The 839,250-nt window shown below is 71.0% G+C and carries 686 protein-coding genes and 20 pseudogenes (1 of these 706 running past the window's edge); 344 read left to right on the plus strand and 362 right to left on the minus strand.

Translation table 11 applies throughout. From position 1 onward, the window contains the following. The 8 genes from PGH47_RS38730 to PGH47_RS38765 form a co-directional block, all read left to right on the plus strand. Nucleotides 1-286 carry the 3' portion of a SnoaL/DnrD family polyketide biosynthesis methyl ester cyclase gene (locus PGH47_RS38730; protein WP_271667342.1) on the plus strand. 131 nt of this gene lie to the left of the window's left edge, so the window shows 286 of its 417 coding nt (coding positions 132-417); its start codon lies beyond the left edge, outside the window; its stop codon occupies nt 284-286. 404 nt (nt 287-690) lie between these two features. Continuing rightward, nucleotides 691-2,256, plus strand: coding sequence for an MFS transporter (locus tag PGH47_RS38735; protein WP_271667343.1), 1,566 nt, complete (start codon nt 691-693; stop codon nt 2,254-2,256). Between the two features lie 189 nt (nt 2,257-2,445). Continuing rightward, the gene (locus tag PGH47_RS38740) at nt 2,446-3,612 is read left to right on the plus strand and encodes an acyl-CoA dehydrogenase family protein (RefSeq protein WP_271667344.1); all 1,167 of its coding nucleotides are present in this window, start codon (nt 2,446-2,448) and stop codon (nt 3,610-3,612) included. A gap of 336 nt (nt 3,613-3,948) precedes the next feature. Then, on the plus strand, nt 3,949-4,695 hold the full coding sequence (locus tag PGH47_RS38745; protein ID WP_271667345.1) for an SOS response-associated peptidase: 747 nt from the start codon (nt 3,949-3,951) through the stop codon (nt 4,693-4,695). Between the two features lie 141 nt (nt 4,696-4,836). Then, nucleotides 4,837-5,763, plus strand: a complete 927-nt coding sequence (locus PGH47_RS38750; protein WP_271667346.1) for a metal ABC transporter solute-binding protein, Zn/Mn family — start codon at nt 4,837-4,839, stop codon at nt 5,761-5,763. Between the two features lie 68 nt (nt 5,764-5,831). After that, nucleotides 5,832-6,632, plus strand: a complete 801-nt coding sequence (locus PGH47_RS38755) for a metal ABC transporter ATP-binding protein (RefSeq protein ID WP_271668255.1) — start codon at nt 5,832-5,834, stop codon at nt 6,630-6,632. After that, nucleotides 6,629-7,498, plus strand: a complete 870-nt coding sequence (locus PGH47_RS38760; protein WP_271667347.1) for a metal ABC transporter permease — start codon at nt 6,629-6,631, stop codon at nt 7,496-7,498. The genes PGH47_RS38755 and PGH47_RS38760 overlap by 4 nt, the downstream gene beginning before the upstream one ends. Nucleotides 7,499-7,544: 46 nt before the next feature. Then, a complete protein-coding gene (locus tag PGH47_RS38765) occupies nt 7,545-9,617 on the plus strand; it encodes a heavy metal translocating P-type ATPase (protein ID WP_271667348.1) in 2,073 nt (690 codons plus the stop codon). A gap of 121 nt (nt 9,618-9,738) precedes the next feature. Here PGH47_RS38765 and PGH47_RS38770 read toward each other — a convergent pair whose 3' ends face one another. From PGH47_RS38770 to PGH47_RS38785, 4 genes are all read right to left on the minus strand, one after another. Further along, complete coding sequence (locus PGH47_RS38770) at nt 9,739-10,806, minus strand: LacI family DNA-binding transcriptional regulator (protein WP_271667349.1); 1,068 nt, start codon at nt 10,804-10,806, stop codon at nt 9,739-9,741. A 99-nt stretch (nt 10,807-10,905) separates the two neighbouring features. Then, entirely contained in the window at nt 10,906-13,272 is a 2,367-nt protein-coding gene (locus tag PGH47_RS38775) for a beta-galactosidase (protein ID WP_271667350.1), read from the minus strand. Beyond that, a complete protein-coding gene (locus PGH47_RS38780) occupies nt 13,272-15,035 on the minus strand; it encodes a beta-galactosidase (RefSeq protein ID WP_271667351.1) in 1,764 nt (587 codons plus the stop codon). Before PGH47_RS38780 ends, PGH47_RS38775 begins: the two co-directional genes overlap by 1 nt. Nucleotides 15,036-15,126: 91 nt before the next feature. Further along, complete coding sequence (locus PGH47_RS38785) at nt 15,127-16,299, minus strand: MFS transporter (RefSeq protein WP_271667352.1); 1,173 nt, start codon at nt 16,297-16,299, stop codon at nt 15,127-15,129. A gap of 187 nt (nt 16,300-16,486) precedes the next feature. Here PGH47_RS38785 and PGH47_RS38790 point away from each other — a divergent pair, with 187 nt between their 5' ends. The 3 genes from PGH47_RS38790 to PGH47_RS38800 all read left to right on the plus strand — a co-directional run bounded on the left by PGH47_RS38790 (nt 16,487) and on the right by PGH47_RS38800 (nt 18,808). Next, entirely contained in the window at nt 16,487-17,146 is a 660-nt protein-coding gene (locus tag PGH47_RS38790) for a helix-turn-helix transcriptional regulator (protein WP_271667353.1), read from the plus strand. Nucleotides 17,147-17,288: 142 nt separating this feature from the next. Then, nucleotides 17,289-18,266 carry a threo-3-hydroxy-L-aspartate ammonia-lyase gene (locus PGH47_RS38795; RefSeq protein WP_271667354.1) on the plus strand — a complete coding sequence of 326 codons (978 nt, stop codon included), beginning with the start codon at nt 17,289-17,291 and terminating at the stop codon, nt 18,264-18,266. Between the two features lie 185 nt (nt 18,267-18,451). Then, nucleotides 18,452-18,808: a cupin domain-containing protein gene (locus PGH47_RS38800; protein ID WP_125528392.1), complete on the plus strand. Its 357-nt coding sequence runs from the start codon at nt 18,452-18,454 to the stop codon at nt 18,806-18,808. A 45-nt stretch (nt 18,809-18,853) separates the two neighbouring features. Here PGH47_RS38800 and PGH47_RS38805 read toward each other — a convergent pair whose 3' ends face one another. Then, entirely contained in the window at nt 18,854-19,831 is a 978-nt protein-coding gene (locus PGH47_RS38805) for an NAD(P)-dependent alcohol dehydrogenase (RefSeq protein WP_271667355.1), read from the minus strand. Nucleotides 19,832-20,022: 191 nt separating this feature from the next. Here PGH47_RS38805 and PGH47_RS38810 point away from each other — a divergent pair, with 191 nt between their 5' ends. Then, nucleotides 20,023-20,724 (plus strand): SDR family oxidoreductase, encoded by a 702-nt coding sequence (locus tag PGH47_RS38810; RefSeq protein ID WP_271667356.1) that lies wholly within the window; start codon nt 20,023-20,025, stop codon nt 20,722-20,724. Here PGH47_RS38810 and PGH47_RS38815 read toward each other — a convergent pair whose 3' ends face one another. Together PGH47_RS38815 and PGH47_RS38820 are read right to left on the minus strand one after the other, a co-directional pair. Continuing rightward, entirely contained in the window at nt 20,725-22,083 is a 1,359-nt protein-coding gene (locus PGH47_RS38815) for a vWA domain-containing protein (RefSeq protein ID WP_271667357.1), read from the minus strand. Next, nucleotides 22,080-22,937, minus strand: coding sequence for an AAA family ATPase (locus PGH47_RS38820; protein WP_271668256.1), 858 nt, complete (start codon nt 22,935-22,937; stop codon nt 22,080-22,082). The genes PGH47_RS38815 and PGH47_RS38820 overlap by 4 nt, the downstream gene beginning before the upstream one ends. A 194-nt stretch (nt 22,938-23,131) precedes the next feature. On the opposite strand from PGH47_RS38820, the gene PGH47_RS38825 reads away from it, so the two are divergent. Further along, entirely contained in the window at nt 23,132-23,701 is a 570-nt protein-coding gene (locus PGH47_RS38825; RefSeq protein WP_271667358.1) for a TetR/AcrR family transcriptional regulator, read from the plus strand. Nucleotides 23,702-23,744: 43 nt separating this feature from the next. On the opposite strand, the gene PGH47_RS38830 is transcribed toward PGH47_RS38825, so the two are convergent. After that, on the minus strand, nt 23,745-25,055 hold the full coding sequence (locus PGH47_RS38830; protein ID WP_271667359.1) for an FtsX-like permease family protein: 1,311 nt from the start codon (nt 25,053-25,055) through the stop codon (nt 23,745-23,747). A 3-nt stretch (nt 25,056-25,058) separates the two neighbouring features. Beyond that, on the minus strand, nt 25,059-25,850 hold the full coding sequence (locus PGH47_RS38835) for an ABC transporter ATP-binding protein (RefSeq protein WP_376054378.1): 792 nt from the start codon (nt 25,848-25,850) through the stop codon (nt 25,059-25,061). A gap of 171 nt (nt 25,851-26,021) precedes the next feature. Between PGH47_RS38835 and PGH47_RS38840 the strand changes: the two genes are divergently transcribed. From PGH47_RS38840 to PGH47_RS38850, 3 genes are all read left to right on the plus strand, one after another. Continuing rightward, nucleotides 26,022-26,612, plus strand: a complete 591-nt coding sequence (locus tag PGH47_RS38840; protein ID WP_271667360.1) for a hypothetical protein — start codon at nt 26,022-26,024, stop codon at nt 26,610-26,612. A 96-nt stretch (nt 26,613-26,708) separates the two neighbouring features. Further along, nucleotides 26,709-27,638 (plus strand): hypothetical protein, encoded by a 930-nt coding sequence (locus tag PGH47_RS38845; RefSeq protein WP_271667361.1) that lies wholly within the window; start codon nt 26,709-26,711, stop codon nt 27,636-27,638. A gap of 177 nt (nt 27,639-27,815) precedes the next feature. Then, entirely contained in the window at nt 27,816-30,929 is a 3,114-nt protein-coding gene (locus PGH47_RS38850; protein ID WP_271667362.1) for an alpha-L-rhamnosidase, read from the plus strand. Here PGH47_RS38850 and PGH47_RS38855 read toward each other — a convergent pair. From PGH47_RS38855 to rhaI, 6 genes are all read right to left on the minus strand, one after another. Then, a complete protein-coding gene (locus PGH47_RS38855) occupies nt 30,902-31,573 on the minus strand; it encodes a LutC/YkgG family protein (protein WP_271667363.1) in 672 nt (223 codons plus the stop codon). The genes PGH47_RS38850 and PGH47_RS38855 overlap by 28 nt on opposite strands. Then, entirely contained in the window at nt 31,570-33,048 is a 1,479-nt protein-coding gene (locus PGH47_RS38860; RefSeq protein ID WP_271667364.1) for a LutB/LldF family L-lactate oxidation iron-sulfur protein, read from the minus strand. Before PGH47_RS38860 ends, PGH47_RS38855 begins: the two co-directional genes overlap by 4 nt. Next, on the minus strand, nt 33,045-33,800 hold the full coding sequence (locus PGH47_RS38865; protein ID WP_093748237.1) for a (Fe-S)-binding protein: 756 nt from the start codon (nt 33,798-33,800) through the stop codon (nt 33,045-33,047). The genes PGH47_RS38860 and PGH47_RS38865 overlap by 4 nt, the downstream gene beginning before the upstream one ends. Before the next feature lie 70 nt (nt 33,801-33,870). Then, a complete protein-coding gene (locus PGH47_RS38870; RefSeq protein WP_271667365.1) occupies nt 33,871-35,319 on the minus strand; it encodes a rhamnulokinase in 1,449 nt (482 codons plus the stop codon). Then, the gene (locus PGH47_RS38875) at nt 35,316-37,355 is read right to left on the minus strand and encodes a bifunctional aldolase/short-chain dehydrogenase (RefSeq protein WP_271667366.1); all 2,040 of its coding nucleotides are present in this window, start codon (nt 37,353-37,355) and stop codon (nt 35,316-35,318) included. Before PGH47_RS38875 ends, PGH47_RS38870 begins: the two co-directional genes overlap by 4 nt. A gap of 113 nt (nt 37,356-37,468) precedes the next feature. Next, complete coding sequence (gene rhaI, locus PGH47_RS38880; protein ID WP_271667367.1) at nt 37,469-38,629, minus strand: L-rhamnose isomerase; 1,161 nt, start codon at nt 38,627-38,629, stop codon at nt 37,469-37,471. A 285-nt stretch (nt 38,630-38,914) separates the two neighbouring features. On the opposite strand from rhaI, the gene PGH47_RS38885 reads away from it, so the two are divergent. The 10 genes from PGH47_RS38885 to sigJ (PGH47_RS38930) all read left to right on the plus strand — a co-directional run bounded on the left by PGH47_RS38885 (nt 38,915) and on the right by sigJ (PGH47_RS38930) (nt 49,687). Next, a complete protein-coding gene (locus PGH47_RS38885; RefSeq protein ID WP_271667368.1) occupies nt 38,915-40,432 on the plus strand; it encodes a sugar ABC transporter ATP-binding protein in 1,518 nt (505 codons plus the stop codon). Then, on the plus strand, nt 40,429-41,469 hold the full coding sequence (locus PGH47_RS38890; RefSeq protein WP_271667369.1) for an ABC transporter permease: 1,041 nt from the start codon (nt 40,429-40,431) through the stop codon (nt 41,467-41,469). The genes PGH47_RS38885 and PGH47_RS38890 overlap by 4 nt, the downstream gene beginning before the upstream one ends. Beyond that, nucleotides 41,462-42,436 carry an ABC transporter permease gene (locus PGH47_RS38895; protein WP_093748241.1) on the plus strand — a complete coding sequence of 325 codons (975 nt, stop codon included), beginning with the start codon at nt 41,462-41,464 and terminating at the stop codon, nt 42,434-42,436. The genes PGH47_RS38890 and PGH47_RS38895 overlap by 8 nt, the downstream gene beginning before the upstream one ends. A gap of 101 nt (nt 42,437-42,537) precedes the next feature. Continuing rightward, nucleotides 42,538-43,620 carry a rhamnose ABC transporter substrate-binding protein gene (gene rhaS / locus PGH47_RS38900; RefSeq protein WP_107906446.1) on the plus strand — a complete coding sequence of 361 codons (1,083 nt, stop codon included), beginning with the start codon at nt 42,538-42,540 and terminating at the stop codon, nt 43,618-43,620. 17 nt (nt 43,621-43,637) lie between these two features. Beyond that, nucleotides 43,638-43,958: an L-rhamnose mutarotase gene (locus PGH47_RS38905; RefSeq protein WP_271667370.1), complete on the plus strand. Its 321-nt coding sequence runs from the start codon at nt 43,638-43,640 to the stop codon at nt 43,956-43,958. Between the two features lie 69 nt (nt 43,959-44,027). Next, complete coding sequence (locus PGH47_RS38910) at nt 44,028-45,458, plus strand: BNR repeat-containing protein (RefSeq protein WP_271667371.1); 1,431 nt, start codon at nt 44,028-44,030, stop codon at nt 45,456-45,458. 84 nt (nt 45,459-45,542) lie between these two features. Next, on the plus strand, nt 45,543-46,568 hold the full coding sequence (locus PGH47_RS38915) for a LacI family DNA-binding transcriptional regulator (protein WP_093748242.1): 1,026 nt from the start codon (nt 45,543-45,545) through the stop codon (nt 46,566-46,568). Nucleotides 46,569-46,669: 101 nt separating this feature from the next. Beyond that, nucleotides 46,670-47,971, plus strand: coding sequence for an alpha/beta fold hydrolase (locus PGH47_RS38920; RefSeq protein ID WP_271667372.1), 1,302 nt, complete (start codon nt 46,670-46,672; stop codon nt 47,969-47,971). Nucleotides 47,972-47,999: 28 nt separating this feature from the next. Further along, nucleotides 48,000-48,743 (plus strand): PIG-L deacetylase family protein, encoded by a 744-nt coding sequence (locus PGH47_RS38925; RefSeq protein ID WP_271667373.1) that lies wholly within the window; start codon nt 48,000-48,002, stop codon nt 48,741-48,743. 32 nt (nt 48,744-48,775) lie between these two features. Continuing rightward, on the plus strand, nt 48,776-49,687 hold the full coding sequence (gene sigJ, locus PGH47_RS38930) for an RNA polymerase sigma factor SigJ (RefSeq protein ID WP_271667374.1): 912 nt from the start codon (nt 48,776-48,778) through the stop codon (nt 49,685-49,687). Nucleotide 49,688: 1 nt separating this feature from the next. Here sigJ (PGH47_RS38930) and PGH47_RS38935 read toward each other — a convergent pair whose 3' ends face one another. Next, the gene (locus PGH47_RS38935) at nt 49,689-49,889 is read right to left on the minus strand and encodes a DUF5999 family protein (protein ID WP_271667375.1); all 201 of its coding nucleotides are present in this window, start codon (nt 49,887-49,889) and stop codon (nt 49,689-49,691) included. A gap of 161 nt (nt 49,890-50,050) precedes the next feature. On the opposite strand from PGH47_RS38935, the gene PGH47_RS38940 reads away from it, so the two are divergent. Continuing rightward, complete coding sequence (locus PGH47_RS38940) at nt 50,051-50,881, plus strand: pentapeptide repeat-containing protein (RefSeq protein ID WP_271667376.1); 831 nt, start codon at nt 50,051-50,053, stop codon at nt 50,879-50,881. Here PGH47_RS38940 and PGH47_RS38945 read toward each other — a convergent pair. Then, nucleotides 50,843-52,366: a cytochrome P450 gene (locus PGH47_RS38945; RefSeq protein WP_271667377.1), complete on the minus strand. Its 1,524-nt coding sequence runs from the start codon at nt 52,364-52,366 to the stop codon at nt 50,843-50,845. The genes PGH47_RS38940 and PGH47_RS38945 overlap by 39 nt on opposite strands. A 116-nt stretch (nt 52,367-52,482) precedes the next feature. Between PGH47_RS38945 and PGH47_RS38950 the strand changes: the two genes are divergently transcribed. Then, entirely contained in the window at nt 52,483-53,091 is a 609-nt protein-coding gene (locus PGH47_RS38950) for a TetR/AcrR family transcriptional regulator (protein ID WP_271667378.1), read from the plus strand. A gap of 104 nt (nt 53,092-53,195) precedes the next feature. Next, a complete protein-coding gene (locus PGH47_RS38955; protein ID WP_271667379.1) occupies nt 53,196-53,921 on the plus strand; it encodes a DUF2470 domain-containing protein in 726 nt (241 codons plus the stop codon). Here PGH47_RS38955 and PGH47_RS38960 read toward each other — a convergent pair. The 3 genes from PGH47_RS38960 to PGH47_RS38970 all read right to left on the minus strand — a co-directional run bounded on the left by PGH47_RS38960 (nt 53,889) and on the right by PGH47_RS38970 (nt 57,587). After that, nucleotides 53,889-55,109, minus strand: a complete 1,221-nt coding sequence (locus tag PGH47_RS38960; protein ID WP_271667380.1) for a lactonase family protein — start codon at nt 55,107-55,109, stop codon at nt 53,889-53,891. The two genes, PGH47_RS38955 and PGH47_RS38960, sit on opposite strands and share 33 nt — an antisense overlap. A 133-nt stretch (nt 55,110-55,242) precedes the next feature. Then, nucleotides 55,243-56,289: a hypothetical protein gene (locus PGH47_RS38965; RefSeq protein ID WP_271667381.1), complete on the minus strand. Its 1,047-nt coding sequence runs from the start codon at nt 56,287-56,289 to the stop codon at nt 55,243-55,245. A gap of 44 nt (nt 56,290-56,333) precedes the next feature. Next, nucleotides 56,334-57,587 (minus strand): aromatic acid exporter family protein, encoded by a 1,254-nt coding sequence (locus PGH47_RS38970; protein ID WP_271667382.1) that lies wholly within the window; start codon nt 57,585-57,587, stop codon nt 56,334-56,336. 259 nt (nt 57,588-57,846) lie between these two features. Here PGH47_RS38970 and PGH47_RS38975 point away from each other — a divergent pair, with 259 nt between their 5' ends. Beyond that, nucleotides 57,847-59,181: an erythromycin esterase family protein gene (locus tag PGH47_RS38975; protein ID WP_271667383.1), complete on the plus strand. Its 1,335-nt coding sequence runs from the start codon at nt 57,847-57,849 to the stop codon at nt 59,179-59,181. Nucleotides 59,182-59,195: 14 nt separating this feature from the next. On the opposite strand, the gene PGH47_RS38980 is transcribed toward PGH47_RS38975, so the two are convergent. Then, entirely contained in the window at nt 59,196-59,690 is a 495-nt protein-coding gene (locus PGH47_RS38980; RefSeq protein WP_271667384.1) for an FBP domain-containing protein, read from the minus strand. Between the two features lie 84 nt (nt 59,691-59,774). On the opposite strand from PGH47_RS38980, the pseudogene PGH47_RS38985 reads away from it, so the two are divergent. Further along, nucleotides 59,775-60,191: pseudogene (locus PGH47_RS38985) on the plus strand (DUF3626 domain-containing protein); the annotation flags it as partial. A 178-nt stretch (nt 60,192-60,369) separates the two neighbouring features. Here PGH47_RS38985 and PGH47_RS38990 read toward each other — a convergent pair. Further along, nucleotides 60,370-60,963 (minus strand): PAS domain-containing protein, encoded by a 594-nt coding sequence (locus PGH47_RS38990; protein WP_271668258.1) that lies wholly within the window; start codon nt 60,961-60,963, stop codon nt 60,370-60,372. 190 nt (nt 60,964-61,153) lie between these two features. On the opposite strand from PGH47_RS38990, the gene PGH47_RS38995 reads away from it, so the two are divergent. The 3 genes from PGH47_RS38995 to PGH47_RS39005 all read left to right on the plus strand — a co-directional run bounded on the left by PGH47_RS38995 (nt 61,154) and on the right by PGH47_RS39005 (nt 65,962). Then, on the plus strand, nt 61,154-64,309 hold the full coding sequence (locus PGH47_RS38995; RefSeq protein ID WP_271667385.1) for a cytochrome P450: 3,156 nt from the start codon (nt 61,154-61,156) through the stop codon (nt 64,307-64,309). Nucleotides 64,310-64,368: 59 nt separating this feature from the next. Next, nucleotides 64,369-65,658, plus strand: coding sequence for an ROK family transcriptional regulator (locus PGH47_RS39000; protein ID WP_271667386.1), 1,290 nt, complete (start codon nt 64,369-64,371; stop codon nt 65,656-65,658). A gap of 64 nt (nt 65,659-65,722) precedes the next feature. Continuing rightward, nucleotides 65,723-65,962, plus strand: coding sequence for a hypothetical protein (locus PGH47_RS39005; RefSeq protein WP_271667387.1), 240 nt, complete (start codon nt 65,723-65,725; stop codon nt 65,960-65,962). 13 nt (nt 65,963-65,975) lie between these two features. On the opposite strand, the gene PGH47_RS39010 is transcribed toward PGH47_RS39005, so the two are convergent. From PGH47_RS39010 to PGH47_RS39020, 3 genes are all read right to left on the minus strand, one after another. Beyond that, nucleotides 65,976-67,004 (minus strand): SDR family oxidoreductase, encoded by a 1,029-nt coding sequence (locus PGH47_RS39010; protein ID WP_271667388.1) that lies wholly within the window; start codon nt 67,002-67,004, stop codon nt 65,976-65,978. A 79-nt stretch (nt 67,005-67,083) separates the two neighbouring features. After that, nucleotides 67,084-68,046 (minus strand): SDR family NAD(P)-dependent oxidoreductase, encoded by a 963-nt coding sequence (locus PGH47_RS39015; protein WP_271667389.1) that lies wholly within the window; start codon nt 68,044-68,046, stop codon nt 67,084-67,086. Between the two features lie 331 nt (nt 68,047-68,377). Then, entirely contained in the window at nt 68,378-69,385 is a 1,008-nt protein-coding gene (locus PGH47_RS39020) for a PHP domain-containing protein (RefSeq protein WP_271667390.1), read from the minus strand. Nucleotides 69,386-69,520: 135 nt separating this feature from the next. Between PGH47_RS39020 and PGH47_RS39025 the strand changes: the two genes are divergently transcribed. After that, nucleotides 69,521-69,757: a hypothetical protein gene (locus PGH47_RS39025; RefSeq protein ID WP_271667391.1), complete on the plus strand. Its 237-nt coding sequence runs from the start codon at nt 69,521-69,523 to the stop codon at nt 69,755-69,757. 9 nt (nt 69,758-69,766) lie between these two features. Here the strand turns inward: PGH47_RS39025 and PGH47_RS39030 are convergent, their stop codons facing one another. Beyond that, nucleotides 69,767-70,996 (minus strand): ricin-type beta-trefoil lectin domain protein, encoded by a 1,230-nt coding sequence (locus PGH47_RS39030; protein WP_271667392.1) that lies wholly within the window; start codon nt 70,994-70,996, stop codon nt 69,767-69,769. A 216-nt stretch (nt 70,997-71,212) separates the two neighbouring features. Here PGH47_RS39030 and PGH47_RS39035 point away from each other — a divergent pair, with 216 nt between their 5' ends. Beyond that, on the plus strand, nt 71,213-71,989 hold the full coding sequence (locus PGH47_RS39035; protein WP_271667393.1) for a sulfite exporter TauE/SafE family protein: 777 nt from the start codon (nt 71,213-71,215) through the stop codon (nt 71,987-71,989). 22 nt (nt 71,990-72,011) lie between these two features. Here the strand turns inward: PGH47_RS39035 and PGH47_RS39040 are convergent, their stop codons facing one another. After that, the gene (locus tag PGH47_RS39040; RefSeq protein ID WP_260609255.1) at nt 72,012-72,467 is read right to left on the minus strand and encodes a VanZ family protein; all 456 of its coding nucleotides are present in this window, start codon (nt 72,465-72,467) and stop codon (nt 72,012-72,014) included. Nucleotides 72,468-72,973: 506 nt separating this feature from the next. Between PGH47_RS39040 and PGH47_RS39045 the strand changes: the two genes are divergently transcribed. From PGH47_RS39045 to PGH47_RS39070, 6 genes are read left to right on the plus strand one after another with little or no spacing between them, the layout of a single operon-like run. Next, nucleotides 72,974-73,156, plus strand: coding sequence for a hypothetical protein (locus PGH47_RS39045; RefSeq protein ID WP_269639653.1), 183 nt, complete (start codon nt 72,974-72,976; stop codon nt 73,154-73,156). Then, nucleotides 73,153-73,605 (plus strand): monovalent cation/H+ antiporter complex subunit F, encoded by a 453-nt coding sequence (locus PGH47_RS39050; RefSeq protein ID WP_271667394.1) that lies wholly within the window; start codon nt 73,153-73,155, stop codon nt 73,603-73,605. The genes PGH47_RS39045 and PGH47_RS39050 overlap by 4 nt, the downstream gene beginning before the upstream one ends. Continuing rightward, on the plus strand, nt 73,598-73,849 hold the full coding sequence (locus tag PGH47_RS39055; protein WP_125525822.1) for a Na(+)/H(+) antiporter subunit B: 252 nt from the start codon (nt 73,598-73,600) through the stop codon (nt 73,847-73,849). The genes PGH47_RS39050 and PGH47_RS39055 overlap by 8 nt, the downstream gene beginning before the upstream one ends. Beyond that, complete coding sequence (locus tag PGH47_RS39060; protein ID WP_271667395.1) at nt 73,846-74,586, plus strand: MnhB domain-containing protein; 741 nt, start codon at nt 73,846-73,848, stop codon at nt 74,584-74,586. Before PGH47_RS39055 ends, PGH47_RS39060 begins: the two co-directional genes overlap by 4 nt. Before the next feature lie 10 nt (nt 74,587-74,596). Next, on the plus strand, nt 74,597-74,944 hold the full coding sequence (locus PGH47_RS39065; protein ID WP_271668259.1) for a sodium:proton antiporter: 348 nt from the start codon (nt 74,597-74,599) through the stop codon (nt 74,942-74,944). Further along, entirely contained in the window at nt 74,944-76,704 is a 1,761-nt protein-coding gene (locus PGH47_RS39070) for a complex I subunit 5 family protein (protein ID WP_271667396.1), read from the plus strand. The genes PGH47_RS39065 and PGH47_RS39070 overlap by 1 nt, the downstream gene beginning before the upstream one ends. 3 nt (nt 76,705-76,707) lie before the next feature. Here PGH47_RS39070 and PGH47_RS39075 read toward each other — a convergent pair whose 3' ends face one another. Beyond that, on the minus strand, nt 76,708-77,370 hold the full coding sequence (locus PGH47_RS39075; RefSeq protein WP_269639657.1) for a DUF4230 domain-containing protein: 663 nt from the start codon (nt 77,368-77,370) through the stop codon (nt 76,708-76,710). A 198-nt stretch (nt 77,371-77,568) separates the two neighbouring features. Here PGH47_RS39075 and PGH47_RS39080 point away from each other — a divergent pair, with 198 nt between their 5' ends. Then, nucleotides 77,569-78,522: a ribose-phosphate diphosphokinase gene (locus tag PGH47_RS39080; protein ID WP_271667397.1), complete on the plus strand. Its 954-nt coding sequence runs from the start codon at nt 77,569-77,571 to the stop codon at nt 78,520-78,522. A gap of 12 nt (nt 78,523-78,534) precedes the next feature. Here PGH47_RS39080 and PGH47_RS39085 read toward each other — a convergent pair whose 3' ends face one another. Together PGH47_RS39085 and PGH47_RS39090 are read right to left on the minus strand one after the other, a co-directional pair. Next, nucleotides 78,535-78,915 carry an anti-sigma factor antagonist gene (locus PGH47_RS39085; protein WP_271667398.1) on the minus strand — a complete coding sequence of 127 codons (381 nt, stop codon included), beginning with the start codon at nt 78,913-78,915 and terminating at the stop codon, nt 78,535-78,537. 157 nt (nt 78,916-79,072) lie between these two features. Then, on the minus strand, nt 79,073-79,510 hold the full coding sequence (locus tag PGH47_RS39090) for a MarR family winged helix-turn-helix transcriptional regulator (protein WP_271667399.1): 438 nt from the start codon (nt 79,508-79,510) through the stop codon (nt 79,073-79,075). Nucleotides 79,511-79,613: 103 nt separating this feature from the next. Here PGH47_RS39090 and PGH47_RS39095 point away from each other — a divergent pair, with 103 nt between their 5' ends. Together PGH47_RS39095 and PGH47_RS39100 are read left to right on the plus strand one after the other, a co-directional pair. Next, complete coding sequence (locus tag PGH47_RS39095) at nt 79,614-81,065, plus strand: aldehyde dehydrogenase family protein (protein WP_271667400.1); 1,452 nt, start codon at nt 79,614-79,616, stop codon at nt 81,063-81,065. Nucleotides 81,066-81,090: 25 nt separating this feature from the next. Next, the gene (locus PGH47_RS39100; protein WP_271667401.1) at nt 81,091-82,197 is read left to right on the plus strand and encodes an NAD(P)-dependent alcohol dehydrogenase; all 1,107 of its coding nucleotides are present in this window, start codon (nt 81,091-81,093) and stop codon (nt 82,195-82,197) included. 19 nt (nt 82,198-82,216) lie between these two features. Here PGH47_RS39100 and PGH47_RS39105 read toward each other — a convergent pair whose 3' ends face one another. Continuing rightward, nucleotides 82,217-83,167, minus strand: a complete 951-nt coding sequence (locus PGH47_RS39105) for an NADP-dependent oxidoreductase (protein WP_271667402.1) — start codon at nt 83,165-83,167, stop codon at nt 82,217-82,219. Between the two features lie 71 nt (nt 83,168-83,238). Here PGH47_RS39105 and PGH47_RS39110 point away from each other — a divergent pair, with 71 nt between their 5' ends. Then, nucleotides 83,239-84,201, plus strand: a complete 963-nt coding sequence (locus PGH47_RS39110) for a GlxA family transcriptional regulator (protein WP_271667403.1) — start codon at nt 83,239-83,241, stop codon at nt 84,199-84,201. A 17-nt stretch (nt 84,202-84,218) separates the two neighbouring features. Here the strand turns inward: PGH47_RS39110 and PGH47_RS39115 are convergent, their stop codons facing one another. Both PGH47_RS39115 and PGH47_RS39120 read right to left on the minus strand, forming a co-directional pair. Then, nucleotides 84,219-85,853 carry an amidohydrolase gene (locus PGH47_RS39115; protein WP_271667404.1) on the minus strand — a complete coding sequence of 545 codons (1,635 nt, stop codon included), beginning with the start codon at nt 85,851-85,853 and terminating at the stop codon, nt 84,219-84,221. Nucleotides 85,854-85,874: 21 nt separating this feature from the next. Then, complete coding sequence (locus PGH47_RS39120; RefSeq protein ID WP_271667405.1) at nt 85,875-87,386, minus strand: APC family permease; 1,512 nt, start codon at nt 87,384-87,386, stop codon at nt 85,875-85,877. Nucleotides 87,387-87,512: 126 nt separating this feature from the next. On the opposite strand from PGH47_RS39120, the gene PGH47_RS39125 reads away from it, so the two are divergent. The 3 genes from PGH47_RS39125 (at nt 87,513) to PGH47_RS39135 (ending at nt 89,223) form a co-directional block, all read left to right on the plus strand. After that, the gene (locus tag PGH47_RS39125; RefSeq protein WP_271667406.1) at nt 87,513-88,271 is read left to right on the plus strand and encodes a TetR/AcrR family transcriptional regulator; all 759 of its coding nucleotides are present in this window, start codon (nt 87,513-87,515) and stop codon (nt 88,269-88,271) included. A 15-nt stretch (nt 88,272-88,286) separates the two neighbouring features. Beyond that, complete coding sequence (locus tag PGH47_RS39130; RefSeq protein ID WP_271667407.1) at nt 88,287-88,751, plus strand: pyridoxamine 5'-phosphate oxidase family protein; 465 nt, start codon at nt 88,287-88,289, stop codon at nt 88,749-88,751. Nucleotides 88,752-88,830: 79 nt separating this feature from the next. Further along, a complete protein-coding gene (locus PGH47_RS39135) occupies nt 88,831-89,223 on the plus strand; it encodes a VOC family protein (protein WP_271667408.1) in 393 nt (130 codons plus the stop codon). Nucleotides 89,224-89,260: 37 nt separating this feature from the next. Here the strand turns inward: PGH47_RS39135 and PGH47_RS39140 are convergent, their stop codons facing one another. Together PGH47_RS39140 and PGH47_RS39145 are read right to left on the minus strand one after the other, a co-directional pair. Beyond that, complete coding sequence (locus PGH47_RS39140) at nt 89,261-89,575, minus strand: DUF4235 domain-containing protein (protein ID WP_271667409.1); 315 nt, start codon at nt 89,573-89,575, stop codon at nt 89,261-89,263. A gap of 24 nt (nt 89,576-89,599) precedes the next feature. Further along, on the minus strand, nt 89,600-90,613 hold the full coding sequence (locus PGH47_RS39145) for a glutathione S-transferase family protein (RefSeq protein ID WP_271667410.1): 1,014 nt from the start codon (nt 90,611-90,613) through the stop codon (nt 89,600-89,602). 154 nt (nt 90,614-90,767) lie between these two features. Between PGH47_RS39145 and PGH47_RS39150 the strand changes: the two genes are divergently transcribed. Then, nucleotides 90,768-91,739: a cation diffusion facilitator family transporter gene (locus tag PGH47_RS39150; protein ID WP_271667411.1), complete on the plus strand. Its 972-nt coding sequence runs from the start codon at nt 90,768-90,770 to the stop codon at nt 91,737-91,739. A gap of 64 nt (nt 91,740-91,803) precedes the next feature. On the opposite strand, the gene PGH47_RS39155 is transcribed toward PGH47_RS39150, so the two are convergent. Continuing rightward, nucleotides 91,804-92,253 (minus strand): nitroreductase family deazaflavin-dependent oxidoreductase, encoded by a 450-nt coding sequence (locus PGH47_RS39155; RefSeq protein ID WP_125525802.1) that lies wholly within the window; start codon nt 92,251-92,253, stop codon nt 91,804-91,806. An 81-nt stretch (nt 92,254-92,334) separates the two neighbouring features. Continuing rightward, complete coding sequence (locus PGH47_RS39160; protein ID WP_271667412.1) at nt 92,335-92,958, minus strand: LysE family transporter; 624 nt, start codon at nt 92,956-92,958, stop codon at nt 92,335-92,337. Between the two features lie 318 nt (nt 92,959-93,276). Between PGH47_RS39160 and PGH47_RS39165 the strand changes: the two genes are divergently transcribed. Then, complete coding sequence (locus PGH47_RS39165; RefSeq protein WP_271667413.1) at nt 93,277-94,485, plus strand: cytochrome P450; 1,209 nt, start codon at nt 93,277-93,279, stop codon at nt 94,483-94,485. Nucleotides 94,486-94,497: 12 nt separating this feature from the next. Beyond that, on the plus strand, nt 94,498-94,728 hold the full coding sequence (locus PGH47_RS39170) for a ferredoxin (protein ID WP_443048599.1): 231 nt from the start codon (nt 94,498-94,500) through the stop codon (nt 94,726-94,728). Between the two features lie 105 nt (nt 94,729-94,833). Here PGH47_RS39170 and PGH47_RS39175 read toward each other — a convergent pair whose 3' ends face one another. Further along, nucleotides 94,834-95,388, minus strand: a complete 555-nt coding sequence (locus PGH47_RS39175; protein ID WP_107906402.1) for a TetR/AcrR family transcriptional regulator — start codon at nt 95,386-95,388, stop codon at nt 94,834-94,836. 108 nt (nt 95,389-95,496) lie between these two features. Between PGH47_RS39175 and PGH47_RS39180 the strand changes: the two genes are divergently transcribed. The 3 genes from PGH47_RS39180 to PGH47_RS39190 all read left to right on the plus strand — a co-directional run bounded on the left by PGH47_RS39180 (nt 95,497) and on the right by PGH47_RS39190 (nt 97,590). Beyond that, a complete protein-coding gene (locus PGH47_RS39180; RefSeq protein ID WP_271667414.1) occupies nt 95,497-95,955 on the plus strand; it encodes a nuclear transport factor 2 family protein in 459 nt (152 codons plus the stop codon). 22 nt (nt 95,956-95,977) lie between these two features. After that, a complete protein-coding gene (locus tag PGH47_RS39185; protein ID WP_271667415.1) occupies nt 95,978-96,523 on the plus strand; it encodes a flavoprotein in 546 nt (181 codons plus the stop codon). 98 nt (nt 96,524-96,621) lie between these two features. Continuing rightward, on the plus strand, nt 96,622-97,590 hold the full coding sequence (locus PGH47_RS39190) for an aldo/keto reductase (protein WP_271667416.1): 969 nt from the start codon (nt 96,622-96,624) through the stop codon (nt 97,588-97,590). Between the two features lie 4 nt (nt 97,591-97,594). On the opposite strand, the gene PGH47_RS39195 is transcribed toward PGH47_RS39190, so the two are convergent. Next, the gene (locus PGH47_RS39195; protein WP_271667417.1) at nt 97,595-98,416 is read right to left on the minus strand and encodes a phytanoyl-CoA dioxygenase family protein; all 822 of its coding nucleotides are present in this window, start codon (nt 98,414-98,416) and stop codon (nt 97,595-97,597) included. Between the two features lie 63 nt (nt 98,417-98,479). On the opposite strand from PGH47_RS39195, the gene PGH47_RS39200 reads away from it, so the two are divergent. Both PGH47_RS39200 and PGH47_RS39205 read left to right on the plus strand, forming a co-directional pair. Continuing rightward, on the plus strand, nt 98,480-99,403 hold the full coding sequence (locus PGH47_RS39200; protein WP_271667418.1) for a helix-turn-helix domain-containing protein: 924 nt from the start codon (nt 98,480-98,482) through the stop codon (nt 99,401-99,403). 344 nt (nt 99,404-99,747) lie between these two features. After that, nucleotides 99,748-102,012, plus strand: a complete 2,265-nt coding sequence (locus PGH47_RS39205) for a ricin-type beta-trefoil lectin domain protein (protein WP_271667419.1) — start codon at nt 99,748-99,750, stop codon at nt 102,010-102,012. Between the two features lie 9 nt (nt 102,013-102,021). On the opposite strand, the gene PGH47_RS39210 is transcribed toward PGH47_RS39205, so the two are convergent. Beyond that, nucleotides 102,022-102,708 carry a DUF4232 domain-containing protein gene (locus tag PGH47_RS39210; RefSeq protein WP_271667420.1) on the minus strand — a complete coding sequence of 229 codons (687 nt, stop codon included), beginning with the start codon at nt 102,706-102,708 and terminating at the stop codon, nt 102,022-102,024. Nucleotides 102,709-102,741: 33 nt separating this feature from the next. Beyond that, nucleotides 102,742-105,141 carry a SpoIIE family protein phosphatase gene (locus PGH47_RS39215; protein WP_271667421.1) on the minus strand — a complete coding sequence of 800 codons (2,400 nt, stop codon included), beginning with the start codon at nt 105,139-105,141 and terminating at the stop codon, nt 102,742-102,744. Nucleotides 105,142-105,331: 190 nt separating this feature from the next. Here PGH47_RS39215 and PGH47_RS39220 point away from each other — a divergent pair, with 190 nt between their 5' ends. Together PGH47_RS39220 and PGH47_RS39225 are read left to right on the plus strand one after the other, a co-directional pair. Beyond that, nucleotides 105,332-108,430 (plus strand): glycoside hydrolase family 2 TIM barrel-domain containing protein, encoded by a 3,099-nt coding sequence (locus PGH47_RS39220; RefSeq protein WP_271667422.1) that lies wholly within the window; start codon nt 105,332-105,334, stop codon nt 108,428-108,430. Nucleotides 108,431-108,621: 191 nt separating this feature from the next. Next, nucleotides 108,622-110,865: a glycoside hydrolase family 9 protein gene (locus tag PGH47_RS39225; RefSeq protein WP_271667423.1), complete on the plus strand. Its 2,244-nt coding sequence runs from the start codon at nt 108,622-108,624 to the stop codon at nt 110,863-110,865. Nucleotides 110,866-110,940: 75 nt separating this feature from the next. On the opposite strand, the gene PGH47_RS39230 is transcribed toward PGH47_RS39225, so the two are convergent. The 3 genes from PGH47_RS39230 to sigJ (PGH47_RS39240) all read right to left on the minus strand — a co-directional run bounded on the left by PGH47_RS39230 (nt 110,941) and on the right by sigJ (PGH47_RS39240) (nt 114,290). Then, complete coding sequence (locus tag PGH47_RS39230) at nt 110,941-111,738, minus strand: acyl carrier protein (RefSeq protein ID WP_271667424.1); 798 nt, start codon at nt 111,736-111,738, stop codon at nt 110,941-110,943. Between the two features lie 141 nt (nt 111,739-111,879). Next, nucleotides 111,880-113,361, minus strand: coding sequence for a cytochrome bc1 complex cytochrome b subunit (gene qcrB, locus PGH47_RS39235; protein ID WP_271667425.1), 1,482 nt, complete (start codon nt 113,359-113,361; stop codon nt 111,880-111,882). After that, nucleotides 113,358-114,290 carry an RNA polymerase sigma factor SigJ gene (gene sigJ, locus PGH47_RS39240; RefSeq protein WP_271667426.1) on the minus strand — a complete coding sequence of 311 codons (933 nt, stop codon included), beginning with the start codon at nt 114,288-114,290 and terminating at the stop codon, nt 113,358-113,360. Before sigJ (PGH47_RS39240) ends, qcrB begins: the two co-directional genes overlap by 4 nt. Nucleotides 114,291-114,499: 209 nt before the next feature. Between sigJ (PGH47_RS39240) and PGH47_RS39245 the strand changes: the two genes are divergently transcribed. The 3 genes from PGH47_RS39245 to PGH47_RS39255 all read left to right on the plus strand — a co-directional run bounded on the left by PGH47_RS39245 (nt 114,500) and on the right by PGH47_RS39255 (nt 117,269). Continuing rightward, complete coding sequence (locus PGH47_RS39245; RefSeq protein WP_015655829.1) at nt 114,500-114,745, plus strand: hypothetical protein; 246 nt, start codon at nt 114,500-114,502, stop codon at nt 114,743-114,745. Nucleotides 114,746-114,748: 3 nt separating this feature from the next. Then, nucleotides 114,749-115,126, plus strand: coding sequence for a hypothetical protein (locus tag PGH47_RS39250; protein ID WP_030950043.1), 378 nt, complete (start codon nt 114,749-114,751; stop codon nt 115,124-115,126). Between the two features lie 526 nt (nt 115,127-115,652). After that, the gene (locus PGH47_RS39255; protein ID WP_271667427.1) at nt 115,653-117,269 is read left to right on the plus strand and encodes an RICIN domain-containing protein; all 1,617 of its coding nucleotides are present in this window, start codon (nt 115,653-115,655) and stop codon (nt 117,267-117,269) included. A 107-nt stretch (nt 117,270-117,376) separates the two neighbouring features. Here the strand turns inward: PGH47_RS39255 and PGH47_RS39260 are convergent, their stop codons facing one another. The 5 genes from PGH47_RS39260 to PGH47_RS39280 form a co-directional block, all read right to left on the minus strand. Continuing rightward, on the minus strand, nt 117,377-118,354 hold the full coding sequence (locus PGH47_RS39260; protein WP_271667428.1) for a 2-hydroxyacid dehydrogenase: 978 nt from the start codon (nt 118,352-118,354) through the stop codon (nt 117,377-117,379). Then, complete coding sequence (locus tag PGH47_RS39265; RefSeq protein ID WP_271667429.1) at nt 118,351-119,520, minus strand: lactate 2-monooxygenase; 1,170 nt, start codon at nt 119,518-119,520, stop codon at nt 118,351-118,353. Before PGH47_RS39265 ends, PGH47_RS39260 begins: the two co-directional genes overlap by 4 nt. A gap of 73 nt (nt 119,521-119,593) precedes the next feature. Then, a complete protein-coding gene (locus tag PGH47_RS39270) occupies nt 119,594-120,292 on the minus strand; it encodes an alpha/beta fold hydrolase (protein ID WP_271667430.1) in 699 nt (232 codons plus the stop codon). Next, nucleotides 120,289-121,863 (minus strand): purine-cytosine permease family protein, encoded by a 1,575-nt coding sequence (locus tag PGH47_RS39275; protein ID WP_271667431.1) that lies wholly within the window; start codon nt 121,861-121,863, stop codon nt 120,289-120,291. The genes PGH47_RS39270 and PGH47_RS39275 overlap by 4 nt, the downstream gene beginning before the upstream one ends. Nucleotides 121,864-122,057: 194 nt before the next feature. Beyond that, a complete protein-coding gene (locus tag PGH47_RS39280; protein ID WP_271667432.1) occupies nt 122,058-122,609 on the minus strand; it encodes a hypothetical protein in 552 nt (183 codons plus the stop codon). Nucleotides 122,610-122,933: 324 nt separating this feature from the next. On the opposite strand from PGH47_RS39280, the gene PGH47_RS39285 reads away from it, so the two are divergent. Further along, nucleotides 122,934-123,368, plus strand: coding sequence for a protease inhibitor (locus PGH47_RS39285; protein WP_271667433.1), 435 nt, complete (start codon nt 122,934-122,936; stop codon nt 123,366-123,368). Between the two features lie 148 nt (nt 123,369-123,516). On the opposite strand, the gene PGH47_RS39290 is transcribed toward PGH47_RS39285, so the two are convergent. Continuing rightward, a complete protein-coding gene (locus PGH47_RS39290) occupies nt 123,517-123,930 on the minus strand; it encodes an STAS domain-containing protein (RefSeq protein ID WP_435887854.1) in 414 nt (137 codons plus the stop codon). A gap of 215 nt (nt 123,931-124,145) precedes the next feature. Between PGH47_RS39290 and PGH47_RS39295 the strand changes: the two genes are divergently transcribed. Together PGH47_RS39295 and PGH47_RS39300 are read left to right on the plus strand one after the other, a co-directional pair. Next, entirely contained in the window at nt 124,146-124,514 is a 369-nt protein-coding gene (locus tag PGH47_RS39295; protein WP_271667434.1) for an ArsR/SmtB family transcription factor, read from the plus strand. Between the two features lie 5 nt (nt 124,515-124,519). Further along, on the plus strand, nt 124,520-125,050 hold the full coding sequence (locus tag PGH47_RS39300; protein WP_271667435.1) for an SRPBCC family protein: 531 nt from the start codon (nt 124,520-124,522) through the stop codon (nt 125,048-125,050). Between the two features lie 4 nt (nt 125,051-125,054). Here PGH47_RS39300 and PGH47_RS39305 read toward each other — a convergent pair whose 3' ends face one another. From PGH47_RS39305 to PGH47_RS39325, 5 genes are all read right to left on the minus strand, one after another. Continuing rightward, nucleotides 125,055-127,871, minus strand: coding sequence for an NHLP bacteriocin export ABC transporter permease/ATPase subunit (locus PGH47_RS39305; RefSeq protein ID WP_271667436.1), 2,817 nt, complete (start codon nt 127,869-127,871; stop codon nt 125,055-125,057). 1 nt (nt 127,872) lies between these two features. After that, nucleotides 127,873-130,095: an NHLP family bacteriocin export ABC transporter peptidase/permease/ATPase subunit gene (locus tag PGH47_RS39310; RefSeq protein ID WP_271667437.1), complete on the minus strand. Its 2,223-nt coding sequence runs from the start codon at nt 130,093-130,095 to the stop codon at nt 127,873-127,875. Beyond that, a complete protein-coding gene (locus tag PGH47_RS39315; RefSeq protein ID WP_271667438.1) occupies nt 130,092-130,898 on the minus strand; it encodes an HlyD family efflux transporter periplasmic adaptor subunit in 807 nt (268 codons plus the stop codon). Before PGH47_RS39315 ends, PGH47_RS39310 begins: the two co-directional genes overlap by 4 nt. Before the next feature lie 146 nt (nt 130,899-131,044). Further along, the gene (locus PGH47_RS39320; RefSeq protein WP_030950723.1) at nt 131,045-131,260 is read right to left on the minus strand and encodes a hypothetical protein; all 216 of its coding nucleotides are present in this window, start codon (nt 131,258-131,260) and stop codon (nt 131,045-131,047) included. A 476-nt stretch (nt 131,261-131,736) separates the two neighbouring features. Further along, the gene (locus tag PGH47_RS39325) at nt 131,737-132,150 is read right to left on the minus strand and encodes a PaaI family thioesterase (protein WP_271667439.1); all 414 of its coding nucleotides are present in this window, start codon (nt 132,148-132,150) and stop codon (nt 131,737-131,739) included. Between the two features lie 188 nt (nt 132,151-132,338). Here PGH47_RS39325 and PGH47_RS39330 point away from each other — a divergent pair, with 188 nt between their 5' ends. Next, nucleotides 132,339-133,688, plus strand: a complete 1,350-nt coding sequence (locus PGH47_RS39330) for a S1 family peptidase (protein WP_271667440.1) — start codon at nt 132,339-132,341, stop codon at nt 133,686-133,688. A 150-nt stretch (nt 133,689-133,838) separates the two neighbouring features. Here the strand turns inward: PGH47_RS39330 and PGH47_RS39335 are convergent, their stop codons facing one another. Further along, complete coding sequence (locus PGH47_RS39335) at nt 133,839-135,989, minus strand: SpoIIE family protein phosphatase (RefSeq protein WP_271668262.1); 2,151 nt, start codon at nt 135,987-135,989, stop codon at nt 133,839-133,841. 274 nt (nt 135,990-136,263) lie between these two features. Here PGH47_RS39335 and PGH47_RS39340 point away from each other — a divergent pair. Beyond that, nucleotides 136,264-136,809: pseudogene (locus PGH47_RS39340) on the plus strand (LuxR C-terminal-related transcriptional regulator); the annotation flags it as partial. Here PGH47_RS39340 and PGH47_RS43305 read toward each other — a convergent pair. The 4 genes from PGH47_RS43305 to lanKC form a co-directional block, all read right to left on the minus strand. Then, nucleotides 136,732-138,657 carry an ATP-binding cassette domain-containing protein gene (locus PGH47_RS43305; RefSeq protein ID WP_271667441.1) on the minus strand — a complete coding sequence of 642 codons (1,926 nt, stop codon included), beginning with the start codon at nt 138,655-138,657 and terminating at the stop codon, nt 136,732-136,734. The pseudogene PGH47_RS39340 and the gene PGH47_RS43305 overlap by 78 nt on opposite strands. After that, entirely contained in the window at nt 138,654-140,594 is a 1,941-nt protein-coding gene (locus PGH47_RS39350; RefSeq protein ID WP_271667442.1) for an ABC transporter ATP-binding protein, read from the minus strand. Before PGH47_RS39350 ends, PGH47_RS43305 begins: the two co-directional genes overlap by 4 nt. 94 nt (nt 140,595-140,688) lie before the next feature. Beyond that, the gene (locus tag PGH47_RS39355; RefSeq protein WP_030956464.1) at nt 140,689-140,799 is read right to left on the minus strand and encodes a SapB/AmfS family lanthipeptide; all 111 of its coding nucleotides are present in this window, start codon (nt 140,797-140,799) and stop codon (nt 140,689-140,691) included. 45 nt (nt 140,800-140,844) lie between these two features. Further along, a complete protein-coding gene (lanKC, locus tag PGH47_RS39360; RefSeq protein ID WP_271667443.1) occupies nt 140,845-143,484 on the minus strand; it encodes a class III lanthionine synthetase LanKC in 2,640 nt (879 codons plus the stop codon). 188 nt (nt 143,485-143,672) lie between these two features. Between lanKC and PGH47_RS39365 the strand changes: the two genes are divergently transcribed. From PGH47_RS39365 to PGH47_RS39385, 5 genes are all read left to right on the plus strand, one after another. Next, complete coding sequence (locus PGH47_RS39365; protein ID WP_271667444.1) at nt 143,673-146,123, plus strand: SpoIIE family protein phosphatase; 2,451 nt, start codon at nt 143,673-143,675, stop codon at nt 146,121-146,123. A gap of 94 nt (nt 146,124-146,217) precedes the next feature. Continuing rightward, on the plus strand, nt 146,218-147,285 hold the full coding sequence (locus PGH47_RS39370) for a glucose-1-phosphate thymidylyltransferase (RefSeq protein ID WP_271667445.1): 1,068 nt from the start codon (nt 146,218-146,220) through the stop codon (nt 147,283-147,285). Next, nucleotides 147,282-148,271, plus strand: a complete 990-nt coding sequence (gene rfbB / locus PGH47_RS39375; protein WP_271667446.1) for a dTDP-glucose 4,6-dehydratase — start codon at nt 147,282-147,284, stop codon at nt 148,269-148,271. Before PGH47_RS39370 ends, rfbB begins: the two co-directional genes overlap by 4 nt. After that, nucleotides 148,268-149,149 carry a dTDP-4-dehydrorhamnose reductase gene (rfbD, locus tag PGH47_RS39380; protein ID WP_271667447.1) on the plus strand — a complete coding sequence of 294 codons (882 nt, stop codon included), beginning with the start codon at nt 148,268-148,270 and terminating at the stop codon, nt 149,147-149,149. The genes rfbB and rfbD overlap by 4 nt, the downstream gene beginning before the upstream one ends. Beyond that, a complete protein-coding gene (locus tag PGH47_RS39385; protein ID WP_269642841.1) occupies nt 149,136-149,939 on the plus strand; it encodes a class I SAM-dependent methyltransferase in 804 nt (267 codons plus the stop codon). Before rfbD ends, PGH47_RS39385 begins: the two co-directional genes overlap by 14 nt. Before the next feature lie 37 nt (nt 149,940-149,976). Here PGH47_RS39385 and rfbC read toward each other — a convergent pair whose 3' ends face one another. Next, the gene (gene rfbC / locus PGH47_RS39390; protein ID WP_271667448.1) at nt 149,977-150,579 is read right to left on the minus strand and encodes a dTDP-4-dehydrorhamnose 3,5-epimerase; all 603 of its coding nucleotides are present in this window, start codon (nt 150,577-150,579) and stop codon (nt 149,977-149,979) included. A 4-nt stretch (nt 150,580-150,583) separates the two neighbouring features. Further along, entirely contained in the window at nt 150,584-152,518 is a 1,935-nt protein-coding gene (locus PGH47_RS39395; protein ID WP_271667449.1) for a glycosyltransferase family 2 protein, read from the minus strand. Nucleotides 152,519-152,870: 352 nt separating this feature from the next. On the opposite strand from PGH47_RS39395, the gene PGH47_RS39400 reads away from it, so the two are divergent. Beyond that, nucleotides 152,871-153,371 carry a metallophosphoesterase family protein gene (locus PGH47_RS39400; RefSeq protein ID WP_271667450.1) on the plus strand — a complete coding sequence of 167 codons (501 nt, stop codon included), beginning with the start codon at nt 152,871-152,873 and terminating at the stop codon, nt 153,369-153,371. Between the two features lie 170 nt (nt 153,372-153,541). On the opposite strand, the gene PGH47_RS39405 is transcribed toward PGH47_RS39400, so the two are convergent. Further along, a complete protein-coding gene (locus PGH47_RS39405) occupies nt 153,542-154,753 on the minus strand; it encodes an XdhC family protein (protein ID WP_271667451.1) in 1,212 nt (403 codons plus the stop codon). A 229-nt stretch (nt 154,754-154,982) separates the two neighbouring features. Between PGH47_RS39405 and PGH47_RS39410 the strand changes: the two genes are divergently transcribed. From PGH47_RS39410 to PGH47_RS39420, 3 genes are all read left to right on the plus strand, one after another. After that, entirely contained in the window at nt 154,983-155,339 is a 357-nt protein-coding gene (locus tag PGH47_RS39410) for a DUF6479 family protein (RefSeq protein WP_271667452.1), read from the plus strand. Between the two features lie 91 nt (nt 155,340-155,430). After that, a complete protein-coding gene (locus PGH47_RS39415) occupies nt 155,431-155,781 on the plus strand; it encodes a hypothetical protein (protein ID WP_271667453.1) in 351 nt (116 codons plus the stop codon). 169 nt (nt 155,782-155,950) lie between these two features. Then, entirely contained in the window at nt 155,951-158,059 is a 2,109-nt protein-coding gene (locus PGH47_RS39420) for a SpoIIE family protein phosphatase (RefSeq protein ID WP_271667454.1), read from the plus strand. 24 nt (nt 158,060-158,083) lie between these two features. Here the strand turns inward: PGH47_RS39420 and PGH47_RS39425 are convergent, their stop codons facing one another. Next, nucleotides 158,084-158,620, minus strand: a complete 537-nt coding sequence (locus PGH47_RS39425) for a hypothetical protein (protein ID WP_271667455.1) — start codon at nt 158,618-158,620, stop codon at nt 158,084-158,086. A gap of 269 nt (nt 158,621-158,889) precedes the next feature. Between PGH47_RS39425 and PGH47_RS39430 the strand changes: the two genes are divergently transcribed. The 4 genes and pseudogenes from PGH47_RS39430 to PGH47_RS39445 all read left to right on the plus strand — a co-directional run bounded on the left by PGH47_RS39430 (nt 158,890) and on the right by PGH47_RS39445 (nt 164,916). Beyond that, nucleotides 158,890-160,932: an elongation factor G gene (locus tag PGH47_RS39430; protein WP_271667456.1), complete on the plus strand. Its 2,043-nt coding sequence runs from the start codon at nt 158,890-158,892 to the stop codon at nt 160,930-160,932. A gap of 73 nt (nt 160,933-161,005) precedes the next feature. Beyond that, nucleotides 161,006-162,863, plus strand: a pseudogene (locus PGH47_RS39435) (cellulase family glycosylhydrolase). A 65-nt stretch (nt 162,864-162,928) separates the two neighbouring features. Further along, nucleotides 162,929-163,720 carry a MerR family transcriptional regulator gene (locus PGH47_RS39440; protein ID WP_271667457.1) on the plus strand — a complete coding sequence of 264 codons (792 nt, stop codon included), beginning with the start codon at nt 162,929-162,931 and terminating at the stop codon, nt 163,718-163,720. Then, complete coding sequence (locus PGH47_RS39445) at nt 163,717-164,916, plus strand: glycosyltransferase (RefSeq protein ID WP_271667458.1); 1,200 nt, start codon at nt 163,717-163,719, stop codon at nt 164,914-164,916. Before PGH47_RS39440 ends, PGH47_RS39445 begins: the two co-directional genes overlap by 4 nt. Here PGH47_RS39445 and PGH47_RS39450 read toward each other — a convergent pair whose 3' ends face one another. Then, entirely contained in the window at nt 164,917-166,170 is a 1,254-nt protein-coding gene (locus PGH47_RS39450) for a YncE family protein (RefSeq protein ID WP_271667459.1), read from the minus strand. Between the two features lie 186 nt (nt 166,171-166,356). Here PGH47_RS39450 and PGH47_RS39455 point away from each other — a divergent pair, with 186 nt between their 5' ends. Beyond that, the gene (locus PGH47_RS39455; protein ID WP_125523926.1) at nt 166,357-167,019 is read left to right on the plus strand and encodes a TetR/AcrR family transcriptional regulator; all 663 of its coding nucleotides are present in this window, start codon (nt 166,357-166,359) and stop codon (nt 167,017-167,019) included. Between the two features lie 41 nt (nt 167,020-167,060). Here the strand turns inward: PGH47_RS39455 and PGH47_RS39460 are convergent, their stop codons facing one another. Continuing rightward, the gene (locus PGH47_RS39460) at nt 167,061-168,284 is read right to left on the minus strand and encodes a glycosyltransferase (RefSeq protein WP_271667460.1); all 1,224 of its coding nucleotides are present in this window, start codon (nt 168,282-168,284) and stop codon (nt 167,061-167,063) included. Nucleotides 168,285-168,488: 204 nt separating this feature from the next. On the opposite strand from PGH47_RS39460, the gene PGH47_RS39465 reads away from it, so the two are divergent. Continuing rightward, nucleotides 168,489-170,453 carry a ricin-type beta-trefoil lectin domain protein gene (locus PGH47_RS39465; protein ID WP_271667461.1) on the plus strand — a complete coding sequence of 655 codons (1,965 nt, stop codon included), beginning with the start codon at nt 168,489-168,491 and terminating at the stop codon, nt 170,451-170,453. Nucleotides 170,454-170,460: 7 nt separating this feature from the next. On the opposite strand, the gene PGH47_RS39470 is transcribed toward PGH47_RS39465, so the two are convergent. Both PGH47_RS39470 and ctaD read right to left on the minus strand, forming a co-directional pair. Continuing rightward, nucleotides 170,461-170,814, minus strand: a complete 354-nt coding sequence (locus tag PGH47_RS39470) for a hypothetical protein (RefSeq protein ID WP_271667462.1) — start codon at nt 170,812-170,814, stop codon at nt 170,461-170,463. Continuing rightward, complete coding sequence (ctaD, locus tag PGH47_RS39475) at nt 170,811-172,430, minus strand: aa3-type cytochrome oxidase subunit I (protein ID WP_271667463.1); 1,620 nt, start codon at nt 172,428-172,430, stop codon at nt 170,811-170,813. Before ctaD ends, PGH47_RS39470 begins: the two co-directional genes overlap by 4 nt. Before the next feature lie 105 nt (nt 172,431-172,535). Here ctaD and PGH47_RS39480 point away from each other — a divergent pair, with 105 nt between their 5' ends. Then, the gene (locus PGH47_RS39480) at nt 172,536-173,069 is read left to right on the plus strand and encodes an RNA polymerase sigma factor (protein WP_271667464.1); all 534 of its coding nucleotides are present in this window, start codon (nt 172,536-172,538) and stop codon (nt 173,067-173,069) included. Next, nucleotides 173,062-174,051: a CU044_5270 family protein gene (locus PGH47_RS39485; protein WP_271667465.1), complete on the plus strand. Its 990-nt coding sequence runs from the start codon at nt 173,062-173,064 to the stop codon at nt 174,049-174,051. Before PGH47_RS39480 ends, PGH47_RS39485 begins: the two co-directional genes overlap by 8 nt. A 189-nt stretch (nt 174,052-174,240) precedes the next feature. Here PGH47_RS39485 and PGH47_RS39490 read toward each other — a convergent pair whose 3' ends face one another. Then, complete coding sequence (locus PGH47_RS39490) at nt 174,241-174,606, minus strand: nuclear transport factor 2 family protein (protein WP_107911117.1); 366 nt, start codon at nt 174,604-174,606, stop codon at nt 174,241-174,243. A gap of 170 nt (nt 174,607-174,776) precedes the next feature. Here PGH47_RS39490 and PGH47_RS39495 point away from each other — a divergent pair, with 170 nt between their 5' ends. Further along, nucleotides 174,777-175,082 (plus strand): hypothetical protein, encoded by a 306-nt coding sequence (locus PGH47_RS39495; protein ID WP_030959550.1) that lies wholly within the window; start codon nt 174,777-174,779, stop codon nt 175,080-175,082. A 78-nt stretch (nt 175,083-175,160) separates the two neighbouring features. Here the strand turns inward: PGH47_RS39495 and PGH47_RS39500 are convergent, their stop codons facing one another. Genes PGH47_RS39500 through PGH47_RS39520 form a run of 5 tightly spaced genes read right to left on the minus strand, consistent with a single transcriptional unit; the run spans nt 175,161 to nt 181,111 of the window. Beyond that, a complete protein-coding gene (locus PGH47_RS39500) occupies nt 175,161-176,360 on the minus strand; it encodes a type III PLP-dependent enzyme (protein WP_271667466.1) in 1,200 nt (399 codons plus the stop codon). Then, nucleotides 176,357-178,105 carry an IucA/IucC family protein gene (locus tag PGH47_RS39505; protein ID WP_271667467.1) on the minus strand — a complete coding sequence of 583 codons (1,749 nt, stop codon included), beginning with the start codon at nt 178,103-178,105 and terminating at the stop codon, nt 176,357-176,359. Before PGH47_RS39505 ends, PGH47_RS39500 begins: the two co-directional genes overlap by 4 nt. After that, complete coding sequence (locus tag PGH47_RS39510; protein ID WP_271667468.1) at nt 178,105-178,263, minus strand: hypothetical protein; 159 nt, start codon at nt 178,261-178,263, stop codon at nt 178,105-178,107. Before PGH47_RS39510 ends, PGH47_RS39505 begins: the two co-directional genes overlap by 1 nt. Continuing rightward, complete coding sequence (locus PGH47_RS39515; protein WP_271667469.1) at nt 178,260-179,939, minus strand: IucA/IucC family protein; 1,680 nt, start codon at nt 179,937-179,939, stop codon at nt 178,260-178,262. Before PGH47_RS39515 ends, PGH47_RS39510 begins: the two co-directional genes overlap by 4 nt. Further along, nucleotides 179,936-181,111: an ATP-grasp domain-containing protein gene (locus PGH47_RS39520; RefSeq protein ID WP_271667470.1), complete on the minus strand. Its 1,176-nt coding sequence runs from the start codon at nt 181,109-181,111 to the stop codon at nt 179,936-179,938. Before PGH47_RS39520 ends, PGH47_RS39515 begins: the two co-directional genes overlap by 4 nt. Before the next feature lie 340 nt (nt 181,112-181,451). Between PGH47_RS39520 and PGH47_RS39525 the strand changes: the two genes are divergently transcribed. Further along, a complete protein-coding gene (locus PGH47_RS39525; RefSeq protein ID WP_271667471.1) occupies nt 181,452-182,288 on the plus strand; it encodes a (2Fe-2S)-binding protein in 837 nt (278 codons plus the stop codon). An 18-nt stretch (nt 182,289-182,306) separates the two neighbouring features. On the opposite strand, the gene PGH47_RS39530 is transcribed toward PGH47_RS39525, so the two are convergent. Both PGH47_RS39530 and PGH47_RS39535 read right to left on the minus strand, forming a co-directional pair. After that, nucleotides 182,307-184,061 (minus strand): ABC transporter ATP-binding protein, encoded by a 1,755-nt coding sequence (locus PGH47_RS39530; RefSeq protein WP_271667472.1) that lies wholly within the window; start codon nt 184,059-184,061, stop codon nt 182,307-182,309. Nucleotides 184,062-184,160: 99 nt separating this feature from the next. After that, nucleotides 184,161-184,739, minus strand: a complete 579-nt coding sequence (locus PGH47_RS39535; RefSeq protein WP_271667473.1) for a rhodanese-like domain-containing protein — start codon at nt 184,737-184,739, stop codon at nt 184,161-184,163. A gap of 62 nt (nt 184,740-184,801) precedes the next feature. Here PGH47_RS39535 and PGH47_RS39540 point away from each other — a divergent pair, with 62 nt between their 5' ends. Next, on the plus strand, nt 184,802-185,089 hold the full coding sequence (locus PGH47_RS39540; protein ID WP_030960363.1) for a metal-sensitive transcriptional regulator: 288 nt from the start codon (nt 184,802-184,804) through the stop codon (nt 185,087-185,089). Nucleotides 185,090-185,107: 18 nt separating this feature from the next. On the opposite strand, the gene PGH47_RS39545 is transcribed toward PGH47_RS39540, so the two are convergent. The 3 genes and pseudogenes from PGH47_RS39545 to PGH47_RS39550 all read right to left on the minus strand — a co-directional run. After that, the gene (locus PGH47_RS39545) at nt 185,108-185,857 is read right to left on the minus strand and encodes a sulfite exporter TauE/SafE family protein (RefSeq protein ID WP_271667474.1); all 750 of its coding nucleotides are present in this window, start codon (nt 185,855-185,857) and stop codon (nt 185,108-185,110) included. Between the two features lie 51 nt (nt 185,858-185,908). After that, nucleotides 185,909-186,265, minus strand: a complete 357-nt coding sequence (locus PGH47_RS43150; protein ID WP_333938223.1) for a rhodanese-like domain-containing protein — start codon at nt 186,263-186,265, stop codon at nt 185,909-185,911. Nucleotides 186,266-186,268: 3 nt separating this feature from the next. Further along, a pseudogene (locus tag PGH47_RS39550) lies at nt 186,269-187,606 on the minus strand (MBL fold metallo-hydrolase); the annotation flags it as partial. A gap of 217 nt (nt 187,607-187,823) precedes the next feature. On the opposite strand from PGH47_RS39550, the gene PGH47_RS39555 reads away from it, so the two are divergent. From PGH47_RS39555 to PGH47_RS39565, 3 genes are all read left to right on the plus strand, one after another. Beyond that, a complete protein-coding gene (locus PGH47_RS39555) occupies nt 187,824-188,912 on the plus strand; it encodes an S-(hydroxymethyl)mycothiol dehydrogenase (RefSeq protein WP_271667476.1) in 1,089 nt (362 codons plus the stop codon). Continuing rightward, complete coding sequence (locus PGH47_RS39560; protein ID WP_271667477.1) at nt 188,912-189,541, plus strand: MBL fold metallo-hydrolase; 630 nt, start codon at nt 188,912-188,914, stop codon at nt 189,539-189,541. The genes PGH47_RS39555 and PGH47_RS39560 overlap by 1 nt, the downstream gene beginning before the upstream one ends. A 126-nt stretch (nt 189,542-189,667) precedes the next feature. Then, nucleotides 189,668-190,582 (plus strand): SDR family oxidoreductase, encoded by a 915-nt coding sequence (locus PGH47_RS39565; RefSeq protein ID WP_271667478.1) that lies wholly within the window; start codon nt 189,668-189,670, stop codon nt 190,580-190,582. On the opposite strand, the gene PGH47_RS39570 is transcribed toward PGH47_RS39565, so the two are convergent. Beyond that, nucleotides 190,573-191,121, minus strand: a complete 549-nt coding sequence (locus PGH47_RS39570; protein WP_271667479.1) for a hypothetical protein — start codon at nt 191,119-191,121, stop codon at nt 190,573-190,575. The genes PGH47_RS39565 and PGH47_RS39570 overlap by 10 nt on opposite strands. Nucleotides 191,122-191,171: 50 nt before the next feature. On the opposite strand from PGH47_RS39570, the gene PGH47_RS39575 reads away from it, so the two are divergent. Both PGH47_RS39575 and PGH47_RS39580 read left to right on the plus strand, forming a co-directional pair. Continuing rightward, nucleotides 191,172-191,969 carry an SDR family NAD(P)-dependent oxidoreductase gene (locus PGH47_RS39575; RefSeq protein ID WP_271667480.1) on the plus strand — a complete coding sequence of 266 codons (798 nt, stop codon included), beginning with the start codon at nt 191,172-191,174 and terminating at the stop codon, nt 191,967-191,969. A 147-nt stretch (nt 191,970-192,116) separates the two neighbouring features. Continuing rightward, nucleotides 192,117-192,818, plus strand: coding sequence for a L,D-transpeptidase family protein (locus tag PGH47_RS39580; RefSeq protein ID WP_126897787.1), 702 nt, complete (start codon nt 192,117-192,119; stop codon nt 192,816-192,818). 43 nt (nt 192,819-192,861) lie between these two features. Here PGH47_RS39580 and PGH47_RS39585 read toward each other — a convergent pair whose 3' ends face one another. Genes PGH47_RS39585 through PGH47_RS39600 form a run of 4 tightly spaced genes read right to left on the minus strand, consistent with a single transcriptional unit; the run spans nt 192,862 to nt 197,339 of the window. After that, nucleotides 192,862-194,064 carry a Gfo/Idh/MocA family protein gene (locus PGH47_RS39585; RefSeq protein WP_271667481.1) on the minus strand — a complete coding sequence of 401 codons (1,203 nt, stop codon included), beginning with the start codon at nt 194,062-194,064 and terminating at the stop codon, nt 192,862-192,864. A gap of 14 nt (nt 194,065-194,078) precedes the next feature. Next, the gene (locus tag PGH47_RS39590; protein WP_271667482.1) at nt 194,079-195,416 is read right to left on the minus strand and encodes an ABC transporter substrate-binding protein; all 1,338 of its coding nucleotides are present in this window, start codon (nt 195,414-195,416) and stop codon (nt 194,079-194,081) included. A gap of 22 nt (nt 195,417-195,438) precedes the next feature. Next, entirely contained in the window at nt 195,439-196,356 is a 918-nt protein-coding gene (locus PGH47_RS39595) for a carbohydrate ABC transporter permease (RefSeq protein ID WP_271667483.1), read from the minus strand. Between the two features lie 17 nt (nt 196,357-196,373). Then, entirely contained in the window at nt 196,374-197,339 is a 966-nt protein-coding gene (locus PGH47_RS39600) for a carbohydrate ABC transporter permease (RefSeq protein WP_125523580.1), read from the minus strand. Between the two features lie 164 nt (nt 197,340-197,503). On the opposite strand from PGH47_RS39600, the gene PGH47_RS39605 reads away from it, so the two are divergent. Then, the gene (locus tag PGH47_RS39605; RefSeq protein ID WP_271667484.1) at nt 197,504-198,664 is read left to right on the plus strand and encodes an ROK family transcriptional regulator; all 1,161 of its coding nucleotides are present in this window, start codon (nt 197,504-197,506) and stop codon (nt 198,662-198,664) included. A 99-nt stretch (nt 198,665-198,763) separates the two neighbouring features. Then, on the plus strand, nt 198,764-198,949 hold the full coding sequence (locus PGH47_RS39610) for a hypothetical protein (RefSeq protein WP_107911128.1): 186 nt from the start codon (nt 198,764-198,766) through the stop codon (nt 198,947-198,949). Between the two features lie 154 nt (nt 198,950-199,103). On the opposite strand, the gene PGH47_RS39615 is transcribed toward PGH47_RS39610, so the two are convergent. Beyond that, entirely contained in the window at nt 199,104-200,465 is a 1,362-nt protein-coding gene (locus PGH47_RS39615) for a S1 family peptidase (RefSeq protein WP_271667485.1), read from the minus strand. A gap of 215 nt (nt 200,466-200,680) precedes the next feature. Between PGH47_RS39615 and PGH47_RS39620 the strand changes: the two genes are divergently transcribed. Together PGH47_RS39620 and PGH47_RS39625 are read left to right on the plus strand one after the other, a co-directional pair. Then, a complete protein-coding gene (locus tag PGH47_RS39620) occupies nt 200,681-201,859 on the plus strand; it encodes a MalY/PatB family protein (protein WP_271667486.1) in 1,179 nt (392 codons plus the stop codon). Nucleotides 201,860-201,915: 56 nt separating this feature from the next. Beyond that, on the plus strand, nt 201,916-202,302 hold the full coding sequence (locus tag PGH47_RS39625) for a PPOX class F420-dependent oxidoreductase (RefSeq protein WP_126897794.1): 387 nt from the start codon (nt 201,916-201,918) through the stop codon (nt 202,300-202,302). Nucleotides 202,303-202,333: 31 nt separating this feature from the next. Here PGH47_RS39625 and PGH47_RS39630 read toward each other — a convergent pair whose 3' ends face one another. Beyond that, entirely contained in the window at nt 202,334-205,111 is a 2,778-nt protein-coding gene (locus PGH47_RS39630; RefSeq protein WP_271667487.1) for a hypothetical protein, read from the minus strand. A gap of 169 nt (nt 205,112-205,280) precedes the next feature. Here PGH47_RS39630 and PGH47_RS39635 point away from each other — a divergent pair, with 169 nt between their 5' ends. Further along, nucleotides 205,281-206,690: a Gfo/Idh/MocA family protein gene (locus PGH47_RS39635; protein WP_271667488.1), complete on the plus strand. Its 1,410-nt coding sequence runs from the start codon at nt 205,281-205,283 to the stop codon at nt 206,688-206,690. Here the strand turns inward: PGH47_RS39635 and PGH47_RS39640 are convergent. Further along, nucleotides 206,672-207,085, minus strand: a complete 414-nt coding sequence (locus PGH47_RS39640; RefSeq protein WP_030963616.1) for a Zn-ribbon domain-containing OB-fold protein — start codon at nt 207,083-207,085, stop codon at nt 206,672-206,674. The genes PGH47_RS39635 and PGH47_RS39640 overlap by 19 nt on opposite strands. Nucleotides 207,086-207,251: 166 nt before the next feature. Continuing rightward, entirely contained in the window at nt 207,252-207,926 is a 675-nt protein-coding gene (locus PGH47_RS39645) for a TetR family transcriptional regulator (RefSeq protein ID WP_271668263.1), read from the minus strand. Between the two features lie 178 nt (nt 207,927-208,104). Between PGH47_RS39645 and PGH47_RS39650 the strand changes: the two genes are divergently transcribed. Together PGH47_RS39650 and PGH47_RS43155 are read left to right on the plus strand one after the other, a co-directional pair. Next, nucleotides 208,105-208,938 (plus strand): hypothetical protein, encoded by an 834-nt coding sequence (locus tag PGH47_RS39650; RefSeq protein ID WP_271667489.1) that lies wholly within the window; start codon nt 208,105-208,107, stop codon nt 208,936-208,938. 108 nt (nt 208,939-209,046) lie between these two features. Continuing rightward, on the plus strand, nt 209,047-209,814 hold the full coding sequence (locus tag PGH47_RS43155; protein ID WP_333938189.1) for a cellulose binding domain-containing protein: 768 nt from the start codon (nt 209,047-209,049) through the stop codon (nt 209,812-209,814). A gap of 53 nt (nt 209,815-209,867) precedes the next feature. On the opposite strand, the gene PGH47_RS39660 is transcribed toward PGH47_RS43155, so the two are convergent. From PGH47_RS39660 to PGH47_RS39680, 5 genes are all read right to left on the minus strand, one after another. Further along, nucleotides 209,868-210,242 (minus strand): hypothetical protein, encoded by a 375-nt coding sequence (locus tag PGH47_RS39660; RefSeq protein ID WP_030959331.1) that lies wholly within the window; start codon nt 210,240-210,242, stop codon nt 209,868-209,870. 388 nt (nt 210,243-210,630) lie between these two features. Continuing rightward, complete coding sequence (locus PGH47_RS39665) at nt 210,631-211,578, minus strand: MurR/RpiR family transcriptional regulator (RefSeq protein ID WP_271667490.1); 948 nt, start codon at nt 211,576-211,578, stop codon at nt 210,631-210,633. A 55-nt stretch (nt 211,579-211,633) separates the two neighbouring features. Next, nucleotides 211,634-213,343, minus strand: a complete 1,710-nt coding sequence (locus PGH47_RS39670; protein WP_435887851.1) for a phospholipid carrier-dependent glycosyltransferase — start codon at nt 213,341-213,343, stop codon at nt 211,634-211,636. A gap of 93 nt (nt 213,344-213,436) precedes the next feature. Beyond that, complete coding sequence (locus tag PGH47_RS39675) at nt 213,437-215,359, minus strand: phosphatase PAP2 family protein (protein WP_271667491.1); 1,923 nt, start codon at nt 215,357-215,359, stop codon at nt 213,437-213,439. Nucleotides 215,360-215,545: 186 nt separating this feature from the next. Beyond that, the gene (locus PGH47_RS39680; RefSeq protein ID WP_271668265.1) at nt 215,546-216,451 is read right to left on the minus strand and encodes an N-acetylglucosamine kinase; all 906 of its coding nucleotides are present in this window, start codon (nt 216,449-216,451) and stop codon (nt 215,546-215,548) included. A gap of 353 nt (nt 216,452-216,804) precedes the next feature. Here PGH47_RS39680 and PGH47_RS39685 point away from each other — a divergent pair, with 353 nt between their 5' ends. From PGH47_RS39685 to PGH47_RS39710, 6 genes are all read left to right on the plus strand, one after another. Beyond that, a complete protein-coding gene (locus PGH47_RS39685; protein WP_271667492.1) occupies nt 216,805-217,938 on the plus strand; it encodes an ROK family transcriptional regulator in 1,134 nt (377 codons plus the stop codon). Nucleotides 217,939-218,212: 274 nt separating this feature from the next. Then, nucleotides 218,213-219,544, plus strand: a complete 1,332-nt coding sequence (locus tag PGH47_RS39690; RefSeq protein ID WP_030951689.1) for an extracellular solute-binding protein — start codon at nt 218,213-218,215, stop codon at nt 219,542-219,544. Between the two features lie 114 nt (nt 219,545-219,658). Then, nucleotides 219,659-220,570 (plus strand): carbohydrate ABC transporter permease, encoded by a 912-nt coding sequence (locus PGH47_RS39695; protein WP_271667493.1) that lies wholly within the window; start codon nt 219,659-219,661, stop codon nt 220,568-220,570. Then, nucleotides 220,567-221,469 carry a carbohydrate ABC transporter permease gene (locus tag PGH47_RS39700; protein ID WP_271667494.1) on the plus strand — a complete coding sequence of 301 codons (903 nt, stop codon included), beginning with the start codon at nt 220,567-220,569 and terminating at the stop codon, nt 221,467-221,469. The genes PGH47_RS39695 and PGH47_RS39700 overlap by 4 nt, the downstream gene beginning before the upstream one ends. Nucleotides 221,470-221,471: 2 nt before the next feature. Continuing rightward, a complete protein-coding gene (locus tag PGH47_RS39705) occupies nt 221,472-223,190 on the plus strand; it encodes a hypothetical protein (protein WP_271667495.1) in 1,719 nt (572 codons plus the stop codon). Between the two features lie 46 nt (nt 223,191-223,236). Then, the gene (locus PGH47_RS39710; protein ID WP_271667496.1) at nt 223,237-225,102 is read left to right on the plus strand and encodes a hypothetical protein; all 1,866 of its coding nucleotides are present in this window, start codon (nt 223,237-223,239) and stop codon (nt 225,100-225,102) included. Between the two features lie 8 nt (nt 225,103-225,110). Here the strand turns inward: PGH47_RS39710 and PGH47_RS39715 are convergent, their stop codons facing one another. After that, entirely contained in the window at nt 225,111-225,791 is a 681-nt protein-coding gene (locus tag PGH47_RS39715; RefSeq protein WP_271667497.1) for a nucleoside/nucleotide kinase family protein, read from the minus strand. 226 nt (nt 225,792-226,017) lie between these two features. On the opposite strand from PGH47_RS39715, the gene PGH47_RS39720 reads away from it, so the two are divergent. Both PGH47_RS39720 and PGH47_RS39725 read left to right on the plus strand, forming a co-directional pair. After that, complete coding sequence (locus PGH47_RS39720; RefSeq protein WP_271667498.1) at nt 226,018-227,514, plus strand: hypothetical protein; 1,497 nt, start codon at nt 226,018-226,020, stop codon at nt 227,512-227,514. Further along, nucleotides 227,511-228,455 (plus strand): lysylphosphatidylglycerol synthase transmembrane domain-containing protein, encoded by a 945-nt coding sequence (locus PGH47_RS39725; protein WP_271667499.1) that lies wholly within the window; start codon nt 227,511-227,513, stop codon nt 228,453-228,455. Before PGH47_RS39720 ends, PGH47_RS39725 begins: the two co-directional genes overlap by 4 nt. Nucleotides 228,456-228,557: 102 nt before the next feature. Here the strand turns inward: PGH47_RS39725 and PGH47_RS39730 are convergent, their stop codons facing one another. The 3 genes from PGH47_RS39730 to sthA all read right to left on the minus strand — a co-directional run bounded on the left by PGH47_RS39730 (nt 228,558) and on the right by sthA (nt 232,724). Then, on the minus strand, nt 228,558-229,529 hold the full coding sequence (locus PGH47_RS39730; RefSeq protein WP_271667500.1) for a hypothetical protein: 972 nt from the start codon (nt 229,527-229,529) through the stop codon (nt 228,558-228,560). 11 nt (nt 229,530-229,540) lie between these two features. Further along, nucleotides 229,541-231,013, minus strand: coding sequence for an APC family permease (locus PGH47_RS39735; protein ID WP_271667501.1), 1,473 nt, complete (start codon nt 231,011-231,013; stop codon nt 229,541-229,543). 301 nt (nt 231,014-231,314) lie between these two features. After that, nucleotides 231,315-232,724 (minus strand): Si-specific NAD(P)(+) transhydrogenase, encoded by a 1,410-nt coding sequence (sthA, locus tag PGH47_RS39740; protein ID WP_271667502.1) that lies wholly within the window; start codon nt 232,722-232,724, stop codon nt 231,315-231,317. A 167-nt stretch (nt 232,725-232,891) separates the two neighbouring features. Here sthA and PGH47_RS39745 point away from each other — a divergent pair, with 167 nt between their 5' ends. After that, entirely contained in the window at nt 232,892-234,040 is a 1,149-nt protein-coding gene (locus PGH47_RS39745; RefSeq protein ID WP_271667503.1) for a sulfite oxidase, read from the plus strand. 109 nt (nt 234,041-234,149) lie between these two features. Here PGH47_RS39745 and PGH47_RS39750 read toward each other — a convergent pair whose 3' ends face one another. Beyond that, nucleotides 234,150-234,356, minus strand: coding sequence for a hypothetical protein (locus tag PGH47_RS39750; protein ID WP_107911136.1), 207 nt, complete (start codon nt 234,354-234,356; stop codon nt 234,150-234,152). A 127-nt stretch (nt 234,357-234,483) separates the two neighbouring features. Continuing rightward, nucleotides 234,484-235,689 carry a beta-1,3-glucanase family protein gene (locus PGH47_RS39755; RefSeq protein WP_271667504.1) on the minus strand — a complete coding sequence of 402 codons (1,206 nt, stop codon included), beginning with the start codon at nt 235,687-235,689 and terminating at the stop codon, nt 234,484-234,486. Nucleotides 235,690-236,175: 486 nt separating this feature from the next. Between PGH47_RS39755 and PGH47_RS39760 the strand changes: the two genes are divergently transcribed. Beyond that, nucleotides 236,176-237,072, plus strand: a complete 897-nt coding sequence (locus tag PGH47_RS39760) for a GNAT family N-acetyltransferase (protein WP_271667505.1) — start codon at nt 236,176-236,178, stop codon at nt 237,070-237,072. 131 nt (nt 237,073-237,203) lie between these two features. After that, nucleotides 237,204-237,533 (plus strand): hypothetical protein, encoded by a 330-nt coding sequence (locus PGH47_RS39765; protein WP_271667506.1) that lies wholly within the window; start codon nt 237,204-237,206, stop codon nt 237,531-237,533. A gap of 13 nt (nt 237,534-237,546) precedes the next feature. On the opposite strand, the gene PGH47_RS39770 is transcribed toward PGH47_RS39765, so the two are convergent. Continuing rightward, nucleotides 237,547-238,452 carry an AraC family transcriptional regulator gene (locus PGH47_RS39770; protein WP_271667507.1) on the minus strand — a complete coding sequence of 302 codons (906 nt, stop codon included), beginning with the start codon at nt 238,450-238,452 and terminating at the stop codon, nt 237,547-237,549. Between the two features lie 146 nt (nt 238,453-238,598). Between PGH47_RS39770 and PGH47_RS39775 the strand changes: the two genes are divergently transcribed. Next, nucleotides 238,599-239,360 (plus strand): SDR family NAD(P)-dependent oxidoreductase, encoded by a 762-nt coding sequence (locus tag PGH47_RS39775; protein ID WP_271667508.1) that lies wholly within the window; start codon nt 238,599-238,601, stop codon nt 239,358-239,360. A 102-nt stretch (nt 239,361-239,462) separates the two neighbouring features. On the opposite strand, the gene PGH47_RS39780 is transcribed toward PGH47_RS39775, so the two are convergent. Continuing rightward, complete coding sequence (locus PGH47_RS39780) at nt 239,463-240,347, minus strand: Gfo/Idh/MocA family protein (protein ID WP_271667509.1); 885 nt, start codon at nt 240,345-240,347, stop codon at nt 239,463-239,465. Between the two features lie 328 nt (nt 240,348-240,675). Here PGH47_RS39780 and PGH47_RS39785 point away from each other — a divergent pair, with 328 nt between their 5' ends. Together PGH47_RS39785 and PGH47_RS39790 are read left to right on the plus strand one after the other, a co-directional pair. After that, complete coding sequence (locus tag PGH47_RS39785) at nt 240,676-241,533, plus strand: aldo/keto reductase (RefSeq protein ID WP_271667510.1); 858 nt, start codon at nt 240,676-240,678, stop codon at nt 241,531-241,533. Nucleotides 241,534-241,650: 117 nt separating this feature from the next. Then, complete coding sequence (locus PGH47_RS39790) at nt 241,651-243,417, plus strand: ABC transporter ATP-binding protein (RefSeq protein ID WP_271667511.1); 1,767 nt, start codon at nt 241,651-241,653, stop codon at nt 243,415-243,417. Nucleotides 243,418-243,476: 59 nt separating this feature from the next. On the opposite strand, the gene PGH47_RS39795 is transcribed toward PGH47_RS39790, so the two are convergent. Both PGH47_RS39795 and PGH47_RS39800 read right to left on the minus strand, forming a co-directional pair. After that, complete coding sequence (locus tag PGH47_RS39795) at nt 243,477-245,939, minus strand: CBM35 domain-containing protein (RefSeq protein WP_271667512.1); 2,463 nt, start codon at nt 245,937-245,939, stop codon at nt 243,477-243,479. A 93-nt stretch (nt 245,940-246,032) separates the two neighbouring features. Next, the gene (locus tag PGH47_RS39800; RefSeq protein WP_271667513.1) at nt 246,033-247,070 is read right to left on the minus strand and encodes a LacI family DNA-binding transcriptional regulator; all 1,038 of its coding nucleotides are present in this window, start codon (nt 247,068-247,070) and stop codon (nt 246,033-246,035) included. On the opposite strand from PGH47_RS39800, the gene PGH47_RS39805 reads away from it, so the two are divergent. The 4 genes from PGH47_RS39805 (at nt 247,069) to PGH47_RS39820 (ending at nt 252,241) form a co-directional block, all read left to right on the plus strand. Continuing rightward, nucleotides 247,069-249,219 carry an alpha-galactosidase gene (locus PGH47_RS39805; RefSeq protein WP_443048600.1) on the plus strand — a complete coding sequence of 717 codons (2,151 nt, stop codon included), beginning with the start codon at nt 247,069-247,071 and terminating at the stop codon, nt 249,217-249,219. The two genes, PGH47_RS39800 and PGH47_RS39805, sit on opposite strands and share 2 nt — an antisense overlap. Nucleotides 249,220-249,283: 64 nt before the next feature. Then, entirely contained in the window at nt 249,284-250,549 is a 1,266-nt protein-coding gene (locus tag PGH47_RS39810) for a glycosyltransferase family 4 protein (RefSeq protein WP_271667515.1), read from the plus strand. Next, entirely contained in the window at nt 250,546-251,367 is an 822-nt protein-coding gene (locus PGH47_RS39815) for a transferase (RefSeq protein WP_271667516.1), read from the plus strand. Before PGH47_RS39810 ends, PGH47_RS39815 begins: the two co-directional genes overlap by 4 nt. 25 nt (nt 251,368-251,392) lie before the next feature. After that, nucleotides 251,393-252,241, plus strand: coding sequence for an NAD(P)H-binding protein (locus PGH47_RS39820; protein ID WP_271667517.1), 849 nt, complete (start codon nt 251,393-251,395; stop codon nt 252,239-252,241). Here PGH47_RS39820 and PGH47_RS39825 read toward each other — a convergent pair. Together PGH47_RS39825 and PGH47_RS39830 are read right to left on the minus strand one after the other, a co-directional pair. Next, a complete protein-coding gene (locus PGH47_RS39825) occupies nt 252,228-252,872 on the minus strand; it encodes a TetR/AcrR family transcriptional regulator (protein WP_271667518.1) in 645 nt (214 codons plus the stop codon). The genes PGH47_RS39820 and PGH47_RS39825 overlap by 14 nt on opposite strands. Before the next feature lie 139 nt (nt 252,873-253,011). Continuing rightward, nucleotides 253,012-253,662: a TetR/AcrR family transcriptional regulator gene (locus tag PGH47_RS39830; RefSeq protein WP_271667519.1), complete on the minus strand. Its 651-nt coding sequence runs from the start codon at nt 253,660-253,662 to the stop codon at nt 253,012-253,014. 135 nt (nt 253,663-253,797) lie between these two features. On the opposite strand from PGH47_RS39830, the gene PGH47_RS39835 reads away from it, so the two are divergent. From PGH47_RS39835 to PGH47_RS39860, 6 genes are all read left to right on the plus strand, one after another. After that, complete coding sequence (locus PGH47_RS39835) at nt 253,798-254,925, plus strand: VOC family protein (RefSeq protein WP_271667520.1); 1,128 nt, start codon at nt 253,798-253,800, stop codon at nt 254,923-254,925. Further along, entirely contained in the window at nt 254,922-255,884 is a 963-nt protein-coding gene (locus PGH47_RS39840) for a fumarylacetoacetate hydrolase family protein (RefSeq protein WP_271667521.1), read from the plus strand. Before PGH47_RS39835 ends, PGH47_RS39840 begins: the two co-directional genes overlap by 4 nt. Further along, entirely contained in the window at nt 255,881-257,782 is a 1,902-nt protein-coding gene (locus tag PGH47_RS39845) for an acyl-CoA synthetase (RefSeq protein WP_271667522.1), read from the plus strand. The genes PGH47_RS39840 and PGH47_RS39845 overlap by 4 nt, the downstream gene beginning before the upstream one ends. Before the next feature lie 347 nt (nt 257,783-258,129). Beyond that, on the plus strand, nt 258,130-259,386 hold the full coding sequence (locus tag PGH47_RS39850; RefSeq protein WP_271667523.1) for an MFS transporter: 1,257 nt from the start codon (nt 258,130-258,132) through the stop codon (nt 259,384-259,386). Continuing rightward, complete coding sequence (locus PGH47_RS39855) at nt 259,386-262,691, plus strand: type I polyketide synthase (RefSeq protein ID WP_271667524.1); 3,306 nt, start codon at nt 259,386-259,388, stop codon at nt 262,689-262,691. Before PGH47_RS39850 ends, PGH47_RS39855 begins: the two co-directional genes overlap by 1 nt. 47 nt (nt 262,692-262,738) lie before the next feature. Then, a complete protein-coding gene (locus PGH47_RS39860) occupies nt 262,739-270,022 on the plus strand; it encodes a MupA/Atu3671 family FMN-dependent luciferase-like monooxygenase (protein ID WP_443048631.1) in 7,284 nt (2,427 codons plus the stop codon). 68 nt (nt 270,023-270,090) lie between these two features. Here PGH47_RS39860 and PGH47_RS39865 read toward each other — a convergent pair whose 3' ends face one another. Next, a complete protein-coding gene (locus PGH47_RS39865) occupies nt 270,091-270,441 on the minus strand; it encodes a hypothetical protein (protein ID WP_030958996.1) in 351 nt (116 codons plus the stop codon). Between the two features lie 73 nt (nt 270,442-270,514). Continuing rightward, complete coding sequence (locus PGH47_RS39870; protein ID WP_271667526.1) at nt 270,515-271,513, minus strand: GlxA family transcriptional regulator; 999 nt, start codon at nt 271,511-271,513, stop codon at nt 270,515-270,517. Nucleotides 271,514-271,737: 224 nt separating this feature from the next. On the opposite strand from PGH47_RS39870, the gene PGH47_RS39875 reads away from it, so the two are divergent. Beyond that, nucleotides 271,738-272,199, plus strand: a complete 462-nt coding sequence (locus tag PGH47_RS39875) for a DUF2269 family protein (RefSeq protein ID WP_269641353.1) — start codon at nt 271,738-271,740, stop codon at nt 272,197-272,199. Nucleotides 272,200-272,368: 169 nt separating this feature from the next. Further along, nucleotides 272,369-272,584, plus strand: a complete 216-nt coding sequence (locus tag PGH47_RS39880; protein WP_030967844.1) for a hypothetical protein — start codon at nt 272,369-272,371, stop codon at nt 272,582-272,584. Between the two features lie 6 nt (nt 272,585-272,590). Here PGH47_RS39880 and tgmB read toward each other — a convergent pair whose 3' ends face one another. The 10 genes from tgmB to PGH47_RS39930 form a co-directional block, all read right to left on the minus strand. After that, on the minus strand, nt 272,591-273,565 hold the full coding sequence (gene tgmB, locus PGH47_RS39885) for an ATP-grasp ribosomal peptide maturase (RefSeq protein WP_271667527.1): 975 nt from the start codon (nt 273,563-273,565) through the stop codon (nt 272,591-272,593). A 16-nt stretch (nt 273,566-273,581) separates the two neighbouring features. Then, on the minus strand, nt 273,582-273,773 hold the full coding sequence (tgmA, locus tag PGH47_RS39890) for a putative ATP-grasp-modified RiPP (protein WP_030967846.1): 192 nt from the start codon (nt 273,771-273,773) through the stop codon (nt 273,582-273,584). 117 nt (nt 273,774-273,890) lie between these two features. Continuing rightward, nucleotides 273,891-274,187: a DUF1232 domain-containing protein gene (locus PGH47_RS39895; RefSeq protein ID WP_271667528.1), complete on the minus strand. Its 297-nt coding sequence runs from the start codon at nt 274,185-274,187 to the stop codon at nt 273,891-273,893. A gap of 254 nt (nt 274,188-274,441) precedes the next feature. Further along, nucleotides 274,442-275,605: a hypothetical protein gene (locus PGH47_RS39900; RefSeq protein ID WP_271667529.1), complete on the minus strand. Its 1,164-nt coding sequence runs from the start codon at nt 275,603-275,605 to the stop codon at nt 274,442-274,444. Nucleotides 275,606-275,823: 218 nt separating this feature from the next. Next, nucleotides 275,824-276,318: a lamin tail domain-containing protein gene (locus PGH47_RS39905; RefSeq protein ID WP_271667530.1), complete on the minus strand. Its 495-nt coding sequence runs from the start codon at nt 276,316-276,318 to the stop codon at nt 275,824-275,826. A 102-nt stretch (nt 276,319-276,420) separates the two neighbouring features. Beyond that, a complete protein-coding gene (locus PGH47_RS39910; protein WP_271667531.1) occupies nt 276,421-277,386 on the minus strand; it encodes a DUF1152 domain-containing protein in 966 nt (321 codons plus the stop codon). Between the two features lie 98 nt (nt 277,387-277,484). Beyond that, nucleotides 277,485-278,849 (minus strand): FAD-dependent oxidoreductase, encoded by a 1,365-nt coding sequence (locus PGH47_RS39915; protein WP_271667532.1) that lies wholly within the window; start codon nt 278,847-278,849, stop codon nt 277,485-277,487. A gap of 210 nt (nt 278,850-279,059) precedes the next feature. Then, nucleotides 279,060-279,878: a chitosanase gene (locus tag PGH47_RS39920; protein ID WP_271667533.1), complete on the minus strand. Its 819-nt coding sequence runs from the start codon at nt 279,876-279,878 to the stop codon at nt 279,060-279,062. A gap of 145 nt (nt 279,879-280,023) precedes the next feature. Next, entirely contained in the window at nt 280,024-282,720 is a 2,697-nt protein-coding gene (locus PGH47_RS39925; RefSeq protein ID WP_376053143.1) for a SpoIIE family protein phosphatase, read from the minus strand. Between the two features lie 279 nt (nt 282,721-282,999). After that, on the minus strand, nt 283,000-285,516 hold the full coding sequence (locus PGH47_RS39930; RefSeq protein ID WP_271667535.1) for a SpoIIE family protein phosphatase: 2,517 nt from the start codon (nt 285,514-285,516) through the stop codon (nt 283,000-283,002). A gap of 328 nt (nt 285,517-285,844) precedes the next feature. Between PGH47_RS39930 and PGH47_RS39935 the strand changes: the two genes are divergently transcribed. After that, nucleotides 285,845-287,527 carry a tetratricopeptide repeat protein gene (locus PGH47_RS39935; protein WP_271667536.1) on the plus strand — a complete coding sequence of 561 codons (1,683 nt, stop codon included), beginning with the start codon at nt 285,845-285,847 and terminating at the stop codon, nt 287,525-287,527. A 16-nt stretch (nt 287,528-287,543) separates the two neighbouring features. Here PGH47_RS39935 and PGH47_RS39940 read toward each other — a convergent pair whose 3' ends face one another. From PGH47_RS39940 to PGH47_RS39950, 3 genes are all read right to left on the minus strand, one after another. After that, nucleotides 287,544-289,412 (minus strand): ATP-binding SpoIIE family protein phosphatase, encoded by a 1,869-nt coding sequence (locus tag PGH47_RS39940; protein ID WP_271667537.1) that lies wholly within the window; start codon nt 289,410-289,412, stop codon nt 287,544-287,546. 63 nt (nt 289,413-289,475) lie between these two features. After that, nucleotides 289,476-290,156, minus strand: a complete 681-nt coding sequence (locus tag PGH47_RS39945) for a class I SAM-dependent DNA methyltransferase (RefSeq protein ID WP_271667538.1) — start codon at nt 290,154-290,156, stop codon at nt 289,476-289,478. A gap of 147 nt (nt 290,157-290,303) precedes the next feature. After that, nucleotides 290,304-291,707, minus strand: coding sequence for an MFS transporter (locus PGH47_RS39950; protein WP_271667539.1), 1,404 nt, complete (start codon nt 291,705-291,707; stop codon nt 290,304-290,306). Nucleotides 291,708-292,007: 300 nt separating this feature from the next. On the opposite strand from PGH47_RS39950, the gene PGH47_RS39955 reads away from it, so the two are divergent. From PGH47_RS39955 to PGH47_RS40005, 11 genes are read left to right on the plus strand one after another with little or no spacing between them, the layout of a single operon-like run. Continuing rightward, nucleotides 292,008-293,495: an aldehyde dehydrogenase family protein gene (locus tag PGH47_RS39955; RefSeq protein ID WP_271667540.1), complete on the plus strand. Its 1,488-nt coding sequence runs from the start codon at nt 292,008-292,010 to the stop codon at nt 293,493-293,495. Nucleotides 293,496-293,517: 22 nt separating this feature from the next. After that, nucleotides 293,518-294,474: a VOC family protein gene (locus tag PGH47_RS39960; RefSeq protein WP_271667541.1), complete on the plus strand. Its 957-nt coding sequence runs from the start codon at nt 293,518-293,520 to the stop codon at nt 294,472-294,474. Then, nucleotides 294,471-295,274 carry an aspartate dehydrogenase domain-containing protein gene (locus tag PGH47_RS39965; RefSeq protein ID WP_271667542.1) on the plus strand — a complete coding sequence of 268 codons (804 nt, stop codon included), beginning with the start codon at nt 294,471-294,473 and terminating at the stop codon, nt 295,272-295,274. The genes PGH47_RS39960 and PGH47_RS39965 overlap by 4 nt, the downstream gene beginning before the upstream one ends. After that, on the plus strand, nt 295,271-296,059 hold the full coding sequence (locus PGH47_RS39970) for an alpha/beta fold hydrolase (RefSeq protein ID WP_271667543.1): 789 nt from the start codon (nt 295,271-295,273) through the stop codon (nt 296,057-296,059). Before PGH47_RS39965 ends, PGH47_RS39970 begins: the two co-directional genes overlap by 4 nt. 15 nt (nt 296,060-296,074) lie before the next feature. Beyond that, a complete protein-coding gene (locus tag PGH47_RS39975; protein ID WP_271667544.1) occupies nt 296,075-296,596 on the plus strand; it encodes a cupin domain-containing protein in 522 nt (173 codons plus the stop codon). Further along, complete coding sequence (locus tag PGH47_RS39980; RefSeq protein WP_271667545.1) at nt 296,589-297,323, plus strand: SDR family oxidoreductase; 735 nt, start codon at nt 296,589-296,591, stop codon at nt 297,321-297,323. The genes PGH47_RS39975 and PGH47_RS39980 overlap by 8 nt, the downstream gene beginning before the upstream one ends. A 26-nt stretch (nt 297,324-297,349) precedes the next feature. Beyond that, nucleotides 297,350-298,141 carry an SDR family oxidoreductase gene (locus PGH47_RS39985; protein WP_271667546.1) on the plus strand — a complete coding sequence of 264 codons (792 nt, stop codon included), beginning with the start codon at nt 297,350-297,352 and terminating at the stop codon, nt 298,139-298,141. A gap of 11 nt (nt 298,142-298,152) precedes the next feature. Then, nucleotides 298,153-299,778: a thiamine pyrophosphate-binding protein gene (locus tag PGH47_RS39990; protein WP_271667547.1), complete on the plus strand. Its 1,626-nt coding sequence runs from the start codon at nt 298,153-298,155 to the stop codon at nt 299,776-299,778. Nucleotides 299,779-299,791: 13 nt separating this feature from the next. After that, entirely contained in the window at nt 299,792-300,736 is a 945-nt protein-coding gene (locus PGH47_RS39995) for a PDR/VanB family oxidoreductase (RefSeq protein ID WP_271667548.1), read from the plus strand. A gap of 17 nt (nt 300,737-300,753) precedes the next feature. Then, a complete protein-coding gene (locus PGH47_RS40000; RefSeq protein WP_093868377.1) occupies nt 300,754-300,984 on the plus strand; it encodes a recombinase-like helix-turn-helix domain-containing protein in 231 nt (76 codons plus the stop codon). A 1-nt stretch (nt 300,985) separates the two neighbouring features. Beyond that, nucleotides 300,986-302,008: an aromatic ring-hydroxylating oxygenase subunit alpha gene (locus tag PGH47_RS40005; RefSeq protein WP_271667549.1), complete on the plus strand. Its 1,023-nt coding sequence runs from the start codon at nt 300,986-300,988 to the stop codon at nt 302,006-302,008. A gap of 27 nt (nt 302,009-302,035) precedes the next feature. On the opposite strand, the gene PGH47_RS40010 is transcribed toward PGH47_RS40005, so the two are convergent. From PGH47_RS40010 to PGH47_RS40020, 3 genes are all read right to left on the minus strand, one after another. After that, the gene (locus PGH47_RS40010) at nt 302,036-302,575 is read right to left on the minus strand and encodes a MarR family winged helix-turn-helix transcriptional regulator (protein ID WP_271667550.1); all 540 of its coding nucleotides are present in this window, start codon (nt 302,573-302,575) and stop codon (nt 302,036-302,038) included. A 134-nt stretch (nt 302,576-302,709) separates the two neighbouring features. Further along, a complete protein-coding gene (locus PGH47_RS40015) occupies nt 302,710-304,182 on the minus strand; it encodes an FAD-binding protein (RefSeq protein WP_271667551.1) in 1,473 nt (490 codons plus the stop codon). A 99-nt stretch (nt 304,183-304,281) separates the two neighbouring features. After that, nucleotides 304,282-304,905 carry a TetR/AcrR family transcriptional regulator gene (locus tag PGH47_RS40020; RefSeq protein ID WP_271667552.1) on the minus strand — a complete coding sequence of 208 codons (624 nt, stop codon included), beginning with the start codon at nt 304,903-304,905 and terminating at the stop codon, nt 304,282-304,284. Nucleotides 304,906-305,046: 141 nt separating this feature from the next. Here PGH47_RS40020 and PGH47_RS40025 point away from each other — a divergent pair, with 141 nt between their 5' ends. Together PGH47_RS40025 and PGH47_RS40030 are read left to right on the plus strand one after the other, a co-directional pair. Next, a complete protein-coding gene (locus PGH47_RS40025; RefSeq protein ID WP_271667553.1) occupies nt 305,047-306,564 on the plus strand; it encodes an APC family permease in 1,518 nt (505 codons plus the stop codon). Between the two features lie 60 nt (nt 306,565-306,624). Beyond that, complete coding sequence (locus PGH47_RS40030) at nt 306,625-308,196, plus strand: amidohydrolase (RefSeq protein WP_271667554.1); 1,572 nt, start codon at nt 306,625-306,627, stop codon at nt 308,194-308,196. 85 nt (nt 308,197-308,281) lie between these two features. Here PGH47_RS40030 and PGH47_RS40035 read toward each other — a convergent pair whose 3' ends face one another. Further along, nucleotides 308,282-310,096, minus strand: coding sequence for an ABC transporter ATP-binding protein (locus PGH47_RS40035; protein ID WP_271667555.1), 1,815 nt, complete (start codon nt 310,094-310,096; stop codon nt 308,282-308,284). Nucleotides 310,097-310,336: 240 nt separating this feature from the next. On the opposite strand from PGH47_RS40035, the gene PGH47_RS40040 reads away from it, so the two are divergent. Next, a complete protein-coding gene (locus PGH47_RS40040; RefSeq protein ID WP_163017227.1) occupies nt 310,337-310,510 on the plus strand; it encodes a hypothetical protein in 174 nt (57 codons plus the stop codon). 64 nt (nt 310,511-310,574) lie between these two features. Beyond that, nucleotides 310,575-311,033: a hypothetical protein gene (locus tag PGH47_RS40045; RefSeq protein WP_271667556.1), complete on the plus strand. Its 459-nt coding sequence runs from the start codon at nt 310,575-310,577 to the stop codon at nt 311,031-311,033. A gap of 70 nt (nt 311,034-311,103) precedes the next feature. Here the strand turns inward: PGH47_RS40045 and PGH47_RS40050 are convergent, their stop codons facing one another. From PGH47_RS40050 to PGH47_RS40060, 3 genes are all read right to left on the minus strand, one after another. After that, on the minus strand, nt 311,104-312,030 hold the full coding sequence (locus tag PGH47_RS40050; RefSeq protein WP_271667557.1) for a GNAT family N-acetyltransferase: 927 nt from the start codon (nt 312,028-312,030) through the stop codon (nt 311,104-311,106). Between the two features lie 79 nt (nt 312,031-312,109). Continuing rightward, nucleotides 312,110-312,505, minus strand: a complete 396-nt coding sequence (locus tag PGH47_RS40055) for a peptidase M23 (protein WP_150498305.1) — start codon at nt 312,503-312,505, stop codon at nt 312,110-312,112. Nucleotides 312,506-312,537: 32 nt separating this feature from the next. Beyond that, a complete protein-coding gene (locus PGH47_RS40060) occupies nt 312,538-312,912 on the minus strand; it encodes an SH3 domain-containing protein (protein ID WP_271667558.1) in 375 nt (124 codons plus the stop codon). Nucleotides 312,913-313,131: 219 nt separating this feature from the next. On the opposite strand from PGH47_RS40060, the gene PGH47_RS40065 reads away from it, so the two are divergent. After that, nucleotides 313,132-313,581 (plus strand): hypothetical protein, encoded by a 450-nt coding sequence (locus tag PGH47_RS40065; RefSeq protein WP_271667559.1) that lies wholly within the window; start codon nt 313,132-313,134, stop codon nt 313,579-313,581. Nucleotides 313,582-313,663: 82 nt separating this feature from the next. Beyond that, nucleotides 313,664-314,467, plus strand: coding sequence for a DUF817 domain-containing protein (locus PGH47_RS40070; protein ID WP_271667560.1), 804 nt, complete (start codon nt 313,664-313,666; stop codon nt 314,465-314,467). 61 nt (nt 314,468-314,528) lie between these two features. Here the strand turns inward: PGH47_RS40070 and PGH47_RS40075 are convergent, their stop codons facing one another. From PGH47_RS40075 to PGH47_RS40090, 4 genes are all read right to left on the minus strand, one after another. After that, nucleotides 314,529-314,855 carry an antibiotic biosynthesis monooxygenase family protein gene (locus PGH47_RS40075; RefSeq protein WP_030948149.1) on the minus strand — a complete coding sequence of 109 codons (327 nt, stop codon included), beginning with the start codon at nt 314,853-314,855 and terminating at the stop codon, nt 314,529-314,531. A gap of 193 nt (nt 314,856-315,048) precedes the next feature. After that, on the minus strand, nt 315,049-316,206 hold the full coding sequence (locus tag PGH47_RS40080) for an alpha-lytic protease prodomain-containing protein (RefSeq protein ID WP_271667561.1): 1,158 nt from the start codon (nt 316,204-316,206) through the stop codon (nt 315,049-315,051). A 235-nt stretch (nt 316,207-316,441) separates the two neighbouring features. Beyond that, nucleotides 316,442-317,485, minus strand: coding sequence for an L-glyceraldehyde 3-phosphate reductase (mgrA, locus tag PGH47_RS40085; protein WP_271667562.1), 1,044 nt, complete (start codon nt 317,483-317,485; stop codon nt 316,442-316,444). A gap of 145 nt (nt 317,486-317,630) precedes the next feature. Further along, nucleotides 317,631-318,239: a hypothetical protein gene (locus PGH47_RS40090; RefSeq protein ID WP_271667563.1), complete on the minus strand. Its 609-nt coding sequence runs from the start codon at nt 318,237-318,239 to the stop codon at nt 317,631-317,633. Nucleotides 318,240-318,937: 698 nt separating this feature from the next. On the opposite strand from PGH47_RS40090, the gene PGH47_RS40095 reads away from it, so the two are divergent. The 16 genes from PGH47_RS40095 to PGH47_RS40170 all read left to right on the plus strand — a co-directional run bounded on the left by PGH47_RS40095 (nt 318,938) and on the right by PGH47_RS40170 (nt 333,115). Further along, nucleotides 318,938-320,224, plus strand: coding sequence for an ABC transporter substrate-binding protein (locus PGH47_RS40095; protein WP_271667564.1), 1,287 nt, complete (start codon nt 318,938-318,940; stop codon nt 320,222-320,224). Between the two features lies 1 nt (nt 320,225). Continuing rightward, nucleotides 320,226-321,161 carry a carbohydrate ABC transporter permease gene (locus PGH47_RS40100; RefSeq protein WP_271667565.1) on the plus strand — a complete coding sequence of 312 codons (936 nt, stop codon included), beginning with the start codon at nt 320,226-320,228 and terminating at the stop codon, nt 321,159-321,161. Beyond that, nucleotides 321,161-322,009, plus strand: a complete 849-nt coding sequence (locus PGH47_RS40105; protein ID WP_125527875.1) for a carbohydrate ABC transporter permease — start codon at nt 321,161-321,163, stop codon at nt 322,007-322,009. Before PGH47_RS40100 ends, PGH47_RS40105 begins: the two co-directional genes overlap by 1 nt. Further along, complete coding sequence (locus PGH47_RS40110; protein ID WP_271667566.1) at nt 322,006-324,075, plus strand: alpha-galactosidase; 2,070 nt, start codon at nt 322,006-322,008, stop codon at nt 324,073-324,075. The genes PGH47_RS40105 and PGH47_RS40110 overlap by 4 nt, the downstream gene beginning before the upstream one ends. A gap of 64 nt (nt 324,076-324,139) precedes the next feature. Next, nucleotides 324,140-324,913 (plus strand): SDR family NAD(P)-dependent oxidoreductase, encoded by a 774-nt coding sequence (locus PGH47_RS40115; RefSeq protein ID WP_271667567.1) that lies wholly within the window; start codon nt 324,140-324,142, stop codon nt 324,911-324,913. Nucleotides 324,914-324,956: 43 nt separating this feature from the next. After that, entirely contained in the window at nt 324,957-325,697 is a 741-nt protein-coding gene (locus tag PGH47_RS40120) for a FadR/GntR family transcriptional regulator (RefSeq protein WP_107910427.1), read from the plus strand. Next, nucleotides 325,694-326,839, plus strand: coding sequence for a galactonate dehydratase (gene dgoD, locus PGH47_RS40125; RefSeq protein ID WP_271667568.1), 1,146 nt, complete (start codon nt 325,694-325,696; stop codon nt 326,837-326,839). Before PGH47_RS40120 ends, dgoD begins: the two co-directional genes overlap by 4 nt. Nucleotides 326,840-326,844: 5 nt before the next feature. Next, entirely contained in the window at nt 326,845-327,690 is an 846-nt protein-coding gene (locus PGH47_RS40130) for a hypothetical protein (RefSeq protein ID WP_271667569.1), read from the plus strand. After that, nucleotides 327,681-328,316, plus strand: a complete 636-nt coding sequence (locus PGH47_RS40135; protein WP_271667570.1) for a bifunctional 4-hydroxy-2-oxoglutarate aldolase/2-dehydro-3-deoxy-phosphogluconate aldolase — start codon at nt 327,681-327,683, stop codon at nt 328,314-328,316. The genes PGH47_RS40130 and PGH47_RS40135 overlap by 10 nt, the downstream gene beginning before the upstream one ends. Further along, entirely contained in the window at nt 328,313-329,206 is an 894-nt protein-coding gene (locus tag PGH47_RS40140) for an SMP-30/gluconolactonase/LRE family protein (RefSeq protein WP_271667571.1), read from the plus strand. The genes PGH47_RS40135 and PGH47_RS40140 overlap by 4 nt, the downstream gene beginning before the upstream one ends. Nucleotides 329,207-329,351: 145 nt before the next feature. Further along, a complete protein-coding gene (locus PGH47_RS40145) occupies nt 329,352-330,371 on the plus strand; it encodes a sugar kinase (RefSeq protein WP_271667572.1) in 1,020 nt (339 codons plus the stop codon). 54 nt (nt 330,372-330,425) lie between these two features. Further along, nucleotides 330,426-330,716: a hypothetical protein gene (locus PGH47_RS40150; RefSeq protein ID WP_271667573.1), complete on the plus strand. Its 291-nt coding sequence runs from the start codon at nt 330,426-330,428 to the stop codon at nt 330,714-330,716. A 104-nt stretch (nt 330,717-330,820) separates the two neighbouring features. Beyond that, a complete protein-coding gene (locus PGH47_RS40155; RefSeq protein ID WP_030946344.1) occupies nt 330,821-331,330 on the plus strand; it encodes an SRPBCC family protein in 510 nt (169 codons plus the stop codon). Then, nucleotides 331,327-332,385, plus strand: coding sequence for an LLM class flavin-dependent oxidoreductase (locus tag PGH47_RS40160; protein ID WP_271667574.1), 1,059 nt, complete (start codon nt 331,327-331,329; stop codon nt 332,383-332,385). The genes PGH47_RS40155 and PGH47_RS40160 overlap by 4 nt, the downstream gene beginning before the upstream one ends. Continuing rightward, nucleotides 332,382-332,885, plus strand: coding sequence for a winged helix-turn-helix transcriptional regulator (locus tag PGH47_RS40165; RefSeq protein ID WP_271667575.1), 504 nt, complete (start codon nt 332,382-332,384; stop codon nt 332,883-332,885). The genes PGH47_RS40160 and PGH47_RS40165 overlap by 4 nt, the downstream gene beginning before the upstream one ends. A gap of 134 nt (nt 332,886-333,019) precedes the next feature. Beyond that, nucleotides 333,020-333,115: a hypothetical protein gene (locus PGH47_RS40170; protein ID WP_271667576.1), complete on the plus strand. Its 96-nt coding sequence runs from the start codon at nt 333,020-333,022 to the stop codon at nt 333,113-333,115. Between the two features lie 15 nt (nt 333,116-333,130). Here the strand turns inward: PGH47_RS40170 and PGH47_RS40175 are convergent, their stop codons facing one another. After that, the gene (locus PGH47_RS40175) at nt 333,131-334,447 is read right to left on the minus strand and encodes a M1 family metallopeptidase (RefSeq protein WP_271667577.1); all 1,317 of its coding nucleotides are present in this window, start codon (nt 334,445-334,447) and stop codon (nt 333,131-333,133) included. A 118-nt stretch (nt 334,448-334,565) separates the two neighbouring features. On the opposite strand from PGH47_RS40175, the gene PGH47_RS40180 reads away from it, so the two are divergent. Continuing rightward, complete coding sequence (locus tag PGH47_RS40180; RefSeq protein WP_271668266.1) at nt 334,566-335,114, plus strand: YciI family protein; 549 nt, start codon at nt 334,566-334,568, stop codon at nt 335,112-335,114. Between the two features lies 1 nt (nt 335,115). Here the strand turns inward: PGH47_RS40180 and PGH47_RS40185 are convergent, their stop codons facing one another. The 4 genes from PGH47_RS40185 to PGH47_RS40200 all read right to left on the minus strand — a co-directional run bounded on the left by PGH47_RS40185 (nt 335,116) and on the right by PGH47_RS40200 (nt 341,292). Then, on the minus strand, nt 335,116-336,447 hold the full coding sequence (locus PGH47_RS40185; RefSeq protein ID WP_271667578.1) for a cytochrome P450: 1,332 nt from the start codon (nt 336,445-336,447) through the stop codon (nt 335,116-335,118). A gap of 163 nt (nt 336,448-336,610) precedes the next feature. Continuing rightward, the gene (locus PGH47_RS40190) at nt 336,611-338,764 is read right to left on the minus strand and encodes a hypothetical protein (protein WP_271667579.1); all 2,154 of its coding nucleotides are present in this window, start codon (nt 338,762-338,764) and stop codon (nt 336,611-336,613) included. Nucleotides 338,765-338,835: 71 nt separating this feature from the next. Then, nucleotides 338,836-340,419: an MFS transporter gene (locus tag PGH47_RS40195; protein WP_271668267.1), complete on the minus strand. Its 1,584-nt coding sequence runs from the start codon at nt 340,417-340,419 to the stop codon at nt 338,836-338,838. Nucleotides 340,420-340,695: 276 nt separating this feature from the next. Then, nucleotides 340,696-341,292, minus strand: a complete 597-nt coding sequence (locus tag PGH47_RS40200) for a TetR/AcrR family transcriptional regulator (protein ID WP_271667580.1) — start codon at nt 341,290-341,292, stop codon at nt 340,696-340,698. A 193-nt stretch (nt 341,293-341,485) separates the two neighbouring features. Here PGH47_RS40200 and PGH47_RS40205 point away from each other — a divergent pair, with 193 nt between their 5' ends. Next, nucleotides 341,486-342,400, plus strand: coding sequence for an NAD(P)-dependent oxidoreductase (locus PGH47_RS40205; protein WP_271667581.1), 915 nt, complete (start codon nt 341,486-341,488; stop codon nt 342,398-342,400). Between the two features lie 118 nt (nt 342,401-342,518). On the opposite strand, the gene PGH47_RS40210 is transcribed toward PGH47_RS40205, so the two are convergent. Both PGH47_RS40210 and PGH47_RS40215 read right to left on the minus strand, forming a co-directional pair. Beyond that, a complete protein-coding gene (locus PGH47_RS40210; RefSeq protein WP_271667582.1) occupies nt 342,519-343,160 on the minus strand; it encodes a response regulator in 642 nt (213 codons plus the stop codon). After that, a complete protein-coding gene (locus PGH47_RS40215; RefSeq protein ID WP_271667583.1) occupies nt 343,157-344,362 on the minus strand; it encodes a sensor histidine kinase in 1,206 nt (401 codons plus the stop codon). The genes PGH47_RS40210 and PGH47_RS40215 overlap by 4 nt, the downstream gene beginning before the upstream one ends. 233 nt (nt 344,363-344,595) lie before the next feature. Here PGH47_RS40215 and PGH47_RS40220 point away from each other — a divergent pair, with 233 nt between their 5' ends. From PGH47_RS40220 to PGH47_RS40240, 5 genes are all read left to right on the plus strand, one after another. Continuing rightward, nucleotides 344,596-345,165, plus strand: a complete 570-nt coding sequence (locus PGH47_RS40220; RefSeq protein WP_271667584.1) for a GlcG/HbpS family heme-binding protein — start codon at nt 344,596-344,598, stop codon at nt 345,163-345,165. Nucleotides 345,166-345,339: 174 nt separating this feature from the next. After that, a complete protein-coding gene (locus PGH47_RS40225) occupies nt 345,340-347,121 on the plus strand; it encodes a serine/threonine-protein kinase (RefSeq protein WP_271667585.1) in 1,782 nt (593 codons plus the stop codon). 87 nt (nt 347,122-347,208) lie between these two features. Next, nucleotides 347,209-348,063 (plus strand): ABC transporter ATP-binding protein, encoded by an 855-nt coding sequence (locus PGH47_RS40230; protein WP_271667586.1) that lies wholly within the window; start codon nt 347,209-347,211, stop codon nt 348,061-348,063. Next, nucleotides 348,060-349,046 carry an iron-siderophore ABC transporter substrate-binding protein gene (locus PGH47_RS40235; RefSeq protein ID WP_271667587.1) on the plus strand — a complete coding sequence of 329 codons (987 nt, stop codon included), beginning with the start codon at nt 348,060-348,062 and terminating at the stop codon, nt 349,044-349,046. Before PGH47_RS40230 ends, PGH47_RS40235 begins: the two co-directional genes overlap by 4 nt. 4 nt (nt 349,047-349,050) lie before the next feature. Then, the gene (locus PGH47_RS40240) at nt 349,051-351,117 is read left to right on the plus strand and encodes an iron ABC transporter permease (RefSeq protein WP_271667588.1); all 2,067 of its coding nucleotides are present in this window, start codon (nt 349,051-349,053) and stop codon (nt 351,115-351,117) included. A gap of 19 nt (nt 351,118-351,136) precedes the next feature. Here PGH47_RS40240 and PGH47_RS40245 read toward each other — a convergent pair whose 3' ends face one another. The 4 genes from PGH47_RS40245 to PGH47_RS40260 all read right to left on the minus strand — a co-directional run bounded on the left by PGH47_RS40245 (nt 351,137) and on the right by PGH47_RS40260 (nt 355,823). Beyond that, nucleotides 351,137-352,201 (minus strand): methyltransferase, encoded by a 1,065-nt coding sequence (locus PGH47_RS40245; RefSeq protein WP_443048601.1) that lies wholly within the window; start codon nt 352,199-352,201, stop codon nt 351,137-351,139. Between the two features lie 52 nt (nt 352,202-352,253). Next, a complete protein-coding gene (locus PGH47_RS40250; RefSeq protein ID WP_271667589.1) occupies nt 352,254-353,081 on the minus strand; it encodes a helix-turn-helix domain-containing protein in 828 nt (275 codons plus the stop codon). Nucleotides 353,082-353,171: 90 nt separating this feature from the next. Beyond that, on the minus strand, nt 353,172-354,830 hold the full coding sequence (locus tag PGH47_RS40255) for a purine-cytosine permease family protein (RefSeq protein ID WP_271667590.1): 1,659 nt from the start codon (nt 354,828-354,830) through the stop codon (nt 353,172-353,174). 153 nt (nt 354,831-354,983) lie between these two features. After that, nucleotides 354,984-355,823, minus strand: a complete 840-nt coding sequence (locus PGH47_RS40260; RefSeq protein ID WP_271667591.1) for a class I SAM-dependent methyltransferase — start codon at nt 355,821-355,823, stop codon at nt 354,984-354,986. A gap of 207 nt (nt 355,824-356,030) precedes the next feature. On the opposite strand from PGH47_RS40260, the gene PGH47_RS40265 reads away from it, so the two are divergent. Continuing rightward, nucleotides 356,031-356,468, plus strand: coding sequence for an ATP-binding protein (locus tag PGH47_RS40265; RefSeq protein ID WP_271667592.1), 438 nt, complete (start codon nt 356,031-356,033; stop codon nt 356,466-356,468). A 60-nt stretch (nt 356,469-356,528) separates the two neighbouring features. On the opposite strand, the gene PGH47_RS40270 is transcribed toward PGH47_RS40265, so the two are convergent. The 4 genes from PGH47_RS40270 to PGH47_RS40285 form a co-directional block, all read right to left on the minus strand. Beyond that, nucleotides 356,529-356,969: an ATP-binding protein gene (locus PGH47_RS40270; RefSeq protein WP_271667593.1), complete on the minus strand. Its 441-nt coding sequence runs from the start codon at nt 356,967-356,969 to the stop codon at nt 356,529-356,531. A gap of 153 nt (nt 356,970-357,122) precedes the next feature. Then, nucleotides 357,123-357,494, minus strand: a complete 372-nt coding sequence (locus tag PGH47_RS40275; RefSeq protein WP_271667594.1) for a PRC-barrel domain containing protein — start codon at nt 357,492-357,494, stop codon at nt 357,123-357,125. 49 nt (nt 357,495-357,543) lie between these two features. Next, nucleotides 357,544-357,768 carry a DUF5133 domain-containing protein gene (locus PGH47_RS40280; protein WP_271667595.1) on the minus strand — a complete coding sequence of 75 codons (225 nt, stop codon included), beginning with the start codon at nt 357,766-357,768 and terminating at the stop codon, nt 357,544-357,546. A gap of 3 nt (nt 357,769-357,771) precedes the next feature. Beyond that, nucleotides 357,772-358,617 carry a SigB/SigF/SigG family RNA polymerase sigma factor gene (locus PGH47_RS40285; RefSeq protein WP_271667596.1) on the minus strand — a complete coding sequence of 282 codons (846 nt, stop codon included), beginning with the start codon at nt 358,615-358,617 and terminating at the stop codon, nt 357,772-357,774. 372 nt (nt 358,618-358,989) lie between these two features. Between PGH47_RS40285 and PGH47_RS40290 the strand changes: the two genes are divergently transcribed. Next, nucleotides 358,990-359,865, plus strand: coding sequence for an RNA polymerase sigma factor SigF (locus PGH47_RS40290; protein WP_271667597.1), 876 nt, complete (start codon nt 358,990-358,992; stop codon nt 359,863-359,865). Between the two features lie 69 nt (nt 359,866-359,934). On the opposite strand, the gene PGH47_RS40295 is transcribed toward PGH47_RS40290, so the two are convergent. Then, nucleotides 359,935-360,420: an ATP-binding protein gene (locus PGH47_RS40295; protein WP_271667598.1), complete on the minus strand. Its 486-nt coding sequence runs from the start codon at nt 360,418-360,420 to the stop codon at nt 359,935-359,937. Nucleotides 360,421-360,770: 350 nt separating this feature from the next. Between PGH47_RS40295 and PGH47_RS40300 the strand changes: the two genes are divergently transcribed. Then, nucleotides 360,771-361,154, plus strand: coding sequence for an STAS domain-containing protein (locus tag PGH47_RS40300; protein ID WP_271667599.1), 384 nt, complete (start codon nt 360,771-360,773; stop codon nt 361,152-361,154). A 249-nt stretch (nt 361,155-361,403) separates the two neighbouring features. Here PGH47_RS40300 and PGH47_RS40305 read toward each other — a convergent pair whose 3' ends face one another. Further along, nucleotides 361,404-361,838 (minus strand): MarR family transcriptional regulator, encoded by a 435-nt coding sequence (locus tag PGH47_RS40305; RefSeq protein ID WP_125525084.1) that lies wholly within the window; start codon nt 361,836-361,838, stop codon nt 361,404-361,406. A 199-nt stretch (nt 361,839-362,037) separates the two neighbouring features. Here PGH47_RS40305 and PGH47_RS40310 point away from each other — a divergent pair, with 199 nt between their 5' ends. The 6 genes from PGH47_RS40310 to PGH47_RS40335 all read left to right on the plus strand — a co-directional run bounded on the left by PGH47_RS40310 (nt 362,038) and on the right by PGH47_RS40335 (nt 367,842). Beyond that, the gene (locus PGH47_RS40310) at nt 362,038-363,210 is read left to right on the plus strand and encodes a PP2C family protein-serine/threonine phosphatase (RefSeq protein ID WP_271667600.1); all 1,173 of its coding nucleotides are present in this window, start codon (nt 362,038-362,040) and stop codon (nt 363,208-363,210) included. Between the two features lie 64 nt (nt 363,211-363,274). Continuing rightward, entirely contained in the window at nt 363,275-364,171 is an 897-nt protein-coding gene (locus PGH47_RS40315; protein WP_271667601.1) for an STAS domain-containing protein, read from the plus strand. Then, nucleotides 364,168-364,590, plus strand: a complete 423-nt coding sequence (locus PGH47_RS40320) for an STAS domain-containing protein (protein ID WP_271667602.1) — start codon at nt 364,168-364,170, stop codon at nt 364,588-364,590. Before PGH47_RS40315 ends, PGH47_RS40320 begins: the two co-directional genes overlap by 4 nt. Further along, nucleotides 364,587-365,030 (plus strand): anti-sigma regulatory factor, encoded by a 444-nt coding sequence (locus PGH47_RS40325; protein WP_271667603.1) that lies wholly within the window; start codon nt 364,587-364,589, stop codon nt 365,028-365,030. Before PGH47_RS40320 ends, PGH47_RS40325 begins: the two co-directional genes overlap by 4 nt. Further along, complete coding sequence (locus PGH47_RS40330) at nt 365,030-366,103, plus strand: ATP-binding SpoIIE family protein phosphatase (protein ID WP_271667604.1); 1,074 nt, start codon at nt 365,030-365,032, stop codon at nt 366,101-366,103. Before PGH47_RS40325 ends, PGH47_RS40330 begins: the two co-directional genes overlap by 1 nt. Next, nucleotides 366,100-367,842 (plus strand): PP2C family protein-serine/threonine phosphatase, encoded by a 1,743-nt coding sequence (locus PGH47_RS40335; protein WP_271667605.1) that lies wholly within the window; start codon nt 366,100-366,102, stop codon nt 367,840-367,842. Before PGH47_RS40330 ends, PGH47_RS40335 begins: the two co-directional genes overlap by 4 nt. Here PGH47_RS40335 and PGH47_RS40340 read toward each other — a convergent pair. The 3 genes from PGH47_RS40340 to PGH47_RS40350 form a co-directional block, all read right to left on the minus strand. After that, a complete protein-coding gene (locus tag PGH47_RS40340; protein WP_271667606.1) occupies nt 367,833-368,297 on the minus strand; it encodes a MarR family winged helix-turn-helix transcriptional regulator in 465 nt (154 codons plus the stop codon). The two genes, PGH47_RS40335 and PGH47_RS40340, sit on opposite strands and share 10 nt — an antisense overlap. Nucleotides 368,298-368,441: 144 nt before the next feature. Beyond that, nucleotides 368,442-369,464: a zinc-dependent alcohol dehydrogenase gene (locus PGH47_RS40345; RefSeq protein ID WP_271667607.1), complete on the minus strand. Its 1,023-nt coding sequence runs from the start codon at nt 369,462-369,464 to the stop codon at nt 368,442-368,444. Between the two features lie 58 nt (nt 369,465-369,522). After that, entirely contained in the window at nt 369,523-370,347 is an 825-nt protein-coding gene (locus PGH47_RS40350; protein ID WP_271667608.1) for an IclR family transcriptional regulator, read from the minus strand. 50 nt (nt 370,348-370,397) lie between these two features. Here PGH47_RS40350 and PGH47_RS40355 point away from each other — a divergent pair, with 50 nt between their 5' ends. Together PGH47_RS40355 and PGH47_RS40360 are read left to right on the plus strand one after the other, a co-directional pair. Beyond that, a complete protein-coding gene (locus PGH47_RS40355; protein ID WP_271667609.1) occupies nt 370,398-372,110 on the plus strand; it encodes an IlvD/Edd family dehydratase in 1,713 nt (570 codons plus the stop codon). Between the two features lie 119 nt (nt 372,111-372,229). Continuing rightward, nucleotides 372,230-372,739 carry a hypothetical protein gene (locus PGH47_RS40360; protein WP_271667610.1) on the plus strand — a complete coding sequence of 170 codons (510 nt, stop codon included), beginning with the start codon at nt 372,230-372,232 and terminating at the stop codon, nt 372,737-372,739. A gap of 15 nt (nt 372,740-372,754) precedes the next feature. Here the strand turns inward: PGH47_RS40360 and PGH47_RS40365 are convergent, their stop codons facing one another. After that, the gene (locus tag PGH47_RS40365; protein ID WP_271667611.1) at nt 372,755-373,723 is read right to left on the minus strand and encodes a nitrilase-related carbon-nitrogen hydrolase; all 969 of its coding nucleotides are present in this window, start codon (nt 373,721-373,723) and stop codon (nt 372,755-372,757) included. A 65-nt stretch (nt 373,724-373,788) separates the two neighbouring features. After that, nucleotides 373,789-374,406 (minus strand): ATP-dependent endonuclease, encoded by a 618-nt coding sequence (locus PGH47_RS40370; RefSeq protein ID WP_271667612.1) that lies wholly within the window; start codon nt 374,404-374,406, stop codon nt 373,789-373,791. Between the two features lie 203 nt (nt 374,407-374,609). Between PGH47_RS40370 and PGH47_RS40375 the strand changes: the two genes are divergently transcribed. After that, nucleotides 374,610-375,881, plus strand: a complete 1,272-nt coding sequence (locus PGH47_RS40375) for an MFS transporter (protein ID WP_271667613.1) — start codon at nt 374,610-374,612, stop codon at nt 375,879-375,881. 23 nt (nt 375,882-375,904) lie between these two features. Here the strand turns inward: PGH47_RS40375 and PGH47_RS40380 are convergent, their stop codons facing one another. Beyond that, a complete protein-coding gene (locus PGH47_RS40380) occupies nt 375,905-376,624 on the minus strand; it encodes a DinB family protein (protein WP_271667614.1) in 720 nt (239 codons plus the stop codon). Nucleotides 376,625-376,830: 206 nt separating this feature from the next. Beyond that, entirely contained in the window at nt 376,831-377,997 is a 1,167-nt protein-coding gene (locus PGH47_RS40385) for a glycoside hydrolase family 64 protein (RefSeq protein WP_271667615.1), read from the minus strand. A 213-nt stretch (nt 377,998-378,210) separates the two neighbouring features. On the opposite strand from PGH47_RS40385, the gene PGH47_RS40390 reads away from it, so the two are divergent. Continuing rightward, nucleotides 378,211-378,942, plus strand: coding sequence for a flavodoxin family protein (locus PGH47_RS40390; protein ID WP_271667616.1), 732 nt, complete (start codon nt 378,211-378,213; stop codon nt 378,940-378,942). Between the two features lie 6 nt (nt 378,943-378,948). Here PGH47_RS40390 and PGH47_RS40395 read toward each other — a convergent pair whose 3' ends face one another. Next, a complete protein-coding gene (locus PGH47_RS40395; protein WP_271668269.1) occupies nt 378,949-379,836 on the minus strand; it encodes a DMT family transporter in 888 nt (295 codons plus the stop codon). Between the two features lie 143 nt (nt 379,837-379,979). On the opposite strand from PGH47_RS40395, the gene PGH47_RS40400 reads away from it, so the two are divergent. The 3 genes from PGH47_RS40400 to PGH47_RS40410 are packed head-to-tail and all read left to right on the plus strand — an operon-like array spanning nt 379,980 to nt 383,940. Further along, nucleotides 379,980-380,696 carry a FadR/GntR family transcriptional regulator gene (locus tag PGH47_RS40400; protein ID WP_271667617.1) on the plus strand — a complete coding sequence of 239 codons (717 nt, stop codon included), beginning with the start codon at nt 379,980-379,982 and terminating at the stop codon, nt 380,694-380,696. Then, the gene (locus PGH47_RS40405) at nt 380,693-382,087 is read left to right on the plus strand and encodes a hypothetical protein (protein WP_271667618.1); all 1,395 of its coding nucleotides are present in this window, start codon (nt 380,693-380,695) and stop codon (nt 382,085-382,087) included. The genes PGH47_RS40400 and PGH47_RS40405 overlap by 4 nt, the downstream gene beginning before the upstream one ends. After that, complete coding sequence (locus PGH47_RS40410) at nt 382,084-383,940, plus strand: GMC family oxidoreductase (protein WP_271667619.1); 1,857 nt, start codon at nt 382,084-382,086, stop codon at nt 383,938-383,940. Before PGH47_RS40405 ends, PGH47_RS40410 begins: the two co-directional genes overlap by 4 nt. Nucleotides 383,941-383,973: 33 nt before the next feature. Here PGH47_RS40410 and PGH47_RS40415 read toward each other — a convergent pair whose 3' ends face one another. Both PGH47_RS40415 and PGH47_RS40420 read right to left on the minus strand, forming a co-directional pair. Further along, on the minus strand, nt 383,974-384,288 hold the full coding sequence (locus tag PGH47_RS40415) for a DUF4326 domain-containing protein (protein ID WP_271667620.1): 315 nt from the start codon (nt 384,286-384,288) through the stop codon (nt 383,974-383,976). A gap of 197 nt (nt 384,289-384,485) precedes the next feature. Then, nucleotides 384,486-384,863 carry a putative quinol monooxygenase gene (locus tag PGH47_RS40420; protein WP_271667621.1) on the minus strand — a complete coding sequence of 126 codons (378 nt, stop codon included), beginning with the start codon at nt 384,861-384,863 and terminating at the stop codon, nt 384,486-384,488. 68 nt (nt 384,864-384,931) lie between these two features. Here PGH47_RS40420 and PGH47_RS40425 point away from each other — a divergent pair, with 68 nt between their 5' ends. Continuing rightward, complete coding sequence (locus PGH47_RS40425) at nt 384,932-385,891, plus strand: GlxA family transcriptional regulator (RefSeq protein ID WP_271667622.1); 960 nt, start codon at nt 384,932-384,934, stop codon at nt 385,889-385,891. Nucleotides 385,892-385,921: 30 nt separating this feature from the next. On the opposite strand, the gene PGH47_RS40430 is transcribed toward PGH47_RS40425, so the two are convergent. Then, complete coding sequence (locus PGH47_RS40430; RefSeq protein ID WP_271667623.1) at nt 385,922-386,845, minus strand: SDR family oxidoreductase; 924 nt, start codon at nt 386,843-386,845, stop codon at nt 385,922-385,924. A gap of 86 nt (nt 386,846-386,931) precedes the next feature. Here PGH47_RS40430 and PGH47_RS40435 point away from each other — a divergent pair, with 86 nt between their 5' ends. Beyond that, the gene (locus PGH47_RS40435) at nt 386,932-387,498 is read left to right on the plus strand and encodes a TetR/AcrR family transcriptional regulator (protein ID WP_271667624.1); all 567 of its coding nucleotides are present in this window, start codon (nt 386,932-386,934) and stop codon (nt 387,496-387,498) included. 4 nt (nt 387,499-387,502) lie between these two features. Here PGH47_RS40435 and PGH47_RS40440 read toward each other — a convergent pair whose 3' ends face one another. Continuing rightward, entirely contained in the window at nt 387,503-388,489 is a 987-nt protein-coding gene (locus tag PGH47_RS40440) for a YhjD/YihY/BrkB family envelope integrity protein (RefSeq protein ID WP_271667625.1), read from the minus strand. A 141-nt stretch (nt 388,490-388,630) separates the two neighbouring features. Then, nucleotides 388,631-390,004, minus strand: coding sequence for a chloride channel protein (locus PGH47_RS40445; protein ID WP_271667626.1), 1,374 nt, complete (start codon nt 390,002-390,004; stop codon nt 388,631-388,633). 238 nt (nt 390,005-390,242) lie between these two features. On the opposite strand from PGH47_RS40445, the gene PGH47_RS40450 reads away from it, so the two are divergent. Beyond that, a complete protein-coding gene (locus PGH47_RS40450) occupies nt 390,243-391,037 on the plus strand; it encodes an SDR family NAD(P)-dependent oxidoreductase (RefSeq protein WP_271667627.1) in 795 nt (264 codons plus the stop codon). Nucleotides 391,038-391,084: 47 nt separating this feature from the next. Here the strand turns inward: PGH47_RS40450 and PGH47_RS40455 are convergent, their stop codons facing one another. Further along, nucleotides 391,085-393,199, minus strand: coding sequence for a SpoIIE family protein phosphatase (locus tag PGH47_RS40455; RefSeq protein ID WP_271667628.1), 2,115 nt, complete (start codon nt 393,197-393,199; stop codon nt 391,085-391,087). Between the two features lie 159 nt (nt 393,200-393,358). Between PGH47_RS40455 and PGH47_RS40460 the strand changes: the two genes are divergently transcribed. From PGH47_RS40460 to PGH47_RS40470, 3 genes are all read left to right on the plus strand, one after another. Then, the gene (locus tag PGH47_RS40460; protein WP_271667629.1) at nt 393,359-394,000 is read left to right on the plus strand and encodes a nucleoside deaminase; all 642 of its coding nucleotides are present in this window, start codon (nt 393,359-393,361) and stop codon (nt 393,998-394,000) included. A gap of 41 nt (nt 394,001-394,041) precedes the next feature. Next, on the plus strand, nt 394,042-394,761 hold the full coding sequence (locus PGH47_RS40465) for a YoaK family protein (protein ID WP_271667630.1): 720 nt from the start codon (nt 394,042-394,044) through the stop codon (nt 394,759-394,761). A gap of 130 nt (nt 394,762-394,891) precedes the next feature. Beyond that, nucleotides 394,892-395,758, plus strand: a complete 867-nt coding sequence (locus PGH47_RS40470) for a GNAT family N-acetyltransferase (RefSeq protein WP_271667631.1) — start codon at nt 394,892-394,894, stop codon at nt 395,756-395,758. Between the two features lie 13 nt (nt 395,759-395,771). On the opposite strand, the gene PGH47_RS40475 is transcribed toward PGH47_RS40470, so the two are convergent. The 3 genes from PGH47_RS40475 to PGH47_RS40485 form a co-directional block, all read right to left on the minus strand. After that, complete coding sequence (locus PGH47_RS40475; protein ID WP_271667632.1) at nt 395,772-396,650, minus strand: hypothetical protein; 879 nt, start codon at nt 396,648-396,650, stop codon at nt 395,772-395,774. A 177-nt stretch (nt 396,651-396,827) separates the two neighbouring features. Further along, nucleotides 396,828-398,012, minus strand: a complete 1,185-nt coding sequence (locus PGH47_RS40480) for a DUF2306 domain-containing protein (protein ID WP_271667633.1) — start codon at nt 398,010-398,012, stop codon at nt 396,828-396,830. A 114-nt stretch (nt 398,013-398,126) separates the two neighbouring features. Beyond that, complete coding sequence (locus PGH47_RS40485) at nt 398,127-398,660, minus strand: PadR family transcriptional regulator (protein WP_271667634.1); 534 nt, start codon at nt 398,658-398,660, stop codon at nt 398,127-398,129. Nucleotides 398,661-398,844: 184 nt separating this feature from the next. On the opposite strand from PGH47_RS40485, the gene PGH47_RS40490 reads away from it, so the two are divergent. Further along, complete coding sequence (locus PGH47_RS40490) at nt 398,845-399,237, plus strand: VOC family protein (RefSeq protein WP_125524189.1); 393 nt, start codon at nt 398,845-398,847, stop codon at nt 399,235-399,237. A gap of 162 nt (nt 399,238-399,399) precedes the next feature. Next, complete coding sequence (locus PGH47_RS40495; RefSeq protein ID WP_271667635.1) at nt 399,400-400,329, plus strand: DUF1353 domain-containing protein; 930 nt, start codon at nt 399,400-399,402, stop codon at nt 400,327-400,329. 96 nt (nt 400,330-400,425) lie between these two features. On the opposite strand, the gene PGH47_RS40500 is transcribed toward PGH47_RS40495, so the two are convergent. From PGH47_RS40500 to PGH47_RS40510, 3 genes are all read right to left on the minus strand, one after another. Then, a complete protein-coding gene (locus PGH47_RS40500) occupies nt 400,426-401,094 on the minus strand; it encodes a hypothetical protein (protein ID WP_271667636.1) in 669 nt (222 codons plus the stop codon). A 195-nt stretch (nt 401,095-401,289) separates the two neighbouring features. Beyond that, nucleotides 401,290-402,996 carry an FAD-dependent monooxygenase gene (locus tag PGH47_RS40505; protein ID WP_443048602.1) on the minus strand — a complete coding sequence of 569 codons (1,707 nt, stop codon included), beginning with the start codon at nt 402,994-402,996 and terminating at the stop codon, nt 401,290-401,292. A gap of 69 nt (nt 402,997-403,065) precedes the next feature. Further along, nucleotides 403,066-403,956, minus strand: coding sequence for a PfkB family carbohydrate kinase (locus PGH47_RS40510; protein WP_271667638.1), 891 nt, complete (start codon nt 403,954-403,956; stop codon nt 403,066-403,068). A gap of 256 nt (nt 403,957-404,212) precedes the next feature. On the opposite strand from PGH47_RS40510, the gene PGH47_RS40515 reads away from it, so the two are divergent. Then, complete coding sequence (locus tag PGH47_RS40515; protein WP_271667639.1) at nt 404,213-404,890, plus strand: glyoxalase; 678 nt, start codon at nt 404,213-404,215, stop codon at nt 404,888-404,890. A gap of 33 nt (nt 404,891-404,923) precedes the next feature. Here PGH47_RS40515 and PGH47_RS40520 read toward each other — a convergent pair whose 3' ends face one another. The 6 genes from PGH47_RS40520 to PGH47_RS40545 form a co-directional block, all read right to left on the minus strand. Next, nucleotides 404,924-405,355 (minus strand): hypothetical protein, encoded by a 432-nt coding sequence (locus PGH47_RS40520; RefSeq protein ID WP_107910560.1) that lies wholly within the window; start codon nt 405,353-405,355, stop codon nt 404,924-404,926. Nucleotides 405,356-405,383: 28 nt separating this feature from the next. Beyond that, nucleotides 405,384-406,220, minus strand: a complete 837-nt coding sequence (locus PGH47_RS40525; protein WP_271668270.1) for a DUF1206 domain-containing protein — start codon at nt 406,218-406,220, stop codon at nt 405,384-405,386. Nucleotides 406,221-406,320: 100 nt separating this feature from the next. Next, nucleotides 406,321-407,226: a hypothetical protein gene (locus PGH47_RS40530; RefSeq protein WP_271667640.1), complete on the minus strand. Its 906-nt coding sequence runs from the start codon at nt 407,224-407,226 to the stop codon at nt 406,321-406,323. 496 nt (nt 407,227-407,722) lie between these two features. After that, a complete protein-coding gene (locus PGH47_RS40535; RefSeq protein ID WP_271667641.1) occupies nt 407,723-408,721 on the minus strand; it encodes an RNA polymerase subunit sigma-70 in 999 nt (332 codons plus the stop codon). Between the two features lie 181 nt (nt 408,722-408,902). After that, complete coding sequence (locus tag PGH47_RS40540) at nt 408,903-409,238, minus strand: ankyrin repeat domain-containing protein (protein WP_271668271.1); 336 nt, start codon at nt 409,236-409,238, stop codon at nt 408,903-408,905. A gap of 17 nt (nt 409,239-409,255) precedes the next feature. After that, on the minus strand, nt 409,256-409,996 hold the full coding sequence (locus PGH47_RS40545) for an SDR family oxidoreductase (RefSeq protein ID WP_271667642.1): 741 nt from the start codon (nt 409,994-409,996) through the stop codon (nt 409,256-409,258). Between the two features lie 94 nt (nt 409,997-410,090). Between PGH47_RS40545 and PGH47_RS40550 the strand changes: the two genes are divergently transcribed. The 3 genes from PGH47_RS40550 to PGH47_RS40560 all read left to right on the plus strand — a co-directional run bounded on the left by PGH47_RS40550 (nt 410,091) and on the right by PGH47_RS40560 (nt 414,277). Continuing rightward, nucleotides 410,091-410,642: a TetR/AcrR family transcriptional regulator gene (locus tag PGH47_RS40550; RefSeq protein ID WP_271667643.1), complete on the plus strand. Its 552-nt coding sequence runs from the start codon at nt 410,091-410,093 to the stop codon at nt 410,640-410,642. A 145-nt stretch (nt 410,643-410,787) separates the two neighbouring features. Then, nucleotides 410,788-412,857 carry a SpoIIE family protein phosphatase gene (locus PGH47_RS40555; RefSeq protein WP_271667644.1) on the plus strand — a complete coding sequence of 690 codons (2,070 nt, stop codon included), beginning with the start codon at nt 410,788-410,790 and terminating at the stop codon, nt 412,855-412,857. A gap of 241 nt (nt 412,858-413,098) precedes the next feature. Continuing rightward, nucleotides 413,099-414,277, plus strand: a complete 1,179-nt coding sequence (locus PGH47_RS40560) for a hypothetical protein (protein WP_271667645.1) — start codon at nt 413,099-413,101, stop codon at nt 414,275-414,277. A gap of 219 nt (nt 414,278-414,496) precedes the next feature. Here PGH47_RS40560 and PGH47_RS40565 read toward each other — a convergent pair whose 3' ends face one another. The 3 genes from PGH47_RS40565 to PGH47_RS40575 are packed head-to-tail and all read right to left on the minus strand — an operon-like array spanning nt 414,497 to nt 418,355. After that, nucleotides 414,497-415,000 (minus strand): gluconokinase, encoded by a 504-nt coding sequence (locus PGH47_RS40565; protein ID WP_271668272.1) that lies wholly within the window; start codon nt 414,998-415,000, stop codon nt 414,497-414,499. Nucleotides 415,001-415,041: 41 nt separating this feature from the next. Further along, nucleotides 415,042-416,514 (minus strand): glucose-6-phosphate dehydrogenase, encoded by a 1,473-nt coding sequence (locus PGH47_RS40570; RefSeq protein ID WP_271667646.1) that lies wholly within the window; start codon nt 416,512-416,514, stop codon nt 415,042-415,044. Continuing rightward, nucleotides 416,511-418,355 carry a glycoside hydrolase family 15 protein gene (locus PGH47_RS40575; RefSeq protein ID WP_271667647.1) on the minus strand — a complete coding sequence of 615 codons (1,845 nt, stop codon included), beginning with the start codon at nt 418,353-418,355 and terminating at the stop codon, nt 416,511-416,513. Before PGH47_RS40575 ends, PGH47_RS40570 begins: the two co-directional genes overlap by 4 nt. Before the next feature lie 212 nt (nt 418,356-418,567). Here PGH47_RS40575 and PGH47_RS40580 point away from each other — a divergent pair. Then, nucleotides 418,568-418,950: pseudogene (locus tag PGH47_RS40580) on the plus strand (hypothetical protein); the annotation flags it as partial. Nucleotides 418,951-419,022: 72 nt separating this feature from the next. Here the strand turns inward: PGH47_RS40580 and PGH47_RS40585 are convergent. From PGH47_RS40585 to PGH47_RS40595, 3 genes are all read right to left on the minus strand, one after another. Then, nucleotides 419,023-421,170 carry an FG-GAP repeat domain-containing protein gene (locus PGH47_RS40585; RefSeq protein ID WP_271667648.1) on the minus strand — a complete coding sequence of 716 codons (2,148 nt, stop codon included), beginning with the start codon at nt 421,168-421,170 and terminating at the stop codon, nt 419,023-419,025. Nucleotides 421,171-421,299: 129 nt separating this feature from the next. Further along, entirely contained in the window at nt 421,300-421,848 is a 549-nt protein-coding gene (locus PGH47_RS40590; RefSeq protein WP_271667649.1) for a DUF1062 domain-containing protein, read from the minus strand. Nucleotides 421,849-422,040: 192 nt separating this feature from the next. Further along, nucleotides 422,041-422,373: a HEAT repeat domain-containing protein gene (locus tag PGH47_RS40595; RefSeq protein ID WP_271667650.1), complete on the minus strand. Its 333-nt coding sequence runs from the start codon at nt 422,371-422,373 to the stop codon at nt 422,041-422,043. A 155-nt stretch (nt 422,374-422,528) separates the two neighbouring features. Between PGH47_RS40595 and PGH47_RS40600 the strand changes: the two genes are divergently transcribed. The 3 genes from PGH47_RS40600 (at nt 422,529) to PGH47_RS40610 (ending at nt 424,666) form a co-directional block, all read left to right on the plus strand. Continuing rightward, nucleotides 422,529-423,005, plus strand: a complete 477-nt coding sequence (locus PGH47_RS40600) for an SRPBCC family protein (RefSeq protein WP_271667651.1) — start codon at nt 422,529-422,531, stop codon at nt 423,003-423,005. A 77-nt stretch (nt 423,006-423,082) separates the two neighbouring features. Beyond that, nucleotides 423,083-423,607 (plus strand): MepB family protein, encoded by a 525-nt coding sequence (locus PGH47_RS40605; RefSeq protein ID WP_271667652.1) that lies wholly within the window; start codon nt 423,083-423,085, stop codon nt 423,605-423,607. A 237-nt stretch (nt 423,608-423,844) separates the two neighbouring features. Continuing rightward, a complete protein-coding gene (locus PGH47_RS40610; protein ID WP_271667653.1) occupies nt 423,845-424,666 on the plus strand; it encodes a class I SAM-dependent methyltransferase in 822 nt (273 codons plus the stop codon). 13 nt (nt 424,667-424,679) lie between these two features. Here the strand turns inward: PGH47_RS40610 and PGH47_RS40615 are convergent, their stop codons facing one another. After that, complete coding sequence (locus PGH47_RS40615; RefSeq protein WP_271667654.1) at nt 424,680-425,810, minus strand: FAD-dependent oxidoreductase; 1,131 nt, start codon at nt 425,808-425,810, stop codon at nt 424,680-424,682. Between the two features lie 142 nt (nt 425,811-425,952). Next, nucleotides 425,953-426,417, minus strand: coding sequence for a winged helix-turn-helix transcriptional regulator (locus tag PGH47_RS40620; protein WP_269638107.1), 465 nt, complete (start codon nt 426,415-426,417; stop codon nt 425,953-425,955). Between the two features lie 90 nt (nt 426,418-426,507). Between PGH47_RS40620 and PGH47_RS40625 the strand changes: the two genes are divergently transcribed. From PGH47_RS40625 to PGH47_RS40645, 5 genes are all read left to right on the plus strand, one after another. Next, nucleotides 426,508-427,002: a PaaI family thioesterase gene (locus PGH47_RS40625; RefSeq protein WP_271667655.1), complete on the plus strand. Its 495-nt coding sequence runs from the start codon at nt 426,508-426,510 to the stop codon at nt 427,000-427,002. A gap of 86 nt (nt 427,003-427,088) precedes the next feature. Next, a complete protein-coding gene (locus tag PGH47_RS40630; RefSeq protein ID WP_271667656.1) occupies nt 427,089-428,591 on the plus strand; it encodes a HEAT repeat domain-containing protein in 1,503 nt (500 codons plus the stop codon). 126 nt (nt 428,592-428,717) lie between these two features. Beyond that, complete coding sequence (locus PGH47_RS40635; protein WP_271667657.1) at nt 428,718-429,707, plus strand: hypothetical protein; 990 nt, start codon at nt 428,718-428,720, stop codon at nt 429,705-429,707. Between the two features lie 261 nt (nt 429,708-429,968). Further along, nucleotides 429,969-431,807, plus strand: coding sequence for an HSP90 family protein (locus PGH47_RS40640; protein WP_271667658.1), 1,839 nt, complete (start codon nt 429,969-429,971; stop codon nt 431,805-431,807). A 2-nt stretch (nt 431,808-431,809) separates the two neighbouring features. After that, entirely contained in the window at nt 431,810-434,836 is a 3,027-nt protein-coding gene (locus PGH47_RS40645; protein ID WP_271667659.1) for a hypothetical protein, read from the plus strand. A gap of 108 nt (nt 434,837-434,944) precedes the next feature. Here PGH47_RS40645 and PGH47_RS40650 read toward each other — a convergent pair whose 3' ends face one another. From PGH47_RS40650 to PGH47_RS40660, 3 genes are all read right to left on the minus strand, one after another. Then, nucleotides 434,945-435,952, minus strand: coding sequence for an alpha/beta fold hydrolase (locus tag PGH47_RS40650; RefSeq protein WP_271667660.1), 1,008 nt, complete (start codon nt 435,950-435,952; stop codon nt 434,945-434,947). A 167-nt stretch (nt 435,953-436,119) separates the two neighbouring features. Then, entirely contained in the window at nt 436,120-438,597 is a 2,478-nt protein-coding gene (locus PGH47_RS40655; RefSeq protein ID WP_271667661.1) for an ABC transporter permease, read from the minus strand. Beyond that, the gene (locus PGH47_RS40660; RefSeq protein WP_271667662.1) at nt 438,594-439,409 is read right to left on the minus strand and encodes an ABC transporter ATP-binding protein; all 816 of its coding nucleotides are present in this window, start codon (nt 439,407-439,409) and stop codon (nt 438,594-438,596) included. Before PGH47_RS40660 ends, PGH47_RS40655 begins: the two co-directional genes overlap by 4 nt. A 162-nt stretch (nt 439,410-439,571) precedes the next feature. On the opposite strand from PGH47_RS40660, the gene PGH47_RS40665 reads away from it, so the two are divergent. Beyond that, complete coding sequence (locus tag PGH47_RS40665; protein WP_271667663.1) at nt 439,572-440,459, plus strand: GNAT family N-acetyltransferase; 888 nt, start codon at nt 439,572-439,574, stop codon at nt 440,457-440,459. A gap of 143 nt (nt 440,460-440,602) precedes the next feature. On the opposite strand, the gene PGH47_RS40670 is transcribed toward PGH47_RS40665, so the two are convergent. The 3 genes from PGH47_RS40670 to PGH47_RS40680 form a co-directional block, all read right to left on the minus strand. Continuing rightward, nucleotides 440,603-441,019 (minus strand): LamG-like jellyroll fold domain-containing protein, encoded by a 417-nt coding sequence (locus tag PGH47_RS40670; RefSeq protein WP_271667664.1) that lies wholly within the window; start codon nt 441,017-441,019, stop codon nt 440,603-440,605. A gap of 221 nt (nt 441,020-441,240) precedes the next feature. Beyond that, nucleotides 441,241-443,235 carry a spermidine synthase gene (locus PGH47_RS40675; RefSeq protein ID WP_271667665.1) on the minus strand — a complete coding sequence of 665 codons (1,995 nt, stop codon included), beginning with the start codon at nt 443,233-443,235 and terminating at the stop codon, nt 441,241-441,243. Nucleotides 443,236-443,359: 124 nt separating this feature from the next. Further along, nucleotides 443,360-444,238 (minus strand): S1 family peptidase, encoded by an 879-nt coding sequence (locus tag PGH47_RS40680; RefSeq protein WP_271667666.1) that lies wholly within the window; start codon nt 444,236-444,238, stop codon nt 443,360-443,362. A 264-nt stretch (nt 444,239-444,502) separates the two neighbouring features. Here PGH47_RS40680 and PGH47_RS40685 point away from each other — a divergent pair, with 264 nt between their 5' ends. Next, complete coding sequence (locus PGH47_RS40685; RefSeq protein WP_271667667.1) at nt 444,503-445,480, plus strand: LLM class flavin-dependent oxidoreductase; 978 nt, start codon at nt 444,503-444,505, stop codon at nt 445,478-445,480. A 49-nt stretch (nt 445,481-445,529) separates the two neighbouring features. On the opposite strand, the gene PGH47_RS40690 is transcribed toward PGH47_RS40685, so the two are convergent. From PGH47_RS40690 to PGH47_RS40715, 6 genes are all read right to left on the minus strand, one after another. Further along, nucleotides 445,530-446,213, minus strand: coding sequence for a helix-turn-helix domain-containing protein (locus tag PGH47_RS40690; protein WP_271667668.1), 684 nt, complete (start codon nt 446,211-446,213; stop codon nt 445,530-445,532). A 63-nt stretch (nt 446,214-446,276) separates the two neighbouring features. Beyond that, complete coding sequence (locus PGH47_RS40695) at nt 446,277-447,935, minus strand: allophanate hydrolase (RefSeq protein WP_271668273.1); 1,659 nt, start codon at nt 447,933-447,935, stop codon at nt 446,277-446,279. Between the two features lie 5 nt (nt 447,936-447,940). Continuing rightward, nucleotides 447,941-451,531, minus strand: coding sequence for an urea carboxylase (uca, locus tag PGH47_RS40700; RefSeq protein ID WP_271667669.1), 3,591 nt, complete (start codon nt 451,529-451,531; stop codon nt 447,941-447,943). Beyond that, nucleotides 451,528-452,352: an urea amidolyase associated protein UAAP2 gene (locus PGH47_RS40705; protein WP_333938190.1), complete on the minus strand. Its 825-nt coding sequence runs from the start codon at nt 452,350-452,352 to the stop codon at nt 451,528-451,530. The genes uca and PGH47_RS40705 overlap by 4 nt, the downstream gene beginning before the upstream one ends. A gap of 1 nt (nt 452,353) precedes the next feature. Next, nucleotides 452,354-453,250, minus strand: coding sequence for an urea amidolyase associated protein UAAP1 (locus tag PGH47_RS40710; RefSeq protein ID WP_271667670.1), 897 nt, complete (start codon nt 453,248-453,250; stop codon nt 452,354-452,356). 71 nt (nt 453,251-453,321) lie between these two features. After that, a complete protein-coding gene (locus PGH47_RS40715) occupies nt 453,322-454,923 on the minus strand; it encodes an amino acid permease (RefSeq protein ID WP_271667671.1) in 1,602 nt (533 codons plus the stop codon). A gap of 254 nt (nt 454,924-455,177) precedes the next feature. Between PGH47_RS40715 and PGH47_RS40720 the strand changes: the two genes are divergently transcribed. After that, nucleotides 455,178-456,359 carry a cytochrome P450 gene (locus PGH47_RS40720; RefSeq protein ID WP_271667672.1) on the plus strand — a complete coding sequence of 394 codons (1,182 nt, stop codon included), beginning with the start codon at nt 455,178-455,180 and terminating at the stop codon, nt 456,357-456,359. A 119-nt stretch (nt 456,360-456,478) separates the two neighbouring features. Here the strand turns inward: PGH47_RS40720 and PGH47_RS40725 are convergent, their stop codons facing one another. Then, entirely contained in the window at nt 456,479-457,693 is a 1,215-nt protein-coding gene (locus PGH47_RS40725; protein WP_271667673.1) for an MFS transporter, read from the minus strand. A gap of 90 nt (nt 457,694-457,783) precedes the next feature. On the opposite strand from PGH47_RS40725, the gene PGH47_RS40730 reads away from it, so the two are divergent. Further along, nucleotides 457,784-458,545 carry a DeoR/GlpR family DNA-binding transcription regulator gene (locus tag PGH47_RS40730; protein ID WP_271667674.1) on the plus strand — a complete coding sequence of 254 codons (762 nt, stop codon included), beginning with the start codon at nt 457,784-457,786 and terminating at the stop codon, nt 458,543-458,545. A 90-nt stretch (nt 458,546-458,635) separates the two neighbouring features. Here PGH47_RS40730 and PGH47_RS40735 read toward each other — a convergent pair whose 3' ends face one another. Further along, on the minus strand, nt 458,636-459,013 hold the full coding sequence (locus PGH47_RS40735) for a hypothetical protein (protein WP_271667675.1): 378 nt from the start codon (nt 459,011-459,013) through the stop codon (nt 458,636-458,638). Nucleotides 459,014-460,045: 1,032 nt separating this feature from the next. Here PGH47_RS40735 and PGH47_RS40740 point away from each other — a divergent pair. The 12 genes and pseudogenes from PGH47_RS40740 to PGH47_RS40795 all read left to right on the plus strand — a co-directional run bounded on the left by PGH47_RS40740 (nt 460,046) and on the right by PGH47_RS40795 (nt 501,501). Beyond that, on the plus strand, nt 460,046-460,927 hold the full coding sequence (locus PGH47_RS40740; protein ID WP_271667676.1) for a ParB/RepB/Spo0J family partition protein: 882 nt from the start codon (nt 460,046-460,048) through the stop codon (nt 460,925-460,927). Between the two features lie 564 nt (nt 460,928-461,491). Continuing rightward, nucleotides 461,492-463,477, plus strand: a complete 1,986-nt coding sequence (locus tag PGH47_RS40745; protein ID WP_271667677.1) for an ABC transporter ATP-binding protein — start codon at nt 461,492-461,494, stop codon at nt 463,475-463,477. 64 nt (nt 463,478-463,541) lie between these two features. Further along, nucleotides 463,542-469,880, plus strand: a pseudogene (locus PGH47_RS40750) (amino acid adenylation domain-containing protein); the annotation flags it as partial. Then, on the plus strand, nt 469,877-474,445 hold the full coding sequence (locus PGH47_RS40755) for a non-ribosomal peptide synthetase (protein ID WP_271667679.1): 4,569 nt from the start codon (nt 469,877-469,879) through the stop codon (nt 474,443-474,445). The pseudogene PGH47_RS40750 and the gene PGH47_RS40755, both read left to right, overlap by 4 nt. Before the next feature lie 40 nt (nt 474,446-474,485). Then, on the plus strand, nt 474,486-489,179 hold the full coding sequence (locus tag PGH47_RS40760; protein WP_271667680.1) for a non-ribosomal peptide synthetase: 14,694 nt from the start codon (nt 474,486-474,488) through the stop codon (nt 489,177-489,179). 37 nt (nt 489,180-489,216) lie between these two features. Beyond that, a complete protein-coding gene (locus tag PGH47_RS40765) occupies nt 489,217-495,657 on the plus strand; it encodes an amino acid adenylation domain-containing protein (RefSeq protein ID WP_271667681.1) in 6,441 nt (2,146 codons plus the stop codon). Between the two features lie 22 nt (nt 495,658-495,679). Then, nucleotides 495,680-495,901: an MbtH family protein gene (locus PGH47_RS40770; protein ID WP_125525583.1), complete on the plus strand. Its 222-nt coding sequence runs from the start codon at nt 495,680-495,682 to the stop codon at nt 495,899-495,901. A gap of 38 nt (nt 495,902-495,939) precedes the next feature. Beyond that, the gene (locus PGH47_RS40775) at nt 495,940-497,217 is read left to right on the plus strand and encodes a cation:proton antiporter (protein WP_271667682.1); all 1,278 of its coding nucleotides are present in this window, start codon (nt 495,940-495,942) and stop codon (nt 497,215-497,217) included. 37 nt (nt 497,218-497,254) lie between these two features. Next, the gene (locus tag PGH47_RS40780; RefSeq protein ID WP_376056899.1) at nt 497,255-498,739 is read left to right on the plus strand and encodes a tryptophan 7-halogenase; all 1,485 of its coding nucleotides are present in this window, start codon (nt 497,255-497,257) and stop codon (nt 498,737-498,739) included. Nucleotides 498,740-498,756: 17 nt separating this feature from the next. Then, nucleotides 498,757-499,950, plus strand: a complete 1,194-nt coding sequence (locus PGH47_RS40785) for a cytochrome P450 (protein ID WP_271667684.1) — start codon at nt 498,757-498,759, stop codon at nt 499,948-499,950. Nucleotides 499,951-499,963: 13 nt separating this feature from the next. Continuing rightward, nucleotides 499,964-501,235 (plus strand): cytochrome P450, encoded by a 1,272-nt coding sequence (locus PGH47_RS40790; RefSeq protein ID WP_271667685.1) that lies wholly within the window; start codon nt 499,964-499,966, stop codon nt 501,233-501,235. 47 nt (nt 501,236-501,282) lie between these two features. Further along, nucleotides 501,283-501,501 carry a ferredoxin gene (locus tag PGH47_RS40795; RefSeq protein ID WP_271667686.1) on the plus strand — a complete coding sequence of 73 codons (219 nt, stop codon included), beginning with the start codon at nt 501,283-501,285 and terminating at the stop codon, nt 501,499-501,501. A gap of 64 nt (nt 501,502-501,565) precedes the next feature. Here the strand turns inward: PGH47_RS40795 and PGH47_RS40800 are convergent, their stop codons facing one another. Further along, nucleotides 501,566-502,684, minus strand: a complete 1,119-nt coding sequence (locus PGH47_RS40800; RefSeq protein WP_271667687.1) for an alpha-hydroxy acid oxidase — start codon at nt 502,682-502,684, stop codon at nt 501,566-501,568. Next, a complete protein-coding gene (hppD, locus tag PGH47_RS40805) occupies nt 502,671-503,750 on the minus strand; it encodes a 4-hydroxyphenylpyruvate dioxygenase (protein WP_271667688.1) in 1,080 nt (359 codons plus the stop codon). Before hppD ends, PGH47_RS40800 begins: the two co-directional genes overlap by 14 nt. Nucleotides 503,751-503,939: 189 nt before the next feature. On the opposite strand from hppD, the gene PGH47_RS40810 reads away from it, so the two are divergent. Both PGH47_RS40810 and PGH47_RS40815 read left to right on the plus strand, forming a co-directional pair. Further along, nucleotides 503,940-505,271 (plus strand): aminotransferase-like domain-containing protein, encoded by a 1,332-nt coding sequence (locus PGH47_RS40810; protein WP_271667689.1) that lies wholly within the window; start codon nt 503,940-503,942, stop codon nt 505,269-505,271. Beyond that, on the plus strand, nt 505,268-506,404 hold the full coding sequence (locus tag PGH47_RS40815) for a prephenate dehydrogenase (protein ID WP_271667690.1): 1,137 nt from the start codon (nt 505,268-505,270) through the stop codon (nt 506,402-506,404). Before PGH47_RS40810 ends, PGH47_RS40815 begins: the two co-directional genes overlap by 4 nt. A gap of 131 nt (nt 506,405-506,535) precedes the next feature. Here PGH47_RS40815 and PGH47_RS40820 read toward each other — a convergent pair whose 3' ends face one another. The 4 genes from PGH47_RS40820 to PGH47_RS40835 are packed head-to-tail and all read right to left on the minus strand — an operon-like array spanning nt 506,536 to nt 510,357. Then, nucleotides 506,536-507,759: an ABC transporter permease gene (locus PGH47_RS40820; protein ID WP_271667691.1), complete on the minus strand. Its 1,224-nt coding sequence runs from the start codon at nt 507,757-507,759 to the stop codon at nt 506,536-506,538. Beyond that, the gene (locus PGH47_RS40825; protein ID WP_271667692.1) at nt 507,756-508,496 is read right to left on the minus strand and encodes an ABC transporter ATP-binding protein; all 741 of its coding nucleotides are present in this window, start codon (nt 508,494-508,496) and stop codon (nt 507,756-507,758) included. Before PGH47_RS40825 ends, PGH47_RS40820 begins: the two co-directional genes overlap by 4 nt. Continuing rightward, nucleotides 508,493-509,791 (minus strand): peptidoglycan-binding protein, encoded by a 1,299-nt coding sequence (locus tag PGH47_RS40830; protein WP_271667693.1) that lies wholly within the window; start codon nt 509,789-509,791, stop codon nt 508,493-508,495. Before PGH47_RS40830 ends, PGH47_RS40825 begins: the two co-directional genes overlap by 4 nt. Further along, the gene (locus PGH47_RS40835) at nt 509,788-510,357 is read right to left on the minus strand and encodes a hypothetical protein (protein ID WP_271667694.1); all 570 of its coding nucleotides are present in this window, start codon (nt 510,355-510,357) and stop codon (nt 509,788-509,790) included. Before PGH47_RS40835 ends, PGH47_RS40830 begins: the two co-directional genes overlap by 4 nt. A gap of 112 nt (nt 510,358-510,469) precedes the next feature. Between PGH47_RS40835 and PGH47_RS40840 the strand changes: the two genes are divergently transcribed. Together PGH47_RS40840 and PGH47_RS40845 are read left to right on the plus strand one after the other, a co-directional pair. Next, entirely contained in the window at nt 510,470-511,123 is a 654-nt protein-coding gene (locus PGH47_RS40840; RefSeq protein WP_030952744.1) for a response regulator transcription factor, read from the plus strand. Continuing rightward, on the plus strand, nt 511,104-512,294 hold the full coding sequence (locus PGH47_RS40845) for a sensor histidine kinase (protein ID WP_271667695.1): 1,191 nt from the start codon (nt 511,104-511,106) through the stop codon (nt 512,292-512,294). Before PGH47_RS40840 ends, PGH47_RS40845 begins: the two co-directional genes overlap by 20 nt. A 30-nt stretch (nt 512,295-512,324) precedes the next feature. Here the strand turns inward: PGH47_RS40845 and PGH47_RS40850 are convergent, their stop codons facing one another. The 3 genes and pseudogenes from PGH47_RS40850 to PGH47_RS40860 form a co-directional block, all read right to left on the minus strand. Next, a complete protein-coding gene (locus PGH47_RS40850; RefSeq protein WP_271667696.1) occupies nt 512,325-513,848 on the minus strand; it encodes an SPFH domain-containing protein in 1,524 nt (507 codons plus the stop codon). Between the two features lie 69 nt (nt 513,849-513,917). After that, a complete protein-coding gene (locus PGH47_RS40855; RefSeq protein ID WP_271667697.1) occupies nt 513,918-514,415 on the minus strand; it encodes a hypothetical protein in 498 nt (165 codons plus the stop codon). 150 nt (nt 514,416-514,565) lie between these two features. Further along, nucleotides 514,566-514,667: pseudogene (locus PGH47_RS40860) on the minus strand (LuxR C-terminal-related transcriptional regulator); the annotation flags it as partial. Between the two features lie 653 nt (nt 514,668-515,320). Between PGH47_RS40860 and PGH47_RS40865 the strand changes: the two are divergent. From PGH47_RS40865 to PGH47_RS40885, 5 genes are all read left to right on the plus strand, one after another. Next, the gene (locus PGH47_RS40865) at nt 515,321-516,538 is read left to right on the plus strand and encodes a cation:proton antiporter (protein WP_271667698.1); all 1,218 of its coding nucleotides are present in this window, start codon (nt 515,321-515,323) and stop codon (nt 516,536-516,538) included. A 66-nt stretch (nt 516,539-516,604) separates the two neighbouring features. After that, on the plus strand, nt 516,605-517,660 hold the full coding sequence (locus PGH47_RS40870) for a PucR family transcriptional regulator (RefSeq protein ID WP_271667699.1): 1,056 nt from the start codon (nt 516,605-516,607) through the stop codon (nt 517,658-517,660). A gap of 382 nt (nt 517,661-518,042) precedes the next feature. Further along, nucleotides 518,043-519,302: a low temperature requirement protein A gene (locus PGH47_RS40875; protein ID WP_271667700.1), complete on the plus strand. Its 1,260-nt coding sequence runs from the start codon at nt 518,043-518,045 to the stop codon at nt 519,300-519,302. 95 nt (nt 519,303-519,397) lie between these two features. Continuing rightward, nucleotides 519,398-520,189 carry an SAM-dependent methyltransferase gene (locus tag PGH47_RS40880; protein ID WP_271667701.1) on the plus strand — a complete coding sequence of 264 codons (792 nt, stop codon included), beginning with the start codon at nt 519,398-519,400 and terminating at the stop codon, nt 520,187-520,189. Between the two features lie 260 nt (nt 520,190-520,449). Further along, nucleotides 520,450-521,634: a polyketide synthase gene (locus PGH47_RS40885; RefSeq protein ID WP_107910690.1), complete on the plus strand. Its 1,185-nt coding sequence runs from the start codon at nt 520,450-520,452 to the stop codon at nt 521,632-521,634. A gap of 54 nt (nt 521,635-521,688) precedes the next feature. On the opposite strand, the gene PGH47_RS40890 is transcribed toward PGH47_RS40885, so the two are convergent. Further along, on the minus strand, nt 521,689-523,851 hold the full coding sequence (locus PGH47_RS40890) for an ATP-binding SpoIIE family protein phosphatase (protein WP_271667702.1): 2,163 nt from the start codon (nt 523,849-523,851) through the stop codon (nt 521,689-521,691). Nucleotides 523,852-525,095: 1,244 nt separating this feature from the next. Between PGH47_RS40890 and PGH47_RS40895 the strand changes: the two genes are divergently transcribed. Then, entirely contained in the window at nt 525,096-525,602 is a 507-nt protein-coding gene (locus tag PGH47_RS40895; RefSeq protein ID WP_271667703.1) for a hypothetical protein, read from the plus strand. Nucleotides 525,603-525,683: 81 nt separating this feature from the next. On the opposite strand, the gene PGH47_RS40900 is transcribed toward PGH47_RS40895, so the two are convergent. The 5 genes from PGH47_RS40900 to PGH47_RS40920 all read right to left on the minus strand — a co-directional run bounded on the left by PGH47_RS40900 (nt 525,684) and on the right by PGH47_RS40920 (nt 529,242). Next, complete coding sequence (locus PGH47_RS40900) at nt 525,684-526,112, minus strand: STAS domain-containing protein (RefSeq protein WP_271667704.1); 429 nt, start codon at nt 526,110-526,112, stop codon at nt 525,684-525,686. A 306-nt stretch (nt 526,113-526,418) separates the two neighbouring features. Further along, complete coding sequence (locus tag PGH47_RS40905; RefSeq protein ID WP_376056854.1) at nt 526,419-526,733, minus strand: CBS domain-containing protein; 315 nt, start codon at nt 526,731-526,733, stop codon at nt 526,419-526,421. An 83-nt stretch (nt 526,734-526,816) separates the two neighbouring features. Further along, on the minus strand, nt 526,817-528,310 hold the full coding sequence (locus tag PGH47_RS40910; RefSeq protein ID WP_271667705.1) for a DEAD/DEAH box helicase: 1,494 nt from the start codon (nt 528,308-528,310) through the stop codon (nt 526,817-526,819). A gap of 179 nt (nt 528,311-528,489) precedes the next feature. Further along, a complete protein-coding gene (locus tag PGH47_RS40915) occupies nt 528,490-528,693 on the minus strand; it encodes a cold-shock protein (protein WP_190074444.1) in 204 nt (67 codons plus the stop codon). A gap of 204 nt (nt 528,694-528,897) precedes the next feature. Continuing rightward, nucleotides 528,898-529,242 carry a hypothetical protein gene (locus PGH47_RS40920; RefSeq protein WP_271668276.1) on the minus strand — a complete coding sequence of 115 codons (345 nt, stop codon included), beginning with the start codon at nt 529,240-529,242 and terminating at the stop codon, nt 528,898-528,900. Between the two features lie 472 nt (nt 529,243-529,714). Here PGH47_RS40920 and PGH47_RS40925 point away from each other — a divergent pair. Both PGH47_RS40925 and PGH47_RS40930 read left to right on the plus strand, forming a co-directional pair. Beyond that, a pseudogene (locus tag PGH47_RS40925) lies at nt 529,715-530,151 on the plus strand (ATP-binding cassette domain-containing protein); the annotation flags it as partial. 44 nt (nt 530,152-530,195) lie between these two features. Then, nucleotides 530,196-530,900 carry a DUF2470 domain-containing protein gene (locus PGH47_RS40930; protein WP_271667706.1) on the plus strand — a complete coding sequence of 235 codons (705 nt, stop codon included), beginning with the start codon at nt 530,196-530,198 and terminating at the stop codon, nt 530,898-530,900. A gap of 20 nt (nt 530,901-530,920) precedes the next feature. Here PGH47_RS40930 and PGH47_RS40935 read toward each other — a convergent pair whose 3' ends face one another. The 4 genes from PGH47_RS40935 to PGH47_RS43160 all read right to left on the minus strand — a co-directional run bounded on the left by PGH47_RS40935 (nt 530,921) and on the right by PGH47_RS43160 (nt 535,522). Then, nucleotides 530,921-532,159: a PP2C family protein-serine/threonine phosphatase gene (locus PGH47_RS40935; protein ID WP_271667707.1), complete on the minus strand. Its 1,239-nt coding sequence runs from the start codon at nt 532,157-532,159 to the stop codon at nt 530,921-530,923. A gap of 111 nt (nt 532,160-532,270) precedes the next feature. Continuing rightward, nucleotides 532,271-532,699 (minus strand): pyridoxamine 5'-phosphate oxidase family protein, encoded by a 429-nt coding sequence (locus PGH47_RS40940; RefSeq protein WP_271667708.1) that lies wholly within the window; start codon nt 532,697-532,699, stop codon nt 532,271-532,273. A 391-nt stretch (nt 532,700-533,090) separates the two neighbouring features. Beyond that, a complete protein-coding gene (locus PGH47_RS40945) occupies nt 533,091-534,830 on the minus strand; it encodes a GAF domain-containing sensor histidine kinase (protein ID WP_271667709.1) in 1,740 nt (579 codons plus the stop codon). 338 nt (nt 534,831-535,168) lie between these two features. Continuing rightward, nucleotides 535,169-535,522 carry a universal stress protein gene (locus tag PGH47_RS43160; protein ID WP_333938191.1) on the minus strand — a complete coding sequence of 118 codons (354 nt, stop codon included), beginning with the start codon at nt 535,520-535,522 and terminating at the stop codon, nt 535,169-535,171. Here PGH47_RS43160 and PGH47_RS40955 point away from each other — a divergent pair. The 8 genes and pseudogenes from PGH47_RS40955 to PGH47_RS40990 all read left to right on the plus strand — a co-directional run bounded on the left by PGH47_RS40955 (nt 535,463) and on the right by PGH47_RS40990 (nt 541,594). Next, complete coding sequence (locus tag PGH47_RS40955; RefSeq protein ID WP_333938192.1) at nt 535,463-535,858, plus strand: universal stress protein; 396 nt, start codon at nt 535,463-535,465, stop codon at nt 535,856-535,858. The genes PGH47_RS43160 and PGH47_RS40955 overlap by 60 nt on opposite strands. 14 nt (nt 535,859-535,872) lie before the next feature. After that, nucleotides 535,873-538,560 carry a pyruvate, phosphate dikinase gene (ppdK, locus tag PGH47_RS40960; protein ID WP_271667710.1) on the plus strand — a complete coding sequence of 896 codons (2,688 nt, stop codon included), beginning with the start codon at nt 535,873-535,875 and terminating at the stop codon, nt 538,558-538,560. A 19-nt stretch (nt 538,561-538,579) separates the two neighbouring features. Next, nucleotides 538,580-538,954: pseudogene (locus tag PGH47_RS40965) on the plus strand (pyridoxamine 5'-phosphate oxidase family protein); the annotation flags it as partial. Nucleotides 538,955-539,073: 119 nt separating this feature from the next. Then, nucleotides 539,074-539,904 carry a universal stress protein gene (locus PGH47_RS40970; RefSeq protein WP_271667711.1) on the plus strand — a complete coding sequence of 277 codons (831 nt, stop codon included), beginning with the start codon at nt 539,074-539,076 and terminating at the stop codon, nt 539,902-539,904. A gap of 63 nt (nt 539,905-539,967) precedes the next feature. Further along, the gene (locus tag PGH47_RS40975) at nt 539,968-540,657 is read left to right on the plus strand and encodes a hypothetical protein (RefSeq protein ID WP_271667712.1); all 690 of its coding nucleotides are present in this window, start codon (nt 539,968-539,970) and stop codon (nt 540,655-540,657) included. A gap of 116 nt (nt 540,658-540,773) precedes the next feature. Further along, nucleotides 540,774-540,956: a hypothetical protein gene (locus PGH47_RS40980; RefSeq protein WP_030949972.1), complete on the plus strand. Its 183-nt coding sequence runs from the start codon at nt 540,774-540,776 to the stop codon at nt 540,954-540,956. A gap of 6 nt (nt 540,957-540,962) precedes the next feature. Then, nucleotides 540,963-541,301, plus strand: a complete 339-nt coding sequence (locus PGH47_RS40985) for an ArsR/SmtB family transcription factor (RefSeq protein ID WP_271667713.1) — start codon at nt 540,963-540,965, stop codon at nt 541,299-541,301. After that, a complete protein-coding gene (locus PGH47_RS40990; protein ID WP_271668303.1) occupies nt 541,301-541,594 on the plus strand; it encodes a hypothetical protein in 294 nt (97 codons plus the stop codon). The genes PGH47_RS40985 and PGH47_RS40990 overlap by 1 nt, the downstream gene beginning before the upstream one ends. 79 nt (nt 541,595-541,673) lie before the next feature. Here the strand turns inward: PGH47_RS40990 and PGH47_RS40995 are convergent, their stop codons facing one another. The 7 genes and pseudogenes from PGH47_RS40995 to PGH47_RS41025 all read right to left on the minus strand — a co-directional run bounded on the left by PGH47_RS40995 (nt 541,674) and on the right by PGH47_RS41025 (nt 545,660). After that, the gene (locus PGH47_RS40995; RefSeq protein WP_107910708.1) at nt 541,674-542,024 is read right to left on the minus strand and encodes an ArsR/SmtB family transcription factor; all 351 of its coding nucleotides are present in this window, start codon (nt 542,022-542,024) and stop codon (nt 541,674-541,676) included. A 155-nt stretch (nt 542,025-542,179) separates the two neighbouring features. Then, nucleotides 542,180-542,334, minus strand: a pseudogene (locus tag PGH47_RS41000) (PhnA domain-containing protein); the annotation flags it as partial. Between the two features lie 9 nt (nt 542,335-542,343). Then, entirely contained in the window at nt 542,344-542,715 is a 372-nt protein-coding gene (locus tag PGH47_RS41005; protein ID WP_271667714.1) for an STAS domain-containing protein, read from the minus strand. Between the two features lie 35 nt (nt 542,716-542,750). After that, complete coding sequence (locus PGH47_RS41010) at nt 542,751-543,158, minus strand: ATP-binding protein (RefSeq protein WP_271667715.1); 408 nt, start codon at nt 543,156-543,158, stop codon at nt 542,751-542,753. A gap of 5 nt (nt 543,159-543,163) precedes the next feature. Further along, nucleotides 543,164-543,571 carry a pyridoxamine 5'-phosphate oxidase family protein gene (locus PGH47_RS41015; RefSeq protein WP_271667716.1) on the minus strand — a complete coding sequence of 136 codons (408 nt, stop codon included), beginning with the start codon at nt 543,569-543,571 and terminating at the stop codon, nt 543,164-543,166. Beyond that, the gene (locus PGH47_RS41020; protein WP_271667717.1) at nt 543,568-545,322 is read right to left on the minus strand and encodes a SulP family inorganic anion transporter; all 1,755 of its coding nucleotides are present in this window, start codon (nt 545,320-545,322) and stop codon (nt 543,568-543,570) included. The genes PGH47_RS41015 and PGH47_RS41020 overlap by 4 nt, the downstream gene beginning before the upstream one ends. Continuing rightward, entirely contained in the window at nt 545,319-545,660 is a 342-nt protein-coding gene (locus tag PGH47_RS41025) for an ArsR/SmtB family transcription factor (RefSeq protein WP_271667718.1), read from the minus strand. Before PGH47_RS41025 ends, PGH47_RS41020 begins: the two co-directional genes overlap by 4 nt. Before the next feature lie 266 nt (nt 545,661-545,926). On the opposite strand from PGH47_RS41025, the gene PGH47_RS41030 reads away from it, so the two are divergent. Both PGH47_RS41030 and PGH47_RS41035 read left to right on the plus strand, forming a co-directional pair. Next, on the plus strand, nt 545,927-546,847 hold the full coding sequence (locus PGH47_RS41030) for a pyridoxamine 5'-phosphate oxidase family protein (RefSeq protein WP_271667719.1): 921 nt from the start codon (nt 545,927-545,929) through the stop codon (nt 546,845-546,847). A 34-nt stretch (nt 546,848-546,881) separates the two neighbouring features. After that, a complete protein-coding gene (locus PGH47_RS41035; protein WP_271667720.1) occupies nt 546,882-547,874 on the plus strand; it encodes an Acg family FMN-binding oxidoreductase in 993 nt (330 codons plus the stop codon). A gap of 24 nt (nt 547,875-547,898) precedes the next feature. Here the strand turns inward: PGH47_RS41035 and PGH47_RS41040 are convergent, their stop codons facing one another. Then, nucleotides 547,899-548,579: an NADPH-dependent F420 reductase gene (locus PGH47_RS41040; protein ID WP_271667721.1), complete on the minus strand. Its 681-nt coding sequence runs from the start codon at nt 548,577-548,579 to the stop codon at nt 547,899-547,901. Between the two features lie 74 nt (nt 548,580-548,653). Between PGH47_RS41040 and PGH47_RS41045 the strand changes: the two genes are divergently transcribed. The 7 genes from PGH47_RS41045 to PGH47_RS41075 all read left to right on the plus strand — a co-directional run bounded on the left by PGH47_RS41045 (nt 548,654) and on the right by PGH47_RS41075 (nt 557,160). Continuing rightward, nucleotides 548,654-549,052 carry a winged helix-turn-helix transcriptional regulator gene (locus tag PGH47_RS41045; protein WP_271667722.1) on the plus strand — a complete coding sequence of 133 codons (399 nt, stop codon included), beginning with the start codon at nt 548,654-548,656 and terminating at the stop codon, nt 549,050-549,052. Nucleotides 549,053-549,414: 362 nt separating this feature from the next. After that, entirely contained in the window at nt 549,415-550,242 is an 828-nt protein-coding gene (locus PGH47_RS41050; protein ID WP_271667723.1) for an FAD binding domain-containing protein, read from the plus strand. Continuing rightward, nucleotides 550,239-552,956, plus strand: a complete 2,718-nt coding sequence (locus tag PGH47_RS41055) for a molybdopterin-dependent oxidoreductase (RefSeq protein ID WP_271667724.1) — start codon at nt 550,239-550,241, stop codon at nt 552,954-552,956. Before PGH47_RS41050 ends, PGH47_RS41055 begins: the two co-directional genes overlap by 4 nt. 6 nt (nt 552,957-552,962) lie before the next feature. Further along, on the plus strand, nt 552,963-553,937 hold the full coding sequence (locus PGH47_RS41060) for an antibiotic biosynthesis monooxygenase (RefSeq protein WP_271667725.1): 975 nt from the start codon (nt 552,963-552,965) through the stop codon (nt 553,935-553,937). A gap of 228 nt (nt 553,938-554,165) precedes the next feature. Continuing rightward, nucleotides 554,166-555,542 (plus strand): DEAD/DEAH box helicase, encoded by a 1,377-nt coding sequence (locus PGH47_RS41065; RefSeq protein WP_271668277.1) that lies wholly within the window; start codon nt 554,166-554,168, stop codon nt 555,540-555,542. 191 nt (nt 555,543-555,733) lie between these two features. Further along, nucleotides 555,734-556,504 (plus strand): nucleotidyltransferase domain-containing protein, encoded by a 771-nt coding sequence (locus tag PGH47_RS41070; RefSeq protein WP_271667726.1) that lies wholly within the window; start codon nt 555,734-555,736, stop codon nt 556,502-556,504. After that, the gene (locus PGH47_RS41075; protein ID WP_271667727.1) at nt 556,501-557,160 is read left to right on the plus strand and encodes a TetR/AcrR family transcriptional regulator; all 660 of its coding nucleotides are present in this window, start codon (nt 556,501-556,503) and stop codon (nt 557,158-557,160) included. Before PGH47_RS41070 ends, PGH47_RS41075 begins: the two co-directional genes overlap by 4 nt. A 38-nt stretch (nt 557,161-557,198) precedes the next feature. On the opposite strand, the gene PGH47_RS41080 is transcribed toward PGH47_RS41075, so the two are convergent. From PGH47_RS41080 to PGH47_RS41095, 4 genes are all read right to left on the minus strand, one after another. Next, entirely contained in the window at nt 557,199-558,848 is a 1,650-nt protein-coding gene (locus tag PGH47_RS41080; protein WP_271667728.1) for a carboxylesterase/lipase family protein, read from the minus strand. Nucleotides 558,849-558,871: 23 nt separating this feature from the next. Further along, a complete protein-coding gene (locus PGH47_RS41085) occupies nt 558,872-560,110 on the minus strand; it encodes a choice-of-anchor Q domain-containing protein (RefSeq protein ID WP_271667729.1) in 1,239 nt (412 codons plus the stop codon). Between the two features lie 272 nt (nt 560,111-560,382). After that, nucleotides 560,383-561,435 (minus strand): zinc-binding dehydrogenase, encoded by a 1,053-nt coding sequence (locus PGH47_RS41090; RefSeq protein WP_271667730.1) that lies wholly within the window; start codon nt 561,433-561,435, stop codon nt 560,383-560,385. A gap of 29 nt (nt 561,436-561,464) precedes the next feature. Further along, on the minus strand, nt 561,465-562,472 hold the full coding sequence (locus tag PGH47_RS41095; protein ID WP_271667731.1) for an NADP-dependent oxidoreductase: 1,008 nt from the start codon (nt 562,470-562,472) through the stop codon (nt 561,465-561,467). Between the two features lie 310 nt (nt 562,473-562,782). Here PGH47_RS41095 and PGH47_RS41100 point away from each other — a divergent pair, with 310 nt between their 5' ends. From PGH47_RS41100 to PGH47_RS41110, 3 genes are all read left to right on the plus strand, one after another. Then, nucleotides 562,783-563,745, plus strand: coding sequence for a hypothetical protein (locus tag PGH47_RS41100; protein ID WP_271667732.1), 963 nt, complete (start codon nt 562,783-562,785; stop codon nt 563,743-563,745). Nucleotides 563,746-563,894: 149 nt separating this feature from the next. Beyond that, nucleotides 563,895-565,787 carry a propionyl-CoA synthetase gene (locus tag PGH47_RS41105; protein ID WP_271667733.1) on the plus strand — a complete coding sequence of 631 codons (1,893 nt, stop codon included), beginning with the start codon at nt 563,895-563,897 and terminating at the stop codon, nt 565,785-565,787. A 58-nt stretch (nt 565,788-565,845) separates the two neighbouring features. Next, complete coding sequence (locus PGH47_RS41110) at nt 565,846-566,274, plus strand: VOC family protein (protein WP_271667734.1); 429 nt, start codon at nt 565,846-565,848, stop codon at nt 566,272-566,274. 4 nt (nt 566,275-566,278) lie between these two features. Here the strand turns inward: PGH47_RS41110 and PGH47_RS41115 are convergent, their stop codons facing one another. Beyond that, nucleotides 566,279-566,488, minus strand: a complete 210-nt coding sequence (locus PGH47_RS41115; protein ID WP_271667735.1) for an SbtR family transcriptional regulator — start codon at nt 566,486-566,488, stop codon at nt 566,279-566,281. A 760-nt stretch (nt 566,489-567,248) separates the two neighbouring features. On the opposite strand from PGH47_RS41115, the gene PGH47_RS41120 reads away from it, so the two are divergent. From PGH47_RS41120 to PGH47_RS41130, 3 genes are all read left to right on the plus strand, one after another. Next, a complete protein-coding gene (locus PGH47_RS41120; protein ID WP_271667736.1) occupies nt 567,249-571,523 on the plus strand; it encodes a discoidin domain-containing protein in 4,275 nt (1,424 codons plus the stop codon). A gap of 166 nt (nt 571,524-571,689) precedes the next feature. Beyond that, the gene (locus PGH47_RS41125; RefSeq protein WP_271667737.1) at nt 571,690-572,919 is read left to right on the plus strand and encodes an aldehyde dehydrogenase family protein; all 1,230 of its coding nucleotides are present in this window, start codon (nt 571,690-571,692) and stop codon (nt 572,917-572,919) included. Beyond that, a complete protein-coding gene (locus PGH47_RS41130) occupies nt 572,919-574,604 on the plus strand; it encodes a thiamine pyrophosphate-binding protein (RefSeq protein WP_271667738.1) in 1,686 nt (561 codons plus the stop codon). The genes PGH47_RS41125 and PGH47_RS41130 overlap by 1 nt, the downstream gene beginning before the upstream one ends. A gap of 48 nt (nt 574,605-574,652) precedes the next feature. Here PGH47_RS41130 and PGH47_RS41135 read toward each other — a convergent pair. The 4 genes and pseudogenes from PGH47_RS41135 to PGH47_RS41155 form a co-directional block, all read right to left on the minus strand. Further along, nucleotides 574,653-575,286: pseudogene (locus tag PGH47_RS41135) on the minus strand (TauD/TfdA dioxygenase family protein); the annotation flags it as partial. Between the two features lie 84 nt (nt 575,287-575,370). After that, nucleotides 575,371-576,198, minus strand: coding sequence for an ABC transporter ATP-binding protein (locus PGH47_RS41145; RefSeq protein WP_271667739.1), 828 nt, complete (start codon nt 576,196-576,198; stop codon nt 575,371-575,373). Continuing rightward, nucleotides 576,185-577,237: a taurine ABC transporter substrate-binding protein gene (locus PGH47_RS41150; protein WP_271667740.1), complete on the minus strand. Its 1,053-nt coding sequence runs from the start codon at nt 577,235-577,237 to the stop codon at nt 576,185-576,187. The genes PGH47_RS41145 and PGH47_RS41150 overlap by 14 nt, the downstream gene beginning before the upstream one ends. 56 nt (nt 577,238-577,293) lie before the next feature. After that, a complete protein-coding gene (locus PGH47_RS41155) occupies nt 577,294-578,169 on the minus strand; it encodes an ABC transporter permease (protein WP_443048603.1) in 876 nt (291 codons plus the stop codon). A 369-nt stretch (nt 578,170-578,538) separates the two neighbouring features. Here PGH47_RS41155 and PGH47_RS41160 point away from each other — a divergent pair, with 369 nt between their 5' ends. Continuing rightward, nucleotides 578,539-578,982: a GNAT family N-acetyltransferase gene (locus PGH47_RS41160; protein WP_271667741.1), complete on the plus strand. Its 444-nt coding sequence runs from the start codon at nt 578,539-578,541 to the stop codon at nt 578,980-578,982. A gap of 109 nt (nt 578,983-579,091) precedes the next feature. Continuing rightward, the gene (locus tag PGH47_RS41165; RefSeq protein ID WP_271667742.1) at nt 579,092-580,009 is read left to right on the plus strand and encodes a TIGR03564 family F420-dependent LLM class oxidoreductase; all 918 of its coding nucleotides are present in this window, start codon (nt 579,092-579,094) and stop codon (nt 580,007-580,009) included. A 52-nt stretch (nt 580,010-580,061) separates the two neighbouring features. On the opposite strand, the gene PGH47_RS41170 is transcribed toward PGH47_RS41165, so the two are convergent. The 4 genes and pseudogenes from PGH47_RS41170 to PGH47_RS41185 all read right to left on the minus strand — a co-directional run bounded on the left by PGH47_RS41170 (nt 580,062) and on the right by PGH47_RS41185 (nt 584,511). After that, nucleotides 580,062-581,105: an LLM class flavin-dependent oxidoreductase gene (locus PGH47_RS41170; RefSeq protein WP_271667743.1), complete on the minus strand. Its 1,044-nt coding sequence runs from the start codon at nt 581,103-581,105 to the stop codon at nt 580,062-580,064. Then, the gene (locus PGH47_RS41175; protein ID WP_271668280.1) at nt 581,102-581,932 is read right to left on the minus strand and encodes a DUF1684 domain-containing protein; all 831 of its coding nucleotides are present in this window, start codon (nt 581,930-581,932) and stop codon (nt 581,102-581,104) included. Before PGH47_RS41175 ends, PGH47_RS41170 begins: the two co-directional genes overlap by 4 nt. 72 nt (nt 581,933-582,004) lie before the next feature. After that, nucleotides 582,005-583,153 (minus strand): annotated as a pseudogene (gene metX / locus PGH47_RS41180) (homoserine O-acetyltransferase MetX); the annotation flags it as partial. Further along, on the minus strand, nt 583,150-584,511 hold the full coding sequence (locus tag PGH47_RS41185) for a bifunctional o-acetylhomoserine/o-acetylserine sulfhydrylase (RefSeq protein WP_271667744.1): 1,362 nt from the start codon (nt 584,509-584,511) through the stop codon (nt 583,150-583,152). The pseudogene metX and the gene PGH47_RS41185, both read right to left, overlap by 4 nt. Nucleotides 584,512-584,944: 433 nt before the next feature. On the opposite strand from PGH47_RS41185, the gene PGH47_RS41190 reads away from it, so the two are divergent. Then, nucleotides 584,945-585,763: an alpha/beta fold hydrolase gene (locus tag PGH47_RS41190; RefSeq protein WP_271667745.1), complete on the plus strand. Its 819-nt coding sequence runs from the start codon at nt 584,945-584,947 to the stop codon at nt 585,761-585,763. Between the two features lie 162 nt (nt 585,764-585,925). Here PGH47_RS41190 and PGH47_RS41195 read toward each other — a convergent pair whose 3' ends face one another. The 5 genes from PGH47_RS41195 to PGH47_RS41215 form a co-directional block, all read right to left on the minus strand. Continuing rightward, nucleotides 585,926-586,711, minus strand: coding sequence for a hypothetical protein (locus PGH47_RS41195; protein ID WP_271667746.1), 786 nt, complete (start codon nt 586,709-586,711; stop codon nt 585,926-585,928). 95 nt (nt 586,712-586,806) lie between these two features. Further along, a complete protein-coding gene (locus PGH47_RS41200; RefSeq protein WP_271667747.1) occupies nt 586,807-587,550 on the minus strand; it encodes a vWA domain-containing protein in 744 nt (247 codons plus the stop codon). 185 nt (nt 587,551-587,735) lie between these two features. Further along, on the minus strand, nt 587,736-588,383 hold the full coding sequence (locus tag PGH47_RS41205; protein ID WP_271667748.1) for a tetratricopeptide repeat protein: 648 nt from the start codon (nt 588,381-588,383) through the stop codon (nt 587,736-587,738). A 149-nt stretch (nt 588,384-588,532) separates the two neighbouring features. Then, nucleotides 588,533-589,096 carry a hypothetical protein gene (locus tag PGH47_RS41210; protein WP_271667749.1) on the minus strand — a complete coding sequence of 188 codons (564 nt, stop codon included), beginning with the start codon at nt 589,094-589,096 and terminating at the stop codon, nt 588,533-588,535. 34 nt (nt 589,097-589,130) lie between these two features. Next, nucleotides 589,131-589,577, minus strand: coding sequence for a hypothetical protein (locus tag PGH47_RS41215; protein WP_333938193.1), 447 nt, complete (start codon nt 589,575-589,577; stop codon nt 589,131-589,133). Nucleotides 589,578-590,050: 473 nt separating this feature from the next. Between PGH47_RS41215 and PGH47_RS41220 the strand changes: the two genes are divergently transcribed. Then, nucleotides 590,051-592,321 carry a M4 family metallopeptidase gene (locus tag PGH47_RS41220; protein WP_271667751.1) on the plus strand — a complete coding sequence of 757 codons (2,271 nt, stop codon included), beginning with the start codon at nt 590,051-590,053 and terminating at the stop codon, nt 592,319-592,321. Between the two features lie 73 nt (nt 592,322-592,394). Here PGH47_RS41220 and PGH47_RS41225 read toward each other — a convergent pair whose 3' ends face one another. Together PGH47_RS41225 and PGH47_RS41230 are read right to left on the minus strand one after the other, a co-directional pair. After that, nucleotides 592,395-593,114, minus strand: a complete 720-nt coding sequence (locus PGH47_RS41225) for an SDR family NAD(P)-dependent oxidoreductase (protein ID WP_333938194.1) — start codon at nt 593,112-593,114, stop codon at nt 592,395-592,397. Between the two features lie 31 nt (nt 593,115-593,145). Next, nucleotides 593,146-594,039: a helix-turn-helix transcriptional regulator gene (locus PGH47_RS41230; protein WP_271667753.1), complete on the minus strand. Its 894-nt coding sequence runs from the start codon at nt 594,037-594,039 to the stop codon at nt 593,146-593,148. Nucleotides 594,040-594,295: 256 nt separating this feature from the next. Between PGH47_RS41230 and PGH47_RS41235 the strand changes: the two genes are divergently transcribed. Continuing rightward, nucleotides 594,296-595,312, plus strand: coding sequence for a zinc-dependent alcohol dehydrogenase family protein (locus PGH47_RS41235; protein ID WP_271667754.1), 1,017 nt, complete (start codon nt 594,296-594,298; stop codon nt 595,310-595,312). 96 nt (nt 595,313-595,408) lie between these two features. On the opposite strand, the gene PGH47_RS41240 is transcribed toward PGH47_RS41235, so the two are convergent. The 4 genes from PGH47_RS41240 to PGH47_RS41255 form a co-directional block, all read right to left on the minus strand. Continuing rightward, complete coding sequence (locus PGH47_RS41240; protein WP_271667755.1) at nt 595,409-596,326, minus strand: carbohydrate ABC transporter permease; 918 nt, start codon at nt 596,324-596,326, stop codon at nt 595,409-595,411. Beyond that, nucleotides 596,323-597,486 (minus strand): carbohydrate ABC transporter permease, encoded by a 1,164-nt coding sequence (locus PGH47_RS41245; protein ID WP_271667756.1) that lies wholly within the window; start codon nt 597,484-597,486, stop codon nt 596,323-596,325. Before PGH47_RS41245 ends, PGH47_RS41240 begins: the two co-directional genes overlap by 4 nt. Nucleotides 597,487-597,492: 6 nt before the next feature. Beyond that, nucleotides 597,493-598,737 (minus strand): sugar ABC transporter substrate-binding protein, encoded by a 1,245-nt coding sequence (locus PGH47_RS41250; protein ID WP_271667757.1) that lies wholly within the window; start codon nt 598,735-598,737, stop codon nt 597,493-597,495. Between the two features lie 213 nt (nt 598,738-598,950). Continuing rightward, nucleotides 598,951-600,027, minus strand: coding sequence for a LacI family DNA-binding transcriptional regulator (locus tag PGH47_RS41255; protein WP_271667758.1), 1,077 nt, complete (start codon nt 600,025-600,027; stop codon nt 598,951-598,953). Nucleotides 600,028-600,149: 122 nt separating this feature from the next. Between PGH47_RS41255 and PGH47_RS41260 the strand changes: the two genes are divergently transcribed. Further along, nucleotides 600,150-602,279, plus strand: coding sequence for an amylo-alpha-1,6-glucosidase (locus PGH47_RS41260; protein WP_271667759.1), 2,130 nt, complete (start codon nt 600,150-600,152; stop codon nt 602,277-602,279). Between the two features lie 11 nt (nt 602,280-602,290). Here PGH47_RS41260 and PGH47_RS41265 read toward each other — a convergent pair whose 3' ends face one another. From PGH47_RS41265 to PGH47_RS41285, 5 genes are all read right to left on the minus strand, one after another. Continuing rightward, entirely contained in the window at nt 602,291-605,272 is a 2,982-nt protein-coding gene (locus PGH47_RS41265; protein WP_271667760.1) for a glycoside hydrolase family 2 TIM barrel-domain containing protein, read from the minus strand. Between the two features lie 85 nt (nt 605,273-605,357). Then, nucleotides 605,358-608,090 carry an alpha-mannosidase gene (locus tag PGH47_RS41270; protein ID WP_271667761.1) on the minus strand — a complete coding sequence of 911 codons (2,733 nt, stop codon included), beginning with the start codon at nt 608,088-608,090 and terminating at the stop codon, nt 605,358-605,360. Between the two features lie 65 nt (nt 608,091-608,155). Continuing rightward, nucleotides 608,156-608,953 (minus strand): carbohydrate ABC transporter permease, encoded by a 798-nt coding sequence (locus tag PGH47_RS41275; protein ID WP_271668281.1) that lies wholly within the window; start codon nt 608,951-608,953, stop codon nt 608,156-608,158. 56 nt (nt 608,954-609,009) lie between these two features. Further along, entirely contained in the window at nt 609,010-609,951 is a 942-nt protein-coding gene (locus PGH47_RS41280; protein ID WP_271667762.1) for a carbohydrate ABC transporter permease, read from the minus strand. A 7-nt stretch (nt 609,952-609,958) separates the two neighbouring features. After that, nucleotides 609,959-611,290 carry an ABC transporter substrate-binding protein gene (locus tag PGH47_RS41285; protein WP_271667763.1) on the minus strand — a complete coding sequence of 444 codons (1,332 nt, stop codon included), beginning with the start codon at nt 611,288-611,290 and terminating at the stop codon, nt 609,959-609,961. Between the two features lie 348 nt (nt 611,291-611,638). Here PGH47_RS41285 and PGH47_RS41290 point away from each other — a divergent pair, with 348 nt between their 5' ends. Beyond that, entirely contained in the window at nt 611,639-612,640 is a 1,002-nt protein-coding gene (locus PGH47_RS41290; protein WP_271667764.1) for a LacI family DNA-binding transcriptional regulator, read from the plus strand. Nucleotides 612,641-612,785: 145 nt separating this feature from the next. Here the strand turns inward: PGH47_RS41290 and PGH47_RS41295 are convergent, their stop codons facing one another. Beyond that, nucleotides 612,786-613,523: an SDR family oxidoreductase gene (locus PGH47_RS41295; protein ID WP_271667765.1), complete on the minus strand. Its 738-nt coding sequence runs from the start codon at nt 613,521-613,523 to the stop codon at nt 612,786-612,788. A 246-nt stretch (nt 613,524-613,769) separates the two neighbouring features. Between PGH47_RS41295 and PGH47_RS41300 the strand changes: the two genes are divergently transcribed. From PGH47_RS41300 to PGH47_RS41315, 4 genes are all read left to right on the plus strand, one after another. Beyond that, the gene (locus PGH47_RS41300; RefSeq protein ID WP_271667766.1) at nt 613,770-614,705 is read left to right on the plus strand and encodes a helix-turn-helix transcriptional regulator; all 936 of its coding nucleotides are present in this window, start codon (nt 613,770-613,772) and stop codon (nt 614,703-614,705) included. 50 nt (nt 614,706-614,755) lie between these two features. Further along, nucleotides 614,756-615,712 (plus strand): GlxA family transcriptional regulator, encoded by a 957-nt coding sequence (locus PGH47_RS41305; RefSeq protein WP_107910806.1) that lies wholly within the window; start codon nt 614,756-614,758, stop codon nt 615,710-615,712. Nucleotides 615,713-615,820: 108 nt separating this feature from the next. Then, nucleotides 615,821-616,819: a type I glyceraldehyde-3-phosphate dehydrogenase gene (gap, locus tag PGH47_RS41310; protein WP_271667767.1), complete on the plus strand. Its 999-nt coding sequence runs from the start codon at nt 615,821-615,823 to the stop codon at nt 616,817-616,819. 342 nt (nt 616,820-617,161) lie between these two features. Next, nucleotides 617,162-617,458, plus strand: a complete 297-nt coding sequence (locus tag PGH47_RS41315) for a hypothetical protein (protein ID WP_271667768.1) — start codon at nt 617,162-617,164, stop codon at nt 617,456-617,458. Nucleotides 617,459-617,552: 94 nt separating this feature from the next. On the opposite strand, the gene PGH47_RS41320 is transcribed toward PGH47_RS41315, so the two are convergent. Both PGH47_RS41320 and PGH47_RS41325 read right to left on the minus strand, forming a co-directional pair. Continuing rightward, nucleotides 617,553-618,209: an NUDIX hydrolase gene (locus PGH47_RS41320; RefSeq protein ID WP_271667769.1), complete on the minus strand. Its 657-nt coding sequence runs from the start codon at nt 618,207-618,209 to the stop codon at nt 617,553-617,555. 58 nt (nt 618,210-618,267) lie between these two features. Next, a complete protein-coding gene (locus PGH47_RS41325) occupies nt 618,268-619,500 on the minus strand; it encodes a GNAT family N-acetyltransferase (RefSeq protein WP_271667770.1) in 1,233 nt (410 codons plus the stop codon). Between the two features lie 287 nt (nt 619,501-619,787). On the opposite strand from PGH47_RS41325, the gene PGH47_RS41330 reads away from it, so the two are divergent. Beyond that, nucleotides 619,788-620,597: a universal stress protein gene (locus PGH47_RS41330; RefSeq protein ID WP_271667771.1), complete on the plus strand. Its 810-nt coding sequence runs from the start codon at nt 619,788-619,790 to the stop codon at nt 620,595-620,597. A 55-nt stretch (nt 620,598-620,652) separates the two neighbouring features. Here the strand turns inward: PGH47_RS41330 and PGH47_RS41335 are convergent, their stop codons facing one another. Then, a complete protein-coding gene (locus PGH47_RS41335) occupies nt 620,653-622,494 on the minus strand; it encodes a serine/threonine-protein kinase (RefSeq protein ID WP_271667772.1) in 1,842 nt (613 codons plus the stop codon). 276 nt (nt 622,495-622,770) lie between these two features. Continuing rightward, nucleotides 622,771-623,643, minus strand: a complete 873-nt coding sequence (locus PGH47_RS41340) for a DUF4394 domain-containing protein (protein ID WP_271667773.1) — start codon at nt 623,641-623,643, stop codon at nt 622,771-622,773. 279 nt (nt 623,644-623,922) lie between these two features. Here PGH47_RS41340 and PGH47_RS41345 point away from each other — a divergent pair, with 279 nt between their 5' ends. Further along, on the plus strand, nt 623,923-625,122 hold the full coding sequence (locus PGH47_RS41345) for a PucR family transcriptional regulator (RefSeq protein WP_271667774.1): 1,200 nt from the start codon (nt 623,923-623,925) through the stop codon (nt 625,120-625,122). A gap of 219 nt (nt 625,123-625,341) precedes the next feature. Beyond that, nucleotides 625,342-626,514 carry an ATP-binding protein gene (locus PGH47_RS41350; protein ID WP_271667775.1) on the plus strand — a complete coding sequence of 391 codons (1,173 nt, stop codon included), beginning with the start codon at nt 625,342-625,344 and terminating at the stop codon, nt 626,512-626,514. 13 nt (nt 626,515-626,527) lie between these two features. Here the strand turns inward: PGH47_RS41350 and PGH47_RS41355 are convergent, their stop codons facing one another. From PGH47_RS41355 to PGH47_RS41365, 3 genes are all read right to left on the minus strand, one after another. Continuing rightward, nucleotides 626,528-627,355 (minus strand): SAM-dependent methyltransferase, encoded by an 828-nt coding sequence (locus PGH47_RS41355; protein ID WP_271667776.1) that lies wholly within the window; start codon nt 627,353-627,355, stop codon nt 626,528-626,530. Nucleotides 627,356-627,438: 83 nt separating this feature from the next. Beyond that, a complete protein-coding gene (locus PGH47_RS41360; RefSeq protein ID WP_271667777.1) occupies nt 627,439-627,696 on the minus strand; it encodes a DUF397 domain-containing protein in 258 nt (85 codons plus the stop codon). Then, nucleotides 627,693-628,565, minus strand: a complete 873-nt coding sequence (locus PGH47_RS41365; RefSeq protein ID WP_271667778.1) for a helix-turn-helix domain-containing protein — start codon at nt 628,563-628,565, stop codon at nt 627,693-627,695. The genes PGH47_RS41360 and PGH47_RS41365 overlap by 4 nt, the downstream gene beginning before the upstream one ends. Before the next feature lie 315 nt (nt 628,566-628,880). On the opposite strand from PGH47_RS41365, the gene PGH47_RS41370 reads away from it, so the two are divergent. Next, entirely contained in the window at nt 628,881-629,327 is a 447-nt protein-coding gene (locus PGH47_RS41370) for an ATP-binding protein (RefSeq protein ID WP_271667779.1), read from the plus strand. A 144-nt stretch (nt 629,328-629,471) separates the two neighbouring features. On the opposite strand, the gene PGH47_RS41375 is transcribed toward PGH47_RS41370, so the two are convergent. Next, entirely contained in the window at nt 629,472-631,553 is a 2,082-nt protein-coding gene (locus tag PGH47_RS41375; protein ID WP_271667780.1) for an NPCBM/NEW2 domain-containing protein, read from the minus strand. A gap of 307 nt (nt 631,554-631,860) precedes the next feature. Here PGH47_RS41375 and PGH47_RS41380 point away from each other — a divergent pair, with 307 nt between their 5' ends. Both PGH47_RS41380 and PGH47_RS41385 read left to right on the plus strand, forming a co-directional pair. Beyond that, nucleotides 631,861-632,301 (plus strand): VOC family protein, encoded by a 441-nt coding sequence (locus tag PGH47_RS41380; RefSeq protein WP_271667781.1) that lies wholly within the window; start codon nt 631,861-631,863, stop codon nt 632,299-632,301. Between the two features lie 53 nt (nt 632,302-632,354). Further along, nucleotides 632,355-632,759, plus strand: coding sequence for a nuclear transport factor 2 family protein (locus PGH47_RS41385; protein WP_271667782.1), 405 nt, complete (start codon nt 632,355-632,357; stop codon nt 632,757-632,759). Nucleotides 632,760-632,904: 145 nt separating this feature from the next. Here PGH47_RS41385 and PGH47_RS41390 read toward each other — a convergent pair whose 3' ends face one another. Then, nucleotides 632,905-633,792 carry an NAD-dependent protein deacetylase gene (locus PGH47_RS41390; RefSeq protein ID WP_271667783.1) on the minus strand — a complete coding sequence of 296 codons (888 nt, stop codon included), beginning with the start codon at nt 633,790-633,792 and terminating at the stop codon, nt 632,905-632,907. A gap of 230 nt (nt 633,793-634,022) precedes the next feature. Here PGH47_RS41390 and PGH47_RS41395 point away from each other — a divergent pair, with 230 nt between their 5' ends. Further along, nucleotides 634,023-637,514: a SpoIIE family protein phosphatase gene (locus PGH47_RS41395; protein WP_271667784.1), complete on the plus strand. Its 3,492-nt coding sequence runs from the start codon at nt 634,023-634,025 to the stop codon at nt 637,512-637,514. 10 nt (nt 637,515-637,524) lie between these two features. Here the strand turns inward: PGH47_RS41395 and PGH47_RS41400 are convergent, their stop codons facing one another. From PGH47_RS41400 to PGH47_RS41410, 3 genes are all read right to left on the minus strand, one after another. Further along, the gene (locus PGH47_RS41400) at nt 637,525-639,006 is read right to left on the minus strand and encodes an APC family permease (protein WP_271667785.1); all 1,482 of its coding nucleotides are present in this window, start codon (nt 639,004-639,006) and stop codon (nt 637,525-637,527) included. After that, entirely contained in the window at nt 639,003-640,559 is a 1,557-nt protein-coding gene (locus tag PGH47_RS41405; protein ID WP_271667786.1) for a GMC family oxidoreductase, read from the minus strand. Before PGH47_RS41405 ends, PGH47_RS41400 begins: the two co-directional genes overlap by 4 nt. 129 nt (nt 640,560-640,688) lie before the next feature. Further along, nucleotides 640,689-642,155, minus strand: a complete 1,467-nt coding sequence (locus PGH47_RS41410) for an aldehyde dehydrogenase family protein (protein WP_271667787.1) — start codon at nt 642,153-642,155, stop codon at nt 640,689-640,691. A 403-nt stretch (nt 642,156-642,558) separates the two neighbouring features. Here PGH47_RS41410 and PGH47_RS41415 point away from each other — a divergent pair, with 403 nt between their 5' ends. Together PGH47_RS41415 and PGH47_RS41420 are read left to right on the plus strand one after the other, a co-directional pair. After that, nucleotides 642,559-643,305, plus strand: coding sequence for a phosphotransferase family protein (locus tag PGH47_RS41415; RefSeq protein ID WP_271667788.1), 747 nt, complete (start codon nt 642,559-642,561; stop codon nt 643,303-643,305). 147 nt (nt 643,306-643,452) lie between these two features. Then, nucleotides 643,453-643,905, plus strand: coding sequence for a VOC family protein (locus tag PGH47_RS41420; protein ID WP_271667789.1), 453 nt, complete (start codon nt 643,453-643,455; stop codon nt 643,903-643,905). 59 nt (nt 643,906-643,964) lie between these two features. Here the strand turns inward: PGH47_RS41420 and PGH47_RS41425 are convergent, their stop codons facing one another. Next, on the minus strand, nt 643,965-644,174 hold the full coding sequence (locus PGH47_RS41425; protein WP_271667790.1) for a hypothetical protein: 210 nt from the start codon (nt 644,172-644,174) through the stop codon (nt 643,965-643,967). Nucleotides 644,175-644,319: 145 nt separating this feature from the next. Between PGH47_RS41425 and PGH47_RS41430 the strand changes: the two genes are divergently transcribed. Beyond that, nucleotides 644,320-644,754, plus strand: a complete 435-nt coding sequence (locus PGH47_RS41430) for a hypothetical protein (protein WP_271667791.1) — start codon at nt 644,320-644,322, stop codon at nt 644,752-644,754. A 216-nt stretch (nt 644,755-644,970) separates the two neighbouring features. Next, on the plus strand, nt 644,971-645,705 hold the full coding sequence (locus PGH47_RS41435; RefSeq protein ID WP_271667792.1) for a translation initiation factor IF-2: 735 nt from the start codon (nt 644,971-644,973) through the stop codon (nt 645,703-645,705). 132 nt (nt 645,706-645,837) lie between these two features. Here PGH47_RS41435 and PGH47_RS41440 read toward each other — a convergent pair whose 3' ends face one another. Further along, nucleotides 645,838-647,286 (minus strand): DUF1996 domain-containing protein, encoded by a 1,449-nt coding sequence (locus PGH47_RS41440; RefSeq protein WP_271667793.1) that lies wholly within the window; start codon nt 647,284-647,286, stop codon nt 645,838-645,840. A gap of 294 nt (nt 647,287-647,580) precedes the next feature. Here PGH47_RS41440 and PGH47_RS41445 point away from each other — a divergent pair, with 294 nt between their 5' ends. After that, nucleotides 647,581-648,129 carry a hypothetical protein gene (locus tag PGH47_RS41445; RefSeq protein WP_271667794.1) on the plus strand — a complete coding sequence of 183 codons (549 nt, stop codon included), beginning with the start codon at nt 647,581-647,583 and terminating at the stop codon, nt 648,127-648,129. A gap of 246 nt (nt 648,130-648,375) precedes the next feature. Continuing rightward, nucleotides 648,376-649,512, plus strand: a complete 1,137-nt coding sequence (locus tag PGH47_RS41450) for a PQQ-dependent sugar dehydrogenase (RefSeq protein WP_271667795.1) — start codon at nt 648,376-648,378, stop codon at nt 649,510-649,512. 177 nt (nt 649,513-649,689) lie between these two features. Here PGH47_RS41450 and PGH47_RS41455 read toward each other — a convergent pair whose 3' ends face one another. From PGH47_RS41455 to PGH47_RS41475, 5 genes are all read right to left on the minus strand, one after another. Further along, entirely contained in the window at nt 649,690-650,865 is a 1,176-nt protein-coding gene (locus tag PGH47_RS41455) for a UDP-N-acetylglucosamine--N-acetylmuramyl-(pentapeptide) pyrophosphoryl-undecaprenol N-acetylglucosamine transferase (RefSeq protein ID WP_271667796.1), read from the minus strand. After that, nucleotides 650,862-651,140, minus strand: a complete 279-nt coding sequence (locus PGH47_RS41460) for a hypothetical protein (protein WP_271667797.1) — start codon at nt 651,138-651,140, stop codon at nt 650,862-650,864. Before PGH47_RS41460 ends, PGH47_RS41455 begins: the two co-directional genes overlap by 4 nt. A 36-nt stretch (nt 651,141-651,176) precedes the next feature. Further along, nucleotides 651,177-651,821, minus strand: coding sequence for a GAP family protein (locus PGH47_RS41465; protein WP_271667798.1), 645 nt, complete (start codon nt 651,819-651,821; stop codon nt 651,177-651,179). 293 nt (nt 651,822-652,114) lie between these two features. Then, on the minus strand, nt 652,115-654,433 hold the full coding sequence (locus PGH47_RS41470) for a SpoIIE family protein phosphatase (RefSeq protein ID WP_271667799.1): 2,319 nt from the start codon (nt 654,431-654,433) through the stop codon (nt 652,115-652,117). Nucleotides 654,434-654,701: 268 nt separating this feature from the next. Beyond that, nucleotides 654,702-655,598: a hypothetical protein gene (locus tag PGH47_RS41475; protein ID WP_271667800.1), complete on the minus strand. Its 897-nt coding sequence runs from the start codon at nt 655,596-655,598 to the stop codon at nt 654,702-654,704. 200 nt (nt 655,599-655,798) lie between these two features. On the opposite strand from PGH47_RS41475, the gene PGH47_RS41480 reads away from it, so the two are divergent. Next, nucleotides 655,799-655,978 (plus strand): hypothetical protein, encoded by a 180-nt coding sequence (locus PGH47_RS41480; protein WP_030966747.1) that lies wholly within the window; start codon nt 655,799-655,801, stop codon nt 655,976-655,978. A 44-nt stretch (nt 655,979-656,022) separates the two neighbouring features. On the opposite strand, the gene PGH47_RS41485 is transcribed toward PGH47_RS41480, so the two are convergent. Next, a complete protein-coding gene (locus tag PGH47_RS41485) occupies nt 656,023-659,319 on the minus strand; it encodes a GH92 family glycosyl hydrolase (protein ID WP_271668282.1) in 3,297 nt (1,098 codons plus the stop codon). 376 nt (nt 659,320-659,695) lie between these two features. Here PGH47_RS41485 and PGH47_RS41490 point away from each other — a divergent pair, with 376 nt between their 5' ends. Further along, the gene (locus tag PGH47_RS41490) at nt 659,696-662,971 is read left to right on the plus strand and encodes a family 78 glycoside hydrolase catalytic domain (protein ID WP_271667801.1); all 3,276 of its coding nucleotides are present in this window, start codon (nt 659,696-659,698) and stop codon (nt 662,969-662,971) included. A 255-nt stretch (nt 662,972-663,226) separates the two neighbouring features. Then, nucleotides 663,227-663,823, plus strand: coding sequence for a hypothetical protein (locus PGH47_RS41495; protein ID WP_271667802.1), 597 nt, complete (start codon nt 663,227-663,229; stop codon nt 663,821-663,823). Between the two features lie 237 nt (nt 663,824-664,060). Here the strand turns inward: PGH47_RS41495 and PGH47_RS41500 are convergent, their stop codons facing one another. Further along, nucleotides 664,061-664,510, minus strand: coding sequence for a hypothetical protein (locus PGH47_RS41500; RefSeq protein ID WP_271667803.1), 450 nt, complete (start codon nt 664,508-664,510; stop codon nt 664,061-664,063). Nucleotides 664,511-664,742: 232 nt separating this feature from the next. Further along, the gene (locus tag PGH47_RS41505) at nt 664,743-665,873 is read right to left on the minus strand and encodes a saccharopine dehydrogenase family protein (protein WP_271667804.1); all 1,131 of its coding nucleotides are present in this window, start codon (nt 665,871-665,873) and stop codon (nt 664,743-664,745) included. Nucleotides 665,874-665,914: 41 nt separating this feature from the next. On the opposite strand from PGH47_RS41505, the gene PGH47_RS41510 reads away from it, so the two are divergent. Beyond that, complete coding sequence (locus PGH47_RS41510) at nt 665,915-666,361, plus strand: hypothetical protein (RefSeq protein WP_271667805.1); 447 nt, start codon at nt 665,915-665,917, stop codon at nt 666,359-666,361. 22 nt (nt 666,362-666,383) lie between these two features. Here PGH47_RS41510 and PGH47_RS41515 read toward each other — a convergent pair whose 3' ends face one another. The 5 genes from PGH47_RS41515 to PGH47_RS41535 all read right to left on the minus strand — a co-directional run bounded on the left by PGH47_RS41515 (nt 666,384) and on the right by PGH47_RS41535 (nt 676,111). Further along, a complete protein-coding gene (locus PGH47_RS41515; RefSeq protein ID WP_271667806.1) occupies nt 666,384-668,549 on the minus strand; it encodes a bifunctional serine/threonine-protein kinase/ABC transporter substrate-binding protein in 2,166 nt (721 codons plus the stop codon). Nucleotides 668,550-668,559: 10 nt separating this feature from the next. Then, nucleotides 668,560-670,863, minus strand: a complete 2,304-nt coding sequence (locus tag PGH47_RS41520; RefSeq protein WP_271667807.1) for a bifunctional serine/threonine-protein kinase/ABC transporter substrate-binding protein — start codon at nt 670,861-670,863, stop codon at nt 668,560-668,562. Beyond that, on the minus strand, nt 670,863-671,429 hold the full coding sequence (locus PGH47_RS41525) for a hypothetical protein (protein WP_271667808.1): 567 nt from the start codon (nt 671,427-671,429) through the stop codon (nt 670,863-670,865). The genes PGH47_RS41520 and PGH47_RS41525 overlap by 1 nt, the downstream gene beginning before the upstream one ends. A gap of 687 nt (nt 671,430-672,116) precedes the next feature. Next, nucleotides 672,117-675,014 carry a helix-turn-helix transcriptional regulator gene (locus PGH47_RS41530; protein ID WP_333938195.1) on the minus strand — a complete coding sequence of 966 codons (2,898 nt, stop codon included), beginning with the start codon at nt 675,012-675,014 and terminating at the stop codon, nt 672,117-672,119. A gap of 407 nt (nt 675,015-675,421) precedes the next feature. Beyond that, the gene (locus PGH47_RS41535) at nt 675,422-676,111 is read right to left on the minus strand and encodes a GntR family transcriptional regulator (protein ID WP_271667809.1); all 690 of its coding nucleotides are present in this window, start codon (nt 676,109-676,111) and stop codon (nt 675,422-675,424) included. 170 nt (nt 676,112-676,281) lie between these two features. Between PGH47_RS41535 and PGH47_RS41540 the strand changes: the two genes are divergently transcribed. Together PGH47_RS41540 and PGH47_RS41545 are read left to right on the plus strand one after the other, a co-directional pair. Continuing rightward, on the plus strand, nt 676,282-676,815 hold the full coding sequence (locus PGH47_RS41540) for a YbhB/YbcL family Raf kinase inhibitor-like protein (protein WP_271668284.1): 534 nt from the start codon (nt 676,282-676,284) through the stop codon (nt 676,813-676,815). A gap of 8 nt (nt 676,816-676,823) precedes the next feature. After that, nucleotides 676,824-677,516 (plus strand): metal-dependent transcriptional regulator, encoded by a 693-nt coding sequence (locus PGH47_RS41545; RefSeq protein WP_271667810.1) that lies wholly within the window; start codon nt 676,824-676,826, stop codon nt 677,514-677,516. Between the two features lie 114 nt (nt 677,517-677,630). On the opposite strand, the gene PGH47_RS41550 is transcribed toward PGH47_RS41545, so the two are convergent. The 3 genes from PGH47_RS41550 to PGH47_RS41560 form a co-directional block, all read right to left on the minus strand. Then, on the minus strand, nt 677,631-678,065 hold the full coding sequence (locus tag PGH47_RS41550; RefSeq protein WP_271667811.1) for a subtilase-type protease inhibitor: 435 nt from the start codon (nt 678,063-678,065) through the stop codon (nt 677,631-677,633). A 340-nt stretch (nt 678,066-678,405) separates the two neighbouring features. Continuing rightward, nucleotides 678,406-679,656: an NAD(P)/FAD-dependent oxidoreductase gene (locus tag PGH47_RS41555; RefSeq protein ID WP_271667812.1), complete on the minus strand. Its 1,251-nt coding sequence runs from the start codon at nt 679,654-679,656 to the stop codon at nt 678,406-678,408. 402 nt (nt 679,657-680,058) lie between these two features. Beyond that, nucleotides 680,059-680,955 carry a YihY/virulence factor BrkB family protein gene (locus PGH47_RS41560; RefSeq protein WP_271667813.1) on the minus strand — a complete coding sequence of 299 codons (897 nt, stop codon included), beginning with the start codon at nt 680,953-680,955 and terminating at the stop codon, nt 680,059-680,061. A 411-nt stretch (nt 680,956-681,366) separates the two neighbouring features. On the opposite strand from PGH47_RS41560, the gene PGH47_RS41565 reads away from it, so the two are divergent. The 3 genes from PGH47_RS41565 (at nt 681,367) to PGH47_RS41575 (ending at nt 685,965) form a co-directional block, all read left to right on the plus strand. Then, nucleotides 681,367-682,194 carry an NAD(P)H-binding protein gene (locus PGH47_RS41565; protein ID WP_271667814.1) on the plus strand — a complete coding sequence of 276 codons (828 nt, stop codon included), beginning with the start codon at nt 681,367-681,369 and terminating at the stop codon, nt 682,192-682,194. Between the two features lie 339 nt (nt 682,195-682,533). Next, a complete protein-coding gene (locus PGH47_RS41570) occupies nt 682,534-685,263 on the plus strand; it encodes a glycosyl hydrolase family 95 catalytic domain-containing protein (RefSeq protein WP_271667815.1) in 2,730 nt (909 codons plus the stop codon). A gap of 90 nt (nt 685,264-685,353) precedes the next feature. Next, the gene (locus PGH47_RS41575) at nt 685,354-685,965 is read left to right on the plus strand and encodes a TetR/AcrR family transcriptional regulator (RefSeq protein WP_271667816.1); all 612 of its coding nucleotides are present in this window, start codon (nt 685,354-685,356) and stop codon (nt 685,963-685,965) included. Between the two features lie 129 nt (nt 685,966-686,094). Here the strand turns inward: PGH47_RS41575 and PGH47_RS41580 are convergent, their stop codons facing one another. Together PGH47_RS41580 and PGH47_RS41585 are read right to left on the minus strand one after the other, a co-directional pair. Further along, on the minus strand, nt 686,095-686,973 hold the full coding sequence (locus PGH47_RS41580; RefSeq protein WP_271667817.1) for an MOSC domain-containing protein: 879 nt from the start codon (nt 686,971-686,973) through the stop codon (nt 686,095-686,097). Nucleotides 686,974-687,324: 351 nt separating this feature from the next. Continuing rightward, the gene (locus PGH47_RS41585) at nt 687,325-687,924 is read right to left on the minus strand and encodes a TetR/AcrR family transcriptional regulator (protein ID WP_271667818.1); all 600 of its coding nucleotides are present in this window, start codon (nt 687,922-687,924) and stop codon (nt 687,325-687,327) included. Nucleotides 687,925-688,008: 84 nt separating this feature from the next. On the opposite strand from PGH47_RS41585, the gene PGH47_RS41590 reads away from it, so the two are divergent. After that, nucleotides 688,009-688,746, plus strand: coding sequence for an SDR family NAD(P)-dependent oxidoreductase (locus PGH47_RS41590; protein ID WP_271667819.1), 738 nt, complete (start codon nt 688,009-688,011; stop codon nt 688,744-688,746). 281 nt (nt 688,747-689,027) lie between these two features. Here the strand turns inward: PGH47_RS41590 and PGH47_RS41595 are convergent, their stop codons facing one another. Beyond that, nucleotides 689,028-691,802 carry a glycosyl hydrolase gene (locus tag PGH47_RS41595; protein ID WP_271667820.1) on the minus strand — a complete coding sequence of 925 codons (2,775 nt, stop codon included), beginning with the start codon at nt 691,800-691,802 and terminating at the stop codon, nt 689,028-689,030. A gap of 339 nt (nt 691,803-692,141) precedes the next feature. On the opposite strand from PGH47_RS41595, the gene PGH47_RS41600 reads away from it, so the two are divergent. Then, entirely contained in the window at nt 692,142-692,684 is a 543-nt protein-coding gene (locus PGH47_RS41600; RefSeq protein ID WP_271668285.1) for an AAA family ATPase, read from the plus strand. 177 nt (nt 692,685-692,861) lie between these two features. Next, the gene (locus tag PGH47_RS41605; protein ID WP_271667821.1) at nt 692,862-693,239 is read left to right on the plus strand and encodes a hypothetical protein; all 378 of its coding nucleotides are present in this window, start codon (nt 692,862-692,864) and stop codon (nt 693,237-693,239) included. Nucleotides 693,240-693,298: 59 nt separating this feature from the next. Here PGH47_RS41605 and PGH47_RS41610 read toward each other — a convergent pair whose 3' ends face one another. From PGH47_RS41610 to PGH47_RS41620, 3 genes are read right to left on the minus strand one after another with little or no spacing between them, the layout of a single operon-like run. Continuing rightward, a complete protein-coding gene (locus PGH47_RS41610; protein WP_271667822.1) occupies nt 693,299-693,529 on the minus strand; it encodes a hypothetical protein in 231 nt (76 codons plus the stop codon). A 60-nt stretch (nt 693,530-693,589) separates the two neighbouring features. Further along, nucleotides 693,590-694,984 (minus strand): sensor histidine kinase, encoded by a 1,395-nt coding sequence (locus tag PGH47_RS41615; RefSeq protein ID WP_271667823.1) that lies wholly within the window; start codon nt 694,982-694,984, stop codon nt 693,590-693,592. Beyond that, nucleotides 694,981-695,667 carry a response regulator transcription factor gene (locus PGH47_RS41620; RefSeq protein WP_271667824.1) on the minus strand — a complete coding sequence of 229 codons (687 nt, stop codon included), beginning with the start codon at nt 695,665-695,667 and terminating at the stop codon, nt 694,981-694,983. The genes PGH47_RS41615 and PGH47_RS41620 overlap by 4 nt, the downstream gene beginning before the upstream one ends. Before the next feature lie 193 nt (nt 695,668-695,860). Here PGH47_RS41620 and PGH47_RS41625 point away from each other — a divergent pair, with 193 nt between their 5' ends. The 4 genes from PGH47_RS41625 (at nt 695,861) to PGH47_RS41640 (ending at nt 700,068) form a co-directional block, all read left to right on the plus strand. Continuing rightward, complete coding sequence (locus PGH47_RS41625; protein ID WP_271667825.1) at nt 695,861-696,394, plus strand: hypothetical protein; 534 nt, start codon at nt 695,861-695,863, stop codon at nt 696,392-696,394. A 12-nt stretch (nt 696,395-696,406) separates the two neighbouring features. Continuing rightward, the gene (locus tag PGH47_RS41630; protein WP_333938196.1) at nt 696,407-698,746 is read left to right on the plus strand and encodes an MMPL family transporter; all 2,340 of its coding nucleotides are present in this window, start codon (nt 696,407-696,409) and stop codon (nt 698,744-698,746) included. An 8-nt stretch (nt 698,747-698,754) separates the two neighbouring features. Further along, complete coding sequence (locus PGH47_RS41635) at nt 698,755-699,471, plus strand: LmeA family phospholipid-binding protein (RefSeq protein WP_271667826.1); 717 nt, start codon at nt 698,755-698,757, stop codon at nt 699,469-699,471. Between the two features lie 303 nt (nt 699,472-699,774). Beyond that, nucleotides 699,775-700,068 carry a hypothetical protein gene (locus PGH47_RS41640; RefSeq protein WP_150498072.1) on the plus strand — a complete coding sequence of 98 codons (294 nt, stop codon included), beginning with the start codon at nt 699,775-699,777 and terminating at the stop codon, nt 700,066-700,068. A gap of 406 nt (nt 700,069-700,474) precedes the next feature. On the opposite strand, the gene PGH47_RS41645 is transcribed toward PGH47_RS41640, so the two are convergent. The 3 genes from PGH47_RS41645 to PGH47_RS41655 form a co-directional block, all read right to left on the minus strand. Then, on the minus strand, nt 700,475-701,335 hold the full coding sequence (locus tag PGH47_RS41645; protein ID WP_271667827.1) for an oxygenase MpaB family protein: 861 nt from the start codon (nt 701,333-701,335) through the stop codon (nt 700,475-700,477). Nucleotides 701,336-701,403: 68 nt separating this feature from the next. After that, entirely contained in the window at nt 701,404-701,892 is a 489-nt protein-coding gene (locus tag PGH47_RS41650) for an MSMEG_6728 family protein (protein WP_271667828.1), read from the minus strand. A gap of 11 nt (nt 701,893-701,903) precedes the next feature. Then, nucleotides 701,904-702,158 (minus strand): DUF2945 domain-containing protein, encoded by a 255-nt coding sequence (locus tag PGH47_RS41655; protein WP_271667829.1) that lies wholly within the window; start codon nt 702,156-702,158, stop codon nt 701,904-701,906. 349 nt (nt 702,159-702,507) lie between these two features. Between PGH47_RS41655 and PGH47_RS41660 the strand changes: the two genes are divergently transcribed. After that, the gene (locus PGH47_RS41660; RefSeq protein ID WP_271667830.1) at nt 702,508-703,425 is read left to right on the plus strand and encodes an SDR family oxidoreductase; all 918 of its coding nucleotides are present in this window, start codon (nt 702,508-702,510) and stop codon (nt 703,423-703,425) included. 48 nt (nt 703,426-703,473) lie between these two features. Here PGH47_RS41660 and PGH47_RS41665 read toward each other — a convergent pair whose 3' ends face one another. Continuing rightward, nucleotides 703,474-704,430, minus strand: coding sequence for a LysR family transcriptional regulator (locus PGH47_RS41665; RefSeq protein ID WP_271667831.1), 957 nt, complete (start codon nt 704,428-704,430; stop codon nt 703,474-703,476). Nucleotides 704,431-704,568: 138 nt separating this feature from the next. Between PGH47_RS41665 and PGH47_RS41670 the strand changes: the two genes are divergently transcribed. Further along, nucleotides 704,569-705,402, plus strand: coding sequence for an inositol monophosphatase family protein (locus PGH47_RS41670; protein ID WP_271667832.1), 834 nt, complete (start codon nt 704,569-704,571; stop codon nt 705,400-705,402). 34 nt (nt 705,403-705,436) lie between these two features. Continuing rightward, nucleotides 705,437-706,033: an NADPH-dependent F420 reductase gene (locus tag PGH47_RS41675; RefSeq protein ID WP_271667833.1), complete on the plus strand. Its 597-nt coding sequence runs from the start codon at nt 705,437-705,439 to the stop codon at nt 706,031-706,033. Nucleotides 706,034-706,063: 30 nt separating this feature from the next. Here the strand turns inward: PGH47_RS41675 and PGH47_RS41680 are convergent, their stop codons facing one another. Then, the gene (locus PGH47_RS41680; RefSeq protein WP_271667834.1) at nt 706,064-707,581 is read right to left on the minus strand and encodes an MFS transporter; all 1,518 of its coding nucleotides are present in this window, start codon (nt 707,579-707,581) and stop codon (nt 706,064-706,066) included. A gap of 412 nt (nt 707,582-707,993) precedes the next feature. Here PGH47_RS41680 and PGH47_RS41685 point away from each other — a divergent pair. Further along, nucleotides 707,994-708,218, plus strand: a pseudogene (locus PGH47_RS41685) (DUF5133 domain-containing protein); the annotation flags it as partial. A 333-nt stretch (nt 708,219-708,551) separates the two neighbouring features. On the opposite strand, the gene PGH47_RS43310 reads toward PGH47_RS41685, so the two are convergent. Both PGH47_RS43310 and PGH47_RS41695 read right to left on the minus strand, forming a co-directional pair. Next, the gene (locus PGH47_RS43310) at nt 708,552-708,740 is read right to left on the minus strand and encodes a hypothetical protein (RefSeq protein WP_435887855.1); all 189 of its coding nucleotides are present in this window, start codon (nt 708,738-708,740) and stop codon (nt 708,552-708,554) included. Nucleotides 708,741-709,184: 444 nt separating this feature from the next. After that, complete coding sequence (locus PGH47_RS41695; protein ID WP_271667836.1) at nt 709,185-709,802, minus strand: TetR/AcrR family transcriptional regulator; 618 nt, start codon at nt 709,800-709,802, stop codon at nt 709,185-709,187. 108 nt (nt 709,803-709,910) lie between these two features. On the opposite strand from PGH47_RS41695, the gene PGH47_RS41700 reads away from it, so the two are divergent. Genes PGH47_RS41700 through PGH47_RS41720 form a run of 5 tightly spaced genes read left to right on the plus strand, consistent with a single transcriptional unit; the run spans nt 709,911 to nt 716,663 of the window. Further along, nucleotides 709,911-711,113 carry an alpha/beta hydrolase family protein gene (locus PGH47_RS41700; protein ID WP_271667837.1) on the plus strand — a complete coding sequence of 401 codons (1,203 nt, stop codon included), beginning with the start codon at nt 709,911-709,913 and terminating at the stop codon, nt 711,111-711,113. Beyond that, nucleotides 711,110-712,522, plus strand: a complete 1,413-nt coding sequence (locus PGH47_RS41705; protein ID WP_271667838.1) for an MFS transporter — start codon at nt 711,110-711,112, stop codon at nt 712,520-712,522. Before PGH47_RS41700 ends, PGH47_RS41705 begins: the two co-directional genes overlap by 4 nt. A gap of 6 nt (nt 712,523-712,528) precedes the next feature. Further along, nucleotides 712,529-713,704, plus strand: a complete 1,176-nt coding sequence (locus PGH47_RS41710; RefSeq protein ID WP_271667839.1) for a thiolase family protein — start codon at nt 712,529-712,531, stop codon at nt 713,702-713,704. Continuing rightward, entirely contained in the window at nt 713,701-715,749 is a 2,049-nt protein-coding gene (locus PGH47_RS41715; protein WP_271667840.1) for an AMP-binding protein, read from the plus strand. The genes PGH47_RS41710 and PGH47_RS41715 overlap by 4 nt, the downstream gene beginning before the upstream one ends. A 35-nt stretch (nt 715,750-715,784) precedes the next feature. Next, nucleotides 715,785-716,663, plus strand: coding sequence for an MBL fold metallo-hydrolase (locus PGH47_RS41720; protein ID WP_271667841.1), 879 nt, complete (start codon nt 715,785-715,787; stop codon nt 716,661-716,663). Here PGH47_RS41720 and PGH47_RS41725 read toward each other — a convergent pair. Genes PGH47_RS41725 through PGH47_RS41765 form a run of 9 tightly spaced genes read right to left on the minus strand, consistent with a single transcriptional unit; the run spans nt 716,602 to nt 727,138 of the window. Continuing rightward, nucleotides 716,602-717,408, minus strand: a complete 807-nt coding sequence (locus PGH47_RS41725; RefSeq protein ID WP_271667842.1) for a thioesterase II family protein — start codon at nt 717,406-717,408, stop codon at nt 716,602-716,604. The two genes, PGH47_RS41720 and PGH47_RS41725, sit on opposite strands and share 62 nt — an antisense overlap. After that, the gene (locus PGH47_RS41730) at nt 717,405-718,514 is read right to left on the minus strand and encodes an alpha/beta fold hydrolase (RefSeq protein ID WP_271667843.1); all 1,110 of its coding nucleotides are present in this window, start codon (nt 718,512-718,514) and stop codon (nt 717,405-717,407) included. Before PGH47_RS41730 ends, PGH47_RS41725 begins: the two co-directional genes overlap by 4 nt. After that, the gene (locus tag PGH47_RS41735) at nt 718,511-718,762 is read right to left on the minus strand and encodes a hypothetical protein (RefSeq protein WP_271667844.1); all 252 of its coding nucleotides are present in this window, start codon (nt 718,760-718,762) and stop codon (nt 718,511-718,513) included. The genes PGH47_RS41730 and PGH47_RS41735 overlap by 4 nt, the downstream gene beginning before the upstream one ends. Further along, nucleotides 718,759-718,998 carry a phosphopantetheine-binding protein gene (locus PGH47_RS41740; RefSeq protein WP_126897291.1) on the minus strand — a complete coding sequence of 80 codons (240 nt, stop codon included), beginning with the start codon at nt 718,996-718,998 and terminating at the stop codon, nt 718,759-718,761. The genes PGH47_RS41735 and PGH47_RS41740 overlap by 4 nt, the downstream gene beginning before the upstream one ends. Further along, entirely contained in the window at nt 718,995-720,929 is a 1,935-nt protein-coding gene (locus PGH47_RS41745; protein WP_271667845.1) for an HAD-IIIC family phosphatase, read from the minus strand. Before PGH47_RS41745 ends, PGH47_RS41740 begins: the two co-directional genes overlap by 4 nt. Next, the gene (locus tag PGH47_RS41750; protein WP_271667846.1) at nt 720,926-721,948 is read right to left on the minus strand and encodes a 3-oxoacyl-ACP synthase III family protein; all 1,023 of its coding nucleotides are present in this window, start codon (nt 721,946-721,948) and stop codon (nt 720,926-720,928) included. The genes PGH47_RS41745 and PGH47_RS41750 overlap by 4 nt, the downstream gene beginning before the upstream one ends. Next, nucleotides 721,948-725,004, minus strand: a complete 3,057-nt coding sequence (locus tag PGH47_RS41755; RefSeq protein ID WP_271667847.1) for a type I polyketide synthase — start codon at nt 725,002-725,004, stop codon at nt 721,948-721,950. Before PGH47_RS41755 ends, PGH47_RS41750 begins: the two co-directional genes overlap by 1 nt. After that, on the minus strand, nt 725,001-725,333 hold the full coding sequence (locus PGH47_RS41760) for an acyl carrier protein (protein ID WP_126897295.1): 333 nt from the start codon (nt 725,331-725,333) through the stop codon (nt 725,001-725,003). Before PGH47_RS41760 ends, PGH47_RS41755 begins: the two co-directional genes overlap by 4 nt. A 35-nt stretch (nt 725,334-725,368) precedes the next feature. Then, a complete protein-coding gene (locus PGH47_RS41765; RefSeq protein ID WP_271667848.1) occupies nt 725,369-727,138 on the minus strand; it encodes a fatty acyl-AMP ligase in 1,770 nt (589 codons plus the stop codon). Between the two features lie 513 nt (nt 727,139-727,651). On the opposite strand from PGH47_RS41765, the gene PGH47_RS41770 reads away from it, so the two are divergent. The 5 genes from PGH47_RS41770 (at nt 727,652) to PGH47_RS41790 (ending at nt 733,246) form a co-directional block, all read left to right on the plus strand. After that, nucleotides 727,652-728,233 carry a 4'-phosphopantetheinyl transferase family protein gene (locus PGH47_RS41770; protein ID WP_271667849.1) on the plus strand — a complete coding sequence of 194 codons (582 nt, stop codon included), beginning with the start codon at nt 727,652-727,654 and terminating at the stop codon, nt 728,231-728,233. Between the two features lie 355 nt (nt 728,234-728,588). After that, nucleotides 728,589-730,196, plus strand: coding sequence for a DHA2 family efflux MFS transporter permease subunit (locus PGH47_RS41775; RefSeq protein WP_271667850.1), 1,608 nt, complete (start codon nt 728,589-728,591; stop codon nt 730,194-730,196). A gap of 6 nt (nt 730,197-730,202) precedes the next feature. Further along, nucleotides 730,203-730,889, plus strand: coding sequence for a TetR/AcrR family transcriptional regulator (locus tag PGH47_RS41780; RefSeq protein WP_271667851.1), 687 nt, complete (start codon nt 730,203-730,205; stop codon nt 730,887-730,889). Continuing rightward, nucleotides 730,886-732,100, plus strand: a complete 1,215-nt coding sequence (locus PGH47_RS41785; RefSeq protein ID WP_271667852.1) for an alpha/beta hydrolase family protein — start codon at nt 730,886-730,888, stop codon at nt 732,098-732,100. Before PGH47_RS41780 ends, PGH47_RS41785 begins: the two co-directional genes overlap by 4 nt. Nucleotides 732,101-732,430: 330 nt before the next feature. Then, nucleotides 732,431-733,246, plus strand: a complete 816-nt coding sequence (locus PGH47_RS41790; RefSeq protein WP_271667853.1) for an AfsR/SARP family transcriptional regulator — start codon at nt 732,431-732,433, stop codon at nt 733,244-733,246. A gap of 481 nt (nt 733,247-733,727) precedes the next feature. Here PGH47_RS41790 and PGH47_RS41795 read toward each other — a convergent pair whose 3' ends face one another. Further along, nucleotides 733,728-734,024: a hypothetical protein gene (locus tag PGH47_RS41795; RefSeq protein ID WP_271668305.1), complete on the minus strand. Its 297-nt coding sequence runs from the start codon at nt 734,022-734,024 to the stop codon at nt 733,728-733,730. A 95-nt stretch (nt 734,025-734,119) separates the two neighbouring features. Beyond that, nucleotides 734,120-736,666, minus strand: coding sequence for a SpoIIE family protein phosphatase (locus tag PGH47_RS41800; RefSeq protein ID WP_271667854.1), 2,547 nt, complete (start codon nt 736,664-736,666; stop codon nt 734,120-734,122). 142 nt (nt 736,667-736,808) lie between these two features. Between PGH47_RS41800 and PGH47_RS43315 the strand changes: the two genes are divergently transcribed. After that, nucleotides 736,809-737,408, plus strand: coding sequence for a CPBP family intramembrane glutamic endopeptidase (locus PGH47_RS43315; protein ID WP_271667855.1), 600 nt, complete (start codon nt 736,809-736,811; stop codon nt 737,406-737,408). A gap of 94 nt (nt 737,409-737,502) precedes the next feature. Then, the gene (locus PGH47_RS41810) at nt 737,503-738,726 is read left to right on the plus strand and encodes an RNA-guided endonuclease InsQ/TnpB family protein (protein WP_271667856.1); all 1,224 of its coding nucleotides are present in this window, start codon (nt 737,503-737,505) and stop codon (nt 738,724-738,726) included. 383 nt (nt 738,727-739,109) lie between these two features. Here PGH47_RS41810 and PGH47_RS41815 read toward each other — a convergent pair whose 3' ends face one another. Together PGH47_RS41815 and PGH47_RS41820 are read right to left on the minus strand one after the other, a co-directional pair. Continuing rightward, on the minus strand, nt 739,110-740,444 hold the full coding sequence (locus tag PGH47_RS41815) for a helix-turn-helix domain-containing protein (RefSeq protein WP_271667857.1): 1,335 nt from the start codon (nt 740,442-740,444) through the stop codon (nt 739,110-739,112). A gap of 460 nt (nt 740,445-740,904) precedes the next feature. Beyond that, nucleotides 740,905-741,681: a GntR family transcriptional regulator gene (locus tag PGH47_RS41820; RefSeq protein WP_271667858.1), complete on the minus strand. Its 777-nt coding sequence runs from the start codon at nt 741,679-741,681 to the stop codon at nt 740,905-740,907. A gap of 490 nt (nt 741,682-742,171) precedes the next feature. On the opposite strand from PGH47_RS41820, the gene PGH47_RS41825 reads away from it, so the two are divergent. The 5 genes from PGH47_RS41825 to PGH47_RS41845 are packed head-to-tail and all read left to right on the plus strand — an operon-like array spanning nt 742,172 to nt 747,486. Then, the gene (locus tag PGH47_RS41825; protein ID WP_271667859.1) at nt 742,172-743,203 is read left to right on the plus strand and encodes a phytanoyl-CoA dioxygenase family protein; all 1,032 of its coding nucleotides are present in this window, start codon (nt 742,172-742,174) and stop codon (nt 743,201-743,203) included. Beyond that, the gene (locus tag PGH47_RS41830; protein WP_271667860.1) at nt 743,200-744,531 is read left to right on the plus strand and encodes a DUF6271 family protein; all 1,332 of its coding nucleotides are present in this window, start codon (nt 743,200-743,202) and stop codon (nt 744,529-744,531) included. Before PGH47_RS41825 ends, PGH47_RS41830 begins: the two co-directional genes overlap by 4 nt. Next, complete coding sequence (locus tag PGH47_RS41835) at nt 744,528-745,721, plus strand: type III PLP-dependent enzyme (protein WP_271667861.1); 1,194 nt, start codon at nt 744,528-744,530, stop codon at nt 745,719-745,721. Before PGH47_RS41830 ends, PGH47_RS41835 begins: the two co-directional genes overlap by 4 nt. After that, complete coding sequence (locus PGH47_RS41840; RefSeq protein WP_271667862.1) at nt 745,718-746,281, plus strand: GNAT family N-acetyltransferase; 564 nt, start codon at nt 745,718-745,720, stop codon at nt 746,279-746,281. The genes PGH47_RS41835 and PGH47_RS41840 overlap by 4 nt, the downstream gene beginning before the upstream one ends. After that, the gene (locus tag PGH47_RS41845) at nt 746,266-747,486 is read left to right on the plus strand and encodes an MFS transporter (protein WP_271667863.1); all 1,221 of its coding nucleotides are present in this window, start codon (nt 746,266-746,268) and stop codon (nt 747,484-747,486) included. Before PGH47_RS41840 ends, PGH47_RS41845 begins: the two co-directional genes overlap by 16 nt. 54 nt (nt 747,487-747,540) lie before the next feature. On the opposite strand, the gene PGH47_RS41850 is transcribed toward PGH47_RS41845, so the two are convergent. Together PGH47_RS41850 and PGH47_RS41855 are read right to left on the minus strand one after the other, a co-directional pair. After that, on the minus strand, nt 747,541-749,100 hold the full coding sequence (locus tag PGH47_RS41850) for a mucoidy inhibitor MuiA family protein (protein ID WP_271667864.1): 1,560 nt from the start codon (nt 749,098-749,100) through the stop codon (nt 747,541-747,543). Between the two features lie 4 nt (nt 749,101-749,104). Further along, nucleotides 749,105-751,252, minus strand: a complete 2,148-nt coding sequence (locus PGH47_RS41855; RefSeq protein WP_271667865.1) for a DUF4139 domain-containing protein — start codon at nt 751,250-751,252, stop codon at nt 749,105-749,107. A gap of 144 nt (nt 751,253-751,396) precedes the next feature. On the opposite strand from PGH47_RS41855, the gene PGH47_RS41860 reads away from it, so the two are divergent. Further along, nucleotides 751,397-751,690 (plus strand): hypothetical protein, encoded by a 294-nt coding sequence (locus tag PGH47_RS41860; RefSeq protein ID WP_271667866.1) that lies wholly within the window; start codon nt 751,397-751,399, stop codon nt 751,688-751,690. A 91-nt stretch (nt 751,691-751,781) separates the two neighbouring features. On the opposite strand, the gene PGH47_RS41865 is transcribed toward PGH47_RS41860, so the two are convergent. Beyond that, nucleotides 751,782-752,393, minus strand: a complete 612-nt coding sequence (locus tag PGH47_RS41865) for a hypothetical protein (RefSeq protein ID WP_271668287.1) — start codon at nt 752,391-752,393, stop codon at nt 751,782-751,784. A gap of 257 nt (nt 752,394-752,650) precedes the next feature. Then, entirely contained in the window at nt 752,651-753,412 is a 762-nt protein-coding gene (locus PGH47_RS41870; protein WP_271667867.1) for a maleylpyruvate isomerase family mycothiol-dependent enzyme, read from the minus strand. Nucleotides 753,413-753,651: 239 nt separating this feature from the next. Here PGH47_RS41870 and PGH47_RS41875 point away from each other — a divergent pair, with 239 nt between their 5' ends. The 3 genes from PGH47_RS41875 to PGH47_RS41885 all read left to right on the plus strand — a co-directional run bounded on the left by PGH47_RS41875 (nt 753,652) and on the right by PGH47_RS41885 (nt 757,271). Then, nucleotides 753,652-754,158, plus strand: a complete 507-nt coding sequence (locus PGH47_RS41875) for a SigE family RNA polymerase sigma factor (protein WP_030943112.1) — start codon at nt 753,652-753,654, stop codon at nt 754,156-754,158. 660 nt (nt 754,159-754,818) lie between these two features. Beyond that, nucleotides 754,819-756,009 (plus strand): bifunctional glycosyltransferase family 2/GtrA family protein, encoded by a 1,191-nt coding sequence (locus PGH47_RS41880; RefSeq protein WP_271668288.1) that lies wholly within the window; start codon nt 754,819-754,821, stop codon nt 756,007-756,009. After that, the gene (locus PGH47_RS41885) at nt 756,006-757,271 is read left to right on the plus strand and encodes a hypothetical protein (RefSeq protein WP_271667868.1); all 1,266 of its coding nucleotides are present in this window, start codon (nt 756,006-756,008) and stop codon (nt 757,269-757,271) included. Before PGH47_RS41880 ends, PGH47_RS41885 begins: the two co-directional genes overlap by 4 nt. A 74-nt stretch (nt 757,272-757,345) precedes the next feature. On the opposite strand, the gene PGH47_RS41890 is transcribed toward PGH47_RS41885, so the two are convergent. After that, nucleotides 757,346-758,155: a hypothetical protein gene (locus PGH47_RS41890; protein ID WP_271667869.1), complete on the minus strand. Its 810-nt coding sequence runs from the start codon at nt 758,153-758,155 to the stop codon at nt 757,346-757,348. 280 nt (nt 758,156-758,435) lie between these two features. Between PGH47_RS41890 and PGH47_RS41895 the strand changes: the two genes are divergently transcribed. Beyond that, the gene (locus PGH47_RS41895; protein ID WP_271667870.1) at nt 758,436-758,939 is read left to right on the plus strand and encodes a DUF6924 domain-containing protein; all 504 of its coding nucleotides are present in this window, start codon (nt 758,436-758,438) and stop codon (nt 758,937-758,939) included. Between the two features lie 128 nt (nt 758,940-759,067). Here PGH47_RS41895 and PGH47_RS41900 read toward each other — a convergent pair whose 3' ends face one another. Then, entirely contained in the window at nt 759,068-759,841 is a 774-nt protein-coding gene (locus PGH47_RS41900; protein ID WP_271667871.1) for an SDR family NAD(P)-dependent oxidoreductase, read from the minus strand. 188 nt (nt 759,842-760,029) lie between these two features. Here PGH47_RS41900 and PGH47_RS41905 point away from each other — a divergent pair, with 188 nt between their 5' ends. Both PGH47_RS41905 and PGH47_RS41910 read left to right on the plus strand, forming a co-directional pair. Further along, nucleotides 760,030-760,455 (plus strand): MerR family transcriptional regulator, encoded by a 426-nt coding sequence (locus tag PGH47_RS41905; RefSeq protein WP_271667872.1) that lies wholly within the window; start codon nt 760,030-760,032, stop codon nt 760,453-760,455. Between the two features lie 468 nt (nt 760,456-760,923). Continuing rightward, a complete protein-coding gene (locus PGH47_RS41910; protein WP_271667873.1) occupies nt 760,924-762,117 on the plus strand; it encodes an acyl-CoA dehydrogenase family protein in 1,194 nt (397 codons plus the stop codon). 454 nt (nt 762,118-762,571) lie between these two features. Here the strand turns inward: PGH47_RS41910 and PGH47_RS41915 are convergent, their stop codons facing one another. Then, complete coding sequence (locus PGH47_RS41915; protein WP_271667874.1) at nt 762,572-763,492, minus strand: NADP-dependent oxidoreductase; 921 nt, start codon at nt 763,490-763,492, stop codon at nt 762,572-762,574. Nucleotides 763,493-763,812: 320 nt separating this feature from the next. Further along, a complete protein-coding gene (locus PGH47_RS41920; protein WP_271667875.1) occupies nt 763,813-764,298 on the minus strand; it encodes a pyridoxamine 5'-phosphate oxidase family protein in 486 nt (161 codons plus the stop codon). 337 nt (nt 764,299-764,635) lie between these two features. Here PGH47_RS41920 and PGH47_RS41925 point away from each other — a divergent pair, with 337 nt between their 5' ends. Together PGH47_RS41925 and PGH47_RS41930 are read left to right on the plus strand one after the other, a co-directional pair. Then, entirely contained in the window at nt 764,636-764,782 is a 147-nt protein-coding gene (locus tag PGH47_RS41925) for a hypothetical protein (protein WP_271667876.1), read from the plus strand. A gap of 46 nt (nt 764,783-764,828) precedes the next feature. Further along, entirely contained in the window at nt 764,829-765,245 is a 417-nt protein-coding gene (locus tag PGH47_RS41930) for a hypothetical protein (RefSeq protein WP_271667877.1), read from the plus strand. A 50-nt stretch (nt 765,246-765,295) separates the two neighbouring features. Here the strand turns inward: PGH47_RS41930 and PGH47_RS41935 are convergent. From PGH47_RS41935 to PGH47_RS41950, 5 genes and pseudogenes are all read right to left on the minus strand, one after another. Next, nucleotides 765,296-765,412 (minus strand): annotated as a pseudogene (locus tag PGH47_RS41935) (IS5/IS1182 family transposase); the annotation flags it as partial. A gap of 289 nt (nt 765,413-765,701) precedes the next feature. Next, nucleotides 765,702-766,505: a class I SAM-dependent methyltransferase gene (locus tag PGH47_RS41940; protein ID WP_271667878.1), complete on the minus strand. Its 804-nt coding sequence runs from the start codon at nt 766,503-766,505 to the stop codon at nt 765,702-765,704. Between the two features lie 363 nt (nt 766,506-766,868). Continuing rightward, nucleotides 766,869-767,414, minus strand: a pseudogene (locus PGH47_RS43320) (ATP-binding protein); the annotation flags it as partial. Beyond that, nucleotides 767,411-767,700, minus strand: a pseudogene (locus PGH47_RS43325) (IS21 family transposase); the annotation flags it as partial. The pseudogenes PGH47_RS43325 and PGH47_RS43320, both read right to left, overlap by 4 nt. A gap of 331 nt (nt 767,701-768,031) precedes the next feature. Further along, a complete protein-coding gene (locus tag PGH47_RS41950) occupies nt 768,032-768,388 on the minus strand; it encodes a DoxX family protein (RefSeq protein ID WP_333938197.1) in 357 nt (118 codons plus the stop codon). A 131-nt stretch (nt 768,389-768,519) separates the two neighbouring features. Here PGH47_RS41950 and PGH47_RS41955 point away from each other — a divergent pair, with 131 nt between their 5' ends. The 4 genes and pseudogenes from PGH47_RS41955 to PGH47_RS41970 all read left to right on the plus strand — a co-directional run. Beyond that, nucleotides 768,520-769,047 carry a MarR family winged helix-turn-helix transcriptional regulator gene (locus PGH47_RS41955; RefSeq protein ID WP_271667879.1) on the plus strand — a complete coding sequence of 176 codons (528 nt, stop codon included), beginning with the start codon at nt 768,520-768,522 and terminating at the stop codon, nt 769,045-769,047. 76 nt (nt 769,048-769,123) lie between these two features. Then, nucleotides 769,124-769,789, plus strand: a complete 666-nt coding sequence (locus PGH47_RS41960) for an SDR family NAD(P)-dependent oxidoreductase (protein ID WP_271667880.1) — start codon at nt 769,124-769,126, stop codon at nt 769,787-769,789. Nucleotides 769,790-769,860: 71 nt separating this feature from the next. Next, the gene (locus PGH47_RS41965) at nt 769,861-770,679 is read left to right on the plus strand and encodes an SDR family NAD(P)-dependent oxidoreductase (RefSeq protein WP_271667881.1); all 819 of its coding nucleotides are present in this window, start codon (nt 769,861-769,863) and stop codon (nt 770,677-770,679) included. A gap of 106 nt (nt 770,680-770,785) precedes the next feature. Beyond that, nucleotides 770,786-771,436, plus strand: a pseudogene (locus PGH47_RS41970) (helix-turn-helix domain-containing protein); the annotation flags it as partial. Between the two features lie 8 nt (nt 771,437-771,444). Here the strand turns inward: PGH47_RS41970 and PGH47_RS41975 are convergent. Continuing rightward, entirely contained in the window at nt 771,445-772,050 is a 606-nt protein-coding gene (locus tag PGH47_RS41975; protein ID WP_271667882.1) for a dihydrofolate reductase family protein, read from the minus strand. A 318-nt stretch (nt 772,051-772,368) separates the two neighbouring features. Between PGH47_RS41975 and PGH47_RS41980 the strand changes: the two genes are divergently transcribed. Continuing rightward, nucleotides 772,369-772,917 carry a DUF6328 family protein gene (locus PGH47_RS41980; protein ID WP_271668290.1) on the plus strand — a complete coding sequence of 183 codons (549 nt, stop codon included), beginning with the start codon at nt 772,369-772,371 and terminating at the stop codon, nt 772,915-772,917. A gap of 164 nt (nt 772,918-773,081) precedes the next feature. Further along, on the plus strand, nt 773,082-773,981 hold the full coding sequence (locus PGH47_RS41985) for a LysR family transcriptional regulator (RefSeq protein ID WP_271667883.1): 900 nt from the start codon (nt 773,082-773,084) through the stop codon (nt 773,979-773,981). Nucleotides 773,982-774,012: 31 nt separating this feature from the next. Here the strand turns inward: PGH47_RS41985 and PGH47_RS41990 are convergent, their stop codons facing one another. Beyond that, nucleotides 774,013-774,765 carry an SDR family NAD(P)-dependent oxidoreductase gene (locus PGH47_RS41990; RefSeq protein WP_271667884.1) on the minus strand — a complete coding sequence of 251 codons (753 nt, stop codon included), beginning with the start codon at nt 774,763-774,765 and terminating at the stop codon, nt 774,013-774,015. A 1,047-nt stretch (nt 774,766-775,812) separates the two neighbouring features. Between PGH47_RS41990 and PGH47_RS41995 the strand changes: the two genes are divergently transcribed. After that, nucleotides 775,813-778,584, plus strand: coding sequence for a LuxR C-terminal-related transcriptional regulator (locus PGH47_RS41995; protein ID WP_271667885.1), 2,772 nt, complete (start codon nt 775,813-775,815; stop codon nt 778,582-778,584). 36 nt (nt 778,585-778,620) lie between these two features. Here the strand turns inward: PGH47_RS41995 and PGH47_RS42000 are convergent, their stop codons facing one another. The 21 genes from PGH47_RS42000 to PGH47_RS42100 form a co-directional block, all read right to left on the minus strand. Next, on the minus strand, nt 778,621-782,370 hold the full coding sequence (locus PGH47_RS42000; protein WP_271667886.1) for a phage tail protein: 3,750 nt from the start codon (nt 782,368-782,370) through the stop codon (nt 778,621-778,623). Nucleotides 782,371-782,635: 265 nt separating this feature from the next. Further along, nucleotides 782,636-784,864 carry an ATP-binding protein gene (locus PGH47_RS42005; protein ID WP_271667887.1) on the minus strand — a complete coding sequence of 743 codons (2,229 nt, stop codon included), beginning with the start codon at nt 784,862-784,864 and terminating at the stop codon, nt 782,636-782,638. Nucleotide 784,865: 1 nt separating this feature from the next. Then, nucleotides 784,866-786,995 (minus strand): hypothetical protein, encoded by a 2,130-nt coding sequence (locus tag PGH47_RS42010; protein WP_271667888.1) that lies wholly within the window; start codon nt 786,993-786,995, stop codon nt 784,866-784,868. A 4-nt stretch (nt 786,996-786,999) separates the two neighbouring features. Next, the gene (locus PGH47_RS42015; RefSeq protein ID WP_271667889.1) at nt 787,000-787,587 is read right to left on the minus strand and encodes a hypothetical protein; all 588 of its coding nucleotides are present in this window, start codon (nt 787,585-787,587) and stop codon (nt 787,000-787,002) included. A 92-nt stretch (nt 787,588-787,679) separates the two neighbouring features. Next, complete coding sequence (locus PGH47_RS42020) at nt 787,680-788,903, minus strand: hypothetical protein (RefSeq protein WP_271667890.1); 1,224 nt, start codon at nt 788,901-788,903, stop codon at nt 787,680-787,682. Nucleotides 788,904-788,907: 4 nt separating this feature from the next. Then, nucleotides 788,908-790,068 (minus strand): hypothetical protein, encoded by a 1,161-nt coding sequence (locus PGH47_RS42025; protein ID WP_271667891.1) that lies wholly within the window; start codon nt 790,066-790,068, stop codon nt 788,908-788,910. Next, entirely contained in the window at nt 790,065-791,486 is a 1,422-nt protein-coding gene (locus PGH47_RS42030) for a hypothetical protein (RefSeq protein ID WP_271667892.1), read from the minus strand. The genes PGH47_RS42025 and PGH47_RS42030 overlap by 4 nt, the downstream gene beginning before the upstream one ends. Next, the gene (locus PGH47_RS42035) at nt 791,483-792,943 is read right to left on the minus strand and encodes a hypothetical protein (RefSeq protein ID WP_271667893.1); all 1,461 of its coding nucleotides are present in this window, start codon (nt 792,941-792,943) and stop codon (nt 791,483-791,485) included. The genes PGH47_RS42030 and PGH47_RS42035 overlap by 4 nt, the downstream gene beginning before the upstream one ends. Continuing rightward, complete coding sequence (locus PGH47_RS42040) at nt 792,940-795,114, minus strand: putative baseplate assembly protein (protein ID WP_271667894.1); 2,175 nt, start codon at nt 795,112-795,114, stop codon at nt 792,940-792,942. The genes PGH47_RS42035 and PGH47_RS42040 overlap by 4 nt, the downstream gene beginning before the upstream one ends. Further along, nucleotides 795,111-797,324 carry a baseplate J/gp47 family protein gene (locus PGH47_RS42045; protein ID WP_271667895.1) on the minus strand — a complete coding sequence of 738 codons (2,214 nt, stop codon included), beginning with the start codon at nt 797,322-797,324 and terminating at the stop codon, nt 795,111-795,113. Before PGH47_RS42045 ends, PGH47_RS42040 begins: the two co-directional genes overlap by 4 nt. Then, nucleotides 797,321-797,797 carry a GPW/gp25 family protein gene (locus PGH47_RS42050; protein ID WP_271667896.1) on the minus strand — a complete coding sequence of 159 codons (477 nt, stop codon included), beginning with the start codon at nt 797,795-797,797 and terminating at the stop codon, nt 797,321-797,323. The genes PGH47_RS42045 and PGH47_RS42050 overlap by 4 nt, the downstream gene beginning before the upstream one ends. After that, a complete protein-coding gene (locus tag PGH47_RS42055; protein WP_271667897.1) occupies nt 797,794-798,528 on the minus strand; it encodes a phage baseplate assembly protein V in 735 nt (244 codons plus the stop codon). The genes PGH47_RS42050 and PGH47_RS42055 overlap by 4 nt, the downstream gene beginning before the upstream one ends. A 1-nt stretch (nt 798,529) precedes the next feature. Beyond that, nucleotides 798,530-799,744, minus strand: a complete 1,215-nt coding sequence (locus PGH47_RS42060; RefSeq protein WP_271667898.1) for a phage late control D family protein — start codon at nt 799,742-799,744, stop codon at nt 798,530-798,532. Next, on the minus strand, nt 799,741-800,472 hold the full coding sequence (locus tag PGH47_RS42065) for a CIS tube protein (RefSeq protein ID WP_271667899.1): 732 nt from the start codon (nt 800,470-800,472) through the stop codon (nt 799,741-799,743). Before PGH47_RS42065 ends, PGH47_RS42060 begins: the two co-directional genes overlap by 4 nt. Beyond that, nucleotides 800,472-800,699, minus strand: a complete 228-nt coding sequence (locus PGH47_RS42070; RefSeq protein WP_107911038.1) for a putative phage tail protein — start codon at nt 800,697-800,699, stop codon at nt 800,472-800,474. The genes PGH47_RS42065 and PGH47_RS42070 overlap by 1 nt, the downstream gene beginning before the upstream one ends. A gap of 70 nt (nt 800,700-800,769) precedes the next feature. Continuing rightward, nucleotides 800,770-801,279, minus strand: a complete 510-nt coding sequence (locus PGH47_RS42075) for a phage tail protein (RefSeq protein ID WP_271667900.1) — start codon at nt 801,277-801,279, stop codon at nt 800,770-800,772. Next, nucleotides 801,276-802,901 (minus strand): phage tail sheath subtilisin-like domain-containing protein, encoded by a 1,626-nt coding sequence (locus PGH47_RS42080; RefSeq protein ID WP_271667901.1) that lies wholly within the window; start codon nt 802,899-802,901, stop codon nt 801,276-801,278. Before PGH47_RS42080 ends, PGH47_RS42075 begins: the two co-directional genes overlap by 4 nt. A gap of 13 nt (nt 802,902-802,914) precedes the next feature. Next, nucleotides 802,915-803,370: a phage tail protein gene (locus tag PGH47_RS42085; RefSeq protein ID WP_107911044.1), complete on the minus strand. Its 456-nt coding sequence runs from the start codon at nt 803,368-803,370 to the stop codon at nt 802,915-802,917. Nucleotides 803,371-803,415: 45 nt separating this feature from the next. After that, nucleotides 803,416-805,269, minus strand: coding sequence for a phage tail sheath family protein (locus tag PGH47_RS42090; protein WP_271667902.1), 1,854 nt, complete (start codon nt 805,267-805,269; stop codon nt 803,416-803,418). 185 nt (nt 805,270-805,454) lie between these two features. Further along, nucleotides 805,455-806,219 carry a hypothetical protein gene (locus PGH47_RS42095; protein ID WP_271667903.1) on the minus strand — a complete coding sequence of 255 codons (765 nt, stop codon included), beginning with the start codon at nt 806,217-806,219 and terminating at the stop codon, nt 805,455-805,457. Then, entirely contained in the window at nt 806,216-806,782 is a 567-nt protein-coding gene (locus PGH47_RS42100) for a DUF4255 domain-containing protein (protein ID WP_271667904.1), read from the minus strand. The genes PGH47_RS42095 and PGH47_RS42100 overlap by 4 nt, the downstream gene beginning before the upstream one ends. Before the next feature lie 437 nt (nt 806,783-807,219). On the opposite strand from PGH47_RS42100, the gene PGH47_RS42105 reads away from it, so the two are divergent. Further along, nucleotides 807,220-807,468, plus strand: coding sequence for a hypothetical protein (locus tag PGH47_RS42105; RefSeq protein ID WP_271667905.1), 249 nt, complete (start codon nt 807,220-807,222; stop codon nt 807,466-807,468). A gap of 203 nt (nt 807,469-807,671) precedes the next feature. On the opposite strand, the gene PGH47_RS42110 is transcribed toward PGH47_RS42105, so the two are convergent. After that, entirely contained in the window at nt 807,672-808,082 is a 411-nt protein-coding gene (locus PGH47_RS42110; RefSeq protein ID WP_271667906.1) for a PaaI family thioesterase, read from the minus strand. Nucleotides 808,083-808,242: 160 nt separating this feature from the next. On the opposite strand from PGH47_RS42110, the gene PGH47_RS42115 reads away from it, so the two are divergent. Then, nucleotides 808,243-808,926, plus strand: a complete 684-nt coding sequence (locus tag PGH47_RS42115) for a TetR/AcrR family transcriptional regulator (RefSeq protein ID WP_271667907.1) — start codon at nt 808,243-808,245, stop codon at nt 808,924-808,926. 213 nt (nt 808,927-809,139) lie between these two features. On the opposite strand, the gene PGH47_RS42120 is transcribed toward PGH47_RS42115, so the two are convergent. Together PGH47_RS42120 and PGH47_RS42125 are read right to left on the minus strand one after the other, a co-directional pair. After that, nucleotides 809,140-809,733 carry a glycosyl hydrolase gene (locus PGH47_RS42120; protein WP_271667908.1) on the minus strand — a complete coding sequence of 198 codons (594 nt, stop codon included), beginning with the start codon at nt 809,731-809,733 and terminating at the stop codon, nt 809,140-809,142. Between the two features lie 29 nt (nt 809,734-809,762). Beyond that, complete coding sequence (locus PGH47_RS42125) at nt 809,763-809,972, minus strand: hypothetical protein (RefSeq protein WP_271667909.1); 210 nt, start codon at nt 809,970-809,972, stop codon at nt 809,763-809,765. A 129-nt stretch (nt 809,973-810,101) separates the two neighbouring features. Here PGH47_RS42125 and PGH47_RS42130 point away from each other — a divergent pair, with 129 nt between their 5' ends. Beyond that, complete coding sequence (locus PGH47_RS42130; RefSeq protein ID WP_271668306.1) at nt 810,102-810,593, plus strand: DUF6924 domain-containing protein; 492 nt, start codon at nt 810,102-810,104, stop codon at nt 810,591-810,593. Nucleotides 810,594-810,731: 138 nt separating this feature from the next. On the opposite strand, the pseudogene PGH47_RS43330 reads toward PGH47_RS42130, so the two are convergent. Continuing rightward, nucleotides 810,732-810,899: pseudogene (locus PGH47_RS43330) on the minus strand (GNAT family N-acetyltransferase); the annotation flags it as partial. A gap of 285 nt (nt 810,900-811,184) precedes the next feature. On the opposite strand from PGH47_RS43330, the gene PGH47_RS42140 reads away from it, so the two are divergent. The 4 genes and pseudogenes from PGH47_RS42140 to PGH47_RS42155 all read left to right on the plus strand — a co-directional run. After that, a complete protein-coding gene (locus tag PGH47_RS42140; RefSeq protein ID WP_271667910.1) occupies nt 811,185-811,307 on the plus strand; it encodes a hypothetical protein in 123 nt (40 codons plus the stop codon). Nucleotides 811,308-811,973: 666 nt separating this feature from the next. Beyond that, nucleotides 811,974-812,717 (plus strand): alpha/beta fold hydrolase, encoded by a 744-nt coding sequence (locus tag PGH47_RS42145; protein ID WP_271667911.1) that lies wholly within the window; start codon nt 811,974-811,976, stop codon nt 812,715-812,717. Nucleotides 812,718-812,793: 76 nt separating this feature from the next. Then, nucleotides 812,794-814,218, plus strand: a complete 1,425-nt coding sequence (locus PGH47_RS42150; RefSeq protein ID WP_271667912.1) for an NAD(P)/FAD-dependent oxidoreductase — start codon at nt 812,794-812,796, stop codon at nt 814,216-814,218. 166 nt (nt 814,219-814,384) lie between these two features. Next, a pseudogene (locus tag PGH47_RS42155) lies at nt 814,385-815,017 on the plus strand (trimeric intracellular cation channel family protein); the annotation flags it as partial. 1,733 nt (nt 815,018-816,750) lie between these two features. Here PGH47_RS42155 and PGH47_RS42160 read toward each other — a convergent pair. From PGH47_RS42160 to PGH47_RS42170, 3 genes and pseudogenes are all read right to left on the minus strand, one after another. Then, nucleotides 816,751-817,129: pseudogene (locus PGH47_RS42160) on the minus strand (PPOX class F420-dependent oxidoreductase); the annotation flags it as partial. Nucleotides 817,130-817,223: 94 nt separating this feature from the next. Beyond that, entirely contained in the window at nt 817,224-818,573 is a 1,350-nt protein-coding gene (locus PGH47_RS42165) for an aldehyde dehydrogenase family protein (RefSeq protein WP_271668291.1), read from the minus strand. 108 nt (nt 818,574-818,681) lie between these two features. Then, nucleotides 818,682-820,229 (minus strand): MFS transporter, encoded by a 1,548-nt coding sequence (locus tag PGH47_RS42170; protein WP_376058301.1) that lies wholly within the window; start codon nt 820,227-820,229, stop codon nt 818,682-818,684. A 167-nt stretch (nt 820,230-820,396) separates the two neighbouring features. On the opposite strand from PGH47_RS42170, the gene PGH47_RS42175 reads away from it, so the two are divergent. Further along, entirely contained in the window at nt 820,397-820,813 is a 417-nt protein-coding gene (locus PGH47_RS42175; RefSeq protein WP_271667914.1) for a MarR family winged helix-turn-helix transcriptional regulator, read from the plus strand. A gap of 255 nt (nt 820,814-821,068) precedes the next feature. Here PGH47_RS42175 and PGH47_RS42180 read toward each other — a convergent pair whose 3' ends face one another. Beyond that, a complete protein-coding gene (locus tag PGH47_RS42180) occupies nt 821,069-821,452 on the minus strand; it encodes a DUF4345 family protein (RefSeq protein WP_333938226.1) in 384 nt (127 codons plus the stop codon). 182 nt (nt 821,453-821,634) lie between these two features. After that, complete coding sequence (locus tag PGH47_RS42185) at nt 821,635-823,122, minus strand: long-chain-fatty-acid--CoA ligase (protein ID WP_271667915.1); 1,488 nt, start codon at nt 823,120-823,122, stop codon at nt 821,635-821,637. Between the two features lie 149 nt (nt 823,123-823,271). Here PGH47_RS42185 and PGH47_RS42190 point away from each other — a divergent pair, with 149 nt between their 5' ends. Then, a complete protein-coding gene (locus PGH47_RS42190; RefSeq protein ID WP_443048604.1) occupies nt 823,272-824,456 on the plus strand; it encodes a PucR family transcriptional regulator in 1,185 nt (394 codons plus the stop codon). A gap of 353 nt (nt 824,457-824,809) precedes the next feature. On the opposite strand, the gene PGH47_RS42195 is transcribed toward PGH47_RS42190, so the two are convergent. The 7 genes from PGH47_RS42195 to PGH47_RS42225 form a co-directional block, all read right to left on the minus strand. Beyond that, a complete protein-coding gene (locus PGH47_RS42195; RefSeq protein WP_271667916.1) occupies nt 824,810-825,142 on the minus strand; it encodes a putative quinol monooxygenase in 333 nt (110 codons plus the stop codon). A gap of 210 nt (nt 825,143-825,352) precedes the next feature. Beyond that, complete coding sequence (locus PGH47_RS42200; RefSeq protein WP_271667917.1) at nt 825,353-826,432, minus strand: ABC transporter ATP-binding protein; 1,080 nt, start codon at nt 826,430-826,432, stop codon at nt 825,353-825,355. 1 nt (nt 826,433) lies between these two features. Next, entirely contained in the window at nt 826,434-827,522 is a 1,089-nt protein-coding gene (locus tag PGH47_RS42205) for an ABC transporter ATP-binding protein (protein ID WP_271667918.1), read from the minus strand. Then, nucleotides 827,519-828,364 (minus strand): carbohydrate ABC transporter permease, encoded by an 846-nt coding sequence (locus PGH47_RS42210; RefSeq protein WP_271667919.1) that lies wholly within the window; start codon nt 828,362-828,364, stop codon nt 827,519-827,521. The genes PGH47_RS42205 and PGH47_RS42210 overlap by 4 nt, the downstream gene beginning before the upstream one ends. Then, entirely contained in the window at nt 828,361-829,239 is an 879-nt protein-coding gene (locus PGH47_RS42215; RefSeq protein WP_271667920.1) for a carbohydrate ABC transporter permease, read from the minus strand. Before PGH47_RS42215 ends, PGH47_RS42210 begins: the two co-directional genes overlap by 4 nt. 81 nt (nt 829,240-829,320) lie before the next feature. Beyond that, nucleotides 829,321-830,922: an extracellular solute-binding protein gene (locus PGH47_RS42220; RefSeq protein ID WP_271667921.1), complete on the minus strand. Its 1,602-nt coding sequence runs from the start codon at nt 830,920-830,922 to the stop codon at nt 829,321-829,323. Nucleotides 830,923-830,940: 18 nt separating this feature from the next. Beyond that, a complete protein-coding gene (locus tag PGH47_RS42225; RefSeq protein ID WP_271668294.1) occupies nt 830,941-831,957 on the minus strand; it encodes an NAD(P)-dependent alcohol dehydrogenase in 1,017 nt (338 codons plus the stop codon). A 191-nt stretch (nt 831,958-832,148) separates the two neighbouring features. Here PGH47_RS42225 and PGH47_RS42230 point away from each other — a divergent pair, with 191 nt between their 5' ends. Together PGH47_RS42230 and PGH47_RS42235 are read left to right on the plus strand one after the other, a co-directional pair. Further along, complete coding sequence (locus tag PGH47_RS42230; RefSeq protein ID WP_271667922.1) at nt 832,149-833,933, plus strand: sigma-54-dependent Fis family transcriptional regulator; 1,785 nt, start codon at nt 832,149-832,151, stop codon at nt 833,931-833,933. Between the two features lie 409 nt (nt 833,934-834,342). Then, nucleotides 834,343-835,176, plus strand: coding sequence for a PIG-L family deacetylase (locus PGH47_RS42235; protein WP_271667923.1), 834 nt, complete (start codon nt 834,343-834,345; stop codon nt 835,174-835,176). A 627-nt stretch (nt 835,177-835,803) separates the two neighbouring features. Here PGH47_RS42235 and PGH47_RS42240 read toward each other — a convergent pair. Further along, entirely contained in the window at nt 835,804-837,306 is a 1,503-nt protein-coding gene (locus tag PGH47_RS42240; RefSeq protein WP_271667924.1) for an FG-GAP repeat protein, read from the minus strand. A 389-nt stretch (nt 837,307-837,695) separates the two neighbouring features. Between PGH47_RS42240 and PGH47_RS42245 the strand changes: the two genes are divergently transcribed. Further along, the gene (locus PGH47_RS42245; RefSeq protein ID WP_271667925.1) at nt 837,696-838,634 is read left to right on the plus strand and encodes a MerR family transcriptional regulator; all 939 of its coding nucleotides are present in this window, start codon (nt 837,696-837,698) and stop codon (nt 838,632-838,634) included. A 53-nt stretch (nt 838,635-838,687) separates the two neighbouring features. Further along, a complete protein-coding gene (locus tag PGH47_RS43175) occupies nt 838,688-838,816 on the plus strand; it encodes a hypothetical protein (protein WP_333938200.1) in 129 nt (42 codons plus the stop codon). Nucleotides 838,817-839,250: the final 434 nt, after the last annotated feature.

Consider the following 839,250-nt stretch of genomic DNA (forward strand, 5'->3'; position numbering starts at 1 on the left):
CCCGGAGAGCTTCACGGACTCCGTTGACTGGGTGCGCAACGCGTTCTCCGAATTGCATCTGGAAGAGATCGAGTACCGGGAGGGCGGCGGGTACGTCACGGCGTACCTGGTCATGAGCGGTCGGCACACCGGCGACCTCGTCGGACTGCCGCCCACCGGCCGCCGGTTCGCGGCCGAACAACTGCACCTGTGCGAGGTGGTCGACGGCCGCATCCGGCACCACCGCGAATGGCGCGACGACCTGGGCTGTCTCCGGCAACTCGGGCTCCCGGCACTGCCCGACTGACCCCGCCCGCGGCGAGATCGACCTCGTTGCGAGGCCCTCACTGCCCTTGCTAGAGTCCGATTCGGCTTCTCACCGTTGGGCTCATGCCTCGCCAACCAGCTTCTTCGGGTCCCGATGACCGTGGAGAAGGTGGGAGTCACATACACCAAGGGATATCTCTGTTCCGGTGGTGGCTCCCAACGTGCCTTCACCACGCAGGATTTCCCTTCGGCCAACGGTTTTCGGGCTCAGCGACGCATTGAGATCGGCGTTCCGCTCAAGCTCGTCGAGTGCGGGCGTACGGTATTGCGCCACGTCCCCGAAGCCACGGCCGGTGCTCCGAGTTCATGGAGGTCATCGGAGTGACGGAAGTCAAAACGGCGGAAGCCCCGGTCACGCAACGGCCATGGTTGGTCCTCGCCATCATGTGCGTCGGATTCTTCATGGCGCTGCTCGACGGAAGCATCGTCAATATCGCCATCCCGACATTGATCGACGGCCTGGACGCGTCCTACGACCAGGTGCTGTGGATCATCGACGGATACATGCTGGTCTTCTCGGTACTGCTGATCACCACCGGGCGCCTCGGCGACATCTACGGGTATCGGCGGCTTTTCCTGATCGGCATCACCCTCTTCACCGTGGCCTCGGCACTGTGCGGGCTGTCCGAGTCACCCGACTGGCTGCTCGCCGCGCGTGTGCTGCAAGGGCTGGGCGGGGCGCTGCTGTTCCCGCAGGTGATCTCGTCGATCCTGACGATCTTCCCTCCCCAGCTGCGGGGCCGGGCGTTCGGCCTCTTCGGGGCCATCGTCGGCTTCGCGCCCATCGTCGGCCCGGTCGTCGGCGGTTTCCTCCTCGCCCACCTCAGCTGGCGCTGGATCTTCTTCATCAACGTGCCGATCGGCATCGTCACCGCCCTGCTGGCCGTCCGGTACGTCCCGGTCATGCGGCCCGGCCGCAGCAACAGCCTCGACCTGACCGGCGTGGCCCTGGCCACCGCCGGCCTCACCGGCATCGTCTTCGGCCTCATCGAGGGCGAGCGCTACGACTGGGGAACCATCGCAGGCCCGATCAGCATCGCGTCCGTCATCATCGCCGGCGTCGTGCTGCTCGTCCTGTTCGTCCTGTGGCAGCACCGCCGCAAGACCGACTCCCTCATGCCGCTCGCCCTCTTCAACGCCCGTAACTTCTCGGTCGGCAACGGCGTCGGCTTCATCTTCCAGCTCGGGATGATCGCCATCGCCTTCGTCCTGGTGCTCTATCTCCAGACGGCCCGCGGCTACAGCGCCCTGGAAACCGCCGCCGTCATGCTGCCCAACGCGATCCTGACCGCGGTCGGCTCCACCTACGCGGGCCGGCTGTCCGACAAGTTCGGCGGCAAGTACGTCCTCATGGCCGGCCTCGCCATGCTCACCGTCGGCCTGCTCGTCCTGGTCGCCTCCACCGACGCACACAGCGACGCCTGGAGCCTGCTGCCCGGCCTGATCATCATCGGCATCGCCAGCGGCGCCACCTTCGCGCCGCTGCAACAGGCCACCATGGACGGCGTGAACCCCCAGTTGGCCGGTGCCGCCTCGGGTGTCTCCAACACGACCCGCCAGGTCGGCGGCGTCCTCGGCACCGCCGTACTGGGCGCCCTGCTGTCCGCCCGCATCAACGCCGATCTCCCCAAGGAGGCCCAGGAACAGGCCGCCCAGCTGCCGTCGGGACTGCGCGACCAGTTCCTGGCCGCCGCCGACAGCGCCGGGAACTTCAGTCCGCCCAGCGTTCCTTCGGGCCTCAGCGTGAGCGAGGCCGACCTCTTCCGGCGCCTGGGCGACGACGCCTTCGCGACGAGCTTCACCCACTCCATGCACGTCACCTTCCTCGTAGCGGCCGCAGTGCTCATCGCGGCGACTGTGCTGTGCGGACTGTTCACGACACCGCCGAGGGCGGAACCCGCCCAGGAGACCGCGGGTGAGGAGGGCAGCCGCACCACATCCGAGGACTGACCCCGCCGCCACTATCGGCTGAGCAGAGCGGGCGCCTCGCGCGCCCGCTCTCACCGGTGCTCCTGTGTGCCCCGTCCCACCGGTACCGTCCCGCGCCCGCTCCCGGTCGGCCGTGTCGGGGCGTTCTCGCGGACCGGTTCATGCGTGACCATGAATGGAGATCCGGCGGGTACACCGAAGGAGCGGACCATGAGCAGTCTCGACCTCCTGTCCGAGGACGAGCGGTTCGTCGTCAGGACGGTGCGCGACTTCGTGGACAGGGACGTCAAGCCCGTCGCCCGGGAGCTGGAGCACACCGACACCTACCCCGAAGCCCTCATCGAGCGGATGAAGGAACTCGGCGTCTTCGGACTCGCCGTCCCGCATGAGTACAGCGGCACCCCCGTCTCCATGCCCTGCTACGTCCTCGTCACCGAGGAGCTGGCCCGGGGCTGGATGAGCCTGGCCGGCGCGATGGGCGGGCACACCGTCGTCGCCAAGCTGCTGCTGTACTTCGGTACCGAGGAGCAGCGGCAGCGCCATCTGCCCCGGATGGCCACCGGCGAGACCCGTGCGACGATGGCACTGACCGAGCCCGGCGGCGGCTCCGACCTCCAGGCGATGCGCACCGTCGCCCACAGGGAGGGCGACGGATACGTGGTGAACGGCGCGAAGACGTGGATCACCAACTCCCGCCGCTCGCAGCTCATCGCCCTGCTGTGCAAGACCGACCCGGACGCCGAGCCCGCGCACAGCGGCATGTCCGTTCTCCTCGTCGAACACGGACCGGGTCTGACCGTCTCCCGCGATCTGCCCAAGCTCGGCTACAAGGGCGTGGAGAGCTGCGAGCTGTCCTTCGAGAACCACCGCGCACCCGCTGACGCGCTGCTCGGGGGAGTGGAGGGGCACGGCTTCGCTCAGATGATGCGGGGGCTGGAGACCGGCCGCCTCCAAGTCGCCGCCCGCGCCCTCGGCGTGGGCCGGGCCGCCCTGGAGGACGCGCTGGCCTACGCGCGGCAACGCGAGTCCTTCGGCAAGCCGATCTGGCAGCACCAGTCCATCGGTAACTACCTGGCGGACATGGCGACTTCACTCACCGCCGCACGCCAGCTCACCCTCTACGCCGCCCGTCGGGCCGAGGCCGGGCACCGGGTGGACATGGAGGCCGGCATGGCGAAGCTCTTCGCCTCCGAGACGGCCATGCAGATCGCCCTCAACGCCGTCCGCATCCACGGCGGCTACGGCTACTCCACCGAGTTCGACGTCGAGCGCTACTTCCGGGACGCGCCGCTGATGATCGTCGGAGAGGGAACGAACGAGATCCAGCGCAACATCATCGCCGACCGACTCGTGAAGCGCGGAGGGCTGGACGTCTGACCCGGACGGCCCGGCACGCCCCGGCTGAGGCACCTCGGTTCGATGCGCCCTCGTCCCGGCACACCCCGCACCGACACTCCTCGTCCCGGCACACCCCGCACCGACACTCCTCGTCCCGGCACACCCTGGCCGACACTCCTTGGCCCGACCCACCCCGTGCCGACGTACCTCGGCCCGCCACACCCCGGCTCGACTCACCCGGGCCGACGTACCCGCGCCCGCCACACCCCGGCTCGACTCACCTGGGCCGACGTACCCGCGCCCGCCACACCCCGGCCGACACACCCCCGACCACCCCACCAGGACCCAAACCGCCCACCGTGGCACAGTGGCCCTATGTGCGGCCGATACGCCTCCACCCGCAGCCCCCAAGACCTTGCCCAGCTGTTCGAGGTCACGGAGTGGCACCCCGAGGAGACCCTCGCGCCGAGCTGGAACGTGGCCCCGACCGACGACGTCTGGGCGGTCCTGGAGCGCGCTCCACGGGGCGCCGACGAGGACGCCCCGGCCCAGCGGCGGCTCCGCCCGCTCCGCTGGGGCCTCGTGCCGTCCTGGGCGAAGGACGTGAAGATCGGCGCCAGGATGATCAACGCGCGCGTGGAGACCGTGCACGAGAAACCCGCCTTCCGCCGCGCGTTCGTAAAACGCCGCTGCCTGCTGCCGGCCGACGGCTTCTACGAGTGGGACCCGGTCAAGGACGCGAAGTCCGGCAAGGTCCGCAAACAGCCCTACTTCATCCACCCCGAGGACGGACAGGTCCTGGCTCTCGCCGGTCTGTACGAGTTCTGGCGCGACCCGGCCGTCAAGGACGGCGACGACCCCGCCGCCTGGCTGCTGACCTGCACGATCATCACCACCGAGGCCACCGACGCGGCCGGCCGCATTCACCCCCGCATGCCGCTCGCGCTCACCCCCGAGCACTACGACGCCTGGCTCGACCCCCACCACCAGTCCACGGACGACCTGCGTGCCCTGCTCACCACACCGGCCGACGGCCGGCTCGACGCCCGCCCCGTCTCGCCCGCGGTGAACAGCGTCAGCAACAACGGCCCCCAGCTTCTGGACGAGGTCCCCGCCCCCTGACCACGGCAAAGGTGAGCTCTCGGTAAGGGTTGGCCGGGGAGGGGCCCGCAGAGCCGTCTTGACATCCATTTTCATTTAGCGTGGAGCCGCCGCCGGGACGGATCGGGCTCGGCGGATCATTCGCCCTGCTCGGAGGTATCCATGCCCATGCCCTCACGCCGCCTGTCCGCGGCCCTGCTGACCGGCACCTGCCTCACCCTCCTCGCCGGCTGCGCCGGCTCCTCGGACTCCGCCGGAGCTCACGGTCCCGCCGCTGCCTCCGGCGTCCCCGTCGTGGCCTCGACGAATGTCTATGGAGACCTGGCCCGGCGAATAGGTGGCGCCAAGGTCCAGGTCACCTCGATCATCGGCGACCCCGCCCAGGACCCACACTCCTACGAGGCCAACACCCGCGATCAACTGGCGCTCTCCAACGCCGAGGTCGTCATCGAGAACGGCGGCGGCTACGACGACTTCGTCGACCGAATGCTGAAGAGCGCAGGCTCGTCCCCCCACGTCATCAACGCCGTCGAGGTGTCCGGGAAGACCGCCCCGAAGGGCGCCGAGCTCAACGAGCATGTCTGGTACGACTTCCCGACCGTCGCCGAACTCGCCGACCGCATCGCCGCCGCACTCGGCAAGGCCGACCCGGCCGACGCCGCGACCTTCACCGAGAACGCGAAGGACTTCGTACGCCTGCTCCGGCCGCTGGAGCGGAAAGAGGCCCGGATCAAGGCCGAGCACGGCGGCGAGGCCGTGGCCATCACCGAGCCCGTCCCGCTGTACATGATCGAGGCCAGTGGGCTGAGGAACGCCACACCCGAGGAGTTCAGCGAGGCGATCGAGGAAGGCGACGACGTCTCCCCGCGGACTCTTCGGAGCACCCTGGCGCTGTTCACCGGCAAGAAGGTCGAGGCGCTGGTCTGCAACGAGCAGACCTCCGGCCCGCAGACCGAGAAGGCGGAGCGCGCGGCCGAGGCCGCCGGCATCCCGGTCGTGCCCGTCACCGAGACCCTCCCCAGGGGCAAGGACTACCTCGCCTGGATGACCGCCAACGTGGACGCGCTCGCGAGCGCGCTGGCCAAGTGACAGCCCCCGGTGTGTCCCGCCCCGGCGCGGACGACCCACCGACCGGCTCCCGTCCCGGTACGGACGGCGTGCTCATCCGGCTGCGGCGAGCGGCCCTGTCGTACGGCGAGCGCGTGGTGTGGCGGGACCTCGATCTCGACGTGCGGCCGGGGGAGTTCCTGGCCGTGCTCGGGCCCAACGGGGCCGGGAAGACCAGCTTCGTGCGCGCGCTGCTCGGGCAGCGCCGGCTGTCCGCCGGCACGCTCACGGTGCTGGGCCGCCCGCCCGGCCGCGGCAGCCGGCACATCGGCTTCGTCCCTCAGCAGGCGGCCCTGTCCGCGCAGACGATGCTGCGCGCCCGGGACCTCGTCCGGCTCGGCGTCGACGGGCACCGCTTCGGGCCTCGGCCGCGCATGGGCGCCGTACGCCGACGTGTGGACGAGATCCTCGCCTCGGTCGGGGCCACGGCGTACGCAGACGTCCCCGTCGCCCTGCTCTCCGGCGGCGAACGGCAACGCGTGCGCATCGGGCAGGCGCTCGCGACCGACCCCCGCGTCCTGCTCTGCGACGAACCGCTGCTCTCCCTCGACCTGCACCACCAGCGGGCCGTCACGGAACTGGTCGACGCACGGCGCCGCACCCACGGCACCGCGGTGGTCTTCGTGACCCACGAGATCAATCCCGTGCTGGGCATCGTGGACCGCGTGCTGTACCTCGCCCGCGGCGGCCACCGTGTCGGAACGCCCGACGAGGTCCTCACCTCCGAGGCGCTGTCGCGGCTGTACGGCACGCAGGTCGACGTCGTGCGGGTCCGGGACCGCGTGGTGGTCGTCGGCGCACCCGACGAGGCGGCACACCATCCCCAACCGCCTTACGGAGTTGGGCCATGACCCTCGCCCAGGGGATCTGGCAGCAGATCTTCGCCTTCGACCACTACGGCGAACTGCTCGCCCTCGTCCGCAACTCGCTCGTCGCCGGGGCCGCGCTCGGGCTGGTCGGCGGCCTGGTGGGCGTGTTCGTGATCATGCGGGACCTGCCGTTCGCGGTGCACGGGATCAGCGAGCTGTCGTTCGCCGGGGCCTCGGCCGCGCTGCTGCTGGGCGTGAACGTCGTGGCCGGGTCGATCCTCGGCTCGCTCGTCGCGGCGGGGGCGATCGGGCTGCTCGGGGCGCGGGCCCGGGACCGCAACTCGGTGATCGGCGTCATCATGCCTTTCGGCCTCGGGCTCGGCGTGCTGTTCCTCGCGCTGTACAAGGGGCGCGCGGCGAACAAGTTCGGCCTGCTGACCGGGCAGATCGTCGCCGTCGACACCCCGCAGATGTCCTGGCTGCTCGGTGTGTCGGCGGTGGTGCTGGTAGCTCTCGCGGTGATGTGGCGACCGCTCGTCTTCGCGAGTGCAGACGCGGACGTGGCCGAGGCGCGGGGCGTGCCGGTGCGCGGACTGTCCTTCGCCTTCATGATCGTGCTGGGCCTCGCGGTCGCACTGTCCGTCCAGATCGTCGGCGCCCTGCTGGTCCTGACCCTCGTCGTCACACCCGCGGCGGCCGCGGCCCGGGTCACGGCCTCGCCGGTGCTGCTTCCCGTCCTGAGCGCGGTGTTCGCGGTGGCCTCCATCGAGGGCGGCATCCTGCTTGCCCTCGGCAGCAGCATCCCCATCAGCCCGTACGTCACCACGATCTCGTTCGGCATCTATCTCGTGTGCAGGCGTTTCAACGGCAAACGGGCCCGGACGGGTGGGGTCGGCGTGCAGAGCTGACATGAAGATATGAACGGGTCTTCATGTGTTCCTCTATCGTGGGGGCATGACTGCCACGCTCACCCCACCCGCGGCCGGCCCCGCCGCCTCCGCGCGCGCCGGAGCCGTCCCCCGGCGGCGCACCCGGCTGTTCGCGCTGCCGGAGGTCCGCTGGGCCGCCGCGGCCACCGCGCTCTTCCTGCTCCCGCTCCCGCTCCAGCTCGCCGGAGCGCCCGCCTGGATCTGGGGTCCGCTGTACGCGCTGTCTTACGCCACCGGCGGCTGGGAGCCGGGCTGGGAGGGGCTCAAGGCGCTCAAGGACAGGACCCTCGACGTCGACCTGCTGATGGTCGTCGCCGCGCTCGGTGCCGCATCGATCGGGCAGGTCATGGACGGCGCCCTGCTGATCGTCATCTTCGCGACCTCGGGCGCGCTGGAGGCGCTCGCCACCGCCCGCACCGCCGACTCGGTGCGCGGCCTGCTCGACCTGGCACCCGCCACGGCCACCCGCATTGCCGCCGACGGCACCGAACAGACCGTTCCCGTCACTGAGTTGGCGGTCGGCGACACCGTCCTCGTACGGCCCGGCGAGAGCGTCGGAGCGGACGGACTGGTGCTCGACGGAGCCAGCGAGGTGGATCAGGCGAGCATCACCGGCGAGCCGCTCCCGGCGGCGAAGGAGCCGGGCGACGAGGTCTTCGCGGGCACCCTCAACGGCACCGGCGCGCTGCGTGTCCGGGTAGAGCGGGACGCCTCCGACTCCGTGATCGCCCGCATCGTACGGCTGGTGGAGGAGGCGTCGGAGACGAAGGCGCCCACGCAGCTGTTCATCGAGAAGGTCGAACAGCGTTACTCGCTGGGCATGGTGGCCGCGACGCTCGCCGTGTTCGGTGTGCCGCTCGCGTTCGGCGAGGCGTTCTCCGAGGCGCTGCTGCGCGCGATGACCTTCATGATCGTGGCCTCGCCGTGCGCGGTGGTCCTGGCCACCATGCCGCCCCTGCTGTCGGCCATCGCCAACGCCGGCCGGCACGGCGTGCTGGTGAAGTCGGCCGTGGCGATGGAACGCCTCGGCCAGATCGACGCCGTGGCGCTGGACAAGACCGGCACGCTCACGGAGGGGACACCGCGGGTCGTCGACGTACGGCCGCTGCGCGAACACGGCCTGGACAAGGCCGACTTGCTGACGCTCGCCGCGGCGGCCGAGCACCCCAGCGAGCACCCGCTGGCCCGCGCGGTGGTGGACGCGGCACGCGAGCGTGGCCTCGACCTGCCGACCGCCGAGGACTTCACGTCATCGCCCGGGATCGGCGTCCGGGCCGTCGTCGGGGGCCGTACGGTCGAGGTGGGCGCCCCGGCGCGGCTGCTCGCCGAAGCCGAAGCCGAAGCTGAAGCCGAGTCGAAGGTCGAGGGCGAGGTCGGAGGCGAGGCCAAGTGCGCAGCGGATGCAGACGCCGATGGCGGCGCCGACGCCGCAGGTGTGGTCTCGGCACTGGTCCGGGAACTGGAGGAGGCCGGCCGTACCGCCGTCCTCGTGGTCGTCGACGGAACTCCGGCCGGTGTGCTCGGCATCGCCGACCGGCTGCGTCCCGACGCGGCCGCGACCGTCGCCGCTCTGACCGTCCTCACCGGCACCGCCCCGACCCTCCTCACGGGCGACAACCCCCGTGCCGCCGCGCACCTGGCCGCCGAGGCCCGTGTCGAGGACGTGCGGGCCGGGCTGCTGCCGCAGGACAAGGTGGGCGCGGTGCGGGAGTTGGAGGGCGCCGGGTACCGGGTGATGGTCGTCGGGGACGGCGTCAACGACGCGCCCGCGCTGGCCGCCGCGCACATCGGCGTCGCCATGGGCCGAGCCGGCTCCGACCTCGCCCTGGAGACCGCCGACGCGGTGATCGTGCGCGACGAGCTCGCCGCCGTACCCGCCACCGTCGCCCTGTCCCGCCGAGCCCGCGAGCTGGTCGTGCAGAACCTCGTGATCGCCGGGGTGTTCATCGCCGGCCTGGTCGCCTGGGACCTCGCCGGGACGCTGCCGCTGCCCCTCGGGGTCGCGGGCCACGAGGGCTCCACGGTCCTCGTCGGGCTGAACGGACTGCGCCTGCTGCGGGACTCGGCCTGGAAGCGGGCGGCGGAGGGGACCGGCTGACCCCGGCGGGTGCCGCGGAGTTGCAGTGCCTGCGAACGCGGCTGCCGGTCGTTGCGATACCGCCGACGCACGAGTCGGCCCGGGGCGAGCGCAGGCATCGCGGACCCCGGGGGGAGAGCCGTCAACGAGCGGGCGGGGGACCGCTGCTGGCGCGGATCACCAGGTCGACCGGGACCAGTGAGCGGGTCCGGGACGGTTCCTCTGTGCCGTCGAGACGGTCCAGGAGCAGCCGGAGCGAACGCGTACCGATCTCCGCGAAGTCCGTGCGCACGGTGGTCAGCGGGGGAAGGAAATGCGCGGCCTCGGGGATGTCGTCGTAGCCCACGACAGTGATGTCGCCGGGGACGGAGCGGCCCGCTTCGTGCAGGGCGTGCAGCAGACCGAGGGCCATCTGGTCGTTGGATGCGAACACGGCCGTGACATCCGCGCGCCGGGCCAGCTGCCGGCCCAGCTCGTAGCCCGAGTCGGCACTCCAGTCGCCGATCAGCGGGGTCGGCACCGCCGCGCCGGCCGCCTCCAGGCAGGCCTGCCAGCTGCCCAGCCGGTGATCGGCCGAGGTCCAGCCGGTCGGGCCCGCGATGTGCCACACCGTGCGATGCCCCAGGCCCAGCAGATACTCGACCGCCTTGCGAGCGCCGGCCCTGGAGTCGCCGGTGACCTGCTGGGTGCCGGCGTCGAGGCCGTTCTCCAGCACGATCAGCGGGGTGTCGAGGTGGGTGTCCGCCAGGGCCTTGCCGACCCACAGCTGAGGGGCGATGGCGATCACGCCGTCCGCGCCCTCGGCGGAGAGCCGGTTCACCGCCTCGACCACCGTGTCGGGTTCGGCGGTGTCCAGGGCGATCGAGCTGAGCAGGTAACCCGCTTCCTGCGCCGCGGTGTTGATCGCGGTCAGGATCGAGGCGGGGCCGTAGCGGGCGGCGTCGAAGGAGATCACGCCGACCATCCGGGTCCGCCCGCTGGCCAGCGAACGCGCGCTGCGGCTCGGCCGGTAGCCCAGCGTGCGCATGGCGCTCAGCACTGTCTCGCGGGTCTCGGCCCGCACCGACGGATGGTCGTTGAGGACGCGGGAGACGGTTTGCTTGGAGACGCCCGCCAGCCGTGCCACGTCGTCCATCACGGGGCGCGAGCCCGCGAAGTTCCGTCTGCTGCGCCCCCGTGGAGCGGAGTCGTCGGCGGAGCCTCGGATCATGATCGCTGTTTCCTCGCCATCGTCACGGCGGCGGCATCCGCCCCGGCAGGTCCCCCAGCATAGGCAGGTCGGCGGGGCGGAACCCCGTACGGCGCCGCCTCAGCCCGCCCGCACGGCCCGGACCCGACCGAGGATCCACTCGGCACGCGTCACGACCGCCGAGCGCGCCGCTTCCGCCGCCTCCGGCGGCACATGGACCCGGGCATCGGCGTGCAGCGGCAGCACCCGGACCCGCAGCACCGCCCCCGCCGGAAGCCGGCCGATGTCCCAGGCACGCCCCGAGAAGAACTGGTCGGCGACCAACGCCTCTCCCACATGGGCCCGCGCCGCGTCCCCGCTCCAGTGCAACCGCAGCACCGCGCCCTGCGGGAGATCCTGCGGTACGTCGACGCGGTACTCGGCGGCCACCGAGTCGTAGTACTTGTCCGCGGGCGCGCTCGCACGTCCCAGCACACCGGTCGCGGGCTCGGGCGCAGGGCCCGGGGGCCGCACCAGGGTGAGCGAAGCCCGGAGCGGCTCGTCGCCGCCACCGCTCCCGACGCGGTAGCGGGCGAAGACGCCGTCGGCCTCGGCGGTCACCGTCTCCCCGTCCACCACCAGCGCGCTGTCCGGCGCCGGCAGTACGGCGAACGACGTCCCCCCGGCAGCGCCGTGCACCCGCACCTCGTCACCGTCGAAGACGATCCCGTCGGCGCTCAGCAGCAGCCGTTCGGCGCCCCAGGCCACGCCCCGATAGGCGGTACGAGCCGTCGCCGCGTCCAGCACCAGCAGACCGGCCCGTCCGGCGTCCGCCGTCTCCACCTCGACCAGCGCGTCGGTGCCGGGCCGCAGCCCGGTCACCAGGATCCGGCCCCCGACTTCGGCGATGTCCCCGCACGGCGCGCTGACCGACGCCACCGTGTGGGCGTCCAGGGCGAGTTCGGGTGCGATGCCGCCGGTGGCCGCGAGCACCAGGACCGTACGCCCGTCCACGTCGACCGTGCAGACCGGCTGCGCCGTCGCCCAGTCCAGCCGCACGCCCGCGACGTCGAGCCGCAGCGGCCAGCAGAAGTACGCGCCCGCCGGCACGGTCACCGGTGCGGCGGGCAGCGTCAACGCCTGTGCTCCGCCCGGGAACTCGACCGTGAACGACGTGTCCGGGCGGTCCGGCAGCGGCTCGTGCGGCTGCTGGTTGTTGACGAAGAGGAACCCGGAGTCGCCGTCGGCGCGCACGGCCCACCGCAGGGTGTCCCGGTCCGGCTGTCCCTCGGGCAGGCGCTCCGGCAGCACCGACTCCATCGGGGCGATCAGATGGCCGAAGTCCGCCAGCAGCAGGTGCTGGAGGCGGAGTTCGTCGTACGAGGGCCGGTACTGGCCGTACTCGCCGAGCGGCGCCCGGAAGTCGTACGTCAGGACCGGCAGGTCGTTCGGGTAGCCGGTGGCGTGGGACTCCTGGAGGGTGGAGCGCTCGCCGAGCGGGTTCGTGCCGCCGTGGAACATGTAGTAGCCCTGCCACACCGAGCCGCAGCCGATCTTGGTGAGACCGAGGGCGCCGATGTCGGCGGCGTCCACGCGCGGCCGCCGGTGGTAGGCCACCGCCATGCCGCCGCCCAACTCGCAGGTGGCCCAGGGGAATCGGTCGGCGAGGGCGTCCGGGTCGCTGCCCCGGGCGGTGGTCGGTCGCAGATCGGCGCCGATGCCCTCGTCGTCGCGCTGGTGGGTGAAGAAGAAGTGCTTGCGGCAGGTGTCGGGCCAGCCGCCGTCCGCCTCCGTCCAGAAAGCCTCCGGGTAGCCCCCGTACAGCGGAAGCAACTCGTCGGGCGGGAGCCGGACACCACCCCATGCGGTCGACGTCCACAGCGGCGCGCTCAGGCCGGCCGCCTGGGCCATCCGCTTCAGCGTCAGCAGGTGGCCCGGCCGGTCGTAGAGCTCGTTCTCGATCTGGATCGCGACGATCGGACCGCCGTGGGCGCGGTCGAGGCCGCGCAGTTGCCCGGCGATCGCCGCGAACCAGTCGCGTACGGGCGCGAGATACGCCGGGTCGTCGGTGCGCGTTGCGCAGTCGCGGGCCAGGAGCCAGTCGGGGAGGCCGCCGTTCCTGACCTCCGCGTGCGACCAGGGGCCGATGCGGGGGATGAAGTCCAGGCCGTGACGGGCGCACAGCTCGGCGAAGCGGCGCAGGTCGCGGTCGCCGTCGAAGCGGACACGACCCTCGATCTCCTCGTGATGGATCCAGATGACGTAGCTCGCGACCGCCGTCACGCCGCCCGCCTTCGTCTTCAGCAGCTCCTCCTCCCATTCGGCGGCCGGGCAGCGGGTGTAGTGGAACTCGCCGGACACCGGGAACCACGGCCGTCCCCCGCGGGTGAACCAACGGCCGGTGACCTCGATCGGGTCGGGGACGCCGGGCGCGTCGGTGAAGGGGAGGTGGCCGGTCAGCGGGGGAGGGGACGGCGTCGGGATGCGCAGGCGGTGCGGGCGGGTCATCAGTCGGACTCCGGACCGAGATCGGCGGTGTCGGTGAGCCGGGCGCGGGTGCTGGTCGTGGCGTGCAGTTCCAGCAGGACCAGCTCGTTGGTGCCGGGACGCAGGATCGGCGCGGGGACGTAGAGGGTGTGCTGGGGGCCGCGGTTCCAGTAGCGGCCGAGGTGGAAGCCGTTGATCCAGGCCTGGCCCTTGGTCCAGCCGGGCAGGGCGAGGAAGGAGTCCGCCGGGACGTCGACCTCGAACGTGCCCTGGTGGAAGGCGGGTTCGGCGGCCGTGGTGGCCCCGGCGGGGGCGAAGGGCAGTCCGCTCAGGTCGTCCAGGGGCAGGGGGTGGCAGTCCCAGCCGTGCAGGGGGCGGCCGTCGAAGGTGACGGGACCGAAGAGGCCCTTGGGTGCGCCGATGCGGGGGCCGTAGTTGACGCCGCCCATGTTCTCGACGAGGACCTCCAGCGTGGCGCCGGGGTGCGGGACACGGACGGGCAGGGTCTCGTCGTGGCGCTCGCGTTCCAGTACGCCGACGGGTGCGCCGTCCACGAAGACCTGTGCGCGGTCGCCGACACCGCCCGTGAAGTGCAGCAGGCCGTCGCCCGCTGTGTCGAAGGTGGTGCGGTAGAGGGCGTAACCGGTGTCCAGCCCCAGGGCGTTCATCGTCGCCGGGTCCTCGGTGCGGACGGGCTCGGCGAGGGCTTTCGTGTGAGTCAGCAGCGGTGCCCGGCGGTCCAACTCGACCACGGTGGGCGGGAGTTTGCGGGACGATGCCGGGGCGGGCTCGTCGGGGACCGGCAGATGGCGGGCGATGACCTCACGGAAGGCGTGGTACTTGGGGCCGGGGTCGCCGCACTCGGTGAGGGCCGCGTCGTAGTCGTAGGACGTGACGGTGGGCTGGTAGGCATGCTTGTGGTTGGCGCCGTTGGTGAAGCCGAAGTTGGTGCCGCCGTGGAACATGTAGATGTTGACCGAGGCGCCGGCCGACAGCAGGCGGTCCAGGTCCGCGGCGGCGTCGGCCGCGTCCCGCACATGATGCGGACCGCCCCAGTGGTCGAACCAGCCGATCCAGAACTCCGCGCACATCAGGGGGCCTTCGGGCTGATGCCGGCGCAGCTCCGCGAGATTCCGGGCGACCCGGCTGCCGAACGTGGCGGTGGCCAGGAGGCCGGGGATGCTGCCGGCGGCCAGGTGCTCGGGGTCGGCCTGGTCGCAGGTGAACAGCAGCTCCTCCACGCCCCTGCTGCGGAAGGCCGATTCGAGGTGCTTCAGATACGCGGTGTCGTCGCCGTAGGCGCCGTACTCGTTCTCCACCTGTACGGCGATCACCGGACCACCGGCCGCCGCCATGTACGGCAGCAGCGGCGGCAGCAGCTCGTCCAGGTACCGGTCGAACGCGCCGGTGAAACGCGGGTCGCCGGTCCGCAGCCTGATGTCCGGGTCCGCGATGAGCCACGCGGGCAGACCGCCGTCGTCCCACTCGGCACAGATGAACGGTCCCGGGCGCAGCAGGACGTGCAGGCCCTCGGCGCGGGCCAGTCTCAGATAGCGGGGCAGGTCGAGGAAGCCGTCGAGGACGAGGGGGCCGGCCGGATCGGGCTGGTGGAGGTTCCACGGCACATATGTCTCGACCGAGTTGAGCCCCATCAGACGGGCTTTGCGCAGCCGGTCGGCCCACTGGTCGGGGTGGATGCGGAAGTAGTGCATGGCGCCGGAGACGATCCGGAACGGCTCGCCGCGCAGCAGGAAACCGTCGGCGGACGTCGTCAGAGCGGACATTGCGGAAGTTCCCTTCGGTTGGGACGTACGGGGATGTGGGGCGCGCGGGCGCGCCGGAGGCCGGGGGCGAGCTGATCGTGTGGTTCGGGCATCAGAGGGGCCGGTCGGTGGCGCGGATCAGCCAGAAGGTCGCCGTCAGGCACAGGGCCGAGACGGCGCCGAGGATGAGGGGGACACTGCGGATGCCGGACCACTCGATGGCCTTGCCGAGGGCCGGGCCCGCCACCACACCGCCGACCATCGACGCTGCGATGACCACTGCTCCCGCCCTGCGCGCCCGCGGGGCGGACCGGTTGAGCCACGGCAGCCCGGTCGGGAAGATCGGCGCGATGAACAGACCGACTCCGGCGTAGGCGTACGGGGCCAGACCCGGCACCGCGGCCAGCAGCAGACAGACCGTCATGCCCGCGCACGAGACCGCGATGATGGTCTCGGCCGAGAACCGCAGCGCGATCGGCGCGACCAGGAAGCGTCCCACGGTCATCATCAGCCAGTACACGGACGTGGCGGTCGCGGCGATCCCTGCCGAGTAGCCGACGGTCTGAAGATGGGTCGGCTCCCAGCCGCCGACACCGGCCTCGATGCCGACATGCATGACGTACAGGGCCACGAACACCGCGAGCACGGAGGCGAGGCTGCGGCCGAGGACCGGACCGCCGGCCGCGGTGGCTGTCCCGGACGACTTCGGTGCGCGGTCGCCCACGCCTCGAAGGCACAGCAGCAGCGGCAGATTGGCCAGCGCGAAGCCGAGGAACACCGCCGGGTAGTGCTCGGAACCGACCGCTCCGATCAGCGCCGGACCGAGGATCGCGCCGATGCCGAAATGGGCGTTGAGGATGTTGAGCATGGCCGTCGAGCGGTGGCCGAACCCGACCGCGAACAGCTGGTTGAGGCCGTAGTCGATACCGCCGAAGCCGAGTCCGGCCAGCAGTGCCATGGCCAGGGCGGTCGGCCAGTCGGGCGCGAGCGCGAAACCGGCCGCACCGATCGCCATCAGCAGATACGAGGCGCCGAGGATGCCCCGGTTGCCGACCCGGCCGTAGAGACGGTCGAAGAGCAGCACCCCGGCCACGCCGCCGACGAAGTGCGCGCTCAGGCCGAGACCGGCGGCGGACGGCGACAGGCCGAACTCCTCGCGGAAAGCGGGAATGGCCGGGCCGTACAGGGCCTGGAGGGCGCCGATGAGTACGAAGCCCACGCACGAGGCGACCACGGCGGCGGGACCGAAGACCCGTGGGTGCGAAGGTGCCGACGTCAGCGTCATGGCGTGTGATGTTACCGGTAACATCTCGGTGCTCGTCAAGATCCGGGTCGGGGTGGGGCGGGATGGTTGCGGAGTGCGGCGGGTCGGGAATCGAATTGGACTGTGAGTACAAGGTCTGGACGTGTAGTCTAGGTGGAGGTCACTCGGTGCATGCGGTGCCGAGTGCGGGCTGAGTGAGGAGTGCGCGATGGCGGCCGATGAGGCACTGGAGGCGGAGCGGGACGCGATCGTCGCCGCGCTGGGCCCGGTTGCCGACGGGCTCGCGGCGACGATCGGGCCGATGTGCGAGGTCGTCCTGCACGACTACCGGCGGCCGGAGACGTCCGTGGTCGCCGTGGCCGGTGCGGTGACCGGGCGGGCCGTGGGCGGTGCGATGAGCGAGATCGGCATGCGGATCGTCGCGCGCGGCGAGGATGCGGGCGACGAGCTGAACTACGTCACCCGGACCCGCGGCGGCAAGCTGGTCAAGGCCTCCACGATGGTGCTGCGCGATTCGACGGGCACGGTGTTCGGCGCCCTCTGCGTGAACCTCGACGTCACCGCCGTGAACGACGCCCACGCCCTGCTCGGCGCCCTCGCCGGCATGGGCGCCGCCCCGGCCGAAGTGCCGGTCACCACCTTCGGCAACGACATCGACTCCGTCGTGGACGCCATCCTCGACGCCCATCAACTCCGTCAGAACGGCAGCTGGGCCGGACTCGACCGCGCCCAGCGCCTGGAGCTGTTCCGAGGCCTCGACGAGCGGGGCGTGTTCGCCGTCCGGCGTGCGATCGAGCAGGTCGCGGGGCGGCTCGGGATCTCCCGGGCGTCCGCGTACAGCTATCTGTCGCAGGCGAGGGCGGAGTAGCCGCGGCGGGCGTGACCAAGACCGGCCTGCTCGGCCCCGTCGGACCCGGCCATGTCGCACCCGGTCACCTCGGACCCGGCCCTGTCGGGCCCGGCCGCAACAGGCACAGCCGCCATCACCATGACACCCCTGGAGGACACGCGTGACGACCACCACCCCGCCGGTCACCCTCGACGACGTCCGTGATGCCGCCGCGCGGCTCAAGGGCGTCGCCCACCGCACCCCCGTGCTGCGCTCGCGCACGCTCGACGAACTCGTCGGCGCCGAGGTCTTCCTCAAGTGCGAGAACTTCCAGCGGGTCGGCGCCTTCAAGTTCCGCGGCGCCTACAACGCGGCCTCCCGGCTGACCCACGAGCAGCTCGGCCGTGGCATCGCCGCCTACTCGTCCGGCAACCACGCCCAGGCCGTCGCCCTGGCCGCCCGGGAACTCGGCACCACGGCGGTCATCGTCATGCCCGAGGACGCCCCGCCGTCGAAGCGCGCGGCCACCGAGGGCTACGGCGCCGAGATCGTCACGTACGACCGCTACACCGGTGATCGGGTCGCCATCGCCGAGGCCCTCGCCGCCGAGCGCGGCCTCGCCCTGATCCCGCCGTACGAGCACCCGCACGTCATGGCCGGCCAGGGAACCGCCGCTCTCGAACTGCTGGAGGAGGTGGGGGAGCTGGGTGCCCTGCTGACGCCGGTCGGCGGGGGCGGGCTCATGGCCGGCAGCGCCACCGTCGCCAAGGGGCTGTACCCGGAGATCCGGATGATCGGCGTGGAACCGGAGGCCGGTGACGACACCAAGCGCTCCCTGGAGGCGGGGCGGCGCGTCAGCATCCCGGTGCCGTTCACCATCGCCGACGGACAGGCCCTGCACATTCCCGGGGAGCTGACCTTCTCCGTGAACCGGCGGCTCGTCGACGAGATCGCACTGGTCGCCGACGACGAGATCCGCGACGCGATGCGGTTCGCCTTCGAGCGTCTGAAGATCGTCGTCGAGCCGAGCGGTGCCACCCCGCTCGCCGCCCTGCTCACCGGCCGGGCGGAGGCGCTGCCGCGCCGGGTCGGCGTGATCGTCTCCGGCGGGAACGTGGATGCCGCGCGCTTCGCCGAGCTCTGCGGAAACCGGGCCTGAGGGGGCGCCTGCCTGTCGGCAGGAGGGCATTTTCAGGTCGGCCGACCGACCGTCCCCCGGTTGGCGGCCCCGAGTGGACAGGCGGACGATTGAGGGGTACAAGGTCGGCCGCCGACGGCGGTGTCCAGGGCCGCCGGGGAGACCGGCACCGGCCGCGGTGACCCACGGCCGGAAGGGAGCGCGTCATGTTGGAAGTGAAGACGCTCGACAAGCCCGACGAGCGACGTGATTTCCCCCGCGGCCACCTCGAAGCCGTCCACATGCCGGACCTCGATTTCGCCGTGGCGACCTTCGAGCCCGGCTGGCGCTGGACGGAGTCCGTGGCCCCGCTGGCGGGCACCAAGACCTGCCAGATGCACCACAACGGCTACATCCTCCAGGGCCACCTCCACATCCGCATGGACGACGGCACCGAGACCGACGTCGGCCCCGGCGACGTCTTCGTCTGCACCCCCGGGCACGACGCGTGGGTGGTGGGCGACGAGCAGGTCGTGACCTACGACTTCCAGGGGCAGACGGCGCGCGAGTTCGCGAAGAAGTAGCCGCCGCCCCGCACAGGAGTCGACCGTCGGCCCCGCGCCGGCACATCACACGGTGACGACGACCTTGGCGCGCGCGTGCTCCACCTCCAGGTAACGGATGGCCTCGGCCGCCTCGCTCAGCGGATACGTCCGCTCGACGACCGGAGCGATCTTCCCGGACTCGGCCAGCTCCCGCAGCGCCTCGAGGTTCGCCCTGCTCTGCCGTGCGGCGATCTCCAGCAGCCGGTGGTTCCGTGCGAACGGAGCCACCAGCCGCCGCTTCATGAACAGCCCCATCGGTCCGACGACGCTGCCGCCCTCGTACACCCCGCCACCGGACAGGACGAGCGTCCCGACGGGGTTCAGCACGCGCCGGAACTCCCCGAGCGAGTGGTTGCCGACCAGGTCCAGCACCACGTCGTAGCGCGCCTCGCCCCGGGTGAAGTCCTCCTGGGTGTAGTCGATGATCCGGTCGGCGCCCAGTGAGCGCACCATGTCGACGTTTCGGGTGCTGCACACGGCCGTCACCTCGGCGCCGTACGCCTTGCCGAGCTGCACGGCGAACGTGCCCACGCCGCCCGACGCCCCGTTCACCAGCAGCGTCTGCCCCGGCTGCACCCGGGCGACGTCACGCAGGCCGATCAGGGCGGTGTTGCCCGCCAGCGGTATCGCCGCCGCCTGCTCGAAGGTGAGGTTGGCAGGCTTCGGGCCCACCTCGTCGGCCCTGGCGCACACGTACTCGGCGAACGTGCCGTCGGCCTCTCCGTACACCTCGTCGCCGGGTTTCAGTCCCGTGACGCCGGAGCCCACCGCCTCCACCACACCGGCGAAGTCCCGGCCCCGCACCGGCGACTTGGGCCTGCGAAACCCCATCATGGTGCGACCGATCACCGGGTCGCCGTGCATGAGGTGCCAGTCGTAGGCGTTGACCGAGGCCGCGTGCACCCGCACCAGGACCTCGTCCGCCGTCGGCACCGGCCGGTCGACGTCCCGGAACTCCAGGACGTCCGCCGAGCCGTACCGGTCCTGAATCACTGCCTTCATGGGATCCCCCTCCGCTCCAGCCGAGCGTATGGAGGCCGGACCGTCCCGGCCATCGGGGGCGGACCCTGATTTTCTCCGGGGTCCGGCCCTCCCCTTGCCCTGAGGAAACCGATCGGTTTACGCTTCTGGTGTTGGGAAACCGATCGGTTTCCGATCTCTGGACAAGTGCTGAGCATTACGAGGAGACCCCCATGACCACCATCGAAGGTTCCGTGGCCCTGGTCACCGGCGGCAGCCGCGGCATCGGCCGCGCCCTGGTCGCCGCCCTGTACGAGCGGGGCGCCAAGAAGGTGTACGCCACCGCGCGCGACCCGCACACCGTCACCCACCCGGACGCCGTGCCGCTGGCGCTGGAGGTGACCGACCCCGCGTCCGTCGCGGCCGCCGCGGAGCAGGCCCAGGACGTCACGCTGCTGATCAACAACGCGGGTGCCTCGGTGAACGCGAACTTCCTCGACTCGCCGGTCGACGACGTCCGGCGCGAGTTCGAGACCAACTTCTACGGACCGCTCCTGGTCACCAGGGCCTTCGTCCCCGTCATCGAGCGCAACGGCGGCGGCCACATCCTCAACGTCCACTCCGTGCTGTCGTGGGTCGGCATCGCCGGCTCCTACAGCGCCTCCAAGGCCGCCTTCTGGTCGCAGACCAACTCGCTGCGCCTGGACCTGAAGCCGCGCGGCATCGATGTCACCGGACTGCACGTCGGCTACGTCGACACCGACATGGCAGCCCATGTCGACGCGCCCAAGTCCACGGCCGAGAGCGTCGCGGCGCAGGCCCTCGACGGGATCGCGTCGGGCGCCTACGAGGTGCTCGCGGACGACATCTCGCGGCAGGTGAAGGCGGGCCTGTCGGCCGATCCGGCCGCCCTCTACCCGCAGCTCGCCGCCTGACTAGACCGGCAGCAGCCTCTCCACCAGCGCGCTGAGCTGCCGGGCGGTGCGGCACTCGTGCATCTCGACCAGCTCGGCGTAGGCGGGCGCGGCGGAGTCTCCCGTGCCCCAGCTGGATTGCTGCTCCGGGTTCAGCCAGTACACGCGGCGTGCCTGGCCGGCGATCTGCCGTACTGCCGGAAGGTTCGGGTCGCTCATGTTGGTGCGGGCATCGCCGAGGACGAACACCGTCGTGCGCGGGCCGACCGAGTCGCCGTAGCGCTCGGCGAACTCGCCCAGTGCCATGCCGTAGTCGCTGCTGCCGTGATAGCCCGTGAGCGTGGCCTCCGCCTCGATCCGGGTGCTGAGCCCCTCCGGGTCGGCGGTGCCCCGCTCCAGCAGCCCGGTCACCTCGTCGATCCGGTTGACGAAGGCGAACACACGCACCTTGCTGAACTGGTCGTGCAGCGCCTGCACCAGCAGCATCGTGAAGTCCGAGAAGCCGGAGACCGACCCCGACACATCGCACAGCAGCACCAGTTCGGGGCGGGCCGGTCGCCGTCTGCGCAGCACCGGCTTCATCGGCACTCCGCCGGTCGACAGCGATCCGCGCAGGGTGCGGCGCAGATCGATCGTGCCTCGCGCGGCGCGGCGGCGACGTGCCGCGAGCCGGGTTGCCAGCTTGCGGGCCAGCGGCTGAACGGCCCTGCGCAGCTCTGCCAGTTGGGCCTTCCCGGCGAACAGGAAGTCGACCCGGTCGGCGGTCGGGGCCACCGCCCGCCGGGCGATCTCGTCGCGCCCGCGCCGCTCGGCGACCCGGCGCCGCGCCTCGGCGGCCACCAGTCGGCGGAAGGTCTCGATGCGCCGCCGGATCTCGTCCTCCAGCAGCCGGTCCGCGAACCCCGCACTCGCGCCCCGCCCACGGACGTCGTCGCGCACCCGGGCCAGCAGCGTCTGCGGGCGCAGCCGCTCCAGCGCCTGGTACGACGACCAGCCGTCCGACTCCGGAGAGGAGCCGTAGCCGCCGAAACCGTCCACCGCCTCCACCGCGAGGCGGCCCATCATCGCCCGGTCGTCGGCCGCCAGCGCCGCCGCCAGCCGGTCCCGCAGGTCGTCCCGTCCCGCGGCTCTTTCCTCCGGGCCGCCGACGCCGCGCGGGAAGTACAGGTCGAAGACCGGGTCGAACACCGGCCGTTGTCCGGTGCCGTGCAGCAGCGTGGCCGCCAGCCCCTCGCGCAGCAGCTCCCGGTCCGCGAGGCCGAGCGCCTCGATGGCCTGCGCCGCGTCCACGGTCTCGCCGGTGCCGATCCGGATGCCGTGCGCGCGCAACGCGCCGACCAGGGACGTCAGCCGATCCGCGACGCCCGCCGGCGTGGTCACAGGGCGTCCAGGTCGAGCTTCGCGGTCGCCTTGAGGACGTCGTCCTGATGCTTGAGCAGAACGCCGAGGGTGGCCTGTACGACCGTCACGTCCAGCGAGTCGGCGCCGAGCGCGAGCAGGGTGCGCGCCCAGTCGATGGTCTCGGCGACCGACGGCACCTTGCGCAGGTCCATCGCGCGCAGCGCGCTCACGACCCGCACGACCGAGCGGGCCAGCGCCTCGTCGAGGCCCGGCACTTTCAGCCGTACGATCCGGCGTTCCAACTCCTCGTCCGGGAAGCCGATGTGCAGGAAGAGACAGCGACGGCGCAGCGCCTCGGACAGCTCCCGGCTCGCGTTGGAGGTGAGCACGACGAAGGGGCGGCGGGTCGCGGTGATGGTGCCGAGCTCGGGGACCGTGACCTGGAAGTCGCTGAGCACCTCCAGGAGCAGGCCCTCGACCTCGACGTCGGCCTTGTCGGTCTCGTCGATCAGCAGCACCTTGGGGTCCTCGCCCCGGATGGCCGTCAGCAGTGGCCGGGTGAGCAGGAACTCCTCGCTGAAGATGTCCGTGCGGGTCTCGTCCCACGTCTCGTCGCGGCCGGCGCTGATGCGCAGCAACTGCTTGGCGTGGTTCCACTCGTACAGCGCCCGGGACTCGTCGACCCCCTCGTAGCACTGGAGCCGTACCAACTGTGCCTCCGCCACCTGGGCGACGGCCTTGGCGAGCTCCGTCTTGCCGACTCCGGCCGGGCCCTCCACCAGGAGCGGCTTGCCGAGACGGTCGGCGAGGAAGACGGTCGTGGCGACCGCGGGCGAGGCGAGATAGCCGGTCTCGGCCAGGCGCGCGGAGACGTCGTCGACGGATGTGAACAACGGGGCCTCCAGCTCGGCGGCGACGGTCAGAACGGTCAGGACTGCCGGGTCGGTCAGGACCGTCATGGCGGACGGGCTGGACCGGGCACCTATCTAAGCGCTTGTTCAGCGATGATGCCACGGGGATTCCGGGTACCGGAAGGAGGTAGACCGATCGGTTTCCTCTTGGCCTCCGGAGGGGTAACCTCGCCGGTATGGCCACAACAGACAAGGCGTCCACCAGGGACCGGCTGCTCGACGCGGCGGCCGAGCTGTTCTACCGGGACGGCGTCTCCATCGGCGTCGAGGCGCTGTGCCGGACGGCCGGTGTCTCGAAGCGGTCCATGTACCAGCTCTTCGCGAGCAAGGACGAGGTCCTCGCGACCAGCCTGGCCCGGCGGATGCCGGAGTACGAGGCCCAACTCGCGCCGGACGTCCCGGACGCCGCCACCCCGCGCGAGCGGATCCTGAACGTCTTCGAGCGGCTGGAGAAGGCGTCCACCGAGCCCGCCTACCAGGGCTGTCCCTTTCTGGCCGCGCTGGTCGAGCTGAAGGATCCGGAACACCCCGCGAGCGCGGTCGCCCGCGAGGCGAAGGGCTGGATGAAGGGCTACTTCCGCACCCACGCCGAGGACGGCGGCGCCCGCGACGCGGAGCTGCTCGCCCGCCAGCTGATGCTGGTCTTCGACGGGGCCAGCGCACGGTCCGGAGCCCGGGTCGAGACGCTGGACGGGCTGACCGTCGCGACGGCGACCACGCTGCTGGACGCGGCCGGCGTGAAATGACGAGGCGGCCGCCGCAGCGACCGCCCCGAACACCCACCCCTTCTCACGAGGCCACCGCGACCGCTCCCACGGCCGGGGTGCGCAGCATCCGCCGGGCCGTCACCAGACCGGTCCCCAGCGTCACCGCCGCCGCGACGGCGGCGACCGCGAGCCCGATGCCGTACACCTCGCCCGGCAGCATCTGGTCGGAGCGGACCACGGTGAACGGGATGATCCCCGCGAGCGCGGCCAGCGCGCCGAACACGACGCCCGTGACCGTGAGGATCAGCCCCTCGACACCCACCGTCCCGAGCACCTGCCCCGGAGTCGCGCCCGCGAGCCGCTGCTGCCCGAACTCCCGTGAGCGGTAACTCGTAGCTGCGTACAGCGAGTTGACGAGCATCACGCAGACGAAGACCACGATGATCCCGACGACCGTGAAGTTCAGGGTCTCCAGGGTCTTGTCGTCGATCGACTTGGTGATGCCGAGAGCCTCGACGGTGTCGCTCTCCACCGCCTGCATGGTGAGCGTGGCCGTGGCCACCGCCGTGAACAGGATCAGCGACATCAGGATCCCGGCCAGCTGACCGGCCCGCTCCCGCAGATTGCGGACCGCCAGCCAGCCGCTCGCGCCGCTCAGCGGCAGCCGGTTCAGCACGCCCTCCAGCAGCCGCGGTGCGAGCAGTGCGAAGCCCACGGACAGCAGGATCGCCCCGTAGGCGGGCGGCGCCATCAGGGCCGCGTCCGACTCCGAGAACGCGAACGTGGAGGTGACCGACGCCGCCCCGACGAGGAGCGCCGCGTAGGCGAGGAACTTCCGTGCCCCGCCCCGTTTCACCTGCCCGCGCGTCGCCCGCCGTACGGCGAGGAAGGCGGCGCCGGCCGACGCCAGCAGCGTGATGTCGATGCCCGAGATCAACGCGATCGGGCCGAAGTCGTGCGGGACGGACCCGGCGACCTGACCGCTGTCCTGGAACAGGTCCAGCAGCGCCCGGCCACCCAGCATCGCCGGCCCGATCGCCAGCGCCGCACCCACCAGGGCCACGACCACGGCCTCACCCACGACCATCCGCTTCAGCTGCGCCGGAGTCGCCCCCGAGCAGCGCAGCAGCTCCAACTCGGCCGTCCGCTGACGGACGTTGACCGTCAGGGTCGAGGCGACGGCGAAGAAGACCAGCAGGGTGCCGTAGCCGCCGACGACGCCCGCCGCGGTGGACAGGGTCTCCGCGCTGGTCGAGTCGACGCCGTCCTGCGCCGCCGTGTCGTGCATGGAGTTGAAGGTCATGATGATGGCCGCGCCCAGAAACGCGGACAGCAGCGTCGCGAGGAACCGTCCGGGACGGTGCCGGATGGAACGCAGGGACAGCATGAACATCGCTCACACCCCCAGCGCCACGTCGTCGCCCAGGTGCGCCAGGCGCTCGGCCACCGCGTCCGGGGTCGGCCCGTCCATCCGGCCGGCCAGCCGGCCGTCCGCCAGGAACAGCACCGAGTCCGCGTAAGAGGCGGCGACCGGGTCGTGGGTCACCATCACCACGGTCCGGCCGTGCACCCGCACCGCCTGCTGGAGCAGCCGCAGCACGTCACGCGCGCTGCGGGTGTCCAGGGCACCCGTCGGCTCGTCCGCGAAGATCACCCGGGGCTCGGTCACCAGCGCGCGGGCGATGGCCACGCGCTGCCGCTGACCGCCGGAAAGCTGGTCGGGGCGGTGCCCGAGCCGGTCGCCGAGGCCGACGGACATCAGTACCTCCCTGGCGCGCGTGCGGTCGACGCGCTGCCCGGCGAGCTTGAGCGGCAGCACCGTGTTCTGCGCGACCGTCAGCGTCTCCAGCAGGTTGTACTGCTGGAACACGAACCCGATCCGGCCCCGCCGGAACTTCGTCAGCTCCGCCTCGCCGCCCCCGGTCAGCTCGGTGCCGTCCACCCGCACGATGCCGCTGTCGGGCCGGTCGAGCCCGGCCGCGCAGTGCAGCAGGGTGCTCTTGCCGGACCCCGACGGCCCCATGACCGCAGTGAAAGTGCCCCGTCCCAGGCCCAGCGTGATCCCGTCCAGAGCGGTCACGGAACTGTCCTGCGCGCCATAGGTCTTGGTGACCTTGACCAGCCGCAGCGCCTCCGCGGCGGGTCCCGTGTCGTGCGTGCGTCGCGAACCTGCGCGAAACATCGTCATCACTCTCCGTCCGGGCACTCCCTGTGCCCTGCCGATGAAGCTACGGAGCGAGCGAAGGGAGCACATTGGGCGCAGAACCCGTCTTGCCGGGTGTACTCAGCGACACCCCCGACGGGGGGCCGGCCCCGGTGACCCACGGCGTTGTCAGTGGCGGGCTGTACCTTCCGACGCATGGGGATCTATCTGGTGAACGTGGGCGCGCAGGAGTGGTTCGGCGAGGAGGAGGACGGCCGTGGGGACGTCGCCGCCGCGCTGAACGAGGAGCTGGGCAGGCGCGGCCTCCCGCCGTACACCGGTGTTCCCGAGGAGACGGACTTCGCCCCAGGCTCCGGCACGGCCTTCGAGGAGAAGCTCGTCCCGCCCATGGACGGCTTCGTCGCACTCTGCCGGGCGCACCTGTCGAAGGCCGAGGAAGAGCTCCTTCTCGGCTGGACGGTGCTGGTACCGGTGCCGCTCGACGAGGAGATCGAGCTGCCGATCGAGTCCGCCTACGACCTGACGACGACCGTCGCCGGAGCCCCGCGGATCCTCGTCCTCACCGAGCGGCTCGCGACGGCGCTGGAGCTGCCGACCGACGCGATACCGGCGACGTCCGACAACCTGGAGCTGACCAGCTGGTTCCTGGACGGTGAGGCGAAGCGGACCGCGGCGGCCCGGCCGGGACCGTGGGCCGACGACCTCGACACGGCCTTCTACACGGCGGTGTACCTGCGCGCCGCCCAGCACTCCGTACGACGCGGCTGCCCCATCGTCTACTCCTGACCGCGGGCGGAGGTCGCCGCTCCGTGAAAATCGGTGACAGGACTGGTGCCTTGGAAGACTTCCCCGCGGACGTCCGCTGCCGGTACAGGTTTGCCCATGACGGAAAACGGGGGACGCCGCCAGGCACGGTGGCGGGGAATGCGGGAGTCGGTCCAGGGGGCGGACACCGAGCTGTGGCCCGAGGGGCTGGCGGACGTGGTGCCGGGCGGGTTCGAGGCGGCCTATGTGCAGTTCGGTGATCTGTATCCCGACCAGCAGCTCCAATTACAGCTCCTGTACGGCGCCTCGCAGCGTGCCTTCGAGCGCAGGACCCGGGTCTCGGCGCGGGTCACGGTGGTGCGGGTGCTCGGCAACGCGCTGAGCGACCCACGGCTGGGCGACGCCAAGGCGAACGAGCATCTGACCGAGTATCTCGACCAGGAGATCGCCGACCTGCGCGGGCGGCTGGCCCAGGACAGCGCGACCGCCGTCAGCCGGGGCCTCAACATCGGCCTGGCGATGGGCTCGGTCGCCGGACTGGCGCTCCTCGTCGTCCCGCTCCTCTGGGGCGTCGACCTGCTCGGCGTCCTCGGCGTGACGCTGAACTGCACCAACCGCTGGAGCCTGCTGGGCGCCTTCGTGTGCGGCGGCGTCGGCGCGTTCGGGGCCGTCCTCAGCGTGCTGGTGCGACTGCGGGGGAGCGCGGACCAGCTGGCGCGCCGTCAGACCAACGGCCGCGAGGGCATCGTGGTACCCGGCCAGATGGCCCGCAGCATGCGCCACGAGGGTGTCTACCGGGTGTTCGTCGGCTGGGTCCTCGCCATCGCCGTCCACTTCCTCCTCAGCGGGGGCATCGTGACCGTCTTCGAGCCGCCGGCCACCACGACCGAGATCTGCCCCGCCCCGGGCACCCCGGGATCGGCCGCCGCGGGCACCGAGTTCTGGGGCTTCTGGTGCGCCATCGGCTTCGTCGCGGGCTTCAACGAGCGATGGGCGTTCGGCATCCTCAGCCGCGACTCCACCAGGCGTCCGAGCAAGAACGCCTGATTCCGCTTTTGAACGGTTTCAATCACGGGCTCCAGCGATTGGGGAGTTCTGTTGGATTCTGCACGCCACTTGTCCTGATCGAGGCATGGACACTGCCCACTTCTGCCACTAGCTTCAACCGTCGTTCGAGCTGAATCGTTCCAACTCCGAACCGAACCCAGCCGAAGGGACTACGGCATGAACGACGGAGTCGACAGCACGAAGGGCAGAGGGGTGCGTCGCCGTACCGTGCTCGCCACGGCACTCGGCGCCGCACCGCTCGCCGTGGCGGGAGGCATCATCGGCGGCACCCCGGCGGCGGCCGCCCCGTCCTCGCCCCGCACCGCGGTCGAGGGCCTGACGGTCGAGCACCGCACCGACCCCCTCGGCGTGGACGCCGAACACCCCAGGTTCGGCTGGCGGATGACCTCCTCGGTGCGCGGTCGCCGCCAGTCGGCGTACCGGATCCTGGTGGCCACGACCCCGGACCGCCTCACCCCCTCCCGCGCGGACATCTGGAACAGCGGCCGTGTCACCTCACCGGACTCGAACGCCGTTCGCTACGACGGCCCCGCCCTGCGCGCCTCCACCCGCTACCACTGGACGGTGACGGTCTGGGACGAGACCGGCCGAGCCGCCCCCGCCGCCCCGACCGCCCGCTTCGAGACCGGCCTGCTCGGCGCCGACGGAGTCACCGGCTGGGAAGGGGCCCGCTGGATCGCCATGGCGGGCAAACGGCCCAACACCCCCGGCGCCCCCCTCCTGCGCCGTCAGGCCCGGCTGACCGGACGTCAAGTGAGCGCCGCCCGGCTCTACATCACCGCCCTCGGCGTGTACGACGCCCACATCAACGGCCGGCGCGTCGCCGTGCCACAGGGCGGCGGCACCACCCACGAACTGCTGACGCCGGGCTGGACCAACTACGACAGCACCGTCAACTACTTCACCTACGACGTCACGGACCTGGTCGCCGGGCGGCAGGGCCAGGTCACCCTCGCCGCCGTGCTCGGCAACGGCTGGTACAACGGCCGTGTCTCCGAGAACAGCGCCTACTGGTCCGCCGACGGCAACCCGCTCGCCCTCAAGGCCAAGCTGCTGATCCGGTACGCCGACGGATCCGAGCAGACGGTCGTCACCGCGCCCGGCGACGACTGGCGGGCCACCGACACCGGCCCCTACCGCGCCGACGACATCTACGACGGCCAGACCTACGACGCCCGCGCGGAGCCGGCCGGCTGGACGGCGAACGGCTTCGACGCCTCCGGCTGGGCGGGAGTCACCGAGCACGACCACGACACCCGGTTCCCCGACGCGAAGCTGGTCGCCTACCCGGGCGAGAGCGCCCGGGTGATGCCCGAATGGGATCTCCGGCCGCGGTCGGTCACCGTCCACACCGGCGTTACCGGGCAGAGCGGCAGCGCCAACGGCAAGGGCCGTATCGTCGTCGACCCCGCCCGCACCGTCACCGACCCGGCCACCGCCGCCACCGCCTCCGTGACCCTGCGCCCCGGCGACACCGCCGTGATCGACCTCGGCCAGAACATGGTCGGCGTGCCCCGCTACACCCTGCGCGGCCCTGTCGGCGCCCAAGTCGTCCTCAAACCCGGCGAGATGCTCAACGACGACAGCGAGGGCGCCGACGGCCCCGTCGGGTCCGTGTACCGCGCCAACCTCCGCAGTGCCAAGGCCACCAGCACCTACATCCTCAAGGGCGACCCCGACGGCGAGACCCATCAGGACTCGCTGACCTTCTACGGCTTCCGCTACGTCTCCGTCACCGCGACGGACACCGTCACCCTGACCCGGTTCACGGGACGGGTCGCGACCTCCGCCCTCCGCGACATCGGCACCGTCACCACCGACGACGCCGACGTCAACCAGCTGATCAGCAACGTCCGTTGGGGCCAGCGCGGCAACTACCTCTGGGTGCCCACCGACTGCCCCCAGCGCGACGAACGCCTCGGCTGGACCGGCGACACCCAGCTCTTCTCCAACACCGGCCTCTACAACGCCGACGCCGTCAACTTCCTCAGCCACTTCGAGGACATCCTCATCGACTCACAGAAGACCTACGGCCAGGACGGCGCCCAGTTCACCTGGGTCGCACCCGGGTCCCGCTACAACCAGCCGATCCCCGCGAGCGGTTGGGCGGACTGCGGCGTCGTCGTGCCGTGGACGGTGTGGCAGATGTCCGGCGACAGCACGGTCGTCGACCGCGGCTGGGCCGCCATGACGAAGTACATGGACTGGATCCGGCGCCGCACCGGCGACACCTACGCCGGACAGGGTGCGATCTTCGGCGACTGGCTGGCCTTCCAGGACACCAGCACCCAGCTCATCAGCGACGTCTACTACGGCTACAGCGCCCGCCTGATGGCCGACATGGCCCGCGCCACCGGCCGCAGCGCCGAGACCCGCGCCTACGAGGACCTCTTCGCCCGCATCAAGCGGGCGTTCATCACCAAATACCTGGCCACCGGCGCCGACGGACAGGTCACCGTCCGCTCCAGCCTCGGCGACGCACCGCCAACGGGCGGCAAGACGGAGGACAACAGCCAGACCGCCCTGCTGTGGGTCCTCAAACTCGGCTTCTACGACACCGAGGCCCAGCGCCGCCGGCTCGTCACCCACCTCACCGACAACATCGGCAACGACGAGGCCTACAAGGAGGCCCACCCCGACAGCACACGCGTCAGGTACGCCGAGAACACCCTCTCCGTCGGCTTCCTCGGCGTGAACGTCCTCGCCCCCGTGCTCACCGACGAGGGCCGCGTCGACCTGGCGTACCGGCTGCTCCACCAGGACGCCATGCCGTCCTGGCTGTACTCCGTGCGCAACGGCGCCACCACCGTCTGGGAGCGCTGGAACTCGTACTCGAAGGAGGACGGCTTCGGCCCCGTCGACATGAACTCGTTCAACCACTACTCCTACGGCGCGATCATGGAGTGGATGTACGAGAGCATGGCCGGCATCGCCAAGGACCCGGCCCACCCGGGTTTCCGGCACTTCTTCCTCCAGCCCCACCTCGACCCGACGGGCAAGATCACCCGGGTCCGCGGGACCCATCTCGCGCCCTGCGGCGAGATCGTGAGCGAGTGGCGCAAGGACGACCGGAAACTGACCTACCGGGCCGTGGTACCCGCCAACAGCACCGCGACCCTGCGCATCCCGACCGCCGACCCGTCGACCGTCCGCGAGGGCCGCACGCCCCTGGCCGAGGCCGAGGGCGTCGAGTACCTGGGCTTCGCGGACGGCGTCGCCTCCTACCGGCTGCCGTCCGGCCGCTACGCGGTGACGTCCTCGCTCGACTGATCCTCGCCCACCAGCACCACCTCAAGGGTGCGCGGGCCGTGCACGCCCTCGACCCGGTCCAGCTCGATGTCGCTGGTCGCCGACGGACCGGAGATCCACGTCAACGGGCGGACCGGGTCGAGGCGTTCGAGAGCCTGCGGCACCGAGGACACGACCTGCTCCGGAACCCGTACGACACAGATGTGGTGGTCCGGGACGAGCGTGATACGGCGCCGGCCCTGGTCGGGCGAGCCGTCCAGCACGATGGTGCCGGTCTCGGCCACCGCCACGGCACACGCCGTGACGACACTGTCGACCTCGTCCAGTTCGTGCGGGGTGCTCTCCGGCCGGTCCGCGATGCGCTCGGCGTCGGCCGCCGCCAGCCAGCCGGTGTCCAGGCCGGGCGGCACGAGCACGGTCTTCGCCCCGCGCGCCGCGAGCATCCCCGCGATCGTCGGCGCGAGGTCGGCGGGCGTGCAACGGTGCACGATCGCCCGGTAGTCCGCGAGGTTCTCGGCCAGCAGATCGACGGTCTGCGCGACGCTCCGGTCCCCGTGCTCGCGCAGATAGTCGCGCGGCACCGCCTCTTCGTACGGCGCCTCCTCGCGCGGCACGTCCGCGAGCGCGCGCCGCACCCGGCCCAGGATCCGTTCCCTGCTGCTCACTTGGCCCCGTCCTTTCCGCCCTGAGTGCGCTGCCACCAGTCCCGGAACGGCTCCGCGGGCACCGCCGGAAGATCCCGCGTACCGCTCCACGCCCTGCCCGGTCCGGGCAGTGAGCGCGGATGCAGCCGGCGGGTGCGTGAGGCGAGCCGCTGGCCGGTGCGCAGGGCGCCCGGGCGGCCGAACGCCCAGCGTGCCGCCCGCATCGCGGCCCGCTCGGCGGCGTGCCCCTTGGCGGGTTTCAGCACCACCTTGTTGCCCTTGGACGTCACCTCGCCGCCCGTCACGACCCGCTCCCGCAGATGCACCAGCACCTCGGGGATGTCGATGGCGACCGGGCACACCTCGTAGCAGGCGCCGCACAGCGACGACGCGTACGGCAGCGAGGCGTCGATCTCGCTCGTCACGCCCCTCAGTTGCGGGCTGAGGATGGCGCCGATCGGGCCCGGATAGACCGAGCCGTAGGCGTGCCCGCCGGCCCGCTCGTACACCGGGCACACATTGAGACAGGCCGAGCAGCGGATGCAGCGCAGCGCCTGGCGGCCGACCTCGTCGGCGAGCGTGTCGGTGCGGCCGTTGTCGAGGAGGACCAGATGGAAGCTGCTCGGCCCGTCGCCGTCCGTCGTGCCGGTCCACATGGTGGTGTACGGGTTCATGCGCTCGGCGGTGGAGGAGCGGGGGAGGGTCTGCAGGAACACCTCCAGGTCCTGCCACGTGGGCACGATCTTCTCGATGCCGACGACCGAGATCAGTGTCTTGGGCAGGGTCAGGCACATCCGCCCGTTGCCCTCGGACTCCACGACCAGCAGGGTGCCGGTCTCGGCGACCATGAAGTTGGCGCCGGAGATGCCGACCTTGGCGCGCAGGAACTTCTCCCGCAGATGCAGGCGCGCGGCCTCGGCGAGTTCGGCGGGCGTGTCGGTCAGGCCCTCGGGCGCGGGGCGCCCCCACTCGCTCATCTCGCGCTCGAAGATGTCGCGGATCTCGCCCCGGTTGCGATGGATCGCCGGCACCAGGATGTGCGAGGGGCGGTCCTTGCCCAACTGCACGATCAGCTCGGCGAGATCGGTCTCGTAGGCGTGGATGCCCTCTTCGAGAAGCGCCTCGTTCAGCCCGATCTCCTGCGTGGCCATCGACTTGACCTTGACGACCTCCGACTCCCCGGTCGCCTTGACGAGATCGGCCACGATCCGGTTCGCCTCGTCGGCGTCGGCGGCCCAGTGGACAGTGCCACCCGCCGCCGTCACCGACTCCTCCAACTGAACCAGATACCGGTCGAGATGACGCAGCGTATGGTCCTTGATCCGTTTGCCCGCCTCGCGCAACTCCGCCCAGTCGGAGACCTCCGCGACGGCCTTCGCCCGCTTGGCGCGGATGGTGTGCGTGGCGTGACGCAGATTGCCCCGCAGGGTCGCGTCGTGCACGGCCTCGCGCGCCGCCTTCGGAAAGGCCGGCATTCCCAGATACGTCCCGCTCATACGGCCGGTTCCTCCTCCGTGCTCGCCAGGATCTCCGCGATGTGCACCGGCCGCATGCCCGTCCGCAGCCGGGCCATGGTCCCGCCGATGTGCATCAGACAGGAGTTGTCCGCCGCGCACAGCACCTCGGCGCCCGTCGACTCGGCGTTGCGCACCTTGTCCGCGCCCATCGCCGCCGAGACATCGGAGTTCTTCAGGGCGAAGGTGCCGCCGAAGCCGCAGCACTCCTCGGCCCCGGGCAACTCCGCCAACTCCAGCCCCTTCACGGCCTGGAGCAGCCGCCGGGGCCGGTCCCCGAGCCCTAGCCCGCGCAGCCCGTGACAGGTCGGGTGGTACGTCACCCGGTGCGGGTAGTAGGCGCCCACGTCCGTCACCTCCAGGACGTCCACCAGGAACTCCGTCAGCTCGTACGTCTTCGGCACCACCGGCGCCAGCGTCGCCGCGAGCGTGTCCCCGCGCCCCTCGGCCCGGGCCCGCTCACCCATCCGCGGATACAGCTCCCGCACCATCGCGCCGCACGACCCCGACGGGGTGACGATCGCGTCGTACTCCCCGAAGACATCGGAGAAATGCCGGGCGAGTGGCTCGGCCTCGTGCCGGTAGCCGGTGTTGTAGTGCGCCTGCCCGCAGCAGGTCTGCGCCATCGGGAAGTCGACCTCGACGCCAAGCCTGGTCAGCAGTTTCACCACCGCGCGACCGGTGTCCGGATAGAGCGTGTCGTTGACGCAGGTCAGGAACAGGGCGACACGCATCGCGGCTCCTTCTGATCGATCATCGGATGAGTGCAGCGTAATAGGGCATGGCGGCTTGGGGGAGACCTCGTCACCCGTCGGTGAGCCGGGCTTCCGCCTCGCGCCAGCGCGCCGCGTCCCCGCGCGGCTCGTACCGGGTCAGCGGCTGGGTACGGGTGAGCAGGCGGCGCCCGTCGCGGAGGTCGCCGACCAGGCCGTGGGTCCGCGCCTGGACGAGGACGTTCCCGAGGGCGGCGGCCTCCGCCGGACCGGCCACCACCGGCAGCCCGCAGGCGTCGGCGGTCAGCTGGCACAGCAGGGCGTTGCGGGTGCCGCCGCCCACGACGTGCACGACGTCCACGGGACGGTCGGCGAGGCGCTGCGCCTCGTCGATCGCCCTGCGGTGGGCGAGGGCCAGCGAGTCGAGGATGCACCGCGTGACCTCGGCGGGCGAGACCGGCACCGGCTGCCCCGAGGCCCGGCACGCCTCGGCGATCCGCTCCGGCATCCGCCCCGGCGCCAGGAACGCCGCGTCCCCCGCGTCCACCACCGACCGCAGCGCCGGCACCTGGCCGGCCTCCAGCAGCAGCGCGCCCAACTCCGGCTCGCCCCAGGCCCGTACGCAATCCTGGAGCAGCCACAGCCCCATGATGTTCCGCAGATACCGGACCGTGCCGTCGAGCCCCAGCTCATTGGTGAAGTTGGCGGCGCGGCTCTCCTCGGTGAGCACCGGCGCGTCCAGTTCGAGCCCGGCCAGCGACCAGGTGCCGGTGCAGATGTACGCGAACCGCTCGCCGTCGGCCGGTACGGCTGCCACCGCGGAGGCGGTGTCGTGGGACCCGACCGCGGTCACCGGCACCGGCCCGGCGAGCCCGGTCTCCTCCAGCACCTCGGCACGCAACCGGCCCGCCGGATCACCGGGTTGCCTGAGCGGCGCGAACAGGTGCAGGTCGATGCCCAGACGGGAGGCGAGGTCGTACGACCAGTCGCGCGTGCGGGGATCGACGAGCTGGGTCGTGGAGGCGTTGGTGAGCTCGGTGCCCTGCTCGCCGGTGAGCCAGTACGTCAGGAGGTCGGGGATGAGCAGAAGCCGCTCGGCGCACGCCAGTTGGGCGGAGTGACGTGCCGCCGTCAACTGGTACAGCGTGTTGAAGGGGGCGTACTGCAACCCCGTCGCGGCATACAGCTCCTCCGCCGCAACGGTCGCCCACACCTTCTCGGCGACCCCCTCCGTCCGGGAGTCCCGGTAGTGCACGGGGTTCCCGAGCAGTACGCCGTCCGCGTCCAGCAGCCCGTAGTCCACGGCCCAGCTGTCGATGCCGACGGAGTCGACCTGCCCGGCCGCGCGCAGCCCGTCCAGCACCCCGGCGTACAGCCCGAGGACGTCCCAGCGCAGGCCCTCGGGCGTCCGCACGGGCCGGTTCGGGAACCGGTGCGCCTCGGTCAGCTCCAGGCTGTCGGGGCCGACGCGGCCGACCATGACACGTCCGCTGGACGCGCCGAGGTCGACCGCGGCGTACGACTTCACGCGGGCGCTCATCGCAGGAACGCGGCCGCGACGCCGGCGTCGACCGGGATGTGCAGCCCGGTGGTGTGCGTAAGGTCCCCGCCGGTGAGCGCGAAGACGGCGTTCGCGACATGCTCGGGCAGAACCTCGCGCTTGAGGATGGTCCGCCGGGCGTAGAACTCACCGAGCTTCGCCTCCTCGACCCCGTACACGGCGGCGCGCTGAGCACCCCACCCGCCGGCGAAGATCCCCGACCCGCGTACGACACCGTCCGGGTTGACCCCGTTGACGCGGATGCCGTGCTCGCCCAGCTCGGCGGCCAGCAGCCGCACCTGATGGGCCTGGTCGGCCTTGGTGGCGGAGTAGGCGATGTTGTTGGGCCCGGCGAAGACGGCGTTCTTGGAGGCGATGTAGACGATGTCGCCGCCCAGCCCCTGCGCGATCATCACCCGGGCCGCCTCGCGGGAGACGAGGAAGGAACCGCGGGCCATGATGTCGTGCTGAAGGTCCCAGTCCTTGGCGGAGGTCTCCAGCAGTGGCTTGGAGATGGAGATGCCGGCGTTGTTGACCACCAGGTCCACACCGCCGAAGGCGAGCACGGCTTCCTGGAAGGCGCCGGCGATCTGTTCCTCGGAGGTGACGTCCACGGTCACGGCGACGGCCTTGTCGGGCCCGCCGAGCTCCTCGGCGACGGCGGCGGCGTTCCCGGCGTCGAGATCGGCGACGACCACACACGCGCCCTCGGCGACCAGCCGCCGCGCGATGGCCTTCCCGATCCCGCTGCCCGCGCCGGTCACCAGCGCGACCCGAGTCGCCAGCGGCCTGGGCTTCGGCATCCGCTGAAGCTTGGCCTCCTCCAGCGCCCAGTACTCGATCCGGAACTTCTCGGACTCCTCGATGGGCGCGTAGGTGGAGACGGCCTCGGCGCCCCGCATCACATTGATGGCGTTGACGTAGAACTCACCGGCCACCCGGGCGGTCTGCTTGTCCTTGCCGAAGCTGAACAGGCCGACACCCGGGACGAGGACGATTGCCGGGTCGGCGCCGCGCATCGCGGGGGAGTCGGGCAGGGCGTGCCGCCGGTAGTAGGCGGCGTACTCCTCGCGGTACTCGGCGTGCAGCTCCTTCAGCCGTGCGACGGCCTCGTCGAGAGGCGCGGTGGGCGGCAGGTCGAGGACGAGCGGGCGCACCTTGGTCCGCAGGAAGTGGTCCGGGCAGGAGGTCCCGAGCGCGGCGAGCCGTGGGTGCTCGGCCCGGGCCAGGAACTCCAGGACGGCGTCGGAGTCGTCGAAGTGCCCGACCTGGGCCCTGTCCTGGGAGGCGATGGCGCGGACGTACGGCGCGAGGGCCGCGGCCCGCTCACGGCGCCGAGGAGTTTCGAGCGCGCCGTACCCCTCGACGACGGCCCCGAAGGGCTCGCTCTTGCCGCGCTCCTCCAGGAACTTCTCGGCGGTCCGGATGATGTGCAGCGAGTTGCGTTCGCACTCCTCGGAGGTGTCGCCCCAGGCGGTGATCCCGTGCCCGCCGAGCACACACCCGACGGCCTGCGGGTTGGCGGCCTTCACGGCGGCGATGTCCAGCCCCAGCTGGAACCCGGGCCGCCGCCACGGCACCCACACCGCGGTGTCCCCGAAGCACTCGGCGGTCAGCTTCTCCCCGTCGGCGGCACAGGCCAGCGCGATGCCCGAGTCCGGGTGCAGATGATCGACGTGCGCCGCCTCCACGAGCCCGTGCATGGCGGTGTCGATGGACGGCGCCGCCCCGCCCTTCCCGTGCAGGCAGTAGTCGAAGGCGGCGACCATCTCGTCCTCGCGCTCGACGCCGGGGTAGACGTCCACGAGCGCCCGCATACGGTCCAGCCGCAACACGGCCAGCCCCGCCTCGGTGAGCGTGCCGAGATCACCACCGGACCCCTTGACCCACATCAGCTCCACATCACCTCCGGTGACGGGATCGACGGAGACGCCCTTGGCGGACGCGTTGCCACCGGCGTAGTTGGTGTTGCGGGGATCGGAGCCGAGCCGATGGGACCGGGCGAGGAGGGCGTCGGCTTCGGGATGGGGAGACATGAGTATTGAGTCCTATCTGACAGGGGGTGCGGATACGCCCTCAGGGGCGCGGGGAACTGCGCGACCAGCCACATACGGCCCGCAGTCCGCCGACAACGGAAGACGGCAGACGCTCACGCCCCCCAGCCGGCCTGCTGCCCACCGACTCGCTCGGCGACGATCTTCTCGGCCCACCCCGACCGGCGGTACGCAGCCATCGGGTCGGCGGCGAGGCCCATCTCTTCCCGCACACCGGCCAGCAACGGCCGTACATCCGTGTTGTACGCATCCATCAGCACGGCATTGGCCTCGAGCACATCCCCGCCGGCCTGCGCCGCAGCCAACGCGGACCCATCGACCAGCAATGCCTTCGCCGTGGCCTCCTGCACATTCATCACCGACCGGATGATCGCCGGGATCTTCGCCTCGATGTTGTGGCACTGGTCGAGCATGAAGGCCACGTCCGACGTGAACCCACCCCCACGCACGACCTCGTACATGATCCGGAACAGCTGGAAGGGATCGGCCGCGCCCACCATCAGGTCGTCGTCCGCGTAGAACCGCGAGTTGAAGTCGAACCCCCCGAGCTTCCCCTCCCGCAGCAGCGTGGCGACGATGAACTCGATGTTGGTGCCGGGCGCGTGATGCCCGGTGTCGACCACGACCTGCGCCTTCGGCCCGAGCTTCAGGCAGTGCGCGTACGCCGTCCCCCAGTCCGGCACGTCCGTCGCGTAGAAGGCCGGCTCGAAGAACTTGTACTCCAGCAGCATCCGCTGCCCGTCCCCGAGCCGCTCGTACACCTCGGCCAGCCCTTCGGCCAGCCGGTCCTGACGTCCCCGGATGTCGTCCTGTCCGGGATAGTTCGTGCCGTCCGCGAACCACAGCTTCAGATCCCGTGAGCCCGTCGCGTCCATGATGTCGACGCACTCCAGCAGATGATCGACGGCCTTGCGCCGCACCGCCGCGTCCGGATGGCAGATGCTGCCCAGCTTGTAGTCGTCGTCCTGGAAGGTGTTGGAGTTGATCGCGCCCAGCCGCACCCCATGCTCCTCGGCGTGCTTGGCCAGCGCCGCGTAGTCGTCGACCCTGTCCCAGGGGATGTGCAGGGCGACGGTCGGCGCGACGCCGGTGAACTCGTGCACCTTCGCGGCGTCGTCCAGCTTCTCCCGAGGCGTCCGGGGCACGCCCTGCTGCGTGAACACCTTGAACCGCGTCCCCGAGTTCCCGTACGCCCACGACGGCGTTTCGACGGCCTGGGTCTTGAGTGCGGCCTTCACCGCGGCGAGCTCGGTCACTTCAGGGCTCCTGTGACGTCGGGACGGAAGCGTCGGACGGCGGACTTTTGAAACGCTTCACTGTGAAACGATTCAAGACGGGAACGTATGGGCCCCCCGAAGGGGTGTCAAGCCCCGTGGCCTAGGCCGTTTCTCGTGACTCGGCCGTGACCTAGCTTCATCGAAACTTTTTCGACACGGACCCATTGACGGGACATGCGCTCCGTGCCTAACGTCCCGGCAACCAAGTTGAAACCTTTCACGACGTCGAGAGGCCCGTCCCGCCGGCGTCGTCGAGGAGCCCCCATGACCCACCCGTCCACCACGGGTCCGGCCCCGGTTCTGGCGCTCAGGGACATCTCCAAGTCCTTCGGCGCGGTCCGTGCCCTGCGGGACGTCTCCCTGGAGCTGTTCCCCGGAGAGGTGCACGCCCTCGCCGGGGAGAACGGCGCGGGCAAGTCGACCCTGATCAAGACGCTCGCCGGCGTGCACCGGCCCGACGCGGGCCAGGTGCTGCTCGACGGCGAGCCCGTCGTCTTCCACGGCCCCGGCGACGCCCGCGACGCCGGCATCGCCGTGATCTACCAGGAGCCGACCCTCTTCCCCGACCTTTCGATCGCCGAGAACATCTTCATGGGCCGCCAACCGCGACGCGCCCTCGGCCGCATCGACCACAAGGCCACGCACACGGCGACCCTGGCCCTGATGCGGCGCCTCGGCGTCGAACTCGACCCCGACCGGCCCGCGCGCGGCCTGTCCATCGCCGACCAGCAGATCGTCGAGATCGCCAAGGCGCTCTCCTTCGACGCCCGCGTCCTGATCATGGACGAGCCGACCGCCGCCCTCACCGGCAGCGAGGTCGCGCGCCTCTTCGGAGTCGTGCGCACCCTGCGCGAACAGGGCGCCGCCGTCCTGTTCATCTCCCACCGGCTGGAGGAGATCTTCCAGATCTGCCGGCAGGTGACGACCCTGCGCGACGGCGCCTGGATCGCCAGTGAGCCGGTGGAGGGCATGACCGAGGACGACCTCGTGCGCCGGATGGTCGGCCGAGACCTAGACGAGCTGTATCCCAAGCAGGATGTGAAGCCGGGGGAGATCGCCCTGAGCGTGCGCCGGCTGACCCGGGAGGGCGTCTTCACCGACGTCTCCTTCGACGTGCGGCGCGGTGAGATCGTCGGCCTCGCCGGACTCGTCGGCGCGGGCCGTACCGAAGTCGCGCGCGCCGTGTTCGGCATCGACCGCTGGGACGCCGGCGAGGTGTCCGTCGGCGGCAAGGCACTCACCAACGGCGCCCCCTCCACGGCCATGGCCTCCGGTCTCGCACTGGTCCCCGAGGACCGGCGCGCCCAGGGTCTGGTGATGGACATGTCCATCGAGCGCAACATCGGCCTCACCGGACTGCGTACGACCGTCAGGGCGGGGCTGATGGACCGCGGCGCCGAACGCAGCCGCTCCCTCGACTGGGCCGTCAAGCTCCAGGTCAAGTACGCGCGGATCGCCGACACGGTCAACACCCTGTCCGGCGGCAACCAGCAGAAGGTCGTCCTCGCCAAGTGGCTCGCCACCGGCCCCAAGGTGCTCATCGTCGACGAACCCACCCGGGGCATCGACGTCGGCACCAAGGCCGAAGTGCACCGGCTGCTCGGCGAGTTGGCCGCCGACGGGGTGGCCGTCCTGATGATCTCCTCCGACCTGCCCGAGATCCTCGGCATGGCCGACCGTGTGCTCGTGATGCACGAGGGCCGCCTGACCGCAGAGATCCCGCGCTCCGAAGCAACCGAGGAAACCCTGATGGCCGCAGCCACCGGGAGGGCCGCCGCATGACGGTCACCACTCCCCAAGAGGCTCCCGCGACCGACGTGGCCAAGTCCAGCGGCACCCGCCTGGTCGACCGCGTCTTCAAGATGCGCGAACTCGCCATCCTGGCCGTCTTCGTGGTGATGATCGTCGTCACCCAGCTGGGCAACAGCGAGTTCCTCACCGAGCAGGGCATCAAGGACCTGCTGCTGAACGCGACGATCCTCGTCCTGGTCGCCACGGGCCAGTCCCTGGTGGTGATCACACGGAACGTCGACCTGTCGGTCGGCTCCACGCTCGGCATCAGCGCCTTCGCCGCCGGTACGTTCCTCCAGGGCGGCGGGAACCCGGTCCTGGCCGTGCTCCTGGCGGTCCTGATGGGCATCGGCTTCGGCCTGCTGAACGGCCTGCTCGTCAGCCTCGGCCAGGTCCCCGCGCTCGTGGTCACCCTCGGCACGCTCTACATCATCCGCGGCATCGACTCCATCTGGGTCGGCTCCCGCCAGATCACCGCGGCCGATCTCCCCGACGGCTTCGTCGACTTCGGCTCCGGCGGCATCTCCGCCGTGCCGTGGCTGGCACTCATCGCGTTCGTGGTCCTCGTGATCACCGCGTACCACCTCAAGCACTACGGCAGCGGCCGCGAGCTGTACGCCCTCGGCTCCAACCCGGAGGCCGCCCGCCTCGCCGGCATCCCGGTGCGCAAGCGGATCCTCGCCGCGTACACCTTCTGCGGCGGGCTCGCCGGACTCGCGGGCGCGCTGTACCTGGCCCGGTTCGGCAACGTCGACTCCGGCACCGGCAACGGCTACGAACTCACCGTCGTCAGCGCGGTCGTGGTCGGCGGCGTCGTCTTCACCGGCGGCTCCGGCAGCGTCTACGGCGCCGCCCTCGGCGCGCTGCTGCTGACCTCCATCAACAGCGTGCTGCCCGCCCTCGGCGTCAGCTCCGTCTGGGTGCTCGCCATCAACGGCATCCTGCTCATCCTCGCCATCGCGGTCGACCGGATCGTCGCCCTGCGGGTGGCCACCGCCCTGAAGAAGAGGAACGCCCGCCATGGCTGACTTCTCGCTCGCGCGCGCCGTTCGCTGGGACACGGTCGTCGGCGCCCTGCTCGTCGTCGTGCTCCTGCTGTCCTTCACTACGGTCGACGGCTTCGGCAACGCCCTGAACCTGTCGTTCCTGATCGGCAACACGCTGCCCATCGCGCTGATCGCCCTGCCGATGACCCTGCTCGTGGTCTCGGGCGAGATCGATCTGTCGGTGGCGTCGACGGCGGGCCTCTCGGGCGCGGTGATGGGCGCGCTGTGGAACCAGGGCATGACGATCGAGACGATCATCCCGATCTGCCTGCTGCTGGGCGTGGTGTGCGGACTGATCAACGGGCTGCTGGTGACCAGGCTGGGGCTGCCGTCCCTCGCCGTCACCATCGGCACCCTCGCCGCCTACCGCGGCATCGCTCAGATCGTGCTCGGGTCCGACGCGGTGACCGACTTCCCCACCCAGTACCTGGACTTCGCGGCCGGACGCATCGGCGACACCTTCGTCCCGTACGCCCTCCTGCCCTTCCTGGTCCTGCTCGCCATCGCCGTGGTCGCGCTGCACGCCACGCCGTTCGGGCGGTCGCTGTTCGCGATCGGGGCGAGCGAGGAGGCGGCGCGGTTCGCCGGGATCAGGGTCAAGCGGCAGAAGCTGATCCTGTTCACGGTGACGGGGCTGATGGCGTCGCTCACCGGGATCTTCTGGGCGCTGCACTACGCGAGCGCCCGCTATGACAACGCCACGGGTCTTGAACTCTCCGTCGTCGCCGCGGTGTTGCTCGGGGGCATCGACTTCGACGGGGGCAAGGGAACGTTGGGCGGTGCCATCGCCGGGGTGTTTCTGCTGGGGGCGCTGCAGAACGTGATGAGCCTTCAGGACGTTTCGGCGCAGTCGCAAATCGTGGTCACGGGTGTCCTGCTCGTGCTTTCCGTCCTCGGGCCGCGGGTGGCTCGGCAAATCGCCGTCGTGCGGGCTCAGTCATCCGGCTGAAGGCCGTACGTGGTTGATCGCGCCCACGCGGCGGAGCCGCACATCGAATACGGCCCCGCGCCCCCAACAGCATCCACTCACCTCTGTCAGAAGGAACCGTCATGCGTAAGTCATCCCTCCGGCGTGTCTGTGTGACCCTCGCCGCCGTCACCTCCCTCGCTCTCGCGGCCACCGCCTGCGGCGGTACCACCAAGGAGGACGTCAAGGACGAAGGGGCCTCCGCGGCCACCGCCGGCAAGGCCGATCCGAATGCCGAGCTGAAGAAGGGGCTGACCGTCGGGTTCCTGCCCAAGCAGGTCAACAACCCCTACTTCACCTCCGCCGACAAGGGCGGCGAGGCGGCCCTGAAGGAGCTGGGCTCCAGCTACAAGGAGGTCGGGCCGAGCAGCGCCACCGACACGGCCGGGCAGGTGAGTTACGTCAACACGCTCACCCAGCAGCAGGTCGACGCGATGGCCGTGTCCGCGCAGGACCCGGGCGCCCTGTGCACCGCGCTCAAGCAGGCCATGAAGAACGGCATCAAGGTCGTCACCTACGACTCCGACACCACCGCCGGCTGCCGCAACGCCTTCGTCTCGCAGGCCTCCGCCGAGGACCTGGGCCGCACCGAGGTGCAGTTGCTCGCCGAGCAGCTGGACTACAAGGGCGAGATCGCGATCCTGTCCGCCGCGCAGACCGCGACGAACCAGAACACCTGGATCGACTTCATGAAGGACGAGCTCAAGGACCCCAAGTACAAGGACATGAAGCTCGTCAAGGTCGCCTACGGCGACGACGACGCCCAGAAGTCCTTCCAGCAGACCCAGGGCCTGCTCCAGGAATACCCGAACCTGAAGGGGATCATCTCCCCGACCACGGTCGGCATCAAGGCCGCCGCCCAGTACCTGTCGGGCTCCAAGTACAAGGGCAAGGTCAAGCTGACCGGCCTCGGCACCCCCAACGACATGCGCAAGTACGTCAAGAACGGCACCGTCGAGGCGTTCGAGCTGTGGGACCCGGCGAAGCTCGGCGAGCTGGCCGCCCGTACCGCCGTGGCGCTGGTCTCCGGGCAGATCACCGGCAAGGAGGGCGAGACCTTCAAGGCCGGCGACATGGGCGACTACACCATCGGCAAGGACGGCGTGATCAGCCTCGGCAAGCCGACCGTCTTCGACGCCAAGAACATCGACCAGTTCAACTTCTGACACCCGGAGGGTTGTTGATGCAGCGCGTGTGCTTCCTGCTGAAGGTCAGGGCGGACCGCCTCGACGAGTACCGCGAACGGCACACGGCCGTGTGGCCCGAGATGCTTCAAGCGCTCTCGGCCACCGGCTGGCGGAACTACTCGCTCTTCCTGCGTGACGACGGCCTGCTCGTCGGCTACCTGGAGACCGAGGACTTCGCCGCCGCCGTGGCCGGCATGGAAGCCACCGACGTCAACGCCCGCTGGCAGGCGGACATGGCGCCGTTCTTCGAGTCACTGGACGGCGCCCGGCCCGACGAGGCCATGAAGCCCCTCACGGAAGTGTTCCACCTCGCCTGACCCCCCACCCCCACCCCCACCCCCCGCACGACCCCGCCTCGCACCTCGCCGACCCTGGAGTCCCCCGAGATGAAGAGACGTACCCTGCTGGGCGCCGCACTCGCCGGAGCCGTCGTGACCCCCGCCCTCGCCTCCGGCACCGCCCGCGCCGCCGACCCCGGCCCGTCCCTCACCCTGACGGGCACCACCACCCTCGACACCCAGGCCATCTACTTCGTGTCGTACGACGGCCTGGTCAACAACAACGCCTTCCAGAAGAACGGCCTGCTGACCCACAAGGGCTATCAGTACGCCGCCTGGTACACCGCCGACCGGGGCGCCGTCGTCGGCCGCCGCGCACTCGGGGCGAGCACCTGGTCCACCCTCAAGGTCGGCCACAGCCTGCGCTACGACGACTCCCACAACGTCATATCGATGGGAATCTCCAAGGTCGACGGCCGCCTCCACCTCAACATGGACTCGCACAGCGACGGCTTCACCTACGTCAAGTCGGTCGCCGGACTGGTCGACAACCCGGCCGGCCTGAGCTGGACCGCGAGCCGCTTCGGCGCGCCCCAGTCGACGCTCGACGGTCTCGCCCTCACCTCGCAGTTCACCTACCCGCAGTTCGTCTCCACCCCCGAGGGCAGGCTCCAGCTCAGCTACCGCGTCGCCGTCTCCGGCAACGGCCGCAACGCCCTCGCCGAGTACGACGGTTCGGCCTGGAGCAATCTGGGGGAGTGGAGCAGCTCCACCGGCACCTACACCAGCGAGCACGGCTCTTCCACCGCCCGCAACATGTACCTGCACGGCATCGACTACGACCGGGCCGGACGCCTGCACTCCTTCTTCACCTGGCGCGAGCAGAACGGCGCCGTGATGTGCTCCGGCGGCGGCATCACCAACCACGACACCGGCTACGTCTACTCCGACGACCGCGGCCGCACCTGGCGCAACGACGCGGGCACCGTCGTCGGCACCACCGGCGGCTCCGACAAGGTCGCCGTCACCGACAGCGGACTCGTGATCGACCCGCTCAACCCCGACCACTCCCTGATGAACCAGGAGAGCCAGTTCACCGACTCCGCCGGCCTGCCGCACGCGATCATCAGCTACGTCCCCGGCCGGTTCGGGCAGTGCACCACCAACTACGTCGCCGACCGCACCGCGAACGGCCGCGCCTTCCACGTGCGCAGGAACGCCTCGGGCACCTGGCGGAAGACCGAGATCCCGGTCCCGCTGAACTCCAGCCAGCGCACCAAGCTGATCCTGGACAAGTACGACAACGCGTACGCGATCTTCCCGTTCTGCCGGATCGCCGGAGCCTCCAAGGCCTCCGGGTACACGGACTGGACCATCCTGTACGACGGCGTCGGCGCCGGGCTGAACGCCTTCGGCGAGGTCGTCGTCGACGAGACCCGCGTCGCGCAGGACAACTTCCTGTCGATCACGTACCAGGAGAAGTCCAGCGGTACGACGCCCTCGGCCCTGCGTAACCTCAACTTCCGCCTGCCTGCCTGATCGCAGCCGTTGTGGGCGGCTTGACGGTAATGTTCCTTCGCGCCGCTCCCACGCACCACAAGTCTTTCTGGAGGTCCCTGCCCGATGGCCCAGTCGGTGGGTATCAAGGACGTCGCCCGCGCCGCCGGAGTCTCCGTCGGCACGGTCTCGAACGTCATCAACCGTCCGGACACGGTCGCGACCGAGACCCGGGCGCGGGTGCAGTCCGCGATAGACCGGCTGGGCTACGTCCGCAGCGAGTCCGCACGCCAGCTGCGCGCGGGCCGCAGCCGGATCATGGGCCTGCTCGTCCTCGACATGGGCAACCCCTTCTTCGTCGACGTGGCGCGCGGCGCCGAGCGCACCGCACGGGACGCCGGGCTCGGCGTGATGGTCTGCAACAGCGCCCAGAGCGCGAGCGAGGAGGCCGACTACCTGTCGCTCTTCGCCGAGCAGCGGGTGCGGGGCGTGCTGCTCACCCCGGCCGACGCCACCGGCCGCAACATCGAGACCTTCCGCCGGCACAACATCCCCTTCGTCCTCGTCGACCGCGTCGCCGAGGGCACCACCGAGTGCTCGGTCTCCGTCGACGACGTCGCGGGCGGCGCCCTCGCCGTACGCCATCTCGTCGACGCCGGGCACCGCTCCATCGCCTACGTCAGCGGCCCGCCCGGCCTCAACCAGGTCCGCGACCGCCGCACCGGCGCCCTGAACGCGCTCCGGGAGGCCGGCCTCGGCCCCGAGAACCTGCGCGAGCTGCCCACCGAGCGGCTCGACGTCGCCGCCGGCCGGGACGCCGGCGCCCGCCTGCTCGGCCTCGCCGAGCGCCCCACCGCCGTCTTCTGCGCCAACGACCTGCTCGCCCTCGGCGTGCTCCAGGCCATGTACGCGGCGGGTGTCGGAGTCCCCGACGACCTGGCCATCGTCGGCTACGACGACATCGAGTTCGCGGCCGCCGCGGCCGTCCCGCTGACCTCCGTACGGCAGCCCGCGGTCACCATGGGCACCCTCGCGGCGGAGATGCTGCTGGAGGAGACGGAGGAGGAGACCGGGGCGAAGAAGCACGAGCACCGGCGGGTCGTACTCCAGCCGGAGCTGGTGGTCAGGCGGTCCAGTCTCTCGGCCCGCTGATCGGCCATTCAGTACGATTTCATGATCCCGGGGCTCGGTCGGCGCAGGAACATGTGCTGAACTGGGACGCGGCCCGAAAACCCTCCGTCCCGGGAGCACCGTTGACCGTCAGCTACCGCCAGCCCGGCGTCGTCCTCACCGACCGCCGCTTCACCGTGCCCCTCGACCACGCCGACCCGGCGGGGGAGACGATCGAGCTCTACGCCCGTGAGGTCGTCGCCGGCGACAAGGCGCACCAGGAGCAGCCGTGGCTGGTCTACCTCCAGGGCGGCCCCGGCTTCGGGGCGAACCGTTTCGTCGGCAAGGGGGCCTGGCTCGGCCGGGCGCTGAAGGAGTTCCGCGTCCTGCTGCTGGACCAGCGCGGCACCGGCCACTCCACGCCCGCCAACCGCCAGACGCTCCCGCTGCGCGGCGGCCCCGCCGAACAGGCCGACTACCTCACGCACTTCCGCGCCGACTCGATCGTCCGCGACTGCGAGCTGATCCGCCGGGAGGTGACCGGCGGCGCCCCCTGGACGGTCCTCGGCCAGAGCTTCGGCGGCTTCTGCACGGTCAACTACCTGTCCACCGCCCCCGAGGGCCTGACCGCCGCCGTGATCACCGGCGGCCTGCCCTCCCTGGACGCGCACGCCGACGACGTCTACCGGGCGGCCTTCCCGCGCATCGAGCGCAAGGTCGCCGCGCACTACGCCCGCTACCCGCAGGACGTCGAGCGCGCCCGCCGGATCGCCGACCACCTCCTGGCGAACGACGTGGTCCTGCCGAACGGCTACCGCTTCACCGCCGAGGCCTTCCAGTCCCTCGGCATCCTGCTCGGCGGCGGCGAGGGCAGCCACCGCCTGCACTACCTGCTGGAGCACGCCTTCGTCCGCACTCCGCAGGGCATCGCCCTCTCGGACGCCTTCCAGGAAGAGGCGCAGAACCTGCTGTCGTACGCGGGCCACCCGCTGTACGCCCTCGTCCACGAGGCGATCTACGGCCAGGACGACCGGCCCACCGCCTGGTCCGCGGAGCGGGTGCGCGCCGAGTTCCCGCAGTTCGACGCGGCCAAGACGCTCGCCGGGGACGGCCCGCTGCTGTTCACCGGCGAGTCGATCCACCCCTGGATGTTCGACAGCGACCCGGCGCTGCGCCCACTGCGCGAGGCCGCCGAACTCCTCGCCGCCCGCACCGACTGGACGCCCCTGTACGACTCCGCGCGCCTGGCCGCCAACGAGGTGCCGGTCGCGGCGGCCGTCTACCACGACGACATGTACGTCGACACCGCCCACTCCCTGGCCACCGCCCGTGCCGTGCGGGGCCTGCGGACCTGGGTCACCGACGAGTTCGAGCACGACGGCGTCAGGGCCGGGGGCCCCCGCGTCCTGGACCGGCTGCTCGCCCTCACCCGTGACGAAGCGTGATGTCGGTGTGACGCGTTAGGGTGCGGGCATGACCGAGCCGACGATCACTCAGCTCCAAGCCATGCCCGACGACTGGCAGCGCGCGCTCGCCGTCGTCGCGCACCCGGACGACCTCGAGTACGGCTGCTCGGCGGCGATCGCCGCCTGGACCGACGCAGGCCGCGAGGTCGCCTATGTCCTGGCGACCCGCGGCGAGGCCGGCATCGACACCCTGGACCCCGAGAAGTGCGCCCCGCTGCGCGAGCGCGAGCAGCGGGCCAGCGCGGCCCGAGTCGGCGTGACGACGGTGGAGTTCCTCGACCACAAGGACGGCGTGATCGAGTACGGCACCGCCCTGCGCCGCGACATCTCCGCCGCGATCCGCCGGCACCGGCCCGAGCTGGTGATCACGCTCAACCACCGGGACACCTGGGGCGGCGTCGCCTGGAACACGCCGGACCATGTGGCCGTCGGCCGGGCCACGCTGGACGCTGCGGGGGACGCGGGCAACCGCTGGATCTTCCCGGAGCTGATCGAGCAGGGCCTTCAGCCGTGGAACGGCGTCCGCTGGGTCGCGGTGGCGGGCTCCAGCACCCCCACCCACGCGGTGGACGCGACTGCGGGACTGGAGCGAGCGGTGCACTCCTTGCTCGAACACCGCACCTACATCGAGGTGTTGACCGACGAGGACCCCGAGACGTATGTCCGCGGCTTCCTCACCGAGAACGCCCGGACGACGGGGGAGCGGTTCGGCGGCAGGCCGGCCGTCGCGTTCGAGCTGTTCGGCCGGTAGTTCGGACCGGCGACGCGGGAGACGGGGGCACGGTGAACGACACGAACGGCACGCGCGACACCGAGTTGCTGGCGGTGCGCTTCGAGGAGCATCGCGGCCACCTCAAGGCGGTCGCCTACCGCATGCTCGGCTCGCTCGCCGAGGCGGAGGACGCCGTCCAGGAGGCATGGCTGAAGCTGAGCCGCACGGACGCGGACACCATCGACAACCTCGGCGGCTGGCTGACCACGGTGGTCGGCCGGGTCTGTCTGGACCTGCTCCGCTCCCGGACGCGACGCCATGAGGAGCCCCTGGACGACACCTTCGTACCGGACCCCGTGATCCGTCCCCTGACACAGATCGATCCGGAACAGGAGGTGCTCCAGGCCGACTCGGTGGGCCTGGCCCTGCTCGTGGTGCTGGAGACGCTGGAGCCGGCCGAGCGGATCGCGTTCGTCCTGCACGACATGTTCGCGGTGCCCTTCGACGACATCGCGCCGATCGTGGAGCGCTCCTCGGCCGCCACCCGGCAGCTCGCGAGCCGTGCCCGGCGCCGGGTGAAGGGCGCCACGCCGTCGAGCGAGCCCGACCTCGGGCGGCAGCGGCAGGTCCTCGACGCCTTCATGGCCGCCGCACGCGCGGGGGACTTCGAGGCACTGCTCGCGGTCCTCGACCCCGAGGTGGTGCTGCGCGCCGACTCCGGACCGCTGGTGCGGGGCGCGGCGGCGTCCAAGCTGGTGCGCGGTGCCAAGCCGGTGGCCGAACAGGCGCTGCTGTTCGCGCAGTTGGCACAGTACGCGCAGTTGGTGCTGGTCAACGGGGAGATCGGGGTGCTGCACGCGCCGGCGGGACAGCCGCAGTCGGTCATGGGCGTCATCGTCGCCGACGGGCGGATCACCCACATGTACATCCTCGCGGACCCCGAGCGGCTCGCTGGGCTCGGCCTGGCGGACCTCGGAGGCTGAGTCAGGCCGCCACGGCCAGCGTCCCGACCGTGCGGCGCGGGCCGACCACCCGCCCGTCGGGCAGGAGCTCACCGGTGTCGTCGAACACGATGGTGCCGTTGCACAGCAGGCTCCAGCCCTGTTCGGGGTGGGCCGAGACGATCACGGCGGCGTGCGGGTCGGGGCTGTCGGCGGTGGGGCACGGGGGCTGGTGGCTGCACATGACGTCTCCTCGGAATCCTCGATGCGGCGGTTCTGCTCCTGCTTTCGTCGGCTCCGGTACCAGTGGTAGCCGAACTTGTTTTCCGTTGTATGAGAGGACCCCCACACCGCCGGAGACTCATCGGTGAGTTCCGGTGCCGGGCCGGACATTAGGCTGGTGACATGCAAGATCACCCCGGCGACCTCGTCGACCTGCACGCAGACTGCGCGAACTGCTTCGGGCTGTGCTGTGTCGCGCTGCCCTTCACCGCCTCGGCGGACTTCGCGCTCGACAAGGACGCCGGCACCCCCTGCCGGAACCTCCAGGAGGACCACCGCTGCGGCATCCACGCCCGGCTCCGGCAGAGCGGCTTCTCCGGTTGCACGGTCTACGACTGCTTCGGCGCCGGGCAGAAGGTCTCGCAGGTCACCTTCGCCGGGAAGGACTGGCGTGCCGCCTCCCGCGAGCACGCCCGGCGGATGTTCGACGTCTTCCCGGTCGTCCGCCAGCTCCACGAGCTGCTCTGGTACCTGACCGAGGCACTCACCCTGCCCGCGGCCCGTCCCGTCCACGCCGAGCTGCGCGAACTCCTGGACGAGACGGACGCCCTCACCCGCCGGACCGCGGAGGAACTCGCCTCGCTGGACGTGGCCGCGCACCGGCAGAAGGTCAACGTCCTGCTGCTGCGGACCAGCGAGCTGGCGCGGGCGGGGGTGCGGGGCCGTAAGAAGGAACGCCGGGGCGCGGACCTGATGGGCGCCCGCCTCAGGGGCGCCGATCTGCGGGGCGCGAACCTGCGTGGTGCCTACCTCATCGCGGCCGACCTGACCGGCGCCGATCTGCGCGGGGCGGACCTCATCGGCGCCGACCTGCGAGACACCGACCTCACGGACGCCGATCTGACCGGCGCGTTCTTCCTGACCCAGCCCCAGCTGAACGCGGCCCGGGGCAACGCGTGCACCCGGCTGCCCGCCTCAGTCGGCCGTCCCGCGCACTGGACAGCCGAGCGCTGACGGAGCGTCCTCCTCGACCGGGGGCGGCACGGCCGCGCCGGGCACGGGCACGGCGGCCCGCCGCTCCAGGTTCAGCCGCAGCCCCTCCGGCATCAGCGTCAGCCGTTCCGTCACCCGCAGCCGATACGCCGGATCGCTCGTGAACTCGTAGCGGCGCAGCAGCAGCCCCAGCACCAACGTGGCCTCGTGCAGCGCGAACTGGCGCCCGATGCACGCCCGCGCACCTGTGCCGAACGGCTTGAAGGTGTGCGGTGCCCGCGTCCGGACCGCCTTCGGATCGAAGCGGTCCGGGTCGAACCGCTCGGCGTCCGCGCCCCAGACCTCCGGGTCACGGTGCAGCATCGCCGTGAGCACCAGTGCCCAGGCGCCCCGCTGCATCGGATGCACCCCGCCGAGCACGGTGTCCTCGCGGGCCTCCCGGGCGAAGGCGGGCGCAGTCGGCCACAGCCGCAGCGCCTCGTCCAGCACCCGGCGCACATAGCGCAGCCGCGCCACCTGGTCGTAGCCGGGCGTCGCCGTCGGGCCCCAGACGCGGTCGACCTCGGCGCGGGCGCGGGCCGCGACGTCCGGGTGGCGGGAGAGGTAGTGCAGGGCGAAGGAGAGCGCGCCCGAGGTGGTCTCGTGGCCGGCCACCAGGAAGGTGATCACCTGCCGGCGGACGTTCTCCGCGGAGAGGCGCTCGCCGGTCTCCGGGTGCGAGGTCCCGAGCATGCGGTCGAGCAGGTCCCCGTCCCCGGGCCCGTCGGCGATCCGGGCGCGGACCAGGTCGTCGACTGTGTCGTTGAGATGGGCGATGTCGGCCTCGTTGCGGCGCGCGGCCCGCCGCAGCAGGAACGGCCACGGCACGGTGTTGAGCCGCTGGGCGTAGCTGAGCGTGCCGACCATCGCCGTCACGAAGGGGTGCGGGCGGGAGCGTTCGAAGGAGCCGAAGTCGTGCCCGAACCCGGTACGGGCGATGGTCTCCAGGGTCAGCTTGGTCATGTCGCCGGGCACGTCCACCGACCGGCCCGCCGTGAGCGCGCGGTCCCAGTGGTCCGTGAGCCGCTCGGCGACGGCCAGCATCATCGGGTGGTAGCCGGCCATGGCCTCCCGGCTGAACCCGGGTGCCAGGACGTCGTGCGCCAACTGCCAGTTCGGCTCGTGGTTGTACGCCGTGAACAGGCCGTCGCCGGCGACCGGACGGAGGTTGGCGACACCGAGCCCGACATGCTTGGCGAAGCGCGCCTCGTCCGCCATGTCGGCCGCGAGTTCCGAGCCCCAGACGAAGACGAACTCCCGGTCGAACGCCCGGCGTCGGAAGATGGGGCCCAGCTCGCGGGCGAAGCGCAGGGAGTCCTGGAGTGGCGTACGCCTGCTCGCGCCCAGCACGTCGCCGAGCAGCGGGAGCCGGTGCGGGGGATGGGGTATGCGGAACAGCTCCGGCCAGCCCTGCTCGGCGCTGCGGAACCCTTTCGGAAGTCCGGTCCCGGTCGTCGTCTCCGCCATGACGCGATCTCCCTCGATCCGCTGACACCTTGCGACGCGGCGCTCGTTGTACGTGGGTTCAATAACGCGGTTCAGTCTGATCCCGCTATTGAATCCACGTCAAGTAAAGTGCGGGCATGGCCGCGAACCAGGGTGAGCGCACACGACGCCGGCTCAGCACCGAGGAGCGTCGTGAGCAGCTTCTCGCGGTCGGGGCACGGCTGTTCTCGGAGAGTCCGTACGACGAGGTGTGGATCGAGCAGGTCGCCGAGATCGCCGGAGTCTCACGCGGGCTGCTCTACCACTACTTCCCGACCAAGCGGGACTTCTTCGCGGCCGTCGTCGAGCGCGAGAGCGCGCGCATGCTGCGGATGACGGCCGCGGTGCCCGGAATCCCGGTGCGCGAACAGCTCGGCGCAGGCCTCGACACGTTCCTGGAGTACGTCGAGGCCCACGCCCATGGCTACCGCGCCTTCCATCGTGCCGACGCGGCCGGGGACCAGGCCGTGCGCAAGGTCTACCAACGGGCCCTGGCCGCGCAGGAGAAGCAGATCCTCGCGGCGATGGCGGCCGACCCCGAGTTCGGTCCGGTCTGCGCGCGGCGCCCCGACGTCCCGCTCGCCGTGCGGGGCTGGCTGGCGTTCACCACCGCGGTCTGTCTGGAGTGGCTGCGCGGCGCCGACCTCTCCCGGGACCAGGTGCGCGACCTGTGCACCCGCGCCCTGCTGGGCGTCATCGCCCCCTGATCGCCCCACACCTCGGCAAAGGCATCGCACAGGATCGGCGGTGCCGGTTGGCCTGCGGCCCGATCTTCGATAGGTTAGGCAAGCCTTACCTTAGGAGGAACGGGATGGGTGACAGTCAAACCTGGACGGCCGCGCCTTCCGCGGCGGAACGAGCCCGGTCGGTACTGGCCGGCGCGTGGTCCTGCGGGGTGACCGCGGAGAGCTGCCGCGAGGAGCTCGTCGGCGCGCACACCGTGACCGACGACGGCCGTGTCCTGCTGGAGGTGCCGGAGGACAGTGTGCTCGTCACCGCCGCGATCTGCGCGCCGCGCGGCGAGCCCTCCGCCGTCCTGGAGTTCGCCGACGTCGCCCCCGTGCCCGTCCGCAAACGGATCCGCTCCCGGCTCTGGCTGTCCGGCTGGTTCACCCCCGAGGACGGGAAACTCGCCTTCCGGGCGACGCGCGTCGTCCTGCGGCTGCCGTCCGGGCCATTCGTCGTCGACCTGGAGGAGTTCGCCGCCGCGGCGCCCGACCCGCTGGCCACCGCCGAGGCCCGGCTGCTCACCCATCTCGCCGACTGCCACCCGGACGCCGTCGAGCGGCTGACCCGTCTCGTCGACTCCGACAGCCTGCACGGCGCCGTCCGCGTCCAGCCGCTCGCCGTCGACCGGCACGGAGTCACCCTGCGCATCGAGCGCGCCCGCTCCCACGGCGACGTACGACTGCCGTTCCACCGGCCCGCCGACGACGTCGCCCAGCTCACCGAGCGCATGCACGTCCTGCTCTCCCAGGCCGCCGCGGCCTCCTGCCCCCGCGCCCTACAGCGGCAGCGCACAGACGGCGACGGGTGACGCGAACGGCTCGCCCGCGAGCCGCAGTTCACCGCTCGTCCCGTCGACGTGGAAGACGCTGACGGTGCTCGACCGCTGGTTCGCGGCGAACAGCAGCGCGCCGTCCGGCGACAGGGCGATCTGCCGCGGGAAGTCCCCGGACACCGGCACCGTGTCGAGCAGCCTGAGCCGGGCGCCCTTCGCCTCCACCGCGTAGCGGGCGAGGCTGTTGTGGCCTCGGTTGGCGAGATAGGCGAACCGGCCGTTCGGCGTCACCACGATCTGGGCCGGATAGCTGGTGCCCGAACCGGTGCCCGTCTCCTGCTCCGCGCCGACGGTCAGCCGGCCCGAGGACGGGTCGTACCCGCAGACCGCGACGCTGTTGTCGACCTCGTTGGCCAGATAGGCGTAGCGGCCGCCCGGGTGGAAGGTGAGATGTCGCGGGCCCGCGCCCGGCTTCGTCCGAGCCCGGGAGACCTCGCCGAGCGTGCCCGCCTTCTCGTCGAGGCGATAGGTGTAGACGGTGTCCGTGCCGAGGTCGACGGCGAGCACATGGCGGCCGTCCGGGCTGGTGACGAACTGGTGGGCGTGCGGGCCGTCCTGGCCGGGACCGGGCGCCGGACTGGAGTGCGTGACCAGGTCGGTGCGCTCGCCGAGCGCGCCCGAGGCCTCGATCGGGTGCACCGCGACGCTGCCCGAGCCGTAGTTGGCGCTCAGCAGCCAGCGTCCGCCGGGATGCACCGACAGATGACAGGGCGCCGAGCCGCCGGTGCCGCGACTGCCGAGAACCTCGCGGTCGGCGACCCGGACGGCGGTCACGGCGCCGTCCTCGCGCTCGTTCACCGCGTACAGGGTCCGCCCGTTCGGGTGCAGCGCCAGATACGACGGGTCGGCGACGCCGTCGATCGTCCCGGTGCCCGTGACGGCACCCGTGGCCGGGTCGTACGTCGCGAGGCCGATGCCCTTGCCGCCGCCCTCGGTGGAGGTGTAGGTGCCGAGGTAGAGCGGGCGCGGGCCGGACGGACCGCGGCTCTCGGACTGGGCGCTCGGACGGGTGCCGGGGCCGGACGTCCCGGAGGTCGCCGTGTCGGTGGTGTCCGCGGGAGCGGGTGCGTTGTCGCAGGCCGTGGCCGCCGGGAGGGTCACTCCGGCGGCCGACCCCGCGAGGGTCCCGACGAATCGGCGCCTGCTCAGCCCACCACTGCCCATGTCCACACCTCAGGTCGTCGGTCGTCGTGGTCGCGACAGCAACCTTGGCGTGGATCACCCGCCCAGCGCAAGAACAGCAACAGGTGTTGCATTCTGTGCAATGGCGGTGAAGTGATGGGCCGACGCGCTCCGGCTACCAGTCGCCGTCCTCCACCGGCTTGCCCTGTGCGTCCTTCAGCGGCACCACCTGGCCCGGCGTCGGCGCCTGCCAGGGCTCGTGGTCGTCACCGAGCCAGTCACCGACCGGCTGGACCCCACCCAGCGTGTCCGTCGGGGCGAGATCCCCGGCGTCCTCGTCGTAGTAGTCGAACCACGGCAGCCCCGCCCGCGTGTACGCCGCCCGGTCGACCGGCGACGGCGGGGGAGCCTCACCGGTGATCCGGCGCCACTCCGGGGGCGTCACCAGATGGACGAACACACGGCCGCCGGGCCGCTCGGACCAGTCCGACAGCGGACGGTCGTCCTCGTAGACCTCCTGGCGCATCGAACCGCCGACGCCAAGGCCCATCGCCGCCGCGGCCCGGGGCGCCCCGCCACCGGGAGCGGGGGCCGAACCGGGAGCGGGCGGTGCCGCCATCGGCATCGCGGCGCCGTAGCCCCCGAACTGCGGCATCGGGGGCGCCTGCGCGGCCCGGCGCCGCTGCTCCTCGCGCCAGGCCGCGAGCTTCGGCTCCTTCAGCGCGAAGGACTGAAGCTGCACACCGCCCCAGACCTCCTCGCCGGTCACCTGGCCCTCGACGGTCGCGCCGAGCCCCAGCGGCACCGCCACGAACTGGCGGACCGTGCCCTTGCCGGAGTTGATCCCGTCCAGCCAGGGCTGCCGGGGGAGTACGACGTAGTTCTGCGGCTTGCGGCCGAGCCGGTCGCTCCACGGCTTCCCCGAGACCGCGCACACCTTTCCCACCCCGACCTGGAGGGCGGCCGGCTCCGTGGTGCCGCCGAAGCTCAGCCACATCGCCTCGCGCAGATACACCGGGAGCATCACCCCGCCGCGCGCCCGCCACGCCTCCGGCACGGTGTCAGGGAAGTCCGCCACCCGCCGGACCGGGAACTCGCCGAGCCCCGGCGGCAGCGGATGAGTGCCCGACTCCGGCAGCCGCAACGTGCGGATGAACCGCACCGCCACGTCGCCCGGCAACCGCAGGGTGTTTCCGTCGATCCGCACGGTCGTGTCGGCCATGGGCCCGCTCCCTCGCTCCGGCGCCGGTCCGTCCCGGCGTCCCCCTAGCGAGAACGCCCGCCCATCCCGGTACGGTTCCGCCACAGCTGCTCCTGGACGCCCATGCGTTCACGCACCCGGGTCAGCCCCGGCACCCGCACGCGCTGCTCCTGCGACACCCGGTCCAGCTCCTCCAGCAGCCGGCGCGAGCGGTGCTCGGTGTCGAGCTCATCGAGCATGCGGTTCACCTCGGTCAGGACGGCGCCGAGCAGCTGCCAGCGCTCCGTCTCGCGGTCGGCCTCCTCGCGCAGCAGCAGGGCCAGCTTGTCGCGGGTGCCCGCCGCCGTGCGCAGCTCGGCCGACAACCGGGACTCCGCCGCGTCGGCGTTGCTGCTGACGTGCGTGGTGACCAGCACCGAGAAGCTGACCACCGCGTCCGCGATCTCGGACAGCAGCTGCTCCAGGACCGCGCCCGTCTCGTTCGCGAACAGCGGATCGGGTTCGCGGTCCTTGGCGAGGTCGGTGATGGTGCGCGCGAGCACCCGCAGGACGACCGTGCAGATCTCCAGCGTGTCGAGGCCGGTGCGCAGCACGACGCGGTGCAACAGGCTGTCCCGTACGCGGGGATTGAACCGCAGGCTGTCCTCGGCCTGCCGGAGGTCCGCGTCGACCTCGACGATGTCGTGGTCGAGCCGGCGAGCCTCGTGCAGCCGGGCCGCGGCCTGCTCGTAGGCCGGCCGGCCGGCGGCCTCCTCGCCGATGCGCAGCATCAACTGCCGCAGCCGGCGGGCCAGTGCCTCCATCGACTCCCCGGCCTCGTCCACCCACACCGGCGGCGCGAGCAGCAGGTTGAAGCCGAGCCCGACCACCGCGCCGATCAGCGTCTCCAGCACCCGCGCCCACGCCGTGTCCCCGACGGTCGTGACACCGAGGACCAGCATCGCGCTGATCGCCACTTCGGGCACGTACTCGTTCACCCGCACGAGATGCCCGACCGCCAGCGCGGCCACGATCAGCAGGCCCAGGCTCCACCAGGTCAGGCCGACCAGCAGGCTGAAGGCGATGGCCACCAGGACGCCGGCCACCACGGAGTTCACCCGGCGGATGCCGTTGGTGAGCGTGGCGTAGAAGGTGACCTGGACGACCAGCAGCGCGGTCAGGGGCGCGGTCAGCGGTGCCGCCTCGGGGCTCAGCCGCAGCGCGATGACGTAGGCGATCGTCGCAGCGGCCGCCGACCGCAGCGTCTGGACGACCACGGGATCACGGCCCAGCTTCGCCAGCCGCTCCCGGAAGGACGTGTCCTCACGTGCCACAAGCATCCTCGGGCTGTTCCCTTTCGCCGACGCGTCCCACACACCGCTTGCGGAACGTAACAGTCCGCAAGGAACCCCAGATTGATCGCCGTGGCCGTGTCACGGCAAGAGGCTGGGCCGGTGATCGTCGACACCCGTGCGGGGCCGGGCGGCCGACCGGGTCCGGGACTGGGGAGAACCCCCGCCGCCACCCCGTGGTTGTCCGCATCCGGGAACGGAGGACCGCCGGATGGTCCCCGTGCGCCCGGAGCGCAAGCCTTGGATCATGAGACGGCATCGGACCGGATTAGTACTGACCCTGTTCATCATCCTCGCCGCCCTGACGACCGGCATCCCGGCCACGGCGGCGCCGACCCCCGCCTCCGTCGTCGGAGCGCTCGACCGTGCGGCCCGTCCGCTGCGCACCGTCGAACCGGGCGGCGACAGCCGTGATCTGCGGCCCCTGGGCCGGATGATCGGCGACGCCCGGGTGGTCGGTCTGGGCGAGGCCACCCACGGCTCGCACGACTTCTTCGCCCTCAAGGACCGCGTCTTCCGCCATCTCGTGCGGGAGAAGGGCTTTCGCACCTTCGCCCTGGAGACCCCCTGGAGCACCGGCCTGCGCCTCAACGACTACGTCCTGTACGGCAAGGGCGACCCCCGGCGCGTCATGCGCGAGGAGTTCCAGCGGGACTACCTGTGGTGGAACAACACCGACTATCTGCGGCTCGTCGAGTGGATGCGCGCGTACAACGTCCGCCACCCCGACGACCCCGTCCGCTTCATCGGCGACGACATCGCCTGGACCGGACCCGAGTTGTACGACGCCGTCGAGGACTACACGGCCCGCGCGCACCCCGGGCTCGCCGCACGACTGGCCGAGCTGTACCGCGGGCTGCGGCCCACCGTGCGGACCGGCGAGTACATCGAGGGGTACATGAACCTGCCGTACGCCGAACGCAAGGACCGCGCGGAGCGCACCGGTGAGGCGCTGCGGCTGCTGGAGCGGCAGACGCCGGGCGCCGACCGAGAGGCGTACGGCCGGGCCGTCCAGCACGCGAGGGTGATCGACGAAACCGCCCGGCAGTACGCCTTCGACTTCACCGACCCGGACGGGATCGCGGCGGCCATGCGCTACCGCGACGGGGCGATGGCGGCCAACGTGGTGTGGTGGCAGAAGCACACCGGCACCAAAGTGCTGCTGTCGGCGCACAACAACCACGTCGGCTATGTGCCGGAGGAGCCGGAGCAGAACCCGAAGGTGCAGGGCGCGTTCCTGCGCGAGAGCCTCGGCGCGGGCTATGTGAGCGTCGGCCTGACCTTCGACCGCGGCTCGTTCAACGCCACCGGCCAGGACGACGACGTCATCCGCCGCTGGACCCTGGGACCCGCGGAGCCGGGCGGCAACGAGCGGACCCTCGACCGGGTGCGGTACCGCGACTACGTGCTCGACCTGCGGTCCGTCGGGGCGCCGGCCCGCGACTGGCTGCGGCGGGCGCGGCCGACGCGCGGCATCGGCACGGCCTACCCGGACGGCCCGCACGACATCGCGCTCGCCCGCAGCCACGACGTGCTGATCCATCTGCACCGGGTGGAGGCGGCGCACCTTCGGGACCGGTAGGGCGGCGGGGCCCGTCAGGCGTACAGCTTGTCGAGGAAGGAGGACAGATTGCCCCGCGTCCGGGAGATCTGCTCCTCGACCGTCAGGCTCTCCTCGAAGCGGCTCCCCGGCCCCGGGGCCTTCTTGCCGCGGACGTAGAGGGAACACGCGAGGTCGGTGCACATGTACAGGCCGACCGAGTTGCCCTCGCGTCCGGCGGCGCCCGTCTTGCGGGCCGTCATCAGCGAGACCCCACCGCCCGGATGGGTCGTCAGGCACAGGGAGCACATGCTGCGGTGCAGGAACCCGCGCCGGGAGGACGGGAAACGGAAGGTGACACCCACCATGTCGCCCTCCCGCTCGGTCACCAGATAGCTGCGATCGGGTGCCCCCGGATCCCGCCAGCCGAGGAAGTCGAGGTCGTCCCAGGGGCGTTCGTCGAGATCGCGGGGGAGAGACACGCGCTTGGCCTCCCCTTTCGAGCAGTTGATAAATGAGTTGCGGATGTCCTGCTCGGCGAGTGGCCTCATGGGGAGCCTCCTGGGAGTCGATCTGCGAAACCTAGGGGTCCTAGGTTAAGAACTAGACTAGGCAGGCAGGACGGAGGGGAGCCAGTGGATTTCGGCGATCCCGGGGCACCGCGCGCCCGGGCGGCACTGCGGCATGTCGCCGCCTCCTCCGCGGGGCCGGCCCTCGACCCGGAGATACGCGTCACCCTCAACTTCCATCCGGACCGGCTGGTGCGGGGCGTGCCGATCCTGCGCGCGCTGACCGAGGACGGCACCTACCACTCGCAGTTCGTCACCGGCACCAGCAACGGCGGCCTCACCGCCTACCCGGGCGGCGACCGCTGGCGCTGGGAGAGCCGGATCTTCGGCGGTGCGTACGACGAGGCGAGCGCACCGGAGCGGCCCGTGTACGGCGCGCTGAACTTCCGCCGCCAAGCCGTCGGCGCCGCCCCGAGGTTCGGCTCCTCACACTTCCGCGTCACCCGAGAGACCCTCGGTCGCGCCAACTTCTGCTACCCCGACCTCCAGCTCCGCTGGAGGTGCCGAGCTGCGCCGTCGTTCGTCTGCGGCGCCATCGTGGCTGGTCGCGCAGTTCCCCGCGCCCCTCGGGGGCGTTGCCACACCGCCAGCGGACTTCGTACTGCTCGGCGTGGTGCGCCGCATCACCGCGGACGTCCGAATCGATCCCGCCCGGAAGGGCCTATACGTGTGAGGGTGCGGGGGCCGGTGGCCACACCCCCGTCGCGAGAACCCCCAGCGCATAGGCCCGAGCGACCAGTTCCGTGCGGTTGGTCGCGTTCCAGCGGGCCGACAGGCGTCGTAGGTGGTAGTTCACGCCGTCCACCGTGAGGTCGGTCTCCCGGGCGGCCCGTGCGGTGGTGGCGCCGCCGGCGAGCAGCGCCAGGACGCGGGCCTCCATCGGCGTGACCCGGGTGGGCTGCGCTTCGGGGGACGGCTCGCGCTCGCCCAGGACCCGGAGCATCACCAGCAGGGCCGGAGTCTCCTGCACGGTGTCGCTGACCGGGTCCGCCGTGAGCTCCCCGTAGCGCTCCGTGCCGTCGGGCGAGCGCCAGCACACGGACACCTGGTAGCGCGAGCGGTGCCGCAGCCGCAGCGCCTCGGCGATCCGCTCGACCTGCGTCGCCTCCTGCGGCCGGAACAGCTCCAGCACATCCCGGCCACGCAGCCGCCCCGGCGTCGTACCGCACTCCGCCGCCATCGCCGGATTGGCCAGCTGGACCGCGCCGTACACATCGCACACCGCCACCGGCACGGCGACGCGGTCGAAGACCATCAGGGCGCGGTTGCGCCACACGACGGCTTCCGGATGGGTCCGGTCCACCAGGCACCTCCCGTGACTCGGCGCAAGAGCGACTCATGCCTGGGCACTACACAATCATGTAGTGCCGGTGCTCGGGCGGCCGGGCCCTGTCGACCAACCTGGATCGCAGTACTCCCGTACCGCGAAAGGCAGTTGTCGCGCCATGCCCCCCACCGCGCTCGACCCGCAGACCGCAGACACCCTCCCCGGCGTCCCCCTCGTCGACATCTCCGCCACCGGACCCGGCGGCACCCCCGTGCAGCAGGCCATGGAGCTGATGCGCGAGCACGGGCCCGTGTTCGTGCGGCGGCTCCACGGGCGGGACGCCCTGTTCGTCGGTGACCCCGATCTGGTGGCCGAGCTCGCCGACGAGCGGCGGTTCGCCAAGAACATCGGGCCCGGTCTGGAGAACGTCCGCGAGTTCGCCGCGGACGGCCTGTTCACCGCGTACAACGACGAGCCCAACTGGGCCAAGGCGCACGACATCCTGATGCCCGCCTTCGCGCTCGGCTCGATGCGCACCTACCACCCCGTGATGCTGAAGGTGGCCCGCCGGCTCATCGACTCCTGGGACCGCGACGCCCGCGCCGGACGGCCGGTGAACGTCCCCGACGACATGACCCGCATGACCCTGGACACCATCGGGCTCGCCGGCTTCGACTACGACTTCGGCTCCTTCGAGCGGCCCGAGCCGCACCCCTTCGTCGAGTCCATGGTCCGCTGCCTGGAGTGGAGCATGAAGCGGCTCGCCCGCGTCCCCGGCCGGGACCATTCGGCGGCCGACGCGGCCTTCCGAGGCGACGCCGCCTATCTCGCCCAGGTCGTCGACGACGTCATCGCCGCCCGCGCCGGCACCGACCAGAGCGCCGCCGAGGACCTCCTCGGCCTGATGCTCAGCGCCGCGCACCCCGCCGACGGCACCACCCTCGACGCCGCCAACATCCGCAACCAGGTCATCACCTTCCTGATCGCCGGGCACGAGACCACCTCCGGCGCGATGTCCTTCGCGCTGTACTACCTGGCCAAACACCCGACGGCACTGGAACTGGTACGCCGCGAGGTCGACGCCCTGTGGGGCGACCGGGCCGACCCGGAACCGGCCTACGACGAGATCGGCAGGCTGACGTACACCCGCCAGGTCCTCAACGAGGCACTGCGGCTGTGGCCGACCGCCGCCGTGTTCTCCCGGCAGGCCCGCGAGGACACGCTGCTCGGCGGACGCATCCCGCTGCGGGCCGGGCAGGCCGCCCTCGTGCTCACCCCGATGCTCCACCGGCAGGCCGTCTGGGGCGACAACCCCGAGCGGTTCGACCCCGCGCGCTTCACGGCCGAGGCCGAGGCGGCCCGGCCGGTGCACGCCTTCAAGCCCTTCGGCACCGGTGAACGCGCCTGCATCGGGCGGCAGTTCGCGCTGCACGAGGCGACCATGCTGCTGGCGATGCTCGTACACCGCTACCGGTTGCACGACCACGCCGACTACCGCCTCACCGTCAAGGAGACCCTCACCCTCAAGCCCGAGGGCTTCACCCTGACCCTGACTCCGCGCACCCCCGCCGAGCGCAACCACACCCCGCTGCCCGGAAGCGTGCCGGACGAGACACCCGGGGACGCAGAGACGGCGGCGCTGCCCGCCCGTGTCCGCCCCGGCACTCGTGCCCTGTTCCTGCACGGCAGCAACTACGGCACCTGCCGGGAGTTCGCCGCGTCCCTCGCCGACGAGGCCGCCGCCGTCGGCTGCGAGACCGAGGTCGCGCCCCTGGACGCCTACGCCGGCCGCCTGCCCACCGACCGGCCCGTCGTGATCACCGCCGCCTCCTACAACGGCCGGCCCACCGACGACGCCACCGTCTTCACCGCCCGGCTGGAGGACACGCAGGACCTGACGGACGTCAGCTACGCCGTCCTCGGCGTCGGCGACCGCAACTGGGCCGCCACCTACCAGCAGGTCCCCACCCGCATCGACGACCGCCTCGCCGGACTCGGCGCCACCCGCCTCCTCAAGCGCGCCGCCGCAGACGCCTCGGGCGACCTCACCGGCGCCGTCCGTGACTTCACGGCCCGCCTGCGCACCGCCCTGCTGGAGCGCCACGGCGACCCCGAGGCGGCCGCCCCGGCCGACGAGCCCACCGCGGCCTACGAGGTCCGCGCCCTGACCGGCGGCCCGCTGGACGCCGCCGCCGAACGGCACGGACTCGTCCCCATGACGGTCACCGAGGCGTACGACCTCACCGCGCCCGGCCACCCGCGCCCCAAGCGCTTCGTCCGCCTCGCCCTCCCGGAAGGCGTCACCTACCGCACCGCCGACCACCTCACCGTGCTGCCGGCCAACGCCCCGGAACCGGTCGAGCGGTTCGCCGCCGCGCTCGGCGCCGACCTCGACACCGTCCTGGACATCCGCGCCGCCCGCCCGCGCCGCGACGGCCTCGCGATCGACCGGCCCCTGACCGTGCGCCGGCTCCTCACCCACCACGTCGAGTTGGTGGAACGCCCGAACGACGCCCAGCTCGCCGCCCTCGCCGCCGCCAACCCGTGCCCGCCGGAGCGCATCGCCCTGGCGGGGCTGACCGACGATCCGCGCACCCTGGTCGAGGTGATCGAGGACTTCCCGGCCCTGCGCGGCGCCCTGGACTGGCCGACCCTGCTCGACCTGCTCACCCCGTTGCGCCCGCGCCACTACTCGATCTCCTCCTCGCCCGCCGTCGACCCCGGCCACGCGGACCTGATGATCTCCCTGCTCCGGGCCCCCGCCCGCTCGGGCAGGGGCATCCACCGGGGCACCGGATCCGGCTACCTCACCGACGTCCGCCCCGGCGACACGGTGTACGCCCGCATCCAGCCGTGCCGGGACGTCTTCCGCATCGAGACCGGCGCACCGGTCGTGATGGTCGCCGCGGGCACCGGCCTCGCCCCGTTCCGCGGCGCCGTCGCGGACCGCGCCGCGGCCCTCGCGGCCGGCACCGAACTCGCCCCGGCCCTGTGCTACTTCGGCTGCGACGCCCCCGCCGACTTCCTGCACGCCGACGAGCTGTACGCGGCCCAGTCGGCCGGAGCCGTCTCGCTCCGCCCCGCCTTCAGCACCGCCGGGACCTTCGTCCAGCACCGCATCGCCGCCGAGGCCGACGACGTCTGGGAGCTGCTCGGCGCGGGCGCCCGCGTGTACGTCTGCGGCGACGGCGCCCGGATGGCGCCGGGCGTGCGGGAGGCCTTCCGTACCCTGTACCGGGACCGCACGCCGGGCGCCGACGACGCGGCGGCCGAGCGCTGGCTGGACGCCTTGATCGCGGACGGCCGGTACGTGGAGGACGTCTACGCGGCGTAGGTCACAATGGGAGTCGGTCCGAACACGCGGGGGACCAGGGCTGATCCGGAGGGAGCCGCATGGCGGGGCGTAATGGGCGCACGGTACGGGACCTCAGGCGGGGCAACCGTACCGCCGTACTCCAGCGCCTGTACTTCGACGGCCCGCTCAGCCGCTTCGAGCTCGGCCCGGCCACCGGACTCAGCTCCGGCTCCGTCAGCAACGTCGTCGCCGAGCTGATCGCCGACGGCCTGGTCGAGGAGGCCGGCAGCGTCGACTCCGACGGCGGCCGGCCCCGCATCCTGCTGCGCGTCGCCCCCGGCAGTGGCCACATGATCGGCGTCGACGTCGGCGAGACCCGGGTGCGGATCGGCCTGTTCGACCTGACCCTGACCGAACTCGCCCGCGCGGAAAGGCCGTTGACCCGCGAGCGGTACGAGGTCGAGGGCATCGTCGGGCACATCCGCGACGGCATCGCCGAGGTGCTCGCGGAGGCCGGCATCGGCCCCGAGCGGCTGCTCGGCGTCGGCATCGGCGTCCCCGGCATCGTCGAGGACACCGGCGACCTCGGCGCCGTGGTGCACGGGCAGACCATCGGCTGGGACGCCGTACCGCTGGAGAAGCTCCTGCGCGACGGCACCCAGCTCCCCGACGACGTGCCGTACTTCATCGACAACGGCGCGCGGACCCTCGGCCAGGCCGAGATGTGGTTCGGCGGCGGGCGCGGCGCCCGCAACGCCGTCGTCGTGCTCTTCGGCTCCGGCGTCGGCGCCTGCCTGGTCACCCCCGAGGTGGAGCACGGGCGGGCCGTCGAGTGGGGGCATCTGACGGTACGGGTCAGGGGGCGCCGCTGCCGGTGCGGAGCCCTCGGCTGCCTGGAGGCCTACGCGGGCGCCGAGTCGCTGCTCGACCGCTGGCGCGAGCAGGGCGGGGACGTGCCGGAGGGCGCCGACGAGGAGACCGCGCTGACGGCGATGCTGGCCGGTGCCTATCCGGCCGAGGGCCGGGAGGCCGACCCGGTGGCCGTCGCCGTGCTGGAGGAGACCGCCGAGTACGTGGGCGCGGGCCTCTCCGACCTGATCAACCTCTTCCAGCCCGAGCGGATCCTGATCGGCGGCTGGGCCGGTCTCCAGCTGGGCACCCGCTTCCTGCCCGCCGTACGCCTGCACGCGGCCTCCTACTCGCTGCGGCACCCCGCCCACAAGGTCACCATCGACCTCGGCAGGCTCGGCCCGGACGCGGTCACCGTCGGCGCCGCGATCCTGCCGCTCGCCGACTTCTTCGCACACGGCGGCCGCCGCGCCGAGCCCGCTCCCGAGGCGCCGTCGGCGTCCCTGCCGACCGCAGTGGCGGAGCGCGTGCCGCACTGAGGTTTCGTCGTCGGCAGGGACGGTACTCGCGGGCCCTCGGGGCGATGCGAGGAGAGGTGCCACCATGACCGACGGCCGCCGGGGAACAGCCGACCGCACGAGCGGGCCGGTGCCGAGGGACCTGCCGGACCAGCAGGCCGACGCCGGGGAGGACCCTTGGGAGGTGCCCGTCGCGCCCGCCGACGACACCACCGAGGCGGACGACGTGCCCGACACGGACGAGGCGGGCACGGGCCGGCAGGGAGCGAGTCAGTCCGGCACGGTCCACCCGGAACATCCGGCACCCGAGGAGTCCCCGGGCTGACCCGGCTCAGCGGTCAGCCCACCTTGCGGCCCCGCAGCGGTTCGGTGGCCGCGCCGGCGCCCTGCTGGAGTCCCTGGAGGAACTCCTCCAGCACCTCGGGCGCCGTACGCTCCGGATGCCAGCCCAGCTCGGTACGCGCGCGCGTGCAGTTCATCAGCGGCAGCCTGAGGACCGCGTCGAACAGATGCGGTGAGGCGGGCAGCAGATGCAGCCCCCACGCGGCGGCGATCGCCGACCGTGCCGCCGTGCTTGGGAGCCGGACTGGGCGAGCCCCGAGCATCTCGCCCAGCAGCGCGGCGTCGACCGGCGGGTCGGCCGCGAGATTGAACGCGCCCCGTACGTCGGACTTCACCGCCAGCAGATACGCCGTCGCAGCGTCGTCGGTGTGCAGGGCCTGCACCCGCAGTCCCGGGATGTCGGGCAGGAACGGCAGCAGCTCCGGGCGGGCCAGCGGGCCCGGCAGGAAACGGCCGCCGAAGATGCGGCGCTGCTCGCTCGCCGACTCCCGCTTGAACAGGAACGCCGGCCGCATCCGCACCACGCGAACCCGGGGATGGGCGCGGTCGAAGGTGTCCAGCACCCGTTCCAGATAGGCCTTCTCCCGGCAGTACGCGGCGTCCGGCCAGCCGTGCGTCGGCCAGGACTCGTCCACCGCGTGATCCTTGGGGCCCGGTGAGTAGGCGCCGACCGACGACGCGTGGACCAGCTTCGGCACCCTGGCCGCGGCCGCCGCCTCGAACACACGCAGGCCGCCCAGCACATTGGTCCGCCAGGTCGTCGCCGGATCGTGCGTCGGCTGGAACGCCCAGGCCAGATGGATCACGGCGGTGGCGCCCGCGAACAGCTCCGCGAGATCGCCCCGCTCGGCGGCCAGGTCGACCGCCGCCCAGTCGGTCTTCGGCAGGGACCAGTCGGGGATCCGGCGGGCCAGCCCCAGGACGGAACCGACCTCCGGATCCTCCGAGAGGAGTCGCACCACGCTGGTACCGACATTGCCGGTGGCGCCGGTGACCACGATCCTGCGGGCCGCTTCACTGCTCACCTGCGGCTCCTCCCGGAGAGTGGGGACGGGAGCCTGCGAGTACCCCGATCCGGGGCGTTCGCACGCTACCGGTCCCGCGCTACGCGGCGAACGCGTCCACGCCCGTCAGCTCCGCCGACAGCGCCCACAGGCGTGCCGCCTGCTCCGGGTCGGTCGCCCATGCCTTGACGCCGCTGCGCTCCCCGCCGTCGACGGCGGGCTCGGCGATGTCGCAGTCCTCCAGGTAGACGCCGCCCATGCCGTCCAGCTGCGGGGACGTCGCCGCCCACACCTGCGTGGCCGCGCCCTGCTCGGGGCTCTTGAAGCCCTCGGGGTTCAGTACGTTGCCCTGCTCGTCGATCCAGCCGCGCTCCACCATCTCCGCCTTCGGGAGGTGGCGCTGCAGCGGGGTGATGATGCCGCCGGGGTGCAGCGCGAACGCCCGCACGCCCCGGTCGGCCGCCAGCCGGTCGAGGTGGACGGCGAACAGGACGTTCGCGGTCTTGGCCTGGCCGTAGGCCTCCCACTTGTCGTAGCCCTGCCGCCAGTGCACGTCGTCCCAGCGGATGCCGGAGAAGTGGTGGCCCCGCGACGACACGGACACCACGCGGGCGCCGCCCGGCTCGATCGCCGGCCACAGGCGGTTGACCAGGGCGAAGTGACCGAGGTGGTTGGTCGCGAACTGCGCCTCCCAGCCGGGCCCCACGCGGGTCTCCGGGCAGGCCATGATCCCGGCGTTGTCGATCATGAAGTCGATGGTGCGGCCGGAGGCGAGGAACCGCTCGGCGAAGCCGCGCACGCTCTCCAGGTCGCCGAGGTCCAGCTCGTCCACCTCGACGCCTTCGAGGCCGGCCAGCGCCTCCTCGGCGGTGGCCCGGCGGCGGGCCGGGACGACGACCCGCGCGCCGGCCTTGGTGAGGGACCGGGTGGTCTCCAGGCCGAGCCCCGAGTAGCCGCCGGTGACGACCGCGAGCTTCCCGGTCAGGTCGATGCCCTCGAGAACCTCGTCGGCGGTGCTGTTCGCCCCGAAGCCGGAGCCGATCTTGTGCTGTGCAGTGCTCATGCCCAAAACGCTACGAATTGGAGTGCTCTCGAAGTCAAGTCGAGCCTCGGAGACACGCGTGGGCCGGCGCGTCGGGGCAAGAGAAAGCCCCGGCCGGACGGGGGATTCCGGTCGGGGCGGTCAGAGGTGGGCGCGGATGGCGGTCGCCTCTCGGCGAAAGGCTCCACAGGGCTTCAGCCGAACGATCTTCCCTGTGGGCGAAAGGTGAGGCCCGGGGACACTGTCCCATCCGCACCCACGGTTGGTTCAACGGGAAACTACCGGCGGGTGTTCCTGAGTTCGCCGCGATACCCGGTGATCTGCGTCACGCCTGAGAACAGGGTTCCCGCACTCACTTCTCGCGGGTCCACTCCAGCAGCTCGTCCGCCGTCCAGGTGGTCAGGACCCGCTCGGCGGGCACCCCGCACTCCTCGGCGCGGGCACAGCCGTACCGCTGCCAGTCAAGCTGCCCCGGGGCGTGCGCGTCGGTGTCGACGGAGAACAGCACGCCCGCGTCCACGGCCCGGCGCACCAGCCGCCGGGGCGGGTCGAGCCGCTCGGGCCGGCTGTTGATCTCCACGGCCGTACCGGACTCCGCGCAGGCGGCGAACACCTCGTCCGCGTCGAACTCCGACTCCGGCCGGCCCCGCCCCGTGATCAGGCGCCCGGTGCAGTGACCGAGGACGTCCGCGTGGGGATCGCGTACGGCGGTGACCATCCGGCGGGTCATCGCGCGGGCCTCCATGCGCAGCTTGGAGTGCACGGACACCACGACCACGTCGAGCCGCTCCAGCAGCTCGGGTTCCTGGTCCAGGGTGCCGTCCTCCAGGATGTCGCACTCGATACCGGTGAGCAGCCGGAACGGCGCCCAGGTCGAATTCAGCTCCGCCACCACGTCCAGCTGCTCGCGGAGCCGGTCGGCCGACAGGCCCCGGGCGACGGTCAGTCGGGGCGAGTGGTCGGTCAGCACCGCCCACTCGTGGCCGAGGTCGGCCGCCGTGCGGCCCATCTCCTCGATCGGGCTGCCGCCGTCCGACCAGTCGGAGTGCAGATGGCAGTCCCCGCGCAGCAGCTCCCACAGCGGCCCGCCCTCGGGCAGCTCGGCCTCCGGCTTCTCCTCCAGGTCCGACAGGTACCCGGGGATCTGTCCGGCCAGCGCCTCGCGCACCACCTTCGCCGTCTTCGGCCCGACGCCCCGCAGCGACTCCAGCGTCCCGGCCTCGGCCCGCGCCCGCACCTCGTCCGCGGGCAGTTCCGCCAGAACCCGGGCGGCCGTACGGAAGGCCCGTACGCGATAGGTCGGCGCAAGGGAGCGCTCCAGCAGAAAGGCGATCCGGTCCAGCGCCTGCACGGGATCCATCGCCACCTCCACCCTCCAGGGTTCCCCGGGGGCGCCGCCCGCGCACGGCGGGCGGGCGGCCCGGCGATCTTCGAGACGCCCGCCGGGGATGACCTGGAGGATTCGTTGACGCGCGTCGCGCTCTACGCTCTATTCATGACCGAAAGCGCGAGTCCGCACATCACACAACCGCGGATCATGGTGCTCGGGGTTCAGCCGGGCACGCCTCCGTTCCGCATCATGGAGATCGACGGCGTGGTCGTCGGTTCGGCGAGGGCCGTCACCGATGTCCTGGAGACGGCCGCTCTCTACGGCATCCGCGTCCACGACCTGGACGACCCCGACGTGGTCCGCTGGGTCGGCGGCGACAAGTTCACCTGGCACCGCCACTAGCCGGACGGGTCACCCGACCGTCCACTTCTGGTTGCCGGCGCCGGTGCAGGTCCACAGCTGGAGCCGGGTGCCGTTGGCCGAGTTGTTCCCGGTCACGTCGAGGCACTTGTTCGCCTGTGGATTGACGATGTCGCGCGCCGCTGAGACGGTCCATCTCTGATTCGGTCCGCCGGTGCAGTCCCACAGCTGGACCGTCGTGCCGTCCGTCGTGCCGTTGCCGGTGGCGTCCAGGCACTTGCCGAGCGCGCGGAGTGTGCCGTCCGAGCCGGCGGTCCACTGCTGGGCTCCGGTGCCGTTGCAGTCGTAGAGCTGCACGGGTGTGCCGTTCGCGGAGCTCGCGCCCGCCACGTCGACGCACTTGCCGCCGAGCCCCCTGATCGCGCCGCCGTTCGCGCTGTCACCGGTGGTCACCGAGACGTGGTCCACCACGAGCTGCTGCGGGAACACCGTGGAGCCGTCCGGGTCGCCGGGCCAGTAGCCGCCCACCGCGAGGTTCAGGATCAGGAAGTACGGCTTGTTGAAGACCCACTGCTTGCCGCCCAGGTCGGCGGGCGTGCGCCGCTGGTAGACGTTGCCGTCCACGGACCAGGTGATGGAGTCGGGCGCCCAGTCCACGGCGAAGGTGTGGAAGGCGTCGGCGAAGGCCTGGCCGTTCGGCAGCGAGTAGCCGGCGCCTATGCCGCCCGACCCGGAGTAGCCGGGGCCGTGGATGGTGCCGTGCACGGTCGAGGGCTCGAAGCCGACGTTCTCCATGATGTCGATCTCGCCCGAGTCAGGCCAGTTCACCGGTGTGCCGAGCATCCAGAACGCGGGCCACATGCCCTGTCCCCGCGGCACCTTCATCCGGGCCTCGACGTGCCCGTACTGCGCGGTGAACTTCCCGGAGGTGTTCAGCCGAGCCGAGGTGTACTGGCAAGTGCCGTACCAGCACTGGTAGTTGGAGGGGTTCTCGCGCCGGGCCGTGATCACCAGATGGCCCTGGCCGTCCAGTGCCGCGTTCTTGTTGCCGGACGTGTAGTACTGCCGCTCGTGGTTGTTGACGTTGTCGCCGGTCTCGATCTGCCACTTCGAGGAGTCGACCGCGGCACCCGCGGGCCCGTCGAAGTTGTCGGAGAACGTCACGGCGGCTGCCGCGACTTCGGGTGGTTCCGCCTGGGCGGGCCCGATCGCGGCCGATGCGACCAGGATGCCGGACAGCGCGGCCAGCAGAACATTGCGGAGCAGGCGTGGGGAGGCCATGGTGCTCCCTTCCGTGCGGCGACCCGATGGACGGGTGCGCCGACCGTGGTGGGGGGTGAAGGTGTCGCCACTTGATTTAAGGAGTGAGGAAAGGGGGCGTCAATACTTTGGTACGGACCAGTAGTTGGCGAGGGCGACGACTGCCCGGATCGGGCCGCTCTGTCCACCGGCACCCTTCGTCCGCCGCCGAACTGTCGCGTTCCTAGGCTTCTCGCCATGGACGCCGCACACATCGGCGAGCTGCTCGCCGTCCTGGGCGCCGGCGCAGCAGCCGGTGCCGTCAACGCCGCCGTGGGGTCGGGCACGCTCATCTCGTTCCCGGTGCTGCTGGCGACCGGACTGCCGCCCGTCACCGCCACGGTCTCCAACGCGCTCGGCCTGATCCCCGGCTCGATCAGCGGAGCCATCGGGTACCGGCGAGAACTGCGCGGCCAGCGCCGGCGGGTCCTGAAATGGGGCGCCGGCGCCCTGCTCGGCGGGCTCGCCGGCGCGACGCTGCTGCTCGCCCTGCCCGCCTCGGCGTTCGAACGGATCGTGCCGGTCCTGGTAGGACTCGCCCTCGTACTGGTCGCCCTCCAGCCGCTGATCAGCAGGAGGCTCCGCGATCGCCGGGCCCGCACGGGACGGTCGGCACGCCCGGACGGTGGCCCCCTGCTGCTCGTCGGTCTGACCCTGGCCAGCGTCTACGGCGGCTACTTCTCGGCCGCCCAGGGCATCATCTACGTCGCTCTGATGGGCATGCTCCTCGACGACGACCTGCAACGCCTCACCGCGGTCAAGAACGTACTGGTCGCCGTCGTCAACTCCGTCGCCGCGCTGTTCTTCCTCGTCGTCGCCGACTTCGACTGGACGGCCGTGGCCCTCCTGGCGGTCGGGTCCGCGGCCGGCGGCCACTTCGGAGCCACCGTGGGCCGCCGGCTGCGTCCCGCCGTACTGCGCACGTTCATCGTCGTGGTCGGCACGGTCGCGATAGTCCAGCTGGTGCTGCGCTAGGCGGAGAGGGGTCCGCGGGCCACTAGGACGAGCGCGGCTTGCGGGCGTGCACCATGCGGCTCATCCGCCGGCCCAGCAGCAGATAGCCGATCAGCGCGCCGGTCGTGTTGAGGATGACGTCGTCGACGTCGAAGGCCCGCCCGGTCACCAGGGCGCCCTGCGCGAACTCGACGAGAAGCATCACGGTGGCCGTCAGCAGCAGCACCCGCAGGACGCCGCGCGTCCGCGGGGCGATCACGGGGACCAGGACACCGAACGGCGCGCCCAGCAGTACATTGCCGCCGATCTGTTTGACGGCGTCCCGAAGCTCGGGCTGGTCCAGATAGGCCCGCAGCGTGCTGCCCGGCTGGAGATTGGTGTGCGTCAGCGCCTCCGAAGCGGGCGACGGCTGAAGGGTGAGCTTCGCCAGTACGACGGCGAAGGCCACCATGAAGACGAAGGCGCACAGCATCGCCAAGAGTCGGCCGAGGATGCGCAGAGGACTTCGCGAGGGCTGATCGGCGGGCCGGGACCCGCCGGGCGGCTTCGTCTTCGCGGCGCCACCGGACCCGGTGGCGCGTCCGAACCAGGTGGAGCGTGCGGACTTGGCGGAACTCTTCGGCTTCGGCTTCGCGCCTCCGCCCTTCGACTTGGCACCCGCCCTCGACTTCGTACCGCCCTTGGATTTCGCACCGCCCTTGGCCTTGGCGGCACCTGACGTCTTGGGACTGCCGATGTGCAACGCGACACGCGAAGGTGGGGTTCCACCGGCCATGTTGTCCTCCAGTCTTCAACTTGCCTTGGTGGTTGACCGCTTACCCCCGAACCCGTCCGCGATGCGGTCGCTTTTGGCCGCAGGCCGACGACGCTCACCGGTTTCCCTGCCCGCTGCCGGGGCACTCCGGGCGGAGACCCGCGCGTGCCGCCGCCCCTGGTGGCAGGGGCGGTGCTTGGATGGCGCGGAGCTGGAGAAAACGGACAAGCCAGGCTTGGGGAGGTGGCGGCGTGAACCGGCGTACGACGCTGCTCGCCGCGGCCGAGTTCCTGGCCTGGTGGATCGCGCTCGCCCTGCTGTGGCTGGTCCTGATCAGCACCGTGGACACCCTCGAACTCGCGGTGGGCGCGGGCGCGGCCGGCGTATCGGCGCTCGCGGCCGTCGCGGCCCGCCGGGCGGTGACCGGACGATGAACGGCTGGCTCCTCGCGGCGGCCCTCGTACTCGGCGGGGGCCTGGGCGCCACCCTCTGGGGCGTCGCCACCGGCCCGCTGCGCCGCCGGGTCGTGGCCCAGAACCTCTCCACCGCGCTGGCCTGCCCCGGTCTGCTACTGCTCGCCCAGGGCTACGACCGCCCCGCGTACGTCGACCTCGCCCTGGTCCTCGCCCTGCTCGGCCCGGTGGGCACCCTGGTCTTCGCCCGGCTGCTGGCCGACGAACTCGCCGCCGACCCACCGCGCGCCCGGGCCCTGACCCGGGCGACGGCGGGACTCGGCGCCGCGGTGGTGCTGGCGCTGTGCGCGGCGGCCGGACCGAGCAGGGAGACGGTGAAGCTCCTCGTCACGGGCGCGCTGCTGATCGGCGGGAACCTGGTCGCCTCCCGCGCGCTGTCCGGCGGCATCGCGGGGGTGCGCGGTGGCTGACGCGCTGATCGTCGTGGCGCTGCTGCTGGTGGCCGGCTGCGCGACCGTGGCCGTACTGGTCCGCGACCCCGTCCGACAAGCCCTTGTACTGGCCGTCCTCGGTGTCGCGCTCGCCGTGCTGTTCACGGTGCTCCAGGCTCCCGACGTCGCCCTGTCGCAGCTGGCCGTCGGCGGCGCCCTCACCCCGCTGTTGCTGCTCCTGTCGGTCCGCAAGGTCAAACGGCGCAAGGGACGCGAGCGGTGAACCCGCGCACCCGGCTGTGGCTCGTGGCCGTCGGCCTCGCGGGCGTCGCCGCGCTCCTCGTCGCCGCCTGCCTGGACCTGCCGCACTTCGGCGGCGACCGGCACCCGTACGGCGACCGAGCGGTGCGCGCCTCCCTCGACCGGCACACCGCGAACACCATCGCCTCCGTCAATTTCGACCAGCGTGCCTTCGACACCCTCGGCGAGACCACCATCCTCTTCGCGGCCGTCGTCGGCTGCGTGGTCCTGCTGCGGCAGACCCGCGAGGAGCACCGCGCCCGGCCCGCACCCGCCGCCGTGGCCCCGCCCGTGCGCCGGTACGCCCTCCTCGTGCTGCCGGTGGCCCTGCTCGTCGGCCTCTACGTCATCGCGCACGGGCAGCTCAGCCCCGGCGGCGGCTTCCAGGGCGGTGTCGTCGCCGCGACCTCCCTGCACCTGCTCTACCTCGGCGCCGACTACCGCGCGCTGGAACGGATCCGCCCGGTCGGCCTGTTCGAGGTCGGCGACGCCCTGTGCGCCTCGGCCTACCTGGTCACGGGCTTCGCGGGCCTCATCGGCGGAACGGCCTTCCTGGCCAACACCCTGCTGCCGTACGGCACGTTCAACACCTTGTCCTCGGGCGGCACCGTGCCGCTGCTGAACGCGGCCGTCGGCATGGAGGTCGCCTGCGCGGTCGTCGTGCTGCTCGCCCGCTTCCTGGACCAGGCCGTCGAGATCGAGGAGGAGAACGGGAAGTGAGAGCACCGTGATGGACGTCCTGCCCTACCTCGTCGCCGCCTGGGTCTTCCTCGTCGGCTGCTACGGCCTCGCCACCAGCCGCAATCTGATCCACGCCGTCGGCTGTCTGTCCGTGTGCCAGTGCGGTACCTATGTCCTGCTGCTGGCCGTCGGCTACCGCGACGACACCACCGCACCCGTCTTCTCCGACCTCGAACCGGGCTCCCGGCCCGTCGTCGACCCGGTCGTCCAGGCCCTGGCCCTGACCGACGTCGTCGTGGGCGCCACCGTCACCGCCCTGCTCCTCGCGCTCGTCATCCAGGTCGCCAAGCGGCACGGCACCGTCGACCCCGACGAACTCTCCGAGCTGCGCGGCTGATGAACGACCTGCTCCCGCTGCTCGTCGCCGTACCGCTGTGCGGGGCCGCGCTCCTTGTCGCGGGCGGACGCCGAATGCCGCGCGTCCTCGCCGATTCCGCGGGATGCGCGGTCTCGGCCGGCACCGCCGGACTCGCGATCACCCTGCTGCTGAACTCCTCGCCGCCGATGGCCGAATGGGCCGGCGGCTGGACGCCCATCGACGGCCACAGCGTGGGAATCGTCCTCGTCGGTGACGGCCCCGGGCTCGGCATGGCGGCCCTGGCCTCGGTGCTGACGCTCGCCGCACTGGCGTACTCCTGGCGCTACTTCGACGAGCCGCCGCGTCGGCACGCGGGCTCGTTCCCCGCACTGATCCTGCTCCTCCAGGCCGGCATGTGCGGGTTCGCCATCGCGGGCGACCTGTTCAACGCGTTCGTGTGGTTCGAGCTGATGAGCGTCGTCGCCTACGCGCTGACCGGCACCCGCGTCGAGGAGGCCAAGGCCGTGCAGGGCGCGCTGACCTTCGGCGTCGTCACCTCGCTCGGGGCGTACGCCATGCTCATGGGCATCGGCCTGCTCTACGCCCGTACCGGCGAGCTCTCCATGGCCCGGATCGGCCGGGCCCTCGACGCGCAGGGACCGCCGGACGGCCTCGTCCTCGCCGCCTTCGTCCTCGTCCTGACCGGCCTGCTGATCAAGTCCGCCGCCGTCCCCTTCCACTTCTGGCTCCCGGACGCCCACGCCGTCGCACCCACCCCCGTGTGCATGCTGCTGTCGGGCGTCATGGTCGAACTCGGCGTGTACGGCGTCTGGCGGGCGTACGGCACCGTCTTCGCCGGACCCGGCGGCATCCCGGCGGCCGACCTGGAGCGGGCACTCCTCGTGCTCGGCGCGGTGACGGCGATGATCGGCGCCGTCATGTGCTGGTACCAGCGCCACATCAAACGGCTCCTGGCCTGCTCGACGGTCGCCCACACCGGGCTGTTCCTGATCGGAATCGGGGTGCTGAGCCCCGAGGCCGACGACGGGGTCGCGCTGTACGTCCTCGGCCACGCCGGCGTGAAGGCCGCGCTGTTCGCCTGCACCGGCATCCTCCTCGACCGTTACGGCAACGTCGACGAGCACGCGCTGCACGGCAGGGCCCGCGAACTGCGCGGCGTCGCCGTGATGTACACCGTCGGCGGGCTGGCGCTCGCCGGGCTTCCGCCCTTCGGTACGGGTCTCGGCAAGGCCGTCACGGAGAAGGCCGTGGGCGGGCCACTGATCGCTCTGTACGTCGTCGCGAGCGCGGTCACCGCCGGGGCGGTCCTGCGGGTCGCGGCCCGGGTGTTCCTCGGCCTCGGCCCGGTCCCCGAGGACGGCGCCGAGTACGAGACGACCGGAACCGGCGAGCGGCCCGAGACCCGGCACCGGCTCAGCCGGATCCCCGACACGATGACCGCCGTCCCCGCGCTGCTGCTGGCCGGATCGCTCGCCGTGGGCGTGGCCCCCGGTCTCGGCGAGGTGCTCTCGCGCGCCGTCAACGAGGCCGGGTCCGGCGGTGCCGTGGTGCCGGCACCGCACTGGAGCCCGGCCGGTGTGCTGCTGGACCTCGTCGCGACCGCGCTGGCCCTCGGCCTCGCGGCCCTGGCGGTGACCCGGCCGGGGTGGCTCGCCGCCCCGCGCCGGGCACTGCCGCTGCGACGCCTCCAGTCCGGGCACGTCGGGGACTACGTGGCCTGGGTCCTGGTGGGCGCCACCGTGCTCGGCGCGCTGGCACTGCCCGGCCTTCCGGGATAGGGGTCAGGCCGCGTACGTCACCTTCACCTCCTTGAAGCCCAGGGAGTGCAGCAGCCCTTCGAGCATGTCGGTGGTGTTGGTCTCGGCACGCCTGGTCAGGCCGCTCTCCTTGGCGGCGTCGCCGATGTGCCGCACCGCGAGCTTCTGGACCGCCTGCTCGCTGTTGGGGTTGTCCGAGAAGAGGTCGCCCAGGCGGTCGAGCAGACCGCGCTGCTTGGAGACGGCGTAGGAGCGGTCGGGGTCGAGGGACGGCTCGCCGAGGGCGGCGTGCGGCAGACGGAGCGTGGCGGACGTGCGGTCGTCGTTGACCGTGACGTCGTCGGCGCCGACCTTTCCGAGGTCGACGTAGGCGTCCACGGTGCCCGCGCCGACGTACAGCGTGCGGGTGCCGCGGATCGCGTCGGGCAGGAACTTGGCGTCCTTCTCCAGATCCACGACGATCTGGAAGTTGCCGGAGGCGGCGTCGTAACGGCTCATGTCCTGGATGGACTGGAGCAGTGCCGGACCCGAGCGGTCGTTGGTCTCGGTGCCGAACAGGTCCTTCAGGCCGGGGAGCACGCTCAGCCGGATCCCGGCGAAGAAGACGACGAGCACGAGCACCAGGGCGCTCACCGCCTTCGCCCAGCCGGGCATGCGCTTGTTGATGCGCTTGATGGAAGTCGTCATGTCGACGTTCCTCCTTCCTATGTTCCGGGTACCCCCAAATCCCTTGTCAGATCTGTGCGTTGGCCGATCGGCGCCCCTGCCCGGAGCAGGCCGGCGCACCAGGGGCGGCCGCGACGCGCACACGGGTGGGCAGCAACGTTTCTGCTGAGGTAAGTAGCATGATGGCGCCACCCGGAATGATCATGCGAGGAGCGGATCGTGCGAGAGATCGCCGTGTTCAGCGGTAGTGCCCACCCCGAGCTGGCGGCGGAGGTCTGCGCGCATCTGGGGGTACCGCTCAGCCCGACCCGGGTCAGCCGGTTCGCCAACGACTGCCTGGAGGTGCAGCTCCAGGCCAACTGCCGGGAGCGGGACGTCTTCCTGATCCAGCCGCTGGTCCGGCCGGTCCAGGAGCACCTCGTGGAGCTGCTGCTGATGTGCGACGCGGCCCGCGGGGCGTCCGCGAGCCGGATCACCGTCGTGATGCCGCACTACTCCTACGCCCGCTCCGACAAGAAGGACGCGCCCCGCATCTCCCTCGGCGGCCGGCTCGTCGCCGACCTGATGGTGGCGGCCGGCGCGAGCCGTGTTCTCGCCATGACCCTGCACGCGCCCCAGGTGCACGGCTTCTTCACGGTGCCGGTCGACCACCTGCACGCCCTGCGTGAGCTGGCCGTGCACTTCCGGCAGTACGACCTCTCCCGCACGACCGTCGTGTCCCCGGACCTCGGCAACGCCAAGGAGGCCGCCGCGTTCGCCCGGCTCATCGGCGCCCAGGTCGCCGCCGGCGCCAAGCAGCGGTTCGCGGACGACCGGGTCAGCATCAGCTCGGTCATCGGCGAGGTGGCCGGACGCGACGTCATCATCCTGGACGACGAGATCGCCAAGGGCAGCACGGTCATCGAACTCCTCGACCGGTTGCGGGAGTTGGGTCCGCGCTCGATCCGCGTCGCCTGTACGCACGGCCTCTTCGCGGGCGGCGCGCTGAAGCGGATCGGCGAGCAGCCGGACGTACTGGAGATCGTGTGCACCAACACCGTGCCGATCCAGGCCGAGGAGCGCACCGAGAAGCTGAAGGTCCTGTCCATCGCCCCGGCGCTCGCCGAGGCCGTGCGCCGCATTCACAACGGGGAGTCCGTCAGCGCCCTGTTCGACGCGCCGGGAACCGAATAGGCAGGAAGTCCTTCATAACGTGCCGGACGTCGCCTCGGGCTGGCCGAGCGCCGCGTCCGGTGTCGGATGCGGGGGCAGCAGGCGGTTCAGGCCGGTGATCCTGAGCATGCGCAGGGTCAGCGAGTGGGTGCAGACCAGGTGCAGCTGCCCGCCGTGGTCGTGGGTCCGGCTCAGGGCCCGGTACAGCAGGCGGAGCCCGGAGCAGTCGAAGAACTCGATGCCCCGCAGGTCGATCACGATCCGCGCCCCGGGATGGGCCGTCACCCGGTCCAGATACGGGGCGATCTCCACCGCGGCCGCGATGTCGATCTCGCCGAGCAACTCCAGCACCGTGTGGTCGCGGTGCCGGTGGACGCGCAGATGCCGGCTGAACGGCGCAGGATCCAGCTGCACGACGACATCGCCTCCAACCAACCTGTTCACTTGCGGCGGGCTGCTCAAATCCAGTCCCCGCACTGCAAGTTACCCTCGATTGAGCGAATCTGAGCATGTTCGATTGACATATGTCTTCGATTTGCGACAGATGCTTCGCGTGATGTGCGAGGCGTGACTACGACAGCGCGTGCCAGGCCTTGGAGAGTGCCTGACGGAACTGCTCGGTCTGATGGGCCGTGAGCTCCCGCACCATCCGCTCCTCCAGCTCCCGTACCTCCCCCTCGTGTCGGGCGAGCAGCTCACGGGCGGTGTCGGTGAGCAGGATCAGCAGCTCGCGGCGGCTGTGCGGATTGCGCTCGCGCCGCACCAGCCCGCGGGTCTCCAGGCTCCGTACCAGGTCCGCGATCGACTGCGCGGTGACGAAGGAGTCCCTGGCCAGCTGGGCGGCGGACAGTCCGTCGTGCCGCTGGAGCACGGTGAGGGCCGTGTACTGGAGCGCGGTGATCCCGGACGGCTTGACCAGCTCGTCCAGGTGTGAACGCACCACCAGCTCCACCTGTTTGACCATGTAGAGGAGCGACGGCGGTGCCTTGGCTGCCTGGGCGTCGAGCATGACTTCAGCCTAGAGCATTGACAGGAATCCTGTCCGTAAAGAGACTGCGGACAAACAGGAATCCTGTTTGTTGAAATCTTGGCGAAGAAGCTGAGGAGTGGCGATGACCACCTTCGAGATCGAACCCGGGCGGCTGTTCATCGGGGGCCGGTGGCGCGAGGCCGCCGACGGAGCGCGCACCGAGGTGGTCGACCCGTCCCGCGGCACGGTCCTCACCACTGCCGCGGACGCCGGCGCCGCCGACGTGGACGCCGCCGTACGCGCCGCGCGGGACGCCTTCGACGACGGCGCCTGGTCCGGGCTGAGCGGCCGGGAACGCGGCCGGATCCTGCACCGGGTCGCCCAGCTGATCCGGGAGAACTCCGACCGGATAGCCGAACTGGAGAGCCTTGACGTCGGCAAGCCGATCACGCTCGCGCACGCCGTCGACGTCACGAACGCGGCCGACGACTACGAGCACTTCGCCGCCCTCGCCCACTGTCTGGACGGCGCCGTCCGCGACACCCCCATGAACGCCCTCGCCTACGTCCGACGCCGGCCGATCGGTGTGGTCGCGGCGATCACGCCGTACAACTTCCCCCTGATCCTGGCCGGTTCGAAGATCGCCCCGGCGCTCGCGGCCGGCAACACGGTGGTCCACAAGCCGGCCGAGGAGACTCCGCTGAGCGCCCTGTACATGGCCGACCTCTTCAAGCGGGCCGGCGTCCCCGACGGCGTGGTCAACGTGGTCACCGGCGGCCCCGCGGCCGGCGAGGCGCTGCTGCGGCACTCCGGCGTGGACAAGGTCGCCTTCACCGGCTCGACCACCGTCGGCCGCAAGGTCGCGGCCATCGCCGGCGAGGCGCTCAAGCCGGTCACCATGGAGCTCGGCGGCAACGCGGCCCACGTCGTCTTCGAGGACGCCGACCTGGAGAAAGCCGTCGGCGCGATCATCAAGGGTTTCGTCTTCAACACCGGGCAGTTCTGCATGGGCGGACCCCGGCTGCTGGTGGCCCGCCAGGTCCACAGCACCCTGCTCGGCATCCTCGCCGACGCGGTGCCCGGCGTCCCGGTCGGCGACCCGCGGGAGGCCGGGACCGTGGTCGGCCCGATGGCGGGGGAGCGGCATCTGCGCAAGGTCGAGGAGTACGTCGAACTGGCCCGCAAGGAGGGCGGCACCATCGTCTGCGGCGGTGAACGGCTCGATCTCGACGGCGGCTACTACTACCGGCCCACCGTCATCGCCGACCTGCCGAACGACTCCCGGGTGATCCAGGAGGAGATCTTCGGCCCGGTCCTCACCGTCCAGCCCTTCGACTCCGAGGACGAGGCCGTCGAACTCGCCAACTCCACGCCGTACGGCCTGGCCTCGGGCGTGCAGACCGGGAACCTGGCCCGCGCCCACCGGGTCGCCGAACGGCTGGACGCCGGGATCGTCTGGGTCAACGACTGGGCGATGCTCGACCCGGCGGTCCCCTTCGGCGGGGTGAAGGACTCCGGCTTCGGTCGCGAGTACGGGCCCGAGGCGCTGGACGCCTACACCACCACCAAGTCCGTCGTCGTCTCGCTCGACTGAGCGCACCGCCAAGGAGATTCACGCGATGTCCATCCCCACCCGTGCCGCCGTCGTCGAGTCGGGCGGAGCCCCGTTCACCCTGTCCGACGTGGAGCTCGACGAGCCCGGACCGCACGAGGCGGTCGTCCGTATGGTCGCGACGGGCCTGTGCCACACCGACCTGGGCGTGGCGAGCGGCGCGCTGCCCTTCCCGCTGCCCGGCGTCCTCGGGCATGAGGGCGCGGGGGTGGTCGAGGCCGTCGGCGCCGCCGTGACCGGCGTCGCGCCGGGCGACCACGTCGTGCTGTCGTTCACCTCGTGCGGCGGCTGCCGCGACTGCCGGGGCGGCCACCCGGCGTACTGCGCGACCTGGCTGCCGCTGAACCTCATCGGAGGCCGGCGGGCCGACGGCACCGGCACCATCAGCCGGGCCGGGGAGGACCTCGGCGGCCACTTCTTCGGCCAGTCCTCCTTCGCCGAGCGGGCGTTGGCCCACGAGCGCAGCCTGGTGAAGGTCGACCCGGAGGTGCCGCTCGCCTCGATCGCCCCGCTGGGCTGCGGGGTGCAGACCGGGGTGGGCGCCGTCTGGAACGTGCTGAAGCCGGTCACCGGCAGCACTGTCGTCGTCCTCGGCGCCGGAGCGGTCGGCCTGTCCGCGGTCATGGCCGCCGCCCTGACCCCCGCCACCGACATCGTCGCCGTCGACCGGGTCGCCGAACGTCTCTCACTGGCAAGGAAGTTGGGTGCCACCCGCACGATCGACGCGACCGGGACCGACCTCGCCGCGGCGCTCGCCGACATCACCGGCGGCCGGGGCGCCGACGGCGTCGTCGAGACCACCGGCAACGTCGGCGTGCTGCGCCGGGGCGTCGACGCGCTCGCCGCCCGGGGCACCCTGGTCGTCGTGGGCGCCCCGCCCTTCGGCACCGAAGTCGCCCTCGACGTCAACGGGTTGCTCGGCGGCAAGCGGGTCGTCGGCCTCACCCTCGGCGACGCCGAGACGCAGACCTTCATTCCGGCCCTGGTCCGGCTGGTGAAGGAAGGCCGGCTCCCGCTGCACCGCCTGATCAGCACCTATCCGTTCACGGACATCGACCGGGCCGTGCGGGACATGGGCGCGGGCAAGGCGATCAAGCCCGTGCTCACCTTCTGACCCGGCCGGCCGTCGCGCGTCAGCCGACCGTCAGGACCAGCTTCCCCGTCGTCCGGCCGGTCTCGCCCAGGGCGTGCGCCTCGGCGGCATCGGCCAGCGGGAAGGTGCCGGCGATCTCCGGTCGCAGCTTGCCCTGCTCGACCAGGTCCGCGATCGCCTGCATGCCGGCACGGTCGGCGTCCAGCAGCATCCGAACGGCCCGCACCCCGAGCCGCTCGGCCTCCTCGCCGAACTCGTCCGAGCCGACCGGAAGGATCGAGACGACGACACCTCCCGGACGCAGAACACGCAGCGAGCGCACCGAGGTCTCACCGCCCAGCGTGTCCAGGACGACGTCGACGTCCTTGACGGCCTCGGTGAAGTCCGTCTCCCGGTAGTCGATCACCTCGTCCGCGCCCAGGCCGCGCAGGAACTCGTGCTTGCCCGCGCTCGCCGTGCCGATCACGTAGGCGCCGCGCGCCTTGGCGATCTGCACGGCCACGTGCCCGACGCCACCGGCCGCCGCGTGGATCAGCACGCGCTGCCCCGGCCGGACGTCGGCGTGCTCGGTCAGCGCCTGCCAGGCGGTGAGGGAAACCAGCGGCAGGGCCCCCGCCTCCGTGTGGCCGATCACGGACGGCTTGTGCGTGAGGGCCCGCACCGGGGCGATGACGTACTCGGCGTGCGAGCCGTGGCCGAAGGGGTAGGGCAGCATGCCGAAGACCTCGTCGCCGGGGCGGAAGGCGGCGACGCCGATGCCGACCGCCTCGACCACGCCGGAGACGTCCCAGCCGAGGACGAACGGCGGCTCGCCCAGGAAGCCGCCGTTCTCCCGGTGCTTCCAGTCGGTCGGGTTGACGCCGGCCGCGCGGACGCGGACCAGTACCTCGTTCGGGCGCGGCGCCGGGCGCTCGATCTGAACTTCCTTCAGGACCTCGGGACCGCCGAGGACGTCCTGGCTGATGGCTCGCATGGTGTTCACAGTGCTCATGGTGAAACAGCCTGCCGGGGTCCGCCGCTCCAGAAAATGGCACGATTGCCAACCTTCGATAGAATCGTGCCATGGATGGTGAACGACAGGTGGAGCGGGTCGTGGTGCTGGCCCTGGACGGCGTCTATCCCTTCGAGCTGGGCATCCCCAGCCGGATCTTCGGCGCCGCCGACGGCCGGTACGAAGTGCTGACGTGCAGCGTCGACGGCCGACCGGTGCACACCAACGCCGACTTCACGATCGGCGTGCAGCACGGCCCGGAGATCCTCGCCACCGCCGACACCGTGGTGGTGGCCTCGGTCGGCGTTCCGTACATCCCCGAGGAGCTGTCCGCCGAGGTCGTCGCGGCACTCGCGCGGATCCGGCCGGACGCGCGCATCGTGTCGATCTGCACGGCCGCCTTCGTCCTGGCGGCGGCGGGTCTGCTCGACGGCCGGCGTGCCACCACCCACTGGCAGGTCACCGACCCGTTCCGGCGCCGCTACCCGCAGATCGATGTCGACCCGGACGTCCTGTTCGTCCAGGACGGCCGGATCCTCACCTCGGCCGGCGCGGCCTCCGGCGTCGACATCTGCCTGCACATCGTGCGCACCGACCACGGCAGCGAGCTGGCCAACGCGGTCGCCCGGCGCTGCGTCGTGCCCCCTTTCCGGGACGGCGGCCAGGCCCAGTACATCGAGCAGCCCGTCCCGGAGAGCGGAGCCGCCAGCACCGCCGCCACCCGCGCCTGGGCCCTTGAACGCCTCGACGAACCGCTCACCCTGACCGACCTCGCCGCCCACGCCCGGATGAGCCTGCGCACCTTCGCCCGCCGCTTCAACGACGAGGTCGGCCTCAGCCCCGGCCGCTGGCTGATCCAGCAGCGCGTCGGCCGGGCCCGCCATCTGCTGGAGTCCAGCGACCTGCCGGTCGACCGGATCGCCATCGAGGTCGGCTTCGCCACCGGCGCCTCGCTGCGCCAGCACCTGCACGCCGCGATCGGGGTGTCACCGCAGGCGTACCGCCGCACGTTCCAGGCGGCCGGCGTCCGCTAGCGGAGCTGTACGCGGGCTCAGACCTCCTGAGCCGCGTACACCTGCGCGCCTCCCACAAAGGTCCGCGCGACCCGGGTCCGCGCGATCTCCTCCGTCGGCCCGTCGAACGGGTCGCGGTCCAGGACGACGAGATCGGCCAGCGCTCCCGCCCGCACCTCGCCGGTGTCGTCGAGGTGGTTCACGTACGCCGAGCCCGCCGTGTACGCGGTGAGTGCCTCGGCGAGCCCGATCCGCTCGCCGGGCAGGAACACCTGCGCGTCGTCGGCGTCCGGGGTCACGCGGTTGACCGCCACATGGACGCCGTGCAGCGGATCGGGGCTGCTCACCGGCCAGTCGCTGCCCGCCGCGAGCCGTGCGCCGGAGCGCAGCAGGGCGCCGAACGGGTACTGCCACGAGGCCCGTTCGGGTCCGAGGAAGGGGATCGTCAGCTCGTCCATCTGCGGCTCGTGCGCGGCCCACAGCGGCTGGATGTTCGCGATCGCCCCGAGGCGCGCGAAACGCGGCACGTCCGCTGGCTGGATCACCTGGAGATGGGCCAGGTGAGGCCGGGTGTCGCTGGGCCCGTTGGCGGCGCGCGCGGCCTCGATCGCGTCCAGCGCGTCACGTACGGCCCGGTCGCCCAGGGCATGGAAGTGGCACTGGAAGCCGAGTGCGTCCAACTCGGTGACGTACTTGGGCAGTTGCTCCGGATCGATGAAGCTGGTGCCCCGGTTGGCGGTGGCGCAGCCGCACTTGTCGAGATAGGGGTCCACCAGCGCGGCGGTACCGGTCTCGGCGACGCCGTCCAGCATCAGCTTGACGCTGGTCGCCCGGAACCGTCCGTGACTCAACGCCTCACGCCGCTGGGCCAGTTCGGGGATCTGCTCCGAGCCGCGCTCACGGTCCCACCACAGCGCGCCGACCACCCGCGCGGTGAGCGAGCCGTCCCGCGCGGCCGCCAGATACGCCTGCGCCGGGTTGTCCATGCCGAGGAAGTCCCCGACCAGCGCGTCCTGCCAGGCGGTGATGCCGAGCGCGTGCAGATGCCGCTGGGCGTGGAGCAGGGCCGCCACCCGGTCGGCCTGCGTGGCGGGCGGGGTCAGCCGGCCCACCAGCTGCATCGCACCCTCCTGGAGCGTCCCGCTCGGCTCGCCGGAGGAGTCCCGCTCGATCCGCCCGTCGGCCGGGTCGGGCGTGTCCCGGGTGATCCCGGCGAGCGCGAGGGCACGGCTGTTGACCCAGGCCCCGTGATGGTCCCGGTTCGGCAGATACACCGGCCGGTCCGGCACCACCGAGTCCAGCAGCTCCTTCGTCGGCGTACCGCCCTCGAAGGCCTCCATCGACCAGCCGCCGCCGGTGATCCACTCCCGCTCCGGATGCGCGTCCGCGTAGGCGCGGACCGCCGCGAGGGTCTCGTCCGCCGTCCTCGTGCCCGTCAGATCGCACTGGGTGAGCTCCAGCCCGGCCGGCACCGGATGCACGTGCGCGTCCTGGAACCCGGGCAGCAGCAGCCGCCCGGCGAGGTCCACCACCTCGGTCCGCGGTCCGGCGAGATCGTGCACCTCCTCGCGCCCTACGGCCGTGATGCGGTCGCCGGTGACGGCCACGGCGGTCGCGGTGCGGCCCTCGGGGGTGAGGACGGGGCCGCCGGTGAAGAGGAGATCTGCGTACATGTTCCGTTTCCTGGTCGGGGGTTATCGGGAGGTGGCGAGCAGCCGGGGCGCGTCGGCGTCGGTGCCCTTGCCGGTGCGGAAGTACGGCGACCTGCGCACCCACTTGGCCCACGCGGCGGCCATGAAGCCGGACGCGATCATCGCCAGAGGGGTGAGGAGCAGGAACCAGCCGTTGTCCGCGCTGACTTCGAAGTGGTCGGCGGAGGTGTAGAACGACCAGCCGAGATAGCCGCCGAGACCGAGCAGCGCGAGCGCGCTCAGCGTGGGCAGCACCACCGCGCGCACCCCTTGCCACAGGTCCTCGCGCAGCAGGGCGCGGAAGCGGACGGCGGCCGCGAGGGCGGTGAGGGCGTACGACAGGGCGACCACGATGCCCACGGCGTTCACCGTCGACATGATCATGTCGGCGAGCCGCGGGATGACCAGTGCGAGCACCGCGACCGCGACGGCCAGCGCGCCGATCAGCATCGTGCCGACGGCCGGAGTCCCGTACCGCGGGCTGACCTTGGACCACACCGGCCCGAGCGTACGGTCGCGGCTCATCGCGAACATCCCGCGGGCCGTCGGGATCACCCCGGCCTGGAGCGAGGCGACGGCCGAGAACATCAGCGCGATCAGGGGGAGCGCCGCCCACGGCTGGGAGGCCAGCCGCTCACCGAAGAAGGCGAGCCCCTCGGGCCCGTGACCGACCAACTCCTCCTCCGACAGGACACGTTGGAAGGCAATCGAGCCGAGCAGGAACATTCCGAGCATGGTGAACAGGGTGATGGTGCCGGCCCGGGACGCGTCGCGAGGGTCGCGCACCTCCTCGTTGACGGTGAACGCCGACTCGAAGCCCCAGTAACAGAACACCGACAGCAGCAGTCCCTGCGCCAGCGCGGTCGCCGACGGGATCTCGAACGGGTCGAACCAGCTGAGGCTGAAGTCGTGCGGGCCGGTGACGATGCCGTAGCCGCAGAAGCCGATCAGGACGACGTACTCGAAGACCAGCAGTCCGGCCTGGAGCCGTGCGGCGGAGCGGATGCCGGTCACGGCGGTCAGCGTGACCGCCACCAGGACGACGATGCCGACGGCCGTGGTCTGCGCGGTCGAACCGGGGTCCAGCGCCAGGCCGCCCACCCGGTGCAGACCGGCGTCGCCCGCCAGTTGCAGCAGGGCCGAGCCGGTGACCGCTGTGGTGTACGCGAGGAACGCCACCACGGCCACGATGTTCACCCAGCCGACCATGAAGCCCAGCCACGGGGTGAGCGAACGGCCCACCCACACATAGCCGTTGCCCGCGTTGGGCTCGACCTTGTTCAGCCGGGAGTAGGCGCCCGCGATGCCGAGGATCGGCAGGAACGCCAGCAGCATGATCGCCGGCAGATGCAGGCCGACCACGCCGGCGGTGACCCCGAGGCCGATGCCGATGCTGGTGGTCGCGGCCGTGCTGGACGCGGCGATGGCGATGCCGTCCAGGACACCGAGGGACTTGCGCAGCTCGGGCCGCGCTGGAGGGTCGACGACGCCGCTGGGGGGCTGCTGATCGGACATGGCCGGATCTCCGCTCGCATCGGGGGCCCGGTCGGCCCCGATGAGCGGACATGAAACTGAACGGGGGCTTAACAGGTCAACGGTGTTGTCGTAAGGTTCGGGGCACCGGACCGAGGGAGGCAGCCCATGAGCGAGAGAGTCGTCCCGCCCGCCGCCCGGCAGCGCAGACGCCCCACCAAGCAGGGCGTGGTCCTGTCCGAGGACCTGATCGTCGAGACCGCACTGCGGCTCATCGAGGAACACGGCGCCGACGCCCTGTCGGTGCGCCGCCTCGGCCGGGCCCTCGGCGCCGACCCCAGCTCGCTGTACCGGTACTTCCGGACCACGGACGACCTGATGCTCGCCATCGCCGACGAACTCATCGGCCGTACCCTGCGCACCTGGCGACCCACCGGGGACTGGCGCGCCGACCTGCGTGACCTCGGCCTGCGCATGCACGCGGGCGCCCTCGCGCACCCCAGGGCCGCGGTGCTCAGCTCGTACCGGGTGACCGGGCGGGCGTACGAGATCCAGGCCGTCGAGACCATCCTCGGTGTGCTGCGCCGCGCCGGTTTCGCCGATCCCGACGCGGTACGGATCTACCACGTCTTCGTCGACCAGGCCCTCGCGCACGGCGCCCTCGACTCGGCGAGCGTGGCGATGCCGAAGGCCGCTCGGGACGCGGAGGACGCCGTCTGGCGGGCCACGTACGCTCGGCTGCCCGCCGACACCCACCCGCACATCGCGGCCACCGCCCGGCATCTCGTGGCCGACATGGCCCGCAGTTCCTATCCGGCGGCCCTGGACCTGCTGCTCAGCGCCGCGGCGAGCCGGCTCGCGGAAATCCGGTCCCGGTCCGGGGACCCGGCGGCCACACTGGACCCGTCCGTCACAACCGAGCCCTGAGGAGAGAGTCCGCCGATGGCCCCGTCGCCCGCACGCCCCGCCGAGCAGCGCAAGCAGGACACCCTGCACCGACTGGAGCACGACGAGGACGTGTGGGTCGCCACCGCCGACGCCGGCGGGGGAGTGCCGTTCCTCGTGCCGCTCTCCTTCCTGTGGGACGGCTCGACCCTGCTGCTGGCGACGCCCGCGGCCAGCCCCACGGGCCGCAACCTCAGGGAGACCGGCAGGACTCGCCTCGGTGTCGGTCCGACCCGCGACGTCGTCATGATCGAGGGCACCGTCGAGACGATCACGCGGGACGAGCTGTCCGAGGAGGAGGGCGACCGCTTCGCGACCAGGACCGGCTTCGACCCACGCCGGCTCAGCACGCCCTACCTGTACTTCCGCGTCCTGCCGACCCGGGTGCAGGCCTGGCGCGAGGCCAATGAGCTGGCCGGGCGGGAGCTGATGCGGGACGGCAAGTGGCTGGTGGCGGACTGAAACGCGCTGACCTGGACACCCGTCGGGGACAGGGCGGCGGGGCAGCACGTCCCGCGCCCAGGACTCCTGCGGAGGAACCATGCCAGTGGTGAAAGCGGGCTTCGTGGTGCTCGACTGCGCCGAGCCCGAGAAGCTCGCCGTCTTTTACACGGAACTCCTGGAAGGCGAGCAGACGGACGCGAGCGCCAACCGCGTCGAGATCAGGGGCGCCGACGGGACCCGGCTCGCGTTCCGCCGCGACATGAACGCGACCCCGCCGAGCTGGCCGCGCCCCGAGAACTCCCTCCAGGCCCATCTGGACTTCGTGGTGGAGGACCTGGACGAGGCCGAGCGCCGGATCGTCGGCCTCGGCGGCCGCCCCGTGGAGACGAAGGAGCCGGCGGGGCCGTACGAGGAACGCGGCTACTCCGACCCGGCCGGCCACTCCTTCACCCTGCGTCTCGTGCCGGCGATCGCACCGAAGCAGGGCTGAGCGTTCCGCCCGCCCGGTGCCCCGGGCGGGCGGACTCTCAGTCGCGGCCGCCCTGGTCGGCGACCGGCCACACGCCCGTCTTGCGTTCGATCGCCTTGGCTCCCGTGCGGTCCGCCAGGCTCCGGGCCACCGCGAAGAGGGCGCCCTGGACCGCGGCCGCGAGCAGGATCTCGCCCCAGCCGCGCTCACGGTCCAGTGCGTCGGGGGCGTCCTCCTCCTTGCGGATCGCCATCCAGGTCTTGCGGAAGGCGATTCCCGCCAGCGCCCCGCTCGCCCAGCCCAGGGCGAATCCCAGGGGCTTGTAGGCAAGGGGGAGTTTCAGCTTCTTCTGCTTGTTGTTCTTCTTCGCCATGCGCGCCTGCGCCTCCTTCGTCGATCAGGGTCGTCCGCTCGCCGGGACCCGCTCGGCCTCGGGCACCGGCCCGGGCGGCGTCCCGTCGCCGAACGGCCTGCCGCCCAGCTCCTCGCGGTGGTGCGGTGCCGCCCAGCCCGCCAGGTCGGGCCCGAGAGGCACGATTCCGGTCGGGTTGATGCCGCTGTGCACCTGGTAGTAGTGCCGTTTGATGTGGTCGAAGTCGACGGTGTCACCGAATCCCGGCGTCTGGTGGAGATCGCGGACGTACGCCCACAGGACCCGATTCTCCGTCAGTTTCCAGCGGTTGCACTTGAAGTGGCCGTGATAGACGGCGTCGAAGCGGACCAGCGTGGTGAACAGCCGGATGTCCGCCTCGGTGATGGTGTCGCCGACCAGATAGCGCTGCCCGGCGAGCCGCTCCGCCAGGAGTTCCAGCCGCCTGAAGAGCCGGGTGCAGGCCTCCTCGTACTGGGCCTGGCCGGTGGCGAAGCCCGCCCGGTACACACCGTTGTTGACGTCCTCGTAGACGTCCGCCATCACGGCGTCGATCTCGTCCCGCAGCGCCTTCGGGTACAGGTCGGGCGCACCGTCGCGGTGCAGTGCCGTCCACTCGGTGGCGAGGTCGAGGGTGATCCGCTGGTAGTCGTTGGTGACGAGCCGGCCGCTGGGCACGTCCACGATCGCGGGGACGCTGACACCGCCGGGATAGCCGGTCTCCCGCCGGTCGTACGCCTCGCTGAGGAAGCGGATGCCGAGCACCGGGTCGCGGTCGCCGGCATCCAGCGTGAACCGCCAGCTGCGGTCGTCCTGGATCGGGTCGGCGATCGCCAGTGACAGGGCGTCCTCAAGACCGAGCAGCCGCCGCGACACCAGGGACCGGCTCGCCCACGGACAGGCACGACTGACCACCAGGCGGTAGCGGCCCGCCTCCACCGGCCAGCCGTCCCGCCCGTCCGCCGTGATGCGGTCGGTGAAGTGGGCCCTCGACCGCTGGAACCGTTTCCTCCCGTACTCGGTGTTGCCCCCGCCGCTCATACCGGCGCTCCTCTCTGCTGTGCCTCGCTTGCCGGCGTACGCCCTCCCGGGCCCCGCGCTATCGCAGCACCCCCGAGGCCCCGGTTCCACCGAGTCCCCCGATTTCCGTCGACGGCACGGTGTGAGGCAGATCGATCTGGGGATTCGGCGATAGATGAGCAGGGACAACAAGGCGCCGAACACGGACCGCAGGACCCGGGTCACCGTGCTGGTGGCGCTCACCGCCAATCTCGTCATCGCCGTCGCCAAGGCCGTCGGCGGGATCTTCGCGCACTCGCCGGCGCTGCTGTCGGAGGCGGCGCACTCCGTGGCGGACAGCCTGAACGAGGTCTTCCTGCTGGCCGCGCTGCGCCGCAGCCGCCGCCCCGCCGACGCCCGGCATCCCTTCGGCTACGGCAAGGAGCGCTTCTTCTGGTCGCTGCTCGCGGCCGTCGGCATCTTCGTCATGGGCGGCTGCTTCTCCTTCTTCCAGGGCTTCGAGGCGCTGCGCGGGGGCGGCGAGGAGCAGTTCAGCGGCTATGTGGTGGGCATGATCGTGCTGGGTGTCGCCTTCGTCGCCGAGGGCCTTTCGCTGGTGCGGGCGCTGCGCCAGGTGCGCCGGCAGGGCGGCCTCGCGAGCGGTATGCGCGACCCGGCCCTGCGCACGGTCGTCGCCGAGGACGCCACGGCGGTGCTCGGCGTGACGCTCGCCTTCGCGGGCATGGCCCTGCACATGGTCACCGGGCAGGTCGTGTGGGAGGCGTCCGCGTCACTGGCGATCGGCGCGCTGCTCGTCTACGTCGCCTACCGGCTCGGCCGCGAGGCCCGCGACCAGTTGATCGGGGAGGCCGCCGACCCCGAGGCCGACGCCAGGATCCGTGCCCTGCTGGCGGCACAGCCGGAGATCGACAGCGTGGAGGCCCTGTTCACCATGAAGACGGGCCTGGACACCGCTCTGGTGGCGGCCCGCGTCGATCTGGTGCCCGGGCTCGACAGCGAACAGGTCGAGGAGGTCGCAGTCCGCATCAAGCGGGCCGTCGGCGACGAGGTGGACGAGGCCGACCAGATCTTCCTCGATGTGACCGAGCGCTCCGCCCAGGAGGCATACGGAAGCCCCGCCGCGACGGGGGAGCGCGGCGGGGCCTGACGCACGTGTGCCCGACGGGCACGGGTTCATGCGTCCCGTCCGAAAAAAATCTGCGGAGCCCCGATCAGCCCTCGTCGAAGGGCTCCAGGACGAACAGCGGGATCACCCGGTCCGTCTTCTGCTGGTACTCCGCGTACGGCGGATAAGCAGCGACGGCCCGCTCCCACCACTCGGCCTTCTCCGTGCCGGTGACCTCGCGGGCCCGCATGTCGCGCAGCTCCGTGCCGTCCCTGAGTTCCACATGGGGGTCGGCCTTGACGTTGTGGTACCAGACCGGGTGCTTGGGCGCCCCGCCCAGCGAGGCGACGGCGGCGTAGCTGCCCTCGTGCTCGACGCGCATCAGGGGCGTCTTGCGGATCTTGCCGCTCCTTGCACCGCGGGTCGTGAGCAGGATCACGGGCATCCCCGTGTTCATGAGGGTCGTGCCCTGGGTGCCGCCGGAGCTCTCGTACAACTCGACCTGCTTGCGGACCCAATCGGTCGGGCTGGGCTCGTACTCGCCCTCAAGAGGCATGTCATCGGTCCCATCGTCGTGTCCTGTGCTGACTGACACCGTGCTTCAACACCGGCCGGTGCGTGATTCATCCTGCCGGTCCTACAGCAGCATCCTCACAGCCAGCAGCAGGATCACGCCGCTCGACACGAGCGCCGTCACCAGCCGTCCCCGGCTCCCCGTCAGCAGCCGTCCCAGCAGTGCCCCACCCCCGGCGAGCAGCAGTTGCCAGCTCGCCGAAGCGGCGAAGGCGGCCAGGACGAACACGCCCTGTTCCAGAGGGGAGACGGCGTCCGTGGCGCGGGTGCCGAGGACCAGGGCCGCGAAGTAGATCACGGTGGTCGGGTTGAGCAGGGTGATACCGAGCAGCGCCAGATAGGCGCGCGCCGGGCTCGGGGGAGGAGGCGTGGAGCGGGTGGCGAGCCGGTGGCCGCGGTAGTGGTGTACGGCGGTGACCGCGCCCCGTACCGCGAGAAACACCAGCACCAGGGCGGAGGCCCAGCGCAGTGGCACCAGCACCGGACGCAGTGCCGCGGCCAGCGCCGAACCGCCGAGGGCGGCCACCAGGGCGTAGAGTCCGTCGGCCGTCGCGACGCCGAGCGCGGCGCAGACCCCGGTCCGCAGCGACGTACGGGCGGTGAGGGAGACGAGATAGGTCGCGACCGCTCCGACCGGGACGGCGATGCCGTAGCCCGCGAGCAGCCCCGCGACGAGCGCGGCGGTCACGACGTGGGAAGCGAGGGCCTCCACGGGCGGCCGGGCTGCTGCTGGGACCGCACCGGACGAGCGTCGGCGGTCAGCGGCAGGAAGGCGAGGATCGTAGGCATGGCCGGATTCTGGGGGTGGCCGCGGCCCTGCGACAAGCGAATTTCGCGGGAGGGCCGCGCGGCACCGGTCCGACGCCCGCCGGACCGAAGCTCTGTGCGACGATCCCCGGCCAGATTGTCCGCGCACGTGATCTGGCCGAACTTGACGTCGTCAGCTAGATGCCCCAGGCATCTAATGAAGATCGGCACGACGCACTCTTCGTCTGCGAGGTCTTCGATGACGGACATGACGGAACCCCCCACCGTCGCCTTCCCCCAGAACCGCACCTGCCCCTACCACCCGCCCACCGCCTACGACTCCCTGCGCGACAACCGCCCCCTGGCCCGCATCACCCTCTACGACGGCCGTCCGGCCTGGCTGGTCACCGGACACGCCCTCGCCCGCACCCTGCTCGCCGACCCCCGGCTGTCCTCGGACCGCTCCCGGCCCGAATTCCCCGCGCCCACCGAGCGGTTCGCCGCGGTGCGCGACCGGAAGTCCGCGCTGCTGGGCGTCGACGACCCCGAACACCGGGTCCAGCGCCGGATGATGGTCCCCAGTTTCACCCTGCGCCGCGCCGCCGAGCTGCGCCCGCAGATCCAGCGGATCGTGGACGAACGGCTCGACGCGATGATCGCCCAGGGGCCGACCGCCGACCTGGTGACGGCCTTCGCGCTGCCCGTGCCCTCGATGGTCATCTGCGCGCTGCTGGGCGTGCCGTACGCCGACCACGACTTCTTCGAGGGGCAGTCGCGACGCCTGCTGCGCGGTCCCAGGGCCGCCGACACGATGGACGCCCGCGACCGGCTCGAGGCGTACTTCAACGAGCTGATCGACCGCAAGCAGAAGGAGCCGGAGCCCGGCGACGGCGTCCTCGACGAGCTCGTCCACCGGCAGCTGCGCGACGGCGATCTCGACCGCGAGGAGGTCGTCGCCTTCGCGACCATCCTGCTGGTCGCCGGCCACGAGACGACCGCCAACATGATCTCGCTGGGCACCTTCGCCCTTTTCCAGCATCCCGAACAGCTGGCCGAGCTGCGCGCCGACCCCGGGCTGCTGCCCGCCTCGGTCGAGGAGCTCATGCGGATGCTGTCGATCGCCGACGGGTTGCTGCGCGTCGCTGTCGAGGACATCGACACGGACGGCGGCACGATCCGGGCGGGCGACGGAGTGGTTTTCTCGACCTCGGTCATCAACCGCGACGAGTCCGTCTACCCCGACCCCGACGCCCTGGACTGGCACCGCCCCACCCGCCATCACGTCGCCTTCGGGTTCGGCATCCACCAGTGCCTGGGCCAGAACCTGGCCCGCGCCGAGATGGAGATCGCCCTGCACTCGCTCTTCGAGCGCCTGCCGACCCTGCGGCTTGCCGTCCCGGCGGAGGAAATCCCCTTCAAACCCGGCGACACGATCCAGGGGATGCTGGAACTCCCCGTGACCTGGTAAGAGGCTCCGGTCATGGACAACGAAACGCACGAATCAGGCCATATCTACATCGACATCAACCACGACGTCTGCGTGGGCGCCGGCCAGTGCGCCCTGGCCGCCCCGTCCGTGTTCACCCAGGACGACGACGGCTTCAGCGCCCTGCTCCCCGGCCGGGAGGACGGCGGCGGCGACCCCATGGTGCGGGAGGCCGCCCGGGCCTGCCCGGTCAGCGCCATCACCGTTTCCACAGAGGGGAGTTGACGCCGGGCGGCCACGTCGTACGCCCGCATCCGTGGGCGGGTCCGCACCGGGGCCCGCCCACCGGCGGTGCCGCGGGCCGGCCCGCTTGACGCAGGTCCCGCCCGCTCAGCGCGCCGCCGCCAGCAGAGTCCGCGCCGCCTCCCGCGCCTCGCCCGCCGGGCGCGTGTCACCCGTTATCCCGGCCGTGACCATCGCGCCCTCGGCCAGCAGGTACAGCGGCCCGGTCAGGGCGCCGGGCAGTCCGGCGTCGGCCACCAGCGCGGCGAGGTAATCGCGGAACGCCCGCTTGTGCGCCCGGACCTGGTTCGCCACCCGCTCCGAGCGCGCGCCCAGCTCGCCGTAGGAGTTGATCCAGGCGCAGCCGCGGAAGTCCTCCTCGGCGAACCACTCCTCCAGCCAGTCGAAGACGGCGAGGATCCGCCGCTCGGGGTCCGGCTGCTGCTCCGCGTACGCGGCGAGCCCGCCGCGCCAGCGCACGTCGCGCCGCTCCAGATACGCCTCGACCAGCTGCTCCTTCGCCGGGAAGAGCTGATAGAGCCGCTTGAGCGAGACACCTGAAGCGCCCCGGATGTCGTCCATGCCGACGGACTGGATGCCGCGCCCGTAGAACAGCCCCTCCGCTGCGTCCAGTGCCTGCTCCCGGGCGGTTGCGCTGTCCATGTGGGGGCCTCTCCTTGACGTGAGAACGTGCGTTCTCCTACGGTAGCAGCCAACCGGAGAACGCACGTTCTCCCGCACGCTCACCGCCGATACGGCCCGGAGGAAGACATGACCGACCGCCCGCCCCTGCCCCCGTTCACCCACGAGACCGCCGTGCAGAAGGTGCAGGCTGCCGAGGACGCCTGGAACACCCGCGACCCGCACAAGGTGTCGCTCGCCTACTCGGAGGACTCCGTGTGGCGCAACCGCGACACCTTCGTCACCGGCCGCGCCGGGATCGTCGAGCTCCTCACCGCGAAGTGGGCGCGCGAGCAGGAGTACGCGCTGCGCAAGGACCTGTGGGCCTTCGACGGCAACCGCATCGCGGTCCGCTTCCAGTACGAGTGCCGGGACGCCGACGGCCAGTGGTGGCGCTCCTACGGCAACGAGCTGTGGGAGTTCGACGAGCACGGCCTGATGACCCGTCGTGAGGCGAGCATCAACGACGTGCCGATCGAGGAGAAGGAGCGCCGCATCCTCGGCCCCCGGCCGGAGAACGAGCGCGGGCTCGCCTTCCCGGTGCGCTAGGCCCGTTGAGTAGGGTTCCCGGGTGACCGAACAGGCCCGGAAACCCTTCCTCTACGTCGTCGTCTGCGCCGCGGGGATCGCCGCGGACGTCAGCAAACTGATCAGCGCCGCGCAGGAGCGGGACTGGGAGACCGGGGTCATCGCGACCCCGGTCGCCATGAACGGCTTCTTCGACACCGTCGCGGTCGAGGCCCTGACCGGACGCCCGATCCGCTCGGCGTGGCGCACCCCCGCCGAGCCGCGCCCCTTCCCGCCGCCGGACGCCGTCGTCGTCGCCCCGGCCACCTTCAACACGATCAACAAGTGGGCCGCCGGCATCTCCGACACCCTCGCCCTGGGCACCCTGTGCGAGGCGTACGGCCTCGGCGTGCCGATCGCGGTCCTGCCCTGCGTCGCCGACGCCCTCGCGGCCCACCCCGCCTACGGCGACAGCCTGATACGGCTGCGCGGGATGGGCGTGCGCTTCGGGGAGCCGTACACCGGCGAGCCCGGGGAGGGCGGCGGACGACCGGAGTTCGGCTGGGAACGCGCGCTGGACCTGCTGGAGCGCGACGCGGACGCCGGCTGACGAGAACCGGTGCGGCCCCGGGCAGCGAACCGGCCCGGAGCGCGCACCAAGACGTACGCTCCCCCTGGTACCCCACCCCGAAGGCAGGAGCAGCAACGATGCAGTACGTGAAGCTCGGTTCGACGGGCCTGGACGTCTCGCGGATCTGTCTGGGTTGCATGACCTACGGGCTCCCCGACCGCGGCGCGCACGAGTGGACCCTCGACGAGGAGGCGTCGCGGCCGCTGATCCGCCAGGCGCTGGACGCCGGGATCAACTTCTTCGACACCGCCAACGTCTACTCCGACGGCACCAGCGAGGAGATCGTCGGCAAGGCGCTGCGCGACTTCGCGAGCCGGGACGAGATCGTGCTCGCGACGAAGGTCAACGGCCGGATGCGGCCGGGCCCCAACGGCGCCGGACTCTCCCGCAAGGCGATCATGACGGAGATCGACCACAGCCTCGCCCGCCTCGGCACCGACTACGTCGACCTGTACCAGATCCACCGCTTCGACCCCCACACCCCGGTCGAGGAGACGATGGAGGCGCTGCACGACCTGGTGAAGGCGGGCAAGGTGCGCCACATCGGGGCGAGTTCGATGTACGCGTGGCAGTTCTCCAAGATGCAGTACACCGCCGAGCGGCACGGCTGGACGAAGTTCGTCTCGATGCAGAACTACTACAACCTTCTCTACCGCGAGGAGGAGCGCGAGATGCTGCCGCTCTGCGCCGACCAGGGCGTCGGCATCCTGCCGTGGAGCCCGCTGGCCCGCGGCCGGCTCACCCGGGACTGGGGCACGGTCACCGACCGCAGCGCCAATGACGACTTCGGCAGCCGTCTGTACGTCGACAGCGACCGGGTGGTCGTCGAGGCCGTCACCCGCGTCGCGAGCGAACGCGGTGTCCCGCGCGCCCAGGTCGCCCTGGCCTGGCTGCTGCACCAGGACACCGTGACCGCCCCGATCATCGGCGCCGGCCGGCCGCGGCACATCGAGGACGCTGCGGCAGCCGTCGAACTGGAGCTGAGCGAGAAGGAGTTGGCGGAGCTGGAGCGGTCCTACGCTCCCCATCCGGTCATCGGCCACTGAAGCACTAGTGGGGCCCGGGCGGCGCGAACTCGGTGCCGCACGGTCCCGCACCCTCGCTCTCGGCCAGCGGCACCCGGTCGCCGCTCATCGACACCGTCCGGTAGTACTCCCCGATCCGCTCGGCCGAACGCCCCACGTAGTGACCGATGAAAGAGCGGCGGAAGCGGTCCTGAGTACGGTTGGGCTGCGACCCGTGCACCAGACTGCCGTTGAAGAACAGCACGTCCCCCGGCCGCATGTCGACGGGCACCGCCTCCAGACCGGGAGGCGGTGCGACGTACTCACGCGCGAAGGACACCTCGACGTCCGCCACCTCCGGGCAGAACAGGTCCATCGCATGTGTGCCGGGGACGACCTCAAGACCGCCGTTGTCCCGGTCGATCACATCGCACGCGATCCAGGCCGCCACGCACGTGCCCGGCTCGACCCGCAGATAGAAGTTGTCCTGGTGCAGCGCCTGGCCCCGGGCGCCCGGCGGCTTGAAGTAGAACATGCTCTGCGCGGCCAGCACCTCCTCCCCGAGGAGCTCCTCCAGCGCGCCGTGCAGCCGGGGATCGAGCAGCACCGCCAGCGACAGCTCGTCGATCTCGTGCGGCTGCATCACCCGCGGGTACACCCGCAGCGGATCACTCTGCTCCGGCCGGGGCTCGAAGTGCCCGGCCACCGGCCCGGCCGCGTGCAGCGCCGTGAACCGCTCGCACAGCCGGTCGATCTCGTCGTACCCGAACAGTCCGCGCACGACGGTGAAGCCCTCCTCCCGGAACTGGCGGAGTCCGGCCTCGGGCAGGATGGGAGCGCCGGCGGCGCCGATGTCCGTGACTGTCATGCGTCCACTCCTCCATCTGGTGTCCTGTGCCTGTCACGCTAGGCCGAGGCCCGATCCAGGAGGATGACCGTGAGCGCTGACGGATTGCCCGAGACTGCTGCCGGGTCCGGTGACCCCGCCCCGTCGCCCGGCCTGGTCGTGGTCGGGCACTACGACCAGCCGCCGGGGTACCGGGTCGAGAGGCCGCGCGGCGCGGACAGCTGGCTGTTCACCTGGACCACCGGCGGGAGTGGGCGGCTGCGCCACGGCAGCACCGAGGCGCGGGCCGGGGCGGGGGACCTCGTGGTGCTCGCTCCGGGGGTGCCGCACGGCTACGGGGTCCAACAGGGCGCGCCCCACTGGGAGTTCTGGTGGGCGCACTGCCAGGCCCGCCCCACCTGGCGATCGTGGCTGAGCCCGTACGACGTCGGTGAGGGGCTGTACGTCGTCACGCCGACGCCGGACGCCGTGCACGGCCGCGTCGAAGCCGCGTTCCGCCGGATGCTCGCGGACGCCCGCTGGACCGGCACGGACGCGCCCCCCGCACCGGCGCCGGGGGAGGAGCCGGTCGCCGTGGCCCATGGCACCGCGGCCCGCGAACTCGCCCTGTGCTCGCTGGAAGAAGTCGTCCTGCTCACCGCCGGCACCGCACGGCCCGTGCCGGCCCACCCCGGAGTCGACCCCCGGGTGCGCCGGGCACAGGCGCTGATCGACGCGGACCCGGCCGCTCCGCACACCGTGCGCTCGCTCGCGGGACACGTGACGCTCTCGCCCTCGCGGTTCGCCCATCTCTTCACCGGGCAGGTCGGCCGGTCGCCGATGCGCGCGCTGCGCGAGGCGCGACTGCGACATGCCGCCCGGCTGCTGGAGACCACCGGGCTCTCCGTGGACCGCGTCGCGGCCGCTTCCGGGTTCGCCAGCCCCTATCACTTCAACCGGGCGTTCCGGGAACGGTACGGAAGGCCGCCGGGGGCGTACCGGTCGGGCGGTCCAATGGTTGGCACGTGACTTGTGAAGGCCTGGTGAAGGCGGATACGTCCGCATGACCAGGCATGAAAGTGGAAACGCGGCTGTTCAATGGTTTGTCCCGGGGTTCGGGACGCGATGAGTGAATACCGTTTCCAATTGCTTCGGCGGTATTTCGTAATGATCGGGGCGCGCTATTGACCAGTCGTCAAATAGCGATCGGCCCGCACGCAATGCACAAAAACCGGAGCCGCTTGTTCTCTGCCCCTGACCTGTGCAAAGGTGTGCCTCGCTCCCTTAAGCCCCAAGGTTCACACAAGCTGTGTCCGGAGCATACCCCTTGGTACGGACCTTCAATGCCGCATGCCCTCCGGAGGAATGCCGCCGTGCATGACGCAGGCCTGTCGAATTCCCCATACGACGCCCGCATCTTTGAAGTAACGGACGCTCAACTGAGCGCCGAACTCAAGAAGTGGACGGGGGTGTCGCCGGCGCTGCACCCGGTCGGTGAACTTCTCGACCGGCACTGGGAAGCGGGCTTCGCCTACGCGCGGCTGTGCACGGCGGACGCCCGGTCGGCGGGCATGCTCACCACCGCGGCGTTCACCAGACTCTTCGGCGAGACCCTGCGGCAGACCGGCCCGACGGCCGCCTGGCGCCCCCGACTGCTCGTCACCGTGCGCCGTATCGCGGCGGAGTGGGACAACGACCGCAGACGGGAGCTGCTTCACCCCGCGCTGAGATCCGAGGGGGAGGGCGCGGAGCGCGTCGCCGCCCGGCTGCTGCCGCCGGCGGACCGCAGGCTGCTGTCGGGCGCCTTCCAGCGGCTCCCCCAGGCGGCCCGCTGTCTGCTCTGGCACACCGAGGTCGAGGCCGAGCCGCTGTCGGTGCCGGCCGGACTGCTCGGCCTCGACGAGGAGTCCGCACGCCTCGAACTCGCCCGTGCCTGCGACCGGTTGCGCGAGGAGTGCCTCCAGGTCCACCGCGAGCTCGCCCCCGAGCAGGAGTGCCGCCAGTACCTGCGGATGCTGGACGTGACCTACCGGCGGGGCGGCGTCGACGTCGACCCCGATCTGCGCGGGCACCTCAACCGCTGCGCGCACTGCAGCGACACCGCCTGCCAGCTCACCTTCTTCAACGAGGGACTCGGCGTCGCGCTGGCCGAGGCGGTGCTCGGCTGGGGCGCGCGGGACTACCTCGTGAAGAGGGCGAGCCTGGCGGACGGGACGGCCGAGGCCGAGTCGATGGCGCCGCCGGTTCCGACGTCGGCAGCGGCTGCGAAGACGATGATCGCGGGTGAGTCCTTCTTCGCCGACGCCCCCGCCCCCATCCCCGCACGACCGCGCCACGCGCCCGCTCCGGCGGCCGAGTCCTTTGCGCCCGCGACCGAGAACTTCGCCCCTGCGGGCGACGCCTTCGTCCCGTCGGCCGAGTCCTTCGCCCCCGCGGCCGAGAACTTCAGCGACGCCGGCGACCCCTTCGCCGCCGGGGAGTTCGCGCCCGCGCGCGAGGCGTCCGCCCCCACGAGCCGGCCCTTCGCCGCCTCTGCGAACGAGGCCTTCTCCGCTCCCGCCGACCAGGCGACCGGGAACCAGCCGTTCGCCGCCGACTCCGTCTCCGCACCCGCGGAGCCCGGCCCCCGCAGGTCCCGCCGTGCAGCCCGTCGGAACGAGTCGGGCACGTCCACCGGCCCTGCCGCCGGCACCGCCCGCACCTGTACCGGTCGCGCGGCCCTCAAGGCCGCCCGCCGGGCCGCCCGGCGCCGCAACCTCACCGCCGCCGTCGCGACCGTCAGCGCCCTCGTGGTCCTGCCGTTGGTCATCTGGTCCGTCGCCGGATCCGGCGACGACTCCTCGGCCGCGGCCGGCGACCGGCCGTCCGAGGCACCCGACTCCGGTGCGGGCACCGCCACCAGGAACCCCTCCTGGGCGGGCGCCGCCGAGGCCGCGAAGGGCGATCTGCGAGGCCGGCTGCACAACATCGGCTCGGGACTGTGCGTCGGCATCGCCGACGGGAAGGCCGTGGAGGGCGCCGAGACCGAACTCGCCAAGTGCTCCTCGGCACCGGGCCAGCAGTGGTCGTACGAGACCGACGGACTGATGCGCAGCGGCGCCGACCCGGGCCTCTGCCTCGACTCCCACCTCGGCTACTCGGTGCGGCTCGCCCGCTGCACGGGCATCCCCGACTCCGAGACGGACAACATCCGCTACGACTTCACCCTCCAGGGCACCCTGGTGCCACGCTTCGACCAGGACCTGGCCCTCAGCCCCGCCGCCACCGACGGCTCCGGCGCCCTGGTCGTCAAGACCCGCGAGGACGAGAGCGACGCCCAGCACTGGGTCATCGACACGTCGCAGACCGAACTCCAACTCGCGGTCGTGAACTGGGACTCGGCCGCCGAGACGCCGAAGACGGCCACGCCGGCCCCGACTCCGACTCCCGAGGCGTCGAAGCCCCCCAAGGCCACGCCGACCCCCTCGGCGACGCCGTCGACCACGCAGCCGGGGTCCGCGAGCGCGTCGCCGTCCGACGACTCCTGTTACGACGACCCGTACTCCTGCTCGTGGGGCGACGGCGACGACGGCTGGTCCGGCGGTGGCTACGGGGGCGGCGGTTACGGCGGCGGTTGGGGGCACGGCGGCCACCACTGAGCGGACGGATCAGCCCCCGGTGCCCGGCTGCACCACCGTCAGGAACACCGACGACTCGTTCCCGGCGACGGGCACCTCACCGGCCGTCCACGCCACCTTCAGCGAATCCCGCTCGTCGGGCGGCGTCACGAGCAGCGACTTCGGCAGCGCCGTACGGGCCCCGCTGATCTCGGGACTTGCGAAGGTCAGCCCCGCCCAGGCGCTGCTGCCCGGCGTCAGCGTCACGGTCGTGGGTGTGTCGGGGGAGCGCTTCGGGTCCGGGCCGAGCTGCTTGCCGGCGGCGTCCACGAAGGCGGCACCGGGATAGCCCCGCACGGTGCAGGTGTGGTCGCCGGCGTTGGTCAGCACGATCGGGAAGTTGCGCTGTCCCGCGCCGGGACTGGGACGGCCGATCGACGCGCGCAGCTGGGAGCTGTGGCAGCGCGTGCCGGGGCCGCCCGACTGGGTCGCGGGGCTGGTGGTGTCGACGGACGGCGGCCCGGTCGTCGCCGGCTCGCTGGCGGCCGGCCCGGTCGGCGGGCCCCCGGTGTCGGTCGCGGCCGGTGAAGTCGCCGTGCCGCCGGTGCCGGCCGGGGTCTGTACCGCGCCCGTCGAGTCACCGCCCCCGCCGCACGCCGTGAGCAGTCCCAGCAGCGCGACGGCGCCGACGAGGGGAGTCGCCCGGTGTAATGAGGGGAAAACCCGTGCAGGTCCCATGAATCACGACTCCCCCTTTTTGAGGGCGGCTACTCACTCCTCGGCGAGCAGCCCGATCTCCGCCCAGATGGTCTTGCCGTCCGTGGTGTGCCTGCTGCCCCAGCGCTGGGTCAGCTGGGCGACCAGGAGCAGTCCACGGCCGCCCTCGTCGAAGGTCTTGGCGCGGCGCAGATGCGGTGCCGTGTGGCTGGTGTCGGACACCTCGCAGATCAGCGTCGCCGCGTCGTGGATCAGGCGGAGCCGGATGGGGTGGGTGCCGTAGCGGATGGCGTTCGTGACCAGCTCGCTCACCACCAGCTCGGCGGTGAAGGAAGCCATGCTCAGGTCCCAGACCTCCAGTTGCTCCACGACCTGCTTGCGGATGGGCGCGACGAGCGCCGGGTCGGCCGGGATGTGCCAGGTCGCCACCCTGGAGGTGGGCAGGCCCTGGGTGCGGGCCAGTAGCAGAGCCACGTCGTCCGCGACGCCGCCGGGCGGGAGCAGGGCGTGCAGGACGCGGTCGCAGGTCTCGTTCAGCGACTCGGAGGGGGAGGACCCGGAGGGGGAGGACAGCGCGTCGCACAGCAGCGCGTGGCTTGCGTCGACATCGCGCTCGCGGGTCTCGATCAGCCCGTCGGTGTAGAGGGCGAGCACCGTGCCCTCGCGCAGTTCGATCTCGGCGGACTCGAACGGCAGCCCGCCGAGGCCCAGCGGCGGCCCGGCCGGCAGCTCGATCTCCTGCGGCTCGCCGCCGGGCGGGACCATGACGGGCGAGGGGTGCCCGGCCCGGGCCAGCGTGCAGCGCCGGGAGACCGGGTCGTACACGGCGTACAGACAGGTGGCGCCGACCTCGCCGGGCCCGGCCTCGGTGCCCGCCTCCTCGGACAGCCGCACCACCAGGTCGTCGAGGTGGGTGAGCAACTCGTCGGGCGCCAGGTCGATGTCGGCCAGGGTGCGCACCGCCGTACGCAGCCGCCCCATGGTGGCCGACGCCTGGATGCCGTGCCCGACGACGTCCCCGACGACCATCGCCACCCGCATCCCGGACAGCGGGATCACGTCGAACCAGTCACCGCCCACCCCGGAGCGCGCCGCCGGCAGATAGCGGGACGCCGCTTCCACCGCGGCCGTGCGCGGCAGGGTCCGCGGGAGCAGGCTGCGCTGGAGGGCGAGGGCGGTCTCGCGTTCGCGCGAGTAACGGCGGGCGTTGTCGATGCAGACCGCCGCGCGAGCGGTGACCTCCTCGGCCAGCAGCGCGTCGTCGGGCGTGAACGGCACCCGGTTCTTGAACCGGGTGAGCACGGCGACGCCGAGCGTGGTGCCACGGGCCTGGATCGGAACGGACATCGTCGTGTGGATGCCGTACTCGCTGATCCGCTCCGAGCGGATCGGGTCCCAGGCGAGCCACTCCTCCAGGTCCCCGGTCGACATCGCGGCCACGATGGTGTGACCCGCCAGCAGCGCGTCGGCCTGGGGGGACGGGGTGGGATACACGTCCAGATGGCCGGGCTTGACCACCGCCTCGGGGCTGCCAGGGTTGACGGAGCTGTGCGCGGCCCGGCGCAGACCGATCGGTGCGGACAGCCGTCCGGTGGGCGCCTCGCCGCCGTGCTCCGGCGGGTCCAGCAGATCGACGCTGACGAAGTCGGCCAGGGCGGGGACGCAGACGTCCGCCAGCTCCTGCGCGGTGCGGGTCACGTCGAGGGTGGTGCCGATGCGCACACTGGCCTCGTTGACCAGCTGGAGCCGCTCCTGGGCCAGGTACTGGTCGGTGAAGTCGTGGGCCGCGACGGACACGCCGTGCACCCGCCCCTTGGCGTCGGTGATCGGCGCCATCCGGGCCAGCCAGGCATGGGTCCTGTCGCCGCCGACGGGGATGTACGTCCGTACGTCGGTGCCCCGGCCCGTGGTGAGGACGCGCAGGAGCTGTCGCTCGATGTCGTGGCTCTGCGGCCGGCCGGTCAGTTCGCTCGACCGCAGCCCGCGCACGTTCTCCTCGGAGAGGCTGAGGACCTCGGCCATGACGTTGTTGATTCTGCGCAGCCGGAGCCGGTCGTCGTAGATCGCGATGGCGCAGGGGGACGCGAGCAGCCCCACGTCCTCCAGCGGATCTCCGGGCGGACGCGGGTCGTCGCCCTCGATCGGCGTGACCACGAGCCAGTGCTCGGGGCCGTTCTCCTGGGGCCGTACGCGATGGGCGAGCAGCCACACGGCGACCGTGCCGCCGTCGCGATGGCGCAGTGTGACGACACCGTCCCAGCGGTCGCCTTCCGGGGCGAGGGTCCGGCGGTCGACGTCGCCGACCAACAGGCTCGCGGCCGGGCGTCCCACGACCTCCTCCGCCGGGTGCCCGAGCAGCCGCTCCGCACCGGCGTTCCACTCCACGAGTACGCCGCTGTCGTCGATGACCGCCCGGGCCGTCGCGGCCTCGTCGAACGGATAATCCGGGCTCATGGTCGCCACTCCAACGCGCACACACACGGTGAACAAGCGTGCTCAATCGGGTCCCAGCCTAGTGCTTCGGCGCCGTTCACGGAGCGAACCCGTGACCGCACTCTTGACTGCTCCGCACGCCACGGCGTCAGAATCTGTTTGTTCGCGATCAATTCTGAGTGCTTCTGCGCCCTGATGAGGGGGAGCCGCCATGACAGTCTCCAGAAGATCGTTACTGCTCGCCTCCACGGCCGCCCCGGCGGCCGGAGTGCTGGCGGGCATCCCGACGGCACGGGCCGCGGAGGGCTCCGGTGCCGCGTCCGGCCGGCGCACCGTCCCGCTGCGTGACGGCTGGCGCTTCGCCCTGGTGAACCCGGGCGGCATCACCGATCCGACCGGCGCCTTCGCCGAAGCGGCCGACCCCGCCTACGACGACTCGGGCTGGCGGGAGGTGGCGGTGCCGCACGACTGGAGCATCGAGCTCGCCCCGACCACCGAGCACGGCACCACCAGCGGCACCGGCTTCTTCCCCGGCGGCCTCGGCTGGTACCGCGTGGCCTTCACTCTGCCTGCCGCCCTCGCGGGCAAGCGGATATCGGTGGAGTTCGACGGCGTCTACATGGACGCGTACGTCCACTGCAACGGCACGGAGGCCGGCCATCACCCCTACGGCTACACCGGCTTCGCCCTCGACCTCACCGATCTGCTGCACACCGATGGCAGTACCGAGAACGTCCTCGCGGTCAAGGTGCAGAACCGACTGCCCAGCAGCCGGTGGTACTCGGGCAGCGGCATCTACCGCGAGGCCCGCCTCGTCGTCACCGAGCCGGTGCACGTGGAGCGCTGGGGGACGTACGTCACCACACCGGAGTTCACCGAGGACCGCGGCCTCGTCAGGGTACGGACGTCCGTGGTGAACGCCTCCGGCGTCGGCACCGACGTCGAGGTCGTCTCGCGGATCGTCGATCCCCGGGGCCGTACCGTCGCCCGTACGTCCTCCACGGTCGCCGTCACCGACAGGGCGACCGAGACCCATGAACTCACCGTCCCCGCACCTAAGGCGTGGGACCTCGGCACCCCGCACCACCGCTACACCCTCGACACCGAGCTGCGCGTCGGCGGCCGGGCGACCGACACCCACCGCACGGGCTTCGGCTTCCGCACCTTCCGCTTCGACCCGGACGAGGGTTTCCACCTCAACGGGGTCCACCACAAGATCAAGGGCGTCGACCTGCACCACGACCTCGGCGCCCTGGGCGCCGCCGTGAACGTCGACGCGATCCGGCGGCAGATGACCATCATGAAGTCGATGGGCGTCAACGCCTTCCGCACCTCCCACAACCCGCCCTCGCCGGAGATCGTCCAGGTCTGCGAGGAACTCGGCATCGTGATGCTGGTCGAGGCGTTCGACTGCTGGCGGACCGGCAAGACGCGCTACGACTACGGCCGCTTCTTCGACGAGTGGGCCGAGCGGGACGCCACCGAGATGGTGCTGGCGGCCCGCAACTCGCCCGCCGTCCTCATGTGGTCCATCGGCAACGAGGTCCCCGACTCCACCTCCACCGCCGGGCTCGCCATGGCTGACCGGATCACCGACGCCATCCGGGCCGCCGACGACACCCGCCCCCTGGTCATCGGCTCCGACAAGTACCGCCGGCTGCCCGCCAAGGGTTCGGCGGCCGACCTGATGCTGGCCAAGCTGGACGGCCTCGGCCTGAACTACAACACCGCGGGATCGGTGGACCAACTGCACGCCGCCTACCCGCACCTCTTCCTCTTCGAGTCCGAGTCGTCCTCCGAGACCTCCACGCGCGGCGCCTACCAGGAGCCCGAGCGTCTCAACACCGGCGAGAACCACACGCCCGGCCGCAGGGCCACCTCGTCGTACGACAACAACCTCGCCTCCTGGACCATGAGCGGCGAGTACGGCCACAAGAAGGACCGCGACCGGAAGTGGTTCACCGGGCAGTTCCTGTGGTCGGGCATCGACTACATCGGCGAGCCCACGCCGTACGACGTCTTCCCGGTGAAGGCGTCCTTCTTCGGCGCGGTCGACACCGCCGGCTTCCCCAAGGACATGTACTACCTGTTCCGGAGTCAGTGGACCGGCGAACCCATGGTCCATCTGCTGCCGATGACCTGGAACCACGCGGAGGGCGACACGGTCGAGGTGTGGGCGTACTCCAATGTCGACACCGTCGAGCTGTTCCTCAACGGCAAGTCCCTCGGCACGCGCACCTTCGACACCAAGAAGACCGTCGACGGCCGGGTCTACCTGGAGACCACCGAGGCGACCGGCGACGACAAGACCTTCACCGACGGCCCCTATCCCGGCAGCTACACCAGCCCCAACGGCAGCGCGGGCAAACTCCACCTCGCCTGGAGAGTGCCGTACCGGCCGGGGGAGTTGAAGGCGGTGGCCCGCCGGGACGGGAGGGCGGTCGCCACCGACGTGCTGCGCACGGCCGGCCCGGCGAGGTCCGTGCGACTCACCGCCGACCGCGAATCCCTTGCCGCAGACGGCCGTTCGCTGCTCTTCGTGACCGCCGAGATCGTCGACGCGCACGGTGTCGTGGTGCCCGACGCCGAGGACCTGATCTCCTTCGACGTGCGGGGCGGCTCGCTCGCCGGGCTCGACAACGGGCGCCAGGAGAGCGCAGAGCGCTACCAGGCCAGTACTCGTACGGCCTTCCACGGCAAGGCGCTGGCCATCGTCCGCTCCGGCACGAAGGCCGGCACCCTCAAGGTGACCGCACGGGCCGAGGGCCTGCGGGCGGGTTCCCTGACCGTGCGGACGACGCCCGCGAAGTCGGCCGCACTCACCCCGGCCGAGGCGTTCGAGCCCGACCACCCGAGGCCGCCGGACTACCCCCACGCGAACGCCAGTTACTCCGGGCGGCCGGACACCCTCCCGGCCGCGATGCTCGACGGCGACCCCGCCACCGGCTGGTCCAACGGCTTCACCAAGGCGGCCACGGCCCTGCTGCCCGCCTTCGACGGAGCCCGGCAGGAGGACTGGGTCTCGGTGGACTTCGGCCGGGCACGGAACCTGGACCGGGTGGAGGTCTCCTTCACGATGGACGCCACGCACACGCTGCCGGCGTCGGTCGTGGCGGAGGTGTGGGACGGCCGCAGGTATGTGCCGGTGAAGGGGACGGCTGTGGAATGGGCCACGACCTCGGACGCACCGACGGTGGTCACCTTCGAGGCGACAAGAGGCTCCCGGCTGCGACTCACCCTGACCAGCGCTCATCCGGGGGAGGCACGAGGGGCAATACGCATCAGCAGGCTGGAGGCACCGGTCACGTGACGGACGCAGGGCTCACCCGCGCCCCTGAAGGGGCGCGGGGAACCGCGCGACCAGCCACGACGGCGCCGCCCGAAAAGGTCGACCGTCAGAACCGTTGACGCACTGTCATGTCGCCAACAACCATGGGCTGCACCCGCATCTGGGAGCGCTCCCACAGCGAGTGCCCCGCACCTCCCCCGAGGAGCCCAGCTGTGAAACGCCGCAGAACCACCCTGCTGACCCTGTCGGCCCTGCTGGCCGCAGGCCTCACCGCAGTTCCGGCGGCTCCCGCCGGCGCCGAAGAGGTCGAGCAGCTCAAGAACGGGACGTTCGACAGCACCACAGACCCGTGGTGGGCCACCGGCAACGTCACCGCGGGGCTGTCCGAAGGGCAGCTCTGCGCCGACGTGCCCGGCGGCACCGCCAACCCCTGGGACGCCGCCGTCGGCCAGAACGACATCACGCTGGTGAAGGGCGAGTCGTACCGCTTCTCCTTCACCGCGAACGGCTCGCCCGAGGGGCATACCGTGCGGGCGATCGTCGGACTGTCGGCGGCGCCGTACGACACCTACTTCGAGGTCACCCCGGAGCTGAGCGTCTCCGGGAACTCCTACTCGTACACCTTCACCTCACCCGTCGACACCCCGCAGGGTCAGGTCGCCTTCCAGATCGGCGGCGGTGCGGACGCGTGGCGGTTCTGCATGGACGACGCCTCCCTGCTGGGCGGCGTCCCGCCCGAGGTGTACGAGCCCGACACCGGGCCGCGGGTGCGGGTGAACCAGGTCGCCTATCTGCCCGCCGGGCCGAAGAACGCCACGCTGGTCACCGGCGCCGGCGGCAAGCTGCCCTGGCAGCTCAAGAACGCCGCCGGGACCGTCGTCGCCCACGGCTGGACCGTGCCGCGCGGCACCGACGCCTCCTCCGCGCAGAACGTCCACTCCATCGACTTCGGCGCCTACCGCAAGCAGGGCAAGGACTTCACACTCGTCGCCGACGGAGAGGCGAGCCGCCCCTTCGACATCGGGACGGCCGCGTACGAGCGGCTTCGACTGGACGCTCTGAAGTACTACTACACGCAGCGCAGCGGCATCGCGATCCGCGACGACCTGCGCCCCGGCTACGCCCGTCCCGCCGGACACGTGGACGTCGCACCCAACCGGGGCGACGGCGCGGTGCCCTGCCGGCCGGGCGTGTGCGACTACACGCTCGACGTGACCGGCGGCTGGTACGACGCCGGCGACCACGGCAAGTACGTCGTCAACGGCGGCATCTCCGTGTGGGAACTGCTGAGCACCTACGAGCGCGAACTGCTCGCCCGCACCGGCGAGTCGGAGCGGCTGGGCGACGGCACGCTCGCCATCCCGGAGAGCGGCAACAAGGTCCCCGACATCCTGGACGAGGTCCGCTGGGAGCTGGAGTTCCTGCTGAGGATGCAGGTCCCGGAGGGCCGGCCACTGGCCGGCATGGCGCACCACAAGATCCACGACGAGCAGTGGACCGGCCTGCCGCTGCTGCCGAGCGACGACCCGCAGAAGCGTGAACTGCACCCGCCGTCCACCGCCGCGACCCTGAACCTAGCCGCGACGGCCGCGCAGGCGGCGCGCCTGTACAAGCCGTACGACAGGCAGTTCGCGGCGAAGGCGCTGGCCGCCGCCCGCAAGGCATGGTCGGCCGCGCTGGCGCACCCCGACCGGTACGCCTCCGAGAGCGACGGCGTCGGCGGCGGCACCTACGCCGACGACAACGTCACCGACGAGTTCTACTGGGCCGCGGCAGAGCTGTATCTCAGCACGGGGGAGCGTGAGTTCGCGGACCACGTCCTGAACTCGCCCGTCCACACGGCCGACGTCTTCGGCGCCCTGGGCTACGACTGGGCCCGGACGGCCGCCGCGGCCAGGCTGGACCTGGCCACCGTGCCGAGCAGGCTCCCCGGCAGGGACAAGGTCCGCCAGTCCGTGGTCAAGGGCGCCGACCGCTACCTGGCCACGCTGAAGGCACAGCCGTACGGGATGCCGTACGCACCCGACGGCAACCTCTACGACTGGGGTTCCAACCACCAGATCCTGCACAACGCCGTCGTCATCGCCACCGCGTACGACATCACGGGGGCCTCGAAGTACCGGGACGGCGCGGTGCAGAGCATGGACTACCTCTTCGGGCGCAACGCGCTGAACATCTCGTACGTGACCGGCTACGGCGAGGTCAACTCCCACAACCAGCATGCCCGTTGGTACGCCCACCAGCTCGACCCGAGCCAGCCGAACCCGCCGGCCGGCACGCTTGCGGGCGGGCCGAACTCGAGCATTCAGGACCCCTACGCACAGAGCAAGCTCCAGGGCTGCGTGGGCCAGTTCTGCTACATCGACGACATCCAGTCCTGGTCGACGAACGAGCACACGATCAACTGGAACTCCGCCCTGACCCGCATGGCCTCCTTCGTCGCCGACCAGGGGTGAGGAGGGGGCCGTGACGGACGGGAGGCCCGCCGCCGGCCGGTGCGGCGGCGGGCCTCCCTGCGCCCGACGACCGGGTCACGGAGTGACGTTCTTGACCGGCAGGTTCTTGCTCGCGCCCGCCAGGTAGTAGTCGGTCGGCGCCGAGAAGACCACGAACTCGTTGTCGTAGTCCCGGATCTTGGCGCTCACGGTGAAGTTGCCGCGCGCGTCGGTGGTCGTCCGGGCGTTGTAGGAGCTCTCGTAGTACGTCCGCAGGAACACCCGGGTGCCGGCGATCGGGCCGTGCCCGGCCGGCCAGGCGACCCGGCCCTTCACGACGAGCGTGTCGCCCTTGCGCACGGTGGTCTTGTTCACCCGGTAGGTGATGGCGCTGGTCACGGGCCGCACCTTGACCGTGGTGTCCGCGAACGCCATGTGGTTGTCGGTGGGGTCGGTGTCGTAGATCGCCCGGAACATCACCTGGTGACGGGGGAAGAGGAAGGGGCTGGGCCGGTCCTCGACACGGCCCGCGGGGACGTCCCGGAGGGTGAAGTCGCCCTCGGCGTCGGTGCGGACGGTGCCCAGGTCGCGGGTCTCCCACTCGGTGGGGTCGATGGGGTCGCCCCACGGGTTCCAGGTGTCGAACAGCACCGACTCCTCCAGGCGGACCGGTGCGTCGGCGACGGGAGTGCCGTCGGTGCGGGTCAGGGTGCCGGTCAGGTCGACCGTGCGGTGGGTGTAGTCGGTCGTGGCGGTGTCGCTGACGAGGGTCACCGCATAGTCGTCGCCGTCCGCCGCGTGGGCGGGCGGCACGGCGACGAGGGTGGCCAGGGCGGTGGCCATCGCGAGAGCGGCGACGGCGGTCGGCCGAGCGGCCGTTGAGTGCTTGTGCACGTGAACTCCGTTGGTGAGGTGAGCCGTTGGGGTGCCCGGAACACCGGTGGTGTCGGTATCGGGTCTGACCGCGGGACCTCACCCGGGGTTGTAGGGGCCGTAACGCCGGTACGGCCCCGGTACACGCCGTTCGGCCGCCCTTTACCTCGGGTTGCCCCGCGGTTCGTGCCGCACGAGCTCGCCGGGCCGTTGATGTGCGGTGAGGGTGTGGAGCTGTGCCTGGCTCAGCGGTTCGTGCACCTCGACGTACTCGCCGTGCGGGAGTCGCTTGATGACGCCGGTCTCCCGGCCGTGCAACACCCGTTCCCTGTCCTGGAGTTGCAGGCCCAGGCAGATCCGGCGGGTGACGACGAACACGGCCACCGGGACGAGGAGGACGGCGATACGGATCGCCCAGGTCACCGTGTTGATGGACAGATGGAGCCGGGTCGCCACGATGTCGTTGCCGCCGCCCGCCAGCAGCACCAGGTAGAGACTGATCCACGCGGCGCCGATCCCGGTGCGGACCGGGCGGTTGCGAGGGCGGTCCAAGAGGTGGTGCTCGCCCTTGTCGCCCGTCACCCGGGCCTCCACGAACGGATACACGCCGATGAGGACCAGCAGGAGCGGGAAGACCACGATCGGGATCAGCACACCCAGAACGAGCGTGTGGCCCCACAGAGTGATCTCCCAGCCCGGCATGATCCGGACCAGGCCCTCGGCGAAGCCCAGATACCAGTCCGGCTGGGCACCGGTGGAGACCTGGTCGGCACGGTAGGGGCCGTACGACCAGACCGGGTTGATGGACGCCACGGCCGCCATCAGGGCCAGGGCGCCGAAGACGAGGAAGAAGAAGCCGCCCGCCTTCGCCAGGTACACCGGCATGAACGGCGTGCCCACGACGTTGCGTTCGGTGCGCCCGGGGCCCGCGAACTGCGTGTGCTTGTGGTGGACGACCAGGATGAGGTGGGCGACGACCAGCGCCGCCATGATGCCGGGGATCACCAGGATGTGCAGCGAGTAGAAGCGGGCCACGACGTCATGGCCCGGGTACTCGCCGCCGAACAGGAACATCGACAGATACGTCCCGACGACCGGGACGGACAGCAGCGCCCCGTTCACGAACCGCATGCCCGTCCCCGAGAGCAGGTCGTCCGGCAGCGAGTAGCCGAACAGACCCTCGAACAGGGCGAGGAGCAGCAGGCTCCAGCCGAACACCCAGTTGACCTCCCGCGGCTTGCGGAACGACCCCGTGAAGAAGTGCCGCATCATGTGCGTGAGCATCCCGGCGACGAAGACCAGCGCCGCCCAGTGGTGCACCTGCCGCATCAGCAGCCCGCCGCGCACGTCGAAGCTGATGTCCAGTGTGGAGGCGTACGCCTCGGACATGCGGACGCCGTTCAGCGGCACGTAACTGCCGTGGTACGTCACCTCGTTCATCGACGGATGGAAGAACAGGGTCAGGTAGACGCCGGTCAGGATCAGCACGACGAAGCTGTACAGGCATATCTCGCCGAGCAGGAAGGACCAGTGGTCCGGGAAGACCTTGCGCAGATACTTCCGGCCGAGCGTGTGGATGCCGAGCCGGCCGTCGAACCAGTCCGCGACCCGCTCGCCCCGCCCGGGCAGCTCTCCGGTGCTCATGCCTCCCCCCGCCGCACATGCGTGAGCTTCTCGGGGTTGCTCACCACGTAGACGCCCGACACCCGCTCGCCGTCCGGCGTGAGGTCCAGGACCAGGACGGCGTACGGCTCCTCGCCCTGGAACAGCACTGCCGCGTCGTCGCCGTTCACCCGCCGGTAGCGCAGGTCCAGGTGGGCGCCTCCCGCGCCGCCCCGGCGCGCGAGCGAGCCGAAGAGTCGGACCGCCTTGTCCCGGCCGTGCACGGGACGCAGACCCGCGGGTTTCCGCTTGCCGCCACCGTCCGTCCACACCGTCACGTCCGGCGCGAGGATCTCCATCAGCTCGGCGATGTCCCCGCCCACCGCGGCCCGCACGAACCGCTCGGTCGCCTCCCGCCGCACCCGTGGATGCGCCTCGTACAACGGCCGCCGGGCGTGCACATGCTCGCGCGCGCGATGCGCCAGCTGACGTACGGCCGCCGGGCTGCGCTCGATGATCTCGGCGATCTCCGTGTGCGGGTAGCCGAACACCTCGTGCAGCACGAACACCGCGCGCTCCAGCGGGGTCAGCGACTCCAGGACGACCAGCATCGCGAGCGAGACGGACTCGGTGCGCAGCGCCGGATCCTCGACGCCGGTGGCCTCGCCCTCCGCGACCAGTGGCTCGGGCAGCCACGGGCCGACGTACGTCTCGCGGCGGCGGCTGATCGCGGCCCGCCGCGTCAGGGCGTGGTTGACGGCGATCCGCACCAGATACGCCCGCGGATTCTCGACCCCGTCGAGCGGCGCGCCGCCGCCCCGCGCCGTCCACGACAGCCATGTCTCCTGAAGGACGTCCTCGGTGTCGGCGACACTGCCGAGCATGTTGTAGACGACGCCGAACATCAGCTCACGATGCCGGACGAATACGGCGGTCGCGTCGTCGGTGACGGTTGCGGGGTTGTCGGACATGCGTGGGGCCTCCCGATGCGTGCTCACCACTGCGAGTGGTGGCGGGGGCCGGAATGTGACATCTCACGGCCGAATGTGACCCACGTCTCGGGGAGATCGACCCGCAGTTCTGTGTGCGGTCGGCCTGATCGGCTGCTCCGGTACCGGCATACATCACACTTGACCTGCTGGTATTTACGCGTGAGTACCCGAGCGGTACCGTGAGGAGCATGCCAGCTCTCAACGTGGAGTTCAGCGACCGCGAGCTAGAGGACCTGCGGCAGATCGCGAAGGAACGCGGTACGTCGATGAAGGCGCTCGTGCGGGAGGCCGCCGCGGCGGACATAGCCCGGCACCGGGCGCTACAGGAAGGCGCCGAGGCGTTCCGCCGGTTCTTCTCGTCGCACGCCGACGAGTTCGCGGCCGCCTTCCCCGACGACGAACCGCCCGCAAAGGGCGAGGGACGAGCCGCCTGACCGATGGCACCCGTCATCCACATCGACGTGCCCTGGCTGCTCCAGCGGCACGAAGAGGTCCTGCCCGACCAGCCCACGATCAACGACTTCTCCGCGTTGGTCGCCGCCGTCGCCCGCCATCGCGTGGATCCGCCCCGACTGGGCATCGACTCCGACCCGGCCTGGCGGGCCGCAGCCCTGCTGCACACCCTCGCCCTGCTCAAGCCGCTGCCGTCGGCCAACGCCCGCTTCGCCTGCTCCGCCGCGGTGGCCTACATGTTCGTCAGCGGTGTCGGCATCGACCCGCCCTACGGCGCCCTCGTCGACCTCGCCCGTGACCTGATCTCCGGCAAGGTGGACGTGTACGGAGCGGCCGACCGGCTGCGCTCCTGGCAGATCTAGAGGTTCGCCCGAGGGTACCCGGCGGCGCCGGCCCTGCGATCCCCGTTCCTTCCGCTCCGGGGCCGCCGTCCGGGGGCGGAAGGAACGGGGTCGGCGGCCCATGGCGCGCGGGAGAGCCTCCTGAATCTGCGCCGGGCCTTCCGAGAGGGCCGATCCCAGTGGACTACGCCGGCGCGTGCGCCGGGGAGCGTGCGCGGTGCTCCGGCGCGTGCGTCGGTTTCACACGGGGTGCATGGAATGCCTAAAGGTGGCGCCGGTGCGGCGAGTTGCCGCCGTATCTGACTTTCTTTCAATGGGGCTGATGTTGCCCAAGTGCCTTGTTGGTCATCAGTGCGCTGTGCAAGGGTGAAGTACCCGTGGGGGGTGGAAAAGGCCGTAGCTCATTCGTTCCGCGGGGGAACCGGTGCGGATGGGCGTCGGTGAATTCGTGCTCCCCGCGCACGCGTCGAAGAGGTACACACCAAGTCACCGCTCCTTTTCGGCGATCAGAACTTCTGTGTCTTGCGCGTGGGAAGGAATCCGTTCAGTGCCCACCCCCCACCCCCCTCGTCCTCCTTACCCCCCGCCGGGCGGGGTTCCCGAGGAATCCGACGAAGGCCTCGCCGCCAGACTCCGGGGCCGGCCGGACGGTGAGGCCGGCCCGTCCGTCGCGCTGCTCATGGCACGCCACTGGCAGCCGGTCCGTGAATACGCGGTGATCTGTCTCGCTTCCCCGGCCGATGTCGTGGATTTGGTCACCGCGGCCGCATTCCATCAGGTTCTCGACCGTCTGGCGCTCGGCGAACCGGCCGTCGCACTGCGGCCCAGGCTCCTCGTAGCCGTCCGGGAGACCGTCCGGCACTGGTCGTCCGACGATCGAATAGCGGGCGTTCTGCCGGAGTTGGGGAAACCCGCGGGCGGTCGCGGTATGCGTGCCGCGAAGTCCATGACGCCCGAAAATCGGAAGCTTGCCGATCGGTCATTCCAGGCGCTTCCGGGACTCGCCCGATGTCTCCTCTGGCACACCGAGGTCGAAGCCGAGCCGCTAAGCGTCCCCGCCGCACTGCTGGGCATGGACACCGTTACCGCCGCGGCGGCGCTCGAACAGGCGCGTGATAAATTCCGTGAAGGTTGTGTACATGCCCATCGGGAACTCGCGCCCACGAAGGATTGCCGGTTCTACAACCGTCTCCTCGACGTCCCGATTCGCCGCGGCGGGGCCCTGCTGCCGGATGTGCAGCAGCATCTGACGGAGTGCCGTTACTGCCGCAACGCCGCCGAACAACTGAGTCATTTCGAGGGCGCGTTGGGCGGGCTCATCGCCGAGTCGGTGCTCGGCTGGGGCGCACGCCGCTATCTGGACACCCGGCCGGGCCGCAACAAGGACGCCGCGGCCCGGGTGCGAGGCTCGGCCCGGCACGGCGCAGGGCGCCGACGGCTGCTGTCGCGGATCCCCGCGCAGATGCGCCGACCGCCCGGCGGACCGCGTTCCTCACGGACGCTGCTGACGGGCGTGGGCCTGGCCTCGGCCGGCCTGATAGCGATCATGCTCGCCGCCGGCCTCCTCTCGGACGACGACGGCGTCGACCCGGCCGCCTCGGCCACCGGCGGCGGTACGGCGACCGGGCTGCCCCCGGCCGTGTCCACCGCACCTCCCGGTACCGCCCAACTCCCCAACGCACCCCGGCAGACCAGGCTGCGCAACGCCGAGTCCGAGCTGTGCCTCGACATCCGGGGCGCGGCCGAGGCCGGGGCCGGGACGGAACTGGCCAGGTGCTCGGACGACGACACCCAGCAGTGGTCGTACGAGAAGGACGGCCTGCTCCGCAGCGTGGCGGAGCCCGATCTGTGCCTGGACTCGCACGCGGACGCCGGTGTGGTGATCCTCGGCCAGTGCGTCGACGAGGACTCGAAACGCGCCGACGACGTGCGCTACGACCTCACCGTCCGGGGCGAGTTGCTGCCCCGCTGGGACGAGCAGCTCGCCCTGGCGGCCACGACGGCCGACGCGGGCGCCGACATCGTCGTCAAGGTCCGCGACGGCTCCGAGGGCCAACGCTGGCTCACGGACCCGGCGACTTCGCCGAGCCCGGGGTCGCTGTCCGGCGCGGAGGTGGAGACGCCGGGGGCGCGGGCGGTGCGACTGGGGGAGGAGGACGCGTAGTCCGAGCGGCCACAGCAGCGCCGGTCAGGGGCGCGGGGAACTGCGCGACCAGCCACGACGGTGCCGCGGACGACCGACAACGCGACGCGGCACCCCCGGCGGAGCGCTCAGTTCACGACGTCCCGAGGTGTCCCGCCCGCCAGGAAGTCCGTCACGTTCTGCACGGCGGCCAGGGCGATACGGACCAGGGTCTCGCGGGTGACGCCGCCGACGTGCGGTGACAGCACCACGTTCGGCGCGCGGAGCAGACGCAGGGCCGGGTTGGGCGGTTCGGGGTCGAAGACGTCGATGCCCGCCCCGGCCAGGGCGCCCTTCTCCAGTGCGTCGGCGAGGGCGTCCTGGTCGATCAGGGCGCCGCGCGCGGTGTTGATGACGAACGCCGTCGGCTTCAGCAGCGCCAGCCGCTCGGCGTCGAGCAGATGCCGGGTCTCGTCGGTGAGCGGGGTGTGCAGGGAGACGTAGTCGGCGGTGCTCAGGAGTTCGTCGAGCGGGACGTGGCGGGCCGGGCCGAACTCGGCCTCCGTCTCCGGGGGCAGCCGGCGGCGTCCCGCGTAGACGACGCTCATGTCGAACGCGACCGCCCGCCGGGCGACTTCCCGCCCGATCTGGCCCAGGCCCACGATGCCGAGCGTCTTGCCGCACAGCTCCGTCAGCGAGTTCTGCAGGCGGGGGAGTGCCCAGTCGGCGTCGACGAGCGCGGTGTGCGCGGGGATCAGTTGCTTGGCGAGCGCGAGCATCAGGGCGAAGGTCTGCTCGGCGACGTTCTGCGCCTCGGCGCCGCTGGAGCCGATGTTGCACACCCGCACCGAGCGCTCGCGTGCCGCGTCCACGTCGACGTAGTCGAAGCCGTGGCTCGCGCACTGGACGAGCCGCAACTCCGGTGCGGCGGCGAGGTGTTCCGCGGTAACCGGCGAGAGCGCGGTGATGACGACGTGCGCGGAGCGCAGGGCGGCCGGGTCGTCGTCGGCCGCCTCCACGACGGTGACGTTCGCGTCCGCGGGGAACAGCGTCGCGAGGCCGGCGCCGATGCCGCGGCCGCCCACGTGGGGCGAGATGACGGCGAGGACGTTCTGCCGGGCGGTCATGCGGTTTCCTCGATGAGGTCGGCGGGGCCGGGCGTGGTGGGGCCGGCGTGCCCGGACAGGGCGAGGGTGAGGTCGAGTTCGGCGAGCAGACAGCGGATGACGTGCTCGACGCCCGCCTGTCCGTCGAGGCCGAGCCCGTAGGCGTACGGCCGTCCGACGAGGACCGCCTTCGCGCCGAGGGCGAGCGCCTTGAAGATGTCGTCGCCGGTGCGGATGCCGCTGTCGAACAGCACCGTCAGCCGGTCGCCGACCGCCTCCACGACACGGGGCAGGGCGGCGGCCGCGCCGATGGAGCCGGCGACCTGGCGGCCGCCGTGGTTGGAGACGACGACCCCGTCCATCCCGGCGTCGGCGGCGGCGCGGGCGTCGTCCGGGTGCACTATGCCCTTCAGGACGATCGGGCCGTCCCAGTGCTCCCGCAGGAACGCCAGGTCCGGCCAGGTCTTCGCGGGGTCGGAGAACATGCCGACGAAGTGCATGACGGCCGCGTTCGGATCCTCGTGCACCGGTTTGGCGAGCCCCGCCTGGAAGGCCGGGTCGGAGAAGTAGTTGGCGGTGCCCACGCCGTGCAGGAACGGCAGGTACGCCTGGTCGAGGTCGCGGGGCCGCCAGGCCAGCATGGGGGTGTCCAGCGTGACGACGAGCGTGCTGAACCCGGCGGCCTTCGCCCGGTTCAGGAAACTCCGGGCCACTTCCGGGTCCTTCGGCCAGTACAGCTGGAACCAGCGCTCGGCGTCGCCCATGGCCTCCGCGACCTGCTCCATGGGCGTGCTGGAGGCCGAGGACAGGGTGAACGGCACACCCTGTGCGGCGGCGGCCCGGGCGGCAGCGCACTCCGCGTCCGGGTGCATGATCGACAGTACGCCGATCGGTGCCAGGGCCAGCGGGGAGGGCAGGGCGCGGCCCAGCACCTCGACGGACAGGTCGCGTTCGTGCACGTCCCGCAGCATGCGGGGCACGATCCGCTGGCGCCGCAGCGCCGCCCGGTTGGCGCGGGCGGTGCTGCCGTCGCCGGCGCTGCCCGCGACATAGCCGACGGGGCCCGGACCGAGTCGCCGCTCGGTGAGTTCCTCCAGCCGCGTCAGATCGGTGGGCAGCCGGGGTACGGCTCCCGACATCCCGTTCAGATAGATCTCGTACTGGAAGTCCGCCCAGTGCTTGCCCATGCGTACGCCCCGCCTCTCGTCACTGAGAACGCGCTGTACGCAGACCATACCGACCGGTAGGCGTGCGAGTGGATCAGGGGGCGGTCACCGACCGGTGCAGGATGCGGGCCAGGTCGTGCGGCTGGGAGAACATCGGCCAGTGGCCGGTGTCCAAGGACACCAGGTTCCAGAGGTCGCTCTTGAGGAGGTCCGCCGCGGCGCCCCACGGCTCCTCGCCGTCGAGCAGGCACTTGACGTAGGTGCCCGGGACCTCGCTCAGCGGGCGGGGCATGACCGCCGCTCCGGTGAGCGAGGCGCCCGGGTGCGGGGTCGCGCCGTCGACCATGCGGGCGGTCTGCTCGTCCGTCATGCCCTGGCCCGCGAACTCGTCGGCCGTGAGCGGAGGCCAGAAGCCGTCGTTCTTCGCGATCGCCGCCCGTACCTCGTCGCTGGGCCAGCCCGACAGGAACGACTCCCCGTCCACGGGGACGTTCGCGTCCACCAGCACCACTCGACTCAGCCGGTCACCGATCCGCACGGCCGCCTGCCCGACCGGGACGCCCGAGTAGCTGTGCCCGACCAGGACGACGTCCCGCAGATCGAGGCGTTCGACCTCGGCGACGATGTCCTCGACATGGGTCTGCTGCCCGGGCGCCGGCTCGCCCTGTCTCTCGGCGAGGCCGGTGAGTGTCAGCGGATGGACGTCATGGCCGCCCGTGCGCAGTTCGGCGGCCACCTCGTCCCATGCCCACGCCCCGAGCCACGCCCCCGCCACCAGCACGAAATTGGTCATGCCCGCAACGTAGCCGACGGCACTGACAACGCCCCCGGACCGCTGATCGGTGGCACCGGCACCTCGGCTGTCCGGGCCAGCCGTGGGCCGTCGGGCCCGTAGACCGCCCGGGGTTCGGGGAACAGCCGCAGCAGCGCCAGGAACAGCACTGCGGCCACGGCCAGCGACAACGGCAGGCTGATGTCCACCCCGCCCGCCAGATCGCCGAGCGGGCCGACGAACTGTCCGGGGATGTTCGTGAACAGCACGCCGATCACCGCGGCCACCCACCAGGCCGTCATGCCCCGCCAGTTCCAGCCGTGCGCGAACCAGTAGCGGCCGCCGCGCTGACGCCGGTTGAAGACCTGGAGGGCCTCGGGGTCGTACCAGCCGCGCCGGGTCCAGTAGCCGAGCATCATCACGACCATCCACGGTGTGGTGCAGGTGATGATCATGGTGGCGAACGTCGAGATCGACTGCACCAGGTCGAGCGCGAACCGTCCGACGAAGATGAACCCGATCGACAGCGCGCCGACCAGCAACGTGGCCTGCACGCGCGTGAGCCGCGGGAAGACCGAGGAGAAGTCGAGGCCGGTCCCGTAGAGCGCGGTCGTGCCCGTCGCCATACCGCCGATCAGGGCCAGCAGACACACCGGCAGGAAGTACCAGCCCGGCGAGATCGCCAGCAGCCCGCCCACGAAGTCGGGGGCGGCCGGATCGACGTACTCGGGCACCTTGGTGGCGATGATGCTCGCGGTCGCCAGGCCGAACACGAAGGGCAGCAGCGTCGAGATCTGCGACAGGAACGCGGCGCCGATCACCCGGCGGCGCGGGGTGCTCGCCGGGATGTAGCGGGACCAGTCGCCGAGGAAGGCCCCGAACGAGACGGGGTTGGACAGCACGATCAGCGCGGCACCGATGAACGACGGCCAGAACAGCGACTGGGTCGCCGCGTCCGCGGAGTCGGTGAACACGCCCGCGTAGGACGGGTCGAAGTCACCGGCGAAGGCGACGGCGCCGATCAGGAACAGCAGGCTCGCCGAAGGTACGGCGATCTTGTTGACGAACAGCATGAAGCGGAAGCCGTACACGCACACCGCGAGGACCAGGCCGGCGAAGAGCGCGTACGCGACGACGTACGACAGGTTGCCGCGATCCAGTCCGAACAGCCGGTGCGCGCCGCCGACCAGGGCGTCGCCGGAGCTCCACACCGAGATCGAGAAGAACGCGACCGCCGTGAGGAGGGACAGGAACGAGCCGACGACGCGGCCGTGCACGCCGAGGTGCGCGGAGGAGGACACGGCGTTGTTGGTGCCGTTGACCGGTCCGAACACGGCCATGGGGCACAGGATCAGCGCGCCCGCGACGACTCCGAGGAGCGTGGCGGCGAGGCCCTGCCAGAAGGAGAGGCCGAACAGGATCGGGAAGGCGCCGAGGACGCAGGTGGAGAAGGTGTTCGCGCCGCCGAAGGCGAGCCGGAACAGGTCCAGCGGGCTCGCGGTGCGCTCGGCGTCGGGGATGCGGTCGACGCCGTGGGACTCGACCTCCGTCAAGGAGGGAGCGGGGGAGGGGAGTTCGGGCTGAGGGGACACGGGGGCTCCAGCGGGGGCGGGGCGGTGGAGCGCGTTGTGGCGCGGCGTGGGTGACGGCCGGTGCCTGCCGCTGGGGTGTGCGGGCAGCGCGGATGCCGTCCTCTCGGGGATCAGCAGACGGTACGGCCGTGCCGAAGATCCGCACCAGAGGACGGTTCATCCATCTTCGTCGCCGCTACTGGACGTTTCCTCCATCACTCGGTGTCCGTGGGGGTGTCCTCCGGTTCGGTGTCAGGTCCCTGTGCCCGTACCCGCTGGACGTTCTCCAGGGACTCGCGCAGTTCGCTAAGCCAGTCGTCGGTGTGCCGCTGGACCAGCCGTACGCACCAGGCGAGGGCCTCGCTGCGACTGCGGGCGACCCCACCGGCGATCAGTGTGTCCAGGACCTGTCGCTCGGGCTGGCGCAGCCGCGTCATCACGGGCGCGGCGACATGGGTGAACAGGGCGCGTTCCGTGCCGCACTCCACGCCCCAGGACACCTTCCTGCGGAACTTGTGCTCGGCCTCTCGGGCCACCTCGATCCGGGATTCCCGGGTGCGCTCCCGGAACTCCTGGATCCGGCCTTCCACGGCCGCCGCCCGCTCGGTGGCCGAGACGCCCTCGGCCAGTTGGGGTGCGGGAATGCGGCCGATCACCGTGATCTCCTCGCGGTCGACCGTCACCTCGGTCAGCTCATCGAAGAGGTCGTCGGGCAGACGGCCGGCGAACCAGCCGCGCAGCTTCTCGTTCTGTTCCCTGGTAATCATGTAATCAGCATTACTCCGCCGCCGGGCGCACACAAGGGCATGGCGGACGTGTCCGCCGAGGGCTCAACCGGAATGTTTCAGGCCTATTAATCAGCGTGCGAGATCAGGCCACTCGGCCACTTGGAACGATCAAGAGGCGCCAAGTTTCGGCGTTGGAACGTTCGAACTCCGTTACTTCACGCCACTGATTCAATACGCAAGGTTACCGAAACCGGTGGTGTCGATGTGAGTTTCGGAGCCGGACTCGGCAGACTCCCGCTCGTCGTCCGGCACCGATCGCGCCGGATCCGACACACCCTCGACTCAAGCGGAAGGATGCACACAATGCGGAACACCGCGCGCTGGGCAGCGACCCTCGCTCTCACGGCCACCGCCGTCTGCGGACCCCTCACCGGGTCCGCGCTCGCCGCCCCCGACGCCGCCCCCGCCTCTCTCTACGCCCCCTCGGCCCTGGTGCTCACCATGGGCTACGGCGACAGCGCCGCCCTGTCCTCCCCGGCACGTGCGGTCACCCTGAGCTGCGCCCCGACGGCCACGGGCACGCACCCCGCGGCCGGCTCGGCCTGTGCCGAACTGCGTGGAGTGAACGGGAACTTCGAGGCCTTGAGAGCCAGAGAGGGCGCACTGTGCACCAAGCAGTACGACCCCGTGGTGGTCACGGTCGTCGGGGTCTGGCAGGGCCAGCGCGTCTCCTATGAGCGCACCTTCGCGAACGAGTGCGTGAAGAGCTCCTACGGGGCGAGCCTCTTCGCGTTCTAGGGACCGGGATCGCACGGTCCCCGTGCAGTTCGGCGCGGGCTCGCGGATGGGGAGTGCGAGCCGCGCCGAGGAGGCCCCTGCGATCTCGTATCGGGGGTCGGCCGGGCGGAGTGGGGCCGCCCGGTCGGCACCTCGTGGTGACGCACCGTCACACGTCCTCCCCGGGGATCCCGGGGAGGAGGGGGAAACGGCCCAGCAGGCCCGCGCCGTGCAGCAGCCGCCGTATCCGCGGCGCCTCCGAGACGACGCGCAGACGGCCGCCGTGGTCCCTGGCCCGCCGCTCGGCCCGGCACAGCGCGCGCAGCCCCGAGCAGTCGAAGAAGGCCACCGGCCGCAGATCGACCAGCACGTCCGCCTCCGGTTCGCCGGCCGCGGCGTTCAGGTGCTCGGCGAGCAGCGCCTCCGAGGCCAGATCGATCTCGCCCGTCACCTCGACGACCGTGAACGGACCGCATCTGCGGGTACGGGCATACGGATTCGCCCGGGGTGGCGTGGAACCGATGGGGTCCATGGCCGGATCCTCGGTCGGATGGCGGGCGCGGTCGTCGGCGTCCGGCGTCATGTCCGCTCCACCTCGGCAGGGGCGCTTTTGATCCGGGTTGTTACCCGTGGGCGGGGTTGAGCATCCCTGCCACGCCCCCCGCAAGATCTAGTTCACTCGACCAGGTGAATTTCGCCCGTGAGTCATTGACTCCTTGTGGGAGTCCGCAGCGGCGCGCGCGCCTCTCGTTCTTTTATTCCTTGACTGGAATATAACCGCCGAGGCATATTGGACTCATGTCCACCGACGCCTCCCTCTGGAGCGCCCTCGCCGACCCGCATCGACGGGCCATCGTCGCGCTGCTCCTGGAGCGGCCGCGGTCCGTCGGGGAGATCGTGGAGGAGAGCGGGCTCAGCCAGCCGAGCACCTCCAAGCATCTGAAGGTGCTGCGGGAGGCCGGCCTGGTGCGGGTGCGACAGGACGCGCAACGCCGTGTCTACGCCCTCGACCCCGCGCCGATCGCCGCGCTCGACGCCTGGCTCGCCCCGTACCGAAAGCTGTGGAACCGCAGCCTGGACGCCCTGGGCCGCCGTCTCGACGAGACGGCGCGAACAGCGCCGGAGGACACCTCGTACGACCCCGAGGGACCCACCACGAAGGACTGATCCACATGACCGCCGACCTCACCGGCACTTATCTCACCCTCGACGACGGCCGCCCCGCCATCCGCTTCAGCCGCACCTACGACCATCCCGTCGAGCGCGTCTGGCGGTTCGTGACCGAAGTCGACGAACTGGCCCACTGGTTCCCGTCCCGCGCCGAGATCGAGCTGCGTCCGGGCGGCACGATCAAGTTCGGCGGCGACCCGAACATGGCGGACTCCACTGGCCGCGTCATCGCCGTCGAAGAGCCCCGCCACCTGTCCTTCGAGTGGGGCGGCGACGAACTGCACTTCGACCTGGAGGCGCTGGACGAGGGCCGCACCCGCTTCACCCTCACCAACGTCCTCGACGCCGAGAACACCGCCGCCCGCAACGGCGCCGGCTGGGAGGTCTGCCTCGCCGCACTCGACGCGCACGCCCGCGGGGAGCGCGTCGAGGAGCCGCACGCCGGGGCCGAAGCCCCGTGGAAGGGGGTCTACGACAGCTATGTGGCCGCCGGATTCCCCTCCGGCGCTCCCATCCCCGGCGTCGGCGCCTGACGGCTCAGGCCATCTGACGCCGCACCAGCTCGTGCAGCCGCCCGCCCGTGTCCGAGAGGAGCTGAGCGGGCGGCCCCTGCTGGGCCACCTTGCCGTCCTCCATCACGATGACGCGGTCGGCGTCCAGCACCGTCGACAGGCGGTGCGCGATGACGATGCGGGTGGCGTTGAGAGCCCGCGTGGACTCGATGACCGTGCGCTGCGTCTCGTTGTCGAGGGCGCTGGTCGCCTCGTCGAAGAAGAGGATGCGCGGCCGGCGGATCAACGCCTGGGCGATCATCAGGCGCTGGCGCTGCCCACCGGAGATCGCGCCGCTGCCCGCCACGATGGTGTGCAGCCCCATCGGCATCCGCTTGATGTCCTCGGCGAGGCCCGCCATCTCGGCCGCCGCCATCGCCTCCTCCGGCGTGTACGGCTCCGTGCCGCAGATGACGTCCAGGATCGACCCGGTGAACGGCTGCGCGTGCTGGAGCACGACCCCGCACTGGCGGCGCACGGCCGACTGGTCGAGCGCCGCCAGGTCCTGCCCGTCGTACAGCACACTGCCCGAAACGGGCTTGTCGAAGCCGATCAGCAGCCTCAGCAGCGTCGACTTGCCGCAGCCGCTGGGCCCGACGATGGCCACGAACTCGCCGGGCCGGATGTCGAAGGAGACGTCGTCCAGGACGAGGGGGCCGTCGTCGGAGTACCGGAAGGACAGACGGCGCGCCTCGATCGAGCCCGTCAGCGGGCCCGGCCGGGTGCTCGCCGTGCGCACCTCGGGCGTGGCCTCGAGGACCGGCTTGATCTCCTCGAACAGCGGCAGGGCGGCCACCGCCGAGACGAACGCGCCCGTCAGCTGGGTGACGGAGGTCAGCAGCATCGTCACCGAGGTGTTGAAGGTGAGGAACGCCGCCGCCGACATCGTCCCGCGGGCCGGCCCCGCCAGCAGCATGAACATCAGCAGGGTGCACAGCGGCAGATACACCGCGCCCATCACCGTGGTGAGGTTCTTGATCCGCCCCACCTTCTGCTGGAGCTCACGGCTGTGCGCGAACTGCGACGCCCACGCCGCGTACGCGTAGTTCTCGGCCGCCGCGACCCGCAGCTTCGGCAGTCCGCGCAGGGTCTGGAACGCCTGGTTGTTGAGCTTGTTGTTGAGCACCACCAGCCGCCGCTGCCAGCGCACCTGCCACAGCCCCAGCCCAAGGAACACCGCGGCGATGACGACGAGCATGCCGATCGCCGCCAGCGCCATCGGCACGCTGTACCAGAACAGCAGCGTCAGGTTCATCGCGCCCACCGTCACCGACGAGGCCACGACCGGCCCGACTCCGGCCATCAGCCGGCGGATCGCGCTGATGCCCATGGCCTGGCTGGCCAGCTCACCGGTCGAGCGCTGGGTGAAGAACTTCGTGGGCAGCCGCAGCAGCCGGTCCCACAGGGCCGGCTGCAGCGTCGCCTCGATACGGCCCTCCAGCCGCAGGATCGTCAGGTTCTGGAGCAGCATGAACGCCGCCGCCACCACACTGCTGATCATCACGGCCAGACAGAACTGCACGATCAGCCCGGTCTGCGCCTTCGGCACGAACTCGCCGAGCACCTTGCCGGTCGCGATCGGCACCAGCGCACCGATCCCGACGGTCACCAGACCGCCGGCGATCAGATTGGTGAGGTCGCCGCCCGTACCCCGCATGCTGAACCGCAGCAGCCGCAGCGGGCTCAACGCACGGTCCGGCAGCGGACGGTAGAACATCACCGCGCGCGGCTCGAACTCCTCCGCGTTCGCCTTCTCGATCGGCGTCTCCCGGCCCGTCGCCGGATGCACGGCGACATAGCCGCCGCGCCGCCACAGCAACGCGACCGGCGCACCGGACAGCGCCCGGTGGCCGACGAGCGGTCCGACGTTGTCCCGCCACCACCGACCGTCCAGGCGTACGGCCCTGGTGCGCACCCGCGAGGCGATGGCCACGCGCTCCACGGGGTCGAGCCTCTCGCTCTCGGTGCCGCTCTGCGCGGGCTCGGAAAGGGTGATCCCGGCGGCCTCGGCGACCAGCTTGCAGGCGGCGTAACTGGCGTCCGCGTCGGCCGCCGTCGTCCGCTTGTCACCGCGCTTGCCGATGGACGCGAGCAGCGTCCGGTCGGCCTGCGCGCGCACCGCCTCGCCGGCCTTGATGCCCTCGGCGGTGCGTGTCTCGTGGGTGCGTTCCAGCTGCTCGATCCAGCGGTCGAGCGTGGTCAGCAGGCGGTACTGCTGGTCGACCATGGACTGCCAGACCGCCGGGTCCATCAGCAGATCGGCGGCCGCCTCCGCGCCGTACAGCGAGCCGTACTGCACGCTGCCGGGCGGCACCTGCATCCAGAAGACGTCGTCGTCGGTGACCTCCGCCGCCCGCTCGGTGGCCATCGGCGCCTGGAAGAGGATGGTCAGGCTGCGGCCGACGCCGAGCGCGAGGGCGTACTCCAGGGGGCTGGTCTGCGGCGGGACGTACTGCGGGTTGCCGTACTCGTCGTACGACCAGGTCTGGGTGTTCGCGGGCTGGTACAGCTCGCGCAGCCCGATGCGGTGGACGACGCAGTCCCTGAGCGGGCGGGCGACCAGGGTGTGCTGCGGTCCCGGCACCGGGCCCAGCAGCAACGAGCCCGCCTCCAGGCGGCCCAGGTGATGCCAGTGGCCCTGTTGCCCGGCGTCCACCGCGAACAGGTCCACCGCACCGGACGCGACCAGCCACAGCACCTGCGGGCCTTCGAGGTCGATCCGGTTGAAACCGGCGCAGTCGATGCGCGTGCCCATCTGACCGAGCGCGTCGAGGACGAGGTCACCCTCGTGGACGGAGGTCATCTCACCGCTCCCTGACCAGAGCCGCGTACGCGCCACCGCGCGCCACCAGCTCCTCGTGCCGCCCGCGTTCGACGATCGTGCCGTGCTCGAGTACGACGATCTCGTCACTGTCGCGCACGGTGCTGAGCCGGTGCGCGATCACCACGCAGGCACAGCCGCGCTTGCGCAGGTTGTCCATCACGACCAGTTCGGTCTCCGCGTCCAGCGCGCTCGTCACCTCGTCGAGGACCAGGATGCTGGGGCGGCGCACCAGCGCCCGCGCGATCTCCAGCCGCTGGCGCTGCCCGCCGGAGAAGTTGCGGCCGTCCTGCTCGACCCTGCTGTGGATGCCGCCGGGGCGGCGCGTCACCACGTCGTACAGCGCCGCGTCGCGCAGCGCGTCCACCACCGCGTCGTCGGGGATCGAGGGGTCCCACAGCGCCACGTTGTCGCGGACCGTGCCCTCGAAGAGGAACACCTCCTGGTCCACGAAGGAGACGGACGCGGCGAGCGCGCCGCGCGGGATGTCGTCGATGCGCTGGTCGTCGATGCGGATGACGCCCTCCCAGGGGGCGTACAGGCCCGAGATCAGCCGGGACACGGTCGACTTGCCGCTGCCCGAGCCGCCGACCAGCGCCACCTGCCGGCCCGGGCCGACCGTCAGGTCGAAGCCGGTGAGCAGCGGCTTGTCGAGGGGGCTGTAGCCGAAGGAGATGTTCTGGAGTTCGACGTGGCCGTGCAGTCGGCGGGTGGAGTCGCCGGTGCCGGGACGGCCGTAGAGCGGATCCGCCTCGAAGTTCTCGACGTCCTTCAGGCGGGCCACGTCGGCGGCGAAGTCCTGGATGCGGCCCGCGACGCCGTTGAGCCGGGTGATCGGGGCGGTGAAGCGGGTGACCAGGGCCTGGAAGGCGACCAGTAGACCGACGGATATGCCGCCCTCGATCGCGCGCATGCCGCCTATCCAGAGGATGAGCGCGCTGTTCAGGGTGGCGAGCGTCGGGGCGACGACGCCGAGCCAGGCGCTGGGCACGCCGAGCCGCTGCTGCTCCTCCAGCGTGGTGGCGTGCTGTCCGGCCCACTTGCGGAAGTAGCCGTCCTCACCCCCGGTCGCCTTCATCGTCTCGATCAGCTGAAGGCCGGTGTACGCGGTGTTGGTGAGCCGGGCGCTGTCCGCCCGCAGCTTCGCGGTGCGGGTGGCGCGCAGCCGGATGACGACCCGCATGGCGACCACGTTCAGGAGTGCCACGCCTATGCCGACGAACGTGAGCTGCGGGTCGTAGGTGTAGAGGAGGATCGCGTAGAGGACGACGACCACCGCGTCCACACCGGCCGCCGCCAGGTCGCGGGCCAGGGTCTCGGAGACGGCGTCGTTCGACTGCAGGCGCTGCACCAGGTCGGCCGGGCTGCGCTGGGAGAAGAACGTCACCGGCAGCCGCAGCAGATGGCGCAGGAACCTGGCGCTGGACAGGGTGGAGGAGATGATGCGGCCGCGCAGCAGATTCGCCTGTTGCAGCCAGGTCAGCACCACCGAGAGCGCGACGCAGGTCCCCATCGACGCGAACAGCACACCCAGCAGGGAGGTCTGGCCGCCGATGAGGAACGTGTCGATGTAGGTGCGGCTCAGCGCGGGTACCGCCGCGCCGACCACCACCAGGAGCAGGCTCGCGAGTACGGCGGCGGGCATCGTGCCGGCGGTGCCGCGCAGCCGGGCCGGCATCGCACCGAGCACACCGGGCTTGCGGCCGCCCTTGGTGAAGTCCTCGCCGGGCTCCATCACCAGGACGACGCCGGTGAAACTGCCGTCGAAGTCCTCCATGGGCACGAAACGGCGGCCCTTGGCGGGGTCGTTGATGTAGACGCCCCGGCGTCCGAAACGGCGGCCCATGCCGTCGTAGACGACGTAGTGGTTGAACTCCCAGAACAGCACCGCAGGCGTCTTCACCTCGGCGAGAGCTGCCGTGTCCATCTGCATGCCCTTGGCCGTCAGGCCGTAACTGCGGGCCGCCTTCAGCAGATTGCTGGCGCGCGAGCCGTCGCGGGAGACACCGCACGCGATGCGCAGTTCCTCCAGCGGGACATGGCGGCCGTAGTGACCGAGCACCATCGCAAGGGAGGCGGCGCCGCACTCCACGGCCTCCATCTGCAGCACGGTGGGGGTGCGGACGGTCTTCGCCCGGCCCTTGGGCACGGGGCGCTTCGGCGGGGCGGCGCGGCGCCTGCTCCGCGTCTCCGGTGCGGGGCTCACGGCAGCAGCCAATCGACGGGACGCTCGTCGGCCAGCCGGATCGAGGCGTCGGCCATGGTCATGGAGGTGAGAGAGAACGGCGGTCCGTCCGCGGACGACCACTTGTAGCCGCTCTCGGTGCTCGACCTGCGGTCCAGCTTCACGAGCACGGCGACCGGCCGGCCGTCCTTGGTCAACTGCTCGCCCAGCTGCCTGTCCCCGAGGAACGCGGCGATCTGCTGCGCCGACTGCGCGGAGCGGTCCACCGACTTCACATGGCCGCGCAGCACGCCGTACTCCTGCGTGGGCACGGAGGAGACGGTGAGGTCCACGGCCGCGTTGTCGGGGATCGACGCCGCGTTCTCGGCGGGGACGTACACCGTCGCGTACAGCGGGTCCCCGGTGCGGGCGACCTTCTCGACGGCGGCCACGTTCGCGCCGGTGGAGATGATCTGCCCGATGGTCGCGGCAAGTCCGGTGACCCGGCCCGCGGCGACCGTGCGTACGACCGTCTCGCCCTCGGCGGTACGGACCTTCAGCACGGGGGCGTCGGCCTTCAGCTGCTGGCCCTGCTTGGCGAGGACCGCGGTGACCTGGCCGGCGACCGGGCTCTGGAGGATGTAGCTGCCCTGGCCGTGAGTGAGGATGGCGGGCGCGCCGACCGTGGAGGAGACCGAGCCGGTCACCGCCCACACGGACGCGGCGGCCATGACGACCACCGTCACGGAGAGCACCAGCCAGCCCTGCGGGCGGGCGAAGCGCACCGGGAGGTCGAGCTCCTCCGGTGACTGGAGCTTGGCGAGGGCCTGTTGGCGGAACTGCACGGAACTTTCCCTCACCTGAGGATGAGTGGAGACCGGCGCGCGTGGGCCGGTCGTGTTGCGGAGCGGTGCGTGGTCGTCCCACGGCACCCGAAGAGCCCCGGAGCCGGGGAACGGCTCCGGGACTCAGCGGTTACGAAAAGGTGCGATCAGAGACCGGCGACCAGGCCCGTGACCGGGGCGGTGTTCAGGCCGGTGACACCCTCCACGGTGCCGACGACCGTGTCGACCAGGCCGGAAACCGGGGCGATGCCGTTGACAGCGTCGAGGGCACCGTTCACGGCGTTGACCTGAAGGCCGCCGGAGACGTTGTCGAGCTCGGCGTCGGAGATCTCGACGGTCGCAACCTGGGGGGTGGAGTTCATGATGGAACTTCCCTTCCTAATGGGTATTTCACAAGGGGGAGCGGCCCCCTCTGGGGACAGATGACGGCCGCAACCGCGGGCGTCCGGCGCCCGTTTCCGGGAACCGTTCGTGGCCCCCGCGGTGCGATGGATCAAAGCACGCTGCGGGTGCGGCCTTCCAATCAAACGTAGGCCCCACCAGGCAACTTGGGCCTCAGGAGCCCCGTTCCGTGCAGACGCGGGCACGTCTTGTCGGCGACTTCTTCACATGCGTCACAGCATCGGCTCGGACAAGCTGTTGCGTCCGCCCGGGGTCCCCCTGTTCGACGCGGTGGCGAATCCGACACTCCCGCCTCAAGGGGGTGACCGCCGGTAGCCCCCTTGTGCAGAACCTCGTCGCACGGTGACTTGGTTGAGCATTGAATGTGCAGATTCCCTGAAGCCGAGATTCCGCTCAGGATTCTCTACCGACCGTTACTGATCGGTGGCGGATCGTGTCAGCCCAGAAGGGCATACACGGTGCTTGCCCGGGCCGCGATTTCCCCCGAACTCTCGTCCGTCATCGCGATATCGGCGAACGCCATACGGCGGCCCAGTTTCGTCACGACCGCTTCGATCAGGACATCCGAACCGAGCACCGCGCGCTGGAACGACGTCGACTGCTGCACCGTCGTCATCGGTCCGTACGCCCCGCGCGCCGCCGATACGGCGATCACGGTCGCGGTGTCGGCGGCGGCCATCAGAGCCTGCCCCGACAGCGCGCCGCCCTCCCGGGCCAAGGCATCCGACCAGGGCATTCGCAGGATCACGCGGTCGTCCGCCACCGTCTCGACGGTCAGCCCGAGCTGGAGCACCCAGGGGGCGAAGTTGGCGGAGAGGATCTTGTCGGCTTCGGCGCTGGTCATCGTCATATGGGGGATTGTTCCCCGCGCCGGCCCGCCGGACGAGATCCCTGGCCGATTCGGTGTGCCGAGTCGGTTGCGCGTAAACGGAATTGAACGCCCCACCCGGCCCGTGCGTACCAACTGCCAACCAGGCGCCCCGAACAGCTGCCGCAGAGACGGCGGCACAGACCCCGTCCCCCAGGAGGTCGAGAAGTTTGAGTCACAAGCGAATCCCGAAGCGCAAGGCCGCGATAGCCGCGGGCAGCGTGGTGGCGCTCGGAGCGGCCGCGATCCTGCTGCCCAACGCCAACGCCTCGCAGGACGGCGCGTCGGACGACGCCGCCGCTCCCAAGACCCTGAAGTCCGCGGACGCCTCGGATCTCGCCTCGCAGCTCGCGGGCCTGCTCGGCGACGCCTTCGCCGGTTCCTACTACGACGCCGAGAGCCAGCAGCTCGTCGTCAACGTCATCCCCGGCGACAACAACAATGTGATCGTCCAGGCGAAGAAGGCCGGCGCGAAGGTCCGCGAGGTCGAGAACAGCCTGTCCGAGCTGGCGTCCGGCGCGCAGACCCTGAAGTCCGAGGCGACCATCCCCGGCACGGCCTGGGCGGTCGACCCCAGAACGAACAAGATCCTCGTCACCGCCGACAGCACGGTCACCGGCGACAAGTGGGACACGCTGGAGACGACCGTCGACAGCCTCGGCTCGGGCATGGCGACCATCAAGAAGTCGGCCGGTACCTTCAAGACGTTCCTCTCCGGCGGCGACGCCATCTTCGCCGGCGGCGCACGCTGCTCCGCGGGCTTCAACGTCACCGCGGGCGACGGCACCCCCGCCTTCCTGACCGCCGGTCACTGCGGAGTCGCGGCCGAGCAGTGGTCGGACGCCGAGGGCGGCCAGCCCATCGCCACCGTCGACCAGGCCACCTTCCCCGGTGACGGCGACTTCGCCCTCGTCAAGTACGACGACCCGGCGACGCAGGCCCCGAGCGAGGTCAACCTCGGCGACCAGACCCTGGCGATCAGCCAGGCCGCGGACGCCGAGGTCGGCCTCCAGGTCTTCCGGATGGGCAGCACCACCGGCCTGAACGACGGTGCTGTCACGGGCCTCGACGCCACCGTGAACTACCCGGAGGGCACGGTCACCGGGCTCATCCAGACCGACGTCTGCGCCGAGCCCGGCGACAGCGGCGGCTCCCTGTTCACCCAGGACGGGCTGGCCATCGGCCTGACCTCCGGCGGCAGTGGTGACTGCACGGTCGGCGGCGAGACCTTCTTCCAGCCGGTGACCACCGCCCTGGCGGCGGTCGGCGCGACCCTCGGCGACGCCGCGGGCGGCGCGGGCGCCGGCGACCAGGCCGGTGCGGGCGACGAGGCGGGCGCCGGTGACGACGCCGGTGCCGGCGCCGGCGAGGAAGCCGGTGCGGGTGAAGAGGCCGGTGCCGGTGAGGAGGCCGGTGCCGGTGAGGAGGCCGGAGCCGGTGAAGAGGTCGGCAACGGCAACGCCGACGGCACGGGCAACGGCCTCGGCGAGATCGTCGGCAACGGCCGGGGCAACAACTGACGCCCTGACACCGGTACGCGGATCCAAGTGATCCGGAAACATTCCGAGTGACGCGGACGCACGCGGTCCGGCCCTCCGGCGGGAGGGCCGGACCGCTCCGCTTCGTGAGGGCCTTCAGCCGGGGGCCACGCGCCTTCTTCCCAAGGCCCTTCAGCCCCGCGCACGCAACAGCAGCAGCGCGACATCGTCGACCCGCTCGCGCACCGACACACTGTGCTGCACCAGCAGATCCGCCAGCTCGTCCAACGGACGGTCCCCGGCCCGCGCGAGCAGCTGCCCGAGGTCGGCGAGCGCGTCCTCGATGTCGACACCGGGGGACTCGATCAGCCCGTCCGTGTACAGGACCAGCACACAGCCGGGCGTGAGGTCCACCTCCGCCGTCGGGTACGTGGGCGAACCGTCGATCCCCAGCAGCGGGCCACCGGCGAGGTCGAGCACCCGGACCCGTCCGTCGGGCCGCCTCAGCAGTGGCGGCGGATGCCCGGCACGGGCCATCACCGCGCGCCCCCGTTCCGGATCGAGGCAGAGATACAGACAGCTCGCGAACAGATCCGAACCGAGGTCGATCAGCAGCCGGTTGGTGCTGCGCATGACCTCCTCGGGGGAGTACCCGACGGTCGTGTACGCCCGTACCGCCGTGCGGATCTGGCCCATCAGCCCGGCCGCCGTGACGTTGTGGCCCTGCACGTCCCCGATCACCGCCGCCGTCAGGCCCGGCTCCATCGGCACCAGGTCGTAGAAGTCGCCGCCGATCTCCATGCCCTGGGTCGCGGGCAGATAGCGCGCGGCCGCCTCGATGCCGGGCAGCTCAGGCAGCGAGTGGGGGAGCAGGGCGGCCTGGAGCCCGTGCGCCAGCTGATGCTTGGCGTCGTAGAGCTGGGCACGCTCCAGCGCCTGTGCGATGAGCCCGCCCAGACTGGTCAGGACCGCGCGTTCGTCCGCCGGGAAGGGATGCGGTTCGGCGTAGGCGAGCACACAGGTGCCGACCGGCCGGCCGGAGGCGATGAGCGGCAGGTACGCCCATGCCGCGAACCCGTCGGGAGCCGCGTACCGCGACGGATACAGCCGCTCCAGCTCCTGCCGTGAGTCGAAGAACGCGGGCACGCCGGTGCTCAGGACCTGCGCGCCCGGGGTCCGTTCGGCGAGCGGCAGCCCGTCGAACCGCTCCACGGCATGCGGGTCGGGATAGCCGCGATGGCCGAGGACGTGCAGCCGTCCGGACCGCGAGCCCAGGACGACGAGCCCTTGGCTGCCGACGGCCGGGGCGATCTCGTCCGAGACGAGCTGCACCACGTCCTGCACGCTCGCCGCCTCGGTCAGTGCGCCGGCCAGGCTCAGCACCTGGGAGATGGTCACCAGCCGGGACGGCGTGTCACCGGGCTGGGGCCCACGGCGGGCCATCTCGGCCACCGCCCGCGCCCTGCTGATCCGCACGCTCAGACCTGTCGTGCTCGGATACATCCGGAAGGACAGCCAGTCGCCGGGCGGGCGCAGCGCCACGAAGGAAGTGGTCTGCTGACTGAACAGCGCGGCCCGGTAGCGGTCCTCGTAAATGGGGTCGTTCAGCCAGGGCACCGCCGCCCACAGCTGGTTGCCGAGCAGCTTGCTGACGGGGAGGCCGATCAGTTCGGCCGCCGCCGGGTTGGCGAAACCGACCCGCCCGTTCAGATCGAGCGAGCACAGCCCGTACGGCAGCCGCGACACCATGCGCGCCGCCTCCACCGTGCCGAACAGGCCGGCCGAGCCGCTGAACGCCGGCCCGGCGAGCAGATCGGGTTCCGGCAGGGGCGGGCGGCTCGCCTCGAAGGCCCGCTCCAGCCGCACCGCCAGCCGTCGGCAGGCGGCGATCAGATGGTCCCGGTCCCGGACCGAGAGCTGCGGCGGGTGCGAACCCGGCCAGGTCACGAAGATCGCGCCGTACACGGTGGACTCGGTGGCCACGGGCAGCGCGGCCAGCGCGAACGGATACGGCAGCACGACCGCGATCCGCGGAAAGCGGGCCGCCATGTCCTCCTCGCCGCCGACCCAGACGAGCTCCCGCTCGCGCACCGCCTCGGCGACCGGGATCGGCGCGCTCAGCCCGACCCGCTCCCAGGGCGCCGCGAACGCCCTGGGCAGCCCGGCCATCACCGCCATCTCCAGGACCGGCTCGTCGGCCGCCAGCAGATACACGCCACCGGCGTGCGCGTGCACCTCGTCCATCATCGAGGCCAGCGCCAGCGACAGCAGTGGCCGGCCGACCCGCGTCCTCGCGGCCGCAGGCGCCTGGGCGGACGTCTGCCCGTCGGACACCCCGACCACCTCCTCCGCGGAGCCGCGCGACGAGTCCCAGGGCTCAAATCTGCCTCCAGAAGTCGCGTCGCGCACGGCGAGCGGCGCCACACAGGCCGGAGAGGGCCCGTCTATACCCCCTGGCCGGGTGCCCATGCCCCCACAGTCGATGCGCGAAGCGGCGTGCGGGCGCCACGCGTGCGCCCCCGCGCAACCTGATGGCCGGATCTTCGCGCCCGTTGAAGGTCGCAAACGCCAAGAATGGGGCACGCGCTCAACACCATGAAAGTGATGGAAACGGCGAATGCGATCTGGAGGGGGAGCAGTGATCCGTGTCCTGGTGGTGCACGACGCGTGTCTCGTGCGATCGGTACTGGCGGAGTGGTTACGCAGAGCACCTGACCTGGGGGTCCACGACACACCCTGGCGCAGCGCACCCGCGCGGGTGCGCTCGGTCCGCCCGGACGTGTGCGCGGTGGACCTGGAGTACTCGGACACGTACGGCCTCCCGCCGCTCGGCGAGCTGCGGGCCCGGGAGGTCGGCCGCACGCCGCCGCACCTTCTGGTATTGGCCAGTGCGAAGCGGCCGGGGCTGCTCCGGCGGGCGCTGGAGGCGGGGGCGCTCGGCTATGTCGACAAGGAGGGCTCACCGGACAATCTCGTACGCGCGATACGCCGCGTTGCTCAGGGGGAACGTTTCGTCGACGAGTCGCTGGGCTTCGGATTCCTCAAGGCCGCCGAGATGCCGCTGACCCGCCGCGAGCTCAGCGTGTTATCCCTTGCCGCGGAAGGCGCGTCCGTCGCCGAGATCGCGGGGAGTCTGCACCTGTCCCACGGGACCGTGCGCAACTACATGGCGGCCATCACCCGCAAGACCGGGGCCCGCAACCGCATCGACGCCATCCGGATCTCGCAGGGCGAGGGATGGGTCTGAACGCTCGTGCGGCACGGGGGTCCAGGCACCGACGAGTTCGCGGTAGCGCGCCGAGCACCGGACGAGCTCGTCGTGCGTTCCGTACGCCGTGTCGCGGCCGTCCATCATCAGGACCCGGTCGGCGCGCCGGGCCGAGGTGATGCGGTGGGCCACGACGACCAGGGTGCCGCCCGGGCGGGCCGCGAAGGCGCGTTCCGCGCGTTCCTCGGCCCGCGGATCCAGGTGACAGGTCGCCTCGTCGAGCAGCGCCAGCGGGGCGTGCGACAGATGGGCCCGGGTCAGCGCGATCAACTGCCGCTCGCCCGCGGACAGCGCCGCGGGATCCACCCGGCCCTCCGGCCCGCCCAGCGCTTCGAGCAGCGGCAGGAGCCCGACCGCCTCGGCGGCCGCGAGGAGCTCCGCCTCGGGGACGGGGTCCGCCCGCAGATGGGCGAGGTTCTCGGCGAGGGTGCCGGTGAACACGTACGCCTCCTGCGGGATGAGCACCCGCCGCGCGAGGGCGCCCGCCCCGCGCACGGGCTCCCCGGCCACCTGCACCGTGCCGCACCGAGGCTCCAGCAACCCGGCCACCAGCGCCGTCAGTGTCGACTTACCGATCCCGCTCGGCCCGACGACGGCCAGGTGGGACCCGGCGGGCAGCGTCAGGTCGAGATCCTCGATGACGGGGACGGCGGCGGGGCCGTAGGCGAAGGTGACGGAGGAGAGGGTCACGGCGGGTGGGGGAGCCACGGTCGTCGCCGGGGACTCGGCCGCGGCGAGGGCGGGTGGTCGAGCCGTGGTCGGAGCCGGGGACTCGGCCGCACCGCTCTCGTCGCTCGGGCCGAGCCCTGCCCCCCGTCCTCCCTCCGGCGCCAGTCGCCGCAGTACGACGGTCAGGCGTGAGCCGCTGGTGCCCAGGCCGTGGAGGAGGTTGTGCAGGGCGGGGAGGAGGGACTGGGTGACGTAGGAGAGGGCGCCCACCAGGGCGCCGGTGGTGACGCCGTGCTTGAGGAGCCAGGGGGCCGTGGCGAGCAGCAGCACGATCGGGAGCTGTCCGCCGAGTGCGAGGGCGGCCACGCGTACGACGCCGAAGCGGGCCAGGGAACGGGCGGCCCGCTCCTCGGCGTCCACCAGGCGCCCCACGTCGGCGGCCGTCCGTTCCTGGGCACCGCTCGCCGTGATGTCCCGCAGTCCCGGGCAGACGGCACCGAGCCGGTCGGCCAGGGCCTCGTCGGCCGCGAGGAACACCTCCTGCCGGCGGGCCAGCGGCCGCAGCGTCGCCGCGAACAGACCGATGCCCGCGGCCAGCGGCGGCAGGACGACCAGCAGCAGCAGCGGGGCGAGCGAGAACAGGCCCGCGAGCGCGCCGACGGCGGTGAACACGAACGACCGCGAGACCATCACCAGCCCTGCGAAGGTGTCCCGCGCGATCTCCACCTGCTGGGTGAGCCCGGACAGCGCCCCGCGGTCCGCCTCGCGCACCCCGCGTTCCACGACCCGCCGCACGAGCCGGTCCCTGAGCGGTTCGACCAGCGCCGCGACGGCCGCGTACACGCGAGCGGTGCCGTACGCGCCGACCACGACCCCGAGCCCGGCGACCCCGAGCCACGCGAGCCCGGTCGCCGTCCGCCCCGCCAGGAACCCGCCGTCCAGCGCACGGGCCGGGGCGTACCCGATGAGGAAGCTCTGCCCCGTCTCCAGCACCGACCAAAGGCCGAGCCGCACGACGACCCGCCGCCGGGCCCGCAGGAACCGCAGCCCTCGTGCGGGGAGCCGGCCGGTCACGGGGCCACCTTCCCGGTCGGCCCGGCGGGGCCGGTTGGCGGGGCGGGATCGGTTGGCGGGGCGGGATCGGTAGGTCCGGCGGGGCCGGTTGGCGGGGCGGGACCGGTTGGCGGGGCGGGATCGGTGGGTCCGGCAGCATCGGTCGGTCCGGCAGGACCGGCTTGCGCGGCAGGCCCGGCAGGACCCGTAGGCCCGGCAGGACCGCTTGGCGCGGCCGGAACGGTAGGCGCGGCAGGGTCGGTCTGCGCACCCGTGAGCGTCTCCCGGTACGCCGGGATCCGCCACAGTTCCTCGTGCCGCCCCACCGCCCGCACCCGTCCGCCGTCCAGCCACGCCACCGAGTCGGCCCGGGCCGCCGTGGCGGCCCGGTGGGCGATCAGGAGGCGGGTGGCGGACGAGCCGTCGCCGGCCAGGGCCTCGGTGATACGGGCCTCCGTCACCGTGTCCAGGCTGGACAGCGCGTCGTCGAGGATGAGCAGCCGACCACCGTGCGCGAACGCCCGGGCGAGACCGAGGCGTTGGGACTCGCCGCCCGAGCGCGGAGCGTCGGCCAGGGCGGTGGCGTATCCCTGCGGCAGCCGGCTCACGAAGTCGTCGGCGCGGGCGGTGCGGGCGGCCTGCCGGACAAGGGTGGGGGAGGGGGCGGTCAGGGCGAGGCCGATCGCCTCCCCGACGGTGTCGCCCAGCAGGACGGGGCGTTCGAAGGCGTAGGCGACGGCGCGGCGCAGATCGTCGTGGGTCAGCTCGCTCACGGGCACCCCGTCGAGCAGGACCTCGCCCTCGTCCGGGTCGGCGAGCCGTCCCGCGAGGGCCGCGAGCACCGACTTGCCCGTGCCGGAGCGGCCCACCACGGCGAGGGTGGTCCCGCCGGGCACGACGAGGTCGACGCCCTCAAGGACAGTGCGTCCGCCGCGCCGAGCGGTCACCCCGCGCAGCTCCAGCCGGCCGGGGCCGGGAGGCAGCCGGCGCGTGCCGTGGGCGGGAGCGGGCTCGGCGACGACCTCACCGAGGCGTCCGGCCGCCGCCCGGGCCCGGGCCACGCCCGCGAGTTGGGCGACCAGCATCCCGACGCCGGTCGCCAGGACCGCGTAACGGGAGGCGGCGAGCATCTCGCCGACGGACAGCCGGTGGCGGGCGAGCAGCACACCGGCGACGGCGATCACGCCGAGTTGCAGCAGCGGTGCCACGGTCACGGCCCGGGCGGCGGCCCGGCCCTGTACCTGCCACATGCGGTGCCCGGCGCGGGAGAGTTCGGGCAGCGGCCGCAGGATCCGTGCCGCCTCCCGGTCCGCCGTGCCCGCCGCGGCGACGGTGCGGTGACCGTCGACGGCCTCGGCGAGCGCCCCCGCGATCCGGCCCTGTTCCCGCTGGTAGTCGCTGACGCATCGGGAGGTGTCACGGGCGAACGCCCGCAGCAGCAGGGCCAGTACCGGGGCCCCGGCGAGGAACGCGGCGGCGAGCCAGGGGTCGATCAGCGCGAGGGCGACGATGCCCCCGACCGGTCCGGCGAGCGCGGCGGCCAGTACGGCACGGGCGGCCGGCGCGGTGCCGGCCTGCGCGGCGTTGCCGACGAGCCGCGCCACGAGGTCGCCCGCCCCGAAGCGGCCGGTGGCCCGTGGGCCCATGGCCAGGACGTGCCCGGTCAGCCGCTGCCGCAGCCAGGCCGTGGTGCGGGCGTCGACGGTGCCGACGAGAACGCTCTGGCACGCGTCGAGCAGGGCGAGCGACAGCACGAGCGCCGCGCAGCACAACACCCAGGCCGTCGCCGGGGCGCCCGTCAGCAGAAGGTCGAGGGTGCGGCCGAGCGCGGCGGGCAGCAGCAGCCCCGCACCGGTCGCGGCGGTGCTCACCAGGCAAAGCGTCACGGCACGGGGGCGGGTGTGCCGGGTGGCCGAGCGGGCCAGTGTCCGGGAAGGGTCGTCGGCGGGGGTCGTCATGCTGCTCCGGCCTCGCTCCGCGGTCGTGAAAAAGGGCCCGGACGGCCCCTCCGCGCAGGAGGGGAACCGCCCGGAGCCGTCACTGCACGAGGTGTCAGAGACAGAGGCTGATGCTCGCCTGGCTGGCGCAGAGCAGCAGGCTGAGCGTGCTGCCGCCGCCGGTGTGCTGCTCGGTCTCCATCGTCTGCAGGTCGAGAAGTGCCATGTCGTTTTCTCCTTCTCATGGGGACGGGGTTGTGTCACGACTCCGTCAGTTCGCGGAGCCGCGTTCTGTGTGCCGCGCGGGCGGCGGGAGGAAGGGCAGGTGGGCCGGGGCCGCACCCGCCTCGTCGGTGCCGAGGGCCGCTCGGAGAGCCAGCAGACAGCCGGCCGTTCCGGTGCCCAGGTCCATGGAGAGCCGCATCATCTGGTGCCCGGGGAAGGCCAGTTGGCCCTGGTAGGACATCGCGTACCAGCCGAGCCCGGCGATCTGGGCGGCGAGCCGGTCCGCGTCCGCGCCCGGCGTGGTCGTACGGCTGAGGTGCAGGATCATCCCGGCACGTCCCTGGAACAGGCCGGGCTGGGCGTAGAAGCGGGAGGTGGCGGCGGTGAGGATGCCGGCGCGGGCTCGCTCGAAGGCGCCCGTGTCGTCGTCGGCGTGGGCGAGATGGTCGTCGAGGACCATTCCCACGCCCACACTGCCCTCGCCCAGGTAGGGCATGCTCCGCCAGCCCTCGTCGACCTCCAGCGAGCCGCCCTTCTGCTCGACGCAGGCGGCGAGATCCCGGCGCAGTGCCTCGCCGGCCGCTTCCAGCAGCCGGCGGTCGCCGGTCCGCTCGTAGCGCCGCAGCAGGAACAGCGCCGGCCCGCTCGCACCCCGCAGCAGCCCGGCACGCGGGCGTTGGCCGTCCGGGACCGGTTCGGCGAGGCGCCGTAAGAGGATGTCCGCGGCCTCCGCGGCCCTCTCGCGCAGCTCCGGCTCGCCGGTGGTGTGCGCCAGGTCGTCGAGGACCAGGCCCAGCCCGGCCAGCCCGCCGCGCAGGTCGGAGGAGAGCCGCTGCCACCGCTCGCGCAGGATCGTGTCCATCAGGTCCAGGGCCCGCTGCCGGTGACCGAGCAGGCCGAGGACGTGGGCCACGCCCGCGAGACCGTCGTACAGGCCCAGCGGGGTGCCCGCCGCAGGCGGGTCCGTGCGGTCCAGCAGCCAGCGCTCGCCCTCGTCGTAGCGTTCGGCGCCGCTCGCGGCCAGGGCGTACAGCACGCCGGCCGCGCCATGGGCCAGGCCCAGCCCGCCGCCGTCGGAGAACTGCCCGATGTCGCCGGGGAAGAGCCGGTCCTCGCGCTCGGGGGTCGCGGAGGCCAGCAGCGCCTTGACCATCGAGTCGCGGCTGTAGGGCCAGTCGCCGGGCTCCACGAACGACGCGTGTGCCGAGCGGGAGGTGGACCGTACACGCGATTCCGAACCGGGTACGTCCCGGGTGATCTCGGCGACCGCCTCGTCGAGGAACTGCCGCGGTACGTCCGGGAACCGGTCCGCGATCACCTGCGCCAGATGTGCCGCCTTGCCGCGGTCCACGACGAACAGGGTGGTGACGGGCAGGAACATCGCCAGCCGCAGACAGGCCAGCGCGTAGCGGTCGACGTCCGCGCCCCTGCGGTCCGCCGGGGCCATGAAGCCGGGATGGGCGACGACCTGCCGGCCGTTCTCACCGACCGGCGCCGCCGCCTCGAAGTCGAGCAGGGACACCGACTCCTCGTCGGGGGCGACCATGATGTTGAAGACGTGCAGGTCGTTGAAGACGATCCCGCGCGCGTGCACCGCCTGAACGGCACGTTCGACCGCCCCGTGGATGCGCAGCGCCCAGGCCGTGTAGTCGGCGATCGCGCTCGGGTCCGCGTCCGGGCCGATCAGCGGGTGGCGTTCCGCGAAGAACGAGTTCAGGGTGCGCCCCGGCACGAAGTCCATGACCAGGAAGCGGTGTTCGCCGAGCAGGAACCAGTCTCGTACCTCGGGCACCACCCCGGTGCCCGCCAGCTGCTCCAGCGCGTACTTCTCCCGCTCCAGCCGGGCCACGGCGTCCGCCCCGTCCGCGGCGAGCCCCGCGTGCGGCCGGCCCTCCTTCAGCACCACCTTGCGTCCGTCACGCGTGTCGGTGCCCGCGTACACCCCGCCGCCGTTGGAGAAGTGCAGGGCCTTCTCGATGCGGTACGGCAGCTCGCCGACCGTGGTGGTGTTGCGGGCCGCCAGATGCGGGGCGAGGAACGACGGCAGCGTCACCCAGTCGGGCACCTGGAACGACGGCGCGCGCCGGTCCGGCACCAGCCGATCCTCGCCGTCCCGCACCGCCGGCACCAGCGAACCGCCCTCGTCGACGACGAACAGCCGCGCGAAGGCGCCGTACCGCACGTACAGCGGACCCTCGCCCCAGCGCAGGTCGGTCAGGATGTACGGCCCCTCGAAACCCTCAAGCAGCCGGCCCAGCTCGCGCAGCACCGTGTGGAGCTGCTCGTCGTCGGCCGGGTAGACGGTGACGAACTTGCCGCTGGAGTCCCGCCCCGCGTACTTGGCGTTGCGCAGATGCAGCAGGTGCCGGCTCGGCACGAACTTGAAGGCGATGCCCCGCGGCACGCAGTAGTCCCGGACGATCCCGGCGATCCGCTCGGCGTTCGCGAGGGTCGCCGAGACATGGATCTTCCAGCCCTGGGCGCGGTCCGGCAGCGGAGTCCCGTCCGGGCCGAGCGGCGCCAGGGTCAGCCAGTCGCCGATCCGCGCGGACTTCCAGCCCTCGGGCGCCTGACGCCGTGCCGCCTCGTACAGCGGCGCGGCCTCCTGGCCGTCCGCGGACAGCCGGTCCGGCGTCTCGTAGAAGTGCCTGTCCGCCAGCGCGTACACCTCGTAGCGCTTGTCCATACGTCCCCCTCCGCAGGCCCGGCACAGAGCTTTCCAGCGGGCCGGCGGCCACGGACAGTCACGGCTGTCACGAGATCACCGTGCGGAACGCATGCGTAAAGTCATGTTCGGCTCCTTTCGAGCGCCGCACGCACCTTGGCGGCACGGAACGGCCACAGGGGCTGCGCAGGTGGCTCATAAGCGCTGTAATGGCGGACGTGGTCACTGAGGGCACCGCGGGACGCAGGACGAGAAGTCTGCGCGCCGAGGAGGCCCTGAAGGCGCTTTCCGCCGAGCCGGACTCGCCCGAGCGGCTCCGGCGGGTGCTGGAACAGGCGCTCGTCTTCGCCGGAGCCACCCTGGCCGCGGTGTACACACCGAGTGAGGACGGCGAGCTGCTCTGCCTCGTCGAGTGCGCCGGTGTACCCCGCACCGTCTACGGCCTGAGGGACGGCTACACCCCGACCGGACGCTCGCCGCTCGCCGAGGCCCGGCGCACCGGCCGTGCCGTCCGGCTCGGCCCGGAGCAGCTCGCCGACCGCGCGGAATCCCGGCGGGCGCCGTCACGGGACTTCTCCCTGGCCGTCCTGCCCGCCGAGGACGACGGCGGCTGTCTGCTCGCCGTGACCGAGCGGCCCGGCGGCTTCGACGCCGAGGACCGTGTGTGCCTGGAGCTGGTGGCCGAGGCCATCGCCTACCCCGCCCCGGCCGCGGCCGCCGAAGGGGGCGAGCTGCCGGTCAACGCGTTCAGCCTCGCCATGGACACCGGCCGGGTCGAGGTCGGCGACGGCCTGCTCGGACTGTTCGGCATCGGACCGCAGCAGTTCGACGGCAGGGTCGAGACCCTGCTGGGCCTGACCGTCCCCGAGGACCTGCCGTCACTGATGTCGGTCGTCGAGGCCGACCACATGTCCATCGGCGACCGCGAGCTGGAGTTCCGGGTCCTGCAGCCCGCCGGCCCGCCCAGATGGCTCAGGCTCCGCGGCCGTCTCCTCCCGGGCGGCGAGGGCCGGCCCGCCCGTCTCGTCGGCACCGTCGCCGACGCCTCCACCCTGCGCGCCGAGGTCACCGACGTGACCCGCGTCCAGCGCCTCGCCGCCGCCCTCGCCACCGCCGGCACCGTCCGCGACGTCAGCCACGCCGTCGTCACCGCCCTGCGCAAGCCGCTGCGCGCCGACCGCATCGCGCTCGCCGAGCTGGAGCACGACCGTCTCGTCGTGACCGTCCTCGACCCGCCCGAACCCGAGTCCTGGCCGGAGTTGTGGCGACTGGAGTGGCGTACCGAATGGCCGGACGCGCCCGTGCGCGCCATGCCCACCCTCGCCGCCGCACTGCGCGAGGGCCGCGCCCGGATCTGGCCGGCCGGCACCCCGCTGGAACCCGCCCTCGCCGACGTCGGCCCCGGCGGGCTGGCGGTCCTGCCGCTGCCCGCCGGGGGCCGGATGGCCGGCGCCTGCCTCATCGGCTGGGACACCCCGCACGAGTTCGGCCCCGACGAACGCGCCCTGCTCACCGCCTCCGCCGGCCTCGCAGGGCAGGCCCTGATGCGCGCCCACGCCTTCGACGCCGAGCACGAACTCGTCGGCATGCTCCAGCGCCAGCTGCTGCCGCGCCGCCTGCCCAGGTTGCCCGGCGCGGAGGCCGTCGCCCGCTATCTGCCCACCACGGCCGGTCTGGAGGTCGGTGGCGACTGGTACGACGTGATCCCGCTCCCCGACAACCACGTCGCCCTCGTCATCGGCGACGTCCAGGGCCACAGCGCGGCCGCCGCCACCCTCATGGGCCAGATGCGCACCGCGTTGCGCGCCTACGCCGCCGAAGGCCACCCCCCGGACGTGGTCGTCCACCACGCCAACCGCCTCCTGATGGACATGGAGACCGACCTCTTCGCCACCTGCTGCTACGTCGACATCGACCTGGAGGAGGGCACCGCCTGGTGCGTGCGCGCCGGACACCTCCCGCCGGTCCTGCGCCGGCCGGACGGCGGGACGGAGATCGCCGAGGCGGAGGGCGGCCCGCCGCTCGGCGTGATGCGGCAGGCCGACTTCCCGATGAGCCCGCTGGGGCTGACGCCCGGCACCATCGTCGCCCTGACCACCGACGGCCTCGTCGAGTCCGCCGAGGACGACATCGACACCGGCATGGCCCGGCTCGCCCGTGAACTCGCCCGCTCGGACCCCGCGCACCTCGGCCTCGTCGCCGACGCCCTGCTCGTCGGCGCCCGCCGCAACGACGACATCGCGCTGCTCCTGCTGCGCTACGACGGCATGGCCGTACGGCCCCTGCGCGAGAGCTGGACCGTCTGGCGCGTCCCGGAGGCCGTCGGCCACGCCCGCCGCTTCACCCGCCGCACCCTGCGGGCCTGGGGAGTGCCGCAGCGGGACGCGGACACCGTGCTGCTCGTCGTGTCAGAACTCGTCACCAACGCCCTCGTGCACACGGACGGCCGAGTCCGCCTCGACCTGACGTTCGTCAGCCACCGCGTGCGCGTCGCGGTCGCCGACGCCTCGCCCCGCACTCCCGTCAAGCCGACCAGCCTCAGCTGGGAGGCCACAGGCGGGCGCGGAATCCTGCTGGTCGAGGCCATGTCGGCGGCGTGGGGGACGGTGCCCGTCAGTGGCGGAAAACAGGTGTGGAGCGAGATCGCGACAAGCGACTGAAGCCCGAATTCCGGTGAATGCGGGACGGCTCCGGGGTATCGCACAGGCGAACCCACCCCGTCAAAATGGCCGAATCGCGGCTAAGGTGAAGCAGATGAAGGCTCTTGTGCTGTCCGGTGGTGCCGGTACGCGCCTGAGGCCGATCACGCACACTTCGGCCAAACAGCTCGTGCCCGTGGCAAACAAACCCGTACTCTTCTACGGCCTCGAATCCATCGCCGCGGCCGGCATCACCGAGGTCGGTGTGATCGTCGGTGACACCGCCGCGGAGATCCAGGACGCCGTGGGCGACGGTTCCAAATTCGGCCTGGAGATCACCTACATCCCCCAGGAACGCCCGCTTGGGCTCGCGCATGCCGTGATCATCGCCCGGGACTTCCTGGGCGACGACGACTTCGTGATGTACCTGGGCGACAACTTCATCGTCAGCGGCATCGCCGACCTCGTGGAGGAGTTCCGCGGCAACCGTCCCGACGCCCAGATCCTGCTGACGCACGTGCAGGACCCGCGCTCCTTCGGTGTCGCCGAACTCGACGACGACGGCCAGGTCCTCGGCCTGGAGGAGAAGCCCGAACACCCCAAGAGCGACCTCGCGCTCGTCGGCGTCTATCTGTTCACCCCGGTCATCCATGACGCGGTCCGTGCCATCACCCCGTCCTGGCGCGGCGAACTGGAGATCACCCACGCCATCCAGCACCTGATCGACGCCCGCGCCGATGTGCGCTGCACCGTCATCCAGGGCTACTGGAAGGACACCGGCAACGTCGCCGACATGCTGGAGGTGAACCGGACCGTCCTGGAGAGCCTCAGCCGCCGCATCGACGGCGAGGTCGACGAGGCGTCGGAGGCGGTCGGCCGCGTCGTCGTCGAGGAGGGCGCACGTGTCATCAACTCGCGCATCGTCGGCCCCGCCGTCGTCGGCGCCGGCACCCTCGTCGAGGACTCCTTCGTCGGCCCCTTCACGTCCGTCGCGGAGAACTGCCGCGTCATCGACAGCGAACTGGAGTTCTCCATCGTGCTGCGGGACTCCACTCTCCACGGGGTGGGCCGCATCGAGTCCTCGCTCATCGGCCGGCACGTCGAGGTCACGCCAGCGCCCAGCGTCCCCAGCGCCCACCACCTCGTCCTCGGCGACCACAGCAAGGTGCAGATCCACACATGAACCTTCTCGTCACCGGCGCCGCCGGCTTCATCGGCTCGACCTACGTCCGCACCCTGCTCGCCCGCGACGCACCGGACACGCCCGAGGCGCCCCGGATCACCGTGCTGGACAAGCTCACCTACGCCGGCACCCTCGACAACCTGGAACTCGACCACCCCCGGCTGGAGTTCGTGCAAGGGGACATCCGGGACGCCGAGCTCGTCGACAAGCTGATGGCCGAGGCCGACCAGGCGGTGCACTTCGCCGCCGAGTCCCACGTCGACCGTTCGATCGCGGGCGCCGGCGACTTCGTCCTCACCAACGTCGTCGGCACCCAGACCCTGCTGGACGCGGCCCTGCGCTACCGCGTCGAACCCTTCGTCCACGTGTCGACCGACGAGGTCTACGGCTCCGTGGAGACCGGCTCGTCCACCGAGACCGACATCCTGCGGCCCAGCTCGCCGTACTCCGCCTCCAAGGCCTCCTCCGACCTGTTCGCCCTGGCCTGTCACCGCACCCACGGCCTGGACGTGCGCGTCACCCGCTGCTCCAACAACTACGGCCCGCACCAGTTCCCCGAGAAGGTCATCCCGCTCTTCATCACCAACCTCCTCGACGGAGAGCAGGTTCCCCTCTACGGCGAGGGCCTCAACGTCCGTGACTGGCTGCACGTCGACGACCACTGCCAGGGCGTCGAACTCGTCCGCACCCGGGGCCGCCCCGGCGAGATCTACAACATCGGCGGCGGCACCGAACTGAGCAACAAGGACCTCACCGGCCTGCTCCTGAAGTCGTGCGGCGCCGACTGGGACCGGGTGCGCAAGGTCGAGGACCGCAAGGGACACGACCTGCGCTACTCCGTCGACTGGAGCAAGGCCCGCACCGAACTCGGCTACCGGCCCCGCCACGACTTCGCCTCCGGCCTCGCCGCCACCGTCGCCTGGTACCGCGACCACCGGGCCTGGTGGGAACCCCTCAAACGGCGCGTCGGTGAGGAGCACGGATGAGGTGGCTGGTCACCGGCGCGGGCGGCATGCTCGGCCACGACCTGGTCGGTGAACTCCGCGCCCGCGGCGAGGAGGTGACCGGCCTCGACCACGCCGACCTCGACATCACCGCCCCCGCATCCATCGAGCGCGCCTTCGCCGCCCACCACCCCGACCTGCTCGTCAACTGCGCCGCCTACACGGCCGTCGACGATGCCGAACAGGACGAGGCAGGCGCCCTGCGCGTCAACGGCGACGGCCCACGCCTCCTCGCCGGAGCCTGCGCAGCGCACGGCGTCCGAATGATCCACGTCTCCACCGACTACGTCTTCGCCGGGGACGCCAACGCCCCCTACGCGGAGGACGCGCCCCCGTCCCCCCGCACCGCCTACGGCCGCACCAAGCTGGCCGGCGAGCAGGGCGTCGCGGACGAACTCCCGGGCGCGAGCGCGGTGGTGCGCACGGCCTGGCTGTACGGCGTCCACGGCCGCAGCTTCGTCCGTACGATGATCGAGCTCGAGGCCCGCCTGGACACCGTCAACGTCGTCAACGACCAGCGCGGTCAGCCCACTTGGAGCGCCGACGTCGCCGCGTTCCTCGCCGACCTCGGCCCGCGCGTCGGCCGCGACACGAACGGCGTCCTGCACGCCACCAACTCCGGCGAGGCCACCTGGTACGACCTGGCCCGTGAGGTGTTCCGGCTCCTGGACGCCGACCCCGACCGGGTACACCCCGTCACCAGCGCGGCCTTCCCCCGGCCCGCTCCCCGCCCCGCGTACAGCGTCCTCGCGCACGGCCGCCGGCAGCGGCTCGGCCTCGCACCGGCACGCGACTGGCGCACCGCCCTGCACGAAGCACTGCCCCGGATCCGCAAGGAGACCCTTCGTGAAACGCCATGAGTTCCTGAAGGAACTGCACAAGGTCAGCGGCAACCGCAACTACCTGGAGATCGGCGTCAACGACGGCCGCAGTCTCCGACTCTCGCGCGTCCCCACCATCGCCGTCGACCCGGCCTTCAAGGTCGTCACGGAGATCCGGTGCGACGTCCATCTGGTCAAGGCCACCAGCGACGACTTCTTCGCCCGCGCCAAACCCCTCATCCACCTCAAGGGCGGCCGTCATCCGCTGCGGAACCTGCGCCGGGGCCGTAGCCCGTTCGCGTACTGGCGGCGCACCGTCCTCGACCTGTCGTTCATCGACGGGATGCACCTGTTCGAGTACGCGCTGCGGGACTTCATGAACATCGAGCGGCACTCGGACTGGACGAGCGTGATCGTCTTCGACGACATGCTGCCGCGCAACGTCGACGAGGCGGCCCGCGACCGGCACACTGGCGCGTGGACCGGCGACGTCTACAAGCTCGCCGAGATCCTCGGGCGTCATCGCCCCGACCTGGTGACGGTGCTCGTCGACACACAGCCCACCGGGCAGCTCGTCGTGTTCGGCGCCGACCGCCGCAACACGGTGCTGCGCGACCGGTACGACGAGATCATCGCCGAGTACGACGTGCCCGATCCGCAGAAGGTGCCCGAGACGATCCTGGACCGGGGCGCGGCGGTGGCACCCGAGGCGTTGCTCGGGGCGAGTTTCTGGCGGCCGTTGGCGCGGGCCCGCCGGCTCGGCATCGGGCGATCGCGAGGGTGGGAGCCGCTGCGTACCGCCGTGGAGAGGGTTGCCTCCGGCGGTTGAGCCGGTTGAGCCGGTTGAGCCGGTTGTGGTGCCTCCGTCAGGAGGAGCCGTTTCTCAGGTGGTTGTACTGCGCGGTGCAGGCTTCGTAACTCGGGAGGAGGCCTGCCTCGCGTGCCTGGGCCAGTGACGGGGCCTCGGCATCCTTCGGGGACAGGATCGGTGGGATGTGTTCGGGCCAGGCGATGGCCAGTTCCGGGTCCAGCGGATGTACGCCGTGCTCGCGCTCGGGGGCGTAGCCGGTCGAGCACAGGTAGACCACCGTCGCCTCGTCGGTGAGGGCCATGAAGGCGTGGCCCAGTCCCTCCGCGAGGAACAGGGCGTGGTGGCTGTCGTCGTCGAGGCGCATGGCCTCCCAGCGGCCGAAGGTGGGTGAGCCGACTCGGATGTCGACCACCACGTCCAGCACGGCGCCGCGCAGACACGTCACGTACTTGGCCTGACCCGGCGGCACGTCGGAGTAGTGCACACCGCGCAGGACACCCCATCGGGACACCGAGCAGTTGGCCTGCGCCAGGGACAGGTCGTAGCCGGTGGCCTCGCGGAACTCCGCGCCCCGGTACCACTCGTGGAAACTGCCCCGTTCGTCCGGGAAGACCTTGGGCTCCAGCGCCCACGCACCCTCGATGCCGAGCGAGCGCATCGCGTCACCGCCTCCCGGTCCGGGCCCGCAGCCGGGTCGCCGTGCGGCCCATCGCCGTACCGAGCCTGCGTCGGACCCTGCGGGCAAGTCGTCGTAGCCCGTTGGGTCCGGGAACGCGGACGACACGAACCCCGCCCACGCCGCCGCGCAGCACGAACGGCAGGGCGAGGAAGCGCGGTCCCGGTGTGCCCAGTGCCACCCGCCAGGCCGCGCCCCGTAGTTCGCCGAGGGGCAGCACGGCCTCCAGCAGCGCGCCGGAGATCTGGGCGGACAGCGTCGCGGGCACCTCCAGGGTGCCGTGGGAGGACGTGAGGCGCAGGGTGGCCCCGGCACCGTCGCCGGGGACGTGGAGGGGGAGCGGGATCCGCAGCCGGTCGCCCGAGGCCGTGACCTCGTCCGGGGAGAGTGCGCCCAGGCCCAGTCGGCCGGTCGCCCGGTCGACGTCCAGGGCGAGATGCGCGTGCGGCGAGGTCCAGTACGGCAGGACCACATGACCGCCGGCCAGCGCGGCGGAAGGAGTGGGTCGGGCCCCTCGGGGCGCCGGGCCCAGCCGGCACTCCTTCGTCCAGCCGCCCAGCCGGACGCGGACCAGTGTGTCCCACACACCGGCGCGGGTCAGGGCGGCGGGATCGACGGCCGCGGTCGCGTGCAGCACCAGGCGGACCCGGCCGTCGTCCCCGGCCGGCACCTCCTCCCGCGTGAACTCCACCGATTGGAAGTACTGCGCGGCACTGGCCCGCTCCCGCACCAGCAGATCCGCGGTGGCCTGCCCGAACCGGGCGGCGGTGTCGGCGCTCACCCAGGCGATCGCGGCGGCCAGGTCCTCGGGCGGGCCGTCCAAGGGCGTGCGGGATGTCGCGGTGACGAAGGTCATCGGCTCGGCGGCGGACGTGAACTCGGCGCTGAAACCGACGCGCAGCGTGCCGTCCTCCCAGGCCACGCGCTCGGGCACGGCCGTGAGGGCGATCCCGGCCTCCCACTCGGCGAACGCCTCGACGTCGTCGTACCGGTCGGCGGTCATCAGCGCGGCGACGACCTGCTGCGTCGGCTGGAGGCCGGCCGCCACGCCCGGCCCGAAGCGCTCCACGACGACCTGGTGCATCTCCTCGAACAGCTCCCGGCGATAGTCCGCGGGCAGGGCGAGCAGGCGCCGCGCGCGCATCCGCTCGACCATCTCCACCCGCAGCCAGCGCCGGAAGAGCCGGTCCCGCAGCGGCCCCGGCTCGGTGTACTGCTCGACGACGTCGAGGGCCTCGCGGAGGTTCTTGAAGTAGCCGCCCGGGTCGAAGCGCTGGAACCCGGCGTTCGAGGCGTCGTCGCGCCGGACGTGGTAGTAGCAGACGTAGTCGCCGAGCACCGAGACGTTGGCGGCGCGCAGATACGCCTCGGTGACGAAGACGTGGTCCTCCAGGCGCCGCGGGCCCTCGGGGAAGCGCAGTCCGATGTCGTCGAGGAAGGCGCGGCGGAACATCTTGTGCGGGGTGAGGCTGTCGATCAGCGGCGCGTTCTCGACGGTGGCCCGGGGGTGGTTGCGGCGGAACAGCTCCACGGGGACGCCGCGGCCCTTGCCGGCCATCTTGCCGACCACTACGTCGGCGCCGTTGGCCGTGCCGTAGTCGTACATCCGCTCCAGGGCCTCGTCGCCGAGGTGGTCGTCGTTGTCGACGAACATCACGTACTCGCCCCGGGCGGTGTCGATGCCGACGTTGCGGGGCTTGCCCGACCAGCCGGAGTTCTCCTGGTGGAGGACGGTGACCCTGGGCTCCGCGGCGGCGAGGGCGTCGAGCCGGGCGGGCGTGTCGTCGGTGGAGCCGTCGTCGACGAAGATCACTTCGTACTCGTCCGGCGGCAGCGACTGGCGGAGCAGGGAGTCGATGCAGTCCTCGACATAGACCCCGGGGTTGTACACGGGTACGACCACGCTGACCTTGATCGGCATCGGTCTCCGAGCCCCCTAGGGGTCGCTGGGCGTTTGCGTCAGATTTCGGCGCTCGTGGCCAAATGCTAACTCTGTCACGGCTTTTGTCCACCGCTCAACGACGCGACATGGCGCGGTCAAGCAGCGGCCCAAGCGGGCCTGCGGGCGCGGGAAAGCAGGTTTCCCGGGGCTCTCGTACGCCCGGGGAAGGGCGCGGTTCGGAGATCTCGTGCGCGCGGCGAAACGGGTGAAGGGAGGGATCGTGCGTGCGGGGCGAAACGGGTGACGCGGAGAATCCGGACGCGGGGGCTGCCGGCGCCCCGCGCCCGTGGACCGCAGGCTCCGTGATCTCCGTCGCCGGTAGCCTGGCGCCGTGCGTCTGCTGCTGATGTCCGACACCCATCTACCCAAGCGCGCCAAGGCCCTGCCCGAGCCGCTGCTCGCCGAACTGCCGGGCGCCGACGTGGTGTTCCACGCCGGGGACTGGGTGGACACGGCCACGCTCGATCTGCTGGAGAGCCGCAGCGCCCGGCTCGTCGGGGTCTACGGCAACAACGACGGCCCCGACCTGCGCGCGAGGCTCCCCGAGGTGGCGTACGTCGAGCTGGGCGGCCTGCGGTTCGGTGTCGTCCACGAGACGGGTTCCGCCCAGGGCCGTGAGGCGCGGTGCGCGGCCCGTTTCCCCGACCTCGACATTCTGGTCTTCGGCCACAGCCACATTCCCTGGGACGCGACCGCCGCCACGGGTCTGCGTCTGCTGAATCCGGGCTCCCCGACGGACCGTCGCCGACAGCCCCACTGCACCTACATGACCGCGACCGTGGCCGAAAACGGCCTCACGGACGTGGAGCTGCACCGGCTTCCGCCGCGCTGACGGCCGGCGTCAACGGGGGAGGGGCCCACACAGGATCCGGGCCGCTCCTTGTGCAGGGAAGCGGCCCGGGCGCTGCAAGTGCGCTGTCATGGACCCCCTTCCCGCTCAGAGGCTGTGTCCGGGGGCACGGGATGCCTCCGTTGTGCCGCGACTACCCTTTCGGGCCCGCCCTACACATCTTGATTCGGCCTATTCACGGGCCGATCGTCGCCGGGTCCGCCCGGTCCATCCGGTGCGCCCGGTCCGTCGGGTCCGCCCGGCTCCCCGGGTGCGGTGCCGTCCGTGGCGCGCGGGTGGATGGCCCCCGCGGTCGCCGTCAGCGGGGCACCGCTGCCGCCCCAGCGCAGCGCGACGATCTCGGCGGCGACGGACACGGCGACCTCCTCGGGCGTACGGGCCCCGAGGTCGAGCCCGACCGGTGAGCGCAGCCGCGCCAACTCCCGCTCGCCGAGCCCGGCTTCGGCCAGCCGCTTCATCCGGTCGTCGTGGGTACGGCGGCTGCCCATCGCCCCGATGTACGCCGCCGGGCGCCGCAGTGCCTCCTGGAGCAGGGGCACGTCGAACTTCGGGTCGTGGGTGAGCACGCAGATCACCGTGCGGTCGTCGGTGTCGGTGGCGCCGAGGTAGCGGTGCGGCCAGTCCACGACCACCTCCACGCCCTGCGGGAAGCGCTGTGGAGTGGCGAAGACGGCCCGCGCGTCGCACACCGTGACCCGGTAGCCCAGGAAGTCGCCGATCCGGGCGACGGCGGCGGCGTAGTCGATCGCGCCGAAGACCAGCATGCGGGGCGGCGGAGCGAACGAGTGCAGGAAGACGGTGACCGCGTCCTCGCGCCGCTCGCCGTGCGGGCCGTAGTGCCTCAGGCCCGTGGCACCGAGGGCCAGCTCGCCGCGCGCGTCGGCGCTCACCGCCAGGTCCAGGCCGGGTGCGCCCAGCGTGCCCGCCATTCGGTCGGGCCACACGGCGAGCGTCGCACCGCGCGGCGCCGGTCCGTCCGTCACGGTCGCCAGGGTCACCGGACGGCCCGCCGCGACCGAGGCCGTGACCTCGCCGAACGACGGGTCGCTCTCCGGTGTCACGGGGCGCACCAGCACGGTGATCTCGCCGCCGCAGGTCAGCCCGACCGCGAAGGCGTCCTCGTCGCTGTACCCGAACGTCTCCAGCTGAGCCTCGCCGCTCGCCACCACCTCGCGCGCGAGCTCGAACACGGCACCTTCCACGCACCCGCCCGACACGCTGCCGACGACCTCGTCGCCCGGACCGACCGCCATCGCGGCACCGGGGTCGCGCGGCGCGCTGCGGCTCGTGGCGACCACGGTGGCGAGCCCGAACGGCAACCGGGCCGCGTACCAGCCACCGATCGCCGGGAGAATCTCACGCATGGTCCCGGGTACTCCTCGTGAGCTCGACGGACGGTCTCTGCGTCATGGCCTCGATGACGAGTGATCAGCTGAGCTTGATGTCACGTCCGGGCGGGGCGCGCTGCTCCCAGCAGTATCGACCTTGCGGCGGCGAAGTTCATGTGCGTCGGCAGGGGTCCGCGGACCGTCGTCCCGGCGGGGCGATCGGACGTTCAGGTTCACGTGTGGTCCCAGGGGTACTCGCGCGCCCATGGACATCGCATGGACGGACATCGCCGCGGAAGGCGCGCTGGGCATCGGTCTGGTCGTCGCCGGTCTGGTCGTCGTGGGTCTGCTTCTCGGCGCATTCGTGCTGGGAATCCGGGTCAGGCGCCGGGAATCGGCTCCGCCGCGGCCCGAAGAGCAGCCCCGGCTGCCCGAGGACGGGCCGGTCCGGGAGGTCCGGGAGCGCAGGGAGCCCGACGTGGTGCCCAGGAGCGACCACCGGCTGACCCCGCACGAGCTGCCCGGCCACGGCAACATGCCCTCACGGCCCAGCTCGTTGAAGGGGCGGCGTCGCTGGAACGAGGGCAGGAGCGGATCGTTCGGCGGCGGAGGCTCGGGCTGACCCCGACCGCCGCCCGCGGAACGGACCGTCCGACCGGGGCCCGCACCGCCTCGCGGGGCCGGGTCCCGTCGTACCGAGGGAAGTGAACGTCATGGCGGATCCAGCCCGTAACACCCTGCCGCTGCCCGACTACGACCACCTGCCGATCGGCGGCCTGGAGAGCCGCGTACGGTCGCTGTCCTCCGGAGAGGTGGAGGAGCTGCTGGCCTACGAGCGCTCGCACGGCGACCGGCTCCCGGTGACCTCGCTGCTGGCCGCACGCCTGGGACAGCTCGAGGCCGGAGCCGAACCGACGTCCGGCCATCCGGGCGCGCTGCGACCCGAGAGCGGCGCGCACCGGTCGGGTTCCCCGGCGTCGCCCACGTCCGCGGCCCAGCCCTTCAGCCCAACACCGCACGGCACCCCCGACCAGCGCGGCAGGCCGAAGGGCGACCGCGCCTGACGGACCTGGGGCTCGTGGCGGGGAAGGCATGCGCCGACCCCGTTCCGGCACGCCGGCGCCCGCCCCGCCGGCCGTGCCGAGCACTCCCCGTCGGCGTAACGTCCCCATATGTATGAACTCGGGCAGACGCGGCGCAGCCATCGCCGCGTCTCCGAGGGGAGCAGAAGGCATGACCGCTACGGGAGATCCGGCCCTCGACGCCGACGCACTCGATGCCGCGTTCGCCGAGACGGTGCGCCGGACCGGCGCGTCCATCGGCGCCCTGTACCTGCTCGCGCCGGACGGACGCCTGCTGTGCCTGGACGTGCTCAGCGGGGTCCCGGTCGAGTTCGCCTCACCGTGGACGAGGGTCCCGCTGGCCTCCCCGGCACCCGTGGCCGACGCCGTCCGCGAGGACCGTCTGGTGTGGGTCGGCAGCCAGGAGGAGATGGTCCGCTCCTATCCCCGTACCGCGGTGGCGCTGCCGTACCCGTTGGCGCTGGTGGCGGCGCCGGTGACCGGCGCACGGCCGTGGGGCTCCCTGCTGCTGATGTGGCCGGCCACCCGCCCGCCGTACATGACGCAACGGGAGCGGGGCAACATCAACTCCAGTTGCCGGCGGCTGGCGCGGTTGCTGGAGGAAGCCGCCGAGCGCGGCGGCACCCGCCGGGCACGGCCGCGTGCCGTCTCCGCGGGGACCGGGCGCAGGGCGGCGCCCGAGCCGGCCGTCGCCGACTTCGTCGATCGGCTGCCCGGCGGCAGCTGCGCCCTGGACCTGGAGGGGCGCATCACCTACGTCAGCTCCGGCGCCTGCGAACTGCTCGGCCGGGAGGCCGGTCAGCTGCTTGGCACCCTGCCGTGGCAGTCCGTGCGCTGGCTCGACGACCCCGCCTGCGAGGACAGCTACCGTGCCGCGGTGATCAGCCGGGAGCCCGTGTCCTTGAGCGCGTGCCGCCCGCCGAACCACTGGCTCGACATCCACCTGTACCCGGACGCCAGCGGCATCAGCGCCCGAATCGTCCCCGCCGGCGCCCCCGGGCCGCCGGCGCCGGCGCCCCGCCGGACCACGCCCACGGCCGTACCGGCCCGTGCCGGCCGGCTGTACCAGCTGACCCACCTGGCCGCCGGCCTGACCGAGGTCGTCGGTGTCCAGGACGTCGTCGATCTGGTCGCCGACCAGATCATGCCCGCCTTCGGCGCCCAGGGCCTGGTCCTGTCCACCGCCGAAGCCGGCCGGCTGCGCATCACCGGCCATCGCGGCTATCCCGCCGAGACCATCCGGCGCCTGGACGGCCTCCCTCTCGACACCACCTTCACCCCGGCAGGACAGGCCCTCGGCAGCGGCATCCCCGCGTTCTTCGCGAACCCGGAGGAGATGCGCCGCACCTACCCCGAGGCACCCGTGGTCAGCGGGAAGAAGGCCTGGGCCTTCCTGCCGCTGATCATCTCCAGCCGACCCGTCGGCGTCTGCATCCTGTCGTACGACAGCCCGCACGAGTTCCCGGCCGAGGAACGCGCCGTCCTGACCTCGCTCGCCGGACTCATCGCCCAGGCCTTCGACCGCGCCCGCCTGTACGACGTCAAACACGACCTCGCCCACGGCCTGCAGCAGGCGCTGCTCCCGCGCGGCCTGCCCGCGCTCGACGGCCTGCGGGTCGCCGCCCGCTACCTGCCCGCCACCCGGGGCATGGAGATCGGCGGGGACTTCTACGATCTGATCCGGCTCGGCGACAGCGCCGACGCGGCGGCGGCCGTCATCGGCGACGTCCAGGGCCACAACGTCGCCGCCGCGGCCCTGATGGGGCAGGTGCGTACCGCCGTCCACGCCCACGCGACCCTGGGCACGCCCCCCGACCAGGTCCTGCACCGGACCAACCGGCTGCTCGCCGAACTCGCCCCCGACCTGTTCACCAGCTGCCTCTACGTCCACCTCGACTTCGCCCGCGAACGGGTGTCCCTCGCCAGTGCCGGCCATCCTCCGCCGGTGCTGCGCCTCCCCGACGGCGGCAGCCGCGCCGTCGTCGTCCCGCCCGGACCTCTCCTGGGCGTCGACCCCGACGCCGTCTTCCCGCTCGTCGAGATCCCGCTGACCCGGGGCATGCTGCTCGCCCTCTACACCGACGGCCTCGTGGAGACACCGGGCACCGACCTGGAGGACGCCATCACCCGCCTCGCGCGGCACCTCGCCGACGCCGACGACAGGGATCTGGACGGCCTCATCGACACGCTGCTGAGCAAGGCCGAGACCACCGCCCAGCGCATCGACGACATAGCCCTGCTCGTGCTCCAGCGCGAATAGCGCGGCTTGAACCGTGAGCGCCGCTCACGCCGTCCGGAGCGCCGGTCCGATCTGGCGGCGGCGCAGTTCCTCCAGCGTGGCCTGCTGTCGCCTGGCCCGTTCGAGGAGGCTGTCGAGTAGGTCCGGGTCGAGGCGCTCCTCGCCGTCGGCGAGATCGCGCAGCGTCTGCCATACGGCCGCCTTGCCCTCCACGCCCACCCGCAGCGCCTCCAGCTCCAGCAGCGGGCTCAGCGGGGAGCGCCGTACGAGCCGGCCGTTGCTCTTCAACCGCCCCGCGCGCTCGGCCACCCGCCCGGCGTAGATCTTGTAGTGCCGCACCGGGATGTCGAGGCGCTCCATGATCTCGATCAGGATGGCCCGGTCCTCGGTGATCTCGTCGGAGATCGGCTCCATCGCCGCGGCGAGGTCCGTACCCCGGTGCGACCGGGTCATGTGGCGGGCCCGCTCGGCACCGCCGGTGGCGCCCGCCAGATGGTCGTTGAGGTAGACGCCCAGCAGGGACGCACCCGTGTGGTGGGTCCGGGCGGGGGAGCGGGTGCCGGAGCGCGTTCGGTGGTTCATGGCGTGTCCCTTCGCGCGGGGCCGATGAGGTGGTCGCGATTGGCAGGTATGTGCGCCGGGTGCCCGTCGACCTGGCGAGGAAACGCAGGTCATCGGGGAGACACGCCCCGTCGTCGGGCTCGCTCGGCCGCGTTAAATGCGTTGCCGCCGCCTCGCCGGGTCTGTTGCACTGCACGGACCCGTAGTCGGAAGACCAGGAGCGAAGATGCGAACTGCGTGCATGTCCCCTCAGGAAGGAATCACCCCCTCGTCAAAGGACATGACGCTTCGTGCACTTGCTCAACCTCGGAATTCTCGCCCATGTCGACGCAGGTAAGACCAGCCTGACCGAGCGTCTGCTGCACTCGGCCGGAGTGATCGACGAGATCGGCAGCGTCGATGCCGGGAGCACACAGACCGACTCCCTCGCCCTGGAGCGACAGCGCGGCATCACCATCAAGTCCGCTGTGGTGTCGTTCGCGTTGGACGACGTGACCGTCAACCTCATCGACACCCCGGGCCACCCGGACTTCATCGCCGAGGTGGAGCGGGTGCTCGGGGTCCTCGACGGTGCCGTGCTGGTCGTCTCGGCCGTCGAGGGCGTCCAGCCGCAGACCCGCGTCCTGATGCGCACGCTGCAACGCCTGCGCATCCCCACGCTCGTGTTCGTCAACAAGATCGACCGACGCGGTGCCCGGTACGACGCCGTCCTGCGGGCCGTCTCCGAACGGCTCACCGCTGCCGTCGTCCCGATGGGCACGGCCACCGCACTCGGCACGCCCGGCGCCGGCTTCCTGCCCGGCCTCGGCACGGCCGCGCTCGACGTCCTCGCCGACCTCGACGACGACCTGCTGACCGAGTATGTCGAGGGCGAGGTCACCGACGACCGGCTCCGTGCCGTCCTCGCGGCCCGGACCCGGCAGGCCCTCGTCCACCCGGTGTACTTCGGCTCCGCCATCACGGGCGCCGGAGTGGACGCGCTGACCGACGGCATCAAGGAACTGCTGCCCGCCGCGGGCGGCGACCGGGACGGCCCGGTCTCCGCCACCGTGTTCAAGGTGGAGCGTGGCCCGGCGGGGGAGAAGGTCGCCTACGCGCGGATGTTCTCGGGAACGCTGCGAACCCGGGACCGGATCCGCTTCGGCGACTCCGGCCCGTCCGCCGAACCGGGCGACGACGTCGACCTCGCGCACAGCGAGGCCACGCCCGACCCCGACGACACCCGCACGGAAGGCCGCGTCACGGCCATCAGCGTCTTCGACCGGGGCACCGACGTCAGGGACGACCAGGCCCCGGCGGGCCGGATCGCCAGGCTGTGGGGCCTGGCCGACATCAGGATCGGCGACACGATCGGCGAACCCCGCAAGGTGTACGGGCACTTCTTCTCCCCGCCCACCCTGGAGACGATCGTCGCGCCGGCCGACGGCGTGGACCGGCGGGCCCTGCACCGGGCGCTCACCCGACTGGCCGAGCAGGACCCGCTGATCGACCTGCGCCACGACGAGGTCCGCCAGGAGACCTTCGTGTCCCTCTACGGCGAGGTACAGAAGGAGGTCATCCAGGCCACGCTCGCCGACGACTTCGGCCTCGACGTCACCTTCCGCGAGACGACACCGCTGTGCGTCGAACGACCCGTCGGCTCGGGCGCGGCGGTCGAGTTCAACAAGAAGGACGGCAACCCCTTCCTCGCCACGGTCGGCCTGCGCGTCGACCCCGCGCCTGCCGGGTCCGGCGTGGAGTTCCGGCTGGAGGTGGAGCTCGGCTCCATGCCGTACGCCTTCTTCAAGGCCGTGGAGGAAACCGTCCGCGAGACCCTCGGACAGGGCCTGCACGGCTGGCAGGTCCCCGACTGCACGGTCACCATGACCCACTCCGGCTACTCGCCCCGGCAGAGCCATGCCCACCAGGGCTTCGACAAGAGCATGTCCAGCACCGGCTACGACTTCCGGGGCGTGACCCCGCTGGTCCTGATCGAGGCGCTGCGCCGGGCCGGCACCCAGGTGCACGAACCTCTCCACCACTTCCGGCTGGAGGCCCCGAGCGACACCCTGGCCGTGCTCCTGCCGGTACTGGCCAGGTTGCGTGCCGCACCGCAGACCACTGAGACCCGGGACGCCGACTGCCGGCTGGAGGGGACGGTGCCCGCGGCCCATGTGCACGAACTGGAACAGCAGTTGCCGGGGCTGACCCGCGGCGAGGGCGAGCTGGAGAGCGCCTTCGACCACTACGCACCCGCCCCGCGTGGCACGCTCCCGGAGCGCCGCCGCACCGACCTCAACCCGCTGAACCGTAAGGAGTACCTGTTGAACCTGACGCGCAGAGTGGGCAACTGAGCTGACAGGGAACCAACTTACTCGTGAGTCAGAAGTATTGACGGTGTCCTGATATCACCGGACTGTAGTGGACATGCCGAACATTCGGACGCGTCTACTGGTTGTCCTGGTCGTCCTCTTCGGATCCCTGTCGGTGGCGGGCCCCCCCCCCCCCCCCGCCCCCCCTCCCCGACTCCCTCTGGTTCGACCAAACGCCCCTCACCGTACGGAACGGCCGCTTCGTCGACGGCAACGGCCGCGAGGTCGTGCTGCGCGGCTACAACGTCTCCGGTGAGACGAAGCTGAAGGAGAACAACGGTCTGCCCTTCGCGTCGACCGCCGACGCGAGGAAGTCCGCGACCGCGCTGCGCGCCCTCGGCGGCGGCAACTCGGTGCGCTTCCTGCTCTCCTGGGCCTATGCGGAGCCCGTGCGCGGCCAGGTCGACATCACCTACCTTGCGAAGGCCACCGACCAGATACGTGCCTTCCTGGACGCCGGGATCCGCGTGTACCCGGACTTCCACCAGGACCTCTACTCCCGCTGGCTGTTCGACACGGACAGTTGGTACACCGGCGACGGCGCCCCCAAATGGGCCGTCGACCTCGGCGACTACCCCGACGAGTACTGCGGGATCTGCCCGTTCTGGGGTCAGAACATCACCTCGAACGAAGCCGTGAAGCAGTCGACGTACGACTTCTGGCACAACGAGTACGGCCTCCAGGACGCCTTCCTCGACACCGCTCAGAAGACGATGACGTACCTGAGGCAGAACCTCACCGCCGACCGGTTCGCGGGCGTCGTCGGCTTCGACCCGTACAACGAGCCGCACGCCGGCAGCTACGACTCCGGGCAGACCAGCCGCACCTGGGAGCGTGACGTGCTCTGGCCGTTCTACGAGAGGTTCCGCGCCCGCATGGACGCGGCCGGCTGGCAGGATAAGCCGCTCCTCGCCGAGCCGAACCTCTTCTGGAACGCCAACCTCGACTTCCAGAAGCAGGAGGGCGGACTGCTCGACACGGGCACCCTCGGCCCGCGCTACGTCTTCAACACCCACTTCTACGACCAGAAGGCCATCTCGGGCATCTTCATGTGGGGCAAGGCGGAGGACGGGCAGTACGCGGGTGACTTCGGGACCGTCCGCGACCGCGCCGCCGCCACCGGCACGACCGCGATCATCAGTGAGTTCGGGCACCCGCTGACCGGATCGGTCTCCGACAAGGCGCCGACGGTGTACAAGGCGATGTACCAGGCCCTCGACTCCCGTGTGAAGGGCGCGAGTTGGTGGTCGAACCCGGCGGGCTCCGGTCCGGTCCTCTCCGGCTCCCAGTGGCAGTGGGACGTCTACAACGGCCGCCACCACGAGCTGATGAACGACAACCCGGACAAGGTGCAGACCTCGGGCGACGCCTGGAACGGCGAGGACCTCTCCGCCGTACGCCTCGACGACTCGGGCACACCGGTGCTGCGGCAGGATGCCCGACTGCTCGACCGGGTGTACCCGAGCGCCACCTCCGGCACGACGGTCGCCTTCACCTACGAGGACCGCTCCCGGGACGGCTCCACGACCCTGACCTGGAATCCGGTGCCCAGCTCACTGGCCAACGTGGCGCAGTTGGTTGGCTCGGGACAGTACGGGCTGCTGCTCTGGCGCTCGAACAGCGGCACGGCACCGACCGAACTGCACCTGCCGGCCACCTTCCCGACCGCGTCCACCACCGTGGTCTCCGACCTCGGCACGGCGTACGCGCCCCCGTCCTACGGCTCGGCCACACCGGTCGGCGTGGCCGCGGAACCCGGCGGCACGGGCAGCCGCCGGCTGCTGCTCACCGACACCGACTCCGGCGTCCTGCACTACGCGCTGGTCACGAACGGAGCGACCGCTCCCTCGACCGCACTGCTGACCGCCGCACGGTCCGAGCTCTCCACCTGGGCCGCGCAGAAGGCCGGATGAGAAACGCCGTTTGACCCTCCCCTTACGTCAGGCTGCACGCTGTACCTCGACGAAAGGGCAGGTGAATGAGCTACTCCGTGGGGCAGGTCTCGGCCTTCGCCGGGGTGACCGTGCGCACGCTGCACCACTACGACCGGGCGGGACTGCTCTCGCCCGGCGGCCGCAGCGGCGCCGGTTACCGGCTGTACGACGACGCCGACCTGGCCCGGCTCCAGCAGATCCTCTTCTACCGCGAACTGGGCTTCTCCCTGGACGAGATCGCCGAGATCCTGAAGGACCCGCAGGCGAACGCCCTGGAATATCTCCGGTCCAGGGTGGGGCGGTTGACCGAGGAGATCGGGCGGCTCCAGCGGCTGGCGGAGGTCGCCGAGCAGGCGATCGAGGTCCAGCAGACGGGTGTGGCACTGACCCCGGAGGAACGCTTCGACGTCTTCGGCGAGATCGCCTTCGACCTCTCCTACGCCACCGACGCCCAGCTCAAGTGGCAGGACTCGGCGGGTCAGAAGGAGTCCATGGCCCGTGCAGCCGCCCACACCAAGGAGGACTGGCGGCAGCTCATGGGGGAGGCCGCGGCCTGGCGCGCGGAACTGCTCGCGGCCTTCGACGAGGGCGAGCCGGCCGACGGGGAGCGGGCGACGGACCTCGCCGAGGAGCACCGGCTGCACATCGCCCGCTGGTTCACCACCTGTCCGTCGGACATGCACCGGCGCATCGCGGACGACTTCGCCGCCGATCCGCGCGCCTTCGCGCTCGTCGTGCCGCCGTCGCAGCAACGGCCGGGCCTCGCCGCCTATCTGTGCAGGGCCGTCCACGCGAACGCGGCCCGCCGGGCGGACCCTGAGGAGGAGGACGGATGAGGATCCTGATCGCCGCCGCCGGATCACGCGGTGACGTCGCCCCGTACACCGGGCTCGGCGCGGGCCTGCGGGAGGCCGGACACGACGTCGCCCTGGCCACGACGGACACCTTCGCACCCCTCGTGAGGGAAGCGGGACTGGAGTTCCGGAGCCTGCCCACGCGGCCGCAAGGGCACGGGAGCGTCCAGGGCAGGCGTGAACTGATGCGCGCCGCGGCCGAGTTCGTCACCGACCTCGGTCAGGGCTTCGCCGACGCGGTGGACGGGCACACGGACCTGCTTCTGCTGTCGACCACAACGGCCCCGCTCGGCCTGCACGTGGCCGAGGCCATGGGCGTCCCGGCCCTCCGCACATACCTCCAACCCAGCGCGCCGACCGGTGACTTCCCGCCCACGGTCATGGGCACCCGCTCCTTCGGCCGCCTCGGCAACCGCGTCGCCGGCCGTTTCGCCCTGCGCATGGCCGATCGCGTCTACACGGATGCCGTCACCGCGCTCCGCCGACGCCTGGACCTGCCCCCGCTGACGCCCACCGCGATACGCCGGCGCCAGGAGCGGGCCGGCCGGCCAGTCCTGCACGGCTTCAGCACGGCGCTGGTGCCGCGTCCGTCCGACTGGCGCGAGGGACTCGACGTCGTCGGGAACTGGTGGCCGTATCTCGCCCCCGACCGGCGGCTGCCCGCCGACGTGGAGGAGTTCCTCGCGGCCGGAGCGCGCCCGGTGTTCGTCGGGTTCGGCAGCATGGCGGCCGGTCACGGCGAGCGGCTGAGCGAGATCGCCGTCGAGGCGCTGCACAGTGCCGGGTTGCGCGGCATCGTCCAGGCCGGCAGCGCCGGACTCGCCGTCGACGCGGACGACGTCCTGACGATCGGCGACCTGCCGCACGCGTTGCTGTTCCCCAGGGTCGCCGCGGTGGTGCATCACGCCGGGGCGGGCACCACGGCGGCCGCGTTGCGCGCCGGGGCGCCCTCGGTGCCGGTGCCGGTGACGGCGGACCAGCCCTTCTGGGCGGCACGGCTCGCCTCGATCGGCGCGGGCACCGGTCCGATCCCCTTCGCCTCGCTCACCGCGGGGCGGCTCACGGACGCGCTCGGCCGTGTTGTACGGCAGCAGGCGTACGCCCGTGCCGCCTCGGTCGCCGCACGGCACATAGCGACCGAGGACGGGGTGGGAGCGGTGCTGAAGGCCCTGGGCTGATCAGCCCGCCGAAGGACTCGTCCAGCCGCTCTGCACATGGCCCAGCCGGACCCGCTGCGGGTGGTCGCCGACCGGGACCGACACCTGCTTCTGCCCGGTGGCGAAGTCGATGGCCGTGACCTGGTCGGTGCCGCTCTCGGAGACCACACAGGACTTGCCGTCACCGCTGACCGTGGCCCAGTAGGGCTTGGAGGCGGTGACGAGCGGCCCCTCCTGGAGCGTCGTGCGGTTGACGACGGTGGCGTAGTCGTCCATCGTCCCCGCGACGCACAGCTTGCTGCCGTCCGGGCTCATCGAAATGCCGTGGTGGCGCGAGTCGTTGACGAACGTGGTGCGGTCGTCGCTGGTCGCCGGGTTCTTCGGCAGGGTCTTGGTGCGGGTGATCCGGTCGGTGGCCAGGTCGTACTCGAAGAAGCCGTTGAAGAACGACACCTGGAAGTACAGCTTCGACTCGTCCGGCGAGAAGACGGCGGGCCGCACCGCGTCGGAGTAGTCCGTCAGGCCGATCGCGTCCAGTTTCGGGCGCATGTCGATGACCTTGACCTGCTGGTACGTGTTCGCGTCGACGACCGTGATGCGCCGGTCGCCCTTCGTCCAGTCCAGCCAGGGGGCGTCGGTCTGCGTGTTCACGTCGCCGATCGCCATGTTGTAGATGTACTTGCCGTCCTGGGTGAAGATGTTCTCGTGCGGCTTGTCGCCGGTTCCGAACTTGCCCAGCTCCCTGCCGCTGTCGATGTCCAGGACGTGCACGGTGTTGGAGGTCGAGGCCGACACGGCCACCCGCTTGCCGTCGGGGGAGACCGCCATGTGGTCGGCGCGGTAACCGGACACGGGGAAACGCCAGTTGACCTGACCCGTGGCCAGGTCGAGGGACACCACGTCGGCGAAGCTGGGGCGCGAGACGACGACCGACTTTCCGTCCGGCGTCGAGTACATGTCGTCGACGAACTGGTCGTGGCCCTCGCCGACGCTGTTGCGGATCGCCATGAAGTAGATCCACTTGATGGGGTTCGCGTTGATCTCCGCCATCCGCTGGTCCTTGTCGGGGACGACGTTGATACGGCCGATCTTCGCGAAGTCGCCGGACGACTTGATGACGTCGGCGGTGCCGTCCCAGTTGTTGCCGACGAAGAGCACCTCGCGCAGCGCGGCGGCGGAGGAGTCGGCGGCCGTGGCGGCGGTCGCGGAGGCGGAGACGGTCAGGGCGAGGGCGGCGGCTACGGAGCACAGGTGCCTGGTTCTGATGGCAGGCATGACTGCTCTCTTCCTCTGAAGGGGGGTGGGCATCATGAGTGGGGCATGCCAAAGCAGAGCGTCGAATCTGAACACAAGTGCTTTCAGAGTCAACTTACTGAAAAGTAAGGAGGGGGTGCCCTTCTCCACAAGACTGCGTACACGACAAAATTGATCGTCGGGACGGCGAGGCGGCGGGAGGACAGCGTGGCGGGCAGGATCAAGGCGCCCACCGGCCGCTACGGCGGCAAGTCGGCCGAGGAGCGACAGGCCGAACGGCGACGGCGCTTCCTCGACGCGGCGCTGCAACTGTTCGGCGACGGCCCGGGCTTCAGAGGGACGACCGTCGCGGCGCTCAGCGAGGCCGCCGGGCTGTCGACGCGTCAGTTCTACGAGGAGTTCCGCACCCTGGAGGATGTGCTGGCCGCCCTCCACCTCCAGGTCAACGGATGGGCGGAGGAGGCAGTGCTGGGCGCGGTCGCCGAGGCGGAGGACATGCCGCTCGCCGAACGCGCCACCGTGATCTTCCGTGCCTACGCCGCGAACGTCACCTCGGACCGGCGGCGCATCCGCATCACCTTCGTCGAGATCATCGGCGTCAGCCCCCGCCTCGAGGAACAGCGCCTCGCGCGCCGCGCCCGCTGGATCGACCTCGTCTGCGCCGAGGTCGCGGGCGCGGTGGCCCGGGGGGAGGCGGCGCCGCGCGACTACCGGCTGGCCGTGACGGCGTTCATCGGCAGCGTCAACGGGCTGCTGCACGACTGGAGCGCGGGGTGGGTGGACGCGACCCTGGACGAGGTCGTCGACGAACTCGTCCGCATCCTGCTCGGCATCCTGCAACCGGTGGGACCCCGGCTCACCGGGCCCTGAGGGCGGGCGGTGGCGCCGACGGAGCCTCAGTCGACGGAGCCTCAGTCGCCGAGTCGGTGCACGGCCTCCAGTACCGGAGCCGTGCCGTCCTCGGCGCGCAGCCCGTCCGCCAGGGCGCGGGCGCGGTGTCCGTAGGACGGGTCGCCGGTCGCCTGCCGTAGAGCCGCTGCCAGCGCGTCGGCCGTGAGCCTCCGCAGCCCCAGGACGCGCGGTGCGACGCCGAGCGAGACCAGACGGGCGCCCCAGAAGGCCTCGTCGAACTGGATGGGCACCGGCACCGCGGGCACCCCGGCGCGCAGCCCGGCGGCGGTCGTGCCCGCGCCGCAATGGTGGACCACGGCCGCCATCCGCGGGAACAGCGCCGAGTGCGGCACCTCGTCGATGGTCAGAACGTCGTCCCCGGCGGCGGCCAGACCGCCCCAGCCCCGCTGGATCACCGCCCGCAGCCCGGCCGCACGCACCGCGCGCACCACCTCCGCGCTGAGCCCAGCGGGATCGGGAACGGTCGCGCTGCCCAGGCCCACGAAGACCGGCGGCGGCCCCGCATCGAGGAAGTCCCGCAGCTCGGGCGGGAGTTGAGCCGGGCCGTCGTACGGCCACCAGTACCCCGTCACGCGCAGGTGCGGGCCCCAGTCGTGCGGCTTGGGCACCACCAAGGGACTGAAGCCGTGGAGCACGGTGTCGGCCGGCCGGCATCGGCGCGCCCCGCGGACCCTGTCGCGAGGCAGGCCGAGTCGTGCGCGCGCGTCGGGGACGGCCGTGGAGAATACCCGCTCGATGGCCAGGTTGACGGCATGTCCGCCGACCCGGTTCGGCAGGCTTCCCCAGGAGCCGCCACCGAGCATCGCCGGTGCGAACTCCCGCGTGGGCGCCAGCGGTTGGAGCGGCAGTTCGATGCTCGGCAGGGACAGGCCCTCGGCGATGACACGTCCCAGCGGTGCGGTGGACGGGGCCAGGAGCAGGGCGTCGCTCGACCGCGCGGCGGCCAGCATGTCGTCCGTCAGCGATCCGGCCAGGCTCCGCGCCAGCCCCACCACGCGCACGAGCTTGCCCAGGCCGGTGCCGCTGCGGTGCAGGTTTCGCCCGCGCTCGGACTCCAGCTCCGCCCGTGGATCCAGCGGCAGCGGATGGAACCGTACGCCCGAGTCCGCGACCAGCCGCTCGAAGCAGCCGTGCGTCACCAGGGTCACCTCGTACCCGGTCCGCGACAGGGCGTGGCCGAGTCCGGTGTAGGGAGCCACATCGCCCCGTGAGCCCGCAGTCATGATCGCCACTCTCACCTCGCCAGTATGGGGGCGCGGGCCCTCGTGAGCGCCAACTGGACGCGCGAACGGGCGACTTCAAGTCTGTCCGATCCGTTGACTTGCGCCCTCGCACGGTTCTAACTTCGGCGCCACACGTTCGGGTTTCCGAATCATGTTCGAAATTACGAACCCATCTTTCCCTGCTTTCCCGCGCCAAGGAGCCGCATGTACCCCCCACCCCGCACCGACCTCGCCCGCCGCTTCAGATCCGCCGTCACCCGCGTCCTGGTGCTCGCGCTCGCCGCGACGGCCGCGCTGCTCTTCGCAGCACCCGCCCCGGCCCGGGCGGCGACGACGGCCCGGCAGATCCCGGTGCCCGCCGCCCCCATGGGCTGGGCCTCCTGGAACGCGTTCGCCGCGAAGGTCGACCACGGTGTGATCAAGCGGCAGGTCGACGCGTTCGTGGCGGCGGGGCTGCCCGAGGCCGGCTACGAGTACATCAACATCGACGAGGGCTGGTGGCAGGGCACCCGGGACGGCGCCGGCAACATCACCGTCGACGAGACGGAGTGGCCGGGCGGGATGAATGCCATCGCCGACTACATCCACAGCAAGGGCCTGAAGGCCGGCATCTACACCGACGCCGGCAAGGACGGCTGCGGCTACTACTTCCCCACCGGCCGCCCGGCCGCGCCCGGCTCGGGCAGCGAGGGCCACTACGAGCAGGACATGCTCCAGTTCTCCCGCTGGGGCTTCGACTTCGTGAAGGTCGACTGGTGCGGCGGCGACGCCGAGGGCCTCGACCCGAGGACGACCTACCAGGCGATCAGCGACGCCGTGGCCTCCGCGACCGCCACCACCGGCCGCCCGCTCGCGCTCTCCCTGTGCAACTGGGGCTACGACAACCCCTGGAACTGGGCCCCCGGCATGGGCCCGATGTGGCGGACGAACACGGACATCTTCTTCCACGGCGGCACACCGTCGTACGGCAACGTCCTGACCGCCTTCGACCGCAACATCCACCCCACGGCCCAGCACACCGGCTACTACAACGACCCCGACATGATGGTCGTCGGCATGACGGGCCTGACCGCCGCCCAGAACCGCAGCCACATGAACCTGTGGGCGATCTCCGGTGCCCCGCTGCTCGCCGGAGTCGACCTCACCACCCTGACCGCGGAGACGACGGGCATCCTCACCAACCCCGAGGTCATCGCCGTCGACCAGGACCCGCGCGGCCTCCAGGGAGTCGAGGTCGCCGAGGACACCACCGGCCTCCAGGTGTACGGCAAGGTCCTCGCCGGCAGCGGCAACCGCGCCGTCGTCCTGCTCAACCGCACCTCGACCACCCAGAACATGACCGTGCGCTGGTCCGACCTCGGCCTGACCAACGCCTCCGCCACCGTCCGCGACCTGTGGGCCCGGCAGAACGTCGCCACCACCGGCACGAGCTACACCACCGGCGTGCCCGCGGGCGGTTCCGTGCTGCTCACCGTCACCGGCGGCACCGAACAGTCCGCGAGCACCTACAGCGGCACGTCGGGCTTCTCCGGCGTGGTCGCCGGAAGCGCCGGACTGAAGACGGTCGAGGTCTCCTACACCAACAACACCTCCACGGCCCGCACGGCCACACTCACCGTCAACGGTCAGACCCCGACCAAGGTCTCCTTCCCGCCGACCGGGTCCACCGCGGGCAACATCTCCGTCAGCGTCTCCCTCGCCAAGGGCAACGCCAACACGATCGCCTTCACCGGCGCCCCGGCCCTCGAAGGCATCGTCGTCCGGCCGGTGCCCGGCAGGAACGGCACACTGATCACCGGCACCGGGTCCGGCCGCTGCATGGACATCGACGACAACACCATCGCCAACGGCACCGACGCCCAGCTGTGGGACTGCACCGCCGGCCAGAACCAGGTGTGGCAGTACCACAGCACCCGCAAGGAACTCGTGGTCTACGGCAACAAGTGCCTCGACGCCTACAACCTCGGCACCACCAACGGCACCCGTGTCGTCATCTGGGACTGCAACGGCCAGAACAACCAGAAGTGGAACCTGAACAGCGACGGCACCCTCACCAACGTCAACGCCGGGCTCTGTCTCGACGCGTACGGCGCGGCCACGGCCAACGGCACGAAACTGGTGCTGTGGACCTGCAACGGCCAGGACAACCAGAAGTGGACGGTGAGCTAGCGCCGGCCTAGGCGAGGCACACGACCAGGACGCCGAGGGCCACGGCGCACGTCAGCAGCCAGGCCGCCAGCAGCCGGCGCCGCAGGTCGCGGTAGGTCGCCTCGTACTCGTCCCGCAGTCTCCCGGCACGCTCCGCGGTGTGCTGCCAGGAGACGCGGGCGAGTGCTAGGTACTCCGCCTCGAACCGCCGCTCCACCTCGCCCCGCTGGGCGTCCGTCAGCCAGTGCAGCGGGGCACTGAACCGCGCGGCGGCCGTGCGGCCCTCCTCACGGGTCGCGGCGAGCAGCAGATGCCCCTCGATGTCATTGAGGAACGTGTCGTTCAGGCCCTTTTCATTGAGGTACTTGTCGGTGAGGCTCACAGGGTGGTCAGCTCCTTCTGCCGCTCCGGGGCGTGATGCAGGTCGAACGCCGGGGATTCGGAACGGATCCGCGGCAGAGCACGGAAGTTGTGCCGCGGCGGCGGGCAGGACGTCGCCCACTCCAGCGAGCGCCCGTAACCCCACGGGTCGTCGGCCTCGACCTTCTTGCCGTATTTCGCGGTCTTCCAGATGTTGTAGAAGAACGGCAGCAGCGATGCCCCGAGCACGAACGAGAACACGGACGACAGCGAGTTGAGCGTGGTGAGCCCTTCCACCGCCAGATAGTCCGGGATTCGGCGTTGCATGCCGTTCACGCCCAGCCAGTGCTGGACCAGGAAGGTGCCGTGGAAGCCGACGAACAGCGTCCAGAAGGTCATCTTGCCCAGCCGCTCGTCGAGCATCCTGCCCGTGAACTTCGGCCACCAGAAATGGAATCCGGCGAACATCGCGAAGACGACGGTGCCGAAGATGACGTAATGGAAGTGAGCGACGACGAAATAGGTGTCGGAGGTCGGGAAGTCCAGCGGCGGCGAGGCGAGCATGACGCCGGTGAGGCCGCCGAACACGAACGTGACCAGGAATCCGAAGGCCCAGAGCATCGGTGTCTCGAAGGACAACGAGCCCTTCCACATCGTTCCGATCCAGTTGAAGAACTTCACGCCGGTCGGTACGGCGATGAGGAACGTCATGAAGGAGAAGAACGGCAGTAGGACGCCGCCGGTGACGTACATGTGGTGCGCCCACACCGTCACGGACAGACCCGCGATGGCGATGGTCGCCGCGATCAGACCCATGTAGCCGAACATCGGCTTGCGGGAGAAGACCGGGATGACCTCACTGATGATGCCGAAGAACGGCAGCGCGATGATGTACACCTCTGGATGGCCGAAGAACCAGAAGAGGTGTTGCCACAGCAACGCTCCTCCGTTCGAGGCATCGAAGACGTGGGCGCCGAACTTGCGGTCCGCCTCCAGCGCGAAGAGCGCCGCCGCCAGGACGGGGAAGGCGAGCAGGACGAGCACCGCGGTCAGCAGCACGTTCCACACGAAGATCGGCATGCGGAACATGGTCATGCCCGGCGCACGCATGCAGATGATCGTGGTGATGAAGTTGACCGAGCCGAGGATGGTGCCGAAGCCGGAGAAGGCCAGACCCATGATCCACAGGTCGGCGCCGATGCCCGGCGAGCGGACCGCGTCCGACAGCGGGCTGTAGGCGAACCAGCCGAAGTCGGCGGCACCGTCGGGGGTGAGGAAGCCACCCACCGCGATGAGCGAGCCGAACAGGTAGAGCCAGTAGGCGAACATGTTCAGCCGGGGAAAGGCGACGTCCGGCGCGCCGATCTGGAGCGGCATGATCCAGTTCGCGAAACCGGCGAACAGCGGCGTCGCGAACATCAGCAGCATGATCGTGCCGTGCATCGTGAACGCCTGGTTGAACTGCTCGTTCGACATGATCTGAAGACCGGGCCGGGCGAGCTCGGCGCGCATGAACAGCGCCATCACGCCACCGAGGCAGAAAAAGGCGAACGACGTGACCAGGTAGAGCGTGCCGATGGTCTTGTGATCCGTGGTGGTCAGCCACTGGACGGCCTTGAAGTCTTTGATCCTCTTCACGCCCCGCCTGTGTCCGCACCCCACCCGCACGTCACACTCGACGGACGCGACGAGAATCACGGAAGAGGGTGTGACGATCCGGCGGGTGCCGGACACGAACCGAACATGAGCAACGACGAGACCTTCGCCGCTGCCTATCGCGAGCACTACTGGGCGGTCAGCCGCTATGTCGCGCGGCGACTGGACGGGCGCATGAGTGAGGTCGAGGAGGTGGTGGCGGAGGTGTTCACCGTGGCGTGGCGCCGCCGGGCCGACCTCCCGGCCGTCCCGCTGCCCTGGCTGTACGGCGTGGCACGCAACTGCCTGGCGAACGCGGTACGCGGCTACGGACGCCGGCGGCGGCTGGTCGACCGGATGGGCAACGACGACGCCGCGCACGGCCGGCACATCGTGGCCAGCCCCGACACCGAAGCGCCCGGCGCCTGGGTGCACGAGGCGCTGGCCCGGCTGTCGGCCGCCGACCAGGAGGTGCTGCGGCTGACGGCCTGGGAGGAACTCGGCGTCGACGAACTCGCCGTCGCCCTCGGCTGCGGAAGCCGGGCCGCCTCGATGCGGCTGCACCGCGCCCGCCGCCGGCTGCGAGCCGAGATCGACCGTGTGAGCCCCACGACCGTGCCCAAGGAACGAAGCCATGGCTGACGAACTCGAACTGTTGCGCCGAGCCAACCCCGTACCGGTCGACGGCCCGCACTACGGCGACGGCCCGCTGGACCACAACGCCGAACGGCACCTCGACCGGCTGCTGCACGAGCGCCCGCCCGCTCCCCGCCGCCGCACCCGGCTGGCCTGGGGACTCGCGGCCTCGGCCGTGGTCGCCGCGCTGGTGTCGGCACTGCTGTTCACCGGGCAGACCACCGCGCCCGCGGCCGCTGCCCCACGCCCACTGATCGTGCGGGCGGACTCCACGCCCGTGCCCATGGCGCGGCTGGCCGAGCGCGCAGAGCAGGCGGCGTCGGCGGACTCGCCCGCGCTGCGCAAGGGCACGCACGTGCAGTCATGGAGCCTGGCCATGAGCGACCGGAAGCCACCGATCACCCTCCCGCAGGAGACGATCGTGCGCTGGAACGCCGACGACAGCCACACGGAGCTCGTCGTCGCGACCGACCCGCGCCACCCCGGCCGGCCGGTCCTCACCGACGAGGACGGCAAACCGCGCCTGGTCGACGACGGCCACATCCTGAGCAACCGGACCTACCCGCCGAGTTGGAGCGACGCCCCGCCCTCGTCCCCGCCGCCGCACGACGCGGCTGCCCTGCACGACTACCTGGAGGAGGCCGAGCGCGCCTTCCTGGCGGACCACACGAAGCCGCTGTCCACCGCCGAACTCCTCGACGCCACCCGGATCCTGCTGGACAACTGGACCCTCGGCCCCCGCGAGTCGGCCGCGCTGGCCGACCTGCTGGCGGACGCCGAGGGGCTACGGCCCGTCGGTCAGGTCACGGACCGCCTGGGCCGGCGCGGACAGGCGTACGTCTACGACGGTGAGGACAACCGTCGGATGCTGATCATGGACGCCGCCGACGGTTCCGTCCTGGGACTGGAGCAGACCTTCACCAGGGACGACCCCCCGTTCGGCGTGAAAGCCGGCGATGTGATGACGTACAGCGCCTGGATGCGCTGACCGGGGGCAGCTGCCGGGGCCGGGCCGACCGCAGCGCCCTGCGCGACAGGGCGCCGGACATCAACCGGCCCGCCACGGCGATCGGCCAGGCCCGCCGAGGCCGGGCGGGACGAGTCCGGCCCGCTGCCGCGCGTGCCCTGAAGGTCCAGGTCAACCGGGCCGAGACCTGGACCTTCGGCCACGTCCTGCCTACTCGTCCCATGCCTCGATGATGATCTGCTCGGAGATCTTGCCGTCGCGCAGCGTGATCATCGACTCGGACATCACGCGCACACCGTCCGCGTACTCGCAGGACTCGCTGTAGGCGGCGCGGTCGCCCTGGACCACGCATCCCTCCAGCTTGTGCGTCATGTCGCGGCTGTAGACGTCGGTGAGCATCTCGGCGATCTGGTTGCGGCCGCTGACCACCTTCGGGTGGCTCGGCTGCGCGTTGCGGTTCACGAGGCGGATCTGCGCGTCGTCCGTGTACAGGGAAAGAAGCGTGTCCGCGCTCTGGCCTTCCACGGCCCGGCGAAGTGTCTCTGTGTCGAACGACGGAGTTGCGGTTGTGCCCATGGTGACCTCCTCCGAGGCCCGCGGCATGACGAGGGGCGGCCGCGAGGGCCTCACCTCCGAGCGTCCTCCGCGACGCGGGGCTCGGCAAGCGCTGCCGGTGCGCTGGGCCTGACGGGTGAGGGGCGCCGGCCGGCCGTGTCCGGCGGCGGGCCGACGGCGTTGGTCTTTTCATGATCTCAACACGACGTATCGCCACCGCCGTTGGTCTCGCGGCCGGCCTCACCGGCCTCGCCGCTCCGTTGGCGAACGCGGCCCCGGTGGACCCCCCGAACGCCGGCATGCTCAACCCCGTGACCACCCTCGACTCCCTCGCGGCCACCGGAGTGCCCGCGGACCGCAGGGCCAAGATGCCCCGGCCCTCCGAGCAGCTGACCCGCCTCGACCAGCTCAAGGAGCTGAACCGGGCGCAGCGCCCGCAGCAGTTCCGGCCGGTCGACACCCCGGTCACCAGGATGCTGCCCGCAGTCGACGTCTGAGTCGCCGCACGCCCGCACACGGAAGGGCCGCCCGAATGCCGGGCGGCCCTTTTGCGTGTGCCGAGAGTGACGAGGTGTCTACACGGTGGCGTCGAGGAAGTGGAAGCCGGGCCTCGGATGCATCAGGAAGTCGTGGTGGGAGATGTTCCACGCGTACGCCCCCGCCAGCGCGAACGCCACCCGGTCCCCGGCCCGCAGCCCGGCCGCCGGCACCCGGCGGGCGAGCACGTCCTTCGGCGTGCACAGCTGCCCGGCCAGGGTGATCCGCTCGCCCTCGGCCGCCGGGCGCGGCCAGGGAGATGGCCAGGCGTCGACCGGCAGCACGGAACAGGGCTGGTCGTGCCCCTTGGTCGCCGGGGTCCGCAGATGATGGGTGCCGCCCCGGACCACGGCGAACTCCTCACCGTGGCTGTGCTTCACGTCCAGCACCTCCGTGGCGTACCAGCCGCAGTACGCCGTGAGCGCCCGGCCCGGCTCGATGCGCAGGGTCAGCCGCGGATGCCGCTCGATGAGCCGGGCGAGCCCGGTGCCGTAGGCGGCCCAGTCGAAGCGGTGCTCGGGGTCGCCGTAGTCGACGTGCATGCCGCCGCCGACGTTCACCTCGCCGAGCCGGACCCCGAGGTCCGTCGCCCACGTGACGACGGACTCGGCCACCGCGACCTGCTCCGCGGCCTCCAGCCCGCTCGCCAAGTGGGCGTGCACGCCGACCGGTTCGAGCTGCGGGAACGCGCCGTCGGCCAGCTGCCGGATCATCGGCTCGGCCCGTGCCGGGTCCATGCCGAACGGGGTGGGACGACCGCCCATCGCGAGCGAGCTGTTCGCCAGCGAGCCGTCGGCCACCGGCAGGTTGACCCGTGGCAGGACCGCCACCCGTCGCCCCGGCGCGTCCCGGCGGGCCAGCTCGGCGAGCATGCGCAGTTCGTGCTCGCTCTCCACGTGAAAGCGCTCGACTCCCTGCTCCAGCGCGGCGGTGATCTCGTCCGGCGTCTTGCCCGGACCGCCGAAGGCGAGCGGGCGCCCCGGAACGGCCTTGGCGACATGGGCGAGTTCACCGCCCGAGGCCACCTCGTAGCCGTCGACGAACGGGCCGAGCGCGGTGAGGATCTCCGGCTCGGGGTTCGCCTTGGCGGCGTAGTACAGCTCGACCCGCTCGGGCAGGGCGTCCCGGACGGTGGCCGCGTGTGCGCGCAAAGCTGCCAAGTCGTAGACATACGCGGGTAGTTCGGTCGCGGGCAGAGTCAGGACGCGGTCGCGGACCGCGGCCGTGGGCTGTGTCATCGGGCGGCGCTCCCGGTCGTGTCACGGAGGATGTCCTCGGCCAGCGGGGACGGCAGCCGGACATAGCCCGCCTCCCGGTCCGCCTTGCGCTCCCAGCGGGTGAGGAGATTGGCCTTGGCGGGCAATGGCACCCCGGCGAGGAGAGCGGCCATCCGGGGCGGGCAGCCGTGGGCCTCGGCATGCGCCCGGAGCGTGTCGCGCACCCGGGCCCACAGGGCGGCCTCCGCCTGCGGGTACAGGTCGGCGAGGGCGGCGAGCAGCTCGGCGACATGGTTGACCAGCAGGCAGTAGACGACCCGGTCCCAGCCGCGCTGCGCGTCGTACGTCAGCGGGCCCGCGACCTCGGGCGGCAGCGCGTCGAGGGTGGCCTGGTGGTGCGCCGGGACCAGCTTGGTGCCCTCCAGGTCGCGGAAGAGCACCTGCGCGGGGCGGCCGTCGCCGTCGACGCAGATCAGCACGTTCTGGAGGTGCGGTTCCAGGACGATGCCGTGGTCGAAGTAGGCGGACAGGACCGGCGGGACGAGGAGGTCGAGATAGGCCGACCACCAGTCGAGGGCCGCCCGCTCGTCGGCCCCGGCGAGAAGCCGCGAGATGTGCGCCCCGCCGGTCGGGTACTCGTCGGCGACGGCCGCCGCGAGCAGGGGAGTGGTGCCCGGGGCGAGCCGGTCCCGCAGGCCCTCGCGGACGATCACACCGAAGCCCTCCAGCAGTGCGCGGTCCGGTGTGCCGTCGGGGCCGGGCAGGGCGAGCGTGCGGTAGGCGGGCTCGCGGAGCATGTCGCTGCCGGGGAAACGCGCGGCGAGATCGGCGAACGCCGGGGCCAGGGCGCGGGTCAGGGCGACGGCACCGGACAGCTCGTAACTGCTGTTCTTGCGCAGGCAGTTGGTGATGCGCACGTTCAGGCTGAACTTCAGGAACGTCTCCCCGTCGTACAGCGTGCGCACCGAGGCGGTGGCGGCGAACGGGGCGCCGCCGGGGCCCAGGTCGAGGACGTCGCCCCGCTCCAGGGCGGCCCGCAGCAGCGGATGCCCGCGCAGCGTCTCGAACTGCCAGGGGTGGGCGGGCAGCAGCCGGTAGCCGTCGGGAACGTCCGGGCGCTGCGCGTCCAGGGGCGCGACGGACGCGGGGTCGGTGTACTCCTCGGCGATCAGACCGCTGCGCACGGCGAGATGCCGCAGCGGGAAGGTCGCGCCGACCTCGGGGGCGTACGCGGACCAGGCGCGCGGGTCGCCGGTGCGGGCCTTCGGGGTGGGGTGGAAACGGTGGCCGAAGACGAGGGACTGCTCGGAGGCGAGATAGGCGGAGAGCCGGTCCAGCGGGGTGTGGGGCGGGCGCGTGACGGTGAGCGCCGTCGCGACGGCCCCGTGGCTGGAGGCGATCTGCTGCAGGAACTCCTCGTTGCGCACACCCGTCCGCAGCCACAGCTCGTCGTGCGTGTACTCGGCCAGTCGGCGCCAGTCCACCTCCGTCCAGACGCCGCCCCGCTGCTCGCTCACCGGCCCGGTGAACCGGTGCGCACCGAGCAGGGACGTACGACGCAGGGCGACGCGCAGCAGCACGCCGCGGCGTGGCAGCCGCAGCAGCAGACGGCCGGCGGTGACGACGCTCTGGCGCTCGGGGCCGGAGACCTCGCGCAGCAGGCAGTTGAGGAGCGTGTGGGCCACGACCTCGTCGGCGGAGGGCAGTTCGGCGGAGGTGACCGGGGCGGTGCCCTGCTCGGGGAGCGTGTCGGTCAGGGAGGGCATCAGCGGCTCCAGCGGGTGCGCGGGTGCGGGGTGGGCAGGAGAACGGCCGTGACGGAGGCGGCGGCACCGCCGATCAGCACGGGTGCGGCCGGCCCGAAGCGGACGCCGCCCGCGACCGCGTCGGCCTTGGAGAAGGAACGGCGGGGTCCGACGCTCACGGCGAACCCCCGCTCCGCAGTAGATAGTTGGGGCCGCTGGTGTAGTGCTTGTTGATGTCGGCCGCGCCCGACCGCTCCTTCGAGAGCAGGGTCCCGGCCGTCACCATCGCCTTGACCGGCAGCTCCCGCGCGTGCAGGACTCGGGCGCGCAGGACGTCCGCCGCGTCGCCGCCGAGCCGGTCGAGGGACTCCGTCAGCCGGTTCCGTACGAGGTCGAGGAGTGCGCGGCGCTGCCGGGGGAGCCCGAAGGCGTACGCGCCCGCGCACAGATGCAGAGTGATCGTGGTGAACAGGTCGGCGACCGGCCCGTCGTCCGTGCCGAGGATCCGGGCGTCGTCGAAGGCCCACGGGCCGCGGAGCGCGGCGTGCAGCCGCTCGGTGTTGACGCGCGGCCCGTCGTTGTCCTTGAACAGCAGCCGCAGACCGTCGGACGTCAGCACCAGGGAGATGTTCTGCTGGTGCGACTCCAGTGCGATGCCGCGGCCGAACAGGGTGGTCTGCCAGTCGAACAGCACGGTGAGTACCGAATCCAGCAGCGCGAGGGGGTCGCCGCCGTGGAAGCGGTCGGCGAGGTGGTCCAGTACCGGTCGCCCGTCGGGGGCCTCCGCGAGAAGCGCCGCCATCGGCACCACCACGGCATCGTCGAGGCCGGCCGGGTAACGGCGGCAGAGCACCGCGAGCAGCTCGTGCCCGGCATGGGCGTACGTCGTCTCGTCGGCGTGCAGGATCACGCCCCTGAACCGTGGCTCGCGGTCGATCACCGCCTCGATCAGCCGCTGCCCGACGGCACCGTCGACGAGTGTGCCCGGCTTGACGGTCCGCTTGTTGCGCAGGCCCAACGTGGCGGTGGCGAGGGGCAGTTTGAGATGCACGGACGGATCGGCGACCGTCGCCACCGTCCGCATGGACAGCGTCGGCACGACCTCCAGATGGGCCCGCTCTGCGAGCACCGCCCCGTCCGGCAGGCGGGCGGCTCGCAGGGCGTCGACGGTCAGCGGATGCACGGGCAGCATGACGTGGCCGCCGCTCGGATTCGTGAGCCCGAGGGCCTCGGGAGTGGGCCAGAAGTCCGGCAGTGTGCCCGAGAAGGTGACGGTGTCTCGCGGCACGGCGATCCAGCGCAGCCGAAAGGAGGGTTGGAACTCCGGTGCGAATGCCCGCAGTTGCGTCTCGTCCAGCCCCGAGCGACCGCGCGCCGTCGGATAGACGGGATGGTCGAGCCGGGCGGCGAGCGTGTCGTACGCCAGGCTGCCCGCGAGGCCCGTCCCGAAGGTCAGCCGCCGCATGACCTCGTCCCGCGTCTCCGCGTGCAGCCGCATCGTCACCAGCGTCTGACGGCACTCCTCGGCGAAGGCGTCGAAGCCACCCCGGTCCTCCGGTTCGGCGAGCAGGCGCAGAGCGCCGAGCACGCTGTCGCACGACGACAGTTCGGCGCCGTCCGACTCGCGCACGAGCAGCGGCAACCGGGCGGCGTACACGCCCTGGAAGCCGTCCTCGGTGACGGGCAGCAGCAGTGCGTCGTCCGGCACGGGCAGGCGCACCCAGTCGCCGTCGGGGCGCCGCACCGGTGTGCCCCGGCTGCGCAGCCCGACCACATCCTCGCGCAGGAGGGCGCCGAGGACGCGGGTGAGCAGCTCCGCCTCGCAGGTGTCCGTGGTGGTCGTCGGCGCGGTCACGGCTGGATCTCCCAGCGCCGCCCGGCCAGGAACTCCGCCACCGCCCGGTCCACCGCCGGCTGGTCGGTGCCGGTGGCGCGCAGGACGCCGAGGTAGTCGCGGTTCGTGCGGTACAGCTCGTGCCGCTCGCCGACCGCGCGCAGCGGACGGTACGTCAGATGTGCGCCCTCCACGTCCAGTTCCGTGGCCGGGGGAGCGTCGACGAGGGTTCCCGCGCGATCGGCGCACGGATAGTCCAGGCGGGCGGCGCCGTCCCTGCGGGCATCGAGGTCGGCCGGCAGGGGCTCGCCCAGGTGGGTGCGCAGGATGTGCTCGAAGAGCGGGATCTCCAGCAGCCGCGCCAGGAGCAGGTCGCACTGGTCGCCGATGGCACGGTAGTTGACCTCGATGATCCGCGCCCGCCCCGCGCGCACCACGAACTCGGTGTGGCACGCCCCGAACCCGACGCCCAGCGCGTCCAGTTGCTCCAGGACCTGCGCGACGACCGGCCCGGGATGGGCGGGGACGAAGGTGAGGCGCTCCTCGACGAAGTACGGCGGTGGGGACAGCTCGGTGCGGAAGCCGCCCAGGACATGGCGGACGCGCCCGTCGCCGAGGGTCTCCAGGGTGAACAGGTCGCCGGGGAGGTACTCCTCGACGAGCAGGGCGGCACCCGGGCGGCGCTCCAGGATCTCCTTGGCGTGCGCCACGAGTTCCTCCGGGCCGTCGACGAGGACGACGTCCTCGCTGGCCACGCCCTCGCGAGGCTTGAGCACACACGGGTACGGCGCGTCGCCGGGTGCGACCGGTTCGGTCAGCTCGGTCGACCACACGGTGTCCACGCCGGCCGCGGCGAGCCGACGGCGCATCTCGGCCTTGTCCTTGCAGCGCAGAGCGGCCCGCCAGTCCTTGCCGGGCAGGCCGAAGTAGTCGGCGGCCAGGGCGGCCTGGGTCTGGAGATGGTCGCTGTTGGTGAAGACGGCGTCGGGTCGGTGATGGGTGGAGACACGGCTGATCACGGCCCGGAAGTCACGCACGTCGCACTCCAGGACCTCGATGTCCGGGTGGGCGCGGCGGTGGGCCGCGGGCTGGTCGGTGAGGACGGTGACGTCCAGGCCGAGCCGTGCCGCGGCGGGCAGGAAGCCCTCGGAGACGGCGTCGGTCGGGTTGAGGGCGAGCAGGTACAGACGCATGGAGATGAACTGACTTCCGCTGAGCGGGTGAGGGGTCGCGGGCCGCGCCCGGAGAGGGGTCCTGTCGGGAACCGTCATCGGGCTCGCGGCCGGCGCCGGAGGAGGAGCGGGGCGTGCCAGAGGGCACGGAAGGGCACACCGATCGGTGTGCCACGTCGGGTCGCGGTCACAAACGGTGAGCTTAGGGTAGCCTTCCTTTGTCTCTCAAATGCCGCGCGATCACTGGGGTGTTCGGGGTCGTCGACTCGCCCGCGAGTAGCCCACCTGGCGTTCTCTGCTTGATCGCAAGTGTAAGGTAAGCCTTACCTATCTGACTTGATGAACACGCAGGGGAGCAACGATGTCCCTGGCCCCGATGACCACCGCCGTCGCGCATACGCTCGGTGACGTCTACGCGCGGCTCGCAGGCCTGTGCGAAGTGCTGTCCGTGCGGGTCGCCGAACCCGGAGCGGCGGACGCCGGAGCCGGCGTGTCGGCGGCGGAACTGGTGAAGGACGGAGCCGCGCTCGACGCCTTCGTGGCCGCCGAGGCAACCCGGATTCACGATCGTCACGGGGTGGTCGTGCGGCGCCATGTCGCCGCCTCGCGCGCCCTGCACGACTACGCCTGGTCGATCTCGCTCCTGATGAGCGGCGCCTGGTACCTCGAACGCCGGGTGCCGCGGATCCGGCCCGAGGATCTGCGGCTGGACCTCGCCGCGGCCGAGTTCACCGTGACGCCCGGAAGCGACCTCGCCTGTCTCGCCGACGATCCGGCGGCGGCCCTGCCGGGTGTACTGACGGTCCCTCATGAGGAAGCGCTGCGGGCGGAGTTGCGCGCCGCGGTCGCCGATCACATGGCGCCCCTGCTGGACGCGATCGGTCCCGTCGCGCGGCGCGGCTCCCGCGCCCTGTGGGGCATGGTCTCCGACGACCTGGTCTCCGGCATCTGGTACCTCGGCCGGGTGCTGGGCCGCGAGGACGAGGCCGTGCGGGCGGCCGAACGACTGCTGCCGTCCGCGGTGGCCCCGTACCCGAGCGGAGCCGACTTCCGGCACCTGACGACGGCCGACGGCCGCCGCCACCCCACACGCACCCGCGCCGGATGCTGCATGTACTACACGATCCGCCCCGACGAGGCCTGCGCCACCTGCCCCCGCACCTGCGACGCGGAACGGCTGCGCCGCCTCGAAGGCTGAGACGGCCTGCCGGCAGCCCTACTCGGCCGTCGCCAGGAACTGCGTCGCCGCCAGCTCCGCGTAGAGCGGGTCCGCGGCCACGAGTTCGCGATGTGTGCCCACCGCGCGCACCCGGCCCGCGTCCATGACCACGATCCGGTCGGCCATCGTCACCGTCGACAGCCGGTGCGCGACGACCAGCACGGTGGTCGTACGGGCGACATCGGCGACCGTGTCCCGCAGGGCCGCCTCGTTCACCGCGTCCAGCTGCGAGGTGGCCTCGTCGAGGAGCAGCAGCCGCGGCCGGCGCAGCAGGGCACGGGCGATGGCCACGCGCTGGCGCTCGCCGCCCGACAGCTTGGTGCCGCGATGCCCGACGAGCGTCTCCAGACCGTCGGGCAGCCGCGCGACCAGGCCGTCCAGCCGGGTCGTCTTCAGCACCCGCGTCAGGGCGTCCTCGTCCGCGTCCGGGTTGCCGAGCAGCAGGTTGGCACGCAGGGAGCCCGACAGGACCGGGGCGTCCTGCTCGACGTACCCGATGGCCGAGCGCAACTGCACCAGCTCCCAGTCCGCCAGATCCCGCCCGTCGAGCGTGATGGTCCCGTCCTCTGGGTCGTAGAACCGTTCGATGAGCGAGAACACCGTGGTCTTGCCCGCACCGGACGGACCGACGAACGCGGTCATGCCCTGCGCGGGCACGTCGAACGTCACCCCGTGATGGACGTACGGCAGGTCTTCGGCGTACCGGAAGCGCACGTCCTCGAAGGTCAGCGTGGCGGGCTGGGCCCCGGCGGACGGCAACGGCGCGGGCAGGGCGGCCGGTTCGGCGGGCAGCCGCAGCGCCTCCTGGATCCGGGCGAGCGCGGCAGAACCCGTCTGGTACTGGGTGATCGCGCCGACGACCTCCTGGATCGGCGACATCAGATAGAAGACGTACAGCAGGAACGCGACCAGCGTGCCGATGTCGATGGCGCCGGTCGCCACCCGCGCCCCGCCGACCGCGAGCACCGTGATGAAGGCGATCTGCATGGCGAGCCCCGCCGTGTTGCCTGCCGCTGCCGCCCACTTGGCGGCCCGCACGCTCTGCCGCCAGGACTCCTCGGCGGCCTCGTGCAGCGTGCGCTCCTCCCGGTGCTCGGCGCCGGACGCTTTCACCGTGCGCAGCGCGCCGAGGATCCGCTCCAGCGAGGCGCCCATCACTCCGACCGCGTCCTGCGCCTGCCGGCTGGCCTGGTTGATGCGCGGCACGATCACCCCGAGGACCGTGCCGGCGCCCAGGATCACGGCGAGCGTGACCGCGAGGAGTACCGGATCCACCAGGCCCATCATCACGACCGTCGCCAGGAGCGTGAGCCCGCCGGTGCCGAGGCCCACCAGCGAGTCGGTCGTGACCTCGCGCAACAGGGTGGTGTCCGAGGTGACGCGGGCCATCAGATCGCCCGGCTCGCTCCGGTCCACGGCGGTGATGCGCAGTCGCAGCAGATACGACGACAGGGCGCGCCGTGCGCCGAGCACCACCGACTCGGCGGTGCGCCGCAGCACGTACGAACCCAGCCCGCCCAATGCCGCGTTGGCCACCACCAGCGCCGACATGATCAGCAGCGCCCCGGTGATGGCCCGGTCGTGCGACAGGTCGTCGATCAGCTCCCGGGCGACCAGCGGCAGGAGCAGCCCGGTCGCGCCGGTGACCAGCGAGAGCAGCGCGCCCGCCAGCAGGGCCCACCGGTGCGGACGTACATAGCCCAGGAGCAGCCGCCAAGTGGGCGGGGTGGGTTGGGCGTCGGCGATGCTCACGGGGCTCCTCCGGAGTCGTACGGAGCATTCAGGCTACGTCGGCTCCCTCCCGCGAGGCCTGCGGGTTTCCCGGAGCTGGGGACCGCATGCGGTGTGCGCCTATCCGCGCTGTGCCAGGGCCGCCAGGGTCGCGTCCAGCTCGGCGGGGCGCGGGCGGTTGTGCGGCAGCTTCGAGAGCATCGCGGCCATCCCGCAGGTGTTGCTGAGCGCGGAGAGGACCAGGCCGCCCGCGACAGCGGCGGACAGCAACTGCCAGGCCGGGTGCAGCAGTCCGAGGGCGAGGCCGACCAGGACGACCGAGCCCGCGGTGAACCGCACCTGCCGTTCCATGGCCCATGTGCGGCGCGCACCGGACGCGGGACGGTCGAGCTCGTGTCCGCGCGCCGCCCAGCCCTGGGTGCCGCCGGTCAGGGTCATGGCCGCGACGCCGTGTTCGGCGAGCAGCCGGCAGGCGTTCTCGGAGCGGGCTCCGGAGGCGCAGACCACCAGGAGTTCGCCGTAGTGCCGGCGCAGCGCGGGCAGGGCGCGGTCGAGCCGGTCCAGGGGGACGTTCAGCGCGCCGGGCAGATGACCGGCGGCGTACTCGCCGGGGGTGCGGACGTCGATGACGGTCATCCCGGGCAGCCGGGTGCGGGCCGTGTCGATGTCGAGGGTGCGAGGGTCGAGGGGAGAGGTCATGCGGAGTGAGATCCTTTCAGGTGAGGGGTAAAATACCCCCAAGGGTATGTAGAGGAGTGATCGTGGAGCTTCAGTTCGAGGGCGATGACCTCAAGTCGGTGCTCAACCGGCTGCGCCGGGCACAGGGGCAGATCTCCGGAGTGATCAAGATGATCGAGGAGGGTCGCGACTGCGAGGACGTGGTCACCCAGCTCGCCGCCGCCTCCCGCGCCCTCGACCGGGCCGGCTTCGCGATCATCGCGACCGGGTTGCAGCAGTGCCTCACCGACACCGAGAAGGGGCGCGCCGACGGCGAGACGACGGAGCAGATGAAGGCCCGTCTGGAGAAGCTCTTCCTGTCCCTGGCGTAGTCACGGTCCGTACCCGGGTCATACGACGGCGTCCACCAGCATGAGGGCGGCCACGGCCAGCAGTGCCCAGGCGAACAGCTGCCGCAGCCGGTCGCCGGAGATCTTCCCGGCGAGGCGTTTGCCGTCCCACGCGCCGAGTACGGCGGCCGCCGTGAACGGTGCCACGGCGGCCCAGTCGATGCGCGCGTCCGTGCCGGCCCGCGCCACCAGGGCGACCAGCGAGTTGACGGTGATCACCAGCAGGCTGGTCCCCACGGCGGCCCGCATCCGCAGCCCGACGACGTTCACCAGAGCCGGTACGGCGAGGAAGCCGCCGCCCACCCCCAGCACACCGGTCACCGCGCCGAGTCCCGCCCCGGCCCGGACGACCTGCCAGGACCGCACCGGCACGTCCTCGTCCCGTACGGACGCCGACGGCCGCAGCATGCGCAGGGCGGCCAGCGCGGCGATCACCGCGAAGGCGCCCGTGAGCAGCCAGGACGGCAGCCACCCGGACACCGCGCCGCCGATCGCCGCCGGGACCAGCCCCGCCGCCGCGAACAGCGCCCCGCCCCGCCAGCGCACGGTGCCCGCACGGGCGTGCGCGCCGAGCGCGGTGGCGGAGGTGACGCCGACCACGAGCAGGCTCGCGGTGGCCGCGGCGGCCGGACTGAAGTCGAGCAGATAGATCAGCGCCGGCACCGCCAGCACGCTGCCGCCCCCGCCCAGCGCCCCGAGTGCGAGCCCGGTCGCGCCACCGGCGAGGAGCCCGAGGAGCAGGGTCGTCACGAGGTCGCTCCGGGAGGGGGCGCGATGCGATGAGAGCCGTGGAGCCGGACCTCACTCCGCACCGGACGCCCCCGATTCCGCCGCCTCGGAGAAGCCCGCCTCGGCGACCACCGGAAGCCCGGCCTCCGTCCATGCGCGCATCCCTCCGACCACGTCCACGACCTCGGCGCCACGCGCGGAGAGCAGGGCCGCCGCCTCGCGGGAGCGCTTGCCGGAGCGGCAGATGGCCACGACCGGACGGGACCGTGCGGACTCGGGCAGCGGCTCGCCGGCGGTCAGGGCGGACAAGGGGGCGAGGACGGCGCCGGGGGCGTGGCCCTCGGCCCACTCCGGCGCCTCGCGGACGTCCACGAGGACCGCCCCCGCGTCCGTGCGCTCCCATGCCTCGGCCGGCGTGACCCGGGCCATGGGCAGCCCGGCCGCACGGGCCGAGTCGAAGGAGTCGTCGACGGCCACGACAGCGCGCCCCGCCGCGTCCAGGAGCGAGGCGGCGATGCCGGCGCGCATACCGCCTGCGCAGTGCACCCACACGGTGCCGTCCGGTATCTCGGAGAGACGGCCGCGCAGCTCGTGCACCGGTATGTGCAGGGAACCCTTGATGTGGCCCGCGTGGCGCTCGGAGTCGCGCCGAACGTCCAGGGTGATCACGCCCTCCTGGGCCGCGAGGTCGGCGAAGGTGCCGCGCGCGAAGGAGCGCGGGAGCTCACCGGGGCGTACCCAGTCCGCCGGGGAACCGGTGGCCGCCGCGGCCGGCCGGTCGATGCCGACGCGGACCAGTTCGCGCTGGGCGTCGGCGAGTTGGGCGGGCGACTCGGCGAGCAGCGTCACCGGCTTGCCCCAGGGCAGCAGCCAGGCCAGATAGGTGGCCAGCTGGCCCTCCGCCTCGAAATTGACCGCCCCTGCGACATGGCCCTCGGCGAACGCGACGCGATGACGCAGGTCCACCACCCACTCCCCGGCGGCCAGCCGCGCCGCGATCTCCTCGGCGTCGGCCGGGCGGGGCGGCGTCAGATCCACAGGAGCCGGGCCCTGTGTGTTGGCGGGCCCCATGTGGGCGTAGTACGCAGGTACGTCGTCCAGCGTGGCGAGCAGCTCGGCGACGAAGGTGTCGACGTCCTTGACCAGGGCGTCGTTGACCTGCCGCTCACGCCCGATGGTCGTCGCCGTCCCACCGGCCGACTGGCCGGCCGAACAGAAACTGCCGAAGCCGTGCGTGGGCAGGACCCGCGTCTCGTCGGGCAGCTCGGCCGCCAGCCGGTGCGCCGAGTCGTACTGCGCCCGCGCCAGCCCGCCCGTCAGCCCCGGCTCGACCAGGTCGGGCCGTCCCACGGTGCCGATGAGCAGGGAGCCGCCCGTGAAGACGGCCACGGCGCGCCCGGCCTCCTCCAGCACGTACGACGTGTGGTGCGGGGTGTGCCCGGGGGTGGCCAGGGCGCGCAGCATCAGGTCGTCCTGGATGTGCGTGCGGTCCCCGTCGGCGACCGGCACGCGCGCGTAGGCGACCCGTGCCGCGGCGGGGACCAGGTAGGCGGCGCCGGTGAGCCGGGCCAGCTCCAGGCCGCCGGTCACGTAGTCGTTGTGGACGTGTGTCTCCACCACATGTGTGATGCGCACACCCCGCCGTGCGGCGGCGGCCATCACACGGTCGATGTCCCGCGGCGGATCGACCACCACGGCGCTGTGGGCGCCGCCCGCCAGATAGCCGCGGTTGCCCAGTCCCGGCACCTCGATGGTGTCGACGAAGTACACGGCAACACTCCTCTCCTGTCCTGGTGAAGCCCGTGCCCACCCCGGCGAGGGATGTACCCCCGGGGGTATGTAGTCCACAGTAGCAGGGTACCCCCGGGGGTATTCGAGGCGTCGTGGCCGGAAGCACATGTGAGGACCCCCTCTCCGTGCCCTTACTGATCAGTTGCGTCTAGGGTCGGAAGTGGACGGAGATCCGCGGAGGGAAGGGCTGAGCACCATGGCGCAGGAAGTGCGGGGCGTGATCGCACCGGGCAAGGACGAGGCCGTGCGCGTGGAGACGATCGTCGTGCCGGATCCGGGGCCGGGAGAAGCCGTCGTACGGGTCCAGGCCTGCGGGGTCTGTCACACCGACCTGCACTACAAGCAGGGCGGCATCAGCGACGACTTCCCGTTCCTGCTCGGCCATGAGGCGGCGGGGGTGGTGGAGTCAGTCGGCGACGGCGTCACGGACGTCGCCCCCGGCGACTTCGTGATCCTCAACTGGCGTGCCGTGTGCGGGAACTGCCGTGCCTGTCTGCGCGGCCGGCCCTGGTACTGCTTCGCCACCCACAACGCCGGCCAGAAGATGACCCTCGCCGCCACCGGCCAGGAACTCTCTCCGGCGCTCGGCATCGGCGCCTTCGCCGAGAAGACGCTGGTCGCGGCGGGACAGTGCACCAAGGTCGACCCGGCGGTGGCCCCGGCGGTGGCCGGGCTGCTGGGCTGCGGCGTGATGGCCGGCATCGGCGCGGCGATCAACACCGGGAACGTCGGCCGCGGCGACAGCGTGGCCGTGATCGGCTGCGGCGGGGTCGGTGACGCGGCCATCGCGGGCTCGAACCTGGCCGGCGCCGCGAAGATCATCGCCGTGGACATCGACGACCGGAAGCTGGAGAAGGCCCGCTCCATGGGCGCCACGCACACGGTCAACTCGCGCGAGACCGATCCCGTCGAGGCGATCCGCGAGCTGACCGGCGGTTTCGGCGCCGACGTCGTGATCGAGGCGGTCGGCCGCCCGGAGACGTACAAGCAGGCCTTCTACGCCCGCGACCTCGCCGGCACCGTCGTCCTGGTCGGTGTGCCGACCCCGGAGATGAAGCTGGAGCTGCCGCTGCTCGACGTCTTCGGGCGCGGCGGGGCCCTGAAGTCCTCCTGGTACGGCGACTGCCTGCCGAGCAGGGACTTCCCGATGCTGATCGACCTGCATCTGCAAGGGCGCCTGGACCTCGCGGCGTTCGTCACCGAGACGATCGAACTCACCGACGTGGAGAAGGCCTTCGAGCGGATGCACCAGGGAGACGTCCTGCGCTCGGTGGTGGTGTTCTGATGACCGCCCGTATCGAACGCCTCGTCACCTCCGGGCAGTTCACCCTCGACGGCGGCACCTGGGACGTCGACAACAATGTCTGGCTGGTCGGCGACGACCACGAGGTGATCGTCATCGACGCCGCCCACGACGCCGAGGCCATCGCCACGGCCGTCGGCGACCGGCGACTGACGGCGATCGTGTGCACCCACGCCCACAACGACCACATCGACGCCGCACCCGCCCTCGCGGACCGCACCGGCGCCACGATCTGGCTGCACCCCGACGACATGCCGCTGTGGAAGCTGACCCACCCGGACCGCGACCCCGACGCCCACCTCCTGGACGGCCAGGTCATCGAGGCCGCGGGCGCCGACCTCACGGTCCTGCACACCCCGGGGCACGCGCCGGGCGCCGTCTGCCTGTACGACCCCGGCCTCGGCGTGATCTTCACCGGCGACACCCTCTTCCAGGGCGGTCCCGGCGCCACCGGCCGCTCGTACTCCCACTTCCCGACGATCATCGGCTCGATCCGCGACCGGCTGCTCACCCTGCCGCCCGAGACGAAGGTCCTCACCGGCCACGGCGACCCGACGACCATCGGCGACGAGGCACCGCACCTCCAGGAGTGGCTCGACCGGGGCCACTGAGCCCGCACCCGGCCGGGTGACGCTGCCGTGAAAGGCGGCACCCTCCCGAAAAAGGCGACAGAAGATGTCCGGCTTCCCCGGCACCCTCGATGAGGACACCACACACGAGGGCACCGGAGGCCGGACATGTCACAGCCGCTCAAGGACAAGGTCGCACTGGTCGCCGGGGCGACCCGGGGAGCCGGACGCGGCATCGCCGTCGAACTCGGAGCGGCCGGCGCCACGGTCTACGTGACGGGACGCAGCACCCGCGCCCGGCGCTCGGAGTACGACCGCCCGGAGACCATCGAGGACACCGCCGACCTGGTCACCGAGGCGGGCGGCCGGGGCATCGCCGTACCCACCGACCACCTCGACCCGGCACAGGTCCGCACCCTCGTGGACCGGATCGCCGACGAACAGGGCCGCCTCGACGTGCTCGTCAACGACGTCTGGGGCGGCGAGAAACTCTTCGCCTGGGACAGCCCCGTCTGGGAGCACGACCTCGACAAGGGGCTCAGGCTGCTCCGCCTCGCCGTCGAGACACATGCCATCACCAGCCACCACGCCCTGCCCCTGCTCCTGCGGAATCCGGGCGGGCTGGTCGTCGAGATGACCGACGGCACGGCGGACTACAACAGCGTCAACTACCGCACCTCCTTCTTCTACGACCTCGCCAAGACGTCCGTACTGCGCATGGCCTTCTCCCTTGGCCACGAGCTCGGCCCGCGCGGCGCCACCGCCGTCGCGCTGACCCCGGGCTGGCTGCGCTCGGAGATGATGCTCGACGCCTTCGAGGTGCGCGAGGACAACTGGCGTGACGCCGTCGAACGCGTCCCGCACTTCGCCATCTCCGAGACCCCGCGCTACGTCGGCCGGGCCGTCGCCGCCCTCGCCGCCGACCCCGACCTGGCCCGCTGGAACGGCGAGTCCCTCTCCAGCGGGCAGCTCGCGCGGGTCTACGGCTTCACGGACCTCGACGGCAGCCGCCCCGACGCCTGGCGGTACCTCGTGGAGGTACAGGACGCGGGGAAGCCGGCGGACACGGCGGGCTACCGCTGAGGCGGCACCGGGTCGACCGCGGGGAGCGGCCAGCGCGCGGAGTGGCCCGGCGGGAGGCCGAGGTCCTCGCGTACGGCCGCGTAGTAGCCCTCGCGTCCGGCGCGCTGCCGCTCCAGCAGCGCCTGCCATGCCTCCCGGTCCTCCCGTTGCTCCCGCACGAACCGCTCCATCTCCAGCGCCGTCACGACCCAGACGCGTGCCTTCTCCACCACCGCCGGGCTGCCCAGCATGATCAGCGCCTCACCCGACGGGTCCCGGCGGGTGGTGGCATCGGCCAGCAGCGGCTGAGCCTGTTCGAGGGTCAGGGGGTCCGGGTGCGGATCGACACCGGCCCCGGCCGCGACCCGGTAGGTCACCGTGACCGTCTTCTTCACCGACTGCGCGTAGTCGGCGTACACCCCGAGCCGCCGCTCCTCCCACCGCGCCGCCCGCTCCCGTCCGAACCTCATCCGGTCGCCCCGCACGACCACCACGTAGGAACCGAGAGCGCCGACCACGACGCCTATGAGCGCGGGGAGTTGCTGCAGGAACACCGACATGGATGCACGCTATCTGCCCGGATGATCGTCCCGGCACTACGGTTCGCTCCATGACGGACACGAAGCGCTTCGCAGACCACGCAGTCCTGATCACCGGCGCCGGCCGCGGTATCGGCGCCGCGACCGCGCGCCGCTTCGCCGAGGAGGGCGCCCGCGTCCTGCTGACCGACCGGGACGGGCCCGAGGCCGAGCGGACGGCGGCGGAACTGCGGGGACGCGGGCTCGTGGCCGAGGCGCTGGCGTGCGACGTCGGCGACCGGGAGTCCGTCGAGGCGGCCGTCGCCCGAGCCGTGGCCGCCTTCGGCTCGCTGGACGTCCTCGTCAACAGCGCGGCCTCCTGCACACCCGACACCGAGCTCTTCGAGGACGGTCCGGACGACGCCTGGGCCCTCGACCTCGACATCACCCTCACCGGCACCTACCGCTGCTGCCGCGCCGCGCTGCCGCACCTGGCCGCCTCCGGCCGCGGTGCCGTCGTGAACATCGGCTCCGTCAACGGGCTCCAGGACTTCGGCAACCACGCCTACAGTGCCGCCAAGGCCGGCCTGGTCTCCCTCACCCGTACCCTCGCAGGCCACGCCGCCGCCCGGGGCGTGCGGGTCAATCTCGTGACGCCGGGCACGGTGCGCACCTCGGCGTGGGAGGGCCGGGACGAGGAGCTCGACGCGATCCGTGGCCTGTACCCGCTGGGCCGGGTCGGGGAACCCGAGGACATCGCCGCGGCCGTCGCCTTCCTGGCGTCCCGTGACGCGGCCTGGATCACCGGCACCACGCTCACCGTCGACGGCGGCCTGACCGCGGTGAACACCGGATTCCTGGCAGCGGTCAGGCGCGCGGACGACGCCTGACGGGTCCGGTGTCCTGGCCGAACCCCACCCTGTCGCCCGGCGAAATTTCACCGTTCGGTCACAGCCGGGCCGACAGCACAACCGATGCCCCCACATACGGGTCTACCTGGCAGAAGTCCAAAGAACTCGTCAGGGAGAGGCCCGGCCATGGGGGACATACGCAGACGGCGCGCCGTCGCACTCGGCATCACCGGCGGACTGGTCGCACCGCTCACGCTCACGCTCGCCGCCGCTCCGGCGCAGGCGGCGCCGAGCTGCACGACCCAGGCCGGCCCGTATCAGAAGCAGGTGGAGAAGTTCCTGGGCCGTCCGGTCGACGGCAAGCAGTCCAGCGCCGACTGCAAGGCCATCCAGGCCTTCCAGACCAAGCACGGCATCAGCCCGAACGCCGGCTACGCGGGTCCGGTGACCTGGGGCGTGATGAACCTGATGAACAAGCAGAAGGCCGTCGGCAACAACCCCAACAAGGACGGCAAGTGTCCCGTCAACAAGGGCCGCATCGCCTGCGTGAACCTCACGCTCCAGCTCAGCTGGATCCAGGACGGCAGCAGGCTCGTGTACGGACCGGTCCCGGTCCGCACCGGCCGTAACGGCTACGAGACCCGTACCGGTCTGAAGAAGATCTACTGGCGCAACATCGACCACGTGTCGAGCATCTACAACGTGCCGATGCCCTACGCGCAGTTCTTCGACGGCGGCCAGGCCTTCCACTCCGTCGGCGTCAGCATGTGGAACCCGCCGGGCTCCCACGGCTGCGTCAACATGACCAAGACCACCGCCAAGAAGTACTGGTCGCTGCTGAAGAACGGCGACGACGTCTACGTGTACGGCCGCAAGCCGGGCACCTGAGTCAGGACAGGTACCCGGCTCGCGGGTCGGTCTCGGGGAAACGTCACGCCTCGGGCGCGTCCCCGAAGTCCGGGATCTCCAGCCTGGCCCCGCCCTGCCGCGCGGACTCGTGCGCGACGATGCCCGGCAGGGTGTAGCGGGCCGCCACCCAGGCGTTCACGGACGGCAGGGTGCGGGAGTTGACCGCGGTCACGAAGTCGTCCACCAGGAAGTGGTGGCTGCCCTCATGACCGTTGTGCAGGTTGTCGAACTCCCTGGGCAGCCGGGCGCGGTCGTGCACCGGCGCCGAACCGGAGGTGAAGGCGGCCCGCAGCTCCGGCGCGATGTGCTGGAGCGACGGGTCGTCCGGCGACAGGGTGGGCTTGGGCTCCAGCAGCTCGCTGATGTCCTTGACGCCCTTCTTGTCCTGCCACAGGGCGAATGTGGCGAGCTGTTCCATGCTCGCCTCGGTGCCGAAGAACCGGAAGCGGGACTCCCTGATGTGGGACGGGTATCCCACGCGCCGGAACTCGTTCGTACGGAACGAGCCGCCGCCGGCGACCTCGAACAGCGCGGTCGCGTTCGACACGTCGTTGCCGAACTGGCTGACCTCCTTGTCGAAGACCCCGTCACCCCGGTCGTCCACGACGCCGATCGCCGACACACTCACGGCGTGCGTCTGCCAGGCGCCGAGCACCCCGCCCACCGCGTGCGTCGGGTACAGCAGCGGGGGATAGGAGGCGGTCGCCTTCCAGTTCTCGCCACCGCTGTACTGGTACGCCTCGTAGAACCCGAGGTCCATGTCGTGGACGTAGTCGCCCTCGGCGTAGAAGAGCCGCCCGAAGGCGCCCTCGGCGATCTGGTTGCGGGCGTGCACGGTCGCCGGGTTGTACTGGCTGGTCTCGCCCATCATGTACGTCAGCCCGGTCGCCTTGACCGCGTCGATGATCGCCGCGATCTCCTCCGTGGTGATCGCCATGGGGACCGCGGAGTAGACGTGCTTGCCGGCGTTCAGGCCCTGGAGCACCAGCGGGCCGTGGGTCCAGCGCTGGGTGAAGATGGCGACCGCGTCGACGGCCTTCGACTCCAGCATCGCCTCGTACGAGGGGAAGGTGCCGGCCAGTCCCTGTGCGTCGGCGAGCTGCTCGGCCCGCTCGGGCAGCAGATCGGTGACGTACACGTCGCTGACACCGGGGTGGGCCTGGAACAGCGTGGCGAACTGGCCGGAGAACTGGCCGGCGCCGACGATGCCGAGGGAGAACGTCATGGAGTGTGTGCCTTTCACTGGCCGAGGATGAGGTTGATCTGGTCGTTGGTCCTGGTCAGACCGCTCACCGGGGCGTCGTTCGCGTAGACGTCCTGCATGGCGGGACGCATCAGGGAGTACACGTCCGCCGCGTAGTCGGTGATCGGGAAGGAGAAGGTCGCGGAGTCCTTCTTGTCGGTGACCGGTTCGGTGAACGCGGACACGTCGATGCCCTTCTTCTCGTACGCCGCCACCGCCGCCCGGGTGCCGTCGGGGGTGGCGGGGAAGACGATGCCGTAGCCGCCGACGGTCTTCTGGCACTCGTTCGAGGCCAGGTACCGCACCCACTTCTTCGCGCCCTCCTTGTTGCGGGCGTTCTTGGTGACGGAGTCGGCGAGGCCGTTCATCATGGTGGCGCGCTTGCCGGTCGGGCCGACCGGCGTGGGCGCGGTGCCGACCTTCAGGCCTTTGGTGCCGTAGTAGGTGGAGATCATCCAGGCACCGTCGAAGGAGGTCGCCGCCTTGCCGGAGGCGACCTGGGCGTTGGCAGGGTTGGCGCCGTCGGTGTAGTCGGTGAAGGGCGCCAGGTAGCCCTTCTTCGCCAGGCCGAAGTACCAGTCGACGACCGACTGGAACGTCTTGCTGCCGTACTGGTACTCGGTGCCCCAGCGCGCCTTGTCGGTGTACTTCCAGCCCGCCGAGGAGACGAACGGGCTCCATGTGGTCTGGCCGTCGGCGTCCCCCGCGCCGCCCGTCGCCATGCCGTACACCTTGACGTTGTCCTTGTCGAAGCCCTCCTCGTCACCGCGCTTGCCGTTCTTGTCGACGGTCAGATGCGCGATGGCCTTCTCGAAGGTGCCGCCGTCCTCGGGGTTCCAGGAGAGGGTGTTGAGCTGCTCGCTGGTGAGCCCGGCCTCCTTGGCGAGCTTCTGGTTGTAGAAGAGGGCGACGGTGTCCCAGTCCTTGGGCGCTCCGTAGCGGTGGCCGTCCTGGCCTATCCAGTTGGCGGCGAGGCCCGTCTGGTAGGCGGAGTCGTCCAGACCCAGGTCGTCGAGCGGTTCGAGGACCTTCAGGTCGGCGAACTGGCCGAACTTCTGGATGTGGTCGGTGAAGACGTCCGGCTCGGTGCCCGCGATGAAGCTCGCGGTGAGCTTGGTCCAGTAGTCGGCCCAGCCCATCTGGGTGATCTTCACCTTCAGGCCCGGGTTCTGCTTCTCGAACCCCTTGGCGCAGGCCTGGTAGGCGGGCAGCTGGTTGGCGTCCCACAGCCAGTACGTCACCGTGTTCCCGCCCGGCCCTGCCGCGCCGCCCTGCGCGCAGCCGGTGGCCAGGGACAGCGCCAGCGCCCCGGTCAGCGCCAGGACCGTACGCATACGAACTCGCATCCCTGTCCCCTTACTTGATGCCGGTGAAGCTGATGGAGCCGACGATGCGGCGTGCGAAGAAGCCGAACAGCACGAGCATCGGGAGAGCGGCGATGAGGGTGGCCGCCATGAGGCCGGACCAGTCGTAACCGGTCTGCGGTGTCTGGGCCCGGAAGATGGCCAGCGCCACGGTGAGCACCCGCGAACTGTCGCTGTACGACACCATCAGCGGCCAGAAGTAGTCGTTCCAGGCGGTGATGTACGTCAGCAGTCCCAGCGTGAGGATCGGCGTGGACGCCATCGGCAGCATCACCCGGAAGAAGATCCGTATCTTCCCGGCGCCGTCCAGCAGCGCCGCCTCCTCGACCTCCCGGGGCACGTTCATGAAGAACTGGCGCAGGAAGAACACCGCGAACGGCGTCATGAACATCGTCGGCAGGGCCACACCCAGCAGGCTGTCCACCAGGCCGAGTTGCTTGATGAGCACGAAGTTCGGCAGCAGGGTGAAGATGGCCGGCACCATCAGCCCGGCGAGGAACAGCCCGAACACCTTCTCCCGTCCGCGCCAGCGCAGCCGCGCGAAGGCGTACGCGGCCATGGCGGAGAAGAAGATCTGGCAGACGGTGATCAGCGTCGAGACGACCACCGAATTGACCAGATAGCGCCAGAACTTGAGCCCGCCGCCCGAACCGCCCTGGGCTATCGCCTCCTCGGTCGACTGAAGGCCGAGGGCCCGCTCGAAGCCCCCGGTCGTCGCGTCGACCGGCAGCAGGTCGCCGGGATGGGCGGCGAGCGCGGTGTTGGAGGACAGCGCGGTGCGCAGGATCCAGTAGAACGGCAACAGCGTGATGAGCACAATGGCGGCCATCACCGCCCATGCCACGATCCGCCCGGGAGAGGGTCGGCGCCTGACGCGCCGTACGGTCGTCGTGTCTGCCACAGCAGCCATGTCGGTGTCTCCTTTCCTCAGCCGAGGTCGCTCTGGCCGGCCCGGGTGATCCGGTACTGGAGGACGGTGATGGCGCTCAGCACGACCAGCAGGGCCACCGACATCGCCGAGGCGTAGCCGAACTGGAAGCGGCCGAAGGCGGCGCCGTAGATGTAGTACTGGAGGACGTTGGTGGCGTTCGCCGGGCCGCCGGCGGTCGTCACCGCGACCGTGTCGAAGACCTGGAACGAACCGATCACCGTCATGATCAGCACGACCGCCAGGACCGGCCTGAGCAGCGGCATCGTGATCCGCCAGAACATCCGCCACTCGCTCGCGCCGTCCACCTTCGCGGCCTCGTACACGTCGTTCGGGATCGCCATGAGCCCCGCGAACAGCAGCAGCGCGGTGTAGCCGACGTGCCGCCACACATTGATCAGGGCGATCGTCGGGATCGCCCAGGTCTCGTCCGCGAGGAACGGGATCCGGTCGAAGCCGAGCCCGGCGATGATCTCGTTGCCGATGCCGAGTTGGGTGTCGAGCATCCAGAGCCAGACGATGCCCGCGACGACGTTGGACATCAGATACGGCGTGAGCACGATCCCGCGCAGCACCGCGGACTGCGTCAGCCGCTGGAGCAGGACGGCGATGGCGAGCGCCGACATCGTCTGCACGCCGATGTTGATGACCACGTACTCGACGGTGACCAGCAGCGAGTCCCAGAAGATCGGGTCGTGGACCATCCGGACGTAGTTGTCCAGGCCCACCCACTCCGGCGGCGTGAGCAGGTTGAAGCGGGTGAAGCTCAGGTAGACGCCCCGCAGCGTGGGCCAGAGCAGGAAGGCGGCGAAGCCCAGCAGCGCCGGGGCGATGAACACCGCGGCGAGCCGTCCGTCGCCCCGGTTCTCGCGGGTCGCCGCCCGGCGTGTCCTCTGTTCGGTCCCTGCCCCCGCGGCGCCGCCCAATGGGAGACGCGACGGTGGGCTGCTGGAGGCGATGGTCATCGGGAGACTCCCTCGTCTGCGGCTCGTCCTCGGCCACTTACTTTTGCGGCGGAAGAATCCAGCCGTCAAGAGTCCTACGAACATCTTCTTCAAGCCGCCCCTGCCGTCATAGACTGCCCTGGTTGGTTTTGGGGAGAAAAAAATCATGTGGGAGCCTGACGACCATGACCGCAGTAGCCGCCAGCTGGCTTCCTCTCAGCCCCGGTGAACGCTCGGTGGCGATCGAGGTGCTCCTCGCCGGCCCCCTGTCGCGCACCGAACTCGCCCGGCGCCTCGACCTCTCCGCCGGCAGCCTCACCCGGCTGACCAAACCGCTGATCGAGTCTGGCCTCCTGATCGAGGTCCCCGAGGCGGGCGGGATGATGGAGGTCCGCCAGGGACGCCCCTCGCAGCCGCTGGACGTCGTCGCCGAGTCACGGTCCTTCGTCGGCTACAAGATCACCGAGGACATGGTCTACGGCGTCGTGACCACCCTCCGCAGCGAGATCGTCGCCCGCTACGACCGCCCCGTGACCTCCCATGAACCGGGTGAAGTGGTGGCACTGCTGGGCGAGATGACCGACGAGCTCGCGGCGAGCCACCCCCGGCTCGCCGGCATCGGCATCGGCGTGGGCGGCCTGGTCGAGGACCGTGCCGTGGTCGGGGAGTCGCCGTTCCTGCACTGGCGGGACGTGCCGCTCGCCGAGCTGGTGGAGGAGCGCACCGGGCTGCCGGTGGTGGTGGAGAACGACGTCGCAGCGCTCGTCGAGGCCGAGACCTGGTTCGGTGCCGGCCGGGGCCTCGACCGGTTCGTCGTCCTCACCATCGGCGCCGGCATCGGCTACGGGCTGGTCCTGGGCGGCAAGCGGGTGCCCTACGCCGAGGAGGACCGCGGCTTCGGCAGGCACTGGATCATCAACCCCAACGGCCCCCTGACCCCCGACGGGGCGCGCGGCAGCGCCGTCTCACTGCTGACCATTCCGAACATCCGCTACCAGGTGCGGGCCGCCACCGGCCGTGACCGTACGTACGAGGAGATCCTGGAGCTCGCCGCGGCCGGGGAGCCGATGTCCGCCCGGGTGATCGAGGAGGCGGCCGGTGCGCTGGGCGTCCTGGTCGCGCAGATCGCCAACTTCGTGCTGCCGCAGAAGATTCTTCTCGCCGGCGAGGGGGTGGGCCTGATGGACGTGGCCGGCGGGACTGTGGCGGACGCCATGCGCGCGCACCGGCATCCGCTCGCCGCGCCGATCGACCTGGAGACGAAGGTGTCCGACTTTCACGACTGGGCCCGTGGTGCCGCCGTTCTCGCCATCCAGGTGCTGGTGTTGGGTGCCATGGACGCCTGAACTCGACGTTCGCCATTGACATATGACGTGATCAGCAACACGGTCCGTTATGCCCGGATTGAGTGTGCTTACTCACAGCGCCTTCACGTCCCGGGCCGTATGCTTCACAGCATGTCCACCACTGTTGAAATCGCCTCCGATCGATCGGCTGACGAGGTCAACGAGGAGATCCGGGCGCTGTGGCGCCGGGCGGGCGGGACACTGAGCGTCGAGCAGCGCGAGGAGTACCAGCGCCTCGTCATGGAGTGGGCCAAAGCGGCCCCGCAGACGGTGAAGGCGGCCTGAGCGCCCTCTCGACCGAGGGTCCGAGCAATCTCTCCTCGGCCACCTCGCCACGCACCTGATCCTCCCGAGGCACCCCCGTTCCGAGGGGTGCCTTTCTCACGATGACCTCTCTCACACAGACCTCGGCCGGCCCATGTGCGCGGGCCGGGGCCCATCACCCCCAAGTCGTCGAGTAGTACCGCCGGTACGCCTTGCGGTCCTGCTCCGCGCGGATGAAGCGGGTCGCCACCAGGGCGCACAGGCTGCCCGCGATGACCAGCAGACCGGGTCCCGCGTTCTTCGGGTCCGCCAGCCGGGCCAGCAGCGTCGCGGCGCCCTCGCCGGTGATCGGCGCCGACGAGCCGGGGGACGCCTCACCGGGCGCGATGGCACTCTGCGTCGCCGACGGCGCAGGCGCTGCGCCCTGACCCGAGCCGTTCTGCGCCGCGACGATCATCTTGACGTCCAGCGCGGCCATGGCCTTCGTCACGGGCTGGAAGAACGTCGTACCGCCCGAGGTGCAGTCGCCGCTGCCGCCCGACGTCACGCCCAGCGCGACACCCTCGGAGAACATCGGGCCACCGCTGTCGCCGGGTTCGGCGCACACGTTCGTCTCGATGAGCCCGGTGACCGTCCCCTCGGGGTAGTTGACCGTGGCGTTGAGCGCCGTCACCTCGCCGTCGCGCAGTCCGCTGGTGCTGCCGCTGCGGAACACCCGCTGGCCGACGGCCGGATCGGCGGCGCCGGTGATCCGTACGCCCTTGCCCTCGCCGATGGACACCACCTCGGCGCCGGCCCCGGCCTTGCCGCTCGCGTACTGCACCAGCGAGAAGTCACTGCCGGGGAAATTCTGCTTGATCGTCTGCCCGATCTGCTGGGTGCCCCGGGTGTCGGCGAACCACACCGAACCGTCGGGCCCGCAGTGCCCGGCCGTGAGGATGAAGTCGCGCTTCCCGTCGGTGACGTTGAACCCGGCCGAACAGCGCCCGGCGGTCGACAGCAGCGGCAGCGCGCCGTTGAGCCGGGTCGTGAACGTGCCCTCGGTGCGCTCCATCCGGACGAAGCCGCCCATGCCGTCCGCGAGTTGTGTCATCCGGGACCAGTCGGAGGCCGAGACGGTGCTGTCGCCCTTCACGACCACCTCGTTGGACCGGTAGTCCATCACCCACGCCGTACCGGCCACCCGGGGCGCCGAGCGCAGCGTCGAGGCCGCCGACTTCAGATCGTCCATGCTGTGGTCGACCATCTTCGCCTCGGCACCGGCCTTGCGGACCGCGGCCGCGGCCTCCTCGTCGGTGACCGCGACGACCGGCTTCCCCGCGGCATTCAGCCAGCTCCCCGCCGTACGGGACGCGCCCAGACGGGCGACCAGCTCACTGCCGGTGTCAGCGGCCGAGGCGGCGAAGGTGCGCGGGACGGAGGTGCCGTCCGGCTCGCTCGCCACGGCGCGTGTGACCATCGTTCCGCCGAGGAGGAGTCCGCCGACGGCCGCCAGCCGTGTCACTCGCCGGACGAGACGTCGTCGTGCGTGCCTCATGCATGGCTCCCGAACCAAGTACAGCGCGGCGTCAACGCCGCGGGGCCCTCCCGGAGTTGAGCACCCTCTCTCCATACGCAGCGCGGCCCGTCCGCGTTCACGGCCCAGGTGATCTTTCTGGCGCCGGCGGGCACCGGGCCACTTCAGGGCATCCACCGGCCACTGCCCGCCGCGCCCGTTCCCGGTTCCTGTAAAGCCCACCTATCTTGTGATCCATGACGAGGATCCCGCACGAGACGTCCGGTGAACCGAATCCCCTGCGCGCCCTGACCCTCGACCGCCTGCGATGTCGCACGAGCATGAAGTGGCGCGCCTACCCCGACGACGTCCTGCCGCTGTGGGTGGCCGAGATGGACGTCCTGCCGGCCGAACCCGTCGTCCGCGCCGTCACCGACGCCCTCGCACTCGGCGACACCGGCTACCCCGCGGGCACCGGCTACGCCGAGGCGCTCGCCGCGTTCGCGGAGAAGCGGTGGGGCTGGGACGGGCTGGCCGTGGAGCGGACGGCGATCGTGCCGGATGTGATGCTCGGCGTGGTCGAGATGCTCAAGCTGGTCACCGGGCCGGGCGATCCGGTCGTGGTGAACTCGCCCGTGTATCCGCCGTTCTTCCAGTTCGTCGAGCACATGGACCGGCAGGTGGTCGAGGCCCCGCTGGGCGCCGACCTGCGCATCGACCTCGACGTACTGGAGGAAACCTTTCGGCGGGTGACCGAGGGAGGGCACGCCGCAGCCTTCCTGTTGTGCAGCCCCCACAACCCGACCGGCACCGTGCACACTGCCGCCGAACTGGCCGCCGTCGCAGACCTCGCCGACCGCCACGGCGTACGGGTCGTCATCGACGAGATCCACGCGCCGATCACCGCCGCCGGGGTCGACTTCGTGCCCTATCTGAGTGTCACCGGCGGCGAGAACGGGCTGTCGCTGATGTCGGCGTCGAAGGCATGGAACCTGGCCGGCCTCAAGGCGGCCCTCGCCATCGCAGGGCCCGGCTCCGCCGCGGACCTGGCCCGCATGCCGGAAGAGGTGAGCCACGGGCCCAGCCACCTCGGCATCATCGCCCACAGCGCGGCCCTGCGGGACGGCACCGACTGGCTCGACAGCCTGCGGGCGGGCCTCGACGACAACCGGCGTCTGCTCGCCGACCTCCTCGCCGAGCACCTCCCGGCCGTCACTCACCGCCCCGCCGAGGCCACGTACCTCGCCTGGCTCGACTGCAGCGCCCTCGGCCTCGGCGACGACCCCGCGGAGGTCTTCCTGCGCCGCGGTCGGGTCGCCCTCAATTCCGGGATCCCCTTCGGCACCGGCGGCGCCGGGCACGTACGGCTCAACCTGGCGACATCGCCCGAGCTGATCGAGGAGGGCGTACGTCGGATGGCGGTGGCGTTCGACTGAGCCGGCCGGGGCGGGCCGGGGTTCCGTGTCCCGCCCCGCGGCCTACACTTCCCGCCATGGACGACACGTCGCTTGAGCAGCTCGGCGCGGGCAAGTACCTGCTCGTGACCAGTTACCGCAAGAACGGCACCGGAGTTCCGACGCCGGTCTGGGTGGTCCGGGACGGGGACGCCCTGGGCGTGTGGACGGTCGCCGACTCCTGGAAGGTCAAGCGGATCAGGGCCCGCGGCGACGTCCTCGTCGGCCCCTGCGACCTGCGCGGCAGGCCCACGGGCGAGTCGGTCCCCGCGACCGCCGAGATCTGCGACGAGGCGACCAGCGCCCGCTACCGGGGGCTCATCGCCCGCAAGTACGGGATCACCGGCCGCCTCACGCTCCTCGGCAGCCGACTGCGCCGCGGTGCGAACGGCACCGTCGGCGTGCGGATCACGCTGACGCCCTGACCGGGCGGGACGGGGCGTCAGCGCGAGCGGGTCACGAGGCGTCGAGCACCGTGCCCGTGATCACCGGCGCACCCGGCTGCGGACGACCGGAGTCGTCGTGCGCCTGGAAGCGGACCGACTCCGCCTGTTCCGCGACCTGGTCCTTCACCGTCGGGATCACGAGGTCGGCGGACTTCTTGCCCGCCTCGACGTTCACCCACAGGGACAGCCCGTCCACCTTGGACAACGGCCGTTCCGGGTCCGGCGACTGACCGGTGTTCTCGTCGAGCCAGCGGGGGTCGACGTCCTTCGTGGACAGTTCCCGGCCGTCCGTGACCGGCAGCAGCGCGTACACACCGGTCACGTCTGCGTCGGCGACCGCCGACAGCGAGACCCGCCACTTCAGCGGCTGTCCCTCGGTCACCCGGTCGGCGAGCGGCGCCACCGAGACCGACGGCATCGGGTCGTCGTTCTGGACGGTCACGCCGCCCAGGTGGGAGCCCACCACGGCGGTGCGCACCGCCTTCACGAAGATGTCCTGGCCCGAGTCGTAGCCGTAGCGGGTGTTGCCCTCGACCTTCACCGGCACGTCGATGACGTTCGTGCCGGGCCGGACCGTCACCAGGCGGCTGGTGACGCGGTCGGTGACCGGGTCGGGGACGAACAGCCGTACCTGCCCGCTGCCGTGCCCGGAGACACTCACCGGCACCCGGTAGGTCCGAACGCCCGAGTCGCCTTCCTTGACCGTCAGCCGGCCGATGTCGACCCGGGGCAGCGGGGCCGCCGAGACCGCAGGTGTGCCCGGCCGCCAGGCCCAGGCGTCCATCAGCCAGGCCTTCCCGGAGCGCGTGCGCGGGGTCAGCGTCAGGGACTTGACGTGCCGCAGGTCGAGCGCGGCCGCGTCGTCGGCCCCGACCGGCACGCGCACCTCACGCGCCCAGTAAGAGGCGGTCCGGTCCGTCCCCGGCAGCCCGTCGACCTTGACGCGGCCGAGCGTCCGGTGCCGTCCGGCGGTGTCGGTGACGGAGACGTCCAGCTGTGTGCCGGTGGTGTTCGGCGGGACGACGACGCGCAGCGCCAGCGCCTTCGAACCGGTGAGGGACACCGGCCGGTCAGGGCTGATCCGGGCGGCCGATCCGGCCGCCGTCCAGCGCAGAGCGACCGCTCGGCGGCCTGGTTCACGGTCGGTCTCCCAGCGCGCGAAGTGCGGTGAGCGGCCCGCCGTCTCCGACGAGAGACAGGCCTTCGCCGTGTCGGGGTCCACCGCCGAGCAGAGCCGGGCCCCGCTCACGGCGACCTTGCCGTCCGGCAGGAAGCCGGCACCGCGGCGGGCGCCCACCGCATGGGTGAGGACACGCGCGGGGTCGGCCGAGGGAGCACGCCGGTCCGAGCCGTCGAGCAGCGGGCGCACCCGGTCGTCACCCGCGACGAACAGCCGTGCCGCCGCGGCGATGTAGGTCGCGCCGGCCTTGTGCTGCTGGTCGGCGGTCAGCCGGGTCCGGGTGCCGGGTGAGCACACCGGGTCGCGCTGCTCCTCGTCGTCCCAGAAGTCGTCGTCGGCGGGCGCCTCGGCCTGGCCGGGCGTCCACTCGCTGTTGAAGTAGTTGTGGTTGGCGCCCACCACGTACACCGCGCTGTGCAGGGCGGTCCCGCGGCTGACCTGGCGGGTGCCGTCGACGTACACCTCGCCCTGGAGGTCGGAGACGTCGCCGTCGCAGCCCGGCAGGATCGTCGTCGACGGCACGTCCGGTACCGGGTTCTGGCCGAAGATCGTCGGGCCGATCAGCACGGTGCCGCGGATGCGCCAGCGCACCGGGCCGTGATGGCCGTCCTGCGCGGCGGGCGGCGCGTAGAGGCTGTCCATGGCCGCCCGGTTGACGCCCTCGCCACCGCGCGAGTGCCCCACGAGCAGCACCCGGGACAGATCGGCGCGGGGCGCCTGCCGTACGGCCGCCGGGCCCGTGCCCGGCCGGGCGGACCAGTCGGCCCAGCGGGCCAGGTGCTGCCGCACCAGCGACGAACGGGCCTGTGCGCCGCCGTCGTCGGCCTGCCAGTCCTGACCGTTGATGCCGTTGGCGGAGATCGACACCGTCACATAGCCCTGCGAGGCGAGAAGGCGCTGGTCGCGCAGGTAGCCGCGATGGCTGGGAATCGGCTTGGAGCCGGTCGCGCAGGGCCAGTCACCGGTGGTCTCGCCCTGCGGGGTGTAGCAGGTGGAGTGGCGCCCGTGGAGGAACAGGGCGAGCGGACGGCGGCCCTCGGCACCCTTGGGCGCCACCACCACGGCCCGCATCTCGACCGGCTGGGGGAAGCCGGGCAGCCGTACCGGGTCGAGGTCGTACTCGCCGGAGACGGTCCGGTACGAGCCCGGCTTGCCGGGGTCGACCGCGTTCGCCGGCAGCCGGGGCGGGACGGCTGATCCCGCGCGGGGGCCGGAGGAAGATCCGGGGGCGTCGTCGGGTGCGTCCAACCTGCGCCCCGCGGCCCGTACTTGCAGGTCCTGCACGGAGTCCAGCCGGAGCCCGTCGAGGCCGAGCCGGAACGTCCGGCCGTCCTTCGCCGGCGCCGGATGGCCGAGCAGCCGGTCACCGGCGTAGAACTCGACGCGGGCGTCCCCCATGGGCACCCGTTCGTCCGAGCGCCAGACCAGCTTGCGCGCCGGTCCGTCGCCGGAGACGCTCCAGTCCGGCGGCAGACTCCCATCGCTGTCGGCAAGGTCCGCTAACGGTCTTGTCGCGGACGTCGGTTGAGCCTGGGCCCACCCTGGCGACGCCCCCACGATCGCGAGCACCGCCACGGCGGTGACCCATATTCGCCGGGCACGAATCACGTGCCCCTCCTTCCGTTCGCTCCGGGACGGAGGGTCCCGGGCTCTCACCCCGGGAGGACGGAAGGAGTTGGTCGTGCGTTGCCTGTGACAAGCGGGAAAAGGGATCAGTGGCGGGTCAGCCGGCCGGTGGGCATGACTGGCCGGACGTCCGACGGGAAAGGCCACCACAATGAGCCGAACTCCCCAGCGCCGCGCCGTCGTCGTCGGCACCGGCCACCGCGCCCAGACCTTCACCCGCGCCCTCGCCGAACGCCCCGGTCACCTCGTCGCCGCCCTCTGCGACCCCAGCCCGACCCGGATGGCCTTCCACAACCGGCTGCTGACCGACGCGGGCGAGCCCGCCGCCACCGAGTGGGAGCCCTGCCGATTCGCCGACCTGCTCGTCAAGGAGGGCATCGACGAGGTGGTCGTCACCACCGTCGACGCCGAGCACGACCGCTACATCGTCCCCGCCCTCGAGGCGGGCTGCCGGGTGGTCACCGAGAAGCCGATGACCGTCGACGCGGAGCGCTGCGCCCGCATCCTCGACACGGTCCGGTCGACCGGCAACTCCCTCACCGTCGCCTTCAACTACCGCTTCAACCCCGTGCACGAGAAGGTCCGCGAACTGCTGGCAGGTGGCGCGATCGGCGAGATCCTCTCCGTCCACTTCGAGTGGCTGCTCGACGTACGCCACGGCGCCGACTACTTCCGCCGCTGGCACCGGGAGAAGGACCGCAGCGGCGGACTGATGGTGCACAAGTCCAGCCACCACTTCGACCTGGTCAACTGGTGGCTCGCCGACGAGCCGAGGGACGTCTTCGGCTACGGCAGGCTCGGCTTCTACGGCCGTGCCGCGGGCGAACGCCACGGGCTGCGCCGGGACTACGACCGCGCCCACGGTGCCGAGGGGGCCGCCGACGACCCCTTCGCCCTGGACCTGTCGGCCAACGACACCCTGCGCGCGCTCTACCTCGACGCCGAGCGGGACGACGGGTACGTGCGGGACCGGAACGTCTTCGGCGGCCCCGTCACCATCGAGGACGACATGGCCGTCCTCGTCCGCTACGCCGGCGGCGCCACCATGACGTACCACCTCACCGCGTACTCCCCGTGGGAGGGCTACCGCGTGATGTTCAACGGCAGCGCCGGCCGGCTGGAACTGGAGGTGGAGGAGAGCCGCTGGCAGCGGCCCACGACCAGGATCGGCTCCGACAGCGGCGCGCTGCACGGGGACACGGCCGCCGAGCACGCGGGCGGGGCGAGGCTCACCCTGCGGCCGTTGTGGCAGGCCCCGCTGGACATCCCCCTCGTGACCGCCCACGAGGCGCACGGCGGGGGAGACCCACGGATGCTCGACGCCCTGTTCGGCCCGGTCGACGGCGTGCGGCCGGTCGGCGCGCCTGCGGTGGCGCATCCGACGGCGACCGAGCGGGACGGCGCGCTGGCCCTGGCCGTCGGGCTCGCCGCGAACCGCTGCTTCGAGACCGGACTGCCGGTCGCCGTGGCGGAGTTGGTGCCCGGGATCGGTGCGGACTCAGGCCCTCGGCGGGTTCAGGGAGAAGAGGGAGAGCAGGGGGATCAGGTCCAGGCCCGGTAGGGCTCGTCGACCAGCTGGAACACCGGCTCGCCCCGGACCGGGTCCTTCGCCGTCGAAAGCCGGACCCGGTCGCCGCTGTGGATGCCGATGGGCGGACCCATGACCCTGCCGCGCACGACGAACCCCTCGGCCATCTCTATGAGCGACACATTGCGCGCGGCGGGGGTGTTGCGGTGCACCACCGAGGAGTGGCGGACCGTCCCGACGCCCTCGCTGCGCTCCGTCCGCAACTCGCTGCCCTGGCAGACCGGACACAGCAGGCGGTGGTACGTGGCGGTGCCGCACCACGTGCAGCGCTGGAAGACGATGGCCTCCGTGTCGGGCGCCGTGCGGTCGAGTACACCCGCCCCGGAGCCGACGGCCTGACGAGCAACGCTTCCTGAGTGGTGGTACACGCTGTCAACTCCCTGCGCTCGGCCGGAATCCCGCGTGCGCGGGTCGCCCGAGCACGCACATGCCCGGTTCACCGTGCCACCGTGCACACGGTCAGCGTATGGCACTGAGTGCCACAGGTAAAGGCACTGCGTTCCCTGAATCTGGCGAGGTTCGGCCGCGGGCGGTTCAGCCGCGGTCGAGCGTCGCCTCGATCTCCTGGACCACGCGCCACAGCGGGGCACCGCGACGGGATACGACGACGACCACGTCCTCGGGCCCCTCGGCGCGCAACGGGGGCGGAGGAGGGGCCACGCCGAAGGTGGACTGCACATAGCCCAGGGCCTGGTCCACTCCGGCGCTCGCGTCGCCGTGGCCGTCCGAGCGGAGCCAGGAACGCAGGGCGTTGTTGTGCGCGGCGACCACTGCGGCGGCGATCACATCGGCCTGGAGCGTGCCGTCCCGCCGGCCCGCGAAGCGCCCGCGCAGATACTCGGCCAGGGCCCGCTCGTAGCGCCAGACGACCGACAGCTCGTACGCGCGCAGCCCGGGCACCTGCTTGGTGAGCCGGTAGCGCTGCACCGAGAACGTCGGGTTCTCCGCGTACATGCGCAGCACGAGCCGGGCCGCGTCGCACACCCGGCGTACCGGCTCGTGCTCCTCGCCGCTCGCGGCGAGGAACGCCGTCATGTCGGCCAGGCAGCGCTCGTGGTCCGGGAAGACCACGTCCTCCTTGGACGGGAAGTAGCGGAAGAACGACCGCCGTCCGACGCCGGCCAGCGCGACGATGTCGTCGACGGTCGTCTGCTCGTAGCCCCGCTCCAGGAACAGCCGGAAGGCCGCCGCGACCAGGGCGTCCCGCATCGGGGGCTTCGTGCTGCTGGAGCTCATGGACGGAACGTAGCACCCGGAGCTGCGTCAATGGCACTCAGTGCAGTCGGAGGAGGGAACTGAGTGCTTCGGACATCCGGTCGATCCGATGTTTGTCCGGCGGCCCTCAGTCTGCCTACGATCGCCTGCCGCCGCAGCCGAGGAGCCCCGCATGCCGTCCGCCCGACCCCGCGTCCTGTACGTCACCGACCTGGCCTACCCGGCCCGCGGGCGCCGCTACTGCGACGAGGACATCTTCCTCACCTCCCGGCTGCGCGACGACTTCGACCTCGCCCTGTGCCACCCCCGGGACGCGGCCGCGCTCATGGGCGCCTTCGACGCGGTCGTCGTCCGCAACAGCGGCCCGGTCCTGACCTACCAGGACGCCTACGACGACTTCCGCCGCCGCGCGATCGCCGGCGGGACCCGGGTGTACAACCCGCTCTCCGGCAGGGCCGACATGGCCGGCAAGCAGTACCTGCTCGACCTGAGCGCCGCCGGCTACCCGGTCATCCCCACCGTCGACCGCGCCGAGGACCTGCACCGGCTGCCCGAGGCCGACCGCTATGTCATCAAGCCCAAGCTGGGCGCCGACTCGATGGGGCTGCGGATCGTGCCGGCGAAGGAGGTGCGCGACTCGGTCGCCGGGGACGTCCTCGTACAGCCCTGCGTCGACTTCGCCTACGAGGTCTCGTTCTACTTCGTCGACCACGACTTCCAGTACGCCCTGTACGCGCCGCACACCGACCGGCGCTGGCAGCTGGAGCGGTACGAACCGACCGACGGCGACCTGGAGTTCGCCCGGCGCTTCGTCGAGTGGAACGGCCTCGGCCACGGCATCCAGCGCGTGGACGCCTGCCGCGCGCCGGGCGGTGAACTCCTGCTGGTCGAGCTGGAGGACCTCAACCCCTACCTGTCGCTCGACGCCCTGGACGACGCCGGCCGTGACGTGTTCGTCGCCGCGCTGAAGACGTCCCTGCACCGCTTCCTCGCCGCGCCCGCCTGACCGCGGCAACCGCGCCCCGCGCCGGGCTGAACCGGCGGGACGTGTGCCCCGTATCACTCCTCGGGGATTGGCGAGCCCCGTGCAGACGGGGACGGAAGGAGTGCGGTTGTGTCCACACGGCCCGACCCCGCGGAGCCGGACGAAGGCCCGGTCCTGGAACCGATCCGCGTCCTGCGCCCGCGCCGCACGGACGCCCTCGCGGAGCTGTTCCGCGAGTGGGAGGAAGGCAACGCGGGCTACGAGGCGGTGGCCGTGCCCGGGTCCCTGCCCGGCACCGAGGACGCGACACAGGAACTGCCCGCCGTCGCCGAGGACATGAAAGGCGCGCGGCGCCGCGGTGACCGTACCGGTCCGGGTCCCGGATTCCGGCGTACCGCTGTCGCGGTCGCCGTGACGGCGGCGGCCGTCGTCGGGTTCGGCGGCGCGCTCCTGCTCGCCGGCCGTGAGGACGACTCGCAGGCCCGCGAGCCGGATCCGTCGGCGAGCGCGTCCGCTTCGGCCGAGCCCGAGCCTCCCGCGTCCGGCGCACCCGGCGGGGGCGCGCAGCAGGACCCCGACTGCACGGCTTCATTCCGGACCGTCAACAGCTGGCAGGGCGGCTTCCAGGGCGAGGTGACGGTGACCAACGCGCCCACGGGCGCGTCCTCCGGGTGGACCGCGACGGTCGTGCCGCCCGCCGGTGCCCGGCTCACCCAGGTCTGGGACGGCACCCTCGCCACCACCGCGGACGGCAGGGCGACGGTCTCCAACGCGTCCTGGAACGGCACCCTGGAACCCGGCGCGAGCGTCACCTTCGGGTTCCTCGCCGCCACTTCGGGCCAGGTCGGGGAGCCGTCGGCGACGGTCACCTGCGCGGCGACGGCCGGCGACTCCTGACCGCCCGACGGGTCGGCGGAGTGCTCCGGTGCGGTCGGCACCGGGGCGCCGGCTCAGCGCCCTCGGTCGACCAGCGCCTGGGACACCGCGCGCACGCTGCGGGCGATGTGCTGCAGCTGCATGACCTCGGCCGCGTACATCTTGATGGTGTGCTCGATGACCGACTCGGGCATGCCGAGCGCGGGCAGGTCGGCGCGGGCGGTCTGGAGGGCGGTGCGCGCGACCCGGATCTCGTTCTGGACCTGGATCTGCGCGTGCCGGGCGAGCAGGACGGGGTGGCGGATCAGCGCCGGATAGCTGGCGTAACGGGCCGGCACCAGCTCGCGCAGCCACTTCGCGGCCGAGCGTTCCCAGTCGTAGGACCCGGGGGTCTTGACCTGGCACGGCCAGTCCGGGGTGATGCGCGTGGTCGTCAGGGGCATGGTCATCGCTTCCGGTGTGCGGCGTCGTCTGGGTGTCCGACGGGGTCGGGGCGGCCCCGGCCTAGGGGATGACCGGGGCCGCCGCCACGGGCGCTCGCGCAGGCGATGCCCGACCGAACAGCCCGAACGCCGACGCGGGTAGGAGACGGCGGCCACGGCTGTTCGCAATGGAGCCCGGAAGGCAGACGGCAGTCGCACGACGGATGGGGTGACGTGCGCATGAGCGGTCCGACTGCTTTCGCGGGCGGGTGGTGCGGTGTGAAGTATTTATATATGCCGTCTGGTTTGCAAGACGTATGAAAACATTCATGCGCGCTTTGATGTGAAAGGTTCCCCTGTGCTCCGGTATTCACCGGTGTGCGAGGGGTGCCCTTTCGGGCAGGCGGTACGAGGGTCAGTCGCGCAGGAAGAACTGGTGCTGGTCGGAGATCTGCTCGTAGTCCTCCAGCCGCGCCTGCGTCCGCTCCGGGTCCGCGTCGGTCATGGCCTGGAGCAGCGCTGCGGCCATCACGCCGGGCGCGGCGTACGAGTCGAAGACCAGCCGCGATCCGGTGCCGGTCGCGAAGACCACGTCGGCCGTGTCCGCCACCGGGCCGAGCGCCAGATCCGTGACCAGGGCGACCCGCAGCCCGGCGCTGCGCGCGACCCGCACCGCGGTCAGCGTCTCCTGCGCGTGCCGCGGCATGGAGAACGCCAGCACCCAGGTGCCGCCCGCCTCCCGTGACTGGAGCAGCGCGTCGTAGGCGACACTGCCGCCCCGCGTCACCAGCCGGACGTCCGGGTGGATACGTCGTGCGGCGTAGGCGAAGTACTCGGCGAGCGAGGCGGAGATGCGCAGCCCGAGGATGGTCAGCGGGGTCGACTGCGACAGCTTGCGGCCGACGTCGATCAACTGGTCCGGGTCGGCGAAGTCGCGCCGCAGGTTCTCCAGGTTGTCGATCTCGGCGTCCACGGCCGACTGGAGTTCGTTGGCGCCGTTCTCCTCCGCCGCCACCGGGCCGCCGGACAGGGCGCCCAGCGCGATCGCCTGGAGCTTCTCCCGTAGCGCCGGGTAACCGCTGAAGCCGACGGCGGCGGCGAACCGGGTCACGGAGGGCTGGCTGACGCCGGCCCGTTCGGCGAGGTCGGTGATCGAAAGGAACGCCGCCTCGGTGATGTGCTCGATCAGGTACTGCGCGATGCGCCGCTGCCCGGGGGAGAGCCGGGGCTGGTCGAAGAGCGTCCTGAGCTGGGAAGTCGGGGACACCCCGGTCTCCGGCACCGACTTTCCGGAGGTGATGGCGGATGCCTGTGCGCGTGCCTGCTGGGGCGATGGCGCCGGTGCGCCTCTTTTGTCTCCCACAGTGCCTCAACATAGCTCACACACCGTGTCGACCCGGTCCGCTCATGCGCTCCACTCAGCGACGATAGATCGTGATCGAATGACCGACGCCGTCGATCGGCCGACTGCCGGCGATCAGTTCGGCCAGCCGTCCGGTCGCCTTGGCCGCCGCGGAGTCCGACACCACCAGCAGTCCGCGCACCTCACCGGGGTCCGCCCGGCGCGGATCGGAGGCGTGGATTCCGTAGTACGACGGCACCCCGCTGCCCTTGTAGACGAGCCAGATCCGCTCGCCCCGGTACCGCTCACGCAGCCGGTCCGCGAGCCGGCCCAGGTCCTGTCCCCAGTCGACGTTCGAGTCGTGCAGCCGCAGATGGGTCTTCGCCGGACCGCCGAACGCCTCGTTGGAGTACGGCAGATAGTAGGGGTAGGTGCGCAGCGAGCTCACCGCGACGAACAGCACCAGCGCGCCGACCGCCGCCGGCACCCACCGCCGGCGCACCACCAGGACACAACCCGCCGCCACCGCCAGGAACATCGGCACGAACACCGCGTACCGCGTGCCGAAGTCCCGCGACCCGAGCATGGCCGCGCCGAGCAGTACGGCCGTCGGTACCAGCAGATACGGCGCCACGGGCCGCAGCCGCCGCACGGCCACCAGGGTGACGGCGCCCGCGGCCCACAGCGCGAGCATGCCGAGCGGCGTCTTCACCAGCAGCGCGGCCGGCAGGTAGTACCAGAGCGACCCGGTGTAGAGCCGGCCGAACAGAAAGCCCTGCCACGGGTAGTCCTCGAAGTGGAACTGCACGCGCATGCCGTCCCGGTACGCCTCCGGGAACGGCAGCAGGTCCACGACCAGCCCGCGCAGTCCGCGCACCGCGGGCACGGGCTGCTCCGGCGCCCAGCGCAGCCGTGGATCCACCACGAGATACGACGCCCATACGACCGCGATCGCGACCAGCACCAGGACGCCGGCGCCGGCCGCGGCCCGCACCACTGCCCGCCGACGAGGCCGAGAGGGCTCTCGCGCGCACCACACCGACAGGCCGGCGAGCGCCATCAGCACCGGGATCGCCGCGAGCATGCTCATCTTCGTCGCCAGGGCCGCCCCGAGCGCCGCCCCGGCCAAGGGCACGTACAGCCGGGGCCGATGGCGGGCCCGCCACAGCAGCCAGACGGACGTCAGCACGAAACCGGCCGCCGGCACGTCCAGTGTGGCGAGCGAGCCGTGCGCGACGAGGTCGGGGGAGAAGGCGTACAGGCCGAGCGCCGCCAAACCGCCCGCCGCACCGGCGAGTTCCCGGGCGAAGGCGAACACGACCAGCCCGAACGCGAGCGTCAGGGCGATCACCGGCAGCCGCGCGAACAGCATCACACGCCACGGGTCGTTCCCGGACTCGTACAGCAGATGGCGCCCCAACCGGCCCTGATCGCCGGTGAAGGAGGCATCGACACGCGGATCGGCGAGGGCCACACCGACGCCGATGACCAGCTTGCCGAGCGGCGGATGCTCGGGGTTGTGGACCACCTCGTGCTCGTGCAGATACTCGGCCGCCGTGCCGACGTACACGGGTTCGTCGATGGTCGGCGTCTGCCGCACCGCGGTCGTCACCATCGCGACGGCCATCTGACCGAGCAGCAGGACCACCAGGAGCGGGACGAGCAGGCGCCGGACGGGTCGTCGCCGGCGCCGGGCGACGGGTGGGTCGGCGAGCCCCTCAGCAGCCGGAACCGTGGTCGGGGGCGTGACCGGCTTCGAGGCCGATTGCTGTTCGAGCGCCATCATCCGCTCCGCGGCACCGTCGGCCCCGGGACGGCGGAAGCTGATTCTCGGGCGGCCCATGGGCCCACTCTGCATCAGCTTCCGCCCGGGACGCGGTTACCGCCTCAGGAGTCGTACCGACAGACCTTCCGTCGTGTAGACGGGTACGGCTCGCAGAGCGGGTGAGTTCACCTCGATCCGGTCGAACTCGCCGCGCAGCCGCTGCGCCGCGACGACGGGAACCGTGCTCCCCGCGACCGGCGGGCGCTCGGGGTCCAGGCGCAGCGACAGCACAGTGCCGCGGCCCAGCACGACCCGGCCGGACACCTCGAGCGCCGGGCCGTGGTCCCTGCGCAGCGGCAGCTCCAGTCGCGTGTCGCCCTCCTGGACGTACGCGCCGCGCACCCGCAGCACCTTGACCGCGCGCAGCGTGCCGCCCAGGACGCGCACGTCGCCCTGGCCGAGGGCGTTCGCGGAGGCCCCGACGAGCACGCCGCCCTCGACGACCGTGCCGCCGTGGAAGCGGTTGTGGCCCGACAGGGTGAGGGTGCCGGTGCCGCGCTTGGTCAGGCCGCCCTCGCCGCTGATGTCGTTGCGCCAGCTGTCCGTCGCGCCGAAGCCCCCGGCGGCCGCGTCGAGAGTGACGGTCACGTCGGAGTCGAAGGCGCCGTAGCCGTCGGCGGCCGAGAAGAGGTCCAGCCGCCCCCACTGTTCGAAGCCGTCGAGCAGGACGTACCCGGCCGGCAGTGCGGTCGTGCGCAGCACCTCGCGGCGCTGGGCCGCGGTCAGATAGGGCTGGCGTGTCTCCAGCAGCACCTCGGCGCCCTTGGGCACGGTCAGCGGCTCGTGACGGCCCTGCCGGGTCAGGACATAGGTCAGCTTGGGACGGACCGTACGGGCGTTGGACTCGCGGTCGGCGTACGGGTCGGTGTCGGTGCCGGCCGAGTGGGCGTAGGCGTACAGCGTGTCGGCCGTGGTGTTGGTGTGCTGCCGGAAGTAGGCCAGGGCCTGGGCGCGAGCGGCGGCCTTGAGTTCGGCGTTGGCCGGGTCGGCGAGGGCGGCGGCGGCCAGGGCCGTGGCCATCACGCGGCCGCCCAGGACGTCGACGGTGGAGTGCATGCCGGCGACGATCCGGGTGTGGCTCAGCTCGAAGGCGCCGGTCACCAGCTCCTGGAAGCGCTCGGGCACGGCGTAGGCGTACGCCAGGGCCGCCAGGTGCAGGGCGTTGGTGTGCCCGCTGGGGAAGCCGCCGTCCTCGGCCGGGGTCTCGGCCCGCTGGCGCAGCAGCTGCGGGGCGACGCTCACCCGCGAGTCGTAGACCGGGAAGCCGAAGGCGTCCTTCGCCCCGGTGTCCACGACCTCGCTGTCCTCGTTCATCCGCCAGGGACGCGGGTACTGGAAGGCGAACTTGGCCGGGTTCCCGGAGGCGAACGGGCCGCGCACCGTGTCGACCAGCCTGGCCACCTGGCCGAGGTCCGACTCGTAGGAACCGGCGCCGATCGCGGAACCGGCGGGGGCGCCGGCGGGCACCGCGTCGCTGATCTTCCCGGCGGGCGTGCCGTCCGGGGCGCCGGTGATCGAGGTGACCGCCTTGGCGCCGGTCCTGTACAGCTCCGCCAGCGGACCGAGCCCGGCGATGACCGAGTAGCTCTGGTGCTGACGGTCGACGACGAACGATTCCTTCGCCTGGGCGTCCGTGCGCGCGGCGGTGACGCGGGCGCAGTAGCGCATGTTGGCGCGCAGCACCTCGGGCATCAGCGGCGTGCCGGTGTTCCAGGCGCCGCCGGTCTTCCACACCTTCGCGAAGCCGCCGAGGATCCGGACCACCGCGTTGGTCTCGGGCGTCTGGTTCGCGACGACGTTGGTCCTGTAGTCGTCGACGAACGCGGCCGCCCGTACGGCGGCCTTGGCATCGGCGGCGGGCAGCCAACCGGCGACGGCGGGCACCACGACGAGCGCCGCGCCGCCTCCGACGGAGGTCAGGAGAAAGCGCCTTCTGTCGAGGGACGGGGTGGCCAGGTCCCCGGAGGGTGACGGCATGAGTGCCTCTCTCGGATTCTTCGGCCGAACGGCCGGGAGGAGATCGAAACGATCGACCCGACCGACCGGCACGCGGCGAAAGGGCGTGCGGCGCACGAGGCGCCCTGCGGTCGGGATCGAGTCCTGCGAGCGAAGAACTACGGGCGAGTCGTGTCGGACCCGGGATGCCCCGGTGTCCGGCGGATGTCACAGGAGTGAACGCGCGAGCGCCACGGCCCCCTCCACCGGCGGCACTTCCAGGAGCCGTGGCTGTGCCCCCGGCACAGCCACGCTGTCGGCGAGCGCGGCGGTGAACGCGTCGTACAGGCCGGGCTGGGCGAGAATCGTGCTGCCGGCGATCACGATGTCGTCCACCGGCACCCCGCGCGCGGCGAGTTGCTCGACCAGCGCGGCCAGCGACCGGCCGCCCTCGTCGATCACCGCGCGGGCGAGCGGCGAACCCGCCGCCGCGGCGGCGAACACCACCGGCGCGTGCCGGCCCCAGTCCGCGGAAGGGCTCTTCGCGCTCTCCAACGCCGCCCCGAGCGCGGGCACTTCGGGAACCTGGAAAGCGTCGATGAGCCCGAGCGCCAGTGCGTCGGGTTCCTCGCCGAGGTCGTGCGCCGCCCATACGGCCCGTGCGGCCTCGCGGACGAGACCGGCCGAGCCGCCCTCGTCTCCGAGGACCGCGCCCCAGCCGCCGACCTGGACCGAAGTGCCGTCGGCCAGCCGGCCCACCGCGACGGAACCGGTGCCGGCGACCAGGCCGACGCCCTTGTCCAACCCGGCTGCGGGAACGAGCAGTTCGGCGTCGCCGACCACCGACGCGGGCGCGTCGAAGTGCAGTTGGAGAGCGGTACGGATCTGGGCGCACTGGCGCGAGGTCTCGCAGGCGTGCCCGCCCACCGAGAGGGCGGCCGGACGCACCCCCTTCGGCAGGGCGCCGGCGACGAGCGCCGCCAGCCATCCGGCGGCGGCCACCGGATCGTGCGGCCGCCAGCCACTGCTCGTCCGGACGTGATCGGCGACCAGGTCGTCCCCCGCGTACGCGCGGAGATGCGTCTTGGTGCCGCCGACGTCGATACCGATCACGAGGGGCGTGAAGTCCTGCACGGAACCTCTCTCGTCGTTGCGCCGGCGCAGGCGGTTCGGCAGCGCCCCGGAAGGGTGCGAGGCCGTGTCGACATGCGGCTCCGCGGCGTGAGCGCGATCAAGCACGATGACGCCGCGGACGACCGACGACCCTGGGCGGCACAGCCGGCGAAGCGCCCTGACGGGCGAACCATGCCTGGAATCAAGGGAGTTGGTGAACTAACGGAGCCCCGGGACGGGCTTCTGGCGGACACGGCAGGCGAGTACCGTGAAGTTCGTTAGGAAGTTAACTAACGAAGTACAGTGCGTCAAGAGGCATCGCGCACTCGACCACTGAGCGGCCCGTGACCCGTGGGAGAACTGTGATAGACGACGTGGCGGAAGCCCCCCGCCTGACCGAGAGCGCAAGCGCGGTCTTCGCTGTGCTCGCCGGGGCGGGCAGCGCGACCCGGCCGCAGCTCGCGAGCCTGGCCGGCCTGTCCAAGCCCACCGTGTCCTCCGCCGTCGCGGAGCTGGAGAGCGCCCGGCTGGCCGCCCACTCCGGCACGGCCTCCGGCGGTACGGGCCGCTCGGCCGCCGTGTACGGGCTCGGGCCCGCCGCCGGGGCGGTGCTCGCCGTGGACCTCGGTCCCGCGCTGACCCGGGTGCGCGGCTGCGCCCTGGACGGCACCCTGCTCGCCCAGGCCACCGGGACCCGGGACGAGGCCGCCGAGGTAGTGCGCGAGGCGCTTGCCGCGCTGCCCGCCGGCGCCCCGCTGCGCGCCGTCGTCGTCGCCGTCGGCGACGTCACCGCACGCGAGAAGGAGGGCGCCCGCATGCGCCCCGCCACGGCCAAGGCCGGCCCCGTCTTCGACGCCATGGCCGTCGCCCTGCCGCCGGGCGTGCCCGTCCACCTCGAGAACAACGTCAACTGCGCCGCGCTCGCCGAACTGCACGAGGGCGCCGCGCGCGGCCGACGCACCTTCGGTTACCTGCGGATCGGCGTCGGCATCGGCCTCGGCATCGTGGTCGGCGGCGAGGTGCTGCGCGGAGCCAACGGCGCGGCCGGTGAGCTGGCCCGGCTGCCCTACCCCTGGGACGACGGCCGAGAGCCGCGCCACGAGGCCCTGGAGGAGTACATCGGCGCCCGCTCGCTCCTGCGGCGGGCGGCCGAGGCCTGGCCGGACGAGGACGGGCCGTGCCCGCGCACCGCCGATCAGCTCTTCGCCAGGGCGGGGGAGGGCCGGGCCACGGCCCGCGCGGTGATCGACCGCCATGCCGTCGACGTAGGCCGGCTCGCCGCCGCCGTGACCGCCGTACTGGACCCCGGACTGATCGTGCTCGGCGGCAGCACCGGCGCCGACCCGCAGATCCTGCCCGGTGTGCGGGCGGAACTCGCCCGGCTGAGCTGGCCCACCGAAGTCGTCAGCAGCATGGTCGGTGACCTCGGCACGGTCGTGGGCGCCGCCCGCCTCGCGGTCACCCGAGGAGTCCAAACCGTGACCGAGACCGCGGGGGCGAAGGATTGACGGCCTCCGACTCGATCTGCCAATGTCCGGACAAGCGCTTTCTAAGTCGGCCGGGACGCCGGCTTGGGTTGAGCATCCCGCCCGTACGCGAAGTACGGCAGCCGCACGAGGGCGTGCTTGTGCGACGACGGCCCTCATGGCCGGGGATCCCACCCGTCGAGGCGATGCGGCCGGGCGAGGCCGCGCCCCCGGAAGGCGAAATTTCCCGCAGAACGCACCCGTGCCGCCTCGGCAGGCCCCGTGCTTCCTCCGCTACGACGAAAAGGGATCGAAGATGACCAGTGTGGGTGTGCGGCGCTCTCGCCGACTCGGTCGCGGCGGTATACGCCGTGTCATTCCCCTCGCTGCTGTGGCCACGGCAGGTGCCCTGCTCCTCTCCGCCTGCGGCGGGTCGGGGTCCGGCTCGGGCGGAAACTCCAAGTCGCTGACGTTCTGGATCTCCACGGTTCCGGGGCAGGACGCGGGCTGGAAGAAGATGGTGGCGCAGTACAAGAAGGAAGCCGGCGTCGACGTCAAGCTCGTCAACATTCCCTACGACGGCTACACGACGAAGCTGCACAACGCCGCGCAGGCGAACTCCCTGCCCGACGTGGCGGCGGTGCCGGCGCTGGACCCGATCTGGTCGAACAAGCTGATCGACCTCAGCTCCATCGCCAACAACAAGAGCAACAAGATCAACGCCAACTTCCTCGCCAAGGACTCCTCCGGGAAGGTGCTGTCCATCCCCTCGGACGTCACCGCGTCCGGTCTGTTCATCAACGAGACGCTGTTCAAGAAGGCCGGCGTCGCCTTCCCGACCTCGCCCTCGAAGACCTGGACCTGGAAGGACTTCATCGCGGCGGCGAACAAGGTCCGCGAGAAGACCGGCGCCAAGTACTCCCTGACCTTCGACCAGTCGCCGTCCCGGCTGCGCGCCATGGTGTACGAGATGGGCGGGAAGTACGTCCACGCGGACGACTCCGGCAAGTTCTCGGTGGACGCGGCGACCAAGAAGGCCGTGAAGTACTTCGTCGGACTGAACGACGACAAGACCATGCCGAAGTCGGTGTGGACCAGCGGCGCCGACCCGTCGGCCATGTTCCAGAGCGGTGACGTGGTCGCCTACTGGTCCGGCGTGTGGCAGGTTCCCGCCTTCGCGGAGAGCATCAAGAAGTTCGACTGGGCCAGCGTCCCGACGCCGGCCGAGCCGGTGCAGGCCAGCGACGTCAACAGCGGCGGCATGACGGTCGGCTTCAACAACAACGCCGACGCGGCCGCGGCCGCGACGAAGTTCCTGTCCTGGCTGTATGAGCCGGCCCACTACCAGGCGCTGTGCGAGGCGTCCGGGTTCCTGCCCGTCGAGAGCGGCCTGAACCCGAAGTACCCCTTCACCTCCGAGGCGGCGCAGGCGGCGTTCAAGCTGTACAACGAGTCGATCCCGCTCTACGCCCCGATCTCCGGCTACTTCAACAGCGCGCAGACGAACTGGGTGCTGAAGGGCAAGAGCCTCACCGAGGACCCGACGAAGACGGAGCTCGGAAAGGCGATCAACGGCCAGCAGTCGGCCGACAAGGCCCTGGAGAACATCGTGGCCGGCTACAACCAGCAGGTCGGCGGCGCGTCATAGGCCACAGGGCCGGGCGGCGGAGTGCGACCCGCCGCCCGGCCCTGTACTCCACGTGATGCCGGGTTCATGGAGTGAGCCCGCAGCAACCCATTCCACCAGCACGGAGTCAGGAAGATGACAAAACGCGCCTCGGCCGTGTCCGCGAGTCCGCCCAGGAGACGCAGCAAGTACACCCTTGCGCCGCTCGTCCTCATCGCGGCCAATGTCGTGCTCTTCTCGCTGTTCTTCGTCTGGCCGGCGGTGATCGGGCTCGTCTACTCCTTCACGAACTACACGGGGGTGGGGGCGTTCCAGTTCGTCGGACTGGACAACTACAGCAACCTGTTCGGGGACTCCACCTTCTACGACGCGCTGAGCCGGACGCTGCTGTACACCGTGCTCGTCGTTCCGCTGAACTTCGTGCTCTCGCTGCTCATCGCCAACCTGGTCGTGAGCAAGCAGGCCAAGGGCTCGTCGGTCGCCCGTGTCATCTTCTTCGTCCCGTGGCTCATCTCGCCCATCGTCGTGGGTGTCCTGTGGCGATGGCTGTTCGGTGAGAACTTCGGACTGATCAACTACGTCATCGAGAAGCTCGGTGGGGACGCGATCGCGTGGCAGTCGAACGCGGACCTGTCGCTGGGCGTGGTGGTGATGGCGGGCGCCTGGTGGGGAACGGCCTTCTCGATGCTGCTGTTCATCGCGGCGATCAAGAACGTGCCCACCTCGTACTACGAGGCAGCCTCGCTCGACGGCGCGGGCCCCTGGCGACAGTTCATCAGCATCACACTGCCGAGCATCGCGCCCACCTCCTTCATCGTCATCCTGCTCAACACCATCAACGCGATGAAGGAATACCCGCTGTTCGTCTCCCTCAACAACGGCGGACCGGGTACGTCGAACAACCTCCTCGTCCAGTACATCTACCAGACCGGCTTCAACCGGGGCCAGATCGGCTACGCGAGCGCCGCCTCGTTCGTGCTCATGCTCATCCTGATGGCCGTCGCGGTCATCCAGCTGATCGTCAACCGGCGGGTGGAGAACCGATGACAACCACAGACATGCCACGCCCGGTCGACGGCGGATCCGGACGCGCCGCCTCCAAGAAGCGGCCCCGCGGCGGGCGCAGCGGCGGACTTCGACAGGCGGTGTCGGCGACGACACTGCTGTGGATCATGGCGTGCCTCTACGGGCTGCCGGTGCTGTGGTTCGTCCTCAGCTCCTTCAAGCCGGCCGGGGACCTGTTCTCCCTTCCGCTGACGGTGCTTCCGCACGACCCCACCCTGTCGGGCTACTCGGCGGCGTGGGACAGCGCCAACTTCTCCCAGTACTTCGTCAACACGGCCATCGTGTGCGTGATCACGACGATCCTCACGGTGGGGGCGAGCTGCTGTACGGGGTACGCGCTGGCCAAGTACGACAACACATGGCTCAAGGTGTTCTTCATCTGCATTCTGGCCACCACGATGCTGCCGTCCGAGGTCATGCTCGCCCCGGAGTTCCTGGTCGTCCGCGACCTCGGCCTCTACAACTCGCTCGGCGGCATCATCCTCCCGGCCGTGCTCACCGCGACCGGATGCTTCATGTTCCGCCAGTTCTTCCTGACGGTCCCCGACGAACTCATCGAGGCCGCCCGCATCGACGGCGCGCGTGAGCTGTCGATCTTCCTGAGGATCATGGTTCCGGTCTCCCGGCCCATCATGCTGACGCTCGCCATCCTGTCGTTCCAGTGGCGGTGGAACGACTACATCTGGCCGCTGCTGATGCTCAACGACCCCAGCAAGTTCACCGTGCAGATCGGCATCCAGAGCCTCGTCGGCGCGCAGAACATCAACTGGTCGGTGCTGCTCGGCGGTTCGGTCATCTCCATGATCCCGCTGATCCTGGTCTTCCTGGTGTTCCAGCGTTACGTCATGAACGCCAACATCAACGCGGGGCTGAAGGACTGACCGTGCAGATCACGCTCGACCGCGAGTTCGTCCGTGCGGTGGCCCGCGCCGCCGACCGGCCGGCCGTCCCGCTGGCGGCCCGCCCGGACCAGGAGCCGGCCGGTGTGTCCCATCGCGGTCTGGCGCGCCGGGTGAGGACACTGCTCGCGGCGTACCGTTCACCGGACTCGACGCTGCACGGCAGTGACGGGGCCGTCGCCGCCGCGATGACGCACCTCACCGCTCTGCGGGCCGTGCAGAGCCCCTCCGGTCTCTTCGCCGGCGGCGACAACGTGCAGTCACCCCCGGATTCCGCGTTCACGATCAACGACGTGTGCGACGCGCACGTCATCGCCGTGAGCGCGGGACCGGAACTGCGCGAGGCCGCGGACGTCCTCGCCGAGATCGCCGGTGCGGCTTGCGAAAGCCTTCGGACCGGCGGCGTGCACACGCCGAATCACCGATGGGAACTGTGCGCGGCGCTGGCCCGGCTGCACCGGTCGTTCGCGGACGACCGGCTGCTCGACCGCATCGACGCGTGGCTGGCCGAGGGCGTCGACATCGACGCGGAGGGCCTGTACTCGGAACGAAGCGCCAACTACGCCGCCCACGTCTCCAACCCTTCGCTGCTGTTGCTGGCCGACGTGCTCGACCGCGCCGACCTCCTGGGCGCCGTCGAACGCAACCTCGCCACGACTCTGGACCTCATCAGGCCGGACGGCACGGTGGAGACCGTCCACTCGCGACGGCAGGACCAGAACGGCCCGTTCCCGCTGGCGCCCTTCCTGCCGCACTACCGGCTGCTCGCGATCCGCACCGGCCGGGGTGACTTCGCCCGCGCGGCGCGGCTGGCGGCCGCCGACGGGATCGACGACCCCGACCTGCTCGCCGAGACCCTCCTGACCCCGGACCTGTGCCGCGTCCTGCCGGCACCGGCCGCGCAGACACCCCGGCGCGAGCGGTACCTCACCACCGCGCGCCTCGCCGTGCGCGCATCGGCCACCGCGCACACGGTGGTGTACGGCGGCTCCGACGTGCCCGAGCACCGGCGCATCCGCTCGGGCCTCGCCTGCAATCCCACCTTCCTGCGCCTGTTCGCCGGCGACGCAGTCCTCGACGCGGTCCGCCTCTCGCGGGGATTCTTCGACCTCGGCCCGTTCCGCGCCGAGGACATGCAACAACTCGCCGACAACCGGTACCGGCTCACCGAAACCCTCACGGCCGCCTACTACCAGCCGCTCCCACCGGACCTGCGACGGGACGACGGCGCCTACCGGGTGGCGGACGAGGGACGCTTCTCTGCCGCGATGGCCTTCACGGACCGGCCCCGGGACGAGGTCTCCCACACGACCCGCGTCGAGGTGGACCTGAGGGACGACGGTGCCGACCTGCGGATCGACATCAGCGGACCACGGGTGCCCTGGTCCCTCGAACTGACCTTCCGGCCGGACGGCGTGCCGGAGGGCGCCGTGCCGATCGGCGACGGACGCTGGTGCCTGACGACCGGGCCGATGACCTACCGGGTCGGTGACGACGAGATCCGGGTCCAGGCCGACGTCGAGGCGGGCGAACCGCTCGCCGGGCCGGACCGGAGCGAGGCACTGCGGTACGACCCGGGGCAGGACCACACCGTGGTGGGAGGCACCGATGCGACGACCGGGAACCGTGTCCACCTGGGCGGACTCGGCCCGCACACGCTGACCGTCGCACTGCGCGCCCGCCGTACCGCACCTGCCAAGTGACCCCGAACCACACCATGGCCACCCCAGGCATGAAGGGTTGAACCCCGTGCACCTCCCACGCCAGCTCGGCCCACTGCACGACCTTCCCGACACCCCCGAGGCCTACGACGCCGTCCTCGCCGGCGTCGTCGAGGAGGCCCTCGCCCGGCTCACGCCGGAGGGCGGCCTGGAGCACCCGGACTGCGTCGACGACATCGGCGACACCTCACTGGGCGTCACCTCCCTGCTCGCTCTCGCCTGGCAGCGCGGCAAGGACCCCCGCCTGCCGGAGGCGGTGCGGCGCAGCCTCGCCTTCCATCTGCGGGAGCGGGTGTACACCGACGACAACCCCGGCTACCCGAACCTCAGGGCCCGCGGCACCGGCCTGCCGTACGCCCGTTACGTCCTGGAGGCGGGCGCCCATCCCATCGGCGACTGGCCGAGCACCGTGTGGGCGCTGCTCCAGTCGGTGAACCTGCTGGACCTGGCGGAAGGGCTCGTCGGGGACGAGCAGCGCGCCGAACTCGTGCGGGTGGCCCGCGGATACTGGCGCTGGCTGACCGAGGCGACCTTCTTCAACCCGCAGGAGGCCGGCAACCAGGCCATCGGCTGCGTGGTCGGCGGACTGATGCTGGCCCGCCATCTCCCCGCTCCGGCCGCCGACGAGACGCGCGAGCGCGCCCTGCGCCTGTACGAGCGGGAGATCCGTGCCCACCGGGTGCGCGACCGGGGTGCCCTGCTGCCTCCCGAGCACGGCGGCGCCTACGACAACAACTACGGGCCGATCTCACTCTCCTTCCTGGCCCAGGCCCACCGCGTCAGCGGCGAGGCGGTCTTCGCGGAGGACGGCGACGCGCTCGCCCGCTACATCGACGCCCGCCTCCCAGGCGGCGGCTTCGACAACGGCGGCCCGCGCTACAGCGAGCAGCACAGCGGCTTCGAGTCGGTCCTCGGGCTGCGCTACTTCGGCGCCCGGATCGGCTCCGACCTCGGCCGCTACCGTGGCGACACCCTCCCCCACTGCCTAAAGGGCGTGGGAGGTACCCCCAGGGGCCGGCACGCGGTCAAGGCGGACGGCGGCATCGACGGGCACTTCGCCTGGATGCTGGTCTGGCAGATCCAGGACGCCACGCCCTGGCACCGCACCCCGGCCACCGCCCCGGCGCGCCACCAACTCCGCGCGGGCGGTGTCTCGGTCGCCTTCGACGACCGTATGACCCCGTCGCTGGTCGAGGCCGCCGGCACCTACTACCTGCCCGCGGCCGTGAACCGGCAGCACGGCTTCGGCCCGGTGACGGACGGCTTCCTGTTCTGCCGTCCGATGGGGGAGGCCAGGGTCCGGGACATCGCCGCCGACGGCCTGACGGCCAAGCTGGTCAGCAAGCCCGTCGTCGGCCGCGACCACGTCCTGCGCCATGTGCGGTCCCTGTACGTCACCGACGGGACCAGCCTGTGGATGACGGTCGCGGTGGAACGGCTCCCCGGGACGCCGTATCTGCTGGCGGGTCTGCCGTACGCCGCCGACGACGGCGACCGGGTGCGCCGCACCGCCGAGGGCGAGGTCACGGCGGCCGGTGAACTGCGCCTGACGCATCCCGAGTCGGACGGCGTCGACCACTTCGACGCCCGCGCCGAGCGCACCCAGGAGGAGGCGGCCTTCGCCCTGGCCGCCGATCCACGCGGCTACGGCAACCCCGACCTGGGCTGGAGCCACCTGGTCGGTACGACCGCTCTGGAGGCCGCACCGGCCCCCGGCGCACCGGACGACCTGCACGTCTTCGCCGTGCGCTACGGACCGGCCGGCCCCTTCACACCGGTCTTCGCAGCCGACGGCTCAGCGCTCACGGTCCGCACCGAGTCCTTCACCGCCGTGATCGGCGAAGCCGCGGGCGACGCCCACGGCGAGCCGGAGCTGACCCTGACGGCCGTGTAGGCCGCCGCTCACGCCCCCGCACGAGCCGTCGGCGGCTCGTGCGGGGCGGACAGTGCCGTGACCGGCACCATCAGATCGGCCCGGTCCCGGGTCGCGGCGACCAGCTCCGCGTTGGGCTGGTCCGAGCGCATCACCCAGGCCACCGCCTGCTCGTGCGACTTGCCGAACCGCTCGTGCCGGGCGATCAGCCGCCGCAGCCGCTCCGCCTCGTCGAGCTCGCAGAACCACACCTCGTCCAGCTGCGACCGCACCAGGGCCCACGCGCCCGTGTCCAGCAGCAGGTAGTTCCCCTCGGTCACCACCAGCCGGGCCGCCGGCTCCACCGGCACGACCCCCGCGATCGGCTGCTCCAGCACCCGCTCGAAGCCGGGCGCGTACACGATCCCGTCTTCGGCGTCCCCGCGCAGCCGCCCCAGCAGCGCCGCGTACCCCGCCGCGTCGAAGGTGTCGGGCGCGCCCTTGCGGTCCCGCAGCCCGATCCGCTCCAACTCGACGTCGGCGAGATGGAAGCCGTCCATGGGCACATGCGCGACCCATGGCTCCCCGGTGCCGTTCAGCTCCCGGACCAGGCGTTCGGCCAGCGTCGTCTTGCCCGCGCCGGGGCTTCCGGCGATACCGAGGACGGCGCGCCGGCCGTCCCGGGTGAGGGACCGGGCGCGGGCGAGGAGGTCGTCGAAGGTCAACGTCACACAGCAGAGTGTGGCACCCGCGCGGCGAAGACTTCCGGCGGTGTACCGGGCCCAGTTGGCCGTGCGGTCGCGGGCTTCCGTCATTCGCCTGGCCGAAGGTGCTCTGCGCGCCCACCCCTTTCAGGTTAGTTTGTCGGTGTTTCTGATCATTTCCGGCTCCTGTTGTCCAACTCGCCAGGACATGGGGCTCAGTCGCCCTACGGCTCGTAGGGGTGAGGGGTGGACGATGGCTCAGGGCACGAAGCCCATGCTCGTCGGTGCGGGGCGGCGCGACGAGGCGCTCGTGTCCGGCAGGCACTGGCGGGCCCGCGGCAGCGGCCTGCTCGCGGCGGTGGCCGCCGCCTTCACCCTCCTCCAACTCCTGCTCGTCCGGCCCTCGCTGGGCCTCGGCTGGGACGAGGTCGTGTACGTCAGCCAGGTCGGCACCGACGCACCGGCCGCGTTCTTCAGCGCACCCCGCGCACGCGGCGTCCCGCTGCTGGTGTGGCCCATCGCCTCCTGGTCGTCCTCCACCGTCCTGCTGCGCGTCTACCTCGCCGTGCTGTCCGGACTCGCCCTCTACCTGGTCCTGCGCGCCTGGCGGCACCTGTTCCCGGCCCGCGTCCTGGCCGCAGCGGGCGCCCTGTTCGCCACCCTGTGGGTGACCCTTTTCTACGGCCCCCAGGCCATGCCCAACCTCTGGGTCGCGTTCGGCGCCCTGCTCTGCGTCGGCTGCTTCGTGCGCGCCCGCCTCGACCGGCTCGACGACCGGGCCGCGTGGGGCATCCTGGCCGGCGCCGCCCTGATGTCGTGGATGCGGCCCACCGACGCCGTCTGGGTCACTCTGCCGCTGCTCGTCCTCATCGTGGCGGCCCGGCAGTGGCGCCTCGGAGCCGCCCTCGCCACTGGGCTCGCCGCCGGCGGCCTCCAGTGGATCATCGAGGCGTACGTCAGCTACGGCGGTCTGCGGGAGCGGCTGAACGAGGCCTCCCGCATCCAGGGCGACCTGGGCTGGAACCTCGCCGTCGACGACCAGTTGCGCAGCCTGGTCGGCAACACCCTGTGCCGGCCCTGCGACGTGGCGACGCCCCACGTGTCCGTGTACGCCTGGTGGTTCCTGGTCCCCCTGCTCGCCGCCTACGGCATCGCGGTCGCGGTCCGCGCCGGGCGCACCGCCCGCACCCTGATCCCGCTGGCCTGCGCCACGACGGCCGCCTTCCCCTACCTGTTCCTCATCGGCTACGCGGCCCCCCGCTTCCTGCTGCCCGCCTACGCCCTGCTCGCCATCCCGGTCGCCGACGCGGCGTTCAACCTGGTCACCGCACCGAACGGACGCCGGCGCCCCGCGGTCACGGCCGTGGCCGGGCTCGTGCTCGTCGGACATCTGGCCGTGCAGTACACGGTCCTGGACCGCACCGTGGACCGCACGACCGCCTCCCGCGTCGAGTGGGCCCGTTCCGCCGCCGAACTGCACCGCCTCGGCGTGCGCCCGCCCTGCCTGCTCACCGGGCACGAGGCCATCCCCGTCGCCTACTACACGGGCTGCCACTCCGGTTCGACGGGCGGCCACAACGGCAACATCACCAGGGCCGAGATCCTGGACACCGCCCGCCGTCTCCCGGTCGGCGTGCTCACGGCGCCCGGCCGCACACCGCCCGACCACGCCCGGGACTGGAAGCTCCACCGCCTCGACGGAATGGACGTCCGCATCGCCCCGGCGCCCCTCGCGGGCGGAACGGCATGACGTCGCAGGAGATCCTCACCCCTCTGCGGCGCGGCAGGCTCTACTGGCACACCGCCCTCACCCTGGCCGTCCTGGTGGCAGTGGCCCTGCTGGCCCGGCGGCACTGGCCGGTGCTGGAGACCGGTGCGGTCCGGCTGGCTGTCGCCGACCCGGGCTGGCTGCTTCTCGCCGCCGCGGCCACCCTGCTGACCTGGCCGTGCTCGGCACTCGCCCAGCAGGGGGCGGTGCCGCGCCGGTTACCGCCCGGACCGCTGGTGGCGGGCCAGTTCGCCGCCTCCGCCGCCAACCAGGTGCTGCCGGCCGGGCTGGGCGGGGCCGCGGTGAACCTGCGCTTCCTCATACGCCGCGGCATATCGCTGGGCGACGCCGCCATCGCCGTCGCGGTCAAGGGCACCGCGGGCGGGATCGCGCGTGGCGTCCTGATCGCCGTACTCTTCGCGGCCTCCCCGGGCGTACTGCACCTCCCGCACGGCAACGGCGAATTCGTCGCCGGGGTGAGCGCCGCAGCCACACTCGCGGTCCTGGTGCTGGCCGGCCCACTGCGGCCCCGGTGCCGACAGGCCCTGACCGCGGTGCGGGCGTACGTCGGGGCGGTCCACGCGCGACCCGGGAGAGCGGCGGCCCTGTGGGGAGGCTCGCTGGCCTTCGTGGTCCTGCACTGCGCCGTGCTGATCGCCGTCACCCGAGCCGTCGCCATGCCCCTCGCCCCGGCACGGGTGGCGCTGCTCTATCTCGCCGCGAGCAGTGCCGCCGCACTGCTGCCCACGCCCGGCGGCATCGGCTCGCTCGACGCCGTGCTCGCCTTCGCGCTCACCACCACGGGCGCCACGGCGACGGCGGCCGCCTCGGCCGTCCTCGGCTACCGGTTGCTGACGGTGTGGCTGCCGCTGCTTCCCGGGCTGGGGGTGCTCGCGGCCCTCGTCCGGCGCCGGGCCCTGTGAGCCCCAAAGGCGTTTCCGGGCAGGCCGGTTCAGGTGTCCTTGGACCAACGGTTGCCCCGGGACCTGCGGTTCTGTAACGGCAGCCTCACCACCCCGGGCCGGTCAGCCCCGTATCCCCACCTCCCGGTGCCACTTGACGAACTGCTTGTCCGGATCGCCGGTGTACGCCCACGGAGCCCGCGTGGCCCGATGCCCCAGCATCCGGAACAGGGCCGCGGCGATGTCATGGACACCCGCGTGACAGGCCGCATGGGCCAGGTAGTTGAGGTCGCGCAGCTCGCCCGGCGCCACGTCGTTCCCGGAGCGGCCCATGATCCAGCGGTCCCAGGTGCGGCGTACGTCGCTGACGGCGCCGTCGTTGCTCCAGTGCTGGCCGATCCCCATGGAGGAGTGCTGGCCCTTGGCCGCGTCCAGGGCGTACCGGAACTCCTCGACCCGGGCGTACTGCACGAGCACCGGCAGCGGACAGCCGGACGGTGCCACCCCGGCCGCGTCGCGGGCGAAGTCGTACATCAGGCCGTGTGTGCCGTGCCAGCGCGAGGAGTAGTAGTGGAGCACCTGCAGATGACCCTCCACGCTGAACGGGTCACGGCCGTGCAACTCGTCCCACCAGCGCCCCAGTTCCTGCCGCCGCACCCCCTTCGGATACAGCCGGGCCACCGAGATCAGCGAGATCCACGGCGTCGGATCGTCCGGATAGGAGTCGGCGGCCTTCAGGCACGACAGCACCGCGGTGTCGATGCGATGCGTGTCGATCGGCACGCCCCGGCCCGCGCTGATGGCCACGTTGAACGCCCGCGCCGTCTCCGTGGCGGCCCGCAGCACCAGCGCGTCACCGCTGTGCGGCTCGGCGGCCAGCCACGACTCCACCGTGGAACTGCCCGCGCAGGCCTGCGCCAGCAGCCGCACCCGGTGGCCCCGCGCCAGCCAGTCGGGCCCGGTGGAACGCAGCAGTTCCCGCAGCCCCTGCCAGCGGCCGATGACGATGTCCTGCCGGGCACTGGTCAGGGCGAAGTCCCCGCAGTCGGGGTCGAAATCGGGCGTGAAGTCGCGCCTGAAATTGCCTCGCGCCATATGGGTCTCCCTCAGAAGTCGGTCGGAAGACCCTCGTGGACGAGGGAGTTGTCGCCGCCGCCACCGGCCGGGACGTAGTCCGCCTCGACGGTCCGTGTGGCGTCCAGCTTGGCCGGCCGGTAGTAGTCGCTGCCCTGCCGCCAGTACCAGAGCATCGGGACGAGGCCGATCGCGATGCCGCCGAAGCCGATCGCGAGCGCCGAACCGCTCAGCTCGCCCAACGACTCGACGAAGATCCAGAACATGAACAGGGCTCCGAACAGCGGCCACAGACCGCCGAGCACGAAGTCACCCACCGACTTCAGCAGCATCTTGCGGTAGGCGACGACGGCCGCGAGACCCGTCAGCCCGTAGTAGACGGCGATCTGGAGACCGATCGCCGAGATGGCGTCGGAGAGGATGTCGCCGACCGTGCCCAACGCGTTGGAGGCGATGAACATCACCAGCGCCACCACGCCGACCACCGCGACCGCCACCCACGGCGTGTTCCACCGCTGGTGCACCTTCCCCAGCGCCGCGGGCATCGTGCGGTCCCGGCCCATCGCGAACAGCGAGCGGGTCACCTGGATGAGCGTGGTCTCCAGCGTGGCGATCGTGGACAGCATCACCGCCACGATCAGCAACTTGCCGCCCCAGCCCGGCCACACCTCCTCGCCGAGCACCGCCAGCACGTTCGCGTCGTTGTCCTGGATCTGCTTCGAGGACAGGATGACGTTCACCGCGATCGTGAACACCTCGAACAGCAGGAACACGATGCCCACCCCGATGAGCCCCGCGAGACCCGTCGTACGGCGGCTGTTGCGGGTCTCCTCACTGAGGTTGCTGGTGACGTCCCAACCCCAGTAGTAGAAAGCGGCGATCAGCGCCCCCGACGCGAATCCCGCCACCCCGTCGAAGTGCCCGAAGCCAAGCCACGACCAGTCGAAGACGTGGGCGCTGTCCGTGTGGAACACGGCGAGCACGGCGAACAGCGCGAGTATGACCAGCTCGACGCCCGACATCACGATCTGCGCCCGGACGGTCAGCCGCGCCCCGCCCAGCACCACCAACAGCATGACCAGGAACCAGCAGGCGCCGACCAGCGTCGACAGCGCGGTGTTCTCCGCGAGTTCCTCGTCGAACAGGGCCAGCGTCATCGAACCGGCGGGCAGCGAACCCGCCACCATGAAGATGGTCGTCGAGATCACCAGCGCCCAGCCGCTGATGAAACCGAGAAAGGGATGCAGGGTCCGCCCCACCCAGGAGTAACTGGCGCCCGCGTTCACGTCGATACGGCCGAGCCGGCTGAACGCCAGCGCGATGCCCAGCATGGGTATCGCGCAGTACAGCAGCGCCGCCGGGCTTGCCAGGCCCACCGCACCGACCAGGACCGCCGTGGTCGCGGCGATCGAGTACGCCGGGGCGCTGCCCGCGACCGCCATCACCACCGTGTCGAACGTGCCGAGGACGTTGGCCTGTAGTCCTCTGCCCCTGTTGTTGCTCATGGATGCGCTGCTTTCCGTCGTGCACGACGCGAGGGCGACGGCCCCTGCGCCGTAGGGGGGTGGGGGGTGGAACAACGCCACGAACCGGAGAGGGATGACCTCGGGGCAGGGGCGGCTGACAACGGGTGGCGGACACTGTACGCCGTTGCGTCGCGATGCAGTCACGCCGTGTGTGCGAGTGATGATAGCCACACTCTTTGAGGCTTCAAGAGCCAAGGGATCTTCCGCGGATACGTCCGTCGAACGGCATGACGAGGGACCCCCGGACGAAGTTCGCCCGGGGGTCCCTGATCGCGGTGGCTCAGTCCCCGATGCGGTCGATCTGCCGGAGCCGGTTCGTGGCGTCCAGGGCCGCGACCTTGTAGGACTCGGCGAGCGTGGGGTAGTTGAACACCGCGTCGACGAGATAGTCGACCGTCCCGCCGCAGCCCATCACCGACTGGCCGATGTGGATGAGCTCCGTCGCGCCCGTGCCGAAGCAGTGCACGCCGAGCAGCGTGCGGTCCTCGGGGGAGACCAGCAGTTTCAGCATGCCGTGCGAGTCGCCGATGATCTGCCCGCGGGCCAGTTCGCGGTAGCGGGAGATCCCGACCTCGAACGGCACCCGGTCCTCGGTGAGCTGGTCCTCGGTCCGGCCGACGAAGCTGATCTCGGGGATGGTGTAGATCCCGATCGGCTGGAGGTTGTGCATCCGCCCGACGGGCTCACCGCAGGCGTGGTACGCCGCCGAACGCCCCTGCTCCATCGACGTCGCGGCCAGCGCCGGGAAGCCGATGACGTCACCGACGGCGTAGATGTGCGGCACCTCGGTGCGGTAGTGCTCGTCGACGGTGATCCGGCCGCGTCGGTCCGCGGTCAGCCCGGCCTTGTCCAGGTCCAGCTCGTCGGTCAGGCCCTGCCGGCCCGCCGAGTACATCACCGCGTCGGCGGGGATCTTCTTGCCGCTCTCCAGGATGGTCAGCGTCCCGCGGGCATGCCGCTCGACCGCGGCGACCGTCTCCCCGAAGCGGAACGTCACGGCGAGATCCCGCAGGTGGTACTTGAGCGACTCGATCACCTCGACGTCGCACATGTCGAGCATCCCGGCACGCTTCTCCACCACGGTGATCTTGCTGCCGAGCGCGGCGAACATCGAGGCGTACTCCATGCCGATGACCCCGGCGCCCACGATCACCATGGAGCGCGGCACCCGCTCCAGCGCGAGAACGTTGTCCGAGTCCATGATCGTCCGGCCGTCGAACTCGACGCTGTCCGGCCGTGCGGGCCGGGTACCGGTGGCGATGACGATGTGCTCGGAGGTCAGCAGCCGCTCCTGGCCGCTGACCTCGCGCAGGGCGATGGTGTGCGGGTCGACGAAGCGCCCGGTCCCGGCGTACAGGGAGACGTGGTTGCGGGAGAGCTGGCTGCGGATGACGTCCACCTCACGGCCGACCACGTGCTGGGTGCGCGCGGTGAGGTCGGCGACGGTGATGTCGTCCTTGAGCCGGTAACTCTGGCCGTACAGATCGCGCTGGGTGAGACCGGTCAGGTACAGCACCGCCTCGCGCAGGGTCTTGGAGGGGATGGTCCCGGTGTGGATGGAGACACCGCCGACCATGTCGGGGCGGTCGACCACGGCGACGCGGCGGCCCAGCTTGGCCGCGGCTATGGCGGCCTTCTGGCCACCGGGGCCGGATCCGATGACGAGCATGTCGAAGTCGAAGTCGGGCACCCTCCGGAGTCTGTCAGCCGTGCGACCCCTTTCGAAAGGGTGAGCCGTGAACCATTGCCCGGGTGAAGTGCCCGGTCCGCGACGGAGGTTGTGCCTCCGCCCCGCTCCCGCCCGAATCGTCCCGCTTCACCGGAGCGATGTCGCGCGTGCGGGTCGATAATGCGGGTATGGGTCACCGACTCGCCGACGCGAGCACGCCGGCCCGGCTGGCCGCCCCGGACGAGGGCATCGGCCGGGACGAACTGGCGCTCGCGACCCGCAACCACGGCCTGCCCCTCGAAGCCCTGCGCCACGACATCACCCCGCCGGGCCTGCACTACGTCCTGACCCATTACGACATCCCGTACGTCCCCGAAGGCACCCCCTGGCCCCTCACCCTGGACGGCCGCGTCCGCCGCCCCCTGCGCCTGGACCTCCCCGACCTGCACAGGTTCCCGCAGGTCACCACCCGCGTCACGCTGGAGTGCGCCGGGAACGGCCGGGCCCTGCTGACCCCCCGGCCGGTGAGCCAGCCCTGGCTCGTGGAGGCCGTCGGCACCGCCGAGTGGACCGGCGTACCCCTTCGGCTGCTGCTCGCCGAGGCCGGCATCGAGCCCGACGCGGTCGACGTGGTCTTCACCGGCGCCGACCACGGGGTCGAGCGCGGCGTCGAGCAGGACTACCGGCGCGCCCTCCCCGTCGAGGAGGCCACGGGCGGCGATCCCGAGGTGCTGGTCGCGCACTCGATGAACGGGGCGCCACTGCCCCCGCAGCACGGCTACCCGCTCCGGCTGATCGTGCCCGGCTGGTACGGCATGGCGCACGTGAAGTGGCTGCGCTCGATCACCGTCGCCGACGAGCCCTTCACGGGGTTCCAGCAGGCCGTGGCCTACCGGCTGCGCCGGGACCCCGCGGACGCGGGCGAGCCGGTGACCCGTATCGCCCCGCGCGCCCTGCTCGTGCCACCCGGATTCCCGGACTTCATGTCCCGGGCCCGCGTGGTCCGGCCCGGCACGGTGGCGCTGGAGGGGCGTGCCTGGTCCGGGCAGGCGTCGGTGACGCGAGTCGAGGTCAGCACGGACGCGGGACACAGCTGGCGGGACGCCGACCTGGCCCCGGACGAGGGGGAGCGGTGGGCATGGCGCCGCTGGTGGTACGACTGGACGGCGGCCCCGGGTGAGCACGTGCTCAGCGCACGCGCCATCGACGCCGAGGGCCACACCCAGCCGCTGGAGCAGCCCTGGAACCGCGGGGGCTTCGTCAACAACCTCGTACAGCGCGTGCCCGTGCTGTGCCTGGACGACGAGGACGGGTCAGCGGGCGGTGACGGGGAGTAGACCGGACACGGGCCCGGCGTGCGTGAGGGCTCTGGATGGCAGGCGTACAAGGCCGCCCCGGGTGCTGACCTGCACCTCAGGGCGACCGGGCGGATCGTGGCGGGTACGGCTAGGGCAGCAGCTTGTCGAGGGCGGTCGGTCCCTCGGCCGCCAGCTTGCGCTTGGCCCATTCCAGGTTGCGTGGGGTGATGTCCTTGCCTGAGGCAAGCACGATGTCCTCGGGGGACACTTCGGTGCCGGTGCGGGCGTGGAGCAGGTCGTCCGGGGTGGTGCGGTCCTCGGACGGCCCGGACGCTTCGGGCTGGGACGTCGGCATCATCTCTGCTCCTCGGATCCGGGGTACTTCGGGCCCGGTGCGGTCATCGGGTCTGCTATCACCATTCAACGCCTGAGCGGACCCTGCATCCGGAGAGCCCTGAGGCCCGCCCCGCACCGGGTCGCCCTCAGCCCTCGAAGGGCGTGAGCGTCAGCGTGATCCCCGTCGGCGCCGTGTCCTGGATGTACGAGGCGAAGTCGGCCACGTCGTCGAAGGCGAAGCCGTACGCCTTGCCGTCCTCGGTGGCCGTGTGCATCGCCCCGGCGTAGTGGTTGGTCAGGTCGGTCCCGTAGAAGGTGGCCGGGTCGGTCGTCGGCTGCTCGGGGTGGCTGAGCAGGGTCGAGCGGTTGAAGCCGGCGCCGAGGACGGCGGCGACGGGGCCGGTCGTGCCGTCGTTGGGGGCGGCGAGGTTCCCGTCGCAGAACAGCACGTCCCGGGTCGACGGCTTGCCGAAGGACACCTGGGTGGGCCCGTCGAAGGTGAACCGGTCACCACGCACCCGACCGGTGAACTTCCCCGCGTTGGTGGTGACGGTCAGATCCCGCCCCGTGTAGGTGCTCCACACCTCGTCGATGTACGGGGCGAAGTAGTCCTTCGAGAACAGCCCCGCGTCCAGGCCGTGACCAGGGGCGATGATGCGGGTGTCGGCCACGACCAGCCGTGCGAACGGCTCGGCCTCGCGCACCGCGGCGAACGCGGCCGCACGGCCACCTGCCTTCAGCCTGCCCGTGGTCTGGTCCTTCGCGCCGGTCAGCCGGATGCTCATCGGCACGCTGAACATGTCGACCATGGTGGTGTTGCAGAACATTCCCGACGCGTTGTACGTGAACTCGGCGCAGTCGTGCAGCACCGGGTAGTTCGGGTCCGACTCGACCCAGCCCGCCGGGTACTGGAGGGCTGCGTTGCCGTTGCCGTCCGCGACCGCCTTGAACTTCAGCTTCTCGCCGAGCGCCACATAGATACGGCCCGACATGTAGGGGAGCGAGAGCCGGGTCTCGCCGCCGGACAGGGAGATGGCGTAGTCGGTGAAGCCGTCGGAACCGTTGTCCGACAGCGCGATCGGCGCGAGGGTCCCCTCGGGCGTGAGACGGACCTGCTTGCCGTCCTGGTTGCCGACTATGTAGAGGTGCACGTTCGCGTTGTCGAAGGAACCGCTGCCGTTGACGATCGTCAGCGGCAGCGAGCCCGCGGCGGCCGTCGCGGCGTTGCCCGCGGGGGTCCCCGCGAGTGCGTACGGGGCCACGGTGGCGGCGACGGGGACGGCCACCGCCGCGCCGCCGAGCGCGAACAGGAGCCTGCGACGACCGAGGGGGCGCTGATGACGGGAAGTCATGTGGGGGATCTCCCGGAGTGCTTGTGGGGGTACAGGAGCCGCGGCGGCGGCCGTACGGTCGGTCTGAGAGCGCTCTCGAAATGCCCTCGCGTCGACCATGGCCGCCACCGATGACCCCCGATGCTACGCACGACCCGTGTGTCGGCCAATGGGTCTGCACCAAGTCCAAATCGCGCTGACCTGTGAGAACTTGAATGGGCACGGAATGACCACATCCGCTTAATCCTTGCCTAAGGCCCGCTTAAGTCTGATGGCGATTCGAGAGCGCTCTCATGGCGAGGGAGCGGCTGTCCGTGAGTGGTGCGGAAATCCCTGGACGGACCTGCCGAAGATCACGTACTGTGTGGTTCCACGCCCTGAGTCGGACGGAAGGAGGCGAGTGCCGTGCAGTTCACCAATTACCCGCGCTCCCTTTTCCGTTGCCCCGGCGTGCATATCGCGATCTGACCGGGAGCGCTCCAAGCAGCCTGTATCCCGGAGGAATCCGTGACCGATCTGGTCATCCGTACGCTCTCCGCGAGCGACGCCCATCTTTTCGACGCACACCCCGACCCGCTCGGTGCCCGCGAAGGGCACGTGCGCACCAAGTTCCGCTCGGAGTGGAAGCGAGTGGCCCTGCGTGACGGCGAGGTCGTCGCCCGCGGCGCCTGGTGGGGCGGCCCCGACGACTCGGAGCCCATCAACATCAACTGGTTCGACGTGGCCGAGGGTGAGGAGGAGGCCGGCGCCGAACTCCTGCGCTCCGCCCCCTGGCACGTCGAGCTGGAGATCAACCTGCCCGGCGACTGGCGGGACGAGCCCGCTCTGAAGGCCGCTGCCGAGGCCCGGTTCAGCGCCGCGCGCGCCGCCGGGTACGAACTCCTGGTGGAGCGGTTCCTGTACCGCTGGACCCCGGACCTCGGACTGCCCGAGCGACCCGGACGCCTGACGTTCAGGTCCGAGCCCGACGACGCGGTCTTCTTCGACGCGCTGCGGCGCATCCACTCCGTCACCCTGGACGCGCACTCACTGCGCGCCAAGGAGGAAGGCGGCATCGACAAGGCCGCCCAGGAGGAGCTCGACTTCTTCCACTGGTGCCCGTCCCCGCGGGAGTGGTGGCAGCTCGCCCACACGCCCGAGGGCGACCTGGCCGGCATCCACATCCCGGCCCACAACCCCTCCGGACCGACCGTCGGCTTCATCGGGGTCGTCCCGGAACAGCGCGGCCACGGCTACGCCTACGACCTCCTCGCCGAGTGCACGAACTTCCTCGTCGAACAGGGCGCGGAGTTCGTCACTGGAGCCACGGACCGGGGCAATTTCCCGATGGCCGCGAACTTCGCCAAGGCCGGCTTCCCGGTGGTCAAGGAGCGGATCAACTTCCAGGTGAAGAAGTCCGCATAGCCGAGTAGCGGCATCCCGGCACGATGAATGACGGACGGCCCGGACCTCGATCGCGGGTCCGGGCCTTCTGTCAGTGCCGGGTGGCATGCTGGCCGTCGGCGTGATCGACAGCGGGATGACGGGGGTTGGGGATGGGCATCGGCGGCGCGGTATGGCACGTGAGCGGTGGCGACGGACCGGTGGGCGAGATCCTGATCGACGAGGCCGACTTCCCCTGGCTCGCGGGCCGCTTCACTCCCGGTCCGGGATATGAGGCGGTGCGCGACCTGTTCGCCCGGGAGCTCGCCCTGCTGGAGCGGGATCAGGAAGAGGAGGTTGAGGTCTGGGAGACGGCGTACGACGAGATCCGCAGCCGTGTCTCGCTGTCGTCGCCGGACGGCCCCGTCGCCGAGTTCCTGCTGCACATCGAGGGGGACAGAGCGTGGTTCCGGTGGAGCGAGGAGCCGTTTGACGACGAGTGACGCGCCACCTGACTCAGGGCAGGACACTCACAGGGCTGCGTGCCGCGTCGCGCAGGCGGGTGGCGTCCTTGCTGGGGGGTGCGCCGAACTGACGGCGGTACTCCCGGCTGAACTGTGACGGGTTGTCATAACCCACGCGCTGACCGACCCCGGTGACGTCGCCCGGGTGGGTCGCGAGCAGCAGCCGGGCCTCCTGGAGCCGGATCTGCTTCTGGAACTGGATGGGGCTCATCGCGGTCACCGCCTGGAAGTTGCGGTAGAAGGCGGAGACGCTCATGCCGGACATCCGGGCCACGTCCTCGACCCGGAAGGGATCCGCGTAGTGCTCGCGGATCCAGCGCACGGCCCGCGAGACATGACTGAGGCTGCTGTCGGCCAGGCCCAGCTGCCGGACCGTCGCCCCCTGCTCGCCGGTGATCACACGCCACAGGATCTCGCGCTTGACCAGCGGCGCGAGGACGGCACGGTCGCGGGGCTCGTCGATCAGGCGCAGCAGCCGGACCACCGCGTCGAGCAGCGCGGCCGGAGCGTCGGTCACGGCGATCCCCGAGGGCGGACCACCGCCGAGCCGGGGCGTGGTTCCGGGGCCGGCCTGGAGCAGCAGCTCGGCCACCGCGGAGGGGTCCAGCGTGAGCCCGAAGCCCAGCGCGGGATGCTCGGGATCGGCCCCGGTGAACTGGCCCGTGACCGGAAGGTCGACCGACGCCACCAGATACTGCCCGGCGCCGTACTCGAAGACGCGATCGCCCAGCGCGAGCCGTTTCGCGCCCTGGGCGATGACCGCGAGCACCATGCCGGTCATCGAGGGCGCCGGCGGATCCGACCGGTCGACCTTCGAGATGAGGACACCGTCGATGGGGGTGGTCCAGTCGGGACGCGCGTGCCGGTCCAGCAGCGCGCGGAGCTCTTCCAGTGGCATACGGCCATTGCAGCACGGTTGCGCCCGGCGGCTCCCGAAGGCGAGAGGATCGTGCAAGTGCAAGCGAGCATCGTTCTAACGTTTCCGCAGGTCAGATGGGTTGAATGGAATCAGTTCACCGGTTCCGTCCACTCAGAGGAGAGACCATGAAGATCGCCATCGTCACCGGCGCCAGCTCCGGTATCGGGCAGAGCGCCGCCGTCGAGATCGCCAAGCGCGGGGTCGGCGTCATCCTGACCTACGGCAAGAACGCACGCGGCGGCCTGGAGACGGTCGCCGCCATCGAGGAGGCGGGCGGCACCGCCGTTGCGCTGCCGCTTGACGTCGGCGCGAGCGACACGTTCGACGCCTTCCGCGACACGGTCGCCGGCGTGCTCAAGGAGACGTGGGGGCGCGACTCGTTCGACTTCCTGGTCAACAACGCGGGGATCGCGCATGCGGCGCTGATCGAGGACATGACGGAGGACATGTTCGACCGGCTGGCTCGGGTCCTGCTCAAGGGGCCGTACTTCCTGACGCAGAAGCTGCTGCCGCTCATGACGGACGGCGGCGCCGTCGTCAACACCAGCAGCAGTTCGGCGCGTGTCACAACCGGCCTGGAGCCCGGCTACTCCGCGTACGCCAGCATGAAGGGCGGCCTGGACGTGATGACCCGGTACATGGCCAAGGAGTTCAGCGGCCGCGGGATCCGGGTCAACGCCGTGTCGCCGGGAGCCACCCGCACCCGTCTCGCCGACGACGCCTTCACCCGGTTCCCCGAGGTGATCCCGGGCATCGCCGCGAAGACCGCGTTCGGCCGGGTCGGCGAACCCGACGACATCGGCGCGATGATCGCCACGCTCGTCTCCGACGAGAGCCGCTGGGTGACCGCCCAGAACCTCGAGGTCTCCGGCGGCTACGACCTCTAGAGCCGACCAGCCGACCAGCCGACCAGCCGACCAGCCGACCAGCCGACCAGCCGCCGACCGTGCGGCCGATCAGCCCTCGCTCAGCAGCCGATCGGCGGCCGGTCAGCCCTCGTCGAGCAGTGTCTCGGCCTCGGCCAGGATCTCGGTGACCCGCAGTCCGAACGCCGCGTCGCACGGGTGCGGTTGCCCCGTGCGAGCCGCGGTCAGCAGCGCGTCGGCGGCCCGGGTCAGGGCGGACACCGCGGTCTCGGTGCTCTCCGGCAGGAGCGTGACCCCGGCCGTGCCGCGCAGTTCCACCGCCGCCCCCGAGGCGGCGGGTGGGGCCGTGAGGCTCAGGGCCAGCGTGCTGGACGCCCCGCTGACGTGGTCGAGGACGAGGTGGACGGTGTCGCCGGGGCCGTGCGCGGCCGCCGTCACCCCCCGCGCGTCACCCAGGACCGGAAGCAGCACCGACAGCGCGTGCGGGCCCACGTCCCACAGCGCGCCCTTCTCGCGCCGCCACGGAGAGTCCGCGAACGGGCTGTCGTCACCGCTGAACACCGCGCCGAGCCACTGCGCCCGTCCGGTGAACCAGCCGTCCGCACCCGCCTGTTCCGTGATCCATGCCGCGGTCTCCGGCTGGAATCGGGTGGTGAAGAAGACGACCGAGGCGACACCGGCCTCCGCCGCGGCCTCGACGACCGTCCGTCCCTGCTCCACCGTCGGCGCGAGCGGTTTGTCGAGCAGCAGATGGCAGCCCGCCCGCGCGGCCCGCGCCGCGAGGTCGGCCTGGATCGCCGGCGGCAGGGCGACGGCCACCGCGTCCACGTCGGCGAGCAGCGTGTCGACCTCGTCGTAGGCCCGCACGCCGTAGGTGTCGGCCAGTTCCTTCGTGGGCGCCGTGCGACGGCCCCACACCCCGACGAAGTCCAGCTCCGGGTGCCCGCTGAGGGCGGGAGCGTGCGCCATCTGTGCCCACGGGCCGGTGCCTAGCAGTCCGATGCGCATGCCGCCGCCTCTCACTGTGCCGGAAGATCCGGGACCATGCCTGTCCGCTCGGTCGAGGGTGAGCGTGCCATATCGACCTGGAGGCCGTGCAAGCGGATACCGGACGGCCGGGGGAGTCGGCCGGACCCGGCCGGCTCGCGACCGCACCCACCCGATCCCGGCAGTCCACGGATTCAGTGGCGCCGTCGCTGAATGCGTTCTCTTTCTTCTATTGGACCTCTCGCATGCGGACGGCGACGCTGGTGTGGTCCGGTACGGCCCGCGCTCCACGGTCCGTTCACCGGACGACAACGTTTTCCGCGCGACAGCCGAGAGAGGTCACGAGCCCATGCACACCCGCCGCATCGGGGATGTCGAGGTCAGCGCGATCGGTCTGGGCGGGATGCCCATGTCCATCGAGGGCCGCCCGGACGAGGCGCGTTCCCTCGCCACGATCCACGCCGCGCTCGACGCCGGCGTCACCCTGATCGACACCGCGGACGCCTATCACCGCGACGCCCACGAGGTCGGTCACAACGAGACCCTGATCGCCAAGGCCCTCGCCTCCCACGACCTGGGCAAGGACGTCCTCGTCGCCACGAAGGGCGGCCATCTGCGCCCCGGCGACGGCAGTTGGACCCTGGACGGCAGCCCGCGCCACCTGAAGGAGGCGTGCGAGGCGTCCCTGCGCCGCCTGGGCGTGGAGGCCATCGGGCTCTACCAGTTCCACCGGCCGGACCCGAGGGTGCCGTACGCCGAGTCCGTCGGCGCGATCCGCGACCTGCTCGACGAGGGCAAGATCCTCATGGCGGGGATCTCCAACGCGAACCCCGAGCGCATCGGGCAGGCGAACGAGATCCTCGGCGGACGGCTGGTCTCCGTGCAGAACCAGTTCTCCCCGGCGTTCCGCTCCAGCGAGCCCGAACTGCGCCTGTGCGACAAGCTCGGCATCGCGTTCCTGCCGTGGAGCCCGCTCGGCGGCATCTCCCGGGCCGGTGAACTGGGCTCCGCCTACGCCCCGTTCGCGCGCGTCGCCGAGGCGCACGGGGTGAGCCCGCAGCAGGTGTGCCTGGCCTGGATGCTCGCCAAGTCGCCGGTCGTCGTCCCCATCCCGGGTTCGAGCCGGCCCGAGACCATCCGGGACTCCCTCGGCGCGGTCGACCTCGTGCTCACCGCCGAGGAGATCGCGGAACTGGACGCCGTCTGACGCAACTCCGGGAATCCGTCCCGGATCGCGTAGGTACTCTCTCCCGGGACAGGATGGGAAAGCGCTTGCTGCGCAGGTGCCCGCAATTCATCCGGAACCTCGGGAAGGACAACGCCTGTGGCGTCGTCGCATGAGAGACCGCTCGACCACCGCTACCGGGACGAACACCCCGTCCGCACGCTCGCCTATCTGTTCCGCGCCGACCGTCACCGCCTCGCGGCGGCGGTCGGCGTCTTCACCGTCAAGCACAGCCCGGTCTGGCTGCTGCCGCTGATCACCGCGTCCATCATCGACACCGTCGTCCAGCACCAGCCGATCAGCCGGCTCTGGTTGAGCACCGGCGTGATCATGTTCATCCTGCTGGTCAACTACCCCCTGCACGTGCTCTACGTGCGTCTGCTGTACGGCAGCGTCCGCCGCATGGGTACCGGCCTGCGCTCCGCGCTGTGCACCCGCATGCAGCAGCTGTCCATCGGTTACCACTCCCGCGTCAGCGCCGGCGTGCTCCAGGCCAAGGTCGTGCGCGATGTCGAGACCGTCGAGCAGATGGTGCAGCAGACCGCGGAGACGGGGCTCGGCGCGACCACCGTCCTCATCGGCGGCCTGGTCATCATCGCCGTACGCACACCGGAGTTCGTGCCCGTCTTCCTCGTCGTCGTGCCCGCCGCCGCACTGGTCGTCGCCCGTCTGCGGGCCCGGCTGCGCACTCACAACGAGCACTTCCGCCACGAGGTGGAGACCCTCTCCTCCCGTGTCACGGAGATGACCCGGCTTATCCCGGTCACCCGCGCCCACGGCCTGGAGGGCAAGGCGCTGCGCCGCATGGACGGCACCCTGCACCGGCTGCTGACCTCCGGCATGCGCCTCGACCTCGTCAACGGCCGCTTCGGCTCGCTCGCCTGGGTCGTACTGAACGTGGTCGGCGTGCTGGTCCTCGCCGGCGCGGCACTGGTCTCGTACTACGGCGTGTGGGGCGTCACCGCCGGCGACGTCGTCATGCTGAGCGCGTTCCTGACCACCCTCACCAACTCCACGACCACGCTGGCGGGTCTGGCGCCGGTCATCACCAAGGGCCTGGAGTCGGTCCGCTCAGTCGGTGAGGTCCTCCAGGCCCCCGAGTTGGAGGACAACGAGGGCAAGGCCGAACTCGGTTCGCTGCGCGGTGCCGTGACCTTCGAAGGTGTCGGGTACGCCTACGACACGGGCCGCCCCGCCGTGCGTGACTTCACCCTGTCCGTCTCGCCGGGGGAGACGATCGCCCTCGTCGGCGCGTCCGGCGCGGGCAAGTCCACCGTGCTGAACCTCGTCATCGGCTTCATCCGCCCGACCTCGGGGCAACTGCTGCTCGACGGTACGGACATGAACACCCTCGACCTGCGCACCTACCGCCGGTTCCTGTCGGTCGTGCCGCAGGAGTCGATCCTGTTCGACGGCACGATCCGCGAGAACGTCGCCTACGGCATGGACGACGCCGACGAGGACACGGTGCGCGCCGCACTGCGCGACGCGAACGCGCTGGAGTTCGTCGACCGGTTGCCGCAGGGCCTGGACACCCTGGTCGGCGAGCGCGGGGCACGGCTGTCCGGCGGGCAGCGACAGCGGCTGGCCATCGCGCGGGCCCTGATCCGCGATCCGCGGGTGCTGGTTCTGGACGAGGCGACCTCGGCCCTGGACACCCGGTCGGAGGCGCTCGTCCAGCAGGCGCTGGCCCGGCTCCTGCACGGCCGCACCACCTTCGTGGTCGCCCACCGTCTGTCCACCGTGCGGGGCGCGGACCGGATCGTGGTGCTGGGTGACGGCCGCATCGAGGAGATCGGCACCCACGAGGAACTCCTGCGCAGGGGCGGGGCGTACGCGGCACTGCACAGCGGCCAGGTCGCCTGACGCACCCGTCCCGCCCGTTCCACCCACGAGATCGCGTGGAACGGGCGGGACGGGTGAGGCTACAGCAGGCCGACGACTCGGCCCAGTTCGATCCGGTCGATGCGCGGCGCCCACGCGGTCGGGTTGCCGAACGTCACCTTGTTCGCGCCCTCCTTCAGCTCCACGGGGACGCTCACCGTCCAGTAGTCGTCGGGGCTCCAGGTGTTCTTGAAGGTGACCTTCACCGGCTCGGCGTCGCCCACGGTGATGTCCGCCGTGCGGGACATGACGTCGGTGTTGTAGGCGTGGCCGTTGTCGCGCCGGTCGTCGTGCGCGTAGTGGACGACCAGCAGATGACGGCCGGGCCTCGGCGCCTCGACCGTGAATTCGGCCGTACTGGAGGGGCTGTTGCCGAGCCGGCCGATGCAGGAACCGGTGGAGGCGTACGACGATGCGACGAGCTCCGCCCCGCCCGCGAGGGCCGCGGCGGCGGCCGGGCAGCCGAGGGTGCCCTCGGCCGAGCCGTCGCCGGAGACGTCGAGGGAGCGGACGGCGGCATGCTCCGCGCGGACCGCGACGCGGTTGTTGCCCGCCGCGAGGTACAGCCGAAGGGGACGTCCGGGCAACGCCTTCACCCTCTCGCCGTGCAGGGCCAGCTCCACCTCCGACGACGCCCGCGGCACCACCGTGTAGTAGCCGTCGCGCGGGGCGTAGACGTCGAAGACGGCCTTGTCACCGGTCCCCAGTACCAGCGCACCCGTGCCGACCCCGGCCGACGAGGTGTAGTCGTACGACGGGCTGCCGCCGATGTCCGCCAGCGTGGCCTCGTACGAGGCGCTGGGCTCCCCGGCGCGGGCGGTCAGGTCGATGTGGTCGAGGGTGACCTCGGCCGTGCTCTTGGCGAGCGTCAACACGTGGGTGCCCGCGGACAGATGGACCTGAAGCTCCTTCCTGGCGCGGTAGGTCCAGTTCTGGGTGGACGGGTAGCTGACGGTGACCGGATCGCCGCCGTCGATGTGGAGTCGCTGGGTCGCGGGGGCGCCGGACTGGTTGCCGTAGAGGATCGCCAGGTCGTACGTCCCGTCGTGCGGCACCGTCACCGTGAAGTCGACCTTGCTGGTGGGCCGGTCGAGCGAGCCGACGTCCCGATTGCCGGAGGCGGCGTAGCCGTTGGGGTCCTCGACCGTGCCCTGGGTGCGGATCTCGCCGTCGGTGACGGCCGCGTCCTGAGCCTCGTACCGCGCGCTCCAGGGCACGTCGGGCGGGGCCGGGGTGCCCTCGCCGCCAGGGGTGAGGACGATCCGGTAGGCGGACATCCTGCGCAAGCCGCGCAGAGGCACGGTCACCGAACCGTCCTCGCCGACCCGCACCTTCGTCCGGGCCAGTACGAGGGGCGTCGCGTGCTGCCCCTCGTAACCGGACCAGGCCGCTTCGGCGACGGTCGCGGTGACCGTGTCGCCGAAGACGGACGGAGGGACGTTGCGGACCACGACGTCCGAGTCGCCGTCGGCACCGCCGAGCAGCACCTGGGCCTGGCGGCGCGCGGTGTCGAGGGACGCGAGGCCCTGGAGAGAGTCGACGGTGTTCGCCTGCGGCGGGCTCACCTCGACGGTGTCGCCGGTCAGTCCGGCGTACCAGCGGAAGAACCACCAGCCGCCGTTGGGGATGCCGGAGCGGACCACATGGCCGTTGAGGTTGCCCGCGGCGTCCCAGTAGGCCGTGTTGGCGTACACCTTGTTCCGCTCGAACATCGAGACCCACTGCACGAGTTGCCCGGGCACGGACAGATCGCGACGGTTGCCGTACTCGTCGATGTTGATCTTCAGCGGGGCCATGCCCGCCTCCCGCTCCAGGGAGCGGTAGTCGTCGTGGTGCGCCTGGAAGTCGCGCAGCGAGGCGGAGTCCAGCTCGTGCCAGGTGATCACCTGCGGCAGGACGTCCTCGCGCCGGGCGAAGGTGAGGAAGTCCCGCAGCAGGCGCGAGTGGTAGCCGGCCTCGTTGGGGCCGGCGATCCTCGCGGCCGGGTGGATGGCCTTGATGCGCCGGTACACGGTCCTCCAGTCCGCGAAGAAGCGGTCACGGTTGGCCTCGTACCGTGCCTGGTCGGCGACTTCGAGCTCGTACCAGATCTGGTCGGGCTCGTTGAACGGGATGTAGACGAAACGGTCGCTGTCGGGGTCCGCCGAGACGTCCTTGACGATCTTGTCGACCTTGAGGAGGTAGTCGTCGATGCCGAGGTTCTCGTACGGCCACTTCGCGTGGACGTCCTGCATCATCACCAGGATCTCGCCGCCGCCGGTGCGGAAGAACGACCTGGCGACGGTCAGCGCGTCGCCGCCCGGATGCTGGGCGCCGCCCTCCGGCTTCTGTGTGACGCTGGTGATCTTCAGCGGTTCCAGCGCGGCGTCGCAGGGCACTCCGTCGTCGCTGAGCCCGTACAGCGCGCCGTTGGCGCCGAGCAGCACCGGGCCCTCGGAGACGGCGAGATCCACGGTGAGGCGCTGCGGGTCCGGTGCCGGGACGGGGAAAGCGCTTGTCCGCATCACGTGCCTTTCGAGGAGGGTGGTTCAGGAAGCGGGACCCGCGACAGCGGCGCTCGTCGGGCGCGTTGCGGTCGCCGTCCGGGCGATCAGGGCTCAGGCGGTGGCGGGCGGCGGCCCGGAACTCTCCCGGACCACCAGCTCCGGAACCGACACGGGGCGCGGGACGATCTGCGTGGCCTCCTCCAATACGCCGTGCAGCAGGGCGAACGCGGCCCTTCCCAGCCCGGTGAAGTCCAGGCGTACGGTCGTCAGGGACGGGGTCAGATAGGCGGAGTGCGGGGCGTCGTCGAACCCGGCCACGCTGACTTCGCCGGGCACGGCACGGCCGCACTCGTGCAGCGCGCGCAGCACGCCGAGCGCGAGGTCGTCGTTGCCGCACAGGATCGCGGTGACCGCGGGATCCCGCGCCAGCTTCAGTCCTGCGGCGTGACCGCCCTCCGGACCCCAACCGCCCTGCACGGGAGGGGGTTCCGAAGCACCTGCGTCCCTCAGGGCCTGACGCCGGCCGGCGGTGCGGGCGCTCGTGCGGCGGGTGCTGGAAGGGATGGCGACGTAGTGGACCGTCTCATGTCCCAGGGAGAGCAGATGGCGCGTCGCCTCGTAGGCGGCCTCGCGGTCGTCGGTCCACACCCAGGGGCGGTCACCGCCGGGCGGGCTCGCCGGGGTCTCGACCACGCCCACGACCGGGAGCCCGGCCGGGACGGCATCGAGAGCCCGTACCCCGGCCGGGTCGTACGCGATCACGATCAGCCCGCCACCCGTGTCCGCCGCTCGCCGGATCTGGGCGGCGACGGCGGCCTCGTCGGCCGATTCCAGTACGCCGATACCGACGGTGTGGGACGCCGCACGCGCCGCATCCTCCACGCCCCGGAGGATGGATGCGTAGCCGTAGTGGGTGGTGTTCGCGGTCAGCACGGTCACGGCCCTGCTGCGGCCGCTGGCCAGGGCCAGCGCGGTGGCGTTGCGCCGGAAGCCGAGTTCGTCGATGGCGGCGAGCACCCGGTCGCGGGTGTCGGGCTTGACGCTGGGGTGCCCGTTGATCACCCGGGAGACGGTCTGGTACGAGACGCCGGCGGCGGTCGCGACGTCCCTGATGCTCGCCGGGCGCCTTGTGTGACCGGTCACATGCATGCCAGGATTGTTACCGGTCACATCGGGGCCGTCAAGAGGGGGCACCTTGTCCGGTAAGGGTGATGGGTTCAGTTGGGGCCACTGCGCGCTGCGTGCCGAGTTCGCCGTCGCCGCCGACGGAACTCCGCGACTCGTGGGCCTCGACCGTCCGGGCGGGCCGCGTCCGGTCGATCCCGAGTCCGCCCTCCCGCTGATCGAGTTGACGGCGCTCGGGCACGGCAGCGGCTGGTCCGGTACGTGCTTCACCGGCACTGCCCTCGGGACGCGGCTGAAGTACCGGGACCACCGCACCGGCAGGCGCGGCGACTGGAGGTGGCTGCACGTCGAACTCCACGACCCGGCGACAGGGTTGACGGCGTTCGTCGAGCTGACGTCCCCCGACGGACTCCCGGTGCTCCGCTCCCGGGTCCGGCTGCGCAACGACGGCGCCGGCCCTCTCGTCCTCCAGTCCGTCAGCAGCCTGCTGCTCGGCGGGCTCCCTGCGCCCGACGCCCTCGATGTGCTGCGGGCACGCAACGACTGGCTCGCGGAGTGCCGTTGGTACACCGAGCCGCTGCGCGGCACCGTGGCCGACATCAACCGTGCTGTCCACGGCCACGCCAGCCGTGCCGCCCTCGTCCTGGCCGGGCGCGGCAGCTGGCCCGCCGACGGTCATCTGCCGATGGGGGCGCTCACCGAGCGGGGCAGTGGGCGGACCTGGCTGTGGCAGGTCGAGTCCCCGGCCGGCTGGCGCTGGGAGCTGGGCGAGAGCGCGCACGGCACCCACCTCGCGCTGCACGGGCCCACCGACGCCGAGCACCAGTGGCGGGTCAGGCTCGGCACGGGCGAGGAGTTCACCACCGTGCCGGGTGTGCTCGCCGTCGGTTCCGGGCTCGACGAGGCGATGGGCGCAGTGACCTCGTACCGCCGGGCCGGACGCCGCCCGCACTCCGACCACGGCACGCTCCCGGTCGTCTTCAACGACTACATGAACACGCTCATGGGCGACCCCACCACCGAGAAGCTGCTGCCCCTGATCGACGCGGCCGCCGAGGCGGGTGCGGAGTACTTCTGTGTCGACGCCGGCTGGTACGACGACTCGGCCGACGGCGGCTGGTGGGACGGCGTCGGTGAGTGGCTGCCCTCGACGCGCCGGTTCCCCGACGGCGGGATCGCGGTGGTCCTCGACCGGATCCGTGAGCGCGGCATGGTGCCCGGACTGTGGCTGGAGCCGGAGGTCGTCGGAGTACGCAGCCCCCTCACCGCCGCACTCCCGCCGGACGCCTTCTTCCAGCGCGACGGCGTACGGCTCACCGAACAGGGCCGCCACCAGCTCGACCTGCGCCATCCCGCCGCCCGCGCCCACCTCGACGAGGCGATCGACCGGATCGTCGGCGAGTGGGGCGTCGGCTATCTCAAGCTGGACTACAACATCGTGATCGCCCCGGGAACGACGGCCCCCGGGGACCTCTCACCCGGCGCCGGGCTGCTCGGCCACGCCCACGCCTACCTGGACTGGCTCTCCGAAGTCCTGGACCGGTACCCGCATCTCGTGATCGAGAACTGCGCCTCCGGCGGGATGCGTATGGACGGGGCCACGCTCGCCGTCACCCAGCTCCAGTCCACCAGCGACCAGCAGGACCCGCTGCGCTACCCGCCGATCGCCGCCGCCGCACCGAGCGCCGTACCTCCCGAGCAAGGCGCCGTCTGGGCCTACCCGCAACCCGAGTACGACGACGACCTGATCGCGTTCACCCTCGGCGGGGCCCTGCTCGGCCGGATCCATCTGTCGGGCCATCTGGACCGTATGACGAAGCACCAACTCGCTCTAGTGCAGGCCGCGTTGGCCACCTACAAGACGATCCGCCGCGACCTGTCACGAGCCGTGCCGTTCTGGCCGCTGGGGCTGCCCGGGTGGACGGACGAATGGCTGGCACTGGGCATGCGGTCACCCGACGACCGCACGACATACCTCACCGTCTGGCGCCGTGGCGGACAGAACGAACTCCGTTTGCCCATCGACCGCTTGGCGGACCGCGAGGCGCGTGTGGAGATCCTCCACCCGTCCTCGCCGCCGGCCGGCTCGGTGGTCCGGGACGAGGACGGGGCACTGCGGGTGAAACTGCCGCGCGCACCCGGTGTTCTGCTGGTCCGCCTGTCCAGTACATGACCTGCAAGGCAACGGAGCGGTAACAGCAGGCAACGGAACGGGACTCGGCGGGGTCTAGTCCGCCATGAAGATCTCTTTCCTGCTCCACAACGCCTACGGGATCGGAGGCACGATCACCACCACGTTCAACCTGGCCCAGGCACTCGCCGACCGGCACGAGGTGGAGATCGTCTCCGTCCTGAGGCACCGCGAACGCCCGAACTTCGCCCTGGACCCGCGAGTGTCGTTAAGGCCACTGGTGGACCTGAGACATGAGAAGGAACATCCTCTGCATCTCAGACCGGCGCGGGTGTTCCCCGCCGCCGAATACCGCTACGGGCAGTACAGCGAACTGACCGACCAGCGGATCGGCGAATGTCTGGCGCGGACCGACGCCGAGGTCGTCATCGGCACCCGTCCTGGGCTCAATGTGCACCTCGCGCGCCAGGCGCCGGAGCACGTCGTCCGCATCGGGCAGGAGCACCTCACCCTCGACAACCACTCGCCCCGGCTGCGCATCGCGCTGCGTCGCGCCTACCGCCGGCTCGACGTGCTGACCACGGTCACCGAGGCGGACGCCGCCTCCTACCGGCGCAAGATGCGCCTGCCCGGAGTCCGGGTGGAGGCACTCCCGAACAGCGTCCCCGACCCGGTGCTGCCCGCGGCGGACGGCAGGGCGAAGGTGATCGTCGCGGCCGGCCGGCTGGTCCCGGTGAAGCGCTACGACCTCCTTATCGAGGCCTTTGCCCCGGTCGCCGCCGCCCACCCGGACTGGCGGCTGCGCATCTACGGCAAGGGCGAGGAACAGGCGCGGCTGCGGCAGCTCATCGAGGACCTCGGCCTGAGCGACCACGCCTTCCTGATGGGAGCCGCGGCGCCCATGGAGGCTGAGTGGGTCAAGGGCTCGATCGGCGCGACCGCGGCCAACTTCGAACCGTTCGGCATGACGATCGTGGAGGCGATGCGCTGCGGCCTGCCGGTCGTCAGCACCGACTGCCCTTACGGCCCCGGCGAGATCATCGAGGACGGCACCGACGGCCGGCTCGTCCCCGTCGGAGACCGCGAGTCGATGAGCGCCGCACTGCTGGAACTCGTACGTGACGACGAGCGGCGCCGACGCATGGGCCGCAGGGCACTGGAGAACGCGCGACGGTTCGGCCCGGTCCCGGTCGTGGAGCAGGCCGAGCGGCTCATCGACGAGGCGATGGCCGCACGGGGGACCGCGCGACGGGTGGCACCGGAACGCGGCCGAATACAACGCGCCCTGGTCAGCCAGGGCTTCGCCGCACGCGACGCCGCGTACGCCGTGGCCTCGGGTGCGCTGCACACGGTACGGAAGGGAAACCGATGACCACCGGACAAGGCACGACGAGCGTGGCCGACCTCCGCACCGACTGCACGGCCGACGCGGACGGCCGCCTCACCTTCGCGCTGCGGGCACCGTCGGCCACGGGCCGGCTGCTGCTGCGACTCCGCCCCAAGAAGGGGCAGCCCGGGAAGGTCCTCCACACCCTCGACCTGGAACCGACGGAGGACGGCCGGCCGCGTGCCGTCCTGGAGCCGGAGCCCGCGCTCGCCGAGGGCCGGTGGGACGTCTACCTGATCCCCGAACCCGGTGCGCCACGGCAGCGACTGCGCCCCGGGCTGCGGGACCTTCGGACCCTCGTCGACGGCCACCTGCGCGACTGGCCGTCACCGGTCGCCGTACGTGTCCCGTACGTCACCAGGGACGGCTACGTCGCGCTGCGGGCGTGGCTGCGCACCGCCCACGCGGAGGTCGAGGGCATCGATGCCACGGACCGATCGATGACCGTCAGGGCACGGCTGCACGGTGTCACCTTCGGCGCGGGACCGGCGGTGCGGCTGCGCCTGCGGGGCGGGGGCGGCACCGAACGGACCGTCGTGCCGGTGGCCGGGAAGGACGGCCGGGGGTTCTCCTTCACAGTGGACTACGGGGAGTTGGCCGGTGACGCCGGTACCGGCAACCGGGTCTGGGACCTGTTCGTCCGGGTCGACGGCGAGACCTCGGTCCGGATCGGCCGTCTCTTCGACGACGTCGCGGACCGCAAGGACATCTTCGTTCTCCCCGCGGCCACGATCGGCGGCGCGGTCGTGCGGCCCTATTACACGGTCGACAACGATCTCTCGGTACTTGCGGACAGGACCTGACCGCAAGTACTCCTACGGTCGTTCCATGACCCAGACACAGCAGGCGCAGAAGATCCTTGTCACCGGTGCCACCGGAACCGTCGGCCGCCAGGTCGTCACCGAACTGCTCGCCCGCGGCCACGCGGTCCGCGCCCTCACCCGGGACCCGGCCAAGGCCGACTTCCCGGCCGGCGTGGAGGTGGTCCGGGGCGACCTGACCGATCCCGACAGCCTGGTCCCGGCCTTGGAGGACGTCGCCGGCGTCCACCTGATCACCTTCGGCGGGGCCTACTTCGCCCCGCTGGAGACGGGACCGCGCATCCTGGAGCTGGCCCGGGCGGCGGGCGTGCGCCGGGTCACCGTGCTGCACGGCGGCGAGGCGACGCCGCTGGAGCAGGCGGTGCGGGCGGCCGACGGGATCGACTGGACGGTGCTCATGCCGGTCGAGTTCATGGGCAACGCCCTGGAGTGGGCGGACGGCATCGCGACAGCCGGCGAGGTGCGCGAGCCGTTCGTCTCCCGGCTCAGCGCCATGGTCCACGAGGGCGACATCGGAGCCGTCGCCGCGGTCGCCCTGACCGAGGAGGGGCACGGGAGTCAGGAGTACGTGATCACCGGCCCCGAACTGCTGACCGTCGGCGACAAGGTGGCGACGATCGCCGCCGCCCGCGGCCGGGAGATCTCCCTGGTGGAACTCAGCGAGGAGGAGGCCGTCGCACAGTGGCGGGCGGCGGGGCACCCGGAGGACGTGATCGGGTTCCTGCTGGAGGCATACGGCAACACGCCGGAGGTCGGCCGCACGGTCGCCGACACGGTGGAGAAGGTCACCGGTCGACCGGCGCGCACCTTCCGGCAGTGGGCCGAGGAGCACGCGGACACGTTCAGGGCGGGCTAGGCCTGCCGCCGCCCTCCGCCAGCCTCGCCGCCGCGTCGTGGACGACCTGTGCGTGCAGCTCGAACAACGCCACGAGGTCGACGGTGTCGCCCTTGACCTCGCGGTGCACGAACAGGCCGTCCGCGCCGGCGATGGCGTAGGTCGTGAGGGTGTCCACGGCGGCCTCGTCCAGGGCCGGGAACAGGGTGGCGGCCACCTCGGCGATCTTCCGATGGGTGATGTCGCGGACCTGGAGGAACACCGTGCGCCCCCGGGGTTCGGTGGGCCGCCGCTCCAGGGCCAGCATGAGGCCGAGGCGCAGGAAGTCGGGGGCGTCGACGAGGGACTTCGCCACGTTGCCGGCCATGGCGGTGACCCGTTCCAGCGGCGTGCCCGTCTCCTCGCCCGGCAGCTCGACCGCCGTGAGCCACGCCTCGAAGCTGCGCTCGATGACCGCGGCGATCAGGTCGTCCTTGTCCTTGAAATGCCAGTAGATGGAGCTGGCGGGCAGCCCGCACTTGGCGCTGACGGCCGCGATCGAGGTGCCGTCGTAGCCGCGCTCACCGGCGATCTCCACGGCGGCGTCGAGGATGCGCTGACGTGACTCCACCCCGTTCGCGCGCTTCTTGCGCGTCGTCGGCGCACTGGTCATGGGGTGCCTCCCCGGTCGTACCGGGCCGTCCGCCCCGGTGGTCGTACCGGGCCTTCGGGCTCTGGTGATCGCTCGCTTGCTGAAGCGTCCACTCTAATTGGAGCATCCCCTACAGCAGGAACGGTGTCCGGCCCGGCGCTCAGCCGACGAGGGTGTCGACGACATCGAGGTCCGGCAGGTCGAGCGCGCAGATCCGCGCGGCCTCGTCGGCCGGGAGACCGAACTGCCGCAGCAGGCCGAGGGCGACCAGGTCCGCGGACTTCGCGTCGTCACGGTCGGGCTGGGCGTGCAGCAGCGAGCCCAGCGCCAGCACGGCGGCCGCCGTCATCGTGAGAGCGAGGTCCAGGTCCTCCACCTCGAAGCGGCCCACGTCGACCGCGGCGCGGATGTCCTGGAAGGCCCGGGGCGCCAGGCCACGCTCGGACCGCGCGAGTTCCAGGCCCTGGTTCAGCAGGACGCGGCTCAGCTCCGGGTGGCGGCGGTGCAGCCGGCCGGTCATGCGGAAGCTCTGCGTGAACGCCACCGCCGGGTCGTCGATGTCCGCGGTGAGACGGTCCATCAGCGAGCCCCACCACTCCAGCGCCTCGGCCACCGCGACGCGGAAGAGCTCTTCCTTGCTGTCGAAGTGGTTGTAGAACGAGCCGACCCCGATGTCGGCCAGCTCCGTGATCTCCAGGATGGGGACGTCGGTACGCCCTTCGGCCAGCAGGCGCTGGGCCGCCTCCACCAGCGCCGTGCGCGTGCGCGCCCTCCGCCGGTCGACGCGCCCGGGTGCGGTCCGCTCGGCCATCACACCATCCTCCATCCCGCCGGCACTGCCTTCACCCCGCACTCTAGCTGCACTCTTCTGTTTCCTGAAGATTTCTTCAGTTCTCTTGACTGACGTCTGATTCGGAAGTGAATATTCCTTCAGGAGGTGGTGGCCGTGGGTGGCACGCACAACGACCTGCATTCCGAGCAGGGCGCACTCCCCGGAGAGCATCCGGGCCGGGCGACGAACCCGGTGATCAAGGTCCACGACATCGCGTGGCTGGAGTTCCGCAAGCCCGACCTGGACCGGGCCGAGGTCTTCGCCCGGGCGTTCGGCTTCGTCACGTCGTACCGTGACGGCCGCGAGCTGCATCTGCGGGGGACGCAGGCCGGCGCACCCTGCGTGATCATCAGGAAAGGGCGCGGCTCGCGGTTCCTCGGCCCCGCCTTCCGCGCCGCGGACACCCGCGACCTGCTGCGGCTGGCCGAGACCGCAGGCACCACGGTCAGGTCGCTCCCGGAGCAGCTGGGCGGCTCGGTCGTCGAACTGCTCGACCCGAGCGGACTACCGGTGCGTGTCGTCGCCGACACCGACGAACTGCCCGCCCGGGCGGCGCAGGGCACACAGGCGCTCAACTTCGGCGGCGGCCTCGACCGAGTCAACGCCACCCAGCGGCCCCCACGGGAACCGGCGGGCGTCCGGCGCCTGGGTCACGTCGTCCTCCAGACGACCACCTACACGCGCACGCTGAACTGGTACCTGGAGCAACTCGGCCTGATAGTCAGCGACTTCCTCTACTACGCCGGTCAGCGCGAGCGCGGCCCCACCATGAGCTTCATCCGCTGCGACCGCGGCCGGACCCTGACCGACCACCACACCCTGGCCCTCACCCTCGGCCCCTCCAACCGGTATGTGCACTCGGCCTACGAGGTCACCGACCTCGACGCGCTGGCCGCCGGCGGTCAGCACCTGCTCAGCGAGGGCTACCGGCGGTCCTGGGGGATCGGCCGGCACATCCAGGGCAGCCAGATCTTCGACTACTGGCGCGACCCCGACGGCTTCCTGGTCGAGCACTTCACCGACAGCGACATGTTCGACTCCACCCTGGAGCCGGGCTGGGCACCCATGACCGCCTCCGGCCTGGCGCAGTGGGGCCCGCCTGCCACCAAGGACTTCCTGGGCATCGCCCCCGGACGCGAGTCGCTCGCCGAGCTGCGCTCGATCATCACAGCCCTGAAGTCCGACGACAACGAATTCGACCTAGAGCGCCTGCGCGGCCTGATGAAAGTGGCGACCACATGACCGTCTCCGTCCTCCGTACCGCCGAGGGAGCGTGGTGGGTCGCGCTCGACGAACACCGTGCCGTACCCGTCGAGACACCCGCGAAGACGACCGCCGAACTCCTCGACGACGTCGTCACGGTCCACATGGCCCTGGCCGAGGCCCGCGCCGGCACCGCGACGACGCAGCCACACCGCATCGCCGAACTCCCGCTCGTCTCCCCGGTCACCGCGCCCTGCCGGGTGGTCGCGCAGATGACCAACTACGTCTCCCATGTGCGCGACTCGGGCATGAACCCCGAGACCGTCCCGCTGACGTTCTTCCGCAAGACCTCCGGCTCCATGAGCGGACCCTTCGACGAGATCGTGAAACCGGCCCACGTCCGCTTCCTCGACCACGAGATCGAACTCGGCCTGGTCGTCGGACGCCCCCTCGACGTCGGCACGACGGTGACCGCCGACAACTGGAGGGACCACATCGCCGGACTGGTCATCACCAACGACGTCTCCGCACGCGACGTACAGCTCCCCAAGACCCAGTTCTACGAGGCCAAGTCCTACCCGACCTTCACCCCGGTCGGCCCCGCACTGGTCCTGCTGGACGCCGACGAACTCGACTGCCTCCCCGAACTCCGGCTCGTACTCAAGGTCAACGGCGAGATCCGCCAGGACAGCGACCTCACCGACATGATCTACAGCCCGCTCCGGGCGCTCCAGGAACTCTCCCGCTTCCAGGCCCTCGCACCGGGCGACCTGATCCTCACCGGCACACCCGGCGGCACGGCTCTGAAAGCGCCGCCCAAGCCGGTGGAGATCATCGGCGCGCTCCTCCCGCCGGCGATGAAGTGGAAGGCGTTCTTCAAGTCGCAGGCGAAGAACGACAAGTACCTCCGGGACGGCGACGTCCTTGAGTTGTCCATCCGCACCCCCGACGGCGCCATCGACCTCGGCACCCAGCAGACCAAGGTGAGGTACGCGTGACCACCGAGACCCCCATGGCGTGGCCGCGCTACGACCACCCCGACGACCTGGCCGCCATCGAGGCCACCCCGCTCGCCGCGCGCGGCCTGCCCGCCACCTCGTACGACCTGCTGCGCCGGGCCGCGGACCGGTGGCCCGAGCGGACCGCGCTCACCGTCCTCCCCGACGCCGCGTCCTGGCGCACACCCAGGAACCGCACCCACGCGGACCTCCTCGCCGACGTCCACCGGGCGGCCAACGCCCTGCACCGCCTCGGCGTCCACCGCCGCGATGCCGTCGCCCTGCTCGCCCCGAACTGCGACGAACTCGTCACCGCGCTCCTCGCCGCCCAGCTCGCCGGCATCGCCGCACCAGTCAACCCGGCGCTCGCCCGTGACCACGTCGCCGAGCTGGTCCGCCGCGCCGGCGCCCGCGTCATCGTCACCGCCTCCCCGGAGCTGGACCCCGAGGCGTTCGCCACCGCCGCCGAACTCGCCCGGCAGGGCCTGGTGGACCATGTGCTCCTGCTGAACCCCACCGCCGGCCCGACCGAGCAGCTGCCGTCCGTGGAGAACGCCACGGTGGCCCGCCTCGCCGACGCCGCGGCCGACCGCCCGGACGACCGCTTCCTCGGCGAGCCGCCCACGAGCACCGACCTCGCCGCCTTCTTCCACACGGGCGGCACCACCGGAGCGCCGAAACTCGCCGCCCACACGCACGCCAACGAGGTGTCCGACGCGTGGATGATCGCGGCCAACTCCGTGCTGGACGACGACTCGGTCGTGTTCGCCGCGCTGCCGCTCTTCCACGTCAACGCACTCGTCGTCACGCTGCTCGCCCCGCTCTTCCGAGGGCAACGAGTCGTCTGGGCAGGCCCGTTGGGCTACCGCGACATCAACCTCTACGCCGACTTCTGGCGCATCGTCGAGCACTACCGCATCGCCACGATGAGCGCCGTGCCCACGGTGTACGCCGTCCTGGCCGCGTGCCCCGTCGACGGGCACGACGTCGGCTCGATGCGGTGCGCGATGGTCGGCGCCTCCGCTCTGCCCGACGGGGTGCGCGCCGACTTCGAGACGGCGACCGGGATACCGCTGCTGGAGGGATACGGCCTGACCGAGGCGACCTGCGCCAGCGTCCGCGGCTTCCTCGACGTCCGCAGGCCCGGATCGGTCGGTCAGCGGCTGCCGTACCAGAGGATCAGGATCGCCGACCCGGACACCGGCGCCGAGCGGCCGGCCGGTGCGGTCGGCACCATCCTCATCAGCGGCCCGACCGTCTTCCCCGGCTATGTCCAGGGGCGTGCCGGGGACGGCCACCTGATCAGCGGTCAGGGAAAGGTGACCGACGGCTGGCTCGACACCGGCGACCTCGGCTACCTCGACGAGGACGGTTTCCTCCACCTCACCGGCCGGGCGAAGGACCTCATCATCCGCGGCGGCCACAACATCGACCCCCGTGTCATCGAGGACGCCCTGCTCTCGCACCCCGCGGTCACCGGGGCCCAGGCCGTCGGACAGCCCGACGAACGGGCCGGCGAGGTGCCGGTCGCGTACGTGACGCTGTCCGACGGTACGGTCGACGAGACCGAACTCCGGGCCTGGGCCGCCGCCCACGTCAGCGAGTCGGCCGCCGCCCCCAAGGCCGTCCGCGTCCTCGACGCGCTCCCCGTCACCGCGGTCGGCAAGCCGTACAAGCTCCCGCTGCGCGCCGACGCGGCACGCCGCGTACTCACCGACGTCCTCGCCGGCATCGAGCACGTGGCGGAGATCGACGCCCGAGCCGACTCCGGATCGGTGGCGGTCACCGTGACCCTGCGCTCCTCGACGCCGCCCGGCGCAGCGGCGGAAGTGGAACGCAGGGTCGGCAAACTCGCCGTGACCTGCCGAGTTGTCCGGCAGCAGCGAGGTGAGGACTGACGCACTCCCGCAGGTGATGCCGATGCCGACGGCCGACACGCGGTCGGAGAGCGCACCGATATCGCCAAATCCGGACCGGAAGACGTCCAGACCTCACTGGAGTCTTGAACACGCCTGTCCGGGTCTGCTTGGGTGACGAACCAATGGCCGCTGTCCGGCGGCGTATAGGGGGAATGGTTTCTGTGCTGGGCCGGCAATGGGGGCTTGAACACGCCGTGCGACAGCGGTGGGCTTGGCCGCGTCGGCGTCCGCCGTCCGCTTGGGGTCCGACTCGCGACTGAGCGGGCGGGCAGGGGCACTCCGGCCGCACATCACTCACACCCTTCATGCAGACCAGGGGAAGGTGCATGAGGTACTTCCGTCTGCTCGTCCTGGGCAACGGCATCTCGGCGTACGGCAGTTACCTGAACATGGTGGCGCTGAACGTCTTCGTCTACGACGCCACCGGCAGCGCACTGGCCGCCGGGCTCTTCATGACCGTACGCCTGGCCACGAACGTCGTCTCGGGCTGGGTCAGCGGCAGGCTCGTGTCGGTCTACGACCGCAAGCGGCTGATGGTCGGCGCCGACCTGTGCCAGGCACTGGCCCTGCTGTCACTGCTGCTGGCACCGGACGGCATGCGGGTGGGGCTGCTCTACGCCCTCGCCGTGATCACCGGCGGCTGCTCGACGCTGTCCCAGGTGTCCCTGCGCAGCAGCATCCCGGAGATCGTCGGGGCCGAGCACCGGGTGCGTGCCAACGGGCTGCTGGTGACGGGGCGTTCGCTCGCGATGATCGCCGGATTCGCCTCGTCGGGTCTGGTGGTGGCGAAGCTCGGGTATTCGGCCGCGTTCGCGCTGGACGCGGCGACCTTCGTGGTCTCGGCGACGGTGCTGTTCCTGTTGCCCGTGCGCACCAAGGCCGCCGCGGCCGGCACCGGGTCCGCGGACTCCTCCGACGCCGCACGCTGGACCGCGCGGATGCTGCTCGGCACGGCGCCGGTGCTGATGGCGATGATCGCGATCCGGGCGGTGGACGGACTCGGCTCCTCGTCCCACAACGTCGCCCTGCCGATCTACTCCAGTGGCCTGGATCCCGACCATCCGGCGACGTTCATCAGCCAGTTCTGGGCGACTTGGGCCATCGGCAACATCGTCGCCCAGCAGGTCATCGGCCGTGTCACCAAGAAGAGCGGGCGGACGCCGGGGGAGCGGGCCTTCGCCCTTGGTGCCTGTGTGATGTCGGCCGGGTTCATCGTGGTGTTCTGCGGACTGCCCACCGTGCCCGCCGTCATCGCCGCGCTCGTCGCCGGAGCCGCAGACGGTTTCACCGAGATCGTCTACGTGTCGAGGCTCCAGACCGCCCCCGACGAGCAGCGCGGCCGCCTCTTCGGGCTCTCCGCCTCCGCCGAGAACACCGGATTCGGACTCGGCATGCTCGTCAGCGGCGCCCTGCTGGAGGCCTTCTCACCGCTCCAGGTCGTGGCCGCCTTCCACGGCCTCGCGATCGCCCTGTGCCTGGCCCTGCTGCTGGTACTGCTCAGACGGGGCGGCACCCGCGACCCCGGCGTCGAGGACAAGACGGTCGACCGTGACACGTCGACGGTGACGGAAGGACGCGGCTGATGCCCCCGAACGACCCGGACCCCCGGATATCCGCTCCTGACCCCCGGTTGGCCGTCATCGGCATGGCCTTCCGCCTCCCCGGCGCCGACACGCCCGAGGACCTCTGGCGCATCGTCCACGACGGCACGGACAGCATCACCCGCTTCACGGACGAGGAACTGGCCGCCGCCGGCGTCCCCGCCGAGGAGTATGGCGCGGCGGACTTCGTCGGCGCCTCCGGCGTGGTGGACGACATCGCCGGCTTCGACGCCCAGCACTTCGGAATGAGCGCCCGCGAGGCCCGGATCACGGACCCCCAGCACCGCATGTTCCTGGAATGCGCCCAGCACGCCCTGGAGAACGCCGGCTACCCGGACGAACGCGACGGCACCCGCATCGGCGTCTACGCCAGCACCGGCTACCACCTCTACACGCTCCAGAGCTACCTCCTCAACAACGTCCTGCCCAGCGAACCCGTCACCGACTGGATGGCCGGCATCCAGATCACGGTCGGCAACTACGCCGACTTCACGGCCAACCGCGTCGCCTACCGGCTGGGACTGACCGGCCCCGCCGTCAACGTCCAGACCGGCTGCTCCAGTTCACTCGTCGGCGTGCAGTCCGCCGGCCAGTCCCTGCTGATGGACGACTGCGACGTCGCCCTCGTCGGCGCCACCGCCGTCCATGTGCCGCAGATCCTCGGCTACCGGTACGTCAAAGGCTCGATCCTCTCCCGATCGGGCCGGCTGAGGGCCTTCGACGCGGGCGCCGACGGCACCGTCGGCGGGACCGGCGTCCTGGCCGTCGTACTGAAGCGGCTGGCCAGGGCCGTCGCCGACGGCGACACGATCCACGGTGTCATCAGCGGCTGGGGCATCAGCAACGACGGAGCGGACAAGAAGGCGTTCACCGCCCCCAGCGCACAGGGCCAGCGCGTCGCCATCCGGCAGGCCCTGCGGCGGGCCGGCGTCGGCGCGGACTCCATCGGCTACCTGGAGACCCACGGCACCGGCACCCTCAAGGGCGACCCCATCGAGTTCGACGGAGCCGCCGGCGCCTACCGCGAGGACACCGACCGCACCGGCTACTGCGCCCTCGGCTCGACCAAGGCCAACATCGGCCACCTCGACGCCGCCTCGGGCCTGGCCGGGCTGGTGAAGACCCTGCTCGTCCTGAAGCACGGCGTCATCCCGCCGATGGCCAACTTCGAGGAACCCAACCCCGCCCTCGACCTCGACCACAGCCCCTTCTACATCCCGCGCACCGCCCGCCCCTGGCCACAGGGTGACGGGCCGCGCCGCGCCGGTCTCACCTCACTCGGGGTCGGCGGCACCAACGTCCATCTGATCGTGGAGCAGGCCCCGGATCCCACGCCCCGGACCGAAGGCGCAGCACCACCGGACGTGCTCCTGGTCTCCGCGAGCAGCGCCGACGCGCTCGCGGACAACGCCCGCGCCCTGAGCGAGCGGTTACGTCAGCCGCCCGCACCGCAGCTGACGGACCTCGTCACCACCGCCGCACTCGGCCGCACCCACGGCCGCCACCGGTTGGCGGTCCGCGGCACCAACCCGGCCGCCCTCGCCGACGCCCTCGACGGCTGGCTCGCCGGGAACGCCGGAGCGGCGGTCCACACCGGTACGGCACCGCACGACGGGCACGCGCGCGTGGCCTTCCAGTTCACCGGGCAGGGCAGCGGACACCCGGGAATGACCACGGCCCTCCACGACCGCTTTCCCGTCGTCCGAGAAGTGCTCGACGCCTGCGAGCACCGCCACCGCGAACTCACCGGCGACCCGCTGTTCACCGGCCGTGTCCCGGAAGAAGGCGCCGTCCAGGACACCGACATCGCGCAACCCGCGCTGTTCGCCCTGCAATGCGCACTTGTCCGGCTGTGGCGCGAGACCGGCGTCGAGCCGTACGCCGTCACCGGGCACAGCGTCGGTGAGTACGCCGCCCTGTACGCGGCCGGAGCCCTCTCGCTCGACGACGGACTGCGCCTCACCGTCGAACGCGGCAGGCTGATGCAGCGCCGCTGCGCCCCCGGCGCGATGGTGGCGGCACCGCTCGCCCGGACCGCGGCCCTCGCCCTGGCCGCCGAAGTGCCCGGTCTGGAGGCGGCCGTGACCAACGGGGACCGCGCCCAGGTCCTCGCCGGAACCGCGGAGGCCGTCGACCGGGCGTGCGCCCTGCTGGCGGAACGCGGCACTCCGGGGCAGCGGCTGCCGGTGACCCGCGCCTTCCACACCGCCCTGATGGAACCGATGCTGGAGGAGTTCCGGAAGGTCCTCGCCGACGTGTCCCTGCGGCCGGTGGGCATCCCGTTCGTCAGCGCGCTGGACGGCGTGACCCACCCGCCCGGCTGGATCCCGGACGCGGACCATCTCGTACGGCACACCCGCGAGCCCGTCCGCTACGACCTGGCGCTGCACGGCATCGGTGCCGGGCAGCCCGACGTACTGCTGGAGATCGGGCCGCACACCATCCTCAGCGGCCTGGCCCGTCGCGCACTGCCCGGCGTCGCGTCCCTGCCCTCCCTGCGCCGAGGCGCGGGGCTCGGCGCGCTGTGGGGTGCGGCGACGGGACTGCACTGCGCGGGCGCGGACGTCGACTGGCGGGTGCCGCTGGCCGGCAGCGGGGGCCGGCGCGTGCCTCTGCCCGGCTACCGATTTCAGCACAAGGACCACTGGACGGGGCCGCGGTTGGCGGCCCGGAGCACGGGAACAGCAGCGAGAGAGGGAGCCGAAGTGGTTCAGCAAGACGCAGCGGTCACGCATGTACTCCACAGCATCGTCCGGACCACGGCCCGGCATCTCGGCGAGGAGCCGTCGGCGATCCTCGGTGACGCGACCTTCTTCGACCTCGGCGCCGACTCGCTCCAGATGATCAGCGTGCTGCGGGAGCTGGAGCAGGAGCACCAGGTCAAGGTGACGATGCGACAGCTCTTCGAGGAGACGGGTACGCCGCGGCGCCTCGCGGAGTTCATGGTGGCGCGGATGCCGGTGGCGGCGGGGCAGCAGAAGCCGCAGCAGCCACCTGCCGCTGTGCGCGAGCCGGAGCCCGTGCCTGTGCCGGTGCCTGCTCCGGTTTCGGAGCCTGTGTCCCTGCCGACGGTCGCCGCGCCCGCGCCCCCACTGGCTGCCGAGCCCGCCGCCCCCGTGGCGTCCGCCGCCCCCGAGTACGCCACCCGCGAGGAGTTGGAGGACCTCGCCCGCAAGATCCAGCAGATGTCGCAGATACAGCTGCAGATGATGTCCCAGCTCTCCCAGCTGCTCGCGCTCCAGACCGCCGCCGTCTCCGACCGGCTCAACGGCACGGTGGCCAAGTGACCGGGCTGAACGGCATATCCGCCGCACTCGACCGCGACCTCGCGGCGATGACCGAACTCTCGCAGCGCATCGCCGAGCAGATGGGCGGTGACGCTCCGGCGCCGGAGCAGCCGGCCCCGGAGCCGCCGCGCGTGCACGGCCCCCGGGTCACGGTCGAGAGAGCCTCTGGCATGGTGCGGGACGCCTCCCCGCAGACCCAGCAGGAGCACCTGGCCGACCTCGTGCGCCGCTACACCGCGAGGACCCCGACCTCCAAGGGGATCGCCCAGCGCTACCGGCGGGTTCTGGCCGACAGCCGCGCGGTGGTCGGCTTCCGCAGCGGCACCAAGGAGATGCTGTATCCCATCGCGGGCCGCCGGGCGAGCGGGGCACGGCTGGAGGACGTCGACGGCAACGAGTACGTCGACATCACCATGGGCTTCGGCGTCCTCCTCTTCGGCCATGAGCCGGAGTTCGTGACTGAGGCCGTGCGCGAGCACCTGTCCCGCGGCATCCAGCTCGGCCCGCGCAACGTCGAGACCGGCGAGGCCGCCGAACTCCTCGCCGAACTCACCGGCCTGGAGCGGGTAGCCTTCGCCAACTCCGGTACGGAAGCGAACTCGGCCGCCATTCGCCTGGCCCGCGCTGCGACCGGCCGGGACAAGATCGTCACCTTCCTGGGCGCGTACCACGGTCACGCCGACAACGTCCTCGGCCGGGCCTCCGCGGCCGGGACCGGCACCGACCCGGTCACCGTGCCCGTATCCCGGGGCATCCCGCAGTCCGCCGTCGCCGACCTGTTGGTCCTCGACTACGGCAGCGACAGCGCGCTGGAGGCCATCGAACGGCACGCCGGCGAGATCGCCGCGGTCGTCGTGGAGCCGGTGCAGAGCAGACATCCCGCGCTCCAGCCCGTGGAGTTCGTCCGCAAGCTGCGGGAGTTGACAAGCCGCCACGGCATCGTCCTGCTCTTCGACGAGATGCTGACCGGCTTCCGCCCCGCCCTGCGCGGCGCACAGGAGCTGTACGGCGTCACCCCGGACCTCGCCACCTACGGCAAGCTCCTCGGCGGCGGCTTCCCCATCGGGGCCATCGCCGGCCGCGCCGACATCATGGACGGCGTCGACGGCGGCCACTGGTCGTACGGCGACGACAGCTACCCGCCCGCCGACACCACCTTCTTCGGCGGTACGTACATCCAGCACCCGGTCTCGATGGTCGCCGCGCGCGCCGTGCTCACCCACCTCAAGGAGCACAGCCCCGGCCTCCAGCAGCGGCTCACGGCCCGCACCGCCGAACTCGCAGCGACGCTCAACGGCTTCTTCGAGGCCGAGGAGTACCCGCTGCGCATGACGCACTTCGGCTCCCAGTTCCGTTTCGAGCACCGGGCCGACCTGGAACTCCTCTACCACCACCTGATGCTGCGCGGCGTGCACGTCTGGGAGTGGCGCAACTTCTTCCTGTCCACCGCCCACTCGGACGGCGACATCGAGTTCGTGGCGGACGCCGTACGCGATTCGCTGCGCGAGCTGCGCTCGGCGGGCTTCTTCCCGGGCGGACGTCTCGTGGCACCGAAGACAGCGCCACCGGAAACAGCGCCACCGAGACCGGTTCCCGCACCGGCGGCTCCCGCATCGACACCCGCTCCGGTGGCCTCCATGGCCTGGAACGCGGCGGCCGTCACCGCGGCCGAGCAAGCCCCGCGCACGCCTGACTTCAGCGTCTACTTCTTCGGCGACTACCCGCAGGACACGGCCACGCCCCGGCACGGCCAGTACGAACTCCTCATGGACGTGGCCCGGTTCGCCGACCGGCATGGGTTTCACGCGCTGTGGATGCCGGAGCGCCACTTCCACTCCTTCGGCGGACTCTTCCCCAACCCGGCCGTACTGGCCGCCGCGCTGTCCCGCGAGACCGAACGCATCCGGCTCAACGCGGGCTCCGTCGTCCTGCCGCTCCACGACCCCATCCGGGTCGCCGAGGAGTGGTCGATGGTCGACAACCTCTCCGGTGGGCGCGTCGGCATCGGCGTCGCCAGCGGCTGGAGCGCCAACGACTTCGTCTTCTTCCCCGACCGCTTCGGCCGCCACAAGGAGCTGATGTACGAACAGCTCCAAGAGGTACGGAAGTTCTGGCGCGGCGACGCACTGCGCCGCACCAGCGGGGACGGCGAGGCCGAGGTACGGCTCTTCCCGCGACCGGTGCAGGACGCCCCGCCCATGTACACGGCCGTGGTCGGCAACCCCGCCTCGTACGAACTCGCCGCCCGGCACGATCTCGGCATCGTCACCAACCTGATGACCCAGAGCGTGGAGCAGCTGCGGGAGAACATCGCCCTGTACCGCGCCACCCGGTCCCGGCACGGCCTGGACCCGGACGCCGGGCGCGTGGCTGTTCTGCTGCACACCTACCTCGCGGACGACCACGACACCGCGCGCACCGAGGCGTTCGAGCCGCTGTCCCGCTACATGCGGGCCTCGCTGTCGGTCTTCAGCGGCGTCACCAACAGCCTCGGACACAACATCGACCTGGCCGAGCTGAGCGAGGACGACCTGGACGCGGTGTTCCGCCGCGCCTACGGCCGCTACTGCGACCAGCGTGCCCTGATCGGCACCGTGGACAGCGTCCGGCCGGTGGTGGACGCGGTCACCTCGGCGGGCGCCGACGAGATCGTCGCCCTCGTCGACTTCGGTGTCGCGCAGGACGCGCTGCGCGAGGGCCTGCCGCGGCTGGACGCCCTGCGCCGCCGCCACGACAGCCGACGGGCCGAGACCGTCCCGGCACCGGCGAACGCCGTCTCCGCCGAGGTCGCCCCCGCGAACGCCGTCCCCGCCGAGACCGCCCCCGCGAACGCCCTCCCCGCCGGAACCGCCCCCGCCGACGCTCCCTTGTCGCCCGGACAGGAACGGATCTGGTTCCTGGAGCGCCTGCTCCCGGGCCGTACCGCGTACAACGAGATCAAGGCGATCCGCCTCGACGGCCCCCTCGACGTACCCGCCCTGCGCGCCGCGCTGAGCGGACTCGTCGCCCGCCACGAGTGCCTGCGCACCGTCTTCCGGGAGATCGGCGGCGAACCGCGCCAGGTCGTGCGGCCGTCCGCCGACCCCGACTTCGAGGTCCTGGACGGCACCGGCGGCTCGGGAACCGTGCTCCAGGACGCCCTGGCCGCCGAGAGCGCACGCCGTTTCGACCTGGCCGACGGCCCGCTGTTCGTCACCCGGCTCATCAGGCTCGCCGACTCGGAGCACGTCCTCGTGCTGTCCCTGCACCACATCGTGGTCGACGCCGCCTCCGCCACCGTCCTCGCCCGCGATCTCTCGGCCCTCTACCGAGCCGAGCGCGACGGATCGACCGCCGACCTCCCCGCCCTGACCTGGACGTACGCCGACCACGCCAGGGAACTGGCCGCCTCCGTGCACAGCCCCGAGGCGGACGAGGACCTGGCCCACTGGCGACGCACCCTCGGCGGAGAGCTGCCCGTCCTCGCGCTGCCCGCCGACCGGCCGCGCCCGGCGACGATGACGTCCAACGGCCGTGCCGTCTTCCACACCCTCGACCCCGAACTCTCCCGACGGCTTCGCGAGTTGAGCCGCACCCGGCGCAGCACTCTGTTCATGACCCTGCTCGCCGGGTACGCGGCGATGCTGCACCGCGTCACCGGGCAGACGGACCTCGTCGTCGGCACCCCGATCTCGGACCGGCCGGAGCGGGCCGAGGATCTGCTCGGTTTCTTCGTGAACACCCTCGCGCTGCGCCTGGACCTGTCCGGAGACCCCGCGTTCGGCACACTGCTCGACCGCGTGCGCACGGTGGCGCTCGACGCGTACGACCACGCCCGGGTGCCCTTCGAGAGGGTGGTCCGCGAACTCGCGCCGCCCAGGGCGGTGGACCGGACGCCGGTGTTCCAGGCGTTCGCCGAGTTCCAGCGTGCCGAGCCGTTCCGCTTTGAACTGCCCGGCATCGAGGCCACCCCTCTGGACGCCGGGCCGGACAAGTCCCTGACGGACCTGACCGTGTACTTCACCGACCAGCCGCAGGGCATTCGCTGCCATCTGGAGTACAACACCGACCTGTTCGACCAGCGGACCGTCGACGGCTTCTTCGCCACCTTCCGCGATCTGCTCACCGCTGCCGTGGAGACACCCGAGCTGCCGCTGTCCGAGCTCGCCCCTCCCGCCGACGACGGCGACCCCGTGCCGCTCGCCTGGCAGCGCGGCCCGTCCCGGCCGGTCCCGGACACCACCGTCCACGACATGGTCGCCCGGCGGGCGGCCGAGCTGCCCGGCAGCATCGCCGTGATCAGCGGCGACACCCGACTCACCTACCGTCAACTCGATGACAGGGCGACGCAGCTGGCGAACGCCCTGCGGGAGCGGCACCCCGAGGGCGGTGCCGAAGTCGTCCTGTGGCTGCCCCGCTCCGCCGACCTCGTCGTCGCCATGCTGGCCGTGCTGAAGGCCGGCTGCTCCTATGTGCCGCTCGATCCGTCCCTCGGGCGGGCGCGTGCCGAGCAGATCGTCGCCGAGTGCGGGGCCCGAGTCGTGGTGTCGGCGCGGGATGGGGCCGACGGCCTCGAACTACCCCTGGGCGTCACAGTCGTACCGCCCGACGCGACCGCGCCTCCTGCACCACGTGAGGTCGGTACGGGCCACGAAGCCTGCTGCGTGCTCTATACCTCCGGCAGCACCGGCACACCCAAGGGTGTCGTGGTGCCCCATCGGGCCGTCGTCGACCTGTGCGAGTGGCAGCGTGCACGCTTCGCCTTCTCCCCGGCCGACCGGAGCGCTGTCGTGTGCAGCCAGAGCTTCGACGCCTCGCTCCTGGAGATCTGGCCCGCGCTGACCGCGGGAGCGTCGGTCACGATCGCCGACGAGGAGCTCCGCAGGGACCCACTGGCCCTCGCCCGCTGGTACGGCCGGCAGGGCGTCACCTTCTCCATCCTGCCCACCGCCCTCGGCGAACAGGTGCTGCGGCTGCCCCCGTGCGACCAGCCGCCGCTGCGTCATCTGCTGCTGGGCGGTGACGTACTGCGCACCCGGCCGCGCCCTGAAGCACCGTACGAGACGGTGAACGTGTACGGGCCCACCGAGATCACCGTCCTGTGCACCATGGAGACCGTCGCCCCGCACGACTCCACGGCACCGATCCCCCTCGGCCGCCCCGTCGACAACGTACGGCTGAGCGTGCTGGACGAGTCGGGAGAACCCGTCCCGGTGGGCACGGTGGGCGAGTTGTACGTCGGCGGACCGGGCGTGGCCCTCGGCTATCTGCACCGCCCGGAACTCGGCGCGGAGCGGTTCCTGCCGGACCCGGACCCGGGCCCGGACGCCCGCCGGTACCGCACCGGCGATCTGGTGCGCTGGACCCGGGAGGGGAAACTGGAGTTCTGCGGCCGGGCCGACGACCAGGTCAAGGTCCGGGGCTTCCGGGTCGAGCCGGAGGAGGTCTCACGTGTGCTCAACGCCCTCGACGGCGTGCGTGAGGCGGCCGTGCTGGCCCGGCGCAACGACCGGGGCGAGGCGTACCTCGCGGCCTATGCCGTCCCGGCCGAGCCGATCGGCACGACGGCCGACGACCGCCAGGCCCAGGCCGACCTGCTCACCGCGGAGTTGGCGGCCCGGCTGCCCGAGTACCTCGTGCCGCGCGCCTGGCGTGTCCTGCCCGCCCTGCCCGTCTCGGGCAACGGCAAGCTTGACCGGGCCGCGCTGCCGGCCCCCGACCTGGTCTCCACGGCACCCGGACGCAGGACCGGCGACTCGGGACCGGCCGTGGTCCGCGCAACCGGCGTCGAGCAGCGGGTACGGGAGCTGTGGGCGGACGAGTTCGGGATCGACGCCGACGGCATCGCGGACGACGTCTCGTTCTTCGACCTGGGCGGCCACTCGATCACCGCGATGCGGTTGGTCAACCGGGTCCGCGAGGAGTTCGGCACTGAGTACCCGATGCTGAGCTTCTACCAGGACCCGACACCGCGAGCCATGACGGCCCGACTGGCGGGCGGAGCGGGGGAGGAGAGCCAGGGCGCGCCGAGCCGGACATCGGAGGGCGGCACTGTGGAACGGCGTGCACCGGCGACCGCGCAGCAGTCCCGCTTCGCCACCGTCCACGCGGACCACCTCCTGCCCCAGGTCTTCAACGTCGCCCTGCGCATCACCCTGTCCGGCGAGTTGGACGTGCCGGCACTGAGGAGGGCCCTGACCCGGCTGGTCGAGCGGCACGAGGGACTGCGGACCCGACTGGCCCGCAGCGGGGACGGCTGGGAGCAGCAGGTACTGCGGGCCGGCCCGGTCGAGCTGCCGGTCGAGGACCTCACCGCGAGGCGGACGGAGGAACGGCAGGCCGTCGTGGAGCGGGCCAGTGCCGAGGCCGCCGAGACACCACTGGATCCCACCGACGGCACCCCGATCTCGGCGCGTGTCCTGCGGACCGGCGGGAGCACCTGGGTTCTGCTCCTCGTCCTGCACCACTCCGCCTGCGACGGCTGGTCCGTCAGCCTCCTGCTGAAGGAGCTGGCCGCGCTGTACGGGGCCGCCGCGAAGGGTGAACCCGATGGCCTCCCGCCCGTGGGGTGCCAGCCCGTGGACTACGCCCGGTGGCAGCGGAAGCAGGCCGACGCCACCGACGAAGGGCCGAAGCTGGACTTCTGGCTGCGCGAACTCGACGGCGTCCCGTTCGTCGTCGACCTGCCACTGGACCGGCCCCGTCCGGAGAGGGCGAGCGGACGCGGCGGCGCCGTCGTGTTCACCGTCCCCGCCGAGGTGCGCTCCGGCATCGACCGGCTGGCGAGAGAGCGCGGGACGACGCCCTTCGTGGTCACGGCGGCGGCCCTCGGCCGGATGCTCGCGCGCAAGGCCCATCAGTCCGACGTCGTGTTCAACGTGTCCTACGCCAACCGGGAGCGACGCGAGTTCGAGTCCATGCTGGCCTGCACCATCACCGGCTTCGCCCTGCCGGTGCGCGACGGCGCCGCCGACTCCTTCGCCGCCCTGACGGACCAGGTCGCCCGGACCGGGGTGGAGTGCATGGACCGTGCGATGCCGGTGCGCCGGATCGCCCCGGCGATGAGGGAGCGGCACGGCGTCGACGTACCGGACAAGCTGGACGTCGGCTTCGCGTACCAGAGTTCACTGGAGGCGGAGGTCGAACTGACCGGACTGACCACGGCCATCGAGGACCTGGCGCCCGCCGCTGCCCGGACCGAGCTCACCTTCGGGCTCGTCCCGGCCGGGGCCGAACTGCGGGGCTTCGTCGAGTACTCGTCCGACCTGTGGGACCACGCCACGATCGAGGGCTGGGCCCGCGACTACGTCGTCCTGCTCCGCGAGGAGGTCGAGCGGGCACTGCGGAGCTGACGTCCGTCCGCGACGCCGTCCCTCGGGCGCCGATACCGGCGCGCCGCACGGGACGGCGTCGCGGACGCTCACGCCGCGCTGCTGCTGTGCGGCATCCAGTGCCGGCACGTCATCTCGTGCTCGGTGCCGAGGCTGGTCCACCAGCGCTCGCAGCACGCCGAGTCGAGCTCCGCCCGGACGATCGCCTCCGCGGCATCCCCGCCGCCGCGCGAGGCCCGCGCGATCAGATCGAGCAGGATCCGTCGCTGTTCACCGATCACCGTCTCCCGTACGACGGCGATGACGGGCACGAGACTGGCGGCCGCGAACAGACACGCGGCCCACATCGGGCCGTACCTCACTTCCAGGATCGAGGTCCAGGCGAGCCCCCCGCTCGTGGCGACGTAGAGGAGACACAGCAGGCGGCTGGAGCAGTTCATGGGCGTACACCGTCCTTGGGGCGGATTGAATCGCCCTGTCCAACTGCTCACAGCCCTCGTGGATTCGGGTGAATTATCCCACCGTGACGGAACGGGCGTGGTCCGCCGGATTCGACGGGGCGATCGCCGCGGCCTTCCCCTGGAACGCGGACCGGTAGGAGTGCGGCGTCGTGCCCACCACCCGGCGGAAGCGTTCACGGAACGCCGTCGGCGAACCGAACCCCGCCTGGCGGGCGATTCGCTCGACCGGATGGTCGCTGTTCTCCAGCAGATACTGCGCCCGTCGCACCCGCGCCCGCAGCAGCCACTGCAACGGAGTGGTGCCCGTCTGCTCGCGGAACCGGCGGCTGAAGGTGCGCTCGCTCATCCCCGAGCGCTCGGCCATCGCCCCGAGGGTGATCTCCCCGGCGAGATTGTCCTCGATCCACTCCAGCATCGGTTCGAGCGCCGAGCCGCGCGGCACGGGCGGGTGCTCGTGCACGATGAACTGCGCCTGCCCGCCCTCACGTTCGAGGGGTACGACGGACATGCGAGCGGTGTGCGCGGCCACCGCCGAACCGAGGTCCCGCCGGATCATGTGCAGGCACATGTCCAACCCCGCGGCGGCCCCGGCGGAGGTGAGGATCTGCCCGTTGTCGACGTACAGGACGTCCGGCTCCACCTGTACGTCGGGGAAACGCTGCGCCAGCTCGCCTGCCGCCATCCAATGGGTGGTGGCGCGCAGTCCGTCCAGCAGCCCGGCCTCGGCCAGGACGAAGGCGCCCACGCACACGGACGCGATCCGCGTGCCGGACTCGGCGGCCTGGCGCAGGGCCGCCACCACGTCGGCGGAGGGCGGCCCGGTCTCGTCGCAGCCCGGCACGATGATCGTGTCCGCGTCCGCCAGCCCGTCGAGCCCTCGGTCGATACGCAGCGCGAAGCCCTCGGTGCGCACCTCGGGCGACTCGGCGCACAGCCGGACCCGGTAGGGGCGGCGGCCGTCCGGCAGCCGGGTCCAGCCGAACATCTGGAAGGGCGTCGCCATGTCGAACGGCACCACGTTGTCGAGAACCAGGATCGCCACGGTGTGCATGACTGCCACCTTAGACAGAATCCCGCCATTACCAGAAGCCCAGGTCGAGGCGGTGATGTGCAGCAATGGGCTGGACACCGGTGGTGGCGAGAACCCGTTGGTTCCTGTCATTTCAGCCCCTGTGCCAAACACCGGAAGATCCCTAACGTGGGCGGGGCCGCCGTCCCGCGCAAGCCGGGCCCGCGGTCCTGATGCCACGCCGACACGGAGACCGACAGCACCCGATGACCAAGATCCTGCTCATCCTTCACGTCCTTGCCGCCATCGTCGCCGTCGGCCCCGTCACCGTCGCTGCCAGCATGTTCCCGCCGGCCGCACGCCGCGTCCCGGCGACGGACGGCGCCGTGGCGGTGGGCACCGTCCGCCTCCTGCACCGCATCTGCCGCGTCTACGCGACCATCGGGCTGTCGGTCCCCGTCCTCGGCCTCGCCACCGCCCTCGCTATGGGCGTCCTCGGCAGCGGATGGCTCATCACGTCCATCGCCCTGACCGCCGCGGCCGCCGGCCTGCTGATCGCGTTCGTCCTGCCCCGCCAGGAGGAGGTACTGGAGCAACTGGACGCCGAGAAGCCCGTCGACCGCTCGGCCACCGTCCAACTGGCCATGGTCACCGGCATCTTCAACCTCCTGTGGGCGACCGTCACCATCCTCATGATCGTCCGGCCCGGGTCGACGACCGGCGCCTGAACCGGGCAGGTCGGCGGCCCCGGACCACGCGTCGGGGGCCGCCATAGCACCCGTTCGTCACCCGCGAAGCGCTCTGGCAGAATTCGCACTTCAGTGTGCGTCGGCGCCTAGACTCGACAGCCGTGCCCATATGCACACAAGGGCCACGACATGAAAGGCGCGTTGACGGGTGTTTCAGGATTCCCCCATTTACGACCGGCTGATCGCGGAACGCGGCGACATCCCCACCCAGGTGCGCAGGGAGGCCGAACGCGTCAGCCGGGACCTGCAGTTCGTGATGCAGCCGGGGCCGCCCCTCGGCCACGCGCCCGCTCCCGTACGTCAGACGCCCCCGGCCCCGACCTGGCAGCGCAGCGCTCTGCCGCCCGGTCCGCACGCCGGCTGAACCGGATCAGACGACCCTCGCGCTCGCGCCGTTGACGTGCGACTCCGGCCCCGCCACCGGCTGGGCCAGCCACTCGGCGATGGTGCGGGCGATCGGCTGGCCGGTGTCGACCTCGACGAAACCGAACTGGCCCGACTGATTGCACTCCAGGAACCACCACACCCCGTCGGCGTCCTCGACGAAGTCGAAGGCGCCGTAGGACAGTTCGGCACCCTCCATATAGGCGAGGACCGCCTCGGCGACGCGCGGCGCGACATCGACGGCCTCCCACGGCACGTCCGACGCCGCGAAACGGACGTCCACCTCGGCCTCGGTACCGGTCGCCTTACGCGCGGCCAGCAACCGGTCGCCTATCACGGTGAGACGGATGTCGGCCCGCTTGGCCACGCGCCGTTGCAGCAGGGTCGGTCCGAACGCGACGGCGGAGAAGTCCGTGTCCGGGGCGACTCTGCTGGTCGGCACCGCGCGGGGCGGGTCCTGCGGATGCGCGCCCGACACCGGCTTGACCACGAGGTCCGGGTAGCGGGCGGCGAACTCGCGGGCGGCCTGCGGGAACGTCGTTATCAGGGTCGCCGGGACGGGCAGCCCGCACCGCTGGGCCAGCCGGAGTTGCCAGGGTTTGTGACGGGCCCGGCGGGCCGCGTCCGGATGGTTCATCCAGCGGGCCTCACTGCCGCGCAGCATGCCGTACAGCGCCTGCCCTGCCTCCTCCGTCAACCAGGTCGAGGGGCTGGCCGCCCGCTGCGCCGCGGCTCCCGGCCTGCGCAGCCAGACCGAGCGCAGCCCGGCGATGCTCACCAGGCGCCCCGCGGCCCAGAGATGGCCGCGGAACGCGCCGTGCACGAACTCGCCCGACAGGGACACCCCGTCGGTCAGGTCGGCGGGATCGAGCCGGAACACCGGAACGCCCGACGCGTTCAGATGCACCACCACCATGTCCGCCGTCACATCTTCTTCGCTCGTCAGAATCAAGACGGTCATCTCGGCCGGCCTGTGTTCAGTCGTCGAAGTGAGTCTTGGAGCCCGCTGTGGACGTCGTGGTGCCCAACTCCCGCATCAAGGCGTGATCACGGGCGGCTATGCGGCCGTCACGGAGCACGTTCAACTGCATACCGGAGTCGTAGACGTACGGAGTGGTGACCTCCAACTCCGCGGCCGGCCGTGCATAGTTGAGCGCGAACGGTTGCATCGTCTCTCCCTCACAGGTGCTGCTCCGATCGAGCCTGGTCACCCGGCGGCGGCCCTCGGTCACCGACGCCTTTTGGTTTCCACTTACTTAAACGAATCGAACGAGTGATTGGTTTCCTTACTTTCTGTAATCAACGGCGTCCGGCGGTCCCGCTTCGGGAGAACGGCGCAGGGTACGCAGTGCCAGCAAGAGCACGCCGATGTCGTCCAGATACACCGGATCGGGCACCAGATCGGCCGGCAGCACGAAGTAGAGGACGGCACCCCAGAACACCCACCGCGGCCCGGTCGGCAGCCCTGAGCGCCGCAGCAGACGCCGCGTCCGTACGAGCCGCACCAGCACCCCGACGGCCACGGTGAGCACGACGGCCGCGAGGGCCACGGCGGCGACGATCACCGCGGTGGTCGACTCCACTGACCCTCCTCCTGCCGGTGCCGCACGTCACACGCACTGCTAATCGGATGCCCGCTCCGGTCGCGCACATTGCATGACGACGGTCACCCGGCCGCATCGCATCACCCGTCAGGACGGAAGACGCACAAACGAGGCGGTCACCTGCCTCCCCCGCCCCACCCGCGCACCGAATACCACCCGCCCGACGCAGTAGCCGACCCCCACGAATCGACCGCACGGGCACTACGCCGCCGGGGCAGGGCGCAGCGCAGCCGTTACCGGTCCGACGTCTCCCGCTGGGCCACGACCGTCTCGGGCTCCTGCTCGACGCCCGGGTCAGGAGTGGCCTTGCGGGGCCGGGTCGAGCTCTTGAGGCGTTCGAAGGTGCGGGTCAGTTGTTGGAGGGGTGACGGTGCCGCGACGGCGGCCGGCTGCGGCTGCCGCTCGGGCGCTGCGTCGGCGGACTCCCGGAACGCGGCCAGCGCCGCGTGCGCCTGCTCGGCGGCCTCGCGGTACAGGTCGCGGGACTTCGTCATCGCGTCCAGGGCCTCCGCGTACATCGCCACGAGCTTGCGCTCGCGTGTGAGCTCCTCCTCGAGGGTCAGCAGCCGCCAGTCGTCGCGCAGGGCGGTGAGGGCCTCCTGGGCACCCTCGGGCAGGGGCCGCGGCAGCGCGGCGAAGCGCGTCACGGCATGGATGAGTTCGGCCGGCTCCGAGCCGTCGAGGAAGACGCTGCGCACGGCGAAGCCGTCGGCGTCGTAGTCGTCCGGCGCCGGAGTGCCGGGCAGCACCACGGCGCCGCCGCGCGGCACCTGCAAGCCCAGGTCCCGCAGGGCCCAGTTCACGACGCGCAGCTGACTGGGCGCGGCACGGTGCTCGACGACCCGGTGCCGCAGGCTCGGCGGCAGCATCCCGGCGAGCGGTACCTGTCCGCGCTGGTCGGTGGTCATGGCCTCGTGGACGACGACATGGATGCTCCAGTCGTCCCGGGCGGCGTCCCGCAGTATGCGCCGTACGGCCTTGTCGTCCGGGTCGAGGGGGTTGATCTCGCGGAGCCGCAGGCCGGTGACCGGGTCGTGGTCCCAGGCAGCGTCGGGTTCCTGCGGCCAGAACATCGCGGCCGGAGAGGGCCAACGGGGATCCCACGGAGCCTCGGCCTCGGCGACCAGCACCCACTCCTGGCCGTTGCCCGAGTCCCGCCGGACGGTCAGCCGGGCCCGTACGGTCACGGATCCGGCGACCCGCCATCGGGCCTCGAAGATCGAGTCCTGGGCGGCCTCGTCCTCGGGCACTTCCAGGAAGTCGTCGATGGAGCGGTTGTCCTTGAGCCGCCGCAGTGCGGTGCGGACCGCGTCCTGCGCTGCGGGACCCGTATGGCGGCCGCGGGCCGACCACACAGTGGGAGGAGTCGTGGGGCGGGTGCTGGAGGAACTGGGCATGGGTCCATCTATGGGCGGGGGCGCGTGCTTCTTACAAGTATCGTCGCCGCAGATGACTGCCCACTTGCCGGGGTCCGCACACGGGGTGTGCGTGATCCGCACCCGCCGAGGGCCGTTCACCCGTGGCCCGCGCTCCGTCCTGTCATGACAATGACTCGTTGAGCGGGACCCGCCCACCATCCGCATTGGGGCGGGCCCCGCTCATCCCCCACGTGCGCTCAGTTGTGGTACGTGATGTAGCCGTTGCCGTCCCGGTCGTTCTGGGACTTGGTGTAGGCGTGCGAGTCCGCCCCGGCACCCGAGGGCTTGTAGAGGTAGATCGTGTCCTTGTCGTTGTTCCACATGAAGTTGCAGTTGTCGCGGTAGACGACGTTCTTCGTGTCGGAGTCGGTGCCGTTGCCGCCGCGCAGCTTCACGTAGTCGCCGGGCTGGAGGTAGTGGTTCGCCGTGAACGCGAACTTGTTGCCGGCCTTGTCCTTCACGACGTAGCCCTTGAGGTTGACCGTCGTGCCCGACGAGTAGTTCTTGATCGTCAGATATTCCTCGTCGGTGTTGCCGGTGCGGCAGCTGTTGGAGTCGCTGCCGGGCGCGTCGTACTGGATGCCGCGGACCTTCAGCGCGGACGAGTACTCGGTGGCCTGTGCGGGTGCGGCGGCGAGTGCGGCGAGGGTGCCGGTGGCGAGCGCGGTCGTGACGAACATGCGTATGCGCATGGAGAAACATCCCCCCTGTGTGGAACTTCTGTGAAGATCAGGATTTTAACCATGCGCTACAGGTGCTGCGCCGATTTCACCGAAATGCGGGACGCGGGTGCGTCAGTGCGGGTACGCCCGCGGTGGCCGCTGACGGGGGAGCTCGTCGCGGAAGTCCGAGATGACCGAACTGATCTGGCGCATCAGCGCGGTGTTCTCGAGCCGGTCGAGATACAGGTTGTGCCGGGCCAGGGCGGGTGCGTCGACGCAGAAGTACAGGGCCATGAGCGGATTGACGAACAGTTCGCCGCCCTTCGTCCGCTCGGTGAAGCGGACGTCGCCGAAGTCGCCGCGTACCGCCGCGGCGACGGAGCCCTGGACGATGCTCGGGTGGTCCGGCGTGCACCGCTGGGCGTGTGCCACCGCGTCGAGGTACAGGCGCCCCTCGTGGCTGTCGCGCGGCAGCGAGAAAGCGCCGAGATAGCCGCCCTCGCGGTCCAGCGCGGCGAGATTCTCCAGCACCAGCGAGTGGTTGACCCCGTGATAGGCGTCCACCCCGAACCCGAGGCACGCCACCAGCCGTACGGCGACCTCGTCCAGCCCGGCCACGGCCGCCAGGCTCGCCATGTCCTCCTCCGGCGTGCCCAGCCCGTTCTCGTCGCCGCGCATGAGGATGTCGGTGCCGCCGTCCACCAGTACGACGGCGTCCACCCCGCCCAGGTGCGCCAGCAGTGTGCGGTAGGCGTCCCGGAGCGGCCGTACGCCCGTGCGCGGGAACGCGTACACGGTGTCGGGCAGTTCCTGTCCGGCGAGCCAGCGGGCGAGCGTCCGCTCGGGGAAGTAGTCGCCGCGCGCGGCGGTGTCCGGGCGTATCGCCGCGACGTCGTGGTCCACCCACGTGTCGAGGTCAAGACCGAACAGGTCGGAGAAGGACAGGTTGGCCAGGTGGACGTCCTTGCCGGCCGCGCGAAGGGCGAGGGCCAGGGGCAGGCCGGCGTACACGTCGAAACCGCCGCCGGCGCCGGCGATGAGCACCCGTCGCGCGTCGCGCAGCCGGGTCAGGAAAGGAGGCTCCAGGAGTGAGAACACCGGGGGACGCTAACAGGCGGAGATCATCGGGGAGAGGAAAAACCGGGAGGGCCGGAGGCGGGAACCTCCGGCCCTCCCGGTCGATGCCGGTCGGCGGGTTATGCGCCGCTCTCGCGGAGCATGTCCTCGCGCTCGACGAGCTTCACGCGCTCACGGCCCTGCGGCTCGCCCAGCGCCTTCTCCGCGGCGTCGAGCCTGTACCAGCCCTCCCACGTGGTGAACCGCACGTTCCGCTCGGCCAGGAAGGCGTCCACGGCCTCCGGCTCGGGCGCGGACGGCGTCTGCAGACGGCCGTCCGCGAAGTCGGCCAGCAGGTTCGACACCGTCTCGTTGGCGTCGCCCTTGGTGTGGCCGATGAGGCCCACCGGGCCGCGCCGGATCCAGCCGGTGACGTACGTCGACTGAAGGTGCTCGCCGGACTCCTGTATGACCCGGCCGCCCTCGTCCGGGACCGTGCCCGACTCGATGTCCCAGGGCAGCTTGGGGAGCTTGTCGGAGAGGTAGCCGACGGCGCGGTAGATCGCGGAGACGTCCCAGTCCTTGAACTCGCCGGTGCCCTTGACGTTGCCGGTGCCGTCGAGGGCGGTGCGCTCGGTGCGCAGGCCGACGACCTTGCCGTCCTTGCCGAGGACCTCGGAGGGCGACTCGAAGAAGTGCAGGAACAGCTTGTGAGGCCGGTCGCCGACGTCGCGGATCGCCCAGTTCTCAAGGGTCTTGGCGACCATGTCGGCCTGCTTGTTGCCGCGCCGGGTCTCGATCGAGCCCGCGTCGTAGTCGATGTCCTCGGGGTCGACGATGACCTCGATGTTGGGGGAGTGGTCCAGCTCCCGCAGCTCCATCGGGGAGAACTTCGCCTGCGCCGGGCCGCGGCGGCCGAAGACGTGGATCTCCAGCGCCTTGTTGGCCTTCAGGCCCTCGTGGACGTTCGGCGGGATCTCCGTCGGGAGCAGCTCGTCCGCCGTCTTGGCCAGGATGCGGGCCACGTCCAGCGCGACGTTGCCGACGCCGAGCACGGCGACCTTCTCCGCCTCCAGCGGCCAGGTGCGCGGTACGTCCGGGTGGCCGTCGTACCAGGAGACGAAGTCCGCCGCGCCGTACGAGCCGTCGAGGTCGATGCCAGGGATCGGCAGTGCGCGGTCGGCCGTCGCGCCGGTCGAGAAGATCACGGCGTCGTAGAACGCGCGCAGGTCGTCAAGGCTCAGGTCTCCCGGGTAGTCGACGTTGCCGAAGAGTCGGATCTGCGGCTTGTCGAGCACCTGGTGGAGGGCCGTGATGATGCCCTTGATGCGGGGGTGGTCGGGGGCGACACCGTAACGGATCAGTCCGAAGGGCGCGGGCATGCGCTCGAACAGGTCGATGGAAACGCCGGGCTCGGCGGCCACCTCGGACTTGAGCAACGCGTCGGCGGCGTAGATCCCGGCGGGGCCGGCTCCGACGATGGCTACCCGCAGGGGGCGGGGCATGATCAGGTTCCCTTCGAGCGGCGATAGATCGACTCGACGGGAAGCCTAAACTAAGGCAAGCCTAAGTCGGTACGCGGGTCCGACCTATGAGCTCATAAATCAATTCTATGACCAGAGCCGTCGTGGACGGCATCGGGCTGCGCCCCTAGGTCACGGCGGGGCGGGTGGGTTGCCGTACGGACGGGGGTCGTACGGCAACCCGGGTCCCGGTCAGTCGATGTGGAAGCTGTCTCCGTACACCTTCCAGTTCAGCGGTGTGTTCAGGTCGAGGTTGCCCGCCCGCAGGAAGACCCGCTGGGCAGTGTCGACCCGGCTGGTGTCGCTGTGGGCCTCCTCCTGCTTCATGGCCCATACCCGCGCGTCCAGGAAGGCGTTGAGGTACGTGACCTCGTCACCGCCCTGGGCCGGCGGCCGGGCCCGGTTCAGGGCGCGCTTGCGGATGTTGCGGAAGCTGGTCGGGTCCGTGCCGTCGCCGTGCATGACGATGGCGTCGTAGTACGCGAACTGGCCGAGCACGCGCAGTCCGTCGGCCCTGCCCTGCTGCACGGCCGGGTTGAAGTACACCCGGTCGCGCTCGTCGTTCTGCGCCTGCTTGAACGCCTGGTCCTGCGCGGCCCGGCCCCAGTCGCGGGGGTAGTTCGGGTCGAGCCCGTCGTGCGAGTCGGTGCCGTCGACCCGGCGCAGGGCCGGCAGGTACGAGGCGAGGACGTTGCCGGGGCGGCGGCCGGTGTACAGCTCCACGAGGTCGAGCATGTCGCCCGTGCCGGAGCAGAAGCCGATGATGCCGGCGGTGTAACCGCGGCCGTCGCCGATGTCCTCGATGTACTTGTACTGCGCCTTCCAGTCGAGCGAGGAGTTCTCCGCGCTCGACACCAGCTTCATGGCGATCTCCTTCTTCGCCGGGTCGTCGAGTCCCACCGCGGCGCTGTGCGCGGCGGCACGGGGGGAGCTGAGGAGCGGGGCTGACGCGAGCGACGCGCCTATCAGGGTGAGAAGCGTGCGGCGCGACGTGTGCGTGGGGTGCTTCACGGCGGCTCCAATGGGAGGTGGGGGGTGGGGAGTTGGCCGTTCCTGTCACTGATAGGAAGGTTTCCTATCAGAAGCTGGGCGCGCAAGGCACCGGTCGCGTCGAAGGTTCGTACCTATCTACAAGCCGACGCGGCGGTTCCGCCGGTCATGGCAGGAGCTGTGCCCCCGGCTGCGGCAGCGACTGTTCCGCCCAGATCACCTTGCCCGCCGGCAGGTAACGCGTGCCCCAGCGCTCGGCGAGCTGCGCGACCAGGAACAGGCCGCGCCCGCCCTCGTCCGTCATGGCGGCGTAGCGCAGATGCGGCGAGGTGCTGCTGGCGTCGAAGACCTCGCAGATCAGACTCCGGTCGCGCAGCATGCGCACCCGGATCGGGTCACCGCCGTACCGGATGGCATTGGTGACCAGCTCGCTCAGCATCAGCTCCGTGGCGAACGACAGCTCCTCGAGCCCCCAGCGCTCCAGCGTCTCCGTCACGGCGGAGCGGACCTGGCCCACGGCCGCCGGGTCCGGCGGCACGTCCCACTCGGCGACCATGTCGGATCCGAGCGCACGCGTGCGCGCCACGATCAGCGCGATGTCGTCGCTCTGGCGCCCCGCGAGGCGGGCCTCCAGGACGGCCTGGCAGGTCTCCTCCGGCGTCCGGCCGGTCCCCGTCAGCGCGACGCGCAGCTGCTCAAGGCCCTCGTCGATGTCGTGGTCCCGGTCCTCCACCAGCCCGTCGGTGTACAGCACGAGCCGGCTGTCCTCCGCGAGCTCCAACTCGGCCATCTCGAACGGCAGCCCGCCCAGGCCCAGCGGGGGACCGGCGGGTACGTCCGGGAACTCCACGGTGCCGTCCGGCCGGACCAGGGCCGGCGGCGGGTGGCCGGCGCGAGCGATCGTGCACCGCCGGGACACCGGGTCGTAGACCGCGTACAGACAGGTCGCGCCGGTCACCGCGGCGGTGTCGCCCTCCTGGGCCTCGTCCTGGTCGATCCGCGCGACCAGCTCGTCCAGGAGCCCGAGCAGCTCGTCGGGCGGCAGGTCCAGGGCGGAGAAGTTGTGCACGGCGGTGCGCAGCCGCCCCATGGTGGCCGCCGCGTGCAGCCCGTGGCCCACGACGTCCCCGACCACCAGCGCCACCCGGGCGCCGGACAGCGGCAGTACGTCGAACCAGTCGCCGCCCACTCCGGCCTGCGCCGGCAGATACCGGTAGGCGATGTCCAGGGCGTTCTGCTCGGGCAGGCTCCGCGGCAGCAGGCTGCGCTGGAGCGTGACCGCCATGCTGTGCTCGCGCGTGTACCGGCGGGCGTTGTCGATGGACACCGCCGCCCGCGCCACCAGCTCCTCGGCGAGCGCCACCTCGTCGGTGTCGAACGGCTCGCCCTTCTGCGACCGCCAGAAGCTCACCACGCCGAGCAGCAGCGACCCCGCCCGCAGCGGCACCGCGATCAGCGAGTGGATGCCGAACTCCACCACCTGCGCCGAGCGCTCCAGGTCCTGGGCACGCCAGCCCGGCGCCTCGTGCAGCAGCGGCTCGATGACGGCGTGCCCGCCGCTCAGGGCCCGGGCCTGCGGCGAGGAGTCGACGAACCGGATCTGCTGGCCCACCGGGTACAGCGGCGCGTCCTTGCGTATCCCGCTGCACGCGGTGCGGCGCAACCGGGTCACCGCCTCCGGCTGCCCGCCGCCCAGCACCGCGTCGAACAGGTCGACGCTGGCGAAGTCCGCGAACCGGGGCACCGCCAGCTCCGCCAGTTCCTCGGCGGTGCGGGTGACGTCAAGGCTGGTGCCGATGCCCACGCCGGCGTCGTACAGCATGTTCAGGCGCTCGCGGGCCTCCTCGGCGCGGCCGGACAGGGCCCGCAGCTCCGTCGAGTCGCGCACCGTGGCGACGCTGCCCGAGGGGCGGCCCCTGAGATGGGTGGGGCGCTGGTTGACCGCGAGGAGCCGGTCCTTGACCAGATGCACCTCGTCCGTGGCCATCCGGCCGGAGTCCAGCAGCTCGGCCGTGTCGGCGGCCAGCCCGAGGTCGAGCACCTTGCGTCCCTCGGCGTCCTCGGGCAGGTCGAGCAGGCGGTGCGCCTCGTCGTTGGCCAGGAGCAGCCGGCCCTCGTCGCCGACGATGACCACGCCCTCGCGCACGGCATGCAGAACCGCGTCGTGGTGCTCGTACATCCGGGTCATCTCGTCAGGCCCGAGGCCGTGCGTCTGCCGCAGCAGCCGCCTGCTGACGAGGGCCGTGCCGGCCGTGGACAGGGCCAGCGCGGCCGCGGCGGCGATCAGGACGAGCGGCAGCTGCCGGTCCGCCGTACCGCCCACGGTGTCCGTCGTGATCCCCGCCGAGACCAGGCCGACGACCTTCCCGTCGGGATCCTTGATCGGGACCACTGCCTGCACCAGCGGACCGATGGTGCCGGTGATCTGCTCGGTCACCACCTTGCCCTCCAGCGCGGGCTGCAGGTTCCCGACGAAGTGCTTGCCGATCCGGTCCGGCTTGGGGTGGGTGTAGCGGATGCCGTCGGTGTTCATGACGACGATGAAGTCCACGCCGGTGGCCTTGCGGGCCGCCTCGGCCTTCGGCTGGAGCACGGCCGTGGGGTCGGGGCTGCTCAGCGCCTCCCGGGTGCCCGGCGCGTTCGCGAACGCCTGGGCCACCGCGACGGAGCGGTTGCGGGCCTCCTGCGTGCTGTCGTACCGCACCTGGAGCACCAGGGCCACGACCGCGGCGACGACCAGCAGCAGCACGATCACGACCTGGAGCAGGAACACCTGTCCGGCGACACTGCGTCCGCCGACGCCGGACCGCAGTCGCCCGAACAGGCCCTTGCGCTGCTCCTGGGCGCCGGGGTCGAACGGCATTCCCCGCTCGGGCACCACCGTGCCGCGGTCCGGCGCACCCCGGGTGCGCGGACCGCTGGGACGACGTGCCGACCGGGCCCCGGATCGACCCGATAGTCGGACCATGTGCCCATGTCTACACTGCATGGCCTTCAGAGGCGAGAGAGGTCACGGACCGTGACAGGTGCTGTTTGCGCTTCCGCCCCGCGATCACCGTGATGATCCACCGAAACCGGGCAACTCCCGCCCCCGTCACAGCAGTACGTGGTTCACGGCAACCGGAATCCGGAGGCCCGTCCCTCACTTCCGGCGCAGTGGCGTGGCGCGCCGGGTGGCGAGCAGCAGCGCGATGTCGTCGGGGCGGTCCGTCATGTGCCGGGCCGTCGCGGTGAGCCGGTCGGCCAGGCTCGCCAGGGTGCGGCCGCCCGGGCGGGCACCGGGGCCGCCGGCCCTGGCCAGGGCGACCCGCAGCGCGCTGATGCCGTCGTCGATGTCGACGCCGGGCCGCTCGACCATCCCGTCCGTGTACAGCGCAAGCACGGCACCGGGGTCCATCCGCAGCTCCGCCACCGGGTACTGGGCCTGCGGGTCCACACCGAGCACGACCCCGCCCGGCAGGTCCAGGAGCTGGGTGCGGCCGTCGGGGCGGCGCAGCAGCGGGCGCGGGTGCCCGGCGACGGCCGCCTGCGCGACGCCGGTCGACGGGTCCAGCCGGATGTAGCAGCAACTCGCGAACAGTCCGGCGTCCAGATCGATGAGCAGGCGGTTGGTGCCGCTCATGACCTCGTCCGGCGGCCGGTCGCCGAGGGCGAAGGCACGCACGGCGCTGCGCAGCTGGCCCATGGTGGCCGCCGCCTGCACACCGTGCCCCTGCACATCGCCGATGACCAGCGCGATCCCGTCCCCGGCGGACACGACGTCGTACCAGTCGCCGCCCACCTCCATGCCCTGGGTGCCCGGCAGATAGCGGCCGGCGGTCTCCAGCAGCGGGTGCTCCGACAGCCGCCTCGGGAGCAGCGCCTGCTGGAGCCCGCGGGCCAGCGCGGCCTCGCTCTCGTAGCGCTGCGCCTTCTCCAGGGCGTGCGCGATCAGGCCGGCCATGGCGGTGAGCACCGAGCGTTCCTCGCTGCTGAAGCTGCGCGGCCGGTCGAAGCCGAGGATGCAGGAGCCGACGGGACGGCCGGAGGCGATCAGCGGCAGGAACGCGCGGGCGCCTTCCGTCGCGTCCAGCGCGATGCCGGGGTAGGCGTCGGCGAGCTGCTGCATCGAGTCGAAGAACAGCGGGCGCCCGGTGGTCAGGGTCTCCACGCCCGGCAGCCCCTTGTCCAGCGCGACGCCGTCGAACGGGGCGAGGAACCCCTTGGGGAAGCCCGTCTCCCAGGCGAGATAGAGATGGCGCTCCTGGAGCAGATAGATGGCGAGCCGGCGGCCGCCGAACACCGGCAGCAGCTCCCGCATCACCACGGCGGACACCTGACGGGGCGTGACGGCCTCCGTCAGCGCGATCGCGAGGACGATCGGGCGGTACAGCGGAGCGAGTGAAGTGGCCCCGGCGGGCTCTTGCGCGCCCAGGAGGTCGGAGGTGCTGTCCGTCGCGCCGTGTCCGGGGCGGATCGTGCAGGTCAGCAGGTCGGGTCCGGGGTACACCGACAGTGCGAGCAGCTCCTCGCTGAAGGTGCGGGCGGCGGTCTCGCGCTCGGGGTCGGGCGGTCTGCGGACGTGGAAGTGCACCGGGTCCGGGGACAGCAGCGCGACCCGCAGATGGTCCTCGACGGACGGCAGGTTCAGCCACGGCACGCTCTCCCACAGGGTCCGGCCCAGCAGCTCCCCGCGTGGCTGGCGCAGCAGCTTCGCCGCGTGCGGATTGGCGTAGACGACCGAGCCCAGCCGGTCCAGGCAGAACACCCCGTCCGGCAGCTGATCGGCCGCCACGTCCGCCACCGCGCTCGCCCCCGGGTCGAGGACGACTCCGCGCACGGGCGCCGCCCCCAAGGGCCCCGAGTCCTCGTACGGCCCCCAGACCTCCACCAGCCGCAGCGCGTCGTTGGCCGCACGGACGTACAGCGGCAGGGCCGGTGGCCGGCCGCCCGCCGCCTCCCGCAGCGCGGCCAGGATCCGGTCCGTGTCACCCGGTGCCACGGCCTCCGCGAACTCCTCCACGGTGGCGTGGGCCTCGCCGGGAGCGGAGCCCAGGACGACGTTCAGCCGCTCCTCGGCCGTCACGACGTTCGTCTCCGGATCCCAGGCGAACCGGCCGAGATAGCCGGAGGGCCGCCGTCTGGCCGGCGGCCGCACGCACAGCGGGCCGCCGTCCCAGGTCACCGCCGCGGCGTCCCCGTCCTCCAGGGTCCGCAGCGCCGAGCCAAGCTCCTTCGCCAGCTGGGACATGCGCTCGCGCACGGGCAGCAGCTCGGTGGCGTCGCCCGCCGCGGGCCGCAGCACGGTCAGCACGCCGAAGACCGACGATCCACCGGTGACGGGGACGTACAGCGATCCGAACTGGAACGGCAGTCCCGCGGCGAACTGCGGATAGCGGCGCATCGTCTCCGTCGCGTTCGGCAGCACCACCTCGACGCCGAGGCGGTAGGCGTCCGCGACGGGGAACGGCCGGTCGACGTGCAGCCGCCACCACGGCCGGAACAGCGGGCCCGGCAGTCCCTCCAGCACCGCCAGCCTGAGCAGTCCGGGCGTGCCGGAGCGCAGGTAGACCCCTCCCGCGTGCCCGCCGGCCGCGCTGATCGCCTCCGCCGAGGCATCGATCAGCAGCGCCGCAAGCTCGCCGGGCGTCCGCTCTGCGCCCTCGGCGCTCCCAGTCATCGGCCCTACCTCGTCCGTACGCCGTCACGCGCGCGACACAGCAAGAATGCGCCACGAGAGCCCCAGCTCGCACCTGGGGCGACAGAATCCGTCGCACTCGACGCCCGGGACGGACGAGCGCGGACGCCACCGGATCCAGCGCCCAGGACCGGAAACGGGCGCCGGACCGCGGCCGCGGGGGCGTCGACTTCCCGCCACGAGCTCCCGTCGCCGAGGCGGCGGCCGAAACCGTGCGACGGACCCTCCCGTTGTCCGTGCGAGACCCGAGGCTGTCCGGAAGACTCGGGAACGGGCTCGGCGGGCTCGGTAGAGGCAGGAGAGCAGACGCATGGAGTACTACGACCTCGGCACGCACACCCGCTCCGTCACCACGTCCTCCCCTCAGGCCCAGCTCTGGTTCGACCGCGGGCTGGTCTGGACGTACGCCTTCCACCACGAGGAGGCGGTCGCCTGCTTCGAGGCCGCCGCCGCGGCCGACCCCGACTGCGCCATGGCCCACTGGGGCATCGCCTACGCGCTCGGGCCGAACTACAACAAACCCTGGGAGTTCTTCGACGACCAGGACCTCGCGCGCACCGTCGACCGCACCCACGCCGCCGTCGAGCTGGCCCATGACAAGGCGGCCGACGCCACGCCCGTCGAGCAGGCCCTGATCGCCGCGCTGCGCGCCCGCTATCCGCAGGCCAAGGCGGTGGAGGACTGCTCGGTCTGGAACGCCCCCTACGCCGAGAGCATGCGCGCGGTCTACGAGCTCGCCCCCGACGACCTCGACATCGCCACCCTGTACGCGGACGCCCTGATGAACCTCACGCCCTGGCAGCTGTGGGACCTGCGGGCCGGTGAACCGGCCGAGGGGGCCCGCACCCTGGAGGCCAAGGCGGTGCTCGACCGGGCTCTCGCCACCGCCGCCGGGCGCGATCACCCGGGCGTGGTCCACATGTACATCCACCTGATGGAGATGTCCCCGACCCCGGAGGCGGCGCTGACGGTCGCCGACCGGCTGCGCGGACTGGTGCCCGACGCCGGGCACCTCAACCACATGCCCTCGCACCTGGAGGTGCTGTGCGGCGACTACCGCAGGGTGGTCTCCGACAACACCGCCGCGATCACGGTCGACGAGAAGTACCACGCGCGGGCCGGGGCGATGAACTTCTACACCCTGTACCGCTCGCACAACTACCACTTCAAGATCTACGGCGCGATGTTCCTCGGCCGGTCCGAGGTCGCCCTCCAGACCGCCGCGCAACTGGAGGCGTCCATCCCCGAGGACCTGCTGCGGGTGCCGAGCCCGCCCATGGCCGACTGGCTCGAGGGCTTCCTCGCCATGCGCGTCCACGTGCTGATCCGCTTCGGCCGCTGGGACGACATCCTGGCCCTGCCGCTGCCCGCCGACCCGGAGCTCTACTGCACCACGACCGCGATGGTCCACTACGCCCGCGGCGTCGCCCTCTCCGCCACCCACCGCGTCCCGGAGGCGGAGGCGGAACGCGACCTCTTCCGGGCGGCGGTCGCCCGGGTCCCCGAGACCCGCATGCTCTTCAACAACACCTGCCACGACATCCTCGCCATCGCCTCGGCGATGCTCGACGGCGAGCTGGAGTACCGCAAGGGCCACCACGACGCCGCCTTCGCCGCGCTGGAGCGCTCCATCGAGCTGGACGACAACCTCCCCTACGACGAACCGTGGGGCTGGATGCAGCCCACCCGGCACGCCTACGGCGCCCTTCTGCTCGAACAGGGCCGCGTCGAGGAGGCCGAGGCGGTCTACCGGGCCGACCTCGGACTGGACGGCACCCTCCCGCGCCCCCTCCAGCACCCCGGCAACGTCTGGGCCCTGCACGGCCTGCACGAGTGCCTGCTGCGTCTGGGCCGGACCGGGGAGGCGCAGATGATGGCCCAGCAGCTGCGTCTCGCCGCCGCGCTGGCGGACGTACCCATCGAGGCGTCCTGCTTCTGCCGGCTCGACACGACCGCCGCAGAGGCCGCGGAGGACGGCTGCTGCGCGGAGTGAGCGAGGGCGCGAGGGATCAGCGCGCCCCGGGCGTGCGGGGCAGGGGCTGTTCGAACCAGACCACCTTGCCCGTGCTCAGCCTCGTCGCGCCCCAGCGCTGAGCGAGCTGGTCGACGAGGAACAGCCCTCGGCCGCCCTCGTCGCTCAGCCGGGCGTGCTGCATCCTCGGCACCACCGTGGAGTCGTCGCCCACCTCGCAGCGCAGCACGTCGGTGTGGAGCAGCCGCAGGGTGATCGGCCGGGCGGCGAACCGCACCGCGTTCGCCACCACCTCGCTGACCAGCAGCTCGGTGGTCTCCACCAGGGAGTCGAGCCCCCAGTCGGCGAGCGTGCGGCGGGTCAGCCGGCGGGCCTGCCCGGCGGTCTGCGGGCGAGGCGCCATGTACCAGTAGGCGACGGTCTCCGGCAGGATGCCCTCGAACCGGGCGGCCAGCAGCGCGATGTCGTCGTCGCGTTCCCCGGAGCCCAGCGCGCCGAGGGCCGCGTCGCACAGTTCCTCCAGCGCCGGGGCGGCGGGCCCGCGGGCGGCCGTACCCAGCCGGGCGCACAGCCGCTCCACCCCGGTCACGACGTCCGAGTCACGGGACTCGACCAGGCCGTCGGTGTACAGCAGCAGCGTCGCCCCGGCCGGCGCATGCGTCTCGACGGACCGGAAGCCGCCGCTGCCGACGCCGATCGGCGCTCCGGGCGGGGCTTCGAGGACCTCGACGCCGCCGTCGGGGCGCAGCAGCACCGGCGGCAGATGGCCCGCGTTGGACACGAGCAGCCGGTGCAGCACCGGGTCGTACAGGGCGTACAGGCAGGTCGCCGTGTGCTCGCTGCCCAGCCGGCCCGCCTGGTCGTCGAGGTGGTGCAGCACCTCGTCCGGGGGCAGGTCCAGCCCGGCCAGGGTCTGCACGCTGGTGCGCAGCTGGCCCATGATCGCCGCCGAGGTCATGGAGTGGCCCATGACATCGCCGATGACCAGCGCGACACGGTTGCCGGGCAGCGGGATGGCGTCGTACCAGTCGCCGCCGACCTGGGCGGTGCGCGAGGACGGCAGATAGCGGCTGGCCAGCCGGACGCCGGGCGGCTTCGGGAGCGAGGGCGGGAGCATCGTGCGCTGCAGGGTGTTCGCGACGGAGGCCTCACGCTCGTACAGCATCGCCTTCTCCAGCCCGAGCGCGGTGTGCGTGGCGAGCTGGGAGGCCACGAGCAGGTCGTCGGCGGTGAAGTCCTCCCGGCCGGCTTCGCGGGTGAGCAGGACGCTGCCCAGCGCGTGGCTGCGGCCGTGCAGCGGCGCGAAGATCAGCCGCTGCCCGGCAGGGAGCGCCGGGGGAGTGCCCGGCGTGCCCAGCAGCTCGGCCGCGGCGGAGGCGACGCCCGGGGTGTCGCCCAGCGCCGGCCGCCCCTCCCGGAGCAGTCCGGCGAGCGGGCTGCCGGGTACCGGGCGCACGGTCTCCGCGGCCTGGGGGTCGTCCTGGTCGGCCGGGGCCGGCTCGGCGTCCGGGGCATCGGGGTCCCGGCGTTCGGAGCGGTCGGTGCAGTGCAGTTGCAGGACGCCCGGCTCGGCTGCGGTCTCGTCGCCGACCGGCAGGGGGGCGTAGAGGTGGATGTACGCCCGGTCGGCGAAGGCCGGGACGGCTGCCCGGCACAGTTCCCAGAGGGTCTCGTCGAGGTTCATGCCGCGGGCGATCCGCCGGGTCGCGGCGTCCAGGTAACGCAGCCGGTCGGTCAGCGGCCCGGTGAGGTCCGGTCCCGGTGCCTCGCCGAGCGGGGCCGGGGGAGGAGCCGGCCCGGACCGGGACGTCGGATCGGGGCGCTGCGGCCGGTGCGGCGCAGCACGTCCACGCATGCCGGGTGTCTGGTCCCGGATGCCGTCACCACCTCCGAGCTGCTTCGCCATGCCCGTCCTTGTGCCTCCCCTTGCGCTGTGCGGTCCGCCTCCGAGCGGGCGGACCTGAAGTCGTCACGCCCGCCGTGCGCAGCGCAGGAAGATCTGCACCTCGGGCTGGATGTCGGCGGCCGCCGGCGCGTAGGTGTACGAGGACTCGCCGGCGATCTCGAAGCCCGCCTCCTGGACGACCTCGCGCAGTTCGTCGCCGAGGTAGCCGGAGACGCGGATGCTGCTTCCGATGAAGGGGATCGTGAAGTCGTCCACGTCGGCCTCCACCATCGACAGTGCGAACAGACCTCCCGGAGCGAGCAGGTGGCGGACGGTCCGCAGGGCGAGCGGGATCTCGCCGCGCGGCAGCATGAGCAGGGAGAAGAAGGCGGTCACCGCGTTGAAGCGGCCCAGGTCCAGGGGGCCGCCGGGTCGCAGGTCCGCGATGTCCGCCCGGTGGAACACACCGCCGGGCACATGACCGCGGGCCAGCGCGACCATGCGCTCCGACAGATCCACCCCGACCACGTCGAATCCCGCGAGAGCCAGCTGGCGCGCGGTCGGGAGCCCGGTGCCGCAGCCCAGGTCCAGGACCCGGGATCCGGTCCGCAGCGACCCGATGAGCCAGTCGGCGGCGGCGATCTGGCCCTCCTTGTGCGGGAAGGCCTCGTCGTAGCGGTCGCCGATCACGTCGAAGGCCTCGGCCTGACCTGTGCGGTCGAGCCGTAGAGTCCCGTAGTCGAGCCCGTCGGCGGGGTTGCTCACAAGGAATCTCCTCGCAGGCATCATGGTCGATTTCGATTACTTCATATGGGCATGAAGTTATTCATCCCGATGTGACCAATGATGCCCGATTTTGACAACAGTTCTCACGCCGGGATCCCCTGAATCCCGGCGTGAGCGATCCGTCGCCTACGGGGCCACGTCCTCCAGCTGCCGGCCGCTCGTCTCCTCCGCGGCCACTCCCGCGGTGAGCGACCCGACGAGGGCGACCACGGCGAGCGTCACGAAGACGGTGCCGAGCGCGCCACCCGCGTACACCGCGCCGACGACGATCGGGCCGAGGATCACGCCGAGGCGGTTGACCGCACCGCCGAGGCTCGTGCCGAGGGCCCGCATCCGGGTCGGGAACAGCTCGGGCGTGTACAGGTACAGGCAGATGTTCGCGCCGAAGAAGAACACCGCCGACAGGGACGTCCAGATCAGCACGCTGCTCGCCGAGCCACCGGCGAAGAGGCCGAGGAGCAGCAGGCACAGGGCGGCACCGCCCAGACACCACGTGACGGTGTGGCGCCGACCGATCCGGTCCACGGTCAGGGCGACGACGAGACAGCCGAGGAAGCCCGCGCAGGACGTCACCGTCGAGTACAGCAGCGCGTCGGACAGATCCAGGTGGAAGCGGGAGCCGTAGATGGTGGGCAGCCAGGACGAGATGCCGTAGTTGACGAAGTAGCCGCAGAACCACAGGGTGCAGACGACCAGGGTGCGCTTGCGGTAGCGGCCGGTGAGGAGCTCGCGCAGGCCGCTCCTGGCGTGGGACTCGCGTGCGACGGGTGCGGCGGGCGCCGGCTGCGGCAGCGGCTCGCCCGTGATCTTCTCCACCTTCGCCTCGATCGAGGCCATCGTCGCGAGCGCCTCGTCGTGCCGGCCGTGGTCCGCGAGCCAGCGCGGCGACTCGGGCACACAGCGCACGACCAGCACGCACAGCACGCCCGGGATCGCGGCGAGGCCGAACATCCAGCGCCAGCCGAGCAGCGGCATCAGCCACCAGGCGAGCACCGCGCACGCGGTCAGACCGGCGGGGAAGACCAGCTCGTACAGCAGGACGAACCGGCCCCGTTTGTGGGCGCGGGTGATCTCGGCGATGAAGGTGGCCGCGACCGGCACCTCACCGCCGATGGCGAGACCCTGCACGAAGCGCAGCGCCATGAACGGCCCCGGCGAGGCGCACAGCGTCAGCAGCAGGCTGCACACGCCTGACAGCGCGATGCACGCCGCGATCACCTTGACCCGGCCGATCCGGTCGGCCAGGCGGCCGGACAGCAGCGCGCCGGCCAGCATGCCCACGGACCCGACCGTGATCAGGGACGTGGTCTGGCCGGTGCTCAGGTGCCACTCGGCGCGCAGTTCGGGCAGTGCGTAGGCGATGAGCAACTGGTCGAAGGCCTCGAAGAAGGTCACCGCGCCGATGATGAGCCGGACGGTGACGTGCCAGCGGCACAGGGGCAGACGCTCGAAGCGGGCGCCGATGGCGGCCACGAGCGCCGCCGTGTCCGCGGGGCGCCCCGCGGTGGCATGGGGAGTGTCGGTCGTCATGGAGGGGTCCTCCGGACCCGCGCACTGGTGCTGTGAAAGGCACAGGATACGCACGGGTGGGTTCGGGCCGGCCCGGCGACGGCGACAGCCGTGCACCGGGGCGGCGACAGAGGTGGGGACGAGGCCAGTCTGGCTAAGCGCTAAATCTCTCAGCGCTCAAGTTTTATCCCGTCTGTGAAGCAGGTCGTCAAGGGTTCGTCCCCACGTCGATGAAAAAACTTTGCCAGGTCCTCTTGCGGCAAAAATACTTAAGCCCTTAGATGTTCAGGACTTCGATACATGCCCAACGGAGGTTCTGCCATGTCGCGCACACCGGTCGACGAGATCCTCATCGGGGGGTGCTTCAGGCGCGGCACGGGAACGCCGATCGTGACCGTGGACCCGGCCGACGGCCGCCCGATCACCACCGTCCACGCCGCCTCGCCCGCCGATGTCGACGAGGCGGCCCGCGCCGCCGCCGAGGCCGTGGCGACACCCGCCTGGCGGGACCTGCTCCCGCACCGGCGCGCCCGCGTCCTGCACCGGATCGGCGACCTGATCGAGGAGCACGCCGCCGACCTGTCCGCCCTCCAGACCGCCGACACCGGCAAGACCCGCACCGAGACCCGCGCCCTCGCCCTCAGCGCCGCCGGCACCTTCCGCTACACGGCGGCGGCGCTGGAGACCGCCGAGGACTCGATCACCCCGTCCCGGGGGCCGTACGTCACGATGAGCGTGCACGAGCCGATCGGCGTCGTCGGCGCGATCAACCCGTGGAACTCACCGATCGCCTCGGACGCCCAGAAGGTCGCCCCGGCCCTCGCGGGCGGCAACGCGGTCCTGCTGAAGCCCGCCGAGTGGACCCCGCTCGTCTCCCTCGCCTTCGGACGCCTGGTCCACCGGGTGCTCACCGAGGAGGAACTGCCGACCGCGCTGCTGTCGGTGCTGCCGGGCAAGGGCCGCGTCGTCGGGGACGCGATCGTCACCCACCCGCTCGTGAAGCGCATCGGCTTCACCGGCGGCACCACCACCGGCCGTGCCATCGCCCGCACCGCCGCCGGCAAGCTCGTCCCGGCCTCCCTCGAACTCGGCGGCAAGTCGCCGACGATCGTCCGCGAGGACGCCGACGTCGAGCAGGCCCTCGCAGGCGTGATGTTCGGGGTCTTCTCCTCCAGCGGCCAGTCCTGCATCGCAGGCTCCCGGCTCTTCGTGCACCGGACGCTGTACGACTCCTTCGTCGGCGAGCTCGTCCAGCGCGTGCGCAAGCTGCGCGTGGGGCCGGGCACCGACCCGGACACCCAGGTCGCCCCGCTCGTCCACCACCGGCACCGCGACGCCGTCGCCGAGTACGTGGACCTCGCGCGCTCCGAAGGCGGCCGAGTGCTGTGCGGCGGCGCGATCCCCGACGGCGAGCGGTACGCGGCCGGCGCCTACTACCTGCCGACCGTCATCGACGGCCTGCCGAACTCGGCCCGCACCTGCCAGGAGGAGATCTTCGGCCCCGTCCTGGTCGCACTGCCCTACGACGACGAGGACGACCTGGTCCGGCAGGCCAACGACAGCGTCTACGGGCTCGCCTGCGGCATCTGGACCCGTGACGCACACGCCGCCTGGCGGCTCGCCCGGCGTATCGACGCCGGGACCGTCTGGATCAACACCTACAAGCAGTTCTCCATCTCCACCCCCTTCGGCGCGATGAAGGACAGCGGCCTCGGCACCGAGAAGGGCCGCGACCTCATCCGCTCCTACCAGCGGCAGAAGTCCCTGTACTGGGGCACCGACACGACACCCCTGCCCTGGGCCGGCTGACCCGCAACCGGGAGACCACACCATGAACCACCCCCCGATAGCCCGGCTGCGCGCCCTGCGCTCCGTCGAGCTGCTCACCCCCGAGTTCACGCAGGCCACCGACTTCTACGAGGAGGTCTGGGGACTGGAGGTCGTCGAGACCGAGGCCGGCACGAGCTGGCTGCGCGGCACCGGCGAGGAGCACCACGCCCTCCAGCTCACCCGCGCCGACCGCATCGGCCTGGGACGCCTCGCCTTCGCCGTGGCCACACCCGCCGAGATCGACGAGGCCGCGCGGCGACTCCAGGCGCGCGGCATCACGCCCGTCACCGGACCCGGCCCCCTCGACCAGGTCGGCGGCGGCTACGGCCTGCGCTTCCACGACCTCGACGGACGGCTCGTCGAACTCTCCGCCGACACCTGGGCCGTCACCGCCCGCGGACGCGACGCCGCCGTGCCGGTCGGTGTCACCCACGCCGTCCTCAACACTCCCGACATCGACGCCTCGGTCGCCTTCTACCGTGACGTCCTCGGCATGCGTGTCTCGGACTGGTCCGAGCACCAGATGGCGTTCCTGCGCTGCAACGCCGACCACCACTCGATCGCCTTCAACCAGGCGCCCTGGGTGTCGCTCAACCACGTGGCCTACGAGATGACCTCGGTCGACCACTTCATGCGCGGCCTCGGCCGGCTCCGCCACCACGGTGTCATCCCCGAGTGGGGCCCCGGGCGCCACGGGCCGGGCAACAACACCTTCTCCTACTTCACCGACCCCACCGGCCTCGTCTGCGAGTACACCTCCGAGGTCGCCCAGATCGTCGAGGACGCCTGGATCTGCAAGGTGTGGCGCCGCACCCCCGAACTCTCCGACGTCTGGGGCACCGCAGGCCCGCCCTCGAAACACATCCGCGCCCACATGGCGGGCACGCCCGACGGCAGCCCCGTCGTCCCGCCCCTCGACGTCGAAGCCGCCCAACCCGCCGAAGGAGTCCCCGCATGAGCAGCACCGCACCGCGCCGCGTCGGCCTCATCGGCTGGGGCGCCATCGGCCGAGTCGTCGGCGGCGCCCTCGCCGCCGGCGAGATCCCTGGCGCCGAACTGGTCTGCGTGGTCGACAACCGGCCGCTCGGCGACTCGGTCCCAGTCCCCCAGCGCACCCTCGAACAGGCCCTGGAATCCTGCGACCTGATCGTCGAGGCCGCCGGACAGGGCGTCGTGCGCGAGTGGGGTACGACGATCCTCGCCTCCGGCACCGACCTGCTCGTCGCCTCCACCGGGGCGCTCACGGACGAGAGGCTCGCGAAGGAACTCCTGAACGCCGGTCCGGGCCGGGTGTACTTCACCGGCGGCGCGGTCGGCGGACTCGACCTGCTCCAGGCCGCACGCGCCATGGGCCCGCTCGACGACGTGCGCCTGACCACCACCAAACTGCCCTCCACCCTCGAACAGCCCTGGATGGACGAGGAGTTGCTCGGCAGGATGCGGTCGGCCACCGCGCCGGTCGAGGTGATGGCCGGCACCGCGCGGGACGTACCCGTGAAGTTCCCGAAGTCGACCAACGTCGCCGCGTCCGTGGCGCTCGCCGTCGGGGACTCCGACGCGGTACGGGTCAGCGTCGTCGCCGACCCCGCCGCCCGGCACACCTCCCACGTCGTCGAGGCGAGCGGCGCGCACGGCAGCTACCGCTTCGAGGTGCGGCACCTGCCCGACACCGCCAACCCGGCCACCAGCCAGGTCGTCCCGTACGCGGTGCTGCGGTCGCTCGCCGCCCTCGCCGGCCGGACCGGACAGATCCTGTGACGGCCTACGACCCGGCTGGGCTTCACCTCGAAGAGGCCGGCGACAGCGGCCCGCTCGTCCTGTGCCTGCACGGCATCGGCTCGTCCTCGGCGGCCTTCGCACCGCAGTTCGCGGCGCTCGGCCGGTCGTACCGCATGCTCGCCTGGGACGCACCCGGGTACGCCGGGTCGGCCGACCCGACCGGCCCGTTGACGATGGACGACTACGCCGACCTCGCGGCCGACGTGATCCGGGCCCGCGGCGGCAGCGCCCATGTCCTCGGCGTCTCCTGGGGCGGTGTGATCGCGCTGCGGCTGGCCACCCGCCACCCGGACCTCGTCGAGTCGCTGATGGTCGTCGGCTCCACGCCCGGCTCCGGCGCCGACCCGGACAGGGCGACCGCGATGCGGGACCGTGCCGGCGAGCTCGCCCGGCTCGGCCCGGAAGCCTTCGCCGCCGCCCGCGGCCCCCGCCTGCTGTCCGCCGGGGCGCCCGCAGACCTGGTCGGACGCGTCACCGCCACCATGGCCGCCGCCGTCCGGCTGCCCGGCTACGGCCACGCCGCCGACGCCATGGCGGCCACCGATCTGCGCGGCGAACTGGGCCAAGTCACCGCGCCCACCCTCGTCCTGTGCGGCGACCAGGACCGGATCACCGGTCCCGACGCCTCACAGGTCCTGGCCGGCGGTCTGCACCGGACCGCCTACGTGATCGTCAAGGACGCCGGTCACCTGGCCAACCAGGAGCGGCCCGAGCACGTCAACGCCTGGCTCGCCTCCCATCTGCACATCGTCACCCACCGCTAGGAAGGCCCGATTTCCATGCCGCTGACCACCACCGAGTACGACAACAACGGCGACCTCGCCAAGTACACCGACTCCCTGATCGCCACCCAGGAGACCCGCGACCCCGACTGGGGCACCCTGTCCTTCCAGGAGAAGGCCGGCCCGCAGTTCAAGCGCGCACAGATCCGCTACGTCGGCTCCGGCGCCACCGGCAACCACGAGAACGACAACCGGATCCTGCCCTCCGGCGGCTTCACCTTCTCCAACATGCTGCTGCCGCCCGGCGCCGAGGGCCCGGCCCACACCCACCACGACGTCGAGGAGGCGTTCTTCGTCCTGGAGGGCCAGGTCCGCGTCGGCATCCACCGCGGCCCCGACGAGGTCGAGTACCGCACCCTCGGCTACCGCGACATGATCGTGGTGCCCGCCGGCGTCACCCGCTCCCTGAAGAACGAGGGCGACACCGACGCGCTGTTCTGCGTGATCATCGGCACGCAGAAGCCGCAGGTGCCGACGTACCCCGAGTACTCGCCGCTGTACGGCGTCACCCGTGACTGAGCAGGTCGTGGTGACCGGGGCGGGCCGTGGCCTGGGGGAGGCCATGGCCCGCCGGGCGGCGGCCGACGGGTACCGGGTCGTGGTCGCCGAGCTCAACCAGGAGTGGGGCGAGCGCACGGCCGCGCGGATCCAACAGGACGGCGGCACGGCGGAGTTCGTGCCGCTCGACGTCGCCGACCCGGCCTCGGTCGCCGCGCTCGCGGACCGGCTCGCCGCAACCGGCCCGGTGTACGGCCTGGTCAACAACGCGGCGCTCGCCAACGGCGTGGGCGGCAAGGAGTTCCAGGACATCGACGTCGAGACCTGGGACCGGCTCATGGCGGTCAACGCCCGCGGCCCCTGGCTCGTCGCCAAGCATCTGCTCCCGCTGATGACCGGGCCCGGCCGGATCGTCAACATCGCCTCGGACGCCGCCCTTCACGGCTCACCGCGCCTCGCCCACTACATCGCCTCCAAGGGCGCGGTCATCTCCCTCACCCGGGCCATGGCCCGTGAACTGGGGGAGCGGGGCATCACCGTCAACGCCCTCGCCCCCGGCCTCACCGAGGTCGAGGCCACCGAGAGCGTCCCGCCCGAGCGGCACGCGCTCTACGCCGAGCGCCGTGCCATCTCCCGGCCGCAGCAGCCCGACGACCTCACCGGTCTCGTGTCCTTCCTGCTCGGCGCGGAGTCCCGCTACCTCACCGGCCAAGTGATCGCCGTCAACGGCGGCTTCACCATGCACTGAACCACCCCATCTGCAAGGAGTACGTCATGGATCTCGGCCTCGCCGGCCGCACCGTCCTGGTCACCGGCGGCAGTTCGGGCGTCGGCCTGGCCACGGTCCGAGCCCTGCTCGACGAGGGCGCCCGCGTCGCCGCCTGCGGACGCGACCCGGAACGGCTCGCCAAGGCCGCCGCCCGCCTGGGCGCCGGACCCGACCGGCTGTTCACCGGCACGTGCGACGTCCGCGACCCGGACGCCGTACGGCACTTCACGGACGAAGCCGCGCGGCACCTCGGCGGCCGGCTCGACGCCCTGGTCAACAACGCGGGCCAGTCCCGCATGAAGCGCCTCGACGAGACCACCGCCGAGGACTGGCGCGACGAACTGGAGCTGAAGTTCGCCGGGGTCCTCAACCCGCTGTCCGCGGCCCGATCCCACCTCCGTGCCTCGGACGCCGCCGCCGTCGTCAACGTCAACGCGGTCCTCGCCAAGCAGCCCGAGACCCGCCTCATCACCACCAGCGCCGCCCGCGCCGGCATCCTCAACCTCTCCAAGTCCCTCGCCACCGAACTCGCCGCCGAGGGCATCCGCGTCAACTCCGTGTGCCTCGGCCTCGTCGACACCGGCCAGTGGACCCGCCGCCACGCCGCCGCGGACAGCGGCCTCACCTACGAGGAGTGGCAGGCCGAACTCGCCGCCGACCGCGGCATCGCGCTCGGCCGGCTCGGACGTGCCGAGGAGGTCGCGTACGCGATCGTCGCGCTGCTCTCCCCGCGCGCCTCCTACATCACCGGAACCAGCATCGACGTCTGCGGCGGAGTCGGCCGCGGCATCCTCTGAGGAGTCTGCCCATGCAGTACGACAACGGGGGCGAGCTCCTCGTGGCCCACCTCGAATCCCTCGGCATCGACACCGTCTTCGGCATCGTGTCCGTGCACAACCTGCCCCTCGTGGAGGCCGTCGACCGCCACCTGCGCTTCGTCCCCGTCCGGCACGAGGCCACCGCCGTCAACGCCGCCGACGGCTACGGCCGCGCACGCGGATCCATCGGCTGCGCCCTCACCTCCACCGGCACCGGTGCGGGCAACGCGGCCGGTTCGCTGATCGAGGCCCTGTCCGCCGGGACCGCGGTCCTGCACGTCACCGGGCAGGTCGAGTCGCAGTACCTGGGCAGCGGGCGCGGCTTCATCCACGAGACCAAGGACCAACTCGGCATGCTCAGCGCCGTGTCGACGTACGCGGCCACCGTCACCTCCGCCCGTGACGCCGGACGCGTCCTGCGCGAGGCGAGCGCGGCGGCACTCGCGACGCCGGGCGGGCCCGCCAGCGTCGAGTGGCCGATCGACCTCCAGTACACGGCTCAGGAGGACGCGGGCGAGGCCGTCCCCTTCGGTGAGGCTCCCTCCCCGGACGCGGCCGAACTCGCCGCCGCACAGGCGCTGCTGGCCACGTCACGCCGCCCGCTCATCTGGGCCGGCGGCGGCGCCCGCCACGCCCGCGCGGAGCTCGCCGCACTGCTGGAGGCCACCGGCGCCGGACTGATCGGCTCCAACTCCGGGCGTGGCTCGGTCCCCGAGGACCACCCCCTCGTGATCGGCAACTTCGCCACCAACCCCGCCGTACGCGCCCTGCTCGCCGACGCCGACCTCCTCGTCACCATCGGCACCCACTTCCGCTCCAACGAGACCGCCGACTACAACCTGAAGCTCCCCGAGGCCCACATCCAGATCGACGCGGACGCCGAAGCGCTCGGCCGGGTCTACCCGGCGCGCCACGCCCTGCACGCCGAGGCCGCCGCCGTCCTGCCCGCGCTGACCGGGGCCGCCGTCCGCGCCGACGCCGACTGGTCGGCCCGGGTCACCGCCGTACGCCACGAGGTCCGGGCCGCACTCCACGACGACATCGGACCGCAGGCCGCCCTGTGCGACGCCCTCGCCGCAGCCCTGCCGCGCGGCGCCGTGGTCGCCCGTGACGTCACCATCCCGTCATCGTCCTGGGGCAACCGGCTCCTGCCGATCCACGATCCGCGCGCCAACGTCTTCCCGCGCGGCGGCGGCATCGGCCAGGGCCTCGGCATGGGCATCGGCGCCGCGCTGGCCCGCCCCGACGAACCGACCGTGGTGATCGCCGGCGACGGCGGCCTCGCCGTCCACTTCGGCGAACTGCTCACCGTCGCCCAGGAACGCCCCCGCCTCACCCTGATCGTCTTCAACGACGGCGGCTACGGCGTCCTGCGCAACATGCAGGACAAGTACGGCGAACGCCGCTCCGGCGTCGACCTGTTCACCCCCGACTTCGGTCCGCTCGCCGCCGCCTGCGCCCTGCCCTACGCCCGCATCGCAGCCCCGGAGGAGGCCGCCCCGGTCCTGGAGGCGGCCCTCGCCTCCGACGGGCCCACCCTCGTCGAGGTCGACCTCACCGCGCTCGGCCCGATGAAGAACCCCTTCACCCCACCCGTCAAGATCCCCACCGCGTAGGGAGGCCACCGTCATGACCACTACCGACGAGCACGAACTCGACCTCCTCGTCCGCCGGATGACCTGGGAGGCGGACGGCGTCCTCTCCGTCGAGCTGGCCCGCCCCGACGGCAAGCCGCTGCCGGCCTGGACGCCGGGCGCCCATCTCGACCTGCACGTGGGCGGGTTCGTCCGCCAGTACAGTCTGTGCGGCGACCCCGCCGACCCGACGGCCTACCGCCTCGGCGTGCTCAACGAGCCGTCCTCGCGCGGCGGTTCACGCCACGTGCACACCAAGCTGCGCCCCGGCCAGACAGTGCGCGCCGTCGGCCCGCGCAACCACTTCGCGCTGGAGCCCGCCACCTCGTACGTCTTCCTCGCGGGCGGCATCGGCATCACCCCGATCCTCGCGATGGCCCGGCGGGCCGAGCGGGACGGCGTCCCGTACCGCTTGATCCACGGCGGCCGGTCCCGGGCCTCGATGGCCTTCGGCGCCGAGCTGTCCGCCCTCAACGGCGACGTGACCCTCGTACCGCAGGACGAGCACGGCCATCCCGACCTCGCGGCCGCCCTGCGGGACCTGCCGGCCGACGCGTTGGTCTACTGCTGCGGACCGGAACCCCTGCTCAAGGCCGTCGAAGCGGTCTGCCCCGCCGGGCAGTTGAGGGTCGAGCGGTTCGCCGCGCCCGTCGTCGAACGAGACGGCGACGACACCGCCTTCGAGGTCGAGTGCCGCAGATCCGGCGTGACCCTGAACGTCGACGCCGGCACCTCCGTCCTGGAGGCGGCCGAGAACGCGGGCCTGGCCGTCGCCTCCTCCTGCCGGGACGGCATCTGCGGCTCCTGCGAGACCCGCGTCCTGGCCGGCACCCCCGACCACCGTGACTTCCTGCTCAGCGAGGCCGAACGCGCCACCGGCGAGACGATGATGCTCTGCGTCTCCCGGTGCGCCTCCGACCGCCTCGTCCTGGACCTGTGACCCGTACGGAGACCCGCATGACCACCGACACCGCCTGGCCGTACCTCGAACCGCACCAGACCCGCGGACACGAGCCGACCACCTACGAGCTGAAGCTCGCCCGCACCCTGGAGGAGATCTTCACCCACGACGGCCACGAACTCGCCGACGTCGTCGCCGGGCTCAACGCCCGCCAGGTCCGCACGCCGTCCGGCGCGCCCTGGACCGAGGAGACCTTCCGCACCGAGATGCAGCGCCTGGGAGCCTGAGATGCCACTTTCCGTATCCGACACCGCAGCCCACATCTACGCCCACGGTCTGCGCAACCAATGGCACGCGGTCGTCCCCTCCGACTTCGTCGCCCCCGGCGGACTGCGCAAGGTCACCGCCCTCGGCGAGAACTGGCTGCTGTTCCGCAAGGCCGACGGCACCCTGTCGATGCTCGCCGACCGCTGCCCCCACCGTGGTGCACCCCTCTCCCTCGGGAAACACCTGGGTGACCGGGTCGCGTGCTGGTACCACGGCGTCGAGGTCGACGGCTCCGGCACGGTCACCTCCGTGCCCGGCCTGCCCGGCTGCAACCTGGAGGGCAAGACCCTCGTCACGTCCCTCCCGGTCCGCGAGGTCGGCGGCGCGATCCTCGCCTGGTTCGGCGACGAGGAGCACCCGGAGCCCGCCGAGCTGACCCTCCCGGAGCCGCTCACCGACCCGGAGGTGTCCGCCTTCCTCTGCTACGCCGAGTGGAACGTGCCGTGGCGGTACGCCATGGAGAACCTCCTCGACCCGATGCACGGCGCGTTCCTCCACCACGAGTCGCACACCATGTACGACGGCGACACCAAGGCCAAGTTCCGCATCCGGGAGACCGAGCGCGGCTACTTCTTCGAGAAGACCGACCAGCGCGGAGTCAACTTCGACTGGGTGGAGCTGTGCCGCACCGGCGTCGACTGGGTGGACCTGTCCATCCCGTACCCGCCGTCGGCGGGACCGGGCGGCGCGTTCGGCATCGTGGGTATGGCCTGCCCGGTGGACGCCGGACGCACCGGCGTCTTCTTCTGGCGCTACCGCAGGGTGACCGACTGGCAGCGCGACACCTGGCGCTTCCTCTACAAGACCCTCATCGAGGAACGCCACTGGCAGGTCCTGGAGCAGGACCGCGTCATGCTGGAGGCGATGCCCGCCGACGCCGACCAGCGGGAGAACCTGTACCAGCACGACCTGGGCGTGGTCCGCCTGCGGCGCCTGTACCAGGCCCGGGCGGCGGAGCAGTCCAAGGCGGCCGCGACACTCTGATGCCGTGGGGGAGGGGCGGGCCGCTCGTCAGCCCACCGCGCCCTCCTCGAATGTGTCCGACTCGACGATCGAGTACTCAAGACCGGACAGCAGCCGGGCGAGCTGACGGCGCTCGGTCAGGGAGAGCCCGCCGAGCATCCGGCGCTCGTTCTCCAGATGCTCGGCGAACACCTCGTCCACCTTCTGCAACCCGGCGTCGGTGAGCCGTGAGTACACGACACGGCGGTCGACCGCGTCGCGCTCGCGCACGAGCAACCCGTCGTTCTCCAGCCGGTCCAGACGCAGCGTCACACCCGCCGACGAGATCAGACCGGAGGCGGCCAGCTGGCCCGCCGTGAGCCGATAGGGCGCGCCGGCCCTGCGCAGCGCCGTGAGGACGTCGAACCCGGCGACGGACAGCCCGTGCTTCTCGATCTGCGCCGTGAGCCGCGACTGGTACTGGAGGTAGGCCCGGTGCAGTCGGGCCAGCACCTCCAGTGGCGAGGTGTCCAAACCGGGGCGCTCGCGCGCCCAGTCCTCCACGATGCGCGCCACGGCGTCCGGCCGCCTCGCCCTGCGCTGAGCCATGTCGTCCCTTCACGGCTGGTCCTGTCGTGAAACGCGGGCTCAGTGGCCCCGCGCACCCCCTGAGAAATCTTAGCCCTGAGACAACCGAGGCGAACATCCACCGTCGTCCGACGGGGCGGGGGCGCCGGGTGGGCTCAGAAGATGCCCTGGCCGGGGACGAGGATCCCGCGCGGGTCGTAGGTGCGCTTGGCCCTCACCAGCTGTGGCCAGACCGGGCCGAAGTGGGTGCGCCAGTCCGCCCGGGTGAAGGGGATGCTGCCGACCGGGTACTGGGTGCCGCCGGCCGACGCCGCGAGCTCGTAGGAGGACCGGTTGGCCGCCAGCAGCCGGTCGACGGTGGCCGTGTCGTCCGGCGGCGTCGTGCGCAGTACCGCGAACAGGTACGGCGTCGCGTCGTCCGGCGCCCGCAGCAGCGGCGTGGTGAGGCGGTCGCGCCGGATCGGGTAGACGAGCACGACGCCGGGTCCCAGATCGGCCGGGGTCAGGTCGTCCAGCATCCGGGAGACGAGGGCGCCCGTCGACCTGCCGGGAAGCAGCAGGTTGAGCCAGGGGTGCGCCCAGTCCCAGAGGCCGGCCTCCTTCAGCGCGGCGACGGAAGGTGCCAGCCGGTCCAGGAAGTCGAAGTAGGAGAGGTCGGCGATCTGGACGCCGGAGGGGTCGTGGCGCAGGCCGCGCAGCAGGACCGCGTCGTCCGGTGCGGGGCCCGCCGGTGGGCCGTACGCCACCGCCTCCAGGGTGTGGACCCGGAACTCGCCCCCGGGGTCCGCGGAGACCTGGCCCTCGACGTAGTCGAAGCGTCCCTCGCGCACCAGGGTGCGCTGGTCCTGGAGGAAGGTCTCCAGGTCGTCGTACGGCAGCAGGTAGTGGCGTACGGTCCGCGGCGCCCGCACCAGGCGGACGGTGGCGGCGACGATGACGGCGCACTGCCCGAGCCCGGCCAGGACCGCGTGGAAGAGGTCGGGGCGCCGGGACCGGGAGCAGCGCACGAACTCACCTGCGCCGGTGACGACCTGGAGCTCGGTGACGTTGTCGACCTGGGCGCCGTGTCGATGGGTCTGGCCGCCGATGCCGCCGACGGAGAGGGTGCCGCCGACGGACAGTTCGAGATAGTCGGTGAACACCGGCGGGGTGAGACCGTGCGCGATGGTGGCCTTCGCCAGCTCGCTCCATCTGATGCCGGCGCCGACGGTGACGGTCGTGCTGTGCGGCCCCAGGGGGCCGATGCGGGTGAGGGGCGCGGTCTCGATGACGAGGCCGCCCGAGACCTGGGCCTGACCCTGTGTGGCGTGCCCCTGGCCGCGCGGCGCCACCGGCAGCCGGTGCTCGTTGCAGAACCGGACCATGGTCACCACGTCACGGACCGACCCGGGGCGCAGTACGGCCACCGGGCGGCGGTGCACGATATGGCCGAAGTCGTCGGAGGCCGCCGTCAGGGACGCCTCGTCCGTGCTCAGCGTGCCGTCGAGCGGAGGGATCCCGACCAGGTCGGTTCCGTCCGCCGTGGCGGTCGTGGCCCAGGTGCGGGTGGCGGGGGCGAAGCCGATCACGGCCGCGCCGGTGACCGTGAGTCCGCGCAGAACGGTACGTCGCGACGGCGTGTGGGACATGCGGGGCCACCTCACGAACTATGGGGAATCACCAAGTCCGGGTCATCCTAGGCGAGTTGAATCCGCATGGCGGGAACGAAACGCGGACCTCCCGGCACGTCAGCCGGATGCGCCCCCGCGCGCCTCCAGCGTGCGCCGCGCGTGCGAGAGGAAGCCCTCCAGAGCCAGGTCGAAGGACCGGTCCGTACGGCTGTCGCCGAGCGCGGCGAGCGCCTCGGCCAGCCGTGGGGTCGCCGAGACGTCGGCTATCTCCCACATGGCCTCGGGGGCGGCGAGGTCCAGCGCCGAGCCGAGCACCATGTTCTCCAGGGCGATGATGACGGGCATGACGTCCGCCGTGCGGAATCCCGCGTCCAGCAGGAGGGTGACGGCCCGCTCGTAGTGCTCCAGGACGCGCGGGGCGCGCACCGGGTTCGTCATCAGCAGCGGGATGGCTCGCGGATGCGCAGCGAAGGCGGCACGGTAGGAGCGCGCCCAGGCCGCCATGGCGGCGTCCCAGGGGCGCAGGTCCAGCGTGGTGGCGTCGATGGCCTCCGTCACCCGTTCGCGCAGCAGCTCCACGATGCCGTCCCGGCCGTCCACATGGTGGTACAGCGAGCCGGTCTGCACACCGAGCCGGCGCGCGATCTGCGGGACGCTGAACTCGCCCTGCGCGTCGACGAGTTCGAGCGCCGCGGTGGTGATGCGCTCGCGGTCGAGCAGAGGTGTGCGCGGCCGTCCCATGGCGTGTGTTCCCCCTCCAGGGTCTTCCCGGTTGCTGAAAGGGAGGTTACATTGCGAAAACCGAAAGCCTTTAGATTTACGGCGCCGGACACCCCGAACGCCCGCTCCCCGCCTCTGCTCGCAGCTCAGAAGGGCTTTCCCGTGCCCGTCACCACTCCCGGCCCAGGCCCCGCCGAGGGCGCCCCGGCCGCCGGACCGTCCCTGCGCTCCGGTTCGCTCGGCACCGCCGACATCGCCTTCTTCGTCGTGTCCGCCGCCGCCCCGCTCACCGTCATGGCGGGCGTCGCTCCCCTCGCGATCCTGCTCGGCGGGATCGGAGCCCCGGTCGGCTATCTGCTGGCCGGCATCACGCTCGCCGTCTTCGCGGTCGGCTTCACCACGATGAGCCGCCACGTCCGCAGCGGCGGCGCCTTCTACGCGTTCGTCACCCGCGGACTCGGCCGCCACATCGGCATCGGCGCAGCCCTCCTCGCCCTCATCGGCTACAACGGCATGGAGATCGGCGTCTACGGCCTCCTCGGCACCGCCACCCAGGACACCACGCACGCCCTGTTCGGCACCGACGTCCCGTGGCTGCCCGTGTCACTGGCCGGACTCCTGCTGATCGGCTACGGCGGCTACCGCTCCATAGACTTCGGCGCCAAGGTCCTCGGCGTCCTGCTCGCCGCCGAGACCGGCATCCTCGCCCTGCTCGCCGCCGGAGTACTGATCAAGGGCGGGGCGCACGGCCTGTCCCTGCACTCCTTCACCCCCGGCAACGTCCTCGTACCCGGCACCGCGGCGGTCCTGGCCTTCGCGTTCGCCGCGTTCACCGGCTTCGAGTCGACCGTCATCTACCGCCGCGAGGCCCGCGACCCCGCCCGTACCGTCCCGCGCGCCACCTACATCGCCGTCGCCTTCCTCGGCCTCTTCTACGCGTTCGTCGTCTGGACCGTCATCCAGGCGTTCGGGGACGCCGAGGTCGTCGAGGCCGCCGGCACCGACCCCGCCGGCCTGTTCTTCTCCGCCATCACGACGTACGTCGGCGCCTGGGCCGCGGACCTCATGCACGTACTGATCGTCACCAGCGTCCTCGCGTCCCTGCTCGCCTTCCACAACGCCATCAACCGCTACGGCCTCGCCCTCGCCGAGGAGGGGATCCTGCCCAAGGCCCTCGCCAGGGTCCACCCGCGCCACGGCTCGCCGTACGTCGCCGGAATCGCCCAGACCGTGCTCGGCGCGGTCGTCGTCCTCGCCTTCGCAGCGGCCGGCGCCGACCCCTACGGACAACTGCTGCTGTGGGTCAACACCCCGGGCATGCTGGGCCTGATGGCTCTGCAACTGCTCGCCGCACTCGCCGTACCCGTCTACTTCCGGCGCATCAGCCACCGTGAGGGCGTGCTGCGCACGGTGGTGGCGCCCGTCGTGGCCGCCGTGCTGCTCAGCACCGCCATCGTCCTGGTGATCACGCACCTGGACCTGTTCACCGGAGCCTCCGCGGGCGTGAACACGCTGCTCGCGGCCATCGTCCCCGCGGTCTTCCTGGCGGGGCTCGCGCTTGCCGAGTGGCTGCGCCGCCGCAGGCCCGGGATCTATGCGCGGTTCGCGTCCGAGCCGGCCGAGGCCGGGTCCGGGGACGCCACGGCCTCGCAGACGGCGGCCTCCCGGGCCGGGGACTGACCTCCTGCCTCGCGGCGACAGCGAACCGTCCACGACCGACCATCAAGGAGAAGCAGCCACATGCCCACCGCCGACCTCGTCATCACCGGCGCCCGCGTCCGAACCCTCGACCCCGAGCGCCCGCACGCCTCAGCGGTGGCCGTGCGCGACGGACTGATCGCCGCCATCGGTGAGGAAGCCGACGTACGGGACTGGCGCGGAACCGGCACCGAGATCGTGGACCTGGCCGGGGCGAGCCTCGTGCCCGGCCTCGTGGACTGCCACAGCCACCCCGTCTGGGGCCTGGAGATGGCCACCGGCCTCGATCTGTCCTCGGTCCGCGACCTCGACGGACTCCGGGCGGGGCTCACCACGGCCGAACGGACCGACGGATGGGTCGTCGGATACGGCCTCGACCACAATGCCTTCGAGGGCCGGCCCATCGACCGGGCCCTGATCGAGGACGTACTGGGCGACGCCCCGGCCTTCCTGCGCCTGTACGACGGACACTCGGCCCTCGTCACCGGCGCCGCGCTGACGGCTGCCGGTGTCACCGGACCCCGGACCTTCGCACAGCGCTCCCACCTCGCGACCGACACCGACGGGCGCCTGACCGGGCACCTCGTCGAGCACGCCGCGATGGACCTGGTCGGTGCGGTCGTACCCCGGGCCTCGCACGCCGAACGACGCGCCCGGCTGGTCGAGTTGCTGTCCGCGATGGCGGCGACCGGGCTCACCGGAGCCCACGTCATGGACCTCGGCGACCTCGACCTGGTCGACACCGTCGCGCGGGAGACGGTCCTGCCGCTGCGGCTGCGCTTCGCCCCCTGGTGCATGCCGGGCGCCCACAAGGAGGCCCTGGACGAACTCGTCGCGCTCCAGGAACGCGCCGGGCGGCACTGGCGGGTGGGAGGGGTGAAGTTCTTCATGGACGGAACCGTCGAGGGCGGCACCGCCTGGCTGGAACACCCGGACTGCCACGGCCAGGGCACCGACGCCTTCTGGCCGGACCCCGCCGCGTACAGCGGGGCCGTACGCCATCTGCACCGTGCCGGGGTGCGGACGGCGACCCACGCCATCGGCGACGCGGCCGTGCGCCACGTACTCGACACCGTCGAGTCGCTCGGGCCGGGCGCCCGTCTCGTCCACCGCGTGGAACACCTGGAGTCGGTGCCGGACGACACCGTGGCCCGGTTCGCGCCGCTCGGCGTCATCGCCTCCATGCAGCCACCGCACACCGGTTACACCCGGGCCGATCGGTCCGACGAGTGGTCCCGGCGGCTGGGCGAGGAGCGCGCCTCGCGTGCCTGGCGGCTGCGGGACCTGCGGGACGCGGGCGCGGTCGTCGCGCTCGGCTCGGACTGGCCCATCGCCCACTTCGACGCCCGTAGCGTCCTGGCCACCGCCCGGGCGCCCCGCGGAGCTGCCTCGGCCAGGGCGGGACTCACCGGTCTCCAGGCACTGGAGGGCTGCACCTCGCACGCGGCCATCGCGGCCGGCGAGACGTCCGCCGCCGGCCGTATCGCCGTAGGGTTCCGAGCCGACCTGACCGCGCTGGGCGTCGATCCCGTCGACGCGGGCGGCGACGAGGTCGCCGGGGCGCCGGTGCGTCTCACCGTGACGGGCGGACACGTCGTGCACCGTGAGGTCTGAGCGGACAAGCGGTCGCGGGGTGCGGCGCCGTCTGCGCCTCAGGAAGGCGCCGCACTTCGTCAAGGGCCGGACGTGCATGGTGAGTTCAGGGCATCTCGGCCCGCTCCGGGCTCTCGTCGAGGAAGCCGCCCGACTGGTGCTGCCACAGCTTGGCGTAGGCGCCGTCCCTCGCGAGCAGTTCGTCGTGGCTGCCCTGCTCGACGATCTGCCCGCGGTCGAGCACGACGAGCCGGTCCATGGTGGCGACCGTGCTCAGCCGGTGCGCCACCACGAGCGCTGTCCGTCCCTCCATGAGCCGCCACAGCGCCTCCTGCACGAGGAGCTCGCTCTCCGAGTCCAGGGCACTGGTGGCCTCGTCGAGCAGCAGGATCGGTGCGTCGCGCAGGATCGCCCGCGCCAGCGCCACCCGCTGACGCTGACCGCCCGACAGCTTGATGCCGCGCTCGCCCACCATGGTGTCGAAGCCCAGCGGCAGCGCGTCGGCGAACTCCGTGACATGCGCCGCCTCGGCCGCCCGGCGGATCTCGGCGTCGTCGGCGTCCGGCCGGCCGAAGGCGATGTTGTCCCGCAGCGTGCGGTGGAACATCGCCGGGTCCTGCGGGACGTAGGCGATCTGGCCTCGCAGGTCGGTCTGGCGCAGCCGGCTGATGTCCTGACCGCCGATCAGGATCCGCCCGGCGTCGATGTCGGTCATCCGCAGCAGCAGCCGGGTCAGCGTGGTCTTGCCGCCGCCCGACCGGCCCACGAGGCCGAACTTCGCGCCGGCGGGCACCGCCAGGTCGAGACCGTCGAACAGTGGCCGGCCAGTGGTGTGGGCGAAGCTCACCTTCTCGAATCGGACGTCGGAGGAGTCGGTCAACAGCGGCTCCGGCGACGGCGGGTCGAGCACGGTCGGCGGGGTCAGCAGCAGCTCCGTGAACTGCGCGGCCTCCGTCATCGAGCTCTCCAGCCGACGGTAGATCTGGTTGAACTCGAACATGATCCGGGTCGCGTTGCTGTAGTAGGTGAAGGCCACCACGATCGCCTCCACGCCGTGCGCGCCCCCGCCGAGCGTGACCGCCAGCAGCAGACCCAGCGCGTTCGTCAGCACCGACATCGGCGCGACGAAGGTGTCGATGCGCAGATTGCCGTAGTCCCACGACCGCAGCGTGAGCCGACGGGACGCGGCCACCCGGGAGCGGTGCTCGGCGGCCTCGCGCCCCTCGGCCGCGAACGCCCGCACCGTGTCCATGTTCATCAGGCTGTCGGCGACATGCCCCGACACCCGCGCGATCGCTTCCTCACGCTGGTCGACGAGCGCCTGCCGACGCCGGATCAGCGGCACCACGCACACCGCAGTCACCGTGATCATCACCAGCAGGCCGACCACCAGCAGTGGTTCGTAGCGCCACAGCACCACCGCGCCGAAGGCCAGCGGCACGAACATCCCGACGATCTGGAATGTCAGCGTGTCCACGAAGGACTCGAAGCGGGAGGCGAAGCTCAGAACCCGCTTGGTCAGGGACCCGGCGAAGTTGTCGTGGAAGAACGCGGCGTCCTTGGCGAACAACTCGTCCATGCCGACCACGTACAGATGCTCGATGCCCAGGGCGTCCAGGCGGTTCAGGCAGTGCAGCGCCACGCGCCACAGGGCCTCGGAGAACAGGAGCACACCGACGAAGCCCGCGACGTACGGCAGCGTCGAGGTGACGGTGATGTCCCCGTCGCCGGCGATCTCACCGACGAGCTTGGCGACGATCAGCGGCGCCACATAGTTGATTCCGATGTTGCCGACGGCCGACAGCGCCATCGTCGGCATGGCCAGCCACTTCAGACGGGTCAACTCCCGCCCGTAGTGACGAAGTGCGAGAAGCACCGACCGCTTGCCCGGCAGAACCCTGCGCGTTTCAGGCGTTCCCATCTCACCCCTGCAATTTCGACTACGTAGAGTTACTGGTCGAATACGCAGTGTCCCGCGCCCGGGGCGGCGCAGTCCAAGTGTTTTCCGGGCCGGTGGGAGCGTGCGGGGGGCGTACGGGGCAGGCGGAACCGCGACTTCCCTGTACCACAAGTAACATGATCCACTTTTCTCTCAGGTGCGCTGCACGTCACCGCGGCACCCGCTCGGCCGCCCCTTCCTTCGAACACCCAGAGGACTTCCATGTCGTCTCAAGGCGATGCCCTCCAGCAGGCGCAGACCGACTACGAGCAGCACATGCGGACCTGCCGGCAGTGCCATGCCGACAGCGCCCGGTGCGCGGTCGCGAAGCATCTGCTGCGGCTGTACAACAACGCCCGAAGAAGCGGTGGGCGAGCGGGCGCGGGGGATCGCTGACCGCTCTCCACGCCCGGCCGGGGCGCACGGCACTCGCGGGGTGTGCGAGGCTCAACTCCCCTGAATGGTGGAGGACTTCGTGCGACTCCTGCCCAGCTCACCGTCCGGCTGGACCATGGCCGTGTTCGGTGTCCTCGCCGCCGGCCCGGGCGTGGTGGGGCTCGTCGCCCCGGACGCCCTGCTGGAGCTGATGGGGTTCAGGCCCGTGCCGGACTCCCGGCGTGTCCAAGGGGACCACACGACGGTCTTCCTGACGGCGTCCTCCATGGCGGCGCTCAACATGGGCGTCTACTACGTGCTGGCCGCGCTCTCCGGCTGGAAGGCGTTCTTCCGCTGGACCGTACCCTTCCGCCTGCTGACCTGCGCGGTCTTCACCCTCGCGGTGATCGGGGGCCGGGCACCGTCCGGCTTCCTGGGGGTGGGGCTGTGGGAGGGCATCGGCGCGATCGTCACGGGCGCCGCCCTGCGCTACGAGCAACGGCGCGCATCCGCCCGGGAGATGGACGCGGACCCGGCGGTCTGACGCGCGGGCGCGGACCTGGCGGGCGGGCTTCGCAAGCCGGTGCATTACATCGGCACCGGGTCCCGCCCGGTCACTTCAGGACCGTCTCCCACGTGTCGACGGCGTAGTGCACGGCCATCCCGTGCCGTTCGTACAGCGCCGGAGCGCCCGTGGCGTTGGAGGTGTCCACGCCGAGTCCCACCGTCTCCCGGCCGCGCCCGGCGAAGGCGGCGAACGCGTGCCTCAGCAGCAGGCCGCCGAGCCCTGCGCCGCGCGCCTCGCGCAGCACGCCTATGCTCCGGATCCAGCCCATGGCCTCACGGTCGTCGCGCGCCATGAGGAACCCGGCGTCGCCGAGTCTCTCGGTGCCGGCGAGCCACACCATGGACCAGTCGAGGGTGTCCGCGTCGACGTCGTGCAGCCACTGTTCGTAGCTGCGCGGCTGGAAGTCGAAGTGCTCGGCGAAGCTCGACTGGTACAGCGCGTGGACGCGCGCACGGTCCGCCTCGTCGGCGCACGCCCGCAGTGTCACGCCGGCCGGAGGTTCGGGCGCGAGGTCCTCGGCGGCGTCCAGCGGCCGTTGCAGCACGTGATAGCGCCGTACGGCGGACCAGCCGCGGCGCGTGATCAGGCCGGTGTCGAGGGTCGGCTCGGTGTTGAGGTGCAGATGCACAACCGCCCTGGCCGCACCGTTCTCACGGGCCTTGTCCAGGGCGCGGGCCTCCATCGCGTCCAGGATCAGCTCACCGGCCCGCTGGTGATCGGGGAGCACGTAGTGGTCGACGTCGACGCGCTCGCCGCCCGACTCGTCCCACAGCAGGCCGTACGCCACCAGCCGGCCGCCGTCGAAGGCCAGCCACGAGTCGCGTTCCAGGGCGATGTCGGGCCGCTTCAGATCGGCCTCGACGGTGTGCAGGTCGGTCTCGGGCCGGCCGATCTCGATCCGGTCGACTTCGTTGAGGAGTTCGGTGACGGCGGCCGCGTCGGTGAGGCCGGCCGGACGAAGGGCATAGGGCATGGCCTCAGGGTCCGGGGCGGGGCGAGGGGCCGCAACGCATTTTCGCCCGCCCCGCCCTGCCCCTGCCTCGCGCCGATCGTCAGCAGTCGGGCACGCCGGCGATCTTCTCGCCGCCCCGGATGTAGAGGTTGTTCACCCACGCGATGTCGCTGCCGGCGAACTCCTGCACGGCGGTCCACCAGTTGTTGCCGCCGACGGCGGGGTCATTGACGTACTGCCCCTGGGTCTGGCACACGGCGTCCAGCCAGTACTTCGAACGGACCGCGAGCCGCGGCGAGTCGGTCGTCGGCCGGCTGCGCAGGTTGACGTCCGTCGCCCAGATGTAGACGTCGGTCAGGGTCGGGTCGCCGTTGTTGGCGGCGGCGACGGCGGAGCTGCCGGCCGTCGGTGCGGCCTCGGCCGTGGCGGCGAGGGTGCCGACGGAGAGCGCGGCCACCGCAAGAGCGGTGGCGCAGCGGCGCAGCTGTGTCTTCATGTGTGTCCCCCGGTCGTGAAGAGTGATGGTGGTCAGCAGGTCGCGGAAGCGGGCAGGTCGCCGTACTCGTCGCCCTTGAGGTACACGGCGCTCACGTAGCCCTCGACGAGCTTGACCCACACGTCGTTGGTGTAGCCGTGGTCGCTGATGGTCTCGCCGTGCACCCAGCAGTAGGCCCCGCGCGGCTGGTTGGCCGCGACGCTGCCGACCTTGTCGTAGGAGCGTGCCGGGCCGGAGCGGACGTTGACCGTCTCGTAGGGCACGACGGCGTACGGCGCGGCCATGATGCGGGCGCCGCCCTGGTCCGCGGCGGATGCGGCGACGGCGGTCGCCGCGGTGAGCGGACCGAGCAGGGCGAGCGCGCCGACGCCGACGAGCGCGGCCCGGGCGATGGTGCGACTGGGCATGGATGTTCCCCCTGTTTCCGACTGTGCGGAGTGTTCCGGCGGGTCGTTCGCCGACGCCTCGAACACTAGGGAAAGCCGTTGCGCGAGGGACCCTGACACTTAACAGGTACCGCTCCGGCGACAGGGGCTCCTACGGTCCTGACGACGAGGAATGCGAAGCCGGACGACGGCAGCCACCACCGTCACGACGACACCACCGACCCAGGAATGAGGGCTCGTATGCGCCGCCGTACGCTCCAGACCCTGCTTGCCGCATCGGGCGCCGCCGCGATGCTGGCGCTCACCCCGGTCGCCGCCGACGCCGCACCGTTCTCGGGCGGCAACTACGGGGCCTACGGATTCGAGGGCCAGTACCCGACCGTCGGCGGCTGCACCGGAAGCTTCCGGCAGGTCGGGCCGACCAAGACCGCCTCGGGCATGTCCCTGAAGTACTTCTACTCCGACAGGTGCGGCTCCTACGCCCGCATCGACAACTCCCGCGACAACTGCGCCGCCGTCATCGAGCGCTCGAACTCCGGGGCGGGGAACGCGGACGGCTGGGTCTCGGAGACCGTCGACCCGGGCATCAACTACGCCTACACGAAGATCGGCAACAATCTCAGCGGCCGCGTCTCACGCGCCCTGCTGACGTGCGACGGGCACGTCCTGGCGTACACGAACTGGTACTGACCGCCGCGAGGCGCCACGGCGCCGGCACGGCCCGGTCGGGAACGGGGGCAACCGACCGGGCCGTGTGTTCGTCCTACGGATCATGCTCACCATCGGCATCATCGGCCCCCTGGGAGCGGCGCTGCGCCAGCTCCTCGAGTTCGCATGGCTCCAGACCCGGTCCTGCGCCTTCGCCATCGCCCTGATGTCCGGCGTGGCGGCGTCCACCCTGCTGCCCGGCCTGTCCGTGGCCCGCTACGACCTGCTCGTCGTCTACGGCGTGCTGCTGACGCTGCTGTTCTGGCTGCGCGGCTGGGAGAACGGGCGGGACGTCGGCGTCATCGCCGTCTGCCATGTCATCGGCCTGGCGTTCGAGCTGGTGAAGGTGTCCCTCGGCTCATGGAGCTACCCGGAGCCGGCCGTGCTGAAGTTCGCGGGGGTCCCGCTGTACGGCGGGTTCCTGTACGCCGCCGTCGGCAGCTACATCTGCCGGGCCTGGCAGCTCTTCGACCTGGAGCTGGTCCGCTACCGGCCCCGCTCGACGGCACTGGTCGCCGCGGGCATCTACATCAACTTCTTCAGCCACCACTGGCTGCCCGACGCGCGCTGGCTGCTGGCCGCACTGCTGCTGGCCGTCACCGCCGGCACCTCCGTGCGGTACACCGTGCGCCGTGTACGCCGCCGGATGCCGCTCGCCCTGTCGTTCGTCCTGATCGGCTTCTTCCTGTGGGTCGCGGAGAACTTCGCCACCTACGTGGGTGCCTGGCGCTACCCGTACCAGATGGACGGCTGGCAGCCCGTGGGCGTGGAGAAGTTCGGCGCCTGGTCCCTGCTGATCAGCGTCACGTTCGTGCTGGCGGCGGTCGCCCGATCGCGTCGGGAGCGGGCGAAGACCGGAGCCTCGTAGGCCGGAAAGTATGGATGGCGGGGGCCGGGCCCCCGCCATCACTCGCGGCACAACAGGCGCGCTACTCGCCCTTCGGGCCGGCCTGCTGCACGACCTCGAAGGACCACAGCGTGGACCCGCTCGCGGCCGGCTTGGGGCGCTCGCCCTCCGTGGCACCGCCCTGGTGGGCCGACTTCATGGGGCCCTCCATCCACGCCTGGAAGGACTCCTCGTCCCGCCAGCGGGTGTAGACGAGGTAGGTGTCGGTGCCCTCGACCGGACGCAGGAGCTCGAACCACTCGAACCCGTCCGAGCCCTCCACGGCGTGCGCACGGGAGGCGAAGCGCTTCTCCAGCGTCTCGCGCTGCTCGGCGGGGACGGTCAGTACGTTGATCTTGACTACGCTCATGGTGCTCATCCTGCCGCACGGCCGCAGGTGGACACGCGGCGGCTCGTGCATCGGGCGACCGGGGTCACTCGACGGCTCCTGCACCAAGGCCACCGCGGTCACCCGGCGGCTCCTGCACCAAGGCACAGAGGTCGCTCGGCGGGGAGGCGCGGCCCGGCGGGGGAGCGCCGGGGTCACCCCTCCCCGCCCCGGCTCAGGCCGTGTGCAGGGTCAGGCCGTAGCGGCCGAGGATCTCGTTGACCGGCTGGAACCAGGTCTCACCGCCGCCGGAGCAGTTGCCCCAGCCGCCCGAGGTGACGCCTTGTGCCTGGTCGCCGCTGATGAAGGAGCCCCCGGAGTCACCGGGTTCGGCGCAGACGCTGGTCTTCGTCATCTGGTGCACCGCGCCCTGGCTGTAGTTGACGGTCTCGTTCTTGGCCAGCACGGCGCCGCAGTGCCAGTGCGTGGTGGAACCGGACCGGCAGATGGAGCTGCCGACAGGTGCCTCGGCCGAGCCCCGTACCAGCTGGTCCGAGACCGTGCCCCAGCCGAGCACGACCGGTACGGTCCACCAGCCGCTGCCGACGTTCACCCACGCGTAGTCGTTGTCCGGGAACGAGGAGCCCTGGAAGTTCCCGATGTAACTGCCGTCCCAGCCCCGGACACCGCCGCCCGCCTGACCGCAGTGCCCAGCGGTGATGAAGCCGCCGTGCACCGAGAAGCCTATGGAGCAGCGGACGTTGCCGGTGTAGTACGGGTCGCCGCCGACCGTGCCCGCCGCGAAGGTCCGCGGCGCGCCGGCGACCGTCTCGACGGTGACGGGTCCGGTAGCGCGAGCCCTGGAGACGAAGCTGCGGACATCGTTGTCAGCGCGTTCGTCTTCGACGACGTTCACGACGACGCTGTTCGCCACCGGGTCGACGTGCCAGCCGCTGACACCCGAGGGTGCGGAGAGCCGGTCGATGCGCGCCTTGGCGGCGTCGAGCTGCCGCGCGCTGTGCGTGACAGTGCGCACGGTCGCTCCGGTGGCCCGGACCTCTCGTACGGTCGAGGCGGGGGCGTCCGATGTCACGGCCACCGTGAGTCGTTCGCTCTTCGCGTCGAACCAGGAGCCGCCGTAAGCGGATCCGGCCGCTTTGCGTGCCTTCGGTGCGAGGTTCGTGGCAGTGCGTTCCGCCGCGAGCCGGGTCTCGGCCTGCGCCTTCGACAGGCCGAGGTCGCGCTGCATGGCCTGGAGCAGTCCGGCGGAGGCGGGTGCGTCGGTCGCCGTGGGGGAGTCGTCCGCCGCTGCCTGGCCGGTGCCGCCCGCGGTCAGACCGCCGAACAACAGGAGTGCGGCCACGCCGGCGTACTTGAGTCTGCTGCGTCTCAAGGGAGTTGCCCTTCGTCGTTCCAGCAAGGTGGGGTGGAACAACCGCAAGCTGAGAGCGCTCTCAATGTGGTTCGGGCAGAGCATAGCCAGACCGGCGTGTCAGGTCCATACCAAAATTCCGGCGGATGTTCCGGCGGAACGGCTCACTGAAAGGTGTCGTGCGCCCGAAACGCCTCGCGCACCCCGGACGCCGTCGGGCGTCCGGGGTGCGCGAGGGAACTGCGCGGCTTGTGCGTCAGCCGATCTGGCCCGTCCGGGCCTCCTGCCACAGGTCGACGCCGCCGTCGGTGGCGTACTTGTCGATCTCGGCGAGTTCCTCGTCACTGAAGTCGGCGTTCTCCAGCGCCGCCACGTTCTGCTCCAGCTGCTCGGTGCGCGAGGCGCCGATCACCAGCGACGTCACACGCCGGTCGCGCAGCGCCCAGGCCAGCGCCATCTGGGCGAGGCTCTGCCCGCGCTTGGCCGCGATGTCGTTGAGCGCGCGCAGCCGGCGCAGCATGTCCTCCGTCAGCCAGGTCTCGTCGAACGACTTGCCCTGGGTGGCGCGCGAGCCTGCCGGGACACCGTCGAGGTAGCGCCCGGTCAGCAGCCCCTGGGCCAGCGCGGTGAACCCGATCACCCCGAAGCCCTCCTGCTCGGCGGTGTCCAGCAGGCCCTCGTTCTCGATCCAGCGGTTGAGCATGCTGTACGACGGCTGGTGGATGAGCAGCGGCGTGCCCAGCTCCCGCAGGATGGCCGCCGCCTGCCGGGAGCGCTCGGCGTCGTACGACGAGATGCCGACGTACAGGGCCTTGCCCTGGCGGACGGCGGTGTCGAGCGCGCCCATCGTCTCCTCCAGCGGCGTGCTCGCGTCGAGCCGGTGGGAGTAGAAGATGTCGACGTAGTCCAGCCCGGTCCGGCGCAGCGACTGGTCGAGGGAGGCGAGCACGTACTTGCGGGAGCCGCCGCCCTGGCCGTAGGGGCCGGGCCACATGTCCCAGCCGGCCTTGGTGGAGACCACCATCTCGTCCCGGTAGGGGGCGAGGTCCTGCTTCATCAGCCGGCCGAAGTTGATCTCGGCGGCGCCGTACGGCGGGCCGTAGTTGTTGGCGAGGTCGTGGTGGGTGATGCCCAGGTCGAAGGCGCGCAGGGCGATCTCGCGCTGGGTCTCGAACGGCTTGTCGTCACCGAAGTTGTGCCAGTACCCCAGGGACAGCACGGGCAGGTCGAGTCCTGAGCGCCCGGTGCGCCGGTAGCGCATGGTGCCGTTGTAGCGCTCGGGATCAGCGACGTGGTTCATCGAGAGGTCTCCGCAAGGTGCAGTCGGGGTGGTTCGGTCCGGGTGAGGGACGTGTTCACTGTGCTCCTGCCTGATTCTGACGTCCAACGCATCCTTTTCATCGGATTCAGCGACACCGTTTCTGAATGCCGGGTGCCGCCGCTGATCAGGAGCGGCCCATGGTCACCGCGGGCACGTTGTGACCCTCCACCCGCACGGCCGGCCTGCCGGAAGCCAGGGACGCGGCGGGCCAGGACAGCGAGAGGGTCCGCGACTCGCCGGGGAGCAGCCAGAGATGGTTGTCGCCGTAGAGCGTGGGCGGCACCCGGTGACCGTTCTCCGCGTCCAGCAGCGAGACCCGCACCATGGCCGCGACGGTCGTGCCCCGGTTCCGCAGCCGCAGCGTCAGGCCATGGCGGTCGCCCGAGCGGTCCGTGTCGGTGATCTCCGGCGACACCCTGGTCCGGCCGGCCTCGTTCAGCGCCCGCATGTCGCCGGCCTCGCGGTACCGCCAGTACGTGTTCTCGGCCGGCAGCCCGCCGCACGCGTCCACCAGGCGCAGCCTCAGCAGATGGAAGTCGGACCGCTCGTCCGTCCAGCCCGAGGTGAAGGCCTGCGCGGTCGACGACGCCGCGACGTCCACGCCCGCACGCTGCTCGGCGCCCAGGCGGCGGCCGGCGAGGTCATAGAGGTGCACGGTGAGCGTGGCGCCTGAGATGGGCCTGGGCGTGTGGTTGACCGCGACGACCTGCCCGCTGACGGGATCGGCCTGCACATGGACGGACTCGCTCGCCCTGCGGACGCCGTAGTGGGCGCCGCCCAGCCCGTCCCGCGTACGCCCACCGTGTCGAGGCCGTCCACGGCGAACTCGGCGGGTGTGGGGGCGTAGTCGGTGGAGGAGACCGTCACCGGCCGGTGGGTGGCGAGTTCGCCGTGGGTGGGAGCCTGGCGAGGGTGGCCGATTCCGGCCGCGGCGGCGCCGGGTGGCAGGGGCATGCCGATCCCGAGCCGGCGACGAGGGTGGATCCGGCGGTGAGTACAGTGCGGCGGGACGGTACAGAAGGCTGATCCGGCATGGGACAACGGCTCCGATCAGGGGTTTTCGGTGAACGAGGTGATCTGGGACCGCGCGCTGACAACGTTGCCGGGCAGCGGCTCTGACAACGTTGCCGAACCCTGCACCGCTGACCTGGACCCGTCAAGGCTTCGGACGCACTCAGGCTCTTGTTTCTGTAAATTAGTAATTAATATTGACAGGGTTCCAGCCGCGCGCCACAGTCTTCGCCGTGACGCCGACGGCCCCCGTGCCCACGCGGCCCGCGTCACGCCGAGCGCAGTTCACCGGACCCAGTTCAAATAAATTAGTAATTAATCTTGACGTGGTCGAAGCGCCACGCGAACCTGGATCAGCCGCGAGCGGGCCCCTGTCGTCAGGAGGGCAGACCCGTCGCGCGGATCCACAGGGAGCCATCCATGTCGAACCCGCACACCAGCCGACGGCGTTTCCTCGCCGGACTAGGTGCCACCGGCACAGCCGCGCTGCTCAGCGGCTGTGTCACCTCGACCTCGTCCTCGAAGTCCTCCTCCGACGGCGCGGTCACCCTCCAGTCCAACGTGTCGGCGCCGCAGGCCAAGGCGGCGATGGAGGACCTGGTCGCCGCGTACGGCAAGAAGGGTACCGGCGACGTCAGCCTCAACACGGTCGCCGCCGAGACCTTCCGCACCCAGCTGCCGACGTACCTGACCTCCGCCAACCCGCCGGACGTCTACACCTGGTACCCCGGCTCGGTGGCGGACGCCTACGCGAAGAAGGACCTGCTGCTCGGCCTCGACGACCTCTGGGGCTCCTCCGAGCTCAAGCGCTACTCCAAGGCGCTGAACTCGCTGTGCACGTCGAGCTCCGGCAAGAAGGTCTTCGTCCCGGCCACCTACTACTGGTGGGGCATGTTCTACCGGAAGTCCAACTTCGCCAAGTGGGGCGTGAGCGAGCCGAAGAGCTGGGACGACTTCCTCGACCTGTGCGACAAGCTCAAGAGCAAGGGTGTCGCCCCGATCGGCCTGGGCGCCGGCGGCAACACCGCCTGGGTCGCGTCGGCCTGGTTCGACTACCTCGACATCCGCATCAACGGCGCCAAGTACCACCGTGAACTGCTCGCCGGGAAGCACCGCTTCGACGACCCCGAAGTCCGCAAGGTCTTCGACCGCTGGCAGGAGGTGCTGCCGTACTTCGACCCGAACGGCACCGCCGGCGCCTTCCAGGACGCGACGACCGCCCTGCTCAACGGCCGCAGCGGCATGATGCTGATCGGCACCTTCTTCGCCGACGCGGCCCCCAAGGACGCCCTCGACGACATCGACTTCTTCCGCTTCCCGATCATCGACCCGAAGGTCCCGCTCGCCGAAGAGGCCCCCACCGACGGCTACTTCGCCAGCGCCCGCACCGGACGCAAGGACGGCGTGCTCGACCTGCTGGGCTACCTCGCCACCGCCGAGGCCCAGGAGATCTACATCAAGGGCTCCTCCGGCACCGTCCTGCCCTGTCACCCCGACGCCAAGGACTCCGGCACCCCGCTGGTGCAGAAGGGCCGCAAGCACATCGAGGAGGCGGCGGAGATCACCCAGTTCTTCAACCGCGACTCCAGCGACGCCCTCCAGCCCACCGCCGACACCGCGCTGACCAAGTTCCTTGCCAAGCCCAAGGAGATCGGGTCCATCCTCACCGACTGGCAGCGCGAAGCCGAGAAGATCTGGAACGCCTGACATGGCCGTCCTGACCGCCCCCCACCGCAAGTCTTCGGTCCCGGCGCCGCCCCGTGGCGGCCGGGCCCGGGGCCCGCGGCGCACACCCCCGCTGGTGCTCGCCTTCGTCCTCGTCCCGCTGCTCGCCGAGGCGGTGTGGGTGTTCTGGCCCGCGCTCCAGGGCTTCTACCTCGCCCTGACCAGCTGGGACGGAGTGTCGGCACCGAGGTTCGTCGGCCTGGACAACTTCCGCGAGATGGCGGGCGACGACGTCTTCCGAGGCGCCGTCGGCCACACGGTGCTCTGGCTGGTGCTGTTCGGCGGCCTGTCCGCCCTGCTCGGCCTCGCCGCCGCGATGCTGCTCCAGCAGGAGCGGCGCGGCGTCGGCTTCTACCGCGCCGCGCTGTTCCTGCCCGTCGTGTTCTCGCTCGTCGCCACCGCCCTGGTCTGGCAGGCCATCTACCAGCCCGACGGCGTCCTCAACCAGCTCCTGGAGTCCGTCGGCCTCGGCAGCCTGCGGCACGCCTGGCTCGCCGACCAGGACACCGCCCTGTACGCGGTCATCGTGCCCGCGCTGTGGCGCCAGATCGGCTATGTGATGGTCCTGTACCTCGCCGGCCTCAAGGGCATCGACCCCGCCCTGTACGAGGCCGCCAAGGTCGACGGCGCGAGCGCCTGGCAGCGCTTCCGCCACGTCACCCTGCCCCAGCTGCGCAGCGTCAACGCGGTCGTCCTGTCGGTCATCATCATCGACTCGCTGCGCTCGTTCGACGTCGTGTGGTCGCTGACCCGCGGCGGCCCCTACCACTCCTCCGAACTGCTGAGCACCTACATGTACTCGACGGCCTTCCAGTCCCTGCGGCTCGGCTACGGCTCCGCCCTGGCCGTCGTCATCTTCCTGCTGGCGTTCGGCGTCATCGCGTCCTACCTCGTGCGCGCCTTCCGGGAGGCCGACTGATGTCCGCGAACTCCACGGCGGTGCGCCGCAAGCGGGCCGCCACCGCCGGATTCCATCTCTCGGCCGGCGCGCTTGCGCTGCTGTGGCTGCTGCCCATCGCCCTGGTCGTGGTGACCAGCCTGCGCTCCTTCGACGACATCGCCGCCAACGGGCTCGGCAGTTGGCCCCACTCCTTCACCCTCGACAACTTCAGCCTCGCCTGGGTCGACGGCGGCCAGCAGCGCGCCCTCATCAACAGCCTGATCGTCACCGTGCCCTGCGTGCTGGTGACGCTGGCCCTGGCGGCGATGGCCGCGTTCGCGCTCAGCCGCTACGAAATGCCCCTGCGCCGCTCCCTGCTGCTGCTCATGCTCGGCGGCAACCTGCTCCCGCCGCAGATCCTGCTGATCCCCGTCTCCAAGCTCAGCGAAATGATGGGCGTCTACGACACCCTGCCCGCGCTGATCGGTGTGCAGATCGGGTTCGGCGTCGGCTTCTACGTCTTCGTCCTGCACGGGTTCATGCGGTCCATCCCCGTCGAGATCCAGCAGGCGGCGGTCGTCGACGGAGCCGGGCCCTGGCAGATCTTCTGGCGGATCATCCTGCCGCTGACCCGCCCAGCCCTGGCCGCGCTCAGCGCCCTGTCCTTCACCTGGATCTTCAACGACCTGCTGTGGGCCATCACCGTGCTGCGCAGCGACACCAAGATGCCGATCACCGCCGCGCTCATCGGCCTCCAGGGCCAGTACGTCTCCATGTGGAACGTGATCGCCGCCGGCTCCGTCATCGCCGCCGCCCCCACCGTGGCCGTCTTCCTGCGCTTCCAGCGCCACTTCGTGGCCGGCCTGAACCTCGGAGCAGTCAAGTGACGTCGTACCAGCGCTGGACCCTGCGCACCGAGAACACCGGCTACACCGTACGGCTGTCCCCGGACGGCCCGTGGGCCGAGCTGGACGCCTGGGGACCGCACGGGGTGGAGAGCGGACCGTCGGCGCTCGACTGGTCGCACCGCACCCACTTCATCACGCCCGCCGACGCCGCCCCCGCCGAGTATCTGCCGCACGGGCTACGGCCGTTCAACGGAGCGGACCTCGTCGTCGAGCGTGCGGACGGCGAGCGGGGCGTCTGGTGGGACTTCGAGGGGGCGGAGGAGACCGAGGGGAAGCTGCGCCTCGCGTTCGCCGACGAGACCCTCGGGCTGCGCACGGTCCTCTGCTACGAGGCCGTGCCGGGCACGGATGTGATCCTGCGCTGGACCGAGCACACCGCCTCGCGTGAACTGCGCCTGGAACGCCTCGACTCGGCAGCCGTGAACGTGCCCGTTACCACCGGGGCACGGCTGACCTACCTCACCGGCCAGTGGTCCCGGGAGTTCCAGCTGACCCGACTCGACCTGACCCGGGGCACGTTCACCATGGGCAGCACCCAGGGCGTGCCCGGCCACGCCTACGTGCCCTGGCTCGCGGTGCAGGACCTGGCCTCGGACGACGCGCCCGCCTACGGTGTGGCCCTGGAGTGGCCAGGCAACTGGCACATCACCGCCGAGGCCGAGCCCGGCGGCGCGGTCCGGGTACGCGCCGGACGCGTCCCGCACGAGGGAGCCGTACTCCTGGCACCCGGGGCCACCCTGACCACACCCCGTCTCGCCTGCGCGTTCAGCCCGGACGGACTCGACGGACTGTCCCGGGTCTGGCACCGCTACGACCGCCACCTCTCCGGCGACCGTCTGCACCGCACCCGCAAGGTCCTCTACAACTCGTGGGAGGCCACCGGCTTCGACGTCGACGCCGCCGGCCAGCTCGAACTCGCCAAGACGGCCGCCGACATCGGCGCCGAACTGTTCGTCGTGGACGACGGCTGGTTCACCGGCCGCCGCGACGACACCGGCGGACTCGGCGACTGGTACCCCGACCCGGCGGCCTTCCCGCAGGGCTTCGACCGGTTCGTCGAAGAGGTGCGCGGACTGGGCCTCGACTTCGGTCTGTGGGTCGAGCCCGAATCGGTCAGCCCCGGCAGCCGGCTGCACGCCGAACACCCCGACTGGATCTACCGCGTCGACGGCAGGCCCGCCCGCCTCGTCCGCAACCAGCTCCTGCTCGACCTCGGCCGCACCGACGTCCAGGACTTCGTGATCGGCACCCTGGACCGACTCTTCGGCAGCTACGACATCGGCTACCTCAAGTGGGACATGAACCGGCCGCCCACCGAACGCGGCCGCCCCGGCGCCGGGCACGTCGACCTCGACGCCGAGCACGTCGCCGGATACCTGCGCGTCCTGGACCACCTGCGCACCGCCCACCCCCACGTCACCGTCGAGGGCTGTGCCGGCGGCGGCGCCCGCATCGACCACATGACGCTGGCCCGCACCGATGTCGTCTGGCCCAGCGACAACACCGCCCCGCTGGACCGATTGAGCGTCCAGCACGGCTTCCTGCACGCGCACGCGCCGCACGTCATGAGCTCCTGGGTCACCGACGCGCCGGGCGTCTTCGACCCGCGCCCGCGCAGTCTCGCGTTCCGCTTCGTCAACGCCATGTGCGGAGTGCTCGGCATCGGCGCCGACCTGCGCACCTGGACACCGGACCAGAGGGCCGAGGCCGCGCGGTGGATCGCCCGCTACAAGGAGGTCCGCGACGTACTCCACCACGGCGAGGCACGGCTGCTCGGCTCACCGGCAGACGCCACCTGCGGTGTCCAGTACGACGCCGGTGAGCGCACGGTCGTCGCCGCGCTGAGCACCGGCCGCCTCGACGGCGCGCCGCTCGTGCCCGGACGCCCCGACCGGCTTCGGCTGCGGGGCCTGGACCCGGCGGCGCACTACCGGGACACGGTGACCGGAACGACGTACGGCGGAGCCCATCTGCTGCACTACGGGCTGCCGTTCGCCTGGAGCGCCGATCACGACGCGGATCTCGTGGTACTGACACGTGAGTGAGCCGCATATGTTTCCCCAACGGCCTCTCTCCGCACCCGGAGCCCACGAAGGAGCAGACCCCACGATGGACCAGTCCCCACGCCGGCACGGTGACCGCTTCGGCGGCCGCACGGCCGTGGTCACCGGCGCGGCCTCCGGGATCGGCGCCGCCACCGCCGTCCGCCTCGCCGAGGAGGGCGCCGCGGTGGTGCTCGCCGACGTCGCCGAGGACGCCGGCACGGCGGTCGCCGAGCGGATCGCGAAGGACGGCGGCCGGGCCCGGTTCGTGCGGGCCGACGTGGCGGCCGAGGACGACTGGCGCCGGATCGTGGCCGCCGCCCACGACTTCGGTCCGGTGGACGTCCTCGTCAGCAACGCCTACACCGTCGACGTGGCCCCGGCCGACGAGATGACCCTGGAGTCCTGGCAGCGGCAGCTGTCCGTCAACCTCACCGCGAGCTTCCTCGGCTTCCGGGCGGTTCTGCCGGACCTGCGGGAGCGGCGCGGCGCGACGGTGCTGACCTCGTCCGTCCACGCGCGCGTGGGCATCCCCGGACACCCCGCCTACGCCGCGTCCAAGGGCGCCCTGCTCTCCCTGTGCGGCCAGCTCGCCGTCGAGTACGGGCCCGACGTCCGCGTCAACGCGGTCCTGCCCGGACCGATCCTGACCGCCGCCTGGGACCGGGTGCCGCCCGAGGACCGCGAGCGCAGCGTCGCCGAGACGGCCGCCCGCCGCTTCGGCACCCCCGAGGAGGTGGCCGCCGCCATCGCCTTCCTGAGCGCCGACGAAGCCTCCTACATCACCGGCACGAGCCTCGTCGTGGACGGGGGCTGGAGCGTCGTGAAGGCCTCGGCATGACCGGCACCCCCGACCGCACCCATCAGCAGAAAGGCTGTACGACATGACGCCCTACGCCCGCCGCGGCGTGCACGGCCAGACCGTGGAGGCCCTCGCCCGCCGCATCCTGGGCGGTCGGATCCCCGAGGGAGCCACGCTCGACCTGGTGGCGCTCCAGAGCGAGTTGGACGTCAGTCTCACCGCGCTGCGCGAGTCCCTGAAGGTGCTCGCCGCCAAGGGCATGGTCGACGCCCGCCAGAAGCGCGGCACCTTCGTCCGGGCCCGCGCCGACTGGAACCTCCTCGACGCCGACGTGCTGCGCTGGCAGTTCCAGGGCGCCGACGAGGCCACCGACGCCGACCGGACCCTGCTGCGCAACCTCGCCGAGGTCCGCGCCATCGTCGAGCCGGCCGCCGTGCGCCTGGCCGCCGAGCGCCGCACCGAAGCCGACCTCCAGGCCCTCGAAGCGGCCCTGGACGCGATGGGCGGGCAGGACGCGGACCCCGGACAGGCCGTGGACGCCGACCTCGCCTTCCACCGCGCCCTGCTGAACGCCACCCACAACGAACTGCTCGAACGCATGGAGATGGTCATCGAGCCGGGCCTCGCGCACCGCGACCGCATCGTGCACAGCCACCCCCACAGCGAGGACCCCGTACCCGCCCACCGCGCCGTCCTGGACGCCGTGCGCGAACAGGACGCCACGGCCGCCGAGACGGCGATGCGGGCCCTGCTCGTCCAGGCCGGGCGCGACCTGGACCGCATCGACGGCCCCGACGACACGAAAGGCACCGGCGGCAAGTGAAGATCACGCGCATAGAAACCTTCCTGGTACCGCCGCGCTGGCTGTTCTGCCGGATCGAGACCGACGACGGCGTGGTCGGCTGGGGCGAACCCGTCGTCGAGGGCAGGGCCGAGGTGGTCCGCGCCGCCGTGGACGTCCTCGCCGAACACCTCATCGGCCAGGACCCGCTGCGCATCGAGGACCACTGGCAGGTGCTCACCAAGGGCGGCTTCTACCGCGGCGGACCGGTCCTGTCCAGCGCCGTCGCCGGAATCGACCAGGCCCTGTGGGACATCGCCGGCAAGACCTACGGCGCCCCCGTGCACGCCCTGCTGGGCGGTCCGGTGCGCGATCGCGTCCGCGTCTACGCCTGGGTCGGCGGCGACGAACCGGCCGAGCTCACCGAACAGATCACCGCCCAGGTCGAGGCGGGCTTCACCGCGGTCAAGATGAACGCGGCCGGCGCCACCTCGCCGATCACCACTGCGGCCGAGACCGCGGCCGTCGTCGCCCGCGTGACCGCCGCCCGTGAGGCCCTCGGCCCGGACCGGGACGTCGCCGTCGACTTCCACGGCCGTTTCACCGCCGCGAGCGCCCGCCGCGTCCTGGCCGAACTCGCCCCGCTGCACCCGCTGTTCGTGGAGGAGCCCGTCGTTCCCGAGCACGGCCATCTGCTGCCCGGCCTGGTCGCCGCGACGCCGATCCCGCTCGCCACCGGCGAACGCCTCTACTCACGCGCCGAGTTCCTACCCGCGCTCTCCGCCGGCATAGCCGTCGCCCAGCCCGACCTGTCCCACGCCGGCGGCATCTCCGAGGTCCACCGGATCGCCTCCCTCGCCGACACCTACGGCGCGCAGCTCGCCCCGCACTGCCCGCTCGGCCCCATCGCGCTGGCGGCGAGCCTCCAAGTGGCGTTCGCGACCCCGAACTTCCTCATCCAGGAGCAGAGCCGCGGCATCCACTACAACAAGGACGCCGACCTGCTGTCCTACCTCGCCGACCCGGCCCCGTTCCGGTTCGTCGACGGCCACGCGCCGCTGAACGACGCGCCCGGCCTGGGCATCACCATCGACGACGCGGCCGTACGCGCGGCCGACCGGTCCGGGCACGCCTGGCGCAACCCCGTCTGGCGGCACGCCGACGACTCGTTCGCCGAGTGGTGACGCAAGTGCTGACCCTCACCACCGACGCCGAGCACGGCGGGCGCTGGACGTCCCTGCGCTCGCCCTCGCGCGAATGGCTCTGGCACCGTCCGGCACCGGAACGGGAGAAGGCCGCGCCGGGCGACGCGTTCGTGGACGCGGGCGGGCTGGAGGAGTGCGTCCCCACCGTCCGCGGCCTGCCCGACCACGGTGACGTATGGTCACGGGCCTGGACCCGGACCGGCGACACCGAACACGTGCACGGCGACTCCTTCACGTTGGCGCGGACCATCAGCACCACGGCCGACGGCGTTCGGGCCGACTACACGCTCACCGCGCCGGCCGGCTTCCGGTTCGTGTGGGCCGCGCACGCCCTGCTGGACCTCTCGGGGCGCGCGACCCTGCACATGACCGACGGGGCGCCCACCCGTCTGTTCCCCGAGGCCGCACCGCTCCTCGGCGAGCCCTGGCCCGCCGACGCCCCCTGGATCACCGGCCCGTGGCCCACACCCCACGGAGTACCGATGAACCGGCTCGGACCCGACGACGGCACCGCGGTCGGGGCCGTCGTGGACACCCCGCTGGCCTGCGTCCACGACGACCGCGACCGGCTCGCCCTGGAACTGCGCGCGGACGGACAGCCCGTGTCGATGGCCCTGTGGCGCAACCTCGGCGGCTTCCCGCAGCCGCACCCGTACCGGAGCACGGGCGTGGAACCCATGCTCGGGCGGGTCTTCGACCTCGCCGAGGCGGGCCCCGACGACGCCGCGCGCGTACCCCCGTCGGGCGAGCTCCGCTGGCGGCTCACGATCACCGGGGTCTGCCGCTGCCCCTCGACCCCCGCACCGAAGGAGCACCGTCCGTGGACCTGAGAGCCGCGCTGGCCACCCACCGCCTGGTCGCGATCGTGCGCGGCGACGACGCCGACGCCGCGCTTCGCACCGTGTTGGCCCTGATCCAGGAGGGCGTCGAACTGGTCGAGGTCTCGCTGTCCGGCAAGGACGCCCTCTCCGTCATCGAACGCGCCCGCCACGCCCTCGGCCCGGCACACCCGCTGGGCGCCGGCACCGTCCTGACCGCCGACGACGCCCGCGCCGCGCACGGCGCCGGAGCCGACTTCGCGGTCACTCCGGGACTGGGCGACGGCGTCGTCACCGCACAGGAGTTGGGCATGCCGGTCCTCGCCGGGGTGGTGACCCCGACCGAGGTCATCGCGGCCCGTGCCCTGGGCGTGGCCGCGTTGAAGATCTTCCCGATAGCCCAGTTCGGGGGAGCGGCCTACCTGAAGGCACTGCGCGGCCCGTTCCCCGACGCGCCGCTCGTCCCCGTCGGCGGTGTCGACGAGACCGCCGCCCGCGCCTGCCTCGCGGCCGGTGCCCTCGCGGTCGGCGTCGGCTCACCCCTGATCGGCGACGCGGCCGACGGCGGCAGCATCACCGCCCTCCGGGCACGCGCCCGCCTCTTCCGCACCGTCGTGGCCGAGGCGGCGACGCCGTGACCGCGGAACCGCGCGCCGCGCGCCCCGACCGCCTCGAACTGGGCGAGGGCATCCGCTGGACCGGCGCCGACGTCGTCCTCGTCGACATCCTCGCCGGCCGCCTCCTCTCCGCCCCGCACGAACCGACGGCACCCCTGCGCGCGCTGGCTCAACTCCCCGTCCCGCTGGGCGCCGTGGCCCCGCTCGCCGGGCACAACGGCACCTGGATCGCGGCCGCGGGCACCGGCATCGCCCTGCTGCACACCGACGGCTCCCTGGACTGGCTGGCCCGGCCGGAGGACGACGCCCCGACGCCGATGCGCATGAACGACGCCGTCGCCGACCCCTTCGGCCGCTTCTGGGCAGGCAGCATGTCCTACGACGCCGACGAGGACGCCGGGTCCCTTTACCGCGTCGACCACGACGGCACCGTCGTACGGGTCCTGGACGGCATCACCGTCCCCAACGGGCCGGCGTTCACGCCCGACGGCGCTCTGATGTACCTGGCGGACAGCGCGCGGGGAGTGGTCCGGCGGTACACGGTGGACCCGGTGACCGGCGACCTCGGCGCGCCCGAGGAGTTCGTGACGATCGGCGACGGCAGCCCCGACGGCATGGCGGTCGACGTCGAGGGCGCCGTGTGGATCGCCGTCTGGGGCACCGGCACCGTACGCCGCCACCTGCCCGACGGCACGCTCGACCGCACCCTGCGGCTCCCGGCACGGCAACCGGCCGGCGTGTGCCTCGCCGACGACGTCCTGCACATCACGACAGCCCGCGTGGGCCTGCCGGCCCCCGGTGACGACGACGGCGCCCTGTTCACCGTCCGAGTGGACGTGCCCGGCACTCCGACGCCCGACTGCCGCCTGGACCTTGTCCGGCTCGCCCCGGCGCTCCAGGATCCGGCATGAGTGCGGGCGACGGCCGTTTCTCGCCGGTGCCACACGGTCCGGCACACCTTGGCTGCGGGGGATCCGGTCTGACCCGCGCGTGGCCGGCGACGGTCGCCTGCCGGCGCTGCGCCGTCCGACGTCCCTCGGCCCTGAGGGAACCCTCATGACCGCCTCACCGACCTCCGCGGGCCCCGCCCCCTGGCGGCTCGCCCCCGGCCCCGTCGTCTGCGTCGGCGAGACGATGGCGGCCCTGGCCCCCGACCCGCCGAGCCCGTTGCTGACCGCGCCGCAGCTGCGGCTGTCGGTGGCAGGTGCCGAATCGAACGTCGCCATGTATCTGGCCGACCACGGCATCCCCGTCGCCTGGCTCTCCGCCCTCGGGGACGACCCCCTGGGACACCGCGTCCGCGCCACGGTCGCCGCGTCCGGCGTCGACGTGTCGTACGTGCGCACCGACCGCCACCGCCCGACCGGCGTGCTGGTGAAGGACCCGGGCCCCGACGGAACGCGTGTGCACTACTACCGGTGCGGCTCGGCCGCCTCCGCCCTGGGCCCCGACCTGCTCGACGGCCCGCCGGTGCGCACGGCCGCGCTGCTCCACCTGACCGGCATCACGCCGGCACTGTCCGAGTCCTGCCGCGACCTCGTGACCCGGGCGCTGTCCACAGAACCCGGTGACCGGCCGTACGCGGTGAGCTTCGACGTCAACCACCGCGCCGCCCTCTGGCCCGACGGCACGGCCCCGGCCGTGCTGCGCGAACTGGCCGACCGGGCCGACATCGTCTTCGTCGGGCTGGACGAGGCACAGGCGCTGTGGGGCGAGCACCTGACGGAGGAAGCCGTACGGGCGCTGCTCCCGCATCCGCGCGTCCTCGTCGTCAAGGACGGGGCGAGGGCCGCGACCGCGTTCACCGACGAGGGCACCGTCGTCGTGCCGACACCGCGCGTGACGGTGGTGGAGGCGGTGGGTGCCGGCGACGCCTTCGCGGCCGGATTCCTCGCCGGTCTGCTGCGAGGCACGGGCACGACCGGAGCACTCCGGCTGGGCCACATCACCGCCGCGTCCGCCCTCCAAGTGACCGGAGACCACGGCCCGTTGCCCGACCCGGGCCAGACGGAGGCACTGCTCGCACTCCCGGCCCGGGAGTGGGCGGAACGCGCGCTCGTGACGCCGTCGGCCTGAGCCTCGTGCTGCTCGGCGCGCGATGGGCGGTCCGCCCGCCTATGCTCCATTTGTGTGACGACTATCTTCCAAGAGCTGGTGGCGAAGGAGCGCGCGGCCGAGCAGGCCCACAGCCGCGTGGAGGAGCTGCGCGGCATGTACGGGCCGCCGACCCGGCAGGGCGGCTGGAGCCCACGGCAGACCGAGACGTACAACACGGCACTGCGGGCCTGGCGCGACCTCGCCAGGGAGGTGCAGGTCGCGCTGGCCGACTACGCCAGGGAGCGCGGCGAGACGCGCAGCGACGTCGAGAAGCAGGTGCACCAGGCGGTTGGGCACACGGGCGGGAGCGGCGCCGGGGCATAGCGGAGCGGGCTCCCGGCGCCCGCCGTCCCTCCTCTTGACGCAGTCGGTCTCGTTACGCAACTCTGGTGGTCAATGGCCTTCGGTGCGGAAGGGGTTGGTGCGGGGTGGAGTGGACGGGCGCACGCTATGCGGACACGCCCACGGTCGAGGTGCGGGCGTGGGTCGACGCGCCGCCGGACCGGGTGTGGGAGATCGTCTCCGATTTCTCGCTGATGCCGGGCATGAGCGACGAGCTCCAGTCCGTCCACTGGCTCGACGGCGCGGCCGGGCCCGCGGTGGGAGCTCGCTTCGTCGGCCGCAGCAGGCACGAGGCCCTGGGGGAGTGGGAGACCACCTCGCACGTCGTCGAGTGCGAGTGCCCGCGCGTCCTGGCCTGGGCGGTCGAGGACCCGTCCCGTCCCGCCGCCGTCTGGCGCTTCCGGCTCGACGACAAGGACGGCGGGACCGACCTGTCGGAGTGGATGCAGCTGGGCCCCGGCCGGTCCGGGCTGTCCTTCGCCATCGACGAGATGCCGGACAAGGAGCAGAAGATCGTGTTCGTGCGCATGCGGGAGTTCGAGCGCAACATGACCGCCACCCTCGGCCACATCAAGAAGCTGGCGGAGGAGCGATGAGGACCGCGACGACGATCGAGGCGTCCGGCCTCGGCTCCTGGCGGCATCAGGCGGACTTCGTCGCGGAGGCGGAGAAGCTCGGACTCGACATCTGTTGGGTCGCCGAGGCCTGGGGCTCCGACGCGCCCTCCGCCCTGGGCTACTACGCCGCCCGCACCGAGCGCATGCTGCTGGGCTCCGGCGTCATGCAGGTCGGCACCCGGACCCCCGTGTCCCTCGCTCAGACGGCGATCACCCTCTCCAACCTGTCGCAGGGACGCTTCCTGCTGGGCCTCGGACCCTCCGGCCCCCAGGTGATGGAGGGGCTGCACGGCGTCCCCTTCGCCCGGCCGCTGGCCCGCGTCCGCGAGACGGTCGAGATCGTGCGGCAGGTCATCGGCGGCGGCAAGATCGACCATTCCGGCGAGGAGTACCGCATCCCGCTGCCCGGCGGGGACGCCGTACCCATGAAGCTGTCGATGCGCGCCGAACACCCCGTGCCGATCTACCTGGCCGCCCTGTCACCGGCCATGCTCCGGCTGACCGGCGAGGTCGCCGACGGCTGGCTCGGCACCAGCTTCGTGCCCGAAGGAGCGGCGGACGCCTACTTCGCCCCGCTCGACGAGGGACTGGCGCGCGGCGCCCGCGCCCGTGCCGACCTCGACGTCTGCCAGGGCGCGGAGGTGGCCTTCGCCCCCGACGAGGAGGCACTGAGCGCCATGGTGGCGGGCCGCAAGAAGGAACTCGCCTTCAGCCTCGGCGGGATGGGCTCGGCGTCCACCAACTTCTACAACCGCGCCTACAGCCGCCAGGGCTGGGCCGACGTCGCCGCCGAGGTACGGGAGCGCTGGCAGGCCGGCGACCGGGACGGGGCCGCCGCGCTCGTCACCGACGACATGGTGCTCGCGACGACGCTGATCGGCACCGAGAGCATGGTCCGCGAGCGACTGCGCGTCTGGCGCGACGCCGGCGTGGACACCGTCCGCCTGTACCCGGCCGGCGCCGACCTGGCCGCCCGGCTCGACACACTGGGCCGCGCGATCGAGCTGGTCCACGAGGCCGGAGAGCGGGCATGAGCGCGCGTACGTCCTTCGCGAACTGGCCGTGCTCCATCGCACGGACCCTGGACGTGGTCGGCGACGCCTGGACCCCGCTCGTCCTCCGGGAGGCGTTCTACGGCAGCCGCCGCTTCGACGAGTTCCAGGGCGAGTTGAGGATCGCCCGGAACACCCTCACCGACCGGCTGCGGCGCCTGGTCGAGGCCGGGCTGCTGGAGAGACGGCTCTACGAGACCGAGCCGCCCCGCCACGAGTACCTGCTGACGGAGCGGGGCCGGGACCTCTTCCCGGTGCTCGCCGCGATGGCCCACTGGGGCGACCGCTGGCTCGCCGGCCCCGAGGGACCGCCGATCACCCTGCACCACGAGGCGTGCGGCCACGACGGGCACGCAGAGGTGGTCTGCTCCGCCTGCGGGGAGCCGATGCGCGCGGACGACACCGTCGCCCGGCTCGGCCCCGGCTACCCGGACCGGCTCAGGTCCCGGCCCGACGTACTGCGCCGCTTCGCACCGGAGTGACAGGAGCAGGCAGGCGACCCGGGGCAAGCCGGGGGAGGGGCGGCTCGGTGAGCACGAGGCCGTCCTGAAGGCCCTACGGGACAAGAACCTCCGGGCAGCGCGGGCGGCGATGCACGCCCACATGGACGGGCGCGGTGTCCTTCGGCGGGGTCACGTTCGTGCCCGGCGACATACTGCACGCCGACGAGGACGGCGTGGTGCTGCTGCCCTCGTCGGGAGCGGTCAGGTAAGCCGGCCGCGCACGGTCAACGGATGCGGTGCCGCTTCCAGAAGGGGCTCAGGTCCTCGTCCGTCACCAACTGCGCGGCCTTCTTGAAAGCGGCGGTGGTGGAGACGCCGTACCAGTGGTCGTGGGCGTACCGCTTGAGGAGACGGGCCATGCTGTTCGCGCCGAGCGTGCGCTCCAGGTCCGCGAGGGCGCACGAGCCGGCCGTGTAGACCAAGTGGTACTCGCCCCGGTGCGCGGCCCAGTACGCCATCGAGTTGGTCAGCGCCGTACGGTCGCCCGGCCAGTCCACCTCCGACCAGCAGTCGCGGGTGTCCCAGCCGTAGAAGCGCGCGTTGGCGTACTGGGCGAAGCTCTCGTCCAGCCAGGGCGCGCCGTACTCGTCGTTGCCGACGATGCCGTACCACCACTGGTGCGCCACCTCGTGGACGACGGCGCTGCCCTCCTCGGTGGTGCCGAGCAGGACCAGGCCCGGGTACTCCATGCCGCCGCCGAACTCGCCGGTCATCACGAGGTCGATCTCGCCGTACGGATAGCGGCCGAACTCCTTGCCGAACCGGTCCACGGCGGCGGCGCCGTCCTTACGGGTGAGGTTCACCCCCGTCGCGGACGTCTCCGGCGCCCAGTACGACCTCACGCGCACGCCCCCGGGCGTGGTCTCGACGGCGGTGCGGAACGGGCCCGCCGCCCAGGCGAAGTCCCGGACCCGCCGCGCGACACTGACCGTTACGCTGCGGCCGGGCCTGCCGGGATGGGTCGAGGTACGGCCGGTCGCGGGGATTTTCAAATTCGAGGGGTGGTCGAGCGCCACGCGGAAGTCGCTCGCCAGGGCGTAGAAGCTCTCGCCCGTCGACACATACGGATCGAGGTGCCACCCCTTGGCGTCGTGCACGGCGAGCACGGGCAGCGCGTTGCCCAAAAAGCGGAAGGCGCCCTCGCGGCCGAAGCGGTCGTTGCGTTCGGGCACGGTGATGGACACGTCGAAGGAGACGGAGGCGCGCTCGCCGTGCGCGAGCGGCTTCGGCAGGGCGATGCGCAGCGCCGTGCAGTTCACGGTCGGCCGGCCCGCGGTGCCTCCGCGCACCTTGGACACCCGGACCGCGGGCGGGGTGCCGGTGGCGGTGCCGCACTTGTCCACGCCGTTGCCCCACAGGCGCAGGTACACCTCGCGCAGCGGACCGGTGGAGGCGTTGCGGAAGGACACCCGCTGCCGGCCGGTCCAGCGGGAGCCGTCGGCGTTGCCACGCAGCGTCACGTCGTAGCGAGGCCGATCGGGTGTCGCCGACTGCGTGCTCGGCGCCGTTCGGGCCTCGGAGCCGGTGCCGCTCTGCGTCATGAGCAACGCGAGAAGGACAACGAGCAGACGGGCGGCGGTCCTTGACGTCCACGCGGGTAACGAGGGCATGACAGCGGATCATGCCACAAGGTGTGAAGTATTGGCCCAGACTGTGGGAATGGAGTTCTTCTGCTACCACCGTGACCGGCCCGGCTCCCTGCCACTGCGCGAGCAGCTGACGGAGGAGCACTGGTCGTACATGGACCTGTTCGACGACCGGCTGATCGCGCGCGGTCCGACCTTCGCGTCGGACGGTGAGACGCCGACCGGAAGCGTGCACATCGTCGACCTGCCCGATCCCGCCGCCGCCCGCGCGTTCGCGCTCGACGAACCCAACTACCAGGCCGGCGCGTACCGGGACGTGCTGGTGCGCCGGTGGCGCAACATGCTGGGCCGCACCATGTGGGACTTCCCCGGCGGCCGCAGCGAAGGCAACCGGTACCTGGTGCTCGGCCTCGGCCCGGACCGCGCGGCCGACCCTGCCGAGCCGCCCGAGAACGACGAACTCATCGCGTACGGACCGCTGCTGTCCGACGACGGCACCGCCTGGCTCGGTACGGCGGCCCTGGTGCGCGCGTCCGACGCGGAGACGGCGCGCACCGTACTGAAGCCCGACCTGTACGCCGATGTCGAGGTCCACGACTGGGAGTTCGGCGGACGCCGCTGATTCAGAGCGCCGACGGCCGGAGTGTCGCCGGTGTGGGGCCGTCGGGGCGGACCGTGAAGCCGAACTTCGGCTTCACGGAGCAGGCGGAGAGCGCCACGACGTGGGCCGGCAGCAGGTGTTCGAGCAGGACGGTCGACTCCCGGAGCGCGAACTGCATGCCCAGGCAGGCACGGGGGCCGATGCCGAAGGGGAAGTAGGCGCCGGTGTCGGCGGGGCGGCCGCCGGGAGTGAGGAAGCGCCGAGGGTCGAAGCGCTCGGGATCCGGCCACAGTTCGGGATCGCGGTGGGTGAGGTACGGGCAGACCAGGAGGTCGGTGCCGGCCTCGACGCGGTAGCCGTCGAGGGTGTCGTCCTCGGCGGCGTGGCGGGGCATGAGCCATGCGGACGGGTACAGCCGGAGCGTCTCGTGGACCAGTGCCTGGATGGCCTGGCGGCGTTCCTCGGAGTTCTCCTCTCCGGCGGCGAGTGCCTCCTCGCGCGCCGCGGGGTACCGGTCGAGAAGCAGGTACAGCCAGGTCAGAGTGCTGGCCGTGGTCTCGTGCCCGGCCGCGAGCAGCGTCACCAGTTCGTCGCGGATCAGCCGGTCGGTGTACTCGGCCCGCTCGACGCCGGCTTCCGTCAGCACATGAAGCAGACCGGGCCCCTCGGGGCCGATCTCCCCGGCGCGGGCGGCCTCGATCGCGTGCCGGGCCACCGCGTCGATCCGGGCGAGATCGGCGGCGACGGCCGCCCGTCCCTCCTCCACGTCGGCGGGCAGCGTCGGCAGGGCCGCCCCCACGGCCTCGACGGCCTCCAGTTCGTGCTGGGTCTCGTCGTCGAGAGGGTGGCCGGTCAGGGAGCGCCAGATGGCGTCCAGGGCGAACCGGTGCATCTCCCGCCCGACGTCCAGGGTCTCGCCGGTACGGGCGTACTCGGCCCACCGCCCGGCGGTCGTCCGGGCCGCCTCGGTGATCCGCCGGTCGTAGCGGCGCATCCCGGTGCCGGTGAACTGGGACTGGAGCACCCGGCGTTGCCGCTTCCACGCCTCGCCCTCGGCGGACAGGACACCGTCGCCGACCAGCAGCCGGGCGCGGTGGGAGCGCTTGACGTACGTCTCCGGGTGGCGGGCCAGCACGTGCTGGACGGCCCGCGGCTCGGTGACGAGAACAGTGCGGGCCGGCCCGATACGGAACGCCGCGACACCGCCGACGTGCTCGCGCACCTGCGTCAGCAGCTCGACCAGTTCGCCGCCCTGCGAACGCCACCGCCGCACGAGGTCCGGTTCGGCTTCGGGCACCGGCCGGACCGAGCCGGACGGGTGCGGGAGGGAGCCGGGGCCGGCTTCGGTGTCCATGTGCCATCTCCTGGGTGAGCCGCTGGAGCCGACCGCGACAGCGCGTGCCGACGCCACGGACTGTACGGGAGCCGACCTGCTCGACGGGGGTGTGTCCGGGGGCGGTCGGGAGCACGGGCGATGCCCCGCCACGGGAGCGGTCCGTCTGTGTTGTGCGGCCCTGTCAGCCGTCGGCCGCCGTTGTGCCTTGCGCTGGTTCCTTCGGGGGAGGCCAGCCGATGTCGCCCTCGATCATGCGGCGGGCGAAGTCCCGGGCCTCGTCGAACAACTCGGCGTGGCGCGCGGCACGTTCCGTGCGGAAGTCAGGGTCGTCGAGGTCGCTGTCCTCGTCCGGGCCGGCGTCGTCCTCGGCGTCCTCGAAGCCGTCGTCTTCGAGGTGGGTGAGGAAGCCGATCAGCTCAGGGCGGGTGCCGGGCGCTGACACGATCTCCTCGCGGACGCGGGTCGGGAAACCGCAGGAGTAGCGGCTGCCGTGGTACTCGTCGACCATGCCGAGGAAGATCGCGTCGAGGCTGGGGAACGACGCCGGGTCGACGATCTCGGCCGGCAGCGGCTTGCTGTCGGCCCGTGCCCTGGGGTTCCAGCAGTCCTGTTCCAGGTCGAGTTCGAGCAGCCGGTGAGCCGCTCGGGACGTGGCCAGGTCGGTCAGGCCGTCGTCTCCGATGACGTTGTCGTGCAGGTCCAGTTCCCAGAGCTGCGGCAGCAGCGCCCAGGCCGCGAGGGCTCGCGCGCCTTGCGATCCGACGCTGTTGTAGGCCAGCGAGACGCTGTGGAGGCGGGGAGCGGAGACGACCGAGGCGAGGGACCGGACGTCGGCGTCGCCGAGCGCGCAGTCGGCGAGGTTCACGGAACGTACGGTGCGCCAGACGGGGGCGTCCCGGAGGGCCGTCGGCCAACTGCCCACGGGATTGCACGCCACGTCGAGCGTGCCGAGTTCCGGCAGCCGTTCGGACTTCATCAGCGCGGCGAGCCCATCCGAGGTGAGGCCGGTGGCGGCGAGGCGCAGATGGGTCAGCTTGGCGGCGTTGTCCGAGCAGGCCCATGCCTCGGCGGCGGCGTCGCCGACGGGTTGGATGTCGGGGCGGGCGTAGTAGGGAGAGCCGCTCTCACGACCGCTGAGGTCGAGGTGTTCGAGCGCGGGCAGACGGACGCCGGCCGCCAACTGCCGCGCCCCCTCGGCGCCGAGACGATTGCGGCTCAGATCCAGGTGACGAAGGCGCGGAAGGACGCCGGCGGCGGCGAGGGCTGCTGCCGTCCTGTCGGTGGCCACGAGGTCCGTGAGCGCCAGCTTCTCGATGCGCTCGGCGTCGATGCCTTCGAGTACGCGGGCGATGGCCGCGTCGCCGACCGGCAGCAGTTCGAGCGTCAACTCGGTCAGCTGACGCAGCGCACCACCGGTGACGATGGCGTCGACACCGCGCTCCCCGAGCCCCTCCCGGCCGAGACCCATCGGCGTGCCGCGCACCACGAGCGAGCGGAGCCCCGTGAGCTCCGCCCGCGCGAAGAACGCCTCGGCCGCGTCGTCGTCCTCGTCGATGACGTTGCCGAAGTACGGCTTCCACAGCGGCTGACGACCGTTCCTGCCGCAGCGGAACCCGATCGCGAGACGGTCGAGCCGGGCGAGTTCCGGGCGGGCGGCGAGGTCGAGCGCCTCCTGCGCGCTGCACACGAGAACGTCGACGGAGCGCAGGTTCGGCACTTGGCCCGAGCGCAGGAGCTGCACGAGGTCGGGGGCACGGAGACCCACGTGGCGGAGTTGCCAGGTCCGGCCCTCCGGCGGGCTGAACGGCGGCTTCTTGAAATGCCACATGTCCTCGTCGACGCCCACCAGACTGAGCGATTCCAAGCGAGTGAGGGCATCGTGCCCGGCGATCCTCGCGACCAACTCGCCGTCCGAGCCGGTCAGACCGCCGATCCGGACCGAGCGCAGGTCCTCCCAGTGGTCCAGAGTCGCGGCCAGCACCTCGAGTTGCTCGCTCGCGTACCAGCCGAGGTCGAGACCGGTGATCCCGCGCACCTCCGCGCAGGAGCGGGGGTCCGGCAGAACGGGGTCGACCGTTCCGTTGCGCGCCGACTGCGGGGCAAGGGCGCGCACAAGTCGCCATGTCGGCTTCGAGTGACCGGCCTTCAGCGCGGCGAGCCAGGACCACGACGCCTCACGCACCTCATCGGGCCAGGAGGCGAGCCGCTCCTCACAGCGCGACACGAGACGCTCGGGACAGCCCGCACGCAGCACAGCGGCACACACCGCCCGAAACGCAAGCCTGCTCGGCGGGCCGTCCAGGACCTGCTCGATCTCCGCGTCAAAGTCGATCACGGCCGTAACTTACTGCCAAGGCTTGCCCAGTGCTCCAGAACCTCGCGTCCCCCGCAGCCTTCACCCCCGCTTTACGCGTCTGCCTCATGCGACCGCGGATCTGACCGCGAAGCCGCTTGCTGATCCGAGGTTCCCTCGTACGTCCCCTCCGCCTCCTCCTTGGGCGTCAGCGCGCGCCCGCCCGGATGGCGGATGGCGCACAGGAAGCCGACACCGAGGGCGATGGCCATGCCGTAGAAGACCCATTGGTTGGCCTCGGCGAAGTCCATGCGGATCGCGTTCATCGCGTTTCGTGCAGCCGTCGCGGCAGGCCCCGTCCCCGTGGGCGTGCTGGAGTCGCCGTTGCCCGTGATCGACTCCGTGATGTTGTGGGCCACGTTGTCGGCGACGTTCGAGGGCAGGCCGCGGGATTCCAGGGTGTTCACGACGTTGTTGTTGGTGACGTGGGTCAGGATCGTGCCGAAGACCGCCATGCCCACGCTCGCCGCGAAGTTGCGTACCGTCTGGGTGATCCCGGTGACCTCGCCGTAGGAGGGGCCGATGGCCCGGTTCACGGCGTCGGTGGAGGCGGGGGCCAGGATGAAGCCGATGCCCGCCCCCGCCAGCGCGGCGTACGGCCACTGGTCGTGCATCGACAGGTCGGTGAGTTCGCCGGCCCACAGCGCGAACCCGACGGCGCCCAGCACCGTGCCCGTCTTGAGCGCCGGGCGCGCGCCCTTCTTGTCGAGGATCCGGCCGCCCCACTGAGAGGCGATGGCGAACCCGGCGAAGAAGTACAGCAGGAAGAGCGCCGCCTGGTTCGGCGAGGCGCTCAGCGACACCTGGGCGTACACGGAGGCGAAGAAGAACAGCGGCACGAAGGCGAGCATCGAGAAGAACAACACCGCGGCGTCCACGCTGAACGCCTTGTCGCGGAACACCCGCAGATCGATCAGCGGGTGCCGCACACCTCGTTCGTACCGGACGAACGCGATGAGAATGATCAGACCACCCGCGATGCAGCCCCAGGTCGCGGCGCTGTCCCAGCCCCACGCCCACGCCTGTTGGAAGCCCAGCACGCACAGGCCCATGCCGGCGGCCATCAGCACGGCACCGGGTATGTCGAGCGTTCCGGGGCGCCGCCGGTCCGAGATACGGGCCCAGGCGGTCAGGGCGAGAGCCACGATCGCCACGGGGACGTTGACCCAGAACACCGCGCGCCAGGTCCAGCCCGTCAGCCAGCCGCCCAGCAGCGGGCCGAGGGCGGTCAACGCGCCGGACAGGCCGAAGAAGAGCGCCAGCGCACGGCCGCGCCGCTCGGGCGGGAACACGGCCACCACCACGGCCAGTGCCGCGGGGAAGAGCAGTGCCGCACCGAAGCCCTGAAGCGCCCGGAAGGCGATCAGCCAGGCCTGGGCCGCGTCGCCCTTGGGGACGCAGCCGCACAGCACCGACGAGATGACGAAGACCAACGTGCCGACGACGACGACCCGGCGCGGCCCGTACAGGTCAGCGAGTCGGCCGCCCAGCGCGAAGAACGCGGCCAGGGACAGCAGATAGGCGTTCACCACCCACTGCATGCCGGAAGCCGACAGGCCCAGTTCGCGGACGATGTCGGGGGCGGCGATGGAGACAATGGTCTGGTCGATGAACGTCATCGCCACGGCGAACATCATCGCCGCCAGCGCCACGGTCTGTCGTGGTCCCGACTGGGAAACGGACGTGGTCTCGCCACGTCCTGAAGACGTGCCAGTCACCCGTCCAGTCTGCGACAGACCGGCCGACGTCGCATCACCAGCGGCAGTCCGTGGAGGTCGTGGTGATCGCCCGCCGCAATCGTGGAGGTCGTGGTGATCGGCCCGCCGCGGTGGGTGCTCGCTCGTCGCGAACCGACGTGCCGTCAACTCCGCACACGCGGGCGTCCCTGGCCGTGGCGTGCCGCCCCCGCGTGGTCAACCCGCCTTGCTCACCGCGGCGTCGAGCATCGGGCCGAGTTCCCGGGACACGGTCGTCAGCGGCCGTACGTCCCGCTCCGCCCGTGCCATCAGGATCGCGCCCTCCAACGCGCTGATCATCAAGGTGGCCAGACCCGCGGCCCGTTCCTCGGGTACGCCCATCTCCGCCAGGGCGCGGGCCACCGGCCCGGTCCAGGTGGCGAACGCGGCGGCCGCCGCCTCTCGGGTCGATTCCGTGGACTCCGCACAGTCCACGGTGGCCGCCGCCACGGGGCAGCCGCCCGCGAACCCGACGCCCTCGTACTCGTCGGTCCACTGCCGCACCATCTCCGCGAACAGCCCGCTCGGCGTCGGCTCGGGCAGTGCGGCGAGGAATCGGGCGATCCGGTTGCCGGCGTAGCGGCCCGCCCACCCGACGGCCTCGTTGACCAACTGTTCCTTGCCGCCGGGGAAGTAGTGCTGGAGCGAGCCGCGCGGTGCCGAGGCGTGCGCGGCGACCTCACGCATTCCCGTGGCGGCGACGCCCTCCCGCCGGATGAGCTGGGCCGCGCTGAAGACCATCCGCTCGCGTGGCCCCCGTTCGGACACCGCCATCCCGACCACCGTCCCGCTGCATCCGCGCCCTCGAAGCTGACGCCTCCCATCCTATGACAGCGGTCATATCGGCCAGTACTATGACCGCTGTCATAGCGGTGGTGGTCGTGGCGACGCCCAGGTCCCGACGCGCGAGCGCGGAACAACCGGGACCGCGGAGCGTGCGACAGCGAAATGGAAGCGGCGGTGCATCGTGTACGTGGGTTTCATCGGCCTCGGCGTCATGGGACAGCCCATGGCACTCAACCTGGCCCGTGCGGGAACGCCCCTCGTCGTGTGGAACCGCAGCACTGACCGCTGCGCACCCCTGGGCGCCGCCGGGGCCGAGATCGCCGCGAGCCCCGCCGAGGTCTTCGAGCGGGCGGAGACCGTCATCCTCATGCTGGCCGACGAGACCGCCCTCGACACGGTCCTCGGCCGCGGCACCCCCGACTTCGCCGCCCACGTCGCCGACCGCACGGTCGTCCACATGGGCACGACCGCGCCCGAGTACTCGGCAGCACTCCGGGACGCCGTACGGTCAGTCGGCGGCCGCTATGTCGAGGCCCCCGTCTCCGGCTCCCGGGTCCCCGCCGAACAGGGCGAACTCGTGGCGATGCTCGCGGGCGACGAGGACGCCGTCGCGGCCGTACGCCCCCTGCTCGCGCCCATGTGCCGCGAGACCTTCGCGTGCGGCGGCGTACCGGGCGCCCTGCTGATGAAGTTCTCGGTGAACCTGTTCCTGATCACCCTGGTCACCGGCCTGACCGAGGCGTTCCACTTCGCCGACCGGCATGGGCTCGACCGGCGCCTGCTCCGGGACGTCCTGGACGCCGGACCCATGGCGAGCGCGGTCTCCCGGGTGAAGGCGCCCAAGCTGCTGGGCCGGGACTTCGCCGTCCAGGCTGCGGCCGCTGACGTACTGAAGAACAACCGGCTCATCGCCGAGGCCGCCCGCAAGGCCGACATGGCGTCCCCGCTCCTCGACGTCTGCCACGCCCTGTTCGGCGAGACCGTCGACCAGGGACACGGCGGCGAGGACATGGTGGCCGTACTCCACGCGTTGGAGACCCGGACCGCGGGCGGGCAGGCACTGGAGACGGACTCCGCGAGGGCCGACAGGTCGTAGCCGGCGGGCCCGTCTCGGCCAGGGGAGTCGGTATGAAGACCGTGTCGTGGCGCAGGACGATCCGCTCCACGTCGGTGTCCTCAGCGAGCGCCCGTCTTGTCCTGCGGCGAGCGCCCCGTCAGGGCAGCAGTCGCCGTTCCTTCGCCACGGCCACCGCGCCCGCGCGGGTGTCGACACCGAGTTTGTCGTAGATGCGGCGCAGATGGGTCTTGACGGTGGCCTCGCTGATGAACAGGGCGCGGGCGATGTCACGGTTGCCGATGCCGCGGGCGAGCTGGGCCAGGATGTCGCGTTCGCGGTCGGTGAGGGTGGGCCGGGGCCGGCGCAGGCCGGCCATGACGCGGCCGGCGACCGGGGCCGACAGCGCCGTCCGTCCCTCGGCGGCCGCGTGGATCGCGGCGAAGAGCTCGTCGGGGCGCTCGGCCTTGAGCAGATAGCCCGTCGCCCCCGCCTCGATGGCGCGGGTGATGTCGGCGTCGGTGTCGTACGTGGTCAGGACCAGAACGTGGGTGCGGGCGCCGGGGGAGGAGGTGAGCCGGCGGGTGGTCTCCACGCCGTCGATGCCCTCGCCCAGTTGCAGGTCCATCAGTACGACGTCCGGGGTGAGCTTCGCGGCCAGCGCGAGCGCCTCCTCGCCGGTGCCCGCCTCGCCGACGACCTCGATGCCGGGGGCGCTGTCGAGCAGGGCGAGCAGCCCGGCCCGTACGACGGCGTGGTCGTCGCAGACCAGGATGCGCACGGGCGCGCGGTCGGGGCTCATCGGGGCGCCTCCAGGGGGACGGCTGCGGACAGGACGGTGCCTTCGCCGGGCGTGGACTCGACGGTCAGTGTGCCGCCGAGCGCGCGCAGCCGGGCCCGCATGGCGGGCAGCCCGTGCCCGCGTCCGCCGTCGGGGGAGTCGGGCAGAGCGGCGGGGTCGAAGCCGTGGCCGTCGTCGGCGACGTCCAGGACGACCTCGTCGTCGAGGACGGTGAGGGTCAGGGCGGCGCTGCCCGCGCCGGCGTGCTCACGGACATTGGCCAGGGCGCCCTGGGCGACCCGCAGCAGGGCCGAGCGGACCCGGTCGGGCAGTTGGGGGAGCCGGCCGTCGCCGTCGATGTGGACGCGTACGGCCAGGTCGGCGCCGGACTCCCGTGCGGCCAGGGCACGCAGCGCCTCGTCGAGGCCCTCGCCGCCGGCGAGGTCGGCGGGCGCCAGGTCGTGCACGAAGCGCCGGGCCTCGGCGAGGTTGTGCTCGGCGACGGAAGCGGCGGTGCGGACATGGGCGCGGGCCTTGTCCGGTTCGGTCTCCCACACCCGGTCCGCGGCCTGGAGCAGCATCCGCTGGCTCGACAGGCCCTGGGCGAGCGTGTCGTGGATCTCCATGGAGAGCCGCTGCCGTTCGGCGAGGGTGCCCTCACGGCGCTCCGAGGCGGCGAGTTCGTGCCGGGTGCGGATCAGGTCGTCGATCAGGACGCGCTGGCGTGCGGTGTGCCGTTCCATCTGCAGGAACACGGCGGTGGCCAGGGCGGCGACGGCCGGCGGTGCCAGGACCAGGTTCGGGTCGAAGCGGCCCGACAGCTCCACCTGCGCGGCCACGACGAACACGGTCAGGACCGCCACGAGCGCGAGGGCCGCGCGCGGCGGCAGCGTGCGCAGACCCGTGTAGAACAGGGGCACCGCGCACCACGCGAAGCTGGGCGCGAGCACGACCAGGACCATCCACACCACGACGGTCAGCGCCAGCCACGCCTTGTGCCGGCGCGTGGGCCGCAGGCCCGAGTCACCGGCCCTGGGCCCCAGCAGGTGCAGCGCGGCGAGCACCAGGGACAGCGCGATGATCCACGGGGTACGGGGTTCACCGGGGTGACGCAGCAGGAAGCGGGCGAGCGCACCGCCGAGCAGCAGGAAGAACGCCGCGTCCATCACGGCGCCGAGCCACCTGGTGTCCACGGTGCTCGGTTCGTACGACCGGTTCCCCATCCGGGGCCGCCTCCTTCCCTGCTCGTATGCGCTGAACTGGGCAAACACCTCCATTGTGGCCCGGTGCGGCCCCGGGTGGGTCAACCGATCGGATGACCCCCGTGTCGTCCGTCCCGTGGCCCCACGGCAGCCGGAACGTCGACCGTCCGGGGCCGTTTCCGGGCCGAGGGTGGAGAGCGGACGAAGCGGGGCGGCAACCGGGCCGCCCGCCCACCGAAGGAGTCGACCGACCCATGAACCCCGTGCACAAGAAGTTCTCCCGCCGTGCCCGCGTCGCCACCGGCGGTGCCGTGCTCGCCTTCGTCGCCCTGGCGGGCTTCGGCGCGGTGAACGCGAACGCCTCCGCCCCGGCCACGACCTCATCGGCCGCGACGTCCGCCGCCGTCCCGGCCCGGGCCACCACCACCTCCACGCACCTCACGATCGACGCCGCCACCGAGGCCGCGCAGGCCGCGCTCGACGCCGCCGAGAAGGAGAACCAGCGCGTCACGGTCGCCGTCGTCGACCGTAACGGCAACACCGTCGTCACCCTGCGCGGCGACGGCGCCGGCCCGCAGTCCTACGAGTCCGCCGAGCGCAAGGCGTTCACCGCGGTCTCCTGGAACGCCCCGACGTCCCAGCTGACCGAGCGGCTCCAGCAGGCCCCCACCCTGAAGGACATCCCGGGCACCCTGTTTCTGGCGGGCGGCGTGCCCGTCACCGCCGGCAACGCACCGATCGCCGGCATCGGCGTCGCGGGCGCCCCGTCCGGCGCGCTGGACGAGAAGTTCGCGCAGGCCGGCGCGCAGGCGATCGGTCGCTAGTCACCGGACGCGGGCAGCGAGTCCGTCTCCCGGTGGATCGGGGACCGAGCGGTCATCAGCGCTCGGCCCCCGGCACGGAGATGCGGCTCTGACAACCGCCCTGTTCACCCCGCTGTGCGTGTGCCGGGACGGGCCCGGCGAACGGTGTCGGTGGGGCCCATTAAGCTCCCGCCCATGAGTGAGGGAGACAGAGGCCCCGGCAGACGGGTCGTCGACGGGCGCTTCGAGTTGGAGGCCCGTCTCGGCGGCGGCGGGATGGGGACGGTCTGGCGGGCCAGGGACCTGGTGCTGCACAGGCTGGTGGCGGTCAAGGAAGTCCGGCCGCCCGACCGGGACCTGGCGGAGTACGACCCCGAGGGCGCGCGGATGCTGCGCGAGCGTGTGCTGCGCGAGGCGCGGGCGCTGGCCCGGATCGACCATCCGAACGTCGTCACCATCCACCACATAGTCGACGGCGGCGAAGACACCTACCCATGGATCGTCATGGAGTTGGTCAGCGGCGGCTCGCTGGCCGACCGGCTGGCACAGGGACCGATGCCGCCCGCCGAGGCCGCCAGGATCGGCCGGGGTGTGCTGGCCGCGCTGGCCGCCGCGCACGAGGCCGGCATCCAGCACCGGGACGTGAAACCCGCCAACGTCCTGCTGCGGTCCGACGGCCGACCCGTCCTCACCGACTTCGGCATCGCCGCGATCCGCGAGACGACGACCAACCTCACCGCGACCGGCTCCATCATCGGCACGCCCGACTTCATGGCCCCGGAGCGCATATCGGGCCACGAGGGCGGCGCCGCCTCCGACCTGTGGTCGCTGGCGATGATGCTGTACACCGCGCTGGAGGGCCATCACCCGCTGCGCCGCGGCACCCCGCTGGCCACGCTCGCCGCGGTCCTCAGCGACGACGTACCGCATCCCGTGCGTGGCGGCGCCCTGGGCGGGGTCCTGATGAGCGTGCTCGTACGGGATCCCTCCGCGCGGCCGTCCGCCGCCGAACTGGACCGCAGGCTCGCCGAGTTCGAGTCGTCGCCGACCGGCCCGGCGCCCGTGCCGAACCCGCACACCTCTTATCCGCTCAACCCGCCGACGCCTTCCGCCACCATCTCCCCCTCGTACCCGGGGACTTCGGGCTCGTCGACCACGGCGGCCCCGTTCAGCGCCCCGGGCTCCGCGCCGACGGTCGCCCCAGCCGGCTTCGGGCCGCCGCTCCAACTCGGTCCGTATGCCACGCCCCAGCCGGTCACCGCGCCGGTGCGGGCGGAAGGCCGCCGCACGCCCAACCTGCCCGTCCTGCTCGGCGTCTCGGGAACCTCGCTCGCCGGAGCCCTGGCCCTGCTGTGGTGGCTGCTGCCGCTCGGCGGAGGTTCGGGCGATTCGGGAGACACGGGCGCGCGAAACCCGTCCACCACCTCGGAGTCGAAGCCGACCTCGTCCTCCACGGCCTCCTCGGAAGGGGCGTCGGGCGCCCCGGCCGCACAGCGGTCGCAGGACACGGACTCCGCCGCCGGGGTGCTCACCCCTGCCGGCATCCGCGCCGCCATCAAGGCCCTGGAGAAGGAGACCGGCCGGAACAGGTACGGGGACTTCAGCATCTACGACGACTTCGTGTCCGCCGAGGTCATGGTGGACGGCAGCAACACCAAGTACGACTCCTACACCTACCGCCCCGGAAGCGGCGTCGAGAAGGGCATCATCAAGAGCACCCTGTCGGGCGGCGAGGAGCCGTTCACCCTCGACAAGTACGACTGGGACGCGGTTCCCGCGCTGCTCGCCGAAGCCGACAGGAAGCTCAACGTCAAGAACCCGGACATGCGTTACATCCTGGTGAAGTCGCACGACAGCGTCTTCGACACTCCGGCTCATCTGGCCGTCTACCTGAGCGACGAGTACGGCGAGGGCGGCTACCTGGAGGCCACCCCTGGGGGCAAGGTGACCGACGTGACGCCGGCGGAAGGTCAGTAGCCCGAGTCGCCTTTGGCCGAAGTTCCCCTTGTGGCGGCCACCCCACCCCCTCACGCATTCAATTTAGGTTAGGCTAACCTATGCCGCGTGCAGGCAGGTGAAGAGACCTCCGCGGCGCGATCCCGCGGTCATGAACTGTCGGCCACGGGTGTCACCGTGGCCTACGAAGGCGTCGACGTCGTCCACGACGCGTCGGTGACGCTGCGGCCCGGCGAAGTGACCGTGCTGGTCGGTCCGAACGGCAGCGGCAAGTCGACGCTGCTGCGGACGATCGCGCGATTGCAGCGGCCCCGGACCGCCACCCTCGTCGTCGACGGCGCCGACGGGCTGGCGCTGACCCCGCGTGAGTTCTCACGCCGGGTCGCGCTGCTGACGCAGGGGCGCCCCACGCCCAGCGGCCTGACGGTACGGGACGTGGTCGAGTTCGGCCGCTACCCGTACCGGGGCCGCTGGGGCAGGGCCGACCCGGACGGCCCCGCCGCGGTCGAGCGTGCCCTCGTCATGACCGGCGTCGCCGACCTCGCCGACCGCGGCGCGGAACACCTCTCCGGCGGACAGCTCCAGCGTGTATGGCTCGCCTGCTGCCTCGCCCAGGAGACCGGCGTACTGCTCCTCGACGAGCCGACGACCTACCTCGACCTGCGCTACCAGATCGAACTCCTCGACCTCGTCCGTGATCTGGCCGACGACCACGGGATCGCCGTCGGCGCGGTCCTGCACGACCTCGACCAGGCCGCCGCCCTCGCCGACCGGATCGTGCTGCTCGACGAGGGGCGGATCGTCGCCGAGGGCCTCCCCGAGGACGTACTGACGGCCGAGCGGCTGACCGGCGTCTACGGCATCCGCATCGAAGTCGGCACCGACCCCCTGACCGGACGGCTGCGCACCCGCGCGATCGGCCGGCACCACACCCGAACCGAAAGGCTCAGCACACCCTCATGAGACGCCTGATGATGACCGCGGCGGCCGCCACCGCCGCGGCGCTCGCCCTGACCGCCTGCGGCACGACCGAGCCCGCCGCCGACAACGACGACGCCAAGAAGGCCGGCCAGGGCATCACCCTCACCGACGCCTCCGGCACCAAGGTCGAACTCGACGGACCGGCGAAGAAGGTCGTCGGCACCGAGTGGCACGAGGTCGAGCTCCTGATATCGCTGGGCGTCGACCCGGTCGGCGTCGCCGACGTCAAGGGCTACAAGACCTGGGACCAGGCCGTCCCGCTGAAGAACGAGCCCAAGGACATCGGCACCCGCGGCGAGCCCAGCATGGACACCATCGCCGCGCTGAGGCCGGACCTCATCGTCGCCAGCACCGACCTGCCGCCGGCAGCCGTGAAGCAGCTGCGGAAGGTCGCCCCCGTCCTGGAGGTGCGCTCCGCCAGCGCCGCCGACCCGATCGGGCAGATGACGAAGAACCTCGACATCATCGCCGAGGCCACCGGCACCGGTGAGCGCGCCGAGAAGATCAAGGACGCCTTCGACGCGAAGGTCACCGAGGGCAGGAAGGCCCTCGCCGACGCCGGCCTCGACGGCGCCCCGGTCGCCTTCGCCGACGGCTACGACATCTCCAACCAGATCTCCATCAGGCCCTACACCAGCGGCTCCCTGATCGGCGCGGTCAACGAGCAACTCGGCCTGAAGAACGCCTGGAAGGTCGAGGGCGACAAGGACTACGGACTCGGCACCACCGACGTCGAGGGCCTCACCAAGCTCGGCGACGACGTGCGGTTCGCCTACATCGGCAACGACGGCGACAAGGGCAGCACCCCCTTCACCGACGCCCTCGCCAAGGACAAGGTGTGGACCTCGCTGCCGTTCGTGAAGAAGGGCGACGTCCACCGACTGCCCGACGGCATCTGGATGTTCGGCGGGCAGGAGTCGATGGGTGCCTACATCGACGCCCTCGTCAAGGAGCTGACGAAGTAACACCATGGCCGTCACCGCAACACCTCCCGCCATCCGTCCGCCGACGGCCCCGTCCCGGACCGGCGCGGCCGCGGTGACGGCCGCTCTCGTCCTGCTGGTCGCGGCCCTCGCGGTCGTCGACATCACGCAGGGCACGGCCGCCGTCGGCGCCGGAGAGGTCCTCAAGGCCCTCACCGGCCGGGCCGACGCCGCCGACGCCTCCGTCGTCATCGCCTCCCGGCTGCCGAGAATGACCGCAGGACTGCTCGTCGGAGCCCTGCTCGGCATGGCCGGCACCGCGCTGCAGGCGGTCAGCCGCAACGTGCTCGCCTCACCCGACACCCTCGCCGTGAACGCCGGTTCCTACATGGCGCTCGGGCTGGTCGCCGTCACCGGTGTGTCGCTGCCGCTGCTCGCCTCCTCCGGCGTCGCGTTCGTAGGCGGCCTCGCGGCGGCGGCCGTCGTACTGGGCCTGTCCGGTCTGGGCACGGGCACCGTCCGCCTCGTGCTCGCCGGCAGCGCCCTCGCCCTCGGTCTCACCGCCGTGACCGAGGCGCTGCTCCTGCTCTTCCCGCAGGAGACGCAGGGGTTGTACCGGTGGAACCAGGGCAGCATCGCCCAGAACGGGTTCGACGGGGTGCTCCAGGTCGCGCCGCTCGGCGTACTCGGACTCCTCGGGCTGCTGCTCGTCGCCCGCCGGGTCGACGCCCTGGCGCTCGGCGACGACGCCGCCCGCGGGCTCGGTGTCCCGGTGCGGGCCACCCGCGTCACCGCGGTCGTCCTCGCGACGCTGCTGTCCGCGGCCGCCGTGACCCTCGCCGGCCCGATCGGCTTCGTCGGCCTGTGCGCCCCCGCCCTCGTGCGTGCCCTCGCCCGCAGGTTCCGTGGGTTCGTGCGGGCGCGGGCGAACCTGCCGGTCACCGCTCTGACCGGGGCGGCGCTCGTCCTCGGCTCGGACGTGCTGCTGCGGGCCCTCGTGCCGACGGACCTGGCGGTCGCCGTGCCCACGGGCGTCGTCACCAGCCTCGTCGGCGCCGTGTCCCTCATCGTGATGGCAACGCGGCTGAAGGACACGGCCGCGGCCGCCGCCCCCGACCGGCTGCGCATCCGCAGCAGGGCCGTCTTCCTCACCACCACCGTCTTCCTGGTGGCGGTGTTCGTCGGCGTGACCATCGCCGCCGTACTGCTCGGCGACAGCAAGCTGTTGCTGGGTGACGTCGTGAACTGGGCGCAGGGCAGGGCGGGTCGGACCGTCGGGTTCGTCCTGGACACCCGGGTGCCCCGCGTGCTCGCCGCGCTCCTCGCGGGCGCCGCGCTCGCCCTGGCCGGCACCCTCGTGCAGGCCGTGACGCGCAACCCGCTCGCGGAACCCGGCGTCCTGGGTGTCTCCGGCGGGGCCGCCCTCGGTGCGGTGCTCCTGGTGACGACCGTGCCGTCGGCCGGATCGTGGGGCGTGGCGGGCGCGGCCTTCGTGGGCGCCGCGATCAGCTCCGTCGTCGTCTTCGGGCTCGCCGCGCGCGGCGGGTTCCAGCAGAACCGGCTCGTCCTCGTCGGCATCGGCGTCGCCACCGGTACCACCGCACTGGTCAGCCTGCTGATCGTCCTGACCGACCCGTTCAACGCGGCGAAGGCCCTGACCTGGCTGTCCGGCTCGACCTACGGGCGGTCCCTGTCCGACGTCGCGCCACTGGCAGCCGTACTGGCCGTGGGCGTGGCGGTCGCGGCCCTCCGGCGCGTGGAACTCGACCTCGTGTCGCTGGACGAGGACACCCCGAGACTGCTCGGGCTCGGCCTCGCCCGCGGACGCCTCGGCTTCCTGCTGCTGAGCGTCCTCCTCAGCGCCACGGCCGTCGCCGCCGCCGGCACGATCGGCTTCGTCGGCCTCGTCGCCCCACACGCGGCCCGCGCCCTCGTCGGCCGCCAACACGCCCGGGTCGTCCCCGTCGCCGTCCTGCTCGGCGCCGTACTCGTCTGCACCGCGGACCTGCTGGGCCGCACGGCAATCGCCCCGGCCCAACTCGGCGCCGGCCTGATGACGGCGGTGATCGGAACGCCGTACTTCCTCCATCTGCTGGTGCGGAGCCGCCGCTGAGCGCCGCCCACGGGGACGGTCAGTCGGCCTCCGTTTCGATCAGGGAGAACGGCTCGGCGTGCGCGAGTGGGGTCACGTCGGTGACGGTCAGGCCGGCGCGGCGGCACACTTCCTCGAAGTCCTGGCGGGTGCGTTCCCGGCCTCCCACGTTCACCAGCATGTTGAGGTCGCTGAGGTAGGTGATGGCGCTGTCGCTCAGCTCGGCCCGGGTGGCCGGGGCGACGACTTCGGGGAGCACGGGCTCCACGATGAGGACGTGCCCGCCGGGCGGCAGCACCTCGCGGCAGTGGGTCAGGATCGTGACCGCCTGCTCGTCCGTCCAGTCGTGCAGGATGCTCTTCATCAGGTAGAGGTCCGAGCCCCCGGGCACGGCGCGGAAGAAGTCCCCGGCGAGCACCGAGCAGCGTTCGCCGAGCCCGTGCCGCTCCAGCTTCTTCGGTGCCTCGGCCAGGCCCTGCTCCGTGTCGAACACGACGCCGGTGAGCCCCGGATGGGCGTCGAGTACCGCGCTCAGGAGCGTCCCGTCGCCCCCGCCGACATCCGTGACCCTGGAGAACCGGCCGAAGTCGAAGGCGTACGGCAGCACGGCGGCGGTCTCGGCGACGGCTTGGCTCATCGCCGCGTTGAACCCCGCCGACAGCTCGGGATGCCGGGCGAGGTGACTGAAGAAGTCCGTGCCGAAGACCGTGTCGAACGCGATCTCCCCGGTACGGACACTGTCGTCCAGGTGCTCCCAGGCCCGCACGATCGTCGGCTCGGTGAACATCCCCACGAAGGAGGTGAGGGACTCAGGGTGAGCGGAGTGCAGGAGCGCACCGGCCGGCGTCACCGAGAACGACCCGGGCGCGTGCTCCTCAAGCAGACCGAGGGCGGCCAGGGCGCGCAGCAGCCGGGTCATCGGCTGTGGTGCCGTACCGGCGTCCGCGGCCACGGCGATGGCCGACCGGGTGTTCTCGCCGACCAGCTCCACCACCCTCAACCGGACCGCCGCGCGCAGGGTCTGCGCGGCCATGCTCCCGAACGCCAGCCGGACCACGTGATTGCGGTCGGCCGTGGCCGCCGCTCGGGCATCGGTCCTCGTCACAGGTGCTTCCTTCCTACGTGTGCAGGCAGTTGCAGGGCCGAGTGGGCATGCGTCAGCCCGCGGACGTGTCCATCGCGGCCAGGGCACCCGGCGTGAACCCCGCGAGTGCCAGTACGTCGCGATGGAGATGGGACTGATCGGCGTACCCGCACGCCAGAGCCACGTCGCCGATGCTTCCGCCCGAGGTCAAAGCGCGGGCCGCGTGATCGAAACGCACCAGCATGGCGGCCCGCTTGGGTGTGAGCCCGATCTGCGCGTCGAACCTGGACCACAGCCGCTTGCGGCTCCAGCCGCAGGACGCGGCGAGATCGGTGATCCGTACGCTCCCACGACGGGCCACGATGGTCTCCCAGACCCCGGCGACCTCGGGCGACATGGCCGGTGCGACCACGGCCCGCTCGGTGAGGAACGCGTCGGTCAGAGCGAGGCGTTCGGTCCAGCCGCCGGTGTCCGAGAGCCGTTCGACGAGGCGCAGTGCCCGGGGTCCCCAGAGGTCCTCCAGGCTCTTCACCGAACCGTGCAGCTCGTGCGGGGCCACACCCAGGACGGTGTAGGCGGCCCGGGGCGACAGGCGCACCTCGACGCACTCGACCCGCTCACCGCGAATGCGGGCCGGGCCCGGCGTCATCGAGGCGACGAGGTTCGTCATGGGCCGGTGGCCGCCAGGGCCGTCCACGGTGAGCCGTGTGTCCCCGAGTCCGATGACGACGATCACGGCGGGCTGGGGCAGCACCCGCATGTCCAGCCCGGCGGCCGCGCGGTCACGGAAGCCGGCCATCGCCACGCCTTCGAGGGACGAGCCGTCGAGGGGGTGGGCGACCTCCCAGCCGTTGTAGCCATCGCGGCCCCCGCGAGTGAGGCCCACCTGCTGTGTGCGCATACCTCTACGGTCGCCGACTTCGCGCACCCTGTCTTGGACGAAAGGTCCGGCGGCCCCCCGAAGAGGGCAGACCGCCGGAAGGGACGGGCGTCAGGCCGAGGCCGGCAGCACGTGGCCGCCCGCCTTGTCCGTGCTCAGGCACAGCGAGCAGACCACCGCGTCATGGGTGGCGCACGCCGTGACGTCGGGGCGCTCGTAGGACTGGTGGCAGACGTGGCAGTCCAGGGTGAGCGCGCTGGGGTTGCCATCGGCGTCCAGGAGGGGCTCGGAGATGCCGTCGCCCGCGCGGCGGAGGTAGTACCGGCCCTTGGTCACCACGGCCATCAGCGGTGTCAGGACGAAGGCGATCACCGCCGCGGCGACGGGGGAGTACGGCTGGAGGGCGTCGCCCAGGGCGTGGAAGTACATCGCGATGGACAGCCCGGACGCGGCGACGAACGACACCACGCCGACCGGGTTGACGGCGTGGAGCATGCCGCGGCGGAACTCCGGCTGGAGCGGGGAGAGCTTCAGCACGTACTTGTTGACGCCGATGTCGGTCGCGACGGTGACGACCCAGGCGATGGCGCAGTTCGAGTAGAACCCGAGGATGCTGTTGAGGAAGCTGAACATGTCGGCTTCCATCAGGGCCAGCGCGAAGGCCAGGTTGACCAGGACGAAGATCATGCGGCCGGGGTAGTGCTTGGTGACGCGGGTGAAGGAGTTCGTCCACGCCAGCGAGCCGGAGTAGGCGTTCGTGACATTGATCTTGATCTGGCTGATGACGACCAGGGCCACGGCCAGCGGGACGACCATCCAGGACGGCATCATCGCGTCGAAGGCACTGCGGAACTGCTGGATCGGCTCGGGCGCCGCGGCCGGACCGACCTCGGCCAGGATGTATACGGCGAGGAAGACGCCGATGGCCTGCTTCAGCGCCCCGAGCACCACCCAGCCGGGCCCGGCCATCAGCACGGCCGTCCACCAACCGCGCTTGTTCTGCTCGGTCTTGGGCGGCATGAAGCGCAGATAGTCGATCTGCTCCCCGATCTGCGCGATGAGGGAGAGACACACGCCCGCGCCGAGGAGGACGGAGGCCGTGTTGACGCCGCCCTCGCCGTCGGTGCCGGCGTAGGAGAGGAACCGGTCGACCGTGCCGGGGTCGTTGGCGATCAGATACACCAGCGGGGCGACCATCAGGATCAGCCAGATCGGAGTGGTCCACACCTGGAGCTTGCTGAGTGCCTTCATGCCGTAGATCACCAGCGGGATGACCATGAGCGTGGAGACCAGATAGCCCAGCCACAGCGGGAGCCCGAGGCCGAGCTTGAGGCCCTGGGCCATGATCGAGCCTTCGAGGGCGAAGAAGATGAAGGTGAAGCTAGCGAAGATGACGCTGGTCAGCACGGAGCCGTAGTAGCCGAATCCGGATCCGCGGGTGATCAGGTCGAGGTCGATGTTGTAGCGGGCCCCGTAGTAGGCGAGCGGGAAGCCGGTGACGAAGATGACGACGGCGGCGACGGCGATCGCGACGAGCGCGTTGCCGGTGCCGTGCGCCAGGCCGATGCCGGCACCGATGGAGAAGTCGGCCATGTAGGCGATCCCGCCGAGGGCGGTGGTGGCCACCACCATGGGGCTCCAGCGACGGTAACTGCGAGGCGCGAAACGGAGCGTGTAGTCCTCCAGCGTCTCCTTGACCGCCTGGTCCGGCGCGATCTTCGCCGGGTCGGTCGGTCCTGACGTCGTCACTCGTGACTCGGTCGTGCTCATCACGCCTCCCGGTGGGGCAGGGTGCGGGTGCTGCGGTGGGGTGGGCAGCGCCGGTGATGCCACAGCGGGTCACGCTAGAAAGGTGTTGTTACCACGGGGTTTCTGTTGTCGTGAACACGATGTTTCCGAGGGGGGCGGAGGCCGAGCCGTGCCTCACCGCCGGCGGGACACTCCCAGCTCGATGAGATAGCGCTTGGTCACCCGCCCGCCGTAGCTCCCGTCGATCAACCCCGCGACGCACTCCAGCAGTCCGCTCCGGGCGGCCTCCGGAAGGGCCCGATGGCCGGAGTAGGTCCGCAGCACGTCCAGGTACTCCGAGGTCGAGTAGGTGAGATCCTGTTCGTAGCGGCGGAAGAGCGTGGGGCCGAACCGGCCGCTTCGCGCCACCTCCCGCGCATGGTCCGAGCTGTCGACGTCGGCGGCCGCAGGAGGCCGCAGCCCGGGCGGCGTCGCCGGATCGAAGCGCTCGTAGCAGCCCTGGACCTCGACGAAGAACTCCTCGGTGCCACCGTTCACATGCTGAGTGCGTACGACGGCCAGGGCTCCGGCCGGGCACAGCGCGTCGGCGGCCCTCGGCACCCGCACCGTCGGGTCGATCCAGTGGAACGCCGTCGCCGACACGAGCGCGTCGTACGACTCGTCCGGCAGCGGCCAGTCCTCGAACCGGGTCGTCACCACGTCCACTGCCGGGTACCCGGTGAGGTTGCGGCGGGCGACCGCGGCCATCCGCGCTCCCGCCTCGACGGCGGTGATCCGGCAGCCCCGCCCGGCCAGCGGCACCGTCAGCTGTCCGGTCCCGCAGCCCACCTCCAGCACCCGGCTGCCGGGGACCGTGCCCGCGAGCTCCGCCAGGTCGTCGTACAACCGGGGCGGGTATCCGGGCCTGGCCCGGTCGTACAGCTCCGCGTCCTCGTCGAACGTCAGGCTCAGACGCGCCCGCCGGGACTCCTCGGGGCTGTCGTCGCGTCGCGTGCGCGTGGGGTTGCCTGGCATGCACAGCAGGTTAGCGGCGCGGGCCGTGCGCCCGGCGAGGGTGCGCGAACACCGGCTCGCCGGTACCCGTGGCCCCACCTTTCCGCGACGTCACTGCGGATCGCACCGCTTTCGCACGCGTAGCCGCGCTCAGCCTGGGAACCAGCAGCGGTGGAAGCAACAACTAGTCACCACGGCCGCGAGCAGTGACAGGCCGAAGAGGGTGTGATGGCGACCGAATCGCGGGGCGGCGGCAAACCGTCGTCCGAGGAAACGCAGAAATGGCAGGCCACATTCGACGGGGGTGTCGGCGATGTGACCAGAGCCCGCCTGAGCGCGGAGCGGTTCCTCATGAAGCTGGAGCGGGCCTCACCACCGGCGACGCCCGAGTACCGGGACGACATCGTGCTGGTCGTCACCGAACTCGCCGCCAACGCCGTCCAGTACGCCCCGGGGCCCATAGGGCTGACGTTGCGCAGGGCGTTCGACGGTGTGCATGTGACTCTCAGTGACACGAGCACGACCGAACCGGCGCCGCGCCCCTTCCACCCCGGGACCGGTCGCGGCGGCGGTATCGGCTGGTATCTGATCCAGACCCTGTGCGACGAGGTCACCGTGGTGGTGCGGGCGGACGGCAAGGACGTACACGCCTTCATGCCCTGGTGAGCCGCGTGAGCCGCCCGCCCGCCGAAGCGGGAACCGGGCGGCCCAGCCGAAGCGGGCGGCTCACATGAGCGGCACGAACACGCTGACCGTCTTGCCGCCCTCCCGGCGGCGGTCGATCCGGATCTCGCGGGACAGCCGGATGATCAGCGGCCACCCGTATCCGCTGCCCTCGTGCTTACGGGGCAGGGCCCCGGGCCCGTAGGCGGCCGAGGGGACGGCGTCGCTGTAGTCGTGCACGCTCAGCCGCACCCCCTCGGCGAGCGGCGTCACCTCGAACCCCGCCAGGCCGCCGCCGTGCCGGATCGCGTTGGCGACCAGCTCCGAAACGACCAGCAGGAGATCCATGACGGCTGTCTCACCGGCCGTGCCGGCCGCCGGCCGCCAGTGCTGCTCGACGACCGAGCGCACATAACTGCGCGCCGCCGCCGCACTGGTGATCGTGACCGGCCGGGTGCGCGCATCGGCGCTGTCCCCGTCCGGACGGTGCTCCGCCGACCTCATGGCCGCTCGTCGGTCGCCTGCGGGATGCGCATCGAATGCCGGCCATCTCGGGCGCGTACCAAGTGGACTGCGGTTGCCGTCACTTCACCACTCCTCGCTCGTTCTCGTCCGCGCGCCTCGTCGTCCTCGTCCGCACGTGCTCCTGGGTATCCGCTACCCGGGCGCATCCGAATCATGGGGCAGAGAAGCGTAGTAGCCACCAACGGCGGACAGGTACTCGGGATCGAGAGTCTCCCGATCCGTGCCGAATCGGGGAGCCGCCTTGGCCTCCGCCCGGGTGCAGCGCACGGTGATCACCCGGTTCTCCTCGGCGATGGTCGTGACCAGACCGGCCGGGATCAGCAGGCTCCTGCCGAACACCCAGGCGCCCGTGTCCACGATCAGATGCCGCAGGGGAGTGTCGTCGGCCTGGCGGTCCACATGGCCGATGGTCCCGTCACTCGCCTCGACGGAAAAGCCGGTGAGCTCATGTCCCTCCTGATGGCCGCTCTCGGGTGCGTACGACCAGATTCTGTCGGTGCTCACATCGCATCCTTCTCGGTGTCGTCGTTCTCTTCGCGGTGGCCCGCGCCGGTCAGGCGACGTTCGCCGGCTCTCTCGCCGCGGCGAGCATGTCGCGGGCTCGCGCCAGGGCCTGTCCCACTTCGCGGGTCCCGGTCGACACGCACAGCGTGTACGCAAGGTCCTGCACACGCAGCTCGCGCCGCCGCCCGGCGTCCGGCACCTCGCCCTTGTGGGCCATGAGCGCCTCGTACTCCTCGACGAGGCGGCGGAGTATCGCCGGATGGGGTGTCAGCACTGGTCATCCCTCCTGGGGGTGGTCGTCGCAGCCGGCACCGAGCACCTCGTCGCGCACCCGGGCGCAGCACCGGCTGATGAGCCGGGAGACGTGCATCTGGGAGATGCCGAGTTCGTCGGCTATGCGGCTCTGCGTCATGTCCTCGAAGAAGCGCAGGTACAGGATCGTCCGCTCGCGTTCGGGCAGGCGTCGCAGCCCTTCCTTCGCCGCCTCCCGGTCGACGACGACGTCGTACGCCCCGTCGCACCCGCCGATCGTGTCGGCGAGGCTGAAGCCGTCCTCGCTCGACGACATCTCGGCGTCCAGCGACAGGGTGCTGAAGCTGTCGAGCGCCTCGAGGCCGGTGTTGACCTCGTCCTCGGTGAGACCCGTGTGGGTGGCGATCTGGGCGACCGACGGGTTGGAACCGTCCGAGGTGGTGAGGTCGCGGCGCGCCACGCGGACCTTGTTGCGAAGGTCCTGGACGCGACGGGGCACCCGCAGGGCCCACATCCGGTCGCGGAAGTGCCGCTTGATCTCACCGGTGATGGTGGGCACGGCGTAGCTCTCGAAGGCCCCTCGGCCGGGCTCGTACCGGTCGATGGCCTTGACCAGACCGAGGGCCGCGACCTGGCGCAGGTCCTCCAGGGACTCGCCGCGGTTGCGGAAGCGGCCGGCGATGCGATGGGCCATGGGCAGCCAGGCCCTGGTCAGTTCGTCGCGTATCGCATCGCGCTCGGGCCCTTCGGGCAGGGCGGCGAGGCGGACGAAGTCGGATCCGGTGTCGGGGGCGTCGTTGTGGACGCGCCCGCCGGACACCCGGGAGCGGGTGGGGTTGTCGGAAGCGTGTGCGGAGGTCTCGACCAACATGAGGGAACAACTCCTGAAGCGGCGTTCTCAGGGGGTCTCTGCGGGAAACGGTGCACGGGGCACGAGGCCCTGGAGCGGTCTCGGCTGTGGCACCGATGCGCCTCCGGTCCGAAGCACGAAAACCCGCATGCCCCACGACCGAGGGCGCAAACAGGGTGCGGCGGATGACGACGCCGACCGGGGGCGGGAGGGGGCCGGCCTCCCATTTGGGAGGCTTTCGTGTACGACGTGTCCGAATCGGGTGCATCCGAGGGCGATTTCAGGCCAGAACCCACCCTGATTCCGTGATCCGCGCCACGGAACAGGAGTGAGCGGCGCGAGTCCGGGCACGCGGGCAACTGACAACAGGTTCCGGTTATTGGGGAGGGCGTCATGGCAGCCGTGACGGCGGTGCAGACAACGGCCACGGCACAGGAGGCGGTCACGACGGACGAGGCGGCGCTGCCGCTGATCGAGGATCCGTCGAAGGTGAGCCCCAAGGACGCACGGGAGTTGTCGCGTCAGTTCTTCGACCGGCTGGTCGGGCTCGAAGAGGGCACGCACGAGTTCCAGTACGTACGCAACACGTTGATCGAGATGAACCTGTCCCTGGTGCGGTACGCGGCATCCCGCTTCCGGGCTCGCGGGGACTCCATGGAGGACGTCGTCCAGGTCGGGACCATCGGGCTGATCAAGGCCATCGACCGCTTCGAGGTGTCCAGGGAGGTCGAGTTCACCACGTTCGCCGTCCCGTACATCGTCGGCGAGATCAAGCGGTTCTTCCGTGACACGAGCTGGGCGGTCCATGTGCCGCGCCGGCTGCAGGAGGCGCGCGCCGAGCTGGCCAAGGCGACCGAGGAACTCAGCTCGCGCCTGGGCCGTATGCCGACCACGCGTGAGCTGTCCGAGCTGATGTCGCTGTCGGAGGAAGAGGTCATCGAGGCCCGCAAGGCGTCCAACGGCTATCAGTCCGCCTCCCTCGACGCGGCGGTCACGGGCGACGCCGAGAACGGCGAGTCCGTTCTGGCCGACCTGCTCGGCGAGGAGGACCCCTCGCTGGAACTCGTGGAGGACTTCCACTCGTTGGCGCCCCTGATCGCCGGGCTGGACGACCGTGAGCGCCGGATCATCCACCTGCGCTTCGTCGAGGAACTCACCCAGGCGCAGATCGCCGAGCAGATCGGCGTCTCCCAGATGCACGTCTCGCGGCTCATCAGCCGCATCCTCAAGCAACTGCGCGCCGGACTGCTGGAGCCCGGGGTCGCCTGAGCGACACGGCGCACGCGCGACGCCGTCCGAGCTGGGCCGCGGCCGAATCGGCCGCGGCCCTCGCCGTTGTCACGCCCTGTCGGCATCGCCCGGGTGCCGGCACCGTGCCGCGAGGGGGATCACCGCGGTCACGCGTTTCCCGCCGGCGGGAAGGTCCGACACCAGCACGGTGCGGGACAGCCGGCACACGATGGGCCAGCCGCGGCCGCCGCACCGGTGCCTGCCCTGGCGGTCGACCGGGTCCAGGGCCACCGGGCGCCGTCGCTCGCGGTCGCTCACGGACAGATACAGGTTCTGGCCGACGACCTCGACGTCGAAGCCGGTGATGCCGCCGCCGTGCAGCATCGCGTTGGTCGTCAGTTCGGACGCCACCAGCAGCGCGTCCGAGAGGGTGTCGGGCGCGCAGTCGGCGCCCCGTGTGGGTGTCTGCTCGGACAGGGCCCGCCGTACGACTCCGCGTGCCTCGGCCGGTGAGGCCGGACTCCACGGCTCGTGCCGGCCACGGCCCGCGTACACCGGGCTCCTGGTGACACCGGTCCGGTAGTTCTCACTCATCCTTTCGCTCCCTGACAAAGGCGGGGAGGCGGAGAACCCGCCGGGCGTCCGTGGCGACCCCGACCAGGCCCGAGTCCCTTGTTTCCCCTCCCCATCGCGTGAGGCTTTCTTCCTATTCGCGTGACCGCTCTGCCGGTTGCCAAACCGCCTCGTCCGCCCCAGGGCGCGAAAAGCGGTCAGAAGCCGACGACGTACGGCTCGTTCGCATGTGCCCCGTGTGCTGGGGAGGTTCGGGGGTAGGCGGGCGAACGCAATCGACGGGCCGTCCCGCGAGGTTTCTCGTACCGACGAGGCATCGAATCCGGTCGCCGGGGCACCCGTCACCGTCGCCGAGCCTGTGGGAGGTACTTGTGTCCGTTGCCCAGAATCCCTTGTCGATCAAGGTGGAAGTGCCCCGTGAGGACGCCGTTCTGCTGACTGTCGAGGGCGACCTGGACATGGATACGGCGACCGAGTTGCAGCACCACCTGGCCAACCAGCTCCATCACGGCCGCAGGCATTTCCTGCTCGACATCGCCGGTGTCCCCTTCATGGACTCCTCCGGCATGAACATCGTCCTGCGGGCGTATCAGGAAGTGCGGGAGATCCCTGGAGGGGTGTACGTCATCTCCCCGACGCCCGCCGTCCGGCGGATCATGGATCTCACCGGTGTCAGCATCACGGTCCCGATCGTGGGGAGCCTCGAGGAGGCACTCGCCACCGCGGACGCCGGGCCGAGGGATCAGGAGCCGTAGGCCCGGCTGCCGGCCCGCCGCCCCGGGGAGCGAAGACAGCTTCCCGAAGAGGCAGTTCACCGATCGAGACCCGCGCTCGCATCCAAAACAGTTGCCGTTTGACAACTATGGCCATGAGGCAACAGAGTGAGCGAGTCAAGCGCGGGAGGGGTGTGAAACGTGCCGGTCAGCAACGAGTACGGCCCGCGTCGCCGGGCAGCGGTGCACACGCGGCACCGCCCCGGCGCCGAACCGGGGCATGTGACTGCCTCAGGCGCTCCGGGCGTCGGCGGCCTCGTCGCCTTCGTGGATCTCCGCGGACGCCGCGGCGCAGAACGCCTCCAGCCCCTCCAGCAGCGCCGTGCGCTTCGCGACGGGCATCTGCTCCAGCACCGACTGGAGCGCGGCCTCGCGCCGCGCGCGCAGCTCCGCCAAATAGGACCGTCCGCGCCGGCTCAGATGCAGCCGCAGCTCGCGGCGGCTGGAGGTGCTGGGCGCGCGCTCCACGAACCCCACCGCCTGAAGGCGGTCGCACAGCCGGCTGGTCGACGGCGGCGTGGAACCGAGCGCCTCGGCGAGCATGCGCAGGTTGATGCCGTCGCTGTGCTCCAGGATGAACAGCACGCGGATCTGGGAGGCGGACACCGGCGCCGTCGAGGCACGGCCCCACAGGACCTCCAGCAACTCGGCGGCCTCGGAGGTCACACGCGCCACCTCGTCCGGCCGCGGTTGCGAGTACGGGGAAGTCACGGCTCCACTCTTCCAGGCTTCGCGGGCACTGTCAGCCCACCGGTTCGGGCAATACGTACAGAACACTAGATACGGACAAGAAGGACCGACGGACGGCGTCCGCGAACTGCGGGTCGAACGCCGTCACTGTGACAAGAATGGCGTATCCAACATCGTGAACAGATTCGTGGCAGCCGAGCGGGCGCTTCGCTCCGCGGCCCCGCACCAACTGGTGGACGCGGTCCGCGAAGCCCTGTGCAACGACTATGCGGCGAAGTCCGTCCAGCTCCTCCTGGCCGACTACGGCCTGGCGACGCTCCAGCCGGTGCACCCGGCCGCGAGCGCGCCCCAGTCCGTGCCGGCGCACACCGGCCCGGCCGGACGGGCCTTCGGGTCCCAGGAACCCTTCGTCGAGAAGCTGACCGACGGCGAGGTGCGCCTGCATCTGCCGGTCACCGCACGCGGCGACCGGCTCGGCGTCCTGGCCGTCACGATGCCCTCCGCCGAGCAGGCCAGGGAGTGCCTGGACGAGCTCACCGACGTGGCCCAGGTGCTGGCGCACGAGGTGATCGTCGCCGACCGGGACACCGACCTCTACCTGCGGGCACGCCGCACCGACCGGCTCACCCTGGCCGCGGAGATGCAGTGGCAGCTGCTGCCCGGCAGGGCCTGCGCCCGCCCCGAGTACGCGCTGGGTGCCCAACTGGAACCCGCCTATTCGATCCACGGCGACAACTTCGACTGGTCGGCGTCCGCCGACCGCCTGATGCTCTACGTCACCAACGGCATGGGCGAGGGCATCGAGGCCGCCCTGCTGACCAACCTGGGCATCAACGCCCTGCGCAACGCCCGCCGCGCGGGCCTGTCCATCGCGGACCAGGCCGCCCTCGCCGACCAGGCCGTCTACGCCCAGTACCGCGGGGACGCCTACCTCTCCGTGCTCCTGCTCGACCTCGAACTGAGCACCGGCCGACTCCAGGTCGTCGACGCCGGCTCCCCGCAGATGCTGCGGCTTCGCGGCCGCGGCGTCGGCGCCCTCGACATCGAGGCACAGCTCCCGCTGGGCATGTTCGAGGAGACGGACTACGTCGCCCACGAACTGTCGATCGAGCCCGGCGACCGGCTCCTGTTCGCCAGCGACGGGGTGTACGACGTCATCGCGCCCGGCGGCGAACGGTACGGCGAGCGCGCGCTGGCCCGAGCCATCGTGTCGACCAGCCTGCTGCCCGCGGCCGAGGTCCCGCGTGCCGTCCTGAGGGAACTGTCGGGTCACCGCGGCACGCCCGTCGCCGACGACGACGCGCTCGTCGTCTGCCTCGACTGGTTCGGGCCGCGGCAGCCGTCCTGAGCGAACCACCCGGCGCTCCCCGCACGGTCGGGGCGGCGCGCACCACGAAGAAGGAGGGAAGCAAGTGCCGGAGCAGCAGACGGCAGAAGGCCGGATCGGCCCGGCGGAGGAGGTGGGGGACTTCCTGCGGCTGCGCCGCGAGCAGATCGCCCAGCGCTGGGCCGACGCGGCGGTGTTCCGCACGGTGTTCACGGTCTCCCGGGACGAGGCCGTGGAAGCAGGCCGGGCCGTGGTCGAGGCGCTGGCCGCGGTGGCCTCCTCGGGGCGAGTGGAGGACTCGGAGGCCGACGGGTTCACCGTCGTCCGCGAGCAGCTTGCGCGCACCGCCCACTCCCGGGCCCGCGCCGGCGCGACCATCGGACAGGTCTCGGCCGAGATGGACGAGTTGCGCCTGCCCGTCACCGACCTGCTGCTCGAGGAGCTCAGCGGCAAGCCCGCCGAGCACCGGAGGGAGTGCGCCACGACGCTGGCCGTGCTGATGGGCACCCTGCGCCTGGTCATGCTGGAGACGACCACGATCTCCGGGCAGGAACTCATCAACCGCCAGCGGCTGGAAATGCTCGAGATCGCCACCCCCGTGATCAAGCTGTGGGAAGGTATCGTCGCCGTGCCGCTGATCGGCACGCTCGACAGTGCCCGCAGCCAAGTGGTGATGGAGACGCTCTTGGACGCCGTGGTCGAGCAGCACGCCCGCTTCGCCATTCTGGACATCACCGGAGTGCCGACCGTCGACTCGCTGGTGGCCCAGCACCTGATGAAGACCGTCGCCGCGGCCCGGCTGATGGGGGCGGAGTGCATAGTCTCCGGGATCCGGCCGGCCATCGCGCAGACCATCGTCCACCTCGGCATCGACCTGAGCTCGGTGCTCACCCGCGCCAGTCTCGCCGACGCCCTCGCCTACGCCCTCCAGCAGCAGGGCGCGCACATCGTGGCGAACCCCGCCGCGGCGGAGCCCCGGTGACGGGCGCCGCCACCTACCCGTCCGAGGCCCATGTGCCCGTGCTGCGGCTGGGCAAGGTCCTGCTGGTCACCCTCCAGGGCGACCTGTACGACAGCACGGCCGAGCAGCTCCGCCAGGACATCGGCAGGACGGTGTCCGACAGCGCGGTCACCGGCGTGGTCATCGACCTCTCCGGCGTCGAGATCGTCGACTCCTTCATGGGCCGTGTGCTCAGCGACGTCGCGGCCATGACCCGGCTGCTGGCCGCGCAGACCGTGGTGGCGGGGATGCGCCCGGCCGTGGCCATCACCCTGGTTGAACTCGGCCTGACCCTGCCGGGACTGCGCACCGCCCTGAACACCGAGGAAGCCCTGCGCCTGCTCGGCGCCGAGGTCTCGGCCCTGCCTCGCGACGGGCGCGCACGCCGGGAGAGCCCGTGACCCACAGCACCGGCAGCGTCTCCGCCCGCCTGCCGATCCACTCGGACCTCGACCTGGTCCGGGTGCGCCAGCATGTGCGGCAGATGACGGCCCGACTCGGGTTCGGTCTGGTGGAACAGACCAAACTCGTCACGGCGGCCAGCGAGTTGGCACGCAACGCCCTCGTGCACGGCGGCGGGGGCCGCATGGAGTGCACGGAGGTCACCAGCGGCGGGCTACGGGGACTGCGGCTCGTCTTCAGCGACGAGGGCCCCGGCATCGCCGATCTGGACCAGGCCCTGTCGGACGGCTACACCTCCGGCGAGGGGCTGGGGATGGGCCTGGGCGGCTCCCGCCGGCTGGTCCACGAGTTCTCCGTCGACAGCCGGCGCGGCGCCGGGACCACCGTGACCGTGACGTCCTGGATCTCCGGGCCGCCGCACCCGCGCGAGGCGCCCTGATGCCGCGCGTCTGGGAGGTACCCGTGCACGACTCGACCCGGGTGCGCGACGCCCGCGTGGCGGCCCGGGAGGCGGCCCGCCACGCCGGGCTCGCCGACGACCGGGTCGCCACGGCCGAGCTCGTGGCCACCGAACTCGCCACCAACCTGCTCAAGCACGCCGGTGGCGGACGGGTGCTCCTGGACCTCGTGGGCCCGTCCGTGCCGGCCCACGGCGACGAGCGGTTCCTCCTGGTGCAGATCATGGCCATCGACCACGGCCCCGGCATGCCCGACACCGCCGCGGCCCTGCGCGACGGATACTCGACCGCGGCCTCCCTCGGCGCCGGTCTCGGCACCTGCCTGCGCATCGCGGACGACTTCGGCCTGCACAGCACGCCGGGGCGGGGCACCACCGTGATGGCCAGGATCGCCCCCCAACGCGACCGTGACACCGCCGACCCGCACTCCGAGCCGCCTCCGGTACGGGCCGGCGGAGTCAACATGCCGCTCGCTGGAGGGGAGTTCTCCGGCGACGCGTGGGCCTGCGTCCGCACGGCCGACCACGTGACGCTCCTGCTGGCCGACGGCCTCGGCCACGGCCCCCAGGCGGCCCGCGCCTCCTCCGCCGCGGTGGCGGTACTGAGGTCCGTACCCCATCTGCCGCCGGCCGACCTGCTGCGGCGCATGCACACCGTCCTGCGCGACACCAGGGGCGCGGCCGTGGCCCTGGCCCAACTCGACGTCGCCGCCGCAAAGCTGGACTTCGCCGGAGTGGGCAACGTCGGGGCCCGGCTGCGCGACGGCGACCACTGGCAGGGGCTGGTCTCGTTCCCCGGCATCGTCGGCGCCCACCTCCCCGCGCGCCTGCCCCAGCACCAGGAGCGCTGGACGCACGACAGCCTCCTCGTCCTGCACAGCGACGGCCTGCCGAGCCGCTGGCGTCCGGGCCCGGCCGTCGAGACCCCGTCCTCCCTCGACCCCGCAGTGATCGCCGCCTCGATCGTGCGGGACGCCAGCAGCCCAGCCCGGCCGGTACGTGACGACACCGCCGTCGCCGTGCTCGGCCCACGCCCACCGGACCGCCCCTCATGACCCGCACCTGGAAAGTCCGCACCGTCACCGACGCCGCGCAGGTCCGGATAGCCACGGCTCGGCTGGCCGCCGCGTGCGGGGTGACCACGGTCGAGCGCACACGCCTGGTGACCGCGCTGACCGCACAGCTTCGACAGCGCCTCACCAAGGGAGGCGAGTGGAAGGTCGGCGCCGGAGTGTCCCTGTCGCCCCGCGGGGGCGAGCTCCACATCGAGGTGACCCCGGCGAAGCGCCGCCCGGACGACCGGCAGCCTCCATGGCGCGCCAGTGTCCCCTGCGCCGAGGACGCGGACGTATCGGGGACCGACCCCGCCGACGACGACCCGACCGCCCTGGCCGAGGCCCTGTTCGGCGCCGACGAGGACGCCGCCCTGCTGCTGGACCGCCTCGACGAGCAGGAGTCGCTCGTCGCCTTCCACCGCGAGGAACTCCACCAGACCAACCAGGGCGTCCTCGCGCTCCACGCCGAACTTGACGCCGCAGGCCGGGCCCAGCGCGAACTCTTCGACGCCGAGCAGAAGGCACGCCAGGAGGCGGAGAACGCCCGCGGCCGGCTGACCTTCCTGGCCGACGCCAGCGCCGCCCTCACCGCCTCCCTGAACCACGAGGCCATCGTGCGGCTGCTCCCCGCCCTTCTCGTTCCGCGCTACGCGCGCACCGTGGACGTCTGGCTCTTCGACGACGTCGACGACGCACTCCGCGGCGGCCCCCGCCCCGCCGCCGCCGTCCTCGCCGCCCGCCGCGGCCGCCCGCAGTACGCCGCCGGCCACCCCGGCAACCTCCCCGGCGTCGACGACCAGCCGGCCTCCGCCCTCGACTCCGGGCGGCCCCTGCTCTGCATCCCCCTGCTCACCCGCCGGGCACCCCAGGGCGTCCTCACGCTGTCGCCGCCCGACCAGCGCTGGGACGCCGACGACGCCGTCATGCTCATCGAACTCACCCGACGCGCCAGCATCGCCCTGGAGCACGCCCGCCGCTTCGAGCACAACCGGGACATCGCCGAGACCCTGCAACGCGCCCTGCTCACCGAGTTGCCCACGACCGGCGGCCTGACCCTGGCCGCGCGCTACCTCCCGGCCACCCGGGGCCTGAACATCGGCGGTGACTGGTACGACGCCATCCACCAGCCCGACGGCAGCCTCATCACCGTCGTCGGAGACGTCACCGGGCACGGGCTGCACGCCGCGGTGATGATGAGCCAACTGCGCACCGCGCTGCGGGCCTACGCCGTCGACGGCAGCAGCCCCGGGCGGCTCCTGACCCGCCTGCACGAGTTCCTGCACCGCCTGCGCCTCGACCTGTACGCCACCGCGGTCATCGCCCGCATCCACCCGGACGGGGACACGCTCACCTGGGCCGCCGCCGGCCATCCGCCACCGGTGCTGCGCGACCCCGACGGCCGGGTGCACACGCTCGACGACAAACCCGGCGCCATGCTCGGCATCCCGCTGGAACAGGAGATCGGCGACCACACCGTGGCCCTCCCGCCCGGTTCGACACTCGCGCTCTACACCGACGGCCTGGTGGAACGGCGCGCCCAGGGGATCGACCCCGGCATCCAGCGCCTCGCCGAAGCGCTCGGCGGCTTCGGCGCGGCCGAGCTCGACGACGACCTGGAGTCGTCGGCCGACCGGCTGCTGAACCCGCTGCTGAGCGACTCCGAACACGACGACGACGTATGCCTGTTGCTGTGCCATGTGCACGGCCGCCCGCCGCGGCAGCGGGCGCGTCAGTCCTGAGCGGAGCCCTCACCGTCCGCCTCGTGCACGGCACGCAGCACCTGTTCGAGCCGCAGACGCCGGTCGGGCGGAACGGAGTCCAGGGCGTCGGCCAGGTACACGGACAGCCGCTCCGTCACGTCCGCGAGGAGTCTGCGTCCCTGGTCCGTGACCTCCAGGCGCACCTCCCGCCGGTCACCGGGGCGGACGTGCCGCCGCATCAGCCCCGCCGCTTCGAGCCGGTCGCACAGCCGGCTGGCGGTCGGCAGCCCGATGCCCAGGTGCTCGGCCAGGGCGGTGACATTGAGGGTGGGCCGGCGGGCGATGGCCTCCAAGGCGCGTATCTGCCGCGGCGGAAGGCGCGGACGTACGTCGTCCACGGCTGAGAACCACAGCGCCACCAGGTTCTTCACCGCCTCGGCGAGCTGCCGGCCGGCGATGTGGGAGGGGCTGTCGGGTTCCTGTTCGCGGCACATGGTCCGTCATCCTTCGAAGACCGCGGTCGTCACCGGCCTGGGCTGCATCAGTGCAGGGGCCTACCCGAAGCGGCGGAGACTACACAACAACATCGGTACAGGGTGTCCACCGGGGGCCGTGTACTGCACGAAAATCCCGGAGTTTCAGCGGGCGGCGGCACGCGGATCCACGTGGATCTTGGGTCCGGAGCCGGCGCCGACCTGCCGCCCACCCGCAAGGACCGCGCCGACCTCGCCCAGGCTCACGGTCGCCGCGACGAGCGGCCTCGGATCGACCGCTCCGGACGCGTACGCCCTGATCGTGGCGTCCAGACCCGGCGAGCCGGACAGGACGCCCACCGCCGTCACGTCCTTCAGTACCAGCGTGCGGGTGTCGATCCGGCTCGGTTCGGCGGCCAGCCCGATGTACACGAGCCGGCCGCCCGGCTCGACCAACTCCAGCGCTCTGTCCGGCAGATGGGCGGCGGTCGAGGCGTCCACGACCGCGTCGAAGGGCAGGTCCGGGAGCGAGTGCTCGTCCCAGACGTGCTCGAAGCCCAGGGCATGCGCGAAAGCGGGGGAGTGGCCGGCACGGTCCAGCAGATGCACTTCCGCGCCCTCCGCCCGCAGGAACAGCGCGACGAGCAGACCGATCGTCCCGGGCCCCAGCACGAGGACACGGTCCCCAGCACGGGCCGCCGTCGCGCGCGCGGCACGCAGCGCGTTGCCGCCCGGCTCCACGAGCGCGCCGAGCACGGCGTCGACCGAGTCGGGAAGGGCGTGCAACGAGGACGCCGGTACCGCGAGTCGCTCCGCCAGGGCGCCGTCCCGCGCACCGCGGATCCCGACCTCCTGGCGCTTCTCGCACACATGCCGGCGGCCCCGGAGACACCGGCGGCAACCGCCGCAGCCGAGCATCGTGTCACCCATGACCCGTCGGCCGACCCACCCCGGCTCCACCCCCTCACCGACCGACGCCACCCGCCCCGCCCACTCGTGCCCCGGCCGCATCGGGTAGGCGGAGTGCCCCTGGTGGAGGTAGGCCATGGCCCCGGTGAAGAACTCGACATCGGTGCCACACACCCCGACCCGCTCTACGTCGACCACGACTTCCCCGGGCGCCGCCACCGGCACCGGGACGTCCCGCACCTCGTACGCGCCCGGGGCGGTGAGGACGAACGCGCGCATGAGGTCCACCAAGGTGCGCTCCAGAGTGATCGGTTGCGGAGGTCGGAAGCTGTTCGCGTCAGGTGTACGGCTCGCCGAGCGGGCCCAGCAGAGCGCGGATCTCGTCGAGCGTGTCGACCAGGGCCGCGAGCGGGGTCCGGTACGCCAGCGCGCTGACGCTCACCGCCCCGGAAGGGACCGAGGGCGAGGTCGGATACACGGGCAGGGCAAGGCAGTTGACGCCGGTCTCGTTCTCCTGGTCATCGAGGCCGTAGCCCCTCTCGCGGGTGAGCACCAGCTCCCTGTGCAGGGCGGCGGCCGTACCGGACGATCGAGCCGTACGACGTTCCAGCGGCCGGTCGCCGATCCACGCCGCCACCTCGTCCTCGCCGCCCAGCCGCCCGGCGAGCAGCAGCTTTCCGACGGCGGTGGTGTGGGCGGGATTGCGCCCGCCGATCGTGGACGTGAGCCGCACGGCGCCGGTGGGCGGGTCGACCTTGGCGCGGTAGACGATCTCGCGGCCGTCCAGCACCGCGTAGTGCGCGGTCTCCCCGAACCGGTGCGCCAGCGCTTCGAGCACCGGTTGCAGTCGCGCCTGCTCCGGACGGGCCTCGTGATGCGCGAAGGCCATCCGCAGGAACTCGTCACCCAGCACGTACCGGCCGCGGGCACCCTGGTCGGCCAGCCCGGCCCGGCGCAGCGCACCGAGCGCCCGGTGGACCGTCGGCTTGGGACTCGCGACGACCCGGGTCAGCTCCTCCAGCCCCACCCCTTCGGGATACCGTGCGAGCTGCTTCAGCACCGCGAGCACCCGGTCCGAACCCACAAGACGGTTGCCGTCGGCGGCAGTTGATCCGTCCTCGCCGAGGGCTGTCGATCCGTCGTACGTCTGCGTATGCTCCATGGCGTTCCAGACTGTAGACCTCCGTACCGACTGCCGGAAGAGGTCCTATCGTGAACCTGCGTAGCGCACACTGGTACGAGGGCCAGGACCGCAATGCCTACATCCACCGGGCATGGATGCGCAGAGGTGTCCCGGGCGACGCCTTCGCCGGCCGGCCGCAGATCGCGATCGCCAACACGGCCTCCGACCTGACCCCTTGCAACGCCCATCTCGACGAGGTCGCGGCCTCGGTGCGCAACGGTGTGTACGAGGCCGGCGGCATCCCGCTGGACCTGCCGGTGGTGTCGCTGGGCGAGACGAACGTACGGCCCACCGCCATGCTCTGGCGCAACATGGCGGCCATGGCCACGGAGGAGATGCTGCGGGCCAACCCCATCGACGGCGTGGTCCTGTTGGGCGGCTGCGACAAGACGATCCCTTCGCTGCTCATGGCCGCCGCCTCGGTGGATCTGCCCGCGGTGGTCGTGCCCGGCGGGCCGATGCTGACGGGGACGTTCCACGGCCGGCCGCTGGGCTGCGGCACCGATGTGTGGCGGCTGTCGGAGGAGGTGCGGGCCGGCACGCTGTCGCAGGAGCAGTTCACCCGCTCCGAGTCGGCGATGATCCGCAGCCGCGGCCACTGCAACACCATGGGAACCGCCTCCACCATGGCCCTGGTCGCCGAGGCGCTGGGCACGGTCGTCCCCGGCGTGGCCGGAACTCCCGCGCCCGACAGCCGCCTGTTGGAGGCCGCACACCATTCCGGCCGGCTGGCCGTGGACATGGTCGCCGCCGACCGGCGGCCTGGCACCTTCCTGACCAAGGCGTCCTTCCACAACGCGATCGTCGCCCTCGCGGCCGTCGGCGGCTCGACCAACGCGGTCGTGCACCTCCTCGCCGTCGCGGGCCGTCTGGGCGTCGACCTCTCCCTCGACGACTTCGACCGCATCGGCTCCCACGTCCCGGTCCTGGTCGACCTCCAGCCCGCCGGGCGCTTCCTCATGGAGGACTTCCATCGCGCCGGGGGCCTGCTCGCCGTCCTGCGCGAGGTCCGTGACCTGCTCGACCCCGACGCCCTCACGGTCACCGGCAAGCCGCTCGTGGACGCGCTCGACGACGCCTCGATCTGGGACGGCGAGGTCATCCGCACCCGCGCCGAGCCCCTGGTCGCCGAGGGCGGCATAGCCGTGCTGCGCGGCAACCTCGCGCCCGACGGCGCCGTCATCAAACCCGCGGCCGCCTCCCCGCACCTGCTGCGGCATCGCGGCCGGGCCGTCGTCTTCGACTCCATCGAGGACTTCCACGCCCGCGTCGACGACCCCGGACTCCACGTCGACGCCGACTCCGTCCTCGTCCTGCGCGGCTGCGGTCCCAAGGGCTACCCGGGGATGCCCGAGGTGTCGAACATGCCGCTGCCGAAGAAGCTCCTCGAACAGGGCGTGCGCGACATGGTGCGGGTCTGCGACGGCCGGATGAGCGGCACGGCGTACGGCACGGTCGTCCTGCACGTCGCCCCTGAGGCCGCGGCGGGCGGCCCCCTCGCCCTGGTGCGGACCGGCGACTTCATCATCCTCGACGTCGAGTCCCGCCGTATCGACATCGACGTACCCGCCGAGGAGCTCGCCCGCAGAAGCCCGAGCGAACCCACGGTCAAGGCCTACGCCAACCCGCGGCGCGGCTGGGAACGCCTCTACATCGACCACGTCCTCCAGGCCGACACCGGCGCCGACCTGGACTTCCTAGTGGGCTCCAGCGGTTCGGAGGTGACCCGGGAGTCGCACTGAGCGGTGCCGCCGCGCACCGGTCCCGCATCGGCGTACAACCCTGAAGCCGGGTGACTGGTCTCTACCACCGTACGAACCAATCAGACCGTTCGGTACAACTCGGTTCAACGGGGGAACACATGAGCCAGTCCAGCAAGCACCGGCGCAACCGCACCGCCCGCACCGCCACGGCCGCCGTCACGCTCCTCATGGCGGGTGCGCTCGGGGCCGCGGGGGCCGGAACGTCCAACGCCGGAACGTCCAACAGCGGTACGACCAGCGTCGGTTCGTCCGGTGCCGCCGCCAAGGCCGCACCGCAGACCCGGCAGATCGCCTCGTCCGTCCTCGGCGGCGACTACAAGATCACACTCACCGCCCTGCGCTCGCCCGAGGACGAACTCGCCGCCTCCGTGCGGCTCCAGGTCTTCACCCAGAGCGGTGGTGCCTGGAAGGAGTCCGACCGCGTCACCGTCGGCGACGTCGACGGCTGGTTCTGGTACCCGCTCACCGGCAAGGGCGCCGTCTGCGACTTCGCGACCGCGAGCACCGAGCCCGCCCCGCTGACGGTGAGCCTGCTGGTCACGCCTTCCATCGGCTGCTCCGACCCGGTCCACTACCTGGTGAAGGAAGGCCGGGTCTACGCCGACTGACGGCGCGGCGCCGGTTCAGCCGCGGGTGACCGCGGTGCGCGCCGACTCGTCGACGTGGAGGGTGAAGACGTCGGGGCGGGCGTAGTGGCCGGTCGGATCGAAGTCGAAGCGCGCGCGGGTGAGGTCGTCCAGGTCCAGTTCGGCCGTCAGGATGCCCTCCCCGTCGCGCAGCGGGCCGGCGAGTACCTCGCCCAGCGGGGAGACGATGACGGACCCGCCACCGATGAGCACGGTGTCGGGTTCGTCGCCCTGGACGGGGTGGAGGTCGGCGGGGAGGGCGTCGCGGCGCAGGTACTGGTTGGCGCTCAGGACGAAGCAGCGGCCCTCCAGGGCGATGTGCCGCATCGTGGCCTGCCAGGCGTCACGGTCGTCCACGGTCGGCGCGCACCACAGGTCGATGCCCTTGGCGTACATCGCCGTACGGAACAACGGCATGTAGTTCTCCCAGCAGATGGCCGCGCCCAGCCGGGCGACGCCGGTGTCGACGACCGGGAGGGTGGAGCCGTCGCCCTGGCCCCACAGGTAGCGTTCGGCGGCCGTCGGCATGAGCTTGCGGTGCAGGCCCAGATAGCCGTCGGGGCCGAAGAAGAGGGCCACGCAGTAGAGGGTGCCGCCCTGCCGCTCGACCGCGCCGACGACGGCGTGGCAGCCCAGTTCCCGGGTGAGCGCGGCCAGGGTGCCGACCTCGGGGCCCGGGACGTCGATGGCGGCGTCGTGGTAACGGCGGAACAGTTCGCGGCCGGCCGGCGTACGGCGGCCCACGCTGATGTCGAAGTCGAGGCCCTTGGGGTAGCCGCCGAGGAACGCCTCGGGCAGCACGACCACGTCCGCCCCGCGGTCGGTGGCGGCCTCCCGGAGGAGCTCCTCGGCGCGGCTCAGTGCGGCCTTCGTGTCGAACAGCGGGGCTGCCGCCTGGACGACGGCGGCGGTCACGGTGGAGCGGGACGTGCCGGCCGCGCCGGTGAAGGGGCTCGTTGAGGTCATGCCGTCGACCCTAGGAAGCCGATCGATCATCCAGCAAGCAGAACGCGGCATCCCGCCGGGGCGTGTCAGAGACTGGCGAGCAGGTCGTCCAGCGGGGCGGGTACGCGGTCGGCGTCGAGGGCCTCGACGAGGACACGACCGTAATGGATCTTGCGGCCCTTCTTCGTGCCGAGGAAGCGCCGCAGCTGCTGCTGTGCGGGGCGTCCCTGCTGCGCGGGCTGGTTCAGGAAGGTCCGCAGAGCGCGCAGTTCGCCCTGCGCCCGCACGAGTTCCTGCACCCGGCCCACGCCCAGCGCGCGGATGAGCTCGTCCTCCAGGTCCGCCGCGCAGACGAAGAAGCTCGGCCGGCCGGCGTCGGCGTCCGCCAGGCCACGGGTGTAGAAGCTGCTCTCCCGCTCGTCGCACAACCCGGTCAGACGCAGGCCCAGGCCGGACGGGCCGAGGAGACGGGCGTAGCGCCCGATACTCATGGCTCCGCCCATCGCCAGGACGCAGATTCCCTCGGCCTCCAGGTCGCGGCCGCGTCGCTCGGCGAGCGCGTTGACCGCCGCGACGTCACTCGGCCCTTCGAGCAGGACGACCGCCCGCACGGGCAGCCTCGTGGCCAGCTCAGCCGCGGGCCCTTCGGAACCACCGGCCGCCCACGCCGTGACGGCATCCCGGAACGCCCCCATGTCGTCCATCAGGGCCCGGCCAGGTCGGGGTTGGCTTCTCCGGGCTGTCCTGACCTCGACTTGGTGTACGGATCTGCCGTGTTCACCTGTCCATCCTCCACTGTGCTGGAACTGTTGTGTAGTCATTTACTGACAGTGACCAGGACGGTTCGCCGGTTCTCCGGCGGTGTGTACGAGCTAATGATCACCGGAGTCACCAGGGAGCCCGCGGCATGACCGGCACCACGGAAGCACTTGGCGGGTCGGCTGCAGTCGACGACGCGGCACGCAATGTCACGCGCCCGTTCTACCTCTACGCCGTGCTCGCCAACGCGCTGTTCCAGCGTGGCGTATTCGTCCTCTTCCTTCAGCAGCGAGGCTTCTCCGCCGGGCAAGTGGCCCTGCTGCAGACACTGCTCTACCTGGTCAGCGGACTTGCGGAGTTGCCGACGGGTGTCATCGCCGACCGGATCGGCAGGCGTGCCAGCATCGTGATCGGCCAGGTGCTGATAGCCGGATGCCTGCTCGGTCAGGTGTCGTCCTCCAACTACTGGGTGTTCCTGACGCTGTTCATCGCGCAGGGCGTGGGCATGGCATGTGTGTCCGGTTCGGACACCGCTCTGCTGTACGACCATCTCGTGCGTCGTGGTGCGACGGCCGGCTACGTCAAGATCAAGTCCCGGTTCACCATGCTCGGGACGGTCACCTCGGGAGCTGCCATCGTCCTCGGTGGCCAACTGCAGCGGATCTCCTGGGGAGTGGTCTACCTCGGATCGGCGTCGTGCCTCGTCCTGGCCGTGGTGGTGCTGATGTCACGGGTGCCCGAGATCCGTGGTGCGGACGCGGTGGACGAGAAGGACGGGGCCGAGAAGGGGCACATCGACGCCACAGCGTGGCGGGCGATGCTTCGGGTCGCCACGCCGGCGCTCGTGACGCTTGTCGTGGTGTCCGGATTGATGCACGCGACTTTGACGCCGTACATCATTTTCACGCAGAAGACCCTCTCCGATCAGGGAGCGGGCACCGCATTGGTCAGCGTGGTCATATCGGCGGGATTCTTCGCCGGCGGGCTCACTCCGCTGCTGTCGGACCGTGCGGACCGGCGCATCGGGTATCGGGTCATGGTCCCGGTGTCTCTCCTGACGCTCGCCGCGGCACTCGGCCTGAGCGGCCTGGGCCTTGTCCGGGTCACCGTCACCGCGTTCCTGGTCCTGGTCGGGATTCCCGAGATCACCGCGGTGCTCGTGGACAACGTGCTCAACGAGGCAGTGCCGTCGCGCCATCGGGCGAGCCTGCTGTCGATGATCGCATTCGTGGAGTCGGCGCTCATCGGCACCGGCTATCTCGTCCTCGGCACGCTCATGGACGGGCTGGGCTCCGGGGTCGGCATGGCCACCTACGCCGCGGTCCCCCTGCTGGCGTGTCTCCTGTGGCTCCCGGTGCTCTTCCGAGGGGCACGGGTGACCACCGAGACCGAGAAGCTCGCCGACCAAAAGCCATCCTGAAAGAGACCGTCATGAGCAACGCCCTACCCGCGCGTCCTGAAGCGGGCCTGCCACAGGTCGCGCAGGAGGGCGATCTCCGCCATGTGGTGGATGAATTCGAGGTTCGCCCCCCACAGCACGTCGTGGTACGGCTCGCCTGCGTCGGAGCCGTACGGGTACTGGGAGAAGCCGACGGTGTCGAGCTGCTCGTCGGTCACGGTGCCGACGCCGGCGCGCCAGCGGTCGATCGCCGCCCAGAACCGCTCCTGCGCCAGGGTGGCGTCGGGAGTGAAGTCGACCAGCTCCTTCGGATCGCGCCTGCGTTCGCCGAAGGTCCACTCCCATTCGCCGGCGAAGCAGTAATGCAGGTGGGCAAGCCGCCATGCGATCGTCGTCACCGGTGTCACCTCGGGCTCCGGCGGGCCCGAGTGGTGGAGGATCTCCTCGACCTGCTCGACGCCGACGCTCCAGTCCTCCGCGATCTTGGCCACGGACACGCCGTCGGCGGCCTGGCGGGCGACCTCCGCGTACTCGCCCGCCGGGATGTACGGTGCGCCCTGGTCGAGCACCCAGTCGCCCGGCCCGAACGCCCTGGGCGTCACCGCCTCCTCGCGGCGCCGGATCGACCAGCAGTCGGGTACCGGTTCCCACAGGTGCTCTTCGTCGCCGAGCCCCGTCAGCCGCACCTGTGCCCGCTCCCTGGCGCAGTCGAACTGCTCCAGCAGCAGGCCAAGACGGTCGCTCCGCACGCGCTCGGTCCCCATGCCCGGCTCCCTTCGCGGTCACCCACGTCGCTCCGCTCAGCCGGAGGCTAGCGGTCAACTCCCGCCGCGCACCACGGAGTTTGGGTCCGCAGCGCGCCAGGGGCGGTCCGCAGGCACGTGGTGCCGCCTGCGAACCGCCCCGGCTGCCGTCGAACCCGGAACTCCGGTCCGTCGAACCCGGAAACCCGGTCAGTGTCTCCGTTCACTCAATTCAGGGGATCCAGCGTCAGATACGCCTGCTGCGGGTTGCCGTCGTGGACGAGCGACTCGTGGTTGCCGACGTCGTCGAAGGCGAACGCGTAGGCCTTGCCGTCCTGCATCTGTGCGTGGATGAGACGTGCGTAGTGGTTGGTCACCCCGTCCTTGTAGAAGTTCGCCGCGGACGTGTCGGGTTGGTTGGGGTTCGACAGCAGGGTCGAGCGGTTCAGGCCCGCGCACAGCGTGCGGGAGATCGGGCCGCGGACCAGGTCGTTGGGAGCGTCGAGCAGCTTGTGGCAGCCGAAGATGCTGTCCGCGTCGGGCTTCTGGAAACTCGTGACGACCGCGCCGGAGCTGTTGGTGAAGTTCATGACGTTGCCCGAGACCCGGCCGAAGTACTTGGTGTTCGGCTGGTCGGTGAACGGCGTGACGGTCAGCGTCGTCGTGGCGTATTTCTGCCAGACCCGGTTGACGTAGTCGTTCATCACGGACGCGGGCAGTGCGCCGGTCTCCAGTCCGTGACCGGGGGACAGGGCCCGCAGCACGGTGCCGTCGGAGCGCGTCTGGATCAGGCCGGCCCACCCGCCCGACTGGGAGCGCAGCCCGTTGAGGACCGCGTTGTAGCCGCCGGACTTGAGATGGCCGGTGTTCACGGTGCTGCCGTCCGCCCGCTGCACCCCGACCGCGTACGGCGCGGAGAACATGTCGACCTGGGTGCTGTTGAGCCACAGCCCGGCGTCGTTGAGCGTGTACTCGGACCAGTTGAACAGGATGTCGCGGTTGGGGTCGCTCGGGTTCTGCACGGCCGGCTGCACCAGACCGCCGGTGGTGAGGCGGAAGTCCAGCTTGCGGCCGTAGGAGAAGTAGATCCGCCCCGAGAACTTCGGAATCCGGATCGTCTTCGACTGGCCGGCCGCCGGACCCTGAATCGACGCGTCCGGCGCGGGGGTCGGCGGATTGCCGCCGGCCGGCCAGGCGTGGAAGGTGCCGCCCGCGTCGGCCCAGCCCTGCCGGCCGGTCGAGAGCTGGGTGCCGAGGTTGTAGACGTAGACCGGCTCATTGCGGCCGGAACTGTTCGTGATCTTCAGTGGAATGGTGTCGGGCACGGCCGCCTGAGCGGGTACCGGCGCGGCGAGCCCGATCACCCCGCCCAGCAGAGCGGATGCCGCGGCCATGGCCACAAAGGGCTTCTTGAGTCTCCGTAACACTCTCGACCTCCGTGTCAGTGGGGGGACGGAGCTTGGCTGGTGCTGTTCTTGTGCGGGTTCTTGAGAGCGCTCTCAGAGTCCCGCCGAGTCAAGGACATGTCAATGAAGTGGGAGCGGTTGGGTGAAGTTTCTACGGTGTCGGACCGGGACAAAGCGGACCGGGCGCGAGACTCTTCCCCCATGGCGAACTCACCCTCCGGCGAGACCACGTACCGCTTCGACGATCTGACGGCCCTCTACATCAACTGCACCCTCAAGCCGTCCCCGCAGCGCAGCCACACCCAAGGTCTGATCGACAGGAGTGCGGCGATCATGATGGAGCGCGGGGTCACCACCTCCGAGATCCGGGCCGTCGACCACGACATCGCCCCTGGCGTGTATCCGGACATGACCGAGCACGGCTTCGCGACCGACGACTGGCCCGCGCTGTACGAGCAGGTGATGGCGGCGGACATCCTGGTGCTCGCCGGCCCGATCTGGCTCGGCGACAACAGCTCCGTCACCAAGGGGGTCGTCGAGCGGCTCTACGCCTGCTCGTCCCTGCTCAACTCCCAGGGACAGTACGCCTACTACGGCCGGGTCGGCGGCTGTCTGATCACCGGCAACGAGGACGGTGTGAAGCACTGCGCGATGAACCTGCTCTACAGCCTCCAGCACCTCGGCTACACGATCCCGCCCCAGGCGGACGCCGGCTGGATCGGCGTCGCAGGCCCCGGCCCGTCGTATCTCGACCCGGGATCGGGCGGCCCCGAGAACGACTTCACCAACCGCAACACCTCCTTCATGACCTGGAACCTCATGCACATCGCCGCCCTGCTGAAACGCTCCGGAGGCATCCCCGCCCACGGCAACCAGCGCTCGCAGTGGGACGCCGGCTGCCGTTCGGGCGCGGAGAACCCCGAGCACCGCTGAGCCCCGTCACGCCGTCCGGTCCTCCTCGTCCGGCGCCACCAGCGACTGGGTGAGCGGGATCCGCGACAGTGCGAGGACCCCGGCGGCGATCAGTGCGACGCCGAAGAGCTGGGGGAGCAGCCACCAGCCGGAGCGGACCTGCTCCTCGTACAGGGTGATGCCGAGGGCGAGGCTCACCAGCGCGTCGCCGAGGGTGAGCGCCGGCTGTGAGGCGACCAGCGGTCCGGCCTGCATCGCGTGTTCCAGCAACAACAGCGCGCATACGCCGGTCGCGGCGAATCCGTACGTCTGCCAGGCGGAGAAGAAGGCCACCAGCCCTTGTTCGTCGAGGATGTGCGTGGACGCCTTCATCAGTGCCGCGGTCACCGCGTAGCTGATCGCTGTCGCGGCACCCAGGAAGGCTGCCCGGGCACGTCCCTCCGGGCGTCGGAAGGCGGCCAGGGCGAGTGTGGCGACGACTCCGGCGCACACCGCGAGCGCGGGGATCCAGCGGTCCAGTGCCACATGGGTGCGATTGCCCGTGGGGGAGGCGGCGGCGAGCGCCACCCCGAGGCCGCCCACCACCACCGCCACGGCCAGCCAGCCGTTGCGCGCCAGATGACGGCGCATCAGCAGCGAGGCCACGATCAGTGTGAGCGGCAGTTCCAGCACGAACAGCGGCTGCACGATCGTCAGCGGGCCGGTCACCAGCGCCAGTGCCTGGCAGACGGCTGCGGCGATCACCGCGAGGATCCCGGCCAGCCAGACGGGCTGCCGCAGCAGATCGAGAATCAGCCCGGCCCGGAACCCCTGGGACTGCGGCACGGAGAGCGCCGCCTTGCGCTGCAACACCGTCGCGACGGCGTTGCTCGACGCGGCGCAGAGCGCGAACACGACGGAGAGCGTGATGTTCAGCGTGGCCACCCTTGGGATCGGCGGACATGTGACACCGGCCGAGCATGCCGTGAACGCCGCTCGAAGCCCGGCTTATTGACGCGATGTCACTCCAGTGGTTCAGTGGCTCAGTCACTGAACCACTACCGAGGCCGGGAGCCGGGATGGAAGCACTGCCGCGCGAGACGACCGTCGATGTCCTGGAGAAGCGGCTGCGCGAGGACATTCTCGCCGGGCGTCACCCGGCCGGGAGCATGCTGCCACCCGAGCGTGAACTGGCCGACCGGTTCGGGGTCAACCGCACCACCCTGAAGCATGCCTTCGGCCGGCTGGTGCACTCCGGTCTGCTGGAGACACGGCACGGGGTGGGTACCCGAGTACGGGACTTCCTGCGGCTCGGCGGCGCGGATCTGCTGCCTATGCTGGTGCGGCACAGCCCCGACTGGATCGGTGAGATCTTCGAAGTGCGGCGCAGCATCGGCGCGTTGATCGCGGAGCGCGCCGCAGCCCGCGCCACGGCCGCCCAGATCGCCGAACTGCGGGCACTGATGACGGCCGTCGGGGACTCGGAAGGCGGCGAGGAGGTACAGCTCGCGGACGCCGAGGTGCACCGGGCGCTCGCCCGCGCCACGGGCAACCGGGTCTACGTCCTGCTGACCAACACCCTGTTCAACGCCTACCTGCCCGTACGTGCCGCACTCGTCGAGCCCTTCCGCGAAGCCGGCGCCGCACACGACCGGCTGGCCCCGGTGGTCGAGGCCGTGGCCGCGGGCGACGAGGAGGCGGCACGGGTCGCCGCGGGCGCCTACCTGGCGGCGACTGAACGCATCATGCTCGAAGGACTGGCGGCCTCCCGCGAACGCCGGGACGGTGCCCGGTGACCTCCCGTGGAACGGTGTTCCAGGAGACGATGCTGGGCCGCGCCCGGCTGAGCGACGAGGAGCACGAGCGCGCCGTACGACTGGACCTCGTCGTCCGCGCCGACGCCGTGATGCTGCCGCACCGCACGACGCTGGCGCGTGTGACCGGGCGGGTGCGGATCGCCGGGCGGGCGGACGACGCCGACGCCGTGGGGGAGATGGAGATCTCGCCCCTGGCCCGCCGCAGGATCCGCTACCGCGTCTCCTTCACCCTGGAGGGCCGACGCCTGGTGCTGGACGGCTGGAAGTCCGTCACGCCCGCACGGCCGCTGGCTTCGCTGACCGTGCTGCCGTACACCCTCTACGAGGACGGTGAACGCGTGGGCGAGGGCACCCTGCGCTTCCCCGTCACCACCGGCCTGCTGCCCTTCCTCGGCAGCTTCCGCTTCCCGCGCGCGACCGACGCGGCCGCCGATCGGTACCTGGCGCCGCGCTGGGACGGGAAACCGGGGCGCACGGAGGTCTGGTACACCACCCTCACCGACCCCGCGACCGGCAGCGGAGTCTGGCTGCACCACGAAGTCGTCGCCCCCACCGACGGCTCCGCCGCCTACGCGCACGGCTGGGTCGCCGTCTTCCCCAAGGACGGCCCCGCCGAACACGCGCGCTTCGGCCCCGTACCGTGGACGGACCAGGCAGAGGGCTACGCCGCCGAAGGCATCCATGCCCGTCCCGGCCGACTCTCCGGTTCCGCGGGCTCGTTCACCTGGTCGCTCACCGAGACACCGCGTGGCGAGCCCGTCCACACCTTCCCCCGCTGGTCCTGGCGCCGCCCCTGGCTGCCGGCCAGCCACATGCTGCCCGCCGCGCGTTGCCGCTACGACGGTACCGTCCGGTACGGCGACAACGAACTGCGGCTGGACGACGCCGTCGGCGCGAGCGCCCGCATCTACGGCCACGGCAACGCCCGGCGCTGGGCCTGGCTCCACGCCGACCTCGGCGGCGGCGACGTCCTGGAGATCGTGGCCGCGGTGTCCATGCGACCCGGCCTCGACAAGCTGCCGCCCCTGGTGTTCCTGCGCCTGCTGCACAACGGCCGTACCTGGCCGCGCCGAGCGGAGCGAACCGCCGTCGGCTGGGCGGGATTCGGCCGGTTCCGCTCGGACATCGACCTGCCCGAGTGGCGGGTGTCCGGCCGAGTGGGCCGGCGCCGCATCAGGGTCACGGTGACCCAGCCGCCCGAGCGGACCCTGGCACTCGACTACGCCGACCCCGACGGCTCGCCCGCGGTGTGCCGTAACAGTGAGACCGCCGACGCGGTGGTCGGCCTGGAGCGCTGGTGGGGCAGATGGCGGCAGGAGGCCACATGGCGGCTCTCCGGCACGGCCCACGCGGAGGTCGGCGACCGATGAGCCCCTCAACCTCCCCCGGCCTCACGGCACTTGCCGAAGCACTGCTCGCGGACGACGGCACCGCCGAGTGGACCCGGGCCGTGCCCCGGCGGGTCGAGACGCTGCTGGAAGCCATGCCGGCCCACACCCGCACCGCGATACGCGGCGCGACCACGGCCATCAACGCCTACGCCATGGCCCGCACCGGCCGCCGGCTTCCCGCGCTCGGCGCCGCGGAACGGGAGCACGTCATGGCATCGCTCGCCTCCCACCGGGCGCTGCTGCCGCTCCTGGACGCGGTGAAGGTGCCCGTCCTGCTGGCCGCCGGCACCGCACGCCTCGCACACGACAGCCCCGCACCCACCGGATCCGCCCCCGACGATCCGCCGCTCGACTGCACCCACTCCGGTGACTGGCCGACCCGTTCCACCGCCGACGCCGTCATCGTCGGCTCCGGCGCGGGCGGCGCGATGGCCGCCAGGACACTGGCCCGCACGGGCATGCGCGTCGTCGTGCTGGAAGAGGGCGAACACCACACCACCGCGTCCTTCGCGCGCAGGGCTCCGCTCGACCGCTTCACCGACCTCTACCGGGACGGCGGTGCCACGATCGCCCTCGGCAATCCACCGCTGGTCATGCCCGTCGGCCGCGCGGTCGGCGGCACCACCGTCGTCAACTCCGGCACCTGCTACCGCACTCCGGACCATGTCGTCACCCGCTGGCTCGACGACCACGGATTCGAAGTCGCCGACGGTTTCGGTGCCCACCTCGACGAGGCCGAACGCACCCTGCGCGTGGCACGCCAGCCACTGGACGTCCTCGGCAACAACGGACGCCTCGCGCTGGCCGGCGCCAAGGAACTCGGCTGGGCCGCCGCGCCCCTGCGCCGCAACGCCCCCGGCTGCCGCGGCTCCTGCCAGTGCGTCGTCGGGTGCCCCACCGGCGCCAAGCAGAGCGTCCAGCTGTCCGTGCTCCCCGATGCCTGCGCGGCCGGCGCCGCGATCGTGACGGGCGCCCGCGTCCTGCGGATCCTCACCGACCGCGACCGGCCGGGCGGTGCGCGGGCCGCCGGAGTCGTCGTGAGCCGCCCCGACGGCAGCCGACTCGAGATCCTCAGCCCGCTGGTCGTGGTCGCCGCCGGCGCACTGCAGGCCCCGCAACTCCTGCGCCGCTCGGGCCTCGGCGGACACCCCGGCATCGGCCGGAACCTCAGCGTCCACCCCGCCATCAGCGTCGCCGGCCGCTTCAACAGCCCGGTCACCGGCTGGCAGGGGGTCCTGCAGAGCGTAGGAGTGGAGGAACTGCACGCCGACGGCATCCTGATCGAAGCCACCGCCGCGCCCCCGGGCATGAGCTCGTTCGTCCTGCCGGGCGTCGGACGCGAACTGCGCCGCGAGATCGACGGGACGGAACAACTGGCCACACTCGGCGCGATGATCGCCGACCGACCCTCCGGCCGCGTGCTCGGCCGCGACCGCACCCTGCTCCGCTACGACCTCGCGCCCCACGACGCCGGGCGCCTGCTGCGCGCCCAACGAGCCATGGGCCGCCTGCTGTTCGCGGCGGGGGCGGAGGAGGTGCTGACGGGCGTCCCGCACGCTCCGCGCGCCCGCACCATGGACGAACTGGACTCGCTGCTCGAAACGGTGACGGTACGTCAGCTGCATGTGTCCGCGTTCCATCCCACGGGCTCGGTCGCCGCCGGGACGGACCCCGAGCGGTCACCGGCCGACGCGGAGGGACGTCTGCGGGGCGTGCACGGCGTACTGATTGCCGACGGATCCGTACTGCCGAGCTGCCCCGAGGTGAATCCGCAGCTCAGCATCATGGCGGCGGCCTTGGGCGTGGCCAGGCGTTTCGCGGGGGACGCGTGAGGGAGGGTGCCGGACCGTCTCCCGGCCCGTCGGCTACGACCCGGGCGAGTCGGCCAGTTCGGCGATGACCTGGGCGTGGCACGCCTGCGGGACGCACCAGCAGCCGAGCCTTCGGCCGCGCAGGCCGGGCAGCAGGGCGAGCAGGTCGGGACGGCTCAGCAGATGGGCCCGGTACTTCTCGACCACCGCTTCCCGGGTGCCGTCCCGTCCCGGCCGGAAGGGACTCGCGAGCGGAGAGCCCGCGAGGTCCCAGCCACCGCGGTGCATCGCGCGGCCGACGTAGACGACGTCCGCGTAGTCGGGGTCGTCGCGATGCCCCTTCATGTTGACGACCGTGGTCCGGCTCATGCCGTTCATGGTGCGCTCCGTCCGCGCCGGGCGAAGCGAGCCCGGCTCAGGCGGCGGTGCGGTGCGCGCAACGGCGACGGGTATGTGGCGGGCTGTGCCATGGCCTGTCCTTCCTCGGTCGGCCCGTTCGTGGCCGTTCGGCGGGTGAGGGTGCCGGGCGGCAGCGCGGGGCGGCGCGCGGCCGCCCGGCGGTCGGGTCAGGGAAGCTTGACCGCCAGCAGGTCGACCGGCCTGATGTCCGGCGCCTCACTGAGCATGGTCCCGGCGGCCTCCATCAGCGCCGCGGCGATCCGCCCCTGGAGGTGCCCCTGACGCCCCTCCTCGTCCTCGAAGGTGTCGAAGACGCCGAAGGTGGTGTCGCCCTGCCGGAAGGCGAACCAGGTGACGGTGTGGTCCTCCTGCCGCGCCAGCTCCAGGGCGTCCCGCAGCAGGCCCTCCACCTTCTCGGCGTACTCCGGCTTGGCCTCGATCCGGGCAAGCAGCCCCAGCTTCGTCATGCCGTACTCCTGTCTGTGCTCATCGGTGAACGTGGTGATCGCGGTGCCGGTACCGGGCACCGGCTGTTGTCCGGACACCGAAAAGCTATGCCGCACGGTCGGCCGCGCCCAGTGTCGGAAACGACGCGTCCGATATCGTTTCCGTCATGGATGTGGCGGTGCTGGCGTACGACGGTGTGTTCGACTCCGGGCTCTCCGCCGTCCTCGCCGTCCTCGACGGGGCGAACGCGATGCGCTCGGAACTGCCGAAGCCGCCGCCCGCCTGGCAGGTGTCCACCGTCGGCTTCCGGCGCCGGATCCGTACCGGAGCCGGGCACCTGGTCGAGACGCTCCCCGTGGGCACCGCGAAGGACGCGGACCTGCTGCTGGTGCCCGCGCTCGCCGAGCGGCGGCCCGACGCCCTGATCGCGCACGTCTCCGGCCCGGACGCCGAGCCCGTCCGACGGCTGGTGGCCGCGACGCGCGCCCGCCGTACGCCCGTCGCGTCCGCCTGCACGGGCACGTTCCTGCTGGCCGAGTCGGGGATCCTCGACGGGCGCACGGCCACGACCAGCTGGTGGCTCGCCCCGTACTTCCGCAAGCGCTACCCCGCGGTCACGGTCGACGAGAGCCGCATGGTCACCACGTCCGAGGGGGTGACCACGGCCGGGGCCGCGTTCGGGCACGTCGACCTCGCGCTCGCGATCGTGAGGATGAGCAGCCCGGCCCTCGCGGACCTGGTCGCGCGTTACCTCGTCGTCGACGAACGCCCCTCGCAGGCGGCATACACGATCTCCTCGGCGCTCGCGCAGAGCGATCCGACGCTGGCCGCCTTCGAGCGCTGGGCGCGGGTGCACCTGGACCAGCCGATCTCGATCGCCGACGCGGCACGGGCCGTCGGCGTCAGCGAACGCACGCTCCAGCGCGCCGTGCGCCGCACGCTCGGCACCTCACCCGTCCGCTTCGTCCAGGACCTGCGCGTCGAGCAGGCCTCCCACCTGCTGCGCACCACGGATCTGCCCCTGGAGGTCATCGCCCGCAAGGTCGGCTACGAGCACCCCAACACCCTGCGCATCCTGCTCCGCGAGCGCACCGGGGAGACGGCCGGCTCGCTACGGGGACGATGACCCGAGGGGACCGCAGCCGTGGCCGGTCGGTCAGGCGGCGCCGGCCGAGCCGTTGAAGTAGTGCCCCTCGGCCAGGTCTTCGAGCAGGTCGGGCCGGGTCGGGCGCCAGTCCAGCGACTCCTGCGTCAGGGCGCTCGACGCCGATGCGTCGAGACCCAGGAAGGCGCCGAGCCAGCCGAAGTGCTCGGTGGCGGCCTCCGGGGCCACGGAAGTCACCGGCACACCGAGGTGACGGCCTATCACTTCGGCCACGTCACGGATGGCGACGCCCTCCTCGGCGGCACCGTGCAGCACGGCCCCGGCGGGGGCCTTCTCGACCGCGAGGCGGAACAGCCGTGCGGCGTCCAGGCGGTGGACGGCGGCCCAGCGGTTGGCGCCGTCGCCGATGTAGCCGGACACCCCCTTGGCGCGGGCGATGCCCGCCAGTGTCGCCATGAACCCGTTGTCCCCCTCGCCGTGGCAGGTCGGAGCGAGGCGCACCACGGACGAGCGCACTCCGCGTGAGGCGAGTGCCAGAGCCGCGGTGGAGGTGACCGCGCGCAGAGACGTGGGCGAGCCGTCGATCGTGGGCAGGTCCCGCTCGGTCGACACCTGTCCCGGCTTCAGGCCGGCCAGCCCCGAGGCGAGGACGAACGGGCGGTCGCTGCCGGCCAGCGCGTCGCCGAAGGTGTCGACGGCGCGGCGGTCCGCCTCGGCGGCGCCCTTGTAGTCGCCGGTGAAGGCGACGTCGTGCTTGAAGGCGAGGTGAACCACCCCGTCCGAGGTGGCGGCGGTCGTGCGCAGAAGGTCGAGGTCGTCCACGGTGCCGCGGACCACCTCGGCTCCGGTCGCGGTGAGGGCCTCGGCGGAGGCGGTGGAGCGAGCGAGCCCGAGGACCTGGTGCCCCGCGTCGATGAGTTCGGGCACGAGGGCGGAGCCGATCCAGCCGGAGGCGCCGGTGACGAAGATGCGCATGGGAATGTCCCTCAACGATTGATGTCAGTGACTGTCATCGACGCTACCACCTGATGTCAGTGACTGCCATCGCGTAGGATCTGCGCATGGGTAGATGGGAGCCGAACGCGCGCGAACGCCTGGCGAAAGCGGCGTTGGAGCTCTACAGTGAGCGGGGCTACGAGCAGACGACGGTGGCGGAGATCGCCAAGCGGGCGGGCCTCACGGAGCGGACCTACTTCCGGCACTACGCCGACAAGCGCGAGGTGCTGTTCGACGGCTCCGGGTCGTTGCAGGAACTCTTCGTGAACGCCGTCGCCGAGGCCCCCGAGTCCGCGGCGCCGATCGACGCCGTGGCGGCCGGCCTGGAGGCCGTCGGCACGGTGTTCGTCGATCGCCGCGAGCACTCCCGGCGGCGTCAGGCCGTCATCGTGGCCAACGCGGAACTCCAGGAACGCGAACTCATCAAGCTCTCCTCGCTGTCGGCCGCGCTCGCCGACGCCCTGCGCCGACGCGGCGTCGGCGAGCCGGCGGCGAGCCTGACCGCCGAGGCCGGTGTCGCCGTGTTCAAGGTCGGCTTCGAGAGATGGACCGCGGACCCCGAGGACGGGACCCTGGCGCGGGCGATGCGCGAGTCCTTGGCGGAGCTCAAGGCCGTGACCGCGGGCGCCTAGGCGGTCAGGACTTTCGGTCGCCGTCCTCGGGTACGCCGGGGGGTGACTTCGGCGTACCCAGGCGTCGCCTGAGGGGCGTCTCCTGGGACAGCACGGCGCCCACGCTGAGGCCGATGGCGACGGCCACGCACACCACGATCAGCCAGGACAGCAGAACGAAGACCGAACCCGCGGGACCGTAGCCGGCCAGCGCCCGGTTGAGGGCTCGCGGCATGTAGAAGTGCGCGGTCACGGACAGGGCGCTGACCGCGAGCGCCGTGATGACGGCACCCGGCAGGAGGGGCGGCCAGCGGACGGCACCGCCCAGCAGCAGATGCTGCGTCCACCACCACATGGCCACCTGGATGACGAGGATGACCGGAGCGCCGATCTCGGCCCCCCGACCGAACCCGTTGTGCAGCAGGCCTTGCAGGATCAGCGCGCCGAGCCACAGGACGATCCACGCCAGCCACCGCCACGGAGCGACCTTCGACTCCGTGCGGGACAGCACCCAGGCCCGTCTGCACAGCCGCTGCACCGCGCGGCTCACCGCGGTGGCCGACAGCAGCACCATCAGCACGCCCACCAGGCCGGTCGCCTGGCGCAGATCGTCGCCGGCCGGCGCAAACGCCTGCTCCACCTGGGCCTTCGAGTCTCCCGTCAGACCGAACACGGAACTCACCGACGTCGCGACCTGGTCCTGCACCGCCTCCGGCGCGTACGCACCGAACACGAACAGCAGCGGGACCGCGGTCAGGAAACACTGCGCCGCGATGCGGGTCGCGGAGTCGAAGATGTTCACGGACACCAGCCGGTCGACGAGCCCCGTGATCACCGGGAAGCGGCTCTCCAGGCGCGCGTGGACGGCATGCAGCCACGCCGTCAACCGCTGCGTACGGTCACGCCACCACGACGCGCGCAGCAGGGCCGGGGTCCGAGAATGCGGGTCGCCTTCGGGCCGGTTCGACGGCGCGTCGGAGCCGGACTCCGCGCCCGTGCCCCCGGGGCTCATCAGACACCGGTGCGGGGGGAACCGGGGCAGGGTGCCGGGGCCCCCGCCGCCGACGGCGCGTCTGCCGAAGTCTTCATCGACGCTCCTTCCCACCTCAAGAGTGCGTGAGGAACCGGGTCATGGCACCCTCGGCCGTGCAGGTCAGGAGGCGGCGGCCTGGTCGGACGGCGTGGCCGCCTTCCCCGGCACAGGAACGGCACGGCCCGGCGGCAGCAGTTGGACGGTCACGAAAGCCACCACGGCCGACAGCAACACCACGGGCGTCATCTCGGCGCTTCCCATGACGAGGACGACCAGCACCGCACTGCTCACCGGAAGCCGCAGCGCGGCGGCGGAAGCGGCCGCCATGCCCGCCGCCAGCCCTGGCACCACACCCAACCCGGGCAACGGCGCGAGGAGTACGCCCGCCGCGGCCCCCAGGAAGAGCGACGGAAAGATGGGGCCACCACGCAGACTGCCCAGACAGAGCGAGTACGCCGTCGCCTTGAACAGCAGTACGGCGATCAGCGCACCCACGCCCCAGGAGTGCGGATCGTGGGCCAACTGGCCCAGCGTGCCCTGCCCGGACGACGCCACGTCCATCGGCGACCGGTCGGTGATCAGCGTGTACACCGCCGCGCACGCCCCGGCGGCCAGCGCGCAGGCCGTCGTACGCGCGATCGTGCGCTTCGAGACGAACAACGCGGTCAGTCGCCCGGTGTTCATGATCAGGTGCAGGGCGAACCCGATCACGACGGCCATGAGGATGGACCAGAGCACGTCGCCCGCGTCGATCCGGGGCGACGGCGCGGTCAGGTCGAGCGACAGACTGCCGGTCGACAGGCCGGTCCAGCGGCCGAACCCGGTGAAGACGAGTGAGCCTATCCCGCTGGCCAGCAGCGCCGGAAGCATGACGGCGAACAGCTGCGGGCCGCCCACTCCGGCCACCTCGATGAGGATGACCGCTCCGATCAGCGGGTTGCCGAAGATCGCGGGAAGCGCGGAGGCGGCGCCGGCCGCCGCCAGAAGCGGGGTGCTTCGCGGGGTCACCGGGGCGCGCACCAGTTGGGCGAAGAGCAGGGCCAGACCGCTGCCGAGCGCGATCAGCGGCGCTTCGGGGCCGAGCGTGGCGCCGAGCGGCAGACTGGCGAAGGCCGCGATGACGACCCCCGGCAGGGCGGACGCACCCTGACCCGGAGAGTGCAGACCGACGGCCGGAATATGACCGCCGGCTCCAGGCAGGTACCTGACCACGAGCGCGACGGTGGCGCCGGCGATCGCGAGCAGCGGCAACGGCCACCACCAGGGAGGGGTGTCCCACCCCAGCGCCGAGGGGAGGTCGGCCCACAGCGCGTGCTCCAGTTGGTGCACGGCGGCCAGGAACCAGAACGCGAGCAGGGAGACCGGGATGCCGATCAGTGCGGAGAAGACGAGCGCCTTCTGATAGGCCGGGCTCCGCAGCAGTTCACGCAACAGGTCGGCCTCTTCCGGCTGTGTACCGGCGGCCGGCGCAGCCGCAGACCCCGCATCAGGCACGACCCCGTTCCTCCCGTGTCCGTCGCCGTCCGAGGAACAGCGTCCTGAGTCATTGCAGCACCGGGCCCGGCCCCTTGCATGTCCACGCGGAGCCTTCCGGCCCCTTCGACGGCGCAAGCCCATTGAGCGCGTACGGCTATTTGCGGCGTATGCATGTAGAGCGCGTATGCATCGGATCTCTCGGGTACCCAAGAAGCACATCCACCTGTGCGACCGCACGCGAAAGGGGCTGCGAGGCATGCAGATCGATCTGAAGGGGCGCACCGCGCTGGTCACCGGATCCACCCAGGGCATCGGAGCGGCGATCGCCGCCGGCCTCGCCCGAGCGGGTGCCCGTGTGGGCGTCAACGGCCGCAGCCCCGAGCGGGTGGAGCAGAGCGTGGCCGAACTGGCCAAGCAGGTACCGGGCGCCGAGTGGGTGCCCGTGGCCGCGGACGTGACCACGCAGGAGGGCGCCGACCAGGTCGCCGGGATGCTCCCGGACGTCGACATCCTCGTGAACAACCTCGGCATCTTCGGCGCCGCGGACCCGCTGGAGATCAGCGACGAGGAGTGGCGTCGTTACTTCGAGGTGAACGTGCTCTCCGCCGTACGGCTGACGCGGTCGTACCTTCCGGGCATGACCGAGCGGGGCTGGGGCCGGGTCCAGTACATCGCCAGCGACTCGGCGATCGTCACCCCGGCCGAGATGATCCACTACGGCATGTCCAAGACGGCACTCCTCGCGGTCAGCCGGGGCTTCGCCAAGCAGGCCGCCGGCACCGGCGTGACGGTGAACTCGGTCATCGCCGGGCCCACCCACACGGGCGGGGTGGAGGACTTCGTCTACGAACTCGTGGACCGCAGCCTGCCCTGGGACGAGGCCCAGCGCGCCTTCATGCGCAAACACCGGCCGCAGAGCCTGCTGCAACGCCTGATCGAACCGGAGGAGATCGCGAACATGGTGGTCTACGTCAGCTCCGACCAGGCCTCGGCCACCACGGGCGGCGCACTGCGCGTGGACGGCGGATACGTCGACTCGATCCTGCCGTGACCTCGGCGGTGCTCATGCTAGGCCGTCACCGGTGAACCCATGCATGCTCATGCCTCCACGAGCCGATTGGGCTGGAGCAGCAGCAGGGCGATGTCGTCGATGGGCTGGTTGGTGCGGCGGGTGTGCTGGACGAGGCTGTCCGCGAGCTGGTGCAGCGGGAGGTCGCCCGACTCACCTAGGTGGCGGGCGAGGTCGGCGATGGTCCGGGTGATGTCGGTGCCGGGATCCTCGACGAGGCCGTCGGTGTAGAGCGCGAGGAGTGTCTCCGGGAGCAGGGGCAGCGTGGTGACCGGGTACGAGGGGGCGCCCGCGCCGACGCCGAGCGGGGGACCCGGACTGATGTCGATGACCTCGGCCTTGTTGTCGGCGTGCCGCAGCAGCGGGGGAGGGTGCCCGGCGCTGGCGAGGGACACCTCCTGGCGGGCCAGGTCGAGGTGGGCGTAGAGGCAGGAGACGAAACGGCTGGCGTTGAGGTCGGCGAGGTCGCGCTCGGTGTGGATGAGGACCTCGTCGGGAGCGGCTCCGGCGGTGGCGTGGGAGTGGACGGCCATCCGGACCTGGCCCATGAGGGCGGCCGCCATCATGTCGTGGCCCTGCACGTCTCCGATGACCGCGGCGGCAGTGGTGTTGGTCAGGCGGATGAGGTCGTAGAAGTCTCCGCCGATGTTCATGCCCTGCCCGGCCGGGAAGTAGCGCGCGGCGACCTCGAGTCCGGTGACGCTGGGCAGCGCCTGGGGCAGAAGGGTCTGCTGAAGGGCGAGCGCGAGTCCGTGCTTGGCGTCGTAGAGCCTTGCGCGGTCCAGGGCCTGGGCGATGAGACCGGCGAGCGGCGTGAGGATGGAACGCTCGGCGACCGGGAACGTGTGCGGGTGGTTGTAGGCGATGAGGAGACAACCGATGGGGCGCCCGGAGCTGAGCAGCGGCAGGAACGCCCACGCCTGTTTGTCGCTGATCTGCGGCGCCCTCGGATAGAGATGGGCCAGCTCGCCGCGGTCGGCGAAGAACGACGAGGCGCCGGTGGCCAGCGCATGCCCGGCGGGCGTGAGGTCGGCGTCCGTGGGCATGCCGTCGAACTGGTCGATGACGGCCGGCTCGTAGCCGCGGTATCCGATGATCCGGATACGGCCGGCGTCGGCGGTGGACATGATCATGCCGTGGGCGCCGAAGGCGGGCAGGATCTGGTCACCGACCAGATCGACGACGTCCTGGACACCGACGGTCTCCGTCAGTGCGGCGGCCAGGCCCATCAGGAGATGGATACGGCTGTCCGGCGGAGCGCCGGTGGAGGCCGGCCGCGTGCCGATGGGCCTGGACGAATGGTCGGGCGTGACCAGGATGCTGGTCCCGGTGTCGTCCGTGTGGAGCCGCAGGTCGAGCCACTGGTCCGGGGGGCGCAGGACGGTCAGTCCGAGAGGCTCACGACTGCTCATCGCGATCCGGTACGCGTCCATGTACGCGATGTTGTCGAGCCACGGCAGCGACATCCACGGCTCGGTGCCCAGCAACTGCTCCGGGGGACTGCCCAGCAGGCTCGCGGCGGCCGTGTTGACGTAGGTGACCCGCCCCGCGAGATCGAGGGAGAGGGTGCCGACGGGGAGGCGCTCGACGAGGGTGGCCGCCTCGTGCGCGGACTGAGCGCTCGTGTCCGAGTGGTGGGGCCGGACGAAGTGCGGACGGTCCGGAATGGCGGGTGCGGAGGAGGCCGAGTTCAGCACCCGGGCGACCCGGCGCGCGGCGGAGGCCATACGTCCGCGCTCACGAGGGCTGAGACGGGGAGAGCGGTCCGGGGCCCACAGCAGCAGCATCGTGCCCCGGCAGTGCCGGACGCCTCTGAGCGGGACCATGGCGAACGCGATCTCATAGGGGAGGCTCGCCGCGACGCGCGGGTAGCAGCGCGCCAGCTCCTCCAGGGAACTCACCCAGACGATGCGCTCGTTGCGCACCGAGTCCTGGGCGGGGCCATGGGCGGCATACGCGGTGCGCCACCAGGGCGCGAAGGCGTCCACCGGGATCCCGCACAGCGTGATCAGCCCCAGCACTTCCTCGGCCGGGTCCAGTACGTATACGCCCCCGTACCTGGCACCGGTGCGCTGCACAGCCGCAGCCAAGGCCTCACCGAGCGGATCAGCAACACCTGTCGGCGTCTCACCGGCCCCGGTCATGCGGCGCAAAACCTAACGCCCATATCAAGAACGCTAAGCCCGAGCCGGGGCTCAGGCATGTGGATCAGATGCGCGGGGTTCGGAGCGTCGCGCCCTGGACGCCGGCTGTGATGATCCGGTTACCTTGCGAAGTCGGCGGTGTCAGGTGAGGAGAAGCGTATGGACTCGGGCAGGCGTCGGTTCCTCGGCAGGTGCGGAGTAGTGGTGACGGGCGCCGCGGTGCCGTTCGCCCTCCCCCAGGGCATGCGCCGGCAGGCGTACGCCCGCCCGGACGCCGAGGCGAGTGCCGTGACGGAGCGGCATGCCGGCGTCGGCCATGAGCGCTTCATGTGGCTGGCCGTCGAGCAGGCCCGCAAGAACCCCAAGTGGCCCTTCGGCGCGGTCATCGTGCACACCCGCACCGGCGAGATCCTGGGGGGCGGAGTCAACACCGGGACGGACAGTCCGCTGCTGCACGGCGAAGTGGTCGCCATGAACGACTACGTGCGTCGGCAGGGCAATCAGGGCTGGGCCGACGCCACCCTCTACACCACGGGCGAGCCCTGCTCGATGTGCATGAGCGCGATGGCGTGGGCGAACCTGCGGCGAGTCGTCTGGGCCAGCTCGATCGACGACATCCGCGGCACCGGGATCATTCAGATCGACCTGACCGCACGCCAGGTGGCCGACGCGGCGAGCTCCTTCTACACCCCGCGGCTGCTCCTGGGCGGTGTCCTCGCGAACCACACCAACCGCCTCTTCCGGGAGGCCCAACGGCTGCGCGAAAGCCTCCCGGACGCGCCGGGCGTGACCGACCGGTAGAGGCGACAGTCGCGCCGTACTGATAGTTATGCTCGGGCACTGTGAGTGACGAGCGCGGTGGGCGTGCCGACGAGCATCCGGAACGGGGGACGGCCCTGCACCTCGCCCTTGTCCTTCTGGTCGCCGCGTCCGGGGCGGTGGAAGCCATCTCCTTCACCGCGCTGGAGCACGTCTTCGCCGGAGTGATGACGAGCAATCTCGCCCTGCTCGGGATGGCGATCGGCCGGGGGCAGGCGACGGGCGTGACCGCGGCGGTGCTGGCGCTGGCGGGGTTCGCCCTGGGCGCTGCCGTGACCGCCCGACTCACCCGCCGGAGCGGGGACGCGGGAACGTGTTGGCCCGAGCCGGTGATGTTCTGTCTGGCCGGCGAGGCGGTCGTACTGGCGGCCGGCGCCGTGATCTGGGCTGCTCTCGGCGGAACGCCGGGGCAAACCGCGCGGGACGCCCTGCAGTTCGGTGCCGCCGCGACGATGGGTGTCCAGTCTGCGGCCATGGTCGCGGCCGGGCGGGCCGCGTCACCGACCACCTATCTGACCGGGACGCTCGCCACGTACATCGTGCGGGGCGTGGGAACGGGCCGCACGGATCGCTGGGTGCCCGCGCAGCTGACCGCGCTGATGGTGGGGGCGGGGATCTCCATGCTGCTCCTCCGTGAGGCCCGGGGGTGGGCCGGCGTGCTGCCCGTGGTGCTGGTGGTGTGCGCCATCCTGACGGCCGCCGCGCCGATGATCCGCATGCGCCGTGACTCGGGCGGCAGTTGAGGGCCGAGTGCCCGCGCGGTACGTCCTGCTGAGCTCCGGCGGACGTTTTCGACACGCGCGCGTCGACTGGCGGCACGCCCGGCCGGAAACCAGGTGCGGCGCGTCAGCGCGGTGGTGTGTCATCGACGGCATGACGATCGCGTTGAGCAGGCCGGGAGTCGACGGGTTGAGCGGGACCGTGGGTGTGCTGCGGGAGTGGCAGTACGAAGGGGCGCCCATGCAACTGCATCCGGGGGACCTGGGCTGGTTCTGGCGGTTCGGTCCCGACGCGACGGCCGAGGCGGTCCGGACCTGGAGCCGGGGCGGGAGCATTCTCGCAGTCGGGCTGCTGGACGGCCCCGACCTGCTCCGACTGACGATCGCACCCGACGCCCACCGGGATGAGGAGCTGGCGCGGCAGTTGGTCAAGGACGTGTCCGGGACGGAACACGGTGTGTTCGGGGAGGGCAAGGCCTGCATCGAGGCGCCCATGGCCGCACTCGTCCAGGAGCTCCTGGCCGAGAACGGCTGGGACGTCGACGAACCGTGGACGCCGCTGCGTCGCGACCTCGCCGAGCCGGTGGAGGACCCGGGCGTGCGGATCGAGGTGATCGGACCGGAGCAGGCGCACGTACGAGCGGCCGTACAGCGGGCGTCGTTCAACAGCTCGACGTTCACGGACGAGCGCTGGCACGCGATGGCGAGCGGAGTGCTGTACGCCGACGCCCGGTGTCTCGTCGCGTACGACGACCGTGGCGACGCGGTGGCGGCGGTGACGGTGTGGTCGGCCGGTCGGGGCAAGCCCGGCCTGCTGGAGCCGATGGGCGTGGCTCGGAGCCATCGCGGTCGCGGCCACGGCAGGGCGATCACCGTCGCCGCGGCGGCCGCACTCCAGGAGCTTGGCTCGTCGAGCGCGATCGTGTGCACGCCGAGCTCCAACGTCGGCGCCGTAGCCACCTACAGGTCGGCCGGCTTCGAGCCGAGACCCGAGGTCCGGGACCGCCGCCGGGACGCGTAGCGGCCGCGTCGGATCAGTCGCGGAGAGCGGCGGACCGCTTCAGCAGGAAGTGTCCGCTCGCGCCCGCGCACAGCAGACCCGCCACCATGCAGACGAGGCTGAGGGCCGGGCCGGAGGTCCAATCGACGTGCGCCGCGCGGGCGGCCAGGACGACGGTCATGGTGGCCGCGGTGCCGGGCAGCGCGAGGAGGGCCGGGCGGGTGCGGGTCAGGTCGTCCTCGGCGAGGGCACCCAGGACGCCGACTCCGAGCGCGAGCGCCCACACGCCGAGTGCCTGTGCGTCGAGGCGACTGGTGTCCCAGGGGACGAAGTCGGCCCAGAAGCCCGGCCGGATCAGCAAGCCCGTGCCGATGCCCAGCCAGGCCGAACCCAGCACCGCCAGCGGCGGTTTGGACCAGGCGGGCAGCGGGGCGGCAGCCGTACCGCGCTGCTGAGCCGGGACCCGGTGTTGCAGGACCAGAGCGATCATCGCCCACGCGCAGAACAGCCCCAGGACGAATATCCAGCCGAGGCTGAACAGCACGGACAGGACGGGCCCGCCCTCGGCGATGTAGAGCCCGCCGGCATTGAGCATGGTCACGGTGAACAGGCCGACCAGGACGACGGCCAACGGGTGGAGCAGGGTGCGCGCTTCTTCCCAGTGCCGCGTCCGGCCGACGGCGAACAGGCCCGGCGCGGTACCCAGCATCGCGGCACCGATCAGGCCCGGGTTGAGCGAGTCGGGGGACGCCCAGGCGCCGAAGACATGGCCGGTGAGGCTGACGGCCGCCAGAAGTCCGCCCACGAGAAGGCTGTTCACCGCCACAGCGGTGGCCAGCATGGCCACTCCGGCGGTCAGCGGGCGTCCGCCGGCGGCTGCGCGGGCGGAGGCGTCGGATGCTGCCTGTGTCATGAGGTTTCCGTTTCCGGGCGGGGACCTGGGGACGTACGTCGACCGGTGACCGCGTATCGCGGCGGACGGCAATGAGGCAGCTGACGGCTCCGGGTCAGCGGGCTGCGACGAGACTGCCGGCTGCTACGAGAGGGCGGGCTGCTACGAGAGGGCGGGCTGCTACAAGAGGGCGGGCTGCTACAAGACGGGCGAGGAGATGCGCGAGGGCGATGCGGCTGAGGAGGAGTCCGCGGTCGATCGCTTGCGCAGCTCCCGGGCGTACATGACGCGCAGGCTCGCCACCGCGGTGGCCGCGGTGGCGAGAACGCCGCAGCCGATGGCGAGGCCGGCGGCCAGTGCCGTGTGGTGATCCAGGTCGAGAGTGCGCTCGAAGACCGGGGTCGCACCGGCCGAGAGCACGGGCGCCAGGCACAGCGCTGTCAGGTGCAGCCGCCACTCCTCGCGGGCCCAGGTGCGGCCCTGCCGTGCGGCGCGCCTCGCGCCGGCGGCCATGACGGCGTAGGTGACGGCGTACGGCAGCAGGTAGCCCGCCAGCAGACGGTGACCCGCCGCGCCGAAGTCGAGGTACGAGTACACGATCCAGGCCAGTGCGGCGGCGCCGGCCAAGTGGGCGGCGGCCAGCACCGGCAGCGGGGCCCACGAACCGGACACCCCGTCGACCGTCGCGCGCCGGTCGAGCGAGCGCGAGGCGATGAGCGCGCCGAACGCGACCACCGACCCCAGATGCATGATCGCCACCTGGTTGATCTCGGCCATCGACAGCCCCGGCATCAGCACCGGCAGGCCGCCCCACTCCAGGCGAAGCAGGGGAGCGGTCAGCAGAAAGCCGTAGCAGAGCAGCATCCAGCGCTGGTGCAGATCGGGGAAGCCGCCGACGGCGGACAGGATGCCGAAGGTCACGCTCATCACGGTGCCCACCAGGATGGTGGCGAGCACGATCCAGAACGCCGCCCCGCTGAAGGCGTCCGCGGGCGCCGTGCGCGCCAGGTACAGGCCGGCGCCCGCCATCGAGGCGTACACCGTCACCGCGAACACCACACCGAGCACGCGGTGCAGACGCATCCGCCGCCGGGCCGCCGTCAGCAGCTGCGCGGGCCCCAGAAGCATGAGCAGGCCCCCGAGCACCGAGTGCACGATCATCGGCACCAGGCTGTGCCGGTACGGCTCGATGCGGGTGGCCAGCGCGTCCGCGACATAGCTCGGGGAGACGAGGCGGGACATCAGCCACTCGCCGAACGCGGGCGCGCCGGGGCTCGCGTACGGCCACAGCTCGGTCATCGCCACCGGCGCGTACGCGACACACATGACGGTCACCGCGATCGTGGCGCCACGGCGCCAGGTGCTGCTCGTCGGACGGCCCACGGCGACCTCCTGCTCATGGCCGCTGCACGGCCGAAACCAATAGTCCAGATTGGACTATCGAGAAGGTAGAGGGGACCAATGCCGAGGTCAACGGTCCGTGGCGGTCGGAAATCGTCAGGAATCCGTGGACGTGCGGTCCTCCCGCTGCCGCACCCACGCCCAGAAGTCGACCATCATCCGCTCGTAGCGGATACCGAACTCCAGCGCCTCGCGCTGCCCGGCAGTCAGCAACTCCCCGACCTCGTCGGCGAGTTCCTCGTACGACCGCAGGGTGCGCCGGTGCTCGTCGACCTGGACCGGAGCCAGCACGTCCGGCTGTCCGCCGAACCACAGCTTGAGGATGCCGCGCTCCCTCGCCTCGACGGGCACGAACTCCGGATCCCCGAGCCACTCCTGAAGAGCGGCACGCCCCTCGTCCGTGAGCGTCAGCACTCGCCGGTTACGCCCGCTCTCCTGCCGCACCTGGGACAGCAGCCCCGCCTCCAGCAGCCGGTCGCACTGCGCGTACACCTGGGCGTGCGGCACCGACCAGAACGGCGCCACCGTGCGCGCCGCCTCGCCCTTCACGTCGTACGCACTCGCCTCGCCCAGCTTGTCGATGATCCCGAGCACGAGATAAGAGGGGGTCGTCAACCGCACGTCAGCCATGAGGTGACCGTATCGCCCCAGGTGACGGCAGGAGAGTGCGCGGGCGTGCCCGTGCGCGGGTGTTCGGAAGGGTGAAGGAGGCGCCACCATCCGGACGCCGTCCGCGTGGCGCGCGTAGCTGCCGTGGCGCCGGTGGTGTGCCCTGAGGCAACAGGACGGCTCACCCGTGAAGGAGACACACGGCATGCTCGGACAGTCGCAGGCCTTCAGCGGCTTCTCGGTCGACGACCTCGACGAGGCCCGCCGGTTCTACGGTGAGACTCTCGGCCTCCAGGTCGAGGACACCGGTGAGGGGGAGATGCGCATGCTGACCCTCCGGCTCGGCGGCGGTACGCAGGTCTTCGTCTATCCCAAGCCGACGCACACCCCCGCGACGTTCACGATCCTCAACTTCCCGGTCGACGACATCGAGGCAGCCGTGGACGAATTGCAGCGGCGTGGCGTGTCCTTGACGCGCTACCCCGGATTCGAGCACGACGAGAAGGGCATCGTCCGTGTCGGCAACGGCGGCCCCGCGGCGATCGCCTGGTTCACCGACCCTGCCGGAAACGTCCTCTCCGTACTCCAGGAACACTGACCGCTCACCCGCTGCCCTACGTGGAGCCGGAGCTCCTGAACACCTGAAGCGCCCGCCCCCTCGCCTGACCCGGGTCGGGCGATTGACGGCCGGGAGGACGGATAAGGGCACCCGCTCGCCGGAACAACAGGGGTAGGACCCCTTGGCGAGAGGGAGGCAGGCATGGGCGTAGCCGAGAACCCGGTCACCGAGCAGCCGCGCAGGTTCTACGACGGTGGCGTCGACGCGACCGCGGGTCAACCGGAAGTTCCGCCCGACCCCGACGCGGATCCCCGGATCGAACTCGTCCGGCATGTCCTCGGCGGCCAGGAGGAGTTCGCGATGCAACGCCGCATCGCCTACCGGGACCGTCACCTCGGCGAGCTGCTGGTGCCCCGGCTGACCGCCGCCTTCCGCACCGACCTGACCTCCGTCCCCGCCTTCTTCACCTGGCTCGTGCCCAAGACCGGGAACCATCTGCCGGCCACGCTGCTGCACGACGGACTGATCCACCCTCCCGGCGATCCGACGTACGTCTCGACCGAGAGCCACGTGGTGCTGCGCGTGGAGGCCGACCGTGTGCTGCGGGACGCCATGGCGGACGCCGGGACCGCGCTCGTGAGGCGGTGGCTGGTCTGGTCGGCCGTGACGACGGTGACGATGCTCGACGGCGGGGGAACGGGCTGGACGAAGAGCCGCGCTTGGTACCACCGCCTGGTCGCGGCCCTGACCGTCGTACTGATCCTGGCACTCGGCGTCCTGGCGACCCTCGACCTCTTCGACATCCGGATCCCCTTCAGTCCGACACAGCTCTGGATGGGCGACCGGACATGGTTCGTCGAGATCGTCAACGGGCTGTCGGCCGCGATCGCGATCCCGCTGCTGCTCGCCCGGCTGTTCTGGGGCAAGGACCTCTGGATCGCCGGCGCGGTCGTGGGGGTCAGCCTGTCGGTCCTGCTGCACGTCACGGTGGCGGTGCTAGCCATCACCGGGCTGTACCAGTTGGTCGAGCGCTTCACGAGGAGCGTGCCGCGTGCGGCGGCAGTGCTGGCGTGCGTGGGGATGCCGGCGGCGCTGGTGTGGTTCGTGGTCACGGTGATCGTCACGCGGTGATGGACCGAGGTCCGTGGGCGACCCGGGATTCCCGGGTACGTCGGATGGGGTGCCCGGCCGGGAAGCCGGGCACCCCATCCGACGTACCGGGCCGTGTCAGTGCCGCACCGGCGTCGCCTCGGCCGGCACCGAACTCCGGGTGCTGCTGCGGTAGATGGAGATGCCGAGGGCGAGCAGCCAGTAGCTGAGGATCGCGCCCATCAGGGCGGTGGTGCCCCAGCCGTTCGCCGCGGAGAAGTTCGCCGGGGTGTTACCGAAGAACAGGGACGGCACGAAGAGGAGATTGAGGCCGGCCAGGGCGTAGGCGGAGCGGCTGGTCCAGCGGGGCAGCAGTTCCGTGCGGGCGATGGCGTAACCCACCGAGGCGAGGAACAGTGCCAGCAGCAGGCGTCCGATCGACCCGTAGAGGATGTAGGTCCCGCTGACGGTGATGGTCGGGTCGATGGAGTGGTCGGCGGCGATGACCGCGCCGGCTTCCAGCCCGCTGGAGACGAGGGTGACCGTCGTGTAGACCAGTCCGCCGGCGAAGGCCATCGAACCCACCCACTCGTAGGCCGGGTTCACCCGCTTCACCAATTCGCGGAAGGCCGTGACGAACACGATCAGGAACGCCAGCGCGATGATCGCGATCAGCAGCCTGGCCAGGACGTTGGAGTCCGGCGGCGGGCCGGAGTAGATGAAGTACAGCGGTACCTCGATGATCAGCGCGGCCGCGGTGCCGATGCCGGCGAGTCCTGTCACGCGCCTGGCGAAGGTCTCGTTCATTGGGGTTCCCCCGAGGGTCCGTTGGTGGATTGATGTCGCCGGTCCGTTCTCCGACGACCTGAATCCTGCCGCCCGCGACATGTCCCGTCCCTGGGCCTGAACACCCGATCGGCGGGCCTGGATCCCCGGTCGGTGGGTGGCCCTGGTGACACCCCCGGGGGTGCCCGGTGGGCCCTCTCTTGGCGCTCCGCGCCCCTACGGCAGTCGGAAGACGCGTCCGAGGGCGTCGGACAGTGCGGATGCCGCGCCCGAAGCGGTCAGCGGTGACAGTCGGGCGCCCAGATAGCCGTCCGGGCGGATGAGGAATGCCGTCGGGGCCTCGACGCCGTACAGCCGCGCGAACTCCGCCGCGCCGTCCCGGAAGACGGGCAGGCGCAGACCGTCGGGGTCGACCGGTTGGCGGACGGTCTGAGGTGTGACCTCGTCCCGGCTGACCACGAACGCTGTGATGTGGTCACCGGCCAGCCGGTACCCGGTGACGGCGGCCTCCCGGCACGAGGCGAGCGCGTCGGCCGAGTCGGCGTACAGCACCAGTACGTGTCCGCGGTCGCGCAGGAGGTCGTACAGGCGCAGGGGCGTCGAGGCCACGCCCGCGAGGAGACCGGCACAGTCGGGCGCACGCTCACCGGCCTGCGGGCCCGGTGATCCCGTGTTGCCGGGCGCCACCAGGGGGCTGCCCGGGTAGGCGACGAGCAACTGGGCTTCGCGCAACATCACCGTCGTCATGTCGTCCGGCGTCGCGCGGATGCCCTGGGTGGCGTGCTTGACCGTACGTCCCACCACCTCCTGACCGACCGGGCGACGCTCGGCGTCATAGCTGTCGAGCAGCCGGGGACGGGCCCCGCCTTCCAGCGCGAGTGCCAGTTTCCAGGCGAGGTTGTAGGCGTCCTGGATGCCGGTGTTCATGCCCTGGGCTCCGGTCGGCGGATGGATGTGCGCGGCGTCGCCGGCGACGAAGACCCGGCCGACGGAGTACCGGTCGACGAGGCGATGACTGATGCGGAAGACCGACGACCAGCGCATGGCGGACGCCGTGGTGGGCTCCGGCGACAGCCGGTCGAGGACGGCCTGGATGTGCCCGAGTCCGGGAGCCCGCCCACCTTCCAGCCCGTGGGCGACCGAGTCGTGCGACGTGCCTTCGCCACTGGCCGAGAGCTCGGGCGGCACCAGCATCGACATGCGGTACCGACGGTCCCCGGGCAGTGGGATGCACACCAGGAGATCGTCGATACGGCCGTCCTCGTCGTGGTGCGTGGCGCGTACGCCGTAGCCCTGGGGGAGGCCCCAGTCCACCTCCACGTCGGCGAGCATGTACTCCTCCGGAAACGCACCCCCCTCGAAGCCGAGCCCGAGCCCCTTGCGGACGGTGCTGTGCGCCCCGTCGCAGCCGATCAGGAAGCACGACCGCACCTCCTGCTCGGCACCGGACGCCGTGACGATCCGGCTGACCACTCCGTCCTCGTCCTGCGTGAACCCCACCAGCTCGGTGCCCCGCTCGATCCCGCTGCCGAAGCGGGCGAGCTGCTCCTCGATGATGCGCTCCGTCTCGTACTGGGGGAGGGCCGCGAAGCCGTACGGCACCTCGGGCGGCAGCCGTATCTCGAAGCGATCCTGCTCCACGCCGTCGTCGTACAGCACATGCCCGCGCATCGGCACGGCTACCTCGAGGGCGGCGCGGACCATGCCCATCCGGTCCCAGATCTCCAGGGTCCGCGGCTGCACGCCCACGGCCTTGGCGTACGGCAACCGGGCCGGAAGCCGGTCGATGACACGGCAGGCGACCCCCTGTCGCCGCAGTTCCGCCGCCGCGGTCAACCCGACGGGTCCAGCTCCCACGATCAGTACGTCCGTGTCCACCACCGGCGTCTCCCGCCACAGGCCCCCCTCGCGGCACGCCTCCATCGTCCACCGCGGGGAACGGGACAGCGACTCTGAGGGTGGGCATTTGCACGACCCTGGTGGGTCGAGGCGTCAGAGCATCCAGGTCCGGGTGCCGAAGGAGGAGCATGCCCGTGAGGCCACGAGAGCGGCGGCGCGCAGGGACCGTACGAAGCCCTCCGCGGAGAGCTGTCGCTCGGCGGCGAGGTGACGGGTCAGCGCCCCGTGCAGGATGTCCCCGGCGCCGAGCGTGTCAGCGACCGGCACGGCCGGCACCTCTACCGTCCCGCCGTCGCCGGGGCCCGCCCACTCGATGGGCTGTCCGCCCCGGGTGACCGCGGTCCAGCGGACTCCCTGCTGCCGGAGAAAGCGCAGGGTTTCGGACGGCGTACGGGTCCCGGGCGGATGGAAGTCGGCGGAGCAGACCGCTACGTCGATCCACGGCAGCAGGTTCTGCGTGCCCGGCTTCCAGCTCCCGGCGTCCAGGACGGTGACGCGGCCGACGGCACGTGCGGTGCGGGCGGCGGCGGTGGCCAGTTCCATGTGGTGGCCGTCGAACTGGACGATGTCGCAGGCTGTCACCAGCGCGTCGAGATCGTAGGGCGGGGCGAGCCGGTGTGCGGTGGCGTTGGTCGAGGCGACGGCGCGCTGTCCGGTGGAGGCGGTCACCATGATGGAGGAGACGGCGGGCGGATCGGTCGCGTCGGCCGCCAGGTCCGACACGGTCACACCCGCCCGGTCCAGGTCGGCCGTGACCGCGAGTGCCAACGGGTGGGAGCCGATCGCGGTGAGCAGCCTGGCCGTGCCACCCAGGTGGGCAAAGGTCACGGCCGCGTTCGCGGCGGGGCCGCCGGCGGCAACCGTCTGCTCACGCGCGGTGAGCTTCTCGTCGGGACCGGGGACATGGTCGACGAGCTGGATGACATCCAGCGTGCAGAGGCCGACGAACAGCCCTTCAGGCCGCCTGCCCGTTCCGGACTGCATCCAGGTGCACCTCCGCTCGGCCCGGCGTCCGGGTCATTGCCCATGCCCGGACCTGCGGGGATCACAGACAGGGCCGGACTCTTCAACGGTGCCCACCGCTGCTCGGGTCCACCCTTCCGCACGCGCAGCCGACGAGTCCGGTCGGCAGGCCGGTTGCGACCGGTCAGGAGGCCGATTGCTACCGGACAGGAGCCCGATGGAGACCGGTCAGGAATCGAGAAGCCCTTGTCGGGGGCCCACGCCTAGCGTGAAGGACATGGAAAACAACGCATCCACCGCATCCACCAAGTCCCTCGCGTCCGTCACCATCGAGGTCGCCGACCTCGAGGCCGCGCGCCGCTTCTACGCCGCCTTCGGAGTGGACCAGCACATCCGGCTGCGGGAGTCCGAGGCGGACTCCACCGGTTTCCGCGGCTTCACTCTGGCTCTCACCGTGTCCGGACCGGCCACCGTCGACGCCTTTCTGGGCGCGGCCGTGGACGCCGGCGCCACCGTGCTGAAGCCCGCCGCGAAGTCGCTCTGGGGCTACGGCGGCGTCGTACAGGCGCCCGACGGGACGATCTGCAAGGTCGCCACCTCGGCGAAGAAGGACAGCGGCCCGGCGACCCGCGAGATCGACGAGGTCGTCCTGCTGCTGGGCGTCGAGGACGTGAAGGCCAGCAAGCAGTACTACGTAGGCCAGGGTCTGACCGTGGCCAGGAGCTTCGGCGGCAAGTACGCCGAGTTCACGGCCGACGAGGCCGGCCCCGTCAAGCTCGCGCTCTACAAGCGCCGCGGCCTGGCCAAGGACCTCGGCGTCCCCACCGACGGCACGGGTTCGCACCGTGTCGTCCTGGGCAGCACGGCCGGTGCGTTCACCGACCCTGACGGATTCGCCTGGGAGGCGGCGACCCGCCTCGACGCCGCCTCGCCCGGGGAGTCGGCCACTTCTTGAGGGCCGGCACCCTGTGCCGCGTGGACCTGCGGGTCAGAAGTCCGTGGGCAACCCGCTCACCTCGGCGATGCCGCGGAGCTCCTCCGTCTGCCTGTGCCGTTCGCGGATGTATTCGGCGATCTCGCCGAGCCGGTCGGGGTCGGAGGCCGTGGTCGCGTCGGTGACGATCCGTACCGGACCGGTGTCATCGACGTCGATCTCGACCACTTCGTTGTCCAGGCGGCCGGTCACAGCGGTGGCGATGACGAGAGCGGCCTCGTCACGGACCTCCTGCGGCAGCTCGTCGGCGTCCGAATCGAGCGCGAAGTCGAGGGTGGAGAGGCGTTCCTCGTCGATCGCCTTGAGGACCGGTTCCACCACTCGGAGCAGGAGCCGGTAGTCCTCTGTGTCCATCCGGATACGCAGGAGGTCCAGGTACACCTCCACGGGCTGGCCGTCGCCTTGCGGAACCTCGTATTCGCTCATCCGTCCCGTGTTCCCCACTGGACGATCCTCAGACGTGTTGCCAGCGAGCCATGGCGAAGGAGAACAGACCGAACAGCAGCAGCCCGGCCGCGACGCAGACCAGCAGCGACGGGCCGAGCGGGGTGTCGGCGAAGGTACGCAGAGTGTCGTCGAGGCCCTTGGCCCGATCGGGTTCGTAGTCGACGGCCGCGCGGACGGCGAAGGCACCGATCGCCGCGAACACCAGCCCCCGGGCGGCCCCGCCGGCCACGCCGGTGACATCCACCAGCCGCCGCGTCCGCCGGCTCATCCGCCCGAGCTGGAGATCGTCGTGGTACTTGCGCAGGACGGCCCATACGCCGATCCAGATGCCGCCCACGACAACGCCCACCCCGGCCGCGCCGACCAGCCACTGACCTGCGGGTATCTCCAGGGCCCGGGCGGTGGCGTCCCGTGACTGCTGGTCGCTGGATCCGCCGCCGTGGCTACGGCTCACGGCGAACGACAGCACGGAGTAGGCAACGAAGACGTAGCACGCGAAGCGGCCGGCCGCGAGCAGGCGCTTGCGCGCGGTGCGGCCGTCCTTCCCGACGGAACCGAAGAGTGCCTCCGACAGCCGCCACAGGGCCATGCCGACGAGCCCGATGCCCAGCGCCCACAGCAGTACGGCGCCGAACGGCTTCTGCGCCAGTTCCTCCAGGGCTCCTCCCCGGTCGGCCTGCTTGCTGGTGTCGCCGAAGGCGACCTGTAGCGCCAGCGCGCCGACGAGCAGATAGATCACGCCCCGAGCGGCGAGGCCCGCCCGTGCCGCTCCTTCGGTGACCGAACCTCGCGCCGCCTGCCGGGCCCGGAATCGCCCGGTCCATGCCCACGCACCCGTGTCCATGTAGACCTCCCGGCAGTCCGGATGCCCCGACCCGGCGCCGACACACCCGGCCCGGTTCAGGTCACCGCCGGCGGCCTGGGTTCCGTGGCGCGCCAGAACCTCACCCGTCACGTACCTTCCGCAAACGCCGACGGTACGGGGAGGGGGCCCAACGCAGCCGTACGCCGGTGACCCGGGCGATGGCACGAAGATGCGGTCCTGTATTACCGATGAACCAGACCTCACGATCCGCGTGCGACCACACATAGGCCGGAACGCCGTCGTCGAGGAGGGATGTCAGCCGTGGCTCGTCGAGCTCCTCGGCCGCGAACTCGTAGAGCGCGGGGAGACGCGGGGCGATGAGCCCGTAGTCGAGCATGCGGGCGAGGGCATGTTCAGCGAAGACGACCTCTTCCACGGATCCCACAATCGGGTAGTTCTTCGGAAACGACCGAGCCAGGTCGAGGAACCACTTGACGCTTCGATGGCGCGGGTCCACCAGCCGCGGGCCGGGGAAGGCCAGCGGCCCCAGTGCGAGTCGAGGATCCGCCAACATCGCATGCGTATAGACAACGCGAAGAAGCGCGACGTTCATCATGAATCGCTCTGCTTTGAGTTCCTGTGCAGCCAGGTCCTCGTACTTCAGATATCCCGCGACAATGCTGGCGTTGTGCGCCCGGTACCAATGGGTCGGCGACGGCTCACGAATGAAATCGATCCAACACTGAACGCTGTGGCTGCTCGGGATCCCTGAGCCGTCGTCGGCCAAGAGCCCGGCCTCGATCTTGTCCCGCAACAGCACTGCATTCACACTGCGCCACCACGCACTGCCGGCCCGGCCGGAGGACTCCGGCTCCAGCACTCCACGAGCGGCCGACCAGCGCATGAAGCTCAACTCGGCGTGCCCGTACTGTCGAAAGCGGCCTGACGCGGCGTCATAGAAATCCGCCGCCAGCGCAAGCCGCCCAGCCGTGTCGTCCCGCACCACATCGACCCGCTCCTCCGCACGAGCGGCGGCGTCAGCCACGGTGCCTCAATCGGATCGGCGTCATTCGAGAACCTCATAAACCTGAGGGACTGGACCGAAGGGGTGGCGCCGCCTGCGCAAAGTCCGTTGCAGCACCACCTGTATCACCGACAGTATCGACAAATACACTGGCGGCATCAATGACACTCAAGGAGCCCGCCCCACCGCCCCATCGGCATCGAGGTGTTGGCAGCCGGTTCGAAGCTGCCCGGGTATCTGCTCGAGTCCGCGGAGTGCCTCGACGCCGAAGGGGCATGAGGCGAGACCGTCAATCGGTACGGGCGCGGAGGCTCCGGGCCAGGGTGGGGATCATCACCGCCGCAGGGACGAGGTGCAGGGCGAGGAGGGCGGTGACGGTTCACGTTGTTCCTCCGTCGTTCGCCAATTGGTGTACGGGGTGTGCTGACTGGCATGTGACGGTCCTGGCCCCTGAGGGTGAGGGCGCACCCTGGCCGTGGGACTGCCGCGGAGTGTGCGTGTCCGGTCAGTAGCGGGACTACTCCCTGCCGTCCGCCGGCAGCCGCTCCGGCAGCCCGAGTCGCGGGAACTGGTCGTCATGGAATGTGACGATCTCGGTGATCGCCCCGCCGGTGACGCGTAGGACGTCGATCGTCAGCGGCAGGTACGCGCCCTCCTGCTTCCGCCAGAGGTAGAAGGCGATCGCGGGCTGCCGGTTCACGGAGGTGGGGACGCCGCGGAGGCCCTTCATGCCCTCGAAGCCACTCTGGACCCAATCGTTCACCACCGCGTCGCGGCCGACGTGCAGGCCCGGCGTGGGCGGCATCGAGCAGCGGACGTCGTCCCGCAGCATCGAGGCGAGCACCGGGATGTCCGTGGCCACGCTGGCGTCGGTGAAGCGGCGTACCAGCTCGCGCGTCCCGGCGTCCTGTTCGCCGCCGGTCCAGTCCTGCCGCTCGGCGGGCAGGTGCTCCCGCATACCGGCGCGGGCCCGCTGGAGCGCGCTGTTCACGGAGTTGACGGAGTCCCCGAGTAGCTTCGCGACGTCCTTCGCGGGCCAGCCGAGCACGTCACGCAGGATCAGCACGGCCCGCGGGCGCGGCGCGAGGTGCTGGACCGCGATCAGGTACGCCAACTCGATCGTCTCCCGAGCAACGGCGACGGCCTCCGGCTCGTCCGCGTCGCCCGCGGGCAGCTCGTCGAGCAGCCGGTCCGGGTAGGGCTGCAGCCACAGCACCTCGCCGCCGGTCGCGGGCTCCGGGCGGCGCTTCGCGAGCAGGTCCAGGCAGGCGTTGGTGGCGATCCCGTACAGCCAGGCCCTGAACGTCGACCGCCCTTCGAAGGTCTCCCGCCGCCGCCAGGCACGGAGGAACGTCTCCTGCACGGTGTCCTCGGCGTCCTCGAACGACCCGAGCATCCGGTAGCAGTGCACGTGCAGCTCTCGCCGGTGCCGCTCCGCCAGCCCCGAGAACGCTGCCTCGTCGACCTCACCCAGCCCGCTCACACCCAGCTCCTCCAGCCGCGTGTCCGCACTCATGACGTCATCCTTCCGCCTCGTCGTGTCCTGTCGTAGATGTGACGGGCGGGGGCGCGAAAACTCATCACCACGGTCGGTCGGCTTGGCTGAGCCTCTCTCATCCTCGGTCGGTCGGGGTGATCGACTGCTTGCCCTGCCTGGGCCTCGCCTGACCCGGCTACCGACCGTCACGCCTACGCCCTCAGCGGCTGCCGGCAGCTCGCCGGCTGATGTGGGCGCGCAGCAAGCGCACCGCCAGGTCATGTCCGTAGAGATTGGCCATGTCCATCGGGGTGTGACCGTCTGGATCTGCGAGCTCCGGGTTCGCCCCGAAGGCCAGTAGCACGGCAGTCGTATGCACCGTCAGCGGTTGTCCGCTCTGAAGCGAGCCGTCGCCCTCGACATCGATCGCGTGTGTCAGCAACGTCATGTTGCTGAAGACCTCATCGGGGTCGGAGCCGTCGGCCAGCAATCGGGCCAGCGTCGCAACATCCTCGTGCTCGACCGCGTGATGGGCGGGGGTCCAGTAGTCGCTCACCAAGGCATTCAACAGTGTCACGCCTGCACCGTGGGGCGGACATTGATCTCGCCGATCTCGACGTCGTCGGGCTGCTCGACGGCGAAGGCCACGGCGCGGGCGACGGCCTCCGGCGGGATGCCCATCGCGTCCATGTTCTCGCGGGTCCGGTGGCGGAGGGCGGGGTCCGCCATCGAGTCCGCGAGGTCCGTGCGGATGTATCCCGGCGAGATGGCCGTCGTACGCACCACCCCGTCGGTGGACTCCGTACGCAGACCCTCGTGGACGGTACGCACCGCGTTCTTGGTCGCGGCGTAGACGGCCATCGAGGGGGACACCGACAGCCCGGCCACGGAGACGATGCTGACCAGGTGGCCCTTGCCCTGCTCGCGGAAGACGGGCAGCGCGGCGGCGACACAGTTGAGCATGCCGCGCAGGTTGACGTCGATCATGGCCGACCAGCCTTCGGTGTCGAGGTCGGCCAGGGGGCTGATGGGAGCGATGCCGGCGTTGTTCACCAGGACGTCGATACGGCCGTAGTGCTCGACGGTGGTGGAGACCAGGCGCCGTAGGTCCTCGGCCTTGGTGACGTCGACGACGCACGTGGCCGCACGGCCTCCTTGCTCCCGGATGTCCTGCGCTATGGCGTCGATGCGCTCGCCGCGGCGTGCCGCGAGGACGACCGCGGCTCCCCGCTGGGCCAGCAGGCGGGCCGTGGCCTCACCGATTCCCCCGCTCGCTCCGGTGACGGCGACGATCTTGCCGTTGAGGAAGAGCATTGCTGCCTCCAGTAAAGTGGACACGTGTCCGGTGCGCTTTCCAGGTTACCGGACACGTGTCCACTTTTCGGAGGCGGAACATCAGGAGAGGCTTATGAGCGCGTCAGCACGGCGTCAGGACGCGGTGGAGAACCGGAACCGCATCGTGGAGGCCGCCCGGGCAGCCCTCTCCGAGTCCGACCGCGTCCACCTGAACGAGATCGCCAAACGCGCCGGAGTGGGGCAGGGCACGCTCTACCGCAACTTCCCCAACCGCGAAGCGCTCCTCGCCGAGGTCCACCGGCGCGACGTCGAAGAGCTCGTGACCGCCGCCTCCGCCCTGCTGGAGGAACACGAGCACGAGCCCGTTGAAGCCCTGCGCCTCTGGCTCGACCGGGTGGTCGACTACGCCGAGATCAAGCGCGGCGTTCTGGCGGCGCTCGAGCCTGCGGCCTGGCAGGACCTCGTCGCCCACAGCCACAGCCCCATCGAAGGCGCCCTCGGTGAACTGCTCGACGCCGGGCAGGCGGCCGGTGCCCTCCGTACGGACATCGACGCGCACGGTGTCCTCGTGCTCGTCGCCTGCCTCGGCCGACTGGACCGGGACGAGTGGGAGTCGACGGCCCGGCCCCTGATGAACGTCATCCTCGACGGCCTCCGCCGGTAGTCACGGCCCGAAGCCTCCGCCCCAGTCACACCTCCGAGTGGCGCTATGGACCTCTCCCGGAAGAATCGGAGACAGGGCCAATAGCTTGACGGGGGTATCCAGCCGGGCCAGGGGAGCGGCCTTCGGCGTGTGAGGGGAGCCTGTCGTGCCGGAAGGACTGGAAGGACTGGAAGGACCAGAGGGGCCGGCAGCGCCGGGAGCACCTGGCGGGCGGCGGTCCACCGCACCCGAAGACGCCCTGGCCATCGCACTCGTCGACCCGGCGGGCCGTATCAGCCTCTGGAGCTCCGAGGCACAGACACTGACCGGCCACCCGGCCTCCGAAGTCATCGGCCGAGACCTGTCCGTACTCGCCGACAGCCCGGCCGCCCACGGCCGGACACTCGTCGATCGGCTCATCCGGGACGGCGGCGGCGTCCGCACCGACTGGCTGCGCTGCTTCGACGGCACCAGCCGCAGCGTCAGTTGGCGTGCCGTGCCGTTACCGCTCGACGCCGGTACAGGTCTGTTGGCCGTGGCCGGGCACAGCTCCCAGCAGGCCGACTGGTGCGATCCCGCGGCAACCGATCTGCTTCTGCGCTCCTCACCGATCGGTCTGGCCGTCCTCGACAAGGACCTGCGCTACCGCTTCATCAACGACTCCCTCGCACGCCTCAACGGCCTGCCCGTCGCCGCACACCTGGGCCGCAGCATCCTGGACGTCCTCGATCTCCCCGACCCCCGGGCGTACGAGGACATGCTGCGCCGTGTGACCGACGCCGGGGAGACCATCGACAATCTGCACGTGGCCGCGATCAGACCCGATGGCACGCCGTACGCGGGCGTCGGCACCCTCTTCCCGCTCCGGGACGGCGACGGCCGCATCGTGGGACAGGCCGGCGTCGTGCACGACCTGGGTGGCACGAGGGCCGAGCTGCTGGACACCGCGCGGAACCAGCGTCGGCTGGAGTTGCTCAGTCGCATCGGTGCCGGGCTCAGTCAGGGGCTGGACGTGGCGAGCGTCGCGTCCAGGCTCTCGGCGGTCTGCACTCCGGCGTTCGCCTCGACAGTCACCGTGGACCTCCTGGAAGAGGCGGTGCGACGCGACCCCGACTCGCGGACGCGCACCGGGGTGGAGGTGCGGGGATCCGGCGAGGCGGAGGCCCGCACCAGACCGCGGGTCCATCCGCTCAGTGCCGGAGCCGGCGGATCTGCCGAACCCGAACGGGACTTGCCGCGGTCCCACGAGGCGTCCATTCCCGTCAGTGAGTGCATCCGCTCCGCCGACGTCGTCTCCTTCAGCGCAGGCGAAGAGGAGCAACAGCCGTGCCACGGAATCGCCTTGCCGCTGCTGGCCGCCGGACATGTTCTGGGAGCGGTCACCTTCTCCCGACCCGGCGGCTTCGACGCCGATGACGTGCTCACCATGCACGACATCGCCGCCCGCGCCGCCATGGCGATCGACAACGCCCTGCTGTACCGGCGGGAGAGGCTGGCCACGCTGGTCCTCCAGCGCCGTCTGCTGCCCGCACGTCTGCCGGACATTCCCTGGGCCCGGTCGGCCCACCGCTACCTTCCCGCCCAGGACGGGACCCTGGCCGGCGGCGACTGGTACGACGCCGTGCAACTGCCCGGCGGCCGTATCGGACTGACCGTCGGTGACGTCATGGGACACGGACTCGGTGCGGCCGCGGCGATGGGCCGATACCGGTCCTCCGCTCGCGCCCTGCTGGCCGTCGGTCTGGAACCCGGTCAGCTCCTCACCCGCCTCGACGGGCTGAAGGACGAGGCCGACAACGACCTGCCCGCCACCTGCGCCTGCGCTGTCTACGACGGGGCCACCGGAGACCTACGGCTCGCGCTGGCCGGTCACCCGCCGCCACTGCTGGTCCGCCCGGACGGGTCGGCGGACATACTCGCGGCCGACCCGGGGCCGCCCTTGGGCATGGGACTTGACCACGTGTACGAGAGCGCCCGCTACGCCGTCCCTTCCGGAAGCCTGCTCGTTCTCTACACCGACGGCATGATCGAGGATCCCAGCACGTTCCTGGACCTCGACCAAGGGATCGCCATGCTCCGCCGGGCGGTGCACAACACCGAGTCACCGCTGGCCGAGATCTGCGACGCCCTCATCGCCGTACGCCCCACCGACTCGGCAGATGACGCCACCGTGCTCGTCACCCGACTCACCCGCCTCCGGCCCGCGTCGGCGATCGGGCCGGGCGCCTTCGCTTGATCCACATGCTCGTCCGGTGCATGCGGCGTTACGTTGGAAGCGGGCCCCCACAGTCACTCCCGCACCGGATCGCGAGCTCTCGGTGGAGCTGCGGAGGCCACTACCGAGTGACTTCGACGGCGACTTGTCCGGCCGGCACGACCCACCACGCGGTGAGCGTGGAGTTCGGGGTCGAGTTCTGGATGTGGGCCCGGGCTCGCACGGACACGCCCGCGGCAGCTCACCACCTTGGAGAACGATCATGGGTGACTTCGCTGTGAACACGTCCACCGCCGGAGGCCAGTCGCAGCCCTGCGCCGACGCGCTGTTCAGCAGCACGCTGTTCACGGCCGTCTGGGCGGACGGCGGGGACGCCGGTATCAAGGGCAGGCATGTCAACACCACGGGCACGCCGGTCGGCCCGGAGTTCGTCGTCAGCGACACGTCCCCCGGCAACAACACGAACCGCCAGCGGCCCTTCGTGGACTCCATCGGGACGGACACCTTCACGGCCTGGGTCGAGCAGCCGTTCAACCTGCCCCCGCCCGCTCCGCAGGTCGTCCTGCGGCGCCTCGCCGGCGCGCAACCGGTCGGACCTCCGGTCCAGGTCAGCACCGACTCCATCGACCTCACGTGCCCACCGACCGTTACGCGGATGATCGACGGCGGCTGCCTGGTCACCTGGACGGGCGGCGGCGAACAGCAACGCATCCGCGCCCAGCGGTTCGGGCCCGGCGGGCAGAAGGCAGGCGCCGAGATCGCGGTCAACACCAGCCCCGCCTTCCACACCGACGCAACGGTGACGCTGCTGAACGACGGGGACTACGTCGTCGCCTGGACCGACGGCGAGGCGGTGGGCGGCGGCGGACTCGTCTACCGGGTCTTCGGCTTCGACGGCACGCCCCGGACGGACGAGGTCCGCCCCGACGTCACAGGATTCGGACGTCTGGGCCGAGGCGTGCTGACGGCCCTCGACAACGGACGGTTCGTCGTCGCGCACATCAACGCCACCGTCCTCAGCGACCTCGGTGTTCTTCAGACCACCGCCGTGGCCAGCGTCTTCGACCCGGCCGGCGACGGCGAGGTCATCACCAGCGCCTTCGCGGGCTCACCGAAGCACTTCCACCGGACCTCGCCCGCACTGACGGCGCTGCCGGGAGGCCGCTTCGTCCTCGGCTGGGTGGAGGAGAGCGCGGACACGTTCGACACCGTGCCGACCGTGATGGCGCAGCTGTGCTCGGACTCCCAACTGGAGATCGGGCCCAGGGTCCAGGTCAGCTCCGGCGCCGCGAAGGACCGGTTCGGCCTCAGCGCCGCCGCCGTCTTCAGCAGCGACATTCCGCAAAAGGTGTTCCTGTCCTGGACCGCCATGACGGACGACGGCGACACCTCCATCCGCGGCAGCGTCCTCACCGCCGATTCCGGCGGGCTGTCCTCCTGACGGTTCACTGCGCGGCGGCATCGGTACGAGGCTGGAGTCCGGGCCCGTGCGGTGGAGGCCGTGACGGCCGGCCTTGGACATCCCCCGGCTCCATGGATCGCTCGCCCGGCTGCCGCCGTCCAGCAGCGATGAAGGGGGGCGTCCTTCCTCGTGGTCGGCAGCCGCGGACTCGGCGGATTCGCCGGACTGCTGCTGGGAGTAGAGCGCCGGGGGGCGTCGCTACTCCTCAGCCCGCTCGGTCGGGCGCGGCAGCAGCAGGGCTACGGCACGTGCGGCGACCGTGCCGGGTGGCGGTCCGGTGTCCAGTACGGCCCCCCGCTCGTCCGGCGCGAGGGGCTCCAGGGTCGCCAGCTGCGACGCGAGGAGCGACTCCGGCATGAAGTGCCCGGTGCGATGGCCGATCCGTTGCTCCAGCACTTCCTCACTCGCCGTCAGATGGAGGAAGAAAACACTGGGTGCGGCCTCCCGGAGCGTGTCGCGGTAGCGCCGCTTCAGCGCCGAGCACGTCACCACACCGCCGCTCCCTGCCTCGGCGTGCTCGTGCAACCACCGGCCGATGGCCTGCAGCCAGGGCCGGCGGTCCGAGTCGTCGAGCGGAATACCCGCGGACATCTTGGCGATGTTGCCGGGGGAGTGGAACTCGTCCGCCTCCGCGAAGGGGATGGCGAGGCGCTGCGCCAGCGAGTGCGCCACCGTGGTCTTGCCGGTGCCGGAGACCCCCATCACCACGATGCACGGGCCGCGTGGCTCGGCGCGCGGCGAGGTCACGGCGCTCCCCGAGGACGCGCGGTGGGCGCCGGCCCCCGAGCTGCCCGCGGACGGCCGCCCGGCACCTGCCCGTCTGTTCCTTCCCCCTCGCGCCACGGCCCTCCCGACCCCTCGCCCACCGGCCCGTCCGAACCCGCCGCGTACTCGCCGAGCGGCACGACGCCCCTCGACCACGCGGACAGTACGGGCTCGAAGACCCGCCACGCCTCCTCGGCCTCGTCACCGCGAATGGACAGGGCCGGGTCGCCGTTCAGGACGTCGAGCAGGAGCCGGCCGTAGGCGGGGAGTTCGGGCGGATCCAGCTGTGCCGTCAGTTCGAGCGGGACGAAGGTGTGGGTCTTCGACCCGATGCCCGTGATGTCCAGGGTCAGGCCCTCCGGTTCCAGGCCGAAGATCAGCGAGTTGGGCAGGGCTTCCCCGCCGTGGCCGAAGGGCAGGTGCGGTACGGCGCGGAAGTGCACGGCGACTTCCTTGCGGTCCGCCGCGAGGGCCTTCCCGGTGCGGAGGCGGAAGTTCGTGCCCGACCAGCGCCAGCTGTCGAGTCGCAGCTCGACCTCGGCGAAGGTCTCCGTGCGCCGCTCGGGGTCGACGCCCTCCTCGTCGGCGTACGCGGGCACGTCCACGTCGCCGATCCGGCCGGCGAGGTAGCGGGCGCGGCGGGTACGTCGTACGACGTCGGCGTCGGACAGCGGGCGGACCGACCGCAGCACATCGACCTTGCGGTCGCGCAGGTCGCGTTCGCCGAGGGTGATCGGCGGTTCCATGGCGACCAGACAGAGCAGTTGCAGCAGGTGGTTCTGGAGCATGTCCTTGAGGGCGCCGACACCGTCGTAGTAACCGGCCCTGCCCTCCAGGGCGAGGGTCTCGTCCCAGACGATCTCCACCTCGGCGATGTGGGTGCTGTTCCAGATGGGTTCGAGGACGCGGTTGGCGAGCCTGCTGCCGAGGACGTTCTGGACGGTCGTCATCGCCAGGAAGTGGTCGACACGGAACACCGACCCCTCCGGCAAGGTGTCGGCGAGCAGCCGGTTCAGTGCCACCGCGTCGGCCAGCTCCTCACCGAACGGCTTCTCCAGCACGATCCGGCTGCCCGGCGGCAGGCCCGCCCGGTGCAGGGCGGTGACCACGGCGGGGAATAGCGCCGGTGGAAGGGCGAGATAGACGGCGAGGGGTTCGTCGGGGGTGATGAGCGCCGCGACGTCGGACGGGTCCGTGACGTCCGCCCGTTGACAGCGGGCGGCATCCACGATCGCCTGCCGGGCGTCCGCCGGACAGGTGTCGGCGTGGCGGTCGAGCTGACCGGCTGCCCACTGCCGGAACCGCGCGCTGTCCCAGTCCTGGCGGCCGGCCGCCGTCAACCGGAAGCCGTCGTCGAGATGCCCCGCCGCTCGCAGCGCCGCCAGTGCCGGCAACAGGAAGCGCGCACTGAGGTCGCCCGTCCCGCCGAGGACGGCGAGATGATTGATCACGATGCCACCACCCCCGTATGTGCCCCTGCTTGAGCCCGTGCGAGGTTGACGCCGCTGGCGATGATCCCGATGTGACTGAACGCCTGGGGAAAGTTGCCCATGAACTCTCCTGTGGACGGGCGGATCTGTTCCGACATCAGACCGAGCGGACTGGCCCGGGCGCAGAGCGAGGCATACAGCTCTTCGGCCTCGTCGATCCGGCCCTGGGCGGTGAGGTTGTCGACCAGCCAGAAGCTGCACAGCACGAAGGCGCCCTCGTCGCCCGCCAGTCCGTCGGGTGACTCCTCGTGCAGATAGCGGTGGAGCAGGCCGTCGCCGGCCGAGAGGCGCTCCGCGACGGCCGCGCAGGTCGCCGCCATCCGAGGGTGGTCCGCGGGGACGACCTCACGCAGCGGGAGCGCCAGGAGGCTGGCGTCCAGGGCGCCGCCACCGTCGAGATGGGCGCTCAGGGTCTGCGCGTCCTCGTCCCAGGACTCCTCCAGAATGTGCCGGCGCAGCCGGTCGGCCGACGCCCGCCAGTGCGCGACCCGTCCGGGCAGGCCCAGCCGCTCGCCGATGGTCGCCGCCCGGTCCAGGGCCACCTGGCACATCGCGGCCGAGTACGTGAAGGCCCGTCCCTCGCTGCGGACCTCCCAGATCCCCTGGTCGGGCTGCCGCCACGCCTGCTCCGCGCTGTCGGCCAGCCGAGCCAGCCCGTTCCAGAGCGCGGGCTGGACCTCCCGGCCGGTACGCAGCCACTGGTCGGCGCAGTCCAGGATCTCGCCGTACACGTCGTGCTGACGCTGATCGGTCGCACCGTTGCCCCAGCGCACCGGGCCGGAACGGCGGTACCCCTCCAGCTCGTGGTCCTCCACCTCTTCGGGCACCGGGAGGCCGTCGAGGGTGTACATGATCCGGGGACCCCGGCCCTGCTCGTAGGCGTCGAGGACCCAGCCGAGGAAGGCGTCCGCCTCGCTGCCGAAGCCGATGCGGCGCAGGGCGAACACGGCGAAGGCCGCGTCACGGATCCAGGCGTAGCGGTAGTCCCAGTTGCGGATGCCGCCGATCGGCGCCGGCAGGGACGAGGTCGGCGCCGCGACCAGTGCGCCGTTGGCCCAGTCGTCGCACAGCTTCAAGGTGATCGCGGAGCGCCGGACCAACTCCCCCTCGGGACCGGCGTAGTCGAAGTGCTTCATCCAGCGTCGCCAGGCGTCGGCGGTGTCCCGCAGCATCGCGTCCGCGTCGAACCGGTGGTGTCGGTGGAAGCGGCCCCAGGACAGTACGACGTCGAGCCGCTCTCCCTGTGCCAGGTCGTGGAGGCTGTGCGTGCCGGTCACGGGGCGGTTGGCGCGGAGGTGCAGGCGCAGGTCCGGGCGCAGCGAGGGGCGCAGCTCCAGTCCGCTGAACAGGGCCCGTGTCCGCCCGCCGCCGCGCGGTTCCAGGTCCACACGCAGTCTGACGTGTCCGTTCAGGACGACGGCCGACCGTACGAGTTCGCCGCGCCCGGCCGGGGCGTCGTCGGTGAGGTCGGCGCCGGATCGTACGGCCATCGCGTCGGTCAGGCGCACCAGCCCGGTGGCACAGCGCAGCTCGGTGACCAGGACGCCGGTGTCGGGCTCGTAACGCTGCCGGGCCTCGGTCACGTCCTGCGGCGCGAAGGTGAAATGCCCGCCGCGCGCGTGGTCCAGCAGGCCGCAGAACACCGGCTCGGAGTCGAACCGCGGAAGACAGAGCCAGGGGATGGAACCGTCCAGGCCCACGAGCGCGGCCGTCGCACCGTCCCCGATGAGGCCGAGGTCCTCCAGCGGCAGGTACCCGTCCCGTCGGCGGAGCGGCCTGAACGGCGGACCGAGATCGTCCATGACGCCTCGCCTCCAGGAACATTCCGTTTTCACCATCTCAGAGGTGAATCTTGATCGCGATCGGTGACCGGGGGCCCTCGGGCGGGACGACGACGTGGACGCGCCGGCCGTGTCCCCGCCGTGCGTGCTGTGTGGGGAACCGGCGCGTCACCAGGTCGCGGGGTTCCCTCAGCCACCTGGACTCCGCGGAGTGCGGCTGCGCCGCGCAGGTGGAGGCGACCGAGTCCACCGACAGGCCGGATCTGATCGGCACCGCCGTCGCGTCCGCGCTCGACGTCAACGGGGCGTATCTGAGCGCGCTGAAGACGCACCTGTCGCTGGGCCGGCTGGAGCACTCCACCGGCAACCACCACGACCGGCGTCGCGCCGGCTGCTGGAGAAGTTCCGGATCGCCCTGAAGGACGCCCGGGACCGTGCGATCGCCGACAACCGGGAGCTGTATCGCACCGACTGGAGGCACCTCATCCGCTCCCAGGTCTTCGCGAACCTGTGATGGAAGGTCCACGTCATCGGCGGCTGGCGCGCGGTGTTCGCGGAGGGGCGCGGCGTCACCGAGGTGAAGGTGAAGGACGTCCACACCGTCGGCTCCGGGTGAACACGGGGGCGGGCGCCATGTGTTGGCCGCTGCGCCCGCCGTGCCCGGTCCACTCCCGTGATCTTCGAGCCGTCAGGAGATGCGGACGCTCGACCAGTTGGTGGCCTTGCCGACCTGCGTGCGGTTGGCGAAGCCGCCCTGGCCGTCGCCCCGGTTCAGCCAGGCGCGGCCGTCCTTGTCGAGTGAGATCAGGTCGGCCCGGCCGTCCCCGGACAGGTCGAGGCCGCCGACCACGTCCTTGTAGGACGTGCCCCAGTCCTTGAAGACCAGGGACCGCGGCTTGAAGGTGCCGGCGCCGGTGCCTCTGAAACGCCAGAGTTCGTTCGACGCGTCGATGCCCAGCACGTCGTTCTTGCCGTCGCCGTCGAGGTCTCCGGCGGAGATCAGCTTCTTGTAGCCGCCGTAGCCGGACCCGGCGAGCGCGCGGGCCTTGAAGCCGCCCGAGCCGTTGTTGGCGTACAGGTACAGCTTCCCGGACGCCGCGGACCGGGTCAGCAGGTCGGCGCGGCCGTCGCCCGTCAGGTCGCCGGGCGAGAGGACCGCGTCGTAGGCGCTCCAGTCCGACGAGACCTTGACGTGGAGCGACTGGACGTCGGGCAGTCCGCCGCACATCGTCGGGTAGACGTCCGCCTCGCCCCTCGACTGGCGGACGAACACGTCATTGCAGCCGTCGCCGTCGAGGTCGCCGAACGGCAGCACAAGCGTGCCCGTCGGCCAGCTGGTCGCGCGCTGCCCTGCGGACAGCTTCGTCGCGTCACCCGCGTACACCTTCAGTCCGGTGCTGCCCTTGCCGAACAGGTCGGCCTTGCCGTCGTCCGTGTAGTCACGCCATTTGGGCAGCGCGCGGCTGCCGGTGGTGGCCTGGTGGACGCCGGTCAGGACGGTGCTGTCGGTCGCGGACCGCTTGTACTCGTCCCACAGCACGACCGGGCGGCCCAGCGCGTCGGCGGCCACCTGCGGCGCCCCCGCGAACTGGGCGCTCGTCGCGCTCAGCCGCCGCGGCGCGGACCAGGTGCCGCCCCTGAACACGGCGGCCATCGTGTACTCCTCGTACGAGTAGCCCTCCCGCCACGTCACCGTGACCGTGCCGCCCGAGGTGGCGGCCGCGCGGACCGCCCGCACCTTCTTGTGCGTGGAGAAGGTCTGGGTGTACGGCTGCCAGGCCCCGGTGGACGCCGAGCGCAGGGCGTACCAGGAGCCGGTCGAGTAGCCGGGCTCGCCGGCCACGAAGAGATCGCCGTTGGGGAGGTACACGGGCGCCGTCATCCCGGACGTGCTGCCGTAGTCGGCGGCGGAACGCGGGGCGCTCCACTGCGTGGCGCCCGGCGCCCGGCGGGTGTGCATGAGGTGCGCGAGGTCGTCGTAGAACACGTCGAAGCCGCCCTGCGGATTGGCGAACGCCTTCGGGCGCGCCAGGTCCGCACCCGGGACCGGGAAGCCCTGGACCGCGGACCAGGCCGTCGCGGCCGGGGCCTTCTCCAGTGCGACGACGGCCTTGCTCGACTGCCACTGCCAGACCAGCAACGAGGTGCCGTCCTCGGCGACCGCCAGGTCCATGCTGGAGATGTTCCGACTGCCGGACGGGGGCTGCGTGTTGAGGTCGGACGGGCCGGTCCACGCGGCCTGCGGGCCGGCCTTCTCGGCGGCCTTCACGACGCCGGAGACCGCCCACACGGCCACCACTCGGCCGTCGGGTGCCGCCGCCAAATGGTGGTAGCCCTTCTCGGGGACCGCGGCGACGTACTCGGGCTCGGAGAAGGCGCTCGCGCCGGGCTTGAGGGTGGCCATCTTCAGCCAGTAGTTGTTGTGGTCGTCGGCACGCTTGGCACGCCAGGCCAGGCGCACCGAGCCGTCGCCGAGCGACACCAGCTCGGTGTTGTACCCGCCGGCGTCCGCCCAGGTCTGCGGGGCGAGCCAGCCGGTGCTGCCGGCGGGCCGGATCCGGGTGGAACGGGAGAGTCCGTCGCCGGTGAGGGAGACGAGCGTGCCGTTCCCGGCCGACACCAGGGCGTTCAGGCCGCCTGAGGCGGAGACGGGGTTGGGGTTCGGGGCGTGCAGGGTGCGGGCGCCCCAAGGGCCCGGCGCACGCTTCTCGACCGTGGGCGCTGCGCTGCTGGTGGCTGCCGTGGCGGTGGTGCCGGCGGCCGCCGCAGCCGTGCACGCAAGGGCCAGAACGGGAGTGAGCGCGATGCCGAGCACCGCGCGGGACTGCGAAATCATGGGAATGCCCCCCCGGGCAGGGCGAATCCGTCTAGGCGAATTCGCCGAACTGTTCGATCAAACCAGGCGCAGCGTATATCAGCCAAGATCGTCCCGCTCGGGGGGTTTCCCTGTGCGTCCTCGAAGGGCTCAGCGTTTGAGCGTGAAGGTGAAGTCGCCGGCGAGTCTGCCGTTCAGCCGGACCGCTGAAACGAGCTTCCCTTCCGAGATCAGTCGCTCGACCTCGGCCCGGGAAAGGCCGCAGCCTTCAGCGATGAGCCGCACCGGCCGGACGGGAATCCGCGCCGCGAAGCGGACCGAGACGTCGATGACCGCGCGGTCCAGGTGATCCGAACCGCCGGTGTCGAGACGCCAGGCGCCTTCCCAGTCGAGGGCGATGCGATTGCGACGCTGCACGGCCGGATCCTGGAGCAGTTCGGCTGCCAGGCCCGGGTCGTTGTCGTGCATGCGGTCCAGCAGTTCGGACGGTATGGAGCGCACATTCACGCGCTCCAGGACCGTGAGCTTCGCGGTGTCCCCGCAAGATGCGCAGAGCACGAGGAGCCAGGCGTCCAGGAGTTTGTGGTTGGCGTTGACGCGGAATTTGCCGTTCGCCAGGAAACGCTCGGACGCGCACGCGTGGCAGCGCCGGACGACGAGCGGAAGGCAGGTGGGCATGACCACCCAGATGTTGAGCACAGAAGTACACCGGTTCCAGTGAGAAGTCCGCAGCAAAAATCAGCGCGGCGCAGATGCGCGACGCGCGACAGATCAGCTCTCGGGAGGTCTCACACGGTGTACAACGGCACGTCCTTGCCTGGACTACTCGGGTCGGCAGCACGCTAATGGCGCCGGGTGGCGCCGTTCCACCGAATTACGGCTGCCCGGTCGTCACTCGCCGTCCGGGTTCGTGTGCCGCCGTTCCCACCACCACAGCCCGCTGGCGCGATGGTCGTGCTCGAAGCCGGGGCCGAGCGGCCCCACCCGCTCGATCGCATCGGCGGTACGCGGGTCGTCCCGGAGGGCGAGACCGTACGCGGCTTCCAGGCACACGAGTTGGTTGTCCTCGTCGAGCAACGCGACCAAGGCGTCGGCGACGGCGGGCGTACGGTCCGAGGACGCGGCCAGCTGCACGGCCGCCGAACCTCGCAGATCGGGATCCGCGTCCTCGGCCAGTAGCAGCAGGGCCCGGACGACCTCCGGCAGGAACGCGAGGTCAGGCATGCGTGCTCGTGCGGGCGCGCTCGACAGGACGTGTGCCTTCCGTGGCCACAGGACTGATTCGGATCGCATTCTCGGGTACCCGGGGCCCGCACGCCGGGGAGTGCCGACCGGTCGACAGCGGTCGGCCTCGCCCTGGAACCGAACGAGGAGGATCCGTGAGCACGGTCAAGGAAGCAATCGACGTACACGTCTCGCTGCGCAAGGCGTACGACCAGTGGACCCAGTTCGAGGAGTTCCCGAACTTCATGGAGGGCGTCGACGAGGTCACGCAGCTGGACGACCGGCACAACCACTGGATCACCAGCATCGGAGGGGTGCGGCGCGAGTTCGACACGGAGATCGTCGACCAGCTCGCGGACGACCGGATCACCTGGCGGTCCGTCGACGGCGAGACCCGGCAGCGCGGCTCGGTCCGCTTCGAGCCCCTTGACGACATGCACACCCGGGTCGAGCTCACGATGGACGTCGAGCCCACAGGCCTGGCCGAGAAGGGCGCCGACGCACTGGGCCTGATCGACCGGCGGGTGAAGGGCGACCTGCGCCGCTTCAAGGACTACGTCGAGAGCGGCGGCGCCGACAGCGACGGCTGGCGCGGACGCATCCGGCCCGAGAACCCGGGTTCGGTGCTCTGAGGGATCGCTGCGGGCGTGCTGCGAGGTGGCCGTGACCCCCGGCAGGGGTGTGGCGGGGGTGATGGCACGATGTGGGGATGGTGGCGAATCAGTCCTGGTCAGGGCTTCATGGAGACCTGCTCGCGGCGAAGACATCGGTGTACGACCCGAGTGGCTTCGACTGCTCGCAGCCGGTGCCCGAACCGGAGAGTGCCGAGTACGCGGCGCACGCGTTCACGCTCGACGAGCTGTCGGTCAGGTTCCGCGTGGCCAGGACCACCCCTACGAAGGTCGGCCAGTTCGTCACCGTGTGGCAGCGATCCGCGGACGGCCCGATCAGGCCCTTCGACGCCGAGGACGGGATCGATCTCGTCGTCATCAGCAGCCGCGACAGTGACCACTTCGGGCAGTTCGTCTTTCCCCGTGAGGAGTTGTGCCGACGCGGGGTCATGTCCCGCAACGGCTCCGGCGGCAAGCGGGGGTTCCGCGTGTACCCGCCCTGGGTGACCACGACCAGTCGCCAGGCGGGCAGCTCGCAGGCGTGGCAGGTGCGGCACTTCCTCGATCTCGGGGAGGGGGAGCCCGTCGACGCGGCGCGTGCCCGGGCTCTCTATCACCCGTAGGTGCGTGGACGTCTCCGCTGGCAGACGTTCGCTGCTCGGCCGGCGCGCCCCTGCGCCGATCGGCTCAGGCGCGGCGCGCCTCGGTCGTGGGAGCGATGGCCTGTGGAGGATCGGTGAGGCGGGCCGCCCGGCATCGCCCCACGTGTGAAGAGGTACGGCCATGAATCTCCTCGACCACCCGCTGTACCGGTTTCTCCCGCTCGCCCACATCCTCCGCGTCACGCGGACGGCCCGCTGATGTGCGCGGCCCGCGAGGACGCACCGGGCGGCGGTCGCTACGGAGAGGCCGTCTTCCGTCCCGAACAGGCCGGCGAGGGCGAGCGGATCGACTTCGGTGCTCTCGCCTACGACGACATCACGATGGCGAGGCTGCGGGCACTCGGGGCAGGTCCCGGGTGGCGTTGCCTCGACGTGGGTGCCGGCACGGGCACGGTCTCCCGCCGGTTGCTGGACGAGGCCGGGGTGGAGAGCGTGCTCGCCGTGGACCGTGATGTACGGTTCCTCGCCGAGCGGCCGGGACTCGACGTTCTGCAGGCCGACATCACCGCCCCCGACCCCGTCCACGGCGGGTTCCAGCTCGTCCACGCGCGCTTCGTGCTCATGCACCTGGCCGAGCATGAAAGCCTGATCGCCGCTCTGGCCGAACTCGTCGCCCCCGGTGGGGTGATGGTGCTCAGCGACGCCGTCGATCTGACCAGCGACCGGACACCCGGCACGCCGTACACCACCGTGATGCGGGCGATGTGGGAAGGGCTGCGGGCAACCATCGGCACCGACGTCTCCTGGGTGCCGTCGTACCCGCACCTGTTGCGCGGGGCGGGGCTCGAGTCCGTCGCCGCCGAGATCCATGTGCCGCCGCTGGTGCCGGGGAGTCCCATCAGCCGCTTCTGGGCGGACACCTGGGAACGGAGCAGGGCGGCGATGCTCGCCACCGGTCTGGTCGACGACGCGGCCGTGGACGCGGGGATCCGCTATCTGGGCTCCGACGAGTGCGCCGCCCTGTCCGGCGGCATGCTCACCGCCTGGGGCTGGAAGGCCGAGGAGGAATCTCCGTCCTGATTCATCGAGCTGCTCACTGACCGTTCTCGAAGAACATGTTGATCAGCCCTTGGGCGGTGTTGGCCTCCGAGTCGACCCGGTGGATCTCGGCGTCCTCCGATGCGGCGATCTCGGCGCTGCGCGGGAACATGACCTGCTCGTACTCGGTGAGCGCGGCCTCGACGTCGCCGGGGTGCGCGGCCATGGCCTTGCCGAGTTCGGCGCCGTCGAGCATGGCGAGGTTGGCGCCTTCGCCGTTCGGGACGGTGAGGTGGGCGGCGTCGCCGAGCAGCGTCACCCCGGGCACCCGGTCCCACCGGTGGTCGGTCGGCAGGGCGTAGTGAGGGCGCAGGACCGGCGCGGTGTCCGTGTCGGTGATCAGTGCGGTGAGCTCGGGCGCCCAGTCGGCGAACTCCGCGGCGATCCGCGCGGTCGCCGAGTCGGCATCGGTGAAGTCGATCGCGTCGAACCAGTCCAGCGGCTCGGCCAGCGCCACGTAGATGTGCAGGGTGTCGCCGCTCTCCCGGTGCGCGAAGAACTGCCTGCCCGGCGAAGGCGCGATCATCGAACCGCCGCCCACCGCCTTCGCAGCGGCGGGATGCCGGGTGTCGGCGTCGTAGAGGTAGGTCTCCACGACCGATGTCCCGGAGTACTCGGGCGTGGCGGCGGACAGCAGCGGCCGCACCCGTGACCACGCACCGTCCGCGCCGACCAGCAGGTCGGCGGTGACAGTGGTGCCGTCGGCGAAGGCCACCTCGTGACGCCCCTCGCCCAGGGCGCGGGTGCCGGTGACCTTGTGCCCCCAACGGACCGTGCCGGCCGGCAGCGAGTCGATCAGCATCTGCCGCAGTTCGCCGCGCATCACCTCGGGGCGTCCGCCCGTGCCGTCGTCGGCTTCTTCGAACATGACGGTCCCGTCCCGGTCGAGGACCCGCATGGCCTGGCGGCCCTCCAGGACGATGGCGTGGAACTCGTCCATCAGGCCGGCCGCCTCGACGGCGAGCTGCCCGTTGTAGTCGTGGATGTCGAGCATTCCGCCCTGTGTACGCGCCGACGGGGAGGGATCGGCCTCGTAGACCGTGGCCGGGATTCCGTGGACGTGCAGGACGCGGGCCAGGGTGAGGCCGCCGAGTCCGGCGCCGATGATCGTGACGGGAGTATGCATGGCCGTTCCTTCGGGATCGGGCCGACCGGTGTGCTCCGGCCGGCTGTCCCTGAAAGGTGCCAAGCCCCGCCGACGAGCCACCGATATCGGACCGACAGCCCTGACAGATGACCGACACGGCCGGCCGGCCCCGACACCTGCCTCACAAGGCGTGCGCCGCGGAACCAGGCCGGGTGTAGGCCCGCCGCGGGGTGAGAGGCTCGTGATCGCCGGTACAGACGACGACAGCCTCCACGGGTTCACCGCAGTCACGGTGGAGGACCTCCAGCGGTGGTCCCTCGGCGTCAGCCGTGTACCGGTCCCCCCACTGCTTCAGGGCGATCATCACCGGCCACAGTTCCCAGCCCTTGCCGGTGAGCCGGTACTCGTGCCGGGTGCGGTGGCCCGCCTCACGGTACGGAACGGTCTCCAGGACCCCGGCAGCGACCAGCTTGCGCAGCCGGTCCGCGAGTACCGCCTCCGACAACCCGACATGCCGGCGGAAGTCGTCGAAGCGGCGCACGCCGTTCATGGCGTCACGCAGCACCAGCAGCGACCACTTCTCGCCGATCAGATCGAGGGTGCGCTGCACCGTGCAGTTCTCGGTGCTCGTCTCCAGCCAGGTCATGACGCCATCGTAGGCTGGCTTCGTCATTGACAGCCAGCTCCTCGCACAGCTAACTTCGATTATCAAAGCCAGACGGGGAGGAACCGACGTATGACGAGGTCACGCACATACGAGTGGCAGGATCCGAGCATTTCCGCGGCCGACGTCGGCCAGGAGAGCGGCCTCGACTTCCTGCGCAGGGTGCTGAGCGGACGCCTGCCCGCCCCGCCCATCGCCGCGACCCTGGGTTTCACCCTGGACCAGGTCGAGTTCGGTCACGCCGTGTTCGCCCTGGCTCCGGGGGAGGAGCACTACAACCCGATCGGCAGCGTCCACGGCGGCGTCTACGCCACGCTCCTGGACTCGGCCGCCGGCTGTGCCGTGCAGTCCGTGCTCCCGGCCGGCATGGGGTACACCTCGCTCGACCTGAACGTGAAGTTCCTGCGTCCGATCACCGTCGACAGCGGCAAGGTCCGGGCCGTCGGCACGGTTCTCAACCACGGCCGCCGCACCGCCCTGGCCCAAGCCGAACTGCTCGATTCCGACGACCGGCTGCTGGCCCACGCCACCAGCAGCTGCATGCTCTTCCCCGTCCCGCCGAGCTGACAGCGGCAACCGCACCCCTTCAGCCGACCGACCGCGCCCCGGTACAACCTCCGGCTCGCTCGCCGGTCTGACTCATCGGGGTGTTCATGGGATCGCAGCAGCAGATCGCCTTCTTCCTACGGGAGTTGGAGGACGGCGACACCTGGCGGCGCGCCGCCGCAGCGAAAGGGCTTGGTCGGATCGGGCAGGACGAGCACGCCTGGGTGCTCGTCGGATTCGCCGATGACCGGGCGGCCGAAGTGCGTGAGGCCGTGGCCGCCGGGCTGGGCCGTCTCGGGGTGGCCGAGGCGGGCCGCGCGGTTCTTCCCGGCCTCATGGACGACGAGGATCCATGGGTACGGCGCCGGGCCTCCCGCTCCGCGATCCTGCTCGGGCTCGACGGCCCGGCGTTCGTGGATGCCTTCTCCCGTCTGCTGGGCGACCCCGACCACCACCTGCGGATCAACGCCCTGGACGGCCTGCGAGCGCTGGGCGTGCCCGGTGACGTCGGCGCGCTCCTGGCGCTTCTGGGTGACCCGGACTGGGCCGTGTGGGGTCGTGCCCGCAGCCTGGTGTTCGACTTTCGCAAGGACCCGGCCGTCAGCGCCGAGCTGGTCCGTACGGCGGAGCAAGGCGCGGCGGACGCTCGCGTGCCGGCTCTCGAACTGCTCCCGAAACAGTGGTCCGAGCGCATCCGCGATTCGCTCGTCACGGGCCTGCGCGACGAATCGCCCCGGGTGCGGAGCTCCGTGGCCCGCCGACTGGCCGACCTGGAGGACATGCGGAGCCAGGACGCCTTGGCCGAGGCGTTGGAGGCCGAACAGGACGCCGGTGTCGCGGAGTTGCTGATACGGCTGCTCGCCGAACGGGGCGACGAGCGGGTGACCGGACCGGCGATCCGATGGCTCGGCGATACCGCCGCCGGGTCGTCGGCGGCGTCCGCGCTCGGAGCCGTAGGGACACGGGTGGCCGTCCATGTGCTGCGAACGGCCGTGACGGACGGCGCGCTGCCCGGCCGTACGCGTGCGGACGCCGCGAAGGCCATCGGGCAGGCGGGGCGTTGGGACGCCGTATGGCTGCTGCTTCCGCTGCTGGACGACCCCGACGGTGTTGTGCGTGCGGGTGCGGTGGCGGGCCTGGACACGCTGGTAGCCGATGGGCTGCGCTTCTGGGAACGCCATTCCGTGGCACGGGCGTTGGTGGCACACCTCGCCGCCGACCCGAACACGGTCTGGCAGACGCACAACGCGCTCATCGGCCTGGCCGAGGCACTGCCAGGGCTCCGGCGGATCGTGGACCGGACCCCTTCTGCCGACGTCCGTGCCGCCGCGCTGTCGCTCCTCGACACGCACAACGCCACCGACGAGGACACCGAGCACGACCTGGCGCGCTTCGTTCGCGCCCTGGACGACCCGGACGAGACGGTCCGCCACCACGCCGCCGAGGGCCTGGCCCACTGGGTGGTGACCACCGGCGTCCGGCCGCGGGACGAGCAGCGGTTGCGCGCCCGGCTCACCGACCTCGCCGCGGACGCCTCGCAGGCGGAGACCCGTGCGGTGGCCGACGAGGCGCTGCGGGCGCTGGACGGGTCAGGCCGCTTCTCGGCGTGACCGGGAAAGGCGGGGGGCGACTGCACCCATGCCGTGGAGCCCAGGTGAAAACCCTGTGGAAGCGGTGTCGGTGGTGCCGTTTATGCTGCCCCAGATGATCACGCGGGACCCAGGGGAGGGCGCGGCATGTTCGGCAAGCTGTTCGGTAGGGACGCGGAGAGACCGGCGGCGGATCCGCATGTCCTTCCCGCACGCAAGCAGAAGCACGGGACGTACGCGCTGCGCGCGCTGGGGGACACGCGGGTGCTCGCGCTGGTCGAGGCCGCCGACGCGGGTGACTGGCCGGCGGTGAAGGCGGCGCTGGCCCCCTTCGACCTCGGCCGTGAGCAGGCGGTCCTCGGGCAACTGGCCGTCGTGGACGGTGTGGAGGAGTGGATCGTCCGGGCCGCCGAGGAGGACAAGGGCGACAAGGAGCTCCGCGCGACCGCTCTGCTCATATCGGGCGCGCGCCATGTCTCCTGGGGCTGGGATGCGCGTACGTCCGCCCGTGCCGTGGACGTCAGCCGTGAGCAGTGGCAGACCTTCTACGAACGGCTGCGCATCGCCGAGGAGCACCTGCTCGAGGCCGCCGAGCTGCGGCCCGACTGGGTCACGCCGTGGCGCCATCTGCTCACCTCGGGACGCGGCATGTCTCTCGACGACAGCGTCCAGGAAGCCCGGCTCGCGGCCGGTCTGCGCCGTGATCCGCTGAACCTGGACCTCCACCTGGAATGGGTGTCGCACCTCCAGCCCCGTTGGGGCGGAGAGCCGGGCCAGGCCCTGGAGTTCGCGCAGAAGGCGTTCGCCGCCGCGCCCGACGGGCACCGGCTCGGCTGTGTCATCGCCATGGCACGTATCGAGGAGTGGGTGGAGTCCGACGACCGTGACTGCCTCCAGCAGCCCCGGATCCGGACCGAGTTGCGGGAGGCCGCGGAGCGCAGCATTCTGCACCACGCTTACGAGCGCCGCCTGGGCTGGCAGGGCGACTACAACATCTTCGCCATGGCCCTCTCGCTGGCGGGCAGCAGCAAGGCCTCCAATGTCTTCCGCGAGCTGAACGGTGTGATCACCGAGTGGCCGTGGACCTTCATGGCTGAGCCGGAGAAGGCGTACGCGCGTTTCCGCAAGGCCTTCTGAGCCACCCCGCCGCACTGGCTGCACCGGTCGCACCGGCCTCACTGACCGCATCGGCCACCCGGCCACCCGGCCGCATCAGCCACCCGTCCGCACCGGCCTCACTGGCCGCATCGGCCACCCGGCCACCCGGCCGCATCGGCCATCCGTCCGCACCGGCCCATCGGCCACGTCGGTTTCCCGGTCACACCGCCACCGCCCGCCCTCGGCCGGTCCCACGGACCACCGCCCACCCCTGCCGTTCCCTTCACCCCGGACTGCCCCATGCCCTTGCGCGACACCTCCGCCGACCACGCCGCCACCGACCGCACCTTCCAGGTCGACCTCCGCGGCCTGGTGGACCTCCTCTCCCATCACCTCTACTCCAGCCCTCGCGTCTACCTGCGCGAACTCCTGCAGAACGCGGTCGACGCCCTCACCGCACGGCACACCGTCGAGACCCACGGCGACTTCGGTATCCGCTTGTACGCCGACGGCAAGCTCGTACGCGTCGAGGACGACGGCGTCGGTCTCACCGAGGCCGACGTGCACACCTTCCTCGCCACCATCGGCCGCAGCAGCAAGCGCGCGGAGCGCATCGCCGAGCAACGCGCCGACTTCATCGGCCAGTTCGGCATCGGCCTGCTGTCCTGCTTCCTGGTCGCCGACGAGATACACGTCGTCAGCCGCTCCGCCCGCACCCCGGACGCCCCCGCCGTGGAGTGGCGCGGACGCGGCGACGGCAGCTACACCGTCCGCACCCTGCCCGCCTCCGCCCGCCCCCGACCGGGCACCACCGTCACCCTGACCCCCCGGTCCGACGCGGGCGAATGGACCCGCCCGCAGCAGGTGCACGCGCTGGCCCGGCACTTCGGCTCACTGCTGCGCCACCCGGTGACCTTCGACGACGGCTCGGGCGGCGCGCCCGCGCCCGTCAATCCCGAGCCGGCGCCCTGGGCGCGCAGCTTCCCCACACCGGGCGCCCGTTCCCGTGCGCTGGCGGCGTACGGCGAGGAGGTCTTCGGGTTCACCCCGCTCGACACCATCGAACTGGACCTGCCGGCCGTCGGCCTGAAGGGCATCGCTTGCGTATTGCCCGAAGCAGTTCCCGCCGGACGCCGTCACGGCCACCGCGTGCACGTCAAGGGCATGCTGCTGTCCGAGCAGGCGGAGGAGATCCTGCCGGAGTGGGCGTTCTTCGTGCGCTGCGTCGTCGACGCGGAGAGCCTGCGCCCGACGGCGTCCCGCGAGTCCCTCTACGAGGACGCCACCCTCGCCGCCGTCCGCGACGCCCTCGCGGAGCGGCTGCGCGAGTGGATCGCCCGTGCGGCCGCCAGCGACCCGGACCTGCTCGGCCGCTTCCTCCAGACCCACCATCTGGCCGTGAAGTCGCTCGCGGTGCACGACGACGAGATCCTGCGGATGCTGCTGCCCTGGCTGCCGTTCGAGACCACCGACGGGCACACCACCCTCGACGAGTTCGCACGCACCCACCGCACCGTGCTCGTGACGTCCAGCGTGGAGGAGTTCCGGCAGGTCGCGGCGATCGCCTCGGCCGCCGGACTCGGAGTCGTCAACGGCGGCTACACCTACGACCGTGAACTCGTCCACCGGATGCCGGAGATCAGGCCGGAGGTCAGTGTCGCCGACCTCGACCCGGCGACCCTCACCGCCCACCTCGACCCCGTGGACCGGGAGACGGAACTGGCCGCCGCGCCCTACCTGGCGCAGGCCCGCGACGCGCTCGCCCTCTTCGACTGCGATGTCGCCCTGCGCACCTTCCAGCCCGCTTCCGCCCCCGCCCTGCTCGTCGACAGCCGCGAGGCCCGGCACGAGCGCACCCGCTCCCGGCTCGCCCGCGAGCAGGAGGGCGGGCTGTGGGGCGACATCCTCGGCGCCCTGCGCCAGGAGGCACCGCGGGCCCAGCTGATCCTCAACCAGCTCAACCCGCTGGTCCGCACCGCCGTCGCCATCGACGAGCCCGAGCTGGCCCGCACCAGCGCCGAAGCCCTCTACGGGCAGGCCGTGATGCTGTCCCGACGTCCCCTCAGGCCCGCCGAGTCGAGCCTGATCAACCGTTCCTTCCTCGACCTTCTCGCCCACGCCCTCCGCAAGGACAGCTGACGATGCCGACCGCACCCCAGAACACCGACGAGCTGTACCAGGCGCTCCAGGAGAACGACCGGCGCCCCTACGGCCGCACCCGCACCGTCACAGCAGAGGAACTCGTCGACGCCGCCGAGCAGTTCGACGAGCCCCGCGCGCTGGTGCACGCCCTCCTCGAACTCCAGGAGGCGTACACCTACGGCTCCGAACCCCGTAAGTCGCCCGTCGTCTTCGCCCGTCTGCTCAATCTCTTCGACGAGCAGCCCGACGTCTTCGACGACCGCCTGCGCCACCTGTTGTTCTGGCGTTTCAAGTGGGTCGGTCACGCCCTGCGCCAGCTGCCCGAGGTCCCGCTGACCGGACTGCGCCAGTGGCTCACGGAGATGCGCGACCGGTACGAGAAGGCGGACCTCGGCCTCCAGCCCTATTACGGGCAGGCCTACCAGCTCGCCGCCCACCTGGGCGAGGGCGCCACCCTCGCCTACGAGCTGTGGGCGAGCCGCACCCGCACCCAGCTCAGCGACTGCGAGGCCTGCGAGATCTGCGAACGCGCCCTCTACCACCTCATGGAGGGCGACGACGAGCGGGCGCTGAGCGTGTGGGAACCCGTACTGGCCGGCAAGGAGTCCTGCCAGGAGGAGCCGGCCCGCTCCGTGTCGTACGCGCTGCTGCCCCTGCTGCGCACCGGCCGCACCGACCGGGCCCGGGAACTGCACCTCACCGGCTACCGCGGCTGCCGCCGCAACCCCTCCATGTCCCAGGAGGTAGGCCGGCACCTGGAGTTCTGCGCGCTGACCGGCAACGAGGCCCGGGGCCTGGAACTGCTCGCCGAGAACCGGATCATGTTCGACGAGGTCGACTCGCCGCTCGATCAACTCGGCTTCCTCACCGGAGCGGAGGTCCTCCTCCAGCGCGTCGAGAGCCTCGGCCACGGCGCACTGCCCGCCGCCGGTTACGCCGGCCGCACCTGGACGGTGGCCGACCTGCGCGCCGAAGTACGCCGTCGCGCCGACGACCTCGCCGCCCGCTTCGACGCCCGCAACGGAACCACGGCCCACGCCGACCGTCGCCGGGCCCGCCTCGACCGCGCCCCGCTCGTGAACGCACTGGAACTGACCCTGCGCGCCCGCGCCCTGGACGACGTGGCCCCGGCCGCCGCCGTCCCGGTGACCGCGCCCACCTCCCGCACGGCCGCCGCCGTCCCGGACGAACTCTCCGAACTGATCATCCACGCAAGGGCGTTGGACGAGAGGGGCCACCCCGACGCACAGGCATGCTGGGCGCGACTGCGCACCCTCGTCGCCACCCGCGACTACACCCACCCCGACGACCCGGCCGTCGGCCCGCTCGTGCGGCTGCGCGCGGACCTGCTGGCCGAGGAGGCGAGCAGGGCGGGAGACAAGGACGAGTTCACGGACGCCGCCGACCTCCACGAGGAGGCCGCGGCTCTGTACGACGACGCCGGGGAGGCGGGGCAGGCGGCGGTGTCCCGGGCCTGTGCGCTGCTTGCGGTGGCCGAGAAGGCCGTGGCGGATGCGTCGGCTGGGAATGCCGGGGAGGACGCCGAGGCACCGGCCGAAAGCGCCGCGCAGGGCACCGAAGCACCCGCGGACAACGCCGCGAGGGGCATCGACGCGGCCGATGCCAAGGTCGCCGCGCTGACCGCCGCCCACGCGTCCATGGTCCGCCTGCACGAGGAGACCCCCGACCTCACCCCGTCCCAGGAGGCACGCCTCCTCCGTCTCCGGGCCACCGCACTCGGCCTGCGCCTCCAGACGTCGAGGAGCGAGGAGCACGCAGCCCCGGTTCAAGCCGAGATCGACAAGCTGCTCGGGTTCGCCACCGAGCACGACATCGCCGTACAGGTCTCGGGCGCGCTGCTGCTGCGGACCAGCACACACGCCCTCTCCGGCGACCTGCCCGCCGCGGTCACCGAGATCGACGCACTCTTGGACCGGCTGAAGTCGTCAGGCCCCGCCTGGCACCTGCCCCGCACGCTCGGCCTGCGCGGCCGGCTCCAACTCGCTCTCCACGACGCGCAGGCCGCTCAGGCGGACCTGGCCGAGGGCCTGCGCCTGGCCGCCGAATGGCCCGCCGACGCGGTGGACACCGCCCGTCTGCACGGCGACCTGGCCGAAGCCGTCATGCACCTGGGCCGCCCCGATGAGGCCCTGCGCCACCTGACGCGCTCGGCGGAACTGGAGCTCCGCAACGGCAGCCGTACGGACGCGTACTGCACGTACAGCAACGCGGCTCAGCTCAGCCTCGACCTGGGGCGCGTCGAGGACTGCATAGCCCTGCTCGACTCGCTGCTCGCGGAGCCGGGCGTAGCCGCCGGTGACGTCGACGACCGACTGGTCGCCCAACTGCGCCTCACTCGCGCCCGCGCACTGCACGCGGGGGAGGACCTCAAGGCCGCCACGGCGGAGTTCGTCGCCCTCGCCGCCGAGTCGGCCGGCTGGCACGACGACCCCGGAAGCCACGCGATGATCGCCGCGGAGACGGCCGTACTCCTCGGCGAGTCGGGCGAGTTCGACCGGGCCCGCGAGGCCGCGGACCAGGCACTCGCCGCCCACGCCCGCGCCCCGCGCTACGAGCACCTCAGTAACAGCATGCGCGAACTCGCCCGCCTCCAGGCCCAACAGCAGGGCCGGCAGGGCCTGGACAGCGCCCGCGCCTTCCTCACGGACGCGGGCCGAATCGCCGACGAGGCCCGCACCGCCGAGTACGAGACCCACGGCCGCTCCCTGGACACGGCCCTGGCCTATGAACACGGACGGGTGGCGGCCTACGCCGGCGAGTACGAGGAAGCCCTCATCGCCCTGGACAAGGCTCTCGCTCTGCTCGGCGACCCGAACCAGGACGACGACGCCGGCGAATGGGCCGAGTGCGTCCGCCTCGCAGGCGCAGTGGAGGGCCTCTACCTGGAACGCCCCGCCCCTGCCCTCACCCGCCTCGACACGGCGATCGCCCGGTTGACGGCCTTGGGCCACACGGAGGAGGCCGAGGCACTGACGTCGTTGGCGACCCGCCTGCGCGACGAGTAGTGACGGGTCGGTGCCGGGGCGGGCGTGGAACCGCCCCGGCACACCCGGGCCGACCACGGCGACCGCGGAGAGCCGGCCGGCCTCCCTCTCAGGGCATTGGAGCGGAGGTCAGTCGAGGAAGTCCCGAAGGACGGCGACCATCTCTTCAGGGGCTTCGAAGGGCCAGAAGTGGCCCGAATCGAAGAGGTGCACATCACTGCCTTCCGGGAGCTTCGCCACCACGTCGGGGTCGGTGTAGAACTCACGCGGCTGGAGAGGATCGTTGGCCCCCTGGAGCAGCAGGACGGGGCATTTCCACTGAGGGATGAGCCGGGTGCGTCGATCGATCCATTCCTGCCGGAACGACGAAGAGTTGAAGTAACGAGGGACGGCGGTGTTGATGCCGGCGTAGCTGAACTCCTGCACGGTTCGTACGAGGTCGGACACCTTCACCTGGCGTTCGCCGAGCACGGAGTACGCGGTGACGACGATGCGGCGGGCATCGGCCAGCACCGCCGGGGCCTCGGGTGAGGTGAACACGTCCTGTTGGGGATGCAGGTCGGGATGGAGATGCCAGAGGTGCTGCTGCCCCCGGCCGTAGCGGATGACACGGTTCCCCATGTGTGCCGCGAGGTGGTCGCCGACCGGTGTTCCCCTGTCGTGCGTGACCAGGCTGAATCTCTCTGTCCGAAGCTGGTCCAGCAGCGCTTCCAACTGGATGGCGACTCCCTCCTGGCGGAAGTCGCCGGTGCCCTTCTCCGACTGGCCGTAGCCCTTCAGGTCGATGGCCAGGCAGCGGAAGTCGGAGGCCAGGGCCTCGATGGCGTAGTGCCACTGCCACCACGAGTCGGGTACGCCGTGGAGGAACACGACGACAGGTGCGTCGAGGGGGCCGCCCTCCACGTAGTGCCAGCGCACGGTCTCGCCGTCGCCGGGGGCGTCCACGAAGCGGTGCGTGACGGTGACATCGCCCAGCCGCTCCTGGTTGCCGTCCGCTTCCGGTGCACGGGGTGGTGTTTCGGGCAGCTCGGCCACGAGTTGGTCCACGCGCGACAGTCTGTCCAACGCTTCTTCCAGGCCCGTGCGGACACGGGGCGGGGGCGGTGTGTAGGCGTACGCGGTTGCGTGCTGTGACATCACGAAGTCCTCCAGGGCGTCCTGGCGTGAACACAAACTGAATCTTTCTTCAGCACTGATGGAATCATCAGAAAATATGCTCGTCAAGGAATCGGCACCGCTTGCGGGCGGTGTCGAGGAGGCAGCGCACGGGTGCGTCAGGGGCTATCGGGCGTCTTGGGAGGGCCTCAGCGCCGCAACGCCGCTCGGGCCGGCAGCGTCACCGCCACCAGACCTAGGGCCACCGCGCCCCCGGCAAAGGCTGCGTAGCCGAGCGGAGGTACATACGGCCCCTCGCCCGTCAGGCCGCGCATCATCGGGATCAGGGTCGCTGCGGCGATGGCCGTGCCCAGGGTGATGCCGGCCAGAGCCACCAGCAGGCCTTCCCAGCGGAGCATGCGCATGACCTGCCGGCGGGTGGAGCCGATGAGGCGGAGTGTGCCGAGTTCTCCGCGGCGGTCGAGGACGGTCATCACGAGGGTGTTGGCGGCGGCCACGGCCGCGAAGCCGCCGAGTACGGCAGCCATCGTGTAGTTGGCCCAGGCGTTGAGTTCGCGGTCGGTGTTCTGCCCGACGACATAGCCGGAGGCGTCGGTGACCTCGCCGAGTGGGGCGAGGGCCTTCGCGTTTCCGCCCCGTATCAGCAGCGTGCTGTCGAAGGGCGAGGTGACGTGGGGTGCGAGGGAGGCGCGGTCCATGGTCACGGCGGCGAGGCCGAGTCCGCGTCCGTACACGGCTACGACCTCGGGGTCGGCCCTGGTGCCGTCCGGGAGATAGAGGGGCAGCTTGTCACCCACCTCGACCTTCGCCGATGTGGCGAGCGTCTTGTCGATGGCGATGCGGCCCTTGCCGATGCGGTCCAGGCTGCCGCCGCGCACGTCGAGGTCCTGCACCTTCGCGAGCTGCTCACCGGAGCCCGAGATTCCCTGCGTCGACGAACCTTGCAGCCAGCGGTCGCCACCGGAGCCGACGGGCACCAGCACCTGCGTTTCGAGCAGGCCCACGGCCGCGTCGACGCCGGGTGTCCGGGCGGCCCGGGCGGCGGCGTCGACGGGCAGCCCGGCCGGGTCCGTGACCACGTGTTCCGCGGTGACGCCGGCGCGCAGTTGCTGCGCGGCGACATGGCTCTCGCTCGTGTGCATGAAGACGAGCGTCGAGGCGAAGGCCATGGCCAGCACGATCGGGGTGATCGCGGAGGCCAACCGGCGAGCGTTCGTACGGGAGTTGGCGGCCGCGAGCGACGCCGAGGCGTCACCGGCGCTCAGCGCGAGCCCGAACAGCGCCGCGCACAGCCGCGCCACCAGCGGGCCGAGCAGGGCGACGGCGAGCATGAAGAGCATGACGACGCCGAGAGCCGCGTTGGCGGCGTCGTCCCCGCCCGAACGAGCGGCCACGACCGTCAGGAACCCCCCGCCGACCAGGGCGCCCAAGCCCAGCAGGATCCGGATCGCGCCCGGCCGCAGCCGCTCCACCGACGCCTCGGCGAGCGCCTGCCCCGGCTTGATCTTCGAGGGACGACGCCCAGCCGCCCAGCCGGCCGCGAGGGCGGTCAGCAGACCGGAGCCGACCGCGACGACGAGTGGGATCCAGGAGACTTGCAGCTCCACGGCGTCCGGAATGGCCCCGCGGTCCCTCAGCTGGCCGAACCACCAGTGCGCGAGCCCGATTCCGGGCAGGCAGCCGACCAGCCCGGCGAGCGGCGCGACGAGCACCGCCTCGGCGGCGACCGCGCGGCGGATCTGCCGCGGGGTGGCGCCGACGGCACGCAGCAGCGCGAACTCGCGAGCACGCTGGGCGACGGACAGCGCGACCGTCCCGGACGCCGTGAAGACGGCGACCGTCGCGGCGATCCCGCCGAAGGAGCCGCCGAGCCCGGTCAGCATCTCCTTGGCGTACCAGAGCCCATGGTCCTCGACGGCGCCGCGGCCGTCGCCGGTGTGTATCTCGGCGCCGGAGCCGGCGAGTGCCTTCTTCACACCGGCGGCCAGAACATCGGCGTCCGTCCCGCCCTTGGCCAGTACGGCGATCGCGTCGGCCTTGCCGGGATGCCCGGCGAGCGCGGGGGAGCGGGCGTCGGCGAACCATGCGACGGCGCCCTCGGCCGCGTCCCCGGAACCGGCCTGCGCCAGCCCTGACACGCGGAAGCCGGCCCGGCCGATGGCGGTTTCGAGGGTGACGGTGTCGCCTACGTCCACCCCCTCGGTGGACGCTGCGAGCACGACCTCTCCCGCTCGGGGCGCGTCCCCGGACGTGAGCACCGCACCGGTGAACGCGTGCGATCCCCAGCCGTGGCCCGTCAGCACGCCGTCCCCCTGGCGCACCGGGAACGTGAAGTCCGGCACCGCCGCCTGGACGCCGCTCACGCGCGCCACCTTGTCCGCGAGCGCGGCGTCCACACGCGCCGTGTCCGGCAGTGGGTCCGCCGACTCGGACCTGCTGTCACCACTGCCCGTGACGAAGCGGGCGTACTGGTCCGCCGCCGCGACGACCGGCGCCTTCGCGTACCGCTCCGGTGGCACCGAGGCGCGAACGCCCGTCTCCAGCAGGATGCCGCAGGCGGAGACGATCAGCGCCGACATCATCAGCGCGACGAACGTGCCCGCGAACGACGCCGGTTTGAAGCGCACGGCCGCACGGGCGAGGCCGTTGGGGACGAAGCTCCTCACGCAGCGGCCCCCACCATCGCGCCCGCACGGGAGGTCAGAGCGGCCATCCGGGCCGCGATCTGCTCCGCCGAGCCGCGGTCGAGGGCGCCGGCGAATACACCGTCCGCGAGGAACAGCACACGGTCGGCCCACGCGGCGGCGACCGGGTCGTGGGTGACCATGACGACGGTCGCTCCCAGCGCGTCCACCGCCTGCCGGAGCAGGCCGAGGACCTCGGCGGCGGTCCCCGTGTCCAAGGCGCCCGTGGGCTCGTCGGCGAAGATCACGTCCGGGTTGGTGACCAGGGCACGCGCGATGGCGACCCGCTGTTGCTGGCCGCCCGAGAGCTCGCCCGGCCGGGACCGCGCCTTGTCGGCGAGCCCGACCCGCGCGAGTACCGCGGCCGCCCGGCGGCGGTCCCGACGCTGCCCGGCGAGGCGCATCGGGAGCAGCACGTTCTGCTCGGCGGTGAGGGAGGGCAGCAGGTTGAAGGCCTGGAAGACGAAGCCGAGGCGGCTGCGGCGCAGCTCGGTGAGCTGGTTCTCGCGCATGCGTGTGATCTCCGTACCGCCGAGCCGCACGGAGCCGGCCGTCGGGCGGTCGAGGCCGGCGGCACACTGGAGGAAGGTGGACTTGCCGGAGCCGGACGGACCCATGACGGCGGTGAACGTGCCGCGCGACAGCGCGAGGTCGATGCCCGCGAGCGCGTGCACGGCGCCGCCGCCCCGGCCGTACTGCCGACGGACGCCGCGCAGCTCGACGGCGAGACCGGGCGTGCCCTGTGCCTCCGGCCGGTCGTCCGTCTCCCGCCGCTTGCCCTTGCGCAGCCTCATGGTCCGCCCTCTCGCGATCTCTTCCAGCCGACAACTCGAAGCTACGGATCACGGTCGTCGCAGGCCATGGTGGTTGCCGGCGCATCCTGGGTGGGGATAACCCGAGGCGTCGGAGGGGGCGGGTCAGGTTCCTGCCCCGGGGCGAGTCCGGGATCATGAATCATGCTCCGGGATGACTGGCGACTCACCGACGACGTCCACGACTTCCTCGCCCGAGCCGGGGACTTCCTGCGTTCGCGTCCCGCCGTGCACAACACACCGCTCACCGACCTCGAGAAACTGCGAAAACGCGGAGCGGAACCGTACGGGGCCGAAGCCAAGGCCCTCGGCCGACTGGAGTCAGGAGGCGAGACCCGCGCCGTCTTCTACCGCACTCCCCGCGGATACCTGAGCATCACCCCTCTCTCCGCCGAGCAGCCCGGCACCCTCGCCGCTCACCTGGCCGGCCTCGGCCACCGCCCCTCCGGCGTCATCGCGGATCATGACACCGCCACCGCGTTTGCCGAGGCATGGCAACGGCACACGGGCGCAGCGCCGACCCCCTTCTGGCGGACTCACCTCTACCGACTCGGCACGCTCACCCCACCGCGGCCGCATCCAGAGGGCCGGGGGCGGGTCGCGAGGGCGCAGGACCATGAGCAAGTCGTGCGCTGGTGCCGTGAGTTCTGCGTCGACGTCGGCGAGCAGCCTTCCATCGACTTGATCGACGCGAACTCCTGGGCCGATTCGCGCTTCGGCGACCGGCACTTCACGTTCTGGGAGACCCCCGACGGCACCCCGGTCTCCATGGCAGCCGTCACCACGATCGTCGCGGGCATGATCCGGGTGGACCCCGTCTACACCCCCGCTCACTTCCGTGGCCACGGTTACGCGGCCGCAGTGACGGTCGAGGTGAGCCGGGCCGCGCTGGTCGCCGGCGCGACGGACGTCGTCCTGTACACGGACCCGACCAACCTCACCAGCAACGCCCTCTATCAGCGCCTCGGATACGTCCACGTCGCCGACTTCACCGGCTACAAATTCAGTTACGGCACACCAGAAGCCGCATAGGTGCCCTCCCGATACGAAAGGTGGGCGTCGGCCACGGAAGCCCTGCCCGCAGTGGCCGACGCCCAACGGCTCCCGGCGTCACCTACTCGTGCGCGCCACTCACTCGAAAGGCGCCAGGAAGTCCCGCGTGGACAGTGCCCGGCTCACGATGCGAGTGTCGCCGATCCAGCCGTAGAGCCCTGCCCGAACTTCTCGTCGAACTGGGTGGCTCCGATGACGAAGGGCTTGCCGAGGGTGGCGATGCCGGTCGAGGGCTGCGCCGGGTTGCGGGCGATCTTCGAGCCGTCGACGTACATCACGGTCCGCCGGCCGTCGTTGACGAGGGCGATGTGCATCCAGCGGCCGACCGGCACGGCGTGACTCCAGGACGTCGGGTCGGCGTCCTGCGCGTGGGGGTAGACGACGAACTGGAGGAATCGCTCCGGGCGGCCTGCGCCGGAGCGGCGCCGGCCGCCGTGACCACCGCGCCGGCCGCGGGTATCGCCACCGCGGCCTGCAAGAGTGCCCGTCTGTCCAGCCGGTGCCTGTGCTCTGATGTGCTCATCTGCCCTCCAGGTCATGAACATCGACGTAGGAAGGCACAGTGCTGACCGGCCGTGGCCGGGTGATGGCAACAGCCCGAACGGTGGACCCACACGGGGAGAATGACCGTCAATGAGGCTCGGCCGGGTCAGGACGGGTCACCGCTTCGGTGACGACGCGGGGCCCGCCGGTGACGCTTCGGCGGGCCCCGCGTCAGTGGGTCTGTCGGGACGGCGGGCGACTGGGTCTGCCTCAGACGCTAGGTCCTGACGGCCACCGCTTCCCGCGGCGCCTGTGTCGTTCCTGCGCCCGGCCCTCTCCCGGTGAAGCGCATGGCGATGCACGCCCCCAGGTACAGCATGGCGACGATCAGCAGCAGCGCCTGATAGCCCGTCACCAGGGCCAGGTACTCAAGTGCTCCTCCGGTCAGCGCGCCCAGCAGGTTCGCACCGAACGCCGAGGTCGGGTCGGGGGCCAGCGCCAGCCGGTCGGAGAAGATGAGGTTGGCGCAGAAGATGGGCGCGAAGGCGAGCGCGATGGCGGCGGCGAGCCGGGCGGGGAAGGGCAGCGAGAGCACGGACTGCACCGGGACGAGCCAGGCGACCGCCAGGGAGGCGAAGAGCAGGAGCTGGAGGAGGAGCTGGTTGACCCGCCGCAATCTGCGTCTGACCTCGACCGCGGCGAGGACGGAGACCAGAACGCCGAAGAAGACCAGGGCGTTGACCAGCCAGGTCGTACCGAAGTAGAGCGCGAAACCGATCACGTTCTTCGTTTCGAGCAGCATGAAGGCCGCGCCCAGAAGGAACATGTCGGTGTAGCGGACCGTACTTCGGATACGGACCCCGGCCAGACGCACCGAAAGCAGCGTCACCAGCAGGATCGCACCCAGGGCACCCAGGTAGATCGTGGGGATGGTGCGGTGCAGCAGATACGGGAACGGATGGTCATCGGTGGCGGCCGCCGGGACCGGGCCGCTGGGTTGCCAGATCTGCTTGCAGGACTGATCGCCGGGGGTCATGCCGGCCACCAGAACTGCCGCGTTCCGTTTGTACGTCGTCATGCAGGGGGCGTGGCCGTAGAGATCGTCGAGGTCCCCGGCGAAACGGTCGACCAACCAGCTCTTGCGGTAGTAGTTGTACATGGCGAACGCCCCGTCGGGCGTCAGGTGGTCGCGAGCGGCCTCGAACGCCTGCCGGGTGAACAGGTAGCTCTCCAGCCGCAGATTGCTCGCGCCCGACACAAGCGTCAGGGAGTCCGGCAGCGCCAGGACGATGAGGTCGTACTTGGCGTTCGTGCGCTCCAGGAATGCCCGCCCGTCGTTGATGTACGCGTGCACTCTGGGGTCGTCGTACGGCTTGGCGGGGTGCAGCCGCGCGCCGATCTCCTGCAGACGGGGATCGATCTCCACGGCGTCCACGCGCTGGGCTCCGTTCGCCAGCGCGACGGCGACGTCATTGCCGTTGCCGGCCCCGATGACCAGCACGCGTTTGTGCGGGTTGCGGGGCGTCTGGTCGTACGCCTGCCGATAGGGGGAGTTCTCCCGCAGCAGCACCGGCAGCGGAGCGGTGCTCTGGTGAGGGACGCCGTTGGCGGAGATGAAGTAGGTCCGGGTGGTGGTCGGCGAGGCTTCGAGCTGGATCTTGTAGTAGGGCGACCAGGAGATACCGGCAGTGGTCGACTCCAGGAACAGCGCGGCGACCATCGCGGTGAGGGGGACGCCGTACAGCAGGGTGTTCCGGCGTCCGCCGAGGATCAGCAGGGCCACGGCGGCGATCACGCCCCACACCACCGAGGGGGCGCGGAGCCACGACAGTACGGCGAAGGAGATCGAGCCGATGATGCTGCCGAGGAGGTCGTAGCGGTAGGCATCGAGCGATACGAGCTGGCGGAAGAGATCAGCGGTGATCTTGCCGATCCCGGCCATGATCACTGCGGTCAGCAGGAAGATCGCGGGCAGCGTCACCCACTGGGGCAGGCCGGTGGTCTTCACGGCCGTGAAGTAGATGACCTCACTGCTGCTCTGACGCACCTGCACCGGGTAGGCACGGACGAATACGACGAGAAGCGCGAGGGGGATCGGTGTCCAGCGTTTGAGCCACTGGCCGCGAGCGGCCGGGAGCAGGAATCCGATGCCGATGCCGAGGAACGACCCCAGCAGGATGAAGTTCGAGAAGTAGCTGAGATGGACGACATTGGCGCCGGCCCATCTGATCAGCGCCAGCTCCACGAAGAGCATGGTGGAGCTGGCCAGCACGAGCCTCCAGCGCACTGAGCTTTCTGTTTGTCCGCTTTTGTTCACCTTCACAAGGGTTTACGGTGCCAGGTCTGACTCGTTGATTCGAGATGCCTTGCCGAGTGCAACGGTGAATGAGCCCTCGTCAGTAGACCGACAGGCCGTATGCGCTCAGTGCTTCCTGGATCGGCTGGTAGTAGCTGGTACCTCCCGTGGTGCAGTTGCCTGAGCCGCCGGAGAGGATGCCGATGACCTTGTCGCCGGCGTAGAGCGGGCCTCCGCTGTCGCCGGGTTCGGCGCAGATGTTGGTCTGGATCAGCCCGGTGACGATGTCGCCGCCGCCGTAGTTCACGGTCGCGTTCAACGCGGTGACCACCCCGCAGCGGACCCCGGTCGTGGCGCCCCGGGTGCAGACCCGCTGGCCGACGTAGGCGGACGCGGTCCCGGTCACGTCGACCGTCCCGACGGTGCCGGGGTGCGGCACGGCCGGATTGGCGTAACGGACGACCCCGAAGTCGTTGCCCGGGAAGCTGCTCCCGGTGGTGGGGCCGACGGCCGTGTCCAGGGCGGCGCCGGTGTACCAGGTGGGCAGTCCCTCCGTGCAGTGTCCGGCGGTGACGAAGTAGTACGTGGACCCGCTCTGCACATTGACGCCCGCCGTGCAGCGTCGGCCGCCGGCGTAGATGCCGTCGCCGCCCGAAAGGAGTGTGCGCAGCCGGCCGTCGAGCCGTTCGAGGGTGAGGCCACCGGCGAACCGGGCTGCGGTGCGCCGAAGTTGGGCCAGCTCGGTGTCCGAGACCGTCGAGTCGGCGAGGACCCGCAGCCTCTCGCCGCGTTCGTCCACGGTCCACGCCGTCCCGTCTATCCCCAGTGCGGCGACGGCTGAGGCGGCGCCGGGCGTGGGCACGGCGGCGGGTACCGCCGTCGCGCTGGTGCCGGACACCGTGAGGGCGGCTACCCCGAGCAGACTCAGGACGTACGCGATGAGTTGTGAGCGTCCCTTGGTCGTACGGCGTGCTGTCATCCCGAATCTCCCCGAGTACGGTCGGTCGGTTTCGGGCACGCCCCATGGTCACCGGGCGTGCCGGGCTTGCATGCCGTGGTGCTGGTGTCGTGCTGGATTCGACGGCGAGCCCGAGCCCCCGTCGTGGCTCCGTCCGCGACGTCGTGCGGAGGCGGGGCAGCGCTCATTGTGCCCGCGCCGGTCCGGCGGGGATAGGGCGTGTCCCTCGCCCGACGCGGGTCGGAAATCCCAACCATCCTCCGGGAGTTGAGACATGATGATCACATGATGGCTGTACCGCTCTCCGTGCTGGAAGTCGCGATGGTTCAGGCCGGCAGCAGGGCTGCCGACACCCTGCGTGACACGACCCCGTTCGCCCGGCAGGTCGAGACCTTGGGCTACCGGCGACTCTGGTACGCCGAGCATCACCACTCGCCGGCCATCGGCGCCTTCCCACCGGTCGTGCTGATCGCCCACGCCGCCGCGTCGACGTCGACGATCCGGTTGGGCTCCGGGGGCGTTCTCGCCCCCAACCACAGCCCGATCATGCTGGCCGAGCAGTTCGGCACGCTCGCCGGGCTGCACCCGGAGCGGATCGACCTCGGCATCGGACGAGGCCCCGGCACACTGGACGAGCCGACCGCGCGGGCGCTGCGGCGCGGAGCGGGGCCGACGACCGACGACGAGTACCGGGGCGACGTGGCGGCCACCTTGCGGTTTCTCATGGACGAGGTCGCGCTCGACGACCTGCCCGAACCCTGGTTGCTCGCCTCCAGCACCGCCGGTGCCGCGCTCGCCGCGGACCTTGGCCTGGCGGTCGCGATCGCCCACCACATCCGACCCGACAACACCGCTGCCGCGATCGACGAGTACCGGGCCCGCTTCCAACCCTCGCGCTGGTGCGCGGGACCACGTGTGCTCGTGTGCGTGGAGACGGTGTGCGCCCCGACGCGGCAGGACGTGGAGTGGCTCGCCGGACCGATGAACGTCGTCAAGGTCGGCCTTCTCCAAGGCCGCGGCGACACTCCCTTTCCCACCCCGGCCGACGCCGCGGAACACCCCTTCACCGAGCAGGAACGACAGGCCCTGGCCGGCTTCCTCGCCCAGCAGGCCCACGGCACCCCCAACGCCGTTGTCCAGCGCCTCACCGAGATCGTCGACGCAACGGGAGCCGAGGAGTTGATGCTCGTCACGCCCGTCTACGCGTTGAAGGACCGACTGCGGTCCTACGAGCTCGTCGCCACGGCTGCTGGTCGAGCGTGACGTAGGGACGGGCCGGGTCCGGCATGCGCGTCGAGCGGCAGCGCGTTCGTCACGCCAGGCCGGTCAGAAGGACGTGTGCCTCGTCCCTTGCCGTGGCGATCTCCGCCTCGCCCAGCCCGCACAGCCGTAGACACGACGACGCGATGGCATCCGTGTCCGCCGTATCGGGATCACGGGTACGGCGAATCTGGATGACCACCTCCACCAGCTGGATCAACAGCTCCCCGATCCGCTCGCGCGCAATGGTCCCGGTGACGCCCTCGGCCGCCGCCGAAGCGCCGAGAGCGCCATAGCTCTGCTGGAGTTGGCCCCGGTCGGCGCGGAACGCGTCGAACCGCTCGGTCAGCACCTCCGGCAGGAGATAGAGCGTGCCGATGTTGTACGGGGTGCGGGACAGAGTGCGTACGTCCGTCGCGGCCACCGCGTAGAGCGCCGCGGCCGCGCTCGCCCGCTCCGGCACCAAAGCCTGGATGCGCTCCACCATCTCAAGGCTCGGCCGAACCGAGGTGGCCAGCAGTTCGGCGAGGATCTCGTCCTTCGTGGCGAAGTGGTAGTACAGCGAGGCCTGCCTGATGCCGACCCGCTCGGCGATCATGCGGGTGCTGGTGGCGGAGATCCCGTGTTCGACGAAGAGCGCACCGGCGGCGTCGAGGATCTGTTCCCGACCGGAGGCGTTGGGATCGGACGGCGGTGTGTGCCGGGGTCTTCCTTGGCGGGGCCGCGTCCTGGTCATGATCCCATCCTGCCACCTCGGTCAACGGCCGCTGCCGGGGGTGAGCACCGGTGCCGCCTCAGCTCACCTCGACGCCAGGTAGGCCCTCCAGCCTCCGAAGCGGGTGATGTCGGGTGCGTTCTCCACGGCGTACGGCTCGACCAGGAAGCCGCTGATGTGCTGTCCGTCGGCCAGTTCGACGGTGCCGATGGCCATCGGCGCCGGGACGGCGGCGGTCAGCGCCCCGAAGCCTGCCGCCGGCAGCCGCCAGATCTCGCCCTCGATGCCTGACGCGTCACGGTGGCCCTCGGTGGTTCGGACGAGGCCCGGCTTCGGTGGCTGGGTGGCGAGGGCGTGGAGTCGGTAGTCGCCGGCGGTGCGGGCCGGGCCCACGAGCGTGCCGCCTGCCTGCACCAGCTGGGCGTTGAGGGGCTGTCCGGTGAGGTGGGCGCCGACCACGAACAGGTCCAGCCCCGGATCGGCGAACCGCTCGGCGAGGGCCGCCAGGGCGCGGTCGGAGAAGGCCGGGCCCGTGAACATCACGCCGAATGGCAGGCCGTCCACGAATCCGGCGGGGACGGCGAGCGAGGCGTGGTCCAGCAGGTTGGCGAAGTTGGTGAAGCGGCCCATCCGGGCGTTGGCGCCGACCGGGTCGGCCGCCACCTCGTCGAGGGTCGGGTGCCAGGTGGTCGTCGGGCTTAGGAGCGCCGCGCAGCCGTCGAGGGCCGCACGTGCGGCGGCACCGAGCGCGGCGAGCCGGGCGGTGTCCGCGGCCCAGTCGGCGGCGGTCTTCTCCCGGCCGGCCAGCACGATGGAGGCCACGGTGGGGTCGAGATCCGTACCGATCAGATCGCGGTGCTTGTCGAGGTGTCCGCCCACGGCGGCGTACCGCTCGGCCACGAACGCGCCGCCGTACAGCAGTTGGGCGGCTTCCAGGAGTGGAGTCACATCGGCCTCCACGATCTCCACTCCGGTGCTCGCCAGGCGCGCGACCGCGGTGCCGAAGGCTTCGCGCCAGCCGTCGGCCATGCCCCGCAGGTGCTCCTCGGCCGGGACGGCGACCCTGGGGCGGGCGGGTGGCGGGGGCAACTGGGTGCCGGTGCGGGAGAGCGGGTCGGCCGGGTCGGGGCCCTCGATGGTCTCCGCGGCGGTGCGGGCGAGCCGCAGGTCGCGGGCGAAGACGGTCACGCAGTCGAGGGTGTAGCAGGCGGGGACCACCCCGGTGACGGGCACCATGCCCTTGGTCGGCTTGACCCCGACGATGCCGTTGAGGGCGGCGGGCACGCGCCCGGAGCCGGCCGTGTCGGTGCCCAGCGCGATGTCGGCGATGCCCAGTGCGACCGCGACCGCGGAGCCGGACGACGACCCGCCGGAAATGCGGGCCGGATCCCATGCGTTGCGCACCGCACCGTGGGGACTGCGGGTGCCGACCAGGCCGGTGGCGAACTGGTCCAGGTTGGTCTTCCCGAGCACCACCGCGCCGGCCGCGCGCAGCCGTGCCACCGCGGGCGCGTCGGCGTCCGGCCGGTAGGAGTACGACGGCGCGCCCGCGGTCGTGGGCAGTCCGGCCACGTCGATGTTGTCCTTGACCGCCGCGACCAGTCCTGCGAGCGGAAGCCCCGGATCGATCCCGGCGGCCTCGGCGAGCACCTCGTGTCGGGGCCTGAGGTGGATCCAGATCTCGGGCCGGTCGGCGGACTCGACGCTGTCGTAGGCGGCCTCGACACGTTCGGCCGGTGTCATGGCGCTCATGCCCGCACCGCCGCGAGGATCTGGCCCGGGGCGACCTGCTCACCGGGTTTGACGTAGATCTTCAGGAGTGTCCCGGCGGCGGGGGCGCTCACTTTGGACTCCATTTTCATCGCCTCCAGCGAGAGGATCGGGTCGCCCTCGGCGACGGCGGTGCCCGGCTCCGCGACGGTCTGCCAGACGGTGGCGGTGAACGGCGCGGTGACCGCGAGCGCGCCGTCCGGTACGACGACGGCGTCGGCGGCCGGAGGTTCGGGATCGTCGTTCCGGTCGAACTCGCCGGCGGCCCGCCAGCGTTCCTTCTCGGCCTCGAACGCGGCGCTCTGCTGCTGCCGGAACGCGGCGATCGAGTCGGCGTTCGCGGCCAGGAACGTGTTGTACTCGGCGATCGAGAAGGTGCCCTCCTGTGTGTCGCAGGGCCCCCGGCCGGCGTCGGTCTCGGCGCGCAGCTCCAGGAGCTCCTCCGCCGTGACGGGGTACCACTCGATGCGGTCGAAGAAGCGCAGGGCCCATGGGGAGCCCTGGAACAGGCCGCCCCTGCGGAACCGATTCCAGATCTGCACGGTGCGCCCGACGAACTGGTAGCCGCCGGGGCCCTCCATGCCGTAGACGCACAGGTAGGCACCGCCGATGCCGACGGAGTTCTCCGCGGTCCAGGTGCGGGCCGGGTTGTACTTGGTGGTCACCAGGCGGTGCCGCGGGTCCAGCGGGGTCGCCACGGGGGCGCCGAGGTAGACGTCCCCGAGGCCGAGCACCAGGTACGAGGCGTCGAAGACCGTACGGTAGACGTCGTCGGCGCTCTCCAGGCCGTTGACGCGGCGGATGAACTCGATGTTCCACGGGCACCAAGGGGCGTCGTCGCGCACCCCGGCCATGTACCGCTCGATGGCGAGGCGGGTGGCCGGGTCGTCCCAGCTGAGCGGCAGCCGGACCGTGCGGGAGGGGACCACCAGCTCGTTGGTGGGCGGGACCTCGTCCTCCAGTTCGCGCAGCAGGGCCGTGAGATCACGGGCCTTGAGGCGACGGGCGTCGGTGTGGACCTGGAGCGACCGGATGCCCGGGGTGACGTCGACGATGCCGTCGGGCGCGTGCGCGGCCAGCGTCTCCTGGAGGGCGTGCACACGCATCCGCAGTCCGAGGTCGAGCGCCATGGGGCCGTACTCGACGAGGACGTTGTCGTCGCCGTCCCGGCGGTAGGTGACCGAGGGGCGGGTATCGGTGGCTTCCAGACGGCCCAGTATGCCGTCGTCGCCGTCTCCGCCCGTGCTGATCAGCGCCGGTGCGGCGCGGCGGGCGTCGAGGGCGGCCGCCTCGGCCTCCTTGACGGGCACGAACCGGACGGTGTCGCCGGGGCGGAGCTGGCCGAGCTTCCACAGTTCACCGCTGGCGACCACCGCGGGGCACACGAACCCGCCGAGGGACGGCCCGTCGGGGCCCAGGACGATCGGTGTGTCGCCGGTGAAGTCCAGGGCGCCCACGGCGTACGGCGTGTCGTGGATGTTGGACGGGTGCAGTCCGGCCTCGCCGCCGTCCTGGCGGGCCCAGCGCGGTTTCGGTCCGATCAGGCGGATGCCGGTGCGGGCCGAGTTGTGGTGCACCTTGTAGCCGGTCGCGTAGAGGGTGTCGATGTCCTCGCGGGTGAAGAACTCCGGTGCGGCGTGCGGCCCTTCGGTGACACCGATCCGCCAGTCCGAGGTGATCGCGGGACGGCGCTCGGGCGGGGTCGGGCCGCCGGCCGGGGCCGTGTATGCGGCGGGACGCAGCACGTCCCCGGAGAGCAGCGCCCGGCCACCGTGGCCGCCGAAGCCGCCGAGGGTGAACGTCGAGGCGCTGCCCAGGTATTCGGGCACGTCGATGCCGCCTCGGACGGCCACGTAGGTGCGCATACCGGGGCCTTGGGCGGTGCCGAGGACCAAGGTGGCGCCGGCCGGAACAGGCACCGGTTCCCACAGGGGCGCCGTGGTGCCGTCCACGGTGACGGGGACGGGGGCGCCGGTGACGGCGACGACGGTCGCAGTGGAGAAGCGCAGGGTCAGGCCGCCCGCGGTGACCTCGAGTGCGGGTGCCTCGGCCGCATTGCCGACGGCCAGGTTGGCCTCGGCGAAGGAGACGGGGTCGAAGGGCCCGCTCGGGGGCACGCCCACGTGCCAGTGGCCGAGTCGGCCGGGGAGGTCCTGGACGGTGGTCATCGCTCCCGGCACCAGGACGTCGATGCGGGGCTCGGGGTCGGCGGTGGTGGCGAGCGTGCTGGTGCTGTGCACGGCCTCGCGCACCTCACCGTGCACGGTCAGCGAGCGCAGCAGACCGAGGTTGGTGACGATGCCGTCGATCCGGCTCGCGCCCAGCGCCTCGCCGAGGACGTCGAACGCGGTGTCACGGGTGGCGCCGTGTGCGATCACCTTGGCGAGCATGGGGTCGTAGTACGGCGAGATCTCCAGGCCGGTCTCGGCGAACCCGTCGACCCGGACACCGGGCATCGAGTCGGCGCCCTGGCCGGGGAAGAGTGCCCGGGTGATCAGGCCCGAGGAGGGCAGCGAGTCCTTGCCGGGGTCCTCGGCGTAGACGCGGGCCTGGACGGCATGCCCGGTGGGCGTCCACTCCCGCTCGAACACCGAGTCGTCGACCCGGCCGTCACGGGCCAGTTCGAGCATGAGCTCGACCAGGTCGACGCCGTACGCCTCCTCGGTCACCGGGTGTTCGACCTGGAGCCGCGTGTTGACCTCGAGGAAGGCGGCCTCCTCGCGGACCGGGTCGTAGACGAACTCCACGGTTCCCGCGCCGCGGTAGGCGACCGATGTGAGCAGTCGGCGCGAGGAGTCGTGGAGCAGGGCGCGGATCCGGTCGGGCAGGGCAGGGGCCGGGGCCTCCTCGATCACCTTCTGGTTGCGGCGCTGGAGCGAGCAGTCGCGGTCGCCGATGACGGCGATCCGGCCGGTGCCGTCGCCGAAGACCTGTACCTCGACGTGCCGGGCCGGGCGGACCAGACGTTCCAGGAACACCCCGGCCGATCCGAAGTTGGACTCGGCGAGCGCGGCCACGCGGGCGAACGCCTCGCGCACCTCGTCGGCGGTGGCGCAGGCCTGCATGCCGATGCCGCCGCCACCGCCGGTGGCCTTGACCATCACGGGCAGCCCGATCGACTCGGCCGCGGTGACGGCCTCCTCGGCGCTCGCCAGCAGTTCGGTCCCGGCCAGCAGCGGCACCCCGGCCGCCTTGGCCAGGGCGCGGGCGGTGTGCTTCTCGCCGAAGGCGGTGATCTGGTCGGCGGTGGGGCCCGCGAAGCGCAGGCCGGCCTCCTCGGCGGCGCGGGCGAAGGCGGCGTTCTCGGAGAGGAAGCCGTAGCCCGGGTGGATGATGTCGGCGCCCTGGTCGAGCGCGGCCTCGACGATCGCGTCGCCGCGCAGGTACGACTCGCGGGCGGGCGCCGGACCGAGCCGGACGGCGTGGTCGGCCTCGCGGACGTGCGGGGCGGCCCGGTCGGCGTCGGAGAAGACGGCGACGGTGGCCAGTCCCATCCGCTTGGCCGTGCGGATGACGCGGCGGGCTATCTCACCGCGGTTGGCGACGAGAACGGTGACGGGGCGGGTCACGCGGCAGCCTCCGAGGTGTTCTGCGAGTTGGCGTCCGGCGAGGGCGCGGGGCTGCTCGGGGCCACCACGATCATCCGCAGCGGGGTCGGGTTGAAGTCGTTGCACGGGTTGTTCATCTGCGGGCAGTTGGACACCAGCACCAGGACGTCCGTCTCGGCGCGCACCGCGACCCGTCGGCCGGGTGCCGACATGCCGTCGACGATCCCCAGCGCGCCGTCCGCCTCGACGGGCACGTTCATGAACCAGTTGAGGTTGGAGACGAGGTCCCGCGCCCCCAGGCCGTGCCGGGAGGCCTCGGCGAGGAAGTTCTCCCGGCAGCTGTGATGGAACATCACATGGTGGCCGTAGCGCAGGGTGTTGGACTCCTTGCCGCAGGCGCCGCCGATGGTGTCCTGACGGTCGATCTCGTTGGCGACGACGGTCATGAGGGGGCGTCCCTCGTTGCTCCGCAGGACGGTGCCGGTGCGCACGTAGGCGTTGCCCTGCCAGGCCAGTGTGTCGGGGACGCTGTAGCGCTCCTCGGGGTCGGCCGCGTTGTAGAGGAGACAGTCGGCGGACTGGTTGCCGCCGACGTCGACGATGGTCAGGACGTGCCCCTGTTTCACCACCGCCGACCAGGGCGCGTTGGGCGCCACATCCTCGTCCAGGACGACCGTGCCTTCGATCAGGCTCGCTCCCCGGTCCAGGGCGGAGCCCTCGGCGTACACGGCACCGACCGGGACGGTGGAGGCGATCGTGCCGCCCGAGGTGGTCGGGTAGGTGTTCACGACGGTCTCGACAGGTTCGGCGGGCGCGAAGCCCTCGGTCTGGCTGGTCGCCATGTCACAACCCCCGGGCTTCGCAGTAGTCGACGGTGTTGAGGTACGCCCGGTGCAGCTCGGGCGTCACGGTGAACCGCTCCTCGTCCGGACCGGTGGCAAGACCGCGCCAGGCGTGCACGCGCAAAGGCCCGACGGCGTACTCGGAGCGTGGGTCCAGCGGATGCGCGACGTTGGCCACCAGCACCAACAGGGGCATTTCCGCGACGAGTTCGACGTGCGTGCCCGGTCCGGCGCTGCCCTGCCAGGTGAGGGCGCCGCCGGTCTCGACGTGTACGCCCTGGAAGAAGGACACGCTGGGCGGCAGGTCGCGTCGGCTCAGACCGTGCTTGGCGGCGGCTTTGACGAAGAGTCCGCGGCCGGACGGGGACGGTCCCTCCGGGCGCGAGTCCCCGTACTTGTGCTGGTTCCAGGTGTCGGTGGTGGTGCCGCAGAAGGCGTCGTGCCGGCCTGAGGAGTCGCCGGTGACGACGGCCATGACCCGGCCGTCGCCGGACAACAGCGGGTGGTTCACGCCCGGATATGCCTGCCAGGGGATCTTCAGGGTGTCGGCCACGTTGAGCCGCTCGACCGGTTCCAGGGCGTTGAACAGGAGCAGATGGGCGCAGGCGTCACCGGTCGGGTCGTCGAAGCGCAGCCTGCTGCCGCGGGCGAGGACCTTGTGGGTGTAGCCGCCGGGAGCCACCGTCTCCGCCCACACCAGGGAGGTTCGGTCGACTCCGGGTGGGCAGTGCGGGGAGGTGGACGCCGGGAGATACGGCATCCAGTCGCCCGCTCGGCCGCCTTGGGCGCGGGCGTCGGCGCGGGCGCTGTGGACGCTGTCGGTCAGGTGGAGGTCGCGGACGGTGGCGGGGGCCGGGTCGGGTGAGGTGTCGGCCGTCGGCCCGTCGGTCGTCGTCATGGGGGTGCCGTCGTCCCTTCGTGGCTGTCTTGTGTGCGGCGGGTGGTGCCTGACCGGGTGCCGGTACGCCGTCAGGCGGGCTCGGGGACGGCCTCGGAAGTGGGCGACTCGAGGTGCGTGTGCGGGACGTGCCTCAGCTCGATCCGGAGGTGCAGCCGGCGGGCGATGAAGTAGCCGGCGCCGATGGCGAGGCTGAGCCCGATGAAGAGCAGCGCGCTCCACTGCAACCACCAGGTGCCCTCGGTGAGGTCGTAGATCTCCGACCGCGGCCACAGCAGGTTGACGGCCATGCCGATCTGGAAGAGCACGGCGAGGGTGTTGACGAGAGTTCCCCAGCGGCCCAGTGAGAACAGCGGCCGGCCCGTCTCGTCGACGCCGTCCGGGAGTCGCTCGGTGCCCCGGTGCCGGATCCGGGCGACCAGCAGCGGCAGGGTCACGCCCAGGTACGCCAGGTAGAGCATGGCGATGCAGAGGCTGGAGAGAGCCGTGAAGATCGCGGATTGCCGGATGTTCACGAGGAGCGCGACGGCGGCTCCCACGCCCACCACGATCGAGGTGATGATCGGTGTGCCGGTGCGGGGCGAGACCTTCCCGAGGTATCGGTGGAACGGCAGGGCGCCCTCGCGGGCCATGGAGTAGATCATGCGTGCGCCGGAGGTCTGCACGGCGAGGGTGCAGGCGAACACCGCGACGGCGACGCAGCACAGCAGCAGCCGCCCGAGCACGTCTCCCAGCCGGTCGGTGAGCACCCAGGAAAGGCCGCCGGCGGCCAGGTTGCCGTCGGTCAGGCTCCGCGCGGCCAACAACCCGGAGAGGATCAGCAGCGCACCGCCGATGCCCGAGATGATCAGCGCCCGCAGGATGGTCCGGGGCGTGGTGCGGCGTGGGCTGTGCGTCTCCTCCGCCAGCTCGCCGGCCGAGTCGAAGCCGACCATGACGTATGCCGCCATCAGGGAGGAGGCGAGGAAGGCGCCGAGGTAACTGCCCTCCCCGGACCAGCCGGTGTTGTGGGCCACCACCTGCGGGCCCCGCTCGGGCAGGAAGAACAGCACCAGGACCAGGACGATGACGCCGACGATCTCGATCGTGACGCCGATGCTGGTGGCGGCCGCCATCTGACGGATGCCGAGGATGTTCACGACGGTGGTGATCACCAGGAGCACGCAGCCCAGCAGGACCGCGTTCTGTGCACCGGTCGGGGAGGCGACCGATGGGTCCGCGCCCGGTCCGCCGACAAACTGGAAGCCGGACCAGATGCCCGGCAGTACCGCCTGCGCGGCGATCGCGGCCGCCGCCACGGTGAGGATCTGCCCGATGATCATGATCCAGCCGGTGAACCAGCCGACCGTGGTGCCGGCCAGCCGGCTCGACCACTGGTAGATCGCTCCGGAGATGGGCCAGCGCGCGGCCAGTTCGGCGAAGCAGAGCGCGACCAGCAGCTGGCCCGCGAAGACCAGCGGCCAGGTCCAGAAGAACGCCGCCCCGCCGAGGCCGAAGCCGAGACCGAAGAGCTGGAAGACGGTGGTGAGGATCGACACGAAGGAGAAGCCCGCGGCGAACGACGCGAAGCCGCCCATCCCACGACGCAGTTCCTGGTGATATCCGACGGGAGCGCCGCCCGTGGCGACGCCTCCGACGGGATGTGACGCAGGGGTGAGCTCAGATCGGTTCATCACCGCACCTCCGAACGAGGGTTACCTATCGGGCGACAGGTATTGCGATGTTGGGGTGGAGCGGTCTCACGACCGAGTCACGGGCGTTAACATCGTGTAACCGGGCCCTCTCAGGGGGGACTTGCCGGATCGACGGTCAGCGGTTCGCCGCTCCCGGCTCTCAGCCGTAAGCGCTCTGTGCGCTGCTTTCGGTGCTCGGCGGCATTGTTAGCCTTGGCCATGATCGGTTTCCCAGTGCATGGCCGAGGTGTGCGATGAGCAAGGCCCGCTCCTTCCCGCTGGGCGCCGCGACCACCCTCGACGAACTCACCCGGGATCCGCATGCGCGGCTGGCGCAACTCCGTGCGCATGAACCCGTGTCCTGGCTTCCCGAGCTCGACGGCTGGCTGGTGACCCGTCGCGACCTCGCGATGAACGTGATGCGGGACGCCGCGACCTTCACCGTCGACGACCCCCGGTTCTCCACCGCACAGGTCGTCGGGCCGAGCATGCTGTCCCTGGACGGCGACCGGCACGCCCGTCACCGTGAGCCCTTCGCCGCGCCCTTCCGCCCCCGTGCGGTGCACGACGGTTTCGCCTCGTTCATCGAGCGGGAGGTCGATCGGCTCATCACCGCGCTGGAACCGGCCGGCGCCGCCGAACTGCGACGTGACTTCGCCGGGCCACTCGCGGTCGCCGTCGTGATCGAGGCGCTCGGGCTGCTCGGCACCACCGCGGACACCGTGCTGAGCTGGTACGACGCCATCGTGCGATCGGTCTCGGACATAACTGCGGGACGGACGGCGGGACCTGACGGCGGCGCGGCGTACGCGCAGCTACGGGCAGCCGTGGAGGCCACCATCGCCTCCCGGGGCACAGCGTCACTCCTCGGCTCCGCCGCCGGACGGCTGACAGGGCCCGAAGTGGCCTCCAATGCGGCAGTCCTGATGTTCGGTGGTATCGAGACGGTCGAGGCGATGATCACCAACGCCCTGCTGCATCTGCTGCGAGACCCTGTCCAACTGGCCCTGGTCCGAGGCGACGCCGACCTCCTCGACGGCGCGATCGAGGAATCCCTGCGCCTCGAACCCGGTGCTGCGGTCGTGGACCGTTACGCCACGCGCGACACGGAACTCGGCACGGTCACCATCAGGCAGGGTGAACTGGTCACCGTCTCCCTCGCGGGAGCCAACCGTGACCCGGCCGTCTTCCCCGACCCCGACCGGTTCGACGTCCGCCGCGAGAACGCGCGCCTCCAACTGGCCTTCGCACAGGGCCCGCACTACTGCATCGCCGCGCACCTGGCCCGCCTGGAGACCCGCATCGCCCTCCAGCGCCTCCTCGAACGCCTCCCCGCCCTGCGCCTCGACCCCGGCAGCCCCACCGCCCCGTACGGCCTGGTCTTCCGCAAGCCGCCCGCGCTGCACGTGCTGTGGGACGTGCCTGCCGACCGTTGACCGGTCCAGCAGGCGGTGATGAAGGCGTACGTGGGCGCACCGCGCAGGGCCCCCGGCCCTGGTGGACCGGTGGAAGGAGCTCGTGCGGCACGGGGGTCAGGCCCGTGCCGCACAAGCGGTCAGTAGCCGACGCGTGCCATTTCGCTCTCGCTCGTGTGGTCGGATCCGGTGCGCAGGACCCGGGCGCCCACAGCGGTGGTCACACACAGCAGGGTCAGAAGCAGGAAGGTCTCATTGAGGGCGACGAGATGGGTCAGCCAGCCGATGACCGCGGGGCCGGCGAGCATGCCGACGTAGCCGAGTCCGGCGACGCGGGAGACGTTGGCGCCGGCGGCCGCCGGGTCGGCGTGCCCGGCCGCGCTGAACAGCTGTGGGACACAGCCCGACAGGCCCAGGCCGAACAGTGCCCAGCCGGTGTACGCCGCCCATATCCACGGGCCGAGGGCCGCGATGGTGATGCCGACCGCCGCCGTGGCCGCGCCGTAGCGCAGGATCGCCATGGAACCGAACCGGGCGACGAAGCGGTCCGCGAGCAGCCGGCCGAGGGTCATGGCCGCGGCGAAGGTGCCGTACGCGAAGGCCGCCGTGCCGGCAGGCGCACCCAGGACGTCCTTCAGGTGCAGGGCGCTCCAGTCGTTGGCGGCGCCCTCGCACAGCATGACCATCAGCGCCAGGACGGCCAGCAGCCAGACCCGGCCCGTGGTGCCGCGGCGCTTGCCGCTGTGTGACGCCTCGGGCTCCTGCGCGGAGCCGTCGGCGAGGCCCTCGACGGCGGGGGCGGCAGGCAGCAGGGCACGTGCCGAGGCCAGAGCGATCACGATGCCCACGGCTCCCATGGCGGTCATGCTCGCGGGCGGGTTCAGGCCGGCGCCCGCGGCGCCCGCCCCGACGAGCGCGGCGAGGACACCCCCGACCGAGAACGTGGCGTGGAAGCCCGACATGACGGGCCGGCCGTACGCCTTCTCCACATGCACGGCGTGGGCGTTCATGCTCACGTCCAGGATGCCGTTGCAGAACCCGAAGACCAGCAGCGCGCCGCCCAGCGTCCACGGTTCCTGAGCGAGGCCGGGCAGGGCCAGGGACGCGCCGCACAGGATGCCGCCGGCGGGGACCACGATGCGGGCGCCGAGGCGGTCGGTCAGGGGGCCGGCCACCTGCATTCCGACGAAGGCCCCGAGACCGAGCAGTACCAGCAGGCCGCCGAGCGTGGCGTGGCTGATGCCCACGCGGTCCTCGATCGCGGGGATGTGCACGACCCAGGCGCCCATCAGGGTGCCGCACAGGACGAAGTAGACGTAGGTCGCCACACGGGCGGCACGAAGCGAACGTTCCATGCCGCCCACCGTAACGAACATGTGTGATGTTAGAAAGCCCGGCAAATGAACAGCTTGCGTGTTCATTTTTTGGTGGTGTTCAATCGCGGTATGAGCAACGCAGACCGGCACGGGCTGATCGCGAAGGCCGTCAGGGACTCCGGCGGCGCCACGGTCCAGGAGCTCGCGGAGCTGACCGGCGCCTCGGAGATGACCATCCGGCGCGACCTTGACACCCTGGCCGCCCAGGGCGTCCTCGAACGCGTCCGCGGCGGTGCCCGCAGTCTGCTGCTCCGGGGCGAGGAACCGCCCTTCGCGCTGCGCGCCCATGAGGCGGTCGACGCCAAGCGCCGGATCGCGACCGAGATCTCGGCGCTCATCGCGGACGGCGAGAGCGTCCTGCTGGACAGCGGAACCACCTGCCTGGAGGTCGCCCGCCTCCTGCGCGAGCGGCCCGTCACCGTGATGCCCCTGTCCCTACAGGCCATCCACGTGTTCGGCGAGACACCCGGCCCGGCCACGCTGGTGGTGCCCGGAGGGCAGCCCCGCGCTGCCGAGGGCGCCCTCACCGGCCCCCTCACGCTCGCCTCCCTGGCGGCCCTGCGCTTCGACACCGCCGTCATCGGCTGCTGCGGGCTGAGCGCGGCCGACGGCCTCACCGCCTACGACCTCGACGACGCCGCGGTGAAGAAGGCGGGCATCGCCTCCGCCCGCCGCACCGTCGTCGGCACCGACGGCGGCAAACTCGGCCGCACCGCCTACGCCTACGTCGGCCCCGCCTCGCTCCTGCACACCCTCGTCACCGACGCCGGCGCACCCGCCGAAGAAGTGGCCGCGCTCGAAGGCGCGGGCACCATCGTCAAAACCGTGTGAGCACCGACCTGATGATGCTTTCCGCCGAAGAGGCGTGTTCGGACGGCTCTTGAGGGCGCCAGGACGGCCGGACTGCGGTAACCGTGCCGCTCACCCCGTGGAGTAGTGGTTCCGCACGTCACCGTCGTCGTCGGGAGCGTCCATGTCCCCGGCCGAATCCAGGCTCGGCAGAACGAAGTTGACGATCGTGAGCTGGTGGCCGCAGTGGGGGCAGGCGGCCTCGGTGCCGAGTGGCGGCAGCGGCGTGGGGAGGCCGGCTTCGCCCTCGGCCGTCTCGACCGTCTCAAGCGGCTCGGCAGGCGCCGACTCTGCGGTGGACGGCCGGGAGGCGGTGCGCGCGCTGTGGGCCCGCTCCCACAGGGTCCGGCATGCGGCGGTGCAGAAGCGTGAGTCGGGGCGGCCCCGGCGACGGGCTGTCGGGACGAATTCGACGCCGCAAGTGGCGCAGAGACTGGTTGTGTTGCCCATGGAGCCTCCCGGGTCGGAGTGGGGGGTCATCGCGATCCGTGCTCAGTAGAGCGCGTCCATGGTTACCGCGCCGGAACGACTGCCGTTACCTCGCTGCAACCCGCCATGTGCGACGCGGCCGCGACGGCGCAGGCCGAACGGCTGTTACTTCGCTGCAACCCCCTCGGTGAGAGCATCGGGCGCCGGCGGTGAAGTCAGGACTGCCCGGTTCCCGGGCCGAAACGGATTTGATCGGCTGCCGGGTTGCGCGTTCGGAATCGGCGGCCACCCGGGAGGGGGAGTAAATCCGTTTCCGGGTCTTCGGAGACCGCTGCGACGGTCGCCGCCTTTATGCTGTCGAGTTCCGCACTTGGCCGACCGAGCGGTCGGGCGGTGGTTGAATGGGTGAGCGAAAGCCGGAAGGTATAGGAGAATGCTTCATTCCGGCTGCGCGTCGCCCCGCACCTGCCTGTTCGCCGGAATTGATGAGCCGTCTCAAGTGCTGGAAGGCGTGCTCAGGTCCGGCTTCTGGACTGTGTGCTGCTGTTAGAGTGAACGGGCCAGGGAAAAAAAGGACTCTTGTTCGCCTGGAGTCTCGTTCGAAAAGCGAGCGCGTCATAGTTCGGCTCCTCGCGTGAGCGGACTCCACAGGTCTACGAACCGAAGTGAATCGGGACCTGACTGCCTCCATGCAGTGGTGACGCGGCCGTACAGCGCCGGCACCGAGGACCCGATCACCACGATACGAGCGCGTGATGTCGGCGAACGTCGCCAGGCCAATTGTGACGAGCAGCGACGGACCGACTCGTGGTGGCGGAATCGGCGTGTGCCGGCATGCGTCGCACGAGGTTGCGACGCGTGGGGAAGGCGTTGATCGAGCGAACGGAGATGTGGGTGCGACGGGGGAGTACCGATGACAGGATCGTCGACGTTGACATTCGAGCGTTATCGGCGGAAGGTTCACCGAGAAACGGGGGAGAGAACCCGGACCATGTGGCGGCACTCGCGGAATTGGATATTCCACTGCCGCCCATAATCGTCCACCGCGACTCGATGAGGGTGATCGACGGGCTGCACCGACTGCGTGCCGCCCAACTGCGCGGTCACAGCACCATCGCGGTGACCTTTTACGACGGCACCGAGGCGGACGCCTTCGTGCTCGCCGTCGAGTCGAACGTGCGGCACGGGCTGCCGCTGTCGCTCCCGGACCGCAAGCGGGCCGCGGTGCGGATCATCGCCACGCACCCGCAGTGGTCGGACCGGAAGATCGCCTCCGTGACGGGCATCGCCCCGGGCACGGTCGCCGACGTCCGCCGGTCGGCGCCGGCTGGCGACCCGGCGGAGGATTTCGCCAGGATCGGTCGGGACGGCCGGGTCCGGCCCGTCGACATCGCCGAGGGGCGCCGTCGGGCGGGGCAGCTGATCAGCGAGAACCCGAATCTCTCGCTGCGTCAGATCGCCCGGGCCGCCGGCATCTCCCCGGAGACCGCGCGGGACGTCCGCAATCGTCTCAGTCGAGGGGAGGAGCCGCTGCTCCCCCCGAGGCCACGGGGCGTCCGGCCGCGCCCGCGTGAGGAGATCCTCAAGGTCGTGCCGCAGCCGAGCCACGGCGAGGACCGGCATGACGCGGTCGCCGGGCCCGCCTTCACCGAAGGGCTCTCGGCGGTGAACCGGCTCAAGGCGGACCCCGCTCTCCGCCTCAATGAGACAGGGCGTCAATTACTGAGGCTGCTCAGCGTTCACATGCTTCCGCCGGCCGAGTGGGAGGGAATAGTCGACACGGTCCCGCCGTACTGGAGCGGCACCGTCGCGCATCTGGCGCGTGAGTGCGCGCATATCTGGGAAGAGGTCGCGGCCCGAGTGGAGAAGAACGTTGCCCAGGGCGATGATTCACCGCCTTCTCGGGCCGATTCATCGGCCTGCCCGACCGTGTGACTTCACCGGCCGAGCGGCCGTGTGACATCACCCGCTTGTCCAACTGCATGATTCGAGCGGTTGGACACCTGTGCCATCAACCCCTCTCGCGGAAACGGAAGCCTTCCGGCCGGGCGGCATTAGCGAAGCCGCCCGGCGGAACGGCATGCCGCCCGGCCGTCCCGCCTATTTCCGCGGGCCGGGCGCACGCGATTCACACGGGGTGCTTCTACGCGCGCAGCACTTCTCGGATTTCTGTCATGTTCACGATTCTCTGATCGTCGTCCAGCACGTACAAATGCTCATCAGGAGCACGTGGTTGGCCGGAATTCAGACAGGTATCGTCGCCTCCCGGATCGCGAGACCGGAATGCGTTCGAGAGTCACTCCGCACATTCACGGTCGCTGCATCCCCGAATCCCTACACCAGGAGGTCCCCGTCGACATGCTGGTCACTCAGACCCCCGGTGGGGTGATGATGAAGGGCGGCGATGATTCGGAGCCCTCCAAGATCAGGCCGGGAACATCGCGGCGGGTACTCGCCTTTGTGGGGCCCCATCGGAAAATCGCGGTCGCCCTCATTCTCGTGACCCTCGTCGATTCACTCGTCATCGTCACGACTCCCCTCCTGCTGAAGGAGATCGTCGACAGCGGGATCATGAAGGACGACGCCCGGCTCGTCGTCGTCCTGGCGCTTCTCGTCGCCGCGCTCGCCCTCGCCGGCTCCGTCACCCAACTCGCGCAGAGCGCCCTGTCCGGCCGTATCGGCCAGGGAGTCAGCCACGACCTGCGGGTCCAGGCGTTCCGCCATGTACAGCGCATGCCACTCGCGTTCTTCACCCGCACCCAGACCGGCGCCCTCTCCAGCCGGCTCAGCACCGACGTGGTCATGGCCCAGCAGGCCCTCACCACCCTGCTGCTGTCGGCGACCGGCGCCGTCACCGTGGTACTGGTCCTCGCCGAGATGTTCTATCTCTCCTGGCTCGTCAGCCTCATCGCGCTCGTGCTGCTGCCGCTGTTCTTCTTTCCCTGGCTCTACATCGGCCGCCGACTCCAGGCGCATTCCAGGAAGCAGATGGAACTGCACGCCAACCTGAGCGGAACGATTCACGAGCGCTTCAATGTGCAAGGCGCCATGCTGGCCAAGCTGTTCGGCCGCCCGGCCGAGGAACTGGCCGACTACCAAGGCGAAGCGGAGCGTGTACGAGAGGTTGGCGTCCGCCTCACCATCTTCAGCCGCCTCGCCTTCATCCTCATGGCCCTCCTCACCGCGCTCACCACCGCCCTGGTGTACGGCGTCGGCGGCGGACTCGTACTCGACGGCGTCATCGGACTCGGCACCCTGGTGGCCCTGGCCACCCTCCTGGGCCGGCTGTTCGGCCCCATCACCCAGCTCTCCAGCATGCAGGCCAACGCACTCACGGTGCTGATCAGTTTCGACCGGATCTTCGAACTGCTCGACATCAAACCGCTCATCGAGGAACACCCGGACGCCGTCGCGCTCCCCGCACCCAGCAGCGCCTCGGCCCCCGAGATCCGCTTCGACCAGGTGTCCTTCGCCTACCCCCGCCCCGAGGAGGTCTCACTGGCCTCCCTGGAAACCCACTCGGCCGCCGGTGACCAGCGCAGCAAGCCCGTGCCGGAGGTTCTGCACGGACTGGACTTCAGCGTCGCCCCCGGCACGCTAACCGCGCTCGTCGGCCCCTCCGGCGCCGGCAAGACCACCATCACCCACCTGGTGTCCCGGCTGTACGACGTGACCTCGGGAGCCGTTCGCATCGACGGCACGGACGTACGCGACCTCACCTTCGACTCCCTGCGCGCCACCGTCGGAGTCGTCGCCCAGGACGCGTACCTCTTCCACGACACCATCCGGGCGAACCTCGCCTACGCCCGACCCGAGGCGACCGAGGAAGAGCTGATCGAGGCCTGCGAGCAGGCCCGCATCCTGGACCTGATCCGCTCCCTGCCCGACGGGCTCGACACCGTCGTCGGCGACCGCGGCTTCCGGCTCTCCGGCGGCGAGAAGCAGCGACTGGCCGTCGCCCGGCTCCTGTTGAAGGCACCGGCGATCGTCGTGCTCGACGAGGCCACCGCCCACCTGGACTCCGAATCGGAGGCCGCCGTCCAACGCGCGCTCAAGACAGCCCTGAGCAACCGCACCTCAGTGGTGATCGCCCACCGGCTCTCCACCGTCCGCGAGGCCGACCAGATCCTCGTGATCGACGACGGCCGAGTCCGCGAGAAGGGAACCCACGACGAACTCCTCGCCGCCGGCGGCCTCTACACCCACCTCCACAACACCCAGTTCAGCAAGTCCGAAACGCTGCCACCGCCCCGCAGCAACGGCCACCGCGACCAGGGCCCACAGCAGGACCCGACGGGCCCGAGGATCCGCACGCGAGGCGGTGCCACGGGCGGCGGAATGGGCCCCGGCGGTGGCATGGGAGGTGGCATGCCGGGCGGCGGGATGCCCGGGGGCGCGATGGGTGGCGGCGGAATGGGCGGCCCTGGCATGGGCGGCGGGCCCGGAATGCGGGGCCCACGGGTGCGGGGCGACGGCTCCCCCTGATCAACACCAGCAGCCCGAGAAGCGGTCGTCCGTCGAAGGGGGAGACATGAACGGCACATCGGTGGCAGCGCCCGTCTCGGTGCTGGAGTTGTTCCGTGCACGGGTGGTCGAGGCACCGGATGCGGTGGCTGTCGTCGAGGGCGGGCGGCAGGTGTCGTACGGGGAGTTGGACGCGGCGTCGGATCGGGTGGCGGCGTATCTGCGGGAGCGCGGGGTCGGTCGTGGGGATCGGGTGGCCGTACGGCTGGAACGTTCCGCCGACCTGATCGGCGTGCTGCTGGGTGTGTGGAAGACGGGGGCGGCTTACGTCCCGGTGGACAGTGCCTATCCGGCGGAGCGTGTCGCGTTCGTGCTGGAGGATTCCGCGCCGGCGGTGACGATCGATGCGGTCGTGGAAGGTGGGGGCGAGGCTCCGTCTGGTGCGGTCACCGAAGGCGATCTCGCGTATGTGATGTACACGTCGGGTTCGACGGGGATGCCGAAGGGTGTTGCCGTGCCGCACGGGAGTGTGGCGGCGTTGGTGGGGGAGCCGGGTTGGGGTCTCGGCGCGGGTGACGCGGTGCTGTTTCATGCTCCGCATGCCTTCGACATCTCGTTGTTCGAGGTGTGGGTGCCGTTGGCGGGCGGGGCGCGGGTGGTCGTCGCGGAGCCGGGTGTTGCGGTGGACGCCGGGGCGGTGCGGCGGTACATCGCTGCCGGGGTGACCCATGTGCACGTCACCGCCGGGCTGTTCCGGGTGCTGGCGGACGAAGAACCCGACTGCTTCACCGGCGCCCGCGAAGTCCTCACTGGTGGAGACGTCGTACCCCTGGAGGCGGTGGAGCGACTCCGGGCGGCCTGCCCTGATGTACGCGTCCGGCATCTGTACGGCCCCACGGAATCGACCCTGTGCGCCACTTGGTACCTCGTCGAGCCGGGTGACGACACCACTCGGGTACTGCCGATCGGCCGCTCGCTCGCCAACCGTCACGTCCATGTGCTCGACGATTTGCTCCGGCGCGCGGCCCCCGGTGTGACGGGTGAGCTGTACATCGCCGGCGCGGGACTTGCCCGTGGGTATCTGGGCAAGGCGGCGCTCAGCGCCGAGCGGTTCGTGGCCTGTCCGTTCGCGGACGGGGAGCGGATGTACCGGACGGGTGATCTGGCCCGTTGGACGGACGACGGCGAGCTCGTCTTCGCCGGCCGTGCTGACGCGCAGGTGAAGATCCGGGGCTTCCGGGTCGAACTCGGCGAGGTGGAAGCCGCGTTGGCCGCGCAACCCGCCGTCGCTCAGGCCGTCGTGGTCGCCCGTGAGGACCGGCCCGGCGAGAAACGGCTCGTCGGATACCTCGTCCCCCATGGGGACCAGGCAGACCCCGACGATTTGCGTGCGCGACTCGCGCGGACCCTGCCCGACTACATGGTCCCGGCCGCCCTCGTCGTACTCGATGCCCTGCCCCTGACCGTCAACGGCAAGGTGGACCACAAGGCCCTGCCCGCACCGGAGTTCACCGCCACCACCGACGGCGAACCCCGTACGCCGGCCGAGACCCTCCTCTGCGAGCTCTTCGCGGACGTCCTGGGCCGCGAACACGTCGGAGTGGCGGACAGCTTCTTCGAGCTGGGTGGCGACTCCATCATGTCGATGCAGCTCGCCGCACGCGGCAACCGCAAGGGCATCGCCTTCAGCGCACAGGACGTCTTCGAGCACGAAACACCCGCCGCGATCGCCGCCGTTGCACAGCTCGAAGTCACCCCGGACGCGGAGGCACCGCAGGCCGATGCCCCGCTGCTCGACCTCACCGCGGACGAGTCCGCCGAGCTGGAGGCCTTGGTTCCCGGCCTCGCCGAGGTCTGGCCGCTCACGCCGCTGCAGGAGGGACTGCTCTTCCACGCCGCGTACGACGAGCAGGGCCCCGATGTCTACGAGGGCCAGTGGACCCTTGAGTTGAGCGGACGGCTCGATGCCGCCCGACTGCGGGCGGCCTGGAACGGTGTGGCGGCCCGGCACGCGACCCTGCGGGCCGGCTTCCACCGGCTTGCGTCGGGACGGCTGGTCCAAGGTGTCGTGGCGGACGTTGCGATCCCGTGGCGGGAGGTCGATCTCTCAGCGCTCGGCGCGGAGGAGACGGCGGCGCGGCTCGCCGAGACGGCCGCGCAGGAGCAGACGGAACGCTTCGACCCGGCCCGGCCCCCGCTGCTGCGACTGGTCCTCGTCCGGATGTCCGACGACCGCAACCGGCTCATAGTCGTCACGCATCACATCCTCTTCGACGGCTGGTCCATGTCCGTCGTCCTGGACGAGGTCGCGGCGCTGTACGCGTCCGGCGGCGACGACTCCGCGCTCGGGCCGGCACCCTCCTTCCGGGACCATCTGGCCTGGCTGGCGCGGCAGGACAAGGAGGCCGCGCTCACGGCGTGGCGGGCCGAGCTGGCCGGGGTGGACGAACCCACTCTCGTCGATCCCCAGGAAAGGGCGAAGGACTCGGCCGACGCCGGATTCCTGACCCGCGAGTTCCCGCAGGACCTCACCGCCCGGCTGGTCGCCTTCGCCCGAGCCGGTGGGCTGACCGTCAACACGTTGCTCCAAGGCGCTTGGGCGTTGGTGCTCTCGCGGCTCACGGGCGGCACCGACATCGTGTTCGGAGCGCCCGTCGCGGCCCGGCCCACCGAACTGCCGGGCGTCGAGGGCATGGTCGGCGTGTTCATGAACACCGTGCCCGTCCGGGTACCGCTCGACGGCGAGCAGCGGGTGCTGGACATGCTGACCGCGCTGCAAGGCCGCCAGTCCGCCCTGATCGGCTCCCATCATGTGGGGCTCTCGGAGCTGCAGAAGCTCACCGGGTCCCGTTCCGCCTTCGACTCGGTTCTGGTCTTCGAGAACTACCCCCGGGCGGTCGGCTCCGCCGAATCCCACGACGGCCTACGGACGGATCATGTCTCGACCGTGGAGGGCACCCACTACCCGCTGACGCTGGGGATCGTCCTCGCCGACCACCTCCGGGTCCGCCTCGCCCATCGCCTCGCCGTGTTCTCGGAAACGGACGCCGAGGGCCTGGCGCACGCCCTGACGCGTGTGCTGGAGCAGGTGATCTCAGATCCGTCGATGCCGGTGGGACGGATCGCCGTCCCCGGCGTCGCCGCCGATCCCACCCCGCTGCGGGACACGCCTGAAGCACACACGGAGACCTCCCCGCTCCCACCCCACCGCTTCACCGACCAGGCCGCACGCACGCCCGCAGCCACCGCCCTCATCGCGGCCGAGCGGGAGCTGACGTACGCCGAACTCGCCCGTGACGCCAAGCACCTCGCCCACCACCTCGCCGCACGCGGCATCGGCCCCGACACCCGCGTGGCCGTCCTGGCGCCCCGCTCGGTGGAACTCGTCACCGCCCTGCTCGGCATCGCGCTCGCGGGCGGCGCTTACGTTCCCGTCGACCCCGACCACCCGGCTGACCGCATCGCCTTCGTGCTCGCCGACGCCGCGCCCGCGGCGGTGCTCTGCACGGCCCAGACCCGGCCGATGGTGCCGGAGGGATTCACGGGCCTGGTGGTCACCCTGGACGAAGACCGACCGGAGGGCGACTTCGACGACGGCCGCACGCTCATCGCACCCGACGCCGACCACATCGCGTACGTCATCCACACCTCCGGTTCCACCGGCGCCCCCAAGGGCGCCGCCGTCACCTGGGGCGGGCTGCGGAATCTGGTCGCCGATCGGATCGGGCGTTACGGCATCGGCACGGACACCCGACTCGTGCAGCTGGTCTCGCCGAGCTTCGACGTGTCGATGGCCGATATCTGGCCGACGCTGTGCGCGGGCGGCCGTCTGGTGCTCGCCCCGCCGGGCGGGCACACCACCGGCGACGAGCTCGGCGATCTGCTGGCCGATCACCGCATCACCCACGCCGTGATGCCCGCCGTCCAGCTCACCCACCTTCCGGACCGTGAACTGCCCGCACTGCGCGTGCTGGTGAGCGGCGGCGACGCCCTCCCGGCGGACACCCAACGACGCTGGGCGGCCCGCTGCGACCTCCACAACGAGTACGGCGTCACCGAGGCGACCGTCGTCTCCACCGTCACCGCCCCGCTGGACGACGCGGGCCCGCTGACGATCGGCCGTCCGATCGCACGCGCCGGCGTCCACGTCCTGGACGGCTTCCTGCGGCCGGTGCCGCCGGGCGTGACGGGCGAGCTGTACGTGACCGGCACCGGGGTGGCCCGCGGCTACCTCCTTCGGCCTGCGCTCACCGCCCACCGGTTCGTCGCCGACCCGCACACGGGCGGCGGGCGCATGTACCGCACCGGCGACCTCGTCCGGCGCACCCACAGCGGCGAGCTGGTGTTCCTCGGACGGGCCGACGCGCAGGTCAAGCTGCGCGGACACCGGATCGAGCTGGGCGAGGTGGAGGCCGCGCTCGCCGACCACGCAGACGTCGAGCAGACGGTCGCGGCGATCCACGACGCCCGGCTCATCGGTTACGTCGTGCCTGCCCACGGGCGGGTTCCCGACCCCTCGGCCGTACGCGCACACGCCTCCCGCACGCTCCCGGACTACATGGTCCCGGCCGCCGTGGTCGTCCTCGACGAGCTGCCCCTGACCCCGAACGGCAAGCTGGACCGCGACGCCCTGCCGCAGCCCGACTTCGCCTCCGAAGCCGTCGGCCGGGCGCCGAGGACCCCCGCCGAGGAGATCCTCTGCACCGCCGTCGCCGAGACGCTCGGACTGGACCGGGTCGGCGCCGACGACAGCTTCTTCGTGCTCGGCGGCGACTCCATCACCTCGCTGCAACTCGTCACCCGGGCCCGGCAGGCCGGACTGGTCGTCACGCCCAGGCAGATCTTCGACGAGAAGACCCCGGAGCGGCTCGCGCTCGTCGCCGAGCCCGTCGGCACCAGCGACCGGTCATTCGACGCCGACGACGGTGTGGGCGAGGCGCCGTGGACGCCGGCCGCCCACCTCCTGGGCGAGCGGGTCGCGGGCGGTGCCTTCGCGCAGTGGACGATCCTCGCCACGCCGCCCGGTCTCCGCCAGGACGCCCTCGCCACCGCTCTCTCGGCCCTGGTCGCGACCCACGCCATGCTCCGCGCCCGGGTGACGGATGACGACGCCGGGCCACGACTGATCGCCGGCGGTACGGACTCCGAGGACACCTCAGGTCTCCTGGTCCGCGTGGACGCGACCGGGACCCCGGAGGAACTCGCCGACGCCACCGAGGCGGCCGCCCGCGAGGCCGTTGCCCTGCTCGACCCGTCGGCCGGGGCGATGGTCAGGGCCGTATGGCTCGACGCTGGACCCGAGCGGGCCGGGCGGCTGGTCCTCGCCGTGCACCACCTCGCCGTCGACGGGGTGTCGTGGCGGATCCTCGTGCCCGACCTGAGGGAGGCGTACGAGGCCGCGACCGCCGGTCACTCCCCGAGTCCCGCCCCGGTCCCCACCTCCTACAGGCGCTGGACACGGCTGCTGGCCGCGGAGGCGCACCGCGATCACCGTGTCGCCGAACTGCCCGCCTGGGCCGCCCTGCTGCGGGATGCCACTCCGCTGCCCGGCGTACCGCCCCTCGACCCGGCCCGGGACACGGCGGATACCGTACGTCACACGTCCTGGACGCTGCGGAACAACGACACCGCCACCCTCGTCGGCCGGACGGCGACCCTGTTCCACTGCGGCATCCACGACATCCTGCTCGCCACGCTGGCGGGAGCCGTCGCCCACTGGCGTGACGATCCCTACGCGCCGGTCCTGGTGAACGTCGAAGGCCACGGCCGTACGCCCCTGGACGGCGCCGATCTCTCCCGTACCGTCGGCTGGTTCACCAGTGCCCACCCCGTACGGCTCGACGTCAGCGGCGTGGACCTCTTCGGGGTGATGGACGGCGAGAGGGCTGCGGGGCTGCTGCTGAAGTCCGTCAAGGAACAGATCCGTGCCGTGCCGGGTGACGGGCTGGGATACGGGCTGTTGCGGTACCTCAATGCCGGGACGGCACCGGTCCTGGCCGAACTGCCCGTGCCCCAGGTCGGATTCAACTACCTGGGCCGGTTCGACGCCCGGGCCGGCGGATCCGTTCGCGCGGGCGCGAGCGTGCCGTGGGAGCCGGCGACTCCACGCGCCCTGTACAGCTCCGACGACCCGCGCATGCCCCTGCCGCACACCCTGGAGGCCGGTGCCGTGGTCCGCGACACCCGCCACGGCCCCGAACTGACCCTCACCCTCAGCCGCCCGGCGCGGGTGCTGGCCGACGATGCCGCGGACTCCCTCGGCCGTATCTGGCTGGCGCTGCTGCGGGGGCTGGCGGCCCACTCGGACCGCCCGGCGGTCGGCGGCCACACACCGTCCGACTTCCCCCTGCTGGACCTGGACCAGGACGAGGTCGAGCAGCTCGAAGCGATCGCAGCGGACCTCGAAGGAGGCCTGTCCCGGTGACGTCCACAACCCCGGTCCACGGCTCGGCGCTCGCCGAGGTGTGGCCCCTCTCTCCCTTGCAGGAAGGTTTGCTCTTCCACGCCGAGTACGGCAGGCAGGGGCCCGACCTCTATACGATCCAGCGCACCGACCTGCTGAGCGGGCCCATCGACTCAGGCCGACTACGCGCCTCCTGGCGGGCCCTGCTGAACCGGCACTCCGCCCTGCGCGCCAGCTTCCACCGCCGAAAGTCGGGCCGGACCGTCCAGCTCATACCGCGCGAGGTCGCCCTGCGCTGGCGCGAGGCCGATCTGTCGGACACGGACCTGTCCGAGGAGGAGGCGCTCGCCGAGGTGCGGCGGCTGGCCGCCGAGGAGCGGGCGGAACGGTTCGACCTCGCCAAGGCGCCCCTGCTGCGGCTGCTGCTCGTCCGGCTGTCCCCCGAGCGGCACTGGACCGTGATGACCTCCCATCACATCCTGCTGGACGGCTGGTCGATGCCGGTCATGCTCACCGAACTCGCCGCGATCTACGCGGCCGACGCGGACGCCTCGGGACTCGGCCCGGCACCCACCTTCCGCGACCATCTGGCCTGGCTGTCCCGGCAGGACAAGGAGAGCGCGAGCGAGGCATGGCGCGAGGAGCTGGCCGACGCCGACGGCCCCACCCTCGTCGCCCCGGCCGTCCCGGAACACTCATCCGTGCTGCCCGAGCGGCATGCCCTCACCCTCTCCGACGAACTCTCCGACGCCCTCACCACCCTGGCCCGGCGCCACGGCCTGACCGTCAACACCGTGATGCAGGGCGCCTGGGCGATGCTCCTCGCCCGGCTGACCGGCCGCACGGACGTCGTCTTCGGCGCGACCGTCGCCGGCCGTCCCGCCGAACTCCCCGGCGTCGAGTCGATGGTGGGCCTGTTCATCAACAGCGTGCCGGTACGGGTCCGCCTCGACGCCGACCAGCCCCTGCTGCGCCTGCTGACCGAGCTACAGGCCCGCCAGTCCGCGCTCCTGCCCCACCAGCACCTCAGCCTGCCCGAGATCCAACGGGTGGGCGGACCGGGCGCCGTGTTCGACGCCATGCTGATGTTCGAGAACTACCCGCTGCCGCCCGAGGAGGCGCCCGCGCCCGGAGCGCTCGCCTTCACCCACCTGGAGGGCCGGCAGGCCACCCACTACGCGCTGACCCTCGGCGTGATGCCGGGCAGCCCCATGCGGCTCCACGTGACCTACCGGCCCGACGCGATCGACGCCGACGTGGCCCAGGACCTGCTGGGCCGGCTGGAGTGGGTGCTGGAGCAGTTGGTCTCCGACCCGTCCGTCCTGGTGGGCCGCGTCGGACTGGTGGGACGCCTGGAGCGCGGGCTGGTGGTGGAGGGCTGGAACGCCACCGCCGGTGACGTCCCCTCGGGCTCCTCCGTACTGGAGATGTTCCGGGCGCGGGTGGCGCAGGCGCCGGAGGCGGTGGCTGTCGTCGACGGTGAGCGGCGGTCGTCGTACGGAGAGCTGGACGCGGACTCCAACCGGGTGGCGGCCTACTTGCAGGGCCGTGGGGTGGGCCGGGGCGACCGTGTCGCGGTGCGGTTGGAGCGGTCGATCGACCTGATCGCGGCTCTGCTGGGTGTGTGGAAGGCGGGGGCTGCCTACGTCCCCGTGGACAGCGCCTATCCGGCGGAGCGCGTCGCGTTCATGGTGGAGGACTCCGCGCCCGTCCTGACGATCGACGACCTCTCGGCCTTCAGCGCCGAAGGCGAGCCCGAGGTGGTGGAGACGGCCGGGGACGACGTCGCGTACGTGATGTACACGTCCGGTTCGACTGGGATGCCGAAGGGCGTCGCCGTGCCGCACGGGAGTGTGGCGGCGTTGGTGGGGGAGCCCGGCTGGGGCGTCGGCCCCGGGGACGCGGTGCTCTTTCATGCCCCCCATGCCTTCGACATCTCGTTGTTCGAGGTGTGGGTGCCGCTGGCGAGCGGCGGTCGGATCGTCGTCGCCGAGCCCTCTACGGCCGTGGATGATGCGGCCGTTCGGCGGCACATCGCCGACGGGGTGACGCATGTGCACGTCACCGCGGGGCTGTTCCGGGTGCTGGCCGAGGAGGCGCCGGACTGCTTCGAGGGCGTCCACGAGGTCCTCACCGGTGGTGACGTCGTACCCCTGGAGGCGGTGGAGCGGGTCCGCGCGGCCTGTCCCGAGGTGCGCGTCCGGCATCTGTACGGCCCCACCGAGGTCTCCTTGTGCGCGACCTGGCATCTGTTCGAACCAGGTGAGGAGCAGGGGGACGTGCTGCCGCTGGGGCGGCCGCTCAACAACCGTCAGGTGTACGTCCTCGACCCCTTCCTCCAGCCGGTGCCGCCCGGCGTGACGGGTGAGCTGTACGTCGCCGGCGCCGGGCTCGCCCGCGGTTATCCGGGACGCGCCGGGCTGTCGGCCGAGCGGTTCGTGGCCTGTCCGTTCGCGGACGGGGAGCGGATGTACCGGACCGGCGACCTGGTGCGCTGGACCACCGGTGTCGAGCTGGTCTTCGTGGGCCGCGGGGACGCGCAGGTGAAGATCCGTGGCTTCCGGGTCGAACTCGGCGAGGTGGAAGTCGCGTTGGCCGCGCAACCCGCCGTCGCCCAGGCCGTCGTGGTCGCCCGGGAGGACCGGCCCGGCGAGAAACGGCTCGTCGGATACCTCGTACCGAGCGGCGAGGAGCCGGACACCGAGGCAGTACGCGCTTCGTTGGCGGACACGCTGCCGGAGTACATGGTCCCGGCCGCCCTTGTCGTACTCGACGCCCTGCCCCTGACCGTCAACGGCAAGGTCGACCTGAAGGCCCTGCCCGCACCGGAGTTCGCGGGCTCCGCGAGCCGGGAGCCGCGCACCGCCGCCGAGAAGCTCCTGTGCGAGCTGTTCGCCGAGGTGCTGGGCCGGGAGCGGGTCGGGGCGGCCGACAGCTTCTTCGAGCTGGGCGGCGACTCCATCATGTCGATGCAGCTCGCCGCGCGTGGGACGCGCCGCGGTGTGGTGTTCAGCGCGCAGGACGTGTTCGAGCACGAGACTCCCGCAGCGATCGCCGCAGTGGCGCAACTGGAGGCGGACGGCGAGGCAGCCCGGGACATCGGCACGGGCCCCGTCCCGCCGACGCCCGCCTTCGCGGCCACCGGACCCACCGCCGCCCGTCCCGGGTTCGCGCAGTGGATGGTGGTCGGTGCCCCGCCGGTGCTGGACGTGGAGACGATCACCGCAGGGCTCGGCGTACTGCTCGACACGCACGACATGCTGCGTGCCCGGGTCGTGGAAGGGCTGCGGCTCGTGGTGGGGGAGCGGGGCGGTATCGACCCGTCCTCGCTGGTCTCCGTGCTCCGGGTGACCGACCCCGGTGAGCTGGACGGGGCCGTCGAGCGGGCGGCCCGGGCGGCTGCGGGGCGGCTCGATCCGGCGGCCGGAGTGATGGTGCGGCTGGTCTGGGTGGACGCCGGTCCGGGCCGGGTGGGGCGGCTGGTCCTCGTCGCGCACCATCTCGTCGTCGACGGGGTGTCGTGGCGGATCCTGCTGCCGGATCTGCGGGCCGCGTGCGAGGCGGTCGCACTGGGCCGGGCGGCCGAACCGGGCGCGCAGGGCAGGGCGGCCGAGCCGGGCGCGGTGGGAACGTCGTTCCGGCGCTGGGCCGCGCTGCTGGAGTCCGAGGCCCGGCGCGAGGAGCGGGTCGCCGAACTGGACGGCTGGCGGGCGGTGCTCGCCGGTGGCGACGCGCCGATCGGCGGCAGGGCGCTCGACCCGGCCCGTGACACCGCCGGCACCCTCGAACGCCATGCCTGGACCGTGCCCGCACCACAGGCACGAGTGATCGTCGGACGCACCCCCGGCGTCTTCCACTGCGGTGTCCACGAAGTCCTCCTCGCCACGCTCGCCGCGGCCGTCGTAGAGTGGCGCACCGGTACAGACCATGACGTTCTGGTGGATGTCGAAGGCCACGGCCGTACGGCGGTGTCCGGCGCGGAACTGTCCCGAACGGTCGGCTGGTTCACCAGCGTCCACCCGGTGCGGATCGATCTGACCGGCGTCGACGTGGCGGACGCGTCGGCCGGGGGAGCGGCGGCGGGCGCACTGCTGAAGACGGTGAAGGAGCAGTCCCGGGTTATCCCCGGGGACGGCCTCGGCTACGGGTTGCTGCGTCACCTCAACCCCGACACGGCATCGGTCCTGGCCCAACTCCCCACCCCCCAGGTGGGCTTCAACTACCTCGGCCGATTCCCCGCCCCCGCCACCGAAGTGGCCGCATGGCAGCCCGCAGGGCCCACCGCCCTCGGCGGCTCGAACGACCCGGACATGCCCGTCAAGCACGCCCTCGACGCGGGAGCGGTGATCCGCGACAGCGCCGAAGGCCCCGAACTCACCCTCCTGTTGAGCCACCCCTCCGGCCCGCTCGACGCCGCCTCGGTCCAAGAGCTCGGCCGGACCTGGCTACGGCTGCTGGACGGCCTGGCCGCGCACACCGAGGACCCGTCGGCCGGCGGTCACACCGCGTCCGACTTCCCCCTCCTCCGCCTCGACCAGGACGAAGTCGACGAGCTCGAAGCCGAGTTCGCCGACGAGCACCCGTAGTCACCCGCCCGACCCGCGCTTGTCTGTGAGGAGTTACGCGATGACCCGATCCCAGGTCGAGGACGTCTGGCCGCTGTCGCCGTTGCAGGAGGGCCTGCTGTTCCACGCGGCCTTCGACAGCGACGGGCCGGACGTCTACCAGGGGCAGCGGCTCCTGGACCTGGACGGCCCCGTCGACGCCGACCTGCTGCGGACGTCGTGGGAGGCGCTGCTCGCCCGGCACCCGGTGCTGCGGGCGGGCTTCCGGCGCCGCAAGTCGGGCGAGGCCGTGCAGGTCATCGCACGCGAGGTGGAACTGCCTTGGCGGATGGAGGACCTGTCGGACCTGGACGAGGAGACGGCGGCGGCCAGGCTTGCGGAACTGGCCGCCGAGGACCGGGCGCAGCGCTTCAACCTCGCCGCGCCTCCCCTCCTCCGTCTGCTCCTCGTCAGGCTGGCGGAGAACCGGCACCGGCTCATCGTCACCAGCCACCACATCATCATGGACGGCTGGTCGATGCCCGTCCTGCTGCACGACCTGACCGCCGTCTACGCGGCCGGCGGCGACGCCGCGAAACTCCCCGGGCCCAGCTCCTACCGCGACTACCTCGCCTGGCTCGGCCGCCAGGACAAGGACACGGCACGCGAGGCATGGCGGGGCGAACTCCTCGGCGCCGAGGAGCCCACACTGGTCGCGGCCGCCGACCCGGGCCGTACGCCGGTCCTGCCCGACAGCCTGATCGCCGACATCCCGGAGAAGCTGACGGGCGAGCTGACCGGGCTGGCCCGGCAGCACGGCCTCACCGTCAACACGCTGATCCAGGGCGCCTGGGCCATGGTCCTGGCGCGGCTGACCGGACGTACCGACGTGGTCTTCGGCGCCACGGTGGCCGGCCGCCCCGCCGGGCTCGCGGGCGTCGAGTCGATGATCGGCATGTTCATCAACACCCTGCCCGTGCGCGTCGAACTCGACGGCGAGCGGCCGTCGGTGGAGATGCTCAAGGCGCTCCAGACCCGCCAGTCCGCGCTCATCGCCCACCAGCACCTCGGCCTCGCCGAGATCCAGCGGCTGAGCGGCGCGGGCGCGGTCTTCGACACCCTCGTCGTCTTCGAGAACTACCCCCGCCCGCCCGAGGAGCCCGCCGCCCCCGACGCCTTCACCCTGCGCTTCGCCGCCGGTCAGGAGACGGCCCACTACCCGCTGACCCTCGTCGCGGTCCCCAAGGACCGGATGCTCTTCAAGCTCGACTACCGCCCCGACCTCTTCGACCGCGAGACCGCCGAGGCCGTCTTCGGCCGGCTCGTCCGAGTCCTGGAACAACTGGCTGCCGACCCGCGGCAGCCGGTGGGGCGTGTCGACGCGATAGGCGAGACCGAGCGGACCCGGGTCATCGACCACTGGAGCTCGACCGCGGCCGACCGGCCGGCCGAATCCGTCCTGGAACTCTTCTCCCGACAGGTGGCGCGGACACCGGACGCCATCGCGGTCTCGGACGGCGAACGACAGCTCACGTATGCCCAACTGGACGCCCATTCCGGCCAGTTGGCTCGGCACCTGGTTGACCGGGAGGTGCGCGCGGGCGACCGCGTCGCCGTGGTGCTGGAACGGTCAGCGGGCCTTCTGATCACGCTGCTCGCGGTGTGGAAGGCCGGGGCCGCGTACGTCCCCGTGGACACCGGGTACCCGGCGGAGCGGATCGCGTTCCTGCTCATGGACTGCGATCCGGCGGCCGTGGTGTGCTCCGAGCGGACACGCGTTGTCGTACCCGAGGACGTGCCTGCCCCGCTGGTGCCGCTCGACGAGGTGTCGGTGCTCGACAGCGAGCCGCTGTCTGTTCCGGTGGCCGGGGACGACATCGCGTACGTGATGTACACGTCCGGTTCGACCGGGGTGCCGAAGGGCGTCGCCGTGCCGCACGGGAGTGTCGCGGCGCTGGTCGGGGAGCCCGGCTGGGCGGTGGGGCCGGATGACTCGGTGCTGTTCCATGCCCCGCATGCCTTCGACATCTCGTTGTTCGAGGTGTGGGTGCCGCTGGCCGGCGGGGCCCGGGTCGTGGTTGCCGAGCCCTCAGAGGCGGTGGACGCGGCTGCCGTGCGGGAGTACATCGCCGGTGGAGTGACGCATGCGCACGTCACCGCCGGGCTGTTCCGGGTGCTGGCGGAGGAGTCGCCGGAGTGCTTCACAGGAGTGCGGGAGGTGCTCACCGGCGGTGACGTCGTGCCGGCGAGGGCCGTGCAACGGGTGCGGTCGGCTTGCCCCGGGGCGCGGGTGCGGCATCTGTACGGCCCCACCGAAGTGTCGCTGTGCGCGACCTGGCATCTGCTGGAGCCGGGCGACGAGTCGCCCCAAGTGCTGCCGGTCGGGCGGCCGTTGGGGAACCGTCAGGCGTACGTCCTCGACGCCTATCTGCATCCCGTAGCCCCCGGTGTGACGGGCGAGCTTTACATCGCCGGTGCCGGTCTGGCCCGCGGCTACCTGGGCCGGGCCGGGCTGTCGGCCGACCGGTTCGTCGCCTGTCCTTTCGCGGACGGGGAGCGGATGTACCGGACCGGCGACCTGGTGCGCTGGACCTCCGACGGCGAGCTGGTGTTCGTGGGCCGGGCGGACGCCCAGGTCAAGGTCCGTGGATTCCGCGTAGAACCGGGCGAGGTGGAGGCGGCGCTGGCCGCGGAGGCCGGCGTCGGCCAGGCGGTGGTCACGGCCCGCGAGGACCGGCCCGGGGAGAAGCGGCTGATCGGGTATGTCGTCCCGGACGGCGAGGACGTGGACACCGAGCTGCTGAGCGAGCACCTGGCGAAGGTACTGCCCGAGTACATGGTCCCGGCCGCCCTGATCGTGCTCGACGCGCTGCCGCTGACCGCCAACGGCAAGGTCGACCACAAGGCGCTGCCCGCACCGGACTTCGCCGTCCGGGTCACGGGTCGCGAGCCGCGTACCGACGCGGAGCGGACGCTGTGCGAGATCTTCGCGGCGGTGCTGGGCCTGGAGCGGGTCGGCACCGAGGACGACTTCTTCCACCTGGGCGGGGACTCGATCACCTCGATGCAGGTCGTCGCCAGGGCAGGACGGGCGGATCTGGTGCTGACGCCACGCCAGGTCTTCGATCTGCGCACACCCGAGAGGCTCGCGCACGCCGCCCGACCGGCCGCGACGAGGACCACGACCGTGCCCGAGGACGCCGTCGGTGAACTGCCCTGGACGCCCGTCATGCGTGCACTGGGCCGTGCCGCGGCCCGTCCCGGGTTCGCGCAATGGGCGGTGGTGTCGGCCCCGTCGGCGCTCCGCGACGAGACCCTGACCACCGCGCTCGGCGTACTGCTCGACACGCACGACATGCTGCGCGCCCGGGTGGCCGCCGACACGCCGACCCTCGTGGTCCCTGAGCGCGGGTCCGTGGACGCCGCCGCACTGGTGGCGCGCGTCGAACTCCGGACCGACGAGGACCCGGACGGAGTCGTCGAACGGGCGGCGCGGGAAGCGGCAAACGGGCTGGACCCGGCGGCCGGCGTGATGGTGCGCCTGGTCTGGGTGGACGCCGGGCCCGAGAGGCCGGGGCGGCTGATCCTGGTCGCGCACCACTTGGTGGTGGACGGCGTGTCGTGGCGGATTCTGCTTCCGGACCTGCGTGTCGCGTGCGAGGCGGCCGTCGCGGGCCGGGCCGCAGACCTGGACCCGGTGGGGACCCCGTTCCGACGCTGGGCACAGTTGCTGGAATCCGAGGCGCGGGACGAGAAGCGAATCGCGGAACTGAATCGGTGGCGCGAGCTGCTCGGTGACGGTGACGCCCTGATCGGCGCACGGGCGCTGGACCCCACCCGCGACACCGCCGCCACCCTCCGACACCGCTCCTGGACCCTGTCCGGCGCGCCGGCCCACGACCTCATCGGCCGTATCCCCGCCGCCTTCCACTGCGGCGTCCACGAGGCGTTGCTCGCCACCTTGGCCGGCGCGATCGTCCGCTCCCGGTCCGGCGCGAACAGCGCGGTGCTGGTGGATGTAGAGGGCCACGGCCGTGAGCCGTTGGCCTCCGACGTGGACCTGTCGCGCACGGTCGGCTGGTTCGCCGATGCGCACCCCGTACGACTGGACACGGCGGACATCGACATGACGGACGCGTCGGCCGGGGGAGCGGCGGCGGGCGCACTGCTGAAGGCGGTGAAGGAGCAGTCGCGAGCGGTGCCCGGGGATGGCCTCGGCTACGGGTTGCTGCGTCACCTCAACCCCGACACGGCATCGGTCCTGGCCCAACTCCCCACCGCCCAGGTGGGCTTCAACTACCTCGGCCGGTTCCCCGCCCCCGCGACCGGACCGGCCGCCGGGCCGTCAGCACCGGGCGGCTCCATCGCCCCCGACACGCCGCTGCTGCACACGATCGAGGCCGCCGCCGTCGTCCGCGACACGCCGGAGGGCCCGGCTCTGACCCTCACGCTGAACTGGGCCGGGAACATCCTCGACGCCGAAGACGCGGAGAAGCTCGGCAGCACCTGGCTCGCCCTCCTCACCGGCCTCACCACGCACCTCGCTGACCCCTCCGCCGGCGGCCACACCCCGTCCGACTTCCCGCTCCACGCCCTCACCCGGTCCGACGTCGAGGAACTGGAGACCACGGTCCCCGGCCTGACCGACGTCTGGCCGCTCTCCCCGCTCCAGGAAGGGCTGCTCTTCCACACGGCCTACGGCGACCAGGGCCCCGACGTCTACGAGACCCAGCGCGTGCTCGACCTGACCGGCCCGCTGGACGCCGACCGGCTGCACCGCTCCTGGAACGCGCTCGTCGCCCGGCACGACATGCTCCGGGTGAGCTTCCACGAACTCGCCGACGGCCGCACCGTCCAGGCCGTCACCGGCGCGGCCGAACCCCCATGGCGCGAGGTCGACCTGTCCGACCGGCCCGAGCCGGAGGCCCTCGCCGAGGCCGAGGCCCTGGCCGAAGAGGAACGCGCCGAACGCTTCGACCTGACACGGGCCCCACTGCTGAGGCTGCTCCTCATCCGGTTGGGCGAGCGACACCACCGCCTCGTCATGACCTCCCACCACATCCTCCTGGACGGCTGGTCCACGCCGATCGCCCTCGACGAGGCGTCCCGGATCTACGCCGCCGACGGCGACGCCTCCGGCCTCGGCCCGGCGCCCTCCTTCCGCGAGCACCTTGCCTGGCTCGCCCGGCAGGACAAGGAAACGGCCCACGAGGCATGGCGGGCCGAACTGGCCGGTGCCGACGAGCCGACGCTCATCGCGCCCGCCACCGCGGGCCGGGGACCGGCGGCCACGGAAGGCGACTCGCTGCTGCTCTCCGAGGAACTGACCCGCGCCCTGACCTCCGTGGCCCGCGAACACGGCCTGACCCTGAACACGCTCGCGCAGGGCGCCTGGGCGTTGGTGCTGAGCCGACTCGCACGGCGTACCGACGTCGTCTTCGGCATCTCCGTCGCGGGCCGCCCGCCGGAGCTGCCCGGCGTGGAGTCGATGGTGGGGATGTTCCTCAACACGCTGCCGGTACGGGTACGGCTCGACGGCACGGAAAGCGTCGTGCGGATGCTCGCACGGCTTCAGGACCGCCAGTCGGCCCTGCTCGCTCACCAGCACGTCGGTCTGGCCGAGATCCAGTCGCTTGGCGGCGCGGGCGCCGTGTTCGACACCATGCTGATGTTCGAGAACTATCCGGGTGGCCCGTCGCGCCTCGCCGCCACGGACGACGAAGTCACCGTCGAACGAGTCAACACCCGCGCCGGCACCAGCTATCCGCTGGCCGTCGGCATCATGCCCGGCGACCGGATGCGGGTCCACGTCACCTACCGCCCCGATCTCTTCGACCGCGACGAGGCCCTCCACATGGCCCGGCAGGTCGAACGCGTCCTGGAACAGCTGGTCGCCGATCCGTCGGCGCCGGTCGGACGGGTCGATGTCGTGGGCCCGCTGGAGCGCGGGCTGGTGGTGGAGGGCTGGAACACCACGGCCGGTCCGACGCCGGGTTCCTCGGTGCTGGAGCTGTTCCGTGCGCGGGTCGCGCAGGCGCCCGACGCGGTCGCCGTGGTCGACGGTGAGCGGCAGGTGTCGTACGGAGGGCTGGACGCGGACTCGAACCAGGTCGCGGCCTACCTGCGGGAGCGCGGGGTCGGTCGTGGGGATCGGGTGGCCGTACGGCTGGAGCGATCGATCGACCTGATCACGGCTCTGCTGGGTGTGTGGAAGGCCGGCGCGGCTTACGTCCCGGTGGACAGTGCCTATCCGGCGGAGCGTGTCGCGTTCGTGCTGGAGGACTCTGCGCCTGCCGTGACGATCGATGCGGTCGTGGAGGGCGGTGGCGAGGCTCCGTCTGTTGCGGTCACCGAAGGCGATCTCGCGTATGTGATGTACACGTCGGGTTCGACGGGGATGCCGAAGGGTGTTGCCGTGCCGCACGGGAGTGTGGCGGCGTTGGTGGGGGAGCCGGGTTGGGGTCTCGGCGCGGGTGACGCGGTGCTGTTTCATGCTCCGCATGCCTTCGACATCTCGTTGTTCGAGGTGTGGGTGCCGTTGGCGGGCGGGGCGCGGGTGGTCGTCGCGGAGCCGGGTGTTGCGGTGGACGCCGGGGCGGTGCGGCGGTACATCGCTGCCGGGGTGACCCATGTGCACGTCACCGCCGGGCTGTTCCGGGTGCTGGCGGACGAAGAACCCGACTGCTTCACCGGCGCCCGCGAAGTCCTCACCGGTGGAGACGTCGTACCCCTGGAAGCAGTCGCCCGGGTGCGGGCCGTGTGCCCCGAGGTGCGGGTGCGGCATCTGTACGGGCCGACCGAGGTGTCGTTGTGCGCGACCTGGCATCTGCTGGAGCCGGGCGAGGGCACGGACCGAGTGCTGCCGGTCGGCGGTCCGCTGGCGAACCGTCAGGTGTATGTGCTTGACGCCTTCCTCCAGCCGGTGCCGCCGGGAGTGGCGGGCGAGCTGTACATCGCCGGGGCCGGGCTGGCCCGTGGGTACCTGAAGCGGGCCGGGCTGTCGGCCGAGCGGTTCGTGGCCTGTCCGTTCGCGGATGGGGAGCGGATGTACCGGACGGGTGATCTGGCCCGTTGGACGGACGACGGTGAGCTCGTCTTCGTGGGGCGGGCTGACGCGCAGGTGAAGATCCGTGGCTTCCGGGTCGAACTCGGCGAGGTGGAAGTCGCGTTGGCCGCGCAACCCGCCGTCGCTCAGGCCGTCGTGGTCGCCCGGGAGGACCGGCCCGGCGAGAAACGGCTCGTCGGATACCTCGTCCCCCAGGGGGACCAGGCAGACACCGACGATTTGCGTGCGCGACTCGCGCGGACCCTGCCCGACTACATGGTCCCGGCCGCCCTCGTCGTACTCGATGCCCTGCCCCTGACCGTCAACGGCAAGGTGGACCACAAGGCCCTGCCCGCACCGGAGTTCACGGCGACGACGAGCCGGGAGCCCCGGACGGCGGCCGAGAAGTTGGTGTGTGAGCTCTTCGCCGATGTCCTCAATCTGGAGCAGGTCGGAGTGGCGGACAGCTTCTTCGAGCTGGGTGGCGACTCCATCATGTCGATGCAGCTCGCCGCACGCGGCAACCGCAAGGGCATCGCCTTCAGCGCACAGGACGTCTTCGAGCACGAAACACCCGCCGCCATCGCCGCCGTGGCCCGCCTCGCGGACGACACCGGTCCCGAGGCCGCCGAGGCGGACTCGGGCGGCGAGGTGCCTTGGACGCCGGTGATGCGGGCACTGCGCGACAGGGCCCCGCGTGCGGTGGAGACCGGGGGCCTCGCCCAGTGGGCGGTGGTCGCGGTGCCGGCCACCCTCGATGAGGACACGCTGGCCGCCGGCCTCGCTGCCGTGCTCGACACGCACGACATGCTGCGCGCCCGCGTCGAACCCGGGGCGGAGCCCAGGCTGTTCGTGGCCGAGCGCGGCAGCGTCGATGCCGCAGGACTGGTCACCCGGATCGGCGCGACCACCGGCACCCTCGACGAGCTCGCCGACCGTGCCGCCCGCGATGCCGTCACCCGGCTCGACCCCGTGGCCGGCGTCATGGCGCAGGCCGTGTGGATCGATGCCGGCCCCGAGACCGGGCGGTTGGTGCTGGCCGTGCACCACCTGGCCGTCGATGCGGTGTCGTGGTCGGTGCTGCTCGGCGACCTACGAGCCGCGTGCGAGGACACGGCCGCCGGGCGGCAGCCCGAGCCCGCGCGGGTCGGGATCTCCTTCCGGCGCTGGGCCGAGAAGCTGGCCGCCGAGGCGCGCAAGGACAGCCGTGTCGCCGAACTGCCCGCCTGGACCGAGCTGCTGGGCGACGGCGACGCCCCGATCGGCAGCCGGAGGCTCGACCCCGGGCGCGACACCGCGTCGACCGTGTGCCGCTCCACCTGGACCCTGCCGCCCGCGCAGGCCCGGGAGTTGGTCAACCGCGCCCCCAACGCCTTCCACTGCGGCGTTCACGAGGTGCTGCTCGCCACCCTCACCGGAGGCATCGCGCACTGGCGGGAGCGGACCGCCGAGGAGGGCGGTGCCGCGGTGCTCCTCGACATCGAGGGTCATGGCCGTGAGGCGCTCGACGGTGTCGATCTGTCTCGCACGGTCGGCTGGTTCACCAGCGTCAAGCCTGTGCGCCTCGAAACCGCCGGAGTCGACATCGCGGACGCGCTGGCCGGTGGTCCCGCGGCTGGGGCGCTGCTGATGGCCGTGAAGGAGCAGGCACGCCGCCTGCCGGGCGACGGGCTGGGCTTTGAACTGCTGCGGCACCTCAACCCCGAGACCGCGCCGGCTCTGGCCGAACTCCCGGTCCCTCAGGTCGGGTTCAACTACCTCGGCCGGTCGACCGCCCCCACGGGGACGGGCGTGGAGCCCTGGCAGGCCACGGCCGGCATCGGCGGATCGGTCGACCCCGCCACACCGGTGAAGCATGTGATCGAGGCGGGCGCCGCCGTACGGGACACCCCGGACGGGCCGGAGCTGACCCTGAGCCTGAGCTGGGCCGGCGAGGTGCTGGACGCGACCGAGGCCGAGGCGCTGGGGCGGGCCTGGATGGCGATGCTGAACGGGCTCGCCGGCCACGTCGCCGACCCGGGCGCAGGCGGCCACACACCGTCCGACTTCCCGCTGCTCGACCTCAGCCAGCAGGAGGTCGCCGAGATCGACGCGGCGGTGCCCGCGCTCGCCGACGTCTGGCCGCTGTCGCCGCTCCAGGAGGGGCTCCTCTTCCACGCCGCGTACGACGAGCAGGGCCCCGACGTCTACGAGGGCCAGCGCTGGCTGGAGCTGACCGGGCCGCTGGACGTGGCACGGCTGCGGGCCGCCTGGCAGGCGGTGGTGGCCCGGCACGCCACGCTGCGGGCCGGGTTCCGGCAGCTGGAGTCCGGGCGGTTCGTGCAGACCGTCGCCCGTGACGTCGAGATCCCGTGGCGCGCCGAGGACGTCTCCGAACTGCCGGAGGCCGAGGCGCTCGCGGCGTTCGAGCGGCTTGCCGCCGAGGACCAGGAGCACCGCTTCGACATCGCCCACGCGCCGCTGCTGCGGGTGCTGCTGGTGCGGATCGCCGAGCGGCGCCACCGGCTGGCGTTCACCAGCCACCACATCGCCTCCGACGGCTGGTCGCTGCCGGTGATGGTGAGCGAGGTCGCACGGCTCTACGAAGCGGGCGGCGACCCCCGTGCTCTGCCGCCCGCCACCTCCTACCGCGCCTACCTGGAGTGGCTTGCACGGCAGGACAAGGAGGCCGCGCGCGCCGCCTGGCGGGCCGAACTGGCACCGGTGGACGAGCCGACGCTGGTGGTCCCGGCCGACCGGGTCACCGCGCCCGCCGAACCGCAGCGGGTGACCTACGAACTGGACGAGGAGCTGGGCCGCAGGCTCGTCGCCCTCGGCCGAGGGCACAGCCTGACCCTCAACACCCTGCTCCAGGGCGTCTGGGCGATCCTGCTGGCCCGGCTGACCGGCCGTACCGACGTGGTGTTCGGCACCACGGTCGCCGGGCGCCCCACCGAGCTGCCGGGCGTCGAGTCGATGATCGGCCTGTTCATCAACACCCTGCCGGTCCGGGTCGGGCTCGACGGCGCGCAGCCGCTGCTGGAGATGCTCACCGATCTCCAGGAACGACAGGTCGCGCTCATGTCCCACCAGCACCTGGGACTCACCGAGATCCAGCGGCTGGCCGGGCCCGCCGCCACCTTCGACACCCTCGTCGTCTACGAGAACTACCCGCGCCCGCCGCTGGGTTCCGACAACCCCGACGCGCTGTCCATCCGGCCGGCCGGAACTCCGGAGGACGCGGGGCACTACCCGCTCACCCTGGTCGCGGTCCTGGAGGACGAGCGGGTGCGCGGAGACCTCGTCTACCGGCCCGACGCCTTCGAGCGCACGGAGGTCGACGAACTGCTCGCCGCCCTGGTGCGGGTCCTGGAGCAACTGGTGGCCGACCCGTCCTCGCGGGTCGGGCGGCTGGACGTGACCGGCGCCGCGGAACGCGACCTGGTGCTGGGGGAGTGGAACGACACCGCCACGGCCGACCGGCCGCGGGCCGCCCTTCCGGAACTGTTCGCCGCCCAGGCCGCGCGCACCCCCGGCAACACGGCCCTGATCGGGGCCGACCGCGAGCTGACCTACGCCGAGCTGGAACGGGAGTCCGGGCGGCTGGCGACCCACCTGCGCTACCTGGGCGTGGCCGCCGAGACCCGGGTGGCGCTGCTCGTGGAGCGCTCGGTGGAGATGGTCGTGGCACTGCTCGGGGTCTCGCGGGCCGGCGGCACATTCGTCCCCGTCGACCCCGCGCACCCGGCCGACCGGATCGCGTATCTCCTCGATGACGCGGCGCCCCCGGTGCTCCTGTGCACCGCGCGGACCCGAGCCGCCGTGCCGGCCGACTACCCGGGCCGGATCGTCGTCCTCGACGAACTCGACGACTCGGCCCTGCCCGCCGGACCGTTCGCCGCGGTGCCGGTGCCGGCGGAGCAGGCCGCGTACGTCATCTACACCTCCGGCTCCACCGGCACGCCGAAGGGAGTCGTGGTCCCGCACGCCGGACTCGGCAACCTCGCCGCCGCGCAGATCGACCGCTTCGCCGTCGGACCGGACGCCCGCGTCCTGCAACTGGCCTCCCTCGGCTTCGACGCGGCGGTCTCCGAACTGCTGATGGCGGTGCTGTCCGGCGCCGCCGCCGTCGTCGCGCCCGCCGAGACCATGCCCCCGCAGGTGTCACTGACCGAGGCGCTGCGCCACTGGGACGTCACCCATGTGACGGTGCCACCGAGCGCGCTCGCCACCGCCGACGAACTCCCCGACGGGCTGAGGACGTTGGTGGTCGCCGGCGAGGCGTGCCCGCCCGCGCTCGCCGACCGGTGGGCCGGCGGCCGCCGGATGATCAACGCCTACGGTCCGACCGAGACCACCGTGTGCGCGTCGATGAGCCCGCCGCTGGCCCCGGGAGCGGACGTCGTTCCGATCGGCAGGCCGATCGTCAACGGGCGCACATACGTCCTCGACCCCTTCCTGCGACCGGTCCCGCCCGGTGTCACCGGCGAGTTGTACGTCGCGGGCGCCGGCCTGGCTCGCGGCTACCTGGGACGGGGCGGGCTGACCGCCACCCGGTTCGTGCCCGACCCGTTCACGCCCGGCGCGCGGATGTACCGCACCGGCGACCTGGCCCGCTGGACACCGGACGGTCTGCTGGTCTTCGCCGGGCGGGCGGACGCGCAGGTCAAGGTGCGCGGCCACCGCATCGAGCCGGGCGAGGTCGAGGCCGTGCTCGCCGAACACCCGGGCGTGGCCCAGGCGGCGGTCGTCGCCCGCGAGGACACACCCGGCGAGCGGCGACTGATCGGATACGTCGTGCCCGACGCCGCCGACCGCGGCCGCGACGAACGGATCGCCCGCGACCAGGTCGGCGAGTGGCAGGTGCTGTACGACTCCGTGCACGCCGAGCACACCGAAGCCGAGTTCGGCGAGAACTTCGCCGGATGGAACAGCAGTTACGACGGACAGCCCATCCCGCTCGCCGAGATGCGCGAGTGGCGGGAGCGGACCGTGGACCGGATCCGCGCACTACGGCCCCGCCGGGTGCTTGAGATCGGCGTCGGCACGGGGCTGCTGCTGTCCCGGCTGGCCGGGGAGTGCGAGGAGTACTGGGGCACGGACTTCTCCGCGCCGGTCGTCGCCGAGCTGCGCCGCCACGTCGAGCGGGATCCGGAGCTGGCCGCGAAGGTGCGGCTGCGGGTGCAGGCCGCCGACGACACTGACGGGCTGCCCGAGGGGCACTTCGACACCGTCGTGCTCAACTCCGTCGTGCAGTACTTCCCCAACGCCGACTATCTTCGGGGCGTACTGGAGTGGGCGCTGCGGCTCGTGGCGCCCGGTGGCGCGGTGTTCGTCGGCGATGTGCGCAACCACCGTCTGCTGCGGCCCTTCGCGACCGCCGTCGAGACCGCCCGGACCGCCGACCAGGACGTGTTCGCCCTGCGCCGGGCAGTGGAGCAGAACCTCACCATCGAGAAGGAACTGCTCGTCGACCCCGAGTTCTTCGCCGCACTCGGCACCGAACTGCCCGACGCCGCGGGCGCCGACATCCGGCTGAAGCGGGCCTCGCACCACAACGAGCTGAGCCGTCACCGCTACGACGTGGTGCTGCGCAGGACAGGCACGAACACCCTGACCGTCGCGGACGCACCCCGCCTGACCTGGACCGACGCAGGCGACCTCACCGGGCTGGCCCACCACCTCACCTCCGCGCGCCCCGACCGGCTGCGGCTGACGGGCGTGCCCAACTCCCGTGTGGCGCACGAGGTGGCGCTGGCCCGCGCCCTCGACGAAGGGGTACCGCTCCCGGCCGAGGAGACCGTGACCGGCCCGGACGTCGAGAAGCTGTACGACCTCGGCGACCGGCTCGGCTACTGGGTGGGCGTCACCTGGTCGGCGACCGCACCGGACGAGGTGGACGCCGTACTCGTCCGCGCCGGACTCACCGAGTCCACGGCCGTGGTGGACGTCTACACACCCGCCCCGGTGCCGCCGACGGCCGTCACCAACGACCCCGCCGCCGGCCGCGGCACCGGCGCCCTGCTGGCCGAACTCCGCGAGCACGTCGAGCGGCGGCTGCCCGCCTACATGGTCCCGACCGCCTTCGTGCCGATGGACCGGCTGCCGCTCACCCCCAACGGCAAGCTGGACCGGCGGGCGCTGCCGGCCCCCGACTTCGCCGGTCGCGCGGGCGGACGTGACCCCCGTACCCCTGCCGAGGCACTGCTGTGCCGACTCTTCGCTGAAGTCCTGGGGCTGGAACGGGTGGGCGCCGACGACTCGTTCTTCGCTCTCGGAGGCGACTCGATCACCTCGATGCAGCTCGCGTCGCGGGCCCGGCGCGAGGGCGTCGTGCTCACGCCCCGGCAGGTCTTCGTCGAGAAGACTCCCGAGCGGCTCGCCCTGCTCGCCGAAGCGGCCGCCGCCGAGGAGGCGGCAACCGGTGAGGTGCCGTGGACCCCGGCCATGCGGGCCGTGCCGGCCGACGGGACCGTGCCCGCCCAGTGGGTGGAGCTCGCCGTCCCGGCCGGCCTGGACCCGGCGGCCCTGGTCCGTGCCCTGCGGGCGGTGCTCGACACGCACGCGATGCTGCGCTGCCGTATCGGCGAGGAGCTGGTCGTCGGCGAGCCCGGCGTACCGGACGCGGCCGGGCTGATCGACCGAGTCGACGCCGGCACGCCGCTCGACGACGCCGTGGCCGACGCCGCGTCCCGGCTCGACCCTGCCGAGGGCGTCCTGGTCCGACTGCTGTGGGCGGACGCCGGTGCGGAGAGCCGACTGGTGGTCGTCGTCCACGAGCTGGTCGTGGACGACGAGTCCTGGCGGATCCTGGTGTCCGACCTGCGGACAGCGTACGAGGCCGCGGCAGCCGGCCAGGAACCCGTACCGGAGCCGGAGAGCACGTCGTACCGGCGCTGGGCGCGGCTGCTCGCCGAGCAGGCGACGGCCGACACGCGGATGGAGGAACTGGACGGCTGGGCCGCGCAGTTGGAGGCCGACGAACGGATCCCCACCGCCGGCACCGAAGCCCGTGCCACCTGGTCGCTGACACCCGAGATCACGGCCGTGCTCACCCACCGCACCCCGGAGACCTTCCACTGCGAACCGTCGGAAGTGGTCCTCGCCGCCCTCGTGGGTGCCGTGGTGGAGGGCGGTACCACCGCCGTGATGGAACTGGAGATCTCGGGCCGGCAGCCCGTCGACGGCGTCGATCCGTCCCGTACGGTCGGCCGCTTCGCGCACGACATCCCCGTACGCGTCGAGCTCGCCGGACTCGACCTGGGCTCGGCACGGGCCGGTGGTGCGGCGGCCGGAGAACTGCTGAAGACGGTCAAGGAGCAGGTACGCGCGGTACCGGGCGACGGACTGGGATACGGGCTGCTGCGTCACCTCGATCCCCGGACCGCGGCCCTGCTCGCCGCCCTCGCCCCGCCCACGCTGGCGTTCGGCTACCACGGCCACACCGCCCCGGACACCGGCGAGCCGTGGCAGCCCCTCACCCGGTCCGCCGTCCGGCCCTCGGCCCACGCGGTGCGCGCCACCGCCGAGCTGCGGGACACACCGAACGGCTCTGAACTGACCCTCGAACTCCGCGGCCGGACCAAGGAGTTGGACCGTCTCGGCCGGGCCTGGCAGGAGCTGCTCGGCGGCCTCGCCGCCCACACCGAAGATCCCGCCGCCGGCGGGCACACCCCCTCCGACTTCTCCCTCCTGGACCTCGCGCAGAGCCAGATCGAGGAGCTGGAGGCCCAACTCACAGACGACCAGTGACAGCACATGACCGCAAGCCTTTGTGAGGAGTAACGCGATGCCCCGATCCCTCGTCGAAGACGTGTGGCCGCTGTCCCCGCTCCAGGAGGGCCTGCTCTTCCACGCCGCCCTGGACGACCGCGGCGGCCCCGACGTCTACACCGTGCAGGCCGTGCTCGCCCTCGACGGGCCGGTGGACGCCGCCCGGCTGCGTGCCTCCTGGGAGGCGCTGGTGGCCCGGCACGCGGCGCTGCGCGCCGGCTTCCGCCACGTCAGCGGCGCTCAGATGGTGCAGGTCATCGCCCGCGAGGTGACCCTGCCGTGGCGCGAGGAGGACGTCAGCGGACGGCCTTTGCAGGAGGCGACCGCCGCGGCCGACAGGGTCGCCGGCGAGGAACTGGGCCGGCGGTTCGACCTGGCGGCGGCCCCACTGCTGCGCATAGCTCTGGTCAAGCTCGCCGAGGACCGGCACTGGATGATCGTCACCAGCCATCACGTGCTCATGGACGGCTGGTCGATGCCGGTCGTGATGAGCGAGCTGTCCGCCCTGTACGCGGCCGGCGGCGACGCCTCCGGGCTCCCGCCGACGGCCTCCTACCGTGACTATCTGGCCTGGCTGAACCGGCAGGACAAGCACCGGGCGCGGGACGTGTGGCGGGCCGAGCTGGCCGGTCTCGACGCCCCCACGCTGGTCGCGCCCGCCGACCTGACCCGGCTGCCCGACTCCGGCTTCGTGCTCACCGACCTCTCCGAGGAGCTGACGACGGGCCTGGTGAGCCTGGCCCGCGGCCACGGGCTGACCCTGAACACGGTCGTGCAGGGCGCCTGGGCGGTCGTACTGTCGCAGCTCGCCGGACGCACCGACGTGGTGTTCGGCGCCACCGTCTCCGGCCGGCCCGCCGAACTACCGGGTGTCGAGACCATGGTGGGCCTGCTGATCAACACCCTCCCTGTGCGGGTGCCCCTCGACGGGCGGCAGCCCGCCGTCGAGATGCTCACCGCCCTCCAGGAGCGGCAGGCCGGACTGATCGCCCACCAGCATCTCGGACTGCCCGAGGTGCAACGCCTCGGCGGCGCCGGCGCGGTCTTCGACACCCTCGTCGTCTACGAGAACTTCCCGCACGCGCCCGGCAAGCCCGGCTCCGAGGGACTGTCCATGCGCCCGGCGAAGCTCTCCCGCGACACCGCCCACTACCCGTTCACGCTGGTCGTCGCGCCCGGAGACCGTCTGCACGTCAAACTCGACCACCAGCTGGAGCTGTTCGACCGCGGCACCGCCGAGGCCGTGCTCGGCCGGCTGATCCGGGTGCTGGAACAGATCGCCTCCGACCCGCGGATACCCGTCGGTCGGCTCGCCGCGGTCGGCGGGCCGGAGCTGGAACGCGTCCTGCGCGACTGGAACGCCACCGAGGCGGCCGTGTCCGGCAGTTCCGTGCCCGAACTCTTCGCCGAGCAGGCGGCCCGCACTCCCGACGCGGTCGCCGTCGTCGACGGAAAGCGGAGCCTGACGTACGCCGAACTCGACGCCGGCGCCGACCGGTTGGCAGGGCACCTGATCGGTCGCGGCGTGGGGCGGGGCGACCGGGTCGCCGTGCTCATGGAGCGGTCGGCCGGTCTGCTGACCGCGCTGCTCGCGATCTGGCGGGCGGGCGCCGCGTACGTGCCCGTCGACGTGAGCAACCCGACCGAGCGGATCACGTTCCTGCTCAAGGACTCCGCACCGGCCGCCGTCCTGTGCACCCGCTCCACACGGGGTGCCGTACCCGAGGACACCCCTGTGACCCCGCTCGTGCTCGACGACCTGACGGCCAAGCGGGAGACACCGTCGCCGGTGCCGTGCACCGCGGACGACATCGCGTACGTGATGTACACCTCCGGCTCGTCCGGGACGCCCAAGGGCGTGGCCGTGCCGCACGGCGCGGTCGCCGCGCTCGCCGGGGACCCGGGGTGGGGCGTGCACGAGCGGGACGCCGTGCTGCTGCACGCCCCGCACGCCTTCGACGCCTCACTGTTCGAGATCTGGGTGCCGCTGGTCTCCGGGGCCCGCGTGGTGGTGGCGGAGCCGGGCGTGGTCGACGCCCTGCGGATCCGCGAGGAGGTCGCCGCCGGGGTGACCGCCCTGCACCTGACCGCGGGTACCTTCCGGGTGCTCGCCGAGGAGGAACCGGAGTGCTTCACCGGGCTGCGCGAGGTGCTCACCGGCGGCGACGTCGTACCCCCGCAGGCCGTCGAGCGAGTACGGCGGGTCTGCCCGGAGCTGCGGATCCGCCACCTCTACGGGCCGACCGAGACCACCCTGTGCGCCACCTGGCACCTCGTCGAGCCCGGCTCGCCCGCCGCCGGCACGCTGCCGATCGGACGGCCACTGGCCGGGCGCCGGGTCCACGTCCTGGACGCCTTCCTGCAACCGGTGCCGGCCGGCGTGCCCGGCGAGCTGTACATCGCCGGCGAGGGCGTCGCACACGGGTACGCCGGGCGCACCGCTCTGACCGCCGAGCGGTTCGTGGCCGACCCGTACACGGACGGGCGGCGGATGTACCGCACCGGGGACCTGGTCCGCTGGACCGACGAGGGCGAACTGGTCTTCGTCGGCCGGGCCGACGCCCAGGTCAAGATCCGGGGCTTCCGCGTGGAACCGGGCGAGGTGGAGGCCGCGCTCGCCGCGCAGCCCGGCGTCCGGCAGGCCGTCGTCGCCGCCCGTGACGACGGCCCCGGCGAGAAGCGGCTGATCGGGTACGTCGTCGCCGACGGACCGGATCTGGACCCCGACCACGTCCGTGAGCAGGTCGCCGAGGTGCTGCCGGAGTACATGGTCCCGGCGATGGTGATGGCCATGGTCACGCTGCCGGTGACCGCCAACGGCAAGGTCGACCGCAATGCGCTGCCCGCCCCCGACTTCGTCTCGCGGGTCGCCGGACGCGCCCCGGAGAGCGAGACCGAGCAGCAGATGTGCACGCTCTTCGCCGAGGTGCTCGCCCTCGACGAGGTCGGCGCCGAGGACAACTTCTTCGAGCTCGGCGGCGACTCCGGCCTCGGAATGCGTCTCGCCCGCCGCATTCGGGAGGAACTCGGCGTCGACCTGCCCATCCGGCAGCTGTTCTCCGCGCCCACGCCGGCCGGTGTGGCGCGGGTGCTCGCCGCCAAGGTCCGTCCCGCACTGCGGCAGATCGAGGAGCGCCCGGACCCGCTGCCCCTCACCGCAGGCCAGCTGCGCACCTGGCTGCTGGACCGGCTCGACGGCGACGGCACGCCCGCGCACCACGCCCTCGCGCTACGGGTGGGCGGCGCCCTGGACCGGGACGCGCTGACGGCGGCGCTCGGAGACGTCGCCGACCGGCACGAGATCCTGCGCACCACCTTCCCCGGCACCAGCCGCTCGGTTCACCAGGAGGTGCTCGAACCGGAGGCCGGGCGGCCCGAACTGCACCTCGTCGAGGCTCGCGAGGAGGAACTGCCCGCACTGCTCCGGCAGGCGACGGCGCACACCTTCGACCTCACCCGCGAAGTGCCCTGGACCCACACCCTGTTCGCGCTCTCCGACACCGACCATGTCCTGCACCTGCTCGTGCACCCCATCGCCGCGGACGCGCAGTCAACCGGCGTGCTGATGCGCGACCTCGCCGCGGCCTACGGTGCCCGGCGCCGGGGCCGCGCCCCCGAACGGGCGCCGCTGCCCCTGCAGTTCGCCGACTACGCGCTGTGGGAGCGGGAGCTGCTGAACGGCGAGCAGGACCGCGAGACCCTCGCCTGGGACGAGATCCAGTACTGGCGCGGCGCACTCGACAACGCCCCGGAGGGCCTGGAACTGCCCACGGACCGCGACCGACCGGTGCTGCCCACCCGCCGGGCCGCATCCGTGCCGGTCCGGCTCGGCGCCCAGGCGCACGCCCGGCTCACCGCGACGGCCGAGGCGTCGGGGGCCCCCGCGTTCACCGTGGTCCAGACGGCACTCGCCCTGCTGCTCGGCAGGCTCGGCGCGACCGACGACGTCACCGTCGGCACCGTGCTGCCGCGCAGCGACGACGAAGTCGAACTGGAAGGGCTGATCGGCGCCTTCGAACGCCCCCTCGCCCTGCGCACCGACCTCTCCGGCGATCCCACCTTCACCGAACTGCTCGGCAGGGCGCACGACGCGGGTCGCGAGGCCCGCCGCCGCCAGGACGTGCCCTTCGCCCGGCTGCTGGAGGCCCTCGACCTGCCGCCCACGCCCGACCGCCACCCTGTCTTCCAGGTCGCCCTCGACGTCCACGACGAGGGCGAGGACCCGTGGGACGCCTGGCAGCTGCCCGGTCTGAACACCAGCCCCGTCGACCTCGGCACCGACGCCATGGAGTTCGACCTGTCCCTCCACCTCGACGTGACCGAGGACCTGGACGGTGCGCCGGACGGCCTGGCCGGCGAACTGCGGTACGCCACCGACCTGTTCGACCCCACTACGGCGGCGGCGTTCGCCGCACGGCTGGTCCGGGTCCTGGAGCAAGTCGCCGACGACCCGGAGTTGCGGGTCGGGGACGTCGACCTGCTGCTGGACGAGGCGGAGCGGCAGGCGACCCACGAGTCCGAGGTCGAGCCACCCGAATCGACGGTCGTCGAGGCGCTGGCCGCGCGGGTCGCCGCCACGCCCGACGCGGTCGCCGTGGCGGACGAGTCCGGGACGCTCACCTACGCCGAACTCGACGTGTCAGCAAGGGCGTTGGCGGGACGGCTCAAGGCGCGGGGGATCGGTGCCGAGGACGTCGTGGCGGTGGACCAGCCCGCGGGCGTGGGGCTGGTCGGGGCGGTTCTCGGGGTGTTGTGGTCCGGTGCCGCGTTCCGGCTGATCTCCGGACCGGACCGGGCACTCGGGGAGCTCCGTCCCGATGCCGTGGTCACCAGCGCGAGCGGTGCCGGGGTCTGGCCGCCGGGGGAAGACATCCCGGTGCTGATCACCGACGGCGATGACACGGCGGTTGATGCCGTCACGGAGATCCCCGGTGGAGACCTCGCCCCGCACCCCGGCCATCCCGCCCTGCTGCTCCCCACCTCGGCCGAGGACGGCACCCACACGGTCATCGAGCACCGCACCCTCGCCTCCCGCACCGCGCACCGCGCCCTCACCTCGACCGTGTCCGGGGTGACCCTGCTGGACTCCCGTGTGCCGGGCGCGGCCCTGATCACCCCGCTGCTCGCCACTCTGAGTTCCGGCGGCGCCGTGCGCTTCGGCACACCCTCCGCGGACGGGCCCGACGCCGACCTCTTGGTCACCAGCGGCGCCCTGCTCGCGAAGCAGGCGGCGGACTCACCGTCGTACCCGGAGATCCTGCTCGTGGACGAGGAGCCGCACCGGATTCCCCCGGTCTCCACCCGGGTCACCGGTCACGCCACACCCGAGACCGGCGGCACCTGGCTGGAGGCGCGGTTCGGTCCCGGCGATTACGCGCCCGCCAACGGGCTCCCGGCGGGACGGCCGCTCCCGCACACTCCGGCCTACGTCCTGGACGACCGGCTGCGGCCGGTCCCCAGCGGAGTCGAGGGGGATCTGTACGTGGCGGGCGGCACCCTCGCCCGGGGCTATGCGGGACGGCCCGCGCTCACCGCCGAGCGTTTCGTCGCCGACCCGTACCGGCCCGGCGGTCGGATGCTGCGGACCGGGAAGCGGGCCAGGCGCGACGGCGAGGGCGTGCTGTCGTTGCGTGACCGACGGGCCTCCCGAGCCGCCAGGCCGGCCGGTGGAGGGGGCGGCGAACTGGGCGTGCTGCTGCCACTGCGTCCCGAAGGCACCCGTAAGCCGCTGTTCTGCCTGCATCCGAGCATGGGCCTGAGCTGGTCGTACGCGGCGCTGGTGCCGTATCTGCCGGCCGACCTCCCGGTGTACGGAGTGCAGGCGCGCGGGCTCGCCGGGCCGGAGGAACTCCCGCACAGCATCGAGGAGATGGCGGCCGACTACGCCGACGAGATCCGCACGGTGCAGCCCGAGGGCCCCTATCACCTGCTCGGCTGGTCCTTCGGCGGCATGATCGCGCAGGCGATCGCCTGCCGGCTGGAGGAACTGGGCGAGGAGGTCGCGTTGCTCGCGCTGCTCGACGCGTACCCCAGCAGCGCCGGGAAGTCGGTCTCCCGGGACCGCGGGGTCTCCCGCGAGGAGCAGGCGTCGACCTTGATGGAGCAGGAGATCGAGGTGTCGGCGGGCGTCGACGCGCGCGGCAACCTGGGCGACCGGGTGCTGTCGCGGATGCAGGAAGTGCTGGGCAACATGGCCCGGTTCGCGCCCGGCCACACCCCGCGCCGCTTCGGCGGTGACGTCCTGCTGTTCATCGCCGCGCACGACCGCCCGGAGGAACTGCCCGCCGCCGAGGCGAGGGCCGGCTGGGACGACTTCACCGGCGGCACCGTCGAAAGCCATGAAATCCCCGTCGACCACTACCGAATGCTCCACCCCGGAGATCTCCCGCCGGTCGGCCGTGTCCTCACCGAGAAACTGACCGCCCCTCGACAGACCGAAGAATCCGCGAACCACTGAGGAAAAGAAGGCGAATGACACCATGACCAACCCTTTCGACAATGAGAACGGCACTTTCCTGGTGCTCGTCAACGACGAGGGTCAGCACTCGCTCTGGCCGGTTTTCGCGGAGATTCCGCAGGGCTGGACGACCGCGTTCGGTGAGGCGAGCCGGGCCGAATGCCTGGAATTCGTCGAGCAGAACTGGACCGACATGCGGCCCAAGAGCCTCGTCGCCCGCATGGAGGGCACCTCCACGGCCTGAGCGGTGGCGCACGCACGCGGTGAGAAGAAGGGAGAAGCGTGGACACCGAACAGGTGACGGCCGTCGTCATCGGCGACGTCGCGCTCATCGTCGTCGCCTCCTGGCTGCTGGGCGCGCTGGCCCGCCGGCTGGGACAGCCGACCGTGATCGGGCAGATCGTGGCGGGTATCGCCCTCGGCCCCACCTTGCTCGGCCGGCTGCCGGGCGATCCGACCAAGGCGCTCTTCCCGCCGGAGGTGCTGCCGTTCCTGACGGTGCTCTCCCAGGTCGCCGTCGTGATCTTCATGTTCCTCGCCGGATACGAGATCAACTACCGGCAACTGCGCAGCGGTGGCCGGTCCGTGCTGGCGGTGGCCGCGCTGGCACTGCTGGTCCCGGCCGGCCTCAGCACGGGCGCGGTGACCCTGCTCGACGGGATGTTCACCGCGGTCGAACCGGACGCGGGCGGGCGGACGTTCGTGATGTTCATGGCGGTGGCCTGCTCGGTGACGGCGCTGCCGGTGCTGGTGGCGATCGTCCGCGAGCGCGGCATGGCGGGGACGGCCACCGGGACGGTCGCCACCACCGCGGCCGGAGTCATGGACGCGGCCGCCTGGCTCGTGCTGGCCGCCGCGTTCGCCGGCACCGGGCACTCCTCGAGACCCTCGTGGCTGTGGGCCCTGGTGCTGATCGTGCTGTTCAGCGCGGTCATGTTCCTCGTCGTACGGCCCCTGCTGGACCGTCTGCTGCGGCGCTCGGAGTCGCGGCTGCTCAGTCCGGTGCCGCTGGCGCTGGGGCTCGCGCTGGGCAGTGCCTGGGTGACGTCGATGCTGGGGCTGCACCCGGTGTTCGGCGCCTTCCTCGCGGGGCTGGTCATGCCGCGCCGCAACGAGGTCCCGGACGCCGAGGTGCTCCAGCCGATGGAGCAGACCGCGGCCGTGTTCCTGCCGCTGTTCTTCGTCACCACCGGGCTGAAGTTCGACGTCGGCACCCTCGACGCCGACGGACTGGTGCTGCTGGCGCTGATCCTGGGCATCGCCGTCCTCGGCAAGCTCGGCCCGGCGTACGCGGCCTGCCGGTTCACCGGACTCGGCCCCCATCAGTCGGCACGGGTGGCCGCCCTGGTGAACACCCGCGGCCTCACCGAACTGATCGTGCTCAACGTGGCGCTCGAAGCGGGGGTGATCGGCCCCGGACTCTTCACGGTGCTCGTCCTGATGGCGCTCGTCACCACCTTCATGACAGGCCCGCTGCTCACCCTCATCGGACGAAAAGAGCGTCCGGAAAAGGAAAATGGACGAGTTGACGAGCCGGTCGGACGAATTCAGGCTCAATGAGAACACCGAAACGGACAGGGAGTTGGCTGTGGGAGCAGTGACCGAAGAATTCGACGTGGCCGTCGTCGGCGGCGGACCCGCCGGTTCCACCCTTGCCGCGCTCGTCGCCAAACAAGGGCACCGGGTCGTCGTACTGGAAAAGGAGAACTTCCCGCGCTACCAGATCGGTGAATCGCTGCTGCCGTCCACCATTCACGGTGTGTGCCGGCTCTCCGGCGCCGCGGACGACCTCGCGAAGGCGGGCTTCCCGCTCAAGCGCGGCGGCACCTTCCGCTGGGGCGCCCGGCCCGAGCCCTGGACCTTCGCCTTCTCCGTCTCGCCCCGCATGGCGGGCCCGACGTCCGTGGCGTACCAGGTCGAGCGTTCCAAGTTCGACGACATCCTGCTGAAGAACGCCCGCAAGCAGGGAGCCGACGTCCGCGAGGGCTGCTCGGTGCGCGGGGTGATCGAGGAGGGCGAGCGGGTACGCGGCCTCACCTACGCAGACGCCGACGGCAACGAGCGTGAGATCCGCGCGCGGTACGTCGTCGACGCCTCCGGCAACAAGAGCCGGCTCCACAACAAGGTCGGCGGCACCCGCGAGTACTCCGACTTCTTCCGCAGCCTCGCCCTCTTCGGCTACTTCGAGAACGGCAAGCGGATGCCGGAGCCCAACCGCTTCAACATCCTCTGCGTGGCCTTCGAGAGCGGCTGGTTCTGGTACATCCCGCTCAGCGACACCCTGACCAGCGTCGGAGCCGTCGTACGACGGGAGATGGCCGAGAAGATCCAGGGCGACCCGGAGAAGGCGCTGCGGGCACTGATCGACGAGTGCCCGATGATCGCCGACTACCTCTCCGACGCGACCCGCGTCACCGAGGGCCAGTACGGCGAGATCCGGGTCCGCAAGGACTACTCGTACCACCACACCACCTTCACCCGGCCCGGCATGATGCTCGTCGGCGACTCCGCCTGCTTCGTCGACCCGGTCTTCTCCTCCGGCGTCCACCTGGCCACCTACAGCTCGCTGCTCGCCGCCCGCTCCCTCAACAGCGTCCTGGAGGGCAAGGTCGACGAGGACGCCGCGATGCAGGAGTTCGAGGCCCGCTACCGGCGCGAGTACGGCGTCTTCTACGAGTTCCTCGTGTCCTTCTACGAGATGCACCGCGACGAGAACTCCTACTTCTGGCAGGCCAAGAAGGTCACCGCGAACAGCGAGCCGGAGCTTCAGTCGTTCGTCGAGCTGATCGGCGGAGTCTCCTCCGGCGAGCAGGGCCTGATGAACACCGAAGCGCTGAGCGAGCGGCTCGCGGACAACTCCGAGGAGTTCGCCACCGCCGTGGAGAAGTTCGCCGCGAACGAGGACGGCAGCTCGGTGCCCCTGTTCAGCTCCTCCGTCGTGCGCAACGCCATGCAGGAGGCGGGCCAGGTGCAGATGCGGGCGCTGCTCGGCGAGGACGCCGAACCCGAGACGCCCATGTTCCCCGGCGGACTGGTCTCCTCCCCGGACGGCCTGTACTGGCTGCCGGCCACCACCGCCTGAGGGAGGCGAGCCCCGACATGGCGTCCCGTGACGTCCCCGTGTACAACCGCCGGGACCGGCTCGACCCGGTCCCCGAACTGGTCGAACTGCGCAACCGGTGCCCGGTGCTGCGGACGGAACTGCACGGCGGACCCTCCAGCCAGGTCGTGGGCTGGCTGGTCACCGGCATCGACGAGTCCCGCGAGGTGCTCAGCGACCAGCACCGGTTCACCATGCTCCCGCCCGCCGACACCGAGGCGCAGTCCCGGCGGCTCCAGAACATCGGCAACCCCCTGCACTACGACCCGCCGGAGCACACCCGGCTGCGCAGGATGCTCAACCCCGAGTTCACCATGCGGCGCCTGCGCCGACTCCAGCCGCGCATCGACGCAGTCGTCGAGGAGTGCCTCGACGCCATGGAGCAGGCCGGGGCGCCGGCCGACCTGATGCAGCACTTCGCCTGGCAGATACCGGGCCACACGGCCTGCGAACTGCTGGGCGTGCCCCGCGACGACCGGGCCGAGCTGTCCCGGCACCTCGACATCACCCGCGACGACGGCCGCGGCCGGGCCCGCCAGATGGCGGCCGGCCGGGCCTACCGCGCCTACTTCCACCAACTCACCGCACGGCAGCGCCGGGACCCCGGGAACGATCTGCTGGGCATGCTGGTGCGCGAGTACGGCGACGAGATCACCGACGAGGAACTGGAGGGCCTGGCCGCGTCGCTGACCTCCGCAGGCATCGAGAACGTCGCCAGCATGCTGGGACTCGGTACGCTCGTCCTCCTCGAACATCCCGATCAGCTCGCCGAGTTGCGTCAGAAACCCGAACTGATCGATCGCGCGGTGGAGGAACTGCTGCGCCACGTCTCGGTCATCCCGACCCTCTCGCCGCGCACCGCGCTGGAGGACGTGCCGCTCGGCGGGCAGGTCGTGCCGAAGGGGGAGCGGGTCATCTGCTCCGCCTTCGCGGCGAACCGGATCGCCACCCCGGGTGACGATCACAAGGACGGCTTCGACATCACCCGTGAACCGGCCCCGCACATGGCGTTCGGGCACGGCGTGCACCACTGCCTCGGCGCTCCGCTGGCCCGGATGCAACTGCGCACCGCCTACCAGGCGTTGTGGCGGCGCTTCCCGGACCTGCGGCTCGCCGTCCCGCACGAGGAGATCAGGTTCCGGATGCCGTCCTCACGGGTCTACTCCGTGGACGCACTGCCGGTGGCCTGGTAGGAGGACGACGTTCATGCCGCAGCAAGCCCAGCAACCGGCCCCGCAGCAGCAACCGCGGGCACAACAGGCGTACCCCGAACTGCTCTACACCCGGCGCACCCGCTTCGACCCGGCCGACGACCTGCGTGCCGCGCCGCCCCTGAGCAGGTACGTCATCGGCCCCAACGAATCCGACGAATGGGTCTGGCTCGCCACCGGCTACACCGAGGTCCGCCGGATCCTGGGCGACCACACCAACTTCAGCACCCGCCGCCGATGGGGCGCCGAAGGCCCGAACTGGCGCCCGCCGGAGCTAGTCGGCCATCTGATGGACTACGACCCGCCGGAGCACACCCGGCTCCGCCGGATGCTCACCCCCGAGTTCACCGTACGGCGGCTGCGCCGGCTGGAACCGGACATCACGGCGATCATCGAGGAGCACCTGGACACCGTCGAGGCGACCGGACCGGGCGCCGACCTGATGCCGCTGTTCGCGCAGCCGGTGCCGGGCGAGGTGCTGTGCGAGCTCATCGGCGTACCGCGCGACGACCGGCCCGAGTTCCTGCGCCACTGCCACCGGCACCTGGACTTCTCCCGCAGCCGCAAGGTGCGCGCGGCCGACGGCGCCGCGTTCTCCCGCTATCTCGTCTCGATGGTGGCGCGGCAGCGCAAGGACCCCGACGACGGGTTCATCGGCGCGCTGGTGCGCGAGCACGGCGACGACTTCACCGACGAGGAGATGCGCGGTGTGTGCGTGCTGCTGATCCTCGCCGGAATCGACAACATCGAGGGCATGATCGGCCTCGGCGTCCTCGCGATGCTGGAGAACCCGGACCAGCTCCCGCTGCTGCTCGGCGAACGCGACGGCACGGGCGGTCCTGGTGCGGGCAAGGGGGACGGCGGCCGTCTCGCCTCCGACCGCGCCCTGGACGAGCTGGTCCGCTACATGTCGGTGGCGAACGCGCCCACCCCGCGCACCGCCGTGAACGACGTGCGGATCGGCGACCAGCTGATCAAGGCGGGCGAGACCGTCATCTGCTCGCTCACCATGGCCAACCGCGATCCGGCCCTCACCGACGGCCCTGACCGGCTCGACCTCGCCCGTGAGCCGGTCGCCCATGTCGCCTTCGGGCACGGCGTCCACCACTGCCTGGGCGCCGCGCTGGCCCGCACCGAGCTGCGGATCGCCTACAAGGCCCTGTGGCGGCGCTTCCCCGGACTGCGGCTCGCCGTGCCCGTCGAGGAGGTGCGCTTCTACAACCGCGCGCTCGCCCACGGAGTCCACCGCCTGCCGGTCGCCTGGTGACCCGTCGGATGGGAGAGGTGGGCCCACGGAAAGGAGACGGCAGAGCGATGGAGATCCGGATCGACCGCGACAAGTGCGTGAGCGGTGGCGTCTGCGCGATGTTCGCGCCCCAGGTGTTCGACCAGGACGACGAAGGAATGGGCGTCGTCGACAACTCCGCACCGGCCGAGGAACTCGCCGCGGCCGTACGGTCGGTCGTCTGGCGTTGCCCGGGACACGCCATTTCGGTCCATGAACAGGAGGCGGAGCGGGGAGGGCCTCGCTGAGGGGCCTTCGCGTCACGTCGCTGGTGCCCGGCATCTCCCTGATGCCGGGCACGATCGATTTCCGCTAGCGGCGGCCCCGTATCACCACCGCGTCCAGCTCCCGCGCCTCCGCCACCCCCGCGCAGCCGGCCAGCCCCAGCGCGTCCGCCACTTCGGCGGCCAGGAGCTCCAGCACCTGCCGGACACCGTCCTCGCCGTCGGCCGCAAGGCCCCAGACCGGGGCGCGGCCGACCAGCACGCCCGACGCGCCGAGGGCGACGGCCTTGAGGACGTCCGTGCCGCTGCGCACACCGCCGTCCAGGAGGATCTCGCCGGCGCCGCCGACCGCCTCCACCACCTCGGGCAGTGCGTCCACGGCGGTCAGCGCGCCGTCCAACTGGCGGCCACCGTGGTTGGAGACCACCACGGCGTCGACGCCGTGCTCCACCGCGCGGCGCGCGTCCTCGGGAGCCAGCACGCCCTTGAGCACGATCGGCAGCCGCGTGCACTCGCGGAGCCGCTCCACGTTCGACCAGGTCAGGGACCGGGAGAAGGTCTCCGCCGTGTGCACGGCCACCGCCGACGCGCCGTCGCCGCCGCGGTGTGCCGTCGAGGCACCACCGCCCAGGTGGACCGCGCGGACGTGGTCGGGCAGGGCGAATCCGTTGCGGACATCACGCAGCCGGCGGCCCATCCACGGCACGTCGACGGTGAGCACGATCGCCTCGCAGCCCGCGTCCTCCGCCCTGCGGACCAGATCCAGCGTCCGCCCGGTGTCACGCAGCCAGTACAGCTGGAACCACACCGAGCCGCCAATCGCCGTGACCTCCTCCACCGGCACACTGCTCAGCGTCGCCAGGGCGAAGGGCACCCCCGCCGCCTTCGCGGCCCGCGCGGTCGCCAACTCGCCCTCGGCACGGACGAGTCGGTGATACGCCACCGGCCCGATCGCCACCGGCATCCGCACCGCCCGCCCGAGCAGCGTCGACTCCGTGCCGCACCGGGACACGTCCCGGAGGACCCGGGGGCGCACGAACACGGCGTCGAACGCCGTCCGGTTGGCCGCGAGAGACAGCTCCCGGCCGCTGCCCCCGGCGATGAAGTCCCACACGTCGGGCGGCAGCGCCGCGGCGGCGGCCCGCTCGACGTCGTCCATGTCGAGCCAGACCGCCGCCGCGCCTCCGCCGGAGTCATCGCAGGCCATGCTGCCCGGCCTTCTCCAGTTCCACCGCCTCGTACAGCGCCTTGATGTTGGCGCTGCCGAAGGTGCCCGCGCCCTGCCGTTCGATGATCTCGAAGAACAGGGTGCGCTTGGGGTGGGTGGAGGCGGTGAATATCTGGAACAGCTGTCCGCCGTGGTCCTCGTCCGCGAGCAGCTGCGTCTCGCGCAGCATGTCGATGGAGTGCGTCGCGAGCTCGATACGGCCGTCGAGCAGGTCGTAGTAGGCGTCCGGCGTCTTCAGGAAGCGGACGTCGCGTGCCCGCAGCGCATGGACCGAGCGCACGGCGTCATCGCTGGAGAAGGCGATGTGCTGGACGCCGGCCCCGTCGTGGTTCTTCAGGAAGTCGTCGATCTGCCCGGGCTCGGCCTTGGTGTCGGGCTCGATGAGGGTGAGCGTCACCACGCCGTTCGGGCTCTGCACCACCTTCGACTCCATCGCCTGCGTGCCGACGACGATCCGCTCCTCGAAGATCTCGCTGAAGCCGAGGGCGTTGCGGTAGAACCGCACGGTCGTCTCGAGATCGCCCGCGGGCAGGCAGACCGCGAAGTGGTCGATGTCCAGCAGCCCCACCTCGCCGGCCCGGTGCGGCTCCTCGTTCGCGACGGGCGTGTACCCCGCCGGGAGACCGCCGGACGCACCGGGCTCGCGCTCCACCAGCGTGTGGACGACGTCCCCGAAGCCGCCGATGAGCGCGGTCGCTCGCGGCCCGTCCCCGGAGTGCCGCTCCGGCTTGCGCAACGCACGGGCCCCGCCGGCCACCGCGGCGGTGTACGCGGCGCCCGCGTCATGGGTGCGCAGCGCGATGTCGGCGACCCCGTCGCCGTGGGCCGGGAGATACGCCGACGCGGGATGACGGTCGCTCAGCGGGGTCGTCAGGACAAGGTTGATCCCGCCGTGCCGGAGCGCGACGCCGTGATGGTCGGCGGAAATGCTCTCGCCGGCCACGGAAAAACCGTATGCGTCCTGCCAGGCCCGGGCCGCCACCTCCAGGTCCTTCACATACAACTCGACGTAGTCGATCGCATAGTGACTGATGGGTTGATTCACGCTCGCTCGATCATTCATGACGGTCCCTGGGTCGAAGAAGGATCGGGATTTGCGGCACAACCGTACAACTCGATCGGCGAATACCGAACTTGTCAAAGTAGGGCACCCGAAGGCACTGGTCAGGGCCGTTTCACGGGTGTCAAAGGAGAGACGTTGTCGCAGTTGGCGCAGTGCGTGATACTGACCCCCATGCAGATCCCGAAAAATCTTGCGGAATTGAGTTCGGAGCCGCTGCACGCCTCGCTCTCCGCTGCGTCCATGGAGTCGATGAATCTGCTCAACAATATTGCCGGAAACTATCCCGAGGCAATATCGTTCGCGGCCGGACGTCCCTACGAGGGATTCTTCGACACGGACCAGATCCATGAATATCTAAGGGTGTTCGAGGGCTATCTGCGAAGTGAGCGGCACATGACGGAACAGCAGGTGTCGCGCACCCTTCTGCAGTACGGCGACACGAAGGGCGTCATCACCGAGTTGATCGCGCGGAACCTCGCCGTCGACGAGGACATCCACGTCGACCCGCGCGGCGTCGTGGTCACCGTCGGCTTCCAGGAGGCACTGTTCCTGGTGCTGCGCACCCTGCGCGCCGACGACCGCGACGCGCTGCTGGCCCCGTCCCCGACCTATGTCGGCCTCACCGGCGCCGCCCTGCTCACCGATCTTCCGGTGCTGCCGGTGCCGTCCGGTGAACACGGCCTGGACCTGGGGGAGTTGGTACGCCGACTGCGCAGCGCGCGAGACGCCGGCCACCGTGTGCGCGCCTGTTATGTCACGCCCGACTTCGCCAACCCCGTCGGCGTCAGCATGACCGTCGACGACCGGCACCGGCTGCTGGAGATCGCCGCGGCGGAGGGCCTGCTCCTGCTGGAGGACAATCCCTACGGGCTCTTCCACCGCACCCCGGACCGACGCCCGCCCACGCTGAAGTCCCTAGACACCGAGGGCCGTGTCGTCTACCTCGGTTCCTTCGCCAAGAGCGGCGTCGCGGGCGCGCGGGTCGGCTTCGCGGTGGCCGACCAGCCGGTGCGCGGCGGACTGCTCGCCGACGAGCTGTCGAAGATCAAGAGCATGCTGACGGTGAACACCTCACCGATCGCCCAGGCCGTCATCGCCGGCAAGCTGATCGCCAACGACTTCAGCCTGGTGGCCGCCAACGCCAGGGAAACCGCGGTGTACCAGAGCAATCTGACGCAGGTTCTGCAAGGGCTCGCCAAGCGGTTCCGGGACGACGCCGGGGTGACCTGGAACGAACCCGACGGCGGGTTCTTCGTCGTCGTCACCGTGCCGTTCACGGTGGACGACGCCTTCCTGGAGCACGCGGCGCGCGAGCACGGCGTGCTGTTCACGCCCATGCACCACTTCTTCGGCGCGGGCACCGAGTCCCGCCAACTCCGGCTTTCGATCAGCACCTTGACCCCGGAGCGGATCGAGGAGGGGCTCGACCGGCTGGCCGCCGCCGTCATCTCACGCCTGCCCGGTGCCAGCCCGGCGGACGCGGCCGCCGGGGCGGTCTCGTGATCCGCTCCCTCGCCGTCGTCGGCACCGGACTGATCGGCACCTCCGTGGCCCTCGCCGCCGCCCGGCGCGGCGTCACCGTCCACCTCCTCGACGCGAGCGCGTCCGCGGTCCGCACCGCCGAACTGCTCGGAGCCGGAACCGCTCGGCCGCCCGAGGCACCGGTCGACCTCGCGGTGCTCGCCGTTCCCCCGAGCAAGGTCGCCGACGTGCTCTCGGAGCAGCAGGAGCGGGGCCTCGCGCGCAGTTACACGGATGTGGCCAGCGTCAAGGCCGGCCCGGAGCGCGACGTACTGGCCCGCGCCCCGCGCCCCACGCACTTCGTGGGCGGACACCCGCTGGCGGGCCGTGAGCGTTCCGGACCGCTCGCCGCACGGCCCGACCTCTTCCAGGACCGGGTGTGGGTGCTCACCCCCTCCCGGCTCACCTCCAAGCCCGCCTTCGACCGGGCCCTGGACCTGATCGCCCTGTGCGGAGGCGTGCCCACGGTCATGCTGAGCGGGGCCCACGACGAGACCGTGGCGCTCACCTCGCACGCCCCGCACCTCATGGCCAGCCTGGTCGCGGCACGCCTCGGCGGCCGGTCACCCGTCAGCGCACTCCTCGTCGGCCAGGGTTTCCGGGACGCCACCCGGATCGCACGGGGCGAGGCCCGGCTGTGGACCGACATCGTCGAGACCAACGCCGCCGAGGTCGCCGGAGTCCTCACCGCACTCCAGACCGACCTCACCGAACTGCTCACCGCGGTACAGGACCTGTTGGTCCGGGACCCGCGGAACCGGGCGCGCAGCCGGCGGAACCTCACCGGTCTGCTGGAGCGCGGTATCGCCGCGCTGGAGGCGTTGCCGGCCCCGCCCGCCGCCGACACCGCCCATGTCGACGTCACCATCACCGCGCGTCCCGGCGAACTCGCCCGGCTCCTGGACACCGCGGCCGGATACGGCGCCGGCGCGGACACCGTCGCCGCGCCGGTCAGCCCGCACGGCGGCGACGGACCACTGGTCATCCGGTTCGAGCTCGCCGCGGCCGAGGCGGAGACCCTGGCGGAGAAACTGGCCGCCGCCGGCTGGGACGTGGTGCGCGAGGACGACGTACGGGACGAGGCCGGCCCCACTCTCGTCGGGGCTTCGGGCTGAAGGCCGTGGCACACCGGCACCCTCCCCGGCCCACTGGCTGGGGAGGGTACGGGCCCGGTGCCCCTTGCGGGGGATTTTCGAGGGGCACCGGCGATCCGGGCGCGACCGTCGCCGTCGTACGACGTTGTCGATCAGGGCGTCGCCAGTGCCTCCGTCGGCGGCAGCCGGGCCGCGCGCACCGCCGGGTAGAAGCCCGCCAGCGCTCCGATGATCAGCGTCGAGCCGATGCCGCCCGCCATGGCCCAGGCCGGCACGACCGACGGCCAGCCCTGATAGGAGGCGTAGCCGATGGTCACCGCGATCCCGAGCGTCACCCCGCCGACGCCACCGAGCGCGGACAACAGCTGTGACTCGCACAGGAACTGATTGCGGATCTGGCCCCGGGTGGCCCCCAGCGAGCGGCGCAGCCCGATCTCGGACCGGCGCTCCAGCACGGAGATGACCATGGTGTTGGCCACCCCGACTCCGCCGACCAGCAGCGCCACCGCGCCGAGCCCGAGGAGCAGTCCGCTCAGGGTGTCGTCCGTGGCCTCCTTCGCGGCGAGTGCGTCGGAGGGCCGGGAGACGGCCACCTCGTCGGGCTTCTCCGGGTTGGTGGTCGCTCCGAGGATGCCCTGCACCTGGGAGACTCGCTCCTCCACGGCCCGTACGTGGATCACGGACGGGTAGCCGTCGAAGCCGAGTTTCTCCTCCGCGTAGGGCCAGCCGACCAGTGCCTGGGTGTCCAGCTCCGGGGTCAGCTCGTTGGGCGCGAGCAGTCCGATCACGGTGAACCAGCGGTCGCCGAGCCACACCTGGACGTCGGAGCCGGCCCGGTGCACCCCGAGCTGTTCGGCGGCGCGGGGGCCGAGCACGACGGATGGATAGCGGTCGTTGGCGGCGTTCAGCCAGCGGCCGTCGGTCAGCTTCGCGCCGGTCGTCTCGGGCAGGTTGGTCTTCGCCGCGTAGACGGCGATACCGCTGGTCTCGGCCGCGGGTATGTGGTCGTTGCGGTAGACCTTGGCGTCGACCTTGCCGAGCGCGGTCACCGACTCCACGTCCGGTATGTTGCCCACCATCTGCACCGACTCGCTCGGCAGATGGGAGGCGTCACCGCTGAGTGACGGCCCCGGTGTGACGGACAGCAGATTGGTGCCGAGCGCGCTCAGCCGCCGGTCCAGGTCTTCGGTGCTGGACGTCGAGATGCCCACCACGCCCACCATCGCCGCGATGCCGATGGCGATGCCCAGCGCGGACAGGAACACCCGCATGGGCCGGGCCCGCAGCCCGTACCCGCCCACCCGCAGCACGTCTGCGGGGCTCATCCGGGCCGGACGGGGCCGCGCGCCGGCCGCCCGCCCCTCGGACCCCGTCATCGCTCAGCCCCGGAGGGCGTGGCCGCCAACTCCCGGCCGGTGGTGGAGTCGTGCTCGATCCGCCCGGCGGTGGAGTCGTGCTCGATCCGCCCGTCCTTGAGCCGCACCTCGCGCGGCAGGGAGCCGGCGACGTCCCGGTCGTGCGTGATGACTACGACCGTGGTGCCGGCCTCGTTCAGCTCGTGCAGCAGTTCCAGCACGGTCGCGCCGGAGCGGGAGTCGAGCGCGCCGGTCGGCTCGTCGGCCAGCAGCAGCGGAGGATCGCCCAGCACCGCGCGGGCGATCGCGACCCGCTGCTTCTCACCGCCGGAGAGCTGGTGCGGCTCGTGGTACAGCCGGTGCCCGAGCCCCACCCGGCGCAGTGCCGTCTCGGCGAGCCGGCGCCTCTTGGCGCGCGGGGTGCCGCTGTAGAGCAGCCCGTCGGCGACGCTGTCCAGCACCGGTATGCCCGCGGTGAGATGGAACTGCTGGAACACGAACCCGATCGTGCCGGCGCGCAGCGCGGACAGTTCACGGTCGCTCAGCTCCTCGACCGCGTGACCGTCGACCCGGACGTGCCCGGAGGTCGGACGGCTGAGCGTGCCCATGATGTTGAGCATGGTGGACTTCCCGGACCCTGACGGCCCGACGATCGCGACCAGTTCACCGCGCCCGATCACCAGATTCGTGTCGGCCAGCGCGACGACGTCCCCGTACCGCTGGGACACCCCCGTCAACTCGACCACATGAGGCGTCACTTGGGCACCCCCACACTCATGCCCTCTTTGATGCCGGAGCCCTTCACCTCGACCAGGCCGCTCGCGAACATGCCCAGCTCCACCGGCACCAGCTCGCTGCTGCCGTCGGCCTTCGGGACCTCCAGCGCGTAGCCGCCGCCCGGGCGCGCCATCAGCGAGTTGACCGGCACCGCGAGCACGTCCCGACGGCTGTCGGCCTCCAGGATCACGTCGACGGACGCGGCCTGATAGCGGCCCAGTTTCTTCTGGTCGTCGATCTCTAGTTGGACCGGAAGAGTTGCTTCGTCGGCGCCCTGGCCCTCGCCACCCGCCCCGCCGCCGGAAGCGGCTGCGTCATTGGCCGGGGTGCCGATGTCGGTGACCTTGCCCACCACGGTGCTGCCGTCCGGCAGCCGGACCGTGGCCTTGGAGCCCTCCTTCACCAGGTCCTCGTGCTGCGGGTCCAGGTCCATGGAGACGATCCGCTCGGTGCCCGTCCAGGTCAGCACCTCGCCGCCGGCGACCGCGCCGGGTGAGGTCTTCAGCTCCGCGACCCGCCGGGCACCGGAGGCGACCACCGCGTCCCCGGGCCGTACGGTCCCGGTCTCCTCGGCGTTGAGGTCGTCCTGCCACTCCTCGACGGCCTGGGCCGTGCCGTAGGTGTACTCGTCGTCCACGTCGAAGCCGTCGTAGCCCAGATCGGCGAGGTTGCGCTCCAGCATGCGCACGTCGGAGCCCTCGCTGCCCTGCTCCAGCGTGCGGTAGAGCGGCACGGACCCGTACAGCAGGGGCACCTTGCGCTCGTTGACCCGGTAGACGGTGTCGCCGCGCTTGAGCGTGTCGCCCTCGCCGGGCACCCACGTGATGAACTCGCTGTCGGCAGTGGCCTGTCCGCCGCCGCTCTGCCCGGACGCGGAGGCGGCGGAACCGTTGGTGACGGCGGTCGGCTTGCCGTGGCCCAGCGTGCCGTCCACGGTCTCGGTGCTGGTCAGTGTCATCCGCTGGACCTTCGTCGTCGCCGCGGGCCCCGCGGGGGCGGCAGCGGCGGCGGGCCCGTCGTCACCGCTGAACGCGCCGGTCGCGGCGAGTCCCGCGGCGGCGGCCACGGCGATCGCGATCACCACGATGACGGCCGTACGGCGGATACGGCGTTTGCGCCGGTCGGCCGTCGGGCGGTCGGTGTCCTCGGTCGCCGCGGGCCGTGCCGCCTCCTCGGCGACGGCCGGCGCCCGTTCCGCGTCGTCGTCCGGGACCGCGGGCGCCCCGCCGGGCTCCACCACGGCAGGGAGGTGTTCCGCCTCCTCCTGCGTGGTCACTGGCCTCCGCCGCCCTGGATCATCATCCCGCCGCCGGGCCACTTGTCCTGGCACGCGGAACGCGCCTTCTGGAAGGCCGGGTCGGCCATGCTGAGACCCGCGCCGGCGAAGTCGAGGGCCATCTGGCCGCCGTTGATCTCCGGGTCCGGGAACTTCGGCACGCCGTTCTCACGGATGCACTCCGCCCAGGCGGCGACCTTCGTCGGATCGAGCGGTTCGCCGCCCTGGGCCTGGCCCTCGGCCTGCGGCGCCTTGTCGCGGCACGCCTCCATGGCGCCCTGGAACTCGGCGGAATTGGTGTCGACGCCACCCGCGTCCATACGGATACCGCCGTCGGCCTGCTGCGGATCGGGGAATTCGGGTACGCCCTCCGCGCGCATGCACTCGGCGAATTCCAGAGCCTGGTCGAACGCGCCGTTCGCCGACCCGGAGGAGTCCGAGGACGTGCCGCTGTCGGAGGCCGCCTTGGACTCTCCGGAACAGCCGCTGATCAGCGCGCCTGTGAGGAGCAGGGATACGGGAAGAAGTGTGCGCCCGATCAGGGCACGTCGTTGTGTGGAGAACATGAACGGAGTTGTACGCCGGGTGCGGTTACACCCGGGGAACAGCCGTGCCTGCCTCTTTGACCCCCTCCACGCGTTATTCCGCTGTTATGGGTCGCAGGGCATCCTGACCGGCATGAGAGTGCTGATTGTCGACGACCACCTCGAACTCGCCGAGACGATCGCCGCAGGTCTGCGGCAGGAAGGCATGGCCATCGACCTGGCACTGGACGGCCGGCAGGCGCTGGAGCAGGCGACCGTGTACGACTACCACGTCATCGTGCTCGACCGGGACCTCCCGCTGATGCACGGGGACGAGGTCTGCCGTGCGCTGATCAAGCACGGCTGCCGGGCCCGCATCCTCATGCTCACTGCCTCCTCCACCATCGCCGACCGGGTCGACGGACTGAGCCTGGGCGCCGACGACTATCTGACCAAGCCCTTCGCCTTCGCCGAGTTGGTGGCGCGGATCCGCGCTCTCGCCCGGCGCGCGCACCCCGCCGTGCCCCCGGTGCTCACCCACGACGACCTGTCGCTGTCGCCCGCCGAGCACACGGCCTGGCGCGGCGGACGCCAACTGGATCTGTCGCCCAAGGAGATGGCCGTACTGGAGCTGCTGCTGGCCGCGCGCGGCGCGGTCGTCTCCGCGGAGGAACTGCTCGAACGGGCCTGGGACGAAGCCACCGACCCGTTCACCAACACCGTGAAGGTGACCATCAGCCGGCTGCGCCGCAAGCTCGGCGACCCGCCCGTGATCGAGACGGTGCCGCATGTCGGCTACCGCATCTGAGCCGGGCGGCCGGTTCCGCATCCGCTGGTCGGCCCGGCTCCGGCTCACCCTCCTCTACGGCACGCTGTTCCTCGTCTCGGGCGCGACCCTGCTCGCCGTCACCTACCTCCTGGTCGTGCAGAGCCCCGCCTCCAAAGGCACCAAGATCACCACCGGCAACGCCTCGCGCAACCCGGCGGTGCAGGAGGTGACGGCCCAGATCTCGTACGTCGCCGACCGCCAGCGGCAGGAGGCACAGCGCACTCTGCTCACCCGCTCCGGGATCGCGCTCGGCGTCATGACCGGCGTCTCCGGCGGACTGGGCTGGCTGGTGGCCGGGCGGGTGCTGCGGCCCGTCCGCGTGATGACCGAACGGGCTCGGCGTATCTCGGCGCACAATCTGCACGAGCGCCTCGCGATGCCCGGCCCCGCCGACGACGAGCTGAAGAACCTCGGCGACACCTTCGACGGGCTGCTCGCCCGCCTGGACGCCGCGTTCGACGCACAGAGACGCTTCGTCGCCAACGCCTCGCACGAACTGCGCACACCGCTGACCCTGCAACGCACGGTGATCGAGGTCGCGCTGAGCAAACCGGACCCGGACGTGAAGGCCCTGCGAGGGGTGTGCGAGCGGGCCCTGAGCATAGGCGAGGACCAGGAACGGCTGATCGAGGCGCTGCTGACCCTGGCGAGCAGCCAGAGCGGGGTCTTCCGGACCGAGCCGCTGGACCTCGCCGAGGTCGTCACCGACGTCCTCGACACTCTCACACCCACCCAGCCCGAGGACGTCGCCCTGGAGGTCAAGCTCGACCCCGCCGCGACCGAGGGCAACAGCAGCCTGGTGGAGCGGCTGGTGACCAACCTGGTCGGCAACGCCCAGCGGTACACCAACCCCGGCGGCTGGATCCGGGTGACCACGAACCTTCAGGGCGGGGTGCCCACGGTGCGTGTCGTGAACAGCGGTCGGGTGGTCCCGCGCGACGCCATCCCGTCCCTGTACCAGCCCTTCCAACGGCTCGGCCACCGATCCGCACGCCACGACGGCCACGGCCTCGGGCTGTCGATCGTCGCGGCGGTCGCCAGCGCCCACCGGGCCCGGATCGTCACCGAACAGGGCCCGGAGGGCGGCCTCGACATCACCGTCGCGTTCCCACGCCGAAAGGAGAGGCTGTTCGGGGTTCCCGTGCCGTGATCCGCCAAGCGGTGGACAGCCTGCCCCGACTCAGCCGGTGATCTCGACCTTTCCGTTCGCCGCGGCGGGCTCGGGGCGGCCGGCGTCCGACCGCTGGGTGATGCCCTTGAGGAGCTCCGCCAGGTCGACTCCCGTGGTGGAGCCGAGGAGTTCGAGGCCCTGCGCCACGTTGTCGGCCACGGCCCGCGGAATCCGGCCCGCACCGTCGGTCGAGATCACGGTCATCTTGTCCACCGCACTGAGCGGTTCGGACGCCTTGGCGACGACCTGCGGCAGCACCTCGACGAGCATCTGGAGAACGGCCGCGTCACCGTACTGCTCGAACGCGTCGGCCTTCTTGCGCATCGCCTCCGCCTCCGCCGTGCCGGTCGCCGCGATCGCCGCCGCCTCGGCCTCGCCCTCCAGCCGTACCGCCTCCGCGATCGCCGCACGCCGGGACCGCTCGGCCTCACCCTGCTTGAGCCCCTCGATGGCGCCGGCCTCGGCCAGCGCGCCGCGGCGCTGCTTCTCGCCCTCACCGGTCAGCCGGGCACGCTCGGCCTCCGCCTGGGCCGCGGCGATGGCCGCCAGCCGCTCGGCCTCGGCCTGCTTGACCCGGGCGACCCGCTTGGCCTCGGCCTCCTGCTCGGCGGCGTAACGCTGGGCGTCGGCGGGCTTGCGGACCTGCGTGTCGAGTTGACGGTCGGTCAGGGCGGCCTGCCGTTCGGCGACCTTCTCCTGCTGGGCGAGGATGTCCTGCTGCCGGGCAGCCTCGGCGAGCGGGCCCGCGGCGGCGGCACGGGCGGCGGCCTCGTCCGTCTCGGCCTTGATCTCGGCCTGCTTGAGGTAGAAGGTCCGCTGCGCGACGGCGATCTCCTCCTCCGCCTTGAGCCGGGCCTGCTCGGCGGCCCGCCGGGCCACGGCCTCCGCGATGTCGGCCTCCTGCTTGGCGCGCGCCGCCTCCGGGCGGCCGAGGTCCTCCAGATACGAGCCCTCGGTGGTGATGTCCTGGATCTGGAAGGCGTCCAGGACCAGGCCCTGCCCGGACAGGCTCGCCTCCGCCTCCTCGGCGACCTGCCCCGCGAACGCGGCCCGGTCGCGGATGACGTCCTCCACCGACATCCGGCCGACGATCGCCCGCAGTGCGCCCGACAGCACCTCCTGGGTGAAGCCGACGATGCCGTCCTGCTGCATCAGGAACCGCTGCGCCGCCGCGCGGATCGAGTCCTCCGTCCCGCCCACCTTGACGATCGCGACGCCGTCCAGATTCGCCTTCACCCCGCGCAGCGTGACCGCGCCGCGCACCGCCACCGGGATGTGCCGGGAGGACAGGTCGAGGGTGAACTTCTGCTGCACGAACGGCACGACGAAGACACCGCCGCCGACCACGACCTTCTGGCCGCTGTTGTCGGTGAAGACCCGGCCGGTCTCCGGATCGGTGGCCTGCTTGCCGCGCCGGCCGGTGACGATGAACGCCTCGCTCGGTCCGGCCACCTTGTAGCGGGTGATCACGACAAGGGCCAGAAGTGTGAGGAGTACGACGACCCCCACGACCGCTACGACGACAGGACTCATGGCATTGCCCCCGAATCACAGGAGAGTTGTGGTGGAAGTGAAGGTGCGCGGGCGGGAGGGCCGCAGGGCTCAGCGGTGCACAGGGCGGACCACGACCGACGTGGCGGTCGGAGCCGACTCCACCCACACCTCGGCGCCCCGCGCCACGGGTACGGCACAGCGGGCCGCGAACTTCGCCGGCTGACCGGCGAGTTGGAGCAGTACCTCGCCGAAGCCGTCGACGGGGATCGCGGTGACGACTCTCCCCGAGGAGCCCACCAGGTCGCCGCCGTTGGGCGTGACGGCGGTCTGGTCGCGCATCAGGGCACGGCCGAAGCGGTACGTCAGCCAAGCCGTCCCCAGCCCGGCGAGCACACCGACACCGGTGGCGATCGCCGGTCCGGCGGCTGTGGCGCCCAGGGCGATGGCCCCGCCGAAGCCGGTCATCGCCGTGAATCCGGCGAGGACCGGCAGCGACAGCCATCCGTCGAGGACGCCGTCCAGCGGCCCCTCCAGTACCCCGTCGAAGACCAGCGACAGGGCGAGCAGTACGACCCCCGTGATGCCGAGTCCGAGGAACCAGGCCATGCGTACCGTCCCCCTCTCGCCTGTCGCCGGTCTTCGCCTGACGGGATGTTCACACGGGGTGGCCGGGGGACGCATTGCCGTGTTCCGGCAATCTTCGCGCCCTTTCCATTCCGACCGATGTCACGGCTCGATCAGACCGACCCGGATCGCCTAGCGGGTGAGTTCCAGGCGGTCCCTGAGGCCGAGTTTCTGCAGCAGGTTGGCGCGGTGGCTCTCGACGGTCTTCGGGCTGATGACGAGGAAGTCGGCGACCCGGTATGGCTGCTGCTCGTCGTCGCCCCGGCGGTCCTGGGCGCCGGGCTCGTCCTGGCCCACGGACTCCTCATCGCCGCCGGCCTGGTCCTGGCGGGGATGACCGGTGAGCTGTTCGACTCCTTTCCTCCTGACAGGTAGTCAAAAGCGGGTTATGCGTTGTTAGTCGTGCGCTAAACTCCAGCCCCAGCCACTCGCTCTATTGAGCGATTTGCTGCTCATTCCGTGGACTCGCTGTGTGGTGATTCCGCATCTCAGGGGACGGGGGGACGTGGAGATGGACCGAGCTGTCCGCACCGTTGCCCTGTCTGCCGTCACGGCCATCTGCCGTATGCGTGCGGCGACGTTCAGGACCGCGCGCATCGACAACACGGCGCGCGACAGCGTGCCCGATTCGGGCAGCGCCGCTCACAGCGCCTGACTCCTGGTCGGACGCCTGCCACGGGTGCCCTCCGGCCGTGTTCGGCCGCCGGGCCGACGCATGACCATCCAGCCCGAGGCGTACGGCCGCCTGTCATGCCGCCCGACGCCGCGCCAGGTACCGCCACCCACCCCAGCACGCCTCAGCACGTCACGGACAGCGCTTGCTCGCCTGCCCGCCGCCGACAAGGCACAGACGCCGTCACCGATCCGAACCGGAGGGACAGACGCCCGTGCACAACACCGCCGCCATGCTCATCGAACTCGGGGCCATCATTCTCGCCCTGGGCCTGCTCGGCCGCCTCGCCGGACGGATGGGCTTCTCGCCCATACCCCTCTACCTGCTGGCCGGACTCGCCTTCGGCCGTGGCGGACTGCTGCCGTTGCAGGCCAGCGAGGAGTTCACCGCCACCGGCGCCGAGATCGGTGTCATCCTGCTGCTGCTTCTGCTCGGCCTGGAGTACAGCGCCTCCGAACTCGTCACGAACCTGAAGACCCAATACCCCTCCGGCGCGGCCGACTTCGTTCTCAACGCGGTGCCCGGCGCACTCGCCGCCCTGATCCTGGGCTGGGGCCCGGTGGCCGCGGTCGCGCTGGCCGGCGTCACCTGGATCTCCTCCTCGGGCGTCATCGCCAAGGTGCTCGGCGACCTACGGAGGCTCGGCAACCGCGAAACCCCGGTCGTGCTCGGCGTCCTGGTCATCGAGGACCTCGCCATGGCCGTCTATCTGCCGATCCTCACCGCCCTGCTCGCGGGCGTCGGCCTGGCCGGAGGCACGGTCACCCTGCTGATCTCCCTGAGCACGGTCGGCGCCGTCCTCTACGTCGCCCTGCGCCACGGCCGGCTGATCAGCCGTGCGGTCTCCTCCGACAGCGCGGAGATGCTCCTGCTGGTCGTCCTCGGCCTCACCCTCCTCATCGCAGGACTCGCCCAGGAACTCCAGGTCTCCGCGGCCGTCGGCGCCTTCCTCGTCGGCATCGCCCTGTCCGGCGAGGTCGCCGAAGGAGCCGGCAACCTCCTCATGCCCCTGCGGGACCTGTTCGCCGCCGTCTTCTTCGTCTTCTTCGGCCTGTCCACCGACCCCGCCGACATCCCGCCCGTCCTCGTCCCCGCACTCCTCCTGGCCGTCGTCACCGCCCTCACGAAGATCGCAACCGGCTGGTACGCGGCACGCCGTGCCGGGATCCGCGGCGCGGGCCGCTGGCGGGCGGGCGGCACTCTCGTCGCGCGTGGCGAGTTCTCCATCGTCATCGCAGGGCTCGCCGTCGCGGTCGAGCCCCGCATCGGCCCTCTCGCCACCGCCTACGTCCTGATCCTCGTCGTCGTCGGCCCGCTCACCGCCCGCTACACCGAGCCGCTGGCCCGGCGCCGCACCCGCCGATCCACCGGCCGCACCCGGGCCGCCCCGGTGGAGGCGGAGCGAGCGGAACCCGTACCCGCGGACGCCTGACCCGGCACCGGCACCAGCCCTCAGGACCCGAAACCCGAACCAGCCGCGCGCAGGCGGGAGGCGCAAGTGACGACCTACGACAACCCCGGACAGTTCCTCGACGGCTACGCCGAGATCCTGGCGGATGCCGCTCCCACCGGCCGCCGCCTCACCCGGGACGAACTCAACTCCCGCCGCGAGCTCGGCGCCCGAGCCGCCGCATCGGGTTACGGATGGCGCGTCCTGGTCCGCGAGCACCTCGTGGCCGGCCGCGCCGCCCGGCCGGCCGGGGTGGACCCGGACAGCGTCCTGACCGTCATCGAACAGGCCATGGACGCCTTCGCCGACGGATACGAGCGGGCCCAGCGTCTCGTCGTACGTCAGGAGGAGGCGGCCAGACGCGAGTTCATCGACGACCTGCTCCATGGACGAGGCGACTCCGGCCACCTGGCCGCCCGTGCCGAACGGTTCGGGCTGCGCCTGTCACGCGTCCACGCCGTCGCCGTCGCCGAGGGCCCCGCCAAGTACGACGAGACCGACCCCGTGCCGCGCCGGGTCGAGGACGCGCTGTTCGGCCGGTTCGAGAACCGCCGGATCCTGTTCACCACCAAGGACGGCCGGATGGTGTGCGTCGCCCCCGGTGACCAGGGCGAAGTCCTGACCCACTTCGCCAAGCAGGCCCATGCCGCCACCGAGGGCGGCCAGGTCGCCATCGGCCGGCCCCGATCCGGCGCCGTCGGGATCGGGCACAGCTACGAGGAAGCCCTCAACGCCCTCGACGTGGCCCAGCGGATGGGCTTCGACGACCCGCTCCTGCGCGCCGCCGACCTGCTGGTCTTTCCCGTCCTGGCACGCGACCGGCAGGCTCTCGTCGACCTCGTACGCAGCACCCTCGGCCCGCTCGAACAGGCCCGCGGCGGACCCCAGCCGCTCCTCGACACCCTGACGACGTACTTCGACGCGGGATGCGTGGCCGCCGAGACCGCCCGCCGACTCGCACTGAGCGTCCGCGCCCTCACCTATCGCCTGGACCGCATCCACACCCTCACCGGCACGAACCCCGCCGACCCCACGCACCGCTACACCCTGCAGACCGCGGTCATCGGCGCCCGCCTGCTCGACTGGCCCGGAAGACCCCTGTGACCGCAGCCGCGACGGCGGCCCAACAGGGCCCGGGAATGGGGCCGTTCAGCCCTGCGGATGCGGACCATCGGCATCGGACCGTGGCATGCCCGAAGCCGCGACAGTGATTGCGTCAACAACGGAATCCGCTGCGAAGGGAGGCCCGCCTGCCCTTCGTGAACCGCAAACCCCTGGCTGCGGTGAACTCAGAAGCCGCTGGTCCCCGGTCGGGCACGACCGGGGACCAGCGGCTCGTGTCAGCTCCTGGACACGAACCTCACTGCTCCGCCTTGCCGAATCACCGACAGCTGTTCGACATACTGCGGCGTGCCCGCCCCTGCCGCGGGAGAGCAGCCGTCACCATCACTTCGCCACACGTTCGGCCGCCACACAGGAGCCTCATATGTCCGACAGTGCCCCCGAGCCCCGTCCCGCCGGCGCAGAGGCAGTCCCGCTGGGCACCGGCACCCGCCGCTGGCTCTTCCGCCCGCCGCGCCGCCACGGCGAGGCCGACATCGGTCGCAGCGTGAGCTTTCTGGAGCTCTTCTACGACCTTGTCTACGTCGTCCTGATCGGCGAGGCGGCCCACACCCTCGCGGAGGACGTCTCCTGGCGGGGGACGGCGACCTTCGCGGTGGTGTTCGGGCTGATCTGGATCGCCTGGCTGAACGGCACACTCTTCTACGAACTGCACGGCCGCGAGGACGGCCACACCCGTTCGCTGATCTTCGTACAGATGCTGCTGCTGTGCCTCATGGCCGTCTACGTCGGCCACGCGGACGGCGACGACGGCCGCACCCTGGCGGCCCTCTACGCACTGCTGCTGGCCCTGCTGAGCTACCAGTGGTACTCCGTGTACCGCCAGGACCGACCGGAGCTGCGCAAGACGCCCCGGCGCTATCTGATCGTCATGGTCGTGGGCATCCTCGTGATCGCGGCGTCGGTACCGCTGTCGGCCGACGCCCGCCACGCCGTGTGGGCGGCGTTCGTCGTCGGGTGGTGCGGCGTGGAGTGCGTCATCCTCATCTTCTGGCGCAGAACGCCGAGTTATGACGTCGTGACCGAGACCATGGTCGAGCGCTTCGGACTGTTCATCATCATCGTGCTCGGCGAGGTCGTCATCGGTGTCGTGAACGGTCTCACCGACACCGAACGCAGCGCACTCGTCACGACCACGGGCCTGCTCGGGCTCGCCGTCGGCTTCGGCTTCTGGTGGAACTACGCCGACCTGGTGTCCCGACGACTGCCGCGCGAGAGCGGCCACTCACTGGCGACATGGATCTTCATGCACCTGCCGCTGACCATGGCCGTGGCGGCGGCCGGCGCGGGCATGGTCGGGCTGGTGGAGCACGCCACCGACGACCGGGCACCGGTCTCCGTGAGCTGGCTGATGAGCGGGTCGGTGGCCGTCATGCTGATCACCACCGTGGTGCTGCTGCCCACCCTGGCGGACTACGACCGCTACCCCGCCGCCTACAAGTCGGTGCAGACCGTGCTCGTCATCGCAGCGGTCGTGGCCCTCCTCGTCGGCTGGTCCCGCCCCGCCCCCTGGCTCCTCGCGCTCGCCTTGCTGCTCGTCCTCTCCGCCACCTGGGCCTTCGCGTTCGTGCGATGGCTGAGGCAGGGCCTCCTGATCAACGAGATCTCAGCCGGGCCGAGGTAGGCGCTCAAGTCGGCCTGCTCGCAAGGGAGATGACGGAGGTGAGTATGATCACCGGGAAGCAGGTCTGCACCTCTCACCCGCGCGATGGAGCTGCCATGACGACCAACTCACAGCCGTCCCGGCCGGTCGACACCAGCAAGGCGCACCCCGCGCGGGTCTACGACTGGCTGCTCGGCGGCAAGGACAACTACCCGGTCGACGAGGCCGTCGGTGAGATGCTGCCGCCCGAGGCCAGGGACGCCGCCCGGCAGAACCGTCAGTTCATGCATCGGGCCGCCGCGTGGCTCGCCGCGCAGGGCGTCGATCAGTTCCTGGACATAGGCACCGGAATCCCGACCGAGCCGAATCTCCATCAGATCGTGCAGGGCATCGTGCCGTCGGCCAAGGTGGTCTACGCCGACAACGACCCGATCGTCCTGCGGCACGCCGAGGCGCTGCTGATCAGCCGTCCCGGGGGAGTGACCGACTACATCCAGGCCGATGTGCGCGACCCTGACGCGATCGTCCAGCATGCCCGGCACGTCCTGGACTTCGACCGCCCCATCGCGCTGTCGCTCATCGCGCTGATGCACTTCATCACCGACGAACAGGACGCCCACGGCATCGTCCGGGCCCTGGTCGTCACGCTGCCCCCGGGCAGTTATCTGATCCTGTCGCACGCCGCGTCCGACCTGTTCCCGGAACTCGCCGAACTGGTCGTCGCCCAGTACGCCAAGGGTGGTATCCAGCTCGCCTTCCGCCCCCGTGGAGAAGTGGAGCGCTTCTTCGAGGGCCTGGACCTCGTGCCTCCCGGCCTGGTGACGGCGACGGACTGGTTCACCTCCACCCCGGCCACCGAGCCGGAAGGCAGTGGCATCTACGCGGGAGTGGCTCGCATCCGCCCCTGAGCCACGGACTGACGGCGCGTCAGGCAGGTGCGGCAGCACGCCGTGCCCTCATGCCGCACTGTGCGCTGTGTCACGCATGTCAAAAGTGATCCAAGTTGCCCAGGTCACAGCGTAAATGTCCATTTAGCGTCCATGCTCGAAACGGACTCAGCAGCCCGAAGTAGAGCGCACAGGCATCGACTTGGATGCATCGTGCCGAAGTGATCCATGACACAGCGGTCGTGACGTTCTGCCTCGCTCCCCGTAGAAAGGTGCAAGCCATGGCCGCTTACCTCTGCCCGCCTGCCGTGATACACGGCGAGCACACCGTGAAGACCAGCCAGATCGTGGCGGAGGTGCACGGCCGGCACCCCGACGCGGCATGGGCGCCGCGCATCGACGGCATCGCCGCGAGCACCGGCATTGAAACCCGTGGCTGGATGCTGCCGCTGGAGACCGCCGTCGCGCCCGGCAAGGGCAACGGCCTGCCGGCCGCCGGCGTCGGACCGACCCGAGAGGCGCTGGCCGGCGACGGCTTCACCGAGCAGGACGTGGATCGTGTGATCGCCGCCCTCGAATCGATACCCGCGCCGCAGACCGTCCAGGAACGCACCGCGCCGGCCTGGGAGGCCGTGCAGTCCTACGGGGAGCGCGCCGCACGCGGGGCCCTCCAGATCGCCGGGCTCGACGCCGCGGACGTCGACTGCGTGATCACCAGCAACTCCACCACCCCCGCGCTGCCCGGGCTGGACGTCGCCCTGGCCAACAGGCTCGGGCTGCGCAGTGACGTGATGCTGCTGCCGGCCACGCAGTGGGCCTGCATCGCCGGAACCCGATCCCTGGCACTGGCCGCGGATCTCGTGGCCGCCGACCCCGACCGGGTGGTCCTGGTCGTGATCTCGGAAGCGCTGAGCACCACCTACCAGCCCGCGGACGACACCCTGGAGTCCTTGATCGTCCGGCTGCTGTTCGCGGACACCGCGGTCGCCGCCGTGGTCACCGGTCGCCGGCGGGCCGAGTCGGTGCTGCGACTGGACGCCTCCTGGAGCCACACCCTGCCCGGCACCCAGGACCTGCACCGCCTGGACACCCGGGAGGACGGCACCCACTTCGTGATGGACCGGCGCGGGCCGCGCGCCGTGCAGGAGACGGTCACCGCCATGTGGGACTGGCTGGGCGCCCGGTACCAGGACGACCCCGACTCCTGGCACCCCGACGTACTGCTCGCGCACCCCGGCGGGACGCGAGTGCTGGAGTACATGGAGCAGACGATGCCCGACGGCTGGCCCTCGGGACTGCTGGACTACAGCCGGGACAGTTACACCACCGGCAACCGCGGTGGCGCCGCCGTGTTCGACATCATGCGCCGGGCGCACGACGCCGGGCAGAAGCCGGGCAGCCGTGCCGTCCTGTACGCGGCGGCCCCGGGCCTCACGGCGACCGCGCTGGAAGGGCAGTGGCTGTAGGGCGGGCTCGCCCGCCCCGCTCGAAGGGGCGTCGCCCTCCCACCGGCAGCCGCGTCACCTGGCGATCGAGGCCCAGACCACCTTGCCGGTGTCGGTCCACCGCACGCCCCACCGGGTGGTGAGTCCATGGACGACGTGCAGGCCGCGACCGGCGTCGTCGAGGAGCTCGTTGCGGCCGAGCCGGGGCCTGCCGTTGCCGGTGTCGCCCACCTCGCACAGCAGCCCGTTGCCCGTCCTGATCATCCGCAGGGTGATGGGTCCGGTGGCGAAGCGGACCGCGTTGGCCACCAGTTCGCTGACCACCAGCAGAACGCTGTCGCGGGTGTCCTCCCTGGTGCACCACTGCCCCAGCAGCCCGGAGACCAGCACGCGGGCCCGGGCCGCGATGTCACCGCGGGCGGGCAGCCGCCAGGTCGCGGTGTCCCCCTTGCGGTAGCCGATCATGCGCGCGAGGAGCAGGGTCACATCGTCGCGCCTGTTCGCGGGCGCCAGCGCCGTCACCACGCGCCGCGTCGCCTCCGGCAGGGCGTCCCAGGGATGCACCTTGGACACGGCGTCCGCCAGCCTGCCGATGCCCTCGTCGATCGACAGGGCGGGATCCTCCACCAGGCCGTCGGTGTAGAGGGCCAGAAGCGAGCCCGGGGGCGCGGCGAAGGCGTGCACGTCGAACGGCTCCCGCAGTGCGAACTCGGCGCCCAGCCCGGGGTGGGGCCGTGCCGCGACCGGGCCGCCGAGGCCGTCCGGAAGCATCAGCACCGGAGGAAGGTGGCCGGCGCTGGACAGCGTCACGCGATGGCTGACCGGGTCGTAGACGGCGATGCAGCAGGTCGACCCGAGGGCGCTGTAACCCGCGGCCAGCCCGGACTCCGCGTCGTCCAGCAGCGACACGGTCTCGTCCAGGTGCTCAAGGACCTCGTCCGGCGCCAGCCCGGCGGACAGCAGCGCGCGGGCCTCCATGCTGAGCTGCCCCATGGTCGCCGCGGCTCCCAGGCCGTGCCCGACGACGTCACCGACCACCAGTGCAGTACGGCCGTCCGGCAGCGGAAAGCTGTTCACCCAGTCACCGCCGACGCCCGCGCTGTCCGGGGTGGCGGGCTGGTAGATGCTCGCGGTCTCGATGGTGTCGCCGCTGGACCGCGGCAGCAGCCGGCGCTGCAGTGCCAGCACCTGTGTGTGCTCGCGCTGGTGCTGACGGGCCAGGTCCACGTGATGCGAGGTCCTGGCCACCAGTTCTTGCAGGTCGAGCAGCTCACTGTCGTCGAAGGGGCGCCCCGCCCGCCGCCAGACCTCCGCCACACCCAGCACGACCGGCGGAGCGCCGTTCAGGACCAGCGGTACGTACGCCACGCCCGCCGCTCGGTCACTGGGGACCAGGGCGTGTATCAGCCGCTCACTGCCGAGCACTCGCTCGATCGACGCCCGGTCGGGCAGGACGATGGCCTGCGCGGCGTCGTCGCGCCGGATCGCCTGCGACAGCAGACGGCTCGCGTCGCTCGGAAGATCGTCGCCCGGGGTCACGTAGCCGTCGGGCCACGCCCGGTCCGGTACCAGGGCCGCTCGCCGCAGCCGGATGCGCCGCTGCGGCTGCTCGGTGACCACCTCGCCCGTCCACACGGCGAGGTCGAGGTCGATGGCGGCCACGTCTCCCCAGGCCAGGAGGGACTCCGCCAGCGACTGTGCGGTCTCGCCGATGTCCAGCGATGTGCCGATCGCGGTCTCGGCGGCGTACAGGTGCAGCCGCCTGGCCATGGCGATCAGCGTGACGGTCAGCCCCTCCTGCGGTGCCGCGGCGGCCAGGATGCTCATCGAGACCACCAGCTCCGACCCGTCACCGCGCCGCAGGCGCTGCACCCGGGCGACGTGCGGCTCACCCGTCTCCAGCACCTGCCGCAGACGCCTGGTGACCGTCGGTACGTCCCAGGGAGGCAGAAGATCGACGAAAGGGCTCCCGATCACGGCCTCCACTCCCGCGAAAACGGCGGGGTCGAGATTGCGGCGGGTGATTTTCAGATCCCGGTCCAGGTTGACCGCGCCGAGGATCTGCTCCTGACGGCCGGGCGTCGGCTTCGGGGGTGTGTGCTGGTGGGCGCCGTTGTCCCCCTGCGTGTCGGCAGAGTCAGCGGCCGCTGCCGCCGCGCCGCGCGGGATGTATTGCCCCAGAGCACTGCTGACCATGTCGAATGGCGAGGCAGACGAGGGGGAGGGGGTGGAGTCCATGCGGCTCTCTCAGCTCGCTCGCCAACCCCGGCACAGCGCCGGGGCCGTAACGGAACCCCGGCGACAGGGTCCCGAGATTCCTGACCGCACACTTCATTCAATAACACCCCGGGCTGCTTCGCCCACATCAGCAGATCACGCGGTGCGCACGGAGAGTGATGAAGGGTGGCGCTCGGTGATTCGGGGAGGTGTCGGAGCAGGGTGCTCCAGAACGCCCAGAAGCGGGTGAGCACGAGGAGCGCGATCACCCCGTACCAGGCGGACAGGAGCAGCCAGTGCGTGTCACGGTCCGGCGCCGGCTGGAGTCCCTGGTTCATGCGGCTCGGCGAGACCCGGGCGCCGAATCGCCGGGATCGGCGAGAAGCCGGCGACGCGGTCGGGGCCGTACGCCTTGATGGTGTGCACATGGGCGGCGGCGACCAGCTCGGACGCAGAAAGCCATGGGCACACCCTCGGATGCACCTTTGACCTGCGGTCCTTGCCGTACGACCTTCCGGACCAACTTCGCCGGTCCCGAAAGGGCCCAATGGTCTCCCGGTGGTGGGATCCGGTCGGCCGTTGGCCACGCGCGTGCTCCGCTGCATGCCGGGTGCCGACCGAGCCGCGGATGCCCATCCGCACGACCGCATTCCGTTCCTCCCGGGCGGACAACCCCCGTCCGGCCTGCGGTAGGCCCAGCGCGTACGGCGCGCGGCGCCCGGTCCGGTCGCACGTCCGGCCGCCTTTCGCGGCCGGACGTGGCATCCCTCGGACTCGCGGCGGTCCCGGGTCGTGCCGGCGCGTGTCATCGCTCGTTGCGACGGCGACGGCGACGGCGACGGCGACGGCGACGGTGACGGTGACGGCCCGGTCCGGCATGGCTGCTCCCGCTGTGCGCGCGGCCGTTTCGCTGTGAGGATCGGGGTGAGGTCCCCGCTCGTCGCCGGGGCGGGCGTAGCCTCGTAGGCGCCGAGGGCTTCTCGTGTGCCGGCTCATGTGCCGAGTGCCGTTCTCGGCGAACGACGATGCCGGGCCCGGACCTCGTCCGGGCCCGAGGCAGGGTTCGCCTCATGACCGCGCACATGCCGGACCGCCCGGCGACCGCCAGCCCCGGGACGCCTGGGCGCCATGGGGCGCCTCCCGAGATACCGTGCACGCCACGGCGGCAGGGGCCGTCGCCCGAGAGAGGCGTGTTCGTCCGGCCGTTGACCCGGCGCCAGGTCGACGACCGGATGTGGGAGCTCGGTGAGTTGTACTCTCACACCTTGTCGAGCGAGCCGGCCGAGCCGGGGAATCTGGGCCCGTACCGGGCCAGGACCGACGCCTTCCGGCGGCGGCTCGCGGGTCACATGCGGCGGCCGGGTTTCGAACTGCTTGTCGCGGAGGCCGTCCGCCCCTCGGGCGCCACCGTCCTCACGGCATGTGCATACGGCTTCCCCGTGCGCGGCACCGGCCCATGGTGGCAGGGCCTCGACGGGTATCTCCCGGAAAACCTGGTCCGCGTCGCCGCCTCGGGCAAGCTCTTCGCGGTCGCCGGCGTCCTCGTCGAGCGCCGGGTGCGCACCCAGGACCTGACCCGTGAGTGGAACCTCGCCCGGCGCCTGCAGAAGCGGCTGCTCGAAGACCACATCGGCGCGCTCGGCGTCACCCTGGTCGACCACCTTGACGTGGACACGTTCCAGGCATTGCTGGCCTGGGGCTGGCGCTGTCTCCCGGCCGAGGGCGGCGGGGTGTCCCGTTTCGCTCCGCGCCGCCTGCTGGTGCTCCGCTGAGAGCGGCGGGCATTCTGCGTCTGCCGCGGCAGGATGTGCGCACAGCCCGACCAGAGTTCATGCAGAGGACGACCCCGCACATCACTGGGCGTCCGGGTCGGTAGGACGCGTCGAAGTGAGGGCGGGTACTGCGCCACGCGCTGCCGTGGTTCTTCCGCACCAGGCGTCCTGGGCGCTGGCGTGGGCAGGGAAGCGGCTGAGCACGCCGCCGTCAAGCAGGACGAGGTCGATCGCCGTACTGCTGTGGACGACTCTGACCCAGCCCTGCCGGGCCCGGCAGGCGTCCCAGGCCGCACACAGGGGCCACAGGATGCTTCCGTCCGTGAAGCTCACCTCACGAAGGTCAACGATGAGAAAGACGCGCCCATTTCCGGTGCGTGCCTCCTCCAGGGCGTGCGTCAGAAGCGCCACGGTGGTCAGGTCCAGATGGCCGCGGGCGCGCACCATCCGGCATTCGTCGAACAGTTCGGGCGCCCGATGGAGCTCGGGCGGATCGGGACGAGGGCACACGAGGCCCATCTCCTGTCCGGTCGGAGCCTTGCGGCGGGCGACAAAGCGCCGCCCGCCGCAAAGCATCACGAGTCCTGCGGGTCGGGGCTCCCGAGATGCCCGTGAAGCCCAGGCGGGCCATGGCCCGGGCCATCGCGGAACCCCGCGACGTCGCGGCGGTCCTTCCGAGTGATGGCTCACCGACCTGTAGTACGGGGTGGTGGCGGCCGATGGCCTGAAGTCACCCGTGGCCAGTGCGGGGTCGGAAGCCCGCCGGCGAGGGCGGCACTGGGTCTTCCGGTCGGTTCGAACGGGTATCAGGCCCGCTTACAGCGCTGAAGCACCACAGGGTGAGGGGCCAACGAGCGGGCACGGCACACCGAGGACGTCCCGCAGGCGGACCCGGTCCGTGTAGGCGGAGCTGTCGCGATGCATGACGAGTTCGGCCCGGGTGACCGAGCCGGTGCGCTCGTCGTCCCCGTCGCACAGGAGCAGGTACTCCACATCGGCGCCGGCCATGACGGACAGAGCGACCTCGACGGTCATGTCGTCACCGACCCGCAGCTCGGTCGTGTCCGGGTGGCCGGCCCCGGTCGGAAGTCCGGGAGCGGTCGGGCTTCGACGCATCTGAATCGGTGTCACGGCTGCCTCCTGTGGTGCCGGCGGACGTTCTGATCGAGCTGGCTCGGGGCAGGTCGCCGCTTCGACGGCGCACCGCCGATACGTCACGCGGCGCGTCGCTGCCCTGCGGACCGGCCCCGAGCGGTGCGCCCTCGGCGATTCCGGGCCGAGGCCGACGCACGGGCCGCGGCGGCCCGGCGGGGCGGCTCCGCGCTCGGCGCGGGGATGACGACCGGGACGCCGGACGGGGCCTTGGCGCCCGTGATCAGGCCCAGCTCCGCCTCGCCCGGACGCACCGCGGTGATCTTCGGGTTGATGCCGGCCGAGACCATCAGGCGGGTCATGCCGCGGCGTTGACGGGGGGTCACCAGGGTGACGACGCTGCCGGACGCGCCGGCGCGAGCGGTACGGCCACCACGGTGCAGGTAGTCCTTGTGATCGCCGGGCGGATCCACGTTGACGACCAGGTCGAGGTCGTCGACGTGGATTCCGCGCGCCGCGACATTGGTCGCCACCAGCACCGTCACCTGCCCGCTCCTGAACTGGGCGAGAGTCCGGGTGCGCTGTGGCTGGGACCTGCCGCCGTGCAGTGCGGCGGCGCGGACGCCGCTGCCGAGGAGGTGTTTGGTGAGCCGGTCCACCGCGTGTTTGGTGTCCAGGAACATGATGAGCCGACCGTCCCGCGCCGCGATCTCGGTGGTCGTACGGTGCTTGTCCGCCTCGTGTACATGGAGGACGTGGTGCTCCATCGTGGTGACGGCACCCGCCGACGGGTCGACGGAGTGGACCACCGGGTCGCTCAGGTAGCGGCGGACGAGCAGGTCGACGTTGCGGTCCAGAGTGGCCGAGAAGAGCATCCGCTGGCCGCCGGGACGCACCTGGTCGAGCAGTGCGGTGACCTGGGGCATGAACCCCATGTCGGTCATCTGGTCCGCCTCGTCCAGGACGGTGATGGCTACGTCGCGCAGTCGGCAGTCACCTCGGTCGATGAGGTCCTTGAGCCGCCCCGGCGTCGCGACGACGACCTCTGCCCCGTTCCGCAGCGCATGCGCCTGCCTGCCGATCGGCATCCCGCCGACCACGCCGGCCAGCCGCAGCCTTACGGCCCGGGCGTACGGGGTGAGGGCGTCGGTGACCTGCTGGGCGAGTTCGCGGGTGGGCACCAGGATCAGGGCCAGCGGTTGCTGCGGTTCGGCGCGTCGGCCCGCCGTGCGGGCGAGCACGGGGAGGCCGAAGGAGAGGGTCTTGCCGGAACCGGTACGGCCACGGCCGAGAACGTCACGGCCGGCCAGGGAGTTCGGCAGCGTGGCCGCCTGGATCGGGAAGGGCACGGTCACGCCTTCGTGGCCGAGCGCGGCCAGAAGGGGCGCCGGCATGGCGAGTTCGGCGAACGACTCGACGGCGGGCAGCGCGGGCTCGATCGTCTTCGGGGGCGTGAAATCGTCGCTGGATGCGGCGAGTCGGCCACCGTGACCCCCGGGCTTGGGCTGGAACCGGTGCTGGGTGCCGACGCGGCCTGTGGCGGAGCTCTCGGAGCGATCGTATTTACGGGTGGGACGGGTGGGACGGGTGGTGCGTGAAGGGCGTGCTCGGTTCATGCAGAACCTTCCTCGATGCAGGCGCGTATCAAGGAATTTTCCGCCGCACGATGAACGGCGCAGGGAATCGCGAGAACGAGCCGAAGGCAGCAGGGGCGAATCCCCTGAAAAAACAGCGAGCTGGGGCCCGCACCCCCAAGGTGCGGGCCCCAGCTACGAAATATGCGTCAGAACCGGTGTCAGGCCGGAACGATGTTCTCGGCGGTCGGGCCCTTCTGGCCCTGAGCGACGTCGAACGACACCTTCTGGCCTTCCTGGAGCTCGCGGAAGCCCTGGCTGGCGATGTTCGAGTAGTGGGCGAAGACGTCGGCGCCGCCGCCGTCCTGCGCGATGAAGCCGAAGCCCTTTTCGGCGTTGAACCACTTCACAGTGCCGGTGGCCATGTCATTTCTCCTTCGGAAACGGTGCTCGAAGCTCGCCTTTTGCGGACTCCGTGTCGCCGTGATGATCAACCCGTCGGAAAATGAACCCTTTTGGCAACCACAACTGCAACCTGATTCGACAGTAGCACGGCGTGCTCGATCACGGGCCGGAAACAATTCCGCATGTTTTCTTGTTGGGTACGCGGTTTTGCCGTCCGCCGCCGCCTACGCGCGCAGCAGCCGTCCGGTGAGCTCCCGGTACTCTCGCAGTGCGAGCCGGAGTTCGGTGGACTGTGTCTCGGGGGCCAGATCCGCCCAGCCCGCGCGGAGGGCCCGCCGCCGCTCGGCAAGGGCGTTCACGAGCTGGGCCGTGGCTTCGTCGAACGCGCCCTCTGCCTCTTCCAGCGCCTCGCGCGGGCTGTCCGCGAAGATGTTGACGGCATGTCCGAGGCAGCGCACGATTTCCTCCCGTTCGGCGGAGGGGAGCAGTGGCTCAGGGCCCGTGGTACGGCCTCCGGCGGGGCCCGAGGGCCGGCCCGCGGGCTGCTGGGCGCGTGTCTGGTCGTACATCGTCGTGTGCACCGCTTCCATGAGGGTGGGGGCACCGCCCGAAGACGCCGTTCGCCTTCTCGACGGCCTGCCGCAGGCTTCCGGCGACCCGGTCGACCTCGCCCTTCCCGGCCCTGCGCCGTCCCGCAAGTCAACGTCCGCAGACGATAGGTGTCAACGTGAGGCCTGCCTGGGCCCACTCTGCCGGAGAGTGAGGGTGAGTCAATGTGAGACAGTTGGCCCGAACGATCATCGATGCTGCACTGAAGCCCGCCGAGGGGAGTACCCCGCGAGCAGGGAGAAGTGGTCCTGGTCTCCGCGGATCACGAGTGCGGTGTCGTCGCCCACGGAGAAGAGGGGCGATGTCCACGACACGGTCGTCGACGGCCATCCGCGTCGGCATCTCGTCCGCGTGCTCATCTGTCGTTCCGCCTGGGGCGAACCGTCGGCTCACGGTGCCGCCCATGGCCGAACCGTTGCCCGATGGTGCGTGTCCTTCGGCGTCGTCTTCCAGCAACCCCGGCTCTCCGCGAACCCTCGGCTACGGCTCACCGACCTCATCGCCGAACCAATGCGCGCCACCGGCCGGCGCGAGGAGGCGCCGGACCGGGTCGCCGAACTGGCCTCCACCGTCGGCCTGACCCCGGACCTCATGGGCAGGCGTCCCCACGGAGTCAGTGACGGTCAACTCCAACGCGCCTGCCTCGCCAGAGCCTTTGTCCTGCGCCCTCGCTGAGGCATCTGCGACGAGATGACCGCGATGCTCGACGCCTCCATCACCGCCGCGCTGGACGCGGTCGTCCAGGAGTACCGCCGCGCAAACGGCGCCGGCCTGCTCGCCGTCGGCACGGCCATGCGCTTCTGAAGCGCTGGTGCGACCGAACCGTCCACTGGGAGGGCGTGGTCGACGTCCGACAGCTGATGGGTTAGGTTAGGCTAACCTAAATAACACCTGGACCTCTGGGAGGATCCGGATGCGTCGTAACGCCCTGCGCGCCGCGGCTCCGACAGCCGCCGAAAGGGCCCGCTCGATTCTGGCCGTCGCTCACTCGATGACCGTGGTGACCGACGGGCGGCACAGCGAAGTCCGTCGTCTCGACGGCGCCGGAGTCATGGGCCACGTCCATCTGCACGCGCCGTTCGAAGGACCTGGCTCCCCGCCCGGCGGGCGGGTGCCGGTCCGGCTGGAACTCACCGACGTAGCGCCCACACCCGTACGGGACCGGCTGCGGGCCCGAGTCACGCTGACGGGGCTGCTGGCCGGGCCGTACGACCCGGGGTCCACGGAGAGCACCTGCATGGAGCTCGGTCAGTGCGTGCTGGAAGACAGCGCTGGACGCGCCTATGTGACCCTCCAGGAACTGGAGGCAACCGAGCTCGACCCGCTGGCGACGAGTGAGGCGGGCATGCTGACCCACCTCGTCGACGACCACCCCGAACTCATCCCCCTGCTCGTGCGCCTGGTCCGCCCGTACCCGGACAGCAGCGTCCGGCGCGCTCTCCCCGTCGGAATCGACCGCTACGGCCTGACCCTGCGTCTGGAAAAGGCGCGCTCCCACCGGGACATCCGGTTGCCCTTCAACAAGCCGGTGCGCCACATCGATCACGCCGGTCCGCAGATCCACGCCCTGCTGGCTGCGGCCCGCCGCCTCTCTCACACGGGCCGTCTCATGGCCTGAGGTGCGGCAAGGGGGCCCGCCTAGAGGCGGATGACGATGAGGGCGATGTCGTCGGGGGCGCCGTCGGCCACGTCGAGGCGGCTCAGCAGGGCGTCGGCGAGCTCCTCGGGGGTGTGGGAGCTGACCTCGGCCAGGGTCGTGGTCAGGCGGTCCAGGCTGGCGTCGATGTCCTCGTCGCGGCGTTCGATGAGGCCGTCGGTGTACAGAACGAGGGTGTCCCCGGGGGTGTAGGGGAGGCCGGCCTGGGGGCGGGGGACGTGGTGCAAACGGGCGCCGAGCGGTGGATCGGTTGCCTGGTCCAGCAGTTCGCAGGTTCCGTCGCGGTGGAGCAGGACGGGCGGTGGGTGCCCCGCGTTGCTGTAGATGAGCAGCCGGCTGCGGGTGTCGATGAGTACCTTGACCGCGGTCGCGGCCGTGGCGCCCTCCAGGGAGCGGGCGTACAGGCCGAGGACTTCCAGGGCCTGGGCGGGGCTGGGGGTGGTGCGGATCGCCGCGCTGAGGGCGCTGCGGAGCATCCCCATGACGGCCGCGGCGTGCAGACCGTGGCCGACGACGTCTCCGACCGCCGCGGCGTAGCGGTCGGGCGGCAGGTCCACGACGTCGTACCAGTCACCGCAGACGTTCAGTGAGGTGGTTGCCGGCTGGTAGCGCACGGCGATCGAGTCGGTGTGACGGTCGAGGTCCGGGGCGGAAAGCATCGCTTCCTGCAGAGTGACGGCGACCTGCCGTTCGCGGGCATGGGCCCGGCGGAGTTCCTCGTTGAGGACGTGCAACTCGCGGGCCCGGGCGTACAGCTCGGCCGCCAGGCCCTTCTCCCGTTCGGTGAATTCCTCTGTGAGCTGGCCCGCCCAGTGCGAATGGATGAAGCCGGTCACATCCTCGGCGCGCTGCACGATCCGCTTCACATTGCCGTCGGGCCTGTGAATCGGGGTGTGGACCACCGACCACCAGCGCTCTTCGAACTCTCCCGGATTCTGGAGGGCGGGGATGTCGTATCGCTGCAGTACCAGGGTGTCCGGTCTCCCGGTTTCCAGCACCCGGCGCAGCGACCGTTGCAGGTTGTGCTGTGTGTCGTCGGGGGCATGGGGGTTCTCCGGCAGGGCGTCGAAGAAGTGCGACCCGATCAGCTCGTCCCGAGTTCTTCCCGTGGTCTGCAGGTATGCCCGATTGACGTAACGGATCACCAGGTCCGTATCCAGCACCAGGTACGGGCTTGGTGTGGCGTCGAAGAACGCCGTGAAATCAATGTCCGCTGCCATCACGCGCTCTCAGAGGAGGCCCACGAGCGGCGACTGCCTGCAATCCCCAATCTACGGGCGAATGGGGGACCGGGCTCGTCGGCTCAGGGCATCGTTTCGGCCCGCCGCTCGCTACGGGCGGCTGATGCCTTGCCTGGCCGTGAGTTCGCGCCCGGCGGCCATCTCCGACTCGATCCGCACGAACACCGTGTCCCGCAGTGGCATCCAGGATGTCGGGCCGGTTTGCAGCAGACGCTCGTGCTCGGCGGGATCGGTCACCACGGTCGCCCGTCCGGTCACGACCACGCTCCAGCCGGACCGGGTCGCCGCATCGAACTCGTCCGCCTCGAAGGCGACCACGACGCCGTCGATGGCGCGCACGAGGTCCGAGTCCGGCGAGGTGCGCAGCAGCACGGAGGCGTCCGTGTCCAGGGAGAAATTGATCGGGAGCACCGCGGGCAGCGCGTGCCGGGTGTAGACAACGCGGCCTACCGGCACCTCGGCGAGCAGGCGCAGGCACTCCTGCCGGCCGAGTGCGCGAAAGGCGTCGTTCTGGAACATCAGTCCATGGTCCCCGGGGGCGCGGTGACGGGGTAGGGCCGACAGGCCCTACCCGGTGGGGACGTGAGGACAGCTGATCACGGCCCTTGATCCGCGCGGACCGCTCCGACCGTGCGGCACCGGGGACGGGAGGAGGGACGGTTGATCCCCTCTCCCGGACCGTCCGGCCGTCGGCAGGGGGCCGACGGCCCAGGCCCGTGGTGAGCCCAGAAGCGGAGGGTGGTTCTGGGACGGCGTTCCGCCGCTCCGCGGCCCCCGTGGCCACGGCGTGCGGACCCTGGACCACATCCTCAAGGAACAGGACGGCGTCTTCCCGGCCGCCCTCGCCAACCTCAGCACCGTCGAGGCCGCGCGTACCGCGGTCGGCGGGGCCTTGTCCCGGTGACCCGGCTCAGGCCCCCGGCTGCGCCGGCAGCGGCACCGTCCACTCGGCGACGGTGCCGCTGGGCTCGTTCGGCCGGACGGTGAAGCTGCCTCCGAGATCGGCGGCGCGGCGGCGGAGGTTCTCGAGGCCGCTTCGCCGGGTGACGGCCGGGTCGATGCCCCTCCCGTTGTCCGCGACCCGCAACCGGAGCCGGCGGCTGTCGGTCTCGGCCGTGACCTCCAGCTGGGTGGCATGTGCGTGCCGGGCGGCGTTCGAGAGCGTCTCGCGCAGAACGGCCACGAGGTGATCGGCATATTCGGAAGGAACGTCCGTGTCCAGCAGGCCGGTCATCCGCAGGGCAGGGGTGAAGCCGAGCGCCTCGGCGGCCTGGTCGGTCTCCGCCAGCAACTTGGCGCGCAGTCCGCCCCGCGCCCCGTCACGGTCGCGCTCACGCAGCGCGTAGATCGTGCCCCGTACGGTCTTGATGGTGTCGTCGAGGTCGTCGACGACCCGCTGGACGCGCTCGGCCGCGTCGGGCCGGTCGGCGATCCGGCCGAGCACCGAGTTCAGGGTCAGCCCGGAGGCGAAGAGCCGTTGAATGGCCAGGTCGTGCAGGTCGCGGGCGATACGGTCGCGATCGGCGAGGACCATCAGCTGCTCGGCCTCGCGCCGGTGCTCGGCGATCTCCAGGGCGAGCGCGGCCTGGTCGGCGAATCCGCTGATCAGGGTCATGGTGGCGTCGGAGAACTCAGGTCGGCCGGGCAGGTTGGCGACCTGAAGAACGCCGCGCGCGTGCTCGGTGCCGCCCAGCGGGAGCAGGAACCCCGGCCCCAGGTCGATCTGTCCCGCCGAGCCGCAGCCGTCCTGCGGCTCCTGGGACAGCGCGGCGCTGGTGATCCGTTCGTTCGAGTGGTACACCTTCGCGGCCAGCGTGGCGGCCGGCAGCACCAGCCCGCGTACCTGCTCAGAGTCCTCCCCGTCGGCGGCCTCGATCACCAGCTCGTCGCCGCTGTCCAACGGCACCGCGACCGTCACCAGATCCGCCCCGGCCAGGGCCCGGACCGTGACGGCCACCTGATGCAGCACCCGGTTCGGATCGGTACCGGACAGAAGGCCGCGGGTCAGCTCGCTGCTCGCCGCCAGCCACTGCTCCCTGCGGCGCGTGTCCTCGTACAGGCGGGCGTTGTCGATGGCGACGCCGGCCGCGGCGGCGAGGGTCCGCAGCACCGCCTCGTCCTCGTCGTCGAACTGCGCCCCACCGCGCTTGTCGGTGAGGTACAGGTTTCCGAAGACCCGGTCGCGCACCCGCACCGGTGTCCCCAGGAACGTGGTCATCGGCGGATGTCCCTCGGGGAAGCCGACCGATTCGGGGTGAGTGCCGAGGTCGGCGAGGCGTACCGGCTCCGGTTCCCTGATCAGCAGGCCCAGGATTCCCCGGCCCTCGGGGTAGTGGCCGATCCTCTTGATCGTCTCCTCGTCCACGCCGACCGTGATGAACTGCTTGATCCGCCCTTCCTCGCCGAGCACTCCCAGGGCGCCGTACTCGGCGTCCACCAGGGCCACCGCGGACTCGGTGATCCGCCGCAGCACCACGTCGAGGTCGAGATCGGAGCCGATGGCGAGGACCGCGTCCAGCAGCGTGTGCACCCGGTCCCGGGTCGCGCGGACCTGGGCAACCTGTGCCTGAAGGCCCTCCAGCAGTTCGTCCAGGCGCAACTGGGGCGCCGCCGGGACGTCTTTGCGACCCGCTGCCGGACCCTCTGCCATTTCCGCTCCCTCCGGAAAGGCGCCACTGGCACCTCAACCATCATGCCTGAGCAGCCCGGTCGGAAGGCGAACGCATGTACCCAACGGGGTCGTCCCAGCAGCCAAGATCCTATGGCCCGCCGACTGCGGCGGCCGAGGCGCTCGCCATCCCGGTACGACCATGACCGGGCACCCGCCATCCGGCAGCAGCGCAGTTGCGATACGACCATGACCGGGCACCGGGCACCCGGCACCCGGCATCCGGCAGCAGTGCCAGTGCCGTACCTCCCGAGCGGTGGCCGGCCACCACCAGAGCGGACTGGCCGCTCGCACGCCCGCGTCAACGCCACGGCGATCGATCACACGGGCGCCTCCGCACCACCGCCCTCGCCTCGCAGACCGACCACGATCAGCTCCGCGTCCGTACCCGGACCGTCCGGTGGCGACACGTGGACCACCCGCACGGGCAGCCCACGCGGCAGCGCCTCGCGCGCCGCCCAGACGGCCGCGGCGCGGCTGCATGCCGACCGGTCGACGCCGGTGATGATCACTCGTTCCCATGACCTCTCCCGGCCGACGACGGCCGCTCCTCCACCCGAACCGGCTACCAGGACGTCGTCCTGGGCCTCGACCTCGGCGGTTCCTGCGACGAGGTGATCGAGTTCGCCTTCGAGGCGGCCCGGCTGCGTGGTGCCCGGCTGTACGTCGTGCACGCCTGGCAGGAGCCGTCGCCCCTGGGGCTCGGACCCGGTGAGATCGGCCTGGTGAACGGCCCCGAGCAGGCCGACGAATGGCTTGGTCTCCTCGACGCGGTTATCAAGGTGTGGAGGGACAAATATCCCGAGGTCGAGGTGGTGGGGACGGTGGCAGCGGACCGCGCCCGGTCCGTGCTGGTCCTGGCCGCCACCGGGGCGAGCCTGCTCGTCGTCGGCCGGCGGACGACCGGGCGCCCGGCCGCCGGGCGCCCGGCCGGCCCCCGCACCGGACCCGTCACCCACACCGCCGGCCCGCACGTCGGCTGCCCCGAGGCCGTCGTCCCTCACGAGTGAGAGGAGCAGACCTCATGAGCCCGCCCACCAAGTACGTGTACGAATTCGCCGAAGGCAGTCGTGACATGGCCGACCTCCTCGGCGGCAAGGGAGCGGGCCTCGCCGAGATGACCCGGCTCGGCCTGCCCGTCCCGCCGGGCTTCACCGTCACGACCGAGGCCTGCAAGGTCTACCTGGCGACGGGCGAGGAACCGGACGAGCTCGGTGTGGAGGCCGCCCACTCGCTGGCCGGCCTGGAACGCGCCATGGGCCGTACGCTGGGGGCGCCCGACGACCCCCTGCTGGTCTCCGTGCGCTCCGGAGCCCGCTTCTCCATGCCGGGCATGATGGAGACGATCCTCGACATCGGCCTCAACGACATGTCGGTCGGCGGCCTCGCCAAGGCCTCGGGGCAGGAGCGCTTCGCCTGGGACTCCTACCGCAGGCTGATCCAGATGTTCGGCCGCACCGTGATGGGCGTCGACGGCGACCTGTTCGAGCAGGCCATCACCGCTCACAAGGAGCGACGGGCCGTCGAGGGCGACCACGAGCTCGACACCGGTGAACTCGTCGCGCTCACCGACGAGTTCAAGGACGTCGTCCGCCAGGAGACCGGCGAGGACTTCCCGCAGGACCCCGCGGAACAACTCGCCCGCGCCATCCGCGCCGTCTTCGACTCCTGGAACGGTGAACGCGCCCACATCTACCGCCACCGCGAACACATCCCCGAGAACCTCGGCACCGCCGTCAACATCCAGGCGATGGTCTTCGGCAACCTCGGCCAGGACTCCGGCACCGGCGTCGCCTTCACCCGCGATCCCGCCACCGGCGAGAGCGGCGTGTACGGCGACTACCTGCCCGACGCCCAGGGCGAGGACGTCGTCGCGGGCGTCCGGGACGCGCTGCCGCTGAGCGAACTGGCGATCATCGCCCCGCGCACCTACGCCGAACTCGGGGACCACCTGCGCGCCTTGGAGGACCACTACCGCGACCTGTGCGACGTCGAGTTCACCGTCGAGCGCGGCAAACTCTGGATCCTCCAGACCCGCGTCGGCAAGCGCACCGCCGAAGCCGCCTTCCGCATCGCCCACGACCTCCGCGCGGACGGCACGATCAGCCGGGACGAGGCCCTGTTGCGCGTCGACGGCGCCGAGCTGACCCGGCTGATGTTCCCCCGCTTCGACACCACCCCGGCGGATGTGCCGCTCGCCCACGGTGTGCCCGCCTCGCCGGGCGCGGCGGTCGGCGCGGTCGTCTTCGATTCCACGGAGGCCGCGCGTCGCGCGGCAGCCGGCGATGACGTGGTCCTGGTCCGCCGGGAGACCACCCCTGACGACCTGCCCGGCATGATCGCCGCGCAGGCGGTGCTGACCAGCCGTGGCGGCAAGACCAGCCACGCGGCGGTCGTGGCCCGCGGCATGGGCAAGGTGTGCGTGTGCGGCGCCGAGGCCCTCACCGTCGACCCGGTCGCCCGCCGTTTCACCACGGAAGCGGGTGTGGTCGTGCACGAGGGCGACATCGTCTCCGTGGACGGCACCGCGGGCACCGTCCACCGCGGCGCGCTCCCGCTGACCGCCTCCGACGTCGGCCGCGCCCTGGAGAAGGGCACCGGCACCGGCCCGGTCACCGAAGCCGTCCTCGGGGCGCTGGCCCACGCCGACTCCGTACGCCGCCTCGAGGTGCGGGCGAACGCCGACACCCCCGAGGACGCGGCACGCGCGCGTGCCCTCGGCGCCCAGGGCATCGGCCTGTGCCGCACCGAACACATGTTCCTCGGCGAACGCAGGGCACTGGTCGAGTCGATGATCCTGGCCCGCGACGACACCGCGCGGGAGGAGGCCCTGGCGGCTCTGCTGCCGCTCCAACGCGAGGACTTCATCGGCATGCTCGCGGCGATGGACGGCCTGCCGGTGACGATCCGGCTGCTGGACCCGCCGCTGCACGAGTTCCTGCCCGACCGCACCGAACTTGCCGTACGCGTGGCCGCCGCGGTCCACCCGGACCCGCACGACCGTCAAGTCCTTCGCGCGGTGGAGCGCATGCACGAGGAGAACCCGATGCTCGGCCTGCGCGGCGTGCGCCTGGGTCTTGCCGTGCCCGGCCTGATGGCCATGCAGGTACGGGCCGTCGCCGAAGCCGTGACCAACCGCCTGCGCGCGGGAGGCCGACCGTATGCCGAGATCATGATCCCGCTGGTCGGCACGGTCGAGGAACTGAGGCTGGCCCGCGCCGAGGCGGAACGCGTACTCGCCGAGGTCACGGCGGAGACCGGTACACACCTCGACTGCCCGATCGGCACCATGATCGAACTGCCCCGCGCGGCGCTCACCGCCGGACGCATCGCCGAGGCCGCCGACTTCTTCTCCTTCGGCACCAACGACCTCACCCAGACGACCTGGGGCCTGTCCCGCGACGACGCCGAGGCCTCCTTCTTCCCGCTCTATCTGGAGAAGGGAGTCTTCGACGTGTCCCCGTTCGAGTCGATCGACCAGGAGGGCGTCGGAAGGCTCGTGGAACTGGCCGTGGAGGCAGGACGCACCGTCAAACCCCACCTCGGGACAGGGGTGTGCGGTGAGCACGGCGGCGACCCCGACTCCATCCACTTCTTCCAGCGGGCCGGACTGGACTACGTCTCCTGCTCGCCGTTCCGCATCCCGGCGGCCCGACTGGAGGCGGGCAGGGCCGCGGTCACCGAGCGGACCGGGAGGAGCGAGACGAGGTGATAAGAGGGCGGTCCCCGGGGCCAGGCCACCAGTGGCGAGGGTGCACACGCGTCAGGCCCTGCCCGCGGTGCTTCCCGTGAACTTCTGCCTGGACGACGACAGCGCCGTCCTGCTGCCCACCGCGGCCGACTCCGAACCGGCCCACGCGGTCGACGGCTCCGTGGTCGCCTTCGAGGCCGACCAGGTCGACGCCGCCGCGCACTCGGGCTGGAGCGTCGTCGTCACCGGATCCGCCATGGTGATCACCGACGCGGCCGAGCACGAGCGCCTCGTCCGCACCGGCCCGCGTTCCTGGGTGCCGTCGCCCAGCGAGGTCTTCATCCGCATCGAACCCGAGTTGGTGACCGGCCGCGAACTCGTCGGCGGGCGCTGCCTGTACGGGCTGCACATCCCCTCATGGCATGGCGAGGCCAATGGGCAGGGCCGTACGGCGGTTCGGCGGGCCGAGCGACCCCTGCCCGCTCCACCGCGCAAGGACCAGCATCGGGAGCACGGAACAGAAGGGAGAGGGAGATGACTCCCCATCATGTGGTCGTCGGCGTCGACGGTTCCCTGAACGCCGTACGAGCGCTGGACTGGGCCTCCGACGAGGCCGCGCGCCGGGGTGCCGCGCTGCGTGTCGTGCACGCCGTGCCGGACCGCGACGAGGCGGAACCCGTCCTCGCCTCGGCCGCCGCACGCGTCAGGGAGCGCCATCCGGACCTGTCCGTCGAGGTCAAGGGCATGGAGGGCGGCACCGTACGGGCGCTGCTGCGTGAGAGCGAGGGCTCTGAGCTGACCGTGGTCGGCACGCGCGGCCTCGGCGGTGTCGCCGCGCTGCTGGCCGGCTCGGTGAGTCTGCGCCTGGCCGCGCACGTGCACGGCCCCCTGCTCGTTGTGCGCGGGGACCACGCGTGCGACGGCGAGCGCACCGTGCTGCTGGGTCTGGAGGACGACTCCGACGCCGATGCCGCCTCCTACGCCTTCGGCGAGGCGGAGCGGCGAGGTGCCAGGCTGCGTGTCGTGCACTCGGCCCACCGCCACATGACCCCCGAACTGCCCTCCCTGATCCCCGGAACGAGTCCTGGCCGGCGGCGACGCGCCCAGAACGAACTGGCTGAGGACGCGGTACCCCGCTTCGACCTGGCCCGCCTGCGGAACGAGCACCCCGAGGTCGACGTCGAGACCCACACGGTCCGCAGGGGAGCGGCCCGGGCCCTGCTCGACGACACCCGCGAATCGGCGGTCGTCGTCATCGGCGCACACCGCAGGACGAGTCGGCTCGGACCACAGCTCGGACCGGTCGCGCACACCCTGCTGCGCGGCTCCCACTGTCCGGTGGTGCTGGTACCGATGGCCGGATGACGACCGAACGCCGTCCGACCCCGGTGGTTGGGCCGATCGGCACCGCGTCAGGTCGTTCGCCCCGTGTCCGAGCGCGGCACCGGGGTCTGGGCGGCCGCGCAGAGTGGCCGGACAGGTGACACCGGCGCGTCGCGCGCGGCGTACGACCAGCCCACGCCGACCACATCGGGCTGCGGCGACTACGGACCGTCGCACTGGGGTATGACGGGCGACCGCGACGGCCAGGGCGATCGGACAGGGCCGTCGATGATGGGCGGACACGTCTGCGGCCTGACCGGGAACGGGCAACCGGTGACCTCGATCCCCGAGGCCAAGGCCCGCGCCCAGGACCTCGCCGACCGACTCGACCTGCGGGTCGGCGAAGTCATGCAGTTCTCGCGCAACTTCTACGCCGAGCTCCTCACCGCGGCCGGCAAGCGCGCCACCGAAGTCCTCGTCCACCCGCGCAGCGGTGCCGTCTGGCTGGAGTACGGCCCGGCGATGATGTGGAACACCGAATACGGCATGCCCACGCACCGAAACGGCGCGCCGAAGACCGTCTCCGCGGCGGAGGCCCGAGGGATCGCCCGGCACTGGCTCGACGCGCATCTCTCCGGCCGGACCCCCGGGGACACCGAGGCATTTCCCGGCTACTACACCCTGCACATCCTCAAGGACGGCAGGATCACAGGCATGCTGTCGGTCAACGCCGGCACCGGCCAGGTCCGGTACCACGAGTGGCACGGCGCGTTCATCGCCATGAGCGAGGGCTGAGCCCCACACCGCCCGACCCGGCCTCACTCTCGGCACTCGCCTACCGCTACTCTTGAAGAGTTCTTCAATTGGTCAGTTGCTGTGCTTCCTAGGTGATCCACGGTCCGGAGGTCGGAATGAGCGAAGTCGCCGATGCGCTGCTGGCGCGGGTACGCGCGGCCCACGCCGATCTGGCGGCGGCCCTGAAGGCCGAGGACGTGTACGCCGTCGCGGTGGCCCAGGACGAGCTCGACGACGCGGTGCGGCTGGCGAAGCGGCACGGGCTCGACGTCGGTGCCACGGGGATGCTCGAGGGGTGATCGTCCATGCCCATGCCGCGGTACGAGGCCAAGGCCGACTTCTTCCGGATGCTCGGCCACCCGGTGCGCATACGGGTCCTTGAGCTGTTGCAGGACGGGCCGAAGCCGGTGCGTGAGCTGCTCGCGGCGATCGAGGTCGAGCCCTCGAACCTGTCGCAGCAGCTGGCCGTGCTGCGTCGCTCCGGCATCGTCACCGCCACCCGCACCGGCACGACCGTGACGTACGAACTCGCCGGCGGAGACGTCGTCGAACTGCTGGCCGCGGCCCGCAGGATCCTGTCCGTGCTGCTGGCCGGCCGACAGGACCTGCTCGACGAGCTCCGCAGGACGCAAGCACCGCGGTGATGGCGGACGAGTGTCGCGTGGCCGGCATCGCCGCAGGCACGTCGACGGCCGCCCGCAAGGGCCTGCCGGCCCCCCTTCCAGGCCTCGCGAACTCGGCCAGCGGCCGGCGCAGCTCCTCCTCCACCATCGCCGACAAGGGACTGCCGATCGCCTTCGCCCGGGTGCTGGCGGTGTGGGACGGCTCCCCGTCCGGCGGCCGGGACGCGACCGCGCACCTCGTGGCCTTCGCTCGCAGCAGCAGCGGCGTGGACGTGGAAGTGCTGTGGCCCGACGGCGCCTCCCGCAGGGGCTGAAGTTCGCGGCACGGGCGGCCGTCTCCCGCATCGCCTGAGAGTGTCACTCGCGGGAGACGATCGCTGTTCGGGGCAGCCGCTACGACGGCGGCTGCCCCTCGTCCTGAGCGGCCTTCAGGTCGGCCAGCAGCTCGGCCTGTCCGGCGAGGACACCGGACAGGATGGTCCGCGCGACCCGCAGGAGCTCCGCGACCTTCGGACTGGTCAGCGAGTAGTACACGGTCGAGCCCTCCTTGCGGGTCTTGACCAGGTTCGCCCGTCGCAGCACGGCCAGTTGCTGGGACAGATGTGCGGGTTCGATACCGACCTCGGGCAGCATCTCGGCGACCGCGTGCTCGCGCTCGCTCAGCAGCTCCAGGACCCGGATCCGGGCCGGATGCCCGAGCGTCTTGAAGAACTCGGCCTTCAGTTGGTACAGCGGCGTACTCATCGTGTCGTCCCCTCCCCGACACAACAGCACAACCCCACCGGCCGGAATCCGGTGCATCGCATCCACGCACTCATCAAGAACATGCGGTCCATCCTCGCCTGTGGCACGGCCTGCGCCGAACCTGCCCGTGAGGAAGGAAGCGACCGGGTGCCGGGTCAGGCCTTCTTGACCACGGCGGACTTCAGCTGCATGGCGCCGAACCCGTCGACCTTGCAGTCGATGTCCTGGCCGTCCACTCCGTCGGCCAAGCGGATGTCGCGCACGTGGTGCCTGCCTTGATCCCGGTCGGACTGCCCTTGACCTTCAGGGCGTGGGTCGCTCACGCCTGTCGGTCGTCCTCGGGGGACGAAGGGCGCCGGTTGTGGGCGGACAGTGCGGTGGTGAGGTCGGGGTGGACGGGGATGTCGGGGCAGTTGCCGGTCGGGACCGGGGAACCGTCGGCAGGGATGGCGGCCAGTTCCAGCCGCCGGCCCGCGCCGGCCAGCCGGCGTGCGGCTTCCGTGATCGCCACTTGGCCCTCGGTGGACCAGCCGCGCAGTTCGCTCAGATCGAGGATGATCACGCCGGTGCCGCGGGCGACGGCCCAGCCGACCGCGCCGGCGAAGCGATGGACCGCGTGCGGACCCAGGTATCCGGCGACGGAGAGGATGCCGAGGTCCCGCTCGTCGGTGTAGCGCCAGTCGATGGTCATGCCGTGAACTTCCCTGCGTGTGCGCCCCGTCGGGGTCAGAGGGGCAGGGTGATCCAGATGCTCTTGCCCTGCTGGTCGCCGTCCGCGCGGACGACCGCCGTGCCGCCCAGTTCATGGGTGAGCTCCATGACGGTCGCCAGTCCGCCGCTGCTCGCGCCGATGAGAGGCGGCTGGTACGGGTGGCGGTCGTGGACGGCGAAGGCCAGACAGTCCCGGCCGGCCGTGTAGATCACCGTCACCTGCGGCGAGCGGGCCGCGGCATGCCGGACGCTGTTGGTCACCAGCTCGCCCAGGATCAGCAGGGCCGCGTCCACGACGGGATGCCGCGGGCCGATTCCCCATTCGGCCAGGGCCCGCTCGGCCGTCTCGCGGGCCAGGCGTACCGCGCCCGGCTGGTTCGGCAGGGTGAGGACGTGGCGGTGGGGGAGGGCTGCAAGTCGCACGGCCGTCACACCTCCGCTCGGAGCAGGCGGAATCCGCTCACCGTCCTGGGACGCAGGCACAGCACGGTGTCGTGCGGGCCGTGCGTCCAGCCGGTCAGGGTGCGCCGGTAGTGGGCCGCCTCGTCGGGGTCGCCGATCACCTCGGCGGGGCCGGACAGGGTGACCGTCCAGCCGGTGCCGCCCACCGCTCGGATCTCGTCCACCTGGTAGGTCACCGTCTCGGGCAGGACAGCCGCCCGGACGGGAGCCCTGACGACGAGAAGTCCGTACTCCCACACGTGCCGGGCCGGCCGTATGGCGGACTGCCCCCGCTGCGGATACACCAGCCGCCCGAGGCTGCTGCCCTCCACCAGCCACAGCGCTTCCGCACCGGAGACCTCGGCCATGCGCAGGGCCGCGGGAGGAAGACTCATGGCGCGGGCTCCTCACGGAACTCGGGGGAATCGGCGGGGTTCGAGACTGCCTGCTGCTCCTGGCGGGCGGCACCCGCGGGCAGGACTCCGGCCCGTTCGAGGTGGTCGCGAGCGCCCCGGATGGCCTCCGGGGTGGTGGCGTAGACCCTGCCGTCGGGCCGCAGCAGGTCCAACGCGCCGACGGAGTCAAGGACTTGGTGCTGCCCGGGACGGATGCCGGAGGCCAGGACGAGGATGCCGCGCCGCGTCAGCTTCTCCACCGCGTCCTTCACCACGAGGGCACCAGTGGCGTCCATCGTCGACACCCGGGACATACGCAGGATGACGACCCGGACGTCGGCCACCTCGGTCAGCTCCAGCAGGAAGCGGTGCGCGGCGGCGAAGAACAGCGGCCCGTCGATCCGGTAGGCCACGATGTGCTCGGCCAGCAGGGCATGCTCCTCCACGCTGTGATCGCCACGGTCGAGGGGCACCTGGTCGAAGCGGGCCTGCCCGGCCACGGCACGCAGGGCGAGCACCCCCGCCACGGCCAACCCGATGATCACCGCGTACACGAGGTCAAGGGCGAGGGTCGCGATCGCGGTCAGTACGAGGATCAGCGCATCCGCGCGGGTGGCCCTGGCCATCGCCCTGAGCGAGCCGACCTCGACCATGCGGACCGCCGTGGCCAGCAGCACACCGGCGAGGGCCGCGAGCGGGATCTTCGACACCAGAGGTGCCGCGGCGAAGACGATCACCGCCAGGATCGCGGCGTGGACGAGGGCGGCCAGCCGGGAACCGGCACCCGTGCGGACGTTGACCGCGGTCCGGGCGATCGCTCCGGTCGCAGGGACTCCGCCGAACAGCGGGGCCGCGATGTTGGCCAGCCCCTGGCCGAACAGTTCGCGATCGGGGTCGTGCTGCTGGCCGACCGTCATGCCGTCCGCCACCGACGCGGACAGCAGCGACTCCAGAGCCGCGAGCGCCGCCACGGCGACGGCCGGGGCGAGCAGGGTGCCGAGCGAACCGAGTTCCAGGAAGCCCAGCGAGGGCGCCGGGAGCCCGGAGGGCAGGTCGCCGATCGGCTCGGCCGCGTCCAGACCTGCCAGCTGGGCGACGACGGTGGCCGCGATCACGGCGAGGATCGAGAACGGCACGGTCGGCCGCAGGCGAGCGCCGACCAGCATGGCCGCCGCCACCGCAGCCGCGAGGCCGACCGCCGTCCAGTTCGGATGCCGCGCGAACTCCTCGACGGCCCGCCAGGTCACCACCAGCACCCGATCGCCCTCGGGCTTCGGCACCCCGAGCGCGCCCGGGACCTGCTGAAGCCCGATCACGCAGGCGATCCCGAGCGTGAAGCCCTCCACCACGGGCGCGGGAACGTACCGCATGTACTTCCCGGCCCGCAGCGCGGCCAGCGCCACGAGCATGACGCCTGCCATCAGCCCGACGGTCAGCACACCGGTCGGCCCGTACGCGCCGACGATCGGCACCAGTACGACGGTCATGGCCCCCGTCGGCCCGGACACCTGGAGATTGGAGCCGCCGAAGAGCGCGGCGAGCGCGCCGGCCACCACGGCCGTCGCCAGGCCCGCCTCGGCGCCGAGACCGGAGGAGACACCGAAGCCGAGCGCGAGCGGCAGAGCCACGATCGCCACGGTCAGACCGGCGAGCAGGTCACGCCGGGGGTCGCGCCGCATGTCCGTCAGATCGGCACGGGTGGGCAGCAGCGCGCCGAACCGGGCCCCTGCCCGGCTGCTCAGCGACGTCATCGCGCGGCGACCTCGATGTCCCGCAGCTCGGCCGGCAGAGCACCCTGTCCGCAGAGCACCTCGGTGAGGATCCGCCGCGCGGCCTGCATCAGATCCGCGACGTCCCCGCCCGCCGGCGCGTAGACGACCGTCGAGCCCTCCCGGGAGGCGGTGACGATCCCCGACCGGCGCAGCACCGCCAACTGCTGCGACAGGGCCGGCGGCTCCACATCGATGGCGACCAGCAGGTCCCGCACGGGCGTCGGTCCGTCCTGCAACAGCTCCAGCACCCGGATCCGCACGGGGTGCCCCAGCATCCGGAAGAACTCGGCCTTGGCCTGGTACAGCGGAACGGACACAACCCCTCGGCTTCCCCTGCAGCGCCCCACCTCGGAGCGGAGACAGATGCTGTGCCCGCGGCTACCGGATTTTGCGGGCACAGCTTCTATAGCATCTAGGCAGTTGCGAAATTTTGCAATTTCGCATGCCGTGGAGTCGGTGCCTCGTGCGAACAGGGGCCGGTCGACCCATACGGCGGCCTGCGGCAAGGGCCGATCGACTCAAGCCGCGGTGGGCCCGGGATGACACGTTGGAGGCAGCACCACTGCGAGGAAGGGCGAGGACCATGCGAGCTCACCTCGGCGACCAGCTCGTCATCGAAAGCCCCGCCACCGGCGCCGCACGGCGCGACGGAGCGATTGTCGGACTGCACCACGAGGACGGGACACCCCCGTACGACGTGCGCTGGTCGGACACGGACGAGGTGACGCTCGTCTTCCCCGGCCCCGACGCGCATGTCCGCCATCCCGATCACGGCCCGCCCGGCACCGACGCGAGCGAGGCGGAGCCCACGTCCAAGGCCGCAAAGCAGGCAGGCGGACCGAACCCCGGCGACGTCGGACGACGCGTCGCGGTGGAACGCCGCCGGCACGGGCTCAGCCGCGGAGAGGCGGCCCGCCGCGCCCGCATGTCCCCGGACTACCTGGCCTACCTGGAGGAACACCCGGCGGACCCGACCGTGGCGACGCTCATCCGCCTGGCCGACGCACTGGGCACCACCGTCACCGCGCTGCGCGGGGCAGGCATCGACACCCCACCCGGTCAGGGCCACGCACTGCTCCATCCCCACCTGCGCGATCTCGGCCCGGAGGAGTGCCACGCCCTGCTGTCGACGCACGGCGTCGGGCGCATCGCCGTGACGACGCCCGACGGACGCCCGGCGATCATCCCGGTCAACTACGAGATCGTCGACGAGGACATCGTCTTCCGGACCGCGCCCGGCTCTGCTGCCGCGGCCGCCGTCGGAACGGATGCCGCCTTCGAGGTCGACCACATGGACGACGCCTTGAGCCAGGGGTGGAGCGTCCTGGCGGTCGGCCCAGCGAGCGCCGTGACCGAAACCGCCGCCGTACGCCGACTCGTCCAGCACGCTCACACCGCGCCATGGGCCGGCGGGACGCGGGAGATGTGGGTGGCGATCCGCCCCGTACGCCTCACGGGCCGCCGCATCGCTCCGGCCGATCGCCAGGCAACCAATGGGCATTGAGAAGTGCCGAGTGCCCTCTTGAGGGGAGGCTGTGATGACCCGCCGTACACCGGCCGACGAGCGTGTCGCGGCGCTGATCCACGACGCCACGGCCGCCCCGTCGATGCACAACGCGCAGCCCTGGCAGTTCCGTTACCACCGGAGCCGGCACACCTTCGAGGTGCGCGCCGACTTCGAGCGGGGCACGCCGCACTCCGATCCCGACGGCCGCAGCCTCCACCTCGGCTGCGCCGCCGCCCTGCTGAACCTGCGGGTCGCGGTGGCGCACGAGGGCCTGCATCCGCAGACCCGACTCCTGCCCGACCTCGCGGACCGCGAACTCCTCGCGACCGTACGACTCACAGACCCCGCCCCCGACACCAGCGCCCTCGCCGCGCTGTACCCGGCGATCCACCAGCGGCACAGCAGCCGAGACCCCTTCGAGGAGACGGAGATCCCGCATACCGTCCACGAGGCTCTCGCCGAGGCCGCACGCCTGGAAGGAGCCGTCCTGACCTTCCCCGCCTCCTGGCACCTGGAGAACGTACTGGAGACGATCCAGGAGGCGGAGGCCCGCAACATCACCGACCCCGGCAGCGAGCAGGACCTGGAACGGTGGACCCGGATCGCCGCCTCGCCGGCGGACGCACCGGTCGAGGGAGTCCCGCAGTACGCATTCGGACCGCGCAAGCGCGGCGGAAAGGCGCCCATGCGCGACTTCACAGGCCACCGGCAGGTGGCGGACCGCGACGCCGCGGACTTCGAACGGACCCCTCAACTGGCCCTGCTCAGCACACCTCACGACCGCCCGGAGGACTGGCTCCGCGCAGGCCAGGCCATGCAACGCGTCCTGCTGCTGGCCACACTCCAGGGCCTGGCCGGCTCCTTCGTCAGCCAGCCCCTGGAATGGAACGACCTGCGCTGGCCACTGCGGGACCCGGTGACGGGGACCGGCCACCCACAGATGATGCTGCGACTCGGGTACGGCCCGAAAGGCCCCGGAACCCCGCGCCGCCCGGTGCCGGAGGTGCTCGACGTCCAGCCTTGACGGGGTCGTGCCCGGGTCTTGCTCTCAGACCCCCGTGCCGCCCTCCGTTGCCTTCTGGCTCGGGCCCGTCGCGTACGCCAGCGGAGGCGCGATGGCCTGTACGTCCGCTCCCTGCCCGACCCACAGGGAGATGAACAGCGCGGCGGTCGCCTCCAGCAGCCCCGCCCGTTCGAGACCACCACCGGCAACCGGTGTGCAGCCCAAATCAGTCACCAATTCGCGGACGCGCGCGAGGGCGGTGGCGTCGTCCCCGCACACCGGCACGGCAAGAGGCCGGCCGTCGAAGACGGGCGGCCGCATCCGCCACACGTCCTCATGACACAGATTGAAGGCCTTCACCACGTGAGCCCCCGGTGCCGCCGCGGCCAACTGCCGCGCGGCTGACACACCATGCCGAGTCAGCAGCCGAAAGCCCGGCCCGACGGGGTTGGAGCAGTCGAGCAGCACCTTGCCCGCCAGGTAGGCACGCAGCTCCCGAGCCACCTCCGCCCCTGCCCCGAAAGGCAGCGCAGCCAGCACCACGTCCTGACCGGACTCGGCCGCCGCACGCAGACCGCCGGACCCGGCGCCGCCGCCGATGCGGGCGGCGAGCAGCTCCGCCTTGCGTTGGTCCCGCCCCCCGACGGTCACTTGATGCCCGGCGCGCACCCAGTGGGTGGCCAGCGCATCGGCCATATTGCCCGTCCCCAGTACACCGATCCTCATCGCACGTTCCCTCTCCGCGTCCGCATCGACCGTTCACAGGGACGCTAGAGAGACGTCCGGGCACCATTTGGTACGTGACCAACGACGCCTTCCTCGCCGACTGCCGCGCCCGCCTCGCCTTCGACCTGCTGTCCAACACCTGGAACGCCGTGGTGCTCTGGGCACTGCGCGACGGTCCGAGTCGCCCGGTCGAACTACGGGAGCGGATCGGCGGAATCAGCTCCAAGGTCCTCACCGAAACGCTGCGCCGCCTGCAGTTCAACGGCCTGATCGACCGGCACGCCCACCCCGACGCACCCGCACGTGTCGAGTACGAACTCACGCCTCTGGGCCGGACCTTGCTCACCCCCATCGACGCCGTCGGAGCCTGGGCCTTCGAACACGGTGACGAGGTGATGGCCGCCCAGGAAACGGCGTGCGCGGAGCGAACAGGGGCGTCCGGTGGGGATGGTTTCGGTGCCGGGCACGGCTGACGCCCGGCGCCGAAACTCCGAGTGGATAGTTGCGGCTCTGGTGGCAACCGAAGCGAGGTGGCGCGCTCCGGTGATGGAAAGGTGCCTACGCACGCTGAATGCTTGCAGCGCTCGATCAAATACCCTGAGTTACGTCAGCGGGTCGCGTCGGCTACCTTCAGCCGCTTTCGCCCTTGAGCCGTCCTTCACATGCTGCTATAAACTAGGACGAAAGTTTCCGTGCCCGCCGTTCTCTCACGGCTCGGCCGTCCACAGCGGTGCGGCACGGTGGTCACCATCTGCCCGGTCAGCGGGAGAGCAACTCCGGCAGTGCCACGGGACAGTTGTCTTCCGTAGGCCAGCTCTCCCGTAGGTCGGTCTTCATGGACCTCAACACCATCACCGAAGTCATCCGGCGACCGTCCGAGCGGCCGGGCAGGGACTGGCACGAGGGCGACGCGTGGCTCGCGGGCGGAACATGGCTCTACTCCACCGAGCAACCGGACCTGCGGCGGCTGATCGACCTGACGACGTTGCGCTGGGACCCTCTGGTCCCGACGGACGAGGGCCTGGAGATCGGTGCCACATGCACCATCCGCGAGCTGTACACCTTCCCGTGGCCGCAGCGCTGGACCGCCGGACCGCTCTTCCGCGCGAGCTGTGAGGCATTCCTGTCCTCGTTCAAGGTCTGGAACTCGGCGACCGTCGGCGGAAACATCTGCATGTCCCTGCCCGCCGGCCCGATGATCACGGCGACGGTCGCGCTGGAGGCGCGGTACGTCCTGTGGGCTCCCGACGGCTCCGTGCGTTTCGTCGACGCCCTCGACTTCGTCACAGGCGACCACCGCAACGATCTCGCCCCCGGGGAGATCCTCAGGCGCATCACCATTCCCGAACGTGCGCTGCGCCAACGCACCTCGCACCGACGCTTCACGCTGACCCGGCTCGGCCGTTCGACGGTGTTCCTCGTCGGCACCCAACGGCCGGGAGCGAAGAACCTGTTGCTCACCCTCACCGCCGGCACCACACGGCCGATCCGCCTCGCCTTCGACGCCCTGCCCGACGGCCGAACCCTGCGGGAGAGCATCGACGCCGTGCCGGCGGACGTCTGGTACGCCGATCCCAACGGAACCCCCGAGCACCGTCGCCATCTGACACGGCACTTCGCCGAAGAGATCCGCCGCGAACTCATGGAGGGGGACCTGCCATGAGCTATCTCGTGAACGGCAAGGACTTCGACAGGGAACCGGCCCCCGGCCAGTGCCTGCGCACTTTCCTGCGCGAACTCGGCCACTTCGGGGTCAAGAAGGGGTGCGACGCGGGCGACTGCGGTGCCTGCACGGTGTGGCTGGACGGAACCCCCGTACACAGCTGCATCACCCCCGCCTTCCGCGCGGACGGCCACGAAGTGACCACCATCGAGGGCCTTGGACGGCCCGGCGCGCCGCATCCCATGCAGCGGCAGTTCGAGGACGCCCCGGGGTTCCAGTGCGGCTTCTGCACCGCAGGGATGATCATGACGTCGGCCACCTTCAGCGAGGACCAGAAGGCGGACCTGCCACGGGCGTTGAAGGGCAATCTCTGTCGCTGTACCGGATACCGGGCGATCGAGGACGCCGTGAAGGGCGTCGGAGCGGTGGAGACGGCAGCACCGGGAAAGGCCGTCGGGACGAGCGTCGGCGCGCCCGCGGGGCACGACGTGGTGACGGGGCACGCCGAATTCACCATGGACACGCATATCGACGGCCTGCTGCACCTCAAGGTGCTGCACTCACCCCACGCGCACGCCCGGATCCTCTCGATCGACAAGAGCGCCGCCCTCGCGGTGCCCGGCGTGCACCGGGTCTACACCTGGCAGGACGTACCCCGCAGACGCTTCACCACGGCGATCCACACCGACCACCTCGTCGACCCGGACGACACGTACATCCTCGACGACACGGTCCGCTTCGCCGGCCAGCGCGTCGCCGCGGTCCTGGCCGACACGGTCGGCGCCGCCGAGGAGGGCTGCAGGCGGCTCGCGGTCGAGTACGAGGTGCTGCCGGCGGTGTTCGACCCCGAGGCGGCGATGGCCGACGGCGCACCCCAACTGCACGGCTCCGACGATCCGTTCGTCCGCGACCCCGCCCACAACATCCTGCTCGAACTCCACTCGCACATCGGCGACGTCGACGCGGGATTCGCCGCGGCCGACACGATCCACGAAGGGACGTACTTCTCACCGCGCGTGCAGCACGCGCATCTCGAGACCCACGGTGCGATCGCCTGGATGGAGGACGGCCGGCTGAACGTCCGAACCAGTTCGCAGTCGCCGTCGATCGCCAAGGTCAAACTGGAGTACCTGTTCGCACTGCGCCCCGACCGGGTGAGGGTGTTCTGCAAGCGCGTCGGCGGCGGATTCGGCGGCAAGCAGGAGGTGATCGCGGAGGACCTGGTCGCGCTCGCCACCCTCGACACCGGCCGGCCCGCCAGTCTCGAATACACCCGCGAGGAGGAGTTCACCACGGCCTCACCGAGGCACCCGATGACCCTGACGGTCAAACTCGGCGCCAGGACCGACGGAACGCTCACCGCCTTCCAGGTACGCAACGTGTCGAACACGGGCGCCTACGGCAACCACGGCGGCGAGACGGTGTACGCGGGCGGAGCCGCGGTCATGCTCTACCGCTGCCCCAACAAGAAGTACGACGCGTACTCCGTGTACACGAACACCGTGCCGAGCGGAGCGCTGCGCGGCTACGGCATGACACAGCCGGCGTTCGCCGTGGAGTCGGCGATGGACGAACTGGCCCGCGCCCTCCACATGAACCCGCTGGAACTGCGCCGACGCAACATCGTGCGACCGGGTGAGCCCCTGGTCGCTCTGCACGACGGCCCCGACGACGTGGTCTTCACCGAGGACGGCCTCGCCGGATGCATCGACCTGGTGGGCGACGCCCTGGCCCGTTCGGCCGACCGCCCGCCGCCCGGCCCGCACTGGCTCGTCGGAGCCGGCGTGGCGAGTTCCCTGCACGAGACCGCGCCCCCGACGGAACACCTCTCCGAGGCCTGGGTCACGCTGGGCGACGATCTCATCTACGAACTGGCCGTCGGAACCGTCGAGTTCGGGGAGGGCACCTCCACGGCCCACGTCCAGATCGCAGCCAACCAGCTGGGCACGACGCCGTCGCGGATCCGGCTGGTGCAGTCCGACACCGACCGCACGGGATTCGACACCGGTGCCTTCGCGAGTGCCGGCCTCTTCGTCGCGGGCAACGCGGTCCTGCGGGCCGCCAATGCCGTGCGCGACCGCATCCTTCAGTTCGCCGCGGCGCACACGGGTGTCCACGTCGTGATGTGCACGCTGGACGACGACGGAGTCGTCTGCGGGGACCGGCGGGTCTCGCTCGCCGAAGTCGTCGCGCTGGCCCGGACGCGCGGCATCCGTTTCACCGCCGCACGCAAGGCATACGGCTCACCCCGGAGCGTCACCTCCAACACGCAGGGATTCCGGGTCGCCGTGCACCGGGTGACGGGCGAGATACGGATCCTCCACAGCGTGCACGCGGCGGACGCCGGGGTGATCATCAACCCCGCGCAGGTTCGCGGACAGGTGGAGGGCGGGGTCGCCCAGGGAATCGGCTTCGCGCTGACCGAGAACCTCCACCTCGACGACCACGGTGCCGTGGTCAACCCGAACCTCCGGAACTACCGCATCCCCACCTACGCCGACATCCCCCGCACCGAGGTCCTCCTGGTGGGCTCGGCGGATTCGGTCGGGCCCATGAGGGCGAAAGGGATGGCCGAGTGCTGCATCAACCCGGTCGCCCCCGCGCTCGCGAACGCGGTGCACGACGCGACGGGCGTCCGCTACCGTGCGCTGCCGCTGACTCCGGAACGCATCTACGGCCGGCTCCCCGCGGAGCAGTCGGTGTCGACAGGTTGAGCCACCATGAATGCCGAAAAGAACCTGGCCGCCGCGGCGACGGCGATCATCGGCCAGAAGGTCCTGCCCGGGATGGAAGAGGAGTACGAGTCGTGGCAGGGGGACCTCAACGCCGCGGCCGCCTACTACCCCGGCTTCCTCGGCGCCGAGATCTCCCCGCCGACACCGCTGCAACCCGACTGGGTCGTCGTCTACCGGTTCGACTCGGTGGCGCATCTGCAGGCGTGGATCAACAGCGGGACCAGGCAGACGTATCTCGACGTGGGCTCCAAGTACTTCGACGGTCCGGCGACCCAGCAGGTGGTCAGCAGCGGCACCCAGTCACTGGATCCGCTGGTCACCGTGGTCGTCACCCACCGTGTCCACCCGAACCAGGTCGACGACTTCCTCGACTGGCAGAACCACATGGTCCAGGAGGAGAGCAAGTTCGAGGGCTTTCGCGGGACCGAGCTCTTCCGCCCCATCGAGGGGCTGCAGGAGGAATGGACCACGCTGTACCGCTACGACAGCGCCGAGCACCTCGACGCCTGGCTCACGTCGCCCCAGCGGCGGAAGGTCCTGGCCGAGGGCGAGAAGTTCAGCGACTTCAAGCTGCGCACGATCGACAACTCGTTCGGCAGTTGGTTCGCCTTCGAGGGCAACGGCAAGGAGGCGGCGCCGCCGCCCTCCGAGACCAGGACCTCCCTCGCCGTCTGGGTCGGCCTGTACCCGACCGTCGTGCTGCTGACGCTCGCCCTGTTCCCGCTGCACATGCCGCTCTGGATCGGACTGCTCGTGGGCAATCTGCTGTCGAGCTTCATCATGAGCTTCCTGACCATGCCCTACTACGTGAACCCGCTGCTCGGGCGATGGCTGCGGCCACCGCCGGAGGAACGGGCGACAAGGAGCAACCTCCGTGGCCTGGGTGTCGTCGCGGTGGCGATCGCCTTCTGGGCCGTCGTCTTCTACCTGGTCACGGAACAGTTCTGGTCATTGCCGTGACCGGTGCCCCGGACGGCCGTCGCCCGGGGAGGCGTGTACACGTCGAGGCGGCTCGGGCAGCGTGCCCCGTGCTAGTGTTTTCCGTTTGCGGCGTGGCTGTGTCGGTGGCCCATACGGTCTCCCCGGCCGGTGGCCGCGTCCCCGCCGCGCCTTCCTCGGTACGGTCCCTTCGGAGGAAGGCTCTCTGTGAGCGAATCAGCACGTCCCGATGCCCGACAGCAGGACGAAATGGCCGAGCCGGCGGACGCCACTTCGGCGACGTCCTTCGCGGAGCTGGGGCTGCCGGCCCAGATCCTGCGGGCGCTCGACGAGCGCGATGTGACCGTGCCCTTCCCCATCCAGGCGGCGACGCTGCCGAACGCGCTCGCGGGACGGGACGTCCTGGGCCGGGGCCGCACAGGCTCCGGCAAGACGCTCGCCTTCGGCCTCGGGATGCTCGCCCGGACGGCCGGGCGGCGCGCACAGCCCAAGGAACCGCTGGCGCTCGTCCTGGTCCCCACCAGGGAGCTGGCGCAGCAGGTCGGAGAGGCGCTCACGCCGTACGCCGAGGCACTGCGGCTGCGGCTCGCGACCGTGGTGGGCGGGGTGTCCATCGGCCGGCAGGCCGCCGCGCTGCGGGACGGCGCGGAGATCGTCGTGGCCACGCCCGGTCGGTTGCACGACCTCATCGAGCGCAAGGGCTGCCGACTGGGACGGGTGCGCATCACGGTCCTGGACGAGGCCGACCAGATGTGCGACATGGGGTTCCTGCCGCAGGTCACCGAGATCCTGGACCAGGTGCGTCCCGACGGCCAGCGGATGCTGTTCTCCGCCACGCTCGATCGCGACGTCGATCAGCTGGTGCGGAACTACCTCCGAGACCCCGTCGTGCACTCCGTGGACCCCTCCTCCAGTGCGGTCTCCACGATCGAGCACCACGTCTTCGTCGTGCACGGCCCGGACCGGTACGCCGTGACCACGGAGATCGCCGCCCGGGACGGCCGCGTTCTGCTGTTCCTGGACACCAAGCACGGCGTCGACCAGCTCACGCGCCATCTGCGGGCCAGTGGCGTGCCGGCCGCCGCCCTGCACAGCGGAAAGTCCCAGCCGCAGCGCACCAAGACTCTGGCCCAGTTCAAGAACGGGCAGGTCACCGCGCTGGTGGCGACGAACGTCGCCGCGCGCGGCCTGCACGTCGACGACCTCGACCTCGTGGTCAACGTCGACCCGGCCACCGACCCGAAGGACTACCTGCACCGCGCGGGCCGCACGGCCCGGGCCGGCCGCTCGGGCACCGTCGTGACACTCACCATGTCGGGACAGCGCCGCGAGACGAGCCAGGTCATGACGGACGCCGGCGTCGCCCCCAAGGTCACCAAAGTGCGTTCCGGCGAGGCCGAGTTGACCCGGATCACCGGCGCCAAGGCCCCCTCAGGCGTACCCCTCGACGGCGGGCCGACCGCACAGCGCCCCAAGAACCACAACACCCCGTTCCGGGGCCTCGGCAGCACCAAGGACACGAAGCGCGGTTCCGGCGCAGGGTCGTCCCGGTCGTCCCGCAAGACCAGCGAGGCCGCCAAGCTCGCGGAGGCCCGCAAGGCGGCCCGCGTACGACGCGGCGCCTGACCCTCGGCTTTCCGGACCGCCGCCGCCTCGGCCGAACCGGACGGCCGACTCCAGGAGCGTAAGCACACCTTCCCGGATCGGCCTCACCGACTGTCGGCGATCTGTCAGGGTGCGCCGCGCCCCTTCGTACGGATTCACTCCCCCGTTTCGCGTCGGGTTTGCTCGGCAGCCCGCGGTCGCAGACTTCCCCCATGACGGATCAGATCACTGGGCAACTCATCGAGCGTTTCGTCGGAGCTCTCCGGCCGGTCGTGCCGCTGGTTTCCGTGTGGGCGCACGGGTCGCTTGCCGGTGGCGACTACCAGCCGGGCCGCAGCGACCTCGATCTGATCGCGGTCGTGGAGCGACCCTGTACGGCAGCGGAGCAACAGCAGCTTGCCGAGGTGCATCAGAACCTGGGGAACGTCACACTGCTTGCGTCGAAGCTGCATTGCAGCTACCCCACAGCCACGGAGTTGGATGACCCCGCACACCCACACCTGACGTGGGCACACGAGGAGTTGATGCATCGGCCGGTCACACCGGTGACCAGGCGGGAGCTTCACGACTTCGGACTCGTCCTGTACGGCCGGCCACCAGCGGATCTCCTGCCGCCGGTGACTGACAGCCAGCTTGCTGATTTCGTCATCCAGGACCTGAAGAGCTTCTGGCTGCCCGCCCTGGACCACCCGGAGTGGTGGAGGCGTGACATCTGGATCGACCTCGGCCTGCTGACTGTCGCCAGAGCGACAGCGACGCTGAGAGACGGCAGGCTGATCACCAAGGGCGATGCTCTCCGTGTCCTCACGGAGTTGGGCGCTCCCACCGACGTGGTGGATGACATCAGACAGCGCCGCTACGGCGTACCCGGCTCTGCGACGGAGCAGTGGATCACCCGCCGGGCAGAACTGACCCTCGCCTTTCTCGGATCCGCGATCGAGCAGGCCATTCTGAAGAAGGCTCCTCTAGAGTCGGCGCTATGACGGAGGCACCGGCAATGGACCGAGGCGCGCGGTCGCGGGACGCGATACTCGACACCGGTGGTGAGTTGATGTCGCGCCATGGGTACGCCGCCACGTCGATCTCGATGATCTCCGCCGCGTCCGGATTGCCGACCAGTTCCATCTACTGGCATTTCCGCAGCAAGGACGGGATCTACGTCGCCGTACTGGAGCGTGCGAGGATCGCGCTGCTGGACGCCCTGCCGCCGAGCGAAGTGCCGGGCGCCGACGTCGCGGAGCGTCTGGACACCTTTCTGAGAGAAGTCGAGCACGCGTTTCAGCGCCATCCGCGAGGTGTGAAGCTGCTGTTGGGCCTGGGCATGGTGCAGCAGGACGCCAGTGCGGCCGCGGCAGCCGAGGTCCATCAGTACCGCGACGCGCTGCTGACATGGACCCGGGATTCGATTGGCTCTGTGTTCGCACTGCGGGACCGGCCCGAGGTCGCGGACGAGTTGGCGCGCTTCACGCTGAGGGTGGCGAGCGGAACCGCGGTGGCCCGCTGGTTCGAGCCGGACACGGTCCTGGACACCGGGCCGTTGCGTGTGGCGCTGCTGGCTCTGGCGGACCATCACGGGGTTCCGGTCAGGGGCGTCCCTGGCGAGGACGCCCCTTCCGGGCACATCACGACCGGGGAATGACGACCCGGTAGTGGAGGGATCGGAGGGTCGATGTCATCTCACGGCTCCTCCGGGGATCGAGGTGGCTGCCAGAACGGGCACTGGTGGTCGGTCGCGAAACCGGTGGTGGGTCCGACCCGGTCCGTTGCCAGTACCTGGATGCGGTCTCCGGTGGTGGTGTAGCGCGGCCAGGGCGGAGTGCCGGGTCCGTTGGGGTTGCCGGTGGCCGCGAACCGGGCCCAGTACGCGGTCATCGTGGCGGACAGCCGCCGCTGGGCGGGCGTCAAGGGCGCCAGTACTTCCGTCGGGAAGAGATAGGCCAGTTCGGAGGCGTGGAAGGCGCCCTGCGGCGTATGCGGTGCCGGGATGAACGGTGGTGCCTGCGCGTCGTCGAACTCGTAGGCGTAGACGGGCGCACGGCTCCCGTACAGACGGCTGTCGGCTCGTGCCGGGCAGGCGAACCGCTGGTCGGTGCCGACGGCGGAGTACGCCAGGTTGGGGGACGGATACGCCGAGGCCGGGTATGTGTCCAGGACCCGGGCGGCTCGGTCCCCGTACTGGAGCCTGATGAGGGCGGCGTACGAGTCGGGGGTCAGTGGACCGCCGCCGAGGAGGTCCACGTACAACGCGGTGAAGTAGCGGTATTCGTCATGGGTGTTGCCGTTCAGCGTGGGGACCGCGTTCACTCGTCCCTCGGCCCACGCCGTCCGCGGAGTGCGGGGGAGGACTTGAGGACCCGTGTTCGGGGCCCACAGGGAGGCGGCTCCTGTCCCGGTGGCGCGGATCAGTTGGGTGGTGGGTACCGCACGCAGGCAGGCCGCCGCGTTCGTCGGCTCGGTGCAGCCGACCGAGGCCGCGAAGTCGCTTCCCTTTCGCTCGGCAGCGTCGAGTTTGAGGGGTGTCAGACCGCCGTCCGTTGCGCACGCTCCGCTCTGCTGGATCGCCCGGTGGAACAGGCCCTTCGCCGTCGGCGAGGCGATGTGGAGACAGGTGTCCGCCGATCCGGCGGACTGGCCGCCGAGCGTCACCCGGTTCCGGTCGCCGCCGAAGGCGCCGACGTTGCGCCGTACCCACCGCAATGCGGCCTGCTGGTCCATCAGGCCGTAGTCGCCGGAGGCACGGTCGGTGCTCTCGGTCGACAGAGCCGGGTGCGCCAGGAACCCCAGTGCTCCGAGGCGGTAGTTGACCGTCACCACGACCATGCCGCGTGCGGCCAGTGCGGCGCCGTCGTAGTCGCTGCCGGCGCCGTAGGCGTTGGCGCCGCCGTGCAGCCAGACCAGTACCGGGAGAGGCCGGCCGCTGGTGCGGGCGGGTGTACGGACATTGAGGTACAGGCAGTCCTCCACCGTGCTGCCGGTCCGGTTGGACTCGCCGGGCAGGACCGGGCCGCCGTCGGGGAGCAACGTCAGAGGTAACTGGGGGCAAGGGTGGGCCGGTGCGGTGGCGTCCCGTGTGCCGGACCAGCGTGCCGCGGGTCGTGGTGGACGCCAGCGCAGCTCGCCGGTCGGCGGGGCTGCGAACGGGATCCCTTGGAAGACCCGACCGCCGTCGCGGGCTGCCGTGCCCCGCACCCAGCCCCGGTCCGTGCGTACGACCGGAGAGTCGGGCCCGGTGCCGGAGTGGGCAGCGGCCGGGGGGACGGTCAGTGTCAGGAGCAGGGCCGCGAAGACGGCTGTGACTCGGGCCGGAGCGTGGCGTGGCGCTCCCATCCCTTTCGGGGACGGGCCCGGGGTCATGACGTGTGCTCGTAGGCGCCGATGTCGCAGGGCGCGCCCTGAGGGCGCGCGACGCCACGCTGATCCGCGGCCGGGCAGTCGTCGGCGGCGTCCAGAGCAGGGCTGCCGGGCAGTAGCGCGACCGTGTCGGTGGGGCCGCCGTTGTCCGTGAGCGGGCCGATCCGTGGGGTGCGGCCGGGCAGATCGCCGGGTGCGGTGAGTCGGCAACTGCCGTCGCTGTCCAGGTTGTTGCTCAGTGACGCGATGGTGGCGAAGGCCTTCTTGCAGTCGGCTGCCGCGCCGTCGACGGTGTTGCCCGCGATGATGGAGTTGCGCAGCGTCATACGCCCCAGAGGCAGGTCGATGACGTCGGGGATCGGCGAGGGCAGGCTGTCGAGATAGGCGGGGGCGAAGTTGATGCCGCCCCCGCCGTCGCTCGAACGGTTCCCGGTGATGGTCGAGTTGAGGATCTCCACGGGGCCCCTCCCGCGGATGTCGATGCCTCCGCCGTAACCGGCGAGGCTGCCCGGGCGGTCGCCGGGGTTCGTCACCCGGTTGTCCGCGATCGTCGAGCTGGTCACGGTGCCGGTGGCGTCGAACCGGATGCCGCCGGCTTCGCCCGCCACATTCCTGCTGACGGTGCTGTCGATCAGATCGAGGTGGGAGCCGGGGACGTTGAAGATGCCCCCGCCGTAACCGGCGGAGTTCCCGGTCACCGTGACCCGTCGCAGCGTCATGTGATGTCCGTTGGCGATCGCGCCGCCGCCGGTGTCGGTGATGGGCAGCTCGCGTTGCCTGGCCACTCCACCGGTGATCGTCAGATCGGACAGCCGGCTGTCCGCCTGCATGCGGAAGGCGCGGTCCAGGTGGTTGGCGTCGATGACCGTGCTCCGCGCGCCGGCACCCTTGATCGTGGTCTGGGCGGCGACGTTCAGATCGCCCGTGGTGGGGTCGGGGTTGTCGCCGATGATCAGCCGCGGGTCGGGCGGGATCGTCAGCCGGTAGTGGCCCGGAGGCAGTGTGATCGTGCTGCCCGGGCGGGCGTTGGCGGCCATTACCGCGGCACGCAGACTGCACGCGCCCGAAGCGGTCAGGCACCGGCCGTCCGATCCGTCGACGTCTACCGCGTCGGACGTGGTGTCGACGGCGAACTCCGTCGGGCCGGGGGCCGGGGGAGCGGCGGCAAGGGCGGTGGGATGCGCCGCAATGGACAGAAGCACGACGGCGGTTGCGGCCGTGGTGGCCATGGATTTCATGGGGTGAACCCCTCTCGGCGAGCATTCCGGGCGTACCAGGACTCTGCGGCTGCGAGGACTTCGTGCTGATGAGCGGGTGCGCGGCTCGTGCGGGGAACGGCGTCGGCGCGGCCGGGGCGCCACCTGAGTACTGCCCGCGGTCTGGAGCGAGCGTTCCATTCAGAGTGTCCGGTGTCCACGGCCGGGCGGGGATTGGCCGAATGAGGCTGCCGTGGCCCCAGGGCACGGCTGCGGGCCGCCTCGGCGAAACCGAGGCGGCCCCAAAGGAATCGTCAGCGGGTCGGATCGAGAACGATCTTGCGGACGCCGTCGGCACGCCCCGCGAACAGTTCGTACGCCGCCGGGCCCTCGGACAGCGCGAAGTGGTGGGAGACCACGGCCTCGGGCTTGATCCGGCCGGCCTGGGTGAGGGCGATCAGGGGAGGGAGTTCGTAGTGCACCGAACACAGCCCGATCGCGAACTCGAGTTCCTTTATCTGCGCCAGTCCCATGTGGAAGGGGAACGCCTTGTTCTGGCTGACGCCGATGACACTCACCCGGCCGGCCTGTCGTACGGCCTTGAGGGCCAGCTCGATGGTCGCGTCCGATCCCACGGCCTCCACCACGGCGTCCGGACCGCGGCCGCCGGTCATCTCCCGTACGGCCGCCCGTACGTCCTCACCCTCGACAGGCTCGACACCCAGGGTCGCGGCGAAGGCACGGCGCTCCGCGACCAGGTCCGTGCCCAGTACCCGCGCGGCGCCCATCGCGAAGGCGGACTGCGCCGCCATGAGGCCGACCGGACCGAGGCCGACCACCAGGACCGTCTCGCCGGGCTGGATGCGGGCGCGCCGACAGCCGTACCAGGCAGTGGGCGCGTTGTCCGTGAGGACGAGGGCGGCCTCGTCGGAGATGCTCTCGGGCAGCCGCACCAGATTGACGTCGGCGCAGGGCACCGCCAGCGCATGGGCCTGGCTGCCCTGGAGCTGCGGGCTCACGCCGTAGCAGAGCTCCATGCTCGACTTCGCGCGCTCGCACCGGGCGGTGAACCCGGCCGCGCACGACCGGCACTGCGCACAGCCCACCGAGGCGGGCACCAGGACCCGGTCGCCGGGCTTGAAGCGGGTGACCTGGCCGCCGGTCTCGACGACCACGCCGACGCACTCATGCCCCGGTGTGTAGCCCAGCTCCGGGCTGAACGGGTGGCCGCCGTAGATGTGCAGGTCGCTGCCGCAGATGCCGGCCGAGGTCACCTGCACCACCGCGTCGGTGGGGTTTGTGACGGCCGCGTCGGGGACATCGCCGTACCGGATGTCGTGACGGCCGTGGTAGGTCAGTGCCTTCATCGGATCTCTCCCTCCCCTCTTCGGTCCGCTCAGTCCGCGATCTTCAGCACCAACTTGCCGCGGTTGTCACCACGGAACAGGCGCATCAGCGTTTCGGGGAACTCCGCGACAGAGCCGGACACCACGTCCTCAAGGGACGTCAGCCGGCCCTCCGCCCGCCACTTGGCCAGTTGCGCGATGCCCTCGCCGTACCGGTCGGCGTAGTCGAACACCACGATGCCCGTCATGGAGGCACGGTTCACCAGCAGCGACAGGTAGTTGGCGGGGCCTTGTGGCTGTGTGCTGTTGTACTGGGAGATCGCACCGCAGACGACGATGCGGGCACCGCGGGCGAGCCGGAGCAGTACGGCGTCCAGAACGTCGCCGCCGACGTTGTCGAAGTACACGTCGACGCCGTCGGGGGCGTGCTCGCGCAGCGCCTTGCGGATGTCCTCCTTCTGGTAGTCGATCGCGGCGTCGAACCCGAACTCGTCCACCACCAGCCGGCACTTGGCCTCGCCGCCGGCGATGCCGATGACGCGGCAGCCAAGGTTCTTGGCGACCTGCCCGACGACGCTGCCGACGGCCCCTGCCGCTCCGGAGACCACGACGGTCTGGCCGGGCTGGGGGCGACCGACGTCGATCAGGCCGAAGTACGCCGTCAGGCCCGACATACCGAGCGTGCCGAGATACGTCGGCAAGTGAGCCGCTTCCGGGTCGACCTTGGTCACGTCGCGACCGTTCGACACGCAGTACTCCTGCACGCCGAACGAGCCCGACACATGGTCGCCGACCGCGAACCCGGAGTGCCGGGACTCGATCACCCGCCCCACCGCACCGGCGCGCATCACCTCGCCCAGCTCCACCGGGCGGATGTAGGACCTGCCCGCGTTCATCCAGCCGCGCATGGCCGGGTCGATCGAGAGGCAGAGCACCTGCACCAGGAACTCCCCGTCGCCGGGCTGCCCCACCGGCTCCTCGACGTGCTCCCAGTCGGTGGGCCGAGGCTCTCCCACGGGACGCGCGGCCAGGCGCACCTGACGGTTGATCCTGCTCATCTCCGGCGGCTCCTTCGACGGTCGCATTACGCGTTCACCCGGCGGCCGGCGTCACCCACCGGCTCTTCCGTGTGTCATACCGGCTGGTCGGTACGGTGAGTGAGCGTACGGGTGGCATGCCGCCCGAGACAAGAGGGGGCCGGTGTGAGGTGCAGTGACTCATTCCCTCCGGTAGGAAAACCGGGACGACCGCTCATGCCCGGATCTGTACGCGAACGGCTGACCGGTGCCGACCCCGTGATCCGGCTGTGACCCGGAAGTGTGGCCTCCACCACGGTCCGCCCTTCCCGGGCCCTGATGGGGTGGCCCCATGCGCACAGCCGCCCCCCTCTTACCGGTCCTGGCCCTGGCCATCGCCCTCGCGGGATGCGGCCGGCCGTCAGGCCCGCCCGCCTCCTCCGCGAGCCCCACTTCCCCGGACGACCCGCGCTTCCTGCCGCTCGCCGCCTACGACATGTCGGACGAGGACGTCCGTACGGTCGGCAGGGCACGCTGGACGCTCGCCAAGGACTGCATGGTGCGCCTGGGGTTCGGCAGCCTCAAGGACCTCGATGTCGACCCGGTCCCCGCCTGGCCCCGCCGCCCCGCGGGCACAGGGGTGGTGCAGTTCGCCCTTTACGCCTCCGACGACCTCCGCTACGGCGTCCAGGACCCCGGGCAGGCCGCACGGTACGGCTATCAGGCGGCGCGGGCCGAGCACGAGCGCCGCTACCCGCAGAAGGACTGGACCCTGTCCGAGTACCTCGCGCTCACCGGCGAGTTCGTCCAGGAGGACCCGAAAAGCGTGCACGGCCACCGCATCCCGAGGCGCGGCTGTCTCGGCGAGGCGGACCGGGCGATCCACGGCACGAATCCGCAGGACCGGAAGGATCCGGTCCTGTCCCTGGAGACGAAGAGCCTTGAGCTGGGGCGGCAGGTCCCCGCCTGGAAGGCGGCGGACAGGGCCTGGTCGGCCTGCATGCGCAAAGCCGGCCACCGCTACGCAAGCCCCAGGGACGCCGAGATCGGCGACGACCGCCAACGCCAGGAGCTGGAGGAGCGGCTGAACGGATCCTCCCGCGACCCCGGGGAGCCCTCCGCTCTCGAGAAGCGGACCGCGTCCGCCGACGCTCGCTGCAAGCAGCAGACCGGCTATGTCCGCATCGTCCATGCCATCGACGTACGCATGCAGAATCAGCTCGTCGCCCGGAATCGGGAGACCTTGGAGGCGCAGCGTCGCTGGAACGAGGACGCGACCCGCGCGGCCGGCGAGATCCTGGAAGACCGCTCGTGAGGGTCGGCCCTCCCGAGGCCGGGCAGCCGTCGGGCGCACCCGCACCCCGGTGAAGCGGTCAGGAAGGTCGCTCACGGCTTGGCGATCACATGATCAACGTGTGACATGGTGGCAGGCGGGCCACCACGACTCGGGTCAAGGAGAGCGCGATGGGAATGTACGAGGACGTCTTTCGGACCAGCCTCGAAGACCCGGAGAGGTTCTGGCTGCGGGCGGCGGCAGGCGTCGACTGGGAGGTGGCGCCGTCCCGTGCCCTCGACTCCTCGGCCGCGCCCTTCCACCGCTGGTTCCCGGACGGCCGCCTCAACGTCTGCTTCAACGCGGTCGACCGGCATGTCGAGGCCGGCCGGGGCGAACAGGCCGCGCTCATCTACGACTCACCGGTGACCGGCACCCGGCGCACCTACACCTACGCCCGCCTGCGGGACGAGGTGGCGGCCTTCGCCGGGGTGCTCGCCGGGCTCGGCGTGGGGCAGGGCGACCGCGTGGTCATCTACATGCCGATGGTCCCCGAGGCCGCCATCGCGATGCTGGCCTGCGCACGGATCGGCGCCGTCCACTCGGTCGTCTTCGGCGGGTTCGCGCCGCCCGAACTCGCGGTCCGTATCGACGACGCCACCCCCAAGGTGGTCGTCTCCGCCTCCTGCGGCATCGAGGGCAAGCGCGTCATCCCGTACAAGCCACTGCTGGACCAGGCGATCGAACTCGCCGGGCACCAGCCGTACAAGCAAGTGATCCTGCAACGGCCGCAGCAGCGGGCCGAGTTGGGGCCGGACGACCTCGACTGGGCCGAACTGGTCGCCGACGCGTCGCCGGCCGACTGTGTACCGGTGGCCGCGACCGATCCGCTCTACATCCTCTACACGTCCGGAACGACCGGGAAACCCAAGGGAGTCGTCCGCGACTGCGGCGGTTGTGCCGTGGCTCTGCACTGGTCGATGGGTGCCGTGTACGACATCGGCCCGGGCGAGACGATGTTCACCGGGTCCGATGTCGGCTGGGTCGTCGGGCACTCGTACATCGTCTACGGGCCGCTGCTGGCCGGTGCCACGACCGTGCTGTACGAGGGCAAGCCGGTCGGCACCCCGGACGCGGGCCAGTTCTGGCGGGTCGTCGCCGAGCACGGCGTCAAGACCATGTTCACGGCGCCCACCGCCTTCCGCGCCATCAGGAAGGAGGACCCGAAGGGCACCCTCACCGCCGAGTACGACCTCTCCGGGCTGCGGTATCTCTTCCTCGCCGGTGAGCGCCTCGACCCCGAGACGTACCACTGGGCCGCCGCCCTACTGGACATCCCGGTGATCGACCACTGGTGGCAGACGGAGACAGGGTGGCCGATCGTCGCCAACCCGGTCGGCATCGAGGCCGCCCCCGTGAAACCGGGCTCGCCCACCCGCCCCCTGCCAGGCTGGGACGTCCGTGTCCTCGACCCGGCGGGGCAGCCCGTGGAGGCGGGCGTCGACGGCGCGATCGTCGTGAAGCTCCCCCTGCCGCCCGGTTCCCTGCCCACCCTCTGGAACGACGACGACCGCTTCGTCGCCTCGTACCTCTCCGCCTACGACGGTTACTACCTCACCGGCGACAGCGGGCACATCGACGAGGACGGCTACGTCTATGTCATGGGCCGAACCGACGACGTCATCAACGTCGCCGGACACCGGCTGTCCACCGGCAGCATGGAGGAGACCCTGGCCGCGCACCCGGACGTCGCCGAGTGCGCCGTGATCGGCGTCGCGGACGCCCTCAAGGGGCAGGTGCCGCGCGGCTTCGTCGTCCTGAAGGCGGGAACCGACCGCGACCCGAAGGAGATCGAGGCGGAACTGGTCCGGCTCGTGCGCGAGCGCATCGGTGCCGTCGCCTCGCTGAAGGAGGTCGCCGTCGTGGCCGCCCTGCCCAAGACGCGCTCGGGGAAGATCCTGCGCAAGACGATGCGCGGTATCGCCGACGGCCACGACGAACCGATCCCGTCCACGGTGGACGATCCGAGCGTCATCGAGACGCTGCGCCCGCTGCTCCATCGCCCCGAAGGCCGCCGCGATTGAGCAAGTGCCCTGCCAGCGCCGGGAGATGAGCGACAGAGCCCCCTGTTAGGGTGCGCTGATGTCGACGATCAAGCAGTTCCAGGTCACCTTTGACTGCGCGGAACCCGAACGTGTCGCTCGCTTCTGGTGCGAGGTGTTGGGATACGTCGTATCGCCGCCGCCGAAGGGCTTCGCCACTTGGGAGGAGTTCGACCGCTCCCGGTCTCCTGAGGATCGGGGTTCGTGGTTCGCCTGCGGTGACCCCTCAGGTGTGGGGCCGCGATTGTTCTTCCAGCGTGTTCCCGAGGGCAAGGTCGTCAAGAATCGGGTGCATCTCGACGTCAGGGTCGGCACGGGGCTGGTTGGCGAAGAGCGCCTCGCCACGCTTGAGGCCGAGTGCGAGCGGCTCCTCGCCCTCGGCGCGGTGCGTGTGCGCCTGCTGTACGACGGCAACGATTCGTGCATCGTGATGCAGGACGTCGAGGGCAACGAGTTCTGCCTGGACTGAGCGTCTACGGTCGGGCGCGGAGACCGTCGAGGATGAGGGCCAGCATGCGCGGCGACCGGTCCTCGGATCCCGACGCGGCGCGCCACAGCGTGCCCGTGAGCTGCAGGAAGTCGCCGGGGTCGGCGTCCTGGCGAATGCTGCCGTCCTGCTTTCCGGCATCCAGGAGTTGGCTGATCGCGGCGATGACCGGGCAGCGCAGCGCCTTCGGCGCCATCGGCTACGGCCACCCGCCCCGTTCGACGCCGTTCACGGAAGTGGACTGGACGAACGTGGACGCCGACATCGCGCCGTACCAGCGGTCGAAGACGCTCGCGGAGCGCGCGGCATGGCGACCGCGCGGCGAAGGCGCCGACGCGCGAACTGGCCCTGACGCTCGCCCGCGCCCTCAGCCGGGTCAGCCCTCAACTGCGCGCGGTACGGCCCCAACTCGGCCAGGACTTCGACGCGACCAGCGCCAACGCTCCAGTCTGAGATCGTTCTGCCTGAGACCCCGCCACGACCTTGGCGGCCACATCGACGGCCCGGTTCTACGCAACGCGGTTGAGTAAAATCTTGCGCTGCTTGCGTTCGCTTGCGTGCGGCGGACGCAGGTCTCCGCAACTCGCTGATCGAGCCGCAGGCCAGCGCGTGCCTGGCAGTGCAAATCCCGTGCAAGGTCGGATCCTTCACCTCCAAGGCCCGTGGGCGGCACCGGAGTTGCCACCACGGCTGAGCCATGGGTGCTTCTGGTGAAACTTGTGCTGTCTCAGCTGTAGACCATCCTTCCTACCTCTGCAATATTTCGATGAATCAACGCAAAATCCTGCTCATGAGTCAGTTCCGAGAACCGTGCACCTCCGCCGGGCCGGCACCGCCCCCTCGCTCCACCGGCGCCGTCCCGAGCGCGCTCAACCTGTTCAGCCCCACTCCGTCAGGAACGAGCCGCCCTCGCCGCCCCCATCCGGCGCGCGAGCCTCCGTAGGAAGTGACCCCGTATGACTCGACACCAGCCGAGACCCCCACGACGGCGCGCAGCGACCACGGTGCTCGCCGTGGCCGTCATGGTTCTGGGCCTGCCCGCCGTCGGCGCGCACGCGGCCGACGTCCCCAGGGACGCCGCCGACGCCGCCACCACGGCGGGCAGCGCCCGCGCCGGTCACCAGGCCGCCCAGATTACCGACGGCGACACCGACACCTACTGGCAGGCCGGGAAGAAGTCGGCCCAGTGGGTGCAGACCGACCTCGGCCGCACCCAGCGAGTCCGCCAGGTCGTGCTTCGGCTCCCCGAGCACTGGCAGACCCGCAAGCAGACGCTGGCGCTCCAGGGCAGCGCCGACGGCAAGACGTTCGCCACGCTCAAGTCGTCGGCGCCGTACGTCTTCAGCCCCGGCAACGCCAACACGGTGGAGATCTCCCTTCCGGCCACCCTCGCCCGATACGTACGGGCCGACTTCAGCGCCAACTCGGCCGCCGCCACCGCCCAACTGGCCGAGATGCAGGTCCGCACGACCGCCGCCGCCACCCCCAACCTCGCCCAGGGCAAACCCTTCAGCGAGAGCGGACACGCCGACGTCTACGGCGCCGCCAACGCCGGTGACGGCAACCGCAACACCTACTGGGAGAGCAAGAACAACGCCTTCCCGCAGTGGCTCCAGGTCGACCTCGGCTCCTCGGTCAAGGTGAACGAGGTGACACTGCGCCTGCCCAGCGGCTGGCCGAGCCGCAGCCAGACCCTCAAGGTCCAGGGTTCGACCGACAACCAGAACTTCACCGACCTGACCGCGTCGAAGGCGTACACCTTCGACAGCTCCAACGACCAGTCCACGACCATCAGCTTCGACGCGACCACCACGCGGTACGTACGCGTGCTGATCACCGCCAACACCGGCTGGCCCGCCGGGCAGGTGTCCGAGCTGGAGGTCTACGGACCCGCGACCGGAGACACGCAGGCGCCCTCCGCCCCGTCCAACCTGAGCTACACCGAACCGGGCACCGGGCAGATCAAACTGACCTGGAACGCGGCCACCGACGACACGGCCGTGACCGGCTACGACGTCTACGCCAACGGCCAGTTGAGGGCGAGCGTCGCCGGGAACGTCCTCACCTACACCGACACTCAGCCGGCCGGCAGCGACATCACGTACTTCGTGCGGGCCAAGGACGCCGCGGGCAACGTGTCGGCCAACAGCAACAGCGTCACCCGCAAGGGTTCGGGCGGCGACACACAGGCCCCCACAGCGCCCGGCAACCTCGCCTACACGCAGTCCGGCAGCGACGTGAAGCTGACCTGGCAGGCGTCGAGCGACAACGTCAAGGTCACCGGCTACGACGTCTACGCCAACGACCAGCTCGTCAGGACCGTGGCGGGCGATGTCACCACGTACACCGACTCCCCGTCGGCGACGGCCACGGTCACCTACCACGTGAAGGCGAAGGACGCGGCCGGCAACGTGTCGGCGGCGAGCAACAGCGTCACCCGCACCGGCTCGACCGGGTCCGGCTCCGACCTCGCCCAGGGCAAGCCCATCGAGGCATCCTCGTACGTCTTCACCTACGTCGCCGCCAACGCCAACGACGGGCAGAGCAGCACCTATTGGGAGAGCGCGGGCGGCGCCTACCCGGCCACCCTCACCACGAAGCTGGGTGCCAACGCCGACCTCAGCCAGGTCGTCGTCAAGCTCAACCCGGACGCCGCCTGGTCCACGCGCACGCAGAACATCCAGGTGTTGGGACGTGACCAGGACGCGACGGCTTTCACCAGCCTGGTCGCGGCCAAGGACTACACCTTCAATCCGGCGAGCGGCAACACGGTCACCATCCCGGTCTCCGGCGCGGCCGCCGACATCCAGCTCAAGTTCACCTCCAACACCGGCGCCCCGGGCGCGCAGGTCGCCGAGCTCCAGGTGATCGGCACCCCGGCAGCCAACCCGGACCTCAAGGTCACCGGCGTCACCAACTCGCCCGCGGCCCCGGTCGAGTCGGACACCATCAGCCTGACGGCGACCGTCACCAACAGCGGCAGCAGGGCCTCCAAGGCCACCGACCTGAACTTCACGCTCGGCGGCACCAAGGCTGGCACGGCCGACGTTCCGGCCCTCGCGGCCGGCGAGTCGAAGACGGTCACCGCGAGCATCGGCAGCCGGGACGCGGGCAGTTACCCGGTCGGCGCCGAGGTCGACCCGTCCAACAAGGTCATCGAGCAGAACGAGGCCAACAACACCTACACCCGCTCCGACGTCCTCGTCGTCAAGCCCGTATCCAGCTCCGACCTGCTCGCCGCCCCGGTCTCCTGGACCCCGTCCAGCGCCTCGGCCGGTGACGAGGTCAAGTTCACCGTCGCTATCAAGAACCAGGGGACCGTCGCCTCGGCGTCCGGTGCCCACGACGTCACGCTGACGATCCAGGACTCCAAGGGCGCCACCGTCAAGACGCTCACCGGCTCCCACAGCGGCGCCATCGCGCCCGGCCAGACGACCGCACCGGTCGCCCTCGGCTCATGGACAGCTGCCAACGGCAAGTACACCGTCAAGACGGTCATCGCCGACGACGCCAACGAACTGCCCGTCAAGCGCGCCAACAACACCACCACGCAGCCCCTGTTCGTCGGCCGCGGCGCGGACATGCCGTACGACATGTACGAGGCCGAGGACGGCACCGTCGGCGGCGGCGCCAAGGTCGTCGGCCCGAACCGCACCATCGGCGACGTCGCTGGCGAGGCCGGCGGCCGCAAGGCGGTGACACTCAGCGGCAACGGACAGTACGTCGAGTGGACCACCCGCGCGGCGACCAACACCCTGGTCACCCGCTTCTCCATCCCGGACGGCACCAACACCACACTCAACGTCTACGTCGACGGCCAGTTCCTGAAGCCGATCGACCTCACCTCCAAGTACGCCTGGCTGTACGGCAACGAGACCGCGCCCGGCAACTCGCCCGGCTCCGGAGCCCCGCGCCACATCTACGACGAGGCGAACCTGCTGCTCGGCAGGACCGTCCCGGCGGGCTCCAAGATCCGGCTCCAGAAGGACGCGGCCAACACCTCCACCTACGCCATCGACTTCATCAACACCGAACAGGCGACGGCCGCCCCGAACCCGGACCCGGCCGCCTACACGGTCCCCACCGGCTTCTCCCACCAGGACGTGCAGAACGCCCTCGACAAGGTCCGCATGGACACCACGGGCAAGCTCGTCGGCGTCTACCTGCCCGCCGGTGACTACGAGACCTCCAGCAAGTTCCAGGTCTACGGCAAGGCGGTCAAGGTCGTCGGAGCCGGACCGTGGTTCACCCGCTTCCACGCCCCGGCCTCGCAGGAGAACACCGACGTCGGCTTCCGGGCCGAGGCCAGTGCCAAGGGCTCGACGTTCGCCGGCTTCACCTACTTCGGCAACTACACGTCCCGCATCGACGGCCCGGGCAAGGTGTTCGACTTCTCCAACGTCTCCGACATCACCATCGACGACATCTGGGTCGAGCACATGGTGTGCCTCTACTGGGGCGCCAACACCGACAACATGACCATCAAGAACTCCCGCATCCGTGACATGTTCGCCGACGGAATCAACATGACGAACGGCTCCACGGACAACCACGTCGTCAACAACGACGCCCGGGCCACCGGCGACGACAGCTTCGCGCTGTTCTCGGCGATCGACGCGGGCGGCGCCGACGAGAAGAACAACCTCTACGAGAACCTGACGTCGACGCTGACCTGGCGTGCGGCCGGAATTGCCGTCTACGGCGGCTACGACAACACCTTCCGCAACATCCGGGTCGCCGACACCCTGGTCTACTCCGGCATCACCATCTCCTCGCTGGACTTCGGCTACCCGATGAACGGCTTCGGGACCGAGCCGACGACGATCGAGAACGTGTCCCTGGAACGGACCGGCGGTCACTTCTGGGGCTCGCAGGTCTTCCCGGCCATCTGGGCGTTCTCCGCCTCGAAGGTCTTCCAGGGAATCAGGGTGAACAACGTCGACATCGACGACTCCACCTACGGAGGCGTCATGTTCCAGACCAACTACGTCGGCGGCCAGCCGCAGTTCCCGGTGAAGGACACGATCTTCACCGACATCTCCATCACCAACTCCAAGAAGAGCGGCGACGCGTTCGACACGAAGTCCGGGTTCGGTATCTGGGCCAACGAACTGCCCGAGCCCGGTCAGGGCCCGGCCGTCGGTGAGGCCGTCTTCCGCAACCTGCGGATGAGCGGCAACGCCGAGGACATCCGCAACAGGACGACCACCTTCAGGATCAACATCGAGTAACTCCCACCGGTTCCACACCAAGCGGGGCCACCCTCGACGAGGGCGGCCCCGCTCATCCGTAGGCCACCTGTTTACGGTGAATGGCCTGTGGCATCCTCCTATTGCCGTGCCGGAGTCCCGCATCCGGTGAATGGGAAATTCGGCAGACGATGTTCGTGGGGTGGGGGTGAGTGACGTGATCGATGTGCGTCATGGTTCTGCTTGTCATCAGCGACGGAAGGGCGATGACCGTAAAGAATCATGGGGGGAAATCGGGGCCGCACTGGTGAGGATTTTCCTCGACGCCCGCGATGATCTTCTGGAGGTGCTGACGAGTGTCGCCACCTTACAGAGCGCCGAGGACGAGTTATTCAGGTCCTTACGTGCCCTGTCGGGTGCCGGATGGGAGATCCAGCGCAATTCGCCCCGCGCTTTACGCCAGGTGGCGTCGTTCCTCCCGTCCAACAACCTCCTCTATTCATACGTACTTTTCGGTGTCATCCCCTCTCTCTACGCGGACCGCCTGTGCATGCGTCCCTCCGCCCGAGTGACCGACACGGCGTTGGCTCTGGACGCCGTCGTCGGGCCGGCGCTCAGAGGGCTCGGATGCGGACTCGACCTGACACCCGTGTCCCAGCGCGAGTTCATGACCACGTGCTTGACGGCGGACGCGGTCGTCTTCACGGGGCAGCCCCGAAACGCCGACGCGGTCGCAGCGAAGCTCGGCACCGACACGCTCATGCTGGCCCTCGGTTCCGGGCCCAATCCGATCGTGGTCGGCCCGGAAGCGAAACTGGAACGAGCCTGCCGGGACATTGTCGAAGCGCGCGTGTACAACTCGGGCCAGGACTGCCTCTGCCCCGACATCGTCTTCGTGCATGAATCGGTGACGAAAGAGGCCGTCGAGAGACTCGAAGATCTCCTCTCCCGGGTGGCCATCGGGGAACGTCGTTCACCAGGGGTCCAGATCGCCCCGCTCGTCTACCAGGACGCTGTCGCCGGAGCGGCCGAATTCATCGACCGGCACAGGGAAAAAGTGGTGAGCGGCGGGGCCGTGGACGCCGACGGGTTCGTTCAGCCCACCCTCGTGTCGCTGCCTTGGAATCCGGAATTTCATCCACCCGAGCTCTTCTCGCCGATCGTCACCGTCATGGAATACAGCAGCCCTTCGGACATAGAGGCCTGGATGGCATCGCCATGCGAGTCCGAGCGCGGGATGTATGTCTCGGTGTACGGAGAGCCCGCACTCGACCGTGAGCGAGTGGTCACATCGGTCGTGACGCGCGAATGCACAACCTTCGACATCGAGGACGGGAACCGGCCGTTCGGCGGCTACGGCGTATCCGCCAGCAGCGTGCGCCACCGCGGCACCAGGGCCGCCCGGCCCGTACTGCTGTCGGCGGAGGTACGCCGCTGATGCCCGCCTGGGACCTGATTGCCCGGACCATCGCGGACGCGGGGTGCCGACTGGTCGTCGGGCTCCCCTCCGACGAACCCGGCCTGCTCGACGCCGCCGACCGCCATCCCGACCTGGAGGCACTCGGCGTACGCGACCAGCGGGTCGGTGCCTGCGCCGCCATCGGGCATACGGCCGTCTCCGGGCGCCCCGCAGTGCTGGCCCTGAACTCAGGACCGAGCTTCGTCAACGCGCTGACGGGCTTGCTGGAAGCGTCGTCTCTGGGCTGCTCGACCGTGGTGATCACGACCCGGATCCCGGCGCCCGAACTCGGCCGCGGCGGCTTCCAGCAGCTCGACCAACTCGCGATGGCCGCACCTCTGGCCAAGTGGTCCTTTCTCGTCGAGCAGGCGGACCGGCTGGTCTGGGCGCTACGACGTGCCGTCCACATGGCCGTGAACGGAGCACCCGGGGTGGTCGTGCTGGAGATCGCACACGAAGTGCTGGAGTCGGATCTCAGTGGGGCCGAGCCCCTGGGCTCGGTCCGCAGACTCGCTGCCGTCGCCTCCGACGAAGCCCTGGACGGCGCGGCGCGGCTCCTGCGGCACGCCCGGCGACCCGTGGTCGTGGCGGGCGGCGGAGCGAAAGCGGCCGGAGCGGGTGAGGCACTGCTCGGCCTGGCGGAACGAATCGACGCACCCCTGTTCACGACAGCGTCCGGCCGGGGAGTGATCGACGAGGACCACCCGCTCGCCCACGGCCTGATCGGGCTCTACACCAGCCCCGCGGCACAACCACTGCTCGACGAGGCGGACTTGGTGTTCGTCATCGGATCACGGCTCGAAGAGACCGCGCGGATGGGCTGGTTCCGCCCGGGCGCCAGCCGGCTGCTCCAGCTGGACAGCGACCCAGCGGCCTTCTCCCTGGTTGCGGAGGCCGACGTGAACCTCCTCGGCGATGCGTCGCTGACGCTGCGTCGGCTGCTCCGCGTCCTGGGCGGCCGGGACCTCGATGCGACCGACAGCGCCTGGCGCCGGCGGATCGGACAGGTACAGCACGAACCTCGCCCCGCTCCGGGTGCCGAAGACATGGCGTTGTCGGCCCCCGAAGCCATCACGGCCACGATCGACGCATTCGGGCGTGACCTGATCCTCGTACAGGAGAACGGCCTCCATGACATGTGGGGCTACTACTACCCGGTGGTCTCGGTCAGCGGCCGCTCCACGGTGATCTCGCCCGGTGAGCAGACCATGGTGGGCTTCGGGCTCGGAGCCGCCCTGGGCGCCGCGGTGACCGACCGTTCCCGACCCACCGTCGTCATCTGCGGGGACGGCGCCGCCGAGATGAGCCTGGCCGCTCTCCCCACCGCCGCCGAGCACAACTGCGGCATCACCGTGCTCATGCTCGACAACCGCGGATTCGGATGGCCCAGATTCGTGCGCTCCCACTCCGACAGCGATGACTCGTTGACCCGCTTCGCGACGCCGTCGCACGTCGGCCGAGTCGTCGAGAGCCTCGGCGGCTGGACCGCCGGCCCGGCCACACGCGGTGAGCTCGCTGCGGCGCTGGAGAAGGCGCGGCTGGTGACCGCCGACGGCGGACTTGCCCTGATCAGCGTGCGCGTCGCCGACGACGACATCGCGCCGGGCGTGCTCCGCGCATTCGAGCCTCCGGACAGTGCAGGCCAGGGGGCTGGACGGGGTTGACTGATCCGGGGCCCGGTGTGCGACCGGTGCCGGGCCCCGCGTGCACGGTCAGTGGTGCGCGGTGGCGGCCGGGCCGACCGGAGTGTCCCCCCTCAGAGTGATGCGGTGCATGACGCGATGCCGGTCGCCGTAGTCGCGGTTGGCGTAGTGGGCGGTGCTGCGGTTGTCCCACAGGGCGACGTCCCCGGGCTGCCAGCGATGCCGTACGACGTGCTCGGGCTTGGTGAGGTGGGCGTACAGGATGTCGAGGATGCCCCGGCTCTCGTGCTCCGAGACACCCACGATGTGCGAGGTGAAGCCGGGATTCACGAACAGGCCCTTGCGGCCGCTCTCGGGGTGCACGCGCACCACCGGGTGCTCCACCGGGGTCAGGTGGGTGATCACCTCGCCCTCCCACAGATTGCCCCGGCCCTGCCTGCGCTGGGCGAGGTAGTAGCCGAACTCGCGGGAGCCGTCGTGGACCGCGGTGAGCGTGTCGACGTGGTCCCGCAGGCCCGGCGACAGCGACTCGTAGGCGAGCTGGCTGTCGGCCCAGCGAGTACACCTCGGGCGCCACGTCCCCGGATTCGTGGACCGGATGCCCGACGGTGACCTCGCCCAGGCGTCTGCTGAACTCGATCTGCGCGGCGTCGTCCAGACCGTGCTGACCGCGCACGAACAGCACCTTGTACGCCACGAGTGCCCGGAAGCGTCGGCGCGGTGCGCCCCTCGCTGAGGATGCTCATCAGTGTGTCCTTTCTGAAGGTCGTGACCCTGGGCGCGAGGCTCAGGCCGCCGCGGCGGACTTGACGGCGTGGGCGACCTGCGCGCGCAGCTCGGCGAACTCGCGGGAACTGCGCAGTTCCTCGGCATCGATGTCGCCGCGCGGCAGGGTGATCGGCAGGTCCAGGGCCACGGTCCCGGGGCTCTTGGTCAGCACCACGATGCGGGAGCCGAGGAACACCGCCTCCTCCGCCGAGTGCGTCACGAACACCGTGGTCCGGCCGGTCCGTTCGGCCACCAGGCGGACGTCCTCCTGGAGCCGTTCCCGGGTCAGCGCGTCCAGTGCCGCGAACGGTTCGTCGAGCAGGATGAGCGGGTTCTCGGCGGCGAGAGCCCGGGCGATGGCGACGCGCTGCTGCTGGCCGCCGGAGATCTCCCAGGTACGCCGCTTCTCGGTGCCCTCCAGACCGACGCGTGCCAGCAACTCCGCCCGTCGCGCGGGCCATTGGGCGCGATCGACGCCTGCGTACCGCAGGGCCAGGTCGATGTTGCCCCGCACGGTCCGCCACGGGAAAAGCCGCGGCGTCTGGAACACCACGCCCGCCGTGTCCCCGGGCCGAGGCTCGGTGCCGGACACCCGCACCGAACCCTGCGTCGGCCGCTCGAAGCCGGCGATCAGCCGCAGCAGCGTGCTCTTGCCGCAGCCGGAGGCACCCACCAGGACGAGGAACTCCCCGGCCGGCACGGTCAGGTCGACCGGCCCGACGGCGGTGATGGCCTCGCCGCCCCGGCCGTACCGGTGAGTGACCCGGTCGAGACGGACGGCACCGGCGGAGGCGGTGTCCACCGCGTCCACGGCCTCCTTGGCCGTAGTGATCTCACTTGACGACATCGGCCAGCCCTTCGAGGTAGAACGCCTTGCGGACGACGTCTTCGGACGGCGCGGCGTCGATCTGCTTCTGGTCGGCCAGGAACCTGCCGGTGTCCGTGACGTAGGTGAGCAGCTTGCCCGGCTTGTCGTCGCTGCCCAGCCAGTCGGCGGAGACCACCTGCTCCGGCGTGAGGAACACGCCCTGCGAAAGCTGCGCCTCGGCATCCGCCGCACTGATGTTGAGCTCGGCCGCGACGGCCTTCACCGCCCCGTCCGGATCGGACTTGAGCAGGCGCAGCGCCTCGGCCTCCGCCTTGCGCCAGGCGTCGATCGCCTTGGGGTCCCGGGCGATGAGGTCGTCCGACACCACGGCCAGGTCGAGGGTCGGCCTGCCCGCCGTGCCGATCTCCTTGCTGCTGGTGAGCTGGGTGCCGGTCTTGCGCAGCTCGTCCAGGGTCGGCAGCCAGACGTAGGCGGCATCGATGTCGCCGCGCTGCCAGGCGGCGAGGATCGGCTGCGGCTGAAGGTCGATGAGCTGGACGTCGGAGGCCGTGAGACCGGCCGCCTCCAGCGCCGCCAGCAGGCTGTAGTGCGAGGTGGAGGCGAAGGGCGTGGCTATCTTCTTGCCCTTGAGCCCGGCGACGTCCGTGATGCCGGTGGCTTTTCGTGCCACGAGGCTCTCGTTCTCGCCGGCGACATCGAGGATCCAGGCGACCTTGTAGGGGATGGGCGAGCTGCCGGACACTCCGCGGGCGAACGGGCTGGAGCCGAGCGCGGCGATGTCGAGGGACTTGCCGATGAAGGCCTGGTTGACGCCGGCGCCGGAGTCGAACTTGATCCAGGTGATCTCGTATTCCGGCAGTGCCTTCTCCAGCAGCTTTCTGTTCTTCACGAGCAAGTCGCCGCTGGGGAAGGCGAAGTAGCCGATACGCAGCCGCTTGGAGCCGCCGGACGAGGACGCCGCGCTGTCCGAGGAGCAGCCCGTGACGGCGGCGGACACGGCGGCCAGCGCGCCGGCGAGGAGGAGACGGCGGGACGGACCTTGAGGGACACGGGACATGGCGGAGCCGTTTCTGTGCGAAGGGGGGTGTCGGTGCGAAGGGAAGCGGGGGAGGGCTATGTGCGTCCGCGCCAGGGCACGACTGTGCGCTCCAGCCGCAGCAACAGACCGTCGATGATCAGGCCGGAGACGCCGATGGCGATGATGCCGACGACGACCACAGGGGTGTTGTTGTAGTTGGCGGCGTCCTTGACCATGCCGCCGATGCCCGGCAGACCGTTCACCAACTCGGCGGCGACCAGGGAGGAGTAGGCCACTCCCACGGCGAGCCGGACGCCGGTGAGGGTCTCGGGCAGCGCGGACGGGACGACGACGTCCCTGATGACGTCCCACCGGGAGGCACCGAGTGCACGGGCGGCCTCGATCAGGCTCTTCGGTACGGCGGCCACCGCGGTGGTGGTCGACACGGCCACCGGCGGGAACGCGGCCACGGCCAGCAGCGTGACCTTGGGCTCCTCATTGATGCCCAGCCAGATGATGAGCAGCGAGAAGTACGCCAGCGGCGGCAGCGTCCGCAGGAACGTGATCCACGGTTCGAACAGCGCCCGCACCCAGCCGACGGTGCCCATGAGCAACCCGAAGACCACCCCGGCGGCGATGCCGATGCCCGCACCGAGGGCGATGCGACGCAAGCTGATGCCCAGGTGCTCGACGAGCGTGGTGCCGTTGTATCCGCGTACGCCGTCATGCGTGGTCGAGACGTCGACGAACGCGTCCCACACCTTCGCCGGCGACGGAACCAGCGTCTCGCTCCACGTCCCGCTCGCCGCCAACAGTTGCCACAGGACCAGGAAGAGCAGCAGCGATCCGACGGGCAGTGCGATGTGGTGCAGGCGTCCCCGGGCGCCGTCGGCCGAGGCACGAGATCGACGGGGCGTGGTGACGGCTGACGTAACGTCACCAGCCGCGGAAACAGGCGGGGTTGTGGACACGTGGGGTCCTCCGTGAACGCCGGGACGCGAGCAGCCGCTGTCGACGCACAACGACGGCCAGCCCCGAGCGAAGGTGATGGCGAACGAAGAAAGGGGGAGCGCGCCCTGCGCGAGAACGCGGGAACCGCCCTGAGGCGGGTGGGATCACCGCACGGCAGGGCGCGTCAGAAAGAAGAAGTCAGATCAGCAACAACACGAGCCCGGGCGTCGGCACAGGTCGATGACCAGGCGTCGCACCAGGAGCTCGGAATTCATGAGGCCCATTTCTACAGCAGCCGCAGCTCAGGGCCAACACGCGTCCACTTTCTGGAACGCGTCGCAGCGCACCGACCGACAGCTCTACGCAGGCCCCCGTGCCATGATCGCCCCATGCCGCTCGAGATAGTTCCCGCCGACGTCAACGACCTCCACCAAGTGCTGGAGGACCACGCCCGCTACTGGGGTGAGCGGGATCTGCGTGCCCTCCACCAGCCGGTACTGGTAAGGGAGTTCGGAGCAACCTGCCTGGTCGCCCGCGCCGAGGACGGCATCCGCGGCTACCTTCTCGGCTTCGTCACGCCCGACCACACCGGATACGTCCACCTGATCGCCACCCGCGACGACAGCCGGGGCAGCGGCCTCGGCCGCCGCCTCCACACGCGCTTCGCCGAGGTGGCCCGCGGCCAGGGCGCGGTCCGCCTCAAGGCGATCACCTCGGTCACCAACGAGGGGTCGATCGCCTTCCACCGGACGCTCGGCTTCGACGCGGACGTGGTGGAGGACTACGACGGCCCCGGCAGGCCAATGGTCGTCTTCACCAGGACCATGACCTGAGGGGACGCAGAAACGCGAGCCCACCGCCGCTCGCCGCGTTACGCGGCGGCCACAAACTTGTCATACGGCACTCGGAATGCCGGTCGTCGGCACGCGGGTTGCCCCAGCCATGACCATTGGAGCAGCGCTACCTCTCCACAACGGGATCGACGCCACCGTGCAGCTCGCGCGCGAAGCTCATGAGGCCGGACTACGATCCGCATGGTTCGGCCAGACCTTCACCTACGACTCGCCCTCGCTGGCCGCGATCGTCGGTCGCGAGGTCCCCGGCCTGCATGTCGGCACCGCCGCGATCCCCGTCTTCGGCCGCCATCCACTCATCGTCTCCAGCCAGGCCCAGACCGCCCAGGCGGCCACCGCGGGCCGCTACCACCTCGGACTCGCCCTCGGCACCAAGCAGTTGACGGAAGCCGGATTCGGCATCCCGCACGACCGGCCCATCCGCCTGCTCCGCGAATTCCTCACCGCCCTGCGCCCACTCCTCGAAACCGGCAGCACCGACTTCCGCGGAGAGCTGCTGAGCGCCGGCACACCGCTCCCCGCCGCCGTGCCGGGCGCCGAACCGCCGGTGCCGGTCCTGGTCGCCGCCATGGGACCACAGGCCCTGCGCGTCTCCGGCGAACTCGCGGACGGCATCCTTCCCTATCTGGCAGGCCCTCGTGCCCTCGCCGAGCACATCGTCCCGGCGGTCAACGCGGCGGCGGAGGCTGCGGGCCGGCCGGCACCGCGCATCGTGGCCTTCGTACCGGGCGTAGTCACCGCCGACGCCGACACGGTGCGCCGGAACGCGACCGATTCGCTCGCGTTCTACGAGCGGTTCCCCTCCTATCAGCGCGTCATCGAACTCTCCGGAGCCACCCGCGCCGCCGACCTGGCGCTGATCGGCGACGAGGAGACCGTCGCCGCGGGCGTACGCCGATACCGGGAGGCGGGGGCGACGGAGGTGGTGTTCACGGCGACCGACCTCGGCAGCGAGGCCGATCGGCACCGCACCTGGAAGCTGCTCGGGGAACTCGCCACCGGCTGAGACCGCGCCCTGTGCGCCGACGGCGGACGTCGGTGCACAGGGCGGACACCGGTCAGGTCGACACGGCCTCCTCGACCGCCGGCTGCCAGCCGAGACGCGGTGCGATGTGGTGGCGTACGTCGTGGAGGATCTGCTCGTAGTCGCCGAGTTCGAACTCGTACGGCAGTTCCAGGCGCAACTCGGCCACGTCCGCGAGCACAGGATCGGCGCCGAGCCTCTCAAGTATCTCCTCGGACGTCCCCACCACGTCGGGGGCGAACAGGGTGCGCTTGGCGCCCTGCGGTGCGAGGGTCCGCTCGTGACGGCTCGCCGCGTAGGCGCGGTAGCGCCGCCGGGTCGCTGCGTCCGCGCTGTCAAGGGGCACGATCACCCGGCCGATGGCCACCCGCGCCGGCCGCTCCGGTCCGACGAGGCCGCGGTACTCACGGATCAGTGCCCGCTGCGCGGAGGCGAAGTCGTCGGTGCCCTCACCCGCGACGATGTTCCCGCTGAGGATGCTCAGCCCCTGCTCGCCGGCCCAGCGCGCCGACCGCAGACTGGCGGCCCCGTACCAGGTGCGGTCGACAAGGCCCGGGCTGTACGGCTGAAGCCGCGGCCGCTGGGCGCCGGCGGGCGTCTGGATGACGGTGTCCGCGTCGCCCAAGGGGTGCCCGAGCAGATGGTTGCGTACCCGGGCGATACGGCCGTACGACAGATCGAGGGCACGCCAATCACTCTCGTGCACCAGATGCCCCATCAGATCCGCGTGCGGCATTCCGGTGCTGAACCCCACCTGGAGCCGACCGCGGGAGAGCGCATCGGCGAGCGCGAGGTCCCCGGCGAGCCGGAACGGAGTCTCGTAGCCGATCGGGATCACCGCGGTGCCCAGCTCGATACGCCCGGTGCGCTGGCTCGCGGCGGCGAGGAACACCGCCGCCGAGGACACCCCGCGCTCCAGATGCCGCTGCCGTATCCAGGCACCGTCGAACCCCAGGCGCTCGCCGATCTCGAACAACCGCAGCGTGTCCTCCAGACCCGCATACGGCTCGTCCTCCGCGAAGTTGCCCGGCGTCAGGAACGAGAGCGAGCTGATCCCGGTGGCGGCGACCTCACTCACTGCCCGGCGGGCTTCCGCTCGTACGGGATCTTCTCGCCGGCCTCGACGGCGACCGGGAGCCGGTTCTCGGCGGGCGGAAGCGGGCAGGTCGCGAAGTCGGTGTAGGCGCAGGGCAGGTTGGTGGCGCGGTTGAAGTCGAGCACCACCGTGCCGTCGGGGCCGGGCGCGTCGATGTGCAGTGAGCGGTTGGCCGCGTATGTGGTCACACCGGAGGTCGCGTCGGTGAAGAGCACCAGCAGGCTTCCGGGCGCGTGCCCGTTGAACGCGGTCAGCCCCAGTTCCCGGCCGTCGATCTCGAAACGGACCTCCCCGGGCGCGTCGTAGACATGTTGCAGCCCCTCGACCGCGGCACCCACGGTCGTCGGTCGCGGTTCGGCGAAGGGGAAGTACCGGCCGGAGATGACCCAGTGGGGATGCGGTGCGTACGCCGGCGTCCCGGCGAAGTCCGTGCGCAGAGTGTGGTCGGGGTGCCGCGGCCGGATGACGTCCTGCCTGCCGCGCTTGGCGACCTCGATCACCGCGTCGCCCCAGACGGTGTTGACTCCGCCGCGTTCCGGGATCACACCGAAGCCGTGCCGTCCGCGCACGGGCACCCCGTCGACGACGAGTTCCTCTCCATCCCCGAGCTCGACGGTGACGCCGTCGTCTCCCGTCGACCATGCGCCGGGCGCGTCGGGGAAGCGCTGGGGCTCGGTGGCCAACCAGTGCAGACCGGTGACGGCGAGAAACCCGTGCTCATGGGCGAGGGAGGCATCCTTCTGCCGGTGCCATGCCTCCCATTCGGCGGCGAACGCGTCGATGTCGGTGGGGGAGTCCTGGACGGTCATGTGTGCTCCTGCGTGGTGCGATGTTGGTAGGTCAAGGAAATGGGGCGGTGACTTCGGCGGCGGCAGCGCTGGACCGGCCCGAACGAGTTCGCGTACGAGCGCGCCGACCTGCTCCGTCTCGATGAGGAACCCGTCGTGGCCGTACGGCGATTCGATCACCCGCAGGTTGTCAGCAGAGGCGATGCCGGCCGCCAACTCCGCCTGCTGAGAGGGCGGGTAGAGGCGATCGGAATCGACCGCGGCCACGAGCGTCCTGGCGCGCACCCGGTTCAGCGCCGCATGCACGCCTCCACGCCCACGGCCGATGTCGTGGCTGTTCATGGCCTCGGACAGCACGACATAACTGCCGGCGTCGAAGCGCCGTACGAGCTTGTCCGAGTGATGGTCGAGGTAGGAGCCGACCCGGTACCGCCCACCGTGCCAGGGATCCCCGGCGCCCTGGGGCAAGCGGCCGAAGCGGGCCTGGAGTTCGGGCTCACTGCGATACGTCACGTGTGCGACCCTCCGGGCCTGGCCGAGACCGGCATGGGGCCCCGCGCCGGTGTGGTGGTAGTGCCCGCCGTGCCAGTGCGGATCGGCGCGGATGGCGTGCAGCTGGATGTCGGCCCAGGCGATCTGCTCGGCACTCGCCGCGGCGGTCGTGGCGAGCAACAGAAGCGCGTCCGCCCGCTCCGGGTACGACACCGCCCACTCCAATGCCCGCATCCCACCCATCGACCCGCCCACCACGAGGGCCCAGCGCTCGATGCCCAGCGCATCGGCCAGACCGACCTCGGCCGCGACCTGGTCACGCTGTGTCAGAAACGGGAAGTCGCCGCCCCAGGGCCTCCCGGACGGGCCGGACGAGGACGGGCCGGTACTGCCCTGACAGCCGCCGAGCACGTTCGGCGCGACGACGAGGAAGCGGTCCGTGTCCAGCGCGCGTCCGGGACCGATGAGCCCGTCCCACCAGCCGGGCGTGGGGTGACCGGGCTCGGCGACGCCCGCCGCATGGCTGTCACCGGTGAGGGCGTGCAGCACCAGCACCGCGTTGCGCCGGTCCGACGCGAGGCGCCCCCACGTCTCGAACGCCAGCCGGGCACCACCGAGTTCACCGCCGGCCTCCAATGCCAACGGATGCTCGCGGACGTACCACTGGCGTCGCCCGGGCGGGTCCCCCTCCCGCCAGGCCCCGGAGGCCGGCGGGAGGGGGACCTGAGACGGCGTCAGTACGGTGTTCAGGACGCGCCCTTCGCCGCCCGGAACCCGGCCTCCAGGTCCGCCTTGAGGTCGGCGAGGCTCTCGATGCCGACGGACAGACGCACCAGGCCCGGGGAGGTGCCGGTGGCCGCGAGCTGCTCGGCGTCCAGCTGGCTGTGGGTGGTGGACGCCGGATGGATGATGAGGCTGCGTACATCACCGATGTTGGCGAGATGGCTGAACAGCTCGACGGCGTCCACGAACCGCTTGCCCGCTTCGACGCCGTCCCGCAGCTCGAACGCCAGCACCGCACCGGCCCCGCGCGACAGGTACTTCTGTCCCGCCTCGTACCAGCGGCTGGACTCCAGCCCCGGGTAGTGGACGGCGGCGACCTCGTCGCGCTGCTCCAGCCACTCGGCCAGGGCCTGGGCGTTCGCGGAGTGCCGTTCGATGCGCAGACTGAGCGTCTCCACGCCCTGGAGGAGCAGGAACGCCGAGTGCGGGGAAAGGGCGGGGCCGAGGTCGCGCAGCAGCTGGACCCGAAGCTTGATCGCGAAGGCGCCCGGGCCGAGCGCGGGCCAGTACCGGAGGCCGTGGTAGCTCGGGTCGGGCTCGGTGAAGTCAGGGAAGCGCTCGGTGTGGGCACCGAAGTCGAAGGTGCCGCCGTCGACGACGACACCCGCGATGGCGGTGCCGTGCCCGCCCAGGAACTTGGTCGCCGAGTGCACGACGATGTCCGCGCCGTGCTCAATGGGCCGTAGGAGGTAGGGAGTCGGGACCGTGTTGTCCACGATCAGCGGCACCCCGGCCTCATGGGCGACATCCGCGACGGCCCGTACGTCCAGCACGTTGCCGCGGGGATTGCCCAGCGTCTCCGCGAACAGTGCCTTGGTGTTCGGCCGGATCGCCGACTGCCACGCCTCGAAGTCGTCGGGGTCGTCGACGAAGGACACCTCGATGCCGAGCTTCGGCAGCGTGTGCCGGAACAGGTTGTACGTGCCGCCGTACAGCGACGCACTGGAGACGATGTGGTCCCCGGAACTCGCCAGCGTCAGGATCGCCAGCGTCTCCGCGGCCTGCCCGGAGGACAGTGCCACCGCCGCCACACCACCCTCCAGCGCGGCGATTCGCTGCTCGAAGACGTCCTGGGTGGGGTTGTGGATCCGGGTGTAGATGTTCCCGGGCTCGGCCAGCGAGAACAGGTCGGCCGCGTGTTGCGTGTCCCGGAACACGAACGACGTCGTCTGGTAGATCGGCGTCGCCCGGGCACCGCTCGTCGGATCCGGCGCGGCACCGGCGTGGACCTGCTTGGTCTCGAAGGACCACGCCGAGGTGTCGGGCCCGGCGGGCTCGTCCTCGGGGGTGTGGCCTGCGGTGACGGAGTCGATGGGCTGGCTCATGGTTCTCCCTGGGTGCGGGTACGGCGATGCCTGGATGCGGAACGGGAGGGGGGAGGAAAGCCGCAGGCGCCGCCGACTCACAGTCCACGCCCGAATCCGGGGGCAGGGGACAGCGATCAGCAGTCAGCGCGATGCGGTGGAAATGGCCGGTCGAACGCCGGAGGGCGGAGTCAGCTCACGGCGGAACAAGCCGTGGTGGTGACACGCACGTAGTCAACGTGGCGGCGGGTCACGAGCACGGTCATGGATTCAGGTAACCACACGGGGCACCGGGCGCACCATCAACGGAATGCTTCGGTGCTGTGAACACAGCCCCTCGGAAGCCGTGCCGCTGGTGTTCGTGCGCTTGATCAGCCATGTCGGGGAGAGGTGCGGCGCGGCGGTGGCCGATCGGTGGCCGGTGAGAGCGACCATGGCGCGGGAGGTGTGTTCCATGGGCGAGTATGTCGAAGCCGGCGGTACCAGGATCTGGACGGAGAGTCGGGGGCATGGTCCCGATGTCCTGCTGGTCGCGGGCCTGGGCGATCCCGTGGAGGCGTGGGAGGCGCAGTTTGACGGGCTGTCGGACCAGTACCGGGTCATCGCCTTCGACAACCGAGGGGCTGGGCGGACTGCGTTGCCGGACGGACCCTTGTCCGTCGCCTCGATGGCCGACGACGCTGCGGATGTGCTCCGGGCGCTGGGAATCGACAGGGCGCATGTCGCCGGCTTCTCGGGCGGCAGCGCGATCGCGCAGGAGCTGGCGCTCCGTCACCCTGCGTCCGTACGCAGTCTCGTCCTGACCAGTACGTGGGCGCGGAGCGACGCCTATTTGGCCGCCATGGGCCGATCCTGGCACTGGCTGGTCACCGCGGCGCCCGACGAGCGTGCCGCGCTGGAGGCGTTCTTCCTGTGGATCTACACGCAGCGCGCGCACGTCGACGGCACGGTGCAGCGCTTCATCGACGAGACGCTCGCCTCCCCGCACCCGCAATCCGCGGAGGCCTTCCAACGCCAGCTGGACTCGTTCATTCGGCACGACACGCTGGATCGGCTGCCTGCCATCACCGCGCCGACCCTCGTCCTGGCCGGTGAACAGGACATCATCACACCGCCACGGCTCGGACGGGTCGTGGCCGATCTCATCCCCGGCGCCCGCTTCGAGGTCATCGAGGGGGAGGCCCACCAGCCCTTCCAGGAGTCACCGGAAGACTTCAACGCACGGGTTCGCGCATTCTGGCGCGAGGTCGAGGGCCAGACACCGCCGGTCTGACCCCGGCGGAGCCGCAGGGTAGGCCCGGACAGCGCGGGCGGTGGCTGAACGTACCGGAGTTTGAAGAAGGCTGGCACAGCGAACTGGACCTGCTGGGGTCCGACACCCGGGTCACGTCGGAGTGCGACGTGACCCGGACGCAGAACTCCGTTCGACCTGTTGCTACTTCAGGGTTACGGCGTCTCCGGTCGACACGACCCGTGCGGTCGTCGTCGTGCCGGGGAAGTACCAGCGCCAGCTTCCCGCCGCGGTCGTGGTGACCTTGGTGCTCAGCTGTCCGGTGTCGCCCGTTTTCACGGTCTTGACCGTGCTGTAGCCGGCCGCGCCGGCCTTCTTGAACTGAAGCTTCACGTCCTGCCTGGCGTAGCCGTGGTACTTGAGGTCCTCCCAGTTGGCCCGGGAGAGCTTGCCGGTGACCGTGAGCGTGGCACCCTTGGCCACGGGCTCCGGAGCGGCGTCAGTCGTGAGCTTGGAAGCGCGCTTCATCTTGAACTCGGCGATGTGGTCCGAGATCCAGTAGTCCCCGTCCTTGGCCTTGACGGTGGCGTTGACCTGCCAGACGCCCGCGGTGCTGTTCACGTCCCCGGGCACGCTGTCCGGGAGCCACCCCGGTGCGATCGTCATCGAGGCGGTGCACACCGACGTGGTGGAACTCTTCTTCTCGCAACGGGTGTCCACCCAGTCGCTGAAGCCCCAGCCGTTCGTCTTGTTGAACACGCTGACGTCCGACAGGCCCTTCACACCGGAGTTGTCCCGGATCGTGATGGCGATCGGATAGGTGACGCGCGCCGAGGTGCCGATGATGACGTTGTTCCCGCCATTGACGACCGTCTTGGTGACGCGGATGTCCCCTCTGCCCTCCGCATGGGCCCCCGTCGCGGACAGCAGTGTCAACACCGCCGCCCCACTCGCCAGGATCCAGGCCGCTCTGGCCGTTCTACCTCGCATTATCCCTCCCCTGTGATGAGGGAAGGGAGATTACACAGCCGGGCGTACTGGGTTCGCGCAAGGGTTCGTAAGTCCATCGAGGGTCGCGGGCGTTGCTACACCAGACCTGCGCCGCGCGCGGCGGCGAGCCATTCCGGGAACTCCCCGAGCAGCCGGTCGAAGAGGAGGTCGTCGCTGACGGCCCGTGGTGTGCGCCCGGCGTGGAAGAAGCCGGCGTTGTCGACGACGCGGCGCTCGGGTACGGCGAGGGTGTCGAGCCTGCGCAGGAACGCGAATTCGTTGTCGGCGGGATCGCCGAAGCCGATGAACTGCCAGAACAAAGGCAGGCGGGCGGCCTTGCACAGATAGCGCTCGGCGGCGGGCCTGCTGGTGGGCCCTCCGTCCGTCTGGAAGATCACCAGCGCGGGCGCCTCGCTCGCGGAGTCGAGGTAGTGGTCGATGACCTCGTCCATCGCCCAGTGGTAGTTCGTGCGCCCCATGTGCCCGAGGTTCTCGTGCAGTTTGTTGATGCGGCCCCGGTGTCCGCCGAGGTTGAGGTCGGTGGTGCCGTCGACGTCGGTGGAGAAGAAGACCACAGGGACGGTGCCGTCGTCGTCGAGGTGGGCGGACAGCGTCAATACCTGCTCCGCGAGGTGCTGCATCGTGCCGTTCGCGTAGTAGGGCCGCATGGAGCCAGAACGGTCCAGTACGAGGTACACCGCGGCCCGCACCCCTTCCAGCCCGTGATTGCGGATGCTGGTCCCCGCCGTCTTGTAGAGGCTGACCAGGTCGGGGGCTCGCTCCTGCACCTTGGACAGGCTGATGGCGGAGGCGCGGTCCCTGCGGCTCGTCTCGATCACCTCTCCAGAGTGGCCTCAAAGAGCCGAGAGAGTCCCCCCTTCGCCCGAATTCGCTCCATTCGGGCGGCATTTGAATGTGGCCCGTGGTCCCGCATACGGCGAACTCGACGTCCGCGACCAGGAGGCCACCTTGCTGGTGGCAAGCCTCATCGAATGGCTGAGGACCAGTGCTCCCCGGCCGGCGCCTAGGTTCGCATGAGTGTCCGGGCCTGCTCGATCCACCCCGACACGGCCTTGGCGCCGCAGTTCTCGGCGACCGACTGCGCCTCGTCGAGGTGCCGCAACGCCGTCGACGGGTCGCCGGTTTCGGCCGCGAGGTAGGCCAGTGCCACCAGGCCCGCTGCTTCTCCGGGCCTGAAGCCGATCTCCCGGCGCAGCGTCACCGATTCGGTCAATCGCTCGCGGGCCCGATCGAAGTGGCCCGCATCCTTGTCCCCGAAGCCAAGATGCCGAATGGCATAGGACATCGTCATCCGGTCGTCCACGGATTTCGCCAGAGCGTACGACCGCTCGAAGTACGGTTCGCCGGTGACTCCGTCACCCTTGACCACCTGGTGCCAGCAGCCGATCCAGAACAACGCGTCCGCCTCACCCGACGCGTCCCCCAATCGCTTGTACAACTCGGCCGCGCGCTCGAACAGAACCAGTTCCTGGCTGTTCTCCTCGCGGTCGTTCAGGAAACGGACATGCAGTACCTTGCCCCGGGACATGGAAAGCGGCGCCTCGACCGCGTCCAGCACGGCATCGGACTGGTCCAGCGCGGAGGCGTCCCCGCCGAACATTGCCGCTTCGAACAACTCTCCCGCGCGTGCGACCCAGTCGTGCCCTTGCATAGTCCTGCGCCTCCCCTTCGGACGATGGCAGCGCCGAGGCTATCTCCACGCTCCCTCCGCAGGAGCAGAATTTCTTGAACGGCTACTCCACTTTCCGGAAGGGGGCGACCGTCCTGAGACGCTGAGTCGGCGCGACTGAGACAGTCCGCTCAATGCTGCTTCTCGACGTCCTTCACCGACGTCGGCCCCAACTGCCTCGCGCTGGCGTACTCCGGCATCGTCATCGGCTTGTCGAACAGGAAGAACGACTGGTTCGTGCCGACGGTGAACTCCATGTACGCACCCGTCGTGGCGTCGAACCCGTAGTAGGCGTTGCAGGTGGAACCCGATGTGTACGTGCCGTCCATGCCGGGCTGCGCGAGGACCGCGACGCCGTTGTTGGTGGACTCCACCTTCTCCGTGGGAGTGAGCATCTTGCAGCGCGGCACCGGCAGGCCCTTCATGATGAAGTACCCGTACTCGCCATTGGCGTTCTGGATGTAGACGTACGAGAGTTTGCCCCGCTTCCCCCACGTCTTGATCCACTGGTTGATCGCTTCGCGGGTCGGCGAGTACTCCATGCGGCCCGCCGGCTGCTGGGCCACCAGGTGGTCGTAGTTCTCCTGCTTGGCCTGGTTCTCCTTGTCCTGGCTGGAGTCGGTGCAGGACGCGAGGGCCAGGCCCACGACGAGCGCGACGACGGTGGCCAGGGCCATGCGTGCGAACTTCTTCATGCGGTGCTGCCCTCTTCCCGGGGTGAGATGGGGATCAGTTGGTGCACGTCGTGCGCTCGGCATCGGTATCCAGCCGATACGGCAGATCCTTGTCACGGAAGGGCGCGCGGTGCTCCTGGCGCGCCTTCGAGTTGTACTCGTTGACCGACTCGATCCGCGTGGCCTTCAGCGCGGTGATCGACTGGTCGATCTGTGTCTTTCGAGTCTCCGTGGCGCTCTTCCGCTCCTCCTGGAGCGCCTGGATCGTCCCCTCGGCGTTCTGCGCGGCCTCGCACAGATCGAAGAACTGCTCGTAGGTCGTCTGACGGAACTCGCCCGACCCGACCGTGTTCTCGCGCTTCTCCGCCTCACCACGGAACGGGGCCGTGATCCACCCCGCACCGCCGAAGGCGAACGCCCCGATCACGTACAACACCGCCAGGCCGATGACCCCGACGACGGCCCAAGCCCCTAACCGTGCCCCCTCGCCTACTTGCCCCATGGCCATCCCCCTTCACAGGTGGCTCCGCGGACTGGAACCACCTTCCGAGTTGGAGGACACGAGCGCCCGGTGAAACGGTTCCGCGTCGGAACGAGCGCGTCGGGGAGTGGGCGAGGCTCAAGTGCCGTGCAGGGAGGACCAGTTCGGACTCACGGATCAGTGCCGGCGACGGCCCACTCGCCCTGTCCGGCTGAGGCCGAAAATCTCCGCCGTCCGTGCCAATTTGCCTGACTTGCATGGTCAATTTGAGCCGTCGCCTTGGCATTCCCATGACAACCAGCTGCACTCGGTGCCACTCTTCTGCGGAAGTTCACCGTTCCTTGACGTGTTCACCACATGGTGAGCCACGTTCCCTCCACCCCCCACCTCCTTCCACCCGCATGCCGTGCAGCGCTACGGACCGGCGTACCCCGCCGCTCCATCTCGTCCACGGTCCCCACCACGGGCCGACCGCCGTACTGAAGGAGAATCCGTTGTCCCTGCCACACCGCACGCTCATCCGGCGCAGACGCGCCTCCGCCGTCGCCCTCACCGCGGTCGGGGCGCTGCTGGCCCTGGCCGCCCCCAATCTCGCCACCGCGGCTCCGGCCGACCCGGGCGGCCCCGCGAAGATCACCGCCACACCTCGGGCCGGCGCAGACCAGACGTCCCTGACGCCCGCCCGCCGTACCGCCCTGATCAAGACCGCCCAGTCCAAGGCGGCCGGCACGGCGGAGCGGATCGGCCTCGGCGGCAAGGAGAAGCTGGTCGTCAAGGACGTCATCAAGGACGCCGACGGCACCACGCACACCCGCTACGAGCGCACCTACTCCGGGTTGCCCGTCCTCGGCGGCGACCTCGTCGTCCACGACAAGAGCGGCCGTACGACCGTCACCAAGGCGAACAAGGCCGACCTCGCGCCGGCCACCCTCAGCCCGAAGATCACGGCTGCCGGGGCCGCCGACAAGGCACTCGATGTGTCGAAGAAGGCCGAGGTCAAGGGTTCCGAGACGGAGCGGGCGCCGCGGCTCGTGGTGTGGGCCGGTTCCGGCAAGCCAGTACTGGCCTGGGAGACCGTCGTCGAGGGCACGCAGGAGGACGGCACGCCCAGCGAGCTCCAGGTCGTCACCGACGCCGCGACCGGCAAGCAGCTCCTGGCCGCCGAGAAGGTGCACACCGGCTCCGGCACGGGCCAGTACGCCGGCGAGGTCCCGCTCGGCACCACCCTGTCCGGATCGACGTACCAGCTCGTCGACCCCGACCGCGCCGGGCAGAAGACGTACGACCTCAACCAGGGCACCTCGGGCACCGGGACCCTGTTCACGGACGACAACGATGTCTGGGGCGACGGCCTGCCGTCCAACCGTCAGACCGCCGGCGTCGACGTCGCCTTCGGCGCTGCGGCCACCTGGGACTACTACAAGGAGACCCACGGCCGTAACGGCATCCGCAACGACGGTGTCGCCGCCTACAGCCGCGCCCACTACGGCAGCAACTACGTCAACGCCTTCTGGCAGGACTCCTGCTTCTGCATGACGTACGGCGACGGCTCGGGCAACACCCACCCGCTGACCGCGCTCGACGTGGCCGCGCACGAGATGAGCCACGGCGTCACCGCCGCCACCGCGGGCCTGGTGTACTCCGGTGAGTCCGGCGGGCTCAACGAGGCCACCTCCGACATCTTCGCCGCCGCCGTCGAGTTCTACGAGGACCTGCCCGCCGACCCCGCGGACTACCTCGTCGGCGAGAAGATCGACATCAACGGCAACGGCACCCCGCTGCGCTACATGGACAAGCCCTCCAAGGACGGTGCTTCCAGGGACAACTGGAGCTCCACCCTGGGCAGCATCGACGTCCACTACTCCTCGGGCCCCGCGAACCACTTCTTCTACCTGCTCTCCGAGGGCAGCGGCGCCAAGACCGTCAACGGAGTGTCCTACGACAGCCCGACGTACGACGGTCAGTCCGTCACCGGCATCGGCATCCAGAACGCCGCCGCGATCTGGTACCGCGCGCTGACGACGTACATGACCTCCACGACCAACTACGCGGGTGCCCGCACCGCCACCCTGTCGGCGGCCGCGGACCTGTTCGGCGCCTACAGCCCGACCTACCTCGCCGTCGCCGACTCCTGGGCCGCGATCAACGTCGGCAACCGCATCGCTCTCGGCGTCAACCTCGCCCCGGTCGCCGACCAGATCAGCGGCGTCAACCAGGAGGTCAGCCTCCAGCTCGACGCCTACACCACCAACACCGGAGCCTCCCTCACCTACGAGGCCACCGGACTGCCCGAAGGCCTGAGCATCAGCCAGAGCGGCCTGATCAGCGGCACCCCGACCACCCTGGGCACCAGCGACGTCACCATCAAGGTGACCGACAGCACCGGGGCGACCGTCTCGGACACCTTCAGCTGGCAGATCGCCTACGTCTACGCCAACTCCACCCGGGTGGACATCCCCGACAACGGGGCCGCCGTCGAGTCCCCGGTGACCATCACCGGCCGCGACGGCAACGCCTCGGCGACCACCTCGGTGTACGTCAACATCGTCCACACCTACCGCGGTGACCTGACCGTCGACCTCGTCGGCCCGAACGGCACCGCCTACTCCCTCCTCAACCGCAGCGGCGGCTCCGCCGACAACGTCGACCAGACCTTCACGATCGACGCCTCCGCACAGCCCCTCAACGGCACGTGGAAGCTGCGCGTGCAGGACCGGGCGAACATCGACGTGGGCTACATCGCCCGCTGGACGCTGACGCCCTGACCCTCTGACACATCGGCAGCACAGCGCCGTCGCTCGGGTCCTCAGGGACTCGTGCGGCGGCGTGGCCGTGAAGCTACCGCGGGGTGAAGGGGACGCCCGTCTCTTCGCCCAGTGTGTGCAGGAGGCGGTCCTGGAAGTCCTTGTCGTACACGGCGGCGTGTGGCTGTTGACGCTGTTGGTGGTACCAGTAGCCGCCGCTGCTCAATGCCCGCACGGCATCGCTCGTGGCGAGCCATGTCTGTGTCCGGTGACCGAGTTCCAGATCGTCCGGCGCGCCGGGGCCGCCCATCCTGGTGGGCACCCAGCCGGGGTCCACGGCGTTGCTCACCGTTCCGGGTCGCAGGCGCGCCACCGCGGCCGCGAGCGTCGTGACGAACAGCTTGCTGTCGGCGTACGAGCCGGGCATGTGTCCCCGCCAGTCGGTGCCGTCGAGGAGGGGCCGCCCCTGGTAGTGCGAGCCGCTGCTCAGGTAGACCAGTCGGCGCGGTCCGTGCAGCAGGGACGTGAGCAGGTACGGGGCGATGATGTTGACCGGCATGACCGCGGGCCCGCTCCACACCCCCGCGTTGTGGATCACGGCGTCCAGGGGTGCCGCATCGCCCAGTTCGGTGGCGATGCGCCGCACCGAGTCACGGTCCGTGAAATCGCCCAGGACGATGTCGGCCCCGCGGTCGACCAGCTCCCGGACCGCGGCCGCGCGCTCCTCGTTGCGGGCGTGCACCACGACGTCATGGCTGGCGGACAGCAGTTCGTCCGCCGCGGCCCGCCCAAGCCCGTCCGCAGAGCCTGTCACCAGGATCCGACTCACGATCACACCGCTCTCTTCAGCTCGTCGCGGATCGCTGCGCCGGCGTCGGGACCTCATGCGTTGCCGCCCAGGACGCGAGCAGGCGCAGGCCCTCTTCGGACGCCGAGCCGGGCTCGGCGGCGTAGATGGTCAGGGTCAGGCCGGGCTCGGCCGCCAGCTCCAGGCCCTCGAAGGCGAGGGTGATCTCCCCGACGATCTCGTGGTGGAAGCGCTTCGTTCCCGTTCCGTGGTGGCGGACGTTGTGGGCGCCCCACCTGGTGCGGAACTCCTCGCTGCGGGTGGACAGTTCACCGACCAGGTCATGGAGGTCCTTGTCGTACGGGTTGCGGCCCGCTTCGGTACGCAGGATGGCGACGGCCACGTCGGCGAACCGGTCCCAGTCGGGGTAGAAGCGCCGGGAGGCGGGGTCGAGGAACTGGAACCGAGCGAGATTCGCCTGGTTGCCGGGGGTCGCGCAGATGTCGCGGTAGAAGGCGCGGGCGAGCTGGTTCGTCGCGAGGATGTCCAAGCGGCCGTTGCGCACGAAGGCCGGTCCCGCGGTGATGGCGTCCAGAGTCCACTGCAGGCTGCGATGGGCCTTCCACTGGCCCCTGGCGCGCCGCAGCCTCGGGCGGGTGAGGGCGTCGGAGCCGTCGGCCGCCTGCGCCAGATTCAGCAGATGGGCGCGTTCGGCGTCATCCAGCTGCAGCACCCGGGCAACGGCCTCCAGGACGGCGGGGGAGACACCGGCGAGATTGCCGCGTTCGAGTTTGGCGTAGTACTCGACGCTCATGTCGGCCAGGGCCGCGACCTCGCTGCGTCGCAGGCCCGGTACACGGCGGCGCGAGCCCGCGGGAAGCCCGGCCCGCTCGGGGCTGATCCTGGCGCGACGCGAGGTCAGGAACTCGCGGACCTCATCACGGTTGTCCATACCTCGACGGTACGGCCCGCAGGCGGGCGGAGCGATGTACTGCCGGTACACCTCTCACCGGTGACTCGCTGACCACGCGGCATGGCGGTTTCCTGGATGACGTGGCGCTCGGCGTCCGCTCCGGAGGGCGGACAGGGCGCTCGGGCGGGTACCGCGGCGCGCCTCGCGTCGCAGACACCGAGTCCGCTATGCCATTCGGTGGCTGCCGGCACGACGATCCGTGCACCGGCCGCCACAGTACGTAAGGAACCCTTTCATGCGCGGAGCAGTGATCCACGCCCCAGGCGACGTGCGCTTCGAGACCGTGGATGACACGAAGATCCTCAAGCCGACCGACGCGGTCATCCGGACGGCCGTGACCTGCGTGTGCGGCTCGGACCTGTGGCCGTACCGCGGCGCGGAGCCGATCGAGCACGCCCACCCCATGGGGCACGAGTACGTCGGCTTCGTGGAGGAGGTCGGATCCGAGGTCACCGCGGTCCGGCCGGGCCAGTTCGTCGTCGGATCCTTCGCGACCTCCGACAACACCTGCGCGAACTGCCGCAACGGCTTCCAGTCCAGCTGTCTGAACCGTGAGTTCATGAGTACCTGCCAGGCCGAGTACGTGCGCATCCCGAACGCCCAGGGCACGCTCGTCGCCACCGACGAGGTTCCGGACGAGCAGTTCTGGCCCGGGCTGCTGGCGGTCTCCGACGTGATGGGCACCGGCTGGTGGGCCGCGGACGCCGCCGAGGTCAAGCCCGGCTCCACCGCCGTCGTCGTCGGCGACGGCGCGGTCGGCCTGTGCGCGGTGCTCGCGGCCAAGGAACTGGGCGCGGAGCGGATCATCGCCATGTCGCGCCACGAGTCCCGGCAGAACCTCGCCCTGGAGTTCGGCGCCACCGACATCGTCACCGAGCGCGGCGACGAGGGCGTCGCCCGGATCAAGGACCTCACCGGCGGCATCGGCGCCGACAGCGTCCTGGAGTGCGTCGGCACCGCGCAGGCCATGCGGCAGGCACTGCACTCGGCGAGGCCCGGCGGAAACGTCGGCTTCGTGGGCGTGCCGCACGAGGTCGCAGTCGACGGACAGGAGCTCTTCTTCTCCCACGTCGGGCTGCGCGGCGGCCCCGCACCGGTGCGCCGCTACCTGCCCGACTTGATCGGCCGCGTCCTGACCGGAGGCATCGACCCCGGCAAGGTCTTCGACCTGACCCTGCCCCTGGACCAAGTGGCCGAGGGCTACAAGGCCATGGACGAGCGCCGGGCGATCAAGGCTCTCCTCAAGCCGTGACCTCCAGCAGCTCAGCCCGGTGCTCGAAGCCGCAACGACCAGCCCACGGGCTTCGGCCATGCGGTTGTCTCGCTCCCTGTGCGGGTCGCTCAGTTGTTACTCCTTGACGGCTCCGGCGTTGGCGTCCTGCACGAAGTACCGCTGGAAGCAGAAGAAGAGGACTGCCACGGGCAGGGTGGAGAGCAGAGCGGCCGCGAGTTTCAGTGGGTACTGGGTGCCGCCGCCGAGGCCTCCGGACACGAGCCGGGCGAGGCCGGTGGTGAGGGTTTCGTACTGGCTGGACTGGGTGGCCACGAGGAAGTGGGTGAACTCGTTCCACGAGCCCTGGAAGGAGAGGATCGTGAGAGTGATCACGGCGGGGCGGGCCATCGGCAGGACCACCGACCAGAAGGTGCGGAAGACGCCGGCGCCGTCGACGCGTGCGGCCTCCTCCACCTCGCGGGGGATCGACTCGAAGAACTGCTTCATGATGAAGATGCCCGCCGCGTCCACCAGCAGCGGCAGGATCATGCCGGTGTAGGTGTCGAAGATGCCGAAGGTGTTGAGGACCAGGAAGCGCGGGATCAGCAGGGCGATGCCCGGTACCGCCATCACGGCGAGGATGAAGCCGAACAGCAGGGCACGGCCGGGGAAGCGCAGCCGCGCCAGGGCGTAGCCGGCCATCGAGTCGAACAGCACCCGTCCGGCGGTGACGACGACGGCGATGAAGGCCGAGTTGCCCAGCCAGCGTAGGAAGGGCACCCCGTCGCCGGCCTGGCTCAGTCCGAACAGGCGCTGGTAGGCGGCGGTGGTGGGGGTGGTGGGGATCGGGCCGAGGGGGTGTGCGGCGGCGTCGGGGTCGGTCTTGAAGCCGGTCACCAGCTGGATCACGAAGGGCATCAGGTACAGCAGCCCGACCGCGACCACCCCGGTGTATCCGAGGATCCGCAGCGGCACCGGGAATCGGCCGAGTACGGCCGGTCGCCGCGACCGTACGGACGGCACGGACCTGGCGGTCATGGACTTGGAGGTCATTGCTTCCTCCCGGGGCGGGCGGTGCGCTCGCGCAGTGCGTATCGCTGCAGGCCGGTCATGGTGAGGATCAGTGCGAGCAGCAGGAAGGCGATGGCCGCGCCCTGCCCGAAGTCGGCGTCGCCGAACGCGGTCGAGTAGGACAGGAAGGCGGGGGTGAGGGTGGTGTTGCCGGGGGCGCCCTGGCTCATGACGTACACCTGGTCGAAGACCTGCCATGTGCCGATCAGGCCGAGGGTGAGCACCAGGAAGAGGACGGGGCGCAGGGCGGGCAGTGTCACGTGGCGCAGCGTCTGGGAGCGGTTGGCGCCCTCGATGGCGGCTGATTCCTCCAGTTCCCGGGGGATGCCCTGGAGAGCGGCGAGGAAGATCAGCATGAAGGTGCCGGAGGTCGTCCACACGCTGAGCACGATGATGGTGCACATGGCGACGGACGGTCCGGACAGCCACTCGAACCAGGACAGCCCCATGAAGGAGTGACCGGCCAGGATCCCCGAAGGGCGGTCGGGGTCGACGACGCCCAGCCCGCCGAGCAGGAGGGAGAGGATTCCACGCGGGTCGGTGAACCAGTTCGGGCCCTTCACCCCGATCCACGACAGCAGGGTGTTGACGGCGCCACTGCCCTGGAACAGGAACAGGAAGATGGTGGAGACCGCGATCGAGCTGGTCACCGAGGGGAAGAAGAACGTGGTGCGCAGGGCTCCGCGCCCGCGCAGCATCCGCTGGTTGACGATGAGGGCGAGTGCCAGCGCGAGGACGGTCTGCAGCGGCACGGTCAGCAGGACGTAGTAGAAGTTGTTGCGCAGCGAGGTCGCGAAGAGGGTGCGGTCGAGGCCGTCCCGGGTGATCAGGGCCCGGTAGTTGTCGAGGCCGACGAACTCGGCCTGCCCACTGAACGGGTTGGACTGGCCGTCCCAGTGGAGCAGGCTCACCCACAGCGCCATCAGCGTCGGCAGGACCAGGAACAGGCCGAGGACGATCACCATGGGGCTGACGAACAACCAGCCCCAGGCTCCTTCGGTACGGCGCCCCACGCGCGGGGCCGGCCCGGTGCGGGGCGCCGCGGCCGGGCCGGGCCCGCCGGGCGCGTCAGGTGCGCCCGGCGAGTCGGCCGTCCGGAAGCTGCCGCCGGTCACCGTGGGACTGGTGTCACGGGGAGACATGGCGGCTTATTCGCCCTTCGTGAGGGCCTGTTCGCCGTTGCGCTGGAGGTCGGCGAGGATCTTCTTCGGGTCGGCGGTGTTCAGCGCGGCGAGGTCGGTGTTGAACTGAGTGAGGACCTTGTCGAATCCGGCGATGGTCACCGGGCCCTGCGCGTAGGCACTGGCGTCGACCCACGCCTTGGCGGAAGGATTCTGCTCGGCGTATTCGGCCTGCGCGCTGGTGCGCGAGGGCATCACCCCGAAGGCGTCGGCGTTCTTCACCTGCTGCGCGCTGGTGGTGAGGTACTTGACCAGGTCGACGGCCGCCGCCTGGTGGGCGCTGTCCTCGGCCACGCCCCAGCACTGACTGAAGGCGAGCGTGCCCTTGCCGGACGGGCCGGCGGGCAGCGGGACCACCGTGTACTTCACGTCGGGGTAGTCGGCCTTCATGCCGCCGGTGAGCCAGTTGCCCTCGATGGTCATCGCGGCCTTGCCCTTGCCGAGGGCCTCGCCGCCCCAGTTGGCGTCGACCTGGTTGGCGTACTTCATGGAGCCGGACTTGAGCAGGGACTGCACGTATGCGAGCGCTTCGGCGTTCTGTGCGGAGTCGGCGGTCATCTTCGTCTGGCCGGCGTTGGTTATCCAGCCACCGGCCTCCTTCATGAAGACGCCGACCCGCGCGTACTCGCCGTTGGTGACCAGCCCGGTGACCTTGCCTGAGGTCAGTTTCGCGGCGACCGCCTTCAACTGGGCCCAGGTCGTCGGATAGTCCTCGGCGGTCAGCCCGGCGCCCTTCCAGAGGTCCGTGTTGATCGCGAGGGCGAGAGTGGAGGTGTCCTTGGGCAGGCACACCAACTTCCCGTCGTACGTGAAGGAGGCGCGCAGCTGTTCGGAGAAGTCGTCGACGTCCTCGACCTGGTCGCCGTAGGCGTGCAGGGAGCCGCCCTTGGCGTAGTTGGCGAACTGGTCGGAGTTGACGTAGAAGGCGTCCGGCGGCTTGTGCCCGGCGAAGGACTGGGCGAGCTGCTGGTTGATGTCCTTGGCGACGTCCACGGTCACCGTGTTCCCGGACTCCTTCGCGTACGCCGCTGCCGCGTCCTTGACGGCCTTGGTCTCCGCGTCGCCGGAGCTGGCTATCAGCACGGTCAGATGCTGCTTGGTGCCGGAGTCCTGCTCTGTCTTCTTGCCGCTGTCGAAGCCCGACGAGCAGCCTGTGACGGCCAGCAGTGCCGCGCAGGTGACGAGGGCCGCGGCGGCCGTACGGTTGACCATGGAAATCCTCCGAGGGGTAGGGGTCTGGCGTGCGGCTCCACCGGTCGGCGCGCAGGCGCGGATCCGGGGTGGGGGAGGAGGAAAGAAGATGTCCTTCGAGATCTCGAAGGTGAGGCCGTGCGCGGGGGGAGAGCCACCGGCTTCCGCCCGGCCCGGCTCGGTAGGGGTTGCGGCTGCTTGGCCGAAGCGGCCGCAACTGGGCTGGGGCAGCCGCTAGTTGGCTAAGTCGGTCTCCGCCGCGTCACCGCCGCCGGGCGCACGGACGCTGTCGCGCACGACCAGCGACGGCTCCAGCAGCAGGCGCTCCGGCACCGCGTCGCGAGTGGCGATCCGCGCCAGGAGCAGCCGTACGCATTGCCGGCCGACCTCCTCCAGCGGCTGTGCGACGGAGGCCAGCGCGGGGAAAAGTATCCCGGCCGTCGGTGAGTCGTCGAAGCCGACGACGGAGACGTCCAGGCCGGGGGAGGCACCGCGCTCACGCAGCGTCTGATAGCAGCCGAGCGCCAGCATGTCGCTGGCTGCGATCACGGCGGTCGCGCCCGCGTCCAGGAGCGGTTTCACGGCCGTGCGGGCGGCGTCGATGTCGTTCACGCTCTGCGCGCGTCGTCCCCGAGTCGCCAGCCCGTGCCGGTGCATCGCCCGCTGCCAGCCCTCGGCACGGTCGTCACCGGCGCCGGAGGAGCCGCGTTCCCAGCCCAGGAAGGCGATCTTGCGATGCCCGAGGGAGACCAGGTGCTCGACCGCGGCGTCCGTGCCCGCGGCGCCGTCGACGTCGACCCAGTCGCCGATCTGCCGTCCCGACCACATACGGCCGAAGCCGACGAACGGCACGCCGCGCTTGGCGAGCCACGCCTGGCGCGGGTCGCCGCGCTCGGTGCCGCTGAGGACGAAGCCGTCGACCTCGTGCTGGTCGAGAAGCTCCTCGTAACCCGCGAGGGTCGGACCGCCGGGCGGGGAGGCGAACAGCAGGATCCGGTAACCCGCGTCGTCGGCGGCCTGCGACAAGGCGTGCAGGAACCGGTCCAGGACCGGTGAACTGGCCGGAGTGGGCTGGATGCCGTACCCGATCAGCTTGCTGGAGCGGGTACGCAGCGTCTGCGCCGCGCGGCTGGGCCGGTAGCCCATCTCGTCGATCACGCGGCGGACCCGCTCCAGGGTCTCGGGCCGCAGCATGTCCGGCGAGTTGATCGCGTTCGACACGGTCTGCGCTGAGACCCCGGCCCGGCGGGCGACCATCGCAAGGGTCACCGGGCCACCCTTGGCCGAGGAACTGCTGCTGGAGCGGGGCATGCGACTCTCCGACTTGCAGAAGAGATACGGACTTCGTTTTAGCGTTCCAATATGCGTTGTGCTCGCTCCGACGACTGGCTTACTGTCGTTTTAACGATCCAACGCTGAGAGGTTCTACTTCCTTGGACACCACTGTCAAGCCCCAGGACACCAACGGCTCCGTCACGGCCTCCCCCTCCGCGACCGGCGGCCTGCAGCCGTTCCTGCATGACGCGGTCGTCACGCTGCACGCGCCCAGTCTCGTGATCTCGCGTGCGGACGGGCAGCTCAGCGCAGGTGCGGACGGCTTCTACCACGGTGACCGAAGGGCGCTGTCCCGGCTGACCGTCACGGCCGAGGGCATCGCGCCGGCGCCGGTCCACGGCGGGCTGCGGGGCGCGGACCGCGCCGGGTTCCAGGCGATCCTGCGCGGGCTCGGTGAGGTGACCGCGGACCCGGCCGTCGCCCTGCACCGCCGCCGCGCCACGGCCGACGGCCGCCTGGAGGAGGTCCTCGAAGTCACCAACTCGGGCAGTGAGCATGTCCGCTTCCGGCTGACTGTGCGTTCCGGCACGGACCTCGCCACCATGGAGCAGGTCAAGTCGGGGCAGGCGGTCGAGGAGGCGCCGCCCGAGGTCCCGGCGGGCGAGACCATCGCCCTCTCCTGGTCCGCGGACGACTTCGAAGTACGCCTGACCGCCGAGCCCGCGCCGGATGCGATCCAGGTGCCGACGGGCGAGCTGTCGTACGACATCGACCTCAAGCCCGCCACCTCCTGGAGCGTGACGCTCACCTGCACGGCGGGATACGCGGACGGCGACCAGTTCCCGGCGCCCCTCCAGGACCAACTGCCCTGGAGCGTCCCGGCCCTGCGCAGCGCGGACCGCCGCCTCGACCAGTGGCTGCAACAGTCCCTCGCCGACCTGGACCGACTGCGGCTGACGGACCGCCAGTCGCCCGCACCCGACCGGCCGGACCAGTTCCTGGCCGCCGGCGCGCCCTGGTTCCTCACCCTCTTCGGCCGCGACGCCATCTGGGCCGCCCGCATGCTCCTCCCGCTCGGTACCGATCTCGCCGCCGGCACGCTGCGCACGCTGGCCCGCCGGCAGGGCGCCGTCACGGACCCGGCCACGGAGGAGCAGCCGGGCAAGATCCTCCACGAGGTGCGCCGCGACACCCTTCAGTTGGCGGACCGGCTGTCCCTCCCGCCGGTGTACTACGGCACGGTGGACGCCACCCCGCTGTGGATCACCCTGCTCCACGACGCCTGGCGCTGGGGCCTGGCCCCGGCCGAGGTGGTGGAGCTGCTGCCGCACGCCGAGGCGGCGCTGGCGTGGATGCGCGATGCGGCGGACGCAGGCGGCGACGGCTTCCTCAAGTACGTCGACCAGACCGGTCACGGGCTGTCCAACCAGGGCTGGAAGGACTCCGACGACTCCATCCGCCACCGCGACGGCCGTCGCGCCCACGCGCCGATCGCCCTGTGCGAGGTGCAGGCGTACGCCTACGAGGCCGCCCGGGCCGGGGCCGCGCTGCTGCGCGCGTTCGGGCGGCCGGGCGCGGACGCCTGGGAGGACTGGGCGGACCAGCTGGCCGTCCGCTTCCGCGAGCGCTTCTGGGTACGGGACGAGAAGGGCCCGTTCCCGGCGGTCGCGCTGGACGGCGATGGCATGCCGGTCGACTCCGTCACCTCCGGCTTCGGTCACCTGCTCGGCACCGGGCTGCTCAACGCGGAGGAAAGCGCGTTGCTGGCCGCCCGTCTCACCGGCCCCGACCTCGACGCGGGACACGGCCTGCGCACGCTGAGCAGCGAGGCGGTGGGCTACAACCCCTACGGCTACCACGTCGGCTCGATCTGGCCGCACGACACCGCGATCGCCGTCCACGGCCTCGTCCGGGCGGGCTTCCCGGACGCCGCCGCATCCCTGGCGGACGGACTGCTGGCGGCGTCGGCGGCATTCGATGCCCGCCTTCCCGAACTCTTCGCCGGCCACGGCACCGGCGCGGGTACGGCGCCCGCCCCCTACCCGGCGTCCTGCCGGCCCCAGGCATGGGCGGCCGCATCCTCGGTCCTCGTTCTCCGGGCGGCCCTGGGCCTGGACGCCGACGTCCCGGCCGGCACGCTCACCGTGGCCCCCACCTTCGCCCGGAACTACGGCCCGCTGACTCTCGACGGACTTCAGGTCACCGGCGACCGGCTGGACGTCACATTGACGGCGGACGGGTCGGTGAACGTCTCAGCACCGGACGGACTGTCGGTGACGACCGCCTGATGAGGCCGGCATCACCGACCGGAGCCTGCGAACCGGAGCCTGATCGTGCGTGCCTGTGGGCGGAGCGCGAACTCGGGTTGGACGTCGGGTCCGCAGGCGCGTGAGCCGAGGCCGTGCTGGGCCGCGTCGATGGTCAGGTGACTCGTCGTCGATTCGGGAAGCTCGAAGGCGTGGCGGGCCTTCGCGATCTGTTGGGGCGTGTGGCGGTTCAGGGTGTAGCCCGGGAGGCGCCCGCTCAGGTCGGGCAATGCCTCCAGGCGCAGCACCTCGGCTTCGCCGCTCGACAGGGTCAGCCGGCGCAGTTGGGAGCGGTGTCCGCTCTCCTGGGGACGGGCGTAGTCGACCGTGAGGTCCTGGATGGTGGAGGCGAACCGGCCCGTGCGTGCCGCGCGCAGACTGTCGGGGTAGGACTCCAGCGGGCCCAGACCGAACCACTCGGCTCCGTCGATGGGGGCGTTGCCGTCGGGCAGTTCGAAGCGGATCCCGATCCGCGGCCACACGGACCGCCAGCCGCTGGACGGCTCGATCTCCACGCGCAGTTCCAGTTCGCCGTCTTCGAGTGACCAGACGGACTCGACCATGACGAACGCGGCGGAATCCGCTGCGGAAACCCTGTCGAGGGTGCGCAGGGCGTCCGCGGCGTGTGACACCGAGAGGCGGCGGCTGGTCAGTCGGTCGAGTCCCTCGCCCCGCCACAACTCGGCATGGGAGACCCCGGGACTGACGGCGTCGCTCTCCTCGACGCCGTCGGAGGCGCTTTCGTCGTTGTCGGTCGGCGCACGGAACAGTTCGAGCCGCGGCCCCGTCACGGCGCGGCCGGCGAGCCCGGCCAGGGATCCGCTGACGAACTCCGCGATGCCGAGCGTCAGGGTTCCGTCGCCCGGTCGCCAGTCCTTCCGCGGCCGGACAGCGGGGACGGGACGGCGTACCGAGTAGTCGAGTTGGGTCGTTGCGACCAGGTGGTCCTCGGGCGCCCAGGCGGTCGCGGCTGCCAGCACCGCGTCGATCGTGAGCCATGTCTCGGCGTCGGGCGACACCGCGACGTGCGGCAGCTCGGCCCGTCCTGACTCGCCCGCTGTGACGACGGGGACATCCAAGTCACCGGAAGCCACCGCTGTTCCGTCGTGTTCGACGCGCCAGCGGAAGCGCAGGTCGGACGTGTCGGCCGAGTGCCGCAGATTGGAGATCGCGACTTTGTCGGCGTCGAAGGTGAAGCGAATCGGCTGGGTGACCGCCTTGTACTCGTGGAGGCTGGGTGTGGGGACGTCGTTGCTCAGCAGCATGCCGTCCATGACGAAGTTCCCGTCGTGGACGACCTCCGCGAAGTCACCGCCGTAGGCGTAGTAAGGCGTCCCGTCCGGGGTCGCGGCCGTGATGCCGTGATCGCGCCACTCCCATACGAAGCCGCCGTGCAACCGGGGATGCCGGTGCACGAGTGCCTCGTACTCGTCGAGGGCGCCCGGCCCGTTGCCCATGGCGTGCGCGTACTCGCACAACAGGAACGGCTTGGTGCGCTGGCGGATGCTCTGGGACGGGGTGCAGTTGAACAGGGTGGTCCGGGCCCCCTCGGTGCCGATCTCCTCGGTCTCCGCCACCGATGTGTACATGCGCGAGTAGATGTCGGTGTAGTCGCCGGTGTAATCACCCTCGTAGTGCACGGGGCGTTCGGCGTCGCGGGCGTGAACCCAAGCCGACATGGCGGCGAGATTGCTGCCCGTGCCTGCCTCGTTGCCGAGCGACCAGATCACGATGCTGGGATGGTTCTTGTCGCGTTCGACGGTTCGCTGCATGCGGTCAAGAAGGGCCTCGCGCCAGGCGGGGTCGTCGCTCGGATTTCCGGCCCAGCCGGCCTTTTCGAAGCCGTGCGTCTCCAGGTCGCATTCGAGGACGACCCAGAATCCGAGTTCGTCGGCGAGGTCGAGAAGTCGGGGATGCGGCGGGTAGTGGCTGGTGCGTATCGCGTTCACGTTGAACCGCTTCATGCGAGCCAGGTCCTCGCGGGCGTGTGCTTCGTCGAAGACACGGCCGCGCTCGGGATGAGCCTCATGGCGGTTCACCCCGTGGAACACCACACGGTGGCCGTTGACCAGGAACTGATCCCCGCGGATCTCGACCGTGCGGAAGCCCACCCGAAGCGCGATGCGCTCGGAGGCCGAAGACACCGTGACGTCATAAAGGCGGGGCTGCTCGGCCGACCACGGCTGCACGTCGGCAATAGCGAGGGGTTCTACGTCGGCCGCTGAGCTCCACACCTGCTCGATGCCGAGTTCGGGAATACGCAGGGTGAGGGGAAATGCCGTCGAGTCGGCGACGACCTCGGGGTCGAGCCGCCCCTGCCCCTCGTCGAATCCGGTGCGCAGCCAGACGTCCTCGATGCCCCCGACCGGCCGGACCAGGAGGGTGACGTCGCGGAAGATGCCGGGGAGCCACCACTGGTCCTGGTCCTCGACATAGCTGGCCGCCGACCACTGGTGCACGCGCACCGCTACGACGTTGTCGCCCGGGCGGACGGCGGAGGTGACGTCGAATTCGTGGGCGAGTCGGCTGCCGCTGGCGCTGCCGATCTCCACGCCGTTCACCCACACCTTGAAGAGCGATTCGACCCCGTCGAATCGCAGCACGATCCGGTCGGCCGCCGACCATTCCGCGGGCACATGGAAATGGCGGCGGTAGTCGCCGGTGGGGTTCTCGTCCGGAACGTGGGGAGGGTCGATCGGAAACGGGAACTGGATATTCGTGTAGATCGGCCGGCCGTAGGCTCCGTCACCCTGGAGCACCCAGTGAGAGGGCACCGGGATGTTCTCCCACAGCTGGTCATCGAAGCCCTCGGCGGCGAAGTCCTGTGCCACCGACGCCGTGGGTGACAGACGAAAGCGCCAGGGCCCGTTCAGGGAGAGAGAAGGGGCGTCGGAGTGCAGCCACGAGCGGGCCGGGCGCAGTGCGCCGCGCCCAGGGGCGATGTCCGAAACCAACGCGGAAAGCTCGGAAGTCAAAAGGTCACAACTTTCTAGAGAGCGTGGGGGATCAGGCGCGGCCGCTGCCGATTTCGTTTGGTCACCTGAGCACGACTTTCATGGGTCACCTGAGCACGACGGTTCGGATCTCCCAGGGCCCGAGGTCGAGTTCGAGCGTGCCGGGCGCGGGCACCGGCTCGGAGATCGGCCTGCCGAGCAGGTCCACCGTGGTGGCCTCGGTGAACGCACCGGTCACGCGGACGGCCGACGCCGTGTCGCTCATCGCGGCCAAGCGCACCTCGGTTCCGGCAACGCGCGTGTCGTCGGTGACGCGGCGGATGCTCGTGACGTGTACGTCGCGGCCGTCGACCTGTAGGCCGTCGGCGCTGGGCGGCAGCGGGCTGGAGCTGGATGCGGTCCCGCGCGTGACGAGTACGTCGTTTCGGAACTCCTCGGCCAGGGCGACCGCGTTCGCCCCCTGCCGGCCTGCTGCTGAGGGCACCACGGCGAAGCGGTTCTCGATCCGCATGCCGAGATCCTGCGCGCCCGGTACGGGGATTTCGCTTGCCGCGGGTTCGTCACGCAGAGGGTGGATGTTGACGCTGATCGAGCCGATCGCGCGCAGCAGGGTGATGGCCAGTGCGCTGCCGCCGTCGACGAGTTCGTATTCGCCGGTGTGGTCGAGCAGGACGGTGGCGGGGCCGGCCGAGACGAAGGAGCCGGCCGGGAACGTCGGGAGCGGGAACTCGCCCCAGCCGCCCTCGGCAGTCAGCCCACGCTCGGTGACGGCGAACTGCCCGGCGGACGCGGACGTGGCCACGGGCTGGGGGAGGGGTACGTGCAGGCGCAGCCGGTGGTCGGCGCTCTGGTTCAGGAACGAGGTGGACAGCCGGACGAACGGCTCGCCCGCGCGTACTTCCACCAGCATGTCCACCGGTGTCCGGACGGTGCCGCCGCTGCGCTGATCCCGGTCGGAGGAGAGCGCGACGGGCCACTCGTAGACGCGGGTGACACGCATCCGGGACCGCAGTGGGCCGCTCTCGATGACCTGGACGGTGATCCGGATCGGCTCCGACACGAGCGCGTCCCGGGCCGGGGGAGCGTAGTTGTAGCTGTCACCGCGGTCGCCGCCGTCGACGAGGCGGCCGACCCCGGACAGTACGGTGCCGTCCACCCCGGTCACTTCCAGGGTCCCGTCGGCGGCGACCACGACCTTGACCAGCCCGTTGGCCAGGATGTCGTCCCCGGCTGTCGCAGGCGCGAGCGGTGTCGCCGGGACGGCGGACCGGTCGTCGGCCGTGACCCGGAAACTGGTCAGTCCGCCGGCGGGGACGTGTACGGGGACCAGTGCGGTGGCCCGGGCCTCCACCAGCGTCCGCACGCGCCACTCACCCGGGTGCGCGGCTGCCGCCGCGGCGACCTCGCGGCGCATGATCAGTAGGTCGAACGGCCCGGTGGGAGCCTCGGTGAGGTGGAAGACGAGCGAGCCGGGGGTGAGGTCGTAATGGTCGATCAGGCGGCCGAACAGCTCGCGGCGGTGGATACGGCGCAGCACCCGCTCGAGCTGCGAGGCATCAAGTCGTTCGTCGCTGAGGACGGTCGGCGCCTGGGAGATCAGCTGTACGGGATGTGACGATCCGTCGGGGGCGGTCGAGACCAGCGCGGAATCCTCCGTGGGGACCCTGACATCAACCTCGACCAGAGCAGTTCGCTCCCAGGGCAGGGGATTGGCCACCAGGTAGCCGTCGCCCGGCACCTCGGCCGCGGGCTCGGCGAGGGCCGCGTCCCGAACAGCACGAGCGGCCTGCGCTGCTTCGGCGAGCCGCGCCGCGACCTGGTCGCAGGTCTCGTCGGTGCCCGATCCGACCACCGAATCATGCGCGGTCGACTCGATGATCTTGTGCCACGCGAGGGCGAGGAACGGCGAGTCGTCGCGACCGGACCACAGCGCGTTCATCCGCTCCGCATGGTCGATGGTGCGCTCGGCCACGGCCATCCGCTGCTTGAGCCCGAGCCGCACCGACAGCACGCCCGGCAGGATGTTGCCGCGCACATGGCTGCGCAGCTCGCCGGTGACGACCGCGGAAACCTCATCGCGTACCTGCTCGCGGATGTACTCCTCGAGCGTCGCGACGGTGATGGCGCGTTCCGTGCTGGACGCGTGCCGCAACCAGGACGCCAACTGCGGGTCGGGCGCGTTGTGGTCGGTGCCGGCCATGGCCAGCACCGGATCCCCGCCCCATCGTTCGGCGGTCATCTCGGCGTACTCGCCGAGGGCGTGGCGAATCCGGTCGGGCACCAGCAGGACGTCGAGACCGTTGTCGTAACCGTCGAAGAGGAACTCGGTGCGCACTTCCGAGCCGTCGGGCGCGCGCCAGCGGAAGGCGTGGCCGTCGACGGAACCGGGGACACCCCGCCACAGCGCCGCATGGTCGATCCCGGCACGCGCCAGGATCTGCGGCATCTGCGCGATGTGGCCGAACATGTCCGGGAGATAGCCGACGGACATCGCGCCGCCCAGTTCCGCCGCGGCTGCCCAGCCCATTTGCAGGTTGCGCACGATCGTCTCGCCTGAGCACAGGAACTCGTCGAGGAGGATGAGCCATGGTCCGATGGCGATCCGGCCGTCCCGGACCAGAGCGACGAGGCGCTCACGGTTCTCCGGCCGCATCTCCAGGTAGTCCTCGATCGCGGCCATCTGCCCGTCGACGGTGAACCGGAAGTCCGGGTCGGCTTCGGCCGTCTCCAGCACGGTGTCGAGAGCGTTGACCAGCCGGTGGCGGAACACCTGGAACGGCTCGTACCACTCGCGGTCCCAGTGGAAATGGGGCACGAAGACGGCGGAGTTGTTGCGCATGGGGAGAGGGGCCCTCTGACTCTTCTGTGCTGACGGGTGGGGGGCAGGCAGGGCGGGGCCGGCGGTCACTTGAGGGAGCCGGCGGCGAGCCCGGTGCGCCAGAACCGCTGGAGCAGGATGAACACGATGATCACGGGCACGATCGACACCAGCGATCCGGTGATCACGGACTGCTGCAGGAGAGGGGCTCGGGCGGTCTGGCCGTTCCACTGGTACAGGCCGAGCGTGATCGGGAACAGCGACTCCTTCTGCAGCATCACCATCGGCAGGAAGAAGTTGTTCCAGATGGCCACGAACTGGAACAGGAAGATGGTGACCAGGGCCGGTGTCATCAGTCTGAACGCCACGGAGAAGAACGTCCGGAACTCGCCCGCCCCGTCCAGGCGCGCCGACTCGATCAGTTCCTGCGGGACGGCGGCGTTCGCGAAGATGCGCGCGAGATAGACACCGAACGGGCTGACGATGCTCGGCAGGAACACCGCGAGGTAGGTGTTGACGATGCCCGTTGCCGAGAAGAGCAGGAAGAGCGGCAGGGCGAGTGCGGTGGTCGGCACGAGGACGCCGCCGAGGATGACGGAGAACAGGAACTCGCGGCCACGGAAGGAGAACTTGGCCAACGCGTAGCCGCACAGCGCGGAGACCAGCGTTCCCACGGCCGCGCCCAGGACCGCGTAGATGACGGTGTTGACGGCCCACCGGCCGAAGATGCCGTCGCTGCGGGTGAACAGGACGCGGATGTTGTCGAACAGGTTGAAGTGGGAGAAGACCAGCCCGTTGGTGGACGCGAGGTCCCCTTGAGGCTTTGTCGCCGCGACGATGAGGAAGTAGATCGGCAGCAGGAAGTAGACGGCCAGCAACAGCATCAGGGCCGTTACGGCGGTCCGGCTGACGCGGCTTTCACGGGTCACGGATGGGTTGCTCACAGCCCGGCCCTTTTCGAGGTCAGTCGCATGAACCCGAAGCTCAAGACGAAAGTGATGAGGGCGATGACCACGGAGATCGCCGCGGCCTGCTGGTAGTTGTTCCCGGAGGCCACCGCGTACGCGAGCATGTTCGGGGTGAACGTGCTCGAGATGTTCGAGGAGATCTGCCGCAGCACCGCCGGCTCGGCATAGAGCTGAAGGGTGCCGATGATTGAGAAGACGGTGGTCAGGACGATCGACGGGGCGATGATCGGCACCTTGATGCGCCAGGCGATGGTCCATTGGCTCGCACCGTCGATCTTCGCGGCCTCGTAGAGCTCCTGTGGGATCGCCTGTAGTGCCGCGTACATGATCAGCATGTTGTAGCCGGTCCACAGCCAGGTGGAGACGTTGGCCGCCGACCACAACACGGCCCCCGGGCCGAGGAAGTCGGGCTGCCAGCCGACGCTCGTCAGCAGGTCGACGACCGGGCTGAGCTGCGGCGAGTACAGGTACGACCACATGATGGCTGCGATGACACCGGGCACGGCGTACGGCATGAACGCGGTGATACGGAAGAACGCCTTGATCCGCAGCAGGGGAGTGTCCAGCAGCAGGGCCATGACCAGCGCGACGAACAGCATCACGGGCACCTGCACGATGCCGAACAGTCCGATGCGGCCGATGCTGGCCCAGAACTCGGTGTTCTGGAACACCTGCGCGTACTGGTCGAGTCCACCGAAGGCCGTGTACGACGTGCCGTACTGGCCGCCGGTGCGGCGCACCACGCGGAAGCTCTGCCAGAGCGCGTAGCCGACGGGCACCACGTAGAACAGCAGGAACGGGAGGAAGAAGGGGGTCACGAACGCGGCGACGGTGCCCGCCCGGAGGCCGCCGCTTCGGCGGCGGCGCCCGGACGACGACATCACGTGGGGCACGCGGGTTGAGATGTCGGTCATGCTGCGGTCACTTACCTGCCGTGGCCGGGATCGCCTGGTCCTTCATCGACTTCAACGCGGCGGCCTGAGCGGTCTTGAGTGCGTCGGTGAGCGTGCCGTCGCCGGCCGTGGCCTTGGCCATCGCGTCCTGGAGGGCAAGGTTCACGGTCTTCTGGGTGGGGCCCCACGCGAAAGTGGTGTCGATCTTCTTGGACGACTCCGCGAAGACGTCGAAGATCTTCTCGTTGTTGTAGTAGGCGACGCCTTGTGACAGCGAGGGAAGCCGCAGCCCGGCGTTGGCCGCCGGGTAGAGGCCGCCCAGCTTGTTCTCCAGCGCGAGGGCCTCCGGGTCGGTGTTGAGCCAGGTGTTGAACTTGACGGACTCGTACAGGTGGCTGTTGCCCTTCATGAAGGCCACCGTCGAACCGCCCCAGTCACCGGACGCGCCACCCGCGCTCCAGGTCGGCATGGGGACGATCGACCACTTGCCCGCCTGCTGGGGCAGGTTGTCGCGGAACATGCTGTAGCCCCAGGAGGCACCGACGTAGCTGGCGATCTGGTTCTTCTGGTACGCGGCGTACATCTGCGTCGACCCGTGGGCCAGATCGGTGCGCACGAGCTTGTCGGAGACCAGCTTCTGCCAGTACTCCGTGACCTGCTTGCTCTGGTCCGAGGCGACGGAGACGTGCCACTTGTCTCCGGAGTAGCTGTACATCTTGGCGCTGTTCTGCCAGAGAAGACCGTTGAACCACTCGGCGTTGTTGGGGTCGAAGAACGTGATGCTGACGTCCGGGTCCGCCTTGTGCAGCTTCTTCGCGGCGGCCGCGTACTCGTCCCAGGTCTTGGGGATCGGAAGGCCGTACTTCTTGAAGAGGTCACTGCGCACATAGAGCGCCATCGGGCCGGTGTCCTGCGGGAAGGCGAACACGCCGGTGTCGCCGAAGCTGGTCTGCGACCAGGTCCACGGCACGAACTTCGACTTGGCGGCGCCGGCGGCCGAGCAGGCGGAGGCGTCCACGAAGGCGTTCTGCGTGCGCAGGCTGGGGAGCTGGTCGTAGCCGACCTGCGCCAGGTCAGGGGCCTTCCCCGCCTTGAGTGCGTTGCCGAGGGTGCCGTACTGGTCGTTGGATATGTTCTTCGTCTGAACCTGGATGTCCGGGTTGTTCTTGTTCCACAGGGCGACAACCTTGTCCATGCCCGGAACGGTGTTCCAGTACTGGAGGGTCACCTTGCCCTTCGCGGGGGTGCAGGAGCCTGCGGATGCCGTGTCCGAGTCGGCGGGCGACGAACACCCGGCGAGGAGCGTGAGACTGAGAGCTGCGGCGGCTGCGAGGCGGGTGCGCATGACTGTGTTGCTCATGTTTTCCGTTCCAGAGAACGACTAGCTGCGGGTGCTAGGCGGGGTCGACGTTGACACCTCAGGCGGAGGTCTCCTGGTTGGAACTCAGTACCGTGAGCGGTAACGTGAGCGGTAACGTGAGCGCTCACGGGAGCGATAACGAGAGCGGTACCGGGAGCGCTCACGGTTGTAGTGTTGTGAAGTGATTCGGAGTGTGCGCTTCGGTTCGGTCGAGTGTCAAGGCTCCCGACTCGCACACGGGGCGCCCGGGTCGAGCGCCTCGCCCGAGGGTCGCACCGCGGCTCCTGCCCCGGCATACTCGGTGCGCCTGCGACCGAGGCCGTCCCGACCACTACACGGAGGTAATTGATGGCGTCGTCGGAAACCGGCTCTCGCAGGGTGACGATCGATGACGTGGCGCGGATCGCCGGCGTGTCCCGGCAGACCGTGTCGCGTGCGCTCAACGACAAGGGCGAGATCGGCGCTGCCACGAAGCAGCGCGTTCTCGACGCGGCGCTGGAGCTCGGTTACCGGCCGAGCCGGTTCGCCCGGGGGCTCGTCCGGCAGGACGCGATCAGTGTCGGGCTCGTGATCCCCGATCTCCTCAATCCCTTCTTCACCGAGGTGGCCGCGGCCGCGTTGGACGCGGCACGGGCGCGTGGCTGGCACGTCGTCGTGTACGACACCGGGGACCGCATAGAGGAGGAGCGGGGCACGCTCGAGGTGATCGCCTCCCAAGTGGACGCCGTGGTGGGGTACCTGAGCCAGCCCGAGGAGGAGATCGACAAGCTGACTCGGGGGCTCCCCGTGGTGCTCATCGACCGGGAGCACCGCACCGAACGGTTCAGCTCCATCCGGATCGACGGGGAGGGAGGCGTCCACGCCGCGATCCGGCACCTGGTCGAGTCGGGCCACGAGTACATCGGAATGCTCGATCACGCGGGCCGGTCCGAGCCGAGCATCCGCCATGAGTGGTTCGTCAGCGCGATGTCCGCCTGCGGACTGGACGCCGGATCCGTCAGCCGGGCGGACCAGAGCGTCGAGGGCGGTGAGGGCGCACTGAAGGAGCTTCTCGCCCGGCATCCCGACGTGACCGCGGTGTTCACGTTCAACGACATCATTGCCATCGGAGCGCTGCGAGGTGCCAGGCGACTGGGACGGCAGGTTCCTGACGACCTTGCTGTGATCGGCTTCGACGGCCTGCGTCTCGGAGCGCTCATCGAGCCGCCGCTGTCCACGGTCGCCCTGGATACGCGCGGGCTCGGCGCGCTCGCGGTGGAACAGACGGCCCGGCTGCTGAACATGAACAGCCCGCTCAGCCGGGACGAACTGGTGATCAGGGCGGAACTCCGGCTGCGCGAGTCGGCGTAGCAGCTGCCGCTTTGGAAGGGTTGACCGGCCCGGTCATTGCGCTGATGTCTCTGCGGGATGCGGTGCGTCCCGGGGCCAGCGATGAACGGGGCGTGCTGGTCACGGCGCTGTGCGAGTGGCCATGACCAGCACTTCCCATCGAGGCTCAGACGGCGGCGTCGAGCACTGAGCGGATCACAAGCTCATTGACGTCCACGTGATCGGGCTGGTTCACGGCGTACACGATGGCGTCCGCGACTGCGGTCGTGGGAAGCGCGAGCTTGTCGGCCAGTCCCTGAACCCATGCCATGGTGCCGGGGTCGCCTCCCTGGATCAATTCCGACTCCACGAACGACGGGCTCACAATGCTCACCCGGATATCGCTGTTCTCCTTGCGAATACCCTCCGAAATGGCGCGCACGGCGTACTTTGTCGCGCTGTAGACGGCGGCCGTGGGGACCACCTCGTGACCGAGCGTGGAGGCGATGTTGATGAAGTGGCCGGAACCCTGGGCCTTCATCAGCGGGAGCGCCGCCGCGATTCCGTGCAGAACGCCGCGCACGTTGACGTCGATCATCTGGTCCCAGTCCTCGGTCCGCTCCATGATCAGCGGCGACAGCGGCATGACACCGGCGTTGTTGACCAGGACGTCGATCCGGCCGTGCCGCTCGTGTGCGGTGCTCACGAAGGCCTTCATGCTGTCGAGGCTCGTCACGTCGAGCTCGCTGTGCTCGGCGGAACCGCCGGCAGCCTTGATGCTGTGGACGACCTCGGCGAGGCGATCGACCCGACGGGCGCCCAACACGACGTGATGTCCTGCGCCCGCAAGGGCCGTGGCCGTGGCCGCACCGATTCCGCTGCTTGCTCCGGTCACCAAGACGATCTTCGACATTGAGGTGGTCATGCGTTTCTCCGGTTTCTCATCATTTCCAAGGGGCGGCCGGTTCGGCGCGCAAGAACGGCCTCATTGCGCCGCGTACCGTCCTTGACCTGGTTGAGGTCGGGGTGGACGGCGCGATCGGGCCGGGTCCCATCGAGCCTGGCACGCGGAGTGACGCCGAAGGGCGACGGCGTGAGCCCACCGGAACCTAGGTCCAGCTGGGCCACCCTCATCGGCGGATCGAGGCCACCGCGGGCACACAATGGAGGCATGGACCACAACGCCGAGCTGGGAGACTTCCTCCGCGCTCACCGTGCCCGCCTGACTCCCGAGTCGGTCGGTATGGCGTCGAACGGCGGTGCCCGCCGGGTGCCGGGTCTGCGCCGCGAGGAAGTTGCGCATCTGGCCGGCGTGAGCACCGACTACTACGCCCGCTTGGAACAGGGACGGCATCCCAAGGTCTCCGAGAGCGTGCTGAATGCCGTTGCCCGCGCATTGCGTCTGGGCCCTGTCGAACGGGACTACCTCTTTCACATCGCCCGCCCGCGAGTCGCCAATCCTCCGCGAGGGAACATGCGACCCCAACGCGTGCGCCCCGAAGTGCATCGGATGCTGGAGGTATTGGGGAGCGTCTCACCGGCCTTTGTCGTCAATCACCGGCTGGACGTACTGGCCTCGAATTACCTGGCCCGGTCTCTCATTACCGATTTTGATGCCATGGCGGCTCGGGAGCGCAATTTCGCCCGCTTCGTTCTGTTCGACCCTGCCGCGAAGGAGCTGTACGGAAACTGGCCCTCGATCGCGCAGATCATCGTGGCCAATCTTCGCCTGGCATCAGGGCGCCACCCCGACGACGCGCGACTCAACGAGCTCATCGGCGAGGCGTGCGTCAAGGTGCCGGAGTTCAGCGCGTGGTGGGCCAGCCACCGTCTCGACGACTGCAGCAACGGGGCCCAGCTGCTGCATCACGCCGTGGTCGGCGACCTCACCCTGCACCATGAAGCGCTGACCTTCGCCACCGACCCGGATCAGACCCTCTGCCTGTACACGGCCGAACCTGGTTCGCCGTCCGCCCAGACCCTGGCACTCCTCGCCAGTTGGAGTGCACCGGACGCCTCGTCGGACACTCGCGGACGCGGTTCCTCGGGACGTCACACGGCACCGGGGCCCGCCACAGGTCAGGCGACACCCCAGCAATGGCAATGACAGAGATGTGAGAGGGCGTTTCGAAGTAACGCCCCACGTAATCTCTTCCTGTGTCAGCCTCCCGCCTGCATCGCGTCGCCGTCCTCGTGCTCGATGGTGCCAAGCCCCTCGATGTCGGAATTCCGGCGCAGGTATTCACGACCCGCGCGAGCATGCCGTACGAAGTGCGGGTGTGCGGGGCGGCTCCCGGCCTCGTGACGGGCGGCGACGGCCTGGCGTACTACGTCGACCACGGCCTCGACGCGCTCGCGTGGGCCGACATCGTCTTCGTCCCCGGCTACCGGCACCCCGACCGTGACGACCCGCCGCGGGCCGTCATCGACGCACTGATCGCAGCTCACGATCGGGGCGCGCGGCTCGCCGCCATCTCCACCGGCGCCTTCGCGCTCGCCGCGACGGGTCTGCTCGACGGCAGGCGCGCCACGACGCACTGGCACTACACACGGGCCCTCGTGGCCAGGCACCCACTCGTCCAGGTCGACGAGAACGTGCTCTTCGTCGACGAGGGCAGCGTGCTCACCTCGGCGGGCGCCGCCTCCGGGATCGACCTGTGCCTGCACATCCTGCGCGGCGACCTCGGAGTGGCCGCCTCCAACCACGCGGCCCGACGTCTGGTCGCGGCCCCCTACCGCAGCGGCGGCCAGGCCCAGTACGTGCCGCGCAGTGTCCCCGAGCCACTCGGGGAGCGGTTCGCAGACACCCGCGAGTGGGCGCTGCACCGCCTCGGCGAGCCCCTCACCCTCGACACGCTGGCACGACAGGCGGGGGTCTCGCCGCGCACGTTCTCCCGGCGCTTCGTCGACGAGACCGGCTACACGCCGATGCAGTGGGTGATGCGCGCCCGCATCGACCTGGCCCGCGAACTCCTGGAGCGGTCGGAGCGCAGCGTCGAACAGATCGCCGCCGACGTCGGGCTCGGCACCGGCGCGAATCTGCGCCTGCACTTCCAGCGCATCCTCGGCACCACACCGAGCGAGTACCGGCGCACCTTCACCCGCGGCGAGTAACCCTGCCCGACACCCTGTGGCGGGATCCTTTTGAACCATGGCGATGTCGCCACTGTCAGCGGCGTCCACCGCGGACGAACCTGGTGGTGAAGGAAAGGGACATCACACATGACTCGCATCGCCATCAACGGATTCGGCCGCATCGGACGCAACGTGCTGCGCGCACTGCTCGAACGCGACAGCGCCCTGGAGGTCGTCGCCGTCAACGACCTCACGGAGCCCGCCACGCTCGCCCGGCTGCTCGCCTACGACAGCACGGCAGGCCGCCTCGGGCGGCCGGTGACCGTTGACGGGGACACCCTCGTCGTCGATGGCCGGCGCATCAAGGTGCTGGCCGAGCGTGAGCCGGCGCAGTTGCCGTGGGCCGAACTCGGTGTCGACATCGTTCTGGAAGCCACCGGCCGCTTCACTTCGGCGAAGGCGGCCCGTGCCCACCTCGACGCGGGCGCCAAGAAGGTGCTCGTCAGCGCGCCGTCGGACGGCGCCGACGTCACGCTCGCCTTCGGGGTCAACACCGACGCCTACGACGCGGACCTGCACACGATCGTCTCGAACGCCTCCTGCACCACCAACGCCCTCGCGCCGCTGGCCAAGGTCCTCGACGACCTCGCCGGCATCGAGCACGGCTTCATGACGACGGTGCACGCCTACACGCAGGAGCAGAACCTCCAGGACGGTCCGCACCGCGACGCCCGCCGCGCCCGGGCCGCCGGCGTCAACATCGTGCCGACCACGACCGGCGCCGCCAAGGCGATCGGCCTGGTGCTGCCGAACCTCGACGGCAAGCTGTCCGGCGACTCGATCCGCGTGCCGGTGCCGGTGGGCTCGATCGTCGAGCTGAACACGACCGTCGCCCGTGACGTGACGCGCGACGACGTGCTGGCGGCATACCGCGCCGCGGCGGAGGGGCCGCTCGCCGGTGTCCTCGAGTACTCGGACGACCCGCTCGTCTCCTCCGACATCGTCGGCAATCCCGCGTCGTCGATCTTCGACTCGGCCCTCACCCGCGTCGATGGCCGCCACGTCAAGGTGGTCGCGTGGTACGACAACGAGTGGGGCTTCTCGAACCGGGTGATCGACACGCTGGAGTTCCTCGCGAGCCGCTGACGGGACGGCGGGGCGGTGCCCCGCCCTCCGGCGACTGCGTTTGGGCGCTCTGGTTGGCCGGTTGGGCAACCAGAGCGCGCATTGCGTTGCGATCGTCATCCGTCCGATTGGCCCGCGAACCCGTTCTTTCTTCAGCACGGGGATGAACTGAGGGTTGTTGGCGGCATCACCCGCGGTCAAATTGATGACGATTCGATACGCGTCAGGTAGGAGCGGCCACAAGTCGGCGAGCCGCAACTCCGACCAACGGCCTAACGAGCAGAATTTCCGGCAGCGTGTACTACGATTCCGGCGCTGGCATCACTCGATCCACCGTTGCTCCCCGATTCGGCAGGAGGCCCGATGATCGGCGTGCTCGTGACTTTCACGCAGACCGACAAGTTCGATCGTTCAACGCTCGCAAAGATTGCCGGCGAACTCCGCGGCCCCTTCGAAGGCATGGCCGGCCTTCGCTTCAAGAGCTTCATGCTCGACGAAGACGGCGTGCAGGCAAGGAACTTCTACGTGTGGGATGACGAGGAGAAAGCCCGCTCCTTCTTCACGGAGGAGCTCGTCGGCAAGGTGACAGGGGTTTATGGCGTCCCGCCCAAAATCGAGTACCTCGATATCCTTGGGTTCGTCGACAACTCTGGCAGCTGATTCTCAAACGAGGCTGTCGCAACAACCCATGCTGTCCAGGTCGTTTTGAATCATCTGGGCATGCCATGCCGACTGGAGCGCCCAGCCACGCCGGCTACCCCTGTTGCCCCTTGGCTCGCGCGTGCCGCAGCTTGTGAGTGAAGCGGTGCATCTGCGGGTCGAGCACCTCGGCCGGCTCGTCGAGGACCTGCTCGTCGGTCAGCCACCGGATTGCATCGAACTCGCTTTCGTCGTACGAGGTAATGGCGCGGGCGTCGGCGTTGATGACGTACCAGAGCGAGACGTCGGTGTGCGTGCCATGCCCCCGGGTTCGGGTGACCGTGAGGAACAAGGGGCGCTCACCGGCGATCGGCGACGCCACGGCCTCGATGCCCAACTCCTCCTGACATTCGCGGACCACGGCGGCCCATGGGTCCTCATCCGGCTCGACGTGTCCTCCGGCCGGCAGCCACAGGCCCGCCTTGCGGTGGGCGACGAGCAGCAGCCGGCCGTGCGTTCCGTCGAGGACGACGAAGTAGCTCACCAAGTGCATGGCCGGGACATCAGGCTTGCGCACCCGGTAGATCGGGGCTCCGCCGGCGATCCACCGAGTGGCGGTGTCCAGATGCGTGCGCTCCAGCTCGTCCCACGGCTCGATGGCACCGACCAGATCAAGAAGGTGGCAACGCGACCGGTCGTCAGGGATGGTGAGCGGATCGTCAGTTGAGGCCATCCGCGCATGTTGGCAGAAGCCACTGACAACGTCCTTCACGGAGACGATCCGCCGCGGGCCCCGGGCGATCACATGAACACGACGCCGAGCGCGGCGGTCAGAACCAGTGCAGGCAATGTGGGGACCGCTCGGCGCGGAAGAGGGTGTCCGCGAGGGTGGCCCCGTCAGGACGGTGGGACCGGATGTGACCGGCGCGCACGAGCGTGCTCGGGGCGGTGCCACCGAGGTAGATCGAGCCCAGGTCCCGCACGTCGAGGGAGAGGTCGGGCTCTCGGTCCGTCGGGACGCAGTCGGCCTTTCCGTCCCTGACCGTGAGCAGGTAGCGGTTCCGCTCGCCGAGGAACGGGTCCTCGACATCGAGGACGAGCTCGCCGTCCGTGAACCATGCGCGCGCGGTCAGAGCACGCGGGACGTCCAGCAGCCGCACCCAGAGCCAGTCGGTGTCGCCGCTGACCTCGCCGGCGCGGAAGTCCGCGAGCTGCCAACGAAGCGGGTGCTCGGCCGGGACGTGTTTGAACACGACCCTGGAGACCAGGTCATGCCCGAGCGCGAACCGTGCCAGGGCCGTGAAGACGGCGTCGTCGGCGGCGATGGTCTCGTCGACCGTCAAGACGTTGCCCTCGCCGATCGAGTAGCTGGCGTACCCGTCCGGGACACCGTGGGCGTCGCGGTGAACGGCGACATGGCGCGGCGCCGGGGATATCGGGGGTTGGCCCGCCCGCAGGTCCCACCAGCGGTGCGGCCGGGACAGTGCGCCTGGCTGGGCACGGCGGTACCGGTCGTAGACCGCTTCCAGAATCTCGCCGCACTCGGCGCGCCGCAGCACCTCGATCGAGCCGTCGTCCGAGCCGCTCACCGCCGCGTCGGCCGACTGGCGCGCCCGGGGGTAGGCGAGAGCGGCCTGGTGGCGCGGCACCGTCAGACGCGCCGTGTAGGTCGCCGGTCCGTAGCCGAACCGGCCGTAGATCGGAGCCTCGGAGGCCAACAGCACGGACAGGATCTCGCCGCGGGCCCGCAGCTCGGCGAGCTGATGCCGCATCATCGCGCTGAGCACGCCCTGGCGCCGGTGGGAGGGCAGTACGCCGACGGCCGTCACCCCGGCGGCCGGAACGAGCCTCCCACCGGGCAGGGTGAGTTCGAAGGAGTGCGCGGCAGCGGTTCCGACGGGCCGCCCGTCGGCCGCCAGGGCGAGCAGACAGCGGTCGAACTCGAGCGCCGACCACCACAGCCCACCACCCTCGATCGGGGTTTCCGTAAAGCGCCCGAACGCGGCATGGACCGTATCGACGAAGACGTCACGGTCCCCATCGGTCGTGGAACGAATCTCCATTGCCGCTGCTGCCTCCTCGACGTACCGGCACCAAGACTTGTGGTGTCCGGGCACAGTGCAGCGTTCACCGGTGACCACGGCAAATGAATTTACGGCTGCCCGCGCGGCCGGTCCCAGCGCCCGGGTTGCCGGACCAGGGCCGCCTCGTCGCGACCGACCGGACACCGATACCGCGGCTGACCTGCGGCGGATCAGCACGTGGGGGAGTCGCCAAGTGGCAGCAACGTGTCGCCGGGGTGAGGCTGGGACCGGCGTGAGGGTTGGGTTCCGGTGATGGAGGAGGTCCGGTGGGGAAGCTCGTCGTCGTTGGGGTGGACGGCTCGTCGTCGTGCCAGGCCGCGGTGGAGGAGGCCGCCCGGGAGGCACGGTGGCGTGGCGCGGGACTGCGTGTGGTGCATGCCTTCAGCAGGTCGGGTAGGCCGAAGTACTCGCAGCCGGATCCGGCACCTCTCGACGATCTGGTTCGTGAGGCGGCGGATCACGCCCGTGCCGTGGCGCCTGAGACGGAGGTCACCGAGGCGGTCGTGCCGGGCAGCGCGGTGGCCGTGCTCAGCGCCGAGTCGCGAGCCGCGGACCTGGTCGTCGTCGGTGCGCGGGGTGCCGGCGGTGTCGTCGAGATGCTCCTGGGCTCAACGGCTGTGTCACTGGCCGCCCACACCAAATGTCCGGTGATGGTGATTCGCGGGGAGCCGGCCGACGCCGGGCCTGTCGTAGTGGCTGTCGACGGCTCGCCCAAGGGCGAGAGGGCGGTGGAGTTCGCTTTCGCCGAAGCGGCGTTGCGCAAAGCGGAGATCCTCGCCGTACACGCATGGCTGCCGGACTACGCCCCGGCCGGCACGGGAGTCGAGAGCGCGGAGCGGCTGCTTGCCCAGGCCCTCGCCGGCCACGCGGAGAAGTATCCCGACGTAGTCGTCAGACAGCAGGTGCTGAGCGGCGAACCTCGCGAGACGCTGATCGAGGCGAGCAGGAGTGCCCAGCTCATGGTCGTCGGTGCCAGAGGGCGCGGCGGCTTTGCCGGGCTGCTCCTGGGCTCGGTGAGTCAGACCCTGCTGCACCACGCCCACTGCTCGGTGACCGTCGTCCGCAGCGAGACCTGACGGGGCCGACCACGCCATCCGGCGGCTGTGACGTACCTGCGGCTGAGCACAGATGTCAGGAGGAGCGGGTCAGCCGGGAGGGCGATCCTGTCGTCTGGCTGCCCTCGTTGCCCAGCGTCAACGTGTCGGTGCCGGTCTTCGCCAAGGTGTAGATGTTGCCTCGTACGCACACCACGCCGGCGGAAGGGTCCGTTGGCGCGCTCGAGACCGCCTCGAAGACCATGGATGTTCCGTGTGTCTCCCGCAGGCTCAGCGTCTCGGTGCACCCCAGGTCCCGGCCCGTGCCGTCCTCGGTCACGTGGCTGACCTGCCTGCCCACGATCCCGCCCCGGTCCGCGGCGTGGAGGGTGACGGTGACGGTCACCTTGGACGTGCGGGCGTTGACGATGCCGTCGCCGGCGGGGCTGCCGGGGCCAGTTCCCTTCCAAGTGCCCACCCATGTCTCGGGCAGGGCATCCCCGGCAGCGGTGCGGGAGGGAGACGTCGAGGCGGGCGGTGACGTACGACCGTTCCCGTCCGCCGCGTCATCCGTGCCGTCGGACCAGGCCAGTGCCGCTACGACGGCCCCGGCTATCACGGCCCCCGCGACCCCGGCGGCAGCCCAGGCACGCACCGATGGCCGACCGGGCCCGGCACCGGCCCCGGTCGAGGTGAGGGGCACAGGGCCGGGAGCGGGACCCGGCGCCAGGGCGGGAGGAGGCCCGTACGCGATCGGCGATCCGTAGGCGGCCGGAGGCCCGAACCCGGCCGCCTGCCCGACCTCAGCCGCCTGCCCGGACCCGGCTGCCTGCCCGACCTCAGCAGCCTGCCCGGACCCGGCTGCCTGCCCGACCTCAGCAGCCCGCCCGGACCCGGCCGCCTGCCCGACCTCAGCAGCCCGCCCGGACCCGGCCGCCTGCCCGACCTCAGCAGCCCGCCCGAATCCGGCCGCCGCCCCGAACCCGGTCTGTGGCGCCGGGTTCGGCGCTGGTTGTGGTTCCGGCTGGAGCGGCGCCGAGCATTCCAGCAGCTCCGCCAACTCGGCTTCCCGTACGGCGATGTCGGCCTCCAGACGCGGCGGCCGCGCCACGGCCCACACGCCGTGCCCCGCCTCAAGCCTATCCAGCAGCGTCGCCGCCGTGGGACGGGCCTCCGGTGACTTCTCCAGGCAGGCCGCCAGCAGCGGCGCGAGCGCCTCCGGCACACCATCTAGCACGGGCTTCTCGTGCGCGATGCGATAGAGCAGTTGCGCGGCGGACGGATCCTCGCCGGGGTGGAGGAAGGGCCCGCTCCCCGTGGCCGCGTACACCAGGACCGCGCCCAGCGCGAAGATGTCGCCGGGCTCGGCCGATATCCCGCCGGTGACCTGCTCGGGCGCCATGTAACCGGGGGAGCCGCTGACGCCACCGGTGCTCGTGTGGCGGGTGTCGTCCGCGGCTCGGGCGATTCCGAAGTCGATGAGGAGCGGATGGCGGCGGGCGAGCAGCACGTTGGACGGCTTCACGTCGCGGTGCGCGAGCCCCGCCCGGTGCACGTCCCGCAGCCCCTCGGCGAGTTCCGCCGCGAGCGCCCGGACGGCGGCCTCGGGCAGCGGGCCGTCTGACGCCACCCAGTCGGCGAGGGAGGGGGCGGCCACGTACTCCGTGGCCAGCCACTGCGGCCGCTGCCCGGCGGGGCTGAAGTCGACGACCGACACCGTCCACGGCGAGCGCACCTGGTCGCTGCTGGCGATCTCACGGGCGAACCGCTGCTCGAACCCGGGGTCCAGTCCGAACTCGGTGCGTACGGTCTTGAGCGCCAGTGGACGACCCGATGCCGTGCGGGAGAGGAACACCTGCCCCATGCCGCCGGCGCCCAGTCTCGCCAACAGGGGGTAGCCGCCGATGGCCGGCGGATCGGTGGGATCCAGACGTCTCATGAACCTCTCCGGGCGCTGCTCGGACCGCTGGGGCGGTACACCGGGACTGCGGGCGACCTACCCCGCCGTGATGCACGCGGGCCTGTACTGCACGCGATGCATTCATATCAGTTCATTTCCCGAGTGCATGGCGGGGAGGGATCGAACGCCACGGAGGGGAGCCATGGCCGGGCCGAGCGGAACCGCGGACCCCGAAGCCGTTCCAGGAGAACGACGACGTGCGGCCCGCCGGGCATCGGATGTCCGGCGGGCCGCTGCTGCGCGAGTCCGTGAGGGTCAGCTTCCGGTGAGGGTGATCGCCAAAGACGTGATGTTGAGCGGGAATTGGAGAATCGGGGTCGGTTCACCGGTGACGAGGTTGATGCTGTAGAGCGTCGGGTTGCTCGCGCCGTACGGGGTGAGCGAGGCGAACGCGGCGACCGACGTGGTCTTTCCGTTGGTCAGGTAGCTGAAGATGTCCAGACCCGCGTTGGGCTGTGCGTCGAAGCCGAGGGATCCGACCGTCGTCAGTGTGCCGTTGTTGGCCGGCGCCTGGAGGACGAGGTTGTCCGTGGTCGTGTCGATGCCGTACAGGAGCGTTCCGGTGGACGCGACGAGGTCGTTGTTCGTGTAACCGGACGCCGTGACGCCCCGCGTCGGCCCGGTCAGCGGCGGGGTGGTCAGGGTGGTGTCCTCGACCGTGGTGTGGTCATTGAGGTTGTGCCGCAGATTCTGCCCGTTGTCGCTGACGACCCGGATCCGGTCGGCCGCCGGGTTGAAGTCGAAGCCGAAGTTGGTGCCGTACAGCGCGACTTGGAGCTGGGAGACCTTGGTGACCACCACGTCGGAGGTCTGCGGCGGCGTCTTGATCGTGTAGATGCCGCCCTTGTCGCCGAGGCCGTACATCAGGCCGTTCTGGACACGGTGGTCGAGGGCGAGGAGCTTGGTGTCGCCGCTGAGGCCGGTGACGAGCCTGACCCAGTCGAGCACGTTCGGCCGGTCGGTGGTGAAGGTGGCCATCAGGGTGCCGTCGCCGGTGATCCCGAAGGCTCTCAGGCTGGGCGTGGCGGAGGCGGCCGAACCGTTGCCGGGCGCGCTCACCAGCAGTGCCGCGGAGACGGACAGGACCGCGGCCGTCGCCGCGAGTCTCTTTCTGATTCCTGCTTTCATCAGTGTTCCCCTCCCGTTCGATCGAATGCCATCGAAGGAAATTGCACACGCGATGAGGATCTCTGCGAATGCGAATTTCGGCGCATTGGTGACTCCCATTTAGCCGCCTTCACCGCAGCTCCACAACCGGATCCGGGCGCAACACCGTCTTGATCCGGGAACTTTGCGCATCATGACAAATACTCGGATGGCGCAAAGAGCGTCGATTCACGCGAAGTGATAAATCGCGTCCGGATTTCGTCTGTCGACCCGCTCACCTGCGATGGCAGGCTCCCGCCCATGGGGAGCCTCTTCGCCGAACTGGCCCGGCAGGCGCCGACCAACGCCTGCCGGGAGGTCGAGACGTATCTGCGTGAGATTCCGGAGTTCCGGTCATGGGAAACGAAGCCCCGTGCCAAGGCCGAGACGATGGAATACTCGGTGTGGCTGCGGCGACGGACGATCGAACTGTCCCCGGACAACAGCGAACTGACCGACGACGACCTCCGCTACATCGCCGCCATCGGCGAGGTACGGGCCGATGCCGGAATGTCCTCGGATTCACGACAACAGGTACTCCAGCTGCACACCACGCTCATGCTGCGCGACATCCACGAGGCGGCCGAGAACCTGCGCGGCGGCGAAGTCGAGGAACTCATGCAGGTGATGACCTGGTTCGCCCCGCAGGGCGACCGCGGAATCGTCGCCTACCGACAGGGATTCGTGACGGTGCTGCGCCGCCGGCTGCCGTACGTCGAACAGGTCGCCCTGCTGGCCCGGTCACTGCTGACCGGCGACCTCATGGCAGCGGACCTTGCAGCGGCGCTCGACCTTCAACTCCCCGAATTCTGCGCCGTCACGGTGATCCGCGTACCGGAGCGCCCCGTGGGCGACCGTGAATTGGACGTCGAGATCGAAGCGCTCGTGAAGACACACCGGGTGCCCGCCGTCTGGTGCCCGGAGAACGGCACGAGGGGCGGTGAGCTGATCGCCGTCGTCCCCTGTGCCGACGAGGCGATACGGCTGCCCTCCGCACCCGACGCCGTAGCGGACCTCGTCGGTGACTTCGCCGAGGCAATCGGCCGCCCTTGCGCCGCCGGCACCGCCACTGCACCCCTGGACGAACTCCCCGCCGCCCTCGAACGGGCCCGCCGGATCAGCGAGTCGGCCCCGCTGGGGAAGCCCTCCCGCCGATTACGGCCGTACACCGTGGCGGACGTGTTCGTCGAACTCGCGGTAGCGGACGTACCGTTCATCGACGCCTGGCTCCACACCGTGGCCCGGAGCCTCGAACCGGGCCCGGACCTCGTGACCACGCTCGATGCCTACTACCGCCACGACATGAACCGTGGCGCGGCAGCGGCGGCCCTCAACGTCCACCCGCGCACCTTGGACTACCGCCTGCGGCGGGTCGCTGAACTCACCGGTATCGACCCGGCCTCGACACACGGCATACGCACCCTCAGCACCGTCGTGACACGGCGGCTGTCGAGCACGTGAGCCTGAATCCGAGGCCTCAAGGTGGCTGGAGATGGGCCCTGGCGAGGGTTTGCCGGGGTCCTGGACATCATCCGACCTCCGTTCGCGATCCCCGGGCCAGCCGACTCCGGGCGGACCGCCACTCGGCCGTCCACGCCTTCGGAGCAATAGCTCTGACCTGGTGTTTTGCGCTCATCGGCCTAAGCTAGGGGAGTGCCGGACACCATTGGAGGGGGCCTCATGAGTGACGCCGCGAGCCAGTACACCGCCGCCCACATTCAGGTGCTGGAGGGTCGGGAAGCCATCCGGAAACGGCCGGGGATGTACGTGGGCTCGACCAGTGAACCCGGGCTGCACAACCAGGTGTTCGAGGTATCCGACTGGGCGGTCAACGAGGTCCTCGCCGGTCGCGCCGAACACGTCGACGTGGCGCTGGAATCCGACCGCAGCGTGCGGGTCGCAATCGACGGGCCAGGGATTGCTGTCGAGGCCGCCGGACATGCCGGCGGCCCCGGTCTCGAAGAACTGCTGACTCGGATGCACGCCGGACCGCGGGGCGACAGCCGCAACTTCGTGGGGGTAGGTCTTTTCGGCCTGGGCCCTTTCGTCACCAACGCCCTGTCGAGCGATCTGACGGGAGAGGTCCGGCGCGAGGGGGTGCGCTGGGTACAGCGCTACCACCGCGGTGCCGCGGTCGGCCCGCCCTCGCCTCAGGGGCCCACGACGGAAACCGGAACCGTCATCGCGTTCCGGCCCGACGCCGACATCTTCGGCACGGCACAGTGCTCGTTCGACACCTTGGCCGAGCGCTTCAGAACACTGGCCTTCCTGAACCGTGGCCTCGCCATCTCCCTGACCGACCGGCGCCCGCCGAGCGGGCCACGGTCGGAACGGTTCCACTTCCCGGGCGGGGCCAAGGACTTCGTCGCCGTCATCGCGGCCCGGACGGGGACGACGGATGGGACGGACGTCTTCGGCTTCGAGTACGAGGACCCGCAGATCGCCGGTTCTGTCGAGGTCGCCATGATGTGGAGCGACACCCTCACAGGCGGCGTCCACGGCTTCGCGAACAGCATGGCCACCCCGGGCGGCGGGGCCCACGTGGCGGGCCTCCGCGACGGAGTGGCGGCAGCGATCAACGCCTTCGCGCGAGAACGGCAACTGCTGACGAAGACCGACACCGCTCTCGACACCGACCGGCTCTGCGACGGCCTGACCGCCGTAGTCTCGGTGAAACTCGACCGCCCCGAGTTCGAAGGCGCCACACGCGACTTCCTGGGCAACGTCGAGGTGCGGGAATCCGTCGCGCAGGCCGTCCGGGACCATCTGACCGCGTGGCTGGCGGAGGACCCGCGACTGGCCTCAGCCGTCGTCGGCCGGGGCGCTGCCGGTAGGTCGTCGGCCGGGGCGTGAGCCCCGGCCTCCGTCACGGCTTGATGCCCACCCCGGTCCACAGGCTGACCTGGGCGTCCGTCAAGGACTCCGTCCGAGCGGTCCCCTGCGGGGCCGCCTCGGGGCGCCAGCGGTGGCCGACGGTGACGCCGGGCTCCAGCAGGTCGAGCCCGTCGAAGAAGCGGGCCACGTCCTTCTGGGAGCGGAACTGCACCGGCGTACCGGCTCCGTTGTAGATGTCGGTGACCTTCTGCCAGGTCTCCGGATCGAAGTCAGGCGTGCAGTGGCTCAGTGCCAGTGCACTGCCCGAGGGGAGGACGTCGAGCAGGTTGCTGACGATGCCGTACGGGTCCTGGGCATCCGTGACGAAGTGCATCAGCGCGTTCAGGGACAGCGCGACCGGCTTGGTCAGGTCCAGGACCTCGGCCAGCTCGGGGGCGTTGACGAGAGCCTGCGGGTCGTTGACGTCCGCCTCGATGTAGGTGGTGCGTCCCTGGGGCGTACTGCGCATGAGGCGCTCGGCGTACTTGAGGACGAGGGGGTCGTTGTCGGCGTAGACCACGCGGGCGTCGGGGACCACGGTCTGCGCGACCTGGTGGAGGTTCGGCTCGGTGGGGATACCGGTGCCGACGTCGAGCCACTGCCGGATACCGTGCTCGGTGGCGAGGACCCTGGTGGCCCGGTGCATGAAGGCCCGGTTCTCGCGGGCACACACGAAGATGCCGGGATAGGCGTCGGCGACGGTCTCGGCCGCCTTCCGGTCGATCTCGAAGTGGTCCTTGCCGCCCAGGTAGTAGTCGTACATCCGAGCGGAGTGCGGCCTGCTGGTGTCGATGTCCCGGGCGGCGTGGGGGGTGCTCATTCTGTTCCCTTCAATGGTGTCCGTGTCATGCCGGGCGGGTCACGGCCAGGGTCTGCCGGCGGCCTTCCCACTCGGATCCTGGCTCAGCAGGCCGTCAGATGATCGGCCATCCCCTGCTTGACACCGGCGACGAACGCCGCCATCTCCTGCGGGGTGTAGATCAGCGCGGGGCCGGTGGGGTCCGTCGACTGCCGCAACGCGATACGGCCGTCCGCGAGCTGCTTCGTCTGGACGCACTGGCCCCCGTTGGGACCGCTCCACGGGCTCTCCCAGCCCTGGTCGCCCAGATCCGAGGCGGGCATGCCGTTGTAGAAGGAGAACGGTTCGTCGGTGACGGTCATGAATACTCCTTGCGCATGCGATTCAAGAGGCCCCTGCTGTCCGCCGACGAGGTGAGCAGCGACATCCGGTTGTGCGCCTCGAGATGTGCGACGACATCGGACCGCTGGTCCAGATACATCGAGGCGGACAGGATCTCGCTGTAGACGACGTCGGGCAGCTCCGGCTCCTCGAAACGGAAGTACGTGAACGGCGCACATGCCCCTACATGGGCGCCCGCGGTGAACGGCACGATGTCCACGCTCACATGGCTCAGCTCCGATACCTCCAGGAGCCGATCGATCTGCTCACGCATCACCTGGGCGCCGCCCACCGTCCGGTGCAGCACCGCTTCCTCCATGACCACCCACAGAGTGGGGGCGTCGGGCTTGTCCAGCAGACTCTGGCGACGCAGACGCAGATCCACCCTGCGCTCCAGGTCCTCCGGATTGTCATTGGGGAAGCCGCCTTGCAGGACCGCACGGGCGTACCCGTGCGTCTGGAGTAACCCCGTGACGTAGTGCGGCTCGTAGGTGCGCAGCGTCTTGGCGCCGGTCTCCAGGCTGACGTACGCGCTGAACCAGGAAGGCACGACATCGCGGTACGCGTGCCACCAGCCCGGTTCGTTGGCCTGCTCGGCGAGGTCGACGAACTCGTCGACCTCCTGCTGCTCGGCCCCGTAGGTCTGCAGCAGCTTCTCGACGTAGAGGGGCTTGAGGCTGACCTCCGCCTTCTCCAGACGGCGGATCGTCAAGGGCGTCACACGCAGCGCCTTCGCCGCGTCGTCCAGCGACATGCCCGCGTCCTCACGCATGTCGAGCAGCCGTCGGCCGAGGATCATGCGCAGCACGGTGGGTGCACTGGCGCCCGCGCTCGAACGGACCTCACTCACACCCGGACCTCCTGAAGGGCTGTCATCAGCAGCAGTCTGACAGGTACTTGGTGATGCCACCAGACCGATACCGTCTTGCTGAAATTATCAGGCAGTGGCTTGCAGCATGAACTCCACTGGGAGCATAGTGAGTTGAGTGAACGACCCTGGCGAACGTCCACGCTTCTGGGCCAACAGGCCCTGTACGCATGCGAGTTGGCAGGCCAAGGACGTCCGAGTCTCGGGGCACGGTCCGGAACACCCCTTTCCGGCGGGCCCGTTGCTCACCTTCCCGTCATCTGACTGCGCACGCTCACCGATGGAAGGCGAACCACCGTGTCCCCCCACACGATGCACCCCCCTCAGCTCCTGGACGTCGCCGACCCGGAGCGCACCCGCTGGCTCGAACTCCCGGCCCATCGCTCCAGCGTGAGAGTCGCCCGAGGCTTCGCGGGCAAGGGCCTGGCCGCCTGGCGACTGCCCGTCGACCTGGCCGCCGACGCCGTACTGCTGGTGTCCGAGCTGGTCACCAACGCCGTACGCCACACGCACAGCGCACGGATCCTGTGCGGCATAGGGCTCGTCGCGGCCACCTGTCTGCGGCTGGAGGTCCACGACCACGGCCACGCCGCCCGGAGCCTCCCCACTTGCGAGCCGGGCCCCGAGGACGAAAGCGGCCGCGGACTGTTACTCGTGCAGGCCATCGCCGGCTGTTGGGGTGTCGACCGGTCGAAGCTGACGGGTGGCAACGTTGTCTGGGTGACCATGACAACGCCGTCCTGAAGTCAGGCGGCGACAGGTCCCTGACGGGCGACCAGCAGGGCGCGGGGGGATACGCTCGGTCGCTGGGAAGAATCTGTATCCGTTACGGAATGGCGCAGTTCCGCGGGGCGGTGCGGGCCGGCACGTGGGTGCGGCCGATTCGGATCAGCAGGTGGTGTTCAGACCGGCCCAGTTGGCGCGGTCGTTGTAGCCGCCGTCACCGCCGTCGCCGACCACCAGGTCGAGCACTCGGACGCCGGACAGGTCGATGTCGGCCTGACGGACGTCGTCGCGGCCCAGCACACCGCTGTCGAACAGCACCCGCCCGTCACCGATCACCTGGAAGGCGGACGTGCCGCCCTCCGGGCCGACGTTGCGTACCGCATCGTCGATGCCGACGGTCGTGGTCAGCCGGGTGCACCGGTCGCCGAGGTAGTACCGGACCGTCGAGGGCGACGCGACCCCCAGGCCGGTCGGGTACTCCTGGCCGAGCATGCTGATCGGCGTCCAGCCGCCCACGCTCCGGTCGACCGTCGGGCTCATCCACCCGCTGGTGGCGCTGATCCAGTCGTGGTGCGACAGGACGACGTCACCGTCCGGCGGCGCCGGGGCCACGACCAACGGGGTGGCCGTCTCCTGCCGCAGCCGTCCCTTACCGGTCACCTCGTACGTGGTGGTGGCGGTCAGGGTGCTGCTGCCCGGCGCGGCGGTGGCCGGCAGGGTCACCGTGAACGCCAGGGTCGCGGAGCTGTTGGGCGTCAGCAGCTTCGGCGCCTTGCCGGCCGGACGCGCTGTCCAACCGGCGGGCACGGCGAGTTCGACCCGCGGCGAGAAGACCGGCCGCGCACCGTCGTTGCGGACGGTGACCTCGACCCGGGCCTCGTCGCCGCCGGCGACCACCGGGGCGACCCCGTCGGGCACGGTGTCGCCGCCGACCTTCGTCACCTGCGGGAGGCCGGCGACGACATGCGGAACACCCGGCTTGCCCGTTGCCCGGCCGACCCGGAACAGGGCGGCGCCGTGGGCCGGGACGGCGGCGCTGATGGTGCCGGCGCTCTCGGTGACCTGGTTGGTCCAGGCGTTCTTCAGGGTGAACCGATCCCCGGACAGGCCGACCGACGACGCCTTCGTGGTCAGGGTCGCCGGACTGTCGCCGCGGTTCAGCAGCACCACGGCGCGGTCACCGTTGGCCAGCCGCTTCACCCAGGTCTCCGTCGTACCCGCGGGGCCGACACGGACGGCCTGGACGCCGGCGGCGTCCTGGTCGATCGCGAGGACGTCGCGGTCCGAGAGGATGCCGAGCGAGGTCTTGCTGAGCTTGCGGACGTCGCTGCCGATCACCAGCGGCGCGGCCGCCACCGACCAGAGCGTCATCTGCGTACGGAACTCCTCGTCGGTCATGCCGAGTTCGGGTCCGAGGTAGTCCGGGTCGTTGAAGTGCCCCGGCCCGGCCGCCTCGGGGTGCCGCGCGTTCGCGTCGTAGTTCCGCAGCACATCCTTGAACTTGATCTCACCGACGAAACCCACATCCGTGTACGTCCGCCAGGACTGCGCGATCGCCGGCGCGTAGGACCAGGAGTACGTCGACTGCTGCTCCTCCGGGTAGTTGCCCCAGTCCGGCGAGGTCACCGGGTTGCAGAGGTTGAAGATCATGGGGCGCCCGCTGGCGTTGTTCCGCAACGCCTGCGCGAACTCGGTGTAGACGGTCTTCGGGTCGAGGTCCGCGGCGATCCCGCAGAGGTAGTCCACCTTGACCGCGTCGAACTTCCAGGCGGCGAACTGGTTCGCGTCGCGCTGGTAGTAGCCGTGGCTGCCGAGCCCGCACTTGCCCGGGATGTACGGGCCGGCGTCGGTGTAGATGCCCGCCTTGAGGCCCTTGGAGTGGATGTAGTCGACCAGCGGCTTCAGCCCGTTCGGGAACTGGTCGGGGTTGGGCACCAGGTCGCCGGCCGAGCTGCGTGGGGTCGGTGCCGCCCAGTTGCCGTCGATCCACACGTACTGGTAGCCGGCGTCGCGCAGACCGCTGCTGACCAGGAAGTCGGCTATCGACCTGACCTCCGCCTCGGTCGGATCGCCGCCGAGCGCGTAGTAGGTGTTCCAGCCCATGTACGGCGTCGGGCTCAGCACTTGCTGGGACGCCGACGCGGAGGCGGCGACACTGGCGGCCGGGGGGACGGCCCGGGCGGGTGTCGGCACGACCAGCAAGCCGGCCAGGAGAGCCAGGAGGACGGTGAGTCTTCGTTTCACATCGGATCCTTCGCTGTCCGATCAGGCGTGCCGAACAGTCCCGGTCGTGAGTCTGAGGTACCGCGGCCCAGAGGAAGGTGCGGCGGTCGTTCTTCGGACCAGTCAACGCCCGCTCGCCTACGGGTTGGTTGCCAGGATCTTGCAGCGGTCGCCGGCGCGCGTCAATATTAATTACTAAATTAAGAGTTAGCCGCTCTTCGGGGCGCGGCCACCGCTCTGTCCATGGGGATGTCGAAGACGGCTCGTCAGCTCCGTCTCCAGGGAGACGGCGGCTACCGTGGCCGTGCGTCCCTTGAGGAGGACCGGCATGACGATCCAGCGGATGGACAACGTCCTCATCGTTGTCGACGACCTTGACGCGGTCATCGCGTTCTTCGTCGAACTCGGCATGGAGCTCGAGGGCAAGGGGCCGCTCGAATGGCGGGGAGCGGAGCGTGTGATCGGCCTCGATGACGTCCGGCAGGACGTCGCCATGCTGCGGGTCCCGGACGGTCATGGGCGAGTGGAGCTGGCGAAGTTCCACCGGCCGAAGGCCATCACCCCGGAGCCGAAGCACGCGCCGGCGAACACCCTCGGTCTTCGGCGCGTCATGTTCGCCGTGGACGACATCGACGACGTCGTTGCCCGCGTGAGGGCCCACGGCGCCGAACTCGTCGGCGAAATCGTGCAGTACGAGAACGTGTACCGGCTCTGCTACGTCCGCGGCCCCGAGGACATCGTCGTCGGACTCGCCGAGGAGCTCGGCTGAAGGCCGTTGTAAGGGGGCCTGTGCCGCATGTCGGACCTGTAACGTCGGCACGTATGACAGCAGAGTCGCCGGCGCAGACTGTCCGACGCTTGTTCCCGCTGCTGGCCGAGGGGAGGAGCGCGGAGGCGGCGGAGCTGTTCGCCGACTCGGTGTCGTTCTCCATCCCGCACCCGCCGGGCATTCCGTGGGTACCGGAGGTCGACTCGGCGCCGGGGATGCGGACGTTCTTCGAGCTGCTTCGGACCCATGTGCGGGCCAAGGAGTTCGACCTTCGCCAAGTCATCGCCGAGGGCGACGACGTCGTGCTCATCGGGCGCATGGTGTCCGAGGTCAAGAAGACGGGCCGGGACATCGACACCGCGTTCGCCCTGCACGTCACGGTCCGGGACGGGCGGATCACCCGCTACCACCTCTACGAGGACACCTACGCCGTCGCCAGGGCCTACTTCGGCGACTGACGGTCCCTCGGGGGTCACCCGGCCGATCCATCACGGGGCGCGAGAACCGCGGCTGAGCGATAGCGTCGTGGTGCCTTGATCGGTGACAGGACGACAAGGCTCGGGCCGCCCCCGTACGACCGCGCCCTGGTTCGGGGGCGCCCGCCTACCCCTCCATCGGCACGCCGAGTCGTTCGGCGACGGTGGTGAGGGCTGTTCCCAGTGGGAGAGCGACGCGGGTTACGGCGTGGCGGTCGCCCCGCGTCGGGTCCCGGTTGATGATCAGTACCGGTTTGCCGGTCTCGACCGCCAGGCGGACGAACCGAAGCCCGGACATCACTGTCAGTGAGGAGCCCAGGACCAGCAGCGAGGTCGCCTCACGGACCAGCGTGCGGCATTGTTCGACCCGTTGCGGGGGGACGTTCTCGCCGAAGAACACCACGTCAGGCTTGAGGATGCCTTCGCAGAGCGCGCAGGGCAGGACTCGGAAGTCCCCGACCTGTTCGTCGGTGAGGTCGGCGTCGCCGTCCGGGTTGATCGCTGCGGCCACGGGATCGAAGCCCGCGTTGGCCTCCTCCAGGCGTTCTGCCAGTTCACGGCGCGGGCTGAAGGTGCCGCAGGAGAGGCAGACGACCCGCTCCAAGCTTCCATGGAGTTCCACGACACTCTCGCTGCCCGCGGTCTGGTGCAGGCCGTCGACGTTCTGAGTGATCACGCCGGTGAGCAGACCGTGCTGCCCGAATGCGGCCACGGCCCGGTGCCCGGCGTTGGGGAGGGCGCGGCCGAAGGTGCGCCAGCCGAGGTGGCTGCGTGCCCAGTATCGACGTCGGGCCCGGTCGTCGGCGGTGAACTCCTGGTAGGTCATCGGCGTGTGCCGGCTCAGGCTCCCGCCCTCGCCTCGGTAGTCCGGGATACCCGACTCCGTGGAGATGCCCGCCCCGCTGAGCACCAGCACGCCGCCGGTGTCCAGCGCATCGGCGACCGGTTCCAGATCCGTGGTGGCCGACGGCCAGTCCTGGGTCGGGGCCCAGGAGAGAGTGGGGCGCATGCGCATGCCGCCAGGGTACGCAGCGGGCTGCCGTCAGGTTCTCTGTCGAGCGGGGCGGGCGCAATGACCAGAAAATCGCATTTTAGGCCGCTTTAATGTTGTAATTCTCGCAGGAGTGTCGCCAGAACCATCGGATCCGGCGTCCGATCTGCCCGGAAGGCCGGCAGCGAGTGACCGTCGGCGGCCTTTGGAGGGGCGCAGGCGGATCACCCAGGCGCCAGGAGGAAGATTTCTCGATGACCCGGCCCGATGACCCGCGCACCGCGGCGGCCCGGATGTTCGCCGAGGCCGGTGAGTTCGGCGAGCTTCTGGCCGGCATCGAGTGGGCGGCGACCCCGCTCGGACCCCCCGAGTCCTGGCCGGGACCCCTGGTGGACACCCTGCGCCTCATGCTCACCTCCGAGCACGGCATGGCCCTGTACTGGGGCACCGAGTTCGCCACGCTGTACAACCTGGGCTCCTCACCCATCGTCGGCGCCAAACACCCCTGGGCACTCGGCAGGCCCTACAAGGACGTGTTCCCCGAAGTCTGGGCCCACCCCGTGAGCTCCCACTTCCACTATGTGATCGACACCCGCAAGTCCCTGCTGATCCCCGATGAGCCGCTCATCATGGAGCGCCACGGCTTCCCGGAACAGTGCTACTTCGACTCCTCCTTCCAGCCCGTGCTGCTGGACGACGGCACCGCCGGCGGCGTGCTCCAGATCATCACCGAGACCACCGGCCGGGTACTGGGCGAACGCCGACTGCGCCTGCTGAGCGAGACCGGCGCCCGCACCGCCGGGCTGCTCACCCCCGACGAGGTCGCCCACGTCGTAGCGGAAGTGCTGGGCTCGTATGCCGAGGAGATCCCGTTCATGGGCCTGTACCTGGCCTCCGAGCCGGGGGCGCTACGACTGGCCGCCTCCGCCGGGCTCCAGCCGACGGAAGAGGTCTCGCGCAGTACGGCGGACATGCCAGAGATCGCGGCCCGGCTGGCGCAGGTGGCCGCCGACGGTGCCCCAGCCACCCTGCCCGCCACCTCACTCACCGGCGGCAACACGGCCGGGCAGCACACCGCCGCCTCCTGGCTCCCCGTCGAGGAGGCGCTGGCCCTGCCACTGGACTGTGCGGGGCAGGTGGGCGGAGTCCTGGTCGTGGGCGTCAATCCCTGCTTCCCGCCGGCCGGGACCTACCGCGACTTCCTGGAGGTCCTCGCCGCCGCCGTCGCCGGGGCGCTCACGGCCGCGCTCGCCCACGACGAGCAGCGCCGGAGGGCCGAGGCACTGGCCGAGCTGGACCGAGCCAAGACCACCTTCTTCGCCAACGTCAGCCATGAACTGCGCACCCCGCTCACCCTGCTCCTGGGCCCGCTCCAGCAGGCGCTCGCAGACGAGGCCCGGCCCGAGCGGCGCGAACAGCTGGAGCTGGCCGAGCGCGGTGCCCTGCGCCTGCTGAAACAGGTCAACACCCTCCTGGACGTCGCCAAGGCCGGGGCCGGGCAGATACGCCCGACCTTTGAGCCGGTCGACCTCGCCGGTGCCACGGCCGAGCTGGCCGGGGTGTTCCGCTCCGCCTTCGAGGCGGCCGGGCTGACGCTGGACGTGGACTGCCCGCCGCTGCCCAACCCGGTGTCCCTGGACCGGGAGATGTGGGAAAAGATCATCCTCAACCTGCTCAGCAATGCCCTGAAGTTCACCTTCACCGGCGGCGCCCGGGTGCGGGTGGCTGCGGCCGGCGACCGGGCCCGGCTGACCGTGACCGACACGGGCACCGGCATCCCCGCGAGTGAGCTGCCGCGCCTGTTCGAGCGCTTCTACCGGGTCCGCGGCGCCCGCTCCCGCTCCCACGAGGGCAGCGGCCTCGGCCTGGTGCTGGTGAAGGACCTGGTGGAGGCACATGACGGCATCGTCGGCGTGGACAGCCTGCTCGGGCAGGGCACCACCGTCACCGTGGACCTTCCCTTCGCCGACGCAGGGCGGCCACGCCCGGCCGCACCCGCGACCGGCACCGCATCATCCGGGGAAACGTCCAGGAAGGGCGCCCGGCCGGGCCGCGCGGCGGCCTATGTGGACGAGGCATTGGGCTGGCTGACACCCGACCCCGCCACCCCTGCGGCACCCACGCCCACCCCGCAAGTCCCCGCGACCCGCGACGTTTCCCATGACTCCAGCCCTCACGAAACCGACCGGCCCCACCGGCCCCGCCTCCTGGTCGTCGACGACAACGCCGACATGCGCGCCTACCTCACCCAGCTCCTCCAGCCCGACTACGACGTGCTGCCCGCCGCCGACGGCCGGGCCGCCCTGGAGCTGGCCCTGGCCCAGCCGGTGGAGCTGGTGCTCAGCGACGTGATGATGCCCGGTATGGACGGCTTCGAGCTGGTCAGGGCGCTGCGCGCCGACCCGCGCACCGCCCGGCTGCCCATCGTCCTGCTCACCGCCCGCGCCGGCGAGGAGGAATCCGTGCAGGGCCGGCAGGCCGGCGCCGACGACTACCTGGCCAAACCCTTCTCCGCACGCCAGTTGCTGGCGCGCGTCCGCACCGGGTTGGAGCTGTCGCAGCTGCGCGAACGGGCTCTGACCGAGACCCGCGACCAGCTCGCCGTACTGGCCTCACTGGCCGACGCCGGCCTGCGGCTGTCCGCCACCCTCGACCCGGACCAGATCCTCCGGACCGCCGGCGAGATCCTGCTGCCCGACTTCGCCGACCAGATCAGCATCCACCTCACCGACGCCAGAACCAGCCCGGCCCAGTCGCCCCCGGCATACATCGAGGGCACCCCCCTACTCGCCCGCGAGGCCCTGGCCACCGCCGCCACCCAAGCGATCAACGGCGCCGCCACGGCCTCAGCGGGCCCGCACCCATCACCCACGTCGATGCTGGCCCTGCCGCTCCACGCGCACGACCGGACACTCGGGGCCTTGGTGCTGGTCCGGCAGGCCGACTACGACGCGGTCGAGCACAAGTACCTGGAGAACCTCGCCCACCGCCTGGCCCTGGCCTACGACAACGCCACCCGCTACCACAACGAGCGCCGTCTCGCCCTGACCTTGCAGCGCGCCCTGCTGCCCCACGGCCTGCCCCACGTGCCCGGTGTACGCCTGGCCACCCATTACGGGGCCAGCAACCGCGGCGCCGAGGTCGGCGGCGACTGGTACGACGTGCTCGCACTGCCCGACGGTGGGGTGGGGTTCGCCATCGGCGACGTCATGGGCCACGACGTGGACGCCGCCATCGTGATGGGCCAGCTCCGCTCCGCCCTGCACAGCCTCGCGATGGAGGGCGCCGGCCCGGCAGAGGTGCTGGCCAGGCTGGACGCATACCTCCAGTCGATCGCCACCGAACGCTTCGCCACCTGCCTCTACGCGGTCTACGACCCACACCGGCACAGCCTGCGCTACGCCGCCAGCGGGCACCTGCCGCCCCTGCTGATAGCCGCCGACGTCTCCTATCTGGAGCTGCCGCCGGCGCTACCGCTGGGACTGGGCAGCACCCCGGTCGACCACGAGGTGGCGTTCCCGCCCGGCACCAGCCTTCTGCTGTACACCGACGGCCTGGTGGAGAACCGTACCCTGTCCCTGGACGGCTGCCTCGCGGCCCTGCGCCAGATCTGCGCCACGCTGCCCGCCGCCGCCCGCACCGACCCCCAGCAGATCACCGAACGAGCCCTGGAACTGCTGAACACCCCCGACCGCGTCGACGACGACACCGCCCTGCTCGCGGCCACGGCGGAACCAACGCCTTGATGCCCCCAGGTCAGTCGGCGGACAGACCTTGCTTCTCCGGTACGGCGTCGCCGGCGGGGGCGTCCCCGCGGCCGTAGTGATGGGTGGTGAACATGTAGAGCAGGCCGGTGCCCACGACGACTCCGCCGCACAGCAGGACGATCCAGTTCTCCCACCAGGACTTCTCCGGGGACCGGGCCCAGGAGATGTTGATGATGGCGAGGATGCCGTAGACCAGCGCGGCGACGTTCACCGCGAGGCCCCACCGCCCCAGGGTGAACTCCCCGGCCGGGCGCCAGCCCTTGAGCCGGGCGCGGAGCGCGGCCAGGACGACCATCTGGAACGAGCCGTAGATGCCGAGGATGGCGAACGAGACGATGTTGGTGAGGGCGTCCTCGGAGAGCAGTGAGGCGAAGGCGATGAGCAGCGGCACCGCCGCGGACACGAACAGCGCCCAGCTCGGCACCGCACGGGCGTGGACGAACCGCCGCAGCAGCCGATGCCCGACGATCATCTCGTCACGGGCGTAGGAGTAGATGAGCCGCCCGGCCGCGGCCTGGAGGCTGATCGTGCAGGACAGGAAGGAGATCAGCACCACGGCCATCACCGTCCGCGCCCCGGCCTCGCCCATCGCGTCGAACAGCACGTCCACCACCGGGTCGGTCTGCTCGCCCGAGATGATCGCGTTGAAGTCCGTGACCGACAGCAGCAGCGACATGCAGGTGAACGTGGCCGCCGAGCCGCCGATGTAGATGGTGCGGCGCATCGCGCGGGGGATGACCCGGCCCGGGTGGGCGACCTCCTCGGCGGTGTCGCCGCACGCCTCGAAGCCGTAGTACTGGTAGAGGCCGATGATGCCGGCTGCCAGGAACGCCGGCAGGTAGGAGCCGTCTCCCTCGACACCGTAGGTGTCGAAGATGACGCCGAGGCCCTGGTGGCGGTGGGTGGACAGCAGGTAGACGCCGACGACGAGGGCGCCGATGAGCTCGCCGGAGAAACCGATGAGCGCCGCCGTCGACAGTGCCTTGGTGCCCATGTAGTTGACGAGGATGGCGACGACGATGAGCACGGCGGTGCACAGCACGGTGGTGTGCACGGTGGCTCTGAAGCCGAAGAGGATGGCGATGTAGGGGCCGGCGCCGTACGCGACGGAGGTGATGGTCACCAGCAGCGCCCACATGTACACCCAGCCGGTCATCCACGCCCAGCGCTTGCCCCACAGCCGCCGGGCCCACGGGTAGACGCCGCCCGCGATGGGGTACTGGGCGACGACCTCGCCGAAGATCAGCGCGACGAGGAACTGGCCGCAGCCGGCGACCAGGAACGCCCAGATCATCGGCGGTCCGCCGTCGGCGATCGCGATGCCGAAGAGGGTGTAGGTGCCCACCACCGGGGAGAGGTAGGTGAAGCCGAGGGCGAAGTTGGCCCAGGGGCTCATGTCCTTGCGGAACTCCGAGCCGGGCTCCCCGGCCGGGACGCCGGACGAGGGTGCGGGAGATGGCGTAGCGGTCATGGCCGTGTCCCCTGTCCCTTGGCGATCAGATCGGCGGCGCGTTCGGCGGCGAGCAGCACGGTCACCATCGGGTTGATGGTGGGCATAGTCGGGAAGACCGACGCGTCGACGATCCGCAGGCCCTCGACGCCGCGCACCCTCAACTCCGGGTCGCAGACGGCCATCGGGTCGTCCGGGGCGCCCATTCGGCAGGTGCCCGCGGGGTGGTAGACGGTGTGTGCCGCACGGCGGCCGTACTCCGACAAGTCGGCGTCGGAGACGATGTCCGGGCCGGGCGCGACCTCGCGGACGAGCCAGTCCCGCAGCGGGTCGGTGGCGGCGACCTCGCGGGCGACCCTCAGTCCGTCCACGATGGTGCGCTCGTCGTGGCCCTCCGGGTCGGTGAAGTACCGGAAGTCCAGGGCGGGGTGCTCGGCGGGGTTGGCGCTGCGCAACCACATGCGGCCGGTGGAGCGGGCACGCGGCACGTTCGGCGTCATGCACACTCCGTACTGCGGCACGGGGTAGCCCAGACGTTCGGTGTTGACGGTGAACGGCACCTGGTAGAAGTGGAACATCAGGTCGGGGCGCGGCTGGTTCTTGTCGCGGCGCAGGAACAGTCCGGCGTCGGAGTCCATCGCGGAGTTGGGCGGCAGCGGGCCGGCGGTCTCCCAGAGGATCACCGACTCGGGGTGGTCCAGCAGGTTTTCCCCTACGCCAGGCAGATCGGCGTGGACAGGGATGCCCAGGGCGCGCAGGTCGTCGGCCGGGCCGATACCGGACAGCATCAGCAGGCGCGGGGTGTCGATGGCGCCGGCGCACAGCAGGAGTTCACGCTCGGCGCGCACGGTGGCCGGCTCGCCGTCGGAGCCGCGCACGGCGACACGGGTCGTCCGCCCCGACTCGTCGGTGAGGAGCCGGTGGGCCCAGGTTTCCAGCAGGAGCGTGAGGTTGGGCCGGTCCAGGACGGGGTGGAGGTAGGCGACGGAGGCGGAGGAACGCAGGTTGCCCTCCGGCTGGTAGGCCAGCGAGAAGAATCCGGCGCCGTCCGCGAAGGGTTCGGCGTTGAAGTCGTCGACGACGGGGACGCCGAGGGCGCGGGCGGCCGCGGTGACGAAGTCCTTGGCGATGGGATTGCGGTCGGCCTCGGCCACCGGGACGATCTCGGTCAGCAGCCGATCCCGGTAGGGGAGGATCGTCGCCGGGTCCCACCCGGCGCAGCCCCGGCTCACCCAGTCGTCGAGGTCCAGCGGCAGCGGCAGGAAGCTGATCAGCGTGTTGTGGGAGGAGCAGCCGCCGAGCACGCGGGCACGTGAGTGCAGGATGTGGGAGTTGCCGCGCGGCTGCTCGACGGTCGTGTAGCCGTAGTCGAACTCCGAGCCGAGCAGGTTGATCCAGTTGCGCAGGCGCAGAATGCGTTCGTCGCCCACGTCGCTGGGGCCGCCCTCGATGACGCAGACGCGGCAGTCGGGGTCCTCGCTCAGGCGGGCGGCGAGCACGCAGCCGGCGGTGCCGCCGCCGACGATGACGTAGTCGTAGGCGGACTCGGCGCCGTGTGGGGTGGTGGGGGCCATGCGGTGCCCTTCTTCGTCGGCCGTCGCGCAAAGGGGCGCACTGCCGTCTGTCGTGGTTTTCGCGCAAACGGGCGCACTGCCGGTCTGCCGTGGTCGTCGCGCCGTGGGAGGGCCTGAGTGGCCCGGAGGTCAGCCCTTGAACCAGCCCGAGCGAGCCGGAGCGAGGTTCTGGTAGATGTGCTTGGCCTCCTGGTACTCGCGAAGCCCTGTCGGTCCCAGTTCGCGTCCGACGCCGGAGCGGCCGAAGCCGCCCCACTCGGCCTGCGGCAGGTAGGGGTGGAAGTCGTTGATCCACACGGTGCCGTGCCGTAGCCGCTGTGCGACGCGCTGGGCACGGCTCGCGTCGGAGGTCCACACACCGCCGGCCAGGCCGTAGCGCGTGTCGTTGGCCAGTTCGACCGCCTCGTCCTCGGTGCGGAAGCGTTCTACGGTCACCACCGGCCCGAAGACTTCCTCCTGGACGATGCGCATGGATCGGTCGCAGTCGGCGAAGATCGTCGGAAGCAGGAAGAAGCCGCGGCTCAGGGCGGGATCGTCGGGGCGGGTGCCGCCGGTGACGAGCCGTGCGCCCTCCTCCCGGCCGACGGCGATGTAGCTCTCGACCTTCTCGCGGTGCTGGGCGGAGCTGAGCGGACCGCTCTCGGTGCCGTCCTCCAGGCCGTTGCCGAGCCGAATCGACCGTGCGCGGTCGGCGTACGCCTCGACGAAGCGGTCGTGCAGCGAGTCCTCGACCATCAGACGCGAACCGGCCGAGCAGACCTGTCCGGCGTGCAGGAAGGCGGCGTCCAGCGCGTAGTCCACGGCGGCGTCGAAGTCGGCGTCCGCGAACACGATGTTCGGATTCTTGCCGCCCAGCTCCAGCGCGATGTTCCGCGGCCCCTGGGCGGCGCTGGCCATGATGGACCGTCCGGTGGACAGGCCGCCGGTGAAGGACACCAGGTCGACCTCGGGGTGGCTGGTGAGCGCGGCGCCGACGGTGGCACCGGACCCGAGCACCAGGTTGGCGACGCCGGGTGGCGCGCCCGCCTCCTCGATGAGCCGCATCATGGCGATCGTGGTCAGCGGAGTGATCTCGCTGGGCTTGAGGACGAAGGTGTTGCCGGCGGCCAGGGCCGGGGCCACCTTCCAGGAGGCCTGGAGCAACGGGTAGTTCCAGGGGGCGATCAGCGCGCACACCCCGACCGGCTGGTAGACGACACGGCTGAGGACGTCCGGTCCGACGTCAACGACCCTGCCGCCGTCCTTGCCCGCGAGCTCGGCGAAGTACCGGAAGGCGTTCGCCACGTCCTCCACGTCGATCCGACCCTCGGTCAGCGTCTTGCCGGTGTCGAGCGTCTCGGTGCGGGCGATGTCCTCCTTGTCCCGCAGCAGCAGATCACGGACGCGGAGCAGGAGGTCGGCCCGGTGACGCGTGGGGGCGTTCGCCCATTCCCCCTTGTCGAAGGCGCGTCGGGCAGCGCGCACGGCGCGGTCCACGTCGGTGGCGTCGGCTTCGTCGACGCTGGTGACGACGGACGCGTCGTAGGGATTCACCACCTCCCGTCGCGCACCGCCCGCAGCCTGCGTCCACTCACCGTCGATGTAGAGCTCACCCACCGCGGGGCCTCCTTCGCGTCCGGCCGGGACCGATTGATCGGTTCGACGTTTCAGCAAGATGGCCCATGGGACGGGTGACGGCCGTGGGACGCACCGCCGGGGTTGCGTGCGGGTGGCCCAGAGGACCCGGGTGGGCTAGTGGTACGGCGCGGATGGCTGACCTGGGGATTGATCCGCAGGGTGGCCGGTGTGAAGGCGTGTTGGGCGTTGACCGCGGGGGGTGGCAACCGGGGTGGCTTGGCCTGTCGGCGGTCGATGCCGTGTACGAGGCTGCCGGGCAGCGGGAAGTGATGGGCGGCGCGAAGGGATGTGATGGGCCGCTCAACGGGACACGATCGGCCGCACAGCGGGGCGCGACAAAACCCGGCGACATCGACGACCGTCACCGGGAGACTGGTCGCCCATGGATGAGGTCGAAGTCGTCGTCGCCCATTCCGAGCGCGCGACCCTGCGCGTCGGCGACGTGTTCCTGAAGGTGGACGCCGATCAGGCGCGCATCGATGCCGAGGTCGAGGCGATGGCCCTGGTGCCGGTCCCGACCCCGGAGGTCCTGTGGCGCAGGCCGCCCGTCCTGGCGATCGCCGCGGTACCTGGTACGCCGCTGGGCCGGCTCGGAGAGCCGTCGACCGCGTCCCCGGCGGCGTGGGCCGCGGCGGGTGCGGTTGTCCGCAAGCTGCACGACACGCCGTTGCCGCCACGACTCGGCCGGGCCGGCCGGGGGCGCGACGAACTGGCGGCGGAGCTCGACGCCGAGTGCGAGAGACTCGTGACGAACGGCGTCCTGCCGGCCGACCTGGTCACCCGCAACCGCGAGGTTGCCGAGGCCGCACTGAGGCCGTGGACTCCGGCCTTCACACACGGCGACCTCCAGATCGTCCACGTGTTCGTCGACGGCGACGAGGTGTCGGGCGTCATCGACTGGTCCGAGGCGGGCCCGGGTGATCCCCTGTACGACCTCGCCACCCTGACACTCGGACACGAGGAGCACCTCGACGTCGTCGTCGCGGGCTACGGCACCGACGTCGACCTCGACGTGATCCGCGCATGGTGGTCCCTCCGCAGCCTGCTGGCGATTCGCTGGCTGGCCGAGCACGGCTTCGACCCGACCGCGCCGGGCTGTGAGGTCGATGTACTGAAATCCCGGATGTGAGGCTGCGCGGGCGCGCCTGCGGTGAGTGTGGTCCGACGGCTCGGCGGCGGCCGGCAGAGCCGGCTTACCCCGGTCGTGTTGATCGGCGACAGTGGCGGCTCATCCACCAGTATGGAATGAAAGATCCCATTTACCTGGAGGGCTCGTATGCACGCTGAGGGGTTTCCCGCGCCGGATGCCGGGCTCCTGCTCACCCACTTTCTGACGGTGGCCGACGTGGCCCGTTCTCGCGCCTTCTACACCGACGTCCTCGGCGGCGAGGTGGTGCTCGAGGAGAACCCCTGCACCGTCAGGCTCGCCAACGGATGGATCATCATGAACCCGGGCGGCGGCCCCACCCCGGACAAGCCGGGCGTCACCCTGCGCCCGCCCACCGACCCGAGCACGGTCAGCAGCTTCCTCAACCTCCGCGTCGCCGACATCGAGGCGACTCACCGCGAGTGGACCGCGAAGGGGGCCGAATTCCTCACGCCGCCGATCGACCGCGGAGCCGAGCTGCGGTGCTACTTGCGCGACCCGGACGGCTATCTCATCGAAGTCGGCCAGGCCACCGGAATGCTGCACGGCGTCTACGCCGACCCGCCCGCCGGAACGAGCTAGCCCCGCGTCGGGCTCTTCGAATCAGGGGACGCGCCGAGGGCGCGGGGGAAACGGCGTCGTCAGGATCCGCAGTCGCGTCCGGCATCGCACTGCCAACCGGAGAAGCCGCCCTCGCGCGGATTGTCGATGTCGTGGTCGAACTGGATGAACCCCCACGCCACCCAGGCGATGAATGCAAGGCAGAGGGCGAGTCCGGTCCATAGCGCCAGCTTCCTCAGCAGGCCAGAGGGGGCGTCCGGGTGCACCGCTTCCCGGTCTCGACGGGGCATTTGATCTCGTCACTCCTTGTCCCACTGTCTGACTCGGCGGTCCGACGTCGAGTGCGATCTGATCGCGTCTGTCGGTGTGCGGTGCCTGTCCCACCGTAGGTGGTCTTGGTCGAACATGTTTGCTGTCGAAGGGAGTGGCAACGCGATGTCCATGAGCCCATCGAACAACGACACCAGTCAAGATTCCGTATCCGCGAAGGCGGCCGCGTCCAAGGCCCGTCGCACCACGTCGCGGGCGACTGCTCCGGCGTCGAAGGCGGCGGACAAGGCTGCCGACAAGGCCGGTGACGCGGCATCAGCCGCCGCCGGCGCCGCCGAACGGACTGCCAAGGCGACGACTTCGGTCGCTCATACGGCAGCCCAGCGCGTCGAGGCCGGTCGCATGGCGGTCGTCTCCGCCTCGGGGCAGGCTGCCGCGTTCGCCAAGTCGGCCTGGACAGTCATCGCCAACCGCAAGATCCTCGCCGCGGGCGTGGGGGCAGGGCTGACCGTGCTGAGTGCGATGTCGTACGCGGCGGGTCGGCGCTCAGGTCGGCGCACGTTGGGTCCGATCACCCGTATGACCGGTGGCCGCATCTGAAACATGCGCAGCAGGGGCAAGCACGCCGACCCAGTAGGGCGGCAGCGACTTCGTACTGGCCGGTAGGCCGCGTCCGGCGTCGCTGCCGCCCTATTGCATTGGTGCCGACCGAACGACCGACGAGGTTGAGCGCTGCACCGACTGAGTACCATCACCTACGCCGGTCTGAGTAGGCGAGCGGTAGCCCCCTGTGCGCGGCGCCGGAAGGGTGGACGTATGCGCCGACTGCTGCTGCTCGCCCCGCTGTTGCTGTTCACCGTCGGCTGCGGCGTGGTGCAGTCCTCCGAGGACGAGGCGACGGACGCCGCACGGGAGGCGGCCACGCATGCGGGCGAGCTGCTCTACGGCCAGCGTCCGCGTACGGCGGAGGAAGTCGGGCGCTCCGCTTCCGGCATCGACGGGGTGGAGGTGATGCGGGTGACGGGTACCTCGACTCACGACGGGGACGGCATCGACGTGATCGTCCGCACGTCCGGCTCGGCGTACAACGAATGGCGTGACCCTCAAGAAGTCACCGTGCGACGCTGTTTCGCCGTGCGGGTGTCGCCCAAGTCGGAGTGGCGTGAGGATCCCCGCGACGTGGACTGCCCGGAGGGCCCTCCGCTGACGTTCGCCCCGCCACCCGAACCGCCCCGGTTGCCCTATGAGGAACTCCGCGCGAATCTTCCCCGGGTGCCGGAGGGCGGCCGGGTCGACGAGGCCGAGGTGCGCCGTGCGCTCGCCGCCCTGGACCTGGATCCGGCAATCCGTACCGAGGTGAAGGCCGACGACGGCCGGGTCGGCGTTCTCCTGTCGGTGAAGGGCAACGGCTTCGACCCGCAGGACTGCCTGCTTGCCCGCGTAGGCCCCGGCGCCACCGAGGTGTGGGTGCCGTCCCGGATCCAGCGGATGCCCGGAGAAGGCGGCTGCACCGTCGCCAACGCCCTGGAGCCGATGCCGCCGCCGCACTGATCGGGCCGACCGCCGTCGGTGCCGGCGTGCCCCTTCTGCCGGCTTGGGAGGGCGGCCGGTCCCGGTGACGCCCGGGTCCGGCCGGTATCGAACGCGGTGCGTCCTCCGCCCTGCCCTTCGCCGGTCAGTCGGTCATCGGCATGTGCGACCGGTGTTGATGCACTGGACCATGCGGTTCATCAGGCGCTCGTCGAAGACGTTGATGAAGTCGCCGTGGTCCGTGATCGGCTTGTGCATCTGCTCGGGGAAACCGTCCACCGCGTAGAACGGGGTGGATTGCCCGTCGTCGTCGATGCTGGGTGCGTCCACGTCGTAGACCAGGCGCTGGACCAGCTGCGGGATGGCCTTCATTCCGCTCGGGCAGGCACCGGTCCTCGGGTCCGTGAACGCCACGTGCGAGCGGTGGTTGGCACTGTCGGTGCTGCGACCGTCCCAGCAGCTCTGGAACTTGGACGTACGGACCACGCTGCTGCCTTGCGGGCAGATCGGGTACTTGTCCGTCAACTGGCGGTTCTCGAAGCCGGTGCAGCTCCAGGAGGCATTCGCGTTCGCGGTGCCGTTGGTGAATGCCTTGGCGTCGCCGGTGATGATCCGCAGGAACTTGGGCATCGCCACGACCCTGCCGCGCGGGCTGCCGACGAAGTTCAAGGTGACCTTGGAGGCGGTCAGGATCGTGCCGGTGTTGCCCTCGGCGCCACCGCCGAGTTCCTGGGCGTCGAACTCCCGCGTGCCGTCCTGCAGACGGAGCACCGGCCAGTAGTACGTGGACTTGTCGCCCTGATTGCGGCAGCTCGTCGCGGCGGCGGCGAACTCCTCGTTGGTGGTGAACGCGTCGTTGTCCTGATTGCCGACGTAGTCGTGGGTATGGTGCGCGCCGTTGTCGACGCCGGGGGCGACGATGATGTTGTCGGAGTTGTAGAGCTTGTTCTCGTTGACGCCGCACTGGGTGGTGAACCTGCCCGCGGAGGCGCCCCGCTGTTTGCGAGGGCTCTTCACATTGGGCCGGACCGTGGTGATGTCCACGAAGTCTGCGGCCACAGGGCCGTTGCCTTGGACGGCGGTGTCGTTCTGCTCCTGACCGGGACTCTGTTCTTGCACATCGGTGGCGCGCAGCGTGCATGAGGCGAGGGCTTCGAGGCCCTGTGGCCTGGTGCCCGAGCGGCCTATGGCTATCGCGATCCGGTCGATGGTCGCGGTGCGCCTGTCCTTCAGCGGAGCCATGATCGCGGTGGTGGTGAAGCTGCGGTCCTGCTGGATGGCCTTGGTCGAACTCCGCAGCTTCTGGTAAGCCTCGGCCACCTGTTCGTCGAGCAGCGCGAGTTCCTTGTCGACCTGCGTCCTGGCCCGCCCGGGGACGGAGGTCAGCTTGGCCCCGACATCGGGGCAGCTGATGGTGGAGGCCCCGCCTGCCGGATCGGCCGGGCCCTGGGGCGCACGTTTCGTGGAGTTGCCGTTCACGCTCTCGTGGGCAGAGGCGTACACGTTGACCGCGATCAGCGCTCCCGCTCCAAGAGCCAGACCTGCTGTGGCGGCGATGGCGCGCTGTGTTGTCTTCGAACGCTTGCGAGTGTTGTGTCGCATGGGATTCCTCTGAGGTGTTCGGCCGTCAGGTGTGCCGACGGCCTGGGCTGCTCAGAGTTACGGGTGGGGTGAGTGTGAGGGCGGGTCGTCGGGCGTCATGTCATGCCTACGTAAGAAATCAGTGGCCTTGAGCTGGACTTAGCCGGTCGCCTCTTACAGATGTCTTACATGTGGCCGACGGGCGCCGAGCGCCACTGGGTGGCCGCCTAACTTGAGCCGATGCGATCTCTCCGTACCTTGCGCGTGACGCTCTTGGTGACCGCTGCTCCGCTGCTGCTGGCAGGAGCCGGCTTGATGCACCCGCGACACCTGACGGCGACGACGGCAGGCCACTGGGCCGCGCTGCACATCGCCCTCCTGCCGGTCTTCCCGCTCCTTGCGCTCGGACTGCTAGTGCCCTTGTGGGGCAGGCCGCGCCCCGATGCGCAGGGAGTGCTGACGGTGCTCTGCTGGGCCGGATGCCTCTGCTTCGCCGCGTATTACTCGGGCCTCGACGCGGTGGCGGGCATCTCGGCAGGTGTCGTGGTGGACCACGGTGTGCACGGGGCAGCCGGCCGACTGTTCGTCGTCGGCGACGAGTTGGGCAAGGCCGGAGTGTACGGGCTGGCCGTGGCCTCGCTGGCCACGAGCGCGGCGCTGTGGCGGCGGTGCGGTGTGAGGGTGTTGCCCGGCGCCGCAATGCTGCTCGTCTCCTGTTGGTCGTTCGTCGACAGCCACATCTTCTGGCCGAGGGGTGTATTCACCATGCTTGGCTTCGCCGTGGCATTCGCCCTGCTGTCGGCGGCGGCACCCCGATCCGCCGAGGGCGTGCGGGAGCCCGGGCGGCCGACGAAGCGCGGTTAGGTGGCGGGGCGTTCGCCGGCCAGGCCGGCTCCGATGAACGCCAGTGGTCGTCACCGCTGGGCGCGTTCACTTCTCGGAAGCTGGTCTATACCAAGTGGCCGTGTCTCAGTATCCTCATCCGTAGCCGGCCAGTAGCACACCGCTCTCTCCCCCCACCCGCACCAGGTTGCGTGTCGGCGACGGCGGCACGGCACGACGGGCCCCGACTGCCGCGCGACCTGATTCACCGCCTCCAGGAGGAACACGGTGAGAGTTCGCACCAGAAGCACGGCGATCATCGGCACGGTCTGTCTCGTCGCTTCCCTCGCGCTGACCGCGGCGTCGGCCGATGAGCCGGCCGCCGCACGGCAGGCGCCCAAGGTCGCCCTCAAGAACGTGGCCACGGCCCAGAATCCGACGGCCGGCGCTGCCGGTCCCGGAGGGAAGCTCTGGATCGCCGAACGCCCGGGCACCGTAAGGATGTTGGACAGCAAGGGACTCAGCAAGCCCGTCCTCGACATATCCGCCGAGACCACCACCGACGGCGAACGCGGGCTGCTGGGCATCGCTTTCGACAAGAGGTTCGCGCACTTCTACATCTCGTTCACCAACCTCGAAGGCACCAGCACCATCGACGAGTTCGCCGTACGGAACGGCAAGATCCAGCCGCAGACCCGGCGTACGGTCCTCACCCAGACGCAGCCCTACCCGAACCACAACGGCGGCGACATCAAGATCGGCCCCGATGGCTACCTCTACATCGCACTCGGCGACGGCGGCTCGGGCGGAGACCCGCACGGCAACGGACAGAACCTCGACACTCTGCTCGGCAAGCTCCTGCGGATCGACCCGAGGGGCGCCAAGCCGTACGCCATCCCGCCGGACAACCCCTTTGTGAACGACCCGAAGGCGAAGGACGAAATCTGGGCGTACGGGCTGCGCAACCCATGGCGGTTCTCCTTCGACGCCGGCACCGGCGACCTCTTCATAGGTGACGTCGGCCAGAACGACTGGGAGGAGGTCGACTGGGCACCGGCGAGCAGCAAGGGCGGAGAGAACTACGGCTGGGGGCAGATGGAGGGCACGCATCCCTTCCGCGGCGGCACGGAACCCGCGAACCACGTGCCTCCGGTCCACGAGTACGACCGCACCAACTTCGGTTGCTCGGTGACCGGCGGCTACGTCTACCGGGGCAAGGCGATCCCGGCCCTGAAGGGTCAGTACGTGTTCAGTGACTACTGCGACGGCACCGTCCGCTCCCTGCAGATGAAGAACGGCAAGGTGACAGCCGTGAACGACCTCGGAGCCAACGGCGGCGAGGTCATCTCCTTCGCCCAGGCCGGCAACGGCGAACTGTATGTCCTCGCCATCGGCGGCAGCGTCTTCCGTATCGACCCGGCATAGCAATACCGGCAGGCACCGGCAGGAGCGCTGCGCGCAACCAGGGTGACCCGTGCGGTTGTTACCCGGCGGATCGAAGTCGATTGGACAGGGCACCGACGTATTCAACGACTCTGCCCTGCTCACTGACGTCGAGGCCACGCCGCACATCAACTCCAGGCGCCCGTAGCCGCAGGCTGGTCAGCCGGACGCGGCGGAAAGGATCACGTCCACGAGCCTGTCCGCCGCATCCGGCCTCCCGTGTGCCCGGGCCCGCCGCGCCATCTCTTCCCGCCGCGCGGGATCCGCGAGGAGCGGGCCCACCGCGTCTCGCAGCTGGTCTGCGGTGACGTCACCCAGGAGGGCGATGGCGGCACCGGCCTCCTCCAAGTGCCGTGCGTTGTGCTCCTGTTCGTTGCCCGCTGAGGAGGCGAGCGGGATGAACACGGCCGGTTTGCCCAGTGCGGTCAGCTCGGCCAGGGTCCCGGCCCCGCTCCTGGACACGACGACGTCCGCGAGAGCGAGGACTTCGGGCAGCTCTGGGCCCACGAACCCGGCGAGGTAGTACCGGCCGGCCGACGCCGCAGGGAGGGCCGCCGCGTACTCCCGCAGCTCCCCGACGTTGTCCGGGCCGCACTGGTGGATCACGTTTGCCCTCTCCAGCAGCCAGGGCAGGGCATCCCGCACGACGCCGTTGATCTGCTGAGAACCCTGCGCGCCGCCGGTGACGTACACGGTCGGCAGCCGACGGTCGAAGCTCTGCAGCCCCAGAGCCCGCACGGCCTTGTCCGCCTGCCCGGTCAGCACCTCCGGCCGGATCGGGTTGCCGGTGACCACCGCAGCGCCGCGTACCTCCTGCGGCAGAAGAGGGACGGTCGACTCGGAGGACACTGCGATCCGAGTCGCCGAACCGGCCAGTTTCCGGTTGGCGAGGCCGAGGCGCACGGTCTGTTCGTGCAGGACCAGAGGACGCCGGCACATACGCGCGGCCAGCCCCGCGGGGACGGCGACGTAGCCGCCGGTGGCGAGGACCACGTCCGGTTCGAAGCTGGAGATGATCTTCCTTGCCTGAGCCACGCCGAGCGGCACGCGTGCCATATCCCGCACGTTCGCTGCCGACATCATCTTCAACGGGTTGCTCGAACGGCGGATCTTGCCCGTGGCCACCGTGGCGAACGCGATTCCCTCGGCCGGCGCAATGCGCGCTTCCAAGCCCTCGGCCGTGCCGATCCACAGCACATCGAGGGCCCTGCCCTCCGTCGCGAGCCGATTCTGCAACGCACGGATCGCAGTGAGCGCCGGGTACGTGTGACCGCCGGTGCCCCCTCCGGTGACGATGAGGCGGAAGACGTCGGGGTTACTTGGTTCGTTCTTCACTCGGCGCACCCTATTGGCTGAGCGAGGGCGAGCCAGCCGCGGCCGTGGGTGTCCTCCGCGAGTTGCGGGCCGAGTGCGATCGGCAGCTTGTCGGCTGCCGTGCCGCCGCATCGCTCGCTGAGCCGCCGGGCCTGCCCGAAACCGTCGAGTTCATCCAGGAACCAGTTCTTGATCTCTCCCTCCGCGTACGAGTTCTCGAATGCCGGTGTGATGAATACCCGACAGACCGTGTGGGCTGCCGGGAATTCCGCGAGATGCTCCGGGGGCAGCAGCACCGCAGACGCGTGTTGGGGGACACCGGGTCGTCCGAGTCAGGCGACCAGTTCGGCGATGCTCCGGGCTGTCAGCGACAGGCCGAAGAGTAGGGAGAGCGTGACGATCAGTTGTTCCTGGTGCTGCTCCAGCCAGGTCCGCAGGGCGTTCAGGCGGGCGTTCGCGACTGCGGGTGCCCAGACCACGTACAGCTCCATGGCGATCAGACTGAGCGTGGCCAGCAGGCAGTAGCCGGTCAGGGCGAGCCAGTCGGCCAGGGTGGAGAGGTTGGCGTCGACGGCGGTCGCGGCGCCGGCGCCGACCAGTGCCCAGGGCTGGAACACCCATGCCAGGCCGGCTGCCGTGACCGCTGACATGTCGTCGATCCGGGCGGTCCAGCGGGGCGGGCTGTGCGGGCGGGGCGGTCGGTGGTGTCGGTACGCGCCGTACAGCACCAGCGCCAGGCCGATGGCGAGTTTCGCATCGATCGCGGCGGTCGAGGGCACGCTGTGACGGGCGGGGGGCTGACCGCCGGTCAGGAGCACCACAACAGCGATCACCACAATCAGGTTGGCCAGCCACGACAACAGGAACGCCAGGCCCAGGCGAACGCCGCGCCGCGAGGGGAGCAGCAGGATGAACGCGCTGTTGTGCAAGGGCCCCAAGGTGATGGCCGTACCGATGACGACCAGATCGAGGACCATCGGATCAGCCGTTCCTGGGTGTCAGGGCGACCGTCACTGGGTGCACCGTACGCTCCTCCGGACTGACATTCTCGGATCCCGTCAGGAAGGAACCAGTGGGAATCCGCCCCATCCTTTTGGGCAGCGGCGCGGATGGGTCGTGGGCGGTCGTCGTCACGACAACGACGGTGCACCAACGCAACCAGGCTGCTCCGGCGACACGCCCACGTGGCAGTGTCCTCGTCGCCATCGACGACGCAGTTCGAGCCGGACACGGCGTGTGCCGGCCGGTTCCGTGGTTGCCGTCCGGTCCGTCACAGCCGGAGGGTGAACCACGTGGTCTTCCCCCGTTCGTCCGGGCGGACCCCCCAGCTGTCGGCGACTGCGTCGACGAGGATGAGGCCGCGTCCGGATTCGTCGTCCTGTGCGGCGAGCCGGGGCTGGGGGAGGTGGGGGCTGAGGTCGCTGATCTCGATGGCGAGTTCGGTGGTGGTGCGGCGCAGTTGGAGGACGAGTGGGCCCTCCGCATGCTGGACCGCGTTGGTGAGGATCTCGGAGACCAGCAGTCTCGCGTCGTCGGCCGCGGACGCGCACTCCCACGCGGTGAGGTTGTCGACCACGAACGAGCGGCCCGCGGGTACCGAGGATGCCTCGGCCGGCAGTTCCACGGAGGCTGCGGCCAGTGGCGCGGCGGGGAGCTGGGCCAGGAGCAGGGTGACGTCGTCGTCATGGCCCTCGGGGTCCGGCAGCAGGGCGGCGAGTACGTGGTCGGCGGTGGCCTCGAGGCGGCGCGTGCGGGTGAAGGCGTCGGCGAGGGTCGTGCTGAGCTTGTCGATCTCGTCCTCGATGTCGCTGCCGGGCGTCTCGACCAGGCCGTCGGTGTACAGCACGAGGGTGGCTCCGGGCGGGATGGCCGCGTCGGTTTGCTGGTAGAGGATGTCGCCGACACCGAGGGGGGCGTTCACGGGGGAGACGAGCCGGTGGACATCGTCGCCAGGAGTGGCGACGAGCGCGGGCAGGTGGCCCGCCGAACAGATGGTCACGGATCCGGAGTCCGGGGCGATGACCAGGTAGCAGCAGGTGACGAGCTGGTCGGGGACATCGAGATCGGCGACGACCGCGTCCAGGGCCTGCATGAGCTGGCGGGGCTGCATGCCGGTCTTGGCCAAGGCATGGGCGGCGGAGCGCAACTGGCCCATGACGGAAGCCGCCTCCAGGCCACGGCCCATGACGTCACCGATGAGGATGCCCACCCGGCCGGCGCCGAGCGGGATCAGGTCGAACCAGTCGCCGCCCACCCCCGGCCCCTGGGTGGCGGGACGATAGCGGCTCGCGGCCTCCAGGCCGGGGATGGCGGGCGGGGTGCCCATCAGGCTGCGCTGCAGGGTGAGGGCGATGTGCTTCTGCTGCTCGTACAGGGCGGTGAGCTCGGCCTCGGCACGCTTGCGGTCGCTGATGTCACGGATGATGGCGCAGGCACCGATGACCGTACGATCCGGGCTGTACGTGGGCCACAGAGTGACGTCCACATCGAGCGCGGCGCCGGTACTGGTGAGGCGGAGCGTTTCGAAGTGCTCTATCTTCTCGCCCTTGCGCAGCCGCTCCAGCAGCAGGGTGATCTCGTCCTTGCGCTCCGGCGGCGCCAGCATCGACACGTGCCGGCCGATGGCTTCCTCGGCCGAATAGCCGTACAGCTGCTGGGCGGCGACGTTCCAGTAGGTGATGCGGCCGTCGAGGGTCTTGGCGAGGATGGCGTCCTGGGAGGACTCCACGAGTGCGGCGAGCTCGTTGATCCGCGCCTCGGCGGCCTTGCGTTCGCTGACGTCGCGGACGGCGGCGGAGACGAGAAGTCCGTCGGCGGTCTCCAGCGGACTGAGGCTGATCTCGACGGGGAACTCGCTGCCGTCCTTGCGCAGCCCGTGGAGTTCGAGTCCGGCGCCCATGGGGCGTACCTGGCGGGTGGCGGCGTACCCCTCGCGGTGCTGGGTGTGGTGGGCGTGGAAGCGGTACGGGATGAGCAACTCCACCGGGTGTTCGAGGAGTTCGTCGCGTCGGTAGCCGAAGAGGACTTCGGTCTGGGCGTTGACGAGTTTGATGATTCCGGTGTCGTCGACGATCACCATCGCGTCCGGAGCCGATTCCAGTAGGCCGCGGAACCTTTCCTCGGCGGCCTTGCGTTCGCTGACGTCGCGGACGGCGGCGGAGACGAGAAGCCCGTCGGGAGTCTCGAGCGGGCTGAGGCTGATCTCGACCGGGAACTCGCTGCCGTCCCTGCGCAGTCCATGAAGTTCGTGTCCGGCGCCCATGGGGCGTACCTGGCGGGTGGCGGCGTACCCGTCGCGGTGGGCCGCGTGCTGGGCGCGGAACCTTCCGGGAATCAGCATTTCCACGGGGTGTTCGAGGAGTTCGTGGCGTCGGTAGCCGAAGAGGACTTCGGTCTGGGCGTTGACGAGTTTGATGATTCCGGTGTCGTCGACGATCACCATCGCGTCCGGAGCCGCTTCCAGCAGGCTCCGGAACCGGTCCTCGGCCGTTCCGGGCTGGTCCGCAGCGGGTGCGGCGTCGCGTCGACCGTTCGACCGCTCGGTGGTACCGGCCCCGTCGCTTGACGCCGATGCGATTACGTTGCTCATAGCGGCCCCAACTGCCTGACGGATTGCACGGAATGCAGTGAATCGCGCCATCCCAGCGCATCCTGGTCGCGGCCGTCCTCGCCTGACGCCTACTGGCTCTGCATCGGCCGTACCTGCCCGCATGCGATCGGTCGCTTCACCAGTGTGGCTGAACGGAAAGCGCCGACATGTCCGAGGGTGAGATCGAAGGGCCCGTCAGGTGCGCATCCACTCCGTTTTGCGGCTGAATTCCTCAGGGGCCATAGGAGAAATGCACCCGCGGTGCGGATCAGCGGTTCTTGAGGTCCCGGATGAGCAGGTCGGCTGCCGCCAGCTTCCGTGCGCTGTCCGCCAGTTCATCCGTCAGCCGGGTGATCTCCTTCGACAGGGTGCCGCGGACCGCGTCCATCTCCGCCTCGATCCGCTCCCGGGTCAGGGTCTCGTAACGACCCCATTCGTATGTGTTGCTGTGCTGCCGGGTGAGGATTTCGTTCTGCTCCTCGACGAGGGCCAGCCTTTCGGTCGGAATCTCGTTGAGCCGCTGACGCAGTTCCCGCACCTGCCGGTCCAGCCGGAGACGGTCTCGCTGAAGTTTCGCGATCTTCCGTTTCAGTTCGGCGTGGTCGGCGCGCTGCTGTCCGAGTTCTCTCTCCAGGTCGCGCAGCTCCGCTTCGACCTGAGCTTTCTCGTCGAGGAGCTCGCGGAACTCGTCGCGCGCCCGGTCCTCGTACGTTTTGAGGTCGGCCAGGATTTCCTGGAGTCCCTCCTTCGCGGCCTCCAACTGGTGGCTGGATGCGTCGCGGGGCGGACGTTCGTACTCGATGCTCGGGCTCGCGGGGAGCGAATACGCCGCCGGCTGGTCCGCCTGGACACGCTTTCGCTGTTTCTCCAGGCGGGCCAGGCGGTTCCACCTCTCCGCCCAGTCGGCGAGGCGAGGATCGTCGTGGCTGATCCGGACCGTGTCCTTGTTGTCTCCGCAGGCGACCAGGACGCGGACCAGAGCGATCAGGAACTCGCGTTTCGGCAGGCGTTTTCCGTGCAGCGCGTCATTGACGGTGGATTTCGGCAGCGTGACGGACACCGCGCGTTTGCTGATCTCCGAATGACTCGGACGGCCCGCCGCTATGTGAAGGTCACTCAGCTGCTCCGCGAAGGCCGCGAGTTCGTCTTCGTACCCACCGTTCACACATCCCCCTGCCGCAGCTCGGGCCCCATGCTAGGACCAGGTCGACGGCTTTCGCGGGGCATTCGCCCCACTCACTCCCACCCTGCCGGTCCCTTCCCGGATCCTCCGATCCCTTCCGGTCCGCTCCGGCTTCGGACGATCGGTGCCGGGTCCTTCCGGTGCGCTCGCTCGCCGAGGCGCGGGCCGCTGGACTGGTCGGCATGAACGATGAAGAGAAGCACGAGACACGGATCGTCGAACTGGCCGCGCTGCTCGTCCTCCTGGGCCTGTCGGCCGCCGTGTACGTATGGGCCGGCCCGGCGGCACTGACCGCCGTGAGCGGCGTGGGGGCGGGGCTGTTCGCCACTTGGCGGTCCCAGCCCCGCCCACCCCGTCGCTGAAGCGCCGGACAGCGCGGAGTGCTACTTGAGAGTGGTGTGGAGGGCTACTTGAGAGTGACGGCGTAGATCTGCACTCGGGGATCGTTCGGGAGGCCGACGGAACGCACCGTCTTCGACGCGTCGAGGGCCGCCGACGCACCGAACAGCCGCACCGGCGGGCCGTCCACGCCCTGCCCGCGCTTGATCCGGTGCGGCATCTCCAGCACCACCGTGCTGCCCTGGGGTGTCGATCCCGCCCAGTCGCCCACGGTCACCGGCACCTCGGCGGTGCTGCCGTCGGTGTAGCGGACGGTGAGCGCAGTCGTCGCCGGACCGTGATGGGCCACGGCGACCAGGCGCAGGGCGCCGTACGACCCGGCCGGGAGCAGCATGGCCTGACCGCGGGCCTCGACGAAGTTCAGGGCCGTCCCGGACGGATCCGGAGCGTCGTACGTAACGCCGTCCCAGACGACCGGACCCGCCGCCGGCAGCAGATCACCGTCAAAGCTCCATCCCCCTCCGTCGAAGTCACCTTCGTCGGACGCCGCGACGGTCGCGGCACCGTCGTGGTTCACCTCCTTGCGCAGGTCGACGGCGCACATCTCACCAGCACCTTCCGCGCAACGGGCCGCCGCGCGTATCTCAATGGTCGCGAGGCGTTCCACGGGTTTCACACCCTTCACACCCTTCGCGCTCGCCGTGACCCGCACGGTGTACGTACCCGGCGCGGTGTTGGCCGGCACACTGACGTCCACCGCTGCCGTCCGCTGGACGGGAAGCCGATCGGACGTGAGCGAGAAGGACGCGGGCGTCTTCGCGGTCCAGCCACTGGGAGCCTTCGCCGCCACGTCCACCCGCAGGGTGCCGGGGGACTGACCCAGCACGTCCATCTGCAGACGGACGCTCTGAGCGCCGTCGGCCGTCGGCAGGACATCGGAAGCCGTGCGCAGCGAGGCGTCGAGGTGGCGGCGCCCATCGGCTGCCGCGCGGTTCACGGACGGCGGCTCGGCGCCCTTGCCCGTGCCCCATGTCGACGGCCGGCCGGACATCTCGAAGGCGAGGTTTCCACCCCTGGCTACCGCGTCCCAGTCCAGCCAGGTGGCGCTCAGGTTCTTCCCGCCGAACTTGGCCTGCCGCACATAGCGTCGCGTGTCGCTCGTACCCGGTGCCTTGACGGTCAGCGTGCCGCCCTGCTGCTTGCCGTAGTCGCCGATGCGGATGACCGCCGAGGGGAACTGCGGACTGGAGACGGCGAGGAAGTCGCCGCCGTTCGTCGTCGGGTACAGGCCCAGGGAGGAGAAGACGTACCACGCCGACATGGTGCCCAGGTCGTCATTGCCGGTCATGCCGTCGGGCCCGTCCGTGAAGAGTGTCATCGCGGCACGGACCACGGTGGCCGTCTTGGCGGGTGCGCCGGCCCACAGGTACATGTACGGGGAGTGCAGATCGGGCTCGTTGTTCGGGTTGTAGGTCGGCTTGCCGTAGTAGTCGTACGGTGCCGAGATCCAGTCCTCGCGTGCGGTCCTGGCGGGGTCGGCGAGGAGTCTGTCGTAGGCGAAGAAGGCGTCGAGCCGCTTCTCGGTCTCCCGCTTGCCGCCCATCAGAGAGACGAGCCCGGCCGGGTCCTGGGGCACCAGCCACTGGTACTGGTAGGCGCCGCCCTCATGGAACTGATGGCCCGCCTCGACAGGGTCGTAGGGCGTCAGCCAGGTGCCGTCGACCGTGCGCGGCCGGAACTGCTTGATGGAGGAATCCCACAGATTGCGGTACCACTGGCCGCGTGCCGCGAACAGGCGGGCGTCCGCGGTGTGCCCCAGCCCCTTGGCCATCAGGGCCAGCGACGCGTCCGCCGCCGCGTACTCCAGCGTCGCCGAGGCCGGGTGCCGGCAGTCGTTGTCGCCGCCCTTGTCCGCGCAGTCCTTCCCCAGTTCGAGCCCGCTGGGCATGTAGCCACGCTCGCTGTACGCGGCCACCCCCGCACGGCCGTTGTAGGGGGAATCGTCCGGCGGCGTGCTCACCGCGTTCTTCCGCAGGAGCGCGTACGCCTCCTTCTCGTACCCCGCGAGCAGGCCCTTGGACCAGGCCTCGACCAGGAACGGAGTGACCGGGTCGCCGGTCATGATGTTGGTCTCGCTGTTGGCGAGCGACCAGCGCGGCAGCCAGCCACCGTCCCGTCCGATCGCGACGACCGACAAGGCGACATCACGGGCGACCTTCGGTTGCAGCATCTGCAACAACTGGTTCTGCGGCCGGTGGGTGTCCCACAGCGACAGGTTCTGATACGGCGTGAAGCCCGAGGCGAGATGCGTCTTCCCGTCGAAGCCCGCATAGCGGCCGTCGACGTCCCCGGCGAGGTTCGGGTGCAGCTGCGAGTGGTAGAGCGCAGAGTAGAAGGCGCGTTGCCGCTCCTCCGACCCGCCGCCGATCCGGACGGCGTCGAGCTGCCGCTCCCAGGTCTCGTGCAGCGCCGTGCGGGTCGCGTCGAAGTCGTACGAGTCGTCCGTCTCCGCCTCGAGGTTCTTCCGGGCGCCTTCGACACCCGTGTAGGAGAGCCCCACCTTGACGACGACGTCGCGGTCGGCGGCGGCGTCGAAGGTCACCCAGGCGCCGTTGCCGCCCTCGCCGGCCGCGTCCCGTTCACCGGGGGAGGGAGTGGTTCCGCGCCAGGTGCCGTGCGCGGTGAACGGCCTGTCGAAGGTCGCCGTGAAGTAGACGGTGTGCCGGTCCTTGCCCGCGCAGAAGTTGCCCGCCTCCACGCGGCCCTCGACGGTACGGTCGCCGACGACGTGGACCTCCGAGCCGTACACCTTCTGGTTCGCCCTGCCCGTGTTGAACAGGACGTTGGCGCGGTCGGTCGAGGGGAAGGTGTAGCGCTGCCATCCCGTGCGGGGGGTGGCGGTCAGCTCGGCGTCGATCCCGTACTTCTTCAGCCCGACGCGGTAGTAGCCGGGTTCGGCGTCCTCGTCGTCGTGCGAGTACTCGGAGCGGTAGACATCGGGGTCGACGCTGTCGACGGCTCCGGTCGTCGGCATCAGGGGCAGCTCGCCCATGACGGAGCAGCCGACGCCGGAGAGGTGCGTCTGGCTGAACCCGAGGATCTTGTCCTGCTGGTAGTCGTAGCCTCCCTGGCCGCCGGTGTCCGGGCTGACCTGGACCATGCCGAAGGGTGCACTCGCGCCGGGGAAGGTGTTGCCGAAGTTCTGGGTGCCGATGAACGGGTTGACCAGGGAGGTGAGTTGGCCTGCCGCCGCCTCGGTGCCCTGGGCGACGGCCGGCGCCGGGCTCAGGGCACCGCCGGCGACGAGCAGTGCGGCAAACACGGTTGATGCGCGGTTGCGCAGTCGGTGCAGGGGTCTGTGCATGGAGGCGGTCTCCTGTTCCTCACCCGTCATGCGCTGTACGGCATGAGAAGTGATCGGCAAGTGACGGACACAGCGGCGGAATTGGCTCGGCTGTGGGTGCCGAGGAAGGGGCACATGGCTGGACGGAAGCGGACTAGATCACGCCTCTGACATCGTTGTCAATGGTTCTGGCAGGAGTCGGTTGGGGGCGTGGTTGCTCCAAGGGGCCAAGGGGGCCGGCATGTCGGCGTCTTCGGAGTCGAGAACTCCCGCCGGATCATCGCCATGACGCTTCCGGAGTCTTGTGGGCGGACATGGCTCGCTCATAGGATCCGAATGAAGGCTCGTTGAATCGTTTCATTCATTGAAGTGCGACCCAGTGAGCAGGGGAGTGGACATGCCCGGAAAATGGGACCGCAGGACCTTTCTTCGCGCCACCGCGGGAACGGTGGGCACCGGAATTCCCGCCCTCTCGGCGGCGACGCCCGCGACGGCGGTGCCGGCTCTCGGTCTCCAAGCCTCCGAGGCGGACGGGACCCGCGGGCTTCGCGTCACGCGCACGACCGTGGAGCACGCGGAGAACGTCCTCGGAACCGACGTGGCTCGTCCCCGACTTGCCTGGGAATTGTCGTCCTCGGGACGTGGTGCGCGGCAGACCGCCTATCGCATACAGGTGAGGGCCGGCGGGGCGGGGTGGGCCGGATCGCTGGTGTGGGACTCGGGCAAGGTGACGTCCCCGAACAGCGTCGGCGTGGCCTACGGCGGCCCGGCGCTGAAGCCCCGTACTCGGTACACCTGGCGGGTCAAGGTGTGGGACGGGCAGGGGAAGGAGTCGGCCTGGAGCGCGCCTCGCTGGTGGGAGACAACGTTGTCCCCGGAGGAGTGGGGCGCCAGTTGGATCGGCGTGGACTATCCCACGCCCCTCGACTTCACCGGTGCGTCGTGGATCTGGGCCACCGGGGCGAGCCTGGAGAACGCCCCCGTGGGCACCAGATGGTTCCGGTCCCACCTGGACCTGCCAGGCGACGGCGAGGTGCTCAAGGCCACCGTGCTGGCCACCGCGGACGACGACTTCACCCTGTACCTCAACGGCCGGGAGGCAGTGCAGGCGCCCCAACAGCAGGACGGCTGGAGGAGCGGTAGGACCGCCGACGTGACACACGAGGTGAGGGAGGCCGCGGCCGCCGGCACGGACGTCGTCCTCGCCGCGAGTGCCACCAACCGTGCCGGCGCCTCGGTCAACCCGGCGGGGCTGCTGGTCCGCCTGCGCGTGGAGACGTCGACGGGACGGACGTACGAACTCCTCAGCGATGCCGGATGGCGAGTGACCGACACGGAGCAACAGGGCTGGCAGGAGCCGGAGTTCGACGACTCCGCGTGGCCTCCGGCGGTTGTGCTCGCCCCGTACGGCCAAGGTCCCTGGGGTACGGGCGTGAGTGTCGCCGTGCCGGAGCGGCCGGCCCCGCTCCTGCGCAGGGAGTTCGAGGTACCGGGCCGGGTGAGCCGTGCCAGGCTCTACATCAGCGGCCTGGCCTACCACGAGGCACGGATCAACGGCCGGCGCGTTGGACGACAGGTGCTCGACCCAGGCTTCACCGACTACGACGAGACCGTGCTGTACGCCGTCCACGACGTCACGGAACTCCTGCGCCGGGGCGCCAACGCGATCGGAGTGAGCCTGGGCCGCGGGTTCTTCGGCATGACCACCCCGAACGTCTGGAACTGGCACCGGCCGCCTTGGCACTCCGAACCGCGCCTCGTCGCCCGCCTGGAGATCGAGCACCCCGACGGCTCCCGCACGGCACTCGTCACCGACGACCAGTGGCGGATCACCGAGGGGCCAACTCTCTCCAACTCCCTCTACGCCGGGGAGACATACGACGCCCGCCGCGAACCGGGCCCGTGGACCAGTCCCGGCTTCGACGATTCCTCCTGGCGCCCGGCCGCGGTGCAGGGTGCACCCAAGGGACACCTGCGGGCGCAGCCCCACGACGGAATCGAGGTCATCGACTCCTTCAACCCCAAGAAGACAACCCGCCTCGCCCCCGGGGTGCACCTGGTGGACATGGGCCGCACGATGGCCGGCTGGGCCCGGATCACGGTGCGCAACCTCCCCGCGGGCACCAGCCTCCAACTCACCTACGGCGAGAAGCTGAAGCCCGACGGCAGCGTGTCGGCCGAGACATCGCACGTCCCGGGCCGCTTCCAGCGCGACGAGTACATCTGCGCCGGCCGGGAGGAGGAGAGCTGGGAGCCCGCCTTCTCCTACAAGGGCTTCCGGTACGTCCAGATCAGCGGCCTGCCCGAGACGTCCGACGACGGATGGCGGATCCTCGGCCGCCTGGTGCACACCCCACTGGACGAGATCAGTTCCTTCGCCTGCTCGGAGCCCTTCTACGAATGGCTCGACCGGGCCATGCGGCGGACCGTGCTGAACAACATGCACGGCATTCCGACCGACACCCCGATGTACGAGAAGAACGGCTGGACCGGCGACGCCCAACTCGGCACACCGGTGATGACCTACGCGTTCGCCATGCACCGCATGCTGTCCAAATGGCTGGGCGACCTCGCCGACAGCCAGACGGACGACGGCCAGCTGCCCGTCATCGTGCCGAGCGGCGGCTGGGGCTACGGCGACCTCGGGCCCTCGCCCGAGTGGACGACCGTGTACCCGTTCCTCATCCGGGAGTTCTACCGGGTGTACGGCGACGAGCGGGCGGCGCGTGAACACTGGACGACGCTCACCCGGTACCTGGACTGGGAGTTGTCCCGGCTGCGCGACGGCCTCGCCGTCACGGCACTGGGCGACTACCTCGCCCCCGGATACGGCGGCAATCCCCCGGAGGACACCCGGCTGACCGCGACCGCCTACCTCTACCGGGCGCTGCTGGACACCGCCGACATGGGGGAGGTGCTGCGTGCCGACGACGTGGTGACGCGCTACCGGAAGGCCGCCGAGCAGCTGAAGACAGCCCTCAACGCGGCTTTCCTGGGCGCGGACGGCCACTACCGGACAGCCAAGGACCCCGACTACCGCCAGACCTCCAACGCGATTCCGCTCGCCTTCGGCCTAGTACCGGACAACGCCCGCGACTCCGTTTTCGACAGCCTGGTGCGGGACGTCGAACGCCGCGGAAACCACCTCAACACCGGTGCGCTGGGCACGAGCGTGCTGCTGCGGGTGCTGTGCGCGCACGGAAGGCCGGACCTGGCCCATGCCGTGGCGACGCAGCGCACCTACCCCGGCTGGGGCTACTGGCACGACAACGGCGCGGACACCATGTGGGAGATGTGGCCTCATGACTCCCGCTCCCGCGACCACTACTTCCAGGGCACCGCGGCCCAGTGGCTCTACGAGAACGTGGCAGGCCTGCGGCCCGGTGACGCCGGCTACGCGACGTTCACCGTACGGCCCGACGCCCGGACCGGGGTGGACTGGGCCCGTACGTCGATCCGCACCGTCCGGGGAACCGCGGGCGTCGCCTGGTCACAGACGGCGGACGGCTTCGCGATGGAGGTGCGGGTGCCGGTGGGCGCGATCGCGGAGATCCATGTTCCAGCGGAGGGCCGGGAGGAGGTGACGGCACCTGACGGTGCCCGGCATCTGCGTACGGACAGCGGGTTCGCCGTCTACCGGGTGCCGCACGGGACGTGGCGTTTCACGAGCTGACGGCGGGCGGGCAGCAGGGCCCTCAGCGCGAGTCGGCGGGGAACACAGGTCAGCCCTTGATGGCGCTGCCGAGTGCGCTCGGCCTGAGGCTTCGCGGCACGATGGCGCCGGATTCGGTAGTTCTCTACGTAGTTTCCTGGATGCCCCGCAGCGACCCGGGACGCGAAGATACGGGCCCCCGGGTTTCCCTGGCCGGAGCGAAAGGACCACGTGTTGGGCTGGATCATCTTTCTCGCCGTCATCTTGGCCCCGTCCTTGATCGGCTTGACCTTCGCGGTCCGTACCGCCCGCCGGGTCGGCAAGGCGGACCGGGCGATGCGTGCGCTTGCTGCTCGTCCTGACTGGGAGCAGCTCAAGCGCGACAAGGACGGGGCGCAGTGGTCCGGTTATGCGATCCACTTCCCCTGGCTGCTGCGCGCGCAGCACGGGACCACCGTGACCGGCCCGCTCGGTGAGCACCGGGTCACCGTCGCCAGGCTCGTCGAGAATCTGACGAGCAGGGTCGACGCCCACTGGTTGGTCGTCGTCTTCGACGTGCAGAGCAGCGGACCGAACCTACGTCTGGAGCGGAGTTGGAGCGCGGCGGAGCTCGGACTCAGCTTCCACCAGGATGCGCCGTACCTGCCGATGAGCGACGACCACGCGGGGACGACCGAGCGGTTCTATGCCTCGGAGCTGCCCGAGCGCCTCGTCGAGCTTGCCGGACCGGCGGTCTCGGTGACGAAGGACGGGGTCTGCTTCGTCCACCACCCGCTGCCGGACGTGGTGGACATGGACAGGCTGCTGGAGGAACTGGCCGGGATGCTTCCGGACCTCGTCGCGCTCGCTGGAGACGGCGCCCCGGAGCGCTGAACATCCTCACGGGGCCTGGCGACTGTCCAATCACCGGCGGATCTCGGAGGAAGGGGCCGGTTGTCCCGGACGTGTCGTTTGCTGAGTGTGGTGGCGGTGGACATATCCCGTCGGCGGTGTTCTTCGGGCTGCAGCGGACCGTCGGGCTGATCGAAGAAGCGGAGGTCCGGGCACCATCAGCGCTCGGTGAACCGGGCGCTGATGTGCGGCACTTCCTTGTGTGCCGGGTGACCGGGCTCAGAGGCTGGGGAAGACGGCCGTGAAGAACAGCCACAGCAGGACGGCCCAGAAGAGCGCCGCGGCCAGTGATACGAGCAGGGAGCTGCGCCACTTCAGTACCAGGAACGGGAACAGCACGAGGGCCGCCCAATGCCCTGCCACGTCGATGGTGATGCGGGCGGCCTCGCTCAAGGTGCCTGCGCGCCCGGAGGCGATACGGCGCAGGAGCCGCTGCGAGACGAAGCCGTACAGTCCGAAAACGATCGGGAAGAACCACAGTGGTGTGATCGTGACCAGCTCGGACTCCGAGAACTCGTTGAACATGACCATGTAGATGAGTCCGGCCCCCATGAGACCGCCGATCAGCGCGGTCACGTAGAGGGCGGTCAGCGCGATCGGCTCGGTGGCACCGGCCGGCACGGGCACGGGCGAGGCATAGGGCACATCGGTCTGCGGGACCCGGACCACTTGGTGACAGTGGGGGCAACGGGCGTCCTGCCCCGCCCGGTCGGCCGGAGCCGAGATCAAATGCCCGCAGGAGGCATGGAATTCCATCTGCTGACCCGGGTTCATGCGTTGCCTTTCCTGTACCGCTGGAGCAGCGATCATCGCAGCGGCGACAGGGCTCCGGCATCCGGGGAACCACGTAGCGGAACACGTAGTCGTGTGGACCCACGTGGGCGTGGACGGTGACGGCTCGTCACTCCTGCCACGGCCGCCACTCGTCCTCGTCGTCCCCGCGCCACAGGCTGATTCCGCGCTCGCGCAGCGCCGTACGTAGTTCGTGCGGCGCAAGCCAGGAGTGGAGCGGGACGAGGCCGGTGGTGTGGAGCCGGCCCGACAGCAGGTGGTCCACGGCGATACCGGCCAGCAGGGAGGGAATGCGCCCGCCGTCCTGCCGGGCCGTCATCCCCAGCCGCCGCGTGATGGCTCGCCCGCCGCGCTCACCGCTCACGCTGACGGTGAAGCCGCCTGCCTCGTCGCCGACCCGGCCGACGAGCCACGACACCGCGCGCACCAGCGGGGTCCAGTGCCGGGTGGCGCGGGGGCGGCCGGTGCGGGCCCGCAGGGCGGCGAAGAGCCCCAACGCACGGTTGACGGAGGTGAATTCGGTCCCCGCCTTGAAGGTGATGGTTCCGGCACCGCACAGTTCGGCCAGGACGTCGAGGTCGGCCATCTCGTACACCTGGTGCACCAGGCGCCTGCCGACCGGTGGGGGGAACAGTGCCCACTCGGGCTCGGACCAGCCGTGCACCACGGTGGGCACGCCCCCGCGAGGAGCGGTGAACGGCAGTCCGGCGCCGTGCATCATCGCCTCGAACATCGCCGGGCCACGGTGCCGCCTGGTGTCGGGGGCGGCGCAGCACAGCACCGTGTCGACTCGGTCCATGCCATGTGCGAGGTCGTGGACGATCAGTGCCTGCATGCCCGGCACGACGGACGCCCCCGTGAGCACGGGAGCCGTCGCCGAGCGGGCCAGCGTGCTCGCCGCGCGCAGAAAGGCCCGGTCCTCGCAGATGTCGACGTACGGCACTCCCGCGGACACCGCCGCCCGCAGCGGCCCCAGCGGGTGGCTGCCGGGGCCGTCCAGGGCCTGGAACGGGCCCGCGCAGTGCACGACGGCCGCCGCGTCACCCAGGAGTTCGGCCAGCCGCTCCGGGGCGTCACGGTCGCCGGCGGCCCACCGGACCCGGTCGGACGAGGAAGCGGGATGCGGCGCGCTGCGGGAGACGACGGTGACGCGGACGTCGGGTCGGCGCAGCAGATCGGCCACGACGTAGCGGCCGTAGAAGCCGCTGCCCCCGACCACAACGATGTTCGATTCCCCCATGCGGTGGCATGCTACTGGCCGCCGCACCCGACAATACGGTCGTGTTCACATCACGTGATGCTTCTCCTATTCCCCGTGAGCGGCTGCACCGACGGGTCTTCGTCGCGGCCGGCGTCTACAACGTCGCCTGGGGCTGCTACGCGGCCGTCGACCCGCAATGGCTGTTCCGGGTCGCCGACATGCCCCCGCAGAACCACCCGCAGATCTTCATGACACTGGGCATGGTGCTCGGCCTGTACGGGCTGCTCTACCTGGACGTGGCCCTGCGCCCAGCCGAAGGCTTCCCCATCGCGGCGGTCGGCCTGGCCGGCAAGATCCTCGGACCGCTCGGGTGGCTGTGGCTGGCGGTCACCGGCGAGTGGCCTTTGGCTTCCGGTGTCATCCTTGTGACCAATGATCTGATCTGGTGGGTCCCTTTCGCGTTGTACCTTCACGACTGCCTGCCGCAGTGGCGGACCCGGTACCTGGAAGAACGGCGGGGGCAGTGACACGATCGTCATCCGACGCGGCTCAGGTCGTGGCGTCCTCGAACTGGCCCAGAAAGCGGAAGCGGCCATCGGATGACTGGAAGAGGTACATCGCCTTCGTGGCGTAGACGGTGCTTGAGGCCGTGTAGCGCAGCCGCTTGGTGATTCCTCGGTGGTCGGTCTCCCGCAGCCGCCCCACGAGCGGTCCCCGTTCAGTGAGGGAGGCACCCGGAGTCGTCAGCGCGCGGGCCACGAAGAGCGTCGCGTCGTAGGCCTCCGCGGAGTACCAGGGCGGGGCGGTGCCGAAGCGGTTGCGGTAGTCGGCGACGAAGGACTTGGCTGCCGTCACGCGGGTCGGATCGAGGAAGGCGGTGGCGAAGACCCAGCCTTCGGCGGCGTCCCCGGCCACGGTGAAGAAGCGGGTGTCGAGGGCGCGTTGGGTGGCCAACCGGGCTCCGGAGTAGCCGGCCGCGCGCAGTGCTCGCGCCAGTTTCGCCGCGCGTTCGGATCCTCCGGCGAACAGCACCGCGTCCGCCTTCCAGTTGGTCACCGTCTCGGCGAGGGCACGGAAGTCGTCGGCCGTGTCTTCCTCGGCGAGCGTGCGCCGCGTCGTGGTGCGCTGTCCGGATCGGAGCGCCTGGGCGACGTCCGCGCAGAGCTCCCAGCTGAAGTCGCCCTGGGCCACGTCGTCGATCAGCACCGTTCTGCGCGTTCGGACGGTGCGGACGAGGTGGGCGACCAGGGGCGCCGCCAAGCTGCGGTCGGGAGGCCGGGTGGCCGCGTACGTCCGGTACCTTGCGGCGGACACTCCGTCGAGCCCGACCGACACGCAGACCATGGGCAGCAGCGCCTTCCGGTACTGCTCAAGGACGGCCTTGGCGCAGGCGTCGGTGGTCGGCCCGATCACCGCGCGGACCCGGTCGTCGGCCGATAGTTGCCGCGCGATCTGCTGGGCCCGGGTGGTGCTGCCCGCGTCGTCGTGCACCTGGAGGGCGAGGTCGAAGGCGCGGTCGGCACGGGAGTTGAAGTGGTCGACGGCGAGCCGGACACCGTTCTGCTGCGCCAGGCCGGCCGTCTTCCGGTCTCCCGTCAGATCGGCGTGCAGGGCGACCACCTGCTCCGGGAGCCGTGTGCCGCCCCCTTGTGCCGGCGCGCGGCGGGGGCGACCCGCGGTCCACCAGGTGGCCGTGGCGCCCGCCGCCACGACCCCGGCGGACGAGCCCAGCATCAGCAGGCGGCGCCGCGTGGTGCCCTTCGGCCGTACTCGCGTGCCCGGCATCGTGTCGGCGTCTGCCGGGGCGCCGGACACCTCGGTCGCCTCGACCGCGGGCAGAGCGAGGACGGCGGCCGAACGGCGTGCGATCAGCCGGGTGAGCGACTCCGGCAACCAGCCCCCGGCCTCGCCCGCACGCTCCAGAGCCGCCTGGACCTCGGGCACGGTGGGGCGGGCGCCGGGCTCCTTCGCCAGGCAGTTCCGCAGCAGCGGCAGCAACGGCGCCGGTACGGCGTCCAGGTCGGCCTCGTCGTGGACCGTCCGCACCAGCGCCTCGGCCGCCGAGCCCCACCCGAAGGGGCGCTCGCCCGTCACCGCGTACGCCAGCAGACAGCCGAGTGAGAAGACGTCGCTGGCGGGCCCGATCTCCCGGCCCCGCCCCTGGGCCTGTTCGGGGGAGAGGAACCCGGGGGAACCGACCACCATCCCGCTGGCGGTGAGCGCGGTGTCCTCCGGCGGCCGGGCGATCCCGAAGTCGATCATCCGCGGCCCGTCGACCGCGAGCAGCACATTGGCGGGCTTGACGTCCCGGTGCACCAGACCCGCCCCGTGCACCGCCTCCAGCGCCTCGGCAAGCCGCGCCCCCAGAACGCGGGCACTCCGGTACGGCAGAGGGCCGCACTCCTCCACCGCCTCCGCGAGAGAGGGCCCCGGCACGAACTCCGTGGCCAGCCACGGCGACTCCGCGTCCGGATCCGCGTCGAGCAGCGGCACGACCCAGGGGTTCGCCACCCGGCCCGCCGTCTCCACCTCGCGGCGGAAGCGGGCCCGAAAGCCCGGGTCGTCCGCGTGCGCGGCGCGGATGACCTTCACCGCGGCCAGCGAACCCCCACCGGAGCGGGCCAGGTAGACCACGCCCATACCGCCCGCGCCGAGGCGGCGCAGCAGCCGGTAACCCGCGATCCTGGCCGGGTCGGCTCCCCGCAACGGCTCCATCAACGCCCCATCAGCCGGCCACCTGGTACGGCGCCGTGCCCTGGTACGCGAACCTGCCGCCCTCGACCTTCCACAAATAGACCCCGCTGCCGTCGGCCACCAGTGCCCCGGTCTCCTTGGAGAATGCGAGGTTCCGGGCGATGCCCTTGTGCGACCCCGATCGCAGTGCCGTCGTCAGAGTCGGCCGGGTGCGGCGCCCCACGCTCAGCGACCGCAGCGTCTTCACCGCGAACTGCGCCACGTCGTACGTCTCCACGGCGTACCGCTCCGGCTCCGCTCCGAAGAGCGCCCGGTGGGAGGCCCTGAACGCCTTCGCCTCAGGCGCCACGGTCGCGTCCATGGCCGGGGCGACGATCACCCAGCCGTCGGCCGCGTCCCCCGCGGCGGACAGGAACCGGGCGTCGAGCACCCCTTGGGCGGCTGCCCTGACTCCAGCGAAGTCACGGCTGGTCAGCTCCCGGGCCAGCAGCGCGGCCCGGTCGTGGAAACCGGCGAAGACCACCGAGTCGGCGCCCCCGTCCAGCAGGGCGTCCAGGGTCGGCCCGAAGTCGGTGCGCAGTGCGCTGACCACCTTGGGCACGGTCGGCAGCGGGACCTTGCGCAGGACATCGGCGAGGGTGCTGCTGATCTCCCAGGCGTAGGCGTCCGCAGCCCTGTCGTCGACTATCCCGACCGTGCGTGACTTCGCCGTACCGCGCAGGTACGCGTCGAGATAGAGGGGCAGGAGCGTGTCCGTCACCCGGGCGTGGAGGAAGGACCGGCTGCCCATCACCTGGAGCACGGTGGCGCCGGGCGTCACCGCGATGAGCGGCAGCGACGCGGCGTCGTACGTCGCCAGCGAGGCCAGCGCGGTGTCGTCCGTGGTGGGACCGATCACCGCCAGCACCGAACGGTCGGCGACGAGTTCCTTGGCCGCCTTGGGTGCCCGGGTCGGATCGCCACCGTCGTCCACCGTCTTCACGGCGAGAGTGAAGGGCTTGCCCGCACGGGAGTTGAACTCGTGGACCGCGAGCCGCAGTCCTCGTTCCTGAGCCCGGCCGACCGCCTTTTGATCACCCGTCAGGTCAGCGTGCAGACCAAGGGTGTACACCGGACCGGTGGCCGTCGGCGTGGCGTCGTCCTGGCCGCCGCCGTCACGGTCGAGCCCCGCCCACGCCGCCAGTCCGCCCCCGGCCGCGACGACCGCCGCGCCTGCGGTCAGGAGCAGGAACCGGCGTCTGCCGACGGCACGGGTAGCCGACTGCGCGGCCGCGATGTCCAGCGGGGCGGTGCCGGCGGACGCCGGGTCGACCTCGGTCTCGTCGACGGCGGGCAGGGCGAGCCCGGCCGCGGAGCGTTCCGCGATCAGCCGGACCAACGGCTCGGGCAACCAGGCTTCGTCCGCCGGGAATCGCCCGTCGGCCGCCTGCCCGGCCTCGCCGTCGGCGACCGCATCCGGCGCGCCGGTGTCCTGCGGGGGCGCGGGAGGCACCGCCCGCAGCGCCTCCCGCGGGTCGGGTGGCGTTTCGGACGCGGTGACCGTGAGCGTCTCCGACAGCGCCTCCGCCGTAGGCCGCAGCTGCGGGTCCTTCTCCAGGCAGCCGCGCACCACCTCGGCGAGCGGCCGGGGTACGCCCTCCAGGTCCGGGGCGTCGTGCACCGTGCGGTACAGCAGCGCGTCCAGCGAGCCGGTGCCGAACGGGGGACGGCCGGTGGCCGCGAAGGCCAGCACGCAGCCGAGCGAGAAGATGTCGCCGGGCGCACCCGACTCGCCCGTGCCCTGGGCTTGTTCGGGTGGCAGGAAGCCGGGGGTGCCGACCACCACACCGGTCGAGGTGAGCGAGGTGTCCTGCGGATCGCGGGCCACACCGAAATCGATCAGCCGGGGCCCGTCGAGCGCCAGCAGCACATTGCCCGGCTTGACGTCCCGGTGCACGAGGCCGACGCCGTGCAGATCCCCCAACGCCTGGGCGAGCCGAGTCCCCAGTACGCGCAGGCCCCGTACGGGCAACGGCCCGTGGGCCGCGACGGCCTCACCGAGCGAGGGTCCCGGCACGAAGACGGTGGCCAGCCAGGGCTGCGTCGCATCCGGGTCTGCGTCGATGAGTGACGCCACCCAAGGACTGGTCATCCGGCGTGCGGTCTCCGCCTCCCTGCGGAACCGCTCCCGGAAGCCGGCGTCCTCGGCGTACTCGGCCTGGATCACCTTCAGCGCGACCAGCGAACCACCCGCCGAGCGGGCCAGGTAGACCACACCCATCCCGCCCGCGCCGAGCCGCCCGAGCAGCCGATGACCCGCCAGCCTGGACGGGTCGGAAGTACGCAACGGCTCCATCACTTCCCCTTCAACCGCTGCTGGACGCGCACCAGCATCTGCCCCAGGGCGTCGGCGCCCAGTTGTTGGAGTTCCTGCTCGGTGTGCCCCTTCGCGCCCGTCACGGAGACGGCCACGACGACCGTGCCCAGCCGGGCGACCATCCACCGGTACGGCTGTGCGGCACCGTCCTTGTCGACGTACTGCCCGGCCTCCAGCACGGAGTCATCGGCGTACTCCTGCTCGCGCGCGCCGAAGGGGGTGCCGAGCGAGTTCAGACCCGTGATCCGCGCGCCGGCTCGGGGGTGCTGCTCCGGGCAGCGCAGAACTTCCTCCAGGGTGGTGCTCAGTTGTTCGTCGGCGCCGAGGGCGGAGGAGTGTGCGGTGGCCACGGCGGTCACTTTGACGGCACCCTTGGAGCCGTCGGCGGGCAGCAGACTGTAGCGGGACAGGCTGGCCAGTACTCCCCTGGGAGCCTTCTCCCGCTCCCAGCGGCAGTCGTCGTCCAGCACGGCCCAGGTGCCCGGCCGGCTCACGGCGGGATCCTGGGCGACGAAGTCCCGCCCCCAGTCACCGGGAGCGAACACCACCGACTCCACCAGCCTCTGTCCGTTCTTCGAGGTTCTGGGGACGAGCGACGTGTCGGGTGTGAAGACGGGGGTGGCGGTAGCCCCGCCCGACGGGGGTGTCGTGGCATGCGGCGAGGCGGTGTGCGCGGACGCCTCGGTCCGCCGCGGGGACCCGCCGTCCGCCCCATGGGCCGAACACCCGGCCAGCAGACTCCCCGTCACCAAGAGCGTCACCCAACTACCCCGTACACCATGGGCGTTGCCTCTCACGCATTCCCCTCTGCACCGCTTGAGTTGTCCGACTGGTCGAACGTAGATGGGGGGCGGGGGCGGCGGCCTCAGTGGAAACACGTAATCGACTACGGGTTTCGCCAAGTCGCAGGGTGTTCGGTGCGGGGGTGGCGTGGAGTACGTGGTTTCACGGATGTGCCAGTCCCCTCGGCACCGCCACACTGAGGCGAGGCAGGGATCCCTCTGTCCTGCGTCCTTCCCGGGCAAGCCCCGGGCCCGGATCCCGGATTACCGCCCTGGCAGCGCCGACGGCGGGGGCAGCGGCGAGGGATCACGTGCGTGGCCTCGCGGCGCCGGGCACGCCCGGTGGTGCTGTAGGGGGCGCGCCACGGTCGCCGGCGCCGGCGTGGTGATGCCGGCGCCGCAGCTGCGGGCGGCCGAGACCTGCGCCCACAACTGACCCACCGGCATCGCTCACGACCCGGCTCCCAGCCCGACGCGGGTCATGAGTCCGGCCAGGGCGGCGCGGGACGGCACCAACGCCTTGCGGTAGATCGAGGACAGGTGGGTCTCGACAGTGCGCCGGCTGAGGTGGAGCCGGGCGGCGATGTCCTGATTGCTCAGCCCCTGCGCCACCAGCTCGGCCACCTCCAGCTCACGCGCGGTCAGTTCCGCGAGCTGCGCAGGGAGCTCCGGTGTCTCCGCCATCACCTGGGGGCGGATCAGTTCGGCGAGGTCCACCAGCAGGCGTGCGCCGCCGCCGACGGCGATACGGTGCGCGCGGTGCCACATCGCTGCGGCGCGCGCTCCCTGCCCGGTGCGCTGCACCAACGGCGCCGCCCGCAGCAAGGAATACGCCTCCCACAGGGTCTGGCCACAGCGGATGTATTCCTGTGCCGCCGCGTCGAGGAGCCGTACGGCCTTGCCCGTCTCGCCGTGGTGCTCGGCCAGTGTGGCCTGGGCGCGCAGGGCGGCCGCGCGCTGACCGTCGAGGCCGAGCCGGTCGGCCTCGTGGGTGGCCTGTGCGGCCCAGCGCTCGGCCGCCTCGACGTCCCCGGCGGTGAGGGCCGCGGCCGCGAGGGTGTCGAGCTGGCCCGGACGGATCGACGGCTGCAGCAGGGGCAGTTCGGGGCCGCCGCCTGCCGTAGTGATGGCCTCCTGGGCGCGATGAGGGTCACCGCTGACGAAGGCCGCGTGCCCGAGCATGCACCAGGCCAGCGACGACCACCAGCCCCTGCTGCGACCGGCCGCGGCGGTGGCCTCTTCACCGGTGGCCAGGGCGCTTCCGTCGCCCAGCGGTCGGGCCAGCAACAGCACCAGCGTCTTGATGGCGAGGGTGAAGCCCAGAAGGTCGTCGCTGCCCGCGGCCCGGGCGATGGACTCCGCCTCCTCCGCGGCCTCCAGCGCGGACGGCAGACGGCAGGTGGTGAGGTGGACGAAGGCCCGGCTCGTCAACAGGTGGGGCAGTACGTGGAGTTGTCCGGTGCGGCGGGCGATGCCGAGCCCCCGGGTGATGTGCCGCTCGGCATCGGCGTAGCGCTCCAGCAGGGTTTCCGCCCAGGCCAGCCACACCAGCGCCTCGCACAGACCGGCGAGGCCGGGATCGGTCAGCGCATCCGCGAGTGACGCGGCTGAGTCGGCGAACCTGGCCGCCGCCTCCGCCTCTCCCTCGTACGCCTCGCCCAGGGCGGCAAGCGCGAGCGCCGCCGCCTCCCCGGTGGGATCGTCGTCGGCACGGGCAACGGCGACGGCCTGCGCGACGTCCGCGCGTGCCTGCGGATAGGACGCGGTCAGCAGGGCGGACATGCCGAGGGCCAGGCGCAGGGAGACGGCCTGGGCGGGGGACGGGCCGGGATCGCGGGACAGCTCCCGGCGCAACAGGGCAGTGGCCTCGGGGGAGTGGCCGAGGTGCCGCTCCATCACGGCGCACTGGGCGACGGCCCGCGTCCGCAGTTCGGGATGGCTTTTGGCGGCGGTCTCGATCAGGGAGTGCAGCAGGTCCCGGCTCTCCCGGAGGTTCCCGCTGACGCCGAGCGCGCGGGTGCGTGCCAGGAGCAGTTCGCCGCGTTGCGTGAAGCGGTCGGGAGTGTCCGGCATATGGGTCAGGACGACATCGAGCAGCTGGCCGGCGATGGCCGGCGCGGTCGACGCGAACCGTGCGGCAGCCTCGGTGAGCACCTCCGCGGCCTCGGGATCCCAGTCGGTCAACGACCGTGCGACGTGGTGGGCGCGCTCGGTGGCGGGAGCGCCGCGGCGGGCGAGTTCCCGTGCGGTGCGGCGGTGGAATTCGGCACGTCGCCCGGGCGCGGTCCTCTCGTAGACCAGGGCCCGGACCAGGGGGTGGCGCAGCATCCACCGGCCGCCCGGCCCGGCGCGCAGCAGATCGCGCGCCACCAGGGCTGTGGTCTCCTGGTCCACGTCCGGGACGGAGAGCTCGCTCACCACGGCCAGCAGGGCGGACGAGGCGTGGTCGCCGAGCGCCGCGACCGCCTCCACGAGCCGGCGTTGCGACCCGGTGAGCGTCCCCAACTCGTCCAGCAGCAGCGCCGCGAGCCCGCCGGGCAGGCCCGCCACGTACCCGACCTCCGTGGCGTCGGCGCTGGTGTCCGGGGTGAATCGAGGCAGAGACGCCCCGGTGCGGTGGGCGTGCCCCAACGCCAGCAGATACAAGGGGTTGCCCTCGCTGGCGGCGTGCAGCCGCTTGGCCTGGTCCTCGGCGATGTCGGGCGCCAGCGCGAGGACGGACTCCTGCTCGGAGAGCGGCTCCAGGGGGAGGTGGAGCACGGTCCCGCTGTCCGCGCCGCGCGTCAGCGCCGCGGTCAGAGATGTCGGCGTCTGCCGGACCCGCCGGGCCACCACCAGCAGGACGCGTCCGCGCGCGGGGTGCCGGATCAGATGGTCCACAAGCTCGCGTGACGTGGGATCCGCCCAGTGCACGTCGTCGAGAGCCAGCACCAGACCGCGCTCACCCAACTGCGTCAGGAACGCTGCGATCGCACGATGCAGCCCGAACCGGGCGGCGGCGCTCTCGACGGAACCGTCGCCCGGGGCCTGCCGGATGCCGTACAGCGCCGAGTGCACCTCGGCGAAGGCGGGGTCGGCGAGGGCGGCCTGTGCGCCCGGATCGGCATCGGCGAACGCGTCCGTGAACAGATGAAAGGGAACCTGCTGTTCATACTCGGTGGCTCGTCCGCGCAGTACGGTGAACCCGGCCCGCCGGGCCCGCGCGCACACCTCGTCGAGCAACCTGCTTTTGCCGATGCCGGGTTCACCGACGACGTCGACGACCTCCGGCAGCCCGGAACGGCCCAGGCCTGCGAGCATTGCATCCAGCCGTTCGAGCTCCGCCGATCTGCCTACCAGTCCCGCCACGTTCTCGTCCCCCCAATGGTGATCTCTCACCTGCGTTGATCATTGTTTCCCCACAGGTCACCCTAAGGGAGGTTTTGTGCCCCTCCTTTACGCGGGTCAGTGACCCGGCAAGGTGCGCGCAAGCTGCTCATCCGGTGGCTCAAGGGCGCCCTGGGCGAAGCGGCCGCAGCCGCTGCCCGCACCGGCAGCTGTCTCGATGAGGGCCGCCGTCGCGCCTGGCCGGGAGACGAACACCATGTGCGAAGCACCCTCGACTACCTGGGTCTTCGCCCCAGATCGCAGAGCCATGAACTCTTGCGTCGCCGGCCTAAGTTCCTTTCGGCGCCGCCGATCAAGTTGTATCGGGATGGTTTGCCATGCCTGCGGACCGGTGGCGGGTTCGCGCAGGGCGGCGCTGGTGGCCGGGCTCACGGGCTCGAAGCAGCGGGGTCGGTCAGTGCGTCCGCGGTTTGGGTGAGGTGCTGGATGAGGACCTCGGCCGCCGTGTCCGCGTCGCGGGCCAGCGCTGCCTCCTCCAGCTGTCGATGCTCAAGGACCCCGTCCCGGCCGGGGGTTCGCTGCGCCGACCAGCGACGTGCCAGCTCACTCGCGGTCCACATCCGGTCGAAGGTCTCCAGCAGGACGGGGTTGCCGCACCCCTCCAGCAGGGTCCGGTGGAAGACCCTGTGGGCCTCGGCCCACGCGCTCGTGTAGTACTCGCCTTCCTCCGGCAGGTACGCGGGGGTGCGGACCAGGCGGTGGTGGGCGGCACGCACGCGGGCCTCCCAGTCGACGTCCCCGCGCTCGATGGACATCCGCAGCACCACGGGTTCGACGGTTCGGCGAGCCTCCGCGATCTCCTGCCAGCGGCGGTCGGAGACGGCCGGGACGGCGAAGCCACGGTTGGGCAGCCGGTCGGCGAGGCCCTCGCCGACCACTCGCACGAGGGCCTCGCGTACGACGGCCAGACTCACGCCTTGTTCCTTGGCAAGGTCCTGCGGTTTCAGCGGGTCGCCAGGAGCGTGGTCGCCGCGCAGGATCGCGTCTCGCAGGTGTGCGTAGACCTGCTCGGAGAGCATCTGCTTCCCGGCGGGGGTCGGAGTGTGCGCCTTAGCCATGTGCGCAGCATAGACGATCCCATCAATAATCGATTATCTGTGTTACCGTCGATTTCAGGATGGCGCGGCCGAGCGCTCGACATGCGCTCTTCCGCCGCCCTTGGGGCCCGATGGTCCACATCACCGGCGCCATCGCCCCACAGCGCACAGCTCCGAGAGGAAACGACGTGATACACGCCAACGACCCCTTCGCCCGCCTCCCCGAGGCGGCCTCATTCACCGTCACCAGCACCACCGTCACCGACGGAGCCGCCTGGCCGGAGGAGCAGCACGCCTCCGGGCTTCCCGGCGGGAAGGACATCTCCCCACAGCTCTCCTGGAGCGGTGCTCCGGAAGGCACGGAGAGCTATGCCGTCACGGTCTACGACCCCGACGCCCCCACCGGGTCCGGGTTCTGGCACTGGGCGGTCGCCGACATCCCCGCCACGGCCACCGAGCTGCCCGAAGGCGTCGGTGACGACACGGGTGCGGGCCTGCCGGAAGGCGCCTTCCAACTGCCCAACGATGCCCGCCTGGCCCGCTACATCGGCGCCGCTCCGCCGGCCGGGCACGGCCCGCACCGCTACTTCGTCGTGGTGCACGCCCTCGACGTCCCCTCCATCGGTGTCCCCGCCGACACCACCCCCGCCGTCCTCGGCTTCACCATGGCCGGTCACACCCTCGGCCGCGCGGTCCTCACCGTCACCGCCGAAACTCCCGCCTGACATCCGGCATGACCCGACTCATCGACACCACGGAGATGTACCTCCGCACTCTCCTGGAGCTTGAGGAGGACGGCGTGGTCCCGCTGCGCGCCCGCATTGCCGAGCGCCTGGAACAGAGCGGCCCGACGGTCAGCCAGACCGTTGCCCGAATGGAGCGCAACGGCCTGCTGCGCGTAGCCGCCGACCGTCATCTCGAGCTGACCGACGAGGGCCGCCGACTGGCCACGCGAGTCATGCGCAAGCACCGGCTCGCGGAGTGTCTGCTCGTCGACATGCTCGGGCTGGAATGGGAGCAGGCCCACGCCGAAGCCTGCCGCTGGGAGCACGTGATGAGCGAGGCCGTCGAACGCCGTGTCCTGGAACTGCTGCGGCATCCGACGCACTCGCCGTACGGCAACCGGATCCCGGGCCTCGCGGAACTAGGTGGGGAGGGAGCCGCTGATCCGTTCGACCACGGAAGCGCGGTGGGCCTCAGCGATCTGGCGACCGGGCCGGACGGTGTCAGCGCGGTCGTCCGCCGCATCGGGGAGTCGGTCCAGGCCGACTCCCGGCTGTTGGGCGCGCTGCGTTACGCCGGGGTGCGGCCTGGCGCGGTGGTCAGCGTCACGTCGTCGCCCGAGGGCGTGAGGGTCGGAGGCGACATGGCGACCGCCGCACTCCCCGCGTCGGCCGCCGCACATGTCTTCGTGGCCGAACCCTGAGTCGGAGGAGCGCCTGTGCGCTTCCGTGTCCCAGCCACCGAGTGCTGTGGCCACGCCCGCTGATACGCGGGCGTGGCCACGGGTTCCAACTGGAGGCCTACTGAGCTGTGATGCTCAGAAGGCGAATGCCGATGCGCCCTGGGTTTCCTTGACGCATGAATTGGCGAACTTGTGCTCGTAGTTCACGCGCGTCCCTCGCCATACGCCTTGGATGGTGACGACCACGGGCCGGTACTCCTTCGTGCAGGGCCGTCCCGCGTCGTTTCCGTGGAGGGTGGCCAGGCGTCCGAGGTCCCCGTTCACGCGGTCCAGTTCCGCACAGGCCTGCCGCGTGTCGGGGTGAGTCCCCGAAGTGATGTACGCACAGTTCAGCGTCACCGCCCGCTCCGGCGTCGTGGTGACGGCGCTCTCGCCGTGGCCCGTGGTGAGGACCAGGGCCGAGGGGGCGTACAGAGATGCGGGGGCGCTGTGGGCGGGAGTGCTCAAGGGCCCCGCCACGGCTGCGGTGAGCAAAGCTCCTGACATTGCCCAGCGTGCCATCGGTCGCATGGTGTGTCTCCTCTCTCCTTGCGTTGCTGAAGGCTTCGAAGTACCCGTCCTAATGCCTCCATTTCAGTGCGGACAAAAATGAACCACTCCCATCGCTGCAATTCAGATGAAATTGCCCATTGAAGCAGTGGCTTGATTGACCGGGCCGTCTCCATGGCAGAGGAGGTGAGCAGCACTTCGCGCAATCTGCGGGTCGTGGAAGTGGCTGAGGTGCCCGGGTTGCGAAATGGCCTGGATGTTCTGGGTGCGCCGGGGGTGCCGTAATGCGTTGCCGTACGGCAACGGGAGCCGTGAGACGGGTGCATGGCGGCGGCGAACCGAAGCCCGGGCGGATACGGTGTCAGCGCCCTGCTGAATCAGCCCTTACTTTCCTGGCGGCGCGGGTCCCCGAGGCCAGCGCGCCCTGCACCGACCCGGTTGCCCGATGGTCACCGCATACGTACCTGCCCGCGCTGAAACGGGTCGGGCGGCTCAGGGGCCACGGCGGCGGCATGGCGGGCAGCGCCGACGGGACGGTGCAGGTGCCTACGTGGCTCCACGCGCTCGTATCGGCGCCGTACATCTCGGCAAGTCGCCGCAGCACGGCATCATGCGCGCCCGGTTCGTCCCCGGACAGCACGGAGGTCGAGACCAGAGAGGTTCCGGGCGGTCCGTAGGAACTGGATACCTCGGTGAGGACGCACGTGTTCAGTACCGAGCCGGTGCCGTCCACCAGGAGGGTCGGTTCCGCCAGCGGCCTGGTGTCGGCCGCGTGGTAGTAGGTGGTGACCGTCCGCCCTTCGGGCACGGGCAGCCCTGGCAGCAGGCGGGCGGCTGTGGCCGCGTCCGTGGCGACCACGACGGCCTGGGCGGGGAGTTCCTCCCCGTCCGCGAGCAGAACACCCGACGAGATCACGTCCGCCACGGGCCTCTCCAACCGCAGGACGCCGGCAGGCAGGCCCCGGGCGAGCTGGGCGGGTACGGCGCCGATCCCCTTGGCCGGAAGGCACAGGGTTCCGCGGACCATGCTGCGCCAGACCAGGTGGAAGAAGCGGGCCGACGTCTCCAGCCGGTCCTCCAGGAACACACCGGACAGGAAGGGCCTCAACAGGTCCTGCACCGTGGCCTCCGACAGTCCTGCCCCCGTGAGGGAGTCCGCCACGGTCCTGTCGGTCCGGCGCTTGACCAGCTTCGTCGGCAGCAGCGTGTCCCCGGCCGTGATCGCCGCCAGCGCGGCCAGATCGCGGGGTGGCAGGGCGCGCTGCTTCAGCAGCGAGGCCGCGGCCTTCCGGTCACGGGTCGGGTCGGTGAGTCGTACCGGCCCGGCCGGAGTGTGCACGACGAAGCCAGGAGTGAAGGGACGCAGCCGCAGACTTCGAAGATCGATACGGCGCTTCACCTGTGGGTAGGCGGTGTTGAAGACCTGGAACCCGCGATCGAGCAGGAAGCCGTCCCGCGAATCCGTTCTCATGCGTCCGCCGACGGCGTCCGAAGCCTCCAGGAGGGCCACCCGCTGCCCGGCACGGCAGAGGTCCAGAGCGCAGGCGAGTCCGGCGAGCCCCGCGCCCACCACGATTGTGTCGAGCCGTCCGTCCCGGGGGCGAAGGGTCATCGTGCTCCTCCTCGTTCTCCGGGCCAGGGAGAGGCCACGTGGCCTGGGTTGGCCGACCGGGCTGCGAGGCGAGGAGCCTCACGCTCGTCAGCAACGGACACCCAACAGGTCTGGGCTGCCGGGCGTTGGCGCGGCTCCTGTTCACAGCATCACGTTGTCGCGCCGAACGCCAGGCGCCATGACGGTCGCGCGGCGAAGGGCCTCGCTCTGTCACCCCGTCACCGCATGCCCCACGATCGCCGCAGCCTCGGCCGGTCCGGAGGTACTTGGCAACCCCGCCGCTCAAGTCTCGTCCAGTCGGGCCCCAACGTGTCGACACCGCTGCCGGCACCGCAAGGCGGCAACCGTCGTCGCCGACCAGCTCGGGCCTGGACGATTTACCCGACCCGCTGTCGCAAACTGCTACGACACCGGCGACTTCCCCGTCCTCTGCCCCCGGGACTTCGCAAGCTCCGCGGCGAACTGTGCCCCCGTCAGCAGGGCCAGGTTCGACAGCCACAGCCAGACCAGGAAGACGACGACGCCCGCGAGCGAGCCGTACAGCCGGTTGTAGGCGGCGAGCGTGGACGCGTACAGGGAGAATCCGGCGGACACGGCCAGCCACAGCATGGCGGCCAGCACCCCACCGGGCAGGCTGTGTGCGCGGCGGCGGGCCGACGCCGGGCCGGTGTGGAAGACCACCACGACCAGTAGGGCGACGAGACACACCAACAGGGGCCAGCGCAGCAGACCCCACGCCCAGGCCGCGGTGCCACCCACGCCGAGCGGGCGACCCACGGCCTGCGCGAGCGGGCCGCTCAGCAGCAAGGTCAGCGTGCCGACCAGGAGCAGCCCGACCAGCGCGAGAGCCGTGAGGACGATCCGGTGCGCCGTGCGCCACGGCGAGCGGTGGTCCTCGACGCGGTGCATGCTGTGCAGGGCGCGGCGGAAGACGGCCAGATAGCTGGCGGCCGACCACAGCGCGCTGGCCGCGCCGACCGCGATCAGGGACCAGGCCGCGCCGCCCCTGCTCAGCGCCCGGGCGAGGACGGCGTGCAGCTCGGCACCGGACTGGGCCGGCGCGTATGTGGTGACTTGGGTGACGAACTCCTCGGCGGTGCCGGGGCTGATCATGCCGAAGACCAGAACGGTGGCAGGCAGCGCCGGGAGCACGGCCAGGATCGAGTAGTACGTCAGCGCCGCCGCGTAGTCCGATACGTCGTCGTTCCACAAGGACGCAGGCGTGCGTCGCAGTGCCGGCCACCAGGCCGCGTGCGGTCGTGTCCGGGCGACGGGGGCGGCGTTTGCTTCAGCGGACATGGGGCGGGCGGGTCGGCTCGGTGCTCAGCCGGCGCACGGCAGGGCCATGCCTGCGCTTCATCTCCGCCAACGGGCTGCTCATGCCGATCCGCCTCTCACCCGGTTCCGTTCCTGTCCTTCCTCGTGCCCGGCCGTGGCTACTCCACGCAGGCCTTGGCCGTGGTCCCGGGCTCTTCGTTGTCGGGGGCCTCGGTATTTCCTGCGTCAGACCATGAGGCTGCTTGACTCGTGGGTGTCGTGACACCCGTCGGCCGGACTGGCGGCGGCTGCCGCCCGCGCGACTCGGTGTTCCGAATATGCCTTTGACGGCGGTGGCGCGGTTCGACCAAGGTGTGCTCGTCACCGATGCGTGGTCCGGCCGGCGGGCCCCCGTGACGCCTCCGCAACTCAGCCCGCATGAGGGGGACTTGGATGATCGTCGTGTCCGCGGCGTCGGGAGCGCTCGGGCGGCTGGTCGTGGAGGAGCTGCTGACGCGAATCCCGGCGAAGGACATCGCCCTCGCGGTGCGATCCCCCGAGAGCGTGGCGGGCTTCGCCGCCCGGGGCATCCAGATCAGGCGGGGCGACTACGACGTGCCGGACACGCTCCCCGCGGCCTTCGAGGGCGCCGACCGGCTGCTGCTGATCTCCTCCCCGGAACTCGACCCCGTCCGCCGAAGCGGCCACCACAGGGCGGCCGTGGACGCGGCCCGCAAGGTCGGGGTCGGCGTGGTCGTCTACACCAGCTTCCTCGACGCCGACACGAAGGCGGACGGCGTCACCGCAGCACACCACGTCACCGAACGGGCCCTCCGTGACAGCGGCCTCGGCCACACACTGCTGCGCCACCCCTTCTACAGCGAGGCGTTCCTCAACGCCTCGCTGAGCGCGGCCGTCGCGGCGGGTGAGCTGTGGGACGGCACCGACGGCAGGGGGATCAACACCGCTTCCCGCGCCGACCTCGCCGAGGCGGCTGCCCGCGTGCTCACCGAATACGGGCACCTCGACCGTGCCTACGACTTCACGGGGGCCCGGTGGACCTATCCCGAGCTTGCAGAGGTCCTCACCCAGGTGTACGGCAAGTCGGTGCGGTACCGGCAACGATCCGAACCCGCCGCCGGCATACGGGGCTGGCTCGAACACCAGGTGCGGTCCGGAGCCCTGGAGCGCCAGACCGACGACCTCGGCAACGTACTCGGCCGTCCTCCGACCCCACTGCACCAGGCCGTGCGCGCACTTGTGCCGGCGAGCAGCAGCTGAGCGTCGCACGTCCCTGCGCAGGCCCTTGAGCATCTGGTCCGCCTCGTCGGCCGATGTTTGCGCTGAGTGTTGACCGATCAATACATCCGATGTCTACTTTGCTATGGCATGACCATGCCGATGTCTTGGTGTACCCGCACGCCGTACCTCCGCTCATTGCAGGCACTTCGAGAATGACCAACTTCGTGTGCCTTGTTCTGGTTGTTCTTTCCATGCCCGGATCGGAGGACTGCCTCTCCATGCCCTCGTTCGCTACAGGGAAACGAGCGCACTTACGCAGTTGTCCGGCCGAGTCATCGGGTTAATGAATTTCGGTGTCGACCGCAGGGAGGCCATTCGATGAGACTGCGCAGACTCGTGCGAGCCGCGCTCGCAGCCGTCTGCATCATGACCGCGACCGCCGTAGGCCTCACGGCTCCGGCCACGGCGGCACCGACGGACGCCGCGTTCGACTCCGCCACCGGAGCCCTGAACGTGGATCGCGCCGCCTACCTGTCCAAGCACGACCTCGTCTACAACCGGCCCGCGACCAACCCGCTGCACGGGCTGACCGTCGGCAACGGCCGTACAGGCGCGATGGCCTGGCAGGCCAACGGGCTGACCATGCAGGTGTCCGGCGTGGACACCTCGCAGCAGACCGCGTTCGGCGCGGGACTGCTCAACCTGTCCACCACACCGCCACTGGAGAGCGGGTACAGCACCTACCAGCAACGCTTGTCGCTCTACGACGGCACCCTGACCACCAAGTACGACGCCAACCGCACGGTGACGGTGATGGGCGTGCCGAACTCCGAGGTCATGGGGGTGCACGTCGAGGACTCGCGCTCCGGGGTCTCCGCGGTCAATCTCGACCTGGGCCTGTGGGACACGTCCCAGCTGGGCAACAGCGGTGACGTGCCCAACCTCGACACATGGAAGACGGTCTCGACGTACGCCGACTCGACGGGCGCCGGACTCAGTCGCGGCCAGTCCGACCCGCAGAACTTCGGGTACACCTTGGCGGCCACCGTCGAGGGAGCGGCCTACAACGCACGGGTCGTCGACGGCCGAACCGTCCGGCTCTCGATCACTCCCTCCCGCAGCTACACCATCTGGTTCACCGCCAGCAGCAGGCTCAACGCGCCCTCGCAGGACTCGGTGGCCGAGGCGAAGCGCGCCCTGGCGGCGGCCAAGAGCCGCGGCTACAGCGCGACGCTCAACGACTTCCGGTCCTGGTGGCACGACTTCTGGGGCAAGTCGTTCGTGCAGTACTCAGGGCTGTCGGGGGACGCGGACTACCTGGAGAACGTCTACTACCTGAGCACGTACATGATCGCCGCCGGCGGCTACGGGACCAATCCGTTCCACTTCATCAACGGCGTCTTCCGGGCCACCCGTGACCAGACCAAGTGGAGCAACGCCTACTGGTTCTGGAACCAACGCGACGTCTACAACTCCTTCCTGGCCTCCAATCATGTCGACCTGCTGGCCGGCTTCAACCGCCTCTACAGCCGCAACTCGGCGGCGCTGAAGTCGTACACGCGCACCCGCTACAACGTCGACGGGCTCTGGGTGCCGGAGACCATGGGCTGGGACGGCAACGCCAGGGGCACGGTCAACAGCGACTTCACCAACAACATCTGGTCGACGGGCACCGAGGCCGCGTACAACATGTACCTCCAGTACGCGTACACCAATGACGCCGCCTACCTGCGGAACACCGCCTACCCCTTCATGCGGGACGTGGTGAAGTTCTATGCCGCGAAGCTGTCCTACGACTCCGCCTCCGGCAAGTACCACGTGGCCAGTTCGCACGCGCACGAGACGTACTGGAACGTACCGAACGCCATCACCGACCTCGCGGCGGTGCGCACCCTGTTCCCGCTCACGATCCGCGTTTCCGAGTCCCTGGGACTGGACGCCGAACTGCGCCCGCAGTGGCAGCGGATCGTGGACAACCTGATCGCCTATCCCTCCACCGCCGACGTCTATCTGCCGCACACCCCGCCGCTCGCGCAGACCCGCAACGGGGAGAACGTGGCGGCCGAGATCATCTGGCCCTACGACCGCACCGGCATCGGCTACCCGGACCACCAGAAGGCCGTGAACACCTTCAACGCACGCCCCTTCCCGTACGGCAACGTATGGGCCAACGACGCGGTGCAGGCAGCTCGGTTGGGGCTGGGCGACCAGGCCTACCAGGGCATGAAGACGATGCTGCGCAAGTACCAGACCTATCCCAACGGGATGACCGACAACACCAACGGCGTCTTCGAATACCTCGGAGTGCACCTCGCCGCTCTCAACGAGTCGCTGCTCCAGTCCTACAACGACAAGATCCGCGTCTTCCCCGCGGCACCGAGCGACTCCTCCTTCGTGGGACGGTTCACCCTGCTCGCCAAGGGCGGCTTCACGGTCAGTTCGGAGCGTGAGGCCGGCGAGGTGAAGTACGTCGGCATCAAGAGTCTGTACGGCAACGCGACGCGGGTCGTGAATCCGTGGGGGAGCCAGCAGTTGAGGGTCCGCGACGTCGCCGGCGGCGCCACCGTACTGACCACGAGCGCCGCCGAGTTCGACCTTCCCACGACCGCCGGAAAGGTGTACGTGGTGGAACGTACGGCGAAGCCGCTCTCCACCTACACTCCCGTGCGGCTCACAGCGTCCGCGAACGAGGGCGAGAAGACGCTGGGCGGCACCACCTCCACGCTCGGCATGGCCCGCACCCCCAACCCCATGGTGAACAACACACAGCTGACCTACGACAGCAACTGGCACGCCACCAGCGGGCGCGGATACGGCGACTACAACGACGACACCCATCACAGCACGACGCTCAACGCCGTGGCCCAATACACCTTCGCCGGAACGGGAGTTGCCTACCTGTCCGAACGCAACGGGGACATGGGAACGGTCGACGTGTATCTCGACAACGTCTTCCAGGCGACCGTGGACCTACGGATCTCCGGTGCGAGACAGGTGCAGCAGACCGTATGGCAGCGCACCGGACTGACTCAGGGCACGCACACCATCCGCATCGTCAACCGAAGTACCTCGGTGGGGATGGTGGACGCCCTGCGCATCACACCGTAGCGACCCGAAGACGTGATGTACCTCGAAAGTGGGTCGGAGTGAGTGCTCACTCATTGACGGAGTGAGCACTCACTCCGTATTCTCTTCGCCATGGAGACAGCTAAGGAAAGCCAGACCACCCGCCGCCGCGCCCCCGCCATGTCGCCGGAGCAGCGGCGCGAAATGATCATCCAGACCGCGATCCCGCTGATAGCCGAATACGGCGCCGCGGTGACGACCGCGAAGATCGCCCGCGCCGCGGGCATCGGCGAGGGCACGATCTTCCGGGTCTTCGCCGACAAGGACGAGCTGCTGCAGGCTTGCGTGGCCGAGGCGCTCTCCCCGGAGCACGCGATCCGCGAACTCGACGCGATCGACATCTCCCAGCCGCTGCCCGTCCGGCTCGCGGAAGCGGGCGAGGCGCTGCAGGCCCACATGTCCAGGATGGGCGCGATCCTCGGCTCCCTCGGACATGGCGGGGGCAAGCACCCCGGCACGGTGCGCGGCGCGGGCCGCGCCGAGTCGACGGCCCGTATCCGCGCGGCCCTCGCGGAGCTGCTGGAGCCCGACAAAGCAACACTGCGCCGGCCGCCCGAGCAGATCGCCGCCCTCTTCTTCGGGCTGCTCTTCACCCAGCCACGGACCGACGACGAGCCCGACCTGACCCCGCAGGAGCTGGTGGAGGTCTTCCTGCATGGGGCGCTCTCGGGCGGCGCCAAGTGAGCACGCGCAGAAGGCGCGTGGGGGCTACGGCCCTGGCCGCTCTGGCTCCCATCGGATGAAGGCAACTCCCGCCGGCAGGCGGACGCCGGCTCTGTCGCAACCGTTCGCGCGGTCCGGGCGGTTGGGCTTCTACAGTTCAGCCACGCCCCACTCCTGGACGACCACCTCGTCGCCGACAGACAGCTTGCCCGGCCGTACCACGGAAAACTTCGCGCCGAACACCACACCTCCGCTCGCCGCCCGCCGGTAGCCCGCGAGCGTACGCACCGGCTCTGGCCCCTGCCGCGCCCCGGCCTCTTGATCGACCAGGGTGACCGCGCAGCGCACGGCGAGCTTGGCATAGCCCAGTTCGGCGCCGCCGATCCTGATGCGCCGCGTGCGGTCCTCGGCGTGCGGTACGGCCGCCCAGTCGCCGCAGTCACGGTCAAGGGCCTGCCCGGGGCCGCTGTCGACGACGATGTTCGGGCGGAAGCGGTTCATCGGCAGGGGAGGGGAACCGCGTTCGGCCATCCGCCGGTTGAGGAGAACGAGGGAAGACCGGGGCAGCAGGTGTACGGCACTGCTGTCGGCGTAGCCGGAGGGGCCGGGGGTCAATCCGTCGGCGACCCGGTCGTGCTCCGGGGGCACGCGGACCAGGCGGCTTGGGGTGCTGAGGACCTCCGAGAGCCAGGCGGCGGCTTCGTCGCCCTGGTCGATCCCCTGGAACGTGGTGCCGAACAGGTCGACATCGCGTCGGGGCGCGGACGTGGTGATGCCGAGGTGCACCGTGCCGTATCGGGCCGTTGCGTCGATCGCGTCGAGCGTGAGCCGGCTGCCGTCGGCGCTGACTGCGGGCCGGATCAGGGCGAGGCGCGGATGGCGGCGCTGGGTGCGGTAGACCCCGTCTTCGCTGATCACCATGAAGCTGCGGTCATGCGTGAGCCCCGCCGGAGTGAGGAGCGCATCGCTCATCGACGTGCCCGCACATCCCTTGATGGGGTAGCAGACTATTTCCACCACGTCGGCCATGTGCTGCCTCCTTCGATCGACGCCGGAGCGGAACGCCAGTCCTGACCCGGTGCTGTCATCGGTTCCGGGGTAATCCAACTACCTTGCTGAGCATTGCAGTTGGCGTCCTCAGGCGGAGGCGGAGGCCACGAAGAACGGAATGGCGACGAGGAAACGGCCGGCCCCCTTCGGCGACGGCTCGCCCGGCGCCGCAGCCGACGTCCACGACGGTCGAGCCCGGCACGAGGGAAAGCAGTTCATAGGAGCGGGCCAGTGGTTGAGTGGCACTAGGAACTATCCGGCGGATCATGTGACCGCGCTGGCGCCAAGTTAGTTCTTGCGGGCCGGACTGTGCCCGGTTGCGAGGAGTCTCTACGCCCCGGGCTTGGGCAGGACTGCCAGTGCGGTGTCTGCAATGTTCCGCAGCGTGTCAGGGTCCAGGCCGGCCTTGCCCACCGCCTCGATGCCGCGGACCACCGTCAGCAGCAGCGCCGCCAATCGCTCCGGATCCGCAGCGCTGTCGATGTCGCCGTGGCGCTGGGCGGCGCTGATCTCCGTCCGCAGCAGGATCAGCAGTGCCGTCATGGTCTCGGCCGACCGCCCGGCGACCGTCGGATCCTGGTGGGCCAGTTCCGCCGCGCCCTTGGCCAACAGGCACCCGCGGCGCTCGGTGTCGGAAGCGGTGTTCTCTGCCATGAGGTGCACGTATCCCGACAGCCGTGCCAAGGCCTCTGAGTCCGGGCCACCTGCCAGCCGCCCTTCGGCCACCTCGACGACTGCGGTGCACCAGTCGCCGAACACACGGTGGAACAGCTTGCCCTTGTCGCCGAAGGCGCCGTAGAGGCTGCCCTTGCCCAGGCCGGTCGCCTGGGCGATGTCGTCCATCCGTGTCCCTGCGAAGCCGGTCGCCCAGAACTGCTCCCGTGCCCGCTCCAGGACTTGGCGTTCGTCGAATGCGCGTGGTCTCGCCATGGTGTCAGCGTACTGATTCTTGACTCGTTCGTCCATTACTCGCTATGTTCTGGACGATCCATTCCATAACTGAAGGGGTTGTCCATGCCAGGCGTACTGCAGGAGAAGGTGGCCGTGGTCACCGGAGGGACCAGCGGGATCGGGCTGGCCATCGCCCACCGCTTCATCCAGGAGGGCGCACGGGTCTTCGTGACAGGCCGGGACGCTGACCGCCTCGAAGCGGCGGTGAAGGAGTTGGGCCCGGCGGCAACCGGCGTAGGGTCCGACGTCTCGGTCCTGGCCGACCTCGACGCGCTCTACGCTCAAGTCCGCGAGGAGGCCGGACGCATCGACGTGCTGGTGGCCAACGCGGGAATCGTCGCGGACGCCGCGCTCGGCGCCCACACCGAGGCGAACGTCGACCTGACGCTCGCCGTCAACGTCAAGGGCCCCCTGTTCACCGTCCAAAAGGCGCTCCCGCTGTTGGCGAAGGGCGCCTCCGTCGTGGTCATCGGTTCGAGCAACAGCGTGCGTCCCAACGAGCACCTCGAGGTCTACAGCGCCTCGAAGGCGGCGCTGAGCAACCTCGTGCACAACTGGGCCCGGCAGTCGCGGGAGCGCCAGTTCCGGGTCAACGTGCTCAGCCCGGGGCCCACGCGGACCCCCGGCCTGCTGGGCGCCGCGGGGCCGGACGTCGATCAGTTCGCCGAGGCAGTCGTGCCCATGGGGCGGCTGGCCGATGCCGAGGAGATCGCCGCGGCGGCGCTCTTCCTGGCCTCGGACGCCTCGTCGTTCGTCACCGGCGCCGAACTCTTCGCCGACGGCGGCTACACCCGGGCCTGAACGACGGCCGGTGGTGCGCATCGCGTTGCGAAGTTCATGCCGTCCGCACCCTCCACCTGGCCTGGTCGAACTGAGCGTCTGTGAGAGATCGCCCGGATCGGACTGGCCCATGAAGACCGGAGGACGCCTGGGTTGCGAGTCGGCGACAGACGGTTCGGAAGCGTGGATTCCGGGCGATCGTTGTGCCATGGCAGTCCACGCGCTGTGGTCCTGGCCCTGACCCATGTAGGTGCGGCGGGCACCGGCACGAGTCCGTTGCCCGCCGCACTGTTCTCGCCGGATCAGTTGTAGGGGATCACCACCACGGACTTGTCCGTGCCCGTCTGGAGCTTGGAGGCGCCGTTGCCGATGGCGCTCCAGACCTCGAGGCGCACGGTGCCGCCGTTGAGGTTGCCCAGCGTGCCCGTGGACGTCTTGAGGCCGCGCGTCTGCGTGTACTCCTCCCACCCGGCGACCGGGTCGGTGGCGAAGTAGTTGTACGTCTCGGTCCGGTCGAAGGTGCCGTCACCGGTGAGGTCGTAGCTGATACGGGCCTGTTGGCCGAGTCCGACGGAGGTGTCGGCGTCCACCTGGAGCCGGAAAGTGGTGCCGGCACCCGAGGTGAGCGTGCCGTTGACTCCGCGGACCTCGTAGACGAGGGGCTGGTAGGGGGTGCCGTCGTGGTTGGTGCCGCCGGCGGAGGCGATCGTGTCGCTGCTCAGGGTGCCGCCGGTCGCCGTGGTCAGGACGCCTCCGCTGCGCAGTTGGAAGGTGTTGCCGGTCGGCGGATCGGGGTCGGGGTCGGGGTCCTGCGACCCCGATCCGGTGCCGGTCGCGGTGGAACGAGCCGGTACGGAGAGGGTCTTGCCGTCCGAGAAGGTGACGGTACGGGCCGACGATCCGTAGTTGTGGGCGACGTAGGTGCGGGTCGTGCCCTTGGTGAGGACGGCGGAGGTGGGGATGTCACCTGTCACCGTGGCGTCCGGGGCGCCCAGCGCGTCGAGGGTGTTGATCCAGTGGTAGGTGTGCGCCTTGGACTCTCCCTGCTCCGGGGTGTATCCGGCGTTGCCGGCGTCCCACTTCGCCTTGGCCGTGGCCGGGTCGGCCATGGACTGGAACTCCCAGAGGATGTCGCGCCATTCGACGGCCGGGCCCCCGTTCTCCCGCTCCATCTCCGCGATGTTGCGGCGTATGGCGGCCTTCTCACCGCCGAGATGGAGCGATCCGCCGGTGACGGGCAGGACGTTGATGCCGTGGATCTCCTCGGGGTTGGCGGTCCACCAGGTGGCGTAGGCGGCGCCGCTGCCCCAGACCATGCCGGCCGTGTCGTGCCCGAACGAGGAGGGGAAGACCTGCTCGTCGGCGTCGAACCAGTACTGCGCTATCGACTCCGACTCGGTGGTCAGCAGGTAGGTGCCGAGATCACGCAGCGAGGTGTCGCCGGTGGCGGAGCCCCACAGGACGAGGGCCGCGCTGAGGTTGGTGGACTCGGAGGAGGACTCCTGGTTGTTGCCGGCGGCGAAGCCCTGGTGGCCGGAGGCCCAGCTGTGGCCCGCGTAGACGTCGAAGCCGCGCAGGAAGGGGAAGGAGCCGTCGGTGCGGCTGGGGTTGGCGGTGTCCCGCACGAGGGTCTTGACCATGCCGCCCCACGCGGAGTCGGCGGCCCATCCCTGGTCGTACTGGGCGACGATCGCCGCCGCGTAGACGTAGTAGCTGTAGTGGAAGTGGTGGTCGTTGAGCTCGGTGTCGCTGCCGTAGGACGCGGGGTAGCCGGTGAGGGTCTTCCAGTCCTGGTCGTAGCTGAACTCGTTGGCGCCGCCGGCCGTGAACCACTCCTGGAGCTTGCCCTTGATCAGGCCGAGAAGCTTGTCGCGGATGCCGGTCTCACCGATCTGCTCCGCCACCGGCACGAGTTGCGCGAGGCGGCCGAGGGCCTTGCCGGTCCAGTAGGTGTCGGTGGCCCCGGAGAAGGGATCGGCGGCATTGGCGACCTCGTTCAGGTAGCCGCGCAGCCGGGCGGCGTCCACACCGTCCGACTTGGGCAGTGCGGGCAGTACCGCCGAGGCCTTCTGGGTCGTGGTGAAGGAGGTCGACTCGCGGACCTTCATGGTGCCGCACGGTGAGACGTAGGTGTAGGAGGTGAGGGCGTCCGTGGTGTTCAGCCACTGGTGGCGGTAGAGCGCCTGGAGTGTGCCGCGTTCGGTGCCTTCCTTGGCCTCCGTGGTGAGGCTGTAGGTGGCTTTCACGGTGCCACCGGTGTAGCTCCAGGCCACCTTGGAGTCGGTGACGAAGCTGTAGGCGTACTTCTTGAAGGTCGCGAGCGCGTCGGTGTTCGGCAGTACGGCGACGGAGAAGTAGTCCTTGGAGCCCAGGCCCGCGGTGATGGTGGAGCCGGAGACGTTCCAGTCGCTGCCGGTCGGCGCGAAGAGGGCGTAGTGGTGTCCGCCGACGGTGATGCCGAGGACGTTGGTCTGGTCGGCGAAGACGGTGGGGGTGGCGGCGGTGGTGATCTGGGCGTTGCCGCCGGAGCCCTTCGCGTATACGAACGGGGAGCCGTGGCCGATGGTGGTCCGCAGGGTGCGGGCACCGTCGGACCACAGGGGAGTGACCGTCCAGTCGGACCAGTCGTCGGCCTTGGTGTCGGGGGAGTTGAGGCCGGTCAGTCCGATGGTGAGGTCGCGCTTGTGGGCGTACTCGTACTGTCGCCCGTCACCGACGATCGCCGGTGAGGTCGGGTAGCCGACGTCGAGACCGCCGGACGTGGCCTGGTAGGTGAGGGGGTGCCCGTACATGGGGGTCGACCACGGGTTGTCGCCGTAGCGCTGGAAGGCGAGGGAGGACCACCAGTCGTTGGTGGGTACCGGCCGGTTCCGGGCGGCGGTTGTCACCTTGGGCGTGACGGGTGTTCCTGTGTTGGTGGTGGGGCCCGACGTGCCGGCGGGGCGGGTGTCGGAGTAGCTGCCGGAACCTACTGGAACGGTGGCCGCGGCCGCCGTTCCGGCGGTCGGGACCAGGCCCGCGGCGGCGAGCGCCGAGGCCAGAAGCAGTATGACTGCCGGTCTGCGTGGGGATGGCATGCGGGACCTCAAGTCTTCACTGGAGGGGAGTCTGAGAGCGCTCTCAGATGGCCGGAACGTAAAGCCTCTGTAATGCACGTGTCAATGGATTGAACGCGCCCGGTAGTTGACGGGTGATGAAGTCCGTTATGTCTTCGGCCCTTGACGGAGAGGGCGGGCGAGGCCGGCTTGCGTGCTGCGGAACGCCCCCACCGCGCCGCCGAGTTGGTCGGGTTCGACCCCGGGGCATGGAGGTGAGCGAGGCAACTGCCGGTCGGGAGAGTGCCGACTGCTTCGGCGAGCGGCGCCGCGCCGTCCTGGACGGCCTCGGCCTCGCGCGGGCGTTAGCGTGTCGGCATGATGGCGGGAAGTCCGGAGACCCGGCTGGTCGTACTGCGCGGCAACAGCGCCTCGGGCAAATCGTCGATCGCCCGCGGCCTGCGGGAGCGGTTCGGCCGCAACCTGGCCCTGGTCGGCCAGGACAACCTGCGCCGCGTTGTGCTGCGCGAGCGCGACCGGCCCGGCGCGGCCAACATCGGGCTGATCGACATGACGGCCCGATACGCGCTGTCCGCCGGATTCCACACGGTCGTCGAGGGGATCCTGTACGCCGACCGCTACGGCGCGATGCTCGAGAACCTCGTCCGCGACCACCAGGGCACCACTCGCTGCTACTACCTGGACATCCCACTGCAGGAAACCCTGGAACGGCACTTGACGAAGCCCGACCCAGAGCTGCTGGCCCAGGTCACCGACCAGCACCTGCGGGACTGGTACCGCGAGCGCGACCTGCTGCCCGGCGTGATCGAAACCGTAATCGACGCCACCAGCACCCTGCCTGAGACTGTGGACCGCATCATGCGCGAGACGGGCCTGGACGGGGTGCCGCCGATCGACCGCTGAGGACTTCGGCCTTCGACACCCGGTGCTGCTCCCGGAAGAGCGCAGCCGCGCGCAGCAGATAGCGAGTCATCTCGTCTCGGTCGGCGACTGTCAAGGCTGGGTCCAACTGCGGGTATCGGATCGTGGGTTGGTCTCAAGGGCAGTTGACCCGTGAAGGAGAGATGGTTGAGAACGCGGTTGAAGCTGACCCGCGACGGTGACGCGCTCATCGCCCGGCTTACACCCTCGCAAGTCTCGGCGATGTACGAGGCGCTGAGCCATCTCCGCAATCGGTACTTCGATGACACGGCGCTGACCCTGTTGGTCGGTGCACGCCGGGACGCGGTCGACGCACTCTTGGTACGCCTGGTCGGACCGCACACGGAGTCCCGCGATTTCCGGTTCTCCACGCAGCAACTCCACACGGTGCACAGCGCGCTGACGGCGGCGCCCACCATGTTCCTCGTTCGCGACGGCGCCTTCTTGCAGGAGCCGTTTCACATCCGCCTCGGTTTCTACCGGGAGAACCTCGATGCCCTGGCGCATGCCATCGTGCAGGCTGCGACCGAAGGGTGACCCCCGACCCCAGCCATCGAATGCAAATGGGGTGGATGGTGGCAGTGCCATGGGAGATGTCAGGACGAGGAACGACCGCGCATGGCCGCATTCTCGGCCTGCCGTTGGAAGGCCGCCCCGTAGGTGCCTTTGGTGATTCCTTGGACGACCCGGTCGACGGCCGCTCGCCGTTCCGCGTCGTCCCTGAGGGCCAGCGCCCGGTCGAGGTCCCGGCGCAGGCGTTGCGGCATGCTGCGTGCCCTGGTGGTGGCGACACGGCGTCGTAGCCCTTTACCGAACAGCCAGTTCATCCTGCTCCTCCTCCGCACGGGCTTTGGGCAGGAGCCTGACCGGGCGCGGCAACGACTCCGTCAGGACTCTGTTAGGGGCGTGTAAGGAGCGCCGGGGTACGACGGCAGCCGGACGGTGAACCAGGCGCCGCCCTCGGGCGCGCCTCCCCGCGCGGTGATGGTGCCGCCGAGCCGGCCGGCCAAGCGGTGGGCGATGGCCAGCCCGAGGCCGCTGCCGACGGGGCGAACGCCTCGGTAGCGGCCTGTGAGGGCGCCGCGCACGAAGGCGACCTCGATGTCGTCCTCGGTGAGTCCGGGCCCGCCGTCGCGGACCTCCAGCAAGGCGCTGGGGCCGTCTGCTCGCAGGGCCAGGACGACGGGTTTTCCGGCCGGGGTGACCCGCAAGGCGTTCTCGGCCAGGCCGTCGAGGAGTTGACGTACGCGGAAGCCGTCGGTGGTGATCAGCAAGGGGCGTTGCGGGCGCTCGACGCGGAAGTCGACATCGTGCCGGGCACAGCGGGCCGACCAGGCGGTCGCGGTCTCCGCCACCAGCGCGTCGAGGTCGACCTCGACGATGTCGAGGCGGAAGTCGTCGGCCTCCAGGCGCGCCAGAGCGAGCAGATCGCCGACGAAGTGTTCGAGGCGTTCGATCTCGGTGCGCAGGATGCGGCCGGCCTCGGGCACCTCATCGCCGGTGATCACTTCGTCCGCGAGAGCCTCGGCGTATCCGCGTGCCGTGGTCAGCGGGGTGCGGATCTCGTGGGAGACGGACAGCAGGAAGTCGCGTTGACGGTTCTCGCTGTGCGTCAGCGCCGTGTCCAGGGTGTTCAGGGCACCGGCCAGTTCCGCCACCTCGGCAGGGCCTTCGGCGGGAACCGTCACGCCGCGGGCGCCCTCGGACAGCCGGTGCGCGGTTCGGGCGGCCGTGACGAGCGGGCGCGCCAGGCGCCGGGCGAGCAGAGCACCGGCGAGGGCGGCGCCGGTCAGGCCCAGGATCAAGGGCAGGACGAGGCTGCCGCGCATGCGGCTCGTGGCCTGATCGACAGCTCCCATCGGCTGGGTGAGCACGAGCCCGCCGCCTACGAAGGTCGGCGCTCCCTCCACCAGTACCTCGTCGCCGTCGAGTCGAGCGGTCGTGGACACCCTGTCCCCGGAGAGCAGCGCTTCACGGCTCGCGGCGCCGACGGCGCCGGCCGCCGGACCGTCGATCTCGCCGGAAGGCCGGACGATGGCGAGCCTGATGTCATCGGGGCCCGCGATGCGCTGCTGCCGGTCGAGCATCCAGGAGGCCAGGGGAGGGGTGCGGGCGAGGACTTCTGCCTGTCGGGAGAGCTGGTCACGTTCCTGCGCCTCCGCATTGGTGCGGATCGTCCGCCAGGCGAACAGCCCGGTCAGCAGTACGGCGACCGCGGCCACGGCGCTGGTGAGCAGGACGATGCTCCTGGTCAGCGAGCCGCGGCCGTCCACAGCGCTCATCGGCCGGTGTCGGAGACGCTGTAGCCGACCCCGCGCACGGTGCGCAGAGGGCTGGCATCGCCGAGCTTGGCGCGCAGCTGTGAGACGTACACGTCCATCACGCGCGTGTCGCGGTAGCCGGCGTATCCCCAGACCTGGGCGAGCAGTTGCTCGCGCGTGAACACCTGGCCGGGATGGTGCATGAGGAAGGCGAGCAGGTTGAACTCGGTGGTCGTCAGCTCCACTGGCCGTTCGTCGACGTGAAGGGTCCGGCGGCCGGTGTCGAGGGTCAGGCGGCCTGTCCTGCGCACCGGGGCGTGCCGCGGCCCGGCGGCACGTCGCAGCAGGCTCTTGACCCGGGCGACCAGCTCCTGCGGGGAGAACGGCTTCGTCAGATAGTCGTCGCCGCCCAGCTCCAGCCCCAGAACACGGTCGGTCACCTCGTCCCGCGCGGTCACGAACAGGACAGGAGTCCAGTCACCCTCCTCCCGCAGTCGACGGCAGACCTCCATGCCGTCCATACCGGGCAGCGCGATGTCCAGCACGATCGCGGCCGGGCGCATGCGGCGAACGGCGGCCAGGGCGGCGTCACCGGTGGTCTCGACATGCACACCGAAACCCTCGCGGCTCAGATACCGGCGCTGGAGGTCGGCGATGTTCCGCTCGTCCTCCACGACCAGGACGAGCCCCTTGCTCTCCGCCATGTGCCCTCTTCTCGCAGCTCAATCCCCGATGCTAGCCAGCTCCGGCCCTCGCGAGCGCCCTCACGACCGGCCCTTACACGCCCCGAACATTCGCCGAACCTTCGGCTCGCACGCCGCGGCGAGGCTGAGGCCCGAGATCGAACAAGGGGAGGATCTTGTGAACCGCATCCGCAGAGCTGTGTCCGGTCGGGCCGTGACCGCGGCAATGGCCGTCACGGCCGCCGCCGTCACCGGACTCGTGTGGACGACGTCTTCGTCCGGACCCTCGACGGCACCTACCGCCTCGGCGGTCGGCCTGGCGGACGCCGACACCATCGGCCTCGTCGCCGACGACCGCCTCGTCGCCGGCGACCCGCGGCCCCTGCCCGGGCGCGTGTCCGAGGGTCTCCGAGCGCCCGGCCGCTTGCCCGAGGATCTCCGCGCCGATCTGCGCAAGCTGCGCACCCTGCAGCCCGCACCACGACAGGAGGCGGCGGCGAAGATCTGGCAGGACGCACTGGACGGGCACTACGGCACCCGGGTCGAGCTACGGGCCGAGGAGGCACAGCGGCGTTTCCGGTCGCTGCCCGGACAGCTTCAGGACGACATCAAGGAACTACGGGGGCTCAGCGGGGAGGAGCGGACCCAACAGCGGACGGAGATCCGCGACAAGGCACTCTCCGGCGAGTACGGCCGACAGGTGCAGCGCTGGGCGGAGCGGCGCGCCGACCTCTGGCAGCAGGACTGAGTACCACCACGCGTGACTTCTGCTCACCGCATCACCGACCCCGCCCTGCCCGACGAGGGCCCGACCAGGAACGACGGCATGACCGACGCACCGCGAACGACCCCGGAACCCGACCACCGCGAAGCACCCGCAGCTGTCGGCCGACTGCACCGGCTCGGCCGCTGGTGCGCCCGACGGCCATGGTGGGTGATCACGGCCTGGCTGCTGGTCCTGCTGACCGCCCTCGGCGCCGACCGCGCCTGGGGCGGCACCTACGACGACGACTTCGCCCTTCCCGGAACCGCCGTACAGACCGGGGCCGACCTGCTCGACGCGCACGGATCCGACCAAGTGCGCGGCACGGCCTCCCAGATCGTGCTGCATGCGGACACCGGTTCCCTCGACGCGCACCGGGACGCCGTCGGCACCGCGGTGACCGAGCTTAAGGAGCTCCCCGAGGTGGTCTCGGTGGCCGATCCGCTGAGCACGCCGGGCGCGATCTCCGCCGACGGCACCACCGGCATCGTGACGGTCCGCTTCACCGAGAACCCGGCCCGCTTCGAGACCTCCTACCTGGACGGCGTCGATGACGCCCTGCACGGCCTGCGAGCCGACGGCGTGGACGCCGAATACGGCGGACCTCTGGGCCAGTTGGCCCGCCCCAAGGCCGAGGACCGGCTGTCCGAGGTGATCGGGCTCGCCACCGCCGTGGTCGTGCTGCTGGCCGGCTTCGGCAGTCTTGCCGCCGCCGGGCTGCCGCTGCTGACGGCCGTCGTCGGACTTCTGTCGGGCATGGCGCTGCTCGGACTCCTGGCCGCGACGTTCACGTTCGGCAACGCGGCCCCGACACTGGCCACGATGATGGGCCTGGGCGTCGGCATCGACTACGCGCTCTTCCTGATCACCCGTCACCGCCGACTGCTGCACGACGTCGACGACCCCGCCGAAGCCGCGGGGCGGGCGATGGCCACCAGCGGCCGCGCGGTGATCGTCGCGGCGGCCACGGTCACCCTCGCCCTGGGCGGGCTGTACGCATCCGGCGTGACGTTCATCGGCACCCTCGGCGTCGCCGCGGGCCTGACCGTCCTGGTCGCCGCCGCTGCCGCCCTCACCCTGGCCCCGGCCCTCCTGGGCGTCACGGGCCGCCGCATCGACCGCTGGCGGGTGCGGCCCCCGGCCGACGAGCCCAACGGCACGGCCGACACCTGGCACCGCTGGGCCGCCACGGTGGGCCGCCGACCTCGGCTCTTCCTCGCCGTCGGCACCCTGGTCCTGGCGGTGCTCGCCATTCCCGCCGCCTCCATGCGCCTGGGCCACGTCGACAGCGGCGCCAACCCCACGGACTACACCGACCGCCGCGCCTACGACCTGATCGCCGACGGCTTCGGACCCGGCACCAACGGCCAGTTCACGATCGTGGCAAACCTCGCGGACACCCGCACCGACCCCGCCGAACTCTCCGGACCACTGCACGACACCCTGGCGGCGACCCCCGGGATCGCCCACGTCACCACGCCCGTCACCAGCAAAGACGGCTCCCTGCTCATCGCCACCGTGACACCCGACACCGGCCCCCAGGAGGAAGCCACCTCGGACCTCATGCACCGCCTGGAGAACGAGACGCTCCCCGACGCACTCTCCGACTCGGGCGCGCAGGGCTATGTCACCGGCGTCACCGCCGCCCAACTCGCCTTCCGGGACGTGGTCGTGGACCGCCTGCCAGTCATCGTCACGGTGGTCGTCGCGGCGTCATTCCTGCTCCTGCTCACCGTTTTCCGCAGCCTCCTCGTCGCCCTCAAGGCGGCCTTGCTCAACCTGCTGTCCATCGCCGCTGCGTACGGCGTCGTCGTCGCCGTCTTCCAACGGGGCTGGGGAAGCAGCCTGTTCGGCGTCGACGAACCCGTACCGGTGGAGTCGTACGTGCCGATGATGATGTTCGCGATCGTCTTCGGGCTGTCCATGGACTACGAGGTCTTCCTGCTCTCACGCATCCGCGAGGCGTGGCTCCACACGAAGGACAACCACCTCAGCGTGGGCACCGGACTGGCCGGCACCGCCCGTGTCATCACCTGCGCCGCCCTCATCATGACCAGCGTCTTCCTGGCGTTCCTGCTCTCCAGCAACGTGGTCATCAAGATGCTCGCCCTCGGCCTGGGCGTCAGTGTCGTCATCGACGCCACCGTCGTCAGGCTCATCCTGGTCCCCTCCACCATGTATCTGCTCGGGCGCGCCAACTGGTGGCTGCCGCGGTGGTTGGACAGGCTCCTGCCGCACCTGGATCCCGAAGGCCCGACGCCGACCGTCACCCTGCCCCCGCGCATGGATGTGGACGCGGTGGTCCCTGCCCAGGCCGCTTCGGGGGACCGCCGGTGATCCGCTCCGTGTTCAGGCGACACCGTGCCGCCGCGCTTTCCTCCACCGCCCTCGCGGTGGTCCTGCTCATCGCCACCACCACGGAACTCGTCGCCCGAACCTTGCTGCAGAGCCGTATGACCGCCGTCGCCGGCACAGCCCTCGGCAAGGGAACCACTATCGACATCGAGGGCGGTCCGGCGTTGCTCGCCCTGCTCGACCGGCACATCGACGCCGTGACCATCAGCAACGACCACGCCGCCCTCGGCCGGATCACCGGCGTCTCCGTCCATGCCCGCCTGGAGGACCTACGGCTGACCGCTGACCGTTCCGGCACGGTGGCCCGCACTCACGCCGACGTCACGGTGCCCGCCGCCTCGCTGCAACGCATGGCCGGCACGTCGGACGGCGGACTCCCCGTCACCGCCGTACGTCTGGACGATCAGGCCGACACGGTGACCCTCGACCTCGGCCAGGGCGGGCTCGGGCAGGCCACCCTCCAGCCCCGTCTGACGGACGGACGGGTCACCCTGCACCTGGCCGACGTCGAGATACTCGGCAGCCCCGCGCCACCCCGGCTGGTGGACCGGATCCAGGACAGGCTGACAAGCCGGAAGGGTGTGGACTACCCCCTGGGACTGAGGGCCACCACACTCGACGTCACAGCCACGGGACTGGCCGTCGGCCTGGACGCGGGGCCGACCCGGCTGACGGGAAAGGCGGATGGTGGGTGGGCACGGCTTTGAGTACGTGGCCCTCCAGGAGGAGACCCTCTTCGGGTAGGGCGGCGGGATAGGGCTTGTCCCTCAGATCGTGCATGTCGGTGGTGGCCCGGTACCGCCCGTGAGGCTGATCCGGCGGAGATTCAGAGGGCAATGCCGGAAGGTGGTTTCCGCAGTAATCAAATCCGGCCGTTCGTATGACAGTCCCTGCTCGAGAACGGCACCTTTCGGTGTGTCACTGAGAGATATTCGAGGATTCCTATTTTAATCCTCGTGATCGTATGAAGCCGATCTCCCAGTGATCGACTCGTTCTCATCGGAGATGACATGCACAAGCTTCGCAAGGCTGCCCTCATGGTCGTTGCCCTCGGCAGCGTCGGACTCCTGAGCGCCGGCACCGCCACCGCCCAGGGCCTCGACGGCCACGGCGACAAGGGCGGGAACAGCTACAGCGTGCTGCAGAGCAGCAACTGCAAGTCCCACGACCTGAACCTCGACATCCTCGGCCAGGTCGGCCTGCTGAACGGGCTGCTGGGCAGCGCGCTCAACGGCGAGGGCGACGCTGGTGCGCAGAAGACGCACCTGGGCTCGACCATGGGCTGTAACAACAGCGCCTTCTAAAGCCTGCCGGAAAAGTCACTGTCGGTTCTGGGCCCAGCCCGCGCGGATACGGGAAAACTCGCTCTGATCTCGCATTTGCGCAGGCCGGGCCCAACCGGCGGACATTCGCATACCGCAGTTCCGTCCAAGGGCCTTCACATGGATTGAGGGCCAATCTTCCTCGACTGCGCCGCCATTGAGGCCCGGTGTGCCGCGACCGCCGCTGGACGGGCTGATCGGCTACCGACATCGAGACGGCCGATTACGCCGACGGCTGCGTGATCACCATGCGCACCCGCACGTTCGAGTTCGGCCACCCACTCCAAACCCGGTCCGTCGGCGTGCACTTCAAGCCGGTACGCCCGGCCGGACGAAGTCGCCCGCTCGGGGGACTGCCGGTCGTCGTTCGGGCGCGGGGCCCGGGGGTTCACGTCGGGTGGGACTGGTGTGGTCGCGTCATGGCCCAGCGGATGGTCCGGGTCAGTGCCTGGCCGGTGGGGCGTACGGCGATGTCCTCGACGAGGGGGACCCGGGGAAGCCAGAGCATGCCGCGTGCCCAGGGCGGGAGCAGAGCTACGGCGTTCGCGGCCAGGGCGCCGTAGAACGGCCGTACCGCCAGAGGCAGGGGCGGCTGGAACAGCAGGAAGCGAGCGGCGGCGCGGGCCTCGGAGGTGGCCCGTAGTTCGGGCCGGTACGCGTTCAGGCGTTCGGTCAGCTCGCGCCGGTCTCGCGGTGCGTCGATCACCCCCAGCGCCTTGGCGACGCGTGCGGTGTCGGCGACGTACGCGTCGTAGCCGGCGCCATCCAGGGGGTGAGCTCCGTAGCGTTCGTGGGCGCGCAGGAAGCTGTCAGTCTCGGCGGCGTGGACCCAGGCAAGCAGGTGCGGATCGGCCGCGTGGTAGGGGTTGCCGTCGGTGGTTGTCCCGCGGATGCGTTCATGGATGGCCCTGACGTGGTCGACCGCGTGCTGGGCGTCCTCGGCGGTGCCGAACGTGGTCACGGCCAGGAAGGTGCTGGTGCGCTGGAGGCGCCCCCAGGGGTCGCCGCGGTAGCCGGAGTGGCCCGCCACCGCGGCCATGGCGAGCGGATGCAGGGACTGCAGCAGCAGTGCGCTCAGTCCGCCGATGAACATCGAGGCGTCGCCGTGGACGGTGCGGATCGGGCGGTCCGGTCCGAACCAGCGTGGGCCTGGGGTCTGGTGGATGCGGGTGCGTGTCGCCGGCCCGTCGGGGCCCGCGACCCGGTGGAACAGGGCCTGGCCCAGCTGTTCACGCACTGCGGTGAGCATGGTCGCCCTCCCCTCTGCTGCTGCCCAGTGTGCGCGATGTCCGCCGGGTTCCGGGCATGCCGGCACATTCAGGTGCCGGTGGGGGCGTGGCCTGATTCGCGGTCGGAGGCCGGCCACACGTAGGGAAGGTCGTCGGGGACACCGGGGAACAGCGGGGCGTACACATCGTGATCCTTGCGGACCAGTGCCGAGCGATGGCTCTCGTGGAAGGGTTCCTCGCCGAGCCAGGGCGGCAGCTCGCCGGCGGCGGCCAACTCCTGCTGCTCGCGCACCGCGGTGCCTGGCTCGTGCGCGGCGAAGTCTGCGACCAGGGAAGCCGCGCAACTGTCCTGGTGCCCATGATCCCGCCAGACCCGGCAGATCTCCAGGCCGTAGCGTACGAGTGCCTCCTCGTACCCGCTCCACATCCGTACCGCCGGGTGATGGCGCCAGCCGTAGCCGGGGACGGTCAGCCCGCGCAGGACCTGAAGGGCCTCGACCCGCTGTTTGCCCAGTCGGCGCCGGTCGAGGAGAAGGGCGGTCTGCCGGAAGTCGGGGTCGGGGAGGAACGTCTGCATCGGTCACCCGCTCACTTCTTGCGCAGCGCAGAAGGCTTGTGGACCGCAGACCGACCGGAGCGCTCGCTGCGTACTTCGTACTGCGGATCGTCGGGCGAGGCGTCGACGGTGCGGCCTGCGGCCTCGGTCCGTCGGGTGATTTTCCGCTCGACCGTGCCTTCCGTGGTGCTGCCGTGACTGTTCCAGGTGACCTCGTCACCCTGAGTGAGTCGGCGGTCCTTGCCCCGGCCGCTCGTTTCCGTTGCCTTCTTCGTCCGCTTCGCCATGGTGATCGCTCCCGTCCTCGGCGCTGGTGGCTTCGGCACTTGCGCGTGGACGCCGTGTGGTCGGCCATGCCCGAACGGCGGCGTTCCAGGCCACCCACTCGGGCAGACGTCTTATCAGTCACTTCCTTGCGGAGCCGTTGTTCGGATGCGGCTCAGCTCCGCTGGGTCGGTGGAGCGTGGCCGGCCACGAGGCGCCCCGGGCCGGCAGCCGGTCGACGCGTGCATCCGTCTGCAGCTCGCCAGGCGAATACGTGGTGAGCCTTCGACCGAAGGAGCCCGGACGGACTCGTGCCAGGAGGGCACACGCAGAATGCGCCGACACATCGCAGTAGTGGAGAGCGAGAGCCGTATGCACAAGGACGCTGTCCACGACTCGCCTCTGCGGGGGCGGGTCGCTGTCGTCACCGGGGCCGCCCGTGGCATCGGTGAAGCCCTCGCGCGGCGGCTGTCCGGGGCCGGCATGCACGTCGCCCTGCTCGGCCGCGAGGCGCAATCCCTCCAAGACGCGGCAGCCCCACTTCCCAACTCGACTCTCTGTATCGAGGCCGACGTCACCGACCAGGACGCACTCGACCGCGCGGCAGCGCAGGTCGCGGACCGGCTGGGAGACGCGGCCGTCGTCGTGGCAAACGCCGGCGTGGCGGCAGGCGGCCCGTTCCGTCATACGGATGCCGATCTCTGGCGGCGCGTGATCGACGTCAACCTGATCGGTGCGGCCAACACCGCCCGCGCCTTCCTGCCTCAACTGTCCCGCACGCGCGGCTACTACTTGCAGATCGCCTCGACCGCCGCCTTCGGCTCGGCACCCATGATGAGCGCATACTGCGCCTCCAAAGCCGGAGCGGAATCCTTCGCACGTGCCCTGCGCGGTGAGGTCGAGCCCGACGGTGTCGCCGTCGGCATCGCCTACGTCCACTGGACGGGCACCGACATGATCAGCGGAATGGACGAGCACCCCGTACTGCGAGCCCTGCGGGCCCACCAGCCGTGGTTCGCCCGCCGGGTGCACAGCCCCGACCAGGTCGCCGAATGGCTCACCGCCGGTGTCACCCACCGAGCCCTCCACGTCTACGCTCCGCCCTGGCTGCGTTGGTGCCAGCCCCTGCGACCGCTGTTCCCCACCGTGGTCACCCGCGTAGCCCGCCGAGAGCTGCGCCGAATGACCTCCGACGAACTCGCCGTAGACCTCGGAGTGATGGGCGCGGGCGGGCGCGCCGACTGGGACGCCTACACCACTGAGGCCCAGCGTTCCCGTCCTCCGCAGTGACCCGAACCTCATGGACTGACCGCACCGGTATGCCGGCGCCATGGCCGTCTACGTCATCGGCCTCGCCGCGCCGGCCTCCCTCGCGTCCGTCGCCCGGTCCCGCCCGTCCGTCGCGTCGGCGAGTGCCGTGCGCGCGAGATCGCGTAGCCAGATGTGGGCGGGGTCGGTGTCGTAGCGCTGATGCCAGGACAGGTACACCGGGGCCGGCGGCAGTTCGAACGGCATGGGGAGCAGGGCGAGTTCGAGCTGGGTGGTCAGTGAACGCGTGGTGGACTCCGGCGCGGTGACCAGGAGGTCGGAGTCGCGCACGAACGCGAGGGCGGCCGCTTCGGTGGGCGCGCTCGCCACCACGCGTCGCGTGAGGCCGAGCCGCGCGAGTTCGTCGTCGAGGACGTTGCTGAGGCGGCCCCGCCGCGAGACGGTGATGTGCTCGGCGGCGGCGTACCGCGCGGCAGTGACCGTCTTGTCGCGGGTCAGCGGGTGGTCGCGCCGCACGACGACGACGTGCCGGGTCTCGGCCACCCGGTCGGCGTGGATCTCGGGTGCGGTGGGCGGATCGGCGTTCGCGGCCAGGTCGACCTCGCCGCGGCGCAACTCAGGTGTGTCGATGCTCGATTCCGCGATGAAGCGCAGTCGCACGCCTGGTGCCTGCCGGCGCACGGCAGCGAGCAGCGCAGGGCCGCTGAGCGCGACCAGCGCATCATGCCATCGGATAGTGAAGGTGCGTTCCAGCGTCGCGAGATCGATTTCACGGCTAGGAGCCAGTACGCCGCGTGCCTGCTGCACCAGGTCGTGCACCTGCTCCCGGACAGCGATCGCGTACGGAGTCGGAGTCATCGTGCGTCCCGTGCGGACCAGGATCTGATCACCCGTGGCACGCCGGATCCGGCCGAGGCTCCGGCTCATCGCGGGGGCGGTGACATGCAGTCGCTCGGCTGCCCCGGCCACGCTGCCTTCCTCGAGGAGGGCGTCCAGCGCGGTGAGCAGGTTCAGATCCAATTGCATGGGAGTCATCCTAGCCGTGCTTTACATGCACTTGAAGTTAATGATGAGCCCTCCTACCTTCGAGGTGCGGGCGCGGAACACCTCGAATCCCGCCACCCCCGCAGACAAAGTCACCCCTGTTCGGACAGGAGCACTGCCATGCCCAAATCGCTTCAGGAAGCCGGTACTTCGGCATTCACGGCCCCAGCCCACGACGTCGAACTGCTCGAGCCGACCGCGGCCGCCGTACGCGCGGCGGGCTCCGCGCTGGTCGAGCGCTACGGCGACGTGGTCCGTTACGAGACGCGCGAGGAGCTGATGCGGGCGCTCGCGGCCAATGACGACGTGGCTCTCGGCATCCTCCGTCCTCGCCTCACGGAGCTGCGCCCGGACGCCCGCTGGGTCGAGGAGGAACTCGAGGGCGGCGCCCTGCCTCCCGGGGAATGGTGGGTCGTTGACCCTGCCGAAGGGAACGTCAACCACCTGCACGCCCTGCCGGACTGGGCGGTGACCGCGACGCTCGTGCGGGACAACCAGCCCGTGCTCACCGCGGTCCACCTGCCACTGACCGGTGAGACGTACACCGCGCTCGCCGGCCGGGGTGCCCACCTCGACGGCCGGCCCCTGCGAGTGGCCCCCACCACGGACCTCGGCCTGAGCATCGTGGCCACGAGCCAGGCCAGGCCGGACGAGGACGAGGAAGTGGTGCGCCGGGTCGGCTCCTCGATCACCGCGATGCTCTTCGACGCCCTCGTGGTACGGACTTCCGTCCCCGCCACCCTGCACCTGCTGAACCTGGCGGCCGGCCGGATCGACGCCTTCTGGCAGTTCGCCGGGGCCCGCGCGGACCTGCTCCCCGGGGCTCTGCTCGTCGCGGAGGCGGGAGGGCGCCTCTCCGATGCCGAGGGCCGCCACTGGACCCCGCAGAGCGGGAGCTTCCTGGCTGCCGCGCCCGGCGTGCACGCCGAGGCCGTGGCCACGCTTTCCCGTTGACCATCACCACCAGCACATGAAGGACCGGATCACCATGACCAAGATCAGCATTCTGGGCAACGGCCGAGTCGGCGGCGGCCTCGCGACAGCCCTCAACCGCGCCGGGCACGACGTGACCGTGGCGGACCGTTCACCGGGCGCTGCCGCCGACGCCGCGCGGTCGGCGAGCGTCGTCATCAACGCCACCCCGGGTGAGGGCTCTTTGGAGCGGCTCGTCGCACTGCGCGAAGAGCTCCGGGGCAAGATTCTCGTCGATGTCTCCAACGCCACCGTCGACGGACCGGACGGGTTGCCCGTCGACCTCCTCCACCACGGCTCGAGCCTCGCGGAACAGCTCCAGCGCGCGTTGCCCGACACGCACGTCGTGAAGACCCTGAACACGATGCTCCACTCGGTGATGACCGCGCCCGCCACGCTGTCCCAGCCGGCCACCGTCTTCCTCTCCGGGGAGGACCGGGCGGCCAAGGAGATCGTGCGAGGGCTGCTCCTCGACCTCGGCTGGCGCGAGGAGTGGATCACGGACCTCGGTGGGGTGGAGACCGCCCGCGCCACCGAGGCGGCCGTTCTGTTCGTGCCCCACGTGATCAGGGCTCGCGGATTCGCACCGTTCGCGATCTCGGTCGTCAGCTGAGCCGGCGGGAACTGGCCCCAGCACCGGGAGTCAGCTCTGCCGGGAGTGCATCGGACTGTTGGCGACCTCCTCCGTGCACTTCCCGTGCATCCCGCGCAGGCGCCGGTCGCGTCGCCAGTCGAAGACAGCCAGGGCCAGGGAAGTCAGCATCCCGGCGACAGCGGTGCCAAGTGCGATAACGAGGGCGCCTTGATAGTCGTCGCCGCTGCCGAGGACCATGTAGAAGAGACCGGGCAGGGCAGCGGTACCCACCGCAGCGCCGAGCCGCTGTCCCGTCTGCAGCGCGCCCCCCGCGGCGCCCGCCATGTCCACGGGTACGTCCCGCAGGGTCATGGTGATGTTCGGGGAGACCACGAAGCCCCCTCCGATGCCACCGAGGAACAGGACAGGAGCGGCGATCCAAGGAGCGATGCCCAAGGGCGCGAAGCGCAGGAGCAGAGCCGCTCCGCCCAGACCGCCGATCACTCCGACGAGGCCGCAGACGGTGAGCAGGCGTCCGTACCGGCCCACCAGGCGGCCCGCGACCACGGCGGCGCCCGCCGAGCCGAGCGCGAACGGAGTGACGGCGAGGCCGGACCGCAAGGGGGAGAAGGCCAGGCCGTTCTGGTAGAAGAGGGCGAAGACGAGCCATACGCCGCTGAAGCCGATGAAGTACAGCGTGCCGACGCCGGCCCCTACGGCGTAGCCGCGCACCGTGGTGAACAGGCGCGGGTCCAGCAACGGTTTGGTCCCCCTGGCGACGAGACGATACTGCCGGTGAACGAAGACGGTGAGGATCAAGGCGCCGACGGGGAACATCCACCACAGGCGGGCCAATCCGCCGGCCTCCGCCTGGACCAGCGGATACATCAGGGCGAGAACGCCGAGTCCGAGAAGCAGCACGCCGGATACGTCCACGTGCCTGCGTCCGGACGGCCGGCCTCGGGGCAGCAGTCGGCGTCCGAGCAGGACGCCGAGGATGCCGATGGGGACGTTGACGTAGAAGATCCAACGCCAGCCCTGCTGACCGTCGGCCAGGGCGAGGATGGTGCCGCCGAGGAGGGGACCGGAGGCGGAGGAGACGCCTACCGTCGCCCCGAAGTAGCCGAAGGCACGGCCGCGTTCGGCGCCGCGGAACAACTGTTGGATGAACGCCGAGTTCTGAGGCGCCATGAAGCCGGCCGCCAGTCCCTGGGCGAGGCGGGCCACGACCAGCAGGGTGATGTTGGGAGCGGCACCACAGGCTGCGCTGAAGACGACGAAACCGCACAGCGCCATCAGGAAGATGCGGCGTCGGTCCAGGGCGTCGCCCAGCCGTCCGGCGGTGACGAGCGCGAGGGCGAAGGTGAGGGTGTAGCCGGACACGATCCACTGCACCTCGGCGGGGGAGGCGTGCAGGTTGTGCTGGACGGTGGGCAGCGCGACCGCCACGATCGTGACGTCGAGCAGGCTCATGAAGCCCGCCACCAGAGTCACCCAGAGCGCCCGCCACCGGCGCGGATCCGGCTGGTACTCGTCCTCCCGGCCATCGGGGCCCTGGTCGCCCGCCGCTGACGCCGCCGCTGTCACGTGTAGTCCTCTCGCACGGCCCGGCCGAACCTGTTCCCCGACTGCGGCGCGTGCACACCGACGGTCTGCAAATGGGTGAGGCCGAGTACCCGACGTTCGCCTCTTCGACCGGTCGGACGGTCTGCGCGCGCCACCGCCACCGCGCCCGTCCGGCTGGTTCGCCGCGCGGTGACCGGCCACCCCACGGTCTGCCGCATTACGGCAGGCAGGGCAATCAAAGGACTTCGCCCCTCCGCCGGTACGCGCGGGTGATAACAGCCGCTTGCAGGTGTAGACCACGCGATTTGGGGCACCTGGAGGTCTGCTCGTCGTTGTTCGGCAGTCAGCAGCGGCGTGGGAATTCTGCTTGCAGCCTGTTCCTCGCGGTCGCGCCTGCCGGGGTGCGAGCTGCGCTTCGGGAAAGAGGAATCTCATGATCCTTCCGGCTGAGAGGGAACTGCGCGCTGCGCTGGCCCGGTTCGCTTCCGCGCGCATCGATCACGACGTGCGCCCGACTGGTGCTACGAGTCGTGCTCTGGAGGACGCCACGTACACGCTCTGTGTGATGACCTCTTCCCGCAGCCTCGATGAGGCTCTGGTCGCGGCAGATGCGCTGTTGCAGCGCTACCGCTCCGACCGCGCGGCCGTTTCGCGGGAGGTCCTGGCGGTCGTCGACGTGCCGCGTTCGGTAGCCCCTGCCGAGGCCGCGTCGGACACCTCGCGGCTGGAGTCGGCTGGCGCGTGATGAGGCGTGGCCGCTCGCGGTGATGTGGCGCGCGCGGGTCCGGCCCCCTGCACAGGACGCGGTTGCCACCGCCCAACGGCTGTGCGGCTACCGTCACGCAGGCTCTGCTGGAGGCAGGTGGGGCTGCTGTCACGGACGGGGGACAGTGGCAAGGGCGCCACGCAGGAGGTTGTGACCGCTTGTCGGCGGTCGGGGCTCGGGCCCTCCCGCAGCCCTCCGCGACCAGGCGCTGGCCCATGGCGGTGATCAGCGGGCCGCGGCGGCCGATCTGGAAGGAACCGGCGCCCGGGAGCGCCTCGTACTGGGACCGGGGTTGGGCGCGTCGACGGCCTCCGCCGCGGATTCCTCCGCCGCAAGGGCCTCGGCGGCCGGGGCCGCCTCGTCCGCGGCCGGGATGCTGTGCGCGAGGCGGCCGCCCTTCACACGGCCCGACATTCCGGAACCGACCCAACGGGGGCAGCGAGGTTCCAGGATGGCCGTCCTGGAGGCATGGCCTGCGGGCGGGACGCGCGCACGCAGGCCGGCCGGCGCTCCCGCGCGGGAACCGGGCTCGAGATCAGGTTCGGCTTGCGATGAGATGCGGCCTGGGCGCGGATCTGGCTGAGCGGGGTCGGCGATGGCGTCGAGACCACCGCACCCGGAAGTCGAGGCCGTCTATCGGCCAAGTCGATCCCCGCGTTCGTCCTGGTCCAGGGCGAGGGCTCAACGGGCCGTCGTAGCTGACAAGTTCGACGCCAGGGGCACCTCTTCACGCAGATGGTCCCGGCACGACAGGTCTCGGCGCTGCAGCGGTCGGCCCTGCGGGTCCATGCCGCAGCGGGCACGCCTGCCCAGCCCGCGTCCGGTGACGCGCGCGAGTGCCCGCGCTTCAGGCCTCGCTCAGCGGCTGGCGGCGAGTGCCGAGAGGACGGCGCGGGTGAGGCGGGCGACGTAGGCGTCGTCGGTGGGTCCGCCGACCGCGAGCATCCTGAAGTACAACGGGGCGCCGAACAGATCGACGGCCAGGCCCATGTCGATGTCGGCTGGCAGCTCTCCGCGGTCGATCGCCTGGTGCAGCACCGTCGCCACCGCGGCGCGCCGGGGGGTGAGGACCGCCTCGTGGAGCGCGGCGCTCAGCGAGGGGTTGCGGGCCGACTCGGCAACCAGGTCGGGGACGATCCGGCCGACAAGTGGATGGCGGAGGTCGGCCATGGTGTCCCGGACGAACCGTTCGACGTCGTCGCGCAGTGACCCGGAGCCGGCCGTCACGGGGAGGTGTTCGGCGGCGGCCTCGGAGACCAGCTCCACGACCATCGCCTCCTTGGAGGGCCAGCGCCGGTAGAGGGCCGCCTTGCCGACGCGGGCCCGGCGGGTTACGGCCTCCATCGACATCCGGGCGAAACCGGTCTGGGCGAGCTCCTCGAACACCGCCCGCCTGATCGTCTCGGTCACGGACTCCCGCAGGACCGCGGAGCCCGTGGGCCTGCGGTCGACGTCGTCACGGCTGGTCGATTCCACTGCGGGAGATTAACACCGAACGGAACGGTTGCGTTCCGTCCGGGCCGGGTGTACGTTCCGGCGCGAGACGGAACGGCTCTGTTCCGTTCCATCTCGAAAGGGGTCCCGATGAAGTTCCTCTTCGACGACGCGGCGTTCTCCTTCCAGGCGCTGCGCACGGCCGGACACGCCGCTTACGCGGGCGCCGATCTCGGCGAGGTCCTGGCCGCCTCGCGCGACATCCCCGACGGCGACGAGGAGGCCTGGTGCCGGGAGTGGACCGCCGTCGCCGAACGCCTCCACCGTGTCGGCGCCGAGGCACTCGCCGCCGGCCACCGGGTCAGCGCCCGCGAGTCCCTCCTGCGGGCCTCGAACTACTACCGCACCGCCGACTTCTTCCGCGTCGAGGACCGGGACTCCGACCCCGAGTCGGCCCGCCTCGCCCGGTGCTCGCGGCAGACCTTCGCGCAGGCGGCACAGCTGTTCGACACTCCGGTCGTGCCCCTGCGGATCCCCTACGAGGACACCACCCTCCCGGGATACCTGTTCCTCGCGGACGACACGGGCCGCAGCCGGCCCACCGTCATCCACCACGGCGGATACGACTCCACCCTGGAAGAGCTGTACTTCATGGCGGCCGGCGGGGCACTGCGCCGCGGCTACCACGTCCTCGCCTTCGAAGGCCCCGGGCAGCAGTCCGTCCGCCGGGAGCAGGGACTGGTCTTCCGGCCGGACTGGGAACACGTGGTCACGCCCGTGGTGGACCACGCCCTGACCCGCCCGGAGGTGGATCCTGAGAGGCTCGTGCTGTTCGGCACCAGCTTCGGCGGACTGCTGGCCGCCCGCGCCACGGCCTTCGAGGACCGCTTCGCCGCGTGCGTCCTGCACAACGGGGTCTACGACTTCTATGAGGTCCCCCTTCGTGGCATTCCGCCCTACCTCGGCGAGTGGGTGACGGACGCCCGGGACGACGTGGCCGGGCCCGCGCTGGCCGTCACCATGGCCCAGAGCACCCAGGCGCGCTGGTTCCTGCGGCACGGCATGTGGGTCTTCGGGGCCAAGACGCCCCCCGAGGCGCTGCGCGCCTGCGCTCCGTACAACCTCGACACCGCGGTCGCGCACATCACCTGCCCCACGCTCGTCCTCGACGCGGAGAACGACCTGCCCTTTCACGGCGAGGCCCGGCGGGTGCACGAGGCGCTGCGCTGCACGAAGGAGCTGATGCTGTTCACCGTCGCCGAAGGGGCCGGCGAACACTGCCAGGAAGGCGCGGCGCTCCGCTTTCACCAGCGGGTCTTCGACTGGCTCGACGAACGTCTGGCCCGCGCATGACCGTTGGGGCGGACACCCGGTCGGCCACGGCGGACGGCACCCGCCGCCGGGCCCGCACCGTCCTGGCCCTGCTGGCGCTCTTCATCGTCGTCAACGCCGCTGACAAGGCCGTCCTCGGCCTGACCGCGGGCCCCATCAAGGACGACCTCGGGCTCTCCGCCACCGAGTTCGGCACCATCGCCAGCAGCTTCTACCTCCTGTTCAGCCTCTCGGCGGTCTCGGTCGGCTTCCTGGGCGACCGCATCCGCCCCCGGCCCCTGCTCGCCGTGCTCGCCCTTCTCTGGGCGGCGGCGCAACTGCCGATCCTCCTCCCCGCCACAGGATTCGGAGCCCTCGTCGCCACCCGGGTCGTGCTCGGTGCGGGTGAGGGGCCGGGCTTCCCGCTGGCCAACTACACGGCGTTCACCTGGTTTCCGGAGAAGCGGCGCGCGCTGCCCTCGGCCGTCGTGGTCGCGGGCGGCGCGGGGGGCACCGTCCTGGCCGCCCCGCTGGTCGTCCTGGTCACCAACACCCTCGGCTGGCGGGCCGCGTTCGGCCTGCTCGGGGCCGCCGGGGTGGTGTGGACCCTGGTCTGGCTGAGGGTCGGCGGCGGCGGGCCGTACGCCGCACACCTGGGCCCCGGACCGGCAGACGACGAACCGTCGGCAGGGGACGTCCCGACGGTCTCCGCCGACGGGGCGCGCCCCACGGTCCCCTTCCGGCGCATCGTCACAACGGGCACCTGGCTCGGGGCCACCTTCTCTACTTTCGCGGTCATGTGGACGCTCTCCCTGGGGTTCGCCTGGCTGCCGCTCTTCCTGGAGGACCAGGTGGGCTTCAGCGACGCGGAGATCAGCGGGATCGTCGGGCTGCCGGCCCTGTCCATGGCCGTCCTGGTCCTCACCGCGGGAGCCGTCGCGCACCGGCTGATGCGGAGAGGGGTGACCGCCCGGATCGCGCAGGGACTGGTCGGCGCGCTGCTGCCGCTTCTCGCCGGCACGTGTCTGCTGCTCGCGACCCGGGCCGGTCCCGCCCCCCTCCTGCTGCCGTTGCTGGTCCTGGCGTTCTCCGCGGGCAACGGACAGACCCCCCTGACCAACGCGGCGATCGCGGACATCTGCCCGGCCGGCCGGCGCAGCGCCGCCCTGGGCCTCTCCTACGCCCTCGCCGCCCTCTCGAGCCTGCTCGCCCCCTATGTCACCGGGCGGATCATCGACGCGGCGCCCACCGAGGCCGTCGGCTACGGGCGGGCCTTCGACCTGGCCGCCTGTCTGCTGATCGCCGGTGCCGTGGTCTCGGCGCTCCTGATCCGACCCGACCGGGACGCCCTCACCTTGCTCGCCGCACACCCGGCGACGTCCAGCGCGTCCGCCGCCTCCAGCGCGTCCGCCCAGTCCGGTGCGGACGCCGAGCCCACAGCGAAGGAGTGACCCCCGATGCCCGTAGACATCGCCGTCGTCCACGGGGTGCGTACCCCGATCGGCCGATACAAGGGCGCACTGAGCTCGACTCCCGCGCACCGGCTGGGCGCCCTCGTGATCCGCGAGGCGGTCGTCGGCGGTGGGCTGGACCTCGGCGCCGTGAGCGAGGTCGTCCTGGGCTGCGTGGGCCAGGTGGGCCCCGACGCGTTCAACGCCCGGCGTGCGTCCCTGGCCGCCGGGCTACCCGTGACGACCCCCGCGTACAACGTCAACAGGCTGTGCGGGTCCGGACTGCAGGCCGTCTGGTCGGCCGCCCAGAGCCTCACCCTCGGCGAGGCGGACGTCGTCGTGGCGGGCGGCAACGAGTCGATGACCCGTCAGCCGCTGCTCGACTACAGCGAACGGGCCCCCGACGAGGTGCCGGGAGAGCCGACCATGGACGGCACCGTTTCCCTGGTCACCGACCCCTTCGGGCGTTACCCCATGGGCATGACGGGCGAGGTGGTGGCGGACCGGTACGACATCTCGCGGCAGCGCCAGGACGGATGGGCCGCCGAGAGTCAGCGCCGGGCCGCCGTCGCCGTCCGCGAGGGACGTTTCGACGAGCAGATCGTGCCCGTGGCCACCCCGGGCGGCGTCGTGGAGCGGGACGAACATCCCCGGCCCGGCACGACGGTGGACAAGCTCGCCGGCCTGGCTCCCGTGTTCTCGCAGAACGGCACGATCACCGCCGGGAACTCCGCCGGCATCAACGACGGCGCTGCCGCCGTGCTGCTGATGCGCTCGGCCGATCTCACCCCCGGCACCGCACCGCTCTGCCGGCTGCGCGACGCGGTCGTCACCGCGCTGGAGCCGGAGATCATGGGCGTCGCCCCGGCCGAGGCGATCCGCAGCCTGCTGCATCGGAACGGCCTCACCCTGGACGCGATCGACGTGATCGAACTCAACGAGGCGTTCGCCGCCCAGGTCCTGGCCGTCATGGACGGACTCAAGCTCGATCCGGACCGCGTCAACCCGAACGGCGGGGCGATCGCCCTCGGCCATCCCATCGGCGCCACGGGAACCGTCCTGTTGCTCAAGGCGGCTCACGAACTGCGCCGCACGGGCTGCCGGTTGGCTGTGATCGCCCTGTGCATCGGCGGCGGCCAGGGAATCGCCGCACTGATCGAGAACCCGGACGGGACCCGATGAGCGAGTACGTCTGGCATCCCACGCCGGAGTTCACCGAACACGGCAACATCGCGGCCTTCTGCCGCAAGCACGGCATCGACGGCGGCTACCGCGAACTGCAGACCAGGTCCGTCACCCACCCCCAGTGGTTCTGGGAACGGGCCGCGGCGGACATCGGCATCGTCTGGCACACGCCGCCGACGCGCGTGTGCGACGACACCGGAGGCATCGCCTTCACCCGCTGGTTCCCGGGCGGACGCACCAACCTCGTGGACTCCTGTCTCCACCGCCATCTACGGCAGGGGCGCGGGCGGGCTCCCGCACTGCGCTGGGAGCGGGAGGACGGCACGAACGGGGTTCTGACGTACGACGACGTCGCCGCCCGCAGCGCCCGGGTGGCAGGCGGACTGCGCGCCCTCGGGGTCGTGGAGGGCGACCGGGTGGCCGGGTATCTGCCGGCCGGTCCCGAGGCCTTCGTCCTGCTCTTCGCCTGCGCGCGCATCGGCGCCGTGCTGGTGCCGCTGTTCTCCGGCTTCGGCACCGAGGCGATCGCCGTCCGGCTTGTCGACGCCGGGGCGAAAGTCCTGGTCACCGCGGCGGCCGCCACCCGGCACGGCCGCCGGTACGACATGGAGACGGTGGCCCGTACCGCACTGGAAAAGGCCACATGCGTACGTCATCTCGTCGTCGTTCCGGAAGAGCCGGGCGCCCCGCCGAATCCCTCCGGGCAGAGCCGCCGGAACGTGCCATCCGCACCCCTAGGGGCGGGCGCGACGCCCCGTGCGTCGAGGCCCTCCCGGGCGGGGGACGTGTCGCAGGACGAGCCGACCGCCTCGCCGGGGCCCGCGACGACGACCTGGCACAGCCTCTGCGGCGCCGAGCCCGCCGAGGCCGTCTCACTCCCGACCGGCACCCCCTTCCTCCTGCTGCACACGTCGGGCACCACCGGGCGCCCCAAGGGCGCGATGCACACCCACGGCGGCTTCCCGGTCCAGGTCGGCAGCGAGACCCGGTACAACCTCGACCTGCGGCCGGACGACGTGGCCTTCTGGGTCACCGACCCCGGCTGGATCATGTTCCCGCTCGTCGCCGTGGGCGCCACCCTCGCCGGCGCCTGCGTCCTGGCGTACCAGGGCGCGATCGACCATCCGGACGTCACCCGCCTGTGGCGGCTGCTCGACGACCACGGGGTCACCGTCTTCGGCAGCTCGCCCAGCCTGGCCCGCATGCTGATGGGCCGCGGCCCGAAGCATCCGGCGCCGTCCCGGTTGCGCGTCCTCGGCTCCACCGGCGAGCCGTGGACCGAGGAGGCGTGGCGCTGGTACTTCGCCGACTTCGGCGGCGAACGCTGCCCGGTGATCAACATCTGCGGCGGCACCGAGGTCGGCGGATCCCTGCTCGCGTCCGCGCCCACCCTGCCCCAGTCGCCGTGCAGCTTCTCGGGGCCCTGCCTGGGCATCGACGCGGCGATCGAGGACGACCAGGACACCGAGCCGCCCGAAGGACACGTCGGTGAACTGGTCGTGCGGCACTCCTGGCCCGGCATGACCCGGGGACTGTGGCGAGCGCGGGAACGCTTCGCCGACACCTACTTCGGCCGGAGGCCGGGCCGCTGGTCCCACGGCGACCTCGTCTCCCGGACCGGTGACGAGTGGTTCGTCCATGGCCGCCTCGACGACATCATCAAGGTGGCCGGCAAACGCCTCGGGCCCACCGAGGTCGAGGACGCCGTCGTCGGCGACCCGGCCGTCGCGGAGGCGGCCGCAGTCGGGATACCGCACCCCGTCAAGGGCGAGGCCCTGTGGTGCTTCGCGGTCCCGGCGGCCGGGCGGCCCATCGGCGCACCGGAAGCCGAGCGGATCCGCGGCCGGGTGGCGCACGCGCTCGGCCCCGCGTTCCGGCCCAGTCGGGTGGTCGCCGTACCGGTGCTGCCCAGGACCCGCAACGGCAAGGTGATGCGGCGGCTCATCCGCAGCCTCGTCACCGGCGAGGCGCTCGGTGACCTGTCCACCCTCGTCAACCCGGCCGGCCTCGACGCGATCCGTAACGCCCTGCAGGACCAGTGAAAGCGGGCAACCCGCCCACGGACCAAGGGAGTTCCATGCCGACGATCGACATCCTTTTGCCCGGCTTCGCCATCGACACCGACCAGGGCTATCCCGCTTTCTGCGGGGTGTTCCTGGTACGCGGCCCGGACGCCGCCGGACGGCACCGGAACATCCTCGTCGACGCCGCCCACGTCGGCCGCCGCCCCTTCCTGCGGAACGCGCTCGCCGCACACGGCCTCGACGCCGAGGACATCGACACCGTCGTCCTCACCCACGCCCACTGGGACCATGTCCAGAACATCGACCTGTTCCCGCAGGCCACCCTCGTCCTCCACCCCGACGAGCGCCGGTACGCGCACACCCCGCACGCCAACGACTGGGCCACGCCCGCCTGGACGGGGCTGCTCCTCGAACAACTCCCCGTCCGCGAGGTCACGGACGGGGAGGAGATCATCCCCGGCGTGGACGTCATTGGCCTGCCCGGCCACTCGCCCGGCAGCATCGGCGTGGTCGTGCAGACCGAGCGGGGGCGCGCCACCATCACCGGCGACGCCCTGCACTTCGCGTACGTCGCCCTCACCAAACGCAACCCCCTGGTCTTCTGGGACACCGACCAGGCCGCCCGCAGCATCGAACGGGTCCTTACCGTGTCCGACGTGGTCTACCCGGGCCACGACCGGCCTTTCCGGCTCACTTCGGACGCCGGCATCGACTACCTGGAACCCTTCGCGCTCACCCTGACCGGACTGCGGCCCGACACCGTTGGACTCTGCTTCGCCGACGCCTCGTCACGCCCGCTGTGGGTCATGCCGGGGGTCCAGGAGCAGGCCACGCTGTACGAGAAGAACGCCGACGAGATGCAACGACGCATCAACCGGGTGCCGAAGGTGGTGCGCCCGGTTCCGCGAGAAGCCGGGCCAGCGAAGGGCTGAGCCGGTCGAAGAACGGATCGGGTGCCTGACGCGGAAAGAAGTGACCGCCAGGGACGGTGGTCATGCGGAAGCTGTTCACGTACCTCCCCCAGGCCCGCACCGCGCCCGTGGTGACGAGCGGGTCGTCGACGCCCGCGAAAGCCTCGACGTGGATCGGCAGCCGGGCCCGTTCGTCGTCCGGGTCCCGCAGTCCCGCCCGGTGGTGGGTCGCGCAGACCCGCAGGTCGTCGCGGAGGATGGGCAGCAGCACCCGCAGCCAGTCGTCCCGTCCGAGGAACCGCGGACTCAGACCGCCCAAGTCCACCAGGAGCCGGGCCAGTTCGTGGTCGTCGTACCGGTCGGGCGGCGGCAGCGACGGCGCCACATACGGCGCCGCGTACGCCCCGAGGAACAGGGCCTCGGGAGGGCGGCCGCCCTCGCGCAGCCGGGCCGCCGTCAGCGCGAAGGCCACCAACGCGCCCATGCTGTGGCCGTAGGCGGCCCAGGGCCCCTCGTCGAGCCGAGGCGCGAGATCCCGCCCGAGGGCCTCGACGACCTCGCCCGCGTCCTGGAAGCGGGGCTCGCGATAGCGCGCCTCGCGGCCCGGCAACTGCACCGGCAGGACGTCGACGCCGAACGGAAGGCGACCGGGCCACGAGCTGAAGAACGAGGCGCCGCCGCCCGCGTGGTGGAAGCAGAACAGCCTGAGCCGGGCGCCCTCGCGGGGCGCCCGGCCGAGGCAGGACGCCGGAGCCGTAGTGGTCATGCGGGGGCTCCGTGCAATGTACGGGCGAGGCGGCGGCGTGCGCGCAGGACCCGGGCCCGGGCCGAGGCGGCCCGGCGGACGCCGCTCGCCGTGCCGGCCATGCGCAGCGCCTGCGACAGCAGCCACAGGCGGGTCTCGGCAGCCTGGTCGGGGCTGCCGCCGAGGGCGTCGTTCTCGACCAGGCGCAGGTGCGGCACGGTCTGCTCCAGCAACCGGACGTCGGACGGCGGCGCGACCTCGTCGTCGCGGCTCGCCGCGTACGCGACCGGGGTGCGCAGTCGGGTCAGCCGCTCCTCGTCGACGCCCCAGTCGGCGAGGGCGGCCGGGAGCCGGTCCACCGGCGTCCGCATCACATGGGACAGGGTCAGCGTCATCAGGCGGGGCAGCGGCGTGCGGTGCGCGGCGCGGGTGAAGAAGTCGCGCACCGGGGCCCCGGCGGTCACCAGTCCCCGGATGCGATCGTCCTCCAGCGCGTGTCGCAGGGCGAGATGCCCGCCGAAGCTCAGGCCCACGACACAGGTACGGGAAGCGTCGGCGGCACGGCCGAGCAGGTCGAGGAGATACGTGAGCATGCGCGTGCTGTCCGATCCGTAGGTGAGGGTGTTCTCGCCGACGCCTGGCAGTTCCGTGACCACGACGGCCGCGCCGAGCCGGTCGGCTCCGGCCAGCACCGGGGCCCACTGCTCCTTCGTACCGGTGACGCCGCCCAGAACGAGGATGAGCGGGAGGCTGCTGCGCTGGGACAGCCCGGCGGCCCAGCAGGCGAAGCCCGCCCCGTCGAAGGGCAGATCGAGCCGGGAGATGCCGCGGACGCGTTTGCGCCAGCGGTCGAAGGCCTCCACAGCGGCGCTCTGTGCTGCTTGCCGGCTCGGTCCGTCGACGTACGGGAAGCGGGCCATCGTGTAGTAGCGAACCGCGTCCAGATCGCGGCCGCGTGCCTCGGCCGCCTTCGCGAGCGACGACCACTGGTGGGTCCAGACGCCGGGGCCTTCGCCCTTGGCGTCCTCCTTGAGGTTCCGCATCACCCGGTGGACGACATCTCCGGGGATGCCCTGGGCGTACGCGTGGGGAAGGGCGAACCTCCACAACTCGGCTACGGGGATCACCGGGCCGTTCCTTTCTCTTCGGGGACACGTGCCTCTTCCGGGACACGCGCCGGGATCTCGGACGCGCCACCGGTCCCCGGCCCGTTCCCACCGCCGGTGACGAGGCGGGCGAGGCCAGCCCGCATCCGCCTGCCAAAGCCGGGGGACAGGACGACGTCCAGCTGGGTGTCCAGGAACAGGGCGCGGAAGTGCAGGCAGGCCTCGGGTTCGGCGGCTACGAGTGCCGGACCTGCCTGGGGCGTGGTCACCGGCCCGCCACCACTTCGTACATCTGCCGGAAGGTCCTCGTCTCCAGCATGTCGACCACTGGGATGCGTCGGCCGACGGCGTTCTCCACGACGGTCACCAGCCGCAGCAGCAGCACCGAGTCCCAGTCGGGGAAGTCGTCCAGGGGGCGGTCGAGGTCCTCGGCCCGGACCTGCAGGCCGAGTTCCTCCTCCAGGAGAGTGCGGAACTCTTCGGTGTCGGCGAGGGCAGTGGTCATGCGGAGTCTCCGTCGAACGGCCCGAACGCGGCTTGCAGCCGCAGATGGGCGGGGGCAGGGGTGATGTCGCCAAGGTCGTGCCGAAAGGTGACCGCGTCGGGGTGCTCCGGATCGGTGCCGGTGACGGCGAAGCCGTGCTCTGCGTAGAAGGAGGCGAACGCGGCGTTGCGGGGTGTGGGCCGATAACGGCCCGTCACGGCGCCCGCGCCGGTGTCACGGGCGAACTCCAGCACCGCCGTCACACAGGCGCTCTCGATGCCCCGGGAGAACACCCGGCAGCTGAGGACGAAGTTGTCGATGCACAGCACCTCTGCGTCGCGCCGCAGGAACAGGGCGCCGACCAGGCCGTGGTCGCCGAACCGATCGCGCGCCCGCACCGCGATCACGTGCAGCCCCGGGCGCTCCATCCGCGCCGACACCTGCGGGACCTGCAGGCGTTCGGTGACCAGGTGGAACTGGTTGGTGCGCAGCGTGAGCTGGGAGACCCGGGCGATCTCCGACTCGTCCGGCGGGCGCAGGAGGACCTCCAGCCCGAGTCCTTCGAGATAGTCCCGGTAGGAACCGAAGTCCTCGCGGAATTCCTGCCGCAGGGCCTCGGTGCGGTAGCGGCCGGCCCGTTCCAGGTCGGCCTCGGTGAGCTCGAACAGGTCGAACCAGCCGTCGGCCAGCAGCGCCGAGGGGTGCAGGGCGGGCTCCTCGTCGACCCGGACGACGGCGACCTCGGGCAGCTGCTCGGCAACCAGCCCGCACTCGAAGAGGCTGTCGTCGACGAAGACGAAGCTGTCCAGGCCGAGCCCGAGCCGGTCGGCGATGTCGCGGAGATTGTCGTGCTTCGCCTTCCAGTTGGCGTTGACGCGGACGAAGTCGTCCTCGCGCAGCACCATGGCCGGATGGGTGCGCAGTGTCTCGCGCACCGCGTCGGTGTCGTTCTTGCTGCTGACCGCCAGCAGCACGCCCTGCGCGCCGAGTTGCCCGAGCACCCGCTGGAACTCCTGGAAGGCCTCGCCCCGCAGACCGGAGCCGAGGTCGACGCCACCGGGCCCGTCCTCGCCGAGCACCCCTCCCCACAGCGTGCCGTCCAGGTCCAGCACCAGACACTTGCGGGTGCGGCCCAGGCGCGCGCGGACGACGTGGGCGGCCTCCCGGGCGTAGGCGGCGAGCAGCGCATCGGACAGCCGGGCGCGGGCGTACTGCGCGCTGCGTGGATCGCACGCGGGAACGCCCTCGGCCACCAGCGGATCGAGGTCCACGACGACCACCCCGGGGTGCAACTCGGCGAGGGACAGCAGACCGAGGTTGAAGTCCCGCCACACCGCGCCGAGCCGGGCGCGGGAGCGCAGGTCGACCAGCTGGTGGGTGTAACGGCGGTGCAGTGGCACGGTATTCAGGACGAGCAGGCCACGCCCGGCCTTCTGGTGGGTGCGCACGGCCCCGGCGACGAGCGAGAGCCGGGCCCGTGCCGCTGCCTCGACGTCCTTGACCCGCCAGGGCACGGTGACGTCGTCGAAGACCGTGTGCGCGTCGAGCAGACACAGCGTGAGCTGCGGCTGCTCCTCTCCGGCCGTCGCGGGTCGCATCAGGTCCTGCAAATAGGAACCGTACGGCGCGACTTTCGCCTCCAACAGCATCCCGTGCCGGGCCAGTTCGGCGGTGAGGGGGGCCAGAAGGGGGGCTACCGTGGAGTGGCCTGTGACGGTGACCGTGACCACCGGGACGTCGGCGTGGCGGCATACCTCCTTCGCATCGAGCCGGGCCAGCAGCTGGCCCGCGGCCGACAGGTCGGTCGCGGGCATGCGTGCCAGCAGGGTCCGTACCCGTCCGTACTCCGTGGCGAGCGTGCCCGCCCGATGCAGGGCGCGCAGGGTGCCGAGAGCCTGGGGGTCGTGCCAGGTGCCAGAGGCGCCGTGGGTGCGGTTCCCGGTCTCGGTCATGAACGCTCCAGTGCGATACCCGACTTGATCCACTTGCTGGACTCGATGGCCACCGCGACCGCGCGCCCGGGGCCGTCCCACTGCCGCAGCAGCTCGGCGAGCTGGAGGAACGGCAGGGCGTTGCCGTTGTTCCCGACGGTGCGCACCACGTTGATACGCCGGGCTTCCGGGGCGGGCATGCCCGCGGAGATGCGGTCGCTCATCCGGCCGGAGAGCTGTGGGGGCAGCAGGAAGTCCACTGCGTCGGCGCTCCAGCCGAGGTCGTCCAGGAGCTCCCAGAACATCTGCCCGGCCATGACCGGCACCGCCTCCTCGATCGCCTTGTAGTCCTCGAAGACAGCGGTGCGGTCGCTGTGCCGGTCGCCGAGCCCGAACCAGTCGATGACCTGGCCGGGCTCCCGGCCCAGGCCCACCAGCCGGTTGAGTACCTGCCGGATCTCGATGCCCTGGCCCCTGGCCTCGGTGCTGAGCACGGCCGCGCCGGCCCCGTCGCCGAAGAGCACGTAGTTGACGAGTTCGGCGGAGGTGCGGCTGCCAGGGTCGAAGTCCGTCTGAAGATGCTTGGCACACACGTCACCGCCGATCACCAGCGCGGTGGTGCAGCGTCCGGCCAGCAGCAGGGTGCGGGCCACGTCCAGAGCCTGCACGGCTCCGGCGCAACCGGACTGGAGCTGGTACGTGGGGACGTTGTCGACGCCGAGCCGGTCCGCGACCAGGTTCACCGTGGCGGGCATCAGATGGTCCGGGGTGGCCGTGCCCAGGACGACGCAGTCGACGTCACCCGGCTCCAGGCCGGCCTCCGCCAGCGCCCGGTCGGCCGCGGTCGTCGCGATGTCGGCCAGGCTGTGCCGTATCTGGCCGGTCGCCAGGTCGACGGCGAAGTACCGGCTGATGTTGCCGGTGAACATCTCGGCCCATGTCTCGTCGACGCCGACGAGTTTGGCCAGGGTCGCGTTGTCCACCGGGTCCCCGGGCAGGCAGGTGCCGACCGAGGCCAGGTACGCGGTGGGAGGTGCCATCAACGTGTTCCTTCCATAGTCATGGGAAGGGGGGTGGCGGAGCCGTGGGGGAGTTGGTTGCGCAGGTACGCGACCAGGTCGGCCACCGTGCGCAGGCTGGCGAGCAGATCCTCGATCGGGAGCGACCCGAGTTGCGGCAGTGCGTCCTCGATTCGGGTCTTCAGCTCCATCACCCGGATCGAGTCGAAGCCAAGGTCCTCGTGGAGCCGGTCGTGGTCGTGCACGTGCTGCAGGTCGTGCCCGCCGACCCGGCACACGAGACGGCGTGTCAGCACGGCGAGGGAGTCCGGTAGGTCCCCCGCCGGGGCCGGGGGGCACGATTCCCCGCGGTCCGCGCCACTCGGTTCCGGGGCGGTGTCCGCGCCAGGGGGGACGGATGGCGTGGACGGTTCCGGAAGTCCGGGTGCGGCACCGGAGCGCCAGGACCGGAACGACTCGTCGAACAGGTACGGCGGCAGTCGGCGCGGCACCCGGTCCTCCGCGTCGTACAGCAGGTCCCAGTCCGGCGTGAGACCGGCGCACCACAGCTCCCCGAACAGCTCCTGGGGGCGGTGCCAGGGAGCGTGCTCTCCCGGGTGCGCGGCGTGCAGGCTCACTGCATGGCCCCCGTCCGCCCGCAACGTCGACAGCAGCGGGGTGAGCACCGCGCGCGGGCCGATCTCCACCACATGGGTGACACTGGTGGCGAGGAGCGCGCCCGCGGCCTCGGCGAACCGTACCGGCTCGGTGATCTGCCGCGCCCAGTAGGCGGCGTCCATGGTCTCCTCGCCGCTCAACTCACGGCCGTACACCGTCGAGAACACCGGGAGCGCAGGGCGCCGGTCGGACACGTCCGCGCACTCCCGGCGGAACTCCTCGACCACGGGCCGCATCAGCGGCGAGTGGAAGGCATGCGAGACGGTGAGCCGCCGGACGGACACCTTGCGCTCGGCCAACTCCCTCTCCACCGCGGCCAGTTCGTCGAGGTCCCCGGCGATCACGGTGCTGCGCCGGCCGTTGACCGCGGCCACCCCCAGCCGCGCCCACCCCACCAGCAGCGGTTCCAACTCCATGGCGCCCAGGCTCACCGAGAGCATCCCGCCGTCCTTGGGCAGCTTCTCCATCAGCGCCCCGCGCCGGGCGACCAGCCGCGCCGCGTCCGCCACGTCCAGCGCCCCGGCCGCGCACGCGGCGGCGAACTCGCCGATGCTGTGCCCGATCACGTACGACGGCCTGATCCCGGCCTCGGTCAGGGTGGCGGCCATCGCGTACTCGACGGCGAACAGCGCGGGCTGAGCCAGCCGCGCGCGCTGGACCTCCGCGTCTGCGTCGAGCACCTGGTCGCGCACGGACACGCCGGTGTGCGGGGCGAGCAGCGTGTCGATCTCGTCGAGGTGGCGCGCGTAGGCGGGGCACGACCGGTACCAGGACGCAGTCATACGAGCGTGCTGGGCGCCCTGCCCCGTGAAGGCGAACGCCACCGACGGCACCCCGCGCCGCCCGCCGTCCACCCGCGCGGTCCCCTCGGCGCGCTCCGCGGCCTTCCGCAACCCGGCGACCAGCGTGGGCAGATCGCCCGCTGCCACGGCCGCGCGGTGCCGCAGCCGGGACTTGACGCGGTTGCTGGTCCAGCACAGCTGCGCCAGCTGGCTCCCGGGACGGCGGGACAGGACGTCGGCCTGCGCCAGCAGATTCGCGCGCAGCCGCTCCGGGGTGCGGGCGGAGAGGGTGAACACGCCCGGTGCCGCGTGCCGGCTGCGGTGGACCGCGCGGGGCGCGGAGCCCAGCACCGCGTGCGCGTTGCTGCCGCCCATGCCGAAACTGCTCACCGCGGCGTGCACGGTGCCGGACGGCAGCTTGAGCGGCGACCTCAGCAGGGACAGCCGGCGCCCGGACAGATCCAGTTTCGGGTTCTCGTCGTCGGCGAACCGACTCGGCGGCACCGTGCGGTGGTGCAGTGCGAGGACTGCCTTGATGAGCCCGGCGATCCCGGCCGCGCCCTCCGCGTGCCCGAAATTGCTCTTGACCGAGCCCAGCGCGACGCTTCCGCCGCCGCGGCCACTGGTCAGCTCGCCGAGCGCCTGGGCCTCGATGAAGTCGCCCAGCAGCGTCCCGGTGCCGTGCGCCTCCACGAAGCGGATGTCATCGGCGGTGACGCCGGCCCGCCGCCACACGGACTCGATCAGCCGCTGCTGCGCCCAGCGGTTGGGCGCCGTGATGCCGTTGCTGCGCCCGTCCTGGTTGATCCCGGTCTCCTTCAGCACGGCGTACACCGGCTGACGGTCCGCCAGGGCGTCGCTCAGTCTGCGCAGTACCAGCACCGCGACGCCCTCGGCCCGTCCGATCCCGTCGGCGGAGGCGCTGAACGGCTTGCAGCGGCCGTCCGGTGCCGAGAGGCCGGCCTGGGCGTAGAAGATGTTGATGACCGGCGTCATGATCAGGTTGGTGCCGGCCGCGAGGGCGTGGTCGCACTCTTTGGCACGCAGCGCGTTCACCGCGAGGTGGACGGCGACGAGTGAGGAGGAGCAGGCCGTGTCCACCGCCAGGCTGGGGCCGTTGAGGTCGAGATGGTACGACACGCGGTTCGCGCCCATGAAGTAGCCGTTGCCCGAGCCGTAACGAGCGGTGATCCGGTCGTAATCGGCGAGTTGCAGGAACGCCCACTCGTTGGCCATCACGCCGACGAACACGCCGGTCTCGGTGCCGGCCAGGTCCTGCGGAGCGAGCGCGGCGTCCTCGATGGCCCGCCACGAGCACTGCAGCAGCAGCCGTTGCTGCGGGTCCATGGCGCTGGCCTCGCGCGGGGCGATCCCGAAGAAGCCGGGGTCGAAGGCATCGGGGTCGGCGATGAAGCCGCCGCGCACCGAGTTGCTGCGGCCCCGCGGCCGGGCCTCGCGGGTGCTCTGCGGGGCGGCCGACGGATTGGCGTAGTAGCGGTCGGCGTCCCAGCGCTGTTCGGGCACGCGGTCCGTGCCGTCGCGTCCGTCCATGAGGAGCGACCAGTACTCCTGGGCGTTGCGGGCGCCGGGGAAGCGGCAGTCGAGGCCGACGACCGCGATGGGTTCGCGTTCGGTCATGAGGGCTCCTCGTCGTGCTTCGCCTTGTCGGCCAGGCGCTCGGCGAGGTGACCGGTGATCGCGTGGACGGTCGGGAAGTCGTACGCGATGGTGGGGGCGACCGCGAGCCGGTAGTGCTGTTCGATCTCGCCGCAGATGCTGATGGCCGCGACCGAGTCGATGCCGTAGTCGGCGAGCGGGGTGTCGGGGTCGATCTCGTCGCACGCCCGGTGCAGGTGGAAGGCCACCCGTTCGGTCAGCCACAGCTCGAGGTCGTGGGTGTTCCCATGCGGCAAGGGACGGTCCAGGGGTTGGGGGGTGGCGGTACGCGTGTCGGGGGCGATGCTCATGGCGTACTTCTCTCTCGGGATCTCGGACGCGGATCTCAGGGGCGGGGAGACACGGCGGCGGTGGGCGCGGGTGCCGCGTCCGTTGCGGGCAGCAGGGCGAGGACCGCGGGTGCCAGGCGCTGGTGCAGCACGGGCAGGCCGCCGTCGAGGAAGAGCCGCCGCATGAGCGTGCGCTGCGTCTTGCCGCTGGTGGTCTTGCGGATCACCCCGGGCCGTACGAGCACCACGCTCACCGCGGGCAGCTGGAACTGGCGGCTGAGCAGCGCCTGCACGGAGGCGGCGAGGCGGGCCGGGGCCTCCTCGTCGCTGGTCGCCCAGGCCCTGAGCTCCTGCACCACGACCACATGGGCGCGTTCGGACGCCTCGTCGGTGACGCTGAACACCGCGCCGCCGCCACGCCGGAACGCGTCCCCGGACTCCTGAACGGCCTGCTCGATGTCCTGCGGGTAGAGATTGCGGCCGTGCTGGATGAGCATCTCCTTGATCCGCCCGGTGACATAGAGCTCCCCGTCGCGCAGCGCCCCGAGGTCGCCGGTGCGCAAGCAGCCGGCCCGGCCGTCCGCCGTCACCGCCCGGAAGGTGTCGGCGGTGAGCTCCCTCCGGTTCCAGTAGCCGGCGGCCACCGACGGTCCGCGCAGCCAGATCTCGCCGACCTGCCCGCCGGGCAGCACCCGCAGGGTCATCGGGTCCACGATCAGCACTTCGGTGTCCGTCGGGCGGCCGCAGCTGACCAGGGTGCGGCTTGGGCGGTCGGTGCGGGCGGGACGCAGCTCGTCCTGCTCCAGGGCCTGGGCGTCGACGGTGAGTTCCAGGTGCGGCGACTCGGGGGCGTTGCCGGAGACCAGCAGCGTGTTCTCGGCCAGGCCGTAGCAGGGCAGTACGGCTTCGGCGCGCAGTCCGTTGCCGGCGAAGCGCCGGACGAAGGCGCGCAGGGTGTCGGCGCGCACCGGCTCGGCCCCGTTGAGCGCCACCCGCAGGCTGGACAGGTCCAGCCCCGCCGACTGCTCCTCGGAGACGCGCCGGACGCACAGCTCGTAGCCGAAGTTGGGCGAGGCGGTGCCCTCCACCCGGTAGTCGTGGATCATGCGTAGCCAGCGCCCCGGCTGTTTGATGAACGAGATCGGTGACATCTGCACACTGGTGCCTCCCACCCACAGCGGCTGCAGCGTCATGCCGATGAGCCCCATGTCGTGGTAGAGCGGCAGCCAGCTGCCCGCCACGACACCCTGCGGCGTCTTCATGGCGGAACGGATGGCCTCCTGGTTGGCGGCGAGATTGGCGTGCGTGACCATCACGCCCTTGGGCTCGCTGGTGGAGCCGGAGCTGTACTGGAGGAAAGCCACGTCGGTGCCGTGTACCCGGGGCGGGGTCCACAGGTCGGGATCGGTGCCGTCGTCCTCGTCGGCGCCGGTTGACAGGCACACCACGTCCTGCTCCCCCGAGGCGGCCAGCCAGGCACTGATGGCCTGCCGGTACTGGGGGAGGGTCAGGACCGCTCCCACCTTGGCGTCCCGCAGGATGCCGCTGACCCTGGCCAGCCGTTCGCCGGGCTCGTCGGGCAGTGGAGCCGGAATGGCCGTGCGGCCGGCGTAGAAGCAGCCCAGGAAGGCGGTGACGAAGTCCAGGGTCGGCGGGTAGAGCAGCAGGACCGGGCGAGAAGGGTCACCCTTGGACGCTTGGCGCAGCCGGGCGGCCACGACACGGGCCCGCAGGTCCAGTTCGGCGTAACTGAGTTCCTCGGGCCTCATCCCCAGGCCGTCCTCGTGCAGGTACACGAAGGCGGCACGGTCGGGATGGCGTTCCACGCCGGCTCGTACGGCGTCCGTCAACGTTCGGGGGTCAGGCTGGTGAGGCACAGGCTGTCCTTTCCGCGGTTGGTACTGGTGCGGTGTGGAACCTTGGGGAGGCACCGCGTGCCACCCGGTGACATCAGCCTTGAGGTGTCGTGAAAAGGAGATGTAAAGCGAAAATTGGTGCGCACGTCACGGGTTTGGGGTCTTCGGGGCGGTCGTTGTCCGAGCGGATGCAACGGTGGGTGCGCGAACTGGCACAGTCAGTGCTGGCACGCAGTGCCTACGGAGATGGCGAAGGGGACGGTGATGGTGGATTCGGACGCGGCATTCGAGGGGGCGGCCCCCCGGGGCTCGTCACCTGATGGGGGGCCGCTTTCCGGAGGTTCCCCAACTGACGGCAGACCGCTCCCTGTCGGCCCTGTGCCTGCGGTGGGCTGGCGCGCGGTCCACGAGGCGGTGCTGCGGTACGGATACGCGGTCTGTCACGGCCGGCCGGACGACTGGGGAAGCGGAGGGGAGACGGCCGTGCGTGAGGTGCTCGGCCCGGACTGGCCGCGCTACCGGACGGCGCGCGAATCCCTCGTACGGGCAAGGCTTCTGGGCTCCCGGTTGCTCCTGCGCCACGCCGTGGCCGTCGTGGCGGACACCGCACCGGACCGAGTGGTCGTGGGCCGTGACGGCCACGGGCGGCCGGTCCTGCACCGGCCCGCCGGACTGGATGTGAGCATCAGCCACACGGCCGGGATGCTGGTGGTCGGGGTCGCCCGCGGCCGCCGGATCGGAGTGGACGTCGAGGCCTCGGACCGCCCCCTGCTGGCACCCGGACTCGCCGAGAAGTTCTGCCACCCGGAAGAACTGGCGGAACTGTGCGGGCTGCCGCTGGCCGAGCGGAACCTGAGGCTGGTACGCCTGTGGACGCTGAAGGAGGCCTACACGAAAGCACTCGGCGTCGGTCTGGCGCACGACTTCTCCCGTCTGCGCCCCCAGCCCGAACCGCGGGACGGCGGCTGGCGGTTGGACGGAACGGCAGGAGGCTGGCACCTGCGCTGCGAACAAGTCGCGGGCGGCTTTGTGGTCGCCAGCGCGCTGGGCCCGGAAGGCGGGTAGGCCGACTGCGCGCCTCACCATACGACGCTCCTTCGACAACGGTCCGGGATCGAAAGGCGGTGGCCGACTGTCAGGGTGCCCGGTCCGCACGGCGGTTGTTCGGCCGCGCGCCGGGATCGGACGGGCGGTAGCTCGCCCATTGCCCGGATGATGGGCTGGTTGCTCGGCAGGGCGCCGGGACAGGACGGTCCGTGACGGCTCGTGGAAGTGCGTCCCAGCGGGGAGCCGGCAATCGAGTCAACGTTGTTTCGATACACCGTTGACTCGATTGCCCGCCAGGTCTAGCGTCGACAACACACGGCAGTAGAACGGCACTCGGCTCACGCACCCCTCTCCCTTTCGAGGAGCGGAATCCGTGACATCTCAGCCCCGCCTCAAGCTCGCCGAGCACACCCCGCAGGCCGCGCACCCGCACCGGTGGCGCGTCCTCGCGGTCCTGCTGGTGAGTCTTCTCCTCGTCGTCCTGGACACGTCGATCCTGAACGTGGCCCTGAAGACACTCGCCGAGCCGGCACCCGTCGGCCTCGGGGCCAGGCAGAGCGAGCTGCAGTGGTCGATCGACTCCTACACCCTCGTCTTCGCCGCCCTGCTCTTCACCACTGGTGTCCTCGCCGACCGCTGCGGCCGCAAACGCACACTGCTCGCCGGACTCGTCGTCTTCGGCGGCTGTTCCCTGTGGTCCGCCTACGCCGACAGTGCCGACGAACTGATCATCGCCCGGGCCGGGCTGGGCGTCGGCGGCGCCCTCGTACTGCCCGCCACCCTCGCGATCATCATGGCCGTCTTCCCGCCCGCCGAACGCGCCAAGGCCATCGGCGTCTGGGCGGGCGCCGCCGGACTCGCCGTCGCGCTGGGGCCCATCACCGGCGGTGCCCTGCTCGAACGGTTCTGGTGGGGCGCGGTGTTCCTGATCAACCTGCCCATCGTCGTGATCGGCGCCGTCGCCACCCTGTTCGTCGTACCCGAGTCCCGCGATCCCGAGCGCACCGGCTTCGACCCCCTCGGCGTCGTCCTCTCCGTGGCCGGCCTGACCGTCCTGGTGTACGGCGTGATCAAGGGCGGCGAGTCGAACGACTGGGCGGACGCCACGGTCTGGGGGCCGATGCTCGGCGGCCTCGCCGTCCTGGCTCTCTTCACTCTCTGGGAACGCCGCAGCGCGCGTCCCGCGCTGGACCTCGCCCTCTTCCAAAACCGCCGCTTCTCCGCCGCCGTGACCGTGATCGCCCTGGTCTTCTTCGCCCTGCTCGGCGCCACCTTCTTCCTGGTCTTCTACCTGCAGAGCGTCCGTGGTTGGACCCCGCTGGAGGCCGGCTGCCTGCTGCTGCCCCTGGCCGTGGCCCAGTTGGCGTTCTCGCCGCCGGCCACGCTCGCCGCCAAGCGCGTGGGGGTCCGGCCGGTGTGTGCCGGCGGCATGCTGCTCGCCTCGCTCGCCTTCCTCGCCGTGGCCACCATTGACGAACACACCGAGGTCTGGGTCATCGAGTCCGTCCTCTTCGTCATGGGCATCGGCATCTCCTGCGTCATGCCCCCCGCGACATCCGCCGCGATGTCCGCCGTACCCCGGGACCGCGCGGGAACCGGAGCGGCGGTCAGCACCACCTTCCGACAAGTGGGCGGAGCCCTCGGCGTCGCGGTCCTCGGCTCGGTGCTCTCCGTCGCCTACCGCTCCCGGGTCGAGAACCACCTGACGGCGCTGCCCGCCCCCGTCCGCGACACGGCGGGGGAGTCCGTCGCGGCCACCCTCACCGTCGCGGAGAAGCTGGGGGCGCCCGGCTCCGCGCTCGCGGCCCGCGCCGTCGACGCGTTCGTGTCCGCGATGCACCTCACGGCCCTCGTCGCCGCCGGCGTCACCTTCCTCGGCGCCCTCGTCTGCCTGCTGCTCCTGCCTTCCCGTACGGCAGCCGGGACGCCCGGCGCCGAAGAGCCGACCGCCAACAAAGAGGTCCACACCACGGAGGTCTAAAACCGCATGCCGCCACACGTCGAACGTTCGGCGGCTGCCCCGGGACACACTCCCCGGGGCGGCCGCCAGCGCGACCCCGCCGCCGACCGGGCGATCCTGGACAGCACGCTCGGCCTGCTCAGCGAGGGATGCAGCTTCGGCGACCTGTCCATGGACCTGGTCGCCCAACGCGCCGGCGTCGCCCGGGCCACCATCTACCGCCGCTGGCGCAACAAGGAGGAGCTGGTGCTGGCCGCGCTGAGCACCCTCGATCTCCCCGTGCCGCCGCTGGAAGGACTCGGCCTGCGGGACCAGCTGGTGGCCCTGGTGGACCAGCTGCGCCACCGCGGCCAGGACACCAACCTGCACCGCCTGATCGGCAGCCTGCTCGGGGAGGCGGTGCGTCGCCCGCAACTGGTCGAGAGGTTCGAGGACACCGTCGTCGCCGCACGACGCGAAGCCATGCTGCGGGCGCTGCGGGACGGCGTCGCCAGCGGTGAGCTGCGCGCCGACCTCGACCTGAACGACGCCGTCGAACTGCTCACCGGCCCGATGGCCGCTCGGCTGATTCTTCGTCAACGCCCCGTGGAATCAGTGTCGTTCGCCGAGTCGATCGTCGACACGTTTCTGAACGGAACCCGCACCACCCGTGCCGGGACAGGCCGCGGCACGGCACCGGATCACCTCCCACCACCACAGGAGCCGCTGTCATGAAGTTCCTCTTCGACGACCCCGCCTTCGACTACCAGGCGCTGCGCACCGCCGGTTACGCCGATTACGGCGGTGCGCAGCTCGGTGAGGTCGTCGCAGTCGCCGCACACATCCCCGACGGCGACACCGAAGCCTGGCGGCACGCGTGGGCCACTCTCGCCGAACGCGTCCACGGGTTGGGCACCGCAGCCCGTGACGAGGGCCGCACCTTCGACGCCCGTTCTGCCTTGCTGCGGGCGCACAACTACTACCGGACCGCCGAGTTCTTCCAGCGCGACCAACCACGGGACCCGGAGGCCCTGCGACTGATGCGGCTTTCGCGGGAGACCTTCGCCAACGCGGCCGAACTCATGGACCGACCGCCCGAGCTCGTCCGCATCCCCTACGAGGACACCTCACTGCCCGCCTACTTCTACCGGGCGGATGACTCGGGCGAGCCCAGGCCGACCATCATCCACCACGGCGGGCTCGACTCCACCGTCGAGGAGGGCTACTTCTTCGTGGCGGCGGCGGCCCTCGCCCGTGGGTACCACTGTCTCTGTTTCGAGGGGCCCGGGCAGGGGTCGGTCCTGCGCGAGCAGGGGCTGGTCTTCCGCCCCGACTGGGAGAAGGTGGTCACGCCGGTCGTGGACCACGCACTGGCCCTGCCCGGCGTGGACCCCGACCGTCTGACGCTGATGGGCACCAGCCTCGGCGGCCTGCTCGCGGTGCGGGCTGCGGCGTTCGAGCACCGGCTGGCCGGCTGCGTCGCCCATGACGCGGTCTGGCAGCTGGGCGATGTCGTGGGGCTGCCGCCGTTTGTCCTGGAGTGGGTCGAGCAGGGATGCGACGACTTCGCCGACCCGGTGATGTGGGGGATCGCCGCCCGGCAGACCTTCACCCGCTGGCTGCTGCGGCAGGCGCTGTGGACCTTCGGCGCCGACACCCCGTCGCAACTGCTGCGCACGCTGGCCGCGTTCGGTCTGTCGGAGGTGATCGGCCAAGTGCGCAGCCCCGTGCTCGTCCTCGACGCGGAGGAGGACTTGTTCTTCGCCGGTCTGGAGCACGCGAAGAAGGTGTACGCAGGGCTCAACTCGCCCAAGACGTTGCATGTGTTCACGGCCGACGAGGGGGGTGGGGCGCACTGCCACTCGGGTGCGATGCGGCTGTTCCACGAGCGGCTCTTCTCCTGGCTGCTGGAAACACTCAGGGCGGAGCAGCTGGCTGCGGCCTGACCGGGGGCCGCCTGACCGGCGGCGCAGACTCGAGCATGCTCTCGGCCCGGACAGCCCGGCCCGCTCACCGGCGGGCCGGGCTCTTGGCTGAATGTCGTTCGGTCACCCGGTAGGTGGCGGTCGTATTTCTCCGGCCGCCCGTATCCGCGCCTTCAGATTTTCATTCTCCTTAATGGCTGTGTAACGGAAAGCACTGGCAACGTGCAACGGCCTCGCATATGCTGCACGGCACAGCGGTAAAACTGCTGTCCATATGTGGCCCCATGCCTGGGGTCCAGCGGGGGAACCGGAATCTTAATTGAATGCGTTACGCGCATTCGGGGGGTTGTCGTGTCCGTGCCCTGTTTACAGGCCGACCTTGCGCTCCGCTACGAGCTGCTGGGGCGGCTGCGGGTCACTCGCGGCGGAGTCGACCTGACGCCCGAGCAGCCCAAGCTCACCAAACTGCTCGCCCTGTTGCTGATCAGGGCGGGCAAGACCGTACCGGGGGAGAAGCTGGTGGCGGAACTCTGGGAGCAGGGTCCGCCGCGCTGCGCCTTCGCGAGTCTGCGCGTGTACGTCTCACAGTTGCGGAAAATCCTGAACGGACCGACAGGAACGTCTCCGATCGTTACGACATCGCCGGGATACATCCTCGATGTGAGCGGCGCCACAACCGATTTCCAAGAATTTCAAGTGCTCTACACTCGTGGTCGAGAACGATACGGTGCGGCCGATTTTCTGCATGCCTCCGAACTTCTCCGCAGGGCTTCGTCGCTGTGGCGGGGGCCTATTCTGGAGGGAATTCAAGGGTCGTTGGACATTGAATCGTTCGCGGCCGTGCACGAGGAAAAGCGGCTGAATTGCATCGAGCTGAGCATCGACTCCACGCTGGCACTCGGTTGCCATCACGAGGTGATCGAGGACCTGAAGGGCCTCCTCGTCAGGCATCCGCTGCGGGAGCCCTTCTACCGCCAGTTGATGGTCGCCCTCTACCGGGCCGGCCGTCAGGGGGACGCGCTGAAGACGTACCGCAGCGCCCGCCGGATGATCAGAGAAGAGCTCGGCGTCGAGCCGGGACCCACCCTGCGCCTCGCCCACGAGGCCATACTCCGGGCGGATCCGGCACGCTTGGAGGCCGCCGGCGTCATCCCCGCCGTCCGCTGAAATGCGTGGCTGCGCACCCGTGCGTGCTTTAGACGTCGTTTGCAGTCGCTTAACTGCCCACGGATAGCGTGCAGTTGACCCCCGCACCAGCGGGGGGAGCTGGGATGCCGTGCTCGGCCGTGTACGAGCCGGCACCGGCCACGGTGCCGCGACCGTGGCCCTGGTGCTGGTCTCGGAAGTCCTTCGAACCCACTCCGTGCAGTCCGCCATTGCCCCCGTTCTCTTCCTTGATCACGTCACGCCCTCACCCGAACGCGTGTCTCGCCACCCACCGCGCCGACGCCCGCTCCGCGGTACTGCTGGAGGACAAGCCCGGTGCTGTGGCTTTTCGGAAGTTCACCTCGGATGCGTCTGGCCCACCAACCGGCAAGTCCACGGTTGATGTCGTCCCGGACCTCTACCAGGGCGACGCGAGCCGCACGGCCGGACCGTACGGACTCGGCCAGCGTGTGCCGACGTTCCTCGTGGCGCAGCATCGGCGTCAGGACGGGGCCCCCGGGGCGGTGTACCGCAGCAGGGCGCCCACGCCCTCGTACAGCCTCAGCTCGCTCTCCGGTACGCCGACCAGCTCGGCACCGGTGCCGACCCGGACGAGGGCCTCGTCGACGCGCACCTCGCGCGGGGCCCGCACGCCGAAGGACATCAGCTCCGCCCCGGTCAGGGCGAGCTGAGTGGGCTGGGAGCCCGCCCAGAGCAGACCGTAGACGAGTTCAGCCGATCCTTCTACGGCCGTTCGGCCAGTGAGGGGTGCCCCATTCTCCATCACTACGGCTGCCAACAGGGACAGTGCCAGGACCTGAGACCCGTCGGGTTACCGAGGGGCGTACCGGCAGATCTGCGGCCGGGGACAGCGACGCCGGAGAGCCTGCTGCCTCACGGCGACGGGGCGGAGCCGGTATGTGCGGAGGCTGCCTTTCTCGTCGTCTGCGGTGGCGGGGCGTACTCGGTGAGCAGGAGGGCGATGTCGTCCGCCCTGTCGGCGGACCGGCGGGCGTCCCGCAGCAGCGCGTCGGCTAGATCCTCCAGGCGGCCCCCGCCCATGCGGGCCAGTGTCGCCCGGAGCCGGTCGACGTCGGAATCGATGTCCGAGTCACGCCTTTCGATCAGTCCGTCCGTGTACAGGGCCAGGACCGACCCGGGGACGAGGCGCAGCTCCGACTCCGGAAATTGTGCCGCTGTGTCGATGCCGAGCAGAGGGCCGCCGGGCACATCCAAGACTTCGGCCCGGCCGTCGGGCAGGCGCAGCAAGGGCGGGGGGTGGCCGGCACGGACGATGCGCACGACCCCTGAGCGAGGATGGAGGCGGGCGTAGCAGCAACTTGCGAGTAGCGCCGGGTCGAGATCCATGTGGAGCCGGTTGGTGTTGGCGACGACGTCGCTCGGCCGGTGGCCGGCGGTCGCGAAGGCCCGCACCGCGCTGCGCAGCTGGCCCATGGCGGCCGCGGCGGCGACGTTGTGCCCCTCGACGTCCCCGACGATCAGCGCGACCTCGTCGGCGGTGGGGATGACGTCGTACCAGTCGCCACCGATGTCCATCCCTCTGGTGCCCGGAAGATAGCGCCCGGTGACATCGAGGCCCGGCAGTGTGGGCAGCCGATGCGGCAGCAGCGCGTTCTGCAGGCCGCGGGCGAGGGCGAATTCGGCGTCGTAGAGCCTGGCGCGTTCCAGGGCCTGGGCGATCAGGCCGCCCAGCGCGGTGAGAACTCCGCGCTCCTCCTCGGGAAATCGGTGAACGTCGTCGAAGCCGAGCAGGCAGACGCCGACCGGGCGGTTCGAGGCGATCAAGGGCAGGAACGCCCAGGAATTGGACTGACTGACCATGATCCCGGGGTAGGTCCCGAGAAGCTCCTCACGGGACTCGACGAACAGCGGGGTCCCGGAGGTCAGCGCGTCGGTCACGGGCAGCCGGGCATGCAGCGGAGTGCCTTCGAACCGGGCGAGAAAGCGCTTCGAGTAGCCGCGCTGATCGAGCAGGCGCAGGCGCCGCCCCTCCACCACGGCGATCGCCAGCTTCTGGCCGCCGAAAGCGGGCAGCAGCTGCTCGGCGACGGCCTCGAACACCTCGTGCGCGGTAACCGCCTCGGTGAGCGCGCTGCCCAGTGTGAGCACCCGATAGAGGGAGCCCACGCGGGGGGCCGCGGGCGGAGGCGACCAGGAGCCGGGCGGTCTCCCTGCCGTGAGGGTCGCACCGGGTCCGGTGTCGGCCGGTACGGGCTGTCGCGCCGGTGCCGCCCACCCCGTCACGCCCTGAGCGCCCGGGTGGAGGGAGAAGACCAGCCAGTTGTCCGGTGGGCGGCGGACCAGGAAAGAGACCGGTTGCTGGGAGACCAGTGCGGCCCGGTAGCGGTCCTCGTACACGGGGTCGGCCAGCCAGGGCAGGACGTCCCAGGGACGTCGGCCGAGCAGTTCGCCCTGGCGCACGCCCAGCAGATTCTCCAGGCTGTGGTTGGCGTAGGCGAGGCGTCCGTCGGGTGAGAGCGCGAAGAAGCCGTCCGCGAGCCGCTCGATCGCCGCCACGGCGGCCATGCGGCTCCCGGAATCGAGCACGGCGCCCACCAGATGGGCCGAGGTCTCAAGGTCGTCAGGGTTATCTGGTACCCGACCCCACAGCTCGACGGTGTGGTGGCCTCCGCGGCCGTCCCGGATGCGCAGGCAGTACGTCAGTACGTGGCGTTCCTGGACGGCGTCACGAGCGGCGGATCGGAAGCCGGGCAGATCCGCGGGCTCGATCATGGCCGCCAGCGTGGCAGCCCGTCCGTCGAACTCGCGGGGCGGCACTCCGAAAATCGCGCACAGCTCGTCGTCGGCCGTGAGGGCTCCGGTGCCGAGATTCCAGTCGAACAGGCCCACCCGGATCACCGGTGGGGATGGCAGCGGCACCACTACCGGAGCCGTTCGCTCGTCGTACTCACCGAGCGCGCCGCGGGCCCGCAGTCCGGCGAGGGTGCTGCCCAGCCGGTCGGCGGCGGAGCGCAGCTTCCGGCGCTGCGCCCTCGACAGTCCTGTCCCGTCCGGCCTGGCCGTCCACACCACGGCCATGGCCCCGAAGGTCCGGTTGCCCGCCCGTACGGGGACGGATGCAGAGCCGAACGGGTAGGGCAGGGCGACCGAGAGCTGCGGAAAGCGCCGCATCGTCTCCTCCGCGCCGGCCAGATGGACCATGCGCCCGGAACGGTACGCCTCCGCCACTGGCAGACCGCTGTTCACCGGGATCCGACGCCATCCGCTGAGCAGGGAGAGCGGCGACCCGCACGACGCGGCCACTACGAGCGAGCGGCGGTCGCCGGCGAGCAGAAACACGCTACCGGTATGCGCTCCGGTCAGCTCCACGGCGCCGACGATGGCACTGACCAGCGCGTCGTCGCGCTCGGGCGCTTCGCCGACACTTGCGGCGCCGAACGGGTACAAGTTCGATGCCACACCGTTGGCCGACACGTTACCCTCGATCATCGATGGATATTTGTTCCATTTTAGGACGTTCTATAGCTCCCCGTGGGCAGGTGCCGGGCCGGGAAGGCCGTCCAGCACCCACGGACCGAGCGGCAAGTGCCCACGTTTCCCCATGGCCGGAAGCAACTCGCCACGGGCGGGCGTTGGCGGGGTGGAGGTCGATGCCGAGGCGGGCCCCGTGGTCGATGGCGGTGGTGCGGTAGTCGGCGTCTACCCAGGCCTTCGTGATGTGCGGGTGGGCGGCGGCGATGCGGGACAGCAGGGTCACGCTGCAGCCAGCGTGCTGCCGACGGCCATGATTCTCGCTGCCGACCTGCCCGGCCTGCTCATCCAGATGGTCACGACCGGTCTGGCCGAAGAACCGGGCTGGCGTGGGTTCGCGATGCGACGCCTGCAAAGCCGCTACGGCCTCCTGTCCGCCACCCTCGTCGTCGGCGTCCTGTGGGGAGCCTGGCACCTGCCGCTCTTCCTCACCGATTGGGGCGGCGGGCCGCACGTGGCGTGGAGCGTGCCGGTTGAGTTTGTCGCCACGGCGCTCCTCTTCAACGCCGTGATGACCTGGGTCTTCAACAAGTCCGGCGAAAGCATGCCGCTGGTCATGCTGCTCCATTGCGGCGTCAACAACTTCTCCATCGCCTGGTCCGACCTGTCCCCTCCCTCTCCCGTACAGACGCAACTCACGCCTTTCTGCTCGCCCTGGCGGGAGTGCTGATCGTGCTCGCAGCCACCCGCGGCTACACCGATGTCCACCCGCTGCTGGCCGCCCGATGAGGGCGGCGCAGGTGCATGGCCGTACGATCAGGCTTGTGCAGCTTCGGTACAACTTCCGCGTATACCCCGAGCTTGACCAGCGCGCCGCGTTGGCCAGAGCATTCGGGTGCGCCCGCGTGGTCTTCAACGACGGCCTTCGCGCCCGTCAGGAAGCCCGCGCGGCACAGCTGCCGTACATCAAGGACACCGATCTCCAGAAGCAGGTCATCACCGCCGCCAAGCGCACCGAGGAACGGGCGTGGCTGGGCGAGGTGTCCTCGGTGGTGCTGGTGCAGTCTCTGCGGGACCTGCACACCGCCTACCGGAACTTCTTCTCCTCCCACGCCGGCAAGCGCAAGGGCCCGAAGGTCGCGCCGCCACGCTTCAAGTCGAAGCGGGACAACAAGCAGTCGATCCGGCTCACCGCCAACGGCTTCTGCCTGCGTGATAACGGCAAGCTGTACGTGGCCAAGGTCGGAGACCTCCGGGTGCGCTGGTCCCGGCAGCTCCCTGCCGTGCCGACGTCGGTCACGGTCACCAAGAACGCCGCCAACAGGTACTGGGCGTCGTTCGTCGTGGACACCGACCCGGAGTTCCTGCCCGAACTGGACACCGAGACCGGTATCGACCTCGGCCTCGGCCACTTCGCGGTACTCGCCGACGGAACCAAGGTCGACTCGCCCCGCTTCCTGCGCCGGGCGGAGAAGAAGCTCAAGAAGATGCAGAAGACCCTCAGCCGCAAGGCCGAAGGCAGCAACAACCGCGCCAAGGCGCGGGCCAGGGTCGCACGTCAGCACGCCCGCGTGGCGGACCGGCGGCGCGACTGGCTGCACAAGCTCTCCACCGATCTGATCCGCGACAACCAAGCGGTCTACGTCGAGAACCTGGCAGTCAAAGGCCTGGCCCGCACCCGTCTGGCGAAGTCCGTGCACGACGCGGGCTGGTCGCAGTTCGTTGCGATGCTGGAGTACAAGGCCGTCAAGCACGGCCGGCACTTCGGCAAGATCGGCCGGTTCGAGCCCACCTCCCAGGTCTGCTCGGCCTGCGGGATCAAGGACGGCCCCAAGCCCCTGAGCGTCCGTGAGTGGACCTGTCAGGCGTGCCGAACCGTCCACGACCGCGACGTCAACGCAGCCCGCAACATCATGGCCGCCGGACGGGCGGACAGGCTAAACGCCTCGTGGAGCGCAGGTAAGACCGGGTCCGTCCCGGCACAGCGCGTTGAAGCAGGAAGCCCCCAGAAGGGTCAGACGACCCAGGCTGGAATCCTCGTCCTTTAGGGCAAGGAGCACGTCAATGCTTCAGTTCTGGGAAGTTGGACCCGGTCTGCAGCCGAAATCCCTTTTGCATAGGGTCTCGGAAACTTTCCCACGACGGAGACGAAATGCGGGCGTCGCCGATCACGCCTCGGAACAGGGCCCGACCGAGGGTGCCGACGGCAATTAACGCTCGACCATGACACGGTGGATGCGACCCGATGGGCATTCGCTTCGGCGAACAGGTCACCAGGGAAACGGCGTTCGCTGCGCCACGAGGCGGATAGCGGCGGGCAGGGACGGCCACCCGGCCAGTGGCAGGAGTGCCAGGTGACTTGGCCCCGGCCGCAGGCACGACATCGTGTCCATCGGCCGGTCCTGCGGGTGGCCAAGGGCGACGGCGAGGCTCACGCCTCCCTTCTGACGCTGTCCACAGCCTGCCTCGGGAGCCAGATCTGACCCGCCACGCGGTCCGGGTGACAGGAGCCGACCGGGCCGTACGCCACGTACTGGCGCACCGCGTCATGGAGCCGGTACAGGAGTCGGCCGTCGGCGGTCGGTCCGACCGCGTGCACCATCTGACGATCGATGAGCTCGTCGAGGAGATCGGCGGCCAGCCCGCGCGACGGGGTCACATGGGTCACCATGTCGTCGACGTCGAAGTCGCCGTTCACCGTCCTCAACCGCTGTAACGCGCCCCTGACAGGGGCGGGCAGCGAGCTGTGGCAGGCCGCCACACTGGCCTCCAGGGACAGATCGCCGATGTGCAGGAAGCGGAGCCGGTCCTGCTCGTTCGTCAGCCGGTCCGCCAGATCACGCAGCGACCGATGCGGTCGCGCCGACAGCCACAGCCCGGCGATGTGCAGGGCCAGCGGCAGCCGCCCGCAGAACCGCAGCACAAGCGACGCGGCCGACCGCTCCGCGCCCGTGCGCGCGGGTCCGAGCAGGTCCTCCAGCACCTGGAGGGCGTCCCCGTCACCGAGGACGCCGATGTTCCGGCGGAACTGGGCGGTGAGGGCGGGGAGTTCGCGGCGTGCGGCGACCAGTACGGCGCTGCGCGAGCCGTCCACCAGCAGCGGCCGAACCTGCGCCTCGCTGTCGGCGTTGTCCAGGACGACGAGGACGCGCCTCCTGCTCAGCGCGTCCCGCAGCCGGGCAGCCGCTTCCTCCGGATGACCCGCAGTCGACCCGGCGCCGAGGGAGCGCAGTACGCGCGGGACGATCTCGTCCGGCGTCAGCGGCGTGGAGGACACTCCCGGGTGGAGGTCCACGAAGACCTGTCCGTCCGGGAACCGGTCGCGTACGCCGTGTGCCGCTTCGAGGACCAGCGCGGTCTTCCCCGCGCCGGGCGGTCCGACGACGACCGCGGGCCGTCCGGTGTCGACGTGCTCCCTGCCGGACAGGTGCGCCCGCAGCGAGTCGACGTGCGCCCTCCGGCCGACGAGGTTGTGGCGGGGGGCAGCCGGGAGCTCGGCGGGTACGAGACCGGGCGGTGGCTGCTGCCTCTCGGCGCCCGGTCTGCGCATCAGCCGGCCGACCTCCTCCGGAGGCAGCCCGAGGGCCTTGGCGATCAGCAGCAGCGACTGCTTGCGGGGGCGGGAGGTGTGGCCGGTCTCGAGGTTGCGGATGGCCCGCACGCTTACCCCGGACCGTTCCGCCAGGTCCTCCTGGGTCAGGCAGGCCGCCTCACGTGCGGTGACCAGTGCGTCCGCGAGTGTCGTCGGCAACGATGTCTGTATCACGGGAGGCGGGCCTCCGCTCGCGTGGTGGCGGCGGGCGGACGGCCGGGCATCCAGGCGCGGTCCTCCTGCGTGTCGGCGACTTCCGCCGACGCCCGTGCGGTGGCCGGTGCGTGGCCGGGAATGCGAGGGCGTGTCCCTTCCGGATCGCCGGCGGCTGGTGGTCGGTCGCCCTCGGCCGATGTCGGGACGGCTTCGGCCGATGTCGGGACGGCTTCGGTTCGGCTGGTGAGAACACCCTGTCGTGTCACGACTTTCCCAGGGTTGGCGGGCGGGACTGGTCCTCAGGGGCTCGGTCGTGGGGGCCGGCCTGGAGGCTCAGCGCTGCATGCAGGCACGGTCCCCGCACCGGAGCGGGCCGTGTCGGGGGCCGGTCGCGCGATCAGGGGGCGGCAGCGTGCGGGATCGCCGTGAACGTGGGGGGCGCGAGCAACGAGGTGGAACGGTCGGAACCGGACGGGACTCAGTTGGACGTACAGTCCGTCATGGGCATCAAGGTCACCACGAACTTGTAGCGGGAGCCGCGGTACACGGAGCGGACCCATTCCACCGGTCTGCCCTCGGTGTCGTGGGAGTGCCGGGACAGCAGCATCATCGGAAGTCCCACGTCCGTCGCGAGCAGCCTGGCCTCGTACGGGGTCGCGAGCTTGGTCTCGATGCCCTCCTCGGCCTCCGACAGGTGCACGCCGTACACCTCGGCGAGGGCCGTGTACAGGGATCTGTGCCTGGCCAGTGCCTCGCGCAGGTCGGGGAAGCGCCGTGCGGAGAGGTGGGTCGTCTCGATGGCCATGGGCTCGCCACCGGCCAGCCGTAGCCGCTCGATACGCACCACCCGCTCACCGACATCGATGTCGAGCAGACGCGACAGCTGCTCGTCGGCCTCGATGTGGCGCATGTCCAGGATGCGTGAGGCGGGTTCGAGTCCTTGAGCCTGCATGTCCTCGGTGTGGGAGGTGAGTTGGAGGACGCGGTAGAGCTTCGGTCGTGCAATGAAGGTGCCTTTTCCCTGGATCCGGTCCAGCCGGCCTTCACCGACGAGCTCCTGCAGCGCCAGTCGGACGGTGGTGCGCGAGGTGTCGAGCTGGACAGCGAGTAATCGCTCGGCGGGCATGCGTGAACCCGGCGTCAGCGACTCCGCGATCTCGAGGACCCGCTGCTTCACGCGGTAGTACTTCGGCACCCGTGCGACGACACCCGGCATTCCGGTGTCGTAGGGGACGATGCTCACGTCGGTGGTCATGACCTGCCTTCCGGGCGCACTCGCAGGTGATTCGTTATAGCCCCCAACTCGCCCTTGGTCTAGTCCAACTGGGTGGCGGCGTGTCGCGGGGCGGAGATGGTTCCGCGATCTCCCGGGAGCGGCCGGAGCGGCCTTGTGGGCCGCCCTGGCGCACTGAAAAGTCTAGACCAATTCCCTTGCGGGTCCACGGCCTTGGCCCTCGTCCGGCGCGCCGGAACCGGGCCGAGGATCGGCCTCGTGACGGCACTACGGGCGGACCTTCGAAATTGCGGGCGGAACCCTCGAAGTGTCGGCGAGTTGTCGCGCCCGGAGCGGCCCGAGCCTGCGGGGCGGCCGACAACAGGCAACTGACAGGCAGTTCGCGGCAACTTCGCCGGGATGCGATTGACACCACGAATTGGTCCAGTCCACTTTGAAGGAACCTCAGTTCGATCAGTGACGGCCTGGAGTTCCCCTCGGCCACTGAGGACTCGAGCCTTGGAGTGATCGCATGCCGACATCCGACCCCTACCTGTACCGCGCCCCGACCCGGCGCCCCTACTTCAGCGCCGACGGCGAGACCTACCTCGCACAGACGCAGCTCAGAGAGATCGAGAAGTCGCAGCCGCTGCGCGTGCTGTCCGAACAGGACCTCGCCTTCTGGCAGACGTACGGATACGTCGTGGTGCGCAACGCCATTTCGCCGGGCGAGGCGAAGAGCCTGTACGAGTTCGCCTGGGAGTTCCAGGGACTCGACCCCGACCGGCCCGAAACCTGGTACGAGGAGCGCGAGTTCCGCTCGGACCTCGACCGCGACCTGCACGTCTACGGCTTCGTCGAGGCGTACCACCACCAGCTGATGTGGGACAACCGGCAGACGCGGCGGGTCTACGATGCCTTCGCCGATGTCTGGGACTGCGACGAGCTGTGGGTCACCCTCGACCGGCTGAACCTCAACCCGCCCAACCGCGGCAGCCGTTCGCGTTCCCTCATCGCGCCGACCGACGAGGGCTTCGACATCGAGCTGCACTGGGACGTCGACACCACGCTGGGCGTACTGCCGCAGCGGGTGCAGGGCATCCTGGCCCTCAACGACACCCAGCCCGAACTCGGCGGATTCCAGTGCGCACCCGAGCTGTTCCGGCAGTTCGAGGAGTGGCGGGTCGCGCAGCCGGCCGGCCGGGACCCGATCAGGCCCGCGATCGACCGAGCCGAGTTCCCCGTCGTACGGCCCGACCTACAGGCCGGTGACCTGTTGATCTTCAACGGACTCCTGGCACACGGAGTCGCGCCCAACACCTCCGACCACGGCGTCCGCGCCGTGCAGTACCTGTCGATGATGCCGGCGCTGGAGGAGCACGAGGAACTGCGCCGCTCCCGCGTCGAGTCGTGGCGCACGCTCAGCACGCCCGACTGGAACGGCACGCTGCTGGGCGACGCCGACCGCCACGAGTCACTCCGGTACGGCCCCGCCGCGCTCGACGACCTCGGCAGGAAACTCCTGGGACTCGACTCCTGGAGCGAACGAGAGAGCACCAAGTGAACCGACAGACCAGCACCGACCGGATCTGCCTGGCCCTGCCCACCAACAGGGCGTGCACGGACGCCATCGTGGGCATCGGCGAGGAGGCCGCCTACGCGGCCCGCACCTTCGGCACCGAGGTGCACCTGCTCATCCTCGACTCCTGCGACGAGAGCACGCGGGCCGAGCACGCCCGCGTCGTGGCCGGCCTGCCCGCCACCCCGAACGTGATCGTCCACCACCTCGACGAGACACGCCAGCGGGATTTCCTGCGCCGCGCGATCCAGCGCTCCGACGTCGCCGTACCCAAGCGGCTGCTCGGCCTCATGCTGCCGGCCGCGCTCTCCTACGGCGCCTGCACCAACCGCGCCTTCCTGATCGCCAGTGCCCTCGGCTGCCGGTCCGTGCACCGCAGGGACTCCGACTGCACCTACCAAGTGCTGGAGGGCGAAAAGATCTTCCCCATCCACCACGAGCTGTCCTCGCTCGGCAAGCCCGCCGCCGAGGCGTCGCCCGCCGTGACCGAGACCGTCCTCGCCGCCGGCCACGACCACCGTCCGGTGTCCATGGTCGGGGCCTCCTTCATCGGCGAACCGTCCGTGGACATCGCCGAGATCGAGCAGCTCGACCCGGGCGTCTACCACGACGTCGTCAGCCTGTGGGCACCCACCGACTGGTCGGACGAGCAGAAGGAACAGCTGGTCGAGGAGTCCTTCAAGGGCGCCGGAACCACCCCCTTCACCGCGGACCACTCCACTCTGACGTTCGTCGACCCCATGCGGGTCGACATGAGCAACATCGCCTTCGACCACGACGTGTACGAGCGGGTGCCGCTGCCACCGGCGACCGACACCATCGGCAGCGACTACTTCCTCATCCACCTCGTGCACGACGCCGCGCTGCCGGGTGTGCTGCACAACCGCCACATCGAGAACTTCTACACGCCCTTCCGGCGCACCGACGCGGGCTTTCGTGCCTACCAGATGCGGTTCGTGAAGTTCCTGCTGTCGATGCTCTACTTCAACGACGTCTACGAGCGGATGGGCGCGGCCGGTGCCGCGCTGCTGGACGAGCACGAGCACGTACGCGGCGACGTCATCGCCGGCTTCCTGCGCGACAGCGCCGCGCTGGAGCGGACGGAGAACATCTGGCGCCTGGACCGCGTCAGCACCTCGTACCGCAAACTGGGCGGCCGCTACGCCAAGTTCGCCGACCGGATGGACGCACGCCGGGACCAGCTGCTGGACGAGGCACGGCGGGACACGGAGGACTTCGCGCTCCTGATCGACGCCTGGCCCGCGCTGGTGCGCGCCGCCCGGGAGACCGGCCTCGGGAGTGCGGACGCGTGAGCGTGGACCTGGGCACGCGACTGGCCTCCGCCCTGGCCGCCGCGTCGTCGGACTGCGTCGTCTTCGATCTGGCCGGGGTCGGGAACCAGTACGACCACCTGGTGCGCGAACTGCCCGGCGTCATCGTCCGGTTCGCGATGAAGGCGTGCCCGGTCGATGAGGTGCTGACCTGCCTCGCCGACCGGGGCGCCGGCTTCGACGCGGCCAGCCCCGCGGAGATCGAGCAGGCGCTGCGGCTCGGCGTACCAGCCGACCGCGTTCACTACGGCAACACCGTGAAGTCCGACGCGAGCATCGCCGAGGCCCACCGGCTCGGCGTGCGGACCTTCGCCACGGACAGCGTGCAGGACGTGGCGGCCGTCGCCGCGCACGCCCCAGGCACCCGCGTGTACTGCCGGCTCGCCACCAGCGGGGAAGGCGCCCTGTGGGGACTGAGCCGCAAGTTCGGCTGCTCGCAGGACGACGCCGTGCGCGTGCTGACGGCGGCCCGAGCCGCCGGACTGACCCCGGCCGGGCTCTCGGTGCACGTCGGCTCGCAGCAGATGACGTACGAGGCATGGCGCCAGGCCGTCGACCAACTCGCCGACACCATGGTGGCGTTGCGCGAGCAGGGAATCGTGCTCGACCACGTCAACCTCGGCGGCGGACTGCCGGCGCTCGGCTACCTGGACCGGCACGGCCGCAGGCTGGAGCCGCCGCTGGACAAGATGTTCGCCGTTCTCCGCGAGGGCATGGACGAGCTGCGGCACCTCAACGCGGCGCCGCTCGACTTCGTCATGGAGCCCGGACGTCACCTGGTCGCCGATCACGGCGCGATCCGCGCGCACGTCTACCGGCTCACCGAGCGGCGGCAGCCCGACGGCGAACTCGTGCACTGGCTGTACCTGAGCTGCGGAAAGTTCAACGGCCTCTACGAGATGGACGAGCTCTGCCACCGGCTCGTCTTCCCGGGCCACTTGGACGGCGACTACGTGGCCGCTGTCGTGGCCGGTCCCACGTGCGACAGCGACGACGCCTACGGGACCGCCCAGCGCCTTGTGCCCAAGGCGCTGGCATCCGGCGACCCGGTCTGGGTCCTGTCGGCCGGCGCCTACGCCACCAGCTACATGACACAAGGCTTCAACGGCTTCGGACCGCTTCCGCACACGGCGGTCCCCGACGGGATCGGGCGTACGGGGGCGGCGGCGTGAGCGGGGGAGCGGCGGGCCTCGACGCGCGCATCCGTCCCGTGCGCGACGCGGACTGGACGGGCATAGCAGACCTGGAGGCGGCGGCCTACGCGGGCAGTTCCCTGACCGAGGGCCGCGCTGCGCTGGAGTCGAAGGGCCGCGCCTCGCCGGACACCTGCTTCGTGCTCGACCTCGACGGACACGTGGCGGGATACCTCCTCTCGCTGCCGTACCCGATGTTCCGCTACCCGACGCTGGCCCGTTCCGACGAGCCGGCACACGACTCACGCAACCTCCACCTGCACGACATCGTCGTCGCACAGGAACAGCGGGGCAGGGGCTGGGGCGGCGGCCTGCTGACCCGGCTGACGGCCGCCGCGCGACCGCGGTTCGAGCACATCTCGCTCGTCGCAGTCGACGGCATGGCCTCCTTCTGGGCCGCGCACGGTTACCGGGCCCACCCGAGGGTCCGGCTCCCGGAGAGCTACGGCGACAACGCCGTGTACATGTCCATCCCGGTGCCCGGCAGCGGTACCAGCCCTTCGAAGGAGGTGGCCCGGTTCCCGTGCCCCGTGTCCTAGACGACTTCAGACGTACGCAGTTGGCGATCGCGGCGCTGTTCTGTTTCCTCGGGTTCCAGTACGCCACCTGGATCTCCCGCATTCCCGCCCTCAAGACCAGCCTCGACCTGAGCGCCGGTGAGGTGGGTCTGCTGCTCATGGTCACCGGGGCGGGCGCGGCGGCCTCCTTCCCGCTCGTCACCTTCCTGATGAAGCGCCTCGGCGCGCGCCGCCTGGCCCTGCTCTCCGGGCTGGGCCTGGTGGCGATCCTCCTGGCGCTGTCCGTGGCCCCCAACTACCCCGTGACACTGGTGATCCTCTGCGCGGACGGTGTGGCCGTCGGCTGCCTGAACGTGGCGATGAACGCGCAGGGCGCCGCCCTGGAGGCGGCCCACGGACGTACGGCGATGACGCAGCTGCACGCCACTTTCAGCGCCGGTTCGTTCCTCGCCGCCCTCCTGTCGTCCGGCATGACCGCGCTCACCTCCGGCATGGTCACCCACTTCGCCGCCGCGTCAGCCGTACTCCTGCTGCTCCTCGCCTGCGCGCGCCCGCGCCTGCTCGCCGACGACGCCCCCGCGAAGGAGCCGGCCGAGCAGGAGGAAGGCGGCAAGACCCGTCGCAAGATGGCCAGGCCGACACGGGTCATGCTCTGGCTCGGCTGCACCATGATCTTCGCCGAGGTCGTCGAAGGCTCCATGAACGACTGGTCCGCGCTCTACCTGAAGGACGTCGCCGGCGCATCGGCCCAGGTCGCCCCGCTGGGCATCGCGGTCATCTCGGTCGTGATGGTCCTCGCGCGCCTCTTCGGCGACGGCTGGCGCAGCCGCTGGGGCGACGCCGTCGTCGTCCGCGTCGGCAGCGCCGTGGCCGGCATCGGACTGGCTCTGGCCCTGTTGGCCGGAGGCGTCGTGCCTGCGCTCCTCGGCTTCGCGTGCGTGGGCCTGGGTGTGGCCGCCGTGACACCGTGCCTCTACGTCGCCGCCGCGGCGGAAGGCCCGGACGCCCTCTCCCTGGTCGCCGCCACGGGCACCACCGGCCTCCTCGTCGGCCCCGCGCTCATCGGCTTCGTCGCCGAAGCCAGCAACCTGACCTGGGGAATGGCCGTCGTGGCAGCGTCAGCCGTCATCGTCTCCCTGTGCACGACCCGCCTCCAATGGACCCCCGCGAAGGTCTCGTCCGAGGGGCGCATGAAGACGGAGGTGGTCGAAGAGGGAGCCACGTGACGGTCCTGTCGGGGCGGAAGCCTTGGGCTGCCGCCCCCACCCATCACCTACGGCTCACAGGCCCGCGACCTTGCCGCTCGCGGAGATCTCGTAGACCAGGGTGACGGTGCCGTGTCCGCCGGGCGCCAGGCGGAGGTCCCAGCGGGCGATGCCGTCGGCGTCGACCTCGTCGGGCTCCGGTGCACAGGCGTCCTTGCGCAGGCGGACCTCGACCGCCGAGACCTCGGATACGGGAATGCGCTCCCGAAGCGTGACGATCCGCTCACCGCCTTGTCCCGGAGCCGAGAAGCGCGACACATTGAGGCGGACCGTGTGGGTGATCACGGTTCGCTGTGTCAACGTCGCGGTGTCGCGGGACTCCTCGGTGTGCCGGATCACCCGGTAGTCGTCGTCGCTGCCGTAGGCCAGCTCGACCGGGGCGCCCGGCGCGGTGAAACTCAGCGTGCCACGGCCGGTGAAGCCGCTGCCGCGCACCAGGTCCACGGGCCCGGCCAGCAGCGCGTGACCGGAGGTGTTGTCGAACCGGACAACCTGCGTGACCAGTGGCGACAGTTCGGGCGAGGAGGAGAACTCGCTGCTCGCCACGGCGGTGACCGCGGTGAGCGGCACCCGGTGGGCACGGCCGTCCGAAGGGACGGACACGGCAGCGGGCGCGTGCAGCACCCGTGTCTGGCCGCCGTCGTCCACCCCGGGCAGGCCGAGCACCGGGACCGGACCCAGCTCCGCGATCTCCTCCTCCCGCAGCTCCACATCGACAGTGCGGCGCTCCGCGGCGGACCGGTCCTTGAGGGTGAGACGGTCCTCGGTCAGCCGCGGCGGGTCGGTGGTCAGCGCCGAGCGGGCCGTCGACAGGGTGAGCCGCACGTTCGACCAGTCCTCGCCGGTGCGCTGCCAGACCGTCGCATCGGTCTCCAACGTCACCGAGCCCCCGTCCAGTACGGCCCGGTAGGCGGGGCGCCACAATGCGCACGAGGTGAGATGGGTCAGCCGCAGCCGGACCTGCTCGGCGACCTCGGTCCGTAGGGTCAGCTCGACATGGCCGACCAGCTCGGCGGGTCGCTCCTCGGCGAGGTGGATGGCCTCCCGGGCCTGCACGAGCTCGCCCGCGACATCCGTCAACCGTGCTTCCGCGGTGCGGAGTTGTTCGCCGTACGAGTCGCGCTCCGCGTCGACCCGGTCCAGCTCGCGGGTCCAGCGGGCCTCGTCCGTCTCGCCGTGACCCGTTCCCTCGGCGATGTCCCGCAGCAGATCGGTGGCCAGGCGGCCGAGGAGGTCGAGACGGGTGCGCAGCCGGTCACGGGTGTGGCCGACCGTGACCTGTTCCTCCTCGAGGACGCGGATCCGCGTCCGCAGGGCGGAATCGTCGTCGGCGGGCAGCGGCCCGCGAGGCGTCCAGGCGCGGACGATCCGTACGTCCAGAACGGTCGCGGAACGCTCGCCCGTCAGTTCCGCGTGGAGGCTGCGGTCGACCGCGAGTGCGCTGATCGGCCCGAGTCGCAGCCGCTGGACGCCGGCGCGCAGGTCGAGTTCGGCAGTCCGCTCGATGTGGGCGCGGTCCTCCAGGCAGGTGACGGCTGTGACCGGCAGGGGGATCGGCTGGGTGTCCGTGGGCATGGTGTCAGCTCCTGCGGTTGCCGCCGACCACGGCCTTGGCGGCCGGGATGCGGATGTCGTAGCCGCCGTCGAGGGAGGCGCTGCCGCCGGCGGGCAGGTCCACTCGCCAGACGCGGGTGCCCGGGGCATGCCGGTCGGGTCCGCCGTCCTGCTCGGGCGTCGTCCAGTCGGCGTGTTCGTCGATCCGCACATCCGGTTCGGAGGTGACCGGAACCTGTTCGTGGACCTCGACGGTGACGGCCTGCGCGAGCCGGTTCGAGAGTTCCACATGGATCTGGTGGGCGAGCACGGTGGTGGTGTTGCGCAGCCCCGAGGTCGACTCGCGCAGGTTCGTGCGGCGGGTGACCCGGATGCCCTCGGCGGGCCCCAGCCCCATGCGGCGGACGCCGCCGGGGGCGAGCGTGGGCAGGGCGGCGGTCGTCAGGAAGTCGTCGTCGCTGGTGACCTCCACCGGACCGGCGAGCAGGGCCTGGTCGGTGGCGTTGGAGAGCACGAGGGTGGCGTAGACGGTCTGCTCCACCGAGGGCACACAGAGGTACTCGGTGCGCAACCCGACGGGAACCTCCGTCACGGTGACGGTGTGCCAGGTCCCGTCGGAAGGGATGTCGGCGCGGGCGACGGCGTCGTAACGGTGATCGAAGGAGCCCGCCGACTCGCGGGGCCGCACGGCATGGTTGGGCAACGGCAGCGCGGCCACCGCCTCGGCGCGACGGCGGTGCTCGTCCGCCACCGGGTCGTGGGGAGAGTGGGGGAAGAGCCTGCCTCTTCGGCCGCCGGGCTCGTCCGCGCCGGACAGCTCGAGCCCGGCGTAGTCGAGCTCCGCACCGCTCGGCCGTGGCGGACCGGACTGCACAGGCGCTGACGGCGGGGGAGGTGGAGGGGCCGCCGCCGGGGCGATGGGGGGAGGACCGGCGATACGGCCGGCCCCGGCACTCGGCAGTCCTGAGCGGGCCGGCGGTGCCGGGCGGGGCACGGCGGTGTCGAAGACCGCCGACGGAGCAGCGGCGGGACCGGACGGCTCTGGGAACGCGGCGGGCGGCATGCCGTACCCCTGCGGAGCGGGCGGCGGCGGTGGCGGTACGGCGCCGAAGGCTGCCGGGGGAGCGCTGACGACGCCGGTCGACTCCGGGCTGGGCATGCCGTACCCGTGAGGTGCGGGCGGCGGCAATGGGGGGACGGGGCCGGGCGCAGGCACAACCACGGGGACCGGCATGACGGCCGGAGTGGGACGGGGGCCCGCCGCGTCGTAGCCGGAGAAGAGGTCGGAGAGCCCTGCGGGGGGCTCGCGCCAGCCGGCGGGCGCGGGGGCGGGCTGTCGGCGTCCCACCCGGATGGAACGCAGCCTCGGCAGATCGGTGCGGCGCCGCAGGTCCGCGGTGGCGAGGGCGATGCGCACCCCGTTCCAGTCCTCTCCGGTGCGCTGGGCGACCGAAGCACGCAACACCAGAGTGCCGTTGTCGTCGCCCTGACGGTGGGTCAGACGGTAGGCCGGTACCCAGACAGCCCCCGGCACACCGTACTCAAGCTCCACTTCCACGGCCCCGCTCCCGCTTCCGTCGAGGGTCAGGAGTGCGACGACGGTGGTCGCGACATGCTCGGACGGAACGTCGGTGGAGGCACGCATCCAGCGGTCCGTGGCGACCGAGAACTCGTGCTGGACCCGGCGGAGCTCCTCCTCCAGCTCGAAGAGCCGGTCATGGAGCCCTCGCAGCCGCTCGTCGACGAAGTCGGCGAGCCGCAGCCAGGCATCGGCCGCCGTGCGGCGCGGTGGGTCCTCGCGCTTGCGGGCCGGCGGAACCGGACGGAGCGCCGCCACCTCCGCGATCAGGTTCACCTGCCGGTCACGCCGCCCCTGCGCTGCGGCACACGCGTCGCGCAGCCGCTCCATCTCCCGCCGCAGAGTGCCGACGGTGTCGGGGCCGGACGGTTCGGCATCGACCGCCACGCGCACCTCGGTAACGCGTACGCCGCGATCGCCCACGACCCTCGCCCGCAGTGAGCCGGCGTCCATCGACCGGGGCAGCCCCGTCACCCGCACCCGGCCGTCCGCCGGGACGGTTCCCGTGGCCACCCGGGTGCAGAGCGCACCCTGCGCGTACACCACAACCGCGTCGAGTGTCGACGCCCACCCCGATGCAGCTTCAGATTTCATGCACTCCGCCCCCCGTGTCCCCTGCGGACCGAAGCCTACGCCCAGGCCATGCCGCGTTTTCACGCTTCTTCACGGGTCGCCTTGGTTGCGGAGCGGAACTCTGCTTCCAGGTGTGAAAGGGAGCGAACGGGTACCCGGCGTCCCATGGCTGCACAGAGCGAGTCCCTGGGGTCCTGGCCGGTCGTACGGCAGTTGCGTCGGATGCGTGCGTTGTACGCCGCGGGTGTGCTGCTGTGGGCGGCGTCGAGCATCGTGACGGCGTGGTCGTCCCCAGGCACCAGCCCTATGTGGACGTCCGTCCTGCTACTGGCGGTCTTCACCGGCCTGTTGGCGCTGTCCAGCCGGTGGCTGCGGCGCATGGGGCCGGTCGCGGGGGCGGAACGCAAGGACCGAGAGGTCGCTCATGGAGCCACCACCGCGCGCCACGCACGCGCCTGACAACTGTTAGGGGTGCGCGCCGCCGGGGTTGGGTGCACTCACCGTCTCCCCACCGACCCGCCGGCCCTTCTTCAGTCGATCACCCGTGACGTCAATAGCGCTGTGCCTTGGCGAGACGGGGGGTGAGATTGGCGTCCGCAGGCTGCCGGCTGAAGGCGATGGGTTGCTCCTGCTCGCCCGGATCGAGGTCTTCCGCGCCGACGAATCTCGTCTCCACGACTTTCCCCGACGAATCCTCGAAATCGATCTGAACGGCATACGAGGCCGTGTCACTCGTCTTGTTGGTGATCGTGACCAGGACGGCGAGCAGCCCGCTTGTCTCGTTCCTGGGCAGGCCCTTCATGCCGACTTCGGACACCGCGTTGCCGCGCCCGTGGACATCCTTGAGTTCCTTTTCCGCTGCGGCACTGGCGCGGGCGGCCTCGGCTTCGACGGATGCCTCGAACTCGGAGGCGCGGGCAGATGCCGAGGAGGCCGCCGCCGAAGCCGAGGCATGAGCGGAAGCGATCGCGGAAGCCGCCTGGGAAGCCAGCGCGGACGGTGGCAACCCTGAGAACGACGCAGTATTCGGGCTACTGGTTGTCGGTGCAGGCGAGGAGTCCGTGTCCCCGTCTCCGCACCCGGTCAGAAAAACGGCAGACACGGCCAAGCCAAAGGTGGCCACGATGGCTCGAAGTCCACGGCCGTGGTCGTCTCGCAGCATCGTCATCCCTCACGCCTTGCCGGTCGGATCCCATCCATCATGGGCAGAGGGCGAACTCCGCACGATTCCGCATAGGCCGTTCGAATGGCCGGGCCGGGAAGAGACCGCTCGGCCTCGATAGGGGATCCGTCCCTCGGAGAGTCTTAGGGACCTGCAGCAATCACCGGACATGACTCATGGAATGACGTGGCTGCGGAAAACCCTTGTGCCCGAGCCGCACGAGGCCGTACTGGCCGTCCGCCGGCGGTATTGACTGGCTACTCCTCGGGCTCCCAGGCGATCAGCTGCTCGAACACCCGGCGGTCGCCCTCGATCTTCAGGTCGCTCAGCGTGAGGCGGCCCCATACGAAGAGGAGCAGCTGCTCGGCCGTGCCCGTGGCCGAGGCGGAGGCGGGCGCGACGCCGTCAGTGAGGGGTGCGGGCCAGGCGCCGGTGCCGTCCAGCGCGAGGAGCCAGGAGCGGCCCTCGGTGGCGTGGTAGTGGATGGTGGCGGCCTCGTGCGGCCAGGCCGCCGGGGTGGAGTTGCAGGTGTCGAGGAACTCGGCCACGCCGTCGATCGCGACGTCCGCCGGCATCGGCCGCACGGCGCCTGCGGCGAGCTGGGCGTCGTAGGTGTGCACCAGCACCTCGTGCACCCGGCGCCGGGCAACGCCCCGGGCATTCGCCGGCGACACGCCGGCGCTCCACCACGTCCAGCACTCGCGCTCCGGGCCGGCCTCGCGCAGCGCGCTCAGCAGCAGCTCGTTCGACTCGGCGTACCAGGCCAGCAGCGCCTCGAGCTCGCGCGGCGCCTGCGCGGCATCCTTGGCCGGCGGAGTCTCGGCCGGGCCCGCGGCGACGATCGCGGCCCACCAGCGCTGGCCCGTACCCAGGTGCTGCACCAGATCGAACAACGTCCACTTGGGGCAGGACGGCACCGGCGCCTCAAGGCCGGGCGCGGCGGCAACCGCACTCCGGAACGCGGCCGACCGCTCGTCGATCAGTCGCAGCAGGGCGGAAAACTCAAGACTCTCTGTCACATCGCTTGCCTATCACCCCTGCTCAGCCGACCGCACTCTCTTTTCTCCGGGGCACCGACGATGCACCCCTGCTTGCGCGCGGGACCACCTCAAGGCCGCGCTCTCGCATGTGCTCCGCCCCGTTCCACACGTCGTCGTATGCGTATGTGGCCCAGATCACGGGCTCCGAGCGCAGCGTGGGCCGTATGCCGGTGCCTTTTCCCTTGTGTAGGCAAGTGGCGAGAGCAAGGACAGCGCGGATGGGGCAGGCCCGGGCAGGTGAGTTCGACGAGTTCGTGGCGGCCCGCTGGTCGGTGTTGCTCCACCTCGCTCGTCTGCTCGTGGGAGGTGACCGGCACAGGGCGGAGGACCTGTTGCAGGAGTCCTTGGTCAAGCTCTGGTTCGCCTGGTCCAGGGTCGGAGAGGAAGCGCCCGAGGCGTACGTCCGCAAGGTGATGGTGCGTGCGGCGGCACGGTCCGGCCAACGGCGCTGGTGGGGTGAACGCCCCGTTGAACAGCTGCCCGAGGCGGCAGCGGTCGGCGATGTGTCGTCCGACGTGGCGGAGCGTTCGCGACTGGAGGCAGCCCTCGCCCAGCTGACCTCGAAGCAACGAGTGGCGGTGGTGCTGCGCTACTACCAGGACCTGCCCGAAGGGCAGGTGGCGGCGACGCTCGGGTGCCCGGTGGGCACGGCTCGTTCCCACGCTGCCCGCGGAGTGGCGCGGCTGCGGCAGATCCTGGCCGACGTCATCGAGCCAGTGCAGTGAAGGAGGATGCCATGGATCATTTCGAGCGGCAGCTGGCGCAACTGATGCACAGCACCCATGAGCACGCTCCCTTCGAACCGCGGCACCGGGAACGTCTCCGGGCCGGCGTGCGGACCCGCCGCCGCACCCGGACCCTTCAGCAGGTCGGCGGTTTTGCGTTGGCCATCGCCGGCCTCGGTGTCGCGCTGTTCCTGCTGCCCGGTAGGCCACACAGCGTGGAGCCCAGCAGTCCCCGCCCCGAGCCTGCGACGAGCCCGACAGCACCGGCAGGGTCCCCCTCCTCGACGCCGACTTCTTCGGCCACCGGTACGGAGGGAACGACTGGTCCCCCGGGGGCGACGGGAGGCACGACCTCCGCGCCACCGCCCACGACGACGTCGCCTCCGCCATCGAGCACGGAGAACACGCAAAGCGATCCGTCGACGGACGCAACGTCAGTGCCCACGTCCACCATGTCCTCGGACTACGGGTGATGGGCCCCCTGGAGCCACAAGCCCGCTCGTAGTCCGCACCCCTAATCCAAACCCCCTGGTCCAAACCCCTAATCCAAAGTGCCGTGACCCCGGAGCACACCGCTGCTCCGGGTGCCCAGGCACGCCCTGCGCCAAAGCACAAAGAAGGACAACTGTGAGGAATCGATACCCGGTCGAGCTGGAGGACCTGAACGGGCTGCCGCAACGCGCACCGGTACGGGCGCACCAGTCGGAGCCGGTACTGGACGTGGTCGTCCCGGTGTTCAACGAGGAGGCGGATCTGGAGCCGAGCGTGCGCCGACTCCACACACATCTGCGCGAGACCTTTCCCTACCCGTTCCGCATCACCATCGCCGACAACGCCAGCACCGACCGGACCCCGCAGATCGCTGCCCGACTGGCCGCCGAACTGCAAGAAGCGGAGTGGCTGCGACTGTCCGAGAAGGGCCGCGGCCGCGCCCTGCGCGCCGCCTGGTCGCTGTCGCCGGCCCCCGTGCTCGTGTACGTGGACGTCGACCTCTCGACAGAACTGACGGCGCTGCTACCGCTTGTCGCCCCGCTCATCTCCGGGCACTCCGACATAGCCATCGGCACCCGCCTCGCCCCCGGTTCCCGCGTGGTGCGCGGACCGAAACGTGAGATCACGTCGCGCTGCTACAACGCCCTTCTGCGATCCACCCTCGCCGTCGGCTTCTCGGACGCCCAATGCGGATTCAAGGCGATACGGCGTGATGTGGCTGCACGACTGCTGCCCCTGGTGCAGGACAACGGGTGGTTCTTCGACACCGAACTCCTGGTGATCGCCGAGCGTGCCGGGCTGCGCATCCACGAAGTGCCGGTCGACTGGGTGGACGATCCGGACAGCCGGGTCGACCTCCTGGCCACAGCGCTGGCCGACCTGCGCGGCATCGCCAGGATCGGTGGAGCACTGGCGCGCGGTGCCCTGCCGCACGCCGAACTACGGCGTACCGACAGCGCCGGGCCCCCGGACGGACTGACCACCCAGCTCGCGCGCTTCGCCGCGGTAGGAGCGGTGAGCACCTTCGGACACCTGCTCCTGTACGCGGCGCTGCGCCCAGCGGCGGGAGGCCAGCTCGCCAACGCCATCGCACTGCTGGTGTGCGCCGTCGCCAACACGGCCGCGAACAGACGCTTCACCTTCGGGCTTCGCGGCAGTGGCGGGGTGTTGCGCCATCAGGCCAGGGGCCTGATGGTCTTTCTGATCGGACTGGTACTCACCAGCGGATCACTCGCCGCCTTGCACCACGTGACCCCGTCGGCGGCGCACAGCACCGAACTCATCGCCCTGCTTGTCGCCAACTTGGTCGCGACGCTGCTGCGCTTTCTCCTCCTCCGGGCATGGGTGTTCCGCGCATGACCACGACCGTCACCGACACGAGCAGCTGGAACGCGCGGCTCCACGACCACCTCGCCCCCCAAAGCCCAGACCGGCGGCGGCAGTTGGCGCGCACGGCGAAACGCCTTGGCCCCGTCCTGGCCATGTACGGCACGCTGAAGCTGATCGGCTTCGTCTCCTTCATGTGCCTGCTGCACTCCGCGGGAAAGTACCGGACGAAGAACCCGCGCTTCGGGGGAGGCGAGCATCCCTGGGACGTCCTGGCCTCATGGGATGGATGGTGGTACCAGCAGATCGCCGCGCACGGGTACCACCCCGAGCTGGTCCCGGTGCGTGGCGCCACGGGCCTGATCACTCTCGAAGGGAACTCGGCGGCGTTTTTCCCGCTCTACCCGGCGCTGATGCGGCTGACCTCCGAGGCCACCGGCCTCGGCCTGTACGGTGCCGGCCTGCTCGTCTCTATCACGGCCTCTTTTGCCGCTGCCCTCGGCATTTACGCCATCGCCGAACACCTCGCCGGCCGACGGGCCGGCCTGGCCGCAGCCGGGCTGTGGGCCGTATGGCCCGGCTCCGGCGTGGAATGGGCGGTCTATTCCGACTCGCTCTACGTGGCCCTGGCCGCCTGGACCTGCCACGCCGTCATCAGCCGTCGCTGGCTGACCGCCGGCCTGCTCGCCTGCGCCGCCGGGCTCAACCGGCCCACCGCAGTAGCACTGTTCGCAGCGGTCGCCGTAGCGGCCATGCTCACGCTCCGCCGGCGACAGGACGGCGTCCTCCGTCCGATGGCTGCGCTGGCCGTCGCTCCGATCGGCCTGCTGTCCTACCTGGGCTGGGTGGGGCATCGAATGGGTGACTACACCGGCTACTTCAAGCTCCAGTCCGGCGCCTGGGCCCACGAGTGGGACTACGGCCGGCAGACCCTGGACGTCCTCACGTCCGTCCCGGTCGGCCAGCGCGACTACCTGTTCGCGTGGCCATTCGCCGACCTGATCGGCGTCGGAGTCGTCCTGCTGGCCTTCGCGTTGCTTCCGTTGCTGATCCGACTGCGTCCCCCAGCAATGCTGCTGGTCTACACCGTCCTGACCCTCGCTCTCATCCTGGGCAGCCAGCAGATATTCAGCAACGTCTCCCGCTATCTGCTCCCCGCCTTCCCGCTCTTCCTCCCACTCGCCGTCGCCCTGCGCCGCCTCAGCCTCGCCCACCAGTTCACGCTGCTCGGCGTCGCGGCCCTCGCTTCCGGCTCGTACGCGGGCTACGCCTTGTTCGAACTCGGTGTTCCGTAGCAGGCAGAGGCACGAACGGAACCCTCATGAGGCGCCGGCAGGCCGGCCGCAGAGCTGCCCGGCGGCCGTCCGGCTCAACCGTTCAGAATGCCGCTGACCTCGTTCACGGGGATCGTGTCCGCGGCCTTCGGAATCGTCACACGGACCGGCTCGCCGATGTCCGACAGGGCCATGGTCAACGTCACCTGCGCACCGGACAGGTTGGCGCTCATGCGGGTCTGCACCAGGCGGCCCCGATCGTCGATCCACGCGTCCGCGAAGACCGGGAGGTCGCTGCCAAGGATGTCGCGGGCCTGGTCCGTCTTCGTGCGGACATCCGGGGCCATGCGCAGCGTGACGGTCCGGTGGTCGAGGATGCCGCGGTAGCGCACGGCGCGCACCCCATGGACTTTCTCCTCGCCCTCCCGCGAGATCTCACGCATGGCGGCGATCTGCTGCAGGACGTGCTCCGGATCGTTGAGCGGGGCCCGCAGCAGGTAGTGGGCCTGCGCCTTGTCCCGGGGCAGAACCCCCCAGGCATCCTTGCCGACCCCCTGGACGCCGCTGATGTAGATCTTGCCGTCAGCGAAGACCTGGTCGCTGTGGTCGATCGCGCCGCCAGGCAGGTCGACCGACAGGCGGCCCCTGTCCGCGGCGAAGTCGAAGCCGCCGGCGACGGTGAGGCCGTAGACCTGGCCCTCACCCTCCAGTTCGATCTCCTGGCGGAACCCGGCGCTGTCCGCGCGAAGAGCCGCGACGGCTGCTCGTACGGCGGAGCGTGAACCGGAGGACGATGTGGAGGACGGTGAGGCGGCCGCGGCCTTGTCGTGGCTTCCGGCGTCGGCCGAGGAGCAGCCCGCGCACAGCAGCGCGGCGGCAGCGACGAACACGAGAGGACGGCGCATCGGGATTCTCCGAGGTTCTTGGGCGGGCACTCGGCCCCTTCGGCACCGCCTCGCGTCGAGATCATATGAAATTTGCGCACTGCAGTGCGAACTGAATTCGGCTGCAATGTGCGGCGACGGCACTGCAAACCTTCCCCTCTGATCGTTGGCCGGTACGCCAAGCCGCGCGGCGCCGTCCACGGCCGTAGGCCGCTGTCCCGAACTTCCGTCAGAGGCACCTGAGTCGGTGTCCCGGGATGCAAGGGGAACCGCCGGCCGTTCCGCTGCGTGATCCATGGGCATGGCGAGTTCGCACGGGCGGCGTCCGGCCGTCGATCTGGAACAGGTCACGGAGTGGGACGCGGTCGTGATCCGTACCGACTACTCCAATGACGGCGCGTGGCAGAAGGTTGCCGCGGGCCTGCGGCAGTCGTGGGCTGAGGGTGTCGAGTCCTCGTGGCATGTGGTCGAGGGCGCCGGGTGGGCGGGCGCAGACGCCGACGAGGTCCTGGCCGCGCTGCCCGACCACCTGCCCGACCTGCACGACGTCGTGTTCCTGGCCGATGCGGACACGATGTACGGCGAGCAGAACTCCCTGCTCGCCGTGAGCACCGACCCTGACATGCGGGACGAGGACCACGAGATCCCCGGGCTCGGGTTCACGAGCCGATTCCGGATTCTGCCCACCGCCGTGGCCGAAATGGTCGGCAATCTGGCTATCGCGAACATGGATTACGAGGACTTCTCCAGTTCGGCCCACGGCGACCCGCAGAGAATTCACCGCGGATTCCTCACGCCGGAGTGAAGACCGGCAGGGGAGAAGGGCGGGGCGGGAGCACGACGGTCGTTCCGGTGTTAAGGCCGCGAGGCTCCAATGCCGTCAATGGCGTCGACGCACCGGAGCCCCGCATGTCACGGACTCCCGAATCCGGTTCAGATACTGGATCCGCCGTCCACCGTCAGCAGCGCGCCGGTGATGTAGGCGGCCTTTTCACTGGCGAGAAACACGACCGCCTTGGCGACGTCGCCGGGGGTGCCCATGCGTCCCAGTGCCGTCATGGCTGCCTGGGGAGCCGCATTCGGTCCGTCTGCGGGATTCATGTCCGTGTCGGTGGCACCAGGCTGCACCACATTGACGGTGATGCCCCGCGAGCCGAAGTCGCGCGCCCACCCCCGCCCGAGCTGATTGATCGCGGCCTTGCTCGCCGCGTATTCAGCGACACCGGGGACGGGGACATGGTGGGCGACGGTGCTTCCCACCAGGATGACGCGCCCGCCGGCGGTCAGAAAACGCGCTGCGGAGTGCGTGGTGACGATGGTTCCCATCACGTTGGTCGCCATCATCCGCTCCACTCCTTCCTGGAGTTCGAGATCCAGCTGGTCCACGGTGCCCATGACGGCGATGCCGGCCGAGTTCACCAGTACGTCGATCTGGCCCCCGAAGAATTCGGCGGCCTTCTCCACAGCGGTCGACGCCTCGTGCGGAACGGCCTGATCCGCCTGCACCGCGAGCGCCTTCGCCCCAAGGCCGGTCAGCTCGGCGACAACGGCCGTGGCCCGCTCGCGCGACTTCTGGTAGGTGATCACGACGTGCGCACCCTCGCGTGCGCATTCACGGGCGATTTCCGCACCGATACCCCTCGACCCTCCGGTCACGAGCACGGTGCGTCCTGTCAGAGCCTTGGTCAAGGCGGGCATGCTGGACATGGTGATAACTCCCTTTGCGCTGCTGAGCTGTCTTTCAGCTACGCAACCGAAGCTAAAGATTGACATTAGTGTGAACGTCAAGCCCGATCTCAACCTTTACACTGATGTCAAGGTTGACCTACGGCGGACCAGTACCCCTCGGGACGACGGAACGGCGGCCTCGCGACCACCTGGCGAGGGAGAACGCTATGAAGATCGGCGAGCTGGCTGCGAAGACCGGAGTGGCGCCACGGCTGCTTCGTTACTACGAAGAGGTCGGCATCCTGACCCCGTGGCGGGCACCCAACGGATACCGCAGCTACGGCGAGCCCGCCGTCGACCGGGTCCTGCAGATCCGTGAACTGCTGGAAGCGGGCTTGACGACGGACATGATCCGCGAGGTCCTGCCCTGTCTCGATGCCCAGAAGGACGAGAGGGAGACCCTGACCTGCCCGGACATCGACGTGACGGAGCTGGACGGGCTGCGTCGTCATCTCGCCGCCATCAAGCGCCGCATCGACGTGCTCCAACGCAACGAGCGTGCCATCGAGGCGTATCTGAAAGTCCGCGCGGAGAACACCAGCGTCCCCCCGGCGGCGGCCGGCGAAGTCGTGGCCCTGGTCGGGCGGCCCTAGTTCGGGTGCGTGCGGCGTTGCGAGTGGCCCGGAGCGGAGGAAATCTCTCACCTGCGGCGAACGCCCGGGCAGCCTCGACGAACGGTTCGTTGGGCATATCGAACGCCCGTAGACCTGGGGAAGTTCTCGAACAGGTCGCGATTCTCGCCGTACCCACGAGTCGCAGCCAGCAGCCAGCGACGCGCGAGGTTGGCTCCGGCGTCGGAGAGGTCCGGATGAGTCAGCAACTGCTCAGCCTGCCCGGCTTTCACCAGACGAGACCTGACGCCCGGACCGAACCTCCGGCTGGACAACTCGGCGCCCAACAAGCAGGCGACCATCTCGTCCTCACTGCTCACGCCAAGTACCCGCACGACCGGCAGCCTAGGATCGAATCCGCTGCGCGCTGCGACCCGGCACGCCTCGGCAGGCGACAGGACTCACTCCCGGCGCACGCATTACACGGCGTAAGCGTGGAAGACGGGATCCATGACTACGCATACGGATTCGCAGAACGCCGCCGACTTCTACGACTTTGAAAGCGCCCTCTCGCCTGAGGAGCGAAAGGTCCTGGTCAGGACGCGGGAGTTCATGCGGGATCAGGTCGCGCCCTTGGTGGCCGAGCACTGGGCCGAGGGAGTCTTCCCCAAGGAGCTGATCGGCCGGTTCCGGGAGAGCGGGCTGGTCGGACTGCCGTATGAGGGCTACGGCGACCACGGCCCCGTGGCCAGCCACCTGCTGACCGGGATGATGGCCATGGAGATGAGCCGGGTCGACGCCTCCGTCGCCACCTTCTTCGGTGTCCACAACGGCCTCGCGATGTACGCCGTCCAAGCAGGCGGCGACCAGGCGCAGCGCGACCGTTGGCTGCCCGGGATGGCCAGGATGGACACCGTCGGGGCGTTCGCGCTCACCGAGCCGCTCGACGGGTCCGACATCGCGGCCGGCATGCGCACCACGGCCCGACGGGACGGCGACTCTTGGGTGCTCAACGGCGCCAAGCGCTGGATAGGCAACGCGACGTTCGCCGACCACGTGGTGGTCTGGGCCCGGGACGTCGAGGACGACCAGGTCAAGGGGTTCGTCGTCGGCAAGGGGACTCCGGGCTTCACGGCGGAGAAGATCGCGAACAAGACCTCCCTGCGCATGGTCGAGAACGCGGACATCAAGCTCGAGGACGTCCGCGTCCCGGAAAGCGACCGGCTGCAGAACGCCTCCTCCTTCCGTGACGTCGCGGAGATCCTGCGCGCCACGCGCAGCGGTGTCGCCTGGCAGGCACTGGGAGTCATGATCGGCGCCTACGAACTGGCGCTGCGCTACGCCACGCAGCGCCAGCAGTTCGGTCGTCCGGTAGCCGGCTTCCAGCTCGTGCAGGATCTGCTCGTGAAGAGCCTGGGCAACATCACGTCGAGCTGGGGCATGCTCCTGCAACTGGCGCGGCTGCAGGACTCCGGGGTGTTCCGGGACGAGCACTCCTCACTGGCGAAGGCCCACGTGACCGCTCGTATGCGGGAAGTCGTGGCCTGGGCGCGGGAGATCTTCGGAGGCAACGGCATCGTCCTGGACTACGACGTCGCACGCTTCTTCGCGGACGCGGAGGCGATCTACTCCTTCGAAGGAACCAGAGAGATGAACACGCTGATCGTCGGCAAGGCGATCACTGGGGAGAGCGCGTTCGTCTGACCGGCGGGAACGCTGATCCGGCCGCGACGCGGAGGGTGAGGCTGCCGTGGTGGGCTGGGCCGGTGGCTCCTCGAACCGGGCAGCGACCGTCGCGGTGTGGTCCCTTTTGCCAGCGGGGAGCAGACGGGTCATGTCGGCGGCCTGCGGTCGCCCCTGCCAGGGGCCCGGAGCGACCGGAGCCGCTCCAGGTCCGCAGGGCGGCCGACCGCGCTTTCGAAGGCCTGATCTGGCCCCAGGCGTTGTTCGGAGCACACGCGCATACGTGAGCGAAGCGCCATCGCCGCCCTCCGTGTGGCCGGCTGCGATGGGTTCTGAGCAGTACAACTCCCTTGGACAGTCGGCTCTCCCGTCGCGTGCCGGGCATCGGGTGTACCCGATAGGGGGCCGGTCCGACCGCGCGGCACACGAGGCTGACACAGCTGGCTCTGCGTCGCCTCCTTCGGCCCCTTCCGGCTCAGGCTTCTGTGACGCGGATGATTGTCTTGCCGGGGGTGCGCTTGTCCGGTGCGAACGCGGAGGCTGCTTCGGCGAGGGTGCGGACGGTGCCGATGATGGGCTTGAGGCTGCCGTCCCGCAGCCGCTGGGCGAGGTCGGCCAGGCGGGCACGGTCTGGTTCGACGACGAAGAAGATCGCTCGTCCGTCGTGGGGGTGGACGGTGACCGGTTCGGCGATGGTGACAAGGGTGCCGCCAGGACGGACCAGTGCGGTGGAGCGTTCGAGGACCTCGCCGCCGATCACGTCGAACACCACGTCGACCTCGCCGGTGTCCTCCAGTTTCTCGGCCTGGAGGTCGACGAAGGTGTCCGCGCCCAGGCCGAGAGCGGTGTCGCGGTCTGCGGCCCGGCCGGTGGCGATCACCCGGGCGCCGGCCTCGCGGGCCAGTTGTACGGCGAGGGAGCCGACGCCGCCGGCGGAGCCGTGGATGAGCACGCTCTGGCCGGTGGTGAGATGGGCGTGGTCGAAGAGGGCCTGCCAGGCGGTGAGTCCGGAGATCGGCAGTGCGGCGGCCGTGACGTGGTCGACGTCGGCCGGCAGCGGGGCGAGGTTGCGGGCCTCGACCGCGGTGTACTGGGCCAGCGAGCCGTTGCGGGTCCAGTCGGTCAGGCCGAACACGCGCTGCCCGATGGTCAGGCCGGTGGTGCCGTAGCCGAGCTCGGTGACCACGCCTGACAGCTCGTGGCCGGGCACGGACGGGGTACGGTCGCGACCGGCCCGGTCGGTCCAGGTGCTGGGCCAGTCCAGCTCACCGGGGGTGAATCCGGCGGCGTGGACCTCCACGATCACGTCGTTCTCGGCGGCGTGCGGGTGGGGGACCTCGGCGAGGGTCAGGCCGCTGACACCGGCGTCACGGTCTTTGACGGTGATGGCTTGCATGAGGGGTTCCTCTGCGTCGGGGGACGTGCAGGGAGCGGGCATCGCGCCAGGGAGGCGCAGGCGTCGGCCCGTAGAAGCCGGCCGCCCGCCATGACCAGCCCCAGCGCCCGTACGCCCCGCTGCCGCACACAGCCGCGGAAACAGCACGGCTGACAGGTGCTGTCGTGATCACGCTTCCGACATTAGGAGGAAAGCAGCCCAGACATCTGGGCCAATTGCACTCATGTCCAGTGGGCCACTTACCCTCAGGGCTGCAAGTGTCGACGCCGGAGGCGGAACCGGCGTGGGACGGGACCGCGTGCCATGCCAAGGCGGAATGGTCAGCTCGACTTCTTGGCAAGTTCGGCGAGGAACGCGGGCATGCGGCCGGCACCGAAGTCGTAGAACCGCGCCCACTGCGGCTCGAGCGCGATACGCGCCATCTGGTCGTACATAGCCCGGCAGTTCCGCTCGAACTCGGCCGCGTACTCGGCGTCGAAGTTCTTTCGAGCGGCCGCGAGGTATTCCGGCACCACCCCGTCGACGATGGTCAGGTGCACCACGCCGCGCACCGACAGCGTCTTGGCCGAGCCCGGGCTGTCGCCGGCGTCGATGGTCAGGGCAACCTCGGGACGCACGGACAGCGCCTTTACCTTGGGCGCTGTGGCCGCGGTGGACATGACGATCTCCTCGCCGGTCCAGAAGATGCCGATCGGGATGACACGCGGCAACCCGTCGAGTCCGTTGTACGCCAGCCGCGCCATGGACGCCTGGTCCAACAGTTCGTGTGCGTCAGCGAGTTCCTGCTCGATCTGCTTGGGGTCCATGATCGTCTTCCTCCTCTGCCACGCGGCCCTTCGCGGCCGCTCATGTCCCTGGGACGGAGCCGTCGAGCCGTTCTCGACACCGCAGCCGGATCACCGGCTCTCGCCGCCTTCTGACACCGGGGTCATCGTGCCGCGCCCGCCGGCTTGCCACCTTGCCCCAAGCGGCAGCATTCTTCCGAGATGTCCGCCAGAGCCGAGTGGTCTGGCTTATACGGGATGACGACGGAAGCCCGACTCACCTCTCCGAGGACGGCACGCGAAGGCTTCCGTTCCGGTCGACCTCGGCCCGCGCCCAACGGGCAGGAAGATCTGGGGGCATGGGCTACGCGGTGAATCCATGCCCTTGGACACCTCGTACGAACGCGTACTGCCCGAGGCCGACCGGGACGGACTCGTGATCGGCATCAACTGGAGTGGGCCGCGTCTGGTCGGCTGGAGCTTCACCTCCGTGCAGGTTCTCAACCGGGTGCCGGCAACTGACTAGTGCCGCATCAGTCAACGTTCGCCCTGTCGATGGTTACTCTGACGACGTGGCCGATGAGAAGGAAAGTGGGAGCGGCTCGATCGAACGCCCCTCGTGGGACCACCCGGTGGTGGCCACCGTCGCGCTGGAACTGGTCGGCCTCGCTGTCTCCGGGTTGGTCGCTCTGGTGGGGTGGCCGTTCGGGTGGCTGCCCGACACCAGTTTCGTCGGCCTTGTGACGGGCCTGATCGCGATCGGGCCTGCGGCTGAGTTGTACCGCAGGGCGGGCCCGCCGCGTCGGCTTGCCGTTGTCGCCGCTCTCCTTGCGCTGGCAGCGGTGAGACTGCTCGTGGCTGCAGCAATGAACTGGGCCTTTCCAGCGCTGGCTGATCCGGGCGTCGGGATCCTCGTCGGCTACCTGGTTGCGCTACCCGTCGGCGTGGCTGTGTTGGCTTGGTTCCTCACCAGGGCGAAAGTTGCCTGATGCGGCGCTGGCCCACGGCATCGCTCGCCAGAGCGCGCAGTCGCCGTCAGCAGGAGGACGCTGCCGAGCGTGAGGAAGGCTTCGTGAATGTCGTCGCGGATCTCCCATCGGATCCGCAGTCGGCGGAACCGGTGCAGGTGGGCGAACGCGCGCTCCACAACCCGCCGTTGCCTGCAGGTCATGCCTGAACCGAAGCCGAGCTCCTGCGGCAGCTGTCCTCATGTGATCCCGGTGTGGACGACCGCGAAATTCCCCGGGCGGAAGCTCACGTAATTCCCCAGCTACTGACGTGAGCTGACGGTGAGGCAGACCGTGAGCTGTTTCCAACCTCAGCTTGAGCAGGTCGGACGCAAGGTGAGGACCGCACCCGCAGCAACCGCTTCAAGCGCTGAACACTTCGCGAAGCGCTGCAGGCGGTCGCGAGCTGGCAGGTCGGCAACGACGACGAAAGGCGGATCAGCGCGCCGGCTCAGACGTGCCTCGCGCCTGGTCACGGCTGGCGACCACCAGGTATCCATCGCTCTCGGGATCGAAGGTGGTGGACTGCACCGTGAGCCCAACGCTCCGCAACTGCGCCACGAGGTCCTCGTACCGGTAGGGCCAGATGGACAACCGCTCCGAGCAGGCTCGCACTGCCCCATCCGGCTCGATCTGGGCGACCACGATCTCGAGGAAGTGTTCCTGCTCCCAGTGCTGCTCGATCTGCCAGTAGTAGCTGACGACCGCATCGCGGTCGTTGCGGCGGATGAGTCGATCGCGGACGTCTACCCGTGAGCCGGCGGAGCGCACGAGCTCCCAGTTGCGTGACGTGAGCACGAGGCGTCCGCCCGGATTCAGCAGCCGCGACATCGCGTCCAGTGCGGTCAGGCGCCCGGCTGTGCCCTCAGCGTGCCCGAGCGAGTTGCCGACACAGAACACCAGATCGAACGTGGAGTCCTCCAGGTGGTCGGGCAGCTCGTCCCAGCTCGCGCGGAGGGCTCGAAGCGAGACACCCTGCTCGTCGGCGGCCTTCTCGGTCCGGCGAACCATCCCACTGCTGGCGTCTGCGGCGACCACGTCAAGGCCAAGACTCGCAAGACCGACGGCGAGCTGGCCGGTTCCACACGCGCAGTCGAGGACGCGCGCGTTGGGCGGCAGAGAGCCCACGACATCGCTGTAGTAGACCGCGGCTGCCTTGGCGGGGGTCAGCCTGTCGTCCCCGATCAGCCACTCGTATACGTCGGAAAGCGCCCCATAACCAGCCACCGCGATGACCCCCATCACTCGACGACACGCGGGCTGGACCACGCCTGCGATTCGGACCTTGCGCCTCGCACTGTGCCGGGCCGTGTCAGCGAAGCATTGAGGAGGACCCAACCACTTCCGGCCGCTGAGACTCCACCGGATTTCGTGGGAAACCGCGACACGCCGCACCGACGCAGGTCCTCACTCCACCGGCGCCCCAACGGCCACGACGGGGACCGCGGCCGGCAAGCGCGCGTTCACTGCGGAGCGCTTTAGGCACAGCATCCAAACTGATTGCCGAAACGCTGCGTCCGGATGAAGAACCGCCAGGGAGCGCCTCTACTGCCACGTTTCCCGACGACGTCCACCGGTTTTTCCTATTTGGTCTTGTCGGTGGGCTTCCTGGAGGTCGTCGGCCTGGGCTGCGGACAGCTGGCGCATGGCGAAGTCGTCGAAGATGAGGACGTCGGGGCGCACGAGTTCGCGGACGCGTTTCTCCCATGTGCGGTCCGCGTGGCCGCCGGCGAGGTCAGCGAGGATGCGGCTGGTCTTGGCGAAGCGGACGTGGGCGCCCTGCCGGACTGCGAGGTGGGCGATGTGGGTCTTGCCGACGCCGACGGGGCCGAAGAGGATGACCGATTCGCCGGCGTGGAGCCGGCGCAGGGTTCCCAGGTCGCGGATCCGGGCGGCGGTCAGTTTCGAGGAGGCGGTGAAGTCGAACTCCTCCAGGGTGACCTGCTGCTCGAACTTAGCCCGCTGCTAGCGCCGTTGGAACGCGACGGTCTCCCGGCGGGTGATCTCGTCCTGACAGAGGACCTGGAGGAAGTCGAGGTGGCCGAGCTCGCCTCCGTGGGCCTGGGCGAGGTGAGCGTCGAGGGTCTCCAGCATGCCTGACAGTCGCAGGGCCTTGAGCGCCTCCCGCAGGGCGGCGTCCATCACGGTCATCGGGCTTCCACCTCGGCTTCGTCGTGCACCTGGTCGTCGTGGTCGTCATCCGTCGCGTCGGGGGTCGCGACGGTGGCGAAGAGCCCGGCGGGGCCGTGCAGGAAGGCGGCCGCCCCGGCATCACCGCTGGTCTCGGGCTCGGGGTCGGTTTCGGTGCCAGCGATGAGGATGCCCTTGATGGTGCGGTAGGACGGGTCGCGAACCGCGATGGCCCTCGCGCAGGCGGCCTCCAGACGTGTGTCGCCGTACTTCTTCCGCAGCCCGAGGACCCTTGGGCACCCCGGAGCCGATAGAGGACGTTGACCTCCAGCAGCTGGTCGACGACTTCGCGGCAGGCGTCGCCGATCTCGGATGCCTGGCTGCGGCGCCAGACCGGCGTCCGCGTCTGGAAGGCGCCTTCGGTCGTCTGCGGGGTGACGCCCGTGGCGGGTTCGCGGCCCGCATCGGCGCCGGCCAGGACACCCGTCGCCGGTTGGCCGTGGGCCGCCAGGATGGCCTGCAATGCGGCGACCTGCGCCTCGGCGGTGATGACGCCGCTGTCCTCCTCGGGGAGCATTGCTGTTCCTTCTCGGTTCGCGGCCCGCGTTCAGGGCGGGCCGGTGGTCATCGCGTAGGGGTCAGAAGGTGTGCGGGCCGAAGCGGCCCCGGGCGAGAACGGCGGCGAGGGCCAGCAGGACGACGTTGACGGTGATCATCTTGGACTCCTTGCGGCGGCCGGGTGTGACGGCTGCGCCGAGCATCAGCAAGCCAAGGCCCGTGGCCGTCAGTGTGGCCAGGATGTCCGCGACGCCGACGAGCGGCGGCAGGATCAGGCCGAGGGCGGCAGGGGCCTCAAGGGCGCCGATGGCCTTGACCGGTGCGGCTGCGAAGCCTTCGGTCCAGCCGAGGCCGGAGGCGGCCAGCTGCTGCTGCGGCTCAGCTTCATCGCCCCGGACATGGGGAACACGGCGGCCAACAGGCCCGCGACGATCCATAAGAAGACGTTCATCGGGTCCGGCCTCTCCATCCAATAACTCCAAGCATGGAGCAACTGTACCGCACATTCACTTCAAGCTAAGAGTAAATTGGTTCACCATTTAATCCATGCTTGGAGTACATTGGGGGTATGGAAGACGCACTGGACACCACCGAGCCACGCTGGCTCGACCCTGATGAGCAGCAGCAGTGGTACGCGTTCGCCTACGTGCTGACCCAGCTCCCGGCCGCCCTGGAAGCGCGGATGCAGCACGCCGCGGGCATTGCCCACTTTGAGTACGTGGTGCTGTCCGCCCTGTCGATGGCGCCGGAGCGCACCCTGCGGATGAGTGAACTCGCCCAGTACGCGGGCAGCACGCTCTCCCGGCTCTCCAACGTCGTCATCCGGTTGGAGAAACGCGGCTGGGTGCAGCGCCGCCCCGACCCGTCCGACGGGCGTGCCACCCTGGCCACGCTCACCGACGACGGCATGGACAAGGTCACCGCCGCCGCCCCCAGCCATGTCGACGCGGCACGCCGCCTGGTCTTCGACCCGCTGACCAAGGCGCAGCAGCGGCAGCTCGGCGCCGTCTCCCAGCGCATCCTCGGCGCGCTCGACGCACCGTGCCCCACGGACTGGGCGCCGCCCGGCGCCACGCCGCCGGCGGACCGGGACTAAGTCCCGCCCGAGCGCACCTCTGAACCTTCACCCGCCCTCCGGTCGGGGTCCCACCCCCACCTCAAGGAGCTTTGCCATGCCCACGATCGCCATCGCCGGTGCCGGTCCGGGCCTCGGTCTGTCCATCGCCAAGGTCTTCGGCGGCCACGGCTACGACGTCGCCCTGATCTCCCGCAGCAAGGACAAGCTCGACGCCCTGGTCGCCGAGCTCGCCGAGACCGGCATCACCGCGGAGGGCTTCGCCGCCGACGTCGGCGACCCGGCCCAGCTCACCAGCGCGCTGCAGAGCGCGATCGCCCGGTTCGGGAAGATCGACGTGCTGGAGTTCTCGCCGCACGCGGGCCTGACCATGACCGTGCCCAAGGACGTCACCCTCGATACCCTGCGTCCGCAGATCGACAGCCTGCTGTACGGCGCCGTCGCGGCCGTACAGGCCGTGCTGCCCGGGATGCTCGAAGCCCAGTCCGGCACTGTGCTGTTCACCACCGGCGGCGGCGCCATTGACCCGTACCCGATGCTCGCGGACGCCAACATCGCCCAGGCCGGGCAGCGCAACTGGGCTCTCAACCTCCACAACACCCTTGCCGAGCAGGGAATTTACGTGGCCAACGTAGCCATCAACCTCATGATCGGCGCCCAGGCTCCCGAGGGCGTTCCGCACCGTGCGCCCGACCAGATCGCCCTCGACTACTGGAACCTGCACACCAGCCGCGATCAGGCCGAGTACTTCATCGGCGCCTGAGACCGGCTCACCGGCCGCGGGCAGCCCCGGCCGAGTCCGGGGCCGCCCGCCCTCATCTTCCGCGGAGCATCATGAAGACCATCGTCATCCCCGGCGGTAACAGCGGCATTGGCCGCCAGGCCGCCCGCACTCTCCTCGCCGACGGCCACCGCCTCGTCATACTCGGCCGCGATCCGCGCAAGGGCGAAGCCGCCCTCGCCTCGTTCGGCGCTGCCGCCGGCCGCGCGTCATTCATCGCCGCAGATCTGTCCACGCACGACGGCGTCCGCGACGCCGCTCGTCGCATCCTCGACAAGCACGAGAACGTCGACGCCCTCGTCCACACCACCGGCGTGCTCACCATGACCGAGAGCCGCACCGCCGACGGGCTCCACCCGTTCTTCGCGATCAACTACCTCTCGCGCTACCACCTCACCCAACTCCTGCTGCCCACGCTGCGCCGTGCCGAGCGCCCCCTCGTGCTGATGATGACCGCCGCGGTCGCGCCAAGCGAAGAGGCCGACTTCGCCCGCTTCCCCGAGTTCCCGACCTTCAACTTCAACCGCGACCGCAAGCCGGTCCAGCTCGGCAACCACCACTACGCCGCCCACCTCACCCGCACCGAACCGGGCCTCGCGGCCGGGGTGATCAACGCGGGCGCCGTCAAGACCGACATTCTGCGCGCAGCCCCCTGGTACATGCGCGCCGGCGCCAAGGTCCTCGGCCCGATCATGTTCGACTCCCTCGAGACCGCCGCGCACAACGTCGTCGGAGCCGCCCGCAGCGACACCTGGCAGTCCGCGCTCTACTGGGGCAAGCCCGGCCGCTTCGAGCAGCGCGTGTCGATCACTCTCGACACCGCGACCACCCAAGCACTCATGGACACCTCCCGCGCCCTCACCGGAGCCTGACAACACCGACCAGCCTCAGCCCGCGCGCTCACCGTCCTCACCAAGCCGACCTGCGCGCGGGTTTTCCTGTTCCATCGTCCGAGATCCGCCGAACCCCCGCTTCTCCCTGCAGAACCAGAGAGCTCATGCCTCACCGCAAGCACCCCTGACCGAAACCGGCCGCCTGCGTCTGGCCCTCTGCGTGGTGCGCGACGGCTGGCCTCTATGACGCGCAGCCGAACGCTTCCAGGTCTTACCCACCGTCGCCAAGCGATGGGCCGACCGGTGGCGCGAACAGGGCGAAGCGGGCATGCGCGACCGCTCCAGCCGCCCTGATCACAGCCCGCGCCGCACGCCGAACCGCACCGAGAGGCGAATCATCAACGTCAGGATTCTGCGCCGCTGGGGGCCCGCCCGCATCGGATACCTGCTCGGGGTGAATCCCGCCACGGTGCATCGAGTTCTCACCCGTTGTCAGCTCGCCCGGCTGACTCATTTCGACCGCGCCACGGTCCGCGTCATCAGACGCTACGAGCACCGCGCCCCGAGCGAGCTGGTCACGTCGACATCAAGAAGCCGGGCAACATCCCCGACGGGGGCGGCCACCAGGTTCTGGGCCGCCAGCCCGGTGGCTAGAACCGCTCCGGCGGCTTTCGCTACCTGCACAACGCCGTGGACGACCACTCCAGGCTGGCCTACAGCGAGATCCTTCCCGACGAAAAGAATGGAGACTGCAGCCGCGTTCTGGACCAGCGCCGAGGGCTACTTCACGCAAGCGAGGCGACGTCACTCAGGAACGCCGAGCGGCGGGTGCTCAAGCACGCGGGGCTTGTACTCGACCAGCTGAATGCGGCCGTCGAAGGTGCGGTGCTCGGTCATCTCGAGGGCGACGTCCGGATAGCCGTCGTAGATGCGTTCCTCGCCCGTGGCCCCGGTGATCACCGGGAACATCACGACCCGGAAGCGGTCGACGAGTCCGGCTCGTAGCAGGGACCGGCACAGACTGAGGCTGCCGATCGTGCTGAGGAGCCCCGAACCACTCGACTTCATCTTGCGGACCGCCTCGACGGCGTCGTCGCGCACGAGCGTGGCGTTGGCCCACGTCAGCGGCTCCTCGAGTGAGGAGGAGAACACTACCTTCGTCGCTTGCGTGAGTTCGTCGACGGACGCCTCTTCTTCGGGCCTGAACTCGTCTTGGCCAGCCGGTACCTCGCCCGCGGCGAAGCCCGACATCAGGCGGTAGGTATTCGCTCCCATCAGGTAGGTGGCCTTGGGCTGCTCGCCCAGCCATGCGAGGTACTCCGGGCCCTCGAGTCCCCAGAACCCGGGCCATCCCTCTCCCGACGCGTAGCCGTCGAGGGAGGTGATGAAGTCGACGAGAAGATCCGACATGGCGGTGTCCTTTCCTGGGGTGTCATGAGCTTGGACCGGCCAGGAGCCACAAACTCATCGGCCGCGCTGTGGAGTGACGAGAAAACCTCTGTTTTCCCACCCGTCTCCTCGGGCGGAGCCGGCCAGGTGGGATGCCCGTACGGGAGGAGGAGGGTGGCGTGGTCGCGCAGCTGATGGGCTCGTGGATCTTCTGCAGGAGGCGTCTCTGTGGGGTGGTCTCCTCGCGGCGCATGGCGCAGATGAAACGGGCCGTCCTGGGACGTGAAATCGCCGATGGCGGGCATGCGGGTATTCCCTGCGAAGGAGGATGCCATGAGCATGACCGACGAGGCGGCGTCTGACGCCCCGCAGACCGACTGTCCCTGTTGCTGCACGGCGGGACAGCACAGAGCGCCCGAACCGGAGGAACCGGAACGGGAACGGCTGAATCGCAAATGGAACGAGATCCTGCAAGAGACGAGGGTCGCGCAGACGGGAGTGCAGATCCTCTTCGGCTTTCTGCTGAGCGTGGCGTTCACTGCGCACTTCCACAGGCTGGAGACCTTCGATCACGTGGTCTACGTGATCACCGTGATACTCGGGGCCTCCGCGACCGGAGCGTTGATTGCACCGGTCTCCATACACCGGCTGCTGTCCGGGCAGCGCATGAAGGATCACATCGTCAGAGTCGCGGGCAGGCTGATGGTGTTCGGGATGGTGCTTCTCGCGTTGACGATCGGTGGCACGCTGCTGCTTCTCCTCCACGTCGTCGTGCCGAGCCTGCTCGCCGAATTGCTGGTAGGCGGTGTCATGTTGTGGTTCGCCGTGTGCTGGTACGGATTGCCCGCCTGGCTTCGCCGACGCTCCGCGCGGGACGACCAGGCATGAAGCATGGCGAGTTCGGAAGCCGGGTGCAGACTCGTGTCCCGGCAGCTGAGCCCTCGGGGTCGATGACGCGGCGCCACGGTTTGAGTGTGTAGGACGTCTGATTCGGCTTGACCTGGTGCCTGGCAGAGCGGCGTGGGCGGGACGAGCGTGGTGACAATGGGGTCATGGAGTTGCGGGAGCTGCGGGCGTTCGTGGCGGTGGTGGAGGAAGGCGGGCTGTCCGCGGCGGCGCGGCGGTTGCACATGAGCCAGCCGGCGCTGTCCCAGACGATCAGTGGGCTGGAGCGGCAGCTCGGGGTGAAGCTGCTGGTGCGCAGCAGCACCGGGGTACGGGCCACGGAGGCGGGAACGGCCTTGCTCACAGAGGCGCGCGCGGTACTTGCCCGGCATGATCAGGCGCTGCGGGTGATGGCCCGGTACGTCGGTCCTGGCGGCGGCGCGTTGCGCATCGGGATCCCACTGGAGCTGCCGGCCGGGCTTCTCGACGCGGCGCTGGCGGAACTGGCGGAGGCTCACCCCGATACCCGGGTGCAGCCTCGGCACCTGTCCACCGCGGATCAGCTCGCCGCCCTGCGCGCGGGTGAGCTGGACGTCGGGTTCCTGCGGGAGCGCCCGGTCGGCCCGGAGTTCGATGCGCTGCTCGTCGTACGGGAGAACCTGGGTGTCCTGCTGGCCGCGGAGCAGGCCGCCGAGCTCGCAGGGCCGAACGGGGTCGCGCTCGACGCCCTCGTCGGGTTGCGGTGGGTGGGATTCCCGCGATCCGGGAGCCCGGTGTGGTTCGACGAGCTGACCGCGATCCTGCGCGGGCACGGTCTGGATCTGGGGCCCGACGCGCCGGAGGGGCAGGCTCTGATCGCCGATGTGAAGCTGGCGGGAGTCAGGGACGGGCGGGCCTTCACCCTCGCCCCGTCCGGCTGGCAGCAGCCGCTGCCCGACCAGGTGACATGGTTGCCGCTGGTCGGGCATCCCCTCGTGCGGCGCACTTGGGCAGTGTGGCCGGCTGATGCGACCCGACGTGACCTGGGCCGGTTCATTGCCGCGCTCGACCGTACGGCCGACCGCTGAGCCGGCCGAGGACGCGCCATCGGGCCGTGGGTCAGACGGCGGTGCGACCGCCGTCCACGGCCAGGAGGGCACCCTGGACGAAGATTGCCGAGTCGCCGACGAGGTAGGCGATGGCCTCGGCGATTTCTTCCACCTCTGCGGGGCGGCCCGCCGGCGCCTCGGCTGCCAGGGCCTCCAGAGCGTCGCCCATGGCGGCGGTGCCCCGAGTGCGGGTCGGGCCGGGGGAGACGGTGTTGACGCGCACCCCGTGCGGACCGTACTCGGCGACCCAAGCCTGGCTGAGCTGGTTCAGCGCCGCCTTGCTGGATCCGTACAGAGCCATGCCTGCCGCGCCGTAGTAGGCGACCTGGGTGGTGACATTCACGATCGCCCCGTTCCCGCGCTCGGCCATGCCCGGTGCCAACTCCGCGACCAGGTAGAACGGCGCCTTCACATTCAGGTCATAGACGGTGTCCACATCGCCCTCGGCCGTCGTGTCCGTCGGCCCGAACGGGAAGATGCCCGCGTTGTTGACGAGGATGTCCACCCGGCCACCGCCCAGCTCGGTGGCCTCCCGCGCCAGCTGCCGTACCCGGGCCGCGCTGCGCAGGTCGGCCGCGACGAAGTCCGCCTTGCCACCGCGCGACCTGATGTCAGCGACCACGTTCTCGCCACGGACGGCATCGCGACCCGCGACCAGTACATGCGCGCCCCGGTCGGCGAACAGTGCGGCGGTGGCGGCACCGATACCGCTGGTCGCGCCGGTCACCAGTGCCACACGTCCGGCCAGATCAACAGAACTCATGAGAGTCGTCCTTCGCATCAGAAAGTCAGGGGCCAACGGTGTGCGGTCGTGCCGCGTTCGCTGCCCCGGCACCTCGTCCCTGAGGTGACGAGCGTTCAAGCCGAGCCGTCCTGCCGGGGATTCCGGCCCGGCCATAGCCGGATCCGAGGCCGGCCATAACGGCGGGGCATGCCGTACGTGGTTGAGTACGCCGTGCTGCCGATGCGCTGGTCAGGGCGTGTGAGCGGGCGACAGGCGACGCTTATGGCCGCTCTTGGTGAGCCGTATGGGCGGGATGCGGTGGGCGGCGGGTGCCGTGCGGTTGCATGCCTGGTTGGGGCGACCGCCGTCCGGTTCGCGTCCCTCGGCAGACTGAGCGCCGTGCCTACGGCGGCAGCCACGGAGGCCGGGCTCATAGGTGCCGTCGGCTCGTACGGCAGCCCGAACTGCTCGTGCAGCCGGACCTGCATCGGCGTATCGGTCCCGCCCGGGTAGACGGTCGTGACCCTGATCCCGTGCTGTGTTCCTCCGTTCGCAACGTACGGCCAGCGCCTTCAGGCCGAACTTGGACGCCGCGTAGGCACCCAGACGCGGCGGCGCGTGCAGCCCGGCGGGCAAACGACAGCAGCCGGCCGGCGTGGCAGCAGCCCGCTTCGGTTCATCAGGCCCGCCACCCGCGGATCCGCCGGGGTTCTGCGGGAGCAGGGCCCTGGCCCTGCTGAGGTCGTCCCGGGCGATCCGGCCGAGGGCACGCCTCCGAGGAGGATCCGCCCTTGGACGGGCTGGAGGATGCCCGCCTGTCGGGATGCGGACACATGCCAGGACCCGAACCCGGCGGCCTCGCCCCCACGCACGGCCGTCGCCGCGGCGCTGCACTTACAAGCGACGCTGCCAGGCGGCTGAGTTACTGGGAGGGCTCGCCCAGGCTCGCTGATTCGGGTGAACCCCGTGGGCGGACGCAGAGGAAAAGGTGTGTGGGCAAACAACTGCGTGCCACACTCAATCAGGGGGGAAGCGTCCTCAGAGACGTGGGGCGCCGCGTCGGATCCCTGGGGTAACGCGCGCGGGATGCTGGGGAGAATCGCTGAAATCTCCGTTCTGGAACGGCTGCTTCAGGAGACGGCGGCCGGCCGCGGCGGCGGAGTCCTCGTCGTCGGAGAACCGGGCATCGGCCGTACGCACCTGCTCCACAAGGCCCTCACCCTGGATCCGGCGGCGCGAGCCGTCCTCGTCACCGGCAGCGTGACGGAGAGCGGACTGCCTGGCGCAGGGCTGCATCAGGTGGTCCAGGCGCTTCGGGACCAACTGCCGCGCGTGCCCGCGGCGCAACGGGATCCGCTGGACCGGCTCCTCGCCACCGGCCGCCTCGGCCAGGACGACAGCGACCAGCCGCCGGCGGCGGCGATGCTCGGTCTGCTGGGCGTCGCCGCGGCCTGTCGCCCTCTCCTGCTTGCCGTCGACGACGCGCATCTTCTCGACCCGCCGTCCCTGGACGCCCTGCTCTTCGTGGGCCGCCGGATCGCGAGCGAGCCCATCGCGCTGCTCCTTACCGCGATCCGGAGGCACACCACCGAGATCCCCCGCGGATGGCCCGCCGTGAGCGGCGTCCCGGAACTGCGCCTGGGCCCTCTCGGCCCCGCCGACGCCCGCACCCTCCTTCGGGGTTCGGCACCCCACCCACTGCGTCGGCACGTCGCCGAACGCCTGCTCGCCGTTGCCGACGGCAATCCGCTCGCGCTCACCGAACTGCCCGTCCCCCTCACCTCCGCCCAGTGCGATGGCCGGCAGCCGCTCGGTGACCCGCTGGTCCCCACCGACCGGCTGCGACTCCGCCTTCTGCCGGAACTGGATCCGCTGCCCGCGACGGCCCGCGCCGCCCTGCTCGTGCCGGCCGTGGCGGGGCCGGTCCCCGCGGCAGAGTTGGCTCGCGCGCTGAAACTGCTGGGCCATGCACCGGACGCACTGGTGCCGGCCGAGGAACACGGCGTCCTCGCCGAACAGCAGGGGCAGGTCGTGTTCCGCGACGAACGGCTGCGGCTGGTCGTCCATCACGCAGCCGGAGCGGCCCGCAGGCACGTTGTCCACCAAGCACTCGTCGGCACGCTCAGCGGTCCCGCGGCGGCTCGCCATCTGGCGGCCGTCGCCCCGGGACCCGGCCCTGCCGTGGCCGACGCACTGGAAGCAGCCGCGCGCGCCGTCGCCGGGGCCGCCCCCGGCGACGGCGCCGAACTGTACGAGCGCGCCGCGTCGTTCACCCCGAACGACGAGGACGCCGCGCGACTCCTCGGACTCGCCGCCGCGTCCCGGCAGCAAGCCGGCACCCCCGATTACGTACCGGCGCTCCTGGACCGGGCGTTGGCCCTCGCCCACACCCCGGAACTCCGCTGCGAGCTGCTAATTCTCCTCGCCCGGCACCAGGGCAGGACCGTGAGCCCGCTCGCCACCCACCGGCTGCTGCGCGCCACCGCCGTACGCCTCAGCGCCGACCAGCCGTCCCGGGCCGCCGAACTGCTCCTGGAGGCCGCCGAATGCGCGGTCCGCGCCGCGGACAGTCGGGCCGCGCTGGGCAGCGCCTGGCAGGCATACCGCCTCACCCGGCCGCGCGGCGGCGACCTCGCCGAGTCGGCCGCCGTGCAGCTCGCACGGGTGCTGGCACTGCGGGGCCAGAGCGTCCAGGCCCGCGAACTGCTGTTGCTGCCCCCAGCCGGCGCCTCCGCCGTGACGATCGTCGCCAGGGCCGAAGTACTCGGTTGGCTGGAGGAGTACGAGGCGGCCCTCACCCTGCTCTCCCGCCTGCTCGACGGCCGGCCCCAGGACCGGGTCCGCGCGGACGCGCCGCTGCGCGCGGCGGCGCTCGGCAGTCGCGCCTGGATCCGCATGTGGACCGGCGACTGGCCCGGCGCGAGGGCGGACGTCACCGAGGCCGCCGGGTGCGCCGGACGAGCCCGGGCCGTGAGCCCGCTCGCCCAGAGTCTGGTGCTGCTCGGCCGTCTGGAGGCCGCCCAGGGCCGAAGCGTCGAGTGCGGGATCGCCCTGACCCGTGCCACCCGGGTGGCACGGGACCACGGACTGGACCTCGTACTCGGCCAGGTCGCGGCGACCGAAGGGCTGCTGGCCATGGGAGGAGGCAGCTACGAGGAAGCTGTGACCTGCTACGAGCGGGCTCGCGCCCTCGCCGACGGCGCCGGGATCGAGCACCCGTCGGTGGCCCCGTGGGCCGCCAACCTCATCGAGGCGTACCTGCGCACCGGACGCACAGCCGAGGCCGAAAGCGAACTGGCCCGCCACGAAGACGGAGTACGCCGCTCCGGGCTCAGTTGGGCGGCGGCACGCGGAGCCCGCTGCCGGGCGCTGCTGCTGGAGACCGGCCGGTTCGGGCCCGGCGCCGTCGAGGCCGCCTTCCAGGAGGCCTTCGAGAACCACGCCCGCGGCCGGGTCGTCTTCGAACACGCCCGCACCCTGCTCTGTCACGGTCAGTGGCTGCGCCGCGAGGGACGCAGCGCGGAGGCCCGCCGGTCGTTGTCCCGCGCGCTGACCGTCTTCACCGACCTGGGTGCCGCGCCCTGGTCGAAGGTGGCCCACAGCGAGCTGCGGGCCACCGGCATGCGCAAACCGCGACGCGGCGGCGGCACGACCGGCGAACCGGCGCCGGAGCGGCTCACGGAACAAGAACGCCGGATCGCCGGCCTGGTCGCGGACGGCGCCACCAACAAGGAGGCCGCCGCGGCGCTCTTCCTCAGCCCCAAGACCGTCGAATTCCACCTGGGCAACGTCTACCGCAAACTCGGCGTGCGATCGCGCAGCCAGTTGGCCCGGTCCTTCCGCCCCGCACAGGCATGACGCCGGGGGTGAGAACAGGCGTGACACCGAGGCACGTCACTTCTTTGCCGGGTCGGACTTCTTGGCCTTCTTGTCCTGTTTCAGGGCGTCGGCGACGTTGCCGATGCCTCCCCCGCGCAGGAAGATGTGCGTCATCTGATTCGTGGGCAGCACCGCTTTGGCCCGGGTCTTGAACCGCTCCCGGAAGCCCGTGATGACGATGTGTCTGTCCGCCTTCAGCGCCCTGGTGATGAAGAAGTTCTTGCAGTCCTCGCACACGGGGATGCCGGCGACGCCGATGGCCCGCACCGATCCGCTGTGCCGCTCGTAGTACTTCTTCTCCGCATGCGCGGTGGTCGGCATGTTGGAGTTCTCCTTGAAGCCGCTCCTGGCGATGTATTTGCCTTTGAGAGCCTCTTCACGGCGTTGTTTCGGGGTGGTCCGCAACCCGGGGGCCATATAGCGGTCGTGGACCTTTCGCCCTGCCTTGATCCGTGCCGCCCTGCCCTCCGGGGTGGGCGCCACCGTCCACTCGTCGGGCAGCGCGGCGATGCCTTCCGCCTCGATCCGCTCGGCGATCTCCCGTGACTCGCCGGGGTCCCGGCCCGGCATCCTGACGTCACGTCCGGGGATGTCGTGGTCCGGGTCGAGGGCGAGAGCCGGGTCGGCTTTGAGAGCATCGTCGGAGTACGCCTCGGGCGCCTTCGTGGTGCTGGTCGCGACCACCTTGCCGGTGTCCGCCCTGCCCGCACGGTAGACGGTGTTCCAGATGGCCAGTGCCTTGAGGAAGCCGGCCACCGACGCCGCGACCAGCGCGCCGGCGCTCTTCTCCTGGTCGGGGGTGGCCTCCTTCTCGCCCTTGAGCGGGGGCTTCTTGCGCGTCGCCTTGCGGTGTGTCGGGTTGATGCCGCCCTCGACGGTCCACCGGTCGCCGTCCAGCTCCGGCTTGAGGTACTTGAGGCCGTAGCGGACGCGGATGGCGAGCAGGACGCCCTTGATGAGCCGTTCGCCGACGAAGGACCCGTGGAGCCGGTCGACCACGGCTGCGCCTGCCTCGACACCGTCCCTGACGTCGCGCTTCTTCTCGTCCTCCGTACGCCGGTCGGCCTTGCCCGCGAGCTTGCCCAGTGCCTTCGCGCCGCCCGCGAGGAGCCGCTTGGCGAAGGCCGCCGCCTTGGCGATCAGGCGGGCGATGAAGCCGCGCACCGGGGCGCCGACCTTCTCCAGGACGCTCTTGACCTTGGCAGGGATGGCCCCGAGCTTCAGCACACGGGCGAAGAGGTCGATGGCGAGCGGCAGGACGCGGGCGAGGGAGGCGTCGATCTTTGCGACGACCTTCTGCGACACGCCCCCGCAGATCTCCTCCAGGGTGTCGAGGATGCCGTTCACGAACTCCGCGAGCGCGCGGGCCTTTTCGACCAGGAAGGTGAGGAAGTCGTAGACCGCCATGACGGCCTTGACGAGGGCCCCGGCGGGGGTGATCAGGGACAGCAGCCAGGTGACGCCAGCCTTGACGACCGTCTCGATCACGAACGACTTGATCATCTCGAAGGCCTGGTCCTTGAGCTCGGCGGCCTGCTCCTTCAGCTCCTCCCACAGGGCGCCGATTCCCTTGTCCTTGATGAGTCCGATCACGCGCACCGCGCCGATCACCGTGTTCAGCATGGCCGGCGGCATGTGTTTGAGCAGTTCGCCGCGGATGAAGGACCAGCTGATGCCGAACAGCGACAGGACCAGCTTGATGACGCCGCGCAGGTCCCATTTCTCGGGGAGTTCGATCCCCGCCGCGGCCAGATTGCCGAAGAGCCAGTCCTGCAACGCTGCCTTGAGATGACCGGGGAGCTTCGTGACGAACAGCGTCAGCCCGCCCTTGACGGAGGCGGCGAGGTTGCGCAGGAAGCCCATCGGGTCGCGGATGATGCGCTCCGCGACACCGGCCGCCCGCCGGACCACGCTCACCAGCAGGTTCTTCAGGTCGAGCAGGACCTTCACCACTCCGACCACGGCGTCGCGAGCCTGTTCCCACAGGCTCTTGTTGGCCTCCTTGACCTCGGCCGCCGCCTGGTCGATCTCCTGCTGCGCGGCGGCGTAGCACTCCGCCAGCAGGTCCACGACCGCGTCGGCCCGCTCGCCGATGGACGCGTCCAGTTGGTCGAACCGCTCCGCGAAGCCGGCCGCCGTACGGTTGCCGAAGTCCTTCATCTCGGGTTCCAGGCCGCTGACGTACTCGGCCATGCGCCGTCGGCCGTCGTCCGCCTTCTGCTGGGCGGCCGTGACGGTCCGTTCCACGACGGTGGCGACCTCGTCGACGGCCGCCCTGACCCGCCGGGCGTACTCATCCGCGTGCGCCTTGCAGTTCGGTTCGTCCCGCCAGAACTGCCACCAACTCTTCGTGCAGGCCTCGATGAAGCTCTTGCGGGCCTCGGCGGCCCGCTCCTCGAAGAGCTTGCGTACGGTCTCGTCCAGCCCGGCGAGGGTGCTTTCGACGCTCTTCTTGGTCTCCTCGTAGACGGCGGAGAGCCGGTCGGCGATCTCCGCGCGGCGTGCCTGCGTACGGTCCCTGGCTTGTTCCTTGCCGCCGTGGACGGCGGCGCCGGCGGTCACGCGCAGGCCGGCCATGCCCGCCATGGCGGCCTTTCCGGCTCCTGCCGCCCGCTGCTGGGCGGCGTTGCGGCTCTCGGCCTCGCGGGCGCGGATGTCGGCGGGGCCCGTGTCGGTGTGTTTCTCGGCGGTCCGTTTCGCCTTCAGGGCGGCGGAGAACGAGGGCTCGTTGGCCTTCCGCAGGGTCTCGTCGCCGATTCCGGCGCCGTCCAACGCGGCGCGGGTCCGGTCGCCGCCCGCGGACAGGTCCACCGCCGCGCCGGGCAGCGGCGGCGGAACGGCGTCGGCCGCTCGCGGCGCCGCGGGGGCGGCCGGCGGTCGGTCGGGGGCCAGCGGCGCGGTGGGCGGACGAGGCACCTGACCGGGGTCGGGGGCGGTCGCCGCCGCGGCCTTGACGTCGCTTGCCGCGACGCCGGCGGCCGACTGCGCCTCGCCGGTGAGCTGAGGGGTGAGGGCGTCCGGCGTCTCGGGGTCGGCCAGCTTCTTCGCCGCGTCGGGGGTCTTCGGCTCCTGGGCCGCGATGCGTGCCTCGAACTTCGCGATGAACGCGGCCCGGTCGAACCGCTTCACCGGCGCCTCGGCCATGGCCTCGGTCCGCTCCTGCCCGGCCAGTCCCGCCCGTTCGCGGTCGGTCTGGACGGCGGCCCGCTGGGCCTGGACCGCTTCGGCGGCGGGTGCCGGGTGTCGGGTGAGGACGCGCTTCTTCGCCGCGACGTCCGCCGCGATCCGCCGTAGACCGGGCGCGGCCGCCGCGCGACGCCGCGAACCGGCCTGACCCCGGGCGGCGACAGCCGTTGCGGCCCCGTTGCCTACCGCGGGTGGCGCGGCGGGCGGCCCGACGGCGGGCGTCTGTTTGGTCGTGCGGGAAGCGGTGGCAGGGAGGTCGGCGGGTGTCTGCTTCGTCGTCCGGGAAGCGGTGGCAGGGGAGTCGGCGGGTGTCTGCTTCGTCGTGCGGGAAGCGACGGCGGGGGAGTCGGCGCTCGCCTCCGCGGACGATGCGGCAAGGGCGGTGGCCGGCGCGGGCCGTGCGGCAAGGGCCGTGGCTGTGCCGTTCGCCTTCCGTGTCGGCGGGGAGAGCGGGCCGCCGACAGCCGGCGGGCCCGCGGCCGAGGCCACGCCCGGACGGGCGGCCAGCGCCGAGGCGGCCGCGTTGCCCGCCGTACGCCGCACCGCTTGCCGGTCGTCCCGCGCGGGTTGGGTAGGCACCGGGGCCGGCCCGGGCGCCGGTCGTGGCCGTCCACGAACCGCCTTCGACCGTCCGGGCACCGGCCGCCACGACCTGCCCCTGACTCCCGTCACGGCAGGCGGTGGAGCGATCGGCCCCTTCCCGACTGCGGCCGGGCTCACCACGAGCTCCCCATAGCGCAGGTGGCCCCGGACCGGGCGGCCGCCGTGATCGCCGCGCCCGTCGGGTCGAGCTGGACGAGTACCTCGAGGCGCAGGCCGGGGGCGAACCGTGCGCGCGCCGGGCTCACCACGAGCTCCCCGCGGCGGCGGCGTCGCCGACCTGGCCGAGGGCGAGTTCCAATTCGCCGGCGCGTGGCAGTCTCGACTCCTGGCGGAACTGCCGTGCGATCGCTTCGGCCAGGTGCTCCCGGCCGATGGCGGTGCTCCCGGAGCGGGCGGCCAGCAGCGCGGCGGTGCGCGCGGCGGCCATGATCGCGGCGCCCGTCAGGTCGAGCCGGGCCAGGCCGTCCAGGCGCAGGTCGGGGGCGAGTGGCGCACGCGCCGGGAACGCCAGCCGCCAGAGGCGGTACCGCTCCCGGTCGCCAGGGCGCGAGAAACGTACGACGAACTGGAACCGGCGAGTGAACGCCGAGTCCAGATTGCCGTGCAGATTGGTGGTCAGGACGACCAGCGCGGGGCTTCGCTCCAGGCGTTGGAGCAGAAAGCCGACTTCGAGGTTGGCGTACCGGTCGCTGCCCCGGTCCACGGTGCCGCGCTTGCCGAACAGCGAGTCGGCCTCGTCGAAGAGCAGCAGCGCGTGCGCGGCCTCCGCCTGCCGGAACGCCTTGTCCAGGTTCTTCTCCGTCTCCCCGACCCATTTGGACACAGTCCTGGCGAGATCGACCCGCAGCAGGTCCACTCCGAGCGAGCCTGCGATCACCTCGGCGGCGAGCGTCTTGCCCGTTCCCGGTTCCCCGGTGAACAGGGCCTTCAGACCGGGCCCGCCGTGGCCGCCACCGAAGCCCCACTCCTGCGACACCCGGGGCCAGGCCCGGAACGCCGAGGCGATCTCCTCGACCTGACGGGCCTGCTCGGCCGGGAGTACGAGGTCCGCCATGTCGTGTACGGGAGTGCGCTGTTCGGTGAGCGGTGCCGGCATGGTGGCGAGGACTCGGGTCACGGCATTCGCCATCGGTACGCCCTCGGCCCCGGCGAGCCCAGCCGTCGCCCGCATCTGCTCGGGTGTCAGCCTGAACCGTGCGGCCAGCCCGTCGAACCCGCCCGCGCCGAACACCTCCGGTGCGTCCTCCTCGGCAGAGGCAGAGGCAGAGGCAGAGGCAGAGGCGGGTCCGCGGAGTGCGGCCCACAGGGCGCGTCGCTGCGGGTAGTCGGGTTCCGGCACGGTCCCCTCCGCGTAGCGGCCGTCGGCCAGCAGGCCGAGTGGCCGCCATGGAGCTTGGCCGGTCAGGACGACGGGGACGTGGGCCCTGGCCAGTACGTCCGCGAGGACCTGGGTCGTGGCCGCGCCGGCCTCATGGAGCGGGTCGGTCGGAAGCCACAGCGCGGTGCCGAGGGCACCCGCCGTTGCCAATGCCCGTGCCGCCTCTGCCCGTGCGTCCTCCGGGTCGGGAGAGCTCCGCACATCGGGCGCCCGTCGCAGGGTGAGCCCGGCCGCCGCGGCCACCGCCCAGGCCGCGTCGAGCTGGCTGCCCTCCGGCAGCCCCCAGAGGGCGGCCACACCGTCCCGTCGGGCGCGCAGCCGGTCGCCGAGCCGGGTGGCCGCGGCCAGCGCCGGGCCGCCCAGCAACGGCGGGCGGGGCGGCGACAGCTCGCCGGGATCGTGGGCGAGCAGCGCGAGGTCGCCCCGTCCGTCCAGCAGATACGAGGCCAGTCCCGGCGGGACGTTCAGGGGGCGCAGCAGATCGTTGCCCGCGCCGTCCGAGCCGCCCTGTCCCTCCGGGACGAGCAGGCCGAAGCGGCGCAGCGGTCCGTACGGTCCCAAGCAGGGCAGGCGGGCCAGCCGTTCGTCGAGGGAGGGGGCCAGGACGGTCAGGACCAGCTCGGCGTTGGGCCGGCGCTGGTCGAGGTCGTCCAGGAGGTACCCGAACAGCAGGGCGTGTTCCGGCGCGAGCACGGGTGCCAGGCACAGCAGGAGGGCGTCGGTCTCGAAGGCGTCCAACCCTGCCGCGCGGGACAGGGCGTCGAGCGGGAGCACGGCTTCGGCGCGGACCGCCCGGCGTCGCAGGTCCTCCTCCGCCGGGACGGCGAGCGGGGCGAGGGCGTGGGCGTGGGCGAGGGCGGGGACGCGGACGTGCGTGGCGGCCGGGTCCGTCAGGTCGAGCAACAGCTCGGCCTGCGCGTCGGTGACGCAGTACGGGGACAACTCGCAGTCCGCGAGCAGCTTCGAGTGCTCGGCGCGGCGGGCCGCGGCGGCACGGAGCGCCCGGTGCACCGCCGCGTACCGAAGCGTCAGATGGGCCGTCGCGGGAACTGGCCCTTGGGCCGGGGCAGCGCCCCGCTCCTGGGTCGGCATCTCATCCTCCCGTGAAAGTGACGCGGCGTTCCCCGAGCCAGGGCACGGTGGGGACGTCGGCGAGCAGCCGGTGGCGGTGCAGGTCGGCGTGTCGGGCGCCCAGCGGCAGCCGGACCTCCACGGTGCCGTCGTGGAACAGCACCCTCGCCCCGAGGTCGGCGAACCGGTCGAGGGCGGTCGCCGGGTGGGGGGCCTCCTGGTCTGCCCACAGCGTCCAGGCGAGGTCCGCCAGGGCACAGGCGGCGGCCAGGGTGACCGTACGGTCCAGCGCGGGTGCTTGGCCGGGGCGGGCGCACGGGCGCCGGGAGATCAGGGTGTCCGTGAACCGGACGGCGCGGGCGGCCTCGTGGGCCAGCCTTCGCGCGCCGCCGATCAGTGCGTCGGACGGGACCTCGGGGGCGTGCGGCCCGGCGCCCGCGTTGGTCCAGCAGCGCAGGCGGCCGGGCACCCGGCGCATCGCTTCGCCGCGCGCCGGCGGCAGGTCGGTGACGTGGCCGATGCCCGACTCGTCCAAGGCCACCAGCAGACTGGGCGCGAAGGCTGGGGCGCCGGCGTCCGACGGGAGGCGGGGCAGGAGCACGAGCGGTCGGCCGGCCAGTTCCCACGGCCGCCGCAGTTCCTCCGGCCGGGCCGCGTCCCACACCGGGTACAGGCCGTCGACGTCCAGGAGCAGCAACCGTTCGGGGCCGCCGGCGGTCAGCAGCAGCGGCCGGCCGGGGTCGTGTCCCCGGGCCGACTGGACGCCGAGCCGGACGTCGAGCAGCGCGAACAGCGGGCCGAGGCGGTGTTCGAGGTCGTCCGGCGACGAAGCGGCTTCCGGCCCGGGCCCCGGTTCCGCGCGACCGGCGGCGTCCGGCGGGCCCCATGGCGAGGGCACGAGCCCGGCGAACACCGAAGCCGAGTGGGCATCCTGAGGCGACCGCAGCCAGCCGCGTCCCGGCGGCGGCAGCACCTTGTGCGCGAGCGCCGTGGCGAAGGCGGCGCCATCGGGACCGGGCGCCTCGCCGGCGGCCAGCACGGCGGACAGCGCTGTCAGATACCCCCGGGTGTCGAGCGCCGGCAGCAGCAGGAACGGCAGGGCGCAGGCGATCTCGGTGACCGTCCCAGGGGCTGGACCGCGCCGGCGCCAGGTGTAAGGGTCGTCGTCGCCGGGCGGTCCGGGCCGGGAACGGTACGGAGCGCGGCCCTGTACGGCGGCCCGTGGCGGGGCGCCGGGCGCCGCCGCGTCGCCCGGCGGCCCGGGAAAGCGACCCTCGCCGGGCCGGGACCCTTCGCCCGGCCCGGCCGCCGCTTCCAGGTGGTTGTCGGCGGTGCCCGACTCCGGCGCGTCGGCGGACTCCGTCGCGTCGAGCACCGCGAGCAGGGCGGAGGTGAGGTCGTCGGCGGTGACGACGGGCCCGTCCGCCGGGTGGACGGGCCCATCGGACGCGAGATCGTCGTCGAGGCTCACCGGCCGCAGCGCGTCGGGCACGGGTCCGGCGCCCGCTCCCGCCGATTCCAGAGCGCGCAGCAGCAACAGCAGCGAGGGGCGCGGCAGTCGGGCGAGCACCGCGTCGAACACCCCGCAGTCCCAAGCCTCCGACAGCAGGGAGACCAGCACCCGATCCCGTTCATGGCGCGACGCCGCTCCGGAACGCGCCTCCTCGCCGGGCCCGGCCGTCGCGAGCGCACCGACCGGCACGGTGTACGGCTCCAAGTCCGAGGTCCGTCCGGCCCAGGGCGTCGGTATGCCGGGCCGCGGGGCGGACGGGTCGTCCGGCCACCGCACCTCGGCAGCCTGCGAGCCGCTCGCCGTCCGGCCGGCGTCCGTCAGCTCCCGCAGCGTCGTGCGGACCCTGATGCGTACGGGCACCGTCACCTCCAGTCGGGCCGGGTCTTCGGCCTCGCCGGACGCCGCCGGACTGGACGGAGGGCCGGGCACGCCCGCGCGGGCCAGCGCCGGGACGAGGTGCCTGTGCACGGCGCGCGGCAGCAACGCCACGGCGCCCCGGGCCAGTTCCGCCGGGTCCGGGCCCCAGCTCCATCCGGTGCCCCGGACGACCCGCACCCGGCAGTCGAGCACCGTGCAACCGCCCATCGCGGTGATGAAGCGCTCTCCCTCGGCGACATCCGGGTCGTATCGGTCCGTCATACCGTCACGTCACCGTTCCCGCCGCCAGGTGCACGACGCTCGGCACGTACACACCCGCCGGGCGTCCCTGGACGAAGACGAGGGCGTCGTCGGAGGGCGCCACCTCGCCGGCGCCGAGCCGGGCGACGCCATCGCCGTCGAGCGCGCCCGACAGGACGGCCTTGGTCGCGACGCCCGGATCCCAGGAAGGGGCCGGGTGGACGAGGGCCAGTACTGCGGTGCCCGAGGCGGCAGGGGGACCGGTCGTCACCGTCAGCGAACCGCCCGCGACGTCCGACCAGTTCGCCTCCGGCGGGGCGCCGGTCAGAGGGACGGCTCCCACCCCGGTCCCGGTCACTTCCACCGACCACAGCCAGGGCGCCGCCAACAGGCCCGCGGGCGCGGTGATCTCCTCCGCCGTGAGCAGCTCCGCCGGTACCAGGACCTGCCCGGACAGGCCGGGGAGGGCGAGCGGCAGGGCATCGCCGACCAGAGCCCGGACACTCGGCGCAGCGCCGGGCGCGGCGCGGGTGAGGGCCGCCACCACATGGCCCGTTTGCGACAGCCGGACCACGGTGACCCGGGCCGACGGAGCTTGCTCGGCGTTCGCCATGACACTGCTCTCCCTGTCTGCGTACTCCATGCGTCCGGTACGTTCGCGCGTCGGCGCCGCCCGCCGACGCGACCGGGGCGTGCAACGACCCCTCAGGACGGCTCGCGGGCCGCGGCCGCAAGCACCAGGTATCGGGCCCGCCCGGGAAGCACCGCAGGGCTCCCGGATCCGGCGGCCGCCGCGGCGCCGGAGATGCCGTACCAGGCGATCAGGCAGACGAGCCTGCGCGCGGCGTCCACCTCACAGCGCAGCACCACCGGTAGCGCGCCGGCCCCGTTCCACGCCGAGCCGCCGCCGGGCGCGGGCGCGTCCGAGGCCTGCGCCACAGGGGTGACCTGGATGTGCAGCACCACGTCCCCCGACGCGACCTGGTCCTGCGTCACCCCCTGCGGCAGCGGCAGCACCACACCGTGGGTGGCGCTGCCCGACTGGGCCAGAACACTGCCGCTGACCAGGGGGCTGTCCACGGCGCCGGTCACGGTGAGACCGCCGTCGATCGTCACGTTCCCCTTCAGGCTGGTGCTGCCGTCCGAGAGCACCCGCAGACTGGGGGAGATGGCCCCGGCGGCGCTGAACCGGCCGACGTCCAGGCTGCCGTCGGTGCCGCCGATCCGCACCCCGACCCGGCCTGCCACCGGCCGGGGCTCGGCGGCGAGTTCGAGGGTGCCACCGCGGGCGGACACCCGGTCCGCGAGGACTCCCGCGTACCTGCGGCCGATCCCGTTGGCCTCGGCCAGCACCCCGGTGAAGCCGCCGCCGACTCCGCCGCCCCAGGTCACGAAGCCGACGAGCACCCGGCCCCGCCCGCCGTCGCCCAGCCGGTCCGGACCGGCGTCGGGCGGGGGCGGCTGCTGGTCGGCGAGGTCGAGTTCGTCGCCGGGAGCGCCGACCAGTAGCGCGAACCCCTCCTCGGCGCGCGGCGCCGCCCCATCGGCCGTGCCACCGCACGCTCCGGAGGACTGGGAGACCCCGGAGGGCACGTCGTTCCACATCAGGATCAGCGGGCGGGGCGACGGGTCGTCGGGGTCGGTGATCCCGCCAGCCTGTGCGGCGGTGGACAGCGCCAGCGGGGCGGGCACCACGATCTCCCGGCCGGACGGGTCGACGAGGGTCCCCGGGGCCACCACCACCCTCCGGTACTCGGGCGCGTCCTCGCGTGGCTGTTGCGACACATCGAGGCCCGAGGAGATGCCCCAGGTGTGCAGGTGCCGATGGTGGCGGGCCGCCGCGTCGCGACCGTACCGGACGATCGCCGACACATCGTCGGCGGCGAGGTACTGGCCCTCGTGGAACTCCGGCCGCAGGGGTGCCGGCATGACCTCACGCTCCTTCGGCCGAGCCGAGCCGGCAACCGGTCTGCTCCAGCAGCTCCAGCAGGAAGACCAGCGGATCCGGCGGGCCCGAGCCGTTCGCGTACAGCCCGGACAGCCGGGTGCGCCACTGCTGCTCCACCGGATCGGGCAGATGCGCCGCGCGCCGCCCGGCGGGCACCGCCCGTACGATGTCGCAGCCGTCCAGCGTCACTTCCGCGATCAGTACTTCCGGCACGCACCCCGAGGGGCACTCCACGACGAGCAGCGAACGGAGGACGCCGCGCAGATAGGCGGTCACGAGCGCGTACACCGCCTCCCACCGGGCCGTGTTCTCCCGCACGCGGTTGCCGTCGGACCGGGGCGGCAGATTCCGCAGGCCCTCCGTGATCGTGCGGTCGCACAGGTCGCCGTTGGTGTCGAGCCTGGGGAGCAGCCAGCCGAGCATGTCGTCGGCGGAGGGCGGCTGTTCGGCGCCCTCCCGCAGGGACTCCAGCATGGCCCGGTCCTCGCCCAGTCGACGGCGCAGCAGGTCGCAGACGCCCCCGGATGCGGAACCCGGGTCGGGCAGCAGGCCCACCGCGAAGCGGTGTCCTTCCCGGACCCGTGTGGGCACACACGTCACCGGGGTGCAGCCGTCACCGGGGTCGTAGGGGGCCGTGGGCTCGGTGAACTCCTCGTCGTAGCGCAGGTACAGGCCGTACGTACGCTCCGGTCCTGGCGGGCACGGATCGGGGCAGCCGCCGCCGGCCGCGCGGAACTCCCGGGCCAGGGCGACGACGTCGACGGTCTCCGGGCAGCCGACGGGGATGTCGTTGCCGGAGCCGTCCACCGCGTGCCCGACGCCGATCCGTACCGTCCCCCGGTCGCAGCCGCAGCTGACGGCCAGTCCGCACAGCACCGCGCCGAGGCCGTCGGCGGAGACGTACCGGAGCCGGTTGTGCGCGCGGAACCGGGCCGACGTCCAGCCGATCAGCCGGTCCAGGTCGTCCTCGGTCAGCAGTTGCCCGGCGAAGAACACCGGGCGTACCTGCCCGCCCGCCCGGAAGCCGCCCGGAGCCGGACTGGATCCGGCGGTGCCGTCCGCGCCGCTCCCGCCGCAACCGCAGTCGTGGTCCTGGCCTGTGCGGCGGGTGGCAGGAGTGGTGGTCTGGCTCTCCGACGTGTTCATGTCCGTCCTTCCCCGTCACTGCCGGACGCGTCGCCTGCGTAGCCGTCGCCCTCGCCCTCGCCGTCATCGGCGTCGCCCGCGTCGTCGCCCGCGGTGTCGCGGGCGTCTTCGTTCGGCGGGCGCGGCCGCTTGTTGTCGATGAAGATCCAGCTCTCGAAGACCCCCGCGCCGCCCTGCCCGGTCCCGGACGTACGGGGCCCGGAGCCGTCCGGCGGCAACAGCCCCGTCCGGTGGGCGATCGGCCCGCCGGGGCGCGGGACGAGCCCGCCGACGTGGGTGCCGTCGACGGGATCGCCGCACACGTCCAGCACGAACGGGGTGCGCAGCACCAGCAGGATCCGGTCTCCGTCGTTGAGGTACTCGCTGTCGGTCTGCCGGATGGTGATCAGGTCGGTGGTCTCGTGGCCCCCCTCGGCCGTCCCCTCCGCCGTCCCCGTCGTTCCGCCCGATCCGCCGACGTCGATCCGGGTCTCCAGCCGCAGCACGGTGCCGTGCACCCCGTGGCCGCCGGTGATCTGGAACAGGTCGGCGACGCCCGGGTCGCGGAGCGTGTCGGTGCGTACCCGGCGTGAGAAGCGGATGCGTACGCCGTCCGTGCCCAGCAGTCGCCGGGCCTGACGGGTGGTCAGCCGATCGCCGTGCGGCCAGCCGATGGAGGTGATGACGGTGGGCGGCCGCCGCGACAGCGGCCGACGGACCTCCGGATGGACCTGGCGCGCGTGCAAGGGGCGGTCCGGACGCACCCGCTCCACCCGCGCCAGCAGCAGCCCCGGCCCGAGCACCCGGCCGTCGCCGCAGTCCGCGGAACTCTCGTACCCGCGGTCGTCGCCGCAACGCGGCGTGTCCGGATGCGGCGGGTCGCACGGTTCCGGATCCGGCTCACGGGTGGTCGCGCGCAGTGCGAAACCCTCCCTGATGTGCGCGTACGCCAGGTGTGGGACGCCCTCACAGCCCTCGGTATGGACGGCGCGCACGTTGTCGACCGGCTGCTCGCAGTGATGGATCGTCAGATAGACGGTGATGCCCTCGGCGCCGCGACGGATGTCTTCCTCCGCGCGGATCCGCTCGTGGTCGTCCAGCAGCGACCACAGGTCGAACCTCGGTCGCGCATCGCGGCCGACGATCACCTCGTCTCCGACGCGGTCCAGCGCCAGGCCGTCGGTCACCTCCAGCCAGGGGGCCGCGCGTTCCGGGTCCGGGCAGTGCCCCGAGGGCGGCGGTACGGGCCGGGTCCACAGCCCGTACGCCACGCCGTGGCCGTGCAGCGCGAGATTGTGCAGGCGGTGCCGCGCCCGGAAGTACGTCTGTTCCTGGCGGAGGTCCTGGGCGGACAGCAACTGGCCGTGGAAGTACGTCAGCCGCCGCCGGCCGCCCAGGGGGGCGCTGTCGCGCCCCGTAGTACGCGTAGGAGCCGTCATGGTGTCCTGCCTTCCTCGCAGTCCCTGTCCGTGTCGCTGTCGCTGTCGTTTTCGGTGTCGTTGTCGCTGGGATGTCCGGGGCCGTCGAGGGCCACCGTGCGCAGGCCCGTCGCCGTTCTCCCGTCGAGCCGGATGCCGCGGTTCCCGCAGCGGTCCGGCCGCAGTACGGTGCCCGAGCCCAGCGCGGCGTGGCCGGACGGCGCCGGGTCGGGGCCGACGAGCAGGGTGTCGACGCCCACCGTGCTGCGCTCGCCGGCGATGAATCCGCCGCCGCCGACCGTCACCGAGGCCGCGGTGTGCGCCGGGGCGAGCCGTTCCACCAGAGCCCGCGCGGTCGCACGGTGCCGGCTCGCCAGGGTGCCGGGCGGCGGTGGCGGCAGCAGCACCCTGAACCGGAAGGCCACGCCGGTCACCGGATCGTCGTCCGGGTCGCCGAACGACCGCAGCGGCGCTCCGCCCGCGACCGCCCGGCCGCACGGGCCGCCCAGCCGGGTCCCGCGCACGGCGGTCCCGCCGAGCCGGGCCCGCGCGGTGCCGCGCCCGAACAGCCGCACCGCGCCCAGCAGGGCGTCGGAGTCCAGCGCGCCCCAGGGCGGGCCGGACGGTTCGACGATGGCCGGGCGCGTGCCGAGCACGATCTCCAGCGCCAGTGCCAGGCCCGCCGGAGTGCCGCGCCGCCGCCGCAGCAGCGGGGCGGCGGAGACAAGGCGGCGCAGTACCGCACTCGACACGCCCTCGGGGGTCGCACCGGATCCGGCCCCGCACGTCGGGACCGCGGCCCCGCGATCGGGGTCCTGACCGGTGCCGAAGTCCAGGTCGAGCCCCAACAGCCCGGCAAGCCACGGCAGTACGCCGTCGGGAACGCCGTCCGGGTCGAGCAGGGCGGGGGAGCGCTCGGCGGCTCGCTCCAGCGACTCGGCCACCGAGTCGAACAGGGCGAGGAACCGTTCCGTGAAGTCGTCGGCGGTCGGGTCCTCCCGGTACACCGCAGGCAGTAGCTCGGCGGAAGTGGCCCGTACGACGTCCAGCCGCGTCTGACGGACGGACGGGCCCGCCGACGCGGCGACGGAACGCCCGAGCAGCAGCCGCGCCACGAGGTACCGCCCCGGAGGCTGGTCGACCAGGAAGTCCACCCGCCCGTCGGCGGCGGCCGACACGGTCTGCCAGTCGCCGTCGCCGGGCACCGTGCGAGGGTCGTCCCCGATCGTCGTCACCTGTACCACCAGCGCGGCGCCGACCGGCACGTCGGCGTCAACGCGCACCCGGTGCCAGCGGCACCGCGAGACACCGCTGTCCAGCGGCTCGGTGACCAGTACTGCCTCGTTGACGCCTGCCGGGAGGACCAGGGCGTCGCCGTCCACGACCGGCGTGGGGAGCGGCGAGGGGCCCGGCCCAGGGCGCCAGCCGGAGACGGAGTCCAGCAGCAGCTGGGTCGATCCGACGGCGGTCGCGGTCATGGGGCACCTCCCGCTCCGGCGCCGACCGCGTGCGCGGTGGCCGGGGCCAGGACGGAGACGGTGATCCGGCCGGCCCTGACCAGGGAATGAGCGGGCAGCCGCACATCGGCGCAGGGCGCCGTCGGCAGGCCGTCCACCGTCAGGGCCAGCAGCGCCACAGCCGACACGTCGTCGTCGGCGAGCAGGTGCCGCAGCAGCGCGGTGTGGGTGAGAGATCCGCCGAACGGCCAGCCGGCGCCGTCCGCACCGCCGTTCAGCGGATGCAGGTACCGCCGCAGCGACTCCTCGGCGCGGCGCGGTACGGCGGACCGGTCGGCGTGGGCGACCGGTACCAGCGTCACCCGGGCGTCCACCCGCACATAACGTGGCGCGGCAGTGACCACAGTCGGACCGGTCGGGGCGAGACGGTCGCCGAGGTGCGCGGCGACCGCCGCCAGATCGCCCGCCTCCGGGACGGGCGCGCCGGGCGTCACCGGGTTCTCGTCCGGCGGTACGAGGTAGACGCCGACCACGCCGGGAAGCCGCGTGCCGGGATGATCCGGGTGGTGCCCGGGGACGGCGTGCGCGCGGGCGATCCGGGCCCCTGGCGCACGCAGCGCCAGCAGCGCGTGGTCGGCCGGAGTGACCGCGCGTCCCGCCGTGCGGATCTCCGCCGCGCCGCGCCCGACGGTCGCGTCGAACGCCTCGGCGTCGGTGCCCCCGGTCCCCGGCAGGGGGTTGGTCACCGACGCGACCCCGGCGACCGCCGTGCGCAGGGTCGTCGCCGTCTCGGCGGGCATCGCGCCGGCCCGGCCGCCGCCGGTGCGGTAGCGGAGGGCCCGTACGTTCCCGATGCCCGGCGGCACGGCCACGCCGTGCACACCGTCACCGAAGGCCAGTACACCGGTCGCCGGATCGAGGGTGAAGACCCGGTCGGCGGGACCGGCGTCGGCCAGGTCCGGCACCTCCCGCCACAAGGCGGGCCCGGCGGACCCGGATGACGAGCGGGCCGAGGGCGTCGGCGGGAAGAGCGGGGCGGACGCGTCGTCCGCCACTGTCACGGTGAGCGAACCCGGCACGACCGGCGTCTCGGCGACCCGCAGCCGCGCCCCGGCGCCGCCGTCCGACTCCCCGGGGAGTTCAGGGGCAGGCGTCAGCACCTCGTCCCTCACGGTCCACGCGGCGTCGGCCGACACCGCGTGCGGCCACACATCGGCGAGCAGCGGCGGTTCGGCGTACCTGCCGGACGCGATCCGTGCCCGCAGCCAACGGGCTTCGGGCAGATGCGTGCCGCCGGGCGGCCGCCCCGGCCGCCAGTCCCCGGCGCCGAGCCCCAGATGCACGGTGCCGGTGGCCGTAAGCCCGCCGGTGCCGTCGGAGACCACGTCCGCGGGCCGGAACGTCGTCCCGTCCAGCACCGACCAGCGCAGGTCGGGCAGCGGCGGCAGGGCCAAAACGGCGGCGCCCCACGCCACGGAGGCGGGACCGCCGGGCCGCGGCGCTGCGACGAACGCCAGTGACACCCCGCCGGCCGGGGCCTCGGGTGCGGTGAACCCCAGCCACAGCGCCGACCCGGGCGCGGCGTCCGTACCGAAGGGCGCGAACCCGTCGGCGTGCGGTCCTTGACCGGGCGTCACCTCGTCGACGGGGCCCGGCAGGATGCCTTGTCCCGGCCGCCCCGTGGCCACGGTGGTCAGCTCGGCGGGGGACACCCACATGTCGTCCGCTGTCTCCAGGATGATCTCCGTGCCGTTCGGCCCGGAGGCCGCCGCCTGGAACCCGGAGGGCACCTGGACACCTGGACCGGCCGACGCCGTAGCCGTCAGCCGCAGCAGCACACGCGCCGGCGTCGCGGGCAACGGCGAGACCCCGGCGATGCGCAGATGCTCCGTCAGCAGCTTGCGCGGCAGCCGGTCGACGCGCGCCGCCACCGCGTCGGCCATCAGCGCGTACAGGCGCAGCAGCGCCTCACCGGCGTCGTCCGGCCCGGTGCCGGTCCACTCCGGCGTGAATCCCGGCACGCGTGTCCGGAGCGCCGCGAGCAGCGCGTCGCGCCCGGCGCCGAGCAGCACCGGCGCCGCGTCGGCGTCCAGCACCGCGTCCCGGCCGCGCCCTGCGGACAGCGTCCACCAGGGTTCGTCCACCCCGGGAGCGGCCCGGTCGGCGGGGTCCTTGTCGTGTGTGGAGTTCATCGGGCGGCCTCCCCCGGCGGGCGGTTCGTGGCGCAGACGGTGATGTCGACGGGGCCGGGCAGTTCGCCCCGCCGCAGCGGGACGTCGGCGCAGTCCTCGTACGGGGCGTCGTCGACGGCGATGCCGACCCCCAGGACCGGCGTGCGGTCGCCGGCCGCGGCGAGGGCTCGTTCGGCGGCGCGCAGCAGCGCCGATGGGCGCAGCGTTCCGCCGAAGGGCCAGCCGGTGGCGTCGTCACCGCCGACGAGCGGGTCGAGGAAGCGGTGGAGCGCCGCGGTGACGGTGGCGCGGCGGGCGGCGCCCTGGGCGGCGACCCGCCCGCAGGGTGCGGGGAGGGCCGAGGCGGGGAGGGTGACACGGACCCGGACCGGCCGGTAGCGGGGCCCGGTGACGTACACGGTGGCGCCGATCAGGCGGGCCGCCACCAGCCGCGAGCGTACGGCGGCGAGGGTCCCCCGGTCCGGCCGCGGCAGCGGCACCGCGTCCTCGGCCTCCGCGTCACCGGCGCCGCGCGGGGCCCGGGGGAGCACCAGGACGGTCACTGCTCCGGGTACCCGGCGGCACGGGTGGCCGGGGCGGGCGCCGACCAGGGCATGGGCGCGGGCCAGGGCGACACCCGGAGTGCCGAGCGCGAGTTCCTCGTGATCGGCCGCGGTGACCGCACGCGTGACCTCGGCGAGGGCGTGGGCCGCCCGGCGGCGGGCGGCGGCCGGGGCCTCCGGCTCCGCACCGCCTTCCGCCGGGACCGGCGCCCGGGCCGTGCACCCCGGGTCGGCGGGATCGAGATCGCCCGGCGCGCCCGTGAACACCCAGTTCCCGGGCGGGGCGTCAGGGAGGTTCGCGGCAAGGCCGGCCAGCGAGACGAACGCGGACAGCGCCGTCGCCGTACCCGTCGCCGCGGGCACCGGGTCGGCCCCGCCGTTGCCGGACGGCCCGCCGCCCAGCCGGTACGCGGCCCGCAGTACCGGCCCGGTCCCCTGGATGCCGGGCCGGGGGATCCGTCCGGTGCGGCCGTCGCCGAACCGCAGCACGCCGAACGCCCGGTCCACGGTGAACACCCGATCGCGGGGTCCGCTGAACGCGAGGTCCGGCACCGCTGACCACTCCCGCTCGCCGCCGTCCGGCTCGCGCAGGGCGAACCGTTCCACGTCGATCAGCCGCCCCGCTGCCCCGCCCGGCAGCGGCAGGACCAGGCCCGGCAGCGCGGGTCGGCCGGACAGCAGCGCGACGGTCTCCCCGGTCCCGTCCTCCGTCAGCTCCACCCGCCGCGCGTGGTGCGCGACGACGGCGTTCGGGGTGAGCCGCCTCAGCCGAGGAGGCGCGCCGAACGTCGCCGAGGGGGTGTCCAGCACAACTTCCGCCTCCGTGCCGCCCGCCGTTCCCGGCAGCCGGAGCCGGACCAGCCCGGAGCGCCGCAGCCCGCCGGTGCCGTCGGTCACCGCGCCTTCCGGCAGCGGACGGGCGGCGCCCGCGGGCCCGTAGGACCAGACGAGCCGGGCCGGAGCCGGGACATCGGCCTCCGCGCCGGCTCCCTCTCCCGCCCTCGCGGCAGCTTCCGCGTCCGCCCTCGCCGACCAGTCGTCCGCGGGACCGTCGCCGGCCGGGCCGTCCGCGTTCCACGGCCCCGCCGGCCGCTCCAACTCGACCAGCAGCGCCAGCTCCCCGCCGTCCGGGAAGCCCGAACCGTCCACCGACAGCCGTAGCCGCACCCGCGCCGGTGCGCCGAACGGCCCGGCCAGCGGCACCGGCCGGCCGGCCACGAGGTCGGCCGTGCGGTCCCGCTCCGGCTCCCGCCCGGCCCGGACCGCCAGGCCCCTGACGCGCAACGGCAGCACATCCAGCGCCCGTTCCACGAAGAAGTCCGCCCCCGGCCGGGGGTCCCGGCTGAACGACGCGCCGGCCCGCACCCGCAGCAGGGCACCGGGAGAGCTCGGCACCACCTGAAGCACCGTCACGGCGGCCGTCGCCGGTGCCGGGCCCGGAATCCCGAGCAGCCGCAGCACCGCGTGCACGACCGCGTCGGGCACCTGGTCGAGCCGGAACACCTGCTGCTCCAGCACGTACGCCTGGAGTTCCAGCAGCGTCACACCCGGGTCCAACGGCGAGTGCAGCGTCCAGCGGCCCGCCGACTCGGCGGGAATCCGGGACCGAACGGCGTCCGTCAACTCCTGCCAGGTCAGGTCGTCCAGACTCAGCGGCGGCAGCGTCACGGCGCACCCCCCGCGCCCGGGACGTCGGCACCGAAGGCACCGGCGCCGTCCATCAGCCCGGCCCCGCCGTCCAGGTAGTACGGAAAGACCAGTGTCTCCCGCCGCCCCGTCGCCCGGATCCGGTAGCCGACGGTCACCGTCACCTTCCACTCCTCGCCGGGCTGAGCCTCGGCCCGCACGAAGTCCGTGGCAGCCCGCACCTCGAAGTCGCGGATCGCGACCCGCACCGACTCCTCCAGTTCCCGCAGGGCCCGCGTACCGCCCGGCGCGAACACCAGCTCCGGCGCCCGCGTCCCCAGCTCCGGGCGCATCACGCGCTCGCCCAGCGCCGTGCGTACGAGCACCAGCAGGCAGTCCCGGACGCTCTCCTCCCCGGCCGCGTAGCCGATCCGACCACCCGCGTCCGGCAGCAGCGGGAACCGCCAGCCCTGCCCCAGGAAGGCGTCCGCGCCGCCCGGCGCGCCGCCGCTCACGGCGCCAGCCGGACGGACGAGGAGACCGGGGGCACGGGCAGCGGCGGCGTCGGCGGGCTCGTGGGGCCGGCGGCCGACGGGTGCACATGCGTGGAAAGCCAGGGCCCGAGCTTCTCCCACACCACCGGGCTCAGCGACGCGCCGGTACCCAGGTTCACCTGCGCCGCGTCCACCGTCACCGACGCCGCCCTGACCGTGACCGGCCCGCTGCCCGCGCTGATCTCCACCGAGCCGTCGGCCGTGACCGTGACCTTGCCGCCGGAGGCGGTGCGCACCGTCACCGCCCTGCCGGCGTCGTCGAGTTCGATCCGGTGGCCGGCCGCCGAGGCCAGCCGTACCGACTCCCTCCCCGGGCTGTCGTCCAGGACCAGGGTGTGGCCGTGCTTCGTGCGCACCAGCTTCTCGTCCCGGTCTCTCTCGCGATGCGTCGGCGGCTTGTCCTTGCCGTTGTAGAGCGAGCCGACGACGATCGGATAGCGCATGTCGCCCTGGAAGAAGGCGATCAGCACCTCGTCGCCCACCTCCGGTACAAAACACGCCCCGTAGCCGCGGCCCGCGTACGACTGGGCGACGCGACACCAGTCGGTGATGGTGGAGTCGTCGAACCACGGCAGCCGCAGCCGCACCCGGCACTCCTTCTCCGGATCGCCCTCGACCTGCTCCACCGTCCCGGTGGCCACCCCGTAGTACCGCTTGTCCACGGCCGTTCCCGGCATTCCGAGCACCGCCACCTCACCGCCCTTCCGAAGTACGCCGGGCCTCGAACGAGGTCAGGAACCCGGACGAGTTGAAGGAGTGCGCCACCTTCGTCGTGTAGTAGGTGCCGCCGAACCTGGCGCCGACCCCGCCGATCCGCAGGGTGTCGCCGGGCGCCAGCGCCGGTACGCCCACCAGCTGGCCCGCGCATCGGACGAAGGCGTACGACCTGGCGCGCAGCACGCTCTCCGCGAGCGTCCTGGCCTCCTGCTGACTGCTCACCGGACGGTCCACGATGACTTCCTCGCGATCGCCCATCTCCTCGGCCGCCGCCTCGGGGCCGCTGCGTCCGGCGTCGCGCTCGGCGCGCAGGTCCTGCTGGGTGGCGCGGCCCACGATCGCCTGCTTGCGTACCGGGTCCCAGCCCCGCACCGTCACCGCGGCCACCTGACCGGACAGGGTCAGGGTGGGGCGGAAGGAGATCAGGTTGGGCACGGGCGCCCGGCCCGGCCCGGGGCCCTGCGTGTAACTGCCCGCGTACCACAGGTCGAAGGTGTTCGTCGTGCGCGCCCGCGGCCCCGGCCTGCCGTCGGCCGGCCGGACGAAGTACAGCTTCTCCTTGCCGGTCGACGGATCCGGCGCGACGAAGACCTCCCGGTCGATGCCCTTGGCCCGGTCCAGCAGGAAGGCGATGTCGTCCTGGTTCTTCTGCACCACGAGCGGGTGCTGGACGCCCTCCTCCTCGGCCACCAGGGGCAGGTCGTGACGCTGGGCGATCACCTTCGCGACCTCCCAGTCCATGACCTTCTCGAACTGCTTCTGCTCGTTCGGCCGCGGCTTGCGGGACTTCATCTGCGCCGTGCGGTCCTGACAGGAGATCTGCACCGTGGGCGGCCCGGCGGCAGGGAAGTCCGGCTGCACGGTCGTGACCTGACCCTTCGCCACCACCGGAAGGCGGCCCTCGCCGGCATACCCCAGCCGCACCTGGAGCAGCTGCCCGGGGGAGAAGTGACCGGGATCGTCGAAGCGCAGCTCGCGCCGCTCCTCGTGCCAGTTGCTCAACGTCAGCGAGAAGGTTCCCGACTTGTCGAGCTCCCTGACGACCTGAATGTCCAGCAGGCAGCCCGGCAACTGGTCGGAGAGCCCCGGGGCGCCCTCGACGGTGATCAGGAAGGCGGGGGCGTACGTGTCGGACGGCAGTGCCGTCGTCCCTGACGCACCCGGCCCGCCTCGCTCGCCGATGACCGTCACCGTCCCGCACCGCCGATCAGCGCCGGAACGGTCAGCGCCGTCCCCGGCACCAGCGCCCGCGGATCCGCCAGCGCGTTCGCCGCCGCCAGCACCCGCCAGCGCCCCGGGTCCCGGTACACGGCCGCGGCGATCGAGGCGAGGGTGTCACCGCGCCGGACCGTCCACACCTTCTCGACGGTCGGCGAGCCGAGCGCCGAGGCGTTCTGCTGCTCCTGTGCGGTGAGGAACTCCTTGAGGGACAGCGACACCTTCGCCCGGGTCGGCGTGCCGTCGCGGTCGAAGAGCACATAGGTGGACGACAGGCTCTCCAGCACCCCCGTGAACGAAGGATTGGCACCCCACCGGAAGACCATCACCGGCGGTGCGTGGGTGGCCGAACGGCGCAGCGTCATGCTCTCCAGCGCGTCCAGCCACCGCTTCTGCACATCCCTGCGGGCCGGCTCCGGCTCCTCGGCCGCGTCCACCAGCGCGTCGAGCTTCAGCACCCGCGCCCCGCCCCGGACGAACTGGAGCGCCGGGGAGTCAAGACCTGGAACGGCGATCTCGGCGAAGCTCACCGACTTCGACACGGAGTACTCCGTCGGATTCAGCGGGAACACCAGTTCCGGCTCCCCGGCGGCGTGCAGCGGGCTGCCCTGCGGCGGCCGCACGGTCAGGGTCGCGCGCGTCGGCGCGGCACCGTCCAGGACCGGGCCGAGCGCCGGTGCGGAGGCCGCGGGCGGCGCCATCAGGCACCACCGCAGCAGCCCGGCGCCGGCGCATGCCCGCTCGCCGGATCGTGCCCGGCGTCCTCGCCCGCCATCGCCGCTTCACCGGCCAGCAGCCGGCTGCGGGCCCGCTCGTTCTCCTGCCGCCTCGCCCACTCCTTGATGTGCTCCGAGAACAGCCGGGCGAAGACCGCCGTGTCGTCCCCGCCGACCTCGAAGTCGACGGAAAGGTGATGAATCGTCAGCATGGTCCCTCTCCTGCTTCCACCCCACCGCGGGTGTGCGACGCGGCCACCGGCCCGCCCGGACTCCCGGTCATCAGGGCCCCAGCCCCTGATCGACGGCGACCAGGCCCTCGTGCGCGATCTCCAGTTGCTCGACGGCCACTTCACTGCGCTCCGCGTGCAGGTCGGGGCCGGTCCACTTCGACGCCAGGCCGCCGCGGAACGCCCATACGGAGCCGGGCACTCCGGCGGCGTCCAGCAGCAGGACCGCGCCGCTGCGCCGTGCGCCGAGGGGGTTGATCAGGCCGGCCCGGTACCAGGCCCACAGCCCGGGGCCCCTGGCCACGCCACCGTGGAGCACGATCCGGTTCCAGGAGTGCCGCACCGGGAACTGCCGCACCCGGTCGTTCACCCCGCCCTCCGGGTACGCGGTGACCTCCAGCTGCGCCCCGAGCCCGGTCACCTGCTGGAACGCGCCCTGCGCGGTCAGTGGCAGCAACGCGGTCTGCTCGGGCGGCAGATGGGCGGCGGCCGGTCCGAGCACCACCAGAAACCGGTACTTGGGCAGTGGTTGCGTGAAGAACTCCAGCGCCGGTTCGGTCATCCCTCCACCACCTCCAGCCGGTCCCGCCGGCCCAGCACCAGCCGGACCGTGATGAACTCCATCGGTGCCGCGGGCGCCACCTCGACCTGGCAGACGAGCACGCCGGCAGCGACCTGCTCCGGCGGATTGAGAGCGTCGTCGCACCGCACTCGGAACGCCTGCGCCGGGCGGTCCCCGGCGAGAGCGCCGGCCTGGTACAACGCCAGCAGCAGCTCGGTGAGCCCCTGCACCAGCAGCAGCCGCAGGCCCGGGGAGTGCGGCTCGAACATCAGCGGCTCGGCCACCTCGCGGGCGGCCCGCACCAGTTGGTGGACCAGTCTGCGGTGGGCGACGAACCACCCCGAGCCCACTCCCTCCGCGTTCTCCGCCCGTACCGTCGTCCGCCCGCCCCACACCAGCGGGCCCCGGCCCGGCGGACACCGCAGCAGGTTGGCGCCCGAGTCGAACACCGCCACCTCCTGCTCAGGCGTCAGCACATGGGTCAGGTCCACCACGTCCTCCAGGGACGCGTTGGCCGGTGTGGCGAACGCCCCCCGCTCCCGGTCCAGCCGCGCCACGACACCGGCCACATGGCCGGAGGCCGGCACGGTACGCAGCGCGGGCAGCCCGGTGGCCACCGGATCTGGCACCCGCAGCGGCGGCCAGTACACCGCGCACGCCTGTGACCGCGCGGTGTCGTGACGCGCACGCAGCTCCCGCACCCAGTCCACGACCGCGTCGACCGCCTCGGCCGGGCCGCCGGAAGCAGGGAGCGGCGGATCGAGGAGCGCGAGCCGGTCCATCGCGTCCGCGCACCCTTCGACCAGGAGGTCGGCCAGCGCCTCCCGCCGTCCGGGGCCGACCCCCGAAACGTCCAGGTCGGGCAGCGCCAGCAGCGCCGGTTCCGGCAGCTCCACCATCGTCCGTACCGCGGCGGCGTACGCCTCGGCCAGCCGCTCCCCGTCGCTCGGCGCCGTGCCGCCGGGCGCCGGCCCGCCACCGGCGAGCGCGACCACGTGCGTGCCCGAGCGGGCCACCGGCCCCGGCGGCGGGCCGTCGGGCACGAGCCGGACCAGCCGGGACGCCGCCGCGACCTCGCCGGGCAACCGTTCGGCGGGCAGCCAGCCGAACGACTCGACCGGCTCACCGGGCGCTTCCACCCGGAGCAGCACCCCTGTACGGTCCGCGGGCCCCGTCGCGCGGTGACGGATCGTCAGCCGGGTGCCGTCCGCCCAGCCGCCGGGCGACGCGGCGTCGACCCGGCAGCCCGCGGCCGGGGCGAACGGCCCGGGTGCCGCGGCCGGCCAGGCCGCCCCGGCGGTGACGGCTCCTTCGGCCTCCGCGCGCACCACCCACAGGGCCGTGCCGCCGTTGCTGAAGAACCCACGCACCGAAGCGGGCAGGACGAGCCGCGGATCCAGGTCCCCGAAGACCGCCGCGAACCCCGCCCAGTCCGTGACGCGCACGGCGACCCCCACCGGCCCGCGCCGGGTGCGCCCCGCGAAGCACGCCACATCGGTGCGCAGCGGACGTACGGGCTCGGCGGAAGCAACCGCGACGGCCGTCAGGCCGGGCAGCGTCGAGACCCCCGAGGGAGGCCCTTGGCCGGGGACGGGTGGCCCTGCGGGTAGCGGTTCGGTCATGGCGGACGCCCCGTCAGACGTCGATCTGGAGGTCTTCGACGGCGAGTTCCACCGTCTCCATGGCGACCTCGTTCTTGGTCGCGCCGAGGGACGGCCCGGTGTACTTCACCGGCCACGCCCGGTCGAAGTTCCAGCGCATGACTTCCTGCCGGTTCTCGTCGAGCAGCACGATCGTCCCGGCCGCGCGCAGGGTCTGGCCGTTCATCGACTTCTTGATCCAGTTCCAGAACTCGACGTGGCCGGTGACACCGCGCTTCAGCGTCAGGTTCGAGAACTTCTTCAGCCCCGGGATCTTGCGCACCCGGATGTCCTCGCTGCCGTTGCGGTAGTCGATCGGCTGCACATCGACGGTGAGTCCGGAGACCTCGGTGAAGGAGGCCTGCACATCCTGGCCGCCCGGTGCGACTCCGGTCACCTGGACGAGGAAGTTGTACGCGCCGTACGGATCGGTACGTTTGATCGGTGGCATCGCCTTCTCCTGCTTGTGTGCTGGGTCGGAGCCTGCGTCAGGCCGTCAGGCCGTCAGGGATTCACGGGTCGCCTGCTGGATCCGTACGATCACGAACTCGGCGGGGAAGACCGGGGCCACGGCGACCTCGCAGATCAGCCGCCCTTGGGCGAGATCGTCCTCGGTCATCGTGGTCCGGTCGCAGGCCACGTGGAACGCCTCCTCCGGGGTGGTGCCGGCGAGCGCGCCGCTGTGCCACACGGTGGTGAGGAAGGCGGTGATGCTCTGCCGTACCGACGCCCACAGCTGTTCGGCGTTGGGCTCGAAGACGACCCACTGCAGGCCCTCGTCGATCGACTCCTCGATGAAGAGGAACAACCGCCGGACGTTGACGTACTGCCAGCGGGTGTCGTCCGACAGCGTCCGCGCGCCCCACACCCGCTGCCCCAGATTCGGGAAGGCGCGGAGCGCGTTGATGCCGTGCGGGTTGAGCAGATCCTGCTCGCGCCGGGTGATGTCGGCCGCCAGGCCCGTCCCGGGGATCACTCCGCGCAGCACCGTGTTGGCGGGCGCCTTGTGCACCCCGCGCTCCACGTCGGTACGGGCATACACGCCGATGAGGTGTCCGGACGGGGGAGCGGCGGCCGGGGCCGTCGCGCCGCCGGGGTCGGGCACGCGCAGCCACGGGTAGTACAGGGCGGCCCGGTCGGTGGACAGGGAGGCCCGGAAGTCCCGGATGCCTTCCAGATCCGCGTTCGGGGGCCCGTCGAGCACCGCGAACCGGTCGCCGAGGGTCGTGCAGTGGGTGATCAGGCCGTCCAGCACCGTCCCGTTCCACACGCCGGGCACGGCGCACATCGCCACCTCGTCGATGTCCTCCAGCGCCTGGATGCCGGTACGTCGGCCGCTGCCGCCGTCCAGCCCGACGTAGTCGGCGGCGGTGAGTCCGCTCTCCCCGGCGGAGCCCTTGGTCAGGGTGAGGCCGATGAACGGTTTGAAGAGCTTCGCCGGCGGGAGGGCGGCCGGCACCGCCGCCTTGAGCCTCGCCGGAGCCCCGGTGGTCACCGTGACGTAGTTCGAGCGGTCCACGACCTCTTTGGCAAGGGCCTTGAGGTTCGCGGCGCGAAAGGTCTCCGTGACGGGCGGTGCCCCGGCGGGCACCTCCCGCACGGCGGCCTCGAAGTCGACCTGGACGAGAGTGTCCCCCTTGGCGACCACGGGCGCCGGCGCGGCGGGGGCGAGGGTGAACTCGAATCCGCCTTGTGCGGCCGGTGAGCCGTCGTCGGCCAGGAGGTGGAAGGTGGGGTCGCCGACTCCGGTGGCCCGGATCAGAACGACCCAGACCCCCGTCTTCAGCCCGCCCTTCTGCGCGACGACCACCTTGGCGGGGTCCGGCGGCGGGGCGGCCGGCGCGGCGTCCGGCGGATCGGCGACCACCAGCGGGAACCGGCCCGCCTCCACGGCCCGTACGTCGAACCGCAGGTCGTTTCCGCCGGCCCCGGGCTGTGTGGCCTCGACGAACAGCTCGAAGTCCGTCGCGCCGGGCGCCGGTTTCTGCTCGGCGGCCGGTTTCAGGGCCCATGCCGCCGCCTGCGCGTCCGCCTGCGCGGGCACGACCCGCTTGATGAACAGCTTCTGGCCGCCGTTGTCGAAGAAGCCCTTCACCGCGAGCGGCAGCAGCCACCAGCGGATGCCGCGGTCGTCGGCGGCGTCCGTGCCGGCCTGGTCCGGCGGCGTGAGGAAACCGCCGAACAGGCGGTGGAAGTCCAGCATGCTCGTGACGAGCCGGGGCTTTCCCGACTCCGGGCCGCGCGCGGTCACCCCGACCATGCCCGCGATGCTGGTGGCCACCCCCGCGATGGGGCGTGGGCCGGTGGAGATCTCTTCGACGTAGACGCCGGGGCTGAGGTATTCGGGCATCGCGGCTTCCTCCGCTACGGGATGTCGATCGCTACGGCATTTCGGTTGCTGCGGAATGTCGACCGCCACGGACTCCGGCCCACCGAGTTCGGTCGCTTCAGAGCCGCTGCGCGATTCGGCAGCCATGGATGTCGGTTGTTGCGGGAGTCCCTCGTGTGTGAGTCGGGCTTCGCGGTTGCCGGTCGCTACGGCACTTCGACGACGAATCCGGTCGCGGTGATGTCCTGGGCCGGCAGATGGACCGTCACCGGCGGACCGCCCCGGCCGGGCGGGCCCGTCACCGTCACCGTGAACCACTCGGTGTCCGCGTCCGCCGCCGTCCCGGCGGCAACCCGGCTGCCCGGGCCTCGCAGCGGCAGTCGGAAGGCGCCGTCCCGCGCGGTCGCGGCGAAGTCCGTCCACGGCTCGCCGACAGGTGGGATGTGCCCCGGATCGTCCCGGGCTCCGGCGGTCACCAGGGCGCCGACCACCGGCGACCCGGGCGGGGGTCCGGCGGCCGATCTGGGCATGACGGGGCGGCGCGCCACCACCCGTCCGCCGAGCAGCCGGGTCTCGGGCGGGAACGGATACGCCGGCAGCGGCAGCAGCAGGATCGGGGTCACCGCCGGCACCCCGGGCGCCGGAGCATCGAACTCCACCCCTTCCGGGTGCTCGGCGTCCAGCAGATACGGCGAGACCAGCCGGACGCGCATCCGGCACACGCCGTGCTCCCCGCCCGGCGGCCGCCCGGCGCGCACCGCCAGCGACGGCATGAGACGGGCGCCGGTCGGTGTCGTGACCACTCTCGCGCTCTTCTCCGGCGACCAGAGACCGTCGTCGTCCCGCCGTTCGACGACCGCCGTCACGGGCAGCGCGGGCGGCCGTCCGGTGAAGGTGTCCCGCGGCATCAGACAGACCGGGCCGGGAGTCACCCGTACGGTGTCCGTCGGCACCGCGCGGTCCGCCGTCATGACTCGGCCCCAGCGGTGCCGAGACCGACCGCGGCCTCGGACACGGGCGCGCTGGCGGACACGTCACGGGAGGCCAGATTGACCACGCGTACCTCGTAGTTGAGGGAGAGCCGGTACGGCTGCGAGATCGCCCACCACACCTTTGCGCGCTCGTCCAGCGTCAGCGGCGCCAGCCGCAGTTTCAGCGACTCGCCCGCCTGGAACGACATTCCCGCGGCTCGCAGGATCGCGTCGTCGTAGAGCGCCCGCATGGCCCGGCCGAGCACATGCTGCTGGGCGGCGGGCCCGCCGCCCACGGGAATCAGCAGATACCGCAGCAGCAGTGCCATGTCGGCCCGTCGGCTCTCCTGGCGGATCGCCCCGGTGGCCGGATCCTCGACCAGCGTCTGCCGGGGCCCCCGATTGCGTGCACTGGGGTCCTCGGTCACCTCGTACAGAAAGAGCTGGAGGCCCACCTGCCCGCCGCCGGACTGCCCCGCGACGAGATCGACCAGCTCGACCACGGGCGCCGAGTCGGGATCCTTGACGGCTTCGGTCAGCACCCGGACCAGTAGCTCCGACACATCCCCGACGACATCGGTACCACCCACCGCGATCACCCCCTGGCGCCGGGCCCCGCCGTTTCCCCCGGGCGTACGGCCTCCTCACGAAGGTAGGGCGCCGCGGTGTGCCAGTACTTCCGGGAAATCCCTAGGTTGCCCACCCCGAACTCCGGCCAGAGCAGAGGCCGATCCATCCGGCCCGGTCGCCTGTTTCGAGTGCCATGGTCATGGCCGGACGATAGTTGGTGGTGCTGACAAGGCAGGGGCCGCACGGTGGCCATCGGTCGTGAGACTTGGGTACCGCTAGATATGGAACGGCGGTGGTCAGTCCGTCGCTTCTGGCGCGAGAGGGCAGAGAGGATCTTGGTGGCTATTCTGTGATCTTCTGATGTGATGTCACGTTGGGTGTGTCGCGGGCACGCGCGGGTCAGCAGAGCAACATCGAAGAGGGTCTGGCCGTGGTGGTCAGCACCGACGCGGCGGAAGATGCCGCCCGTCTCTGGCAGGTCTACCGGCGGCGATTCGATGTCGAGCACGTCCGCCGGTTCGGGGCGTTCACCGCGAGCCGGGTCGTCATCCGACTATCGATCGAACAACCAACGGTCCGCCGTATCTCAACCGATCTTCGAACCGGCACGGCGAACCGAATACATGGTTGGGTGATCCTCCGGCGGTTCGTGCGTGAACACAAGGCCGGCTCGTGGTAGCCCCCGCTGTCATCCCCATCCGAGCGGTTCCGCAGGCCCTGGTCATTGTGGTTAGCGCCCGGGTCGCCTGCTTCAACTCGTCCGCTGTGTCGTGCGATCGCCTCGCGGCACCTGTACCGCCACGCGGCCCACCATCCCGATCGGGTGCGCCCGTATCCGTCGGACATGAAGAATGCACAGTGATCGCGGAGGCAGTTGGGTGATCAAGCTCGGCTGGGGGGTGTACGAAGCGCGACGACTTGTGTGATGCGGGCACACAGGACGTCCTGCTCGTCGTTGATGTCGACCTCGACGGTGACCGTATTCCGGCCGACGTGCAAGGGCCGTGCCACCGCGAATGCGCCTGCGCCGCGCACCGGCCTTAGGAACAGCGTGTTGGACTGCATGGTCGCAGGCAGGGTGCCCTCTGGCCCGTTCACTGCGGCACACACGGCGGCCGCCACGTCGGCCAGTCCCATCAGCGCGCCGCCGTGCAGGCCGCCGCCCAACGTGGACAAAGCCGATGCGTAGTCGAGCCGGGCGCGAACCTCCGGCGCACTGATGGCGGCAAAGTGCACGCCGAGCGTTTCCGCGAACGGTGCGACGGCGTAGATCTCCTCAGCGGTGACAGTCATCAACTACCCTTGGTATGTAGAGTTAAGTTAACGCCGACAAGTTACATGCGGCGGCCCCGGTCCACAACACGGAGACGAGTGACGCGATGACACCCACTACCTCTCGCGGCATCGGCTCCGAGGCGGCCGACTCATCCGCCTCGCAGGGCAGGTGTTGACGATGGACCAGCTCGACTCCGAGTCCTCCACTCCCGCCGTTGCAGCGCCGCGGCGGCGCCGGGCGCAGCGCGGGGACGGTGCGCGATTGCGCGACGAACTTGTCGAGGCGGCCGAGCTCCTGCTTGACAAGGCTGGTGAGGACGCGGTCACCATCCGCGCCGTGGCACAGGCGGTGGGGGTCAGCCTTCCGGCGGTCTACCTGCACTTCGGTAGTCGTCTCGAGCTGCTACACACCGTGTGCCTACGCGTTTGGGGCGAGCTGGGCGACTGGATGGGCGATGCCGACGCCGCCTCGCACGACCCGCTCAATGCCCTCCACCAACGCTCGGTCGCCTATGTGCGGTTCGGGCTGGCTCATCCGGTCCGCTACCGCCTCGTGATGACCGGCCCCGCCACCGCCGCCAGCGGGCAAGTAGCCTCGTCCTGTTTCCGCTTCCTGCGTGGAACGGTCCAGCAGTGTGTGGAGGCAGGCGCGCTCCGCGGCGACGCGACAGCCCTCACCAGAGCCATCGCAGCCGCCTTGCACGGCGCCGTCGCCTTGCTCATCTTCCAGCCGCCCGAGAGCTGGCCCGAAGACGTGGACGGATTCGCCGACGACGTCGCAACCCTTGCGACACGAGGCGCGGCAGCGATCGAACCTCGGTCGGTGGCCGGACAGCAGCGAATTGACTCCTCCCGCTCCTGAAGGGGGATTCCTGGCTCACCTCGCCTGACAGCTAAAAATGCTTAATGGTCCAGAGACCCAGAGTCGACCCCAGGTTTGTGCGGGTGGGGACACAGAGCGCTGCAGTGGGCTAAGTCCTTGGCAAGCGCTGGCTGGCACGGCCCCTCCCAGGGGCCTCTGTTGCGGGCGGCCATGCCTGGGAGAGAACGCGCCGATGGGCAGAGGCGGGGACCGTCAGTCTGCCGCGCGGTAGGCCGCGCCGACCCTGTTGGCCCTGGCGCCGTTGTACAGGCCGCTGACGTTGCCACGGTCCGTGGAGAGCGTGAACCAGGCATAGCGTTTGACGTACGGCAAGCGCTGCAGCATTGCTGTCGACTTCTCTACAAACGCCGCCTGTTGAGCCTTGGTCGGATAACGCGGGGTGCCGTTTGTGAAGTCCATGAGCGCGTATTCGGTGAGCCAGATCGGCTTCTTGTGGCGCTGGTGCACGGCCTGGAGGTAACTGCGCAACTGTGCTGGCGCACGTGTGGCGTCAAAGTCCGCGCCATACCAGCGCAAGGGGATGAAATCGACCTTGTAGTCACGGGCAGTGGCACCCTTCATGAACCGGTCGAGCCAGCCTCCGGCGACATCACCACCGGTCGCGACCGCTGGGGCGCCGAGCCGCATTCCGGTCGACTCCAACCGGGGCCAAAGGCCGAGCGCCTGCTTCACAGTCATGTGTGCCTGGTCCGAGCGGTCGGGCTCGTTGAAGCCGAGCAGGATTCTGCCCTGCTCCCTGGCCCGGTGCAGCTCCGCAGCGGTCACCGATCCTGCGTCGTGCATCATCGGCACGAACTCCACTCCGGCCCGGAGGATCAGGTGTAGAACCAGCCGACCCTCGCGTTGGAGAGAGCCCTGGTGACACCGTCGAACTTCCAGGCACTCACACCCTTTTTCTGCACCGCAGTCGCGGACCCGCCGATGTCGTCGCCCGACGCCGGCATCGTGAAGGCTCCGCCCTGTCCGCCGACCAGGAGCACGGCCGACAGCGCGAGCGGCAGGGCGAGAATGCGGATCTTTCGCATGTGACGTACCAACTCTCCGTCTTTCATGCTGACTTGTCGGTGAACCAATCCGGCAGCGACCAGTGACTTCGGTCAGAAATTGCTCGGTCAACGACAGTTGTTGCCTTGCCCTAGAACATCCGTCCGCGTGTGCCGAATGGCGGCCGCTTCGAAGGCTACGGTGAGCGCATGCGACCTCTGATCGACCGGGCGGGTCATGACTTCGAAACCGAGGCCCTCGTTGTGCGCACGGATTTCTCGGACGATGGAGCCTGGCGGGTGGTCGTCGACCAGCTCGCCGAGGGCTGCGCCGAGTACGAGAGGGACACTCACGTGGTGGATGACCGGGCCTTCGACGGGGCGAGTCCGGAGGAGGTGGTGCTGTCCACTCTGCTGGGTGATCCGCGTCTGGAGGTCGTGTTCCTCGCCGATGCCGCTTCGATGAGGGGTGAGTACGCCCTGCTCGCGGTCTCGACCAGGGATGAGGAACTGGACGAGGGCGATGACGAACTGGGCTGTGTGTTCCGGCTGCTGCCTGCGCTGGTCAATGAGATGCACGTGAACCTGGCCATCGGACACCTCGATTTCTGGGAGTACGCCCATGCGGCCGCCCAGGACCCGTGTCAGATCCTCCGAACCTGATGGTGCGAGCGGAGAACACCGAACCGTGAAGATCGAAAGGCTCACCGAACTCCAGATCGGTGCGATGTCCGACGGACGCGACGTGAGGTCCACGGTCCGAGGACCTGCCGCCTCCGCGAGGCGCAGAGCCTCCTCGGTCAGAGCACTCCCAATGCCATGTTCCCGCGCGGCCTCGTCCACGTCCTCGATGCGAGCTCGCACACCGGAGGGCAAGGGAGACATGACCAACGTCAGCATCGCGACTACTTCACCGTCGACCCGCGCCACCAACACCGTGTTCGCATCGCTGGCGAGCAAGCGCTGCACTGCCTCGCGATCCAGCGGGCCGGCTGTGCTCGAAAGCTGAGGCAACAAGCGCGCGAACGCCTCAACCGACGCGTCGTTCGCTTCACGACGACCACAACCTCAACGCTCGTGATCTCGACCCTACAGAGCAAGTCTCATCACGAGGCGGCACCCCAAAGATCGATCCACGTGTAGTCCGGGAAAGCGACTTCACGCCCAGCCAGTGGCAGCCGCTGCGAGGAAGATGCCGACCAGCGGTTCAGCGTCGGCTACCTGGCCGTCGGGGTGCGCAGTGGATCCGCTGTCGTGCCAGAGCGGGCCGCCGCCGACCTGGCCGCGCTCGCCCTGCCTGCGCTGCCCGCCGACGAGTCGGGAGCGATGAGCGCACTGGCCGTTTCGACCACGCCCTTCCCCCGCACATGGCCTTGAAGTTCGTCAGCCTGCGTCACCTCACCGGGCAGTGGCCCGCGTTCGGCATGCCGTCCACACCCTCAGCCAGCCCGCCGGGCGGGCGGCTGACGGCGCAGAATCTGGCCGACATGCTCGCCGACGCCACGGCTCCGAACCGTGACCGAGGCGCTGCCACTGCTGTCCGTGACGGCCCGCCAGGCTCTCACCGAGGCGAGCCAGCGCGCTGACCGCCAGGTGTGTGAGGGCTGAGTCGCCCCGCGGGTTCGGGCACTTCTCGCCTCGGAAGCGCGATTTATTCCGGGAGTCGGCGGCTTTATTCCAGCCCTGATGGTCTTGTGACATCTCCTTGCAGAGGTCACTGTCGGAGGGCCAATGAGGCCGCCTCTCCAGCGGGCAGCTGAGTGGGCGGGAATCCAGTCGAGTACGACAAGGGGAAGTGATGGGACGTCTGAGTCATGTGGTGAAGCTCCCAAGGACCACAAGTGGCTCGAGAAGCACATCCTTAATGTCCACATCGACCGGCCATACTACGGCCGTTCCTGCACGCCTCTGGCATCGAACAGTCCGTGGGGAGCCCAAAGAGCAGCAGAGGAGTTGAGGTCATGGAGAGCACCCCATGAGCTGCGTACACGAGCCTCACGAGAGCCAGATATCGAAGCTGACCATTCATACTTCGGGAAAATAATGACCGCTGTTTTCGTTCACGGAGTACCCGAGACCGGGCGCCTTTGGGACTCACTCCGGCGCCACCTCCAAGTTGATTCTCTCGCCCTGAACCTGCCAGGCTTTTCGACGCCCCGGCCAGCCGGGTTCGGCGCGACGATGGATGACTACGTCCGCTGGCTGTCAGGCGAGTTGAGGGGCATCTCGGGACCTGTCGACCTGGTTGGGCACGACTGGGGCGCACTTCTTGTGGCACGCGTCGCCATGCTGGACTCTGTGACGCTGCGCAGCTGGGCGATGGACGTCGCGTCCATTCTTCACCCCGACTATGTCTGGCACGATCAGGCCCAACTGTGGCAGACCTCGGGGGCAGGAGAACAGTGGGCGCAGACCATGCGGGGGAATACGACCGTCGCCACCGCCGCGCTTACGGCCGCGGGTGTTCCCGCTGAGGATGCCTCAGGCATGGGTGCACAATTCGACGCCACTATGGCTGGCTGCATCCTGGACCTTTACCGCTCCGCGACGCCCAACCCACACGCTCATTGGGGTGGAGACCTGACTCGAACAGCAGCCCCTGGCTTAGTGATCCAGCCTCTGAGCGACCCCTACGACGACCAGATCAACTCCCAGAAGGTTGCCGAGCGTCTCGGAGCGCATGTGGAATGCCTGCCGGCCCAAAGTCACTGGTGGATGCTGAGCGCTCCCGAAGAGGGTGCCGCTGCCTTGCTGCGGTTCTGGAAGACCGTGGGCATGGACTCGTGAGTACCTCTCGGCGCCCAGCAGCGCCGATCCAGCTCTGGCGTGGTTCTACCGCCAGACTTCATCGGACACAGAAGGGATGAACGCAGCCGTGTCTGACGTATTGATCCTGGGCAGCGGCCCGGCAGGGTTGATGACTGCAATCTTGCTAGCGGCAGAAGGCAGGCAGGTCACCCTCGTCGACCGCGATCCACCGCCCCCCAAGGGCAAGGGAGACGACCTGTATGCGGGTTGGAAGCGCCTCGGCGTGCGTCAGTTCTCACAGGCGCACCTCCTATTGCCAGGAGGATTCCGCCTACTGGCCAAGGAGTCTCCCGAGTCGGTGGACCGCATGCTCGATCTGGGCGCCGTCAGCCACAACATCATCGCAGGAGCATGGCATGTCGGGGCGATAGACGGCCCGCGCGTGGATGACGGCCGGTTCGAGACAGTGGCCGTACGGCGTCCTGTACTTGAGGCCTCTTTGCTTGCCGTGGCGGAGGAGCACCCCGGAATTACCGTGCGACGTGGCCTCCGGGTCAACCGGCTGAAGACGGAGGAGCCCCGCGCAGGCCACTGCCGGCGTGTCAGAGGGGTAGCTTGTGAGGGGGGCGAGGAGATCAACGCCGAATTGGTCGTTGATGCCTCCGGCCGGGGCGCGAGCGGGGCAGCAATGCTCAGGGATGTGGGACTCGCACCGTACGAGCAGCGGGCGGAGGCGGGTTTCCGCTACTACACGCGGTTCTTCCGTTCCGAATACTTGGCCTCCCGACTGCCGCCATGGGCGGGGTTTCAGCACGACAGCGTCAGCATCCTTGTCCTGCCGGGTGACTCCGGAACCTGGTCGGTGACGTTCGTGACGTCCGACCGCGATCAGGAGCTCCGGGGTCTGAGCAACCGCGATGCCTGGCACCGAGCGATACAGCTCTACCCAACCGAAGCACATTGGGCTGAAGGGAAGCCCGTCACGGATGTGATCGCCACCGGTGGTCTACGCAGCGCGCACCGTTGCCTCGTCGTAGCCGGAGAGCCTGTGGTCACCGGGATCGTGGCGGTGGGAGACGCATGGGCCTCCACCAACCCGTTCTTCGGTGCTGGCATGACCACGGCGTTCCGGCATGCCGCATTGCTCCGGGACACAATGCGCCTTGTTGACACGAGGGACGCCTTGGCATTTTCGATGACGTTCGCTGCCGCGACAGAGCGTCACCTGATGCCACTCTGGCATGGTTTTAACGACTGGGACCGGCACCGCCTGGCCGAGGTGGATCACGAGATGACGGGTCGGCGCTATGCGACGGACGATCCCTTCTGGCGGAAGCGCGTAGCACTCGAAGCGGCACGCGCGAAAGACCCCGATGTCCTGCGCGCCGCCGCCGACATCAGCGGCCTCCTCGGGGGGCCGGAGGTGTTGGCAAGGCCCGGTCTCAAAGAGCGGATAGCCGCATTGAGCGCCGGGGCTTCTCGATATCACTATCCCGGCCCCTTGCGCCGCGAGTTGCTTGCCGCAGTCACCGCCGAATGACACTTCGACTAAGAGCGCAGAATGAATGTAGCCATTGCAGGTACCACAACGTGGAAATAATGGTCGGGCGTATGCCGATACCCCGCGTCCTCTTCGCCGGAGCAGTTCGAGACGTCGCGGCTTTCAACGGTTCGCACTCTTACCAGCCTTCAGGGGGACCTGGCCTATGCCGGTCGAGGAACTAAGCGGTGCTGTCCAGTACGTAATGGATCTCATAGGTATCTTCGCCTTCGCTCTCTCAGGGGCGTTCCTCGCGGTACGCAAGGACTTCGATATCTTCGGGACGGTCATCCTCAGTGAGGCGGCGGGCCTTGGCGGCGGTCTTTTCCGTGACCTAGTGCTCGGGATCACCCCGGTCGCTTTCACTGACCTCGGCTATTTCTTCACGCCCTGCGTCGCTGCGCTGATCGTTTACTTTGGCTACCGGCTCCGCCATGACGAAAAAGTGTACGAGGGCAAGCCATTCGACATCTCCGACGCGGCGGCGCTGGGACTCTTCAGCGTCACCGGCACGATCAAGGCGCTCTCCCACGGCCTCAATAGTCCCGCCGCCGTTACGCTCGGCAGCGCCAGCGCCGTCGGTGGTGGCGTCCTCGCCTATCTCCTCGCTCTCGAACAGCCGACGCTGCTCCGCTGGAACCGTGATCTGTACGCACTGCCTGCGTTCGTCGGCGCGACCTCGGTCGCGATGCTGTACAACTCGGCGCTGCTGAACGTTGGTACCGCCATTGGTGCCTCACTGTTCGCCTTCGTGCTGCGACTCCTTGCGCTGCGTTACAGCTGGCGAACCCCGCGTTCGCAGTTCTGGCGCAATCCGTTCGCAGGCATGCGGCAACACCCGCCACCGGCGAATCAGGCCCCGGACCTCGCGCCGTCCATGCAAGCCGACACGGCCACATTGCCTTCCGTCAATATTGGCAGGAGCACGCCGCCCCCCTCGGCAGCCGACACAGTCACACTGCGGCGCATCGATATGGGGCCGCCATCCCGACGCGGTGACGGCGTCCAGCCAACGACTCCAACGCCAGGCCCCGACCGAGACCCTCGGCTCCTTCTCCACCGGCCGGCGCGACGAGACCACAATGGTCAAGACCATGCCTCACCGGGCCGGTAGTCCGGGCAAGACACGCCTGACCCGTCATCATGCGCCAACTCGTAAGCTTGGCTCCGCTGGGGATCTCGTGAAGGAAAGCCCACGGTGCGGGTGCTTTCGCGGAAGGTGGTGTACTGGGTCCGGGCAGGGCCGACACTTACTCTTGGCCAACCTGGCCACGATCAGCGGGGCTGCCGTGGGTGAGGAGGGCGGGTCACGGCCGTGCTCCAACCCTGGCTGACCTGGCCCTGCGGGCAGGTGAACTGCTGACGGTCGTAGTCGATGTGGAATTCGTCCCCGGCGAAGCCCTCGTTCTGGCGTTGCTGGCGTGTGGGGTTGCTTGTTCCGGGTGATGCAGGTGATGTAGGCAACGTCGACCAAGTGCTCGGCGGTCAGGAGCCCGCGGCGTGACAGGCGGGTGTGGATGCCGGGCAAGACCCGGCTGTCTTGGGTGTTGGCCGTGGTGGTGGCCACGTCCGTGATGACGCGAGGGCCGTCAGGAGCGCAGGTCTCGGTCGGATGAGCGGCGAACCCCCATCCAGCTGATGATGTGTCCGTGCCGTGCGTAGCGGGCCGCGGCTGACAGGCTGAGGTCTCCCGCAGGGTCGTTGCGAGGATGTCGGACACGTACTGGGGCGCGGCGGCCACCTCGTCGCTGAGCAGGCCGTGTGCGGCGGCGGTCTCCAGGACGGTGGAGTTGCTGACCAGCGCGTCTAGGCGCGGCCAGAGGTCCTCCGCCGGGGTCTCGTCCCTTGGCACGTACTTCTCGGCGCGGCGGTCGTCTTCATCGGCCAGGAGGCGGAGCTCCGCGAAGGGGTCGGCGTCCAGCAGAGTCCAGGACGCCAGACGCACGTCCTCGGCGGGCGGGCCAGGCGCAGGGGCGTCGGTTTCCCCGGGCCGGGACGGAAGCGAGGATCCGCCGCTGTGGAGACGGGCTCCGTGCTCATCGCCCCAGAAACACCGCACGAGCTTCACGTCGCGGTTCGGTTTCGCCAGATGGCCGGAGACCAGATCGCACAGTGATGCATAGCCGTCTTCGCGGACACCTGTGCCAGGCACCAGGACAACACGCGTCATGCAACCCCCCGTTGCCGTCCTCTGCGGCCAGTGTCGTAGAGCCGCACTGATTTACGGACCCCGTTGAACAGATCGGACGGCGGATGTTCCAGGGGGCTTGAGCCCGGCCCGGCAGTGCCTTCTCGCTCTGCCTTCCTTGAAGCCACCGGGCGTGTCGGGCCGCCTGTCACCGTTGAGGGGGACGGCTCATGGACCGATACGACAGGGATGAGGGCAACGGACCGTCCGTGCGGCACGCAGCAGTGACACCGGGCCTCCCGCCGGGGCGGAAATCCGGTCCCTCGCCGGAGCCTGCACCGCTGCCTGGTACCCGTCCCCTGACCTGGATGCTTCCTGCACGCCCCAGCATGTCCATGGTGCGGAGTGAGCCGTATGCGGATGCCCAGCGTACGGTTCGCTCCCCGCAGCCAGCTGTCGAGGATCATGAGGCGGCCGACGATGCCGTATTTGCGGGCGATGAGTGAGCGGTAGCTGGCGCCGGTGGCCGCGTCGGTGATCTCGGCGGTGGCCGGGACCGGGGTCGCCCGTTGGGCCGCCGCGCAGGTCGCGGGGGCCGACGAGGATGTCGCCGCGGCCCCGGATCCGCTTGACCTTCCAGGAGTCGGCCGGGGTCCGTACGCCCAGAGTGTCTCCGTCGCGTACCACCCACACCGGGGTGGAGACCGGGGTGCCGGTCTTGCGGTAGCTGGTGATCAGCATGTACTTGCAGGCGCCGAGCTGTTCCAACAGCGTGTCGTTCACGGCGCGTTTCTGCTCCTTGCTGTTGAGGGTCGTCGGCCACCGGGGGCGTAGCGACGTCACTTCGTGTATGGGAGGGCCTTCTTCGATGGAGGTTTCAGCTCAGCGGCACGTCGAGGACGGCCTTGCGGTGGCTGAACGTCTCGATGGAGTAGCGGCCGTGGTAGTTGCCCATGCCGCTCTCGCCGACGCCGCCGAAGGGAAGTGTCGGCACGGCGAGGTGGTGCATCGGCAGGCCGAAGTTGAGGCCGCCGGAGGAGGTCTCGGCGGCGAGGCGGCGCTTGGTGGTGTCGTTCTCGGTGAAGGCGTAAAGGGCGAGGGGCTTGTCGCGGTCGTTGATGAACGTGATGGCCTCGTCCAGGTCCGCGACGGGCAGGATCGGCAGGATGGGTCCGAAGATCTCTTCCCGCATCACGGGTTCGTCTGGCCGGACGTCGGCCAGCACGGTCGGTGCGATGTAGGTGTCCGCCCGGTCGGTCTGCCCGCCGGTGACCGTGCGACCGGAGCCCAGCAGTGCGGACAGCCGGTCGAAGTGCCGCTCGTTGACGATCCGCCCGTAGGCGTCGGAGCTCTGCGGGTCCTCGCCGAACAGCCCTTCGATCGCGACGGCCAGGGCCGACTGGAGTTTGGCCGCGGTGTCCGGGTCGGTCAGGACGTAGTCGGGGGCGACGCAGGTCTGTCCGGCGTTGGCGAACTTCGTCTGCGCCAGGCGCTGTGCGACCGTGGTGACGTCGGCGTCCCGGTCCACGAACACCGGTGACTTGCCGCCGAGTTCAAGGGCGACGGGGGTGAGGTTCCTCGCGGCGGCGGCCATCACGATGCGGCCGACGGTGCCGTTGCCCGTGTAGAAGATGTGGTCGAAATGCTGCTCCAGCAGCACCGTGGTCTCCGGAGCGCCGCCCTCGACGACCGCGGTCGCGTCGGTGTCGAGATACGCGGGCAGCAGCTCGGCCAGCAATGCCGAGGTGTGGGCGGCGTACTCGGCGGGCTTGATGACGACCGCGTTCCCGGCGGCGAGCGCGCCGGCGACGGGCACCAGCAGCAGATTGATCGGGTAGTTCCACGCGGAGATGACGAGGGCGAGACCCAGGGGGTCGAACTGGGTGCGGGCGCTGCTGCCCGGGACGCCGGGCACCGTCACGGGGGCGGGCTGCGGAGCGGTCCACTCCTCCAGGTGCTCCAGGTAGTCGTCGATCTCGACGATCGTGGTGCCGATCTCCATGGCATCGACCTCGGCGCGGTTCTTGCGCAGGTCGGCGTAGAGGGCGTCGGCTATCGCCGCGCGGTTGTCGGTGAGCAGGTCGCGCAGGCGGATCAGCTGCTGTCGGCGCCATGCCAGGGGCTTGGTGCGGCCGGCGCGGAAGGTCGCGCGCAGCCGGTCGACCAGCGCCGAGGCTTCGGCGGCGGTGAAGGTGTCATCGAGGGTGAAGGCTGCCTTGGTGTCAATCACAGTCCTGTCCTGCCTTGTTCGGATCGGAGGGGAAGCCGTTCAGCACCCGAAGAGAGTCAGTCGGCCTCCAAGGGAAGGAGCGTCGCGGCCGTGCCGGTGGTGCGGTCAGGACGTGGCGACAGTGGCGGCCGTGCGCTCGGGAGTGGTCTCTCCGTCGCTCGACTGGACGGGCCTGGGTTCGTCGTCGCTCGACGCGACGGGCGTTCCGATGACGGACGACGGGGACCTGCGGCGGATCGCAAGGCCGACCATGGCCACACCGATCACCAGCAGGAAGGCCATACCGGCGAGGGCGAAGCTCAGGGTGTACTGGCTCTCGGCGGGCAGCGCGGGGACCCCGGCGGGCAGGTTGTCGAGCGTCTTGGAGGCGAGCAGCGAGGTGACGACCGCGCTGCCGATCGCACTGCCGGTGGAGCGGGAGATGGAGTTGATGCCGTTGGCGATGCCGGTCTGGTGGTGGGGAACACCGGCGACGATCAGGGCGGGCATCGCGGCGTAGCCGAAGCTGATGGCGACGCCGACGACCATGCCGGCCAGGATCACCGACGCGGTGGTGTCGTGGGCGAGGGTGAGCCAGGCGAATCCGACGACGCCGAAGGCGGCACCGGCGGCCAGGGTGAGACGGGCACCGATGCGGCGCACCAGCACGCCTCCGAACTGCGCGGCGACCAGCGAGATGAGGGCGGAGGGCAGCAGGTAGACCACGGACGCGCGCAGGACGGAGGCACCGAAGCCGTAGCCGGCGATCTCGGAAGGCGTCTGGACGAGGTAGGAGACGCCGATGAACTGCGCGAACATCGCGAATCCGACGAGCAGTCCGGCGATGTTGGTGAACAGCACCGGCCGGTGGACGAACATCTTCATGTCGACCAGGGGGTCGCGGACCCTGCGTTCGACAACGACCCAGAGGGCCGCCGTGACGACGGCGCCGGCGAACAGAGCGAGCGTGCGGACCGAGGTCCAGCCCCAGGTGTGCCCCTGCGAGATGGGCAGCAGGATCAGCACGAGCAGCAGGGCGAGGCCTGCGGCACCCAGCCAGTCGGTGCGCCCGCCCGTCCTGGTGCGCGGTGCGGGGACGACGACCGCGACCGCGATCAGGGCGGCGACGGCGAGCGCGGCGGCCAGCCAGAAGACCTGGTGATAGTCGGGGTCGGCGCCGGTGGTGAGCAGGCCGGCGCTCACCAGGGCTAGGCCGCTGCCGAACCCGAGGGTCCCGCTGACCAGGGCCATGGCGCCGGGCAGTCGTGCGGGAGCGACCTCCTGGCGCAGCACGGACAGCGCGAGCGGGAAGATCGCGGTGGCGGCGCCCTGCATCACGCGGGCCACGATGAGCCACAGCATCGAACTCGTGGTCGCGGCGAGCACCGATCCGGCGACCATCACCACCAGCACCCCGAGCAGCGTCGGCTTTGTGCCGCGCTGGTCGCCGAGGCGGCCCAGCAGCGGCGTGAAGACCGCGGCGGACAGCAGGGTGGCGGTGGTGACCCAGCTGACCTGGGCCGTGGTGGCGCCGAGGTCGTTCTGGATGATGCCGAGGATCGGGATGACCAGGGTCTGCATCATCGACACGACCATGGCGGCGAGGCCCAGCACCAGGACGAGGCTGAGGCTGCCGGTGCGGCGTTCCGGCGCGGCGGCGAGGGAGGACGTCACGGTCTTCTTTCCGGTGGAAGGTTGTGGTTGCCCGAAGGGCGAAGCATTCGAAGATTGGTCGAGGTACCAAACCATTGAGGTACTCGATGCTTGAGGACATCAAACAATGGGAAGCCGGTAGATGTCAAAAGTTGAGGTGGTCAAGCTTTACGCGATACCCTCGACGCATGCCAGCCATCCCGTCCAAGGAGCAGCTCATGGAGCTGCTCGCTCATTCGGTCAGTACGCACTACGCCGACTTCACGGCCGCGGCCGCCGACTTGGGCCTCACCTCCAGTCAGGCGAAGACCCTCTCCGTGCTGCGCCGCGCGCCCGCCTCGATGCGCTCGCTCGCGACCACCCTCGCCTGTGACGCGTCGAACATGACGGGGATCATCGACCGGCTCGAAAAGCGTGACCTGGTCCACCGCGAGGTCAGCGCCACCGACCGCCGCGTCAAGAACGTCGCCCTCACCGAGACGGGTCAGAAGGCCATCGACACGATCCGTCAGCAGATGGAGCAGACGCAGACCGGCCTGGACAAGCTGTCCGACGAAGAGCGCGCCGAGCTCCTCCGCCTGCTCACGGTCGTGTTTCCGCGCTGATGCGCGCGGGTGCGGGTGCCGTACGTCGAAGGGCCGGCCGGTGGCTGAAGCGGAAAGACCTGTGCGCCGACTGGATCGCGTTCCTGGGGTGGCGGGGGCGAGGGCGGTTCTCGGGCAGCGTCTGAAGCGTCCTCGTCGGCCCCGTGTACGAACGCGCGCTTGAAGGAGAATTCGGCGCCCCTGAGTTCGCCCTCCAGGTCTGCGAACTCACCTCAGGCGCCTCCGGTACTGCATCACCCGCGCCCGGGATCGCTCTCAGGCGGCTGCCGCCCCTCGTCTGGATCTGGCCCTGAGCGCGGCGGAGTGGCCCCACACGATGACGACCGGGAGGGCGAACTCCAGCAGGGTGGAGGCGAGGAATACGCCCGCCGGGCTGGGCAAGCCGTCCCGGGCGAGGGAGACCAGCCGCCCGATACCACCGAGGAAGATCGGGACGGCCAGGAAGTAGACGAGCACTCCCTGCCATCGGATTGCCGCCACCCAGGCGAACAGGGGAGCCCAGCCTACGTAGACGCCCGCCAGGAAGCCGTGCGCGTTGTCCGCCTCCGCCGTGTCCGCCGGGCCTCCCTGTGCCAGTTGCTGCCCGCCGTCTCCGAAAGTCCGCCAGCCCCACGCTGCGGGGCGGCCAGTCTGTGGGATCCCCCACTAACTCGCCGCAAAGTCTCACGATCCAGGGAAAGGCGAAGGCACCCGAACAGGCGGAACCGCTCTGTCCAGGTGCCTGGTGTCACCGTCCGTCGTCGGCCGGGGCAGCGTCGAGAGGCAGGGAACGCGTCGGCGTCGCCACTCGTCGGTCCCCGGCTGTGACGACCACGTCGACCTCACCCCGCCGGCGCGCTGATCTCCCTCTTGAGGATCTTGCCGCTGGGGCCGGTCGGCAGGGTGTCCACGAGCCACACCTCGCGCGGGTACTTGTACGCCGCCACCCGCTCCTTGACGAACAGTCGGAGCTCGTCGGGCGTGGCCGCGGCGCCCGGGCGAAGCACCACCGCGGCCGCGATCTCCTCGCCCAGATGTGCGTCGGCCACGCCCACCACCGCGGCCAGTGCGACGGCCGGGTGCTCGTGCAGCACCTCCTCGATCTCGCGCGGGTAGACGTTGTAGCCGCCGCGGATGATCATGTCCTTCTTGCGGTCGACGATGTACAGGTAGCCGTCCTCGTCCTGGCGTGCGAGGTCGCCGCTGCGCAGCCAGCCGTCCGGGATGGTGGCCGCCGTCTCCTCCGGACGGTTCCAGTACCCCTTCATCACGTTCGGCCCGCGAACGGTCAGTTCACCGATCTCGCCGGGAGCCACCTCCCGGCCCTTGTCGTCGAGAAGCCGCACTTCCACGTCCTTGATCGGGGTGCCGATGGAGCCGGCCTTGCGCGGCCGGTCGGGGTGATTGAAGGTGACCACCGGACTCGTCTCGGACATGCCGAAGCCCTCCAGCACCACGCAGCCGAAGCGACTCTCGAAGCCGTGCAGGACCTCCACCGGCAGCGAGGCTCCGCCGGACACGCACATCCGCAGCGTGGACACATCGGCCTCGGACGGGTGCTGGAGCAGCGCCGCGTACATGGTCGGTACGCCCTCGAAGATCGTCGCCCGGTCGCGGGCGACGGCGTCCAGCACGGTCTGCGGGTCGAAGCGGGGTATCAGGGTGAGCGAGGCGCCGGCGCGGACGGTCACGCTCATCGTGCAGATCTGGCCGAAGATGTGGAACAGCGGCAGACAGCCCACGACCACGTCGTCCGCCGTCATCTGCTGCACATGCACCGTGTTGACCTCCGTGTTGTGCCGGAGCCCGGTGTGGGTGAGGGTGGCGCCCTTGGGCCGGCCGGTGGTACCAGAGGTGTACAGCAGTACGGCCACGTCCTCACCGTCCGGGTCGCTCACCTCCGACAGCGGCTCGTGACCCGCCAGCAGGCCCGCGAAGGCGACGGGCTCGACAGCCATGTGCCGCACTCCGGCGGCGGCCGCGCCCTGCGCGCCCTCGCCCGGCGCCTGGTGCCACTCGAAGAGCATCCCCGCGCCCGAGTCGCGCAGGTGGTACTCGGTCTCCCGGGTCTTCAGCAGCGGATTCATCGGTACGACGACCCCTCCGGCGCGCAGCACGCCGTAGTACAGGACGACGAACTCGGGAACGTTGGGCAGCATCAAGGCGACCCGGTCTCCCGGTCGTACGCCCTCTGCCCGCAGCAGCGCGGCAGCGCGGGCGCTGCCCTCGTCGAGTTCCGCGTAGCTGGTGACCTGGCCTCCCAGCCGCAGCGCGGGGCGTTCAGGCTGCCGCCGTGCCGTCTCCACCAGGAACTGAGCCAGATTGGCCATGACCGCCTCCACGAATGTCACCGTCGAAATCCGCTGTTCACGCTGACGACATCGTGCAGATGTCCGTGGCGACGGCCTATATGGGCCAGGACAGCGTCCGGCCTCCTGGATTGTTCCTGGGGACAAAACAGGGGCGTTACGCTGCGTGAATGAACCTCTCAGGTGTGGTCTCGGCACTTCAGGCGAGGCTGCCGGAACTGGGCGAGCGGATGGCGCAGCGCATCCGCTCGGACGTCGACGCCTACAAGGACGAGTCGCTGATCCCGTTCGAGTCGCTGCGCCGCTCGTGCACCGCCAACGCGGACCTGCTCCTGGACCAGCTCGGCCGTGCGGGTGCGCGGGACCCGAGCCCGGCCCGGGAGACCGGACGACTGCGCGCCGAGCAGGGTGTGCCGCTGGCGGACACCCTGCACGCGTACCGGATCGGCTTCGAGCTCCTGTGGACGGACATCCTCGCCGAGGCACGCAACCGTCCCGAGGTCACCGACGCCCAACTGGTGTCCCAGTCCGCGGAGATCTGGGCCCTGTTCGGCCGCTACGCGGAGGCGGTGGCGGCGGCCTACCGGGAGACGACCGCCGAGCTGACCTCACGGCGTCAGGCACGCCGCTCGGCAATGGTGGAGGCGCTGTTCGCCGGCGTCATCGCCGACCGCACGCTGTGGGAGACCGCCCGCGAGCTGGGCCTGCCCGACCGCGGACCCTACCTGGTCGCCGCCGCGGCGGCCGACGCCCCCGGCGAGGAGCCGCTGGCGGGAACGGAAGCGGCACTGCGCCGGGCCCAGATCCCCTTCGCCTGGCGGCTGCTGCCCGACCAGCAGATCGGTCTGGCCGCCCTGCCCACGGCGACAGCGGAGCGCGCCTGTCTGAACATCCTGCGCCGGGCGGGCGCCCGCGTAGGTGTCAGCCCGTGCTTCGACTCGCTGCGAGACACCCCCCAGGCTCTACGCTTCGCCCGTCTGGCCCTGGCCGGCCTCCAGGGCGCAGGCCCCGGTGTCGCACGGTTCGACGACAACCCGCTGGCCATGGTCGTCGCCGCCGCCCCGGCCGAGGCGGCGCACCTCGTGGAGGTGGTCCTCCGGCCACTGCTCGATCTCCCGGCTGCGGAGCGTGCCCGTCTCCTGGACACCCTGGAGCACTGGTACGCCGCCGCAGGCTCCGCCACGGACGCAGCGCGGAGCCTCTTCGTCCACCCCAACACCGTCCGCTACCGGCTGCGCCGCGTCGAGGAGCTGACGGGCCGCTCCCTGTCCGATCCGCGAGCGGCGGCGGACATCGGCGCCGCGCTGCTGGCGGTCCGCCGGCCTGGCGCGTCATTCAATGACCTCATCCATTGAGCTCGACAACCACGTGGACCCTGAAGATCTCGGAGCCCGCTCCGCACCGTGCTCCGCGACTTCACCGGCAACGACGAGCCACTCGCCCCGATACGCCGGTGCGTGGACGACCAGTCCGACGTATGGGGCCCTGTCGGCTCCGCGGTTGGTACGGGCTGGTCAGTTCGTCGACGCCAGTGAGCTCGACGATGAGGGTGGCGATTACCCCGATCCGGCCGTGGACATGTGCGGTTCCGACGGCAACGTTCGGCGTCGCGCTGCCGTTCGGCATCGAGGCCGCGCTCGGTGGTCCTGCTGTGGCTGTGAGCGCACCGCTCGCTGATGCCCGGTGAGGGATGCGTCCGGACAGGGAACTACTCCTGTCCGGGGACCGCCATTTCTCCAAGGAGGGACCAGTCGTCCTGCGGAACGGTCATGTTCACGATGCGCGGCGTGCTGAGCAGATGAGGCGGCAGCGTCTGCTGCGCGGCCTTGAAGTGCGCGGACTGCACATGCGCGGCCCCGGCCTCTTCGTCGCGGAAGGCCTCGACCAAGACGTACTCCGTGGGCTCCTCCACGCTGCGCGACCAGTCGAACCACAGGCATCCGGGCTCGGCGCGCGTCGCCCGGGTGAACTCGGCGCTGATCTCGGGCCAGCGCTCGGCGTGCTCGGGGCGGACACGAAACTTGGCGGTGATGAAGATCATGGGATTCCTTCGCTGATGTCGGTTGCAGCGCCTTCGCCGCGTGGCGGGGCGGAGGGGGGAAGCGGTCGTGTCGCGTACGGCGGGGGCGGTGCGGGCTCATCCATGGGCGGGTGGGGCGTGGCGTGCGTTCCGGCCGTGTTGCCAGGACGTACTGCGACATGATCGTACGAGTTCGGAGGGCGACATCGTGGATGGCCACCCGAGTGGTCGTTACGACCGGAGGACCAGCTGACCGTCGGCGTAGGGAAGGACCTTGGCGCGGGGCAGGTGTACGAGGACCTCCTCGCCCGGCGGAGTTCCTTCCTCGCGCGGTGTCTTGGCCCTGACGAGTTGCCCGCCGACCTCGACTTCCAGCACGCGTTGCGCGCCGTGGTCGCTGATACGGCGCAGCCGGCCGGGGAAGGTGTTGGCGCCGGGTTCCGTGACGACCTTGACGTATTCGGGCCGGACGCCGACTTGGACCTCGGTCGCCTTGCCGGGGACGTCCCAGGCTACGGACAGGGGTATGCCGCCCAGCGCGAAGGGGCCGTCGTTGCGGTTCACGGTCAGGAAGTTCATCGCCGGTGAGCCGATGAAGTAGCCGACGTATGTGGAAGAGGGCGCCTCGAACAGCTGCTCAGGGGTGCCTTGCTGGACGGCGCGGCCGTCCTTCATGACGAGCAGTTCCTGCGCGAAGCTCATCGCCTCGTACTGGTCGTGCGTCACATAGATCACCGTGGGCCGGAACTGCTCGGTGATCTCTCGGATCTTGCGCCGCAGCGAGTGCTTCAGCTGTGGGTCGATCACGGTGAGCGGCTCGTCCATCAGGACGGCCGCCACGTCGTCACGGACCAGGCCGCGGCCGAGTGAGATCAGCTGCTTGTCGTCGGCGGTGAGCCCGCGAGCGGGTTGCTTCAACCGGTCGTGCAGGTCCAGGGCCTCGGCGACCTGGCGGACCTTGGCGTCGGTCCTCGCCTTGTCCCAGCGCCGGCACTGCAGCGGGAAGGCGAGGTTGTCGTAGACCGTCATCGACTTGTAGATGACGGGGAACTGGAAGACCTGGGCGATGTTGCGCGCCTTGGTGGGCAGAGCGGTGACGTCGACACCGTCGAACAGCACCCGCCCCCGGGACGGTCTGACCAGGCCGGACAGGATGTTCAGCAGGGTTGTCTTGCCGCAGCCCGAGGGCCCGACCAGGGCATAGGTCTTGCCGGACTCGAAGGTCAGCTTCAGCGGCTTGAGAGCCCACCGATCCTCCTCTGCCCCCGGCGCGTACGCGTGCCCGACGTCGACGATGTCCAACTGCGCCATATCAACGGCCTTCCACTGAAGCGAGATCGTACGAGGGTGTTTGCACGAGCGCCCCCCGCTCGTCGAAGGCGAACAGCCGGTCGGGACGGAGCCGGAGCCTGACCAGGTCGCCGAGGGCGACGTCGTGGATGCCCTCGATCTGTACGACGAAGGGGGTCTCGCCGACGACCACGTGGACGAAGGTCTCGGATCCGGAGATCTCGACGAAGGTGACCTCGCCTTCGACACCGCTGGAAGCCAGGCTGACGTCAGTGGCGCGCAGGCCGAACTGGTAGGCGCCGTCGGGCAGGTCGGCCAGGTGCGCGGAGACGTGCGTGGCTTGGAAGCCGGCCACCGTGACCTGGCCGCCGTCGAGTCGGCCCGCGAAGACGTTCATGGGCGGGTCGTTGATGATGGACGCCACCGTGGTGGTCGCCGGGCGTTCGAACACCTCCTGCGGGGTGCCGGTCTGGAGGATTCGGCCCTCGTGCATGACAAGGACCACGTCCCCGAGCATCATCGCCTCGGCGGGTTCGGTGGTCGTGTAAATGACGATCGCGTCGCCCCGGTCCGAGAAGAGGGCCTTGAACTCGTCGCGCAGTTGTTCACGCAACTTGTAGTCCAGGTTCGCCAGCGGCTCGTCGAGCAGGAGGATGCCGGTGCCACGGGCCAGCGCGCGAGCCATCGCGACGCGCTGCTGCTGGCCGCCGGAGAGCTGGGAGGGCTTGCGCTTCTCGAAGTCCGCCAGCCCCACGCTCGTCAGGCTCTGCCGGACCCGTTGCTTGACCTCGTCCCGTGACAGCCCGGCCCGCTTCAGTGGGAAGGCCACGTTGTCGTACACGTTGAGGTGCGGGTAGTTGATGAACTGCTGGTAGACCATGGCGGTGTCGCGCCGCCAGACCGGCGTATTCAAGAAGTCGGCTCCCGCCCGGGTCAGCGCGCCGGAGTCCACCTTTTGCAGGCCGGCCAGGGCTCGCAGCAGCGTCGTCTTCCCTGCCATCGTCCGGCCGATGATGGTGTGGAGCCGTCCCGGCCGGAAGGTGGCGGTCACGTTCTTGAGATGGTCGACGCCGTCGACGGTCAGGCACAGATCGGTGGTGCTGAGGTTCATCGGACCGCTCCCGAGAGGTTCCCCTTGGACAGGAGGCGCTCGACCCAGAGGGCGAGCAGGATCAGCGGCGCCACGCCGAAGAGCGCGGCGGCGGACAGCGTCCACCACGGTGGAATGGAGGAGTTGAGAGCGACGACCGCCTGAGGCAGGGTCTGGACCTCGGTGAAGGTCAGCCGGAAGGCGAAGAAGAAGTCATTCCAGCCGAACACGGCGCAGAACATCGCCGCGACGGTCAGCCCAGGCAGGGAGTTCGGCAGGATGGCCCGTACGAAGGTCTGGAACGGGGGGCAGCCGTCCAGCATCGCCATCTCGTCGATCTCGCGGGGGATGCCGTTGAAGAAGTCCACCATCACCCAGACCGCGATGGGCAGAAGGAGCGCGACCGTCACGATGACCAGGCCCGGGATGGTGTCCAGGAGGCCGCCCCACTGCAGGAGGTAGAAGAAGGGGATCACCAGGACGACGGGCGGCATGATCCGTTGGGAGACGAAGAAGAAGACGATGTCGCTGTTCTTGATGAAGCCAAGCCTGAACCGGTACCGGGAGAGCGCGTAGGCGGCGAGTGATCCGAGGGCCAGGCTGATGGCGGACGCGGCGATGGTGACGATGGCACTGTTGATGAAGGGATCGATCACGTCGACGCCGCCGGCTCCGCCGAAGATGTTGCGCCAGCCGGTGAGGGTGGGCTCGTACTGGGCCCAGGGGACGTAGGTGGGACCGCCCTGGACGGCGTTTGCGTTCTTGAAGCTGGTCGTCATGGCCCAGAAGAACGGTCCCGCGACGAAGCAGGCCCACAGGGCGATCACGGTGTACTTGAACACGGGATAAAGGCGCGACTTCATGAGTCTCCCTTCAACTTGAGGGCCCTGGTGAGGAGGGCGGCGACGACCGTGAGCGTGACGATCATCAGGACGAGATAGGTCAGGGACATCGCCCCGCTGTAGCCGGTCTGCTGATCGCGGAGGCCCTGGATGTAGAGGTAGTAACCCGGGGTCTCGGTGGAGGACCCCGGTCCGCCGGACGTCAGGACATAGACGCTGTCGGAGAGCTTGGACGCCTCGATCAGCCGGATGATGACCGCCGCCACCGAGACCGGTGCCATCAGCGGGAAGGTCACCTTCCAGAAGGTGCGCCAGGTGCCGGCGCCGTCGATCGCGGCGGCCATGAACGGTTCCTTGGGAAGGCTGAGCAGGCCGGCCAGCAGCAACAGGAACATGAAGGGTGTCCACTGCCAGACCTCGACGGTCATCAGCGCGAACAGGGCCGGCCCCGACTCGGTGAGCCAGGGAACCTTCGGCAGGCCCAGCATCCCCAGGAGGTCGTTCACCGGCCCCAGCGACTCATGGAAGATCGTCTGCCAGATGGCGGCCATCACCACCGGCGTGGTCATCATGGGGACGAGGAAGAGCACCCGCCAGAATCTGCGGCCGCGTGCCTCGCGCCAGACCAGCAGGGCCACGCCGAAGCCGATGAGGTACTGGATCAGGACGGTGCCGCCCGCGAGCAGGATCAGCCGGGTGATGGAGGTCCAGAAGCGGCTGTCGTCCAGCATCGCGGTGTAGTTGGCGCCTCCGATGAAGTCCATCTGAGGGTTGCTGACGTTCCAGCCGGAGAAGCTGACGCGGATGGTGAACAGAAGGGGGAAGATGATGATCAGGAAGAGCGTGAGCAGTCCCGGCAGCAGGAACATGCTCTTGTGCCGGCGCAGGCCGTCCATGGGTCTCCTTGCGGAAGGAAGCGGGAGCCCCCGGATGGCCTGACGGTGCGGTCCGGCCATCCGGGGTGCCCTGCGGTCGGATCAGGACTCGTCCTCGAGCGCGACCACGTTGCGATAGGCGCTCTGGACCTTGTCCTTGCCGATCTGGTCGGTGATCTTGGCCCATTCCGCGGCCACGCCGTCCAGCGCCCGCTGCGGGGACTCCTGGCCGGCCAGCGCCGCGGCGACTCCGTTGGCCAGCGCGGACATGTACTGGTTGACGCCGGGGACGCGCAGGTCGAAGACCCGGTTGGGGTTCTCCTCCATGCCGGAGAGGGTGTCCACGTACGCCTTGGCCACGTCCTTGTCCCAGCCCTGCTTCTCCCAGAACTCGGGTGCGAAGTGGGAGATGCGGTAGGGGTTGACGCCGAAACGTCCGATGGTCAGGTCGAGAGCGGTGTTGGCTTCGTTGCTGAAGAAGCACAGGTAGTCGAAGGCCATCTCCTGGTGGCTGGAGGCCTTGGCCACCGCGGAGGTCCATCCCCAGGTGAAGTAGGCCGCCTGGTTCGCCTTCTTGTCCCACGCCTTCGTGGTGCGGTTGTAGACCTCGGTGGAGCCCGGTAGCGGCGCCGCCTGAACCGTGTTGCGGATTTTGCTGTCCGGCTGCTGGGCCTGGATGAAGGCGTCGTCCCAGGAGTAGGACATCAGGGTCTGGCCGCCGCCGAAGGAGAAGATCTCGTCTCCCAGGCCGAAGTTGGCGCCGCCGGGTGCCCAGGTGGACTTGGCCTTGACCATGTCTTGCAGGGCGCGGACGAAGCCGGGCGTGTTGATCAGTGGCTTCATGGTCTCTTCGTCGAAGAAGACACCACCCTTGACGTCCGGATTCTTCACGTAGGGTGCCGCCCGGCTGATGAACGCGGAGAACGTCAGGTCATCGCGCTTGGTGACCTCGGCGCTGCCGTAGTTCTTCTTGCCGTCGCCGTCGAAGTCCTTGCCACTGAAGGCCTCGGCTATGTCCTGGTATTCGGTCCATGTGGTGGGGACCTTCAGGTCCTTGCCCGTCGCCCTCTTGTACTGTGCCTGCCACTTGGGGTCCTTCAGCACATCGGCGCGGATCTTGAGGTAGTGCCGGTCGCCGTCCACCGGGTACTGCACGACCTTGCCGTCCCAGGTCGCCACGTCCATGTAGGCCGCGGTGACGTCCTGCATGCCGGTGGTGTTCAGGTACTTCTCCGGCACCGGTGCCAGGTACGGGGCCATGTCGCCGATCCACAGGGACGGGTAGAACATGACGTCGTATGCCGGCTGGCCCGCCTGGAGGGGCGTGAGGATCTTCTGGTGCAGCTCGCCGAAGGGGACGTTGACCACCTCGACCTTCCCGCCGGTGATCTCCTCGAACTGCTTGGCATGCAGTTGCGTCGGCTCACCGATGACCGGGACGGCATGGCTGATGATCTTCAGCGTCTGCCCCGAGTAGTCCTTGCGGCTGATCGACTCGTAGCTGCAGGAGCCGGGGACGTCCTTGACCTTCGTCGTCGGGTAGTTCTTGCCGTACTTCTGGTAGCTGATGTCCGAGCCGGACTTGAAGAGCGCGGTCTTCTCCTTGGGCTTTTGCTGTGCCTCGTCCTGGGCGGTACACGCGGTGGCGGTCAGGGCCGCTGCGGCCGCTACGGCGACCAGGCCCTTGTACGGTCTGCTGCGCATGGGGCTTCTCCTGCGGTGTCAGGGGATCAAGATCGCTCGGCCGCGGACGGCGCCGGCGTGCAGGTCGTCGAGGGCCTGCCGGAAGGAGGCGAGGGGGTAGCGCTGGGTGTGGAGGGTGACCTTGCCGTGGGCCGCCAGGACCATCAGCTCGGACAGGTCGTTGTAGGACCCCACGAGATTGCCGATGAAGTTGATCTCCGTGGAGATGACGTCGATCGTCGGCACGTGGAGGTGCCCGCCGTAGCCGATGACGTAGTAGTTGCCGTTGCGGCGCAGGCAGGCCACACCCGTCTCGACGGCGCCGCCCTCACCGACGAAGTCCAGAACGGCCTCCGCCCCGTGCCCCGCCGTGAGGTCCCGTACGCGCTCGGCCTCGCTGCCGTCCGCGAGGAGCGTGTGGTCGGCGCCGAGTTCCTTGGCCAGCGCGAGAGCCTCCCGGCTGCGGTCGATGACGATCATCTCGACCGGCGACAGGGCCCGCAGCACCTGGATTCCGATGTGCCCGAGTCCGCCGGCGCCGATGACGACGGCCTTGTCACCGGGCCACAGTGCCCGGGCAGCCTTGGCGGCGGCGTGGTAAGCGGTGAGCCCGGCGTCGGCCAGGGCCGCCACAGAGGCCGGCTCCAGGGACGGAGCGAGAGGCACGACCGAGCGGGCGCTGGTCCTGAGGTACTCGGCGTAGCCACCTGCAACGTCGATGCCGGGGAAGGCCGAGTTCATACAGTGCACGTCGTCTCCGGCCCGGCAGGCGCGGCACAGTCCGCAGGTCACCAGCGGGTGCAGGATGACCGGGTCACCCACGTCGACGTTGGTGACGGCCTCCCCGACCTCCGCGACCCAGCCGGCGTTCTCGTGACCGATCGTGTACGGAAGGGCGACCCCGCTCTTCTCCTTCCACTGTCCTTCGAGGATGTGCAGATCGGTCCGGCAGACCCCGGCGCCCCCGATCTTCACGATCACATCCAGCGGGCCGGTGATCTGCGGATCCGGCACATCCACGAGCACGGGCGGCTCGTCGTATTCGATGACCTGCACGGCTTTCAAGGCGGCTCCCTGCGAGTCGGCGTTTGGGGGGTGCGCCGATTACACAGGCCGTGGTTCGCAGGTCGATGTCTCAGAATCCGTCCGCGAATGTCTCAATGTGATACACGCCGTAGGCGCGATGCCCCCGGGCTGCTCCAATCACTGCACCGAGGAATGTGACGCGCGCCGCACGGGAGAGTTAAATGCCCCGACACCAACCCGGGAACTCACTGAAAGCAGCCAGAGAGCTCTACCTGGAGGCCACCAACGATCCGAGCGCCCGGCCACTGGTGGTCGCCTCGTGGCAACGCTCCATCGAGTACAAGGTGAAGTCCGGCAGCCTTGACGCTCCCTACCTGGACAACCCCAATCTGGACAGCCCGCTGGCCAGGGCGGCGCTGCCCATCCTGAACAGGCTGCACGAGCAGCTCGCCGACGACCCGGTCTCCACGATCATCACAGACCGCAACGGCGTGGTGCTGTCACGGAAGGTGTCCCACGAGGGTCTGACGACGCACCTCAATCGCGTGCGTCTGGCCCCGGGCCACGTCTTCGCCGAGCGCTACGTCGGCACGAACGGCATCGGGACCGCGCTCGCCAGCGGCCGCCCGGTGGTCATCGCCGGAAGGCAGCACTACGTCGAAGAGCTGCGGGAGTTCCACTGCGCGGCAGTGCCGATCCTGCATCCCACCCGGAGCACCTTGCTGGGAGCGTTCAACCTCACCACCATCCGTCAGGGCTCCGACGGCATGCTGATGGCCTTCGCCCGCTCGGTCGCGGCCCAGATCGAGGCCGAGATCGCGGCGATCACCTCACGGCGCGAGCGCGCGCTCTTCCACGACTACATGGAGGCGTGCTCCTCGGCGCGCCCGGGACCCGTGCTGGCACTCAACCGTGATGTCGTGATGATGAACGAGCAGCTCAGTGCCGCCGTGACCGGGCCCGATCAGTACGCGCTGCTCGACCACGCCCGTGAGATCGCCGAACACCCCCGGCTGGAAGGGACCCGCAGCATCGCCCTGCCCTCGGGACGGGTCGCCGAACTCAGGGTCAGTCGCTGCCGACGTGAGGACAGCGACGCGGGCGCCGTCTTCCGAGTCCGGCTGATCGGACGGGCCCAGCCCACACCCGCAGTTGCCGCCCCGCCCGCCCGCTCCAGCCTGGGACTGGTGGGCTCGTCCCCGCCCTGGCTGCGCGCGGTCGCCGACAGCGAAACAGCGTTCGTCGCCGGGACATGGCTGCATCTCACGGGCGAGGCCGGCGTCGGCAAGAGGACACTGGTCGAGGCCCTGCACCGGGTCCATGGCACCGGACGTCGGCTGGAGGTGCGGGAAGCACCGATCTCGGATGCAGCCGCCGTCGTCGAGCGCTGGCTGCACGACATCGGTGAGCTGCTCGGTGTGCCGTCCAACGTTCTCCTGCTGAGTGATGTGCACCTGCTGGGCGACGACCTGCGGCAGCGGCTGACGAACGTGCTGGCGCGGAGGGACGGCGGCGCGACCGCGCAGCTGGTCATGACCAGCCAGCCGTCGATGGTCAGCGCCGACGACGAGCTCGACCGGGTCTGCCGCGCCTCGGGGGAGGTACCGGCGCTGCGGCATCGCTACGGGGACACCGAACACTTGGCGCGGTTCTTCCTGCGCAAGTACCGGCCGAGCGGAGACAGCAGGTTCTCCACGGACGCACTGACCATGCTGCAGCGCTGCCCCTGGCCCGAGAACGTCCGGCAACTGGAGTCGGTGATCCGGGGGCTGGCACGGCGGGCCTCGGGCCCGGTGATCCACGCCGACGACCTGCCGCCGGAATGCCGCGTGTCGTCGAACAAGGTCCTGACCACCATCGAGGCGCTTGAACGCGACGCCATTCTGCGCGGGTTGATGGACCGCAACTCCAATGTCCAGCGGACCGCGCAGGACCTCGGGATCTCCCGCGCCACCATGTACCGGAAAATGCGCCGCTACGGGATCGTCCCGTCCAGCCTGACGTGACCGGCACCGACTCCGACCGCGTACGGCGCCCAGCCGCGCGGCCGGACCGCGCCGTTCCCGCACGCGTGCCGCGGGGTGCGGTGCCAGGTCCTGTGGCAGCGATGGCAGGGCGGATCACCCGTGAGACTGTGCGGCTGGGCACCACACGCCAGACGCAGTGCGCCAGGGCAATGCAGGTCGCGTCGCGCCCTTATCTCGTTCGCACTGAAACGCCGGCACCTGGAAGGCCAGGCGGCCCCACCGGGAACAGCCGGCCCTACCGGCACGGTTGCATCGACCGAGGGACCGGCGTCGCCCGGGCGGGGAACTCGGCGACCAGAGGTCGTCGCCCCACCAGGATCCGGACCCCAGGAGCGGCACGCCCGCCGCACAGTCGGACCAAGACGTATTTCTGCAGGAGGACTGTTTCATGACCGACCGGCCCTTGACGCTCATGGCAGTACACGCCCACCCCGACGACGAGGCCACCGGGACCGGAGGGGTCCTCGCGCGGTACGCGGCGGAAGGCATCCGTACGGTTCTCGTGACGTGTACCGACGGCGCTTGCGGTGACGGGCCGGGGGGCGTCAAGCCGGGCGCCACCGGGCACGATCCGGCGGCAGTCGCCCTGATACGCCGTCAGGAACTCGAGGCGAGCTGCGGCGTCCTGAAGGTCAGCGATCTGGAGATGTTGGACTACGCCGACTCCGGGATGATGGGCTGGCCGAGCAACGACGCCCCCGGATCCTTCTGGCGGACCCCCGTGGAGGAAGGCGCTGCCCGACTCGCGGAACTGATGCGGCACTACCGACCTGATGTGGTCGTCACCTACGACGAGAACGGCTTCTACGGGCACCCCGACCACATCCAGGCCCACCGCATCACAATGGCGGCGCTGGAGATGACCGCGCTGACCCCGAAGGTGTACTGGACCACGATGCCCCGCTCGGGAATGCAGCGCTTCGGTGAGATCATGCGCGAGTTCGGTGAGGACATGCCGGAGCCGGACCCTGCCGAGGCCGCCGCGCTGGCCGAGATCGGCCTCCCCGACGATGAGATCACCACGTGGGTGGACACCACCGCGTTCAGCGGTCAGAAGTTCGACGCGCTGGCCGCGCACGCCAGCCAGGGCGAGAACATCTTCTTCCTCAAGATGGGCCAGGAGAGGTTCAGCGAGTTGATGGGCATGGAGACCTTCGTACGCGTCCAGGACGCCACCGGCGCGGCCCTGCCCGAGAACGATCTCTTCGCCGGACTGCGCTGATCCACCCATTCGGAGCGGAGCTCCGAAGAAACACCATGCACGACGAGGCCTGGTCCGCGGCGGAGCGCTACGCCGTGGCCCGGGGCGCGGACGCGATCAACATGTCGTTCGGCAATGGCGGCGGCAGGACCCTGAGCGTGGGCCGGGTGACGATCGCGTACGCGCAAGCCCAAGACTCCGTGTGGTGGCGGCCGCGGGAAGCAGGGATCCATAGCCGTCGACGAGCCGGCGGCGCTGCCCGGCGTCGTCGCCGGCGGCAAGGACGATCACGGCAACTGCTGGGAGGGTTCCAACATCGTCACCGCCCCCTCAGCCTGCTGCTGGCCGTGCACGTGATCGCCGAGGACGACTGGGCCGCGCCGCCTCGTGGGGCGGCCATTGCAGGCAGTGCGATCACACCCGCCCGAGCATGGGACGCTCACGGGCGCCAGGAAACTCGTGGTCTCCCGGGTCAAGGATGGCGACTTGCATCAGCTGGTGGGGTCGGCCAACGGTCCCGCTTGAGCTCCTCCAGAGAGCGGTCACCGTCTCGAAGTCGAGTCACTGCACGAGCGTCCCACGTCGCAGATCTCAAACGCGGTCCTGGAACGTCCTGGCTGGGGCGCCCCCCGTCGCCAGGGGATCACGTTACTCGTCGATCGCCGCCCCGAACTGCGCATTGACGGCAGGTGCCCCGAGCCGGGATCCGCCGTAGTTCCACGTGCCCCGGGCGACCAGTCCCGACCGCGACGCGGGGATGACCCATACGAAGCCGTCGTTGGTGTTCTCGCCCGGTGCCGCCGCGAGCAGGCCGAAGCGGCCGTCTTTGTTTGCGTCGATCAGCCGGACCTGGCCGCCCCAGCGGTCCGAGGTCTCCGCCGTGCCGGGGATGTCGGCGAGCTGCTGGTCGAAACTCTTCGCGCCGACGTTGGTGAGGCCGGTCCGATCGCCGCGCAGCACCCATACCGCGCCTGCGTTGGAGACATTGCCGATGTCTTCGCCGGGTGCGCCGATGGCGAGGTCCGGGTGGCCGTCGCCGTCGGTGTCGCCGGCTGACAGCTCCGCGCCCCACTGGTCGCCAGCCTCCGCGACCCCCGGGATTCCGCTGGAGTCCTGGGTCCAGTACTGCACCGGCTCCGGTTCCAGGCCGGACAGGTCGCCGCGGCCCGCGTAGAGGCTGATCCCGCCGCCCCGCGGTGAGCCCGCGCCGGTGTCGCCGATGACGAGGTCGTCCTGACCAGTGCCGTCCCAGTCACCGGAGACGATCGCCGGGCCGCCGGGGAAGGTACCGCCGTCGCCGAGCTCACTGATGTCTGAGGCACCGTGCAGCACGTGCACCGTGCCGATGCCGGGCTGGTCGCCGGTGGTGACGCCAGAGACGGCCAGATCGGCGAAGGAGTCCTCGTTGTAGTTGCCGTGGCTGAGACTGCGGAACTCGAAGCCGCCGTCCGCCGGCGCGAAGTCCCGCGCCCGCAGGCTGCCCTGCGACATCTTGACCTGCTGTCCCGCCCCGCCGGGCTGGGCGGTGAAGAACAGCAGGGCGTCGTCCTCCAGTACGGCGATGGAATCACGCGGGTCGGCGTTCGGGTCCGCCGGGTCCGGAGCGGAGTAGCGGGCCGCTTCGATCGCCCGGCCGAAGTTCGCACCGGCCCGCGGCGCGTCGGTGTTCTCCAGCCAGGTGCTGTCGGACCCGTGCAGCCCGGTCGGCGACCCCCAGAAGATCGTGGCGCCGCCCGCGTCGGACAGCCCCGCCAGGTCCTCGCCGGGGATGCCGACGATGGCGTCGTCGTATCCGTCGTTGTCCAGGTCACCGGAAGCCACGGCACGCCCGAAGCCGTCGCCGGCCTCGGCACCGCCCGGGACACCCGAGGTGTTCTGGTGCAGCACGTTCTTCCTCGTGGTGCTGAGACCGCTGGACGAGCTGTACTGCACGGTGACGTAGCCGGCACCCGTGGCGCCGCTCACGGTGGCTCCCGGTGCGCCGGTCAGCACGTCGTCGAAACCGTTGCCGTCGTAGTCGCAGTTGCGCTGCTGCCAGCCGATCGACGGGAAGGGCACCGCGGCCTGTGCGGCGGGAGCCGCGAACACGGCGCCGCCACCGAACGTGAGGAGTGCTGCGGCCGCGAGGACCGCGCTTCTGATGTGACGCACAGGAGGAACTCCTTGATCCCTAGATGTCCTACGGCGTGCTGCTCGGCCGCAGTGGGGTGCGTGGGGGGTGGTCGGCAGAGGCGCGAGATCAATTCATCGGCGTGACGCCGAAACACAGACCGGTCCGATTGCCCTGAGTGCCGTGCGGGGCGGCACTCAATCGAGAAGACACCTGGGGTTCATAAAGAGTTGTACGCCAAGTCGGACGTTTGTCGCGGAGGCGGGAGGAGCCGCACCCAGGCCTGGGGTGGCCCGGAGCCGGCAACGACGGAACCCGGCCACGCTACCCACGGATTCCCTCGAAGCATGGTCAAAGCTTGTGGAGCGATCGACCGTCGGCAGGTTGATGGGCTTGAGTCTCCCGTAGGGGGAGACGTCAAGGTGGGGGCATGGACGGCGACACGCTCTACTCGATCGGCGAACTGGCTCGGCGGACCGGCCTGACGGTCAAGACCATTCGGTTCTACTCCGATCGCGGGATCGTGGCGCCGACGGACCGCAGCCCTGCTGGCTACCGCCTCTACGACATCCACGCTGTCGCGCGCCTGGACCTTGTGCGGACCCTGCGGGACCTGGGGGTGGACCTGCCCACGATCCGCAGGGTCGTGAACCGGGAACTCTCGCTTCCCGAGGTCGCCGCAACTCACGCCGAAGCCCTGGCCGTCCAGATCCGCGTTCTGCGTCAGCGGCATGTCGTGCTGACAGCGGTGGCTGAGCGGGGGCTCACTGCTGAAGAGACGGATCTCATGCACAAGCTGGCCCAGCTCTCCGAGGACGAACGCGTACGTCTGATCGGCGACTTCCTCGATGCTGCCTTCGGCAGTCTCGACACACACCCGGCTTGGGCGGGGGTCAGGCGCTCGATGACCCCCGAGATACCCGACAGCCCCGAGGCGGAGCAGATCCGGGCATGGGCGGAGTGGGCCGAACTGGCCGCAGACCCGGATTTCCGCGCCGGCGTGCGGCGGATGGCCGAGGACCATGCGGCCGAGCAGGCACAAGGCGACACCACGGGCCCGCGCCGCAACCTCGGTGCAGTCGTCCGTGACCGGGTCGGCCCCGCCCTGGCGGCGGGCATCGCCCCGGCTTCGCCCCAAGCCGATTCGATCGTTGTGGCGCTTGCGGCTCACTGTGCACACGCGCTCGGCCGCCCTGACGACGCCGAGCTGCGCCGCCTGCTGCTGGCCCGGCTGGAGAGTGTGAGCGACCCACGCTGGGACCGGTACCTACAGCTGCTCGCAGTGATCAACGGCTGGCCCGCTCCGGAGACCCTGGTGCCGGCGTTCAACTGGTCCATCGAGGCCGTGCGCGTCCGGATGGAACGGTAGTGGGCCGGGGATCGTGGGCGTGGGCTCGAAACACTGCCGCATACGATCCGCAGGTGAACGACATCGTCATCCTGTATGCGGGCGCGATGTCATCCGCTCCCGCCCTCGTTCTTCGTCCCTGGTGCATGGAAGACGTTGCTGCCCTCGTCGACGTGTGCCGGGATCCCGCACTGTGCGACTGAACCAGCTCGGTCGTAGGGAACGAGGGCGATGCGATGCGGTGTGGTGGGTGCGGGGCCAGGAGCGAGGCTGGGCAGCGGGGGACTGAAGCGCAACCCGATTCACCCACCGGCAGTTGGTGGGCCATGCGGTCCTCAAGAAAGGCGGCCTCCGGCAAACCGTCGGCCGAGGTGGGCTACTGGACCGTTGCGTATGCGCGCGGGCGCGGTGTGCCGCCGCGCGCTTTGGAGGCTCTCGCCGGCTGGGCCTTCGACGTCCTGGGGTCGACGTGCCGGAGCACCTGGAACTCCTGCACCAGGTGGACAGCCCGCCTTCGTGCCCGTGTGGCGCGCAAGAGCCGGCATGGCCTCGGTACAGTCCTGTCTGCGGTGCTGCCCTCTTTCTCTGAGAGGGGCATCTGCACGTACGGCGCAGGGACGCCTGAGTCCACTCCGTA

The sequence above is a fragment of the Streptomyces sp. HUAS 31 genome, assembly GCF_028198125.1.
GTDB lineage: Bacteria > Actinomycetota > Actinomycetes > Streptomycetales > Streptomycetaceae > Streptomyces > Streptomyces chartreusis.

Coding starts and splice junctions, on each gene's coding strand:
- PGH47_RS40390 (WP_271667616.1), top strand. CDS start 378,211: ATGGCGAACTCACCCTCCGGCGAGACCACGTACCGCTTCGACGATCTG.
- PGH47_RS41005 (WP_271667714.1), bottom strand. CDS start 542,715: ATGACCATCGACTGGCGCTACACCGACGAGCGGGACCTCGGCATCCTC.
- PGH47_RS39000 (WP_271667386.1), top strand. CDS start 64,369: ATGGCGGGGCGTAATGGGCGCACGGTACGGGACCTCAGGCGGGGCAAC.
- PGH47_RS42080 (WP_271667901.1), bottom strand. CDS start 802,901: ATGACCGAACCGCTACCCGCAGGGCCACCCGTCCCCGGCCAAGGGCCT.
- PGH47_RS40640 (WP_271667658.1), top strand. CDS start 429,969: ATGCCCTTGCGCGACACCTCCGCCGACCACGCCGCCACCGACCGCACC.
- PGH47_RS38735 (WP_271667343.1), top strand. CDS start 691: ATGTGCGTCGGATTCTTCATGGCGCTGCTCGACGGAAGCATCGTCAAT.
- PGH47_RS40725 (WP_271667673.1), bottom strand. CDS start 457,693: ATGGAACGTTCGCTTCGTGCCGCCCGTGTGGCGACCTACGTCTACTTC.
- PGH47_RS40605 (WP_271667652.1), top strand. CDS start 423,083: ATGGTGGCGAATCAGTCCTGGTCAGGGCTTCATGGAGACCTGCTCGCG.
- PGH47_RS41430 (WP_271667791.1), top strand. CDS start 644,320: ATGTCCATGAGCCCATCGAACAACGACACCAGTCAAGATTCCGTATCC.
- PGH47_RS42115 (WP_271667907.1), top strand. CDS start 808,243: ATGGACCAGCTCGACTCCGAGTCCTCCACTCCCGCCGTTGCAGCGCCG.
- PGH47_RS38840 (WP_271667360.1), top strand. CDS start 26,022: ATGGGGATCTATCTGGTGAACGTGGGCGCGCAGGAGTGGTTCGGCGAG.
- PGH47_RS41550 (WP_271667811.1), bottom strand. CDS start 678,065: ATGCGACCGATGGCACGCTGGGCAATGTCAGGAGCTTTGCTCACCGCA.
- PGH47_RS41355 (WP_271667776.1), bottom strand. CDS start 627,355: ATGAGCACCCCCCACGCCGCCCGGGACATCGACACCAGCAGGCCGCAC.
- PGH47_RS40765 (WP_271667681.1), top strand. CDS start 489,217: ATGCCCCGATCCCTCGTCGAAGACGTGTGGCCGCTGTCCCCGCTCCAG.
- PGH47_RS39210 (WP_271667420.1), bottom strand. CDS start 102,708: ATGGGACCTGCACGGGTTTTCCCCTCATTACACCGGGCGACTCCCCTC.
- PGH47_RS40485 (WP_271667634.1), bottom strand. CDS start 398,660: ATGGCTGACGTGCGGTTGACGACCCCCTCTTATCTCGTGCTCGGGATC.
- PGH47_RS40180 (WP_271668266.1), top strand. CDS start 334,566: ATGGAGTTCTTCTGCTACCACCGTGACCGGCCCGGCTCCCTGCCACTG.
- PGH47_RS40770 (WP_125525583.1), top strand. CDS start 495,680: ATGACCAACCCTTTCGACAATGAGAACGGCACTTTCCTGGTGCTCGTC.
- PGH47_RS40070 (WP_271667560.1), top strand. CDS start 313,664: ATGCTCACCATCGGCATCATCGGCCCCCTGGGAGCGGCGCTGCGCCAG.
- PGH47_RS39110 (WP_271667403.1), top strand. CDS start 83,239: ATGGATGGTGAACGACAGGTGGAGCGGGTCGTGGTGCTGGCCCTGGAC.
- PGH47_RS41215 (WP_333938193.1), bottom strand. CDS start 589,577: ATGGGGCAAGTAGGCGAGGGGGCACGGTTAGGGGCTTGGGCCGTCGTC.
- PGH47_RS39820 (WP_271667517.1), top strand. CDS start 251,393: ATGACCCAGACACAGCAGGCGCAGAAGATCCTTGTCACCGGTGCCACC.
- PGH47_RS39030 (WP_271667392.1), bottom strand. CDS start 70,996: ATGGCCTCCCCACGCCTGCTCCGCAATGTTCTGCTGGCCGCGCTGTCC.
- PGH47_RS39645 (WP_271668263.1), bottom strand. CDS start 207,926: ATGCGGGACGCCCTGGTCGCGGCGGCCTTCCGGCTGTTCCTGGAGCGG.
- PGH47_RS40450 (WP_271667627.1), top strand. CDS start 390,243: ATGCAGATCGATCTGAAGGGGCGCACCGCGCTGGTCACCGGATCCACC.
- PGH47_RS38760 (WP_271667347.1), top strand. CDS start 6,629: ATGACCCTCGCCCAGGGGATCTGGCAGCAGATCTTCGCCTTCGACCAC.
- PGH47_RS40270 (WP_271667593.1), bottom strand. CDS start 356,969: ATGAGGTCGGCGGAGCACCGTCCGGACGGGGACAGCGCCGATGCGCGC.
- PGH47_RS43315 (WP_271667855.1), top strand. CDS start 736,809: ATGGCCGGAAGCAACTCGCCACGGGCGGGCGTTGGCGGGGTGGAGGTC.
- PGH47_RS40115 (WP_271667567.1), top strand. CDS start 324,140: ATGGACCAGTCCCCACGCCGGCACGGTGACCGCTTCGGCGGCCGCACG.
- PGH47_RS41175 (WP_271668280.1), bottom strand. CDS start 581,932: ATGACCGTCCAGGACTCCCCCACCGACATCGACGCGTTCGCCGCCGAA.
- PGH47_RS40730 (WP_271667674.1), top strand. CDS start 457,784: ATGAGCAACGCAGACCGGCACGGGCTGATCGCGAAGGCCGTCAGGGAC.
- PGH47_RS40850 (WP_271667696.1), bottom strand. CDS start 513,848: ATGAGTCCTGTCGTCGTAGCGGTCGTGGGGGTCGTCGTACTCCTCACA.
- PGH47_RS39300 (WP_271667435.1), top strand. CDS start 124,520: ATGACCGCCGACCTCACCGGCACTTATCTCACCCTCGACGACGGCCGC.
- PGH47_RS40260 (WP_271667591.1), bottom strand. CDS start 355,823: ATGCCAGGCAACCCCACGCGCACGCGACGCGACGACAGCCCCGAGGAG.
- PGH47_RS39285 (WP_271667433.1), top strand. CDS start 122,934: ATGCGGAACACCGCGCGCTGGGCAGCGACCCTCGCTCTCACGGCCACC.
- PGH47_RS40595 (WP_271667650.1), bottom strand. CDS start 422,373: ATGCCTGACCTCGCGTTCCTGCCGGAGGTCGTCCGGGCCCTGCTGCTA.
- PGH47_RS41245 (WP_271667756.1), bottom strand. CDS start 597,486: ATGTCTCCCCGTGACACCAGTCCCACGGTGACCGGCGGCAGCTTCCGG.
- PGH47_RS42015 (WP_271667889.1), bottom strand. CDS start 787,587: ATGGCGAACGCCGAGCAAGCTCCGTCGGCCCGGGTCACCGTGGTCCGG.
- PGH47_RS40890 (WP_271667702.1), bottom strand. CDS start 523,851: ATGGACTCCACCCCCTCCCCCTCGTCTGCCTCGCCATTCGACATGGTC.
- PGH47_RS41290 (WP_271667764.1), top strand. CDS start 611,639: ATGGCGTCGTCGGAAACCGGCTCTCGCAGGGTGACGATCGATGACGTG.
- PGH47_RS40435 (WP_271667624.1), top strand. CDS start 386,932: ATGGGTAGATGGGAGCCGAACGCGCGCGAACGCCTGGCGAAAGCGGCG.
- PGH47_RS40460 (WP_271667629.1), top strand. CDS start 393,359: ATGGACTCGGGCAGGCGTCGGTTCCTCGGCAGGTGCGGAGTAGTGGTG.
- PGH47_RS40920 (WP_271668276.1), bottom strand. CDS start 529,242: ATGTACGACCAGACACGCGCCCAGCAGCCCGCGGGCCGGCCCTCGGGC.
- PGH47_RS39325 (WP_271667439.1), bottom strand. CDS start 132,150: ATGACGATGACCAGCGCCGAAGCCGACAAGATCCTCTCCGCCAACTTC.
- PGH47_RS41380 (WP_271667781.1), top strand. CDS start 631,861: ATGACGATCCAGCGGATGGACAACGTCCTCATCGTTGTCGACGACCTT.
- PGH47_RS39555 (WP_271667476.1), top strand. CDS start 187,824: ATGGCGCAGGAAGTGCGGGGCGTGATCGCACCGGGCAAGGACGAGGCC.
- PGH47_RS40835 (WP_271667694.1), bottom strand. CDS start 510,357: ATGTTCTCCACACAACGACGTGCCCTGATCGGGCGCACACTTCTTCCC.
- PGH47_RS42195 (WP_271667916.1), bottom strand. CDS start 825,142: ATGATCTTCATCACCGCCAAGTTTCGTGTCCGCCCCGAGCACGCCGAG.
- PGH47_RS41980 (WP_271668290.1), top strand. CDS start 772,369: ATGACCGACGAGGCGGCGTCTGACGCCCCGCAGACCGACTGTCCCTGT.
- PGH47_RS41885 (WP_271667868.1), top strand. CDS start 756,006: ATGACCACGACCGTCACCGACACGAGCAGCTGGAACGCGCGGCTCCAC.
- PGH47_RS39620 (WP_271667486.1), top strand. CDS start 200,681: ATGACGAGGATCCCGCACGAGACGTCCGGTGAACCGAATCCCCTGCGC.
- PGH47_RS40330 (WP_271667604.1), top strand. CDS start 365,030: ATGCCGCGCGTCTGGGAGGTACCCGTGCACGACTCGACCCGGGTGCGC.
- PGH47_RS38955 (WP_271667379.1), top strand. CDS start 53,196: ATGGGTGACAGTCAAACCTGGACGGCCGCGCCTTCCGCGGCGGAACGA.
- PGH47_RS39990 (WP_271667547.1), top strand. CDS start 298,153: ATGCAGTACGACAACGGGGGCGAGCTCCTCGTGGCCCACCTCGAATCC.
- PGH47_RS40670 (WP_271667664.1), bottom strand. CDS start 441,019: ATGACCTGGAGGGCAGATGAGCACATCAGAGCACAGGCACCGGCTGGA.
- PGH47_RS42095 (WP_271667903.1), bottom strand. CDS start 806,219: ATGACGGCGGACCGCGCGGTGCCGACGGACACCGTACGGGTGACTCCC.
- PGH47_RS39860 (WP_443048631.1), top strand. CDS start 262,739: ATGACCGAACTCTCGCAGCGCATCGCCGAGCAGATGGGCGGTGACGCT.
- PGH47_RS42110 (WP_271667906.1), bottom strand. CDS start 808,082: ATGACTGTCACCGCTGAGGAGATCTACGCCGTCGCACCGTTCGCGGAA.
- PGH47_RS41315 (WP_271667768.1), top strand. CDS start 617,162: ATGATCGGCGTGCTCGTGACTTTCACGCAGACCGACAAGTTCGATCGT.
- PGH47_RS41400 (WP_271667785.1), bottom strand. CDS start 639,006: ATGACCGCTACGCCATCTCCCGCACCCTCGTCCGGCGTCCCGGCCGGG.
- PGH47_RS40455 (WP_271667628.1), bottom strand. CDS start 393,199: ATGACCGGGGCCGGTGAGACGCCGACAGGTGTTGCTGATCCGCTCGGT.
- PGH47_RS42120 (WP_271667908.1), bottom strand. CDS start 809,733: ATGATGCACGACGCAGGATCGGTGACCGCTGCGGAGCTGCACCGGGCC.
- mgrA (WP_271667562.1), bottom strand. CDS start 317,485: ATGAACCACGTCGCTGATCCCGAGCGCTACAACGGCACCATGCGCTAC.
- PGH47_RS41610 (WP_271667822.1), bottom strand. CDS start 693,529: ATGAACTGGCTGTTCGGTAAAGGGCTACGACGCCGTGTCGCCACCACC.
- PGH47_RS38925 (WP_271667373.1), top strand. CDS start 48,000: ATGACCGAGCCGACGATCACTCAGCTCCAAGCCATGCCCGACGACTGG.
- PGH47_RS41255 (WP_271667758.1), bottom strand. CDS start 600,027: ATGCCCCGCTCCAGCAGCAGTTCCTCGGCCAAGGGTGGCCCGGTGACC.
- PGH47_RS40005 (WP_271667549.1), top strand. CDS start 300,986: ATGCCACTTTCCGTATCCGACACCGCAGCCCACATCTACGCCCACGGT.
- PGH47_RS40695 (WP_271668273.1), bottom strand. CDS start 447,935: ATGACACCGGCCGAACGTGTCGAGGCCGCCTACGACAGCGTCGAGTCC.
- PGH47_RS42210 (WP_271667919.1), bottom strand. CDS start 828,364: ATGAAGTCGCGCCTTTATCCCGTGTTCAAGTACACCGTGATCGCCCTG.
- PGH47_RS41820 (WP_271667858.1), bottom strand. CDS start 741,681: ATGACCACCGACGTGAGCATCGTCCCCTACGACACCGGAATGCCGGGT.
- PGH47_RS41350 (WP_271667775.1), top strand. CDS start 625,342: ATGAGTGACGCCGCGAGCCAGTACACCGCCGCCCACATTCAGGTGCTG.
- PGH47_RS39465 (WP_271667461.1), top strand. CDS start 168,489: ATGTACCCCCCACCCCGCACCGACCTCGCCCGCCGCTTCAGATCCGCC.
- PGH47_RS41235 (WP_271667754.1), top strand. CDS start 594,296: ATGCGCGGAGCAGTGATCCACGCCCCAGGCGACGTGCGCTTCGAGACC.
- PGH47_RS40385 (WP_271667615.1), bottom strand. CDS start 377,997: ATGGCCGCGGCATCCGCTCTGCTGGGCGGGGTGATCGGGCTCGCCGCG.
- PGH47_RS38775 (WP_271667350.1), bottom strand. CDS start 13,272: ATGACCCGCCCGCACCGCCTGCGCATCCCGACGCCGTCCCCTCCCCCG.
- PGH47_RS41705 (WP_271667838.1), top strand. CDS start 711,110: ATGACCGTTGGGGCGGACACCCGGTCGGCCACGGCGGACGGCACCCGC.
- PGH47_RS40210 (WP_271667582.1), bottom strand. CDS start 343,160: ATGAGCCCCGACCGCGCGCCCGTGCGCATCCTGGTCTGCGACGACCAC.
- PGH47_RS41345 (WP_271667774.1), top strand. CDS start 623,923: ATGGGGAGCCTCTTCGCCGAACTGGCCCGGCAGGCGCCGACCAACGCC.
- PGH47_RS39190 (WP_271667416.1), top strand. CDS start 96,622: ATGCAGTACGTGAAGCTCGGTTCGACGGGCCTGGACGTCTCGCGGATC.
- PGH47_RS39395 (WP_271667449.1), bottom strand. CDS start 152,518: ATGCCGATCAAGGTCAGCGTGGTCGTACCCGTGTACAACCCCGGGGTC.
- PGH47_RS41640 (WP_150498072.1), top strand. CDS start 699,775: ATGCACAAGCTTCGCAAGGCTGCCCTCATGGTCGTTGCCCTCGGCAGC.
- PGH47_RS41850 (WP_271667864.1), bottom strand. CDS start 749,100: ATGCCCACGGACACCCAGCCGATCCCCCTGCCGGTCACAGCCGTCACC.
- PGH47_RS42190 (WP_443048604.1), top strand. CDS start 823,272: ATGAACCTCTCAGGTGTGGTCTCGGCACTTCAGGCGAGGCTGCCGGAA.
- PGH47_RS41905 (WP_271667872.1), top strand. CDS start 760,030: ATGAAGATCGGCGAGCTGGCTGCGAAGACCGGAGTGGCGCCACGGCTG.
- PGH47_RS39125 (WP_271667406.1), top strand. CDS start 87,513: ATGAGCGAGAGAGTCGTCCCGCCCGCCGCCCGGCAGCGCAGACGCCCC.
- PGH47_RS41275 (WP_271668281.1), bottom strand. CDS start 608,953: ATGCTGTTGCTGGCCGTCTACTTCCTGCTGCCGATCTACTTCCTCATC.
- PGH47_RS39070 (WP_271667396.1), top strand. CDS start 74,944: ATGAACGACCTGCTCCCGCTGCTCGTCGCCGTACCGCTGTGCGGGGCC.
- PGH47_RS40565 (WP_271668272.1), bottom strand. CDS start 415,000: ATGGGGGTCTCCGGCACCGGCAAGACCACGGTGGCGCACTCGCTGGCG.
- PGH47_RS41700 (WP_271667837.1), top strand. CDS start 709,911: ATGAAGTTCCTCTTCGACGACGCGGCGTTCTCCTTCCAGGCGCTGCGC.
- PGH47_RS39490 (WP_107911117.1), bottom strand. CDS start 174,606: ATGGGCACAACCGCAACTCCGTCGTTCGACACAGAGACACTTCGCCGG.
- PGH47_RS39765 (WP_271667506.1), top strand. CDS start 237,204: ATGGGCATCGGCGGCGCGGTATGGCACGTGAGCGGTGGCGACGGACCG.
- PGH47_RS40800 (WP_271667687.1), bottom strand. CDS start 502,684: ATGGCCTGCGATGACTCCGGCGGAGGCGCGGCGGCGGTCTGGCTCGAC.
- PGH47_RS39150 (WP_271667411.1), top strand. CDS start 90,768: ATGAGCAGGGACAACAAGGCGCCGAACACGGACCGCAGGACCCGGGTC.
- PGH47_RS40760 (WP_271667680.1), top strand. CDS start 474,486: ATGACCCGATCCCAGGTCGAGGACGTCTGGCCGCTGTCGCCGTTGCAG.
- PGH47_RS40120 (WP_107910427.1), top strand. CDS start 324,957: ATGACGCCCTACGCCCGCCGCGGCGTGCACGGCCAGACCGTGGAGGCC.
- PGH47_RS39265 (WP_271667429.1), bottom strand. CDS start 119,520: ATGGGCAAGCACTGGGCGGACTTCCAGTACGAGATCTATCTGAACGGG.
- PGH47_RS40525 (WP_271668270.1), bottom strand. CDS start 406,220: ATGGACACGGGTGCGTGGGCATGGACCGGGCGATTCCGGGCCCGGCAG.
- PGH47_RS39270 (WP_271667430.1), bottom strand. CDS start 120,292: ATGACCAATTTCGTGCTGGTGGCGGGGGCGTGGCTCGGGGCGTGGGCA.
- PGH47_RS41745 (WP_271667845.1), bottom strand. CDS start 720,929: ATGACCGAGACCGGGAACCGCACCCACGGCGCCTCTGGCACCTGGCAC.
- PGH47_RS39065 (WP_271668259.1), top strand. CDS start 74,597: ATGGACGTCCTGCCCTACCTCGTCGCCGCCTGGGTCTTCCTCGTCGGC.
- PGH47_RS41655 (WP_271667829.1), bottom strand. CDS start 702,158: ATGGCGAAGCGGACGAAGAAGGCAACGGAAACGAGCGGCCGGGGCAAG.
- PGH47_RS41230 (WP_271667753.1), bottom strand. CDS start 594,039: ATGGACAACCGTGATGAGGTCCGCGAGTTCCTGACCTCGCGTCGCGCC.
- PGH47_RS40000 (WP_093868377.1), top strand. CDS start 300,754: ATGACCACCGACACCGCCTGGCCGTACCTCGAACCGCACCAGACCCGC.
- PGH47_RS42145 (WP_271667911.1), top strand. CDS start 811,974: ATGACCGCTGTTTTCGTTCACGGAGTACCCGAGACCGGGCGCCTTTGG.
- PGH47_RS40740 (WP_271667676.1), top strand. CDS start 460,046: ATGAGGGTGATCGACGGGCTGCACCGACTGCGTGCCGCCCAACTGCGC.
- PGH47_RS41100 (WP_271667732.1), top strand. CDS start 562,783: ATGCGCACAGCCGCCCCCCTCTTACCGGTCCTGGCCCTGGCCATCGCC.
- PGH47_RS40495 (WP_271667635.1), top strand. CDS start 399,400: ATGGGCGTAGCCGAGAACCCGGTCACCGAGCAGCCGCGCAGGTTCTAC.
- PGH47_RS39250 (WP_030950043.1), top strand. CDS start 114,749: ATGGCACCCGTCATCCACATCGACGTGCCCTGGCTGCTCCAGCGGCAC.
- PGH47_RS39915 (WP_271667532.1), bottom strand. CDS start 278,849: ATGCCCCGCCCCCTGCGGGTAGCCATCGTCGGAGCCGGCCCCGCCGGG.
- PGH47_RS40255 (WP_271667590.1), bottom strand. CDS start 354,830: ATGAGCACGACCGAGTCACGAGTGACGACGTCAGGACCGACCGACCCG.
- PGH47_RS40370 (WP_271667612.1), bottom strand. CDS start 374,406: ATGGACGACATGGGGGCGTTCCGGGATGCCGTCACGGCGTGGGCGGCC.
- PGH47_RS40475 (WP_271667632.1), bottom strand. CDS start 396,650: ATGACACAGGCAGCATCCGACGCCTCCGCCCGCGCAGCCGCCGGCGGA.
- PGH47_RS38790 (WP_271667353.1), top strand. CDS start 16,487: ATGGCGGCCGATGAGGCACTGGAGGCGGAGCGGGACGCGATCGTCGCC.
- PGH47_RS41340 (WP_271667773.1), bottom strand. CDS start 623,643: ATGAAAGCAGGAATCAGAAAGAGACTCGCGGCGACGGCCGCGGTCCTG.
- PGH47_RS41915 (WP_271667874.1), bottom strand. CDS start 763,492: ATGCAAGCCATCACCGTCAAAGACCGTGACGCCGGTGTCAGCGGCCTG.
- PGH47_RS39770 (WP_271667507.1), bottom strand. CDS start 238,452: ATGCCACTGGAAGAGCTCCGCGCGCTGCTGGACCGGCACGCGCGTCCC.
- PGH47_RS40535 (WP_271667641.1), bottom strand. CDS start 408,721: ATGAGTGCGGACACGCGGCTGGAGGAGCTGGGTGTGAGCGGGCTGGGT.
- PGH47_RS38830 (WP_271667359.1), bottom strand. CDS start 25,055: ATGTTCATGCTGTCCCTGCGTTCCATCCGGCACCGTCCCGGACGGTTC.
- PGH47_RS40665 (WP_271667663.1), top strand. CDS start 439,572: ATGCTCCGGGATGACTGGCGACTCACCGACGACGTCCACGACTTCCTC.
- PGH47_RS39840 (WP_271667521.1), top strand. CDS start 254,922: ATGACCGTCTCCGTCCTCCGTACCGCCGAGGGAGCGTGGTGGGTCGCG.
- rhaS (WP_107906446.1), top strand. CDS start 42,538: ATGCGTAAGTCATCCCTCCGGCGTGTCTGTGTGACCCTCGCCGCCGTC.
- PGH47_RS41990 (WP_271667884.1), bottom strand. CDS start 774,765: ATGAGTTCTGTTGATCTGGCCGGACGTGTGGCACTGGTGACCGGCGCG.
- PGH47_RS39605 (WP_271667484.1), top strand. CDS start 197,504: ATGACCGCAGTAGCCGCCAGCTGGCTTCCTCTCAGCCCCGGTGAACGC.
- PGH47_RS39730 (WP_271667500.1), bottom strand. CDS start 229,529: ATGGCGCGAGGCAATTTCAGGCGCGACTTCACGCCCGATTTCGACCCC.
- PGH47_RS39865 (WP_030958996.1), bottom strand. CDS start 270,441: ATGAACTGCTCCAGCCGCCTGCTGTGTCTCCTCTACGTCGCCACGAGC.
- PGH47_RS40620 (WP_269638107.1), bottom strand. CDS start 426,417: ATGACCTGGCTGGAGACGAGCACCGAGAACTGCACGGTGCAGCGCACC.
- PGH47_RS39775 (WP_271667508.1), top strand. CDS start 238,599: ATGAAGATCGCCATCGTCACCGGCGCCAGCTCCGGTATCGGGCAGAGC.
- PGH47_RS41490 (WP_271667801.1), top strand. CDS start 659,696: ATGCCCGGAAAATGGGACCGCAGGACCTTTCTTCGCGCCACCGCGGGA.
- PGH47_RS40100 (WP_271667565.1), top strand. CDS start 320,226: ATGGCCGTCCTGACCGCCCCCCACCGCAAGTCTTCGGTCCCGGCGCCG.
- PGH47_RS41185 (WP_271667744.1), bottom strand. CDS start 584,511: ATGAGCCAGCCCATCGACTCCGTCACCGCAGGCCACACCCCCGAGGAC.
- PGH47_RS41900 (WP_271667871.1), bottom strand. CDS start 759,841: ATGTCCAGCATGCCCGCCTTGACCAAGGCTCTGACAGGACGCACCGTG.
- PGH47_RS41580 (WP_271667817.1), bottom strand. CDS start 686,973: ATGGCCGACGTGGTGGAAATAGTCTGCTACCCCATCAAGGGATGTGCG.
- PGH47_RS41405 (WP_271667786.1), bottom strand. CDS start 640,559: ATGGCCCCCACCACCCCACACGGCGCCGAGTCCGCCTACGACTACGTC.
- PGH47_RS39355 (WP_030956464.1), bottom strand. CDS start 140,799: ATGGCACTTCTCGACCTGCAGACGATGGAGACCGAGCAGCACACCGGC.
- PGH47_RS39500 (WP_271667466.1), bottom strand. CDS start 176,360: ATGACACAGCCCACGGCCGCGGTCCGCGACCGCGTCCTGACTCTGCCC.
- PGH47_RS38895 (WP_093748241.1), top strand. CDS start 41,462: ATGGCTGACTTCTCGCTCGCGCGCGCCGTTCGCTGGGACACGGTCGTC.
- PGH47_RS40680 (WP_271667666.1), bottom strand. CDS start 444,238: ATGACAGCACGCCGTACGACCAAGGGACGCTCACAACTCATCGCGTAC.
- PGH47_RS39675 (WP_271667491.1), bottom strand. CDS start 215,359: ATGCCGTCACCCTCCGGGGACCTGGCCACCCCGTCCCTCGACAGAAGG.
- PGH47_RS41360 (WP_271667777.1), bottom strand. CDS start 627,696: ATGACCGTCACCGACGAACCGTTCTCCTTCTACAACGGCATGCCCGCC.
- ppdK (WP_271667710.1), top strand. CDS start 535,873: ATGAGCCCGCCCACCAAGTACGTGTACGAATTCGCCGAAGGCAGTCGT.
- PGH47_RS40705 (WP_333938190.1), bottom strand. CDS start 452,352: ATGGCGACCAGCCAGACCGAGGGCTTCGCGCCCGCCGAACCTGTCGAG.
- PGH47_RS41725 (WP_271667842.1), bottom strand. CDS start 717,408: ATGACCACTACGGCTCCGGCGTCCTGCCTCGGCCGGGCGCCCCGCGAG.
- PGH47_RS42010 (WP_271667888.1), bottom strand. CDS start 786,995: ATGACGGACCGATACGACCCGGATGTCGCCGAGGGAGAGCGCTTCATC.
- PGH47_RS38825 (WP_271667358.1), top strand. CDS start 23,132: ATGGCCACAACAGACAAGGCGTCCACCAGGGACCGGCTGCTCGACGCG.
- PGH47_RS38800 (WP_125528392.1), top strand. CDS start 18,452: ATGTTGGAAGTGAAGACGCTCGACAAGCCCGACGAGCGACGTGATTTC.
- PGH47_RS40175 (WP_271667577.1), bottom strand. CDS start 334,447: ATGACGCAGAGCGGCACCGGCTCCGAGGCCCGAACGGCGCCGAGCACG.
- PGH47_RS40215 (WP_271667583.1), bottom strand. CDS start 344,362: ATGGGGAACCGGTCGTACGAACCGAGCACCGTGGACACCAGGTGGCTC.
- PGH47_RS39735 (WP_271667501.1), bottom strand. CDS start 231,013: ATGAGCAACAACAGGGGCAGAGGACTACAGGCCAACGTCCTCGGCACG.
- PGH47_RS42230 (WP_271667922.1), top strand. CDS start 832,149: ATGCCCCGACACCAACCCGGGAACTCACTGAAAGCAGCCAGAGAGCTC.
- PGH47_RS39955 (WP_271667540.1), top strand. CDS start 292,008: ATGTCGCGCACACCGGTCGACGAGATCCTCATCGGGGGGTGCTTCAGG.
- PGH47_RS39075 (WP_269639657.1), bottom strand. CDS start 77,370: ATGACGACTTCCATCAAGCGCATCAACAAGCGCATGCCCGGCTGGGCG.
- PGH47_RS41585 (WP_271667818.1), bottom strand. CDS start 687,924: ATGGCGAGACCACGCGCATTCGACGAACGCCAAGTCCTGGAGCGGGCA.
- PGH47_RS42205 (WP_271667918.1), bottom strand. CDS start 827,522: ATGAACCTCAGCACCACCGATCTGTGCCTGACCGTCGACGGCGTCGAC.
- gap (WP_271667767.1), top strand. CDS start 615,821: ATGACTCGCATCGCCATCAACGGATTCGGCCGCATCGGACGCAACGTG.
- PGH47_RS40575 (WP_271667647.1), bottom strand. CDS start 418,355: ATGGACGATCTCGGTCCGCCGTTCAGGCCGCTCCGCCGACGGGACGGG.
- PGH47_RS39485 (WP_271667465.1), top strand. CDS start 173,062: ATGGCTGACGAACTCGAACTGTTGCGCCGAGCCAACCCCGTACCGGTC.
- PGH47_RS40055 (WP_150498305.1), bottom strand. CDS start 312,505: ATGAAGACACAGCTGCGCCGCTGCGCCACCGCTCTTGCGGTGGCCGCG.
- PGH47_RS38765 (WP_271667348.1), top strand. CDS start 7,545: ATGACTGCCACGCTCACCCCACCCGCGGCCGGCCCCGCCGCCTCCGCG.
- PGH47_RS41205 (WP_271667748.1), bottom strand. CDS start 588,383: ATGCAAGGGCACGACTGGGTCGCACGCGCGGGAGAGTTGTTCGAAGCG.
- PGH47_RS41545 (WP_271667810.1), top strand. CDS start 676,824: ATGACCCGACTCATCGACACCACGGAGATGTACCTCCGCACTCTCCTG.
- PGH47_RS41895 (WP_271667870.1), top strand. CDS start 758,436: ATGGCGAGTTCGCACGGGCGGCGTCCGGCCGTCGATCTGGAACAGGTC.
- PGH47_RS40545 (WP_271667642.1), bottom strand. CDS start 409,996: ATGCTCTTCCTCAACGGCAAGATCGTCGCCGTCACCGGAGCGAGCGGG.
- PGH47_RS41650 (WP_271667828.1), bottom strand. CDS start 701,892: ATGCAGACGTTCCTCCCCGACCCCGACTTCCGGCAGACCGCCCTTCTC.
- PGH47_RS38835 (WP_376054378.1), bottom strand. CDS start 25,850: ATGACGATGTTTCGCGCAGGTTCGCGACGCACGCACGACACGGGACCC.
- PGH47_RS41515 (WP_271667806.1), bottom strand. CDS start 668,549: ATGGAGCCGTTGCGGGGAGCCGACCCGGCCAGGATCGCGGGTTACCGG.
- PGH47_RS41090 (WP_271667730.1), bottom strand. CDS start 561,435: ATGAAGGCACTGACCTACCACGGCCGTCACGACATCCGGTACGGCGAT.
- PGH47_RS41165 (WP_271667742.1), top strand. CDS start 579,092: ATGACCATTGGAGCAGCGCTACCTCTCCACAACGGGATCGACGCCACC.
- PGH47_RS40290 (WP_271667597.1), top strand. CDS start 358,990: ATGGCAGCCGTGACGGCGGTGCAGACAACGGCCACGGCACAGGAGGCG.
- PGH47_RS39575 (WP_271667480.1), top strand. CDS start 191,172: ATGACGGACACGAAGCGCTTCGCAGACCACGCAGTCCTGATCACCGGC.
- PGH47_RS40720 (WP_271667672.1), top strand. CDS start 455,178: ATGAGCAAGGCCCGCTCCTTCCCGCTGGGCGCCGCGACCACCCTCGAC.
- PGH47_RS39950 (WP_271667539.1), bottom strand. CDS start 291,707: ATGACGACCGACACTCCCCATGCCACCGCGGGGCGCCCCGCGGACACG.
- PGH47_RS41825 (WP_271667859.1), top strand. CDS start 742,172: ATGCCGACATCCGACCCCTACCTGTACCGCGCCCCGACCCGGCGCCCC.
- PGH47_RS39170 (WP_443048599.1), top strand. CDS start 94,498: ATGGACAACGAAACGCACGAATCAGGCCATATCTACATCGACATCAAC.
- PGH47_RS42220 (WP_271667921.1), bottom strand. CDS start 830,922: ATGCGCAGCAGACCGTACAAGGGCCTGGTCGCCGTAGCGGCCGCAGCG.
- PGH47_RS40520 (WP_107910560.1), bottom strand. CDS start 405,355: ATGAGCGAATACGAGGTTCCGCAAGGCGACGGCCAGCCCGTGGAGGTG.
- PGH47_RS41785 (WP_271667852.1), top strand. CDS start 730,886: ATGAAGTTCCTCTTCGACGACCCCGCCTTCGACTACCAGGCGCTGCGC.
- PGH47_RS39180 (WP_271667414.1), top strand. CDS start 95,497: ATGACCGACCGCCCGCCCCTGCCCCCGTTCACCCACGAGACCGCCGTG.
- PGH47_RS39815 (WP_271667516.1), top strand. CDS start 250,546: ATGACCACCGGACAAGGCACGACGAGCGTGGCCGACCTCCGCACCGAC.
- PGH47_RS39405 (WP_271667451.1), bottom strand. CDS start 154,753: ATGCGTGAGATTCTCCCGGCGATCGGTGGCTGGTACGCGGCCCGGTTG.
- PGH47_RS41030 (WP_271667719.1), top strand. CDS start 545,927: ATGCGAGCTCACCTCGGCGACCAGCTCGTCATCGAAAGCCCCGCCACC.
- PGH47_RS38870 (WP_271667365.1), bottom strand. CDS start 35,319: ATGAGCGCCCGCGTGAAGTCGTACGCCGCGGTCGACCTCGGCGCGTCC.
- PGH47_RS39930 (WP_271667535.1), bottom strand. CDS start 285,516: ATGACTGGGAGCGCCGAGGGCGCAGAGCGGACGCCCGGCGAGCTTGCG.
- PGH47_RS40980 (WP_030949972.1), top strand. CDS start 540,774: ATGAGCGAAGTCGCCGATGCGCTGCTGGCGCGGGTACGCGCGGCCCAC.
- PGH47_RS38990 (WP_271668258.1), bottom strand. CDS start 60,963: ATGGTCTTCGACCGCGTCGCCGTGCCGGTGGCGGTGTGCGATGTGTAC.
- PGH47_RS41390 (WP_271667783.1), bottom strand. CDS start 633,792: ATGCGCATGCGCCCCACTCTCTCCTGGGCCCCGACCCAGGACTGGCCG.
- sigJ (WP_271667426.1), bottom strand. CDS start 114,290: ATGTCCGACAACCCCGCAACCGTCACCGACGACGCGACCGCCGTATTC.
- rfbB (WP_271667446.1), top strand. CDS start 147,282: ATGAACCTTCTCGTCACCGGCGCCGCCGGCTTCATCGGCTCGACCTAC.
- PGH47_RS41520 (WP_271667807.1), bottom strand. CDS start 670,863: ATGGAGCCGTTGCGTACTTCCGACCCGTCCAGGCTGGCGGGTCATCGG.
- PGH47_RS38910 (WP_271667371.1), top strand. CDS start 44,028: ATGAAGAGACGTACCCTGCTGGGCGCCGCACTCGCCGGAGCCGTCGTG.
- PGH47_RS40810 (WP_271667689.1), top strand. CDS start 503,940: ATGCAGATCCCGAAAAATCTTGCGGAATTGAGTTCGGAGCCGCTGCAC.
- PGH47_RS40345 (WP_271667607.1), bottom strand. CDS start 369,464: ATGCGCGCGTTCGTCCTCACCGCCCCGGGCGCGTACGAGGTGCGGGAC.
- PGH47_RS38970 (WP_271667382.1), bottom strand. CDS start 57,587: ATGCTTGTGGCACGTGAGGACACGTCCTTCCGGGAGCGGCTGGCGAAG.
- PGH47_RS41295 (WP_271667765.1), bottom strand. CDS start 613,523: ATGACCACCTCAATGTCGAAGATCGTCTTGGTGACCGGAGCAAGCAGC.
- PGH47_RS40195 (WP_271668267.1), bottom strand. CDS start 340,419: ATGATGTTCGCCGTGGCGATGACGTTCATCGACCAGACCATTGTCTCC.
- PGH47_RS41035 (WP_271667720.1), top strand. CDS start 546,882: ATGACCCGCCGTACACCGGCCGACGAGCGTGTCGCGGCGCTGATCCAC.
- PGH47_RS41280 (WP_271667762.1), bottom strand. CDS start 609,951: ATGACCGACATCTCAACCCGCGTGCCCCACGTGATGTCGTCGTCCGGG.
- PGH47_RS40820 (WP_271667691.1), bottom strand. CDS start 507,759: ATGACGGGGTCCGAGGGGCGGGCGGCCGGCGCGCGGCCCCGTCCGGCC.
- PGH47_RS41965 (WP_271667881.1), top strand. CDS start 769,861: ATGAAGACCATCGTCATCCCCGGCGGTAACAGCGGCATTGGCCGCCAG.
- PGH47_RS41750 (WP_271667846.1), bottom strand. CDS start 721,948: ATGGCACCTCCCACCGCGTACCTGGCCTCGGTCGGCACCTGCCTGCCC.
- PGH47_RS39905 (WP_271667530.1), bottom strand. CDS start 276,318: ATGCGCATACGCATGTTCGTCACGACCGCGCTCGCCACCGGCACCCTC.
- PGH47_RS40630 (WP_271667656.1), top strand. CDS start 427,089: ATGGGATCGCAGCAGCAGATCGCCTTCTTCCTACGGGAGTTGGAGGAC.
- PGH47_RS39365 (WP_271667444.1), top strand. CDS start 143,673: ATGGCGGACGTGGTCACTGAGGGCACCGCGGGACGCAGGACGAGAAGT.
- PGH47_RS39290 (WP_435887854.1), bottom strand. CDS start 123,930: ATGACGCCGGACGCCGACGACCGCGCCCGCCATCCGACCGAGGATCCG.
- PGH47_RS38980 (WP_271667384.1), bottom strand. CDS start 59,690: ATGAGGCCACTCGCCGAGCAGGACATCCGCAACTCATTTATCAACTGC.
- PGH47_RS41085 (WP_271667729.1), bottom strand. CDS start 560,110: ATGAAATCCATGGCCACCACGGCCGCAACCGCCGTCGTGCTTCTGTCC.
- PGH47_RS41940 (WP_271667878.1), bottom strand. CDS start 766,505: ATGGGGGTCATCGCGGTGGCTGGTTATGGGGCGCTTTCCGACGTATAC.
- PGH47_RS39100 (WP_271667401.1), top strand. CDS start 81,091: ATGTCCATCCCCACCCGTGCCGCCGTCGTCGAGTCGGGCGGAGCCCCG.
- PGH47_RS38785 (WP_271667352.1), bottom strand. CDS start 16,299: ATGACGCTGACGTCGGCACCTTCGCACCCACGGGTCTTCGGTCCCGCC.
- PGH47_RS40935 (WP_271667707.1), bottom strand. CDS start 532,159: ATGGCAGCGGACATTGATTTCACGGCGTTCTTCGACGCCACACCAAGC.
- PGH47_RS41620 (WP_271667824.1), bottom strand. CDS start 695,667: ATGGCGGAGAGCAAGGGGCTCGTCCTGGTCGTGGAGGACGAGCGGAAC.
- PGH47_RS39750 (WP_107911136.1), bottom strand. CDS start 234,356: ATGCCGACGTCCCAGCCCGAAGCGTCCGGGCCGTCCGAGGACCGCACC.
- PGH47_RS39825 (WP_271667518.1), bottom strand. CDS start 252,872: ATGACCAGTGCGCCGACGACGCGCAAGAAGCGCGCGAACGGGGTGGAG.
- PGH47_RS40065 (WP_271667559.1), top strand. CDS start 313,132: ATGCGCCGCCGTACGCTCCAGACCCTGCTTGCCGCATCGGGCGCCGCC.
- PGH47_RS40855 (WP_271667697.1), bottom strand. CDS start 514,415: ATGGCCTGGTTCCTCGGACTCGGCATCACGGGGGTCGTACTGCTCGCC.
- PGH47_RS42090 (WP_271667902.1), bottom strand. CDS start 805,269: ATGCCCGAATACCTCAGCCCCGGCGTCTACGTCGAAGAGATCTCCACC.
- PGH47_RS41425 (WP_271667790.1), bottom strand. CDS start 644,174: ATGCCCCGTCGAGACCGGGAAGCGGTGCACCCGGACGCCCCCTCTGGC.
- PGH47_RS39785 (WP_271667510.1), top strand. CDS start 240,676: ATGCACACCCGCCGCATCGGGGATGTCGAGGTCAGCGCGATCGGTCTG.
- PGH47_RS42030 (WP_271667892.1), bottom strand. CDS start 791,486: ATGACGGCTCCTACGCGTACTACGGGGCGCGACAGCGCCCCCCTGGGC.
- PGH47_RS42040 (WP_271667894.1), bottom strand. CDS start 795,114: ATGAACTCCACACACGACAAGGACCCCGCCGACCGGGCCGCTCCCGGG.
- PGH47_RS40240 (WP_271667588.1), top strand. CDS start 349,051: ATGGCCGTCACCGCAACACCTCCCGCCATCCGTCCGCCGACGGCCCCG.
- PGH47_RS38905 (WP_271667370.1), top strand. CDS start 43,638: ATGCAGCGCGTGTGCTTCCTGCTGAAGGTCAGGGCGGACCGCCTCGAC.
- PGH47_RS41075 (WP_271667727.1), top strand. CDS start 556,501: ATGACGGAGGCACCGGCAATGGACCGAGGCGCGCGGTCGCGGGACGCG.
- PGH47_RS42025 (WP_271667891.1), bottom strand. CDS start 790,068: ATGAACACGTCGGAGAGCCAGACCACCACTCCTGCCACCCGCCGCACA.
- PGH47_RS41875 (WP_030943112.1), top strand. CDS start 753,652: ATGGGGCAGGCCCGGGCAGGTGAGTTCGACGAGTTCGTGGCGGCCCGC.
- rfbC (WP_271667448.1), bottom strand. CDS start 150,579: ATGCGCTCGCTCGGCATCGAGGGTGCGTGGGCGCTGGAGCCCAAGGTC.
- PGH47_RS39720 (WP_271667498.1), top strand. CDS start 226,018: ATGGCTCAGGGCACGAAGCCCATGCTCGTCGGTGCGGGGCGGCGCGAC.
- lanKC (WP_271667443.1), bottom strand. CDS start 143,484: ATGGACAAGCGCTACGAGGTGTACGCGCTGGCGGACAGGCACTTCTAC.
- PGH47_RS40295 (WP_271667598.1), bottom strand. CDS start 360,420: ATGAGTGAGAACTACCGGACCGGTGTCACCAGGAGCCCGGTGTACGCG.
- PGH47_RS41130 (WP_271667738.1), top strand. CDS start 572,919: ATGCCCGCCTGGGACCTGATTGCCCGGACCATCGCGGACGCGGGGTGC.
- PGH47_RS39195 (WP_271667417.1), bottom strand. CDS start 98,416: ATGACAGTCACGGACATCGGCGCCGCCGGCGCTCCCATCCTGCCCGAG.
- PGH47_RS40790 (WP_271667685.1), top strand. CDS start 499,964: ATGCCGCAGCAAGCCCAGCAACCGGCCCCGCAGCAGCAACCGCGGGCA.
- PGH47_RS40910 (WP_271667705.1), bottom strand. CDS start 528,310: ATGAACCGAGCACGCCCTTCACGCACCACCCGTCCCACCCGTCCCACC.
- PGH47_RS39350 (WP_271667442.1), bottom strand. CDS start 140,594: ATGACGACCCCCGCCGACGACCCTTCCCGGACACTGGCCCGCTCGGCC.
- PGH47_RS39580 (WP_126897787.1), top strand. CDS start 192,117: ATGGGGGACATACGCAGACGGCGCGCCGTCGCACTCGGCATCACCGGC.
- PGH47_RS39565 (WP_271667478.1), top strand. CDS start 189,668: ATGTCACAGCCGCTCAAGGACAAGGTCGCACTGGTCGCCGGGGCGACC.
- PGH47_RS39245 (WP_015655829.1), top strand. CDS start 114,500: ATGCCAGCTCTCAACGTGGAGTTCAGCGACCGCGAGCTAGAGGACCTG.
- PGH47_RS41975 (WP_271667882.1), bottom strand. CDS start 772,050: ATGTCGGATCTTCTCGTCGACTTCATCACCTCCCTCGACGGCTACGCG.
- PGH47_RS41925 (WP_271667876.1), top strand. CDS start 764,636: ATGCCCTTGGACACCTCGTACGAACGCGTACTGCCCGAGGCCGACCGG.
- PGH47_RS39525 (WP_271667471.1), top strand. CDS start 181,452: ATGTCCCTGGCCCCGATGACCACCGCCGTCGCGCATACGCTCGGTGAC.
- PGH47_RS42075 (WP_271667900.1), bottom strand. CDS start 801,279: ATGACCGAACCGGCGCTGGAGTTCTTCACGCAACCACTGCCCAAGTAC.
- PGH47_RS41555 (WP_271667812.1), bottom strand. CDS start 679,656: ATGACCCTTCGCCCCCGGGACGGACGGCTCGACACAATCGTGGTGGGC.
- PGH47_RS41485 (WP_271668282.1), bottom strand. CDS start 659,319: ATGCACAGACCCCTGCACCGACTGCGCAACCGCGCATCAACCGTGTTT.
- PGH47_RS39805 (WP_443048600.1), top strand. CDS start 247,069: ATGCCAGGATTGTTACCGGTCACATCGGGGCCGTCAAGAGGGGGCACC.
- PGH47_RS42125 (WP_271667909.1), bottom strand. CDS start 809,972: ATGCGAAAGATCCGCATTCTCGCCCTGCCGCTCGCGCTGTCGGCCGTG.
- PGH47_RS39725 (WP_271667499.1), top strand. CDS start 227,511: ATGACGTCGCAGGAGATCCTCACCCCTCTGCGGCGCGGCAGGCTCTAC.
- PGH47_RS40930 (WP_271667706.1), top strand. CDS start 530,196: ATGCGTCGTAACGCCCTGCGCGCCGCGGCTCCGACAGCCGCCGAAAGG.
- PGH47_RS39585 (WP_271667481.1), bottom strand. CDS start 194,064: ATGACGTTCTCCCTCGGCATCGTCGGCGCCGGCCAGTTCTCCGGCCAG.
- PGH47_RS38995 (WP_271667385.1), top strand. CDS start 61,154: ATGCCCCCCACCGCGCTCGACCCGCAGACCGCAGACACCCTCCCCGGC.
- PGH47_RS41115 (WP_271667735.1), bottom strand. CDS start 566,488: ATGGCGCCGAAGGCGCTGCGCTGCCCGGTCATCGCCGCGATCAGCCAA.
- PGH47_RS40035 (WP_271667555.1), bottom strand. CDS start 310,096: ATGGGAACGCCTGAAACGCGCAGGGTTCTGCCGGGCAAGCGGTCGGTG.
- PGH47_RS39625 (WP_126897794.1), top strand. CDS start 201,916: ATGGACGACACGTCGCTTGAGCAGCTCGGCGCGGGCAAGTACCTGCTC.
- PGH47_RS39780 (WP_271667509.1), bottom strand. CDS start 240,347: ATGCGCATCGGACTGCTAGGCACCGGCCCGTGGGCACAGATGGCGCAC.
- PGH47_RS40990 (WP_271668303.1), top strand. CDS start 541,301: ATGGCGGACGAGTGTCGCGTGGCCGGCATCGCCGCAGGCACGTCGACG.
- PGH47_RS40095 (WP_271667564.1), top strand. CDS start 318,938: ATGTCGAACCCGCACACCAGCCGACGGCGTTTCCTCGCCGGACTAGGT.
- PGH47_RS39445 (WP_271667458.1), top strand. CDS start 163,717: ATGAGGATCCTGATCGCCGCCGCCGGATCACGCGGTGACGTCGCCCCG.
- PGH47_RS39595 (WP_271667483.1), bottom strand. CDS start 196,356: ATGGCTGCTGTGGCAGACACGACGACCGTACGGCGCGTCAGGCGCCGA.
- PGH47_RS41210 (WP_271667749.1), bottom strand. CDS start 589,096: ATGAAGAAGTTCGCACGCATGGCCCTGGCCACCGTCGTCGCGCTCGTC.
- PGH47_RS40880 (WP_271667701.1), top strand. CDS start 519,398: ATGACGACCAACTCACAGCCGTCCCGGCCGGTCGACACCAGCAAGGCG.
- PGH47_RS40380 (WP_271667614.1), bottom strand. CDS start 376,624: ATGGGGACCGAGCGCGTGCGGAGCGACCGTCTTGGCCTGCTGCTGGAG.
- PGH47_RS41095 (WP_271667731.1), bottom strand. CDS start 562,472: ATGAGCAGGATCAACCGTCAGGTGCGCCTGGCCGCGCGTCCCGTGGGA.
- PGH47_RS40885 (WP_107910690.1), top strand. CDS start 520,450: ATGGCCGCTTACCTCTGCCCGCCTGCCGTGATACACGGCGAGCACACC.
- PGH47_RS38935 (WP_271667375.1), bottom strand. CDS start 49,889: ATGTGCAGCCACCAGCCCCCGTGCCCCACCGCCGACAGCCCCGACCCG.
- PGH47_RS40470 (WP_271667631.1), top strand. CDS start 394,892: ATGACGATCGCGTTGAGCAGGCCGGGAGTCGACGGGTTGAGCGGGACC.
- PGH47_RS42215 (WP_271667920.1), bottom strand. CDS start 829,239: ATGGACGGCCTGCGCCGGCACAAGAGCATGTTCCTGCTGCCGGGACTG.
- PGH47_RS41145 (WP_271667739.1), bottom strand. CDS start 576,198: ATGTCGTCAAGTGAGATCACTACGGCCAAGGAGGCCGTGGACGCGGTG.
- PGH47_RS40020 (WP_271667552.1), bottom strand. CDS start 304,905: ATGGGACGGCCGCGCACACCTCTGCTCGACCGCGAGCGCATCACCACC.
- PGH47_RS42235 (WP_271667923.1), top strand. CDS start 834,343: ATGACCGACCGGCCCTTGACGCTCATGGCAGTACACGCCCACCCCGAC.
- PGH47_RS41565 (WP_271667814.1), top strand. CDS start 681,367: ATGATCGTCGTGTCCGCGGCGTCGGGAGCGCTCGGGCGGCTGGTCGTG.
- PGH47_RS41535 (WP_271667809.1), bottom strand. CDS start 676,111: ATGGCTAAGGCGCACACTCCGACCCCCGCCGGGAAGCAGATGCTCTCC.
- PGH47_RS41995 (WP_271667885.1), top strand. CDS start 775,813: ATGCTGGGGAGAATCGCTGAAATCTCCGTTCTGGAACGGCTGCTTCAG.
- PGH47_RS42085 (WP_107911044.1), bottom strand. CDS start 803,370: ATGCCACCGATCAAACGTACCGATCCGTACGGCGCGTACAACTTCCTC.
- PGH47_RS41040 (WP_271667721.1), bottom strand. CDS start 548,579: ATGAGGATCGGTGTACTGGGGACGGGCAATATGGCCGATGCGCTGGCC.
- PGH47_RS40625 (WP_271667655.1), top strand. CDS start 426,508: ATGACGAGGTCACGCACATACGAGTGGCAGGATCCGAGCATTTCCGCG.
- PGH47_RS39875 (WP_269641353.1), top strand. CDS start 271,738: ATGACCAAGATCCTGCTCATCCTTCACGTCCTTGCCGCCATCGTCGCC.
- PGH47_RS41855 (WP_271667865.1), bottom strand. CDS start 751,252: ATGAAATCTGAAGCTGCATCGGGGTGGGCGTCGACACTCGACGCGGTT.
- PGH47_RS40410 (WP_271667619.1), top strand. CDS start 382,084: ATGAGCCCCTCAACCTCCCCCGGCCTCACGGCACTTGCCGAAGCACTG.
- PGH47_RS40400 (WP_271667617.1), top strand. CDS start 379,980: ATGGAAGCACTGCCGCGCGAGACGACCGTCGATGTCCTGGAGAAGCGG.
- PGH47_RS41755 (WP_271667847.1), bottom strand. CDS start 725,004: ATGACCGAACGCGAACCCATCGCGGTCGTCGGCCTCGACTGCCGCTTC.
- PGH47_RS41740 (WP_126897291.1), bottom strand. CDS start 718,998: ATGACCACTGCCCTCGCCGACACCGAAGAGTTCCGCACTCTCCTGGAG.
- PGH47_RS39870 (WP_271667526.1), bottom strand. CDS start 271,513: ATGCACACCGTGGCGATCCTGGTTCTCGACAACGTGGTGCCGTTCGAC.
- PGH47_RS39650 (WP_271667489.1), top strand. CDS start 208,105: ATGCCGTCCGCCCGACCCCGCGTCCTGTACGTCACCGACCTGGCCTAC.
- PGH47_RS42065 (WP_271667899.1), bottom strand. CDS start 800,472: ATGGCGCCGCCCGCGGCCTCCGCACCGGCGCTCGGCCCGGTCCTGGAC.
- PGH47_RS42200 (WP_271667917.1), bottom strand. CDS start 826,432: ATGGCGCAGTTGGACATCGTCGACGTCGGGCACGCGTACGCGCCGGGG.
- PGH47_RS40715 (WP_271667671.1), bottom strand. CDS start 454,923: ATGAACCGATCTGAGCTCACCCCTGCGTCACATCCCGTCGGAGGCGTC.
- PGH47_RS41710 (WP_271667839.1), top strand. CDS start 712,529: ATGCCCGTAGACATCGCCGTCGTCCACGGGGTGCGTACCCCGATCGGC.
- PGH47_RS41950 (WP_333938197.1), bottom strand. CDS start 768,388: ATGGATCGTCGCGGGCCTGTTGGCCGCCGTGTTCCCCATGTCCGGGGC.
- PGH47_RS40075 (WP_030948149.1), bottom strand. CDS start 314,855: ATGAGCGTAGTCAAGATCAACGTACTGACCGTCCCCGCCGAGCAGCGC.
- PGH47_RS40430 (WP_271667623.1), bottom strand. CDS start 386,845: ATGCGCATCTTCGTCACCGGCGCCTCCGGCTGGATCGGCTCCGCCCTC.
- PGH47_RS39410 (WP_271667452.1), top strand. CDS start 154,983: ATGGACATCGCATGGACGGACATCGCCGCGGAAGGCGCGCTGGGCATC.
- PGH47_RS41070 (WP_271667726.1), top strand. CDS start 555,734: ATGACGGATCAGATCACTGGGCAACTCATCGAGCGTTTCGTCGGAGCT.
- PGH47_RS40200 (WP_271667580.1), bottom strand. CDS start 341,292: ATGGCGGTGTCCGAACGGGGGCCACGCGAGCGGATGGTCTTCAGCGCG.
- PGH47_RS40985 (WP_271667713.1), top strand. CDS start 540,963: ATGCCCATGCCGCGGTACGAGGCCAAGGCCGACTTCTTCCGGATGCTC.
- PGH47_RS38805 (WP_271667355.1), bottom strand. CDS start 19,831: ATGAAGGCAGTGATTCAGGACCGGTACGGCTCGGCGGACGTCCTGGAG.
- PGH47_RS39855 (WP_271667524.1), top strand. CDS start 259,386: ATGCCCCCGAACGACCCGGACCCCCGGATATCCGCTCCTGACCCCCGG.
- PGH47_RS41435 (WP_271667792.1), top strand. CDS start 644,971: ATGCGCCGACTGCTGCTGCTCGCCCCGCTGTTGCTGTTCACCGTCGGC.
- PGH47_RS41445 (WP_271667794.1), top strand. CDS start 647,581: ATGCACCCGCGACACCTGACGGCGACGACGGCAGGCCACTGGGCCGCG.
- PGH47_RS40165 (WP_271667575.1), top strand. CDS start 332,382: ATGAGCGCGCGTACGTCCTTCGCGAACTGGCCGTGCTCCATCGCACGG.
- PGH47_RS41910 (WP_271667873.1), top strand. CDS start 760,924: ATGACTACGCATACGGATTCGCAGAACGCCGCCGACTTCTACGACTTT.
- PGH47_RS40440 (WP_271667625.1), bottom strand. CDS start 388,489: ATGAGCCCCGGGGGCACGGGCGCGGAGTCCGGCTCCGACGCGCCGTCG.
- PGH47_RS41960 (WP_271667880.1), top strand. CDS start 769,124: ATGCCCACGATCGCCATCGCCGGTGCCGGTCCGGGCCTCGGTCTGTCC.
- PGH47_RS38810 (WP_271667356.1), top strand. CDS start 20,023: ATGACCACCATCGAAGGTTCCGTGGCCCTGGTCACCGGCGGCAGCCGC.
- PGH47_RS39660 (WP_030959331.1), bottom strand. CDS start 210,242: ATGACCATGCCCCTGACGACCACGCGCATCACCCCGGACTGGCCGTGC.
- PGH47_RS39130 (WP_271667407.1), top strand. CDS start 88,287: ATGGCCCCGTCGCCCGCACGCCCCGCCGAGCAGCGCAAGCAGGACACC.
- PGH47_RS41055 (WP_271667724.1), top strand. CDS start 550,239: ATGAGCTATCTCGTGAACGGCAAGGACTTCGACAGGGAACCGGCCCCC.
- PGH47_RS39440 (WP_271667457.1), top strand. CDS start 162,929: ATGAGCTACTCCGTGGGGCAGGTCTCGGCCTTCGCCGGGGTGACCGTG.
- tgmB (WP_271667527.1), bottom strand. CDS start 273,565: ATGACCGTCTTGATTCTGACGAGCGAAGAAGATGTGACGGCGGACATG.
- PGH47_RS40945 (WP_271667709.1), bottom strand. CDS start 534,830: ATGGCAGAGGGTCCGGCAGCGGGTCGCAAAGACGTCCCGGCGGCGCCC.
- PGH47_RS40970 (WP_271667711.1), top strand. CDS start 539,074: ATGACTCCCCATCATGTGGTCGTCGGCGTCGACGGTTCCCTGAACGCC.
- PGH47_RS40340 (WP_271667606.1), bottom strand. CDS start 368,297: ATGTGCCGCGAACAGGAACCCGACAGCCCCTCCCACATCGCCGGCCGG.
- PGH47_RS39800 (WP_271667513.1), bottom strand. CDS start 247,070: ATGCATGTGACCGGTCACACAAGGCGCCCGGCGAGCATCAGGGACGTC.
- PGH47_RS40710 (WP_271667670.1), bottom strand. CDS start 453,250: ATGACGACGACCGACGGGCCGACGGCCGACACCTCACCCGACCCGGCC.
- PGH47_RS39755 (WP_271667504.1), bottom strand. CDS start 235,689: ATGACTTCCCGTCATCAGCGCCCCCTCGGTCGTCGCAGGCTCCTGTTC.
- PGH47_RS39995 (WP_271667548.1), top strand. CDS start 299,792: ATGACCACTACCGACGAGCACGAACTCGACCTCCTCGTCCGCCGGATG.
- PGH47_RS39095 (WP_271667400.1), top strand. CDS start 79,614: ATGACCACCTTCGAGATCGAACCCGGGCGGCTGTTCATCGGGGGCCGG.
- PGH47_RS41675 (WP_271667833.1), top strand. CDS start 705,437: ATGACCAAGATCAGCATTCTGGGCAACGGCCGAGTCGGCGGCGGCCTC.
- PGH47_RS41240 (WP_271667755.1), bottom strand. CDS start 596,326: ATGACCTCCAAGTCCATGACCGCCAGGTCCGTGCCGTCCGTACGGTCG.
- PGH47_RS40500 (WP_271667636.1), bottom strand. CDS start 401,094: ATGAACGAGACCTTCGCCAGGCGCGTGACAGGACTCGCCGGCATCGGC.
- PGH47_RS39005 (WP_271667387.1), top strand. CDS start 65,723: ATGACCGACGGCCGCCGGGGAACAGCCGACCGCACGAGCGGGCCGGTG.
- PGH47_RS39745 (WP_271667503.1), top strand. CDS start 232,892: ATGGGTCACCGACTCGCCGACGCGAGCACGCCGGCCCGGCTGGCCGCC.
- PGH47_RS41300 (WP_271667766.1), top strand. CDS start 613,770: ATGGACCACAACGCCGAGCTGGGAGACTTCCTCCGCGCTCACCGTGCC.
- PGH47_RS40185 (WP_271667578.1), bottom strand. CDS start 336,447: ATGGACACCGAAGCCGGCCCCGGCTCCCTCCCGCACCCGTCCGGCTCG.
- PGH47_RS39925 (WP_376053143.1), bottom strand. CDS start 282,720: ATGCCGTTCGACCCCGGCGCCCAGGAGCAGCGCAAGGGCCTGTTCGGG.
- PGH47_RS41195 (WP_271667746.1), bottom strand. CDS start 586,711: ATGCGAGGTAGAACGGCCAGAGCGGCCTGGATCCTGGCGAGTGGGGCG.
- PGH47_RS41860 (WP_271667866.1), top strand. CDS start 751,397: ATGGCTGCACAGAGCGAGTCCCTGGGGTCCTGGCCGGTCGTACGGCAG.
- PGH47_RS39570 (WP_271667479.1), bottom strand. CDS start 191,121: ATGTCGGTGTTCCTGCAGCAACTCCCCGCGCTCATAGGCGTCGTGGTC.
- PGH47_RS40785 (WP_271667684.1), top strand. CDS start 498,757: ATGGCGTCCCGTGACGTCCCCGTGTACAACCGCCGGGACCGGCTCGAC.
- PGH47_RS38875 (WP_271667366.1), bottom strand. CDS start 37,355: ATGTCTCCCCATCCCGAAGCCGACGCCCTCCTCGCCCGGTCCCATCGG.
- PGH47_RS41385 (WP_271667782.1), top strand. CDS start 632,355: ATGACAGCAGAGTCGCCGGCGCAGACTGTCCGACGCTTGTTCCCGCTG.
- PGH47_RS41665 (WP_271667831.1), bottom strand. CDS start 704,430: ATGCAATTGGATCTGAACCTGCTCACCGCGCTGGACGCCCTCCTCGAG.
- PGH47_RS38860 (WP_271667364.1), bottom strand. CDS start 33,048: ATGAGCGGGACGTATCTGGGAATGCCGGCCTTTCCGAAGGCGGCGCGC.
- PGH47_RS41060 (WP_271667725.1), top strand. CDS start 552,963: ATGAATGCCGAAAAGAACCTGGCCGCCGCGGCGACGGCGATCATCGGC.
- PGH47_RS39165 (WP_271667413.1), top strand. CDS start 93,277: ATGACGGACATGACGGAACCCCCCACCGTCGCCTTCCCCCAGAACCGC.
- PGH47_RS39280 (WP_271667432.1), bottom strand. CDS start 122,609: ATGATTACCAGGGAACAGAACGAGAAGCTGCGCGGCTGGTTCGCCGGC.
- PGH47_RS39695 (WP_271667493.1), top strand. CDS start 219,659: ATGACAAAACGCGCCTCGGCCGTGTCCGCGAGTCCGCCCAGGAGACGC.
- PGH47_RS40045 (WP_271667556.1), top strand. CDS start 310,575: ATGGTGGAGGACTTCGTGCGACTCCTGCCCAGCTCACCGTCCGGCTGG.
- PGH47_RS39305 (WP_271667436.1), bottom strand. CDS start 127,871: ATGACCTCCGTCCACGAGGGTGACCTCGTCCTCGACGCGCTCGGTCAG.
- PGH47_RS41660 (WP_271667830.1), top strand. CDS start 702,508: ATGCACAAGGACGCTGTCCACGACTCGCCTCTGCGGGGGCGGGTCGCT.
- PGH47_RS40425 (WP_271667622.1), top strand. CDS start 384,932: ATGGATGTGGCGGTGCTGGCGTACGACGGTGTGTTCGACTCCGGGCTC.
- PGH47_RS40225 (WP_271667585.1), top strand. CDS start 345,340: ATGAGTGAGGGAGACAGAGGCCCCGGCAGACGGGTCGTCGACGGGCGC.
- PGH47_RS40585 (WP_271667648.1), bottom strand. CDS start 421,170: ATGATTTCGCAGTCCCGCGCGGTGCTCGGCATCGCGCTCACTCCCGTT.
- PGH47_RS39175 (WP_107906402.1), bottom strand. CDS start 95,388: ATGGACAGCGCAACCGCCCGGGAGCAGGCACTGGACGCAGCGGAGGGG.
- PGH47_RS39215 (WP_271667421.1), bottom strand. CDS start 105,141: ATGAGCCCGGATTATCCGTTCGACGAGGCCGCGACGGCCCGGGCGGTC.
- PGH47_RS39830 (WP_271667519.1), bottom strand. CDS start 253,662: ATGGCCGAGCGGACCGCACCCGGGCGCGTCGACCGGCGGAGGGCGCGC.
- PGH47_RS40365 (WP_271667611.1), bottom strand. CDS start 373,723: ATGACCTCAACGAGCCCCTTCACCGGCGCGGCCGGCACGTCCCGCTCC.
- PGH47_RS40735 (WP_271667675.1), bottom strand. CDS start 459,013: ATGGGCAACACAACCAGTCTCTGCGCCACTTGCGGCGTCGAATTCGTC.
- PGH47_RS41250 (WP_271667757.1), bottom strand. CDS start 598,737: ATGGTCAACCGTACGGCCGCCGCGGCCCTCGTCACCTGCGCGGCACTG.
- PGH47_RS39560 (WP_271667477.1), top strand. CDS start 188,912: ATGACCGCCCGTATCGAACGCCTCGTCACCTCCGGGCAGTTCACCCTC.
- PGH47_RS40645 (WP_271667659.1), top strand. CDS start 431,810: ATGCCGACCGCACCCCAGAACACCGACGAGCTGTACCAGGCGCTCCAG.
- PGH47_RS41160 (WP_271667741.1), top strand. CDS start 578,539: ATGCCGCTCGAGATAGTTCCCGCCGACGTCAACGACCTCCACCAAGTG.
- PGH47_RS39420 (WP_271667454.1), top strand. CDS start 155,951: ATGACCGCTACGGGAGATCCGGCCCTCGACGCCGACGCACTCGATGCC.
- PGH47_RS41480 (WP_030966747.1), top strand. CDS start 655,799: ATGAACGATGAAGAGAAGCACGAGACACGGATCGTCGAACTGGCCGCG.
- PGH47_RS41560 (WP_271667813.1), bottom strand. CDS start 680,955: ATGTCCGCTGAAGCAAACGCCGCCCCCGTCGCCCGGACACGACCGCAC.
- PGH47_RS40145 (WP_271667572.1), top strand. CDS start 329,352: ATGACCGCCTCACCGACCTCCGCGGGCCCCGCCCCCTGGCGGCTCGCC.
- PGH47_RS40050 (WP_271667557.1), bottom strand. CDS start 312,030: ATGCCCTATGCCCTTCGTCCGGCCGGCCTCACCGACGCGGCCGCCGTC.
- PGH47_RS40875 (WP_271667700.1), top strand. CDS start 518,043: ATGTCCGACAGTGCCCCCGAGCCCCGTCCCGCCGGCGCAGAGGCAGTC.
- PGH47_RS41335 (WP_271667772.1), bottom strand. CDS start 622,494: ATGAGACGTCTGGATCCCACCGATCCGCCGGCCATCGGCGGCTACCCC.
- PGH47_RS39975 (WP_271667544.1), top strand. CDS start 296,075: ATGCCGCTGACCACCACCGAGTACGACAACAACGGCGACCTCGCCAAG.
- PGH47_RS39635 (WP_271667488.1), top strand. CDS start 205,281: ATGAGCCGAACTCCCCAGCGCCGCGCCGTCGTCGTCGGCACCGGCCAC.
- PGH47_RS39090 (WP_271667399.1), bottom strand. CDS start 79,510: ATGCTCGACGCCCAGGCAGCCAAGGCACCGCCGTCGCTCCTCTACATG.
- PGH47_RS40615 (WP_271667654.1), bottom strand. CDS start 425,810: ATGCATACTCCCGTCACGATCATCGGCGCCGGACTCGGCGGCCTCACC.
- PGH47_RS42070 (WP_107911038.1), bottom strand. CDS start 800,699: ATGCTGACGATTCATCACCTTTCCGTCGACTTCGAGGTCGGCGGGGAC.
- PGH47_RS40350 (WP_271667608.1), bottom strand. CDS start 370,347: ATGGAGCATACGCAGACGTACGACGGATCGACAGCCCTCGGCGAGGAC.
- PGH47_RS39050 (WP_271667394.1), top strand. CDS start 73,153: ATGAACGGCTGGCTCCTCGCGGCGGCCCTCGTACTCGGCGGGGGCCTG.
- PGH47_RS39600 (WP_125523580.1), bottom strand. CDS start 197,339: ATGACCATCGCCTCCAGCAGCCCACCGTCGCGTCTCCCATTGGGCGGC.
- PGH47_RS39425 (WP_271667455.1), bottom strand. CDS start 158,620: ATGAACCACCGAACGCGCTCCGGCACCCGCTCCCCCGCCCGGACCCAC.
- PGH47_RS43150 (WP_333938223.1), bottom strand. CDS start 186,265: ATGGCCCGGGTCACGCCGGCCGAGGCATGGGAGCGCACGGACGCGGGG.
- PGH47_RS39960 (WP_271667541.1), top strand. CDS start 293,518: ATGAACCACCCCCCGATAGCCCGGCTGCGCGCCCTGCGCTCCGTCGAG.
- PGH47_RS41780 (WP_271667851.1), top strand. CDS start 730,203: ATGCCGCCACACGTCGAACGTTCGGCGGCTGCCCCGGGACACACTCCC.
- PGH47_RS40845 (WP_271667695.1), top strand. CDS start 511,104: ATGTCGGCTACCGCATCTGAGCCGGGCGGCCGGTTCCGCATCCGCTGG.
- PGH47_RS38780 (WP_271667351.1), bottom strand. CDS start 15,035: ATGTCCGCTCTGACGACGTCCGCCGACGGTTTCCTGCTGCGCGGCGAG.
- tgmA (WP_030967846.1), bottom strand. CDS start 273,773: ATGCAACCGTTCGCGCTCAACTATGCACGGCCGGCCGCGGAGTTGGAG.
- PGH47_RS41505 (WP_271667804.1), bottom strand. CDS start 665,873: ATGGGGGAATCGAACATCGTTGTGGTCGGGGGCAGCGGCTTCTACGGC.
- PGH47_RS41465 (WP_271667798.1), bottom strand. CDS start 651,821: ATGGTCCTCGATCTGGTCGTCATCGGTACGGCCATCACCTTGGGGCCC.
- PGH47_RS41865 (WP_271668287.1), bottom strand. CDS start 752,393: ATGCTGCGAGACGACCACGGCCGTGGACTTCGAGCCATCGTGGCCACC.
- PGH47_RS42245 (WP_271667925.1), top strand. CDS start 837,696: ATGGACGGCGACACGCTCTACTCGATCGGCGAACTGGCTCGGCGGACC.
- PGH47_RS40490 (WP_125524189.1), top strand. CDS start 398,845: ATGCTCGGACAGTCGCAGGCCTTCAGCGGCTTCTCGGTCGACGACCTC.
- PGH47_RS38945 (WP_271667377.1), bottom strand. CDS start 52,366: ATGGCGGAGACGACGACCGGGACCGGACTTCCGAAAGGGTTCCGCAGC.
- PGH47_RS41020 (WP_271667717.1), bottom strand. CDS start 545,322: ATGACGTCGCTGAGCAGCCGGGCAGGGGCCCGGTTCGGCGCGCTGCTG.
- PGH47_RS41015 (WP_271667716.1), bottom strand. CDS start 543,571: ATGAGTCTTCCTCCCGCGGCCCTGCGCATGGCCGAGGTCTCCGGTGCG.
- PGH47_RS41440 (WP_271667793.1), bottom strand. CDS start 647,286: ATGCGACACAACACTCGCAAGCGTTCGAAGACAACACAGCGCGCCATC.
- PGH47_RS39145 (WP_271667410.1), bottom strand. CDS start 90,613: ATGAGCGGCGGGGGCAACACCGAGTACGGGAGGAAACGGTTCCAGCGG.
- PGH47_RS39480 (WP_271667464.1), top strand. CDS start 172,536: ATGAGCAACGACGAGACCTTCGCCGCTGCCTATCGCGAGCACTACTGG.
- PGH47_RS39140 (WP_271667409.1), bottom strand. CDS start 89,575: ATGGCGAAGAAGAACAACAAGCAGAAGAAGCTGAAACTCCCCCTTGCC.
- PGH47_RS40560 (WP_271667645.1), top strand. CDS start 413,099: ATGGGTGACTTCGCTGTGAACACGTCCACCGCCGGAGGCCAGTCGCAG.
- PGH47_RS43310 (WP_435887855.1), bottom strand. CDS start 708,740: ATGTCGGGCCGTGTGAAGGGCGGCCGCCTCGCGCACAGCATCCCGGCC.
- PGH47_RS40030 (WP_271667554.1), top strand. CDS start 306,625: ATGCCCACCGCCGACCTCGTCATCACCGGCGCCCGCGTCCGAACCCTC.
- PGH47_RS41190 (WP_271667745.1), top strand. CDS start 584,945: ATGGGCGAGTATGTCGAAGCCGGCGGTACCAGGATCTGGACGGAGAGT.
- PGH47_RS39590 (WP_271667482.1), bottom strand. CDS start 195,416: ATGCGTACGGTCCTGGCGCTGACCGGGGCGCTGGCGCTGTCCCTGGCC.
- PGH47_RS41985 (WP_271667883.1), top strand. CDS start 773,082: ATGGAGTTGCGGGAGCTGCGGGCGTTCGTGGCGGTGGTGGAGGAAGGC.
- PGH47_RS39260 (WP_271667428.1), bottom strand. CDS start 118,354: ATGACCGCCCGGCAGAACGTCCTCGCCGTCATCTCGCCCCACGTGGGC.
- PGH47_RS40915 (WP_190074444.1), bottom strand. CDS start 528,693: ATGGCCACCGGCACTGTGAAGTGGTTCAACGCCGAAAAGGGCTTCGGC.
- PGH47_RS42020 (WP_271667890.1), bottom strand. CDS start 788,903: ATGCCGGCACCCCTGCGGCCGGAGTTCCACGAGGGCCAGTACCTCGCC.
- PGH47_RS40650 (WP_271667660.1), bottom strand. CDS start 435,952: ATGTCACAGCACGCAACCGCGTACGCCTACACACCGCCCCCGCCCCGT.
- PGH47_RS41590 (WP_271667819.1), top strand. CDS start 688,009: ATGCCAGGCGTACTGCAGGAGAAGGTGGCCGTGGTCACCGGAGGGACC.
- PGH47_RS40510 (WP_271667638.1), bottom strand. CDS start 403,956: ATGCAGTCCGGAACGGGCAGGCGGCCTGAAGGGCTGTTCGTCGGCCTC.
- PGH47_RS40840 (WP_030952744.1), top strand. CDS start 510,470: ATGAGAGTGCTGATTGTCGACGACCACCTCGAACTCGCCGAGACGATC.
- PGH47_RS38885 (WP_271667368.1), top strand. CDS start 38,915: ATGACCCACCCGTCCACCACGGGTCCGGCCCCGGTTCTGGCGCTCAGG.
- PGH47_RS39535 (WP_271667473.1), bottom strand. CDS start 184,739: ATGACCTCTCCCCTCGACCCTCGCACCCTCGACATCGACACGGCCCGC.
- PGH47_RS39035 (WP_271667393.1), top strand. CDS start 71,213: ATGGACGCCGCACACATCGGCGAGCTGCTCGCCGTCCTGGGCGCCGGC.
- PGH47_RS38845 (WP_271667361.1), top strand. CDS start 26,709: ATGACGGAAAACGGGGGACGCCGCCAGGCACGGTGGCGGGGAATGCGG.
- PGH47_RS39220 (WP_271667422.1), top strand. CDS start 105,332: ATGACAGTCTCCAGAAGATCGTTACTGCTCGCCTCCACGGCCGCCCCG.
- PGH47_RS39115 (WP_271667404.1), bottom strand. CDS start 85,853: ATGTACGCAGATCTCCTCTTCACCGGCGGCCCCGTCCTCACCCCCGAG.
- PGH47_RS39120 (WP_271667405.1), bottom strand. CDS start 87,386: ATGTCCGATCAGCAGCCCCCCAGCGGCGTCGTCGACCCTCCAGCGCGG.
- PGH47_RS41670 (WP_271667832.1), top strand. CDS start 704,569: ATGCCCAAATCGCTTCAGGAAGCCGGTACTTCGGCATTCACGGCCCCA.
- PGH47_RS41420 (WP_271667789.1), top strand. CDS start 643,453: ATGCACGCTGAGGGGTTTCCCGCGCCGGATGCCGGGCTCCTGCTCACC.
- PGH47_RS40375 (WP_271667613.1), top strand. CDS start 374,610: ATGACCGGCACCACGGAAGCACTTGGCGGGTCGGCTGCAGTCGACGAC.
- PGH47_RS38770 (WP_271667349.1), bottom strand. CDS start 10,806: ATGATCCGAGGCTCCGCCGACGACTCCGCTCCACGGGGGCGCAGCAGA.
- PGH47_RS39850 (WP_271667523.1), top strand. CDS start 258,130: ATGAGGTACTTCCGTCTGCTCGTCCTGGGCAACGGCATCTCGGCGTAC.
- PGH47_RS40690 (WP_271667668.1), bottom strand. CDS start 446,213: ATGACCAGGACGCGGCCCCGCCAAGGAAGACCCCGGCACACACCGCCG.
- PGH47_RS40160 (WP_271667574.1), top strand. CDS start 331,327: ATGAGGACCGCGACGACGATCGAGGCGTCCGGCCTCGGCTCCTGGCGG.
- PGH47_RS38940 (WP_271667376.1), top strand. CDS start 50,051: ATGCAAGATCACCCCGGCGACCTCGTCGACCTGCACGCAGACTGCGCG.
- PGH47_RS39495 (WP_030959550.1), top strand. CDS start 174,777: ATGATCTCAACACGACGTATCGCCACCGCCGTTGGTCTCGCGGCCGGC.
- PGH47_RS39615 (WP_271667485.1), bottom strand. CDS start 200,465: ATGAGGCACGCACGACGACGTCTCGTCCGGCGAGTGACACGGCTGGCG.
- PGH47_RS40515 (WP_271667639.1), top strand. CDS start 404,213: ATGGAAAACAACGCATCCACCGCATCCACCAAGTCCCTCGCGTCCGTC.
- PGH47_RS39295 (WP_271667434.1), top strand. CDS start 124,146: ATGTCCACCGACGCCTCCCTCTGGAGCGCCCTCGCCGACCCGCATCGA.
- PGH47_RS41415 (WP_271667788.1), top strand. CDS start 642,559: ATGGATGAGGTCGAAGTCGTCGTCGCCCATTCCGAGCGCGCGACCCTG.
- PGH47_RS41470 (WP_271667799.1), bottom strand. CDS start 654,433: ATGAGCAACGTAATCGCATCGGCGTCAAGCGACGGGGCCGGTACCACC.
- PGH47_RS39520 (WP_271667470.1), bottom strand. CDS start 181,111: ATGCGTCTGTACCTGCTCGCCCTCAACCCGACCGACGCCGTCTCCGAG.
- PGH47_RS42185 (WP_271667915.1), bottom strand. CDS start 823,122: ATGGCCAATCTGGCTCAGTTCCTGGTGGAGACGGCACGGCGGCAGCCT.
- PGH47_RS40040 (WP_163017227.1), top strand. CDS start 310,337: ATGTCGTCTCAAGGCGATGCCCTCCAGCAGGCGCAGACCGACTACGAG.
- PGH47_RS38965 (WP_271667381.1), bottom strand. CDS start 56,289: ATGGCCGACACGACCGTGCGGATCGACGGAAACACCCTGCGGTTGCCG.
- PGH47_RS40795 (WP_271667686.1), top strand. CDS start 501,283: ATGGAGATCCGGATCGACCGCGACAAGTGCGTGAGCGGTGGCGTCTGC.
- PGH47_RS38915 (WP_093748242.1), top strand. CDS start 45,543: ATGGCCCAGTCGGTGGGTATCAAGGACGTCGCCCGCGCCGCCGGAGTC.
- PGH47_RS40610 (WP_271667653.1), top strand. CDS start 423,845: ATGTGCGCGGCCCGCGAGGACGCACCGGGCGGCGGTCGCTACGGAGAG.
- PGH47_RS41760 (WP_126897295.1), bottom strand. CDS start 725,333: ATGAGCATCGCCCCCGACACGCGTACCGCCACCCCCCAACCCCTGGAC.
- PGH47_RS40505 (WP_443048602.1), bottom strand. CDS start 402,996: ATGGAGGCGTGCCGCGAGGGGGGCCTGTGGCGGGAGACGCCGGTGGTG.
- PGH47_RS40550 (WP_271667643.1), top strand. CDS start 410,091: ATGAGCGCGTCAGCACGGCGTCAGGACGCGGTGGAGAACCGGAACCGC.
- PGH47_RS41050 (WP_271667723.1), top strand. CDS start 549,415: ATGGACCTCAACACCATCACCGAAGTCATCCGGCGACCGTCCGAGCGG.
- PGH47_RS41110 (WP_271667734.1), top strand. CDS start 565,846: ATGTCGACGATCAAGCAGTTCCAGGTCACCTTTGACTGCGCGGAACCC.
- PGH47_RS38745 (WP_271667345.1), top strand. CDS start 3,949: ATGTGCGGCCGATACGCCTCCACCCGCAGCCCCCAAGACCTTGCCCAG.
- PGH47_RS39505 (WP_271667467.1), bottom strand. CDS start 178,105: ATGCCCTCCCTGACCGACACGCTCCCCGAGCAGGGCACCGCCCCGGTC.
- PGH47_RS41150 (WP_271667740.1), bottom strand. CDS start 577,237: ATGTCCCGTGTCCCTCAAGGTCCGTCCCGCCGTCTCCTCCTCGCCGGC.
- PGH47_RS39135 (WP_271667408.1), top strand. CDS start 88,831: ATGCCAGTGGTGAAAGCGGGCTTCGTGGTGCTCGACTGCGCCGAGCCC.
- PGH47_RS38890 (WP_271667369.1), top strand. CDS start 40,429: ATGACGGTCACCACTCCCCAAGAGGCTCCCGCGACCGACGTGGCCAAG.
- PGH47_RS39965 (WP_271667542.1), top strand. CDS start 294,471: ATGAGCAGCACCGCACCGCGCCGCGTCGGCCTCATCGGCTGGGGCGCC.
- PGH47_RS39015 (WP_271667389.1), bottom strand. CDS start 68,046: ATGAGCACTGCACAGCACAAGATCGGCTCCGGCTTCGGGGCGAACAGC.
- PGH47_RS39415 (WP_271667453.1), top strand. CDS start 155,431: ATGGCGGATCCAGCCCGTAACACCCTGCCGCTGCCCGACTACGACCAC.
- PGH47_RS40335 (WP_271667605.1), top strand. CDS start 366,100: ATGACCCGCACCTGGAAAGTCCGCACCGTCACCGACGCCGCGCAGGTC.
- PGH47_RS40685 (WP_271667667.1), top strand. CDS start 444,503: ATGATGGCTGTACCGCTCTCCGTGCTGGAAGTCGCGATGGTTCAGGCC.
- PGH47_RS40285 (WP_271667596.1), bottom strand. CDS start 358,617: ATGTTGGTCGAGACCTCCGCACACGCTTCCGACAACCCCACCCGCTCC.
- PGH47_RS39025 (WP_271667391.1), top strand. CDS start 69,521: ATGACCGAAAGCGCGAGTCCGCACATCACACAACCGCGGATCATGGTG.
- PGH47_RS40660 (WP_271667662.1), bottom strand. CDS start 439,409: ATGAGGCTGCGCAAGGGCAAGCGGCGGGAGACGGACGACCGGCCGGAG.
- PGH47_RS40010 (WP_271667550.1), bottom strand. CDS start 302,575: ATGGCTCAGCGCAGGGCGAGGCGGCCGGACGCCGTGGCGCGCATCGTG.
- PGH47_RS38975 (WP_271667383.1), top strand. CDS start 57,847: ATGAGACGGCATCGGACCGGATTAGTACTGACCCTGTTCATCATCCTC.
- PGH47_RS40635 (WP_271667657.1), top strand. CDS start 428,718: ATGTTCGGCAAGCTGTTCGGTAGGGACGCGGAGAGACCGGCGGCGGAT.
- PGH47_RS42005 (WP_271667887.1), bottom strand. CDS start 784,864: ATGCCGACCCAGGAGCGGGGCGCTGCCCCGGCCCAAGGGCCAGTTCCC.
- PGH47_RS40360 (WP_271667610.1), top strand. CDS start 372,230: ATGAGCCAGTCCAGCAAGCACCGGCGCAACCGCACCGCCCGCACCGCC.
- PGH47_RS41615 (WP_271667823.1), bottom strand. CDS start 694,984: ATGAGCGCTGTGGACGGCCGCGGCTCGCTGACCAGGAGCATCGTCCTG.
- PGH47_RS41285 (WP_271667763.1), bottom strand. CDS start 611,290: ATGAGCAACACAGTCATGCGCACCCGCCTCGCAGCCGCCGCAGCTCTC.
- PGH47_RS41715 (WP_271667840.1), top strand. CDS start 713,701: ATGAGCGAGTACGTCTGGCATCCCACGCCGGAGTTCACCGAACACGGC.
- PGH47_RS39105 (WP_271667402.1), bottom strand. CDS start 83,167: ATGAGCACTGTGAACACCATGCGAGCCATCAGCCAGGACGTCCTCGGC.
- PGH47_RS39320 (WP_030950723.1), bottom strand. CDS start 131,260: ATGAACTCCACCCCCCAGGTTGCGACCGTCGAGATCTCCGACGCCGAG.
- PGH47_RS41270 (WP_271667761.1), bottom strand. CDS start 608,090: ATGCGCAACAACTCCGCCGTCTTCGTGCCCCATTTCCACTGGGACCGC.
- PGH47_RS41120 (WP_271667736.1), top strand. CDS start 567,249: ATGACTCGACACCAGCCGAGACCCCCACGACGGCGCGCAGCGACCACG.
- PGH47_RS39985 (WP_271667546.1), top strand. CDS start 297,350: ATGGATCTCGGCCTCGCCGGCCGCACCGTCCTGGTCACCGGCGGCAGT.
- PGH47_RS39700 (WP_271667494.1), top strand. CDS start 220,567: ATGACAACCACAGACATGCCACGCCCGGTCGACGGCGGATCCGGACGC.
- PGH47_RS38850 (WP_271667362.1), top strand. CDS start 27,816: ATGAACGACGGAGTCGACAGCACGAAGGGCAGAGGGGTGCGTCGCCGT.
- PGH47_RS39940 (WP_271667537.1), bottom strand. CDS start 289,412: ATGGCGAAGCAGCTCGGAGGTGGTGACGGCATCCGGGACCAGACACCC.
- PGH47_RS39670 (WP_435887851.1), bottom strand. CDS start 213,343: ATGATGGCGCTCGAACAGCAATCGGCCTCGAAGCCGGTCACGCCCCCG.
- PGH47_RS40105 (WP_125527875.1), top strand. CDS start 321,161: ATGTCCGCGAACTCCACGGCGGTGCGCCGCAAGCGGGCCGCCACCGCC.
- PGH47_RS41080 (WP_271667728.1), bottom strand. CDS start 558,848: ATGGGAGCGCCACGCCACGCTCCGGCCCGAGTCACAGCCGTCTTCGCG.
- qcrB (WP_271667425.1), bottom strand. CDS start 113,361: ATGAGCACCGGAGAGCTGCCCGGGCGGGGCGAGCGGGTCGCGGACTGG.
- PGH47_RS41600 (WP_271668285.1), top strand. CDS start 692,142: ATGGCGGGAAGTCCGGAGACCCGGCTGGTCGTACTGCGCGGCAACAGC.
- PGH47_RS40265 (WP_271667592.1), top strand. CDS start 356,031: ATGGCGACCGAATCGCGGGGCGGCGGCAAACCGTCGTCCGAGGAAACG.
- PGH47_RS39795 (WP_271667512.1), bottom strand. CDS start 245,939: ATGCGGACAAGCGCTTTCCCCGTCCCGGCACCGGACCCGCAGCGCCTC.
- PGH47_RS39460 (WP_271667460.1), bottom strand. CDS start 168,284: ATGACTGCGGGCTCACGGGGCGATGTGGCTCCCTACACCGGACTCGGC.
- PGH47_RS41955 (WP_271667879.1), top strand. CDS start 768,520: ATGGAAGACGCACTGGACACCACCGAGCCACGCTGGCTCGACCCTGAT.
- PGH47_RS40415 (WP_271667620.1), bottom strand. CDS start 384,288: ATGAGCCGGACCACGGTCGTCAACATGAAGGGGCATCGCGACGACCCC.
- PGH47_RS41575 (WP_271667816.1), top strand. CDS start 685,354: ATGGAGACAGCTAAGGAAAGCCAGACCACCCGCCGCCGCGCCCCCGCC.
- PGH47_RS39900 (WP_271667529.1), bottom strand. CDS start 275,605: ATGCCCAGTTCCTCCAGCACCCGCCCCACGACTCCTCCCACTGTGTGG.
- PGH47_RS42175 (WP_271667914.1), top strand. CDS start 820,397: ATGCCAGCCATCCCGTCCAAGGAGCAGCTCATGGAGCTGCTCGCTCAT.
- PGH47_RS41720 (WP_271667841.1), top strand. CDS start 715,785: ATGCCGACGATCGACATCCTTTTGCCCGGCTTCGCCATCGACACCGAC.
- PGH47_RS41595 (WP_271667820.1), bottom strand. CDS start 691,802: ATGCCATCCCCACGCAGACCGGCAGTCATACTGCTTCTGGCCTCGGCG.
- PGH47_RS39450 (WP_271667459.1), bottom strand. CDS start 166,170: ATGCCTGCCATCAGAACCAGGCACCTGTGCTCCGTAGCCGCCGCCCTC.
- PGH47_RS39370 (WP_271667445.1), top strand. CDS start 146,218: ATGAAGGCTCTTGTGCTGTCCGGTGGTGCCGGTACGCGCCTGAGGCCG.
- PGH47_RS40235 (WP_271667587.1), top strand. CDS start 348,060: ATGAGACGCCTGATGATGACCGCGGCGGCCGCCACCGCCGCGGCGCTC.
- PGH47_RS40015 (WP_271667551.1), bottom strand. CDS start 304,182: ATGTCCCACACGCCGTCGCGACGTACCGTTCTGCGCGGACTCACGGTC.
- PGH47_RS39935 (WP_271667536.1), top strand. CDS start 285,845: ATGGAGTACTACGACCTCGGCACGCACACCCGCTCCGTCACCACGTCC.
- PGH47_RS38750 (WP_271667346.1), top strand. CDS start 4,837: ATGCCCATGCCCTCACGCCGCCTGTCCGCGGCCCTGCTGACCGGCACC.
- PGH47_RS40060 (WP_271667558.1), bottom strand. CDS start 312,912: ATGCCCAGTCGCACCATCGCCCGGGCCGCGCTCGTCGGCGTCGGCGCG.
- PGH47_RS41645 (WP_271667827.1), bottom strand. CDS start 701,335: ATGCTCACCGCAGTGCGTGAACAGCTGGGCCAGGCCCTGTTCCACCGG.
- PGH47_RS41065 (WP_271668277.1), top strand. CDS start 554,166: ATGGCCGAGCCGGCGGACGCCACTTCGGCGACGTCCTTCGCGGAGCTG.
- PGH47_RS41105 (WP_271667733.1), top strand. CDS start 563,895: ATGGGAATGTACGAGGACGTCTTTCGGACCAGCCTCGAAGACCCGGAG.
- PGH47_RS38740 (WP_271667344.1), top strand. CDS start 2,446: ATGAGCAGTCTCGACCTCCTGTCCGAGGACGAGCGGTTCGTCGTCAGG.
- PGH47_RS38960 (WP_271667380.1), bottom strand. CDS start 55,109: ATGGGCAGTGGTGGGCTGAGCAGGCGCCGATTCGTCGGGACCCTCGCG.
- PGH47_RS40940 (WP_271667708.1), bottom strand. CDS start 532,699: ATGTTCCAGAACGACGCCTTTCGCGCACTCGGCCGGCAGGAGTGCCTG.
- PGH47_RS41920 (WP_271667875.1), bottom strand. CDS start 764,298: ATGGACCCCAAGCAGATCGAGCAGGAACTCGCTGACGCACACGAACTG.
- PGH47_RS40250 (WP_271667589.1), bottom strand. CDS start 353,081: ATGCGCACACAGCAGGTGGGCCTCACTCGCGGGGGCCGCGATGGCTAC.
- PGH47_RS40995 (WP_107910708.1), bottom strand. CDS start 542,024: ATGAGTACGCCGCTGTACCAACTGAAGGCCGAGTTCTTCAAGACGCTC.
- PGH47_RS39020 (WP_271667390.1), bottom strand. CDS start 69,385: ATGGATCCCGTGCAGGCGCTGGACCGGATCGCCTTTCTGCTGGAGCGC.
- PGH47_RS38865 (WP_093748237.1), bottom strand. CDS start 33,800: ATGCGTGTCGCCCTGTTCCTGACCTGCGTCAACGACACGCTCTATCCG.
- PGH47_RS39610 (WP_107911128.1), top strand. CDS start 198,764: ATGCTTCACAGCATGTCCACCACTGTTGAAATCGCCTCCGATCGATCG.
- PGH47_RS39155 (WP_125525802.1), bottom strand. CDS start 92,253: ATGCCTCTTGAGGGCGAGTACGAGCCCAGCCCGACCGATTGGGTCCGC.
- PGH47_RS41890 (WP_271667869.1), bottom strand. CDS start 758,155: ATGCGCCGTCCTCTCGTGTTCGTCGCTGCCGCCGCGCTGCTGTGCGCG.
- PGH47_RS39690 (WP_030951689.1), top strand. CDS start 218,213: ATGACCAGTGTGGGTGTGCGGCGCTCTCGCCGACTCGGTCGCGGCGGT.
- PGH47_RS41325 (WP_271667770.1), bottom strand. CDS start 619,500: ATGGAGATTCGTTCCACGACCGATGGGGACCGTGACGTCTTCGTCGAT.
- PGH47_RS39200 (WP_271667418.1), top strand. CDS start 98,480: ATGACCGTGAGCGCTGACGGATTGCCCGAGACTGCTGCCGGGTCCGGT.
- PGH47_RS40220 (WP_271667584.1), top strand. CDS start 344,596: ATGAACCCCGTGCACAAGAAGTTCTCCCGCCGTGCCCGCGTCGCCACC.
- PGH47_RS42150 (WP_271667912.1), top strand. CDS start 812,794: ATGAACGCAGCCGTGTCTGACGTATTGATCCTGGGCAGCGGCCCGGCA.
- PGH47_RS41395 (WP_271667784.1), top strand. CDS start 634,023: ATGACCCGGCCCGATGACCCGCGCACCGCGGCGGCCCGGATGTTCGCC.
- PGH47_RS38950 (WP_271667378.1), top strand. CDS start 52,483: ATGGCCGCGAACCAGGGTGAGCGCACACGACGCCGGCTCAGCACCGAG.
- rfbD (WP_271667447.1), top strand. CDS start 148,268: ATGAGGTGGCTGGTCACCGGCGCGGGCGGCATGCTCGGCCACGACCTG.
- PGH47_RS41570 (WP_271667815.1), top strand. CDS start 682,534: ATGAGACTGCGCAGACTCGTGCGAGCCGCGCTCGCAGCCGTCTGCATC.
- PGH47_RS42035 (WP_271667893.1), bottom strand. CDS start 792,943: ATGACCGCGACCGCCGTCGGATCGACCCAGCTGCTGCTGGACTCCGTC.
- PGH47_RS39810 (WP_271667515.1), top strand. CDS start 249,284: ATGAAGATCTCTTTCCTGCTCCACAACGCCTACGGGATCGGAGGCACG.